This window comes from Enterococcus sp. C102(2024), assembly GCF_040888205.1.
Taxonomy (GTDB): domain Bacteria; phylum Bacillota; class Bacilli; order Lactobacillales; family Enterococcaceae; genus Enterococcus; species Enterococcus faecalis.
Window position 1 is genome coordinate 1 of sequence record NZ_JBFOHH010000001.1, and the last position, 922746, is coordinate 922746.

Annotated in this window: 873 protein-coding genes, 14 tRNA genes, 3 other RNA genes, 7 pseudogenes, 7 riboswitches and 2 other annotated features (1 of these 906 only partly in view); of the genes and pseudogenes, 506 read left to right on the forward strand and 391 right to left on the reverse strand. The window is 37.2% G+C overall.

Translation table 11 applies throughout. The features are described 5' to 3' along the window. The first annotated feature begins 41 nt into the window (after positions 1-41). The 11 genes from AB3I34_RS00005 (at position 42) to AB3I34_RS00055 (ending at position 1075) form a co-directional block, all read left to right on the forward strand. Positions 42-130, forward strand: a tRNA-Ser gene (locus AB3I34_RS00005). A 17-nt stretch (positions 131-147) separates the two neighbouring features. Next, positions 148-219: transfer RNA gene (locus AB3I34_RS00010), tRNA-Glu, on the forward strand. Between the two features lie 27 nt (positions 220-246). Next, positions 247-319 (forward strand) — tRNA-Val (locus AB3I34_RS00015). Positions 320-329: 10 nt separating this feature from the next. Beyond that, positions 330-405, forward strand: a tRNA-Asp gene (locus AB3I34_RS00020). A gap of 45 nt (positions 406-450) precedes the next feature. Beyond that, positions 451-523, forward strand: a tRNA-Phe gene (locus AB3I34_RS00025). A 5-nt stretch (positions 524-528) separates the two neighbouring features. Then, a tRNA-Tyr gene (locus AB3I34_RS00030) sits at positions 529-609 on the forward strand. 4 nt (positions 610-613) lie between these two features. After that, positions 614-687: transfer RNA gene (locus AB3I34_RS00035), tRNA-Trp, on the forward strand. Positions 688-723: 36 nt separating this feature from the next. Next, a tRNA-His gene (locus AB3I34_RS00040) sits at positions 724-796 on the forward strand. Positions 797-810: 14 nt separating this feature from the next. Continuing rightward, positions 811-882: transfer RNA gene (locus AB3I34_RS00045), tRNA-Gln, on the forward strand. A gap of 25 nt (positions 883-907) precedes the next feature. Continuing rightward, positions 908-978, forward strand: a tRNA-Cys gene (locus AB3I34_RS00050). Between the two features lie 13 nt (positions 979-991). Continuing rightward, positions 992-1075, forward strand: a tRNA-Leu gene (locus tag AB3I34_RS00055). Between the two features lie 17 nt (positions 1076-1092). Here AB3I34_RS00055 and AB3I34_RS00060 read toward each other — a convergent pair. From AB3I34_RS00060 to AB3I34_RS00070, 3 genes are all read right to left on the reverse strand, one after another. Further along, positions 1093-1353: a hypothetical protein gene (locus tag AB3I34_RS00060; protein WP_002382058.1), complete on the reverse strand. Its 261-nt coding sequence runs from the start codon at positions 1351-1353 to the stop codon at positions 1093-1095. A 64-nt stretch (positions 1354-1417) separates the two neighbouring features. Then, a riboswitch (M-box (ykoK) riboswitch) is annotated at positions 1418-1585 on the reverse strand. Positions 1586-1647: 62 nt separating this feature from the next. Further along, positions 1648-2427 carry an ABC transporter ATP-binding protein gene (locus tag AB3I34_RS00065; RefSeq protein WP_002360638.1) on the reverse strand — a complete coding sequence of 260 codons (780 nt, stop codon included), beginning with the start codon at positions 2425-2427 and terminating at the stop codon, positions 1648-1650. An 88-nt stretch (positions 2428-2515) separates the two neighbouring features. Next, a complete protein-coding gene (locus AB3I34_RS00070) occupies positions 2516-4288 on the reverse strand; it encodes an ABC transporter permease subunit (RefSeq protein ID WP_002384764.1) in 1773 nt (590 codons plus the stop codon). A 44-nt stretch (positions 4289-4332) separates the two neighbouring features. Beyond that, positions 4333-4500: riboswitch (M-box (ykoK) riboswitch) on the reverse strand. 240 nt (positions 4501-4740) lie between these two features. Here AB3I34_RS00070 and AB3I34_RS00075 point away from each other — a divergent pair. The 4 genes and pseudogenes from AB3I34_RS00075 (at position 4741) to AB3I34_RS00090 (ending at position 8163) form a co-directional block, all read left to right on the forward strand. Beyond that, entirely contained in the window at positions 4741-5310 is a 570-nt protein-coding gene (locus tag AB3I34_RS00075; protein ID WP_025189345.1) for an adenylyl-sulfate kinase, read from the forward strand. Positions 5311-5356: 46 nt separating this feature from the next. Further along, positions 5357-5872 (forward strand): annotated as a pseudogene (locus AB3I34_RS00080) (AAA family ATPase). Between the two features lie 267 nt (positions 5873-6139). After that, complete coding sequence (locus AB3I34_RS00085; RefSeq protein WP_002382010.1) at positions 6140-7738, forward strand: Nramp family divalent metal transporter; 1599 nt, start codon at positions 6140-6142, stop codon at positions 7736-7738. Further along, on the forward strand, positions 7738-8163 hold the full coding sequence (locus AB3I34_RS00090) for a universal stress protein (protein WP_002358161.1): 426 nt from the start codon (positions 7738-7740) through the stop codon (positions 8161-8163). The genes AB3I34_RS00085 and AB3I34_RS00090 overlap by 1 nt, the downstream gene beginning before the upstream one ends. A gap of 54 nt (positions 8164-8217) precedes the next feature. Here AB3I34_RS00090 and AB3I34_RS00095 read toward each other — a convergent pair whose 3' ends face one another. Beyond that, a complete protein-coding gene (locus AB3I34_RS00095; RefSeq protein WP_002358159.1) occupies positions 8218-9888 on the reverse strand; it encodes a PucR family transcriptional regulator in 1671 nt (556 codons plus the stop codon). 380 nt (positions 9889-10268) lie between these two features. Here AB3I34_RS00095 and AB3I34_RS00100 point away from each other — a divergent pair, with 380 nt between their 5' ends. The 5 genes from AB3I34_RS00100 to AB3I34_RS00120 all read left to right on the forward strand — a co-directional run bounded on the left by AB3I34_RS00100 (position 10269) and on the right by AB3I34_RS00120 (position 15607). Continuing rightward, positions 10269-11930 carry a peptide ABC transporter substrate-binding protein gene (locus AB3I34_RS00100; RefSeq protein ID WP_010712269.1) on the forward strand — a complete coding sequence of 554 codons (1662 nt, stop codon included), beginning with the start codon at positions 10269-10271 and terminating at the stop codon, positions 11928-11930. After that, positions 11931-13181, forward strand: coding sequence for an amidohydrolase family protein (locus tag AB3I34_RS00105; RefSeq protein WP_025189347.1), 1251 nt, complete (start codon positions 11931-11933; stop codon positions 13179-13181). After that, on the forward strand, positions 13178-14395 hold the full coding sequence (locus AB3I34_RS00110) for an amidohydrolase (protein WP_010712271.1): 1218 nt from the start codon (positions 13178-13180) through the stop codon (positions 14393-14395). The genes AB3I34_RS00105 and AB3I34_RS00110 overlap by 4 nt, the downstream gene beginning before the upstream one ends. 234 nt (positions 14396-14629) lie before the next feature. Next, complete coding sequence (locus AB3I34_RS00115; RefSeq protein WP_002360627.1) at positions 14630-15109, forward strand: GAF domain-containing protein; 480 nt, start codon at positions 14630-14632, stop codon at positions 15107-15109. 66 nt (positions 15110-15175) lie between these two features. After that, the gene (locus AB3I34_RS00120; RefSeq protein WP_025189348.1) at positions 15176-15607 is read left to right on the forward strand and encodes a VOC family protein; all 432 of its coding nucleotides are present in this window, start codon (positions 15176-15178) and stop codon (positions 15605-15607) included. A gap of 45 nt (positions 15608-15652) precedes the next feature. Here AB3I34_RS00120 and AB3I34_RS00125 read toward each other — a convergent pair whose 3' ends face one another. From AB3I34_RS00125 to galM, 3 genes are all read right to left on the reverse strand, one after another. Then, positions 15653-16291 (reverse strand): sugar O-acetyltransferase, encoded by a 639-nt coding sequence (locus AB3I34_RS00125; protein WP_002379300.1) that lies wholly within the window; start codon positions 16289-16291, stop codon positions 15653-15655. Positions 16292-16411: 120 nt separating this feature from the next. Further along, positions 16412-16558, reverse strand: coding sequence for a hypothetical protein (locus AB3I34_RS00130; RefSeq protein WP_002384758.1), 147 nt, complete (start codon positions 16556-16558; stop codon positions 16412-16414). 130 nt (positions 16559-16688) lie between these two features. Beyond that, positions 16689-17747 carry a galactose-1-epimerase gene (galM, locus tag AB3I34_RS00135; RefSeq protein WP_025189349.1) on the reverse strand — a complete coding sequence of 353 codons (1059 nt, stop codon included), beginning with the start codon at positions 17745-17747 and terminating at the stop codon, positions 16689-16691. Positions 17748-17945: 198 nt separating this feature from the next. Between galM and AB3I34_RS00140 the strand changes: the two genes are divergently transcribed. The 19 genes and pseudogenes from AB3I34_RS00140 (at position 17946) to AB3I34_RS00230 (ending at position 31448) form a co-directional block, all read left to right on the forward strand. Then, on the forward strand, positions 17946-19109 hold the full coding sequence (locus AB3I34_RS00140) for a galactokinase (protein ID WP_010712274.1): 1164 nt from the start codon (positions 17946-17948) through the stop codon (positions 19107-19109). 15 nt (positions 19110-19124) lie between these two features. Continuing rightward, the gene (gene galE / locus AB3I34_RS00145; protein WP_010710165.1) at positions 19125-20114 is read left to right on the forward strand and encodes a UDP-glucose 4-epimerase GalE; all 990 of its coding nucleotides are present in this window, start codon (positions 19125-19127) and stop codon (positions 20112-20114) included. 14 nt (positions 20115-20128) lie between these two features. Next, positions 20129-21619 carry a UDP-glucose--hexose-1-phosphate uridylyltransferase gene (galT, locus tag AB3I34_RS00150; protein ID WP_025189350.1) on the forward strand — a complete coding sequence of 497 codons (1491 nt, stop codon included), beginning with the start codon at positions 20129-20131 and terminating at the stop codon, positions 21617-21619. 6 nt (positions 21620-21625) lie between these two features. Beyond that, positions 21626-22630, forward strand: coding sequence for a LacI family DNA-binding transcriptional regulator (locus AB3I34_RS00155; RefSeq protein ID WP_002369677.1), 1005 nt, complete (start codon positions 21626-21628; stop codon positions 22628-22630). 9 nt (positions 22631-22639) lie between these two features. Next, the gene (locus AB3I34_RS00160; RefSeq protein WP_002395825.1) at positions 22640-23206 is read left to right on the forward strand and encodes a kinase; all 567 of its coding nucleotides are present in this window, start codon (positions 22640-22642) and stop codon (positions 23204-23206) included. A gap of 27 nt (positions 23207-23233) precedes the next feature. After that, the gene (locus AB3I34_RS00165; protein WP_002390034.1) at positions 23234-23533 is read left to right on the forward strand and encodes a hypothetical protein; all 300 of its coding nucleotides are present in this window, start codon (positions 23234-23236) and stop codon (positions 23531-23533) included. A 72-nt stretch (positions 23534-23605) separates the two neighbouring features. Beyond that, positions 23606-23668 (forward strand): annotated as a pseudogene (locus AB3I34_RS00170) (GNAT family N-acetyltransferase); the annotation flags it as partial. A gap of 126 nt (positions 23669-23794) precedes the next feature. Continuing rightward, positions 23795-24226: a GNAT family N-acetyltransferase gene (locus AB3I34_RS00175; RefSeq protein ID WP_153873047.1), complete on the forward strand. Its 432-nt coding sequence runs from the start codon at positions 23795-23797 to the stop codon at positions 24224-24226. Positions 24227-24274: 48 nt separating this feature from the next. Beyond that, positions 24275-24715: a GNAT family N-acetyltransferase gene (locus AB3I34_RS00180; protein WP_010712279.1), complete on the forward strand. Its 441-nt coding sequence runs from the start codon at positions 24275-24277 to the stop codon at positions 24713-24715. 192 nt (positions 24716-24907) lie between these two features. Then, complete coding sequence (emeA, locus tag AB3I34_RS00185) at positions 24908-26062, forward strand: multidrug efflux MFS transporter EmeA (protein WP_002358140.1); 1155 nt, start codon at positions 24908-24910, stop codon at positions 26060-26062. Between the two features lie 151 nt (positions 26063-26213). Continuing rightward, complete coding sequence (locus AB3I34_RS00190) at positions 26214-27530, forward strand: Y-family DNA polymerase (protein ID WP_010712280.1); 1317 nt, start codon at positions 26214-26216, stop codon at positions 27528-27530. A gap of 4 nt (positions 27531-27534) precedes the next feature. After that, the gene (locus AB3I34_RS00195) at positions 27535-27924 is read left to right on the forward strand and encodes a hypothetical protein (RefSeq protein ID WP_262231393.1); all 390 of its coding nucleotides are present in this window, start codon (positions 27535-27537) and stop codon (positions 27922-27924) included. 71 nt (positions 27925-27995) lie between these two features. After that, positions 27996-28193: a hypothetical protein gene (locus AB3I34_RS00200; protein WP_002375234.1), complete on the forward strand. Its 198-nt coding sequence runs from the start codon at positions 27996-27998 to the stop codon at positions 28191-28193. 17 nt (positions 28194-28210) lie between these two features. Further along, positions 28211-28516: a hypothetical protein gene (locus AB3I34_RS00205; RefSeq protein ID WP_002397742.1), complete on the forward strand. Its 306-nt coding sequence runs from the start codon at positions 28211-28213 to the stop codon at positions 28514-28516. A 52-nt stretch (positions 28517-28568) separates the two neighbouring features. Beyond that, entirely contained in the window at positions 28569-29000 is a 432-nt protein-coding gene (locus tag AB3I34_RS00210) for a universal stress protein (RefSeq protein WP_002391595.1), read from the forward strand. Between the two features lie 70 nt (positions 29001-29070). Continuing rightward, entirely contained in the window at positions 29071-29313 is a 243-nt protein-coding gene (locus AB3I34_RS00215) for a hypothetical protein (protein WP_002358134.1), read from the forward strand. Between the two features lie 369 nt (positions 29314-29682). Beyond that, positions 29683-30129: a GNAT family N-acetyltransferase gene (locus AB3I34_RS00220; protein WP_002390030.1), complete on the forward strand. Its 447-nt coding sequence runs from the start codon at positions 29683-29685 to the stop codon at positions 30127-30129. Between the two features lie 139 nt (positions 30130-30268). Further along, on the forward strand, positions 30269-30982 hold the full coding sequence (locus tag AB3I34_RS00225; RefSeq protein ID WP_002358132.1) for a DsbA family protein: 714 nt from the start codon (positions 30269-30271) through the stop codon (positions 30980-30982). Positions 30983-31052: 70 nt separating this feature from the next. Continuing rightward, positions 31053-31448, forward strand: coding sequence for a DUF805 domain-containing protein (locus AB3I34_RS00230; protein ID WP_002358131.1), 396 nt, complete (start codon positions 31053-31055; stop codon positions 31446-31448). Positions 31449-31714: 266 nt separating this feature from the next. Here AB3I34_RS00230 and AB3I34_RS00235 read toward each other — a convergent pair whose 3' ends face one another. Further along, entirely contained in the window at positions 31715-33136 is a 1422-nt protein-coding gene (locus AB3I34_RS00235; protein WP_002388012.1) for a helix-turn-helix domain-containing protein, read from the reverse strand. 174 nt (positions 33137-33310) lie between these two features. Here AB3I34_RS00235 and ebpA point away from each other — a divergent pair, with 174 nt between their 5' ends. The 4 genes from ebpA (at position 33311) to srtC (ending at position 41040) form a co-directional block, all read left to right on the forward strand. After that, positions 33311-36775 (forward strand): endocarditis and biofilm-associated pilus tip protein EbpA, encoded by a 3465-nt coding sequence (gene ebpA / locus AB3I34_RS00240; RefSeq protein ID WP_153873048.1) that lies wholly within the window; start codon positions 33311-33313, stop codon positions 36773-36775. A gap of 3 nt (positions 36776-36778) precedes the next feature. Then, entirely contained in the window at positions 36779-38209 is a 1431-nt protein-coding gene (ebpB, locus tag AB3I34_RS00245; protein WP_085444306.1) for an endocarditis and biofilm-associated pilus minor subunit EbpB, read from the forward strand. Further along, complete coding sequence (ebpC, locus tag AB3I34_RS00250) at positions 38206-40089, forward strand: endocarditis and biofilm-associated pilus major subunit EbpC (protein WP_085444307.1); 1884 nt, start codon at positions 38206-38208, stop codon at positions 40087-40089. The genes ebpB and ebpC overlap by 4 nt, the downstream gene beginning before the upstream one ends. Positions 40090-40182: 93 nt before the next feature. Continuing rightward, entirely contained in the window at positions 40183-41040 is an 858-nt protein-coding gene (srtC, locus tag AB3I34_RS00255) for an Ebp pilus assembly class C sortase (RefSeq protein ID WP_002360607.1), read from the forward strand. A 21-nt stretch (positions 41041-41061) separates the two neighbouring features. Here srtC and AB3I34_RS00260 read toward each other — a convergent pair whose 3' ends face one another. Both AB3I34_RS00260 and AB3I34_RS00265 read right to left on the reverse strand, forming a co-directional pair. Next, positions 41062-41340, reverse strand: a complete 279-nt coding sequence (locus AB3I34_RS00260; protein ID WP_002363681.1) for a hypothetical protein — start codon at positions 41338-41340, stop codon at positions 41062-41064. Positions 41341-41353: 13 nt separating this feature from the next. After that, positions 41354-41648: pseudogene (locus AB3I34_RS00265) on the reverse strand (hypothetical protein). Positions 41649-41841: 193 nt separating this feature from the next. Between AB3I34_RS00265 and AB3I34_RS00270 the strand changes: the two are divergent. From AB3I34_RS00270 to AB3I34_RS00280, 3 genes are all read left to right on the forward strand, one after another. Further along, the gene (locus tag AB3I34_RS00270; RefSeq protein ID WP_002381996.1) at positions 41842-42045 is read left to right on the forward strand and encodes a DUF378 domain-containing protein; all 204 of its coding nucleotides are present in this window, start codon (positions 41842-41844) and stop codon (positions 42043-42045) included. A 348-nt stretch (positions 42046-42393) separates the two neighbouring features. Further along, the gene (gene entV / locus AB3I34_RS00275; RefSeq protein WP_002408606.1) at positions 42394-42906 is read left to right on the forward strand and encodes an enterococcin EntV; all 513 of its coding nucleotides are present in this window, start codon (positions 42394-42396) and stop codon (positions 42904-42906) included. After that, positions 42891-43076, forward strand: coding sequence for a hypothetical protein (locus tag AB3I34_RS00280; RefSeq protein ID WP_002384733.1), 186 nt, complete (start codon positions 42891-42893; stop codon positions 43074-43076). The genes entV and AB3I34_RS00280 overlap by 16 nt, the downstream gene beginning before the upstream one ends. 366 nt (positions 43077-43442) lie before the next feature. Here the strand turns inward: AB3I34_RS00280 and AB3I34_RS00285 are convergent, their stop codons facing one another. From AB3I34_RS00285 to AB3I34_RS00310, 6 genes are all read right to left on the reverse strand, one after another. Continuing rightward, a complete protein-coding gene (locus tag AB3I34_RS00285; RefSeq protein WP_002360606.1) occupies positions 43443-43637 on the reverse strand; it encodes a hypothetical protein in 195 nt (64 codons plus the stop codon). 266 nt (positions 43638-43903) lie between these two features. After that, positions 43904-45655, reverse strand: coding sequence for a DUF262 domain-containing protein (locus AB3I34_RS00290; protein ID WP_002377851.1), 1752 nt, complete (start codon positions 45653-45655; stop codon positions 43904-43906). A gap of 543 nt (positions 45656-46198) precedes the next feature. Beyond that, positions 46199-47329 (reverse strand): site-specific integrase, encoded by a 1131-nt coding sequence (locus AB3I34_RS00295; RefSeq protein WP_085444140.1) that lies wholly within the window; start codon positions 47327-47329, stop codon positions 46199-46201. A gap of 83 nt (positions 47330-47412) precedes the next feature. Continuing rightward, positions 47413-48318, reverse strand: a complete 906-nt coding sequence (locus AB3I34_RS00300) for a DUF4352 domain-containing protein (RefSeq protein ID WP_002402866.1) — start codon at positions 48316-48318, stop codon at positions 47413-47415. A gap of 93 nt (positions 48319-48411) precedes the next feature. Continuing rightward, a complete protein-coding gene (locus tag AB3I34_RS00305; protein WP_029680928.1) occupies positions 48412-48807 on the reverse strand; it encodes an ImmA/IrrE family metallo-endopeptidase in 396 nt (131 codons plus the stop codon). 27 nt (positions 48808-48834) lie between these two features. Then, on the reverse strand, positions 48835-49176 hold the full coding sequence (locus tag AB3I34_RS00310) for a helix-turn-helix domain-containing protein (protein WP_010708602.1): 342 nt from the start codon (positions 49174-49176) through the stop codon (positions 48835-48837). 289 nt (positions 49177-49465) lie between these two features. Between AB3I34_RS00310 and AB3I34_RS00315 the strand changes: the two genes are divergently transcribed. The 13 genes from AB3I34_RS00315 to AB3I34_RS00375 all read left to right on the forward strand — a co-directional run bounded on the left by AB3I34_RS00315 (position 49466) and on the right by AB3I34_RS00375 (position 56140). Further along, positions 49466-49657: a hypothetical protein gene (locus AB3I34_RS00315; RefSeq protein WP_002371609.1), complete on the forward strand. Its 192-nt coding sequence runs from the start codon at positions 49466-49468 to the stop codon at positions 49655-49657. A gap of 12 nt (positions 49658-49669) precedes the next feature. Next, positions 49670-49999 carry a DUF771 domain-containing protein gene (locus AB3I34_RS00320; RefSeq protein WP_015543675.1) on the forward strand — a complete coding sequence of 110 codons (330 nt, stop codon included), beginning with the start codon at positions 49670-49672 and terminating at the stop codon, positions 49997-49999. A gap of 7 nt (positions 50000-50006) precedes the next feature. Beyond that, positions 50007-50195, forward strand: a complete 189-nt coding sequence (locus AB3I34_RS00325; protein ID WP_002358108.1) for a hypothetical protein — start codon at positions 50007-50009, stop codon at positions 50193-50195. A gap of 66 nt (positions 50196-50261) precedes the next feature. Further along, entirely contained in the window at positions 50262-50561 is a 300-nt protein-coding gene (locus AB3I34_RS00330) for a hypothetical protein (RefSeq protein ID WP_015543674.1), read from the forward strand. Further along, the gene (locus AB3I34_RS00335; RefSeq protein ID WP_002367281.1) at positions 50558-50782 is read left to right on the forward strand and encodes a hypothetical protein; all 225 of its coding nucleotides are present in this window, start codon (positions 50558-50560) and stop codon (positions 50780-50782) included. Before AB3I34_RS00330 ends, AB3I34_RS00335 begins: the two co-directional genes overlap by 4 nt. A gap of 100 nt (positions 50783-50882) precedes the next feature. Next, positions 50883-51848 (forward strand): recombinase RecT, encoded by a 966-nt coding sequence (locus AB3I34_RS00340; RefSeq protein ID WP_010717378.1) that lies wholly within the window; start codon positions 50883-50885, stop codon positions 51846-51848. Beyond that, entirely contained in the window at positions 51811-52626 is an 816-nt protein-coding gene (locus tag AB3I34_RS00345) for a PD-(D/E)XK nuclease-like domain-containing protein (RefSeq protein ID WP_259432224.1), read from the forward strand. Before AB3I34_RS00340 ends, AB3I34_RS00345 begins: the two co-directional genes overlap by 38 nt. Positions 52627-52640: 14 nt before the next feature. Continuing rightward, positions 52641-53420, forward strand: coding sequence for a DnaD domain protein (locus tag AB3I34_RS00350; protein WP_259432225.1), 780 nt, complete (start codon positions 52641-52643; stop codon positions 53418-53420). 11 nt (positions 53421-53431) lie between these two features. Then, the gene (locus AB3I34_RS00355; RefSeq protein WP_202317941.1) at positions 53432-54283 is read left to right on the forward strand and encodes an ATP-binding protein; all 852 of its coding nucleotides are present in this window, start codon (positions 53432-53434) and stop codon (positions 54281-54283) included. A 138-nt stretch (positions 54284-54421) separates the two neighbouring features. After that, entirely contained in the window at positions 54422-54691 is a 270-nt protein-coding gene (locus AB3I34_RS00360) for a hypothetical protein (RefSeq protein WP_042889076.1), read from the forward strand. A 148-nt stretch (positions 54692-54839) separates the two neighbouring features. After that, positions 54840-55304 (forward strand): DUF1064 domain-containing protein, encoded by a 465-nt coding sequence (locus AB3I34_RS00365; RefSeq protein ID WP_010708607.1) that lies wholly within the window; start codon positions 54840-54842, stop codon positions 55302-55304. An 11-nt stretch (positions 55305-55315) separates the two neighbouring features. Continuing rightward, positions 55316-55921: a hypothetical protein gene (locus AB3I34_RS00370; protein WP_002405946.1), complete on the forward strand. Its 606-nt coding sequence runs from the start codon at positions 55316-55318 to the stop codon at positions 55919-55921. Between the two features lie 15 nt (positions 55922-55936). Continuing rightward, on the forward strand, positions 55937-56140 hold the full coding sequence (locus AB3I34_RS00375) for a hypothetical protein (protein ID WP_002371598.1): 204 nt from the start codon (positions 55937-55939) through the stop codon (positions 56138-56140). A 45-nt stretch (positions 56141-56185) separates the two neighbouring features. On the opposite strand, the gene AB3I34_RS00380 is transcribed toward AB3I34_RS00375, so the two are convergent. Beyond that, positions 56186-56419, reverse strand: coding sequence for a hypothetical protein (locus AB3I34_RS00380; RefSeq protein WP_002371596.1), 234 nt, complete (start codon positions 56417-56419; stop codon positions 56186-56188). A gap of 74 nt (positions 56420-56493) precedes the next feature. On the opposite strand from AB3I34_RS00380, the gene AB3I34_RS00385 reads away from it, so the two are divergent. The 26 genes from AB3I34_RS00385 to AB3I34_RS00510 all read left to right on the forward strand — a co-directional run bounded on the left by AB3I34_RS00385 (position 56494) and on the right by AB3I34_RS00510 (position 80542). Continuing rightward, positions 56494-56961 (forward strand): ArpU family phage packaging/lysis transcriptional regulator, encoded by a 468-nt coding sequence (locus tag AB3I34_RS00385; RefSeq protein ID WP_002371595.1) that lies wholly within the window; start codon positions 56494-56496, stop codon positions 56959-56961. 383 nt (positions 56962-57344) lie between these two features. Then, positions 57345-58175, forward strand: coding sequence for a hypothetical protein (locus AB3I34_RS00390; RefSeq protein ID WP_078122820.1), 831 nt, complete (start codon positions 57345-57347; stop codon positions 58173-58175). A 286-nt stretch (positions 58176-58461) separates the two neighbouring features. Further along, a complete protein-coding gene (locus tag AB3I34_RS00395) occupies positions 58462-58764 on the forward strand; it encodes a hypothetical protein (RefSeq protein WP_078122819.1) in 303 nt (100 codons plus the stop codon). Between the two features lie 128 nt (positions 58765-58892). Next, positions 58893-59684 carry a serine protease gene (locus AB3I34_RS00400; protein WP_085444122.1) on the forward strand — a complete coding sequence of 264 codons (792 nt, stop codon included), beginning with the start codon at positions 58893-58895 and terminating at the stop codon, positions 59682-59684. Positions 59685-59754: 70 nt separating this feature from the next. Continuing rightward, on the forward strand, positions 59755-60066 hold the full coding sequence (locus AB3I34_RS00405) for an HNH endonuclease (protein WP_078122817.1): 312 nt from the start codon (positions 59755-59757) through the stop codon (positions 60064-60066). Positions 60067-60184: 118 nt separating this feature from the next. Continuing rightward, on the forward strand, positions 60185-60856 hold the full coding sequence (locus AB3I34_RS00410; protein ID WP_002371590.1) for an HNH endonuclease: 672 nt from the start codon (positions 60185-60187) through the stop codon (positions 60854-60856). 92 nt (positions 60857-60948) lie between these two features. Further along, entirely contained in the window at positions 60949-61260 is a 312-nt protein-coding gene (locus AB3I34_RS00415; RefSeq protein WP_002358082.1) for a P27 family phage terminase small subunit, read from the forward strand. Then, positions 61257-62936: a terminase TerL endonuclease subunit gene (locus AB3I34_RS00420; protein WP_002371587.1), complete on the forward strand. Its 1680-nt coding sequence runs from the start codon at positions 61257-61259 to the stop codon at positions 62934-62936. Before AB3I34_RS00415 ends, AB3I34_RS00420 begins: the two co-directional genes overlap by 4 nt. A 214-nt stretch (positions 62937-63150) precedes the next feature. Next, positions 63151-64326 carry a phage portal protein gene (locus AB3I34_RS00425; RefSeq protein ID WP_002402878.1) on the forward strand — a complete coding sequence of 392 codons (1176 nt, stop codon included), beginning with the start codon at positions 63151-63153 and terminating at the stop codon, positions 64324-64326. Next, entirely contained in the window at positions 64304-65068 is a 765-nt protein-coding gene (locus AB3I34_RS00430) for a head maturation protease, ClpP-related (RefSeq protein ID WP_002402879.1), read from the forward strand. The genes AB3I34_RS00425 and AB3I34_RS00430 overlap by 23 nt, the downstream gene beginning before the upstream one ends. Before the next feature lie 26 nt (positions 65069-65094). Next, on the forward strand, positions 65095-66240 hold the full coding sequence (locus tag AB3I34_RS00435) for a phage major capsid protein (protein WP_002402881.1): 1146 nt from the start codon (positions 65095-65097) through the stop codon (positions 66238-66240). Positions 66241-66317: 77 nt separating this feature from the next. Beyond that, positions 66318-66623 (forward strand): hypothetical protein, encoded by a 306-nt coding sequence (locus AB3I34_RS00440; RefSeq protein ID WP_002358075.1) that lies wholly within the window; start codon positions 66318-66320, stop codon positions 66621-66623. Further along, positions 66610-66984 carry a hypothetical protein gene (locus tag AB3I34_RS00445; protein WP_002402882.1) on the forward strand — a complete coding sequence of 125 codons (375 nt, stop codon included), beginning with the start codon at positions 66610-66612 and terminating at the stop codon, positions 66982-66984. The genes AB3I34_RS00440 and AB3I34_RS00445 overlap by 14 nt, the downstream gene beginning before the upstream one ends. Beyond that, positions 66981-67373: a hypothetical protein gene (locus AB3I34_RS00450; protein ID WP_002402883.1), complete on the forward strand. Its 393-nt coding sequence runs from the start codon at positions 66981-66983 to the stop codon at positions 67371-67373. Before AB3I34_RS00445 ends, AB3I34_RS00450 begins: the two co-directional genes overlap by 4 nt. Further along, the gene (locus AB3I34_RS00455) at positions 67370-67765 is read left to right on the forward strand and encodes a hypothetical protein (RefSeq protein WP_002397769.1); all 396 of its coding nucleotides are present in this window, start codon (positions 67370-67372) and stop codon (positions 67763-67765) included. The genes AB3I34_RS00450 and AB3I34_RS00455 overlap by 4 nt, the downstream gene beginning before the upstream one ends. Positions 67766-67797: 32 nt before the next feature. Beyond that, the gene (locus AB3I34_RS00460; RefSeq protein WP_085444125.1) at positions 67798-68391 is read left to right on the forward strand and encodes a major tail protein; all 594 of its coding nucleotides are present in this window, start codon (positions 67798-67800) and stop codon (positions 68389-68391) included. Positions 68392-68464: 73 nt separating this feature from the next. After that, complete coding sequence (locus AB3I34_RS00465; RefSeq protein ID WP_048955600.1) at positions 68465-68938, forward strand: Ig-like domain-containing protein; 474 nt, start codon at positions 68465-68467, stop codon at positions 68936-68938. A 55-nt stretch (positions 68939-68993) separates the two neighbouring features. Beyond that, positions 68994-69341, forward strand: coding sequence for a hypothetical protein (locus tag AB3I34_RS00470; protein ID WP_010717120.1), 348 nt, complete (start codon positions 68994-68996; stop codon positions 69339-69341). Positions 69342-69550: 209 nt separating this feature from the next. Beyond that, entirely contained in the window at positions 69551-74302 is a 4752-nt protein-coding gene (locus AB3I34_RS00475; RefSeq protein ID WP_085444126.1) for a phage tail tape measure protein, read from the forward strand. Next, positions 74302-75201, forward strand: a complete 900-nt coding sequence (locus AB3I34_RS00480; RefSeq protein ID WP_002371567.1) for a phage tail domain-containing protein — start codon at positions 74302-74304, stop codon at positions 75199-75201. The genes AB3I34_RS00475 and AB3I34_RS00480 overlap by 1 nt, the downstream gene beginning before the upstream one ends. A gap of 2 nt (positions 75202-75203) precedes the next feature. Beyond that, positions 75204-76328 (forward strand): siphovirus ReqiPepy6 Gp37-like family protein, encoded by a 1125-nt coding sequence (locus AB3I34_RS00485; RefSeq protein WP_015543660.1) that lies wholly within the window; start codon positions 75204-75206, stop codon positions 76326-76328. Between the two features lie 10 nt (positions 76329-76338). Further along, complete coding sequence (locus AB3I34_RS00490; RefSeq protein ID WP_085444128.1) at positions 76339-77367, forward strand: structural protein; 1029 nt, start codon at positions 76339-76341, stop codon at positions 77365-77367. Further along, on the forward strand, positions 77368-77904 hold the full coding sequence (locus tag AB3I34_RS00495; RefSeq protein ID WP_010717116.1) for a hypothetical protein: 537 nt from the start codon (positions 77368-77370) through the stop codon (positions 77902-77904). It begins immediately after the preceding gene. A gap of 29 nt (positions 77905-77933) precedes the next feature. Further along, the gene (locus tag AB3I34_RS00500; protein ID WP_010708635.1) at positions 77934-78332 is read left to right on the forward strand and encodes a holin family protein; all 399 of its coding nucleotides are present in this window, start codon (positions 77934-77936) and stop codon (positions 78330-78332) included. Between the two features lie 53 nt (positions 78333-78385). Then, positions 78386-79645, forward strand: a complete 1260-nt coding sequence (locus AB3I34_RS00505) for a LysM peptidoglycan-binding domain-containing protein (protein WP_016630818.1) — start codon at positions 78386-78388, stop codon at positions 79643-79645. Between the two features lie 273 nt (positions 79646-79918). Next, complete coding sequence (locus AB3I34_RS00510; protein WP_016630817.1) at positions 79919-80542, forward strand: hypothetical protein; 624 nt, start codon at positions 79919-79921, stop codon at positions 80540-80542. Here the strand turns inward: AB3I34_RS00510 and AB3I34_RS00515 are convergent. Continuing rightward, entirely contained in the window at positions 80532-80654 is a 123-nt protein-coding gene (locus tag AB3I34_RS00515) for a hypothetical protein (RefSeq protein WP_016630816.1), read from the reverse strand. The two genes, AB3I34_RS00510 and AB3I34_RS00515, sit on opposite strands and share 11 nt — an antisense overlap. 234 nt (positions 80655-80888) lie before the next feature. On the opposite strand from AB3I34_RS00515, the pseudogene AB3I34_RS00520 reads away from it, so the two are divergent. Then, positions 80889-80963, forward strand: a pseudogene (locus AB3I34_RS00520) (LysM peptidoglycan-binding domain-containing protein); the annotation flags it as partial. Positions 80964-81219: 256 nt separating this feature from the next. Here the strand turns inward: AB3I34_RS00520 and ssrA are convergent. Both ssrA and AB3I34_RS00530 read right to left on the reverse strand, forming a co-directional pair. Beyond that, positions 81220-81586: a transfer-messenger RNA gene (ssrA, locus tag AB3I34_RS00525) on the reverse strand. 138 nt (positions 81587-81724) lie between these two features. Further along, complete coding sequence (locus tag AB3I34_RS00530) at positions 81725-82030, reverse strand: DUF898 family protein (protein WP_002360604.1); 306 nt, start codon at positions 82028-82030, stop codon at positions 81725-81727. Between the two features lie 334 nt (positions 82031-82364). Here AB3I34_RS00530 and ace point away from each other — a divergent pair, with 334 nt between their 5' ends. The 3 genes from ace to AB3I34_RS00545 all read left to right on the forward strand — a co-directional run bounded on the left by ace (position 82365) and on the right by AB3I34_RS00545 (position 86913). Next, on the forward strand, positions 82365-84389 hold the full coding sequence (gene ace, locus AB3I34_RS00535; protein WP_078127106.1) for a collagen-binding MSCRAMM adhesin Ace: 2025 nt from the start codon (positions 82365-82367) through the stop codon (positions 84387-84389). A gap of 124 nt (positions 84390-84513) precedes the next feature. Next, complete coding sequence (locus tag AB3I34_RS00540) at positions 84514-86109, forward strand: ABC transporter ATP-binding protein (RefSeq protein WP_010712288.1); 1596 nt, start codon at positions 84514-84516, stop codon at positions 86107-86109. A gap of 69 nt (positions 86110-86178) precedes the next feature. Then, positions 86179-86913, forward strand: a complete 735-nt coding sequence (locus AB3I34_RS00545) for a class I SAM-dependent methyltransferase (protein WP_078127105.1) — start codon at positions 86179-86181, stop codon at positions 86911-86913. On the opposite strand, the gene AB3I34_RS00550 is transcribed toward AB3I34_RS00545, so the two are convergent. From AB3I34_RS00550 to AB3I34_RS00565, 4 genes are all read right to left on the reverse strand, one after another. Beyond that, a complete protein-coding gene (locus AB3I34_RS00550) occupies positions 86910-87311 on the reverse strand; it encodes a YxeA family protein (RefSeq protein ID WP_002369637.1) in 402 nt (133 codons plus the stop codon). The two genes, AB3I34_RS00545 and AB3I34_RS00550, sit on opposite strands and share 4 nt — an antisense overlap. Positions 87312-87420: 109 nt before the next feature. Next, positions 87421-88773 carry an amino acid permease gene (locus AB3I34_RS00555; protein WP_002382100.1) on the reverse strand — a complete coding sequence of 451 codons (1353 nt, stop codon included), beginning with the start codon at positions 88771-88773 and terminating at the stop codon, positions 87421-87423. 170 nt (positions 88774-88943) lie between these two features. Then, a complete protein-coding gene (locus tag AB3I34_RS00560) occupies positions 88944-89129 on the reverse strand; it encodes a hypothetical protein (RefSeq protein ID WP_002358046.1) in 186 nt (61 codons plus the stop codon). A 180-nt stretch (positions 89130-89309) separates the two neighbouring features. Then, positions 89310-89597, reverse strand: coding sequence for a hypothetical protein (locus AB3I34_RS00565; RefSeq protein ID WP_002386008.1), 288 nt, complete (start codon positions 89595-89597; stop codon positions 89310-89312). 369 nt (positions 89598-89966) lie between these two features. On the opposite strand from AB3I34_RS00565, the gene AB3I34_RS00570 reads away from it, so the two are divergent. From AB3I34_RS00570 to pheT, 9 genes are all read left to right on the forward strand, one after another. Further along, positions 89967-90728, forward strand: a complete 762-nt coding sequence (locus tag AB3I34_RS00570) for a (Fe-S)-binding protein (RefSeq protein WP_002360596.1) — start codon at positions 89967-89969, stop codon at positions 90726-90728. 12 nt (positions 90729-90740) lie between these two features. Continuing rightward, entirely contained in the window at positions 90741-92213 is a 1473-nt protein-coding gene (locus AB3I34_RS00575) for a LutB/LldF family L-lactate oxidation iron-sulfur protein (RefSeq protein WP_002365496.1), read from the forward strand. Next, positions 92206-92925, forward strand: coding sequence for a lactate utilization protein C (locus AB3I34_RS00580; protein WP_002361597.1), 720 nt, complete (start codon positions 92206-92208; stop codon positions 92923-92925). Before AB3I34_RS00575 ends, AB3I34_RS00580 begins: the two co-directional genes overlap by 8 nt. Before the next feature lie 220 nt (positions 92926-93145). Next, positions 93146-93694, forward strand: a complete 549-nt coding sequence (lepB, locus tag AB3I34_RS00585) for a signal peptidase I (RefSeq protein ID WP_002358039.1) — start codon at positions 93146-93148, stop codon at positions 93692-93694. A 110-nt stretch (positions 93695-93804) separates the two neighbouring features. After that, positions 93805-97395: a PD-(D/E)XK nuclease family protein gene (locus AB3I34_RS00590; RefSeq protein ID WP_010712290.1), complete on the forward strand. Its 3591-nt coding sequence runs from the start codon at positions 93805-93807 to the stop codon at positions 97393-97395. Beyond that, positions 97388-101182 (forward strand): helicase-exonuclease AddAB subunit AddA, encoded by a 3795-nt coding sequence (gene addA, locus AB3I34_RS00595; RefSeq protein ID WP_010712291.1) that lies wholly within the window; start codon positions 97388-97390, stop codon positions 101180-101182. Before AB3I34_RS00590 ends, addA begins: the two co-directional genes overlap by 8 nt. 69 nt (positions 101183-101251) lie before the next feature. Then, on the forward strand, positions 101252-101596 hold the full coding sequence (locus AB3I34_RS00600) for a helix-turn-helix domain-containing protein (RefSeq protein WP_002358035.1): 345 nt from the start codon (positions 101252-101254) through the stop codon (positions 101594-101596). Between the two features lie 43 nt (positions 101597-101639). Beyond that, positions 101640-101858: a binding site (T-box leader), on the forward strand. Between the two features lie 56 nt (positions 101859-101914). Further along, positions 101915-102961 (forward strand): phenylalanine--tRNA ligase subunit alpha, encoded by a 1047-nt coding sequence (gene pheS / locus AB3I34_RS00605; protein WP_002358034.1) that lies wholly within the window; start codon positions 101915-101917, stop codon positions 102959-102961. Between the two features lie 7 nt (positions 102962-102968). Continuing rightward, a complete protein-coding gene (pheT, locus tag AB3I34_RS00610; RefSeq protein WP_010712292.1) occupies positions 102969-105392 on the forward strand; it encodes a phenylalanine--tRNA ligase subunit beta in 2424 nt (807 codons plus the stop codon). A gap of 197 nt (positions 105393-105589) precedes the next feature. Here pheT and AB3I34_RS00615 read toward each other — a convergent pair whose 3' ends face one another. From AB3I34_RS00615 to AB3I34_RS00630, 4 genes are read right to left on the reverse strand one after another with little or no spacing between them, the layout of a single operon-like run. After that, positions 105590-106255 (reverse strand): amino acid ABC transporter permease, encoded by a 666-nt coding sequence (locus AB3I34_RS00615; RefSeq protein ID WP_002382114.1) that lies wholly within the window; start codon positions 106253-106255, stop codon positions 105590-105592. A gap of 11 nt (positions 106256-106266) precedes the next feature. Beyond that, positions 106267-106980, reverse strand: coding sequence for an amino acid ABC transporter permease (locus tag AB3I34_RS00620; RefSeq protein ID WP_002363695.1), 714 nt, complete (start codon positions 106978-106980; stop codon positions 106267-106269). Positions 106981-107025: 45 nt separating this feature from the next. Further along, on the reverse strand, positions 107026-107853 hold the full coding sequence (locus AB3I34_RS00625; protein WP_010712293.1) for a transporter substrate-binding domain-containing protein: 828 nt from the start codon (positions 107851-107853) through the stop codon (positions 107026-107028). Positions 107854-107887: 34 nt separating this feature from the next. Further along, the gene (locus AB3I34_RS00630; RefSeq protein WP_002377841.1) at positions 107888-108619 is read right to left on the reverse strand and encodes an amino acid ABC transporter ATP-binding protein; all 732 of its coding nucleotides are present in this window, start codon (positions 108617-108619) and stop codon (positions 107888-107890) included. Between the two features lie 264 nt (positions 108620-108883). Here AB3I34_RS00630 and racE point away from each other — a divergent pair, with 264 nt between their 5' ends. From racE to AB3I34_RS00645, 3 genes are read left to right on the forward strand one after another with little or no spacing between them, the layout of a single operon-like run. Then, positions 108884-109711 (forward strand): glutamate racemase, encoded by an 828-nt coding sequence (racE, locus tag AB3I34_RS00635; protein WP_002358027.1) that lies wholly within the window; start codon positions 108884-108886, stop codon positions 109709-109711. After that, positions 109704-111059, forward strand: coding sequence for a ribonuclease PH (gene rph / locus AB3I34_RS00640; protein ID WP_010712294.1), 1356 nt, complete (start codon positions 109704-109706; stop codon positions 111057-111059). Before racE ends, rph begins: the two co-directional genes overlap by 8 nt. Before the next feature lie 12 nt (positions 111060-111071). Then, the gene (locus tag AB3I34_RS00645) at positions 111072-111584 is read left to right on the forward strand and encodes a metallophosphoesterase (protein ID WP_002386618.1); all 513 of its coding nucleotides are present in this window, start codon (positions 111072-111074) and stop codon (positions 111582-111584) included. A gap of 93 nt (positions 111585-111677) precedes the next feature. Here AB3I34_RS00645 and AB3I34_RS00650 read toward each other — a convergent pair whose 3' ends face one another. Continuing rightward, positions 111678-112442, reverse strand: coding sequence for a DeoR/GlpR family DNA-binding transcription regulator (locus tag AB3I34_RS00650; RefSeq protein WP_002382117.1), 765 nt, complete (start codon positions 112440-112442; stop codon positions 111678-111680). A gap of 193 nt (positions 112443-112635) precedes the next feature. Between AB3I34_RS00650 and ulaG the strand changes: the two genes are divergently transcribed. From ulaG to AB3I34_RS00700, 10 genes are all read left to right on the forward strand, one after another. After that, on the forward strand, positions 112636-113703 hold the full coding sequence (gene ulaG / locus AB3I34_RS00655; protein ID WP_002360582.1) for an L-ascorbate 6-phosphate lactonase: 1068 nt from the start codon (positions 112636-112638) through the stop codon (positions 113701-113703). A 17-nt stretch (positions 113704-113720) separates the two neighbouring features. Next, complete coding sequence (locus AB3I34_RS00660) at positions 113721-114179, forward strand: PTS sugar transporter subunit IIA (protein WP_010712295.1); 459 nt, start codon at positions 113721-113723, stop codon at positions 114177-114179. A gap of 12 nt (positions 114180-114191) precedes the next feature. Beyond that, a complete protein-coding gene (locus tag AB3I34_RS00665) occupies positions 114192-115679 on the forward strand; it encodes a PTS ascorbate transporter subunit IIC (RefSeq protein ID WP_085444130.1) in 1488 nt (495 codons plus the stop codon). Positions 115680-115693: 14 nt separating this feature from the next. Beyond that, entirely contained in the window at positions 115694-115993 is a 300-nt protein-coding gene (locus AB3I34_RS00670; protein ID WP_010712297.1) for a PTS sugar transporter subunit IIB, read from the forward strand. A 13-nt stretch (positions 115994-116006) separates the two neighbouring features. Continuing rightward, a complete protein-coding gene (locus AB3I34_RS00675) occupies positions 116007-116645 on the forward strand; it encodes a 3-keto-L-gulonate-6-phosphate decarboxylase UlaD (RefSeq protein ID WP_002396906.1) in 639 nt (212 codons plus the stop codon). Positions 116646-116649: 4 nt separating this feature from the next. Further along, positions 116650-117510 carry an L-ribulose-5-phosphate 3-epimerase gene (locus AB3I34_RS00680; RefSeq protein ID WP_010712298.1) on the forward strand — a complete coding sequence of 287 codons (861 nt, stop codon included), beginning with the start codon at positions 116650-116652 and terminating at the stop codon, positions 117508-117510. Continuing rightward, positions 117500-118210, forward strand: a complete 711-nt coding sequence (locus AB3I34_RS00685) for an L-ribulose-5-phosphate 4-epimerase (RefSeq protein WP_085444131.1) — start codon at positions 117500-117502, stop codon at positions 118208-118210. The genes AB3I34_RS00680 and AB3I34_RS00685 overlap by 11 nt, the downstream gene beginning before the upstream one ends. 256 nt (positions 118211-118466) lie before the next feature. Beyond that, complete coding sequence (cbpB, locus tag AB3I34_RS00690; RefSeq protein WP_002358013.1) at positions 118467-118955, forward strand: cyclic-di-AMP-binding protein CbpB; 489 nt, start codon at positions 118467-118469, stop codon at positions 118953-118955. An 80-nt stretch (positions 118956-119035) separates the two neighbouring features. Beyond that, a complete protein-coding gene (gene dapD, locus AB3I34_RS00695) occupies positions 119036-119737 on the forward strand; it encodes a 2,3,4,5-tetrahydropyridine-2,6-dicarboxylate N-acetyltransferase (protein ID WP_002358012.1) in 702 nt (233 codons plus the stop codon). Positions 119738-119773: 36 nt separating this feature from the next. After that, on the forward strand, positions 119774-120943 hold the full coding sequence (locus AB3I34_RS00700; protein ID WP_002386002.1) for an N-acetyldiaminopimelate deacetylase: 1170 nt from the start codon (positions 119774-119776) through the stop codon (positions 120941-120943). A gap of 44 nt (positions 120944-120987) precedes the next feature. Here AB3I34_RS00700 and AB3I34_RS00705 read toward each other — a convergent pair whose 3' ends face one another. Continuing rightward, the gene (locus AB3I34_RS00705; protein WP_010712299.1) at positions 120988-121908 is read right to left on the reverse strand and encodes a mechanosensitive ion channel family protein; all 921 of its coding nucleotides are present in this window, start codon (positions 121906-121908) and stop codon (positions 120988-120990) included. 169 nt (positions 121909-122077) lie between these two features. Here AB3I34_RS00705 and AB3I34_RS00710 point away from each other — a divergent pair, with 169 nt between their 5' ends. Together AB3I34_RS00710 and AB3I34_RS00715 are read left to right on the forward strand one after the other, a co-directional pair. Continuing rightward, entirely contained in the window at positions 122078-122440 is a 363-nt protein-coding gene (locus AB3I34_RS00710) for a hypothetical protein (RefSeq protein ID WP_002358008.1), read from the forward strand. Positions 122441-122516: 76 nt separating this feature from the next. Further along, positions 122517-123341: an aldo/keto reductase gene (locus AB3I34_RS00715; protein ID WP_002363713.1), complete on the forward strand. Its 825-nt coding sequence runs from the start codon at positions 122517-122519 to the stop codon at positions 123339-123341. 50 nt (positions 123342-123391) lie between these two features. Here the strand turns inward: AB3I34_RS00715 and AB3I34_RS00720 are convergent, their stop codons facing one another. Both AB3I34_RS00720 and AB3I34_RS00725 read right to left on the reverse strand, forming a co-directional pair. Beyond that, positions 123392-124114: a gamma-glutamyl-gamma-aminobutyrate hydrolase family protein gene (locus AB3I34_RS00720; RefSeq protein ID WP_002358005.1), complete on the reverse strand. Its 723-nt coding sequence runs from the start codon at positions 124112-124114 to the stop codon at positions 123392-123394. Positions 124115-124256: 142 nt separating this feature from the next. Continuing rightward, positions 124257-124631, reverse strand: coding sequence for a VOC family protein (locus AB3I34_RS00725; RefSeq protein WP_002358003.1), 375 nt, complete (start codon positions 124629-124631; stop codon positions 124257-124259). 148 nt (positions 124632-124779) lie between these two features. On the opposite strand from AB3I34_RS00725, the gene AB3I34_RS00730 reads away from it, so the two are divergent. Further along, positions 124780-125226: an NUDIX hydrolase gene (locus tag AB3I34_RS00730; RefSeq protein WP_002363716.1), complete on the forward strand. Its 447-nt coding sequence runs from the start codon at positions 124780-124782 to the stop codon at positions 125224-125226. A 63-nt stretch (positions 125227-125289) separates the two neighbouring features. Here AB3I34_RS00730 and yidA read toward each other — a convergent pair whose 3' ends face one another. The 3 genes from yidA to AB3I34_RS00745 are packed head-to-tail and all read right to left on the reverse strand — an operon-like array spanning position 125290 to position 128303. Further along, positions 125290-126102, reverse strand: a complete 813-nt coding sequence (gene yidA, locus AB3I34_RS00735; RefSeq protein ID WP_002358000.1) for a sugar-phosphatase — start codon at positions 126100-126102, stop codon at positions 125290-125292. Between the two features lie 18 nt (positions 126103-126120). After that, the gene (locus tag AB3I34_RS00740; RefSeq protein ID WP_002357999.1) at positions 126121-127491 is read right to left on the reverse strand and encodes a dNTPase; all 1371 of its coding nucleotides are present in this window, start codon (positions 127489-127491) and stop codon (positions 126121-126123) included. Then, on the reverse strand, positions 127488-128303 hold the full coding sequence (locus AB3I34_RS00745) for a lipoate--protein ligase family protein (protein WP_162784121.1): 816 nt from the start codon (positions 128301-128303) through the stop codon (positions 127488-127490). The genes AB3I34_RS00740 and AB3I34_RS00745 overlap by 4 nt, the downstream gene beginning before the upstream one ends. Before the next feature lie 331 nt (positions 128304-128634). On the opposite strand from AB3I34_RS00745, the gene AB3I34_RS00750 reads away from it, so the two are divergent. The 3 genes from AB3I34_RS00750 (at position 128635) to AB3I34_RS00760 (ending at position 131684) form a co-directional block, all read left to right on the forward strand. Further along, positions 128635-129072 (forward strand): DUF1934 domain-containing protein, encoded by a 438-nt coding sequence (locus AB3I34_RS00750; RefSeq protein WP_002382132.1) that lies wholly within the window; start codon positions 128635-128637, stop codon positions 129070-129072. Between the two features lie 76 nt (positions 129073-129148). Then, positions 129149-129766 (forward strand): DNA-directed RNA polymerase subunit delta, encoded by a 618-nt coding sequence (rpoE, locus tag AB3I34_RS00755; RefSeq protein ID WP_002357996.1) that lies wholly within the window; start codon positions 129149-129151, stop codon positions 129764-129766. 307 nt (positions 129767-130073) lie between these two features. Beyond that, positions 130074-131684 (forward strand): CTP synthase, encoded by a 1611-nt coding sequence (locus tag AB3I34_RS00760; protein ID WP_002357995.1) that lies wholly within the window; start codon positions 130074-130076, stop codon positions 131682-131684. A gap of 83 nt (positions 131685-131767) precedes the next feature. Here AB3I34_RS00760 and AB3I34_RS00765 read toward each other — a convergent pair whose 3' ends face one another. Both AB3I34_RS00765 and recU read right to left on the reverse strand, forming a co-directional pair. Then, on the reverse strand, positions 131768-134104 hold the full coding sequence (locus tag AB3I34_RS00765) for a PBP1A family penicillin-binding protein (protein ID WP_010712301.1): 2337 nt from the start codon (positions 134102-134104) through the stop codon (positions 131768-131770). Positions 134105-134145: 41 nt separating this feature from the next. Further along, positions 134146-134763, reverse strand: coding sequence for a Holliday junction resolvase RecU (recU, locus tag AB3I34_RS00770; protein WP_002388848.1), 618 nt, complete (start codon positions 134761-134763; stop codon positions 134146-134148). A 62-nt stretch (positions 134764-134825) separates the two neighbouring features. On the opposite strand from recU, the gene AB3I34_RS00775 reads away from it, so the two are divergent. The 16 genes from AB3I34_RS00775 to AB3I34_RS00850 all read left to right on the forward strand — a co-directional run bounded on the left by AB3I34_RS00775 (position 134826) and on the right by AB3I34_RS00850 (position 150455). Next, a complete protein-coding gene (locus AB3I34_RS00775) occupies positions 134826-135368 on the forward strand; it encodes a DUF1273 domain-containing protein (protein WP_002360568.1) in 543 nt (180 codons plus the stop codon). A gap of 93 nt (positions 135369-135461) precedes the next feature. Continuing rightward, the gene (gene gpsB, locus AB3I34_RS00780; RefSeq protein WP_002357990.1) at positions 135462-135872 is read left to right on the forward strand and encodes a cell division regulator GpsB; all 411 of its coding nucleotides are present in this window, start codon (positions 135462-135464) and stop codon (positions 135870-135872) included. A 107-nt stretch (positions 135873-135979) separates the two neighbouring features. Beyond that, positions 135980-136348, forward strand: an RNA gene (gene rnpB, locus AB3I34_RS00785) — RNase P RNA component class B. 237 nt (positions 136349-136585) lie between these two features. Beyond that, a complete protein-coding gene (locus AB3I34_RS00790; RefSeq protein ID WP_002357989.1) occupies positions 136586-137749 on the forward strand; it encodes a class I SAM-dependent RNA methyltransferase in 1164 nt (387 codons plus the stop codon). Between the two features lie 18 nt (positions 137750-137767). Further along, a complete protein-coding gene (locus AB3I34_RS00795; RefSeq protein WP_010712302.1) occupies positions 137768-139264 on the forward strand; it encodes a carboxypeptidase M32 in 1497 nt (498 codons plus the stop codon). Positions 139265-139296: 32 nt separating this feature from the next. Next, positions 139297-140013 (forward strand): DnaD domain protein, encoded by a 717-nt coding sequence (locus tag AB3I34_RS00800; RefSeq protein WP_002361632.1) that lies wholly within the window; start codon positions 139297-139299, stop codon positions 140011-140013. A 14-nt stretch (positions 140014-140027) separates the two neighbouring features. Further along, on the forward strand, positions 140028-140675 hold the full coding sequence (gene nth, locus AB3I34_RS00805; protein WP_002357985.1) for an endonuclease III: 648 nt from the start codon (positions 140028-140030) through the stop codon (positions 140673-140675). Between the two features lie 172 nt (positions 140676-140847). Next, positions 140848-141612: a GntR family transcriptional regulator, LSA1692 subfamily gene (locus AB3I34_RS00810; RefSeq protein ID WP_002357984.1), complete on the forward strand. Its 765-nt coding sequence runs from the start codon at positions 140848-140850 to the stop codon at positions 141610-141612. Continuing rightward, positions 141609-142907, forward strand: a complete 1299-nt coding sequence (locus tag AB3I34_RS00815) for a Sapep family Mn(2+)-dependent dipeptidase (RefSeq protein WP_002390091.1) — start codon at positions 141609-141611, stop codon at positions 142905-142907. Before AB3I34_RS00810 ends, AB3I34_RS00815 begins: the two co-directional genes overlap by 4 nt. Before the next feature lie 169 nt (positions 142908-143076). Continuing rightward, positions 143077-144030: a N(4)-(beta-N-acetylglucosaminyl)-L-asparaginase gene (locus AB3I34_RS00820; RefSeq protein WP_010712303.1), complete on the forward strand. Its 954-nt coding sequence runs from the start codon at positions 143077-143079 to the stop codon at positions 144028-144030. Positions 144031-144049: 19 nt separating this feature from the next. Beyond that, the gene (locus AB3I34_RS00825) at positions 144050-144379 is read left to right on the forward strand and encodes a PTS sugar transporter subunit IIB (protein ID WP_010712304.1); all 330 of its coding nucleotides are present in this window, start codon (positions 144050-144052) and stop codon (positions 144377-144379) included. A gap of 18 nt (positions 144380-144397) precedes the next feature. Continuing rightward, a complete protein-coding gene (gene celB / locus AB3I34_RS00830) occupies positions 144398-145753 on the forward strand; it encodes a PTS cellobiose transporter subunit IIC (protein ID WP_002384702.1) in 1356 nt (451 codons plus the stop codon). A 17-nt stretch (positions 145754-145770) separates the two neighbouring features. Continuing rightward, a complete protein-coding gene (locus tag AB3I34_RS00835; protein ID WP_010712305.1) occupies positions 145771-146289 on the forward strand; it encodes a GrdB-related putative oxidoreductase in 519 nt (172 codons plus the stop codon). Between the two features lie 36 nt (positions 146290-146325). After that, the gene (locus AB3I34_RS00840; RefSeq protein WP_025189353.1) at positions 146326-148788 is read left to right on the forward strand and encodes a helicase C-terminal domain-containing protein; all 2463 of its coding nucleotides are present in this window, start codon (positions 146326-146328) and stop codon (positions 148786-148788) included. Next, positions 148785-149750 carry an asparaginase gene (locus AB3I34_RS00845; protein WP_002357976.1) on the forward strand — a complete coding sequence of 322 codons (966 nt, stop codon included), beginning with the start codon at positions 148785-148787 and terminating at the stop codon, positions 149748-149750. Before AB3I34_RS00840 ends, AB3I34_RS00845 begins: the two co-directional genes overlap by 4 nt. Positions 149751-149771: 21 nt before the next feature. Continuing rightward, the gene (locus tag AB3I34_RS00850) at positions 149772-150455 is read left to right on the forward strand and encodes an HD domain-containing protein (protein ID WP_010712307.1); all 684 of its coding nucleotides are present in this window, start codon (positions 149772-149774) and stop codon (positions 150453-150455) included. Positions 150456-150471: 16 nt separating this feature from the next. On the opposite strand, the gene AB3I34_RS00855 is transcribed toward AB3I34_RS00850, so the two are convergent. Beyond that, complete coding sequence (locus tag AB3I34_RS00855) at positions 150472-150966, reverse strand: YajQ family cyclic di-GMP-binding protein (RefSeq protein WP_002357974.1); 495 nt, start codon at positions 150964-150966, stop codon at positions 150472-150474. Between the two features lie 234 nt (positions 150967-151200). Between AB3I34_RS00855 and AB3I34_RS00860 the strand changes: the two genes are divergently transcribed. From AB3I34_RS00860 to AB3I34_RS00900, 9 genes are all read left to right on the forward strand, one after another. Then, positions 151201-152157, forward strand: a complete 957-nt coding sequence (locus tag AB3I34_RS00860; RefSeq protein ID WP_002381974.1) for a YitT family protein — start codon at positions 151201-151203, stop codon at positions 152155-152157. A 202-nt stretch (positions 152158-152359) separates the two neighbouring features. Further along, a complete protein-coding gene (locus AB3I34_RS00865; RefSeq protein ID WP_002357972.1) occupies positions 152360-153229 on the forward strand; it encodes a class II fructose-bisphosphate aldolase in 870 nt (289 codons plus the stop codon). A gap of 173 nt (positions 153230-153402) precedes the next feature. Next, complete coding sequence (locus AB3I34_RS00870; RefSeq protein ID WP_002357969.1) at positions 153403-154695, forward strand: UDP-N-acetylglucosamine 1-carboxyvinyltransferase; 1293 nt, start codon at positions 153403-153405, stop codon at positions 154693-154695. Next, positions 154692-155984, forward strand: coding sequence for a transcription termination factor Rho (rho, locus tag AB3I34_RS00875; RefSeq protein WP_002357968.1), 1293 nt, complete (start codon positions 154692-154694; stop codon positions 155982-155984). The genes AB3I34_RS00870 and rho overlap by 4 nt, the downstream gene beginning before the upstream one ends. A gap of 100 nt (positions 155985-156084) precedes the next feature. Then, positions 156085-156354: a type B 50S ribosomal protein L31 gene (locus tag AB3I34_RS00880; protein WP_002357967.1), complete on the forward strand. Its 270-nt coding sequence runs from the start codon at positions 156085-156087 to the stop codon at positions 156352-156354. Positions 156355-156591: 237 nt separating this feature from the next. Continuing rightward, complete coding sequence (locus tag AB3I34_RS00885) at positions 156592-157656, forward strand: DUF916 and DUF3324 domain-containing protein (RefSeq protein ID WP_010712308.1); 1065 nt, start codon at positions 156592-156594, stop codon at positions 157654-157656. Further along, complete coding sequence (locus tag AB3I34_RS00890) at positions 157649-157861, forward strand: hypothetical protein (RefSeq protein WP_002357965.1); 213 nt, start codon at positions 157649-157651, stop codon at positions 157859-157861. Before AB3I34_RS00885 ends, AB3I34_RS00890 begins: the two co-directional genes overlap by 8 nt. 226 nt (positions 157862-158087) lie before the next feature. Next, positions 158088-158966, forward strand: a complete 879-nt coding sequence (scrK, locus tag AB3I34_RS00895; protein WP_002357964.1) for a fructokinase ScrK — start codon at positions 158088-158090, stop codon at positions 158964-158966. A gap of 90 nt (positions 158967-159056) precedes the next feature. Then, complete coding sequence (locus AB3I34_RS00900) at positions 159057-159305, forward strand: YtxH domain-containing protein (protein WP_002357962.1); 249 nt, start codon at positions 159057-159059, stop codon at positions 159303-159305. A 57-nt stretch (positions 159306-159362) separates the two neighbouring features. Here the strand turns inward: AB3I34_RS00900 and nfsA are convergent, their stop codons facing one another. After that, positions 159363-160097: an oxygen-insensitive NADPH nitroreductase gene (gene nfsA, locus AB3I34_RS00905; RefSeq protein WP_002360554.1), complete on the reverse strand. Its 735-nt coding sequence runs from the start codon at positions 160095-160097 to the stop codon at positions 159363-159365. 83 nt (positions 160098-160180) lie between these two features. After that, positions 160181-160639, reverse strand: coding sequence for an S-ribosylhomocysteine lyase (locus AB3I34_RS00910; RefSeq protein WP_002357960.1), 459 nt, complete (start codon positions 160637-160639; stop codon positions 160181-160183). Positions 160640-160845: 206 nt separating this feature from the next. Here AB3I34_RS00910 and AB3I34_RS00915 point away from each other — a divergent pair, with 206 nt between their 5' ends. The 18 genes from AB3I34_RS00915 to AB3I34_RS01000 all read left to right on the forward strand — a co-directional run bounded on the left by AB3I34_RS00915 (position 160846) and on the right by AB3I34_RS01000 (position 178248). Next, positions 160846-161913 (forward strand): aspartate-semialdehyde dehydrogenase, encoded by a 1068-nt coding sequence (locus AB3I34_RS00915; RefSeq protein ID WP_002381968.1) that lies wholly within the window; start codon positions 160846-160848, stop codon positions 161911-161913. A 33-nt stretch (positions 161914-161946) separates the two neighbouring features. Beyond that, positions 161947-162819, forward strand: coding sequence for a 4-hydroxy-tetrahydrodipicolinate synthase (dapA, locus tag AB3I34_RS00920; protein ID WP_002361644.1), 873 nt, complete (start codon positions 161947-161949; stop codon positions 162817-162819). Between the two features lie 30 nt (positions 162820-162849). Continuing rightward, entirely contained in the window at positions 162850-164538 is a 1689-nt protein-coding gene (locus tag AB3I34_RS00925; RefSeq protein ID WP_002357956.1) for a ribonuclease J, read from the forward strand. 124 nt (positions 164539-164662) lie between these two features. Continuing rightward, positions 164663-166045: a bifunctional UDP-sugar hydrolase/5'-nucleotidase gene (locus tag AB3I34_RS00930; RefSeq protein WP_002357955.1), complete on the forward strand. Its 1383-nt coding sequence runs from the start codon at positions 164663-164665 to the stop codon at positions 166043-166045. Between the two features lie 34 nt (positions 166046-166079). Continuing rightward, complete coding sequence (locus AB3I34_RS00935; RefSeq protein ID WP_002394356.1) at positions 166080-166715, forward strand: YutD family protein; 636 nt, start codon at positions 166080-166082, stop codon at positions 166713-166715. 5 nt (positions 166716-166720) lie between these two features. Then, positions 166721-167491, forward strand: coding sequence for a TIGR01457 family HAD-type hydrolase (locus tag AB3I34_RS00940; protein ID WP_010825160.1), 771 nt, complete (start codon positions 166721-166723; stop codon positions 167489-167491). Then, complete coding sequence (locus AB3I34_RS00945; protein WP_002382167.1) at positions 167479-168132, forward strand: TIGR01906 family membrane protein; 654 nt, start codon at positions 167479-167481, stop codon at positions 168130-168132. The genes AB3I34_RS00940 and AB3I34_RS00945 overlap by 13 nt, the downstream gene beginning before the upstream one ends. Positions 168133-168258: 126 nt before the next feature. Next, the gene (locus tag AB3I34_RS00950; RefSeq protein ID WP_002361647.1) at positions 168259-168828 is read left to right on the forward strand and encodes a DUF1836 domain-containing protein; all 570 of its coding nucleotides are present in this window, start codon (positions 168259-168261) and stop codon (positions 168826-168828) included. Beyond that, complete coding sequence (locus AB3I34_RS00955) at positions 168821-169681, forward strand: DegV family protein (RefSeq protein WP_002357950.1); 861 nt, start codon at positions 168821-168823, stop codon at positions 169679-169681. The genes AB3I34_RS00950 and AB3I34_RS00955 overlap by 8 nt, the downstream gene beginning before the upstream one ends. A 117-nt stretch (positions 169682-169798) precedes the next feature. Next, positions 169799-170500 (forward strand): MIP/aquaporin family protein, encoded by a 702-nt coding sequence (locus AB3I34_RS00960; RefSeq protein ID WP_002390101.1) that lies wholly within the window; start codon positions 169799-169801, stop codon positions 170498-170500. 173 nt (positions 170501-170673) lie between these two features. Beyond that, complete coding sequence (gene yycF, locus AB3I34_RS00965; RefSeq protein WP_002357947.1) at positions 170674-171378, forward strand: response regulator YycF; 705 nt, start codon at positions 170674-170676, stop codon at positions 171376-171378. A gap of 6 nt (positions 171379-171384) precedes the next feature. Further along, positions 171385-173214, forward strand: coding sequence for a cell wall metabolism sensor histidine kinase WalK (gene walK, locus AB3I34_RS00970; RefSeq protein WP_002379340.1), 1830 nt, complete (start codon positions 171385-171387; stop codon positions 173212-173214). Then, positions 173211-174521, forward strand: coding sequence for a YycH family regulatory protein (locus AB3I34_RS00975; protein WP_085444134.1), 1311 nt, complete (start codon positions 173211-173213; stop codon positions 174519-174521). Before walK ends, AB3I34_RS00975 begins: the two co-directional genes overlap by 4 nt. Beyond that, positions 174521-175375 carry a two-component system regulatory protein YycI gene (locus tag AB3I34_RS00980; protein WP_002365516.1) on the forward strand — a complete coding sequence of 285 codons (855 nt, stop codon included), beginning with the start codon at positions 174521-174523 and terminating at the stop codon, positions 175373-175375. Before AB3I34_RS00975 ends, AB3I34_RS00980 begins: the two co-directional genes overlap by 1 nt. Positions 175376-175431: 56 nt before the next feature. Next, positions 175432-176238 (forward strand): MBL fold metallo-hydrolase, encoded by an 807-nt coding sequence (locus AB3I34_RS00985; protein ID WP_002357943.1) that lies wholly within the window; start codon positions 175432-175434, stop codon positions 176236-176238. Further along, the gene (locus tag AB3I34_RS00990; RefSeq protein ID WP_104881001.1) at positions 176195-176416 is read left to right on the forward strand and encodes a hypothetical protein; all 222 of its coding nucleotides are present in this window, start codon (positions 176195-176197) and stop codon (positions 176414-176416) included. Before AB3I34_RS00985 ends, AB3I34_RS00990 begins: the two co-directional genes overlap by 44 nt. A 32-nt stretch (positions 176417-176448) precedes the next feature. Continuing rightward, positions 176449-177363, forward strand: coding sequence for a permease (locus AB3I34_RS00995; RefSeq protein ID WP_002357942.1), 915 nt, complete (start codon positions 176449-176451; stop codon positions 177361-177363). Positions 177364-177381: 18 nt separating this feature from the next. Beyond that, positions 177382-178248: a TIGR03943 family protein gene (locus AB3I34_RS01000; protein ID WP_002357940.1), complete on the forward strand. Its 867-nt coding sequence runs from the start codon at positions 177382-177384 to the stop codon at positions 178246-178248. Between the two features lie 52 nt (positions 178249-178300). On the opposite strand, the gene AB3I34_RS01005 is transcribed toward AB3I34_RS01000, so the two are convergent. Both AB3I34_RS01005 and AB3I34_RS01010 read right to left on the reverse strand, forming a co-directional pair. Continuing rightward, entirely contained in the window at positions 178301-178801 is a 501-nt protein-coding gene (locus AB3I34_RS01005; RefSeq protein ID WP_368027827.1) for a threonine/serine exporter family protein, read from the reverse strand. 5 nt (positions 178802-178806) lie between these two features. Continuing rightward, positions 178807-179559 (reverse strand): threonine/serine exporter family protein, encoded by a 753-nt coding sequence (locus tag AB3I34_RS01010; RefSeq protein WP_002357938.1) that lies wholly within the window; start codon positions 179557-179559, stop codon positions 178807-178809. Between the two features lie 435 nt (positions 179560-179994). Between AB3I34_RS01010 and ireB the strand changes: the two genes are divergently transcribed. The 4 genes from ireB (at position 179995) to AB3I34_RS01030 (ending at position 182375) form a co-directional block, all read left to right on the forward strand. After that, the gene (gene ireB, locus AB3I34_RS01015) at positions 179995-180264 is read left to right on the forward strand and encodes a regulatory phosphoprotein IreB (protein ID WP_002357937.1); all 270 of its coding nucleotides are present in this window, start codon (positions 179995-179997) and stop codon (positions 180262-180264) included. Continuing rightward, a complete protein-coding gene (ruvX, locus tag AB3I34_RS01020) occupies positions 180261-180683 on the forward strand; it encodes a Holliday junction resolvase RuvX (RefSeq protein ID WP_002357936.1) in 423 nt (140 codons plus the stop codon). The genes ireB and ruvX overlap by 4 nt, the downstream gene beginning before the upstream one ends. A gap of 37 nt (positions 180684-180720) precedes the next feature. Beyond that, positions 180721-181026, forward strand: a complete 306-nt coding sequence (locus AB3I34_RS01025; protein ID WP_002357933.1) for a DUF1292 domain-containing protein — start codon at positions 180721-180723, stop codon at positions 181024-181026. A 500-nt stretch (positions 181027-181526) separates the two neighbouring features. Then, positions 181527-182375, forward strand: coding sequence for a helix-turn-helix domain-containing protein (locus tag AB3I34_RS01030; RefSeq protein ID WP_002385984.1), 849 nt, complete (start codon positions 181527-181529; stop codon positions 182373-182375). A 72-nt stretch (positions 182376-182447) separates the two neighbouring features. On the opposite strand, the gene AB3I34_RS01035 is transcribed toward AB3I34_RS01030, so the two are convergent. Both AB3I34_RS01035 and AB3I34_RS01040 read right to left on the reverse strand, forming a co-directional pair. After that, entirely contained in the window at positions 182448-183617 is a 1170-nt protein-coding gene (locus tag AB3I34_RS01035; protein WP_085444135.1) for an NADP-dependent malic enzyme, read from the reverse strand. Positions 183618-183648: 31 nt separating this feature from the next. After that, positions 183649-184974 (reverse strand): 2-hydroxycarboxylate transporter family protein, encoded by a 1326-nt coding sequence (locus AB3I34_RS01040; RefSeq protein WP_010712318.1) that lies wholly within the window; start codon positions 184972-184974, stop codon positions 183649-183651. 147 nt (positions 184975-185121) lie between these two features. Between AB3I34_RS01040 and AB3I34_RS01045 the strand changes: the two genes are divergently transcribed. The 10 genes from AB3I34_RS01045 to AB3I34_RS01090 all read left to right on the forward strand — a co-directional run bounded on the left by AB3I34_RS01045 (position 185122) and on the right by AB3I34_RS01090 (position 196745). Further along, positions 185122-186672 carry a sensor histidine kinase gene (locus tag AB3I34_RS01045; RefSeq protein ID WP_085444136.1) on the forward strand — a complete coding sequence of 517 codons (1551 nt, stop codon included), beginning with the start codon at positions 185122-185124 and terminating at the stop codon, positions 186670-186672. Continuing rightward, positions 186653-187345 carry a response regulator gene (locus AB3I34_RS01050; protein ID WP_010712319.1) on the forward strand — a complete coding sequence of 231 codons (693 nt, stop codon included), beginning with the start codon at positions 186653-186655 and terminating at the stop codon, positions 187343-187345. The genes AB3I34_RS01045 and AB3I34_RS01050 overlap by 20 nt, the downstream gene beginning before the upstream one ends. A 184-nt stretch (positions 187346-187529) precedes the next feature. After that, positions 187530-188873 carry an NADH peroxidase gene (locus AB3I34_RS01055; RefSeq protein WP_010712320.1) on the forward strand — a complete coding sequence of 448 codons (1344 nt, stop codon included), beginning with the start codon at positions 187530-187532 and terminating at the stop codon, positions 188871-188873. 185 nt (positions 188874-189058) lie between these two features. Then, positions 189059-189724: a WxL domain-containing protein gene (locus tag AB3I34_RS01060; protein WP_002366498.1), complete on the forward strand. Its 666-nt coding sequence runs from the start codon at positions 189059-189061 to the stop codon at positions 189722-189724. Then, positions 189711-190739 carry a DUF916 and DUF3324 domain-containing protein gene (locus tag AB3I34_RS01065; protein WP_010712322.1) on the forward strand — a complete coding sequence of 343 codons (1029 nt, stop codon included), beginning with the start codon at positions 189711-189713 and terminating at the stop codon, positions 190737-190739. Before AB3I34_RS01060 ends, AB3I34_RS01065 begins: the two co-directional genes overlap by 14 nt. 16 nt (positions 190740-190755) lie before the next feature. Beyond that, positions 190756-191100, forward strand: coding sequence for an LPXTG cell wall anchor domain-containing protein (locus AB3I34_RS01070; RefSeq protein WP_002366500.1), 345 nt, complete (start codon positions 190756-190758; stop codon positions 191098-191100). Next, positions 191093-193204, forward strand: a complete 2112-nt coding sequence (locus tag AB3I34_RS01075) for a MucBP domain-containing protein (protein WP_010712323.1) — start codon at positions 191093-191095, stop codon at positions 193202-193204. Before AB3I34_RS01070 ends, AB3I34_RS01075 begins: the two co-directional genes overlap by 8 nt. A gap of 187 nt (positions 193205-193391) precedes the next feature. Further along, on the forward strand, positions 193392-194855 hold the full coding sequence (locus AB3I34_RS01080; protein WP_085444137.1) for a helix-turn-helix domain-containing protein: 1464 nt from the start codon (positions 193392-193394) through the stop codon (positions 194853-194855). 351 nt (positions 194856-195206) lie between these two features. Next, positions 195207-196040 carry an ABC transporter ATP-binding protein gene (locus tag AB3I34_RS01085; RefSeq protein WP_368027829.1) on the forward strand — a complete coding sequence of 278 codons (834 nt, stop codon included), beginning with the start codon at positions 195207-195209 and terminating at the stop codon, positions 196038-196040. Between the two features lie 3 nt (positions 196041-196043). Continuing rightward, entirely contained in the window at positions 196044-196745 is a 702-nt protein-coding gene (locus tag AB3I34_RS01090; protein ID WP_085444139.1) for a hypothetical protein, read from the forward strand. A gap of 72 nt (positions 196746-196817) precedes the next feature. Here the strand turns inward: AB3I34_RS01090 and AB3I34_RS01095 are convergent, their stop codons facing one another. Then, positions 196818-197726: an LCP family protein gene (locus AB3I34_RS01095; protein ID WP_002390119.1), complete on the reverse strand. Its 909-nt coding sequence runs from the start codon at positions 197724-197726 to the stop codon at positions 196818-196820. A 277-nt stretch (positions 197727-198003) separates the two neighbouring features. Between AB3I34_RS01095 and alsS the strand changes: the two genes are divergently transcribed. The 3 genes from alsS (at position 198004) to AB3I34_RS01110 (ending at position 201612) form a co-directional block, all read left to right on the forward strand. After that, positions 198004-199656 (forward strand): acetolactate synthase AlsS, encoded by a 1653-nt coding sequence (alsS, locus tag AB3I34_RS01100; RefSeq protein ID WP_002371300.1) that lies wholly within the window; start codon positions 198004-198006, stop codon positions 199654-199656. Positions 199657-199667: 11 nt separating this feature from the next. Then, positions 199668-200372, forward strand: coding sequence for an acetolactate decarboxylase (gene budA / locus AB3I34_RS01105; protein ID WP_010712328.1), 705 nt, complete (start codon positions 199668-199670; stop codon positions 200370-200372). A gap of 157 nt (positions 200373-200529) precedes the next feature. Continuing rightward, positions 200530-201612 carry a PA2928 family protein gene (locus AB3I34_RS01110; protein WP_002377768.1) on the forward strand — a complete coding sequence of 361 codons (1083 nt, stop codon included), beginning with the start codon at positions 200530-200532 and terminating at the stop codon, positions 201610-201612. 113 nt (positions 201613-201725) lie between these two features. Here the strand turns inward: AB3I34_RS01110 and AB3I34_RS01115 are convergent, their stop codons facing one another. Beyond that, positions 201726-202487, reverse strand: a complete 762-nt coding sequence (locus tag AB3I34_RS01115) for a WxL domain-containing protein (RefSeq protein ID WP_025189354.1) — start codon at positions 202485-202487, stop codon at positions 201726-201728. Positions 202488-202716: 229 nt separating this feature from the next. Between AB3I34_RS01115 and AB3I34_RS01120 the strand changes: the two genes are divergently transcribed. The 23 genes from AB3I34_RS01120 to AB3I34_RS01230 all read left to right on the forward strand — a co-directional run bounded on the left by AB3I34_RS01120 (position 202717) and on the right by AB3I34_RS01230 (position 230420). Then, positions 202717-203097: a hypothetical protein gene (locus AB3I34_RS01120; RefSeq protein ID WP_025187334.1), complete on the forward strand. Its 381-nt coding sequence runs from the start codon at positions 202717-202719 to the stop codon at positions 203095-203097. 207 nt (positions 203098-203304) lie between these two features. Continuing rightward, entirely contained in the window at positions 203305-204141 is an 837-nt protein-coding gene (locus AB3I34_RS01125) for an ABC transporter permease (protein ID WP_002382189.1), read from the forward strand. Next, a complete protein-coding gene (locus AB3I34_RS01130; RefSeq protein ID WP_002357916.1) occupies positions 204134-204913 on the forward strand; it encodes an ABC transporter permease in 780 nt (259 codons plus the stop codon). Before AB3I34_RS01125 ends, AB3I34_RS01130 begins: the two co-directional genes overlap by 8 nt. Positions 204914-204951: 38 nt before the next feature. After that, complete coding sequence (locus AB3I34_RS01135) at positions 204952-205992, forward strand: ABC transporter ATP-binding protein (protein WP_002384674.1); 1041 nt, start codon at positions 204952-204954, stop codon at positions 205990-205992. Positions 205993-206018: 26 nt separating this feature from the next. Further along, positions 206019-207083 (forward strand): ABC transporter substrate-binding protein, encoded by a 1065-nt coding sequence (locus AB3I34_RS01140; RefSeq protein ID WP_002371291.1) that lies wholly within the window; start codon positions 206019-206021, stop codon positions 207081-207083. Next, positions 207059-208843 (forward strand): adenine deaminase C-terminal domain-containing protein, encoded by a 1785-nt coding sequence (locus AB3I34_RS01145; protein ID WP_002401414.1) that lies wholly within the window; start codon positions 207059-207061, stop codon positions 208841-208843. Before AB3I34_RS01140 ends, AB3I34_RS01145 begins: the two co-directional genes overlap by 25 nt. After that, the gene (locus tag AB3I34_RS01150) at positions 208827-210155 is read left to right on the forward strand and encodes an amidohydrolase (RefSeq protein WP_078127100.1); all 1329 of its coding nucleotides are present in this window, start codon (positions 208827-208829) and stop codon (positions 210153-210155) included. The genes AB3I34_RS01145 and AB3I34_RS01150 overlap by 17 nt, the downstream gene beginning before the upstream one ends. A 184-nt stretch (positions 210156-210339) precedes the next feature. After that, entirely contained in the window at positions 210340-211230 is an 891-nt protein-coding gene (locus AB3I34_RS01155) for a helix-turn-helix domain-containing protein (RefSeq protein ID WP_002399965.1), read from the forward strand. Positions 211231-211449: 219 nt separating this feature from the next. Further along, positions 211450-212385 (forward strand): FAD:protein FMN transferase, encoded by a 936-nt coding sequence (locus AB3I34_RS01160; RefSeq protein ID WP_010712332.1) that lies wholly within the window; start codon positions 211450-211452, stop codon positions 212383-212385. A 26-nt stretch (positions 212386-212411) separates the two neighbouring features. Continuing rightward, positions 212412-213020, forward strand: a complete 609-nt coding sequence (locus tag AB3I34_RS01165) for an NADPH-dependent FMN reductase (RefSeq protein WP_002357907.1) — start codon at positions 212412-212414, stop codon at positions 213018-213020. An 18-nt stretch (positions 213021-213038) separates the two neighbouring features. Further along, positions 213039-214295 carry an NADPH-dependent oxidoreductase gene (locus AB3I34_RS01170; protein WP_002360528.1) on the forward strand — a complete coding sequence of 419 codons (1257 nt, stop codon included), beginning with the start codon at positions 213039-213041 and terminating at the stop codon, positions 214293-214295. Positions 214296-214706: 411 nt separating this feature from the next. Next, positions 214707-216197 (forward strand): helix-turn-helix domain-containing protein, encoded by a 1491-nt coding sequence (locus AB3I34_RS01175; protein ID WP_085444296.1) that lies wholly within the window; start codon positions 214707-214709, stop codon positions 216195-216197. Further along, positions 216148-216822: a hypothetical protein gene (locus tag AB3I34_RS01180; protein ID WP_162784122.1), complete on the forward strand. Its 675-nt coding sequence runs from the start codon at positions 216148-216150 to the stop codon at positions 216820-216822. Before AB3I34_RS01175 ends, AB3I34_RS01180 begins: the two co-directional genes overlap by 50 nt. A gap of 258 nt (positions 216823-217080) precedes the next feature. Continuing rightward, complete coding sequence (locus tag AB3I34_RS01185) at positions 217081-217971, forward strand: metallophosphoesterase (RefSeq protein ID WP_025189357.1); 891 nt, start codon at positions 217081-217083, stop codon at positions 217969-217971. A gap of 291 nt (positions 217972-218262) precedes the next feature. After that, complete coding sequence (locus tag AB3I34_RS01190; RefSeq protein ID WP_002382199.1) at positions 218263-219174, forward strand: sugar ABC transporter permease; 912 nt, start codon at positions 218263-218265, stop codon at positions 219172-219174. Between the two features lie 14 nt (positions 219175-219188). Beyond that, positions 219189-220070, forward strand: coding sequence for a carbohydrate ABC transporter permease (locus tag AB3I34_RS01195; protein ID WP_002357901.1), 882 nt, complete (start codon positions 219189-219191; stop codon positions 220068-220070). 17 nt (positions 220071-220087) lie between these two features. Beyond that, complete coding sequence (locus tag AB3I34_RS01200; protein ID WP_002357899.1) at positions 220088-221686, forward strand: ABC transporter substrate-binding protein; 1599 nt, start codon at positions 220088-220090, stop codon at positions 221684-221686. Positions 221687-221742: 56 nt separating this feature from the next. Further along, entirely contained in the window at positions 221743-222336 is a 594-nt protein-coding gene (locus AB3I34_RS01205; RefSeq protein ID WP_002357898.1) for a DUF624 domain-containing protein, read from the forward strand. After that, the gene (locus tag AB3I34_RS01210) at positions 222329-223246 is read left to right on the forward strand and encodes an acetylxylan esterase (protein WP_085444298.1); all 918 of its coding nucleotides are present in this window, start codon (positions 222329-222331) and stop codon (positions 223244-223246) included. Before AB3I34_RS01205 ends, AB3I34_RS01210 begins: the two co-directional genes overlap by 8 nt. Then, a complete protein-coding gene (locus tag AB3I34_RS01215) occupies positions 223227-223991 on the forward strand; it encodes an endonuclease/exonuclease/phosphatase family protein (protein WP_010822724.1) in 765 nt (254 codons plus the stop codon). Before AB3I34_RS01210 ends, AB3I34_RS01215 begins: the two co-directional genes overlap by 20 nt. Positions 223992-223995: 4 nt before the next feature. Further along, positions 223996-226146 carry a glycoside hydrolase family 3 N-terminal domain-containing protein gene (locus AB3I34_RS01220; RefSeq protein WP_010710169.1) on the forward strand — a complete coding sequence of 717 codons (2151 nt, stop codon included), beginning with the start codon at positions 223996-223998 and terminating at the stop codon, positions 226144-226146. A gap of 17 nt (positions 226147-226163) precedes the next feature. Beyond that, entirely contained in the window at positions 226164-229439 is a 3276-nt protein-coding gene (locus AB3I34_RS01225; RefSeq protein ID WP_010712335.1) for a hypothetical protein, read from the forward strand. A gap of 15 nt (positions 229440-229454) precedes the next feature. Then, positions 229455-230420 (forward strand): LacI family DNA-binding transcriptional regulator, encoded by a 966-nt coding sequence (locus tag AB3I34_RS01230; protein ID WP_002363772.1) that lies wholly within the window; start codon positions 229455-229457, stop codon positions 230418-230420. Between the two features lie 32 nt (positions 230421-230452). Here AB3I34_RS01230 and AB3I34_RS01235 read toward each other — a convergent pair whose 3' ends face one another. Continuing rightward, the gene (locus AB3I34_RS01235; protein ID WP_002395822.1) at positions 230453-230983 is read right to left on the reverse strand and encodes a DUF5067 domain-containing protein; all 531 of its coding nucleotides are present in this window, start codon (positions 230981-230983) and stop codon (positions 230453-230455) included. 270 nt (positions 230984-231253) lie between these two features. After that, positions 231254-231967 carry a GntR family transcriptional regulator gene (locus AB3I34_RS01240; RefSeq protein WP_002366529.1) on the reverse strand — a complete coding sequence of 238 codons (714 nt, stop codon included), beginning with the start codon at positions 231965-231967 and terminating at the stop codon, positions 231254-231256. Positions 231968-232209: 242 nt separating this feature from the next. Here AB3I34_RS01240 and AB3I34_RS01245 point away from each other — a divergent pair, with 242 nt between their 5' ends. From AB3I34_RS01245 to AB3I34_RS01255, 3 genes are all read left to right on the forward strand, one after another. Then, positions 232210-233643, forward strand: coding sequence for a glycoside hydrolase family 1 protein (locus tag AB3I34_RS01245; RefSeq protein ID WP_002375063.1), 1434 nt, complete (start codon positions 232210-232212; stop codon positions 233641-233643). Positions 233644-233667: 24 nt separating this feature from the next. After that, a complete protein-coding gene (locus AB3I34_RS01250) occupies positions 233668-234717 on the forward strand; it encodes an oxidoreductase (RefSeq protein WP_085444299.1) in 1050 nt (349 codons plus the stop codon). A 473-nt stretch (positions 234718-235190) separates the two neighbouring features. Beyond that, positions 235191-235649, forward strand: a complete 459-nt coding sequence (locus AB3I34_RS01255) for a DUF441 domain-containing protein (RefSeq protein WP_002357887.1) — start codon at positions 235191-235193, stop codon at positions 235647-235649. Between the two features lie 38 nt (positions 235650-235687). On the opposite strand, the gene AB3I34_RS01260 is transcribed toward AB3I34_RS01255, so the two are convergent. From AB3I34_RS01260 to efbA, 3 genes are all read right to left on the reverse strand, one after another. Next, complete coding sequence (locus AB3I34_RS01260; RefSeq protein ID WP_002391631.1) at positions 235688-236029, reverse strand: iron-sulfur cluster biosynthesis family protein; 342 nt, start codon at positions 236027-236029, stop codon at positions 235688-235690. A gap of 73 nt (positions 236030-236102) precedes the next feature. Next, positions 236103-236366 carry a hypothetical protein gene (locus AB3I34_RS01265; RefSeq protein ID WP_010712337.1) on the reverse strand — a complete coding sequence of 88 codons (264 nt, stop codon included), beginning with the start codon at positions 236364-236366 and terminating at the stop codon, positions 236103-236105. Positions 236367-236521: 155 nt separating this feature from the next. After that, positions 236522-238234: a fibronectin-binding protein EfbA gene (gene efbA / locus AB3I34_RS01270; RefSeq protein WP_010712338.1), complete on the reverse strand. Its 1713-nt coding sequence runs from the start codon at positions 238232-238234 to the stop codon at positions 236522-236524. A 219-nt stretch (positions 238235-238453) separates the two neighbouring features. Between efbA and AB3I34_RS01275 the strand changes: the two genes are divergently transcribed. The 4 genes from AB3I34_RS01275 to AB3I34_RS01290 all read left to right on the forward strand — a co-directional run bounded on the left by AB3I34_RS01275 (position 238454) and on the right by AB3I34_RS01290 (position 242817). After that, positions 238454-239113: a hypothetical protein gene (locus AB3I34_RS01275; RefSeq protein ID WP_162784123.1), complete on the forward strand. Its 660-nt coding sequence runs from the start codon at positions 238454-238456 to the stop codon at positions 239111-239113. Positions 239114-240151: 1038 nt separating this feature from the next. After that, complete coding sequence (gene trpX, locus AB3I34_RS01280) at positions 240152-241141, forward strand: tryptophan ABC transporter substrate-binding protein (RefSeq protein ID WP_270286305.1); 990 nt, start codon at positions 240152-240154, stop codon at positions 241139-241141. Between the two features lie 24 nt (positions 241142-241165). Beyond that, entirely contained in the window at positions 241166-242053 is an 888-nt protein-coding gene (locus tag AB3I34_RS01285; RefSeq protein ID WP_002408120.1) for an ABC transporter permease, read from the forward strand. Next, positions 242050-242817, forward strand: a complete 768-nt coding sequence (locus AB3I34_RS01290) for an ABC transporter ATP-binding protein (RefSeq protein WP_010712342.1) — start codon at positions 242050-242052, stop codon at positions 242815-242817. The genes AB3I34_RS01285 and AB3I34_RS01290 overlap by 4 nt, the downstream gene beginning before the upstream one ends. A gap of 31 nt (positions 242818-242848) precedes the next feature. On the opposite strand, the gene AB3I34_RS01295 is transcribed toward AB3I34_RS01290, so the two are convergent. After that, the gene (locus AB3I34_RS01295) at positions 242849-243310 is read right to left on the reverse strand and encodes a threonine/serine exporter family protein (protein ID WP_002377734.1); all 462 of its coding nucleotides are present in this window, start codon (positions 243308-243310) and stop codon (positions 242849-242851) included. An 11-nt stretch (positions 243311-243321) separates the two neighbouring features. Continuing rightward, positions 243322-244098, reverse strand: coding sequence for a threonine/serine exporter family protein (locus AB3I34_RS01300; protein ID WP_025187328.1), 777 nt, complete (start codon positions 244096-244098; stop codon positions 243322-243324). Between the two features lie 231 nt (positions 244099-244329). On the opposite strand from AB3I34_RS01300, the gene AB3I34_RS01305 reads away from it, so the two are divergent. Next, positions 244330-244536: a hypothetical protein gene (locus AB3I34_RS01305; RefSeq protein WP_002357875.1), complete on the forward strand. Its 207-nt coding sequence runs from the start codon at positions 244330-244332 to the stop codon at positions 244534-244536. A gap of 17 nt (positions 244537-244553) precedes the next feature. Here the strand turns inward: AB3I34_RS01305 and AB3I34_RS01310 are convergent, their stop codons facing one another. Next, a complete protein-coding gene (locus AB3I34_RS01310; protein ID WP_002369540.1) occupies positions 244554-245333 on the reverse strand; it encodes a Cof-type HAD-IIB family hydrolase in 780 nt (259 codons plus the stop codon). 214 nt (positions 245334-245547) lie between these two features. On the opposite strand from AB3I34_RS01310, the gene AB3I34_RS01315 reads away from it, so the two are divergent. Continuing rightward, the gene (locus AB3I34_RS01315; protein ID WP_002381953.1) at positions 245548-246267 is read left to right on the forward strand and encodes a response regulator transcription factor; all 720 of its coding nucleotides are present in this window, start codon (positions 245548-245550) and stop codon (positions 246265-246267) included. Next, positions 246267-247724, forward strand: coding sequence for a HAMP domain-containing sensor histidine kinase (locus AB3I34_RS01320; protein ID WP_010712343.1), 1458 nt, complete (start codon positions 246267-246269; stop codon positions 247722-247724). The genes AB3I34_RS01315 and AB3I34_RS01320 overlap by 1 nt, the downstream gene beginning before the upstream one ends. A 38-nt stretch (positions 247725-247762) precedes the next feature. On the opposite strand, the gene AB3I34_RS01325 is transcribed toward AB3I34_RS01320, so the two are convergent. The 3 genes from AB3I34_RS01325 to AB3I34_RS01335 form a co-directional block, all read right to left on the reverse strand. Beyond that, positions 247763-248314: a hypothetical protein gene (locus AB3I34_RS01325; RefSeq protein ID WP_002377727.1), complete on the reverse strand. Its 552-nt coding sequence runs from the start codon at positions 248312-248314 to the stop codon at positions 247763-247765. A 14-nt stretch (positions 248315-248328) separates the two neighbouring features. Continuing rightward, positions 248329-249030, reverse strand: coding sequence for a hypothetical protein (locus AB3I34_RS01330; protein ID WP_002360505.1), 702 nt, complete (start codon positions 249028-249030; stop codon positions 248329-248331). Positions 249031-249135: 105 nt separating this feature from the next. Further along, entirely contained in the window at positions 249136-251244 is a 2109-nt protein-coding gene (locus tag AB3I34_RS01335) for an LTA synthase family protein (RefSeq protein ID WP_010712344.1), read from the reverse strand. A 257-nt stretch (positions 251245-251501) separates the two neighbouring features. Between AB3I34_RS01335 and AB3I34_RS01340 the strand changes: the two genes are divergently transcribed. Then, positions 251502-252674 (forward strand): class I SAM-dependent rRNA methyltransferase, encoded by a 1173-nt coding sequence (locus AB3I34_RS01340; RefSeq protein ID WP_010712345.1) that lies wholly within the window; start codon positions 251502-251504, stop codon positions 252672-252674. A gap of 65 nt (positions 252675-252739) precedes the next feature. Here the strand turns inward: AB3I34_RS01340 and rnhC are convergent, their stop codons facing one another. Beyond that, entirely contained in the window at positions 252740-253657 is a 918-nt protein-coding gene (gene rnhC / locus AB3I34_RS01345) for a ribonuclease HIII (protein ID WP_010712346.1), read from the reverse strand. A 218-nt stretch (positions 253658-253875) separates the two neighbouring features. Between rnhC and AB3I34_RS01350 the strand changes: the two genes are divergently transcribed. The 8 genes from AB3I34_RS01350 (at position 253876) to rbfA (ending at position 263745) form a co-directional block, all read left to right on the forward strand. Then, positions 253876-256296 carry a cation-translocating P-type ATPase gene (locus AB3I34_RS01350; RefSeq protein ID WP_085444141.1) on the forward strand — a complete coding sequence of 807 codons (2421 nt, stop codon included), beginning with the start codon at positions 253876-253878 and terminating at the stop codon, positions 256294-256296. 141 nt (positions 256297-256437) lie between these two features. Then, positions 256438-258324 carry an Ig-like domain-containing protein gene (locus AB3I34_RS01355; RefSeq protein WP_010712347.1) on the forward strand — a complete coding sequence of 629 codons (1887 nt, stop codon included), beginning with the start codon at positions 256438-256440 and terminating at the stop codon, positions 258322-258324. A gap of 205 nt (positions 258325-258529) precedes the next feature. After that, a complete protein-coding gene (gene rimP / locus AB3I34_RS01360; RefSeq protein ID WP_002357863.1) occupies positions 258530-259003 on the forward strand; it encodes a ribosome maturation factor RimP in 474 nt (157 codons plus the stop codon). Positions 259004-259146: 143 nt separating this feature from the next. Beyond that, entirely contained in the window at positions 259147-260346 is a 1200-nt protein-coding gene (gene nusA / locus AB3I34_RS01365) for a transcription termination factor NusA (protein WP_002357862.1), read from the forward strand. A gap of 20 nt (positions 260347-260366) precedes the next feature. Next, entirely contained in the window at positions 260367-260666 is a 300-nt protein-coding gene (locus tag AB3I34_RS01370) for a YlxR family protein (protein WP_002363794.1), read from the forward strand. After that, positions 260656-260961 carry a YlxQ-related RNA-binding protein gene (locus AB3I34_RS01375; RefSeq protein WP_002357860.1) on the forward strand — a complete coding sequence of 102 codons (306 nt, stop codon included), beginning with the start codon at positions 260656-260658 and terminating at the stop codon, positions 260959-260961. Before AB3I34_RS01370 ends, AB3I34_RS01375 begins: the two co-directional genes overlap by 11 nt. A 12-nt stretch (positions 260962-260973) precedes the next feature. Next, the gene (gene infB / locus AB3I34_RS01380; RefSeq protein WP_002357859.1) at positions 260974-263370 is read left to right on the forward strand and encodes a translation initiation factor IF-2; all 2397 of its coding nucleotides are present in this window, start codon (positions 260974-260976) and stop codon (positions 263368-263370) included. A 24-nt stretch (positions 263371-263394) separates the two neighbouring features. Then, entirely contained in the window at positions 263395-263745 is a 351-nt protein-coding gene (gene rbfA / locus AB3I34_RS01385; RefSeq protein WP_002360497.1) for a 30S ribosome-binding factor RbfA, read from the forward strand. Positions 263746-264117: 372 nt separating this feature from the next. On the opposite strand, the gene AB3I34_RS01390 is transcribed toward rbfA, so the two are convergent. Both AB3I34_RS01390 and AB3I34_RS01395 read right to left on the reverse strand, forming a co-directional pair. Continuing rightward, on the reverse strand, positions 264118-264603 hold the full coding sequence (locus AB3I34_RS01390; RefSeq protein ID WP_002382232.1) for a toxin: 486 nt from the start codon (positions 264601-264603) through the stop codon (positions 264118-264120). 34 nt (positions 264604-264637) lie between these two features. Beyond that, positions 264638-265120 (reverse strand): helix-turn-helix transcriptional regulator, encoded by a 483-nt coding sequence (locus AB3I34_RS01395; RefSeq protein ID WP_002357856.1) that lies wholly within the window; start codon positions 265118-265120, stop codon positions 264638-264640. A gap of 168 nt (positions 265121-265288) precedes the next feature. Between AB3I34_RS01395 and AB3I34_RS01400 the strand changes: the two genes are divergently transcribed. The 23 genes from AB3I34_RS01400 to AB3I34_RS01510 all read left to right on the forward strand — a co-directional run bounded on the left by AB3I34_RS01400 (position 265289) and on the right by AB3I34_RS01510 (position 285281). Then, positions 265289-265471, forward strand: a complete 183-nt coding sequence (locus tag AB3I34_RS01400) for a hypothetical protein (protein WP_078127098.1) — start codon at positions 265289-265291, stop codon at positions 265469-265471. 45 nt (positions 265472-265516) lie between these two features. Continuing rightward, positions 265517-266272 (forward strand): DnaD domain protein, encoded by a 756-nt coding sequence (locus tag AB3I34_RS01405; RefSeq protein ID WP_025189360.1) that lies wholly within the window; start codon positions 265517-265519, stop codon positions 266270-266272. Positions 266273-266290: 18 nt separating this feature from the next. Then, a complete protein-coding gene (locus AB3I34_RS01410) occupies positions 266291-267133 on the forward strand; it encodes an ATP-binding protein (RefSeq protein ID WP_010712350.1) in 843 nt (280 codons plus the stop codon). 66 nt (positions 267134-267199) lie between these two features. Beyond that, entirely contained in the window at positions 267200-267592 is a 393-nt protein-coding gene (locus tag AB3I34_RS01415) for a hypothetical protein (RefSeq protein WP_002360492.1), read from the forward strand. Between the two features lie 19 nt (positions 267593-267611). Beyond that, positions 267612-268019 (forward strand): RinA family phage transcriptional activator, encoded by a 408-nt coding sequence (locus AB3I34_RS01420; RefSeq protein WP_002360491.1) that lies wholly within the window; start codon positions 267612-267614, stop codon positions 268017-268019. A 221-nt stretch (positions 268020-268240) separates the two neighbouring features. Further along, the gene (locus tag AB3I34_RS01425) at positions 268241-268657 is read left to right on the forward strand and encodes a hypothetical protein (protein ID WP_002382237.1); all 417 of its coding nucleotides are present in this window, start codon (positions 268241-268243) and stop codon (positions 268655-268657) included. A 12-nt stretch (positions 268658-268669) separates the two neighbouring features. Next, positions 268670-269182, forward strand: coding sequence for a phage major tail protein, TP901-1 family (locus AB3I34_RS01430; RefSeq protein ID WP_002365550.1), 513 nt, complete (start codon positions 268670-268672; stop codon positions 269180-269182). A gap of 32 nt (positions 269183-269214) precedes the next feature. Further along, positions 269215-269574 (forward strand): tail assembly chaperone, encoded by a 360-nt coding sequence (locus tag AB3I34_RS01435; protein ID WP_010712351.1) that lies wholly within the window; start codon positions 269215-269217, stop codon positions 269572-269574. A gap of 17 nt (positions 269575-269591) precedes the next feature. Then, complete coding sequence (locus tag AB3I34_RS01440) at positions 269592-269960, forward strand: hypothetical protein (protein WP_002361692.1); 369 nt, start codon at positions 269592-269594, stop codon at positions 269958-269960. Continuing rightward, entirely contained in the window at positions 269950-272883 is a 2934-nt protein-coding gene (locus tag AB3I34_RS01445; protein WP_010712352.1) for a phage tail tape measure protein, read from the forward strand. Before AB3I34_RS01440 ends, AB3I34_RS01445 begins: the two co-directional genes overlap by 11 nt. Position 272884: 1 nt before the next feature. After that, positions 272885-273811, forward strand: coding sequence for a distal tail protein Dit (locus AB3I34_RS01450; RefSeq protein WP_002377703.1), 927 nt, complete (start codon positions 272885-272887; stop codon positions 273809-273811). A gap of 12 nt (positions 273812-273823) precedes the next feature. Beyond that, positions 273824-275281 carry a phage tail protein gene (locus tag AB3I34_RS01455; protein ID WP_002397217.1) on the forward strand — a complete coding sequence of 486 codons (1458 nt, stop codon included), beginning with the start codon at positions 273824-273826 and terminating at the stop codon, positions 275279-275281. Positions 275282-275313: 32 nt separating this feature from the next. Further along, positions 275314-277083, forward strand: a complete 1770-nt coding sequence (locus tag AB3I34_RS01460; RefSeq protein WP_010712353.1) for a hypothetical protein — start codon at positions 275314-275316, stop codon at positions 277081-277083. 23 nt (positions 277084-277106) lie between these two features. Beyond that, positions 277107-277502: a holin family protein gene (locus AB3I34_RS01465; RefSeq protein ID WP_002357842.1), complete on the forward strand. Its 396-nt coding sequence runs from the start codon at positions 277107-277109 to the stop codon at positions 277500-277502. 118 nt (positions 277503-277620) lie between these two features. Further along, positions 277621-278745 carry an SH3 domain-containing protein gene (locus AB3I34_RS01470; protein WP_025189361.1) on the forward strand — a complete coding sequence of 375 codons (1125 nt, stop codon included), beginning with the start codon at positions 277621-277623 and terminating at the stop codon, positions 278743-278745. A gap of 153 nt (positions 278746-278898) precedes the next feature. Continuing rightward, positions 278899-279819, forward strand: a complete 921-nt coding sequence (gene truB, locus AB3I34_RS01475) for a tRNA pseudouridine(55) synthase TruB (protein WP_002357840.1) — start codon at positions 278899-278901, stop codon at positions 279817-279819. Between the two features lie 25 nt (positions 279820-279844). After that, positions 279845-280795 carry a riboflavin biosynthesis protein RibF gene (ribF, locus tag AB3I34_RS01480; protein WP_002363808.1) on the forward strand — a complete coding sequence of 317 codons (951 nt, stop codon included), beginning with the start codon at positions 279845-279847 and terminating at the stop codon, positions 280793-280795. Continuing rightward, a complete protein-coding gene (locus AB3I34_RS01485; RefSeq protein ID WP_010712355.1) occupies positions 280795-281391 on the forward strand; it encodes a GNAT family N-acetyltransferase in 597 nt (198 codons plus the stop codon). Before ribF ends, AB3I34_RS01485 begins: the two co-directional genes overlap by 1 nt. A gap of 487 nt (positions 281392-281878) precedes the next feature. Further along, entirely contained in the window at positions 281879-282202 is a 324-nt protein-coding gene (locus tag AB3I34_RS01490) for a PadR family transcriptional regulator (RefSeq protein ID WP_002357837.1), read from the forward strand. Positions 282203-282205: 3 nt separating this feature from the next. Next, complete coding sequence (locus tag AB3I34_RS01495; RefSeq protein ID WP_002361700.1) at positions 282206-282547, forward strand: DUF1048 domain-containing protein; 342 nt, start codon at positions 282206-282208, stop codon at positions 282545-282547. 25 nt (positions 282548-282572) lie between these two features. Continuing rightward, on the forward strand, positions 282573-282833 hold the full coding sequence (locus tag AB3I34_RS01500) for a DUF2087 domain-containing protein (RefSeq protein WP_002360471.1): 261 nt from the start codon (positions 282573-282575) through the stop codon (positions 282831-282833). Positions 282834-282991: 158 nt separating this feature from the next. Continuing rightward, positions 282992-284167: an FtsW/RodA/SpoVE family cell cycle protein gene (locus AB3I34_RS01505; protein ID WP_002357834.1), complete on the forward strand. Its 1176-nt coding sequence runs from the start codon at positions 282992-282994 to the stop codon at positions 284165-284167. Next, on the forward strand, positions 284133-285281 hold the full coding sequence (locus AB3I34_RS01510) for an FtsW/RodA/SpoVE family cell cycle protein (RefSeq protein ID WP_002380215.1): 1149 nt from the start codon (positions 284133-284135) through the stop codon (positions 285279-285281). Before AB3I34_RS01505 ends, AB3I34_RS01510 begins: the two co-directional genes overlap by 35 nt. A 61-nt stretch (positions 285282-285342) precedes the next feature. On the opposite strand, the gene AB3I34_RS01515 is transcribed toward AB3I34_RS01510, so the two are convergent. Beyond that, positions 285343-286230, reverse strand: a complete 888-nt coding sequence (locus AB3I34_RS01515; RefSeq protein ID WP_002357832.1) for a LysR family transcriptional regulator — start codon at positions 286228-286230, stop codon at positions 285343-285345. Positions 286231-286253: 23 nt separating this feature from the next. Beyond that, positions 286254-287129, reverse strand: a complete 876-nt coding sequence (locus AB3I34_RS01520; protein ID WP_002382245.1) for a LysR family transcriptional regulator — start codon at positions 287127-287129, stop codon at positions 286254-286256. 252 nt (positions 287130-287381) lie between these two features. Beyond that, a riboswitch (M-box (ykoK) riboswitch) is annotated at positions 287382-287552 on the forward strand. Between the two features lie 113 nt (positions 287553-287665). On the opposite strand from AB3I34_RS01520, the gene mgtA (AB3I34_RS01525) reads away from it, so the two are divergent. From mgtA (AB3I34_RS01525) to AB3I34_RS01580, 12 genes are all read left to right on the forward strand, one after another. Then, on the forward strand, positions 287666-290326 hold the full coding sequence (mgtA, locus tag AB3I34_RS01525) for a magnesium-translocating P-type ATPase (RefSeq protein WP_010712356.1): 2661 nt from the start codon (positions 287666-287668) through the stop codon (positions 290324-290326). Between the two features lie 243 nt (positions 290327-290569). Beyond that, positions 290570-291718 (forward strand): radical SAM family heme chaperone HemW, encoded by a 1149-nt coding sequence (gene hemW / locus AB3I34_RS01530; protein ID WP_002357829.1) that lies wholly within the window; start codon positions 290570-290572, stop codon positions 291716-291718. Between the two features lie 225 nt (positions 291719-291943). Further along, positions 291944-292987 carry a heat-inducible transcriptional repressor HrcA gene (gene hrcA, locus AB3I34_RS01535; protein WP_002357828.1) on the forward strand — a complete coding sequence of 348 codons (1044 nt, stop codon included), beginning with the start codon at positions 291944-291946 and terminating at the stop codon, positions 292985-292987. A gap of 54 nt (positions 292988-293041) precedes the next feature. Then, positions 293042-293581, forward strand: coding sequence for a nucleotide exchange factor GrpE (gene grpE / locus AB3I34_RS01540; RefSeq protein WP_002357827.1), 540 nt, complete (start codon positions 293042-293044; stop codon positions 293579-293581). A 59-nt stretch (positions 293582-293640) separates the two neighbouring features. Next, positions 293641-295470: a molecular chaperone DnaK gene (dnaK, locus tag AB3I34_RS01545; protein ID WP_002357825.1), complete on the forward strand. Its 1830-nt coding sequence runs from the start codon at positions 293641-293643 to the stop codon at positions 295468-295470. Between the two features lie 114 nt (positions 295471-295584). Further along, positions 295585-295707, forward strand: coding sequence for a hypothetical protein (locus AB3I34_RS01550; protein ID WP_002357824.1), 123 nt, complete (start codon positions 295585-295587; stop codon positions 295705-295707). A 54-nt stretch (positions 295708-295761) separates the two neighbouring features. Continuing rightward, positions 295762-296931 (forward strand): molecular chaperone DnaJ, encoded by a 1170-nt coding sequence (gene dnaJ / locus AB3I34_RS01555; RefSeq protein ID WP_002357822.1) that lies wholly within the window; start codon positions 295762-295764, stop codon positions 296929-296931. 238 nt (positions 296932-297169) lie between these two features. Beyond that, entirely contained in the window at positions 297170-297904 is a 735-nt protein-coding gene (locus AB3I34_RS01560; protein WP_002377683.1) for a metallophosphoesterase family protein, read from the forward strand. 97 nt (positions 297905-298001) lie between these two features. Continuing rightward, positions 298002-300194, forward strand: coding sequence for a Tex family protein (locus tag AB3I34_RS01565; RefSeq protein WP_002377682.1), 2193 nt, complete (start codon positions 298002-298004; stop codon positions 300192-300194). Positions 300195-300220: 26 nt separating this feature from the next. Continuing rightward, entirely contained in the window at positions 300221-300682 is a 462-nt protein-coding gene (locus AB3I34_RS01570) for a SprT family protein (protein ID WP_002365561.1), read from the forward strand. Positions 300683-300750: 68 nt separating this feature from the next. After that, positions 300751-300834: transfer RNA gene (locus tag AB3I34_RS01575), tRNA-Leu, on the forward strand. Positions 300835-301080: 246 nt separating this feature from the next. After that, the gene (locus AB3I34_RS01580; protein WP_002357817.1) at positions 301081-302298 is read left to right on the forward strand and encodes a pyridoxal phosphate-dependent aminotransferase; all 1218 of its coding nucleotides are present in this window, start codon (positions 301081-301083) and stop codon (positions 302296-302298) included. 65 nt (positions 302299-302363) lie between these two features. Here the strand turns inward: AB3I34_RS01580 and AB3I34_RS01585 are convergent, their stop codons facing one another. Continuing rightward, a complete protein-coding gene (locus tag AB3I34_RS01585) occupies positions 302364-302540 on the reverse strand; it encodes a hypothetical protein (RefSeq protein ID WP_002357816.1) in 177 nt (58 codons plus the stop codon). 177 nt (positions 302541-302717) lie between these two features. On the opposite strand from AB3I34_RS01585, the gene AB3I34_RS01590 reads away from it, so the two are divergent. Both AB3I34_RS01590 and nagA read left to right on the forward strand, forming a co-directional pair. After that, positions 302718-303545: a helix-turn-helix domain-containing protein gene (locus AB3I34_RS01590; protein WP_002381942.1), complete on the forward strand. Its 828-nt coding sequence runs from the start codon at positions 302718-302720 to the stop codon at positions 303543-303545. Between the two features lie 100 nt (positions 303546-303645). After that, positions 303646-304794 (forward strand): N-acetylglucosamine-6-phosphate deacetylase, encoded by a 1149-nt coding sequence (gene nagA, locus AB3I34_RS01595; RefSeq protein WP_002357814.1) that lies wholly within the window; start codon positions 303646-303648, stop codon positions 304792-304794. A 42-nt stretch (positions 304795-304836) separates the two neighbouring features. Here nagA and AB3I34_RS01600 read toward each other — a convergent pair whose 3' ends face one another. Beyond that, a complete protein-coding gene (locus AB3I34_RS01600; RefSeq protein WP_010712359.1) occupies positions 304837-305223 on the reverse strand; it encodes a hypothetical protein in 387 nt (128 codons plus the stop codon). A 13-nt stretch (positions 305224-305236) separates the two neighbouring features. Beyond that, a complete protein-coding gene (locus AB3I34_RS01605) occupies positions 305237-305896 on the reverse strand; it encodes a DNA/RNA non-specific endonuclease (RefSeq protein WP_010712360.1) in 660 nt (219 codons plus the stop codon). Positions 305897-306056: 160 nt separating this feature from the next. On the opposite strand from AB3I34_RS01605, the gene AB3I34_RS01610 reads away from it, so the two are divergent. From AB3I34_RS01610 to AB3I34_RS01645, 8 genes are all read left to right on the forward strand, one after another. Then, entirely contained in the window at positions 306057-306758 is a 702-nt protein-coding gene (locus tag AB3I34_RS01610) for an ABC transporter ATP-binding protein (RefSeq protein ID WP_010712361.1), read from the forward strand. 9 nt (positions 306759-306767) lie between these two features. Further along, positions 306768-309404: an FtsX-like permease family protein gene (locus AB3I34_RS01615; protein WP_085444278.1), complete on the forward strand. Its 2637-nt coding sequence runs from the start codon at positions 306768-306770 to the stop codon at positions 309402-309404. A gap of 183 nt (positions 309405-309587) precedes the next feature. Continuing rightward, a complete protein-coding gene (locus tag AB3I34_RS01620) occupies positions 309588-310121 on the forward strand; it encodes a hypothetical protein (RefSeq protein WP_002357809.1) in 534 nt (177 codons plus the stop codon). A gap of 16 nt (positions 310122-310137) precedes the next feature. Continuing rightward, positions 310138-311607: a flotillin family protein gene (locus tag AB3I34_RS01625; protein WP_002357808.1), complete on the forward strand. Its 1470-nt coding sequence runs from the start codon at positions 310138-310140 to the stop codon at positions 311605-311607. Positions 311608-311753: 146 nt separating this feature from the next. Next, complete coding sequence (locus AB3I34_RS01630; RefSeq protein ID WP_002357806.1) at positions 311754-311987, forward strand: DUF2969 domain-containing protein; 234 nt, start codon at positions 311754-311756, stop codon at positions 311985-311987. A 96-nt stretch (positions 311988-312083) separates the two neighbouring features. Continuing rightward, a tRNA-Tyr gene (locus AB3I34_RS01635) sits at positions 312084-312164 on the forward strand. Between the two features lie 9 nt (positions 312165-312173). Then, a tRNA-Gln gene (locus AB3I34_RS01640) sits at positions 312174-312245 on the forward strand. A gap of 154 nt (positions 312246-312399) precedes the next feature. Continuing rightward, on the forward strand, positions 312400-312579 hold the full coding sequence (locus AB3I34_RS01645; protein WP_002357804.1) for a hypothetical protein: 180 nt from the start codon (positions 312400-312402) through the stop codon (positions 312577-312579). Between the two features lie 55 nt (positions 312580-312634). Here the strand turns inward: AB3I34_RS01645 and AB3I34_RS01650 are convergent, their stop codons facing one another. Beyond that, positions 312635-313246, reverse strand: coding sequence for a TetR/AcrR family transcriptional regulator (locus AB3I34_RS01650; protein ID WP_016614989.1), 612 nt, complete (start codon positions 313244-313246; stop codon positions 312635-312637). 175 nt (positions 313247-313421) lie between these two features. On the opposite strand from AB3I34_RS01650, the gene AB3I34_RS01655 reads away from it, so the two are divergent. From AB3I34_RS01655 to trxB, 27 genes and pseudogenes are all read left to right on the forward strand, one after another. After that, positions 313422-317669 (forward strand): 2-hydroxyacyl-CoA dehydratase, encoded by a 4248-nt coding sequence (locus AB3I34_RS01655; protein ID WP_010712364.1) that lies wholly within the window; start codon positions 313422-313424, stop codon positions 317667-317669. A gap of 204 nt (positions 317670-317873) precedes the next feature. After that, complete coding sequence (locus AB3I34_RS01660; RefSeq protein WP_002357800.1) at positions 317874-318581, forward strand: GntR family transcriptional regulator; 708 nt, start codon at positions 317874-317876, stop codon at positions 318579-318581. A gap of 415 nt (positions 318582-318996) precedes the next feature. Continuing rightward, positions 318997-319290 (forward strand): WXG100 family type VII secretion target, encoded by a 294-nt coding sequence (locus AB3I34_RS01665; protein WP_002357798.1) that lies wholly within the window; start codon positions 318997-318999, stop codon positions 319288-319290. 27 nt (positions 319291-319317) lie between these two features. After that, entirely contained in the window at positions 319318-322794 is a 3477-nt protein-coding gene (gene esaA / locus AB3I34_RS01670; RefSeq protein ID WP_025189363.1) for a type VII secretion protein EsaA, read from the forward strand. Between the two features lie 2 nt (positions 322795-322796). After that, entirely contained in the window at positions 322797-323294 is a 498-nt protein-coding gene (locus AB3I34_RS01675; RefSeq protein ID WP_010712366.1) for a hypothetical protein, read from the forward strand. A 14-nt stretch (positions 323295-323308) separates the two neighbouring features. Further along, complete coding sequence (locus tag AB3I34_RS01680) at positions 323309-323578, forward strand: EsaB/YukD family protein (RefSeq protein ID WP_085444170.1); 270 nt, start codon at positions 323309-323311, stop codon at positions 323576-323578. After that, positions 323575-324747: a type VII secretion protein EssB gene (essB, locus tag AB3I34_RS01685; RefSeq protein WP_010712368.1), complete on the forward strand. Its 1173-nt coding sequence runs from the start codon at positions 323575-323577 to the stop codon at positions 324745-324747. Before AB3I34_RS01680 ends, essB begins: the two co-directional genes overlap by 4 nt. Then, positions 324728-329158: a type VII secretion protein EssC gene (gene essC / locus AB3I34_RS01690; RefSeq protein ID WP_010712369.1), complete on the forward strand. Its 4431-nt coding sequence runs from the start codon at positions 324728-324730 to the stop codon at positions 329156-329158. The genes essB and essC (AB3I34_RS01690) overlap by 20 nt, the downstream gene beginning before the upstream one ends. Then, positions 329155-329565, forward strand: coding sequence for a DUF4176 domain-containing protein (locus AB3I34_RS01695; protein ID WP_010712370.1), 411 nt, complete (start codon positions 329155-329157; stop codon positions 329563-329565). The genes essC (AB3I34_RS01690) and AB3I34_RS01695 overlap by 4 nt, the downstream gene beginning before the upstream one ends. After that, positions 329566-329820, forward strand: a complete 255-nt coding sequence (locus tag AB3I34_RS01700) for a hypothetical protein (RefSeq protein ID WP_010712371.1) — start codon at positions 329566-329568, stop codon at positions 329818-329820. A 12-nt stretch (positions 329821-329832) separates the two neighbouring features. After that, a complete protein-coding gene (locus AB3I34_RS01705; RefSeq protein WP_010712372.1) occupies positions 329833-330189 on the forward strand; it encodes a hypothetical protein in 357 nt (118 codons plus the stop codon). Beyond that, on the forward strand, positions 330180-331790 hold the full coding sequence (locus AB3I34_RS01710) for a hypothetical protein (RefSeq protein ID WP_010712373.1): 1611 nt from the start codon (positions 330180-330182) through the stop codon (positions 331788-331790). Before AB3I34_RS01705 ends, AB3I34_RS01710 begins: the two co-directional genes overlap by 10 nt. Positions 331791-331815: 25 nt before the next feature. Further along, positions 331816-332610, forward strand: a complete 795-nt coding sequence (locus AB3I34_RS01715; RefSeq protein ID WP_010712374.1) for a hypothetical protein — start codon at positions 331816-331818, stop codon at positions 332608-332610. Positions 332611-332664: 54 nt separating this feature from the next. Continuing rightward, positions 332665-333240: a hypothetical protein gene (locus tag AB3I34_RS01720; protein WP_010712375.1), complete on the forward strand. Its 576-nt coding sequence runs from the start codon at positions 332665-332667 to the stop codon at positions 333238-333240. 1135 nt (positions 333241-334375) lie between these two features. Beyond that, a pseudogene (gene essC / locus AB3I34_RS01725) lies at positions 334376-336870 on the forward strand (type VII secretion protein EssC). A 14-nt stretch (positions 336871-336884) separates the two neighbouring features. Further along, the gene (locus AB3I34_RS01730) at positions 336885-337757 is read left to right on the forward strand and encodes a DUF6232 family protein (protein ID WP_010712377.1); all 873 of its coding nucleotides are present in this window, start codon (positions 336885-336887) and stop codon (positions 337755-337757) included. A gap of 12 nt (positions 337758-337769) precedes the next feature. Continuing rightward, entirely contained in the window at positions 337770-338216 is a 447-nt protein-coding gene (locus AB3I34_RS01735) for a DUF5082 family protein (RefSeq protein WP_010712378.1), read from the forward strand. Positions 338217-338235: 19 nt separating this feature from the next. Beyond that, positions 338236-338508, forward strand: coding sequence for a hypothetical protein (locus AB3I34_RS01740; protein WP_002385949.1), 273 nt, complete (start codon positions 338236-338238; stop codon positions 338506-338508). 13 nt (positions 338509-338521) lie between these two features. After that, positions 338522-338974, forward strand: a complete 453-nt coding sequence (locus AB3I34_RS01745; RefSeq protein WP_228759694.1) for a hypothetical protein — start codon at positions 338522-338524, stop codon at positions 338972-338974. After that, positions 338974-339165: a DUF4176 domain-containing protein gene (locus AB3I34_RS01750; RefSeq protein WP_241694646.1), complete on the forward strand. Its 192-nt coding sequence runs from the start codon at positions 338974-338976 to the stop codon at positions 339163-339165. The genes AB3I34_RS01745 and AB3I34_RS01750 overlap by 1 nt, the downstream gene beginning before the upstream one ends. A gap of 15 nt (positions 339166-339180) precedes the next feature. Then, entirely contained in the window at positions 339181-340722 is a 1542-nt protein-coding gene (locus AB3I34_RS01755) for a T7SS effector LXG polymorphic toxin (protein WP_010712380.1), read from the forward strand. Beyond that, positions 340719-341417, forward strand: coding sequence for a hypothetical protein (locus AB3I34_RS01760; protein ID WP_010712381.1), 699 nt, complete (start codon positions 340719-340721; stop codon positions 341415-341417). The genes AB3I34_RS01755 and AB3I34_RS01760 overlap by 4 nt, the downstream gene beginning before the upstream one ends. A gap of 25 nt (positions 341418-341442) precedes the next feature. Then, on the forward strand, positions 341443-342141 hold the full coding sequence (locus tag AB3I34_RS01765) for a hypothetical protein (protein ID WP_010712382.1): 699 nt from the start codon (positions 341443-341445) through the stop codon (positions 342139-342141). Further along, positions 342129-342857, forward strand: a complete 729-nt coding sequence (locus AB3I34_RS01770) for a hypothetical protein (RefSeq protein ID WP_010712383.1) — start codon at positions 342129-342131, stop codon at positions 342855-342857. Before AB3I34_RS01765 ends, AB3I34_RS01770 begins: the two co-directional genes overlap by 13 nt. Before the next feature lie 239 nt (positions 342858-343096). Continuing rightward, positions 343097-343543 carry a hypothetical protein gene (locus AB3I34_RS01775; RefSeq protein ID WP_025189366.1) on the forward strand — a complete coding sequence of 149 codons (447 nt, stop codon included), beginning with the start codon at positions 343097-343099 and terminating at the stop codon, positions 343541-343543. Positions 343544-343551: 8 nt separating this feature from the next. Beyond that, positions 343552-344001: a DUF5085 family protein gene (locus AB3I34_RS01780; RefSeq protein ID WP_010712385.1), complete on the forward strand. Its 450-nt coding sequence runs from the start codon at positions 343552-343554 to the stop codon at positions 343999-344001. Between the two features lie 740 nt (positions 344002-344741). Next, positions 344742-345656 (forward strand): thioredoxin-disulfide reductase, encoded by a 915-nt coding sequence (gene trxB, locus AB3I34_RS01785; RefSeq protein WP_002357780.1) that lies wholly within the window; start codon positions 344742-344744, stop codon positions 345654-345656. A 42-nt stretch (positions 345657-345698) separates the two neighbouring features. Here the strand turns inward: trxB and AB3I34_RS01790 are convergent, their stop codons facing one another. From AB3I34_RS01790 to AB3I34_RS01800, 3 genes are all read right to left on the reverse strand, one after another. Continuing rightward, complete coding sequence (locus tag AB3I34_RS01790) at positions 345699-346160, reverse strand: hypothetical protein (protein WP_002371232.1); 462 nt, start codon at positions 346158-346160, stop codon at positions 345699-345701. Between the two features lie 196 nt (positions 346161-346356). Then, positions 346357-346857 carry a plasmid sex pheromone cAM373 precursor gene (gene camE / locus AB3I34_RS01795; protein ID WP_002358931.1) on the reverse strand — a complete coding sequence of 167 codons (501 nt, stop codon included), beginning with the start codon at positions 346855-346857 and terminating at the stop codon, positions 346357-346359. Between the two features lie 120 nt (positions 346858-346977). Continuing rightward, the gene (locus AB3I34_RS01800) at positions 346978-349317 is read right to left on the reverse strand and encodes an ATP-binding cassette domain-containing protein (protein ID WP_010712386.1); all 2340 of its coding nucleotides are present in this window, start codon (positions 349315-349317) and stop codon (positions 346978-346980) included. 124 nt (positions 349318-349441) lie between these two features. Between AB3I34_RS01800 and AB3I34_RS01805 the strand changes: the two genes are divergently transcribed. Then, complete coding sequence (locus AB3I34_RS01805) at positions 349442-349951, forward strand: MarR family winged helix-turn-helix transcriptional regulator (RefSeq protein WP_002365578.1); 510 nt, start codon at positions 349442-349444, stop codon at positions 349949-349951. A 37-nt stretch (positions 349952-349988) separates the two neighbouring features. Here the strand turns inward: AB3I34_RS01805 and AB3I34_RS01810 are convergent, their stop codons facing one another. From AB3I34_RS01810 to AB3I34_RS01820, 3 genes are all read right to left on the reverse strand, one after another. Continuing rightward, positions 349989-350852 carry a sugar ABC transporter permease gene (locus AB3I34_RS01810; RefSeq protein WP_002360454.1) on the reverse strand — a complete coding sequence of 288 codons (864 nt, stop codon included), beginning with the start codon at positions 350850-350852 and terminating at the stop codon, positions 349989-349991. 3 nt (positions 350853-350855) lie between these two features. After that, a complete protein-coding gene (locus AB3I34_RS01815) occupies positions 350856-352199 on the reverse strand; it encodes a carbohydrate ABC transporter permease (protein ID WP_010712387.1) in 1344 nt (447 codons plus the stop codon). Positions 352200-352284: 85 nt separating this feature from the next. Continuing rightward, positions 352285-353535, reverse strand: coding sequence for an extracellular solute-binding protein (locus AB3I34_RS01820; protein WP_262231403.1), 1251 nt, complete (start codon positions 353533-353535; stop codon positions 352285-352287). A gap of 259 nt (positions 353536-353794) precedes the next feature. Between AB3I34_RS01820 and AB3I34_RS01825 the strand changes: the two genes are divergently transcribed. From AB3I34_RS01825 to lpdA (AB3I34_RS01865), 9 genes are all read left to right on the forward strand, one after another. Next, a complete protein-coding gene (locus tag AB3I34_RS01825) occupies positions 353795-355561 on the forward strand; it encodes a glycoside hydrolase family 13 protein (protein WP_010712388.1) in 1767 nt (588 codons plus the stop codon). 27 nt (positions 355562-355588) lie between these two features. Then, positions 355589-357214 carry an alpha-glucosidase gene (locus tag AB3I34_RS01830; RefSeq protein ID WP_010712389.1) on the forward strand — a complete coding sequence of 542 codons (1626 nt, stop codon included), beginning with the start codon at positions 355589-355591 and terminating at the stop codon, positions 357212-357214. Between the two features lies 1 nt (position 357215). Continuing rightward, a complete protein-coding gene (locus tag AB3I34_RS01835; RefSeq protein WP_010712390.1) occupies positions 357216-358829 on the forward strand; it encodes an alpha-glucosidase in 1614 nt (537 codons plus the stop codon). A gap of 169 nt (positions 358830-358998) precedes the next feature. Next, positions 358999-359580 (forward strand): TMEM175 family protein, encoded by a 582-nt coding sequence (locus tag AB3I34_RS01840; RefSeq protein ID WP_002392546.1) that lies wholly within the window; start codon positions 358999-359001, stop codon positions 359578-359580. Positions 359581-359661: 81 nt separating this feature from the next. Then, a riboswitch (M-box (ykoK) riboswitch) is annotated at positions 359662-359829 on the forward strand. A gap of 196 nt (positions 359830-360025) precedes the next feature. Continuing rightward, positions 360026-362665: a magnesium-translocating P-type ATPase gene (gene mgtA, locus AB3I34_RS01845; protein WP_002382269.1), complete on the forward strand. Its 2640-nt coding sequence runs from the start codon at positions 360026-360028 to the stop codon at positions 362663-362665. A 598-nt stretch (positions 362666-363263) separates the two neighbouring features. Continuing rightward, the gene (gene pdhA / locus AB3I34_RS01850; protein ID WP_002357768.1) at positions 363264-364379 is read left to right on the forward strand and encodes a pyruvate dehydrogenase (acetyl-transferring) E1 component subunit alpha; all 1116 of its coding nucleotides are present in this window, start codon (positions 363264-363266) and stop codon (positions 364377-364379) included. A gap of 2 nt (positions 364380-364381) precedes the next feature. Next, complete coding sequence (locus AB3I34_RS01855; RefSeq protein WP_002357767.1) at positions 364382-365359, forward strand: alpha-ketoacid dehydrogenase subunit beta; 978 nt, start codon at positions 364382-364384, stop codon at positions 365357-365359. A 142-nt stretch (positions 365360-365501) separates the two neighbouring features. Continuing rightward, positions 365502-367121 carry a dihydrolipoyllysine-residue acetyltransferase gene (locus AB3I34_RS01860; RefSeq protein ID WP_002357766.1) on the forward strand — a complete coding sequence of 540 codons (1620 nt, stop codon included), beginning with the start codon at positions 365502-365504 and terminating at the stop codon, positions 367119-367121. 7 nt (positions 367122-367128) lie between these two features. Continuing rightward, positions 367129-368535, forward strand: a complete 1407-nt coding sequence (gene lpdA, locus AB3I34_RS01865; RefSeq protein WP_002357765.1) for a dihydrolipoyl dehydrogenase — start codon at positions 367129-367131, stop codon at positions 368533-368535. 112 nt (positions 368536-368647) lie between these two features. On the opposite strand, the gene AB3I34_RS01870 is transcribed toward lpdA (AB3I34_RS01865), so the two are convergent. Next, positions 368648-369634 carry a PocR ligand-binding domain-containing protein gene (locus AB3I34_RS01870; RefSeq protein ID WP_002382271.1) on the reverse strand — a complete coding sequence of 329 codons (987 nt, stop codon included), beginning with the start codon at positions 369632-369634 and terminating at the stop codon, positions 368648-368650. A 160-nt stretch (positions 369635-369794) separates the two neighbouring features. Between AB3I34_RS01870 and AB3I34_RS01875 the strand changes: the two genes are divergently transcribed. From AB3I34_RS01875 to AB3I34_RS01895, 5 genes are all read left to right on the forward strand, one after another. Further along, complete coding sequence (locus AB3I34_RS01875; RefSeq protein ID WP_010712392.1) at positions 369795-370934, forward strand: glycerol dehydrogenase; 1140 nt, start codon at positions 369795-369797, stop codon at positions 370932-370934. A gap of 12 nt (positions 370935-370946) precedes the next feature. Further along, entirely contained in the window at positions 370947-371345 is a 399-nt protein-coding gene (dhaM, locus tag AB3I34_RS01880) for a dihydroxyacetone kinase phosphoryl donor subunit DhaM (protein WP_010712393.1), read from the forward strand. Further along, positions 371346-372329 carry a dihydroxyacetone kinase subunit DhaK gene (gene dhaK / locus AB3I34_RS01885; RefSeq protein ID WP_002357760.1) on the forward strand — a complete coding sequence of 328 codons (984 nt, stop codon included), beginning with the start codon at positions 371346-371348 and terminating at the stop codon, positions 372327-372329. Positions 372330-372341: 12 nt separating this feature from the next. Then, positions 372342-372944, forward strand: coding sequence for a dihydroxyacetone kinase subunit DhaL (gene dhaL / locus AB3I34_RS01890; protein WP_002360441.1), 603 nt, complete (start codon positions 372342-372344; stop codon positions 372942-372944). A 123-nt stretch (positions 372945-373067) separates the two neighbouring features. Next, positions 373068-373850: a hypothetical protein gene (locus tag AB3I34_RS01895; RefSeq protein WP_002394413.1), complete on the forward strand. Its 783-nt coding sequence runs from the start codon at positions 373068-373070 to the stop codon at positions 373848-373850. Positions 373851-373922: 72 nt separating this feature from the next. Here AB3I34_RS01895 and AB3I34_RS01900 read toward each other — a convergent pair whose 3' ends face one another. Beyond that, on the reverse strand, positions 373923-375074 hold the full coding sequence (locus AB3I34_RS01900) for a hydroxymethylglutaryl-CoA synthase (protein ID WP_002357756.1): 1152 nt from the start codon (positions 375072-375074) through the stop codon (positions 373923-373925). A 185-nt stretch (positions 375075-375259) separates the two neighbouring features. Between AB3I34_RS01900 and AB3I34_RS01905 the strand changes: the two genes are divergently transcribed. Continuing rightward, positions 375260-377671, forward strand: coding sequence for a hydroxymethylglutaryl-CoA reductase, degradative (locus AB3I34_RS01905; protein ID WP_010712394.1), 2412 nt, complete (start codon positions 375260-375262; stop codon positions 377669-377671). A gap of 19 nt (positions 377672-377690) precedes the next feature. Here AB3I34_RS01905 and AB3I34_RS01910 read toward each other — a convergent pair whose 3' ends face one another. The 5 genes from AB3I34_RS01910 to AB3I34_RS01930 all read right to left on the reverse strand — a co-directional run bounded on the left by AB3I34_RS01910 (position 377691) and on the right by AB3I34_RS01930 (position 382426). Next, positions 377691-378743 (reverse strand): AI-2E family transporter, encoded by a 1053-nt coding sequence (locus AB3I34_RS01910; RefSeq protein WP_002357754.1) that lies wholly within the window; start codon positions 378741-378743, stop codon positions 377691-377693. A 16-nt stretch (positions 378744-378759) separates the two neighbouring features. After that, positions 378760-379965 carry a YdcF family protein gene (locus AB3I34_RS01915; protein ID WP_010817250.1) on the reverse strand — a complete coding sequence of 402 codons (1206 nt, stop codon included), beginning with the start codon at positions 379963-379965 and terminating at the stop codon, positions 378760-378762. A 155-nt stretch (positions 379966-380120) separates the two neighbouring features. Next, positions 380121-380321, reverse strand: coding sequence for a cold-shock protein (locus AB3I34_RS01920; protein WP_002357750.1), 201 nt, complete (start codon positions 380319-380321; stop codon positions 380121-380123). A gap of 297 nt (positions 380322-380618) precedes the next feature. Continuing rightward, on the reverse strand, positions 380619-381740 hold the full coding sequence (locus AB3I34_RS01925; protein ID WP_002357749.1) for a hypothetical protein: 1122 nt from the start codon (positions 381738-381740) through the stop codon (positions 380619-380621). A gap of 335 nt (positions 381741-382075) precedes the next feature. Next, positions 382076-382426, reverse strand: coding sequence for a helix-turn-helix domain-containing protein (locus AB3I34_RS01930; protein ID WP_002377642.1), 351 nt, complete (start codon positions 382424-382426; stop codon positions 382076-382078). Positions 382427-382617: 191 nt separating this feature from the next. Between AB3I34_RS01930 and AB3I34_RS01935 the strand changes: the two genes are divergently transcribed. The 5 genes from AB3I34_RS01935 (at position 382618) to AB3I34_RS01955 (ending at position 387678) form a co-directional block, all read left to right on the forward strand. Next, positions 382618-384051 carry an MFS transporter gene (locus AB3I34_RS01935; protein ID WP_010712396.1) on the forward strand — a complete coding sequence of 478 codons (1434 nt, stop codon included), beginning with the start codon at positions 382618-382620 and terminating at the stop codon, positions 384049-384051. A 204-nt stretch (positions 384052-384255) separates the two neighbouring features. Then, positions 384256-384930 carry a metal-dependent hydrolase gene (locus AB3I34_RS01940; protein ID WP_010712397.1) on the forward strand — a complete coding sequence of 225 codons (675 nt, stop codon included), beginning with the start codon at positions 384256-384258 and terminating at the stop codon, positions 384928-384930. Positions 384931-384939: 9 nt separating this feature from the next. Further along, entirely contained in the window at positions 384940-386259 is a 1320-nt protein-coding gene (locus AB3I34_RS01945) for a DRTGG domain-containing protein (RefSeq protein ID WP_002357743.1), read from the forward strand. A 13-nt stretch (positions 386260-386272) separates the two neighbouring features. Next, entirely contained in the window at positions 386273-387226 is a 954-nt protein-coding gene (locus AB3I34_RS01950; RefSeq protein WP_010712398.1) for a bifunctional oligoribonuclease/PAP phosphatase NrnA, read from the forward strand. Positions 387227-387339: 113 nt separating this feature from the next. Beyond that, complete coding sequence (locus AB3I34_RS01955; RefSeq protein WP_002357741.1) at positions 387340-387678, forward strand: zinc ribbon domain-containing protein YjdM; 339 nt, start codon at positions 387340-387342, stop codon at positions 387676-387678. 60 nt (positions 387679-387738) lie between these two features. On the opposite strand, the gene AB3I34_RS01960 is transcribed toward AB3I34_RS01955, so the two are convergent. After that, positions 387739-388137: a hypothetical protein gene (locus AB3I34_RS01960; protein WP_025189368.1), complete on the reverse strand. Its 399-nt coding sequence runs from the start codon at positions 388135-388137 to the stop codon at positions 387739-387741. Positions 388138-388192: 55 nt separating this feature from the next. Between AB3I34_RS01960 and AB3I34_RS01965 the strand changes: the two genes are divergently transcribed. The 33 genes from AB3I34_RS01965 to AB3I34_RS02125 all read left to right on the forward strand — a co-directional run bounded on the left by AB3I34_RS01965 (position 388193) and on the right by AB3I34_RS02125 (position 425253). Next, the gene (locus tag AB3I34_RS01965; RefSeq protein ID WP_010712400.1) at positions 388193-389374 is read left to right on the forward strand and encodes a VanZ family protein; all 1182 of its coding nucleotides are present in this window, start codon (positions 388193-388195) and stop codon (positions 389372-389374) included. A 62-nt stretch (positions 389375-389436) separates the two neighbouring features. Further along, a complete protein-coding gene (locus AB3I34_RS01970; protein WP_002357738.1) occupies positions 389437-390786 on the forward strand; it encodes a DEAD/DEAH box helicase in 1350 nt (449 codons plus the stop codon). Between the two features lie 547 nt (positions 390787-391333). Continuing rightward, entirely contained in the window at positions 391334-392014 is a 681-nt protein-coding gene (locus tag AB3I34_RS01975; protein ID WP_010712401.1) for a helix-turn-helix domain-containing protein, read from the forward strand. Positions 392015-392362: 348 nt separating this feature from the next. Continuing rightward, complete coding sequence (gene alaS, locus AB3I34_RS01980) at positions 392363-395005, forward strand: alanine--tRNA ligase (protein WP_010712402.1); 2643 nt, start codon at positions 392363-392365, stop codon at positions 395003-395005. A 202-nt stretch (positions 395006-395207) separates the two neighbouring features. Then, positions 395208-395924, forward strand: a complete 717-nt coding sequence (locus tag AB3I34_RS01985; protein ID WP_010712403.1) for a tRNA (adenine(22)-N(1))-methyltransferase TrmK — start codon at positions 395208-395210, stop codon at positions 395922-395924. After that, on the forward strand, positions 395908-397026 hold the full coding sequence (locus AB3I34_RS01990) for a Nif3-like dinuclear metal center hexameric protein (RefSeq protein ID WP_010712404.1): 1119 nt from the start codon (positions 395908-395910) through the stop codon (positions 397024-397026). Before AB3I34_RS01985 ends, AB3I34_RS01990 begins: the two co-directional genes overlap by 17 nt. A gap of 28 nt (positions 397027-397054) precedes the next feature. Then, complete coding sequence (gene pepT, locus AB3I34_RS01995; protein WP_010712405.1) at positions 397055-398284, forward strand: peptidase T; 1230 nt, start codon at positions 397055-397057, stop codon at positions 398282-398284. Positions 398285-398429: 145 nt separating this feature from the next. After that, the gene (locus tag AB3I34_RS02000) at positions 398430-398696 is read left to right on the forward strand and encodes a DUF1294 domain-containing protein (protein WP_010712406.1); all 267 of its coding nucleotides are present in this window, start codon (positions 398430-398432) and stop codon (positions 398694-398696) included. A gap of 19 nt (positions 398697-398715) precedes the next feature. After that, positions 398716-399744 carry a lysylphosphatidylglycerol synthase domain-containing protein gene (locus AB3I34_RS02005; RefSeq protein WP_002360426.1) on the forward strand — a complete coding sequence of 343 codons (1029 nt, stop codon included), beginning with the start codon at positions 398716-398718 and terminating at the stop codon, positions 399742-399744. A 140-nt stretch (positions 399745-399884) separates the two neighbouring features. Further along, complete coding sequence (locus tag AB3I34_RS02010) at positions 399885-400460, forward strand: molybdenum cofactor guanylyltransferase (RefSeq protein ID WP_002361748.1); 576 nt, start codon at positions 399885-399887, stop codon at positions 400458-400460. Between the two features lie 15 nt (positions 400461-400475). Beyond that, the gene (locus AB3I34_RS02015; RefSeq protein ID WP_002357725.1) at positions 400476-401300 is read left to right on the forward strand and encodes a formate/nitrite transporter family protein; all 825 of its coding nucleotides are present in this window, start codon (positions 400476-400478) and stop codon (positions 401298-401300) included. Next, on the forward strand, positions 401290-401871 hold the full coding sequence (locus AB3I34_RS02020; protein WP_002377626.1) for a hypothetical protein: 582 nt from the start codon (positions 401290-401292) through the stop codon (positions 401869-401871). The genes AB3I34_RS02015 and AB3I34_RS02020 overlap by 11 nt, the downstream gene beginning before the upstream one ends. Next, positions 401859-402347 carry an NAD(P)H-dependent oxidoreductase subunit E gene (locus AB3I34_RS02025; protein ID WP_002357722.1) on the forward strand — a complete coding sequence of 163 codons (489 nt, stop codon included), beginning with the start codon at positions 401859-401861 and terminating at the stop codon, positions 402345-402347. Before AB3I34_RS02020 ends, AB3I34_RS02025 begins: the two co-directional genes overlap by 13 nt. An 11-nt stretch (positions 402348-402358) precedes the next feature. Then, complete coding sequence (locus AB3I34_RS02030; protein WP_010712407.1) at positions 402359-403657, forward strand: NADH-quinone oxidoreductase subunit F; 1299 nt, start codon at positions 402359-402361, stop codon at positions 403655-403657. 2 nt (positions 403658-403659) lie between these two features. Beyond that, complete coding sequence (gene fdhF, locus AB3I34_RS02035) at positions 403660-406380, forward strand: formate dehydrogenase subunit alpha (RefSeq protein ID WP_010712408.1); 2721 nt, start codon at positions 403660-403662, stop codon at positions 406378-406380. A gap of 17 nt (positions 406381-406397) precedes the next feature. Then, on the forward strand, positions 406398-407600 hold the full coding sequence (locus AB3I34_RS02040) for a molybdopterin molybdotransferase MoeA (protein ID WP_002397253.1): 1203 nt from the start codon (positions 406398-406400) through the stop codon (positions 407598-407600). Between the two features lie 763 nt (positions 407601-408363). Beyond that, positions 408364-408873 carry a cyclic pyranopterin monophosphate synthase MoaC gene (gene moaC, locus AB3I34_RS02045; protein ID WP_002369470.1) on the forward strand — a complete coding sequence of 170 codons (510 nt, stop codon included), beginning with the start codon at positions 408364-408366 and terminating at the stop codon, positions 408871-408873. Next, entirely contained in the window at positions 408870-409844 is a 975-nt protein-coding gene (gene moaA, locus AB3I34_RS02050; RefSeq protein ID WP_075575360.1) for a GTP 3',8-cyclase MoaA, read from the forward strand. The genes moaC and moaA overlap by 4 nt, the downstream gene beginning before the upstream one ends. Before the next feature lie 2 nt (positions 409845-409846). Continuing rightward, on the forward strand, positions 409847-410281 hold the full coding sequence (locus tag AB3I34_RS02055) for an MOSC domain-containing protein (RefSeq protein ID WP_002357714.1): 435 nt from the start codon (positions 409847-409849) through the stop codon (positions 410279-410281). Then, complete coding sequence (locus tag AB3I34_RS02060; protein WP_010712410.1) at positions 410274-410756, forward strand: MogA/MoaB family molybdenum cofactor biosynthesis protein; 483 nt, start codon at positions 410274-410276, stop codon at positions 410754-410756. The genes AB3I34_RS02055 and AB3I34_RS02060 overlap by 8 nt, the downstream gene beginning before the upstream one ends. A 3-nt stretch (positions 410757-410759) precedes the next feature. Continuing rightward, positions 410760-411731, forward strand: a complete 972-nt coding sequence (locus tag AB3I34_RS02065) for a molybdopterin-binding protein (protein WP_010817256.1) — start codon at positions 410760-410762, stop codon at positions 411729-411731. 18 nt (positions 411732-411749) lie between these two features. Continuing rightward, on the forward strand, positions 411750-412550 hold the full coding sequence (modA, locus tag AB3I34_RS02070) for a molybdate ABC transporter substrate-binding protein (protein ID WP_010712412.1): 801 nt from the start codon (positions 411750-411752) through the stop codon (positions 412548-412550). 8 nt (positions 412551-412558) lie between these two features. Continuing rightward, complete coding sequence (modB, locus tag AB3I34_RS02075; RefSeq protein ID WP_002357709.1) at positions 412559-413230, forward strand: molybdate ABC transporter permease subunit; 672 nt, start codon at positions 412559-412561, stop codon at positions 413228-413230. Then, on the forward strand, positions 413227-414231 hold the full coding sequence (locus AB3I34_RS02080) for an ATP-binding cassette domain-containing protein (RefSeq protein ID WP_010712413.1): 1005 nt from the start codon (positions 413227-413229) through the stop codon (positions 414229-414231). The genes modB and AB3I34_RS02080 overlap by 4 nt, the downstream gene beginning before the upstream one ends. 121 nt (positions 414232-414352) lie before the next feature. Continuing rightward, complete coding sequence (locus tag AB3I34_RS02085; RefSeq protein WP_010712414.1) at positions 414353-416455, forward strand: heavy metal translocating P-type ATPase; 2103 nt, start codon at positions 414353-414355, stop codon at positions 416453-416455. 268 nt (positions 416456-416723) lie between these two features. Continuing rightward, entirely contained in the window at positions 416724-417167 is a 444-nt protein-coding gene (gene zapA / locus AB3I34_RS02090; RefSeq protein WP_002357706.1) for a cell division protein ZapA, read from the forward strand. A gap of 19 nt (positions 417168-417186) precedes the next feature. Beyond that, the gene (locus AB3I34_RS02095) at positions 417187-417735 is read left to right on the forward strand and encodes a CvpA family protein (RefSeq protein ID WP_002357705.1); all 549 of its coding nucleotides are present in this window, start codon (positions 417187-417189) and stop codon (positions 417733-417735) included. 110 nt (positions 417736-417845) lie between these two features. After that, positions 417846-420212 (forward strand): endonuclease MutS2, encoded by a 2367-nt coding sequence (locus tag AB3I34_RS02100; protein WP_010712415.1) that lies wholly within the window; start codon positions 417846-417848, stop codon positions 420210-420212. A gap of 97 nt (positions 420213-420309) precedes the next feature. Continuing rightward, positions 420310-420624 (forward strand): thioredoxin, encoded by a 315-nt coding sequence (gene trxA / locus AB3I34_RS02105; protein ID WP_002357703.1) that lies wholly within the window; start codon positions 420310-420312, stop codon positions 420622-420624. A gap of 164 nt (positions 420625-420788) precedes the next feature. Next, the gene (gene uvrC / locus AB3I34_RS02110) at positions 420789-422585 is read left to right on the forward strand and encodes an excinuclease ABC subunit UvrC (RefSeq protein WP_002366633.1); all 1797 of its coding nucleotides are present in this window, start codon (positions 420789-420791) and stop codon (positions 422583-422585) included. A 151-nt stretch (positions 422586-422736) separates the two neighbouring features. After that, positions 422737-422994, forward strand: a complete 258-nt coding sequence (locus AB3I34_RS02115) for a DUF3884 family protein (protein WP_010712417.1) — start codon at positions 422737-422739, stop codon at positions 422992-422994. 104 nt (positions 422995-423098) lie between these two features. After that, positions 423099-423998, forward strand: coding sequence for an ABC transporter ATP-binding protein (locus AB3I34_RS02120; protein ID WP_010712418.1), 900 nt, complete (start codon positions 423099-423101; stop codon positions 423996-423998). Next, the gene (locus AB3I34_RS02125; RefSeq protein ID WP_002357698.1) at positions 423991-425253 is read left to right on the forward strand and encodes an ABC transporter permease; all 1263 of its coding nucleotides are present in this window, start codon (positions 423991-423993) and stop codon (positions 425251-425253) included. The genes AB3I34_RS02120 and AB3I34_RS02125 overlap by 8 nt, the downstream gene beginning before the upstream one ends. A gap of 35 nt (positions 425254-425288) precedes the next feature. On the opposite strand, the gene AB3I34_RS02130 is transcribed toward AB3I34_RS02125, so the two are convergent. Further along, positions 425289-426287 carry a LacI family DNA-binding transcriptional regulator gene (locus AB3I34_RS02130; RefSeq protein WP_002357697.1) on the reverse strand — a complete coding sequence of 333 codons (999 nt, stop codon included), beginning with the start codon at positions 426285-426287 and terminating at the stop codon, positions 425289-425291. A 141-nt stretch (positions 426288-426428) separates the two neighbouring features. On the opposite strand from AB3I34_RS02130, the gene AB3I34_RS02135 reads away from it, so the two are divergent. After that, positions 426429-427823 carry a 6-phospho-beta-glucosidase gene (locus AB3I34_RS02135; protein ID WP_010712419.1) on the forward strand — a complete coding sequence of 465 codons (1395 nt, stop codon included), beginning with the start codon at positions 426429-426431 and terminating at the stop codon, positions 427821-427823. 25 nt (positions 427824-427848) lie between these two features. On the opposite strand, the gene AB3I34_RS02140 is transcribed toward AB3I34_RS02135, so the two are convergent. Next, positions 427849-428355: a hypothetical protein gene (locus AB3I34_RS02140; RefSeq protein WP_002366637.1), complete on the reverse strand. Its 507-nt coding sequence runs from the start codon at positions 428353-428355 to the stop codon at positions 427849-427851. 245 nt (positions 428356-428600) lie between these two features. Between AB3I34_RS02140 and abc-f the strand changes: the two genes are divergently transcribed. Next, complete coding sequence (gene abc-f, locus AB3I34_RS02145) at positions 428601-430067, forward strand: ribosomal protection-like ABC-F family protein (protein WP_025189371.1); 1467 nt, start codon at positions 428601-428603, stop codon at positions 430065-430067. Positions 430068-430107: 40 nt separating this feature from the next. Here abc-f and AB3I34_RS02150 read toward each other — a convergent pair whose 3' ends face one another. After that, a complete protein-coding gene (locus AB3I34_RS02150) occupies positions 430108-431394 on the reverse strand; it encodes an NAD(P)/FAD-dependent oxidoreductase (RefSeq protein WP_010712421.1) in 1287 nt (428 codons plus the stop codon). A gap of 137 nt (positions 431395-431531) precedes the next feature. Here AB3I34_RS02150 and gdhA point away from each other — a divergent pair, with 137 nt between their 5' ends. Both gdhA and AB3I34_RS02160 read left to right on the forward strand, forming a co-directional pair. Beyond that, the gene (gene gdhA / locus AB3I34_RS02155; protein WP_010712422.1) at positions 431532-432878 is read left to right on the forward strand and encodes an NADP-specific glutamate dehydrogenase; all 1347 of its coding nucleotides are present in this window, start codon (positions 431532-431534) and stop codon (positions 432876-432878) included. A 181-nt stretch (positions 432879-433059) separates the two neighbouring features. Beyond that, positions 433060-434409 (forward strand): glucose-6-phosphate isomerase, encoded by a 1350-nt coding sequence (locus AB3I34_RS02160; RefSeq protein ID WP_002357685.1) that lies wholly within the window; start codon positions 433060-433062, stop codon positions 434407-434409. A gap of 64 nt (positions 434410-434473) precedes the next feature. Here the strand turns inward: AB3I34_RS02160 and AB3I34_RS02165 are convergent, their stop codons facing one another. Both AB3I34_RS02165 and nrdI read right to left on the reverse strand, forming a co-directional pair. Next, on the reverse strand, positions 434474-434653 hold the full coding sequence (locus AB3I34_RS02165) for a hypothetical protein (RefSeq protein WP_002357684.1): 180 nt from the start codon (positions 434651-434653) through the stop codon (positions 434474-434476). A 58-nt stretch (positions 434654-434711) separates the two neighbouring features. Then, positions 434712-435155 carry a class Ib ribonucleoside-diphosphate reductase assembly flavoprotein NrdI gene (nrdI, locus tag AB3I34_RS02170; RefSeq protein WP_010712423.1) on the reverse strand — a complete coding sequence of 148 codons (444 nt, stop codon included), beginning with the start codon at positions 435153-435155 and terminating at the stop codon, positions 434712-434714. Between the two features lie 208 nt (positions 435156-435363). Further along, positions 435364-435411: a sequence feature (sodium ion sensor (DUF1646 type); this cis-regulatory element may regulate processes involved in with the transportation of sodium ions), on the forward strand. A 116-nt stretch (positions 435412-435527) separates the two neighbouring features. On the opposite strand from nrdI, the gene AB3I34_RS02175 reads away from it, so the two are divergent. The 12 genes from AB3I34_RS02175 (at position 435528) to AB3I34_RS02230 (ending at position 446253) form a co-directional block, all read left to right on the forward strand. Continuing rightward, positions 435528-435851 carry a V-type ATPase subunit F gene (locus AB3I34_RS02175; protein WP_002381927.1) on the forward strand — a complete coding sequence of 108 codons (324 nt, stop codon included), beginning with the start codon at positions 435528-435530 and terminating at the stop codon, positions 435849-435851. Next, positions 435841-437820: a V-type ATP synthase subunit I gene (locus AB3I34_RS02180; protein ID WP_010712424.1), complete on the forward strand. Its 1980-nt coding sequence runs from the start codon at positions 435841-435843 to the stop codon at positions 437818-437820. The genes AB3I34_RS02175 and AB3I34_RS02180 overlap by 11 nt, the downstream gene beginning before the upstream one ends. A gap of 27 nt (positions 437821-437847) precedes the next feature. Then, a complete protein-coding gene (locus AB3I34_RS02185; protein WP_002363905.1) occupies positions 437848-438321 on the forward strand; it encodes a V-type ATP synthase subunit K in 474 nt (157 codons plus the stop codon). A gap of 16 nt (positions 438322-438337) precedes the next feature. Continuing rightward, positions 438338-438919: a V-type ATP synthase subunit E gene (locus tag AB3I34_RS02190; RefSeq protein ID WP_010817260.1), complete on the forward strand. Its 582-nt coding sequence runs from the start codon at positions 438338-438340 to the stop codon at positions 438917-438919. A 16-nt stretch (positions 438920-438935) separates the two neighbouring features. Beyond that, complete coding sequence (locus AB3I34_RS02195; protein WP_002363908.1) at positions 438936-439937, forward strand: V-type ATPase subunit; 1002 nt, start codon at positions 438936-438938, stop codon at positions 439935-439937. Continuing rightward, a complete protein-coding gene (locus AB3I34_RS02200; RefSeq protein ID WP_002357676.1) occupies positions 439927-440238 on the forward strand; it encodes a V-type ATP synthase subunit F in 312 nt (103 codons plus the stop codon). The genes AB3I34_RS02195 and AB3I34_RS02200 overlap by 11 nt, the downstream gene beginning before the upstream one ends. Positions 440239-440255: 17 nt before the next feature. After that, positions 440256-442037, forward strand: coding sequence for a V-type ATP synthase subunit A (locus tag AB3I34_RS02205; RefSeq protein ID WP_010712426.1), 1782 nt, complete (start codon positions 440256-440258; stop codon positions 442035-442037). Continuing rightward, positions 442030-443406, forward strand: a complete 1377-nt coding sequence (locus AB3I34_RS02210; protein ID WP_002357674.1) for a V-type ATP synthase subunit B — start codon at positions 442030-442032, stop codon at positions 443404-443406. The genes AB3I34_RS02205 and AB3I34_RS02210 overlap by 8 nt, the downstream gene beginning before the upstream one ends. Before the next feature lie 4 nt (positions 443407-443410). Beyond that, positions 443411-444046, forward strand: a complete 636-nt coding sequence (locus AB3I34_RS02215; RefSeq protein WP_010712427.1) for a V-type ATP synthase subunit D — start codon at positions 443411-443413, stop codon at positions 444044-444046. A 72-nt stretch (positions 444047-444118) separates the two neighbouring features. Beyond that, positions 444119-444508 carry a hypothetical protein gene (locus AB3I34_RS02220; RefSeq protein WP_010712428.1) on the forward strand — a complete coding sequence of 130 codons (390 nt, stop codon included), beginning with the start codon at positions 444119-444121 and terminating at the stop codon, positions 444506-444508. Between the two features lie 137 nt (positions 444509-444645). Further along, positions 444646-445155, forward strand: coding sequence for an RNA polymerase sigma factor (locus tag AB3I34_RS02225; RefSeq protein ID WP_002357670.1), 510 nt, complete (start codon positions 444646-444648; stop codon positions 445153-445155). Beyond that, on the forward strand, positions 445156-446253 hold the full coding sequence (locus AB3I34_RS02230) for a hypothetical protein (RefSeq protein WP_085444245.1): 1098 nt from the start codon (positions 445156-445158) through the stop codon (positions 446251-446253). A gap of 110 nt (positions 446254-446363) precedes the next feature. On the opposite strand, the gene AB3I34_RS02235 is transcribed toward AB3I34_RS02230, so the two are convergent. Together AB3I34_RS02235 and AB3I34_RS02240 are read right to left on the reverse strand one after the other, a co-directional pair. Next, the gene (locus tag AB3I34_RS02235) at positions 446364-447251 is read right to left on the reverse strand and encodes a serine hydrolase (protein ID WP_002366651.1); all 888 of its coding nucleotides are present in this window, start codon (positions 447249-447251) and stop codon (positions 446364-446366) included. Between the two features lie 154 nt (positions 447252-447405). Further along, the gene (locus AB3I34_RS02240) at positions 447406-449286 is read right to left on the reverse strand and encodes a fructose-bisphosphatase class III (RefSeq protein ID WP_010712430.1); all 1881 of its coding nucleotides are present in this window, start codon (positions 449284-449286) and stop codon (positions 447406-447408) included. A 197-nt stretch (positions 449287-449483) separates the two neighbouring features. Between AB3I34_RS02240 and lysA the strand changes: the two genes are divergently transcribed. Then, positions 449484-450794 (forward strand): diaminopimelate decarboxylase, encoded by a 1311-nt coding sequence (gene lysA / locus AB3I34_RS02245; protein ID WP_025189372.1) that lies wholly within the window; start codon positions 449484-449486, stop codon positions 450792-450794. A 145-nt stretch (positions 450795-450939) separates the two neighbouring features. Beyond that, positions 450940-451932: an alpha/beta hydrolase gene (locus AB3I34_RS02250; protein WP_025189373.1), complete on the forward strand. Its 993-nt coding sequence runs from the start codon at positions 450940-450942 to the stop codon at positions 451930-451932. Between the two features lie 188 nt (positions 451933-452120). Here AB3I34_RS02250 and AB3I34_RS02255 read toward each other — a convergent pair whose 3' ends face one another. Beyond that, a complete protein-coding gene (locus AB3I34_RS02255) occupies positions 452121-452465 on the reverse strand; it encodes a metal-sulfur cluster assembly factor (RefSeq protein WP_002357660.1) in 345 nt (114 codons plus the stop codon). A gap of 275 nt (positions 452466-452740) precedes the next feature. Here AB3I34_RS02255 and AB3I34_RS02260 point away from each other — a divergent pair, with 275 nt between their 5' ends. The 18 genes from AB3I34_RS02260 (at position 452741) to AB3I34_RS02345 (ending at position 475560) form a co-directional block, all read left to right on the forward strand. Further along, positions 452741-453805 carry a dipeptide epimerase gene (locus AB3I34_RS02260; protein WP_010712433.1) on the forward strand — a complete coding sequence of 355 codons (1065 nt, stop codon included), beginning with the start codon at positions 452741-452743 and terminating at the stop codon, positions 453803-453805. Positions 453806-453821: 16 nt separating this feature from the next. Continuing rightward, positions 453822-455198, forward strand: a complete 1377-nt coding sequence (locus AB3I34_RS02265; protein ID WP_010712434.1) for a transglutaminase-like domain-containing protein — start codon at positions 453822-453824, stop codon at positions 455196-455198. A gap of 17 nt (positions 455199-455215) precedes the next feature. Further along, positions 455216-456868, forward strand: a complete 1653-nt coding sequence (locus AB3I34_RS02270) for a peptide ABC transporter substrate-binding protein (RefSeq protein ID WP_010712435.1) — start codon at positions 455216-455218, stop codon at positions 456866-456868. Positions 456869-457177: 309 nt separating this feature from the next. Continuing rightward, positions 457178-458011 carry a PRD domain-containing protein gene (locus tag AB3I34_RS02275; protein WP_002357655.1) on the forward strand — a complete coding sequence of 278 codons (834 nt, stop codon included), beginning with the start codon at positions 457178-457180 and terminating at the stop codon, positions 458009-458011. A 36-nt stretch (positions 458012-458047) separates the two neighbouring features. Beyond that, positions 458048-460045, forward strand: a complete 1998-nt coding sequence (gene nagE / locus AB3I34_RS02280; RefSeq protein WP_010712436.1) for an N-acetylglucosamine-specific PTS transporter subunit IIBC — start codon at positions 458048-458050, stop codon at positions 460043-460045. Between the two features lie 240 nt (positions 460046-460285). After that, positions 460286-461767 (forward strand): PRD domain-containing protein, encoded by a 1482-nt coding sequence (locus AB3I34_RS02285; protein WP_002377464.1) that lies wholly within the window; start codon positions 460286-460288, stop codon positions 461765-461767. After that, positions 461757-462209, forward strand: a complete 453-nt coding sequence (locus AB3I34_RS02290; protein WP_010712437.1) for a PTS sugar transporter subunit IIA — start codon at positions 461757-461759, stop codon at positions 462207-462209. The genes AB3I34_RS02285 and AB3I34_RS02290 overlap by 11 nt, the downstream gene beginning before the upstream one ends. Next, the gene (locus tag AB3I34_RS02295; RefSeq protein WP_002357651.1) at positions 462209-462526 is read left to right on the forward strand and encodes a PTS fructose transporter subunit IIB; all 318 of its coding nucleotides are present in this window, start codon (positions 462209-462211) and stop codon (positions 462524-462526) included. Before AB3I34_RS02290 ends, AB3I34_RS02295 begins: the two co-directional genes overlap by 1 nt. A 19-nt stretch (positions 462527-462545) precedes the next feature. Beyond that, complete coding sequence (locus AB3I34_RS02300) at positions 462546-462995, forward strand: PTS sugar transporter subunit IIA (protein ID WP_010712438.1); 450 nt, start codon at positions 462546-462548, stop codon at positions 462993-462995. Between the two features lie 108 nt (positions 462996-463103). Beyond that, positions 463104-464204 (forward strand): PTS fructose transporter subunit IIC, encoded by a 1101-nt coding sequence (locus tag AB3I34_RS02305; protein WP_025194433.1) that lies wholly within the window; start codon positions 463104-463106, stop codon positions 464202-464204. 140 nt (positions 464205-464344) lie between these two features. Then, a complete protein-coding gene (alsE, locus tag AB3I34_RS02310; protein ID WP_010712440.1) occupies positions 464345-465034 on the forward strand; it encodes a D-allulose 6-phosphate 3-epimerase in 690 nt (229 codons plus the stop codon). A 291-nt stretch (positions 465035-465325) separates the two neighbouring features. Continuing rightward, positions 465326-465943 carry a lysozyme family protein gene (locus tag AB3I34_RS02315; RefSeq protein WP_010712441.1) on the forward strand — a complete coding sequence of 206 codons (618 nt, stop codon included), beginning with the start codon at positions 465326-465328 and terminating at the stop codon, positions 465941-465943. Between the two features lie 128 nt (positions 465944-466071). Then, positions 466072-468408 carry a cation-translocating P-type ATPase gene (locus AB3I34_RS02320; RefSeq protein WP_085444244.1) on the forward strand — a complete coding sequence of 779 codons (2337 nt, stop codon included), beginning with the start codon at positions 466072-466074 and terminating at the stop codon, positions 468406-468408. A gap of 316 nt (positions 468409-468724) precedes the next feature. Next, positions 468725-470611 carry a DNA primase gene (gene dnaG / locus AB3I34_RS02325; protein WP_010712442.1) on the forward strand — a complete coding sequence of 629 codons (1887 nt, stop codon included), beginning with the start codon at positions 468725-468727 and terminating at the stop codon, positions 470609-470611. A 107-nt stretch (positions 470612-470718) separates the two neighbouring features. Continuing rightward, the gene (gene rpoD / locus AB3I34_RS02330) at positions 470719-471825 is read left to right on the forward strand and encodes an RNA polymerase sigma factor RpoD (RefSeq protein ID WP_002360364.1); all 1107 of its coding nucleotides are present in this window, start codon (positions 470719-470721) and stop codon (positions 471823-471825) included. Between the two features lie 151 nt (positions 471826-471976). Further along, on the forward strand, positions 471977-474040 hold the full coding sequence (locus AB3I34_RS02335; RefSeq protein WP_010712443.1) for a cell division site-positioning protein MapZ family protein: 2064 nt from the start codon (positions 471977-471979) through the stop codon (positions 474038-474040). 73 nt (positions 474041-474113) lie between these two features. After that, positions 474114-474995 (forward strand): S1 RNA-binding domain-containing protein, encoded by an 882-nt coding sequence (locus tag AB3I34_RS02340; RefSeq protein WP_002377444.1) that lies wholly within the window; start codon positions 474114-474116, stop codon positions 474993-474995. A 115-nt stretch (positions 474996-475110) separates the two neighbouring features. After that, the gene (locus AB3I34_RS02345) at positions 475111-475560 is read left to right on the forward strand and encodes a Fur family transcriptional regulator (protein ID WP_002357640.1); all 450 of its coding nucleotides are present in this window, start codon (positions 475111-475113) and stop codon (positions 475558-475560) included. Between the two features lie 50 nt (positions 475561-475610). On the opposite strand, the gene gap (AB3I34_RS02350) is transcribed toward AB3I34_RS02345, so the two are convergent. Beyond that, a complete protein-coding gene (gap, locus tag AB3I34_RS02350; RefSeq protein ID WP_002357638.1) occupies positions 475611-476621 on the reverse strand; it encodes a type I glyceraldehyde-3-phosphate dehydrogenase in 1011 nt (336 codons plus the stop codon). Positions 476622-476908: 287 nt separating this feature from the next. Here gap (AB3I34_RS02350) and obgE point away from each other — a divergent pair, with 287 nt between their 5' ends. The 5 genes from obgE to AB3I34_RS02375 all read left to right on the forward strand — a co-directional run bounded on the left by obgE (position 476909) and on the right by AB3I34_RS02375 (position 481273). Next, on the forward strand, positions 476909-478225 hold the full coding sequence (obgE, locus tag AB3I34_RS02355; protein ID WP_002384537.1) for a GTPase ObgE: 1317 nt from the start codon (positions 476909-476911) through the stop codon (positions 478223-478225). 138 nt (positions 478226-478363) lie between these two features. Next, positions 478364-478666, forward strand: coding sequence for a hypothetical protein (locus tag AB3I34_RS02360; RefSeq protein ID WP_002357636.1), 303 nt, complete (start codon positions 478364-478366; stop codon positions 478664-478666). A 26-nt stretch (positions 478667-478692) separates the two neighbouring features. Further along, positions 478693-479991: a PTS sugar transporter subunit IIC gene (locus tag AB3I34_RS02365; RefSeq protein ID WP_002363934.1), complete on the forward strand. Its 1299-nt coding sequence runs from the start codon at positions 478693-478695 to the stop codon at positions 479989-479991. 219 nt (positions 479992-480210) lie between these two features. Continuing rightward, positions 480211-480756, forward strand: a complete 546-nt coding sequence (locus AB3I34_RS02370) for a TetR/AcrR family transcriptional regulator (protein WP_025189374.1) — start codon at positions 480211-480213, stop codon at positions 480754-480756. Between the two features lie 142 nt (positions 480757-480898). Beyond that, positions 480899-481273 carry a YxeA family protein gene (locus AB3I34_RS02375; RefSeq protein ID WP_002357632.1) on the forward strand — a complete coding sequence of 125 codons (375 nt, stop codon included), beginning with the start codon at positions 480899-480901 and terminating at the stop codon, positions 481271-481273. Positions 481274-481317: 44 nt separating this feature from the next. Here the strand turns inward: AB3I34_RS02375 and AB3I34_RS02380 are convergent, their stop codons facing one another. Next, a complete protein-coding gene (locus AB3I34_RS02380) occupies positions 481318-482067 on the reverse strand; it encodes a peptidylprolyl isomerase (protein ID WP_010712445.1) in 750 nt (249 codons plus the stop codon). 181 nt (positions 482068-482248) lie between these two features. Between AB3I34_RS02380 and AB3I34_RS02385 the strand changes: the two genes are divergently transcribed. From AB3I34_RS02385 to AB3I34_RS02420, 8 genes are all read left to right on the forward strand, one after another. Then, positions 482249-483340 (forward strand): DUF871 domain-containing protein, encoded by a 1092-nt coding sequence (locus AB3I34_RS02385; protein ID WP_002360357.1) that lies wholly within the window; start codon positions 482249-482251, stop codon positions 483338-483340. 194 nt (positions 483341-483534) lie between these two features. Continuing rightward, positions 483535-484464: an alpha/beta hydrolase gene (locus AB3I34_RS02390; protein WP_010712446.1), complete on the forward strand. Its 930-nt coding sequence runs from the start codon at positions 483535-483537 to the stop codon at positions 484462-484464. 167 nt (positions 484465-484631) lie between these two features. Next, entirely contained in the window at positions 484632-485522 is an 891-nt protein-coding gene (gene xerD / locus AB3I34_RS02395; protein WP_002360354.1) for a site-specific tyrosine recombinase XerD, read from the forward strand. Between the two features lie 64 nt (positions 485523-485586). Further along, on the forward strand, positions 485587-486381 hold the full coding sequence (locus tag AB3I34_RS02400) for a segregation/condensation protein A (protein ID WP_002382313.1): 795 nt from the start codon (positions 485587-485589) through the stop codon (positions 486379-486381). Beyond that, positions 486378-486983, forward strand: a complete 606-nt coding sequence (gene scpB, locus AB3I34_RS02405; RefSeq protein WP_002357625.1) for an SMC-Scp complex subunit ScpB — start codon at positions 486378-486380, stop codon at positions 486981-486983. Before AB3I34_RS02400 ends, scpB begins: the two co-directional genes overlap by 4 nt. Before the next feature lie 3 nt (positions 486984-486986). Beyond that, positions 486987-487703, forward strand: coding sequence for a pseudouridine synthase (locus AB3I34_RS02410; RefSeq protein ID WP_002357624.1), 717 nt, complete (start codon positions 486987-486989; stop codon positions 487701-487703). 152 nt (positions 487704-487855) lie between these two features. Next, positions 487856-487975: riboswitch (FMN riboswitch) on the forward strand. A gap of 71 nt (positions 487976-488046) precedes the next feature. After that, a complete protein-coding gene (locus tag AB3I34_RS02415) occupies positions 488047-488712 on the forward strand; it encodes an ECF transporter S component (RefSeq protein WP_002382314.1) in 666 nt (221 codons plus the stop codon). A 255-nt stretch (positions 488713-488967) separates the two neighbouring features. Further along, on the forward strand, positions 488968-490299 hold the full coding sequence (locus AB3I34_RS02420) for a zinc ribbon domain-containing protein (RefSeq protein WP_025189376.1): 1332 nt from the start codon (positions 488968-488970) through the stop codon (positions 490297-490299). A gap of 22 nt (positions 490300-490321) precedes the next feature. Here the strand turns inward: AB3I34_RS02420 and AB3I34_RS02425 are convergent, their stop codons facing one another. Continuing rightward, positions 490322-490540 (reverse strand): ferredoxin, encoded by a 219-nt coding sequence (locus AB3I34_RS02425; protein WP_002357617.1) that lies wholly within the window; start codon positions 490538-490540, stop codon positions 490322-490324. Between the two features lie 35 nt (positions 490541-490575). Here AB3I34_RS02425 and AB3I34_RS02430 point away from each other — a divergent pair, with 35 nt between their 5' ends. From AB3I34_RS02430 to AB3I34_RS02475, 10 genes are all read left to right on the forward strand, one after another. Continuing rightward, positions 490576-491610: a helix-turn-helix domain-containing protein gene (locus tag AB3I34_RS02430; protein WP_010712448.1), complete on the forward strand. Its 1035-nt coding sequence runs from the start codon at positions 490576-490578 to the stop codon at positions 491608-491610. Then, complete coding sequence (locus AB3I34_RS02435; RefSeq protein WP_025189377.1) at positions 491611-493053, forward strand: ATP-dependent DNA helicase RecQ; 1443 nt, start codon at positions 491611-491613, stop codon at positions 493051-493053. Positions 493054-493128: 75 nt separating this feature from the next. Further along, the gene (locus AB3I34_RS02440) at positions 493129-493758 is read left to right on the forward strand and encodes a LysM domain-containing protein (protein WP_002369411.1); all 630 of its coding nucleotides are present in this window, start codon (positions 493129-493131) and stop codon (positions 493756-493758) included. A gap of 235 nt (positions 493759-493993) precedes the next feature. After that, positions 493994-494674: a (d)CMP kinase gene (cmk, locus tag AB3I34_RS02445; RefSeq protein WP_002357612.1), complete on the forward strand. Its 681-nt coding sequence runs from the start codon at positions 493994-493996 to the stop codon at positions 494672-494674. A 113-nt stretch (positions 494675-494787) separates the two neighbouring features. Further along, entirely contained in the window at positions 494788-495999 is a 1212-nt protein-coding gene (gene rpsA, locus AB3I34_RS02450; RefSeq protein ID WP_002360341.1) for a 30S ribosomal protein S1, read from the forward strand. Between the two features lie 173 nt (positions 496000-496172). Continuing rightward, on the forward strand, positions 496173-497483 hold the full coding sequence (der, locus tag AB3I34_RS02455) for a ribosome biogenesis GTPase Der (protein WP_002357608.1): 1311 nt from the start codon (positions 496173-496175) through the stop codon (positions 497481-497483). 247 nt (positions 497484-497730) lie between these two features. Beyond that, positions 497731-498006: an HU family DNA-binding protein gene (locus tag AB3I34_RS02460; RefSeq protein WP_002357604.1), complete on the forward strand. Its 276-nt coding sequence runs from the start codon at positions 497731-497733 to the stop codon at positions 498004-498006. A gap of 306 nt (positions 498007-498312) precedes the next feature. Next, on the forward strand, positions 498313-499353 hold the full coding sequence (locus AB3I34_RS02465) for a hypothetical protein (RefSeq protein ID WP_002377426.1): 1041 nt from the start codon (positions 498313-498315) through the stop codon (positions 499351-499353). Positions 499354-499362: 9 nt separating this feature from the next. Further along, positions 499363-500619 (forward strand): lipopolysaccharide assembly protein LapB, encoded by a 1257-nt coding sequence (locus tag AB3I34_RS02470; RefSeq protein WP_002377424.1) that lies wholly within the window; start codon positions 499363-499365, stop codon positions 500617-500619. Positions 500620-500628: 9 nt separating this feature from the next. Beyond that, the gene (locus AB3I34_RS02475; RefSeq protein ID WP_002361802.1) at positions 500629-501168 is read left to right on the forward strand and encodes a ReoY family proteolytic degradation factor; all 540 of its coding nucleotides are present in this window, start codon (positions 500629-500631) and stop codon (positions 501166-501168) included. Positions 501169-501205: 37 nt separating this feature from the next. Here the strand turns inward: AB3I34_RS02475 and AB3I34_RS02480 are convergent, their stop codons facing one another. Further along, the gene (locus AB3I34_RS02480; protein WP_002357595.1) at positions 501206-502090 is read right to left on the reverse strand and encodes a YitT family protein; all 885 of its coding nucleotides are present in this window, start codon (positions 502088-502090) and stop codon (positions 501206-501208) included. A gap of 123 nt (positions 502091-502213) precedes the next feature. On the opposite strand from AB3I34_RS02480, the gene AB3I34_RS02485 reads away from it, so the two are divergent. From AB3I34_RS02485 to queG, 23 genes are all read left to right on the forward strand, one after another. Beyond that, positions 502214-502564, forward strand: a complete 351-nt coding sequence (locus AB3I34_RS02485; RefSeq protein WP_002363944.1) for a nucleotide pyrophosphohydrolase — start codon at positions 502214-502216, stop codon at positions 502562-502564. Further along, positions 502557-503336, forward strand: a complete 780-nt coding sequence (dapB, locus tag AB3I34_RS02490; protein WP_010712451.1) for a 4-hydroxy-tetrahydrodipicolinate reductase — start codon at positions 502557-502559, stop codon at positions 503334-503336. The genes AB3I34_RS02485 and dapB overlap by 8 nt, the downstream gene beginning before the upstream one ends. After that, positions 503333-504553, forward strand: a complete 1221-nt coding sequence (locus AB3I34_RS02495; RefSeq protein WP_025189378.1) for a CCA tRNA nucleotidyltransferase — start codon at positions 503333-503335, stop codon at positions 504551-504553. Before dapB ends, AB3I34_RS02495 begins: the two co-directional genes overlap by 4 nt. Next, positions 504553-504927, forward strand: coding sequence for a thioesterase family protein (locus AB3I34_RS02500; RefSeq protein WP_002398291.1), 375 nt, complete (start codon positions 504553-504555; stop codon positions 504925-504927). The genes AB3I34_RS02495 and AB3I34_RS02500 overlap by 1 nt, the downstream gene beginning before the upstream one ends. A gap of 89 nt (positions 504928-505016) precedes the next feature. Continuing rightward, complete coding sequence (locus AB3I34_RS02505) at positions 505017-505472, forward strand: hypothetical protein (RefSeq protein ID WP_002357586.1); 456 nt, start codon at positions 505017-505019, stop codon at positions 505470-505472. Between the two features lie 487 nt (positions 505473-505959). Continuing rightward, positions 505960-506826 carry a shikimate dehydrogenase gene (gene aroE / locus AB3I34_RS02510; protein ID WP_010712453.1) on the forward strand — a complete coding sequence of 289 codons (867 nt, stop codon included), beginning with the start codon at positions 505960-505962 and terminating at the stop codon, positions 506824-506826. Between the two features lie 36 nt (positions 506827-506862). Beyond that, positions 506863-507888: a 3-deoxy-7-phosphoheptulonate synthase gene (gene aroF / locus AB3I34_RS02515; RefSeq protein ID WP_010712454.1), complete on the forward strand. Its 1026-nt coding sequence runs from the start codon at positions 506863-506865 to the stop codon at positions 507886-507888. 22 nt (positions 507889-507910) lie between these two features. Then, complete coding sequence (aroB, locus tag AB3I34_RS02520; protein WP_010712455.1) at positions 507911-508987, forward strand: 3-dehydroquinate synthase; 1077 nt, start codon at positions 507911-507913, stop codon at positions 508985-508987. Between the two features lies 1 nt (position 508988). After that, positions 508989-510155 carry a chorismate synthase gene (aroC, locus tag AB3I34_RS02525; RefSeq protein WP_010712456.1) on the forward strand — a complete coding sequence of 389 codons (1167 nt, stop codon included), beginning with the start codon at positions 508989-508991 and terminating at the stop codon, positions 510153-510155. 33 nt (positions 510156-510188) lie between these two features. Further along, complete coding sequence (locus AB3I34_RS02530) at positions 510189-511283, forward strand: prephenate dehydrogenase (RefSeq protein WP_010712457.1); 1095 nt, start codon at positions 510189-510191, stop codon at positions 511281-511283. A 6-nt stretch (positions 511284-511289) separates the two neighbouring features. Continuing rightward, positions 511290-512576: a 3-phosphoshikimate 1-carboxyvinyltransferase gene (gene aroA / locus AB3I34_RS02535; protein ID WP_025189379.1), complete on the forward strand. Its 1287-nt coding sequence runs from the start codon at positions 511290-511292 to the stop codon at positions 512574-512576. A gap of 19 nt (positions 512577-512595) precedes the next feature. Beyond that, complete coding sequence (locus AB3I34_RS02540) at positions 512596-513102, forward strand: shikimate kinase (protein ID WP_002360319.1); 507 nt, start codon at positions 512596-512598, stop codon at positions 513100-513102. A gap of 7 nt (positions 513103-513109) precedes the next feature. Beyond that, positions 513110-513958 (forward strand): prephenate dehydratase, encoded by an 849-nt coding sequence (gene pheA / locus AB3I34_RS02545; RefSeq protein WP_081115663.1) that lies wholly within the window; start codon positions 513110-513112, stop codon positions 513956-513958. Positions 513959-514101: 143 nt separating this feature from the next. Further along, on the forward strand, positions 514102-515274 hold the full coding sequence (locus AB3I34_RS02550; protein ID WP_085444240.1) for an LCP family protein: 1173 nt from the start codon (positions 514102-514104) through the stop codon (positions 515272-515274). A 75-nt stretch (positions 515275-515349) separates the two neighbouring features. After that, positions 515350-516198 (forward strand): DegV family protein, encoded by an 849-nt coding sequence (locus tag AB3I34_RS02555; RefSeq protein WP_002382324.1) that lies wholly within the window; start codon positions 515350-515352, stop codon positions 516196-516198. Between the two features lie 193 nt (positions 516199-516391). After that, positions 516392-516586, forward strand: coding sequence for a hypothetical protein (locus AB3I34_RS02560; protein ID WP_002357574.1), 195 nt, complete (start codon positions 516392-516394; stop codon positions 516584-516586). 11 nt (positions 516587-516597) lie between these two features. After that, positions 516598-517074 (forward strand): hypothetical protein, encoded by a 477-nt coding sequence (locus tag AB3I34_RS02565; RefSeq protein ID WP_002369392.1) that lies wholly within the window; start codon positions 516598-516600, stop codon positions 517072-517074. A gap of 77 nt (positions 517075-517151) precedes the next feature. Then, positions 517152-517484 (forward strand): ACP phosphodiesterase, encoded by a 333-nt coding sequence (locus tag AB3I34_RS02570; protein ID WP_002357572.1) that lies wholly within the window; start codon positions 517152-517154, stop codon positions 517482-517484. 35 nt (positions 517485-517519) lie between these two features. Further along, complete coding sequence (locus AB3I34_RS02575; RefSeq protein ID WP_002360309.1) at positions 517520-519574, forward strand: sodium:proton antiporter; 2055 nt, start codon at positions 517520-517522, stop codon at positions 519572-519574. A gap of 110 nt (positions 519575-519684) precedes the next feature. Then, on the forward strand, positions 519685-521574 hold the full coding sequence (locus tag AB3I34_RS02580; protein ID WP_025189955.1) for an ABC-F family ATP-binding cassette domain-containing protein: 1890 nt from the start codon (positions 519685-519687) through the stop codon (positions 521572-521574). Between the two features lie 17 nt (positions 521575-521591). After that, complete coding sequence (locus AB3I34_RS02585; protein ID WP_002357569.1) at positions 521592-522539, forward strand: thymidylate synthase; 948 nt, start codon at positions 521592-521594, stop codon at positions 522537-522539. 17 nt (positions 522540-522556) lie between these two features. Continuing rightward, positions 522557-523051, forward strand: coding sequence for a trimethoprim-sensitive dihydrofolate reductase (gene dfr / locus AB3I34_RS02590; RefSeq protein ID WP_002360302.1), 495 nt, complete (start codon positions 522557-522559; stop codon positions 523049-523051). Between the two features lie 23 nt (positions 523052-523074). Beyond that, positions 523075-524244: a tRNA epoxyqueuosine(34) reductase QueG gene (gene queG / locus AB3I34_RS02595; RefSeq protein ID WP_002366694.1), complete on the forward strand. Its 1170-nt coding sequence runs from the start codon at positions 523075-523077 to the stop codon at positions 524242-524244. A 13-nt stretch (positions 524245-524257) separates the two neighbouring features. Here queG and lexA read toward each other — a convergent pair whose 3' ends face one another. Further along, the gene (gene lexA / locus AB3I34_RS02600; protein ID WP_010825248.1) at positions 524258-524878 is read right to left on the reverse strand and encodes a transcriptional repressor LexA; all 621 of its coding nucleotides are present in this window, start codon (positions 524876-524878) and stop codon (positions 524258-524260) included. A 150-nt stretch (positions 524879-525028) separates the two neighbouring features. On the opposite strand from lexA, the gene AB3I34_RS02605 reads away from it, so the two are divergent. After that, positions 525029-525271: a DUF896 family protein gene (locus tag AB3I34_RS02605; RefSeq protein ID WP_002384502.1), complete on the forward strand. Its 243-nt coding sequence runs from the start codon at positions 525029-525031 to the stop codon at positions 525269-525271. A 71-nt stretch (positions 525272-525342) separates the two neighbouring features. Beyond that, positions 525343-527337 carry a transketolase gene (tkt, locus tag AB3I34_RS02610; RefSeq protein WP_002357564.1) on the forward strand — a complete coding sequence of 665 codons (1995 nt, stop codon included), beginning with the start codon at positions 525343-525345 and terminating at the stop codon, positions 527335-527337. Positions 527338-527388: 51 nt separating this feature from the next. Here tkt and AB3I34_RS02615 read toward each other — a convergent pair whose 3' ends face one another. After that, the gene (locus tag AB3I34_RS02615) at positions 527389-528579 is read right to left on the reverse strand and encodes an MFS transporter (protein WP_002357563.1); all 1191 of its coding nucleotides are present in this window, start codon (positions 528577-528579) and stop codon (positions 527389-527391) included. 354 nt (positions 528580-528933) lie between these two features. Between AB3I34_RS02615 and AB3I34_RS02620 the strand changes: the two genes are divergently transcribed. From AB3I34_RS02620 to AB3I34_RS02635, 4 genes are all read left to right on the forward strand, one after another. Further along, positions 528934-529794, forward strand: a complete 861-nt coding sequence (locus AB3I34_RS02620; RefSeq protein ID WP_002357562.1) for a glucosaminidase domain-containing protein — start codon at positions 528934-528936, stop codon at positions 529792-529794. 228 nt (positions 529795-530022) lie between these two features. Then, positions 530023-530955: a cysteine synthase A gene (gene cysK / locus AB3I34_RS02625; RefSeq protein ID WP_002357561.1), complete on the forward strand. Its 933-nt coding sequence runs from the start codon at positions 530023-530025 to the stop codon at positions 530953-530955. Between the two features lie 138 nt (positions 530956-531093). Then, the gene (locus AB3I34_RS02630) at positions 531094-531537 is read left to right on the forward strand and encodes a Fur family transcriptional regulator (protein ID WP_002357560.1); all 444 of its coding nucleotides are present in this window, start codon (positions 531094-531096) and stop codon (positions 531535-531537) included. 297 nt (positions 531538-531834) lie between these two features. After that, positions 531835-533175 (forward strand): NADH oxidase, encoded by a 1341-nt coding sequence (locus tag AB3I34_RS02635; protein WP_002377398.1) that lies wholly within the window; start codon positions 531835-531837, stop codon positions 533173-533175. A 191-nt stretch (positions 533176-533366) separates the two neighbouring features. Here AB3I34_RS02635 and AB3I34_RS02640 read toward each other — a convergent pair whose 3' ends face one another. Next, positions 533367-533975, reverse strand: a complete 609-nt coding sequence (locus AB3I34_RS02640; protein WP_002377396.1) for an NUDIX hydrolase — start codon at positions 533973-533975, stop codon at positions 533367-533369. Between the two features lie 176 nt (positions 533976-534151). Here AB3I34_RS02640 and AB3I34_RS02645 point away from each other — a divergent pair, with 176 nt between their 5' ends. Both AB3I34_RS02645 and AB3I34_RS02650 read left to right on the forward strand, forming a co-directional pair. Further along, positions 534152-534652 carry a GNAT family N-acetyltransferase gene (locus AB3I34_RS02645; RefSeq protein ID WP_025189381.1) on the forward strand — a complete coding sequence of 167 codons (501 nt, stop codon included), beginning with the start codon at positions 534152-534154 and terminating at the stop codon, positions 534650-534652. A 19-nt stretch (positions 534653-534671) separates the two neighbouring features. Further along, complete coding sequence (locus AB3I34_RS02650) at positions 534672-535199, forward strand: GNAT family N-acetyltransferase (protein WP_002357555.1); 528 nt, start codon at positions 534672-534674, stop codon at positions 535197-535199. A gap of 54 nt (positions 535200-535253) precedes the next feature. Here AB3I34_RS02650 and AB3I34_RS02655 read toward each other — a convergent pair whose 3' ends face one another. Beyond that, positions 535254-536072, reverse strand: a complete 819-nt coding sequence (locus tag AB3I34_RS02655; protein ID WP_002363966.1) for an AraC family transcriptional regulator — start codon at positions 536070-536072, stop codon at positions 535254-535256. A gap of 136 nt (positions 536073-536208) precedes the next feature. On the opposite strand from AB3I34_RS02655, the gene AB3I34_RS02660 reads away from it, so the two are divergent. The 5 genes from AB3I34_RS02660 to AB3I34_RS02680 all read left to right on the forward strand — a co-directional run bounded on the left by AB3I34_RS02660 (position 536209) and on the right by AB3I34_RS02680 (position 543131). Beyond that, entirely contained in the window at positions 536209-537957 is a 1749-nt protein-coding gene (locus AB3I34_RS02660) for an ABC transporter ATP-binding protein (RefSeq protein ID WP_085444257.1), read from the forward strand. Then, positions 537950-539728, forward strand: coding sequence for an ABC transporter ATP-binding protein (locus AB3I34_RS02665; RefSeq protein ID WP_002360293.1), 1779 nt, complete (start codon positions 537950-537952; stop codon positions 539726-539728). Before AB3I34_RS02660 ends, AB3I34_RS02665 begins: the two co-directional genes overlap by 8 nt. 88 nt (positions 539729-539816) lie before the next feature. Beyond that, a complete protein-coding gene (locus AB3I34_RS02670) occupies positions 539817-540242 on the forward strand; it encodes an NUDIX domain-containing protein (protein WP_010712466.1) in 426 nt (141 codons plus the stop codon). 139 nt (positions 540243-540381) lie between these two features. Continuing rightward, complete coding sequence (locus AB3I34_RS02675) at positions 540382-541392, forward strand: hypothetical protein (protein WP_010712467.1); 1011 nt, start codon at positions 540382-540384, stop codon at positions 541390-541392. Between the two features lie 302 nt (positions 541393-541694). Further along, positions 541695-543131, forward strand: a complete 1437-nt coding sequence (locus AB3I34_RS02680; protein WP_002398299.1) for a catalase — start codon at positions 541695-541697, stop codon at positions 543129-543131. 212 nt (positions 543132-543343) lie between these two features. On the opposite strand, the gene AB3I34_RS02685 is transcribed toward AB3I34_RS02680, so the two are convergent. From AB3I34_RS02685 to AB3I34_RS02700, 4 genes are all read right to left on the reverse strand, one after another. Further along, positions 543344-544777, reverse strand: a complete 1434-nt coding sequence (locus AB3I34_RS02685; RefSeq protein ID WP_002377376.1) for a deoxyribodipyrimidine photo-lyase — start codon at positions 544775-544777, stop codon at positions 543344-543346. A 132-nt stretch (positions 544778-544909) separates the two neighbouring features. Beyond that, positions 544910-545791, reverse strand: a complete 882-nt coding sequence (locus AB3I34_RS02690; protein ID WP_002363971.1) for a helix-turn-helix domain-containing protein — start codon at positions 545789-545791, stop codon at positions 544910-544912. A 271-nt stretch (positions 545792-546062) separates the two neighbouring features. Next, positions 546063-547991 (reverse strand): sucrose-specific PTS transporter subunit IIBC, encoded by a 1929-nt coding sequence (locus AB3I34_RS02695; protein ID WP_010712469.1) that lies wholly within the window; start codon positions 547989-547991, stop codon positions 546063-546065. Positions 547992-548007: 16 nt separating this feature from the next. Beyond that, a complete protein-coding gene (locus tag AB3I34_RS02700) occupies positions 548008-549681 on the reverse strand; it encodes an alpha-glucosidase (RefSeq protein WP_010712470.1) in 1674 nt (557 codons plus the stop codon). A 242-nt stretch (positions 549682-549923) separates the two neighbouring features. On the opposite strand from AB3I34_RS02700, the gene AB3I34_RS02705 reads away from it, so the two are divergent. Together AB3I34_RS02705 and AB3I34_RS02710 are read left to right on the forward strand one after the other, a co-directional pair. Beyond that, a complete protein-coding gene (locus AB3I34_RS02705; protein ID WP_025189382.1) occupies positions 549924-551384 on the forward strand; it encodes a sucrose-6-phosphate hydrolase in 1461 nt (486 codons plus the stop codon). 18 nt (positions 551385-551402) lie between these two features. Further along, positions 551403-552383, forward strand: coding sequence for a LacI family DNA-binding transcriptional regulator (locus AB3I34_RS02710; protein WP_016626664.1), 981 nt, complete (start codon positions 551403-551405; stop codon positions 552381-552383). A gap of 329 nt (positions 552384-552712) precedes the next feature. Here the strand turns inward: AB3I34_RS02710 and AB3I34_RS02715 are convergent, their stop codons facing one another. From AB3I34_RS02715 to cls, 3 genes are all read right to left on the reverse strand, one after another. Then, positions 552713-554122 (reverse strand): glycoside hydrolase family 1 protein, encoded by a 1410-nt coding sequence (locus AB3I34_RS02715; RefSeq protein WP_010712473.1) that lies wholly within the window; start codon positions 554120-554122, stop codon positions 552713-552715. Then, a complete protein-coding gene (locus tag AB3I34_RS02720) occupies positions 554122-555996 on the reverse strand; it encodes a beta-glucoside-specific PTS transporter subunit IIABC (protein ID WP_010712474.1) in 1875 nt (624 codons plus the stop codon). Before AB3I34_RS02720 ends, AB3I34_RS02715 begins: the two co-directional genes overlap by 1 nt. Positions 555997-556278: 282 nt before the next feature. After that, positions 556279-557739 carry a cardiolipin synthase gene (gene cls / locus AB3I34_RS02725; protein ID WP_002381891.1) on the reverse strand — a complete coding sequence of 487 codons (1461 nt, stop codon included), beginning with the start codon at positions 557737-557739 and terminating at the stop codon, positions 556279-556281. Positions 557740-557919: 180 nt separating this feature from the next. On the opposite strand from cls, the gene AB3I34_RS02730 reads away from it, so the two are divergent. Next, positions 557920-558471, forward strand: coding sequence for a DUF2179 domain-containing protein (locus tag AB3I34_RS02730; protein ID WP_002361848.1), 552 nt, complete (start codon positions 557920-557922; stop codon positions 558469-558471). Between the two features lie 58 nt (positions 558472-558529). Here the strand turns inward: AB3I34_RS02730 and AB3I34_RS02735 are convergent, their stop codons facing one another. From AB3I34_RS02735 to AB3I34_RS02875, 29 genes are all read right to left on the reverse strand, one after another. Beyond that, positions 558530-559414, reverse strand: coding sequence for a DUF1803 domain-containing protein (locus AB3I34_RS02735; RefSeq protein WP_085444256.1), 885 nt, complete (start codon positions 559412-559414; stop codon positions 558530-558532). A 71-nt stretch (positions 559415-559485) separates the two neighbouring features. After that, positions 559486-560412: a manganese-dependent inorganic pyrophosphatase gene (locus AB3I34_RS02740; protein ID WP_002360265.1), complete on the reverse strand. Its 927-nt coding sequence runs from the start codon at positions 560410-560412 to the stop codon at positions 559486-559488. A 95-nt stretch (positions 560413-560507) separates the two neighbouring features. Next, entirely contained in the window at positions 560508-561272 is a 765-nt protein-coding gene (gene pflA, locus AB3I34_RS02745; RefSeq protein WP_002357530.1) for a pyruvate formate-lyase-activating protein, read from the reverse strand. Between the two features lie 76 nt (positions 561273-561348). Beyond that, positions 561349-563595: a formate C-acetyltransferase gene (gene pflB, locus AB3I34_RS02750; protein ID WP_002357529.1), complete on the reverse strand. Its 2247-nt coding sequence runs from the start codon at positions 563593-563595 to the stop codon at positions 561349-561351. Positions 563596-563884: 289 nt separating this feature from the next. Next, complete coding sequence (gene parC / locus AB3I34_RS02755) at positions 563885-566347, reverse strand: DNA topoisomerase IV subunit A (protein ID WP_002357527.1); 2463 nt, start codon at positions 566345-566347, stop codon at positions 563885-563887. 12 nt (positions 566348-566359) lie between these two features. Beyond that, the gene (gene parE, locus AB3I34_RS02760) at positions 566360-568417 is read right to left on the reverse strand and encodes a DNA topoisomerase IV subunit B (RefSeq protein ID WP_085444255.1); all 2058 of its coding nucleotides are present in this window, start codon (positions 568415-568417) and stop codon (positions 566360-566362) included. 204 nt (positions 568418-568621) lie between these two features. Next, positions 568622-569050 (reverse strand): CoA-binding protein, encoded by a 429-nt coding sequence (locus AB3I34_RS02765; RefSeq protein WP_002363980.1) that lies wholly within the window; start codon positions 569048-569050, stop codon positions 568622-568624. 87 nt (positions 569051-569137) lie between these two features. After that, positions 569138-569581: an ethanolamine utilization protein EutQ gene (locus AB3I34_RS02770; RefSeq protein WP_002357522.1), complete on the reverse strand. Its 444-nt coding sequence runs from the start codon at positions 569579-569581 to the stop codon at positions 569138-569140. 12 nt (positions 569582-569593) lie between these two features. Next, the gene (gene eutH / locus AB3I34_RS02775; protein ID WP_085444254.1) at positions 569594-570694 is read right to left on the reverse strand and encodes an ethanolamine utilization protein EutH; all 1101 of its coding nucleotides are present in this window, start codon (positions 570692-570694) and stop codon (positions 569594-569596) included. A 12-nt stretch (positions 570695-570706) separates the two neighbouring features. Then, positions 570707-570970, reverse strand: coding sequence for a EutN/CcmL family microcompartment protein (locus AB3I34_RS02780; protein ID WP_002357519.1), 264 nt, complete (start codon positions 570968-570970; stop codon positions 570707-570709). Positions 570971-570982: 12 nt separating this feature from the next. Next, positions 570983-571582, reverse strand: coding sequence for a TIGR02536 family ethanolamine utilization protein (locus AB3I34_RS02785; RefSeq protein ID WP_085444253.1), 600 nt, complete (start codon positions 571580-571582; stop codon positions 570983-570985). 14 nt (positions 571583-571596) lie between these two features. Next, complete coding sequence (eutD, locus tag AB3I34_RS02790; protein WP_085444252.1) at positions 571597-572232, reverse strand: ethanolamine utilization phosphate acetyltransferase EutD; 636 nt, start codon at positions 572230-572232, stop codon at positions 571597-571599. A gap of 3 nt (positions 572233-572235) precedes the next feature. Next, a complete protein-coding gene (locus tag AB3I34_RS02795) occupies positions 572236-572805 on the reverse strand; it encodes a hypothetical protein (protein ID WP_002374804.1) in 570 nt (189 codons plus the stop codon). Between the two features lie 67 nt (positions 572806-572872). Further along, the gene (locus tag AB3I34_RS02800; RefSeq protein WP_002357513.1) at positions 572873-573163 is read right to left on the reverse strand and encodes a BMC domain-containing protein; all 291 of its coding nucleotides are present in this window, start codon (positions 573161-573163) and stop codon (positions 572873-572875) included. A 123-nt stretch (positions 573164-573286) separates the two neighbouring features. After that, positions 573287-574765, reverse strand: coding sequence for an acetaldehyde dehydrogenase (acetylating) (locus tag AB3I34_RS02805; protein WP_085444251.1), 1479 nt, complete (start codon positions 574763-574765; stop codon positions 573287-573289). After that, positions 574756-575274, reverse strand: a complete 519-nt coding sequence (locus tag AB3I34_RS02810) for a BMC domain-containing protein (RefSeq protein WP_002357510.1) — start codon at positions 575272-575274, stop codon at positions 574756-574758. Before AB3I34_RS02810 ends, AB3I34_RS02805 begins: the two co-directional genes overlap by 10 nt. 13 nt (positions 575275-575287) lie before the next feature. Further along, the gene (eutL, locus tag AB3I34_RS02815) at positions 575288-575941 is read right to left on the reverse strand and encodes an ethanolamine utilization microcompartment protein EutL (RefSeq protein WP_002357509.1); all 654 of its coding nucleotides are present in this window, start codon (positions 575939-575941) and stop codon (positions 575288-575290) included. Between the two features lie 13 nt (positions 575942-575954). Beyond that, positions 575955-576866, reverse strand: a complete 912-nt coding sequence (eutC, locus tag AB3I34_RS02820) for an ethanolamine ammonia-lyase subunit EutC (protein ID WP_002363986.1) — start codon at positions 576864-576866, stop codon at positions 575955-575957. Positions 576867-576883: 17 nt separating this feature from the next. Then, positions 576884-578248 carry an ethanolamine ammonia-lyase subunit EutB gene (locus AB3I34_RS02825; protein WP_002357506.1) on the reverse strand — a complete coding sequence of 455 codons (1365 nt, stop codon included), beginning with the start codon at positions 578246-578248 and terminating at the stop codon, positions 576884-576886. Positions 578249-578265: 17 nt separating this feature from the next. Further along, positions 578266-579714, reverse strand: a complete 1449-nt coding sequence (gene eutA / locus AB3I34_RS02830; protein ID WP_085444250.1) for an ethanolamine ammonia-lyase reactivating factor EutA — start codon at positions 579712-579714, stop codon at positions 578266-578268. A gap of 66 nt (positions 579715-579780) precedes the next feature. Beyond that, positions 579781-581214: a sensor histidine kinase gene (locus AB3I34_RS02835; RefSeq protein WP_002357504.1), complete on the reverse strand. Its 1434-nt coding sequence runs from the start codon at positions 581212-581214 to the stop codon at positions 579781-579783. Continuing rightward, entirely contained in the window at positions 581215-581787 is a 573-nt protein-coding gene (locus AB3I34_RS02840) for an ANTAR domain-containing response regulator (RefSeq protein WP_002357503.1), read from the reverse strand. Between the two features lie 27 nt (positions 581788-581814). Continuing rightward, the gene (gene eutS / locus AB3I34_RS02845; protein ID WP_002345864.1) at positions 581815-582162 is read right to left on the reverse strand and encodes an ethanolamine utilization microcompartment protein EutS; all 348 of its coding nucleotides are present in this window, start codon (positions 582160-582162) and stop codon (positions 581815-581817) included. A gap of 159 nt (positions 582163-582321) precedes the next feature. Beyond that, positions 582322-583452 carry a 1-propanol dehydrogenase PduQ gene (locus AB3I34_RS02850; protein ID WP_002369360.1) on the reverse strand — a complete coding sequence of 377 codons (1131 nt, stop codon included), beginning with the start codon at positions 583450-583452 and terminating at the stop codon, positions 582322-582324. A gap of 292 nt (positions 583453-583744) precedes the next feature. Beyond that, positions 583745-583894: riboswitch (adenosylcobalamin (AdoCbl) riboswitch) on the reverse strand. Positions 583895-583938: 44 nt separating this feature from the next. After that, positions 583939-584520 carry a cob(I)yrinic acid a,c-diamide adenosyltransferase gene (locus AB3I34_RS02855; RefSeq protein WP_002408470.1) on the reverse strand — a complete coding sequence of 194 codons (582 nt, stop codon included), beginning with the start codon at positions 584518-584520 and terminating at the stop codon, positions 583939-583941. Beyond that, on the reverse strand, positions 584517-584960 hold the full coding sequence (locus AB3I34_RS02860; RefSeq protein WP_002363995.1) for a EutP/PduV family microcompartment system protein: 444 nt from the start codon (positions 584958-584960) through the stop codon (positions 584517-584519). The genes AB3I34_RS02855 and AB3I34_RS02860 overlap by 4 nt, the downstream gene beginning before the upstream one ends. Before the next feature lie 140 nt (positions 584961-585100). Next, positions 585101-585868: an ABC transporter ATP-binding protein gene (locus tag AB3I34_RS02865; protein WP_002357498.1), complete on the reverse strand. Its 768-nt coding sequence runs from the start codon at positions 585866-585868 to the stop codon at positions 585101-585103. Further along, the gene (locus tag AB3I34_RS02870) at positions 585865-586872 is read right to left on the reverse strand and encodes an iron ABC transporter permease (RefSeq protein ID WP_262231342.1); all 1008 of its coding nucleotides are present in this window, start codon (positions 586870-586872) and stop codon (positions 585865-585867) included. The genes AB3I34_RS02865 and AB3I34_RS02870 overlap by 4 nt, the downstream gene beginning before the upstream one ends. After that, positions 586865-587893, reverse strand: a complete 1029-nt coding sequence (locus AB3I34_RS02875) for an ABC transporter substrate-binding protein (protein WP_002384486.1) — start codon at positions 587891-587893, stop codon at positions 586865-586867. Before AB3I34_RS02875 ends, AB3I34_RS02870 begins: the two co-directional genes overlap by 8 nt. Positions 587894-588010: 117 nt before the next feature. Further along, positions 588011-588182, reverse strand: a riboswitch (cobalamin riboswitch). Between the two features lie 194 nt (positions 588183-588376). On the opposite strand from AB3I34_RS02875, the gene plsY reads away from it, so the two are divergent. Further along, positions 588377-589006 carry a glycerol-3-phosphate 1-O-acyltransferase PlsY gene (gene plsY, locus AB3I34_RS02880; RefSeq protein WP_002360243.1) on the forward strand — a complete coding sequence of 210 codons (630 nt, stop codon included), beginning with the start codon at positions 588377-588379 and terminating at the stop codon, positions 589004-589006. 41 nt (positions 589007-589047) lie between these two features. Here plsY and AB3I34_RS02885 read toward each other — a convergent pair whose 3' ends face one another. The 12 genes from AB3I34_RS02885 to AB3I34_RS02940 all read right to left on the reverse strand — a co-directional run bounded on the left by AB3I34_RS02885 (position 589048) and on the right by AB3I34_RS02940 (position 602049). After that, the gene (locus AB3I34_RS02885; protein WP_002363997.1) at positions 589048-589923 is read right to left on the reverse strand and encodes an aldose 1-epimerase family protein; all 876 of its coding nucleotides are present in this window, start codon (positions 589921-589923) and stop codon (positions 589048-589050) included. A gap of 33 nt (positions 589924-589956) precedes the next feature. Then, positions 589957-590739 (reverse strand): GTP-sensing pleiotropic transcriptional regulator CodY, encoded by a 783-nt coding sequence (codY, locus tag AB3I34_RS02890; protein ID WP_002357492.1) that lies wholly within the window; start codon positions 590737-590739, stop codon positions 589957-589959. A gap of 20 nt (positions 590740-590759) precedes the next feature. After that, positions 590760-592163 carry an ATP-dependent protease ATPase subunit HslU gene (hslU, locus tag AB3I34_RS02895; RefSeq protein ID WP_262231343.1) on the reverse strand — a complete coding sequence of 468 codons (1404 nt, stop codon included), beginning with the start codon at positions 592161-592163 and terminating at the stop codon, positions 590760-590762. Positions 592164-592177: 14 nt separating this feature from the next. Next, entirely contained in the window at positions 592178-592726 is a 549-nt protein-coding gene (hslV, locus tag AB3I34_RS02900; RefSeq protein WP_002357489.1) for an HslVU peptidase proteolytic subunit, read from the reverse strand. Positions 592727-592754: 28 nt separating this feature from the next. After that, positions 592755-593654 carry a tyrosine recombinase XerC gene (xerC, locus tag AB3I34_RS02905; RefSeq protein WP_085444248.1) on the reverse strand — a complete coding sequence of 300 codons (900 nt, stop codon included), beginning with the start codon at positions 593652-593654 and terminating at the stop codon, positions 592755-592757. Between the two features lie 211 nt (positions 593655-593865). Further along, complete coding sequence (trmFO, locus tag AB3I34_RS02910) at positions 593866-595173, reverse strand: FADH(2)-oxidizing methylenetetrahydrofolate--tRNA-(uracil(54)-C(5))-methyltransferase TrmFO (RefSeq protein ID WP_002357486.1); 1308 nt, start codon at positions 595171-595173, stop codon at positions 593866-593868. A gap of 107 nt (positions 595174-595280) precedes the next feature. Further along, the gene (topA, locus tag AB3I34_RS02915) at positions 595281-597359 is read right to left on the reverse strand and encodes a type I DNA topoisomerase (protein WP_002357484.1); all 2079 of its coding nucleotides are present in this window, start codon (positions 597357-597359) and stop codon (positions 595281-595283) included. Positions 597360-597543: 184 nt separating this feature from the next. Beyond that, on the reverse strand, positions 597544-598197 hold the full coding sequence (locus tag AB3I34_RS02920) for a CPBP family intramembrane glutamic endopeptidase (RefSeq protein WP_010817316.1): 654 nt from the start codon (positions 598195-598197) through the stop codon (positions 597544-597546). Between the two features lie 90 nt (positions 598198-598287). Beyond that, complete coding sequence (gene dprA / locus AB3I34_RS02925; protein WP_002382350.1) at positions 598288-599151, reverse strand: DNA-processing protein DprA; 864 nt, start codon at positions 599149-599151, stop codon at positions 598288-598290. 60 nt (positions 599152-599211) lie between these two features. Further along, complete coding sequence (locus AB3I34_RS02930; RefSeq protein ID WP_010820847.1) at positions 599212-599979, reverse strand: ribonuclease HII; 768 nt, start codon at positions 599977-599979, stop codon at positions 599212-599214. Between the two features lies 1 nt (position 599980). Further along, entirely contained in the window at positions 599981-600832 is an 852-nt protein-coding gene (gene ylqF, locus AB3I34_RS02935; protein ID WP_002357480.1) for a ribosome biogenesis GTPase YlqF, read from the reverse strand. A gap of 275 nt (positions 600833-601107) precedes the next feature. Beyond that, positions 601108-602049, reverse strand: coding sequence for a 2-dehydropantoate 2-reductase (locus AB3I34_RS02940; RefSeq protein WP_002374778.1), 942 nt, complete (start codon positions 602047-602049; stop codon positions 601108-601110). Between the two features lie 177 nt (positions 602050-602226). On the opposite strand from AB3I34_RS02940, the gene AB3I34_RS02945 reads away from it, so the two are divergent. Further along, on the forward strand, positions 602227-603117 hold the full coding sequence (locus AB3I34_RS02945; RefSeq protein ID WP_002357478.1) for a LysR family transcriptional regulator: 891 nt from the start codon (positions 602227-602229) through the stop codon (positions 603115-603117). Positions 603118-603125: 8 nt separating this feature from the next. On the opposite strand, the gene AB3I34_RS02950 is transcribed toward AB3I34_RS02945, so the two are convergent. The 7 genes from AB3I34_RS02950 to ptb form a co-directional block, all read right to left on the reverse strand. Further along, positions 603126-604178 carry a PTS sugar transporter subunit IIC gene (locus AB3I34_RS02950; protein ID WP_002384478.1) on the reverse strand — a complete coding sequence of 351 codons (1053 nt, stop codon included), beginning with the start codon at positions 604176-604178 and terminating at the stop codon, positions 603126-603128. Between the two features lie 144 nt (positions 604179-604322). Continuing rightward, positions 604323-605621, reverse strand: coding sequence for a dihydrolipoamide acetyltransferase family protein (locus tag AB3I34_RS02955; RefSeq protein WP_010712487.1), 1299 nt, complete (start codon positions 605619-605621; stop codon positions 604323-604325). Between the two features lie 23 nt (positions 605622-605644). Next, complete coding sequence (locus AB3I34_RS02960; RefSeq protein ID WP_085444247.1) at positions 605645-606631, reverse strand: alpha-ketoacid dehydrogenase subunit beta; 987 nt, start codon at positions 606629-606631, stop codon at positions 605645-605647. Between the two features lie 21 nt (positions 606632-606652). Further along, on the reverse strand, positions 606653-607645 hold the full coding sequence (locus tag AB3I34_RS02965) for a thiamine pyrophosphate-dependent dehydrogenase E1 component subunit alpha (protein ID WP_025189383.1): 993 nt from the start codon (positions 607643-607645) through the stop codon (positions 606653-606655). Positions 607646-607655: 10 nt separating this feature from the next. Next, positions 607656-609065 carry a dihydrolipoyl dehydrogenase gene (gene lpdA, locus AB3I34_RS02970; protein WP_010712489.1) on the reverse strand — a complete coding sequence of 470 codons (1410 nt, stop codon included), beginning with the start codon at positions 609063-609065 and terminating at the stop codon, positions 607656-607658. 5 nt (positions 609066-609070) lie between these two features. Then, a complete protein-coding gene (gene buk / locus AB3I34_RS02975) occupies positions 609071-610153 on the reverse strand; it encodes a butyrate kinase (protein WP_010712490.1) in 1083 nt (360 codons plus the stop codon). Between the two features lie 18 nt (positions 610154-610171). Continuing rightward, the gene (ptb, locus tag AB3I34_RS02980; RefSeq protein WP_010712491.1) at positions 610172-610993 is read right to left on the reverse strand and encodes a branched-chain phosphotransacylase; all 822 of its coding nucleotides are present in this window, start codon (positions 610991-610993) and stop codon (positions 610172-610174) included. A 282-nt stretch (positions 610994-611275) separates the two neighbouring features. Here ptb and AB3I34_RS02985 point away from each other — a divergent pair, with 282 nt between their 5' ends. After that, on the forward strand, positions 611276-612310 hold the full coding sequence (locus AB3I34_RS02985) for a YdcF family protein (protein WP_010712492.1): 1035 nt from the start codon (positions 611276-611278) through the stop codon (positions 612308-612310). Between the two features lie 59 nt (positions 612311-612369). Here the strand turns inward: AB3I34_RS02985 and AB3I34_RS02990 are convergent, their stop codons facing one another. Both AB3I34_RS02990 and AB3I34_RS02995 read right to left on the reverse strand, forming a co-directional pair. After that, positions 612370-613092, reverse strand: a complete 723-nt coding sequence (locus AB3I34_RS02990; RefSeq protein ID WP_010712493.1) for a TraX family protein — start codon at positions 613090-613092, stop codon at positions 612370-612372. Between the two features lie 104 nt (positions 613093-613196). Further along, a complete protein-coding gene (locus tag AB3I34_RS02995; protein ID WP_002369341.1) occupies positions 613197-613895 on the reverse strand; it encodes a hypothetical protein in 699 nt (232 codons plus the stop codon). A gap of 250 nt (positions 613896-614145) precedes the next feature. On the opposite strand from AB3I34_RS02995, the gene AB3I34_RS03000 reads away from it, so the two are divergent. The 4 genes from AB3I34_RS03000 (at position 614146) to AB3I34_RS03015 (ending at position 617086) form a co-directional block, all read left to right on the forward strand. Further along, the gene (locus tag AB3I34_RS03000; RefSeq protein WP_010712494.1) at positions 614146-614940 is read left to right on the forward strand and encodes an SDR family NAD(P)-dependent oxidoreductase; all 795 of its coding nucleotides are present in this window, start codon (positions 614146-614148) and stop codon (positions 614938-614940) included. Between the two features lie 128 nt (positions 614941-615068). Continuing rightward, positions 615069-615497, forward strand: coding sequence for a MarR family winged helix-turn-helix transcriptional regulator (locus tag AB3I34_RS03005; RefSeq protein WP_002374757.1), 429 nt, complete (start codon positions 615069-615071; stop codon positions 615495-615497). Positions 615498-615507: 10 nt separating this feature from the next. Then, positions 615508-616470, forward strand: a complete 963-nt coding sequence (locus AB3I34_RS03010; RefSeq protein WP_075582696.1) for a ring-cleaving dioxygenase — start codon at positions 615508-615510, stop codon at positions 616468-616470. Positions 616471-616483: 13 nt separating this feature from the next. Then, positions 616484-617086 carry an alpha/beta hydrolase gene (locus AB3I34_RS03015; RefSeq protein WP_010712496.1) on the forward strand — a complete coding sequence of 201 codons (603 nt, stop codon included), beginning with the start codon at positions 616484-616486 and terminating at the stop codon, positions 617084-617086. Between the two features lie 79 nt (positions 617087-617165). On the opposite strand, the gene AB3I34_RS03020 is transcribed toward AB3I34_RS03015, so the two are convergent. The 12 genes from AB3I34_RS03020 to AB3I34_RS03075 form a co-directional block, all read right to left on the reverse strand. Further along, a complete protein-coding gene (locus AB3I34_RS03020) occupies positions 617166-618134 on the reverse strand; it encodes an NADP-dependent oxidoreductase (protein ID WP_002385882.1) in 969 nt (322 codons plus the stop codon). 113 nt (positions 618135-618247) lie between these two features. Continuing rightward, positions 618248-618979, reverse strand: coding sequence for a hypothetical protein (locus AB3I34_RS03025; protein WP_010712497.1), 732 nt, complete (start codon positions 618977-618979; stop codon positions 618248-618250). Between the two features lies 1 nt (position 618980). Continuing rightward, entirely contained in the window at positions 618981-619835 is an 855-nt protein-coding gene (locus tag AB3I34_RS03030) for an ATP-binding cassette domain-containing protein (RefSeq protein WP_002361884.1), read from the reverse strand. Then, positions 619832-620200 (reverse strand): GntR family transcriptional regulator, encoded by a 369-nt coding sequence (locus tag AB3I34_RS03035; protein ID WP_002365712.1) that lies wholly within the window; start codon positions 620198-620200, stop codon positions 619832-619834. The genes AB3I34_RS03030 and AB3I34_RS03035 overlap by 4 nt, the downstream gene beginning before the upstream one ends. A 148-nt stretch (positions 620201-620348) precedes the next feature. After that, the gene (locus tag AB3I34_RS03040) at positions 620349-620798 is read right to left on the reverse strand and encodes a hypothetical protein (RefSeq protein WP_002371090.1); all 450 of its coding nucleotides are present in this window, start codon (positions 620796-620798) and stop codon (positions 620349-620351) included. A gap of 114 nt (positions 620799-620912) precedes the next feature. Further along, on the reverse strand, positions 620913-621467 hold the full coding sequence (gene lepB, locus AB3I34_RS03045) for a signal peptidase I (protein ID WP_002382369.1): 555 nt from the start codon (positions 621465-621467) through the stop codon (positions 620913-620915). An 18-nt stretch (positions 621468-621485) separates the two neighbouring features. Further along, positions 621486-622928, reverse strand: coding sequence for a S41 family peptidase (locus AB3I34_RS03050; RefSeq protein WP_162784102.1), 1443 nt, complete (start codon positions 622926-622928; stop codon positions 621486-621488). 199 nt (positions 622929-623127) lie between these two features. Further along, entirely contained in the window at positions 623128-623346 is a 219-nt protein-coding gene (locus AB3I34_RS03055) for a YozE family protein (protein ID WP_002364020.1), read from the reverse strand. A 5-nt stretch (positions 623347-623351) separates the two neighbouring features. Next, positions 623352-623867, reverse strand: coding sequence for a peptide-methionine (S)-S-oxide reductase MsrA (gene msrA, locus AB3I34_RS03060; RefSeq protein WP_002357448.1), 516 nt, complete (start codon positions 623865-623867; stop codon positions 623352-623354). 16 nt (positions 623868-623883) lie between these two features. Next, entirely contained in the window at positions 623884-624537 is a 654-nt protein-coding gene (locus AB3I34_RS03065) for a YpmS family protein (RefSeq protein WP_002357446.1), read from the reverse strand. Beyond that, positions 624530-625429: an SGNH/GDSL hydrolase family protein gene (locus AB3I34_RS03070; RefSeq protein WP_162784103.1), complete on the reverse strand. Its 900-nt coding sequence runs from the start codon at positions 625427-625429 to the stop codon at positions 624530-624532. Before AB3I34_RS03070 ends, AB3I34_RS03065 begins: the two co-directional genes overlap by 8 nt. A gap of 103 nt (positions 625430-625532) precedes the next feature. Next, positions 625533-626375 carry a DegV family protein gene (locus AB3I34_RS03075; RefSeq protein ID WP_002357444.1) on the reverse strand — a complete coding sequence of 281 codons (843 nt, stop codon included), beginning with the start codon at positions 626373-626375 and terminating at the stop codon, positions 625533-625535. Positions 626376-626506: 131 nt separating this feature from the next. Here AB3I34_RS03075 and AB3I34_RS03080 point away from each other — a divergent pair, with 131 nt between their 5' ends. Together AB3I34_RS03080 and AB3I34_RS03085 are read left to right on the forward strand one after the other, a co-directional pair. After that, the gene (locus AB3I34_RS03080) at positions 626507-627160 is read left to right on the forward strand and encodes a hemolysin III family protein (RefSeq protein ID WP_002379487.1); all 654 of its coding nucleotides are present in this window, start codon (positions 626507-626509) and stop codon (positions 627158-627160) included. Positions 627161-627353: 193 nt separating this feature from the next. Further along, a complete protein-coding gene (locus AB3I34_RS03085) occupies positions 627354-627551 on the forward strand; it encodes a hypothetical protein (RefSeq protein WP_002360203.1) in 198 nt (65 codons plus the stop codon). 105 nt (positions 627552-627656) lie between these two features. On the opposite strand, the gene AB3I34_RS03090 is transcribed toward AB3I34_RS03085, so the two are convergent. From AB3I34_RS03090 to AB3I34_RS03130, 9 genes are all read right to left on the reverse strand, one after another. Continuing rightward, positions 627657-628169 carry an adenine phosphoribosyltransferase gene (locus tag AB3I34_RS03090; RefSeq protein ID WP_002357441.1) on the reverse strand — a complete coding sequence of 171 codons (513 nt, stop codon included), beginning with the start codon at positions 628167-628169 and terminating at the stop codon, positions 627657-627659. Between the two features lie 2 nt (positions 628170-628171). Beyond that, positions 628172-630484, reverse strand: a complete 2313-nt coding sequence (recJ, locus tag AB3I34_RS03095; RefSeq protein ID WP_016633914.1) for a single-stranded-DNA-specific exonuclease RecJ — start codon at positions 630482-630484, stop codon at positions 628172-628174. A gap of 154 nt (positions 630485-630638) precedes the next feature. Further along, positions 630639-631106 carry a lipopolysaccharide assembly LapA domain-containing protein gene (locus tag AB3I34_RS03100; protein ID WP_002369327.1) on the reverse strand — a complete coding sequence of 156 codons (468 nt, stop codon included), beginning with the start codon at positions 631104-631106 and terminating at the stop codon, positions 630639-630641. Between the two features lie 16 nt (positions 631107-631122). Further along, on the reverse strand, positions 631123-631911 hold the full coding sequence (locus AB3I34_RS03105; RefSeq protein WP_002357438.1) for an SDR family oxidoreductase: 789 nt from the start codon (positions 631909-631911) through the stop codon (positions 631123-631125). Beyond that, the gene (rnz, locus tag AB3I34_RS03110) at positions 631912-632853 is read right to left on the reverse strand and encodes a ribonuclease Z (RefSeq protein WP_002360200.1); all 942 of its coding nucleotides are present in this window, start codon (positions 632851-632853) and stop codon (positions 631912-631914) included. A gap of 214 nt (positions 632854-633067) precedes the next feature. Further along, a complete protein-coding gene (locus tag AB3I34_RS03115; RefSeq protein WP_002357436.1) occupies positions 633068-633634 on the reverse strand; it encodes a hypothetical protein in 567 nt (188 codons plus the stop codon). Positions 633635-633754: 120 nt separating this feature from the next. Continuing rightward, positions 633755-634000: a KH domain-containing protein gene (locus AB3I34_RS03120; RefSeq protein ID WP_002357435.1), complete on the reverse strand. Its 246-nt coding sequence runs from the start codon at positions 633998-634000 to the stop codon at positions 633755-633757. 11 nt (positions 634001-634011) lie between these two features. Further along, positions 634012-634287, reverse strand: coding sequence for a 30S ribosomal protein S16 (gene rpsP, locus AB3I34_RS03125; protein WP_002357434.1), 276 nt, complete (start codon positions 634285-634287; stop codon positions 634012-634014). Positions 634288-634433: 146 nt separating this feature from the next. Then, a complete protein-coding gene (locus AB3I34_RS03130; protein ID WP_002369325.1) occupies positions 634434-635237 on the reverse strand; it encodes an N-acetyltransferase in 804 nt (267 codons plus the stop codon). A 141-nt stretch (positions 635238-635378) separates the two neighbouring features. On the opposite strand from AB3I34_RS03130, the gene AB3I34_RS03135 reads away from it, so the two are divergent. Both AB3I34_RS03135 and AB3I34_RS03140 read left to right on the forward strand, forming a co-directional pair. After that, entirely contained in the window at positions 635379-635933 is a 555-nt protein-coding gene (locus tag AB3I34_RS03135) for an NADPH-dependent FMN reductase (protein WP_002357432.1), read from the forward strand. A gap of 117 nt (positions 635934-636050) precedes the next feature. Then, positions 636051-636806, forward strand: coding sequence for a MerR family transcriptional regulator (locus AB3I34_RS03140; RefSeq protein WP_002357431.1), 756 nt, complete (start codon positions 636051-636053; stop codon positions 636804-636806). A 74-nt stretch (positions 636807-636880) separates the two neighbouring features. Here AB3I34_RS03140 and ffh read toward each other — a convergent pair whose 3' ends face one another. From ffh to AB3I34_RS03155, 3 genes are all read right to left on the reverse strand, one after another. Continuing rightward, complete coding sequence (ffh, locus tag AB3I34_RS03145) at positions 636881-638299, reverse strand: signal recognition particle protein (protein WP_002361897.1); 1419 nt, start codon at positions 638297-638299, stop codon at positions 636881-636883. Between the two features lie 4 nt (positions 638300-638303). Further along, a complete protein-coding gene (locus AB3I34_RS03150; protein WP_002357429.1) occupies positions 638304-638642 on the reverse strand; it encodes a putative DNA-binding protein in 339 nt (112 codons plus the stop codon). Positions 638643-638725: 83 nt separating this feature from the next. Then, complete coding sequence (locus AB3I34_RS03155; protein ID WP_002369322.1) at positions 638726-639190, reverse strand: DUF523 domain-containing protein; 465 nt, start codon at positions 639188-639190, stop codon at positions 638726-638728. Between the two features lie 162 nt (positions 639191-639352). Here AB3I34_RS03155 and AB3I34_RS03160 point away from each other — a divergent pair, with 162 nt between their 5' ends. Both AB3I34_RS03160 and pnpS read left to right on the forward strand, forming a co-directional pair. After that, positions 639353-640063: a response regulator transcription factor gene (locus tag AB3I34_RS03160; RefSeq protein WP_002357427.1), complete on the forward strand. Its 711-nt coding sequence runs from the start codon at positions 639353-639355 to the stop codon at positions 640061-640063. After that, positions 640060-641835, forward strand: coding sequence for a two-component system histidine kinase PnpS (gene pnpS / locus AB3I34_RS03165; protein WP_002390658.1), 1776 nt, complete (start codon positions 640060-640062; stop codon positions 641833-641835). Before AB3I34_RS03160 ends, pnpS begins: the two co-directional genes overlap by 4 nt. 41 nt (positions 641836-641876) lie before the next feature. On the opposite strand, the gene AB3I34_RS03170 is transcribed toward pnpS, so the two are convergent. The 4 genes from AB3I34_RS03170 to AB3I34_RS03185 form a co-directional block, all read right to left on the reverse strand. Further along, positions 641877-642767: a phosphate ABC transporter substrate-binding protein PstS family protein gene (locus AB3I34_RS03170; protein ID WP_002357425.1), complete on the reverse strand. Its 891-nt coding sequence runs from the start codon at positions 642765-642767 to the stop codon at positions 641877-641879. A 110-nt stretch (positions 642768-642877) separates the two neighbouring features. Beyond that, positions 642878-644056, reverse strand: a complete 1179-nt coding sequence (locus tag AB3I34_RS03175) for a pyridoxal phosphate-dependent aminotransferase (protein WP_002365726.1) — start codon at positions 644054-644056, stop codon at positions 642878-642880. Between the two features lie 161 nt (positions 644057-644217). After that, positions 644218-646908, reverse strand: coding sequence for an alpha-mannosidase (locus AB3I34_RS03180; RefSeq protein ID WP_002386853.1), 2691 nt, complete (start codon positions 646906-646908; stop codon positions 644218-644220). An 11-nt stretch (positions 646909-646919) separates the two neighbouring features. Continuing rightward, positions 646920-648209: a glycoside hydrolase family 125 protein gene (locus AB3I34_RS03185; RefSeq protein WP_002357422.1), complete on the reverse strand. Its 1290-nt coding sequence runs from the start codon at positions 648207-648209 to the stop codon at positions 646920-646922. A gap of 156 nt (positions 648210-648365) precedes the next feature. On the opposite strand from AB3I34_RS03185, the gene AB3I34_RS03190 reads away from it, so the two are divergent. Further along, positions 648366-649412 (forward strand): GntR family transcriptional regulator, encoded by a 1047-nt coding sequence (locus AB3I34_RS03190; protein ID WP_002360181.1) that lies wholly within the window; start codon positions 648366-648368, stop codon positions 649410-649412. 188 nt (positions 649413-649600) lie between these two features. On the opposite strand, the gene AB3I34_RS03195 is transcribed toward AB3I34_RS03190, so the two are convergent. The 16 genes from AB3I34_RS03195 to AB3I34_RS03270 form a co-directional block, all read right to left on the reverse strand. Continuing rightward, positions 649601-650530: a LysR family transcriptional regulator gene (locus tag AB3I34_RS03195; protein WP_002361904.1), complete on the reverse strand. Its 930-nt coding sequence runs from the start codon at positions 650528-650530 to the stop codon at positions 649601-649603. 18 nt (positions 650531-650548) lie between these two features. Continuing rightward, entirely contained in the window at positions 650549-651247 is a 699-nt protein-coding gene (locus AB3I34_RS03200; protein WP_002414038.1) for a carbonic anhydrase, read from the reverse strand. A 197-nt stretch (positions 651248-651444) separates the two neighbouring features. Continuing rightward, positions 651445-652077, reverse strand: coding sequence for an orotate phosphoribosyltransferase (gene pyrE, locus AB3I34_RS03205; RefSeq protein WP_002357418.1), 633 nt, complete (start codon positions 652075-652077; stop codon positions 651445-651447). A gap of 1 nt (position 652078) precedes the next feature. After that, on the reverse strand, positions 652079-652792 hold the full coding sequence (gene pyrF, locus AB3I34_RS03210; protein ID WP_010712510.1) for an orotidine-5'-phosphate decarboxylase: 714 nt from the start codon (positions 652790-652792) through the stop codon (positions 652079-652081). After that, positions 652782-653720, reverse strand: a complete 939-nt coding sequence (locus AB3I34_RS03215; RefSeq protein ID WP_002377282.1) for a dihydroorotate dehydrogenase — start codon at positions 653718-653720, stop codon at positions 652782-652784. Before AB3I34_RS03215 ends, pyrF begins: the two co-directional genes overlap by 11 nt. Further along, positions 653717-654508, reverse strand: a complete 792-nt coding sequence (locus AB3I34_RS03220) for a dihydroorotate dehydrogenase electron transfer subunit (protein ID WP_002365731.1) — start codon at positions 654506-654508, stop codon at positions 653717-653719. Before AB3I34_RS03220 ends, AB3I34_RS03215 begins: the two co-directional genes overlap by 4 nt. 107 nt (positions 654509-654615) lie before the next feature. Further along, complete coding sequence (carB, locus tag AB3I34_RS03225) at positions 654616-657798, reverse strand: carbamoyl-phosphate synthase large subunit (protein ID WP_010712511.1); 3183 nt, start codon at positions 657796-657798, stop codon at positions 654616-654618. Further along, positions 657798-658877 carry a carbamoyl phosphate synthase small subunit gene (locus AB3I34_RS03230; RefSeq protein ID WP_002360175.1) on the reverse strand — a complete coding sequence of 360 codons (1080 nt, stop codon included), beginning with the start codon at positions 658875-658877 and terminating at the stop codon, positions 657798-657800. Before AB3I34_RS03230 ends, carB begins: the two co-directional genes overlap by 1 nt. 2 nt (positions 658878-658879) lie before the next feature. Then, positions 658880-660163 (reverse strand): dihydroorotase, encoded by a 1284-nt coding sequence (locus AB3I34_RS03235; protein WP_002364044.1) that lies wholly within the window; start codon positions 660161-660163, stop codon positions 658880-658882. An 8-nt stretch (positions 660164-660171) separates the two neighbouring features. Further along, positions 660172-661098, reverse strand: a complete 927-nt coding sequence (locus AB3I34_RS03240; RefSeq protein WP_002357411.1) for an aspartate carbamoyltransferase catalytic subunit — start codon at positions 661096-661098, stop codon at positions 660172-660174. Between the two features lie 13 nt (positions 661099-661111). Beyond that, positions 661112-662392 (reverse strand): solute carrier family 23 protein, encoded by a 1281-nt coding sequence (locus AB3I34_RS03245; protein ID WP_002357410.1) that lies wholly within the window; start codon positions 662390-662392, stop codon positions 661112-661114. A gap of 16 nt (positions 662393-662408) precedes the next feature. Continuing rightward, positions 662409-662945, reverse strand: a complete 537-nt coding sequence (gene pyrR / locus AB3I34_RS03250) for a bifunctional pyr operon transcriptional regulator/uracil phosphoribosyltransferase PyrR (RefSeq protein WP_002357409.1) — start codon at positions 662943-662945, stop codon at positions 662409-662411. A gap of 341 nt (positions 662946-663286) precedes the next feature. Beyond that, complete coding sequence (locus AB3I34_RS03255; RefSeq protein ID WP_002357408.1) at positions 663287-664192, reverse strand: RluA family pseudouridine synthase; 906 nt, start codon at positions 664190-664192, stop codon at positions 663287-663289. After that, complete coding sequence (gene lspA / locus AB3I34_RS03260; protein ID WP_002360174.1) at positions 664179-664655, reverse strand: signal peptidase II; 477 nt, start codon at positions 664653-664655, stop codon at positions 664179-664181. The genes AB3I34_RS03255 and lspA overlap by 14 nt, the downstream gene beginning before the upstream one ends. Before the next feature lie 5 nt (positions 664656-664660). Further along, a complete protein-coding gene (locus AB3I34_RS03265; RefSeq protein ID WP_002357406.1) occupies positions 664661-665365 on the reverse strand; it encodes a CBS domain-containing protein in 705 nt (234 codons plus the stop codon). 104 nt (positions 665366-665469) lie between these two features. Then, the gene (locus AB3I34_RS03270) at positions 665470-667140 is read right to left on the reverse strand and encodes a formate--tetrahydrofolate ligase (protein WP_085444231.1); all 1671 of its coding nucleotides are present in this window, start codon (positions 667138-667140) and stop codon (positions 665470-665472) included. 178 nt (positions 667141-667318) lie between these two features. Here AB3I34_RS03270 and AB3I34_RS03275 point away from each other — a divergent pair, with 178 nt between their 5' ends. Beyond that, positions 667319-667525, forward strand: coding sequence for a cold-shock protein (locus AB3I34_RS03275; protein ID WP_002357404.1), 207 nt, complete (start codon positions 667319-667321; stop codon positions 667523-667525). Between the two features lie 104 nt (positions 667526-667629). On the opposite strand, the gene AB3I34_RS03280 is transcribed toward AB3I34_RS03275, so the two are convergent. Then, entirely contained in the window at positions 667630-668091 is a 462-nt protein-coding gene (locus tag AB3I34_RS03280; RefSeq protein WP_010712512.1) for an EbsA family protein, read from the reverse strand. A gap of 100 nt (positions 668092-668191) precedes the next feature. Between AB3I34_RS03280 and AB3I34_RS03285 the strand changes: the two genes are divergently transcribed. Beyond that, on the forward strand, positions 668192-668599 hold the full coding sequence (locus tag AB3I34_RS03285; RefSeq protein ID WP_002357402.1) for a ribonuclease HI family protein: 408 nt from the start codon (positions 668192-668194) through the stop codon (positions 668597-668599). A 129-nt stretch (positions 668600-668728) separates the two neighbouring features. Here the strand turns inward: AB3I34_RS03285 and ybaK are convergent, their stop codons facing one another. The 10 genes from ybaK to tyrS all read right to left on the reverse strand — a co-directional run bounded on the left by ybaK (position 668729) and on the right by tyrS (position 677781). Further along, positions 668729-669244 (reverse strand): Cys-tRNA(Pro) deacylase, encoded by a 516-nt coding sequence (gene ybaK / locus AB3I34_RS03290; protein WP_002382387.1) that lies wholly within the window; start codon positions 669242-669244, stop codon positions 668729-668731. Further along, the gene (gene aroD / locus AB3I34_RS03295) at positions 669241-670002 is read right to left on the reverse strand and encodes a type I 3-dehydroquinate dehydratase (protein WP_002357400.1); all 762 of its coding nucleotides are present in this window, start codon (positions 670000-670002) and stop codon (positions 669241-669243) included. Before aroD ends, ybaK begins: the two co-directional genes overlap by 4 nt. A 155-nt stretch (positions 670003-670157) precedes the next feature. After that, positions 670158-671942, reverse strand: a complete 1785-nt coding sequence (locus AB3I34_RS03300) for an ABC transporter ATP-binding protein (protein WP_085444230.1) — start codon at positions 671940-671942, stop codon at positions 670158-670160. Further along, positions 671942-673693, reverse strand: coding sequence for an ABC transporter ATP-binding protein (locus AB3I34_RS03305; protein WP_010712515.1), 1752 nt, complete (start codon positions 673691-673693; stop codon positions 671942-671944). Before AB3I34_RS03305 ends, AB3I34_RS03300 begins: the two co-directional genes overlap by 1 nt. A gap of 199 nt (positions 673694-673892) precedes the next feature. After that, positions 673893-674111, reverse strand: a complete 219-nt coding sequence (locus tag AB3I34_RS03310; protein WP_002357397.1) for a YneF family protein — start codon at positions 674109-674111, stop codon at positions 673893-673895. Between the two features lie 193 nt (positions 674112-674304). Continuing rightward, on the reverse strand, positions 674305-675198 hold the full coding sequence (locus tag AB3I34_RS03315; protein ID WP_002357396.1) for a deoxyribonuclease IV: 894 nt from the start codon (positions 675196-675198) through the stop codon (positions 674305-674307). A gap of 10 nt (positions 675199-675208) precedes the next feature. After that, positions 675209-675676 carry a DUF1801 domain-containing protein gene (locus tag AB3I34_RS03320; protein ID WP_010712516.1) on the reverse strand — a complete coding sequence of 156 codons (468 nt, stop codon included), beginning with the start codon at positions 675674-675676 and terminating at the stop codon, positions 675209-675211. Further along, entirely contained in the window at positions 675676-676338 is a 663-nt protein-coding gene (locus AB3I34_RS03325) for a YdeI/OmpD-associated family protein (protein ID WP_010712517.1), read from the reverse strand. Before AB3I34_RS03325 ends, AB3I34_RS03320 begins: the two co-directional genes overlap by 1 nt. Continuing rightward, entirely contained in the window at positions 676335-676514 is a 180-nt protein-coding gene (locus tag AB3I34_RS03330; RefSeq protein ID WP_002365741.1) for a hypothetical protein, read from the reverse strand. Before AB3I34_RS03330 ends, AB3I34_RS03325 begins: the two co-directional genes overlap by 4 nt. Before the next feature lie 4 nt (positions 676515-676518). Then, on the reverse strand, positions 676519-677781 hold the full coding sequence (gene tyrS, locus AB3I34_RS03335) for a tyrosine--tRNA ligase (protein WP_002377261.1): 1263 nt from the start codon (positions 677779-677781) through the stop codon (positions 676519-676521). Positions 677782-677965: 184 nt separating this feature from the next. Here tyrS and AB3I34_RS03340 point away from each other — a divergent pair, with 184 nt between their 5' ends. Next, positions 677966-680362 (forward strand): transglycosylase domain-containing protein, encoded by a 2397-nt coding sequence (locus tag AB3I34_RS03340; RefSeq protein WP_025189387.1) that lies wholly within the window; start codon positions 677966-677968, stop codon positions 680360-680362. Positions 680363-680547: 185 nt separating this feature from the next. Here AB3I34_RS03340 and AB3I34_RS03345 read toward each other — a convergent pair whose 3' ends face one another. From AB3I34_RS03345 to ccpA, 3 genes are all read right to left on the reverse strand, one after another. Beyond that, positions 680548-681648, reverse strand: coding sequence for an ABC transporter permease (locus AB3I34_RS03345; RefSeq protein ID WP_010712519.1), 1101 nt, complete (start codon positions 681646-681648; stop codon positions 680548-680550). Further along, the gene (locus AB3I34_RS03350) at positions 681641-682333 is read right to left on the reverse strand and encodes an ATP-binding cassette domain-containing protein (protein WP_002420131.1); all 693 of its coding nucleotides are present in this window, start codon (positions 682331-682333) and stop codon (positions 681641-681643) included. Before AB3I34_RS03350 ends, AB3I34_RS03345 begins: the two co-directional genes overlap by 8 nt. Positions 682334-682542: 209 nt before the next feature. After that, on the reverse strand, positions 682543-683544 hold the full coding sequence (gene ccpA, locus AB3I34_RS03355; RefSeq protein WP_002357319.1) for a catabolite control protein A: 1002 nt from the start codon (positions 683542-683544) through the stop codon (positions 682543-682545). A 214-nt stretch (positions 683545-683758) separates the two neighbouring features. Here ccpA and AB3I34_RS03360 point away from each other — a divergent pair, with 214 nt between their 5' ends. After that, a complete protein-coding gene (locus AB3I34_RS03360; protein WP_002408910.1) occupies positions 683759-684862 on the forward strand; it encodes an aminopeptidase P family protein in 1104 nt (367 codons plus the stop codon). Between the two features lie 120 nt (positions 684863-684982). Here AB3I34_RS03360 and AB3I34_RS03365 read toward each other — a convergent pair whose 3' ends face one another. From AB3I34_RS03365 to hprK, 6 genes are all read right to left on the reverse strand, one after another. Next, complete coding sequence (locus AB3I34_RS03365; RefSeq protein WP_010712520.1) at positions 684983-685570, reverse strand: YtxH domain-containing protein; 588 nt, start codon at positions 685568-685570, stop codon at positions 684983-684985. A 15-nt stretch (positions 685571-685585) separates the two neighbouring features. Then, positions 685586-686017 carry a DUF948 domain-containing protein gene (locus tag AB3I34_RS03370; RefSeq protein WP_002357316.1) on the reverse strand — a complete coding sequence of 144 codons (432 nt, stop codon included), beginning with the start codon at positions 686015-686017 and terminating at the stop codon, positions 685586-685588. Between the two features lie 177 nt (positions 686018-686194). Further along, positions 686195-687091 (reverse strand): UTP--glucose-1-phosphate uridylyltransferase GalU, encoded by an 897-nt coding sequence (gene galU, locus AB3I34_RS03375; RefSeq protein WP_002357314.1) that lies wholly within the window; start codon positions 687089-687091, stop codon positions 686195-686197. An 11-nt stretch (positions 687092-687102) separates the two neighbouring features. After that, a complete protein-coding gene (locus AB3I34_RS03380; protein WP_002357312.1) occupies positions 687103-688125 on the reverse strand; it encodes an NAD(P)H-dependent glycerol-3-phosphate dehydrogenase in 1023 nt (340 codons plus the stop codon). Between the two features lie 68 nt (positions 688126-688193). After that, positions 688194-689027: a prolipoprotein diacylglyceryl transferase gene (gene lgt, locus AB3I34_RS03385; protein ID WP_002381830.1), complete on the reverse strand. Its 834-nt coding sequence runs from the start codon at positions 689025-689027 to the stop codon at positions 688194-688196. A 17-nt stretch (positions 689028-689044) separates the two neighbouring features. Continuing rightward, complete coding sequence (gene hprK / locus AB3I34_RS03390; protein WP_002357309.1) at positions 689045-689980, reverse strand: HPr(Ser) kinase/phosphatase; 936 nt, start codon at positions 689978-689980, stop codon at positions 689045-689047. A gap of 209 nt (positions 689981-690189) precedes the next feature. Here hprK and AB3I34_RS03395 point away from each other — a divergent pair, with 209 nt between their 5' ends. After that, entirely contained in the window at positions 690190-691152 is a 963-nt protein-coding gene (locus tag AB3I34_RS03395) for a GIY-YIG nuclease family protein (RefSeq protein ID WP_002365747.1), read from the forward strand. 34 nt (positions 691153-691186) lie between these two features. Here the strand turns inward: AB3I34_RS03395 and AB3I34_RS03400 are convergent, their stop codons facing one another. From AB3I34_RS03400 to AB3I34_RS03475, 16 genes are all read right to left on the reverse strand, one after another. Continuing rightward, on the reverse strand, positions 691187-691543 hold the full coding sequence (locus AB3I34_RS03400; protein ID WP_002357307.1) for a phage holin family protein: 357 nt from the start codon (positions 691541-691543) through the stop codon (positions 691187-691189). Then, positions 691543-691866, reverse strand: a complete 324-nt coding sequence (locus tag AB3I34_RS03405) for a PspC domain-containing protein (protein ID WP_002357306.1) — start codon at positions 691864-691866, stop codon at positions 691543-691545. Before AB3I34_RS03405 ends, AB3I34_RS03400 begins: the two co-directional genes overlap by 1 nt. Before the next feature lie 74 nt (positions 691867-691940). Next, complete coding sequence (gene liaX, locus AB3I34_RS03410) at positions 691941-693542, reverse strand: daptomycin-sensing surface protein LiaX (RefSeq protein ID WP_010712521.1); 1602 nt, start codon at positions 693540-693542, stop codon at positions 691941-691943. Between the two features lie 208 nt (positions 693543-693750). After that, positions 693751-694428: a phosphate signaling complex protein PhoU gene (gene phoU, locus AB3I34_RS03415; RefSeq protein WP_002357304.1), complete on the reverse strand. Its 678-nt coding sequence runs from the start codon at positions 694426-694428 to the stop codon at positions 693751-693753. 14 nt (positions 694429-694442) lie between these two features. Beyond that, on the reverse strand, positions 694443-695201 hold the full coding sequence (gene pstB, locus AB3I34_RS03420; RefSeq protein ID WP_002357303.1) for a phosphate ABC transporter ATP-binding protein PstB: 759 nt from the start codon (positions 695199-695201) through the stop codon (positions 694443-694445). Positions 695202-695211: 10 nt separating this feature from the next. After that, the gene (gene pstB, locus AB3I34_RS03425; protein WP_002357302.1) at positions 695212-696021 is read right to left on the reverse strand and encodes a phosphate ABC transporter ATP-binding protein PstB; all 810 of its coding nucleotides are present in this window, start codon (positions 696019-696021) and stop codon (positions 695212-695214) included. Positions 696022-696037: 16 nt separating this feature from the next. After that, positions 696038-696922, reverse strand: a complete 885-nt coding sequence (gene pstA, locus AB3I34_RS03430; protein ID WP_002357300.1) for a phosphate ABC transporter permease PstA — start codon at positions 696920-696922, stop codon at positions 696038-696040. Further along, positions 696922-697842: a phosphate ABC transporter permease subunit PstC gene (pstC, locus tag AB3I34_RS03435; RefSeq protein ID WP_002357299.1), complete on the reverse strand. Its 921-nt coding sequence runs from the start codon at positions 697840-697842 to the stop codon at positions 696922-696924. The genes pstA and pstC overlap by 1 nt, the downstream gene beginning before the upstream one ends. A gap of 122 nt (positions 697843-697964) precedes the next feature. After that, on the reverse strand, positions 697965-698819 hold the full coding sequence (locus AB3I34_RS03440) for a phosphate ABC transporter substrate-binding protein PstS (RefSeq protein WP_002357298.1): 855 nt from the start codon (positions 698817-698819) through the stop codon (positions 697965-697967). Positions 698820-698994: 175 nt separating this feature from the next. Next, on the reverse strand, positions 698995-699879 hold the full coding sequence (gene ftsX / locus AB3I34_RS03445; RefSeq protein WP_002364071.1) for a permease-like cell division protein FtsX: 885 nt from the start codon (positions 699877-699879) through the stop codon (positions 698995-698997). Continuing rightward, positions 699872-700558, reverse strand: coding sequence for a cell division ATP-binding protein FtsE (gene ftsE / locus AB3I34_RS03450; protein WP_002361935.1), 687 nt, complete (start codon positions 700556-700558; stop codon positions 699872-699874). The genes ftsX and ftsE overlap by 8 nt, the downstream gene beginning before the upstream one ends. A gap of 105 nt (positions 700559-700663) precedes the next feature. After that, positions 700664-701765 (reverse strand): peptide chain release factor 2 gene (gene prfB, locus AB3I34_RS03455; RefSeq protein WP_111997025.1). Its coding sequence is split into 2 segments (ribosomal slippage): positions 700664-701692 and positions 701694-701765, totalling 1101 coding nucleotides; the frame shifts between segments, so codons are not numbered across the junction. Positions 701766-701841: 76 nt separating this feature from the next. Beyond that, positions 701842-704379: a preprotein translocase subunit SecA gene (gene secA / locus AB3I34_RS03460; RefSeq protein WP_010712526.1), complete on the reverse strand. Its 2538-nt coding sequence runs from the start codon at positions 704377-704379 to the stop codon at positions 701842-701844. 255 nt (positions 704380-704634) lie between these two features. After that, the gene (raiA, locus tag AB3I34_RS03465) at positions 704635-705186 is read right to left on the reverse strand and encodes a ribosome-associated translation inhibitor RaiA (RefSeq protein WP_002357293.1); all 552 of its coding nucleotides are present in this window, start codon (positions 705184-705186) and stop codon (positions 704635-704637) included. Between the two features lie 138 nt (positions 705187-705324). After that, a complete protein-coding gene (locus AB3I34_RS03470) occupies positions 705325-706011 on the reverse strand; it encodes a ComF family protein (protein WP_010712527.1) in 687 nt (228 codons plus the stop codon). Continuing rightward, entirely contained in the window at positions 706001-707317 is a 1317-nt protein-coding gene (locus tag AB3I34_RS03475) for a DEAD/DEAH box helicase (protein WP_010712528.1), read from the reverse strand. The genes AB3I34_RS03470 and AB3I34_RS03475 overlap by 11 nt, the downstream gene beginning before the upstream one ends. A gap of 272 nt (positions 707318-707589) precedes the next feature. On the opposite strand from AB3I34_RS03475, the gene AB3I34_RS03480 reads away from it, so the two are divergent. Further along, the gene (locus AB3I34_RS03480; RefSeq protein ID WP_010712529.1) at positions 707590-708306 is read left to right on the forward strand and encodes an AAA family ATPase; all 717 of its coding nucleotides are present in this window, start codon (positions 707590-707592) and stop codon (positions 708304-708306) included. 325 nt (positions 708307-708631) lie between these two features. Here the strand turns inward: AB3I34_RS03480 and AB3I34_RS03485 are convergent, their stop codons facing one another. Together AB3I34_RS03485 and AB3I34_RS03490 are read right to left on the reverse strand one after the other, a co-directional pair. Then, positions 708632-708967 carry a PTS sugar transporter subunit IIB gene (locus AB3I34_RS03485; protein ID WP_002360150.1) on the reverse strand — a complete coding sequence of 112 codons (336 nt, stop codon included), beginning with the start codon at positions 708965-708967 and terminating at the stop codon, positions 708632-708634. 120 nt (positions 708968-709087) lie between these two features. Continuing rightward, positions 709088-709375, reverse strand: coding sequence for a hypothetical protein (locus tag AB3I34_RS03490; protein WP_002357286.1), 288 nt, complete (start codon positions 709373-709375; stop codon positions 709088-709090). Positions 709376-709516: 141 nt separating this feature from the next. On the opposite strand from AB3I34_RS03490, the gene AB3I34_RS03495 reads away from it, so the two are divergent. The 4 genes from AB3I34_RS03495 (at position 709517) to AB3I34_RS03510 (ending at position 711917) form a co-directional block, all read left to right on the forward strand. Continuing rightward, entirely contained in the window at positions 709517-710179 is a 663-nt protein-coding gene (locus tag AB3I34_RS03495) for a YigZ family protein (RefSeq protein WP_002357285.1), read from the forward strand. Then, positions 710169-710402, forward strand: a complete 234-nt coding sequence (locus tag AB3I34_RS03500; protein ID WP_002357284.1) for a DUF2829 domain-containing protein — start codon at positions 710169-710171, stop codon at positions 710400-710402. Before AB3I34_RS03495 ends, AB3I34_RS03500 begins: the two co-directional genes overlap by 11 nt. Before the next feature lie 62 nt (positions 710403-710464). After that, on the forward strand, positions 710465-711250 hold the full coding sequence (locus AB3I34_RS03505; protein ID WP_014525021.1) for a 3-oxoacyl-ACP reductase: 786 nt from the start codon (positions 710465-710467) through the stop codon (positions 711248-711250). A gap of 145 nt (positions 711251-711395) precedes the next feature. Next, positions 711396-711917 carry a QueT transporter family protein gene (locus AB3I34_RS03510; protein ID WP_002385866.1) on the forward strand — a complete coding sequence of 174 codons (522 nt, stop codon included), beginning with the start codon at positions 711396-711398 and terminating at the stop codon, positions 711915-711917. A 39-nt stretch (positions 711918-711956) separates the two neighbouring features. On the opposite strand, the gene AB3I34_RS03515 is transcribed toward AB3I34_RS03510, so the two are convergent. The 14 genes from AB3I34_RS03515 to AB3I34_RS03580 all read right to left on the reverse strand — a co-directional run bounded on the left by AB3I34_RS03515 (position 711957) and on the right by AB3I34_RS03580 (position 725658). After that, positions 711957-712691 carry a TIM44-like domain-containing protein gene (locus AB3I34_RS03515; protein ID WP_085444220.1) on the reverse strand — a complete coding sequence of 245 codons (735 nt, stop codon included), beginning with the start codon at positions 712689-712691 and terminating at the stop codon, positions 711957-711959. A 20-nt stretch (positions 712692-712711) separates the two neighbouring features. Continuing rightward, positions 712712-713041 carry a DUF1648 domain-containing protein gene (locus AB3I34_RS03520; protein WP_002371050.1) on the reverse strand — a complete coding sequence of 110 codons (330 nt, stop codon included), beginning with the start codon at positions 713039-713041 and terminating at the stop codon, positions 712712-712714. Between the two features lie 128 nt (positions 713042-713169). Beyond that, positions 713170-714417: a phosphoribosylamine--glycine ligase gene (purD, locus tag AB3I34_RS03525; protein WP_010717621.1), complete on the reverse strand. Its 1248-nt coding sequence runs from the start codon at positions 714415-714417 to the stop codon at positions 713170-713172. Positions 714418-714435: 18 nt separating this feature from the next. Further along, complete coding sequence (gene purH, locus AB3I34_RS03530) at positions 714436-715977, reverse strand: bifunctional phosphoribosylaminoimidazolecarboxamide formyltransferase/IMP cyclohydrolase (RefSeq protein WP_085444219.1); 1542 nt, start codon at positions 715975-715977, stop codon at positions 714436-714438. Then, positions 715974-716546 carry a phosphoribosylglycinamide formyltransferase gene (gene purN / locus AB3I34_RS03535; RefSeq protein WP_002360141.1) on the reverse strand — a complete coding sequence of 191 codons (573 nt, stop codon included), beginning with the start codon at positions 716544-716546 and terminating at the stop codon, positions 715974-715976. The genes purH and purN overlap by 4 nt, the downstream gene beginning before the upstream one ends. Beyond that, positions 716543-717574, reverse strand: coding sequence for a phosphoribosylformylglycinamidine cyclo-ligase (purM, locus tag AB3I34_RS03540; RefSeq protein WP_085444218.1), 1032 nt, complete (start codon positions 717572-717574; stop codon positions 716543-716545). The genes purN and purM overlap by 4 nt, the downstream gene beginning before the upstream one ends. A gap of 1 nt (position 717575) precedes the next feature. Further along, a complete protein-coding gene (gene purF, locus AB3I34_RS03545; protein WP_002401381.1) occupies positions 717576-719015 on the reverse strand; it encodes an amidophosphoribosyltransferase in 1440 nt (479 codons plus the stop codon). Then, positions 718991-721210, reverse strand: a complete 2220-nt coding sequence (gene purL / locus AB3I34_RS03550) for a phosphoribosylformylglycinamidine synthase subunit PurL (RefSeq protein WP_002378402.1) — start codon at positions 721208-721210, stop codon at positions 718991-718993. The genes purF and purL overlap by 25 nt, the downstream gene beginning before the upstream one ends. Beyond that, positions 721207-721881 (reverse strand): phosphoribosylformylglycinamidine synthase subunit PurQ, encoded by a 675-nt coding sequence (purQ, locus tag AB3I34_RS03555; protein WP_002357272.1) that lies wholly within the window; start codon positions 721879-721881, stop codon positions 721207-721209. Before purQ ends, purL begins: the two co-directional genes overlap by 4 nt. Further along, positions 721882-722133 carry a phosphoribosylformylglycinamidine synthase subunit PurS gene (purS, locus tag AB3I34_RS03560; protein ID WP_002357271.1) on the reverse strand — a complete coding sequence of 84 codons (252 nt, stop codon included), beginning with the start codon at positions 722131-722133 and terminating at the stop codon, positions 721882-721884. Between the two features lie 13 nt (positions 722134-722146). Next, positions 722147-722860, reverse strand: coding sequence for a phosphoribosylaminoimidazolesuccinocarboxamide synthase (purC, locus tag AB3I34_RS03565; RefSeq protein ID WP_002357270.1), 714 nt, complete (start codon positions 722858-722860; stop codon positions 722147-722149). A gap of 151 nt (positions 722861-723011) precedes the next feature. Further along, entirely contained in the window at positions 723012-724136 is a 1125-nt protein-coding gene (gene purK, locus AB3I34_RS03570) for a 5-(carboxyamino)imidazole ribonucleotide synthase (protein ID WP_002397378.1), read from the reverse strand. Beyond that, positions 724129-724617, reverse strand: a complete 489-nt coding sequence (gene purE, locus AB3I34_RS03575) for a 5-(carboxyamino)imidazole ribonucleotide mutase (protein ID WP_002378405.1) — start codon at positions 724615-724617, stop codon at positions 724129-724131. The genes purK and purE overlap by 8 nt, the downstream gene beginning before the upstream one ends. A gap of 174 nt (positions 724618-724791) precedes the next feature. Continuing rightward, positions 724792-725658 (reverse strand): SPFH domain-containing protein, encoded by an 867-nt coding sequence (locus AB3I34_RS03580; RefSeq protein WP_002357267.1) that lies wholly within the window; start codon positions 725656-725658, stop codon positions 724792-724794. Positions 725659-725806: 148 nt separating this feature from the next. On the opposite strand from AB3I34_RS03580, the gene AB3I34_RS03585 reads away from it, so the two are divergent. Beyond that, positions 725807-726682, forward strand: a complete 876-nt coding sequence (locus AB3I34_RS03585; protein WP_002364088.1) for an NAD(P)H-hydrate dehydratase — start codon at positions 725807-725809, stop codon at positions 726680-726682. A gap of 97 nt (positions 726683-726779) precedes the next feature. Here the strand turns inward: AB3I34_RS03585 and AB3I34_RS03590 are convergent, their stop codons facing one another. The 4 genes from AB3I34_RS03590 to AB3I34_RS03605 form a co-directional block, all read right to left on the reverse strand. Beyond that, entirely contained in the window at positions 726780-728420 is a 1641-nt protein-coding gene (locus AB3I34_RS03590) for a peptide ABC transporter substrate-binding protein (protein ID WP_002364090.1), read from the reverse strand. 62 nt (positions 728421-728482) lie between these two features. Then, a complete protein-coding gene (locus AB3I34_RS03595; protein ID WP_002361960.1) occupies positions 728483-728803 on the reverse strand; it encodes a cupin domain-containing protein in 321 nt (106 codons plus the stop codon). Positions 728804-728938: 135 nt separating this feature from the next. Beyond that, the gene (locus tag AB3I34_RS03600; RefSeq protein WP_002361961.1) at positions 728939-729958 is read right to left on the reverse strand and encodes a branched-chain amino acid aminotransferase; all 1020 of its coding nucleotides are present in this window, start codon (positions 729956-729958) and stop codon (positions 728939-728941) included. A gap of 190 nt (positions 729959-730148) precedes the next feature. Beyond that, on the reverse strand, positions 730149-730601 hold the full coding sequence (locus AB3I34_RS03605; RefSeq protein ID WP_002361962.1) for a DUF2188 domain-containing protein: 453 nt from the start codon (positions 730599-730601) through the stop codon (positions 730149-730151). Between the two features lie 178 nt (positions 730602-730779). Here AB3I34_RS03605 and AB3I34_RS03610 point away from each other — a divergent pair, with 178 nt between their 5' ends. Beyond that, entirely contained in the window at positions 730780-731391 is a 612-nt protein-coding gene (locus AB3I34_RS03610) for a hypothetical protein (protein WP_002381806.1), read from the forward strand. 46 nt (positions 731392-731437) lie between these two features. Here the strand turns inward: AB3I34_RS03610 and AB3I34_RS03615 are convergent, their stop codons facing one another. From AB3I34_RS03615 to AB3I34_RS03695, 17 genes are all read right to left on the reverse strand, one after another. After that, positions 731438-732082, reverse strand: coding sequence for a DUF998 domain-containing protein (locus AB3I34_RS03615; RefSeq protein ID WP_002377212.1), 645 nt, complete (start codon positions 732080-732082; stop codon positions 731438-731440). A gap of 120 nt (positions 732083-732202) precedes the next feature. Beyond that, on the reverse strand, positions 732203-733357 hold the full coding sequence (locus AB3I34_RS03620) for an AI-2E family transporter (protein ID WP_010712541.1): 1155 nt from the start codon (positions 733355-733357) through the stop codon (positions 732203-732205). Between the two features lie 240 nt (positions 733358-733597). Continuing rightward, positions 733598-737572 (reverse strand): endo-alpha-N-acetylgalactosaminidase family protein, encoded by a 3975-nt coding sequence (locus AB3I34_RS03625; RefSeq protein WP_010712542.1) that lies wholly within the window; start codon positions 737570-737572, stop codon positions 733598-733600. Between the two features lie 149 nt (positions 737573-737721). Then, positions 737722-738129, reverse strand: coding sequence for a PTS sugar transporter subunit IIA (locus tag AB3I34_RS03630; protein ID WP_002361967.1), 408 nt, complete (start codon positions 738127-738129; stop codon positions 737722-737724). A gap of 19 nt (positions 738130-738148) precedes the next feature. After that, positions 738149-738958, reverse strand: a complete 810-nt coding sequence (locus AB3I34_RS03635; protein WP_002357254.1) for a PTS system mannose/fructose/sorbose family transporter subunit IID — start codon at positions 738956-738958, stop codon at positions 738149-738151. Next, positions 738945-739844: a PTS sugar transporter subunit IIC gene (locus tag AB3I34_RS03640; RefSeq protein ID WP_002357253.1), complete on the reverse strand. Its 900-nt coding sequence runs from the start codon at positions 739842-739844 to the stop codon at positions 738945-738947. Before AB3I34_RS03640 ends, AB3I34_RS03635 begins: the two co-directional genes overlap by 14 nt. A gap of 13 nt (positions 739845-739857) precedes the next feature. Further along, entirely contained in the window at positions 739858-740337 is a 480-nt protein-coding gene (locus tag AB3I34_RS03645) for a PTS sugar transporter subunit IIB (RefSeq protein WP_002361968.1), read from the reverse strand. Beyond that, entirely contained in the window at positions 740334-742148 is a 1815-nt protein-coding gene (locus AB3I34_RS03650) for a beta-galactosidase family protein (protein ID WP_025187275.1), read from the reverse strand. The genes AB3I34_RS03645 and AB3I34_RS03650 overlap by 4 nt, the downstream gene beginning before the upstream one ends. Positions 742149-742180: 32 nt before the next feature. Continuing rightward, positions 742181-743122, reverse strand: a complete 942-nt coding sequence (locus AB3I34_RS03655) for a hexose kinase (RefSeq protein ID WP_010712543.1) — start codon at positions 743120-743122, stop codon at positions 742181-742183. Between the two features lie 15 nt (positions 743123-743137). Then, positions 743138-744133, reverse strand: coding sequence for a tagatose-bisphosphate aldolase (gene lacD, locus AB3I34_RS03660; protein WP_010712544.1), 996 nt, complete (start codon positions 744131-744133; stop codon positions 743138-743140). 22 nt (positions 744134-744155) lie between these two features. Then, positions 744156-745328: an SIS domain-containing protein gene (locus tag AB3I34_RS03665; protein ID WP_002357242.1), complete on the reverse strand. Its 1173-nt coding sequence runs from the start codon at positions 745326-745328 to the stop codon at positions 744156-744158. 11 nt (positions 745329-745339) lie between these two features. After that, positions 745340-746071 carry a GntR family transcriptional regulator gene (locus AB3I34_RS03670; protein ID WP_002360115.1) on the reverse strand — a complete coding sequence of 244 codons (732 nt, stop codon included), beginning with the start codon at positions 746069-746071 and terminating at the stop codon, positions 745340-745342. Positions 746072-746456: 385 nt separating this feature from the next. Beyond that, entirely contained in the window at positions 746457-747359 is a 903-nt protein-coding gene (locus tag AB3I34_RS03675) for a glycosyltransferase family 8 protein (RefSeq protein WP_010712545.1), read from the reverse strand. Beyond that, entirely contained in the window at positions 747349-748194 is an 846-nt protein-coding gene (locus AB3I34_RS03680; protein WP_010712546.1) for a glycosyltransferase family 8 protein, read from the reverse strand. The genes AB3I34_RS03675 and AB3I34_RS03680 overlap by 11 nt, the downstream gene beginning before the upstream one ends. A gap of 307 nt (positions 748195-748501) precedes the next feature. Further along, the gene (locus AB3I34_RS03685) at positions 748502-750670 is read right to left on the reverse strand and encodes an L-type lectin-domain containing protein (RefSeq protein WP_002377205.1); all 2169 of its coding nucleotides are present in this window, start codon (positions 750668-750670) and stop codon (positions 748502-748504) included. After that, positions 750667-751716, reverse strand: a complete 1050-nt coding sequence (locus tag AB3I34_RS03690; protein WP_010712547.1) for a DUF916 and DUF3324 domain-containing protein — start codon at positions 751714-751716, stop codon at positions 750667-750669. The genes AB3I34_RS03685 and AB3I34_RS03690 overlap by 4 nt, the downstream gene beginning before the upstream one ends. 90 nt (positions 751717-751806) lie before the next feature. Continuing rightward, the gene (locus tag AB3I34_RS03695) at positions 751807-752382 is read right to left on the reverse strand and encodes a WxL domain-containing protein (RefSeq protein WP_010777705.1); all 576 of its coding nucleotides are present in this window, start codon (positions 752380-752382) and stop codon (positions 751807-751809) included. A 202-nt stretch (positions 752383-752584) separates the two neighbouring features. Between AB3I34_RS03695 and AB3I34_RS03700 the strand changes: the two genes are divergently transcribed. Further along, entirely contained in the window at positions 752585-753424 is an 840-nt protein-coding gene (locus AB3I34_RS03700; RefSeq protein WP_010777706.1) for a helix-turn-helix domain-containing protein, read from the forward strand. A 148-nt stretch (positions 753425-753572) separates the two neighbouring features. On the opposite strand, the gene AB3I34_RS03705 is transcribed toward AB3I34_RS03700, so the two are convergent. The 3 genes from AB3I34_RS03705 to AB3I34_RS03715 form a co-directional block, all read right to left on the reverse strand. Further along, entirely contained in the window at positions 753573-755633 is a 2061-nt protein-coding gene (locus AB3I34_RS03705) for an LTA synthase family protein (protein ID WP_002381784.1), read from the reverse strand. A 41-nt stretch (positions 755634-755674) separates the two neighbouring features. Further along, positions 755675-757063 carry an MFS transporter gene (locus AB3I34_RS03710; RefSeq protein WP_256891523.1) on the reverse strand — a complete coding sequence of 463 codons (1389 nt, stop codon included), beginning with the start codon at positions 757061-757063 and terminating at the stop codon, positions 755675-755677. Positions 757064-757444: 381 nt separating this feature from the next. Beyond that, complete coding sequence (locus tag AB3I34_RS03715) at positions 757445-758299, reverse strand: LysR family transcriptional regulator (protein WP_002408854.1); 855 nt, start codon at positions 758297-758299, stop codon at positions 757445-757447. Between the two features lie 391 nt (positions 758300-758690). Here AB3I34_RS03715 and AB3I34_RS03720 point away from each other — a divergent pair, with 391 nt between their 5' ends. Next, complete coding sequence (locus AB3I34_RS03720) at positions 758691-759521, forward strand: MBL fold metallo-hydrolase (protein ID WP_085444148.1); 831 nt, start codon at positions 758691-758693, stop codon at positions 759519-759521. A gap of 147 nt (positions 759522-759668) precedes the next feature. Here AB3I34_RS03720 and sprE read toward each other — a convergent pair whose 3' ends face one another. The 13 genes from sprE to AB3I34_RS03785 form a co-directional block, all read right to left on the reverse strand. Beyond that, on the reverse strand, positions 759669-760523 hold the full coding sequence (sprE, locus tag AB3I34_RS03725; RefSeq protein ID WP_085444147.1) for a serine proteinase SprE: 855 nt from the start codon (positions 760521-760523) through the stop codon (positions 759669-759671). 48 nt (positions 760524-760571) lie between these two features. After that, positions 760572-762104 carry a M4 family metallopeptidase coccolysin gene (gene gelE, locus AB3I34_RS03730; protein ID WP_080005928.1) on the reverse strand — a complete coding sequence of 511 codons (1533 nt, stop codon included), beginning with the start codon at positions 762102-762104 and terminating at the stop codon, positions 760572-760574. A 234-nt stretch (positions 762105-762338) separates the two neighbouring features. Continuing rightward, positions 762339-763682 carry a sensor histidine kinase FsrC gene (fsrC, locus tag AB3I34_RS03735; RefSeq protein WP_085444146.1) on the reverse strand — a complete coding sequence of 448 codons (1344 nt, stop codon included), beginning with the start codon at positions 763680-763682 and terminating at the stop codon, positions 762339-762341. After that, positions 763679-764407, reverse strand: coding sequence for an accessory gene regulator AgrB (locus tag AB3I34_RS03740; protein WP_002377181.1), 729 nt, complete (start codon positions 764405-764407; stop codon positions 763679-763681). The genes fsrC and AB3I34_RS03740 overlap by 4 nt, the downstream gene beginning before the upstream one ends. An 88-nt stretch (positions 764408-764495) precedes the next feature. After that, complete coding sequence (gene fsrA, locus AB3I34_RS03745; protein ID WP_075582712.1) at positions 764496-765227, reverse strand: response regulator FsrA; 732 nt, start codon at positions 765225-765227, stop codon at positions 764496-764498. Positions 765228-765645: 418 nt separating this feature from the next. Then, on the reverse strand, positions 765646-767613 hold the full coding sequence (locus tag AB3I34_RS03750) for an amidase domain-containing protein (RefSeq protein WP_010712560.1): 1968 nt from the start codon (positions 767611-767613) through the stop codon (positions 765646-765648). Between the two features lie 81 nt (positions 767614-767694). Then, complete coding sequence (locus tag AB3I34_RS03755; RefSeq protein WP_368027830.1) at positions 767695-773322, reverse strand: TIM-barrel domain-containing protein; 5628 nt, start codon at positions 773320-773322, stop codon at positions 767695-767697. Between the two features lie 502 nt (positions 773323-773824). Further along, positions 773825-774220, reverse strand: coding sequence for a hypothetical protein (locus AB3I34_RS03760; protein ID WP_002361986.1), 396 nt, complete (start codon positions 774218-774220; stop codon positions 773825-773827). Between the two features lie 47 nt (positions 774221-774267). Beyond that, positions 774268-775284 carry an alcohol dehydrogenase AdhP gene (gene adhP / locus AB3I34_RS03765; protein ID WP_368027831.1) on the reverse strand — a complete coding sequence of 339 codons (1017 nt, stop codon included), beginning with the start codon at positions 775282-775284 and terminating at the stop codon, positions 774268-774270. A gap of 208 nt (positions 775285-775492) precedes the next feature. Next, the gene (locus tag AB3I34_RS03770; protein ID WP_025189397.1) at positions 775493-776473 is read right to left on the reverse strand and encodes a DUF916 and DUF3324 domain-containing protein; all 981 of its coding nucleotides are present in this window, start codon (positions 776471-776473) and stop codon (positions 775493-775495) included. Positions 776474-776571: 98 nt separating this feature from the next. Next, on the reverse strand, positions 776572-777123 hold the full coding sequence (locus tag AB3I34_RS03775) for a hypothetical protein (RefSeq protein ID WP_002357217.1): 552 nt from the start codon (positions 777121-777123) through the stop codon (positions 776572-776574). Beyond that, positions 777116-777475, reverse strand: a complete 360-nt coding sequence (locus tag AB3I34_RS03780; protein ID WP_002397402.1) for a hypothetical protein — start codon at positions 777473-777475, stop codon at positions 777116-777118. The genes AB3I34_RS03775 and AB3I34_RS03780 overlap by 8 nt, the downstream gene beginning before the upstream one ends. After that, complete coding sequence (locus tag AB3I34_RS03785) at positions 777451-780111, reverse strand: bacterial Ig-like domain-containing protein (protein WP_075582713.1); 2661 nt, start codon at positions 780109-780111, stop codon at positions 777451-777453. Before AB3I34_RS03785 ends, AB3I34_RS03780 begins: the two co-directional genes overlap by 25 nt. Positions 780112-780338: 227 nt before the next feature. On the opposite strand from AB3I34_RS03785, the gene AB3I34_RS03790 reads away from it, so the two are divergent. Both AB3I34_RS03790 and AB3I34_RS03795 read left to right on the forward strand, forming a co-directional pair. Continuing rightward, positions 780339-781796, forward strand: coding sequence for a helix-turn-helix domain-containing protein (locus AB3I34_RS03790; RefSeq protein ID WP_002410569.1), 1458 nt, complete (start codon positions 780339-780341; stop codon positions 781794-781796). A gap of 108 nt (positions 781797-781904) precedes the next feature. Next, positions 781905-783827, forward strand: coding sequence for an FUSC family protein (locus tag AB3I34_RS03795; protein ID WP_010712567.1), 1923 nt, complete (start codon positions 781905-781907; stop codon positions 783825-783827). Between the two features lie 184 nt (positions 783828-784011). On the opposite strand, the gene larE is transcribed toward AB3I34_RS03795, so the two are convergent. The 5 genes from larE to AB3I34_RS03820 all read right to left on the reverse strand — a co-directional run bounded on the left by larE (position 784012) and on the right by AB3I34_RS03820 (position 788115). After that, the gene (gene larE, locus AB3I34_RS03800) at positions 784012-784848 is read right to left on the reverse strand and encodes an ATP-dependent sacrificial sulfur transferase LarE (RefSeq protein WP_010712568.1); all 837 of its coding nucleotides are present in this window, start codon (positions 784846-784848) and stop codon (positions 784012-784014) included. A gap of 105 nt (positions 784849-784953) precedes the next feature. Next, complete coding sequence (locus AB3I34_RS03805; protein ID WP_002357209.1) at positions 784954-785667, reverse strand: ABC transporter ATP-binding protein; 714 nt, start codon at positions 785665-785667, stop codon at positions 784954-784956. Between the two features lies 1 nt (position 785668). Beyond that, a complete protein-coding gene (locus AB3I34_RS03810; RefSeq protein WP_010712569.1) occupies positions 785669-786454 on the reverse strand; it encodes an energy-coupling factor transporter transmembrane protein EcfT in 786 nt (261 codons plus the stop codon). Continuing rightward, positions 786454-787440: a cobalt transporter CbiM gene (gene cbiM / locus AB3I34_RS03815; protein WP_010712570.1), complete on the reverse strand. Its 987-nt coding sequence runs from the start codon at positions 787438-787440 to the stop codon at positions 786454-786456. Before cbiM ends, AB3I34_RS03810 begins: the two co-directional genes overlap by 1 nt. An 18-nt stretch (positions 787441-787458) precedes the next feature. Then, positions 787459-788115 (reverse strand): Crp/Fnr family transcriptional regulator, encoded by a 657-nt coding sequence (locus AB3I34_RS03820; protein WP_002361998.1) that lies wholly within the window; start codon positions 788113-788115, stop codon positions 787459-787461. 159 nt (positions 788116-788274) lie between these two features. Between AB3I34_RS03820 and larA the strand changes: the two genes are divergently transcribed. The 4 genes and pseudogenes from larA (at position 788275) to larD (ending at position 792325) form a co-directional block, all read left to right on the forward strand. After that, positions 788275-789549, forward strand: coding sequence for a nickel-dependent lactate racemase (gene larA / locus AB3I34_RS03825; protein ID WP_002357200.1), 1275 nt, complete (start codon positions 788275-788277; stop codon positions 789547-789549). 37 nt (positions 789550-789586) lie between these two features. Then, positions 789587-790330, forward strand: coding sequence for a nickel pincer cofactor biosynthesis protein LarB (larB, locus tag AB3I34_RS03830; protein ID WP_010712571.1), 744 nt, complete (start codon positions 789587-789589; stop codon positions 790328-790330). Beyond that, positions 790327-791600: pseudogene (gene larC, locus AB3I34_RS03835) on the forward strand (nickel pincer cofactor biosynthesis protein LarC). Before larB ends, larC begins: the two are co-directional and overlap by 4 nt. A 14-nt stretch (positions 791601-791614) precedes the next feature. Then, positions 791615-792325, forward strand: coding sequence for a D/L-lactic acid transporter LarD (gene larD / locus AB3I34_RS03840; protein ID WP_002357197.1), 711 nt, complete (start codon positions 791615-791617; stop codon positions 792323-792325). A 203-nt stretch (positions 792326-792528) separates the two neighbouring features. Here the strand turns inward: larD and AB3I34_RS03845 are convergent, their stop codons facing one another. The 6 genes from AB3I34_RS03845 to lacA all read right to left on the reverse strand — a co-directional run bounded on the left by AB3I34_RS03845 (position 792529) and on the right by lacA (position 797299). Further along, the gene (locus AB3I34_RS03845) at positions 792529-793398 is read right to left on the reverse strand and encodes a PTS system mannose/fructose/sorbose family transporter subunit IID (protein ID WP_025189398.1); all 870 of its coding nucleotides are present in this window, start codon (positions 793396-793398) and stop codon (positions 792529-792531) included. Next, positions 793373-794224: a PTS sugar transporter subunit IIC gene (locus tag AB3I34_RS03850; protein WP_002357194.1), complete on the reverse strand. Its 852-nt coding sequence runs from the start codon at positions 794222-794224 to the stop codon at positions 793373-793375. Before AB3I34_RS03850 ends, AB3I34_RS03845 begins: the two co-directional genes overlap by 26 nt. 33 nt (positions 794225-794257) lie before the next feature. Beyond that, positions 794258-794755 carry a PTS sugar transporter subunit IIB gene (locus AB3I34_RS03855; protein ID WP_002357192.1) on the reverse strand — a complete coding sequence of 166 codons (498 nt, stop codon included), beginning with the start codon at positions 794753-794755 and terminating at the stop codon, positions 794258-794260. Positions 794756-794769: 14 nt separating this feature from the next. After that, positions 794770-795216 carry a PTS sugar transporter subunit IIA gene (locus AB3I34_RS03860; protein ID WP_010712575.1) on the reverse strand — a complete coding sequence of 149 codons (447 nt, stop codon included), beginning with the start codon at positions 795214-795216 and terminating at the stop codon, positions 794770-794772. A gap of 1113 nt (positions 795217-796329) precedes the next feature. Further along, positions 796330-796845 (reverse strand): galactose-6-phosphate isomerase subunit LacB, encoded by a 516-nt coding sequence (gene lacB / locus AB3I34_RS03865; protein ID WP_002374591.1) that lies wholly within the window; start codon positions 796843-796845, stop codon positions 796330-796332. Positions 796846-796870: 25 nt separating this feature from the next. Then, positions 796871-797299: a galactose-6-phosphate isomerase subunit LacA gene (gene lacA / locus AB3I34_RS03870; protein ID WP_002357188.1), complete on the reverse strand. Its 429-nt coding sequence runs from the start codon at positions 797297-797299 to the stop codon at positions 796871-796873. 222 nt (positions 797300-797521) lie between these two features. Here lacA and AB3I34_RS03875 point away from each other — a divergent pair, with 222 nt between their 5' ends. The 3 genes from AB3I34_RS03875 (at position 797522) to AB3I34_RS03885 (ending at position 799818) form a co-directional block, all read left to right on the forward strand. Then, positions 797522-798016, forward strand: coding sequence for a PTS sugar transporter subunit IIA (locus tag AB3I34_RS03875; protein WP_002397416.1), 495 nt, complete (start codon positions 797522-797524; stop codon positions 798014-798016). Between the two features lies 1 nt (position 798017). Next, entirely contained in the window at positions 798018-798320 is a 303-nt protein-coding gene (locus AB3I34_RS03880) for a PTS fructose transporter subunit IIB (protein WP_002357185.1), read from the forward strand. Positions 798321-798414: 94 nt separating this feature from the next. Continuing rightward, the gene (locus AB3I34_RS03885; protein ID WP_002357183.1) at positions 798415-799818 is read left to right on the forward strand and encodes a PTS galactitol transporter subunit IIC; all 1404 of its coding nucleotides are present in this window, start codon (positions 798415-798417) and stop codon (positions 799816-799818) included. 40 nt (positions 799819-799858) lie between these two features. Here AB3I34_RS03885 and AB3I34_RS03890 read toward each other — a convergent pair whose 3' ends face one another. The 3 genes from AB3I34_RS03890 to yqeK form a co-directional block, all read right to left on the reverse strand. Next, complete coding sequence (locus tag AB3I34_RS03890) at positions 799859-800611, reverse strand: DeoR/GlpR family DNA-binding transcription regulator (protein WP_368027832.1); 753 nt, start codon at positions 800609-800611, stop codon at positions 799859-799861. A 335-nt stretch (positions 800612-800946) separates the two neighbouring features. Beyond that, entirely contained in the window at positions 800947-801939 is a 993-nt protein-coding gene (locus AB3I34_RS03895) for a DUF4767 domain-containing protein (protein ID WP_010712576.1), read from the reverse strand. A gap of 90 nt (positions 801940-802029) precedes the next feature. Next, positions 802030-802608 (reverse strand): bis(5'-nucleosyl)-tetraphosphatase (symmetrical) YqeK, encoded by a 579-nt coding sequence (yqeK, locus tag AB3I34_RS03900; protein ID WP_153873016.1) that lies wholly within the window; start codon positions 802606-802608, stop codon positions 802030-802032. Between the two features lie 223 nt (positions 802609-802831). Here yqeK and AB3I34_RS03905 point away from each other — a divergent pair, with 223 nt between their 5' ends. Next, the gene (locus AB3I34_RS03905) at positions 802832-803737 is read left to right on the forward strand and encodes a polysaccharide deacetylase family protein (RefSeq protein ID WP_010712577.1); all 906 of its coding nucleotides are present in this window, start codon (positions 802832-802834) and stop codon (positions 803735-803737) included. Positions 803738-803858: 121 nt separating this feature from the next. Here the strand turns inward: AB3I34_RS03905 and rplS are convergent, their stop codons facing one another. The 4 genes from rplS to AB3I34_RS03925 form a co-directional block, all read right to left on the reverse strand. Beyond that, positions 803859-804206 carry a 50S ribosomal protein L19 gene (gene rplS / locus AB3I34_RS03910; RefSeq protein WP_002357176.1) on the reverse strand — a complete coding sequence of 116 codons (348 nt, stop codon included), beginning with the start codon at positions 804204-804206 and terminating at the stop codon, positions 803859-803861. Positions 804207-804349: 143 nt separating this feature from the next. Further along, complete coding sequence (gene trmD / locus AB3I34_RS03915) at positions 804350-805090, reverse strand: tRNA (guanosine(37)-N1)-methyltransferase TrmD (protein WP_002381776.1); 741 nt, start codon at positions 805088-805090, stop codon at positions 804350-804352. Next, positions 805080-805604: a ribosome maturation factor RimM gene (rimM, locus tag AB3I34_RS03920; protein ID WP_010712578.1), complete on the reverse strand. Its 525-nt coding sequence runs from the start codon at positions 805602-805604 to the stop codon at positions 805080-805082. The genes trmD and rimM overlap by 11 nt, the downstream gene beginning before the upstream one ends. A gap of 107 nt (positions 805605-805711) precedes the next feature. Beyond that, positions 805712-807073, reverse strand: a complete 1362-nt coding sequence (locus tag AB3I34_RS03925; protein WP_002360069.1) for an Nramp family divalent metal transporter — start codon at positions 807071-807073, stop codon at positions 805712-805714. Positions 807074-807269: 196 nt separating this feature from the next. Here AB3I34_RS03925 and AB3I34_RS03930 point away from each other — a divergent pair, with 196 nt between their 5' ends. The 3 genes from AB3I34_RS03930 (at position 807270) to AB3I34_RS03940 (ending at position 810377) form a co-directional block, all read left to right on the forward strand. Further along, a complete protein-coding gene (locus AB3I34_RS03930; protein ID WP_010712579.1) occupies positions 807270-807644 on the forward strand; it encodes a VOC family protein in 375 nt (124 codons plus the stop codon). 230 nt (positions 807645-807874) lie between these two features. Then, entirely contained in the window at positions 807875-808474 is a 600-nt protein-coding gene (locus AB3I34_RS03935; protein WP_002357169.1) for a TVP38/TMEM64 family protein, read from the forward strand. 100 nt (positions 808475-808574) lie between these two features. Then, the gene (locus AB3I34_RS03940) at positions 808575-810377 is read left to right on the forward strand and encodes a glycerophosphoryl diester phosphodiesterase membrane domain-containing protein (protein WP_002364138.1); all 1803 of its coding nucleotides are present in this window, start codon (positions 808575-808577) and stop codon (positions 810375-810377) included. Positions 810378-810422: 45 nt separating this feature from the next. Here the strand turns inward: AB3I34_RS03940 and AB3I34_RS03945 are convergent, their stop codons facing one another. The 5 genes from AB3I34_RS03945 to AB3I34_RS03965 form a co-directional block, all read right to left on the reverse strand. Continuing rightward, entirely contained in the window at positions 810423-811109 is a 687-nt protein-coding gene (locus tag AB3I34_RS03945; RefSeq protein WP_010712580.1) for a Bax inhibitor-1/YccA family protein, read from the reverse strand. Further along, positions 811102-811587: a MaoC/PaaZ C-terminal domain-containing protein gene (locus AB3I34_RS03950; protein WP_002357164.1), complete on the reverse strand. Its 486-nt coding sequence runs from the start codon at positions 811585-811587 to the stop codon at positions 811102-811104. Before AB3I34_RS03950 ends, AB3I34_RS03945 begins: the two co-directional genes overlap by 8 nt. A gap of 197 nt (positions 811588-811784) precedes the next feature. Further along, positions 811785-813122 (reverse strand): UDP-N-acetylmuramate--L-alanine ligase, encoded by a 1338-nt coding sequence (gene murC / locus AB3I34_RS03955; protein ID WP_002357163.1) that lies wholly within the window; start codon positions 813120-813122, stop codon positions 811785-811787. 154 nt (positions 813123-813276) lie between these two features. Beyond that, positions 813277-814230: a hypothetical protein gene (locus AB3I34_RS03960; protein ID WP_002360064.1), complete on the reverse strand. Its 954-nt coding sequence runs from the start codon at positions 814228-814230 to the stop codon at positions 813277-813279. Between the two features lie 117 nt (positions 814231-814347). Continuing rightward, on the reverse strand, positions 814348-815307 hold the full coding sequence (locus tag AB3I34_RS03965; protein ID WP_002360063.1) for an aromatic acid exporter family protein: 960 nt from the start codon (positions 815305-815307) through the stop codon (positions 814348-814350). 102 nt (positions 815308-815409) lie between these two features. On the opposite strand from AB3I34_RS03965, the gene AB3I34_RS03970 reads away from it, so the two are divergent. After that, complete coding sequence (locus tag AB3I34_RS03970; RefSeq protein WP_002365791.1) at positions 815410-816021, forward strand: aromatic acid exporter family protein; 612 nt, start codon at positions 815410-815412, stop codon at positions 816019-816021. 40 nt (positions 816022-816061) lie between these two features. Here the strand turns inward: AB3I34_RS03970 and AB3I34_RS03975 are convergent, their stop codons facing one another. After that, positions 816062-816943 carry an ROK family protein gene (locus AB3I34_RS03975; protein WP_010712581.1) on the reverse strand — a complete coding sequence of 294 codons (882 nt, stop codon included), beginning with the start codon at positions 816941-816943 and terminating at the stop codon, positions 816062-816064. 2 nt (positions 816944-816945) lie between these two features. After that, a complete protein-coding gene (yidD, locus tag AB3I34_RS03980) occupies positions 816946-817248 on the reverse strand; it encodes a membrane protein insertion efficiency factor YidD (RefSeq protein ID WP_002357157.1) in 303 nt (100 codons plus the stop codon). 177 nt (positions 817249-817425) lie between these two features. Between yidD and AB3I34_RS03985 the strand changes: the two genes are divergently transcribed. Beyond that, positions 817426-817578, forward strand: coding sequence for an SPJ_0845 family protein (locus AB3I34_RS03985; protein ID WP_002362024.1), 153 nt, complete (start codon positions 817426-817428; stop codon positions 817576-817578). A 16-nt stretch (positions 817579-817594) separates the two neighbouring features. Here AB3I34_RS03985 and yihA read toward each other — a convergent pair whose 3' ends face one another. After that, positions 817595-818176, reverse strand: a complete 582-nt coding sequence (yihA, locus tag AB3I34_RS03990) for a ribosome biogenesis GTP-binding protein YihA/YsxC (RefSeq protein WP_002357155.1) — start codon at positions 818174-818176, stop codon at positions 817595-817597. Between the two features lie 97 nt (positions 818177-818273). Beyond that, positions 818274-819527 carry an ATP-dependent Clp protease ATP-binding subunit ClpX gene (gene clpX, locus AB3I34_RS03995; RefSeq protein ID WP_002357154.1) on the reverse strand — a complete coding sequence of 418 codons (1254 nt, stop codon included), beginning with the start codon at positions 819525-819527 and terminating at the stop codon, positions 818274-818276. A gap of 191 nt (positions 819528-819718) precedes the next feature. Between clpX and AB3I34_RS04000 the strand changes: the two genes are divergently transcribed. Continuing rightward, complete coding sequence (locus tag AB3I34_RS04000; protein ID WP_368027833.1) at positions 819719-820747, forward strand: lactonase family protein; 1029 nt, start codon at positions 819719-819721, stop codon at positions 820745-820747. Between the two features lie 215 nt (positions 820748-820962). Here the strand turns inward: AB3I34_RS04000 and AB3I34_RS04005 are convergent, their stop codons facing one another. Genes AB3I34_RS04005 through rihC form a run of 3 tightly spaced genes read right to left on the reverse strand, consistent with a single transcriptional unit; the run spans position 820963 to position 823806 of the window. Then, complete coding sequence (locus AB3I34_RS04005) at positions 820963-821451, reverse strand: GNAT family N-acetyltransferase (RefSeq protein ID WP_010712582.1); 489 nt, start codon at positions 821449-821451, stop codon at positions 820963-820965. Positions 821452-821462: 11 nt separating this feature from the next. Continuing rightward, on the reverse strand, positions 821463-822836 hold the full coding sequence (gene dcuC / locus AB3I34_RS04010; RefSeq protein WP_002366859.1) for a C4-dicarboxylate transporter DcuC: 1374 nt from the start codon (positions 822834-822836) through the stop codon (positions 821463-821465). Positions 822837-822852: 16 nt separating this feature from the next. Beyond that, positions 822853-823806 (reverse strand): ribonucleoside hydrolase RihC, encoded by a 954-nt coding sequence (gene rihC / locus AB3I34_RS04015; protein ID WP_002383111.1) that lies wholly within the window; start codon positions 823804-823806, stop codon positions 822853-822855. 146 nt (positions 823807-823952) lie between these two features. Between rihC and AB3I34_RS04020 the strand changes: the two genes are divergently transcribed. Both AB3I34_RS04020 and AB3I34_RS04025 read left to right on the forward strand, forming a co-directional pair. Further along, positions 823953-825866, forward strand: a complete 1914-nt coding sequence (locus tag AB3I34_RS04020; protein WP_010712583.1) for a PfkB family carbohydrate kinase — start codon at positions 823953-823955, stop codon at positions 825864-825866. A 118-nt stretch (positions 825867-825984) separates the two neighbouring features. Continuing rightward, positions 825985-827493, forward strand: coding sequence for a helix-turn-helix domain-containing protein (locus AB3I34_RS04025; protein WP_002394554.1), 1509 nt, complete (start codon positions 825985-825987; stop codon positions 827491-827493). 284 nt (positions 827494-827777) lie between these two features. Here the strand turns inward: AB3I34_RS04025 and AB3I34_RS04030 are convergent, their stop codons facing one another. From AB3I34_RS04030 to AB3I34_RS04060, 7 genes are all read right to left on the reverse strand, one after another. Then, positions 827778-828623, reverse strand: coding sequence for a hypothetical protein (locus AB3I34_RS04030; protein WP_085444207.1), 846 nt, complete (start codon positions 828621-828623; stop codon positions 827778-827780). Then, positions 828616-829143 carry a 5-bromo-4-chloroindolyl phosphate hydrolysis family protein gene (locus tag AB3I34_RS04035; protein ID WP_002395192.1) on the reverse strand — a complete coding sequence of 176 codons (528 nt, stop codon included), beginning with the start codon at positions 829141-829143 and terminating at the stop codon, positions 828616-828618. Before AB3I34_RS04035 ends, AB3I34_RS04030 begins: the two co-directional genes overlap by 8 nt. A 282-nt stretch (positions 829144-829425) precedes the next feature. After that, positions 829426-830145 (reverse strand): MIP/aquaporin family protein, encoded by a 720-nt coding sequence (locus tag AB3I34_RS04040; RefSeq protein WP_002357140.1) that lies wholly within the window; start codon positions 830143-830145, stop codon positions 829426-829428. A gap of 7 nt (positions 830146-830152) precedes the next feature. Continuing rightward, positions 830153-831982: a type 1 glycerol-3-phosphate oxidase gene (glpO, locus tag AB3I34_RS04045; protein WP_075582903.1), complete on the reverse strand. Its 1830-nt coding sequence runs from the start codon at positions 831980-831982 to the stop codon at positions 830153-830155. A gap of 20 nt (positions 831983-832002) precedes the next feature. Continuing rightward, a complete protein-coding gene (gene glpK, locus AB3I34_RS04050; protein WP_002357138.1) occupies positions 832003-833508 on the reverse strand; it encodes a glycerol kinase GlpK in 1506 nt (501 codons plus the stop codon). Between the two features lie 276 nt (positions 833509-833784). Then, positions 833785-835251, reverse strand: a complete 1467-nt coding sequence (locus AB3I34_RS04055) for a helix-turn-helix domain-containing protein (protein WP_002385844.1) — start codon at positions 835249-835251, stop codon at positions 833785-833787. Beyond that, positions 835241-836575: an FAD-dependent oxidoreductase gene (locus tag AB3I34_RS04060; RefSeq protein WP_010712587.1), complete on the reverse strand. Its 1335-nt coding sequence runs from the start codon at positions 836573-836575 to the stop codon at positions 835241-835243. Before AB3I34_RS04060 ends, AB3I34_RS04055 begins: the two co-directional genes overlap by 11 nt. A 179-nt stretch (positions 836576-836754) precedes the next feature. Between AB3I34_RS04060 and AB3I34_RS04065 the strand changes: the two genes are divergently transcribed. Next, positions 836755-837111, forward strand: a complete 357-nt coding sequence (locus AB3I34_RS04065) for a hypothetical protein (RefSeq protein WP_085444315.1) — start codon at positions 836755-836757, stop codon at positions 837109-837111. Positions 837112-837144: 33 nt separating this feature from the next. Further along, entirely contained in the window at positions 837145-837306 is a 162-nt protein-coding gene (locus AB3I34_RS04070; protein ID WP_002357133.1) for a hypothetical protein, read from the forward strand. Between the two features lie 241 nt (positions 837307-837547). Here AB3I34_RS04070 and AB3I34_RS04075 read toward each other — a convergent pair whose 3' ends face one another. The 4 genes from AB3I34_RS04075 to AB3I34_RS04090 form a co-directional block, all read right to left on the reverse strand. Beyond that, positions 837548-837988, reverse strand: coding sequence for a hypothetical protein (locus tag AB3I34_RS04075; protein WP_016615209.1), 441 nt, complete (start codon positions 837986-837988; stop codon positions 837548-837550). 69 nt (positions 837989-838057) lie between these two features. Further along, positions 838058-838594, reverse strand: coding sequence for a GNAT family N-acetyltransferase (locus AB3I34_RS04080; RefSeq protein WP_010712588.1), 537 nt, complete (start codon positions 838592-838594; stop codon positions 838058-838060). A gap of 69 nt (positions 838595-838663) precedes the next feature. Further along, positions 838664-841369 (reverse strand): cation-translocating P-type ATPase, encoded by a 2706-nt coding sequence (locus AB3I34_RS04085; protein WP_002419934.1) that lies wholly within the window; start codon positions 841367-841369, stop codon positions 838664-838666. Between the two features lie 317 nt (positions 841370-841686). Next, positions 841687-842337, reverse strand: coding sequence for a YitT family protein (locus AB3I34_RS04090; RefSeq protein ID WP_010712589.1), 651 nt, complete (start codon positions 842335-842337; stop codon positions 841687-841689). Positions 842338-842425: 88 nt separating this feature from the next. On the opposite strand from AB3I34_RS04090, the gene yeiL reads away from it, so the two are divergent. From yeiL to AB3I34_RS04105, 3 genes are all read left to right on the forward strand, one after another. Beyond that, positions 842426-843091 (forward strand): transcriptional regulator YeiL, encoded by a 666-nt coding sequence (yeiL, locus tag AB3I34_RS04095; RefSeq protein ID WP_002360048.1) that lies wholly within the window; start codon positions 842426-842428, stop codon positions 843089-843091. A 71-nt stretch (positions 843092-843162) separates the two neighbouring features. Further along, positions 843163-843558, forward strand: coding sequence for a DUF3224 domain-containing protein (locus AB3I34_RS04100; RefSeq protein WP_002362038.1), 396 nt, complete (start codon positions 843163-843165; stop codon positions 843556-843558). A 109-nt stretch (positions 843559-843667) separates the two neighbouring features. Further along, positions 843668-844849, forward strand: coding sequence for a multidrug effflux MFS transporter (locus tag AB3I34_RS04105; protein ID WP_002365813.1), 1182 nt, complete (start codon positions 843668-843670; stop codon positions 844847-844849). Between the two features lie 36 nt (positions 844850-844885). On the opposite strand, the gene AB3I34_RS04110 is transcribed toward AB3I34_RS04105, so the two are convergent. Then, positions 844886-846721: an alkaline phosphatase family protein gene (locus AB3I34_RS04110; protein WP_085444057.1), complete on the reverse strand. Its 1836-nt coding sequence runs from the start codon at positions 846719-846721 to the stop codon at positions 844886-844888. 208 nt (positions 846722-846929) lie between these two features. Between AB3I34_RS04110 and AB3I34_RS04115 the strand changes: the two genes are divergently transcribed. Then, positions 846930-847079 (forward strand): hypothetical protein, encoded by a 150-nt coding sequence (locus tag AB3I34_RS04115; RefSeq protein ID WP_002357118.1) that lies wholly within the window; start codon positions 846930-846932, stop codon positions 847077-847079. A gap of 150 nt (positions 847080-847229) precedes the next feature. Next, positions 847230-847589: an iron chaperone gene (locus AB3I34_RS04120; RefSeq protein ID WP_002364154.1), complete on the forward strand. Its 360-nt coding sequence runs from the start codon at positions 847230-847232 to the stop codon at positions 847587-847589. A 146-nt stretch (positions 847590-847735) separates the two neighbouring features. On the opposite strand, the gene AB3I34_RS04125 is transcribed toward AB3I34_RS04120, so the two are convergent. The 29 genes and pseudogenes from AB3I34_RS04125 to AB3I34_RS04265 form a co-directional block, all read right to left on the reverse strand. Further along, positions 847736-848086 (reverse strand): DUF2200 domain-containing protein, encoded by a 351-nt coding sequence (locus tag AB3I34_RS04125; RefSeq protein ID WP_002360043.1) that lies wholly within the window; start codon positions 848084-848086, stop codon positions 847736-847738. Between the two features lie 73 nt (positions 848087-848159). Further along, positions 848160-849164, reverse strand: a complete 1005-nt coding sequence (locus AB3I34_RS04130) for an SIS domain-containing protein (protein WP_002369188.1) — start codon at positions 849162-849164, stop codon at positions 848160-848162. Beyond that, on the reverse strand, positions 849158-850234 hold the full coding sequence (locus tag AB3I34_RS04135) for an SIS domain-containing protein (protein ID WP_010712592.1): 1077 nt from the start codon (positions 850232-850234) through the stop codon (positions 849158-849160). Before AB3I34_RS04135 ends, AB3I34_RS04130 begins: the two co-directional genes overlap by 7 nt. Positions 850235-850244: 10 nt before the next feature. Next, positions 850245-851078 carry a PTS system mannose/fructose/sorbose family transporter subunit IID gene (locus AB3I34_RS04140; protein WP_002384383.1) on the reverse strand — a complete coding sequence of 278 codons (834 nt, stop codon included), beginning with the start codon at positions 851076-851078 and terminating at the stop codon, positions 850245-850247. Further along, positions 851059-851850, reverse strand: coding sequence for a PTS mannose/fructose/sorbose/N-acetylgalactosamine transporter subunit IIC (locus AB3I34_RS04145; RefSeq protein ID WP_002357107.1), 792 nt, complete (start codon positions 851848-851850; stop codon positions 851059-851061). The genes AB3I34_RS04140 and AB3I34_RS04145 overlap by 20 nt, the downstream gene beginning before the upstream one ends. 15 nt (positions 851851-851865) lie before the next feature. Next, positions 851866-852336 (reverse strand): PTS sugar transporter subunit IIB, encoded by a 471-nt coding sequence (locus AB3I34_RS04150; RefSeq protein WP_002357106.1) that lies wholly within the window; start codon positions 852334-852336, stop codon positions 851866-851868. Between the two features lie 11 nt (positions 852337-852347). After that, positions 852348-852767 (reverse strand): PTS sugar transporter subunit IIA, encoded by a 420-nt coding sequence (locus AB3I34_RS04155; protein WP_002389037.1) that lies wholly within the window; start codon positions 852765-852767, stop codon positions 852348-852350. 71 nt (positions 852768-852838) lie between these two features. Further along, a complete protein-coding gene (locus AB3I34_RS04160) occupies positions 852839-855610 on the reverse strand; it encodes a sigma 54-interacting transcriptional regulator (RefSeq protein WP_010712593.1) in 2772 nt (923 codons plus the stop codon). A gap of 143 nt (positions 855611-855753) precedes the next feature. Continuing rightward, positions 855754-855969, reverse strand: coding sequence for a hypothetical protein (locus tag AB3I34_RS04165; RefSeq protein WP_033591756.1), 216 nt, complete (start codon positions 855967-855969; stop codon positions 855754-855756). 221 nt (positions 855970-856190) lie between these two features. Further along, entirely contained in the window at positions 856191-857828 is a 1638-nt protein-coding gene (locus AB3I34_RS04170) for a DUF6119 family protein (RefSeq protein ID WP_010712594.1), read from the reverse strand. 70 nt (positions 857829-857898) lie between these two features. Beyond that, positions 857899-857982: pseudogene (locus tag AB3I34_RS04175) on the reverse strand (toll/interleukin-1 receptor domain-containing protein); the annotation flags it as partial. Between the two features lie 353 nt (positions 857983-858335). Then, positions 858336-859634 carry a phosphopyruvate hydratase gene (gene eno / locus AB3I34_RS04180; RefSeq protein ID WP_002357098.1) on the reverse strand — a complete coding sequence of 433 codons (1299 nt, stop codon included), beginning with the start codon at positions 859632-859634 and terminating at the stop codon, positions 858336-858338. Positions 859635-859765: 131 nt separating this feature from the next. Beyond that, positions 859766-860521, reverse strand: a complete 756-nt coding sequence (tpiA, locus tag AB3I34_RS04185; RefSeq protein WP_002362045.1) for a triose-phosphate isomerase — start codon at positions 860519-860521, stop codon at positions 859766-859768. 48 nt (positions 860522-860569) lie between these two features. Then, positions 860570-861763 carry a phosphoglycerate kinase gene (gene pgk, locus AB3I34_RS04190; protein ID WP_002357094.1) on the reverse strand — a complete coding sequence of 398 codons (1194 nt, stop codon included), beginning with the start codon at positions 861761-861763 and terminating at the stop codon, positions 860570-860572. Positions 861764-861889: 126 nt separating this feature from the next. Beyond that, the gene (gap, locus tag AB3I34_RS04195) at positions 861890-862891 is read right to left on the reverse strand and encodes a type I glyceraldehyde-3-phosphate dehydrogenase (protein ID WP_002357093.1); all 1002 of its coding nucleotides are present in this window, start codon (positions 862889-862891) and stop codon (positions 861890-861892) included. Positions 862892-862930: 39 nt separating this feature from the next. Continuing rightward, positions 862931-863968 carry a sugar-binding transcriptional regulator gene (locus tag AB3I34_RS04200; protein ID WP_002357092.1) on the reverse strand — a complete coding sequence of 346 codons (1038 nt, stop codon included), beginning with the start codon at positions 863966-863968 and terminating at the stop codon, positions 862931-862933. Between the two features lie 420 nt (positions 863969-864388). After that, entirely contained in the window at positions 864389-865267 is an 879-nt protein-coding gene (locus tag AB3I34_RS04205) for a YitT family protein (protein ID WP_002357090.1), read from the reverse strand. A 142-nt stretch (positions 865268-865409) separates the two neighbouring features. After that, on the reverse strand, positions 865410-865979 hold the full coding sequence (locus AB3I34_RS04210; RefSeq protein ID WP_002365825.1) for a TIGR01440 family protein: 570 nt from the start codon (positions 865977-865979) through the stop codon (positions 865410-865412). After that, on the reverse strand, positions 865976-866482 hold the full coding sequence (locus AB3I34_RS04215) for an ECF transporter S component (protein ID WP_002357086.1): 507 nt from the start codon (positions 866480-866482) through the stop codon (positions 865976-865978). The genes AB3I34_RS04210 and AB3I34_RS04215 overlap by 4 nt, the downstream gene beginning before the upstream one ends. Further along, entirely contained in the window at positions 866466-867302 is an 837-nt protein-coding gene (locus AB3I34_RS04220; RefSeq protein ID WP_025187264.1) for a bifunctional hydroxymethylpyrimidine kinase/phosphomethylpyrimidine kinase, read from the reverse strand. Before AB3I34_RS04220 ends, AB3I34_RS04215 begins: the two co-directional genes overlap by 17 nt. Before the next feature lie 153 nt (positions 867303-867455). Beyond that, positions 867456-869225, reverse strand: a complete 1770-nt coding sequence (gene aspS, locus AB3I34_RS04225) for an aspartate--tRNA ligase (RefSeq protein WP_002377079.1) — start codon at positions 869223-869225, stop codon at positions 867456-867458. 17 nt (positions 869226-869242) lie between these two features. Continuing rightward, on the reverse strand, positions 869243-870544 hold the full coding sequence (gene hisS / locus AB3I34_RS04230; protein ID WP_010712596.1) for a histidine--tRNA ligase: 1302 nt from the start codon (positions 870542-870544) through the stop codon (positions 869243-869245). Next, positions 870541-870762, reverse strand: a complete 222-nt coding sequence (locus AB3I34_RS04235) for a hypothetical protein (RefSeq protein ID WP_002383130.1) — start codon at positions 870760-870762, stop codon at positions 870541-870543. Before AB3I34_RS04235 ends, hisS begins: the two co-directional genes overlap by 4 nt. 139 nt (positions 870763-870901) lie before the next feature. Then, positions 870902-871348, reverse strand: coding sequence for a D-aminoacyl-tRNA deacylase (dtd, locus tag AB3I34_RS04240; protein ID WP_010712597.1), 447 nt, complete (start codon positions 871346-871348; stop codon positions 870902-870904). A gap of 23 nt (positions 871349-871371) precedes the next feature. Then, the gene (locus AB3I34_RS04245) at positions 871372-873585 is read right to left on the reverse strand and encodes a bifunctional (p)ppGpp synthetase/guanosine-3',5'-bis(diphosphate) 3'-pyrophosphohydrolase (protein WP_002357079.1); all 2214 of its coding nucleotides are present in this window, start codon (positions 873583-873585) and stop codon (positions 871372-871374) included. 214 nt (positions 873586-873799) lie between these two features. Then, the gene (locus AB3I34_RS04250) at positions 873800-874552 is read right to left on the reverse strand and encodes a 16S rRNA (uracil(1498)-N(3))-methyltransferase (protein ID WP_010712598.1); all 753 of its coding nucleotides are present in this window, start codon (positions 874550-874552) and stop codon (positions 873800-873802) included. A gap of 1 nt (position 874553) precedes the next feature. After that, on the reverse strand, positions 874554-875501 hold the full coding sequence (gene prmA / locus AB3I34_RS04255; RefSeq protein ID WP_002357075.1) for a 50S ribosomal protein L11 methyltransferase: 948 nt from the start codon (positions 875499-875501) through the stop codon (positions 874554-874556). 15 nt (positions 875502-875516) lie between these two features. Continuing rightward, the gene (locus AB3I34_RS04260; protein WP_010712599.1) at positions 875517-876002 is read right to left on the reverse strand and encodes a DUF3013 family protein; all 486 of its coding nucleotides are present in this window, start codon (positions 876000-876002) and stop codon (positions 875517-875519) included. After that, positions 875959-876636 carry a DNA-3-methyladenine glycosylase gene (locus tag AB3I34_RS04265; protein ID WP_010712600.1) on the reverse strand — a complete coding sequence of 226 codons (678 nt, stop codon included), beginning with the start codon at positions 876634-876636 and terminating at the stop codon, positions 875959-875961. Before AB3I34_RS04265 ends, AB3I34_RS04260 begins: the two co-directional genes overlap by 44 nt. Positions 876637-876764: 128 nt before the next feature. On the opposite strand from AB3I34_RS04265, the gene AB3I34_RS04270 reads away from it, so the two are divergent. From AB3I34_RS04270 to AB3I34_RS04285, 4 genes are all read left to right on the forward strand, one after another. Then, a complete protein-coding gene (locus AB3I34_RS04270; protein WP_002360030.1) occupies positions 876765-878042 on the forward strand; it encodes a replication-associated recombination protein A in 1278 nt (425 codons plus the stop codon). Positions 878043-878114: 72 nt separating this feature from the next. Then, a non-coding RNA gene (gene ssrS / locus AB3I34_RS04275) (6S RNA) lies at positions 878115-878308 on the forward strand. A gap of 7 nt (positions 878309-878315) precedes the next feature. Continuing rightward, positions 878316-878648, forward strand: coding sequence for a hypothetical protein (locus AB3I34_RS04280; protein ID WP_002357068.1), 333 nt, complete (start codon positions 878316-878318; stop codon positions 878646-878648). Between the two features lie 315 nt (positions 878649-878963). Next, positions 878964-879437 (forward strand): universal stress protein, encoded by a 474-nt coding sequence (locus tag AB3I34_RS04285; protein ID WP_002357065.1) that lies wholly within the window; start codon positions 878964-878966, stop codon positions 879435-879437. A gap of 117 nt (positions 879438-879554) precedes the next feature. Here AB3I34_RS04285 and AB3I34_RS04290 read toward each other — a convergent pair whose 3' ends face one another. The 17 genes from AB3I34_RS04290 to AB3I34_RS04370 form a co-directional block, all read right to left on the reverse strand. Then, on the reverse strand, positions 879555-880742 hold the full coding sequence (locus AB3I34_RS04290) for an acetate/propionate family kinase (protein ID WP_002357064.1): 1188 nt from the start codon (positions 880740-880742) through the stop codon (positions 879555-879557). A gap of 24 nt (positions 880743-880766) precedes the next feature. After that, positions 880767-881774, reverse strand: a complete 1008-nt coding sequence (locus tag AB3I34_RS04295; protein ID WP_002357063.1) for a class I SAM-dependent methyltransferase — start codon at positions 881772-881774, stop codon at positions 880767-880769. Positions 881775-881902: 128 nt separating this feature from the next. Further along, entirely contained in the window at positions 881903-882256 is a 354-nt protein-coding gene (gene comGG / locus AB3I34_RS04300; RefSeq protein WP_002377063.1) for a competence type IV pilus minor pilin ComGG, read from the reverse strand. Continuing rightward, on the reverse strand, positions 882256-882690 hold the full coding sequence (gene comGF / locus AB3I34_RS04305) for a competence type IV pilus minor pilin ComGF (protein WP_002357060.1): 435 nt from the start codon (positions 882688-882690) through the stop codon (positions 882256-882258). The genes comGG and comGF overlap by 1 nt, the downstream gene beginning before the upstream one ends. Then, complete coding sequence (locus AB3I34_RS04310) at positions 882680-883006, reverse strand: type II secretion system protein (RefSeq protein ID WP_085444167.1); 327 nt, start codon at positions 883004-883006, stop codon at positions 882680-882682. The genes comGF and AB3I34_RS04310 overlap by 11 nt, the downstream gene beginning before the upstream one ends. Continuing rightward, a complete protein-coding gene (comGD, locus tag AB3I34_RS04315; RefSeq protein ID WP_002366895.1) occupies positions 882972-883418 on the reverse strand; it encodes a competence type IV pilus minor pilin ComGD in 447 nt (148 codons plus the stop codon). The genes AB3I34_RS04310 and comGD overlap by 35 nt, the downstream gene beginning before the upstream one ends. Further along, positions 883415-883690, reverse strand: coding sequence for a competence type IV pilus major pilin ComGC (gene comGC, locus AB3I34_RS04320; RefSeq protein ID WP_002356991.1), 276 nt, complete (start codon positions 883688-883690; stop codon positions 883415-883417). Before comGC ends, comGD begins: the two co-directional genes overlap by 4 nt. Then, positions 883690-884736, reverse strand: coding sequence for a competence type IV pilus assembly protein ComGB (gene comGB, locus AB3I34_RS04325; RefSeq protein WP_002377060.1), 1047 nt, complete (start codon positions 884734-884736; stop codon positions 883690-883692). The genes comGC and comGB overlap by 1 nt, the downstream gene beginning before the upstream one ends. Then, positions 884693-885661, reverse strand: coding sequence for a competence type IV pilus ATPase ComGA (gene comGA, locus AB3I34_RS04330; RefSeq protein ID WP_010712613.1), 969 nt, complete (start codon positions 885659-885661; stop codon positions 884693-884695). Before comGA ends, comGB begins: the two co-directional genes overlap by 44 nt. Before the next feature lie 239 nt (positions 885662-885900). Next, positions 885901-887229, reverse strand: a complete 1329-nt coding sequence (locus AB3I34_RS04335; RefSeq protein WP_153873013.1) for an APC family permease — start codon at positions 887227-887229, stop codon at positions 885901-885903. Positions 887230-887519: 290 nt separating this feature from the next. Next, entirely contained in the window at positions 887520-888593 is a 1074-nt protein-coding gene (gene rlmN, locus AB3I34_RS04340; RefSeq protein WP_002377054.1) for a 23S rRNA (adenine(2503)-C(2))-methyltransferase RlmN, read from the reverse strand. A gap of 123 nt (positions 888594-888716) precedes the next feature. Beyond that, on the reverse strand, positions 888717-890546 hold the full coding sequence (locus tag AB3I34_RS04345; RefSeq protein ID WP_010712614.1) for an ABC transporter permease: 1830 nt from the start codon (positions 890544-890546) through the stop codon (positions 888717-888719). Further along, on the reverse strand, positions 890536-891285 hold the full coding sequence (locus AB3I34_RS04350; RefSeq protein ID WP_002381711.1) for an ABC transporter ATP-binding protein: 750 nt from the start codon (positions 891283-891285) through the stop codon (positions 890536-890538). Before AB3I34_RS04350 ends, AB3I34_RS04345 begins: the two co-directional genes overlap by 11 nt. 117 nt (positions 891286-891402) lie before the next feature. Further along, a complete protein-coding gene (locus AB3I34_RS04355; protein WP_002356983.1) occupies positions 891403-892104 on the reverse strand; it encodes a GntR family transcriptional regulator in 702 nt (233 codons plus the stop codon). Positions 892105-892233: 129 nt separating this feature from the next. After that, a complete protein-coding gene (locus AB3I34_RS04360; protein WP_002364367.1) occupies positions 892234-894657 on the reverse strand; it encodes a DNA translocase FtsK in 2424 nt (807 codons plus the stop codon). Between the two features lie 313 nt (positions 894658-894970). Continuing rightward, the gene (locus tag AB3I34_RS04365; protein ID WP_002360017.1) at positions 894971-896182 is read right to left on the reverse strand and encodes an NAD(P)/FAD-dependent oxidoreductase; all 1212 of its coding nucleotides are present in this window, start codon (positions 896180-896182) and stop codon (positions 894971-894973) included. A gap of 28 nt (positions 896183-896210) precedes the next feature. After that, positions 896211-897116, reverse strand: a complete 906-nt coding sequence (locus AB3I34_RS04370; protein ID WP_002360016.1) for a prenyltransferase — start codon at positions 897114-897116, stop codon at positions 896211-896213. A 121-nt stretch (positions 897117-897237) separates the two neighbouring features. On the opposite strand from AB3I34_RS04370, the gene AB3I34_RS04375 reads away from it, so the two are divergent. Next, positions 897238-898218, forward strand: coding sequence for a polyprenyl synthetase family protein (locus tag AB3I34_RS04375; RefSeq protein ID WP_002360015.1), 981 nt, complete (start codon positions 897238-897240; stop codon positions 898216-898218). A gap of 79 nt (positions 898219-898297) precedes the next feature. Here the strand turns inward: AB3I34_RS04375 and cydC are convergent, their stop codons facing one another. The 8 genes from cydC to AB3I34_RS04415 form a co-directional block, all read right to left on the reverse strand. Next, entirely contained in the window at positions 898298-900064 is a 1767-nt protein-coding gene (gene cydC / locus AB3I34_RS04380) for a thiol reductant ABC exporter subunit CydC (protein ID WP_085444225.1), read from the reverse strand. Then, positions 900061-901794 carry a thiol reductant ABC exporter subunit CydD gene (cydD, locus tag AB3I34_RS04385; RefSeq protein WP_002377046.1) on the reverse strand — a complete coding sequence of 578 codons (1734 nt, stop codon included), beginning with the start codon at positions 901792-901794 and terminating at the stop codon, positions 900061-900063. Before cydD ends, cydC begins: the two co-directional genes overlap by 4 nt. A gap of 4 nt (positions 901795-901798) precedes the next feature. After that, positions 901799-902812: a cytochrome d ubiquinol oxidase subunit II gene (gene cydB / locus AB3I34_RS04390; RefSeq protein WP_002356976.1), complete on the reverse strand. Its 1014-nt coding sequence runs from the start codon at positions 902810-902812 to the stop codon at positions 901799-901801. Beyond that, complete coding sequence (locus tag AB3I34_RS04395; RefSeq protein ID WP_002356974.1) at positions 902809-904227, reverse strand: cytochrome ubiquinol oxidase subunit I; 1419 nt, start codon at positions 904225-904227, stop codon at positions 902809-902811. The genes cydB and AB3I34_RS04395 overlap by 4 nt, the downstream gene beginning before the upstream one ends. Before the next feature lie 666 nt (positions 904228-904893). Then, the gene (locus tag AB3I34_RS04400; RefSeq protein ID WP_002369920.1) at positions 904894-905757 is read right to left on the reverse strand and encodes an AraC family transcriptional regulator; all 864 of its coding nucleotides are present in this window, start codon (positions 905755-905757) and stop codon (positions 904894-904896) included. Between the two features lie 84 nt (positions 905758-905841). Beyond that, the gene (locus AB3I34_RS04405) at positions 905842-907923 is read right to left on the reverse strand and encodes a DNA topoisomerase III (RefSeq protein ID WP_085444224.1); all 2082 of its coding nucleotides are present in this window, start codon (positions 907921-907923) and stop codon (positions 905842-905844) included. Positions 907924-908053: 130 nt separating this feature from the next. Next, a complete protein-coding gene (locus AB3I34_RS04410) occupies positions 908054-908419 on the reverse strand; it encodes a DUF1033 family protein (RefSeq protein ID WP_002356966.1) in 366 nt (121 codons plus the stop codon). A gap of 97 nt (positions 908420-908516) precedes the next feature. Beyond that, entirely contained in the window at positions 908517-909086 is a 570-nt protein-coding gene (locus AB3I34_RS04415; protein WP_002379584.1) for a TetR/AcrR family transcriptional regulator, read from the reverse strand. A 132-nt stretch (positions 909087-909218) separates the two neighbouring features. Between AB3I34_RS04415 and AB3I34_RS04420 the strand changes: the two genes are divergently transcribed. Together AB3I34_RS04420 and AB3I34_RS04425 are read left to right on the forward strand one after the other, a co-directional pair. Next, positions 909219-909734 (forward strand): YbhB/YbcL family Raf kinase inhibitor-like protein, encoded by a 516-nt coding sequence (locus AB3I34_RS04420; protein WP_002379586.1) that lies wholly within the window; start codon positions 909219-909221, stop codon positions 909732-909734. Between the two features lie 16 nt (positions 909735-909750). Then, a complete protein-coding gene (locus AB3I34_RS04425; protein WP_002362074.1) occupies positions 909751-910989 on the forward strand; it encodes a multidrug efflux MFS transporter in 1239 nt (412 codons plus the stop codon). A gap of 179 nt (positions 910990-911168) precedes the next feature. On the opposite strand, the gene mnmA is transcribed toward AB3I34_RS04425, so the two are convergent. From mnmA to AB3I34_RS04445, 4 genes are all read right to left on the reverse strand, one after another. After that, the gene (mnmA, locus tag AB3I34_RS04430) at positions 911169-912293 is read right to left on the reverse strand and encodes a tRNA 2-thiouridine(34) synthase MnmA (protein ID WP_002362075.1); all 1125 of its coding nucleotides are present in this window, start codon (positions 912291-912293) and stop codon (positions 911169-911171) included. Between the two features lie 225 nt (positions 912294-912518). Continuing rightward, the gene (locus tag AB3I34_RS04435; RefSeq protein ID WP_002356959.1) at positions 912519-912863 is read right to left on the reverse strand and encodes a DUF1831 domain-containing protein; all 345 of its coding nucleotides are present in this window, start codon (positions 912861-912863) and stop codon (positions 912519-912521) included. Between the two features lie 67 nt (positions 912864-912930). Next, positions 912931-914076 carry a cysteine desulfurase family protein gene (locus AB3I34_RS04440; protein ID WP_002360007.1) on the reverse strand — a complete coding sequence of 382 codons (1146 nt, stop codon included), beginning with the start codon at positions 914074-914076 and terminating at the stop codon, positions 912931-912933. Between the two features lie 156 nt (positions 914077-914232). After that, positions 914233-915207, reverse strand: a complete 975-nt coding sequence (locus AB3I34_RS04445; RefSeq protein WP_078127094.1) for a ribose-phosphate diphosphokinase — start codon at positions 915205-915207, stop codon at positions 914233-914235. Between the two features lie 212 nt (positions 915208-915419). Between AB3I34_RS04445 and AB3I34_RS04450 the strand changes: the two genes are divergently transcribed. The 3 genes from AB3I34_RS04450 to AB3I34_RS04460 are packed head-to-tail and all read left to right on the forward strand — an operon-like array spanning position 915420 to position 917948. Continuing rightward, the gene (locus tag AB3I34_RS04450; protein ID WP_002377032.1) at positions 915420-916169 is read left to right on the forward strand and encodes a metal ABC transporter ATP-binding protein; all 750 of its coding nucleotides are present in this window, start codon (positions 915420-915422) and stop codon (positions 916167-916169) included. Then, a complete protein-coding gene (locus tag AB3I34_RS04455; RefSeq protein WP_002377030.1) occupies positions 916166-917035 on the forward strand; it encodes a metal ABC transporter permease in 870 nt (289 codons plus the stop codon). Before AB3I34_RS04450 ends, AB3I34_RS04455 begins: the two co-directional genes overlap by 4 nt. Further along, complete coding sequence (locus AB3I34_RS04460; RefSeq protein WP_002356954.1) at positions 917022-917948, forward strand: metal ABC transporter substrate-binding protein; 927 nt, start codon at positions 917022-917024, stop codon at positions 917946-917948. The genes AB3I34_RS04455 and AB3I34_RS04460 overlap by 14 nt, the downstream gene beginning before the upstream one ends. A gap of 54 nt (positions 917949-918002) precedes the next feature. Here AB3I34_RS04460 and AB3I34_RS04465 read toward each other — a convergent pair whose 3' ends face one another. The 5 genes from AB3I34_RS04465 to AB3I34_RS04485 form a co-directional block, all read right to left on the reverse strand. Beyond that, on the reverse strand, positions 918003-919541 hold the full coding sequence (locus AB3I34_RS04465) for an ABC-F family ATP-binding cassette domain-containing protein (RefSeq protein WP_002362078.1): 1539 nt from the start codon (positions 919539-919541) through the stop codon (positions 918003-918005). Between the two features lie 369 nt (positions 919542-919910). After that, positions 919911-921104: an amidohydrolase gene (locus AB3I34_RS04470; RefSeq protein ID WP_002364258.1), complete on the reverse strand. Its 1194-nt coding sequence runs from the start codon at positions 921102-921104 to the stop codon at positions 919911-919913. Between the two features lie 14 nt (positions 921105-921118). After that, positions 921119-921952 (reverse strand): MetQ/NlpA family ABC transporter substrate-binding protein, encoded by an 834-nt coding sequence (locus AB3I34_RS04475; protein ID WP_002377024.1) that lies wholly within the window; start codon positions 921950-921952, stop codon positions 921119-921121. Between the two features lie 19 nt (positions 921953-921971). Further along, positions 921972-922652: a methionine ABC transporter permease gene (locus tag AB3I34_RS04480; protein ID WP_002366918.1), complete on the reverse strand. Its 681-nt coding sequence runs from the start codon at positions 922650-922652 to the stop codon at positions 921972-921974. Between the two features lie 18 nt (positions 922653-922670). After that, positions 922671-922746, reverse strand: partial view of a methionine ABC transporter ATP-binding protein gene (locus AB3I34_RS04485; protein ID WP_002369140.1) — the final stretch only. The gene runs 995 nt beyond the window's last position; the window shows 76 of its 1071 coding nt (coding positions 996-1071); its start codon lies beyond the right edge, outside the window — the gene reads right to left on this strand; its stop codon occupies positions 922671-922673.

Genomic DNA, 922746 nt, shown 5'->3' on the forward strand with positions numbered 1-922746 from the left:
TAACATATGAAATATCATGAGTATGTGCTTCTTTCAGCTATGGAGAGTTGTCCGAGAGGCCGAAGGAGCATGATTGGAAATCATGTAGGCGGTAAACACTGTCTCAAGGGTTCGAATCCCTTACTCTCCGTTTCATATTTACAAACTGGCCCGTTGGTCAAGCGGTTAAGACACCGCCCTTTCACGGCGGTAACACGGGTTCGAGTCCCGTACGGGTCATTTATTTTAATAGTAACATTCCTTTTTGGAGGTTTAGCTCAGCTGGGAGAGCACCTGCCTTACAAGCAGGGGGTCAGCGGTTCGATCCCGTTAACCTCCATTACTCGGTTGGTTCCGTGGTGTAGGGGTTAACATGCCTGCCTGTCACGCAGGAGATCGCGGGTTCAAATCCCGTCGGAACCGCCATTTAATGTTGTTACTTGAAAATTATTTGAACAAGCTTTTGTTTTAGGCGTGGTAGCTCAGTTGGTAGAGCAACGGATTGAAGCTCCGTGTGTCGGCAGTTCGACTCTGTCTCACGCCATTTATGGAGGAATAGCGAAGTGGCTAAACGCGACGGACTGTAAATCCGTTCCTTAGGGTTCAGTGGTTCGAATCCACTTTCCTCCATTTTAGGGGCATAGTTTAAAGGTAGAACAACGGTCTCCAAAACCGTTGGTGTGGGTTCAATTCCTGCTGCCCCTGCCATTTAATTATTTAATAGATACACTTTTTAAGATTACGGCGATCGTGGTGAAGTGGTTAACACACCAGATTGTGGCTCTGGCATTCGTGGGTTCGATTCCCATCGGTCGCCCTTTGTAATTTTATTGGGGTATAGCCAAGCGGTAAGGCAACGGACTTTGACTCCGTCATGCGTTGGTTCGAATCCAGCTACCCCAGTTTTTTTGTAACAAAAATGGAATATGGCGGTATAGCCAAGTGGTAAGGCAGAGGTCTGCAAAACCTTCATCACCGGTTCAAATCCGGTTACCGCCTTCCAAAATATCTTGCCGGCGTGGCGGAATTGGCAGACGCGCTGGACTCAAAATCCAGTTCCTTCACGGGAGTGCCGGTTCGACCCCGGCCGCCGGTATAAAAAAGACTGTTAAATCAATGATTTAACAGTCTTTTTTGTTTATTATTTTCTCGAATACATAAAAAAACCATCTCAAAAAAATGAGATGGAAAGTTAAGTGAGAGAGTGATAAGTATAGTGCGAATAAATACAAGGGTTACAGAAGAATGTGGGGGTTCTGCATCATCGTCATTAAATGTTCCTGCAGTAGGAATATGAATTTCTGTCATATTATATTCAATAACTTGAACTGTGATGATTACAACAGTTCCAATGATTGCTAACATAGTAGTCATACTTTCACTCCTCTCTTAATTTTAAATAAAAGTACTTAACTGATTGACTAGAGACTAAAAATATACATCAACATGAACGTTGAGCTTTAGCACTATACAACGTAAAGATCACTCTTAGCTATTTTGAGAAAAGCCTTCTCCTCGACCAGTCTTGTTCTACTCATTGGTGTCTCTCGACATTTCTGAGCAATAGCCTATGTTTGTATAGGAGCCTCACCTAACTTATTACAAAGAAATAATAGTCTTTTAAGTAACTCTTTGTCAAGACATAAGCAGAAGTCAAAACAGTTCTATTTACAAATGAATGCGACGAACCATTTCTTCTGTTATTTGTTCTACAATATCAATGGTTGTTTTTGGCGAACGTTGATTTCTGGGGATATCGATTGAGTAAATTTTGGCAATACGACCAGGATTTGCATCCATTAATACAACCCGATCAGAAAGTTGGACTGCTTGTTGAACGTCATGCGTGATCATTACAATTGATTTAGTCGCAATTTGATTGTTTAACCAAATTTCTAATAAATCGTTGGATAATTGGCTGGCTGTAATGATATCTAAAGCTGAAAAAGGTTCGTCTAAGAGCAATAAACTAGGTTCGATGGCTAAAGCACGAGCAAAGCCTACACGCTGTTTCATTCCACCAGATAACTCTCTGGGATATGCTTTTTCAAAACCAGTTAAACCAATCATTTCAATGAGATTACTGACTCTTTTATTTATTTGTTCGCGAGAAATTTCTTTACGGTTTTCTAAGCCAAAGCTGATATTTTTTTCAACTGTCAACCAAGGAAAAAGGGCAAAATGTTGAAAAACCATGCCGATATTGGCATCAGGCTCATTAATGATTTTATCTTCAAAAGTAATTTCACCTCTAGTTGTACGAAGAAGTCCAGCGATACTTCTGAGCAACGTTGATTTTCCTGTTCCTGATTGTCCGATAATACTTAAAAATTCATTCGTTTTAACTGTTAAATCAATATTTTCAAGGACTTTTAAATGTTCTGAATGTCCTTCAATTTCAAATTCTTTATATACTGATTTTATGCTTAATAATTCTTTATTTTCCATCGTCTTATTAGATAGGTCAAGGGAAATAACCTATCGTTCTCCTCTCTAGTTTATCTTAAAAATTTAGTCGAGTTGAGTCGTCCAGCTATTAATAGTGAAATTTTTGTTTTGCTGCTCGATATAAAGGTTGCCAAACAAAGGCGATACATAAACCAACAACGAAACACATCGCTAAGGTTCCTAAGGCAGATTTATCTTTTACACCATCGTTTGCCGCAATATATTGTCCTAGGCCAGTAACATCTATTGATTTTTTGCCCCATTGAATGCTTTCTGCTGCGATATCAGCGTTCCAAGCAGCACCAGCAGCGTTAATAATTGCTGTAATGAGGTAAGGTAAAATAGAAGGGATCAAAAATTTTGTCCACCATTGCCATTTAGATAATTTAAAAAGTTTGGTTACGTCACGAATATCATCAGGGATGGCTAAGTAGCCAGCAATTACATTAAAGAAAAAATACCATTGGCAACCAACCATGATGAGTGGTAAAATCCACCATTCTAATTTGTTGAAGCCCATACTAATAATCAACACAATGAATGGAGTATAAACATTTGACGGAATGGAGCCTAAAATTTGTCCAATCGGTTGAACGATACTTAAGCGCCGATTATCATTCGCAACCCAGATTGCTAAGGGAGTAAAGATAATGCCAGCAACGACCATAGCCAAGGTAACCCGTAGCGTAGTATAAAGTGTTAATCTAGGAATCATGCTGAAATCTTGATGGGGCAAAAAATGATAGAGCTTAATAGAACAATAAACCCCAATAATGGTTAAGCTGACATACCATAATGTTTTGAAGAAATGGCGTAATTTTGCTAGTAATCGATAGAGATAGTCTAGCTTGAAAAAGTACCAAACTTTTGGTAAATCGTAAATCCAAAAATGACTGAATTTCACAAAAGCTTTTGAAAAGTATTTTGTTAAAGTTGCTTTTTTTAATAAATGATAAATGATGGATTTAGGTGGCGTCGTACTTTCGACATCTGTTTCATATTTAAAATAATAAGTGGCTCGAACTAAAGGTTGAAAAACTAAAAAGTTTAAAATCACCACATTGATTAATAAGGCAAAAACAGCCCATAAACAGGATTTAAAGTCGGCTCGATTTAATGCTACTTGGATATAAGAACCAATTCCTGGTAAATAAAGGTTGGTTTCTTTAGGAAAGGCAACAGAAGCTTGCTCACTAGCCACCAAGGCAAACCAAGCCGCAGTTTGAGAAATAATAACGTTCCAAAGTAAGCCAGGAATTGAGTAAACAAATTCAAGACGCCAAAATTTTTCCCAAGCATTGTACTTGAACTGATCGGTCACATTGACTAGATCTGAAGGAATAACTTCCATTATTTGATAAAGGGTCAACATGATGTTCCAAGCTTGACCTGTGAAGATGGCAAAAATAGCAACCGCTTCTGCGCCCATCACATTTCCTGGAAATAAACCAAGTAACCAAGCAGTTGTAAAGGTCAAAAAGCCTAGTAATGGAACAGATTCAAGGAAATTAACTAATGGTAAAATGACTCTTCGTGCCGTTTTATATTTTACGGCTAAAATGCCAAAAACAAAGGAAAACAGGAAGGACCAAGCCATGCCTACAATCATTCGAAACATGGTTCGAATTGAAAAGTAAAAAAGATTTGATGGAGATAAGAAATCATCTGTTTTACTTGGTGTTGCGAGGAATTCTTCTGAGGGCAGGGTGTGAAGAGGGCGATTCATTTTTAGCCAAGAGAAGACGATGATAAAAATGAAAATGCCTAAAATGATGAGCAAGGTGAGATTCCCGATACTTTTAGCAAGTAGGGTATTTTTCTTAGATGATGCAGTGACAGCTTTCAATTTAAAAACCTCCAATTAATCATATTAAAGAGGTCGCCGAATAAAAGAAGAAGATTATAGGGTAATCACAATAATTGAGCTTTGGCTTTCTGAGACGTAAGAAAAAAATTCTAGTTATCTTAGGAAAGCCTTAATTCGACAATCCCTGCTTTACTCGTTACTGTCTCTCGACATTTCCGAGCGATAACCTGTGTTCTTCAGAGTAACCTCACCTAATATGATTCTATTTGATTTACATGCTTATCATACTCGTGACTAAAAATAAAACAATTTCTAGCTGGTTATACCTGAATGACTGTTTGTTGTTATTCTATTCAATCATTCTTAAAAAGATTGCCCACATTCTGTTTTTTTAGGGGGAAATTATCAGATGAGTATGTTATGTAACCCAAGGTGAATAGCATAGGATGTTGTATTTTTAGTTTGTCTCGTTTACTGTTAAAGATGTAAGTAGTAACTATACGTGAATGGATAAAATTTTGGGAGGTAGTGTATTGAAAACAAAAGTGATAGTAATTAGCGGTGTGACAGCAAGTGGAAAAACGACACTCATTAATGCTTTATCTGATACTGTTGAAAATGCTTATGTACTTTCATTCGATGATTATAGTATTGATGCTTTGCCATCGGCACCATCCCATGCTTTTTTATTAAAAAATTTCAACGTTGCAGTCAATTTATTCGATATTACCCAGTTAATGAAAGACTTTTTTTCTGTGAATGCTCAAGGCAAATTTAACTATATTTTTATAGACTTTCCATTTGGCTATTTACACGATGATTTGAAGCCTTTTATTGATATTGTGATCTACCTGAAAACGCCATTAGATGTTTGTTTTGCTCGCCAAGTGATTAGAGATTATTCTTATTCTCAAGGAGAAAGTATTATTAAGTGGGCCCATAACTATTTAAATAATGTTAGACCACTATTTATAGAACATGAAAAAAATGTATCAGCAAGTTCAGACTATCTTTTAGATGGCACATATAGCGTAGATGAACAAATAAAAAAGATAAAAAAATTAAAAGTAATCTAGCACCTATATGAAACAACAAAGAAATTTGTTCAGAAGAAAGGAAATTATGATGATTATTTGGTTAAACGGTGCGTTTGGAGCCGGAAAAACGACCATTGCACATGAGTTACAACAAAAACTTCCCAATGCAATCATTTATGATCCAGAAATTATTGGTAGTGCATTGATGGAGTTAATTCCCGAAGAAATGAAAGAAAATGATTTTCAAGAGTATCAGGAATGGCGTTGCTGGAATGCTCATTTATTAAAACGAATGTCCAAAGAGTCTGGACGGCCGATTATTGTTCCAATGACCCTTTATAAAAAGGAATATGAAGAATAGCTGATTGGATATCTGAGACGAGCAGGCATTGACGTTTACCATTTTTTGTTAGCGGTCGAGAAAGAAGAAATTTTACAAAGATTATTGAAAAGAAATGATGGAACTTTTGAATGGGGAAAAAATAAGTTGCCCGAAGTACTTGAAGGTTTTCGTCAGATTCAGTTTACCGAGATTTTTAGAAATCATTCAGCTGACACGACAGAAATTGTAGCAACCATTCTTAATAGAGTAACCGAATAAAAACAAAATAAGGGACCTAAGCTGAAATGACTTAGGTCCCTTATTTTCTACTTCTTAAGATAATCAACTACTAGCTATCCTAATTTCTTCAAACTTTAAGATCGCACATTTACGACAACCTATTTTTACACTGTCAAAATTTTCTTTCAAGTCTTGCATTTTGTTATTTTTAGCAGTATATTTTAGGTGTACCTAAAATATATTAGAGGTTAACCTTCTGATAGAGGGGCCTTTTAAAATTATTGCAAAACGAAAGAAGGAATTGAATTGAAAAATTCAGAAGAACATGAACCAAAGCAAAGACATCATTTGATTGAATATGCAAATGGTCCTTCGCTTGAAGAAATTAATGGCACCATTGACGTGCCTAAAAATATGAGTTTTTGGAAAACGTTATTTGCTTACTCAGGTCCAGGAGCATTGGTAGCAGTGGGGTATATGGATCCAGGAAACTGGTCTACTTCAATTACTGGGGGACAAAATTTTCAATATTTATTGATGTCGATTATTTTAATTTCCAGTTTGATTGCAATGTTGCTCCAATATATGGCTGCTAAATTAGGTATTGTTTCACAGATGGATTTAGCACAAGCGATTCGTGCTAGAACTAGTAAGACGTTAGGTATTGTATTATGGATTTTAACAGAGTTAGCAATTATGGCTACAGATATCGCTGAAGTTATCGGGGGCGCAATTGCCTTATATTTATTATTTCATATTCCTTTAGGGCTGGCTGTCTTCATTACGGTATTTGATGTTTTACTTTTGTTGTTATTGACAAAAATTGGTTTTAGAAAAATTGAAGCTATTGTTGTTGCTTTAATTGTTGTTATTTTTGTGATTTTTGCTTATCAAGTGGCATTGTCAAATCCAGTATGGGGAGATGTAATTAAAGGGCTGGTTCCTAGCGCAGAAGCTTTTTCTACATCACATGCGGTGAATGGGCAAACGCCACTGACAGGTGCATTGGGGATTATTGGTGCAACAGTGATGCCTCATAATTTGTATTTACATTCTTCTGTTGTACAAAGTCGTAAAATTGATCGTAAAGATAAAACCGATATTCAACGCGCTTTACGCTTTTCAACTTGGGATTCTAATATTCAATTAACGATGGCATTTTTTGTTAACTCTTTGTTATTGATTATGGGTGTGGCCGTTTTTAAATCCGGCAGTGTCAAAGATCCTTCATTCTTTGGTTTGTTTGATGCTTTATCAAATCCAGCGGTTATGAGTAATTCTATTTTAGCGCATATTGCAGGTTCTGGAATTTTATCAATTTTATTTGCGGTAGCCTTATTGGCATCAGGACAAAATTCAACAATTACAGGAACCTTAACTGGTCAAATTATTATGGAAGGGTTTATTCATATGCGCGTACCAATTTGGTTACGTCGGATGGTCACACGTTTGTTATCTGTTATTCCTGTCTTAATTTGTGTTTTAATGACCAGCGGAAAAAGTACAGTGGAGGAGCATATTGCGATTAATAATTTAATGAACAATTCACAAGTTTTTCTAGCATTTGCTTTGCCATTTTCGATGTTGCCTTTACTGATGTTTACAGATAGCCGTGTTGAAATGGGTGAACATTTTAAAAACTCGTGGTTAATTAAATTGTTAGGCTGGGTTTCTGTCATTGGCTTAATTTACCTCAATATGAAAGGCTTACCTGATCAAATTGAAGGATTTTTCGGTGATAATCCGACAGCGAGTCAAATTACGTTAGCCGATAATATCGCCTATGTCATCATAGCACTCGTCATCCTCTTGTTAGTTTGGACGGTTGTGGAATTATATAAAGGCGATAAACGATATGCACAGCAGCTTGCAGCTATGGAGCAACAAGTAGAGGAGGTTAAATAATGAAATTTTCAAAAATTATGGTTGGTGTTGAAGAGTCGCCAGATGCGTTAAAAGCATTTCATTATGCTATCCAAAAAGCAAAAGAAGAACAAGCTGAATTGGTTATTGTTTCGATTTTAGAAGAGAAAGAGATTAATGTTTATCAATCGTTAGATAAAAATTATTGGCAAGAACAGTTGGCGAAATTAGAGAAACAAACGGAAAAATATCAACAAGAAGCGTTAGCGAATGGCATCGATAAAGTAAGTGTAATTGTCAATGAAGGAAACCCAGGGGAATTAATTATTAATAAGCTTATTCCTTTGAATAAACCAGATTTGTTAATTATTGGCTCCAAGTCAACTAGCAAATTAAAAAGCTTTTTTGGTAGCCAAGCAGCTTATATGGCTCGATATGCCCCAATTTCTGTAATGATTATTCGCTAACAAAATTGAAACAGTTAAAAAAGCCGCCACGATTTACTATTCGTGGTGGCCTTTTTATAGTAATTTTTGTTTATATAAATAAACAGCCAAACTTAGTTGTAGCGAACTATCAGGGAATTCTAGAGTTAAGTGAAGAATCTCTTCTATTTTTTTTAAGCGGTAAATAATTGTATTACGATGTACATACATATTTGTGGCAGTCAACGAAATATTTTTATTCGACTGAAAGTAGGTGTTGATGGTTTCTAGTAGGGAACTTTCATGTTTTTGATCTTCTTTTTCCAATGGTTCAATTAATCGTTGATATATTTTTTGTTTGGCTTGTTTGGTCAGGGTTTCGATCATTAAACGATAAAAAAAGAGGTCGTCATAATTCAAAATAGTTCGTTGTTGTAATTCTTGACTTGCTTGTGCTAAGTGGAATGTTTCTTGTGCTAATTTATAAGAATCACACAGATTGGTGATTTTTTTGACAGTTGGCCCAATCGCTAATTTAAATGATAATTTTGGATTCAGTTTCATTAATTGCTCTAGTAAATTCTTGGCAAGATGAGTGGTTTGTGCAAGGTAGGTGGCTTCCTCTTGTGCTGGATTTTCTAGTAATAAAATAAAGCCAGTTTGTGTAGGAAAGGCAGTAATTTTTTGTCGATATCCTTCTAAAATATGATTCAATTGATGGCCAATGCTATTCATTTGAATAGTCGGATTAAACAGTTGTTCCAATTGTTCAATGGCTACAAGCAAGAGACTAAATGTATCTTTTTCATTTAATTGCAGATAATTACTAAATTCTTGCCAAGCTTGAGGATTGGTATTTTTTTCTTGGATAAGGTCTTGAAACAGCGCCCCGATCTTTTGCCTCGTTGTTAAATTTTCCGAAGATTCTAATTGAAGTTGTGGTAAAAGGTAGTGAGCACAGACCTCCACAGATAATAAATCAATCGTCTGTAATTTTTTGGTAGTTTGCCAAATCACTAAGTAAGATAAGCTGAGATTTTTCTTTTTGATGGGTAAAATTCGTAAAGATAACTGATGGTTCGCTAAGGAAAATTCAACAGTCAATGGTTCTTTATAAAATAATAGGAGCTCATTGTTCTGGGCTTTTAAAGCTGTCTCAAACTGTTTTTTGAGAGTCGCGTTGTTTAAAATACTGGTGATTCTTGTTGGCGCATCAGGTAAATCAAAATGATTCATAATCTGAAAACGCTCGTCTAAAAGCATTACAGGCGCTTGAATCGCGGCACTTAATACTTCTAGTAATTGGGTACTTTTTCCGCCAGCTTTGATAATTGTATAAAATTTATTATGCATATGAACAGAATGTTGGCTAATCGTTTCGTCAGGTTGATTGACTCGGCGATTGACCAATGAAATAATTTGAGAAAAGTTGTAATTATAAGGGATTGAGAGAATTGGTAATCCGACGTCATTCGCTAATTGGATCATCTCTTGTGGAACTTCATTGAAATAGCGTTGGACTTTAAAGCCTAGAGCAGCGCAGTTCATATTTGCTAGTTCTTGAATAAGACGTTTTTGCAAGCAAGGCTGATCTTTGAAAATATAGCCGGTAGTTAATAAAATTTCTCCTGGCGTTAACCAGTCAAAAGCATCAGGATTTTCTAAAATATTTGCTTGTAGAATTGGCGCATCTAAATTGGTCTCGTGCGTCAATAAGGTTAAACCAGGTAGTTCTTCTGCATGGAGTAGATCATTGACCGTCATCATTAGCAAGGCCTCCTTTTGTATGAATTATCTAAAAATTAAGTGTATTTATTGTAAGATGTTACAAAACTATTTTAGGGAAAATAAGGTATCCTTATACTAATAGAAAAAAGTTCCAAGTCATTACGTGATTGGTAGTCACAAATGACCAAATAAGAACAATCAGCGCTTACAACCTATAGAAACGCATCGTTTAAAGATATAGCAATAGTATACTTAATTTTTAATGCTTTTACTATTGTTTCAGCTACTTTAAATTTCTCAAGTATTTCTATAATCTGTAAGTTTTTTGAGACTCTTATCAGATATGCTTCTTTTTCTATATTTTGTCAGAAAATTCTGGTAACTTTGAAGGTTATAGTTTGTAAAATGGAGGGATCGGTATGAAAAAATTAAAAATGTTAGGATGCGTCGGTTTGCTTTTAGCTTTAACGGCTTGTCAGGCGGGAACGGGAAACTCGGCTGATAGTAACAAAGCAGCGGAACAAAAAATTGCAATTAGTTCTGAAGCGGCTATTTCGACAATGGAACCACACACAGCGGGGGATACGACCTCGACTTTAGTCATGAATCAAGTTTATGAAGGACTCTATGTTTTAGGTAAAGAAGATGAATTAGAGTTGGGGGTCGCTGCCGAAGAACCAGCGATTTCTGAAGATGAAACCGTTTATACATTTAAGATTAGAGAAGATGCCAAATGGTCGAATGATGATCCAGTAACAGCAAATGACTTTGTTTATGCATGGCAACAAGTTGCTTCCCCTAAATCAGGGTCGATTCATCAAGCGTTATTTTTTGATGTCATTAAAAATGCTAAGGAAATTGCCTTAGAAGGCGCAGATGTGAATACTCTTGGGGTTAAGGCGCTAGATGATAAAACGTTAGAAATAACTTTAGAGCGGCCTACCCCTTATTTGAAATCATTACTTTCGTTTCCTGTTTTGTTTCCACAAAATGAAAAATATATCAAAGAACAAGGGGATAAATATGCCACTGATGCAGAACATTTGATTTATAATGGTCCTTTTAAATTGAAAGAATGGGATAATGCCTCTTCTGATGACTGGACCTACGAAAAAAATGATACGTATTGGGATGCTGAAAAAGTTAAATTATCAGAAGCAAAAGTTTCAGTAATTAAGAGCCCAACGACAGCGGTGAATTTGTTTGACTCGAATGAATTGGATGTAGTGAATAAGCTAAGTGGTGAATTTATTCCTGGTTATGTTGATAATCCAGCCTTTCTTTCAATTCCTCAATTCGTCACATACTTTTTAAAAATGAACAGTGTTCGTGATGGAAAAGAAAATCCGGCTTTAGCGAACAACAATATTCGTAAAGCGTTGGCACAAGCTTTTGATAAAGAAAGTTTTGTAAAAGAAGTCTTGCAAGATCAATCCACGGCTACAGATCAAGTAATTCCGCCGGGACAAACGATTGCGCCAGATGGAACAGATTTCACAAAACTAGCTGCTAAGAAAAATAACTACTTAACCTACGATACAGCGAAAGCAAAAGAATTCTGGGAAAAAGGGAAAAAAGAAATTGGGCTGGATAAAATCAAATTAGAATTTTTAACAGATGATACAGACAGCGCCAAAAAAGCTGCTGAGTTTTTCCAATTTCAATTGGAAGAAAATCTAGACGGATTAGAAGTGAATGTTACTCAAGTTCCTTTTACTATTCGTGTTGATCGTGATCAAACGAGAGACTATGATTTAGAATTATCTGGTTGGGGAACCGATTATCGTGATCCATTAACAGTTATGCGCATCTTTACTTCGGATAGTACCTTGGGCGGCGTAACGTTCAAGAGTGATACGTATGATCAATTAATCCAAGAGACTAGAACAACACATGCGGCTGATCAAGAGGCTCGTTTAAATGACTTTGCTCAAGCACAAGATATTTTGGTGAATCAGGAAACGGTTTTAGCACCAATCTACAATCGAAGCATTTCTGTATTAGCTAATCAAAAAATCAAGGATCTGTATTGGCATTCATTTGGACCTACGTACAGTTTAAAATGGGCTTATGTTAACTAATTGAATGAAGGTAGGAAGGGGTTTGTCATGCTTTTAAAAAACTGTAAATTAGAAACAGGATTTTCTACTGTGAATCAGCGAATTGTTGCGACAGAAACAGCTAGCTATGATATTCGAATTGAAAACGAGGTCTGTACTGCGGTCGCACCGAAGTTAAGGCCTTTAGAGAACGAAACAGTTATCGATGTGAATCAGCAACTCGTTTTACCTGCTCTAAGAGAAATGCATATTCATATTGATAAAACGTATTTTGGGGGACCTTGGAAGGCCTGTCGTCCACTAACGAAAGGAATTTTAACACGTATTGAAGAAGAAACTTGGCTGTTACCTGAACAATTACCAACTAGTTTAGAACGTGCTTGCCAAGTTATTGAGCAGTATATTCAACAAGGCCATTATCATATCCGCAGTCATTGTAATTTAGATCCATCTATTGGAACGAAACATATTGAAATTACTAAAGAAGCATTTAGTCGATATGAACAATACATTACTCATGAAATTGTGGCTTTTCCTCAACACGGATTACTCCGCTCACAAGTCGAACCTTTGATGCGCGAAGCCTTACGCATGGGGGCAACTCATGTCGGCGGCGTTGATCCAGCCCTTGTGGATCGTCATGTGGACCATTCAATCGCAAAAATATTTGAATTAGCTACCACATTTAATAAAAAAATTGATGTTCATTTACACGCCCGTGATACTTTGGGACTTTATGAATTTAATAAATTTGTTGATTATACAGAACAAGCAAAGATGTTTGGCAAAGTCACTTTAAGTCATGCTTTAGCCTTAGGGGGCTTAGAAGAAGAAGCAATTAGAGACATTGCGCAAAAATTCATCGAAACAGGTATTGATTTGACTTCGACTGTACCAATTGGAATGCCCACCATGCCGATTCCAACCTTGGTTGAACAAGGTGTTAAGATCTCCGTGGCTCATGACAGTTTGACGGATCATTGGTCGCCTTTTGGCAGTGGCAATACAATAGAAAAATTAAATACAGCCGCTCAAAGATTTAAAATTAGCGATGAGTATCGCTTGAATCGTTTATGGGGCTTAGCGAGTAATTTTGTAACGCCTCTTGATCCTAACGGGCAGCGAGTTTGGCCTAACGTCGGCGATTCTGCAGATTTCCTACTATTTAATGCTGAGAGCACTGCTCACGTGATTGCACGCCAACAGCCAATCCAACAACTGATACTAAAAGGACAACTGGTTGAAGCCGTTCAAAAGGGGGAAAGAGAATGACAGCATCCATTGTTTATTTGAATAATGTTCGTTTAGAAACTGGTTTTGCTAAAGACTACCACGAATTAACGTATACTAAAACCGCACGCTATACTTTAGCGATTCAAGAAGGGAGAATCCAAGCGATTATTCCGCAAAATCAAGTCACTGAAAAGCAACAAGGCACTGATTTAAAAGGACAACTGGCTATTCCCACTTTTCAAGAGAGCCATAATCACTTAGATAAAACCTACCTTTCATTAGGCTGGCGTGCTAGCCAACCTGTTAAGAATTTAAAAGAGCGTTTAGCAGACGAAGCCAGTGAACTTAAATTGTTAGCTCCGTCAACAGAACAACGAGCGACGGCCATGATTGAAAAATTGATTGGGTATGGAGCCTCTTATATTCGGACACATGTCAACATTGATCCTTATGTAGAATTAGAAAACTTCTGGGGCGTCAAAAGAGCCTTAGAAAAATATGCGCATGTGATTGATTATGATATTGTTGTTTTTCCACAGCATGGATTATTAAAAAATCCCCACACGGTTTTACTCATGAGAGAAGCCCTAAAAAATGGTGGAACAATGGTTGGCGGTTTAGATCCTGCAGGTATTGATTATGCAATTGAAGAATCTTTAGAAACCATTTTCGATCTGGCAGAAGAATTTCAAGTAGGAATCGATATTCACTTGCATGATACGGGGGAAGTGGGTGTTTATACAATTGATAAATTTTTAGACATTTTGGAAGAACGAAAATTTACTCAGCGAACAGCTATCAGTCACGCCTTTGCGCTGCTAGATGTACGACCAGCAGAAAAAGAAAAACTATACCAACGCTTGGCAACGCATCAAACGGCGATTATGTCTACAATTCCCTATGATCCTCGTTATTTATTGCCACCAATTGATGTGTTACGCCAAGCTGGTGTATCGGTTCATTTAGGTAGTGATGGCTTTTTTGACTCTTGGAGTTCTAATGTTTCAGGTGATTTATTTGAAAAATTACGTAATTTTTGTGAAATGACAGGAAAGATTACAGAAGAGCAACTTACTCAAGCTTACGTCCATGGCTGCGGCAAAGAAGCACCTTTTTCATTTGAAGAAGAACGCTTTTGGTTTACAGAAGGCGACGAAGCAAACTTTATTTTTACAGAAGCAGCTTCTACAGCAGAAGTGATTGCTAGAAAACCACAGAAACGCCAGATTATGTTGAAAGGACAATGGGTTTAACTTGCTTTAAAATTAGGTAGAAATAGAATGCTAAAAAGCCAAACAGAGGAAACAGGGTTCAGCTCTGAGCAACGCATAGTGTCAGTCCTGCGGTTACTCGTCACAGTTTAATCCTTATAAAGTGCTTCTGCTCACAACGTGTATCAGCTTTTCAAGTTTGTTTGACTCACTTTAACATAGCACTTTTGCGTATCTTCCTTTATAATAAGACAAAATGAAGGAGATGAACCAAGCATGACTGAACAAACGAGAGAAAACAAAAAAGCAGCCTACGAATTGTGCTTACAACAATTGAGCGGTTTGTTAGAAATAGAAACGGATGCTATTGCAAATTTAGCAAACTCATCCGCGTTACTTGCACAAACATTACCAGATACCGTTTTTGCTGGGTATTATTTATATAAAGATGAAGAATTAGTTTTGGGGCCTTTTCAAGGGAAAGTCTCTTGTACCAGAATTAAAATGGGCAAAGGTGTCTGTGGTGAGTCCGCGGAAAAACAAGCTACATTGATTGTTGATAACGTGAAGACACACGCCAATTATATTTCTTGCGACTCAGCTGCGATGTCTGAAATCGTTGTACCGATGGTAAAAAATCATCAATTGGTCGGTGTTTTAGATATTGATAGTGGTGTAACAAATAGCTATGATGCGGTTGACCAACTGTATTTGGAAAAATTTGTTACCTTATTGCTAGAAAAATCAGATTTTTAAGCAGACTATTTTTGCTTTCTGACAAATCATGAGAAAATAAAGTATAAAATTTGATCATGAAAGAAGGTGAGTCATTTGTTAGAGCTATATATAAATTTTAAAGGTGAAGCAAAAGAAGCAATCGCGTTCTATGAAGATGTTTTTGATACAAAATGTCAAAATTTAATGACTTTTGGCGAAGCACCTGAAGATCCTGAGCATCCTATAAACGACGAGATAAAGGATTTAGTGATGAACGCAAGTATCATTATTGAAGGAACCTATGTAATGATTTCAGATGTTCCTGATATGTTTGGTTTTGAAGTTACGGAAGGAAATAACCTTTCGCTCGTGGTTAGCACAGATGATGATGAAAAAATTGATCGCTTATTTAAACGATTATCTGAAGGTGGCACTGTTACAATGCCATTATCTGAAACTTTTTGGTCCGAAAAGTATGGTTCCCTAAAAGATCAGTTTGGCATCCATTGGATGTTTAATTATTATGAAGAAAATTAAAATAAAAAATCCCCAATCCGTTATTTTCATTGGATTGGGGATTTTTTATTCATGAAAGAATTGCTTCTTAGCGATTTGATACTGCCGTTGCTTTTCTGTCCAAAATTGCTGATCGTTTTCATCAATTTTGCGAATGACTTTTGCTGGATTACCCCCAACAATCGTGTTGGCAGGAACGTCTTTTGTAACCACAGCACCAGCAGCAACAATAGCGTTTTTTCCAATTGTAACGCCAGGTAAAATGGTGGCACTTCCGCCAATCCACACGTTATCTTCAACAATAATTGGCGTACCGAATTCTAATTCTGCAGTTCGAATCGTTGGATCAATTGGATGGCCGGCAGTATAAAAACTAGCACGAGGGCCAACCATGACATTATCACCGAAGATGATTTTGTTTACATCTAAAAAAATGCAATCCATATTTGCATAAAAATTTTCTCCTACCTCAATATGGCGACCGTAATCTACATGGAGGGGTGGGGTGATATATAACTCATTGCCAGTTTTTCCTAATAATTCTTTTTCTAGGGCCACAATTTCTTTCACATTATCGATAGGAAGTTGATTGATTTTTTGAGCTAACACCTTGCCTTTTGTTGATTTGTTTTCGGGTAAAATGGTGGGGGCGTAATATAATTCACCTTTTAACATTTGCATATAATCAAAGTCATTTTGTTTCATGTAAGCGCTCCTTTAGGCTTTTTCTCTATTGTATCAAATCAATACAATAAGTCGAGGAATATGTAAAATAAAAAAGGACAGATAGCAAAATAGCCTTGCTTATCTATCCTTTACCTAAGGTTATCCAATTTTTTTAACTCTCCCGCCAATTTTATCTGCTAATTTTTGTGCTTCTTTTTCAGAGTGGTAAACTAAACAACCTGATTTATCTCGCGTACGTTTACCATCTGCAGTTAAATAGCCATGAAAAAATTTGATTGCATACATAGACATCACCACCTTTCTAATTGAAAATAGTGTAAATGGAGCGATTAAAAATGTCAAATAATAGAAGTGCTCTTAACCATTCTTATCTTTTTTAGTTCGAAGATAATCTTGGTTAAGAGCACCATTTCACTTAATAAATTAGTTTGAAACGGGTCGTTGAGTGAAATTCCTGTTCAGGTGAGAGGGTGATAGAACCGAACAACGGAAATCTTTCAGCACCAGGACAGACTTGGGTTTCAAATGTGAGCGCTCCGTGATTGACTAATTTTTGCCCTTGAATATCGGGACCGTTATCAGCAAAATTTGCTGAAAAAATAACAACTGAAGGTTGATCAGTGAACATTTCTAAGGTGATATCTTTAGTAGGACTTTTTAAGATAACATCTGGGTTAATTAAATCATGATTGGTTAAGATGAAAGGGTGATCGAAGCCGTTCATCTTTTGGATTTGTTCATCGTTACTTGAAAAAACCTCAGCTAATTTTTTAGGTTTTTGTAAATCAAAAGCTGTCTGGTCAACGGAAGCTAATTCTCCAAGCGGTAAAACTCTTTCATCAAGCGGGACATACTTTTGGGCATTTATTTGTAACTCATGCGCATCAATGGGGATTGCGGGATTTCCAGTTAAATTAAAGTAGACATGATTGGTTGGATTAAAAAGTGTTTGTTCATCTGTAGTTGCCTGATACTCAATTTGCCATTCATTTTCTTCAGTCAATGTATACGTGACTGAAACAGTGAGATTTCCAGGAAAACCATTTTCACCAGCAGGACTCTCTAGCCAAAATTTCACAGAAGGATTCACTTGTGCCTCTTGGATTTCGCTGTGCCATTTTTTACTTTCAAACCCAGGTGTGCCACCGTGAAGTGTTGTTTGAGTAGGAGTATTAATCATCGTTTGATACGTTTTACCCGCTAGTTCAAAGGAGCCATCGGCAATTCGGCCAGCTGTTCGACCAATTGTTGCACCAAAATATACGTCTTTAGACAAATATTCATCTGCTGAGGGAAAGCCTAGCACGAGTGATCGGGATTCATTTTTTGTAAGAGGAACGTCGAGCGCAACAATTCGCGCACCAAAATCTGTTACTTTTAAAGTCACACCATTTTTATTCGTCAGTGTGTAAAGAAGCATTCCTTGTCCAAATGATTCAGTTGAAATAGTCAAAATAATCAATCCTTCCTTCAAGTAAATATTTAGTAAATTTAACTTTGTTGTTTAGATTATTTAAATAGTCAAAAAGAAACACTAAGAAAATAAATCTTTATTTAATTGTATTGTACACGTTTTCAGACGAAATGACAATTAAGAAAATATTAAGTAAATATTTGCAAAAGTTTAGTAAATATTATACAATTTGTTTACTAGTGAAAGGAGCGATTAGTGATGGAAGAACTGTTAATGAATCGATTTGTAGAAATATTTGGTGAGAAAGGGACAGCCTGTTATTTTGCCCCTGGAAGAATTAATTTGATTGGTGAACATACAGATTACAATGGCGGTCATGTTTTCCCAGCGGCTATTACGTTAGGGACATTTGGTGTGGCAAGAAAAAGAGACGACCGAAAAATTCGGATGTTTTCTGATAATTTTAAAGAGGTTGGTCTCATCGAATTTTCATTAGAAGATTTAACCTATTCAGATTCAGATGATTGGGCAAATTATCCTAAAGGTGTTTTAAATTACTTGATTGAAAGCGGACACAATATTGATTCTGGCTTAGATGTGCTCTTCTACGGTACGATTCCTAATGGTGCTGGCTTGTCTTCTTCTGCTTCTATTGAACTTTTAATGGGGACGATCTGTAATGATTTATATGCTTTACACTGTCCAATGCTTGAATTGGTGCAAATCGGTAAAAAAGTGGAGAATGAATTTATTGGCGTTAATTCAGGAATTATGGACCAATTTGCCGTGGGGATGGGAGAAAAAGATCAAGCTATTCTACTGGATACCAATAATATGCACTATGAAATGGTTCCCGCCAAATTAGGTGAGTATACGATTGTTATTATGAATACTAACAAACGTCGTGAATTAGCAGATTCAAAATATAATGAACGCCGTGCAGAATGCGAAGAAGCCGTTCGTTTGCTTCAAAAAGAGTTATCTATTGAATTTTTAGGTGAATTAGACAGCGAGACATTTGAACAATATCAAGCATTGATTGGAGATCCAACGTTGATTAAACGAGCGCGTCATGCCGTCACAGAAAATGAACGAACTTTATTGGCAAAACAAGCGCTAACTGAAGGGGATTTGGAAGAATTTGGCTTATTATTAAATGCCTCACATCGTTCGTTAAAAGAAGATTACGAAGTAACTGGCATTGAGTTAGATACCTTAGTGGCTTGTGCGCAAGAACAACCAGGCGTTTTGGGCGCACGGATGACTGGTGCAGGGTTTGGCGGTTGTAGTATTGCTTTGGTACCAAAGCAAAATATAGATGCATTTATTGAAGCTGTTGGCCAGAGTTATCAAGATAAAATTGGCTATGCTGCTGATTTTTATCCTGCATCAATTGATGATGGTGCCAGAAAGTTATTTTAGAAAGGAAGGCTTTAAATGTCTATTTTAGTATTAGGTGGCGCAGGCTACATTGGCTCACATGCCGTCGATCAATTAATTTCAAAAGGATATGCCGTTGTGGTTGTTGATAATTTATTAACGGGGCATCGTTCAGCAGTTCATGAACAAGCGACTTTCTATGAAGGCGATATTCGTGATAAAGCTTTTTTACGTAGTGTCTTTGAAAAGGAATCAATTGAAGGGGTGTTGCACTTTGCGGCCAATTCTTTAGTAGGAGAATCCGTGGAGCAACCGTTAATGTATTTCAATAACAATGTTCACGGCACTCAAATTGCCTTGGAAGTCATGCAAGAATTTGGAGTGAAACATATTGTTTTTTCTTCCACAGCGGCCACTTATGGCGAACCAAAAGCAATGCCTATTACAGAAGAAACCCCAACGAATCCTAAAAATCCGTATGGGGAAAGTAAATTAATGATGGAAAAAATCATGAAATGGTGCGACAACGCTTATGGAATGAAATATGTTGCTTTGCGTTATTTTAATGTTGCGGGAGCAAAAAAAGATGCCTCAATTGGTGAGGATCACACGCCAGAAACGCATATTGTGCCAATTATTTTACAAGTGGCATTGGGCCAACGAGCAGAGCTAAGTATTTTTGGGGATGATTATGATACACCAGATGGCACGTGCATTCGAGATTATGTTTATATTGAAGACTTGATTGCAGCACATATTTTGGCTTTAGAATACTTGAAAAATGGCGGCGAAAGTGACGTCTTTAACCTGGGAAGCAACAACGGCTATTCTGTTAAAGAAATGTTAGATGCTGCTCGCGAAGTGACAGGCCAAGAAATTCCTGCGACAATCGCGCCACGCCGAGCAGGGGATCCTAGTACGTTAATTGCTTCTAGTGAAAAAGCCAAACGAGTTTTAGGCTGGCAACCAGAAGTAACTGAGGTCAAGGACATTATCGCCACCGCTTGGCAATGGCATGTGAAACATCCTCAAGGCTATAATGAATAGGAGAACATCAGATGATGAAAGAAAGTAGTAAATGGATTGCTGCATTTGTAGAGATAATCATAGAAAATGGCGATTGGACGGAAACAGACCGCTATTATTTGACGAATCGGATTGCCAAACTAGTTGGCTGTGATTTTTTTGAACAACCAGAAGTGGTTGCTTGTGAGCAAGAACCGTTGCGTGTGGTGGAACATCTTTTAAATATTGCACAAGCCAATCACCAAATCGATGACTCAATTACGGAAGCAGAACAACTAGAAGCGGAGTTAATGGATTTTATTACGCCGACCCCAACCACTATTAATCGGAAGTTTATGGACTATTATCAAGAGTCTCCACGAAAAGCAACGGATTATTTTTATCAGTTATGTAAAACGAATAACTACATTAAAACGAAAGCAATCGCCAAAAATATTATTTTCCCAATGGACTCACCCTATGGTAAACTAGAAATTACCATTAACTTATCGAAGCCAGAAAAGGATGCTCGAAAAATTTTGGCTGAAAAGAAAATGAGTCAAAAAAAATATCCAGCGTGTATGTTATGTATGGAGAATGAAGGCTATTATGGTCGTGTGAATTATCCAGCACGGACAAACCATCGGATTATCCGACTAAATTTAGAGGACGAAGCTTGGGGCTTTCAATATTCGCCATATGCTTACTATAATGAGCATGCGATTTTCTTGGACCAACAACATCGAGAAATGAAAATCGAGAAAAAAACGTTCCAGCGGCTCCTTAAAATTACGGAGTTATTCCCTGAATATTTTGTGGGCTCTAATGCAGATTTACCAATTGTTGGTGGTTCTATTTTATCTCATGATCATTACCAAGCAGGACGTCATACATTTCCAATGGATTTAGCACCAATGGAAAAAAGATTTTCTTTGAAAAAATATCCTGAGATAACTGCGGGTATTTTAAAATGGCCGATGTCTGTGATTCGTCTTCAAAGTGATCATCAAGAGGAACTCGTTGAGGCGGCCGAATTAATTTTGACCAAATGGCGCAATTATTCTGATGAACGAGTCTCAGTTCGGGCCTATTCAGAAGATGGCACACCGCATCATACGATTACGCCAATTGCTCGACGCAAAGGGTCATTATTTGAATTGGATTTAGTTTTACGAGATAATAATGTTTCGGAGGAATTTCCAGATGGCATTTTTCATCCACATCCAGAAGTACAACATATTAAGCAAGAAAATATTGGCTTAATTGAAGTAATGGGACTAGCTATTTTGCCACCAAGGCTGGCACAAGAATTAAGAGAAGTCGAAAAGTATTTATTAAAGCAACCCAATCAAATTGCTGAAAGTCATCGAGCTTGGGCGGATGAACTCAGTCAGCAAACCATCACTGAAGCCAATGTCAAAGAAGTGATCCAACAAGGAATTGGGACAATTTTTGTTCAAATTTTAACAGATGCCGGCGTCTTTAAACGTGATGAAGAAGGCCGTCGTGCTTTTGAACGATTTATTCAATGTATTGAAAATGATTAATTTGAGGTGAGGAACATCGTAACCATTAAAGATATAGCAGAGCAAGTCGGTGTTTCTTCAGCGACAGTTTCGAGAGTTTTGAACTATGATGAAACATTATCAGTTAGTGATGAAACGAAGAAGAAAATATTTGAAACAGCAGAAACGTTAAATTATAAAAAGCGAGCCAGAAAAAAACAAGCAGGCAAAAAGAAAATTCGGTTTGTCCAATGGTTCAGCGATCCAGAAGAACTGGATGATATTTACTATTTATCGATTCGTTTAGGTGTTGAAAAGCGGGCAGAGGAATTGGGTTTTCTTTTAGTCAAAGAATCTCTGACAAACCTGTCTCAAAAAAGATTTGATGGGACAATTGCCCTAGGAAAATTTGATGAAAAGCAAGTGGCGGCCTTAGCCGCCTTAGGCGCACCTCTTCTATTTGTAGACTTTGATGCAATGGCTTTTGGCCAAAACTCCATTGTTGTTGATTTTGCTGGAAGTGTTAAAACAATTGTGCAAGAATTTTTGGCGCAAGGGCATCAGAAAATTGGTATACTTTCTGGGCAAGAATATACGAAAGAGTCCCACGTGGCATTGGTTGATCCACGTTTTGTCGCTTTTAAAGAAACCTTAAAAGATCTGGACCTTTATCATCAAGAATGGGTTGTCGAAGCAGCTTTTTCTGTTGAAGAAGGCTATCAAGCGATGAAAGACTTTATTGAAAAAGCGGACACTCGTCCAACCGCTTTTTTCGCTGCAAGTGATACATTGGCGATTGGTGCAATGCGGGCGTTACAAGAAGCAGCCATTCGTGTGCCAGAAGATATTTCTATCATTGGTTTTAATGATATTAGTGTCGCAAAATATGTTTCACCCACATTAACAACAGTTAAAGTTCATACTGAATGGATGGGTGAGCTAGCCGTTGAGACAATGAAAGAGTTATGCTTGAATACCCCACCAGTTCCTAGAAAAATTATTGTCGGAACGGAATTCATTCAGCGAGATTCAACGAAACATTCATCAAAATAACAGCAAAACTTGGAGAGTTTTTTCCAAGTTTTTTGCTCTTTTCTGCTGGTTTTCAACAATCAAGAAAATGGAGGGAAACAGATGCAACCGAAATTAATTATTTTACGTGGTAATTCTGGTAGTGGTAAAACAACGATAGCTAAAGCGCTTCATCAGTGTCTTAAAGAACAATCGTTATTGATTTCTCAAGATGTGGTGCGCAGAGAAATGCTTCGTGTTAAAGATGAAACAGGTAATCTAAGTATTGCTTTGTTAAAACAGTTGGTAGCTTTTGGGTATCAAGAATGCCAGTATGTGATTGTTGAAGGGATTTTTCAAAAAGCCATTTATCATTCCTTTTTTCAGGAAATAATTCATCTCTTTGAAGGAAACGTTCAGGTTTATTATTTTGATCTTTCTTTTGAAGAAACGCTGAAAAGACATAGCCAGAGAAACAAGAATCAAGAATTTGGTGTCGTGGAAATGAAACGTTGGTGGCTACCAGAAGATTATTTAGGGTTTCCGGGAGAACAGCGGTTATCTGAACAACTGTCTGAAAAGCAGATTATCAGGCAAATTTTAGCAGATATTCAGTAGTAAGTGCTGCGCTTTTTAGAGAAATGGATGTTGTGGTATGATAAAAAAGAAGGAGTGGTTTCAATGGATTACCAAGAACGATTAAAAAATTTACCACCTGAAGTCATGACAGCTTTTTCAGAATCATTTATTTTTTTAATCAGTAACGATAAAGTTCAACATTTCCCTGCTCGAGACTTAACGCAAGCTGAAATGATTCAACGAGTGAAAGAGAAATTAGGTGAAGCGGTGACGTGGTCCTTATGGCAAGGGTTCGTTATTGCTGTTAATTCAGAAGAAACATGTGTTGCTGTTTTGCCCAAATATCATCAACTCGATGGTTTTTGAAAATGAATAAGGGAGCGAAGAATTATTCGCTTCGTTGTATAAAATGAAAACGTTTTTTGGGAGGGAAGGCTGATGTCTGAGCTAGTGGTTATTAGAGAAATGCAAGAGAAAGATATCTTAGCGCTGGATACTCAAGGAGGTCGGGACAGAACTGTTTAACTCCGAGAAATAAGAAGAAATTTCCGGAAATTGTTCTTTAATTTTTGGAGAATTTTGCTTATTTCCGAAGGAGTTGGTTCTGTTTCCGCCGTTTATCAGGTTTTGCTCCACGCTCGCCAAGAGATTTTAATGAACTATTTAGAAGAACAATTAGTCAAGCAACGAACGGTTTTTGTAGCGGAGAAAAAGGCAACGCTGTTAGGTTATGTGACGTTACTGCCATTAGCTAAGGAAGGACCTTTTAAAAATTTATATCCTGAAATAGCTGATTTCAATGTATTCTTACCATTTCAAAAACAAGGAGTGGGGCGGTTATTATTAAATCGTGCAGAAAATGTTGCCAAAAGTTATGCAGATACTGTTTCTTTGGGAGTAGGCCTGCATCCTGGTTATGGTGCAGCGCAAAGATTATATATCAAACAAGGATATGTGCCAGATGGTTCAGGAGTCTGGTTTCAAAATAAGCAGCTGAAACCAAACGATCGGTGTGTTAATGATGATGAGTTAGTTCTTTATTTATCGAAAAAACTATAGAGTAGCCAAAGTAATACTCTATAAATATCATTTAGGAGGTTGTTACCCTTGATTAGAAAAATGAAGCCAACAGATGCAGCGGCGTTAACTATCATTAATAAAGAACAATTGGGCTATGAAGTTCCCGTTGACGTGACCTGTAAACAGATTGAGAAATTACTACTAGCCAGTGACAGAGAGTTTTTATATGTTTATGAAGAAACGAAGACAGGCAAGATTTTAGGCTATGTGCATGCGCAACTGTATGAAACAATTTATTCCCAAACGTTATTGAACGTTCTAGGGTTAGCAGTGGCAAAAGAAGCAGAAGGCCGTGGAATTGGCAAACAATTAATGACGAAACTAGAAACGGAAGCTAAAAAGTATAACTTGTGTGCGATTCGCTTAAATTCAGGGGAACAGCGTACAGCAGCACATCAATTTTATGAACACATTGGCTATGTTTCTGATAAAAAACAAAAGCGATTCATTAAATACTTGGATACTTAAGTTATGTCTTTAAAAAATAACAATTTCCTTTAAAAAAATAAGTAAAAACTAGTGAAATTTTCAGCGAATTAGTGTAAAATGTATCTCAATGACTCAACGAGTGTTTCAGCCGAAACACTGTCAAAGAAAGTACATACAAAGAAACAGAAATAGCCATTTTTGATGGCTGTTTTTTTATGGAGGAGGCAAATTATGACGAAAAAAAATAGTATGATGTACTTAGCAATTTCTAACTTATTTCTTGTTTTTCTAGGCGTAGGCCTAGTCATTCCCGTAATTCCCCAATTAAAAGAAGAAATGCATTTTTCTGGTACCACAATGGGAATGATGATTTCTATTTTTGCGATTGCCCAATTAATCACATCGCCAATCGCAGGTGTCCTTTCGGATAAAATTGGTCGGAAAAAAATGATTGCGACGGGTATGTTGGTTTTTTCAATTTCTGAGTTATTATTTGGTTTAGCCCAAGCGAAAAGCGGTTTTTATATTTCTCGTGGTTTAGGCGGGATTGCCGCCGCTTTATTAATGCCGTCAGTGACAGCCTTTGTGGCAGATATGACCACGATTTCTGAACGTCCGAAAGCGATGGGACTTGTGTCAGCTGCAATTAGTGGTGGTTTTATTATCGGACCAGGAGTTGGTGGTTTTATTGCTTATTTAGGTATTCGCGCTCCATTTTTTGCGGCTGCATTTTTAGCGTTTATTGGTTTTATTTTGACATTAACTGTTTTGAAGGAGCCAGAGAAACGAATTTTAGCCGCTGTTGAAGCGAAAAAAGGTTCATTTATGGATATTTTAAGAAATCCAATGTTTACCTCATTATTTGTGATTATCTTAATTTCCTCTTTTGGCCTGCAAGCGTTCGAATCTATTTATAGTATTATGGCGACTATTAATTTTGGCTTTACCACAAGTGAAATAGCAATCGTGATTACGGTTAGTGGTATTTTAGCGTTGATTTGTCAGTTGTTTTTCTTTGATGCAATCGTCCAAAAAATAGGTGAAATGGGTTTAATCCAATTAACCTTTTTTGCAAGTGCCATTTTTATTGCCGTGATTGCCTTTACAAAAAATAATTTAGTTGTTGTATTTTCAACGTTTATTGTCTTTTTAGCGTTTGACTTGTTTAGACCAGCAGTAACTACTTATTTATCCAAACATGCTGGAGATCAACAAGGAACCATCAACGGACTAAATTCGACATTTACAAGTTTTGGTAATATTTTAGGACCAATGGCAGCAGGAGCTTTATTTGATATCAATCACTTTTTCCCTTATTATGTTTCAGCAGTAATTCTGTTAGGAACGGGCTTTTTATCGTTATTTTTAAATCGAAATAAGATGTAAAAGAAAAAATAAGTATTTGGAATATAAAAATTCCGAATACTTATTTTTTTTGATCACCAACCGTTCTTGAAAAAAACAAAAAAATAAACAGTGTTCGCTTGATTAATCGAACGTTTGTTCGTATAATGATTTTGCAAGTGAGGTGATGTTTATGAAATTTGATTATGAAAAAGAACCTAGTCGCGATATTCTTTGTATTGATTGCAAAAGTTTTTACGCTAGTGTAGAATGCGCAGAACGTGGGTTAGATCCGTTGAAAACGATGTTAGTAGTGATGAGTAATGCCGAAAATGCGGGGGGATTAGTTTTATCAGCATCGCCAATGGCAAAAAAAGTTTTAGGTGTTTCAAATGTTACGCGTAAAAATCAAGTGCCCGCTCATCCTGATTTATATGTGGTTCCGCCACGAATGAATTTGTACATGAAAAAAAATCAAGAAATCAATAATTTATATAAAAAGTTTGTCGCAGATGAAGATCACTCTGTGTTTAGTGTAGATGAATCATTTCTTGATGTAACGGCTTCTTTAAGTTATTTTCATTGTGAAACCGCCTATAAAATGGCTCGGATTATCCAAAGAGTCGTTTATAATCATGTGGGTATTTATGTGACCGTTGGGATAGGGGACAATCCGTTACTGGCTAAATTGGCGTTGGACAATGGCGCCAAACATTCGCCAGACTTTATTGCAGAATGGCGGTATGATCGTGTACCAGATACTGTCTGGCAGTTGCCTTCTTTGACAGATTTTTGTGGGATTGGTCGCAGAATGGCTAAACGACTGAATCGTTTAGGAATTGATTCTGTATATGAGTTAGCGCAAGCGAATCCGCATCTTTTACAAGAAACATTTGGCGTGATGGGGATTCAATTGTATGCTCATTCATGGGGGATTGATCGTACCTTTTTAGGGAAAAAAGCACCACATAAAGCTGAAAAATCATTTGGGAATAGTCAGATTTTACCGAGAGATTATGCGCGAAGAGATCAGATTGAACTAGTCTTAAAGGAACTGACAGAACAAGTGGCTGCTCGTTTAAGAAAAGCGCATTGTCAAACGGAATGTATCACAGTCTACGTTGGTTATTCCAAAGGTCAAATTGACCGTGAAGGACGAACTGGTTGGCGAAAACAACAAACGATTCCTGCAACAAACAATACAAAAGTTTTGATTACCTATGTATTAGCCCTTTTTAGAGAACATTATCTAGCGGGAACCGATGTCCGGCAATTAGGGCTTTCATATGGGAAATTAGTTTGGAATGAATCTTTACAATTAGATTTATTTTCGGAACCAGAAGAGCAAATTAGTGAAATGGAGTTAAACTATCTGATTGATAAAATCCGACAAAAATTTGGCTTTCAAGCTTTAATCCACGCCTCTTCTTTGTTGGAAGGCGCGACGGCAATTCATCGTTCAGGATTAGTCGGTGGACATGCTGGAGGAAATGTCGGTTTAGGAGGATAACATCATGAAACGAACAAAAAAAGAATTTACACCTTATAATGAGTACCATGATCGGCCCTTTGAACTGAAATGGGCGACCGCTTTTGCATTGGGGGAGTTACAAGAAGGAATCGAAGCTTCTGACGAATATTCTAAGAGAGCGTTTGAACGCTTATCGCAACAGACAACAGAAGAAATTGAAGAATACTTAGAGCAGTCTTTAAAAAATAACCAGGTTTTAGAAATCCAATTGAATACATTGGATGATTTTGGCCGTGTTCAACCGCCAATTGTTGGTGTTTTTGAAGGGATGAGTTCAATGGAGTATGCAAAAGTTGGACATACACATATTTTATTTGAAGAGATTCGGCATATTAAAAGTCATGAGTTTACAAAGTGGTCGAGCCTTGATTAAAAAACTATTGTTATACGTGCGTTTTGTGAAAACATATGAGATAATGTTCATAGGTAATAGAAATAAAAATTATGGAGGTGGCTAGGATGGGACATCATTTAAAAGGACACCATGGCAAAAAAACAAATGCGAGTGGCGGCTTTTTAACAAAGTTATTGGCTGGTGGTGCCTTAGTGGGCGTAGGAAAAAAGTTATACGACAATCGTGAAAAAATTAAAGAGCTGTTAAGTGACGACAAAGAAAAAAGCAACGATACTGAAAACAAATAAAGGACTGGATTGACGGAATGGTAAAAGATGCAGCGTATATTATTGAAGAGATTACCACGATTTTAGAGGGAACCTATTTTGTGATAACCAAGAAAGCGAATAAGCGCCGCATGTGTTTACATGTTTCGGATACCGCGAAAGAATTTTTACGTTGTCGACTGGAATATGAAACATTCTTAGAGCAACAGTTTGATTATGCCACAAGGTTTTTAGAAACATGTACGGAAGATGTTTCTGTTGAAATTCAAACGGGACTACTTGAAGAAACAAATTATCAAGCATTAACCGTGGAAAAATTACAACAAATAGCCACTAAAATGTAACACAGCTGTTGTGTTAGTTTTGATTCTTAATTTGGTTAAGGAGGCGGATAAAATGTCAGTATATCAACATATTTTGGTTGCTCTTGATGGCTCAGATCAATCTGAAAAAGCTTTTCATGAAGCTGTCAGGATTGCCAAAGAGGAACAAGCCACTCTTTATTTAGCTACAATTATTAATGATGCTGAATTTACGACGAGTCCATTTTCTTTTGAAGAATTGTATGATTTAGAAAAACACAAGTCAGAAGAGATGCTCACTGAAAAGGCAAAACAAGCGAGTGAAATTGGTGTAAAAACAGTCAAAAAAATTGTTGAACTTGGGAGCCCAAAACGTTATCTTGCCAACACGATTTCTGAAAATTATGCCATAGATTTAATTGTGCTAGGTGCCACGGGAAGAGGTGCTATTCAACGAACCTTGATTGGTTCTACTACAGATTATGTGGTTAACCATGCTTTGTGCAATGTCTTAGTCGTTCGCTAATTGTGAGTAAATAATCAAGGGAACAATGTTTTATCGGGACGTTTTTTTTAATTAAACGAGAGGTGAGTTTATGAAAACAAAAATCGGAAAAACAGTTATCTTGTCAGCGTTTTTATTCACAAGTTTCCTTTTACTGAGTGGCTGTACCTCGGCTGGCGAAGAGATGGAAAAAACAATTGATCGACAGAAAGAAAAAGTCGATAAAACGGTCGATAAACAGAAACATAAAAATGAAAATTCTATGGAAAGTTACGACGAAAAAGTTGACCGTTCTTTAGATAGTCAAGAAGACAAAATCGATACTACTGAGTAACGGGAAAGCCTTCAATTATCGGCTAGTAAATAAATAATATACAAAAGGGAGCATCCACTGCAGTTATTTCTCACAGTGGATCCTCTCTTTTGTGGTTAAAAAGAAAAAGTTAACTGCTCCCCAACAGTTAACTTTTAATCATGTTGCACATAGTTAAAACACTCTATATATCATTTATATCATTTGAAACGGGTAGTGTAAAAAGAAATCTCTTGAAAAGAGTCTCCATTTATAGGGAAGATTTCCCATAAAAAAGAGAAACGTATAATCACAGAGAGTTAGAGAAAGCAAAGGGAAATAAGTATGTTAAAATAAGAAGCAAGAAAGAAGATAAGTATGCAGAAAATAACAACTAATTAGGTGAAAACAATGGAAATACATTTTGAAAAAGTAACAAGCGATAATCGTAAAGCAGTGGAAAACTTACAAGTTTTCGCTGAACAACAAACCTTCATTGAATCAATGGCAGAAAATCTAAAAGAATCGGACCAATTTCCAGAATGGGAATCGGCAGGTATTTATGACGGCAATCAATTAATCGGCTATGCCATGTATGGACGTTGGCAAGATGGGCGCGTTTGGCTAGACCGCTTTTTAATTGATCAACGGTTCCAAGGACAAGGTTATGGGAAAGCAGCCTGTCGACTTTTAATGTTAATGCTAATAGAAAAATACCAAACAAACAAGCTATACTTGAGTGTTTATGATACGAACAGCTCAGCAATTCGGTTGTATCAACAACTCGGTTTTGTATTTAATGGTGAATTAGATACGAATGGCGAGCGGGTAATGGAATGGACATATCAGAATAAGTAGATAGAACAGGTGAGACAAAAGCCATAGCGCATTTTGTTTCACCTTTTTCTTTTAATTGGCTTCATTTGTTTACTTTTAGTAAGTAAAATGGTAAATTTAGTTCAATCTGTTTTGAAAAAAGAGTTACTGGAGGGTAAGGATGAAAATAGAATTTTTCCATGATGTTATTTGTAGTTTTTGTTTTCCAATGTCTGACCGCATGCATGAGATTCAACAAGAATTTCCTGAAATTGAATTGATTCATCGGTCGTTTGCGTTAGGATGGTCAGCAAACGATTTTGAAACAATGTTTGGCTCACGAGCAGCAGTAAAAGAAGAAGTTTTGACGCATTGGGTGCATGCCAATCAAAACGATTCAAAGCATCGTTTTAATATTGAAGGGATGAGGAAGCAACGATTTGATTTTCCAACATCAAAGAATGCATTATTAGCAGCAAAAGCAGCTGGATACATTGGCAACCAAGACACCTATTGGTTACTGTTTGATAAGTTACAAGAAGGTTTATTTGTGAGAAGTTTAAATATTGAAGAGCCAGAAGTAATTGAGGAGCTAGTAAAAGAGACAACGATTGATTTTGCTTTATGGAAAGAAGCTGTTGCTTCCGAGGCTGTTTGGACGGCGGTTCAAGAAGATTTTGCGCTAGCTTCTGCTTATGGTTTACAAGGAGTTCCCGCACTAATCATTAATCAAAAATATCTAATTAATGGTGCAGTACCGAAACAGCAAATCAGCCAAACTATTCAAAAAATTCTCGCAGAAGAAAAACAACAGCAACCGTTAGTTTCATTAACTCCTTCTTCTGAAGAGTCAGCTTCGTGTGAGTTTAAGGAAGGCACATGGACGTGTCATTAAGCAGCTTAAAATAACGTTATTCTTTGACAAAACGAAAGACTTCTGTAATAGTTAATGCGGGGGTGATAATATGTTTAACGCATATAGAGAATACTGGAATAATATTACAACAATGAATGCGTCAGCAACACGAGCACAATATTGGTGGCCACAATTAATTAATTATTTGGTGTTAGGGATTTATTCAGCAATTACGGGCGTTTACAGATATATTGAAGTAACACCCAATGATGGAACAATCATTAAAGAATGGAATACTGTGACCATTATCTTTTTCTTGCTGACTGCTTTAATTTGGTTGGCAAACTTTACTGTTCGAGCAAGAAGATTGCATGATCGCGACCACAGTAACTGGTGGATTTTATTCTATTTACTTCCTTTTATCGGTACTTTAGTGATCTTCATTACATTAATTTTGCCAAGTAAAAGTCACACAAGATGGCCAGTGAATCAATCAGAAATTTAATTTGCTGGTTTCGTTTAGCTGATTATCTTAAGAGTGAAAATGAGGTCGGGACAGAAACGTTTAACTCCGAGAAATAAGAAGGAGTTGCTTCTGTTCCCGCCGTTTATCAATTTTTAAGCCTGGGACAAAAATCCAAAGTGATTTTTGTCCCAGGCTCATTTTCTTTTTTATTTCAGAAAAATATCTTCTGTATGATGGCACCTCACATTACGCGGTTCTTGCTAAAAGGGCTATCTTTTTGGTAGATAGGGAAAACCATTAAGACGTTAAAAGTTTAATAAATCGAGCAATTCTCTTTTGTTAGAAAATAAGATAGCATCATTAATTAAAATACTTGGAACGCTGGTTTCAATAATTGGTTGATTGGTAATAATCAAGTCAAATTCTTCGAGTCGATGGTCACCTAATTGTTCTTCCGTAATTGCTAACGTATTTGAACGAATCCGATGCAAAGCTAAAATATCGTGGACATAGTTTCCAATATATTGACTATGATTCAGGCCCATGTCGCTAATAATCAAAATCTTTTTTGAGTCGAAACTCTGGTTAATTTCTGGAAAAGTATTAAGCAACCAAAAAATATAAGAAGATGAATAGTTTAATAGATTTGTTTCTAAAAGAGCGGAAAAGAAATGCAATTCTGCTTTTAATCGTGCATATAAGTGAAGCTGAGTAAAATGAATTTGTCGAGTGAAAAAGGTGGCCCTTTGTGTCAATTCGGAGGTGTCAAAAGGCACTAATTGAGAAAACAAATAAAGACAGGTTAACAAGTGAACAGCGAAGTCGACGACTTCTTCTGTTAATTGTTCAATCTGTGAAAAAGCATTAAATTTTAAATTTTCACGTATTCTTTGACTGATGACTTCTTGGTCTTCGGAGTAGTATTGCTGAAAAGCGCCTCTTTGAAAATACCAGAGAACTTCTCGATAGGTTTCACGGCTGAGCCCAGTAAAATGACGACTGAGTAAAAGATAATCTTCCATTTTGATTGGACTCTTTTTATCTGTTTTTTTCTGGAAACGTTGTTGAAATCCTTGATGCTCTCTTAATAAATCAACAATAAAATACATAATAAAGAAATCGTGTTCATAACTGTTATCCATACTAATAATATTTAATTGGCATTGATTACGGCGCATTAATTGTTTGATTTCCTGCTTATCTAATTGATAAGGCAATTCATAATGACCATAATACATTAAAAAGAAAAAGGTTGTAAAAATACGTAAAGGCAATTCTTCTGTTTGGCTAGTTAATTGATAGCCTTGATCAACGATAACGCGAAGAGAGTAAGTTTCCAAGACCTGATTACACTGCTTCAATTTTCGAGCAAAAGAAGAGCGACTAATATTAATGGTATCGCAATAATATTCGATGGTTTTGCCAGGATTTTGGATAAACTCATGGAGCAATTGGGTGGTCGTTGACGTTTTTGCCATATCCGTCAGCACGTTTAAATATAAGGACACATTAAAGTTTTCTAAACGATAGCCTAATTTATGCGATGTTTTAATGGTTAAACTTTCGCCCCAACGCTGTTTAATCTCCTCAATATAACGAATAAAAGTAGACTCAGAACTACCAATATATTTTGCAAGTTCTTTTTTAGTCATCCATTTATCAGAAATGGATAAGACACGAATGATTTCTTCCATTTTCCGATAATTTTTTTCTAAAAACCTAATCATATTGTTTCCTCCCAAGTCCTTTACTTTAATGAAACAATCATCGAAACAATAACGCAATTTCAGAAATGAAACCGCTTGGTATGAAAGCTGGTGTGATTTAATGAGCTCCTTCTCTGTATAATAATTATCAGATTAGAATAATGAAATTTTACGTGCTAGGCAATTCTAATTTAACTGTTAATTCATAAAAGAAAGGAGAGAACAGACATTAAATTACTAAAGAAATTTGGGGTTTTCGGCGTAGTCTTTTTACTTGTCTCATCCTATTTCATACCGCTCATTGGCTATGCAGAAACAGCCAAAGAAGTTGAAATTACATCCGCTCAAATGATAACAGATGAGAATGATAAAACGAATATTAATATCGAGTTAAATCTTCTCAACCAAACAGAGCAGCCATTACAACGAGAAATTCAATTGAAAAATGCACAGTTCATGGATACTGCTGTAATTGAAAAAGACGGATATTCTTACCAAGTGACTAATGGTACGCTTTATCTGACTTTGGACGCACAAGTAAAAAAGCCGGTACAGCTTTCGTTAGCTGTTGAGCAAAGTTCGCTTCAAACAGCTCAGCCACCTAAGTTATTGTATGAAAACAACGAATATGATGTTTCAGTTACTTCTGAAAAAATAACAGTAGAGGATTCTGCTAAAGAATCAACTGAACCAGAAAAAATAACTGTACCAGAAAATACGAAAGAAACTAACAAAAATGATTCGGCTCCAGAAAAAACAGAACAGCCGACCGCAACAGAAGAGGTAACCAATCCATTTGCAGAAGCAAGAATGGCGCCAGCCACTTTGAGAGCGAATCTGGCACTACCTTTAATTGCACCACAATACACGACGGATAATTCTGGGACTTATCCGACAGCTAATTGGCAGCCCACAGGCAATCAAAATGTGTTAAACCATCAAGGGAATAAAGATGGTGGTGCACAATGGGATGGTCAAACGAGTTGGAATGGGGACCCTACTAATCGCACAAATTCTTATATTGAGTATGGCGGTACAGGAGACCAAGCCGATTATGCCATCCGAAAATATGCTAGAGAAACAACAACACCAGGGCTTTTTGATGTATATCTTAATGTGCGTGGGAATGTTCAGAAAGAAATCACGCCATTGGATTTGGTCTTAGTCGTTGACTGGTCCGGTAGTATGAATGAAAACAATCGGATTGGTGAAGTTCAAAAAGGAGTGAACCGTTTTGTTGATACATTGGCAGATAGCGGTATTACCAATAACATCAACATGGGCTATGTTGGCTACTCAAGTGACGGTTATAATAACAACGCCATTCAAATGGGGCCGTTTGATACAGTCAAAAATCCAATTAAAAATATTACGCCAAGTAGCACTAGAGGAGGAACTTTCACTCAAAAAGCATTAAGAGATGCTGGTGATATGTTAGCAACGCCAAATGGACATAAGAAAGTCATTGTACTTTTAACGGATGGCGTCCCAACCTTCTCTTATAAAGTGAGTCGAGTTCAAACAGAGGCGGATGGTCGCTTTTACGGGACACAATTTACGAATCGACAAGATCAACCAGGTAGCACTTCTTATATCTCTGGTAGCTATAATGCGCCAGATCAAAACAATATCAATAAACGGATTAACAGTACGTTTATCGCCACGATAGGTGAGGCAATGGCCTTAAAACAACGTGGGATTGAAATACATGGATTGGGCATTCAATTGCAAAGCGATCCACGAGCTAATTTATCTAAACAACAAGTTGAAGATAAAATGCGTGAGATGGTGTCAGCCGATGAAAATGGAGACCTTTATTATGAATCCGCGGATTATGCACCAGACATTTCTGATTATTTAGCGAAAAAAGCCGTTCAGATTTCAGGAACGGTTGTAAACGGAAAAGTAGTTGATCCAATTGCTGAACCTTTTAAATACGAGCCAAATACATTATCAATGAAAAGTGTGGGTCCTGTTCAGGTTCAAACATTACCAGAAGTGTCGCTAACAGGCGCTACAATTAATAGTAATGAGATTTATTTGGGTAAAGGGCAAGAAATTCAAATTCATTATCAAGTACGTATTCAAACAGAGTCAGAAAACTTCAAACCTGATTTTTGGTATCAAATGAATGGTCGGACAACGTTTCAGCCATTAGCCACGGCCCCTGAAAAAGTTGATTTTGGGGTTCCTTCGGGAAAAGCACCTGGCGTGAAGTTAAACGTGAAAAAAATCTGGGAAGAGTATGATCAAGACCCAATAAGTCGGCCAGATAACGTGATTTATGAAATTAGTAGAAAGCAAGTAACTGACACAGCCAACTGGCAAACTGGGTATATTAAATTATCAAAACCAGAAAATGATACTAGCAATAGTTGGGAGCGCAAAAATGTAACCCAACTTTCCAAAACCGAGGATGAAAGCTATCAAGAAGTTCTTGGGCTTCCCCAATACAATAATCAAGGACAAGCTTTCAATTATCAAACAACCCGTGAATTAGCAGTTCCTGGTTACAGTCAAGAAAAAATCGACGATACTACTTGGAAAAACACGAAGCAGTTCAAGCCATTAGATTTAAAAGTAATCAAAAATTCTTCCTCAGGTGAGAAAAACTTAGTGGGAGCCGTCTTTGAATTGAGTGGTAAAAATGTTCAAACAACATTAGTGGACAATAAAGATGGGAGCTATTCCTTGCCAAAAGATGTGCGCCTACAAAAAGGGGAACGCTATACATTAACTGAAGTAAAAGCACCTGCAGGACATGAGTTAGGTAAGAAAACGACTTGGCAAATTGAGGTGAGTGAGCAAGGCAAAGTAAGCATCGATGGACAAGAAGTGACCACCACAAATCAAGTTATTCCATTGGAAATTGAAAATAAATTTTCTTCTTTGCCAATCAGAATTAGAAAATACACCATGCAAAATAGCAAACAAGTGAACTTAGCAGAGGCGACTTTTGCGTTGCAAAGAAAAAATGCTCAAGGAAGTTACCAAACTGTGGCAACTCAAAAAACAGATACTGCAGGATTGAGCTATTTTAAAATTAGTGAACCTGGTGAGTATCGAATGGTGGAACAATCAGGACCATTAGGCTACGACACTCTTGCTGGAAATTATGAATTTACTGTTGATAAATATGGGAAAATTCACTATGCAGGCAAAAATATTGAAGAAAATGCGCCAGAATGGACACTGACACATCAAAATCATTTGAAACCTTTTGACTTAACGGTTCATAAAAAAGCCGATAATCAGACGCCACTTAAAGGAGCGAAATTCCGTTTAACAGGACCAGATACGGATATTGAATTACCAAAAGATGGCAAAGAAACGGATACTTTTGTTTTTGAAAACTTAAAACCAGGGAAATATGTCCTAACAGAAACCTTTACGCCAGAAGGATATCAGGGGTTAAAAGAACCAATCGAATTAATAATTCGCGAAGATGGTTCAGTCACGATAGATGGGGAAAAAGTAGCAGATGTTTTAATTTCTGGAGAGAAGAATAATCAAATTACTTTAGATGTTACTAACCAAGCAAAGGTTCCTTTACCTGAAACTGGTGGCATAGGCCGCTTGTGGTTTTACTTGATAGCGATTAGTACATTCGTGATAGCGGGTGTTTATCTCTTTATTAGACGACCAGAAGGGAGTGTGTAATCAATGAAAAACGCACGTTGGTTAAGTATTTGCGTCATGCTACTCGCTCTTTTCGGGTTTTCACAGCAAGCATTAGCAGAGGCATCGCAAGCAAGCGTTCAAGTTACGTTGCACAAATTATTGTTCCCTGATGGTCAATTACCAGAACAGCAGCAAAACACAGGGGAAGAGGGAACTCTGCTTCAAAATTATCGGGGCTTAAATGACGTCACTTATCAAGTCTATGATGTGACGGATCCGTTTTATCAGCTTCGTTCTGAAGGAAAAACGGTCCAAGAGGCACAGCGTCAATTAGCAGAAACCGGTGCAACAAATAGAAAACCGATCGCAGAAGATAAAACACAGACAATAAATGGAGAAGATGGAGTGGTTTCTTTTTCATTAGCTAGCAAAGATTCGCAGCAACGAGATAAAGCCTATTTATTTGTTGAAGCGGAAGCACCAGAAGTGGTAAAGGAAAAAGCTAGCAACCTAGTAGTGATTTTGCCTGTTCAAGATCCACAAGGGCAATCGTTAACGCATATTCATTTATATCCAAAAAATGAAGAAAATGCCTATGACTTACCACCACTTGAAAAAACGGTACTCGATAAGCAACAAGACTTTAATCAAGGAGAGCACATTAACTATCAGTTAACGACTCAGATTCCAGCGAATATTTTAGGATATCAGGAATTCCGTTTGTCAGATAAGGCGGATACAACGTTGACACTTTTACCAGAATCAATTGAGGTAAAAGTGGCTGGAAAAACAGTTACTACAGGTTACACATTGACGACGCAAAAGCATGGATTTACGCTTGATTTTTCAATTAAAGACTTACAAAACTTTGCAAATCAAACAATGACTGTGTCGTATCAAATGCGTTTAGAAAAGACCGCTGACCCTGACACTGCGATTAACAACGAAGGACAATTAGTCACGGACAAGCATACCTTGACTAAAAGAGCCGCAGTTCGTACAGGCGGCAAGTCTTTTGTCAAAGTTGATAGTGAAAATGCGAAAATCACCTTGCCAGAGGCTGTTTTTATCGTCAAAAATCAAGCGGGGGAATACCTCAATGAAACAGCAAACGGGTATCGTTGGCAAAAAGAAAAAGCATTAGCTAAAAAATTCACGTCTAATCAAGCCGGTGAATTTTCAGTTAAAGGCTTAAAAGATGGCCAGTACTTCTTGGAAGAAATCTCTGCACCAAAAGGTTATCTTCTGAATCAAACAGAAATTCCTTTTACGGTGGAAAAAAATTCTTATGCAACGAACGGACAACGAACAGCACCGTTACATGTAATCAATAAAAAAGTAAAAGAGTCAGGCTTCTTACCAAAAACAAATGAAGAACGTTCTATTTGGTTGACGATTGCAGGCCTGCTAATCATTGGGCTGGTAGTCATTTGGCTATTTTATCAAAAACAAAAAAGAGGAGAGAGAAAATGAAGCAATTAAAAAAAGTTTGGTACACCGTTAGTACCTTGTTACTAATTTTGCCACTTTTCACGAGTGTATTAGGGACAACAACTGCATTTGCAGAAGAAAATGGGGAGAGCGCACAGCTCGTGATTCACAAAAAGAAAATGACGGATTTACCAGATCCGCTTATTCAAAATAGCGGGAAAGAAATGAGCGAGTTTGATAAATATCAAGGACTGGCAGATGTGACGTTTAGTATTTATAACGTGACGAGCGAATTTTACGAGCAACGAGCGGCAGGCGCAAGCGTTGATGCAGCTAAACAAGCTGTCCAAAGTTTAACTCCTGGGAAACCTGTTGCTCAAGGAATCACCGATGCAAATGGGAATGTCACTGTTCAGTTACCTAAAAAACAAAATGGTAAAGATGCAGTGTATACCATTAAAGAAGAACCAAAAGAGGGTGTAGTTGCTGCTACGAATATGGTGGTGGCGTTCCCAGTTTACGAAATGATCAAGCAAACAGATGGTTCCTATAAATATGGAACAGAAGAATTAGCGGTTGTTCATATTTATCCTAAAAATGTGGTAGCCAATGATGGTAGTTTACATGTGAAAAAAGTAGGAACTGCTGAAAATGAAGGATTAAATGGCGCAGAATTTGTTATTTCCAAAAGCGAAGGCACACCAGGCACAGTAAAATATATCCAAGGAGTCAAAGATGGATTATATACATGGACAACGGATAAAGAACAAGCAAAACGCTTTACTACTGGGAAAAGTTATGAAATTGGCGAAAATGATTTCACAGAAGCAGAGAATGGAACGGGAGAATTAACAGTTAAAAATCTTGAGGTTGGTTCGTATATTTTAGAAGAAGTAAAAGCTCCAAATAATGCAGAATTAATTGAAAATCAAACAAAAACACCATTTACAATTGAAGCAAACAATCAAACACCTGTTGAAAAAACAGTCAAAAATGATACCTCTAAAGTTGATAAAACAACACCAAACTTAGATGGTAAAGATGTGGCAATTGGCGAAAAAATTAAATATCAAATTTCTGTAAATATTCCATTGGGGATTGCAGACAAAGAAGGCGACGCTAATAAATACGTCAAATTCAATTTAGTTGATAAACATGATGCAGCCTTAACTTTTGATAACGTGACTTCTGGAGAGTATGCCTATGCGTTATATGATGGGGATACAGTGATTGCTCCTGAAAATTATCAAGTGACTGAACAAGCAAATGGCTTCACTGTCGCCGTTAATCCAGCATATATTCCTACGTTAACGCCAGGCGGCACACTAAAATTCGTTTACTTTATGCATTTAAATGAAAAAGCAGATCCTACGAAAGGCTTTAAAAATGAGGCGAATGTTGATAACGGTCATACCGACGACCAAACACCACCAACTGTTGAAGTTGTGACAGGTGGGAAACGTTTCATTAAAGTCGATGGCGATGTGACAGCGACACAAGCCTTGGCGGGAGCTTCCTTTGTCGTTCGTGATCAAAACAGTGACACAGCAAATTATTTGAAAATCGATGAAACAACGAAAGCAGCAACTTGGGTGAAAACAAAAGCCGAAGCAACTACTTTTACAACAACGGCTGATGGATTAGTTGATATCACAGGGCTTAAATACGGTACCTATTATTTAGAAGAAACTGTAGCTCCTGATGATTATGTCTTGTTAACAAATCGGATTGAATTTGTGGTCAATGAACAATCATATGGCACAACAGAAAACCTAGTTTCACCAGAAAAAGTACCAAACAAACACAAAGGTACCTTACCTTCAACAGGTGGCAAAGGAATCTACGTTTACTTAGGAAGCGGCGCAGTCTTGCTACTTATTGCAGGAGTCTACTTTGCTAGACATAGAAAAGAAAATGCTTAATTTCTAGCATCACCGAAGAAATTTTTAGAAAAACAAAGAGCCTGGGCCAATCACTGTCCCAGGCTCTCATGCTTTATTTTTAAGGAGGAAGCAATGAAGTCAAAAAAGAAACGTCGTATCATTGATGGTTTTATGATTCTTTTACTGATTATTGGAATAGGTGCATTTGCGTATCCTTTTGTTAGCGATGCATTAAATAACTATCTGGATCAACAAATTATCGCTCATTATCAAGCAAAAGCAAGCCAAGAAAACACCAAAGAAATGGCTGAACTTCAAGAAAAAATGGAAAAGAAAAACCAAGAATTAGCGAAAAAAGGCAGCAATCCTGGATTAGATCCTTTTTCTGAAACGCAAAAAACAACGAAAAAACCAGACAAATCCTATTTTGAAAGTCATACGATTGGTGTTTTAACCATTCCAAAAATAAATGTCCGTTTACCAATTTTTGATAAAACGAATGCATTACTATTGGAAAAAGGAAGCTCCTTGTTAGAAGGAACCTCCTATCCTACAGGTGGTGCGAATACACATGCGGTCATTTCAGGACATCGTGGTCTCCCTCAAGCCAAATTATTTACAGATTTGCCAGAATTAAAAAAAGGCGATGAATTTTATATCGAAGTCAATGGGAAGACGCTTGCTTATCAAGTAGATCAAATAAAAACCGTTGAACCAACTGATACAAAAGATTTACACATTGAGTCTGGCCAAGATCTCGTCACTTTATTAACTTGCACACCGTATATGATAAACAGTCATCGGTTATTAGTTCGAGGACATCGTATCCCATATCAACCAGAAAAAGCAGCAGCGGGGATGAAAAAAGTGGCACAACAACAAAATTTACTATTATGGACATTACTTTTAATTGCCTGTGCGTTAATTATTAGCGGCTTCATTATCTGGTACAAGCGGCGGAAAAAGACGACCAGAAAGCATGGAAATTAACGATTCATATAATAAAAGTGACTATGTTTTTATTTTTTTAAACCCTTTACGTAGTAAATCAATGACCAAACCTAAGCAAAAATAAGTACAAAAATGAAGCCCAGAAGAAATCAACATTCTGGTTGTTAAAGGCTGCTGGGAATAATAAGTATCCAGCACAGGCGTTTGATGAATAATAGAAAAACCTAGAAAATCTGTAAGGGCCAATAGAAATCCCTTACTATCATATCCAGAAAACCAAAGTAGTATGACGAAAAGGCTAAACATACTAAAAAAAAGAGTAAAAAAATAGCTTTTCAATTTTTAATCCTCCTTATCGTGCATAATTGAACCAGAGAAACAGAAGTATTAACGAAATAACTAAAAGAGCAAGCCCAGAATAAAAAGCGACAAAGGGCCAATCAATCGACTGTTTAAATTCCTGCCAAGTTTGGATTTTTCTGTTTTTTTTTCGCGCTATCTTCAAGCGTGAGTAAATAATTCAATAGTAAGAGGAGCAGCAACACCGTGAAATCATTTGTGGTAAAAAGCACATGTAAAAATAGAATGACAAAGACAACACGGGATAACACTCGATTCCGCAAAATTAAAAATAACTTAGCACGCATAATAAACCACCATTTCTTATCAGAGATAATGAATCTGTTTTTGTCTACTCTTTAGTTATATCATAAAATTCTTAATAATGAAAAAATGATTTGAGGAAATAATTGGAAAAAGTTTTTTTCTGAATCATTATTTTCGTAAATAAAGAATAAACGTGTTACTCTTGGCTTATCAAATTTGGAAGGAGTGTTAAAAATGAAATATCTGGATATTATTGCTTTAATTTTATTGATTGTCGGAGGCTTAAACTGGTTATTAGTTGGCGCATTTAATTTTGATTTAGTTGCAACAATTAGTGGTGGTGCAACCACACCATTAGCAAAAATTATCTATATTATTGTCGGAATTTGTGCGATTTATTCTATTAAGTTTTTAGCTCCTTTGTTCCGCGAACCATAGGATTGATTTAAAAGATTTAGATAACGTGAAGTTATTTTGACTTAGTAATTGAGAGTTTCCTTGAGAAAGGGGACTCTTTTTTTATTTTCTATATTCGTTTCAGAAGGTTTAGGCAAGCTCAAAAAATATTTCAAGAGAGCAGTGTTGTTTTCAAAATAGAACCTAGCACTACCTCAAATAACCTGTGTCTTTTTTTGAATCATTAGTTCAAATTGATGTGATCACTAGTGAGAAAAATCAGCTCTAGGATATATAGGAAAATATAAGCATCAAATAGGGATTTTGATGATAAATTATCTTTTTCCTTGTTATGATTATAACAAGGAAAAAGAAAGTAGGGATTTATGTATGGAATTACAGGTGACAAAAAAGGCTAAATTTTTTTGTTTGGCGATGGCATTACTAATGACATTAGGTATTTTTATCAGCGCTGGTACAAGTGTTTATGCATCTGACCAGCTAGAGGATTCAGAAGTTGAGGCTGTAGCAAAGGGACTGGAAGAAATGTATGCGAATGGAGTGACGGAAGATAACTTTAAAAACTATGTCAAAAATAATTTTGCTCAGCAAGAGATTTCTTCAGTTGAGAAGGAGTTAAATGTAAATATTTCTGATGCTTCAACAGTAGTTCAAGCGCGTTTTAATTGGAATGCATTAGGAAGTTGCGTTGCTAACAAAATCAAAGATGAGTTTTTTGCAATGATTAGTATCAGCGCAATTGTAAAAGCTGCACAAAAGAAAGCCTGGAAAGAATTAGCAGTGACTGTATTACGCTTCGCTAAAGCCAATGGTTTAAAGACGAATGCTATTATTGTAGCTGGACAACTAGCTTTATGGGCAGTTCAATGTGGGCTAAGCTAATGAATTTAAAAGATCATGTTACGGAAATAGTAATTACTTTTATCATCGCTTTTGTGTATACTTGGATAGATTCAGGAGAAATTGAAATCTTAAAGACTCTTTTGATAACAATAATATTTTTAGCCATGTTCTATGCAATACCCAAAATCACCAATAGAAAAAGAAAATGAAGTAGTTTTAGAAAGATAATGTGACAGGAAGTGTAAGAGGAGGTAACGAGCCTTCTCTTTATTTTTTTATTGACCTGTTATGTAGATGGTTCACGACAACCACATTAACAGTTTAAGAGGTAATACTTATAAAAAAGCCATAGAAATTTCATTACACTTAAGGTGGAAATATAAGTATCCTATATAACATTCAGGTTTAAACTATTCAATGTTTCTTTGATAAGCTTAGCATAACTTGATTCCTACTTAGAATGGGTTCAGTAACTTTAATTCTACAGAATTTTTGGGGGTCTTTTTTTGTGAATCAAAAAAGATGTTGGAAAAAATATTGATATTAGAAATATAGAAGCTAAAAACTACATCATATCAAGATATGTTTTTTTCTAAATCATCAAAATACTTTACTAATATTTCCGCTTTTCCAAGTCCAATATTTTCAATAGCTGTTTTTCCACTTCTGATTTTGTCAATGTATTGCGTGCTGATACCAGTTTCTTTTGCAATACGATAGCTCGTTAAATCTAGGTCTATTAATTTTTCGATTTTTTCAGTGTAAGTCATTTAATCAACTACTTTCTTTTGCTTAATATGCCTACAATTAACAAGATCACTGAGTAAGTAATCCAATTAATTACAGTAAAAAGTGTCAGTACTAAACCGACTAACACGATAGTTAATAATAGTAATACATAATTTTTATTATTCATGTTATTCTTGCTAGAATTATTCTATAGAGAAGGGAATACTAGCAAGAATAATAGGGTTAGTTTATTTCTATACTATCTAGCTTTGATATAAAACATAGTTATTAGTAATTGAAAAGATGGCTAAAAAGATAAGTTTTGTAGCAGTCTTTTTCTTAATTCTTCCTTCCTATCTGTATACATTTGGATGAATTCATTCTTTTTATAAACTTTATTTAGTAAATTCCTATTTAGATAATAATCCAGTTCCTCGTTAGAATTATATCTTTTTAATATCCAATCATCGAAATACTTATTATTTTTTTCTGTATTAGGAATGCCTTCTAGTAATTGTAAATTTACAATTGTATCGATGTGTTCAACAATAAATGTTATTTCTTCTTCTGAATAACCTATTTCTCTTAAATTCTTTTTATTTTTATATTTGCTTGAAGGGAATATATGATCTTGGTGAAACTTATTTTTTAAATCTATGGCTGGAAAAATTACCGATAAAAGTGTGAAAGAGTACTTTCCAATTTTTGTATCTAGTAAATAATCAATGTCTTCATCCGTTATGATTAAAGATTTGTTTGTATCTCTAACTTTAAGAAGTTTTGACAATGGGAACCCTTCGGATAAATCCTGCATATTTTCTCTCATTTTAAGTAATATTGAGTCTGGAGTTCCTCCAAAGATTCTTTTTAACAAAGAAATCTGAACAAAATATTTTATTTTATTCCTATCATTTAAGTATCTATCAGCTTCTAAATAGTTATTTGGGCAATCAATTTTGTATAGGTAATAAACAACAGGGATGATTACACTATTAGCAATTAAAGTATCTCCATTAAACCCAAAATTTGAAAGTAAATTCACTGCTAAAGATATTGCTTTTTTTGTCTTTTCCCAGTTAGTTTCGATTAGGTTTGTGGTTTGTTTGTCAAAATTGGAAGCTCTAAATTTAATATTCTTTTTATCAGTTAACACTAAAGCAGCCTTTAAAATATTATCTTTGTTAAAATTGAAACCGTTTCCTATCATATTTAGTTCATCAACTAATGAATAAATTTCTTCTCGAGCATTCAAATTTTGCCATTTAGCAGTCGCTAAAGAAAGCAAAAGGTCAGAATAAGTTAGCGTAGTACCACCGCTATTCATTCTGATAAAGATATCTAAAACCTTATCAATTTCTTGTGAGTTTTCTTCATAATATGCCAATATATCTTTTTCCATCATTTGATGTAAAGTTCCTAAAGAATTCATAATATAACTTGTTTTTTCAACGGATTCATTAGGAAAATTTTTCCGATAAAGCTCTTGATATCTAGCAATCACAGTAAACATTTCACCTACTTCAAATTGCAAAATATCGGAGACAGGGTACCAAAGAGTATCTTCGGTAAAATCTTCTGCTTCCTCATTAGTTAAAAATCTAAAATCAAATTGAACATCTTTGTTGGTATCTAAATTTGGAGAAACGATATTTAAATAAAGCTGTCTCGAAGGATAAGCATTGTCATTATTTTTCCATGCTCCTTTTATTTTGTAGCTGTAGGTACCTTTCAAAGCTATATAGATAGATGTTATTCTTTGTTGCCCATCTAGTATTGCTGTAACACTATCTTTATGTGAAATATTGATTTTTGTATTATGTCTAGCATCTCTTTGATGGTATTCTTTTAATATGTTATAAAATTCATATTTATTTATATTTTCATTTTGGACGTTCCAAAATAAGAACGAGCCGATGGGATATCCTTTCATAATGGAATCGAATAATCTTTCAATTTGTTCTGGTTTCCATACAAATTCTCTTTGAAGCGCAGGTAGTACATATTCATTGTTATCTATTTTCTTAATTAAATTTTTTATAGTGAAATTTACGTAACCCATTTTGAGAATCTCCTTTGACATTATTTAATTAATTTTACCACATAAAATACAAAAATATTGAATCTATTTTTATTATACAAATTTGTTATCTGGATTCTATAAGGTAATATAAATCGAAATTTCTACAGGTTTATCCATTAGAATATCTATTCATAAATATGAAATAATTACAATGGAGATTCATTTTAGAAAAAGTGGATATCCATGTGAAGCTAATCGAATCAAGTATAATTTAAATAAATTGAAATTATTCAGCAGAAAATTGGTTCGTTATGTAAAAGATTACCTTTTTAATAATGTTTTCTTGAAAGTATTCACCAAATTTTGATTATTAGTTGATACCTTTTTCTATTTTCTTTATGATTTTTCTCAAAAGTCCGAGTTCAGTCCAACTCCCAAGAAAATAAGGAACTTACTAAATCGTTGATTTAACAACGTTTAGCAAGTTCCTTTTTAATGGAGACGGCGGTCGTAAAACCTAGCTTGTAAATGCTGGTTTTATGGCTGTTTTTAACTGCTTGATGCAAAAATAATGCAAAAAAATTATACATACATTTGTTTCATCACTTCATTAACAGCATTACTTTCTTTTTGTTCCATCTCGTCTAAAATGTGTTGATAGGTTTGTAAAGTGGTTACAATGTCCTTATGTCCAAGGCGACGAGATACATATTTTATATTTATTCCTTTATACAACATTATTGAAGCATGGGTATGCCTTAAACCATGACAAGTCAATTCTTTTGTACCGATCTTTCTACAGAATTTACGAAGGACTTTATTTACAGCTGTATTCGATACAAGTTCCATATTGTCATTCAAAAATACTAAATTATTTTCGTTGCGTAGACCAGATTTTAAATAATATTCTTTTTGATGTAACTGTAATTTCTTTAATAAATCGAGCGTATCATCATCAATAGTGATTATTCTTTTTGATTGATAATTTTTCGTATTAGAGAATGTATTTGTATATTTATAGTCCCATGTTTTATTTACTTTTACAGTTTTATTCTTGAAGTCGATACAGTCCCAAGTCATGCCTATAATTTCTGAAAAACGACAACCAGTCGCAATACCAAACAGAATAATAAATCGAGAAGTATAAGTGGGTTTTATACCTTTTAATATTTCGTGAACTAGATGGATAGACTCTTGATAATTCAAATATTTCAATTCTTCGTGCTTAGGATTCTTTTTGCCTATAGCTTGTACTCGATAGGTAGGGTCTCTATGAATAATGCCTTCTTCCAAAGCATCTTTAAGAGCAGCTCGCATATACGTATGATGTTTTTTTACTGAAGCTGTAGCGTGTGTTTCCCCATAGTCATTCAGGGCCTTTTGATATTCTTGTCGAGTCAATTCTTTTAATTTTGTATCAGGAAAATATTTCTCACTAAAATCAACAGCCCGACGAATATCACCGTCATTGTCTTGTGATAACTTGCCTTTCCTGTAAACTTCAAACCAATTTCGAAAATACTCATGAAATAATTTTTCGCCTTCTTTTAGTGAGTATCCTTTAGAATACCTAGCTTCAATTTCTGAGGCTGCCAATTGCGCTTCTTTTTTTGTTGAAAACCCATTGACGCTTTTTGTTTTATATCGGCCATCTTTATCTTTATAAGAGACTCGAAATTGCCATCCGCTTTTCAATTTTTTTATACTTGCCATTGTATCACCCCGAATATTCACTTAAAAACCCCTAGCATGAATCGAACATGCTAGAACTCACCAGAGAGGGGATAAGAAAAAAATTAATAGCTACCCTTCCAAGAGCTGTCTGCAAAGAAAACTTCAAACGAATTCCCATCATTGGTAATATCGAAGTATGCGGATCCATTTGCAGATTTGCCGGCTTGTATATTTTCAGAAAAATAATCCCAAGAATCCAGATTAGATTTTACATTGTTGGAATCATAAAACTCGAACATATGCGCATTCACATCAAAAGGTTTAGTTCCTGTATTTTTAACTGAAAAATCCACTTTGGCATAGTATAGTCCTTCTGGTTTATGCCAATCGTCTCCATTACTTTTTGTAACAGAGTTAATTGTTACTTCTAAACTATCATTAGTCTGCTGATTAGAAAACGAAATAGTGTCTCCGACAGCAGCTGTTTTATTATTCATATCTATACTATTAGTATCTTCAGTAGTTTTATCATCAGAAGATTCTTCAGGATGTTGGCCATTCTCATCTAAATAATTTCGTTCACTTAAATATACAACTTTATCTGTTTTAGGATTTATCCAAATTAGAAAAGTAGAAGTAGAAGTTTTATCTTCAAATGCATACTGTAACATATTAAGATTTTTTATGTCTTTTGCCGATTCTCCATGTTCAGATAACTTCTTATACTTTGGAACAAGTTTTTCATTATCTTTACCGTCTAATAAATCAATCATTAATTTGTCCCTATTCACAGCATTATTAAGTTCATCATAAACAAAATTACTATCCCATTCTTTCATAGGTAAACCTAATTTTTTATAAACAGTTTTGGATGAATTTCCAACTTTTATAAGTTCAATATCACTACGTGAGAGTTCTTTTTTCTCATATATTTCACTAGAGCTACTTTTACTTTCTTGTGCATTTTTAGAGTTGCATGCTGATAATGATACTCCAAATAAACTTAAGATTATTACCCCAAAAAACATCTTTTTCACTAAAAATTCCTCATTTCTGTTATAATATTTTCATAAGTTAAATCTCGAAATGAGATTGAAGTCCGTGTCCCCACACGGGCTTTTTTATGCAAAATTAATTCTTCGTAGTTTATTAAACAAAAGAGTTCTTATACACTCTTCATAACGTGCATCAATATCAGCATCTTCTATAAAACGCATATAGTTAACTTGTTCAACAGTTAAACCAGTTTTAGACATATAATCATCTAAGAGATTGTCAATCATGAATACATCAGCTTCATGCTCCATTTTAGAATGTAAAGAAAAAGCTAAATTATATAATTGGTAGTTATGTTGATGTTCGCTAGCGTGGCCTAATTCATGAAGAAGGGTTTTTCTTTTATTCCATTCATCTAAAGAACCTTTTAAAACGATGGTATTTATCGATGCAATATAATGGCCGTCTGCATCTAAATCCTCTTTTTCTAGGATAATTACACCTAACTCTTTAACAATCATTTCAATTTGTTTCCTCAACAACAACACCTACTTATTTTTCTTCTCCAAATACGCTTCAATAATGCCTGACAAAATTTCTCTATCATTTTCAGTCAGCGGTTTTCCGTCACTACTCATAACAGACGATAAAGCTTCTTCGACTGTTAGTTGATTTTTGTCAACTGGATTGGGGTTTTCAGTTCTACCAAGTAAATAGTCTACAGACACATTAAAATAGTCAGCTAATTCTTTTAATTTTTCAGCCGATGGCTGTTTACCACTTTTTAGACTATAGAAATAGTTTTCACTATATCCTAAATCTAATGTTACTTGTTTCATAGTTTTTGATCGATTTTTTGCAAGTATTTTGACACGTTCAAATACTGTCATATCAGCATTCTCCTTAAATTCTTACAAAAAAACAATAAAAAAGTGTAGTTTTTCATTTACAAATACAACACTATAGTGTATATTGTTCTTGTAAGTTAATTGGATAGAAAAAAGCAAACTAAAAACACACCTTATAGCATTAAGTTTGGCGACCGAGTGCATAATAAAGGTTTTGTTATAGGCTTATTTCGTATGTCTATATACTACACTATAGTGTAGTGTTCAGTCAACAATTTTATACAATTCTATCTAATTAACTTACTAACTATTAAAAGGAGGGATAAATAATATGCCAGACACAACGACAGGCAGAACTAAAATTCGTGAATACTTTGATAAAAAAGGAATTTCTTTAGTTACTGTAGCAACATACTTCAATATTCCAAAACAAGACTTGAATGATTATCTTTCTGGGAAAAATCAAAGTAAAAAGGCTCATGAAACGCTAACCGCAATTATTGAATACTACAAAATTAGATAGGGGGTCAGTAAGATGACGCAACTGATAGAATCAAAAATTTCAATTGAGATACCGTCTAATTTGATTCTGATTGAAAAGGCAAAGATTTTAGAATTAGAAAATCAAACCTTAATTGGTCAGACGTGGAATGCAAAAGATGTTACTAACCGCCTAGGTGGGAAAGATATACGTGACTGGAAACTCATTTTCTATAAATATCGCGAAGAGGTAGATATAAGAAACGGCGGATTCGTAAAGTTCCCAACTAGTAAAGGGATGCCTTGGAAGTTTCATGCTAAGATGACCGCTCATTTTATAGATATTCATTGGAAAGAATTCATGGAGACGAAAGATCGTTTTTAAAGAAAGGATGATCACATTGAGAAAAATCTATCATTTAAGACGTATAGCGGCATTGCTAATCGTTTTTGGTTTGGGGCTTTTAGTAGGTGGCAATATTGGTCCATTAATCCAAAACATATATATAGCAGCTTTTATCATTTGGTTGCTCTACTACGATTTAGCGTTGGAAGATCGAGAAGTAAAAAAACAAAAATAAAGACCCACTTCGACGGCCATCAAAGTAGGTCAGTTACAAATATCAAATTCAAGGAGAGTGTACCACATGAATAGAAAAATTGAAAGAATGATTATTGAACTTGAAAAAGAATGTAAGGCACAGAATGTTGAACTTCTTCTATGTGCTACAAATTTTGAAACAGGCCAAGGAAGTACTGCGTTTTGTGGTTCAGTTATCGGGTTAGCTATACTCTTGCAAAAACTTGTAGGTGATCTAAAAGAGCAATTAAGTATAAGCGAATCTTGGGATTGTCCAGAATGCGTAGCAGAAAAAGCCGAAGATGCTGCAAATGAAAAATCTATGGATGAACTACTAACTGCATTTTTACGAGGTGAACTGCAATGATTGAAGTAAGAGGTTTAAGTGATGATGTTTACGAATTAATGTTAGCGAATGCTCAAAATAGGATTGTTCAATCAATTCGAACTGCAGCAGCAAATGGTAACACAAGTTGCGTAGTGAATAGTAAAGGTCTTACATCAACGTTTTTATCTCAATTAGAAACAGAAGGATTTGATCACGTTGAACTTGAAGAAAACAAAACGAAAATATTTTGGGAGTGGTGAAAATGCCTGAATTTGATTCATTAGGAGCTAGACAAGAGCCGCTAGAAGAAAAAGAAGCATTAGAGCCAACATGGGAATATGACGAAGAAGAGGAGAATCAATGATGGGGGAAATTATTTTACAAAAAGACGTTACTGATGCAGTTTCTAACAGAATTAAAGGTTTAGAGCAGGATGGGTTACAATTGCCAGCTAATTACAATGCATCGAATGCTCTAAAATCAGCATGGTTTGCAATTCAAAAAGTACAAGATCGAAATAAAAGACCTGCTTTAGAAGTTGTTACAAAAGAATCTGTTGCTAACACTTTATTAGATATGGTTGTTCAAGGCCTAAGTCCAGCAAAAACCCAATGTTATTTTGTTGTTTATGGAAAAGAGTTACAAATGCAACGATCATATTTTGGAACACAAGCCGTTTTGAAACGTTTATCAAATGTTAAAGATATTTGGGCGGAAGTTGTTCACAAAGGTGATGTGTTTAGGATTGGCAGTGAAAAAGGCAGAACAGTCGTTAAAGAATTTGAGCCAGACTTCGCAAATCAAGACAATGAAATTATTGGTGCTTTTGCAGTAATTGAAAAAAACGATGGTGAACGTGTTTATACCGTTATGACAAAAAAAGAAATTGACAAATCTTGGAGCAAAGCGAAAACAAAAAATGTTCAAAATGATTTTCCAGGAGAAATGGCTAAACGTACAGTAATCAATCGAGCCGCTAAAACATTTATCAATACAAGCGATGATAGTGATTTACTGACAGATGCGATTAATAGAACAACAGAATACGAATATGATGAAAACAGACGTAAGGAAGCAGAACCAGTTGCAGATACAGCAATAGCACTTGAAGAAAAATTATTTGCCAACAATAAAAAAGTTATTGAGCAAGAAAACGATATTGAACAAGCAAACCCAATTGAAAAAGAAGATTTAACGAAAACGGCTGAACAAATTTTAGAAGAACCAGTTCAGGAAACTTTAGATGTGATGGCTGGTTATGAAACCAATCAGAAAGAGAGTGAAGCTGATGTCTCAACGATTGAAGAAGACGATTATCCTTTCTGATGAAAATTATTATTCACAAGAAGCGGACCTAGCTTATATGTCTGTCTCTCAATATAAAAAATTTCTTGAATGTGAAGCTGCAGCTCTTGCCAAGTTAAAAGGCGAATGGACACCAGAGAGTGATCAAAAAGCATTGCTAGTTGGTAATTATGTTCATTCTTACTTTGAATCACCAGAAATTCATGAAGCATTTAAAGAAGAAAATAAAAACAAGATGTTTTCTTCAAGAAAACCGTTTGGTCTACTGAAAGATTTCCAAATTGCGGAGCAGATGATTGAAAGATTAAAACAAGAAGAAGCCTTTTTAAATATTTATCAAGGCGAAAAAGAAGTGATCGTCACAGGTGAAATTGGCGGTGCAATGTGGAAAGGGAAAATCGATTGTTTAAATTTAGAAGAAAAGTATTTTGTAGACATCAAAACAACCAAAGATATGCATGAGAAAAAATGGGACGAACGTTTAAACAGAAAAGCAAACTTCATTGAACGCTTCGGTTACGTGTTACAAATGGCTGTTTATTGCGAATTGCTTCGTCAACAATATGACAAAAATTTTCTTCCTCTCATTGCAGCCGTTTCGAAACAAACACCTAGTGAAGCAAAACTAATCACTCTTAGCGAAGAAAAGATGATTTACGAATTAGAAGAATTAAAAGCAAACATCGAGCATGTTGTGCGAGTGAAAAAAGGCGAAGAAGAACCAGTTAGTTGTGGAACTTGTGAATATTGTAGAGGACACAACAAAATTACCAATTTTACCAGTATGGACGATTTATAGGAGGTGCATAACGAATGAATACTGGATATATAAAATTGTATCGAAAAGTGACCAATTCATTCGTTTGGACCAATTCTGATATGTTCAAGCTTTGGATACTCTGTTTAATGAAAGCAAGTCATGAAGATAGGAAGTTTTTATTTAATGGCCAAGAAGTTCGCTTGACAAGCGGACAATTCGTCACGGGAGCCCATGCGATAGCAAAAGAGTACAACGAAGGAGTGTCGAGTGACAAAGCAATTGCATGGCGAACGCTATGGAGATGGCTTAAGAAATTTGAAAATGAAGAATTATTGACAATCCAATCAAACGCAAGATACAGCGTTATAACAATAAAAAATTGGTCTGATTATCAATCGAGTGACAAGCCGTTGACAAGCCAAAGACAATCGAGTGACAAGCCGTTGACAACATACAAGAATGAAAAGAATGATAAGAATGAAAAGAATATTAATAACAACAATAAAGGGGCGTTCATTCGTTCAATTTGGGAAAATAACGGATTTGGATTGATGTCGTCTAAAACCATGACTGATTTTGATTATTGGATTTCTGATTTTGAAAAAATCGGAGCTAGTCAAAAAGACGCTGAACAATTAATTGTTAAAGCTATTGAAATTGCTATTGATGCAAACGCAAGAAACTATAACTATATCAATGCCATATTGAAAGATTGGGAACAAAGAGGGTTCAAATCTGTTGATGAACGAGAAACGGCAAGGAAGCAAAAGAAAACAACCAAGCAACAGAAATCAAATACAGGTCATTCGGATTACGATGATCTTGGATTTTAGGAAGTGAAAGAATGCAGTCAGCATCAGATGGATTTTCGAAAATGATTAAAACGTTGCTTTATATCACACCGGATCCATGTCCAGAGTGCGGAGGAAATCTTTATGCTTGGCGTGCAAAAAACAAAGATGGGTCCGATAGATGTCCGCCAACTTGCATGGAATGTGGATATAAAGCACGCAAAAAAGCAGAAGACCTCGAAACAGAAAAAATGTTTAACGATAGTTTGAAAGCCAGAGCGATTAATTACTTGAAGTATAGCTCGCTTTATACCGACAAAAATTTAATTAATTGTCGTTTTAAAACATACAAAACAGTAGACACAGAAACCAAGCTTGCTTTTGAAATTGCCAATCGTGCCACAACTGAAATTCTTTTGAATAAACCAATTCATATGATTCTTTCAGGCAAAAGCGGTGTTGGTAAAAGTCATTTAGCTATGTCAACGGCTTGGGAAGTGTTGGACAAATCAAACTATGATAAACGCTGCCTATTTATTAGCTATGCAGAACTCTTAGAACAGCTAAGATTTGCGATGAATGATGAGCAAGCCAGAAAAGAGATAACAGGAACTTTGATGGCAGAGATAAAAAGCGCAGATTTAGTAGTTCTGGACGATTTAGGAGCCGAGTTGGGAGTTAAACAAATTGATGATAGGAATAAAAGTACTAACTTCAATAACGACACCTTGAATCGCATTGTAGAAGCTCGGCAGAATAAAGCAACTATTTTTACTACGAACTTAACAGGTAAAGAAATGAGCCAAGCTTATGGGGAGAGAATTCTTTCTCGCATCATGAGTAATTCACAAGGTTTTGTGATGAAAATTGAGGGTACATCAGACAAACGAGTAGCAGGTATCTAAAATATTATTTTTAGCGAATATATTCAGCGTAGAGCAGTTTTACAATCAAGTGAATATAAATAGATGCAAAGAAAGAAAAACGGCTTAAAACGCATTTTAAAGCCTTGAAAATAAATCAATAGAAAGGGGAATCATTCAATGCCGTATGTAGTGAAAATTTCAGCCTATCTTGGCAAAGATGGTCGACCAGTAGCCAACTTAAAAGATGCAGTGCTATTTGAGCATAAAGAGACAGCAGCTATTGCAACAATCGTATCTGGCGGAACTGTTTCAGAAGTAAAGGAAGCCATCATAATGCCAGAAAAACCGAATAGGTATACAGCAAAATCTACCAAAGTAGATTTTAAAAAGGAACCAATTGAAAAAGCAACAAAAGATAACCAAGCTTGGATGAAAGGGGCTAAATGAGAATGAAGTGTGTTAGATGTCAAGATCAGCGTGTGATTTGGGGAAAAGACAGATTCAATTATGCAACACCTATTCCATGCCCAGAATGCAATAAAGATGGAAAAGCAGTTCGAGCGGAAACCGCAACCAAGGAAAGGGAGTTAAAACAATGCAATCACCAACAGCCCTGAATAAGCGAGGAAATAAAGTCACACTTGATGGATATATATTTGACTCGGAAAAAGAAGCAAAGTTTTATCAGCGATTTGTCAAAACGTGTGGTCTGCCTTTTGAAGTACACCCAAGATTTATAATGCACGAGAAGTGCGAAATACCAGGAGGGAACATTTCGAGCATTGCCTATTCACCAGATTTTATCATCAAGGATCACGATGGCAATTGGCTACATGTGATCGATATAAAAAATAGTTTTGGTGCCTATGGCATTGATCAATCAAATAAGCTTAGATTTAGACTGTTTGCCATGAAATATGGTCATCCAGTCGAGGCGGTTGTTATTAGGTCAAATGATTTTAAAGTCATTACACAAGGCGTAACTAAGCCGCTTAATGAGAAAAAACCATTCATCACAAATAATTTTAATTATCACTGGCGACAAGCCACAAACTACTAGGAGGTTTTACCATGACAAAACAAGTAAATTTCAGACCAGAAGTAAAGAAAGTGACATCTAAATCAAACGGAAATATCGAAGTGCTATTAGTGGTTAGCAACGCTTCATTAAAAGGAAAATATGAAAGTTTAAACGAATTTTTAGGCAAAACAGTGTCAACGACTATTGAGCCAGAAACAGTAGAATACAAGGTGCCAGTTAACAAGCAGACCAATAAGCCGAATGTCGAATACGTTGTAAATAACGATGGAACAGTTGAAGTTCTAAAAGAAGAACAAACTTCTTTAGAAATGGGCGATGATGTGCAAGAAGTCGAAGAAGTTGCTGTGCAAGTATCGAAAGAAACTATTGACGAATTCATCAAGAAGGCAACGACTATCGAATGGCCAGAATCAGTAACAATCAACGTTCGTGGCGTGTTGCATCGAATCGATGAAGGGGAAGCGCTAGAAGAAATTGCGGCTGATCATGATGTTTCAGTTGAAAATCTAATCAACCAAGTTGAACTTGCACGCCAACATTTTGCACCGTTTGCAGATTCTTGGAGCAAAAACAAAGAGAACATCATTTTCCCTGAAAAGACAGTTGAAGATGATGAAGAAGAAATCGAAGAATAATCTCGTAGAAAGTGAGTGTTCATTTTGCTTGAGATTTATTATACGCCAACATCCGCAATAATTGCGGATGCATTGGCTAAAACATATGAAGTTGTTTCTTTAGAAACAGCTAGAAATATTGCCAAAAATTTTAAGGCTAGTTTGAAGCAGAAAACGGACCTTTATGTAATTGAAAGCATTTTGATTGATGCTGGTTATAAAAAATATTTCAACAAATAAAAAAACGGAAATGATTATTCCGCTTTAATGTATTTTGTTCTTTAATTAAACATTTTTTAATTTTAATTTTAATTCGTTAATTTTATCTTCCCCAGAAGATGTAAGAATATAGTACCCTGATGAATCTTTTTTGGCATACTTTTCAGTTATTATTTCTTCTTTTGCAAGAAAAAAATATGAAGTCAGCTTATTTTCAGGTGCCTCTAATTGTTGTACCCCAAAAGGGTTTTCCTTAATATTTTGAAGAATACTTAATAATACAGAATTATGGTTATTCACTAAAAATTCCTCCTTATCTTTTTATAAAAATATTCTCGACACGAATATTATACCACAAACGGGGGAATCAAAGGATGGTACTTTTTGACGTAAAGAAATATGAAACACCAGATGCAAAAGATGTAGATATGGAACAAACGAAACATAACGTCAGTGTGTTCCTGTCTGCCTATCTTGCTGCTAGATGTCGTGTTGGCCAGCCGAGGGAACCAAAAGTAACAGTTTCATTCTCTTTGGTTCCGCCATCAACGGCCAATAACGTTTTCGAAGCCGAACGAATGTTAATACAGAAAGAAGAAGCCCAAGAAGAGTTTGATTACCTTCATAAGCTTTTTGTTAGAGGCTATTCTGCAATTCAGCATCCGCACAAACCAGATGTTACCGAGCGAAGAAAAAGAATTTTCTATGATCGCTATATCAACGGCAATCCAATCTATCTAGCAGCACAACGAAACTGTATCAGTGAAGAATCAGTGAAACAAGAATCTAATATGATTATTGTTCAATTTGCTTCGGCACTGGAACTGGTTGCTTTTAAGTAGCCATTTATTACACTTTTTATACCTCTTTTATACACTTTATCTACACTTCATATACCTTTGAAACGGGTTATTATGATAGTGTCAAAAAAATAAGAAATGCGACACACTTACACAAATACATTAACGGAACGATTGACTACTTATTTTTTTGATTTGAGATTACAAGGAAGTAAAAAAATTCTACTTTCTTCGTTTAGTCACTTGTAATCTCATTTAGATTCTCTCGCAAACCACAAATTAAAACTAAAGAAGTGAGGTGAATTTCCTCTCTCTTTTTCTACAGGTTTGCGAGTGTTTATTTATAGACTTGCAAATATCCATTGAAATATATTTTTTTATGTTCAATAATATAAAGAGATATTAAACATGGAGGCTAAAAGTATATGATATGTTTACAGGTGTTTTTTTATTGGTTGTTTGCTAAAACGATAAACTATTATTCGAGTCTAAATGTCTTAGGTATAACTGGAGGGAACATATTTTTTGATAAAGATGGAACCTTTCAATGGTCGAGTATAGCAGCGTTAGTCAGTTTTGTTGCAGCATGTTTGACATTTATAGGTGTCTTTATTAACGTCAGTACTCAAAAGAAAATAACAAAACAACAAATAGACGCTAATTTAAAAGCAAAAGCCAGAATAAAATGGATACAGGAAGTAAGAGAAATCTCGGCTAGGCTTATTACTAATTTTTCTGAATTAAAAAAAGATCAAACTAATTTCAAAGAAAAGTATATTAACATTAGTAGAGATGCGGAACTATTAAAGTTATATTTTGGGTTCTATGGGCCTAAGGAAAAAACAACTCTCGATTACGATATATTATTTAATACTGAAAGCAATGACAATAAAAACCAATATATATTTGATTTTATTGATTCTATGTTAGATGATTTAAACGATGAAAGTTTTGATAAATATAATTTATACTTAAAAAAATATGAGGAATATAAGGAAGCGCTCGCCAAATATAACAAAGATATAGAAAAATATTGTGATGTGCAAATTGATGAATACGGGAATCCAGAAATTGTTCCAAAAAAAGAACACGAATCTGAATATGACAATTATTATGGTTGGATTCAAGAATTTAAACACAAAAATAGCTTCTATTATCGTTACATACGAGAATATGATGAGAAAGGAAAAAAATTTGAACAAATTATTTCTATATATCTAAAAATAGAATGGGATAAAGCTAAAGAAGGACAGTAATAAATGATTATAGATCACTCAATAGAAAGTGATCTTCTTTTTATGAATAAAATTACACATCTTGTGTTTTAATTCATAAATAATAGGTAAGTTGGTAGAGCAGGCGACTGTTAATCGTAAGGGCATGAGTTCGAGTTTCTTTATTCAAGTAAGTAGTATAAGCTGCTTAAATAAAATAGATCGTCAATAAATGTTCGGACAAACAAATTGGCGCTACTACCTTTCACGAGGACTGCATTTCTATGCAGTCCTTTTTACATAATTTTATAAGGAGGTTGTTACATCTATGAGTAAAAAAGAACAGATTAAAAAGCAGCAAGCACAGTTCTTAGAAATCATGAAGAAGGTTCGTGAAGAGAAAGATATAGATGCGCTTGCAGAATTGTTTATTGAAATCATTTCGGTATATGGGCTGAAAATGGATGAGACATCAGCATTACTTTATTACGTCCAGAAAGAAACGCTTGAAGCTGATCACAATGCACAGTTCTTAAACGAACGATTGAAACTTGATGTTAAGTCGCTAGGTATTGAAGGAGTATTGCAAGTACAACGTGCGTTGGTTAATACGTATACATTAACTTTATAAGAAAGGAATAACTACTACTCCAATATTGAAATATCTATTTGTTCTATAAAATAATCAATTTATGCCTTTTACTTAACCTTATAATTTAGATATAATACTGTTAACAAAATAGAAAGGTGGAAATATTCATGGATATAGGAGAACGATTACTTTCGTGTACTGTGAGATTAGAAACTGAAAGTAGTGTTGGTACAGGCTTTTTTTATAAGATGAGAGTAGAAACTAATGGAGATTTTAAACCAGTTATAGTAACTAATAGACATGTACTTGAGGATGCAAATGAATTAAGTATAAGGTTGAGATGCGAACATAAAGATGGAACAATCATCAATCGCGATTTTCCTATTACTAATCTTGAAGGTAATGTTGTATTTCATCCCAATCCGGATATTGATTTAGCGGTGTTTCCTTTCCCGGGTTTATATGTTATAGCATCTCTATTTGAACTTACCCCTCTGATTACATATGTTTCAGAAGAAGATATTCCTAATGAAAATGAAATAGAAAAACTAAGTCCTATTGAAGATGTTATTGTAATTGGATATCCCAATGGTCTGTGGGATGACATCAATGTAAGACCGTTAGTCAGAAGAGGAATAACAGCATCAGATTATAAATTGGATTATCAAAATAAACCACAATTTATTATTGACTGTTCTATATTTCCTGGTTCAAGTGGTTCGCCGGTATTTTTGTATAATACTGGGCCTTATCAGGAGGGGAATGATGTTTTTTTAACTGGTGTACGAGTGAAGTTTTTAGGCATAAACTCTAGTGTTTTTATTCAAAATTTAGAAGGTGATATTGTTGAAAGGCACGTTCCTACAAAACTAAGTACAGTTTCAAGACTACCTATAGGATTAGGGATAATAATCAAAGCTAACCAACTTAAAGAAATGGAAGAACTTTTACCAGAGTAAATATTATAAACAAAAGGACTGATTAAAAATAATCGGTCCTTTTGTTTAGAGAAGGGATAAAAGAGTAATTTTGATTGATGTATCATCCAAGCAAGCAAGATCAAAGTTCTATGGTTCATCAAAGTGGAGAAGATTAAGACAGCAGTGTTTAGAGCGGGACCATTACGAATGCCAGTGGTGCAAACAAGAAGGTAAGTTAACAACTCAATATGATTCTATTCTTGAAGTGGATCACATTAAAGAGTTGGAACATTATCCGCAGCATGCATTAGATATAGACAACCTTAGAACGTTATGCAAAGACTGTCACAATAAACGACACGGAAGATTTAACTATAGAGAATCGAAAAGAAAAAGAAAGTGGGATGATGAATGGTGGTAGAAGCTGATATAACAACGTTTATACGATATAATAAATAAGAGGATGAGTTAGGAGTAGCTACCTGATTTAAAGAATGTCTTTCCTCTTTATTTTATCGGAACAATCGGAGGTAATTAAAATGAATAAGGAATGCGAATGGTGTGGCGATAAGTTACTTAACACCAAGAGTCCCAGACGTAAATTTTGTGATGATGTTTGTAGGGCCAGATATCGTAGAGCGAATGCTGACAAGACAGGTTCATACAAAGTTACATGTGTATGTTGCGGTAATAGTTTTAGAACATATCATGATACTAAAAAGTATTGTTCAGAGGAATGTCGGTTGACAGGTTCATCAGAGCACTTGACTAACAGAACTAAAGTTATTCACGAATTGAAGTGTAATGAATGCAGTAATACATTCGGTTCGACTAATAAAGAGCAACGTTTTTGTTCTTACAAATGTAAAACTAGAAACAGAAATAAACTTAATGAACTAGAAAGAAGAAAGTATTATGCTGAAGGTGATAAGGCGATAACTTTATCTAAACTAATAGATAAAGAAAATAATATTTGTTATATATGTTTAGGGGAATGTGACTCAAATGATTATATAGAAGATGATAACGGTACAATCATTTGTGGTAACAAATATCCAAGCGTTGAACATGTAATACCTTTAAGTAAGGGTGGCAAACATGAATGGGATAACGTCAAGTTAGCACATAGAGGATGTAATATAAAGAAGTCAAATAAAGTACAAAAGAATCTCGCTAGAGGTTTTTTTACGCCCCCGGTCAAAAAGTTTTAAATAGAAATTGTCAAACGGGATACCGGTGGATGGGGTCAACTGTCTAAAAATATACGTTAAATTTTTTTATAGGGGGGTGATTGCTATTGAAAATGGCAGATTTGAAAAAACAGTTGATGAGTCAAATTGACGAAAACGATCAACTAGAAGTTGAAAAAGTCGAGAGATACCTTGATTTAGTAAAGCTTTATAAAAAAATGAATTCGTCTATTTCTAAGTATGGAACGATTGTAGAGTTTGAAAACGGAGCGCAGAAATACTTAAAAATCAATCCAGCAATCGCCGAAAAAGTTAAAATTTCACGTGCATTGATTGCTTTAGGAAAAGACCTTAATTTAGATGAATCAACAAAAATAGTGACTAGCGTTGACGATGATAATTATAGCGAGAGTGACTTAGTATGATTAAGCAAAAACATGTCGATTACTATATACAACAATATAAAAAAGGTGAAATAAAACTTAATAAAGAAAGAATTGAACTAATAGAGTATCTAGAAAGAGATATACTTTCAAGAGATGATATATATTTTAATGACAAAATGATAGACGATTGCATCAATTATGGTGAAAAATGGTTTTTTGAATTACAGCCATTTCAAAAATTTTTGATTGCTTTCGTCTTTTTGTATTTTAAAAAGAATAACAGAAATTTTTATCGTAAATTTCTATGGATGTTTGGCCGTGGTGGCGGTAAAAATGGTCTTCTTTCTGTCGTTCTTAATTTTTTACAAACTGAATTACATGGAATTCTAGATTACAATATTTCGATTGTTGCGAATTCAGAAGATCAAGCAAAAACTTCTTTCGAAGAAATTTACAATACAATCAAGCGAAATAAAACACTTCAAAAAGCTTTCGAGTATGGGAAAACAGTTATAACCTCTAAAAAAACTGGTAGCTATATAAGATTTAGAACGTCGAATGGCGATACTAAAGATGGTTTAAGAGATGGAGCAGTGGCTTTCGACGAAATTCACCAATACCCTTCGAACAAAGATGTAAAAGTGCATATTTCTGGATTAGGAAAAAAGCCGAATCCTAGAGAATTTTATGTAGGAACAGATGGATATGTTCGAGAGGGATTTTTAGATTCTCTTAAAGAAAAAGCCAAAAGAGTGTTAAACGGTTCTAGTCGACCTAATGCTATTTTCCCTTTTATATGCAAATTAGATTCAGAAGACCAAGTGACAGAATCAGAAAACTGGGAATTAGCAAATCCAATGTTTCATCAACCTTTATCAGAGTATGCCGAGAGCCTTTTAGAAACTATTTTTGAAGAATACGAAGACTTAGAGGACGATCCGTCAAATAGAGAAGAATTTATGACTAAGCGGATGAATTTACCAGTTACAGATTTAGAAAGATCAGTGGCTAGTTACGAAGAAATAATGGACACCAATCGTCCTTTACCAAGTTTAGAAGGTAGACAAGCAATTGGATGTTTGGACTTTGCCAGCTTGCGAGATTTTGCTGCATGTGGTCTTTTATTTAAAGATAGGGATGACTATGTTTTTAAAACACATTCATTTGTTAGAAAGCAATTTGCAGACATATATTATGGATATTCCAGGAAAGCATCAGAACAAACAAAAGAACGATTCGCACCGATAAAAGAATGGGAAAACAGAGGATTATTATCTGTAGTTGATGGAGCTACAATTGAGCCACAAACAGTGGTCGATTGGTTTGTTGAACAACGATATAAATACGGAGTTACAAAAATTGTTGCCGATAATTTCAGAATGGATGTATTGAGACCGTTACTAATAGCTGCGGGATTTGAAGTGGTTGTGATAAAAAATCCTAGAGCGGTCGATAGTTTGCTTGCACCAAGAATAGAAACGGCGTTTGCTAATAGACACATCATTTTTGGAGAAAATCCGTTAATGCGGTGGTACACGAATAATGTATTAGTAAAGACCAACAATGATGGAAATAAGACGTACTTAAAAAAAGAAGAAGTCAGAAGGAAAACAGATGGATTTAAAGCATTTGTATGCGGTATGTATTTAGCAGATGAACTCACAGATTATAATTTTGAAGATGCATTCGATATATTAGAAGAATTAGACTTTTAAGAGGTGATAGTTATGTATAAACCACAATATCTAAATATTGTTAGGACAACGAAATCAGCTTATGGAAACAATATTGCTTATTTCAAAAAGACATTCGTTACTCATAACGGCTATAAATGGGATGTGTCAGCAAAAAAAGAAAATAAATCGGGTCGTCATTTTTAGGAAAAATAAAATAAATAGTACTAGATGTCGACGGAAAGGGGGTGAATGAGTGAGTTTATTTGACTTGTTAAAAGGTACGTCAGCTAAAAACAAAGCTATTCAAGAAATGTTGGATTTTGAGTTTATAAACGACGTATCTACTAGAGCATACTTAAAGCGCTGGGCTTTAGATTCTGTTTTAAATTTTGTCGCTAGGACCATGTCAACAATGCAGGTACAAATAAGAGGTGCCACGAAAGAAGAATGGGACTATCTACTAAACGTACGCCCCAATAAAGACATGTCAGCAAACGATTTTTGGCAAAAGTTCTTTTATACACTTTTAAAAAATAACGAAGTGTTAGTAATTGTTTCCGATGATAATCAGTTATTGATTGCAGATGATTTTTATAGAAATGAATATGCACTCTACGAAGATACGTTTTCGGAAGTAACTATGAAAAACTACACCTATCAGAGAAACTTTAAAATGTCTGAGGTTATTTACCTTCAATATAACAATGAAAAATTAGATAAGTTCACCGATGGTCTATTCAATGATTATGGTGAACTTTTCGGTCGTATCTTAGAAGTTTCTATGCGAAATAATCAAATTCGAGCAGGTGTTTCCATTGATCAAACAGGTAGTTATGGAGATAAAAAGGACGGAAACGGAAGAACCGATCAAGAAAAAATACAGGCATTCGTTAATAAGATATACAAATCTTTTAGAAATAACTCGGTAGCAATAGTTCCACAACTGAAAGGTTTTAAATACGAAGAGTACACAAATAAAACGGGCTCGTCTAATCAATCTTTGGAAGAATTGGATCAAATGAAAAAGTCATTAATCAATGATGTTTGTCGTGCCATTGGTGTTCCTTCTGCATTAGTACATGGAGAAATGGCCGATCTAGAATTTAATCTAAAAGCCTATCAAAAACTTTGTATTACTCAATTGAAGGACAAACTACAATCAGAACTTAATAATAAAGTTTTGGAAAAATATGAGTACCAACAAGGTGTACGAGTGATAATCATGAATGTTCTTAAACGTGATCCGTATGAACAAGCTATACAAATTGATAAATTAATTGCTTCTGGAGTATTCACGCCTAACCAAGTGTTAATTGATTTTGAGTATGAAGAATCAGAGGAAGCATTTATGAATGAGCATCATATTACTAAAAACTATGAAAAATTGAAAGGGGGTGAAGATAAAGATGACAGTGAAAATCAAAGTTAACGGACCAATCATTTCTAATGACGATAAATGGTTCTATGAATTGTTTGACATGGAATCAACATCCCCGAACGATGTTTTAGATTTGTTACCTGCAAACAATGAAGATGTTGAAGTGACTATCAACTCTAATGGTGGGCTAGTGGACATGGGGAATGAAATTTATACAGCTTTGCGTTCCTATGAGGGGCATGTGAAAGTGAACATTGTGATGGCTGGAAGTGCTGCAAGTATCATTGCGATGGCAGGTAACAAAGTTGCTATTAGCCCAGTTGGTCAAATTATGATTCACAATGTCGCAATGGGGGCTGGCGGCGATTATCATACAATGGACAAAGCAAGCGAAATTTTACAGAAAGCTAATAAATCTTTAGCTAATGCGTATGTTTCAAAAACAGGTAAGGCCAAAGAAGAAATTTTAGCGTTGATGGATAAAGAAACATGGTTAACCGCAGAAGAAGCTGTTGAAAATGGTTTTGCGGATGAAATCATGTTCGAAAATACCGAACGCCCATTATTAGTTGCTGATGGTGGAAGTGGTCTTATTTCAAAAGACATTATCAATGAAGTGAAAAAACTAAAAAATCAGCAGAACGAACCAGTAGTAATGGTCAATAAAAAAGAATTAAAAGAAATGATTGCTGAAGCAATCGTAGAAGTGAAGCAAAACGAAATTACAATTGAACAAACTATCGAACCCAAAGAACCCACGAACGAATCGCCGTTTGCTAGGTTCTTATTTTAATACACATTTTTAGGAGGAATTTAAATATGACAATCAATTTAAAAGGAATGGTCAATTATCAAGAAAAGCGTAAAGCTTTTATTGAATCTGTAAAAAATGGCGATCCACAGGAAAAACAAAATGAATTATACGAAGCATCTATGAATGCTTTAGCAGAAGACATGGTAGCAGAAGCAAAAAAAGAAGCTCGTGTGGAAGCAGAAGAATTTATCAATGCTTCAAAAATGGATAAAGATATTACACCTCAAGAAGTGAAATTCTTTAATGCAGTCACTGAAACAGGCTGGAAAGATGAAGAACTACTTCCTGAAACAACAGTGGATGAAATTTTTAATGATTTAACAAGAGAACGTCCATTATTAAAAGAATTAGGATTAAAATATACAGGGTTACGATTGAAAATCTTAAAATCTGATCCAAAAGGTGCCATTGTTTGGGGTAAAATTTTCGGCGAAATTAAAGGTCAGTTAGATGCAACCTTCAGCGAAGACGATGCAAAACAAAGCAAAGCAACAGCATTTGTTGTATTACCAAACGATCTATTAGAATATGGTCCTGTTTGGATTAAACGTTATGTAACTACTCAAATTAAAGAGGCATTTGCTGTTGGCTTCGAAGATGCTTTCCTAAATGGCGATGGAAACGATAAGCCTATTGGTTTAACTCGTGACTTAGCAAAGGGAGCTACTTCAAACGGTGTGACTACTTATCCAGAGAAAGAAGCAGCAGGAACTTTAACTTTTGCCGATGAAAAAACAGCGATTAAAGAATTAAAAGAAATGCGTAAATACCATTCTGTTAAAGAAAATGGCAAACGTATTTCTGTCGCTGGTAAAGTAGTTATTGTTGCGAGCCCAGATGAAGCTTTGGATATTGAAACAGAGTTTACTTCTCGTAATGCAATGGGAGACTGGGTTACGAAATTACCGTTTGGATTGCGGATTGTGGAATCTGATTTCCAAAAATCTGGAAAAGTTACCACTTTTGTTAGTGGTCGTTACGATGCATTTGCTGCAGGAGCATTAGTGATCAAAGAATACGATCAAACATTAGCTTTAGAAGATTGTCGTTTATTCACTGCAAAACAATTTGCGTTTGGTAAAGCACAAGACAACAAAGTTGCAGCTGTATGGACATTATCAATTAATGGAGACCCAGAGACGGGGAAGTAGCAATCCCCGTGATTGAAAAAGTCACGCCAACAACAGACGGGGCTGTTGTAAATCTGAAATAACAGGGGAGGGATTCAATGACTAATGAACAAGCATTAGAGTTAGCCAATCTGAACCTAGAAAAATTTAAGAAGCGGATGAAAATTTTTGGAACGTCGGAAGATGAATCGTTAACGGAAATTTTAGCCGCTTCTTTTTTGCGCCTTGATTCTTTGATCAATCCAGTTAAACCAGAAAGTGATTTAACCTTCATAGAACTTGTATTTGAGCGCAGCCGATATGCCTATAACGATTCATTAGAGTTTTTCGAAACAAATTTTCAGCCAGATATATTAGCGCAGTCTTTAAAATATGCGGAGGTGTTCAACGATGATACACCCTAATTATAAAAAGCCTAAAATTAATAGTGGTAGTTTGAAAACACGTGTAGAATTTTGGAGATTTGTTCCAAATGATGGACCAGAGCCAGGAGAAGAAAAAAACGAAAAGCTATATGAATGCTTTTCTTTAGCTTACAATCCATCAATGAAAGACATGGAAATATTGAACGCAAAAGGAACTAAAGAGGGGCTGACAATTAAAATCCGTGATCCACACCAAGACTATATCCCTAGCAACAAACATAAAGTTGTTATTGACGACTATAGAGCTTTACCAGTGGGCAAAGAATGGGAAATCGTAGATGTTTCACCAGATTTTGAAGATAACCGTTTTATCAAGATTGTTCTAGGGATAACGTCATGAGCGAAGTGACAGGGTTAGAAGAAATTCTCAAAAATATGGAAGATAAACTAGGTCAAGCAAGAGTAAATAGAATTTCAAACAAAGCTTTAAAAAAACAAGGCGAAAGAAACAAGCAGACTGTTAAAAAATACATGGCTAGTTATATAGATTCAGGAAAAACGCATGACTTAGTTATAAGTAGTGGTGTGAAAAGTAATCCAAAACGAGTTGAGACTGGCTGGGCTTCAAAGGAACGTGCGCCTATCGTCCATTTAAATGAGTTCGGCTATACACGCTATGGTACTTATGTGCGACCTCGTGGAATGGGAAAACTACAGGCTGCAGCTGATGAAATTCAAGCGAAAGCATTTGGAGAGATGAAGTCGAATATGGAGGAATTAGCTAAATGAAAGACATGATGATGGAAGTTTACAATGCCTTGATTGAAAATGAAACAATTAATGAGCTTGTGACACCTCAAAGAATTAAATTTTATGAAGTACCAGAAACTTTGGATACTACCAAGCCTTTCATTATCATTGATAACTTTCTTGGTCCACAAAACAACGCCTATTTTGCCAACAACAAAGCTTTGTCAATTCGCTTCAATTATCAAATAAATGTTGAAAGCATGGACAGAATGGTAACCAAGCAAATTTCTAAAGCAGTTGAAGAAACGATGAAACAAATTGGATTTGGTCGCCTAGATGGTGGCTTAGATCAGTACTTTAACGAAACAAAACGTTTTGTAGATGCAAGACGTTACAGAAAAAATACACAAATTCACGACACCGACTATTAAGTTGGTGTCTTTTTTTTAGGAGGAAAAAATTTATGCAAACATACGGATTTAGCAGAATCACTATTCAACAATTGGACAATGAATTAAAGCCAGTCGCTGGTAAGAAACATGTCATTGATGGCAAGCCAAAAGAAGGGGCCGCAGCAAGCTTTGAAATTACAGGACTAACCAAAGAACCGTCAAAAGTTTTCGCATCAAATATTGCATACTACGTGGCACGTAAAGGGCACGGAGATATTGCAGCAAACTTAGGTATCTTAGATGTACCATCAGCCATTGAACATGAAATGTTAGGGCATAAAAAAGCTAGTGAGGAAAGCAAAGTTTATCATATTGGCGAGGATACAGAGCCACCTTACTACGCAGTATTAATTGAATCAGAAGATTTGTATGGCGAAAAACTTGGCTTCGGTATGTATGCAGGCACATTCTCATTAGATGGTGTCAAAGGCGAAACATTAAATGATGACGACTTTACGCCAGAGCCTGGCGAATATGTTTATTCTGCTGTTTCTCGTCAAATTAACGGTAAAAAAGTTACTGTCGGTTTTGCAGATAATTCAGAAGCTCTAGCAGAATTGACAACAGAATTATTTGGTGAAGAAACACCAGCGCCGGAAAAGTAGCAAGCCCCACAGTGGGAGCTGTTACTCCCACCACAGATGGGGCCAATATTGAATTAAGTTAGGAGGACAAGAAATGTCGTTTATTCCACCAGAAAAATTTAGACTTTATAAAAAAGGTGAAACTAGTCCTGTTGCAGAAGGTATTTCACCTTTAGCTATTACAGGAATTACCGCAAACACAGATGTTTTAGCTGGTGACTTTACTGTCACAGGTGTTGCCACCGTTGACGGTGAAGAAAAAGAATCTGATCATGTTGATGTACCAGCATTTAAAACATTACCTATTGCAGTAACAGGAATTACCTTGGATAAGACTGAATTAGCTTTAAAAGTTGGTGAAACAGCAACGTTAACACCTACAATCATGCCAGAAAACGCAACAAACAAAGCGTATAGATTCAGTTCTGAAGATGCAGCGATTGGAACGGTAACGCCAGTGCAAGGAAAAGTAACAGCCGTTTCGGAAGGTGTTACAAAACTTGTGGGTACAACTGAAGACGGTAATTTTACAGCAGAATGTACTTTGACAGTATCAGCAGCAGAATAAAAATTATTGATTAAGGACGGCTTTAGTTAGCCGTTCTTTTTTTGGAGGTTAAAAAATGGAACGCAAAATTGAACTAACTTTACGCATTGATGGCGAAGAAAAAACTTTTACACAGGACTTTGTGCCGTTTTCTAAGCGTACAGACTATATAAAAAAAGAAAATTCACTTAGAGAAGAAAAAACAAGCGAAGGATTAGAACCAACAGCTGACGAGTATTTAGAAATGCAAATTCAATTCGTCGCCGATTTATTCGATGAAAAAGAACTTACTAAAGAAGCAATTCTTAACGGTATGGATGCTTTAGACATTGATAAAATATGGGAAATTATCAGCTATCGAGTTCTTGGCCTATCTAAGACAGATGTGGAAGCGTCAAAAAAGGAAAAGGCGGAGGAAATCTAAGCTGGTCTGAATTTTATGACCTGCAGGTTGATTTTGTCCGTGATGCGATTACCAATCTTGGTTGGACGATTCGAGATTTCATGAATACTGATTGCTTGGATATTGATGAAATCTTATTAAAAGCACCAAAGAAAAAGAAAAAACAAGAGGTGCGACCATTAAGCGAATTAGTCAAGCGTGGTGGTGCATAAAGGGAAGGAGGTAACTAAATGAGTGGTGGAACGCCGTTAGGAAATATGGTCATTAAGTTGGGCTTGGATAGTTCTGATTTTGGTCGTGGTGCAGCAAATGCTAAAAAAGAAGTTCGTTATTTAGCCAAAGAAATGCAAGCTAATGCAAAAATCGCTGATATGGCGGGCAATCAAATGGGCAAGCTTGGCACTCGTTTTGATGGTTTAACTAAAATCATTGGAGCACAAGAGAAACAAGTTGCTGCGCTGAAAAAAGCTTATGACGAATCTTTTGTAGATGGAAAAGCGACAGAATCCACCAAAAGGCTAGCAACTCAATTGCAAGATGCCAATGGAAAACTAGCAAATTATCGATCTCAATTAATTCAAACAGCTGGTCAGATGGCAGAAATGCAAGTCAAAACCATTGGTGCCACTGGCGCCATTTATAATGCCAGCGAAAAAATGATTTCTAGTGGGCAAAAAATGGAAAAAGTGGGCGGAGCTTTAACAAAAGGTATAACTTTGCCAATTCTTGCTGGGGCTGCAGCAGTAACAACGGCCGCTGTGAAATGGGAATCTGATTTTGCAGGTGTGAAAAAGACCAATGATGAAGTTGTGGATTCGACAGGTAAGGTTGTTTACTCATACAAAGATTTAGAAAATGGTCTTCGTGGACTAGCCAAAGAATTACCTTCAAGTCACACGGAAATTGCAAACGTTGCAGAAGCAGCAGGGCAGTTAGGGATTAAAACTAAAAATGTAGTTGGCTTCACCAAGACAATGATTGACTTAGGCGAGTCAACGAACATGAGCGCAGAAGAAGCAGCAACTGCTTTAGCTCGATTGGCCAACATTACAGGAATGCCACAAACGGAATTTGACAAGTTAGGTTCTGTGATTGTTGATTTAGGGAATAACTTTGCGACAACCGAGTCAGAAATAACCGCAATGGGATTACGTCTTGCTGGTGCTGGTCACCAAGTGGGAATGAGTGAAGCTCAAATCATGGGATTTGCGGCTGCATTGAGTTCGGTTGGTATTGAAGCAGAAGCAGGCGGTTCTGCATTTTCTAAAGTGATGGTTGAAATGCAATTGGCTGTAGAAAATGGAGCCAATGCATTTGCAGGGTTAGAGAGTTTAAGCCAACAAACTGGTGTATCTATGGAACAGGTTTCTAGCGCTGTTAGAAATGGCGGTAAAGAGTTAAAAAACACTGCTGGTGCAATGGGGTTAACTAGCAAAGAATTAAAAACAATGCATAAAGAAGCCACCGATGCATCAGGAAAATTAAATGATTTTGCAGAAGTAGCTGGAATGTCTGCAGAACAATTTTCTAAAGCTTTCAAAGAAGATGCTTCAGGTGCTATTATCAAATTTATTGAAGGGCTAGGAAAAACGAAGGAACACGGACAATCTGCAATTGCTGTTTTAGATGATATGGGGATTACCGAAGTTCGTCTTCGTGACAGTTTGCTACGTGCAGCTGGTGCCAGTGATGTATTTAAAAGTGCTGTAGATCGTGGAACTAAAGCATGGGGAGAAAACACCGCTTTAACAGAAGAAGCTAACAAGCGATACGAAACTACCGAATCTCAATTAAAGATGCTTAAAAATGAAGCAGTGGACGTAGGAATCACGTTTGGTGGTCCTTTAGTAAAAGCATTGAGAGATGCGTTGCAAGCGACTAAACCAATGATCAAAACCGTAACGAATTTAGCGGAATCTTTCTCAAATGCTGATCCTAAAACACAGCAAACAATTGTTAAAATGATTGCATTAACTGCTGCAATGGGGCCTGCTATTAAGTTAACAGGTACTTTAACGAAGGGTGTAGGATTTTTAGGCAAGGGCTTTGTTGAGACAATGGCCGCTATGTCTAAAAAAAGAGCGATTGAAGATGTTACAAAAGCTTTTGCAGAGGGTAGTTCTGTTTCTGTTGGATTCGGAAAAGGCATTGCTTCTTCTGGTTCGGCATTAGGAGGATTGACTGCTAAAATCGGAGGAACCACAACACAAATTGGTTCATTGACTAAAGGGTTTAGTTTATTGAATCCTTGGGTGTTAGGTGCAACTGCAGCGATTGGAGCAGGTGTAGCAGTGTGGAAACTCTGGGGAGAAGAAGCTTGGAATAGTTCCCAACGTGTTAAGCAATGGGGAACTGATGTCGGACGAGAAGTTGACAAAACCTTAAACGGGGTGCAAGACAAAGCCAAAGCCGCAAATGGTCAGTTTGGCTTATTAAAAGATGGATTTAATCAATCAGATGCTTCTAAAATGGCAGAAAATTTTGAAGCAGCGGGTCAGTCTCTTGAAAAGTCTTTAAATAAAAAAGTAGATGGATTGAATCAATTATTAAAGCAGTTACCAGGAACCGCTACAGACTCAATGAAAGAAATCATTGAGAATGAGAAAAAACTAAATCAGTCTGCTGTGGAAGAAATCCAATCGAATAATAAGCAAATTCAAGAGATTAGACAAAGGGCTGCAAACGAAAATCGTCAATTGAGTGTTTCTGAAGCTCAAATGATTAGTGATTTATCAAAGAATACTGCGGAAGCTTATGTTAATACTCTGGATGTTTCGGCGGAACAAAAAAGAACTATTTTGAAATCAATGACTGGTGATGTAGCGAATGCTACGAAAGAAGAAGCAGAAATATGGTTAAAATCATTAGGAGAGCAAAGGAATGCATCACAGACTCATGCCGCTAAAATGAAAGAAGAGCAAAAAAAATGGTTGAAAGATTGGGGATATAACCTTGATGGTGAATTTGCTCAGAAGTATCTTGAAGAATGGGATAAAATAAACGAGACTACGACTGAAGGTTTTGATAACCAAATGGCGGCCATTGTTGAGAAATTCCCTGAACTAAAAGATAAAATTCATTTGGCTTCTGGACAAGTGATAAAAGAGAGCGGAAATGCTTCACAATACCTTATTGAAGATAACGAGAAATTATTGGAGAATGTTACCAAAACAACAAATAAAGTTGCTGAAAATGCTAAGAAGAACGCTGAACAACTTAAATATGTTGGTAATGAAGCAAGTGAATATGGGAAAATGTGGAATAATCTTGTTCTTGATCCAAAAACAGGCGAAGTCAAAACCAATGCACAAGAAGCAGTTAACGAAGCAGCAAATTCTGAAAAAGGATGGAACCAACTCCTATATGCTTCCAAACATGCCGACCTAAAAAGTAATGCTAAATTAATGATTGCCGAAGCAGCAATTGCTAACGGAAAATGGGACAGCATGACGTTTAAGGAACAACAAGCGCTTTTAGATACAAATGCCAAGAAGACTGTAACTCAGGCATTACAAGCCAACGGAAAATGGGACAAACTTAATTTTGAAGAGAAGAAGGCCATTCTGTATTCTAATACCCCTGAAAAAATGGCTGAAAATATGCTTAATCTTGGACTTTGGGAAGATTACAAGTTACACGACAAAGAAATTAAAGCTGATAACAAAGAGTTTTTAGAAGTACTTAGTGATTCACAAGAAAAAATTGTCAATTGGTCTAATATACCAGATGATGTTAAAGAATTTTATGCAGATAATCAAGATTTACTGACAAAAATTTATGGATCAGAACGAGCCTTTAATGCTTGGAAAAATTTACCAGATGAAAGCAAATTGCTTTTAGCGAATAACACGGATGTGCTACAAAAGATTCTTTCTTCGGAAACATACCTAACAAATTGGAATAACCTTCCAACAGATCAGAAAAAAATGCTTGCCAATAATGATGATTTATTAACAAAGGTAATGAAGTCAGAAGAAAGTATGAATGCGTGGAAGTCATTACCTGATCCAGTAAAAAAAATGCTTGGTAATAATGAAGATTTAAAAGCAAAAATAGCTGATGGAACATTAAGCGTGCAAACTTATGACCAAATAAAGCCACAATTAAAAAAATTACTCGGAGATGCTTCCAATGTATCGAATCAATCACAGGTAGGTATTCAAAACCTAAATGCATTTAACGCAAATAATCCAGCACAGAAAATACTACGTGGAGATTCTTCAAATGCGCAAGCTGCAGCTCGACAAGGTGGTAATGCATTGAACACCTACAATGCCAACAATCCAGGAACGAAAAACCTGCGAGGAAATGCAGGAGGGGTTGTCGGTGCGGCTTCAAGTGGTAATAGTAGCTTAAATATTTTCGCAGCAAACAATCCAGTTGAAAAACTATTAAGGGCTAATGATCAAGCGAGTGGACCAGCATCTCAAGCGAAAAATGCAGTAAGTGATTTTAATTCTGGCCCTTCGGTAATTACTAAAACTTTAAACGTAGTAGCTAATTTAGGCGCTGGCGTAGCAAAAATTTTAGGACTCGAAACAGGAACCAATAATCATATTGGTGGTCCGGCAATCGTCAATGACCAAAAAGGACGCACTTATAAAGAATTGGTAATTCCTAAAGGTGGTGTGCCTTTCATACCAGAAGGTAGAAATGTATTCTTACCAGATTTACCAAAAGGATCAAAAGTAATCAAAGCTTCAGAAACAAAGAAACTAATTCCTCATTATGAAAACGGCGTGGGAGTTCCGAGAAACTCTTCAGTTGTTAAAAATCTAATTGCTGTTCAAGATTCACATGAATCAAATGATTTTAGCGAACTTGCTTCTCTTATGCGTGAAATGCTTTCTTACTTAAAAGACGGAAATATTAAAAATATGGAAGTAATACAATATATCACAGGTGCAGACACGAAAACACCGAGAGAAACGGCGATGGAAACAAAACGCCAATTGCGTGATTTAGCTAGGGGGTTTAAATAGTGAAACTAGAATTAGTTTATACGAATCAAAATGGGGAGCAACTCGTTTTTAATGAGGAAGCTCCATATTTTTTGCAAAACGTTGAGGGATTAGAAGCACCAGAAAATGTTGTTCTAGCAGAAGAAGTTTTTGGAGAAGATGGCGCAAAAGTTGTTGGAATCCGTTTAAGTACACGTAAACCGTTGCTAGAAGGTACTTTAATTGGAAAAACAGAAGAAGAAATTTATCAGCTGCGCCGAGATATGATTCAAAAAATCGATCTAAAACAAACAGGGAAACTAACTCTTAAAGTCTATGACAAGGAGTATGAAACCGACGTATTACCAATCCAAGCGCCTAGTTTCAAATTATACGAGGATAATCCTTATAAGGTTGATGAATGGAACTTATTCTCTTTACAGTTTGAAGCATTCGATTCTTATTTCCGAGATGTATCGTTTTATAACTCACTGGTTCCTTTGGCAACATTAAAGCCAACGCTTATTTTTCCAATGGTTTTTGTTCAAGGCGAGAAGCATACATTTGGGCGCTTTGAATCAGGAAATATCGAAAAGATTGTAAACAATGGCGATGTACAGGTTGGAGCAGTTTTTCATATGAAATGTGTAACAACCGTGACTGATCCGCAGATTTACGATGTGACAAAACAAACCTTCTTTGGATTTAAAGGAACCTTTGAACCTGGAACAAGATTCGAACTTTCAACGGTACGTGGAAAGTTGTATGCGAAAAAAATTGTTAATGGTGTAGAAACTAATGCTGTTCCAGAACGTATGGAGGGTAGTAGTTTCTTTCGATTATCTAAAGGAGATAACTATTTACAACTAAAAGCGGCCAACAATTCTCAAAATGGAATTACATGTGAAATGCAATTTACACCATTAGTTAGCGGGGTGTAGCTATGGATTTTATGCCATTACCTTTTGTAGAGGTGTTTCGAAGAAAGTCTGGCTTTGATTATGAGTCAACGGCAGTTCTGGACATATGGAAATCAATGAGTGTCAAAGAAAATTTCAAGTCAGCCAATACTTTTGAAACGGTTGTTCTTTTAAAGTACATGCCAAAAGAATTAATGGACGAAGACACAGTGCTATTAATTAATAATTGCTTTTACTATATTGATTCTATTATTTGCGATGATTTGAGCAGTGGATTAATTACAATTTCTGGGAAATCTCTTTTTGCAAAAGCTGGTAAGAGAATTGTTTATCGAATTTACAATCAAACCAAAAGACCAGAACTGATTTGCTACGATCATTTACGGAACGAAGTGGTCTCTCCGTCAGATGCAAAAAGAAAAATAAGTTATTTATCTGTCGAACAACCGCCAGCAATTACTAATTCAAACATTAGTTATCAAAACAGTTATGGGAATGTTGAAGAAGAAATAGAGGGACTGTGTGAAAGTTACAATTTTGGTTTTGACGAAATTCCTATCTCGAATGGGCGTATTGGTTCAACATCAAACGGCCAAGTTGGAACAAATATTCGTTTTAGAAAAAGTGAAGATGTTTCTAGTGTAGTTCAATTTAGTGCAGAGTTTGAAAATGTCACTAATGAATCATTAGAAAAGAACAACTATGATGAAGCGACTACAGCCCTTATTTATGGAGAAGGCGAAGGAAAAGCTCGTAAGCATACTCAGGTAAATAACAATTTGAGTGGCCTCGAACGAAAAGAAATATACGTCGATGCTCGTGACTTACAACAGACTGTTGATGATGTAAAAATGCCAGATGCACAATATATTGCCACATTGCAATCAAGAGGAAAAGAAAAATTAACTGAACAACCAAGAGTTTTGGCATTGAATGGGACTATCAATTTGAATGATAGTCTTTTTGTTTATGGTCGAGATTATAAATTGGGGGATCGAGTAAAACGTATTTCTTCTTTTGGCTATTCAGATACAGTAGTTCTAAATTCTGTAACGCAAACCTGGGATGAGAAGGGATACCATATTGACGGTGAATTCGGTAACCAAAGTAAAACAATTATTGATGTAATCAAGAGAAAAGGAAAGTAGGTGGTTATTTTTGGCGGAATTAAGTTTATTTTATGATGCCGTTTTGCAAGATGATGGCACATACGATCGTGCCTATACATCGGCAGACTGGGCAAAATACTTTGAAAATATCTTTCGCAATGGCGTCATGATGTCAGTCGGTGAAGCATTGAGAGTGACTGCAGCTGATTCTGTTGGGATGAGAGTTGTTGTAAAATCAGGTTCAGCAAGTTTAAAAGGTTATCAATATATAAATACGTCTGCTTTTGCAGTACCAATTGACGTTGCTTCTTCAACACAAGATCGAACAGACTCTATTGTTGTTCGGCACGACATGAACGCTAGACAAGCTTATGTAGCAGTCAAAAAAGGTAATGTGACAGTCGAACGCACGCCAGATGTATTTGAAATTCAGTTGGCCACTGTCAGAGTGCCAAGAAACAGTACAGCTATTACAGCAGATTTAATCACAGATAAGCGCCCGGATGAAAAAGTATGTGGTTATTCAACACCGTTTGAAAATGTATCAGTTTCGGGAATGGAAGATAAATATACTGCTATGCTGAATACCATTATTGAAAATATGAATCAATACACGGAAGAACAAAAGAAAAACTTAGAAGCTGATATGCAGGCGGTCGTTGCTAAAGGGGATGAGTACATTCAGGAAGCTCAAAAAGATTGGCAAGATTTTTTAGCCACAGTTTCCAACGATATGGAAGGTGATGTTGCACTAAACTTGCAAAAGAAAATAGCAGCAGTAACACCAGATCAATTGATTTTTACAAAGAAAAATTTACCTTTTGAATATCCTGAAATTGATGTCTTAGCATGGCATGACGGTTTAGGTGTTGCACCTTTGGGAGAAGAAAATTGGGTTGGAGAAGTGCCAGAATCAATTCCGTTTAAAGCGGGTTATCCAAGCAAAAATGAATTGACTGTAAAAGTTCCAATCAATTGGAATTTGTCTTCACCAACTATCAAAGAAACAGCGCCTAATATCTTTCTTCTTAATGAGGGAAATAAAAGTGTACAGATTAAAATTAAGGAGTCGAAATAAATGAAAACAAATTTTGAACGAGGACAGTTAAACGCGCAAGATGACTTGAATCTTAACTTTAAAGAAATAGAAGAGTTTATGACAAAAGAGCCACCATTTGAAGCATACTTTGGGACCGGACCTGATGAGAGTGATATTTCATCAGGTTATACTTATGTATTAGGTCCTTTGGTAGGTACTGATTTGGGGCATAGTCAATCAAATTTACCTTTTGTAATTAGCGCAGACAAAACTTCAATTACTTTCACAAGAGAAGCAACTATTAGTATCATCAGCACTTTCAAATTTCACGGTAGTAGCGGTGGTACTGATTATGCTTATGCAATTGCAAGTATTGGATCTAAAAACTATTATATTTCTCAGATAGGTGCTCCACCTTCATTGTCATTAGACAAAGCTAGTACAATAGATGGGTCTGCTAACGTTAAAGTACAAGAGGGGGATGTGCTTAAGTTCAAGGCAAGTATTCGGGAGGGTAAAAAGCTTTTCCGTACGGCCCTTGTTTCGTTAGCTATAAAAGAAATTAAGGGTATTTAATGCTGGAAGATAAAACCGGAGGTGAGTCAGTGGAAAAATATTTTAACCACCTGTCAATTGTGGCAAGTATTGTAGGTGGTATTTGCGTTAGCTTTCTTGGGGGAATGGATCAGTTGCTAGATGTTTTGTTATTTTTGATGATTGTTGATTTTGTAACAGGTTGGCTTAAAGCAATCGCTACTAAATCCCTATCAAGCAAAATAGGTATGTTGGGAATCGCCAAAAAAGTAATGATTTTATTTGTAGTGGCAGTTTCTGTGAAAGTTGAAAGTATTGTAGGGAATAATATTCCTATTAGGGAAATGGTGATTATTTTTTACATTGCAAATGAAGGCATTTCATTTTGCGAGAATGTATTGGAGTTCATTCCTTTGCCAGAAAAATTAAAGGATTATTTTATTCAGTTGAGAAATAAAGATAAGAATTGAAGCGGCTTGTGTCGTTTCTTTTTTTGTTTAAAAAATAGGAAAGAGGTTTTTAAATGAAAAAGAAAATTTTAGCAGGAGCGCTTGTCGCTCTGTTTTTTATGCCTACAGCTGTATTTGCCGCAAAAGGAGACCAAGGCGTTGACTGGGCTATTTACCAAGGTGAACAAGGTCGTTTTGGCTATGCACATGATAAATTCGCTATCGCTCAAATTGGCGGCTACAATGCTAGTGGTATTTACGAGCAGTATACCTATAAAACGCAAGTAGCAAGTGCCATTGCTCAAGGAAAACGAGCGCACACTTATATCTGGTACGATACGTTCGGTAGTATGGACATTGCCAAAACGACAATGGATTATTTCTTGCCACGCATCCAAACGCCTAAAAATTCCATCGTTGCATTAGATTTTGAACATGGCGCTAGTTCTGATGTAAACGCAAATACAGAAACGATTTTGTATGGTATGCGCCGTATCAAACAAGCAGGGTATACGCCAATGTATTACAGCTATAAACCTTTTACGTTGCAATACGTGGACTATCAGAGAATTATTAAAGAGTTTCCTAATTCCTTATGGATTGCTGCCTATCCCAGTTATGAGCTAACGCCAGAACCATTGTATAACTATTTTCCAAGTATGGATGGTATTGCAATTTGGCAATTTACCTCAACTTATATTGCAGGCGGTTTAGATGGTAACGTAGACTTAACAGGAATTACGGATAACGGATATACAGCTACTGACAAACCAGAAACGGACACACCAGCTATTGAGGAAGGTAAAGAAGTAGATAAAACACCTACTTCTGCAGTTAAAGTCGGTGATACCGTCAAGGTGAAATTTAATGTAGATGCATGGGCAACTGGTGAAGCTATTCCGCAATGGGTAAAAGGAAACAGTTATAAAGTGCAAGAAGTTACTGGAAGCAGAGTATTGTTAGAAGGCATTTTGTCATGGATTAGCAAAGGTGATATTGAATTATTACCAGATGCAGCAACTGTTCCTGATAAACAACCAGAAGCGACTCATGTGGTACAATACGGCGAAACATTATCAAGCATTGCTTATCAATACGGAACAAACTATCAAACATTGGCTGCATTAAATGGATTGACAAATCCAAATCTTATTTACCCTGGCCAAATTTTGAAAGTAAATGGATCAGTAGTAAGCAACATTTACACAGTTCAATACGGTGATAATTTATCAAGTATTGCAGCTAAGCTTGGTACGACTTATCAAACCTTAGCTGCATTAAACGGATTAGCAAATCCTAACTTGATTTATCCTGGTCAAACATTGAACTATTGATAGTTCAAATATAAAATAAGGATACGCTTATTAAATTCTCTTGAGTCGCCTTTCCCAAGGTGGATCTTTTCAGTAGCATTAAATCAGTTGTCAGAACAAACGGCTTATAATCAACCGTGAATGTAAATAAGACCGACAAATATAACGATACCTATAAAAAAATAAAGCAAAAACCCACTCTCTTGTTAGAGTGGGATATTTATGTTATGAATAATATATGGTATAATTGGATGGGATAAAGACGGTCCAATTTATAAGGAGTGTAAATAAAAGATGAATATTCAGAACACAGTAATAGCTCCGCTTTTAGTTGCGGGAGCGTTAGGCTTTGTAAACTATTCAATATTAAGTAGATTAGACGTAATTAATCTTACTAAAGAAATGAAAGAAGATAAGAAATCATATATGATGTTGTTTGGTACAGCTAATTACTTTTTGTTCATTTTTTTGCAATATTTCTTTTCTAGAATTTTCACAGAGGAAGCCTTTAGTAGTTCTATTTCTTTTTTTATCACTTGTGTTGTTACTATCTTGGTTACTTATCTGACTGGAGAAAAAATTGGAAAACAAATAAATAGATGTTTGAATAGAAAGAGGAAAAAATCAGGGAAATCTATTTACGATTCAAGAAGTGTAAAAAATATTTCACTAAATTTAGATGAATCTTGTCCGATGTATGTGTATGATTTTGATAATAAATTAATATTTGCTGGGTATTCAGGTTGGTTTTCAACGTCAGAAGAATTAGATTTTGAATTTACAATGGTTCCTTTCAATGATAAGCCGAAGATGTATGAGTACGAAGAATTACTAGAGTATGTAGAAAGTATTGATGTAGAATCAAAAGTCTACATCAATACAGACAAAAAGATAAAAATCATATTACTTACTTCTTAGGTGGCGGCGTAGCTTGACTTCTATTAGGCTGTTGTGTACCAATGGAACGTGTCTCTTGGTCGCCATTTTGAGGACGTGGTGTTGAAGATTTATCAACAGGGCGATTTGGCATATAATTTCACCTCATTTCAAAATTTATTCGTCCGTATGCCAGTACGGACTTTTTTATTATACCATGAAACAAAAACTCATCAGAGGCGGTGGCTTGATTACCAAATCAAGGGGAAAAAGTTGTAAATGGTTGTAGAAATTCATGCCGTCAAAAATTATAAAAATCTTGATTTTTAGGCGTTTTTATAAGGGGGCGGAACAATAGATATACTTAATAAACAAAATGGCAGAACCTTATCAAGCTTTAGCACAACGGAACGGATTAGCAAATCCTAACTTGATTTATCCTGGTCAAACATTGAATTATTAAGAAATAAGCAAATCCCTACTTCTCGCTGTGAGAGGTAGGGATTTTTTTGTTTGTAATTTTAAACGTTATTTGCATGTATAAATATGTAAATAATTTGATGAAATAAAAATAGACTTTAAAATGATCAGAATGCAAAATCAGTGCAAAATATTTTGCATTTCTCTACATTTTTATCCTTTTCTTATAGAAATTAAAAGAGCTAAAACCTTATGAAATAAAGGTTTTAGCTCTTTTTTGTTTTTCTCTACTTTTCTAAAAATGGAGACGGCGGGAGTCGAACCCGCGTCCAAACATATTGCCACTTAAATCTCTACGTTCATAGACACTCATTTAAAGGTTCGCTTTACAGCGTGCCGAGTGACAGGCATTCTGTATTGCTAGTCTGGTAAGCTCTTCTAAATTTTACAGACGGAAAAATTTAGCGTATCCCACTTCGATTAGGACCCTGACCCGAGCACATGGGCGATGCCGGGAGGATCTTCGCTAGCTGGTTTTTAGGCAGCTAAAGCGAAAGAATTGTTTTCGTTTTTAGCAGTTATATTTAACTGTAACGTTTTAACGTAGCCGTAACCTACGAAACGCAATTCAAGCTCAACTATGCCTGTCGAATCCGTAACGCCCCCGAAATAACATAAGTATCCCTTGATACTTATCAAAGTATAGCATAAATTCCTTGTTTTTTCAAAGAGTAGGATAACACTCTGTTAGATATTCATAAAAAGAGGAAGGATGGACCGTAACTCAGTTCATCCTTCCTCTTTTTATGAAAGTGTGTGGGTATGTTTTGTAATCCATTGTTGCAAACGGATATTCAACCAAAAACCATAAATTCCTAAAGTAATTATAGTTAATAAAAGCCATTTAATCCAATGACCGAATAATTGCATAGCTGTACCGTCAAAATAAAGGCGTTTACCATCAATAACGGTATGCTTGATTTTCCAGTTGTACATCATACAAATTCCCCAAGGTGCGCAAATGCCTAATGTAAAGACAGTAATCAAGGTTGCTAAAATTGAAGTCCCGATATACGTTGCTAAACCACCGTCAAAATATGAATTTTTCATTCTTTTCCTCCTTATCTCATAAACTTTATTATAACAAGAATAAATGGCCTGGGAAACAAAATGAGGATGAAATAAGTATTTTTATTCATTATTGATGTGAAATATGTTATTTATGCAACTCAAACTTGGCAGCATTAGATATTTTGTAACAAATGTTATCTAATGTAACTACCATAATAAAACGTTTTCCTTAGGAAGTGAATTAGAAATTTAAAAAAAAGGCTACTTAAATGAGCATTAATATTGTGCGAGACATATCTTTTTGCTATTGTCAACTTCTGAAAAAGACCACTAAGTGGAAAAAATAAGAGAAAAGAAGGGTGAATAATTTTTTATGACAAAAAGTGTAAAATTTTTAGTGTTACTGTTGGTAATGATTCTACCAATTGCGGGGGCGTTATTAATTGGTCCAATTTCATTTGGAGCCGAATTGAGCAAAAGTCCAATCGTTGACAAAGTAGAATTAGATCACACTACTTTATATCAAGGGGAGATGACCTCCATTAAAGTATCTTTTAGTGACAAAGAAAATCAGAAAATAAAACCCGGAGATACAATTACTTTAACCTTACCAGACGCACTAGTCGGAATGACCGAGAACGATGGCTCACCACGAAAAATCAATTTAAATGGTTTAGGAGAAGTTTTCATTTATAAAGATCATGTTGTAGCAACATTTAACGAAAAAGTTGAATCTTTACATAATGTGAATGGGCATTTTTCTTTCGGGATTAAAACGCTTATCACCAATAGTTCGCAACCGAATGTGATAGAAACGGATTTCGGAACAGCAACGGCGACTCAACGTTTGACGATTGAAGGAGTGACTAACACAGAGACTGGCCAAATTGAGCGAGACTATCCGTTTTTTTATAAAGTAGGCGATTTGGCTGGAGAGTCAAATCAAGTACGCTGGTTTTTAAATGTGAACCTCAATAAATCCGATGTCACAGAAGATATTTCAATTGCGGATCGACAAGGAAGTGGTCAACAATTAAATAAAGAGAGTTTTACATTTGATATTGTGAATGACAAAGAAACTAAATATATTTCACTTGCCGAGTTTGAGCAACAAGGTTATGGCAAAATTGACTTCGTGACAGATAATGACTTTAATTTACGTTTTTATCGGGATAAAGCACGCTTTACTTCCTTTATCGTCCGTTACACTTCGACAATCACAGAAGCAGGCCAACATCAAGCGACATTTGAAAATAGTTATGACATCAATTATCAACTAAACAATCAAGAAGCAACGAATGAAAAAAATACATCTCAGGTTAAAAATGTTTTTGTAGAAGGCGAGGCAAGCGGTAATCAAAATGTGGAAATGCCAACAGAAGAAAGTCTAGACATTCCTTTAGAGACAATAGAAGAATGGGAACCAAAGACACCTACTTCGGAACAGGCAACAGAAACAAGTGAAAAGACAGACACAACAGAAACCGCAGAAAGCAGCCAACCAGAAGTTCACGTCTCACCAACAGAAGAAGAAAATCCAGATGAAAGTGAAACGTTAGGTACAATTGAACCAATCATACCTGAAAAACCAAGTGTGACAACTGAAGAGAATGGCGCAACAGAAACTGCAGAAAGCAGCCAACCAGAAGTTCATGTCTCACCAACAGAAGAAAAAAATCCAGATGAAAGTGAAACGTTAGGTACAATTGAACCAATCATACCTGAAAAACCAAGTGTGACAACTGAAGAGAATGGCGCAACAGAAACTGCAGAAAGCAGCCAACCAGAAGTTCATGTGTCGCCAACGGAAGAAGAAAATCCAGATGAAAGTGAAACGTTAGGTACGATTGAGCCAATCATACCTGAAAAACCAAGTGTGACAACTGAAGAGAACGGCGCAACAGAAACTGCAGAAAGCAGCCAACCAGAAGTTCATGTGTCGCCAACAGAAGAAGAAAATCCAGATGAAAGTGAAACACTAGGCACGATTGAGTCAATCATACCTGAAAAACCAAGTGTGACAACTGAAGAGAACGGCACAACAGAAACCGCAGAAAGCAGTCAACCAGAAGTCCATGTCTCACCAACAAAAGAAATTACTACAACTGAGAAAAAACAGCCATCCACAGAAACAACTGTGGAGACAAATAAAAATGTTACATCAAAAAATCAACCACAAATACTAAACGCTCCATTAAATACATTGAAAAATGAAGGAAGCCCACAATTGGTTCCCCAACTGCTTAGTGAACCAATTCAAAAATTAAATGAAGCAAACGGGCAACGAGAACTTCCCAAAACAGGCACAACAAAAACACCGTTTATGTTAATAGCAGGAATACTGGCAAGTACATTTGCCGTTTTAGGTGTAAGTTATCTACAAATCAGAAAGAATTAACAATAGAAAAGCCATCCAGCTTTCGCTGGGGGGCTTTTCTATTATCTGGAGATAAATTGCTGATAGGCACCAATCAAAAACTATGCTACAGTAAGGTATATAATGCTCGAAAAGGAGGGAGTAAATGACTAAAAAAATATGGTCGCACTTTCGGAAAAGCTTCACTTGGTACATTTTGATTGGCGTGATTGTTTCATTATGTAGTGCTTTAGCAATTTATTTTTTTCAACAGTTGTTAGATCATTATCAAAAAAGTTTCCAACTAGGGTTGTTAGTAGCGTATGGAACGACAATTATTTTAATTCCGCTATTGTCTTATTGTGAACAGAAACCAAAAGCTTACTTAACTAATGGCATCTATTTCTATTTGAAGAAATTAAGTTTAATAAAAATGAGCAAGATTTCCTATGAAGAATATCTAAAACTGGGAGCGGGAGCTTTACTACAAAAAGTAGAAGTTGGTGCAGCAGCTGGGAGAAATATCCACTTGAATTTTTATGGGCGCTTATTTCGAGAGCTAATTCCAGAGACGTTATTTAATTTATTTTTCATAGCATTGATTGATAAAAAATTATTACCAGCAATTCTAATTGGTTATGTGATTGTATTTATTTTAACCAAAATACTTTTGAAAACGCTACAAAAAATGAAAGAAAAAACACTTATTTCTGAAGAAGCAATGAATGCTACTTTGATACGAGGGATGACAGAACTAGTAACTTTTAGAATTAATCGAAAATATAAAAAAGAGATTGAAAATTACGCGTTAATGGCAGAGGAAAATAGTCAAAATATAACAAAAATGACTATGATCCATGAATTTTTCTTTGGCTTTTTTGCCTTGTTAGTCGCACTTATCAAAGTAAGCATTGTCGTACTTAGTTTTACTAACGTTGTGACATTAAGTTTAGGTGGACTTGTAGCGATAGTGATGTATATCGATCGAATTTATACGCCGATAGCCATATTTAATGTTTTATTTGTTCAATATAATTTGGATAAAGTAGCCTATCAGCGCTTGGAAGATTTTTATAAAAAAGAAGATGATCCTGACTTAGCGGTTTCCGGCAAAGCGTTACCTGAAATTCAAACAATTTCATTAAAAGATGTGTGTTTTAGCGTAGATAGTCAAACGATTATGTCCCAACAAAATCGACAATTTTCAATGAATAAAACCTATGGCTTGATTGGAAAAAGTGGGACAGGCAAATCTACCCTGATTAAATTGATTTTAGGATTATTGAAGCCGACAGAGGGGACAATTTATGTGAATCAATTTCCTCTAACACAATTTAATTTGGAAGATTATTATGAAAAAGTTTTTTATTTATCTCAAGATGTGCCAATATTTCAAGGAACGTTAAAAGAAAATATTGTATTTAATCAAGAAATTTCTGATGAACAAGTAATTGAAGCTATGTATCGTTTTCAGTTGGGGGAACTTTATGAACGGTTGCCGGAAGGCTTAAATACTATTGTGAGTGAAAAAGGAATGAATTTTTCTGGTGGCGAGAAACAACGGATTGCTTTCACGCGCTTAGCATTTACACAAGCAGAGATCCTTATTTTAGATGAGGCGACTTCCGCATTGGACGAAAAGACCGAAGAAAAAGTGTTACAAGAAGTACAAAAATTTACCCACAATAAGTTGACTATTTTGGTTACTCATCGACCTAAAACCCTGCGATTTGTAGATGAAATTATTGATTTAAATGAGTGAACTTGTTAGCTCTTTGGCGCTTCTTTTGCTACACTTTTTATAAGAATTGAGAGAAAGGGGCAACTGTTGATGAATAATAATGAGCAAGAATTAGCGGAATTTTGGGATGAATTTGCAGAAGAATATGAAGAAATTCAACAAGAATCGCCATTTCCAATTGCCCGAGAATTACGTGATTTCTTGGTCCAAGAAGGTCTTTTTCCGTGTCAGACATTTCTGGATATCGCAGGTGGGACGGGACGATATTTACCTTTTTTTCAAGAGCAAGTCACGGAGTATACGCTAGCCGATATTTCTCAGAGAATGTTGGAGATTGCGGAAGCAAAAGCACAAAGCAACGTTGTTTTTCTTCACCAAAGCCAAGAAAGACTGATTGAGACTGGGAAAAAATTTCAAGTCGTTTTTTCAGCGATGAACCCTGCTTTGGATACGCCGGAAAAAGTTAATGCATTGTGCCAATTAAGTGAAGAATGGTGTCTTATATTTCGGCTAGTGGAAGAGCAAGATTCGTTGTTTTCTCCTTTTGAGCAAGAGAGCAACCCGCAGTTAAATTGGATGGCAAAATACAAAGCATTTCTAAAAAAAGAACAGCGCCCTTTTTTCACAAAAAAATTTTTCTTTGAAGCATCAGAAGCTATTTCAAAAGACTTTTTCCGCAACTATTTTGAAGAACAATGGTCAGTTCCAATTTTAGAACAACGCATACAAGAAATTTTTGGTTCTCATGAAATTAAGCAAAATCAGCGTACCATTATTTATGAATTAATTGTTATTCCATGTAAAAAAACAACCAGCGATGACTAATTATCGCTGGTCGTTTTTCGGTTATTTAATTGTGCGAAAGCTTTTTCTGGAATCTCTTTTTTATCAATTTTGACAGGAGATTGGATGATTCTTTTTTTACTAATGGTTGCTTCTATGTAAGCATTTGGTTCCAAAGGTTGCGGATTTTTGTCTGTCCGTTCGTAATCCATGACTTGTGTTTTTCCATTACTTTTAACAAAAGTTAGTCGATAGTGTAAAGAATATTGACCATCTATGCTTTTTTGATTGTCATCTACTGTTTGTTTTCGTTCAGGAATTTCTAGAGGAACTTGTGCATAGGCTTTTTCACCCTTATATGTATCTGCATAATAACGATAGCCTGTATAACCACCAACAATCAATAAGCCAATAAATAAAATAGCGCCGATTTTTTTCATTTTTTCTCCTCCTAACAATTTACAAAAATAGCATAGCAAAAGAAGAAGGAGATGGAACATCGAAAAAACGAACAGTTCTCTTACAAAACTGTTCGTTTTTTCAGTCTATTTAGCTTTCATCAGAGAGTAGAAAGGAATCATTTTTCTTACGATAACTAAAGAAAATAACAAAGTACAATAGGCCTGTTAAAAGAGTAACGCCTAACGAATTTGTAAATAAGATGCCAATAAAGATGAGGCCTAAAATGATTAAAGCAAGGAGATTAATACTTTTTTCAAAGAGAGACCCTCGTTTTAAAGACAGAACAAACGCCGCAGCGCTAATTAAAATCCAAATTAGCAAGACAGTGTAAGAGAGAGAACCGGCTAAGTAACCAAATAATTCATCGCCAACAAAATAAGAAAGAATAACGCCCAGATATAAAACACTTGCGCAGAAGAAAACTGAACGTTGAGGTACTTGGTGCTTGTTTAAAACCGCTAGTTTACTCATGGGTCCTTTTTTATCTTTTAAGCGAAAATATAAAAGGCGAGAAGAGGCGTATACCCCAGAATTAATAGAAGAAAACAAGGCTAAAATAATCACAAAATTTACGATGTCAGCAGCAAAAGGTATATTCATTTTTTCAAAAACCATAACAAATGGACTCACCGTTGTGCCTGCTAATGTATTCCAAGGGAAAATAATCAAAAGTAAGAATAATGGAATGATATAGAAGGAAATAATCCGTCCCATCACACCACGAATCGCTTTAGGAATGGCTTTTTTAGGATCATCTGCTTCACTGACAGTAATCGCGATTAATTCTGAACCGCCATAAGAATAAATAACTACTAATAAAGAATTAACAATACCTTTCATGCCATGTGGGGCGAAGCCACCATGATCGGTGATACTTTGTAAAGTAGGGAAGACACCACTGCCTAGCATTTGTTGTCCCACCAGATAAACACCAAAAATAATTAACAAAATGATGACACTAATTTTAGCAAACGCCAACCAATATTCTGTTTCTGCAAATAAACGAACCGAGTAAAGATTGATGAGCGTCGTTAAAATAGCTAAAATGAAAACAAAAAACCAAGCAGGAATATTAGGAAACCAAAGTTGTAAAAAGGAAGCTGCGGCAACCGCTTCTGCGATAATATTAATTGTCCACATGGAATAATAAACCCAATCAATAAAATCAGCAGAATGTGCACCTAAAAATGGTCGAACTAAGCCAGACAAACCATGATGTGTGTCTCCGCCATCTAAAACGAGTTTTCCTAAACCACTCATGACGATGAAGAGAACAGCACCGCCAATTAGAAAGGCGATTAAAACAGAAGGACCAGCAATACCAATTGCTTCGCCACTTCCTTTAAAAAGACCTGCGCCAATCGCTCCCCCTAAGGCTAACATCGTAATGTGGCGCGAGCTTAATTGTTTTTTTAAGGTTGTTTGTTGTGTTTCACTCATAGGATTCTCCTTTAATTGAAAAAAATAATATGAAAATAACTTTCTTTATTATATACAATTTTCTGACAATTACAACTATTCTGTCAATGAAAATGAAAAAATAAGTGAAAAATATTATGAAAATAAAAAAATTGAGCAATTTAAGTGATTAAAATCGCTCAATTTTTTTATTAATTTTTATTTTTTAATAGAGTCATAATTGTTAATGGAACAGTAATGACTACATAGCCGATGATACTAGCCACTACTAAATAAGCTATAGGACTTGAGAAATTAAATAAGTCCGTTAAAAGTATTGCGACAATCATTGAAATAGCATAACAAATGAATAATTGAATAAACCGCTTTGCAGACAAAAAATCACCTCTTCCTAATTAGTTAAAGTCTCTTTTCAATCATTTAGTATACACCTGAAAAGAAGAATAAACTATCATTAATTAAAAGAAAAAGTGAAACAACTAGCGGATTTTTTGTTCAGCTGATTATCTTAAGAATTAGAAAATGGGACATAAGTCATCTCGACTTATGTCCCATTTTCATTTATGACGTTGGCTTCGTGTAAATTGAGAAGTCTCGTCTTCTCTAGTGGTTGGTTGCTGTGTTCGTTGTACGGCTTGCTTTTCCGGCTCGCTCTTTTTTGCAACATCAGTCACAACATTTGGCTTCTGAGAAGGGGGAACGGTTGTTTTTTTGTTTAAAGTTGGCGTAGTTCTTTTTGTTTCTTTCTTTTGTTTCTTTTTATTATTTTTATCATTTCCAGTGACTGTCAAATAGATAATCAGAAAAATCATTAGGATCGTTGCAACAATTAATAGAATAAACATGTTAAATGAAATGAACATGCATGGCCCTCGTTTCTCGTTTTTTCTTAGTTTACCAAAATTTCAAAATTTCGTCACTCTTTTCTTCAGAAAAAACGAATTTCAAAGGGGTTAAAAGAAACTTTTATAAAAAAGCCTCCTTTTTTGTGTGAAAATGCACAAAATTTCTGGAATCGTTTGCTGTTAAAACCAGATACTGGTAAAATAATTATTGTATAAGAATCATTTTAAAAAACGATTTTTGTTACAAATAACGTATTTGTTGAAAAGGCACTGTGAAGTAGTTAGAGACGACAGCCAAGTGACTTTTAATGACAGCCGCCCAATTAATTTCATGGAGCCTTTTCGTAGAAAACGAGGAGGTTATTTTGCGTGAAAGTGAGTATATTTTCGACATGCGTGGTGGATTTACTTTTTCCAAATGTAGGGCAAGCAATGGTAGAGGTTTTGGAACGGTATGGCTGTGAAACGGTTTTACCAACAAGCCAAACGTGTTGTGGTCAGCCAACGTATAATAGTGGCTATGTGACAGAGAGCACGACAACGCTTAAGAATCAAATTGATAGTTTTGACGGTGCCGATTATGTGGTGGGACCTGCGGGGTCTTGTGTCGGCATGATGAAAGAATACCACAAATTTTTAGCAGATGATCCTATTTATGGACCAAAAGCACAACGTTTAGCTGAGCGAACTTATGAGTTTAGTCAGTTTCTTTATCGTGTCTTAGGGGTCAAAGATGTTGGCGCAACGCTATATGGGAAAGCCACTTATCATCGTTCTTGTCATATGACGCGAATTTTAAATGAACGAGAATCGCCCTTTGTTTTGTTGGATCATGTGAAAGGATTAGAAATGATTCCTTTAGGACATCTTGAAAATTGTTGCGGATTTGGCGGAACGTTTTCAGTGAAAATGCCAGCTATTTCTGAACAAATGGTGACGGAAAAAATGAACGATGTGATTGATACAGGCGCAGAAATTTTAATTAGTGCGGACATGGGTTGCCTGATGAATATCGGGGGTAAATTCAATCGTGATGGGAAAAAGATTAAGATTATGCATATTGCAGAAGTCCTTAATCACGAAGTGGATGAAGCACGCATGGACCAACCACAAATCATATCGGTAGGGTAAGGGGGAAGAACTGTGGGATTATCAACGAGCAATAAGCCGTTAAGTGAACGAATTGAAGAAAGTAAAAAAGATGTGTTTATGCAAAAGGCTGTCGCCAAAGCACAAGATGCCCAATGGGAGAAACGAGAAGGTGCGCGGGAAGCTTTAGGCAATTGGCCACAATGGCGTGAACTGGGAGAACAAATTCGCCAACATACAATTCAATATCTGCCTGACTATTTAGAAGAGTTCAGTGATAACGTTGCCAAACGAGGTGGCAAAGTCTTTTTTGCTCAAACCGCCGAAGAGGCCAATGAATATGTGAAACAAGTGGTTCTAGAAAAAAAGGCGAAAAAAATTGTGAAATCTAAATCAATGGTGACGACCGAAGTCGATATTGATCCAATGTTATTGGGATTAGACGATGTCAGTGTGATGGAAACAGATTTGGCGGAATTCATTTTACAAATGGATGACTGGGATGAGCCGTCACATATTGTTTTCCCAAGTATTCATAAAAATCGCGAACAGATTCGTCAGGTTTTTGCGAAAAAATTAGGGTATCAAGGAGATAATGACCCAGTAAATTTGGCACGCTGTGCACGAGAAGTGATGCGCAAATTCTTTTTGGAAGCGGAGATTGGCATTACAGGTTGTAATTTCGCTATTGCGGATAGCGGCTTAATTAACTTAAATACAAATGAAGGAAATGCTGATTTGACCATCAGTATTCCTAAGACACAAATCGTGTTAATGGGGATGGAAAGAATCGTACCAACAATGCGTGAAGCAGAGGTTTTAGATAACCTTTTAGCCAGAAGTGCCGTTGGTCAAAATTTAACAACGTATGTGACGTTTGCCGGGCAAAAAAATGCGGATGAATCCGATGGTCCAGAAGAATTTCACGTGGTCATTTTGGATAACGGGCGTTCAAAAGCGTTAGGAACAGCCTTTCAGCCAGTCTTACAGTGTATTCGTTGTGGGTCTTGTCTGAATGTTTGTCCGGTCTATCGCCATATTGGAGGGCACGGTTATGGCTCTATTTATCCAGGACCAATTGGTGCTGTGCTTTCTCCAATTTTAGGTGGATATAAACAGTTTGGGGAATTGCCTTATGCGTCTAGTCTTTGTGGGGCATGTACGGAAACATGTCCTGTGAAAATTCCATTGCACGAATTATTAATTGAACATCGTAAAGTGATGACCGATGATCTGAAAATGAAACATGGATTTGAAGATTTCCAAATGCGTATGGTAGGTAAAGCCACTGGTTCACCAGCAATGTTTAAAGCAGCCATGAAAGTCGATCATGCTGCAGCGGGCATTTTAAGTAAACAAAAAGACATTACTGTTGAAAACATGTACAATCATGGGGGCTACCTTGATAAAGGACCAGGGTTAGTAAAAGGTTGGACCGATGTTCGTGATTTGCCAAGACCACCAAAATCTTCAGAAAACTTCAGAAGTTGGTTCAAAAAACATCAAGAAGGTGAAAAAAATGACTAACGAAGCGATTCAAAATCGAGAACCTTTTTTACAAAATCTACGAGAAAAATTAGGCGTAGAAAAACAGCCTGTTTCGGCCCATCCATTTGAGCCAGTTAATCATTTACCAGAAGAACAGTTGGCAGATAAAACACCAGCAGAGCTATTAACGATTGTGAAAGAACGTGTGGAAACGATTCACACGAACTTAGTGGAAACTACACAAGAAAATTTACTGACGACGATTCAGCAAATTGTTGCTGAGTTCGGTGGAGGCAATCTTTTATTGCCAACAGATGCACGTTTTGAAGCTTATGGATTAGCTGATTTAGCTAAGTCATTAGAGGCTGTTTCTGTTAAGCAATGGCAACCTGGAAGTGAGCAACGAGAAGCGAATATTCAAACAGCTGCTCAGGCAAATATCGCGATTGCCTTTGCTGAGTTTTTACTAGCTGAATCAGGAACGATTGTGGTGGAGTCCAATGCGGGGCAAGGCAGAGCTTTACACTTTTTACCGAAGCATTACATTTCAATTATACCGTTTAGCAAACTCGTTCCACGTTCGACTCAGCCAGCAGCTTTTTATACAGAAAAAATAGAAAAAGGCGAAAAAATCGGCTCAGCGATTCACTTTATTTCAGGGCCTTCTAATTCAGGAGATATTGAAATGCAACTGGTTGTCGGGTTGCATGGTCCTTTAGAAGTTTGTTACGTGGTTGTGATGGATCGCTAAAACGCTAGAAGCATAATCAATTCAGCCCTTTTTAGAATTGATTATGCTTTTTTTATGGGCAGGATCAAAAAAGTAAGAATCAAATTTGAAAGAAATACGTTTTTTTTCTGACCATTTTGTAAAAAAAGCGTACATAAAAATTAATTGAGTGTTAAGCACTATAGGATTGATTTACTTTGTGGTAGAATATGAGACATAAGATAATAAGGTTTTTGGAGGAATGAGTTTGAAATCAAAAGAATTAATTAAAACAGTCGTCTTTTTTGCCTGTTTAGCTTTGGGTCTGTTTTTACTGAGACAATTTGTATTTACGCCTGTCGTAGTGAGAGGTCATTCAATGGATCCAACGTTAGCAGATGGTGAACGGGTAATTACATTAAAAAACACAGAAATTAATCGTTTCGATATTATTACTTTCCCAGCGCCAGATGAACCAGATAAAAATTATATTAAACGTGTGATTGGTTTACCTGGAGATACAATTGCGTACAAGGATGATACGTTGTACATCAATGGAAAAGAAGTTGACGAACCCTATTTAGATGAATTTAAAAAAGCCTTAACAGATGGTCAACCTTTGACAGGCGATTTTTCATTAAAAGAAAAAGTACCAGCAGATAGCTACTTTGTTTTAGGTGATAATCGACGGAATTCAAAAGACGGTCGTGTCATTGGTTTTATTCATAAAAAAGATATTTTGGGTGAAGTGAAATTTGTGATGTGGCCATTCTCACGGTTTGGTCCAATACCAGAAGTGTCAAAACAATAAAAGAGACAATGAGTAAAAGAGAAGGACGGAAATGTGTAAAAACAAACACATGTTTCCGTCCTTCTTTTGTGGTAAAATAAAGGCAGTGCAAAGGAAAAGGATGTGAAACCATGAGTGTGCAGTTTATTAGAGGAACCGCTGTGGCAGATTTAGAAGCGCCACTTATACAGGCGACAAAACAATGGCTAGAGGAAGACGCACAGCATGAAGTATTCTATTTAGTCCCGAACCATATTAAGTTTGAGCAAGAAATTCAAGTCTTGCAAAAGTTACGTCAATTACAGACAACTACGTCTGATTCAATAACCAGTACCCGTCTGCAGGTTTTTAGTTTTTATCGTTTGGCTTGGTACTATTTACAACATACACCTTTTTACTCGGCAGATGTTTTATCTGACGCAGGTGCTGCGATGATTTTTCGCAAAATTTTAGTAGAAGCAGAAGAAGAGTTACAAATTTTTAGAGGTGAAATTAACAAGCCTGGCTTTATTCAGCAACTATTTCAGCTTTATCAAGAAATGCGCGAAGGCAATATTGAGATTGCGGAGCTTTATCCATTTTTAGAAAAACAAACGGAGAACCCTAAAGGACAAGATTTACAACTTAAGTTTCAAGATTTAACGTTGATTTTTACGCGATTCCAATTACAAATGAGTCAGTATGGCTATGAATCAGCGGAGATTATTCAACATTTAAGCGAGTATTTACAAACGGTTGATTTGTCGAATGTTCAATTCGTTATTTCAGGCTATCAGCAGTTTACTGCCAGAGAATTAAAGTTGATTGAAGTGCTAATGGCGCAAGCAGGTTCTGTGAAAGTAGCCCTCTTATTGGACAAACAATATCCGCATGACTTACCTGATCCGCGGTCGTTATTTTATGAAGCGGGACAAACCTATCATCAGCTTTATCAACTAGCAAGACAGAAGCAAATCCCGATTCTTTCAGATTATGTGGAAAAGAAAGAGGTATTAATTACAAACCCAGACTTGCAAGGATTAAATGATTATTGGATTCAATCGCAAGAGCACCTGCCTCCATTAAGCACAACTGACTGGAGAGGCGATGGCTTATTTCTGTGGCGTGCTGAAAACGTTAAAGAAGAATTAACACATGTTGCAACCGAAATTCGCCGTTTAGTGGTGGAAGAAGGGTATCGGTACAAAGAAATTCAGGTGTTGACTCGTGATTTAGATTGTTATGAAAATTTATTAGAACCGATTTTTGCGGAACACGAGATTCCTGTTTATGTCGACCGAGATATGGCTATGGATCGGCATCCTTTAGTCGAATGGATTGAATCTTTATTTGCTATTCATTCGTACAATTATCGTTATCGCGATGTGCTCCGTTTTTTGAGAACGGAATTATTTATGCCAATGAATCAACTCGCTACTTCTGAAGAAAGCTTGACTGATTGGTTAAACCAACGGAACGCTTGGCGCAGAAAAGTTGATATTACCGAAAATGTAGTCCTGGCATACGGCTATGAAGGTTATTATTGGTCGCAAGAAAAAGATTGGGAATTTATTCGGTATGATTTTGAAGCGGAAGAGCAAGAAGATGTCGCTACGATGGAAGAAGAGTCAAATGCGATTCGTCAATCGCTTCAACGGCTGCTACCTAGTTACTTTCAAGCAATGATAAGTGCCAAAACTGGTTTGGAAGCAGCGACCGTCTTCTATCACTTTTTACTGCAAAGTGGTGTGGCAACACAATTAAAAATGTGGCGCTTACAAGCTATCGAAGCAGGTCAACTAGAAACAGCTCGTAACCATGAACAGACTTGGGATGCATTGATGTCGTTACTAGATGAATACGTCACTGTTTACGGAGAAAGTTCGTTTGATTTTACAACGTTTCAAGAAATATTTGTTAGTGGCTTGGAAGGTTTGCACTATAGTAAAGTGCCGACAGCGATTGACCAAGTACAAGTTCGCGCAATGGATTTAACTCGACCTGGCGCTGCCAAGGTTACTTTTGCTATTGGGATGACGGAAGAAATTTTTCCACAAAAGATTGAAAATAAAACACTGTTGTCTGATGAAGAACGTCAGACAATCAATGATACGTTAACGGAAAACCAATATTTACGTGGGACAACCGGACGCAAAATTGCGCAAGAACCTTATGTTGCGTATCTTGTCTTTTCTTCAGCGCGAGAACGGTTATATTTAACCTATCCAAGTGTTAAAGACACCGCTCAAGAAGTCAAACCGTCTCCTTATTTTAAAAATATCCAAAAAGATTTAAACTTGCCCGTTTTTGAAAAAAATGAAACAACCATTTTCGATGATGAAACGACCAGTTTAGCCCATATTAGTACGTATCGGACGTTAATCGGTGAATTAACGCGTTTGAAAAGACAACGGAAAGAAACACAAGAAGGATTGTTGCCTTTCTGGTTAAATATGGAAAAAGCGCTAATGAACCAATCAATTGCGCCGCTAGCCAAGCAAGTTTTCGAAAGTTTAACGCATCAAAATATTCCTGAAAAGATTGATGAGGTCTTAGCAGAACCTTTATATGGTAAAGATATTTATACATCTGTTTCTCGGATGGAGAGTTTTTATCGGTGTCAATATCAATACTTTTCTCGCTATGGCTTACGTTTGAAAGAAAGAGATGTCTTTGGGCTTTCACCAGCAGCTACAGGAGAATTTTTCCATGAAGCATTGGATCAGTTCTTTAAATTATTGATTATGAATCAACGGAACTTATCTGAATTAACCGATCAGGAAGTCAATTTATTGGCGGAGGAAGTACTAAATAGTATTTTAGGGGATGCACGTTTTTCTGTATTAACGACCTCTAGTCGCATGAACTATATTCGCTATCAATTAAGTCAAACAATTAAAAAAGTCAGTTGGGCGCTGAAACGCCAAAGCCAACGAAGTGGCATGACGACTGTTCAAACAGAAGTGTTATTTGGCCAAATTGCCGCTAAAAAAGGAATTTCTGGTTTGGAATTACCATTAAAAAATCAAGGGAAGATTCATGTTCGGGGAAAAATCGACCGGATTGATCAATTGGTTACACCCGAATCAACCTATTTAGGTGTGATTGATTATAAATCGAGTCACCGTAAATTTAATATGACAGAAGCGTATTACGGCTTAGCCATGCAAATGCTGACGTACTTGGATGTGGCTTTAATGGATGCTGTGCAATTAGTTGGTCAAGAAGCTAAACCTGCTGGCTCACTTTATCTGCATGTACACAATCCTACGTTATCTTATGAAGGCAAAGACGACATTGAACAACAAATGCTTAAAAAATATCAGTTTGATGGTCTTTTGATGAAAGACCCAGATTTATTGGATCATTTAGATACGAGTCTGCAAGCTAAACAAAGTTCGTTGCTGTTTCCGATTGAAGAATCCGCCAAAGAACAAATTAAACCTGGTCGTCGCCAAGAAGATAAATTTGTGACAGAACCAGAACTAGGCGCGTTGCTTTCCCATAACCGAAATAAATTTATTGAAGCGGGGAATCAAATTATTGGCGGCGAAGTTCAACTTAATCCCGCTTATCAAGGCAAGGAACGGATTGCTTGTCGCTATTGTCCGTTTCGAAGTGTCTGTGATTTTGATGTGATGTTAAAAGAAAATAATTATCATCGCATTGAGAATTTATCCAAAGAGGAAATTATGGCGCGCTTGTTAAACAAAGATGAGGAAGGAGCAACCGAAGATGAGTAAAACAATTCCACTACGTCCAGCCAATGAGCAATTCACCGACAGTCAATGGCAAGCGGTGTTTGATGGCGATGAAAATATCTTAGTTTCTGCTTCGGCTGGCTCAGGAAAAACCACTGTTTTAGTCCGCCGTGTCATTGAAAAAGTCAAAAGCGGCGTCGATATCGATCGTCTCTTGATTGTGACGTACACTGAAGCCGCCGCCCGTGAGATGAAAGAACGTATCCAAGTGGCTTTACAAAAGGCAATGAATGAAGAACAAAATCCAGAAAGAAGACGGCATTTTTCTCGTCAAATTGCTCTTTTGCCAACAGCCAATATCAGCACGTTACATGCCTTTTGTTTAACTGTTATTCGTCGTTTTTATTATTTAATTGACATAGATCCAGTTTTTCGGATGTTAACAGATGAAACAGAAACATTGTTATTAAAAGAAGATGTTTGGGATGCATTACGTGAACAATTTTATGCGGAAAATCAAGAAGAATTTTACCAATTAACAGCGAATTTTTCCAATGACCGTAGTGATGACGGACTCACTAACTTAATTTTTTCTTTTTATGAATTTGCCAAAGCCAATCCTGATCCAGAGGCGTGGATTAATGGCTTAACACAAGCCTACGAAGTAGGGGATCGGCTAGGCGAATCAACGTTATTTCAGACGTATTTAAAACCGCTAGCCGTTGAGACGTTACAACGAACTCTTCAGCGTTACGAAGAAATGGTGACCTTAACAGAGGGCGAAGAGAAACTTCAAAAGATTTGGTATTTAGCTCAAAATGAAAAGGAACAAACAAAACAATTTTTACAATTTTTAGAGAGAAATGATTTAGAAAGCGCCTATAATTTGACTGAATTGTTGAGCTTTGACCGCTACCCAACGGTTCGTGCCGAAGAGTTGAAACCAACCGCGGAACAAGCCAAACAGTTACGAGAACAAAATAAAAAAGCGTTAAATGATTTGAAAAAGCAACTGTTTACACTTTCTCCAGATGCCATGAAACAAGTCTTGAAAGAGGCCACGCCCATTGTTCAAGAAATGGCTCACGTGGGGAAACAATTTATGGAGGCCTATGGCGCAGAAAAACGGCTTAAAAATTTAGTGGATTTTAATGATTTAGAACATTATACGTTAGCTATTTTAGCGAAAAATCAGGCAGATGGCTGGCAAGCATCAGAAGCCTCTCTTTACTATCGCGAAAAATTTGATGAAGTGTTAGTCGATGAATACCAAGATATCAATCAATTACAAGAATCTATTTTGTATTGGTTGCGCCGCCCGCTTAGCGCAGAAGGAAACCTTTTTATGGTAGGAGATGTGAAACAGTCTATTTATTCTTTCCGCTTGGCAGACCCTACATTGTTTATTGAAAAATACAATCAGTATGGGCAAGGCAAAGAGGGCAAACGAATTATTCTAGCTGAAAATTTTCGTTCCCGCAAAGACGTTTTAGACTTTACGAATTTAGTATTTAGTCAATTAATGGATGAGCGAGTGGGCCAAATTGCTTACGATGAGTCAGCTGCTTTGGTTCATGGTTTTGATCAATTTTCGGAGGCGGCTGATTATTCAACTGAATTGCTAATTTATGAAAAAAAAGCAACAGAATCAGTTGAATTTCCAGAATTACAATCCCCTGAGTTGTTGATTGAAGATAAGACAGAAGGGGAACTTTACGTTACTGCTTTGAAAATTCGTGAATTAATTGACCAAAATTTCTTGATTTATGATAAAAAGCTGAAAACGGATCGACCGATTACTTATCAAGATATTGTCTTATTAACGCCTACGAAGAAAAATAATTTAACTATTTTAGATGTTTTTAAATCATTAGAAATTCCAGTTCAAGTCAATGATGCTCAAAATTATTTCCAAGCAACGGAAATTCGTACAATGATTGCCTTGCTTCAATTGATTGATAATCCCTATCAAGACATTCCTTTGGCAGCTGTGTTACGTTCACCAATTGTTGGATTAAAAGAAAACGAATTAGTGCTTATTCGTTTGGCTAATAAGGAAGCCAGTTACTACGAAGCATTTTTAACGTTTAATCAAAAGATGGAACCAACCATGGAGGAAGCAGTTGTTCAGGAAAAAACTATACGTTTTGCTGAATCATTAGAAAAATGGCGGGAACAGGCTCGACGCAACCAGATTAGCACCTTGCTGTGGACGATTTATCGGGAAACGGCCTACCTTGATTATGTTGGCGGGTTGCCTGTTGGCAAACAACGCCAAGCCAATTTATATGCGTTGGTTGATCGGGCCGCGGCGTATGAAAAAACAACCTTCCGCGGATTATTTCAATTTGTTCGCTTCATCGAAAAAATGCAAGAAAAAGACAAAGATTTAGCGGAACCAGTCGTTTTAAGTGAAGAGAATGCCGTACGCGTCATGACGATTCACGCTAGTAAAGGGTTAGAATTTCCGGTGGTATTCGTTTTAGATATGACCAAAGAATTTAATGTCAGTGATTTGAATGAACGCTATATCTTTGAAGAAAATTTAGGCGTAGGCATTCGTTATTTACAACCTGAAGAACGAGTTATGTACGACACTTTACCATTTTTGGCGATTAAACAAGTACGATTGAGAAAATTACTATCCGAAGAAATGCGGAAGTTATATGTGGCGTTGACACGCGCAGAACAGAAACTTTTTCTGGTGGGCTCCTATAAAGACCAAGCGGCGATGTGGAAAGAGTGGCTGAAAGTTGGCGATGTAGAAACACTGGTGCTACCAGCTGAAAATCGCTTGCAAAGTAAAAGTAGTTTAATGAATTGGGTTGGGATGACATTGGTACGTCATCAAAAAGCCGATGAATATCAGCAAGAAGTAGTAGTAAGTAACGTTCCGCAAGTCAAAAAGCACCCAGCTAACTTTCATATTCAGTGGTTCAACGAAGAACAACTACGAGCAGCCATTCAGCAATTACAATTGCCAGAAAGACAAGCAGAGGATTTAGCCGAAAAAGCGCAATTATCTGCTGACAAAATCAATCGTGGCCTTGCACGGTTAAGTTTCAACTATCCGTTTGAAGTGGCTACTCGGACTACCAGTTATCAGTCTGTTTCTGAAATCAAGCGAGTATTTGATGACCCCGACAACAAAGAAATTGGTAAAATTGAGGTTCGGGAAGACAATACTATTCAAGCGCAACCGTTGATTGTCAATCGAATGATTGAAGGAGATTTAAGTAAGCCTAAATTTTTAGATACGGTTCAAGCGCCCTCAGCAGCTGAAATTGGGACAGCAACCCATTATTTATTACAACTAATTGATTTAAGTAAGCAACCTTCTTACGAGGAAGTGCGAGCTGTTCAAGAACGCTTAGTGGAAAATAAATTGATTTTACCAGCAATTGCTGAAAAAATGAATCTGGAGCAAATCGTGGCCTTCTTTGACACCGCCTTAGGAAAACAATTGATTCAACACCATCAAACCGTTAGAAGGGAACAACCTTTTTCTATGCTGATTGAAGCAGAAGAGCTCATTCAAAATTATCCAGAAACGACACAAGATGATTTATTAATTCATGGGATTATTGATGGCTATATCGAATTAGACAATCAATGCATTTTGTATGACTATAAAACCGATCATGTAAAAGGCACCTCTCCCCAAGCAATTTCTGAAATTGTCGAACGGTATCGCGGACAGATGAATCTTTATCGTAGAGCGCTACAAGAGGCGACGCATAAAGAGGTGTCGCACGTCTATTTAATTTTATTAAATGGAGGAGTAATTATTGACATGCAGACAGGAAATGTTGTAGATTTTATAAAGTAGAAAAAATTAGAAGCAGAAACACTTACATTTTGTAAGGAATGTGCTATACTCATTGAAGAGGTGAGGAAGATGGAAAAAGTAAAAACAGAATCGTTTGTACTTTGTCCCAAATTTGAAAAATCATTTTCAATACTTGGTAAAAAATGGAATGGTTTAATTATTGATGTTTTATTAGAACGAGGTCCTCAACGTTTTGGCGAATTAAAAGAAAAAATTCCAATGTTAAGTGATCGTGTCTTAGTAGAGCGATTGAAGGAACTAGAAGCTGAAGGAATTATCACCAAAGCTGTTCGTTGCGGTGAAGGAAATCGCTTAGAATATTTCCTAACCGAAAAAGGCGAAGACTTGCAATTAGCAATGGAACAAATTCAACATTGGGCAGAAAAATGGGTAAAAGACGAAGAATGCAGTTGACCGCAAGCAAAACTTCTTGTAAACTAAACGTAATTAAATAACTAAAAAAACAGTGATGGAAACAAGTAGTTTGAATTGACGTGTTTTAGGGAGAGTCAGCCAGAGACTGGAAGCTGATTTACACAGTCACCAAGCGAAATTCACTTCCTGAGTTTGTTTGTTTTCAAGAAGAAAGCAAACCGGTAATTGCCGTTAAATGAAATGAGTGCATGACAACAATTTGTTATGAATTAGGATGGTAACACGATAGCTCGTTCCTTTGAAAGGAATGGGTTATCGTTTTTTTTAGTTTAAATAAAAGATAGAGGGGAACGCATAATGACATTACAAGCGCAATTAGAAGCTCTTAGAGACAATACGCTCAAAGAAATCGCACAAGTTGCTACTTTAAAAGAATTAAACCAAATTCGCGTAGAAACATTAGGGAAAAAAGGGCCAATCACCGAAGTATTAAGAGGCATGAAAAACCTTTCACCAGAAGAACGACCAGTGGTGGGGGGCTTTGCAAATGAAATTCGTGATTTATTAACAGAAGCAATTGAAGCGCGCAAAGTTGTTTTAGAAAACGAAGCGTTAAATGCGGCACTAAAAGAAGAAAGTTTAGATGTAACTTTACCTGGAAAACAAATGCCTCAAGGCACACGTCATATTTTGACACAAGTTATGGAAGAGATTGAAGATATTTTCTTAGGCATGGGTTATCAAGTAGTGGAAGGATACGAAGTAGAATCCGATCATTATAATTTCGAACGCATGAATCTACCAAAAGATCATCCAGCACGCGACATGCAAGATACGTTTTATATTTCAGATGAGATGTTAATTCGTACGCATACTTCACCAGTTCAAGCTCGAACAATGGAAAAACACGATTTTTCAAAAGGTGCATTACGAATGATTTCTCCTGGGAAAGTATTCCGTCGTGATACAGATGATGCGACACATAGTCACCAATTCCATCAGATTGAAGGCCTTGTTGTCGATAAAAATGTCACAATGGGTGATTTAAAAGGGACGTTAGAAGTCATGATGAAAAAAATGTTTGGTGAAGATCGTAAAATTCGTTTACGTCCTAGCTATTTCCCTTTTACAGAACCTTCAGTCGAAGTAGATGTTAGCTGTTTTAAATGTGGCGGCGCAGGTTGTAACGTCTGCAAACATACAGGTTGGATTGAAATTTTAGGTGCGGGGATGGTTCATCCAGATGTGTTACAAATGTCAGGGATTGATCCAACAGAGTACTCAGGCTTTGCCTTTGGCTTAGGACCAGATCGCGTTGCTATGTTACGTTATGGTGTAAATGATATCCGTAATTTTTATCAAAATGATTTACGTTTCTTAAATCAATTCAAGGTAAAGGAGTAGTTGAAAAATGTTAGTTTCTTATAAATGGTTAAATGAATATGTTAATCTTTCAAACGTTACTCCGCAAGAATTAGCGGACAAAATGTCTGTGACAGGTATCGAAGTTGAGGGCGTTGCTGTACCTGAAGAAGGCTTAAAGAAAATTGTTGTCGGTGAAGTAAAAGAATGTGTTCCTCATCCAAACTCTGACCACTTATCAATTTGCCAAGTAGACATCGGTGAAGAAGAATTGTCACAAATTGTTTGTGGAGCACCAAATGTGAAAGCCGGAATTAAAGTCATCGTGGCGTTACCTGGTTCAAGAATTGCAGGAAATCAAAAAATTAAAAAAGGTAAAATGCGTGGCGAAGTCTCTAACGGAATGATTTGTTCGTTAGAAGAGCTAGGATATTCAGATAATGTCGTACCAAAAGCCTACGCTGAAGGGATTTATTATTTACCTCAAGAAGCAGTGAATGGGACACCTGTTTTCCCTTATTTAGACATGGATGATGCGATTATTGAATTATCAATTACACCAAACCGTGCAGATGCATTAAGTATGAGAGGGGTAGCCTATGAAGTTGGCGCAATTTATCGTCAAACGCCTCAGTTTAATGATCCCAAACTCAAAGAAGATGCTTCAGATAACGTGGAAAATTACGTAACAGTGACTGTTGAAGATTCACAAGATGCACCAGCGTATCAAATTCGTGTCATTAAAGATGTGACGATTGCAGAAAGTCCTCAGTGGTTGCAAAACCGATTGATGAATGAAGGAATCCGTCCGATTAACAATGTGGTGGACGTGACAAATTATATTTTATTATTATTTGGTCAACCATTGCATGCATTTGATTATCAAAAATTAGATAGTAAAGAAATCTTGGTTCGTCGAGCAACAGCAGCAGAAGAACTAATTACATTAGATGGTGAAACACGTCAATTAACAGAAGAAAATATCGTCATTACGAATGGAAAAACGCCTGTCGGCTTAGCCGGTGTAATGGGTGGAGCTAATTCTGAAATCAGTCAAGAAACAACAACTGTGGCTTTAGAAGCGGCATTGTTCAATCCATTGTCTATTCGCAAAACGTCTAAACAATTCAATTTACGGAGTGAATCTTCAAGTAGATTTGAAAAAGGCATCAACCAAGCGACAGTTGGGCTAGCTTGTGATGTGGCAGCCGCGATGATTGCAGAGTTAGCCGACGGAACAGTGGTTTCAGGCACTGCAGTTGGTTCTGAAGTGGCCGTTAAAGAAGCGCAGGTAGCTGTGACTTTAGAACGAATCAACCAATATTTAGGCACTGCATTAGATGAAGCAACGGTGAATGAAATTTTTGAAGCACTCGGTTTTGCTTATGAAGTAAATCAAGGCGCATATGAAATTACGATTCCACCAAGACGTTGGGATATTGCGATTGAAGCAGATATTATTGAAGAAGTGGCGCGCATTTATGGATATGATCATTTACCTTCAACATTGCCAAGTGGAGAAACAGTTGCTGGAAGTCTAACCAAAGCACAACATGTTACGCGCCAATTAAAGAGCTTACTGGAAGGTCATGGTACGAGTGAAGCCATCAGCTATGCATTGACAACAGAAGAAAAATCCCGTCAATTTATGATGAAAGAAAGTCAAACAACACGTTTGCAATGGCCAATGAGTGAAGAGCGTTCTGTGTTACGTATGAACTTAATTTCTGGTTTATTAGATGATGTTGCATACAATGTGGCACGTAAAAATAATAATATCGCCTTCTACGAAGTAGGACGCGTTTTCTACCAAACAGAAGATCCAACAAAAAATTTACCTACAGAAGAAAATCACTTAGCACTTGCTTTAACTGGTAATACAATGGTTAAAGATTGGCAAACAAAAGCAACAGCCGTTGATTTTTATACAGTAAAAGGCTTAGTGGAAAGTATTGTAGCTGTTTTAGGATTAACAGAAAAAATCAGTTATCAAGCGACAACGGCGATTCCAGAAATGCATCCAGGCCGGACAGCATGGATTTATTTAGAAGGTGAAGTGGTTGGTTTTGTCGGACAAGTTCACCCAACGACAGCGAAAGCGTACGATATTCCAGAAACATATGTTGCTGAATTAAACTTGCAACAATTAGTAGCTACAGAAGCAGGCGGGGTTACTTATGAAGCAGTTTCTAAATTCCCAGCAGTTTCTCGAGATATTGCTTTATTAGTCGATGAAACAGTTACCAATCAAGAACTAGTTAAAACTATTTCAGATAACGCAGGTAAATATTTGAAAGAGATTCATTTATTTGATGTATATCAAGGTGAAAAACTAGGCGCTGGCAAAAAATCAATGGCGTATAGTTTAACTTTCGTTAATGCAGAAGCGACATTAGTGGATGAAGAAATTAACCGTTCAATGGAAAAAGTTGAAAAAGCGCTAATTGAAAAACATCAAGTAGAAGTAAGATAAAATAAAAACAGGAAAGTGGGGCATAAGTCGAAATGACTTATGCCCCACTTTCTAAATCTTAAGATAATCAGCTGAACAAAAGCAGCTCCTTCGGAAATAAGCCGAAATTCTCCAAAAATTAAAGAACAATTTTCGGAAATTCCTTCTTATTTCTTGGAGCTAAACACTTTTGTCTCAGCCTCCTGTTTTTAACTACATTAATAACTTTTCGCCCAATTTCGTGAAAGCCAACGTGAAAATTGTGAGATACTAAAGTTAATAATGAAATAAATAAGGGCGACGATTCCGTAAATAGTGAATACTTGTCCTGTTTGTGCGTAGCGCCCCATTAAGATATAAGATTTGCCAAAGAGTTCTTGTAAAGCAATCACGGAATACAAGAAACTTGTATCCTTGATGACAGTAACAAACTGAGAAACGATCGCTGGTAAAACATTGCGAATGGCTTGAGGCAAAACAATATGATAAAGAATTTGCCAATTTGAAAAACCTTGAGAACGTGCCGCTTCAATTTGTCCTTTATCAACACCATTTAAACCACCACGAATAATTTCCGCTAAAGCAGCGGTGGTAAACACAGTAAAACTCACAATTCCAGCAGGAGTGGATTTGATTTTGAAAATCAAAAAAATAACATAAATCCACAATAAGTTTGGAATATTACGCACCACTTCTACATAAATACTGGCAAGTAACTTCAGTGGTCCATGGGTTTGATTTCGCAAAACGGCTAGAATGGTGCCAAAAATCGTACTCAAAATAATTGAGACGAAGGAAATATAGAGCGTCAATTTTAAGCCGTTAAATAGAAATTGAAAATTATTTGCTGTCAGTAATTGACGCATTTCTTCTGAAAAAGGCATCTGTTTTCCTCCTATCTACTATATGCTTTCTTATTTTTTTCTTCCATTTTTCTAGCCAAATTCGCTAATGGGAAGCAAAGAATGAAATATAAGAAACCAGCAAGCGCAAAGGCGGGAATATAGTTCAAGTTGACAGATGACCAACTATTGGCAGCAAACATTACGTCAGCGCCAGAGATAATGGCAACTGTTGACGTATTTTTAATTAGGTTAACGACTTGATTGGTTAAAGGCGGTAACATAATCCGCCATGCTTGTGGTAAAATCACATACCGCATCGTTTGACCATACGTTAATCCTTGGGAGTAAGCCGCTTCAAATTGCCCTCTTGGGACAGCTCCGATTCCTGAGCGAACCACTTCAGAAATGTAGGCGCCATGATAGAGGCCTACACACAGAATGGCAATCGTAGTAATAGAAAATGAAAGCAGCGGGCTTAGCAGAGGAAAGCCATAATAGACTACGATAAATTGAATCAACAAAGGTGTGTTTTGAAAAAATTCTACATAGACACGACTAATTGCGTGTAAAAGTTTACTTTTGGTCGCTGATAAACTGCCAAAGAAAATGCCTAAAGCAAAGGCGACTAAGATTGCTCCTAAAGAAAGCAGAATAGTATAGAGAAAAGCCTGACCAAAAATTCGCCAATCTTGAAATAAAGCTTCCCAACGATATAAGGCAAACGGCCCTTCTTCAAGCCAGGAAATATTGGCTAATAAAAACATAAAAATCCCTCCTAAAATTTTTGATTCTTCAAGTCTTAGGAATGATTAATTTTTTAAGCCCCAGTCTTGATAAATTTTTTCTAGTGTGCCGTCTTTTTCCCATTTTTCAATTAAACCATTTAGATAATCATTTAATTCAGTATTTGCTTTCTTTGTAGTAATTCCATATTCTTGTGGCGAAAAACCATCTTTTAAAATTTCTGTCTTGTCATCCACATAGCCAGATAGGATTGATTTATCCACTGAAAATGCATCAATTCGTTTAGAAGTTAACGCTGTTTTTAATTCTGGATAGGAACCTAATTCTTGATAAGTAAATTTGATTCCTTCCTCTTGCGCTTTTTTCTCTAAGTTTTCTTTTGTCGTAGCAGATTGTGCAACGCCGATTGTTTTTCCGTCTAAATCTTTCATGCTGGAGAAGTTATCCTCTTTGCGCACAAGGAAACCAATCTCATCTGTATAATAAGGAGTTGTAAAATTATAAGTCTTTTTACGTTCATCAGTAATTGTAAATGTAGCAATTACCATATCTAGTTCACCATTGTCTAAAAGGGGACCGCGCGTTTTCGCTGTCACGCCCACAAATTCCACATTCTCTTCGCTGCCGGTAATTTCTTTCGCAATCAAGCGTGCAATATCTGGTTCCATTCCTTCATTTTTGTTTGTATCAGGATTCATATAGCCAAAATTAGGAATGTCTTCTTTGACACCTACTTTAATTTTCCCTGCTTTTTTTAATTGTTCTACTGTGACCGTTTTGTTTGATGAAGCACTTTTGGAAGTTGAGTCATTGTTGCCGCTACCACAGCCCACAATGATGCCTGCTAATACAAGTAAGGAGAGTCCAGCCAGCCATTTATTTTGTTTTTTCATTGTTCATTCCTCCAATTTTTTGTTTTTTTATTCATTACCCGTTATGAATAATTTTGCTTAGAAATTCTTTTGCACGAGGGTTTTCAGTGCTTGTAAAGAAATGTTCAGGCGTTCCTTGTTCAATAATCTCTCCTTGGTCCATAAAGATTACACGGTCAGCCACTTGACGAGCAAAGCCCATTTCATGTGTGACACAAACCATGGTAATATTTTGTTTGGAAAGATCGACCATTACATCTAAAACTTCTTGAATCATTTCTGGATCAAGTGCCGAAGTCGGTTCATCAAAAAGGATAATCTCAGGATGCATATTTAAGGCACGAGCAATAGCGACCCGTTGTTGCTGCCCGCCAGAAAGCTGCGAAGGATAAGCAGACGCTTTATCAGCTAAGCCGACCCGTTCTAAATACTCCATGCCAGTACGAACCGCTTCTTCTTTGGAAACGCCCATCACTTTAATCGGTGCTAACGTTAAATTATCAATAATCGTTTTGTGAGCATATAAGTTAAAATTTTGAAAGACCATGGCAACTTTCTGGCGAACCTTTTGAATCGGTGCTTTCGGTTTGGTGATGTCAATGTTATCAATTACGACGGAACCATCATTGACTTTTTCCAATTGGTTCATACACCGAATTAATGTACTTTTGCCAGAGCCAGAGGGTCCGATAATGACAATTTTTTCTCCTTGCTCTACATTCAAAGTAATATCTTTTAAAACGTGATGCTCCCCAAAATACTTATTTACATGTTCTAAAGAAATCATAGGCAGTCTCCTTTGCAATCATTTGGTAGAAAAGATAACAGAGGATTCGGTGAGAAACGTGTTATTTAAATTAAATTAACCAAATGCATTTCTAATTGTATTCTTAATGTTAGGAATTATAACATACAAAAAAATGAATTACTAGTTTTTTAATCGAAAAAGATTTCCTTCAAAAAAAGAAATAAATGAGAGCAAAACAGGAAAAATTGACAATAGTCCTTAAAAAGTAGAAAATAAAGGCAGTGAATAAAAGGCAAAGGTAGGATGAGAATGAGCAATCAAGAAGCCATTGGATTAATTGATTCTGGCGTTGGTGGATTAACTGTTTTAAAGGAAGCGCTAAAGCAATTACCAAATGAACGATTAATTTATTTAGGAGATACAGCCCGTTGCCCATATGGTCCACGACCAGCCGAACAAGTCGTTCAGTTTACTTGGGAAATGGCCGATTTTTTATTGAAAAAACGAATAAAAATGCTAGTAATCGCATGTAATACCGCGACGGCTGTCGCATTAGAAGAAATTAAAGCTGCCTTGCCAATTCCAGTTGTCGGTGTTATTTTACCTGGCGCACGAGCAGCCGTTAAAGTCACAAAAAATAACAAAATTGGTGTCATAGGTACCTTAGGGACAATCAAAAGTGCTTCCTATGAAATCGCCATTAAAAGTAAGGCACCAGCAATTGAGGTGACTAGTTTAGCTTGCCCTAAATTTGTCCCCATTGTTGAAAGTAATCAATATCGTTCTTCCGTAGCAAAAAAAATTGTGGCAGAAACACTTCAAGCACTACAATTAAAAGGACTTGATACGTTGATTTTAGGTTGTACCCATTATCCGTTGTTACGTCCGGTGATTCAAAATGTGATGGGAAGTCATGTGACATTAATTGACTCAGGAGCCGAAACAGTTGGCGAAGTTAGCATGCTTCTCGATTATTTTGACATTGCACATACGCCTGAAGCGCCTACACAGCCCCATGAATTTTATACAACTGGTTCTGCAAAAATGTTTGAAGAGATTGCAAGCAGTTGGCTTGGTATAGAGAACTTAAAAGCACAACAGATTCACTTAGGAGGAAACGAAAATGATTAGACATGATAGTCGTGCACCAAAAGAATTGCGAAAGATCACTATTGAAACCAATGTTTTTAAACATCCAGAAGGTTCGGTGGTTATTTCGTTTGGCGATACAAAAGTAATTTGCTCAGCCACTGTCGAAGAAAAGGTTCCCCCATTTTTACGAGGCGGGGGAACAGGTTGGGTAGCAGCTGAATATAGCATGCTCCCTCGCGCGACGAACACAAGAAATATTCGGGAAAGTGCGAAAGGAAAATTAACAGGGCGAACAATGGAAATTCAACGTTTGATTGGGCGGTCATTGCGAGCTGTTGTTGACTTAGAAAAGTTAGGGGAACGGAGCATTGTTGTCGATTGTGATGTGATTCAAGCAGATGGGGGAACCCGTACAGCTAGTATTACAGGCGCTTTTGTTGCTCTACGCTTAGCAGTCAATCATTTATTGATGACTGGTGCGCTAGCGGAAGACCCAATTAAAGAGCATTTAGCTGCTGTCAGCGTGGGTATTTTACCCGATGGTTATTGTGTGCTGGACTTAGATTACGCAGAGGACTCGAATGCTGCAGTGGATATGAACATCGTGATGACCGAGTCTGGTGAATTTGTGGAAATTCAAGGAACGGGTGAAGAAGCTACCTTCTCAGGAGATGAGTTAAATGCCATGCTCTTTTATGGAAAAACAGGGATTGAGGAATTAATTGCGTATCAGAAAGAAGCGCTTTATGCTTTAGCCTCTGAAGAAGTCCCTTCGCAAGATTCAGAAGAGAAAGTGATTGTCATTGCGACTAGAAATCCTGGTAAAGCGAAAGAGTTTAGTTCAATTTTTGGTGAAAAAGGATATACAGTTAAGACGTTATTAGATTATCCGAATTTGCCAGATGTAGAAGAAACTGGTCAAACATTTGAAGAAAATGCTCGTCTAAAAGCTGAAACAATTGCAGAAATTTTACAGAAACCAGTATTAGCAGATGATTCAGGATTAATTGTTGATGCGTTAGGGGGAATGCCAGGAATCTATTCTGCTCGTTTTGCTGGTGAACCAACTAACGATGCTTCAAATAATGCGAAACTATTGCACGAGTTAACGGGCGTGCCAAAAGAAAAAAGACAAGCGCGTTTCCATTGTACATTGGTTTTTGCTGAACCAAAGAAAGAAAGTCTGGTGGTCGAAGCTGAATGGCCAGGAGAAGTCGGTACGATTCCTCGTGGTGAAGGAGGCTTTGGGTACGATTCACTTTTCTATGTTCCAGAGCTTGGTAAGACGGCAGCTGAATTGTCTGGAGAAGAGAAAAATAAAGTCAGTCATCGTGGACAAGCAGTGGCAAAATTAAAAGAACAATGGGAAGAATGGCTAAAAAAATAGGAGTTGAAACGTATGAAAATCTTGGTAGTAAGCGATAACCATGGCGATCGCGACTGTTTGGTTGACTTAGTGAATCATTATGAAGGACAAGTCGATGCACTCTTTCACTGTGGTGATTCTGAATTAGAACCGACAGATGAACTTTGGCAAAAATTCATTGTAGTGCAAGGAAATTGTGATTTTTATGATGAATTTCCCAAAACTGTGACTAAAAAAGTGGGGGATCAAGTTATTTATATGACACATGGTCATTTGGCCAATGTTAGAATGGGTCTCACGACACTTGCTTTACAAGCGGAAGAAGCAGGAGCGACAATTGCCTTATTTGGTCACACTCATGTACTCGGTGCAGAGCGACACAATAACATTCTCTTTGTTAATCCGGGAAGTATTCGTTTACCTCGTGGACCAGTTCAAGAGAAAACATATGCCATAATTGAAAGTACACCTGAACAATATCTCGTTCAGTACTATAACAAAGAGCACCAACCGTTGGAACGATTAAAGGCAACGTTTACGAAGTAAGTGAATGTTAAGAAATAAGTGCTACTTTTTTATTTATCAGATTTTGAGCGTAGGACAAAAATCCAAAAGAGATTTTTGTCCTACGCTCTTTTTTTAGTCGACTTGGATAACCTTTAAGCCGGTCTTACGAAGTTCTGTAATTAAAGTTGACGAGCAATGTTTGTCTGTAATCAAACAATCAAAAGCGGTAATATCAGCAATTTTAAATTTAGATGTCAAGCCGATTTTTCGATGGTCCGCGACCAGAATTTTTACTTTTGTTGTTTGTTTTATCATAAGCTCATTAATTTTTGCTTCATTGAAAATTTTTGTAGTGACGCCATGTTCTAAACTGACCCCGCTACAGCCAATTACGCAAACATCGGCATGCGTTGCGGTGATTGTGTTAATGGCAATATCTCCTACCAGAACTTCTTTAGGAAAACGTAATTCGCCTCCGGTCAAAATATAATTGTATTGAGAAACATGAGGCTTGGTGGCAATTTTTAAATTATTCGTTACGATGGTCAGATGGTCGGCCTTTAAATAATGGAGAATATTCAAAGCAGTGGAACTCGAATTGATGAAAACGGTATCATAATCACTTAGATAGCTACAAGCGACACGAGCAATGGCTTGTTTTAATAACTCCGGTCCTGATTGATCAAAGTCTTTCTGATTTTGGTCGTTGTAAATACAATACCCATATTTTCGAATGATGTCATTCTTAGTTTCTAAGACATTTAAATCACGACGAATTGTGCTTAAGGAAACATTTAAAGCATCTGCTAATTTATAGGTAGTCATTTGTTTGTTTTTTTGCAGCAGCGCGAGAATATTTTGTTGCCTTTTTTCAATGGTTTCTAATGAACTTTTCAAGTAATACAACCTCCTTTAGTTATTTCTTTGGACACGGTCCCCCATGAAATAGTATAACTCATAGGAAAACAAAACACGTAAAAGAATCATTAAAAGTGCAAACAATCATATAAAAGGGTTTTCATTGTGATTTTTTGCGGCTATGATTTTCTTATAAAGCATAACACAATCATTTGAGAAGAGGAGTGGTAGCATGAGCAAATCGATTCATGAAATTACAAAAGAAAGTTGGTTGAAGGCGACATTTCCAGAATGGGGCACTTATTTAAACGAAGAAATTAATCAGACAAATGTGCTTCAAGGAACGGTTGCACTCTGGTGGCTTGGTTGTACAGGAATTTGGCTGAAAACGCATGAGAACACGAATATTTTATGTGATTTATGGTGTGGAACAGGAAAACAAACGCACGGGAACGGCTTAATGAAAAATGGCCATCAAATGATGCGCATGAGTGGTTGCCAAAAAATGCAACCTAATTTAAGAACACAACCTTTTGTGATTGATCCTTTTGAAATAAAAGAGGTAGATGCTTTAGTTGTCACACATATTCATTCAGACCATTTGGATATTCACACAGCTGCTGCTGTTCATCAAAATTGTCCTAAGGCTCTATTTATTGGTCCAAAAGAAGTAGTGAAAACATGGCAACGTTGGGGTGTTCCGGCAGAAAAAACACGGGTTATAGAGCCTGGTCAAGAAATAAAAGTGAACGATGTGAATGTAGTGGCCTTGGAAGCTTTTGATCGAACCGCGCTAATTACTTCTGATGATCCTGAAAATACATTTAAAGGTAAAATGCCTCAGGACATGAATGAACTAGCTGTCAATTATCTATTTGAAACCTCAGGTGGTACGGTATATCACGCCGGAGACTCTCATTATTCTAACTTGTTTGCGAAACATGGTAATCAATATGCAATTGATGTTTGCTTAGGAGCATATGGCGAAAATCCTCGCGGTATCACAGATAAAATAACTTCTGTTGATATGTTGAGAATGGCAGAATCTTTAAATGCGAAAGTAGTCATTCCTGTTCATTATGATATTTGGTCTAATTTTATGGCGGATCCAAAAGAAATCATGGAAATTTGGAAATTTAAAAAAGATCGTTTACATTATCAATTTAAACCATATATTTGGCAAGTGGGTGGCAAATTTGTTTATCCAGATGACAAAGACAACTTAGAATTTAACTTTGATCGTGGCTTTGATGATGTTTTTGTTAAAGAAAATGATACACCATTTCCTTCATTCTTGTAAGAAAGGCTGGATGTACAATGTTAACTTATTTTTGGGAGCAAGAGCTTATTCATTACCCTGATAAAGAACCGGTTAGTTGGCAAGAGGCGATTCAGGAAAGTTGTTTGATTTTACTCCAAAAACACGTCATCGATCAGAGTTATGTCGATGAGATTATTCAGTGTGTCGAAACGTTTGGACCTTATATCATCATTGCTCCTGAAGTAGCCATGCCACATTCATCAGAGGAAAGCGCAGGTGTTTTTGGAACGGCCATTTCTTTTACAAAATTTAAGCAAGCAGTCACTTTTGCTGGCGATCAAGAAGCAAAAACAGCAACATTATTTTTTACATTGGCAGCCCAAAATCCCGCCGAACATCTTGAAAATATCCAGCAATTGATGGATTTATTGATGACGGATGGCGTGATTGCTGACTTGTTAGCAACAAACACGCCAATGGATTTTAAAGAAGTTATGGAGAAATATCAATTATAGGGGGAAAAATCAATGGGGGAGTTCTTGTTAAATAGTTGGACTTATTTTGCTACGAACGTTTTAACACAGCCAGCATATTTGATTGGTTTCATCGTGTTATTAGGTTATCTCTTGTTACGGAGGCCCTTTTATGAATGTTTAGCAGGTTTTCTGAAAGCGACAGTTGGTTATTTTATTTTGAGTGTTGGTTCTGGTGGTTTGGTTAATAATTTTCGCCCTATTCTAGTAGGGTTGAAAGAGCGATTTAATTTACAGGCGATGGTTACCGATCCATATTTCGGGCAAAATGCAGTCGATGCAGGATTGATGAAAACCTTTGGACGAACCTTTGGTGATGTGATGATTTTGTTATTGATCGCATTTATTATGAATATTTTGTTGGTTCGTTTTCAAAAATATACAAAATTGAGAGCCGTTTTTACAACAGGGAATGTTCAGATTCAACAAGCAGCTACCGCTTTCTGGATTTTACTCTTTTGTTTTCCTAACTTAGGTAGAATCGAAGTACTAATTTTTATGGGCTTAATTCTCGGGTGTTATTGGGCAGTTGCTTCAAATTTAACGGTAGGGATTACGCAGGAACTAACAGAAGGTGCTGGTTTTGCGGTAGCCCATCAACAAATGTTTGGCATATTTATTTTTGCAAAATTAGCAGAATGGTTGAAAAAACGTGATCAAAAAAAACATCGTTCAGAGAAGGTCGATAAAAAATTGGAAGATATCGAATTACCAGGATTTCTATCCATTTTTAATGAAAATATGGTTGCTACGTCCATTTTGATGCTCTTTTTCTTTGGCATTATCTTGCTTGTTTTGGGACAAGATTATTTAATTCAAGCTAAATTTATGCAAGAAGAGCAGAGTTTCTTCTTTTATATCATGACCACTTCATTAAATTTTGCTGTCTATTTAGCTATCTTACAATTAGGCGTTAGAACCTTTGTTGACGAGTTGACGCAGTCATTCCAAGGGATTTCAAATACCATTTTACCAGGCGCTGTTCCTGGGATTGACGTAGCAGCGACTTTCGGGTTTGGTTCGCCCAACGCAGTAACAATTGGGTTCCTCTTTGGCGCATTAGGCCAGTTTTTAATGATTGGCTTACTGATTCTATTAAAGTCTCCGACAATCGTTATTGCGGGTTTTATCCCATTGTTTTTTGATAACGCTGTCATAGCTGTTTATGCAAATAATCGTGGCGGAGTAAAAGCTGCTTGTTTATTCCCCTTCCTTTCAGGTTTAATCCAAGTAGGTGGCTCAGCTTTATTTGCTACATGGATTGGATTATCTCAATATGGCGGTTATTTGGGCATGTTCGATTGGGCAACAGCTTGGCCGTTATTTACAATCATTATGAAAGTTCTAGGCTATGTTGGCGTAGCAGTAGTGGTGATTGGGTTACTAATAATTCCGCAACTTCAGTATCGGAGAAATCCAGAAGGTTACTTTATGATTGTCAATGATTATGAACAATATGCTAAAAAATTTCGAGAGAATTAAAGGAGGAATTTGAAATGAGAATACTTGTTTCCTGTGCCAATGGTTCTGGCACGAGTCTAATGATGATGCGGAGTGTTGAAAAAGCAATGAAAGAATTAGGTGTACCGATTACAAAAATTCATCATTGCGCCATTTCAGAAGGAAAAAGCTCTGCTAGCCAATACGACGTTGTTTTTACTCCAGTCAATTTTTTACAAATGTTTCAGCAAGCAGAAAAACGTGGAGTCACAGTGATTGGCATTAAAAATGTAATGTCTCCAAAAGAAATTCAAGAAAAATATATGGCTTCAGATCGTTATCAAAAATCTGAATAAAAGGGTGGGAAAGATGAAAAGACCAAACTTACAAATCGCTTTAGATCATAATAGCTTAGAAGACGCTTTAGCAGATTGTATGAAAGTCGGAGAAATTGTCGATATTATCGAAGTTGGCACTATTTTGTGTTTACAAGAAGGCCAAAAAGCAATTCGTTGTTTAAGACGCATGTTTCCTAATAAAACAATTGTTGCTGATACAAAATGTGCTGATGCGGGCGGTACAGTTGCTCGTAATGTCGCACAAGCAGGCGCTGATTTCATGACGGTCATTTGTTGCGCCACCTTACCAACGATGGCTGCAGCTCAAAAAGAAGTCCGAGAATTACAAGTAGAACTATATGGAAATTGGACAATGCAACAAGCTCGACAATGGCGAGAATTAGGGATTAATCAGGTGATTTATCATCAAAGTAGAGATGCTCTTTTAGCTGGCGGCAGTTGGGGAGAGAAAGATTTGAATAAAGTTCAAGAACTAATTGACTTAGGCTTTGAAGTGTCCGTCACAGGTGGTTTAACTGTCGAAACGCTTGAATTGTTTCAAACAATGGCAGTTGCAACATTTATTGCGGGCCGTGGGATTACTGAATCAAAAAATCCTGAACAAGCAGCCAAAGATTTTCAAAAAAAAATCGATCAGATTTGGAAGTGATAAAATGGCACGAATTGGACTGTATGAAAAAGCACTCCCGCAAAATTTAACTTGGGCAGAACGATTAACATGGGCCAAAAAGTTAGGGTTTGATTTTTTAGAAATGTCAATTGATGAATCTGATGAACGTTTAGCACGATTGGCTTGGACACCAAGCCAGTTACAAGAACTTTTTCAATTAATGGTGAAAGAAGATTTTTTTATCCATTCTTTGTGTTTAAGTGGTCATCGGCGGTTCCCTTTAGGCTCTTTAAATAAAGAAACACGTGAAAAAGGGCGGAAAATTTTATCTCAAGCGATTCGTTTGGCTTATCAATTAAACATACGGGTAATTCAAATAGCTGGCTATGACGTCTTTTACGAAGAAAAAACTGCCGAAACAAGGGAATTTTTTCTTCAAGGTCTGAAAAAGGGCGTTGAGGAAGCTGCACAATACGGTGTCATTCTGGCTGTTGAGATTATGGATGACCCTTTTATGAATAGCATACAAAAATTTCTAGAAATTAAGGAACAAATTCCGTCTCCTTTTTTGCATGTCTATCCTGATTTAGGTAATTTGTCTGCTTGGCCGGAAAATAATCCGGCGGTTGAGCTTGAAAAGGGAATTGCTGAAATCGCTGCTATTCACTTAAAAGATACCTTCGCTGTAACAGACACATTTGAAGGGAAGTTTCGGGAAGTTACTTTTGGAGAAGGCTGTGTTGATTTTACAGGCTTATTGAAAACACTCAAGCGGTTAAACTATAGTGGTCCTTTTTTAATTGAAATGTGGAATGAAACGGATTTGAATTTTCAAGAAAAAATTCAAGCCGCGCAGCAGTATCTCTATCCCAAATTAGTAGAGGCGGGTTATTATGAACAATAAAGCGATCATCCAAGCAATGAAACAACGTGTTTGTGAAGCGAATCTGGCTTTGCCAAAACTGGGCTTAGTCAAATTAACGTGGGGCAATGTTAGTGAAATCAATCGGTCATTAGGGATTATCGTAATTAAACCAAGCGGCGTCAAATATCAAGAAATGACCAAGGAACAGATGGTAGTGACTGATTTAAAGGGACAACTATTGGAAACCAATGCATTAAAGCCGTCTTCTGATTTACCCACGCATCTTTATCTCTATCAAAAAATGCCAGAAATTGGAGCGATTGCGCACACGCACTCCCTGAATAGTGTTACGTGGGCTCAAGCAGGGCGAGCCTTACCTCCTTACGGTACCACCCATGCGGATGCTTTTTATGGCGCTGTACCTTGCACAAGAGCGCTCTCTGAAAGTGAAATTAAAGAAAATTATGAAGAAGAGACTGGCAAAGTCATTGTTGAAACATTTCATGAACAAGAACTAGATCCTTTAGCAGTTCCAGGAGTGCTAGTTTATGGACATGGCCCATTTACTTGGGGAATGACTCCGGAAAAAGCAGTTGAAAACAGCTTGATTTTAGATGAAATCTGTTCAATGGCACGTTTGACGGAAATAATTAATCCAGCTGTTGAACCAATTGATCATTTTTTATTGGATAAACACTATTTTAGAAAACATGGGATTTCCGCTTATTATGGTCAGTGATGGCTGTGATGAAACGTGTGAAAAAGAAGGATAACTGACTGATTAATTGGTCTTTTATAAAAACTTAGTTGTCTGTTATGGGACAACTAAGTTTTTATTTTTTTAAGAAAGCGTTCTCTTTTTTGGGGGAGAATAGAACAAAACGTTAATTTTCGTTTGTTAAGTTATGAAGAATTTGCGAATTCCAAGACTTTTTCCGCAGAATTAGGTACAATAAGTTACGTGTTAAAGAATTAGAAATGGAGGCAACCCAATCATGATAGGGACTGCTGTAAAAGAATTATTATTAGAAAAACAAGAAACATTTTTAGTACCCGCCGAAAATGTCGCCAATGTAATGTGTTTAAATCCGTTAAGTCACGCGGCATTAGTCTTATCGCAAGTTCGCTATTCCAAGATTCCTGTGTTAGATAAGGGAGATCGCTTTGTTGGCTTAATCGGCTTGACAGACGTTGTAGATAAAATGTTTGATTTGACTTCAGTGGATTTTGAAAAATTGAATGAATTTACTGTGGCCGATGTAATGGAAGTCAATGTTCCTGTAATTGGTGAATCGTGGGATTTAGAAGAAGTGTTACATTTATTAGTAGATGCTTCTTTTTTACCAGTGGTTGATGATAATCAACGCTTTAAAGGTATCATTACACGCAAAGAAATTTTAAAAGCGGTCAATCATATGGCGCATGAATTAGAAAAACATCATCTTGTTCTGCCTAAATCAGAAGAAGAAATGAAAGTAATTTAAATAAAACGCAAGAAACTCTTTACTTTTTTCTCATAAATGCGTTATTCTGTATGATAACACGAAGTAAAGGAGTGCTGTGATTGGACGCATATGAGATTATTCAGTATATTGGCGATGCCAAAAAGCAAACGCCTGTTAAAGTAACACTGAAAGGGCAATTAAAAGAAGTCACGTTTCCGGAAACAATTAAGGTCTTTAATAATTGTAAAACTGGGACATTGTTTGGCGATTGGGCTGACGTAAAACCTTTTTTAGAAGCAAACAAAGAAAAAATTGAGGATTATGTTGTAGAAAACGATGCACGTAACTCAGCAATTCCTTTTCTTGATCTGAAAGACATTAATGCTCGGATTGAACCAGGTGCTTTGATTCGCGAAAAAGTTGAAATTGGCGATCAAGCGGTGATTATGATGGGGGCTATTCTAAATATTGGCGCCGTCGTTGGTGCAGGGACTATGATTGATATGGGCGCTGTTTTAGGCGGCCGTGCAACTGTAGGAAAACATTGTCATATTGGCGCAGGAACGGTTTTAGCTGGTGTCATTGAACCACCAAGTGCCGCACCTGTGGTTATTGAAAACGAGGTTGTCATTGGAGCGAATGCGGTCGTACTAGAAGGGGTTCGTGTTGGTGAAGGTGCCGTTGTGGCTGCTGGGGCAGTAGTTGTGGAAGACGTTCCAGCGCATACCGTTGTCGCAGGCGTGCCAGCAAAAGTAATTAAACAAATTGATGATAAAACCAAGAGTAAAACAGAGATTTTAGAAGAATTACGTAAACTCTAAAAATAAATTAGTCAGTCGCGATGAAGAAACTTCTTCATGGCGGCTTTCGATTACCCCAAAAATGAAGGAGTGGCTTTTGTGGAGCAAGAAGAATTAATTGCGATTAGACGGCAACTACATCAAATACCTGAAATCGGTTTAGAAGAAAAGGAAACACAAGCCTTTTTACTTAATGAAATTGATAAAATGAAGCAACCTTATCTGCAAGTTCGAACATGGCAAACGGGGATTTTAGTCTTCATAGAAGGCAAAAATCCTCAGAAAACCATCGGCTGGCGTGCTGATATTGATGGTTTACCTATTCAAGAGGAAGTGGTTTCTGCTTTTCAATCAAAACGACCAGGGTTTATGCATGCCTGTGGGCACGATTTTCACATGACAATCGGTTTAGGGGTTTTGAAAGAATTAAGTCAACAGCAACCAGACAATAACTTTTTATTTTTATTTCAACCTGCTGAAGAAAATGAAGCAGGGGGGATGTTGATGTATGAAGACCACGCGTTTGGTGAGTGGTTACCTGATGAATTTTATGCGCTTCATGTTAATCCTGATTTGCCAGTCGGAACTATTAGTACCAGAGTAGGGACATTGTTTGCTGCCACTTGTGAAGTGAACATTACCTTAAAAGGAAAAGGTGGACATGCGGCTTTTCCGCATCAAGCAAATGATATGGTCTTGGCGGCCACAAATTTAATTCAGCAAGCGCAAACGATCGTTAGTCGAAATGTTGATCCTGTGGTCGGAGCAGTCGTTACCTTTGGGACTTTTCATGCAGGGACTGCCTGTAATGTGATTGCCGAAGAAGCAACTTTATCTGGTACAATTCGCACATTGACAGCAGAAACTAATGAACAAACGCAGCGAAGAATTCGCGAAATTAGTGAAGGTATTGCGCAATCTTTTCAATGTGAAGTAACTGTTCATCTTGATCAGAAAGGGTATTTACCTGTAGTGAATGAGCCCGCATGTACCACGAATTTTATTGAATACATGAGCAAACAAGCAACAGTTCAATTTCAACAAGCGCCGGTTGCAATGACAGGTGAAGATTTTGGCTATCTATTGTCTAAAGTCCCAGGCACGATGTTTTGGTTAGGCGTGGCAAGTCCCTACAGCCTTCATTCTGCTAAGTTTGAACCGAACGAAGAGGCGTTATTGTTTGGAGTGGAGGCAGTTAGTGGCTTTTTAAAATCATTGGACAATTAGAAAAACAGCCACCAGATAACTAATAAGTATCTGGTGGCTGTTTTTTATTTTGCAATAATGGGCGTATTGGGAATCGTAAAGCCGGCCTCTGTTAATGCTTTGATATATTGAGCTAGAAATTCTTCTTTGACCGCAAATTGTTTGCCGTTTAGTACATACATGGTCGTTCGCACCGCAAAGTTGCCATTGCCTAAATCGACCATACCAAAAATATCTGGCCCAGTTTGAATACTTTCGATATACTTTTCTTTTAATGTTTCATTGACTTCTGTAATCACTTCACAAATTTTTTCATAACCTTCTTCAGGATTGATGCGGACATCAATTAACACTTGCATGTTGGCACGAGACAGGTTACTGATTGTAGTGATGTTTCGGTTTGGAATAAAATGAACAGTTCCATCAACCGCTTTAATTTGAGTGGTTCGTAATCCGACAGAAGTAACTGTTCCTTCAATATTTAACGCCAATAAGCGAATATAATCGCCTACATCCATTTGTTGTTCTAAAATAATGAAAAATCCGGTAATTAAGTCATTCATGAATCCTTGAGCCCCTAAACCAATGGCAACACCGGCAATTCCCGCTCCGGCTAATAATGAGCCAACAGGCACACCGACAATGGTCAAAAGAGAATAGATAAAGAAGAAGAACAGCGTATATTGAAATGCATTAATGATTAGAGTGTGTAACGTTTTTAAACGGCTTTCACTAAAATGTTGCTTTTTACTATAATTTGCATAGGTGCGATCAATTAAATATTTCCCGATTCGCTGAATAATAAAAAATAGAAAAATTAAAAATAAAATTGATAAACTTTTTTCAATTAAGGTAGCGACAATGGCATCCCAATTAATATTGTTCCAAAAGCGTTGTAGCGCGCTCACTTTTTTTACGGTCGCTTCTGCTAAATCAGGAGCAGAAGAATCAACTGTTTCAGTACTGGATAACCCAAGTATCAACATAAAAATCCAACTTTCTCTAAAATTTCTTCTTTTAGTATACTAAATCTCTCGGCGAAAGGGGAAGAAAATAGAAAGTTTTTTTAAAGACTTAACATGTTTTTTTAGGAATGTTATAATTTTGTAAATAAATAATATATTTTATAATTTTGTTAAAGGTTGTGAGTGCTGCGTGAAAGTTTCAATTGAATGGGCAAAAAATGATTTACTTTCTAAATTACCTGTAACAATTTTTATTGATGAACGATGTGCTACTCGCTTGACGGCTGACAAGCGACGAACATTCATCTTCCATAATCCAGTCGCTTTACGATTAGGGAGTCGTTTTTTTAGTAGTCAGATAATCGAAATTGCGGAATCATGTACATTGAAAGTTTCCTTTAATTGGTCCTGTGTTTATCTCTTTTGTATCTGGTTACTTGCAGTTAAACTGTGGATTGGAAGCGTTAGCGGTCGAACAATTGTAGTTGTGGCACTAATCGGAGTGCTGACCTATTGGCGTCGTTATTTATTAAAAATAAAGAAAATGACCTGATGAGTCGTGATTGTTTCGTGAAAGAAGAATGCGTAGTATACTAAAAGTAATGAAAATGAAGGGACTGAAGAAACACATGACTTTGGATAAAACAAAAAAATTAGCAAACGGCAATGAAATGCCACGCCTAGGTTTAGGTGTTTGGCGTGTAGAAGATGGCTCAGAAGCAACAAATTCAGTAAAATGGGCTTTAGAAGCGGGTTATCGCTTGATTGATACGGCAGCCGTTTATAAAAACGAAGTAGGGGTGGGCGAAGGCATTCGTCAATCGGGTATTCCCCGCGAAGAAATTTTCGTGACGACGAAATTATGGAATGAAGATCAAGGCTATGAAAATGCGATTAAAGCATTTGATAAAAGCTTAGAAAAATTAGGGCTAGACTATGTTGATTTATATTTAATTCACTGGCCTGTTGCTGGTAAATATAAAGAATCATGGAAAGCATTAGAAGAAATTTACGCAAGTGGTCGTGCCAAAGCAATTGGTGTTTCCAATTTTCATCAACATCATTTGGAAGATTTATTAACAGAAGCAAATGTTGTGCCAATGGTGGATCAAATTGAATTACATCCTACGTTAACACAAGAACCGCTACGAAAATATTTAGCCGAAAATAAGATTGCCGTGGAGGCTTGGTCTCCTCTAGGACAAGGTAATTTATTATCTGAGCCAGTACTAGTGAAAATTGGTGAAAAATATGGCAAATCAGCAGCCCAAGTGATTATTCGTTGGCACTTACAAAATGATATTATCGTGATTCCTAAATCTGTTCACGAAAAAAGAATTCAGGAAAATTTTGCTGTCTTTGATTTTGAATTAACACCAGAAGAAATAACCGCAATTAATCAGTTAAATAAGGATCATCGTTTTGGTGCAGATCCAGATAATTTTGATTTTTAAGTATGATAGCAAGTAAAAACGGAGGGGCGAAAGACGTCCCTCCGTTTTTACTATAATTTTTGAACAAAGTAGTTAAAGAGTGCTTGGGATTTGGCATCACGTGCGTACATTAGTTCAGGATGCCATTGAACAGCTAATAAAGGCTGCTGTTCATTTGTTGATTCCACTGCTTCTGCAAGGCCATCAGAGGACCAAGCAGTAACGCGTAAATCTTTTCCTAAAGTATGTAGTGCTTGGTGATGGTACGAGTTGACTTGACCAGTTGTACCATATATGTTTGATAATTGACTGTCTGGTTCAACATCAATACGATGCGTCGCAAAGATTGGTTGAGTGGGTTGTTGTCCGTGCTTAACTGACCATTGTGGATACATCGATAAATCTTGATATAATGTGCCACCTAAAGCAACATTGACTAATTGCATTCCACGACAAACCGCAAAAATAGGTTTGTTTTGTTTTAAGGCTTCTTCAATTAGGGCTAACTCAAACTCGTCACGATCACGATTCGTTTCTTCTAATTTTATATGGGGTTCTTGTCCGTAAAATTCAGGGGCAACATCTTGACCGCCTGCTAAAAGTAGTTTATCAATTTGTTGTATATACGTAGCGGCTAACTCTTTGGGGCCAATTGGCAAAACGAGAGGAACGCCACCTGCGGCTTGAACAGCGCTAACAAAACCTTGTGGGGTGTAAGTCACTTGGTTACCGTGAAACACTTCAGCTGCCTGCAAAAGTTGATTGCCAGCGATTCCAATAATTTTTTTTGTCATAATAACATCACATCCTCAATAAATTCATACGTTCTATTGTAGCACTTTTTTTGAAAAAAGTGTTTGAGAAGAAGTCGAGACAAGTTTTGTCTCGGACAGCTCTCAAACACAAAAAGCTCAGTAAGTGAACAAGTGAAACTTTTTAACGTTCACGAATGACTTCGATTTTATACCCATCTGGGTCGACAACAAAGTAATAAGATGGTGCAGTTCCAGGTAAGCCTTTTAAGTCAGTGACAGTTAAGCCAGCCGCTTGATGTTTTTCGTGTAATCCTTCTAAATCATCTGTACTGATGGCGATATGACCATAACCGTTTCCTAAATCGTATGCTTCATGATCATAATTATAAGTTAGTTCTAGTTCGTAGTCGTCTCCTGGTAAAGTTAGATAAACCAAAGTAAATTTATTTTCTGGAAAATCACGACGGCGACTTTCTTCAAAATTGAAGGCTTTTTGATAGAAATCTAATGATGCCTCTAAATCTTTTACACGCACACATGTATGAGCCATTTTCATAGTTAAAAACTCCCTTTCAAACTTAATTATATTTCCAACGTTAATAGTAGCATAGATAAACGTGAAATGTAGAGAAAAACGCTTGGTTTCTGACTTGTTCTAAAGGAATTTCTCAGGTAAAATAGATGAAAAGAGAAGAGGTGCGCCAATGAAAACGCCAACGTTTGGAAAAAGAGAAGAGACATTGACCTATCAAACAAGATATGCTGCATACATTATTGTTTCAAAGCCAGAAAATAACACAATGGTTCTGGTACAAGCGCCAAATGGAGCTTATTTTTTACCAGGAGGCGAAATTGAAGGCACCGAAACGAAAGAAGAAGCGATCCATCGAGAAGTGCTAGAAGAATTGGGAATTAGTGTAGAAATTGGCCGTTATTTAGGGGAAGCTGATGAATATTTTTATTCGAACCATCGCCAAACGGCCTATTATAATCCTGGCTATTTTTATGTAGCGAATACTTGGCGGCAACTTAGCGAACCCTTAGAAAGGACCAATACTTTACACTGGGTTGCACCAGAAGAAGCAGTCCGTTTATTAAAAAGAGGAAGCCACCGTTGGGCCGTTGAAAAATGGCTAGCGGCAGCATCATAAAATAACGAATAACCCTCAATCTATGTTGATTAGATTGAGGGTTATTGTTATTGAAAAGAATGTTTAAATTAAAACCATTTTTTCAATAATTTGAGCGACACCATCTTCGTCATTACTAGTGGTATGCACATCGGCAATTGTTTTAACATTTTCTGTCGCATTGCCCATCGCAACACCAATCCCAGCGTAATCAATCATGGATAAGTCATTTTCATTGTCACCAATGGCCATCACTTCGTCTTTATTTAAGCCTAAATGGTCTGCCAATTTTGCTAGAGCATTGCCTTTGCTAGCATTTTTATTCATGATTTCATAGTAAAAAGGCGTACTTTTAACAGTCGTATATTTTTCGGTAAAATGTAATGGTAATTTTGCAATGGCAGGATCTAAAACTTCCGGCTCATCAATCATCATCATTTTAATAATGTTCATCTCTGGTGTCATTTCATCCACCGTACGATATTTTAAAGGCATGTTCACTAAAGATGCTTCGTGAATCGTATATTTACCAATATTGCGATTGGCAGTGTAAATAGCGGAATCATCAATTGTGTGCAAGTGTGCGCCGACTTTACGAGAATACATTTCAATTTCTAAAAAATCCTCATAACTCAAGGTATAGCGTGAAATAATCGCATTATCTTTGGTTGCTTGGACAAGCGAACCGTTGTAGGTAATCACGAAATCATTTTCACCATATAAGGCTAATTCATCCAATTGTTCTTTGACGCCTGGCAAAGGACGGCCTGTACATAAAACAATACGAACACCTTGCTCATTTGCTTTTTGGAGCGCTTCTTTGACCCGTGGGGTAATCTTGTGTTGTGAATTTAGCAATGTTCCGTCGATATCAATAGCAACTAACTTAATTGACATAGAATCCTCCTAGAAAACCTATTTTTTTAAAACTAACGCACCATTATGAATGTAACTTGAAAACTCACGATACGTCTCATCAAATAAATCGTAATGTTTTTTATTTCCTTGGTCAAGCATTTCTTTAGGGAAATAGAAACGTTCATCTCCTTGACTCTGACCAGCAAGTGCTGCAACTAGGGGACTGACCGTTGCCAATTCCACTAATGAGCCATCTTTTTGCATTAATTCAATTTGTGTACGATGACGGTCTTTATTTGGACGATAAAAATCGTAAGGTAAATCATAGCTTGAATTAATGGCAGTATAATATTTAGGGTTGAAACCAACTTTTTCAATCAATTCCCTTAAATAAGCAATCGTTGCTGCGCTCTCTTTTTCGTTCGTAAAGGTGGCTGACTTCAGAGGCTTACGCATAAGGAAACGTTTGGCTAAATCACCTAGAATTGAATCAGGCACATCCATCCATTGTGTAAAGTACGTAGAGAGGACGCCATCATCCAATTTTAAATATTCTTGTAAGGTGAAGTCCCCTTTAAAGAATGGTACAAGCAGAGAGGCTTGTAAATCATAGTCAAATTCAGGGTTTTCAAATAATTCTTTCGCCCGATGCAATAAATGATCAAGAATCACTTCCATCCCACGAGAAACAGGGTGGAAATAGACTTGGACATACATTTGGTAACGACTAACGATATAGTCTTCCACCGCATGCATCCCATTCATAGCAAAGGCAATGCCTCCTTTGTATGGTCGAATCACACGTAAGATTCTAGTTAAATCGAAGGTTCCGTATTCCGTCCCTGTAAAGTAAGCATCACGTAACAGATAGTCCATGCGATCGGCATCAATTTGACTAGAAATCATTTGCACCACTTGAGGATTTGGGTATTGTTTAGTAATAACGCTGGCGACTTTTTCAGGAAAATCTGCCGAAACACGATTTAAAATTTGATAGACTTCCGTTTCTGGTGAGGTGATGATTTGGACCGTGATTGCTTCATGGTTTGTATCAAAAATATGCTCGAATGTATGTGAATAAGGACCATGACCGACATCATGTAATAAAGCTGCGCAAAGTGTAATCAGGCGCTCGTCATCATTCCAGCCGTTTTCACCTAATCGTTCCACAGAGTAGTTACGTTGGAAAATCTCACAAATCCGACGTGTAATTTCGTAAACACCCAAAGAATGGGAAAAACGACTATGTTCGGCACCGTGAAACGTAAAAGAAGAAGTGCCTAGTTGCTTAATGCGACGTAATCGTTGCACTTCAGCAGAATTAATAAGGTCTAAAATCACTTGATGTTGGACATGAATATAATTATGGACGGGATCACGAAAAACTTTTTCGATTGGTAATCGTTGCTCTTTATACGGAATCGTCATACGATCTCTCCTTTAATTAAGGCGTTTCGTTGCGCCATTTTTTCCAGCTGGACAGTTAAATTTGTTTGGAACCATTCTGAGGTTATAATTGGTTCGGTTAAGTTTGGATCAATAGATTTTTCAAATTGTTGAGGTAATGCTTCGATTAAACGGGTTTTTACGGCGTCTATTGTTAATGGAGTCTCAATCAGGGTTTCTAAATTTGCCATCACTGCTGGATCAACGGGCGGATAGCCATTTTCACCAAATTGTTCTTGTAACCCAGCAAGGTAAAAGTCTCGAACCACTTCTCCACGAGCAAGTTGATTGCCGTTAACGCTGATGTAAATCATGACAGAAATACCGTCTTTGACGCGTCGTTGGGCAATCCCTGCAAACTTTTGATCGCCAATACTTAAATCATAAGTACCGGGACAATAGGATGTAGTAATTTCAAAGGCGGCAATCTCTTTCTCTGGAAAACTCTGACGGAGCCAAGCCCACATTAATTCATAAGCCGCATCGATACTTAATTTGTGTTCAGAATTATTTGGTAAAATAAGTGAAACATTTAAAATACCCGAATCGGCAATCACCCCTAAACCGCCGGCATTGCGAACGACTACAGAATAATCGTTTTCTTGCAGAGAAGTGATGCCTTCTTTTAGATGTGGTACACGGGTATCTTTCATGCCAAGAATCATTGCTTGATCCAATTGCCAGAAATGAATGATTGGTTGGTGCTGCATTCCTGAAAAAGTGGTTAAAACATCGGTCAAGGCAAAAGGTAAAAAATAGTCACTGTTTGTTAAACAACCTGAATCAAGGAGCATAAAGGATTCAGTGTGAAGGGGAAAAGTTGTGCTCATAAAAAACGTCCTGTCTATTTATAATTACGTCATTTAATACGTTTATTTTCTTACTCTCTCTTATATTATATACAAAAAATGCAAAAAAGCATGTTATATAAACGAATTCTGAAGGAATTCTCTAAAATAGTAAACGGTTTTCTTATTAAATAGATGAAACAAATGCTTGCAACCCGTGAAAAGAGCTTATACAATAAGAAAAGGTACATAAGCAAGGAAAAATTGACTTTAGTTGACAAATACATTGAAAAAGTCAACAATAAGAAAGTTATATTTTGGAAAAGGAGTGACCATTATGGATTTATCAACAGGCGTTCCTGTATCGATTCAACTAAAAACGATTGTCCAACAAGGCAACGAACAAAAAGATTTTTTCTTTGACTTAGAAGGTCAATTAGTAAAAATGGGTGATACATTATACATTCGTTACAAAGAAGAATTATTAGAGGATACAGAACCAACCCCCGTGACCATTAAAATTGAACCAGACGGGCATGTTCAGCTGATTCGTGCTGGCGAATTACGGATGCGTTTAAGATTTGGCTATCAGGAAAAATTAGATACAAGTTATCGAACCCCTTATGGCTTGCTGCAGATTAGTACGTTTACCCATAATTTGCGTGTTAGTTTAAAAGATCAACCAATGTCTGGTAAGATTTTAGTTGATTATGATTTATACTCTCAAACAGAGCGAATCGGAGAATATCATTTAGAATTAGAATTTACTGCATAAATATTGCAGAATAGAATTGATTTTTTTTCAATGTTTTTGTATGATAAGGAGTAGACTGTGAAAGGACGTGTACCTCTTGGAAATTAATGTATTTGAAGGGTTAAACAAAAAAGAATTATCCATGATTGAAGTAGCACACGCTATTTTAGAACAACATGCAGATGTAATGGATTTTTCTGATTTAGTTAACCAAATCCAAAATTATCTTGGCAAGTCTGATAGTGAAATTCGTGACCAATTAGCACAATTTTATACAGATTTAAACATCGACGGTAGCTTTATCTCATTGGGAGACAATCGTTGGGGCTTACGTTCATGGTATCCAATCGATTCAATCGATGAAGAAGTTACACATGGCTTGGAAGAAGACGAAGAAGATGCACCACGTCGTAGAAAACGTAAAAAAGTAAATGCCTTCATCACTAATCCAAACGATGAAGATGTAATTGACTATAACGATGACGATCCAGAAGATGCTGAATTAACAAATGATGATGAAGAAGACATCTTGTACGATGATGAAGAAGATGAAGATGAAGAAATCAAAGCATACAACTCTGACTTACAAGAGATTGGTGCAGATTCAGACGATGATGAAGAAGACATTCCGCAAATCGAAGAAGATTTAACAATCATTGATGACGATGATGTTGAAGATGAAGACGATTTTGATGACGAATATTCTGAAGAGTAAGAAACCAAAAAGCTTGATTCCTAAGAAGGAGTCAAGCTTTTTAGTTGAATGCTTAAGAAAAATGAGAAAATAGAAAAAATTATTTTCTTGAATAGAAGTACTTGACCTGATGTCCGTTTGCTTGTATTATACTACTTGGGCACCTTTAAGAAGGTCAGAAGTTTGAACGAACTTACAAGCTCCCTATTCGTAATGGATAGGGAGCTTTTCTATTTTTGTTTCTTTTTTATTTGGAGAAACGTAAGAGTCTCAAAGTTGTTTTACTTCTCTCTACAAAATATTATCAAAGAAAGGGTTTTTAACTATTATGACAAAATACATCTTTGTTACAGGTGGCGTGGTTTCTTCTATTGGAAAAGGGATTGTCGCAGCATCTTTAGGACGATTATTAAAAAATCGTGGATTAAAAGTAACGATTCAAAAATTCGATCCATATATTAATGTGGATCCGGGGACAATGAGTCCTTACCAACATGGAGAGGTTTTTGTCACAGATGATGGTGCCGAAACAGATTTGGACTTAGGTCACTATGAACGTTTTATTGATATTAACTTAAATAAATACTCAAACGTAACCACTGGGAAAATTTATTCAGAAGTCTTACGTAAAGAACGTAAAGGGGAATACTTAGGTGCAACAGTACAAGTTATTCCACACATTACCAATGAAATCAAAGAAAAAATTATGCGTGCAGCGAAAATGACGGATGCCGATGTGATTATCACAGAAGTAGGTGGTACTGTCGGCGACATCGAATCATTACCTTTCCTAGAAGCATTGCGTCAAATGAAAGCTGATATGGGTAGTGACAACGTAATGTACATCCATACAACCTTGATTCCTTACTTAAAAGCGGCTGGCGAAATGAAAACTAAACCAACACAACATAGTGTCAAAGAATTAAGAAGTTTAGGGATTCAACCAAATATTTTAGTGGTCCGTACGGAATTACCTGTTTCTCAAAACACTAAAAACAAATTAGCGCAATTCTGTGATGTTAATCCGGAAGCGGTAATTGAATCTCGTGATGTTGAAACGTTATACTCCATTCCATTAGCACTTCAAGCACAAAACATGGATCAAATTGTTTGTGATCATTTAAAATTGGACGCACCGGCTGCAGACATGACTGAGTGGCGTGCATTAGAAGAAAAAGTTCTTAACTTGAAAAAGAAAACAAAAATTGCGCTGGTTGGTAAATATGTTGAATTACCAGATGCTTATATTTCTGTTGTAGAAGCATTAAAACATGCTGGATTTGATTTTGATTCAGATATCGAAATTGATTGGGTTGATTCACAAGAATTAACTGCTGAAAATGTCGCTGAAAGAATTGGTTCAGCAGATGGTATTTTGGTTCCTGGTGGTTTTGGTGATCGTGGAATTGAAGGAAAAATTGAAGCGATTCGTTTTGCTCGCGAAAATGACGTACCATTCCTTGGCATTTGCTTAGGTATGCAAATGGCCTGTGTAGAATTTGGTCGTAACGTTGTGGGCTTAGAAGATGCTGGTTCTGCAGAAACTAATCCTGACGTGACAAATAACATTATTGATTTAATGGCAGATCAAGAAAACATCGAGAATTTAGGTGGCACACTACGTTTAGGTTTATATCCATGTAAATTGAAAAAAGGAACGAAAACTGCGGCAGCATACGGAAATGAAGATGTTGTCCAAGAACGTCACCGTCATCGTTATGAATTTAACAACAAATACCGTCAATTATTTGAAGAAAATGGCTTAGTTTTCTCTGGAGTTTCACCAGATAATCGTTTAGTTGAGATTGTTGAAATTCCTGAAAAACAATTCTTTGTGGCTTGTCAATTCCACCCAGAATTAATTTCTCGTCCAAATCGCCCACAACGCTTAATCAAAGGATTTGTTGGTGCAGCTTTGGCAAATAAAGAAAGTAAATAAGTAAAAATGGACGAAGTGATTCAGTTCACTTCGTCCATTTTTAATCTAAAAAAGTACGGGGCTCATCATGAGCCCCGTACTTTTTATGCTGCTTTATTTTCATCTGGTTTAGAACTACTTTCAGGTGGTTGCGGCGGTTCTTGTGAACTAGAACTTGATGGTTCAGGTGGTTGTTCCGATGTTGCCGGTTGCTCTGCTGAGGAAGAGCTTGCCGGTTGTTCGGTAGATGGTGGCGCTTCAGAGGAAGAAGGCGCACTTTCTGAACTAGAACTTGATGAACTTTCCACTTCTTTTGTGGAAGAGGATTCCACCGTACTGCTAGATTCCGGCTGTGGTGCTGAAGAGGTAGTACTTGGTAAAACTTGTACATTTGGTACCTCATAGGCATCTTTCACGTAGAGTTCATTACCTACCCGCACAACACTGTCTGGCTGCACCCAGTCATCGTTTGAAACATTTTGAGACAAGTAACTCATTATTTCACGATAAACATCCGAGGCAATCCCATAGTATTCTTGATAGATTGGTGTATTTCGATCATTGTATCCAGTCCAAACAGAAACGGCATAGTGTGTTGTATAACCAACAAAGGTACTATCAGGGGCAATTCCTTTTTCTGTTGTGCCCATTCGCGCTAAATCTTCATCAGTATAGTTAGAAGTCCCTGTTTTGGCCGCTTGGATTAAGCCTGGAATGGCGCCGTTAAATCCTGTTCCGCCGTTTAAAACATCTTTTAACATATCCGTCATCATATAGGCGGTAGAGTCTTTCATCGCACGTTTACCATCAGGTTGATAATCAACGCTAGTTCCATCATTGAAAACGACTTTGTTTACGTAATACGGTTTGTTGTAAATCCCGTTATTGGCGAAAGCCGCATAAGCTGCTGCTAATTTCAATGAGGAAATCCCGTATTTATCGCCATCTACATCGCTTGTGTTACTTGAAATGGCATTTGACGCTTCTAAGTTTTTATAGTCAATTCCTAGTCCTTTAATGAAAGGCATGATGTTTTCTTTACCAACTTCATCAAACGTCTGGACCGCGGTTGTGTTACGAGAACCCATAATCGCACGGCGCATAGTAATGACGCCTTGATATGTTAAATCAGAGTTGAAGACATCAATGTCAGTACCAGGATATTTCGTTGGTTTATCCACCATGAGGCGACCCGTCGAATAATTTAAATTCTCAATTGCGGGACCATAATCCATGATTGGTTTCACGGTTGAACCAACATCACGTTGGGTGTTAACAGCTAAATTGTTTCCTAATTGCACATCATCAGGAATGTGACGACCACCAATCTGAGCTCGGACTTGTCCAGAGGCAACATCAATAACGGTTGAAGCTACTTGCATTTTATCATCTGGAAACGCAACGTATTGATCACTGTTGACAATATCGTAAAGTTGTTTTTGGGCATTCATATCTAAGTTTGTGTAGATATCTAGTCCGTCTGTGTAAACATTTTTACCAGTTTTTGCTTTCACTTCATTGATTACTTCTTTGACGTAATTATCTACGACTTTTCGATTGTCATCACTGGCTTTTAACGGCACTAAGCCTTCATCGATTGGGGTAGCTTTGGCTTTTTCGTACTCTGCTTTCGAGATTTTTTTATTGTCGTACATTGTGTAGAGTACGACATCCCGACGTTCTTTAGCAGTATCTGGTTTTGTATAGGGATCGTATGAGTTTGGCGCTTGTGGCATTCCTGCCAGTAGGGCCGTTTGTGGTAAATCAAGTTCAGATAAATGTTTACCATAATAATTTTCAGCCGCTGTTTCCATTCCATAGAAACCATTCGCCATGTAAACTTTGTTAATGTAGTAAGTTAAAATTTCTTCTTTTGATTTTTCACGTTCTAAACGAACAGCCATCCATGCTTCTTGTGCTTTCCGTTTCAAGGTTTGGTCAGATTCTTTTGTAGAGAAGTAAGACAATTTAATTAATTGTTGGGTTAAGGTACTTCCGCCTTGTAATCCACCATTTTTGACATTTGAAAGGGCAGAACCGATAATCCGAATCGGATCCACACCAATGTGTTTATAGAAACGACGGTCTTCGACAGAAACAATGGCATCTTTTAATAATTGAGGCACATCATTTGGTTGAATTAATTCACGCTTTTCTGCGCCTAAATCCTCAAAAATTTCATTATTAATATCGTAAAGCTTCGATGAAACTGTCGCATTCAGTTTGTCATCTTCTAATTTTGGGGCTTGTCGTGCATAGAACCAAAAAAGACCAACGCCTGCTAAAAAAGCGACCATCCCAGCGATAAGTAAGCCAAGAAAGATTTTTAAAACAAGCCGTTTTTTCTTTTTCGGTGGTTGTGTCTTTTTCTTGTAACTCGACTTCGATGAGGTGTTGGATGCATGTCTAGCAGCTCGCGAGCCTGAATTTGCGGTTGGCATAAATAGCAACTCCTTTGTTATACTTTCAAAACTTTATGAATCTAGTGTGTCTGAATATATTGTTCCACTGCGTCGAGATAAGGGATTCGCGGTGCGATTCCAAAAGATAATTCAATTCCTTCTTTCTCGATGAGTGCAAGCGGCATAGATTTTTTTCCAGTAACTGCTTGGTTTTTCCAATGCGTTATTAGATTTTCACCACTAAAAAAGAAGCAGCGTTTTAAGCTTGAAAACCATAATAGCACAAAACAAATCCCTTGTTGTGCTATACATTGTTCCATATGATCAATTTGATGTTGATGAAAATTTTTAAAGGGAAAGGACGTGGTGTTTTTCGTTTCTTTCGCTTCAAAATCTATGTAACGGCCTTGATATACACCGTTATAATCAGTCGTTGAAGCTTGTCTAAAGTAGGCCTCCTTAATAACAGCCGCACTTCGTTTGGGATAATCTACTTTAACAATTTGAACAGGAGTGGGTTTCTTATGAACGACTGCTTGCTTATTCAATAGATAATATTGATTGCTTTGATTGATCGCTTCTTCGAAATCCATCCCGCGATTACCAAATTCAACGGGGCGTTTCTTTTTTACTTGTTTTTTTGGTGATTGTGCTTCATGATGATTATAAGGTATTCCGTTAGGATAATGGAACGTCACGTTTATCACACTCCTAGCCTGTATTATACCAAAAAAAAGACCTGAAAGAAAAGGGATGACTTATGGAAATGATAAAAACCCTCTATGTCACCGGTTATCGCAGCTTTGAATTGGGGATATTTCAAGGAAAAGACCCGAAAATCACAGTTATTAAAAATGTCTTAAAAAAAGAGTTAGCCAGTTATATTGAAGCAGGAGTAGAATGGATTTTGATTTCTGGCAATTTAGGTGTTGAACTTTGGACAGCTGAAGTAGTTGGGGAATTAAAAACGGAATATCCAGAAGTTCAGTTAGGTTTGCTTTATCCATTTAAAGACTTTGGCAATAATTGGAATGAACAAAATCGAGAACTGTTAACGAAAGCGGAAAGTTTGGCTGATTATATCAACTCAGTAAGTCACCAACCTTATCAATCGCCAGCACAATTAAAAATGCATACAAAATTTCTTTTGGAACATTCTGGGGGCAGCTTACTTATTTATGACAAAGAGTACCCTGGCAAAACGGAGTATTTTTTAAAGGACGCACAACATTTTTCGGAACGAGAACCCTATGATATTCGCTTAATTACAATGGATGATTTACAAAACTCGGTGATTGATTAGAGAATCTGTTTGATTTTCTAGCTATTTTTCGTTACAATAGTATTTGTGGAACTATGAAATTTTCTATCGTAAATAAACAAATGAGGTGTAAACATGGCAAATTTAGTATATAGTCCTAAAGACATTTTACAAAAAGAATTTAAAACGAAAATGATGAACGGGTATGACCCAATTGAAGTAGACGAATTTTTAGACAATGTTATTAAAGACTACGAAGCTTATAATAAAGAATTATTAAGCTTGCAAGAAGAAAACAGCCGCTTAATGGCAAAATTAGACCAATTATCAAAAGCCCAACCAACGCCTCGTGTTGCTCAAGAAGTACCAAAAAGTGCAGCAGTGACCAACTTTGATATTTTAAAACGTTTATCAAACTTAGAGCGTGAAGTTTTTGGTAAAAAGTTAGATGAAACACCTTCAACACCTGTAACGCCTTCTGCACCGTCAATGACTGCAGAACCAGCGAACCATGATGTTGATAATGCACAAACACGTCAATTTTAACAAGACAATTTAAGTCAAGCTTTCACGAGGAACAAAAAGCATTTGTTAGAATAGCGGACACTTGTTGTAGTGTGTAAATTTTTGCTGTTCGTTTAAACAGATTTGTAATTTTCGGGTGATCGCGGTTTGCTTATGCAAGCTGAGGAAAGTCCATGCTCGCACAAGCTGAGATGCTTGTAGTGTTCGTGCTTAGCGAAATCATAAGCTAAGGTACTCTTTTAGAGTAACGGCAGGAAAAATGACTAAGGTTTCGACTATGTCAAAGTATCCTTGAAAGTGCCACAGTGACGAAGCGATGTGGGAAACTCCATCGGTGGAACGCGGTAAACCCCTCGAGCGAGCAACCCAAACAATGGTAGGGGCGCTCTTCTAAAGGAAATGAACGAGTAGAAGAGGCAGAGTTTACTCTGCAGATAGATGATGACCGTCACCAATTTTTCCTGAAGAATTGGTGATACAGAACATGGCTTATAGAAAATTACAAGTAATTCAGGAAGACCTTCCAACGTAGTTGTGAAGGCTTTTTTTACGAAAAGAATAAAAAAATGTTAAAATAAAGAAGCTGAGATAAAAGTAGTAAGCTGTCTGTTCTAAAGAGGCTGGGACAGGACCGTTTAGTTCAGAGAAAGCGGACAATTACAAAAAACAAGCGGAGCAGTAGTCGGCAGGACTGTTAGCTCCAGACAATAAAAAAGAGTCAAGAAGGAGTTTTTATGACGAAAGAAAAAACATTCAAACTTGTTGCAACGGCTGCTAGTGGCTTAGAAGCATTAGTTGGAAAAGAATTGCGTGATTTAGGGATTCCCTGTGAAGTAGAAAATGGCCGGGCCGTCTTTGAAGGCACTGTTGAAACAATTGCCACTGCCAATTTATGGCTACGAACAGCAGATCGGATTAAAATCGTCGTTGGCGAATTTAACGCCTATAGTTTTGATGAATTATTTGAAAAAGTTAAAGCACTTCCTTGGGAAGATTATTTGCCTTTAGATGCAGAATTTCCAGTTGCAGGTAAATCAATTAAGTCAAAATTGTATAGTGTTCCTGATTGCCAAGCCATCACCAAAAAAGCCATTGTTAACCGTTTAAGAGAAGTTTACCATCGTCCAGCGACGGTGCCTTTAACCGAAACAGGAGCTTTGTTTAAATTAGAAGTGGCTCTTCTAAAAGATAAAGTGACGTTGACGTTGGACACGACTGGGCCAAGTTTATTTAAACGGGGCTATCGCATTGAAAAGGGGGGCGCACCTCTTAAGGAAAACATGGCAGCTGCTTTAGTGATGTTGACCAATTGGCGCAAAGATCGTCCTTTTTATGATCCAGTTTGTGGTTCTGGAACAATTTGTATTGAAGCAGCATTAATTGGCCATAACATTGCCCCTGGCTTTAATCGTAGTTTCACTTGTGAAACATGGGATTGGGTTGATCCAGCAATTTTTGAAAAAGTACGTAACGAAGCCGAGGCAAAGGCAGACTACGATGTTGAGTTAGATATCTGTGGTTCAGATGTTGATGGGCGAATGATTGAAGTCGCACGAGCGAATGCTGAGGAAGTTGGTTTAGGTGATTCAATTACCTTTAAACAATTGGCCTTAAAAGATTTTACAACCGAGAAGGAATATGGTGTAATGGTAGCTAACCCGCCTTATGGTGAGCGTTTAGGAGAAGAGGAAAGTGTTCGTCGTTTGTATAAAGAAATGGGCCATGTTTTCCGTCCGTTAACTACTTGGAGCAAGTATATACTGACGAGTGATCTTGCTTTTGAAGAATATTATGGTGCCAAAGCTACTAAAAAACGGAAGCTTTACAACGGAGCCTTACGAACAGATTTATTCCAATACTGGGGAACACGTCCACCAAGAAAACCACGGGAAGACTAAGAAAGCTGGTGTAAAAAAATGAAGGAAGCTGTATTTTTACAAGAAGTGAAAGAAATTCAATTACTAAAAAATGCCTTGACATTATTAGACTGGGATTCATCAACTGGGATGCCAGAAAAAAGTAGTCCTTTTCGAGGAGAAGTAGAAGGGTATTTAACCGGATTATATTTTGAACGAAGTATTGGCCCAGTTATTCAAGAAGCATTGGCCTATTTTGAGACACGCCCTGAAGAATTATCTGAATTAGGGAAACTGGTTTTTGAAAAAGTAAAAGAAGAATATGCTTTGAATAAAAATGTTCCAGCTGAACGTATGCAAGAATATGTTAAAGTATTAAACCAAGCACATACAGATTGGCTAAAAGCACGCGCTGCACAAGATTTCGGCTTGTTAGAAGAAACCTTAACGAAGGTCGTTGCGTTCCAAAAAGAGTTCATTCCTTATTGGCAAAAAGAAGAAAAAACTCCGTATGATGTGTTATTAAATCAATTTGAACCAGGGATGACGGTTGAGAAACTAGACCAAGTATTCGACCAAGTAAAACAAGGGATTCAAGAGATTCGGACCGTTTTAGCAGAAAAAGGTACGCCGCCTAGAACTGACTTTTTATCTAGAAAAATGACCAAAGAACAACAACGCCGTTTTGTGATTGGTGTGGTTGAGCAATTAGGCTATGATTTTTCAAAAGGCCGATTAGATGATACAGTTCATCCATTTATGACAGCTCTAAATCGAAATGATGCGCGGATTACTACGCGCTGGGAAGAAAATAATTTCTCAATGGCAACATTTGGTGTGATTCATGAAGCGGGTCATGGGATGTATGAACAAAATTTTGATCCTAAATTTGACTTTACGCCGCTAAGCGAAGGTGCCTCTATGGGGATTCACGAATCACAATCGCTCTTTAATGAAATTATCATTGGTAGCAACCGGGCTTTTTGGCAAAAACAATACCCGTTTTTCCAAGAATGCGCAGAAGGTACTTTTGATGATATTGCTTTTGAAGATTTCTATGCTTCTTTAAAAGAAACGAAAGCAAGTTTGATTCGGATTGATTCCGATAGTCTCACCTATCCTTTGCATATCATTATTCGTTATGAAATTGAGAAAATGTTGTTTAATGGTTCTTTGGAAGTCGCTGATTTGCCAAAAGTGTGGAACGAAAAATACCAAGAGTACTTAGGCATATCACCTGAAAATGACTTAGAAGGTGTCCTTCAAGATGTTCATTGGTCTGGAGGTAGCTTTGGTTATTTCCCATCTTATGCCTTGGGTTATATGTATGCCGCGCAACTATTTCACGCAATGAAACAAGAATTATCTGTTGATGAAATTTTAGCTTCGGAGGATTATTCTGATATCCGTAAATGGTTAACACAACATATTCATCAGTACGGCGCTTCACGTAAACCAAATCAATTAATTTATGATGCAACGGGAGAAGAATTGAATCCTAGTTATTTAATTGATTATATGAAAGCTATTTATTTTGATGTTTATCAAGTGCAATAAGTGAAACAAGCAAGGGGAAGTGGACAACAACAATGTTATCAATTCGTGAATATTTAGAAGCTGGTGAAACAACAATCTCAAACTTACTATTTGATCATTACCAAAAAATTGGTTTGAAAGATGATGAATTTCTCTTTTTACTGCAACTTTTTCGTTCGCAAAATGCAGGCGATTTATTTCCAGACTTAATGGCGATTGCAGAGACGATGGGCAAAACGCCAGATACGATTTATAAGTTATTAAATCAATTGGTTTCTCGCGGTTTTATTCGAATTGAAACACAACAAAACCAAAAAGGTCAAATGATGGATACGTATGATTTACTGCCTGTTTTTCAAAAGATTCAATTATTTTTACAAACGAGCAAAGAAAAACAAGTTGTCGCAAATCACGAAGATGAAATTAAACAGCTTTATCAAGGCTTTGAAAAAGAATTCGGACGTCCACTTTCACCCATTGAATTAGAAATGATTGGTCAGTGGTTGAACACGGACCATTATTCCCCTGAATTAATCCGTTTAGCGTTGCGAGAAGCCGTTTTAAATCAGGCCTATAGTTTGAAATATATTGATCGTATTTTACTTGCGTGGGAGCGTAAAAATATTACCACCAAAGAACAAGTGGCTGCTGATCAGAAAAAACGAAAAGATTCTATGATTCAAAATGAGATTGAACAACAAGGTCAGACACAAGAAGCGCTACCAAAGGTTACATTACACAATTGGTTAAATCCAGAAGACAGTGAATAAAAAGGAGGTGGGCCATGCTATCAAAAGAGAAAACGATGGAAGCTATTGAAATTATGTATGAGATGTTTCCAAATGCAGAATGTGAATTAAAACATAAGAATCCTTTTGAATTATTAATTGCTGTGATTTTAAGTGCGCAAGCAACCGATGTATCGGTAAATAAAGCGACTCCTGGTTTATTCGCAGCTTTTCCAACACCAGAAGCTTTAGCAGCTGCGCCGGTGGAGGAGATTATTGCTAAAATAAAAACCATTGGCTTATATCGCAATAAAGCAAAAAATATTAAAGCGTGCGCACAACAACTTTTAGAACGTTTCAATGGAGAAGTTCCGCAAACCAGAGATGAACTGGTCAGTTTACCTGGCGTGGGGAGAAAAACAGCCAATGTAGTAATGGGAGATGCTTTCGGCGAACCGGCTTTTGCAGTAGATACACACGTGGAACGAGTGTCCAAGCGCCTTAGAATTTGTAAGCTAAATGCGAATGTTACTGAAGTTGAGCAAACCTTAATGCGTAAAGTTCCGAAAGAACTCTGGGTGAAAACGCACCATACCATGATTTTCTTTGGACGTTATCACTGCCTAGCAAGAGCGCCTAAATGTGAAGCCTGTCCGCTACTCTATATGTGTCAAGAAGGCAAAGAACGGATGAAAGGGAAATAACACATTTTTTCCTAAGAAAGCGAGTCACAAGTCCAACCGACTTGTGGCTCGCTTTCTTTTTTGATGTTTAAGAAACGCAACAAATGATTGCGGTTTCTTAAAAATTGATTTAGTATAGACAGTGTGGTATATACTAGGAAATTTATTTTTTTGAAGAAAGATAGGCGATGAAATGACAGAAAATGCACCTAAATTTAAGCAAATTTCTGCAGAAATTGAAAAGAAGATTCGAGACGGTCTGTATGTAAGTGCACAAAAATTACCTTCAGAATATGATTTAGCTAAAGAATATAACTGCAGTCGCTTGACCATCCGTAAAGCGATTGATGATTTGATTCGCAAAAATATTTTGGTAAAACGACATGGTAAAGGTAGTTATGTGATGTCGCAAGCGAAAATTCAAAGTGGTCGTGCTGGCTTACAAGGTTTTACTGAGGCAGCCAAAGCTTACGGGAAAAAAAGCCAGACAGAAGTCATTTCCTTTGAAGAAGTAGTACATCCCGCTGAGAAAATTCGGGAGGCGCTCCAAGTGGGCAAAAATGAGGCGATTTATGAACTGATTCGCCGCCGAATGTTAGACGGCGAGCCAATGACAGTTGAAAAAATTTATTTGCCACAGGCATACGTACAAGGCCATACGAAGCAAGACTTTGAGGGCTCTCTTTTCTGCTTAATCGAGAAGAACGTCGAGATTGCTTATTCGCATCAAGAAATTGAAGCAATCTTAGTTGAAGCGGAAATTTCAGAATTATTGAATGTTCCTGTGGGCCAACCACTTTTACAAGTCCACTCTATCACCTATGCGCTTGATGCAACCCCCATTTTATATGATGTCTCTTTATATCGAGCAGATCGGTACACGTTTAAAAACACACTGACCCGCTATAGCCCGTCTGAAAACAACCAAGTGGAGCTAGGAGGTTCTTGGAACGAATGAAGATAAAAGAAGAAATAGCCGCTCAAAAAGATTTATTTTATGAAGACTTAAACAAAATTATGGCGATTCGAAGTGTGAAAGGGTCGCCTAAAAAAGAGGCACCTTTTGGCGAAGGACCGAAAAGAGCCTTGGAAGAAACGCTGAAACTTGCAGAGCGTTATGGCTTTCAAACTGAGATTGTCAATGACGCAGTTGGCTACGCGCAATGGGGAACAGCGGAAGAATATCTGGGGATTATTGGTCATTTAGACGTAGTACCAGAAGGTTCTGGCTGGTCAGTGCCGCCCTTTCAATTAACGAAAAAAAATCAACGTTTGTATGGTAGAGGAATTCTAGATAATAAAGGTCCTATATTGGCTTGCCTGTATGGAATGAAATTACTGAAAGAACTTGGTTACCAACCAAAGAAAACCATTCGCTTAATGTTTGGCACGGATGAAGAAAGTGGGAGTGGAGATATCCCCTTATATTTAGAGAAGGAAAACGCACCCGTTTTTGGATTTACTCCAGATTGTAAATATCCAGTAGTTTATGGGGAGCGAGGGATTGTTAATTATGAAATCACAACGACCATCCCAGATGATTCAAGTGAACAAATTGGTCAGATTATGGGTGATCAAGCAAAAGACCACGTACCTGATCAATTAAGTGTGGTGATTGCAGGAAAAACAACAGCAATCACGGGAAAACGTGCTCCTTCCAATGCGCCAGAACTAGGCAAAAACGCGATTACTTTATTGGCACAGAAAATTAGCGAGGAACAGTTAGTCAAAGGAAATTTATTACAGTATTTCGACTGGTTAACCGCTAGTTTTCACGAAAAGCACTATGGGGAAGGAGTAGCTCTAGACTTTAAGGATCAGGATAGTGGGCAATTGATTTTAACGCCCTATGCGTTGGAAAAACGAGGACAGCAATTGGTGTTATCATTGGCCGTGCGTTATCCTGTTTCTATTACAGAAAATGAAGTAACCACGCAGCTAACAAAGGCACTATTTCCAGAAAGTGAAGTGACTGTCATCCGCCGTCTCCCTAGTACGTTGTTTCCAAAAGATGAGCGCAATGTTCAAAAATTAACCAAGGTTTATGAACAAATTACTGGCTTAGATGGGACGCCAGTTACAACTACAGGTGCTACGTATGCTCGCTTTATGCCGAATATCGTTGCTTTTGGTCCGTCATTTCCTGGTCAAAAAGGCATTGCGCATAACCAAGATGAATATATGGATGAAAAAGATTTACTGCTTAATCTGGAAATCTATATGCAAGCGATGATTGCATTAACAGAAGCGTAAAACCAATAGAAGATACACGTATGAGAAGAAACCAATGTGTTTCGTAGAGGTCGCATACGTGTATCTTCTATTTTTCTGTATAAAATTTCATTTTCAGTATATACAAAACAGTATATACTAGTTTATAATGGTGGAGAAATGTAAGCGTTAACGAAAGGGCGGATGGAAAATGACTTGGGGTGCAATTGCGACATGGCGGATGGCACATGATGGGTTACTAAAAGCTGCAGAAGAATTACAACAAGGAGGTGCTGCAGGCACGGCCGTGGAACAATTAATTAAAGAAGTAGAAGACTATCCTTTTTATAAGTCAGTGGGCTACGGCGGTTTACCTAATGAGGAAGGGATTTTAGAAATGGATGCTGCCTATATGGATGGAGACACATTTGCAATTGGTGCTGTGGCAGGAATTACAGATGTTAAAAATCCGATTTCAGTGGCTAAAGCATTAAGTAAAGAGAAGTTTAATAGTTTTCGTGTTGGCGCAGGTGCAACGAAATATTCAATGTTGCACGGTTTTGAAAGAAAGAATATGTTGACAGAACGCGCTAATCAATGGTGGCAAAAGCGTTTAAAAGAAATTCAGGAAAATCAGTTGAACCCCTATGATGGGCATGATACTGTCGGCGCTATTACGTTAGACCAAACAGGATCAATGGCAGCTGGCACTTCCAGTTCGGGACTCTTCATGAAAAAAGCAGGACGTGTTGGTGATTCACCACTGTCAGGTTCTGGTTTTTATGTTGATAGCGAAATTGGTGGTGCTGCGGCTACAGGATTAGGTGAAGATTTAATGAAAGGCTGTCTTTCTTATGAAATCGTTCGTTTAATGGGGGAAGGGCGCTCGCCACAACAAGCATGTGATCAAGCGGTCTATGCTTTTCATGAAAAATTGACCCAACGTTATGGGAAAGCAGGAGCTTTTTCACTAGTGGCCATGAACAAACAGGGAGACTGGGGCGTAGCTACGAATGTGGAATTTACTTTTACGGTTGGTACTGATATGCAGCAACCAGAAATCTATATTGCAAATCCAGGCAAGAATCATACCACAAAGATTCAGCTAATTTCACAAGAATGGTTAGCGGCCTATGAAAAAAGAATTAAAGCACCAATTGAATAAATGAGGAGAGTGAAGGAACATGAGTAAAAAACAAATTTATCTTTTTTGTGATGCAGGGATGTCTACAAGTATTATGGTGAATAAAATGATGGAAGTGGTGGAAAAACATCAAATGCCTTTAATGATTACTGCTTTTCCTATTGCAAGAGCACAAGAAGTGGTTGAAGCAGAGAAGCCTGTTGCTATTTTATTAGGACCACAAGTCCGTTTTTTATTAGAAAAAACAAAAGAACAATTTGCTCCTCAAGATATTCCTGTCGCTGCAATTGCGCCAGAAATTTATGGCATGATGGATGGCGAAAAAGCATTGAAAGAAGCGCTGCGGTTAATTAAGCAAAATAAAAAATAATAGATAGGAGTGACGACCGTGCAAAAATTTTTGGATTGGTTAGAGCGCGTATTGACCCCGTTGGCAAAAGTGATAGGAGAAAATAAGTATTTAGTAGCGATTCGTGATGGCTTCCTTTTATCAACGCCCTTGTTGATTGTTGGTTCGGTCTTCTTATTAATAGCTAATTTTCCTTTGCCGCAATGGGATACTTGGATGTCTCATTTGCTTGGTAAAGACTGGGCGACAATGATGTCTGTTCCAGCTAGTGCTAGTTTTGATGTAATGACCATTCTGGCCGTTGTCGGTATTGCCTATAGTTTAGGGAAACAATTCAATGTGGATGCAATGCAAGCAGGAATTATCGCATTGGTTTCATTTTTTATTGTAACGCCTTATCAAACATTATTTACACCGGAAAATAGTTCAAAGGTCTATGAAGTTACCAGTTTACCTTTAAAATGGATGGGTTCCAGTGGCTTGTTTTTAGGAATGATTGTCGCATTAATTGCGACTCGTTTATTTGTGGCCATTGTTCGTAAAGGGTGGACAATAAAAATGCCAGAAGGAGTGCCACCAACAGTGGTTAAGTCTTTTGAGGCCCTGATCCCGAGCTTTTTAGTTGTTACTCTCATGTTTTTAGTCAATTGGCTGGCTGCTTTAACTCCTTATGGTAATTTACAAGATGTTATTTTTGAATTTCTACAAACGCCCTTATTGAGTCTTGGTAATACCTTAGGTGCAATGAGCATTGCTTATTTGTTTTTACACTTCTTTTGGTTCTTTGGCATTAACGGAGGTAGCGTGGTTGGCGCAGTCTTTAATCCTGTTTTGCGGGCATTGTCTGTTGAAAATTTACAAGCATTTAAAGACGGTCATGAAATTCCCAACATCATCACTGGACAATTTCAAGATATGTTTGCAACATTTGGTGGCGCCGGTTCCACACTCTCATTAATCATTGTGATGGTCTTATTCTGTAAAAGTCAACGAATTAAAAAGCTTTCGCAACTTTCACTAATTCCTGGTGTTTTTGGGATTAACGAACCAATCATTTTTGGGTTGCCAATTGTTTTAAATCCAATCCTTTTAATTCCATTTGTCTTAGTACCCGCAATTAATATTATTATTGCCTATTTTGCTATGGATTGGGGCTTAGTTCCATTGACGAACGGTATTCAATTGCCGTGGACGACCCCACCAATTATCTCAGGATTTTTAGTCAGCGGTTGGCAAGGATCAATTCTGCAAGCTCTCTTATTGGTACTAGGAATGTTCATTTACTATCCTTTTATTCGAGTTATGGATGACCAATATTTACGTGAAGAATGGAAAGCACAAGAAGAAGAGAGTGAAGAAATTGATTTTGATTCCTTTGACTTCGATGATTTATAAATAAGGAGGAAATAGGCGTGAAAAAAATCCTTTTAGTCTTAAACCACAGTTTAGCAGGATTTGGCAGTGATGAACAAGCTCAGCTGAAACCAAGTGGTAAAAAAGCTCCCTTAGGCCCAGGGGTAACATTGCTACCATTTTTACAGAAGCAAGGAGCGGAAATTGTTGCGACACTTTATTGTGGAGACCAATATTATTTGGAAAACGAGGAAGAGGTAGCAAAGAAATTTATTGGCTTTGCAAAAAAGTTTCATGCCGATGCGGTTCTTTGCGGACCTGCCATGTATTATCCTAATTTTGGAGAAATGGCCGCTAGTCTAGCTTGTAAGTTTAATGCTGCGGGCATTCCTGCAATTGCAGCAATGGCAGAAGAAAATCCAGCAGTTAGTCACTATTATCAGCAAGTACCGATTGTGAAGATGCCCAAAAAGGGCGGCATTGGTTTAAATAATTCGTTTAAACAAATGGCGCAATTGGTCGTGGCAAAAGCAAATGGAAAAGAAACCAAACAGTTAGAAGAAACAAGTTGTTTTTAATTGTTGATAATCTAAAGAGAAATCCAGAATGAACGCATGATTGTGTTCGTTTTGGATTTTTTGCTTTTGTTTAGCGAATGTATGTTCTATAATAGGGAGGCAGATAGGTGGGATTACGTGAAATCAACGAGAAAAATTGCGGTGCGTCAAGTGGTCGAATTTATTTTAAGGCGGGGAAGTATCGATTCTCGCCATGTGAGTGAACATACACCACAAGAAGGTAGTCGCCTTCATCGAATGCTGCAAAAGGAAGCGGGGAGCCTTTATCAAAAGGAAGTATCTTTAAAAATTGAGGTGCCTTTAAATGGACATAATTATTGTGTAGAAGGTCGTGCAGACGGCATTTTTGTGAAAGAAACTGGGCAAGTGGTCATTGATGAAATTAAAACATCCGAGCCAGCGTTTGAAGAATTGCCGCCAGAAAAGGTCGAATTGTTTTGGTATCAAGCGATGTGTTATGGTCACATGTATTGCCAGCAAGAACAACTTTCTGAAATAATGCTGCAACTCACTTATTATCAGACCACTACAAAACAAATCACACGACAAGAACGCCATTTTACAGAAGCTGCATTAGCGGAGTTTTTTACTGATTTGATGAAGCGCTATGAACAGTGGGTAATTTTTAAAGAAGAGTGGCGTATTTTGAGAAATAAATCATTAAAAAATCTTAGTTTTCCTTACGGGGAGTATCGCAAAGGGCAACGAGAATTGGCGGTAGCCGTTTATAAAACAATTCTTAGTAAACAGCGGCTCTTCGTGGAAGCACCAACTGGAACAGGCAAGACAATGTCCACTCTTTTTCCAGCGATGAAAGCAATTGGTGAAGAAGAAGGTGAACGGATTTTTTATTTAACAGCTAAGACCATCACGCGGCAAGTGGCTGAAGATGCTGTCAAAGCGCTGTCCGAAAAACAAGCGCAAACTAAGAGTATTACGTTAACAGCAAAAGATAAAATTTGTTTTTTAACTGAACGAAATTGCACACCAGAACATTGCCCGTTTGCTGATGGTTATTATGATCGTTTAAATGAGGGACTGTGGGATTTATTGCAACATGAAAATCATTTAACGAGAGAGGTTATTGAACGGTATGCACAAAAGCACCAATTGTGTCCATTCGAGTTGTCGCTAGATGCAAGTCTTTGGTGTGATTTAATTATTGGCGATTACAATTATCTATTTGATCCAACGGTTTATTTGCGGCGCTTCTTTGAAGAACCCCAAAGTGCAGAAGAGAATATTTTTTTAGTGGATGAAACCCATAATTTGGTTAATCGTTCACGGGAGATGTATTCGGCCGCTATTTCTAGGAATGCGGTTTTGCAAATTCAAAAAAGATTGCAAAAAGAATCTGTTCAATTAAAAAGAGCTTGTCAAAAAGTCTTAACTACGTTTGATGATATTGAAGCAATCTGCGAAGAAAAAGACACGGATTTTTTTGCACAACGCGCGCCAATTGATTCATTAGTTAAACAGATACACCGATTAACAGAAGTAATTGCAGAATGGTTGCCAGAAAATCAACACATTGAGGAATTGGCGTCGATTCTCAGTTTTTATTTTGATTGTTTAAGTTATCTTCGAATCAGCGAGTATTATGACAACGGCTTTTATACGTCTATTTCTTTGCGAAACTATGACTGCGTTGTGAAACAATTTTGTGTCGATCCGGCTTATTTATTGTCACAACGATTAGATAAAGGGAAAGCGAGTATCTTATTTTCGGCAAGTTTAACACCTCTGAATTATTATCAAGAAGTGCTTGGTGGAGGTGAAGAAAGCCTACGTTATCGGATTCCGTATCCTTTTCCAGAAGAAAATCAATTGTTGATGATTGGTAGTTATCTTCAAACAACCTATAAAAACCGTGAAAAAAGTTATCCACAGATTAGTGAACTTTTAGGGAAGTTAAGTGAAACAAAAACAGGTAATTATTTAATTTTCTTCCCTTCTTATGCCTATATGGATGATGTCTATCAAGTATTTAGCCAACGCTACCCGCAAGTAAAAACTCAAATTCAGGGAACGGACTTAAACGAAAAAGAGCGAGAAGCATTTTTAGCTGAATTTAAAGAGAATCCTCAAGAAACTTTCATCGGTTTTTGTGTTTTAGGTGGTATATTTTCAGAAGGAATTGACTTGAAAGGTACCCGATTGATTGGTACGATAATTGTTAGTGTCGGGCTACCACAAATGAATCCGGAGCAAGAACTGATTCGCACTTTTTATCAAGAAGAGCGAGGGCAAGGGTTTCAATTTGCGTATCAAATTCCTGGCATGAATAAAGTCTTGCAAGCGGCTGGACGTGTCATTCGAGATGCGCAAGATAAAGGCTTTGTGTTGTTATTAGACGAACGATTTGAATTACCAAGTGTCCAGCGTTTCTTTCCGCCGCATTGGTTGGCGCATCGTAAGGCAAACACCAATGAACAACTCATTCAACAAGTGAAACAATTTTGGTTAAAAAATAAAGAAAACAAAGGAGGAAACAAATGAAGACCATTTTAGTCCTTCATACAGGTGGGACCATTTCCATGTCGAAAGTAGCAGGAGGAAGTGTTGCCCCGAATGAAAAAAATCCGTTGATGGAACAAGAAGCATTATTTTCTGGCAAGGTTCATTTAGTTGTCGAAGATATTTTTAATATTCCCTCACCACACATGACCTTAGAACGGATGTTTCAATTAAAAGAACGGATTCAAAAAGCTTATTCTGAACCAATTGATGGCGTGGTTATTACGCATGGAACAGATACATTAGAAGAAACAGCTTATTTTTTAGATATAACCTTAGAGAAAAAAATCCCCATTGTTTTAACAGGAGCAATGCGGTCAAGTAACGAAATCGGTAGTGATGGCTTGTATAATTTCATCAGTGCTATTTGGACTGCTTGTTCAGACGAATCGTACGATAAAGGTGTTTTAGTCGTGATGAATGATGAAATTCATACGGCGCGTTATGTGACAAAAACACATACAACGAACGTAGCAACATTTCGGACGCCAACTTTTGGACCAATTGGAACCATTGCGAAAGAACGTGCTTTTTTTGCGAAAGAGGTCTTACCGCAAGAAGTCTGCGATGTTTCTTCTGTGAAAGGGAATGTTCACGTAGTGAAGGCCTATGCGGGGATGGGTGAACGGATGTTTGAATTATTAAACACCCCAGAAACGGATGGGTTAGTAATTGAAGCGTTAGGTGCGGGTAATTTACCGCCAGAAACGCTCCCAGCATTACAAAAGATGCTAGACAACGGGATTCCAGTCGTTTTAGTTTCTCGTTGTTCTAATGGCATTGCTGAAGATATCTATGATTATGCTGGTGGTGGCGTTGGCTTGAAAAAAATGGGGGTCGTTTTTGCCCGTGGTTTAAACGGACCGAAAGCGCGGATTCGTTTAATTGTTGGTTTAAACAGCGAAAAAAATCCTGCAGAGTTAAAAGAATTTTTGGAACAGTAACTAATTTTAAGGAGAAAATAAATGAAGCTGTTTGAACGCATTCATCAAGATACTGAAATTCGACAAATTTATGATGCAATTGGTCAAATGGAAGATGAAGAAGCTGGGTGGGCATACCACAATTGGTTTCATGTAACCAATGTCGTGGCCATGACGGAAATGATTTTGAAACAACTTGCTGTTTCAGAGGAGTATTTAGAAGCGGCAAAAATTGCGGCATTGCTCCATGATGTGGGTGCGCTACAAGGAAAAGCAGGACATGCGCTTCGGGGGAAACAATTTGCAGAAGCATATTTTCGTAAGCAAAAGATTTGTTTGCCTTATCAAGAAGAAATTTTATCTTCTATAGAAAATCATAGTAATGGCTTTGATTCGGAAGAGTTAATGACACTAGCGCTAATCATTAGTGATAAATTAGATATTACAACCTCTCGTGTTGCAAAGGCTGGTTATTTCGTGCCAGGAATGCGGCAATTTCAATTTTTAAAGAAAATTGAAATTATGCTTTCAGAACAAGAGGTTTGTGTCTCGTTTACGGCAGAAGAAGAACTGGATTTAGAAGAATTAAATGCGTTTTATTTTATGCCAAAGGTCTTCAAAGCAATTGACGCTTTTTCAGAAAAAATCCAACGCCGACCAATCGTTTTATTGAATAAACAAGAATGGCCGGTACCAAAACAAAAAAATCCTTCAACTGTTCATTAACAGTTGAAGGATTTTTTTAGCGATAATTATTAAACTCAAGAGCCATTGGTAAATCTAATTCTCGTAAAAGAGCCATGACTTTTTGTAAATCATCCCGACTTTTTCCAGTTACCCGAATTTTGTCTTCTTGGATTTGTGACTTAACTTTAATCCCAGAGTTTTTGATAGCTGTGTTGATTTTTTTTGCATTTTCTTTATCAATACCACTGATTAAATCACCATATTGGCGAGCGGTACCGCCTAAGGCTTTTTCACTTTCTGAGAAATGAATATTTTTAATCGGAACATTGCGTTTGACTAATTTTCCAAATAAAATATCCTTCACTTGCTCGACTTTATAATCATCTTCAGCTACGACTACTAATTTATCGTTTTCCAATTTAATATCAGCAATTGACCCTTTAAAGTCAAAGCGATTTTTCAATTCTTTCAAGGCAATTTGAATCGCGTTTTTGACTTCCTCCATATTGACCTCTGAAACTACATCAAAACTTGCTTCTTTTGCAGCCATGTAAAAACCTCCTAAAATATTCTTTGCTTCATCATATCATGAAATAGTAAAAAAGGTTAGGCTAGAATCATTTTGAATAGAGAAATAAGAAGATCAATTTTTAGGGATATCTTCCCGCATTCTTTCATGGAAACGTTGCAAAAAAATTTTTTTCAATGTTCGCTTTTAGCCCCTTTTCTTTTAGGATAGAACCTGTTATTCTAAGTCAGAAGAATAGCGAAGGAGCGAAGAAAAATGAGTCGATTGGTTAGTACTTACCAAAGAAATGAATCGATAAAAAAAATAGCAGTGATGGCGATAACCGCTTTGACTTCTGCGGTCGGTTTGAATTTCTTTTTGATTCCGGCAAAAGTTTTTTCGGCAGGGATGAACGGAATTGCGCAAATCATTGCTACATTATTATATACAAATTTAGGAATCCATATTAATACAGGGATCTTCATTTTATTTTTAAACATTCCCGTCTTCATTCTAGGGTTTGTAAAATTAGGGAAACAATCAACGATTCTTAGTTTCATCAATGTTATTGGCATTTCCGTTGTCACTATGTTTGTGCCAATCGTAACAGTCACAACGAATCCTTTGATGAACGCAATTATGGGTGGTGTCTTAGTCGGCGTTGGCGCAGGGCTTTCATTAAAAATGGGCTTTAACACTGGCGGCATGGACATTATTTCACTGATTCTTTCAAAAACAACAGGGAAAACCGTTGGTAATTTTATGTTCTTATTAAATGGTATTATTGTGCTGTTGGCTGGTTTTGTATTTAACTGGGAAAGTGCGTTGTATACTATTATTTCTATTTACTGTTTGAGTCAGGTGGTCGACATGATTCATACCAGTCACCAAAAAGTCACAGCAATGATTGTCACCACGAGACCAGAAGCCGTTGCCTTAGAAGTTTCTCAACAAATCGCTCGTGGCATGACCTTGTTGCCTTCAATCGGCGGCTATTCAGGTGCAGAAGGTCGGATGATTATGATGGTCATTACTCGCTACGAACTCTATGATTTAGAACAAGCAGTTTACAGTATCGATGAGAATGCCTTTGTAAATATTTTACCAACACAATCGGTTTTAGGGCGTTTTGCCAATGAAGATGAACAACGGATTTTTCATAGTACAGGAACATTTCCTGAGCTTCAATCTTACAAGGTGAAACGTTATCCACCAAAGAAAAAATTAAAATAGCAAGTCGGCCTTCAGGTCCCAAAGTCTTAACGGGAAAACTGGAGGTTTTTTTATAAAAATGAAGGTTATGTGAAAGAATAGACAAAAATTTTCTGAAAAAGGGAATTTTACTAGAAAAGTGTCAGGAATTCTGCTAAAATAGAACCGTTGGTTAGGGAACACCTAACAAATAAAGTTTTTAAAAACTTAGGAGGAATTTTTTATGCCAGTAGTATCAGGAGCAGAATTCTTAAAAGCAGCACGTAAAGGCGGCTATGCAGTAGGTGGCTATAACACAAATAACTTAGAATGGACACAAGCGATTTTAGAAGCAGCAGAAGCTAAAAAAGCACCAGTTCTAATCCAAACATCAATGGGCGCTGCTAAATACATGGGCGGCTACAAAGTAGCTAAAGACATGATTACTAATTTAGTAGACTCAATGAATATCACAGTTCCAGTAGCAATTCACTTAGACCACGGTGACTACGAAGCTGCTTTAGAATGTATCGAAGTTGGCTATACTTCAATCATGTTTGATGGTTCTCACTTACCATTCGAAGAAAACTTAAAATTAGCGAAAGATGTAGTTGAAAAAGCTCACGCTAAAGGTATTTCTGTCGAATGTGAAGTTGGTTCAATCGGTGGTGAAGAAGACGGAATCATCGGTACTGGCGAATTAGCTGATATCGAAGAATGTAAACAAATGGTTGCTACAGGTATTGACTACTTAGCATGTGGTATCGGTAACATCCATGGTCAATATCCAGAAAACTGGAAAGGTTTAGCATTTGATCACTTACAAGCGATTGCTGAAGCTGTCGGTTCTGATGTACCTCTAGTATTACACGGAGGTTCTGGTATTCCTCAAGAACAAATTGAAAAAGCAATTTCAATGGGTATCTCAAAAGTTAACGTAAATACAGAATTCCAATTATCATTCGCTAAAGCAACACGCGAATATATTGAAGCTGGTAAAGATTTAGAAGGTAAAGGATTTGACCCTCGTAAATTATTAGCACCAGGTAAAGCTGCAATCATCAAAGATGCAGAAGAACACATTGATTGGTTCGGTTCAGCTAACAAAGCTTAATCAACTAGTTACGTTAAAGACAGCCACAGCACGTGGCTGTCTTTTTTATTTTTTGTTATTTTTTCATTCTATTAAAATACCTGAGAAGTTTTCTTTTTTCTTAAGCTTGATTATGATAGAATGATTGGGTAGTTTATTTAGAAAACGTATATTACAGATAGGTGAGAATATAAATGAAAAAAATCGTAATCAATGGGAATCGTCCATTAAAGGGCGAAGTAACCATTAGCGGCGCTAAAAATAGTGTGGTCGCTTTAATTCCAGCTGCTATTTTAGCAGATTCGCCCGTGACTTTAGATGGCGTTCCTGACATTCAGGATGTTCACTCATTAATTGAAATTTTAGAAATTATGGGTGCTAAAATTACTTTTGAAAATAATACATTAATTATTGACCCAACAGAAGTTGTTTCTGTGCCAATGCCAAAAGGAAAAATCAATAGCTTACGTGCGTCCTATTATTTTATGGGCTCACTTCTTGGTCGATTTGGGGAAGGCGTTGTCGGCTTACCTGGCGGTTGTTACTTAGGACCTCGTCCAATTGATTTACATATCAAAGGATTTGAAGCATTAGGCGCTCATGTAACCAACGAACATGGGGCGATGTACTTGAGAACAGACGAAGCTGGCTTACAAGGAACCCGAATTTTTATGGATATGGTATCTATTGGCGCTACAATCAATGTCATGTTAGCCGCAGTTAAAGCCAAAGGCAAAACGATTATTGAAAATGCTGCGCGTGAGCCAGAAATTATTGATATTGCTACATTATTAAATAACATGGGTGCAAAAGTTCGAGGAGCTGGAACGGACGTTATTCGGATTGAAGGTGTCGAAGAATTACATGGTTGTCGTCACTCGATTATTCCAGATCGAATTGAAGCTGGGACTTATTTAGCTATGGCAGCAGCTATGGGTGAAGGAATCAAGGTTCGAAATGTTATTTATGAGCATTTAGAAAGCTTCATTGCGAAATTGCAAGAAATGGGCGTTAAGATGACAATTGAAGAAGACATGATTGAAGTTCATCCGTCACATGATCTGAAAATGACGACGGTGAAAACCTATCCGTATCCTGGGTTTGCCACAGACTTGCAACAACCGTTAACGCCATTACTTTTAAAAGCGCAAGGAACTGGTGAAATTATTGATACGATTTATGCTCAACGAAATAAGCATATCCCTGAGTTGGTGCGGATGGGGGCTGATGCTTCGGTTGAAGGCAATATGATTATCTTAAATGGCCCAAATCAATTGCACGGTGCAGAAGTAGTCGCCTCTGATTTACGGGCAGGCGCTTGCCTAGTCACTGCCGGCTTGATGGCTGAAGGTACGACCACTATTTATAATGTAGAATATATTTTACGTGGGTACGACCACATTATCGAAAAGTTAACTGCTTTAGGCGCTGATATTCAAATGCTAGAAACCGAAGAACAAGAAGGTCCGTTTGAGGTGGATCAATGAGCGACTATTTAACAATGGCTGAATTGGAAAACAGTACGTTAAAAGATATTTATGCGTACGCGAAAGAGTTTAAAATTCCTTATTATAGCCAAATGAACAAAAAAGAATTGTCTTTAGCTGTGATTCGTGCACAAGCTGAGAAGCAAGGGTTTTTCTTCATGGAAGGAATTTTAGATATTGTTTCTCAGGATGGTTATGGCTTTTTGCGGCCAATTAATTATGGACCAAGTGCAGAAGACATTTATATTTCTTCTTCTCAAATTCGTCGTTTCGGATTGAGAAATGGGGACAAAGTAGCTGGCAAGGCGCGTCCGCCAAAGGAATCAGAACGTTACTATGGACTCATGCATGTTGAAAGTGTCAATGGGAAAGATCCTGAAGAAGCGAAAGAGCGGCCACATTTTCCAGCGCTAACACCGTTGTATCCTGAAAAACAATTAACGTTAGAAACAACGGCTGGCAGATTATCAACACGAATGATTGATGTATTTGCACCAATTGGTTTTGGGCAACGTGGTTTAATTGTAGCGCCGCCAAAAGCGGGAAAAACAAGTGTTTTAAAGGAAATTGCTAATGGGATTACAGAAAATCATCCTGATGTGGAATTGATTCTGTTGTTAATTGACGAGCGTCCTGAAGAAGTGACTGATTTAGAGCGAAGCGTTAAAGGAGATGTGGTTTCTTCAACTTTTGATCAACAACCACAAAATCATACGCGAGTTGCTGAATTGGTTCTGGATCGAGCAATGCGCTTAGTTGAAGACAAACGGGACGTAGTTATTTTAATGGACAGCATCACTCGTTTAGCAAGGGCCTATAATTTAGTGGTCCCGCCTAGTGGTCGAACCTTGAGTGGCGGAATAGATCCAGCTGCGTTTTTCAAACCTAAACGATTTTTTGGTGCTGCCAGAAATATCGAAGAAGGGGGCAGTCTGACTATTTTAGCCACGGCATTGGTGGATACAGGTAGCCGAATGGATGATGTCATCTATGAAGAATTCAAAGGCACAGGCAACATGGAGCTCCATTTATCTCGTGAATTAGCAGAGCGCCGTATTTTCCCAGCAATTGATATTAAAAAATCAAGTACGCGAAAAGAAGAGTTGTTAATGACACCAGAACAACTAGAAGAAACGTGGAAATTGAGAAATAATATGTCAGGAGACTCGCTGGAATATACGGATCAATTCATAAAAATGTTGAAACGAACCCAAAATAATCAACAATTATTTGAAGTTTTCCATGATGTTTCGTTTGGCAAACAAATTAAAAGAAATCCAAAAAGATAATTGCATACCAACTGAAAACATGGTAAGATAGCATTGTTGTATACCGACAAAATAACTCTGATACAGCAAATGGATCAGGGCAAAGGAGCGAAAAAAACGTATGAAACAAGATATCCATCCAAATTACCAACCAGTAGTATTCATGGATTCAACAACAGGTTTCAAATTCCTTTCAGGTTCAACTAAAGGATCTTCAGAAACTGTTGAATGGGAAGATGGCAACACTTATCCATTATTACGTGTTGAGGTTACTTCAGACTCACACCCATTCTACACTGGTCGTCAAAAATTCACACAAGCCGACGGACGTGTGGACCGTTTCAACAAAAAATACGGTCTCAAAGACGAAAACGCAAATCCAGACGCATAGTCTTTCAAAACATTGTTATGGCAAGGTTTATAGAGGTTTTCCACTGTGGTGGGAAACCTCTATTTTTGCGTTAAATATGTAGTTTTAATTCAGAGAAAAGAAATAAAGCAACTTACCAATCTTTTCCTCTTTCTTTTCAAGATTATCCTTCCCAAAGGACAAAGATTGATCAGCATTGTTTCGCTGATTTGTTAGACTAGTAGGTACATTAAGCTTTATAAAGGAGATCTTGAAGAAATGAGTAGAAAAAAAGTCGGTGTTTTCTGTCTATTTCTGTTTTTCACATTTTTGATTATTGTTCCAAAAGTAGAAGCTACAGAAGAAATGAAGACTAAATTTACAGTAACGCCTGTTTTACCAGAAAATCAAGTGTCAGGAACATCTAGTTATTATGATTTAATTCTGGCACCAAAGCAATCTTCCACTATTGTCTTAGACATAAAAAATAAGACAGACGAAAAATTGTCCATCGTATTGACTCTAGCAAATGCATCAACAAATGATAATGGGTTGATTGTGTACAATGATTTTGATAAACCACTTGATTCATCGTTAAAGGTTCCGCTGACAGACTTGGTTACTTTAGAAAATGAGGAAGTGAGTGTGCCGCCTCATCAAACAGTATCAGCAAAGATGAAGGTGAAGGGACTTGATCAGCCTATCAAAGGAGTTGTTTTAGGCGGGGTTTACGCGCATCTCAAAGATGAAAAAACAGAGGAAGAGAACCAAACAACGGGATTAACCAGTCGCTACGGGTTTAATGTTGCGATTGCCATGAGGAGTGCTGAGAATGCTCCTTTAACAGAGGTGAACCAACTGAAATTAGCGAAAGTAACACCTACAATTGCTTTAGGGGCCAAATCACTAAAGGCGGTCATTCAAAATCCATATGCTGCTATTTTTCCAGAAGTTCGTTTAGAAGGTCAAGTGATAAAAAAAGGATCCTCTAAAAAAATTGCACAACGGACACTAAAGAATGTTCGCTTTGCCCCAAATAGTTCCATGAATTTTCATCTTGATTTGGGTAAACAACCGCTAGATGCTGGGACTTATATATTTACAGGACGTGCTATTTTACAACAAGATGAACAACAGTCTTGGCCTTTTCAACAAGAATTTACGATTAACACTCGTGAAGCAAAAAAATTAAATCAAGAAGCTACGGTCAAATGGGTCCTACCCACATGGTGGTTACCGACTTTCTACACGTTGTTAGTAATCACAATCGGGGCAATTTATAGTGTCATTTGGCGCAATAATTATCAAAAAACAAGCGAAAAGGAGAGTGAGAATAATGGCTAGTTGGTTTTGGTTGTCTGGCGGTTTAGCGGTCATTTGTTTTATGTTTTTCCTCTTTTCTTTGCTGACTAGTATGAGTTTTATTCAGCATGCAAAAGAACCCAGAAGTATTCTAAAAGAAACGCTTTTGAGTTGGTTAATGCTTTTACTTAGTGGTGGCTGGATTACAATCGGACTATTGTTATATTTTTCGCTAAAGAATCAATAAACAAAAAACGAGCATTCATTGTTAGATAACCGTGAATGCTCGTTTTTTTGTTTTAGGAAAATGCTCTTTAGCAACTTGCCAGATTTCATTGGGCAACCTGACTGAAATTGTTAAATTGTTCTGTCGAAACGACAAAAAAGTGGTAAACTAAACGTGTATGTTAGTTATTTAATCAAAAGTAATGTATCCGCTTACTTATAAAATGGAAACGAAGGAGCATATTGCAATGACAGAAAAACTTTTAGGAAGTATCGAAGCCGGTGGCACAAAATTTGTATGTGGCGTTGGGACAGATGATTTGACCATTGTGGAACGTGTCAGTTTTCCCACAACAACCCCAGAAGAAACAATGAAAAAGGTAATAGAATTTTTCCAACAATATCCTTTAAAAGCGATTGGGATTGGTTCGTTTGGTCCGATTGATATTCACGTTGATTCTCCTACGTATGGTTATATAACTTCTACACCAAAATTAGCTTGGCGTAACTTTGACTTGTTAGGAACTATGAAACAACATTTTGATGTGCCAATGGCTTGGACAACGGATGTGAATGCTGCGGCATATGGTGAGTATGTTGCTGGAAATGGGCAACATACATCTAGTTGTGTATATTATACAATTGGAACTGGTGTTGGCGCTGGAGCGATTCAAAACGGTGAGTTTATTGAAGGCTTTAGCCACCCAGAAATGGGGCATGCGTTAGTCCGTCGTCATCCTGAAGATACGTATGCAGGAAATTGTCCTTATCATGGAGATTGTTTAGAAGGGATTGCAGCAGGACCAGCAGTTGAAGGTCGTTCTGGTAAAAAAGGACATTTATTGGAAGAGGATCATAAAACTTGGGAACTAGAAGCTTATTATTTAGCGCAAGCAGCGTACAATACGACTTTATTATTAGCGCCAGAAGTGATCATTTTAGGCGGCGGCGTCATGAAACAACGTCATTTGATGCCGAAAGTTCGTGAAAAATTTGCTGAATTAGTCAATGGATATGTGGAAACACCGCCTTTAGAAAAATACTTGGTGACGCCTCTTTTAGAAGATAATCCAGGAACAATTGGTTGCTTTGCCTTGGCAAAAAAAGCTTTAATAGCTCAAAAATAACCATTTACTCGCAGTTCATGCATTATATTTGAAGGAAATGGCTAAGAATGATACTCTTATTATGTAATTAATTATTTAGGAGGGATTAGCATGGCAGATTTAAAAGGACGTTTTGACGATGCAAAAGATAAAGTAGAAGGTACTGCAAAAGAAGCGCAAGGCAAAGTTACGGATGATAAAGGCAAAGAACTTGAAGGAAAAGCTCAATCAACCTTTGCTGACGTAAAAGACAAAGCACGTGATGCCGGCGACGACCTTAAAGAAGGCGCTGAAAAATTAACTGATAAAGTTAAAGAAGGCTTTGAAGACTTAAAAGACAAATTTAGTAAAGATAAATAAAAATTAACAAAAGAGCGTGGGCTCACGTTGAAATAACGTAAGCCCACGCTCTTTTGTTTAGACATCAAATCCTTGTTTTTGCAAGAAAATTTTTACTTCTGGGCGACGATTATAAGAAAAATAGGACAAAGACTTCTGTGACCAATCCGCTGTTTGGGCGTTACTTGAGCGGCTGGCATAATAATCTTTTAATAATTCATCATATGTGTGCATATCTGTCAATTTGTCTGATTGGTAGTGATTTTCGCTTAAAATATTTTCAAAAGGCATCCGTGGTTTTACACCATTTAACGTTTCTGGTACACCGATTGTTAATCCGAAAAGTGGTACAGTTAATTCAGGCAAAGATAAGCGTTTGGCTACTGTGTCTAAGTCATTTCGAATGCCGCCAATATAACAAATCCCTAAATCCATAGATTCAGCCGCAATGGCCATGTTTTGCGCAGCAATCGTTGTATCAACGGCAGCTACTAATAATGATTCTGGTGTCTTTAAGGGTTCCAATGATTGCCCCTCTTTTGACAAAATCGTTGCATGACGATACAAATCAGCAACAAAAACATAGAACACACCAGTGTTAACGACATAGTCTTCACAATTCGCTAAACGTCCCAATTCTCTGCGTAGCTCAGGATCTTTGATTTCTATAATTGTATAAGCTTGTAAAAAATTGGAGCTTGATCCTGCTTGAGCTGCAGTAATTAACTGTTGTTTCTGCTTGTCCGTTAACGCTTGCTTTTTAAAATGACGAACGGAACGGTGACTTAGTAATTGTTCGATTGTTTGATTCATAAAAAACCTCCGTTTAAATTAAGAAAGAGAACAGAAAAACCCACAGCTTAATAGTGGGTTTCTCTGTCGTTAATTGCTAAAGATTACAGAATACGTTCAAATGGATCTAAACTAATTCCTTGGTCTAAGACGATTTTTGCGTATTCTTTCGCTGCAAATAAAGAATGATCTTTGTAGTTTCCGCACTCTTTTGCAGAGACTGCTGGAACAACTTCTGTATTGATTACTTTGTTTAAAACGTTGACTAATGCATCACGGATTTCTTGTGGTGAATGTTGATCCCACATAATCATATAAAAACCAGTGCGGCAACCCATTGGCGAAATGTCAATGATTCCTTTTAATTCATCACGCATGTTAACTGCTAATAAATGTTCCAACGTGTGTAATGCGCCTGTTGGTAGGGCATCTTTGTTTGGTTGTAAGAAACGTAAGTCATATTTTTCGACTAACGCATCACCATTTTGTTCTGTGCCAGCAAGGCGAACATATGGTGCTTTTACTGTGTTGTGATCTAATTCAAAACTTTCTACGCGTGCCATGAAATTTCGCTCCCTTTATAATTAAATTCGTTTTAACTATAACAAATTTAAGTCAAAAGTCAATGGATAGTCCTTTGATGGGTAATAGTTTTAAAATATCATGGGAAAATAAAAAAATCATTTTTTTGACTATGTAGGTTTTTTCAATACTATGGTAAAATAGGACAAGTAGCTTTTACAAGAAGGTAAGAGGGGAGTATGAAAATATGGGAAAAGAATATCATGTTGCCGTGGTAGGAGCAACAGGTGCTGTCGGGACAAGAATGATTGAATTGTTAGCAGAGACAAGTTTGCCAATTGCCAGTGTGAGGTTATTGGCGTCTAAGCGTTCTGCTGGACAAGAGATTCAGTTTAAAGGGCAACCTCTTATCGTGGAAGAATTAGTCCCGGAATCATTTGAAGGAATCGATTTAGCATTATTTAGTGCTGGTGGGAGTATTTCCGAAAAGTTTGCACCAGAAGCAGTTAAGCGCGGAGCTGTTGTTGTTGACAACACTAGCCATTTTAGAATGGCAAAAGATGTTCCTTTAGTTGTTCCAGAAGTGAACCCGGAAGCCTTGAAAAATCATCAGGGAATCATCGCAAATCCCAATTGTTCTACGATTCAAATGATGGTGGCCTTGGAACCAATTCGGCAAGCGTTTGGCTTAGAACGAATCATCGTTTCAACGTATCAAGCTGTGAGTGGCGCAGGTATCCGTGCAATTAATGAGCTAAAAGAACAAGCCGAAGATTTTTTAGAGGGAAAACCTGTCAGTGAATGGTCAGCTGAAATTTTACCAGCTGGCAGTGACGAAAAACATTATCCAATTGCTTTTAATGCGTTGCCTCAAATTGATGTTTTTTCAGAAGCAGGGTATACCTACGAAGAATGGAAAATGATGAATGAAACAAAAAAAATCATGGGAGACAACAAGCTAAAAGTCGTTGCCACCTGTGTCCGTATTCCGGTAATTTCAGGACATTCTGAATCTGTTTATATAGAAGTGAAACAAGCAGATGCATCGGTCTCAGCCATCCAAGAATTAATGGCGCAAGCTCCAGGTGTAATTTTGCAAGATGAGCCAAGTGAACAACTATATCCACAAGCGCTAAATAGCGTCAACCAGAAAGAAACATTTGTCGGCCGTATTCGTCAAGACGTTGACGTGAAGAACGGTTTCCATTTATGGATTGTGTCAGACAACCTATTAAAAGGAGCTGCTTGGAACTCGGTCCAAATTGCTGAAACGCTACACGAAATGAATTTGCTTCGTGTACCTGAAAACGACTAGAAGGTTTGTATTGTATACTCGGGAGGGAATAGGATGGATTTAACGAATGCAACAATTATTACGGCAATGGTTACGCCGTTTCAAGAATCGGGAGAAATAGATTTTGATAAACTACCGCAATTGGTAGACTATTTATTGGCCAATCATACAGAAGGCGTTATTTTAGCAGGAACAACTGGTGAATCACCCACGTTAACTCATGAAGAAGAATTACAATTATTCCAGCGAATTATTGAACTGATCGATGGACGTATTCCGATTATTTGTGGTGTAGGTACGAATGATACACGTGACTCAGTCGCTTTTGTGAAAGAGTTAGCGACAATCGCTGGTATCGATGCTGTTTTGGCGGTTGTTCCTTATTATAATAAACCAAATCAAGAAGGTATGTATCAACATTTTAAAACCATCGCAGAAGCAAGTGAACTGCCAATTATTTTGTACAATGTTCCTGGTAGAACGGCTGCATGTCTAGAAGTGGAAACTACTTTGCGCTTAGCACAATTGGAAAAAATTGTGGCAATTAAAGAATGTGCAGGGTTAGATGCAATTACTGAGTTGATTGAAAGAGCGCCAAAAGACTTTCTAGTGTATACTGGAGAAGACGGGTTGGCTTTTGCCACCAAGGCACTTGGCGGACAAGGGGTTATTTCGGTAGCCAGTCATGTCTTCGGTTCGTCAATGTATGAGATGTATCAAGCGCTGGAGCAGGGGAACTTGCCGGAAGCGGCTAAAATTCAACGACAGTTATTACCAAAAATGAACGCCTTGTTTTCAGTGCCTTCGCCGGCACCCGTGAAAGCGGCCTTAAATCATTTAGGTATTCCTGTTGGAAATTTACGTTTACCTCTAGTTGCTTGTACACCAGAAGAAGAGCAAAGAATTATTCGCACGTTAGAGATTTAAAGAACGTGTAATCATAGAGAGGTGAAAAGAGTGAGTACAATAAAAATCGTTCCATTAGGCGGCGTTCGTGAAAATGGAAAAAATATGTACGTTGCTGAAGTGGAAGATGAAATTTTTGTACTGGATTGTGGATTACAATATCCAGAGAACGAACTTTTAGGAATTGACGTCGTCATTCCGGATTTTACGTATTTAGAAGAAAATAGTGAACGAATTGCAGGGGTCTTTTTAACACATGGCCATGCAGATGCAATTGGGGCCTTACCGTATTTGCTTTCAAAAATTCAAGTGCCTGTTTTTGGGACAGAATTAACGATTGAACTAGCAAAACTAAGTGTCAACAGTCATGCGGAAACGAAGAAATTTAAAGATTTCCATGTGATTGACCCGCATACAGAAATTGATTTTGGTCAAGCAACGGTGAGCTTCTTTAAAACAACGCACACCATTCCAGATTCGATTGGCGTTAGCATCAAAACAAAAGAAGGCAACATTGTTTATACTGGTGATTTTAAATTTGATCAAAGTGCGATTGAGATGTATCAAACCGATTATGGCCGCTTGGCTGAAATTGGGAAAGAAGGCGTCTTGGCGCTACTTAGTGATTCATCAAATGCTGAAAACCCAGCCCAAGTTGCATCGGAAGCCCAAATCGCTGATGAAGTGTTCGACACGATTCGCTATTGGGAAGGACGAATCATCGTGGCATGTGTGGCAAGTAATTTGCAACGGGTCCAACAAGTATTGAATGCAGCGGATCGTTCTGGTCGTAAAGTCGTTTTGACAGGCCAAGATTTTGAACGGATTATTCGGACGGCGATGAAATTGGAAAAATTACAATTGCCAAGCGAAGATCTATTAGTGAAACCAAAAGAAATGAAAAAATATGCACCCGAACAGTTATTAATTTTAGAAACAGGCCGGATGGGAGAACCGATTAAGTCACTTCAAAAAATGGCTAATAATACACATGGTGTCGTTCGAATTGAAGAAGGCGATTTAGTTTATATTACGACAACGCCGACAACGGCCATGGAAACAACGGTTGCCAAAACAGAGGATATTGTCTATCGGGCCGGTGCTACGGTGAAGCAAATTTCCGACAATTTACGTGTGTCTGGTCACGCTAATCCGAATGACTTGCAATTGATGTTGAACTTAATGAAACCAAAATATTTCATTCCTGTCCAAGGTGAATACCGCCAGTTAGCTGCGCATGCGGACTTAGCACACGAAATTGGCATGCCTTATAAAGATATCTTTATTACAGGTCGTGGGGACATTCTAGAGTATACAAAAGGTAGAATGTCGGTAGCTGGCAGCACAACGGCCGAAAATATTATGATTGACGGGATTGGTGTCGGCGATATTGGTAATATCGTTTTACGAGATCGTCGTATTCTTTCCGAAGATGGTATTTTTGTGGCTGTTGTGACAATTAATCGCCGAGAAAAACGAATTGTTTCCCCAGCTAAAATTACTTCTAGAGGTTTTGTTTACGTTAAAACAAGTAAAGACCTAATGAAAGAAAGTAGCAATATTGTTACAGAAATTGTTGAAAAACATTTAGAAAGTGACGATTTTGAATGGAGCAAACTGAAACAAGAAATCCGCGAAAACTTAAGCCGTTATTTATTTGAACAAACCAAACGTCGTCCTGTGATCTTACCAGTTATCATGGAAGCGACGCAACGCAAGCGTCCCAAAAATAATGCATAGTTCGTCCTGATAAAAGCAGGTGATTTTAGGAGAAATTCTTCTAAAGTCATCTGTTCTTTTTTGTAACTTTCTTCTATAAATATGGTACTATTAATCAGAGCGCTGAATAAAGGAGGCGATTTTAGTGGAAGAGATTGTGTTGTTCCATACCAATGATCTTCATTCTCACTTTGAAAATTGGCCCAAAATACGGCGTCTGGTTAAAGCCAAACGTTCGCTGTACCAAAAAGAGGGCAAAACAGTCGTAACCATTGATTTAGGTGACTTTTCAGATCGGTGTCATCCTTTGACCGAAGCAACAGATGGTCGAGCAAATGTAGCTATAATGAATACATTAGCGTATGACCTGGTTACAATTGGAAATAATGAAGGAATCGGCAATTCAAAGAAACAATTAGAGCATTTATATGATCAGGCAACATTTGAAGTGGTCTTAGCTAATTTAGAAGATCCAAAAACCCAAACGTTACCAGATTTTTGTCAAGCATATAAAATTATGACAACTAAAGAAGGCACGAAGTTAGGGTTTATTGGCTTAACCGCACCATTTCCTTTAACGTATAATCCCAATGGCTGGACAATCAAACAAGTGGAAGCAGTCCTTCCTCAACTGATTACAGAAGTTGCGCCTCAATGTGATGTTCTCATTTTGCTTAGTCACTTGGGGATAGATACTGATTTTATGATTGCGGCGAATTATCCTGAAATTCAAGTGATTTTAGGTTCCCATACACATCATTTATTTAAAGATGGTGAAAAAATTAATCATGTGCAACTAGCAGCTGCTGGCAAATATGGACAGTATATTGGTGAAGTGCATCTGTTTGTGGATGCCGACACGAAGCAAGTCACAAGTTATGCAAAAACGATTGAAACAGCAAGTTTAGAAGAGCAAGCAACTGATGCCAAGGAAATTGCGGGTTACTTAACGGAAGGTCATCGACTATTGCAAGCGCAGCAAATTGCACAAATCCCTGAAACCTTGTCAACGGACTTACGGCAACCGCATGCCTTTATAACTGTTGCCTTGAAGGCGTTAAAAGAAGCGGGGCAGACCGAAGCGGCTGTGTTGAACAACGGGTTGTTTTTAGCAGATTTACCAGAAGGAATAATCAATGCAGACCAATTACATGAGGCCTTGCCTCATCCAATGCATTTAATCAAGGTTACCTTGAAAGGGTCAGACATGAGCCGTTTGATTCGTGAAATGGAAAAAAGTCGTCAATTTCTGCGGAAATTTCCGATTCGCGGGATGGGCTTCCGCGGGAAAATTTTTGGCGAATTATGTTATGATGGGATTCGTTTTGAGCGAAATAGCCAGACCGTTTTTTGGCAAGGGAAACCTATTCAGCCAGAGCAGAAGTATACGCTGACAACAGTGGATCACTTTCAATTTGTTCCGTTTTTCCCAACGATTGAGTTAGTTGGAGAAGTCGAATTTTTATTTCCAGACGTTTTAAGAACTGTCGTGGCGAACTATCTGCATGCCCACTATCCAATCAAATAAAAACAAGGTATAATAAAAACTAGGTGGTGAAAAAATGACAGACAAAAAGACAACCGAAAAAAAAGAAAAAGAAACAGAAACTGCTGCAACCTTTACAGAAGAACTAACAGCAGTTCTTGAAGAAATAAAAGAAGAACCTGTAAAAGAAAAGAAAAAAGGGGAAATTGTCACCATTGTGAATGAAACAGATATTCAAATTGGTGAAAGAGAGTACCGAATTGTTAAAAATCATCGTGATGCCTTTGATCCTGAACGCTTAGGTGAACGGTTTAGTGAAGTATTAGCGCGTTATGATTATATCGTAGGAGACTGGGGCTATGAACAGTTACGCTTGCGTGGCTTTTTTGATACTTCTAATCGTCGGGCAGCGCCGGATCAACGCATTGATACACTAGAAGACTATTTGTATGAATATTGTAATTTTGGCTGTGCCTATTTTGTAATTGAACGAACAGGGGAACGTAAAGAAAAAACAACGCATCGTCGTCGTCGCCATAAAAAGAATAATCGTTCTAACGCGTTTGTCGAGGAAAAGAGTGCGCCCGCTAATAAAAATAGCAAGCCAGTGATTCGTACGCGAAAAGAAGAAAATAAAAAAACGACTACACCCAAACAGCCTAGTCCCAAAAAATCTGGCAAAGGCTTTACGATTCGTCAACGTGAGGAGTAAACAGAGTGAAAAAAGACTATCAAGGATATTTAATTGATTTAGATGGAACGATTTATTTAGGAAAAGAACCAATTCCAGCCGGAAAACGTTTTGTCGAGCAGTTACAGGAAAAAGATTTGCCTTTTTTATTTGTAACGAATAATACCACTAAATCTCCTGAAACAGTAGCACAACGTTTAGCAAATGAATTTGATATTCATGTCCCAGCATCCCTTGTTTATACAGCGACTTTAGCGACGATTGATTACATGAAAGAAGCCAATCGGGGCAAGAAAGTCTTCGTCATCGGCGAGGCTGGTTTAATTGACTTAATTTTAGAAGCAGGTTTTGAATGGGATGAAACAAATCCTGATTATGTTGTCGTAGGACTTGATACAGAATTATCTTACGAAAAAGTGGTTTTAGCTACCTTAGCCATTCAAAAAGGGGCGTTGTTTATTGGGACCAATCCAGATAAGAACATTCCGACAGAAAGAGGCTTATTACCTGGTGCAGGTTCAGTTGTGACGTTTGTGGAGACAGCTACTCAAACAAAACCAGTTTATATTGGCAAACCAAAAGCGATTATTATGGAACGAGCGATTGCGCATTTAGGCGTGGAAAAAGAGCAAGTAATTATGGTTGGAGATAATTATGAAACCGATATTCAATCAGGGATTCAAAATGGTATTGATAGCTTGTTAGTTACATCAGGTTTTACCCCTAAGTCCGCTGTTCCAAATTTGCCAACGCCACCAACCTATGTTGTTGATTCCTTAGATGAATGGACTTTTTGAGTATGATGAGGTCGAAATTGCGTTTAAGGGAAACGCTTGGACTCATTTGTTTGTTTTTAACGATTGTGGCTTTAAGTATCACGATCACGATTAATTTTCGTCCATTGTATCTTTTTGATATCCAACACTTAAATATTTTAAAAGACGTAGAGGTTGATCGTGTGACCTTGATTAAAAATTACGATCATTTAATGATGTACTTAAACAATCCTTTTGAAAAAACATTAGTATTTCCTGATTTTCCAATGTCTGATAGCGCGGCTTTTCATTTTTATGAAGTGAAAAAATTGTTTTTATTGTGCTATGGCGTTTTACTAGTTACGTTGTTGCCTAGTGTCCTTTATTTAAAATATTTGGTAAAAAATCAGCGTTTATGGACATTGATACGGCCATTTCAGTGGGGAATGTTTTTGCCTGTGCTTTTTGGCTTTTTCATGCTGATTGGCTTTGATCAATTTTTTATTGCGTTTCATGGATTATTTTTTAACAATGATGCTTGGTTATTTAATCCGCTGACTGATCCGATTATCAATGCCTTACCTGAAGCTTACTTTATGCATTGTTTTATCTTGTTTTTTGTTTTATTAGAAGGCCTGTTTTTGATAGGTATTTTAATCGGAAAGCGTTCTTTAAAAAAATAAAGAGAGAAAAGTGAACAATTCCAAAATTGCTCGCTTTTCTTTTTTATTCAATCTAGTTTTAAAAACTAGATTGAATAATTGTCAAAAGTATGATATTCTTTTTTAGAAATGGTTAGGAGGGTTTTTATGGACGAGATAGAAAAATCACTACAAGATTGGGGCCAACAATTGGAAAACGTTCATTTGCCAAGATGGCATGAGTTACCAGATATTGAATTATATATGGATCAAGTGATTACTCTGATAGAAAAATACTTATCCCCATTGATTACACTGGAAAAACATACTTTGTTAACGTCCTCAATGGTTAATAATTATGTCAAACACGGGTTAATCCCGGCCCCAGTGAAAAAGCGCTACAATCAAAAGCATTTAGCGTTTTTAATTGCGATTACGTTGTTGAAACAAGTGTTAACATTGCCAGAAATTAAGCAAGGCATTTTATTCCAAGGAGCTACGGTTGGTATTCGTGAAGCGTACAATTTATTTTGTCAAGAACAGGAACGAGCGATTTATGTGATTGCTGCTCAAGCGCAAGAAAAAGAAGTTCAGGCCAAATCACAAGAACCTATGGGGATTGAATATTTGGCTGTAAAAGCAGCGACAATGTCTTTTGCTACTAAAATGTTTAGTGAAAAAGTGATTGAATTGGAACAAGAATACTTAAAAGAAATGGATGAGATGACACATGAATAAAGAAAAGATCGCACTACTGGTTGATTCTGGGACAGATGTTCCAGAGGCATTAGTCAAACAATACGGCATGTATGTCTTGCCTTTACAGATTATTTATCCTGAAAAAACCTATACAGATAAGGTAGATATTACACCAGAAGAAGTGTATCAACGTTTAGAGAAAGAAATCCCTAGTACTTCATTACCTGATGGTGCAACAATCCAAGCTATTTTTGACAAAATTAAAGAAGCGGGTTACGAAAAAGTCTTAGCGGTGACCATTTCTAGTGGTTTAAGTGGAACGTATAATGTGGTTCGCTTGCTTGGAGAACAAACCGAAGGACTAGATGTATTTGTCTTAGATACAAAGAACATTGGTATCGGGGCTGGCATTCAAGCGATTCGAGCAGCAGAATTAATTGAAACAGGATTAGGATGGCAAGAATTACAACAAAAATTAACAGAAGAAGTAGCCAACGCAAAAGTATTTTTTAATGTAGCCACTTTAGAATATCTACAAAAAGGTGGACGAATTGGTTTAGTCACTTCTATTTTAGGGAATGCGCTAAAATTAAACCCCATTATTTCTTGTAATGAAGAAGGCATTTACTATACGGTGGCTAAGTCTCGCGGCCGTAAAAAAAGTCTTGATAAAACGTTTGAGTTGGTGACGAACTTTATAGGTGAGGCACCCCGTTTCCGTTTGGCAGTCGCTCACGGTGCGGCAGAGGAAGAAGCAAAAGCAATGATGGAACGCTTGAAAGCAGCTTTTCCACAAGCAGAAGAAATTTACTTTGGAACAATTAGTCCGGCATTAGTTGTTCATACAGGACCAGGACTTTTAGGTGTTGGCATACAGTTATTAAATGATTAATTAAATGAAAAATCTCCTCAAATTTTTTTGAGGGGATTTTTCATTTAAGATTTCTCTTTTTCATAGAAATATCATTTTGCTGAAAAAACAACGAAAATTATATTGAAAATTTCACGAATGTGTTACAATTTGTCTACAAAGGGGGAATTTTTTGTGAAAAAAGCAATAGCAGAATGTTTAGGAACATTTATTCTTGTCTTTTTTGGGACAGGAACAGCCGTTCTAGGAAATGGTATGGAAGGGATTGGAACAACGGGGATTGCCTTAGCATTTGGGTTAACAATCGTTGCTGCTGCCTATAGTATTGGCACAATTTCAGGTGCACATCTAAATCCAGCTGTTTCTATAGGAATGTGGCTTAATAAACGAATAACAACAATGGAACTAATCTACTATGTAGTGGGACAAATTGTTGGCGGCTTGATTGCCTCATTTGCATTATTAAGCATTCTAAAAGGTGCTGGTAAAAGTATTGAGAACTTAGGTCAAAATGGCGTAGGGGAATTAAGTGTTGCTGGTGCATTGACAGTCGAAATTATTTTAACATTTATTTTTGTTTTAGTTGTCATGACAGTTACAAGTGCTAAGAAAGGCAATGCTTCATTAGCAGGAATCGTAATTGGGTTAACACTAACAATGATTCACTTAGTCGGTATTCCTTTGACAGGAACTTCTGTCAACCCAGCTCGTAGCATCGCGCCAGCTGTTTTTGCGGGTGGTTCAGCGTTATCTGAGTTGTGGATTTTTATCGTTGCGCCATTAATTGGTGGATTATTAGCCGCTCTTGTAGCAAAATTCGTCTTAGATACGGAAGAATAGATTAGCGAAAGAAGAATCTTTGATAACAAGCGTCAATTGTTGTCAGAGATTCTTTTTTTGTTATACTAGGAGAACCTAAAGGCGCATTTTTAACCAAAGATGAAAACATCATCAAAATAAGGTATAATAGGAAAGTATCAAATAAGATTAGAAGGAAAAAGAGGTGTCTCTTTGTGAAGAAAATTTTAGTAGTTGATGACGAGAAGCCAATTTCAGAGATCGTTAAATATAATTTGGTTAAAGAAGGATATGAAGTATTTACTGCTTACGATGGAGAAGAAGCACTTGAAAAAGTAGAAGAAGTGGAACCAGACTTAATTATTTTAGACTTAATGCTCCCTAAAATGGATGGCTTAGAAGTCGCGCGAGAAGTGCGCAAAACACATGATATGCCAATCATTATGGTGACTGCCAAAGATTCTGAAATTGATAAGGTTTTAGGATTGGAATTAGGAGCCGATGACTATGTAACGAAACCATTTTCAAATCGTGAATTAGTTGCTCGTGTCAAAGCCAATTTACGGCGAGGTGCAACCAATGCGAAAGAAGCTGAGGTGACAACACAATCTGAATTAACGATTGGTGATTTAACCATTCATCCTGATGCATACATGGTCTCAAAACGGGGTGAAAAAATTGAATTAACCCACCGTGAATTTGAGTTACTTTATTACTTAGCAAAACATATCGGACAAGTGATGACTCGTGAACATTTATTACAAACCGTTTGGGGTTATGATTATTTTGGGGATGTGCGGACAGTGGACGTAACCGTACGTCGTTTAAGAGAAAAAATTGAAGATAGTCCAAGTCATCCAACGTATTTAGTTACTCGTCGTGGGGTTGGTTATTATCTAAGAAATCCTGAACAGGAGTAATCAGGTATGAAGAAAAAAGTTCACTTTTTTCAATCTGTTAATTTTAAGATTGCTTTATCATTTATTCTGCTGTTACTGATTGCGATTCAAATCATTGGTGGCTACTTCATTCGTGAATTGGAAGCCACTACAATTTCCGATTTTAAGAAAAATATGGATTCCCAGGTTGTCCAATTGTCAAATACGTTAAGCACGCAGATGAGCAATAAAGATCTCGAACGTAGTGACGTTGATGCAAATTTAAAAAAAGCGTTATCTGATTTTTCAAATGCAGACATTTCTGAAGCGAGAATTGTCGATGATAAAGGGATTATTCGGGCAACCAATGATTTAAATCAACAAAATATTATTGGGAAAAAGAATGATTATCGTGATTTAAATGACTTTACGAGTAAAAAATATCAAGCTTTAGATAATGATAAACGCGTGTATGTGAATGTCCAGCCGATTCAATCGCCTACTGGAGAAACAGTGATTGGTGTCCTTTATGTGAAAAGTAATTTAGAAAATAAATACCAAGAAATTACTAACACAGCAAGTATCTTTTTCACTGCTTCTATTATTGCCGCAGCAATCTCGATTATTGTGACCCTACTGATTGCACGATCAATCACGAAGCCGATTGGTGAAATGCGCGAGCAAGCCATTCGAATCGCTCGTGGTGATTACGCTGGAAAAGTAGAAGTCCATGGAAAAGATGAATTAGGCCAATTAGCAGAAACATTTAATCAATTATCAGAACGGATTGAAGAAGCACAAGAAACAATGGAAGCAGAAAGAAATCGTTTAGATAGTGTCTTAACGCATATGACAGATGGTGTCATTGCGACGGATCGCCGCGGAAAGGTGATTACGATTAATGAAATGGCCCTTTCATTATTAAATGTAAAAAATGAAAATGTGATTGGGACCTCGTTATTAGAGTTGTTAGATATTGAAGAAGATTACACATTGCGGAAGCTGTTAGAAGAGCCAGATGAACTGCTGATTGATCGCTCAACGTCTGATCGTGAAGAAGACCAAATGATTATCCGGGTAGACTTTACGATGATTCGTCGGGAATCAGGATTTATTACTGGCTTAGTTTGCGTACTTCATGACGTCACAGAACAGGAAAAAAACGAACGGGAAAGACGGGAATTTGTTTCCAATGTTTCTCATGAGTTGCGAACGCCTTTGACAAGTATGCGTAGTTATATAGAGGCTTTGAGTGAAGGAGCTTGGGAAAACCCTGAGATTGCGCCGAATTTCTTAAAAGTCACGTTAGAAGAAACCGACCGGATGATTCGTATGATTAATGATTTGTTAAATTTATCTCGGATGGACTCTGGGAATACACATCTTCAATTAGAGTATGTGAATTTTAACGAATTGATTAATTTTGTCTTGGATCGCTTTGATATGATGATTGAAAATGAGCAAAAAAATTACAAAATTTGCCGTGAATTTACTAAACGCGATTTATGGGTAGAGTTAGATACAGACAAAGTAATTCAGGTTTTAGACAACATTTTGAACAATGCGATTAAGTATTCGCCAGATGGCGGCGTCATTACCTGCCGACTAGTTGAAACACATAATAATGTCGTCTTTAGTATCTCGGACCAAGGTTTGGGTATCCCTAAAAAAGATCTCGGGAAAGTCTTCGAGCGTTTTTATCGTGTGGATAAAGCACGTGCACGAGCACAAGGTGGGACTGGTTTAGGTTTAGCAATTTCTAAAGAAGTAATTCGGGCCCATAACGGGAGTATTTGGGTGGAAAGTACAGAAGGTGAAGGATCGACTTTCTATATTTCACTACCATATGAACCTTATGAAGAGGATTGGTGGGAATGATGAAATTATCAGAATGGATTACAAGAATTGGCTTGATTTTAATGGTCATTTTAAGTATATATTTTTCAGTCAATATCTGGCTGAATTCTGCCAAAAAAATACCAGAAATGAAGTCGGGAAGCCAAGTCACAACAGCTGTCAATGAAAAAGCCATTGGCGATGTCTATTTACCTTTGCAATTGATTCGAATAACTGATGGAAAAGCGATGCAAAGTAATCGTGAAACATTAATTAGTAATGTTCAAAATGATATTAAAATGGCTACGTTTGGTAAATTGACACAAGTTGTGACAAAAAATGCAGAGCAACTTAAGCGCTACAACCAAATGGAACAAGGCATTGAACTTCTTTATCAAGGTCCCTTTTTAATCTCGGACTATGCTTCGATTTATAATCTATCCATTAATTTTACTAACTTTAATGAGTTGACGGACCAGTATTTTACGAAAATTCAATTGGATTTTAACGAAAATAAGATACGTTTTTTAGATTATGATCAAGCCAACGTCTATGAAGCGCCCATGACTGTCAATAAGGCGCGCTTAATGGGAATTATCAATAAAGAGGGATTGCAATATCAAGACGTTTCCGAAAATACGCTAACCAAACAAGGGCAATGTTATTTAACCAATGATATGAAGTTGAAAAAGTACAGTTATATCTTAGCTTCGCAACCAGTTACTCGTTTTAGGAATGCTTTTTTCAATGAAACGGAAGATATCCAAACCAATGAAGACAGTCAAGACTTAACCTATACGAGTAAAGAAGAACGATTGTTTGCAGAAGAAAAACTGGGAAAAATCGATTTTAAAGGGACCTTGCCAGAAGAGAATAAACGGGATTCAATCTATAATCAAAGCTTTTCTTATGTAAAACGTTTAGGAACCAATATGGGGAATTTACGTTACTTTGATCGAACGAAAGATAGTGTCAATTATCGGACTTTTGTGGAAGGTTTCCCAGTGTTCGGTAATGATTTAAAAGGCCAAGTGGATATTCGCATCACGAACAACGATGGTGCTGCGCCAAGCGTAACCATTAACACAAGTGTGAATACAATCCAAGTACCGATTCCTTCAGAAGAAGAAGTGACGCTGGAAAGCACGGAAAAATTGATTAAGCGTTTAGAAACGGCTGGTGCTAAAAAGGAAAAAATCCAATCGGCTGTTATCGGTTATACGTGGCAGACAATTGAAGAAGTCAAACAAGTCGTTGATTTAAGTCCGGAATGGTATGTCCTTTATAACAACAATTGGTACACTGCAACGGACTTGGTAAAACAATTACCAAGCTTGGAGGTGGGCTAATGGATTTTAAACGAATTGAGTGGATTTTCTTCTTAGCATTTTTAGGATTAAATATCTTTTTATTTGGAATTTATCGGGAAGGTCAACAAGAAGAGAGCAACGTCTCTTCTTCCAGCCAAACAGAATCGATTGAAAGTCGGTTGGAAAAAGATAACATCTCGTATAAAGGGACACTTTCTTCAGAACGATTGGAAGGTTATTATTTAAGTGGCGAACAAACCAATTTTTCTGCTGCTTTAAAAATCCAACGTGAAAAGAATAAAAATTTTTTGAGAAATGGGCTGCAAATTGCGGATAATACTTTAACGAGTGTACCTAGTAAAAACTATTTTATTGATCCTAAGAAAATTGATAAAGATTTAAGTACCTTTTTAAATGAAAAAAATGCTTTATTATTCGGAGACGAATATCAATACTTACCAGAATTTTCTCATTTAAAAGAGCCGACGGCAGAAATTGTGGCTGCACAATCGTATAAAGGAATTCCCTTTAGAGATGACACGGCAAAATTAAGTATTTTAGCAGATACGTCAGGTGAATTATGGAAAATTAGTAAATATTCGCAAACGCACATTGAAAATATTGAAGAATTACGAGACAAAACGGATTTATATTCCAATCGTGATGCGATAGACACGCTCTATATGAATAACCGCATTCCTAGTAATTCCAAAATAACATTCATTAAATTGGCCTATTCAAGAATTTATAAAATTCGTGAGAAAAATGTATACGTTCCAGTCTGGTTTGTAGGAATTTCTACTGGTGAAGATTCAGTTGAAATTGAACAGGTGAATGCCGTAAGTAATACCATCATCACAAATAATACTGTGCCAAAGGTGGAAAAACATTAAGGTCCGTTGTATAATGAAACACGTTAATGTTGTAATGTAGAAGGGAAGAGTTTTAAATGGATTCAGAGTTTGCTTTTAATATCAGTGTTCTTGCCAGTGGCAGTACAGGCAATTCCCTTTTTATTGAAACCAACCAAAAGAAAGTATTAGTAGATGCGGGTTTAAGTGGCAAAAAGATCACTTCACTGTTAGCAGAAGTCAATCGCAAACCAGAGGATTTAGATGCGATTTTAGTTACACATGAACATCGGGATCACATTCATGGCGTTGGCGTGTTAGCGCGAAAATATAAGTTAGATGTCTATGCCAATGAAAAAACGTGGCAAGCGATGGATCCCATGATTGGCAAAGTCGATGTCGCTCAAAAACATATTTTTGAAATGGGCAAAGTTTTGACCTTGGGAGATATGGACATTGAAAGTTTTGGTGTCTCACATGATGCGATTGCGCCTCAATTTTATCGTTTTCACCGTAATAATCGTTCCTTTGTTGTTCTAACGGATACAGGTTATTGTAGCGATCATATTCGTGGTACGATTGAAAATGCAGATGCTTATTTAGTCGAAAGCAATCATGAAATTGAAATTTTGCGAGCAGGACCTTATCCATGGAGTCTTAAACAACGGATTTTAGGAGATAAAGGCCATTTATCCAATGATGATGGTGCTCTTGTGATGGCGGATGTGTTAGGTGATAAAACAAAACGCATTTATTTAGGTCATCTTAGCAAAGAAAATAATACGAAACTTCATGCGCGAATGGCAATGGAGTCTACTTTGAAGCAAAAGGATTTAGGCGTCGGTGAAGCATTTAAGGTATATGATACAGACCCCGATTCAGCCTCAGAGTTATTTCAAATTTAGAATAATGGTGGTTTATCAGTTTTTGAGCGTGGAGCAAAAATCCAAAGTGATTTTTGTCCCATGCTCATTTTTTGTTCTTTTATCTAGTTGGTTTGACAGATACATCGGTGATAATACTTTTAAACTCTTAGTTAATTTTTTGACAAATACTTGTGTTTGTCTGGTGTTAGGAGTATAGTTAACTAGATTTTTACTAGTGGGAGGTCTATAATGTTTCAATTTTTACCAAACTCTGTTTTACAGATGAGCACTATTTTTCTTTCGATTATTATCGAAGCATTGCCTTTTGTCATGTTAGGTTGCTTGATTTCAGGCGCTTTACATGTTTTTTTAACACCAGAACGAGTAAAAAAAGTGTTACCTAAAAATAAATTTTTATCAATTTGTGTAGGGAGTTTCCTAGGGTTTTTCTTCCCTTCTTGTGAATGTGGGATCGTACCCATTGTGCATCAATTTGTTAAAAAAGATGTACCAACACATACCGCTTTTGCTTTTATGTTAACGGCACCAATCATTAATCCAATTGTGCTATTCTCAACATACGTAGCCTTTAGTGGCGCAACAAAATTTGTGATTTGGCGAGTTTTAGGCAGTATGATTGTCGCGTGGGTTATCGGCATTTGGTTAGCTTATTTTCGAAAAGAATCAATTTTAACAGAAAAAGAGTTGGCGCAGATTAAAGAAGAGCAGGTTGCTCATACGCATGAACACGTTGATGAAGCTCGTTCATTTTGGAAAAACGGCTGGTCAGCGTTAACCCATAGTATTGATGAATTTTTTGATACGGGTCGTTATTTAATTTTTGGTTCTTTGTTAGCAGCAATCATGCAAACGTATATCCCAACTGGTGCACTTATGCAATTGGGCCATTCAAAGATTTTAGCGATTCTAGTCATGTTAGTCATCGCTGCCACTCTATCACTTTGTTCAGAAGCAGATGCATTTATTGGTTCTTCTCTTTTGAGTTTATTTGGCACAGGACCAATTGTCGCCTTCTTAGTTTTTGGTCCAATGGTAGATATTAAAAATTTATTGATGATGAAACGTTATTTTAAGATGTCATTCATTGTACAATTTGTTTTGATAGTGGCGCTTGTCGTAACTATTTATGCGGCAGTAGTTTAGAAAGGAGGCCTACAATCGATGATACGATTTATTATTTTAATTGGATATATGGGGTTGATGATGTATCTTCAAATTTCAGGTGAACTGAACCAATATATCAATATTCATTATAATTACTTAGCTGTTTTATCAATGGTTTTAGCTTTTATTATGGCGATTGTCCAATTGATTTTGTGGAACCAAGCAGATCCATCAATGCAAAAAAAACATGAAGACATGCACCAACATGGGGGACATGAACATCATGGCCATCAGCATAATTTGGAAAAACCCAGCCAAAGAGGGCTTGCCTATTTACTACTTTCTTTACCGTTGATTGTTGGCTTATTATTTCCGACAGTTAGTTTAGACACAACAATTGTTGAAGCAAAAGGATTTAACTTTCCAGTAAGTAAAGAATCAGTAGGGGATCCTGATATGCAAACGCAATATTTGAAACCTGATACAAGTATGTATTTCAATAAGACGGATTATGACAAGCAGATGGCAAAAGCCATGAAACAATATGATGGCCAATCTGTGATTTCAATTACGGATGAAAACTATTTGGAAATTATGGAACTAATCTATAATTATCCAAGTCAATTTGCAGGGAAAAGGATTTCTTATAAAGGCTTTGTCTATAATTCAAAACGAGAAGAAAGTGTTGACCAGTTTGTCTTCCGTTTTGGGATTATTCATTGTGTCGCTGATTCTGGCGTTTTTGGCTTGTTGGTTCATTTTCCTGAACATACTCAATTTCAAAACAATGATTGGGTAACGATTACCGGAACGGTTGAGTTATCCTATTATCCACCGTTTAAACGGCAAATACCAACTGTGCAAGTGGAGAAAGTCAAAGCAGATCAAGCACCAAAAAATCAATATGTCTATCGTTCCTTTTAAAAAAAAGTTAGTTGCTTCCTTATCAAATGGAAGCAACCAACTTTTTTGCTGTCTATTTTTTAATTTTGTTGCGCTTACGACGAGTAAAACCCAAAGATTCTCTTTTTTCCCGAAAGCTGCGGATATTCTGATTGAAAACCTCAGAAGCGACTAAGCCTAACGCAATTGCCCCAGCAATCATTACAGCTTGCACGGTAAAATAGGCACCTTTTTCATAATTGCCAATTACGATATTCCGAACAGCTTGATAAGCTAAGCCACCAGGTACCAATGGAACAATACCAGGAATATTAAAAATCGTGACAGGCATTTTCAATATTTTTGAGAATAGGTAGCTTACTGCCGCAACACCGACAGCACCGATAAGGGAACCTAATGCCGCATTTCCACTAAAAACTTCAACGATTACCCAATAAAGCATCCAGCTTACACTACCAGTTAGACCACAAGCTACCAGTGATCGTCGAGGAACATTAATAATAATTGCAAACGCCGCAGAAGCTAAAAAACTAAAGATAAATTGTACCAAAACGATTCCTAGCAAGTAAGTCACTCCTTTTAATAGAAAAGTTGAAAGACAAAAGCAATGCCAAAACCAATCATTCCTGAAGTCATTAATGCTTCAGTCCCACGAGAAACACCCGATAAGTAGTGTCCAGCTAGCAAATCGCGAAGAGCATTGGTAATTTGCACACCAGGCACTAAAGGCATGACACAACCAATGATGATTAAATCTTGTGATTGTCCAAGTCCCAATTTGACTGAAAGAATAGCGGCTGCACCAATGAACAGCGAAGCTAAAAATTCAGATAAAAATTTAATCTTGAGAAACTTTAAACTAAAATAATAAAGACTATAGCCGCAACCACCAATCAGAAAAGTCAAGAACAAATCGGACCAGACGCCACCAAAAAGAATCATAATTGTAGCGCTGACAACGGCCGCACTAACAATGCGTGCGCTAATTGGAAAATGTCGGTGTTCACTATCAATCACTTTTAGTTTATTCAGTAATTCCTCTAAAGAAAAATCACCAGCCACATAAGCACGAGACAGCTGATTCACACGAGAGATTTTTTCTAAATCAATGCCACGTTTCATTACTTGAACCATACGAATCGTGGAGGTTCCATCTATGCCAACAAATAACCCGGTTTGTGTCACATAGCTAACCATTCGATAGTTGCCAGAAGCAAGCGCAATTCGGCTCATTGTATCTTCAACACGGTACATTTCTGCATCGCTTTCTATCATAATTTTACCAGCTAACAAACAGGTTTCTAAAAGTAAATCCAAATGAGCAGGAGTCATTGAGCAAGCCTCACTTTATGTATTTTCTTCTAGTGTACTACAAACGAACCAAAAAGAGGAAATAAATAACAGCTGCAATCGAAAATTTACATCGTAAACAGATTGTTAGCGAATTGTAACATTAAAAGGCTGATATTATTTAATCATAGATATTTAAAAGTTTTCAAAAGAAAAACGTCGATTTTTTCGCAAAATGAATTGAAGGGAAAGGTGATATTCTGGCGATTTAGCAGACCTTTATTCTTGTTTTATAAAGTTGTGTATTTGTTTTTATAATTTTAAAATTATCGATGGCTGTCATTTTTTTACGAAGCCTTTATTAATAAAAGACTAAGAAATAACAAAAAAGAGAGAAGGAGAAGAAATTTTGTTTGTAGTTTCGGTTCTTTTCTAGTAAAATGAAATTGTATAAAAGTAGAAGTGAGGTGTAGTAAAATGGGTTTTACAGACGAAACAGTACGCTTTGATTTTGATGATAATCGAAAAAAAGCAATCAGTGAAACGTTAGAAACCGTATATCGGGCATTAGAAGAAAAGGGATACAATCCTATTAACCAAATAGTAGGGTATTTACTTTCTGGGGACCCGGCTTACATTCCTCGTTATCAAGATGCTCGAAACTTAATTCGTCGTCATGAACGTGATGAAATCATGGAAGAATTAACCAAATATTACTTAGCGAACCACGGAATCGATATCAAATGAGGATCATGGGGCTAGATGTAGGTTCACGGACAGTCGGTGTGGCTGTTAGTGATTTATTAGGTTGGACAGCACAAGGCATCGAAATTATTCGCATCAATGAAGAGGAAGAGAACTTCGGTTTTGAGCGATTAGGTGAATTGGTGAAAGAATACGAAGTCACAAAATTTGTCGTAGGTTTACCGAAAAACATGAATAATTCCATCGGTCCTAGAGCTGAAGCATCCATGGCATATGGTGATAAGATTCAAGAATTATTTCAATTACCTGTTGACTATCAAGATGAACGATTAACAACTGTCCAAGCAGAGCGTTTCTTGGTGGAACAAGCAGATGCTTCAAGAGCCAAAAGAAAAAAAGTGATTGATAAACTAGCGGCAGTAATGATTCTACAAAATTATTTAGATGCACATAGCCGATAATTATCGAGCTTTGAATACATCAAGGGAGAGAAGAAGAATGACAGAACACAACCACGATCATGATCACGAAGGACATGAACACATTACTTTAGTAGACGAACAAGGAAATGAAACATTATACGAGATCTTACTAACTGTTGACGGTCAAGAAGAATTCGGTAAAAATTATGTTTTATTATATCCAGCAGGAATTCCTGAGGATGAAGATGTTGAATTGCAAGCTTACTCATATGTGGAAAACGCAGAAGGTACAGAAGGCGATTTACAGCAAATCGAAACAGACGCTGAATGGGATATGATTGAAGAAGTTTTCAATACATTCATGGCTGAAGAAGAAGAGTAAAACTGTAACGAGAGAAGCGCTACTTCTCCTATTGAGAAGTAGCTTTCTTAATAATAATTGTTATAATGTGCATGTTGTTTCTATCATAAGATACTATCGCTATCATTGAGTGTGGTGAATAAAGAAGAACAGTAATGTCTAGTTTTACAAGATGTTGTAAAAACGTAACATCCTTGTAATGACGTTAATTTGGTAACTATCTAGCATAATTTATAATTTGTGTTATACTAAGTATGAGGTTTTGGAAATACTGTTAATTTTATAATATTAAATAAAAAAATGGCTCCACCTACTGGCATAGGTAGAGCCGTCAGAAATTCAGTTAAACAAACACGTAATTATTGGTGTGGTGCATTGCCACGAACTGAAATTCCAGTTAATAAAGCAAGTAAATCAAACATATATTTCACCTCCTTTATTATGATAGCTTCATTATAACATTATCTGTAAAATGATGGTATGTTTAATACAAAAAAAATAGAAAGATTGGAGTTTTGACTGTGAGAGTAGCGGGAGAAAAAATCAAAACAGCGCGTAAAAAGAAAAAATTATCGCAAGCTGAATTGGCAAAAGGAATTTGTACACAAGCAACAATTAGTAACATTGAAAACAAAAATGTGTGTGACAGTTTAGACATTTTCTCATCTGTATGTCTACGTTTAGACTTACAAGTAGAAGAATGTATCGAAGGTTCTAGTGAGAAAAAACTCGAAAGCTTATTAAATAAAGTAGAAGAATTATGCTTTTACTTTAAGCACGATGAAGCCTATGATTTGTTGAAAGACTATCCAGATGATATCGAAAGTTCAAACAGAATTTTAGAAACAAAATTTTTCTATTATAAAGGAATTACGAGTTTATTAGGTAAGAAAAATAATAGCGAAGCATTGTTCTATTTACATCGTGGTTCTGAAATTAGTCGTGATATTAATATTTATAATATTTTGAGTATGAATGCGATCGGTATTTTATATGAATTAGAAGATGATATTGAAAAAGCAAAAGTTTATTACGATAAATCTTTACAATTGCTAAGCGAATTCAAATTAGATTATCCATTAGAGCAATGCCGTATTTATTATAATACCGCAAAATTCTATTCATTAATTAAAGACTATGCAAAGAGTATTGAATTAAGTGATAAAGGAATCGAAATTAATCGGACGCACAGTTCTATTTACTCTTTAGATTGCTTATTATACGAAAAAGCTTTTAATAAACAAATGCTAGGACTAGATGCTGTTGAAGATTATCGTATTGCATACTACTTTACACGTTTCTTTGAAAATAAAAAATTACTTACTTATATTGAAAAAGATATGCAAGAGTTTAACATCAGTTTTAAATAATAAATTATTGTTTCAGATTTTAAAAAGAACGACCTAACTCAAGAGGAGTTAGGTTGTTCCTTTTTTCTCTTTTTAATTTGTTTCTTTGATAGCGTTACGGACGCTTTCGGCGACGACTTTTGCGACTCCTTCTTGGAATGGATCGGGAATAATATTGGTCGGCGTGAGTTCATTATCGGGAATCAATTTTGCAATACCTTTGGCAGCGGCAATTTGCATTTCAATCGTAATCTTTTTCGCCCGAGCATCTAAGGCACCGCGGAAGATACCAGGGAAGGCCAACACATTATTAATTTGATTCGGAAAGTCACTACGACCAGTTCCGACAATATAAGCGCCTGCCGCTAAAGCTTCATCAGGAAAAATTTCAGGAACTGGGTTAGCCATTGCAAAAATAACTGGCTGCTCATTCATCTGTTGAATCCACTCAGGTTTTAAAACACCTGGTGCCGAAACACCAACAAAGACATCAGCGCCTTCAAGAGCAGTAGCTAAATCACCGGTACGGTGTTCCCGATTGGTTAGCTTCGCAATTTCTGCGTGGTGTGGTGGCAGAGCTGTATCTGTTTCGCTCAGAATCCCTGTACGGTCAACAATGATAATATGTTTTACACCAGCAGCTAAAAATTTTCTTGTGATCGAAAGACCAGCGGAGCCACCGCCGTTGATTACCACATGAATGTCCTCTATTTTCTTGTTGATTAATTTTAAGCTGTTGTACAAAGCCGCTAGAACAACAATCGCTGTCCCGTGTTGATCATCATGGAAAACGGGAATATCTAGTTCATCGATTAAACGCTCTTCAATTTCAAAACAACGAGGAGCGCTGATATCTTCCAAGTTAATCCCTCCAAAGGTTGGAGCCAAAAACTTCACTGTTTGGATGATTTCTTCAGTATCTTGTGTATCTAAAACAAGGGGAATCGAATCCACACCAGCAAAGCGTTTAAACAATGCAGCTTTTCCTTCCATGACAGGCATCGCTGCTTCAGGACCAATGTTACCTAAACCTAAAACTGCTGAACCATCACTGATAACGGCGACGGTGTTTTTCTTTGTTGTTAATTCGTAAGCGCGTTCTTTTTTTTCATGTATGGCAGAAGAAACAGCCGCAACACCTGGTGTGTAGGCAATTCCTAAATCTGCTTTTGTTTCAATCGGAACTTTAGGGCAGACTTCTAATTTCCCCCCAAATTTTTTTGCTTGCTCAATCGCTAATTCTTTTACATCTTTTGTTGACATATCATTTTCCTCCTAAATAATTCACTTATAGTTAAAAAAGCATTCTAAAAATAGCAGTCATTGTTATTACTGTAATGGCACCGCCTAAACGTGTCGCAACTTGTGCAAACGGCATTAAGTTCATTCGATTGGCTGTACTTAAAATAGCCACATCGCCAGTCCCACCCATACCACTCTGGCAAGCGGAGACAATGGCAGCCTCAACGGGATTCATATTCATGAAGCGTGAAACGAAAAATCCTGTAGCAATAACAGTGAAAACGACACTAATTACCACAACAAAATATTGCCAGCTAAGCATTCCTACGACATCTTTTAAAGGAATATATAACATACCTAAGCCGACCATTAACGGGAACGTAAAATTGCCAGAGATAAATTTATAAAGCTGTTTTGATCCGCGTTGGGTTTCTTTCGGTACTACGTTTAAGTATTTTAAAAAGGCTGCGACAACAATCATCAAAACAGGACCAGGAAAGCCTGTTAAGTGTTGCAATAAACCGCCTGTAATAAATAAGGTACACGCAATTAAAACACCAGCGCCCATTAATTTTACATCAATTGGTGCTTTGTCTTCTTCTAAAGCATCACTTAAATCATCTGAATTGGTAATTTTAATCAACTGACCTTGTCCAGAAAGTTCAGGGCGTTTTTCTCCTAAACGACTAAGTAAACCTGAACACATAATAGCAAAAAAATTACCAATAATGGTTGCGGGAATTAATTGCCCCACTAATTGTTCACTTGGCAATCCAGTAATGGCACCATAACCAAGGGATAAAGGAAGAATGCCTTCACCAATTCCACCAGCTAAAACAGGAGTGACAATATAGAAAAGGCTATGTTTCCAACCGAGACCTAACAGCGTTCCAACAAGGGTCCCAACGCCCATTGCTAAAATCATTCCTAATGCCATCGGGACAATCATGCGCATTAAACCTTGGACTAAAATTTTGCGGTTCATTCCAAGGATACTTCCACAAACTAAACAAGCAATATAGAAATAGAGAAAGTTTGCTTGTTTCATTAAAATATCTGTTGAGTCTAAGACATTTTGGTTGAGTAAATTGAAAAAGACCATAATTGATGGTACTAATAAAGATAAAATTGCGGGACCGCCAAAATGTTTCAAAATAGGAATATTTCCGCCAATTGTTCCAAGTAACCAACCCATTGTTAAAATTACGGCAAAACCACCTAACATATTGACTGGTAGTTGTTCTAATAGAGCCGTAACAAGAATAATGCTAGCTGTTACAAGATAAACAGGTAACGTAACCGAACCAATCCTCGTTTTGGTTAATTTGTTGCGCCAATCTGTTTCGTTAGCAGCTGTTGCGTGCAATTTCTTTTCCATGCTATTTCCTCCTATAACTTTAATCTATATTCATCATAATGTAAACGTTTTCTGTAGAGTAGATTATTTAATTAATTTAACTAAAGAAAAGTTTTTTAACCAAATCCTCCTATGCTATACTTTATTTGAAGAGAAAAGAGGGATGGAATGAAGCGTGGCGGGAAATTATGGTGCTTCTTATCAGTGATTTTTATTGCAACATTAATTATTATGATTACTTTCTTTTACGGAGTAACGACGGTCCAAACAATTAAAGAAGTTCGTAAAAACCAAGAGCAAGCACTTTTAGCCGTCGGGGAACAGTTGGCTATTGAACCGAATGTTATTGAAGCCTTAAAGAATGATCACTATTCAGATGAATTGGAAGCGTATACGGTTCGTTTAGGTGAAATCCATCAGTTGGATTTTATCGTGATTATGAATATGCAGGGGATTCGTTTAACACATCCTGATCGCCAAAAAATAGGTAAGCATTTTGAAGGTGGCGATGAAGTGCGAGCATTAAAAGGGGAGGAACATTTATCTGTTAGTCAAGGGAGTTTAGGAGAATCATTACGAGGTTTTGTCCCAGTCTATGATCAAGGAAAACAAATTGGGGTTGTGGCAATGGGCATTAAAATGACCTCGCTTTCACAATTGATTGAACGAACAAAAAATGATTACACAGTGAGTGTCCTTTTAAGTGTTGGTTTTGGCTTTATATTAGCCATCGTGGTTTCTTATTATTTAAAAAAACAACTTCACGATTTAGAGCCAAGAGAAATTGCTCGTCTATTAGAAGAGCGAAACGCCATGCTTGAGGAAACGAAAGACGCAATCCTTGTGATTGATACCGATCAAAATATTTTATTAGCAAATATTGAAGCAACTAAAATGTATCATAATATAACAAATAGTGAAGAAAATTTACTAGGAAAGAAACTTTCAGCATTGGTTTTATCTCCTGAAAAATTAATCGTACATTCAAAAACAGAGCAATTCTATCGTCAAAATGGCCAGGATTATTTCGTCTCAATCGCCCCGATTAATGTCAGTAAAAAAACAATTGGGCATGTTATCTTTCTGAAAAATGCGACGGAAACGTTTATTGTCGCAGAACAGCTTGTCAGCACAACAACATATGCTTCGGCATTACAAAGTCAATCACACGAATTTATGAATAAGATGCATGTCATTTATGGCTTAGTAGATTTAGAAGATTATGAGGCGCTAAAACATTATCTAGCCGATTTATTGAAACCAGAAAAGGAATTTGCACAGCGCTTAGCTATTTTGGTTAGGAATCCTATTCTAGCAGGTTTTTTAAGTGGGGAAAGAATCAAGTTTGCAGAAATTAAAACACAATTAGCTATTGAAATTTATCCAGAAATTCCACCAAATAAACGAGATGAAGATACGCAAAATTTGATTGCTATCTACCGTTATATTCATCGTTTCCTGATGGAACAACCGTTACCAGAAGAGATCATTGAAACCATTGATTATCAGCCAGGAAGTTTGACGACGACTTATTCGTTTGCTTATCCAAAAGAACAACTGGAACGCTTTGAGCAAGAGTTTTTCACTTCTTATTTGGCAAGATTATTAGAGAATGCGGAAGCGACATTGACTTGGGAAAACCAACAAAACAATTGGCTTGTCATTCGCATAAATGTTCATTACGAAGGAGCAGAGGAAAATGAACCTATTGATTATTGAAGACGATCCTATGGTTGCATATATACATCAAAAATATCTTGAAAAATTAATTCACCAACCGACTATTTTTACGGCGGCAACAATTGCTGAAGGTCTACAACTAACGGAAGAAAAACAACCAGCACTTGTTTTATTAGACGTTCATTTGAAAGATGGCAACGGCTTGACCTATCTGGCAACAATTAGAGATGAAAAAATTGATACAGAAGTCATCCTGATTACGGCTGCCAACGAGTTGGAAAACGTTAAACGAAGCTTACATTTAGGCGTTTTAGACTATTTAGTTAAACCCTTCTCTTTTGAACGATTTCAACAAAGTATCGAAAACTATCAGAAAAAAGCTGCTCAATTCACGCTGGAAACGGAGGAGCTTTCGCAAACAAAAGTGGACCAATTGTTTCATTCTTTACAGACAAACGCACGTAAAAATGAACAAGATCTTCAAAACCTGTCTTTAGAAAAAGGACTAACACAAGCAACATTACAATTATTGTTAAAAAAAATAGACGAATTTACCGACTATTTTACGATTCAAGAATTATCAGAAGCGAGTCAGCTTTCACATGTTTCTGTTCGCAAATATGTGTTGTTTCTAGAAAAAAATAACCTTTTAGAAAGTAAAAATAGCTATTTAAAAGTGGGGCGTCCCTATCAATCGTATCGGAGAATTTAGTATTTTTTATTTTTTAGTAAATAAAAAAGTAATTGAAAAGTGGTGAAATACAGAGGATACTCCTTTTTATTCTCATTTAAAGAACTTAATTGAGAATGGAAAAGAGGATATTATTTGTTATTTTTTGAGAATATATGATATTCTTTATTATGTAAGAAATAATATTATATGGGAGGAACGAGCGATGAAAGTTATTGTTTTAGGATCATCACATGGAGGTTATGAAGCGGTAGAGGAATTACTAAATCTTCATCCTGATGCAGAAATTCAATGGTATGAGAAAGGTGATTTTATCTCATTCTTGTCTTGTGGCATGCAGTTGTACCTAGAAGGAAAAGTGAAAGATGTTAATTCTGTTCGCTATATGACTGGCGAAAAAATGGAGAGCCGTGGTGTAAATGTCTTTTCTAATACTGAAATTACAGCGATTCAACCAAAAGAACATCAAGTGACAGTGAAAGATTTAGTGTCAGGTGAAGAACGTGTTGAAAATTATGATAAATTAATCATCAGTCCCGGAGCTGTCCCATTTGAATTAGATATTCCAGGTAAAGATTTGGATAATATTTACTTGATGCGTGGTCGTCAATGGGCCATTAAATTAAAACAAAAAACAGTAGATCCAGAAGTCAATAATGTGGTTGTGATTGGTAGTGGTTATATTGGGATTGAAGCTGCCGAAGCATTTGCAAAAGCCGGCAAAAAGGTTACTGTTATTGACATTTTAGATCGTCCATTAGGGGTATATCTAGATAAAGAATTTACAGATGTTTTAACAGAAGAAATGGAAGCCAATAATATTACCATTGCAACTGGTGAAACAGTTGAACGTTACGAAGGCGACGGTCGTGTGCAAAAAGTCGTTACAGATAAAAATGCGTACGATGCTGATTTGGTCGTTGTAGCGGTTGGCGTCCGTCCAAACACTGCTTGGTTAAAAGGTACCTTAGAATTACATCCGAATGGCCTAATCAAGACGGATGAATACATGCGGACAAGTGAGCCAGATGTATTTGCAGTAGGGGATGCTACGTTAATTAAATACAATCCTGCAGGCACAGAAGTAAATATTGCCTTAGCAACGAATGCTCGTAAACAAGGTCGCTTTGCTGTGAAAAACCTAGAGGAACCAGTTAAACCTTTCCCTGGTGTTCAAGGATCTTCTGGCTTGGCCGTCTTTGATTATAAATTTGCTTCAACAGGGATTAACGAAGTCATGGCTCAAAAATTAGGAAAAGAAACAAAAGCGGTGACAGTAGTAGAAGACTACTTGATGGACTTTAATCCAGATAAACAAAAAGCTTGGTTTAAATTAGTGTATGATCCTGAAACAACACAAATTTTAGGCGCTCAATTAATGTCGAAAGCAGATTTAACTGCAAACATTAATGCTATTTCATTAGCGATTCAAGCCAAAATGACGATTGAAGACTTAGCCTATGCGGACTTCTTCTTCCAACCAGCGTTTGACAAACCTTGGAACATTATTAATACAGCGGCTTTAGAAGCGGTGAAACAAGAACGTTAATAAAACAAGACAAGAACGATGCTGAAAAATAGTATCGTTCTTTTTGTATATTTTCAAAAAAATAACAACGAACTTTTACTTTTTTTCTAAAACAAAGAATTTTTTTACTCTTACTAAAATTTCAAAATGATGTAAAAATAAAAGCAGGTCGCAAGTGACCAAGAAATTTTAGGAGGAATTTTAGAATGAAAAAACAAATTTTAGCAAGTGTTGCATTAAGTGCATTAACATTAAGTATTGCAGGACAAGCAGTTTATGCAAATGAAGCAAACTTACAAGACACGCAAGCTGATGTAACTTTAAAAGCAGGTTCTGGGAAAGATGTCAAACCTGTCGTTGATCCAACAGGCGATACAGATGAAGATCCAGCTACGGGCGCAGAAGGCGCGTTATCAATCCCGTACGCTTCAAGTATTAGCTTTGGTGAACAAGAAATCCAACAAGGGGATGCCACTTACTTTGCACAAAATGAAAAACCATTTGTCCAAGTTAATGATACTCGTGGAGGTGCAGAAGGCTGGGCATTATCCGCATCCATATCAGAATTTAAAGGTGTAACAAATCAAAACGTTTTAAAAGGTGCACAATTAACCTTGGCAAATGGTCAAGTAACTACAGAAAGTAACCAATCAGAAGCACCAACAATTGCATCAAATAGTTTAACACTAAATGATTCACTACAACCAGTAATGTCAGCTGAAAAAGGCAAAGGTGCAGGCGCCTGGGCTGCCTTATTCCAAGGGGAAAAAGGTAAAAATGAAAATGTAAAACTTTTTGTACCACGTGCAGGTGTTGAAGCACAAGCCTACACAGCAACGATTACATGGGGTTTATCTGATGCGCCAGCGTAAGACTTTAAAAAGATGGGGAACTTTTATTCCCATCTTTTTTCTTAGTTTAGTTAGCTGGTTGGTTCTGTGGTCTGCACCGGCTTCTGCTGAGGAAAATCAGATTAATTTTGAAGCAGAAGCTATTTTACCAGAAAACCAGCAATCTTCCGTCAGTTATTACGATTTGAAAGTCTCCCCTGGAAGCACACAAGAGTTTAAATTACGCTTGAAAAATGTAAGTGATCAACCGATTAAAGTGCGTGTCGATGCAAATAATGGGCTGACCAATAAAAATGGCGCTTTAGACTATTCGCAACATGGAAAAAAATTATTAGGTAGTCCTACATTTGAAGAATTGATTTCGCCGTCACAAACAGTCGAATTACAAGGAAAAGAAACAAAAGAAGTTTCATTTCAATTAAATGTCCCTAAAAATGGTTTTGAAGGAACGATTTTAGGTGGATTTTATTGTTATGAATTAACAGATGGAAAAGAGAAGGAAATAAAAGGATTTAGTTTAACGAATAAATTTGCTTACACAATCGGAGCAAAACTTGTTGTTGAAAATAAAAAAATGGAACCAGCATTTCAGTTAACAAAGGTGAAACCAGGTTTAGAAAATGGTTATTTAACACTGTTCGCGACAATTGAAAATCCAGAACCAGTTTTAATGAGCCAATTGAAAATGAACGCCTTTGTTACTAAAAAAGGAAAAAGTGAGAAAATTCGTGAGTTATCAAAACAAATTTCTGTGGCACCACGTAGTCAATTTGAACTTCCAATTAGTTGGAATGATGAAGCCTTAAAAAAAGGTTTATATGAGTTGACGATTCAGTTGGAAGATCAAAACAGTAAAAAGTGGACATTGAAAAAAGCGTTTGAAATTAAAGGTGAAGATGAAAAATTGAATGAGGAGGCAGTCAAAGTCACCCGACCTGCTTCGAATATTCTTCTGTATCTTGTGATAGGAAGCTGTATCTTAATTATTTTGGCGTTATTTATTTATATTTTAAAACTACGCCAAAATAAATCATAAATAGGGAGGCTTTAAAATGAAAAAAAGAAGTGGGTATCTTGTGTTCATGCTAGCACTCTTTTTTTTAGCAAGTGCTAATAGTGTACATGCGCAGCAAGTAGATTCAGAAGTAGGCATAACATTTTATCAGAAAAATTATAAGGATCAGGTAGTGCCTTTTGAAAAAATAACCCCAGTTAATGAAGCCAAACAACCCAATCGAGAAACGATTAACTCTGATAAAGGATTAATCAATCAACTTTTACCCAATACGGGAGAAAAACAGCAATTGGAATTACTAACTATCGGTTTACTTCTTATAAGCATCATCCTGTTTGTAGTGGCTCGAAGACGAAAGAAAGGATGGAAAGCAGATGAATAAGATTGCTAAAACCTCATTCGTTTTTATAATCACGTTGATTGGGTTTGCTTTAGGACCGCAAATTGGTGAAGCAACTGAGTTAGTCAAGAAAATTTCAAATCACACAAAATTGTCTGATTATGGTTACTTTAAGGCCTTGCCAGGTGTCTATACGCCAGCTTCCCATACTTTTGTCATGCAATCTGGGGCAGAAACAGAAGTCATTCCACTTGAAGGCAATGTGAACAGTAGTCAATTAACAGTTGATGAAAATTCTCCTGCAGGGAGTGCCATGATTCGTAATGTGGGATGGTATCAAGGGAAAAAGGTCAGCATTAAAGTTTCACTGTTGAAAAATTTGTCAAATCGAGCGGGGGGAACAATCTTTTTTGAAAAAGAACGTTTCTTAACACTATCTCTCCTTGGAGATGTGAAAGTGACATATGAATTTTTTGACGAAGAAAATCAACCGATACAAGTAACAACAGCAGTAAATACTTATGATTTGAGTAAAAAATACTATTTTGGCGTACAATTTCCTATTCAATCACTCTATTCATCTAATCCAACCAATATTTTTTCTAGAACATGGAATGATGAAAGTGGTGGTTATTGGGTAACTTATCATAACGAAACGGAAACCGATGCCATCAATAGTCAAAAGCAACAGCTACAAATTTTAACTCGACCAAAAGAAAAATTAACCTTTATTTATCGAAATTGGAATAACAATCAGCCATTAGAAATTCCTTATCGTACAGACTTTGTGGCAAAACCTGAGTTTGGCGGGGCCTTAGCAAATTCTTTAACGTTAGAGAAGCCGCAACCTGTTAGTGAATTAAAGGCCCAACAAATCATGCCGAATGTTGCAGAGGATCGTAAATTAAGTAATTTAGAAGTACGTTTTAACTTAACAAATCTCTTGCAATCACAGCAATACGAGCCAGGTAATATCAACATTCAAAACTTTAATGGTGAAGATGTAACGGCTTTGTTCTCACAAGAGATGCAAGGCGAAGAATTAGTATTGACTGCCTTACAACCACAAGATAGCCGGTTAACTGCCACGACTTTACTTTATACAGTCGCCGTGAAATGGCGTGAAGATGCCCCAGCAGTAGATAATCGTTTCATTGATACAGAAGGAAATCTGACATTACCTTATACAATCCAAACAAAGGCCACCAATAGAGATAAAGTGTTTAATCAAGCGACCGAAGGCATGTTGAAAGTGAATTATAACAGCAAAGTGAATCTTCTTTTTGTCGACGAAAATAATCAACCATTGAAAGAGCCAATGAGTCAGCCAGGTATTTTAACACAAGCATTTGATGTATCATCTGAGTATCCTGAAATCCCTGGATATTATCCAGTTAAAAATCCAGTGGAACAAGATCAAGGAACGTTTAAACAAGAAGAACAAACAATCGTTCATCGGTATCGTAAAAATTTGGAATTTCAATTGAAAAATTCAGTAGAGGCAATACCGGTTTCTCGCTTTACTAAAGAAGCTGAGGTGGCGTATTCTTTAAAACACGAAGCAGGAAAAACGATTCGCGTAATGGCACGTTTCGGTGGAGAGGAACAATTAGTAAAAGAGTATCCAACAGCACCAGAGACTGTTGACGATCAAGTGAAAATGAAGATACCAGATAATTGGCTTGACCAAGAAGTTGAATTTTACGCAATGAATGAAACTGGACAAGTTTCAAATAATGAAAAAAAGATAGTCAGTCTGGAAAAGGGGCCGCAATTAAAATTACCTGACGTTCTTTCTTTTGGACAACTAGAAATCCCTGTAAAAGATAGCTATGTCAAGCTGCCACAAGAAGCAGAACTGGCTATCACTGATGAAAGCCAGTTAGATAAAAGTCAATGGAAAGTCAAAGTTAAAATGCAACAAATGATGAAAAATCAAAATAATCAAACATTGTCAAAAGGTTTAAGCTTTATTAAAGAGGGCAAACGGACACCGATTAATGACGTCGAACAAACTATTGCTAGTGGCAGTGGAAGTCAAATGTTGAATTTAGCAAATACACTTGAATTAACTTTAGTTCCAAGCGATGTCGCGGGTAGCTATCAAGGTCAATTAGTTTGGAACTTAGAAGATGCCCCTATTTAAAGCTAGATAAAATTTCCGTTAAACATGACTTAATAATTGAATCAATTGAAATCAAGCACAGGTGCTAAGGAACTTCTTTAGCACCTGTTTTTTTGGGGGCAAAAATTTACCTCTTGCAAAAAGAAAGTCGTATAATTAATATGACTAAGTTATTTATAAAAATTTAGAAATACAGGAGGTTGATAAAGTGCATACATTTTTAACGAAATCTTCTCAAAAGAAAATTCGTCTATTTAATTATCTCTTAGAAAAAAACAAGTGGCGAACCATTGCAGATTTAAAAGACTTACTGAATGCTTCTTCAAAATCTATTCTATTGTATGTAGAAGAATTATCAGACATTTTTAAACAATTTAATGGGAAAATTGTACTGAAAAATGAAAATAATCAACGATTTTATATGTATAAAGATGCTAATTTTCCTATCTATAATGTTTACTTGCATTACTATCGTCAATCTTATAATTTCAATTTGATTGATTATATGTACAAATACCCAGACAGAAATTTAGAAGACTATGCAGATGCGCAATTTACAAGTGTTTCGACTGTTTTTCGGTATGCCAAATTATTAGTAAAATATTTTAAAAGATATCAAATGACCTTTCATACGTTCTCTTTAGAACTAGAGAATCAAGAAAGCATGAGTCGTTCTTTTTATTATTATTTTTATTGGCAATCTTCACGTACAGGTGACTGGCCATTTACGATTTCTGAAAAGTTGATTGAACAATATATTGAACAATTTGAAGAGGTATACGATATTGAATTGTTACGTTTGCCGAAACGAATTTTTTCTTATTGGCTAGCAATTGTATTAGAACGTGCACCACAAAAAAGAGTGGAACTTTTAGATGAAATTAAACAGGTAGCTGATTCTGATAAAGCTTTTCCTTTAGTAAAAATGTGGCTGAAGAAGTGTAACTTATCGCTGCCTGAAGAAGAGATCTATTTTATATATCGAATTATCTACTCGTTTGGAGTGATTGATGGTAATCCTCGCTATGAAGTTAGTCATGCATTAGCACATAAATTGCATCATACTACGTCTTACCAAGCTGTATTGCTATTAAATAACCTCACGCAAAAAGACTATCAATTTCAATTGGATTTGTCAGATTCTGAATTAATTTTTAACTTTGTGGCATTCCACGAGCGAAGTCAATTCTTTTTCGGTAATACTGATTTATTTTTCAATCAGTCTTATATTAATGAAATTAAAAGACAAAATACGGAAATAGCCCAACTGATGGAGAACTTTCATCGAGATTTGCAAGAGCAGGCAACAAAAGAGGTCAAAGAAATTTTAAAAAATTGGGAACAACTTTTCTTAAACTATTACTATGTTTTAGATTATTATGATTTGTTGTTAAAGAAATTGACGCCCATTAAGATTTTAATTGCAGACGATTTACATCATACTCATCGATTATGGTTGATGAATAAAATAAAAAATTATTTTGGTAAAGCTTATCCCTTGGCTTTTTATGATTATGAAGTAGATGCATCTGAAGTCGATTTAGTGATTTCTAACTATTATTTTGATACAAAAGGAACGACTTTACTACTGATGAAAAATATACCAACAGAACGCAACTGGCGGAATTTAGAGAAAATTCTTTATAAAATAACCCATTGCAATGATAAATAAAGCTACTTTTTTGCGAGCTTTACATTTTAAATTAATAACATATCGACTACTATTAATTTTGTTTACTTACAAAAGCAACATTGGCTAACAGACAATTTTAGTCAGTTTAGAAACAGCGCTGAAGGATAATTGCCGGCGCTGTTTCTTTTATTTTTTTTCCAAATAGCGGATTTTTTTACACTAAAAAATGATTATTTTTCTTGCTATGCTAGTAATTGAAAGTATAGAAAGGAGCGGGTAGTAATGGTTGCATTTGGTATGGTAGTAATTAGTGTTAAATTAATAGGGATTGGCTTGTTTTGCTATTACGAACTAAAGGCTGAAAAAAATTGTAGTTAAGGAGTGTTGCTAATGCAATTAGAAAATATTTCAAAAACCATTGATAAAAAAGAAATTCTAACAAATATTTCAATTACTGTAGAACCAGGTGAAATTGTAGGTTTAATTGGTCCAAATGGTGCAGGTAAAACGACTACAATGAAAATCATGAGTTGGTTAATTGTTAATTTTCAAGGTAAAGTCGTTGGACAAGAACGGATTGGTGTTTTAATTGATGGACCTAAATATTTTCCAAATAGAACAGCAAGAGAAAATCTTAATTATTTTCGTGCTCTTTCAAAAGAGAGTTATTCAGTTGATTACGTAGAATCACTATTTGATATGAAAAATTACGGGAAAAAGAAAGTCAAAGATTTTTCTTTAGGTATGAAGCAGCGCTTAGGAATGGCGTTAGCTTTAATTAACAAAAATGAGCTGCTTATTTTAGATGAACCAATGAACGGTTTAGATCCAGATGTCATACAAGCGACCATTCAGACACTAAAGCACTTAGCAAAAGAGTTACATATAGGGATTGTCATTTCCAGTCATATTTTAGGGGATCTAGATAAGTTGTGCGATCGAGCGTATTTTATTAAAAATGGAGCAATTATTCAAACAGTCACTTTAGGAAAAGAAGTATCAGTCTATCAATTTACCTTTGATGAAGAAAACGAAGACAAAGTGAGTGAAATTAGTGCTCTTTTTGATGGCGTAGAACAAAGACATCCTCTTTGGTTAATTTCGGAAGAAGATTATCCGTTGTTCTTGAAAGAGTTGGTTTTAAACGACATCATTCCATTAGAAATGAAAAAACATGCACTAAATTTAGAAGATGTTTATTTTTCATTAGTAGAAGGGGAGTAAGAGATGAAAGTAAAAGCTGTGTTAAAACAAGATATTCAGCGCAGAATTTTTTTGTTTTCTGGAAGCTATCTCATTATGTTTGCCATTTTAGGGTTAGTTCCACCATTTTTAAATTATTTTTTTGGCGATATGTTTGATGTAAATGATTATATCAGTGCGATGAATTTTATTAACAGCTTGCTATTACCGATTTTAGTAGTGTCCTTTGTTGTTGACGATCAAGGCTCACGAATTAGTGATTATTATTTTAAAACGAGGCAAGGTCGCCATCTTTATTTGTTCTCGCTGTTGATTTGTGGACTATGTTTGGGCTTGTTAGCTGGATTTTTATTAATCGGTGTTTGTGCTCTTTTAAGCATGGTTCTTTCAGTAGCTATTTCATGGAAAGTGTTGACTGTCCTATTAGCTTCTTATATACTGTTGCCGTTATTCTACTTAGTTTTAGGTATAACAATGTATTTATTCTTTCATATACAGGGAGTGACTTTAACGATCTTTAATTTAGTTTTTGTGATGATTGTTCCTATTTTAATAAATATTGGAGCATCAACTATCGGATGGGTCGTTCTTTTGCAGTCTCCTTTTTACATTTTAACATTTTTAGGGATGGGTTCAGGAACGATGGATGAATTATTTTATTGTTTAGTAAGCATACTAGTGTTATACGGAATAAATCATTGGAAAATACTACGAATTGATTTTTGAGTAAGGATAGTTCGATTTAAGATTTTAAAAGCATGTATCAGACGTATTTTATTGTCTGATACATGCTTTTACTTAGTTATTCAATTGATTTTTCAACTCTTGTTGGACACGATTTAATTCTTGTTCATCCACACGTTGATAGGAAACACCATCTTGCATAAAACCAGTACCTTGAAGTTGGTCTTGTTTCACTTTACCAAAGGCACTGCGATAATCTAAGGCAATTTTTTTCATGTCATCAAAACTTAAATCTGTCTTCATATTATCAGAAACAGCTGTTAAAATTTCTTGATAGTTGCTCACGCTATTAAGACTTAAGACTTTTTGGACGATGCCTTCAATCACTTTTCTTTGACGTTCTTGGCGGCCGTAGTCACCATTAGGATCTTCGTAACGCATTCTTGAATAGGAGAGTGCTTGTTCACCATCCAATGAAATTTTACCAATCGTAAAATCATACCCGTCTTGAGAAAAAGTCAGATTATTGTTCACTTCGATTCCGCCAACCGCGTTGACTAATTCTTTTAAACCAGCCATATTAATTGAAACATAATGATTAATAGGTATGTTTAAATAGTTTTCAACTGTGTCCATTGCTAAAGATGCCCCACCAAAAGCATAGGCGTGATTCAATTTATCTTGTTTTCCTTGACCTGGAATATCTACATAGGTATCGCGAGCAAGACTGACTAAGGTTGTTTGCTTGTCACGAGGATTAACTGTTGCAACAATTGTTGTATCCGAACGACCTTGCTCGACACGCCCATCATCGCCTGTATCGATCCCTAATAATAAAACAGAAAAAGGCTCCTTATTGTTTAAATTGACCTGACTTTTTTTAGATCGTTCTACTGTTTCATAGGTTTTATCCATTGATTTAGAAACATCCCAATAAAGTTTTGCTCCCATTCCAACAACTGCAAGAAATAGAACCAAGATAATTCCAAAGATAATGGCAAAAATTTTCTTCCCTTTTGACATATTTTTCCTCCAATAATTTATCACAGGTTGTGATTTTTTTCTTATAGGTTAATCTTACTAATTTTTAGTGAAGAAGTATATAATAATTGTTGAAAGACTATAAAACTTTAAGGTATTTTGCATTATTTTTGCTTAATCTTTTGAAATATCTCAATTCTATTAAAATATGCGAATTAGTATATTACACGTTTTCAAGGTGTTTCATTGTTGATTAATTAGAATTTTAGTGGTATTTTTGTATTTGTAATTAGTACAGATTTTAATCGGAGGTATAACAGTGAGTAAAAAAGGATCAGATATCATAGTAGAAAGTTTAATCAATCACGAAGTGCCCTATATTTTTGGGATTCCCGGTGCAAAAATTGATGGGGTTTTTGATGCATTAGTTGACAAAGGTCCAGAATTAATTTTAGCTCGACATGAACAAAATGCAGCCTTTATGGCACAAGGGATTGGTCGTTTGACGGGAGAGCCTGGCTTAGTTATTGCAACTAGTGGACCTGGTGCCAGCAATTTAGCAACTGGGTTAGTAACTGCGACTGCAGAAGGGGACCCTGTTTTAGCATTGGCTGGACAGGTGAAACGGTCCGATTTGTCAAAATTAACTCACCAAAGCATGAATAATGCTGCATTATTTAGCCCAATAACAAAATTCAGTACAGAAATTCAAGATCCAGAAACATTATCTGAAAATATTGCCAATGCTTACCGTATCGCCAAAACAGCGAAAAAAGGTGCAACATTCTTATCGATCCCACAAGATGTCACAGATAGTCCGGTGACAGGCGAAGCAATTAAGCCTTTGTCGGCTCCGAAACTGGGCCATGCATCAGCAGAAACAATCGCAGCTTTAGCTGAACGAATCAAGCAAGCGAAATTACCTGTTTTACTTTTAGGAATGCGGGCCTCTGCACGAAAAGTTACCGCAGCCATTCGTGAATTGGTTGCTATAACTGGTTTGCCAGTCGTGGAAACGTTCCAAGGAGCAGGAATTATTTCAAAAGAATTAGAAGAACATTTCTTTGGGCGTGTTGGTTTATTTCGAAACCAACCTGGGGATCGTTTGTTAAAAAGAAGTGATTTAGTGATTGCGATTGGTTATGATCCAATTGAATATGAGGCACGTAATTGGAACGCAGAAAAAGATGCGCGCGTTATTGTCATTGATGAAGTTCAAATGGAAATTGACCAATATATGCAACCGGAAGAAGAGCTAATTGGTGATATGTCTAAAAATATTTTGAAATTATCAGAAGCATTTAGTGAACCAATATTAACAGAAGATGCGCAAGATTATTTAGAAACGCTTCAAGAAAAATTAACGATTAAAGAAGTAAAAACAAGTACAATTGAAAATCGATTACATCCATTAGAAATTGTTCAAACGCTTCAAGAAAAAACCACGAATGAAATGACAGTTACTGTTGATGTAGGGAGTCACTATATTTGGATGGCTCGCCACTTTAGAAGTTATGAACCGCGTCATTTATTATTTAGTAACGGTATGCAAACATTAGGTGTCGCTTTGCCTTGGGCAATCTCGGCTGCGCTGGTTCGTCCGAATACACAAATTATCTCTGTTTCTGGGGACGGCGGTTTCCTATTTTCAGCGCAAGAATTAGAAACCGCGGTTCGTTTAAAGCAAAATATCGTGCATATTATTTGGAATGATGGTAGTTATGATATGGTTAAATTCCAAGAAGAAATGAAATATAATCGATCCTCTGGCGTAGATTTTGGTCCAGTTGATTTTGTGAAATATGCTGAAGCTTTTGGAGCCAAAGGGGTTCGAGTGCATTCACAAACAGAATTTGCCGCAGCTTTAGAAGAAGGAATGCAAACAGAAGGCCCAGTGATTATTGATGTTCCTGTGGATTATTCAGATAATCAAGAATTAGGTAAAACATTGTTACCAGATCAACTTTATTAGGAGATGGAAAAATGAGCGAACAATATGTTTATCAACATGGTACGCTAGGCGGTTTAATGGAAAGTTTGATGGCAGGAACGGCAGAAATTGGTACGTTACTCACGCAAGGTGATTTTGGAATTGGGACATTAGAAGGATCAAATGGCGAAATTATTTTATTGGACGGTACATTGTATCATGCAAATCAAACTGGCGAAATTACTATTCTAGAAGGCGAAGAATTAACGCCATATGCCGCAGTTACTCGTTTTCAAGAAGATGGCGCATTCCCTGTATCAACGGAAACCAATGAAAATATTAAAGCACAAATTTTAGAAAAAATTAGTCCTAATTTTTTTGCGGCAATTAAAATTAGCGGTCTTTTTGCGAAGATGCATGTCCGTGTGGCACCTAAACAAGAAAAACCGTATCCACCATTTGTAGAAGCAGCACGCAATCAACCTGAATTTACAGCGGAGAATATTCAGGGAACAGTTGTAGGGTTCTTTACACCTAAATTATTTCATGGTGCCTCTGCCGCAGGGTTTCATTTGCACTTTATCAGTGAGGATCACCAATTTGGTGGGCACATTCTTGATTTTGGCATTAAACAAGGGACTGTTTCGTGGATGGAAACAGCTGAATTGCGGCAGCATTTTCCAGTTCATGATGCTGATTATCGGAATAAAGAAATTGATATTGCAAAAGCTTTGTCCGCAATTGAAGAAGCGGAATAACTGAATAACAAGGCACATTTCTCCACGCCCATTCAAGTTGACCTAGTTAGTCAACTTGAATGGGCTTATTGCTGTTCGTCGCTTTTTGTTGTTATTTTTCAAAAAAAAATAGTATCCTTTTTATAATAAGCAAATAACAATTGGAAAGGATGGCGTAATGGACACACTTTATAGAAGTTGGCAATTGTCTGGTTGGCTCTATCATGATATTTTTGTTATCATTGTAGCAATTATTTTTATAGTAATTAGTGGTATTTTGGTTATTTCCTTAATAAGAAGGCGGAGTACAAGGAGACTGGTTCCCTATGCGTTAATTTTGTTGGTTTATCTTGCAGTGGTACATTTTGCTGGTTTAATCTTTTTCGGAATGTTTCGTTCAGTAACGATTGAAGAGAAAAGTGCGACGTTTTATTCTGAAAAAACGAAAGGATTAACTTCTATAGAGCGAATGATTATTCCAAATGGACGAACGAATGGCATTAGCACTAGTAACTCATTGTTCCAAGTGATTTCTGTTAATAGTCAGACGGGCGAACGAATGTGGAGTAAACGTTTAGGCTGGCGTGATTATTTAATTGGTCAAACAGATCAATATGTGGTTTTGAATAATGCTGATAACGAGGCCATTTACTTACTAGATACAAAAACAGGGAAAAAAGAGTTTTCCGAAGCGGATTTAGTGAAGAAATTCCCTGAATTAAAAGACTATTTAAGCTCTAATTTCGTTGATTATCGTTTTATGGATAATCGCTATCTCTATATTTATGGATTAAACAATCGATATTATCAATTAGATTTGAAAAATTGGCAGTTAAAACAAGACCCAACTTTCAAAGAAGTCTTTCAAACACAAGAAGCGCCTAAATGGACGGTAGATTCAAATGAGAGTCAAATTGGTCAAGAGCTGTCATCGGAAGAGCGTACAACAGTGCAAGGAAAACTAGAAGAGCAACTAATAGCACCAATTTTACTAGGCAAGAAAGATGAAGCAAATTATTATGTTCTGTCATACAAGAAAAGACAAAGTAATCAAGCGATAGTTGGCTTATACAATTGGCAGAAAAAAACATACGAGTGGCAAACATCGTTGCTTTTAACTAAAGAAAATGTACCTATTGAAGCTTTTCAAGTAGAGGATGCGTTATTCATTAAAGTCCCGCGTTATTTATACAAAATTAACCTGAATAATGGTAATCAAGAGTATCAGTTTGATTACCGTTGGGGCCAAGTGATTCGTTAAACGAAAAGCGGTAAAGCATGCTTAGACAAATAGAAGGAGCAAATAGTCCTTATGATATAAAAAAACGCTTAGAAGAGTAGTGATTCCGCTAGTTTTCTAAGCGCTTTTTTATTTTATGCAGGTCCAGAGATTAAATTCCAGATAATCGAACCTGTATATGCGCCAGGAAATAATTGTGAAACAGGGGTTTGGATTGCAAGAGAAATATCGGTCATGCGGCCGCACCACATTCCTTGTCCTTTTCTATCACCAGCGTTACTCATTAAAGTCGCACCGTTACCGATAATAATTGGGTTGGTCGGGAAGTCGGGTGCAGCAGGATCTTCTGAAAAATCCAGTCCATACATTGTATTTGTCATAAAGAAACGCCTTAACGTTTTGTCATAGCGGGCATAGCCGCCTGTTAATTGAAACGTAATGATGCCTAGTAAAGAATGAGCTTCGTTTCGCATGTGTGGGATTTCAGCAGTGACATGCCAACCAGTTAAGGCTCCGCGAACATCCCCCATCCCGAAGTGTCTCATTGTATGAGTATTGCCTTCAGAAGGTCGGATAGGAACTGCCGTTAAATCACCAGAAATCGCTTGGGTTTCAAAAGTAAATTCTTTCGGAATAAAGAGCAAGTCAAAACTAGTGTTAGGATTTTCTAAATCAGGATCAATGGCATCGTCAACCGATTCATCGCCAGGCAGCCCTCCAAGTTCTAGTTTAACTGAAACAGGCGTTTTTCCAGAACGGGTGGCAAAAGAAACCGATGGGTCAAAACTAAAGAGACTGAATACTAGCAACAAGACGGCAAGTGATTGATAAGTGAGTAGATTGTTTTGCTTCAAGAAAGTTCCTCCTTTAGGCGCTGATAATCTAAGTATACGCAAAAGGAGCTGTTTTTATTTATCAGTAATTTACAGGTAATTCGAAAATATTGAGATAGATAGTGTTTAATATTAGTAGAGAAAGATGAGTCGACAATTTTTACTTGTTGATTCTGTCTTTTTTGAGCACAATTCGTTATATCAAGCATGCTAAAATATAAAAGAAATCATCAAGTATCGCTAATCAAAATGGAGAGGAGGAGAAAAATTGAGTAAGTGTTTCGGGTTGTTGATGATTTTATTTGTATTATCTGGCTGTTCAGGAAGTAGGAATTCGCAACAGGAAGTCGTTATAGAAAGGTCTGCTAATAATGACAAAGCAAGACAATTTGTTGATCAAAAAAATCCGCATTTAGGAACGCAATTAGAAGCAGAATCTTATACTAAACAGGAAGCGATTGAATTTTTACAAAATGGTTTAGGGATACCAACGAATGACTCGGCGTTTCATTATACGTTTAAGCAGTCAAATAAAGGAAGTTATGTTGTTCAAATTATATCTGAAAAGAATAGTGTCTCAAAAGAGAATGAATTGTTCGGATATTATCAGGTGTATCAAGATGGTATTATAGTGAAAATGATGGAAAAGGATCAAACGTTCCAAGAAAATTAAATGATAAATAAAAAAGTTGACAAAAAACACAAACAGTTTTGTTTGTGTTTTTTTGTTTAATGTTCGTGTTTTATTTTTTAATAACCTTTTCCGAAAAAATATACGAACGTTCGGGTTTAAAAACGAACAAAAAGATGAAAATGTGTTGAAATATACGTTTTCCTTGCGTATACTGATGAAGTGAAAAAACGAACGAGGAGTGTACGAATGAACAAGAAAGTTCCTTATTTAATTGTGGCACCGGGGCTAGTACTATTATTATTTTTCTTAATGATTCCATTAATTACTAGCATTTTGCCAACCATTTTTACTGATCATGGCTTGACACTAAATCAGTATGTTACTTTTTTTAAAGATGACTATAATGTTTCAATTTTCTGGCGAACGATAAGAGTTTCGTTAATTGTGACGGGTATTTCAATTGTGTTGGGCATTCCAACGGCATACTTTATTGCTGGAGTTTCCAAAAAATGGCGTGGCTTTTTAATGGCTATGACCTTGTTTCCACTATTAACCAATTCAGTTATTCGAAGTTTTGCTTGGATTAACATTTTAGGAAAAAACGGTGTAGTGAATACGTTGTTATTAAAAACAGGCTTAATTGAGCAACCGCTGAATTTATTGTATACAGAATTTGCAATTATTATCGGTTCAGTGTATTTATTTTTACCAACAATGATTATGACCTTAGTTGGGGTTATGGAAAACATTGAAGGAGAAATGCTAGAAGCGGCTGAGACGCTAGGTGCCAATCCAATGACGGCTTTTCGGAAAATTGTTTTACCTTTATCAATTCCAGGCACCATTGTAGGAAGTATATTAGTGTTTACAGGAACTTTAACGGCTTATACGACGCCACAGCTGTTAGGTGGTAACCAAAAAATGATGATGTCGACCTTCTTATATCAAAAGGCTAATACTTTAGGTGATTGGCAATCGGCGAGTGTTCTTGCATTTATTATGATTTTAACGACATTAATTGTGATGAAAGGCCTAGACATGGTCGCTAAGAAAGTAGATCGGAGAGAAGCAAATCATGCGTAAGCAAAAAGGACTATCTGTTATTGCAATTCTAGTTTTTCTGTTTTTATTTTTACCATTATGTTTGATTGTGGTGACTTCTTTTGGAACAGCCGCAGCGATTCAATTTCCGATTAAAGGATTTACTTTAGATTGGTACGCCAAAGCCTTACAATCGGAAACGTTTATGGACAGTTTTAAGTTAAGCTTGTTGATTGGGGTATTAGCGACTGTTTTAGCATTAATAGTAGGGATTCCGGCTTCCTATGCGCTGGCACGTTATTCCGTTCGTGGGCGCAACTTTATTAAAAGCTTTTTCTTATCCCCAACTGTGATTCCAGGAATTGTGGTCGGGTATACGTTATTTCAATATATTGTTATTAAATTAGGTTTGCCTGTCTTTCAAGGATTATTAATGGGGCATTTTTTAATTAGTTTGCCTTATATTATTCGAGTGGTTGGGTCAAGTATGGAACAACTAGATTATTCAATGGAAGAAGTAGCTTGGACATTAGGTTGTACAAGATTGCGAGCATTCATTCAAATTGTTTTACCCAATGTGTCTTCAGGAATTTTTGCAGCCTTTATGTTAGCATTTGTCAATTCGTTTAACAATGTTCCTGTATCGATGTTTTTATCAGGTCCCGGTGTGACGATGCTGCCTACTTCTTTATTAAGTTATATGGAATACAATTATGATCCAACTGTTTCAGCAATTTCTGTATTGTTGATGCTACTAACAATGGGCTTAATGTTTTTAATTGAAAAAACGTTGGGACTAGCTTCCATTGCCTAAAACATGGAAGAAGCACGAGATAGAAAGAGGAGAAAATTTTGACTTTTGTGGATTTAAAAGATATTCGCGTCAGCTATGACGGAAAACAAGATATTTTAAAAGATTTAAATATTTCAATGGAAAAAGGAGAGTTAGTTTCTTTATTAGGACCGAGTGGTTGTGGTAAAACGACTACGCTAAGAGTGATTGCTGGATTAATTAAGCCAAACGACGGACAGTTTTTCGTTGATCAAGAAGAACTAACAAAGGTTCCTGTCCATAAAAGAAACTTCGGGATGGTTTTTCAAAGTTATGCGTTATTCCCTCATTTAACGATTGCAGAAAATGTCGCTTTTGGGTTGAAATTACGCAAAGAAAGCAAACAAACCATGGACCAAAAAGTCACGGAAATGCTAAAAGTATGTGGTTTAGAAAGTTTAGGCGACCGTTATCCAAAACAATTATCTGGTGGTCAAAGACAGCGGGTTGCGCTAGCACGTGCTCTGATTATCGAACCTAAACTATTACTACTAGATGAACCGTTGAGTAATTTAGATGCAAAATTGCGAGTGGCAATGCGGATTGAAATCAAACGGATTCAACAGCAATTAGGCATTACGACAGTTTTTGTCACACATGACCAAGAAGAATGTTTTTCTATTTCAGATAAAGTGGCCATTATGAATAATGGCGTGATTGAACAATATGATTCACCAGAAACGATTTATCGTTTGCCTCGTACTAAGTTTGTCGCTGAATTTATCGGTTTTGAAAACTTTTTCTCTGTCGAAAAAATGGAAGCTGGTCATTATCGGACACAAACAAATCAAATAGTGAAAACGACTAATCCTGAACCAAATGTTACAACGACGGTGGCAACGATTCGTCCAGAGGACATTGAGATTGTTTCAGAAGCTGCTACTAATACTGTCGCAGGTACTGTCGCTGTCCGAACATTTTTAGGGAAAAGCTATCAATATGAAGTGGAAACAGCGCTAGGTACATTGCTGGTTAATGGAACAAGTGAACAGTTATATGAAACAAACGAAACCATTCACTTGGCTTTTCCAGCTGAGAAATTAGTTATTTTAGAAAAATAAAAACCATTTTGGAGGAAGATTTAAAAATGAAAAAACGCGTAATTTTAGGGACATTAGTCGCTGCAACGTTATTAATGACTGCTTGTGGAAACAGCGAAGCAACTACGAAAAGCGAGAGCAAAGGTGGAAGTAATGCTTTAGTCGTTTCAACTTTCGGATTAAGTGAAGATATTGTCAAAAAAGATATTATCACTCCGTTTGAAAAAGAGAATGAAGCGAAAGTTACCTTAGAAGTAGGCAATAGCGCAGACCGCTTTACGAAATTAAAAAATAATCCCAATGCGGGAATTGATGTCATTGAATTAGCACAAGCAAATGCTGCACAAGGTGGAAAAGAAGGGTTATTTGAAAAAATTACAGAAAAAGAAGTACCTAATTTAAGTCAGTTAACACCAGGAGCAAAAGAGGTTTTTGAAAGTGGTGCTGGCGTACCAATCGCTGTAAACAGTATCGGGATTGTTTACAACAAAGAAAAATTAGGCAAAGAAATTAAGAACTGGGATGACTTATGGTCAGCTGATTTGAAAGGTAAAATTTCTGTTCCAGACGTTGCCACGACGGCAGGTCCTTTAATGTTATACGTTGCTAGTGAACATGCTGGTCAAGATATTACAAAAGATAACGGGAAGGCCGCTTTTGAAGCGATGAAAGAATTAAAACCAAACGTTGTTAAAACGTATTCAAAATCGTCAGACTTAGCTAATATGTTCCAATCTGGTGAAATTGAAGCAGCTGTGGTTGCTGATTTTGCGGTTGATATTATTCAAGGCGCAGCAGAAAACGTGACGTATGTCGTCCCAGAAAGCGGCACGTATGCCAACTATAATACAGTCAATATTCCTAAAAAAGCACAAAACAAAGAAACCGCCTTTAAATTTGTTAACGCACGGATTAGTGAAGAATCACAAAAGGCCAAAGCGATTTCATTAAATGAAGGACCTACAAATCAACAAGTAACGCTAAGCGAAAAAGAAGCGAAAAATAAAACATATGGTGCCATTGCCGAACGTGCCAAAACAGTCGATTTTAATTTTATTAATAGTCAACTAGCGGATTGGATTGATCAATGGAATCGGACGATGAATCAATAGTTTTAGAAAAGAGGGACAAAATGAACGTCGATGTATTACTAAAAAATGTGTGGCTGTATCAAACAGTCACTCAAACATTCGTTCAACGAAATGTTGCAATTAAAAATGATAAATTTTATTACATTTATGAAGAAGAGAACGTCAATTTGCAGCCTAAAAAAACAATTAATGCCGAGAATCAATGGATGATTCCCGGCTTAATTGATGCACACATGCATATTGAAAGTTCCATGACTACACCTACTATTTTTTCCAAAGCAGTAGTGCGTTACGGTGTGACAACGGTGATTGCCGATGCCCATGAAATGGCTAACGTATTTGGCTTAGAAGGCTTAAAAGCTTTTATGGCCGCTGAAACAGAACTAGATATCTTTCACGCAATTCCTTCCTCGGTTCCTTCGACCACTCCCGAATTAGAAACAACTGGTGGGATTATCGGCTTAGCAGAAGTAGCAGAATTACTCAAAGAGCCAAAAGTGATTTGTTTAGGGGAAGCCATGAATTTTAAAGGGATTTCCTATGAGCCAGATTCTTTAATTCGTCAAATTATCGATTTGTGCCAAAAACAACGACCAACCATGCCTTTAGAAGGCCACTGTCCTAAAATCGAAGATCAAGAGTTAGCAGATTTTCTATATAGTGGTATCACTTCAGATCATACCCATCAATTTCCTAAAACGTTAAAAGAAAAAATTGAAGCGGGTGTCTTTATTCAATTTCAAAATAAATCAATCACTCCTGAAAACATTCAGGTGATAGTAGACAATGATTTCTACAATTATGCAAGTATTATCACGGATGACGTGATGGCTGATGATTTGCTAAAAGGTCATTTAAATGAAAATGTCAAAAAAGCCGTTCATGCAGGATTGCCTATCGAAAAAGCCATTTATATGGCAACTTATACGCCGGCCAAACGAATGGGTCTCCATGATCGTGGCGAAATTGCACCTGGTAAAAAAGCTGACTTTTTGTTATTAAATGACTTAGAAAGTTTTGATATTAATACGGTTTATAAATCTGGAAAGGTCGTTTTTGAAAAAGGTGAGCCCTTCCATTATCCAGAAAAAATTGAAGAGTTTCCAGGCGCTTACCAACAAACCATCCAATGTAAAAAGTTAACAGAAGAAGATTTACTTTTAAAGGTGGCTACAACAAAAGAAACAGTTCGTTGTAATGTGATTCAAAAACAAGAAATTGGCACATTTACAGAGCGAATTACAAAAGAAATTCCTGTTGAAAATGGATTGTTGCAATGGCAAAAAGCCAACTGTGCCTTATTAATTGTGATGGAACGTTACGGAAAAAATGGCAATATTTCTTTTTCTTTAATGGATCAACCCCTTTCCGAGAAAGGAGCCATTGCGACAACCTGGGCCCATGATCATCATAATTTAATGGTGATGGGTAATACGATTGAGGATATTTTATTAGCGCAGAATGAATTATTAGCGATGCAAGGCGGCTATTTGGTTGCTTCGGATCAGCAAGTGATGGCAACTTGTCCTTTACCAATTGGTGGGATTTTATCGCAAGCACCGATTGAACAATTAGGCGCTTCTTTACAAAAAGTCCGACAAGCTATGCAAGCGTTAGGCTATCAAAATATGAATGAAATCATGTCCTTTTCTACACTATCATTGCCTGTCTCGCCAGCCATTAAAGTGACAGATTTTGGGATGATGGATACGAAGTCACAACGTTTCTATCCATTAGTTTTTCCAGAGGATGGAGTTCTTTTGCATGAAAACACTCATTAAAAATGTGCATATACTAACAATGGATGAGCAATTTTCAGAAATCAAAGCCGGCTATTTAGTGATTGAAGAAGACACAATTGTTGAATTAGCACCAATGACCACACTTGATGAAAAGCGAATGGCTGCAAATCAAGTAATCGATGGTCAAAATGGAATTTTAATGCCTGGGATGATTAACACCCATACCCATGTAGGCATGATTCCGTTTCGTTCGTTAGGAGACGATGTGCCAGATCGACTCCGGCGTTTTCTTTTTCCATTAGAACAATTCATGACAAAAGAATTAGTAGGATGCAGTAGTGATTATGCAATTGCCGAAATGTTACTGAGTGGTATTACGAGCTTCTGTGATATGTATTATTTTGAAGATGAAATTGCTAAAAGTTGTGAAAAAATGAGTGTTCGTGCTTTGCTAGGAGAGACGATCATTGATATGCCCACTTGTGATAGTCCGGAGCCTTCAGGCGGTCTTTTTTACGCGGAAACCTTTATTCGCAAGTGGCAAGGCCATCCGTTGATTACGCCTATACTTGCGCCACATGCACCGAATACCAACTCACCAGAAGTGTTGGCAAAAATTATTGAACTTAGTCGGCGATACCAAGTTCCTGTGACCATGCACGTTGCTGAAATGACTTACGAAATGGCTGAGTTTGAAAAAACCTATCAAAAAACACCAATTGCTTTCTTAGAAGAACTGGGTTATTTGAGCGAGCCGTTTATTTTAGCGCATTGTATTTTGGCAACAGATGAAGATCTTGCGAGTTTAGCTGCTACTAATGGAAAAGCGCGTGTCGCTCATTGTATCGGTGCGAATACTAAATCAGCCAAAGGCGTAGCGCCGATTAAGCAAATGCTTGATCAAGGGATTATTGTCGGTTTAGGCACGGATGGACCTAGTAGTGGGAATACATTAGATTTATTCACCCAAATGCGCATGGTTGCGAATTTTCATAAGACAGCACACCAAGATCGCTCCTTGTTTCCTGCGAAAGAAATTGTTTATCTGGCAACAATGGGGGGCGCTAAAACGTTAGGCTTGGCGGAGCAAGTCGGCTCATTGGAAGTGGGCAAAAAAGCGGATATAACATTAATTGAAACGCAATCAGTTAATATGTTTCCGATTTTTGATGCCTATTCAGCGTTGGTTTATTCAGCAAATGCTAGCAATGTTGAAGCTGTTTGGGTGAACGGTCAACAGTTAGTTGCCAATAAAGAATTACAACAAGCTAATCTCAAAGAAATCAAGGAAAAATTATATCAGGCCATGAATACGTTTGTGAAAGAAGCTAAAAAAAGAGCTGCTCTCTAAACAAAGCAAGTATGACGTATCGGATTGATTAAATAACGCTGAATTGACGTTTAGTGATTCAGGTTCTAATAGAGCGCAGACAAACTTTTAATGAAAGAGTTGTCTGTGTTCTTTTTTGTTATAAACATTTTTCTTTTTCTATATATATTTTTAAGGTAAGTTGTATTATAGTAAGTTTGAGAAGATGAGAATGAGAGGAAAAGCAATGAATATACAACGGTTTATAGAAAAACGCAAAGCACGTGGTTTGTCGCAAAGTGAATTAGCTAAAGGGATTTGTACGCAAGTTACGGTTAGTCGCTTTGAAAAGAATGGTCAAGTCCCAACTTTAAAAATATTGATCCAACTATGTAATCGTTTAGAGCTACCTTTGGGGGAACTCTTCCCGCGCGTGGGGATTAAACAACCTGAAATTCTTGAAAAAATGGAAGAAGCAGAATTCTTCTTGATTACCAGCGAACATGACCAATTGCAAACAATTTTAAAAAATATTCCTTTTGATGAAATCAAAGATTCCCAACTGTTATTAGAATATTATTATTTACAAGGCTTTGTCATGATTTTTCAAAATGCTTCGTTGATGGATTGCTTATTTACCTTTGAAAAACTTCTGTTTGAAGAGCAAAAATACACGAGCGATATTTACCGTTTGTTAGCTTTTACTGGAATTGGCATGGCCTATGCCAAAGAAGGCGAAATTGAGAAAGCGGAATTTTATTTCAATAAGGTCTTCAAGGAAATATATCTTTATACTATTCAATCAATGGAAGATACTTGGCGAGTATTAAATGTTGTCTTTCACTGTGGTGTTTTTTATGCAGAAAAAGGCGATTTAGAAACAAGTGATGCTTTGTTAGAGTATGCGATTTCCATCTGTTCTGATAATCACGTCACGTATTACTTGGCAAGAGCAGCTTTCCAGCTTGCGAAAAATGCCTTAGCTGAAGAAAAGCCGCAAGAGCAAATTTTAGAACTACTACAAGATGCCCGCGCGTATGCAAAAATCAATAAAAATCGCATCTTGTTGGAAGCAATTCAAACATTGAAAGAAACAATTTTATCTAAGGGGAATTAGTTTATATAGAAAATTATATATTTATTTTAAAAATATAATAAAAAAAGCGTTTTTTAAAAGAGTTCAAGACACATTACGACCTTAAATGAAAATTTTAAGGTCGTTATTTTATATAAAAAAATATATAAACGACTTGACTGGCATCAAATAAAGGCGTATGATTCATTTGTGAATAAATGTGAAATAAAACACAATCTTTCGTGGAGAGGAAGTCTTGAGGTGCAACAAAGTCAAGCTATTTATTTGATGGGCACAGTAATAGATGTATTTGTAGACCATGAAGAACCTAAAAAAATTCTAGAAGAAGTGCATCAACGATTGATCACTTATGAACAACGTTTTAGTGCAAATGATTCAACTTCGGAACTGATGGCTGTCAATCAACAAGCTGGGCAAAAATCAGTTAGCGTTCATCCAGAGTTGTATCAATTAATTGCATTAGGGAAAAAACATAGTTGTGATCCAGCTAGTCATTTGAATGTTACCATTGGCCCGTTAGTTCAAACGTGGCGAATCGGTTTTAAAGATGCCCGTGTCCCGTCAGAAGAGGAAATTAAAGCCTGTTTGAAAAAAATTAATCCAGAAAAGATTCACTTAAATCCATTAAAACAAACGGTTTTTTTGGAAGAAGAAGGAATGAAATTAGATCTGGGGGCTTTAGCAAAGGGCTATATCGCTGATTTACTAATTGCCTATTTGAAAGAAGTCCATGTGACGTCTGCTTTGATTAATCTGGGCGGCAATATTGTGACGTTGGGGCCCTCTACGCATCAAAACAAAAAATGGCGAATTGGTATTCGCAATCCGCAAGAATCCAGAGAAACAATCAGCTTACTTGTCGAAGTGGCTAATCAATCGGTTGTGACGTCGGGTATTTATGAAAGAAGTTTAACCGAAGCTGGGCGAGTCTATCACCATCTGTTGGATCCGACAACCGGTTACCCATTGGAAACTGAAATGGCCAGCATCACAATTATCTCGGATGCTTCAGTGGATGGTGAGATTTGGACAACGCGTTTATTTGGTTATCCAATTCCAGAAGCGCTTGAAATCCTCAATCAACTAGATGGGATTGAAGGAGTCATCATTACACAAGACCAGCAAATTTTATATAGCAGTGGGTTAGCAGATACTCTTCACATTATCAATTCATAGAACCGAAAAAGGAAGGACAGCTCATTATGAAAAAAATTATCGGCTTAGTAGGAACGAACTCAGAGCAATCAACCAATCGTCAACTTTTGCAATTTATGCAACACTATTTTGCGCAGGAGGCTGACATTGAACTAGTTGAAATTGTTGACTTTCCTATGTTTAACAAGCCAGAAGACAAAGTTTTGCCAGAAATAGTTAAAACGGTTGCTGAAAAAATTGAAGCAGCAGATGGCGTCATTATCAGTACGCCTGAATATGACCATGCGGTGCCGGCTTCTTTGATGAATGCCCTAAGTTGGTTATCTTACGGGATTTTTCCGTTTGTTGATAAACCAGTTATGATTACTGGTGCATCCTATGGCACGTTAGGTTCCTCTAGAGCACAAGCGCATCTGCGTCAAATTTTAGATGCTCCTGAATTGAAAGCACGAATTATGCCAAGCTCTGAATTTCTATTAGCGCATTCCTTACAAGCTTTTGATGAAAACAATGCGTTAAAAGATTCAGAACAAATAGATAAACTAGCTGGTTTGTTTGCAGATTTTTGTGTATTTATTGAAATTACAGAACAGCTGAAACATGCGCATGCGCAAAATAAAAAAGAAGCAGAAAATTTCTCATGGGAAACGATTTAACGAAATGGAGTGAATAAAATGAAATTAATTGGGATTGTCGGATCAAACGCTGATTCTTCTTATAATCGGTTACTACTGCAATATATTGGCAAAGAGTTTTATAAAATGTTCGACTTGGAAATTCTAGAAATTAAAGATATTCCAATGTTTAATCAAAGTAAGGATCAAACGAACAGTGTCTTGATTCAGAATATGAATCGCAAAATTTTACAAGCAGACGGCGTAATTATTGCGACGCCCGAACATAACCATACCATTCCTGCCGGTTTGAAAAGTGTGTTAGAATGGTTATCTTTCAAAATTCATCCGCTGGAAAATAAACCAGTAATGATTGTTGGTTGCTCTTATTATGATCAAGGAACCTCGCGTGCGCAATTACATCTCCGTCAAATTCTTGATGCACCTGGTGTCAATGCAATCGTGATGCCTGGGAACGAGTTTTTATTAGGGAAAGCGAAAGAAGCATTTGATGAAAACGGCAACTTAATTGCGGAGGGAACACGTCAATTTTTAGAAAGCACATTACAAAAATTCGTGGAATTCATTGATGTGATTTCAAAATTAGAAGGGGCTAAGCCAAAAGACTTACCTGAAGATTTACATGCAAAAGGAACCATTGAAACAACGATCGAAGGGGTTGATATGGCAGCAGATGATTGGGTAGAACAAGCAGCAGAAGCGGTTCAGGCTGTGGAAGGCGACACATACGTAAAATTAGATCGAGGCATTTTAACCGTAGATCAGCTAAATTATTTCTTAAAATCAATGCCAATGGAATTGACTTATGCAGACAGTAACAATCAATTTTTATATTACAATAAAAAAATGGCTGCTGAAGAAATGTTTGCTAAACGGCAACCAGGACAAGTTGGTAATCCATTAGCGAATTGCCATCCACCAAAAGCATTGAAAAATGTAGAATGGGTGATTCAACAATTACGGTCAGGAAAAACAGATGCTATTCGCGTTCATGTTCCAATGCACGGACCAGATACCTATGTAGTGCATAACTATCAAGCGATGTATGATGATAATGGAAATTACGCGGGAATTAATGAGTATATTTTAGACTTTAAACCAATTGTTGATTGGTATTTAAAACAAACTGGGCAAGAATTAGTCGGTGGAAAAAACGTCGATGCAGTCAGTGGTGCCTCCAAAAAAGAAGCGCCAGAAACGGCAGATAGTGTCTCAAGTGCATCAGTCCATGAAGAAGAGTCAGCGACCGAAAAGCCAACAGTTGACAGCGTTTCCAGTGCTTCGATTAAAGAGTAAAATAACAGCAAAAAATAGCGGCAACAAGTAGTCATACTGTATTCAGATTAGCAATGCCAAATGAGGACTTTTATTGACAGAAGCTGATACTTAAAAGAGTAAGAACTTTATAGGAAGATAGTATAGAAGACGAACCAAAAGTTTCAATCATTTTTGACGAATAGGCTAGAAAAGAAACAGAAAATTAGTCAAACAAATCAGCTTTTCTTTAAATTTAAAGTAAAAAAATAACAAAAAAAGCCTCCTTGGTGACGCAAGGGGGCTTTTTTTGGTTAAAATAATACTTTTCTATGAAGATTCCTAAATATCGAAAGAATCATTTTTAAATTTGTGGAAAAAATAAGCAAGATTGACACTCACGTCTTGTTAAAAAAATAGATACTTAAGGCGTGATAGTTTGGAGTTGAAAATGTGACTACTTTGTTAGATGAATTATTAGACCAAGAATTCCGAGATAAATTACTTATTTATCAAACTTTTATGAATAGTGAAGGTCCATTATTAAAAGAAGAATTTTATGGATATTTTGATTTATCCACTCAAAAGTTAGAATCGTTGTGCCGTCAAATAAATTATGAATGTACACAGATTTCTTCAAGAAGTCAAATTCTTTTTCCAGCTAAAGGACTGATTAGTGCGCAAAAATTATCGCAAATTGATTATCAAGCCTTAAGAAAATATTATTTTGATCAATCACTAATGGCCAAGTTGCTTCTTGATGTGGGCCTCTATCAAAAGCACACGATTCAAGAATTTTCTCAAATTCATTTTATGAGCAAAAGCAAAATTTATGCCTTCTCGTATAAGCTAAATCTGATTTTAGCTAATTGGCGTATTAAATTAAAGTCAACAGGCTTGGTTGGAGAAGAGAAAAATATCCGAAGTTTTTGTTTTCAATGCTTGTATTATTTTTATGGAAGTAATCAAGAAAGGCTGCCTAACATTTTGCTGGAAAATAGTCCTGGTATTAAACGATTTATAAACGATCTACAACTGATGTATCAAAAAACGTTTAGTCTTAATCAAAGCGCACAACTATTTATTCTTTTAACGATCCAACGTTTTCGTGTGTTTTCTGATCATGTAGTGGACTCTTTTACGGAAGTTCATGTGCCTAGCTGTTTACAGCACGCGTTTGAAAAAATCTATACAAGCGAAACCCCTCTTTTTAAAGAGGATTTTGGCAAAGAGACTTCATATATTTTTCTTTTTTTAAGTTTAAATGAATACATTGATAGTCCGATTGTTTTTCCAGATAAGTTAACCATGTTAGACGAATTTATTGATCATATGAATAGTGTTATTCCTTTCTTTGAAAAGCGAATTACGGTGGAAACAAAAGAAAAATTAAAGTTGATTTGTTATCGCTGGGACCGCCTATACTTTTCGGTGGCTGCATTTATTCCCGCCAAGCAGAGCAGTTTCTTTGAAGAGCGGTTTCCTCAAATTCATCGCGCCTTAGATGGTTTTATACAAAAGACAGAGTCGCTGCATCAAAAACGATTTTTAATGTATGAACGCGTGCATCTATATTATGATTTTATGTTTTGTTTGTTAAATGATCGGTCTTTTTGCGCAATTGAAAAAACGATTCATGTATTTGTTGATTTTTCTGGTGGGGAGGATTATAACCGCTTTATTGCAAAAATTATTGCTTCTTTCAATTATATGGATGTCATGATTGATCACAAATTAACCTTAGAAACCGATTTGTATTTGTCCGATTTTTATAGTTCGAAAGTACGGTGTCGTCAATTGACATGGCGTCATTTGCCGGAAACAAAAGATTGGCAAGTATTTGCTGAGGTAGTCAGAGAACTAAGAAAGGGAGAGACTCAGAAAAATGAGCACTATGAGAGAAACCCAATCGAGATGTGGCGAGAACAAGAATACGAAGGATAGTCAATTGAGACAAGCAGGTAACTATAAAGACTTAACTGGTCAAAAGTTTGGTGAGTTGACAGTAGTAGCACCAACGGCAAAAAGAAAAGAAGGGCTGATTGTTTGGGCCTGTCGCTGTTCTTGTGGGAGCTATACAGAAGCTTCAAGAAGACAACTAATTCGTGGATATCGAACCAAATGTGCGCACCATCGCTATCAAACAATGTTGAAAAAAAACTATCATGAATTAGTCGTGGTACGGATTGAAAGTATTCAACAGACAATGAAAGCGTATTGTCTGTGTTCGTGCGGACAATCTTGCTGGGTTCGCTGTGAAAATTTGTTGAATGGCCATACCAAAAGTTGCGGTCATCGTAAAAAGAAGGATTACCGACAAAGAGTTGCTGGCGTAATTCCAGGGAAGTTGCAAAGTAAACGCCCTAAAAATAATAGCAGCGGACACAAAGGAGTGAGCCAGACCGCTTCTGGGAAATGGCTGGCTTATATCTCTTTGAAAGGCAAGCGCCATAACTTAGGTATCTTTACGGAAAAAAGTGAAGCAATTTTAGCAAGAAAATTAGCAGAACGTCGTCTATTTCAACCAATTTTAAAACAAGAAATAGTGACTACAAATAAGGAAGTTTAGCAACAGAGAGGATGCGAAAGATGTTAGCAGGCTTATTTTCAGTAACTGGAATGATTTTATTGGGGATTTTATTTTGCTTAATTGGTTATCAAACGTTTCGAAAACATCATCATTAAGAGAAGAATGTTCTAGCTAGATAATTTCATCGACAGATGAAATTATCTAGCTTTTTTTTATAAAAAAGCTAAGAAAAGGATAAGAGATTGTGGAAATTCTTTAGGTTGTTTAACAAAGCCTTAATTTCCTTTGTTTTAGATTGTGGTTAAGAAGATTTTTCTCTATACTAAGTTTTCGGAAATCAAAGAAAAGAAAGGAGCGAGTGATGTGGTTAAAAAAATTGGTTTAAGTATAATGCTCTTATTTTTTTTCTTAATTATCGCACTCCCAATCTATGCGTGGAAGATTGAGCCGAATTTAGTTCACGTTAATCAGGTGACTTTGGGAAAGAAAAATCAACGAGAACCATTGAATGTTGTGCAACTTTCGGATATACAAGTTTCAGAATTTTATGAGACGAAGCGGTTAGATAAAGTCATAAAAAAAGTCAATCGTGAAAAACCAGATATTATCGTTTTTACAGGTGATTTATTTGACAATTATGCCAAAAATCCGCAACAAAAAGAACCGATGATTGAAAAATTAAAACAGTTGCAAGCGACAATTGGAAAATATGCAGTTTGGGGAAATCATGATTACGGTGGCGGTGCTTCTGCGGTGTATGATGAAGTCATGGAGGCCAGTGGCTTTACCGTTATGAAAAACCAAGGAGAAACAGTAACCTTAGCAGATGGACGCCGTCTTTTTATTGGTGGTTTAGATGACTCGTTATTAGGAAATCCTTCCGTTTCAGAAACATTGTCCTATCGAGAAACGTATGACTATGCGTTATTAATGACCCATGAACCAGATGTCGCGGATGCATTTGTTGGTACGGGTACACAGTTAGTTTTAGCAGGACATAGCCATGGCGGACAAATTTGGATTCCTTTTTATCCAATCACAAATGTTTTAGCAGAAAAATATACCAGAGGATTGTATCAGTTGGACCAAGAAACGCAACTATATGTTAATACAGGCTTAGGAACGACCGCCATTCATGCCCGTTTTGGGGTGATCCCTGAAATTACACATTTTACTATCTATATTTAAAAAGTCTGGTCAATCCGACCAGACTTTTTTCTGTTATTTAACAGAATTATTTTTAATAAAAAGATGCTCATATTTTGGTGAAACGTTTCTATAAAATGCTTTAAAATATCTAGAAAAGAGTATTTTTATGGAAAAAGAAGCAGGGAAAATAATTTCTTTATAAATGGTCTATAGCGCTTTTTAATGCTGTTATTTTTAAACAAAACCATAATGTAAGGGTTTACAACCGTTTGAAGTGAATGTATAATCTGTTTGTAGAAACGTTTCACTAAAAAGAAAGGAACCCTGCTTATGAAAAAACTAAAAAAGTTTTATGATCAGCGGCAATTGCATTGGATGGTACTTCCGGGTGTAGCATTCATGATTGTCTTTAACTACATTCCAATTTATGGAATTATCATTGCTTTTAAAAATTATACGATTGTTGATACGGTTTCTTCTGCACCATGGGTTGGACTTGAAAATTTTCGAATCATTATGGAAGATAGTTTTTTTTGGGAAGCAGTTCGTAATACCTTAGCGATTAGTTTAATGAAACTTTTTTTAGGATTCGCTATTCCGATTATCTTAGCGGTAATGATTTTTGAAATGAGAGATGGACATTTGAAAAAAGTGATTCAGACGATTTCTTATATTCCGCACTTTTTTTCTTGGATCGTTTTAGGTGGGATGTTGATTTCGTGGCTTTCAACAAATGGCTTTATCAACCAAGTCATGATGTCGTTAGGCTTAATGAATCAGGGCGTCAATCATTTGTTAGATCCTGATAAGTATTGGTGGATTGCTGTTCTTTCTGATTTGTGGAAAGAAGTAGGTTGGGGAACGATTCTCTATCTTGCTGGCATGTCTCGCATTGATCCAACGTTTTATGAAGCCGCGAGAATTGATGGTGCTTCAAAATTAACACAAATCCGAACGATTACTTTGCCCTTATTAGCGCCGATTATTTCGTTGAACTTAATTCTAAATGTTAGCGGTTTATTGGGATCGAACTTAGATCAAACGTTGGTTTTAATGAATGCTCAAAACCAAAACAAATCAGAAGTAATTAATTCATTTGTTTATCGTATGGGGCTAACGCAAGGGGACTTTTCTTATGCGACGGCAGTTGGTTTAGGGATTTCTGTTATTTCAATTGTTTTATTAGTCATTACAGATCGCATTACTAGAAAAATGAACAATGGTCGGTCGGTTATTTTATAAAGGAGGCAACAGCTGTGATTAAAAGAAAATCAAAAGAAAACAAATGGTTTTACTTTTTCAATACGTTAATTCTTGTGTTGTTTTCTTTATTAATTATCGTGCCAATTTGGAATATTTTAGTTTCCTCAGTTTCGTCAAGTTCGGGTTTAGCCGGTAAAGGCTTGGTTTTATGGCCGAAAGGATTTACGCTAGAAAATTATCGGAAAGTTTTTTCGGATAGTAGCATTCCGCGAGCGTTTTTGATTTCTGTTTTAAAAACAGTCATCGGTGCGTCGACGCATACGCTGTTCTGTGCAATTGTCGCCTATGGACTTAGTAAATCTAGACTAGTCGGGCGTAACATTTATACAACGATGGGTGTCATTACAATGTACTTTGGTGGGGGCATGATTCCCACGTATCTTTTGATTAAGTCATTAGGACTCTTAGATACCTTCTGGGTATATATCATTCCAGCTTTATTTAGCTATTATGATGTAGTTATCTTAATGAACTTTTTCCGAGAAATTCCACCATCTTTAGAAGAATCCGCCAAAATAGACGGCGCCAGTGAGTTTCAAATTTTTTATAAAATCTTTTTACCTTTAACAAAACCGGCATTAGCCACCATTATTTTATTTAATGGGGTAGGTCAATGGAATGACTTTATGACCACGAAATTATATATTACCAAAGAATATCTGTATCCATTGCAGATGAAAATTTATGAAATTATTGTTCAATCAAACTTGAGTACCATGACAGAGAGCGGCAGTACAGATATGGTGGTGCAGGCAACGACACGTGGTGTTCAGCTGGCAACAATTGTCATTACAACGATACCAATTTTAATCATTTATCCATTACTACAAAAACACTTTATCGGCGGTATGATGGCCGGTGCAGTAAAAGAATAAAGAAAGTAGGGAACAATATGAAAAAAGTTTTAGGCGGTTTATTGGTGGCAACGGCGGTCGTTAGTTTAGCGGCCTGTAGCGGTGGGGAAAAGAAAGCTAGCTCAGATGTCTCAATTAAGGATCGGTATGAATTAGATGAAAAGACGCCTGCTTGGAAGTTAGATAAGAAGAAAGAACCGACCAAGATTAAATGGTATATTAACTCAGATTGGACGGCATTGCCTTTTGGAAAAGATGTGACCACTGCGCAGATTAAAAAAGATTTAAATGTGGATATTGAATTTATTTCCGGCGATGATTCAAAATTAAATGCCATGATTTCAAGTGGAGATATGCCTGATATCGTGACATTAACTGAAAAAACTGGACAAGCAGCATTGAAAGCAGATTCTTGGGCCTATTCTTTAAACGATTTAGCTAAAAAATATGACCCCTATTTAATGAAAGTTGTTAACCAAGATACGTTTAAATGGTATGCCTTAGAGGATGGAAAAACATATGGTTATCCTAATTACTCTAATACAAAAGCGGATTATGAAAGTGGAAATATCCCAGTAAATGATAATTTTGTTATTCGTGAAGATGTCTATAATGCATTAGGCAAGCCAGACGTTTCAACACCAGAAAATTTTGAAAAAGTCATGCAACAGATTAAAGAAAAATATCCTGAGATGACCCCAATGGGCTTCACCACAGTGGGCGATGGTGCAGGACCATTTTTAGACAAATTACAAGACTTCTTAGGTGTTCCTTTAGAGGATAAAAATGGTAAATACTATGATCGAAATTTAGATAAAGAATACTTAGAATGGTTAAAAACATTTAATGATGTTTACCGAGCAGGCAATATTAGTGATGATAGCTTCACAGATGATGGAGCAACGTTTGATGAAAAAGTGAAACAAGGAAATTATGCAACCATGCTCGTTGCTGGAACTAGTGGTCAAGGTGGAAACTTTACAGAATTTATGAAAAAATCTGGCACACGTTATATAGCCATTGATGGACCAAGTAGTACTTCTGGCCGAAAACCAACATTAAATCAAACCGGCATTTCAGGTTGGTTAAGTAATTACATTACGAAAGATGCGAAAGATCCAGCGAAAGTCACTCAACTATTCACATATTTAATTGATGAACCGGGACAAATTTTAACAAAATATGGCGTTGAAGGAGTTACTTATGCGTACAATGATCAAGGAAAAATTGATTATTTACCAGAAGTGAAAAAATTAGAACAAACAGACAATGATGCCTACAACAAAAAATATGGCATTAGTCGTTTCCTATACTTTAACAATGACCGTGTCAATAAACTAAAAGTGCCAATGGAAAGTGCTTTAACGCAAATGCAAGAATGGGGCAAAGGAAAATTAGTCCCACATTTCGTAATTGAAAATATTAATCCAGATGCAGGAACGCCGGAAGCTCGGGCGAATGAAGCGATTGAAACCAAACTAAATACAACCGTTATTTCAATGATTCGTGCGAAAGATGATAAAGCCTTTGACAAATCTTTAGAAGACTACAAAGCATTCTTAAAATCAAATAAATGGGATGCAATTGAAAAAATAAAATCTGAGAAAATGGCAGAAAACAGAGACAAACTTAAGTAAGAGAGGAGGAGAGAAAAGCGGATAAAGCAACGAGAAATCCGCTTTTCTCTTTTAATATGAATAAGCTATTTGCATATGAAGGTTGGTATTATCGGATTTTTTCTTTTATTGCCAACTTGATCATTATTAATTTTCTCTTTTTAATTACCTGTATAACAGGCATCTTTAGCGGTGTCGGCTTAATTGCGTTGTATCGAACGATTTATCGTTTGTATCGTGAAAAAGATATTCCTGTTTTACGAACGTTTTGGACAGCGTTAAAAAATAATATCATGCGAGGCTTTATTTTAACAGGTGTCTTGTTCGTTGCTTTTTTACTGGGCGGTATTGTCGTAACAAGTTTATTTAAAATAGCCACTAGTTTAGGTTTCTTAGCTATTTTTCTATTAAGTTTTGTTGCATTATTTTTGACGAGTTTTCTTTTTCTCTTTTCCGTTTTTAATTGGTCCGTTAAAAAGACACTAGGTGAGACGGTTTATGTGGTCTTAAGTAATAGTGCCAATGCGATTATTTTGTTTATTTTACCTCTTTTAACGTTTGTTTTTTTCTATAAGCTTAATTTGTTTTTATATATTGCGTTAGGATTCGGGACAACGGCTTTTCTTCAAGTTGCGTTTTTTCAGAAAGTGTTAGGTGTGGAACATGAATGAGTATTTTGAGTTTTGGGAAAAGACTAAGGAAGAACTTCAAAAAATACCGCTAGATATACATCGGCGGGTCATTGACTATCCATTGGAGAATGTTCAAGTGGAACAGGTCGACTTTTTAAGTTTCCTAGGTGAGCGCATCTTTGGCTATTTGTTACTTCCTAAAACGGCGGGAAAACAGCCAATAGTGATTGACTGTTTAGGCTATATGAATCATATTCAAGAACCTTGGCAATTTGCTCATTGGACACAAATTGGTTGTGCTTGTTTTGTCATTGATAATCGAGGTCAAGGGGGATTAACCAAAGATCGCGTGCCATATCAAACAATTTGGCATGAAGCACCAATGGGACGAGGATTTCTAGACAAAGAAGATTGGTACCAACGCCGTTTGTTTGCCGACCATTTACGTAGCGTAGAAGTGGTGCGGACCTTTACTGAAATTAATCAGGACCAAATCATTCTTCGTGGTGGTTCCCAAGGGGGTGGCGTAGTGTTAATGGTGAACAGTTTAGTCGACTTCCCGATTTTAGCTACTTTTGCAGATGTTCCAAGTCATTCTTGTTTAGAAAATCGAGTAGCAGAAGGAACGGGTTCGTATCAAATTATTCATCAGTACTTACAAGAGCATCCTCAAGCGCATGAAAAAATTGCCGCGGTTCTTCCTTATTTTGATAGTCGCCACTTTGTTTCGCAAATTAAAAATCCAGTCTTTGCTTCTGTTGGGAGTCACGATCCGATATGTCCAATGAAAGATTTTTTCCCTTCTTATCATCAGTTAAAGGCAAGAAAAGCAGTCAGAGTGTATTGGAAAAAAGGCCATGGTGGCGGTGAAACAACCCAGATTCGTCGTGAAATGCGTCAAATTCAACAACTATTGCAGGAGGTTAAAAATGAAAATAGCTACGTATAATGTCCGGGTAGATACAGAGTATGACCAAGATTGGCAATGGTCTTTTCGTAAAGAGGCTGTTTGTCAGTTAATCAATTTTCATGATTGGAGCCTTTGTTGTATTCAAGAAGTACGACCGAATCAAGTCAGGGATTTAAAGGCGTATACAACATTCACCTGTCTTTCTGCGGAAAGAGAAGGGGATGGTCAAGGAGAAGGACTAGCGATTCTCTATAACGAACAAAAAGTTCAGGCTATTGATACAGGGTATTTTTGGTTATCTGAAACACCTCAGCAGCCAAGTATCCATCCTGAAGCTGGCTGTCCAAGAATTGCTTTGTGGGGACTATTTAAGGAAACGACTCAAAATACGCCTTTTTTAGTCATCAATGTTCATTTGGATCATATTTCAGCTCATGCTCGTTTAGCAGGAATGACCGTTATCTTAGAGGAGTTACATGACAAAATTGCACAGTATCCAACTTTATTAATGGGCGATTTTAATGCAGAGTCGGAGGAAGCAGTTCATCAACTTGTTCAAAAAAAATTTCAAGATAGCAAAAATTTAGCTACTCATTATGGCCCAAGAGGAACATTTCAAAATTTTACTTACACAAAACCTTGGGCGGAATTAGAAGAAATTGATTATATTTATGTAAAAGGTTGGCAAGTACAGCAAACCGCAAGTTTAACAGATAGTATCGATGGACGTTTTCCCTCCGACCATTTTCCTTTAGAAGCAGAAGTATGTATTGAAGAAAGGTGAGAGTATGAAAGAAAATCAACTGATTCAATTAGTCGAAGAAATGACGATTGATGAGAAAATTAATCAATTATTACAATTAGCAGCAGCGTTTTATTCAGATAAAGCAGAAGAAAAGACCGGCCCTATGTCAGAGCTAGGACTAAGTCAAGAAACGATTGATACGGCGGGGACAACACTGGGTGTTTCCGGTGCAAACGAAGCAAAACGTGTTCAAAAAGAATATATGCAAAATCATCGATTAAATATTCCAACACTTTTAATGGCGGATATTATTCATGGTTTCAGAACCATCTTTCCGATTCCTTTGGCTTTAGGAAGCACTTGGGATGAAGCAGCGGTTGAAAAAATGGCGGAGATTTCAGCAAAAGAAGCTGCTGTTTCAGGATTACATGTAACCTTTTCACCAATGGTTGATTTAGTGCGCGATCCACGTTGGGGACGTGTCATGGAGTCAACAGGTGAAGATCCATTACTCAACAGCCGCTTAGCTGCTGCAATGGTTAGAGGTTACCAAGGAGAAAATTTAAAAGAAGACAATTGGCGAGTAGCCGCGTGCGTGAAGCATTTTGCGGCATATGGTGGTGCCTTAGCTGGTCGGGATTATAATACGGTAGATATGTCTGAACGGCAGCTAAGAGAAATGTATTTACCTGGCTATAAAGCTGGATTAGATGCGGGTGCAAAACTTGTCATGACGTCCTTCAATACAGTGGATGGGATTCCTGCTACAGGCAACCAATGGCTGTTTAGAGACGTATTACGAAATGAATTTGGCTTTGAAGGAGTTGTGATTTCAGACTGGGGAGCGATTAAAGAATTAATTCCTCATGGTGTTGCCAAAGATGAAAAACAGGCAGCAGAATTGGCTATCAAAGCTGGTGTAGATATTGAAATGATGACCACGTGTTATCCAGATTATTTAAAAGAATTACTTGAAGAAGGCCGGATTGCTGAAACACTTATTGATGAAGCAGTTATGCGAATTTTAAAACTAAAAAATGAGCTAGGCTTATTTGAAAATCCCTATCGTGGTGCGGATGAACAAGCGGAAGCAGAAGTGATTTTAAGCAAAGAACATCGAGAAATAGCTAAAAAGATTGCTCAAAAATCAATGGTTCTTTTAAAAAATGAAAATATTTTGCCTTTTACACCGCAAGAAAAAATCGCGCTTGTCGGCCCAGGGGCCCAATCACAAGATATTTTAGGGGCTTGGTCATGGCAAGGAAAGAAAGAAGAAGCCATTTCCCTCGTGGCTGGGGCCCAAAAATTAACCACAAATCTTCTAGTTGCCCAAGAACCCTTTGATTACTTTGAACCGACCGCGGCGGCCATTGAAGAGGCTCTAACGTTAGCTAGTCAAGCAGATAAAGTAGTAGTGGCACTAGGCGAAACAGATTGGATGAGTGGGGAAGCTGCCAGTCGCAGTGATATTCGTCTACCCGAAAAACAATTAGCAGTAGTGGCACAAATTATTGAGAAAAATCCCAATGTTGTTGTCACGGTCTACAGTGGCCGGCCCTTAGATTTACAAGGGATAGATGTTGCAAAAGGAATTGTGCAAGCTTGGCAACCTGGAACAGAAGGGGGCAATGCGCTAGCAGAAATTTTGTGGGGACAGTACAATCCAAGTGGTCGTTTAAGTATGTCGTTTCCAGAAACGGTTGGTCAAGTGCCAATTTTTTACAATGTCGACAATACTGGGCGTCCTTATGAGTCAGCACCAGAAGAAAAATATGTTTCTAAATATTTAGATGTCTCTAATTACGCTAAATATCCCTTTGGATTTGGCTTAAGTTATAGTCATTTCTCTTATCAACCAATTCAACTAAGTGCATTAACATTTACCAAAGAACAACCAGTCACGGTCTCTGTTTTAGTAAGAAATGACAGTCCAATCGCTGGAGAGGAAACCGTGCAATTTTATGTACGTGATTTGGTGGGACAAGTGGTTCGCCCAATTAAAGAGTTAAAAGATTTCCAAAAAGTTTGGCTGGAACCAAAGGAAGAAAAAGAAGTTCAGTTTCTTCTTTCAGAGGATATGGTGCGCTATGTTCATTCAGACAATCAGGTAACCAGTGATGCAGGTGAATTTATCGTAATGATTGGTGGAAATAGTCGCGATGTACAAACCGCAACAGTCACGTTAAATGAATAAGATGGGAAGGATAAGTTATGCAGATAAAGAAGCTTAAGCAAGCAGACACAGTCGCTACATTTCTAGAGACAGGTGATTTAAAAGAATTGAATAGCTGTGGCATGATGATTAATCAATTAGAAGGTAATCCTTTAGACGGCAGTATGAACCAACTCTATTTGCGGATAATTACAGGGGACACAATTAATTATCGACCAATGATTGGTTCCAACAGTCAAAGTGATTTTTATCTTTCAGATAATCAATTGACATGGCGGGGTGAATTTGAAGCGGTTCGTTACCAAGTTGACTTTCGTTTGGGGCCAAGCAATCAATGGTTCTGGCGGGTTAATGTCACTGGAACTGGCTTAGTAGATATTGTTTATGGTCAAGATATTGGCTTAGCGACAAAAGGAGCCGTTCAGTCAAATGAAGCGTATGTGTCGCAGTATCTTGATCATCACATTTGGCAAGAGGGCGAAGAGCTTGTTGTTTTATCAAGACAAAATCAACCGCAAAATGAGAAGTTTCCAGCCCTTATTCAAGGGAGTTTTCAAAAATTAGTAGGCTACTCAACGGACGGCTATCAATTTTTCGGACGTTCATTTAAACAAACAAACACACCAGAAGCATTGGGGAAAAGATATTTAGCAAATGAAGTCTATCAATATGAATTTGCTTACACCGCTTTACAAACGGAAGCCGTCCAATTAACGAATGAAAGTAAGGAATTTGTTTTTTATGGTGCGGTAACAGAAACACATCCGCAAGCATTAGCTGAACCTTTTTTATCGAAAGAAGCCTTACAAGCTATTTATGAAACTGTGACATTCGATTCATTAGAAGGAACACAGGACTATCCTCCGAAACTTTTAGGAGAACCTATCACAGGAAATCCATTAACAGAAGAAGAGTTGGCTGCACTTTATCCCCTTCAGACACAAATTGAAAAAGTAGCAGGTCAGACGTATTCCTTTTTCACGGAAAATTACCATCATGTTGTTCTTCAAGAAAAAGAAATTGCCATGGAAAGAGCGCATGGCCACATTTTATTAAGTGGTAAAGGTTTAACGGTTGACGAACCTTTGCTTAGTACGACAGTGTATATGTATGGCATTTTCAATTCACAAGTAGTTTTAGGAAATACGACCATGAACAAATTAATGAGTAATAGCCGAAACGCTTTAAACGTTATGAAACGCTCTGGTCAACGAATCTACATTTTAGAGAATGGCTTATGGCGCTTACTAACAATGCCTTCTGCTTTTGAAATGGGGTTGAACTCTGCTACGTGGTATTATAAGTTGCCAAAGGATACAATTCGGGTACGCACCTTCACTTCGCCTGATTCAAGAGTGATTCAATTGGAAGTGACCAGTCAAAAGGATGCGTATATGTGGGCTGTTTCTAACCATTTGTTATTAGGACCTGAAGAAGTACCAACCTATCAATTAGAACAAACTGGCAAAACGCTTCGAGTGACGGGAAATCATTCTGCTACAGAAAATTATTACCCAGAACTAACCTATGCATTGACAGTTGATAAATCATTTCAAGTAACCGATAGCACATTATTTGGTGGAGCTGAAGCGGACTTATTAGTCTTGGCAATCGAAAAGACCCAAAAATTTTCACTACTTATTACGGGCAGTATAGAGGACCAATCATTAGTCAATACACCATTAGATTTTGAAAAAGCAGAAAGTCAATATTTGGCATTCATTAATGGCTTGTTGCATCATTTTGAGTTAACACACACAGACTCAAGTGTGCAGCAAATGAATCAATTAACTCGTTGGTATACTCATAATATGCTCGTTCATTATTTGTCGCCACATGGCTTAGAACAGTATGGTGGAGCAGCTTGGGGCACACGAGATGTGTCGCAAGGACCGACAGAATTTTTCTTTGCGACGCAACAGCCTAAGATCGTGGCCTCCATTATTCAGCATCTATTTGAAAATCAATTTGAGGACGATGGCAACTGGCCGCAATGGTTTATGTTTGACCGATACGAAGAACAAAAAGCCAGTGAAAGCCATGGCGATATTATCGTCTGGCCATTGAAAGTAGTGACTGATTATTTGGAACAAACCGCAGATTATTCAATCTTAGCTACGGAAATCCCTTATACAAGTCGCAAAGATAATCACAAAACAAAAGAAACAGCATCTTTATTTGAACATTTGAAAAAAGAAATAAATTATATTGAACAACATTTTTTACCAGAAACTTTTCTATCCTGTTACGGTGACGGCGATTGGGATGACACGTTACAACCTTATGATAATCGTCTTAAAGAGCAAATGGCTAGTAGTTGGACCGTTGCCTTAACGTATCAAGTATTGAAAAAATTTGCGGCTTTAATTACGGAAATCGATGCTACTTATAGTCAGCACTTAGCAATTTTAGTCGCAGGAATAAAGAACGATTTTCAAAAATATATGTTGGCGGATGAAACGATTCCAGGGTTTATTTATATGGAAACGCCAGAAACTTTTGAACAAATGATTCACCCAAATGACCAAAAAACAGGGATTCAATATCGGTTATTGCCAATGACTCGTAGTATGTTAGCTGAATTATTAACACCGGAACAAGTAAGTCATCATTTAGAAATTATTGAAAAAGAATTAACGTTTCCTGATGGCGTGCGTTTAATGAACAAACCAGCGAACTATCGAGGCGGTGTGAGCACTAATTTTAAACGAGCAGAACAGGCGGCTAATTTTGGTCGCGAAATTGGTTTACAGTATGTTCATGCGCACATTCGCTATACAGAAGCGATGGCGAAAATTGGTCAGCGAGACAAAACCTGGCAAGCATTAATGCAAATCAATCCAGTTCAATTAAAAGAAGTGGTTCACAATGCAGAGTTACGTCAAGCCAATGCCTATTTTAGTAGCTCCGATGGCGATTTTAAAACAAGGTATGAATCACAAGAAAATTTTGGTAAACTAAAAGATGGAAGTATTGGGGTAAAAGGTGGTTGGCGAATTTATTCAAGCGGGCCGGGAATTTATTTAAATCAATTAATTACAGCTGTTTTAGGGATTCGGCAAAAGGCACAAAGCGTGGTTTTTGATCCCATGTTACCAGAAAAATTGTCTGGTTTAACACTAACTTACCAATTGTTTGATAAACCTGTCACATATAAATTTTACCCAAATCAGTCAGCGAAAATAGTTATTGATGGTCAAGAAGTTCCGTTTAAGTTTGAAGAAAACCCTTATCGAGAAGGGGGAATGGAAGTTCAAAAAGACGAGGTGCTTTCATTATTAAATGAAGCAAGTGTTATTGAAATTTACCATTAGAAAGGAGAGTAGTCCATGGTAGGAATTAAAGATATTGCAAAAAAAGCAGGCGTATCAATCTCGACCGTTTCTTACGCATTGAATGGTAGTTCAAAGGTAACTGAAGAAACACGAACGCGCATCCAAGCAATTGCTGAAGAGCTAAACTATGTTCCTAACATGGCCGCTCGCACATTAAAACGTCGTCAAACCAATATTATTGGTGTCTATTTGGCCGATTATGGCGGTAGTTTTTATGGTGAATTGTTGGAGGGAATTAAGAAAGGCTTAGCACTGTTTGATTATGAGATGATTGTCTGCAGCGGTAAAAAGTCACATCTTTTCATTCCTGAAAAAATGGTGGATGGGGCAATTATTTTAGATTGGACATTTCCAACAAAAGAAATTGAAAAGTTTGCTGAACGAGGCCATTCGATCGTTGTCCTTGATCGAACCACTGAGCATAGGAATATCCGGCAAGTTCTCTTGGATAATCGTGGCGGTGCCACGCAGGCAATTGAGCAATTTGTCAATGTGGGTTCAAAAAAAGTTCTTCTGCTTTCTGGACCAGAAAAAGGTTATGATAGCCAAGAACGATTGGCTGTTAGTACACGAGAATTAACTCGTTTTGGGATACCTTATGAAATTATCCAAGGCGATTTTACCGAACCTTCTGGCTATGCGGCTGCTAAAAAAATTTTGAGTCAACCACAGACAGAACCAGTCGATGTTTTTGCTTTTAATGATGAAATGGCGATTGGTGTCTATAAATATGTTGCAGAAACAAATTACCAAATGGGGAAAGACATTCGGATTATTGGTTTTGATAATTCTGAACTAGGTGCGTTTGTGCAACCGCGATTAGCAACAATTGCCTATTCTAAACATCGATGGGGCATGGTGGCTGCAGAGAAAATTATTCATTTAATGCGGGGAGAAGCTGCTGAGAGCGAACACATTTACACACGTTTTATAGAAGGAGAATCTTTTCCGTCTGAATAATAAATAAAAAGTTTGGTCCAATGCTAGCTAAGCTAGCGGACCAAACTTTTTTCTGTAATGGTAATTTCTTCTGATGCAATGGGTTCATCCAGACTGAGAAGGCGATCTCTAAATTTAAAATGGACCGGCTTATTCTCATTAATAAATTCATACGGGTAAGCGCCTTGGATTGTTTCACCAGGATTGATTTCATCTGCTAAACGATCTAATTTGTCTTGGAAAGGTGAATCTGTTAAGACTGCATATTGTAAATTTTGGGCTTTTCCGTGGACAGTTTGACTAACTTCCATAAAACTTTGAATCATTAGCTGAATATTTTGTGTTTTTTCGGTTGTATTGGTTAATTCAAACAGGACATAAAACATTGGTTTGCCTTGATAATCTTTTCCTTTATGCAAGGCAGTTAAGGCTAAACGCCCATCTGGAACCAACAATGTTCGATTTTCATACGTCCCAATACTTGTCGCCAACACTTCATCAGGTGCGGGCGCACTTTGACTTGCTGGGTTGCCACTTACAGTTGAACAAGCACTTAATAAGGTACTTAGAACGAGTAAGCTCATTAAAATGTAGGGTTTCCTCATATAAAGTCCTCACTTTGGTTGATTGACTATGTAAAAAACAAATTGCTTGTATCTATATAAAAAAGAGTGCCACAAGCAATATTTTAATCGTAGTTCTAGTAAATAGCAATACTTTTATCAAAATTCATGTTTGGAAATATAATTTGAAAAATATTTTTAACTAGCAGAAAAACATTTCTAACAAAAAGTATTGGCTCAAAGTAAAGAGATCGTTTTGTTAGAAATGAGAAATGGCAACATAAAAGTTTTCTATTTTTCTGCAATTAAGACAGTTTCAAAAGTGAATTCACTAGGAATATGATTCGCAATTGAGTATTCAAAAATATGCCCATTGCCTAGGTAAGCAATTTGTTCTGCACGCATCAGGAAATCATTATCGGTTAAGTTTAAATATTTTTTTTCCAACGCAGAAGGACGAATCCCAGAAATGCTGACCCGCGCACTTTGAATTTTTTGATGCAATTGTTCCGAAATATATTGATAAATGGAGACTTTCAATTCTTTCATTGTCAAGTTCGGAATTAAAGCAACGGGCATCCAAGTGTATTCAATAATTGAGGGCACATCTTCGATAATCCGTAAGCGAATAATTTTGTAGACTAACTCTTCTTCTGTAATACTTAATTTTTCAGTCACCCAAGGCTCAGGTACTTCTGTTGCAAAGCCTAAAACCACGGATTCAACTTTTCCATCGTAGGTTGAGTAAGTGCCGGTTAACGGAGAAAATTTAGTAATAGTTCGATTTTGAAAGTCTTGAACAAAGCTGCCCGAGCCACGTCGTCTGACAACATAACCTTCTTGCACAAGCAAATGTAAGGCTTTTGTAATGGTTAGTTCGCTGACCTGATATTTTTCTGCAAGAAGACGACCTTGGGGTAACTTTTGATTAATTGGATAAACACCTGCTTCGATATCCTGTTTTATAGCTGCATAAATTTCTTTATAACGTGTATTTGTCCGCATCAGAGTACTCCTTTATCACCAGTATTTCTCTCATTATACCATGAATTTAACGTGTTAAAACTATATATTTATTTTTAACGTAACCACTTAATAATCAAGTACTTAAATAAAAGTAGTTGACTTATTACTTTTAAAACTATATAGTTTTAAAAGTAAACAGAAGAACTTATTGATCTGATTGGTACTTTTTGTGAAAACCTTTTACAATAAAAGGGAAGCACAGAAAAGAGGGAGGTATGACAATGGAACATCACCAACTAAAAGCATTTCCGCAAGATTTTTTATGGGGCTCTGCTTCGGCAGCTTATCAAGTAGAAGGTGCTTGGAATGAAGACGGCAAAGGCGCATCTGTTTGGGATGAATTTGTTCGGCTACCAGGAAAAACGTTCAAAGAGACAACTGGCGATTTAGCCGTCGATCATTATCATCGTTTCAAAGAAGATGTGGCTTTAATGAAACAACAAGGTTTAAAAGCATATCGTTTCTCGATTGCATGGACACGAATTTTACCTGAAGGGCGTGGTCAAGTAAATCAAGCGGGACTGAAATTTTATTCAGATTTAATTGATGAGTTATTAGCGGCAGGAATTGAACCAATGGTAACTTTATATCATTGGGATTTGCCAGCTGTTTTGCAAAAAGAATATGGTGGCTGGGAATCAAGAAAAATTATTGCTGATTTTGTGGCCTATGCGAAAATTTTATTTGACGCTTTCCGTGGCAAAGTTCGCTATTGGATTAGTTTAAATGAACAAAATGTGTTTACTTCGTTAGGTTATCAATTAGCCGTGCATCCTCCCGGCGTAACAGACAATAAACGGATGTATGAGGCCAATCATATTGCTAATTTAGCCAATGCAGCAGTGATTAATGCGTTTCATGAATTAGAAATGCCTGGCAAAATTGGCCCTAGCTTTGCTTATACGCCTGTTTATGCCGTTGATGCGCATCCTGCCAATGTTTTAGCGGCTGAAAATGCAGAAGATTTGTTGTCGCATTTTTGGTTAGATGTCTATCTTTGGGGAGAATACCCAATTGCCGCATTAAATTACTTACAGGAGCAAGGTGTGGCCCCAACGATAAAAGAGGGCGATTTAGCGTTACTACGTTCAGCCAAACCTGATTTTCTAGGTATTAATTATTATCGGACGGATACGGTTGCTGCTAATCCATTAGATGGCGTCGGAATAGGGAAGATGAATACAACGGGTGAAAAGGGGTCTGAAACGGAATCTGGGGTACCGGGATTATTTAAAAAAGTAAATAATCCATATGTTGAACGAACGAACTGGGATTGGGCCATTGACCCGCAAGGTTTGAGAATTGCCTTACGACGATTAGCTAGTCGCTATCAAGTGCCTATTTTAATAACTGAAAATGGGTTAGGCGAATATGATACCTTAACAGAAGATAAACAAATTCATGATACGTATCGCATTGATTATTTACGAAGCCATATCCAAGCGATTCAAGAGGCGATTACGGATGGCGTTTCAGTTATTGGTTATTGTACATGGAGTTACACCGATTTACTGTCGTGGCTCAACGGCTATCAAAAGCGTTATGGTTTTGTCTATGTGGATCAAGATGAAACACAAAAAGGTTCCTTAGAAAGAATCCCGAAAGACAGTTATTATTGGTATCAAAAAGTCATTGAAACAAATGGACTTATCTAATTATAAGAAAAGAGTGTGGAAAATATGACAGTAAAAATGGGGTTTATTGGATTTGGTAAAAGTGCCAATCGTTACCATTTACCTTACGTAATGATTCGAGAAACACTAGAAGTGAAAACGATTTTCGATTTACATGTTAATGAAAAAGCAGCAGCGCCCTTTAAAGAAAAAGGCGTAAATTTTACCACTGACCTTAATGAATTATTGACGGATCCAGAAATTGAATTGATCACAATCTGTACGCCGGCGCATACACATTATGATTTAGCCAAACAAGCCATTTTAGCTGGTAAATCAGTGATTGTGGAAAAACCATTTTGTGATACGTTAGAACACGCAGAGGAATTATTTGCTTTAGGGCAAGAAAAAGGGGTAGTAGTGATGCCTTATCAAAATCGACGTTTCGACGGCGATTACCTAGCGATGAAGCAAGTAGTAGAGCAAGGCTTTTTAGGAGAAATCAATGAAGTGGAAACACATATTGATTATTATCGACCAGGAAGTATCACGGAACAAGGACCTAAAGAAAATGGTTCGTTTTACGGACTAGGCATTCATTTAATGGATCGCATGATTGCTCTTTTCGGGCGTCCAGATCAAGTCACTTATGATATTCGTAATAATGAAGTGAGTGAGGCAGTCGATAATTATTTTGACGTTGATTTACATTATGGTTCAAAATTAAAAGTAAAAGTTAAAACGAATCATTCTGTCGCTAGTCCGTATCCACGTTTTATTGTTCATGGCAGCAATGGCTCGTTCATCAAATATGGCGAAGATCAACAAGAAAATGATTTAAAAGCCGGAATCATGCCAGATGCACCAGGCTTTGGAGAAGATTCACCAATGTATTATGGAGAAGTGACTTACCGTAATGGCAATGGCGACTGGATTAAAAAACAAATTAAAACGCCTGTAGGTGATTACGGTCGTTATTATGATGCCGTCTATGAAACGTTGAAAAATGGTGCACCGCAACTAGTAACTAAAGATCAAGCATTAACTAACATCGAAATTTTAGAAGCAGGTTTTCTTAACCCAAGTCCAAGTGTTTATCGCTTGAAAGAAAACTAAAGCGTGTTTAAATGACTTGAAAAGCGCCTGCCCCACAGTCCAGACAACTGTGGGGCAGGCGCTTTTATTTATAAAGAGTTGTGAATTTTAATATAAGAAACGTATATTGTTAGTAAAAATAAAAAAAGGAAAGACATCTTAGTAGCACTACTTCCCCAAGAATTGCTACTAAAATGTCTTTTGTGATGCTCGCTCAATTGAAGAGCCTTAAATAGGATATCGAATATCCAGTATAAATGCAAGTAAACTACTTTATAGTTAATATTAGTATACTTCATAAAATAATTTTTCAAAGAGAAAAAGGCTTGTTATGAGAAAAAATTAATTTTTAACTCGTTTTTTCTAAGCAAGATTTAGGTGAAAAAGACAATAATTACTGAAGCTGAATGGTAATTAAAGAGGTTCTTTGCTAAAATAGGAAAGACAAGAAAGTTTGGTTAACGAAAGAAACAAATCAGAAAGGAGGACAACCAGTGGAAAGTTGGCTTTTTTTACTACTGATTGCCTTGATTGCGTTTGTTGCAAAAAATCAAAGTTTATTAATTGCGTCAGTTGTTGTGCTTGCTTTAAAAGCTTTACCAAATAGTGCGAAAATCATGTCGTGGTTGTCAGATAAAGGCATTAATTTAGGCGTCACAATTATTTCAATTACCATTTTAGTCCCGATTGCTACAGGACAAATTGGCTTAAAGGATTTAATTCAATCATTCAAAACACCGATGGGATGGCTGGGGATACTTTGTGGAATTCTGGTGGCTGTTTTATCCTCAAAAGGAGTAGGTTTAATTAATCAATCGCCAGAGATTACGGTGGCCTTAGTTTTTGGAACGATTCTTGGCGTCGTTTTTTTAAAAGGAATTGCAGCTGGTCCGATTATTGCATCGGGGATGATGTACGTAATCATTACTACCTTTCAAGCCTTTCAACACTAAAAAAGCAAACAAAACGCGTAAACGTTTTGTTTGCTTTTTTAGTGTTGATAAATGTCCACATTACTATCTAATATGCCACTTTCATTTTTTAAAGTAATGGTTCCCGCATTCGGATGAATCACTAGCTGTAAATGCCCTGTTAAAAACATTTGGTCATACGTCGAAGTATAGACGTGAAAAGAATCATTAGCAATTGTTTCGGTATAAGGCGCTTCTGCTTGATCAACAGGAACGATAATGAAACGATCGCCAATCATACAACAACCTTCTGCGGAAGAATAAGGATTAGAGCCGTCATTTGCTACCAATAAGAAGGTGTTCGTTTCAGTTAAGAAAGGGGCTAAACGTTGTTTTACTTCTTCAGAAATAGTCAGAGACATTTGCCTCACTCCTTTAAATAGTATGTAAAAGGAAGAGGGTAGCTTGTCGCTATGCCGCTCTTCAAAGGTTTTGTTATTTGCTTGTTTCTTTACTGCTTTTTTTGAAAAGAGCAATAGAAAAGGCGACAACTAAGACAACTGTTGCAGCTAAAACAAATGGATTTTTTGTTGCTGATGTGAACCCTAGGACTGTTGAACCAATCGCACCTACGTAAGATAAAATAATCGCTACTTTCTTTGGTGTTGAAAGTTCTGTAAAGCTATCGCGGAAGGCGACACCTAAACCTAAAGCGCCAATAAAGGCAAACATCCCAAAAATAATGTGTAAAAAGACCATGAATTTCACCTCCAACAGTCAGTATAGAGAGAAATAGCTAGTTTGTAAACTAATTGAGCTTACTTGTGTTATTTATCACTTGATAAATATCTTTGCCAATGCAAAAAAACAACGTACGATCAATCGGCAGTACGTTGTTTTTTAGTTTAATATAATTAGGAAGCAGAAGCCTTATTTTGCTGGATTTTTTTGATCGATTCTTCTGTTGGCGTCACATATAACGTTCGTTGGTTTTCATAAATCACATAACCTGGTTTTGCTCCATTGGGTTTATGCACATGTTTTACTTGGACATAGTCAACAGGCACTTGTGAAGAAAGTCGATATTTTGAAAAATAAGCTGCTAGAAGTGCGGCTTCAGTAAGAGTTTCTTCGCTAGGATGTGCGTCACGAATAATTACATGAGATCCAGGAATATCTTTGGCATGGAGCCAATAATCAGTTTTTTTAGCGGTTCGTAAAGTCAATTGATCATTTTGCAAATTGTTTTTTCCAACGAGAATAGGTGTGCCATCTGTGGCATAAAAAAGATCGGGTTGGCTTTTTTTCGGCTGTTTTTGTTTTTTATTTTTTTTACGTTTTAAATAGCCTTGCTCAATCAGTTCTTCACGAATCACTTCAATGTCCATTGGTGTCGCAATTTCAAGTTGTGCCACAACTGACTCTAAATAAGAAATTTCTTGTTGTGTTTGCTGAATTTGTGTCTTAACAACTCGGACAGCATTTTTCAATTTTTGGTATTTTTGAAAATATTTTTGTGCATTTTGATTAGGTGAAAGTGCAGGATTTAGCGAGATACGCAACGGTGCATTTTCTTCATAATAATTTGGTAATTCCACCTCGGTGGCTCCTTTTGGGACTTGTGCCATGAAGGTTGTTAATAGTTCTCCGTCGCGACGGTAATTTTCAGCGTTTTCTGTATCGGCTAAGGTTTGCTGTAATTTTTTAAGTTTCTTTTGATTTCTTTTTAGTTCATTTTCAATTTTGCGAATTAGTTCGCCGCCTTGTTGTTTGACACGGTCTTTCTCTGCTTTACCAGAATAAAAGGCATCTAGTAATTCACTGAGTGTCGGATATGTTGTTTGTTCACCAGCTAATGATTGATAAGGAATGGGCGTAAAATATTCTTTTTTTTCAGTGACTGTTAATGTCGGTACAACAGCTTCAGTGACTGAGGACCAAAATTCCGTCCAGATGGCCATTTTTTCATTTGGTTGTGCAAGTAAACGGGCACTTAATTCGTCTGCTGTATCTTTGCCTAGACCTTGGAAATGTTGTTGTAAATAGCGTCCGTTTAATTCAGGAGCTGTAGAAAGAAGCGCAAAGACTTCTTCTTTTGAGGCCGTGAGAGGATTAAGTCCCATTGGTTTTGGCGGTTCAATATAAGTTGCTCCAGGAAGCAACGAACGATAACTATTTTGGCTCATTCCAATGTGTTTTATCGCATCTAAGATTTTTCCAGAAGATTGGTTAACTAAAACGATTGTACTGTGACGTCCCATTAATTCAACAATCAAAACAATATTTTGTAAGTCACCTAGTTCATCTCTTTTTGAAAAGGTGAAGTGAATCACGCGATCATTTTCTATTTGTTGAATCGTTTCTAAAATGGCACCGTCCAGAAATTTTCGTAACATCATCACAAAATTAGGAGGTGTTTCCGGATTGCTATAGGTAATTGTAGATAGTTGTATGCGCGCATAACTAGGATGTGCTGATAATAATAATTTATGGTTTTTACCTTTCGCACGAATGACTAAAACGACTTCGTTTTCATAAGGCTGATGGATTTTTGAAATCCGGCCACTTACGAGTGTTTCTGTCAACTCATGAACCATGCTATGAGTAAATACGCCATCAAATGACATAATAAATCCCTCGTTTCTTTCCGACTAATAGCTTTATTATAGCGGAGTTTTTGAATTTAAGAAAGAAGCTTGTTAAAAAGGAGTTGGGTTTTCCTTAGAAAGCTGGGGAAGTTTGCTGGTTTTTTTAGTAATTAAAGCGCAAGGGTAGGCAAGAAAGAAAATGATTAGTATAATAGATAAGAACTAAAAGCGAGGAGCGATTAGAAGTTGAATAATTTTATGGAAGAACTAAAAGAGGCACTTTATGAATTAAGACAAAGAAAACTGTTAATGATTACCGCTATTGTAGCATTAGTATTAATAATTGGCTCAATCATTTTTATTCCAACGATGCAAAAAAATATTCGAGCTGCTCAAGTTGAATCGTTAGTCGCAGGATCCATCAAATCAGAGAAAGTCAGTGTCTTAGATTACAAAACAGCAGACAAGAAAATCCAAGAAACAGGAGCCATGTCAGTCATGTTTGCTAAACCATCTGGCAAGCAATACGATCAAATGGTGAAGCTGTTTAATTCAGATAAAATGAATGAATTTCATCGTTCGCTGTATATCTATCCGTTAATTTATAATGCTGGCAAAGCACAAGAGCAATACAATGTTAGCGGCGATGAGATTACGCTTATTTTCTTTGAAAACGGCAAAGAAAAGACACGGACGGTTGTCGAAAAATCTATGGATTTAAAAACGCAATTAATACCAGAATTAAATCGATTACCGATGGCTGGCGTTTTGAAAGACCAACAAAAGGCAGCCCAAGAAGCTGAAAAAGAAGCAGCAAAGACCGCTGAAACACAGACGACGACCAGCACGACTGGCGTTGCTCAATCTACTGAAACGACGACAGAAAGCACTGCTACAGTACCAGAAACTGGTGAATAATAGCTAGCTATGTTAAACTTAGATTGTAGAAAGTTTTAAGGAATTAGAAAGAGGGGATTTTCGATGGCATTAGTAATTTCAATGACGATTTTAGTAAGTTTATGGCTGATTCAATCGCAAAAACAAGCAGTTAAAGTTCCCGTTAGAATTGAAAGAAACCGAAACAATTAAGTGGTAAATATGCTGAAATAAAGAAAAACGAGCCTCTCATAAGAGTGGCTCGTTTTTTAGAAGTAAAAGAAATGCAAGAAAATAAAAACTTTTTCTTGACGAACAAAATCAATATAGTGTAGACTACCTTTAATAACATAACTAGGAGGGAAAATACATGACACAATTATCTAACGTAAAAGAAATGCACCAATCATGGCAAAACTGGCGTAGATAGTTGTATGTATGATTCTTTCATAGATACAACTTTAGAAGACTTATTCTAAAAAGTGTATCTATGCTGGTTATATTCAAGAAGAAAAAACGACCACATAGAGGACCCATCTATGTGGTTTTTGTTTTGCATAAAAACAACGACCACTCCTAAACACTTAGGATAAGTCGTTGTTTTTTTGCTACGAATCACTACGATTGGCACGAAGTGACAGAGTAGATGATGAGTAGTACAAGGTGAACGAAGAGAACGTTGTCCCATTCGTAGAAAAGTGCTCCTGCGATTCTCACCAAAGTTGCGATCCTCGTCGCAGTTAAATCCTGACAAGCACTACGATTGGCACAAAGTGACAGAGTAGATGCAGGCTGCGTATACTCGCCGCAGTTTGGCCTTCAAGAGTGATGAGTAGTACAAGGTGAGCGAAGAGAACGTTGTCACAATCGTAGAAAAGTGCTCCTGCGATTCTCACCAAAATTGCGATCCTCGTCGCAGCTAAATCCTGACATTTGTAAAAAAGTGTTCCTAGGATTTTGACTAAGCAGAGGATTATGAATCTCAGTTTCACTTTCAACGGAAGAAACGCCCTATAGATAATGGTTTTATTATTAAAAAGAAAAAGTTGCCAAACAAAAGGGCAGTTAGGAGAATGCAAAATGAAAAATAAACGTTTAACGTTTGTCGTGTCTTTATTAGCTATTTATTTAATTGGTGCTTTTTTTGTGAATCAAAAAGTGACGAATTCAAAGAAAGACATAGTTACTGTAGGGGTTTTGCAGTTTGTCAGTCACCCCGCATTGGATGAAATTTATAAAGGTGTTGAGGAAGGGTTAAAGGAAAATGGCTATGACAAAGGCAAAAACTTAGAAATTATTTTTCAAAATGGTCAAGCCGACCAGAGTAAGTTAACAATCATGAGTCAACAATTAGTACAAAAAAAGGCAGACGTTTTAATTGGCATCGCCACGCCAGCTGCGCAAGCGTTAGCCAACACTACCCAAGAAATCCCGATCATTTTAGGCGCCATTACGGACCCTGTTAGTGCAGGATTGGTGAAAGACAATCAAAAGCCAGGCGGTAATATTACGGGTGTTAGTGATCAATCTCCTTTGTCAGCCCAGATGGATTTACTAAAAGAATTGATACCAGCTGCCAAAAAAATAGGTATTCTCTATGCTTCCTCAGAAGAAAACTCTCGATACCAAGTAGCTGAAGCGCAGAAAGCAGCTGAAGCCAAAGGATTGACAGTGAAAACATATGCTGTGCCATCAAGTAATGAAATTGCACAAACGGTTCAAGTGATGACTAAGGAAACAGATGTGATTTATATACCAACTGATAATACGATTGCTAATGCCATGCAAACGGTAGTCGGAGAAGCAAATCGAACTAAGACGCCGATTATTCCTTCGGTGGATACAATGGTAGAACAAGGCGGTTTAGCAACTGTTGGGATTAATCAACATGCGTTGGGGGTACAAGCCGGCAAAATGGCAGCAGAGGTTCTGTCTGGAAAAAGTCAGCCAGCAACTACACCCATTTATACCTTTAATACAGGCGACACAATTATCAATGAAAAACAAGCGCAAAAGTTAGGAATTACGATTCCCGCAGAGTTAGCAAAAAAATCGAAATTGATTAACTAATTATCAAAGAAAGTAGGAGAAGCGATGATTGTTTCAGCAATTGGACAAGGAATGTTATGGGCCTTGTTAGGACTAGGTATTTTTATGACTTATCGTATTTTAAATTTTCCAGATATGACCACAGAAGGTTCATTTCCGTTAGGGGGGGCGGTTTGTGTAACTGCCATTACAACAGGGGTTTCACCATTTGTAGCGACTCTTTTAGGGGTCGGCGCAGGAATGCTTGCCGGTTTAGTGACTGGTTTACTATTTACAAAAGGAAAAATTCCAATTATTTTAGCAGGAATTTTAGTGATGTCTGGTTTAAATTCCGTGATTTTATTTGTGATGAAATCGCCAAATAAGTCTTTACTAAACCAACCGAAGATTCAAGATGTTTTTCAAAAAATGGCCTTACCAGATTATTATGATACTATTTTTTTAGGGATTAGTGTTTTGGCTGTGGTAATGATTTTACTGTTATTTTTCTTTAACACTAGTTTAGGACAAGCCTATATTGCGACAGGTGACAATGAAGAAATGGCTCGCTCGATTGGCATTCAAACGGATCGCATGAAAATTTTAGGATTGGTTTTATCGAATGGCTTGATTGGCTTATCTGGCGCTTTGATTGCTCAAAATGATGGATATGCGGATGTAAGTAAAGGAACCGGCGTCATTGTGATTGGCTTGGCTTCACTCATTATTGGTGAAGTACTGTTTGGAGAATTAACGTTTGGTGAACGGTTGATGGCGATTGTTGTAGGCAGTATTATTTATCAACTATTGATTTTATTAGTGATTAAATTAGGCTTTGATACAACGTATTTGAAAATCTTCTCAGCAGTGATTTTAGCAATCTGTTTAATGATCCCACAATTGAAAAAAGCATTACGACTACACGGCTTTTCTGATAAGGAGGGAACGAAATGAAACCAGTTGTTGAATTAAAAAATGCGACAAAAATCATTGATAATGGGATGAATGAAAAAAAAGTGATTTTGGATCATGTGAACTTAGCCATTTATCCTGGGGACTTCATTACTGTTTTAGGTGGAAATGGCGCAGGCAAGAGTACGCTATTCAATAGTTTAGCAGGAACTTTGACACTAACAGAAGGACAATTTTTAATTGAAGGAGTCAATCGCACCAATCTTTCTGAAGTCAAACGGGCCAATTCTCTAGCGCGTGTTTTTCAAGATCCTAAAATGGGGACAGCACCAAGAATGACTGTGGCAGAAAATTTATTGCTTGCCATGAAACGCGGACAAAAACGTCCCTTAACATTACGGAAGATAAATGAGCAACGCGCCTTGTTTACAAAAATCTGTCAAGAAGTTGGCAATGGCTTGGAAAATCATTTGGATACACCGACAGGTAACCTTTCTGGCGGTCAACGCCAAGCCTTAAGTTTATTAATGGCCACTATCACAAAACCAGAATTATTACTTTTAGATGAACATACTGCTGCCTTAGATCCCAAAACATCCAAGCAGTTGATGCACTTAACGGAACAACGGATTGAAGAAGGGAACTTAACTTGTTTGATGATTACCCATCGAATGGAAGATGCTTTACGATATGGCAATCGTTTAATTGTTTTACAAAAAGGTAAAATTGTTCAAGATTTAAACGCTGCTGAAAAAGCACAATTAACGCTACAAGATTTGTTGCTGTTCTTTGAAGAAGTAGAATAAAAAAACAAGCTCAGAAAATGAGCTTGTTTTTTTATTTTTTGACCAATCGGAAGAGTCGCTTGGGGAAAAAACGTTTGACAATTCGTTCCAGTAGCGAGGTCACCATAAAGCCCGCTGCGATAGCTGCAGCAGTAAAGACAACTTTTAAAATCAACTGCAAACCGTCATCAATATTTCCTAATAAAATGCTCCGAACCGCTTGATAGGCAGGGCCTCCTGGCACTAAAGGAACCAAACTTGGAATATAAAAAATAATCATCGGCATTTTTTTGTAACGGGAAAAAAAGATACTAGCGATTCCTAATCCGACTGTTCCTAAAAAGTTTGCAAAGGTTTGACTAGCATCAAAAGTTTGCGTTAAGAGATAATAAATCATCCAGCCTGTCATGCCAGTAATGCCACAAGCCACCAGTGCTTTACGAGGAATGTTCGTGATAATACCAAACGTCACAGTCGCTAAAAAACTAAAGAGAAGATGAAAAATTAGTTCCATTTGAACACTCCTTACATAAATAATTTAAAAATCAAGGCAATTCCCAGGCCAACAGACCCAGCAATAAAAATAGCTTCTGTCCCTCGCGCCGTCCCGCTGATGAGGTGGCCGGCTAAAATGTCGCGAAAAGAGTTCGTAATCGCCACACCTGGAACTAACGGCATCACCGCACCAATAATAATATTATCGATGTTGACTGCTAAGCGAAAATGCACAGCCAAATAGGCCAACAAACCAATGACAAAAGCGGCTGCGAATGAATCGAGGTAAGGAACTTGGAATAACTTTTGGGTAAAAAGATAACTGGCATAGCCAATCCCGCCAACAAAAAAAGTTGCAATAAAATCTTGCCAAGTGCCACCAAAAATGTACATTAACGTACAACTAACAATTCCGGCTGCTAACAAGCGTAACGAAATTGAAAAAGTGGGGGTATCTGTTTCTAATAGAGTTAAGCGCTGATAAAGCTCTGGTAGAGTAATCTCTTTTTGCGCAAATTCTCTTGATAACTGATTGACAAGGCTAACTTTTTCCAAATTAATCGAGCGCTGGGGGATGTTTTCTAATTGCGTATAATTACTGGAACGAAAACCCACGAAAATCCCTGTAGCCGTCGTGTAACAAACGCTCTCTGGCTCACCAGCATTTGCTGCAATCCGAGTAATTGTATCTTCGGTTCTATATACTTCAGATCCGCTTTCCAGCATAATTTTTCCAGCTAAAATGCATGTATCAATAATTAATTGTTTTCTTTTTTCGCTATTAACCAAAGGAATGGCTCCTTTCATTTCGAGTTCACTTTTAGTGTATCATTTTTTTTAAGAACTGTACGCAATTTAAAACAGAGATAGAAAAAAAGTGTGATTTTTTACAAAAATGAAACGAATCTTAAGAATAAATGAAAACAAATAAGGAATTAGTAAAAATTATGGGTTAGTTGTAAGAATCTAGGATCTTTCCTTGCATTTTAGTAGGAAACATCCTATCCTAAACATAGAAAAACAAAGGGGTCAATAAAAATGGACAACCAATGGTTACTCTACGGAATTAGCAGTGTCGTATTAATTATTTTAATCAGAAGAACAATCCTATCAGGAAACATCGTATTAAGTTGTTTGTTGGGAGCGATTTTGCTGATTCAAGTAGTGGGAGTAGCTCTCTGTGCTCAGCAGAAAAAGAAAAATGAACATACAAAAGAACTACCTTCTTCTAAAGTACATCAATAGAAGAAGGTAGTTTTCTCTTATAGTAAATCAAATTTTTTCAAGCCATTAACAATGCCATTCTCAGTATTTTTAGTTGAAATAAAGGTGGCTTTTTCTTTTAGTTCTTCTCGCGCATTACCCATGGCAATTCCATAATCACAGGCCTCAAACAGCGCCAAATCATTGATGCCATCACCAAAGGCATAAGTGGGAATGCCGTTTAATCCCAAGGTGTTAAAAAGATTTTTGACACCAGAGCCTTTAGAGACCCCTTTACGAACAATATCAATTGAAAAAGGACCATTGCGATAAAAGGTCAATTCAGGAAACCGCTCATAGTAATATTCATCATCATCGCCATGTTGACTTAAGACCAACATCATGTTGACGGCATCATTCTCATAACCTGTGGGATCAATTTCTGGAACAGCTGAATGAATATAATCATAGGCTTGTTTCACTGTGCCAGTATGCCCTGTACAAAAAATACGGCGCTCATTGTAAAAAGCCAATTCATGACCACGATGTTTGACATGTTCATGCAGTGAAACACATTCCTCTGTTGTAAATTCATCTGAATAAATCGTTTTTCCTTCATAATGAATAAATTGCCCGTTCATTACAATCGCAGAATCAATACCACTGGCTTTCATAATTGGTTGAATCTCACACAAGGTCCGTCCTGTCGCAATTAAAGGTAAAATTTGATTGTCTTTCAAGGCCGCCACTGCTGCGGTAATCTCAGGAGTAATTTGCGATGTTCCATCTAACAAAGTTCCATCTAAATCAAAAAAAGTAATAGCTTTCATTTTATCCATACCCTAACATCCTCTCTACGCTTGTTATTTTAACAAACTTTTCTGAAAAGACAATGGGTTCCCTTCGTTTTCTTTAAAAGAGCAGGAAAAAAAGTGATTTTTGATGGTTCTGTAAAGGATTTTTGAAGAAATATAGAATCGGTTGGTACAAATTCAATTTTAGAGTATACTACAATAGAGCAGTTTTATGAAAAGTGAATAAGGAGTGAATGAAATGAATATATTAATGATTGAAGACAATGAATCCGTCTCAGAAATGATGCAAATGTTTTTCTTAAATGAAGGGTGGGAAGCTACCTTTAAAGATGATGGCAAAGAAGGATTGGCGACCTTTCTTGCTTCGCCAGAAAAATGGGACATGATTACGTTAGACTTAAACTTACCTAGTATGGATGGGATGGCTGTTTGTCGTGAAATTCGCAAAGTTTCAGCCAATGTTCCCATTATTATGTTGACCGCTCGTGATTCTGAAAGTGACCAAGTAATTGGCCTTGAAATGGGTGCGGATGATTATGTGACAAAACCATTTAGTCCATTAACTTTGATTGCACGGATGAAAGCTCTACATCGTCGTGCCGAGGTGGCAGAGGCTGCGCATGATACGTCTGAGAATACAGATGAAACGTTTGATGTGATTACGGATCATTTTAAAATGAATACGAAAACACGAGAAACATATTTAGATAATCAATTAATTGAAGGCTTAACACCTAAAGAATTTGATTTGCTATACACTTTAGCAAAAAAACCACGCCAAGTCTTTTCACGCGAACAACTACTAGAATTGGTTTGGGACTATCAATACTTTGGCGATGAACGTACAGTTGATGCCCATATCAAAAAATTACGACAAAAAATTGAAAAAGTGGGTCCTCAAGTCATCCAAACGGTTTGGGGCGTAGGGTATAAATTCGACGATTCAGGTGTTGCTTAATGAAGTATTTGTATCAACAATTACTTGCTTTTATAGGTGTGATCGCTCTGATTATTCTCATTGTCGGAACGTCTTTCACACAATTGACCAAGCGCACAATGCAAGCTAACAACTATGATCAATTATCTGGTTATGCAGAATCAGTGATAGAAACAAGGGGATTTTTCACCAATATAGCCGGAGTATCAGAACGAAATGCTTTTGCTTATTCGTTACAATTAACTGAGCAAGTGCTACAAAAACAAGATGTACAATTTGTATTTATTAAAAAGAATCGAGAAGTTCTATACCCAACAATTGATAGTAAGAAAAAGTTAGATTTTTCCTTAATCGATAAATATTGGGATCAAATTATGAAAGGTAACTATGTTTATGCAACAGAAAATATTGATATCTATGGGGAAAAGAATACTTCAGCTTACGTGATGTTGCCTGTTCTCGATGAGACTACTAAAACTCTGTTTGGTGCAATGATTATTACACAACCTGCCAAAAACGTTGACCGAAGTGTCCAGTCCGTGACACAAAACTTGATTAAAGGCTTTATTTTTTCTGGTGTGATTGCCTTGTTACTAAGTTATCTATTTGCGACTTTCCAAGTGAAACGAATTAATCGGATGCGTAAAGCCACCAAAGAAATTACTAGTGGAAATTTTGATATTCAATTACCGGTTCATGACAAAGATGAATTTGATGACCTAGCAGAAGATTTTAATAAAATGGCCGCGTCTTTAAAAGAATCACAAGAAGAAATCAATCGTCAAGAAGAGCGCCGTCGTCAATTTATGGCGGATGCCTCTCATGAAATGCGGACGCCTTTAACAACTATTAATGGCTTGTTAGAGGGATTGCAGTATAATGCTATTCCTGAAAATCAAAAAGAGAATGCGATTAAACTGATGCAAAATGAGACCGCTCGCTTGATTCGCTTAGTCAATGAAAATCTTGATTATGAAAAAATTCGGACCAACCAGATTCAAATTGTTGTGAAGAAGTTCAACGGAACAGAAGCTTTAGAAAATATTGTGACTCAACTAACGGCCAAAGCTGAAGCCGCCGGTAATCAATTGTATTTAGACACCACCGAACCAATTGATGTGTATGCCGATTATGATCGTTTCGTTCAAGTGGTTGTCAATATTGTTCAAAATGCGATCCAATTTACTGAAAATGGCGAAATTCATATTGCTTTAGAAAAAGGCTATTTAGAAACCATTGTCCGTATTTCCGATACAGGAATTGGCATGACGGAAGAACAAATTCTGAATATCTGGGATCGTTATTACAAAGTAGATCCATCCCGTAAAAATACTAAATATGGAGAATCAGGATTAGGCTTACCAATCGTTCAACAATTGGTCCGCTTGCATAAAGGAAAAATCAATGTTGAGAGTGAACTTGGTAAAGGCACCACGTTTATTATTTCATTTCCTGATGTTGAAATTACTGAAAACTAAAGAAAACGTCTGGTCACAATCAGTGCCAGACGTTTTCTTTAATTTAATAACGCATGTAGAGACAGGGGGTGCACATAGGGACTATCAATAATTTGTGGATCTTTTGTCAGAAATAGCAAGCGCTTGTTTCTTTTTTGAACTGCTATTTTTAATTGAGGTAAAATTTCTTGACGTTGTCCAATCGTTAATGAAGAAAAGATGTCATCAATCACTAACGTACTTGTTTTTGAAAGCAAAAGTTGTATTATCCGCATTTTAATTTTTTCAAAAGTCGTAAAAGAAGTAAAGGAACGACCAAGTAAGGCAGGTTCTAATTGGAACATCTGGAAAGCTTCGGCTAGAACTACTTTTCGATCCCGTTCTTTGATTGTACTAGCGATAAATAAATTTTCTTCTAATGGCAAGTAGGGCAGAAAGGTTTCACTAGAAGAAAGCCTAGTAATGGTTAATTGGTTTGTTTGGAAAAAATCGGCCAATGCGAGTTCTTGTTCTGGAGCAGAATAAATGATTCCATAAACTTCTCGCAAAGCTAACGCGTCGAATGAGGATTTTTTTTCGGTTGTTTTTTTGAATGATGGTGTGACATTCATAGAAAATCCCTCCCTTATTTCTTATGTGTGCGTAAATAAATCAACGTGAAAGGAGTCCCGCAAACAAGAGGAATGCCAAGCAAGATTAAGCAGTTAACAAAGCAATTACGGATTGTATAAAGCGACTGCATACTTTTAAAATCAAAAGAAAATGCTTGGATCGTTTGAATCCCTAAATGCTGGATATTTGTAATCGTGACATCCTGGTCGGTACTTTTAGCTAAAAATGCTGGAGTTTCCAAATGAGACCACTGTAAAATAGCATCACGAGCAGCCCAAAGAACAGTATTATACGTTTCTTGAAACATTAAAGTGAAAAGTAAAAAACTGAAAATTCCTAATAGAGCTGGTAAACATAACTCTAGTAAGAGCTGTTTGGTGACATACATATTTGAAAAGTGCATGTGATACCATGTATGTATTTCTTCCTTTTTTATGCGTAATGTCACATACATCAACAGAAGAAAAGTAACACCAAAGAAAATGACACTACCTAAATAGAGGTGCCAATAGTATTGAATCAGTTGGTAATGGTAACTAGTTTGTTTTTCAATATCGACAAAGTCTGGCATCGTTCGTAAAAACTCTTTTTCAAAATCAATCAAGTTAAACAGCCCAGTCAATAAGAAAGAGAACAGGAAGAAGAAGAGTGCAGTGATTAACGTGATTTTTTTATGATAAAAACTACTAGCTGTAGCGTAACGGACACTTCTCATCAACTTTCACCTCTCTAAACTATCTTTAGTATAGTGAAATAATATGAATTAATTATGAAAAAGTAGCAAAAAAGCTTGAGCAAATTGCTCAAGCTTTTTGAAGATTTATTTACCAGTTTTTTGATAGCCTTGATAACTGTCAGTGTGATATTCATCAACGGTTGATTTATTATTGTTTTTACTGTAAACACTCGTTGATTTTTCACCTTTTTCTTTTTCAATTGCTTCCAGTTGTTGCAATTGGTTCTTGTAATCATAGTCTTCTGGGTTAACTGGTTTTAAGCCGCTATTGGTATAGAAACGAAGCAAGTCACCGTTAGTAATTTGGTCAGACGTTTCTAATTGTTTCGTCGCTTTGGCTTTTAAATCAGCGATTTCTTTCTTAACTTCTTCGGTTGGCTCTGTAATTAAAGTGCCTGTTTTAGTATCGTAAATGCTAGAACCTAAAATAGTATATTTAGGTGTTACAACATTGCCGTTGCGGAAAGCAACGATTTGATTGTGTTGTTTAGAGAATAAATCTTGGCCTAACTGAATGTAGTTTTTCGTATCGACACCAAGCAAGTGTAGAAGGGTTGGTAAGGCATCAACTTGGCCGCCATACGTATGGTTCACACCGCCATTTTCTTGACCAGGAACGTGAATCATATAAGGAACACGTTGCATATTGGCGTTGTCAAAATCGTTCCAATCTGCTTTGGTTTTACCTACTAATTCTGCTAAGTTTTGGTTTCTTGAATTAGAAACCCCATAGTGATCGCCATAAAGAACAATGACTGAGTTTTCATAGAGACCTGAAGATTTCAAGTAGTTAAAGAATTCTTCGACCGCTTTATCTAAATAATTCGCTGTTGCAAAGTAACCATTAATTGTTTCGTCAGAGGTTTTTGCAATTGGGAATCCTGCTTCATCGTTTGTAAATTGAGAATAAGGATAATGATTGGATACAGCAATAAATTTAGAATAGAAGGGTTGTTGTAAATGTTCTAAATATTGAACGGATTGATTAAAGAATGGTTTATCGTGTAACCCATATTGGAATGAGTTATCTGAATTAACATCATAATAACTAGCATCAAAGAAATAGTCATAGCCTAAACGTTTATAGGTTTCATTTCGATTCCAGAAGTTACCGGCATTTCCGTGGAAAGCAGCGCTAGTGTAACCTTGCGTTTGTTTTAAAATATCGGGTGCTGCTTCAAACGTATTTTTCCCACCAACTTGTGTAAAGAGTGAACCTTGGTCTAAACCAAATAGTGAATTTTCAAGTAACGTTTCGGCATCACTTGTTTTTCCTTGACCAACTTGGTGGAAGAAGTTATCAAAGCTAAAGGTACTTTTACTATTGTAAAGACTATTGATAAATGGTGTGACTTCGTGTTCTACGCCATTTTCATCTTTTAATTTGTAATTAACTAAAAATTGTTGGAAACTTTCTAAATGGATATAAATTACATTTTTGCCTTTTGCAATACCAAACTTACTATCATCTGGTGCCGCATATTGTTGTTTCACGTAATCTTCAACTTGTTTCATATCGTTAGCACTAGCTTCGGCACGGACTTGGTTTGTTTGGTAAGTTGTAATGCCATCGTATACGGTAAAGGCATTTAAGCCTAAGAATTTCACGATATAGTCACGAGAGAATTGACGTCCTAATAATTGGGGACGTTCTGTTTCAGCCATAAATAGATTGAATAAGAAAAAGACAACAGAAAGGAGTGTGACAGAGACTGCTACACGTGCGCGGACTGGACGCGCATCTGTTTTAATTTTTTTCGTTAATAATAATACGCCAATAATAATGAAGTCTAAGAAATAAATGACGTCATAAGGTCTAAAGAGACGTAAGGCACTTTCGCCAAGACCGCTAGCTACTTTGCCAGCACCAAGCATCGTATTAACTGTGATGAAGTCAGTAAATTCTCGATAATACACGACATTTGAGAAGAGCAGTAAACTCATCAAGAAGTAAATAATCATCATTGTAATATAAGAAGCTTTTTTACGGCGAACATACAAAGCGATGGCTAATAAAAAGACCGTTGTGGCAATTGGATTAATTAAGAGTATGAAATACTCGTTAATATTTTCCAAACGTAAATGGAAATCAACGGCGTACGCAAAGAGGTTTTTTAGCCACAGTAAGATGGCGATTAGCGAGAATAACCCCAGTCGCGTGTTCAAAATATTTGTTTTAAATAATTTTTTCAAAATAAACGTCCTTTCTAAACGATGATTCTATAAAAGTAAAATTAGGTAAATTTCGTATTTTACAATATCGCTTTAATTTTACTCTTTCACAAATTTTATGTCAATTCTTACCGAAGTGAGGAATGATGATGTTAAAGAAAACTTACTATTTCCTTAAACTTTTTAGTTCGTTAAATGACGTGAAGCTTGAATCCTTTAAAGACAGATGGGTCTTTTTTTGCTATACTAGATAGGACTTTGAAAAGTAGGTGTACAGAATGAAACTTCAAGTAACTAAAAAAGCAGAACATAAATTTAAAAAAGGATATCCTTTAATTCAAAAAGAAGATTTGCAACAAGTGCCGGCGCCGTTGCCAACAGATTGGCTTACTTTGATTGATAGTAAAGGCCAGCGCTTAGCTGAAGGATATTTAGGCGAACAAAATAAAGGCATTGGTTGGTTGCTGTCATGGCATGGACCAATTAATCAATCTTTTTTTCAACAACTCTTTGAAATAAGTCGTGAGAAGCGGACGTCTTTTGAAAAGGATTCGCTGACAACCGCGTATCGATTATTTAATGGAGAAGGGGATGGCATTGGGGGAGTGATCATCGATCGCTATGCAGATTACGCCGTTTTTTCATGGTATAATGAAACCCTTTATCAGAAAAAAGCCGAACTTTTGATGGCGTTTCGCACAGTTTACCCTGACATTATTGGTGCCTACGAAAAGATTCGCTTTTCCACAAAAGATTTACCCGAATCACAGTTTTTGTATGGCGAACAAGCACCCGAGCCATTACTTGTCACTGAAAATGGCGTTCAATTTGCTACCTATTTAAACGAAGGATTAATGACAGGCATCTTTTTAGATCAAAAAGAAGTTCGTGGTCGATTAGTAGATGGTTTTGCAGTAGGTAAAACAGTCTTAAATATGTTTAGTTATACAGGTGCTTTTTCAGTAGCTGCCGCTATGGGAGGTGCCGTGGCCACCACTAGTGTGGATTTAGCTAAACGAAGCTTGCCGAAAACGACTGAGCAATTTGAAGTCAATCATTTAAATCTTGCCCCGCAAAAGATTATTGTTATGGATGTTTTTGACTACTTTAAATATGCTTCACGTAAAGGCTTGAGTTATGACATGATCATTTTGGATCCGCCAAGTTTTGCTCGCAACAAAAAGAAAGTTTTTTCCGTTGCTAAAAATTATGGGGAGCTAGTGAAAGATTCTATTGATATTTTAACGGATAAGGGAACGCTTATTGCCTCAACCAATGCGGCAAATTTATCCTTAGCCAAATATCAAAAAATGGTGATTACTGCCTTGCAAGAGAAAAATGTTCGTTACAAGATTACGGACACGTATCAATTACCGACAGATTTTCAAGTGAATCCTAATTTTCCAGAAGGTAATTACTTAAAAGTCCTGTTTATCGAAATTGAAAAATAATTTTTTACACCAAGCAAAGTCCCAGCGCCGCTAATCGGCATTGGGACTTTTGCTTAGTGTTTATTTTATAGTAACTTTTGGGCTTTTTGGGTGTTTGCAAAATGCAGCTTCGCGTAATTCGCTAATAAGTCTAGGCCGCCTTTTTTCAAAATACGGGCGGCTATTTGGTCTGATTTGCTGCCAGCACCAGAGGGCACAGAGAAACCCAATTCTGCAGATTCTTTGTCTAACTCTTCTAAAAAAGCAGCGCGGCTAATAATAGAGGCGGCAGCAACGGCAACATGATACTGCTCTCCTTTAGTGACGAAGAACAATTTTTCAGTGACTTGATTTTTTTCATTACGAACATATTTCCGATAATTATTTTCAGGCGTGAATTGGTCAATCAAAATCCCTTCTGGCTTTGTGGGAGCCAACTCTTGTAGCAACAGATAAATCGCTTGGTTATGCAAAGCGACTTTCATGTGTACAGCATTGTAGTTTGGTTGGATCTCATTGTATTTTTTTGGTTCAACGATCAATAACTTGTAAGGAATCAGTTCTTTAATGACATGTGACAATTGAATAATTTGTGGGTCGGTTAATTCTTTGGAATCACGAACACCCAATGCTTTTAGTTTGCTAATCATGCTTTTGTCAACATAGGCAGCACAGACAGTTACAGGACCAAAATAGCTACCATTACCGACTTCATCGGAACCTATCACAGACCAGTTGCCAAAATCAGCAGGCAGTGTAGTAGTCTGGGGAGAAATTTTTTTCTTTGGTGTGGTACTCGTTCCTTCCCAACGAGCGGCCTCTTTTTCAGCTTGAGGTCCCTGAAACATGACTTTACCTGATTGATAAGCGGTGATAGTAGTGGTGCCAACCTTGGCCACAAAGACAGTATAAGGGACCGTTTTATTTAAACGATTGGGTTGATAAACAGTGGTCATCTCTGCTAATGTTTTTTTACTAACTTTAATTACGTGATTCTGTGCCATCAATTGTTCCTCATTTCTTGATATTTCTTCTTTACTATAGTAAAGGAAAAACAAGTAAATGAAAAGGTTTTGCGTTAGCTTGTTCCTGAAAATGACAATGTTTAGGAAATGTATAATTTTTTTCTATAGTTGGGCGCTAGTTGTTATCTAAATTTTTATTCAGTGCTATACTGTGGGAGAGAAGGAGACGATGAAAGAGTCGACTAGAACAAGGGGTGATGTGTTTGAGAAGAAAAAAAGAAATGCAAGAAAATGAACCAATAGCAGTGACTGCTAACGCGGAACGCTATTATCCAGAAGATAAACAAGGCTTGACGGCCACACAAGTTGAAGAAAGACAGCGAAAAGGCTTAGTCAATGCTGCCGTCGATACAGAGTTTATCACAACGAAACAGATTGTTATTAATAACGTATTTACGTATTTCAACTTAATTTTTGTGGTACTAGGTGTGTTATTAATGCTGGTACAATCTTATAAAAATATGACCTTTTTGCCAGTAGTAATCATTAATACGGTCATTGGAATTTACCAAGAAATTAAGTCGAAGAAAGTATTAGATAGCTTAAATATTCTAAACGCTACAAAAGTAACCGTTGTAAGGGATGGCCAAGAACAAGAAATTTCGCCAGATGAACTGGTTTTGGACGATGTGGTGCTCTTTAAATCGGGTGAACAGATTTCTGGGGATGCAATTGTCTTATCTGGTGAAGTCCGTGTGAATGAATCCTTGTTAACTGGGGAATCTGATGAGATTACCAAAGTAGCAGATAGTCAACTTTTGTCAGGTAGCTTTATTGTGTCAGGTTCTTGTTATGCAAGAATTGATAAAATTGGCGCTGAGGCCTATGTTCATCAATTAACGCTTGAAGCGAAGTCAATTAAAAAAGGGGAACAATCAGAGATGGTCGGTTCCATTAACCGTTTGGTGAAATGGGTAGGGATTATTATTATCCCGATCGGCTGTGTTCTATTTTTCCAAAGTTATTTCATCAACCATCAAGGGCTTCATGACAGCATTGTCTCCATGGAAGCTGCCTTGATTGGGATGATTCCAGAAGGGTTGTACCTTTTAACAACCGTTGCATTAGCTGCCAGCACAATGCGCTTAGCGAAGCGCGGCGTTTTATTGCACAACATGAAAAGTATCGAATCCTTAGCACGTGTCGATGTGTTATGTGTAGATAAAACAGGAACAATTACTGAAAACACGATGGAAGTCCAAGAGTTGGTTCCTGTGGTGAGTATCGAAAATGATGGTACAGACTTAACCCATGTCGAAAAATTAATTGGCGATTTTTGCCGAACAATGTCAGCTGACAATGATACGATGAAAGCGATGAAAGAATTTTTTGTTACTAATAATCAGAGGGAAGCCGTTAGCTATACCTCGTTTTCGTCTGTCGAAAAATTTAGTAGCGTGACTTTCCCAGAAGCGACGTATATTCTTGGGGCGCCAGAGATGATTTTGAGAGACAATTATGAAATGTATCAATCTGAAGTGGAACATTATACAAGTCAAGGCTATCGCTTATTGGTGTTCGGAAAGTATTTAGGAGAATTTCAAGAAACGTTGACAGCAGAGGTTCAACCTCTAGGCTACATTCTTCTTTGGAATCCGATTCGTAAAGAAGCCAAAGCAACTTTTGAATATTTCGCTGAACAAAATGTGGCCATTAAGGTCATTTCTGGTGATAATCCTTTAACAGTATCCAATGTAGCACAAGCGGCAGGCATTATTGGTGCTGAAAATTACGTGGACGCGCGAACATTAACTACAATGGAAGCCCAGACAGAAGCTTTAGAAAAATACACCGTTTTTGGTCGTGTCACGCCAGAACAAAAGAAACAATTTGTGCTATTGTTGAAAAAATTAGATCATACAGTGGCGATGACAGGGGATGGAGTCAATGATATTTTAGCCATGAAAGAAGCAGATTGTAGTATTGCCATGGCTTCAGGAAATCAAGCTACAGCACAAGCCTCGCAAGTTGTGTTGTTGGATTCTGATTTTTCAACGATGCCGGAGGTTGTCTTTGAAGGCCGCCAAGTAGTTAATAACATTGAACGCTCTTCAAGTTTATTCCTTGTAAAAAATATTTTCTCCTTGCTGATGTCTGTCTTTGCTATGATTTTTGCCGTGACATATCCTTTACAACCGACACAAGTCACATTGATTAGTTTATTTACAATTGGGATTCCTTCGACATTTCTAGCTTTGGAACCAAATCATCGTCGCATTGAAGGGAAATTTCTTTTCAATGTGTTATCAAAAGCAATTCCTGGTGGGTTAACGGATATGTTAGTAGTCGGTGCCTTACTAATTTGTGGTGATATTCTTGCACTTCAAAAAACGGACATTTCAACGACTGCAACATTGTTGCTAGTTTCAGTCGGCTTTATGGTTCTTTATAAAATTAGTTCACCAATGAATCGTTACCGCAAGCGCGTAATGATTGGCTGTTTAATCGGAATGGTTATTACAAGTATTTCCATGAAAAACTTGTTCTCGTTAACTTCGGTATCGCCAACAGCCTTGTTACTTTTAGCCATTCTTTTCTTTGCAGCAGACTCAACTTTCCAACATTTATCAACCATTTCTGAAAAAGTTCAATTATGGTTTTATAAGAAAAGACATTAGGAGCAAAACACCGAGCCAAAATTATTTTGGTTCGGTGTTTTTTGTTTTTTATTGTTGAGAAAAATAAAAACACTTGTACCTAGTTAATCCTTGATAGTATAAACCTAACCAATTATTTTAGGTAGGAAGGATTGAATAAAAATGAAAAAAAGAAGTTTTGTCTATTGGGGAATGTTTTTCATTCTTTTGTCGACGCTGATAACGCCTTTTCTGAAACTTGAAACAGGATATGCGCAAACGGAACCAACTAGTACCAGTGAAACTAATCAAATTTCTGCTACGCCAAATGTAGTGCCGCGTAAACAAGTGGGCAACATTGTGTCAGCGATTCAACTAACGGACAAAGAGGGAAACCCGCTTGGGACCATTAATCAATATACAGACATCTACCTCCGAATTGAGTTCAACTTACCGGATAATACCGTTAATAGTGGGGATACGAGTGTGATTACTTTACCCGAAGAGCTACGTCTCGAGAAAAATATGACCTTTAATGTAGTAGATGATACAGGTGCTGTGGTTGCAATTGCACAGACCGATGTAGCAAATAAAACGGTCACGTTAACGTATACAGATTACGTAGAAAACCATGCCAATATTAGTGGGTCTTTATATTTTACAAGTTTGATTGATTTCGAAAATGTGGAAAATGAATCCAAGATTCCTATTTACGTCACGGTTGAAGGAGAAAAAATATTTGCTGGCGATCTTGATTACCAAGGTGAAGGCGATGATGTTAATGAAAAATTTAGCAAGTATTCGTGGTTTATCGAAGACGATCCAACCGAAATTTACAATGTACTACGGATTAATCCAACAGGGCAAACGTATACTGATTTAGAAGTGGAAGATGTGCTAAAAACAGAAAGTTTAAGTTATATGAAAGACACTATGAAAATTGAACGAGGACAATGGACACTGGATGGAAATGCTATTTGGCAGTTCACGCCAGAGGAAGATATAACTGGTCAGTTGGCTGTCCAGTATGGTCCTGATGACCGTAATTTTTCGGTGCATTTTGGCAATATTGGGACTAATGAATATCGTATCACCTATAAAACCAAAATCGATCATCTTCCCGAAAAAGGTGAAACCTTCACAAATTATGCAAAATTAACAGAAAATCAAACGGTGGTGGAAGAAGTCGAAGTGAGTCGTGTCTCACAAACGGGTGGTGGAGAAGCTAATGGTGAACAATATGTTGTTGAAATTCATAAAGAAGATGAAGCAGGCCAGCGTTTAGCAGGTGCAGAATTTGAACTCATTCGTAACTCAACCAATCAAACAGTGGCCAAAATCACAACAGATCAAAACGGAACAGCGATTGTTAAAGGCTTGTTAAAAGATAACTATACTTTAGAAGAAACCAAAGCACCTATTGGTTACCAACTTTCGCAAAACAAGATTCCAATAACACCTGAAGACTTTGGTAAAAACTTAGTTGCACTGAAAACTGTTGTGAATCATAAGATTTCATATCAACCAGTCGCTGCTTCATTTTTAGCTGGAAAAGTTCTTTTAGGAAAACCACTGAAGGATGCTGAGTTTCAATTTGAATTGTTAGATGAGAAAGGCACAGTACTAGAAACGGTTAGTAACGATACTTTAGGGAAAATTCAATTTTCACCATTAACCTTTGAAACTCCTGGAAACTATCAATACACCATTCGGGAAGTAAACACGCAACAGACAGGTGTTTCCTACGATACGCACAACCTTCAAGTCCAAGTAACCGTCGAGGCGCTTTTAGGAAATCTCGTGGCGACTATTCAGTATGATGGAGGTCAAGTATTTACTAATCACTATACGCCAGAAAAACCAATAGAAAGTACCACACCACCAACGAGTGGGACAACAGATACTACTACGAATTCAACCACAGAAACTACTTCAATAACTATTGAAAAACAGGCGATTCGTAATAAGGAATTGCCAAAAACAGGAGAAACAAAAGAAAACTCGTTTCTTTTCTTGGGTAGCCTTCTTTTGATTCAAGGATTATTTATCTATTTTAAAACGAAAAAATAATCGCTTAGATAGTTTCAGTAATCGAGACAAAATGTGCAAATTTCGAGAGATTTAGCTTGTTCATTTGAGTTTGGAGAGGTTCTGTGCTATACTATCTTTAGCGTAATGATACTAGTTGGGAGTGAGCGGATTTCTGCTCACTCTTTTTGATGGAAAAGTCATCAGGACACGGTTCGTTACATCAATCTCGAAGGAGGCGAAAATTTTGAGTAGTGCTGTGGAAACTGTAACAAAGTTAGTCACACCAATCTTAGAAGAACAAAATTTTGAACTTGTGGAAGTAGAGTTTGTTAAGGAAGGAAAAAATTGGTTTTTACGAGTATTTATCGATAAAGAAGGTGGCATTGATATTGAGGAATGTGCCTTTGTCAGCGAAAAATTAAGTGAAAAACTAGATGCAATGGATCCAGATCCAATTCCGCAAGCGTACTTTCTGGAAGTTTCTTCTCCGGGAGCAGAACGTCCGTTAAAGAAAGAAAGCGATTATGAACAAGCGGTAGGTAAGTACATTCATATTTCTCTTTATCAAGCAGTTGATGGAGAAAAACAGATTGAGGGTACCTTAGTCCATCTTGATTCAGAACAATTAACATTAAGTGTAAAAATTAAAACCAGAGTGAAGGAAATGACTTTTGAACGTAAAAATATCGCAAAAGCTCGTTTAGCCATTCAATTTTAATCAACAGACTCGAATGTAAAAAAAGGTCCACTAAAAGTTTTACTTTTAGCCGGGCCTGTGACAAGTTTTAACGAGAAGTTTTTCCCTTGGAAGAAGAACCACTCGTTCAGCTTTAACGAATCCATAGGAGGAAAAGAAAAACAATGAGCAAAGAAATGTTAAATGCATTAGACGTATTAGAAGCTGAAAAAGGGATTCCTAAAGATACGGTGATTGAAGCGTTACAAGCAGCTTTAGTTTCTGCATATAAAAGACATTATGGACAAGCAAGCAACGTCGAAGTTGAATTTGAACCAAAAAAAGGCAATATTCACGTGTATGCTGTCAAAGAAGTAACAGAAGAAGTATTTGATTCACAATTGGAAGTTTCATTAAAAGATGCCGTTGCATTAAATGGGGCATATGAAATCGGCGACAAAATTCGTTTTGAAGTTACGCCAAAAGACTTTGGCCGCATTGCTGCCCAAACAGCAAAGCAAGTAATTTTACAACGTGTCCGTGAAGCAGAAAGAACAATTATTTATAATGAATTTAGCGAATATGAAAATGACATCATGCAAGGAATTGTTGAACGTCAAGATCGTCGTTATATTTATGTAAACTTAGGTAAAATCGAAGCAGTCTTATCAAAACAAGATCAAATGCCAAATGAATTTTACCAACCGCATGATCGGATTAAAGTTTACGTATCACGTGTTGAAAACACATCAAAAGGCCCACAAGTTTTTGTAAGCCGTAGTCATCCAGATTTACTAAAACGTCTTTTTGAACAAGAAATTCCAGAAGTTTATGATGGAATTGTTGAAATCGTAAGCGTCGCTCGTGAAGCTGGCGATCGTTCAAAAGTAGCCGTTCGTTCAACAGATCCTAATATTGACCCAGTGGGTACCTGTGTTGGTCCAAAAGGCCAACGTGTCCAAGCGATTGTGAATGAATTAAAAGGCGAAAATATGGATATTGTGGAATGGAACGAAGATCCAGCTATTTATATTAGTAATGCCTTGAATCCAGCTCAAGTATTAGATGTTATTTTTGATCCAGAAAATAGCAAAGCATGTACAGTTGTTGTACCTGATTATCAATTGTCATTAGCAATTGGTAAACGTGGTCAAAATGCGCGCTTAGCTGCTAAATTAACGGGCCATAAAATTGATATCAAATCAGAATCTGATATGGCTGAATTTTATGAACAACAAGCCAATCAAGAAGTTGCCGAAGTGGCAGAAGAAATGGATGAAGCAATTATCCATTCAGATATGACGGCAGATGATTACGAAAACTTGGCTGCTGAAGAAGCAGTTGTTGAAGCAGAAATTACAGAAGAATTACCTGAACAAGAATAACGTTTTTGGAGGGTGAAAAAATGAAAAAGAGAAAAATTCCAATGCGTAAATCGGTTGTTTCAGGCGAAATGAAACCGAAAAAAGAATTAGTCAGAATTACTCGCTCCAAAGAAGGCGAAGTGGCCTTAGATCCAACTGGTAAATTACCTGGACGTGGCGCTTACGTTGATTTGGATCCTGCGGAAGTCCAAAAAGCTTGGGATAAAAAAATTCTTGATCGTGTCTTAGAAACAAAATTAAGTGATGAATTTTATCAAGAACTATTGGATTATGTAACGCACCAAAAAGCCCGCAAAGAGTTGTTTGGCGATGGAAAATAAAACCAAAATTTTGAACCTTTTAGGTTTAGCAATGCGCGCCGGTAAATTAGTCACAGGCGAGGAATTAACCCTTAAAGATATTCGTGCAAACAAAGCGAAATTTGTGTTTGTTGCGCAAGATGCCAGTGAGAATACTAGAAAGAAAATCAAGGACAAAAGTTCTTATTATAATGTTCCTGTTAGCGAACTGTTCAGTCAATTCGAGCTCAGCCAAGCGATTGGGCGACCACGAATGGTTATCGGAGTAACTGATGCAGGATTTGCCACCAAAATCAAGGAATTACTAAAAGGTTAGGAAGGTGATTGCATGGGAAAAAAAAGAATTTATGAACTAGCAAAAGAAATGAATAAAGCAAGCAAAGACGTTGTCGATAAAGCGCATCAATTAGGTATGGATGTTAAAAACCATATGGGCGCAATTAGTTCCGAGCAAGAAACAAAGCTTCGTCAAGCATTCGGAGGAGGAAGTACCGTAAATACTCAATCAAAAGCAACAAACAACCAAAAGCAACAAACAACACAAAATAAACCAGCCAATAAGAAACCAATGAACAATAAACCTGGTGAACAAAGAAATAACCAAAATCGTCCAAACAATCAATCAACGAATGGACAACAAAGAAACAACAACAACCAAAATCGTCACGGCCAAAGCAACACACAAAACCGTAGCAATCAAACAAATACAAACAATCAAAACCGCAATACCCAAAACAATAACGGTTCTACAACGAATCAAAATCGGACCAGCCAAAATAACAATGGCGGGAACAACCAAAACCGTGGCGGCCAAAACCGTAACAACAATTTTGGTGGCGGTCAAAATCGTAATAACCGGAATAACTTTAATAACCAAAACCGCAATCGTTTCAATAAAAAAGGGAAAAAAGGCAAACATCAACAAGAATCAGCGAAGCCAGCAGTACCAGCACGTAAATTCCGTGAATTACCAGATGTTTTAGAATATACAGAAGGTATGAACGTGGCGGATATTGCGAAAAAAATCCACCGCGAACCAGCGGAAATCATCAAAAAATTATTTATGATGGGTGTCATGGTTAACCAAAACCAAGCCCTAGATAAAGATACAATTGAATTATTAGCTGTGGACTATGGCATGGAACCGCAAGAAAAAGTCCAAGTTGATATTGCGGACATTGATAAATTCTTCGAACCAGAAGCAGTTGTTGAAGAAAACTTAACTACACGTCCCCCTGTTGTCACAATCATGGGACACGTAGACCACGGGAAAACAACATTATTAGATACATTGCGCCATTCTCGTGTGACTTCAGGTGAAGCGGGCGGAATCACGCAGCATATTGGGGCCTATCAGTTAGATATTGATGGCAAACCAATTACGTTCTTAGATACACCAGGACATGCGGCCTTTACAAGTATGCGCGCGCGTGGTGCCAGCATCACTGATATTACCATCTTAGTTGTTGCAGCGGACGATGGAGTAATGCCACAAACAATCGAGGCGATTAACCATGCCAAAGCGGCAAAAGTGCCGATTATTGTAGCAGTTAACAAAATTGATAAGCCTGGTGCGAACCCTGATCATGTGAAACAAGAATTAAGTGAACATGAATTAATTCCTGAAGAATGGGGCGGAGATACGATTTTCGTCAATATTTCAGCGAAATTCAATCAAAACATTGATGAACTATTGGAAAATATTTTACTGATTGCTGAAGTAGAAGACTTAAAAGCTGATCCAACGCAAAAAGCAATTGGAACAGTGATTGAAGCGCGCTTAGATAAAGGTAAAGGTCCGGTTGCGACATTACTCGTTCAACAAGGAACTTTACATGTTGGTGATCCAATCGTTGTTGGTAATACTTACGGACGTGTTCGTGTGATGACCAATGACATGGGCCGCCGTGATAAAGAAGCAGGACCAGCAACTCCTGTGGAAATTACCGGATTAAATGATGTTCCTCAAGCGGGTGATCGTTTTGTAGTCTTTGAAGATGAAAAAACAGCACGTCAAGCAGGGGAAGAACGAGCTAAACGTGCGTTACTTGAACAACGTTCAGCAAGTAGCCGTGTGACATTGGATAACTTATTTGAAAGTCTAAAAGAAGGCGAATTAAAAGAAGTTAATATTATTGTCAAAGCAGACGTACAAGGATCTGCCGAAGCCGTTTCAGCAAGTTTACAAAAAATTGATGTAGAAGGTGTTCGTGTGAAAATTGTTCACGCGGCAGTTGGGGCCATCAATGAAAGCGACGTAACTTTAGCCGCAGCAAGTAATGCGATTATTATCGGCTTTAACGTTCGCCCAACACCACAAGCGAAACAACAAGCAGAACAAGAAGAAGTTGATATTCGTTTACACCGTATTATCTATAAAGCCCTAGAAGAAATCGAAACAGCGATGAAAGGGTTATTAGATCCAGAATTTGAAGAAAAAATTACGGGTCAAATGACGGTTCGTGAATTGTACAAAGTATCTAAAGTTGGCACAATCGCTGGCTGTTATGTTACGGAAGGCTTTATTCGCCGCGATAGTGGCGTGCGTGTCATTCGTGATGGTATTGTTATTTATGAAGGTAAATTAGCAAGCTTGAAACGCTTTAAAGATGACGTGAAAGAAGTTAAACTTGGTTTTGAATGTGGTGCTATGATTGAAAACTTCAATGATTTACGTGTAGATGATGCGATTGAAGGCTTCATTATGGAAGAAATCAAACAATAATTTTAGTAATTGGAGGAAGACACTATGGCAAATTATCGTGACCGTCGTGTAGGCCAAGAAATCATGCGTGAAGTGAATGATATCTTGAACAAACGCATCAGAGATCCACGCGTCCAAGGCATCACTATTACAGATGTTCGTGTGACCGGTGATTTACAACAAGCAACGATTTATTACAGCTTGTTATCTGATTTAGCTTCCGAACAACAAAAAGCTCAACAAGGCTTAGACAAAGCCAAAGGACTGATTCGTAAAGAATTAGGACAACGGTTAACCTTGTATAAAACACCAGAGTTGATTTTTGAAAGAGACGAATCTGTCCAATACGGAAATCACATTGATGAGTTGATTCGTAAGTTGAATCAAGGTGAATAATTAAAAAGAAAAAGCACACCATTCGTCTGGTGTGCTTTTTCTTTTCATGATTTCTTGATAAAATAGTCATGGAGGTGCAAAGATGAAAAGAATTGTTGCTTTCTATAAAAATGGAGATCGCTATTTAAAAGAAAAGGGTTCAGGTAAAAGTTCCCTGTACTTTTTTCTTTTCTTCTTTATACTACATAGTATGCGAGAACGTATTATTCAGTTCATCGGATTTTGGCCGTCATTTATATTCGTGCTCATACTTGTCCCAAATCTTATGCTTGGCGTCGGACATATTAATCATTGGTACAAAAACCGCTCTTGAATTTTCCAGAATACTTTTAAGCATGGAACAAAATCCTTATTAATTTTGTTCCATGCTTTTTAAGTTAACCCAGTATTTAATACCATCACAGAATAATCCCTAAATTCAAAAATTCGTCCTTTATAAAGATAAGTGGCGCCATACTTTTGTCGATAGTACGTAATCACATTTTTTAATGTTTCAACATCGATTTCCAAAAATTCAGCACAAGAATAATGGTTGCTTAAGCCAGCTTCAGAGCAACGAATTAAATCGTCTAATGTAACTAATTGCTCTAAGGCCACATTGCGGGCTTTCAACTCTTGCTTCCGATTTTCTGTACAATTTTGATTTAAAATAGTGCCAACGGATGTTTGATAATGCCCGTATTCCTCGGCTAAAATATTCTTCTTTTGACGGGTACTCAATGTTTTTTCAATATAAATTTTGCCATTTCGATACAACCCATAACAACCTGTTTGATTGTATAAATCAATTTCTAAAACCGTCACATCCTTTTGAATGGAACTGACGAGTTTTTCATAATCATTCACTTTACCATTCACCTGCCATTACTTAATAAAAAGAGTAGATGGGAAGTTAATCCTCTTTTTTGTCAGAAGAAATCGATTGTTGATATTTGGCATCAATTTCATCCAAGTAATCGTGAATTTTCTCGATTTCTTCTTTTGAAAATATCTTTTCTGGATCCCCAGCGTGGGCAGCCAGTGTCATTTCGTCACGGCGAGGGAATGAGAGAATTTCTGCTTGCGTTTGTTGTTCGTGTAATTGTTGTTCGGCAAATTGATAAACTATGGCTTGTCGTTGGGGCTCTAATTTTTTATAAATGCGGTCGATAGTTGAGGCATTTTTTTCCATGGGAACTTCTTGTCCCATCAACCAGGCCTCATTAATGTCTAATGCATCTGCAATGCGATAAACTTTGTCTTGTTTTGCTTCGTAACGACCAGCTAGCCAATCGCTGATTGAAGATTTACCGATACCAGTTTTTTTCGCTAATTCACTAGGTTTGATGTTCTTGGCTGTTAAAGCCTCTTTTAAACGGATAGCAAAAATGTTCATATTTCCGAACCTCCTATTGCCTCAAAGTATACTATACCTGTTTAGAGAAGGCAAGTAACAATCGCAATTAAAATTAGAGGTTCATAAAACCGAACTTATGAGTTGACAGTGAAAATATTTGATGCTAAGATAGAGCCATTCAAATGTTCGGTTAACTGAACTATTTTTTTGAACACTTTGTTCGGAAAACCGTATTTTTGTAGAAAGGGTGAAGAAATGAGTCAGAACTATAAAAAAACGTTGTCGGATATGTTACTTTTAGCAATTATTTTATTAATAAGCAGTGTCTCAATAAAAATTGGGGCCATCGTGATTGGTATGATTGGCCTCATGGAATTACTAACAGAGTAACAATAATTTAGTCAAAAGGAGAGAAGAGGATTGGCAGAACGACGCATGTTTGCAAAAACGATTATTGATAGTGATGCATTTTTAGATATGCCCTTATCAAGTCAGGCCCTGTATTTTCATTTAGCGATGCGTGCCGATGATGATGGATTTATCAATAATCCCAAAAAATTGCAGCGAATGGTTGGTTGTGGGGAAGACGATCTAAAATTGCTAATGGTTAAAAAATTTATTCTAGTATTTGAAAGTGGTGTGATCGTTATCAAACATTGGAAAATTCATAATTATATTCGCAGTGATCGTTACAAACCAACCTTGTATCAAGAAGAGAAAAATCAGATTATTGAAAAAAATAGCAAAGCTTATACGTTTAAAGCAGAATCGTCTGTCAGTGGTCAACTAGCTGACTACCAACGGTTACCACAGGAAAGCATAGTCCAGTCTAAGTTAGGTCAGAGTCAAGGTAGTAGTTCAGAAAACGATTGTTTAAAGATGATTTATCATTTTTATGAGGAAAACGGCTTTGGTACACTGGCCTCAAAAACAAGCCAAGATTTTAAGTATTGGTTGCAAGATTTTATACAAAAAGGGTCTAGCCAAGAGGAAGCATGCCAATTAATCTTGCATGCTTTAGGAATTGCCGTCGATCGAAATAAACGGAATTACGGCTATGTAAATGCTATTTTGAAAAGTTGGGAGCAACAAAATTATTTATCCGTACATGAAGTTCTGGTAAATGATAAAAAACAAGTGTCGGAGCATGCGCCGCAAATGACAGAAGAATATCAAGAGTTAGGTTTTTAAAGAAAGGAGGAAATCAGTATGCATGCGACAGATCAAACTTTTCAAATACTATTGAGTCAATTGTTAGAAAAAGTTGAAGACCGTTGTCCTGAATGTGGCAGTGAACAATATGTTTGGCAACAAAAAAATAAAGATGGCACAGAACGTTGTGCCCCAACTTGTTGGTCGTGTGGGTATAAAATGCTAAAAAAACATGAACAACAAGCCAATCAACAACGTTCTCAAGAGAGTTTTATGGCACGTACACAAAAATTTTTTCATCAAGGGTCCTTAATTGCTGATGATGCGCTACGGCAATGTCGTTTAACCAATTACCAAACCACTGAATTAGAAACAAGACAAGCAAAAGAACGGGCCTTAGCAGCAGTTTCAGCGATTGTTGAAGAAAAGCCAATTCACGTTATTTTTTCAGGGAAACCTGGTGTCGGTAAAAGTCATTTGGCTATCAGTATTTTAGTTGAAGTCTTAGAACGCTCTGCATATCAAAAGTATTGTTTATTTGTCAGCTACTCTGAGTTATTAGAAAAACTAAAAATGTCCATGAATGAGTCGACCAAAAGCCAAGCAAAGGCTCAAGCGTATATTACTAGAATGAAAAAAGCAGACGTTTTGGTCTTAGATGACTTAGGTGCTGAATTAGGAATTAAAAATAAAGTTAGTACGGATTTTAATAATGACATCTTAAATCGAATTTTAGAAGCTAGACAGAATAAAGCAACTATTTTTACTACTAATTTTTCTGGAAAACAACTGGTGGAGGCCTATGGAACACGCATTATTTCTCGTCTAATGAAGCACGCCAGTGGCTATGTTTTCCAATATAAAGACACAACAGACAAACGAATGAGGAGTGTGAAATAAATATGTTAACAATTATTATTGGGTTTATCTTTTGGACAATGACACTAATGTTAGGTTATCTAATTGGTGAAAGAGAAGGCCGTAAACATGAGTAATTTAACAAAACGTAAAAAAGATTTATTTGAAATGAAAAGCGTTGTATTTAAAGATATTTCAAAGCAACAAAGCGAAAAAGCACAAAAAAGAAAACGACTCTTACAACTAATGAATCAATATCCCGATTGGGCAAGTCAAAAAAATAAACTTATTATGCAGGAAATTCAAGAATTAGGACAAGCAATCGGTAATTGGTCGATGGATCAATCAAGACCCATCCAATCCATCAAGGCCGCATCGTTTACAAAAAGCGAGTATCTCTATTTAATTTGGCTCGGTTATTCAGATGAAGCGATTCGTCACGGCTTAGACATGTCGAAAGAGTGTTATTTTATTTATCGATTAACACTTTTAAATGAATAAAAGTAAAGGAGATTAACCAATGCGTACGTCAACATTTAATTATATCAAAGATATTTTAGCAGACTTTTATAAAACAGATGAGTATATCCGTCAACGGGAAGAAGAATTACGGCACCCTTATCAAGAAGCAGATTTAAATGCTGGTATTAGAGGACAAGGACTTCACTCTGTAGTGACCGAACGAATGGCGATTACGATAGCTATGGATCGTCGTCTGTGGAACTTAGAGAGAAATCGAGACATTATCAAAAATTGTTTAGCTGAAGCGGATGAACAAACGCGCGTGATTATTGAAGAACTATATATGAAAAAACGGCCCTCTTTAACATTAATTGGACTTGCCCAGCAATTATTTATTAGTAAAAGCCAAGCCTATAAATTAAGAAATCATTTCTTTGAAGCGGTGGCGGATGAACTAGGGATGTAAACATGGAAAAAGCGTGGAATTTTTTCAGGTGTCAACATGGTAAATTAATAGTGTCGAAAGAGATAGATAAACGTGAGGCAACCAAAAAAATGAAGACACGGAATTCTATGATTTTGACTGCTTTCTTGTGTCAGCTATGAAGGAGCAGAAAATGCCGGCTACTTTCAAGATCCTTCATTTTGACTAGAAGAGAGCCAATTTGTTAACCAATCCTGAATTTTTTGAATGGAAAGGTGGCGCTAAAAATGAATGAAGCGGAACAAGAGTTATATGAAGCCCTTGTTGCAATCTGCCAGACGTCAGGATTTTTGTTGCTAGAGGAACTGCCGACAGATTTACCAGATCAGCCATTTGTTTACTTAGGTGATAGTAAAGAATTACCTAAGCCAACTAAATCAGCTATTTTGGGAGAGATTGAATTAATAATGCATGTTTATGGTGCGTTATCTGAACGACAACAAATTTCTACAATTAAAGGAACGATTTTACGGCAGGCAACTAGTAACTTAAAACGAACGGCTCATTTTAATTGGGGTATCAAACATCAAGAAGTCAAAGCACAAATGGTAAAAGATACCAAACAAATGAAAAAAACAATTTGGCATGCTGTACTACCATTACACATGCAATTTTACTAGGAGGAATTATCAATGGGAGAAGTTATGCAAGGAAAAGACCGTATTTTATTAGTTCGTCGCTTGGATGAAGCAGCGACAAAGAAAGCAATGAAACCCTTATTTCAAATTGAACATGAATGGGAATTCTCACGTGAATCGAGCGGTACGCAAACAAAAGATGGCGTTGCGAATGCTGTATCTGGTTTAGAAGTTACGTTATCGTTAAGCGGTTTAGCCTCTCGAGATGATGAAAATTTATACATGAAAGACGCAGTTGAAGATGGCATCTTAATGGAATTTTGGGACGTTGATTTAAAAGGTGAAAAAAATGCGGAAGGTAAATATCCAGCAATTTATGCCCAAGGTTATGTAAATTCATGGAGTTTACCAGCCAATGTAGAAGAATTAGTAGAAATCGAAACAGAAGCCTCTATTAATGGCAAACCACAAGATGGTTTTGCAACAGTAGAAGCAGATATTATTGCGGAAGCACAATACGCGTTCCAAGATACTGTTCCAGATAAAGCACCACAACCTGGCGAATAATCAAAAAGTGTTGAATTTTAGGAGGATAAAAAATGAATTTAGAGATTAACGGAAAAACAATTGAAGTGAAATTTACGATTGGCGCGATTCGCGAATTAGATAAACGTTACCAAATTGAAAATGGCACTGCCAAATTCGGCATGGGCATCAGTTCAGCAATGATTTATTTACGCCAATACAATCCAGTAATCTTAGTTGACATCATGGAAGCTTTACAAAGTGGGCAATTAAAAATAGGTAAGTCGGAAATTGAAGCATGGTTAATGACCCAAGATGTCAAAAAACTTTCAGATGATTTGCTTAAAGAAATGGGAAAGCAACCTCTTACAAAACCAATGATCGATCAGTTCAGCAAAGAAGCGAAGAAAGCAGAAGCGCAAGCAAACAACTAATTAAAACGAGCGATGACGTGTATCACGACATCGCTCTTTCTGCTTTTCGCTACTTAGGCTGTCGTTCATTTGAAGAAGTGGACCGGATGACCATGTCTGAATTTGAATTACGAATGATTGCTTTTAATTTAGCAGAAGTAGATGAAGAGCGGAAAAGGCACGAGCTTGCCTACTTAAATGTTAAAGCGCAAGCGACAAATAAAAAAGGAAAACCCGTTTTTGAAAGCTTTAAAAGTTTCTATGATTATGAAAAACGAGTTGCTGAAGTTCTGGCAGCTAACCAGCCACAACGAACGAAATTAAATGAGCGGAAAAAAACGCAACTTGCCACTGTGGCAGAGCGTCTACGCCGCTATCGAGAAGGGAGGAGAGTAGATGGAGAATGACAAAGAAAAAACGCCGTTGTCGGAGGCAAAGAAAAGCCTTGCAGGCGTCCAACAAGCATTAAAAAGTATGAGCGGTGAGTATGCCTTATTAAGTGGATATTTAGGGAAAATTAGTGCGGGTGTCAATCAGTCAGCCACGGTCATGAACACATTTAAAACCGTCATGCAACAATCTGGAGAAACAGTGAAAAAAACAGGAGACGAAACAGCAAAGGCAGCAGATCAAATGAACACAGCGTTAACAGATTCTGCTGAACAAGCCGGTGAAGCAGCTAAAAAAGCGGGGAAAGAAACCTCTGATGGCTTTACTAATGCACAAAATAATATGCTGAGCTTTGGGACGGCCATGACTAGTGCCGTTTCCTTACCTATGCTGAACGTTTTAAAAACAGCTATGGGCGTCGGTGCTGGGGTCAGTGGCGAATTTCAAGGAATGCAAGGACTGATTATGGCCAGTGCAGGAGGGATTTCTGATTCATTGCAAGGCGAGTTGCAAGGGGCATTGACTCAGATGAATCAATCATTTGAAGCGGCGGCACAAGTGATTCAAAGCGTGATGGCTCCAGGAATGGAAATTTTGGTTCAAGTGGTTATCACAGTCGTCAAAGGCATTACAGCTTTGGTGAATTTATTTATCAAATTACCAAAACCCGTCCAAGTTTTTATTGTTGCCATTATGGGCATTTTAGCCGCCATTGGGCCCATGTTGATTATGGTAACGATGGCTCAGCAAAAATTTCAACAGTTTAGTGATGGTTTGGTTCTTGTAAAAGGAAACATTGGGAAGTTAGGTGGTGGCTTATCAAAACTAAGTGCTAGTTTTAGTGCCTTAAGTGGAGGACCATTAATTTTAATTGTAGCAGCCGTTTTAGCAGCGGTAGCAGCGTTTGTTTATTTCTATAAAACCAATGAAACATTTAGAAATAGTATCAATAGCTTAGCTAGTGCCATTCAAGGAGCTGTTTCAGCGGCGTTTGGCAAATTGGTAGGATTGCTACAACAGATCCAGCCGGCCTTTCAGCAAGTAATGGCAGTTTTTAAACAATTTTTTGCAGTAGGCTTAGAGAAAATGGCGACTATTTTTTCAACAATTGGTCGTGTGCTAGCAGGCGTTTTTGCCAGCGGTTTGCAATTAGGTAGTAACTTATTAGGGCAATTTGGTGGCACCTTTGACAAAGCTGGTTTAGCGGTTGGTCTTTTGGTAAAAGTTCTGACAAAAGTTGCACTGGCTGCATTAGGAATTTCTGGTCCGTTTGGTCTAATTATTTCCTTGATTGTTTCATTCGTGACGGCCTGGATGAAAACCGGTGATTTGAGTGCGGGTGGTATTACCCAAGTCTTTGATAATTTAGGTAACACGATTACATCGGTTACAACAATGCTTGCGGCTAATCTACCGAAAGTTATACAACTTTTTACAACCGTCTTAACCAGTATTCTCGGGAAAATAACAGAAGCTATTCCAAGCATCGTAACCGCGTTATCTAGTTTAATTACGTTAATTGTTGGTGCGATCGTTGCCAATTTGCCAGTCTTAATTGAAGCGGCAACGCAAATTATTACTACGTTGATTCAGGGGATTACAACAGTCTTACCAATGTTGATAGAAGTTGGTTTGAGCTTATTAATGACTTTAGTTAATGCGATTGTCACCGCCTTGCCAACAATTACAACTGCAGCGATTAATATCATCACTACATTAGTGACAGCGTTTGTCACAGCGTTACCAATGCTAGTTACAGCAGGTGTTTCAATTATCACGGCCTTAGTCAATGCATTTATTACTATGTTACCGTTGATTTTGACTGCTGGTTTACAAATTTTGATGGCATTAATCACTGGGATTATGACGATTTTACCTCAGTTAATTCAATCAGCGCTGACGATTATTCTAGCGTTAGTGACTGCGTTGGTAGGTGCCTTACCACAGATTATCAGCGCAGGTGTCAAATTGTTAATGGCGTTAATTCAAGGGATTATTTCGATTTTACCAGCCTTAGTTGCGGCAGCTATTACCTTAATTTTGACATTGGTAAATGCCTTAATTGGTGCCTTACCACAAATCATCAGCGCAGGTGTTAAATTGCTAATGGCCTTGATCCAAGGGATTATTTCAATTTTACCGCAATTGGTTACTGCAGCAATTACGCTCATTACCGCTTTAATGGGTGCGTTAATCAATGCGTTGCCACAGTTATTAAGTGCTGGGATTCAACTGATTCAAGCCTTAATTAATGGTGTACTCAGTCTATTGGGTGCCTTGTTGTCCGCAGCAGGAACATTAATCTCACAAATGATCACGAAGATTGGTTCTTATTTTGGTCAACTGTTAGCTTCGGGCGGACAGTTAGTTGAAAATATCAAAAATGGGGTTACCAATGCAGCCGATCAGGTAAAAAATGCCATTGGTTCTGTAATTGAAGGTGCTTGGCAAGCAATCCAAGGTTGGTTTTCAAAATTCACCGATGCCGGTGCGAATATTGTCGGTATGATTGCTGATGGAATTACAGGCGCAATTGGAAAAGCCAAAGAAGCAATCGATGGGGTCGTCAGTAAAATTCGTAACTTTTTACCATTTTCACCAGCAAAAGAAGGTCCCTTATCTGATTTGCATAAATTGAATTTCGGCGGCACGATTGCCACGGGGATTTATGCAGGCGAAACAGCCGTTAGTAGAGCAATGGCTTCTATTTTAGACTTACCGCTGTTAAATGATTTTGCCTTGGACTTAGCTGGTCGAGGAAACTTCACGGCAACGATTGACCATCGTTTAGAAAATGATGCATACAATCGACCATTATTTGTGACAGTAGAGTCAACGTTAGATGGAAAAGTTGTCGCAGCTACTACGGCGCCTTATTTAGCAACGGAGTTACAACGACAACAAGTGAAACAAAATAACCGCTTAGGAAGGAGAGGATAACATGTATAAATTTGTTGATACCAATCAAGCAACTCATTCAACGCCTCTTCCTTCAGAAGCGTTGAATTTTAACGGCCAATTTTTAGAAAAAGTCATCCCTGGTTATCAAACATTATCAGTTTCAGGACGAGAATTAGTTCCAAGCGAAATTGAAAGCTATCAATTAGGGATTCGTGATGGTAAACGTCACGTTTATGCGCGAATTCCAGAACGAGAATTAACAGTCAAATATCGCCTTTCAGCTGTGAATAATGAAGCGTTTCGAGATGCATTTAATCATTTAAACGTTGCTTTGTTTACGGAAAAAGACGTTTCTATTTGGTTTAACGATGAACCGGAAATGCTGTGGTTTGGCAGTAAGTCTTCAGTGAGTGATGTACCCGAAGGTGTTAATCAAGTAACAGGCACCTTTACTTTATTGCTTTCTGATCCGTATAAATATACACGGAGTGATGCGACTAGTGTGATGTGGGGTTCGCCAACCATTACATTTCAAGCGAATTACTTAATGGGGAATACAGGCTCAGGTGCAGTTGATTTTCCAATTTTAATTGAAGGCGGGGCTTATTGGGGATCAACCATGATTACCTTTCAAAATCGGGCCTACACGATGGGGGATTTAGGCAAAGAAGTTCGGCCAATTGAAATTTATCCTACGGTCGAAGGATTAAAAGTCAAACCGACCATTATTTTATCAGGAACCGGACGTGGTGTTTGGATTAAAACACGGAACGATACAATTAACTTAGGAGACTTTGATCGTTCGGAAATTATCATTGATACTGAAAATTTTTATCTGACAAAAAATGGTGCACCGATGATTCGACCAATGAACGATTTTTATCTATATCCCAATGAACCGCTGTATATTCAAGCCAAAGATAGCGACTTCCGCTTGACGATTCGCTATCCTAACCGATTTGTGTAGGAGGGTGATTAAATGTTAATGGCGCTGGATTTGAAAAGAACATATACGGCAATCTTGGATAATGCCTATCAAGTCAGTTATGAAAAAATAGAGAACAAAATTGGCAGTTTAGATTTTACCATGCCGCTAGATGATCCTAAAAATGAATTTATTGCAGAAATGCAATGGGTGGAACTGACCGACAATGAGAATGAATATATTGGTTTATATCGCGTGATGCCAACCACAATTAAGAAAGATGCGAACAATAATCAAATTCACTACTCTGCCACAGAAGCATTATGTACCTTAGGCGATACTGTCCTATTTGGTTGTCACGAAATTAAAAACAAAACAACGAAAGAAGCCATTCAATTTCTATTGAATAAACAAAAAACAAAGCATTGGGTCCTGAAAAAATGTGATTTTTCAAGGAAATTAACCTATAAATGGGAGAATGAAAATGGGCTAGTCGAGCCTTTATTTAGCATCCCAGCCGATTTCGAAGAGGAATATCTTTGGCAATGGAATACAGAGGTCTATCCTTTTGAACTTTCATTAGTCAAACCGCCAACAGAACCAGTTGCGCGAATTCAAGAAGGTTACAACATGCAAGGATTTGAAATAGAACGTAATCCCAAGATGCTAATCAATCGGATTTATCCATTAGGTTCAGGCGAAGGTGTTAACAAAGTCAATATTCGCTCGGTCAATCAAGGGGTTCCGTATTTAGAGAACAAGGCCGCAATTGACCGCTATGGTTTATTGGAGTCAATTTGGGTGGAACAGCGTTTTTCTGATCCCAAGGCATTGAAGGAAAATGCTTTGCGAATGTTAGAAGAATGGACCAAGCCACAAGTTTCTTGGGTAGTGACTGCAGCTGATTTAATTAAATTAACAGATCAACCTTTAGCAATCGATCGTTTGCGGTTGGGCACGGTTATCATGATTAATACGAATGAGTTTGGGAGTGTCAACCTTCGTATCAAAAAAGAAAGTAAAAAAGATGTCTTTGGTGCCCCCCAAGACATTCAGCTAGAGTTGGGAAATCTGCAAGAAACAATTCATAGTACCATGACAGCTTTCAGTCGGAAACAAGAGATTAGCGAAACTTACGCACAAGGGGCGACGACACTTTTAAATCGTTCAATACAAGGAGAACTTAGCAAGACACAGCCAGTGGAGCTGAATTTATACTTTGACGAGGACATTCTTTATATAAACACCGCAGAATTAACGTTCAAGGCAACTGCTAAAGGACCTTCGCATTCTGTAACGAACATTGATTTGGTAGTGGATGGCAAAAAATTACCCCAACTATCATTGCAACAACAACGGCTAAACATTTTGAGTTATTTACGAAAAACAACAGATGGAAAAATCGAACGCGGTAATCACACGCTTCAATTTTTCTCTCATCAGCCACTATGGTTGGATGCTTCGGTCATCTGTCGTGTGTATATTCAATCCCAATTGGGGGGCCAGTTTTAATAAAATAATGAAAACTAGAGGAGTGTGACGAAATGTCAGTAGAACATATTGAAGAATTAGATACCCTGAATCAAGGTCGCCTTAAAATCAATGCAATCTTGGATCAGTCGAATGCATCAGCTGAGAAAGTAGATGCTTACCAAGTCCAGTTAACGAATGGAATTTCTGAAGCGAAAAACATCGCAGATGAAGCTGGCAAAGAAGCCGTACAAATTGCCACCGATGCAGGCAATCAAGCAAATGAAACAGCCAACCAAGCGATGAACAATGCCAAAACAGCCATCACGATTGCAGGAAATGCAGTTTCAACGGCAAATAATAATAAACAAGAATTTGATACTTTACGAAATGATTTCGATCAATTAGTAGCAGAAGCGGGTGATAGTAATCCAGAAATTGTCCAAGCACGCACAGATACACAAGGCATCAAACAAGCTACTCTGGCGAATCGTCTTCAAATTGATTTAAATGACCGCATGACAAAAGCAGATGGCATTTCTTTATTGGCTAAGCCAACTACTGTCAAATTGAAGTTAGACTTTAACGGTAAAACGGCCGGCAATACAGCCACCAATGCAAACAGTTATTCCACTGATTTTACGGCTAAAATTCTTAAGAAGCCAACAGACGTTTGGGAGGAAGTTTCCCAAGCGGACTACAATAAAATGGCCAGCCGTGATGATGAGGGTGTGAAAACAGGTTCCACCCAAAGTGGTGTGATTCCACAACAATTAGCGGCCTTCAATCTCGTTGAAGCCGCAAAAAAATTAATTCCACAAATGTTTGAAACATTCACAACTGACGAGGCGGTAGCATTTATTCGCCAGAACGTTCAATTTTTTACGATTAATCAACGTGTGAAAGCCGCTGCGCCCAATAATCAAACGATTAAAATCGCTACGTATTTACCAACTACGGATAATTGGGTAACTCAAATCCAAGAATCAGCAAAAGAGTTCGGCGATTTTTCAATTCAAATCAATGATCAGAATTTTATCACAGATGAAGGTTTCATTTATTTAATGAGCTATACAGATTCATCAAATGGGGTAACGCCAGCTAGCTTAGAAGTTGATTACGTGGGGCTTCATATTGGTCTGTCTGTTGATGCCCAAGCGGTTTTAGCGAAGAGTGGTTTTGTTCAAGCAGAGCAACTCAATTCCCATGTGGAAAATCAGGATAATCCGCACCAAGTAACCGCTGAACAAGTGGGGCTAGGCAATGTAGAAAATTATGGCTTCGCATCAGACAGCGAAGCAGTCGCGGGAACTTTAACGAGTAAATATATGCACCCGAAAAACGTTGCGGAAGCGATTAAAGGTCAAGCTGTGACACAAACAGGTGATCAAGAGATTGCTGGGGTGAAGAATTTTGTAACTATGCCAACCGTCAATGGTGTGCCTTTGGAATCCTCTAAAATGGCCATTTATGAAGCTAGTGGAGTCGGTGAAGTCGAGGCAAAATATCAGGCGGCCTTTAATAAGGATAATATGAAATTTGTATTAATTAGGGTAGGAAATCGTGTCGATGCATTCGTAAGATGTAATTTGAGTGATCCAACGAAACTGAATAACCAGGTAGTCAAAGTTTTTAATGTTCCCACAGGTTATAGTATAAACTCTGTTATCAAAAGAAATACTTGGAATATTCCTTTAACAGCAGTTCAATATAATTTTCCTCAACCAATTTGTACAGCCTTGTATGAGATGGATAATAAGGGAATTATATTTTGTTCTAGCCGTGGTGGAAATATTTACCTACAAGGAAGTTGGTATACGGACGATCCGTTTCCAACAAAATAACAAACTAGTTTAGGAGTCTTTTTATGGAACGTTATCTCAACACAATAACAATGCTTTTAAGCATTTTCGGTGGGATTGTCGTACGTTTATTAGGTGGATTAGATCAATTGTTGGATGTCTTCCTCTTTTTAATTATTGTCGATTTCATCACAGGTTGGATTAAGGCAATCGCCACAAAAGAATTGTCCAGTCGGATTGGTATGCTCGGAATTGCGAAAAAAGTGACGATGTTATTTGTGGTTGCTGTAGCGGTTCGTGTTGAAAAAGTTGTGGGGAACAATTTGCCAATTCGGGAAATGGTTCTGATTTTTTACATTGCGAACGAAGGACTTTCTTTTTTTGAAAACATTGCGACCTTTATTCCTATGCCGAAAAAGTTAAAAGAGTTATTTATTCAGTTAAAAAATAAAGATGATTAAGTAGAAGTGGTCGGGACAAACGTAGAACTTTCGGCTGATTGCCGAAGAAATTACTTCTGTCCCGCCATTTATCTGCAGGTTTAAGCCATGAAAGGGAAGTTATTTTGACTTTCCTTTCATGGCTTTTTTTAGAAAGGAGTATGCTATGTTTAAAAAATTAATGATTCAACTTGCTTTAGTGATTGGCTTAAGTTTAACGATTCCGATGACGGCTTGCGCTTATACCATCGAAGCGGATCCAATCAACTTTACTTATTTTATAGGCTCTTCAAGCAATGAATTAATTGTTTTACATGAATCAGGAAACGAGCGGAACCTAGGACCACACAGTTTAGACAATGAAGTGGCCTATATGAAACGAAATTGGTCAAATGCTTATGTCTCATATTTTGTCGGATCTGGTGGACGAGTGAAACAATTAGCTCCTGCTGGCCAAATTCAATATGGCGCAGGTTCTTTAGCTAATCAAAAAGCCTATGCGCAAATCGAATTGGCTCGCACGAATAATGCGGCGACGTTTAAAAAAGATTATGCTGCCTATGTTAATTTGGCCCGTGATTTGGCTCAGAACATTGGTGCTGATTTTTCGCTGGACGATGGAACAGGTTATGGAATAGTCACTCATGATTGGATTACAAAAAATTGGTGGGGAGATCATACAGATCCTTATGGTTATTTAGCGCGTTGGGGGATTAGTAAAGCGCAGTTGGCACAAGATTTACAAACGGGCGTTTCTGAAACAGGTGAGACTGTCATTATTCAGCCTGGTAAACCTAATGCGCCAAAATATCAAGTAGGACAAGCAATTCGTTTCACTTCAATCTATCCAACACCAGATGCTTTAATCAATGAACATCTATCAGCAGAGGCACTTTGGACACAAGTAGGAACAATTACAGCGAAATTACCCGACCGACAAAACCTTTACCGTATTGAAAATAGCGGACATTTGTTAGGTTATGTGAACGACGGCGACATTGCTGAACTTTGGCGCCCACAAAAGAAGAAATCATTTCTAATTAGTGTGGACGAAGGCATTGTTTTAAGAGCAGGACAACCTAGCCTGTCAGCCCCAATTTATGGTATTTGGCCTAAAAATACTCGCTTTTATTACGATGCGTTTTATATTGCAGATGGGTATGTTTTTATTGGTGGAACAGATACAACAGGCGCGAGAATTTATTTGCCAATCGGACCAAACGATGGCAACGCACAGAATACATGGGGATCATTTACTAGCTAAAAAAAGCCACAAACTCTGATAAAAGCAGAGTTTGTGGCTTTTTTTGCATTTAGCAGAGATTTTGCCAAAGGGAATAAGCAACGGAGACTGCGAAGCTAGGTACTTTTATGCTATAATGACAAAGTTAGTATTATCGGAACTGGAGGAACTATAATGGACGGCATTTTACCGTTATGGAAAGAACGTGGCATGACAAGTCATGACTGCGTATTTAAATTGAGAAAAATTTTACATACCAAAAAAATTGGTCATGGTGGTACGTTAGATCCAGATGTCGAAGGGGTCTTACCCATCTGCGTTGGCAAAGGAACGAAAGTGATCGAATACATGGTAGATTCTGGCAAAACCTATGAAGGTGAAATTACACTTGGATTTGCTACGACAACCGAAGATGTTAGTGGCGAAATTGTTGAAAAAAAACCAGTTACAACACCTCTGTCAACTGAACAAATTGATCAAGCAATGGCCGAAATGACGGGGGAAATCACGCAAATCCCACCGATGTTTTCTGCGGTGAAAGTCAATGGCAAACGTTTATATGAATATGCGAGGAATGGGGAAGAAGTTGAACGGCCCCAACGAAAAGCTATGATTTATTCATTTGAACGTACTAGTGAACCAATTTTTAACGAATCCGCTCAAACACAAAGTTGGCGGTTTAAAGTGGTCTGTGGCAAAGGAACCTATGTGCGGACACTATCCGTGGATACTGGCAAAAAATTAGGCTATCCTGCCCATATGTCGGATTTAACGAGAACGGCAAGTGGCGGTTTGCAAGCTGCGCAATGCTTAACGTTAGAAGAAGTAGCCAAACAAATGGCTGCTGAAACAATTGATCAATGCCTGTTGCCCATTGAGACAGCAGTAGAACAATTCCCACGAATTGATTTATCAGATGAGTTGTATCAAAAAGTAAAAAATGGCATGCGTTTGCACAAAAAAGAATTAGGAATAAAGGCAATGCCAGAATCCTTAGTCGCCTTATTTTACCAAAATCAAGTGGTTAGTTTATACATGCCACACCCAACGCATGATAAATTATTGAAACCAAGTAAAGTTCTACGGAACAATTAAATAAAAAAGAAGGAAGTTTTTGCACATGCAAGTTATTCAACTACATCATCCCTATGAACCCAATCAAATTCCTAATGAAGAAGTCGTGATGGTCCTAGGCTTCTTTGACGGTGTTCACAAAGGCCACCAAAAAGTAATTGAAACAGGTAAAAAGATTGCGGAGGAAAAAGGCTTGAAGTTAGCTGTGATGACCTTCAACCAACACCCGTCAATCGTTTTTCAAAAAGTTTTACCAGAAAATATGAAATATTTAACTAGCTTGGAACAAAAAGAACGCCTAATGGCCAACTTGGGCGTTGATATTTTATATATTGTCGAATTTACTTCAGCGTTTGCTCAATTAAAACCGCAAGATTTTGTCGATCAGTATATCGTTAATTTAAATAGTGCAGTGGCAGTCTCTGGGTTTGATTATACGTATGGTCCTAAAGAAATCGCTGGAGTCAAACAGTTACCAACTTATGCGCAAGGCCGTTTTGAAGTGGTGACAGTACCAAAAGAAGAAATGACTGGTGCCAAAATTAGCTCAACAAGAATTCGCGAAAAAATGGAAGCCGGCGAAATGGAGGAGGTCACGGAGTTGTTAGGATATATTTATGAAACAGAAGGAACAGTTGTCCATGGCGATGCTCGTGGCCGTTTATTAGGTTTCCCGACCGCTAATGTCAAAGTGAAAAGCACCGTGCGCTTACCAAGAATTGGCGTCTATGCTGTACAAATCGAAGTCGGTGGCAAATGGTATGTCGGCATGGGCTCAATCGGTCATAATGACACCTTTGGAGAAGGACGCGATTTAACCGTGGAAGTCTATATTTTGGACTTCCATCAAGACATCTATGGTGAACAAGTGGTGGTTCGTTGGAATCATTATTTACGTGACCAAGTGAAATTTAATGGGGCTGAAGCCTTGATCGACCAATTAAAACAAGATGAACGAGATACGGCTGACTATTTCCAACAATCTGAGGACAAATAATGAAGATTCGTCAAGAAAGACCTGCAGAGTATCAAGCTGTAGAACGTTTAACGTATCAAGCGTTTAAGGAATTAAACTTGACCGAAAACTGGTGTCCCACAGAGCATTTTATCGTGCATTTATTAAGAGAAAGTGCCGACTTTATTCCGGAGTTGTCCTTAGTTTCAGAAACTGATCAAGGAAATTTAACGGGTCATATTATGTCTTCAAAAGCCAAACTACGATTACCTGATCATACAGAAAAGGCTGTTTTGACCGTTGGGCCGTTAAGTGTCCATCCAGAAGCTCAGAACAAGGGCGTAGGCTCAGCATTAATTAAGCATTCTGTGCAGAAGGCCAAAGAATTAGGGATCGGTGGATTGATTATCCTGGGCCATCCAACTTACTATACGAAGTTCGGTTTTGTTCCAGCGACTACTTTTCAGATTACGTTACCTGAAAAAGAAACATCAGAAGCATTATTGGCTTTGGAATTACTGCCAGGTTATTTTGGCACAAGTGGTGGGGAGTGGCATTTTTCAACATGCTTTGCTTATCCAGAAACACACCTTGCAGAATTAGAAGCCTTTGAAGCAGAACTCGGAATAAATGAATAAAGAATAATAAGGAGGTCGGGACAGAAGTGTTTAACTCCGAGAAATAAGAAGGAATTTCCGAAAATTGTTCTATAATTTTTGGAGACCAAGTAGGTATTGTTCATCATCGAATCACTACGTTCTTCGTGATTCTCAACAATTTCGGCTTATTTCCGAAGGACCTTCACCAAGTAGGTACGATGATTTCATCTGTTCATGCTTCACAGTGAAACATCGCAACTCTTAGAGCTGTAGCTCTTTTGAAGGCTGTACTGTGACGAGACGCAAGTCGAGAAAACACCTTAGAAGTTGTTGAGATCGGAGCAACGCGTAGTGTTGCTTCTGTTCCCGCCGTTTATTAGTTTTTGAGCGTGGAGCAAAAATCCAAAGTGATTTTTGTCCCACGCTCCTTTACTACTTTTTATTACAAAGTAGTTGACAGAACCGGTACTTAGTACTATTATGTAGTGGTACATAGTACTAAAGAGTAGTTTGGGGAGGAAAAGCAGTGAAGCAGACAGAGTTGCTAAAAGGCATTTTAGAAGGTTTAGTTTTAGCCATCATCCAAAGGAAAGAAACATATGGTTATGAAATTACAAAAATTTTAAATGACCAAGGGTTTACTGAAATTGTTGAAGGAACCGTTTATACGATTTTACTGCGTTTAGAAAAAAATCAATGGGTTATAGCTGAAAAAAAGCCTTCAGAAAAAGGACCAATGCGGAAGTTCTATCGCTTAACCTCATCAGGAGAAGCAGAACTCGCTGATTTTTGGCAGCGTTGGACGTTGCTTTCAAAACAAGTAAACAAGATGAAAAAAATGGAGGGATAGAGCATGTCAGATTTTAAAGCGTTGATCAAAAAAGTTGTTGGGGATAAAAAAGAGTACAAAGAATATAAACGACGGATTGCAGCATTACCAGCAGAGTATCGACAAGTATTTCAAGAAATTGAAAAATATGCATGGCATTTTTCAGATCATAGCGGAGCCAATATGTTCAATGCGTTGACTGATTTACTTGATCTGTTTGAAGAAGGAGCTGCTAACGGAACACCTATCAAAAATATTACGGGAGAAAAAGTAGGTGATTTTGCTGAAACAATTGTCAATGAAGTCGCTGGCAAATGGACTGATAAACAGAAAGAAAAACTGAATCATCAATTTTCTAAACAATAGTCAAAACAAAAAAAGGAGAATAAACATGGTTGAAAATTTTTTTAAAGAAGGAAAGTTGCTGGTTATTCCCAAGAAAAATGCGAAAAAAGTCCAAGTGTTTCAACGTGTGGCCAACCAATTTGAATTTGGGAAAGAATATACGGAAAAAGAAGTCAATCAGCGACTTAGAGAAATCTATGAAGATTATGCACTTTTGAGACGGTATTTAGTAGATTATCAGTATTTAGAAAGAGATAAGTTTGGAAAAATTTATCAGAAATGTGAGCAACACACAAAAATTATATAAATGTCTTTTTTTAAAAGTAGCGAAACTAGGTGAAATGAACCAAGTCTAGCTACTTTTTGTTATGTAAGCTTAGTAATAGTTCTATAAAAAACTCTCTATTTGTTTTCTAACTCAGACTGGTAAGATTGATTTAATTAGAAAAAGATAGAGGTGAGAGAATGAATCTACGTACTTTAGGTCTAACAAAAATTCTTTTGACCTTTATTATATTAAGTATTATTGGCGCGTTAATGATTTATAGCGCCAGTAGCTATGACTTGCTGATGCAAGGTGTGAAGCCCACTGCTGTGTTTATTAAACAAGGCATTATTATGTGTCTCAGCTGGGTGCTAATGTTCGTGATCTACAAAGTTCGATTAGAAGTGTTATTTAATAAGAAAATTGCGATTGGACTGCTTTTAGTTTCGGTACTATTACTGCTAATGGTTCGACTACCTTTTTTTGGTGTAGCAGCGAATGGCGCACAACGTTGGATTTCTCTCTTTGGAATCCAATTTCAGCCATCAGAACTTTGTAATTTTGCGATTATTTATTACTTGAGCTGTTATTTAGGTGAAAAAGAAAATGGCTTGACAACGAAGCAGTTAAGGAAACAATGGCTGTTTGTTTTGGTCGTTGCATTTTTAGTTTTGATTCAACCCAAAGTTGGCGGGGCTATTCTTATTTTAGTTATTGGCAGTGTCTTAATTTTCTCAGCAAGTATTCATGCAAAATTTAGTGTAATTGCTGCGGGGATTGTCGTTGCTAGCGCGGCGCTTCTTTCTAAAATAATTATTTTTCTAGGCGATCACCGCTACTTACCACATTTTTTTGCGCATGTGTATGACCGCTTAGTTGTTTTGAAAAATCCGTTTTTATCCTTTCATGATCGCGGATTTCAGCCTTCAATGGCCTATTTAGCGATGTATAACGGTGGGTTTTGGGGCACTGGATTAGCCAATGGTATGGTAAAAAAAGGTGGCTTGCCAGAAGGTCAAACCGATTTTATCTTTGCGGTGATTGTGGAAGAACTTGGTTTGATTGGCGGCTTACTATTGCTATTTCTTTTGTTATTTTTAGCGGCCTCGATTTTGCGGAGTAGTTGTGTAATAAAAAATCATTGTTACGGCTTGTTTTTGTTAGGGGTCGGGACCTTGATTTTAGCTCAAACGGCGATTAACATTGGTGGCGTTTTGGGTTTGATTCCAATGACGGGAATTCCTTTACCGTTTGTTAGTTACGGTGGGACAAGTTATTTAATCTTTTCAGTGGCATTAGGAATCGTCATTAAAATTATTGCAAACGAAAGGCGGCAGTTAAATGGTCAATACAAAAAAATTCAACTTACATCTTAATTATGATTTATTATTGCCCATTTTTTTACTCACACTTTTATCTTCTGGTGTGCAATATTGGATTGCCGTTAATGAAGGAAAAGACGGAACTGTGCCAGCATTAAAACAACTCTTCTTTATTTTTGTTGGCTATGCAGGCATGTTTTTAGCTAGTCGGCTGTCACAGAAGTTTATTTGGAAAGTAGCTCCTTTTTTCTATGGGTTTTCATTAATCTTAATGAGTGCTTTGTATTTTTCCTATGACAAAGGAATGTATTTATTGACGGGCACAAAGCGCTGGTTAGATTTAGGGTTTATTAAATTTCAGCCATCAGAAATTGCGAAAATTGCGTTTATTTTAATGTTGGCAAAAATTATTGTCCAACATGAGCAACAAGACTGGTCTGATAAATGGCGTTCAGACAAGCAACTTCTAAAAAAAATCGTTGCGGTTAGTGTCCCTGTTTTTTTCTTGATGGCGGTACAAAAAGATTTTGGGACATCCCTTGTTTTCGTAACGATTATCCTATCTCTTTTAGTTATTTCAGGAATTGATCGTAAAATTTTAATCATTATTTTCAGTGCTTTAGCAACGTTAGGCGTGGTCTTGATTCTGTTAGTCTTTACAGAGTGGGGGCACAAAGTACTCTTCTTTTTACATTTTAAACAATATCAATTGGATCGAATTTTAGCATGGATTCATCCCTATGATTATGTCGATAAAATCTCCTATCAACAAGTACAAGGCTTATTGGCAATTGGTTCGGGTGGTTTATTTGGCAAAGGTGTGCATGGGATTGAAGTGTATGTTCCTGTTCGTGAGTCTGATATGGTTTTTACTTTTATCGGGGAAGCCTGGGGCTTTGTGGGCAGTGCCACTGTTGTTTTTCTCTATTTTTACTTGTTTTATCAAGTTTTAGTAGCTGGCTTGCGGAGCAATTCGCGTTTTTGTATGTACATCTGTGTCGCCCTCATTTTTTCGCTGGTTTTTCAAACGGTGGAGAATATCGGTGCGGTGATTGGACTGTTGCCGTTAAAAGGTATTCCGCTTCCGTTTTTAAGTCAAGGAGGCACTTCGTTAGTGATGGCTATCACTTCTTTAGGATTTGTTAAAGGAAGAGAAGTCACTACCTGAAAACACAAATAAAAACCAAGACTGGAACTCGCTTGCCGACAAGCTCTAGTCTTGGTTTTTACTATTGAAATTGTTTTTGGCATTCAGCTAAAAGTTGTTGAAGTTGTCGACTCATGTAACGTTCTTTTAAATAATAAACTGCCATGTTTCGTTTAGGTAGTTCTTGGTAAGTTAGTGTATGAATCGAATTGTCTAAAAGTTGAATATTTGTGTATTCGGGGACAATAGCGAAACTATCGGAATGAGACACCAAGTGAGTAATAAGTGAAAGAGTATCCACTTGAATGACTTTCTCTGGAGAAAAATTAGAAAACGTAGTATCTAGCCAATTGGTTAATTTGTTTTGCTCGGAAAATTCGGTATTTAAACGGACGAAGGGGTACATTGTTAGTTCTTTTAAAATTTCTTCCGTCGTGGCTTTGGCCAAAGCTGGATGATCGTTTCTTAAAATGAATTGATAATTTGCTGTAAATAAATCAATTTTACCAATATGTTCAGGTAATGGTAAGTCAGCAAAGGAAATACCAAAATCTGCATCCATTGTTTCCAAGGATTGAAGAATATTTTCTGTAATAATAGTGTGGACTTGTAAGTTGGATGAACGATCCGTTAATGTTGTCATTAGTAAGTCATTCAATTTATATTCTAAATCACAGAGATAAGTGGCTACATAAATATGGTTGGAAGAATGATTAATTTCTTTTAGCTCTTCTTCAATTGAGACCAACTCATTGGTGATGCGCCAACAATATTTTTCTAAAATTAATCCAGCTGGTGTTAAGGTGGTAGTTTGACCTTGGCGATTAAAAAGTTCAGCGCCTAACGTTGCTTCAAGAATTTTTATTTGCTTACTTAATGCAGCTTGAGAAATTGCTAAATTTTCGGCTGCTTTAGTAAATTGTTTCACTTTGCATAACTCTAAAAAATAATGTAAACGAAATAGTTCCATGGGAATTCCTCCTTTTTCTATTCCTAGAATAAATAACGTAATTGTTCGAATAAATAACGGTGTGCTTCACAATGTCCGTGATGATTATTCTGAACTAAATAGATGGCTCGTTCTGGACTATCTTCCAGAGGAATACCAACTAAGTTACGTCTGTTTAGTTCATCAGTGAGTGAATAGGGAAGGATGCTACAGGCTTTTTCTCGTTGGACCATGTCCAAGACTAAATGAAGAGAAGGGAGTTCGATGACGATTTGCCGATTTTCCCAATTGATTTTACGTTCCCAACGTTTAAACACTTTTTTTTCATATACTTGATCGGAATATGCAGCAAAAGGTAAAGAACGAATTTCGTCAATCGTCACGCTATCGGCATGGGCTAAAGGATGATTTTTATTGACACAAAGGAGATAGCTTTCTGTATAAATTAATTCTTTCTCTAATGGAATCGAGGTATCCAAAAATATCCCAATCCCAATGTCAATTAAATCTGTTTCCAGGGCTGTTTCAAGATCGTAATAATACTTAAAATCAATACTTACATACGGATAGGATTGATTAAATAACAACAAGACTTCTCCAAATGCTTTATCTATATCAATTAAGTTTGTTCCAATCCGAATGGTCGTTGTCGATCCTTGGGTCACTAATTCATTAATCTCTTCTTGTGCTTCCTTAATGAGTGCAAAAATCATCTCTGTTCGCTTGGCGACGACTTCGCCTGCTGGAGAAAGCCGACAATGTTTTTTGTCTCTTAAAATTAATGAAGCACCTAATTCACGTTCCAACTCCTTGAGTTGGGTACTTAAATAAGGTTGACTCGTATGGAGCTTTTGAGAAGCTAAAGTAAAACTCGCATACTTTGAAACTGCCATAAAATATTCTAGTTGTTGTAATTTCATTTTCCTCACCGCCGTTTCTTTAACTATACAAAAAATAGCAGAAGAAAAGCTTCTCGACAAGGCTATCTGACGGTCTTTAGATTAATTTAACCAGTTATGATTCTATGAATAAATACGAATCATACCAGAAAACCATAGTAAATAAGCGGATTATTTTTCTTTTTGTTACCGAATGGACAAAAAGTTATCTGCTAAAAACTTTTTCTATATCGTTATTTTTTTAAGGAAGAATTATACTTGCTATTGTAATTAAATAAGATTTGTTAGGTGAGGCTCCTATACAAACATAGGCTACTGCCCAAAAATGTCGAGAGACGCCAATGGGTAGAACAGGAACTGTCGAATGAAGGCTTTTCTTAAGGTAGCTAAAAGCAATCGCTTTTTACGTTGTATAGTGCTAAAGCTCAACGATAAGAACGATTATTCTTTGACACGTTGAGTTTTCAGCGTGTCTTTTTTTGTGGAAAGGGTGAGGAAAATGGAAGATGAACCGATTGTCAATTCAAGTCAACAACAGATAAATGAGGTGAAAGAAAATGGAAAAGAAAATGCGTCACTTGGGCCATGACTATAGTTACAAAAAGTTTGCCCATTCAGAAGTAGAAAAAGTTTTACAACGTTTCGGCTCAACTTGGGATGGCATTAAACACCAAGATATTGAAGAATTACAAGAACGTTATGGCCGCAACAAAATTATGAGTGAAAAAAAAGCTTCACGGCTGCGACTTTTTATAAAATCGTATATCACGCCGTTTACTTTGGTGTTATTAGCACTAGCCACGATTTCATTTTTTACAGAATATGTCTATGCTGCGCCAGAGGAAAAAGATGTTACTGGCGTGTTAATTATGTTAGCGATGGTCATATTAAGCGGCACGATGAGTTTTGTTCAATCAGTCAAATCAAGCAATGCAGTTGAAAAATTACAAAATATGATTAAAGTTACAGCGACAGTCATTCGTGACAAGAAGCAAATGGAAATTCCTATTGAGGAAGTTGTGTGTGGCGACTTAGTCCAACTATCCGCTGGCGATATGATTCCAGCCGATTTACGTTTAATCCAATCTAAGGACTTATTTGTTTCCCAATCATCCCTGACTGGAGAGAGTTTTCCCATTGAAAAACACGCGACTCATCAAAAAGATAGTGATCAAATTGATACAGAATACGACAATCTTTTGTTTTTAGGAACAAATGTAATTAGTGGCACTGGTTTAGGCATTGTCATTAAAGTTGGTAATCAAACTTTATTCGGACGGATGGCTTCTGATAACGGAGAAGAGCAGCAGCAGACGAGTTTTGAAACAGGAATTAATAAAACAACGTGGGTGCTGATTCGCTTTATGTTGGTCATTACGCCGACTGTTTTTCTAATTAATGGGTTAACAAAAGGCGATTGGGTGGAAGCATTAATGTTCGCGATTGCCACAGCTGTCGGCTTGACACCAGAAATGTTACCTATGATTGTAACAACCAATTTAGTCAAAGGTTCTCGAGAAATGGCTAAAGAAGGCACGATTATGAAAAATGTCAATGCCATTCAAAATTTTGGCGGGATGGATGTACTTTGTACGGATAAAACAGGTACCTTAACACAAGATAAAGTAATTTTAGAATACCACTATAATATTGGTTGCCAAGAAGATCAAAAAGTCTTGGATTTAGCATTTCTAAACAGTTATTTTCAAACAGGTTTGCGTAATTTAATGGATAACGCCGTTATTCAAGCGGCGACACAAGAAAGTGATATACAATCAGATGATTTTTATAAAGTAGATGAAATTCCTTTCGATTTCAATCGACGTCGAATGAGCGTGATTATCAAAGAGTTTAAAACGCGAGAAACACGCTTAATTACCAAAGGTGCGGTTGAAGAAATGCTCTTGGTCTGCACACAGGTACTTTTAGATGGCGAAATTGTGCCTTTAACAGAGACGCTGCGTCAAAAAATTACCAAAGACGTTGAAGCTTTAAATCGAGATGGTTTGCGCGTTCTAGCAATTGCCGATAAAAAAGTCGAAGCGGCTGAATGGGAGTATACAACTAAAGATGAATCAGAGTTGATTTTACAAGGTTATCTTGCCTTCTTGGATCCGCCAAAAGAAACAGCAGCGGCAGCTATTCACGCCTTGCATCAACATAATGTAGCTGTGAAAGTATTAACGGGGGACAATCAGTATGTGACGCATTCTGTTTGTAAAGAAGTTGGTCTGGCTGGCGAAAAAATTATTACAGGAAATGAACTTCAACAATTAAACCAAGAAGAATTAAGAAAAACCGTTCAAGCGTATAATATTTTCGCCAAAATTACACCTGACCAAAAAGTTCGTATTGTAAATGCGTTAACTGAAAATGGTCAAACTGTTGGCTTTTTAGGTGATGGAATAAATGATGCTGGAGCAATGCGTGCTGCTGATGTAGGAATCTCTGTTGATACAGCTGTCGATGTGGCGAAAGAATCGGCGGATGTAATTTTATTGAGAAAAGATTTAATGGTTTTGGAAAAAGGAATTTTATCTGGACGGCGCGTGTTTACGAACACGATGAAGTACGTCAAATTAACAGCAAGTTCTAATTTTGGCAATGTTTTTTCCGTGATCCCAGCAAGTATCTTTTTACCATTTTTACCGATTGCTCCGATTCAATCGCTATTATTAAATCTTATTTACGATACTTCGTGTATGTCAGTTCCTTGGGACAAAGTAGATGAAGAATACGTAGAAAAACCAAAAAAATGGGAACCAAAATCAATTGGTAATTTTATGCGTTGGTTTGGTCCAACGAGTTCTATTTTTGATATTGTTACCTATTTATTTATGTATTTCATTGTGTGTCCGGCTATCCTAGGTGGTTCATTCTTTGAATTAAATGGAGCAGATCAATTGCTCTTTATCGGTATTTTCCATGCAGGGTGGTTCATTGAGTCCTTATGGTCCCAAATGCTCGTCTTGCATTTCCTACGAACAGAAAAAATGCCTTTCCTTCAAAGTAGTGCTTCTGGAATTATGACGTTAGTCACTACAGCAGGGATTGTTCTCGGAACTGTTTTACCTTTTACCGCTTTCGGTGCAGAACTAGGATTTGTCGGTTTATCACCAAGCTATTTCTTGTATTTAATCCCGACAATTGTTGCTTATTTAGCACTGGTTGCGTTCATTAAAGTTTTATACGTCAAACGTTACGGTCAATTACTGTAACTGATTTGTACTATTATATATAGAAAAATTTTTTTACTTTTCTTTCAAGGTTGAGGAGGTGTCGGTTTTTATGACAGCTCCTCGTTGTTGTTTTAAGTGACTGTGCGAATTTTTTTATGGATTTATTTGTCATTTACAGTTAGTATGGCTAGTAGAGACTTACCAAAAAGAACGAGCTTTTTGGTAATAAGGAGATAAAACGAGCTAATGACCAAAACAAACCAACTTTCAACTTCAACGCCGATGTTCGATCGGTCGGCCTATATTCATATTCCATTTTGTGAGCATATTTGTTATTATTGCGATTTTAACAAGGTCTTTTTAGAAGGACAACCAGTTGATGAATATATTCAGAGTTTATTAAAAGAAATTCAACTTACGCAAGCATTGTATCCGGAACAAGAAATGAAAACCATCTATATTGGCGGAGGCACGCCAACTTCATTATCAGCGAAACAGTTAGATGTGCTACTAAAAGGGGTTCGCGAACAGCTAACGTTTGATGACCGAAATGAATTTACGGTGGAAGCAAACCCTGGTGATTTAACCCAAGAAAAATTACAAGTCATGAAAAACTATGGCGTCAATCGTCTTTCGATGGGCGTTCAGACATTTGATGATCGTTTGCTCAAAAAAATCGGTCGCAAGCACACCGCTGCAGATGTTTATGAAACAATGAAATTTTTAGAGAAAGAAAATTTTACCAATGTCAGTATTGACTTAATCTATGCTTTACCTGGACAAACATTGGAAAGTTTTCGCGATACTTTGACAAGAGCCTTAGCATTGGACTTGCCGCACTATTCGCTTTATTCATTAATTCTTGAAAATAAAACAATGTTCATGAACTGGGTTCGTCAAGGACGGTTACAGCTGCCTGAAGAAGAAATCGAAGCACAGATGTTTGACGAAACGATTGAAGCAATGGAGAAAAAAGGACGTCACCAATATGAAGTCAGTAATTTTGCTTTAACAGGAAAAGAAAGCCAGCATAATCTAGCTTATTGGAATAATGACCACTACTATGGATTTGGCGCAGGTGCCAGCGGCTATCTTGGACAAACTCGTTACAAAAATCACGGTCCAATCCAACATTATTTGAAACCCTTGCGAGAAAATCAATTGCCAATTGTGGAGACCGAAGAATTAACTCGTCTAAATCAAATAGAAGAGGAGCTATTTTTAGGCTTACGTAAAAAAGTAGGTATTTCTAAACAAAAATTCCAACAAAAATTTCATGAACCAATTGAAGCAATTTATGGAGAGGTCATTCAACGCTTAATCAAAGAAGAATTATTAATTGAAGAAGCAGATATCTTACGTTTAACGAAAAAAGGACTATTTGTGGGGAATAATGTTTTTGAAGCATTTTTGTTAAGTGAAAAAGAGTAAAAAAATAAAAAAATCATCGAAGTGTGACAAAGCATTTCGATGGTTTTTTTATCACAAAGGCTGGTATTAGTGGGTTTTGAAGGTGATTTGCAGTAATTAGCACTCTTGTGTTAAGAGTGCTAAAAAGTTGCGTATTTCCCTTGACAAAAAGGTAAGGACTTGTTATATTAGTATATGTAGTTAGCACTTAGATGTTAAGAGTGCTAATGAAGGGTGGTAATAACGATGATTACAGAAAGACAACAAAATATCTTGAGACTTATCATCCAAAATTACACGAACACGGGCTTACCTGTCGGTTCTAAAAAATTGATGGAGGATGGCATTGCCTCTAGTTCTGCCACAATTCGTAATGATATGAAAGCATTAGAAGAATACGGCTTATTAGCTAAGACTCATTCTTCTTCAGGGCGAATCCCCTCAATGGCTGGTTATCGTTACTACGTGGATCATCTTTTACAACCAACACAAGTAGAAGAGAACGAACTTAGAAGGATTCGTCAATCTTTTGGAAAAGAATTTCATGAGATTAATGATATTATTCGACAATCAGCTGAAATTCTATCAGAATTGACAAGTTATACTGCTTTTTCATTAGGACCTGAAGTGAAAGAACGGAAATTAACCGGCTTTCGAATGGTTCCTTTGAATGATCGGCAAGTCCTTGCTATTATAGTGACAGATAAAGGCAATGTTGAAAACCAAGTATTTGCCATTCCTGCCGCTGTTTCTAGCCAAGATCTTGAAAAAATGACACAAATCATCAATGATAAGTTGGTTGGACAACCTTTGTTGACCGTTTATCATCGTTTGCGGACGGAGATTCCGATGATTTTACATCGCTATTTCCAAACGCCAGAAGGAATGATGAACTTATTCGATGAGATGTTAGGACATGCCTTTGAAGAAAAAGTCTTTGTCGGTGGTCGCATGAATTTGTTAGATTTTGGCATCAAACAAGATATTGAACAATTGAAATCTGTCTATTCCTTTATGCAAAATTCTGATGAGCTGACGCATTTATTAAATGGTTCTGCAACAACAGAAAATCCAATTGTTTTTCGTATCGGCTCAGAAATTGGCAACAATCTCTTAGAAGATATGAGCATGATCACTGCTACGTATGAAGTATCAGGACATGGCAAAGGAACAATTGCCCTGCTAGGACCAACCAGTATGCCGTATTCAAAAATATTCGGTTTGGTAGACACGTTTCGACATGAGCTAGCTTCACAACTAGGTGACTATTACCGTTTTTTAGGTAATTAAGCAAACCTTGTTAGGATAAGAAGTAGATGCATAAAGAGAAAGGAAGTTGCTGAAGTGAGTAAAAAAGAAGAGAAGCAAGAAGAATTACAAGAAGAAATGGAAGCTGTTGATGCTGCTGGCGTTTCTGAAGTAGAAGTTGAAGCAACAGAGATTGAAAATCTTAAAGCAGAGCTTTCCGAAATGGAAGACAAGTTCTTGCGGGCAAGAGCCGAAATTGCTAATATGAGCAATCGAAATAAAAACGAACGAGAATTATTAGTTCGTTACCGCTCACAAGATTTAGGTAAAAAGATTTTACCATCTATTGATAATTTAGAACGAGCAATGGCCATTGAAGTATCAGATGAACAAGGTGAAAGCTTGAAAAAAGGTATTTCGATGGTGCTAGAAAGTATTACTGTGGCTTTAAAAGAAGAAGGAATTGAAGAAATCCCAGCAATGGGTGAAACCTTTGATCCAAATTTACATCAAGCCGTTCAAACAGTCCCTGCTTCTGAAGAAACCCCAGCAGATACCATTGTTGAAGTTCTACAAAAAGGGTACAAATTACAAGATCGTGTGTTACGACCATCAATGGTCATTGTTGCACAATAACAAACGTTAATTAAAATTATATTATTATAGAAAACTAATACAGATTGGAGATATTCACTATGAGTAAAATTATTGGTATTGACTTAGGAACAACAAACTCAGCTGTCGCAGTGCTAGAAGGCGGCGAAGCAAAAATTATTGCAAACCCAGAAGGTAACCGCACAACTCCTTCTGTCGTTTCATTCAAAAACGGTGAAATTCAAGTGGGCGAAGTAGCAAAACGTCAAGCTGTTACAAATCCTAACACGATTTCATCTATTAAACGTCACATGGGTGAAGCTGGCTACAAAGTTGATGTTGAAGGAAAATCATATACACCACAAGAAGTTTCTGCAATGATCTTACAATATTTAAAAGGTTTTGCTGAAGACTATTTAGGTGAAAAAGTTGAAAAAGCAGTTATTACAGTTCCTGCATATTTCAACGATGCGCAACGTCAAGCAACAAAAGATGCTGGTAAAATTGCTGGTTTAGAAGTAGAACGGATCGTTAACGAACCAACAGCAGCAGCTTTAGCTTATGGTTTAGATAAAACAGACAAAGATGAAAAAATTCTTGTCTTTGACCTTGGTGGTGGTACATTCGACGTGTCAATCCTTGAATTAGGCGATGGCGTTTTCGATGTATTATCAACAGCCGGTGATAACAACCTAGGTGGGGATGACTTTGATAATAAAATCATTGACTACATGGTTGCAGAATTTAAAAAAGAAAATGGCATTGACTTAGCTAACGATAAAATGGCATTACAACGTTTGAAAGATGCTGCTGAAAAAGCGAAAAAAGACTTATCAGGTGTAACAAGCACACAAATCAGCTTGCCATTTATTACTGCTGGCGAAGCAGGACCATTGCACTTAGAAATGAACTTAACTCGTGCAAAATTTGATGAATTAACAAGTGATTTAGTTGAACGTACAAAAGTACCAGTACGTCAAGCCTTGAAAGATGCTGGTTTAAATCCTTCTGAAATCGACGAAGTTATCCTAGTTGGTGGTTCAACACGTATTCCAGCTGTAGTTGAAGCTGTTCGCAAAGAAACAAACAAAGAACCAAACAAATCAGTTAACCCTGACGAAGTAGTAGCAATGGGTGCTGCCATCCAAGGTGGCGTAATCACTGGTGATGTTAAAGACGTTGTCTTATTAGACGTAACACCGTTGTCATTAGGTATTGAAACAATGGGTGGCGTATTTACAAAATTAATTGATCGTAACACTACGATTCCAACAAGTAAATCACAAGTCTTCTCAACTGCTGCTGACAATCAACCAGCTGTTGATATTCACGTTTTACAAGGTGAACGTCCAATGGCCGCTGATAATAAAACATTAGGTCGTTTCCAATTAACAGATATTCCTGCGGCTCCTCGTGGTGTGCCACAAATTGAAGTAAGCTTTGACATTGATAAAAACGGGATTGTAAATGTTCGTGCGAAAGACTTAGGCACTCAAAAAGAACAAACAATCACGATTAAATCTTCTTCAGGTTTATCTGATGATGAAATCGAACGTATGGTGAAAGATGCTGAAGCAAACGCTGAAGCAGATAAACAACGTAAAGAAGAAGTTGACTTACGTAACGATGCAGATGCTTTATTATTCACTGTTGATAAAACATTGAAAGAATTAGAAGGCAAAGTAGACGCTGAAGAAGTGAAAAAAGCAGAAGATGCGCGTGATGAATTAAAAGCAGCCATCGAAGCAAACGATATCGAACAAATGAAAGCAAAACGTGATTCATTGAATGAAATCGTCCAAAACTTAACAGTAAAACTTTACGAACAAGCTGCGCAACAACAAGCACAAGAAAATCCTGAAGCTGCCCAAGGTGGCGCTGATGATGTTGTTGATGCTGATTTTGAAGAAGTAAATGGTGATGACAAATAATCAATAACAATTGATTTTAGGGACTGGATCATTAGTACAATGACTAATGTCCCAGTCCCTTGTCTTTTGTGAGAAAATCAACCACAATCAAGTTAGCAAGAAACTATTTAGGTTTTGAAAGAACTGTGGTATGATTACAACGATGTTAAACAAGCTGAAAATACCTATTCACAGCTAGTAACACTGATTCAAGGTGTGACAGATAATCCAACCAGAGAGACCGAAAGCAATCGATGAATTTGGCTGGTTCTAAACACATTGTAAAGTTTGAAGAAAGTTGGAGGGAAGTCAATGGCGACGAAACGAGATTATTATGAAGTGCTAGGATTAGCAAAAGGTGCTTCAGATGATGAAATTAAAAAAGCATACCGCAAACTTTCCAAAAAGTACCATCCAGATATTAACAAAGAAGCCGATGCGGAAGAAAAATTTAAAGAAGTTTCTGAAGCGTATGAAGTATTAAGTGATCCACAGAAAAAAGCGGCCTATGACCAATATGGCCATGCAGGAACTGATCCTAATTACGGTGGCGGCGCTGGTGGCTTTGGCGGTTTCGGTGGCGGCGGATTTAGCAGTAGTGGTTTTGGTGGATTCGAAGATATTTTCGATTCATTCTTTGGCGGCGGCGGTGGCCGTTCTGTTGATCCAAACGCACCAAGACAAGGCGCCGATTTACAATATACAATTCAATTGAAATTTGAAGAAGCTATTTTCGGTGTCGAAAAAGAGATTAAGTACAATCGAGAAGATACTTGTGCAACCTGTGGCGGTAATGGCGCCAAACCAGGCACGCACCCAGAAACTTGTCATAAATGTCATGGCTCTGGAACAATCAATGTTGAACGTCAAACGCCATTAGGTCGTATGATGAGTCGTCAAACTTGTGATGTGTGTCATGGCACAGGGAAAGAAATTAAAGAACCATGTCCAACTTGTCATGGCACAGGTCATGAGAAAAAAGCACATACTGTCAAAGTAAATGTGCCTGCTGGAGTAGAAGACGGCCAACAAATGCGCTTAGCTAACCAAGGAGAAGCGGGTACCAATGGTGGACCTTATGGTGATTTATATGTAGTCTTTCGTGTTGAAGATAGTGACATTTTCGACCGAGATGGCGCAGAAATCTACTATGATTTACCAGTAAGTTTCGTCCAAGCGGCTCTAGGGGACGAAGTAACTGTCCCAACTGTTCATGGTGACGTGAAATTAAAAATTCCGGCTGGAACACAAACTGGCACAAACTTCCGCTTAAGAGGCAAAGGTGCGCCACGTTTACGTGGTGGGGGCAATGGTGATCAACACGTGAAGGTGAAATTAATAACACCAAAAAATCTTAATGAAGAACAAAAGGATGCCCTACGAGCTTTTGCAAAAGCTGGCGGACAGAATGTAACTGAACAACAAGAAGAAGGCTTCTTTGATAAAATGAAAGATGCGTTTGGCGGTAAGAAGAAAAAATAAACCAAAAGAGTCAGAGACAAAAGCAGTTAGCTCCAAGTGTTCATCACTCTCGAAGGCTAAATTGCAACGAGTAATTGTAGGTGCTGCTTTTGTTCAATTGATTATCTTAAGATTTAGAGAGTGGGACATAAGTCGTTTTGACTTATGTCCTATTTTCGTTTCTTATTTCCAAACATTTTACGAGAATATTTTAAAATTTAGCGTATACTTAATATAAGCAAGTTAGGAGGGCTTATTTATGAAACCATATGTTTATGTAATCAGTGATATTCATGGACAAGCAGATTTGTTTGATGCCTTACTCACAGACTATGACCCAGTTGAGCATCAGCTAGTTTTAATTGGTGATTTAAACGACCGTGGTCCGCATTCTAAAGCCTGTTTTCTCAAAGGAAAAGAACTTGTCGAGCAACACGGCGCTGTTTATTTACGAGGCAATCATGAAGAATATTTTTTGCAGTTTCTTCAAAATCCAGAGGACTGGTTTGCAGGATATGTTCGCAATGGCGGCAAGGAAACGATTGAAAGCCTCTTGCATCCAGGAGCTACTGCAGAATACTCACCAACAGAAATGGCCTTAATGATCCGTAGTCGCTATCCAGAGTTAATTGATTTTTTAACAAAACGACCACTTTATTTTGAATGGCAGCATTACTTATTTGTGCATGCTGGGGTTGATTTAACGATGGAAGATTGGCGGCAAACAGCACCTAAGGATTTTTTGTGGATTCGCGAACCCTTTCATCAAGGGAAAAATAATACAGGCAAGACCATTGTTTTTGGTCATACCATTACCCCGATGTTACATGGTGATATGCAGACCACGGACCTTTGGCAAAGTGATGGAAAAATTGGGATAGATGGTGGTGCTATTTTTGGCGGCTCTGTACATGGTGTGATTTTTAATGAAAAAGGCATTGTCCAAGATATCGAATATCAAAAACGCACCCCTGCGTGGCAACCAGAATTTTGATTCCTTAATCGCACGAATCAGTTACCTCACTTCTATATTTAGAAGCAAAAATATGCTAAAATAGATAAGTATGCATAAGAAAAGAGGTATCTAGTTAATGGCAGAAGCTTATAACGAAGAAGTAGTAGCGCTACTTCAAAAAGAATTGACAACGTATCGTTCAAAACAAATAACAACGGTTTTAACTTTATTAAATGAAGGAAATACAGTTCCTTTTATTGCCCGTTACCGGAAAGAAATGACTGGAAGTTTAGATGAAGTCCAAATCCGTGAAATAGAAGAACGTTATCATTATTTACAAAACTTGAAAAAGCGGAAAGAAGAAGTTCTCCGTTTAATTGAAGAGCAAGGAAAACTAACAAAAGAACTCAAAACAGATATTCAAAAAGCAGTAAAAATGCAACAAGTGGAAGATTTATATCGACCATATAAACAAAAACGTCGGACTAAAGCGACTATCGCGAAAGAAAAAGGGTTGGAACCATTAGCAGATTGGTTGCTCTCTTTACCTGAAAACGCGGATATCTTAGCTAAAGCGGCTACTTTTATTAATGAAGAAAAAGAAGTTGCAACCGCCGAGATAGCCTTGCAAGGTGCTCATGAAATTTTAGCAGAACGCATTAGCGATGAACCAAAATACCGAACATGGTTACGTGATTATATGGTTAAACATGCGCAATACGTTAGCGTAGTTAAGGACGAAGAAAAAGACGAAAAGCAGACCTATGAAATGTATTACGATTTTGCAGAACCAGTTAGCAAAATGGTGCCGCACCGTGTCTTAGCAACGAATCGTGGTGAAAAAGAAGACATTTTAAAGGTTTCCCTTGTCGCTGATGAAACAAAAATTAATGATTATTTCCAACGTCAACTAATCGGCAAACAAGCAACAAGTTTTGCTGCTCCATACATTGAGGCTGCTTATTTAGATAGCTATAAACGATTTATTGGACCAGCGATTGAACGGGAGATCCGCAATGAATTAACAGAAAAAGCTGATGAACAAGCGATTGCAATTTTCGGTGAAAATTTACGTAATTTATTATTACAGTCACCACTTAAAGGAAAAGTTGTTCTAGGATTTGACCCGGCTTATCGGACAGGTTGTAAATTAGCAGTTGTCGATGAAACGGGTAAAGTTTTAGCAATTCAAGTGATTTATCCACATAAACCAGCGACTGCTGCGAAACGTGAAGCCGCTGGTCCAGCCTTTAAAAAAATCATTGAAGACTATCAAGTGGACATGGTAGCTATTGGAAACGGAACGGCAAGTCGTGAATCTGAATTGTTTGTGGCAGAGCAATTAAAAGCGGTGAAACGGGACGTCTTTTACGTGATTGTTAATGAAGCAGGGGCTTCCGTTTACTCTGCGAGTGAAGTGGCTCGTAAAGAGTTTCCTGATTTACAAGTCGAAGAACGAAGTGCGGTCAGCATTGCACGTCGTTTACAAGATCCGCTGGCAGAATTAGTAAAAATTGATCCCAAAGCAGTCGGGGTTGGTCAATATCAGCATGACGTATCGCAAAAACGTCTTGCCGAGCAATTGGATTTTGTTGTGGAAACTGCAGTAAACCAAGTTGGTGTTGATGTGAATACAGCGAGTGCTCAACTTTTACAACATATTTCTGGCTTAAATAAAACAACGGCGCAAAACTTAGTCACTTATCGTGATGAAAATGGTGTCTTCACAGCACGAAATCAAGTCAAAAAAGTACCTCGTTTAGGACCAAAAGCATTTGAACAAGCAATTGGCTTTTTACGAATTCCTAATGGCAAAAATGTGTTAGATAACACTGGCATTCACCCAGAAAGTTATCCAGTAGCACAAGCAATTTTAGAAAAAGCAGAGATTGCTTCTAAAGAATTAGGGACAGCAGAAGCTATCGAAAAATTGAAACAGTTACCAGTGAATCAATTAGCTACTGAGTTAGAAGTAGGTTCAGAAACACTCACAGATATTATTGCTAGTTTAATCCAACCAGGTCGTGATATGCGCGATGAGATGTCCGCGCCACTTTTACGTAAAGACGTGTTGACAATGGAAGATTTGAAACCAGGAATGGAAATGCAAGGGACTGTTCGAAACGTAATTGACTTTGGCGCGTTTGTCGATATTGGTGTGAAGCAAGATGGCTTAGTCCACATTTCTAAGTTAAGTCCTAAATTTGTTAAGCACCCAACGGATGTTGTTGCGGTGGGGGATGTAGTCACAGTTTGGGTAGAAGATGTTGACTTGAAAAAGGGGCGTATTAGTTTAACTATGTTGCCTCGGGCTGATAGAAAAGAGTAGCAATGAAAGAGTCTCAACCAGTCTTGATGACAGATCAAGCGCTTCAAACGCTAGTGGAAAAAATTTCAATCGTATTTTTTCAGAAACCTTTTCTGCATCAAGCTACATTTAATCGGCGGTTAAAAACTACGGGCGGTCGCTATCATTTAGCTTCGCATCACCTGGATTTTAATCCAACTGTTTTTTTAAAGTATGGACAAGAGGAACTGGAAAAAGTCATTAAGCATGAGTTATGTCACTATCATTTACATTTAGCTGGCAAAGGCTATCAGCATAAAGATAAGGACTTTAAAGAGTTATTGGCTAAGACTGGCGGTGCCCGTTACGCACCGCCTCTAGTAGAACGGAAAAAAGCAGTTTTCCATCAGTACCAATGTCAGTCTTGTGGAGAAGTCATCCTCAGAAAACGACGAATTGATACGACACGATATGTCTGCGGAAAATGTCATGGGCGTTTGTCCTGGCAAGCGAAAAAAGAACAAATCTAACAATTCTGGTCTTTGTTATCTTGACAAAGACCAGTAATTATTTTAGGATAAATAAGTGCTCTTAAAATGCAGATGTGTTGGAATTGGCAGACAAGCATGATTGAGGGTCATGTGGACAGATGTCCGTGTGGGTTCGAGTCCCATCATCTGCATCAACTAGTATAACAAGAGGTCGGGACAGAAGTGTTTAACTCCGAGAAATAAGAAGGAGTTGCTTCTGTTCCCGCCGTTTATCAGTTTTTGAGCGTGGAGCAAAAATCCAAAGTGATTTTTGTCCCACGCTCTTGTTTATTACGGAAAAACCATCAATTTTTTATTAAATTCTGATATTTATTATTGCTTTTTCATTATAGTTGGCGTAACTTTAGAGTATAAATTTGTGAAGCGAGGGAGTCCGTGTGAGAAATTTTAAAAAATCCGATAAATTAAATAACGTAAGTTACGATGTCCGTGGTCCTGTTTTAGAAGAAGCAGAACGCATGCAAGAAGAGGGCATACGTATTTTGAAATTAAATACAGGGAATCCAGCGCCATTTGGTTTTGATGCCCCAAATGAAATTGTGCGCGACATGATTGTGAATGTTCGCGATTCAGAAGGTTATTCCGATTCAAAAGGTATTTTTTCTGCAAGAAAAGCGATTGAACAATATTGCCAATTAAAAAAATTTCCTAATGTAACGATTAATGATATTTACACTGGTAATGGCGTGAGTGAATTAATTACCATGTGTATGCAAGGCTTGTTAAATAACGGCGATGAAGTACTTGTGCCAATGCCAGACTATCCTTTATGGACTGCGTCTGTTTCTTTGGCAGGCGGTACGCCCGTCCATTATATTTGTGATGAGCAAGCAGAATGGTATCCAGACATTGATGATATAAAATCAAAAATAACTTCGAATACAAAAGCAATCGTTATTATAAATCCCAATAATCCGACTGGTGCTTTATATCCGAAAGAGTTATTATTAGAAATTGTCGAAGTGGCACGTCAAAATGATTTAATTATTTACTCCGATGAAATTTATGATCGTTTGGTCATGGATGGTTTGGTTCATGTACCGATTGCTACATTAGCACCTGATTTATTTGTCGTAACATTGAATGGTTTGTCAAAATCACATCGAGTGGCAGGCTTCCGATGCGGTTGGATGGTGTTGAGTGGAGATAAATCACGAGTAAAAGGGTATATCGAAGGGCTAAATATGCTTGCTTCCATGCGGTTATGCTCGAATGTGTTGTCACAACAAATCATTCAAACCGCATTAGGCGGCTATCAAAGTGTCGATGACTTACTTTTACCAGGTGGCAGAATTTACGAACAACGAGAATTTATTTACAATGCGATAAATGATATTCCTGGTTTATCAGCCGTGAAGCCTAAAGCAGCTTTCTATATTTTCCCGAAAATTGATACGGCCAAATTTGACATTTATGATGATGAAAAATTTGTTTTAGATTTCTTACACAAACATCATATTTTATTAGTCCATGGTGGTGGGTTCAACTGGCAACAACCAGATCACTTCCGTATTGTTTATTTACCGAAGATGGAAGACTTAAAAACTACAGCAGATAAAATGCGTGAATTTTTAAGTACCTACAAACAAAAATAAAAGAACTACCAAAAAATAGCCTCTAACGAAGCTATTTTTTGGTAGTTCTTGTTTTATCAACAATACTATTCTGCGGTTTCACATGCTTTTTTACTAATAATCATTCGGTTGGTATATTTTTCTTCCATATCAGGACTAGGATTTGCTACTACGATGAGATAAGAATTTTCATACTCCTTCTCCACAAAGCCTGAATAATTTGTTTTTTCCCAAATGAAGTGAACCTTTTTCTCTTCGGCCATACAATAACACTCCTTTTTAATAAAAATGAACCTATTTATTTTCTAAGAAAACCTTAGATAATGTTCTTGCAGTATATTATGCAATAAAGTACAATAAAAGCATAATGCGAATTCGCATATTTTGACAAAATCCCCATTTTGCAAGGAAAATGGCCGATATAAATAGGAGCTATTGTGATGAATTCTTTAGGTGCAGTTATTAAAGAAATTAGAAAAAATAGAAAATTGACACAGAAAATGTTATCAGAAGACATCTGTTCGCAAAGTGTTTTAAGCCGCATTGAAAACAATGAAGAGTTGCCGAATGTCCTCGTAATGCAACAACTTTGTGATCGTTTAGGTGTGACGGTTGACCAGATTATGCGTTATAAATCTGGTGATGTGCACGTTGTTACGTATTCATTTGAAAAAATGGCTGAATATTTTCGCCATAAAAAATATCAATTATTATTAAATTATTTAAAGGAAAATCGTATTGAAGAACAATTGTATTTAGATACGGACTGGCAAAAATATTATTATTATTTAGGTAGTTGTGAATTGTTTGTTCTAAATGATTACGAAAAAGCTATTGCTAGTTTGCGTAAAGGATTATCTTTCACCTATAAAGCCGATAAATTAAATGTTTCTGATTTAGAGATTCAATTAATTAGTTGTCTAGGTGCTACTTATGGTTACATGGGCAATCGAGTAGAGGCAGAACGATTTTTAAGTTTGAGTATTCATTATTTTAATCAATTGCCAAATGAACGCAGTAATGCAGAGTTAACGAAAATATTTTTTAATTATGCTGATTTCTTATTCAAAAATTATACAGAAAAAGATGCCGAAATTTATGTGGATCAAGGAATTACTTGGGCTCGCAAAAAAAATAGTTATTATTATTTAAGTGAATTATTAAATCTAAAATATTTAGTTTTAATGAGAAAGAATAAACATGAAGAAGCGGAACGTTATCTGAACTTAGCACAACAAATGAAAAATGTGGAAAGTGGCAATCTTTAAAAAATCCTCAGAATTGCTTAAAAGGTCTACACCATTTCTTGACTTTTGTACTGATTAAGAGTACTTTTGAAGTAAGTAAAATAAAGAAAGAAGGATGAAGATGAAAACATTTATCTTTGCAGACAAGTTCTTTTTAAAAAGCGATGTTAAAGGACCTGGTTATTTAGAAATCACGGATGGTATCTTTGGTAATTATACAAAAGATGAACCGCAAGGGGACGTAAAAATTATTCGTGAGGAAGGCAAATGGATTGCCCCAGGTTTAGTGGATACTCATATTCATGGTTACATGAATCATGACGTAATGGATAACGATGCAGAAGGCATTAAAGTGATGTCTGAAGGCTTATTATCTTGTGGTGTAACTTCATTTTTACCAACAACGTTAACTTCAAGTAAAGAACGTTTAACAGATGTTGCACGTACGATTGGTCAAGTCTACCAAGAAGTACCTGGTGCAAAAATTCAAGGGATTTACTTTGAAGGACCTTTCTTTACTGAAGAACATAAAGGCGCACAAAATCCAAGTTATTTTGGAGATCCAGACCTTGATACATTCCACGAATGGCAAGAAGCTTCAGGCGGAATTATTAAGAAAATTGCGTTGGCACCAGAACGTAATGGTGTGAAAGAATTTGTTGAAACCGTTACAGATGAAGGTGTCGTTGTTGCTTTAGGCCATAGTAATGCGACCTTAGAAGAAGCTGATGTGGCAGTTGAAGCAGGCGCTAGCGTTTTTGTTCATGCATATAATGGGATGCGCGGCTTAAATCACCGTGAACCAGGAATGGTTGGTGCATTATTAACGTTACAACACGTTTTCTCTGAATTAATTTGTGATGGACACCATGTACATCCGCAAGCGGCTGAAGTATTGATGGAAAAAGCGGGCCATGATCACGTTGCGTTAATTACAGACTGCATGATGGCTGGCGGTATGCCAGATGGCAACTACAATTTAGGTGAATTTCCTGTTGTGGTAGCAGAAGGAACGGCTCGTTTGGATACTGGGAACTTAGCAGGTAGTATTTTAAAACTAAAAGAAGCAATTAAAAATGTAGTTGATTGGGGTATTGCAACACCTGCACAAGCAATTATGATGGCTTCATTAGTTCCTGCGATTAGCTGTAAAATTGATGATCAATGTGGCATGATTGCAAATGGTCGCGATGCTGACTTTATCGTATTAGAACCAACCATGGAATTAGCAGCCACTTATTTAGATGGCGTAGAACGTTATCGAGCATAAGACACAAGAAAAAGCTTGCGGAAATTTATCCGCAAGCTTTTTTTATAATTCTTTTGGTAAAATCGCAGAAGTGATTTCTTTGTTCTCGTAGGCAATAAAAAAATCGATTAATTGCTTGTCAAATTGCTCAATATCCTCTTTGTAAAGGGAGCTAGGAATCACAAAGGTTTGCTCTAGAGTGCCTGCTAGATAATCGCCATCTAAACTTTGGGCGACAACTAAAAATTCTTGTTCGCGCCAACGTTCTACATCTGTTTCAGAAATGGTTTCTGGAGAGGCTAAAAATTTACAATTTTCGACAAACTGTTCATCAATTTCTTCACTGAAAGTTAATTCAGCATCCTCTTCTTGAGGTTGAGAGAGGATTGCTTGCAAAAATGTTTGTGGTTTTGCATCGGGTAATGTTTCTTTTAGCTGTTCAAAATCCAATGAAAGTTCCTCCTTATTGTTTGTTTAAAATAGTTACTGAAAAATCAATGGGTGAATTTGTTTTAAGGCTTTTGGCTTCTAAGATGATTTTTTCAGCCAACAAATCGTTTCCGTTATATACAGGTGTCACGCGATAGCGAACGGTTTCTCCGCGATCAAGAGCTGCCCGAATCTGATTTTCATATTTCGTCATATAAGGAGTGTTGACGGGATTCTGATACAAGGTGGTTAAGTTACGTGGATCATCACCACTGCCTCCCATTTGACGGCCGATTAGGTGGCCACGCGAATGATTAGCTTTTCCTGAAATGAAACCAGCTGGTCGAATATCTTTATTAGCGGAAGTTCCTGTATTGACCATTGCGGGTTTTAATAGCGCATCAGCGCCTGTCGCTCGTCTTAGACGATCTAGAGAATGATAAGTAATCCAGCCGTTTGAGTTATCCTTTAATTCCTCTGCTGAAAATGTGGCTTTACCATTTTCAATGGGTCCGGGATTATCTCCTTTTGGTGCTGGTGTGCTTGAAGGGGTGGTTGTTTGTGGTTGAACATTAAATAAATCTTGTAAAGCATCAGGAACTTTAACGCCAACCGCGCCTAAAATTAAAATGATTAATGCGCCAATCAGCATGATGGTTGAATTAAATGGTGGTTTCTTCTTTCTGTTTGCCATAACGTGCTCCTCTAATTTTATACTTGCAATAGTCCAAATTTAAGTGGACCATCTTTTCTATTATACGTAAATTTGCTAAAAAATCAAAAAAGGCTTTTCTTTGAAAGACTTGTTTTCTCAGATATGTTACTATTTTAATGTAGAAGGGAAGGGATAGTGGATGGCCTATATTGAAGTCAAAAATGAATACAAGCGTTACCAAATGGGAGAGACAACTATTACTGCGAATGACGGCATTTCTTTTGAAGTGGAAAAAGGAGAAGTAGCGGTTATTTTAGGCCCCAGCGGTGCTGGAAAATCAACTGTTTTAAATATTCTTGGTGGAATGGACAGCTGTGATGAAGGGAAAATTATTATTGATGGCACAGATATCGCTCAGTTTTCAGAGAAACAATTAACCACTTATCGACGCAATGATGTCGGGTTTGTTTTCCAATTTTACAATTTAGTCCCAAATTTAACGGCAAAAGAAAATGTTGAATTGGCTTCGCAAATCGTTGCGGATGCGTTGGATTCGACCACTGTTTTACAATCGGTGGGTTTAGGGGAACGTTTAGATAATTTTCCAGCGCAACTTTCTGGTGGTGAACAACAACGAGTAACCATCGCCCGTGCGATTGCTAAAAAGCCCAAGTTACTTTTATGTGATGAACCGACAGGAGCACTGGATTATGAAACAGGGAAACAAATTTTAACCATTTTGCAAAACACTGCTCGTGAAACAGGAACGACCGTCTTAATTATTACCCACAATTCAGCCATTGCAGAAATGGCCGATCGGGTAATTCGAATTAATGATGCGAAAGTTCGCGAAATGACTGTGAATGATCAGCCTAAATTGGTTGCTGAAATTGAATGGTAGGTGCCTAAAATGAAGAAAACAGCGCTAATTAAAACAAGCTTACGTGAAATTAGACAATCTACTACACGGTTTTTATCGATTATGGGGATTATTTTCCTTGGTGTAATGGTCTTTGTTGGTTTGAAAGCTACTGGACCAGATATGATTAAAACCGCGAATAATTATTACCAGAAAGAGCAGCTTCCAGATGCGCGAATAATTTCTACAATGGGACTGGAAAAGAAAGATTTAACAACACTACAGTCTTTAAAAGATGTCGAAACAGTTGTGCCGCGGTATACAATAGATGCCACGATTGGGCCGCAAAATAATGCAGTAAAATTGTTTGGCTATCGAAAAAATCAAGCAGGATCGGTTAACTATCAAGTAGTTGACGGTCGGTTACCTAAACAAACAAATGAAATTGCATTAGATACATTAGCGAAAACTAGATATGACTATAAAATGGGTGATAAAATCACTTTAAACGATGCAGCGATTAAAGAAAAAGGACTGACGCAAACCCATTTTACTGTTGTCGGATTTATCAATTCACCAGAATATATTGATAATACATCCAGGGGAACCACAACGGTCGGTTCTGGAACGTTAAACTTTTTTGGCGTGGTCTCGGAAAAAGCCTTTGACAGTCAACGGTATCCAGAATTGCTAATCTCATTTCGTTCATTAAAACATCAAAATACGTATTCCTCTGATTATGAAAAGAAAAGAGAGCAGGCCTTAAATCAAGTAAAAGAGGCACTGAAAAATCGGCCAGAAGAACAGGTTGCCGCCCTGCGTGATTCGGCTCAGCCGGACATTAACCAAGGTCGCCAAGCGCTGGAAACGGGAAAACAAGCGCTTGCGCAGTTGGAGCAACAACCAGGAATTCCAGCTGAGATGCTTGAAAAGCAAAAAGACGAATTGGCTAAACAAGAACAACTGTTGACTGAAAAAGAAACAGAGCTAGCCAATTTGAAAGCCCCAACGTATTATTATTTTACCAGGGAAGACAATCCAGGATTTTCTGAATATCAAGATAACGCTGATCGGATTTCTTCTTTAGCCACGCTGTTCCCGTTGTTCTTTTTCCTAATTGCGGCATTAGTCAGCTTAACTACCATGACACGTATGGTGGAAGAAAAAAGAATGGAAATTGGTAGTTTGAAAGCTTTAGGTTATCGTAATCGTGAAATTGCTTCGATTTTCATTACCTATGCAACGGTTGCTAGCCTAACAGGTGCATTATTAGGATTGGCAGTTGGCTATTATCTATTCCCTAAAATAATTTTTGATGCCTACGGTCAAATGTACAATATTCCTGATTTAGTTACACCGTGGTACTTAAATTACAGTTTATGGGGCATCATTGTAGCCTTAGCTTGTACTGTGGGAGCGGCCTTAGTGACATTAAGAATCGATTTATTAAGTACACCAGCTACCTTGCTAAGACCCAAAGCGCCGAAAGCAGGACAACGGATTTTACTAGAACGAATCCGCCCTTTATGGCAACGCATGAGCTTTATTCAAAAAGTGACCGCTAGAAATCTGTTCCGCTATAAACGACGGATGCTGATGACTGTTATCGGAATAGCTGGTTGTATGGGGCTGTTAATTGTTGGTTTTGGTTTACGCGATTCAATTGTGGATGTCGCTACAATTCAATTCAATAAAATCTGGCATTACCAAGCAGTCGTGACTTTTAAAGAGCAAACAACAGCTGAAGAGACAAAAGAGTATCAAGAAACGTTGCGCAAACTGGATGGTTTGAATAAAACAATTCCGTTATATTCAGAAATCTTTAAAACGAAGGGCCAAGGTGCACCAACTCAAAATATTACTCTTTATGTGCCACAAGATCCTTCGAAAATGGCTGATTTTCAGTTATTTAATGATCGAGTCACTGGAGAAAAATATTCCCTCAACGATAACGGTGTAATCATTAATGAAAAATTAGCTAAATTATTTGGCTATAAAGTCGGAGATCAATTAAATTTAGAAAATAGTGATAATCAAACCTATCACGTGAAAATTGCCGCGATTGCAGAGAACTACACGGGTCATTTTGTCTATATGACGCCGAAACTCTACCAGACGATGACGAAACAGAAGCCGGAGTATAATACAGAATTCCTACTTTTTGACAAAAAGTTATCCTCAAAACAAGAAACCTCAATCGGAGAGGCGTTGACAAAACAGCCGAAAGTGTTGAACATTACGTTTTTAACTGCGATGAAAGGTTCGTTTGATGATATGCTGAAAAGCCTTGATATTGTCATTTGGGTACTAATTGCTGTTTCTGGTTCTTTAGCGTTAATTGTGTTATATAATTTAACCAACATTAATGTTTCTGAACGGATTCGAGAACTTTCCACGATTAAGGTTTTAGGGTTTTACGATCGTGAAGTCACCACCTATGTTTACCGTGAAAACATTATTTTAACGTTCATTGGTATTATTGTTGGCTGCTTCTTTGGGAAAATTTTGCATCAGTATATTTTAGCAACCGTTGAAGTTGATTTAATTATGTTTTCGCCAATTATTCATTGGCCAAGTTATCTATATTCCGCAGTCATCACCATGTGTTTCACGTTGTTTGTGATGGTCATTATGCATCGGAAATTGAAGAAAATCAATATGATTGAAGCGTTAAAATCAAATGAATAGCACATTTTAAAAAACGAGGAGTCCGTAGAAGTTCGATAATTCTAGGGCTGCTCGTTTATTGTTGCTTCTTTTATTAAGAAAAAATAGGTCTTAAGATGTATCTTTTGAGATTTATTTGGAAATTACTACTCTTTTTATTTAAAAATTGGTACACTATTACTAGGTTATAGCACAGAAAGGAGTGTGGGAAAAGTGTTAGAAGGTCTACCATTGGAAACGGTTTATTTTTATGCATTAGTGGGGAGCGCGGTCCTCGCTTTTTTACTAATTATTTTTGGGGATGTTTTTAATTTTGATGGACCGGTTGACCCAATGCTGATTATTCCATGGATTGCTTTTACCTCGCTGTTTGGGTACCTTGGGGAAGAATTAACAGCGGTGAATAGTTGGCTTATTTTAATTGTCAGTGGTATTCTTTCAACCATTATTGTTTTCTTCCTAAATTTTTATGTGTTGGTCCCTTTGAAAAATTCAGAGGCCACAATTTCTATTTCGGAAAAAGACATGGAGGGTCGTGTTGCTACTGTGATTACCCCAATTCCTGTCCGGGGAATGGGCGAGATTCAATTGAAGAGTGTCACAGGTTCGTTAAGTCGACCAGCAGCATTTTATGTGCCACAAGAAGTGGCTGCGCCAAGAGGTAGTGAGGTATTGATTATTGAATTGAAAGAACGGGTTTGTTATGTCATTCCTTACGAAGGCAGTCTAAAAATATAGAGTAGGAGAGAAGAAAATGGGAATTTTGTTACCGATTATTATTGCAGTTTTAGTATTATTAATGTTATTAATTGTGTTTGTTTCTAAATATCAGACCGCCAAACCTGATGAAGCGTTAATTATCAGCGGGAGCTATCTAGGCTCTAAAAATGTTCATGTAGACGAAGGTGGCAACAAAATTAAAATCGTTCGTGGCGGTGGTGCGTTTGTCTTACCAGTGTTCCAACGTTCAAATCGAATTAGTTTGCTTTCAAGTAAATTAGATGTTTCTACACCAGAAGTGTATACAGAACAAGGGGTTCCTGTAATGTGTGATGGAACATCAATCATTAAAATTGGTTCGTCGGTTGAAGAAATTGCGACAGCAGCGGAACAATTTTTAGGAAAAACAACGGAAGAATTAGAAAATGAAGCACGTGAAGTATTAGAAGGACATTTACGTTCGATTTTAGGTTCAATGACAGTGGAAGAAATTTACCAAAATCGTGATAAATTTAGCCAAAGTGTACAAGAAGTTGCCAGTGTTGACTTAGCTAAAATGGGCTTAGTTATTGTGTCGTTCACAATTAAAGAAGTTCGTGATAAAAATGGATACTTGGATTCATTAGGGAAACCAAGAATCGCTCAAGTTAAACGTGATGCAGATATTGCTGAAGCAGAAGCTTTGAAAGAAACTCGCATCAAAAAAGCGGAAGCAGAAAAAGAATCACAACAAGCGGAATTGCAACGTCAAACAGAAATTGCAGAAGCTTCAAAAGAAAAAGAATTGAAATTAGCGTTATACAAACAAGAACAAGACATTGCCAAAGCCAAAGCAGACCAAGCCTATAACTTGGAAAGCGCGCGTGCACAACAACACGTGGTGGAACAAGAAATGGAAGTCAAAGTCGTTGAACGTCAAAAACAAATTGAGTTAGAAGAAAAAGAAATTACGCGTCGTGAAAAACAATACGACTCAGAAGTGAAGAAAAAAGCCGATGCAGATCGTTATGCACGCGAACAAGAAGCTCTTGCTCAAAAAGCACGCGAAGTGGCAGAAGCCGAAGCAGAACGTTTCAAAGTTGAAGCATTAGCCGAAGCGGAAGCCAACAAAACGCGTTTAACAGGTCAAGCGCAAGCCGAAGCTATTTTAGCTCGTGGTGCAGCGGAAGCCGAAGCCAAACAAAAGATTGCTGATGCCTTTAAAGAATATGGTGAAGCAGCTGTGTTAAGTATGGTGATGGAAATGTTACCACAATTAATGAAAGAAGCAGCACAACCATTGGGCAACATTGACAAGATTTCAGTGGTAGATACAGGCGCAGGTGGCGAAAATTCTGGCGCCAACCGTATTACCAATTATGCAACAAACTTGTTGGCTGGTACACAAGAAACACTAAAAGAAACAACGGGCCTCGACGTGAAAGAGCTAATTGAAAACTTTTCTAAAAAAGGTACCTCAAATAGCGTGAACTATCATGCAACAGAAGGTTCAGAAAAAGAATAGAAATCAGCCTTTAAGGAGTAGCGAATCGCATTTCGTTACTCCTTAATGCTGCATTGAAACGATAAACAAACAATCTGACAGAGAAATAGCGGGTGCTTGTTTTGTTTCAAAGATTCTGATAACATAGAGTTCTTGGAGGGATAGAGATGTCAAAAAAGAATAAAGATATTGAAGTACGTGTTGAAGAAGAAAAAGCCCAATACAATGGAGCAAATGTTTTAATGAACAAATTATTTATTGGTAAAAAAGAAATCGGTCGTGTCATTCCGCAAAATGATAAAAAATTCATCATTGAAATTGATGGCAAGCAAGAAGGTACAGCAAAAAATCTGGACGAAGCCTTTGAAACAATTATTCGTCAATGGAATTTAAGTGAATAAAAAATAAATAACAATTTTTTTAAAAAAAGGGTTGCTTTTTTCTGGAAAAGATTGTATTATAACTAAGTCAGGTCGTTACAGCGACAATGACTTTTTGGAGGAATAGCGAAGTGGCTAAACGCGACGGACTGTAAATCCGTTCCTTAGGGTTCAGTGGTTCGAATCCACTTTCCTCCATTTTCTTTTTGGGGTATAGCCAAGCGGTAAGGCAACGGACTTTGACTCCGTCATGCGTTGGTTCGAATCCAGCTACCCCAGTTTTCAGAACATTTCTGGTAGAGAGATGTTCTTTTTTTGTATAATTATATAACAAAAATGAGGTAAGATTTTCCTCATGTACAGGCTAGAAAAGTTTTCATTTATATAAGAATATGCTAAAGTATTAAGAAAGAATAGTCTGGAGTTGATAAGAATGAACTTTAAAGAAAAAATTACAGAAATGGTTGAAAATGTTTACGATTTAGCACGCGATGGTAAGTATGATGTCAAAGTTGACTTAATTCCTCGTAAAAAAGGCAACATCAAAAGTGGTGTTAAAGTCACTTCTTCAAGAAATACAGCCCACAATATCAAATGGCGTTCAAAAAACTAACTCGTCTTTAACAGAAACACCGGAGCAGACAAAATTATTGTCTACTCCGGTGTTTTTATTTTTCTAATTCGATGCCTAAGACAGTTAAATGCCCATTACCAACTAATTTGATAACTAATTGGGCTAAGTGGTTGGGTGTCATATCCGTTTCGCTAGTAATCCACCAATGAAGGGTACCGATGAAGATAGAGGTCATGTATTCAATAACAAAATCTATCGGTACATCAATATCATTTTCGGTAATACGCAACTGCGAAAAAATCGTCGCATATTTTTCTTCGATAATCTCAGCTAAGCGTTTTCGAAAGTGTTCGTCGAAATTATTGTCCATGATAGTTAAGAAGAAAGATTTGTTCTCTTGAATGTTGATGTAGAGTTGCGTCAGAAGTTCTTCAATGTGCTTCACGCGGACACGGTTGCCATTAACCAGTTGTTGCGAATCAAGAATAGCGGTAAAAGCACTAAGCGTAAAGGTGAAGATTGCATCATATAAATGCTGTTTGTCTTTAAAATGAGCATAAAAAGTCGCACGATTAATCATAGCTTCATCAGCAATATCCTGAATCGTCACCGCTTCGTAGCCTTTCGTTTCTACAAGTTTAAAAAAAGCTTCAATAATCATTTTTCTGGTTCGTTGTACTCTAAGGTCTGTTTTCTTTGCCATCATAAATTCCTTTCGAGATAGTCAACATTCGTGGAAACTTTGTTGTTTATCTCACAAAATAGGGTAAATTGCTTGTTGCAAATCATTTAGAACCTTTCTAAAATAGGTATATCTATTATAACAAACAGTTTGTATAATAATCAACAAACTGTTGGGAAATGAAGGGGTATTTTAATTGATGGTTATGAGAGCAGGGATTGATGTTGGGTCAACGACAGTAAAATTAGTATTTTTAAATAAACAAAATCAGCCTATTTTTACAAAATATGAACGCCATTTTTCAGATGTCAAAGCAGCAACTGAACGCATTTTAAAAGAAGGGCTAGCAAGGATCGGTGCAGACCAACCTGTGACAATGAGCATAACTGGCTCTGGTGGTATGGGGCTGGCTGAGGTATTAGGGATTCCCTTTGTTCAAGAAGTTATCGCGTGTACACGAACTGTTGAAACAATAATCCCAGAAACGGATGTTGCTATTGAACTTGGCGGAGAAGATGCAAAAATCACTTTTTTTGATGGTGCTTTAGAGCAACGAATGAATGGTAGTTGTGCAGGTGGGACAGGCGCCTTCATCGATCAAATGGCTGTTTTACTTAAAACGGATGCCAATGGAGTGAATGAATTGGCGAAGAATTATCAAACTATTTATCCGATTGCTTCCCGCTGTGGGGTTTTTGCTAAAACGGATGTTCAACCTTTAATCAATGAAGGAGCAGCGAAAGAAGATATCGCGGCGAGTATTTTTCAAGCGGTAGTTAATCAAACAATCGCTGGGTTAGCTGCTGGTCGCAAAATTAAAGGTAAAGTAGCGTTTTTAGGGGGACCCTTATTTTTCATGTCAGAATTGAGAAAACGGTTTATTGAAACCTTAGCAATTCAGCCAGAAGATGTTATTTTTCCAGAACAACCGCAACTGTTTGTAGCAATGGGTGCAGCACTTTATTCAGAAGATGCAGCCGAATGTACATTGGAAGAATTAATTCAGCGCTTAGTGAACAGCCAGGCTACTGATTTACAGCCGAGCGACACGTTACCACCGTTATTTAACAGCGCAGAAGATTTGGCAGATTTTCGAGAAAGACACGCGCAAGCTCAAGCAACGGAGAAACCTTTATCTCAACATACTGGCGTGACCTTTTTAGGGATTGATGCAGGCTCTACAACGACAAAAGTCACATTGATTGATGAAGATGGTCATTTGTTGTTTTCTTTTTATGGTAATAACCAAGGGCAACCTTTAGAAACCACCATGACAGTACTGAAATCACTTTATCAACAACTGCCTGAAGAAGTTTTTATCGGAAAAGCGGCTGTTACAGGATATGGAGAACAGCTAATAAAAAATGCGTTAAAAGTCGATATTGGTGAAGTTGAAACGATGGCCCATTACAAAGCAGCCAACCATTTTCAGCCAGGTGTGGATTTTATTTTGGATATCGGAGGACAAGATATGAAAGCGATGACCATTAAAAATGGCGTGCTTTCCTCCATTCAATTAAATGAAGCTTGTTCTTCTGGGTGCGGTTCTTTTATCGAAACCTTTGCGCAATCTTTAAAATATAATGTGAAGGATTTTGCTTTGGCGGCTTTAGAATCGCAAGCGCCTGTTGATTTAGGTTCTCGGTGTACTGTTTTTATGAACTCAAAAGTGAAACAGGTTCAAAAAGAAGGGGCCTCTGTCGGCGATATTTCTGCTGGACTATCTTATTCAGTCATCAAAAATGCCATTTATAAAGTCATTAAGGTTCGCCGACCTGAAGAGTTGGGAGAAAAGATTGTCTGCCAGGGAGGAACATTTTACAATGAAGCGGTCTTGAGAGCTTTTGAAAAAATTAGCGGTCGTGAAGTGGTTCGTCCTTCTATTGCTGGTTTGATGGGGGCTTATGGGGCAGCGCTGATTGCTTTGGACGCTTATGAAATTGGGGAAGAAACCACGCTTCTTTCTTTAGGAGAGTTAGCGGCATTTACCTCTGAAAAGGAATTTACTCATTGCGGCTTGTGTGAAAACAATTGTCAGTTAACGGTCACAGTGTTTTCAGATGGGCGTCAATTTATTACGGGAAATCGCTGTGAACGTGGTGTGCGAATTAAAATTAAACGAGAAGAACGCAAAGTGAATTTGGTTGATTATAAGTACCGCAAGTTATTTAAGTACCGACCTTTGCGGGAAAATAAAGCGTTTCGTGGGCGCTTGGGTATCCCTAGAGTCCTAAACATGTATGAAAATTATCCTTTGTGGCATACATTTTTTACTGACTTGGGCTTTCGGGTCGAATTATCGCCACGTTCTAATAAACAAATCTATGAACAAGGCCTTGAAACGATTCCCAGTGATACGGTTTGTTACCCAGCGAAAATGGCGCATGGACATATTCAAGCATTAATTGATGCGCAAGTGCCAATCATCTTTTATCCTGGTGTCGTTTTTGAACAGCAAGAAACATTGGAAGCGGATAATCATTTTAATTGTCCAATTGTGCAAAGCTACCCAGATGTCATTCGAAATAATGTGGATGCCATCAGAGAGGGCCAAGTGGATTATCGAAATCCCTATCTTAATCTAGCGAATGAAGCTGCAGTTGCCAAAGTTTTAGCTGAAAATTTTGCTGATTTAGGGATTTCCTTAGAAGAAATTCAAACAGCGCTGCATCATGGTTATCAAGAATTAGCAGCTTTTAAAAAAGAAATTAAAGAAAAAGGCGAAGAAACGTTAGCCATGTTAACTGAAAAAGGCCAGAGAGGGATTGTCTTATCGGGGCGACCGTATCACTTGGATCCAGAGATTAATCACGGCATTGCCGAAGTCATTACACAGGAAGGATTCCATGTCTTGACAGAAGACAGTATCTCGCATCTTGGAGACGTGCAGAATTTACGTGTGGTGAATCAATGGGTCTATCATTCTCGCTTATATGCGGCGGCTAAAGTAGTGGCTAAGACGAAAAATTTAGAACTTGTCCAACTGAATTCCTTTGGTTGCGGCTTAGATGCTGTGACAACCGATCAAGTAGAAGAAATCATGGATCGGTCTGGCAAAATTTATACAGTCCTCAAAATCGACGAAGGCGCGAATTTGGGCGCAATTCGTATTCGGTTGCGCTCCTTGAAAGCGGCTGTCAATGAGCGGGAGAAGCAACAGTTTGTTCCGCATAGACAAATGGAAGAGCCAGAGAAAATTGTGTTTACAAAACAAATGAAAAAAACACATACTTTACTGTTACCAATGCTTAGCCCGATTCATCAATCTGGATTAGTCGATGTAGCATTACAAGCTTCTGGCTATCATGTCGTCTGTTTGCCTGCGCAGGATAAAGAAGCCGTGAATGTCGGGTTAAAATATGTCAATAATGATGCGTGTTACCCAGCAATTATTTCTATCGGACAACTAGTCGAAGCTTTGGAAAGTGGTCAATATGATTTGGATAATGTCAGTGTTTTAATGACGCAAACAGGGGGCGGTTGTCGCGCAACGAATTACATTCCATTATTACGAAAAGCCTTGAATGATGCTGGTTTTTCTCAAGTTCCTGTAGTTTCAGTTTCGATGGGCAATAAAGGAGTCGAATCTAATCCAGGATTTAAATTTACGTTGCCAATGATCAAACGCTTAGTAGTTGCCTTTTTATATGGTGACTTATTCGAACGAGTAGTTTATCGAACAAGACCTTATGAAACAGAAAAAGGAATGGTGGATCAACTGCACCAAGATTGGCTAAAAAGAGTGGAAGCCAATGTCCGGAATGGTTCGCTGACACAATTTAATCACTTCATGAAAAAAATTATTCGGACGTTTGATGAAATTCCTTTACAAGAGATAAAAAAACCAAAAGTCGGTGTGGTCGGGGAAATTTTAGTGAAATATTCGCCGACAGCGAATAATGATATTGTGCGTTTGTTAGAAGAAGAAGGTGCTGAAGCAGTTGTGCCAGATATTGTTGGCTTTATGAACTATTCTTTGTACAATCAAATTTGGAAATACGAAAATATGGGCATGTCAAAACAAAGCAAACGTTTAGCAGAATTTGCGATAAAAATCATTGAATTGGTAGAAAAACCAATGGATAAGGCATTGAGAAAATCGGTCCGTTTTGATGGCATTCATTCCATTTATGATATGGCAGCAGACGCAAGTAAAATTTTATCAATTGGCAATCATACGGGTGAAGGTTGGTTTTTAACAGCTGAAATGATTGAGCTCTTAAAACATGAGGTGAAGAACATCGTTTGTATGCAGCCGTTTGGATGTTTACCAAACCATATTGTTGGAAAAGGGGTCGTGAAAGAGCTACGACGTCAATATCCGCAAGCAAACATTGCGGCGGTGGATTATGATCCTGGGGTATCTTTGGTCAATCAGTTGAACCGAATCCGTTTGATGATGGCCACAGCGAACAAGTTGATGAAAGAAGAAAATGTAAAAAGATAATAACTAATAGAAATTCGTTTAAAAACATTTGACTTGGTCACTTTTTACTGACCAAGCCAAATGTTTTTGTTATAAAAAAAGTATGCAACTAGACCAACTTTGATAAAAATTCCAATTCCTCTTTTATTTATCATTTTTTGGTTGTTTACACGGTCTATACCAGTTATAATAGAAGAGGAGATGAACGAAGAGGAGGAAGCGTAAATGGTTCAAAATATACCAATTTATATTCAAATTCACGATAAAATCAAAGAAGATATTGAAAAAGGTGTCTGGAGTATCGGGGATCGTTTGCCCTCTGAGCGAGAATTAGCCTTGAAATTTGATGTTAGTCGAATGACTTTACGCCAAGCCATTCAGACTTTAGCAGACGAAGGGATTTTAGAACGAAAAATTGGTTCAGGAACGTATGTAGCACGTAAGAAAGTTCAAGAAACAATGACAGGTACCACTAGTTTTACAGAAATTACCTTGTCTCAAAATCGCGTTCCTTCTAGTCGGACGGTGTCTTATTTTGTAGCGAAACCTAGTTCTAGTGAGATGGAAAAATTACAACTAGGTCCAGAAGATTCAATTTTACGAATGGAAAGAATTCGTTTTGCGGATGACATTCCGATTTGTTTTGAGGTGGCGAGCATTCCTTATTCATTGGTCTCGCAATATGGCAAATCTGAAATCACGAACTCTTTTTATAAAACACTTGAAGCCAAATCTGGCCACAAAATTGGCCATTCTAACCAAACAATCTCTGCTGTTCAAGCATCGGAACAAATCGCAGAATATTTAGAGATTAAACGAGGCGATGCGATTCTGCGTGTGCGCCAAGTATCCTATTTTGAAAACGGACTACCTTTTGAATATGTTCGTACGCAGTATGCAGGAAGTCGATTTGAGTTTTATTTAGAGAAGTAGAGAAAAAGAATGAATAAAAGATAGGAAAACTTATCAATGTGATAAGTTTTCCTATCTTTTATTTTTTTTTGCTAAAGAAATAAATTGTTTTTTTAATAAAATGCATATTTACTTATTAATTTATCTGACGTTAAAAAATAACGATTTAATGGAATTTGTTTATTTTTTAAAATTTTATTTAAATATTTTTTGAATAATTTTTATTTATCAGTTATTTTTGTTTTTATTTTAATAAATATTGATTTTGGTGGTTTTGCAATGTTGTTTTTAAGAGTTTTTATTTGTTTATTTTATTGTTATAATTATTTTTATGCGAATACGTATATTTTTAAATAGTTGTTGACTATATTTTTTATATATAGTTATAATATTTGTAACAGGTAATAAAACTATAAAAAATGTGGAGGGATTACTTATGGCAGGATCAATTGCTGTAACACCAGAACAACTGAAATCACAAGCGAAAGTATATTCGCAAGCATCGTCTCAAATTCAAGATGCAATTCGTAAAGTGAATTCAATGAACCAACAAATTTCACAACAATGGAAAGGGCAAGCATTTCAAGCGTATCTGGAACAGTATAATCAATTGGAAGGTAATGTCAAACAGATGGAAGAATTATTGATTAGTATTAATCAACAATTAAACAAATATGCAGATACTGTCGCAGAACGTGACCGTCAAGATGCAGGATCATTTGGCTTTTAATTGATCAAAGATTGAAGCGCTAGCGCAATGAATTGCACTAGCGCTTTTTCTAAAGGAGAGAAGATAATGGAAGGGAAAATAAAAAAAGGTATCCCTTTTGCCTTAGCAATTGGAGCAACTTTCTTGTTATTACTTTTTTTCATTCATTTAGGGTTTAAAGATGAGAACGTGACTCGAAGTAGCAAAGATCAGACAACAAAGATGCAGTACGCATTAGTTAATGAAGATAAAGGCGCAAGTTTTGAAGGAAAACGTTATGCATTAGGTTCTGATTTTGTCACATTAATTAACAAAGATACAGCTAATCGATGGGAAACAACGACTCGGAATATCGCAACATCTGGGGTTGAAAATGGACAATTCGATGCTCAAATTATTATTCCGCAAGATTTTTCGGAGAAATTATTGTCACTACAAGCTGTTAGTCCAGAGCAGGCTTCTGTTGAATACCAAGTGCGAGACGGACAAAATGAATTGACCAATCAAGCAATTCAAGACAAAGTAAATACTATTTTGAAAGATTTTAACCAACGCGTAATTCAGATGTATTTTTCCAGTATTGTTGGAAATTTAGTTATCGCACAACAAAACGTTAACCAAATTACTGATACGCAGTTGCTGTATCAAAATCAATTAGAAGAAACAATTCAGCAACCATTTAAAGAAATTCCCATGAATTATACGACAGTATTAAGTACGGCTAGTATTTTAGATGAGGACAATAAATTATTTACAAACGAGCAAGAAGCGTTTGTAAAATCAGTACAAACCTTATTAGAAAGCAACAATCGGAGCTTAGAATCAACTAGTAAGACAACGGAAGATACGAAAAAATCAGTGGACGAGTATTCGAAAGAAGCAAATGAAAAAATAAAAAAATCAATTGCACAATTTAATGAACAGTTTGAGAGACAAAAACAAGAATTGACTAATCAATGGGAAAGTGACACGACAGTATACAAACAACAATTCGATCAACTAAATGGAATGGTAATCAATCAGTTTAGCTCCTTCTACACACCAAGTGAACAAGGAAACTCAGGGATTTATGCTGACTTTTTATCAGAATCTAAATTATTTCAAGAAACACAAAGCAATCGCATTGGCGAACTACAAAAAGAAATCGCAGAACTACATATGCAAGTAGAACAATTAACTGCGTTAAAAAAGCAAATTGCGGCTACATATTATAATGATCTTGAAGCAACACCTGAGATAGCAACAGACACTCAAATTAAGCAAGCGATTATTCAGTTAATTACGAACGAAAAAGAAAATATACCTAACTTAGATAAAAATTATCAGGAAAGATTGGAAGAATCACTAAGTGAAATTTCTTTTGTAAGTTTAGAAAGACTCGTTAGTGAATTAGAAATGAATAATAGGATTTCAGTTGAACAAGGAAATCTTTTCCGTGATGAGTTACAAATTATTCAGCGATATGCAGAACAACATGAACTTGATTTCACCAGTTCAAGCCGCTTTATGTATTTGGAACCTAAACAACTTCATGAAGATACTATAGCGATTCCACAAGAAAAAGTAACTTTTTCACTAGCGACAAATCAAGAGTCGGTTATTTCATTACGACAAACCAATACACAAAATGGCGAATTGTCATTTCTTTTAGATGATTCAAAAGTTCAAACAATTAAAACATCTTTGAATCAGCAGTTAGCAGGTACAGGTTACAGCATTGATATTTCAGCAATTACCCCAACACAGCTAACAATTACCAAACCAGTCAAAATACAAGCTGAGATTCCTGAGAATGATGAAGTGGACGAAGAAAATACGCAAGAAGAGTTGGCAGAAGAATCCGAAGATGAATCTGAAAAAGTAACTGAGCCAGTAAATGATTTGCTCTCACTTCCAGAAAAACTTTCCTTAACGATTGACTTACCAATGTCTTGGCAACTGACACCAGAACAACAAAAAACAGCATTTAATCAGATTGATTATTCTTGGTGGGTAAATAATGAGCTTCAAAATGCACGTTCGTTCGCTGTGTATATTGCAATGGACCAACCATTAGTAACCGATATTCCTGAAATCATGAAGCAATTTCAACTTTTAGATACTGTATCACAACAAATTGTGACTTTATATGGTACGCCTAATCAAAGTCTATCTATTCAAGAGTATGCAGCAATGTTAACTGCTCCTGAAAATCAGGATAAAACAATTGAAGAGTTAGCAGGTGAGACATCCATTTACTGGATGTACGATAATATCACTGAAAACGAGCAAACCATGATGATTACAGATAATTTATTAGACGAATATAAAAAAACAGGAAATCAATTATATCGAGAAACAGATGAACAAATTAATCAATTAAAACAATTAATTGGTACTGAGACAGATCAAAATGCAGATGGACAACCTACAACACTTTACGGAACATTAAATTTAATGACAGTCCCCGAAAAATTATTACGAGAAGCAGAGAAATTAAATACATGGTTTGATGAAGCAAAAAAACAAGTCAATGCGACATATGCTACTTGGCAAGAATCTGGAAAAGTGGGAGCTACTTCTGTAATTGATGAAAGAAATCCACATCCAGAAGAAAATCAAACCAGCACTTTAGATGTAGAAACAGAAAATTTAGTTAAAATGATGCAAACGTTAATGCAAACAACGAAAAAAACTAGTCTAACAACAGCTGATTCAGCAGCCAAAGTCAAAGATGTTGCCCCGACTATCAAAGAATTGAAAGCCTCAACAACCAAAGTTCAAGATCATGTGCAAAATATCTTAGCAAACTTAAATGATTCAATTGATGAGTCAAAGAAAACAACCAAAGAAAATGAAGAGTATGCGAAAACATTTGAAAAAGTATTGGCTAATACAAGAGACGGCGGTGCTGATAATCCACGGGTATTTAGTTTCCTTGCGAGCCCAATTCAAGGAGAAGGAATCTTTGGCGAAACACGACATGTCTCTTTAATTCCCTATTACGCTACCTTGATTGTTAGTATTCTAACATTCGTTATTGCGCTAACTTTCCAAGGCTTTATGAAGAAAAGAACAGTTACTGTAGCGGATGCGTTGGTTGAACCAACCAGAGTTTGGCAAAATATACCAAATCTGTTATTACTTTTGATTACGGTTATTTTGTTTGGGAGTGTCTTTTCACTTCTACTGGTGTTCAATGTATCTCAAATAAATCGATTCGCTTGGTTTAGCTATAGTTTCTTAGTATTTGCTAGCGGTGTACTTTTGGTTTGTGCTTGTTTGCGCCAATTTAAAAAACTTACTTTATATGTTTATGGAGCTATGCTGGGGTTATTTTTCATGTTGACACCTTTATTAGGCATTGCAACAAAGGTAGGATCATTAAGCAATTGGCTCTATCGTTTATCGCCGCTTCAAAATATCCAAAATGGCTTTACTGCTTTAGTAAATGGCGTACAAATTAGTTGGGTTAGTTACCTTATTTTAATCGTTTTACTTGTTTTAGGTGTTGTCCTTAATTTGTTTGTACGACCGGAGGAATAGCCATGAGAAAAATAATAAAAATAGTGATTGTTTTAAGTGTTAATATGCTCTATTTGTCATTGTCATCAACAAAAACAAAAGCAGAAGAAGTAGGCGCTTTAAAAATAAATAATCAAGTGATCTACCAAGACAATCAGCAGAAAAAAAACGTAGAAGTGAATTTTGTTATTCCGGATTTGTTTTTACCGATAAAAGCAGAGAGAGAAAAAGAAGTCAATCAAAGTAAAGCGATGGTTATCAACGAAGCAAAAAATGATGTATTTAGGACAGAACAGAATGCAAAAACATTAGCAGTTGATAAAAAGGTAAGGCCTTTTCTGTTCAAAGAGACGGAAACGGTCACTCCTCCTGAAAGCGTTGAATCTCTTGAGGTTCACCGAGAAATATCCATAAACTTTTGGTTGTACAGTGGTATTTTTTTAGGAAGTATAGTTATTTTATTCGTTGGTGTTTTTCTAGGAAACCGTTTTTCATATCATCGTGCACAAAGCGGAAATTAAGGAGTGAAAGAAACATGAACAAAAGAACATCGATTGGTATCGGCTTACATGTGTCGAATCAAATTATTGATTTGCAAATCCCTAATCAGGTATCAGTTGCACGTTTAAAAGAATTGTTACTCGAATCGTTTGAGCTGTTGCCAAACCGTTTGCCAGTATCATTTGAATTGGTTGTTTTGAATAAACCAATTCATTTAGCTGACAATCAATTAATTGCAGATTATCCATTAGGGAATGGCGACCAACTAGTAGTAAAAGAAATTATAAAGGAGACACATGGATGAGCGAGTTAAAGGATATTTCAGAGACAATCACGTTAGAAGCAACAAAAGAATATGTTCAAGTGACATTACAAGCAAATCAATATCAGTTAGAAAGACTAGAACAGTTTCAACAATTTTTAAAATCAAGTCGTGGATTTTTATCGGGAAAAATAATACAAGCAACGGAAGAAGCGTTAGTGATTCAATACCATAAGGATCAATATATGCAATCCATTTTACAAGCGATAAAAAAAATGGATCAATATGAGCGATTATTGTTAGCGCAAAGAGTTCATTATTTGGTTGATTTCTTAGGTACACCGGTCCAACCCTTTATTCATCCAGAAAACATCTATATCTTGGGAGAAGAATTATTAATTGCTCATCGTGGTTTTATGCAGGTCATTGTGCCTTATTCAGCAGATGAAAGAGAATTTTTTAAACAATATCGAGCGCTGATTTTAGCAATCTTACATCCAAAGTATGAGTATGAACAATTGATTCAAGGGAATGGCACCCTGAAAGATACGCTATCTAAACAATTACAAGAGGCGAAAACAATCAATGAAATTGAGCAAATCATTGGTGAACAAGTCATTCGTCAAAAAGCCAAGCGTGAAGCAGAAACCAAATTAGTGAGTAAAAAAAGTTATTTAACCTTTAAATGGGCCAGCTTAGTGTTATTGGCTTTAACGCTACTTTTTGCAACTACAACAGGGATTTATGTCTTAAAAAAATTACCAGCCCAAGAGCGAGTGAGTTTGGCAGAAGCGCAGTATATTTCTAATGACTATGCAAGTGTTACGAAAACATTAAAAGAAGATACACCAGAAGAATTACCGATAGGAGCTAAGTATGTTGCTGCTGTTAGTTCTGTCCAACTAGATAATTTATCAAATGAACAAAAAACAGCAATTTTAAATAATTTATCTCAAAAATCTAGTGAAAATACCTTACTTTATTGGATTTATATTGGCAAAGGAGACTTTGAAAAATCATTAGATATTGCCCAAAATTTAGGCGATAACCAATATATATTACATGCCTATACAAAATTATATGATGCAACCAAAGCCAATAACAAAATGAACGGCGAGAAAAAACAAGCATTGTTAACAAAATATGAAGAAGCGATTGATAAATACATGAAAATCTTGGGAGGAAAAACGGATGACAACGAAAATCAGTAAAAAATTGGTCTCTGTGAATGATCAAATTCATACATCTAGCATGATTTATTTTGACATTTTTTATTTTGGTACCCAACTTCTTCACCGTCAAATTACGGCTAAAAACCCAAGTGTTTCAATCAATCAACAATTATTTTTTTACGAAAATGAAGAATTATTCTGTAATGGTGAAACCTTTGATTCTGCTGAAAATTTTTCTGTTTTTCCCCACGAAGAATTAATTACTGTCACCACCAATAAACCGCAGAAAGATTTTTTAATTGCCTCTGCCAAAAACGCTGCGATTTCATTAGAAACAGATGCCATCATCAATATTACACTAGCACCAGAAACTGGGGAATATACAGCAACGATTTATCCCGGAGAAGATACGATTTACTACAATCATTATTTAGTTGAAAAAGGAAGCTATGCTTTTGCAGTCGGTGATCAATTAGTTGTCAATGGCTTAATCATTGAAGTTCGGGAAAAACAATTAAAGTTAACAAGTCTAGGAGCTACATATTCCCTGAATCCTTGGCAAATTGTAGAAGAGGAGGTTATTCCAGAATATCCTGTCGATTTCCCGTCATTTCGACGAAGTCCACGGATTCACTTGAAGGAGCCAAAAAAACAAATAGAAATTGCTGCCCCAAAAGTCAAGCAAACAGAAGGGAAAAATGAACTGTTACGGACGATTGTCCCACCTTTAGGAATGGTCGTTTTGAGTGGCGCAACAAGCTTTTTAAGTGGGGGCAATCCAATTATGATGCTTAGTATGGGCGGAGCGAGTTTATTGACGGCTGGTTTTTCAGTCTCTAGTTATTTCACCAATAAAAAAGAAACAAAGCAAAAGAATATCGAACGGACAAATAGCTACGAACAATATTTAATACAAGAGAAAGCTCATTTAAGTATACTGCAACAAGAACAAAAAGAGGCCTTGGAATATATGAATCCTTCCATGAACGAATTAGCCTTAATGACAAAAGAGTATCATGCGCGAATATATGAACGCATGATGACTAATGAAGATTTTTTGACAGTTAGCTTAGGGGTTGGTGAAATTTCTTCAAGTTTTACGACAAATTATCAGTCAACTGAAGATGATTCACTAAGTCAAGAAGCTGAAGAACAATTAGTATGGCCATATAAACAATTAGAAAAGGCGCCGATTGTTGTACCACTAATGGGACAAACCTTAGGATTGGCGGGAACACCTGCTGTTTTAAGGACAGCCATTCAAACGTTGTTATTTCAAGTGTCTGTTTTACATTCCTATCGTGACGTAGAGTTTGTTACTTTAGTACCAGAGGAAGATTATCAGAAAGATTGGCATTCTTGGCGTTGGTTGCCACACGTCAAAATCCGCAGCCTGAATTTGCGTGGGATTGTTCATGATCCTCAAACAAGGGATATGGTTTTAAATTCTTTCTATCAAATGATTACGAAACGTCGTCAACAAGTGCGCGAAGCCGGCAATGAAAAAGTTCACTTTCAACCACAGTATATTCTGTCGATTTTAGAGGAAAGCTGGTTGTCAGGGCATGGCTTAAATGAATTTTTAGCTGAAGATATGAGTCAATATGGTGTGACAGTTATTTGGGGAAAAGATGCTTTAAATATGTTACCAGAAACGACAACTACACTGATTGAGTATCAAAGTAGTGAAGCGGCGACTTTAATCAATCAAAATAATAAATATGTGAACCAAAACTTCGTTCCTAATCATTTACCGACTGCTTATCCGCTTGCTTATGCGATTCAGCGCTTGGCGAACTTGCAGCATGTGGAAGTGGAGAAGAATGCGGTGCCAGAAAGTCTGAGTTTACTTGAGCAATACGAAGTAACAAGGATTGAAGAATTAACTATCGATCAACGTTGGTTGAATGCGCAGCCAAATAAATCAATTCGTTCACTAATTGGCTGGCGTGGTAAATCAGATTATGTCTATTGGGACTTACACGAACGTTTGCATGGGCCTCATGCACTTGTTGGAGGGACCACAGGCTCCGGAAAATCAGAATTTTTAACAACTTATCTAATTGGCTTAGCGATTAATTTTTCTCCTGAAGATATCGGCATGTTGATTATTGATTGGAAAGGTGGCGGAATAGCCAATACATTAGATAAGCTACCGCATTTTATGGGCGCTATTACCAATTTAGACGGAGCCGGAACAGCTAGAGCCTTAGCCAGTATCAAAGCAGAATTGGATAAACGTCAACGAGAATTCGCCAAATATGGTGTGAATAATATCAACGGATATATGAGTTTATACAAACAACGACACGAACCGAAACCTGATATTATCTATCCTACTAAACCATTGCCTCATTTAATTTTGGTTTCTGATGAATTTGCGGAATTAAAAGCGAATGTTCCAGAATTTTTAGATGAGCTAACTTCGGTGGCGCGGATTGGCCGTTCATTGGGTGTTCATTTAATTTTGGCGACACAAAAACCAAGTGGTGTGGTAAATGATCAAATTGAAGCCAATAGTACCAGCAAAATTGCTTTGAAAATGGCTAGTGTCCAAGATTCTAATGAATTATTAAAAACACCAGATGCAGCTCAAATTACCAATCCTGGTCGGGGGTATTTAAAAGTTGGGGAAAATGAAGTTTATGAAATGTTCCAAAGTGGTTATGCGGGTGTTCCTTACGATCCTGACCAAGTGATGGAAGAAGTGGTGGATGAACGGCTATATCGGATCAATGATTTAGGACAAACTGAATTGCTTTATGATCCAGGTGAAGAAGTGGTTCAAGGAAAAGATAAGAGCGACTTACCAACCCAATTGGAAGCTGTTATTACTACGATTGGTGAAATTTTTGAACAATCAACACTAACGATTCCAGATAAACCGTGGTTACCTAATCTTGAAGAAAAAATAGCAACACCAAATATTGGAAAATCGAATGATCGTAGCCTTAAAGTACCAATAGGCTTACTTGATATTCCTGCAAAGCAAGCTCAAGAAGTCTATGAATATGATTTGGAGAAGTCCAGCCATACAGCAATTTTTGCGAGTCCAGGATATGGGAAATCGACGATTTTACAAACGATAGCAATCAATCTTGCCCATAAGAATACCCCTGAGCAAGTACATTTTAATTTATTAGACTTTGGGAATAACGGGCTACTTCCGTTGAAAGATTTGCCCCATGTGGCAGACATTGTGACGTTAGAAGAAGACGAAAAATTGCAAAAAATGTTGGATCGAGTTAGCCAATTACTAGCGCAAAGAAAGCAACTATTTAAAGAAACTGGCGTAGCTAGTCTAATCCAATATGAAGCGAAAACACAGCAAAAATTACCAATCATTATTAATTTGCTAGATAGCTATGATGGTTTAAGTTTAGAAGATCAACGGAAAGACGGGATTGACGAGCTACTTTTACAACTCTTAAGAGATGGTGCTAGTCTTGGCGTTTACTTAATTTTTACTGCGAGCCGTTCTGGCAGTATTCGGATGAATATGATGAGTAATATCGCAACTAAAGTCGTTCTTTATTTGAATGATGAAAGTGAAATAGGTAGCTTGTTAGGTAGAGATGCTTTAATGGCTCAAGCAATCAGCGGACGTGGGCAAGTCATGTTGGATACGCCAACGGCGATTCAATTTTACTTGCCAGCAGAGGGTGAAAATAGTGCAGAATTATTAGAAAATTTAGAAACCAAAGTGGCTACGATGAATCATGACTGGGTGGGAATTCGTCCTGAAAGAATTCCAATGGTTCCTGAAAAATTATCACATGAACAATTCCAACAATTTGTACCAGAAAAAGAATTGAATCAGTTATATTTGGGATTAAACAAATTAAGTGCTGAACCAGAAACGTTACCCTTATTCCAAAGAAAAACGCTAGGTATTTTTCCAGAATCTACTAAACAATCCCAACTAATCTTTCCATGGTTTATGCAGCAAATCAGTGAATTAACTGTCAATTATGAAGTTGTCTTGATTGATGTAGCGGGGAACTTAGAAAAATGGTCTGAAAAAGTATCCCTTTATATTCAACGAACACAAGTAGTACAACAGAATGTGGAATTGAAAGAAGCGTTAGAAGCAATGTTAATTGATGAAACGACACAACGAATTGTGATTATTAATAGCTTGGCAGACTTGGTCGATAAATTATCATTGGATATTGATAGTCTGGCTTATATAACAAATAGTCCTATGGGCAAACTACAGTTAATTTTATTAGATACTTCAACAAAGCTTACATCTACTTACAGTAGTTTTATTTCGACAATCAAAGAAAACACAGAACAAGTTCTTTTCGGAGGTACATTGCAAAATCAATCATTTGTTGAAAATGTTCCTTATGATCAGCAAAATCTTCCTGTCCCTAAAAATGTGTTACATCGCTTAAAAGAAGAAGTATTAGATAAAATTGTTGTGCCAATGGAGGTGAACAAATGAGTGAAGATTTAACTACCCCTTTTTTACCATTGGGGAGTGTGTTGAAGTTAAAAGATACAACCAATGATACATTATATTATTTCATTGTTGCTCGAGCGATTGCCAAAAATGGTAACGGAGAAATTGTTTCTCGTTATAAAGTTGCACCACATCCTTTTGGGGATATACCAACACAAGAAGTCTTTTCAATTGAAGTAGAGCAAATTATAGAGGTTTTGTTTGAAGGTTTTTCTGATAAAACGGATGAAGAGTTTTTGGAAAATTTACTTTCACAAATGAACGGGAGTGCAGAATCGTTTCCAAAGGATTCTGAACCGGAGGTTGAAAAAAGTAGTGAACTAGAAAAAACGGAAATAGAAACAAATGGAGACCCATTTTATTATTTTAGAAAAGGAGGAGAGGACTAGATGGGAAAGATTGCCTCAAATCAAGGAGCCGCACAAGCGGCGGTTTCTGGGATTAGTAATGTATCGGTGAGTGGAGGCGCTAAATGTCAATTAGGAAAGAGTAATCTTTCTGGTATGAAAAAAGGTGCGCAAGTCAGTAATCAGCTTGTAGCTAACGTATCAAAGATGGTGGAATGTGTAAATAATCAAGCAAGTAAGTTTCCTAAATTAGCCGCAGTCATCGCAGCACGTGATAGCGGGACAAGATTTAAATAAGAGGGTCATAAAATGAAAAATAACGAGCAGTTACGAGCAGAATACAATCAAAAAATTATTGAAAAAGAGCACGAAATATCTTCAATTTCTAGTGCAAAGAGACAAGTTCAAAATTTATTTGACACATTAGAAGGAGATTTAACGCGAAATATACGTAAGTTAGAAAATTTGAATCATGAATTAGCTAAGAATGGTAATCAAGAAGCAAGATGGCTACAAGAAGATTATCTTCAGAAGCAGCAAAAGCAAACCTCTACTTTTCAACAAGTTCATCAGGAATTTTATCAACAATGTGTCAGAAAAAATGAACAATTAAATGAAGAACGTCTTGAATATCAAAAAGAAAGGAATGAATTGCCATGGGATTAATCTATTCAAGTAGTGACAGCGATGCCATCAAAAGTTCATTAGCAACGAATCTCTCTATTGCTCGGACAGCAGTCAGTAATCTAAACTCTGGTAGTCAGCAATTAATCGCAGCGATCGATGGCCAGACACTAGCAGGAGCAGCGTATACCGCAGGGAAAGGGTTATTTTCGGAGTTAGTGATTCCAACAATCAAACGTGTTTCGAGTGCAGTAGATAATGTTCAAAGAGATTTGAATACGTTCTCTTCAGCGGACAGTTTTATTGCCAGTGAAGGTTATTTGGAAGAAGACAACTTAAATGAACAATTAACATTATGTAAAAGTTCAAAGACAGCTTTGGAGAACGCTGAACGTACAGCCAACATGATTGCCAATGCATTGCCAGAGCCCTTACTATCAGAAATGATAAGAGGGATGCAGCGAGATTTCGCGAGGCGAGCGCAAGACTGTCAAAAGGATATTCAACGGATTGAAAAAAAGTTGAATAAGCTAAGAGAATTTAATGGCAAAATAAGTGGGCTGTTTCAAGGAAGTCTAGCTGAATTTAAACTGGCTATGCAAGGCATAATGGTGTTGAATGGAACAACAATTCATGCGGATGGTAGTTATACATTGCCAGAAGGAACGAGTAAAGAATGGTTTACAAAAATTCAAGGGATTGAAAGTTTAGAAGAAGCAAAGAAAAATCAACAAAATATGGCAAAAATGATTAATGACTTATTTAAGAAGAATCCAGCGGCGGCTATCGAAAAAGTCAAAAAAGATAAACGATTGTTTAACTATATTATTACTGCCTTGGATTCAGATAAAGTACCAGAGAAATTGAAAATGGCAGCATTAGAAATATTTATTTTTCAAGAAAATGTGAATGATTGGCCTAAAGAAAAAGTGCTGAAGGTTTTAAGAAGTTCGGAGCTGGCTATTTTAGCAGAAAAGTTGCCGCTAGATAAACAAGCTCAGTTATATGGGGTATTATTTAAATTAAGTGAAAAGGGTTGGGAAGTTTTAGCACCAATGAGCCACTTGACGGGTGTTTTGTCAAAAAGCTCATTGGGTTCACGAATCATTGCAGGTTCCAAAGTAGGTTTAGCTGAGTTTAAAAAATTGAAAGCTGTTTCTGATTTTTTAAAAGCACATCCCATACTGAAAGAAGGACTATTATATATAGGAGATGGTTTAACCTTCCTTTCCTATGCCTATGAAGAATACACCAATCCCAAAAGTCCGGCCTACGGAGATGAAAGTAAGGCTATTTATGGAGGAATAAACTTATTCTTATGGAATGCAGGACCACTAGAAGGAGCACAATATGGGGGACCTGTTGGGGCTGTTTTGGGGACGGTGAATACACTAATAAAAGGAGTTGATTATACAACACCTGAAATCAAATTTAATACTATTTTCGGTGAAGTATCTATCCATTCCAAAAATTACTATGTTGGATTTTCTGGAAATTCAAAGGTAAGAGAAGAGTGGAAAAAAGAGTGGTTAAGAAAACAATATGAGAATTACGGCAAGCACGAAGCTATTCCAACAGACAAAGAGTATAAAACTGGTGTAAAACCTCAAAGTGGAACACCTAATTTTAATCCAAATGATTAAAACTAATAGAATATAGAGGGATAATATGAATAAAATCTTAAATAAAATATCTTTTGATGATGCAAAGAATTTAATAGAAACTGCTAGTACTCAATTATACAAAACGCAAAAATATAAAATACTTTGTTTAGGACTATTTAGTATTTTTTTATCTTTATTGACAGTAAATAACTCTGTATGGACTACTTTGATTTTAATAATAATAATTTGTGGTAGTTACAGTTTAAATAGTTTATGTCACGTTAAATATCAGTTCTTAATTCAAGCTAGTGATAGTTTTACAATATATTTGTTAGTACAAAGCTGGACATTAAGTATAATTCTAGGAATACAATCAGACGGGAAACCTCTGTTTGGCTCTTTTTATATACTTATTTCTGTATGTTATTTAATTATTGTAGGGATGCTTAGTTTTTTGAGATGCAAAATCATGGTTTTGGAGTATCTAAGACAAAAAAATATTAATGTTGAAATTTCCAAAAAGACAATTTTTTTTAATAGTCTAATATTAAAATTATCTACATTGATGATTGTACTAATTGTGATAGGAATACAGTTTTATCGATTAAATAAATCTTGGTTGAGTCAAAGTACAAATGAAACTGGTTTATTGGTTATAGAAAATAAATGGCTAGGAACAGCGATATTTTTAATAATAATTGCCATTATTTTTCTCATTGTTCTTGTTTTTTCTCTACTTCCAACTATGATATTTAATAAAAAACTATTTGTTGAAGGAATTGTTTTGAAAAAATTTTCCGAGGAATTCCGTCAAGAATATGGCTTTACAAAGCAAGAATGGTATGGTGAAGATAGTTAGAACAAAAGAGGTCAAGTTTGAACCTGACCTCATTTATATAATATAAGCAACTAAATGTGGTATTTCACAGATATCTTTTCAAAAATTTCGCTAGAATCAAGAATTACTGTAAGATCTAAAATAGGCCTCAAAGAGTTTAAAAAATTGAAAGCTGTTTCTGATTTTTTAAAAGCATATCCCATACTGAAAGAAGGACTATTATATATAGGAGATGGTTTAACCTTCCTTTCCTATGCCTATGAAGAATACACTAATCCAAAAAGTCCAGCATATGGAGATGAAAGTAAGGCTATTTATGGTGGGATTAATTCATTTGCTTGGGACATGGGGCCGCTAGAAGGAGCAGAATATGGAGGACCTGTTGGAGCTGTGTTGGGGACGGTGAATACTACTGGTCGTATGGGAAAAGATATTATTAATTCTATTCCCAAAATATGGGGAGATAAAGATGGATTTGGTTGGTCATCTTCTGCAGAAGATAAAAGAAAATGGTTAAATGAACAATATAAAAAACATGGAGAATATGAAGTGATTCCAACGGATAAAGAATATAAAATAGGGGTGCCTGTTCATAGTGGCAGCACTAATATTAACCCGCAAATGAATAACAAAATTTATAAAAGGAACTGAGGTGCGTTTATGAAAAGTTTAAATAACATGATAAATATAATAACCTTTGAACAAGCAAAAAAAAATTATAAACTACGACATACTTTTAGAAAATATATCAGGTGAAAAGAATACGTTGCTGAGCTATTCTATCAAAAAAATATAATTTTGCTTGGGTCGATGATAATTCCTACGATATTTCTAATTGCAATGTCAACATACAATTTTAAAGATGTACCAAAACAAGGATATCCAATTTTTATTGCAATTATTGGAATAATTATAGGCATTGTCATTTTGAGTTGCTATTTATATTTCAAAATTTCTAAAAAAAAATCGTTGTATAGGATTGAATCGATTTAATTATAAAATGATACTGTTTTCATTGAGTGAAGTTAGCGTATTTGGCTATAGTGGGATAATCGTATTTGCGCAATTTCAACAGTTGAACACATATATCAGACTGTTATTGATAGTGCTTTACTATATTTTACTGTATAAGTTAGTAGTAATAATAATTGTTACCGATACAAAAAAAGTATTGAATGATACGTACGGTTTTGTATTACCTGTAAAAAAATGGCAACAAGGACTTAGTCGGTTTCCAGCTAGATTGATTATATTTACTATTGTGGGTATGCAAGTATATAGAATAACAAAATCTTTCTTTATATTATTCTGATATAAATAACATAACTAATTTTCTTTACGGTGTCGTTGGAGGATTTGGTGTTATACTCGGTAGTTTTTGCGTAGGTTTACTTCCAACAACCTTTTTTGATGGGAATGAATTTATTCAAGGCGCATTAATAAAAAAATATTCAGAAGAATTTCGTAGAACGTTTTTTTTGATAAAGAAGAATGGTATAGGAACAAATAATAATAGTTGCAAACATTTAAAATACATGAAAACTAACAGAAGATATTCATAACTATTTTTTCAGTAATAAATAAAAGTAATCCGGATAAACTTCTATGAATGAGACCAGAATAGTTATGCCAATTCTAAAAAAAGTTGAGATTTTGGAGTTGCAATATAACTTCTGGCCTTTCTACATAATATAGCATTAAAACATATACTATTTGGCAAAGAGCCGATACTTCTAAGTCTTTAGCAGTTCCTCTTGGCGTTCGTGGCAAAGATGACATTGTTTACTTGAACTTACATGAACGTGCCATGGACCGCATGGACTTGTCGCAGGAACGACTGGCTCTGGTAAGTCTGAAATCGTTCAAAGTTATATGTTGTCATTAGCTGTTAATTTTGCTCCAGAAGATGTAGGTTTTTTACCTATTGATTTTAAAGGAGGCGGAATGGCTAACTTATTTGCAAAATTACCTCATTTATTGGGTTCGATTACTAACTTAGATGGAGCTAGTTCAGCTAGAGCATTACAAAGTATTCGTGCAGAATTACAAAAACGACAAAGAAAATTTGGAGAATACGGGGTTAACCACATCAATGGTTATACGAAATTATATAAACAAGGAAAAGAAATTACTGACCCAGAAGAAAAGAAAAACTATCCAAGTGAGCCATTACCCCATTTATTTTTAATCAGCGATGAATTCGCTGAATTAAAAGCCAATGAACCAGATTTTATGGCAGAACTTGTCTCTACTGCGCGGATTGGTCGTTCGTTAGGTGTACATTTAATTTTGGCGACACAAAAACCAAGCGGCGTAGTGGACGACCAAATCTGGTCAAACTCACGGTTTAAGCTGGCATTAAAAGTTGCTGACGCCAATGATTCCAATGAGATTATTAAAACCCCAGATGCTGCTAGTATTACTCAACCGGGTCGTGCTTATTTGCAAGTAGGGAATAATGAAATTTACGAATTATTCCAATCTGCTTGGAGTGGTGCTAACTATGATCCATTCGCTACCAAGGAAGAAAAAGTGGATGAAAGGATTTGGTCAATTAATCAATTAGGACAATACGAATTATTAACTGCCGACCTTTCCGAAGAAGAAGAGGTTTCTATTAAAACGGAGGAAGAGTTAACACAATTAGATGCAATTGTTGAAGAAATTGCCAAGCATGCGGAAGAAAGTCAAGCAACTTTACCAGAGAAACCTTGGTTACCTCCATTAGCAACAGAAATTGTTTCACCACTTTTTAAAACGCAATGGCAAGAACAACGAGAACTTTCTGTTCCTTTTGGTTTTATGGATATTCCAGCAAAACAAGAACAAGTCAATTTCAATTTCGATTTGCACGAATTAAATCATACTGCCTTATATGGTTCGCCGGGGTTCGGTAAATCAACAGCTTTGCAAACCCTAGTAATGAACTTTGCTCGTAAAAATACACCAGAACAAGTTCAATTTAATTTGTTTGATTTTGGTACAAATGGGTTGTTACCGTTGAAAAAATTACCACATGTTGCTGATTTAGTCCGTTTGGAAGAAGAGGAAAAATTAGTTAAATTCTTAAAACGAATTCGTAAAGAAATTCAAGAGCGTAAAGATGCCTTTACTGAATACGGTGTTGCTAGTTTAAATCAATACGAAGAAAAATCAGGACAGAAATTACCAGTGATTGTTACGATTGTAGATGGGTTTGATGCAGTCAAAGAAAGCCCATTAGAGGATCCAATTGAATCTGTTTTAAATCAATTGCTACGAGAAGGAGCAAGTGTTGGCTTGTATACCATTATTACGGTCTTAAGAACAAATAGCTTTAAAATGAGTATGACAAGTAATATCCCAACACATATCGGTTTGTATTTAGTAGAAGAAGATGCGATTCGTGATGTTGTTGGACGAGAAGCTTTGATTCCACAAGAAATTATGGGACGTGCACAAGTGAAATTGGAACAGCCGCAAGAAATTCAAATCTATCTACCAACAGAAGGGGAAAATGATATCGCTCGTTTAAACCGTTTAGAACAAGAAATTGAAAAGATGAACCAAAAATGGGGCGGTGAACGACCACTACCAATTCCAATGTTACCGAAAACAATCGCTATGGCGAATCTATACAATCATCCACACGCTCAACAAATGCTGGAAAATATGGAGTTCCCTATTGCCTTTGATAAAGAAACGACTAACATAGTGGGCTTCAAACCAACGGAACATGGTTATTTTGTGATTGGTGATGATACACCACAACAAAATGAATCTGTTGAAAAAGTGATTATCGAAGACATGAAGCATTTTAGAGGGCGTGCCGAACGGATTATCTTTAACCATAGTGACCGTTTTGGCGGTTATGCAGATAGCTTTGATACAGTGATCGCAGGAACTGAATATGGAAGCTTTGTCAATGAATTATTACAGGAAATTGAACAACGACAAATGATTAGTGAGTATGAACCGATGTTGATTTATATTCCCGAAGCGCAACAATTTGTCGAAAAATCCTTTATTAGTGCTGAAAACCTAAATATCCTACTGAAAAAAGGTAGCAAAGTCGCGATGTATTTTATTTTCCAAACCAATCAAAAATTATTGGAAAACAGTTTTAATGATGCCGATAAATTATTACGTGCTAATATCCCAGCGGGTATGGTTGGTACCAGACTCGCAGACCAAAGCTTTGTTAAAACGAAAAGTGATTATAATGAACCTGCCGTGGAATTGGATGAATCTCATTTCTTTGAAGGTCGAACAGCAATGCGGGTGAAGTTAGTAAGTGAATAAAAAGGAGTGGAATTATGAATAATGAATTCTCAAAATTAATTGATATGAAAAAGAGCGAAGAAGAAATTGAAACAAATCATTTTATTATCAAAGATAACATTTTAAGATTTGATCATCTAACTTTACAATTAAGTAACATTTCCAGAATATATGCTGGAACTAAGCGGATGAGAATTCCTGTGATGGCGATAAGCATTTTTGTTTTAGCTTTTGGAACTATTCGGTTTGAAGGATTACGTTGGATTAGTTTAATTATTATGGGATTGACAGGATTGTATATCTATATGGTTTATCAAAGACATCAAAGTAATAAAGAATATTTAATCTTTCAACTAAATTCTGGAGATAATTATTCCCTTTATTTTCAAGATGATGAATTTTTAAACAAAGTCCGTAATGCAGTTGAAGCAGCATTCAATCACAAAAATGTGTATTCAGAAATCAATATTGCGGAACAAAAAATTATTCAAGGAAATCACCATGTAATTCATGGCAACCAGGCCAACCTAAACACAGGGATTCAACAAGGCAATACAATGCATTCGAATAATCATGAAGAAGATTCGTCAACTACTGTTGGGGATATCACAGATAGTACTATTCATCATTCGATATTTGGCAACCAGAATCATCAAAAAAATGAACAACCTGTTTATGATTGGCCGGTACTTGAAGCTAATTTTAAAGCAGTCATCACTTCATTGAAAAATGAAGACGAAACAAAACAAGTCAACAGGCAAGCGCTAAAAGCTGTTGAAGAAAAAGACTCAAAACAATTTGAGACAATCATTAAAATGAATCGGAAAATTTTTACGTCCAATCTATTTTTAAATACTGCTAGTGGTGTATTGGCTCAAGTGATTTCAACGATTTTAGGGATTCGATAAAGGAGGAACCTCATGAGTGATGAAGCAATAAAAGCGCAAAAAAGAGCACTGGCAGCCGGAAAGCGTGCTGAAGCCAGTCATTTAAGTAGTCAGGTCAACACGGCACAAGCCAACAAAAATCAAATTGATCAGAAAATTCGAGAATTAGAAAAAGCAATTCGTGAATTAAGTCGAGAGATTCTTAGTATTCATCAATTGAAATCAACCGTTTCTAATCAGTTAAAGAGTATTTCTGGAAGTAATTTTAAAGGCACACGACGGAATAAGTATAATGAAAAAATTAGAAAAGTAGATAGTGATTTATCAAAATATGCCACAAAAAATCAAGAAAATTTACAAACGTTTCAACGGAAATTGTCTAACTTACAAGAAGAAGCGCAACGTGAAGCCATGACAATCAGTTCATTAAATTCACAAATTTCGGCACTATTATCAATAGCAATGAGTTTGGATTCTTAATAAAGGAGTGAAAAAAATAATGAAAAGCGGTGTAAATTTATCGGAATGGACGCAATCTGTCAATAAAGCAAACAGCACAATTTCAGGAATTGGCAAAATGAAAACTGTATCTTTTTCTCAAACAAATGCTCGACCTTTTACAGAATTCAAAACAATGATAGAGCAAATCAATTCTTCTCTAGAAAGTTACAAAGAATTTGCAAAAGGAAGCACCAATAAAATGATTGCTGCCGGAAAAAATAAAGCCAATGATGATAAAGCGGGAGCTGCTACTATGAAAATTAGTCAATAAGGAGTGAAGAAAAATGAATCAACAACAAAAGGAGTTGTGGGTGGCTACTATAGAAAGTAGTAACCTGACTGGAAAAATAACAAAGGACACCATAAACGAACTCGGTTTAATTTTGGGCGGTCAACCCCAATTAGCTCAAAATATTTATCAAAGTTTCCTCAATCAAACCACAAGTTATGAACATAAACCAAGAATTGGCGCGATTATTCAAATTAGTTTTGATTACGAAAAGGAAAGAGTCACTTTTGCTTGGTTAAAAAAACAAGTTGTATTGACCGTGCCACAATTTAAACGATTTATGGGTTTCGTTGATACAATTTTTACAGAAATCTATCCAATTGGAACCATTGTCGAATTAGATGAAGAATTATTAACCGAAGATGTTAAAGTGCTTTTTACTACAGATGAATTAGGTTTATTTGTTTCTGTTCAAGGGAGAAAATTAACCATTCCAGAAACGCAATGATGATTGATTACGTAGGAACTTTATGGCCATTTGGATTACAAGCAGAGGTGGAGCCAATTTATTTTAACTCGGTCATGGTAAAACGAGTTATTTCAGAAGGGCCTACTAATGCGTACGAGGAAAAGTTTACTTTTGAAGTTTTGAGAAAACAATTGGTGCAAGATGAAAAATATTCGTGTACGTATGTCTAATGAGGAGGTGGGCAAATGAAAATTAATATGCGTGAAGTGATGGAAGCTAAAAACAAAATTACTTCTTCCAGAAATAAACTACAAGCAGAAATCAATCGTGCCAAAAGCGATTGGAAAACAGTCCAAGGAAGCGATGCTTTATCTGGAAAAGTCAAAACAGCTATTAATGGTGAAATTGGTAATTACCAACTACCGATGCTAACCAATTATTATGATCTTTTACATACAATAGCACAAGAAATGGAAAAAACAATTAGTGATTTTAAAGCTAGTGTGAAGGAAAATAGTGACTCAGCCATCATTGATACAGACGCCTTAAATGAAGCAAAAGGAAAATTTTCAACACCGTTATCAAATTTTGCGAAATTAGATAAGAAAATTAGCAACATCTACAGTTCTGTAGCACATATCGTCCCTATTTCCGCACCATCCAATCAATTTAATAAAAAAATGGAAGAGGCTAAGAAAGTCTTGACGGAAACATTGAAAGGCATGGATACCTTTAACGGACACAAAGCAGACAGTGCTGTAAAAGACAAACTAGCCCAACAATCTAGTCAAATCACAAACGTCGGAGGATTAAGCTATACCAATCCCAAATCATTGGCAATTTTTACGGATAAGACATTTAAAAATGAAATAAAAGAAGCACATAAAAAAGTCCAGGAAGAAGAAAAAGATAGACTTGCTTTTGAAAAAGACCATCCAATTTTAATGGCTATGGATGGTAATTTAACAGAAGAAAAGTTAGACGAACTAGATAAATTAATTAATCATGCGATAGCAAAAGGCGTTGTTTCAGGAAAAAAATATATAAACCATATGAAAAAATTATACATTTCTAGTCGTATCAAACGTCTGCCGAATGGAAAATTGGTAATGAGACGAGCAAAAGGCTGGCTAAAAAAATTAGATCAATTAGCAGATATTGATGATTATGTGCCAAAAGGTCACCGGTCATTAAGTATCACTGCATCGGGGACCGCAAAGGAATTTACTAAACTAGGAGATAAATTATTAGGCAAATTAGATTTAGTAGATAAGAAGTCTATTCTAAGAGAATCTGGTGAAGCTTTTAGTAAAGCAAGTATTAAAGGAGTCGCAAAGGGAACTCTAAAATCAATGGGGAAATCGTTAAAGAAAGGATTATCTTTTGGCGTTAACGGTGTTGTGAAAGATGCTAAAGCATTAATCAATGCAAAAGGTGCAGGAAAAATTATTCCCGGATTAAACATAGCGGCAGGTGCTGTGGAGGTTGTGCAAGGAATAAGCAAGAGTGAAAAACAGGCCAGAAAAGATGGCTTGAAAGGGCATGAAATTACCGCAAGTAAAGTTGGCGGTGCATTGGTGGATGTCGGAAAAGTGGCGGTGACAACGGCGGCGATAGGAGCGGCAACCGCACTTTTACCAGCCACTGCATCAATAGGAGCAGTTGTTGGTGTGGGAATAATAGCAGGTTGGGCAGCAAATACAATTGATAAGAAACTAGGAGTTACTTCGGAAATGAAAAAAGGTGTCAACTCTCTAATAAAAAGTGCGCGAGGATGGTTTTCATGATAAAAAATTATGTGCCTACGAAATATAAAGACTATAACAAGAAGCCTTTTACAAAACAATCGGCTAAGAAAGTGTTGAGCGCTTATTTACTGTTGCTTATTGGTTTGATAGTTATACAAATATTTGATAAAGAGAAAGAAACACATCAAAATTTTTTAAGCATACAGTCTATTGGAGCTGTTGTCTTATTTGTACTTTCATTAATCGTTTATCTACTATCTGATAAGAAAAACATACAAAAATATTTAGCGTTAATTATGTATTTTTCATCAATATTGTTTACTTTTTTTGCTATAGCATTTTTTAGTTTCTTAGCAGAAAATCCTGTAAAAGTATTTATTGAAAGTATTAGTTTATTGTTTATTCTGCTTATTTTTTTAGAGTTTGTATATATGCTGATTGTTTTCATTTCGTTAAAAATTAATAATTTGAATTTACGAGATATGGTTGCTATGTTCATTATGAACGGAGTGAGTTTGCTTGGAATTGGTTTAATAGTTTTATCAGAAGCTAAAGACAATATATCATTTGGAGTTTTTGGAGCTACAGCAATAATAGCGGGTTTACTTATTTTAGCAACATTTCATTATCCTAGAGTATTACACTATTGGAAAAGACAATCAGATATTGATAGCGATGTATCTGTATATGGAAATTCCATTGAAATGATGAAGAACAAGAGAACCAAAAAATAGCTACATTTCTTCCAGAATTAAACGAATGTCAGACGGCACTTTAGTCATCAAAAAAGCCGGGAAATGGTTGAGTAAGTTTGATAAACTAACCGGAATTGATAACTATATGAGAAAAGGCAAAGACTTTACTCGACTAAGCACCTCAGGCGGTTTAAAACAGTTCACTGATTTAGGTGATTCATTACTGCATAAATTGAAGTTAATGGATAAAAATGTTGTATTAAAAGGATCAAAACAAGCATTCAAAGAATCAGTTAAAGGAATTGGCAAAGGAACTTTAAAGAGTGCTGGTGGTGCGTTGAAAAAAAGCGTAAGTTTTGGGATTAATGGTGTTGTGAAAGATGCCAAAGCATTAGTCAATGCAAAAGGTGCAGGAAAAATTGTGCCAGGGTTGAACATAGATTTAGGAGCTGTAGATGTCGTTCAAGGAATAAGCAAGAGTGAAAAACAAGCCAGAAAAGACGGATTGAAAGGGAAAGAAATTACCGCAAGTAAAGTGGGTGGTGCATTGGTGGATGTCGGGAAAGTAGCGGTGACAACGGTGGCGATAGGAGCGGCTGGTGCTGTAGCAGGATTTTTTGGCGCTCCTGTTGTGGGTGTGGTTTTAACTGGAATTGCAGTCTCAGAAGCAATTAATTATGCAGATAAGAAATGGAAAGTAACTAATTCTTTAAAATCTGGAGTAAATTCAATGGTAAAAGGGGTATCTGGATGGTTCAAATAAAAAGTATTTTTAAAAATTTTATTCCATCGAATTATAAAAAATATAGTTTAAAGGAGTATACAAATAAATCATTTTTACTGTCAGGAAGTGGATATATATTTTTGCTTTTATTTTGGCTTTTAGGTAGGTGGTCTGGAAGATCTTCGGGAACCATAACAGATGAAACCAATCAGTTTATTTTAAACTTTTTAAAGATAATTATGCAATTACTAATATTAGATGTTGTATGTTTAATGTTATTTAAAATAAAAAAGCTGCAAAAATATTTAGCTGTATTTATTTATGCGTTAGGTATGTTATTTTTAATAATTTTGTGTGCATTTACAGCATCATTATCAGATAACACAACTAATGTATTTATATGGGAGCTTATTCTTGTTTTTAGTTGTCTTTTTTTGCAGGTTGTTTATAATTTTGTTTTAACTTTCATCTCCTTGAAAAAAAATAATCTGAGCATTCGAGATAAATACGCAAATTATTGTATGAACTTTATTGGCATTTTCGGATTATTAATTCTTCTTTTAGCAAAGATATTGGATAATAGCTCATTGTTTTTTATAGGGTTTTCTATCACAATATCTATACTTATTAATATTGGGATTTTCCATTTTCCTCGTGTAATACGATATTGGAAGAAAATGCCATTGATTGATTTAAACAAATCTGCATATGGAAATTCTATTGAAATGATGAAGAACAAGAGAACCAAAAAATAGCTATATTTCTTCCAGGGTTAAACGAATGTCAGACGGTACTTTAGTAATCAAAAAAGCTGGAAAATGGTTGAATAAATGAGATAAATTAAATGGCATTGATAACGTTATGAGAAAAGGTAAAGACTTTACTTGACTCCAAGCACGCAAGGAGGCTTAAAACCAGCCTTCAAAGATTCAATCAAAGGAATTGGTAGGTATTGAAAAATTTAAAAATAGATCGATTTTAGGAAATTAATTTAATGAAAAGAGGGAAGAAGATGATTGAAAAAGTATCATTGGAAATGAACAATTTAGTGTATATTGAAAAACGAGCAACAACAGATCAATTAGTGGATTTAATTTTACAATCAGAAGAATTAACTTATGAAGAAGGTTTTTATAAAAATGGACCAACAATGATTGAACTAAAACCAACTGAATTAAGTGAAGAGCAACAAACGTATAAATTTTATATTCCTGTGAATGAGCCAGTTGAAAGTGGCGAGATTTTTACTGTAGAAAATATTCATTATGATCATCTAGTTCGTAAAAGAATTCCTTTTGATGATGAACTTGGCGCTAATATTGAGGAAATGACGGATTACTTGCTGGAACAAAAGATTGAATTTGATGATAAATTATTGTTGGTAATGACCTTAGTTTATGATGAATATTGGGTAGATGTTTTAATCCCAACAAAAGAGTAGGTGAAAAAATGAGAAAAACAATTGGCTATAAACAATCATTACATTATCAAAATGTCATCAGTCGTTATTATGTAACGACTTCAGAGGAGATGGGTCGTTGTTTAGAAGATGCTTTGGAAACAATTTTTGAAGCAGATTATTCTTTATCAGACAGCTTTTTCTATTCAATGAATTCTGACATTCGTGAAGAAGAATTGCTGATTCAAGTTTTTTTACCTGTCAATGAAGAATGGCAAGAGAATCTTCCAGCAGAATATCGTTTCCAATCTTATTTTCAGGTGAACAATATGTTAGCAACTAGAGCAAAAGGCGATAAGCTATCTGAATTCTCTAAAGCATTAGAAGAGTTAATCACTATAGTTGTTCAGGAAGATTTGACAATTGTTTCACCAATTTTCTATTGTCCGCAAGTAATAGATAATAAGGTATACACTGATTTGATGATTGGTGTTAAATAGTTTTGAACTGATTAGAGTTTTGTTGTAAGGAAAGAGGAGAGAAAAGTTTGAGTTTGCTTATAAATGAGGAAGAGATATTTGAAGTGAGACTGACTAAGGCAGATGGGTACAAAAAAATTGGTATAGGACTAGGTGTTATTTTTGTCACACTTAGTTGCTTGGTATGGTTTTACTTTCCACTCTATAAAAATCCAGTGACAAGTAATATAATTTTTTTGTTTTTTTAACAGTAGTGGCTATACTAATCAGTGCTTTATCCTTACTTAAATTAATATGTATGTTTGCTTTTTTGATAATCGAAACCGGGATTAATGAGACTAAGTATATCAGAAAATATGGTGGCATTTTATATAGAATGGACAGTCGTGGTTTGTCATATCATGAAAAGGGATTTCTAATAGTGCGTAGTTGGTCGGAGGTCATTGATGTAGGACTTTTCAGACAAATGGAAAGGGAGGTTATTTATAATTATCAAATAAAATTTAGTGATGGTGATAGACATACTTTTGATTTAAGAGGGAATTATCCAACGATAGCATTCAAAGAAAAAATTGAAGAATTCTGGTTTAAATACAATAGCTAAATTAATCTTCCTTCCCCCTCCTAGAAAACACAAAACCGTGGTACAATAACTTACGTAATAGACACACCTACTCCGAATGTCAAAAAAGGGCAGAAAAGTAGACAAGAAATTGTTTAAGGAGTAAAGTAAACTTACTTAAAATTTTGGGGGAAATAAAATGTATGATGTAATTATCATTGGTGCCGGTCCTGCTGGGATGACGGCAGCACTTTATGCATCACGGTCCAATCTTTCTGTATTGATGATTGAACGCGGTGCGCCTGGTGGGCAAATGAACAACACTGCTGAGGTAGAGAATTACCCAGGCTTTGATTCTATTATGGGTCCAGAATTGGCCTATAAAATGTATGAAAATGTAGAAAAATTTGGTACGGAAAATGCGTATGGCATTGTGATGGGTATCGAAGACCACGGATCCTATAAAGAAGTGATTTGTGATGACAAATCTTATGAAGCTAAAGCGGTAATTATTGCAACAGGCTGTGAACACCGAAAATTGGGTGTAAAAGGCGAAGAAGAATTTGCTGGCCGTGGTGTTTCTTATTGTGCCGTTTGTGACGGCGCCTTCTTTAAAAATAAACGCTTAGTAGTTGTTGGTGGCGGCGATTCTGCAGTTGAAGAAGCAATCTATTTAACACAATTTGCTTCTGAAGTAGTGATTGTTCACCGTCGTGATGAATTGCGTGCGCAAAAAATCATTCAAGATCGTGCCTTTGCAAATGAAAAGATTTCCTTTGTTTGGGATACAGTTGTCGAAGAAATTGTTGGCAATGAAATGGTCGTGACAGGTGTGAAAGCACGGAATGTCAAAACAGATGAAGTTTCTGAAATTGAAGCAAACGGCGTGTTCATTTACGTGGGGCTAGATCCATTAACAGAACCATTTAAGAAAGCTGGTATTACGAATGAGGCTGGTTGGATTGAAACAGACCAAGAAATGAGAACAAAAATTCCTGGTGTTTATGCCATTGGTGATGTCCGTGAAAAAACATTGCGTCAAATCACGACAGCGGTCGGTGAAGGCGGTATTGCTGGACAACAAGTATTTAACTATATTGAAGAATTAAAATAAAAAAATGCTTTTGCCTTTAATAATAAGGGCAAAAGCATTTTTTTAATAGGTTCCTTTAATGACAAAATAAGAGCCACGAATGGTTCCAGCTAATTTTGATTTTTGACGAGCAAATTTGAATTTTCCTTCAAATTCTGCAGGGATTGCCATACCATCTGAAAGTTTAAACCCAACGGCGCGTTTGCCTTCCTCAGCTAATGTGTACATCACGTTAACTGCTAAGCCGTTTTCATAAAATACATAGGCCATTTTTATGCCATCTAAAGTGAAAGAAGAAATTTCAAGTGGCTTGTAAGGGAAATGTAACGCTCGTTCCAATAAAATTTTTTCAATCCAGGCCAATGTTTCTGGAGCTTCAGAGGCAGGGACGGTCGTAAAGCGATGTTTGTATTTATTCCAAAAATAGCGAGCTTCATTCGCTCTTAGTCCAGCAAGGGCAGGTGCCACTGGTGAACTTTCTAAACCAATAGTGGCTACTTCTTTAAAATCAACTGTATAAACCATGAATTGATACTCCCATCTTTTCTTTTAAACTAAGTATAACGGTAGCAGGGGTAACGAACAATTATTATTACTTAAAAGAATGAAATTGGGACAGAACGATCGGCTTCGGAAAATGTTAAGGTTTCCGAATGCGTAGGTTCTGTCCCAAAGAGTATTTTAAGATTTGGTTATTTCGTGATAAGTTATACGCTTGTGCTTATTTATTGGCATCTAAGGTAACTTTTTCATCTGCCGTAGTTGTTTTAACATCTACTGTATAAACAAGTTTATTGTTATTTTTGGTTAACTTCCAAGTCAAAATACGTGGAGAAAGTCCTCCAACTTCTTTTTTTGCTTTGGCTAAAACGTCGTTAACAGCGCCTAATTCTTTGACTTCAGCAGCTGAAAAGGCTGTCTCGTTTTCGCCAAGTTGATTTGCTTCAGTATTTTTGGTGACTTTTCCTGTTTCAGGATTCACGTAAAGTGTTTCTGTATCGTTGGTAAAGATATAGCTGTAGTCACTTGCTGGTTCTGTATCAAATTGGACATTTACTAATGGTTTGCTGTTGCCAGCTTCTTTTTCGTAGATTTCAGCAGCTTGCTGCAAACTAACTTTGTACTTTGTATCTGTGACAGCATCTTTTCCTATGCCACAACTAGCTAAAATAAAAATAGCTCCTAAAAGTGAAAAAAATAGTAAAAATGGTTTTTTTAACATGAAATTACCTCGTTTCCTTTTATTAAGTATTCACAATCATTTAGTATACGGAGGTTTTATAAGAAATACAAATAAAAAAACAATCCTTTAAGAGAAATTAAAGGATTGTTTTTTTGTTATTTATTCTGCACGTAAAGCAACTGCCGCATCTTTTTTGGCTGCCATTCGGGCAGGAATATGGCCACCAATCATGGTTAAGATTGTGCTAATTACAATCAAAATAATCCCGTGAATTGGATTTAAGGTGGCAACATTTTCTAAATCAGTCAGGTTATAGAGCACTGCATTGATCGGAAATGTTGCGAGAAAGGCGATCACAACACCAAGAATGCCAGAGGCAACGCCTAAAATAGCAGTTTCGGCATCGAACACCCGGGTAATATCTTTTTTACGAGCTCCTAACGCTTTCAGGATACCGATTTCTTTGGTCCGCTCAATGACAGAAGTATAGGTGATAATCCCAATCATAATCATACTTGTAACAAGGGAAATCCCAGCAAATGCAATCAGCACATAGGTGATGGCATCCATTAAACCACCTGTTAAGCGGGTCATTGTTCCAGCTAAATCAGAATAGATGATTTGGTCTTTTTTATCTTTTCCTTTGTTATAAGCATCTAAATAATCAAGAATTTTATCTTTTGATTTGAAGTCGTTTGGATAAATCATAATACTTGAAGGGATTTCATTCGCTCCTAAATAAGACAACAGGTTTTCTTTCGCGGAAGCATCTAATGTTTCGTTAGTCATAACGTTAGTGTTGCTGGCTTCTTGCGCTTTAACAATGTCAGAGGTTTTGTTTTTGGCAATCATATTAGTTGAAAGTGCATCGCTATAAGCAATTCCAGGTGCTAATAGATTCATTGTTGAAGAATCTTTAATTCGCAAAATCCCTGAAATTGTTAATTCAGTATTTTCTGGGTTATCGTAAACAGCTTGCAAATCTTGGTTAGGAATGAAGTTGCCTGTCGATAATTTGGTGTAAAATGCATTATTATTGGCTAATTTCATTTTTGTGCCAACAATGTCTGAAAAGGCAATCTTTTGATTATCTTTCACGTCAAAGCCAAGATTTTTTAAAGCATTAATATTGGTGGTATTGTTACTATCGACGATTAAAACGACATCGGTTTCTTTTTCTGGATAATTTCCTTCAAGCAACGAGTAATTGTCTTTTAAGAAATTGTTTTTTCCATTTTCTAGTTGTTTAGGAAAAGCAGAAACGCCGACGCCAGTTTGGGCAGCCATCATAGAAGCCATCGCGTTTGATTGGCCGTCGGGTGCATCGTTTGAAAATTTGACAGCTTGTGCTTTCCCGTTGATTTCTCTTAATAAGTTCATATTGACTAGACGAGTATAGCCGATATTATTACTTAATTCAGGATCAATGTGATTGACATAGTCAATAAACTTTTGATCAATTAAATTCGTGTGTTGCGCACGGTCCGCATCGCTAATTTTAGCAGTCACTTCTTTTTCTTTCGGGAAGGTGCCTTTTTTGTCCTGATTGTTGAAACTTTCTGGATCTTGATCTGTCGCTATTTTAGAAATGGTAATCGGAAATTGCGCTAACGTTTCCGACTGAGTTTTATCAATTTGTTTCTGGAATCCTGTTGAAAGAGAAAGGACAATCGCGATACTGATAATTCCGATACTTGAAGCAAAGGCGGTTAAAAAAGTTCGCCCTTTTTTAGTGCGGATATTATTAAAAGATAAACGCAGCGCAGTCGTGAATTTCATTTTGGTGCGTTTCAATTCGAAAGGTTCTTTTTTTTCATGTTCAATATGAGGACGTGAGTCATGACGAATTTGGCCATCTGAAAATTCAATAATTCGATCAGCGTATTCGTGAGCTAATTCAGGATTGTGGGTCACCATAATAACTAATTTTTCTTTCGAAAGTTCTTGGATAAGTGCCATAATTTGCAGACTGGTTTCTGAATCCAATGCACCAGTTGGTTCATCACAAAGTAAAATATCGGGATCATTAGCTAAAGCGCGAGCAATGGCAACCCGTTGCATTTGACCGCCAGATAATTGGGAAGGTTTTTTATGGATATGGTCCTTCAAACCGACACGGATGAGTGCATCTTCGGCTTTTTGGCGTCTTTCTGCTTTTGAAATACCACTCAGTGTCATACCAAGCTCGACATTATCCAAAATCCCTTGATGACTAATTAAGTTGTAACTTTGAAAAATAAAACCAATTGAGTTATTCCGATAAGCATCCCAGTCGGCTTCTTTAAAATTTTTTGTTGATTTGCCGTTAATGATTAAGTCACCAGAATCGTAATTGTCCAATCCGCCAATCACATTCAACATCGTCGTTTTACCAGAGCCGCTGGGACCCAGAATGGCTACAAATTCTTGTTTTCGAAAAGCGACAGAGACGCCATCTAAAGCTTTAGTGGTCGTTCCGCCGACAGTATAATATTTTTTTATCTCTTTGAGTTCTAGCATATTTTTCGCATCCTTCTTCCAATTTATCAACAACACAACCTTAAGTTAGTGTATAACGTAACATAATAGTTAACAAAAATCAATCATTACCATTTGATAATCAAGTGAATTTAGTATACACTAGGTGGGAAACGAGGGAGAACATATGGATAAAGAGAAGCATTCATCAAATTTAGATATTAGTGTCTTTACTGAAATTTTTTCATATATGAGCCAATTGCTTTTTAAAGACCTAGACTTGGAGGATCTAAAATTAACAAAGTTAGACATGTTAATTTTATTAATTGTGGCAACGAATGAAGGAATTAGTATGACGGAGTTAGCCAACCAAGTAGGAACGTCGAAAGTTCAAGTGAGTCGCTCTATTGCGGGGTTAGAAGAACGAGCGATTGTTCAACGTCGCCATAATCAAGAAAATCGCCGCGTGGTTAATGTTTATACGACAAAAGAAGGCGAGAAGCTCTTTAAGCAAAAAGAAAATCAAGTAAAACAGCAACTATCTGAAACGCTTAGTGTTCTTTCCTTAGAGGATTATCAAGAGGTCAATCAACACTTTTTGGCGGTCATGAAAATTTTGTCCAATTATCAAGCGCTACGAAGAAAAACGTGTAAGGAAAACAACGCCAAAAAATAAAAAACATCGTTTGGCTATAAACCAAACGATGTTTTTTCTAGCCTTTGACAGAGCCAGAAGTCACGCCTTCTACATAGAAACGTTGCATTAATATAAATAAAATAGTAATTGGAATGGCAATTAGCACACATCCTGCTGTAAAAGCCATGAATAGTGAATTGGCTGTTGATTTGGTCATCATCGAAAAGAGACCAATCGCAACGGTGTAATTTTCAACTTTATCACCCATAATAACTTTTGCGAAAATAAAATCCATCCAAGGGCCCATGAAGGCGGTTAAAGAAGTATAGACAATAATTGGTTTCGACAATGGCAACGTAATTTTTGTGAAAATTTGCCACTTGTTGGCACCGTCAATCATAGCCGATTCGTCTAAAGCCATCGGAATGGTATCGAAGAACCCTTTGGCGATGTAAAAACCTAGCGCCGAGCCTGCAGAGTAAACCAGAATTAAAGCGAATAAACTTTCAGTTAAATTTAAGGCTTTTAAAATATAGTAAACGGCAATCATGCTCATAAAACCAGGGAACATATTTAAAACGAGCGCCACTTTTAAAAATGGTTTTCTTAAGCGGAAACGCAACCGTGACAGCGCATAAGCCATTGCGATTGTAATGAAAGTTGATAACAGACAGCTTGCGATGGAGACGAACAAGGTGTTCAAAAACCAACGGACAAAGGGGAAGTTGCCAGTCTGATTTGTTAATAATACTTTATAATTTTCTAAAGTGAATGTTTTGGGAATGATATAGGGAACAAATGCACCGCCTTCGCCACGAAAACTTGTTAAGATAATCCACACAATGGGGAACATCCAAAAAACTGCTAAAATGGTTAGAATGATGTAAACGCTGGTAAGTGCAGTGCGTTGTTTTTTCTGGTAACTTTTTGCTTTAGCCATAAGTTACGCCTCCTTAAATGAATTCGTCCGTGTATAGGCAATTAAACTGAAGACTGCGGAGAGAATGAAGATTAAAATACCAATCACAGAGGCTAAATTGTAATCCATTGTATCGACAGTCAATTTGTATAACCAGGTAACTAAAAGGTCAGTTGAGCCTGCACCGTAGAAGTTAGAATTGGCTGGCCCGCCACCTGTTAATAGATAAATGACATTGAAGTTATTGATGTTGCCAATAAACTGTTGAATTAGCGCCGGGGTCATCACAAATAGAATTTGTGGAAACGTAATACTTTTAAAAATTTGCCATTTATTGGCACCGTCAATTCTAGCTGCTTCGATTTGATCTTCAGGAAGGTTTTGGATAATCCCTGTAGAGATTAACATCGTAGCAGGAATACCAATCCACATATTGACAACAATAATGGTTAATTTTGCCCAATTCGGATCTGTTAAGAAGGGGATAGAAGAATCGATTAAGCCCCAGTTTAACAACAGAGCATTGATAGGTCCGGAACCATTTAAGAGGTTTCGCATAATTAAAAGTGAAACAAACGGAGGTACGGCCATCGTGATAACAAAAATGGTCCGCCAAAATGCTTTATATTTTAAGCCTTTTGTATTGATAAGCAAGGCTAAAATGATTCCAAAAAAGAAACAAGTTGCGGTTGCAAAAACAGCCCAAATCAAGGTCCAGCCAAGTACTGGAAAGAACGTTGAAGCCATATCGCCTGTGATTACATTGCCTAGATTTGCCAATCCAACCCAAGTAAAAAGGTTTTTCGGTGGCAAATGGTTATGGTCGTAGTTGGTAAAGGCAATTGAAATCATATATAACAACGGCAAGATGGTAAAGAAAAGAACGCCTAGTAAGGGGATCGTCATTAAAGTTGCATGGAAACGTTCGTTTAACAAGCTACGTAAATCATCCATAGTTGTTGGAATTTTTTTGCCGGCTGTCTTTAATTCATATAGGTGACGGACGCTTTTTAAATTGATTACATATAAAATGATTAGCGATAAACAGACTAAAATTGCTGCAATTCCGAATAATAATAAGAGCATTGAATTATCGCCTTCTTTTAGAACTTCAATCCCTAAAGAATCATCATATACTAATCCTTGCTGTTGGGTCCCTAGTGTTCCTAGCATCATTAATGCATGGAAACCATTACGGATTAACCAATAGATAAAGCCAATTTCAGCTGTTAAAAAGATGATTCCCTTTAACCACTGCTTGTTGGCGAAGTTTGCAGCACCCATAACTAAAAAAGATAGTTTTGTAGCGAAGTCGCCTTTTTTAAAGACCTCTCGAAATGACGTCTGGGCTTTCTTTTTCTTGAACATCTTCGTTCACTCACTTTCTACTTAAATAAAAAAGATAGAGGAAATGGGACAGCAGATTGAAGCTCGTCCCATTTCTTTACTCTTTTTATTCTTTTGCTTCTTTTGATGTGTCTTGGACTAATTTATCTAATTTTGCTTGATAATCCGCAGGTTTGATATTGCCTTTGTACGTATCATTGATTACTGCATCCATCGCAGGCCAGAATGAAACGATTTCTGGGATTTTTGGCATTACCACAGAGTGGGTTGGTTGCGCCATTTCTAAGATAGCTTTTGCAACAGTATCTTGTGTAATTTCTTCGTTTGTTTGTAATTTTTTGTTTGAAGGGACAAAACCGATTTCTTTGAAGTAAGTCATTTGTGATTTTTCACTTGTTAAATAGTTTGCTAATGTCATTGCGGCCAATGGTGCTTGTGTTTGTTGGTTGACAGCAAAACTACGAACGCCCAAGAAAGCTTTCATTTGTTTTTCTCCATTGCCAAAATCAATGGTTGGATAGGCAGCAGCCCCCATTTTGTCGCCAAGAGCTTTTTCTACATCGTTTTTAGACCAAGGGCCAGAAAGGAAGGCATCCGTTTTGCCAGAACCTAGATTAGACAATGCTTCTGTATTTGATTGGATCACACCAGGATTATTTTTTTGATCGGCAATCCATTGTAATACCTCAATGCCTTGTTGATTGTTAAAGTTGGTACCTTTTGGATCTTCGCCATTTTCACCATATAAGTAATCGCCGTTACTCATAAATAGAGGACCGAAGATATAATTTGCGCCATCTTCGCCAAAATTGGTACCGATTTTGCCTTTTTCAGTTAAAGACTTCCAAGTTTTGATTTCCTCTGGAGAATACGTATCTTTGTTATAATAAAGAACTTGTGACTCTACGGCATAAGGGTAGGCATAGACTTTGTCTTTCCAAGTGACTCCTGCGACTGCCGAGTCGATATTGTTTTCTTTGACTTCTTTTTCATATTTTGTGTTAGGGTAAATCAGACCAGCTTCTGCCATTTGACCAATTTGATCATGTGGCATCATGAAAACATCTGCGGCAGCTTTAGGATCTTTTGCAATGTCTTTTTTAGCATCTGCCGAATTTCCAGCAGTTAAGTTAACTTTAATATCGGGGTTTTCTTTTTCAAAATCGGCGACAACTTTTTTAAAGACGCCCATATATTCAGTATCAACCCATAATTTTACGTCACCAGCTGTTTTATTTGCTGAACCGCTTTCATTTTCAGCTTTCGTTTTTTCTGCGCCACCACAGGCAGTAAGTAAAACCGCGGAAGCACTTAAAAGGATACCGCCCATTAAAATCTTTTTCCAATTCGCTTTCATTTTTGAACCCTCCAAAAATTATTTTTTACAAGTCTTATTATGCAACCGATTGCGGAAATAATCAAGTGTTTTTCATCGAGAAAGTTAAAAAAGTTTTTTTGTTATAAATAACATACTGTTTATTTAAAGTGGTGTATACCACTAATTGAGCATTTTAAATAAAAAAATAAAAAAGGGTATACAAATGCAATCGTTTGCGCTAAAATGTGTTCGAGTATTAGAAAATACACGGAAAGCGACAATTAAAGGAGAGAATTAAATGAACACTGCTGCAATCTACCATCGTCCAGAAAGTGAATTTGCTTATCTTTATACAGAAGAAACCATGCATATTCGTTTGCGTACGGCAAAAGGCGACATTGCCTCTGTCCAATTAGTGCAAGGAGACCCTTATCTTTTAGGAAAAGAAAAGTGGTACCAACAGTCGTTAACCATGGAGAAGTTAGTATCTACGGAGTTATATGATTACTGGTTTATTGCATTAAGTGCAAAATTTAAACGCCTTTCATATGCTTTTACTTTAGTAGGGACGGATGGCTTGACGGCGTTTTATGGCGAACACGGCATTTATCCTTTAGAAGAAAAGTATTTAAAGATGGCGAATAATTATTTTCGGATGCCGTATTTTCATGAAATCGATCGTTTTAAAGCACCTGAATGGGTCAAAGAAACGGTTTGGTATCAAATATTTCCAGAGCGTTTTGCAAATGGTGATCCCGCCAATGATCCTGAAGGGACGTTGCGTTGGGGATCTAAAAGACCAGATCGACAAGATTTTTTTGGTGGGGATTTGCAAGGGGTGCTAGATCATCTTGATTACATTGAAGATTTAGGTGTTAACGGCTTATATTTTTGCCCAATTTTTGAAGCGTTTTCTAATCACAAATATGATACGATTGATTATTTAAAAATTGACCCAGCTTTTGGTGATGGCGCTACCTTTAAGCGTTTAGTTGAAGAGTGTCATCGACGGGGCATTAAGATTATGTTGGACGCCGTTTTTAATCATATGGGGGACACTTCGCCTCAATGGCAAGATGTGTTAAAAAATGGCCAGGACTCAATTTATGCCGATTGGTTCCACGTAAATGAGTTTCCAGCTAGCTATGAAGAAAGTGCTGATTTTGAAGAAGCAAGCAACATTACCTATGATACTTTTGCATTCACTCCGCATATGCCTAAATTAAATACAGCAAATCCAGAAGTGCAAGCCTATCTTTTAGAAATTGCTCGTTATTGGATTGAGGAATATGATATTGATGCCTGGCGTTTAGATGTGGCAAACGAAGTGGATCATGCGTTCTGGAAAAAATTCCGGCAAACATGTGATGACGCAAAAGAAGATTTTTATATTTTAGGAGAAATTTGGCACTCGTCGCAAAGCTGGCTCCAAGGAGACGAATTTCATGCAGTGATGAATTATGCATACACAGATGCGATTATGGGCTACTTTGTCAAGCAAGAACTGTCCTTGGAAAAGATGCTTTCTGAAATGAACAACCAGTTAATGCTCTATCGACAACAAACGAATCAAATGCAGTTTAATGTTTTAGATTCCCACGATACACCACGCTTATTGCATGAAACGAAAGAGGATAAAGAGTTGATGCGCCAAGTATTAGCGTTTACGTATATTCAACCAGGCGTCCCTTGTCTTTACTATGGTGATGAAATTGGTATGACAGGTGATATGGATCCTGATTGTCGTCGTTGTATGGTTTGGGAGGAAAATCAGCAAGATTTGGATTTGAAGGGATTTGTAAAATCATTGATTGCCCTTCGCAAAAAGTATGCAGCTGTTTTTTCTGGTGGAACAATCGATTGGACAGGCACTTCTTTTGAAACGGGGTTGATTAGACTCGCTTGTCGTTTGGAGGAACAGACGATCTATGGGATTTTTAATACTGGCCAAGAGACACAATTTGTCGATAGAACTGATCGAGAAGTTTTGCTAAGTTCTTCTATCGAAATTGCTTCAGAACAGATAATGGTTTTACCAAAAGGTTTTCTTTTATATGAAGCATAATAATTAAGCAAAGGAATGTGAAGAAGAATGGAAAAACATTGGTGGCAAGAAGTCGTGGTTTATCAGATTTATCCTCGCAGTTTTAAGGATAGCAATGGAGATGGCATTGGAGATTTACCAGGAATTATTGAAAAATTGGATTATTTGGAAACGTTAGGCATTGGGGCTATTTGGTTATCACCAGTTTATCAATCACCCAATGATGACAATGGTTATGACATTTCTGATTATGAAGCGATTATGACAGAGTTTGGGACGATGGCGGATATGGATCGTCTAATTGAGGAAGCGAAAAAGCGAAAGATTGAAATTATTATGGATTTAGTGGTTAACCATACGTCAGATGAACATCGTTGGTTTATTGAAGCGAAAAAAAGCAAGGAGAACCCCTACCGAGACTATTATGTATGGGCTGATCCTGCTTCAGATGGCGGTGTGCCTAACCGATTGAAATCTGCCTTTTCGGGTTCGGCGTGGACGTTTGATGAAGCGAGTGGGCAATACTATTTGCATTTGTTTAGTAAAAAACAACCAGATTTAAATTGGGAAAACCAACAAATGCGTCAGTCGGTTTACGAGATGATGAATTTTTGGATTGATAAAGGAATTGGCGGTTTCCGTTTAGATGTAATTGACTTAGTGGGTAAAATTCCAGGAGAAGAGATCACCGCGAATGGCCCTCATTTACATCGTTATTTACAAGAAATGAACGCCGCGACATTTGGCGGCAAAGAGCTGTTAACTGTAGGTGAAACATGGGGGGCCACACCTGAGATTGCAAAAATGTACTCTAGTCCAGAGCGTCATGAATTATCCATGATTTTTCAGTTTGAACATATGAGCTTGGATCAACAACCAGGTAAAGAAAAATGGGACCTTCAGCCAATGGAAGTTGCCAAGTTGAAACAGGTTTTTGCAAAATGGCAAACAGAATTAGGAAATGATGGCTGGAATTCTTTATTTTGGAATAACCATGATTTACCGAGAATGATTTCACGTTGGGGAAATGATCAGGAACATTGGTTGGAAAGTAGTAAGTTATTCGCTATTTTACTGCACATGATGAAAGGCACACCTTATATTTATCAAGGGGAAGAAATTGGTATGACCAATACGCCGATTACAGATATTCGTGAAGCACGGGATATCGAAACAATTAACATGTACCATGAGTATCTAGAAAAAGGATATTCTAAAGAAGAAATTTTGCTGAAAATTAATACTAAAGGTCGCGACAATGCACGCCGGCCTATGCAGTGGACCGCTGAAAAAAATGCGGGCTTTACGACTGGTACACCTTGGATTGATGTTAATCCCAATTATCAAACGATTAACGTCGCTGCTGCTTTGGCAGATAAAAATTCACTATTCTATACGTACCAAGAAATGATTCGTTTGAGAAAAGAACATCCTTTAATTGTTTGGGGCGACTTTGAATTGCTGGAAACAGTGGACGAAGTGATTAGTTTTTATCGTACCTATGGTGAGGAACGCTGGCTTGTTGTAACGAACTTTTCTGACAAAGTTCAGCCATTTTCTGCAGACGTTCATGTAGAACAAGTAATGATTGAAAATATGCCGACAGATGTCACTGCTTTAGTAGACTATTCGTTAGCGCCTTGGCAAGCATTTGTTGTGAAAGTGAGTCAATAAGATGGACCAATGGTGGAAAAATGCTGTCGGTTATCAAATTTATCCTCGGAGTTTTAAAGATAGCAACGGGGATGGCATTGGTGATTTGCAGGGAATTATTGAGAAATTACCGTATTTAAAAGAACTAGGGGTCGATTTTTTATGGTTAAATCCGATTTACACTTCGCCGAACGTTGACAATGGTTATGATATTGCGGATTATCAAGGGATTCAGCCAGAATTTGGTACGATGGAAGATTTTCAAGAACTTTTGGACCAAGCGCATCAATTAGGTTTGAAGATTATTCTTGATTTAGTGGTCAATCATACAAGTGATCAACATCCGTGGTTTGTTGAAGCGAAAAAAAGTTTAGATAATCCGTATCGTGAGTATTATTTATGGGCCGATGCGACACCAGATCGTATGCCGAATGAATGGCAAAGCTTTTTTGGTGGCTCGACTTGGACGTATGACGAGGGTACAAAGCAAGCATATTTTCATGTGTTTGCAAAAGAGCAACCTGATTTGAACTGGAAAAATCCTAAAGTTCGTGAAGAGATTTATGCGATGATTCGCTGGTGGTTAGATTTGGGAATTGATGGTTTCCGATTAGATGCGATTAGTCATATCCAAAAAGAACCTTGGAATTTTAAGATTACCACGAATCCATGGGCTCCCTTTATGAATGTAAAAGGCATTGAAGACTATATGTTGGATTTGAAAGCTATTTTTGCTGAGTATGACATCATGACAGTGGGGGAAGCTAGTGGCGTTTCAAGTAAAAAAGCGGTGGAATGGACCAATGATGCGGGCTATCTGAATATGATTTTTGAATTAGAGCACAATGTTCGAGAAGGGAAGCCAGGAGAAGAACGGTTAAATATTTTAGGCTATAAAAAAGTAATGGCTCGCTGGCAAAAGCATTTAGGGACAGAAGGCTGGAATGCATTATATGTAGAAAATCATGATAATCCCAGAATCAATTCAATTTTAGGCAATGAAACCTCTCATTCTGCTAAGGCGATTGGAACAATCGCCTTGCTCTTGCGAGGAACGCCGTTTATTTATCAAGGACAGGAAATCGGCATGGTTAATTATCCGTTTCAACAGATTGACGAGTTAGATGCTAAAGATTCCCATAACCATTATCGTTTGCTTATAGAAAATGGCTACGATGCGAAACAAGCATTAAAAGAAGTGGCGCATTGGACGCGGGACCATTCGCGTACGCCTATGCAGTGGACGAATCAAGAGGCAAGTTCATTCACCTCGGGGCATCCGTGGTTAGCAATTCATCCCAATTTCAAAGAAATAAATGTGGCTGACCAAGAAACGGATGCGCAATCCGTGTTGAATTATTATAAAAAGTTAATTGCGTTGCGGAAAGAAAATCCAGTCTTTACAGATGGACAGTTTGAACTATTAGCGCCCAATCATCCGTCTGTTTTTGCTTTTTTAAGAAAAACAACTGAGGCAACAGCGTTAGTGATTGTCAATTTAAGTGGAGAAAAGTGCCAATTTGACTTGCCGAATAAATTACTAGGCAGAAAGTGGCAACAATTGTTAGGAAACCAAGAGTTTACAGTGGAGAAACGGATGCGGTTAGCACCTTATCAGGCAGGGGTCTTCCAATAACTGATTTGTTCTATAATGAGTGCAAGAGGCTTACTTTTAAGTAGGACTCTTGCACTCGTTTTTAGGAACTTCAACAACCGAGAGACTTCATAAATAATTGAATTTTTACAGAAATGCGTTATACTTACTTTGGGTAAGTTATTTAATTTTATGAAAGTAGGGGGAAATGATGCCGAAAACACGTGTAGAAGCATTTACAGATGCAGTCATTGCGATTATTTTAACGTTATTAATTTTAGAATTAAAAATTCCTGAAAAAGCAGATTGGTCTGCTCTGACTCAATCTGGACACAAAATCATTATTTATTTAATTAGTTTTGTTACTTTATTGATTTATTGGAACAATCATCATCATTTATTTCAAAGTGTCCGTAAAATTGATGGACGTGTCCTTTGGATGAATAATTTATTAATTTTGACGTTGACGTTTTTCCCGTTTGTTACTGGTTGGGTAGGTGAACATCCGTTTTCTTGGCCGCCACAAGCTTTGTATGGCTTAGTAGTATTAGGAGCTGATGTTGCTTATTATCTAGTGGTGCGGGCATTGATTCAGGCAAATGGGCCCAAATCCGAAGTACAACGTTTGTTTGGCCACTATCCAAAATTAACGCTTTCGATTGTGTTGAATATTATTGCGTTGATTGTAGGCAAACTAGTAGCGCCAATCGCTGTCCTGATTATTGATACGATTGTTTTAGTCATGTGGTTTATTCCTGAGCGAAAAGCAGAAATAAAGGAAATTTTAAAGTAGTTATTTTTTATTTATAACAAAAAAGTCATAAATCTTTTGACAAGAATGTCAAACTCCTCTATTATAAGAAGTGGATAAAAACTGAATAATTGTTAGGTGAGGCTCCTATTTGGACAAATGCTGCTGCCGCGAAAGGATCGAGAGACCCTTAGTTGGTTGAACAGGAATAATCGTGAAGGTTATTCATAATGTAGCTGATACATGTTATCTACGCCCTATAGTGCTAAAGCTCAACGATAGAGAATCTTATTTAAAGATGGTATTTTGGGACGTACTCTATTGTTGAGTAGGTCCTTTTTTGTGTGTTTGGCAAAAAAGCAATTATTCACTGGAAGTATAAATAAGAAAAAGAAAGGATGACTGTCATGGAAGACCCTGGAAGTGAACAGAGAAACAAAATACAGTCACCAATGAAAGGAGAAGATTTTAGCGCTCTTTTCGGCAGGTGACCACAACCTTGGAGGAAAAGAAAATGATGAACAAAAAAACAATGGATATGAGAAAAGCAACCAAAGATCAAGAATTACGTAAATTGGCTTTGCTTTCTGAACGGGAATTAATGATGGAATTACGGACATCTGAAAAAGGACTCTCGAATGAAGATGCCGAAAAAAGATTAGAGGAATTTGGACCAAACGAAGTTTCTGCACAAAAGCCAACCCCAGCAATTATTTTATTTTTAAGTGCATTCAAAGATCCGTTTGTCTATGTCTTAGCCTTATTGATGGTCGTTTCAACTTTAACGAAAGACTTCGAAGCCGCTATCGTGATGGGCGTGATGATTTTAGCCAGTGTCTTGATTGCTTTTATACAAGAGTATCGTTCTCAAAAAGCGAGTTTGGATTTAAAAGAATTAATTGAAAATACCGCTGCAGTGACACGGGAAGGGATTACGAAAGAAATTCCAATGGACGAAATTGTTCCAGGAGACATTGTAACTTTAGCTACAGGAGACATGATTCCTGCAGATGCCGTGTTGATTTGGACCAAAGATTTATTCGTTAATCAATCGTCGCTAACAGGCGAATCCATGCCTGTCGAAAAATTTGTGGATGCAGGTGTGGATCGTCAACAAACAGAGGTTTCTGCATTAGATATGCAAGACCTAGTGTTTATGGGCACAGATGTCTTGAGTGGACAAGGAAAAGCGATTATTTTAAAAACTGGGCAACATACATTTTTTGGTGATATTGCTAAAAATGCTACAACACAACGAGGAAAAACCAGTTTTGACTTAGGCTTAGCAAAAGTCAGTAAGTTTTTATTACGAATGGTAATGATTTTGTTTCCAATCGTTTTCTTGATTAATGGTTTAACTAAAGGTGCTTGGGGCGAAGCGTTTTTCTTCGCGATTGCCGTTGCAGTTGGTTTGACACCAGAAATGTTGCCAATGATTGTTACGAGTAACTTAGCCAAGGGTGCATTATCCTTATCGAAACATAAAGTCATTGTTAAAGAGTTAGCGGCTATCCAAAATTTGGGTGGTATGGATGTGCTCTGTACAGATAAAACTGGAACGATTACCGAAGATCGTGTAGTTTTGGTTCAACATTTGAATCCATTAGGTGATTTGAGTGACGAAGTTCTAAATTTAGCCTACTTAAATTCTTCTTATCAAACAGGTTGGAAAAATTTAATGGATATTGCCGTTATTAATTTTTATGAAGAGCATCAATGGAAAACGCCGTTTAAAAATGTCACTAAAATTGATGAAATTCCTTTTGATTTTTCCAGACGCCGCTTAACGGTTGTCGTGAATGCAGATGATCATCAATTGATGATCACGAAAGGCGCCGTGGAAGAAATGGAAGAAGTGTGCACGCATGCGCAAATTAATGGCGAAATTGTACCATTAAGCACTGCTGTACGAGAAGAACTACGCCGAGTGAATGTTCAAATGAACAAACAAGGGATGCGTGTGTTAGCGGTAGCTGTTAAAAAAGATGTCCATAAAGAAGCAGTTTATTCAGTTGAAGATGAAAAAGAGATGACATTGATTGGGTTTATGGGTTTTCTTGATCCAGCAAAAGAGTCAGCTGTCAGCGCTATCCGCTCCTTACATGAACATGGTGTCAACGTGAAAGTGCTAACGGGCGATAATGACATTGTCGCCAAAAAAGTCTGTAAAGATGTAGGTATTGAAGTTTCCCATGTGTTATTAGGTTCTCAAATTGAAGCAATGACAGATGAAGAGTTGCGGGCGCAAGTGGAAGAAACTAATTTATTTGCCAAATTAAATCCGATGCAAAAATCTAAAATTATTGAATTGCTACAAGCAAAAGGTCATACGGTTGGTTTTATGGGGGATGGCATTAATGATGCACCGGCATTACGAAAAGCTGATGTGGGCATTTCAGTAGATACTGCAGCTGATATTACTAAAGATGCTAGCTCGATTATTTTACTGGAAAAAAGTTTAAATGTACTGGAATCTGGTGTGATTGAAGGACGAAAAGTATTTAGCAATATGATGAAATATATTAAAATTACCATCAGTTCTAATTTTGGGAATGTCTTTTCAATTTTAGTAGCCAGTGCCTTTTTACCATTTCTACCAATGCTTTCCTTACAACTCTTGATTCAAAATTTGATTTATGATGTGGCTCAGTTGACAATTCCTTGGGATAATGTCGATGAAGAAGAGTTATTAAGCCCTGTTCGGTGGGAAACGAACGGACTAGCGAAATTTACGGTATGTATTGGCCCAGTAAGTAGTATTTTCGATATTCTAACGTATCTTGTCATGTGGTTTGTGTTTAGCGCCAATAGTTTGGCAACTCAACATTTATTCCAAACAGGTTGGTTTATGGTGGGACTTGTTAGTCAAACGTTAGTTGTTCATATGGTCCGGACGCGGAAAATACCATTCATTCAAAGTCGTGCGTCAATGCCTGTGATGTTAAGTAGTTTAGGCGCAATTTTACTCGGTTTCCTGATTGTAGCAACGCCTATAAGAGAGGTTTTTGACTTTGTGAAACTTCCGGCTAACTACTGGCCATGGTTCTTTGGAATCATCATTGCGTACATGTTAACTGTTGAAGTAGCTAAACGTTTATATATTAAAATTACCAAGGAATGGATTTAGTAAAATCTACTGAAAGAGAAAAGAAATTGCTAAGCTGTATTACTCGTTTTGCGAAAATTTGGTGATTTTACGCAATGAATGTTCGTGATAAAACCTAAGGTAAAGTATTTGGCAAAAAAACGAGCCAAAAAAAATAAAAATTAACGAAAAAAACTTTGTTCTCTAAAAAATAAAAAACCGCATGCTGAGTAGGTTACTCGGCTGACGGTTTTTATTTTTTGGTTTTTTCAAGATAATTTTCATGAAAACGCAAAGTTCGGAAATCAGATTACTAGCCAGCTCGGGGATGAGAGAGCTCGAATTAATAGAACTGTTATATAATATTTTCAAAATAGAATATAACAGTTAGGAGAAAAATAGTACAGAAGAAGTGTAGAACGGAAACCGTTTTCTTGTTTGTGAAAATTATCACTAAACCGCAAAAACATGCGGTTTTGCTCTTTTGTGAAAAAATGAAGAAATTAGAGTTTTTTTCTTGCGCTTTTTCGAATTTAGTGATAATTTGTTAAGTGTAGTCGATAAAAAGTAATACAGTTTCGCACTCTGTTTTACTTTTATCGAAATTAAAGAAACGTAATAGAGAGGATTGTGTGACAAAATGGCAAAGGCTAAGAAACAAAAACCTATTGACTTTAAAGAGCTAATGGCTAAAGTCGACGCTGATTTCCCAACTTTCCAAATCTTGGATCAAGATGGAAAAATTGTGAATGAAGATTTAGTACCTGATTTATCGGATGAGGAATTAGTTGAATTAATGACACGCATGGTTTGGTCTCGTGTGTTAGACCAACGTTCTACTGCATTAAACCGTCAAGGACGCTTAGGATTCTTCGCGCCAACAGCTGGACAAGAAGCAAGCCAATTGGCAAGTCAATTTGCAATGGAAAAAGAAGACTACTTACTACCAGGTTACCGTGATGTACCTCAATTAGTACAACATGGTTTACCATTAAGAGAAGCTTTCTTATGGTCTCGTGGTCACGTAGCAGGGAACTACTACGCGGAAGATTTAAATGCATTACCACCACAAATTATCATTGGTGCTCAATACATCCAAGCAGCTGGTGTTGCTTTAGGATTGAAAAAACGTGGAAAAGAAAATGTTGTCTTCACTTATACTGGTGACGGCGGTTCTTCACAAGGGGACTTCTATGAAGCAATTAACTTTGCTGGTGCTTACCAAGCAAACGGTGTCTTCATTATCCAAAACAATGGTTTTGCGATTTCTACACCTCGTGAAAAACAAACAGCGGCTAAAACTTTAGCTCAAAAAGCTGTTGCAGCAGGAATTCCTGGTATTCAAGTTGATGGTATGGATCCATTAGCAGTTTACGCAATTGCAAAAGAAGCACGCGATTGGTCAGCTGCAGGAAACGGTCCAGTTTTAATTGAAACATTAACCTATCGTTATGGTCCACATACTTTATCTGGAGACGATCCAACACGTTACCGTTCAAAAGAAATGGATGACGAATGGGTACAAAAAGATCCATTGACTCGTTTCCGTAAATATCTAACAGATAAAGGCTTATGGTCTGAAGCAAAAGAAGAAGAAATTATTGAAAAAACAAAAGAAGAAATCAAAGTAGCGATTGCAGAAGCGGATAAAGCGCCAAAACAAAAAGTTTCTGATTTCTTGAAAAATATGTTTGAAGTTCAACCTCAAACAATTAAAGAACAAATTGCATTTTATGAAGCGAAGGAGTCGAAATAAAAATGGCACAAAAAACTATGATCCAAGCAATTACAGATGCCTTAGCTCTTGAATTAGAGAAAGACGAAAATGTCTTAATCTTCGGTGAAGACGTTGGTAACAACGGTGGGGTTTTCCGTGCAACTGAAGGTTTACAAGAAAAATTTGGTGAAGACCGCGTCTTCGATACACCTTTAGCTGAATCTGGTATCGGTGGATTGGCTTTCGGTCTTGCCTTGCAAGGTTACCGTCCAGTTCCTGAAATCCAATTCTTTGGTTTCGTTTTTGAAGTATTTGACGAAATCGTTGGTCAAATGGCTCGTACGCGTTACCGTATGGGTGGAACTCGTAATATGCCAATTACTGTTCGTGCCCCATTTGGTGGTGGTGTTCATACACCAGAACTTCACTCAGATAACTTAGAAGGATTAATCGCACAATCACCAGGTGTTCGTGTTGTTATTCCATCAAACCCTTACGATGCAAAAGGACTATTAATTTCATCTATTCGCAGCAACGATCCAGTTGTCTACTTAGAGCACATGAAATTATACCGTTCATTCCGTGAGGAAGTGCCAGACGAAGCTTATGAAGTGCCTTTAGATAAAGCGGCTGTAACTCGTGAAGGAACAGACGTATCAATCATCACTTACGGCGCTATGGTTCGTGAAGCGATTAAAGCAGCTGATAGCTTAGCGAAAGACAATATTTCAGCAGAAATCATTGATTTACGTACAGTGGCTCCTTTAGATGTGGAAACAATTATTAACTCTGTTGAAAAAACTGGCCGTGTGGTTGTCGTTCAAGAAGCACAAAAACAAGCTGGCGTTGGCGCTATGGTTGTTTCTGAAATTTCTGAACGTGCCGTATTATCATTAGAAGCACCAATCGGACGTGTATCTGCTCCAGATACAATCTTCCCATTCGGACAAGCAGAAAATATCTGGTTACCAAATGCGAAAGATATCGAAGCAAAAGCTAGAGAAATCGTCGAATTTTAATAGTTATTCGAAGTAGATAAACGAAGAATTAAACAGGTGGAATACGGCTATAGGCATGAAATGTTCAGCTACTATAGTCGTTTCCCCGCGTTTTGCTCCTAAGAAAATAGACAGATCCAACGAAGAAGGGAAGACTTAAAAAATGGCTTATCAGTTTAAATTACCGGATATCGGTGAAGGGATTGCCGAAGGCGAAATCGTTAAATGGTTTGTAAAACCTGGCGATACAATCAACGAAGACGATACGTTATTAGAAGTACAAAATGACAAATCAGTGGAAGAAATTCCATCACCAGTAACAGGTACTGTAAAAAATATCGTTGTACCAGAAGGAACAGTTGCAAACGTTGGTGACGTGTTAATCGAAATCGACGCACCTGGTCACGAAGATAACGATGCAGCACCGGCAGCTCCTGCACAAGAACAAACACCAGCACAACCTGCTGCTGTACCAACAACCGAAGCAGCTGGCGGATTTTTCCAATTTAAATTACCAGACATCGGTGAAGGAATTGCCGAAGGCGAAATCGTTAAATGGTTCGTTAAAGCTGGCGATACAATTAATGAAGATGATTCATTATTAGAAGTACAAAATGACAAATCAGTAGAAGAAATTCCATCACCAGTAACAGGTACTGTAAAAAATATCGTTGTACCAGAAGGAACAGTTGCCAATGTGGGTGACGTGTTAGTTGAAATTGACGCACCTGGTCATAATTCAGCAGCACCGGCAGCCGCAGCACCAGCTACTGACGCTCCTAAAGCGGAAGCATCAGCACCAGCCGCTTCAACAGGCGTAGTTGCAGCCGCTGATCCAAACAAACGCGTTTTAGCAATGCCGTCTGTTCGTCAGTATGCGCGTGAAAAAGACGTTGATATTACACAAGTAACTGCAACTGGTAAAGGTGGCCGTGTCATTAAAGCGGATATTGATGCCTTTGTTTCTGGTGGCTCTCAAGCAGCACCAGCTACTGAAGCTGCCGCAACAGAAGCAGCACCTAAAGCGGAAGCAGCTGCACCTAAAGCAGCGCCAAAAGCCTTTACTTCTGATTTAGGCGAAATGGAAACACGTGAAAAAATGACACCAACACGTAAAGCAATTGCTAAAGCAATGGTTAACAGCAAACACACTGCTCCTCACGTAACATTACATGATGAAGTAGAAGTTTCTAAATTATGGGATCACCGTAAGAAATTTAAAGATGTTGCTGCTGCAAATGGTACAAAATTAACATTCTTACCATACGTTGTAAAAGCATTGACTTCAACTGTTCAAAAATTCCCAATCTTGAATGCATCAATTGATGACGCAGCACAAGAAATTGTTTACAAAAATTACTTTAACATTGGTATCGCTACTGATACAGATCATGGCTTATATGTACCAAATGTTAAAAATGCTAATACGAAGAGCATGTTTGCTATCGCTGATGAAATCAACGAAAAAGCAGCATTGGCTATCGAAGGCAAATTAACTGCACAAGATATGCGTGATGGTACAATCACAATTAGTAACATTGGTTCAGTCGGTGGCGGCTGGTTTACACCAGTAATCAACTACCCTGAAGTTGCTATTTTAGGCGTTGGTACAATTGCACAAGAACCAGTTGTTAATGCAGACGGCGAAATCGTTGTGGGACGCATGATGAAATTATCATTAAGCTTTGACCACCGTATCGTTGACGGCGCAACTGCTCAAAAAGCAATGAACAACATTAAACGCTTATTAGCTGATCCAGAATTACTATTAATGGAAGGATGATTAACAAATGGTAGTAGGAGATTTCGCCATTGAACTAGATACAGTCGTAATCGGAGCTGGTCCTGGAGGATACGTTGCCGCAATTCGTGCCGCAGAAATGGGTCAAAAAGTTGCGATTATCGAACGTGAATACATCGGAGGCGTTTGTTTAAACGTTGGATGTATTCCTTCAAAAGCTTTAATTGCTGCTGGACATCATTACCAAGAAGCACAAGATTCTTCAACTTTTGGTGTAACAGCTAAAGGAGTCGAATTAGACTTTGCAAAAACACAAGACTGGAAAGATAACACAGTTGTTAAATCATTAACAGGCGGCGTTGGCATGTTATTGAAAAAACACAAAGTAGAAATTATTGAAGGCGAAGCATTCTTCGTTGACGAAAATACATTGCGTGTTATTCACCCAGACTCAGCACAAACTTACTCATTCAATAATGCTATTGTAGCAACAGGTTCTCGTCCAATTGAAATCCCAGGATTCAAATTTGGCGGACGCGTGTTAGATTCTACAGGCGGTTTAAACTTAAAAGAAGTTCCTAAAAAATTCGTTATTATCGGTGGCGGTGTCATCGGTGCTGAATTAGGTGGCGCTTATGCTAACTTAGGTTCAGAAGTAACAATTTTAGAAGGTAGCCCATCAATTTTACCAACTTATGAAAAAGATATGGTTAAAGTTGTCACAGACGACTTCAAGAAGAAAAACGTAACAATCGTGACTTCTGCAATGGCTAAAGAAGCTGTTGACAATGGCGATAGCGTCACTGTTAAATATGAAGTTAACGGAAAAGAAGAAAGTGTTGAAGCAGATTACGTAATGGTCACTGTTGGACGTCGTCCAAACACAGACGACTTAGGCTTAGAACAAGCGGGCGTTGAAATTGGCGAACGTGGTTTAATCCCAGTTGACAACCAAGGACGTACTAACGTGAAAAACATCTTCGCAATCGGCGACATCGTACCAGGTGCTGCGTTAGCGCATAAAGCAAGCTACGAAGCAAAAATTGCTGCTGAAGCAATTTCTGGTAAGAAAGTTGCAGTTGATTACAAAGCAATGCCAGCTGTTGCCTTTACTGATCCAGAATTGGCAAGCGTTGGTATGACTGTTGCAGAAGCAAAAGAAGCGGGAATCGAAGCAAAAGGCTACAAATTCCCATTTGCTGGTAACGGCCGTGCAATCTCTTTAGATAAAACTGAAGGATTCATGCGTTTAGTTACAACTGTAGAAGACAATGTCATCATCGGTGCACAAATTGCCGGTGTCGGTGCAAGTGACATGATTTCTGAATTAGCTTTAGCTATTGAATCTGGCATGAATGCAGAAGACATTGCTTTAACAATCCACCCACACCCATCATTGGGCGAAATTACTATGGATACAGCTGAATTGGCTTTAGGTTTACCAATTCATATTTAATAGTATCACTTTGTCGCACGACAGATATAATGCGCCTTTTGCACTTGTTGCATTAGCCACAGCAAGAGCAAAAGGTGTAAAAAAACAACGACTTCTCGGAGTCGTTGTTTTTTTATGCTCTGTTCTTTCTTTTACGGTATTTAAGAGGTGTTTCACCCGTTTCTTGTTTAAAGATACGGACAAAATAGCTATCTTCAACAAACCCTAAATCTTCACTGATTTGGGCGATCGTTTTATCTGTCTCCAAAAGAAGCTGTTTAGCCCATGTGATTTTTAATTGTCGATAAAATTGACTAAAGGGAATACCAAACTCCTCTTTTAATAAACGACTTAAATACGTCGGTGTCAAATGAACAAGGTCTGCCAGTTCTTGTAAATTTAAACGCAGCGATTTGTTTTCCCAAAGGGCATCTAAAACCGGTTGTAATTGCTTATTTTTAGTTTGATAGGCACTTGAAGGAGTTAATTGAGCAGTTAATAAAGTTTGTTGAATATCTTTTTGGATCATATTTAATGGCTCCAGTTCTTCTTTTCGCGAACTAATCTGTAAGGATTGTTTGTACGTATTGATTAAATAATCTTTTTTGATGGCTTCAGAAATAATATATTGGCTTAGATCAGCGATTAATGTCGCGCTCTTTTCTAAGTCTGCTAGTTCTAAAACAGGGTATTGTTGATACAGCTCTTGGTGTGTTACTAAAAATTCTTGAATGAAGGCATCATTCATGGTTAAAACCTGTTCTAACTCTTCTTGGTGATCTTCGAGCAAAACTTCACCAGCCATAATGGCTCCTACATACTGGTCATCAACAATAATGGGGATGGCCATATCAACGATGTTAAAGTGACAACGGTAGATAAAAGGCTGACCAGTGCGAACAGCTTCCAAGCCACCACGAGCATCACATTTTTCACAAAGTTTCGAGAGCTCAGGGGAGTGACGTACCAGTTGGCAAAAGGGTTGAACTTGACTATGTTTCGTCACAGGACGACCTTTATAATCGACTAAAATAATGGCTAAACGAGTGCTTAAGGCCAATGATTCTTGCAATTTTTCCCACTTTTCTAAATCTAAAATATTTTTTAATTCTACAGTCATATGGCAATCCTTCAATCTAAAGTTTAAAAATCATAATATTTTATTATTTCACAAAATAATTCTATCATTTTTTGCAAGAAAACGATACCAAAAGTTCAATGCTTTTTGGATGAAAGCGTTTTATACTATGTATGTAAACAAAATATAGGAGGCTATCAACATGAGAAAAGCATTGATTTTACCAACGAAATATGTTCAAGGGGAAGATGAATTACTAAACTTAGGTTACTTCGTTTCAACTTTTGGAAAAAAAGCGTTACTAATTGCAAATCCTGCTGACGTTGATCGTGTACGTCCGCAATTGGAAGAAACAGCGAAAAAGTTTGACATTACCTTCGTAGAGGGCGGCTTTAGTGGAGAAGTAACGCGTGAAGAAACAAAGCGCTTGCAAAACGTTGGACAAAAAGAACAAGCAGACTGTATCATTGGTTTAGGTGGCGGTAAAGCAATCGATGCTTCAAAAGTCGTAGCAGAAGGTGAAAACTTAATTATTGTACCAACGATTGCGGCTCAAGATGCACCAACTTCGCATTCAGCTGTACTATATCATGAAGATGGCTCATTTGATGATTATGCTTACTTTAAACAAAGTCCAAGTGTCGTTATGGTTGATACAAAAGTGGTTGCCAAAGCGCCAACTAGATTTTTAGTTGCTGGAATGGGGGATGCCTTATCCACATATTTTGAAGCACGCGCAACACACAATTCATATTCTCGGGTTAATGCTAGTTTGCCAATGGGTTCAAGAGAAGGCTTAACGCCCGCTGCTAGCGGCACATATGCAGCTTTGGCCATGGCGAAACTTTGCTGGGAAAACCTACAGGAAGATGGGTTAAAAGCGAAATTAGCTTGTGATGCAAACGTGGTTACTGAATCATTGAATAAGATTATCGAAACAAATATCTTACTTTCAGGCTTAGGTTTTGAAAGTGGTGGTTTAGCTGCAGCGCATGCGATTCATAACGGTATGACAGTCTTACCTGGTGCGCACAGTTATTTACATGGTGAAAAAGTAGCTTTTGCAACGATTGCACAACTTGTATTAGAAGATGCAGCAAAAGACGAATTAGAAGCTGTTTTAGACTTTAGCGCTTCTGTAGGTTTACCGTTAACGCTTTCAGACATTGGTGTCGATGGAATCACTTATGAAGAAGCGTTGGAAGTAGCCAAAATTGCTTGCATTCCAGAAGAATCAATTCATTCAATGCCATTCCCAATTGTCGTTGAAGAAGTAGCGAATGCAATCATTGTTGCAGATAAAGTCGGACAAGAATATAAAACAAGACATAAATTAGATTAAGGAAGTGTCCACATGAAAGCAGATATTTTACTCGTTTCACATAGCAAAATGATTACAGATGGTATTAAAGAGATGATTGAACAGATGAATGCCAGTGAAGAAATTAAGATTCATTCACTTGGTGGCACATCAGATGGTTCATTAGGTTCAGATCCAATGAAAATCATTGACACGATTAACGAAGCGGACTCTGACCGAGAATTTTTAATTTTTGCCGATTTAGGCAGTGCCGTTTTAAGTTCAGAATTAGCTTTTGATATGCTAGAAGAAGACCAACAGAAACATTATCATTTAGTCGATGCCCCATTGGTTGAAGGTGCCTTTGCGGCAGCAATTACTGCAGGTGTCTCAGATGATTTGACGCAAATTTTAGCAGAAGCTCAAAATGCTGGTAAGAAAGGGTGGAACTAAATGAAAAAAATTATTAATGAACCTGGTAAAATTGTTGAAGAAATGCTCCAAGGAATTGTGAAAAGCTATGGAAACCTTGTTCATCAAGTCGAAGATTCTCGCGTGATTGCTCGCAACGACTCAAACAAACAAGTTGGGTTAGTATCTGGTGGTGGAAGTGGTCATGAGCCTGCACATGCTGGGTTTGTTGGTGATGGAATGTTAAATGCCGCAGTTTTAGGTGATGTCTTTACTTCACCAACACCAGATCAAATTTTAACAGGGATCCAAGCGGCGGACCAAGGGGCCGGGGTTCTGTTAATCGTAAAAAATTATACAGGCGATATTTTGAACTTTGAAATGGCCAAAGATATGGCTGATATGGAAGACATTCATGTAGAAATGGTCGTTGTCGATGACGATATTGCTGTCGAAGATAGCACCTATACCGCTGGAAAACGCGGCGTTGCCGGGACTGTTCTTGTCCATAAAATTTTAGGACATCATGCCCGCCAAGGTGCTTCTTTAGAAGAGCTCGTTTCTTTAGGAGAAAAGATTGTAGCAGCCACGAAAACAATTGGAGTGGCTTTAAAAGCAGCCACTGTGCCTGAAGTTGGCAAACCAGGTTTTACTTTACCAGAAGATGAAATTGAATTTGGCGTAGGGATTCACGGAGAACCAGGCTATCGTCGTGAAAAAATCCAACCATCGAAAGAGTTAGCGAAAGAATTAGTTGAAAAAACATTAAGTAGCTATGAACAACAACCACAAACAGTGGGGGTACTTGTCAATGGCATGGGCGGCACGCCATTAATGGAACAATTTGTATTTATGAACGACGTGCTAACATTATTAGAAGATAAAGGTGTTCAAGTGACCTTCCATAAAGTGGGTAACTATATGACGTCTATTGACATGCAAGGTTTATCTTTAACGATGATTGACTTGGCGACAAAAGACTGGCAAACAGCGCTAGAAAGCAATGTAACAACAATTTCTTGGTAAGGGTGATAAAAGATGGAATTAACAGTAAAAGACATTCAAACATGGTTAGACAATTATTCAAAAGTTATTGAAGAAAAAAAAGACTATTTAAGTGAATTAGACACGCCGATTGGTGATGGGGATCACGGTAACAACATGGCTCGTGGTATGGCTGAATACAAAATTGCGTTTGACAAAAAAGTACCAACAACAATCACGGAGACATTTAAAGTCCTATCCATGGCCTTGATTTCAAAAGTTGGCGGAGCTTCTGGTCCTTTATATGGTACTGCGTTTATGAATATGACTAAAGCGACAAAAGATTTGGAAACCATCAGTTCGCCAGAGCAATTAAAAGAAATTGTTCAGCAAGGTCTAGCTGGGATTCAGATGCGGGGCAAAGCTGAACCAGGAGATAAAACGATGGTTGATGTCTGGGCACCTGTTGCTGAAGTAATTGGAACGGAACAATTTAATGAAGAAAAAATTGAACAATTTGCTGAAGCAACAAAAGATTGGGTGGCGAAAAAAGGACGTGCCTCTTATTTAGGGGAACGAGCAATTGGTCATATTGATCCAGGAGCAGCATCTAGTGCATTATTATTTGAAGAACTAGTCAAAGTAATCAATCAATAACAGTGAGAAAAAAGTTTAGCAAGTGCCTCTCTTGAAGCGCTTGCTAAACTTTTTTATAAATAATGGTTTCTTTTGTTCATCTATGGGATAATTTAAGTAACAAAAAATAACAAAGATAGACCAATGGGGGATTTAAAGATGAAAAAGCATGTGATTGTGGGATGTTTATTAATCGTTAGCTCAATGTTTGTAAGTGCTTGTGGAAATTCGTCAGACGTGACCACGGAAAAAACCAGTGTCACAAAACAAGTCGAAGCTACGGGACAAAGCACATCCTCTTCTGTAGACCAAACCAAGTATGATGCCATTATTACAGAAGCTAAAAAGTTAACGGCAGAGGGGCAATATAAAGAATCAGAAGAAAAATTAGCTACGATCCCTGTTAGCGATTTAGGGAAACCTCACTATTCGATCGTTAAAGAAACGGTTGAGAAACTAAATAATCAAAATAATGAAGGCTTAAAAAGACAAGAAGAAGTCGCGGTTGAAAAGCAAACGAAGTCGAGTCCGGCACCCACGGAATCACTTAAACCGATTCCAGATGAATTTGCTAAATGGGCAACCACGTATCTTTTTTATTATCCACGAGGAGATCAAAAGCAAGCGGGTTTAATCATTGAAGCGAATGGAGCAGTCACGCAGACGAATACGAATGGCGAAATTTACACAGGAAAAGCCGAAATAAGTGGAGCTTCGGGCACTATTTTAAGTTATGATACGACTAGTTATCGCCCGACGACCCAACCAGCTACAAAATCGATTACTCCAAATGTTAAAATCACTGTTACTTGGAACAATGGCGGCGGTGTTGATGTTTATTATGGCTACGTTTCTTATTCACAACGTTTAGCTTTGACAGATGGTATCGCCGTGACAGACGGGGTCAAAGAAGTTTGGCTTTCATAAAAAGAGCTAGACATTCAAGCAAAAACTTGAATGTCTAGCTCTTTTGTTGATTGAATCGGGGGATATAAATACTTAGTTTCGATAAGAACGAACGGTATTGTTAATAGCGGAAATACTATATTTTAATTCATCTTCTAACGTTTGATCAATGTCTGTGTCTAAAGTTTCTGCAAACATGGCTTCATATTCAGCGATAGAAAGTTCTGTCCGATTATCCAGCAGTGCTAAATGAGTTTCTTTTTGTAAATGATTTTGATAACCAGCTACTAATTCACCAGTGAAAAATTCAGCGACAGCACCAGAACCATAACTGAATAACCCAATTTGATTGCCTGCGGTTAAAGTCGTTGCATTTTCTAAAAGGGAAATGAGTCCCAGATAAAGTGAACCCGTATACAAGTTTCCTACGCGACGACTATAGATGATGCTTTCTTCATAACGAGCTAAAATTCGTTCCTGTTCTGCTTCAGTTTGGTCGGAGATTTTTGCTAATAAGGCTTTTTTGCCCATTTTTGTGTAAGGAATATGGAACGCTAAAGCATCATAATCTGCAAAATCAAGACCGGTTCGTTTTTTATGTTCATCCCAGACTTGGGCAAAAGATTGGATGTAGGTTTCGTTTGACAAAGGACCATCGACCATAGGATACGGATGGCCTGTTGGACGCCAAAAGTCATAGATATCTTGCGTCAGCATCACATTATCCTCTTTTAAAGCCAAGATGCGCGGTTCACTAGCAACTAACATCGCAACCGCCCCAGCTCCTTGTGTAGGCTCACCGCCAGAATTTAAGCCATATTTTGCAATATCTGCCGCTACGACCAAGACTTTTTTATCTGGATGTAAGGCTACGTGATTCTTAGCTAACTGTAAGCCTGCTGTTGCTCCGTAACAAGCTTCCTTGATTTCGAAAGAGCGAGCGAAAGGTTGAATCCCCATTAAACGATGTAAGACAACTGCGGCCGCTTTTGACTCATCGATACTGGACTCAGTCCCGACAATCACCATATCAATGGCCTCTTTATCTTCTTTGGTCAAGATCGCTTCTGCGGCATTGGCTGCAAATGTCACAATATCTTGGCTGATTGGGTTCACCGCCATTTGGTCTTGCCCAATACCAATATGAAATTTTCCAGGGTCTACATTTCTGGCTTCAGCCAGTGCCGTCATATCAATATAATAAGGGGGCACAAAAAAACTAATTTTATCAATCCCAATTGTCATTTCTTTAACTCCTTTACGATAAATAGATTCATTATATAAAATAGCACGAAATGAACCAAAATGGGGAATTTTTGTATTAACTTCATAGATTATTAAAAAATATCTTATAAGTCTGTTAACATTCAGTAATTGGCACTTGTGATTCTGGGATTTTATGATATATTTCAAGATGGAGGTGCATTTAGTTGAAAACAGTAGTTATTATTGATGCATTACGAACACCAATTGGAAAATATAAAGGCAGCTTAAGTCAAGTAAGTGCCGTAGACTTAGGAACACATGTTACAACACAACTTTTAAAAAGACATTCCACTATTTCTGAAGAAATTGATCAAGTAATCTTTGGAAATGTTTTACAAGCTGGAAATGGCCAAAATCCCGCACGACAAATAGCTATAAACAGCGGTTTGTCTCATGAAATTCCCGCCATGACGGTTAATGAGGTCTGCGGATCAGGCATGAAGGCCGTTATTTTGGCGAAACAATTGATTCAATTAGGAGAAGCGGAAGTTTTAATTGCTGGTGGGATTGAGAATATGTCCCAAGCACCTAAATTACAACGATTTAATTACGAAACAGAAAGCTACGATGCGCCTTTTTCTAGTATGATGTATGATGGGTTAACGGATGCCTTTAGTGGTCAGGCAATGGGCTTAACTGCTGAAAATGTGGCCGAAAAGTATCATGTAACTAGAGAAGAGCAAGATCAATTTTCTGTACATTCACAATTAAAAGCAGCTCAAGCACAAGCAGAAGGGATATTCGCGGACGAAATAGCCCCATTAGAAGTGTCAGGAACGCTTGTGGAGAAAGATGAAGGGATTCGCCCTAATTCGAGCGTCGAGAAGCTAGGAACGCTTAAAACTGTTTTTAAAGAAGACGGTACTGTAACAGCAGGGAATGCATCAACCATTAATGATGGGGCTTCTGCTTTGATTATTGCTTCACAAGAATATGCCGAAGCACACGGTCTTCCTTATTTAGCTATTATTCGAGACAGTGTGGAAGTCGGTATTGATCCAGCCTATATGGGAATTTCGCCGATTAAAGCCATTCAAAAACTGTTAACGCGGAATCAACTTACTACGGAAGAAATTGATCTGTATGAAATCAACGAAGCTTTTGCAGCAACTTCAATTGTGGTCCAAAGAGAGCTGGCTTTACCAGAGGAGAAGGTTAACATTTATGGTGGCGGTATTTCATTAGGTCATGCGATTGGTGCCACAGGTGCTCGTTTATTAACAAGTTTAAGTTATCAATTAAATCAAAAAGAAAAGAAATATGGAGTGGCTTCTTTATGTATCGGCGGTGGCTTAGGACTCGCTATGCTACTAGAGAGACCTCAGCAAAAAAAAAACAGCCGATTTTATCAAATGAGTCCTGAGGAACGCCTGGCTTCTCTTCTTAATGAAGGCCAGATTTCTGCTGATACAAAAAAAGAATTTGAAAATACGGCTTTATCTTCGCAGATTGCCAATCATATGATTGAAAATCAAATCAGTGAAACAGAAGTGCCGATGGGCGTTGGCTTACATTTAACAGTGGACGAAACTGATTATTTGGTACCAATGGCGACAGAAGAGCCCTCAGTGATTGCGGCTTTGAGTAATGGTGCAAAAATAGCACAAGGATTTAAAACAGTGAATCAACAACGTTTAATGCGTGGACAAATCGTTTTTTACGATGTTGCAGATCCCGAGTCATTGATTGATAAACTACAAGTAAGAGAAGCGGAAATTTTTCAACAAGCAGAGTTAAGTTATCCATCTATCGTTAAACGGGGCGGCGGCTTAAGAGATTTGCAGTATCGTGCTTTTGATGAATCATTTGTATCTGTCGACTTTTTAGTAGATGTTAAGGATGCAATGGGGGCAAATATCGTTAACGCTATGTTGGAAGGTGTGGCCGAGTTGTTCCGTGAATGGTTTGCGGAGCAAAAGATTTTATTCAGTATTTTAAGTAATTACGCAACGGAGTCGGTTGTTACGATGAAAACGGCTATTCCAGTTTCACGTTTAAGTAAGGGGATCAATGGCCGGGAAATTGCTGAAAAAATTGTTTTAGCTTCACGCTATGCTTCATTAGATCCCTATCGGGCAGTCACGCATAACAAAGGGATCATGAATGGCATTGAAGCTGTAGTTTTAGCTACAGGAAATGATACACGCGCTGTTAGCGCTTCTTGTCATGCTTTTGCGGTGAAAGAAGGTCGCTACCAAGGCTTGACTAGTTGGACGCTGGATGGCGAACAACTAATTGGTGAAATTTCAGTTCCGCTTGCTTTAGCCACGGTTGGCGGTGCCACAAAAGTCTTACCTAAATCTCAAGCAGCCGCTGATTTGTTAGCAGTGACGGATGCAAAAGAACTAAGTCGAGTAGTAGCGGCTGTTGGTTTGGCACAAAATTTAGCGGCGTTACGGGCCTTAGTCTCTGAAGGAATTCAAAAAGGACACATGGCTCTACAAGCACGTTCTTTAGCGATGACGGTCGGAGCTACTGGTAAAGAAGTTGAGGCAGTCGCTCAACAATTAAAACGTCAAAAAACGATGAACCAAGACCGAGCCTTGGCTATTTTAAATGATTTAAGAAAACAATAAAAAAACAGTTCAGCAGAAATTATTCTGCTGAACTGTTTTTTTTCACATTAGGTAGCCGTTTCAGGCCACGAATCGGTTTTACTTTTAAGACATCTAAGAAGAAAGTGAACACAGGGATTCCTACAATAAGTCCCCATACACCAAAGAGACGCTCGCTAACTAATAAAATGACAAACGTATAAAAGATTGGTAACTCTGTTTTACTAGACATGAATTTAGGATTTAGCACGTAAGATTCAAATAAATGGACGATTGTAATTAAAGCTAAGATATAAATCACATCGTTCAAGCCACCTTGGGAATAAGCGATGAAACTTAGCGGAATGCAGGAAATAATCACACCAGCAACTGGGACTAAGCTCAAAATGAAGATCATAATGGCTAAACTAGGTAACTGAGTAAAGCCGATTATCGCCAAGGCCAAAGTAGTAATGACTGTGTTCACCACAGCAATGAAAAACTGAGCTTCCATTACGACACCAAATGTGTTGACGAACTTGTTGGCGAAATAATAGATATCCTGAAAAAACCAATCAAAATCACTTTTTAAAAATAACTTAGAAAAATCGGCCATTTGCTTCTTCTCAATCATAAAGAAGAAACTTAAAATAAAGGACATGACAAATGATAAGCCGACAGCGCCAATATCTTGAATGTAGCGTAAAATCATTGAAGCGCCATTCTGGAGTTGAGAGAGTAAGTTAGATTTTTCCAAGTATTGATCAATAAATTGCAATACTTGATTTGTATCTGTATGTGGACTTTGATAAAAATCAACTACAGAATTAATCATTTGAGTCGTTTGGTTAACTAGAACGGGAACATATTTAGTAATCGCTAGATAGATTAGAAAAACAACCAATGCATAGGTTAAGAGAACGATGACAATCGTCGGGATTTTCATATAGCGTTGAACAAAATGGACCAAACGAACAGCTAAATAGGTAAAGATAAATGTTAAAAGAATGGTTGTAATCATACTTCTGGATAAATAAAGCACAAAAATAATCAAAGCAAGGACGCAAAAACGTCGCAAACGTTCATTTTGAATAAATTTTTGATACAAACTCATAGGGGAAACTCCTTCTTTACTGAATAATCAATCCTGTTAAGAATAACATAACCATACCGATGGCAGCTAGGCCGCAAACAATAATATGGCGGCGTTTGTACATCACTACAATGGCGATGAACTCTCGAATAAACGCGTTAGGTAAAAAATAAAAAGCGGTTTTTGCACCAATGCCATCAGCTTTTAAGCCAGCCATTCGAGCGAAAAGACCCGCTCGGAAAAGGTGATAATTGTTTGTAGTAAAAATGGCTTGGAAATTAGCATTTCCAAAATCCTCAATCATTGTTTCTTTGGAAAAACGCATATTTTCTAGTGTGTTTTTTGAATGAGCTTCTACTAAAATATCATCATCAGGAATACCTTGTGTCAAAGCATACATTTTCATCGCGACACTTTCAGGAAGTAATTCATCGGGACCTTGGCCACCAGACATGACGATTTTTGGTGGATTTAACGTTGCGCGATTTTGAGCCTTGTAAAATTGAATGGCTTTGTTGATGCGGGCTTGCAATAACGGCGGCACAATCTCACCATTGATTAACCCCGAACCTAACACAACAATATAATCCTGTGTATATTTTGGCTGATTAAATTGATACAACGTAGAAACAGTTAAAAAATTATAAAAAACAAACGCGAAATAAGTCAAAATAAATGGCGCAATAGTTAAGGGTAAGGAGAGCCAAGTTGGTAACAACGATTGAAAAAAGAAATTATAAATTAATAGTAATGTTAAGCCAATTGCCAGCAACAACGTCAACAAGTTCCCTAGAGACCGACCTTCTTTTCTCATAACAACGACCGCATTCCAATAGAGGAAAATAATTAAAGCATAGATTCCTAGAGCCAAAGCAATTAAAATAGCTAGAATTGCAATAATTGCTAAGGTTATTAAAAAGTAGTTGTTTGTACGAATCGCAGTAATCCCTAAATAAGTCGCTAGAACCACAAGAAAAATATTAAATAATGTTCCATTCAGTAAACGCCTTTTTTCTTTGAAGTAGAAGAGCGCAAACAAGCCAAAAAAAGCAATGGGGATTAAAAAGAAGGCTGTACCACGAATGATTTCTAAATATAAAACATATGAGAAGAACATAAAGACAGTCCAGCCAAACATCCACGGCAACCAATCGTGTTCTTTTTTCTTTTTCCGCCACGAGGGAATGAAAAAGAGACCCAATAAATAAACACCTAAAAAGGTTAAATCACCATAAAATTGCATAAATAAACTCCTTTAAAACATTTTTCCTCTTCAGTATAACGAAAACTCTTCAAAAAAAATAGAGGAAGCACTTAGTTTCAGAAAGTTTTCTTGTTCTTTTTTTTATAAAAAAAACCTGACGATTAACGTCAGGTTTTTGAGTCAGTATTGTTTAATTAAGCTTTAGTAACGTTAGTTGCTTGAGGGCCACGTTGACCTTCTTCGATTTCGAAAGTTACTGCTTGACCTTCTTCTAAAGTTTTGAAGCCGTCACCTTGGATAGCTGAGAAATGTACGAATACATCGTTTCCGTTTTCTGCAGTGATGAAGCCAAAGCCTTTGTCTGAGTTAAACCATTTTACTGTACCTGTTTCCATAATAAATATCCTCCTAGATGTGTGTTATAACACATTCATATTTTGCAATTACTTGAAAGGTGAAAAATGTGGAAGATGTTTATTTGAAACAGCTACCCATATTACCGAACAAAAACTACATCTATTACTATAGCATACTAACTGGTTTTTGTATAGCGATAACCTTATTTTCTTTTTTATCGGATGTTTTTTAAAAACTAGAAAGTGAAGATAAGGCTGTTATAGTGCTGTTTCAATAAGACTCAGAAAAAAAGCCTATTGTAAGGCGCTTTCTTACAATGGGCTTTTTGCCTGTTTTTAATAACGGAGGATAGCCGCTAAGGATTTTTCATCTGGTGCAGCTTTTTGGTCTAAAACAAAAACTTGACCGCCGTTTTGAATGACTTGGTAAGCAATGGTGTTTAAAAGTTTGCGACGATCGTACTCTTCAGATGACATTTCATTGTTTTCAGTAACAAAGAGTGACGTTGCAATAAAAAGATGGGAAATTTTGCCGTCAGCTGCCGCTGGCGAAATATCTGTAAATTGATCTAAGAATTTACGATCTAGTAATTTGTTATAAGAAGCTGTTTCTTTTTCTGTTAACTCTGCAGCTATTTTTTCACTAGCGCTGCGGATATCTTGAATGGTTGCTTGTGCAGGTGAAGCAGCAACTGAAATTGAGCAATCATAATAAGGATTTTTAGCAATCTTTTTAAAGAGTGTTTGGTTTTCTGGTAAAGCATAAAGATAAAGCGGTAATTTTTCAGGATTATCCAGTTGATCTTTTAAGAAAGTATCGACTGCTTGATAGTAGTTCACCCAATCAATTTCAACTTCTTTATCTTTAGTATTGATGCTATGATAAGCGACACCTTCTTTAGAACCGTTAGAACTACCTTGAGTTGAAAAGTTTAAATTACCCCCCGTTAATTCATCACCTAAAGCTGTGACCACGTCTGTTGGTGCATCTTTAGGCAATTCAACAGGAGTCACAGTCGTATGATCGACTTTGTAAAGTTTCATTGAATCGCGATTTAGAGCAAGTAGGTAATAATGGTAGTTAAATTGTTTGTCTTTGACTAGTCCAAGTAAATAAGGGATCGTGTCCACGTAATATTGATCGTCAACGGGCACATCTAATCGTTGAACAAAGGTGTTCTCTGGAGATAAGATGATTGAAACACTTGCTGTGCCGTTGCGCCAGAAGGAAGCATCAGCTAGAAGTGCGTCAATTTTTTCTTGAAAAACGGCCCATTTTTCCTCAGGAAATTTTTTTTCAAAGCGTGTTTTTGCCGCTTTTGCAAAATTTTTCAAAACAAGCGAATCTTTTTCTACGTTTTGATGAGCGACATGGGTGTTAAACAAGAAAGTAACAAACGGTCCATGAACTTCTTCAGAAAATAATGTTGATAAGCTATCTTTTTTTTGATTTGCCATAATAAAATCCCCCTTCTAAAAGTAAGTGTAGCACAGGAAATCGAATGTTTAAAACAATATGTTCAATAAAAGAAAACGCTTTAAAGGATCTAAATAAAGGACTGTTAATGGTGCTCTAATAAAAGTTTTATAAAAAATATAGCTGAAACTCATGATAAAAAAGGCACAAACTACTATACTTACGTTATGCCAATTATCCCGAATTGGTTTTTTCATACTTACTCCTACCAAGAGTAAATAACAACCTTCATTTCCACCACAGACGACGGTCGTGGTGGTTTTTTTGTTTAGGTTCTAGTTTTTGCTATTAATTGACTAGGAGTAGTGAATGCTCTTTAAGAATTTGTCATTTCAAATTTACGGAACCGCAAGAAACGATTTGCTTCTTCCTCTAACTGAGTAATTTCTTCTTCTGTTAACTCTTCCGTAGTAATCTGAATATGTAACTCTTTTTGTGTGCTTGTCATAGGTGCCTGATGATTGATCTCTGTTTGTTGGGTGCGGCCCATTAAATAGTCCAAGGAAACAGAAAAATAGTCTGCTATTTTTAAAAGATTCTCTACTTTAGGCGAAGAGGTATCCCAACGACGAATTTGTCCATTGGAAATGCCGACGTTTCTTTCTAATTGGGCGAGGGTTAATTGCTTTGACTGAGCTAATTGTTTAATGCGAGAAATTAAGGTCATTTCAAGTCCTCCTTGCGTTTTCCGTTTGCTAATTTTAAATTAGCGTAAAAGCGAATGGTTGTCAATTGCGAGCGTGTAATAAGAAGGTGAACATCTCATGAGTGATTTTTTAGAAAATTTCCGATGAAAAAAAGAAGAAATAGAGTTATTATTAGTAAGTAAACTGTTTTGGAGCGAGAGGGGATGAATCAATGGAGAAAATTAAAAGTTACCAAGAGGATTCTGAAGTGCAGAAAAATCGTTGGTGGATCTTAGTTTCTGTGGCTATGTTTACCTTCATGTCTACATTAGATTCCAGCATTGTAAATATTGCTTTACCGACTATTTCAAAAGAAATGTCCGTACCCATGAATCAAGCGGAATGGGTCGTATCTATTTATTTAATGGTTGTCTGTGCTTGTTTATTATTATTTGGAAAAATTGGCGACAGTTTTGGAAAAATAAAAGTTTATCGAATTGGCACGGTTATTTTTACGATTGGTTCGTTACTTTGTGGCTTTAATCATTCGCTGAGTTTTCTATTATTTGCGCGAGTCGTTCAAAGTATTGGTGCTAGCATGACCATGGCGACCAATTCAGGAATTATTACGGAAGTATTCCCTTTAAATGAAAGAGGGCGGGCGCTTGGTGCAGTAGGTGCCTTTGTCTCTTTAGGCGCGATTGCTGGTCCTGGGATTGGTGGATTGATCTTATCAAACTTTTCTTGGTCGTATATTTTTTGGATTAATGTTCCCGTGGGGCTAGTTACAATTTTAATTGGCGAAAAGTTTCTACCAAAAGATATTACAAAAACAAAAGAAAAAATCGATTTTCCTGGATTTGCTTGTATTGCCATTGCAATTATGACGTTCTTCGGCGGGATTTTCCTCGGACAAGAGAGTGGGTTTGGCTCGTTACAATCCTATTTATTGTTCATTATTGCAGTAATCGCATTAGGATTATTTATCATGGTTGAACGAAAAAGAAAAAGCCCACTTATTAAGTTCGCAATTTTTAAAAATAAAATTTTTACTTTAAGTTTATTGTCCGCCGTTTTAATTTTTGCCTCAAACTTTTTTGTAAATGTTGTCATTCCATTTTATTTGCAGGATGCACGCAAACTAAGTGCTAGTTATGCTGGTCTATTAATGATGGTATTTCCGTTATTAATGGTGGTTGGGGCTCCTCTGAGTGGCTATTTGACGGATAAAATTGGCCCAGGTATTTTAACATTTGGCGGATTGTTGCTCTTGTGCTGTACGTCGTTAATGTATATGTTTTTAGATATGAATTCGCCCATCTGGTATTATGTCATTGCAACAGCCATTATGGGCTTGGGAAATGCACTTTTCCAGTCTCCAAACAATACAATGGTTATGAGCAGTGTTGAAAAGCAAGATTTAGGTGTAGCAGGAAGTATGAATTCTTTTGCTAGAAACTTAGGAATGGTTATTGGGATTGCGTTGTCAACGACCATTTTATATCGTGGCATGAGCGAAGCCTATGGTGAACGAGTAACCACGTATCTGGCTAATCGCCCAGATATATTTATTGTGGGAATGCGTGAAACCTTTTTTGTCGCCTTTCTATTATGTGTGGCGGCCTTTATATTAACGATTTTACGTTTTCGGAAAACAACCAAATAAGTAAAAAGAAACAGACGAGAAAGATTCATGATTTTTCTCGTCTGTTTCTTTACTAGCTAAGAAAATAAGCAAATGCGATTGTATATTTCTAATTCTCTGTTACAATAAAGAAAGTAAACTGTACTAAACTGTACTACTTTTAAGAATGAATTTGACGATTAATTATCATAAGAGTGTGTAGAAAATACCGTAGGAGGAATACAAATGGAACTGATAGGACATGGACATTCATGTATTGAAATTCGTCTAAACGACGGCACGAACCTTTTATTTGATCCTTTTATTAATGGCAACCCTTTAGCGGACGTTTCACTTGAAGATTTACACCCTGATTACATCTTAATCACCCACGGACACAGCGATCATATTGGCGATATGCTAGCAATTGCTCAAGCAAACAAGGCAACGATTATTGCGATAGCTGAAGTGGCTACGTATGCGCAGTCGCAAGGGGTAAAAGCGCATGGAATGAATCTAGGTGGGCGTTATGTCTTTCCTTTTGGTTCGGTTAAATTTGTGCCAGCTTTGCATAGTTCTGGTTATGAAATAGACGGCGCAATGACCTACATGGGCGAAGCAAGCGGGATTATTTTAGAAGCAGAAGATAAAAAAATTTATCACGCTGGTGATACGGCGTTGTTTTCAGATATGCGCCTTTTTGCAAAAGACAAATCCATTGATGTAGCGTTCTTACCAATTGGCGATAATTATACGATGGGACCAGAGGATGCGCTAGAAGCAGTCTCTTACTTAAATCCCAAAATAACCATTCCAATTCATTACAATACCTTTCCTGTTATCCAACAAAATCCAGCAATATTCGCAGAGCAAGTAGTTGGCGGGAAAGTATTAAACCCAGGAGAGACGATCCTAGTTTAGGAGGAAATTATGGCGACGAAACATGATCAAATTTTAAAACATATTGAAGAATTACCAATTGGCGATCGAATCTCTGTTCGAAGCATTGCCAAAAGTTTAAGTGTTAGTGAAGGAACAGCGTATCGGGCCATCAAAGATGCAGAAAATATTGGGCTTGTTTCCACCATTCAACGTGTTGGTACGATACGAATTGAGCGGAAGTTAAAAAAACATATTGAAAAATTAACATTTGGTGAAGTGGTCCGGATTATTGAAGGGGATGTGTTAGGCGGTAGCTCTGGTCTAGACAAAGTCCTTAATAAATTTGTAATTGGTGCGATGACAGAAACCGCGATGACGCGATATATTACTCCCGGATCCTTAATGATTGTTGGTAACCGCCAAGGCGTGCAAAAGCTTGCTTTAGAAAATGGGGCAGCCGTTTTAATTACAGGTGGATTTGAAACATCTGAAGAGATTGCGCAGTTAGCAGATCGTCTGGGTATGCCTGTCTTGAGAACCACATATGATACATTTACTGTGGCTACTATGATTAACCGTGCTTTAAGTGATCAGCTGATTAAAAAAGACATTTTACTCGTCAGTGATATTTATACAGCGCTTGAAAAAACCAATTATTTATTGACAACTCAAACGATTGCAGATTATCAGGCATTATCTGAAAGTACCCATCATTCTCGTTTCCCAGTAGTAAATAAGAAATTACGTTTAGTGGGGATTGTCACAGCCAAAGATGTCATTGGTAAAAGTGAACATTTAACCGTGGATAAAGTCATGACAAAGGATCCCAATGTTGTGAAAAAGATGATGAGTGTAGCGAGTGTCAGTCATCAAATGATTTGGGATGGTCTAGAAGTCATGCCGGTGGTGGAAGATGATTTAGCGCTTGTTGGAATTGTTTCTCGCCAAGATGTGATGAAAGCCATGCAATTGGTGCAACGGCAACCACAAATTGCAGATACAATTTCAGATCAAATTTCCGGGGAAGTGATGCCTGTTGAAGAAAATGGCAAAGAAACAACCCGTTTTCGTTTTTCGGTTGCGCCCCAAATGGTTAACAGTGTTGGTACCATCTCGTTCGGTGTCCTAAGTGAAATTATTTCTAACGTGACACAACGAACAATGTTGATGAATCAAAAAAGAAATGTACTAATTGAACAAGTGAATCTACATTATTTGCGGCTAATCCAGTTGGAAAGTGAATTGGACATTCGTCCACGTATTTTAGAAATTGGTCGTCGCTCTGCAAAATTAGATATCGAAGTTTATTTAGAAAATGTCATTGTGGCAAAAGCAATTGTTGTTTGCCAAGTGATGGAGAGAACGTAGGAGGCTACAAAGAATGGACGTAGTAAAAGAAATTATGGCAGCAATTAAACAATATGAAACAATTATTATTCATAGACATCAAAGGCCCGACCCAGATGCGATTGGCTCACAGGTTGGGTTAGCAGAACTCTTAAGAGCGAGCTTTCCTGAAAAAAATATTTATCAAGTAGGCGGACCAGTGGAAGGCTTAGAGTTTTTAGCTGAAATGGACGTTATTACTGACGATGTCTATCGAGGTGCATTAGTCATTGTAACAGATACTGCAAATGCTCCACGAATTAGTGATGCGCGTTTTTCTTTAGGCGATCAATTAATTAAAATCGATCATCATCCGAATGATGAACCTTATGGAGATTTAGTTTGGGTGAATACAAATGCAAGTAGTTGTAGTGAAATTATTGTTGATTTTTGGCAACAGCATTTAGCAGAATTAACGATGACAGATAATGCAGCTCGTTTATTGTATGCTGGGATTGTGGGGGATACAGGACGTTTTCTTTATCCTTCCACTTCGGCGCATACACTCGCTGTCGCTGCGCAATTGCGTACGTTTAACTTTAATGCCGCAGACTTAAATCGTGAGTTAGACCAAATGCCTTTAAAGGTTGCTAAATTAGCGGGTTATATTTATCAAAATTTAGAAATCGACGCAAATGGCGCTGCTCGTGTCGTTTTACCACAAAGTATTTTAAACAGTTATGATATTGTCGATTCTGAAACGGCAGCTATTGTTTCAATGCCAGGAAAAATTGAAGATGTTCTCTCATGGGCAATCTTTGTTGAACAGCCGGAAGGTTATTATCGCGTTCGGTTACGTTCCAAAGGACCCATCATTAATACAATTGCTAAAAACCATCATGGCGGCGGCCATCCTTTGGCAAGTGGCGCTAATGCACGTGATGCGGCTGAAATTGAAGTGATTTACCAAGAAATCCAAGCAGCTTGCCAAGAGTGGGCTCAAAAATAAATAAGTAATTAGAAAGTAGTTATCGGTCGTTGATAAATCATTCGGACTACTTTTCATTCACTAGAAAATAAGGTAAAATGAAAAAGAATTATTTTTTACAAAGGAGAACGTTAATGACAGAGCAATTACCAAACTGCCCTGAATGTGGGTCGGCATATGCCTATGAAGATCGCGGATTATTTATTTGTCCAGAATGCGGTCATGAATGGTCACCAACAGAAGAAGTTGCAGAAGAAGGCTTAGTAGTCAAGGACTCAAATGGCAATCTTTTAGCGGATGGTGACAGTGTTACTGTAATCAAAGATTTGAAAGTTAAAGGTGCCAGTGGCGCAATTAAACAAGGCACAAAAGTGAAAAACATTCGTTTAGTGGAAGGTGATCATAACATCGATTGTAAGGTAGATGGCTTTGGTCCAATGAAGTTAAAATCAGAGTTTGTTAAGAAAAATTAAATTTCATTTGAATGATGAGACAGTAAGAGTCTAGGACACAACCATCGTCCTAGACTCTTACTAATGTTTATCGGTCTTGTATTTTATCATTGTACGAAGGCCGTGCCAAGCGTTGTAAAGTGTGAGGATTAACCCGATACCTAAAGGAATCCATAACCATTGCGGAGAATAAGCGGCATCTTTTAACGTTTCAGGGTTGATGGTCCATGATTCTTGCAATACTTGGAAACTAAAAACCATGAGAAATGTTGAAATAAGTAACAAAATAAACCGTAAATAATAAATCGTTGTTTGACGGTGAATCAGTGCAAAGAGTAAGTAGAGCACAAGTAAAAATAGCGGTACTCCAAACGCAAAATATGGCTGTAACATGAGAACGTCCTCCTTTTTCTTAATGATACTGCAAAGGAGAGGATTTGCAAAATAAAATTTATTGTTGGTACATTTTTTTAGAAACAAGTATAGTGTTATTGAGGCATTCATACTTGAAATTGTTTATCTTGGAGGAATTTTTATGGCAGTATATAGCGAACCAATTAAATGGGCAATCATTATTTTCCCGTTTCTAGCATTTTTTATTTCTGGGGCATTATTAATCTATGAATACCGCAAATATGGTTCATTTGTTTGGACACGAGCAATGATTTTGTATTCATTTGTTTTTTATTTATTATGTGCCTATTTCTTGGTGATTTTACCTTTGCCATCTCGGGCAGAAGTGGCTCAATACACAGGACCAACAATGGAACTGCGGCCTTTTCATTTTATTTCAGGGATTTTAAACGAAACTGTTTTTTCGCTCAAAGATCCTAGTACGTATTTGCCAGCATTAAAACAGCATGCCGTTTTAGAACCACTGTTTAATGTTTTATTAGTTTTACCTTTTGGTGTGTATTTACGGTATTATTTCAAATGTTCATTTTTAAAAACAGTTCTTGCGAGTTTTTTATTGTCATTATTTTTTGAATTAACACAGTTATCTGGCCTTTATTTTATTTATCCACGTTCGTATCGCCTGGCGGATGTCAATGATTTAATTAATAATACCGTCGGAGGCATGGTCGGTTATTGGTTGACGCCACTCTTTACCTTTTTATTGCCAACAAGAGAAGAAATTGATGCCACCTCTTATGAAAAAGGGCAGACAGTTAGCCTGTTGAGACGTTTCTTTGCATGGGGGATTGATTGGTTGGTGATTGGCTTTGTGCAAGGCCTGCTCGTTTTTGGACTAAATTTCATTCCAGCTTATAAAAATTGGGCAACCAATTATCCGATTTTTTCAGATCGGATGTGGTTCTTTATAATGGTTTTTGCGGTCTTTATCATCATGATGAAACTGACAAATGGTCAAACGTTAGGTAAAAAAGTTGTTCGCATTCGGGTGGTTGAAACAGGACATGAAAAAATTCGTTTAAAAGCCTTGTTTGTTCGCTATGGTTATTTGTATTTTGTGTATGGTTTAATTAGTATTTATCTAGCTAATGCCACTGATTTATTGAATTCTTCTAATCGGATGTTGCAAATGGTGTCACTGCTTCTGTATTTGTTCTGTTTAATTTTATATTTACTATTTTTGATCAACGTTTTGTTAACCTTGATTCGTAAAAAACGGCGTTTGTTTTATGAAAAAGCCAGCCACACTTATACAGTCAGTACATTAGAAGTTGCGAAAACAAAGGAATCAGCAGGTGAGTAAAAGTTGTTTTTGTGTTATAATGCCAAAGTGCATAAAGAATTTAACGAGAAGAGGTGAGGCAAGTGCCTTCATTTAAACAATTTCAATTTCAACCTTTTATCAACGAAGCACTCGCAGAAAAAGGGTTTGAAGAACCAACAGAAGTCCAAGAAAAATTAATCCCAATCATTAAGAAAGGGAAAAGTGTCATTGGACAATCGCAAACAGGAAGTGGAAAGACGCATACTTTTTTACTTCCATTAATGGATAAAGTTAAGCCAACTATCGACGAAGTACAAATTGTGATTACTGCGCCTAGTCGTGAATTAGCCAATCAAATTTATCAAGAAGCGCAGCAACTGGCTCGTTTCAGTCAACCAGAAATTCGCGTGTCAAATTTTGTTGGCGGAACAGATAAACAACGTCAATTAAATAAATTAAAGCATCAACAACCTCATGTGGTGATTGGTACACCAGGGCGGATTTTAGATATGATGAATGAACAAGCCTTGAAAGTGCATACGGCTTTTGCCTTTGTTGTCGATGAAGCAGACATGACATTAGATATGGGCTTTTTAGCAGAAGTCGATCAAATTGCTGGTCGTTTGCCAGAAAAATTACAAATGCTCGTTTTTTCTGCAACCATTCCAGAAAAATTACGACCATTTTTAAAAAAATATTTAGAAAATCCAGTGATTGAACATATCAAACCAAAAGCAGTTATTTCAGAAACAATTGACAATTGGTTGATTTCCACCAAAGGAAAAAACAGCAATCAAATAATTTATCAATTATTGACTATCGGGCATCCTTATTTAGCGATTGTTTTTGCAAATACTAAACAAAGAGTTGATGAAATCACCGATTACTTAAAAGATCAGGGCCTAAAAGTTGCCAAAATTCATGGAGACATTACACCACGCGAAAGAAAACGTGTGATGCGTCAAGTTCAAAATCTTGACTACCAATATGTGGTAGCTACTGATTTAGCCGCACGTGGGATTGATATTGAAGGGGTTTCACATGTCATCAATGCAGAAGTTCCACATGAATTGGACTTCTTTATCCATCGGGTTGGCCGCACAGGACGTAATGGATTGAATGGAACTGCCATAACATTATATTCACCAGCGGATGATGAAGCGATTACTCAGATTGAGCAGTTAGGTGTTTCTTTCAAACCAAAAGAAATTAAAAATGGTGAGATTGTAGAGACGTATGATCGCAATCGTCGAACAAAACGAGAAAAATCTCGAGAAGAATTAGACCCAACGTTAATTGGTTTAGTGAAAAAGAAAAAGAAAAAAATTAAACCAGGATACAAGAAAAAAATTAATTGGGCAATTGAAGACAGCAATAAGAAAAAACGTAAAATTGAACGTCGTCAAAAAGATCGTTCTGCTAGAAAAGCAAAAAAGAATTCTTCTAACTAACATTGTTGTGGATTATTTAAAGTAAGGGACGAGAATCGTGAAGATTCTCGTCCCTTACTTTTTTATATGATAAATATTTAAGTCACTTTTAAAATAACTCTTTTTTTAAAGTGACTATTGCTAAAAGTAGAGAAATTTACCAATTAATTGTAAAGATTTTTGTTAAAAACATCAAAATGTTGGTGTTTAGAACCAACATTTTGATGTTTTCTCGAGAAAAAAATAATAAAATTACAGATTTTTTGGCGAGTTTTAGCAAAAAGTAGGAAGTTTCGGCACTTTTTTTGTTAAAAAATCAGCTTTATTAGTTGATATTAAAGGAAATTCATTTTTTTTTACGGAGGATAAAAAAATTTTACACACAAAAAAAATCATTTTCTAATATAATATAAATAACCACCAAAATAAAGAATAAAGGAGCGAAGAGAGATGAAGATAAAAAGGTGTTTATTAACCAATCGATGGAGAAAACACGCGATTTGGTAACGTAGTTTGATTGGTGCGTTTAGTTATTGGTAGCAGAAAGAGTTCTAGGAGGAAAGAAGAAATGAGAAGGATTTTGGTATTAACAAAGAACATTTTAGTTGAGCAAACATTTCAGCAGCAATTACAACATTTAAATTATGAAGTCTTTTGTACGAACTGCTGTGAAGAAACTATAGAACATGAGTTAACTTTTTTTAATTATTTTGATGCAATTGTATTAAGCGAAACACTTTCTCAGAACGATTGCTTGAGATTATTAGGAAGTCTTTCATCGTTAGAGAAGCCGATTTATCGACGTTCACAATCGATGTGTAATAAACGTGAAGCGGAGATTTGGCAGGAAAGAGGTATTATCCGGTGGTTAGGCCTCAAAGATTCATTGGAAGATATTCGTGAAAAAATTGACACTGTCGATCAAAGTTTTGCCGAAGTCACAGCCGAGCTGCTTGATGACCAAGTAAAAAAGATTCGCTTTACAAAAAACGAGCAACGCTTTTTAAAAATCTTGTATCAGCATGCCCACGAAGGGTTGGATCGTGATCAAATTTGTCGCTTGCTTTGGCAGAAAGAACCAGATGCTTCTACAAAATCGCAGCTGTCTTTCGTATGTAAACGAGTGAAACAAAAATTTAGTGATGCAGGTATGAACGAAGAGATTATTACAACCTCTTGGGGAAAAGGGTATCAAATAAATGAACAAATTTTGCCTTATTTAGAGCAAACGTTGTTTGAAACAGCTTAGTAAGGAAAGATTCCTACGAAAACAATTGACTTTTTAGCAGATCTTTCTTATACTTTTGACTATAAGCTAAAGGATATGAGGAATCTTATTTTGATCACAGAAAGCCGTTCATTGCTGAGAGAAGGGCATCAGATAAATTTACTTGCTCCCTTTAGATGGACTTGATAGAAATATCAACGCGACTCTGCGTTATAGAGCTTAAGAGGTAATGATCCAACATCATTGCAATCAAGGTGGTACCGCGAGCAATCGTCCTTGACTGCAATGGTGTTTTTTGTGTTCACAATCTGCCACTTAAGAGGGTACAAAATATAAATAGTTAATTATTAATAGAAAGTAGGAAAATCAATGAAAGAATTAACAAGTAGTCAAGTTCGCCAAATGTATTTAGACTTCTTTAAGTCTAAAGGACATTCAGTAGAACCAAGCGCTTCTTTAGTACCAGTAAACGATCCAACATTATTATGGATTAACTCTGGTGTTGCGACCTTGAAAAAATATTTTGATGGCTCTGTTGTGCCAGAAAATCCAAGAATTACGAATGCTCAAAAATCTATTCGTACAAATGATATTGAGAATGTTGGGAAAACGGCTCGTCATCATACAATGTTTGAAATGTTAGGGAACTTCTCAATTGGAGATTATTTTAAAAATGAAGCGATTCACTGGGCTTGGGAATTTTTAACTGGTGCTGAATGGCTTGCTTTTGACCCAGAAAAATTATATGTGACTGTTTATCCGAAAGATACAGAAGCAAAACGCATTTGGCGTGATGAAGTTGGTTTATCTGAAGATCATATTATTGATGTAGAAGATAACTTCTGGGATATCGGTGCTGGTCCAAGTGGTCCGGATACGGAAATCTTTTATGATCGCGGCGAAGAATTTTTAGATATTCCAGAAGATGATCCAGAAAATTATCCTGGTGGCGAAAATGAACGCTATTTAGAAATTTGGAACTTAGTGTTCTCTGAATTTAACCATACACCAGAAGATACGTATGAACCATTACCACATAAAAACATTGATACGGGCATGGGCTTGGAACGTGTTGTATCTATCATTCAAGATGCACCAACAAATTTTGAAACTGATTTATTTATGCCAATCATTCATGCGGTAGAAGCTTTAGGAACCAACGTAAAATATGGAGATGCACCACAAACGGATGTTTCCTTTAAAGTGATTGCTGACCATATTCGTGCTTTATCCTTTGCAATTGGTGATGGTGCGCTTCCTTCAAATGAAGGTCGTGGCTATGTGTTACGTCGTTTATTACGTCGTGCGGTAATGCACGGGAAAAAATTAGGCATTAATGAAGCCTTTTTATACAAATTAGTGCCTGTTGTTGGCGAAATCATGGTAAGCTACTATCCAGAAGTATTACAACAAAAAGACTTCATCGAAAAAGTGGTTCGAACAGAGGAAGAACGTTTCCATGAAACCATCAATGAAGGTTTAAGCATGTTAAATGAGGTTATTAAAGAAGTTAAAGATGCAAAAGGCGATACATTAGATGGAAAAATTATCTTCAAACTTTATGATACTTTTGGCTTCCCAGTAGAATTAACGGAAGAAGTTGCGGAAGATGAAGGCTTGAAAGTCGATCATGCTGGGTTTGAAACAGAAATGGAAGCACAGCGTGAACGTGCTCGTTCTGCCCGCAGTAAAGAAACTTCAATGGGTGTTCAATCTGCTTTATTAACAGATATTAAAGTAGAAAGTAAATTTGTTGGCTATACAGAATTAACACATGATAGTGAATTATTTGTTATTATTCAAGGTGACGCACTAGTAAATGAAGCATCTGCAGGAACAGCCGAATTAATTTTTGCTGAAACACCATTTTATGCTGAAATGGGTGGACAAATTGCTGACCGCGGCTATGTAAAAAATACCGCAGGGGAAGTCGTTGCCAACGTGGTGGATGTGAAAAAAGCACCAAACGGTCAATTTTTACACAAAGTAGAAGTTTTGGCGCCATTAGCTGAAGGCCAAATTTATCAATTGCAAGTGGACGAACGGATGCGGACACGTATTTTGAAAAACCATACGGCAACCCATTTATTGCATCGTGCTTTAAAAGATGTGTTAGGGGAGCATGCCAACCAAGCAGGCTCACTAGTTGCACCAGGACATCTACGTTTTGACTTTACTCATTTTGGGCAAGTTACATCAGAAGAACTAGCGCGGATGGAAGCCATCGTTAACGAAAAAATCTGGGAAGCTATTCCTGTTGTCACAATTGAAACAGATATTGATACAGCGAAAAACATGGGCGCAATGGCGTTATTTGGTGAAAAATATGGCAAAGAAGTCCGTGTAGTTAATATTGGGGATTACTCTATCGAATTATGTGGTGGAACACACGTTGCTAATACAGAAGATATCGGGATTTTCAAAATTGTTTCTGAATCTGGAATTGGTGCAGGAGTACGCCGTATTGAAGCAGTGACGAGTAAAGAAGCGTATCAACTTTTACAAGAAGAAGAACGTCAATTGAAAGAGATTGCTACATTAGTTAAATCACCTCAATTAAAAGAAGTGGTTACGAAAACAGAGCAATTGCAACAACAATTACGTGATCTACAAAAAGAAAACGAACAATTGGCAGGCAAATTAGCGAACCAACAAGCTGGTGACATTTTTAAAGATGTCAAAGACGTCAACGGTGTTCGTTATATTGCCGCTCAAGTCAATGTTAAAGACATGAATCAATTACGCCAATTGGCCGACCAATGGAAACAAAAAGAATTGTCTGATGTACTAGTTCTAGCAACTGCACAAGATGAAAAAGTAAGCTTGTTAGCGGCTATGACAAAAGACATGAACGGGAAAGGCCTAAAAGCCGGTGACTTAATCAAAGCAATTGCGCCAAAAGTTGGCGGTGGCGGCGGTGGTCGTCCTGATATGGCTCAAGCTGGTGGGAAAAATCCAGCAGGGATTGCGGATGCCTTAGCAGAAGTTGAAAACTGGTTGGCAAAGGCCTAATTAAAAATGTTTTCCCTATTATTAATATAAGGAGAATGCTCTTTATAGCAATAATGACAGCCCTCTTCAAAGTTATGAAATTGATTTTGAAGGGGGTTCTTTTTTATAAATGATTAAGGAGAGGAAACAGTAGATTGCACGAATGTGTAAGTTTTCATCTTCAATTGACAATGGTATAATAAGCAACGGAGGAATCAAAAATATGAATGAAAATCAATTATCAAAACGTCTCGCAACGGTTGGTGATTTAATCCCTAGAGGAAGTCGCTTAGCAGACATTGGTTCAGACCATGCTTATTTACCAGTTGCTTTAATGTTAGAAAATAAACTGTCTTTTGCTGTGGCTGGGGAAGTGGTAGAAGGCCCTTATCAATCTGCCAAAACCCAAGTCAGTAAATCCAATTTGACGGATAAAATTATCGTACGTTTAGCGAACGGGCTAGATGCAATTGAACCTGAAGATCAAATAGACGTCATTAGTATTTGTGGAATGGGCGGCACATTAATCCGAGATATTTTAGAAGTAGGACGCAAAAAAAATCGTTTAACAGGGAAGGAACGCCTTGTTTTACAACCGAATATTGGTGAACCAACTTTACGCCGCTGGTTAATGGCAAATGACTACAGTATTATTGATGAAACAATCGTGGAAGAAAACCGTAAGTTGTATGAAATTATCGTAGCCGAAAAAACAGAGCAATCCGTTTCTTATACGGACCGAGAATTACTATTTGGGCCAGTTTTAATTAAAAAACAAGGACCGGTTTTTACCAAAAAATGGCATCGAGAATTAAAACAGCGCAAAACTGTTCTTGCACAACTAGCAAAAGCAAGTGGAGAACATATTGAAAAACAAGCGAAACTACAGCAAGACCAACAATTAATTGAGGAGGTGCTGGCCAATGGCTGTGAACGGTAAGACATTGATTCGACGCTTCAATGACTATTGTCCCGAGTGGTTAGCTGAAACGGGAGATCCTGTGGGCTTGCACATTGGTACGTTAGATAAACCAATTGAAAATGTGATGGTTACCTTAGATGTTCGTCCTGAGGTCGTTGCAGAAGCAATTGAGAAGCAGGTTGATTTAATTATTGCGAAACACCCACCTATTTTCCGCCCAGTTAAGCGATTAACCACAGATAATTTTCAAGAAAAAATGTACGCTGATTTATTAAAACACGATATTGCTGTTTACGCAGCGCATACTAATATGGATATTATTGACAATGGCTTAAACGATTGGTTTTGTGAATTATTGGGAATTAAACAGACCACCTTTTTAACTAAAACACATACTGTTCCTTATAAAAAATTAGCCGTTTTTGTGCCAATTGATGAAGCTCCGCAAATGAGAGAAGCTTTAGGTCTAGCTGGCGCTGGAGCTCAAGGTGATTATTCTAAAACAAGTTACTCTTTAATTGGAACAGGACGTTTTACACCAACACAAGGAGCAAATCCCACGATTGGCGAAATTGGTCAAGAAAGTGTCGTCCAAGAAGCAAAAATCGAAGTGATTTTCCCTGAAACTAAGCAAGAACAAGTTCTTGCAGCTATGTTACAGGCGCATCCTTATGAAGAACCGGCGTATGATGTTTATACCATTGAAAATCAATCAAAAGAATTTGGTTTAGGTCGGGTTGGAGTATTAGACAAGCCTGTGAGATTTTCTGATTTTGTACAGCAAGTCAAGGAAGCTTTCCAATTGGATGGCTTGCGGGTCATTGCAAAAGATGACACTAAAATGATTCAACGGGTAGCCATTTGTGGTGGAAGTGGTGAAAAATTCTATCATGATGCATTACGTAAACAAGCCGATGTCTATATTACTGGTGATGTGTATTATCATACGGCACATGACATGATTGCTGAAGATTTACCAGTCATCGATCCTGGTCATTACATTGAAGCGCTTTGTAAGCCGAAACTTGTGGAATTAATGAATCAATGGAAACAAGAAAATGAGTGGGATGTATCCATTTTTGAATCAGAAGCGAATACCAACCCATTTCGTTTTAAATAAAAAATGAAGATTAAAGGAGTGTTCTTTTATGTATGAAAATTTATTACCTCGTTTTTTACGCTATGTGAAAACAGAAACACGCTCAGATGCAACAAGCACAACGACACCATCAACACAAACACAAGTAGCCTTTGCACAAACCTTAAAAAAAGAATTAGAAGAATTAGGGATGAGCGATGTTATTTATAACGAAACAAATGGTTTTGTGATTGCTACGTTACCTAGTAACGTGGAGAAAGATGTTCGTTCAATCGGCTTTATTGCCCATATGGATACCGCTGATTTTAATGCAGTGAATGTTTCTCCGCAAATTGTTGAGAACTATGACGGAGAATCAACGATTCCTTTAGATAAAGAAGGCAAATTCACTTTAAATACGAAAGACTTTCCTAACTTAAAAAATTATCGTGGTGAAACACTTATCACAACCGATGGTACCACTTTATTAGGAGCTGATGATAAATCAGGTATTGCGGAAATAATGACAGCCATGGAATATTTAATTAATCACCCAGAAGTTAAACATGGCACCATTCGTGTGGCTTTCGGTCCTGACGAAGAAATTGGTGTAGGTGCCGACAAATTTGATGTCGCTCAATTTAACGTGGATTTTGCTTATACAATGGATGGCGGACCAGTAGGTGAATTACAATTTGAAACGTTTAATGCGGCGCAAGCAGAAATTACAATTCAAGGGAAAAACGTTCATCCAGGAACAGCAAAAAATACAATGATTAATGCGTTACAATTAGGAATTGATTTCCATAATGCCTTACCTGCTGACGAAGTTCCAGAAAAAACAGAAGGTGAAGAAGGCTTTTATCATTTAGCAGCGTTTGCTGGAACGCCAGAAGAAGCTACAATGACGTATATTATTCGCGATCACAATCGCGAGATTTTTGAAGCACGTAAAGCTAAAATTAAAGAAATTCAGCAAACATTGAATGCACCATTTGATGAAGAACGAATCAAAGTTGATTTATTTGATCAATACTATAATATGCGAGAAGTGATTGAAAAAGATATGTCCATTGTCGAAATTGCTAAACAAGCAATGGAAGAATTGTCAATTCAACCAATTATTGAACCTGTTCGCGGTGGAACGGATGGCTCAAAAATTTCTTATTTAGGGATTCCAACACCAAATATCTTTGCTGGTGGCGAAAATATGCATGGCCGTTTTGAATTTGTTTCATTACAAGCCATGGAAAAAGCGACCAATGTGATTATTAAAATTGCTGAATTAAATGCAAAATAAATGAGGTACTCAATAGGAAAGTAAGAAAACGGGCAACCGAGAGCTTACTTTCCTGTTGTAGTTTCATGAGTCATTGAAAATTTTTTTGCAATTAGAATCAGAACAAGGTATCCTAGTACAGTAACTAGTTAGGAGGCCAGAAAGAATGCTTCAGTGGATAGTAATCATTTATTTCCTCGTCATTAATTTAGTATTGTTTAGTATGATGGGTTATGATAAAAAACAAGCAAAACGTGGGAACTGGCGTATGCCGGAACGCCGCTTATTGATGATAGGACTTGTCGGTGGCGGTCTAGGTGGGCTAATGGGACAAAAGAAATTTCATCATAAAACCCAAAAACCAGTTTTTGCATTGTGTTATTCAATTGGCGTAATCGCGATGATTAGTTGCATCTATCTAACATTTAAGTAAGAACAAAAAAGGAGAAGCGATGAAAGGAAAAGTAAAAATTGGCTTAAATATGTTGTTAATGATTATCGTTTTAGGCGTAATCTTTTATGTCATGGATAATTCATTAAGTGATATTTTTGCTCAACTGATGGAAACGAGTTGGCTGGTGCTGATTGCTGTTATTTTTTTTGGTGTAGTTTATCAATTTGCAGAAGGGCGCTCAATCAAGGAAATAGCTCGTTATTTTAACAAAGACTTTACAACAGTGGATGGTTTTTTTACTTCTTGTTATGTAGCATTTTATCGGATTATTTCATTTGGCACGGGAACCTTGCTTTCAGAAATTTATTTTTATAAGAAAAAGGGAATTCCTGTTTCTAAAAGTGTAGGGATAACGGCATTACATATGATTATGTACAAAGCAGCCGTGATTTTTTTAGCAATTATTGGTTTGATTATTCAATTTTCCCTGTTTTATGAAAATGCGCCTAAGATGATTCCATTCATTTTAGCAGGTGTTATTTTAACATTAGTAATAATTGCAGCATTGCTTATTTTATCTAGTAGCTTAAAGTTGCAAGTTTTATTGGTTAAGTTTGCCAATCGTTGGTTTAAACGACCAAAACTAAGAGATTGGGTGGATAATTGTAATTTACAAATCTATTCCTTGCGGGCGGCTGTCCAAACAATTACACAAGATCGCTCAGCGTTGCTTCGAATCTTTTCATGGAATGTATTTAAATTATTATTTTGGTACATTATTCCTTACATTGTTTTAGTAGAAAATCACCCGAATATTGATTTATTATTAGTGATGTCCTTTACCAGTTTTGCTGTTATTCTTTCAGGAGTTATTCCAACACCTGCTGGCATTGGTCCATTTGAATTTGTTTACTTATTGTTGTTTAAACCATTGGTCGGCAATGTTGATGCTGTAGCATCTGTTTTACTGTATCGATTTGGTAGCTTTGTGTTACCCTTTTTGATTGGCTTGGTTTATGTCGCCATTGAGAAACGAAAATCATTACGCATTGAGATTGAAGAAATAAAACGTCAAACAGATGAATAAGGTAGAACGAGAAAAAGAGCGACTCTTTTTCTCGTTCTTTTTTTTTAAAAGGAATTGACTTGTACGAGGGATGTCTTATAATAGACTTAATACATGACTAAAAAATATTTTTTTGAACTAATAAAAATTATGGTAAAGGGGTGGCGAAAATTATTGCTGATTGTACAGCAGTGCTGTTATGCGGCGGGAAAAGTTCACGGATGGGATTTGATAAAGCATTATTGAAAATTCAAGGCCAATACGTGATCTTGCAAACAGCTGAAAAGTTAATGGAACTGTTCGAAGAGGTTATTTTAGTAACGAATGATAGTCAAAAATTTCCTAAGGCGTTTAGAAAATGCACAATCATTCAAGATATGTATCTTGGAAAGGGGCCATTAGGTGGGATTGTGACAGCAATGAACTATACTCAGAAAGCTGAAGTGTTTGTAATTGCCTGTGATATACCAACTTTTTCTCCTAAACTTGTGTATCAGTTAGCCTCTAAGCGTGGACAAAATCAAGTAACAATCTTTGACTTTGAAGGTCGTCAAGAACCATTATTTGGCTTTTATCGATGTTCTTGTTTACCAACATTTCAAAAACAGCTTGCGCAAAATAACTATCAGATTCGGCAAGAATTTGAGCATCTATCTGTAAAAACGGTGCAACTATCAAAAGAGAATCAACTTAAAAATGTCAATCGAAAAGAAGAATTGTCTCAGTGGTATCGATAAAAAGGAGGAATCGTAATGGATTTTTTCAGTAGTGAAGAAATAGTTGCAAGCTTAGGTGATAAGGCAGAAATGAAAGGGAAATTATCATTTGTTCGACTCTGTATTTTAGGCATCATGGCTGGTTTTTGTATTGCACTGGGTTACTTGGCGTTTATTCGTATCACTGGAACCGCCCCCACAGAATGGGGAAGTTTTAACAACTTTCTGGGTGGAGCTTTATTTCCAGTTGGATTGATAGCGCTTACTTTTGTTGGTGGTGAGTTAGCAACAGGCAATATGATGGTAATGACATTAGGCGTATTACAAAAAAAGGTTCGAGTGGGCGCTCTTTGTTATAACTGGATAGTTGTTTTATTGACCAATTGTCTAGGCGGATTTCTTGTGGCGTATTTATTTGGCCATATTGTTGGGTTAACTGAAGGTGCGTTTCTGGATAAAACAGTCGCAGTTGCTCAGGCGAAAATTGCTGATCCACCGCTAGTTGCTTTTGTTTCAGGGATTGGCTGTAATATTTTTGTTTGTTTAGCGGTTTATCTCGGAGCGTTGGCAAAATCATATTTAGGTAAAATGTTTGGCTTGTGGTTTCCTGTCATGGTTTTCGTTGTTTGTGGGTTTCAACACGTGGTCGCCAATGCGTTTATTATTCCAGCGGCAATTTTTTCACAAAGCACCACAATTAGTTGGTGGGATTATTTGCAAAATACACTATGGGTATTTTTAGGCAATGCGGTAGGGGGCAGTCTTTTTATGGCTGTACCATTGATCTTTATGACAAAACCAGCAACTGTCAAACCAAGAGTTGAGAAAACGATTCAGACGGAGGAGCTCTATGGCAATTGAGGTACCAAATATGATTCAAATTGGATCTACTGGTCGGAATAGTGGCAAAACGACATTAGCCGAAGCTCTTATTAAACAGTACCAAGAAGTCTATCCAATTTATGGCTTGAAGATTATTACGATTAGTGGTCAACGAGGGGTGTGTCAACGAGGCACAAAAGGGTGCGGAATTTGTACCAGTATTACAGCTGGTTATGAATTAGTAGAAGAGCAAGAGACGATTGGCAATAAAGATACCATGAAATTATTAGCTGCAGGCTGTCAAAAAGTTTTTCTATTGAAAGTTTTTCAAGAAAATTTGGTGGAAGCCATTCAGCAATTTCTGAAAGCTGTGCCGGCCCAAGCATTAATCATTTGTGAATCAAATTCATTACGTAATGTTGTGCAGCCAGGACTATTTCTTATGATGAATAACCAGAATCGCCAAAAAGAATCAGCAAAAAAAGTCATAGATAAAGCCGATTTTTGTTTACTATCTGCTGAAATACCAAAAGAATTGCGTATCTATTATCAAGGAGAACAACTTCAAGTTTCACTAAAAAGGGGGAATAAAAAGGAATGTGTGCATTAAGCTTAATTGAAAAAGAAGCGATTATTCTAGAAAACGATGCTGATCCACAACGAATTTTAAATATTTTAATTGAATTACAATTTGCTTCAGAGGAAGGGTATATCGATCAGGAGACAGCTCAATTAGTTGCAGAGCATCTACATTTAACGGAAGCGCGAGTCTATGAAATCGTCAGTTTTTATGCCATTTTAAAGACGGAACCGCAAGCGAAGTATGTCTTGAAGATTTGTAACAGCACACCGTGTCATTATACTGGTGGGGCGATGGTTGCCGAAGTTTTAGAAACTATTTTAGAAGTGCCAGAGAATCAGCCGACACCAGATGGCTTATTTATGTATCACAGTATTCCTTGTATCGGGGCTTGTGATTTGGGTCCAGTAATTAAAATTAAGGACACCGTTTTTAGTCAACTAACAGAAGAGAAAATTTATCAATTAATTCAACATTTACAAAATGATTGCTATGAAGGATTGTAGGAGGTGAGTCAATGCTTAAGAGAAACCAACCAATGTTATTAGAGAGAATGGGGAAAATGCAATCTGCGACCGATGTTGCTGAATATTGTAAATACGATGGATTTGATGGTTTAAAAAGAGCAATTTCACTATCGGATGAAGAAATTTTAAACGAATTGGATGTTGCTCACTTAAGAGGTCGCGGTGGAGCAGCCTATCCCTTAGGAAAAAAATGGCGCCATCTTTATCATGCAAAAGGAACCACAAAGTACATTGTTTGTAATGCTGATGAAGGCGAACCAGGGACCTTTAAGGATAAAGTACTTTTATCTGAAGATCCATTGAGTGTGATTGAAGGAATGATCATTGCTGGCTATTTATTTTCAGCAAAAGCAGGTTATATTTATATGCGAGGAGAATATCGCAGAATTCAAAAAACATTTCAAGAAGCACTCGATAATGCACGACAAGCTGGCTTTTTAGGGGAAAACATTTTAGGAATTGAAGGATTCAATTATGATATTACGATTATTTCTGGTGCTGGTGCCTATATTTGTGGGGAAAATTCAGCACTTTTAAATTCAATTGAAGGAAAAACGGGGCGGCCGCGTGTCAAACCACCACACTTAGCAGATGTTGGTTTATATTTGCAACCAACATTAGTAAATAATGTTGAATCATTTGCAAGTGTTCCTGTAATTTTACGAGAAGGTGGACAAGCCTTTTTAGAGATGGGTACTGCCGATGGTGGCGGAACAAAGCTAATTTGTTTGTCTGGACATATTAAAAATCGGGGTTTATACGAGGTCAACCTTGGAACACCATTAGAAGAAATAATTTATGGCGAGCAATACGGCGGAGGCTCTGCAACTGGTCGAGCATTGAAATTTATTCACTTCGGTGGACAATCCGGTCCAATTGGTGCTGTCGCAACGTTAACGGATTGTTTGTATTCTTACGAAGATTTATGGGCCCATGACTTATCTGTCGGCTCTGGCGCAATTGTAGTAATGGATGATTCAGTCAATGTTGTGGACTATTTAGTACACGTGGCGGCCTTTTTTGCTCATGAGTCCTGTGGTAAATGCACCCCTTGTCGATTGGGAACAACTAGGATTTTGGAATTATTGAGTAAATTCAATCGGAACGAGGCAACAGCTAGTGATTTGCCGCGATTGGAAAAGATGCTCACGCATGTCACGCGATTATCAGCTTGTGGTTTGGGCCAATCCGTCGCAAATCCAATGAAGAGTGCATTGGCTTTGTTTCCAGAAGAATTTGAAACGACTGCTGAAACAGAAATCTATGCCACCAGCAAAGGAGGTTGGTAAAAATGAAAACAAAGTTGCATACGCAAACAGTTACGTTGTCTATTGATAACCAAGAAGTAACTGTGCCTAAAGGGACTACTATTCTCGAAGCAGCGAAAGCGCTAGGTGTTGAAATTCCAACGCTCTGTCATTTAAAGGAATTAGCACCTGATGGTTCTTGTCGGATGTGCGTGGTTGAGGTGGAAGGCGGCCGACGTGGTGGCTTAACAACTGCTTGTACGGCACATTGTCAAGAGGACATGGTTGTGTCAACACATTCTGAAAAAGTTGCTGATTCCAGACGTTTTATTCTTGATTTATTATTGAGTAATCATAAATTAGAATGTTTTTCTTGTGGAAAAAACGGGGATTGTCAATTACAACAGTATGCGCTAGATTATGGGATTGATGCCACTAGCTTTACCGAGGGAAAAAGAATGCCTTGCCATCAAGAAGATACCAGTAATCCATTTTTCTCTTATGATCCAGAAAAGTGTATCATGTGTCGTCGTTGTGCCCGTGTCTGTCAATTGCGGCAGGGAAGAGATGTACTCAGTATTGCTAATCGTGGCTTTGAAACAAAAATGATGCCAAGTTATGGGCAGGCGTTTGATCAATCTATCTGTGAATCATGTGGCAATTGTGTCTCTTCCTGTCCTACAGGAGCGTTAACAGCAAAAGATACGAAAGAGTACCGCAAATGGGAAACCCAGAAAATTCCTACAACTTGTCCGCATTGTGGGACAGGCTGTCAGATGAATTTACTCGTTAAAAATAATCGTTTGGTGGGTGTTGAACCCCTAGATGGACCAGCTAATAAAAATTTACTTTGTGTGAAAGGAAAATTTGCTTCATATAAATTTGTTGGGTCAGGAGATCGCTTGACGGAGCCATTAATTAAACGGAATGGGATTTTTGAACCTGCTTCTTGGGAAGAAGCCTTAACGCTTGTTTCGTCAAAATTTAACGAAATTAAAGCAGAAAACGGCGCGGATGCTCTTGCTGGTTTTTCGTGCTCTAGAGCGACAAATGAAGATAATTATGTCTTTCAAAAAATGGTGCGTGCTGCTTTTGGGACCAATAATGTTGATAACTGTGCCCGTGTTTGTCATTCGGCTTCGGTCCATGGTTTAGCCCAAACCTTAGGATCTGGTGCGATGACCAATCCTATTGCTGATATCACTGAAGATGTCGACATGATTTTATTAGTAGGTTCCAATCCAGAGGAAGCTCATCCAGTTATTGGTGCGCAAATTCGCCAAGCCATCCAAACAGGAACGCAAGTTGTTGTTGTTGATCCGCGGAAAATTAACTTAGTGAAGGATAGTGCACTGCATTTACAAGTTCAGGCGGGAACGAATGTCGCATTTGCTAATGGCATGATGCATGTGATTTTGAAAGAAGGTTTAGCAGATCGCCATTTTATTGAAGAACGGACAGAAGGATTTTCAGATTTAGAAAAAATGGTGGCTGATTATACGCCGGAAAAAGTCGCAGAAATTTGTCATATTCATCCAGAAGATTTAATTCAAGCAGCACGCATGTATGCAAAAGCAGAGAAAGCACCAATCATTTATTGTTTAGGCGTAACGGAACATTCGACAGGAACTGAGGGTGTTATGAGTATGTCTAATTTGGCAATGTTGGTTGGTAAAGTTGGAAAACCAGGCTGTGGTGTCAATCCTTTGCGAGGTCAAAATAATGTTCAAGGTGCTTGCGATATGGGCTGTATGCCTTATGATTTCCCAGGTTATCAAAAAGTCAACAATCCAGAAGTAATCGACAAATTTGAAAAAGCTTGGCATGTGCCGTTAAATCGAAACACAGGTTTAACTTCTACTAAAGTCTTACCAGCAGCAACGGCAGGAAACGTCAAAGGCCTTTATATTTTTGGAGAAGATCCAATTGTTACGGATCCAGACACAGGACATGTTCGCCAAGCTTTAGAAAGTTTAGACTTTTTAGTCGTTCAAGAATTATTTATGACCGAAACGGCCGCTTATGCGGATGTCGTTTTACCTGGCATCAGTTATGCAGAAAAAGACGGGACATTTACAAATACAGAACGGCGCGTGCAAAGAGTCCGTAAAGCTGTTGAACCAAGAGGACAAGCACGAGAAGACTATGAAATTTTTTGTGAAGTCATGACACGGATGGGCTATCCTTGTGCGTATGAATCTGCAAAAGAAATTATGGAAGAAATTTCAGCTTTGACGCCTTCGTTTGGTGGAATTAATTATGAACGATTAGAGAAGGAGAGCTTACAATGGCCTTGTCGGAGCTTGACAGATCCAGGCACGCCGATTATGCATGTGGGCAGTTTTGCTCGTGGGAAAGGTTTATTTAAAGCAATTCCGTATAAGCAAGCACAAGAATTACCAGATGAAGAGTACCCGTATTTAATGTCGACAGGCCGAATGCTTTACCATTACAATACCCGAGCAATGACAGGACGAACGGAAGGGATTAACCAAATAGCGAATCACTCTTATATTGAGATAAATGCAGTCGATGCACAAGCTCTGGGAATCCAAGAAGGTGACAAAGTGGAAGTTCATTCTCGACGTGGCAAAATTGAAACCTATGCGGCTGTCGGAAATCGAGTATTTCCGCAAGAAGTCTTTATGACATTCCACTTTCCAGATGGGAATGTTAACGAAATCACTAATGCTGTATTTGATGATATCGCCACAATTCCTGAATATAAAGTTTGTGCCGTTGCGATTAAACCAGTGAATAAATAAAAAAGGATGGTTAAAACATGATCGAGTTGGAAGAAGCACGAGAGAAAATGACCCAACATATGAAGAGTCAATGTGAAACAGAAGAAGTGGCGCTGCTTGATTCCTTGGGACGGATTAGCGGAGAAACCATTTTTGCAGAGACAGCGATTCCTCATTTTCCTCGTGCCGGGATGGATGGGTATGCCGTTCGTGCAGTAGAAACACGAGGTGCGACTGCTGAAAGCCCAAGTTGTTTAAAAGTCGTCGGTTCTTTAGTGGCAGGGGATTCCATGTTTTATTGTAATCAGACGAATAACTGTGCGATTAAAATAACAACAGGTGCTTTTATTCCAACCGATTTTGATGCTGTAGTGCCACAAGAATGGACGGATTTTGGGCAAGACCATGTTAAAATTTTTCGCTCTGTCACAGCGGGCCAAAACTATGCGGAAATTGGAGAAGATATTGCTTTTCAGCAAAAAATTTTAGCAAAACATCAACAGATTAATAGTCGTATGATTGGTTTGTTGGCAATGCAAGGGATTGATAAAGTTGTTGTTTTGAAGCGCATGAAAGTGGGGATTTTAGCGACCGGTAGTGAGTTAGTTTCTTTGGAAGAACCGCTGTCAGTTGGGAAAATTTATAATAGTAATCTCTACATGTTAGCAGCTTTTGTCAAAGCGAGTGGTAATGAAGTAATCCACCTAGACCATTGTTCAGATGACCCTGAAGAATTAGCGAATAGGCTGATTGAGATTTCACCAAAACTTGATTTATTAATTACTTGTGGTGGTGTTTCGGTAGGTGAAAAGGACAATTTACCTTTGGCGATTAAACGTATCGGAGGAACAGAGTTGTTTCATTTTGTAAATATGAAACCTGGAACCCCAGTTATGGGAAGTAAATTTCAAGAAACACTCATTTTAAGCGTTTCAGGCAATCCGTTTGCGGCAATGGTTAATTTACATCTTTTTTACTGGACATTATTAGCTACTTTTTTTAATTGTGTCGAGTTAAATCTCAAGGAACGAACAGTAATTTTAGCGCATGAATTAGCCCCCAGTAGACTACGTCGATTTTACCGAGCGAAAGAAATAGATGGCAAAGTAAATTTAGTGACAAAAAGTCATCTTTCATCCAATTTATCAAATACTTTAGAAACAAATTGCCTACTAGAACAACCAGCTGGTGTGTTACTCAAAAAAGGCGCGCTTGTAAAAGTCTATTATTGGCAAACTTGATGACAACCTGACCTAAGATTAGTATGAAAGTAAGAGCCTGGAACAAAAATCACTTTGGATTTTTGTTCCAGGCTTAAAAATTGATAAACGGCGGGAGCAGAAGCAACACTACGCGTTGCTCCGATCTCAACAACTTCTAAGGTGTTTTCTCGACATGCGTCTCGTCACAGTACAGCCTTCAAAAGAGCTACAGCTCTAAGAGTTGCGATGTTTCACTGTGAAGCATGAACAGATGAAATCATCGTACCTACTTGGTGAAGGTCCTTCGGAAATAAGCCGAAATTGACTTTCTCACACAAGTGTTCGGCGTATCTTAATCCTTCCAAGTGTTGAGAATCACGAAGAACGTAGTGATTCGATGATGAACAATACCTACTTGGTCTCCAAAAATTAAAGAACACCGGATAGGTATCATGCAACATCAATTCGTTCCTCGTTGTGTTTTATGACAATTTTCGGAAATTCCTTCTTATTGCTGAGAAACACTATTTGCAAAGCAAATAGATGTTGAACAGTACCTACTTGGTTCTCGGAGTTAAGCACTTCTGTCCCGACCTCTTATTGCTTATCAAGTTTTAAAACTTAGACAAAAGTTTGGTCAGACTAAGCGAAGCACGTAATTTTTGACGCTTAACGTTTTTTTACTTCGATTTCTCGCTAAAAAAAATTGTGGATGCCAGATTGTTTTTTTGATGCAAGAGTGATACACTTGAAAAAGAAGTATTGTGTAAACGTTAACAAATGTCAAATGTGAGGTGGAGAAATGGTTCAAAGTAAGGAATTTACGCACTTGAATACACAAGGAGAAGTGCATATGGTTGATATTTCGGAAAAAAATGACACTCAAAGAACAGCCCTCGCTTATGGAGAAATTCACATGTTGGAAGCGACAGCAGAAGCGATCCAGACCCAAATGATTAAAAAAGGTGAAGTATTACAGGTAGCAAGAGTAGCTGGGATTACCGCCGCAAAACGAACGTTTGAATGGATTCCTTTGTGTCATTTAGTTGCTTTAACAAAGTGTGAAATTCAGTTTGATTGGCGCAATCAAACTTGTTTAGAAGTACGTTGCTTTACAAAAACAGTGGGTTCAACTGGTGTTGAAATGGAAGCGCTAACAGGTGTGCAGGCAGCACTCTTAACAATTTATGACATGTGTAAAGCAATTGATCGAGGAATGACAATGACAAACATTGGTTTATTAGAGAAAAATGGTGGACGTAGTGGTCATTTCATTCGTTCTTCAATTAAATCAAAGGAAAGTGATGAGTGAACAGCATGAAAGATGCATTTAACCGTGAAATTGATTATGTTCGTTTGTCTTTAACAGATCGTTGTGACTTACGTTGCACGTATTGCATGCCAGCAACAGGTCTTTGCTTTTTAAAAAAAGAGCAGCTTCTAACAGATGATGAGATTATTTTTTTATTGAGGATATTAGCGAAAGAAGGCATCAAAAAAGTTAAATTAACAGGTGGTGAACCGCTTGTTAGACCAAATTTACTCTCTTTAATTAAAAGGATAAAGCAAATCTCAGGCATCGAAAAAGTAACCCTAACGACTAATGGCATGAAGTTAGCTCGTGAGGCTCAAGGATTAAAAGAGGTGGGCTTGGACGGCGTTAATATTAGCTTAGACACTTTGGATCCAGAAGAATTTCGAGAAATAACAAGAGTTGGTCAGTTAAGGAATGTTCTGGCGGGCTTAGAACAAGCGATTGATGTGGGACTACCTAATATCAAGATTAATACTGTAGCTAGGAAAGAGCTAAGTGAAGCAACAATTGTAGAACTGGCTGAAATCGCTAAGAAAGAGACTGTGCACCTTCGTTTCATTGAAATGATGCCAATTGGATTAGGGAAGGCGCATCCAGGTAAGCAACAAGAAGAAGTAGAAGCCATTTTAACCAAACATTATGGAACGTTGCAACCATACAAAAAAACATTGGGCAATGGCCCTGCTAGATATTACGCCTTAAAAGATTTTAAAGGAAAAATAGGTTTTATTAGTGCATTAGGGCATTGTTTTTGCGAGACGTGCAATCGAATCCGAATTACTGCAGACGGCCATTTAAAAACGTGCCTGCATTCTGCAGACGGCTACTCGTTAAAGGAAGCTTTAGCTAAGGAACAAACAGCAGAATTGTTAGGGATTATCAAGAGTGGCATTGCCTGTAAGCCTGAAAAACATCTTTTCTTGGAACAACAAGGAGAACAACGATTTATGTCACAAATAGGAGGGTAAGTATGAAAACAGGAGAAATTATTGCAATAAATATTAGCCCACGAAGAGGCACACAGAAAAAGGAAATTCCTGAAGTCAACTTAATTAAAGGCTTTGGATTAGAAAATGATGCGCACGGCGGGAATTGGCATCGACAAGTCAGTTTGTTATCTTTTGAAGAAATAACGGCTTTCAATGAAAAAGGAGCTCGGGTTGGCAATGGTGCTTTTGGGGAAAACATAATCGTCTCAGGGATTGATTTACGTCAATTACCCGTTGGAACGAAAATGAAAATAGGCGATTCCGAATTGGTGGTTACTCAAATTGGGAAAGAGTGCCATAAACACTGTCAGATTTACGCGCGAGTGGGCGATTGCATCATGCCTAGAGAAGGAATTTTTGCAGTTGTTGTGACAGAAGGTCATATTAAAAAAGGAGACCAGTTAGACGTTGTTTAAAGTGGGCATTGTAACATTAAGTGATCGTTGCTTTCAAGGGCTTGCTGTCGATCAATCGGGTCCCTTGATTCGTGAACAGTTACCTGTGCTCTACCAGGTAACCAAACAAACCATTTTACCAGATGAAGAAAATCAATTAGTAGAGCTATTGCAAGAGTGGTCTAAGACCTGTGATTTGATTTTAACGACAGGCGGCACAGGGTTGAGTGAACGGGATCGGACCCCAGAAGCTACCTTACGTGTAGCAGAGCGAATCATTCCTGGGATTAGTGAGGGCTTACGTCAACTTAGCTTGGAAAAAACACCATTTGCTATGTTAAGTCGAGGCGTTTCTGTTCAAAGAGGACGCACGCTCATTGTTAATTTGCCTGGTAGCCCAAAAAGTGTAACAGAACATTTGCATTTTTTGTTGCCTGTTTTGTCCCACGCTTTGGATTTAATCACAAATAAAAAAATCATACATGATGAGGAATAAACCATGAAAACAATTCGAACAGAAGAGGCAGTTGGCCTTCCATTGAGTCATGATATTACGCGAATTGACTATGGGAAAACCAAGGAAGTGTGTTTTAAAAAAGGACATATAGTTGTTCAAGAAGATATTCCAATTCTTTTATCATTAGGGAAAAAACATCTGTTTGTTGCCTTGGATCCAGCAGAAATACATGAAGAAGAGGCAGCGACATTTTTGTATAACCTGTTAACAGATGACTCATGTCAGCCGAGTGAAGTCCATGAAGGAAAAATTGTTGCTAAAGCTAGCACGAGAGGCCTTTTAAAAGTCAATCGAGAAAAATTAATTGCTTTAAATGAAATTGAAGGTCTTGCCTTGTCAACTAAAATTACCAATATAGAAGTTCAGAAAGATGAAAAAGTTGCAGCCTTTCGAGTGATTCCACTAACAATTTCTAGAGGGCAATTAGAAAAGGCACGCCAGCTCAGCACGTCTGAGCCACTAATCTCTGTGAAACCTTTCAAAAAAATAAGGGTCGGGATTGTAACTACTGGCAGTGAAGTTTACACAGGATTGGTTGAGGATGCTTTTTACCCTGTGTTAAAAGCCAAGTTCTCCGCGTATCCTTTAGTTACGATTGTCAATCAAGAAATTGTCGATGATCAGCCGCAAAAAATTACTGTTGCGATCAAAAAGATGTTAGCACAAGGTCTTGATCTGATTGTTTGTACAGGTGGTATGAGTGTAGATCCTGATGATTTGACACCGTTAGCAATTAAGCAGACAGGTGCTGAAATCGTCACCCATGGGACACCAGTCTTACCAGGCTCAATGTTTTTGCTAGCTTATAAAGGAGAGCAAACGATCATTGGCTTACCAGGTGGTGTTTTATTTTCAGAAAAAACGGTTTTTGATTTGTTGTTACCAAGATTAATGGCCAAAGAAGTGATTAAAAAATCTGAAATTATTGACTTGAGTTATGGCGGGTATTTATAAAAGAAAAGAGGCGTTCAAATGTCTAAACAAAAAAAGGCTGTGTTCTTGCTTAGTTTATTCAGTTTAGTTGCCCTAATTGCTGCATGTACAAATCAGCCGCAAAAAGAAATAGTTTCAACAAAAAAAGAAGAAATAACCCTTGCGGCAGCAGCTAGCTTAGAATCAGTCATGGAGAAGAAAATTATTCCAGCCTTTGAAAAAGAGCATCCAGATATTCAGGTAACTGGAACCTATGATAGTTCTGGAAAATTACAGATGCAAATTGAAAAAGGCCTAAAAGCCGATGTATTTTTCTCGGCTTCGACAAAACAAATGAATGCATTGGTTGCAGAAAAACTAATTAATAAGAAAAGTGTCGTTCCTTTATTGGAAAACCAGCTCGTTCTTATCGTGCCTAACCAAGATCAAGCAAAGTGGCATGATTTTTCTGATTTAAAAAAGGCCCAAATGATAGCAATTGGTGATCCTGCGAGTGTTCCAGCTGGTCAATATGCCGAAGAAGGCTTAAAAGCTTTAGACGCTTGGTCTTATGTAGAAAAACACGCAAGCTTTGGCACGAATGTAACAGAAGTCCTTGAATGGGTGGCTAATGCAAGTGCAGAAGCTGGCTTAGTTTATGCGACAGATGCAGCAACCAATTCAAAAGTAGCGATTGTTGCGACCATGCCTGAAGCTGCTTTGAAGAAGCCAATCATCTATCCAGTTGGTAAAGTTGCCGCCTCTAAGAAACAAAAATCAGCGGATGCTTTTTTAAATTTTTTACAGAGTCAACAATGCAGAAAATATTTTGAAAATATTGGCTTTAAGTTAACAAAGTAGGTGGGAAAATGGATGTTCGACCAATTCTTTTATCTTTTCAGACAGCAATAATCGCCATTTTATTTACTTTTGTTTTAGGAACAGGCGTTGCGTATATTGTTTTTCGTTTGAAAAATCGTAAATTAAAAATTCTTTTGAATAGTTTATTTACGTTGCCATTAGTTTTACCGCCGACGGTTTTTGGTTTTTTTCTCTTAACTATTTTTGGTGTTCAGCAACCAGTGGGCCAGTTTTTACTTGATTTTTTTGCCATTCAAGTTGTTTTTTCATGGCCAGCTACGGTTATTGCTGCCGTTGCTGTTTCATTTCCTTTAATGTATCGTTCAGCCTTAACGGCGTTTGAACAAATGGATAGTGAATTGTTGGCTGTGGCCCAGACACTCGGATTTTCGGAAAGTCGATATTTTAGAAAAATTGCGTTACCTTTGTCGATGAACGGTCTCTTGGCCGGTGGCGTGTTAGCCTTTGCCCGCGGGTTAGGCGAATTTGGAGCGACGACAATGTTAGCAGGGAATATTGCTGGCAAAACAAGAACGCTTCCTTTAGCTATCTACTCTGCTGTAGCAAGTGGGGATTGGCGCTTAGCCAATCAATATGTTGTGATTATGTTATTACTTTGCCTGATTATTTTATTTTTTACGGAATTTTTTAGTCAGCGCGCTTGGAGAAGATCGGAATGAGATTAATTGTTGATATTCAAAAAGAATTGAAAAGTCATACTTTGCAAATTCAGTTTGAAACAAAGACTCAAACAACAGGAATTTTAGGAGCTTCTGGTTGTGGCAAGAGTATGTTATTAAAATGTATTGCAGGTGTTGAGACTGCGGATAAAGGTCAGATTGTTTTAAATGATCAAGTCTTATTCGATGCTGAACAAAAGATCAATTTGTCGCCGCAACAACGAAAAATTGGTCTTTTGTTTCAACAGTATGCGTTGTTCCCTCATTTATCGGTAGTAGAAAATCTGACGTGCGTGACAAAAGATTTACAATTGGTCACTCAATTGCTTGCGTCTTTTCACTTAACTAAAGTCCAACAACAATATCCTAGTCAACTTTCTGGAGGACAAAGACAGCGAGTGGCTTTTGCACGAATGCTAGCGGCTCAGCCGGCTTACCTATTATTAGATGAGCCATTTTCCGCATTAGATGCACCCTTAAAGGAAGAGCTGCAAATTGAACTTCAACAGCGATTAAGTAATTTAAATCAACATGCCTTAATTGTGAGTCATAGTTTAGATGAACTGTATAAGTTATGTCAGAGTTTAGTGATAATCACAAAAAACCAAACACTTTTTGATGCAACAAATCAATTATTTAACCAACCTCAAACGATTGAAGCAGCTAAACTCACTGGTTGTAAAAATATTTGGCCTGTCAAACGCATAGATGCGCACAGAGTCCAAGTGATTGGCTGGCAACAAACACTAATGGTTACACAAGAAGTTCCTATTTCTTGTCATTCTATAGGTATTCGGGCCCATGATTTCACAACAGAACCGCAGGCAACCAATCAAATCGAAGTGCATCACTTACAAACATTGTCAGCACCTTTTGAACAAAGTGCTTGGTTTCAACACCAACAAACCAAAATTTGGTGGAAAGGCAGCAATAGACTCAATCCGAAAGTTATTACTCAGTTATCCATTCCACCTACAGCAATTATGCCATTATGTCTATAAAATAGAAAAAGATTACGTGAAGCGGTTGACATATGATTGCATCTTCATTTATAATAGATTCATGAAAGGTTATTCATGTAAACGGAATAATCGCTATTATATAGGGAGTGAAGGTGTTTAAATGCAAAAGAGTTATAAACTAGAAGGACTTGATTGTGCAAGTTGCGCAGACAAAATTGAAAAATCTGTCCAAAAAATTCACGGAGTAGAAAAAGCGCGTGTGGACTTCATGGCTGAAAAGATGACACTGGAAGTTGAATCAGGACATGATTTAGAAGTCGAAAATGAAGCGCGTGCAGTGATTGGTAAGTTAGAACCAGATGTCAAAGTTATTTCTTTAAAAGATGTCAAAGAAGAAGAGGGACGTAATCCAAATAAGAATCGCTTAATTCGTATCATTATTGCATTTGTTTTATTTTTAGCACTTATTATCATTAAGCCAAGTAATAATTGGGTTGCTTTGGCGTCTTATTTAGTCGTTTATGTCTTAATTGGTGGCGACATTGTCAAACGAGCGGTAACGAATATTTTTCGTGGGGAAGTGTTTGATGAAAATTTCTTAATGTCTGTGGCAACGATTGGGGCATTCTTTATTGGGGAATATCCCGAAGCTGTGGCAGTAATGTTGTTCTACCAGGTCGGCGAATGGTTCCAAAGTGCTGCGGTTGATCAATCCAGAAAATCAATTGCCAAATTAATGGATATTCGTCCGGATTCAGCAAATCTTTTAGTAAATGGACAAATAAAAGCGGTCGCTCCAGATACAATTGAAATTGGGCAACAAATATTAGTGAAACCAGGTGAAAAAGTTCCATTAGATGGTCAAATTATTGATGGATCAAGTATGGTAGATACCTCTGCGTTAACTGGTGAATCCGTTCCAAGAACGGTCAAAGTCGGCGATGAAATCTTAGGTGGTTTTATCAATAAAAATGGGGCCTTGACCATTAATGTTACGAAAAAATTTGGGGATTCAACAGTTAGCAAAATTTTAGATTTAGTTGAAAATGCTAGCAGTAAAAAAGCCCCTGCAGAAAACTTTATTTCTAAATTTGCTCGTTACTATACACCAGTTGTCGTTGTTTTAGCTGTCTTATTGGCAGTGATTCCACCATTTATTTTCCCTGATACTTCTATTAATGAATGGGTTTATCGGGCATTAACGTTCTTGGTTATTTCTTGTCCATGTGCCTTAGTCATTTCTGTTCCTTTAAGTTTCTTCGGTGGAATTGGCGGAGCCAGCAAACTAGGTGTTTTAATTAAAGGAAGCAACTATTTAGAAATTTTAGCGAATACGGAAACGATTGTTTTTGATAAAACTGGTACGCTAACAAAAGGAAATTTTGTGGTTCAAAACATAACTAGTGTTGTTTTACCTGAAGAAGAGTTGTTACGTTTAACAGCAACAGCAGAACAATTATCCACTCATCCTATTGCTATTTCTATTAAAGAAAGCTATGGCAAAGAAACTGTTCCAGCAACAGCAATTGAAGAGGTTGCCGGACACGGTATCAAAGCCACAATTGAAGGTAAAACAGTTTTAGTCGGTAATGCGAAGTTAATGAAACAATTTGGTATCGAAGCACCAGAAGTGAAGGAAGCGGGAACTTTAATTTTTGTCGCTATTGATAATCAATTTGCAGGCTACTTAGTGATTGCGGATCAATTGAAACCAGACGCCATTTCAGCAATAAAAGAATTAAAAGCTGAAGGGGTCAAACAAACTGTTATGCTGACTGGAGACAATCAACAAGTTGCAGAAGCTATTGCAAAAGAAGTTGGTGTTGACAAAGTTTATGCAGAACTTTTACCAGATGGCAAAGTGGATCGTTTAGAAGAGTTGTTAAAAGCATCTTCACCTAAAAACAAAGTTGCCTTTGTTGGTGACGGCATGAATGATGCACCTGTTTTAGCCCGGGCTGATGTTGGGATTGCCATGGGTGGTTTAGGAAGTGACGCGGCAATTGAAGCAGCTGATGTGGTGATTATGAATGATGAACCAAGTCGTATCGCCTCTGCGATTAAATTATCAAGAAAAACATTGAGAATTGTTAAACAAAACATTATCTTTGCGATTGCTGTTAAAATCATTGTCTTGGTACTAGGTGCATTAGGCTTGGCTTCAATGCAAGCAGCAGTCTTTGCTGATGTTGGTGTAACTATTATCGCTGTTTTAAATGCTATGCGTTGTTTACGTGTAGAAAAGATGCAAGATAATAACTAAGCCTTAAAAAGTACAGCTGAAACAAACATTTTTAGCTGATTATCAGGTTTTGAGCGTGGGACAAAAATCACTTTGACTTTTTGTTCCACGCTTTTTCTCCTACACAATTTCTATTCGTTCTTAAATTGCCAGAGTTCTTGTAAAGAAATCTTTAAATTTTTCGCTTTGTGGCATATAATAAGAGAGAATTTGTACGAAAATTGCGCTTCGCTTTTTTTTCATGGTACAATAAGCAAGAATGGATTGATTTACAGGAGGGAACCTCAACATGGCATCAAATGAAAAAACACGATATAAAGCAATCATTGCAGACCATACGTATACAATTATTGGCCAAGAGTCAAAACAACATATGGATTTAGTCACAAAAATTGTCAACGAACAACTGGCGGAAATTAAACATCTTTCTCCGCAAACTGATACGGAACAAGCTTCTGTTTTATTAGCAATTAATGCAATTTCAGATCAACTAAAAAAACAAGAATATGCTTTAAAATTGGAAAAACAAGTAGCAGACTTAAAACAGAAAACCATTCGTTTGGCTGAATTAGAGAATCGTGTGCGCCGAATGGAAATTATCGAAGAAGAAGCACGAGATGTTTTGAAAAAGAATGGACAAGAAGATGTAGAAATTCATAATCATGTGGAAGCCCAACAAATTTTGAATGAAAATCGAAAACAGCAGATTCAAAATAAAGGTGTTTCGGAGTAGTTCCTGAAAGGATGACAAGATGTTAACAATACTTATTTTATTACTTTTAGCCTTTGGATTTTATACAGGAGCTAAACGAGGCTTGATTTTACAAGTGCTCTATTCGGTGGGTTACTTAATTTCATATTTTGTTGCTCGAACCTATTACAAAGAGGTCGCTTCTCATTTAGAATTGTATATTCCATATCCATCGGTTACGCCAACGTCAAAGCTTGTCTTTTTTAATCAAGAGATTTCTTTAGACTTGGACAAAGCCTTTTATTCAGCGGTTGCGTTTCTATTATTGCTGTTTGCAGGCTGGTTAGTCGTTCGTTTTTTAGCTATCTTTTTACATGGATTAACATTTATTCCAGTTTTGAAACAGGTAAATGGACTATTAGGTGGCGTATTAAGTGTTCTTGTATTATACGTGGGTCTTTTTCTAGTGTTAGCTACGGCGTCAATGATTCCGTCAGATATTGTCCAAAATCAGTTTCGGTCAAGTGGCTTGGCACGAGGCATTGTAAAAAATACCCCAATTCTAACAAAACAAGCATATGAATTATGGGTTGAACCAATTACGAAATAAAGCTGAATGGGACTGAGATAGAGATAAGAAGTAAGTGAGCAAAGCGAAACTTCTTATGTTATGTCTCAGTCTTTTCAACAAATGAAAAAGTTAGAAAAGTAGGTGGAAAAATGAATCAGCGCATTCTATCAACATTAGGGTTTGATAAAGTAAAACAACAGTTGTTGCAATTTATTGTGACAGCTCAGGGGACAAACGAAGTTTCGGAATTATTACCGATTGCTGATGAAAATAAAATTCAATCATGGCTAAATGAAACACAGGATGGTTTAAAAGTTCAACGATTACGTGGTGGAATCCCCATTCCTAAATTAGAAAATATCCAACCACACATGAAACGGATTGAAATTGGTGCGGATTTAAATGGTGTAGAATTAGCACAAGTAGGCCGTGTCTTGTCGACTACTTCAGAACTGACTCGTTTTTTTGATGAGTTAAGTGAAAATGAAGTGGATTTTGAACGTTTATATATGTGGCGAGAGCAACTAGAAGTTTTGCCTGAATTAAATCGCCAACTCAAACAAGCCATTGATGATGATGGCTACGTCACAGATGAAGCTTCGCCAGCCTTAAAGGCAATTCGGCAAAATATTCGTCGTAGTGAGCAGACCATTCGAGAAGAACTAGATAGTATTATTCGTGGGAAAAACGCACGTTACCTAAGTGATGCCCTTGTTACTATGCGAAATGAACGCTACGTGATTCCAGTCAAACAAGAATATAAAAATATTTTTGGTGGCGTGGTTCACGACCAAAGTGCTTCAGGTCAAACCTTATTTATTGAACCTAAACAAATTTTAGAAATGAATAATCGCTTGCGACAACAACAAATTGCCGAAAGAAATGAGATTACTCGCATCTTGGCAGAACTGTCGGCTGAGTTGGTCCCTTATCGCCGAGAAATTACGCATAATGCTTATGTCATCGGTAAACTTGATTTTATTAATGCTAAGGCGCGACTAGGAAAAGAACTAAAAGCAGTTGTTCCAGAAATTAGTCAAGCAAATCATGTAGTTTTTAAACAAGCCCGGCACCCACTATTGAATCCAGAAAAAGCTGTAGCCAATGACATTGTGATTGGTGAAGAATATCAAGCAATTGTGATTACAGGGCCTAATACCGGCGGGAAAACCATTACTCTGAAAACGTTAGGTCTTTTACAATTAATGGGTCAAGCTGGATTACCTATTCCAGTTGAAGAAGAGAGTAAAATGGGGATTTTTACAGAAGTATTTGCGGATATCGGGGATGAACAATCGATTGAACAAAGTTTAAGTACTTTCTCTTCACATATGACGAATATCGTGTCTGTCTTAAAGAAAGTCGATCATCAAAGTTTAGTACTATTTGATGAATTAGGTGCTGGGACAGATCCGCAAGAAGGAGCCGCTTTAGCGATTGCCATTTTAGATTCATTGGGTGCTAAAGGAGCCTATGTGATGGCAACAACCCATTATCCTGAATTAAAAGTGTATGGCTATAATCGAGCTGGAACAATCAATGCCAGTATGGAATTTGATGTAGATACTTTGAGTCCAACCTATCGTTTATTAATTGGCGTGCCTGGCCGAAGTAATGCTTTTGAAATTTCGAAACGTCTTGGATTAGACAACAGTATTATTGAAGCTGCAAAACAAATAATGGACGGTGAAAGTCAAGATTTAAACGAAATGATTGAAGACTTGGAAAACCGTCGCAAAATGGCCGAAACTGAATATTTAGAAGCTCGCCACTATGTCGATGAATCGGCCGCTTTGCATAAGGAACTGAAAGAAGCCTATCAAGTATTTTTTGAAGAACGAGAAAAAGAATTACAAAAAGCGCGGAAAGAAGCGAATAAAATTATTGCAGAAGCGGAAGAAAACGCAGAAACCATTATTTCTGATATTCGCAAAATGCAATTGGAAAGTGGCCAACAAGGTGGTGTCAAAGAACATCAGTTAATTGATGCGAAAACACAACTTTCTCAATTACACCACGAAGAAACCAAGCTTGCTAAAAACAAAGTGCTGAAGAAGGCGAAAGAGCAGAAAAAATTAAAAGCTGGCGATGAAGTAATTGTCAATACTTACGGCCAACGAGGGACATTATTAAAAGACAACGGCAAAGGACAATGGCAAGTCCAATTAGGCATTTTAAAAATGAACGTATCTGAAGAGGATATGACGCCTGTCGCTCCACAAAAAGAAGCAAAACCAAGAGTTACAACGGTTCGTTCTGCAGAAAGCAGTCATGTTGGCACACAACTAGACTTACGTGGCAAACGCTACGAAGAAGCATTGGCAGAAGTTGACCAATACATTGATGCTGCGATTCTAGCGGGCTATCCACAAGTAACCATTGTTCACGGCAAAGGAACAGGTGCATTAAGAACTGGAATAACGGAATTTTTAAAAAATCACCGTAGTGTGAAAAGCTATGAATTTGCGCCACAAAACCAAGGTGGTAATGGTGCGACTGTCGTAAAATTCCAATAAACAAGGACTTACAATAAGTAAGCAGAACACTCGCTATCTTAGAGATGACGTGTTATACTAAGCATGTAATAAGAGTAAAGAGTAGGAGGTTTGTGAAATGACACAAGCAATTACCGATAAAGATTTTGCAACAGAAACAGATGAAGGATTAGTCTTAATCGACTTTTGGGCAACTTGGTGTGGCCCTTGTCGTATGCAAGCACCCATCTTAGAACAATTATCTGAAGAATATGATGAAGACGAAGTGAAAATCGTCAAAATGGATGTGGATGAAAATCCTGCAACACCAGCAAGTTTTGGAATCATGAGCATCCCAACATTGCTATTGAAAAAAGATGGCGAAGTTGTTGAAAAAGCAGTCGGTGTTCATACAAAAGACCAATTGCAAGCAATGATTGCCAAACACTTATAAACGTTGATTAGTCATTACGAATAGTCTGATTCAGTCTGAAGAGAAATCATTAGCGATTGTCTTTTCAGGCTGTTTCTTTCGTACATAAAGTAGCGGCTTTTTTTGTTTAATTACAAAAAGAGGTGTATAATAGATGAAGCATTTTGTTAGAAAGGAAGTATCGTATGAACGAACGAATAAAAAATAAATTAGCATTGCTTCCTGATCAACCTGGTTGTTATTTAATGAAAGATAAAAACGGCACGATTATCTATGTTGGGAAAGCCAAAATTTTGAAAAACCGTGTCCGGTCTTATTTTCGTGGTAGCCATGATACTAAGACAGAACGATTAGTCAGTGAAATCGATGATTTTGAATATATTGTGACAGAATCGAATATTGAAGCACTTTTATTAGAAATTAATTTAATCCATAAAAATAATCCCAAATATAACATCATGTTAAAAGACGATAAAACCTATCCTTTTATTAAAATCACAAACGAAAAATATCCTCGTTTAATGATTACTCGAAAGGTTTTAAAAGACAAAGCGTTATATTTTGGACCATATCCAGATGTAAATGCAGCGAATGAAACAAAGAAACTGTTAGATCGGCTTTTTCCTTTGCGAAAATGTAATCCGTCGCAAAAAACACCTTGTTTGTATTATCATTTAGGACAATGTCTGTGTCCCTATGCTTTTGATGTGGATCCGCAAGTCTACAAAGATATGGTGGAAGAGATTAAAGGGTTTCTCTCTGGTGGACATACAGAAATTCAAGACCGCTTACAAGAAAAAATGGCTTATGCAGCTGCGCATATGGAATTTGAAAAAGCTGCAGAATTTCGCGATCAAATTAAAGCGATTGAAACAGTTATGACCCGCCAAAAAATGACGAATGTAGATTTAATTGATCGTGATGTGTTTGGTTATGCTGTTGATAAAGGCTGGATGTGTGTCCAAGTATTCTTTGTCAGACAAGGAAAATTAATCGAACGTGATGTATCGATTTTTCCATTTTATGATGATGCCAGTGAAGCATTTTTAACTTTTATTGGACAATTTTATCAAGAGAATGAGCATTTTGTGCCAAAAGAAGTCTTGATTCCTGATGACATTGATAAAGAAAGCGTTGAAGCTTTATTAGCTACGAAAATCTTGCAGCCGCAACGGGGAGAAAAGAAAAAACTGGTTAAATTAGCCAGTAAAAATGCTGCAGTTGCTCTAAATGAAAAATTCGATTTGATTGTACGGAAACAAGAACGAACAATTGGCGCAGTTGAAAAATTAGGCAATGCGATGAACATACCTGCGCCCATTCGAATTGAAGCATTTGATAATTCAAATATTATGGGAACAAACCCTGTTTCTGCGATGGTTGTGTTTATTGACGGACGGCCAGCTAAAAATGAGTATCGAAAATATAAAATAAAAACCGTCCAAGGTCCTGATGATTACGCTTCTATGAGAGAAGTCATTTATCGCAGATATTCACGAGTTTTAAAAGAAGGCTTGCCTTTTCCTGATTTAATTTTAATCGATGGTGGTAAAGGTCAAGTCGATGTTGCTAAAGATGTGTTAGCCAATCAACTAGGAGTCGATATTCCTGTAGCTGGATTAGCCAAGAACGACAAGCACAAAACGAGTGAACTTTTATTTGGTCCAAACTTAGAAGTTGTACCATTGGAAAGAAACTCACAAGAATTTTTCTTGTTGCAACGAATCCAAGATGAAGTCCATCGTTTCGCCATCACATTCCATCGTCAATTACGTAGTAAAAATAGTTTTGCTTCCAAATTAGATAACATTGAAGGTTTGGGACCAAAACGCAAAAAAAATCTTTTAAAAGAATTTAAATCGCTTAAAAATATTACGGCAGCCAGTGTTGAAGAATTAAGAAAAGCTGGGTTACCTGAAACTGTCGCAAAGAATGTGTATCGTCATTTGCACCAAGAAACAACCTCTGAGATAGAAAAATAAATGAAAATGAACCAGACAAATTAGGTGCTTTTCCTAATTTGTCTGTTTTTTTTATTCAATTTTTTCATGAAAAGTTGAACTCTCAAGAAAATATGATAACGATTTCTTTCGTGATATACTAATACTAACTTAAAAGAGAGGACGTCTGATCATGAAAATACTAACACCCGTTTATCAAATAAAATTTAAAAAAGTACCAAATCAATTACTGATTGATGAGCGTTTAATGAATGAATTGGGGACGTGGCTGAATCGTACAGGTCGAATTTGGGTCTGTCAATCATCAAAATCGGCAAAGGAATTTAAAAATAAATTTTATGAAAGCACAGGCTTGTCCGCCAATGAAGTGTATATTTCTGCCGAGACGGATGGTCTTTTTCGCTTAGCAGAAAATAAAGCGTCTGATTAAAGTGCAACATCTTTCCATAACAATTGTCATTGACAAGCCAACACAGGAAAGATACGATATGAGTAACTAAACAGCGGTTTAGAAAAAGTGAAGGGGGCGTTTATGTGTTAGAGGTAAAAGAGTTAGTCAAAACCTTTGGGGATTTTAAAGCAGTTGATCATGTATCCTTTACGATACCGGACGGGAAAATTTTAGGATTAATTGGCCAAAATGGTGCCGGGAAAACAACTACATTTCGCTTGATTTTAAATTTTTTAACACAAGATAGCGGGTCGGTTTTATGGAATGGTCAACCATTAAATGAAAAAGAGTACAATATTATTGGTTATTTACCAGAAGAACGGGGTTTATATCCTAAAATTACGATTGAAGACCAACTAATTTATTTCGCTTCATTGCGGGGGAAAACTAAAAAAGAAATTGAACCTAAAATTGACTTTTGGATGGAAAAATTTCAAGTTAAAGGCAAAAAAACAGATAAAGTTAAATCTTTATCAAAAGGAAATCAACAAAAAGTTCAATTGATTGCGACACTTATTCATGAACCGAAGTTAATTATTTTAGATGAACCATTCAGCGGCTTGGATCCAGTTAATGCAGAATTATTAAAAGACGGCATTATTGAATTGAAAAATCAAGGTTCTTGTGTCATTTTTTCCAGTCATAATATGGACAATGTGGAGAAAATCTGTGACCATTTAGTCATGTTAAAAAATGGACGCATGGTTTTAGATGGTCAGGTTCATGAAATTCGACAACAATTTGGTCGAACAAAATTATTCTTAGAATCACCGTTATCTGTTGAGGAAGTTGCTGCTACAGTAGGTGTGAAAGAAGCACACTTGCGACAAGATGGCGTCTTAGAAGCGACATTAGAAAACGCTGAAGTAGGCAAAGTGTTGTTTGATAAAGCGACAGCCAACGGCTACATTCCAATGTTTAATCAACAACCACCAACATTGGAAGAAATTTTCAAAATGAAAGTAGGTGGGCAAGATGAGTAAATTTTGGATTATTGCGACTGATGTCTATAAGAAAAATGTGAAGTCGCTGTCTTTCTTAATCATGATTTTAGCGCCATTTCTTCTTGTAGGAATTGTTTACTTAGCGGGCTCTCTAGCTAGCGGTTTTTCAGGAGATACTACCATTGGTCTGGTTTCGGAAAACCAAGCGTTGGTTAAAGAGTTGACAAAGAATAAAACAGAGGACTTTTCTTTCAAAGCTGTTTCTTCTGAGAAAAAGGCCCAAGAACAATTAAAAGACGAGAAAATTGATGCCTATTTACTTTTGGACACTACAGATAATCAGATTTCTGGTCAGCTTTACTCTGAACGCTCTTTAGGAAATGCAACCGAGATGCTAATTCCTCAAATGTTAAACCAATTACAAACAATGGCGAATGCCAATCGTTTAAACCTAACAGCTGAGCAAGTTGCCATGTTGAATCAACAAGCAACATTTAAAAAAGCCAAAATTAGTTTTGATGAAAATGGCAAAATAAAAACAGGAGAAGATAACACAGGGATTCAAATGGCGTTAGCAATGGGGATAACAATTTTGTTATTTGTCTTCATCAGCAGTTATTCTTCAATTATTGCCCAAGAGATTGCTTCTGAAAAAGGCACTAGAATCATGGAAGTTATTCTCTCTAGTACAAAAGCGCAAACCCATTTTTATGGCAAATTAACTGGGGTTATTCTAGTAGCTTTAACACAAATTTTCATTTACGGAGTGGCGTTTGTTCTCGGCTATTCTCAATTGAAAAATCTTGATTTTATGAAAAGTCTATTAAGTGGTATTTCACCACAAAGTATTTTTTCATCAACCTTTATTTTTACATTAGGCTTTTTCATTATTGGTATTCTCGTTTTTGCTGTTTTGGCAGCACTTTGTGGTTCTCTTGTTTCCAAACCAGAGGATACAGCAAAAGCAGTTCAGCCCATCATGTATATTGGTTTAATCGGTTATATGATTGGCATTACGTTTGGGACGAATGATCCACAAAATATCGTGGTGAAAGTGACTTCCTTTATTCCGCTGATTTCGTCATACATTATGCCAGTACGCTTGGCGACCGAAACGGCATCAACAATGGAAGCAATTGTCTCATTAGTGATTTTGGCAGTTTTTGGAATTATTTTAACAATCTTCTCTGCTCGTTTATACAAATCAAACGTTCTTGTATACAGCGAAGGCGGCATGATTCAATCCTTAAAACAGTCAATTTCTATTTTAAAAAATGAACAAAAGCATAAATAATTTTTGTTTAACTCTAAAAGGACCCGGTAAATCAGTCAAAGTGACTGATCTGCCGGGTCTTTTTTAGGCACCGTTCGTCGTTCAACTAGACGAACGGTTAATTTTTTTTCAGGAATCTTCGTCTGATTTAATTGGTTGTATAGGTAAATAAATGAGTTTTCGGCTTGATACTGAATGGCATAATCAACAGTCGTAATATGCATCAACTCACTGACATAACTATTATCAAAGCCAATGACAGCGACATCGCGAGGAACGGCATAATTTAGATTTTCAAGTTCTGAAATAAACTCAGCTGCTACGTGATCATTATAAAAGGCCAAAGCTTCCGGCTTGTCGGTTAATTGTTGCCAGTAATGGGCAATTTTACGACCAGAATGGTTAGTATACTGATCATTAATCAGCCATTCAGCTTGCCAAGGTGCCTGAGTGTTTTCATAAAAATCTTTCATTGCACGTTTTCGTGCGTGCGTGTTTAAATTTTCGGGATTACCGAGGACATGACCAATTTTTTGGTATCCTTGTTGTTGTAAATATTCTAAGGAACGATAATAACCAGAGTAATGATCAATGTAGGAAGAATATATATTGGGTGAATCGATACGATGCCAGGTTGCTAAAGGGCCATACGCGCTGTAAGGCTCAATCACCGACCATTCATTTGTTCGTGTCAATAAAAACAAGCCATCTAATTGTTTGTATTTTAATTGGTTCAAGGCATCAATTTCTTTCTGCTGATCGCCATCTGTAAAAAATAAGGTTACGGAATAATTGTATTTTTTGGCAATTGAAATAAAGCGATTCAAGAAAATACCTAAGGAACCTAAATAGCTAGGGGCTAAAAAGCCAATGGTTTTTGTGGCACCTGCTCGTAAATTCCGCGCCACATAATTCGGGGTATAATTTAATTCTTTCATTGCTTTGAGAATTTTTTCTTGACTATCGGCACTCACATATCCTTTTCCAGAAATTAAGCGAGAAACAGTCGATTTCGAGACACCGGCAACTTTTGCTACATCAATGATAGACGTCATTTTTTACCTCCAAAGTGGAATGTATTCTTATAAGAAGTATAGCATACATTTTTTTGAAAATAGTGCTTGACATGGGAACATTCCCATAATTTATCCTAAATATGTAAACGATAACAATTTAATCAAGGAGGAAGAAGACGGATGACAAGAGGAGCATTAAAAATTGCAACAATTGGTGGCGGTTCTAGTTATACACCTGAATTAATTGAAGGATACATTAAAAGAAAAGATGAACTGCCAATTAAGGAAATTTGGTTAGTCGATATTGAAGCTGGTAAAGAAAAATTGGAAATCGTTGGTGCAATGGCGAAGCGCATGATTAAAGCTGCTGGTTTAGATTGGGAAGTTCATTTAACATTGGACCGTGAAGCAGCCTTAAAAGGGGCGGATTTTGTTTCAACACAGTTTCGTGTAGGATTATTAGATGCTCGCATTAAAGATGAACGGATTCCTTTGTCCCATGGGGTATTAGGCCAAGAAACAAATGGCGCTGGAGGAATGTTTAAAGCATTTCGAACAATTCCTGTCATTTTAGCTATTATTGACGATATGAAACGTCTTTGCCCAGATGCTTGGTTAGTGAATTTTACCAATCCAGCTGGAATGGTTACGGAAGCCGCAATTAAACATGGCGGTTGGAAAAAAACAGTTGGCTTATGTAATGTGCCGATTGGTCATAGAAAACAAGCGGCCGAAATGCTGGGAATTCCAGAAGAAGACTTATTCTTTAAATTTGCTGGAATTAATCATTTCCATTGGCACCGCGTTTGGGACAAAGAAGGACAAGAGCGAACACAAGAACTCATTGATTTAATTTACGGGCCTAAGCAAGAGCAAGAAAGTCATTTGAAAAATATTTTTGATGCGCCGTTCCATTATGAACAGTTGAAAGATTTAGGAATGTTACCATGTGGTTATCATCGCTATTATTATATTGAAGATGAGATGTTGAAGCATTCCATCGAAGAGTATGAACGGGGCGAAACAAGAGCACAAGTGGTTAAAGAAACGGAAAGTCGTCTGTTTGAACTATACAAAGATCCCAAACTAGATTACAAACCAAAAGAATTAGAAGAACGGGGCGGCACACACTATAGCGATGCAGCTTGTGAAATGATTGCATCAATTTATAATGATAAACGAACGGATATGGTTGTTTCTACTGAAAACAATGGGACAATTACTGATTTACCGTATGATTGTGTTGTAGAAGTGTCTGGTCCTGTGACAGCACATGGCCATGAACCTTACAACTGGGGAGCCTTTCCGCCAGCAGCACGAGGAATTATTCAAAATATGAAAGCTATGGAAGAAACGGTTATTCGAGCAGCCATCAATGGTGATTACGGCGCAGCATTGCATGCTTTCACTATTAATCCATTAGTTCCTGGCGGCGTCATGGCGAAGACCTTGTTGGACGAATTATTAATTGCCCACAAAGCACATTTACCGAATTTTGCAGATGCGATTAATAAAATTGAAGAAACACAACCAGAAACAGTCACATATGTGGCCGAATTAATGAAAAGTAATTAAAAAATATCGCACGCTAAAGATTCGTTTAGTGTGCGATACTTTTTTTAGAATAGGAAGCAAAGGGTTCCGTTTTTTTCTTGACAGTAAAATGATAGGTTTGTTGCCGGAACAGCCACTGAATACCAGAGTAAATTAAAATTTCAGCAATAATAAATGTCGAAAGTTTCTGTGCGGAAAGGAATAATAGCGTTAAAATTAAAAATAAGACGACACAGGTATAAAAAACGTGTTGCAATTTTTTAGAATTGATAATCGTGATTTCTTTGGTATCTTCAGTAACTTCAATGCGCCGATAAAACTGGAACCAGCCTTCATAGAACGTTAAAACATCCCCAGGATCAGCCTCAATTTCAATAGGTACATTAGTAAAAAGCTTCCCTTGATGCACACCATTTTTATAAAATGTAAAATAGCGTAACGCGCCCCAAGCTGATGTTTTTCGTGTCAATGTAATCTTCATGGTTTTCACCTCCGTCTTTATTTTGCCATAGTTTCGGTAAAATTGTATCCTACTAAAGTCCGATTCTCTGATTTTAGGGTCAGAATTGACAAAAGAAAGCAGAGGTGTTAATGTGGGAGTAATTAAACGAGGAGGTATAATTGTATGTTGGCATCTATCAGAATTTGGATTGACTTTTTGACAAAATAAATTGAATAAATCTTATCAAAAAGTCTGAAATTAAAATTCATGGGTGACGTGTGTACTTTTATACGAAACTACAAGGATAGCGATTAGGCTGTCCTTTTTTGCGTACCCAAGATTCTTTCGTTTCAGAAATGAAAGAAGAGGGCAAAATGAAAAAATTAAGTATTCATCTGAAAGAAGTAAGTATTCACTTTTCGGGAAAAACAATTCTAGAAATTGATGAATTATTTGTATATGAAAATGAAAAAATTGGGATTATTGGTAAAAACGGCGCAGGAAAATCAACACTGCTCAATTTAATTATGGGTAAGATTCAATCAGATAAAGGAAAAGTTCAAAGATTGAACGACTTTCATTACTTGGCACAAGTAGCTGAAGAAATAACGAATGAATCAGAGAAAACTGACAAAAACTGTTTGCTAAATCAGAAAAATCAAAAACTAAGTGGTGGCGAAAAAGTCCAAAAACGCTTAGCAACATTATTTTCAGAGTATCCAACCGGGGTTATTTTAGATGAACCAACCACACATTTAGATAAAGAACATCGTCAGTTGTTAGTGGCGGATTTAACGTATTATTATGGGACCGTTTTGTTTGTTAGTCATGATCGCTTTTTCTTGAATCAATTAGCAGAGAAAATTTGGGAAGTTTCGGATGGACATGTCAAAGAATATTTAGGAAACTACGATGCGTATTGTCGTCAAAAAGAATTGGAACAGCAAACACAATATAATGTCTATCATCAATATCAAAAGGAAAAGAAAAAATTACAGGAATCTTACGCAAAGAAACAAGCACAAGCGCAAAAATCTAGTCATGTTTCAAAAAAACAAAAACAAAAGCAAATTAAACCTAGTCGTTTAGCTGGTTCTAAACAAAAAGATACCGTACAAAAAGCACTCCAAAAACAAGCGAAAGCGATTAATGCCAGAATTGACAGATTACCCGATGTTGCGCAAGCAAAACAAGAGCGAAAAATTATTTTTCCTACTAATAATCAGTTCTCTTTATACAATCCATATCCAATTAGAATTGAAAATTTAACTTTCGCTTATGAGAATCGAACAATTCTTAACCAAGTGAACGTTCAAATTCCTTTAAACGAAAAAATAGCACTTTGTGGAAAAAATGGTGCTGGGAAGAGTACCTTCCTTCAACAAATTGAAGCTCGTCACCCGGCCATTTACTTTTCTCCCAAAGTCCGGTTAGGAACGTATCATCAATTAGATTATCGATTAAAAAATGATGAACCACTGTTGACTTATTTATTGAAGCGGACAAATTATTCTGAAAAGATTGTGCGTTCACTTTTATATCGGCTAGGTTTTCAACAAGAAAATTTACAGACAAAGATATCTTCTCTAAGTGGTGGCGAAGCCATAAAAATTACTTTGGCGCAACTGTTTATAGAACCAAATAATATTATCTTATTGGATGAACCCACCAATTTTCTTGATTTAGAGACAATCCAAGCACTTGAAGAATTTATAAGTGCCTATCAAGGAACAGTAATTTTCACCTCGCATGATGAAACGTTTGTGGAAAAAGTAGCCACCCGCACTATTTATTTAGAAAACGGGGAATTTATTGATAAATAAAAAAAGTAAACAAAAAGTCGCTATTTTAGCGACTTTTTGTTTAGACTTCTTCAATTGGTAAATAGGTGTATTCTGCAATTTCTGCGGCATGGGAGCCAGCAACATGTCCAGTGACAAATGCAGCTGTAACATTGTAGCCTCCAGTATAGCCATTAATATCTAAAAGTTCACCAGCAAAAAATAAACCATTGACTAATTTGCTCTCCATTGTTTTAGGGGTCACTTCTTTGAGGGAAATCCCACCGCCTGTGACAAAAGATTTTTCCAAAGGCAATGTTTTCGTAACAGTGAACTGAAAGTCTTTCAGTAGTTCCACAAAGGAAAGACGTTGCTTTTCTGTTAGTTGTTTGGCAGGCACTTCTTCAATTGCTAGTTTCTCTAGATAAAAAGTGAGCAGCCGTTCTGGTATTAAAGAATGAAAGGCATTTTTTGCCACTTTATTTGGCTGTTCCTCAATCATGTAATCAACATTTTTCAGCACTTCTTCAAAAGATTTTGTCGGAAACACATCCAAGGCTACCGTGACAGGTTGATTGCCGTTGCGAGTTAATTCTTGGTTAATAAAACTAGAACAGCGGAGCGCGGCAGGTCCTGAAATGCCAAAATGTGTAAACAGCATATCCATTTGATGATTAACTAAAGGTTTTCCTTTTTGGTTCAAAACAGTTAAATTAACATCTTGTAAAGAGAGACCTTGCAACGTTTTATCAAGGATAAAAGGTTCTTCAGAAATAATAGGCGATTCGGTAGGGTAGAGCGAGCTGATGGTATGCCCCATTTTTTTGGCTAGTTTATAGCCATCACCAGTTGCTCCCGTGGAAGGATAAGTGCGGCCGCCAGTTGTTAATACAACACACGGTGCATAAATTTTTTCCAGTTCGGTTTCAACGCCAATTATTTGATCGTCTTTTCGTAGTAATTTTGTGACCTGTGTTTTTGTAAAAACAGTAACTCCTAATTCGTTAATGCGGTTAAATAGCGCATCAACAATTGACTTCGATTTATCTGTAACAGGGAACATGCGTCCGTGATCTTCTTCTTTTAAGTGAATACCATTGGATTCAAAAAAGTTCATGATATCATAGTTATCAAATTGTGAAAATGCGCTGTATAAAAATTTTCCATTCCCAGGAATAAATGAAATGATTTCTTCTGCGGGCCGATTATTGGTTACATTACAGCGGCCGCCACCAGTCATTAATAATTTTTTCCCAACACGGCGATTTTTTTCAATCAATAATACTTGAGCACCAGCTTCTGCGGCCGCAATCGTGGCCATCATACCACTCGTCCCAGCACCGACAATAATTACATCAAATTTCTTCATAGTTCTCCTCCAATTCAATAGGTAGTGTACCATAATTACGGGATTTTTTCTGGATTTAAGGAAAAAATAAACGTTTGACTATGGTAATTTTTGAATTTTCAGTTAAAATAAACCTATAACAATGAGAGGATGATTAAATGGACGCAAAACAATATGTTAAAAATATTCAAGAAAAGATTCACCAATTAGACCAAGGTCAAACAGAATATTTACAAGCAGTCGATGAGTTTTTACCAACCGTAGAAGGTTTTTTAGAAAAAAATCCTCAATACATTGAAGCAAATGTTTTAGGTGTCTTGATTGAACCTGAACGTATTTTTCAATTTCGTGTGCCGTGGCAAGATGACCAGGGCAACTGGCATGTGAACAGAGGCTATCGTGTCCAATATAATTCAGCGATTGGACCATACAAAGGTGGTTTGCGGTTTCATCCAAGTGTGAATTTAAGTGTGATGAAGTTTTTGGCCTTTGAACAAATTTTTAAAAATAGTTTAACTGGTTTGCCAATCGGTGGCGGCAAAGGTGGTAGTGATTTTGATCCAAAAGGTAAGTCAGATGCTGAAGTGATGCGCTTTTGTCAAAGTTTCATGACCGAACTTCAAAAACATATTGGTCCAAGTACAGATGTTCCAGCAGGCGATATTGGCGTAGGCGCTCGTGAAATTGGTTATTTGTTTGGCATGTATAAACGCTTGCGCAACTATGATGCAGGAGTGTTGACTGGCAAACCTTTAGGATACTGGGGAAGCCAAGCAAGAACAGAAGCGACGGGTTATGGAACGGTTTATTTTGTTAAACATTTATTAGCAGATAAAAACGATACGTTTGAAGGCAAAAAAGTCGCTGTTTCTGGTAGCGGGAATGTCGCAATTTATGCCATGGAAAAAGCAACTGAGCTAGGCGCCACAGTAATCACATGTTCCGATTCGTCTGGTTTTGTCTATGATCCAGAAGGAATTGATGTGGCGTTAGTAAAAGAACTAAAAGAAAAAAATCGTGAACGCATTTCAAAATATGTTGAAACACGTAAAGGCGCAACTTATTATGATAAAGAATCTGTTTGGGATTTCGAAACAGCGTATGACATTGCGTTACCATGTGCAACACAAAATGAAATCAACGAAAAGCAAGCCGCTATTTTAGTGAAAAACGGAGTGAAAGTCGTGGCAGAAGGCGCAAATATGCCTTGTACACTAGAAGCAGTCGCCGTTTTTGCTAAATCAGCTGTAATTTATTGTCCAGGCAAAGCCGCTAATGCAGGTGGTGTTGCGGTTTCTGCCTTAGAGATGAGCCAAAATGCTGAACGTTTAGCTTGGTCCTTTGAAAAAGTTGACGGTATGCTAGATCAAATTATGCAAAACATTTATGAGACTTGTCGTGATACAGCTAACGAATATCAGGAACGAGATAACTTTGTTTTAGGTGCGAATATTGCTGGCTTTGAAAAAGTAGCGGCAGCGATGCTAAGTCAAGGACTCGTTTAATAACAAAAAATGCTAGGATTTCCTAGCATTTTTTATTGGTTTGTTTGATTAAGAGAATAAATATCTCTAATTAAATAGTTAAAATTAAACAATTGGTCTATCCAAAAGAATTTGCTTGAAAAAATGTCTAAAAACACGTAAAGTATACATGTAGTAAGTTTACTTTCGAGGAGGAAAAGGAATGTCACACATTCAATTAGATTATTCCAAATTAGCACCATTTGTTGCTGACCATGAATTGGAATACATGCAAACACAAGTCACTGCAGTGGACAAAGCATTACGTGAAGGTACAGGAGCTGGTAATGATTTTACTGGCTGGATTGATTTACCAGAAAACTATGACAAAGAAGAATTCGCGCGTATTAAAAAAGCAGCAGCAAAAATTCAATCTGACTCTGAGGTATTAGTAGTCATTGGTATCGGTGGTTCATATTTAGGTGCCCGTGCAGCAATTGAATTTTTGACACATTCATTTAATAATCTATTATCAAAAGAAGAACGGAAAGCGCCACAAATCTTCTTTGCTGGAAATAGCATCAGCTCAACTTATTTAGCTGATTTAATCAATGTGATTGGTGATCGTGATTTTTCTGTCAACGTTATTTCAAAATCTGGAACGACAACAGAACCAGCGATTGCTTTCCGCGTCTTTAAAGAGTTATTAATTAATAAATATGGCAAAGAAGAAGCCAATAAACGTATTTATGCGACAACTGACCGTGCTAAAGGAGCAGTAAAAGTTGAAGCTGATGCGGAAGGTTGGGAAACATTTGTGATTCCTGATGATGTAGGCGGACGTTTCACTGTTTTAACGCCAGTAGGTCTTTTACCAATCGCTGTTAGCGGTGCGGATATTGATCGTTTAATGGAAGGTGCAAATGATGCACGTAAAGAATACGGCGCTACGAGCGACTTAAAAGAAAACCAAGCCTATCAATATGCTGCGTTACGTAACATTTTATATCGTAAAGGCAAAACAACTGAAATGTTAATTAACTATGAGCCTGGCATGCACTATTTCTCTGAATGGTGGAAACAATTATACGGTGAATCAGAAGGAAAAGATGGCAAAGGTATTTTCCCAGCAGCCGCAGACTTTTCAACTGACTTACATTCTATGGGTCAATATGTTCAAGAAGGGATGCGTAACTTATTTGAAACAGTGGTTAAAATTGAAAATCCACGCCATAGCATTTCAATTCCAGAACAAAATGAAGATCTAGATGGCCTAGGCTATTTACAAGGAAAAGAAATTGACTTCGTCAATACAAAAGCGTTCGAAGGTACGTTGCTTGCTCACACAGATGGTGGTGTGCCAAACATGATCGTTAAAGTGCCAACAATGGATGCTTATTCATTAGGTTATGTTATGTACTTCTTCGAAATTGCGGTGGGTATCTCAGGTTACTTAAATGGGGTTAATCCATTTGATCAACCAGGTGTTGAAGCTTACAAACGCAACATGTTCGCTTTATTAGGTAAACCAGGATTTGAAGAATTAGCAAAAGATTTAAATGCACGTCTATAATTTGTAAATAATAAAAAAAAGAGCCAGAAATACTTACGTTTCTGGCTCTTTTCTTCTGTTTAAATTATTTTTCCAAAGGTTCGTTCCATTTTTTAGGACTCCAAATGGTTCCTTCCAATGCAACTTGAAGACTTTCATTATCATCTTCTAATTGTTCAATATATTTGATGGTTTCCTCGATAATAAAAGAATTGGGTTCTTCGCTGATTGACTGAAGTTGTTCTGCTAACCATGTATTTCTCATTTTTCTTCACCTCAAAATGTAGTCTATCATAGGTGAGCTTTTTAGTAATGAAACTTGCTTATTGGTTTTCCTTTAAAATAGCATAAATTCGTTCAATATCCGCTTGGGTGCCTCTTAATTCATAGTCAGCTAAGAAGGGAAAGTTAAATTGTTCCGCATACTGTTTAGCTGTCAGGCAGTATTGGTGGTTAAAGTTTTTATTGCCGCTGCCCACCACGCCAGAGCAATAACGATAATTATTTTCAAAAGCAAGATATTCACGCATGACTTCTGTTAAAATTTCGGTATTGCCGTTGTTAATGCCATCACCACCATCTAAATAGGTAGGCACAAAAGTAAAAAATGGTTCTGTTTCTACTTCTAACGGAGAATTTTCCGAAATTTCTTTGAAAGTAATCGTAGGATTTTTTTCATTTTGCTGATGTTGCTCTTCGGCATAAACTGTTAAACGTTGAACAAATGAGCGTGTATTACCAGAGATTGAAATATATCGTATATTCATCAGAGATCCCTCCAAATAAATTTAATTGTTTACGTAAGTATAGCACATCTATGTGAAAAAAATTCAAGATCAATAATTATAAAGCGAAAAAAATAATGCCTTTTTATTACCCATTATAAAAGTGAAAATTTGTTATTTTAATTCATTTGGGTAAGTATTGAATTTTGCGAAAAACTTTGCTAAGATGGTAGAGTATTGAATAAAGAATGGTTGGGCGAAAGCTTCAAGGATTCAGTTCTTCAAGGGGTGAGAAGAACAATTTTTGAGTTTGCGCCTTTTTGCATACCTAAAACAAAAGGGCTGAGCGTATCTCTATTTCGCTAGTCCTTTTTCTTATATGCTAAAGGTGTAAAAACTAAGGAGGTGGAGACAATGGTACAAGAAGTACTAGAACAAATCAAGGCAGCGGAAGATGCGGTGGAAGAGCATCGGCAACAAGCTAAGATGAATTGTCGATTATATGAAGAGCAAAAGCAAGAACGTTTAGCTGAACTACGTCAAGAGAGTGAAGAAGCTGTTGAAAAAGTGCTGACGGATTCACTAGCAACGCAAGAAAAGATGTTACAACTTGAAAAAGAACAACTTTTAGATGAAACAAAGCGCACTGAACAAGCGCTTCACGAACGTTACGAAGCGAACAAAGAACAAGTCATTGATTCAATTATTGAGAGGGTGAAAGACGTTTATGGCAGTTAGTAAAATGGAAAAAATGACAATAATTGCCGCTGCCGAAAAAGAAGCAGCAATTCTACAAGCCATTCAAGGCTTGCAAATTGTCGAAGTAAAACGGATTTTTCATTCGCCTGAAGAAGAACAAGCCTTAAAGAGTCAATATTCTTTTTTACAAGCAGAACAGTCAACTGAACAGCTACGTAAATATGAAACGATGCTACAACAATTGCAAGAGCTTCTTTTATTTTTGACACGCTCTTCAGGAAAAGGGTTAAAGATAAAAAGAAAAGTCTATACTTTGGAAGAGTTGGAACAAACCTTTGATGAAGAAACATTACAAAGCTATTTGACGGAATTAAAGAATATTCAAGAATCTTTGAAACAAATTCAAACGGATCGTCAAGGATTAGAAGCCGAAGAAGAATTATTAGGCCGCTGGCAATATCTGGATGTTCTACCGCACAAACAGCAGTTAAAAAGTAGTTATGTCGTTCATGGTTCGATAAATCTAGCCAATAAAGCCAGTTTCTTGAGCGCTTTGTCTCAATGGCCAACGGTTTATTTTGAAGAAATTTATCAAAGTATGCATCATAGTTACTTTACACTCGTTTACCTGAAGGAACATCAGCAGAGTGTAACCGAGTTATTAAACCAATATAGTTTTGAACCACTCCAATACCGTTATGATGTTCCGCCTAAAGAGGCATATCAACAAGTCAAAGAACGATATGAAGTTTTACAAAAAGAAGAAAAAGCCTTAAAGCAACAACTGGCTTCTTATCATGATTTCTATGAAACGTTTTGCTTGGCTGAAGAAGTCTTATTGGCGGTTATCCAAAGAGAACAAGCACGTCAACATTTGTTAAATGCTTCATCATTTTTCATCTTGCAAACGTGGATTCCACTCGAAGAAAAAGCCGAGATTTTGACAGCGATTGAAGAAAAAGTTCCTAAGGACGAAATAGCTCTTACTTTTGAAAATCCTACGAAGGCGGAAATTGAGACGGATATACCAGTTAAACTAGCGAATAATAAACTGGTGCAGCCGTTTGAAATGTTAACAGAGATGTATAGCTTACCAAAATATGAAGAAGTTGATCCGACACCTGCGATGATGCCGTTTTATCTAGTCTTTTTTGGCATGATGGTAGCGGATATTGGCTATGGCTTACTGATGCTACTCTTGTCTATTATTGCGTTGAAAGCATTTGTCTTACCGAGAGGCATGAAGCGTTTTGCCGACTTTTTCTTGATTTTATCATTTCCAACAATTATTTGGGGCTTCATTTACGGTTCGTTTTTCGGTGCAGCATTACCGCCAACAATGTTTGGAATCAAATCACCATTTCCGATTTTATCAACGACCGAAGATGTAAATACGATTCTTATTTTATCGGTTATTTTTGGGTTTATCCAATTGGTTGTCGGTTTAATGATTAATGGGATTCAGTTATCAAAACAAAAGCGCTATTTAGATAGTATTAACGAAAGTTACGCTTGGTTAGGGATTTTGTTTGGTTTAGCATTGTTAGTCGTTGGTAAATTAGTGGTTAAAAATGAAGGCTTATTTACAGCAGGTGCGATTTTAGCAAGCCTTTCTGCCATTGCAATTATTGTGATTCCAATGATTCAATCGAAGGCCAAATTAAAAGGCTTAGCCAAAGGACTGTATGGACTATACGGTGTGACAGGTTATGTCGGTGATTTAGTTAGTTATACACGTTTGATGGCGTTAGGAATTGCTGGGGGAAGTATTGCTTCAGCGTTTAATATGCTCGTAGAGTTCATGCCGCCAGTTGCCCGTTTTAGCGTGGGCATCTTGCTGTTAATTGTTTTACATGCGTTAAACATATTCTTATCGTTATTAGGTGCGTATGTTCATGGCGCACGTTTGCAATATGTTGAGTTCTTTGGAAAATTTTACACAGGCGGTGGCCGGGCGTTTAATCCGCTAAAAACAAAAGAAAAGTATGTCAATGTTGAGAAAAAATAGAAAATTATTTATTGGAGGAAAATAGAGATGATGGATTACTTAATTAATAATAATGGTGGAATTGTTTTTGCAGTATTAGGAATGGCAATGGCGACAATTTTTGCTGGGATTGGATCAGCCAAAGGGGTTGGCTTTACTGGGGAAGCAGCAGCAGCTTTAACGACGGAGCAGCCAGAAAAATTTGGTCAAGCGTTAATTTTACAGTTATTACCAGGTACACAAGGACTATACGGTTTCGTTATTGCTTTCTTAATTTATATTAACTTAGGAAACGATATGAGTATGGTTCAAGGATTGAACTATTTTGTAGCAGCTTTACCAATTGCTTTTGCAGGATTGTTCTCTGGGATTGCCCAAGGTCGTGTAGCCGCTGCGGGGATCCAAATTTTAGCGAAGAAACCAGAACATGCAACAAAAGGAATTATCTATGCTGCCATGGTTGAAACTTATGCCATCTTAGGGTTCGTAATTTCCTTCTTACTTGTATTGAACGTCAAATAATTGAGGAGGCAGATGGATGGATGCCATTGAAAAAATCATCAGTGAAATTAAGCAGCAAGGAAAGCAAGAAGTCGAAGCCTATGTCACCAGTGAACAAACGCGCATCGATCAAGAATTCCAAGCAGCACAACAAGAAATTTTGCTGAAGCAAGAACATGAAATAGAAAAACGACAACAACAATTATTAAAAGAATTTAAACAACGCCAACAACGGCAAACACTAGAAATTCGTCAGGATGCATTAAATAAAAAACAAGCATATCTTAACCAATTATTTGATGAAGTGGTCTTAAAGATGAATGAATGGTCAGCGGAAGAATTTCAACAATTTATGAAAGCACAATTAGGCTCACTTGAATTAACAGGAAAAGCAACCATTCTTTTAGGCGAGTATTCTCAAACGAAAGTGACGCAAGAATGGCTGACCGCTCTTTCTGATGCTACTGTTCAATGGGAGCTTTCAGAGGAAGTTGTTCCAAAAGAAAGTGGCTTTATCGTTGCAAAAGACGGTTTGGATTATAATTTTCTCTTTTCAGCATTAGTTGAAGAGATTCAAAAAACAGAAGGCTTTAAAGTAGCAGAAAAACTTTTCAGTTAAGAAGGGAGGACGTAGAATGAGAAAACCAACGTATCATCAAATTAATCCGCTGATTCGTTTAAAAGAAACGGAGCTGCTTTCTGAGCAACAGTTTCAACAACTTTTAGAAGCGGAAACAGTTGAAGACGTTAAAAATATGTTAAAAAGTACGGTTTATCAACCTTATTTAACCGAAACTTTTGAAGAAAAATTTGACTACCATTCTTCTGAAGCGCTGGGAAGTCTTTATCGCTGGTTATATGAAATGGCTCCAGAACCAGCTGTAGTAACGTTGTATACGATGCGTTTTACCTTCCATAACTTGAAAATTTTGACGAAAGCTGAGCGAACAGGTAAAGATTTTGATTATCTTTATTTAGAAGATGGTCGTTATTCTCTAAACACAGTCAAAAGTGCCATTCATACAAAAAACTCTTCCGAACTTGAGCCAGCATTATTAGAAGTGATCCGTGATGTTTTTGCCTATCTGGAAGAAGGCGGTTTGCCGCAAGCAATTGATATCCTTTATGATCGAGCATTTTTACAGCAACAGCGAAAATTAGCGGATGAATTGGGCTATGAAGAGTTAACGAAGGAAGTCATCGCTTTTATTGATTTAACCAATCTATCAACGATGGCTAGAGGAATTGTTCAACATCAAAACAGTAACTTTTTATCAACCGTGCTTTCTAGCGCTGGCAGTCTCTCAAAGAAAGAGCTGTTGACCTATGCGGAAAAGTCACTTGTAGAATTTACAGCATTTGTCAGAACAACGAATTACGGACAACTATTAGAAAAGATTATCAATAAAGAAACCAATGAATTAAATTTATTGGCTTTTGAAAAACTCAAAGATGATTACCTGACCTCAATGTATGAAAACGGTCGAACGGTTGCTTTTGGGCCGCTCCCATTACTAGCCTTTTTGAATGCGAAAGAAGTTGAATGGAAAAATTTGCGTTTAATTTTGGTCGGAAAACATAGTGGGTTTTCAAATGAAAAAATTCGAGAAAGGATGCGAAAAGTCAATGGGGTATAAAATTGGTGTCATTGGAGACAAAAATTCAATCTTACCATTTAAACTGTTTGGCTTTGAGGTCCATCATGCCATTTCAGAAATGCAAGTTAGAGAAGCCATTGAAACTATGGCAAAAAATAAGTTTGGGGTCATTTTCATAACGGAAGAAGCCTCTACTTTAGCAGAAGAAACGATTGAACGATACAAAGAACAAGTGACACCAGCGATTATTTTAATCCCAAGTCATAATGGTACAATTGGAATCGGTTTAAGTGAGATTGAAAAAAATGTTGAAAAAGCAATTGGACAAAATATTTTATAATGCAAAGGAGAATGAGCGTGCAAATTGGAAAAATTGTCAAAGTTTCAGGTCCTTTGATTTTAGCTGAAAACATGTCAGATGCTAGTATCCAAGACATTTGTCATGTAGGAGATTTAGGCGTTATCGGAGAGATTATTGAAATGCGAGGCGACGTCGCTTCGATTCAAGTATATGAAGAAACAACAGGCATTGGACCAGGAGAACCAGTTATTTCAACAGGAGAACCATTATCTGTTGAATTAGCCCCAGGTTTAATTGCCGAAATGTTTGATGGTATTCAACGACCATTGGATACATTTCAAGAAGTAACCCACAGTAACTTTTTAGGCCGTGGCGTTAAAATTGATGCATTAGATCGTGAGAAAAAATGGACGTTTGAACCGACTGTGGCAGTGGGTGAAGAAGTGTCGGCAGGTGACATCGTCGGTGTGGTTCAAGAAACACCGATTATTCAACATAAAATTATGGTGCCTTTCGGCGTTTCAGGAACGATTGTCGAAATTAAAGCAGGTGACTTTGCCATTAATGAAACAGTTTACTCAGTGGAAACGGCTAAAGGAACAGAAAGTTTTAGCATGATGCAAAAATGGCCCGTTCGGCGGGGACGTCCCATTTTAGAAAAACTAAGTCCCAAAGTACCGATGGTGACCGGACAACGCGTAATTGATACCTTTTTCCCAATTACGAAAGGCGGAGCGGCAGCAGTTCCAGGACCATTTGGCGCTGGAAAAACAGTCGTTCAGCACCAAATTGCTAAGTGGGCCGATGTCGACTTAGTCGTTTACGTTGGTTGTGGGGAACGCGGGAATGAAATGACAGATGTTTTAAATGAATTTCCAGAATTAATTGATCCAACAACTGGTGAGTCTTTGATGAATCGGACGATTTTAATTGCGAATACGTCAAATATGCCGGTAGCGGCACGGGAAGCCTCGATTTATACAGGGATTACCATTGCAGAATATTTCCGTGATATGGGTTACTCAGTCGCAATTATGGCGGATTCTACTTCTCGTTGGGCAGAAGCGTTACGAGAAATGAGTGGCCGATTAGAAGAAATGCCTGGTGATGAAGGCTACCCAGCCTATTTAGGTAGCCGCTTAGCTGAATATTATGAACGAGCAGGACAAGTCATCGCGTTAGGAAAAGATCATCGTGAAGGAAGCATTACAGCGATTAGTGCGGTTTCGCCATCTGGTGGGGACATATCAGAACCTGTCACCCAAAATACGTTACGCGTTGTTAAAGTATTCTGGGGCTTAGATTCTCAATTAGCACAAAAACGTCATTTTCCTTCTATTAACTGGTTGCAAAGTTATTCTCTTTACTCCACAGAAGTAGGGCAATATTTAGACTTGGAATTGCAAGGAAACTGGGCCGCTATGGTAGCTGAAGGGATGCGGATTTTACAAGAGGAATCTCAACTGGAAGAAATTGTTCGCTTGGTTGGGATTGATTCCTTGTCGGATAAAGACCGTTTAACGTTGGAAACAGCCAAATCATTACGGGAAGACTATTTGCAACAAAATGCTTTTGATGACGTGGATACGTTCACTTCTCGAACCAAACAAGCGAAAATGTTGCAGTTGATTCTAACTTTTGGTGAAGAAGGTCAAAAAGCCTTAAGTTTAGGCACTTATTTCTCTGAGTTAATGGCGGGAACAGTTGAAATCCGTGATCGCATTGCTCGTAGCAAGTATTTACCAGAAGAAGAATTAGAAAAATTGGATCGTTTACAAGCAGAAATTAAAACAACGATAAAAGAAATCATTGCTGAAGGAGGAATGACGAATGATTAAAGAATATCGCACAATCAATGAAGTCGTTGGTCCTCTGATGATTGTTGAAAAAGTGGCAGGCGTAAAGTACGAAGAATTAATTGAAGTACGCATGCAAAATGGCGAAATTCGCCAAGGGCAAGTTTTAGAAATCAATGGAGATAAAGCGATGGTCCAAATATTTGAAGGAACGAGTAACATCAATATTCGTGATTCAAAAGTTCGCTTTCTGGGACATCCTTTAGAATTAGGGGTTTCACCAGATATGATGGGGCGCGTTTTTGACGGCTTAGGTCGCTTAAAAGATAATGGACCAGAATTATTACCTGAGAAAAAATTAGATATTAACGGCGAAGTTATCAATCCAGTCGCTCGTGATTATCCCGATGAGTTCATCCAAACAGGGATTTCAGCGATTGACCATTTAAATACCTTAGTTCGTGGTCAAAAATTACCTGTTTTTTCAGCATCTGGCTTACCTCATAAAGAATTAGCGGCACAAATTGCCAGACAAGCCAACGTGTTAAATAGTGAAGAAGAATTTGCCGTAGTTTTTGCGGCCATTGGGATTACCTTTGAAGAAGCGGAATATTTTATGGAAGATTTCCGTCAAACAGGCGCAATTGATCGTTCAGTCTTGTTTATGAACTTAGCGAATGATCCAGCCATTGAACGGATTGCAACACCTAGAATGGCTTTGACAGCCGCTGAATATTTAGCTTATGAAAAGGGCATGCATGTCTTAGTTATCATGACGGATATGACCAATTATTGCGAAGCGTTACGAGAAATTTCAGCAGCACGCCGTGAAGTTCCAGGACGTCGTGGTTACCCAGGTTATCTTTACACGAACTTAGCAACGTTGTATGAACGGGCAGGCCGAATTCGTGGCTCAAAAGGTTCCGTAACACAGATTCCTATTTTAACAATGCCAGAGGAGGATAAAACACATCCAATTCCCGATTTAACTGGCTATATTACAGAAGGGCAAATTATCTTGTCCCGGGAACTATATAAGAGCGGTATCCAACCACCAATTGATGTCTTGCCATCACTTTCCCGTCTTAAAGACAAAGGAACTGGCGAAGGCAAAACGCGCGGGGATCACGCAGCGACGATGAATCAATTGTTCTCAGCCTATGCACAAGGGAAACAAGCCAAAGAATTAGCTGTCATTTTAGGAGAATCAGCTCTTTCCGATGTCGATAAAATTTACGCAGCTTTTGCCCAACGTTTTGAAGAAGAATATGTCAATCAAGGATTCGATACAAACCGTTCGATTGAAGAAACGTTAGATCTTGGGTGGGAACTATTGAGTATGCTACCGAGAACAGAACTAAAACGAATTAAAGAGGATATGCTCGATCAATATTTAACTGAAGGGAAGTAGAAAAATGGCTCGATTAAATGTTAATCCAACCCGTATGGAACTTTCCCGATTGAAAAAACAGTTAACTACGGCCACGAGAGGTCATAAGTTGCTGAAAGACAAACAAGATGAATTGATGCGACGGTTTATTGCGCTAGTCAAAGAAAACAATGAGTTACGTATTCAGGTTGAACAAGAAGTGACGGATGCGTTATCAAATTTTGTATTGGCAAACGCAACGTTGAACGAAGCCTTTATTGAAGAGTTAGTGGCAATTCCAGCCGAAAAAGTTGAATTAGAAATTATTGAACAGAACATCTTAAGTGTGCCAGTTCCTAAAATGATTTTTGATTACGATGAATCGGTTCAAGAAGCCCCCTTAGACTATGGCTACGTGAATTCAAACAGCGAGCTTGATCAAGCTTTTGCTAAAATTTCAAGCATTTTACCGAAATTATTAGCACTTGCAAATGTTGAAAAGACGTGCCAATTATTATCAAAAGAAATTGAAAAAACGCGTCGTCGTGTCAACGCCTTAGAGTACATGACGATTCCACAATTAGAAGAAACAATTTACTACATTCAAATGAAATTAGAAGAAAATGAACGTGGCGAAATTACACGTCTAATTAAAATTAAAAGCATGAACAAAGACAATTAGTTGTTAGAAAGAACGAGTACGAAGCCAGTTGGTAGCTTTCGTACTCGTTTTTAATAAAAAGGAGTGGAAAAAATGAAAAATAAAGAACGCCGCAAAGCGATTGCACTGAATTGTCAAAAATACGAAAGTGACTATGCTCGCTTGGTGGAACCAATTAATGAGCTACTGTTAAACTTGGGAGCAGCTATTTCAGAAGAAGCCGCGAAGCAAATCATTCTGAATATAAAACGTTATCATCACGGCGTGAAATATCTTCCTGAGTGTCATTTAGATGAAAGTAACCAGTTTATCGAAGATGGGCTTGAAGCCCTTAAAAAGGGAGATTTAGGCAACGGTGCATTACAACTATTTGGGGCTGGCTTAAACTTTGCTAGTTTTGCAGCAAAAGCACAAGGAACCAAAAAAATTGATGCCCACCAAATGTTGGCAGAACGTTTTACGAAGTTGTTGTCTGTAAAGTAGCCAGCTACTCATTGTGGATTTTAGTATCTGGGACAGTGGTCAAATTGACTTTTGTCCCAGATATTTTTTTATAAAAATATGAAACCTTTTACAGATACTTAACGTCTAATAGTTAGTTAAATGAAAAGAGGTGTTTTATGGATAAAATTTCAACAAAAAAATTAGTTCAGAAAGCAAAAAAAGGAGATGGGCAAGCATTTGTTCACCTTTGTCAAAAATATGAAACAGTTTTATACAATGCTGCATATAAAATGCTATTAAACGAAGTCGACGTTGCTGATTGTTTACAAGAAACTGAACTATGTGCATGGGAAAAAATAACAACCTTAAAAAATGAACATGCGTTTAATTCATGGATTTTTAAAATAATGTTAAACCAAGTTCAAAATATTTTTAGAGAAAAGCAGAAAACAACTCACTGGATGGATACTTATTCTCCTGTTCCTGCTTTTGATGATTTATATGATTTGGATAAAGGATTACATAAATTACCTGATAATTATCGCGTTCCGCTAGTTATGTACTATTATGTTGGCTTTAGTATAAAAGAAATCGCTCAGCAACTTGATGTTTCAACAAATACCATCAAAATTCGCCTTTCTCGTGGTCGAAAAAAATTAAGGATATATTTAAAGGAGACATGGTAAATGGATAGAAAACGAAGTGATATATTAAAATATGAAAAAAAGATGCCTTTAGAAACAGTGGAACGTTTAAACACACAAAGAACTAAGATATTAATGGGAGAAATAAAACAATACAGACAGCCAAAGAAAAAAATATCGCGTAAACATTTAATTATAGGGCTAATTAGTATTGCTACGACTTTTACTTTGATAGTAAAAACACCCATTGGACGTGCCATAGAAGAGGTATTGGGGATTAGTCAAGATACAGGTGTTCAAACAGTAGAATCTTCTGGTGTTCCAACAAAACTAGAATTGCGGAGTGTACAAAATGAGCGAGAAATCGTATTAACAAAATTTGTATCGACAAAAAATAAAATGGCGTTTGATTATCAATTTAAGATTAAAGATCAAAAATTAAAAGAGTTATTACAGAAAAAAATCGCTAGAAATAATTATTCTCAAGATATTCAACTAGGGTTATTTAGAGAAGGAAGCAAAGAAGATTTATTTGGGGGTGTAAGTTCAACATCGTTATATAGAATCGAGAAGGATGTTTTTTATGGTTCAGTGCTTTCAACTTTCAATAAGCAAAAACTTGTTAGTCAAGATCAATTAACGCTCCATATCTACCGATTAGCTTGGGAAGATCAAGAACAGCATGATAATGAATTAAAAGAAGCAATCAAAGCAAGTAGCCGATCTTTTAGTGTTGAGAATGCATTAGAGTATCAAGGCGATTGGACGTTTAAAATTCCTTACCAACCCATTATGAAAGAAACGATACCTAGCATTAAAAACGTGAAAAAAATTAAAAATATTAAGGCCCAAAGTGATGCGCTTCAAACTACGCTGATTATGGATGTTCCAAATCCAGAAAAAAATAAAAAAAGTCGTGATATTCTAATTTCAGTTTATAAAAACGGTCTTGAGATACCTATTGCACGTCAGATTGGTAGTGGCTTTAATAAAGGGGAAGATGCTACAATTAACATTTCTTTTGACTTAAGTAGTTTGGATCATAAGTCATTATATAAAGTAATCGTTAGAAATTCTTATGAAGATGATGCAGCAGGAAAAGAATTAGGTTCGTTGGAGTTAAAAAATACTCAGAAATAATTGCTAAAAAGGTTATGGAAAATACAAATATTTTAATTAATATAACTACTAAAAAAAGCATCTTTTTTATTGAGCGTTGTCATTAAAAAAAGATGCTTTTATTTTCATTATCAATGGTTATCATTAGGATATTCAGACACCTGTAATTGCCATAACTTATCTGTCACTGAAGCAATAAACGCAGCACTCTTAGCATTATCAGGTCCTTTAGTAAAAATTGCTAAAGCAAAGGGGTGAGGTGTTTCTAAAATCCCCATATCATGAATAAATTCATCATAGGAACCAATTTTATGAGCAACTTTTCCTTGAGTTGTGGGAGTTTCCATTCTTTCATGGAAAACACTTTGTTTCATAGAATCATAAATCGCTTGGTAATCTGGTTTTGTTGCTTTTTCAGTATATAATCTTTGTAGAATAACTAGCGCATCTTCCGAAGAAAATTGTGGTTCTTCAATCGAAGGTGACTTGTGCAAATAACGCTGATACATTTCTCGTTTTGCTTTTGCATCACCACCCAATGTGTCATAGAGCATATTTTTAGCGATATTATCAGAATAGGTGATGGCATATTCTTGTAACGTTTTTAATGGATATTCTGGTTGGATATTATAGGCAATGATCCCAGTTCCTTCTTCATAATCTTCTTCGGCGTTGTAGGGAATCAGGTCTGTCCATTTTTTTTGACCAGAAGCAACCGTGTCGGCGACTAACATCGTCAGCGGCACTTTAATAGTACTAGCTGTATAAAATTCATGTTGGCCATTCACAGAACGTTGTTCGCCAGTTTCCAAATCTAAATAACTAATCCCGACCGTTCCTTCAAATTCTTTGACAGAAGCGACGAGCAGGTCATTTATTTTATCAAAAAATACTGTATTTGCTGAATTATTTTCTTCCTTGTCTTTCGTATGTTTCTCATGTTTGGCGGAATCAATTGTAACTTTTTGTTCAGATTCTTTGGCATAATCTTCGCCACGACTTGAGAAGAAGAAGCCCACAATTAGGAAAAAGCAAAGAAAGAAAATGGTGCCGTAAAGTGAGAGTTGCTGTTTCTTCAATGTAAAACCCTTTCCGTTTCTCTAATAGATATTTTTCTCAACTCCTTCATTTAATCATTTTTCGGATAAGAGCGCAAGCGTCTTTTTAACGGCACTACTGGTTTTGTTTCATTTGTTTTTGGAGTGCTTGCGATTGCTTTAATAGCTCTTTGCCGATAGTGGTATCTTTCACCAATAACCGCTGTAAGGGGCGATCGATGACTTGTTTGATGGAATGAATGTCTTGATTATTTAAAATGGCTGTTTCTTTACTAGAAAAAGATTTATGCGCGGTCAGTTGTAAACCAAACGAGTTGTACAACAATGTATAACCAGCAATTCCAGTAATTGTCTGATAAGATTTTGAAAAGCCGCCGTCAATTACGAGAAGCGTGCCATTTGCTTTGATTGGCGATTCGCCTTTTGTTCGTTTAACTGGTGTATGGCCATTAATGATATGTCGATTTTCACCAGTCACTTCAAATTCATCTAGGATTCTTTTACAAACTTCAACCGTATCACGCAAAGAGTAGTAAGGATTCTTTTCTTCATGATGTGTTTCTTTTTCAGCGAGAAAATAACGCTCAAAGGTTTTCATAGCTCGTTTGCCAAATAATGAGGAACCTTCGCCACACCAAAGATACCATAAACAATCTGTCGCATAGTCATCTGTAATAGCAGGCTGAGCGTATGCTTCTTCTAACATTTTCTGAAAGAAGTCAACTAAAGCTTTTCCTGAATAGGAGTGGCCTTTAAATGTATAAGCTTGAAAAGTACCGTCCGCATTCAGAGGCAGACAGCCATGGATCAATAAATTTTGATTATACACAAGGTAAAGAGAAGCTTTTTCCATTAGAAAGCGCATGTGTTTTGTTAACCGCGGCGAAGACTGAAATTGCGTTAATAAGTCATCAATTATCTGTTTTTCCTCACGTGTTAATTGGTAAGGCTGCTCTTCAGAAACGGTTTGAAAACAGCTGTTAATTAATGTATAACGACATTCGTCAAAAGTAATAGTTTCCCCTTGAATCTTATCTAAGCGTAGCCGATGTGCCAAGTTAAAATCAGGGCGTCGACCAATAATTTGCCCTTCTAGTTTTTCTTGAATAATGGCAATGGCTTGTTGCACACGCATCGCTACTTGTTTTTCATCTTCAGTTAACGCACGATAGGGATTTTTCTTGGGTGCAAAAGCAGGATTTTCTTTATACGTTTCTAAACTAAATTTTTTTAAGGCGGTTAAATCGATAGCATAACGTTCTTCTAACAAATCTAAATTTCCATAGCGAGCACAAATACGTACTACATTGGCTAAACAAGCCAGTGAACCACTATAAGCAGCCAGCCAAATCATATCGTGATTGCCTAGTTGAATATCCAAGGAGTGATAGGACATTAATCGGTCCATAATTTTATCTGGTGCTGGCCCCCGATCATAGATATCACCAATAACATGTAGGTGATCAATAATCAGACGTTGGATTAGATAAGCTAATTCTGTCACGAAACGTTTGGCTTCACCTAGTAAAATAATTTTTTCAATAATTTGTTGATAGTAACCGTTTTTGGTTGTTGTTTCATCATATTGATAAATCAATTCTTCGAGAATATACCCATAGGTTTCAGGAAGGGCTTTGCGAACTTTAGAACGTGTGTACTTCATCGAAGAAGAACGGACGATTTCAACCAGACGGCGAATCGTTAATAGCCACCATTCATAAGAGAGGGCGCTTTCATTTTCTAAAAGTGTTAATTTTTCTTCTGGATAGTAGATAATAAAACAAAGCTCGTCCATCTGATGGGCATTTAATTCTTGTTTAAATAAAAATTGAACTTTTTCTCTGATTCGCCCAGAACCATTTCTTAAAATATGGTCAAAAGCTTCAAATTCACCATGTAAATCACTGACAAAATGTTCTGTTCCTTTCGGTAAATTCAAAATTGCTTCCAAATTAATAATTTCTTCAATTTGTTGATCGCGGTTCAGTGTAGCCAAGTCATCTGCCTTCTTTCTTTTTCGTATATACCAATTTTTATTTAAAAGATTAAAGTCTTGATAATAAAGGTTTTTTATTCATATGCCAATTATTGTAGGCTATTTGGCGAAAAAAAGCAACAGGAGAAAGTCAGAGAAAAATGTGGAAAATTATAGGAAGCTACTGGGTTTTATGCTATGATTTTTAATAAAACAAAATGAAGGGGCGGGAAAACATGTTATTTGGTACAGCAAAAATGAATCGGGAAGATCATTTAGAAATCGGTGGTTGTGACACCGTAAAGTTGGCGCAAAAATTCGGGACGCCGTTATTTGTCTATGATGTCGCTCGTATTCGCGCACAAGCACGTGGTTTTAAACAAACGTTAAATCAATTAGGTATCAAAAATAAAGTGGTTTATGCAAGTAAAGCATTTAGTTGTTTAGCTATTTATCAAGTGTTAAAGGAAGAAGATATTGCTTGTGATGTTGTCTCTGGTGGAGAACTATTCACAGCTTTAAAAGGGGGCATGGAGCCAGCGGAAATTGAATTCCATGGAAATAACAAAACCCCTGAAGAATTACGTTACGCCTTGGATAACAAAATAGGTACAATTGTCATTGATAATTTTTACGAAATTGACTTGTTGGAAGAATTATTAGCTACACGAAACCAAACACAAAAAGTTCTTTTTCGGGTGAGTCCTGGCGTGGATGCAGAAACACATGATTACATTTTGACAGGCCAAGAAGATTCAAAATTTGGTTTTGATGTTGCAAGTGGCCAGGCGACAGAAGCACTCGTTCGCCTTTTATCAAATCCCTCTTTTGATGTACAAGGGGTCCATTGCCATATTGGCTCGCAAATTTTTGCTGTGGAAGGCTTTTTAGCTGCTGTTGAAAAAATGTTCACTATTTTAGAAGACTGGCGGCAAGTCCATCAATTTACAGCACATGTTTTAAATATGGGTGGTGGTTTTGGTGTGCAGTACACGCAGCAAGATGAGCCATTAGCACCAGCAACATTTGTTGAAAAAATTGTTTATTCCTTGAAAGGTCATTGTGAACAATTAGGGTATCCACTGCCTGAGCTTTGGATTGAACCAGGCCGCAGTTTAATTGCCGAAGCGGGCACAACGATATATACAGTTGGCGCGCAAAAAGAGGTTCCTGGTGTTCGTCATTTTGTTTCCGTAGATGGTGGCATGGGTGATAATATACGGCCTGCTTTGTATCAAGCAGTTTATGATGGTTTTCTAGCGAATCGTGATGGGCATGATTCAGTCAAGAAAGTCACAGTGGTTGGTAAATATTGCGAATCAGGAGATGTCTTACTTCGAGATATTTTATTGCCAGAAGTTAAAGCAGGGGATTTATTGGCCATTAGTAGTACGGGAGCTTACGGTTATTCAATGGCAAGTAATTACAACCGAAATCCTCGACCAGCGGTGGTTTTTGTCGAAGATGGACAAGCAAAATTAGTTGCTCGCCGTGAGACATATGAAGATATGACAACGTTGGATTGTTGATAGATTAAAAGTAGCCGCCTCTTTTTGAGACGGCTGTTTTTTTTCAAAAAATAACAAAATGTAAGGGTGATTTCTTTCAGAAATGAAAAATCCATAGTATATTAAATGAAGAAGGAAATACTTTAGAAGAGGGTGTGATTTGCAGATGAAATGGCTCCTCGGGTTACTGATCATTTTTGCAATGATTGGCGTTGTTTTTTCTTTTTACATTGCCAATTATTTTTTGAAAATTGCGTTGCTTAAAGACAACCCTTGGTATCATAAAAAAGGGCATCGGTTATTAAATCCTGATAATTTTCAAGAACGGGAAACAAGATATACAAAAATAGAAGAACAACAAAAACAAGAAGGCGAAGCTTTTTGGACAGAGTCTTTTGCTGAAGATCGTTGGTTGAAAATTAAAGATGAAACATTGTATGCACGGTGCTTTATTCCTTATCCAGATAACCATCGTTGGGCGATTTGTGTGCATGGTTATCGTTCAAACGGAAAACGCGATATGGCATATACTGCATTACGTTTTGCAGAAGAAGGCTACAATGTTTTAGTTCCCGATTTGCGTGCGCACGGGAAAAGTTCAGGGAATAAAATTGGGATGGGATGGCTGGATCGGTTAGATTTATTAAGTTGGATTAGTGAAGTTCTTGCCATTGATATGGAAGCAGAAATTATTTTAGTGGGCGGTTCCATGGGAGCGGCTACTGTCATGATGGCAAGTGGTGAAAAGTTACCAACGAATGTCCGCGGATTAATAGTGGATTGTGGCTACACTTCTGTTTATGATGAATTTAAATATGTCCTACATGAATCTTTTCATTTACCCGCTTTTCCTATTTTAACAATTGCTAATCAATTAGCATTAAATAACTATGGCTTTCAATTGAAAACCGCTTCTTCCGTGAGAAAATTACACAAAAATACGTTGCCCACATTCTTTATTCACGGTACAGGTGATCGCTTTGTTCCAATGATAATGTTTGAAGAAAATTTAGCGGCAACTCAGGGGATAAAAAAAGGTCTCATTGTGGCTAAAGCACCACATTTATCTTCAAGTGTCTACGAACCTGAAAATTATTACAGTAGTATTTTTGAGTTTTTGGAAGAAAACTGTCCTGCAGTAAAAACAACATCCGACTAAAAAAGACATGGATTTTCATGATTCCATGTCTTTTTTTGTCTGACTCGTTTAGCTAAATTTAAAGTGCTTAAAAAGAAAAATAATAAAGTTGGACTAGCAAACTATTAGCTAAACAAAAAACCACATAAAAAAACTAATCAGTCAGTTCTTTCAGGCGGTTTTTATCATTAATCAAAGTCTCGAAATAACTAGCGAATACCTAAAGCAATTCGTGCGTAACGGCTCATTTTATCCGTTGTCCAAGCAGGGTACCAGACTAATTTTACTTCGATATTATTCACTTCAGGAATATCTTTTAAAACACCATGGATTTGTTCTGTTAAAACATCTGCTAACGGACAACCCATTGTGGTTAAGGTCATTTTGATGACAGTATCACCAGTTTCTTCTGCAAATTCAACTTCATAAATTAGTCCTAAATTAACAATATCGATGCCTAATTCAGGGTCAATCACTGTTTCTAATGCAGTTAAAATATCTTCTTTAATTGCTTCAACTTCTTCGGTTGAGCGTTGTTGAGGTTGTTCACTCATTCGTCTTCTACTCCTTTGCAAGTTGCCTCTTTACTATCATACCTTTTTTAGGAATGTTTGTAAATGAGAAGTATCTCACATGTCCTGGAATTTACTGATTTATTAAAAAGCTCATAAAACTTGAGATTCATTTTATTTTAATCTAAATCTCATTATTTTGTTGACATTAGAAAATAATGAGTTTAGAATGGTCGATAACAATCTAAATTTAATTTTTGGATGTTTTTAAAAAACTGAATTTTCAGTCAATTTAAAAATGTCAAAGGGAGGATTTTATGAAAATTAAGCAGGTACATGTTAGGGCATCGAAAATTAAACTGAAAGAAACATTTACGATCGCTTTGGGGGCGATAGAATCAGCGGATAGTGCGATTGTAGAAATTGAAACAGAAGAGGGACTCATTGGATATGGAGAAGGAGGGCCAGGCATTTTTATTACCGGTGAAACGTTGGCTGGCACGATTGAAACGATCGAATTATTTGGCCAAGCAATCATTGGCTTAAACCCCTTTAATATTGAGAAAATTCATGAAGTGATGGATAAAATATCTGCTTTCGCTCCAGCGGCAAAAGCAGCAATCGATATTGCTTGTTATGATTTGATGGGTCAGAAAGCTCAACTGCCTCTTTATCAATTGTTAGGCGGCTATGATAACCAAGTAATAACGGATATTACACTAGGTATTGATGAACCAAATGTGATGGCACAAAAAGCCGTCGAAAAAGTCAAACTAGGTTTTGATACATTAAAAATTAAAGTCGGAACAGGAATTGAAGCTGATATCGCAAGAGTAAAAGCGATTCGTGAAGCAGTTGGCTTTGATATCAAGCTCCGCTTAGATGCGAATCAGGCTTGGACACCCAAAGATGCAGTTAAAGCGATTCAAGAATTAGCAGATTATCAAATTGAATTAGTGGAACAGCCAGTTAAAAGGCGCGATTTAGAAGGTCTAAAATACGTTACCTCACAAGTCAATACGACAATTATGGCTGATGAAAGCTGTTTTGATGCTCAAGATGCGTTGGAATTAGTTAAAAAAGGCACAGTCGATGTTATCAATATAAAATTCATGAAGTGTGGCGGCATTCATGAAGCGCTGAAAATTAATCAGATTTGTGAAACAGCAGGTATCGAATGCATGATTGGTTGCATGGCGGAAGAAACAACCATTGGCATCACGGCTGCTGCCCATTTAGCTGCTGCTCAAAAGAATATCACACGAGCAGATTTAGATGCGACATTCGGTTTAGAAACTGCGCCCGTAACTGGGGGCGTATCCTTAGAAGCAAAACCATTATTGGAATTAGGAGAAGCAGCTGGATTAGGCATTTCTCATTAAAAAAGGAGTAAAGCAAATGAAGTATGATTTAAAGTATCTTAGTGTTCCTTTGCCTGAGGAAATTCAAAGGGTGAAAGAATTTGGCGATTTTGCAAGTGCGGATATTGCCATTGATTTTTGGTTGACAAAAGAACTTCCGCAGGCATTAAAAGAACGTTTGATAATTGAAAAAGATGTCATTAAAATGATGCGTATGAATGAGTATCCTCATAGCTTTGCAAAAGCTGATCAAATGATGAGAGATACTTTTCAGGATTATCAAACAGAGGAATTAATTCGTTTAAAAGAAACGGGATTAGTGGACTGGGTTTATATTGACGGTGAACCGTATTTCCAACTTCGATTTTTGGCCAATTTAATTAAAACAAATGCGGCATATGTTGCACGTTTGCGGGAAGCAGAAAGCAATCAATTAGAAATTCTCCGCAAAAAAGAACTAAAAGAGAACATCGAACAAATGCAAAAAAACGGTGGTAGAAAAGTGAGAACAACAATTAAAGCCACCATTCAGGTGAAAAAAGAATTTGAGCGTCCAGGTGAGCGTGTTTGTGTCCATTTGCCGCTGCCCAAAGCGTGTCAACAACAATCAGAAATTGAAATCCTAGCTACGTCACCTGAAGCAACCTATATAGCGGCAGAAGATGCGCCTCAACGAACACTGTGTTTTGAAACAATCTTAAAAGAAAATCAAACGTTTACAGTTGAATATTGTTATGTTAATCGGATGGTTTACCAACAGTTAGAAGAAAATAACGTAGACAAAATGCAACCAAGCTTTGATTTAGAGGAACAGTTACCGCATATTCGATTCACGCCTTATTTAAGAAATTTAGCAGATGAGATTGTAGGCGATGAAAGTAATCCCTTAAAAAAGGCACGCTTGATTTATGACTTTGTGACGACAAAGATTCATTATTCTTTCATGCGTGAATATTTTACAATTTCCAATATTTCAGAGTATGCTGCAACTAATTTAAAAGGTGACTGCGGCGTGCAAGCGATTTTGTTTATCACGCTTTGTCGGATTGCAGGGATACCAGCCAAATGGCAATCGGGATTATATGTTTCTACACATTATACAGGCTGTCATGATTGGGCACAATTTTATATAGAACCGTACGGCTGGCTCTTTGCGGATTTATCTTTTGGCGGAGGTGCTTACCGAGACGGGGATAGACAGCGGTGGAATCATTATTTCGGCAATTTAGATGTTTTTAGAATGGTCGCAAATAGTGAGATCCAGGCAGACTTTCAGCCGGCGAAAATGCAATTGCGTGCAGACCCAATTGACAACCAGCGGGGAGAATTTGAGTACGAAAATGAGGGCTTGCCCTACGCATGCTTGATAGTTTCGCAAGAACGGCTTTCCATGGAAGAGTTGCCGTTTGATTGACACATAGGGGGAATAGTATGAAAAAGTTAAAAATGATGGGGATTATGTTATTTGTTAGTACGGTCTTGGTAGGTTGTGGCACAACAGCAGAAACAAAAAGAGACGAGAAAGCAACTGAGAAAACCAGTGTCTCGAAAAAAGTTTTAAATTTAATGGAGAACTCGGAAATCGGTTCAATGGATTCTATTTTTACACAAGATGAAGCCAGTATTAACGCACAGTCCAATGTCTTTGAAGGGCTATATCAATTAGATGAGAAGGATCAACTGATACCTGCTGCCGCTAAAGAGATGCCTGAAATTTCTGAAGATGGCAAACGATATACCATTAAACTAAGAGAAGATGGCAAGTGGTCCAATGGTGATGCTGTAACAGCCGATGATTTTGTTTTTGCTTGGCGTAAATTAGCGAATCCCAAAAACCAAGCCAATTACTTTTTCTTGTTAGAAGGAACGATTCTGAACGGAACAGCTATTACAAAAGAGGAAAAAGCACCAGAGGAATTGGGTGTCAAAGCGCTTGATGATTATACTTTGGAGGTTACTTTGGAAAAGCCTGTACCGTATTTTACGTCGTTATTGGCATTTTCTCCATTTTTCCCACAAAACGAAGCATTCGTGAAAGAAAAAGGACAAGCCTATGGCACTTCTAGTGAAATGATTGTATCTAATGGTCCGTTTTTAATGAAAAATTGGGATCAGTCAGCGATGTCGTGGGATTTTGTGCGTAATCCCGACTATTACGATAAAGAAAAAGTAAAATCAGAAACGATTCATTTTGAAGTTCTTAAAGAAACCAATACCGTTTATAATTTGTACGAATCAGGTGAATTAGATGTGGCTGTCTTAACAGGAGATTTTGCTAAACAAAATCGAGACAACCCAGACTATGAAGCAATCGAACGGTCAAAAGTCTATTCCTTACGTTTAAACCAAAAAAGAAACGAAAAACCATCCATTTTTGCAAATGAGAATGTCCGCAAAGCTTTAGCTTATGGTTTGGATAAAAAAAGTTTAGTCGATAATATTTTAGCAGATGGTTCAAAAGAAATTTATGGGTACATTCCAGAAAAATTTGTATATAACCCAGAAACGAATGAAGATTTTCGCCAAGAAGCAGGCGCCCTTATCAAAACAGACGCCAAAAAAGCCAAAGAGTATTTAGATAAAGCAAAAGCAGAGCTAAACGGAGATGTAGCCATTGAACTTCTTTCAAGAGATGGTGATAGTGATCGAAAAGTTGCTGAATTTATCCAAGGCCAGTTACAAGAAACGTTGCCAGGTCTCACTATTAATGTCAAAACAGTTCCTTTAAATAATGCGATTGAATTGATGAGAAAAGGGGATTATGAATTGTCTGTTGGCATGTGGGGACCCGATTATCAGGATCCAATGACTTTTTTAGAAAGCTCAGTTAGTGGTAACCGTATGAACTATTCTAGCCCAACGTTTGATCAACTAATTGAAGAAGCAACAACTAAATACGCAAATGATCCTGAAACTCGTTGGCAAACATTAATTAAAGCTGAAAAAGTATTGGTGGAAGAAGATGCCGCTTTAATTCCTTTATACCAAGAGGCCCGTAGTCAGCTTGTACGACCAGGTGTCAAAGGTATTCAGTATCATAACTTCGGTGCAACGAGCACATATAAGTATGCCTATAAAGAATAAATTAGTGAACAAAAGTACCTTTAGCTGAAGGTACTTTTTTCCCGATAAGAGTTTCTTTTTTGTTAATAGTCAACAATTAATAAAAAAATAATTGAAAAAGGTTGACAAAAATAATGATACTCGTTAGAATAAGCACTGTTAACAAATGAATAGCGTTTTCATGTGACTAGATAATACTAGGCATGGAAGAATTTCGTAATACAATGTGGTGTACAATGGTTACGCAACATGTTTAACGGGATTGTTCTATGCTTTTTTTGTTGTTTTCACTGAAAATGTTAGAATTACTTCTGCAGAAGAGGGTCATTTATGAAAATTAAAAAGGTGCTAAATCAAAATGCTGTACTTGTTCTTGACGAAGGACAGGAGAAAGTAGCTGTCGGTAAAGGCGTCGGGTTTAATAAGACTAAAAATGATGTCTTATCTCGACAATTGGTGGAGCGGATGTTTGTGATGGAGCCAGAAGGACTGAAAAAACTTCAAGTACTGCTATCACAAATTGAAGACAAATACTTTTTAGCGAGTGAAGAAATTATCCAACATGCTGAAACGGTATTGGGTGAAAAGTTGAATGAACATATTAATATTGGGTTGAGTGATCACATTGCTTTTGCAGCTGAAAATATTCAAAATAATATTATTGTTCGGAACAAGCTTTTAAGTGAAATTGAGATTTTATATAGTGAAGAATTTGCTATTGCTCAATGGGCTGTAGAATATTTAACACAAACCTTAGAGATTCCATTTAGTTATGATGAAGCGGGATATATTGCAATTCATATCCATAGTGCTCGCAGCGGGCGTACTGATAATAGTAAAAGTATCCGTGAAGTTACAATCGTTTCTGAAATTATTCATTTAATCGAGCAGGAATTGGCTATTGATATTCATGATGATAAAAATAGTCTCAGTTATTCACGTTTGGTGAATCATTTACGTTTGTTTATTCATCGCTTCCAACAAAATCAATATGCTGTTTTAGATGAAGAAATTTTGGAAGTCGTAAAGAAAAAGTATGCTGAAAGCTATGAAATCTCAAAAAAAGTACAAGTCTTATTAATGAGAAATTTTCATTATCAAGTACCAAATGAAGAACTTGGTTATTTATCGATTCACATTGAACGATTAAGAATGACCAAATAATAAAAATTAAATAGTTTATGTGAGGAGTTACGTATAATGAAAGCGTATATGCAAAGAATGGGACGTTCGTTAATGTTACCAGTTGCTGTATTACCGGCGGCTTCTTTATTAGTCGGTATTGCTAACTGGATCGTGGGAACAATCGGCGCTAGTCCAGCCACAACTTTTCTAATGAATGGTGGTTTGGCTATCTTAAACAACTTAGCATTATTATTTGCGGTTGGTTTAGCGTTAGGAATGTCAAAAGATAAAGATGGATCGGCAGCATTAGCTGGTTTAGTCGCTTATTTAGTGCCAAAAACTGTTTTAGCGCCTGCTTCTATCCAAGCCATTAAAGGCTTCAAGGATATTGCTGAAGTAAACCCAGCCTTCAACAGCATGGACAACAATGTCTTTGTCGGGATTGTCGCTGGTTTAGTTGCCGCGGCAATGTATAATCGTTTCTCTGGTGTGAAATTGCCAATGGCTTTATCATTCTTTAGTGGAAAACGTTTAGTTCCTATTATGTCAGCTATTTCGATGTTAGCAATCTCAGCTGTCTTATTCTTCTTCTGGCCAGTTGTTTATAACGGATTAGTTGCTTTTGGTAAAGGAATCTCTAGCTTAGGTTTCGTAGGAGCTGGCTTGTATGGTTTCTTTAACCGACTATTAATTCCAACAGGCTTACACCATGCCTTGAATTCTGTTTTCTGGTTTGATGTTGCTGGTATCAATGATATTGGGAACTTTTTAGCTGGTCAACAAGCGTTAGATACTGGTAAAGCAATTGTAGGACAAACAGGGATGTACCAAGCTGGTTTCTTCCCAGTAATGATGTTTGGTTTACCAGCAGGTGCGTTTGCTATTTATCAATGTGCACGTCCTGAGAAGAAAAAAGTTACAGCTTCATTAATGTTAGCTGCTGGTTTTGCGGCTTTCTTTACAGGCGTTACTGAACCTTTAGAATTCTCATTTATGTTCGTTGCTTGGCCTTTATATGTTTTACATGCAGTCTTTACAGGTATTTCTTTAGCATTCGCTGCGTTTATGCATTGGACAGCTGGCTTTGCCTTTAGTGCAGGTTTTGTAGACTTCTTCTTAAGTTTGAAAAACCCAGTCGCAAATCACCCAATGATGTTGGTGGTTCAAGGACTTGTCTTTGCAGCAATTTACTACTTCGGTTTCCGTTTTGCAATCACTAAGTTTAACTTAATGACACCAGGACGTGAAGAAGGCGATGGCGAAGAAACGCCAGATGTTGCAGAAGGCGACAACAAATTTGCTTCTCTAGCTCGTCGTATTTATGATGGTTTAGGCGCTGATGCTAATGTAACTTCTATTGATAACTGTACAACTCGTTTACGCTTAACAGTGAAAGATACAGGCAAAGTGGATCAAGCAAAAATTAAAGCAACTGGGGTTCCTGGTGTGAAAGTCATTGATGACACAAATATCCAAGTGATCGTTGGTACGGAAGTACAATTTGTTGCTGACGAAATGCAACGATTATATAACCACCAAGCGCCAGCAACACCAGTCAAAGGAACAACTGTTTCTAAACCAGTTGTTGAAGAAAAAGCACCAGTTTCAACGAAAGAAACTGAATTATATTCTGTAGCGAATGGTAAAGTTATTCCTATTTCTGAAGTACCAGATGATGTTTTCTCAGCAAAAATGATGGGTGACGGTTTTGCTGTCGTACCAACAGACGGCGAAGTTTCAACACCTGTTGCTGGTAAAATTACTAGCATTTTCCCAACAAAACATGCGTTAGGTATCCAAACAGATTCAGGCATTGAAGTATTATTACACATGGGTCTAGATACTGTTGAGTTACAAGGTGGACCATTTACATTACATGTTGAAGAAGGCCAAGTTGTAAAACAAGGCGATAAAATTGCAACCATTGATTTAGCCGCATTAGAACAAGCTGGCAAAAAATCAGATTTAATTGTTGTTTTCACAAATCAAGATATCGTTGCTCAATACGATTTACAAAAAGCAGGTCAAACAACTTCAATGAATGATGTAATCGGAAATGTTACCGTAAAATAAAAGTAAAAAAGGGCTAGCCGCAAGGCAGCCCTTTTTTTGTATTCTTTGAAAGTATTAGTGTCTGTAGAGCCAGTAATAAAAATCGCTTGCTCTACAGGTTTTTATTTATAAATAGCCTTAGAAAGTTTCGCATAATCGAACACTTTAACCACTCACAAAAATGGCCAATGTAACGGACAGAAAACAAGGAAGCGTTTTCTTTTATATGGATTATAATAAATATATCAAGGAGGGGTTGCTATGAGTTCGAAAAAAGAACGTGGACAAAAATTGTTGTTACTTCTCTCAAAAAAACAAGATTATATGACTGCAGAAGAATTGGCAAACTGCCTAAGTACTTCTCCTAAGACAGTTTATCGTTTGATAAAAAAAATTAACGATGAATTTTCAGAAGGTTCACTCATATTATCTGAGAAAGGACGAGGATACAAGCTAGACTATGAACGATTTATGGAACAGAATCGACATTTAGTCGAAAAAGAAAGTGATTTTTCGCCAAGGGAAAGACGCAATCGAATTCTGGAGGAATTGTTGTTAGCTTCTCCACAAGCTAAAAATGTTTATGAATTATTTGCAAGATATTATGTTGGTGATTCTGTGATATTTAGCGATGAACAACAATTATCCGAAGATTTAAAGAAATATGATTTAACACTCAAACGGAAAAATCGAACGTTGGCAATTATCGGGGAGGAAAGAGCTATCAGGAAAGCCATTTCCGATAGAATACAACTGTTGAACATTATCGATATTGAGGATCTTCGAAACAACAAAGCATTAAATTTTAATAATTATGATGTCCTTTTTACGTTAGATCAAGTCAGGAACATTGAAAAAAAATTGGATATTACTATTCCACATCCATATAACGTAAACATCTTTTCGCATCTTTATATCTTAATTAGTCGTTCACGAAAAGTAGCTATTTCTGAAAAATACCAATTATCTAACGAAGAAGAACAAGAATTAACAAAGGACTTAGTACTCAAAAAGGTCGCGCAAACAACGATTCAACAGATTGAAACTTATTTAAATAAGAGACTGCCTAACGTTGAAATTTATTACTTATATCAATATTTGGTTTCTTCTAGGATGCAAGGTTCATTTAGTAAAGTAACTAATTTTTCTTTCAAAGTAATGCAAATTACTCAATTTTATTTAGAGGAAATGAGTGCACAACTAAAAATTTTAACTGATAATGATCAGCTACTTCTTGAATTGGCTAGTCATATAAAACCAATGATAAATCGTCTTGAAAACGGCATACATGTTAAGAATAGTTTATTGGATCAAATAAAAATGACGTATGAAACAATTTTCAGAAAAATTGTGCAAGTTTCTAAGCAAGTAAGTAAAAACTATCAACTGCCGGCTATAAACGAAGACGAGAATGGGTTTATTACATTGTATTTTGCGCGAATGATTGAAACCAATCAGTTACCTATTCGTACTTTGATTATGTGTACCACTGGAATTGGCACTTCAGAACTATTGAGAGTAAAAGTTGAAAAGAAATTCCCTGAATTACAAATTGTTGAAATTATTGCCACACGAAATATAAGGAAATCATTAAAAGATTATTCTGATATTGAATTGATTCTTACAACGATTCATTTACAGGAAAAGGTCCCCATTAAATCATTGTTGGTAAGTGCCATGTTTACAATGGATGATCAGTATCGATTACAAAGAAAAGTTGAGGAAATCTATCATGAACGTTAATCCTTTATACCAAGTTTTCCTAAACCAAGAACTTCTTTCAAAACAGCAAGTATATCAATTCATTGCAGAAACAGCAGCGCCTTTGTTAACGCCCCAAGAAAAAAAGCAGATTGAGGAATCTTTGGTAAATCGTGAGAAGATGGGAAGTAATCAGATTGCAGAGCAAATTGTCTTGCCACATTTAGAAAATGCACTCTTGAAAAAAAGTGAAATATATCTGATTGGCTTAAAAACAGAAATCCAAGCATGGACGGCAGACATTAAGCAAGTGAAATTAATTATTGTCATCTTACTAAAAGAAAATGAACGGTTAAAAGTAAAAAAAGAAATCAGTCGATTTACTAGAAAATTAGCAAATGAAGACTTCTTAGAAAAGTTGTTGCGTTTAAAAACAGAAACAGATTTTTATAAAATTATAGAAAAATTTGAGGAGGAAAAATAATGAAGATAGTCGGCGTAGCAGCCTGCACAGTAGGAATTGCTCACACATATATCGCACAAGAAAAATTGGAGAACGCTGCAAAAAAAGCAGGAGTTGAGATCCATGTAGAAACACAAGGGACCATTGGGATTGAAAACAAACTAACGGATGAACAAATTAAGGAAGCGGACATTGTTATATTAGCCATTGATGTAAAAATTTCTGGAAGAGAGCGTTTTGATGGGAAACGAATCATTCAAGTACCTACAGAAGTTGCTGTAAAATCACCCACTAAACTAATTGAAAAAGCAGAAGAAGTTATGACACAAGAAAAGTAACCTTCTAGGAGGAATTGTAATGGAAGTAAAGGATATCATTGACTTAAAAACCGTTAAAACGAATATGAATGTAAATACAAAAGAGGAAGCGTTAAAAGAATTAGCCAATCTTTTGCTTGAAAATGGCAATATTTCAGATGAAAAAGGCTTTATAAAAGATATCTATGATAGAGAGGCGGAAGGCCAAACGGGCATCGGAAACTATCTAGCCATTCCACATGGCAAAAGTGCGTATGTAAAAAAAATAGGCGTGGCCATCGGTATTAACAGTACAGAAATTCCTTGGGAATCTTTAGATGATAATGGCGTAAAAGGAATCATTCTTTTTGCTGTGGGTAATGATCATAAAGAAACAACTAGCCATCTTAAACTATTATCATTGTTTGCTAGAAAACTCGGAAATGATGAAGTAGTGAGAGAATTCCTTCAATCAAAATCGCCAGAGGATGTAGTGAAGGCATTCTCTTAATGAAATTACTAAGACAGCATATTGTGGATATTTTCTACAGAAGAATTCATAACAGCAATTTTTTTAAATAGAAAATAAAATAAAAGAACAATGTTTAGGAGGATAAAAATGAAAAAACTAAAAGAGTTAAATCTTAAAGGTCATTTATTAACAGCAATCTCATATTTAATTCCAATTGTCTGTGGTGCTGGCTTTTTAATTGCAATTGGTATGGGGTTTGGTGGTTCAAGTCAAGGAACCTTGGTACCAGGTGAATTTTCGCTTTGGGATGCTTTAGCTACTATGGGTGGTGCTGGCTTAGGCTTACTTCCGGTTGTTATATCTACTGGCATTTCCTTTTCAATCGCCGGTAAACCTGGAATTGCTCCAGGCTTTATTATTGGTTTAACTGCGAATGCAGTTGGTGCCGGCTTTATTGGTGGTATCTTAGGTGGTTACTTGGCAGGATATCTTGTATTAGCTATTTTGAAATATGTGAAATTACCCAATTGGGCGAAAGGGTTAATGCCAACATTAATTATTCCATTTTTAACCTCAATTACTGGTGGATTAATCATGATATATATTATCGGGACCCCAATAACGGCATTTACTTCATTATTAACGAACTTTTTAGATAGCTTAGGTAACTCGTCATTATTAATTTTTGGTGGTGTAATTGGTTTATTAAGTGGTATAGACTATGGCGGACCCATTAACAAAACTGTTTTTGCCTTTGTTTTGACAATGCAAGCGGAAGGACTTAATGGACCAATTACAGCATTGCAATTAGTAAATACAGCAACGCCAATAGGCTTTGGATTAGCTTTCTTCTTTGCTAAATTATTTAGAAAAAATATTTATACAAAACTAGAAGTTGAAACGTTAAAGTCTGCCGTACCAATGGGCGTGATTAACATTGTTGAAGGTGTTATTCCTTTAGTTATGAATGATATTGTCCGAGGAGTCATTGCTACAGCGATTGGTGGCTTCGTGGGTGGCGCAACAACAATGATCTTAGGGGCAGATGCGACAGTTCCATTTGGCGGTGTTTTAATGATTCCAACAATGAGTAAACCGCTGGCTGGCATTATTGCGATTGTTGTAAACGCTGTGGTTACCGGTTTAGTTTTAGCTATTATTAAGAAAGATGTAACTGAGAAAGATATGGAAGCTTTAGTAGAAAAAGAAGAAGAGGAGATAAACTTGGAAGACATTCAGATTTTCTAAAAAAAAAAATGAAAAAGCGCAACAAAATTAATGCAATTTATATTGCCTGTCAGAGATGTGTCAACGTCTGAATATAACGAGTTAGAAAAATTTTCAAAAACATCAACCAAATAATCAGATAGAAAGAGTTGAAAATTAGAATGAACAAAGTTGAATTTTCTCCGTCACTAATGACGATGGATTTGGACAAGTTTAAACAGCAAATCACCTTTTTGAATGATCATGTTGCTTCGTATCACATAGACATTATGGATGGTCACTATGTGCCAAATATCACGCTATCTCCGTGGTTTATTGAGGAGTTAAGAAAAATTTCGAAGCTCCCAGTATCTGCCCATTTAATGGTTACGAATCCAAGCTTTTGGGTACAACAACTAGTAGATATCAAATGTGAATGGATTTGTATGCATGCAGAGGTTTTAGATGGTCTAGCATTTCGCCTAATTGACCAAATTCACAATGCTAATCTTAAAGCAGGGATCGTCCTTAATCCCGAAACGCCTATTGAATCAATCTTTCCATATATTGAATTGTTGGATAAAATCACAATCATGACCGTTGATCCAGGCTTTGCTGGCCAACGATTTATTGAAGGAACACTTGATAAAATTGTTGCTCTTCGTAATTTACGTGAAGAAAAAAGTTATCGTTATGTAATTGAAATGGATGGCTCATCGAATAGAAATTCATTTAAGCGAATTGATGCTGCAGGACCTGATATTTATATTGTTGGTAGAAGCGGATTATTTGGATTAGATGAAGATATTGAAAAAGCTTGGAAAATGATGAGTAGAGACTATAAAGAAATGACTGGGAAAAAAATTCCATAAAACATTTGACTGTTTGTTAAAAGAATAGATAAGTTGTATAAAGTCAAGCCTAGAAAAGAATTTTGTTCATTCTTATCTGGGCTTTTTTTGATGCAATAAATAAGCGTCAATAGAACAAAATTACTTGTTATTCTATTCTAGGTGAAAACGTTCAATCTTGCGAAGTTACGGTTTGTTCACAAAAAAGTTACTTTTATTAAATAAAACTAAAGAAGTAACAAAAACTTCGCTTTTTTCAGTTATTTCAAGTAACATAGAACGTATCTTAAAAGAAAAAGTTTGGATGATTCGATGCGTAGAGTAAGAAAAATAATTTATAAAATCATGCTACTTTTGTTTGTTGGTTTAGTTGCTGGTCTTGGCTATCTTGGCTATAAAATACATCAAAATGTTGAAACGGTAATGACCTTTGAAAAACAAGTAGAAGCAGAAGTCAAAAAAAATAAAATACCTGAATACAAAACATTAGCTTTAGCGATTATCTATACAGAATCTAAAGGGAAATCTGGCGATATTATGCAGAGCAGTGAAAGTGTTTATGGACAACAAGAAGTGATTGAAACACCAGAGGAAAGTATCGCACATGGCGTCAAATTTCTCGCGGAAGCGTTAACGAAAGCAAAAGAAGCTGGCTGTGATGAATGGACAGGCGTACAAGCATATAATTATGGACTGGATTATATTCAGTTTGTTAAAGAACGCGGCGGGAAACACACGACAGAGTTAGCAGAAGAATATTCAAGAGAAGTCCTTTCACCGTTGCTAGGGAATGACCAAAATACGAAATATCGTTATTATCGTTGGCAAGCGTTAGTTTACAATGGTGGTTACCTTTATCAAAATGGTGGCAATATGTTCTATGCGGAAATTGTCAAAATGAATCGTTGGTTTATTGAAAAGTTAAATTAAAACGAGAAAAGTCTAAAGAATTCTTTCAACTTACAGGAATTTTTTAGGCTTTTCTTGCAGTTTCATGAAAATGCAAGTAAACTAGAAGGGATGTAACTGATTAATTGAAAAGGTAGGGAAAGAGCTGGATGTTGAATAAAGTCGACCTGAAAAAAGGGTTAAGTACAGAAGAAGTTGCCAAGCAGAAAGAGTTAGGCCTTCAAAATAATTATGAGGAAAATGTAGCAAAATCTACAAAAGATATTATTTTTGATAACGTCATGACGTTATTCAACTTTTTAAACTTTGCAATCGCTGTTTGTTTACTATTTGTCGGAGCGTATTCCAATCTGGCTTTCTTAGCGATTATTATTGTGAACATGTCAATCGGGATTTTCCAAGAAATTCATGCCCGTAATTTAGTTCAAAAATTATCTATTGTGGCAAAAGAAAATGTTCATGTTGTTCGAAATGGCGTACAACAAGAAATTGATACAAAAGAACTAGTTATGGAAGATATTGTTATTATCTCTGCAGGGGAACAAGTTCCTTCTGATATGGAAGTTATTGACGGTAAAGTAGAAGCGAACGAAGCGTTGTTAACAGGTGAATCAGATTTAATTGAAAAGGAAATCGGCGATACCTTGCTTTCTGGAAGTTTCATTGTTAGCGGACAAGCCTATGCCCGTGTTATCCACGTTGGTGCCGAAAACTATGCTGTGAAAATCACCCAAGAAGCCAAAATGCATAAACCAATTCAATCAGAGTTAGTTAATTCGATTCGTAAAGTCTCTAAATTTACAAGTTGGGTGATTATTCCTCTAGGGATTATTTTATTTGTTGAAGCTTTTTGGTTAAGAGATGCTGGTATCAAAACATCTGTTGTTGCTTCTGCAGCAGCTTTGTTAGGGATGTTACCAAAAGGATTAGTACTATTAATTAGTATTGCGCTGACAACAGGTGTCATTAAGTTAGCCAAAAAACGTATTCTAGTACAAGATATGTACTCAATTGAAACATTGGCCCATGTGGACACTTTGTGTTTAGATAAAACTGGAACGATTACAGAAGGTAAAATGAAAGTGCAAAAGGCGATTATCTTGCATGACAAATATGAAGAACTTTTCCCGCAGATTATCGGAAGCTACCTATCTGAAAGTACGGATAATAATATTACAATGCAAGCAATTCGTGATCATTATGAAGTATCCAATCGATTTGGCGCAAAAGAAGTCTTGGCTTTTTCTTCTGAACGAAAATGGGGGGCTATTGAATTTCCAGAAATTGGGACAGTTTATTTAGGGGCTCCTGAGCGTTTGGTAGACGATAGTCGGTTGCCAGAAGCTGTTTTTACAGCACAAGAGAATGGGTATCGCGTCTTGATGTTAGCCATTGCGGAACAACAACCGTTAAACGAAACCAAAATGCCTTATTTAGAGCCATTAGCAATTCTAGAAATTGACGATCCAATTCGCCAAAATGCCAAAGAAACACTGGCTTATCTAAAAGAAGAAGGAATCGACTTAAAAGTAATTTCTGGTGATAATCCGGTAACTGTTTCAAATATTGCTCGTCGTGCTGGGCTACCCGGTTATGAGTCTTATATTGATTTGTCGACCAAAACGACAGAAGCAGAAGTGCGTGAAGCAGTTCAGCAATACACAGTGTTCGGACGTGTATCGCCTCAGCAAAAACGAACCATTGTGCGTGAGTTGAAAGACACAGAGCATGTGGTGGCGATGACCGGCGATGGCGTTAACGATGTTTTAGCGTTGCGAGAAGCGGATTGTAGTATCGCCATGGCAGAAGGAGATGGCGCTACTCGGCAAATTTCTAATCTAGTTTTGCTAGATTCTGATTTTACAACGTTACCAGATGTCTTGTTTGAAGGACGACGTGTGGTAAATAATGTAACCCGAGTTTCCAGCGTTTTCTTCATTAAAACGATTTATTCGTTTATTCTCTCAATCATTTGTGCCTTAACGGCCATTGCGTTCCCGTTCATTCCGATTCAAGTGACCTTGATTGATTTAGCAATTGAAGGGTATCCAGCCTTCTTCTTATCTTTCGAAGGGGACAAACGAAAAGTTGTCGGGAAGTTTTTACCAACGGCTTTGAAAAATGCGTCTGTTAATGCGCTTTTAGTTGTAGCGAATATCATTGCTGTTTATCTGATTGGACAAAATCAAGGATTTTCTTCTTTAGACACCACGACGTTAATGTATTATTTATTAGTTGGAATTAGTTGTATGGCTGTTGTTCGAGCATGTCTGCCTTTAAATCCATTACGCATTTTCTTGGTTTTCAGTACCATTATTGGTATTTATGTAGCAGCTATGTTATTCCACAACATTTTAGAAATTGGTTTCTTAACTTCGCAAACAATGGGTCTCTTCTTTATTATGATGGCCATTAATATTGTGGTGCGTGTAGCAATTGGTTTCGTACAAATGAAACGTGCTGGAAAAACAATTAAAGATTTATAAAAAACAGAGGTTGAGCTAAAAGTATTCGTCTCCAGAAATGCAGTTCTTCTTTAAATCTTGAAGGAAGTCGGAGCAAGCTTGATGTTTAACTGATTATTTTAAGAGTTAGTGTCTGGGGCAGGAGTCAGGATGACTTTTGTCCTAGATACTTTCTTTTTTTGTTGAGTTGAAACAAGATACTTGAAAAACAGAGATTATGTGATACAATAAATCATGTGTAAATGTGTCCATTGGAATTCGCACTGAAATGACAGTGCGTTTTTTAAACGGTCAATCACATGAGTTAGCACAATGCTATTCTTAGGAGGTGAGGACAATGGCACAACGCATTCCTCAGGAAGTCATTGAGGAAGTTCGTCACCGAACGAATATAGTAGATATTATTGGGCAGTATGTCCAGTTAAAAAAATCCGGTAAAAATTATATGGGTTTATGTCCGTTTCACGAAGAACGTTCCCCTTCATTTTCAGTAGCAGAAGACAAACAAATTTTTCACTGTTTTGGCTGCGGGAAAGGTGGAACTGTTTTTAATTTCTTGCAAGAAATTGAAGGCATTAGTTTTCCAGAATCCGTGAAACGTGTTGCAGATTTGGAACATTTATCTGTGGACTTTGATTGGTCAGAGCCGCGTGAAGTAGCGGATACCCCAGAAAACCAACAAAGACGGAGTTTGTTACAACTGCATAGTAAAGCCGCAGAACTTTACCATCATATTTTAGTGAATACTAAAATTGGCGAACCCGCATTAAACTATTTATTAGAGCGGGGGTTAACACAAGAACTAATTGAGACCTTTCAAATTGGATTTGCGCCGCAAAAACGTGATTTCTTAAGTCAAGTTTTTAAAAATGAACAACTGGATGAAGCGCTTTTTGAGCCTTCGGGGCTGTTTGTCCAAAGAGATAACGGTACGTTTTTGGATCGTTTCTATCAACGAATCATGTTTCCAATTAATGATCCCCAAGGCAATGTCATCGCCTTTTCTGGTCGCTTGTTAAAAACAGCTGATTTTCCAGGGGATGAGATGCCTAAATACTTGAATAGTCCTGAAACAACACTTTTTAATAAGCGAGAAACGCTGTTTAACTTTGATAAAGCCAGAAAAGAAATTCGTAAAGAAAATACAGTCTTGCTTTTTGAAGGATTCATGGATGTTATCGCTGCTTGGCAATCAGGCGTAAAAAGCGGGGTGGCTTCAATGGGGACTAGTTTGACCAATGAACAAATTCGGCGTTTGGAACGGGTCGCTAAGGAAGTAGTTATTTGTTACGATGGCGATAATGCCGGTGTTCAAGCCACAAACCGTGCGATTCAATTATTGCAAGAAAACAGTCATTTTGACTTGAGTATTGTCAGCATCCCTGAAAAGCTGGATCCTGATGAATATGTGCGGAAATATGGCGCAGAAGCTTTTCAAAATTTAGCCAATCATGGCCGAGAAACAGTTTTTAGTTTTAAAATGAATTATCATCGGTTAACTAGAAACATGAATAACGAAAAAGAACAATTGGATTATGTGAACGAATTGTTACGGGAGTTAACCAATGTTCAATCTCCCTTGGAACGTGATCGTTATTTAAACCAAATTGCTCAGGAATTTCAACTTTCTGTTCATAGTTTAGAAGAACAATTCAATCAATTGAAGCAAGAGCAACGTTCAGTCCAACGGCAAGAAAGGCAACAATTTTATCAAGATGAAATGATGCCACCACCAATGGAAGAACCTGTTTTTGAAGAGAATCACGTCCAGAACAAGTTACCGTTAACCCAAGTTCAAAAAGCAGAACGTTCTTTATTATTTCGTTTAATGAATGAACAAGGAGTACGGCAAACCATTCAACAATTGCCAGATTTTTCGTTCGCTCATGATGAATACCAAGAATTATATTTCTTGCTAGAAAGTTATGCGACACTGCATCAAAGTTTTGACATTGCCGATTTTATTAATTTCTTGCAAGATAATCAAACCAAACAATTAGCAATTGAAATTGCGTATCAGAATTTATCGGAAGAAAGCTCTGAGCGAGAAGTTGCCGATTTATTACATGTAATTGCCTTATCAAGTATTGCAGAGGCAATTGAGCAGAAAAAGATTCAACAGCAAGAAGCAAAACGAGTGGGCAACCAACAGCTTGAAGCCGAATTAACAATGGAGATTATCCAATTGGCTCGACAGCTTAAAGCTCAACGAACATTTACTTAAGCAATAAATGAATAGAACTAAGCGTTTTGTTCATTTTATTTTGATAAGTCCCAGTGATTTATCAGTTATTTCAAGCGTGAACCGAAAAATGAAGGGGGCCTTCTTTCATGGAAAAAGAAACAAGTAAAAAATATGAAGCTGCAGTGGCAGCATTTATCAAAGAAAACAAGCCTAAAGGAACAGTGGTTTATGATGATTTAGCGAATCAATTAGCCACACCGTATACTTTGGATGCAGAAGCTATGGAAAAATTGATCCAAAAAGTTGAAGATGCTGGTATCAGCGTGGTCGATGAAAATGGAGACCCAAGTGAACATAGCTTGAAAAAAGATGAAAAAGAAGCGGAAAAGGCCCAAGCAGAAGACTTATCTGCGCCAACAGGTGTTAAAATTAATGATCCCGTGCGTATGTACCTAAAAGAAATTGGGCGCGTTCAATTGTTAACTGCCGCAGAAGAAGTTGAATTGGCACTTAAAATTGAAGAAGGCGATCAAGAAGCAAAACAACGTTTAGCAGAAGCTAACTTACGTTTGGTTGTTTCAATTGCTAAACGATATGTAGGTCGTGGTATGCAATTCTTGGATTTAATTCAAGAAGGTAATATGGGCTTAATGAAAGCTGTTGAAAAATTTGACTACCGTAAAGGGTTCAAATTCTCTACGTATGCTACTTGGTGGATTCGTCAAGCGATTACGCGGGCAATTGCGGACCAAGCTAGAACGATTCGAATTCCTGTTCACATGGTTGAAACAATCAATAAATTGATTCGGATTCAACGCCAACTATTGCAAGATTTAGGTAGAGAACCAACGCCAGAAGAAATTGGTGCGGAAATGGATTTACCAACAGAAAAAGTTCGTGAAATCCTAAAAATCGCACAAGAGCCAGTCTCTTTAGAAACACCAATTGGTGAAGAAGATGATTCACATTTAGGTGATTTCATTGAAGACCAAGATGCTACCAGTCCTGCTGAACATGCAGCTTACGAATTGTTAAAAGAACAACTAGAAGATGTTCTGGATACTTTAACAGACCGTGAGGAAAATGTTTTACGTTTACGTTTTGGTTTAGATGATGGTCGGACACGTACGCTAGAAGAAGTCGGAAAAGTTTTCGGTGTCACTCGCGAACGTATTCGTCAAATTGAAGCAAAAGCGTTAAGAAAACTAAGACATCCTTCTCGTTCAAAACAATTAAAAGACTTTTTAGAATAAACATACCGTTTAGCGGCTCTTTTCGTGCATGCGAGAAGAGCCGCTTTTGTTTTTTAAAAAGTCTCTAAATGTCATTGCTAGTTATTGGAAGAAGGCGCAAGTTGTGGTAAATTAGAAGTAATGGAATATTAGCAGAATGTGAGGCGGAAGAATGACAAAGAAATGTCCGAAGTGCGGGAACGAATTCGATGCAGAATTAACGACCTGCCCAACATGTGGCTATTCACTAACTGACACAACAGTTGATAAAGAAGAAGCGGAAACGACTTCAACAAATATAGATTTTGAAACACAGGAAAATGAACAACACGAAGATCAATTAAATGAAAATATTGAGTGGTCTGAGTTAAAAGATATGAGCTTAGGCCATGTGATGGAACTGTTTGGCGAATCACCAGAAGAAGAAAGTAATGATGACAAAAAAGAAGAGTCAACAGAAGATAACTTAATAGTCTCTGATTCAGAGGATGTTTCTGGTCTAGAAACATCGCTTCAAGAAGGGGCTAGTGAGGAGACTCATGATTTGGTGGAGGAGTCGACACCAGCGACAGAAGAGACGCCTACTCATTCAACAGAAGAAGAACTAGCAACGGACGAAGCAGTTAATTTAGAAGAAACAACGGAAGAAACAACTACTGTTGAAGCAGAAACAGCTGAGGTATCTGAGACGGTGAAGTCAGAAGAGGAAGCTTTAACAGAGATTTCAGGAACTGAAGTTATCTCTACTGCTTCTGAAGAAGAAATTTTTTCACAACCACCGATAGAAGATCAAGATGTAACACCAAACGAAACTTTGCAAGCTTATATTCAAGCGCATCGAGCAGATACAGAAATGTCTGAAAATCCATCAGAAGAAACAGCAGAGACCCAAGAGTTAGAAACCAGCGGTGAGGCAGTATTAACCCAAGCCGAAACACCAACTGAATCCATTTCAGATTCTGAAGAAGGGTTAACAAGTGCAGCGTCGCTAGAGGCACCGAGCGACGCTGATACAACCGAGGAAAAAGTTTCAGATTCAGGTGTGATACCACCGATGAATGAAACTGGGAATGCTCAACCAGCGCCTGCTCCGAAGAAACCATCAAAAAAAGTGGCTTTCGTTGCGCTTGCGGTTGTTTTATTAGCTGGAGGTAGTGCTTGGGCGTATCATGATCAAACGCAAAAAGCTGCCGCGCAAGAGGCGGCGGCACTAACCAAGAAAACAGATACGCTGAAAGATGAACTAGCAGCCTTTTATACCACGAAGGAGCAAGTTTTTATTAAACCCGATATGGTGACTGTTAGTCCAGAAAAACTCTCAAAACAAGTCGCGGAAATTAAAGATTCAGAAGAGTATTCTCAATTAAATAAACAAATTCAAACATTGAAAGAGAAGCAACAAACCATTCAACAAATCAACCAATTATTTGAGGCGCCGATTGTCAATGGCAATGAGTTGAAACCGGCGATTCTAGCTGCTGATCAACCAATTTCCGTAAAGAAATTAACAGGAAATGATCCATTTGAACAATTGATGAACCAAGCAATCGATCAAGCGAACCAACAATACAACCAATTACAAAAAGCTAAAAAAGCGGTTGAGGTCATTTATAAAGATGGAAAAACTACCAATCAGCTGAATCGAGACACGTATCAAGCTGCTAAGGCAGAAGTAGATAAAGTAACAAGTGATAAGCTGAAAAAAGAATTGGTCAAACAAGTCACGACAGCTGACCAAGCGTTAACCAAGGTTGAAGAAGAACAGAAAAGAATTGCAGAAGAACAAGCTGCCGCAGAGCAAGCAAAACAAGCAGAAGAACAAGCGAAACAAGCTGCTGCTGCGAAAAAAGAGAATGCTAAGAAGGAAGAAACAGCAAAAACTGAAGCGAATGGCTACACGGCACCGAATAGTGACGGGGTTTACACTAGTCCGCTTTATGCACCAGATCCTGCCGATATCGCTGATAGTAGCAATCCAGCGTGGACATGGGCACCAGGTGTGAAAGAAAAAGTCTTAGACACAGTGATTGCTCGTGGCTATGTGGTTCCTGGCGGATATTCTTTAGAACCTGCCAAAATTGTGAATGGCGAAGGTTACTACAATCTTTATGCAACAAACAATCAATCAAAATTATTAGAAGGCACTACAGAGAAAAATGTTCACATGTATTTAGTTACAATCAATGCTAAAACAGGTTGGTTCAAAGGGAACGCTTCTCGTAATGCAGGGCAATAAAAGAAAATAGAAACAATCGAACAAAAGCGGAAATCTTTTGTTCGATTGATTTTCCTTGAGGAGTTAATGATAAATGAGAGAATTACTAGCAACAACATTTACCGGCATTGTGGTCGATGAAAATGAACAATTTTATTTTGTTCAAAAAAATGGCATCACATTCCGTTTAAAAAAAGAAGAAGGTACGCATGCCATAGGGGAGGCTGTAGAAGGGTTTGGTTATTTAAATCAAAAACAAGAGCCAGCACTGACAACTACAATTCCTACTGTGCGCATTGGTAGCTATGGCTTTGGTACTGTCACAGGAACGAGACGTGATTTAGGTGTTTTTGTGGATGTTGGCTTACCAGATAAAGATGTTGTTATTTCGTTGGATGAATTACCAACCATGCGGGAACTTTGGCCTAAAAAAGAAGACCGAGTAATGGTTACTTTAAAAGTGGACAGTAAAGACCGCATTTGGGGCGAATTAGCAGATGAAAAAGTCTTTAAAGCCATGGCAAAACGCGGGAATGCTGAAATGCAAAACCAAAACTTAACTGGGCATGTGTATCGTCTGAAACTTGCAGGAACGTATATTTTAACTGATGATTTATACATTGGATTTATCCATCCTTCTGAACGATTCCAGGAACCACGTTTAGGTGAAAAAGTAGTGGGACGTGTGATTGGCGTGCGGCCGGACGGCGTATTGAATCTTTCATTAAAACCAAGAAGTCATGAAGTAATCAGCGATGATGCATTAATGATTCTAACTTTCTTAGAAAGAGCAAACGATCACCAAATTCCTTTCACCGATAAATCAAGCCCTGATGAAATTAAACAAACCTTTGGCATTAGTAAAGCTCAATTTAAACGCGCTTTAGGTCATTTAATGAAACAAAAATTAATTAAACAAGAAGATGGTAAAACAATTCTAATTGGCTCGTTGGAACAATCAAAAGATAAAAATTAAGGTAGCTAATTGAGAATATCTTGCAAATTACAGTTATTTCTTTTATAATTATTTTAATTTGATTGATAAATTAAGTTTCTTAATTTGTAATCATTCTAAACAAGGAGCTGTAATAATGGATTCGACTGCTGCTTTAAAAAAGACAAAAAAACAATTACATGAATCAGGCTTTAAATTAACACCACAACGGGAAGCAACCGTACTTGTATTATTGGAAAATGAAAAAGATCATTTATCAGCAGAAGAAATTTACTTCTTGGTAAAACAAAAAAGTCCGGAAATTGGTCTAGCAACAGTCTATCGAACGCTAGAAATTTTAACAGACTTAAAAGTCGTTGATAAAGTGAGCTTTAACGATGGTTTAGCTCGCTATGATTTAAGAAAAGAAGGCGCCAAACACTTTCACCACCATTTGTTATGCTTAGAATGTGGCACAATTGAGGAAGTGGAAGAAGACTTGCTTGGTGAAGTAGAGCAAATTGTTGAAAGTCGGTATCATTTTTTAGTCAAAGATCATCGCCTAACTTTTCATGGTATTTGTCAAAGTTGTCAAAGTAAACATTAAAAAAACTGCCTTGCATTAATTTATGCAAGGCAGTTTTTTATTCATTGGCATTATAAATTAGCGAATTTTTCCAATAAGCGAATCATTTGGCAAGTAAAACCATATTCATTGTCATACCAAGCCACAGTTTTCACTAATTGGAAATCGCCAGCTGTCGTTACTTCTGTTTGCGTTGGGTCAAAAATCGAACCTTCTGTCGTGCCGATTATGTCTCCAGAAACAATTTCACGATCATCATAACCGAAAGAAGGGTTATCGATGGTGTGTTTTTTCATTGCTTCATTTACTTGATCAGCTGTTACTTTTGTTTTTAAAATGCTAACTAATTCTGTTAAGGATCCATCCACAACGGGAACACGTTGGGCATGGCCTTGTAATTTTCCATTAAGTTCTGGAATAACTAAGCCAATTGCTTTAGCAGCACCAGTTGAATGGGGAATAGTATTGTCTGCAGCAGAGCGTGCCGCACGAAGATTTCCGCCACGAACAGGGCCATCTAATAGCATTTGTGTTGATGTGTAGGCATGGACAGTTGTCATGGTACCAACTTCAATACCGAATTCATTATTTAAGAAGTAAGCCATCGGTGCTAGACAGTTTGTCGTACATGAACCGGCAGAAATGATTTTATCGTTGGCATCAAGTGTATCATCATTGACGTTATAAACGATTGTTTTCATTGCGCCTGCAGGAGCAGAGATAACCACACGTTTCACACCTGCATCTAAATGAGCTTGTGCTTTTTCTTCAGAGGTATAAAAACCTGTACATTCAAGGACAATGTCTACTCCGTTTTCTTTAACCCAAGGGATTTTACTTGCATCTGGTTCTGCGTAGACACGGGTTTCTTCGCCGTCCACAACAATGCCATTTTCAGTGGCTGTCACGGTGCCAGGATAGGTGCCATGCGTAGAGTCAAATTGTAATAAGTGAGCCAACATTGTTGGGCTAGTCAAATCATTGATAGCCACAACTTCAATATCATCAGAAACTTCTTTTATTCGGCGAAAGGCTAAACGACCAATTCTTCCAAAACCGTTAATTCCTACTTTGACTGTCATAACAAAAATTCCTCCTTTAGATGTTTGTGTTTCTTTGGACCCTTGCTGAAAAAGTGATTTTCTTCAACTATCTATAGTATGAACCTCTAAAATTTTTTTGTCAAAAGACTGATAGCGAAGCGACAAAAAGAAAGCGAAAGATTCATGAGAAATTTTGCTTTTTCCAACGATAACTAACTAGAATTGCTAGACAAACGGTTGTTTTCCCGATACAATAATAAAGACTTTCGAATCACGCTTTTTGAGGTGATTAAAGATAGTAGAAGTAGAATAGGAGGACAAATTATATGTCCATGTTTTTAGATCAAGTGACGATTGATGTCAAAGCTGGTAAAGGCGGCGACGGAATGGTTGCTTTCCGTAGAGAAAAATATGTACCAGACGGGGGTCCCGCTGGTGGTGATGGCGGTCGCGGTGGCGACGTTGTTTTAGTTGTTGAAGAAGGATTACGCACATTAATGGATTTCCGGTTTAATCGTCATTTTAAGGCGACACCTGGAGAAAATGGTATGAGTAAAGGAATGCACGGTCGTGGGTCAGAAGATTTACTTGTCAAAGTTCCACCAGGTACAACAGTTCGTGATGCAGAAACTGGAGCTTTAATTGGGGATTTAATTGAGAATGGTCAGACCTTAGTAGTAGCAAAAGGCGGACGCGGTGGTCGCGGGAATATTCGCTTTGCTTCCCCGAGAAACCCTGCACCAGAAATTGCCGAAAACGGCGAACCGGGTCAAGAACGTAAAATCGAATTAGAATTAAAAGTCTTAGCAGATGTTGGTTTAGTTGGGTTTCCTTCTGTAGGGAAATCAACGTTACTCTCTGTTATCTCGTCCGCTCGTCCGAAAATTGGTGCCTATCATTTTACGACGTTAGTTCCAAACTTAGGGATGGTGACTACTAGTGACGGTCGAAGCTTCGCTGCAGCAGATTTGCCAGGCTTAATTGAAGGAGCTTCTCAAGGTGTCGGCTTAGGAACACAGTTCTTACGCCACATTGAACGGACGCGTGTTATTTTACATGTCATTGATATGAGTGGCATGGAAGGACGCGATCCTTATGAAGATTATTTGGCAATCAATAAAGAATTGGCTTCACACAATTTACGTTTGATGGAGCGACCTCAAATTATTGTTGCCAATAAAATGGACATGCCTGAAGCAGAAGAGAATTTAGCGAAATTTAAAGAGCAACTTGCGAAGGAACGCACCGATGAGTACGCCGATGAGCTACCTATTTTCCCAATCTCTGGGGTTACTCGTAAAGGTATTGAACCTTTATTAAATGCAACAGCTGACTTGTTGGAAGTAACGCCTGAATTCCCATTATATGAAGATGAAGTAGTAGAGGAAGAAACCGTTCGTTATGGCTTCCAACCAGAAGGTCCAGAATTTACGATTGATCGTGAACCAGATGCTTCATGGGTTTTATCTGGTGAAAAATTAGAAAAATTATTTGAAATGACGAATTTCGATCATGATGAAACAGTAATGCGTTTTGCACGTCAATTACGTGGTATGGGTGTCGATGAGGCATTACGAGCACGTGGTGCGAAAGATGGCGACATTGTTCGGATTGGTAATTTTGAATTTGAATTTGTCGAATAAGCATAAAACCAGTTCACTGAGTGAACTGGTTTTTTATTTTAAAATTAGTATTAAATCAGCGAATAGATTGAAATAATATTTTTAATAGCTTATAATTTTAAATGTAACAAAATAACAAACGAAAGGAGCGAAATTGAAATGGAAAACAATCAAGCAATGGTTCCTAAGTTTTCAGTTAAAAGTGCCGGTTTTCTTTTTAGTATGGGGCTCTTATGTGGTGTCCTGTTGCCGAGTGTTTTATTATGGACTTTCAATCTGCCGTTTAATATTGGTGCCATGATTTTTTTGCCTGTTGGGATTGCTTTTGCGTTAGCGTATAGTCATTATTTTATTGAAACGAAAACAGGTTTTTGTAAGCGTTTTATTTGGTTGTTTTTAATTTCTCTTATTTTATTAGAGCTTATCTCTTATTTATGGCTGATTAAAGGAGTTATTTTTTAAGAGAAAAACAGAGGAGAGTGTTATTTATGTTAGATAAACTGACTGTTTGGATTGAAAATCATCTAGCTGGACCAATGGCTAAAATTGCCAATCAGCGCCATTTACGTGCGGTGCGGGATGGGATTATTGCGACATTACCTTTAATTATTGTCGGTTCTTTTTTTCTAATTATTGCGTTTCCGCCGTTACCAGAATCTTGGGGCATTACTCAATTTTTAACAAGTAATGCTGCTACAATTTTACTGCCTTACCGAATGACAATGTACATTATGGCGTTATATGCGACTTTTGGCATTGGCGCTAGTTTAGCGAAATCATATAATCTTGATCAAGTCTCTGGAGGGATTTTGGCTACGATTGCTTTTTTATTAACATTAGTACCTGTGGCGATTCCTGAAGAAGCCAGTAAAGCAGCTGGCGTTTCTGGGTTTGTTTTACCAATGGCTAATTTGGGTGGTGCAGGGATGTTTGTCGGGATTGTGACGTCAATTATTGCTGTCGAAATCTATCGAGTGACAGATAAGTCTAAGTTCAAAATTACAATGCCTGATAACGTTCCACCTGCTGTTGCTCGTTCATTTGAATCGTTGACTCCGACGTTAATTGTCATGTTATTGATTGGTTCAATCACTTATTATTTAGGCTTTGATTGGCACACATTTGTAGGGAACTTAGTAGGACCACTAGTTCAAGCAGCGGACTCTTTATTGAGTGTCTTGTTGTTAGTCTTTTTAACCACATTTTTCTGGTTCTTTGGGATTCACGGCGCTTCAATCGTAGGATCGTTGGCGCGTCCTCTATGGCTACAATTATTAGAGGAAAACACGACTGCTAAAGCAGCTGGCGAAGCATTACCTCGGATTGCGGCAGAACCTTTTTACCAATGGTTTATTTGGATTGGTGGTGCTGGAGCCACAATTGGTTTAGCTATATTATTAGCCTTCCGGGCAAAATCTGAATATGGTTCAAAACTAGGAAAAGCTATTTTAGCACCGTCTATTTTTAATATTAATGAGCCAGTTATTTTCGGTGTACCGATTGTCTTAAATCCTATTTTAATGATTCCTTTTATCTTTGCACCAATGGTTTTAGCAACGATTGCTTGGTTTGCCACAAAATTAGGTTTAGTAAGTGAAGTTGTCTTTACCGCTCCTTGGACCTTACCAGGGCCAATTGGCGCCTTTATGGCGACAGGTGGCGATTGGCGTGCTGCTGTTTTGAATATTGTTTTAATTCTAGTGGCCATCTTGATTTACTATCCGTTCTTTGTGGCTTATGATAAAAATGAGCTTGCCAAAGAACAAGGCAAACAAATAGAAGAATAAAGAGTGCAGCCGTTTAGTGTCCAGAACAAAAGGTGATGACCTTTTGTTCTGGACACTATTTGTTTATAGGTGATGAAAATTCTCAATTTTTTTGAAATGTATAGAAAATTTTGAGAAAAGAAACGCATAAAAAAGTGTAAAATATTATATATATAATGAAAATGGTTTTCTTTTGTGTGAACATAATAAAGTTATTGTTAACTAAAAGAGAAAAGGGGTATGAAAATGGTTAGAACGAAGGTATATACAAAGGAAAAAATCTTAAACGTAGCTGAAAAAATTTTAGTAGATAAAGGTTTTTCTAATTTAACTGCTAGAAATATTGCAGATGCTATGGGGATTTCTACACAGCCAATTTATTTAGAATTTGTCAACATGGACGATTTAAAACGAACCTTAATTAAATCGTTATTTCATCGTATGCAATTATTTTACAAAGCAGATGTCGGTACCTCAGACCCAGTGATTGCATTGGGTCTGAACTTTATATTATTTGCCCAAAAACATCAAAAAATCTATACGGCGTTATTTATGAAAGCACATGGTTATGAAGAAGAATTGCAGCAAATGCTTCAAACTTTTTTTGAAGAGCGTTTATTATTGGATAAAAAATATGTACAAATGGACAAAGGAAAATTTGTCGAATTATTTCCTAAAATGGTGGTAAGCTATTTAGGTTTAGCCACAGCGGTTACAATGAAAACAATTGACTTAACTAAGAATCAAGAAATTCAATTATTAAGTCAATTATTGATAGAAGAGTAGTGTTTTGTTATTTATTCAAAATAACAAAAATACGACATAAGTCTGAGAAAAAACTGGTCGTTGCGCCCGAGGAAGGATTGTTTAAAACTTGCTATACTTTGGAAGAAGTAACAGAGAATAATTACTCGGGAGGATTTATGTGATGAAATTTATTAAATTTTTAGTGGTGACAGCAATTGTTATTGGTGGTGGTTTATTTGGGGCCAAGTTTTACGCAGAGAAGAACTCTGGCGAATTAGCTGGTGTGTTAGATCAATTAAATCCATTGGTTAAAGAAGGAAATGTGTATGTTAAAACAAAGAAAGCCGATAGCGTTAATGGCTATGGAATTGCTAGTTATACGCAAGTAGCCGCAGATGAGGAAGGCAAAACACGAGAAATAACTTTCACAGCGGACCATGAATTAAAAACAGATCATTATCTAAAAGTCTCAAATAAAGGGGCCCATATCAATACCTATGAAGAGGTCAATCAAGACCAAGTACCAGAAAAGGCATTACAAGCGATTCAAAAATAACAAAAAAGTCAGAACGTATCTTCAGCGTACGTTCTGACTTTTTGTTATTTTTTTGCTTCTTGAAGAATATTGATTTTTTCAATTTTAACATCGGTTTTTGGTTTATCGTTGGCACCAACTTCGACTTTGGCAATTTTATCGACAATATCCATTCCTTTGGTTACTTGACCGAAAACAGTATGTTTTTTATCAAGAGAAGGATAGCCGCCTTTTTTGTAAGCATCAATGATTGCTTTTGGATAATCATCATATAAAAGACCATCAGATTGATCATCTGTATTTTGGACAATAAAGAACTGACTGCCGTTAGTATTAGGTCCTGCATTCGCCATTGATAATGCGCCACGAATGTTATATAACTGGTTTGAAAATTCATCTTCAAATGGTTTATTCCAGATGCTGTTTCCGCCAGTTCCATCACCGCTAGGATCGCCACCTTGGATCATAAAGTTATTGATGACACGGTGGAAAGTCAAGCCATCATAATAGCCATCTTTGGCATGTTTCATAAAGTTCTCGACAGTTTTTGGAGCCTGTTTAGGAAATAGTTTGATTTCAATATTTCCCATTGAAGTAACCATTTGGACTAAGTCTTGATCTTCGGTAACTTTGTCATCTAGTTGTGGTAAATCTAGTGAATTTAAGTCGACCGAATCCTTTGTTTTACTTTCGCTGGATTTAGCGACAGAATCACTCGTTGCGGTCGTGCCTTTATTATTGGTTGTGTTACAGCCTGCTAAAAGCAAGGTGAATGCTGCAACTGAAGCAACAGCAAGCATTTTCTTATGTTTCATCTGTTTTCCTCTTCCTTTCACACTGACAATTAGGTTCTTTTTTATCATAACAAAAGAGAAGATAACAAACCAGTGGAATTTTTATAAGATTTCCTATAGGAAAGGTGTAGACCACTTTTGTTTTTTTTGTTACAATGTAAGCAGATACATTATTATGTTTTACAATTTAGGAGGCAATCACATGGGAAAATTAGGTATTTCAATTTATCCAGAACGTTCAACATTTGAAAAGGACAAAGCATATTTGGATTTGGCTCATAAATACGGCTTTAAGCGTGTCTTTACTAGTTTATTGCAAATCAATGATGATCGGGAAAAGGTATTAGCAGAGTTTAAAAAAGTCGTAGATTACGCCAACCAATTAGGTATGGAAGTGATGGTCGATATTAATCCTGCATTGTTCGAACAATTAGGCATCTCTTATGATGATTTATCATTTTTCCATGATATGGGCGCTTACGGCATTCGTTTAGATCTTGGTTTTACTGGGCAAGAAGAGGCGAATATGACAAGAAACCCTTATGGCATTAAAATTGAAATTAATATGAGTTCAGGGACAAGTTATGTAGATAATATTATGGCCTACTCACCAAACACAGAAAATTTACTAGGCTCACATAATTTCTATCCACATCGTTATACAGGCTTAGGCTATGAGCATTTTGTTTATTGTTCAGAAAAATTTAGAAAATATAATTTAAATACGATGGCGTTTGTGAACTCACACGATGCTACATTTGGGCCATGGCCGACACAAGATGGGTTATGTTCTTTGGAAGACCACCGCGATTTAGAAATTGCAACGCAAGTTAAGCATTTAGTTTTAACAGGATTAATCGATGATATTTCTGTCGGAAATGCTTATGCCTCAGAAGCAGAATTAGCAGCAATGGCAGAAGCCTTTCATGCACCGTATCCTTCGATCAAAGTGGATACAGAACCAGAAATCACAGAAGATGAAAGAATTGCATTGTTCGATAACTTACACAGTTATCGTGGAGATCGTTCTGATTACGTTTTGCGTTCAACAATGACACGTGTTTACTATAAAGATCGTCCTTTCCCAGCTCATACAACGAGAGATATTGTTCGAGGCGATGTCTTGATTGACAACGTTGGCTATGGACAATACAAAGGGGAAACACAAATTGCTTTAAAAGAAATGAAAAATGATGGCCGTGTAAATGTGGTTGGTCGTATTTCTGATGACGAACGTTTCTTATTAGAATTTTTGAAACCATGGTCAAGTTTTAAACTTATTGAAAATAAATAATTTTTAGTTTCCTATAAATAGATAAGTGGAGCATAGCGCAAGAGGTAATATTTTTGTGCTATGCTTTTTTTGTCGCAACAAAATTGTCTCATTGTAGTGGTAAAGAAAGATGGCTGAATCTTTGAATGGTAGTTGTCAAAAAAAGGGCGACAACTTATAATGAATCATACAGTTTAAATAAAAGGAGTACGTAGATGAATCGATGGTTAAAAATTTTGATTGCGCTTATTGTAGTAATTGCAATTGGTTTAATTGCGGCAGGCTTATATTTTTATAATTATGCAGTAGTTCCAGGAAAGAAAGACTTTATAAATGAGAATACCCCAGGGTCAAAAGTGGTCCAGACACCTGAAGGCGCGTGGTTTAAAGATGACAAAAATCGACAAGAATGGTCAATTACTTCGGAAGATGGGCTACGTCTAAAGGCCATTTATTTACCAGCCGACAAAAAAAGTAATCGTACCGTTATTATGGCGCATGGTTATATGGGTTCGGCAGAAACGATGTCTGTCTTTGCGAAAATGTATCATGATTGGGGCTACAATGTGTTAGCGCCAGATGCGCGTGGTCACGGGAAAAGTCAAGGAGATTATATTGGGTTCGGCTGGCCCGATCGTAAAGATTATGTCCAATGGATTGAGAAAGTTTTAACCGAAAATGGTCAGCAAGAACAAATCACTTTATACGGTGTCAGTATGGGTGCTGCTACAGTCATGATGACGAGCGGGGAAAAATTACCAGATAACGTGAAAGCCATTGTGGAAGATTGTGGCTATTCTACAGTCAATCAGGAGTTGCAATATCAATTGAAAGAGCTTTTCAATTTACCAAGTTTCCCATTAGTTAATGTTACTAGCGGGATTACGAAACTTAGAGCTGGCTATTTCTTTGGGCAAGCAAGCGCTGTTAAACAATTACAAAAGAATCATTTACCAATGCTCTTTATTCATGGTGAAAATGATACGTTTGTGCCGTTTAGTATGTTAGACGAAGTTTATAATGCAACCCAAGGACCTAAAGAGAAATATGTCGTGCCTGGAGCAGAGCATGCGAAAGCTTATAATAAAAACCCAGAAAAATATAAGGAAACAGTAGCTGCTTTTCTAGATAAATATATAAAATAACAAATTTATTCTTTACTAATAGTAGCAACAACAAAAGACTTGTTCTTAAGTTAACGACTTAGTGAACAAGTCTTTTGTTGTCAGTTGATTTTTTTAATAAGTTGGAATTTACCCATGCAATCTAGGGCATAATCTGATAGGATAGTACTAGAAATGAGGGAAGGATAATGGAAGAACAATTAGTCGATTATTTACACTATTTACAAATAGAGCGGGGCTTATCAAATAACACACGACGGAGTTACGAACGAGATTTAAAAAAATACGTAGCCTTTTTACAAGAACAAGGCCTGCATTCTTGGGACGAAGTTGACCGTTACATGATTACAGAATTTTTGCAATCCCTTCACGAAGAACAGCAAGCTTCAGCAAGTGTGATTCGGATGATTTCTAGTTTGAGAGGATTTCATCAATTTTTACGTCAAGAACGCTTAAGCGAACATAATCCGATGCAACATATTGACTCCCCCAAGAAAGTTCAAAAATTGCCAAGTACATTATCTGTTGACGAAGTGACTCGATTAATTGAAACGCCTGATACAAGTAAACCACTAGGTATGCGGAATCGTGCTATTTTAGAAGTGATGTATGCAACGGGCCTGCGAGTTAGTGAACTAATTGAAATAAAATTAGGGGATCTGCATTTATCCATTGGTTTATTGCAAACAATCGGAAAAGGGGACAAAGAACGAATTATCCCTTTAGGCGATTATGCGATTCAATGGATTGAGCGCTATATGAACGAAGCCAGACCTCAATTGATTAAAAACCATCCGAATGAAACACACCTGTTCGTTAATCATCATGGCGAACCGTTATCTAGACAGGGCATTTGGAAAAATTTAAAACAGATTGTCCGAGAAGCCCAGATAGAGAAAAATATTACGCCGCATACATTACGGCATAGCTTTGCGACACATTTGTTGGAAAATGGCGCAGACCTTAGAATCGTGCAAGAATTATTAGGACATGCAGATATCTCCACGACACAAATTTATACACATATTACCAAACAACGAATGGCAGATGTTTATAAGGAACATTTTCCTCGGGCTTAATTTGCGAGAATGCCCACAAACGAATAAATTTATGGTAAACTAGGAAGTCGAGAAAAGAAAGTAGGTGTCGTTTTTGCAAGAAATTAATTTAAAACTAGATGTCTTTGAAGGACCACTGGATCTTCTACTACATTTAATTCAAAAATTAGAAATCGATATCTATGACATTCCCATTACAGCAGTAACTGAACAATACATGTCTTATATTCATGCGATGCAAACCTTAGAGTTAGAAGTCGCTGGAGAATATCTAGTCATGGCTGCCACCTTAATGGCTATTAAAAGTCAGATGTTGCTTCCAAAACAAGAGCTTGAAATCATTGATGATGAAGATTTTTTTGAAGAGGAAGACCCACGGGAAGCTTTAGTAGCTCAGTTATTGGAGTATCGGAAATTTAAATATGCAGCGACTGTTTTACATGAAAAAGAAGAAGAACGTAAACTCTATTATACAAAAGAACCAATGGATATGGATGATTATAAAGAGGAAGATACAACACTACCGCCTAATCAAATCAATACAATTGATTTATTTCTAGCCTTTCATGCCATGTTAGAAAAGAAAAAAAATCGCCAGCCTGTTGAAACAACTGTTGCCAGTGACGATGTTTCCATCGAAGAAAAAATCTCCGCTATTTCAGAGCGTATGCGTCAAGTACAGAAAGGGAAGGCAGTGTCGTTTGATTCTTTCTTCGATTCTTATTCCAAACAAGAAATTGTGACAACGTTTATGGCTCTTTTAGAATTAATGAAAACGGGCGCGATTTATGCTGAACAAGAAAATAATTATAGTGAAATTTTGTTATTTAATACAGAAACCCAGCAGGAAGATACAACAGAGGTGGAGGAAACACAGTGACATTAGTTAGTCAAATTGAAGCAATTTTATTTGTGGTTGGCGAAGAAGGAATTGGCTTGGAAGAGCTTGCGTACTTATTAGAGAAGTCAACAGCAAAAACCTATGAAGAATTAACGAAATTGAAAGAACATTATGCTTCTGACAATAAATCGGCGTTGAATATTTTAGAAGTCGGCAATCATTTTGTCTTAACAACTAAGAAAAAATATGCCTCATTACTAAAAAAATATGCGCAATCGCCTATGTCGAACGCCTTATCACAAGCGGCGCTAGAAACATTATCCATTATTGCTTATAAGCAACCAATTTCGCGTATTGAAATTGATGAAATTCGTGGCGTACAGACTTCTGGCTCTATCCAAAAGTTAGTTGCCCGTCAGTTGATAGAAGAAAAAGGCCGCGTAGATGGTCCTGGTAGAGCAATTTTGTATGGCACAACGAAGTATTTTATGGATTACTTTGGGTTGAAAAGTTTAGATGAATTACCAGATATCCAACAAATGGAAGATGAATTAGAAGAAGAACTACCAATGGATCTATTTTTTGATCGTTATCAAGAAACGAACCCAATGTCTGAAACAACAGAAGGCGAGGAAGCTTAAACAATGGAAAGATTACAAAAAGCAATTGCTCATGCTGGGGTGACTTCGCGTCGCAAAGCAGAGGAATTAATTGTCAAAGGTCGCGTAAAAGTCAATGGCCAAGTGGTCAAAGAATTAGGAACACAAGTAAGTAAACAAGATACTGTTGAGGTTGATGGTGTACCAATTTATCAAGAAGAATATGGTTATTATTTATTCTATAAACCAAGAGGGGTTATTTCTGCGGTGTCTGACGATAAAGGCCGTAAAGTAGTAACGGATTATTTTACAGATGTTACTGAGCGAATTTATCCAGTCGGTCGTCTGGATTATGATACTTCTGGGTTGTTACTTTTAACGAATGATGGAAGTTTTTCACAAAAATTAACCCATCCTAAACATGAAGTAGATAAAGTCTACGTAGCAAAAATTAAAGGTGTACCAACTAAACGGGATCTATTGCCATTAGCCAAAGGCATTCGCATTGATGGCAAACGCACAGCACCAGCCAATTTTCAAATTCTTTCAGCGGATATTAAAACAGGTAGCAGTGTCGTGGAATTAACGATCCATGAAGGGCGTAATCATCAAGTGAAGAAAATGTTTCAAGCTGTTGGTTTCCCTGTTCAAAAATTAAAACGTGAACGTTACGGTGAATTAACCTTACAAGGTCTGCGACCAGGGCAATATCGTGATTTAACTAAAAAAGAAATCAGTCAATTATTAAATCAAGCTAAATAAGATAAAATGACTCGATCTCTTCGCGCTTATGGCGGAGGGATTGTTTTTTTTTGAGAAACGAAACAATCAATGAAATTTAATAAAAAGGCTTAGTTAGTTGCATTCATTGTTCAAATCGGTTACACTAAGTAAGTAAAAAAATATAATACAAGGTTCGTCTTCAGGGGCAGGGTGTAATTCCCGACCGGTGGTTATAGTCCACGACTCGTTTTTAACGATTGAATTGGTGTAATTCCAATACCGACAGTATAGTCTGGATAAAGAAGATAGGGCTTATTTGAGACGCTTTTTCATCAGATAATCCTACTCTATTTTTCCCTGCAGAAAAATAGGGTTTTTTTGTATGACAAAGAAGCGAATCAAAAAGTTCGTTGAAGATGGGTCCTTAATTGGAGGATTTCAGATGAACAACAAGGTACAAAAAATGGTCAGCATTGCAATGTTGGCTGCAATCGGTACAGTATTACAATTTGTGGCATTTCCGATTATGCCGGCGTTTAGTTTTTTGAAAATCGATTTTAGTGATATTCCGATTCTACTCGGAATGTTCTTGTACGGACCGTTAGCAGGAGTAATTACTGCTTTTGTTCGTTCGTTGCTACACCTGTTCTTAACCGGACTAGCACCGCAAAATATGGTGGGAGATTTCGCTAGCTTTTTAGCAAGTAGTATCTTCACCTTGCCAATTTTTTATTTCTTTGGTAAAAAGAAAAATATCCGTACAAATCGGATAGTGGGCTTAGTAAGTGGGATCTTAGCCTTGACAATTTTCATGAGTATTGCGAATTATTTTGTCATTACACCCATTTACTTACAATTATATGGTGTGACCACACAACAATTTTTAGGAACATCTTTAGCAAGCTATGTGGCGATTGGTATTGTGCCATTCAACCTTATTAAAGGCCTCTTAGTCAGTGGTGTTTTTCTAGTACTACATGCGAAGTTATTGCCATGGCTATCAAAAAAACAACATACTATTCAGAAAAAAACACCGTTAACAAAATAAATGATAAAAAACCTGCTGTTGAACAATGTTTGACAGTGGGTTTTTAAAATTTACGCCTAAAAGAAAAGAGGTTGTCATAATCTGTCATCATTCTGTTAAAAAATACTAAACCATCTGCATTGTAATTTTAACTTTCCCTTGGTATGATAGAAACCATCAAAGAAAGAGGAGTTTTCCTGAGTGAAAAAGTGTAAAAATTGTCGTCACGTGAATCGTGATACGGAGTCCTTTTGTGAAGAATGCGGCGCTCCGCTAATGAATGAATCAATGCATCAAGAGGAAAACCAAGCACAACCATCAATGAATAAAGGGAACGAATCTACTCCTCTCAGATCAAAAAGAAGCTGGATCTGGGTGTTTCTTTTTGTGTTCATCGTTCTTGGAGCGGGTAGCTATTTTCTCGGGACGCATTATTTTTCTAAGGAACAACAAATTTCTCATTTTATTGAAGCGATTGAGAATGGTGATGCCCAAGAATTAAGTAAAAAAATGAGGACGAACGAGTCTGAATTTCAAGTGAATCCGCAAAGCATTAAGCCTTTAATCACTTATTATCAAAAAAATCCAACTGAGCTAAAAAAATTAGAAAAAGCGCTATTAAAGGATAAAAAGCTACATGGTTTAACTATTCGTGAAACAAGTCAAACAGCATTTTTCTTTCACCGTTATCAATTCATTTTAACGCCTGTTTCTGTTCAGTTAACGACGAATCAGCGCGGTGTGACGCTGGCAATGAACGGGCGGGAAGTGGGCACTTCCGACTCAACCACTTATCAAAAGGAATTGGGCCCCTTAGCGCCAGGACAATATACTTTTACAGCCACAGTGAAAGATAGCACCGGCGAACCTGTTATCACAGAAGAGTATCGTTTATTAGAAGAGGAAAATTATATTTCTAGTATTCCTTTAGATTTTAAACGAATGAATTTTGTTGTGGAAAGCAATCTGCCAGACGCAGATATTTATATTAATGGTCGGAAAGTTGGTACGCTAACGAATGGAAGCAAAACGATTGGCCCTTTGTTCTGGTCCAAAGGGATGACGATTCAACTTAAAAAGACGATTAATGGAGAAGAAATTCAAACATCAAAAGAAACGATTGGTGAAAATGATTTTGTCGAAGCGCTCTCCGATAATCCAACGCTACAATTGAATTTTCCGTTAGCTAGCGACTATGATGCCCGCAAAGCACTAGAAACCTTTTATCAAGCATTTGCCAAACAAGTGAAAAGTCATACGGATAGTACAGAATTTGCTAAAAAATATCTCGTTGGTGGGGAAAATAATCCTCAATTTCCTTCTTTTATAGAAGCACTTGAACGATTACGTGAAAAGAAATCGACCGATGTTTCACCAGATTTTGAAGTAACCATTAATACGCTACAATTGGATGGTAAAGAAAATTACCATGTCAATTATTATTTAGAAGCCAAAAATTCTAAAGCAAAAGAAAATGGTCTTCGTTATGAATGGATCAATGGCCTAAATGATCAAATTCATCTAGTCAAAGAACCGCTAAAAGAAGGACAATTACAGTTTGTTTCGATAGATGAGCAAACACTTGCTTGGCTCGAAAAAATACTCTAAGCAAAAATGAGTGCTAAATTATTTAGCACTCATTTTTGCTTATTTCTATTGCACGCGTGGGACATTTGCGGTACGCTTTTAACACATTCTCGCGTTCGTTTTCTGGAATAAATTGTTGTCGAGCATGCGGCTCGTCTTTAAAAAGGACAATTCCATGATCATCATAATCAAATATATTGGGCGCATAAACTTGACAAAGTCCACAAGCAATACATTTTTCAGGAACTAAACGTGATTGCATAAACAGTGACACATCCTATCTAAAAGAGGTTTACTATGGAAGCAACTTTTATTTTAGCGTTATTATCTCACGGATACAAGGTACGTGCATCAACTTTGTATCATCTTTTAAAAGGCAAACGGACTAGCTCTGTTTTGATTTATGGTTTTTTATATGATTGTTTACGATTCATTGGCTGGTGGCCAACGATTTCCGAACAAGCCTATTTTCAATTTCTTGAAAAACTTTCGAAGGCGAAACAAATTCAGTATCACAAAGAGACAAATGAGATTCAACTAACAAAAGAAGGGCAACTATTTTTAAAGGAGCACCATTTTTCGTTGCTGGATTATCCTGCAATTGATCTTTATCGTTTTGGCAGAAGTGATCGAGAAAGTTGGCAACTCATTCAATTTACCGTGCAAGTGACTTCATATTTATCATTTGAGGAAAAACAGTATATTCCACTTTTATCAACACCGATTCCGCAACTATATTTGAAACGATGGTTACAACAAGACAAGAAAGAGCAGCGCGTTCAATCAATCAAAGAAGAACTGTTGCGAGGGTTTGAGTTACTACCTGAAGCAGAAAGCGACTATTTGGTTGCGCAACTTTCTGGTTATCAGCAAACTGGCAAAGTTCCTCAGCAATTAACAAGCCATAAGACAGCTCTTGAACAGCGTTTGTGGCACACGCAAGCGGTTCATCATTTACTGCAGTTGATAATGTACGGAGGAAATTATCCTGCTTTACAAACGCTTGTATGGCCGTATCTAGAAAAAAATCTAAACCAAAGTATGCAAGAAACCCAACGATTGTTAACGGAAGGTAAGACACTTCAAGAAATTGCTGAGCAGCGAAAAATAAAACTGAGTACCATTCATGACCATCTATTAGAGTTGGCTATTCAAGGGCAGCTGCAGGCGTCTGTTTATCTTGAAAAGGAGGCAATGCTCCAAAACTTGGCTCAAACAGAACAAGATCCGCGGTTGTGGGTGTATCGGGATTGGCGAGCGCAAGAAGCGACGCTTTCTTATTTAGATTTCCGCTTATATCAAATCCAACAAATTTGGCAAGAAAAGGAGTGAGTGTTGTTGACATTAGAACAAGAATTATTCACTCGATTTGGTTATGCAGCATTTAAGCCTGGTCAAAAAGAAGTGATTACAAACTTACTTGACGGTATGAATACATTGGCTGTTTTGCCAACAGGGACTGGTAAATCATTGTGTTATCAATTTGTGGGCCAGAAGTTAGAGGGACTAACGGTAATTGTTTCTCCTTTACTTTCGTTAATGGAAGATCAGGTGCGTCAATTACAAAGACAAGGAATTAAAGGTGCGGTTGCCTTAAACAGTACGTTACAATATTCAGAAAAGCGTTATGTTTTAGCGAAAATGTTCCAATACGATTATCTGTTTTTAAGCCCAGAAATGCTTTTGCAGCAAGAAGTACTTAGTGTGTTACAACGCCAAAAAATTGCATTATTTGTGGTGGATGAAGCCCATTGTGTTTATCAGTGGGGCGTCGATTTTCGCCCTGAATATAGTAAATTAGATCTGGTCCAAAAACAGTTAGACTTTCCTTTGACCTTGGCGTTAACTGCCACAGCGACACCCGTTGTACAGCACGCAATTATAAAACAATTATTTTCTCATGGTAGCTATCAAGAAGTTCTTTCTTCAGTGAATCGAAAAAATATTGGCTTGTTCGTGAAGGAAACGTCAGAAAAAGAAGAAGTGTTACTAGATTACTTATCTAAAACGGCTGGTAAAATCATTATCTATTGCGCCACGCGCAACAAAACAGAACAAATCAGTCAACTTATTCAGGCAAAAACCAGTTTTAAGGTAGCCTATTATCATGGGGGCTTGGAGGCTAGTGAACGTAGTCGCTTGCAAGAACAATTTATTGATAATCAAATCGATATTCTTTGTGCAACGAATGCTTTTGGGATGGGGATCGACAAACCTGATGTTCGTGGAGTGATTCATTTTGATTTGCCTGATAGCTTAGAAAATTACCTGCAGGAAATCGGGCGAGCTGGACGTGATGGTCAAAAAAGTTGGGCGCTATTATTATATAAAAAAGGGGATGAATTTATTCATCGGTTTTTCTTAGAAGAGACAAGAGCGAATCGAGCGACCTTAAAATCGCTGATTGAAGGAGAAGAACAAGCAGGTTTGTTAGAAAATGCCACCGAGTTACAACAAAAATGGGTCCAAGGCTATTTAGCCAAGGATTATTCTTTTGAAGAGCTAGAGCATCGTTTAGAGGAGAAAGAAAAAGATCGTCAAGCGCAATTAAGAGGGATGCTGACGTATATTGAAACCACAACCTGTCGAAGAACGTTGATTCAAACTTATTTTCAAGAACCGATTGTCAAACAATCACCGGAAACTTGTTGTGATAATTGTGCGTTATTCTTTGACATTTACCAAGATTCAATAGTAAAATCGAACAAGACCAGCAATCAAAATGAAGAAGATTGGCGTTCTAAATTTCTAAAATTATTTAAAGAACGTGATTAATTCATTTTTTTAGTCGGCAGTTGGCAAAAGCTATGATATAATAACAAGCGAGAGAAGTTTAGGAGGAAATTAGCAGTGAGTAAAAAGGACAAAAAGAAAAACCAAGCTCGTGAGCCATGGGAACAATCAATTTATGAACCTGATCAAAATGGTGGTGGTTCTCGTTTAGCAAAACGCCAACAGCAACGAGGAAATTCATTATTTCTAACTGTTTTAGTTATTTTGCTATTATTAATTATTGCCATTCCAATTGGGACTTTCTTATGGATGATGCAAGACAAGAAACCGAACGAAAGTGCTAGCAAAAATAGCCAGCCATCTTCTTCATTAGTCCAATCATCATCAAAAGAGAAGAAAAAAGAAAGTACGTCAAAATCAGTGGAAAGCTCAGAACCAGCAAGCAGCCAACCAGCTGAAAATACAACACCTTCAAGTTCAGATGCTGCTGCACAGCAACAACAGGACCAACAAGCACAACAGCAACAGCAACAGCAACAGCAAGAGCAGCAACAACAACAAGAAGCTCAAAATCAACAACAGCAACAAGCGCAGAACCAACAACCTGTTTATGATACCGTTCAAAGTGGCGAAGGGGCACGTCAAGTTGCCGAACGTAACGGAATGACATTAGAACAAATTTTAGCGTTAAATCCTGGGATTGATACATCTGTGTTTTATCCAGGACAACCATTACGTATTAAATAATCCAGAAAAAGAGGTTTGGACAGCACTTTCAAGGCTAAACCGCGACGAATGATTACATGAGAATGCCAATAAGCAGAAATTTCCGAAAGATGTTTTGCGTCTTTCGAGGGATTTCGGCTTATTGCTTTTTCGTTAGAAACTCGTCATCAGTTTAAATCCAAGTTCTTTTCTTCTGATTTTAATATAAAAGAAGAAGCGCATTTTAAAGGATGCATATCAGTTAAGGAGTTTTTTCATGGGGAAAATCAGTATTGCTATTGACGGACCAGCTTCGTCAGGCAAAAGTACAGTTGCAAAAATTTTAGCAAAACAATTGAATTATGTGTATTGTGACACGGGTGCCATGTACCGAGCGATTACGTATCTGGCCTTGCAAAATCAAATCGATATTCAAGCGGAAGAACCATTAGTAGCGCTTTGTGTCAACCACACTATTTCTTTTCAGCAAGCAGAGAATGGCCAACGTGTTTTTATCGACGGTCATGAAGTGACCGAAGCGATTCGCCAGCCAGATGTAACGAATGCTGTTTCAGCTGTTTCAAAACATGCAAAAGTTAGAGAAGAAATGGTGGCGTTACAACAGAAAATTGGTCAAGCTGGCGGAGTTGTCATGGATGGTCGAGATATTGGTACTGCAGTTTTACCAAAGGCCGAAGTAAAGATATTCCTGGTGGCTAGCGTTGAAGAACGTGCAGAACGTCGTTTTAAAGAAAATCAAGAAAAAGGGATTGAGACGGATTTTGAAACCTTGAAGGCGGAAATTGAACGTCGGGATTATTTAGATTCAACCAGAGAAGTATCACCCCTTGTCCAAGCAAGTGATGCTGTGAAAATCGATACAACAGGGTTGACGATTGAAGAAGTCGTCGCCGCCATACAAAATGTGATTAAACAAAAAGGTTTTGAACTTTTTTAAAGAATTTTAAGAAAAATAGAAGAAATCGCTTTATTTTTTTACAAAAATCTCGTACTATGTAAGTATATATAGCTAAGTTTTGGAATTTTTGTTGGCATAGGAGGATAAGAGGCATGACAGATTTTGAAGACAAACAAGTAGCAAACAACGAAACAATGGAAGATGCAATGAACAGCGTTCAAGAAGTCAGTGTTGGCGATATTGTTAAAGGCGAAGTTTTAGCCATTGAAGACAAACAAGTTGTTGTCGGCATTGAAGGAGCGGGCGTTGAAGGCGTTGTTCCTGCAAAGGAATTATCGACTTTACCAGTTGAAGATGTACACGAACTTGTGAAAGTCGGTGATGTGTTAGATTTAGTTGTGATCACATCAATTGGCAAAGATAAAGAAAACGGCAGTTATTTACTGTCAAAACGCCGTTTAGATGCTAAAAAAGTTTGGGAAGAAATTGAACAAGATTTCCAAGCGGGCAAAGTAATCGAAGCACCTGTTACAAATGTTGTTAAAGGTGGTTTGGTTGTTGATGTCGGTGTTCGCGGATTTGTTCCTGCCTCAATGGTTGAAGATCATTTTGTTGCAGATTTTTCTGAATATAAAGGTCAAACACTAGCATTTAAAATTATTGAAATCGAACCTTCAGAAAACCGCTTAATTCTTTCACATAAAGCAGTTGTTGAAGCTGAAAAAGAATCGAAAAAAGAAGAATTACTTTCTTCTTTACATGACGGAGACGTTGTTGAAGGGAAAGTAGCTCGTTTAACAGATTTCGGCGCATTCATTGATTTAGGTGGCGTGGATGGTTTAGTTCATGTTTCTGAAATTGCTCATCAGCATGTGGGCAAACCAAGTGATGCGTTAACTGTTGGCGAAGATGTTCAAGTAAAAATTCTTTCAATTAATCCAGAAGAAGGACGTATTTCTTTATCTATTAAAGAAACATTGCCTGGACCATGGACAGATATCGAAACAAAAGCAGCCGCTGGGACTGTTTTAGATGGAACAGTAAAACGCCTAACAAGCTTCGGTGCCTTTGTGGAAGTTTTCCCTGGTGTGGAAGGATTAGTGCATATTTCTCAAATTTCTCACAAGCATATTGCAACGCCTCATGAAGTCCTTCATGAAGGGGATCAAGTACAAGTGAAAGTTTTAGAAGTTAATCCAGAGGAACATCGTATTGCTTTAAGTATCAAAGCGTTAGAACCAAAACCTGAGTCTCAAGAAGAACCAAAAGAAGAACAGGAATATGAATTGCCTGAAGAAAATACTGGCTTTACCATGGGCGATATTTTAGGTGACGCTTTATCTGATGCGAAAGAAGAGGAATAACACGTTACTTTCTTGAAATTTATGAGTTTGACATAGCCGTAAACAGATCGGCTATGTCAAACTCATTTTTTCTTGAATTGGTTAGAAAATCAGCAGAAACTAAAACTTTTCTTGCACTTTAAGGTTTGATTAGGTAAACTAGTAAGGATTGAAATTCTCAAGGAGGGAATCAAATGGCAAATCCAACTATTGCGATTGTCGGTAGACCGAATGTCGGTAAATCGACTATTTTTAACCGCATTGCCGGTGAGCGTATCTCGATTGTAGAAGATACTCCTGGCGTAACACGCGACCGTATTTATACAACTGGAGAATGGTTAGGGCGTGAATTTAGTATTATTGATACAGGTGGGATTGATTTAGGTGACGAACCATTTATGGACCAAATCAAACACCAAGCAGAAATTGCGATTGATGAAGCAGATGTGATTATCTTTGTTGCTAGTGGCCGTGAAGGAATTACTGATGCAGATGAGTTAGTAGCAAAAATTTTATATCGTAGTAATAAACCAGTGATCTTAGCTGTTAATAAAGTTGACAATCCTGAAATGCGTAATGATATTTATGAATTTTATGCTTTAGGACTAGGGGATCCTTTTCCAGTTTCTGGTAGTCATGGTTTAGGCATTGGCGATGTGTTAGACGAAGCAGTTAAACATTTTCCTAACACTTCAGAAGAAGAGGACGAAGATACAATTAAATTTAGTTTAATCGGGCGTCCAAATGTCGGTAAATCATCATTGATTAATGCTATTCTTGGTGAAGATCGTGTGATTGTTTCAGATATTGAAGGAACAACGCGAGACGCAATCGATACGTATTTTGAATCTGAAGAAGGTCAAAAGTTCTTAATGATTGATACTGCTGGTATGCGTAAACGTGGGAAAGTATACGAATCAACTGAAAAATATAGCGTCATGCGCGCAATGCGGGCCATTGAACGCTCAGACATTGTTTTAATGGTCTTGAATGCAGAAGAAGGTATTCGTGAGCAAGACAAGCGTGTGGCGGGCTATGCCCATGAAGCAGGTCGTGGTATTATTATCGTGGTCAACAAATGGGATACAGTCAAAAAAGATACAAATACAATGCGTGATTTTGAAGCGGAAATTCGTGATGAATTCCAATATTTAGATTATGCACCTATTATTTTTGTGTCTGCATTAACCAAACAACGTTTAAACAAACTGCCTGAACTAATTGAAACAGTAAGTATGAATCAAAACTTACGGATTCCTTCAGCGTTGTTAAATGACGTTGTAATGGATGCTGTAGCAATTAATCCGACACCAACCGATAAAGGAAAACGTTTGAAGATTTTTTATGCAACACAAGTGGCAGTCAAACCACCTACATTTGTTATTTTTGTCAACGAAGAAGAACTAATGCACTTTTCTTATGCCCGGTTTTTAGAAAATCAAATCAGAAAAGCATTTACGTTTGAGGGTACACCGATTAAAATCATTCCGCGACGCCGAAAATAGTGCATTCTACCATACTTTTTTTAGATATTCAAATAAATTTATCAACTTTGAGAAAAAATGATTATTTTTTGAAAAAACTGGTTAAAATACACTAAAAACCTTGCTATTACAACTTTCTTATGCTATCTTGTTAACAGAATATTGAACCAGATCAATATTTGCTGTCTGTTTTTGGACCACTCAAAAATAGACGGAACTTTAGGTGTGTAAAAACATCGTATCTCTTATAGAGGAGGTGAAATGATCCATGGCAAATAAAGCAGAATTAATCGAAAACGTTGCATCTTCAACTGGTTTAACTAAAAAAGATGCTACTGCAGCAGTAGACGCTGTCTTTTCAACAATTCAAGAAACTCTTGCTAAAGGTGAAAAAGTTCAATTAATCGGTTTTGGTAACTTTGAAGTTCGCGAACGCGCAGCTCGTAAAGGACGTAACCCACAAACTGGACAAGAAATTCAAATCGCTGCAAGCAAAGTACCTGCATTCAAACCAGGTAAAGCATTGAAAGATGCAGTGAAATAAGACAGACAATTAGAACCCTTGGTTTCCAAGGGTTCTTTTTTGAATCATACATAAAAAATGTTATTTTAAGAGGTGGTCGAAACAGCACGCTAAAAGGCTAAATTGTAACGAACCTTGGGTGAGAAAAACGTGCTTCGCTCCGAGAATCAAGCGGGAACGGTTCGACACTCGCTCCTTGCTTTTTTGATAAAAAGAGAAAGATTTATGAATGAAGGACAAAAATAAGTTGTTGCCAGTAGCTGTTTTTTAGTGGTTATGCTAGACTTGGGGTGAAGGAAGAGGAAACAGTCTTAAGGTGGTGAATCAATGAAATACAACTATTCTAGAGGGGAAAACAAGGTCGCTATTATTTATGGAGAAACATTTGCTTCTGTCCTAAAAAAACGACCAGTAACGACGGAGTCAATCGTTGTTTTGGCGAATCAGCGTTACTATGATCTTTTTTCGGAGAAGATTAATTATGCCTTTGGGGAACAGTTGGGATTAAACTGGTATATTTGTCGCAATGATGTTCATTGCAATGACTTATCAGAATTAGAAAGTGTGTTACGTTTCTTAGCTGATTGGCCAGAAAATCAGGATGTTTTATTGATTGGTTTGGGTAATGAAGGGGTACTACAATTAACCGCATTTTTGCATCAAGTAAGTAAGTGTTCCTCCAAATGTTGGCTGATGCCTGTGTCTGTTCAAGCATTACGCCAAGGACTTTTACCAAGTGTCACAATTCAGCAAGTACAGCATGCAACTATGCATATAGAAAATCATTCAGAAGAAATTTTGTTTGATAGTACCTTGACCAATAAAAAAGGTGCCGCTCCTTTAATTGATTTGCTCGTTTTTATTCGAGCGGGTCTTGTCTGTGATTATGCTTATTTACAAATGCTATACCAAACGTATCCAGATAAAAAACGGTTGAATCAAACGTCATTTAATGGTATTTTAGACGAGTTGTTATCCTTTTATGAACAAGCAGGGGAAAAAGTGGATCAATTTGGACGAGTTTTTGAAGCGGCCTTTGCTACAACCGAAAATGGCCATTTGTTATCAGGTCCTATGAAACGATTATTGGGATTATTGTTACAAGTTTTATGGAGCCAGCAAGTCAATCACTTTGACTTTCAATTTAAAAATTTTATCGTTTGGTTTATTCGCTTAGGTTTTCCGGTGGCGTTTCCAAAAGAAATTTTAAGTGCTGATTACGCAGAACAAGTCTTGGCTCACACAGAAACACTAGGTCCTCCTATGGTGTTGGAAAAAATCGGTCAACTAGGAGTAGCTTTAAAGCCAACGCCCGATCAACTGTTAACAACGATTGAAAGATACCAAGAAATTTTAAAAGAGATTTGAGGGGAAATTATGTCATATAGTGAAAAAATGGTTCAAGCATTACAAGCTGAAAATTTAGCAGAAGCACAGTTGATGTTTGAAGAAGCATTAAAGAAAGATGATGAAAATACCTTAGCTGATTTAGGGGAAACGTTATTATCTTTAGGTTTTCTAGAAGAAGCCAAACAAATTTTCCAACAATTGTTGGAACAATTTCCCGATGCAGATGGCTTAAACATTCCATTAGCAGAAATCGCCATTGAAAATAATGAAATAGATGACGCATTCATCTATTTAGAAAAAATTCCAGAAACTAGTGACAGTTATGTCCAAAGTCTCTTAGTTACTGCGGATTTGTACCAAGTTTTAGGGATTCCAGAAGTCAGTGAAGCGAAATTAAAAGAAGCAGCCAATCTTATGCCAGAAGAGCCGTTAATTCAATTTGCTTTGGGAGAACTATATTTTACAAATGGTCAATTTGTCGAGGCTATCACTCGTTATCAAAGCATTGTAGAAAGCGGGACAGCGCAAATCTCTGCTATTTCCTTGAATGAACGCTTAGGAAGTAGTTACAGCATGTTAGGTGATTTTGAAGAAGCAGTTCCTTATTTGGAAGCCGCGGTCAAAGAAGAACAAACAGATGATCGTTTATTCCAATTAGCTTTCACTTATTTACAGTTACATGAGAATCAAAAAGCCATTGCGTTGTTCCAGCAATTAAAAACACTAAACCCACATTATCAATCACTTTATCTATATTTAGCGGAAGCGCTCCAAGAAGAAGAGCAATTAGAGGAAGCAAAAGCGGTGATCGAAGAAGGAATTGCGGAAAATCCCTTCCAAGTAGAGTTATACCAATTTGCCTCTGAAAATGCCTATCGCTTACACGATATTGCTGGTGCTGAAAACTGGTTGTTAAAAGCTTTGGAATTAGGTGAGAAAACAGATGAAAGTCGTTTGACCTTAAGTAATCTCTACATCACGGAAGAGCGTTTTGAGGAAGTAATTACTATCTTAAATGATTTAGAGGAAACGGATCATCCTTATGCTGAATGGAACTTAGCAAAAGCATACAACGAATTAGAAGACTTTGCCGTCGCTAAAGTTCATTATGAACAAGCAGCGCAAGAATTGTCTCACGAACCAGAATTTCTAAAAGAATACGCATTGTTCTTACGAGAAGAAGGCGAACTTGAAAAAGCAAAACACTTGTTGCACCATTATTTGGAACATGAACCTGGTGATGTCGACATGCAATCTGTGCTAGCAGATATGGAAGAAAGATAGGAAACGACGATGTTTGTTAGTTTATCAGAAAAGAAAAAATTTTTAACTTGGTTAGTGAATACCGTGCCTTTTGGAAGAAGAGAAGTACTGTGGATTTTAAATTACTTATTAACGCACGATGCGATTTTAAATAATGTTCATTTTGTTGAGAACGTAGAGAAAACCGATCGGGGGATTCGTGTGGTAGCGGATGGTTTAGGTAAGGAGCCGTTATTGCTTTTTATCCAAGCACAAGAATTTACAGATCCGGAACAAATTTTTCATGAGATTCGGATGAATTGGCGGAAAGCTCTTTATTTAGAATGTGTATTTCCAGAGGCTTGGCAAACGAGCCAGTATTTATCTGTTTTAGAAGATAATCCGTTTGCGCCATGGAATGAACAAGTGGATCAGGAAGTTGCCAGAGCGATTGATCAATACTTTAAGCAAGAAGAACAAACGCAACGAATGGCATTAATTAAAGCTCAAATTGATGATGCTTTAGAAACAGGCAACAAAGAAGCATTTTTAGAATTATCCGATGAATTAAATCGTTTGAAACAACAATAAATAAAACCCAGCATTTTCAATAAATGCTGGGTTTTATTTATTGTTTTAATTTAAAGCGCCGTTGTTTGCTGGGTTTTGCATAAGTAAAGCCTTCGCCAATTGCTTCATGTACGTTAATGATGGACACAAAGGCTTTTTCATCTATTTCATTAGCAATCCGTTTGACTTCCATTATTTCTCGAGGGCTGACTACCGTGTAGAGAACCCGTTTTTCCACTTGTGAATAAGCACCTTCACCATTTAAATATGTTACCCCACGTTCTAAAGAAGCCATTAAACTTTGACCGATTTCTTCGGAATGATTGGAAACAATTAAAATTCCTTTCGCAGCATAGGCTCCGTCGAGTACAGAATCGACAACACGACTGAAAACAAAGGACACAATTAAAGTATACATCATTCGTTTGACATCTATATAGGTCAACGAGAGGAGTAAGACTGCAACATCAAAAAGTAACAACGAGCGGCCCATGCTAATCCCAAAGTATTTTTCGAAAATGCGGGCAATGACGTCGGTCCCACCAGTGGTTCCGCCTACGCGGTAAACAAGGCCACTACCGAATCCTGCGGCCAAACCAGCTAAGAGAGCAGCAATCAATAAATCATGATCTAAATTAATTTCAACAGGAAATTTTTGCCAAAACCACAAAAATACCGATAACGACACGGTGCCAATTAGCGTATAATAGAGGGAACGTTTGCCTAAAATTTTACCACCAATTAATAAGAGCGGAATATTGATTAATAATGTCGTATATGCTGGGTTAAAATGAAATAAGGCTCTTAAAATCAAAGTAATCCCCGTGACACCACCTTCGGCCAGGTCATTGGCAATATTGAAAGTAACCAAACCAAAGGCATAGATACAGCTTCCTAATACAATAAATAACACATCTTTAAAATAAAATCTTTGTTCTTCCATTTAATCACGTCCTTTTACAGTATAAACTGTATCATTCTCTATATAAAACAACAAGTAGAACCTTTCCAGATAGCCAAGTTTTTGATAAGATGTAGGAGGTAGAGTAAGAAAGGTTGGGGTAAAATGTCAGAATCAGAACAACGTAGTTTGCAATCGATGCAAACAGAAGTTGATGATTATATTCAACAGTTTAAAACAGGCTATTTTTCACCATTAGGACAAATGGCTCGTTTGACGGAAGAGGTCGGAGAATTAGCCCGTGAAGTCAATCATTATTATGGTGAAAAACAGAAAAAAGCAGACGAAAAACCAAAGACAGTATCAGAGGAACTTGGAGATGTCTTTTTTGTATTGATTAGCATGGCAAATTCTTTAGAGATTGATTTAACCGAAGTTTTTGAAGAAAATATGGCCAAATTTAACAAGCGGGATCGCTATCGCTTTGAAAGAAAGGATGGGAAAACACATGATTAAAATAATTGTCGCTGGGTTTAAAGGACGGATGGGCAGTACTGCTACCCAAATGGTCTTAGAAACCGCAGACTTTGAATTAGTAGGTGTGTATGATCCTCATGAAGCACAAGAAACTGTTTTTTTCGATGATGAAACCGCAATTCCCGTTTTTCAGCACTTAGAAGAAGTCCTAGCTGTCAAACCAGATGTTTGGATTGATTTTACGGTTCCTGAAGCCGCCTATCCAAATACGCGTTTTGCGTTGGAACACGGTATGGCGCCTGTTGTTGGGACGACAGGCTTTACGGAGGAACAAATCAACGAATTGACAAACCTATCTCGAGAAAAAGCCATCGGCGGCTTAATTGCGCCAAACTTTGCAATTGGGGCAGTTTTAATGATGCAATTTGCCCAAAAAGCGGCACAGTATTTTCCGGATGTGGAAATCATTGAATTACATCATGATAACAAATTGGATGCACCAAGTGGAACGGCTATAAAAACTGCAGAAATGATTCAAGAAGTTCGGCCAGCAAAAAAACAAGGGAATCCGCAAGAGGTAGAATCAATACCAGGGGCACGCGGGGCTGATTACGAGGGTCTGCGAATCCATAGTGTCCGCTTACCTGGTTTAGTGGCACACCAACAAGTCCAATTTGGCAGTGTAGGTGAAGGGCTCACTATTCGGCATGATTCTTATGATCGACGTTCATTCATGACAGGAGTGGCGTTAGCTTGTCGGCAAGTGGTACAGAGAACAGAACTACTTTACGGATTGGAACAGATGCTATGAAATTGACAACTATTCCAAACGAATTTAAAGAAGCCGCTCCCGTTATTCGTGAAATCAATGCACAGGGCTTTGAAGCGTATTTTGTCGGGGGCAGTGTCCGTGATGCTTTATTAAATAAACCAATCCATGACGTCGATATTGCGACAAGTGCGTATCCAGAAGAAATTAAGCAAATTTTTAAACGAACCGTTGATGTGGGCATCGAACATGGTACAGTTCTTGTATTGATGGAAGACCAACAGTATGAAGTAACAACCTTTCGTACCGAGTCAACTTATCAAGACTTTCGTCGACCAGATGAAGTCACCTTTGTTCGCTCCTTGAAAGAAGACTTAAAACGGCGAGATTTTACGATTAATGCCTTGGCGCTTGACAGCACAGGCGAAATCATTGATTTATTTGATGGTATCGAAGATTTAACTAGTCAAACCATTCGTGCAGTCGGTAATCCCCATGAGCGGTTTCATGAAGATGCTCTGCGGATGATGCGGGGCTTACGCTTTGCTAGCCAACTAGATTTTAAAATTGAAGAAAAAACCTTAGCCGCTATCGCTGAATTTCATCCTTTATTGGAAAAAATTTCAGTAGAACGCATTACAATTGAATTTGTAAAAATGCTTTTAGGGGTTAATCGACAAGGTGGCTTAGCTCCGTTTATTGAAACAGAATGCTATCAATACTGTCCAAAATTACGAGAACAAGGGGCTGGACTTTTTCGTTTAATGGACTTGCCTGCTCGTCAAATTGAAACAGAAGCAGAAGCGTGGACGTTACTTATCCAATCATTGAATTTACCAGAAGCAGAAATTCGCTCCTTCTTAAAGGCTTGGAAACTTTCAAATCAATTAATCCAAAACGTTTCACAATTAGTACGCGGTTTGCGTTTTCGCTTGAGTAACGACTGGCAGCCAATGATGCTTTATGAATTAGGCGAAGAATCAGCAGTACTTGTTGAAAGGCTTTTATATTATTACCAACAAGAGAGTCAAGTACAAGTAACAAAAGAGTTAGTTAAGGCATTACCCATCCACCAAAGACATGAATTGGCCATAACAGGAAAAGACCTTTTAGCCGTCTTAGAAGAAACACCAGGCAAATGGTTAGGGGAACTGATTGCTGAAATCGAGCAACACGTTGTTGAAGGTAGCTTAGAGAATAAACAAGAAGTTCTGCTTTCGTTTGCCAAAAAACAACGTTCAAAAGGAGAGAAAGCATAATGCCAACAGAAATGTTTACAAAAGAATTTTTGGTGAAAGAATCACAAACGGCTAAAATGCTCGGTTCTGGTGACTTAGAAGTTTTAGGAACCCCTGCTTTAGCTGCCATGGTTGAACAAACAGCCAAAGAAGCTGTGAAGGAGCAATTATCAGTTGGGGAAACGACTGTCGGAACGGTGTTAGAATTGCGCCACTTATATCCATCCGCGGTAGGGGCGACAATCGTTGTTACGATGACCAGCATTGAACAGACTGCACACAAAATACGCTATGAATTTGTTGCTTATGAAGGAGAACGACAAATTGCCAAAGGTTCTCACCAACGTGCAGTAGTTGAGATTGATTCTTTTTTAAAAAGAATAACAAAAGATTAAGAATCTACAGCGAAAGTTTGTGACCGTTTATCAAAAGTATGGTAAACTAATAATGTAAGAAATTATTTTTAAGTAAGGAGATTTGTGCTATGGCTAGAGAAATGACAGGACTTAAATTTTATTTCAGAAATGGTGAAACTTGGACGATTGATCGTCGTTTTATTGGTGATTTATGGATCAAACATATTACAACAAGTTTTGGCCGTATCCATGGTAGTGAATTTGTTGAAATTCATCCATGTGAAGGGTTCAAAATTGAAATTTTCCAAGAAGGAGATCATGTTCAAACCCACGATATTAACTTAGGTGGCTTAGAATTAGGGATGTTCTCTCGTGCTTTAAAATATGAAGATATCGAACGTATGGAAATTCTTTACAAAAATGGCACACCAGATTTAGTTTATTTCCCTTACAAAGATAAAACAGATGAGGGCTTGGATAACATCTATCAATCTACAAAAGTCAGCGAAAAAACTAAAAACTTATACATTGTTATCGACCCAACACAAACAGTTGACGATGTATACGCTGAAGAATTAAAATAATTTTTGCCCCACAGGAATCAGTGAAATGACTGGTTCCTGTGGCTTTTTTAGTCTTTTGGCGAATAAAATAACATTGGTTTTAATGGAATAGTCGAAAAAATAAGCGAATAAGTGTTGACACATGTTTTTTCTAGCGGTATACTGTTAACAATTCTTAATTAAATCAGTTTTGGAGTGATTCTTATGACAACAACGAAGAAAAACCATACACAACTGAATAACTTTTACTTTAGCTATTTTAGATAGGTTTGTATTCATAACATTATGGGTACAGACAACAAACGTTTGTATCTATAATGGCTAGGGAAATTTAAGATGACTTTCAGCCATGTAGATTTAAGAAAATCTATAGTGGCTTTTATATTGCTTTTTTGTAGGGTATTCACTGTAGATTTTTCTTAAAATTTACTGTGAATATCCTTTTTGTTTGGCCAAAAATTAGGATTTCAGAAACTTACTAAAAAAATTTCGTAAAGGAGCACACAGGATGAAAGAAATAACTGGATCTACTCGTTTAGCTGGGCTATTCGCGAAACCCAGCCGACACAGTATTTCACCGTTGATTCATAATACAGCATTTCAAAATTTAGGAGTTGATGCTCGGTATCTGGCGTTTGACGTTGGACAAGAGACACTGCCACAAGCAATTGAAGCGATTCGAACGTTTCACATGTTAGGGGCCAACTTATCAATGCCCAATAAAGTGGCGGCTGTAAGTTATATGGATGAACTAAGTCCTACCGCTCAACTGGTTGGCGCAATTAATACGATTGTCAACAAAGATGGAAAACTTTACGGAGACAGCACGGATGGTACTGGTTTTATGTGGAGTTTGAAAGAGAAAAAGGTTGACGTTTTTCAGAATAAAATGACCATCTTAGGAACAGGTGGTGCAGCCTTATCAATCATTGCCCAAGCTGCTTTAGATGGCGTGAAAGAAATCGCCGTTTACAACAGGAAAAGCGCGGGCTTTAACGACAGTCAAAAAAAACTGGCAAATTTCACTGAACGAACCAACTGTGTAATCCATTTAAATGATTTAGCGGATACTGAAAAACTAGCAAAAGATGTTGCTGAAAGCGTCTTGTTAGTTAATGCAACGAGTGTGGGTATGCATCCACATGCGCATAGTAGTCCTATAGAAAATTATGCAATGATTCAACCGAAGTTATTTGTGTATGATGCTATTTATAATCCCAGAGAAACACAGTTATTAAAAGAAGCCCGTTTACGTGGTGCAGAAACAAGCAACGGCTTGGACATGCTACTTTATCAAGGAGCTGCTGCTTTTGAACAATGGACAGGACAAAAAATGCCTGTATCAGTCGTAAAACGTAAATTTGAAAATAGATAAAAAGAGCGCCGTTTAAAGGCATGAGGAGAGAATATAATGATCGTAATTATGAAAGAAAATGCAACCGAAAAGCAAATGAAACAAGTCATTGATTTAGTAACAGGTGCAGGCTTAACTACTCAAACAAGTCAAGATAATGGAAAAACAGTGATAGGCTTGATTGGCGATACAGAAAAATTAGTTGAAGCAGAGTTAACAGCATTAGAAGGCGTGGAAAAAAGTGTTCGCATTTCGTTGTCTTACAAACTAACGAGTCGTTTATTTCATCCAGAGAATACAGTGGTTGATGTGAACGGTGTTAAAATCGGTGACGGCAGTCTGACCATGATGGCGGGCCCTTGTTCAATCGAAAGTTTAGATCAGATTCGTGAATGTGCGCGAATTGCTAAAGCTGGCGGTGCAACAATTTTACGAGGTGGTGCATTCAAACCTAGAACGTCGCCATACGCTTTCCAAGGACTAGAAGAAGAAGGACTAAAATACATTCGCCAAGCGGCTGATGAATTAGATATGCAAGTCATTACAGAAGTGATGGATGAAGCGAATTTGGAACTTGTCGCAAAATACAGTGACATTTTACAAATCGGTGCGCGCAACATGCAAAATTTCAAGTTATTACAAGCGGTTGGTAAAACTGGAAAACCTATCGGCTTAAAACGCGGGATTGCTGGTACGATTGATGAATGGCTAAACGCAGCTGAATACATTGCTGCGCAAGGGAATTTCAATGTGATCTTCATTGAACGTGGGATTCGTACGTACGAAACTGCTACGCGCAATACACTTGATTTAAGTGCGGTACCTTTAATTAAAAAATTAAGTCATTTTCCAATTATTGTTGATCCGAGTCATGGTGTTGGTATATGGGATTTAGTACCGCCAATGGCCCGAGCAGGTGTTGCTTCAGGTGCGGATGGCTTGATTGTAGAAATTCACCCAGATCCAGCGAATGCGTGGTCAGATGGGCCACAATCCTTGAATGAAAAAACTTACCTACGTATGATGAAAGAAGTTCATATCATCGAAAAAGCAATGAAAGAAATTAATGCTTTAGAAGATTAGTAAAGACAGAGGAGTAGAGGACATGAAATTAACCGTAACGTTACCTACACATTCATATGATTTAACCATCGAAACAGGTGCCTTAGATAAAATTGGCACCTGGGTACGTAGCCTGTGGCAGCCACAACGGGTAGCGATTATTACCGATGAAACGGTGAATAAATTATATGGCGCAGCTGTTGAGAAAGAATTGCAAGCTGCTGGTTTTGAAACATCATTGATTGCTGTAGCGGCAGGTGAACAAAGTAAGAGCCTCGAAACAGCTCAACTGCTTTATGATTTTTTAGCGGAACAGCAATTGACTCGAAGTGATGGTCTAATTGCTTTAGGTGGAGGCGTTGTGGGAGATCTAGCTGGATTTGTCGCTTCAACCTATATGCGCGGCATTCACTTTTTGCAAGTACCAACAACCTTACTGGCACAAGTAGATAGTAGCATTGGAGGTAAAACAGCGGTTAATACTAAAAAAGCCAAAAATCTTGTCGGTACTTTTGCCCAACCAGATGGGGTTTTAATTGATCCTAATACACTTAAAACATTAGAACCTAGACGTGTGCGTGAAGGAATTGCAGAAATTGTAAAATCAGCAGCTATCGCTGATGTTGAATTGTGGCACCGTTTATCCTCTTTGGAAAATGAACAAGATTTAGTGGTACATGCAGAAGAAATTATCACGGCCTGTTGCAAGATTAAACGTGATGTCGTCGAAGAAGATGAATTAGATTTGGGCTTACGTTTGATTCTGAATTTTGGGCATACGATCGGCCACGCATTAGAAAATACAGCTGGTTACGGGGTGATTGCTCACGGTGAAGGCGTTTCTTTAGGAATGATTCAAATAACTCAAGTCGCAGAACAACGAGGGCTTTCCCCACTTGGGACTACCCAAGAGTTGGTCACCATGCTAGAAAAGTTTCATTTACCAGTAACAACAGATCGTTGGTCAGAAGAACGTCTCTATCAAGCAATTACACATGATAAAAAAACACGTGGGGGACAGATTAAAATCATTGTCTTAGAAAAAATTGGTCAAGCGAAAATTGTCTCTTTACCAACGGAAGAAATTCGAGCATTTTTAAACAGAGAAGGAGGAATTTAAGATGCGCTTTATTACAGCAGGCGAATCACATGGACCTGAATTAACTGCTATTATTGAAGGCTTACCAGCCGGTCTGCCTTTAAGTAGCGAAGAGATTAACCGAGAATTAGCAAGACGTCAAGGCGGTTACGGTCGTGGGGGACGGATGAAAATTGAAAAAGACCAAGTACGTATTACTTCGGGCATTCGGCATGGTAAAACACTTGGCTCACCAGTAACGTTGATTGTCGAAAACAAAGACTGGAAAAATTGGACCTCCGTGATGTCAGTAGAGCCAGTTCCTGAAAAACAAAAGAAAATCCGCCGCGTCAGCAAACCACGTCCAGGACATGCTGATTTAGTCGGTGGCATGAAATATCAACATGATGATTTACGGAATGTTTTAGAACGGTCTTCGGCACGAGAAACAACGATGCGTGTGGCGATTGGTGCGGTTGCTAAAAAACTTTTAGCTGAACTGGATATCCAAGTCGCTGGGCATGTCGCGGTATTAGGCGGGATTGAAGCTGCGATTCCTGAAAATTTAACGATTCGTGAAATTCAAGAACGATCTGAACAATCTGCCGTTCGCGTATTAGATCCTTCCGTAGAAGAAAAAATGAAAGAACTAATTGACCAAACCAAGAAAAATGGCGATACAATTGGTGGGGTAGTAGAAGTACTTGTGGGCGGCGTTCCAGCTGGTTTAGGTAGCTATGTTCAATGGGATCGTAAACTAGATGCCAAAATTGCGCAAGCTGTTGTAAGCATCAATGCTTTTAAAGGTGCTGAGTTTGGCATTGGATTTGAAATGGCGCAACGCCCTGGTAGTCAAGTGATGGACGAGATTGTTTGGGACGAAAGTACAGGTTATACCAGAACTTCCAACAATTTAGGCGGTTTTGAAGGAGGAATGACCAACGGAATGCCAATCATCGTTCGTGGTGTCATGAAACCTATTCCAACCCTTTATAAACCATTACAAAGCGTGAATATTGATACAAAAGAGCCTTATAAGGCCAGCGTTGAGCGCTCTGATAGCACGGCGGTACCGGCCGCTAGCGTTGTTTGTGAAGCCGTTGTTGCAACGGAAGTAGCGAAGGCTATGCTCGAAAAATTTGATAGTGACTCATTTGAACAAATGAAAGAAGCAGTGAAACGTTATCGTCTATATACTCAAAACTTTTAATGGAAGAAAGTCGCAAGTATATGGAGGGAAAAAATGAAGAAACGTATTTTAATCGTAGGATTAGGGCTAATCGGGAGTTCACTGGCTTTGTGTATCAAAAAAGGGCATCCCAACAGTGAGATTATCGGTTTCGATAATCAAGCGGCTACAACTGGATTTGCTAAGAAAACGGGTCTAATTGACGAGGTAGCTGAAACTTTAACAAGTGGGGCAAGACGAGCAGAGATTATTTTTCTTTGTTCCCCAGTTAAAGCAACTTTAGTACAACTAGAAGAATTAAACCAATTATCACTAGAAACTGCTCTGATCACAGATGTGGGTAGTACCAAGGTGGAAATTAATCAGTTAGCAACAAAGCTTAACATGAAAAATTTTATTGGTGGTCATCCAATGGCTGGTTCACATAAATCCGGCGTAACAGCCGCTGATGAACGTTTGTTTGAAAATGCCTACTATATTTTTACCGATGACCATGGCGAAAAAAGCAAACAGATTCAGGAGTTACAAACGTTACTAAAAGGAACGCATGCGAAGTTTATTACGATGCCTGCACAGGAACATGATGAAATTACTGGTGCTCTAAGTCACTTGCCACATATTGTTGCCGCAGCTTTAGTGAACGAAAGTCAGCAACTGAATACCACTTACCCTAGAGCACAGCAGCTAGCGGCTGGAGGATTTAGAGATATTACTCGAATTGCTTCCTCTGATGCAACGATGTGGACGGATATTTTATTAAGCAATCGCTTAGTATTATTGGACTTACTAGAAAATTGGCAAAAAGAGATGACTACTGTTTGCCAATGGTTAACAGAAAAAAATGCCCCAGCTATTCGTAATTTTTTTGATAAGGCCAAAGAAACACGTGCTCAGTTGCCCATTCATAAAGAAGGCGCAATCCCCGCTTTCTATGATCTGTTTGTTGATGTACCAGATCAACCAGGAATCATTGCTGAAATTACGCAAATTTTAGGCGAAGCGGACCTTTCTCTTACAAATATTAAAATTTTAGAAACGAGAGAAGAAATCTATGGGATTCTTCAATTGTCTTTTAAAAATCAATCAGACTGCCAAGCTGCAAAACAAATTTTATCTAAAAAAACGAACTATACGTGTTACGAAAAATAAGAGGTGATGAGGGTGCAACTACGTACAAATGTGAAACATTTACAAGGGACTCTGATGGTTCCTAGCGACAAATCGATTTCCCATAGAAGTATTATGTTTGGAGCGATTTCTTCTGGAAAAACGACGATTACAAATTTTCTAAGAGGCGAAGATTGTTTAAGTACCTTAGCGGCGTTTCGTTCTTTAGGTGTGAACATTGAAGATGACGGGACGACAATCACCGTTGAGGGGCAAGGATTTGCAGGCTTAAAAAAGGCGAAGAATACAATTGATGTTGGAAATTCAGGGACAACAATTCGTCTAATGCTGGGCATTTTAGCTGGCTGTCCCTTTGAAACGCGCCTAGCTGGTGATGCGTCTATTGCCAAACGACCGATGAATCGTGTGATGCTTCCTTTAAACCAAATGGGAGCGGAATGTCAAGGGGTTCAGCAAACAGAGTTTCCGCCAATTTCTATTCGCGGAACTCAAAATTTGCAACCGATTGACTACACAATGCCTGTTGCGAGTGCTCAAGTGAAATCGGCTATTTTATTCGCCGCTTTGCAAGCCGAGGGCACTTCTGTAGTGGTTGAGAAAGAAAAGACACGTGATCATACAGAAGAGATGATTCGACAATTTGGTGGGACACTTGAAGTAGACGGTAAAAAAATTATGTTAACTGGACCGCAACAATTAACAGGTCAAAATGTGGTAGTTCCTGGCGATATCTCTTCTGCGGCTTTCTTTTTAGTTGCGGGTTTAGTAGTCCCAGATAGCGAGATACTTCTGAAAAATGTTGGCTTAAATCAAACGCGGACAGGTATTTTAGATGTGATTAAAAACATGGGCGGTTCCGTCACTATTTTAAATGAAGATGAGGCCAATCATTCTGGCGATTTACTTGTAAAAACGAGTCAATTAACAGCTACAGAGATTGGTGGCGCTATTATCCCACGTTTAATTGATGAGTTACCGATTATTGCTTTGTTAGCTACTCAGGCTACTGGCACGACAATCATTCGAGATGCAGAAGAATTGAAAGTCAAAGAAACCAATCGGATTGATGCAGTAGCGAAAGAATTAACAATTTTAGGCGCCGACATCACGCCTACTGATGATGGCTTAATTATACATGGACCAACTTCTTTACATGGTGGAAGAGTTACCAGTTATGGGGATCATCGTATCGGGATGATGTTACAAATTGCTGCATTACTTGTAAAAGAAGGCGCTGTTGAATTAGATAAGGCTGAAGCAGTTTCAGTTTCTTATCCAGCATTTTTTGACGACTTAGAACGTTTAAGTTGTTAACGAAGGAGGATAACGAACCATGGAAAGCATTGTTTTAATTGGTTTCATGGGTGCGGGTAAAACAACTATCGGCCAAAGTTTGGCCAATAAACTAAAGATGCCTCATCTTGATTTAGATACAGCGTTAATTGAAAAAATAGGACGCTCAATTCCTGACTATTTCGAAAAATATGGTGAAGCAGCTTTCCGAGAACAGGAAACCCAACTTTTAAAGGAGCTGTCAAAAAATACAGCCGTCCTTTCAACTGGGGGCGGGATTGTTGTCGGACCAGAAAATCGTAGCTTATTAAAATCTTTTCAGCAAGTGATTTATTTACATGCGACACCAGAAGAGCTGTTAAAAAGAATCGCAGAAGATACTGAAAACCAACGCCCCTTAGCTATAGAACGTTCTTCAAAAGAAATCATTACTTTATTTGAGTCTCGTAAAAATTTTTATGAAGAATGTGCGAAGATGACAATTGATACGACCAATCGCTCACCAGAAGAAATTATCAATGAAATTCTGCAACAATTAAAGGAGTAGAGAAACGATGAAAGTTGGTTATTTAGGTCCGATTGGTTCCTTTACGTACAGTGCAACGTTGGCTGCTTTTCCTGATGCTACATTGATGCCGTACGCATCGATTCCAGCTTGCTTGAAAGCAATTGAACAGCAAGAAGTGGCATGCAGCATTATTCCAATAGAAAACACGATTGAAGGAACTGTTAACGCATCGATAGATTATTTGTATCATCAAGCGCAGTTACCTGTCCAAGCAGAGTTAGTTTTACCGATTCAACAACAATTAATGGTGGCAAAAGAGAATCAATCGATCTGGCAACAAAGTCAGAAAATTTTATCACATCCGCAAGCATTAGCTCAATCGCAGATGTTTCTAGCGAAAAACTTTCCAGAAGCGATTTTAGAAGCAACGCCTTCAACAGCTTACGCCGCCAAATACATTGCAGAACATCCAGAATTACCTTTTGCAGCTATTGCACCAAAACTTTCTGCGGAAATGTATGATTTGACCATTGTTGAAAAAAATATACAAGATTTATCGGTAAATCAAACCCGATTTTGGGTTCTTGGTTCTGAAAATTTAGCGATTTCTTTCCCGCTATCTGAGAAAAAAATAACGCTGGCGATTACGATGCCAAGTAATGTTCCTGGCTCTTTACACAAAGCATTAAGCGTATTCAGTTGGCGAGGGATTAATCTTAGCAAAATAGAATCGCGGCCGTTGAAAACAAAGCTAGGAGAGTACTTCTTTTTAATGGACTTAGTGAAAGATCAACCAGAAAAATTAATTGAAGCAGCTTTAACAGAACTGGAACTGATTGGCGCAGAAATAAAAATTTTAGGGGATTACCCGATCTATGTTTTGTCCACACTTTAAAGAGTTAAAAATGAAAATGAAGCTTACTTATTAGATAAAGTGAGTTTCATTTTTTATTAAATTACATATTTGTAATAGGAATTTCCTGCGAAATGAGGTATCCTAAGAAAGGTGATAAAACACAGAGGTAAAGGAGTGACACGATGAGTCGTGTAGATCGTTATAAACATATTCATGAAAAATCGAGACCAGCAGAGCATAAAAAGACCTTTAATCCCCGAAAATCAATGGGTGAACATAGAGAAGAAGAACCAGAAGAACTAGCTGAAAGCCGTCAAGAGTCAGTTTACGAAGACAGCTATACTGAGGACAGTCGCAGAAGTGAGAGGCGACATCAAACAGATTCAGGTGGTGGCAACGGTTCTGACCAACCACCCCGCGGAAAAAAAGACAAGAAACCAAAAAAGAAACGTAAAAAATCAAAAACAAAACGCTTTTTCAAATGGCTAGTGATCCTATTGATTCTGTTATTTGCCTATAGTACAGTCATGTTTTTAAAAGGAAAATCTGCAGCAGAACATGATGACTCGTTGCCTCAAGAAAAAGTAGAAACATTTAATGGTGTCAAAAGTAGCAACGGGGCTAAGAATATTTTAATTCTTGGCAGCGATACACGTGGGGAAGATGCTGGACGAGCCGACACAATAATGGTTCTCCAACTAAATGGACCATCAAAAAAACCGAAATTAATTTCATTTATGCGTGATACATTCGTGGACATTCCTGGTGTCGGGCCGAATAAAATTAATGCCGCATACGCTTATGGCGGTGCTGAATTGGTTCGTGAAACGTTAAAACAAAACTTTAATTTAGATACGAAATATTATGCTAAGGTAGATTTCCAATCATTTGAAAAAATTGTTGACTCTATGTTTCCAAAAGGTGTCAAAATCGATGCAGAAAAATCACTGAATTTAGATGGCGTTGATATTGAAAAAGGGCAACAGGTCATGGATGGACATGTCTTACTTCAATACGCTCGCTTTAGGATGGATGAAGAAGGCGACTTTGGTCGGGTTCGTCGCCAACAACAAGTTATGTCAGCTGTAATGAGCCAAATGAAAAACCCAATGACTTTATTAAGAACCCCAGAATCACTTGGGAAATTAGTCGGCTATATGTCGACAGATGTGCCTGTTAGTTTCATGTTAACGAATGGACCATCATTGTTGATTAAAGGAAAAGCAGGGGTTGAGTCATTATCGGTTCCGGTACCAGATTCTTGGAATTTTGGTGAATCCTCTTATGCAGGCAGTATTTTAGAAGTAGATGAACAAAAAAATGCTGACGCCATCGAAAAATTCCTGAACGAATAAGGAAAGCATTTTAAAATATCCTTTTTTATGCTATATTAGAAACAACGTGGAAAATTAGTGAAACGAGGTTACAAAATGAAAATTGCTATTGTGACAGATAGTACAGCTTATTTACCCGAGCGCATTAAAGATCATCCGAATCTTTTTGTAATTCCCATCCCAGTCATTTTAGATGGAAAAATATACAACGAAGGCATTGACATTGAAGCAGATGAATATTATGCATTGCTAAATAATAGTAAAGAATTTCCGACGACTTCACAACCTGCTTTAGGAGAAGTGTTAGAGCTTTACAAATCAATCGCTGAACAAGGGTACGACACCATCATCAGCATTCATCTTTCTTCAGGAATCTCTGGTTTTGTTCATACATTGCACGGACTTACTGATGAAATCCCAGGCGTTGCTTTGTATCCATATGACTCAAAAATTACAAGTATGCCAATGGGACACATGGTAGAAGCTGCTTTAGATTTAACAGAAGAAAAAGCCAGCTTAGAAGAAATTTTTGCCAAATTAGATTTAATTCGTGATAATACGTATGCATATCTAATTGTAGAAGATCTGAACAACTTAGTTCGTGGCGGTCGCTTAACGAATGGCGCAGCCTTGATCGCTGGGCTATTGAAGATTAAACCTATCTTGACTTTTGAAGATGGAAAGATTGTATTATTTGAAAAAATCCGTTCAACAAAGAAAGCTTTTGCTCGTGCAGAAAAGATTATTGGTGAACGAAACGCAGGGATTGAAGCGCCAGTTAAACTGTACGTGATTCATGCCAATAACCGCATCGTTGCTGAAAAAGAACAAGCAAAATTACAAAAGCTATACCCAAATGCAGAAATTGAAATCGGTCATTTTGGTCCAGTTATCGGGACCCATCTAGGGGAAAAAGCAATTGGTTTAGCGATTTCAGCACAATAATAAAAGATGAGACAAAAGTAAACTACTTCTGTCTCATTTTTTATTCTATTATTTTATCGTTCGCTGGTGTTACTCAGCCGAATACTTTTTGTTTATAAGAAAATGTAAAATTACTCCTTTTTATTAGAAAATATCTTGCAAATTAAGCAATTCCTTACGAAGTAATGTATACTAAGGAAGAGGAGGCGGTTAAATGAAAAGAAATATAGCCTTGTTGCAAAGCGAAAAAATGAAAAAAGTTCAAGCTTTAGCAAACTACTACCAAGAATCAATTGACTTACCGCCTGGAAAAAACCGTGAGGCGGTTATCAAAAAGATTAACGAATCAAAAAAAGAAATTAAAGAAATAAATGATATATTAACAGATATTCAAAAGAAAAAGAAATAAAGGAGTCGTTTGTGATTATCGATGGATTTACGTTATTGCTATTTTTATTTGTCGTCGTTATGTATGGTTACTTTTACTTCGTACGTAAAAGTATTGTAATTCCGGCTGCAAAACATCCTACAACAAAATATTTAGTTGCTTTTTTTAGTTTAATGATTCTGGCCAATGCATTTTCGGCAGGAGATAAAATTGAAATGATTCGAAGTGTGTTATATATTTTGATTATCTTCAGTTTTCTTTACGATGCAAGAGGTTTTGCGGAGGACTGTATTATTACGCATCCTTTTGACAATCGGGGCACGGCCTTTAAAGATATCGAAAAGATTGTCCTTGTTCAAAAGCCGAACGGTATTCGTTTAGGGTATTTAAAAAAAGGCAGAAGAGGGGTGGTTTTACGCTTTTCTGCGCCACTAGAAGAAATGGTTCTTTTTCTTTCAACACGGATGAATGAAGAGGCAGAAATTGATATTATTGTTAATGAAGATTAACCATGTTCAGCTCCTAGAAATCAGCTTTTCCCGCGTTAAGTTTTGTCTGAATTTCTTTTGAAAAAAAGAAAGCAATTTTGCTTGTACTTTTGGTAAAATTTGTTATAATTAGTCAGATTAAATTTTGGAAGGAAGTTGTTTCGGTGAGTGAAGAATTTGAAAAGTGTGTCGCTGACTTGAAAAAGAAATATCAAGCAATCCCTGAAGAAAAACGACAACACTTTGCAGAACGTATGCAAAAGAAAAATTTCTTACGCTACAAAAAAATTGAATTAATTAAAGGAGAACTTCTTCGTTTAGAAGCACGACGCGCTCAATTGGAACTTTGCGAACGCAGTTCTGAGTTAGAAGAAGTCGAAAAGAAAATTATTCTTAAAAAGAAAAAATTACTTAAATGTTTTGATCGGTAAGTCAATAAAAATTTAATATAGAAGGGAATGATAGGATGGAATTTACCTTTCTAATCATTGTTTTTGCACTGTCTATTACCTTCTCAAACATATTCAACCGGATTGTTCCCGTCATTCCGCTGCCAATTGTGCAAATTATTGTAGGCGTTCTAATTGGTTTAACTAAAATGGGGCAGGAAATTGAATTTGAGCCTGAAGTGTTTTTAGTAATGATTATTGCACCGCTTTTATTTAGAGAAGGGGAGCTAATCAATCTGAAAGCAATGATGAAAAATTTCGGGATGATTCTTTTCTTGGCCTTTTTTGGTGTGTTAATTACCTTAGTCGGAGTCGGCTGGACCCTGCATATGATTTTGCCTACTTTACCATTAGCCGCTTGCTTCGCTTTTGGAGCGGCTCTAGGGCCAACGGATGCGGTGGCGGTAGGTTCGTTATCAGGTCGAATTGACATTCCTGAACGTTCGATGAACATTTTATCTGGTGAAGGACTCATTAATGATGCATCAGGCGTTACAGCCTTTCAATTTGCATTAGCGGCTTTATTAACGGGGTCATTTTCGCCGGTGGAAGCGGCAGGGACCTTGGTTATTTCCAGTATTGGTGGAGCGGTAGTCGGAATCGTGTTAGTTCTATTAAAACAGCAAATTGTTCATTTACTTGAAACTGCAGTGGCAAAAGATGTTACAGGCTACTTGTTGATTGAATTACTCTTGCCATTTATTGCTTATTTAATTTCAGAGTTGATTGGCGTTTCTGGAATTATTGCTGCTGTGATTGCTGGAATTATGCAAGCGTCTAGTTTGAAAAAAGTTTCGCTTTTTGAAGCAGAGCTGTCAAATGTTGGCGAAAGTATTTGGAGTATGATTGAGTTCACTTTAAATGCCTTAGTTTTCTTATTCTTAGGAATTGAACTTTCTCAAGTGTTTTCGCCAATTTGGATTGACCAACAATATTCAAACTGGTTCCTACTAATGGTTGTTCTAATTATTAGCGCCGTTGTCTTTTTGATTCGTTTCTTAGCCATTTTCAGTGTTTACACGCTTCAACATGGCCTTAAGAAAGTTAAAAACGCAATGAATGAAATGCTGATTTTAACTTTTGGCGGTGTTAAAGGAACAGTGAGTTTAGCCACCATCTTTATTTTGCCAACAGCGATTAACGGCGAGCATTTTAAAGAACGACCGTTATTACTATTCATTACGGCTTGTGTTATTTTGGTGACTCTGATTGGCGGGATTCTAGTTTTACCATTTTTAACTGATTCAGAGACGGAAGTGGAAAATGAAGAGTCAGTCGAAATTGATTTATTACGTGATGTCATTGATGTCTTAAAACAGCAAAATGAAGAGAATCCTCGTGGTGAAATGAATGCGGTCATTGAAAATTATCAAGATCGTTTAAAAGAATTGTATACCGAGCAGCTAAGTGCAGAACGAAAACAAGAAGTGCAAGAGTTGCGGACGTTAATTGTGTCCATTGAACGAGACGGCTTAGAAGAAAGTCTGAAACAAGGAGAAATTAGTGTCAGAAGTTATCGTATGTATCAACGCTTGATTACACGGATGCAACGGTCGATTGCCAAACAATTATTATCGATTGTAGGCTTTTGGTTATTATTTGCTCGACAAATCATTTCGATTCTTTTACATCCTAAGCTATTTTTCAATCGTGGTGAAGCTTCTGAAGAAGAAAAAGAATTACGAAATGAAGAACTAGAAAATATTCGCCAAGTTTTTCTAAGAAATTCTCAAGTTATTCTGAAGAGTTTAGATAATTTGCGCGGTGTCTATGATGATGATTTAATTGATTTCTTCATTGACGGACGCTTGGATTTAGCCCATAAGTTTGAAAAAGGCGAATTTATTGATTCGTATATTGTTCATACGGAGACAGACTATGTCAAAGACCTATTATTAGGCTTCCAAGAAGAACGACGGATGATTGATCATTACGAACAATCTGAACGCATTTCAATTATCGAAGCGAACGAATTACGAAAAAATGTCAATTTATTAGAGAGTTATTCGATTAGCGGCGAAGTGAATAACGTTCCGCTGAAACGATTTGTTAAAAATTTTAATAAAGAATAAGTAATAGTGTATGAGATGAAACCAAGACGATTTTTATCTCATGCACTTTTTTTATAATCCAATTTTTGATACAATAAGCAAGACCAAAATAGAAGGAGTTGGTAGTGTCGGTGAAAGAATTAAAAGTAACAGATTTAACCAAAACATATGGGGAAAAAACACTATTTGATCATCTTTCTTTTTTGATTCATGAAAAAGATCGCATTGGTTTAATTGGGATTAACGGCACAGGGAAAACCAGTTTATTAAATATTATTGCTGGCGTAGATAGCGGTGATGGTGATCTTGCTGCGATTCAGCAGCCAAGTGATTATCAAATTGGGTACCTTTCCCAGAATCAAACATTTGACGAGAATATTACGATTGCAGAAGCCGTGTTTCAGGGAGACAGCCCGATCATAAAAACAGTCAAAAATTATGAATTAGCGTTAGCTGCTTTAAGTGAGAATGGTTTAGACGAAGGGGTTCAAAGACGTTACACGCAAGCAGAAGAAGCCATGAATAAACAAGATGCTTGGACAGCAGATACCAATGCAAAAATTATTTTACAAAAATTAGGTATTCCCACATTGGAAAAGAAAATAGGTGAGCTTTCTGGTGGGCAGTTAAAACGAGTAAGCTTGGCGCAAGTCTTAATTGAAGCGCCTGATTTACTGTTATTGGATGAACCAACGAACCATCTGGATTATGAAACGATTGAATGGTTGGAAAACTTTTTAAATAACTATCGTGGCGCGGTTTTAATGGTGACCCATGACCGCTACTTTTTAGATCGAGTAACCAATCGGATTTTCGAACTTTCTTTTGGAAAACTGTATGAATACAAAGGAAACTATGAAACGTATGTGATGGAAAAAGCCGAACGTGAACGTGTCGCTGTAGAACAAGAAGAAAAAAGAAAACGCCTCTTCAAACAAGAACTTGCGTGGATGCGAGCAGGCGTTCAAGCACGAGGAACGAAACAGCAAGCAAGAATTGATCGGTTTCAGGATTTAAAAGAAAACTTGCATCAGGTACAAACCAATGGCACCTTAGAAGCAGACTTTGCCACGCAGCGTTTAGGGAAAAAAGTTCTGGAAATCAAGGAAGGAAATTATGCCATTGATCATAAACAGCTTTTGAAAGACTTTAATTTACTCATTCAAGCAAACGATCGAATTGGCATTACTGGTAAAAATGGTGCAGGAAAATCCACATTATTAAATATTTTAGCTGGACGCATTCCTTTAGAGAGTGGCCTATATAGTATCGGTGAAACCGTCCGAATTGGCTATTATACCCAGCAAAACGAAGAAATGGATCCTAATCAACGGATGATTGCTTATTTGCAAGAAGCAGCAGAAGAAGTGAAACGCAGTGATGGAAGCAGCGTTGGGGTCGCTGAAATGTTAGAGCGCTTTTTATTTCCTCGTTTTATGCATGGCACACTGATTGGCAAACTGTCTGGTGGAGAAAAACGCCGGTTATATCTCTTAAAATTATTAATTAGTCAGCCTAACGTGTTATTATTGGATGAGCCAACCAACGATTTAGACATTGATACGTTGACCATTTTAGAAGATTATATTCAAACGTTCAAAGGAGCGGTAATTGCTGTTTCTCATGACCGTTATTTCTTGGATAAAACAATGGATAAATTGTTAGTTTTTCAAGGAAATAGTCAGATCCTATCATTTTATGGCACGATGAGTGAATATTTGGCGAACCAAAAAGAACAAGAAAAGGTCAAAGAAAAACCACTCAATAAACCAGTAAAAGAAGCATCGACAGAAAAGAAAGAAAAAACAAAGCTGACTTATATGGAACAAAAAGAGTGGGCAACAATTGAAGAAGACATCACACAATTAGAAACGAAATTAGAAACATTAACTGAAGAAATGAATCATCAGGGTGATGATTTTGTTCGTTTACAAGAACTACAAGAAGCGGTAACAGCAACGGAACAATTGTTAGAAGAAAAAATGAATCGTTGGGAATACTTGAGTGAATACGCGGATTAAGAGACGGAGGGAATAAGATGGAAGAAGCATACTTAGCGCTAGGAAAAAAGATTTTAGAAGAAGGTCATTTTAAAGAAGACCGTACAGGAACTGGTACGTATAGTTTATTTGGCTATCAAATGCGTTTTGATTTGGCCAAAGGATTTCCCTTACTAACAACCAAACGAGTACCGTTTGGCTTGATTAAAAGTGAGTTATTGTGGTTTTTAAAAGGCGACACGAATATTCGCTATTTGTTAGAGCGAAATAATCATATTTGGGATGAATGGGCGTTCGAACGTTACGTAAAAAGCGCAGATTATCAAGGACCAGACATGACGGATTTTGGACATCGTGTCTTACAAGATCCAGCGTTTGCAGAACAATACAAAGAAGAACATCAAAAGTTCTGTGACGCCATTTTAAATGATGCAGAGTTTGCAGAAAAATATGGTGAATTAGGGAATATTTATGGTGCGCAATGGCGTCACTGGGAAACCAAAGATGGTAGCTTTATTGATCAATTAGCTAATGTGATTGAAATGATTAAAACCAATCCTGATTCTCGCCGTTTAATTGTTTCCGCTTGGAATCCAGAAGATGTGCCTTCAATGGCGTTGCCGCCTTGTCACACTATGTTTCAATTTTATGTAAATGAAGGAAAATTAAGCTGTCAACTTTATCAGCGCAGTGCCGATGTTTTTTTAGGTGTTCCTTTTAACATTGCAAGCTATGCTTTATTGACGCATTTGATTGCACATGAAACAGGTTTAGAAGTGGGGGAGTTTGTACACACGCTAGGAGATGCCCACTTATATCAAAATCATGTGGAACAAATGCAAGAACAATTATCACGAGAAGTTCGTTCTTTCCCAACGCTCGTTTTGAATCCAGACAAGGCTTCTGTTTTTGATTTTGATATGGAAGATATTAAAGTAGAAGGCTATGACCCACATCCAACGATTAAAGCGCCGATTGCCGTATAAAAAAGGAGAGAGAAGCTATGTTAGCAGCTATTTGGGCCCAAGATGAACAAGGAGTGATTGGTAAAGAAGGCAAATTGCCTTGGCATTTACCCAACGACTTGAAATTTTTCAAGGAAAAAACAATTCATAATACATTGGTCTTAGGACGTGCAACTTTCGAAGGCATGGGATGTCGTCCGTTACCAAATCGAACAACGATTGTTCTTACCAGTAATCCGGATTACCAAGCTGAAGGCGTTTTGGTTATGCATTCCGTAGAGGAAATTCTTGCGTATGCTGACAAGTATGAAGGCGTGACCGTTATTGGTGGAGGTTCTGTCGTTTTTAAAGAATTGATTCCCGCATGCGATGTCTTATATCGGACGATGATTCATGAAACGTTTGAAGGCGACACTTTCTTTCCAGAAATTGACTGGTCTGTTTGGGAAAAAGTTGCCACTGTTCCCGGCGTCGTGGACGAGAAAAATCTCTATGCACATGACTATGAAACGTATCATCGAAACGATAAATAATAAAATGAAGGGAGGCATGAGCAATGCCGACATTGAAAGAAAAAATTATTCAAGAGAGTCAACGTTTAGGCATCGATAAAATCGGCTTTACTCATGCTGAACCATTTATTGAATTAGAAGATTCTCTGCATGAACAACGAGAGCGAGGATATAACTCGGGGTTTGAACATCAAAATGTGGAAGAACGAATTTACCCAGAAAAAACGTTTGAGCATCCTAAAAGTATTATCTCCATTGCTTTAGCTTATCCCACCAAAGCTCAGGAAAAAATGCCTAGAGATGAAAAGCGTGGACAATTTGCGCGAGCCTCTTGGGGAATTGATTATCATCACATTTTGCAGGATCGGTTGCAAAAATTAATTGCTTTTATTGAAGAGCAAGCTGCCACTGAAGCAGAAAAAGAACACTGGCGTTTTCGGCCGCAAGTGGATACTGGCGAATATGTTGACACCGCTGTTGCTCAGCGGGCGGGTTTAGGATTCATTGGTAAAAATGGTCTACTGATTACCGAAGAATTTGGTTCCTTTGTATATTTAGGTGAGGTGACCACCAACATTCAATTTGAACCAGATGAACCTGTTCCAAATGGTTGCGGTGATTGTACTCGTTGTATCACAGGGTGTCCTACAGGGGCTTTGTTAGGGGACGGTCGAATGAATGCTCAAAAATGTTTGTCTTATCAAACGCAAACAAAAGGCATGATGCCTGAAGAGTATCGGAAAAAAATGCGTAACGTCATTTATGGTTGCGACATTTGTCAGCTGGTTTGCCCTTATAATAAAGGAAAAGATTTTCATTTTCATGAAGAGATGGAACCAAAGATTGAAGAAGTTTATCCCAAATTGGCACCGTTATTAACTATTTCCAATAAAGAGTTTAAACAGCAATTCGGACACTTAGCAGGCTCCTGGCGTGGCAAAAAACCATTGCAACGAAATGCTTTAATTGCGTTAGCGAATTTGGGCGGCCGTGAAGCTATCCCACAAATTATTCTCTGTTTAAATGATCAGCGTCCTGTCATTCGCGGAACAGCTGCTTGGTCGTTAGGTCAGCTCGCAAAAAGAGAACCCGAGCAAAGTTTAGAAGCTTTAAATTATCTACTTTCTGTAGAAACTGAAGAAGAGGTTATCGAGGAAGCTCAAAAGGCTATTCACTTGTTAACAAGCAAAAAAGGAAGCCGCTCAACGGAGTGACTTCCTTTTTTTATTAAATATGATTGCGATATAAACCAACAACTTTACCTAAAATTGTCACGTTATCTAAAAGAATAGGCGCTAATGCATCATTTTCAGGCTGCAAGCGGATATGATCTACTTCTCGGAAGAATCGTTTACAGGTTGCTTCATCTTCATCGGTCATTGCGATTACGATGTCGCCATTATTGGCATTCGATTGCTTACGAACAATCACTTGGTCGCCATCTAGAATACCTGCGTTAATCATACTTTCTCCTCGAATCGTCAACATAAATAAAGTATTTTCTTCTGTACGTAAATCAGGAGGTAACGGGAAGAAATCTGATGCTTCTTCCACCGCTAAAATTGGTTCACCAGCAGTTACGACACCTAACATCGGAATAGTTGTCGGTTGAATTCCGATCTTTTCCAAGCCTTCTGGTGTTAATTCGATTGCTCGCGGTTTTGTTGGGTCACGTAAGATTAGACCCTTTTTTTCAAGACGAGCTAAATGTCCGTGAACGGTAGAAGTTGAGGATAAATCAACAGCCTTCCCAATTTCGCGAACGGTTGGCGGATAACCCTTTAATTCGACTTGTTCGTATATATATTTAAGTACTTCTAATTGTCTTGTTTCTGTACGTTTCGCCAAAACCCGCACCTTCTTTCAATTGATAAAATTAGTGTACCATAAAATGCGAACGAAATCAAACAAGCGTTCGTGTTTTATAAATATCAGAATATAGTTGTTTTTTTAAGGCAGTTCTTATAATATAGACAGTGAGAGTAAGGAGGGATTTTGATGTTATCGAAAGAAAAAATTGCCCGTATAAATGAATTAGCGAATAAAGCAAAAGTGGAAGAACTTAGTGCGAAAGAAAAAGTCGAACAACAAGAATTACGTAAAGAGTATTTAGAAGCATTTCGTGGAGGGATGCGTCACCATATCGAAGGAATGAAGGTCGTGGATCAAGAAGGGACCGATGTGACTCCTGAAAAACTAAAACAAATTCAACGTGAAAAAGGACTTCACAACAGAAAGTAATTGCTTTCATTGTCGAAATAAGCTACACTATGAATAAAGGTAAAAAAAACCTAAATTAGGAGATGATTTTTTTGTTTGACAAGACAGATCAATTGGGCGTTAATACAATCCGGACATTAAGTATTGAAGCCGTACAAAAAGCGAACTCAGGACATCCTGGTTTACCAATGGGTGCTGCCCCAATGGCGTATGCACTTTGGACAAAACATTTAAAGGTGAACCCAACAACTTCTAGAAACTGGGTTGATCGTGATCGTTTTGTACTTTCAGCAGGCCACGGCTCTGCAATGTTGTACAGCTTATTACATCTATCAGGATACAACGTAACAATTGACGATTTGAAAAATTTCCGTCAATGGGATAGTAAAACACCAGGGCATCCAGAAGTGCACCACACAGATGGTGTTGAAGCAACAACAGGACCTCTAGGACAAGGGATTGCTATGGCTGTTGGTATGGCAATGGCTGAAGCGCATTTAGCTGCAACTTATAATCGTGATAGTTTCCCTATTATGGATCATTACACGTACGCAATTTGTGGTGACGGCGATTTAATGGAAGGTGTTTCTCAAGAAGCAAGTTCAATGGCTGGTCATATGAAATTAGGTAAATTAATTGTCTTGTACGATTCAAATGACATCTCATTAGATGGACCAACTTCTAAAGCCTTTACTGAAAATGTTGGGGCTCGTTATGAAGCATACGGATGGCAACATATTTTAGTTAAAGACGGCAATGATTTAGATGAAATAGAGGCTGCGATTGAAGCGGCTAAAGCTGAAACAGATAAACCAACACTGATTGAAGTTAAAACAGTCATTGGTTACGGAGCACCAAAAGAAGGAACATCTTCCGTTCACGGCGCGCCAATTGGTGAAGAGGGCATTACAGCGGCTAAAGCTGTTTATGGTTGGGAATACCCTGACTTTACTGTGCCAGAGGAAGTCGCTGCTCGTTTTAAAGAAACGATGATTGACGAAGGCCAAAAAGCTGAAGAGGCTTGGAATGAGATGTTTAAGAACTATGAACATGCGCATCCAGAATTAGCCAAACAATTTAAAGAAGCTTTTGCCAACCAATTACCTGAAGGTTGGGAACAAGAATTGCCTAAATATGAACTAGGAACAAGTGCCGCAAGTCGTGTAACAAGTAAAGAAACGATTCAAGCTATTTCAAAAGTTGTTCCAAGTTTCTGGGGCGGTTCAGCTGATTTATCTGCCTCAAATAATACAATGGTTGCTGCAGAAAAAGATTTTGAACCTGGTCAATACGAAGGCCGTAATATTTGGTTTGGTGTTCGCGAATTTGCAATGGCTGCAGCAATGAACGGGATTCAATTACACGGTGGTAGCCATGTTTATGGCGGGACATTCTTCGTCTTTACTGACTACTTGCGTCCAGCAATCCGTTTAGCCGCTTTACAAAAAGTTCCTGTAACTTACGTCTTAACGCATGACTCTGTTGCGGTGGGTGAAGATGGGCCAACACACGAACCAATTGAGCAATTAGCAAGTGTTCGTTGCATTCCAAATGTTCATGTGATTCGTCCAGCAGACGGCAATGAAACTGTTGCTGCTTGGAAAATTGCTATGACTTCTACGGAAACACCAACTATTTTAGTTCTAAGTCGTCAAAACTTACCTGTTTTAGAAGGAACGTTAGAACACGCTTCTGATTCTGTTCAAAAAGGTGCTTATGTATTGTCACCACAAAAAGGTGAACAACCATCAGGGATTTTAATTGCGACTGGTTCTGAAGTAAATCTAGCAGTGGAAGCACAAGCTAAATTAGCGGAAGAAGGCATCGATGTATCTGTCGTGTCAATGCCAAGTTTTGATTTATTTGAAAAACAATCTGCTGAATATAAAGAAAGTGTGTTACCTAAAGCTGTGACAAAACGTGTGGCGATTGAAGCTGCAGCAAGCTTTGGTTGGGAACGCTATGTAGGAACAGAAGGCAAAACAATCACAATTGATCACTTCGGCGCTTCTGCACCTGGCGGTCTAGTTCTTGAAAAATTCGGCTTTACTCCTGAAAATGTGGTTAATACCTATAAATCACTATAAATAAAGATTAAAAAACCTGAATGCTTGTGATAGCATTCAGGTTTTTTTGCTTCATTTCTTTTTGGGAGCAAAGAGCATAAAGTGAAAAAATAATGCGAACAATTGGAACCCAATACCAGTTAAAGTAACACCAGACCAACCATAGTTTTGCCACATTAATGTACCAATCAATGAACCCAGTGAACCGCCGATGAAATAGAAAAACATAAAGACGGTATTGTTACGATTGCTGGCTTCTTCTCCCAAATTTTGGACGCGTGTTTGATTGGCTACTTGCCCAAATTGAGTACCGATATCTAAAACAATAATTGCTAAGATTAGTAAGACCACATGTGTTCCACCTAGAAAAAGTAAGATAAAACTACCGAACTGCATCAACAGGCCAATCAAAACAATCTTCCGCTCTGGATAATAATCGGATAGACGACCAATGATGGGTGCTACGAATGCTCCCGATAAACCAAAAATTGCTAAAATACCGACTTCTTTCGGTCCCCAATAATAAGCTGGACTACTAACAAAGAAAATTAATGTAGACCAAAAGATTGAAAAGGTTGCAAACATAAAAAAGCCATTGACAGTTGCTTCTCTTAACAAAGGTTGCGATTTGATTAGCTTAGGAAGACTTTTCAAAGAACCTAAATAAGTTAATCGATTTGAAGTTTGAGTATGTATCACTGTTTTGGGCAATTTTAATTGGAGTAGAACGACCAATGCTAACACGAATATTACGGCGATTAGGTAGACTGTTCGCCAAGAAGCTGCACTAGCAATGAAACCCGAGATCGTTCGAGACAATAAAATCCCTGTCAATAGTCCGCCAAGCATTCGACCTGTTACTTTACCACGGTTCGCTGGCCCCGCCATGACCGCTGCATAAGGAATAATGATTTGGGCGACAATAGAGAGCAACCCAATAAAAAAAGAAGAGAGTGCAAACAGGAGAAAACTTGGTGCAAAAAACGCAGCACTTAGAGACAGCGAGGAGAGCGCAGCTACTCGAATGATTAATTTGCGGCGATCAACGACATCGCCTAATGGAACAAGAAAAAGTAAGCCTAGCGCATACCCTAATTGGGTCAGCATAGTAACAAAACCAATAGAACCAATACTGACTTGAAAGGCCTGAGCAATTTGGGTGCCAATTGGTTGAATATAATACATATTGGCGACCACGACCCCGCAAGTTAACGCTAATAAAAACGTCACTTGATTTGTTAAACCCGATTGTTGTTTCTTCATCTAACCACCTACATTTCTATGTAATTCATTTTGTAATACAACAACTACTCGGTAATAGTTGTTTTGACTACAAAAACAGACTTCTCTTATAAAGTTTGTTCAAAAAGTGACAAGTCCATTAAAAAGTTTATCACAATAAATAAAGAAAAGTAAGAGGATAAATAACAAAAATCTCATCAAAATGAAAAGAAGAAGTGGTTGTTTTCACAAGTGTGAAGAGGGTTAATTAAATACAAACAAGATTTCAATTACATTACAGAAATTTTAAAACTCAAAATTTAATACGTTTATTTCTTGTTTCAATAGGAAATTAACGGTAAAATAGAAAAGTGAGACAGTGAGGAGGAAAAATGAATGAGCGAACAGTTAACAAGAAGTAGTAAACATATTCAAAAAGCTCTTAAAAAGCAAAAAGCTTATAAACGTGCTACCGCCGTTGCGGGGACTTCAATGATTTTAGCACCTGTGGTTGGTGCTGCGGTACCTGCCCAAGCAGAATCAAGCCAGCAAGCATTTATTAATGAAATCGGAAATTCAGCAGCAGCCGTTGCCAATAGCAATGATATGTATGCTTCCGTCATGATTGCTCAAGCGTTGCTAGAAAGTAGTTATGGTAGTTCTGGGTTAGCATCTGCACCGAACTATAACTTGTTTGGTGTAAAAGGAAGTTATAATGGACAATCTGTTTATATGCCAACAAAAGAATATTTAGACGGACAATGGGTGACCGTCACAGCAGCATTTAGAAGTTATAATTCTTATGCGGAATCGTTCCAAGATCATGCCAATGTTATTCGTTCCACTGCTTTTGGGGATACATACCATTATTCAGGCGTTTGGAAGAGTAATACTAGCAGTTATCGCGATGCAACAGCCGCTTTAGCTGGAAGTTATGCAACTGATCCAGGCTATGCCGAAAAATTGAATTGGTTAATTGAAGCATATAATTTAACTCAATATGATTGGGGAGCACCAGTCGCTCAAACCACTAGTTATTCAGATACAACGGGAACCGTTGATACAACAATCGATACAGCGGCTTCTGCAACAGCAACAGCAGAAACTGTGGCTAGTCAAAGTTACACTGTCGCAAACGGCGACACATTGTGGGACATTGCTGCACGTTTTGGAACGACAGTTGATAATTTAATGTCACTAAATGGATTAACATTGGATTCTGTTTTATCGGTGGGTCAAACCATCCAAATCGGTTAATTTTGCAATTATTTAGTTGAAGAAGGACCTTACAAAAGCGGCAGTTTTTGTAAGGTCTTTTATCGTGAAAATAGGTAGGGCTAGCAGCAATTATTTGATGAGCATAATCCGTTTTTTTATTTAATTTTTCACAAACTAAAATTCGTTTTTCTGGTAGAAATCGTTTTTTTGAGCTATGCTTAGAGAAAGAATTATTATATTGTTTGTAAAATTGGAGGATGTAGGATTATGACTAAAGGTTATGTAAAATCAGTAACAGAGTTAATTGGTCAAAGCCCAGTTGTGAAATTAAAACGGATGGTACCAGAAGGAGCTGCAGATGTTTTTGTTAAACTAGAGTTCTTTAATCCTGGTGGCAGTGTGAAAGATCGAATTGCTTTAAGCATGATCCAACAAGCCGAAGCAGATGGTCGCCTAAAACCTGGACAAACGATTATTGAGCCGACTAGTGGTAATACAGGCATTGGGTTAGCAATGGTAGGTGCTGCGTTGGGATATCCAGTTAAGATTGTGATGCCAGATACTATGAGTATTGAACGCCGCAAATTAATGCAAGCATATGGGGCTGATCTATTATTAACCCCTGGTGCCGAAGGAATGAAAGGGGCAATTGCAAAAGCTACAGCATTAGCAGAAGAACACGGGTACTTCATGCCTTTGCAATTTAATAATCCAGCTAATCCAATGGTACATGAACAAAAAACAGGAAAAGAAATTGTTGATGTCTTTGGTAAACGTGGCTTAGATGCGTTTGTTTCTGGTGTTGGCACTGGAGGAACCGTTACAGGAGTTGGCCATGAATTGAAACGGATTTTTCCAGATATTGAAATTGTTGCAGTAGAACCAACGGAGTCGCCTGTTTTAGAAGGTGGCGAACCAGGTCCACATAAAATCCAAGGAATAGGCGCTGGTTTTGTCCCAGAAGTTTTAGACACCACCGTTTATCAAAAAGTTGCCGCTGTTTCTAGTGAAGACGCATTAGAAACTGCTCGTTTAATGGGGCCAAAAGAAGGCATCCTTGTGGGGATTTCAGCAGGGGCAGCAATTAAAGCTGCCATTGATTTGGCAGTCGAATTAGGCGCAGGCAAACGTGTCTTAGCGCTGGTTCCAGATAACGGTGAACGTTATCTTTCGACAGCTCTTTACGAATTTCCAGAATAAAAAACACGCCAAAAAACGAGCATTTCTCTTAGTTTAGTAAAATGCTCGTTTTTTCCACGAGAATCCTACAATAATTCTTGTCAATCGTAATAAGAAATAGTATTATTTAAGAAAGATAGACAGGGGAGGGATACAAAGATGGACAACGTATTGGTTAAAAATGCACTTGCTGAATTAAAAGAAGCCAATATCCGAATTACTCCGCAACGTTATGCTATCTTGGAATATTTAATCGAAAATCATACACACCCAACAGCTGATGAAATTTATCGCGCACTAGAAGATCATTTTCCAAATATGAGTGTAGCAACGGTTTACAACAATCTACGTTTATTTACTGAAATCGGTTTCGTTCAAGAAATGAGTTATGGCGATGCATCTAGTCGTTTTGATTTTAGTTCGAAGAAACATTATCACGTGATTTGTCAAAAATGTGGTAAAATCGTTGATTTTCATTATCCAGGGTTAGAGGACGTTGAAATGGCCGCTAGTAAATTAACAGGCTTCGAAATTAATGAACATCGTTTAGAATTATATGGATTATGTCCAGATTGCCAACAAGCACAACAGGAGAATGTGTAAAAAATTACATACTGTTAAAAATTTATCAAAAGATAAGTCACTTGTCTAGGCAAATTTCACAAGCGTAAGAGTTTTCACTCTTATGCTTGTTTTTTTGTGTGGTTATTGACTTTTAAATTCTTAAAAACAAAAAATTAACTAGCTATTATTAAGAATTAGCAACAGTTTGTGAATTTTTTTATATGCGATTCACAAGCATAGAACTCGAATAAGCTTGATTCCTCTGATATATTTTAAACAGACAGAGGGAGACGTCACCTCTGCAAAACAAAGATTGTGAAAGAAGGGATTTACAACATGAAAGTCGTAGTCGTAGGATGTACCCATGCTGGAACTTCAGCAGTTAAAAGTATTTTAGCAAATCACCCGGAGGCGGAAGTCACTGTATATGAAAGAAATGACAATATTTCCTTCCTATCTTGCGGAATTGCCTTGTACGTTGGAGGCGTAGTTAAAAATGCTGCTGATTTATTTTATTCAAATCCAGAAGAACTGGCTTCTTTAGGAGCAACAGTGAAGATGGAACACAATGTTGAAGAAATCAACGTGGACGACAAAACTGTTATAGCGAAAAACTTACAAACGGGCGCAACTGAGACCGTTTCTTATGATAAATTAGTGATGACAACTGGTTCTTGGCCAATTATTCCACCAATTCCAGGAATTGATGCTGAAAATATTTTATTATGTAAAAACTATTCACAAGCCAACGTGATTATTGAAAAAGCGAAAGATGCCAAACGTGTCGTTGTCGTTGGTGGCGGTTATATTGGTATTGAATTAGTAGAAGCTTTTGTAGAATCAGGTAAAGAAGTCACTTTAGTTGACGGGTTAGACCGCATTTTAAATAAATATTTAGATAAGCCATTCACAGATGTTCTAGAAAAAGAATTAGTTGATCGTGGCGTTAACTTAGCTTTAGGTGAAAATGTCCAACAATTCGTAGCGGATGAGCAAGGAAAAGTGGCAAAAGTTATTACACCAAGTCAAGAATTCGAAGCAGATATGGTGATTATGTGTGTTGGTTTCCGTCCAAATACAGAATTATTAAAAGATAAAGTTGACATGTTACCAAATGGTGCAATTGAAGTCAATGAGTATATGCAAACAAGCAATCCTGATATTTTTGCTGCGGGTGATAGTGCAGTTGTTCACTACAACCCAAGTCAAACAAAAAATTATATCCCATTAGCAACGAATGCTGTTCGTCAAGGTATGTTAGTAGGTCGTAATTTGACTGAACAAAAATTGGCTTATCGTGGCACACAGGGAACTTCTGGCTTATATTTATTCGGTTGGAAAATTGGTTCAACAGGTGTGACAAAAGAAAGTGCCAAATTAAACGGACTAGATGTCGAAGCAACTGTTTTCGAAGATAACTATCGTCCAGAGTTTATGCCAACAACTGAAAAAGTTCTGATGGAATTAGTCTATGAAAAAGGAACACAACGCATTGTTGGTGGTCAATTGATGTCTAAATATGATATCACACAATCTGCCAATACTTTATCATTAGCGGTCCAAAATAAAATGACTGTCGAAGATTTAGCGATTTCTGATTTCTTCTTCCAACCACATTTTGATCGCCCTTGGAACTACTTAAACTTATTAGCCCAAGCCGCTTTAGAAAATATGTAATTAATAATAGAAAAAGAGCCTGGGCCAAAAATCACTTTGGATTTTTGGCCCAGGCTTAAAAATTGATAAACGGCGGGGACAGAAGCAACTCCTTCGGAAATAAGCCGAAATTCTCCAAAAATTAAAGAACAATTTTCGGAAATTCCTTCTTATTTCTCGGAGTTAAACACTTCTGTCCCGACCTCTTTTTGTTAGTCACTAAGCGCTCCAGTTGTTTGGTTCATTAATGCCATTAATTGCTCTTTCGTTGTTCGTTTGATAGAAAGAGGGGGGAGATTATCTAAAGAAAAATAAGCACAATTCGAGGTTTCAATGTTTTTTTCAAAGGGATGATTTTCTAAAATCTCACAAGAAAAGATCATTTTATAGTACTGAAATAGTTGAGGAATGTCTTTTCGTTTATCTGTATCATAAACAGCAAGCAATTCTTTTGCTGTAACAACTAAGCCAGTTTCTTCCAATACTTCTTTTTCAATATTTTCTTTAGGGGAGCAGCCAATTTCGGCATAGCCACCAGGTAATGACCATTCTTTGGTCCGTAAATCTTCAACTAATAAAAAACGATTCTCTTTTTTTATCAAACCGCGAACATCTACTTTCGGTGTTGGATAACCTTCCTCTTTAGTTAAGATTTTTTCTAAGTCGGGCAAAACAGTCGCTTCGTGTCCGGTTGTGCTAATAAGTTGTAACGTAAGTTCTCGTAGTTCTTGGTAACGTTCTTGATCAAAAGCATCTTTCCCGTAAAAAAGACCTGCATCTGCCAATGCTAGCAACCGCTTATAGGTGTTCAGATAATCCATATACGCACGCTCCTCATAGACTTAATACGTTTAGTTTAACAGAAAAAAATAAAGGAAGGGCAGATTTAGCGAGAAAAGGCGTCGTTTTAAGGAAATAATAAAGAATAAATGACTAACTTACATTTTTAAACTACCTATGCTATTATTTAATAAAAAGGATTGTGTATACAATAATTTTGTTATGTAAACAAAAAGGAGGTTGTAAATTGAAAGAATTTATAATTATAAGGGAAAAAAATGCAGATAAAAAGACTCAGGCAGCACAAGAAGTATTGTTTAATCTTCCAGAATGGTTTGGCCTTGAAAAAGAGACCCGCAAGTATATCGATATAGCTAGCACTTTACCTATGTGGGTGGCAAAGGATGTAGAGAATAAAATACTCGGTTTTATAACACTTTCAGAAACAAGTAAAGATACAGTAGAAATCCATTGTATGGCAGTTAAAAAGCGGTATCATCGCAAAGGTATCGGCAAGTTATTGATAGAAATCGTGGAAACGCATTCTAAAAATAACTATTTTTTTATTCAAGTCAAAACAGTTGACGAAGGAAATTATTCCGTGTACGATCATACTATTCGTTTTTACGAATCATTGGGTTTTAAGCGCCTTGAGGTTTTTCCGACATTATGGGACGCTTGGAATCCTTGTTTAATTTTAATTAAACACTTGATTTAATCTACAAAGGAGTTTTAGTATGTCAGTATTTATTAGAGAGTGTACCGTCGCAGACGTACCAGAATTAGAGGCCATTTGCCAAGAGACTTTTGCAGATACTTATGGAGATGGCGAAAACGAAGAAGATTTACAGGCACATTATGAGAGGAAATTTAGTCCAGCAGTTTTAGAAAGCGAAATCTTACATAAAGATTCGCAATATTTCTTTGCTTTTTATAATAATGAACTTGCAGGTTATGTGAAATTAAATCACGGTGATGCTCAGATTACCTATCAACATCCACAAGCGTTACAAGTTGAGCGCATTTATATTCGTAAATCTTTTAAGCGTTTAGGCTTAGGCAAACATTTGATTACGAAAGCAATTGAATTAGCGGAAGAAGCAGAAAAAGAGACGGTTTGGTTAGGTGTTTGGGAACATAATCATCCAGCGCAAAAATTTTATCAATCATTAGGCTTCGTCAAAACAGATGAACATGATTTTTATATGGGAAATGAACGCCATACCGATTATACAATGACGAAACAGTTAAAAGAGTCAACGTAAAGCAAAAACAAGGAAACGGACGCAATGAAGCCGACGATTCCTTGTTTTTTTATCTTAAAATTGTGAAGGAGATTTTCCATAATATTTTTTGAATAATTTACTGAAATGATAGGCATCTTCGTAACCAACCGTTTTTGCCACTTCTTTGACACTTAAGGAATCATTTTTCAGCAATTCTTTCGCATGGTTTAAGCGGATTTGAATTAAATAATTGATTGGCCCAACGCCTGTGGCCGCTTTAAAGGTTTTCGACAAATAAGTCGGGGTAACATATAACATTTCAGCTAACTGTTCCAAAGTAATTTCTTCGTCATGGTGCGTTTCCAGATAATAAATCGTATGATTGACTAAATTTCGTTTTCTTTTTTCCGTTTTCGATAGCCGAGTTTCAATTTTATTTTCTTGATCAACTGCTAAGCTTCTTAAAATATAAACCAATAGTTCAATAACTAAAGCTTTAATTTGTAACGCTGATTCAACTTCTTGATGGTTTAATTCATGAACAATTTGCCAAGCTTTTTCTAAAAAAGCACCATGTAAATGACTTAAATCTAATAAAGCTGATTTATTTGGAAATACGTTTCGCTCTAAGCCTTCTAAATAGAGATTTGAAATGCCAATGTGTAGTTGATGTGAGTAAGTTCCTGCTTTTTGTTGCTCACCATGTTCCGTTCGCGGATTAAAAAGAAACACTGTACCAGCAGTGGCATGGTACTGTTGCCCTTGAACAATATATTCAGATTCACCTTCTAAAAGAATAGATATTTCCAGAAATTCATGATGATGACAATTATAAGGGTGGGTCTCTTCGTTCCAAGGATCAAAGGCATATAAAATTTCAGGATTAAACGTTCGACTATTTGTGTAGTTCATAAAAAATCACTCCTACTTGTATCCGCTTTCTATACTATATTGTACATCAAAATATACAAGAATGCCCATTTCTTTTCCTATAAAAAAACAGTAATCTTATACACGTCCATAAAAACAAGAGAGAGTAGGGGAGAAAATGAATAGTTTTGAATGGATTTGGCAATATGCTAAAAAAAATAAGAATAAGTTACTGCTAGCTGTTATTTTTGTCGTTATTAACGCTATTTTAATTGTTATTATTCCATTGTTATCTGGCAGAATTGTAGACCAAGTAATCAATCAGGGGAAAACTGAAGAGCTTGTCCCAATTCTTGGGGTTATGATTGGGGTGACCGTTATTCGGACAGTTGTTCGTTATAGTTATCAAGTCTTGTTTGAATCGGTTGGACAATCTGCGTTATTTGACTTAAGAAAAGATATGTATGTCAAACTTCAAGAATTAGATTTTGATTTCTTTAATCATACACGTGTTGGCGACATTATGGCGCGAATGACAGGGGATACAGACGCTATCCGCCATTTTGTTTCTTGGGTCACTTATAACCTCTTAGAATGTATTTTATGGTTCATCGCAGCCGTGATTGTGATGGGGATGATCAATTGGCAATTGATGCTAGCATTAATTTTAATTACACCTTTGATTTTTCTGTTAACACAAAAAATGTCGAAGGAATCGCATCCGGTATTTTTTGAGATTCGGGAAAGTTTTTCTCGGTTAAATTCAATGGTCGAAGAAAATATTGGTGGAAATCGGGTGGTTAAAGCTTTTTCTCAAGAACCTTATGAAATTGAAAAGTTTAACAAGCACAATGAAGACTATAAAAAATGGAATATGGCTTCTGCAGATGTCTCTAAAAAATATTTACCGTGGTTAGACGGTTTTGCAGGTAGTTTAAATGTTATTGCCTTAGTTCTTGGTGGCCTCTTTGTAATTCAAGGTCGGATGACAATTGGTGATTTAGTGGCCTTTAACGGTTTTCTCTGGATGTTGAACATGCCGATGCGAATGAGTGGCTGGTTGATCAATGATGTGCAACGCTTTACGGCATCGTCCATTAAAATTCGTCAGTTATTAGCAACGAAACCGAAGATTCCCATTGCTCGGGAAAAAGAAGCAGAACCGATCCAAGGCTATGTGACGTTTGATCACGTGTCCTTTCATTTTTCAGATGATCCAGAAACCCCCATTTTATCGGATGTTTCATTTTCAGCAAAACCTGGTGAAACAATTGGTATTTTAGGGGAAACTGGTTCAGGCAAAACCACTTTAGTTAACTTAATCGCTCGGTTCTATGATCCAACCAAAGGCACTGTTTATATTGATGGAAAAGATGCTAAAAGCTATTCTGTTCGTAAATTGCGAGAAAATATCTCCATGGTTATGCAAGATGTCTTTCTTTTTTCCAATACGATAGAAGATAACATTGCTTTTGGTAATACATTGGCTAACTTGGAACAAGTGCAAATGATGGCTGAAATTGCCGATGCCCATAGCTTTATTTCCAGAATGCCCGAAGGTTATGCAACAATTGTTGGTGAACGCGGCGTTGGCCTATCTGGTGGCCAAAAACAGCGGATTTCACTGGCCCGTGCCTTAACCAAAGATCCAGCTATTTTAATTTTAGATGACACAACTTCTGCTGTTGATATGGAAACAGAATCAAAAATTCAAAAAGAACTAGGTCGTTTGACGGAAAAGAAAACGACATTTATTATTGCCCACCGAATTTCTTCTGTGAGAGAGGCCAATTTAATTTTGATGATGGAAAAAGGCCGTGTGGTGGAAAGCGGTACGCATAGCGAATTAGTCGAACAAAAAGGCAAATATTTTGACGTATATCAAAAACAATTAGGTCTGACAAAGGAAGGTGAGTCGCGTGGCTAGAAATACGTTTGATGTGGATGAGACTTTAGAAAAAGAATTTAATTGGTCTCACTATAAACGATTAGGCGCCTATATTAAGCCTTACAAAAAAGCTGTTTTTAAAACATTGTTTGTCATCATATTAGCTAATCTGGCAAGTATGTTAGGCCCTTACTTTACTAAAATTGCGATTGACCAAGTAATTCCACAAAAGAATCTCTCGTTACTCTTGATACTAGGGGCTATTTTCCTATTTTCCTTGGTGATTATTGGTTGGTGTATGCGTTATCGAATATATGCCATCACAGAAATTGGACAAGATATTTTAAAAGATATGCGTTTTTCAATTTTTGAGCATCTACAAAAATTACCATTTTCTTATTTTGACAGTCGGCCGCATGGAAAAATCTTAATTCGGGTAGTCAATTACATCAATACGTTAAGTGATTTATTAAGTAACGGATTGATCAATTTAATTTCTGATTTATTTAATGTGATTATTACCTTAATTTTTATGTTATTTATTGATGTGAAATTAACCTTATACAGTTTACTGCTATTGCCTGTGTTGTTCGTGATGGTTCTGTTTATCCAAGGGAAACAACGGAAAGCTTACCAAGAGCTTAGCAATAAACAATCAAACTTAAATGCCTATATTCATGAAAGTATTTCAGGAATTAAAATTACACAATCTTTTGCACGAGAAGATGAAAATTTCCAGATTTTTAACGAAGTAAGCGAAGAATATCGTCAATCCTTTATGAAAGCTGTGCGTGTCCAGTATTTATTATGGCCAGCAGTGCAAAATATATCCGTTATTACGACTTGTTTTATCTATTTCGTAGGAATCCGTCAATTAGGTGTGTCCGTTACCACTGGGACGCTAATTGCTTTTATTGGTTATATCAATAACTTTTGGAATCCGGTCATCAATATTGGTAACTTCTACAATTCTCTGATTACTGCAACTGCCTATTTGGAAAGGATTTTTGAAACGATGGATGTTGTTCCAGAAATTCAAGATGCGCCGCACGCTATTGAGTTGCCGCCAATTAAAGGAACCGTCGACTTTCAGCATGTTTATTTCCGTTATGAAGAAGGAAAAAATATTTTGACCGATGTTAGTTTTCATATTGAGCCAGGACAAACAATCGCCTTGGTTGGGCCAACAGGTGCGGGTAAAACAACAATCATCAATTTATTAAGTCGTTTTTATGATGTGAATGAAGGGGCCGTTAAAATTGATGGTTATGATGTTCGCGATGTGACACTCCGTTCGTTAAGAAAACAAATGGGGGTAATGCTTCAAGATACGTTTATTTTTTCAGGAACGATTATTGAAAACATTCGGTACGGAAATTTAGCAGCCACAGAGGAAGAAGTCATCCAAGCCGCAAAAATTGTTCGTGCGCACGATTTTATCAAGGATTTAAAAGATGGCTATGAAACAGTTGTGGAAGAGCGGGGTAGTACACTCTCGGCAGGACAACGCCAATTAATTTCATTTGCTCGTGCTTTACTGGCAGATCCCAAAATTTTAATTTTAGACGAAGCAACCTCCAGTATTGATACAAAAACAGAAGAATTGTTACAAGAAGGACTACAACAACTTCTAAAAGGACGGACATCGTTTATTATTGCTCATCGGCTTTCTACCATCAAAAATAGCGATAAAATTTTCTATATTGATGGTGGTCGTATTGTGGAAGAAGGATCTCATGATCAACTAATGGCAAAACATGCGTTATATCATCATTTATATCAATCGCAATACGACTTATTAAAGAGCTAGATGATAAAACAGAGAAAATTCTTAGTTGAATCTTTCTCTGTTTTTCTGTATCGTAACCTTAACAAAGGAAAAAATGATGAGGTGCCAAATGAAGCGGAATTTTGAAGTGGAATTAACAACATTATGTATGATTAGAAATCAGAAAAATGAAATCCTTGTGCAAGAACGACAAAAAAAGGATTGGCCTGGTTGGACGTTCCCTGGCGGACATGTTGAAAAAAACGAGGGCATGGAAACAGCCATGGTTCGCGAACTCCTTGAAGAAACAGGATTAGTGCTGAAACCACAATTAGTAGGTGTTGCAGAATGGCTGAATGATTGTTCGGGTGCGCGGGAATTAGCCGCATTATTCATTGCAGAAACAGCGGATGAACTACCAGAAGAAACGGAACAACCCTTGTTTTGGGTCACTGAAAAAGAATTGCGAGAAGGTCCTTTAGCTGGCAGTTTAGCAGAACTTTTCCCAGTATTTTTTGGCGAAAAGCAATTTTATTTTAAAAATAATACAGCTTAATGATTCAAACCTAAAAGATTAAATCAATCCCACTTATTAAAAGAGAGAAAATCTAAAATTAAACATTGCTATTTATAAGCAATGTTTGCTATTCTTAATAAAAGGGAATTAATTTTTTATATAATGAGGGGGAAAAAGTGTGTTAAAAAGAAAAGTGGGGATTATCGCAGGCGTTTTCTGTTCAGCTCTGTTACTGACAGGCTGTGGCAAAAGCGCGAAAGATGAGTTCATTCAAGGGATTGGCAATCAAAACGCACAAGAATCTGGGGTTTGGGATTTCTCTATGTCAATTAGTGACATGAAATTTTCACAAGAAGATGGTGCACAAACGAATCCTATGATTGGGATGCTCATCACGCAAATCAAAGACGCATCGCTTTCTGGGAAGATTCAAGTAGATGCCAAAAAAGAAAAAGCATTCAGCTTAGAGATGAAATTAAAAGCGATGGGCATGGATGTACCGATTTCATTGATTGGATCATTAGATAATGAGGGCAAAGAGTCAAAACTCTATTTAGCAACAGATATGATGGAATATATTGTCGCTGTCGCAGACTCAATGTCTGAAGGTGCTATTGATAGTTCTCAGTTAGATACAGAAAAACTAAAAGGGAAATACATTGATCTTTTAGCCATGAACGAGGAAAGTGCGAAAGAATGGCAAGATACAATCAAAGAGTATCAAGAATCGGAAAAAGAACGAAAACAGTCTGCTAAGGAATACAAAGAGTTTTTAGAAGGATTAGACAAGGATACGTTCGAGAAAAAAGGGGACACCATTACCCATACGTTTACAAAAAAAGAATTACAAAAGTTAATCAAAATTACGACAGAAGCATCTGAGAAAGGTAAAGAACAAGATCCTTTCGAAAAAGTTAAAGATGTTTCTGCTAAAGTTTCTGTTAATACAAAAGAAAATAAAACAAATATGTTGATTAATGTGAAACCGCAACAAGACAAGAACGTTGACATGGGACTTGAATCATTATCTAGTAAAATTAGCATTACACAAAAAGCCAAAAAAGCGACGATTTCAATGCCTAAGAAAGAAAATATTTTATCAGAACAAGAAGTTGAAAAAATATTTTCCGATAGCACCTCTATGACAGGTCTATCGACTGAAGACACGACTGTTGCGATCAATCAATAACGCTGAATGACCAATAAAAACGGTCCCTCAAAAAAAGTAACGAAAGACCTAGCATCCCAATCATGCTAGGTCTTTTTTGAATAAAAAAACAGCATTTTAGTTTTCTTTGAATTATTGGTTGTTATTTTTGGTGGTGTAAACAGTTTAAAATTAATACATTTGTTTTTGATTTAAATTCTACTGCTATTTTTAATCATTCTATTAAATAACAAATGTTTTTGAGTGTTTTTAAGCATTATTTTTGTTATGCAGAGTGGTTTTTTTATACAATGAGTATAATTTTAGATGAAGGAGTGTTTTAGGTGAAAAATCAACATTTAACTACGTCACAAGGAAGTCCTGTTGGCGATAATCAAAATTCGCTAACTGCAGGAGAATTTGGTCCTGTCCTAATCCAAGACGTTCATTTATTAGAAAAATTAGCTCATTTTAATCGTGAGCGCGTACCAGAACGGGTTGTTCATGCCAAAGGTGCTGGTGCTCATGGAATTTTCAAGGTGAGCCAATCAATGGCACAATATACTAAAGCCGATTTTTTATCTGAAGTTGGCAAAGAAACACCTTTATTCGCTCGTTTTTCAACTGTAGCTGGAGAGTTAGGTTCATCAGATACATTGCGTGATCCTCGCGGTTTTGCGCTTAAATTCTATACAGACGAAGGAAATTACGACTTAGTTGGCAATAATACGCCCATTTTTTTCATTCGTGATGCAATTAAGTTTCCAGATTTTATTCATAGCCAAAAAAGAAATCCACGGACGCATTTGAAAAGTCCAGAAGCTGTTTGGGATTTTTGGTCTCATTCACCGGAAAGCCTTCATCAAGTAACAATTTTAATGAGTGATCGTGGCATTCCGTTGTCGTTCCGTCACATGCATGGTTTTGGTAGCCATACATTCAAATGGGTCAATGCTGCTGGAGAAGTATTTTTTGTTAAATATCACTTCAAGACGAATCAAGGAATCAAAAATCTAGAGAGTCAATTAGCAGAAGAAATTGCTGGGAAAAATCCCGATTTCCATATTGAAGATTTGCATAATGCAATTGAAAATCAAGAATTTCCTTCTTGGACATTATCTGTGCAAATTATCCCGTATGCAGATGCGTTAACAATGAAAGAAACACTTTTTGATGTAACAAAAACGGTTTCTCAAAAAGAGTATCCGCTGATTGAAGTTGGCACGATGACTTTAAATAGAAATCCAGAGAATTATTTTGCAGAGGTTGAACAAGTAACCTTTTCACCAGGGAATTTCGTTCCTGGTATTGAAGCTTCTCCAGATAAATTATTGCAAGGACGTTTGTTCGCTTATGGGGACGCGCATCGTCATCGCGTGGGCGCTAATAGTCACCAATTGCCGATCAACCAAGCAAAAGCGCCTGTAAATAACTACCAAAAAGACGGCAATATGCGTTTTGACAATGGCAATAGCGAAATTAATTACGAACCAAATAGTTATACTGAAACACCAAAAGAAGATCCTACGGCGAAAATTAGTTCTTTTGAAGTTGAGGGAAATGTTGGTAATTATAGCTATAATCAAGATCACTTTACACAAGCAAACGCTTTGTATAATTTGCTGCCAAGCGAAGAAAAAGAAAACTTAATTAACAATATAGCGGCATCTTTAGGTCAAGTGAAAAATCAAGAAATCATCGCGCGTCAAATTGATTTGTTCACTAGAGTAAATCCAGAATATGGAGCACGTGTCGCACAAGCCATCAAGCAACAAGCATAATTTATATAACGTACGTGACAAAACCAGTCTAGATAAACTAAAGACTGGTTTTGTTTGCTTTTCAATGCTTTCTACTCTACTTTGTATAATGTATATTATGTTAACTAGAATAAAATAAAAAACTTTAGCCGATAACTTGCCACTTCTCTTTCGACCAATCAATTCACCCAACTAACCTTACAGTTGTTTGCTAAGCTAGTTGGGTTTACTGTTTATTGAAACCTTGGATTGTTCATTTCTTGATGAATTTCTTTGCTCGCTTCATATAGAAATAATGTTTGTTTTTTACTTGATGCATAATCGACAATGGGTTTTGGATAATTTTCTCCTAAATGTACATGATATTGCGTTTGTAAGGCTTCGTTCATTAAATTTGGTTGATGAATATACTTTTGTGGCACTTGTTTAAGTTCTGGGACATATTTTTTGATGAACTGGCCGTCATTATCAAATTTTTTTGACTGGATAATTGGATTAAAAATCCGAAAATACGGGACAGCGTCCGTTCCTGTCGAAGCAGCCCATTGCCAGCCACCGATATTATTGGCGGCATCATAATCAATCAACATTTTTTGAAAGTATTTTTCACCCCAACGCCAATCGATGTGTAAATTTTTAACTAAAAAAGAGGCAGTAATCATTCTTAAGCGATTGTGCATCCAACCAGTTTGATTCAGTTGTCGCATTGCGGCATCAATTATAGGGTATCCCGTCTCCCCTTTTTGCCACTTGGCAAACATTTCTGGGTCATTTGTCCATTGAATATAACGAAATTTTTCTTGAATAGCTTCCTCTTTTTGTTGTGGAAAAGCACTATAGATCATATTGTAAAAGTCACGCCAAGCTAATTCTTTTTTGAAGGTTTCTTTACTTAAGCTAGAAGGCGCAGATGCAAGCTCTTGCCAAATGGTGCGAATCGAAAGTTCTCCCGTTCTTAAAAAAGTAGACAGATGACTCGTTTGATCCTGATAAGGAAAATCACGCTTATTTTCATAGGATTGAAGTTTTTGATCAATAAAAGTATTTAAGCGCCTTCTGGCTGTTTCTTCGCCGACACTATAGTGTGTTAAAGGAATTCTCGCAATCTGTTCCCCATATGCTGCTTCCTCTTCTGGAAAAAGACACGCACTAAAAATTTTTTCAGCTGTATAGGAAACAGGAATCGGGGTTTCTTTAGGCGCCTCTTTCCATTTATTGTAATAGGGCGTAAACACTTGGTACTTGCTGCCATCGTTCTTCTTAATTTCTTCAGAGCCATGCAAATAGGCATCTTGAAAAGAGAAAGACTGAATATTATTTTCTTCAAAAAAGCGCATAGCTTGCTGGTCCCGCTTTGCCCCAAAGCCACAAGTATCTTCATTAAAATAAATGGCCTGCCAATCGGGTAATTTGCGTTTCAAACGTGAAAATAAATCTAATGGTTCGCCGACCATGATTTGTAAATGTGCCTCTTGATCGATTCGTTCTTTAAACGAGGCTAAACTTGCAAAAAAAGCGTTATGATTAGCACTTTCTTGAATAAATTGTTGAGGATTCATTTGGAATAATAAAATCAATTCATCAGCTGCAGAATTTTGTAACGCGTGTGCTAATGCTTTATTATCTTGTAATCGTAAATCACGTCTAAACCACATTACTCTTTTCATTTTTAAATCCTCCTAAATACTTCGTCTTGCTTATCGTAACCGTGACTGCTGATTTTTAAAAGCAACTTGCCTAGACTTTTCAAAAAGCCGATAAAAACTGGATTTTCAGCTTTTATCGGCTTTTTGATTAAATTAATAGGAAATATTAAAAGCTTTCATATCTTTCTCAATATATTGTAGGACTTCTGTATTGCCAAAAAATTGTGTAAAATAATAGGCTTGACGATAGTCATCGGCTGTGTCTTCCCCGAGCATTTGTTTGTTAAAGGCTTTTTCATATAAAAGATAATCTAGCAAATAAATGGAGTGTTTGTCACGACAAATCTGAATCCCTTTTTCGCTTAAAATGACACTTTTTTGGTAGTCTTTCATTTCCGAGTAGAATTTAGCAGAATTATAATAAATTCTACAACGCTCCAAGGAACATTCTAATTTAAATTGTTCCAATTCTTGTAATGATTTTTCGTAATATACTTGCGCTTTTCTCATATCTTTTTCCAGTTCATATAGCGTACCTAGCGCATTCAGGCTTAAAATGTTGTAAATATTGACTTTACGGTCAATTTCCGCGCCCCGGTATAGGTAAAACAAGGCTTCTGCTTTATCTTTTTTTCCTAATAAACAAGTAATTCCCTTATAATATAACAATTTAGTCGTTAGTTCATTATTAGATAAGATAAGACCTTCAGGCACTTCTTGTAATAAATTGTAGGCCTCTAAGTGAAATAACCGTAAAGATAAATCCTCGACTTTGTTTAGTAGATTTTCAATTTTCTTTTCTTCAGAAATCATCATGCATTCTTCTACTTCTAAATCTAATCGGAGGCAAATAGATGAGAAAATATCTAAACTGTCACATAGATTACGGTTTTCAATATTACTAATTGTTGCTTGCGTACAGATGCCGTTAGCCAGCTCTGATTGTGTGATTTTTTTAAGTTTTCTCGCTTGTTTTATTTTGTCTCCTGCTACCTTCACGAACAGACCTCCACTTGTATTATTATGTAAATTCATTAAAAAATGTTATACTTTGATTATCAATTAAAGGAGGTACATGCTATGTTTGATTTACTTGCATTATTGACTGGAACATCAACTTATGGCAACGTTCCCCATGTTTAATTAGTCAATGCGTGTCAAGTATGGTCTTCCATACTTGGCATGTTTCCTTTAAAACTGACTCAATCATACTACAAACGGATAGACAAATACAACCGAAAATCATTGGTTTTTTCTTAAGAAAAGAACAGTAAGAAGTGATAACTACTTCTTGCTGTTCTTTTGTTTAGTTAGGTGTATTTAGGTTTAAAATGATTTGTTCCGGCGTAATTTCATTATGATCTGACATCATTGGCTCTACACTTAAATAACTTGAAGTATTTGTAATGATAACCATGACAGTTGAGTCAAGCCCAGCTTCTTTAATGGCTTTTCGATCGAACGTTCCTAAAAGATCTCCTTTTTTAACACGGTGACCTTGGGTTACTTGTGTCTGAAAGACCTCCTGCCCCAATGTGACAGTATCAATTCCTATATGAATTAATACTTCAGCTCCTGCGTCCGTTTGGATACCATAAGCGTGCCCAGTTTCTGCAACCAAGTTTAATAAACCATCTGCAGGCGCGTAAACCTTGTTCGCTGTTGGCATGATTGCTAAACCTTTGCCCATCATCTCGCTTGAAAATACCGGGTCATTAACAGCAGTAAGATTCATGGCGTAACCAGTTACCGGAGAAAAAAGTTGTTCATCTAAGGTATTGTGTTGCATTTCAAAGACTTCGCGTTCTTCCTCTTCGATTACTTTATCTGAAATCAAAACTTCTTGCGGAATTGCAAATAGACTGGTTAATGCATAACATACACCGACAGATAAAAGTGCGACTAATAAATAGATCACTAATTGATGTGCACTATAGATATACATTAAGAAAGAAGGAATAACGGCTAATCCATAAGAATTTGATTGAATATGAAAAATAGCTAAGATTGCTCCGCCTAAACCTGACGTAAACAAGACACATAGCAGCGGTTTTAAGTTCCAACGAATAAGTAATCCAAATAACACAGGCTCACTAACTCCAAATAATTGAGACAACATAGAACCAATGGCTGTCGACTTCACTTTGCTATCTTGCGCTTTTTTCGCAAAGGCTAAACAACTGCCAACGTTAGCAAACCCATACATGGCACATATTGTAATCAATGCATTAAATCCTGTATTTGCTAATAATGATGTTTCTACCATAGTTAGTGTATGATGAATACCAATCAAAACCATTAAAGGATATGAGGCACCAATCACGAAACCACCTAATCCTAAGGGCAACCCAATCAACCATTGGACAACATCTACCATGCCTAACTCAACGGTATGCAAAATTGGGCCAATTCCGAGAATCATGATTAAAAAAGTAATTAACATAGTCATAAAAGGTGTAAAAATTTGATCGAGAATATTCGGCATCTTTTTTCGGAAAAAAAGTTCAATCTTTGCGCCAATTATACCAGCAGCAATTGCACTTAAAACGGATCCTTGTGCACCGACAACTGGGATAAAACCAAAAGCCATAATAGCTTTCACGCCAGAATCTGGTGTTGCAACTGCATAAGCGTTTGGTAAAATGGGTGATACCATCATTAAACCAATAACAATCCCGATTACAGGTGTCGCATTAAATGCTTTAAAGGTAGACCAAACAATCAAAGCTGGCAAAAAGGCAAAGACGGTATCTGTAATGACAGAGACAATTTGTTGAAAGCTTTCAGGAATATTGGCTACACTTGCTCCGAATAATTGTAAAAAAGTGTCGTTAAAAATAACACCTTTTAACCCTAGGAACAATCCTGTTGCTGCAATTACTGGAACAATTGGAATGAATATTTCACTTAAAATGCGCATTGTTTTGCGCATGCCCGTTTCATTATTTTTTAAAATTGCTGTTTGCTCTGCTTTTGACACAACATTGATTCCAAGTTTTTCTATTTCATCATACACTTTAGTTACAATGCCAGTTCCTAAAATCACTTGGTATTGACCGCCATTATAAAAGACACCTTTTACTAAATCAATTTTTTCTAGTTGTTTACCATCTACTTGTTCGTGGTCCTTCAAAATAAAACGTAACCGCGTTTGACAATGGGTGACCGATATAATGTTATCCATACCGATTAATTGAATAATGTCTTTGGCTGCCTGCTTATAATTTTCTGCCATGTTATACTCCTCCTAGCTACTCATTTATAGTAATCAATAGTCCTTGATAGCTTTTTAATAATGTTCCCTGCTGAACTAACTGCTCTCGTTCTTCAGACTGTGTATCAAAAATAACTGTGCCATTAACTAAATAATGAGGGATTGGAACCGCCTCACCAAAATTAAAAAAGGCGTAAATCGTTTTTTCATTTAATTTGCGTTTATAAGCAATAACATTATCTGGAAGATTCGATAGTCCCTCAAATGTTCCATAAAGTAAGATGTCTGTATAGGGACTCTTTTGACGAAATGCAATCATCCGCTTATAGAAATGAAAAATACTTTGACTATTTTTTATTTCTGCTTCGGCATTGATTTCTTTATAATTATCCACCATTCCTAACCAAGGTTTGACGCTTGAAAAACCGCCATACATAGAATCATTCCATGGAAAAGGCGTGCGGGCATTGTCTCGACTACGCAAATTGACAAGTGACAAGGCTTCTTTGGGCGTAAATCCTTCTTTTATTGCTCGATAGTATTGATCAATGCTAGAAATATCATCGAATTCATCAATCGAACCCCTTTCAAAATTGGTCATTCCTAATTCTTGTCCTTGGTAAATAAAAGGCGTGCCCCTTAAAAAGAAATACATGGCGCCGAATGTTTTAACCGCATTTGGCTGTTGAGCCTGTTCTTTTAAATATTTCGTTGTCGCTCGAGGTTGATCATGATTTTCGATAAAATTCGCACTCCAACCAGCCTCTTGCATGGCTTCTTGTTGTTTGAAAATTAATGTGCGTAAATCATTCCAAGACCAATCGATTCTATAAAACCATTCGCTTCCTGATTTCACATCCAAATCAGCCCATTTGAAGTCAAAAATCATGTCGAAATACCCTGTTTCTCCAATAAATTCTGATAAATTTTGATAATTGACGCCGGCCGCTTCAGCAACTGTGACAATATCAAAACCAGCAAAAGCTTTTTCTTTTAACTCGTTCAGAAAGTCACTCATTCCTGGCATGTTTCTACTCGCTTTTGTTACTTTGGCTAATTGATCTGCCCCATCAGCAGGTAAGTTTGTCCAAGTCAAATCTTTCTTAATAAAATTAATCGCATCTACACGAAAACCAGCAATTCCTTTGTTTAACCAAAAACGAATCATTTGGTAGATTTCTTTTCGTAGTTCAGGATTTTCCCAATTTAAATCCGGCTGTTTTTTATGAAAGGCATGAAAATAGTAGGCATCTTCCCCAGGTAATTTTTCCCAAACACTACCACCGAAGTTAGACCGCCAATTTGTAGGTGCTTCTTGTCCTTCTTTTATAATATAAAAGTCTCGAAAACGACTTTGAGGATTTTTTAAAACATCTTGAAACCAAGCATGTTCATCGGATGTATGGTTTACCACCAAATCTAAAATAACTTTTATTTTTCGTTTTTTTGCTTCTTCAATGAGTTCATCGAAGTCTGCCATTGTACCAAAATCGCTAGAAATACCATAATAGTCTGAAATATCATATCCATTGTCAGCCATTGGCGACGGGTACATTGGACTCAGCCAAATCAGCGTAATTCCTAAATTTTCTAAGTAATCCAGTTTTTGAATAATGCCTTGTAAATCACCAATTCCGTCATTATTACTATCCGAAAAGCTACGTGGATAAATTTGATAGGCCACTTCTTTTTGCCACCAATTTCTGTTCATTCTGGTTCTCCTCACTCTTAAACTAGTCCTGTTAATTTTTTCTGTAACCGTTTTTACATTTTGTATGATACTCGTTTTTGCGTAATATGTCAAACGTTTATCATAAATAAATGTAAATTATAATATTCTTTTGATTTAAATAGATTTGTATATGTTATACGTTTGACTTTTTTCTGATTTGTTTATACTATTAGACTAACTACTATTTTCTAATAAAGGAGACATTACTTATGTCAAGCATCATGAACCAATGGACTGATGAATTACGTTATGCGCCTTATTCTTCTTGGACATCTGCTCACCTCGAAAATCTAACTTCTATTATCGCGCAATCTAGTTGGCGTTTTAAGTATCATATTCAACCACAGACAGGACTACTAAATGATCCCAACGGTTTTTCGTATTTCAATAACCAGTGGCATTTATTTTATCAAGCGTTTCCTTTCGGGAGTGTTCATGGACTAAAAAGTTGGGCCCACTTAACTTCCTCCGACTTAATTCACTGGGATTATGAAGGAATTGCCCTTTATCCCGACTCTGAATATGATTCTCATGGCGTCTATTCAGGCTCAGCTTTACCAATAGATAACCAACTATGTTTATTTTATACAGGAAATGTTCGTGATCAAACTTGGCAACGATTTGCATATCAAAATATTGCATGGCTGAATTCTTTAGATGCAATCACAAAGGAATCAACACCATTCCTACCTATTGACCCCAATTATTCTTCCCATTTTCGTGATCCGATGGTATTTCCTTATCAAGAAGGACTTGTTTTATTAATTGGTGCTAGTGATTTAAATGGACAAGGAAAAATTGTGGTCTATTTCTCTAAAGATCGAAACGTACACAATTTTCATCAACTTGGCGAATTGACGTTCACCGACCAAGAATTAGGCTACATGGTTGAATGCCCCAATTTGGTATTTATTGATGGCCAGCCTGTCTTATTATTTTGCCCACAAGGTCTATCTCCATCTGTAAAAAGTTATCAGAATATCTATCCGAATATGTACACATTGGCCGAAACGTTTGATTTGGAGAATCTTTCTTTAGTTCAGGCTGGGCCTTTTGAAAATTTAGATGAAGGGTTTGATGTCTACGCCACTCAAGCCTTTAACGCGCCAGATGGTCGTGCACTTGCGGTCAGTTGGATTGGGTTGCCAGAAATCACTTACCCAAGTGATGTGGAGGGTTGGGCAAATGGCTTAAGTCTGGTTAAAGAACTCACAATTCACAACGGGAAACTATTTCAATATCCAGTTTCTGAAACAGAAATGCTTCGTCAATCCGCTACTACTTTATCAAATGGCTGCCATTTTTTATCTACTGCTTCTTTTGAATTAGAAGTGGATATTCCCAAAAATGAGATTGCTTTTATTCGGCTTTTAGCGAACGAAACGGGTTCAAAAGGACTTTTAATTACAATTGATACGATTCATGGTAAAATAACCCTTGATCGAACATTTGCTGGCCAACCTTTTGCTGAAAAGTATGGCACAATTCGTGAAACTAAAATTAGGAAAAATAAGTCAGTTCAGTTAACTATTTTTGTTGATTGCTCTGTTGCAGAAATCTATGTAAATAAAGGTGAAAAAACGATGACTGGTCGCTTCTTTCCAGATAAAGCGCAACAGTATCTTCATCTATCCAAGACGGCAAAAGCTTGTTTTTATGAGCTGGAAAATACGAATAATTAGGAATGATGGTGAATTTTGATGGTGGTTAAATTAACGGATGTAGCAAAGCTTGCTGGGGTGAGCCCGACAACGGTAAGCCGCGTGATTAATAATTATGGTTATCTTAGTCAAAAAACAATTGATAAAGTTCATCAAGCGATGGAAGAATTAAATTATCAACCTAATGGATTAGCCAGAAGCCTCCAAGGAAAAAGTACGCAGCTGATTGGTTTAGTCTTCCCTTCTGTTAGTCATCCATTTTTTGGTGAATTAATTGAAACACTGGAAAGAAAGCTCTTTGTTCAAGGATATAAAGTGATTTTATGTGATAGTGAAAAAGATCCAGAAAAAGAGCGCGCCTATTTACGAATGCTCGCTGCAAATAAAGTGGATGGTGTAATCACTGGTAGCCATAACTTAGCTATTAACGAATATGAAAATGTTTCACTACCTATTGTTTCCTTTGACCGTTTCTTGGCACCTGGCATTCCAATTGTTTCTTCGCAAAACTTTCAAGGTGGCCAAAAAGCCACTGAAGCCTTATTTGCAAGTGGAGCACAAAAGATTGCAATTATTACTGGTGCTAATAACACAGGCGCACCTAGCGATTATCGATTGGCTGGTTATAAACAAACGATGGAAAAATATGGCGCAGAAAAAACGATTCTACAAATTGATAATGGAACCTCAACAACATTAAAAAATCTAGAAATTGAACGTTTACTTCAAAATAAAACTGTGGACGGCATCTTTTGTACCGATGATTTGACAGCAATTACAGTTATGAATATTGCTCAAAAATTGAAGATATCGATTCCTGAAGAATTAAAAGTAATTGGTTATGATGGGACAAAATTAATCAAAAGAATTGCCCCACAACTATCAACCATTGTGCAGCCGATCGACGAGATGTGTGACGTTATGATTGACTTACTGCTTCGTAGAATGAAAGATTCTGATGTTGCACTCGAGGAAAATTATCCTATTCCGATTCAGCTATCATTGTCTGAATCCTGTTAAAAAAGACACCTGAAAAGGTGTCTTTTTTTATTCTTAATTCCTCATTTGCCCATTTCCCCTTAATTCCAAAGCACAGAGATTAAATAATACAACAACATGATCCCTACAAATACACCGAGCATTAGTAAAACATACCACCAATTTTTGGCACTATAGGTTTCATTTTTATCTTTTTCGGTTCGTTTCCCGGCAGCCCATTTTCATAAATCGTAATTATTCATCTCTCTCACCACCTTTAATGGGTTTGTTAACTTAAGTCTAACACGGAATGACAGAACTTGAAAACAAAAGGATCACCCACTTATGCAATGGATGATCCTTTTTGATCACTATTCTTCTGGTAACCCATTATTTTTAATCACTGATTGGTACCAATAAAAACTATCTTTTTTAATACGTCGTAAATCTTTTAACTCATGGTCTTCACGATTAACGTAAATAAAACCGTAGCGTTTTTTGAATCCTTGATGGGAACTTAAAATATCCATGACCGACCAAGGGCAATAACCAAACAACTCAACACCGTCAGAAATAGCCGCATGACAAGCAGCAATATGGTCATGCAAATACGCAATTCGATAATCATCATGAATTTTTCCGTCCTCTGTTAGGTGATCGGGTGTGCCTAAGCCGTTTTCTGTAATGATTAACGGCAAACGGTATTGACGATAATAATCATTTAAAACTAAACGTAAACCAGTTGGATCAATTTGGGCACCATACTTAGAGGTTTTTAAATGTTGATTTTTTTCGATTTTGAAATAACCGTATAGATCAAAATCAATGTCCTTTTCTTTCGTACCCAATGGGTGTTGCTCATCTGTCGGTAAATAGCTAGCGACTAACGTCCGATAATAATTAAGGGCGATAAAATCTGGTTTAGCGGCTTTCAAAATTGCTTGATCTTCTGGCTGTGTTTCGGGATAAATGCCGCATTTGGTCAAATACTCTTGATAGTAACCAGGATATTCGCCAAAACAATACATTTCTAGAGCGTAATTCGTTTTAAAGTTATCATTCATACGAGCTGCCCAAACATCTTCAGGCTTATTGGAACTAGGATAAGTCATCGTTGAGGAAACAGAGGGTCCGACTTTTCCCCCAGCAACCAATTGGTGACAATCATTCGTCGCTAACGCATGGGCAACAAACATATGGTAATCCATTTGTGCACGAATTTTTTCAATATTTTCTGGTGCAACATCGTACATATTCATTCGTTCATCGACACGAATCATTAAGTTTTGTTCGTTTGTAACTTGCCAATTTTTGACTCGATCACCAAATGCTTGATAACAGACTTGCGCATAGCGTTGAAATGCGGAAACGCAGCGACGATCCGCCCAACCATTGTATTTTTCCACCAACGCAAAAGGTAAATCAAAATGATAAAGTGTGACAAACGGCAAAATATCGTTTTCTAAAAGTGTATCAATGACAGCATTATAAAAATCGATGCCGGCTTGATTGATTTCGCCATCACCTGTTGGAATGATTCGTGCCCATGAAAGAGAAAAACGATAGGTTTTTAAGCCTAATTCTTTCATTAACGCAATGTCCTCTTTGAAACGATGGTAAAAATCGCTGGCGACTTTCGTATCTGCTTGTACAGCTGACTTTTTAAAAGAATTGTAATCAGCGACTGTTAGGCCTTTGCCGTCCTCATTCCAAGCGCCCTCAATTTGAAAAGCGGAGGAAGAAGCCCCCCATAAAAAATCGTTCTTAAATTGTTTAACCATTAGTTTTGCTCCTTTACTTGCATGAAAAATAAATTTGTTTGTGGTGTAATCTCTGTTTGTTTGGTTGTCTCAATTACAGCCATTTCCGCAGTATTTGTTACGATGACTAAGACGGTTGGATCATAACCAGCAGCTTGGATGATTTGTTTATCAAAAGAGAGCAGTTTTTGTCCTAGTCTGACCCTTTCTCCTGCTTTTACGAACCTCTCAAATCCTCGTCCTTTTAATTCGACTGTATTGATTCCAATGTGAAGAAGGATTTCAGCACCATTGTCTAACTTTAAGCCAATTGCATGATGAGTTGGATATAAAGCCGTCACTTGCCCATTTCCTGGTGAAACAATTTGTTCCTCTGTCGGATAAATAGCTAGCGTTTTTCCCATTTGTTGAGAAGCAAAGACTTCATCGTTGATTTGGTCTAAAGATACGAGTTGTCCTTGAACAGGTGCTTGAATCCGTTGCTTTTCTTTGACTGTCCCTGTCTTTAGGACTGGTTCTTGACGTAACTCGTCAAGCGGTAAATCATTAAAGCCTAGAAAAATCGTTAATAGAAATGCACCAAAAAAAGCAATGCCACAACCTAATAAATAACAAATAAAGGCTTTGGTTCCTGCTTCTGCGTAAACTGGGATGGTCAAGAGTCCTTGGTTAGCGAAGGCTGTCCCGTAGGAACCGCCCCAGCCCATTAAGGCCCCGCCTGCTGCTCCGCTAGCCACCGCATAAATCATCGGTTTTTTTAGCCGCAAGTTTGCCCCATAAATGGCTGGTTCTGTGATACCAAATAATGCAGTCACTGTTGCAGAGGCAGCAACAGCTTTCAAGTCTTTATTTTTTGTGCGGACAAACACGCCAAATGCGGCGCCCGCTTGAGAAAAGTTCGCTGCACCAGCAAACGCTAGCAAATTTTGCCGTCCTGTTCGAGCGACATCATTAATCCCAATTGGCACAAGCCCACGGTGAGCCCCAAAAATGACTAAGACACACCAAATTCCGCCGATAAAACCGCCTAACAAGATGGGACTCAAATTCATTATATAATAATACAACCAATTCACGCCGTCACCTAAATAAATCCCTATTGGTCCAAATAATAATAAAGTGGCTGGAATCATTAAAAGTAATGATAGCGTAGGAACCATAATGATTTTTAGAACTTCTGGAATAACTTTTTCCAAAAAGCGTTGCACATAAGCTAACATAAAAATTGCAAGAATAATTGGAATTACCGTGGAAACATAATTGGCTTTGGTCACATGTAATCCAAACAAGGTAACCGCTGATTTTTCAGTCATTAATGAAACGATGGTCGGATAACATAAGGTAGCACCAATTACCATGGCGATATATTCGTTTGTTTTGAAAACCTTAGCAGCTGAATAACCTAAAATAACTGGCATAAAATAAAAAAGTGCATCGGAAGCGGCGCTTAAAATAATATACGTATTCAAAGGTTTTAAATCGACCTGGTAAAAATTGTTTGCGACCATCACAGCAATAGCTAAAATTCCTTTTAACATGCCTGAAGCGGCAATTGCTGGTACGACAGGCGTGAAAATCGCGGCAACAGTATTTAAAATTCGATTGCCTAATGAATTTTTTTCTTTTGTGGATGTTTTGGTCGTAAGTTTCTGAGCCAGCAAAGGTTCTAGAGCATTATAGACATGCGCGACTTTATTGCCTAAAACCACTTGATACTGCCCGCCGCTTTCAACAACAGAAATGACACCTTCTGTTTGTAGTAAGGCTTCTTTGTTCGCTTGTTTCGTGTCTCTCAATACGAAACGCAATCGTGTATAACAATGTGTGACATCCACGATATTGTCTTTGCCACCTACGTCTTTCAAAATTTCTTTTGCTATTGCTAGGTAGTCCATGGTGACCACTCCTTATCTATAAAATAACAGCTCAATAAAAAAGACCAAATCACACATGCACGTTTCAGCAAACACACTCAATATTTGCTCGTCGTGAATTTCCCCTTGATCTGATCTACGTAATAACTATGTTTCTCACGATAGAATAGCTGATTGAATTTATTTTTAATTTACCATTATTTAGAGGGATTATCAATGAATTAGGTAGACCACCTCAGTGTTTTGTTACTAAAATCAGCAGTGAAAATAGTAGTTTACTACATTCACTGCTGATTTATTTGATTACAAGACTGGTGACAACAAGCGTGAAAAGTTTTGCTTGAAGCGTAGCCAGTACCCTTGTTTTTTAATTATCTCGTCGGTTAGTAAGACACTTTTTTCTATATCTTCTTCAAAGACTTGCGCTAACATCCACGCAATGTCGGGATTGTAAATAAACGTACTTACCTCAAAATTCAATGAATAACTGCGAATATCTTGGTTTGTTGTCCCAACCATAGCTAATTCATCATCAATTACCATTGTTTTTGCATGAATAAACCCACTATCATAAATATAAATTTTAATGCCGCGTTTGTGTAAGTAATTCGCGTAATATTGTGTTGCGCGGTAAATAAAGGGATGGTCAGGCATACAAGGAATCATAATTCGCACGTCGACACCCGAACGAACCGCCACTAACAACGCATTAATCATACTATCGTCAGGGATTAAATACGGTGTTTGAATCCAGACACTCTTTTCTGCAGAAAAAATCATCCGAACAAACCCGCTTTTCAAAATTTCTTCTTCTGAATCAGGACCATCTGAAACAACTTGTAAGGACAAATGCTCCACTTCATGATCTTCTGGTAATTTAAAATATTTTTCATGATACGTCATACGTTCTTCAGGATATTTGACTGAAGCATTCCAATCCATGATAAATATCTCTTGCAATGAAAATACGGCCGTCCCGACCAAACGAATATGGGTATCTCGCCAGTAACCAAATTTTTCGGTGACATTCAAATATTGATCCCCGACATTGAACCCGCCGGTCCAGCCAATTTTGCCATCGATGACAACAATTTTTCGATGCAAGTGATAATTTAGACGTGTTTTACGGATCATATCGCGTGAAGTAATAAAGGGAGCTACTTTTCCTCCAGCGTCAACGTAACGAGCAAAAAACTTTTTATTTGCGCCTGGTGAACCCCAAGGATCGTAAATTAAGTAAACTTCCACGCCTTCATGCAACTTTTCGATTAATACATCTAAAAATTGATTGCCAATCGTGTCATTAAAAAACGCATAATATTCCACATGAACGGTTTCTTTCGCTGCACGAATATCTTCAAATAATGCTTGGAATTTTTCTTGGCCATCTGTGAATAATTGCAAACTATTTCTTTTGGCCAAAGGTGATGCGTCCATATTCCGGAAATAACGATTTAAAACTTTCGCATCATAAAGTAAATCATAACGTTTATCGCGCCCTGCTTTTTTGTTATCAATGTCCACTTTTTCTTTAATTCGTTGAACCATTTGTTTTTCATCATCAGACAATTTAAATACTTCTTGTCCATCGATACCCCGCCCACAGAATAAGTAAATAATAAAGCCGATACCAGGCAAGAAAATCAACGTCATCATCCATGCTAAAACGCTGGAAATACTACGAGGTTTTCTAAAAACAGTAATTAAGGCAGCAATAACGTTAATTACTAATAAAAATAACAAAATCCAAACAAAAATTTTCATCGCTTACCTCCTTCTTACTTCATACTAAGATTATATCAAATAACAGTTAAATTAGGCGAATAATATGAGCGAATATTCAAAAAAGAATTCATTTCTATAAGTGTTTCGCCTTTGATTCTCAGTTTTTCTGTACTATAATGAGGGCTAGATGTAAAGATTTTGAAAAGAGGTACTTATTTTATGGTCGTTGATTTGAAAATGTTAGCTATGATTTTTATCATTAATTTTGCGTATATTACCTTAAATACTATTCGTTTTATGTTAACGATGAAAGGTTATCGGGTTATTGCACCGCTGGTTAGTATGGCTGAAATAACAATTTATGTCTTAGGGCTAAGTATGGTTCTGAATCGGTTAGACAATCCTTTAAATTTACTTGTTTATGCGCTTGGTTACGCTGTTGGCATTAGTGTAGGAATTAAAATCGAAGACTATTTGGCCTTGGGTTATATTATGGTATCGGTTATCCTCCCTTCTACTACTGAACAATTTCATTTACCAGAAACACTTCGTGAACACGGCTATGGTGTTACACAAAGTGTTGCCTACGGACGCGAAGGAGAACGAATGGTTTTAGAAATTCTTTCCCCAAGAAAAAACGAACGTACATTGTACAAATTAATCAATCAATTAGAGCCGAGAGCATTTATCATTTCCTATGAGCCTAAGTTCATTTCTGGTGGTTTTTGGACGAAAAAAGTTCGCAAAAGAAATGACGCCATTTCTCACTAAGAAGCGGCGTCATTTCTTGTTATCGATTTTCAGTTTACATAATAAAATTATCGTAACTTTAATGTATTCTAAGATAACTTAGAGAGTTCATACCTAGTTGCTCAATCAATTGTTGCATAAAAATTAAGCGTTCGATGGCCGATCGGTTAGCAATTTTTTCATAATAAAATGCTAGAATATCCGACTGTGCTTCTAAAGGCTCGGCTTGTTCCGTTGCTACTGGTAAAAGGAGTTTTAAGTGGTCCTGGTCAATCGTAATCACTTGGGTCAAGTGCAAACTTTCTTGAAAAATATTAGGCACAGTACTGACTTTGCGGCCTCGCAGAGCTTGTTTAATGACTCTTCTCGCTTGCGAAAGATAGTATTCAGGATTTACGTCCCCTAGCAAGTCATATAAAGCGCTGAAGGCTTCTGGCAAGGATTGCTCTTTGCCCAAGTAATCAAAATAACGAGGCATTGTTGGAACCTCTGTCTTTTCTTTTTCAAGCGTAATTATAGATAGTTGTGCCGACGCCAATCTTTGTTTTTGATAAAATGAGAGGCCACCGCTCACGCCAAAAAAATAGTCTTCCTCTTCTGGAAACACTTGTGGCCAAAAAGATTCAGCTAGCCAAAATAATTGCTCTGTTACAGTTCCTTTAAACTTAGGAAGTTCGTCTTCAGCCAAGGTCAAACTCGCAACTTCAGCTGCCGTATAAATAGGAAAATTCAAACGATATTGACGATTTTCCCGAATGATTAACTGACAATCAATCATTTCTGATAAAAATTGTTCTAACTTGGCTTCTGTTGCAAAGGCCGCTTTTAATTGTCTTAAAATGATTCTTTCTTCCCGATGTTCATACATAAAAGTAACAAGAGGGAAAAAAAGTGATTGGTTGAGCAAATGATTGTATTGTTTCGTTTGTTGCGGAGAATGATAGTAAATTGCTAAATCATTCATGTTAACGCCCCTTTACTATTGAAGCGCCTAAGCAACAAGGAATTTATCGCGTTGCTTAGGCGCTTACGGTTTTAGTTAAAGACTTCTGTTAATTGTGGTACTACTTGTTTTTTACGAGAAACAACGCCTGGTAAGAACGCACGATTGTTAACTAGTGTTACATTGAACGCTGCTTCAATTTTGGCTTGTTCCGCACCAATCGCTAATAATTCAGAATCACTGTCTAAGATATTCGTAATAATTAAGACAAACAAGTCATAATTATTGGCTGCATTTTCTGCGGCCATAGCTGCTTCTAATTCAGCTTGACGATCTAAAACTTCTGCTAAGTCGACGGTATTTACTTGGGCAACGCGAACTGTTTTGCCGTTCATTGGGAAGCTCTTAGCATCTAAATCTAAAAGAACTTCAGCTGATTTATCGCTTAAATTTGTTCCTGCTTTTAATAAGTCAAGACCATAGCCTTCTAAATTAATTTCAGCAATATCAGCTAGGGCGTGCGCTGCATCGATGTCTTCTTGTGTGCAAGTTGGTGATTTAAATAATAATGTATCAGAAATAATCGCTGAGACCATCATACCAGCAATTTGAGCTGGAATTGTCACGTTATTTTCTTTAAACATTTTATAGATGATTGTACTGGTACACCCTACTGGTTCTGCACGATAATACAATGGATCTGCTGTTTCGAAGTTGGCAATCCGGTGATGATCCACTACTGCTAAAATGTTTACTTCAGCGATATCTGAAATGCTTTGTTGGAATTCGTTATGATCCACTAACATGACTTGGTTTGTTTCGCTAGCTGCTTCAGTGACAACACGTGGTGCTTCAATATTGAAGTAATCTAAGGCATATTGTGTTTCTTCACTTGGTGTTCCTAAAGCGACAGCTTCTGTCTCTTTTCCTAATTCTTTTTGTAAGTAAGCAAAACTAATTGCTGCTCCGATAGCATCTGTATCAGGATTTTGGTGTCCAAAAACTAAAATTTTTGACATAATACACACTCCTTGGTTTTGATTCACTCTTAATGATAACAAAAAATAGAAAAGAAACAACAAAAAAATTGTCTTCTTTTCTATTTTTTCGTTTGTTAACGTGCTAGATAACCTTGATAGTCCTCGACATGTAGTAGTTTTTTCGCATTTTCAACACGATCATTTTTAGGAGGCTCAATTCCTTCTAATGGATAAGGAATACCTAGTTCTTCCCATTTGTACTTGCCCATCGTATGATAAGGAAGCACTTCAACTTTATCTACATTGTTTAATGTTTTTATGAAGGCATCCAGACGGATTAAATATTCGTCGTAATCACTACGTTGAGGCACCAATACGTGGCGAATCCAAACAGGTTTGTCAATTTCAGATAAATAGGTAGCCATTTCCAAAATATTATCATTTGATTGCGTTGTTAACAGTTTATGCTGCTCGTTATCAATATGTTTGATGTCGAATAAGAGTAAATCTGTGTACTTCATCAATTCATCAAATTGACTAATGAAGGGTTCTTCCCGAGTAAAAGGTTTGCCACACGTATCTAAGGTTGTATGAATGCCTTGTGCTTTGGCTTTTTTAAATAAATCGATTAAAAAGTCCATTTGCAATAGCGGCTCACCACCACTGACAGTGATACCACCCTTTTCGCCCCAATAAGAGCGAAAACGTAATGCTTCCTCTAATACTTCGTCAGTCGTCACCACACGACCACCGGAACCAATTTTCCAAGTATCTGGATTATGACAGAATTGACATCTCATGCGACACCCTTGTGTAAATACGATAAAACGGACACCTGGACCATCAACGGTACCAAAATTTTCTGTTGAATGAATTCTACCTGTAACTGGTGTTGTCATAATGATCCCTCTTCTTTCAAACGAAAAGGATGACACGTTAAATGTCACCCTTTCAGTTAAATAATGTAAATGTTTTTTATAGTCTGTCGTGTGAAGTTCTTGAAATAACGTCTGCTTGTTGTTCAGGAGTTAAGTCACGGAATTTCACGGCATATCCAGATACACGGATAGTTAAGTTTGGATATTTTTCTGGATGTGCTTGTGCATCTAATAATAATTCGTTTGTAAATACGTTTACGTTTAAGTGGTAACCACCTTTATCGAAGTAGCCATCTAATACGTTACGTAAGTTGTTAATTCTTGTGTCGTCGTCTTTACCTAAACCATTAGGGTTGATGGTTTGTGTATTAGAAATACCATCTAAAGCGATTGTATATTCTAAACGAGCTGTTGAGTTTAATGAAGCTAATAAGCCATTTTTCTCACCTAAGAATTTACCGTCTTGATAACTTGGGTTCGCACCTGGTGCAAGAGGTTTGCCGGCACGACGTCCGTCAGGCGTGTTCCCTGTTGCTTTACCATAAACAACGTTTGAAGTGATTGTTAATAATGAAGTCGTTGGTTTAGAGTTACGGTATGTGTGTTGACGTTTAATTTGTGTCATAAAGTAATCTAAAATCCAGTTAGCCATTGCATCGGCTTCTTCGTTATCGTTTCCGTATGTTGGGAATTCTTTTGTTGGTACATAATCAATTGCCATACCATCTTCGTCACGGATTACTTCTACTTCACCGTGTTTAATTGCCATGATACTATCAGTCGCATGAGAGATTCCGGCAATACCAGTTGCGAATGTCCGTTGTAAATCAGTATCCATTAAAGCTAATTGTGGTGCTTCATATGCATATTTATCATGCATGTAATGAATAATGTTTAATGTGTTAACGTACAATTCAGCTAACCAGTCTAAGATGTCTTTATAGCGTTCCATGAATTCATGGTAATCTAATTTGTCACCAGTCATTGGACGATATTTTGGTGCTACTTGCATTTTAGTTTTTTCGTCGACCCCGCCGTTAATTGCATAAAGAACAGCTTTCGCTAAGTTCGCACGAGCGCCGAAGAATTGCATATCTTTACCCATAACTGTTGCAGAAACACAACATGCGATTGCGCAGTCGTCAGAACCCCAGTTTTCACGTAATAAGTCATCGTTTTCAAATTGGATAGATGAGCTTTCTTTCGCGATTTTAGCTGCATATGTTCTGAAGCCTTCTGGTAAGTGAGAAGAATACAATACAGTTAAGTTCGGTTCTGGAGATGGTCCCATGTTTGTTAAGGTGTGTAAGATACGGAAGTCATTTTTGGTAACTAATGAACGACCGTCAATACCCATACCAGCAATAGATAATGTTGCCCAAATTGGATAACCAGAGAATAATTGGTTGTATTCTGGTGTCCGTGCAAATTTAACCATACGTAATTTCATGATTAAATGGTCAATCATTTCTTGTGCTTCAAATTCAGTGATTAAACCAGCTTCTAAGTCACGTTGGATATAGATGTCTAAGAATGCTGAGATACGACCAATTGACATTGCCGCACCATTTTGAGATTTAATGGCACCTAGGTAACCAAAGTATAACCATTGGATTGCTTCTTGCGCATTTGCAGCAGGACGAGAAATATCGAAACCATAAGAAGCAGCCATTTGTTTTAAGTCATTTAACGCACGGTATTGTTCAGAAATTTCTTCACGTAAGCGAATAACATCGTCTGTCATTTCTTTGTTACCAGTGTTATCATGATCTTTTTTCTTTTGTTCCATTAAGTAGTCGATACCGTATAATGCGATACGACGATAGTCACCGATAATACGGCCACGGCCATAAGCATCTGGAAGACCAGTAATGATTTTGTTTTTACGTGCTAAACGCATTTCAGCTGTGTAGGCATCAAAAACACCTTGGTTATGTGTTTTTCTGTATTCTGTGAAGATTTTTGTCATTTCTTCGTCAGTTTCATAACCATTTGAAACTAAGGCATTGTTCGCCATTTTAATACCACCGAATGGCATAAATGCTTGTTTTAATGGTACATCTGTTTGTAAACCGACAATTTTTTCTTCTTCTTTGATTAAGTAACCAGGTTCATGTGACGTAATAGTTGCTGGGATATCGCTATCCATGTCATAAACGCCATTTTTTTCATGTTGGATTTCAAATAATTCTTGTAGTTTTGTCCATAATTTGTCAGTGCTTGGAGCGATTGGTTCTAAGAAACTGTCGTCGCCTTTGTACTCTGTGTAGTTGTTTTGAATAAAATCACGAGTGTCAACGCTTGTTCTCCATTTGTCGCCTTTAAAGCCTTCCCATTGTTTCATGAAGTGTTTGCCTCCTTAGTTAACTGCTACTTTATTGTATGTAACAGCTTTATGTGATTAGTATAACACATAACCTTTTAGATGCAAGCGTTTTTTTATTATTTATTGCACTTTCTTAATAAATAAATGGGGAGCAAAGATTCTAAATGCTGATATATAAACATTTATACTTGTGAAAATAAGAACGATTTATAGTTGTTATCACTTGTGAAAAATGTACTTCTGTATTAAAAACAGCAGCCATCTGTATTAATACAGATGGCTGCTGTGGAGATATTTATAACACAGTTTAGTTTGTTTGTTCTTCTTCAATCACTGCAGAATGCATCTCGTGGACTTCCATTACTTGGCCATCTTTTTGTTCATCGATGACAAAGGAACCGTTGGATGTTCGTTCACTGATTGGATAGTTTTTCGACTGAATAACTTCTTGTGTGCCTTTTTGTGTAGTAACTAATAAATCTAAATCGGTACTTTCAGACATAAAGACAACACGATGTGGATTTTTCTTCAATTCCCGTAAGACCATTAATCCACGTTTTGCTCTTCCTAATTGTGTTAATTCTTGGGCTAACATGCGTTTAACACCGCCACGTTGGGTAACGATGACAATCGGTGTATCCCCTTCAGAATGAACCAGTAAACCATTAACGACATAATCGTCTTCTTTGAGATTCATTGATTTAACTCCAGCCGCTTTACTACCCACGACTGGTACTTCATATAATGGATAACGTAAGCCAAAACCGCGATTGCTAACGAGGAAAACATCCAATAAGTCTTGATCATTTGTTAAATAAACATTGGTAATTTCATCTTGGTCTGATTTTAATTTCATACAAGATGTCGGGCGGCTCTTATAAGTGCGCCAAGGCTCAAAATCAGCCATTTTGGTTTGTTTAATCATGCCAGCTTTTGTAATGAAAACAAAGGTTTTTGTCGGACTTAACTCTTTATAAGGATATACAGCAATAATCGATTCATCGATAGCAAGATTTAAAATGGTTTGAGAAATATGTTCGCCAATTTCTTTCCAGCGTAAATCTGGCAACTCATGGACGGGGCGATAAATCATATTCCCTTTATTTGTTACTAGTAAAAGATGATCTAATGTATTGACTTCGCCAGCATATAGTAAAAAGTCGCCTTCTTTCATGCCGATTTCTTCTGGTTTTGATGCTGTATAAGAACGAATACTACTCCGCTTGATATAGCCTTCGTGCGTCACGGTTACGACCACGTCTTCCTGCGCAACTAACACGGCTGTTTCAATCTTGATTTCTTGGATTTCCTCTTCAATTTGAGTTAAGCGCGGATTTCCATATTGCTTTTTAACTTCGCGAAGTTCTTTTTTCATGACTGAGAATAGTTCTTTTTCATTGTTTAAAATGTTCAATAACTCAGCAATTTGTTGTTCTAAAGTTTTCGCTTCTTCTTGTAAATCAGTAATATCCGTATTGGTTAAACGGTATAGCTGTAAAGTAACGATTGCTTCTGCTTGTTCTTCAGTAAACGCGTAGTCGGATACTAAGTTCTTCTTCGCATCTTTTTTATCTTTACTGCCACGAATTGTTGCAATCACTTTATCTAAGATAGACAATGCTTTAATTAAACCAGCAACAATGTGCTCACGTTTGCGAGCTTTGTCCAACTCAAATTGACAACGGTTAATGATAACTGATTTGCGGTGCGTAATGTAACTTTCTAAAATCCGTTTTAGTCCCACTTGTTGCGGGGTCATGTTGTCGATGGCTACCATGTTAAAGTTGTAATTGATTTGCAATTCAGTGTTTTTAAATAGATAATTTAAAATACCTTCTGCATTGACATCTTTTTTTAGTTCAACAACAATTTGCAAGCCAGTTCTGTCACTTTCGTCACGAACTTCGGCAATGCCGTCTACTTTTTTATTTAAACGGATTTCATCCATCTTCTTCACTAGCGTTGCTTTGTTGACTTCATAAGGAATTTCAGAAATGACAATTTGTTGTTTGCCGCCTTTTAAGGGCTCAATCTTTGTCTTTGCACGTAAAATCACTTTACCACGGCCGGTTTCGTAGGCTTTTTTAATTTCTGCTTTTCCTTGTAGGATCCCACCTGTTGGGAAATCTGGTCCTGGAATGTATTCCATTAATTTCTCTAAACTTGCATTAGGATGATCAATTAAATACACAGTTCCATCAATGATTTCCGCTAAATTATGCGTAGGAATTTCTGTTGCATAGCCTGCTGAAATCCCCGTTGAGCCGTTTACCAATAAATTAGGATATTTGGCTGGTAAAACAGTGGGTTCTTTTTCTGTATCGTCAAAATTCCAGACGAAATCGACGGTATTTTTGTCGATATCTTTTAACAACTCACCACTTAACTGTGATAAACGAGCTTCTGTATAACGCATCGCCGCTGGTGGGTCGCCATCCATACTTCCGTTGTTTCCGTGCATTTCAATTAGTACTTCCCGTAATTTCCAGTCTTGACTTAGACGCACCATCGCTTCATAAATACTACTGTCGCCATGGGGATGATAATTCCCCATAATGTTTCCGACAGATTTTGCTGATTTACGAAAGCCTTTATCAAAGGTATTGCCGTCTTTATTCATTGAAAAGAGAATGCGGCGTTGTACTGGTTTTAGCCCATCTCGAATATCTGGTAGGGCCCGTTCTTGAATGATGTATTTGGAATATCTTCCAAAACGATCGCCCATTACTTCTTCAAGGGTTAATTCTTGAACTTCTTGGCGTTTTTCCAAAATTGTCACTCCCTACTCTATGTCAAACAAACTGATTTCAGTGTCATCGGTTTGTTCTGCTTCTTTTGTTTTTTCCGCATCTAAAAGGCGTTCTCCTGTTGGTGCAGAAGTGTCTTCTTCTGAACGATCTAAAATACTGCCATCTTCTTCCAATGTAAATTGAACATGTTGTTCAATCCATTTTCGACGAGGTTCGACTTTGTCGCCCATTAATGTGGTCACACGGCGTTCTGCTTGAGCTGCATCATCAATCCGAACACGAATTAAGGTTCTAGTTTCAGGATCCATCGTTGTTTCCCAAAGTTGTTCTGCATTCATTTCACCCAAACCTTTATAGCGTTGGAGCATATAGCCTTTACCAACTTTATCAATCACTTCTGCCAATTCACCATCGGTCCAAGCATACTCAATGACTGATTTTTTTCCAGTTCCTTTAGAGACTTTATAAAGAGGTGGTAAGGCAATGTAGACTTTGCCGGCTTCAATTAATGGTTTCATATAACGATAGAAGAACGTTAATAGCAACACTTGAATATGGGCACCATCGGTATCCGCATCGGTCATGATGATGATTTTATCATAATTACAATCTTCAATTGAAAATTCAGGACCAACGCCTGCGCCAATCGTATAGATCATAGTATTGATTTCTTCATTTTTCAAGATGTCTTGCATTTTCGCTTTTTCCGTATTAATGACTTTTCCTCGTAGCGGTAAAATGGCTTGAAACTTCCGATCGCGTCCTTGTTTTGCTGAACCACCGGCCGAGTCTCCTTCGACAAGATATAATTCATTTTTCTTAGGATTTCTGGATTGAGCCGGGGTTAATTTTCCAGAAAGTAACGATTCGCCTTTTTTCCGTTTTTTACCGTTCCGGCTTTCTTCACGGGCTTTGCGAGCCGCTTCACGGGCTTCACGGGCTTTAATCGCTTTCCGAATTAATGATTGACTCATTTCACTGTTTTCTTGTAAATAGAAGCCCATTTGTTCGCCTACGACGTTGTCGACAACGGTTCTTGCTAAAGGTGTACCTAATTTCCCTTTGGTTTGGCCCTCGAACTGTAGTAAGTTTTCTGGTACTCGAATAGAAAGGACGGCTGCTAAGCCTTCACGGAAGTCGCTACCTTCTAAATTTTTATCTTTTTCTTTTAATAGTCCCACTTTCCGTGCATATTCATTGTACGCCTTTGTCATTGACGTTTTCATACCGACTTCGTGGGTACCGCCATCTTTTGTGCGGACATTGTTAACGAAAGATAAAACATTTTCAGAATAGCCATCGTTGTATTGGTAAGCTAATTCAACTTCAATACCTTCTTTGGCTCCTGAAAAATAAACAACGGGTGTTAATGTATCTTTTTCTTCATTTAGATAGGCAACAAATTCTTTAATGCCTTCTTCGTAGTGGAAGACCTCTTCTTTGGGTTCTTCCCCACGTTCATCTGTTAAAGTAATTTTGACGCCTTTTAATAAGAAAGCTGATTCTCTCAAACGTTCTGCTAAAATTTCGTAAGAAAAATTTGTCGTAGAGAAAATGGTGTCGTCAGGTAAAAAAGTAACGGAGGTACCGTTGCGTTTTTTTGTTTTGCCGATTTTTTTTAAGGTACCAACTGGTTTACCGCCATCCTCAAATCGTTCCATGTATTCTACGCCATCACGAATAATATGAACTTCTAACCACTTAGATAAGGCATTAACAACACTGGCACCCACCCCATGGAGTCCGCCTGAAGTTTTATAGCCACCTTGGCCAAACTTACCACCCGCATGTAAGACAGTAAAAATTACTTCTACTGTTGGGATACCAGAAGCATGCATCCCTGTTGGCATTCCGCGGCCAGAGTCTGCAACACAAATACTATTATCTTTTTGGATAGTTACGTTGATTTCATTCCCGTAGCCAGATAACGCTTCATCGACTGCGTTATCGACAATTTCATAGACTAAGTGATGGAGTCCACGGCTATCGGTTGAACCGATATACATACCAGGTCTTTTCCTCACTGCTTCCAATCCTTCTAGGACTTGGATAGAGGCATCATTGTACTCATTGTTAATTTTTTTAGCCAAAGAAAAAACTCCTTATACTTAGATTCTCGTTTAGTTAATAAGCGTACATTAACTATTTCTTAAAGAATTAGAAGAAGAGTGAGCCGGTTTCTTACGTTTTCCGTTCGCTCCTTCTAAAACCATCATTACAATAATACTCTATCTGGGTCAAAAAAAAAAGAGCTTTCCGTTCAGGACGCTCTTTCTTTATAAAATTACACGTGTTTATTCAGCATCTGCCATTTTTGCCAATTCAATTTTAATACAACGGTTCATAATAACTTGACGACCTTCATTTAATAACAAGTTCGCTGCCTCTTCATTTTCCAAACCTAGTTGGGCCCAAAAGACAGGCGCTTCTGTTTTCAATGTTTCTGCGGCCACTTCTGGCAAAAATTCACTCCGCCGAAAGACGTCAACAATATCAATCTTTTCAGGAATCTCTGTTAATGTCCCATAAACCGTTTCGCCAAGCACCGTTTCACCTTTTAAAACTGGATTGACAGGCAATACACGATAGCCATGTTGCTGTAAAATTTCCGCAATTTTGTAACTTGTGCGGTCGGGCTTGTTACTCAAACCAACCACCGCAATATTTTTTGCTTGTTTTAAAATATCAAAAATTTGATTTTGACTTGGATTCTCAAATGTCATTCACTCAACCCCTTTTTTCGTTCTTATTTATTATAACGCTGAGTAAAGGGTTTTGGCAAAATTATTCTCTGAATACCGACAAAATAATTATTGGCTTTGCCAATCTGCTGGATAAGTCACGTAGACAAAGCGGGCATCACCCGTCACTGAAAATTGAATTTTGCTACTTTTCGGGATTAAAATAATTTCGCCGGCTGTTGCAGAAATTTTACGTCCGTCAATCAGTATATCTAATTGTCCTGAAATAATATAATCAATTTCATCGTATTCTAGTGTCCAGTCGAAGGTGGTATCTTTCATCACCATTAAACCGCAACCAAGGCGCGGGCTTTCTTCTAAAGAAAACAGATCTTTTGTGTAAACAATGTCCGCTGGGTTGCCTGTATCTAAGCGGTCGTCTTCTGTTACGTCGATTTCGGGTAATTTGATGGACATAATCCCACTTGGATCCACTTGTTTAGTCGGCATTAATTTTTCTGTGACAATTTGTCGAACAAGCGTTTCAATCATTTCACGATTTAATTCTGTCATATTTACACCTCATTATTTCACTTCTGTTTCGGGTTTCCCTAGCATTCGATTTGCCATAAAGATAGCCACAAAAATGGCGGTAATCCCTCCAACTAATTTGCCAACAATCATTGGAAAAATCATTTCTTTTGCTACGCCTGCAGTAAAACCAAGATGGTCACCTAAAACGAAAGAAGCCGAAACAGCAAAAGCGATATTAATAATTTTTCCTCGATTATCCATGTCTTTTAACATTTGGAACATGGGAATATTGTTAGCTAATGTAGCAACCATTCCTGCAGCCGCTACTTCATTCATTCCTAAAACTTTTCCTAGTTTCATCAATGGTTTATTAAAGACTTTCGTAATCACAGCGACTAAACAGAAAGCGCCAGCTAAAGTTAAAGCAATCCCGCCAACGACTTCAATTCCTTCAGTAACTGGTGCAATACCAGGAATCACTGTAATTCCTAATAATAGTTGAATCGACCCCACAACTAAACCAAAGATAGCGACAATCACTACGCCTTGACCAAAAATTTGGAAGCCTTTAATCATGCCATTTGGCGCTAACCATAAACCTAAAATAATTAAAGCAGCAACAATAATAATTGGAATTAAGTTAGGAATAATCAATGACAATGGCATGCCAGCTGTTAAACCACCTGCTAATAAACCAAAAGGAATTGTAATAATCCCGCTCAAAACACCCGTTGCTAAGAATTGCTGGTCGTCTTTTTGGATAATGCCAAGCGCTACTGGAATTGTAAAGACTAACGTTGGTCCCATCATTGCACCTAAGATTGCCCCCGCAAATAAACCAGCTTGTGGATCATTGGCTAATTGTTGTGCTAACGCAAAGCCGCCCATATCATTAGCCAATAAGGTTGTGGCAAACATTGCTGGATCAGCCCCTAGTAATTCATAGACAGGAACGACAATCGGACTTAAAAGATTGGCTAAGACAGGCGCTAAAGTGATAATCCCTACCATAGAAAGCGCTAGAGAACCCATAGCCATAATCCCTTCCTCAAATTGCTCCCCTAAACCTAGTTTGTTGCCAATACATTTATCGATTCCTCCAATAATCATGAAAAGAACCATAATATACATAATAATTTCATTAATGCTCATGTCTCGTCCTCCCTATTCTTCCTCTGTAGAATCAATGACACCAACAATCATTGCATCAATTGGGACATTCGGATCTTCTGCCGAAATACGGGCAGCATTGCCTTGACTAATTAACACTTTGTCCCCGACACCAGCTCCAGCGTTGTCAGCAGCAATTAGAAATCCTTGCTTTTCGTCCTCTTGATTCAAAATATCAACCATCATAAATTTCCAGCCATTTAATTTTTCATCTTTTCTTGTTGACCAAAGGCTACCAGTCACTTTTCCTAAAAGCATCGTTTTTCCTCCTTACGTCAGCAATTGATGTTTCCTAGCATAATCTTTCGCTAACGGGGTTAAATAGGCGTTTTTACTTAAAGAAACACCTGATTCTGTCATTCTTATCAATTGTTTTTCAGTAATGTAGGTTCGTTTGGTCTCAGCTAAAGAACGAAGTTGTTTTTGACAGGCCGCCTGAAACACAGCGTAATTTTCTGAATCATGATAAAAAATCATCCCAAACTGTTGGCACATGTCCACGTTTTCCTGAATCGTTTGTTTCAAACGATACTTCAATCGTGAATTTTTAGTCACTGAAGGTATTGGGGTTAAAACCAATACCGGCTTACCTTCAAATAAGAATGCTAAGATGTTTTTGACTAATTCATCCGTTTCCTGTAAATGCGCAATCGCATTTACTTGGGAAATCGTTAGCCTCTTTACAACCAAGCCTCGTGCTAGCTTCTGCTCCTTGGTTACCCAATTTACATCAGGAAAACGAATAAACATTTCTTCAGGAAATGCTTCTTTTGCTTCTGCTAAAGCCACTGAATAAGACGACGACAGCAATTGTTGGCAAATTCGATCAGTAATCTGTTGAATCAAATTTTCCATTTCAGAAACGTTCATTGTCCTGCCTCCTTTTACTTAAGAATATAGCCACGAGCTCCTTTGGTTAAGCCGCAAGCGTTGGCTTCATCATAGTCAATGTGCATGTACGTTGCAAATCGCGGACTGATTCGCACAACTACATCATCAAAGATTAACGGACGTGTGCCTTCCACTTTGACTTGCACAATTTGGCTATTGCTTACTTTATTTTTCAAGGCGTCTTCGGGTGTCATGTGAATATGACGTTTGGCAACAATTAAGCCGTGACTTAATGTCACAACTGCTGATCCGTTCATCAGCGTGACACCTGGTGTCCCTTCTGTCTTGCCACTCTCTCTAACTGGGGCGTTAATTCCTAAAATACGTGTATCCGTCATAGAGACTTCAACTTGTGATTCGCTACGTTCAGGGCCTAAAATAACCACATTTTGAAAAAGTCCTTTAGGTCCAGCAACCGTAATTCGTTCTTTACAAACGAACTGTTCGGGTTGTGATAAATCTTTCACTTTTGTTAGTTGATATCCTGGTCCAAATAATGCATCAATCTCTTGACGAGACAAATGAACATGTCGGCCAGAAGCTTCAACTTCAAAAGTATTTTGTTGTTGTTGCTGAATTCGTTTAACAACTTCTTCAACAATTTCATTCATTGAATCCAATTTGTTCATCTCCTAGTTTCGTGATATTTCAGCCATGGTGCTAATTAATTCTGTAGCCCAAGATTGAAAAAGGCCGAACAGTTGTGATTCTCCTTTTAACTGGAGAATAATTTTATCTAGTTGTAATTGAATTTCTTTTGAGGAATAGCGCCATTGTCTCTGTTGGTTAGTTAGAATAGTTACCTTTGATTCCAAAATGACTGGTTCCATTACAAGCGACTGTTCTAAAATAAATTTCTCTAACCACAGTTGTTGTTGTTCGAAATATAACCAACCTTCTGTTGATAACGCTTCATTCGTTAAGAAAGGCAAATACAATAGATGGCTTAAGTGCCGAATCTCATAAATTGTTTCTTTCGATAAATGTTCTTGTTTTTGTTTTTGTGAGGAGGCCTTCACTGAATGAACCTCAGAAAGCAATGGGTTTGTTGAAGAGAAGCTGCTATTAATCCGATGCTCGCGTAGATAGCTTTTGGCGGCTGGCGTCAGAAAACTGCCTACAGGAAACACAAAATCCGTGCCATCTTCTAGTTCTTTTTTAAGCCTTTTGATGCGAAGCATATCTTCTGTAATAACTGTCATAACACCCCTCCTCAATGAAAGTTTAGGACAGAAGTAATGAACCTACCTCTGCCCCAAAAAATCAAAATTATAATTCAGTTGTTGCGTGTGGTAAAATAGCGTCTACTTCTGTATGTGGACGTGGAATTACATGGACAGATAATAATTCGCCAACACGTTCTGCTGCAGCAGCACCAGCATCTGTTGCTGCTTTTACAGCACCAACGTCACCGCGAACCATTACTGTAACTAAACCGCCACCGACTTGTTCTTTTCCAATTAAAGTAACGTTTGCCGCTTTCACCATTGCATCGGCTGCTTCAACAGCACCTACTAAACCACGAGTTTCGATCATTCCTAAAGCATTTGTACTTGACATTATAATTTCCTCCTAAGATGTATGTTTTATTTTTAAAAATTTGGGACAATTATCAATTTGACTTAGGTCCCAAACCCTAAATCCAATAATTCATTTGTTTTACTCTTACTCGCTCGTTTCTTGTTAGTTTAAGCGAGCTAAAACTTGGGCTACCACGGCATTTACTAGTTCTTCTTGATTGGTTGTTTCGCAAGAAGTAGCCACAGATGTGGTTGATGTTTGACCAAATTCTTGACGAATCTCTTCTAAATCACGCACGCCATAAGCAACACGACGTAAATTGAACAGATTTTCAACCCCAATATTATCAGAAGTTGAGCTGCCACCAACTGCGCCACAACCAAGTGTTAATGCTGGCACTAAGTTAGTTGAAGCACCAATTCCGCCAAGTGTACCAGAGGTGTTAACAAGCAAACGAGAGACGGGTTTTCTTAAGCCAAATTCACGAATGACTTCTTTGTTTTCTGTGTGAATGCCCATTGTATGACCCGCACCTTCACCTTTCAAAATTTCAATTGATAACGCGCAAGCTGCTTCCCAGTTTTCAACTGTATAGAAAGCAATAATCGGTGCCAATTTTTCTCTTGAAAATGGATATTTCAAGCCTACATGTGTTTCCTCGGCAACAATTAAGCGGCGATCTTTTGGAATAGATAAACCAACTAATGAAGCAATATGTTGAACGGAACGACCCACGATTTGCGGGTTCATTGTACCGTTTGGTCGTAAAATAAATTTAGCTAATTTGTCGGCTTCGGCTGGACTTAAGAAATACGCTCCCTGCTTAATTAACTCTTCTTTGACCGCTTCACGGTTGACAGTTTCAACAATAATTGATTGTTCCGATGCACAAATTGTACCGTTATCGAAAGTTTTTGAATCCATTATTTGTTTCACTGCATGAGGAACATTTGCGCTTCGTTCGATGTAGGCTGGTCCATTACCAGGCCCAACACCGATTGCTGGTGTTCCAGAAGAGTACGCTGCTTTAACCATTGCGTTTCCACCAGTAGCTAAAATTAAATTTGTTTCTTTATTTTTCATTAATTCGCTGGTCGCTTGCATAGTTGGCGTTTTGATGACCGAGACACAACCTTCTGGTGCCCCTGCAGCAATAGCCGCTTTTTGGATAATTTCCACTGTTTCAATAATCGATTTCAACGCATTGGGATGTGGTGAAAAAACAATGCTGTTGGCCGCTTTTAATGAAATTAATGCTTTGTAAATGACTGTTGATGTCGGGTTGGTAGAAGGAATTAATCCTGCAATTACACCAACTGGGACAGCAATTTCAGTGACTTTTTGGGCAGCGTCATCATGGATCACACCAACTGTAGCTTTGTCCTTCATTTCGTCATATACTACTTTTGAAGCGAAAGCATTTTTGATGATTTTATCTTCATAAATACCAAATCCTGTTTCTTCATTGGCCATTTTCGCTAACTTTTCTCGTTGGTTAAACGTAGCCTCTGAAACTGCTTGGACAATCGCATCGATTTGTTTTTGCGAAAATGTTGCTAATACTTGCTGTGCCTCTTTGGCTTTTCTGATTAAATTTCTTGTTTCTTGGATGGAACGTAAGTCTTTATCTACTAATTCCACTCGTCTTCACTTCTTTCTATTTCAGCCATGATTGCTTGAATTAAAGCTTCTTTATTGGCAAATTTAATCTCACTTTTCTTTAAACTACTTAGGTTCATTTTGTAGGCTTGTTTGCGTAAATCAACCACGCGTTGTGTTTCTAATTTTTGGCGTGTGCCAGTGTGTTCTTCCAAATCTGGTGTTTCAATCTCTTCTTCAATTACTTCTACTTGTTCCATCGGTTCAGGTGCTGACTTGGGTTCTGGATCTGATAAAATTACTTCCGTTTGAGCATCAACCCGTGAGATCACATGATGAGCAATTAAACAATTTAATTCTTTAGCTACTTCCGTGCCTACTTCAACGGCAGCTTGAACCGCGGCAACGTCACCAATCAGTTCCACAGTTGTTAAACCGCCATTAATAATTTCAGCTTTTAACAAAGTAACGTCGGCGGCTTTCAATGCCGCATCGGCCACACTAATGGCACCTAAAAATCCTTTGACTTCGACCATTCCTAATGCTTTCATTCAGGTCACATCCTTAATAACTCAACGGATTGTCAGCGATATTTTGAATGACTTGTTCAAACGCACTGCAAGCAGCTTTACATGCAGATTGACTACCTGTCAATAAGGCGCCGCCAAAGTTCGTTTCAGAAGGTGGGCCATAAAAGACACCCATTTGAACATCGGCAGCTTTCATTGCTGCATCTAAGCCAACCATTGCTTCTAGCGGTGGTGCAATCAGATAAGCAATCGCTTCACCTTCAGGAATATTCGCTTGTTCAGATAAAAAGCTACCCGTTCTTGATACTACATGTGCAAAATAAACAATACTGTCATCTTCGTTAGCACTATAGAAGCTGGCTTCTTCTTCAATGACTTGCGTAATGACACTCAAGCCACTATTGACTTCGGCAGGACTCGGACCAGCAATAATGCCAATCACTTCACCGGCTAATTTGGTTGAAGCATTTGCTGCGCCAGCATACATACTTTTACCGTAAACTACAGTAACATCGGCGGCTTTGGTTGCTTCATCTAATGCAACATAAGTGACATCATCACAATCGGAAGTAACAATTCCTAATGAGCGATGTTCTGGTTTCAATGATAATTCTTTTGCTAATGCCGGATCGACATTGGGAATGACTTTCATACTTAGGACATTTGCGCCTAGACGATCATTTTTCATGAGAAATCCTCCTTTATTCAGCTTCTTTTAAATCAATACCAGATTTTTTCTTGTCTAACATTTTTTTGATAATTTCGGCAATGTAGGCCCCTGCTTCAACAGCCGGTGTCCCACCTTTGTGAATATTTGAAATAACTGTCCGCCGTGCTTCTGGCATACCGACAGTTGGTTTGTAAGCAATGTAGGCACTCATAGATTCAGCTGTTACTAAACCAGGACGTTCGCCAACTAGCAAGCAAACAACATCAGCGTCAGTGATTTCACCAATTTTATCCATTGCTGGCACACGACAATATTTAACAAAAACTACATTGTCGAAATCTAAGTTGTACATGTTTAATCCTTGTTTAATTGCTGGTAGGACTTCTTTAATATTCGCTTCGATAGCAGCTGAACTAAGGCCATCCCCTACGACCATTTGGATTTTAGCTTTTGGTGTCGTATTTTTCCGAATGATTTCACTATTTTCTTCATCAAATTGACGACCATAATCTGGACGTGTTAAATATTCATCTTTACTGTTACAGATTGTTTTTGTAGAAATAAAATTCATTTCTTTTACCAAGTCTTCGCTTACGTCTGAAAAGACCGCATCTTGTGCTGCCGCATGGTCCGCTCGGAAACGTAATGTTGAACTAGTCATATAACGCGTCCCTGCACGACCAACGCCTAAACGAGCTGGCGAGAAAGCTTTCATTTTTAATAGTGCTTCAGGATCTACGGCATTTTTCAATAGTAATTGTTTACGTAAATCTACTTCAGTAATGTCAGGAATTAGGCCTTCTTCAATTTCTGTCGTTTCAGTGACGTGTGTTGTGACTGGTTTTTCTTCAGCAGTCACAGTGGCAGTCGAAACCGCTTGATTGTCAGCGACCATTTCTGTTAAAATTCCGGCAATCATTTCTTTTAATTCTTTTTCGTTCATTTGTATTCTCACCTCGTTTATTTAATAAATACAGATGCATCGCCAGCGCGACTTGTTAATTTTCCGTTTTCCATTAAGCCCATTTTTTCCATCCATTCTTCAAATTCTTTAATTGGACGTAAGCCTAATGTTTCACGAATCGTCGCAGTTTCATGGAACCCAGTTGTTTGATAATTTAACATGACATCATCGCCATGAGGAATCCCCATGATATACGTACAACCAGCTGTTGCTAATAACATTGCTAAGTTTTCCATATCATTTTGATCAGCTTTCATATGGTTGGTGTAGCAGACATCACAGCCCATTGAAATTCCAGTTAATTTGCCCATGAAATGATCTTCTAAACCAGCGCGGATGACTTGTTTTGAATCGTAAAGATATTCTGGTCCAATAAAGCCGACAACGGTATTTACAATATACGGATCAAATTTTTTGGCTAAGCCATAACAACGCGCTTCCATTGTCACTTGGTCTGCGCCAAAGTTTGCTTCAGAAGAAAGTTCTGAGCCTTGACCTGTTTCAAAATACATCACATTAGGACCAGCTGCTTGACCACTGTGAAGCGCTAAATCTTGTGCTTCAGCTAAAATTTCTGCATTTAAACCAAATGCTGTGTTCCCTTTTTCTGAACCAGCGATGGATTGAAAGACTAAGCCAGTTGGCGCGCCTTGACGCATGGCTTCCATTTGTGTCGTTACGTGAGCAAGCACGCAAGTTTGTGTTGGAATTTCCCATTCACTGCGGAACTCTTCAAATTTGTTTAAGATCCGTTTAACACTTTCTGTAGAATCATCAACAGGATTCAAACCAATTAACGCATCACCGGCGCCATAAGAAAGACCTTCCATAACTGAAGCCATAATGCCATCGACATTATCGGTTGGATGGTTCGGCTGTAAACGATTTGAAAAAGTTCCGGGACGACCAATTGTTGTGTTGGCGGTTTTTTCAATATTGATTTTTTTTGCGCCAACAATTAGATCCATGTTGGACATTAATTTACAGACAGCAGCAATCATTTCTGAAGTGAGTCCACGGGAAATTCGTTTGATATCAAAATCGGTTGTTTCCGAAGATAAGATAAATTCGCGTAATTCTGCGACTGTCCAATGTTTAATACTTTCAAAAATTCGCATATTGACTTGGTCAATAATAATGCGTGTCACTTCGTCTTCGTCATAATCAACGACGGGATTGTTAAACAAGTCATTTAAGGACAATTCTGATAAAACGACTTTCGCCGCCACGCGTTCTTCGGCTGAATTAGCAGCTACGCCAGCTAACTTGTCGCCAGACTTTTCTTCATTGGCTTTGGCTAAGACTTCTTTAACGGATGTAAATTGATAGACTTTGCCAAATAGTTTGGTTTTTAAAATCATCTTTGTGTCGCTCCTTTTTAATTAAATACTAAGGTCTTAACAATGACTGGAAGGACGGCTCCTTCTGCCACTGGTAAACCGATATCTACATAATCACCGTTTTCTACTTTGACCGAATCAAGACAGATAAACGGATAGTCTTTTGGCAGATGGGCACTTAAGGCATGCCCTAAAGCTTTCGCCATGTCTTCATCCACCATAACAATAATGGGAATTTGTTCAGCAACTAAACTAGCTAATCCTTCCACAATCCCTTGACCATAGCGTTGAATATCAGCAAATGTTGGATTGCTCATGCCTCTAATTGCTAGGGCAATCTGGGGTGTTTCTTCAATACGATGCCAATTGAGTTTTTCTTGGATTCGCTGGCCTAATTCTGTCACAGTAAGGGTTTCATCCTCTTGCGCTAATTTTAGAATTGGGATATTTTTTACCGGCAAAATTTGCTCACGGTAAGCAATCGTGCTTCCGCTAATTTCAGCAGTATGTGAACCTGCTCCGACGACCGTCGCTCGGATTGTTTCTGCGCTTTCTAAGACTTCTTTTTCCGAAAAAATCAGTGACTTTCTCAGATATTTTCCTAAAAGTAAGCCGATGTCCCCATATTTAAAGAGATTCGTACTTGTCGTATTTAAGCAATCAGCCACACCACCAGAAAATGTTACAATTGGTAATTCCTCACCTTTTCGTAGTGGATGGTTAGTTACTAATAACTGGTAGAACGGACTTTGTGTCCCCAAGCCAATGCTATTTTCTAACACGGCAACTAATTCCGAAATAATTGGCAGTAAGTTTTGTTCGGTGGCTTGGTCACCAAGGTGCAAGGTTAGCTCTTTTTTATTTATAATTTCTTGAATCTTCGGAGCTATATAGGTGATTTTTTGTTGTTGATCTAATTTAATTAAGCGTCCGCCAATGTCAAAACAAGCCGTATCAATCACTTCACCATCTTTAAAGACAGCTAAATTTGTCGTTCCCCCACCAATGTCTAAATTAACCACTGGTTTGCGTTTCGTTTCAGAATAAGTTTGAGCACCAGCGCCTTTCCCAGCAATGATACTTTCTAAATCAGGACCAGCCGTAGCAACGACAAAATCACCTGCATAGCCACTAAGTGCTCGTAGCACATTGTTGGCATTGCTTTTTCGAGCAGTTTCACCTGTGATAATTACCGCACCCATTTGAATATCTTGTTTATGAATGCCTGCTTGGCGATATTGCTCCGCTACAAACGCTTTGATAGGTTCTGCATCAATTTCTGATTGGTTAAGTAAGGGTGTAAAGATAATGTCACTTCGGTAAATGACTTTTTTATCAGAAATGCTGATACGTGGTACTGTAAACGCAGAGGCAAAATTTTCAACAGTTAATTCTGACAAGACTAATTGGGTTGTAGACGTCCCTAAATCAATCCCTACGGTTAAAAGTGTTTCCTTCGACATCGCCTGACTCGCCTCCTTTTGCATACAAAAAGGCACTTAAAGAATCGTTAGAAAATTTCTTTCTACTTTTCTTTAAGCGCCTTTGCTTAATCAATGAACAACATCACTGGTGTTCTGTTCGAAATAGAAACAGGTTTTAGTTCCCTGTTTATTGGATTCAATTGTAATTTTTCCTTTTAATTTATCTTTTACGTAGCTTTTGACAATCATCAAACCTAAACTGGTCTCGTTACTTTGATGAACGTCATAGCCTTTACCATTATCTGTAACAGTAATGGTAATCATCTTATTATCTAATGTTCCACTAAGTTTAACAACGCCACTTGTTTGTGGCTCAAATGCATGATCAAAAATGTTTTGTAATAGTTCGTTGACAACAAGGGAAATGGTAACCATTTGTTCGCTAGAAACCATAATGGCTGGATCAACATCCATCATCATCTCAATGGGTTGTGCGCCTTGAAAAAGATGTCTAAAATTATACATCACTGCTTCCAATGTTTGCCGTAAAGCAACGTCATCTTTGACTTGTTTTGACAGCAATTCATGGGTGGCTGCAATCGCCATAATTCGATTGACACTTTCATGAAGGACTTTCTTTGCTTCGGGGCTTTGCGTTCGCCGTTCTTGAATACGCAATAAGGAAACCACCGATTGCAAGTTATTTTTAACACGATGATGAATTTCACGAATCGCAACAGATTTGGAAATAATTTCCGCTTCTTTTTCTTTAAATTCTGTATTGTCTTGAATAATCATAATCAGTTGTTCCTCTGATGCCAACCACACTTTCCGAACCTTAAAATAATAATTAAGGTAGGTCGTTTTGCTTTCAATTGGTTGATTACTCATTTTATATTTCATTTGATACAACACATATTCAAAAGTTGTATAATCGATGGACAAATTGTCATAACTCATTCCAATGATATTATCCCGATAACCAAGTTTGCGATAAAGCTCTTGTGCATTGTGATTGGTAATTAATAAGTGACCCGCCGCATCAAAAATCAAAACGGCTTCTGCCAATTGATCAATAAATAATGCGTCGACTTGACTAGTTGATTTCGCTACTTTTGCTAACTGGCAGTTATTTAGCTCCTCTTTTTGTAAGTCCGCTTGAATCTCTTCATCTGCCGCAATCTCGACAATAATGACACCAATCGTTCGATGTTCATTGCGAATGGGATAGATATTTTGCTTAATCAAACGATTTTCCTGAGTCACTGCTAACAAACCAATGCTATTTAAGCTAGTTTGCATGGTACGCAGAACACCAGGTTCATTTTTTAATAAAGCTTCCATCCCGACGACATCTCCGCTATATAAAGAAGTTGTCTTCGCAGGCGGCTTATGATAAACGACTAGTGCTTGCTGTGACATTTCCTTATACACATCAATAAAAACATCTGCACTTTGATAGAGTGTCGTCGAAGAAAGATAACGTGCTGTACGTTGTAATTCTTTAATGTCTGATTCTGAAAGATTGGTATATTGGTGACATAATTGCTCTAATCGTTTCATTTATTCATCATCCATTACAATCAATTCTGCAATTTCACTCATACGTGCGCGTTTGTTCATACTTAACGTACGCAACATTTGGTAGGCTTCTTCTTCCGATATATGATTTTCTTTTACAAGAATACCTTTGGCTTTTTCGATAATTTTACGTTCTTCTAATTTTAAACTTAATTTATCGATTTGATTTAGTAACAGCTGCGTTTGTTTGCCTCGTTCAATGCTCATTTCAATTGTAGGTATTAATGATTTTTCATCTAGAGGTTTAACTAAATAACCCAGTGCGCCTAATTTTTTAGCCTTGTCCGTATTTTGTACGTCACTGTATGCAGATAAAAAGACAATACTACTGGCTAGTTGGTCTTGAACAATTTTTTTACCTGCTTTTAGACCATCTAAAATTGGCATTTGAATGTCCATTAATACTAGGTCAGGTTGTGTTTTTTTACATACTTCAATTGCTTCAAAACCATCAGCTGCTTCACCGACTACTTCGTACCCTGCTTCTATCACAATATCACGAATATCGAGTCTCGTAATAGGTTCATCATCGACTATTACAATTCGTCCATCCATTTTCTTCACGCCCTTGTCCTTTCAACGCTATGTTCTGGTAATTTTACAAGTTACAGAAAAGTTTAAAATCTGTTGTAAACCTTCAATCACCGCTTGTAAGGCTGCTTCCACTGAGCTTACGTCACCAGAAATGACTACCGATCCAGAAAAACGATCAATAAAACCGATTTGGATATCTCCGCTTTTAGTCGCAATATCAACAGCGATAATTGCCGCTTCGCTCGGAGTGATTGTCAAAATACCTAGTGCATTGCTGGTGCCTTCTGGCAACCCTAATTTTGTATAAATTTCTTTATTAGGACTAGCAATGATGTGCGCTAACGTTACTTGTTTCCCAGGAACATATTCTTGAATCATTCGTTGTTTTTCTTCCAACCAGACTCGCTCCTTTAATTTAGCAAATAAAAAATCCTCAATAAAAAACGTAAAGGTTCCACTTTCGCTTTCTACTAAGGAGCTTCTTTGCTCTTAAATTTTGAAGCACGCCGTTGTGCTACCCACATTATATGTTATCGATTTCATCCTGTCAATCGCTTATAAGATAGAATTTAAAATTTTTGTCACTTCTGCTGCTGTTGGTTGGACAGGATTTGTTTTGGTGCAACCATCCATCAATGCGCCTTCAGCTATTTTTGGGATCGCAGCTTGGACTTCTTCTTTTGGTAAACCATAGTCACTAAAAGTGGCAGGCATGTTTAATTTTTGACGGAGTTGCTTGATTTGTCGAATAAATTGTTGAACACCAATCCGTGCATTGGTTGTCTGTGTATCATTTAGACAATTTGCTAACTGCGCATAACGTTTAGCTGTTGGTTCGTTGGTGACTTTGCCATTCGCTAAGCCACTGTTATATGCAATGACTTCAGGTAAGAGCATTGCATTCATTCGTCCATGTGGCACATGTAAACGCGCACCGGCCGCATGAGCAATACCGTGATTCAAGCCTAACGAAGTAACATTAAACGCCATCCCTGCCATACATGAAGCTAAATGCATATTTTCACGGGCTTGTTGGTTGCTACCCTCATTAAAGGCTATTTCTAAATTGTCGAATACTAAGCGAACGACTTTTTCGCACAACGCATCTGAAATCGGATTTGCTTCTGTTGAAACATACGCTTCAATAACATGCGTTAAGACGTCCATTCCTGTATCCGCTGTGATTTTTGGTGGCACACTCATCACTAAATTTGTATCTAAAATCGCAATTTCTGGTTGAATTTCATCCGTTACAAGCGGGATTTTGGTGCCAGTTTCTGCAACCGTAATCACTGAAAAATTCGTAACTTCTGAACCAGTCCCACTAGTTGTAGGAACCGCAATAAACTCAGCAATCTGAGTTTGCAAAGTACGTTTGCCAAAAAATTTCATTGCTTTGGCCGCATCAATAGCGGATCCCCCACCTAAAGCTAATATCGTATCTCCTTGAAATGCCGCTAACTGCTTAATTCCCGCAGCAATCTTATCAATTGGTGGATCGGGGATGATGTCACTAAAAATTTGCCATTCACTTTTTGTTAAATGCTTTGTCACTTCATTCACAAATCCAGAATCAACCATGAATGGATCTGTGACAATGAAAACACGTCTATCATGAAGTGTTTCCAAATTGGCTAATGCGCCTTCTCCTACCCATAGTTCGGTAGGGAAATGAATTGTTCTCATCTCAATTCCTCCTTAATAAAATACAAAAAGACACTTCAAACAAACGAAAAATCATCTGTCTGAAGCGTCTTTGCTTCCTTATGTATACGCCATTGTACACGAAACCTTATCCATAGAGTACAACGCCTTTAATTAATTGTCAATAAAAAAAGGGAATATAGCAGTACGTCATTGTACCTGAAATCTCCTTCAACATTGAAAGACCAGCCCAAAATTCCCAAAAGCACTTCCTCGTGCCATTAATTGGATTAATACAAATATCTTGGGCTGGATTTTCAACACAAGCGTTGTTAAGAAACATCCTGTTTTGCCTCGAAACAGCATGCCCAATAATGAAAAAATGAAAAGACCTGACTTAAAAGCAACCTTGCTTCTTCACAGTGGCGGGACCGTGCCAGATTCTCACTGGCTTCCATTCATATTTTTCATAAAATATTCGTTTAATCTATCTGAAATTTACCATAAGTTTTTTAGAAAAGCAACTGTTTACAATCCATCTTCTTTAATTTTATGGAAAACCTTTTCGCTTCGTTCATAAAAAACATCAGGTCGTTGTGCTTGAACATTTAAATAGCGAGCCAACGCATAAAAATAATCTGATAAACGATTGGTAAAAATTAATACCTCTTCGTTAATTTTGGCTGTCCAATTTAAACGCACAATGATGCGTTCTGCGCGCCGTGCAATCGTCCGAGCAACATGAACCATACTGGCTGCTGAGGTTCCGCCAGGTAAAATAAAACGATCAATATCTGGTGATTGTGCAGTGTAGAAATCAATCCGCTGTTCTAGCCAATGCACACTTTCCTTTTGTAATTTAAATGGTCGTTGTGCTTCAATCGGTGTTGACAAATCTGTTCCCGCATCAAAAAGTAAATGTTGTAAAGCTTCTAGTTCTTCTTTAATTTCTTGATTTTCTTGGGGAAGTTGGCTGATAATATAGCCGACCCAAGAATTCAATTCATCAATTGTTCCATAACTTTCAACTCGATCAGAATCCTTAGCGACGGTTGAGCTGCCGACTAATTTCGTCATTCCCTTATCGCCAGTTTTTGTATAAATTTTCATTCTGCTTCATCCTCCTCTAAATAATCTACTAATTCTTGCAAGCCAATTTTTTCAACAGAAGAAATTTCAAAAATTCTTGTTGCACCCGCACTTTTTAATTGTTGCCGAACAATCTCTAACTGCTGAGAATCTTGTGCTAAATCAATCTTGGTTAAAATACCAATGATTTCTTTCGGGAAAATACTACCAAATCCTGGTGAAAAAACTTGTTGTGTTTCTACAGCACTTTGGACCAAACCGATCACATCTGCTTCTGCCGCTGTGACGTTTAATGCATTATAATATTGCCGATGCAAAATAAACTCGCCTGGTGTATCAATCATTTCTGTATGAAATTCCACCGCCTGTGTTTTATCATAAATTAATTCTTTGCCTTGCAGAGCTTGACATAACGTGGTTTTGCCACAACCGATAGCTCCCATTAAAATGATTCGTTTCATCGCTACCTCCATAAAAAAGGAGCCCAAAGCAAGTACCATACGTACTTAGTCTTGGGCTCCTTTGCCGATTTGTTAAAACACGCCATTGTGTTTCTGATTCTTTGCCTTTATCTTACCTGTTTCCAAAAAACTTGTCAAAGTTATTGAATAGTTTCCCAAACTTTATGTTGTTTCTGAAAATAGGAGACAATATCTGTTTCAAAAATTGTTTGTAAAAATTCTTTGGAAGCCAACGTTTGAAAATCACCTTGCGCGGCCACTTTCCCTTGCTTCATAAACACAATTTTTTCACTTAGCGTTAACGCTAAACGGATATCATGAAACACCCCGATTAACGTTTTCCCTTCTTGCGCACTCCACTCATTTAACTGCTGAATCAATTCTTGTTGATACCGAATATCCAAATGATTATTGGGTTCATCCAATAAAATAATTTCTGGATCTTGTACAAATAATTTAGCCAAAAATACTCGTTGTTGTTGTCCTCCTGAAAGCTGATTGACAACTTTATCTTTTAAAGGCAATAAACCCGTGCGTTCTAAATAATAAAGGACTCGTTCTTTTTCTTGCTTAGAAACAATAGGTAAAAAACGTTGTGCTTGTTGTCGATACGCCCCCATCAAAACTGTTTCGTAAACCGTATAATCAAAAGCAACTGTCGTGAATTGACTCATCATCGCTACTTTCGTTGCCAATTCCTTCCGCTTTTGTCCATGAACTTCTTGACCATCAATTAAAACAGAACCACTATAAGGGACAAGTCCGGCAATCGTTTTTAAAAGTGTCGTTTTACCGCAACCATTTGGACCTAAAATACAAGTTTTACTACCTGTCGGAAAAACGAGGGAAATATCTTTTAAAATGGGGGTTTGTTGGAGTGTTACAGCTGTTTTTTTTAATTCAATCATGCAGCAACGCCCCTTTTTTTAAAGTAAATATACAAGAAGAATGGCGCTCCAATCAAGGCTGTTACGGCCCCGATGGGAATTTCTCTTGGTGATAAAATCGTGCGAGCAATTGTGTCCCCTATTACCATGATGGTCCCACCTAAAATTGCCGAACCGGGAATCAGCCAGCGATGAGTCGCCCCTAAATAGCGACGGACAATATGTGGTGCTATTAAATCAACAAAACCAATCACACCGACAAATGAAACCGCACTTCCTGCTAATAAACTAGCCAAAAGAATAATGCGTAGTTTTGCTGTTTTGACTTCTACTCCCGCTAACATCGCATGTTCTTCTCCTAAACCGAGAACATCCAATGCGTTGGCATCAAACCAAAGAAACAGACTGCTGACAAGCAAGATTGGACAATAAATAGCAATTTTTTGCCAATTACTGCCAGAAAAACTACCCATTTGCCAAAAGACTAATTGTTTCAAATAATCTTGGAAAAGTGCTGTAATCAACGTCAAAATAGCACCGACAAATAAGGTCATAATCATTCCTACTAAAACAACTGTTTGATTGGACATTTGACTATCAATTGTTTGCGTAAATAACAAAACTAAAAAGACCGTTGCTAAGCCAAAGATAAAACCAGTTAAAGGCAATAAAAATGCCCCTAAGATCGAAGCAGTTACTCCAGTTACCATGATTAACGCAGCGCCTAAGGATGCTCCCGCTGATACGCCCAAAGTATACGAAGAAGCTAAAGGATTACCTAAGAGCGATTGCATCACCGTGCCACTTACTGCTAAGCCTGCGCCCACGAGATAGGCCATCACGACACGCGGTAACCGAACATTCCAGATGATTCCCTCTAAAATCCCGTCTTCTGAAACCGTCTTTTTCACTAAAATTTGAAGCAAATCCGTTAACGAAATCTGAACACTTCCAATTTTAATACCCAAAAAGAGCATGCTCATACTGATCAAGAGCATCAGTATGAGACACGTTTTTTTACTCATCTTTTAAATCCTTGTATTCCTCTGGATAAACAGCTTTTGCCATTTGTTTTAATGCTTTGGTAATGTGGTTATTTGGTAAAGAGCTAGACATGTTATCAATTTCGAAAACTTCTTTGTTTTGAACTGCAGGAACGTTTTCCCAGTTTTTACGAGCTAAAATTTCTTTGGCGGGATCTTTCATATAGTTAACATTGGTTAAAATGACTTCTGGTTTTGCAGCAATGGCCGCTTCTTCTGTCACTGGTAACCAGCCTTTTTCATTTGCCAAAACATTTTTTGCCCCAATTGTTTCAATCATTTCATTTAAAAATGTCCCATTACCAAAACTATAAATGTCTGGTAAGGCAGCCACTTCAAACAAAACAGTTTTTGGTTTTTTAATGGTTTTACCAATTTTGGCTACTTCGTCGATTTCTTGATCCATTGTTTTGATTAACTTTTGTCCTTTTTCATGTTCAGATAAGCTATCCGCGATGAATTGGACGTCTTCTTTGATTGCTTTGATACTTGTACTAGTGGGGATGTTAACGACTGTAATTCCAGCATCTTCCACTTGTTTCCAAACACTTTCTGAGCTAGCTAAATTGATGTCATTCACATAAACAATTTGTGGTTTCAAGGCAATCAATTTTTCGGCATCGACAGCCATCATATCCATTTGTGGTAATTTTTTTAAATCAGTCATCATTGTGCTACTTTGAGTATCAACTGCGATTAATTGGTCGGTTTTACCTAAGTCTTCAATCACTTCTGTTGTTGATGGTACTAGGGAAATAATTTTGGTTGCTTCTTTGGGTAAAGTAATTTCTTTGCCGCTACGGTCTTTGGTTGGTAACGTTACTTCTGTTTTTTCAGAAGAGGTAGTTGCTTTCTTTTCCTGTTTGCCACACCCTGCTAAGCCAAGTGTTGCTACTAAACCTAAAGTCATCATTGTTAAAGTAAATTTTTTCATTTTTTCATCCTCGCATTCGTCTATTTTATTTTGGGGAAAATTTTCTGAAATGAACCTCCTTTGTCTCAACGTCAAAACAATACAAAAAAACCACTTTTTTCTCCAATAGAAAAAAAGCAGTCACTTAACTATGCTAATGATATACTCAGCCAGTTATCTTCAAAGCCCCTTCTTTTTCCTACAAAAGAATGATTAGACTTATCAAGCCGGTATCCTGACTTAGCTTCTTCTTACTCCCAATCCTTCCAGAATAATCTGTGGTCTTATTGGTTTCATCCACCATACAGTAGGTAGGTCTGTAGAGGATTCGCACCTCTTTCCCTGACACTTCATAAGTACATATATATTGTATCTTCGTTGATAACTAATTTTCAAACCAGTGATTAGACGTCTTTGTCTAATGACACACATTTATTATAACGGTTATCAACCATTTGTCAACGCTTCCTCAAGCAAAAGAAAAACTTTTCTTGTTTTAGTTATTAGACGTTGTTCCGTTTTTCTATTCATGATAAAATAAATCCTAGTTTGAATAAGAAAGAGGTTAACTTGATGAAAATCGTCATTTTGTTACTTGTTGCCTATTTATTAGGTTCGATTCCCTCAGGTGTTTGGATTGGCAAACTTTTCTTTAAAAAAGATATACGCCAATTTGGAAGTGGGAATACAGGAACAACCAATACATTTCGTGTCTTAGGGAAACCTGCCGGAATTACGGTATTATTAATGGATATCTTGAAAGGAACGTTAGCCACTTCATTACCCTATTTGTTTGGTTTACAAGGCGTGAACCCGCTCTTCTTTGGGGTAGCCGCTGTTTTAGGGCATACCTTCCCTATTTTTGCCAATTTCAAAGGTGGTAAAGCCGTAGCCACTAGCGCTGGCATGTTATTAGCATACAGCCCCACATTTTTTATTTATTCTGCTCTTATTTTTGTGATTTGTCTGTATCTAACCAGTATGGTGAGTTTAACAAGTATGATTAGCGCTGTACTAATTACACTTTCTACTATTATTTTGCCTTTCACTGTCCCAGCTATTTTACCAACATTTAACTGGTTATTAACCGTGATTGCGATTGCTTTGACTACTTTTATCTTTGTCCGTCATCGTGAAAACATTCAGCGAATTAAAAATGGAACAGAAAGTCGCCTTTCTTTTGGCTTACGTGCAAAAAAATAAAGAAAAAGGCTGTGAACAAATAATGTTCACAGCCTTTTTCTTTATTTTACACTAATCATATACTGTGTTTTAAATAGTTCGTTAGCTGGTAACTTATTGATGCCAAATTTTTCAGCAAGTTGGCCAGTTGCGTCGACAGCATCAGCAATCCCACACCAAGGTTCGATACAGACAAAAGGCGCTTCTTTCGGTGTCGGTGACCAAATCCCCACAAAAGGCATTTCTGGATAACTCAAAGTGACTTGATGGTCACTTTCGTCTGTGGCAATCGTAATTGCTGTTTGACCTTTTGTTTCAAAAATCATTGCATCATTTTCAAATAATTGATGCGTTAAGTCAAAGCTGGTATTCGTTTGGGCTAGCGTTTTATTCGCTAAATCAATAAACGGGCCTGCTAAGGGAATTTGTGTCCGTGATTTTTTAGGTGAAAAACTTAGATAATAATCTTCAAACGTTAGTGAAGATTCTAAAGGTACATTAAAGGCTGGATGACCACCAATCCCAAAATACATCTCTTCTTTCCCTGTATTTTCTACTTGGTAGTTTACAGTCAATTCTTGGTGTTCTAATGTATAAGTAATCACTAGTTCAAAATCAAAAGGATACTTCTTCTTGGTTTCTTTTGTTGATTTTAGTGAAAAAGAAACTTCTTCTCCACCTTTTTCAATCACATCAAATACTTGATCACGAGCAAAACCATGTTGAGTTAAATGATACGCTTGATTTTGGTACATATACGTATCTTCTTTTAGACGACCAACAATCGGAAAAAGTACGGGCGCATGGCGGGCCCAAAATTCAGGATTTCCTTGCCAAATATATTCAATGCCGGTTTCTTTTGATTGTAAACTTACTAATTCTGCTCCTTCTTCAGCAAATGTTGCGATTAGAAATTCATTTTCAATTTGTACAGTCATTGCGTTGTCCTCCTAGTTGATACGAGCAATTGCTTATTTTTCCAACTCTTTAATAAATTGTTGATTTAACACTTTTAAATAAGTCCCTTTCATACCAAGAGAACGTGATTCAATAATTCCAGCTGATTCTAATTTTCTTAAGGCATTCACAATTACGGAACGAGTAATGCCTATTTCATCTGCAATACTTGAAGCAGTTAAACGACCTTCTTCGCCATCTAAGGCTTCAAAAATAGCATGGACGGCTTTTAATTCACTATAGGAAAGAGTGTTGATGGCCATTTGCACGGCAGTCGCACTGCGAACTTCTGCTTCAATTGTTCTGGATTGATGATACAAAATTTGCATGCCGACAACGGTCGCACTATATTCAGCTAACACTAAATCATCCTCGTTAAAGGATTTTTCAACACGCGCTAAAATAATCGTACCCAAGCGTTTGCCAGCACCGTACAAAGGCACAATAGTGGTTAACCCAAACGGATACAGCTCTCGTGATTCAAAAGGAAATGCAGTTAAATCACTGTCTATTGGAATATTGGCTTCGGTTACTTTGAGCATATCCACGGCCTCGGTGTATCCTTGAGGAAATTTTTTCTCTTTAAACATATTTTTGATACGGGCATTATTAACATCTAATTTTTCAGTATACCCCAACAAATCCCCTGAACTGCTAATAATATACGCATTGCTTTCTAAAATATCCCCTAAAATCATTGCCATTTTGTTGTACGGAAGTTCTGCTTGTACGTCAAACAGATTGTTTTTTTGCAAAAGCTCGTTCACTTGACGTGTTTTTTCTAATAATGTAGCCATCTTTTCTCCTCCAGCCTTTTTTATAAGATGTAACGACTTAAATCTTCATTTTGAACAATGTCATTCAATTTTTCATTGACATATGCTTCGGTAATCGTAATTTCACCCATTTGCATATCTGGTGCTTCATATAATAAATCTTCTAATAAACGTTCTAAAATTGTGTGTAAACGACGCGCCCCAATATTATCTGTATCACGGTTTACATCATAAGCGATGTGTGCTAACCGTTCAATTGCTTCTTTTGTAAAGATGACTGAAACATTTTCTGTGCCAATTAATGCTACATATTGTTTAATTAAAGCATTGTTTGGCTCAGTTAAGATACTTACGAAGTCATCAGCCGTTAAATCATCTAATTCAACTCGAATTGGGAAGCGGCCTTGTAATTCTGGAATCAAGTCACTTGGTTTTGACAAGTGGAAAGCACCTGAAGCGATAAATAAAATGTGATCCGTTTGTAAAGGACCATACTTCGTGTTAACTTGAGAGCCTTCAACAATCGGCAAAATGTCTCTTTGTACTCCTTCACGAGAGACTTCGCCCGAATTTTGTTGACTTTTAGAGGTGATTTTATCAATCTCATCGATAAAAATAATTCCGCTTGATTCAGCTAAACGAATCGCTTCACTATGAATATCAGCGTCATTGACAATTTTTGCTGATTCTTCTTTCACTAATAATTCTTGTGCTTCTTTCACCGTTACAGTACGTTCGATTTTTTTCTTTGGTGACAGAGCACCTAACGTTTCATTTAAGTCGATACCTATTTGTTCTAGGCCGTTGTTCATAGCTGGCATCGTTTTCTTCGGTTCTTCAATTTCAATTGTTACTTCACGATTATCTAATAGACCTTTTTCCAGCTGTTCCAAAATTGTTCGGCGATTCGTTCGAATATCTTCCGTTACTTCTTCTTGTGCTTCTTGCTGTTGCTGAGCCATGTTAAACATGTTCATCATTTGTTCAAATTGATTACCGCCAGCCTGTTTTTGTTCTTTTTTAATTCCAGGCACTAATACTTTGACTAAACGTTGATTGGCCTTTTTCAACGCTTGCGCGTACACGCGACTGTATTGTTGTTTTTCAACAATTTGGATCGCATTTTCTACTAAATCCCGAACCATTGATTCGACATCCCGACCGACATAGCCTACTTCTGTAAATTTGGTTGCTTCAACTTTTACAAAAGGCGCATTGACAATTTTTGCGAGACGACGAGCAATCTCAGTTTTACCAACACCTGTTGGTCCAATCATTAGTAAGTTTTTAGGCGTAATATCTTGTTGCATATTTTCTTCTAATTGCAAGCGACGATAGCGGTTACGTAAAGCTACCGCCACTGATTTTTTGGCAGCTTGCTGTCCAACAATATATTGATCTAGTTCTTTGACTATTTCTTTTGGTGTTTTGTTTAATTCATTCATGGATTTTCCCTCGCTTATAATTCTTCTACAATGATATTATGATTCGTAAATACACAGATATCTGCAGCAATATTTAAGGCATTTTTAGCAATCTCTTTCGCTGGCATTTCTTTATCACCAAAGTTTTTCATGGCTCTTGCAGCGGACAAAGCAAAATTACCGCCAGAACCAATCGCTAAAATACCATCGTCTGGTGTGATGACTTCCCCAGTTCCTGAAACTAAGAGCATTTCTTCCTTATTCATCACAATCAGCATAGCTTCTAATTTTTGCATAGACTGTTGTGTACGCCACTCTTGGGCTAACTCAACCGCAGCTCTCGTTAAGTTTCCGTTGTATTCATTTAATTTTCCTTCAAACTTTTCTTCTAATGTAAAGGCATCTGCCACACTTCCTGCAAAACCGACAACGACTTCATCATTGTAAATACGGCGCACTTTTTTGGCCGTACCTTTCATAACGACAGATTCGCCCATTGTTACTTGGCCGTCACCAGCCATTGCAAATTTTCCATCTTTTTCGACTGCACAAATTGTTGTAGAGTGAAATTGTGATTCAACCATTGTTGTTCCTCCTAGACGTTTACCTCCATTATGCACGAGGATGAAACGTTCGATAATTTTTTTGTAAACTTTCTTTTGTCACATGCGCATATATCTGAGTTGTTGATAAATTAGCATGTCCTAATAATTCTTGAACTGTCCGCATATCGGCGCCATTATTTAATAAATGTGTCGCAAATGTATGGCGTAACATGTGGGGATGAATTTCCGCATTTAATGAACTTTTTTTAATTAGTTGGTTTAAGACGTATTCAATCCCTGTTGGCGTGATTTGTTCACCATGATGATTAACAAAGACATACGGATGTTTTTTTTGATATTTTGTCATTAATAGCGCGCGGCCACTCGCTAAGTAATCCTTTAAGGCGTCTTGTGCAAATGAACCAAAAGGCACATAGCGATCTTTATTTCCTTTTCCGTGAACCAATAAAACAGAAGCTTGAAAGTCAACTGCGTCCACCGTTAAGTTCGCACATTCACTGACCCGAATGCCAGTCCCATACAGAACTTCTAGCAACGCTTGATTTCTCAAATCAAGCGGTTGCTCCCCTTGTGCGCTCTCAAATAATGCATCCATTTCTTTTTCATAAAAAAAACGGGGCAACCGTAACTGTTTCTTTTTCATATGAACATAAGAAAAAGGATTCTCTTGGATTGCTTCATTTTTTAATAAGAATTGATAAAAAGAACGCAAACTGGCAATTTTTCGACTAATCGAATTGCGGCTATATTCCTGATCGTATAATTCGCTCAAATAAGCCCGAACATCCAAATGTTCCACAGTCAAATAATTGTCATTACCTGAAGTCTTTAAAAACGAAAAAAAATGTTGTATATCTTCTTGATATGCTTTTTTTGTTTTTTCTGAATAGCCTCTTTCGACAATAAGATAACGAGCAAATAACTCAGGCCAATTCTTTTCTTCCATGTGATAGCCCTCCTCATTCGATTACAAAGTAACTTTAGCATAACCTTTTTCAAAAGACAATTAAGTTGTCAGAATTTAATCAATATTTCTAAATATGTTCACAATTTTAACTATTCTTTAGCTTTTGTTATTTTTTTCTAAAAATTAAAAGACTGAGTATCATCGCATTTCTCAGCAATGATGCTCGGTCTTTTCTCATATTTTTTCTAATTTAGTCTAAAGATTGGATAACTTGAGCTTGAACATCTAAGGCCCGATTAGCAATCGCTTCATAGCGTTCTTTTTTGTCACGAATTCGTTCAGGTAACTCTGGGAAAAGCCCAAAGTTTGCATTCATTGGTTGGAAATGTTTGCCTTCTGCATGTGTAATATAATAAGCCATACTTCCTAAAGTCGTTTCGCGAGGGAATTCAATCGGCTCTTCCCCTTTGGCAAGACGAGCTGCGTTAATACCTGCGAGTAAACCACTTGCCGCGCTTTCAACATATCCTTCAACACCAGTCATTTGTCCAGCAAAAAACAGATCGTCACGTTTTTTTGATTGATAGGTTGGTTTTAGCAACTCTGGAGAGTTCATAAAACTATTACGGTGCATGACGCCATAGCGAACAAATTCAGCATTTTCTAATCCCGGAATCATACGGAATACTCGTTTTTGTTCGCCCCATTTTAAATGCGTTTGGAAACCAACAATATTGTATAAAGAAGCTGCAGCATTGTCTTGACGTAATTGAATTACAGCATAAGGGCGTTTACCTGTTTTAGGGTCTTCTAGTCCGACAGGTTTCATCGGGCCAAACAACATGGTTTTAATGCCACGTTGCGCCATTACTTCAATGGGCATACAGCCTTCGAAAAACTTCTCTTTTTCAAACGTGCGTAAAGGAACCACTTCTGCATTGACTAGCGCTTCATGAAAAGCATTGAACTCTTCTTCAGTCATCGGACAGTTTAAGTAAGCCGCTTCTCCCTTGTTATAACGAGATTTTAAATAAACTTTATCCATGTCAATTGTTGATTTATCAATAATTGGTGCTGCTGCATCGTAAAAATAAAAGCCTTCAGAACCATTAAATTCTTGAATTTTTTGTGATAAGCTTTCAGAAGTTAAGGGACCCGTTGCAATAATTACAATCCCTTCTGGAATATCGGTGATCTCTTCATTTTTGATTGTAATTAATGGATGACTTTTAATTTTTTCAGTGATTGTTTCAGAAAAAGAATCACGGTCAACTGCTAAGGCGCCGCCAGCTGGTACAGCGGTTTGATCTGCACTACCAATAATGATTGAATTTAAACGGCGCATTTCTTCTTTCAAAACACCTACCGCATTGGTTAAACTATTTCCACGTAATGAATTAGAACAAACTAACTCTGCAAAATTTTCTGTTTGATGCGCTGGTGTCTTTTTGACAGGGCGCATTTCATATAAATCAACTGGTACGCCAGCATTGGCCACTTGCCATGCCGCTTCACTTCCGGCTAAACCGGCACCAATAATTGTGACTTTTTTTGTCATGTATAAAAATTCCTTTCTATGTCAAGAAGTTAAGAGCTGTCTCTTACAAACTCAATTCATTTTACTAAAAGAGAAGACCGAAGTAAATTCTTCGGTCTCAATTTTTCTTATTTTTGGACGTTTTCTTCATAATCGCCATTGATACAAACGACTTGTTTGCCACCTTTAACTTTTTTCTCTACTAAATATTGCCCACATTTTGGACATGGTCGGCCTACTGGTTTGTCCCAAGAAGTGAAGTCACACTCTGGGTACCGACTACAGCCATAGAAAATTCGATTTTTCTTTGATTTGCGTTCGATAACTTGTCCTTCGTGACACACAGGACACGTCACGCCAATTTCTTTAACGATCGCTTTTGTATTCCGACAATCTGGGAAATTACTACATGCATAAAATTTTCCGTAGCGACCCAGCTTAATCACCATTGGATGTCCACACAGTTCGCAGTCAAAGCCTGCTGGTTCATCTTTAATTTGGATTTTTTCAATTTTTTCTTCGGCATTTGTTAATTCTTTTTCGAAGGGCTTGTAGAAGCGATCGACAACTTCAACCCATTTTTCTTGGCCTTCACCGACTTTATCTAGGTCCGTTTCCATTGTCGCTGTAAAATGTGTATCGACAATTTGTGGGAAAAACTCTGAAACTAGGGAATTCACAATTTCACCTAATTCCGTTGGTTCAAACCGTTTATTGGTTAGCTTCACGTAATAACGCCGTTGAATGGTTTCTAATGTTGGCGCATACGTTGATGGTCGGCCCACACCATTTTCTTCTAAAGTCCGGATTAACGTGGCTTCACTAAAACGAGCCGGTGGTTGAGTAAAGTGTTGTTTCGGTTCGATATCGACCGATTTAACAACGTCACCTTCCACTAATTCAGGTAAAATATTTTCCTTGTCCTCTTTACCATCATCGCGTCCTTCAACATATACTTGCATAAACCCTTTAAATTTCACTTTGGAACCATTGGCAATAAACGTTACGCCGTTTTGTTGAAGCGTGACCTTCATGGTATCTAAAATCGCTGGTGTCATTTGACTAGCAACAAAGCGCGACCAAATAAGAGTATATAATTTTAATTGATCTTTATCTAAATACTTCTTCATTTCATCAGGTGTTCTTAAAACGCTTGATGGACGAACCGCTTCATGGGCATCTTGTGCACCTTGCGTATTTTTTGCTTTGCGGCCGCCATGTGCTGAGAACTCATCTCCGTAGGTCTTTTCAATGAATTCAGCAGCTTCTGCTTTGGCGGAATCGGCAATTCTGGTTGAGTCTGTACGCATGTAGGTAATCAGCCCCACAGTGCCTTGTTTCCCTAAAGCAATTCCCTCATACAATTGTTGCGCAACCATCATGGTTTTACGGGTACGGAAATTTAATTTACGTGCCGCTTCTTGTTGTAAACTACTGGTTGTAAAAGGTAATGCAGGATTACGTTTCCGTTCTTTTTTCTCAACTTTTGTAACATCGTAATCTTTACCGTCAATCCGAGAAGTGATTTCTTTCACCGCTTCTGCATTTGGTAATTTTTTCTTTTTACCATCTACGCCCCAGAAATTTGCTTTGAATTTCTTGCGACCTTTTTGGAAATTCCCATCAATGCTCCAATATTCTTCAGGTTTAAATTCTCGAATTTCATTTTCTCGATCAATAATCATTTTTAAAGCAACAGATTGCACACGACCAGCACTCAAACCTTTTTTGACTTTACGCCATAAAATAGGACTAATCGAGTATCCAACTAAACGGTCTAAAATGCGCCGTGCTTGTTGTGCATCAACTAAATCAACGTTGATGGTTCTAGGTTCTTTAAATGCCGCTTTTACCGCTTCTTTAGTGATCTCATTGAATACCACGCGGTTTTTATCTTTTAAATCAAGGCCAAGAAGATAAGCTAAATGCCAAGCAATTGCTTCACCTTCTCGGTCCGGATCGGCTGCGAGATAGACTTTTTCAGCTTTTTTTGCAGCCGCTTTTAAACTTTTGATAACGTCGCCTTTTCCACGAATCGAAATATAATGAGGTTCATAATTATTTTCAATATCAATCCCCATTTTACTTTTTGGTAAATCGCGAATGTGACCAACACTGGCAACCACCTTGTAGTTTCTTCCTAGATATTTTTCAATTGTTTTGGCTTTGGCAGGTGATTCTACAATCACGAGATACTTATAGGCCATTCAATTAGCTCCTTTCGCGTTCGCTTTCCTACTATATAATATATGTAAAAAACGCACAAATCGTAATACATCATATGCTAAATAGAATAGGTTTGTCAAGACTAGGCTTTCTAACATTTCTGTCATTTCTGTTTGACTGTCCGAATTTATAAATAAAAAATGCCTATGATTTATAGATTTTATCCTAAAGCATTAAAATACCTATAACATTCCAAATAAAATGAGTCAAGACAGCAGCTTCAAAGCGACCCGTGCGTAGATAGACCCAACTTAAAGCTAAACCCATGCCCCAATAAATAATAAAACTACCTATATCTGTGGGCGTGTGCACAAGTGCAAATAAAATAGAAGAAACGAGTATTCCTATTTTTGAAGCTGGCTTGAAAAACGCTTGAATCCCGACACGAAAAATTCCCTCTTCGAAAATTGGCCCAATCACACCTGCAAAAATAAGTATAAGCCCTTTAGGAATAGATTGGACAATTTCTTCAACACTTTGTTGGTTAGAGGTCGTCTCTAGTCCTTCCAGACGTAATAAGAAATCACCAAATATTCCCACACAAAAGATTATCACCAAACCTAACAAGACCACTGGCAAGGTTTCTTTGATTCCTAAAAAAGTCCAAGTTATGAGCTTTTTCTTTTTCAAAAAAGCAACAAATAGATAGACGAAATAGGCACCAAGTCCAACAGCCACTAATCCACTAACAAAGCGAAACAAAAAATTTTCTGTAGAAACTTGAACAACTGAGACCATCATCAAAGGAATTTGATCCAAAATCAAAAAGCCCAGTAGCTGCATACCAAACAACCATCTTTTTCTAACAACCGTTTCCATTTAGACACTCCTAACTACCAACCAAAAGATTAAAATCTGATTAAATAGTACCGAAGTGAACGTAGGTTGTCAATTCACAATTAGTAAAAGTCACAATTCTTCACAGATATCATCAATTGTCTGAACACATTTAGCGCCGTCCTGAATTAATTCATGGCAACCTGTTGAAAAAGACTGGAAAATACTTCCCGGTACGGCAAATACCTCGCGCCCGTAATCCATCGCCGCTTGTGCAGTAATTAAAGAGCCACTATTCTTACGAGCTTCCATCACGCAGACCCCTAAAGATAATCCAGCAATAATACGATTACGTGCAGGAAAATGATATTTTTTCGGCCCACTCCCATTCACATATTCTGTTAAAACAAGCTGATTCTGCTTCATAGTTTGCTGTAATTCTTTCTTTTCATACGGATAATATACATCTAATCCAGTGCCTAAAATTCCAATTGTCTGGCCCCCGTTCTGGATGGCCATCTCATGGCTACGACTATCAATACCTTTGGCAAGACCGCTGACGATTGTGAATCCTTCTTTGACTATTTTAGGAACCAGAGCTTCAGTCACTCTTAACCCATATGAAGTGGCATAGCGAGCGCCGACGATGCCAATTTTCCTTCTGCTTAACAATTGTAAATTTCCTCTATAAAAAAGAATTGCTGGTGGATTATAAATTTCTCGTAATAATTTAGGATAGACGGCATCTAAAATTGTCATAAATTGGTGTTGGCATTGTCGTATATATAACGCTTCACTATGAATCGTATGGTGTAACCAAGATTGTTCAAATAATTCACGATATTTCTTGATTTCAGCGATTCTAATAATTTCTGTACTGGAAAAATCAACACGCTTTTGTGCGATAGCTTCTTGTAACACTTTTAAGATCCCTAAATTGCCAATTCCTTGGCATACCGCTAATTTAAATAATAATTGTCGTTGTAAAATTTCCAACAAAAAACACCTCTTTCACATCTTCTTAAAATAAGAATACGTAAAAAAAGTGTTTTATTTTTAAATCATATCTTTTATTGGCGCAAAAGTACGTCGATGAATGGGTGTTACACCGTATTTTTCTAACCCGAGAAGATGTTCTTTTGTTCCATAGCCTGCATTGTTTTTAAATCCATATCCAGGATATAATTCATCATATTCTTCCATTAATCGATCCCTTGTTACTTTTGCAATAATACTGGCTGCTGCAATCGAAATGGAGCGTGCATCCCCTTTAATCAAACTTTCTTGTGGTTGGGGAACGTCTAACTGCATTGCATCAATTAATAAATAATCTGGTGTAAAAGCTAAATCGTCAATTGCCATTTTCATCGCTTGTTTAGTTGCTTGATAAATATTAATTTGATCAATGACTCCTTGATCAGCGATACCTAACCCGATAGCGACAGCCTGTTCTTGAATCTGGTTATATAACGTTTCCCGTTTTTTAGCAGATAGCTTTTTTGAATCATTTAAGCCTAATAATTGACAATCCTTCGGTAAAATAACTGCAGCTGTCACAACAGGACCAGCTAATGGTCCGCGGCCTACTTCATCAATTCCCGCAATTAAACGATGGCCTTTTTTATAGGCCGCTTCCTCAAATTGACTCATTTCTTTAAAAAGTTGCCACTCTTTTTCTTTGGCTAACTGGCGACGTTCCCATTGTTTGATAGCTTGTTGTACTCCTGAACGTTCATCTTTTCGCCAGCTTGCTAATCGTTCATCGGTTGCTTCAGTGACAGTTAACAACGCTTCTTTGATTGCCTGAATCGACTCTTTTGCCATGTTATTCGTCTCCTAGTTCTTCCCAGCGGTCCAAAGTATACGTACCTAATTTTCCACTGCGAATTTCTAAAATAATCATTTCGCTGGCTCGATTATAATCATCTCTAAAACCACGTTTTTGGCTAATTAACATCAACTGTTCTGGGGCAGGTAAAAATAGCTCTTCCTCTGTTAAACCATATCGTTCCGTCAAACGTTGCGGATAAAAACGTGCAAAAAATTCTAATCCATAAATCGCCAAATCATCTAAATGCAATAATTGATCTTTTATAGCGCCAGTTAAAGCTAATTTTTTCCCAATTTCTTCATCTTCAAATTTTGGCCAGAGAATTCCTGGTGTATCCAGTAATTCCAATTGGGAACCAGAGCGTAACCATTGTTGTCCTTTTGTCACGCCTGGCTTGTTCCCAGTTTGCGCAATTTTTTTTCCGACTAAACGATTCATTAAAGTTGACTTACCAACGTTGGGAATCCCAATACACATTGCGCGAATCGCACGCGGTTTCAAGCCTTTCGCCTGTTCACGAGCCAATTTTTCTTTTAACGCTTCCTTGGCTGCTGGCACAATTTTATTGATTCCTTTATTTTGTTGGGCATTGATGACTAGGGTTTGGTATCCTTTCTTTTGAAAGTAATGTTGCCATTTTTTATTTTGGTCGTTATCTGCTAAGTCCCCTTTATTTAAAAGGACTAATCGTGGTTTTTGTTGGACAATTTGGTCCATCATTGGGTTACGGGAAGAAAGCGGTAACCGCGCATCAACTAGTTCAAATACAATATCGACATATTTGATTTTTTCCGAAACTTCTCTTCTTGCTTTGGCCATATGGCCGGGAAACCATTGAATGGTCATAATCTGTTCAAATCCCTTCTTTAACACATTGTTTCTTTGATTCAATTCTTCAACGAGTCCTGTGTTCCGCGTAGATTCTTGCGAAAAAACACCTTCTCTAGTTTAACATATTTTTCACGGATTTGATTTATTTTCTGTAGTGTTCTTTAAAAAACAAAAAAGCTGAGAAAAACTCACTTTGGATTTTGTCTCAGCCTTGTACACTGGCAAAGTATAGAAAGAAGTAGGTCAAGCTCTTCTCAAGCCCGACTCAAGAGTATTTCTGTTTTTACTTGTTATTTAGCATGAAGTAAATTTTCTTTACAATGAATTAACTCTGTTAAAAACTGACAGTACGGTGTAGCAATCCCATAGGCTTTCCCTTTGCGAACAATTGCTCCATTGATATAATCAATTTCGGTTAAACGATGATTGGTTATTAAGTCCTGATACATCGATGGATGGTGCAGACCAATTGTTTCTCGATTATAACACGAGCGGATTTGTTGAAGGACTGCTTGTTTATCTAACGTAACTTGTTCCGCTTCAGCGACTGCTAAAAATTCATTAACTATTTGTTGAACAATTTGATCTGCTTGCTCTGTTTCGCCAAAGTCTGCCATATTACAATCCAACAAAGTACATAAACCATTCATTGTTCCATTTACGCAAGCCTTCTTATAAATGGATGATAAAATATTCTCAGAATAACGTGCATTTAAGCCAGCGTTATTTAATACCTTAATGACTGCTTCTGCTGCTTGTTCACTTTGCGCTCCTAAATTTTGTAAATCAATCGAACCATTGCCAAATAATTTTACTTTACCCGGTCCTTCTAACCCAGCGGTCCACATTGTGTTTCCTAATAAAATATTTTCGTAAGGCACATATTTTTTGATAATATCTTCGTGCCCAATTCCATTTAACAAGCATAAAACTTTCGTATTTTTATTAAGGAAATGTTCTAATGCTTCAAGCATTCCTTCCAGTTGCATTGCTTTTGTAAATAAGATAACTAAGTCTGCTGTAAAATCGATGCTTGCTACTTCTGTCTGAGGATAGATAGGAATTTTAGCGGTCACCACTTCGCCATTAAAATCAGCAACTAACCCGTTTTTTCTTATTGCTTCAATATGTTCTGGCCAACCATCAACAAAAATAACGTCATTTCCTGCTTGATGTAACATTAGTCCAAAGCGACTGCCCATAGCGCCAGCACCTGCGATAATAATCTTCATTTCTTTTCCTCCATTCAATTTTTTATTTTTAGGTAAAAATCTGCTAAGAAAATCTCTATCTCTTACTTTTATAACCATAAAAAGGCAATACATATGTTATATTATAAGTGATCTATTTGTTATTTTTTATCCAAGCGCTTTTATGTAAGCGCTTTTAAAAAAGAAGGGGAGTTTCTGATGAATATTCAGCTTTTAAAGTACTTCATTGAAATTGTTAATACCCGCAGTTTATCGGCGGCCGCTCGCAATTTATTTGTCACCCAACCAACACTTTCTTTAGCATTGAAAAAAATGGAATCTGAGTTAGGTACAGCCTTGTTTGACCATTCTGATCAACCGTTTCAATTAACCGATACTGGTGTTTATTTATATGAACATGGCCAAGAAGTTGTTTTTCAATTCGATCAATTGGTAACAGATATTCGTGAAATGAACCAGAAACCAGTTAAAAAGCAATTGCGTTTAGGGTTAACTACTTTATTTGCTGTACAATTTATGAAAGAAATTTCACGATTTTTAACAACCCATCCACATGTGAATTTAATATTACAGCAAGATGGCTCGCCAAAATTACAAACGATGTTAGCAAATAAAGAAATTGATATGGGACTAATTTCTTTCCCAAATACCTTACCTGAAATTATTCATATTGAACCTTTAGAAACGACTACCAAAGGCTACCATGTTTATGTCGTGGTACCAGAATCAAATCCTCTCTCCCAATATGAAAAATTAACTTTTAAAGATTTGAAAGATCAACGATTTTCATCGTTAAGTGATAATTTTATGATTGGTCGCCTACTACTAGACCGAACTCGGAGCTTCGGTTATGAGCCGAATATCATTTTGCATAACGATGATTTACAAGTACTTCTTTATAGTTTGCAAAAAAATAATTCGATTTGTTTGCTGCCGATTGAATATTATGAAGTGGGAAAAAGTCAGGGACTGAAATGGATTCCTTTAAAAGATAAGTTTGACTATTTCCCCATCGGCATTGCTTTGCGCCGCGATTTTAGTATGACAGAAGATGTTAGAGATTTTATCCAAATCATTAAAGAAAATTAATGGATAATCTAGCCTTGATAAGCAAAGACGACTTTACTATCATAAAGTTTCAACACTTTTTCAAATAAGAATTTCGAGAACAAACCTGCGACAATTGGAACAACAAACCAAGAAAAGAGTAAGGGTAAGATCCCTAAGCCCGCATCCAATGAAGCAAGTGGTCCCACGAGTCCAACCAAGCCAAATCCAGCCGATTGTGGGGTTCCTGAAATGTTGAATAGAACCACAGGAATTGCTGAAATAGTCGCTGTAAATAAACAAGGAATTAAAATAATTGGGTATTTAAATAAGTTAGGCATCATCATTTTCATGCCGCCCAAAGAGACAGCCAACGTCACTCCCGATTGGTTGACATTCCAAGAATTAATCACAAGAACAACAGTTGTGGCTGCAATTCCCATTGCAGCAGCACCTGCAGACAAGCCATTCAACTGAATCGCCAAACCGATTGCCACAGTAGTGATTGGCGAAATAATCAGTGCAGCAAATGAACAAGCAATTAAAATACTCATGATAATTGGCTGAAAATCAGTAAAATTGTTAATCACTTTCCCGATGGCGACCGTGATTTGTGTCACATATGGGTAAATCAACATGCCAAACAAACCTGCACCTACTCCAACAACAATCGGTAAAGCAATGATTTCCACTGAACCGAATTTTTTATCGATGACTAATAAAAGTAAGACTGCAACAGAAGCGGTAATCATAATATTAATGATGTCACCAGTGCCTGCACCAATAAAGCCTTTCACTTCTGAATTAAATTTAATCACGCCAGAACCAGCAAATGCTGCACCGCCAGCAATCATCATTTTCTGTGGCGTTAAGCCAAATTGAAAAGCAATCAGTCCACCAATAATTAAAGGGGTGGCTAGTTGGAAAATTTGCGCCGCATGAATAATCATTTCGATAATCTTGTATTCTGCAAAATATTTTAAAATGGCTCCTAATACAGCATTGGGAATTAAGGCGATAATGGTGCCGGAAGCTGTTCCAGCTAACACTTTGTTAAAAAATATTCTTGGGGTTAATTGAGCATCCAGTTTATCAGTGGGCATTTTCCACACTCCTATTGATTATTTTTATTTTTTTAGAATAAGTTTGAGAATGATTGAACTTTCTGTTAGATAAAGAGCGGCCTCAAAGAAGAGCGCTTATTTCTTTGAGGCGCTTTTTATTCAACTTAAGCAAGAAACGATTTTTTAATAAACATCCGTATCCGCATTATATTTCGCTAAATTATCTTTAACATCTCGCAAGAACTTACCTGCTTGTTGTCCATCTAAAATTCGATGATCAATAGAAAGACATAAATTAACCATATCTGCCACTTTAAAGCCTCCATCTGCGGTTGGCACAAGGCGTTTATTAATTGACTCTACTTGTAATATCGCAGCTTGTGGATGGTTAATAATTCCCATCGATTGGACGGAACCTAGTGTTCCAGTATTATTAAGAGTAAAGGTCCCTCCTTGCATTTCCTTGCTTGCCAGCGTTCCTTGTCGGACTTCTTGTGCCAAGCGATTGATTTCTTTAGCTAGCCCTGCAATCGAATAGTTATCCGCTTGTTGAATCACTGGCACATAAAGATGCTCGTCTGTCGTTACAGCTATGGATAAATTAACATCTTTATGATAAATAATTGAGCCATCATCCCAAGATGTATTGATTTTTGGATTTTTCTTTAACGCTTGAATGACTGCTTTGGCAAAAAATGGGAAGAAGCTTAGAGATAGGCCCTCTTGTTGTTTAAATTCATCTTTTAATGAATTTCTAAGTTGGACTAAGTTGGTCACATCCGCTTCCACCATTAACCAAGCGTGAGGGATTTCGTTGACGCTTTGGACCATTTTTTTAGCAATTGCTTTACGTACAGGATCTGCAGAGACAATTTTATCTGTGGTTGTTTCAGTTGGACTAGCTATTGCGGCGCTTTCATTTTGCGAAGCAACTGGCTCCTCTGAAATTGAAGGGCTAGTTCCTGGACTCACTGCTTGCTCAGGTGTTCTTGCCTGTGTTGGTGTAAAGTTTGTAACATCTTTTCTAGTAATTCGACCATCACGACCTGTCCCTGTAACTTGTGTTAAATCAATCTTTTTTTCTTGGGCAATTTTAAGGACTGCTGGGGAATAACGACCATTATTTTTTTGATGGGGCGTCGCAGTACTTGTTGTTGCAGCGGTTTCATGTTCTTGTGTTTGTTCCGCACTTGCTTCTTTCACTGGTGCTAAAGTAGCTACTTCTGTTTCTGCGGTTGTTTCTTCTGTCTCTAACGTCATCACCGCTGTTCCGATAGGCACATCTGTATCTAGAGAAATCAGAAATTCTTTTACTACGCCATCAAAATCTGATGGGACTTCCGTGGTGACTTTATCAGAAACGACTTCCATTAAGGGATCATAGCGTTTCACTGAATCCCCTGGTTTAACTAACCATTGAACAATGGCTGCCTCTGTGACACTTTCGCCTAGGTGAGGCATTTTGATTTCTTTTGTGGCCATTTATTTTTTCCTCCTTGCTTCAATTAAAATTCTGCTAATTCTTTCATTGCTGCTAATACTTGCTCTTCATTGATTAAAAATTCTCTTTCTAAAGGTAATGCATAAGGCATGCTTGGACAATCAGGTCCTGCAAGTCTTTGGATCGGTGCATCTAAATCAAAGAGAGAATCTTCTGAAATCATTGCCGCAATTTCACTCATCACGCTGCCTTCTTTATTGTCTTCTGTTACGAGTAAGACCTTCCCTGTTTTCTTAGCTGCAGCCACTAATGTTTCGCGATCTAAAGGATATAACGAGCGAACATCGACGATTTCGGCATCAATTCCTTCAGCGGCTAGTTTTTCCGCCGCAGCTAAAGCTAATTGCAAGGTCATGCCGTAACTAATCACGGTTAAATCACTACCCGTTCTAACGACATTGGCTTTGTCAATTGGTACGATATAATCATCTGCAGGCACTTCATCTTTTAGTAAACGATATAAACGCTTATGTTCGTAAAAAATGACTGGATCATCGGAACGAATCGCTGCTTTAATCATCCCTTTTGCATCATAAGGATTAGAGGGGGTCACAACTCTTAATCCTGGTTGTCCACAAAAAACTTTTTCTGTAGACTGAGAATGATACAGCCCACCACGAACACCGCCGCCATAAGGGGTCCGATAAACGATCGGCGCAGTCCAATCGCCTTTTGTTCTATAGCGCATTGTCCGAGCCTCTGATAACAATTGATTGGTTGCAGGCAAAATGTAATCCGCAAATTGAAATTCACCAATTGCGCGATAGCCCATTAAACCTAAGCCGACAGCTAAACCACCAATTAAGCCTTCTGTTAACGGTGTATTAAAACAACGCTCGTCACCGTATTTAGCAGCCAAGCCCTTTGTTACACCGAACACGCCGCCTTTGTCGCCCCCGACATCTTCCCCAAAAATAACTACTTTTTCATCACGAGCCATTTCTTCAGAAATTCCTAAGTTAATTGCTTCTAAATAAGTCATCTCAGCCATTATATTTCTTCTCCTCTTCTCTTATTTTGCATACACTTCTTCTAAAATTGATGTCGGTACAGGATCTGGCATTGCTTCTGCTTCATCCGTTGCTTGATTGATTTCTGCACGAATTTCTTCATCAATTTTGGCAATGTCTTCGTCTGTTAAATAGCCCTCTTCTAATAATTGTTTTTCAAAAAGCTTCACTGCATCGTTCTTTTTCATCTCTTCAATTTCTTCTTTTGAACGATAAACAGATTGATCATCATCAGCGGAATGAGAAGTCAAGCGAGAAACCATTAATTCAATCAATTTTGGTCCTTTTTTCCCGCGAGCCGCTTTTACTGCTTCTTTAAATGCTAGATAGACTGCAGTAAAATCACTACCATCAACGGTCACACCTTCAAAGCCATAAGCTTTCGCGCGATCGGCCATTCGTTTATTGGCATACTGTTCTTCAATTGGGACAGAAATCGCATATTCATTATTTTCAACAACAAAAATGACTGGTAATTTTTTTACGCCTGCAAAGTTCATAGCTTCTTGGACTTCTCCTTGATTGGCAGAGCCTTCCCCAGTGGTGGCCAATGCAACAAAATCAGCTTTTTGAAGTTGCGCTGCATAACCAACACCTGTCGCTAATGGCATTTGTGTACTTACTGTTGAAGAGAAGGAAACAATATTATGCTCTTTTGAACCATAATGATTCGGCATTTGACGACCATGGGAAGAAGGATCCGCTTCTTTTCCAAAAGAACCCATTAAAATATCTTTGGAGGTCATGCCCCAAACCAAGCACGCGGTCATATCACGATAATACGGTAAAAAATAATCTTTTTGAGGATCAAAAGCCATCGCCATCGCTACTTGTGCAACTTCTGCCCCTTGACCAGAAATATTGAAAGAGGTCTTACCAATCCTTGTTAATTGCCACAACCGTTCGTCTAAACGACGTCCTCTTAGTACTTCACGATATGCCTGAATCAATTCTTCTTTTGATAAACCTGATTTTTTAAGCGCTTTCATTTTCATCAACCTTTCTCTATTTGTGAATCGCTAAGCCATAAGTATCTAAGGCTGCTTCTTGCAATACTTCTGTCATTGTTGGATGCGCATGGATTGCTTCACCAATTTCAATGGGCGCGGCATCTAAATACATGGCAGTACTTGCTTCGGCAATTAAATCCGTGACATGTGGCCCAATCATAGAAACCCCTAATAAATCATCGGTCTTCTTGTCACGAATTACTTCTATAAAGCCATCTGTTTCTCCATAAACAAGTGATTTACCATTACCATTAAAATTAAAGGTACCAATCACTACTTCTTTATCTGCTGGTAAAGTTTCTCTAGTATAGCCGACACTTGCTATTTCAGGATTTGTATAAACACCTCGAGGCACGTTTGTATAATTTAAAGGTTCAACTGTCTCGCCTAAAAGATGCTGAACAGCTAACTCTCCTTCTTTCATAGCCACATGTGCTAGTTGGAGTGTATCGATACAATCACCAATCGCATAAATATGTCCTTCTGTGGTTTGATAAAATTCATTTACTTCAATGCCTTTGTCAGTATATTTCACTGAGGTATTCTGTAACCCTAACTTATTGATATTGGGTTGACGCCCAATTGCTACCATGACTTTGTCAACAGCGAGGCTTTCTTGTCCTGCAACTTCTACTTGAACCTTCTGCCCGGTAACTTTCGCTTCTTGGACTTTGCTACCTAATAAAATGTTAATTCCTCGTTGCTCTAAACGTTTCTTTAATTCTTTAGAAATTGTTGTACTCTCATTTATAAGTAAACGATCCAAAAATTCAATGATAGTTACGTTGACACCTAAACTATTTAATAAAGAAGCCCACTCGACACCAATAACGCCACCTCCAATAATTGCAATTGATTCTGGTAGCTCTTCTAATTCAAGCATCCCATCAGAAGATAAGATAAATTCTTCATCCAGTGGCAAATTAGGTAACGTTTTAGGACTAGAGCCTGTCGCAATAATGACATTTTTAGGAACGATAATTTCTTCTTCCCGTGTTGGATCATTAAACGTAACTGCCACTGCGCCAGAGACTGGTGAAAAAATAGAGGGACCTAAAATCGCACCTTCGCCTGCTAAAATTTTGATTTTATTTTTCTTGCATAAGCCTTCAACACCTTTGTGTAACTGCTCAATAATTCCTTCTTTCCGTTGTTGTATTTTAGAAAAATCAATGGACGCTGCCTCTGTTTCAATCCCAAAAGAAGCCGCTTGTTTTAAGGTATCAAAAACCTCTGCGCTTCTTAATAAAGCTTTTGTAGGGATACAGCCTTTGTGCAAACAAGTGCCACCTAATTTGTATTTTTCAACAATTGTCACGTTTAGCCCTTTTTGTGCGGCTCGAATTGCTGCTACATAGCCTCCTGTTCCGCCACCTAAAATCAGTAAATCTGTTTGTTCCGCCATTTTGATCACTCCTGCTCAATTTTTGCTTCACTATAATTTAAAGCTTGTTCTTCCCCTGTTAATACTCGATTGACGCCTTCATATAAAGCAGCCATCTCCATTTCACCTGGGTAAACCTTAATTGGTGCAATCCAAGTGACTTTTTGACTAATTTCTTGAACAACGGTTTGCGAATAGGCTGCACCCCCTGTTAAAATAATTGCATCAATTGTGCCTTCAAGAACCACGGCCATCTCGCCAATACTTTTTGCGATTTGGTAACACATTCCTTTTAAATAGTAACTTGCTGTTTGATCACCTGCAGCTATTTGTGCTTGAATATGCCGTAAATCTGTTTCACCTAGGTATGATTTAAGACCGCTATTCCCCGCAATTAGCTTTTTCACTTCGCTAATCGTTAACTCCTGTTCAAGTATCCATTGCGCAAATTCAACGAGCGGTAAGGCACCACTGCGTTCAGGCGTATAAGGACCTTCACCATCAAGTCCATTTACCACATCCACCATGCGGCCTTTTTGATGCGCCCCCAAGCTAATGCCCCCACCTAAATGAACAACGATAAAATTGCTTTGCTCATATGTTTTCCCTAAATCCTCAGCGATTTTTCGAGCGACCGCTTTTTGATTTAAGGCGTGACCAACGCTACGCCGGTGAATGCCTTTTAATCCGGAAATCCTGGCTAATGGCTGTAGCTCATCTACAACAACAGGATCGACAATAAAGGCTGGCACGTGATATTTTTCTGCAAACTCATTAGCTAAAATCGCCCCTAAATTTGAAGCATGGGTATTAAAGCGTTCTGTCCGCAAGTCTTCTAGCATTTGTTGATCGACAAGATACGTACCGCCAGGAATAGGCTTAAGCAAACCACCACGCCCCACGACAGCGGCTAATTGTGTGATGTTATGTGTTTCTAAAAATTCCGCGATCATTTGTTTTCGAAATGATGTTTGACTGACAACATTTTCAAAAGGTGCCAATTCTTGGACGCTATGTCTAAGCGTTTCTTCCGCCAAGCAATCATGATTAGCAAAAAGCGCTAACTTAGTGGAGGTCGAGCCAGGATTAATAACCAATACTGTTTCCATTGTTTTCTGCTCCTTTTTTTAAACTTGTCTCATGGCAAATCTTAATGAATGGAATTTGCTTTCTGTTGAATCGCTTCTAGATGTTAAAACGACTGGGACTTTTGTGCCAACAATCGTTCCTCCCACCTTGGCGTGCCCAAACAAGGTTAATGATTTGTATAAACAATTGCCAACATCAATAGTTGGGACCACTAAAATATCTGCATCCCCCATGATAGGACCGCTGTAACGTTTATGCGCAACCGCTTCTTCAGAGGTCGCTAAATCAAGCGAAAGTGGCCCAAAAACCGTAGCCTCTTGTTGATCATTAAAATGTGCCGTGACTTCTTTTGCTAAAACAGACGAAGGCATTTTAGGATTAAAATTTTCCGCTGCGCTTAACAAAGCAATTTTCGGGTGGTGCAGTCCCAATTTTTGGGCGACTTCTTTAGCATTTGCAACAATTTCAATGAGTGTCGCTTGAGTGGGGGCGATATTCATCGCACAATCGGTTAACAAGAAGGTTTTTCCCGCAGGCAGCTCCACCATTGCTACATGGGAAAGAATCGGTTTATTTTTTAATTGATGCTCGCTTTTCAACATTTCTTTCAGTAATGTGTGGGTCTGAATAATTCCTTTCAATAAAATTTGTGCTTGACCGGTTGCAACTAGACTGACAGCTTCCTGCGCTACCGCGGCCTCATCTGAGCAATGAACATATTTCCAGAGATTTTCAGTATCAAGATTTTCATTTGTATCAAATACAATAAACTTCAACGGTTGCTCGGCTTCTTTTAGCGCTTTTTTAACTAGCTGTAAAATCTCTGGTTGTGAACCTCCTGCAATTGAAACAGTGATCATTTTCTCACCTCATTTTTTCTTCTTTACACTTTAAATCTACCTCAGTATGTAAGCGCATACAAATTGTTAATTTTTATGCCCTTATTAATATTTTTTATAGAGAAGGAAAAGCTTAGTAAATCAAGCTTTTCTTTCTCTAAACAATTGTTATCTAATTTACTTTTCATGAAAAAACTTCTTTTCTAAGAATGAAAGGAAAACTTATGCTTCGGCACAGCTGTTTATTCATGTCAGATTCTAAACCATGTTATACTTTAGATACTTATTTTTAGGAGGAATTAAATGGCACTACTACTATTCTTTTTGTTTATCGCCCTACTAGGATTTGGTATATTAAAAATTAATAACCGCAGTATCCTCGGCGGTATCACTCTGGCTTCTGGCACCTTATTGTCATTAGTCACCTTACTATTTATCGGACTAGACAAAATTTATTTACATTTTAAGAATGGCGACCTAATTACTTTGGCCATTGCTTATCTATTAATTCCCGCTGTGTTTATCGGTATTTGCCTTTACTTTATTTTTAACTCACGTACGATGCAAACGAAAGAAGGCAAAAGTGTCACGGCTAAATTGTCGGCGGGCTTAGGGTTGAACTTATTAATTGCTTTACCAGCCTTTCTTTATTTATTATCGATTGGCACAATGCAAGTACCCTATGTCCTTTTTCTGTTCTTACTTTTTCTATTGTTAATGGATCTTTTGCTGACCTTTCTATTTGCTGCTTACGTCTTGTATTCATGGATGTACCAAATGATTCCTTTAAAAAAAGCGGTTGATTATATCATTGTTTTAGGCTCGGGAATTCGTAGCGAGGAAGTACCTCCACTTTTGAAGAGTCGGTTAGATAAAGGGATTGAATATTATGAAAAAAATCCCACCGCTAAATTTGTAGTCAGCGGGGGGCAAGGTCCTGACGAACCTGTGGCCGAAGCTTTCGCAATGAAAAAATATTTGCTTTCACAAAATATTCCTGCAGAAGCAATTTTGATGGAGGACCAATCCACAACTACTTATGAAAATATGTTGTTTTCTAAAGCAATAATTCAGGCGGATTGGCAAAAGATGCCGTCTGATTCTAAACAACCCTCTGTTATTTTTTCAACAAATAACTATCATGTCTTACGAGGAGCTATGTATGCCCATCGTGTCGGCTTAAAAGCTGAAGGTGTCGGGGCGCCAACTGCCTTATATTTTTTACCAACTGCTCTAATCCGAGAATACATTGCCTTACTGGTTCATGATAAGCGAATTGTGCTTTTTGTTTTTCTACTTGTCACTCTTCTTTTAGGAATCAGTATCTTACCCATCTAAAAAAATAGTGACTCACATTTTTGTGAGCCGCTGTTTTTATTCTTTTAATATAAAAAGGTTTAATGAACGTAATTGGCTATCAATGCAATCAGCCATAAATGAAGCGGATAGAATCCGTAAAATAAATATTTGAAAAATGGTGTTTTGCTCCCTCTCTCACCATTGTAAAGCGATATAAATGGTAACACAGTGATAAACATAAAATCAGAATTATAAGCTAACATTTCAATTGTCGTTGGCCAATCTCCCAACCATTGAAAACTTGTAACTAAGAAAAAGAGCGCTAATGCACCATATAAACAGTTCCGTAAGACAAGTCTCTTTCTGGCTAGATACGTAATCAACATAAAAGGTAACATCACAATGCCACCTTCAGCAAACATTGCTCCTATTCCTAAAATTGCTAATATACTAATCAATAAAACAATTTTTAAACTGATTTTTGGCATCTCTAGCATCGCTTTTGTCACAATTAACATACTGACACCAAGGGCTAAGGTGAAGAAAATATTGTTGTGAACAGCGACAGCTGGATTATTCACTAAATGATTTAGAAGCGTATTTCCAACAAACATGATTGCTGCCCAAATATACAAACGACCATTGTAGCGATAAACATTCCGTGTATAGTTGAAACCTTCTACAGCCATGTAACCAAAAAACACACCGACACAACGAGTAATTACATGAAAAATCAGTGCCCATTCTGGCGGAACAAAATAACTAATATGGTCAAGAACCATTAACCCCATCATCAATAACTTTAAGCGATTTGCGTTCATGAATCGTCTCCTTTATTTTTTCTACAGAAACTATCATATCTTTTTATATAACAGAAAACAACGAACATTCTTGTTAGATTCAACCATTCTTTTTGTCACTTTCGTTAAACTTGGTACCGCAAAGATAAATCTTCAAATAAATAATGTTGGTATTTAAATTGTTCAAAATGAATTTTTCGAATTTCTTGCTTAATGGCTGTTAAGCATTCATCGACCGTCATCAATGATTCTTCTTTCAGAAGCGCCTCTTCTATTAATAATTTGCATTGGCAATCAATCAATAAAAGTTGACTATAAAATGTGTAAAATGTTTCTTTATTTAATTTTTCAATCAAATTTTTAGCTTGATTCTGTAGCTTTTGATAACATTTGGTCAATTTTTGGTAATCCATTAAATCAACTAACTGACCTTGTTTTAACATGTTACTAAAGTCTAAATCCCAAAGCATTTCTTTAGTCGGCTGTTGCAATAAATAATACATGGAATGACTACTAATAATTTCAGTGGTCGGTTCTTCAATTGTTTCATAAAAAGTCACAAAATATTCTCGCTCAATCACAGTAATAATTTCTTCTTCTGAAAGCTCACAATCTTCTAAATTTTGATAGAATATCAATAATTTAATCCGCTCATCTATTTTATTCAGCGAAGCGACTAATTCAGGAAAAAGAACCGACTGACAATTTTCTACTAATTCTCTTGCCTTATTTTGTTCATTTTTATAAAAGTTGTATAACTTTTTCCGCTGTTTTAACGAGTTTAGTAAGTTATCGGGTATATTCCAGTAATATTGTTTCTTCATAGCATTCCCACTCTTCTTTTTTATGTACAATTTTACAAAATTGGTCTTAGCCAATTTCGTCTCTAGTTATTCTATCAAAAAAGTGATGCTTTTTTACTGACAATAATTACTCGTTTTACGCCCAAAAAGTGAAAATCTAGCTGTTAAGTAATTATTGGGGCTTGTTTCCCGCAGGCCGAAAAAACTTTTTCCTTTTAATAGTCCAGAAAAAGACCTACACTAGAGATAGACAAACGTTGGAGGGATTTAAATGGATTTACACTTAACGAATAAATTAGCATTAATTACTGGTTCAACCAAAGGAATTGGCAAAGCAATTGCGATTGAAATGGCTCGTGAAGGGACCGATGTCATTATCAATGGGCGCAATGAAGCCGAAGTAATCAAAGTTGTTAAAGAAATAAAAACAATGTTTCCAGACACTCATCCTCAAGCAGGGACTGCCGATATTTCCATTGAAAGTCAACGAGCTACTTTGCTTGAAAAATTCCCTAAAGTCGACATTTTAGTGAACAATATGGGGATTTTTGAGCCAATGGAATACTGGGACATCGATGACGCCACTTGGGAAAAATTTTTTACTGTGAACGTGTTGTCAGGCAATGCATTAGCAAAAGCTTATCTACCTAAAATGCTTGCACAAGATTTTGGTCGCATTATTTTCATCGCTAGCGAAGAAGCGGTGATGCCTTCTGGCGAAATGCCCCAATATAGCATGACAAAAACGATGAATCTTTCCTTAGCTAAAAGTTTATCCAACTTAACTGTCGGCACACATGTCACTGTTAACACGGTTATGCCTGGCTCAACCCTTACCGAAGGTGTAGAAAAAATGTTGGAAGATATGTACGCTGATTCAGACATTCCCAAAGAGGATTGGGAAAAAGATTTCATGAAAAATCATCGTTCTCGTTCACAAATCCAACGGCTCATTCGACCAGAAGAAATTGGTCGTTTTGTTACCTTTGTGGCCAGCCCGGATTCTTCTTCCTTCTCAGGAGAAGCCTTAAGAATCGATGGCGGCTTAGTTCCAACAATATTCTAAAATAAACAAAAAAGACAGCCAGCAAAAATTCACATTTTTTGCTGGCTGTCTTTTTAAGCATATTAATTGATTACTTACCAAAAGTAAGTTATATTTATCTCGAATTCGAAATAAAAAGAGGTGAAACAATGACCCAACAGCAAGAAGCTTTAAAAGCCTATATCGGTTTATTAAGAACCAGCCATCAACTAGAGCAACTTGCCAAGCAAGATGTCACTTGTTATGACTTAAACATTACAGAATTTTCAGTATTAGAGCTGTTACTCCATAAAGGTCCTCAGACCATCCAAAAAATTAAGGAGAAAATTTTAATTGCTAGCAGTAGCACCACTTATGTTATTGACCAATTACATAAAAAAGGCTATGTAACGCGCACCCCCAGTGAAAAAGACCGACGCATTACTTACGTTGAATTAACAGAAGCTGGAAAAACATTAATTAAAGAAATTTTCCCGACGCATGCAAAGCGAATTGCAGAAGCATTTGAACAACTCTCTTCTGAAGAATTAACACTTCTTCAAAAAACTTTACGAAAAATAACAAATGAAACGAAATGAGGAAACAATGATGAAAAAAGAAGATCAATTATTAGGAATCCACCACGTTACAGCTATGACAAGTGATGCAGAAAAAAACTATCACTTCTTTACAGACGTTTTAGGGATGCGTTTAGTCAAAAAAACAGTAAATCAAGATGATATCTATACTTACCATACCTATTTTGCTGATGATTTGGGTACACCAGGTACAACCATGACCTTTTTCGATTTTCCCAATAACCCTAAAGGATTAAAAGGAACCAATACAATTTCAAGAACAGGGTTCCGGGTTCCTTCAGATGCAGCTTTGACTTATTATGAAAATCGCTTTAATGAATTTGCGGTCAAACACACAGGTATTTCTGAAGAATTTGGCAAAAAAGTCCTTCGCTTCTGGGATTTTGATGATCAAGCGTATCAATTAATCTCTGATGAATTAAATCAGGGCGTTGCAGCGGGCACCCCTTGGAAAAAAGGACCTGTTCCAACAGAATTTGTGATTTATGGCTTAGGACCTGTCGAAATAGCTATTTCCTATTTTCATGAATTCAAAGAAGTCTTTGAAGAAATTCTAGGCTTTCACCTAGTGGCACAAGAAGGCAATCGCTATTTACTAGAAGTTGGCCAAGGTGGCAATGGTGCCCAAGTCGTTTTGGTAGACGATGATACTAGCTCACAAGCGCAACAAGGATATGGTGAAGTACATCACGTTGCATTCCGCCTAGCGGATCGTAAATCACTTGGGACTTGGCAAGCGCTCTTTGATCATTTAGGCTTACAAAACTCTGGCTATGTCGATCGTTATTATTTTGAATCATTGTATGTTCGCATTGGGCATATTTTAGTCGAATTAGCCACCGATGAACCAGGATTTATGGGGGATGAACCTTACGAAACATTAGGAGAAAAGTTATCTCTTGCGCCATTTTTAGAAAACCGTCGTGAGTATATTGAGAGTGTGATCAAGCCGTTCAATACAAAACGAGCCTAAGGAGGAAAAAAACATGCATTCAATTTTTAAAAAAGGACATCCTGAAGCACCTGTCTTTGTGCTACTTCACGGTACAGGTGGTGATGAAACATCTCTCCTACCAATTGCCCAAGAACTAAATAAACAAGCTACTGTGCTAAGTATTCGTGGTGATGTTTCAGAAAATGGAATGAATCGTTATTTTAAACGCCTAGCGGAAGGTCATTATGACTTAGAAGATCTAGAAAAACGCGGCGAGGCGCTTCATAAGTTTATTCAACAAGCCGCTAACGAGCATCAATTTTCATTGGATAAAATTATTTTTATTGGCTATTCAAATGGGGCCAATATCGCTATTCAATTATTGCTTACTCATCCCGATAGTTACCATCAAGCTGTCCTCTATCATCCCATGTTTCCTGTTGAATTGACCAATCAATCAGACTTGACCGACACTTCTGTTTTATTATCTCTAGGAGAGCATGACCCGATTGTCCCACTTCCTGAAAGTATGCGTGTGATTCAATTATTTCAGAATCATGGAGCAACCGTACAAGAGGTTTGGACACAAAGTCATCAATTAACTTATCAAGAAATTAAGGAAACACAAACTTGGTTGGCACATCTGTCCTCTTAACAAAAAAGTGGGTCCTAAGTCGAAATGGCTTAGGACCCACTTTTTCTATTTTAAGATAATTCACTGTCTGAGCTTCTTTTTATTCTGCCATTTGAACAACTATTTTACCAACTGCATGGTGCGTTTCACTGAGTGCATGTGCATCATAAATCCCTTGTCTAGAAAAAGGGAAAACTTCACCAATAATTGATTTAACTTTTCCAGCTGCCATCAAATCAGCAATTTTTTGTAATTGTTCTCCATTTGGTTGAAGCCAAATACTTTCAGCAGAAATATTTTTTTCGGCTGCCAATTGTTTATCTTCAATGCCCACAATTGAAACAAGACGACCTGTGTTTGGTTTTAAGACGGCAAAACTATTTTTTTGAACCTCACCACCCATTGTATCAAAGACCAAATCAACATCAGCTAATACCTCTGCAAAATTCGTTGTATGATAATCAATCACTTCATCTGCACCAATTTTTTTCAGTAAGGCATGATTTTTGGCGCTAGCGGTCGTGATGACATGTGCGCCCGCTTCTTTTGCTAGTTGAATCGCATAAGTACCGACCCCACCTGCACCAGCATGAATTAAAACAGTTTCTCCTTCTTTAAGGTGACCATGATCAAACAATGCTTGCCAAGCGGTTAAACCAGCCAACGGAACGGCAGCAGCTTCTTCAAAGCTAATTGTTTCAGGGATTTTTGCTAATAAATGATCATCCACAATCGTTACTTCTGCATAAGTACCAAAACGAGTAGTTTCAGGACGAGCAAAAACTTTATCGCCAACTTGCCAATCCGTTACTTGACTCCCCACCTCTGTAATCACACCAGCGACATCCCAACCAAGAATAATCGGAAAGGACCAATCAAACATCTGTTTTAAATATCCTTCACGCAATTTCCAATCAATCGGATTAATTGATGTCGCGTATTCTTTTACCAACACTTGATGTTCCGATAATTCTGGCAGTGTTACTTCTGCTTCTTCAAGTACCTCTTTACTTCCGTACTGATTAATCACAACAGCTTTCATAAACCAACTTCCTCTCATTTGTTTCATTTTTCACACTTTCAGTATACGCCTATTGCCTTCTTTTTATATAAGAATATGCTTTAGTTAAATTGAGAGAAAGTGTATTTATTATTAATCTCAATCTGTTTTAATTTAATTAGTTATGCATTTACGCGTTTAATTTCACGATGTTTATTCAATAAATAGGTCAAACCAAGATTAATGCCCACAAAGCAACTGATTGTCAGAAGAAGTGGCAGGACAGTAAAACCAGTGGATTGATAACCCACCATTGTTTGCAAGACGTGGAGCATTCTCAGGCGCATTGGTGCCCCCCCTAATTGTGCAATCGTGCCCAGTAAAATAGGAATCATTAATAACAGCAATAAAACAATGAGTTTTTTTACGCCATCTATCCGATCATTAAAGACACCTGCTAACAAGCCAAGTGAGCCGCTAAGCATTAGTAAGATAAAAAAGAGCAACCACGACATGAAAAAGTTTCCTTGCGCATAGACATCAATTAATTTCATTGATAATTGAAAATGAGAAATGAAATTGCCGCTAAATACTTTAATCAGTACAAGCACAGCCAAGGATCCAACCAAAGATAAAATAGCATTACTTACAAAATTCACCAAAAAAATTGTCCAGCGGGAAAGCCCGTTTTGAATAAACAGTTTAAAATCTGTGTTCACCCCTAAAAATGATAGTATCCCCATAAAAACCAGACAAGGAATTACTGCATCAGAGCTGACAGTATTCACGTCGTTAGAAAAGAGCAAGCCAATAAGAGGAAAAAGAATGCCGAACAAAGCATAAAAGCCAAAATAAATTGCTAAAGAACGGACTTGATAAATAACACGATACTGCAAAGCTGTTTTAAATTTCATTTTACTTTTCCTTCTTTCTATTGGTTAATTGCACAAAATATGTTTGTAAATTTAGCGGCGCAATTTGAACCTCTGCTTTTTCAGTCGGCAAGTCGCCGTACACGTAAGCCGTAACTGCTCCACCTAAAGTGTCCATGCCTAAGATTTCCAATGACTGAGTATAGCGCTCTACTTGTTCTTTCGGCCCGGAAACAATGCGACCGTTTTTCAAAATTGTTTCAATAGATTCTGCGCGAATCAATTTTCCTTGATCAATGATGATAATATCTTCTAATAAATTCGCAATTTCTTCAATCAAATGGGTGGAAATCACAAACGTACGGGGACGTTCTTGGTATGTCTCAATTAAATAAGTATAAAATAATTCCCGATGATTGGCGTCTAAACCTAAGACTGGCTCATCTAAAAAAATATACTCACAGGGGACGGATAGCGCCACTATTAGTTTAGCAATACTCCGATAACCAGTTGATAATTTTTTGAATGTCTTTTTACCGTCTAAATCAAAATCGCTTAACATTTGTTCGGCTAAAGACCAGTCAAAGGATCCATAAAAACCTTCAGTCGTTTTAAAAATATCTTTAATTTTTAACTGAGGAGGAAACAAATTATCTTCACTCATTAAGTAAATATGAGTCAAAGCAGCCTCATTATCGGTCACTGTTTCTCCCGCCAATTGAACGGAACCTGAAGTGGCAAAACTTCGATTATTTATGATATTTAATAACGTACTTTTACCAGCCCCGTTTCTGCCTAAGAGCCCATAAATCGTTTCTTTTTCAAAAGTAATTGAAATATTATCTAGTGCTTTTTTTTGATGATATTTTTTACTTACTGATTCCACCCGCAAACTCATGCTTCATACCCTCTTTCAATTAGTTGTTTTAATTGTTCAGCTGTAATCCCTAATTTTTTAGCTTCTGCGACAACTTCTAAGACTTCTTTATTTAAAAATTCTTCTTTCCGTGCACTTCTTACTCTCTCTTGAGCGCCTGGTAAAACAAACATGCCAATCCCCCGTTTCTTTTCAATCAACTGTCGTTCTACTAATAAATTCATTCCTTTTAAAACGGTGGCTGGATTGATTTGATAACTTTTTGATATTTCTGTGGTTGAGGGAATTTGTTCGCCTTCTAAGTAAGCGCCATTAAAAATTCCTTCGGCAATCTGATCGGCTACTTGCTGAAATAAAGGCTTTTCCCCCGAAAAATTAAATTCCATTTTTACACCTCGCTTAAACGGTTAACTACTTATGTAACTAACTATATATCCTAGAAATTCTTTTGTCAATAAAAAAACCATTGTTTCCAAAGAAATTTTTCTTTGAAAACAATGGCGATACTTTTGAGTTTATTGAATGGTTTCGTTCTTATAGGGTTCCATTGTATAACAATTCATCGGTTGTTTCGTTGACAATTTTTAAGCGATTTTGTTTTTTGATCAAAATACTTTTATAGGTTGTTCCTGTAGCCTTTTCTTCCATCACAAGAATGCGTTTATACTCATTATCAGTGACTTGCTTAATCGTTGTTTGATTTAAGGACGGGATTTTTTCTTTTAGCGTTTTTTCTTCCGCCAGACCTTTTAAGATTTCTGATTCTGTAGTGGAACTTGTGGATTTACTAGAATCGCTTGATACACCTTCGTTATTAGACGCACTTTCAGATGACTTGCGACTTGATTCGGTTACTTTAGGCTGTGATGATTCACTGGTATTAGTTGAATTCATTTGAGTTTGGGTTTGATTCCCACATGCACCAATCAGTAACCCAACGCCTAAGATAGAACTTGCTAAAATTGTTTTTCTAATCATTTGCATGACCTCCTACATCTATCATTACTTTAACCTTAACATTTTTCAGCTAAGAGAACAATTTTTCAGATTAGAAAAGACCACTAGTCGTTATTTAAATAAACGAACTAATGGTCTTACTTATTTAGGAATGATCTTCATATGAGTGAGTGGGTAATAAACAAATTGTGCTTTCCCTAAGATTTGATCTGCATGTATTGCACCAAAAGAACGGCTGTCTTTGGACATACGGCGATTATCACCAAGCACAAAATAGCTATCTTTAGGTAATTTTTCTTGCATTAACAATTCTTTTGAATCAAAATTCGTAGTGTAAGGCATCGTTTCATGATCTTTTTTTCTGTTTTTAGTTAAATACGGTTCAGCGATTGGCTGATTATTGACATATAATTGATCGTTTTCGTAACGCACAGCTTCTCCTGGTAAACCAATCACACGTTTAATCAGAATCGATCCTGTATCTGTTTTAAAGACCACCACATCAAACCGTTTAATGGCGGAGAATTTTTCCATCACAATCATATCTCCTTGATTCAAGGTTTTTTGCATGGAATGGCCATCCACCCGAACAGGAATCAGGAAAAATCCTCTTAAAATAAAAACGGCTACGATTGCTGGTACTAAGATTTTCAGAAAGTACATTAAATACCCAACATAATCACGTTTCTTCTTCAACTTCGTGCCACCTTTTTTCTAGTTTTTTTGAATTTCTTTGACTGCTGTATCGTAGGCAGCGTCATTTTCAAGAATTAATTTACCTAAAGTGGCTTCAATTTTTGTGGCTGTTTCATTGTCGATTTCTCCAGTTACAGGCAAGCCATTTTTCTGTTGAAGATCGCTAACCGCTGCTTTTGTTTCTGCGGTGTAGTTTGCATTGTTTTCATCAACAGGATACGCTAATACAGCTAAAATAGCATTTAAGTTCTGAATATCTTCAGATTGATCTCCTTCTTTTAGCGTTTTATCGCGAGGAATCAATTTTAAATAGGCATACTCTGGGTAATCAGCTTTGATGGTTGGTTCAATTCCTTTTTCGTTGATCCATTCGCCTTTTGGTGTTAACCATTTTAAAACAGTCAATTTTATTTCGGTTTGGTCATTTAAATCCTTCACCGTTTGGACCGTTCCTTTGCCAAATGTTTTCGTTCCAATTAGTGGGACATTCGCAGATTCATGCAGTGCTGCAGCAAAAATTTCGGATGCACTGGCACTATTGCCATCAATGATAACTGCAACAGGTTCTTTTACTTTAAAGCCGTCGTCTAATTCTTTGGAAGCAACTTCTTTCATCGTACGTCCTTTTTTGTCTTCAAATTGAACAATTGTTTCGCCATTTTTTAAAAACATACTGGCCATTCGCTCTGCTTGATCTAGCAGTCCACCAGGATTTTGGCGTACATCAATTACAAAGGATTTAGCTCCTTTGGCACGTAAATTCGTGATTGTTTCTTTCAATTCTTGATATGTTTTTTTACCAAAGGACGTAATTTTAATCGAGCCAATTTGTGCATCTTCTTTGTCTAACTCACCTGTCACTGTTTTAACGGGAATTTTCCCACGTTTGATTGAGATATTTTTAGTTTCTCCTTCTCTTTGGATAGTCAATTCAACGGAAGTTCCTTTTTTACCTCGGACTTTTGAGACGACTTCTGCTAGTTTCATCCCTTTTGTAGCTGTACCATCAACTTTTTCAATAATATCGCCTTCTTTGATTCCCGCTTTTTCAGCTGGGGAATCTGCTACAGGGGCCTCTGCTACAACTGGTTCGCCATCTTTCATTGTCATAGTGGCACCAATTCCTTCAAAATCGCCAGATAAGCTTTCATTTAAATCATTGGCAGCAGATTCATTTAGATAAGTTGAGTATGGATCTCCAATGGCTTCAGACATGCCTTTTAAGGCGCCTTCAACTAATTCATTTTTATCTACTTCACCTACATAATTGGTACTAATTTCATTATATAAATCCTGCACTTTGCTTAAATCAGCATTGGTAATTGCCCCTTCTTGAATCATCTTTTTAACACGATGATCAAAATAAATATAACTACTTCCTCCAGCTAAAAATGCGACACAGAGGAGCGAAATAATATATTGATAAAAAGGAACAGTTCGTTTGTTCTTCATAGATTTCATCTCATTTCTAACAAATTCGTCACTACTTTTGTTTACTATAACATGAATGAAAAAAGAGGTCGGGCCAGAAGCGTTTAACTCCGAGAAATAAGAAGGAATTTCCGAAAATTGTTCTTTAATTTTTGGAGAATTTCGGCTTATTTCCGAAGGAGTTGCTTCTGTTCCCGCCGTTTATCAGTTTTTGTCCCACGCTCTGGATTTATTTATTGTTTTCAAGGTACTTTTCCCATAACTCATCAAAGATGTCCATGTTGCTTAAATAGTCAGCATTCATTTCTAAATAAGAAGAAAGTTCATGATAATCCTCGGTTTGTTTTGGAAACTGAATATCTTTGGCCGCTTCATTGGCAAAATCAGTTTCAGAATCTTTAGCCGGACCTTTTAATGTCATTAAGTAATGGTAAAAGCTTCGTCTCATGTAAATTAATCACTCCATTTTTCTTCGATAAATTCACTTCTACGTTGATGGGACAATCCATAACGCAAAGCGTCTTTTTTATAAAAGTCTTGATGGTATTCTTCAGCAGGATAAAATGGTGCTGCTGGTTCGATGGTGGTAACAATTGGTTCTGTAAAACGACCACTATTAGCTAGACGTTCTTTACTTTTCTCAGCAATTTCTTTTTGTTCTTGGGAACGATAAAAAATAACTGGCCGATAATTATCGCCGCGGTCTTGAAACTGACCGAAAGCATCAGTAGGATCTGTTTGTTGCCAATAAATATCCACTAATTGTTCGTAAGAAATAATCGCTGGATCAAAAGTGATTTCTACTGCTTCCGTATGGCCTGTTGTGTGTGTTAGAACCTGTTCATATGTTGGATTAGGCACGTGCCCACCTGTATAACCCGAAACAACTGAGATAATCCCTGGTTGTGTATCAAAAGGCTGCACCATACACCAGAAACAGCCGCCTGCAAAAATTGCTTTTTCTTCCATCTCTAACACTCCTTTTTTATTTCTCTTTTGGCAAGTATATATTCATCCGAATGTCATCGTCAACTAAATTAATCTTTTCTGCTCGAACAAATAGACCATTTTGCATTCTAAACTGATCTAAACGTAATAAAACAGTTTGATCATCTGGATTGATTTCAACCCATTTAGGTAGTTTGTAAGAACGTTTAGCAAATTTCAATACTTCTTTAATTGGCAAGCCTAACGTTCCTATAGATAAACTTTTTGCTTTTAATTGTACATTACCATTCGCCATCACGTAAGGATCAAAATATAAGTAAAAAGGAATGTCATGCCCTAACACCTGAAATGTTCCATTTAATAAAGCATCATTTTCTAAATAAAATTTATATTTAATCTCCGAGCCTTTTTGAAAGTCGGCTAAATAAAAGTCAATCAGTTTGTTCACTTGTTGTTTTTTTGACTGAATGGTGACGACTGGCTCGCCTTCTTTTTCAACAATTGCTGGTATTTTCTTTAAATCTGGTTCGCGAACTTGTGTTGCTCGAAATGTCACGAAAGCTACACTACCAATGACTAAACCCACTAGAACAAGAAAAGCGATTTTCCAGGGATTTCGTTTAAGATTGGTTGGTTGTGTCTTTTTAATTGATTTACTTGTTTTTGGCTTTTCTTCATTCATTTTATTCACTACCTTCTGATTTTGTTATCCATTCTTTCTCTGTCTTGACCATTTCATCCCGGACAGCTCCGGCCATAATTTGGTAGCCAAGATTATTTGGATGGAAGCGATCTTCTTCATATAACAAATTGTTTAAATCCTCTTTGCTAGCACTACTTCCTGTAGTTTCTGAGTCGCCACCAGTTACGCCAACTTCATCGCCACGACCTTTATAGAGTAAATCATTGATAGGAATGAAATAGGCTCGTTTTTGCTCTTGAACCATTTCTTCGGTTGCTTGATTCCAGTTATCAACGATTTCTTGCATTTCTGTAATTTCGGAAAAGTTTAAGTAGAAGGGATTGTAAATTCCTAAGACATAAATAGGGGCCTTCTCGTTGTACTCTCGGATTTCTTCAAGTAGTCGTCTTACTCGGCGTTGATAGGCTTTTTGTGGACGATTGAACGAGCTGACTTTCAAGTCGAAAATATTACTACTAATTACTTTCATTAAGTCATTTCCACCAACCGTTAGCGTAATCACGTCCGCATAGGCAAGGCCCTTTTGAATTTCAGGTTTCTCTTTGATTCGTTTTAAAATTTGATCACTACGATCCCCATTTTTCCCAAAATTGTCTGTTTGAACACCGTTCAAGTTGTAGTGTTCTTTTAAATCATCTGCCACAATAGGAACAAAACCTCCACTATTCGTCAAATCGCCAATTCCTTCAGTTAAAGAATCACCGATAGCTGTATAATGAATGACTTCTTTTTGATTTTTTTGAGCAGTTGTGGCCACTTTCTCTTGCTTTAATAGTGGCTTTGCTTTGGGGATGGCCACACTTAACAATGTAAAAACACCTAGCGCAATGAGGATAGGTGTTAAGACGGTCAGCAAAATATGCTGTGTTTGTTTTTTCATCTTCGTCACTTCCTTTTAAATAAACCAACAAGAAATTTTCCTTTTCTTGTTAGAAAGAGGTTGCGTCTACTCATTTAAGAGCGAGACCCAACCTCGTTATTTCTTAGTCTGTATAGTACATAATAGCAAAGGCATTTTTTCCTGTATGTGTTGCAATGACTGGATTCGTATGTAATACGGGAATATCCATGTCTTTAAAGATTGCTTGTAATCCTTCTTTGAATCCATTTGCTAGTTCTAGCCCATCCGCATGAGAAATGCCAATTTGTCGAACATTTGGAATCTTACTTAATTCTGATTTCAATTCGTCAAACCATTTATTAAACGTTTTAACGCCGCGGCCTTTCGCTACAGGAATCAATTCCGTATTTTCAAAGTCCATGACAACTTTCATATTAAAAATGTTTGATAATAATCCTGTTGTACGGCTGATTCGTCCACCTTTAACCAAATTATCCAATGTTGAAATGCCAATGTATAATTTGGTATTTTGTTTGACGCGTTCAATTTCAGCTAAAATTTCTGGAACACCCGCTCCCGCTTGTGCCAATTTTGCTGCTTGAATGACTTGGAAAGACAAACCTTGGTCTGTAAAATCGCTATCAATCACCGTTACTTTACTTGATGATAAGTTGCTAGCTTGACGGGCCGCTTCAACCGTTCCACTTAAGCCTTTTGTCATGTGAATCGAAATTACTTCACTGCCATCTTCACCTAAGCGATCATATAATTCTACAAATTCACCAATTGGTGGTTGACTCGTTTTGGGTAAGGCCTTCGCATTAGCCATCATGTCCATAAATTTTTCGCCTGGCAAATGATCATCATCTGGATAAACAACGCCATCAACCATAATTGATAAAGGCATCATATGGATATTTAATTCATCTCTAAGACTTTTTTCCATCGTACATGAAGAATCCGTTACGATTTTAACGTTTGTCATAAATTTATCACTCTTTCTTTAAAAGGAACCTGTTTTCATGGTAGAATACCATTAAACGGTTAATTATCTAGTTATAGTATAACAGACACTGCCGAATTTTTCATCAAATTAAAATAAAGGAAGTGAATTTATTGGAAAAAACGCATTTCTCAAAAAAATACCTAATCGTGAACGAAGTCTTAAATGCAGTTACACATGGCATAGGCGCAGGTTTAAGTATTGCTGGCTTAGTCATTTTACTTGTTAAAGGAGCTCGTTTAGGCTCACCGATTCACGTGGTATCTTATGCTATTTATGGCTCCATGTTGATTCTACTTTTTTTATCTTCAACGTTATTTCATAGTTTAATTTTTACAAGAGCCAAAAAGGTCTTTCAGGTCTTCGATCATAGTTCTATTTTCTTATTGATTGCTGGCAGCTATACGCCGTTTTGCTTAATTAGTATTGGCGGTTGGTTAGGTTGGACCTTATTTAGTTTAGTCTGGTTAATCGCCGTTGTCGGTATTGTCTATAAATCCCTCACGTTGCATAAACAAGAAACAGTGAAAAACATTTCAACGATTATTTATATTGTTTTAGGTTGGCTCTGTATCATCGCTGCTCGTCCGTTATATGAATCTCTTGGGTTTACAGGAACAGCGTTATTGGTCGCAGGGGGCGTGTCTTACACATTAGGTGCAGCCTTCTATTCATTGAAAAATGTGCGGTTTATGCATGTAGTTTGGCACTTGTTCGTCATGCTTGCAGCGATCCTCATGTATTTTTCTGTTCTCTTTTATACGTAATCACAGCACAATAAGAACACGATGCTCAAAGCATCGTGTTCTTTTATTGCCCTAAATCTCTTTATTATAAAGGATTATTCTTCTTTTCGAATTATTTTAACATAAATTAGTAGAAAAGACTTTACAAAACGAACATACATTCGTATAATAACAATACGAACACTCGTTCGAATCAAATGAAGAGGTGATACACATGGAAGCAATTCGTCGTGTTGGATTTTTATTTTTTGTATTGGTTATAGGTATTTTTTTGGGAACATTAGGATTACGTCTTGCTTTTATGATCGTGACGCCGTTATTTATTCTTTGGTTTATGTCATGGGATGAGAAGCGTTATACACGTACACGTAAACAACAGCAAGCAAGATACGTTTATCGTAAGTTCCCTTAATAAATAATAAAACGGTGTGTCCCCCCCAAGCTATGCTCCGTTTTTATAAATATGTCAAAGAAAGAGCGAAGGATTAAATCCTTCGCTCTTTCTAATTAAATTAGATTAGTATTCCATTAAGGTAACAATATCGTAGCCATCAATTTTATCACGGCCATGTAAATCCATTAATTCAATTAGGAACGCACAACCAACCACAATACCACCTAATTGTTCGACTAATTCGATGGTTGCTTTAATAGTACCACCAGTTGCTAACAAGTCATCACAAATCAAAACACGTTGACCTGGTGTGATGGCATCTTTGTGCAACGTTAATGTATCTGAACCATATTCTAAGTCATAAGTCACTTCGATGGTTTCACGAGGAAGTTTTCCTTTTTTACGAACCGGAGCAAAGCCAACCCCTAGTTCATAAGCCACTGGACAGCCGACAATAAAGCCACGAGCTTCCGGTCCTACAACCATATCAATTCTTTTTTCTTTCGCGTAATCCACGATTTGTTTCGTTGCTTCACGGTAGGCATCCCCATTAGCCATTAATGGAGAAATGTCACGGAACACGATCCCTTTCTCAGGATAATCTGGAATGCTTGCAATGTAATCTCTTAAATCCATTTTTATTTGTCCTCCTCATTCCACAGCCATTGTTGTATTGTTTGACAATCACTGTAAAGTAGAAATTCTTCTGTTTTTATTTTTTTCAATCGTTGTTGGTACACTTGACTTTCAGTCAATGGTCGATTGTCGGGTTTCTCAATACTGTTTAAAACACCGCTTTCTATTGTAACAAATCCTAAGTCAAAAAACACCTGTATCATGAAAATTAATAATTTTTCTTGGATATTTAAGTAATTTGCCACCTTCGATAGCTGGGAACGTAGATTTACTTCTTTTTGCTGCAAAATAAATTTATACAATGTTGCAAATTGTTCACGTGAAGCCATACCGTTTAAATAAGCTTCTTCTGGTGAAATAAACATCATGTATATACGTTGTATCTCAGTCGCTTCAACAATTTCTTTAACCGTGATTGCTTCCACAGGACAGTCGACAAAAACCAGTTGTTCGATTTGATTTTGAGAAACAGCTTCCACCAATTCTTTTTGGTTTGACCAAACAATAATATTAGCGGTTGGATCTGAAATGAATTTTTGATTTTTTTCATCAAACAAAAGATAAGCTGTTGCTTCTGAAGGAATTGGTTTCGTTTGATTATTTTTGCCACGAAAATCAAATAATTGTCTTCCCGATACAGCAAAATCAGTCACCATTAATTGTGGTTTCTTACGACCATTCCATTCATTGATGGAAAGTTGGCCTGCCACATCGGCGGTTCCTTGTGCTAGTTCATCCGCTTGAGGCCCCATTTGAAAAGCAATTGCATCCAATTGTGCCCCTTCTTGATTCATTTGAAATTTCAGATGTGCATTATCTGCACCAATTTGCCGAATTTGCGTAGGCGTGATTTCCTTAAATACAAAAGTTGGAACAGTATTATCGGTCCCAAAAGGCGCCAAAATACGCAATTGATCAATAAAAGTAGTCGTGGCCTGCGAAACCGCTAAGCTCTCACTAATGAGCAACTCTTGTCCATTAGCCATATCAATTTGATTTTTTTCAATAAAGTGTACCAAATGTTCTTGAACAAAAGGAATATTTTCAACAGGTAAAGTCATTCCCGCTGCCATATGATGCCCACCAAAATGAGTGAATTGCTCACGCACTTCGTTCAACGCCTCATAGAGATTCAATGCGCTAATGCTACGTCCAGAGCCTTTAGCGGTCGTACCAGATTCATCTATTGCTAAAATAATGGTTGGTTTCCCCGTTTCTTGCATAATGCGGCCCGCGACAATCCCTAAGACGCCTTCATGCCAGCCTTGTTTCGCTAAAATATGGACCGGCGCATTCGGGTCGATTAAATCCAGGGCTTCTTTGGCAATCGTCGTTACAATGTCTTTTCGTTCATTGTTTTGTTGATCGATATATTTAGCGATTTCCAGCGCTTGTTCTTCATCAAATGTAGTCATCAATTCAACACCTGGTGCGGCTTCCCCTAATCGACCTAATGCGTTTAAACGAGGTCCAATGGTAAAGCCAATTGATTCTTCTGAAACAGCTTCCTTTTTCACACCCGCTTCTTGTAATAAAACGTCTAAACCAATTCGATCACCAGTTTGAATCATTTGAAGGCCCATTTTGACAAACGTTCTATTTTCATCGGTTAATGAAACCAAGTCAGCAATCGTCCCAATTGCTACCAAATCTAATAACTCAATTGGCAATTCACCAAGTAACGCAGTAGCGACTTTGAAAGCCACGCCAACACCAGCTAAATCTCCAAAAGGATAGTCACCTTGTGGATGTCTAGGGTGGACAATCGCATAGGCTTCTGGTAATTGTTCAGGCAATTCATGATGGTCAGTAACGATTACATCTACTCCTTGTGCCATAGCGTAGTTAATTGCTTCATGTCCGGCTACACCATTATCAACGGTTACAATTAATTGGACTCCTTGTTCAATTTGTTCAGCAAATACGTCTTTATTAGGCCCATAGCCATGAACAAAACGATTCGGTAGAAAGTACTGAACCATGCCACCGACTAATTCGATTGCTTCTTTCATAACCGTGGTACTAGTGATGCCATCTGCATCATAATCCCCATAGACAAGGATTTGTTCACCCGCTTCGACGGCTTGCTGGATGCGGGCTACCGCTTTCTCCATATCATGCATTAAGAACGGATCATAAATATCTTCGATAGTCGGATGTAGAAACTTACGTAATGCTTCTTCTGTCCGGATATTGCGGTGCCATAAAAGTTGGCCAATTAATGGATTAATTTCTTCTTTTTTTAATTGTTCTATAAATTCTACAGGTAATTCTGTCTTTGTCTGTAACTGCCATTGATAGTTTGATTTTTTCACGACGTCACTCCTAACCAAGTAATTATAGCAAAATTTTTCCAAAAACTAAAGAAAGCATTTTTTTAAATCTGAGAAAAAAACTGTGATATCTGTTAGATAAATAGCAGATATCACAGTTTTATTTTAAAAGAAACTTAGTGATAAAGTCTCTTCCTTATTTTTGTTCCTCTTCATTCACACGAGGTTTCACATAACGATCAATACGACTACCTGACACAGGCGTTACGTCTACTTCTGTGTTTGACGTTTGTTCGTTGACCACTGGTTCTGAGACTTGTGGTGCTGCCGCTTGTTTGGCTTGCAAATCAGCCAATTGATTATCAAAAGAACGTTGAACTTTTTCCGTTTCTTCTTTGACTAATTTATCCATATCATTTTTATAAATATCCAACTCTTTTTGTACAGCTTTTAATTCCTTACGTTGGTTCCAAATGGTGGTTGTGGAGGTTAGTAATCCAACTAGTGCGCCAATAATTGCAGAACCTAAAATAATTAAGATTAACGGTCCACTAATTTTAGTAAAACCAAAGTTTACTGGAACAGCTTGATTATTTAAAACAGCAAAAATAACAACAATTAAGACCAACACAAGGCCCAAAATAACACGCCATTGATTTTTCATGACTTGATCGACTCCTTTATTTTTTATTTAAAATATTTCCCGCTATGAAATCTCCTAAATGTGGAAACAATGTATAAAAGCGGGCTGCCGCTTCCATGACAAATGGACGATTAATCTCACGTCGAGAAGTCCCCATACTCCCAACCACTTCTTTCGCTAATTTCGTAGGGTCCAAAACAATTTTATCCACCGCAGCTAGATATGTGCCTGTCGGGTCCGCTTTATCAAAGAATTCTGTTTGGATTGGTCCTGGATTGACAGTCGTTACTGCTACACCCAACGGTTTCAATTCTAAACGTAAAGCATTTGAAAAACCTAACACAGCAAATTTCGTTGCAGAATAAACGGTTGATTTAGCTGTAGCCATCTTCCCAGCCATTGAAGCAACGTTGATAATATGTCCTTGCCCAGCTTCAATCATTTTAATAGCTACTTTTTGAGTAAACGTCATCATTCCTAGAACGTTGACATCAAACATTTGGCGTGCAACAGCCAAGTCAATTTCAACAAAATTTTCAAACAAGCCAAAACCAGCATTGTTGACTAAAACATCTATAGGACCAACTTCTGCTGAAATAGCTTCAACCACACGTTCAACACTTTCTGGATCGGCAATATCTAATTGATAAGAAAATGCTTCTCGTCCGCTTAAAACAGCACACTGCTCGCGAACTTTACCAATCAAATTAATTCTGCGGGCGCAGACAACGACGACCGCCCCTTGTTTAGCTGCTTCATAACAAATTTGTTCACCTAAACCAGCTGAACCTCCAGTTACGACAACGACTTTATTTGTTAAATCCATCTAAGCTCCTCCTTCATTGGCAAATGGAATCTCAATGATATCCATATCTTTTACGATTTTTGTATTGGGGAAAATTTCTTGGGCTTCTTCTTGAAGCTGATAGGCCTCTTTGGTTAAATAACGGGCACTAATATGCGTTAAAATAAGTTGTTTTACTTGCGCTTCTTTTGCAACTTCAGCTGCTTGTTGACTGGTTGAGTGGAAGTAGGCTTTTGCCATTTTTGCTTCGTGTTTATTAAACGTACTTTCATGGACTAAAACATCCGCTCGTCGTGCTAAAGTTACACTATTTTTGGTTTTGCGAGTGTCTCCTAAAATCGTCACGATTCGTCCAGGTTTACGCTCTCCCACAAACGCTTGTCCATTAATTTCCTGTCCATCAAAAACAATCGTTTCACCACGTTTGAGTTTGCCATACAACGGCCCAGAAGGAATCCCTAAAGCTTGAAGTTTCTCTACTTGTAATTCTCCTTCATGCGCTGCTTCCTCAATTCGATAGCCAAAGCTCGTGATGCCATGGTCCAAGATATTACAGCGAACAGTGAATTGTTTATCTTTAAAAATAACGTCATTTTCTTTCGTTAATTCAATAAATTTCAGTGGATAGGACAACCGCGATTGCGAGACCCGTAAAGAAGTCTTGACAAAGTCAGCAATCCCAACTGGTCCATAGATTTCTAAAGGTTCTGTCCCGCCCTGAAAAGAACGACTACTTAACAAACCAGGTAAACCAAAAATATGATCCCCATGTAAATGTGTAATAAAAATCTTTTCAATTTTTCTTGGGCGAATACTACTTTTTAAAATTTGCAATTGAGTCCCTTCCCCACAATCGAAGAGCCAAACTGCATTTCGTTCATCTAATAATTTCAACGCAATTCCTGTGACATTGCGATGTTTTGCTGGTACACCAGCGCCTGTTCCTAAAAATTGTATTTCCATCTGCTACCATACTTTCTTTTAAACTTCCTTTTTATTTTAGAAGAAGTTTGCTCCTTTAGCAAATAATAATTTATCTATTTTCTCAAAGTTTCCTTCTTAGTTTACCGTATTTTACGATAAAATAACAAAAAATTAGCAAACTACCATAAAAAACCGTGATTTCTTAGTATTTTAAAAGACTGTTTTCCTTTATTCAGAAAACAGTCTTTGCTCCTTATTCTTCTTTCGATGTTGCTTCTTTGTGTTGTTCTTTTTTTGCTTGCCACGATTGTTTCGCTTCATTTGCAACTTCGTTCGCATCGTTAATTTCTTGTTGGACTTCCTCTAAATCAAGCCGCGTGATTTCGCCACCTAAGTCAAACATAACCAATTGGTTGAGCGGACGGTTGTCTTCTTCTTCTGCAATTAATAACAATCCCGTTTGTCCTTCATCAATCTTTTGAATCACATGTTCAAAAACCGTTTGTGCTTCTTGAATTTCTTTGGCGTCTTTGCTTGCACCATACATACTTCCAGCAAACCAGCCAAAAAGAATGCCCAGAGGACCACCTAATATGCCTACTAGCATCCCAATCATGCTATCTTTTGATGTATGATTGTTGCCTGTAAAATCGATAAAATCATTGATTTTAAATTGATGCTGGCCATCATTAACATGCGTAACAACCGCCATTTGCTCACCTTTAAGCTGTCTTTCTGCCTGCATCTTTTTTATTTCGGAAAATGCTTGGTACGATTTACTTTCAATATCAAAGTTCATAATGATAATTCGTTTTGCCATACAAATCGCTCCTTTATTCTGGATACATCTATTTTAGCAAGAAAGGCCTATCTCTAGCAATGAAAACTTTTTGGTTATGTATAAAAAAAGAAGATAGCTAGGCTACCTCCTTGTTAATGCTTATTTACCATCAAGAATATTTAAACGGACCTTTTTCGGACCATCGATACGTACACTATAAACAATTGTCCGAATTGCTTTTGCAACACGCCCTTGTTTACCAATGATACGTCCAATATCTTCTTTGGCCACAGTCAAATTATACTCGAGGAAATCAGTTGATTCCTCAATTTCTAATGAGACTGCTTCAGGTTGACTGACTAACGGACGGACAATAGTTAAAATTAACTCTTTCACATCTGCCATATTCAATCACCTTATTTCTTAACGTTTTTAGCTTCATGATGTTTTTTCATAACGCCTTCTTTTGAAAGGATGTTACGAACTGTATCAGAAGGTTGCGCACCTTTAGATAACCAATCTAAAACTAAATCTTCTTTTAAAACTACTTCTGCAGGGTCTTTCAAAGGGTTGTAAGTACCTACAGTTTCGATGAAACGTCCATCACGAGGAGAACGAGAATCAGCTACTACAATACGGTAAAAAGGACTCTTTTTAGAACCCATACGTTTTAAACGAATTTTAACTGCCATTATTAAATACACCTCCATTAACTTAATCACAAGAGTTAGTTTAACAGATTAACAACAACCTGTAAAGAGTTTTTTCTTGACACCTTTACTTTTTTTCAATTTTTTTAGCCAATTTGCAGGAAAACAAACGAAATAATGAAGAATTTTTACAAAATTTGATAATAGTTGTACTGGTTTCTCACTTGAAAGCCTTCTGTTTGATAGAGATGAAGCGCTGCTTGATTTTCTGTTTCAACTTCTAAAAAAATAGTCGCTGAAGCTGAATTTTCTAAAATCATTCGGAGCGCAGACTGTAACACTTGACGGCCAAGACCGCGACCTCGTTGCGTTTTTGTCACAACAAAGCCATAAATCCCCCATTCGTTTTCAAAATGATCCAAACGTAGCGTGGCTAAAAGTTGATTGTTTTCTTTATAAATAAGTGTTCGTTGAAGGTCCTCCGGCAAAGGCGTACCTTCGAGTAACCTAGCCAAGGAATCCAAATCAGCCACTTGTGGTCGGAGAAGTGTCAGCTTCGCCAACGCCTGTGAGTAAGTTTCTCTTTGAAAAACCAGATACTGTTCTGAAAAAGCTGGCACAATTCCTTGTCTATTAAAATAATTCAGGCCAACAGATTGCTTGTCGTCCATCACGAGAAAGACTTCTTTCATTCCCCACAAAGCTGCTTGCTTTTCGAGTTCTTGAACAAGTTCTTCAAAAAATGGTCCTACATTTGGCGCAACAATCGTCGCTTCCAAGGTTTCCCCATCAAAACAATACCCTACGATATATGCTTGAATGGTTTGTTCCTTCCTGTATAAACCATAATAAGTATAAGCTGATTCCTCAGGAAATGTTTGTTCCAATTTATAAAAAGTTCCTTGTTTAATCATTTCCTTGTTTTTTAATTCAGTCAATGTTTGTTTCTCCAACTGTGTTAACTGTCGGCGCCAATTTATTTTTTTATTCAAGCAGTTGCTCCTTTACTCATCCTTTTACTAGCTATTATACGTGAAGTTACGAAGTTCAACAATGTACAAGGATAAAACGTTTGCGCTTTTTTTGAAAAAGTACTATCATAAAGTAAGTAAAAGAAAAATGGAGGGATTTACATGACAAAAAAAATTGGTATTTTTGTAGGGAGTTTAAGAAAAGATTCATTTAACAAATTGGTAGCAAAAACAATGGCGGACTTATTTCCAGCTGATTTCGAACCTGTTTTCATTAACATAGGTGATTTAGAATTATACAATCAAGATTTGGATGATGAAGGAACCCCCACCGAAGCTTGGACAACATTCCGTGAAGAAGTTAAACAAGTAGATGGCGTAATGTTTGTAACACCAGAATATAACCGTTCAGTACCAGCTGTTTTAAAAAATGCATTGGATGTCGGTTCACGTCCGTATGGCGAAAGCGTTTGGGATAAAAAACCAGGACTTGTGGTGAGTGTTTCACCAGGTGCAATTAGCGGATTTGGTGCGAACCATCATTTAAGACAATCATTAGTCTTCTTAAATGTTCCAACTTTACAACAACCTGAAGCCTATATTGGCGGTATTACGAACTTAATTGGTGAAGATGGTAAAATTATTGATGGCACTGTTGGCTTCTTACAATCAATTGTAGATGCTTACGTGGATTTCTTTAATCGCTTAACTGCCTAATTGAATCAATCGAGAAAAAGTGAGGCAACTTTTTACAGGTTGTCTCACTTTTTTTATTTTTTTGCTTGACCCTCTCGTTACGTAAAGGTTTATGATAGATTTTGTCAGGAGGAATGAATGATGGAATATACAATTAAAAAAATGGCTTCACTATCTGGCGTCAGTGCACGGACGTTACGATATTATGATGAAATTGGTCTTCTTCAACCAGCCAGAATTAATTCTTCTGGTTATCGAATTTACGGGCAAGCCGAGGTGAATCGTTTGCAACAAATTCTTTTTTACCGTGAATTGGATCTGAAACTAGATGAAATTAAAGAAATTTTGGAGCAACCTGACTTTAATGTTGAACAGGCTTTATACGAGCATCAACAAAAACTATTGGAAAAGCGCAATGAAATTGATCGTCTTTTAGCCTCTGTTCAACAAACCTTACACCATTACAAAGGAGAGATAAACATGTCAGATCAGCAAAAATTCGAAGCATTCAAACAACAAAAAGTTCAAGAAAACGAAGAAAAATATGGTAAAGAGATTCGGGAAAAATATGGCAACGAAACGATTGAACAAGCCAACAAAAAATATTTAAACTTGACGGAAAAAGACATGCAAGCAATGCAGAACGTGGAAAAAGATTTATTTTCTAAGTTAGCCATGTATCAAAAATCACCCAAGTTGACTAGCCAACTTGCGCAAGAAATTTTCCAATTACACAAAGATTGGTTAATGTACTCTTGGTCAAGCTATTCGCCAGAAGCACACAAAGGGTTAGGCCTTATGTATGTTGGCGATGAACGATTTACGTCATATTATGAACAACACGGCGCTGGTTTTGCCGAAGCGTTAAACGCAATTATCCAAAACTACGCTTAAACAGAAAGTGCGCCATCAGTCGAAGAGACTGATGACGCACTTTCTGTTTCTTCCAATAATTAACTAAAGCCTGTTTATCTTTTTTTCTTTTTCTTCTTTTTGTTTTTCTTCATCATACGATTCATGGCCATTTTACCTAGCTTGCCTTTAACGCCGCCACCTAACATTTGATCCATACCAGGAATGTTCATATCCCCTTTGGACATTTGTTGCATCATTTTTTTGGATTCTTTAAATTGTTTAATCATACGATTGACTTCAACCACACTATTTCCTGAACCAGCTGCAATTCTGCGGCGGCGACTAGGATTTAATAGATCAGGATTTTCACGTTCTGCAGGGGTCATTGATAAGACCATCGCCCGTTTCCGTGCCACATCTTTTGGATCGACTTTGACATTTTCAATACCAGGCATGTTACTCATTCCAGGGATCATTTTTAATAAGTCTTCAATCGGTCCCATGCCCATAACTTGATCCAATTGCTCAATGAAATCGTTAAAGTCAAAACTGTTTTCTTTCATTTTTTGAGCAAGTTCTTCTGCTTTTTTCTCATCGTAATCTTGTTGCGCTTTTTCAATTAGCGTCAACATGTCCCCCATACCTAGGATACGACTCGACATACGATCGGGATGGAAAATTTCTAAATCGGTTAATTTTTCACCAGAACCGACAAATTTAATCGGAGCACCCGTTACTGCCCGAATTGACAGCGCAGCCCCCCCACGAGTATCGCCATCCATTTTGGTAATAACAACCCCAGTAATTCCAAGCTGTTCATTAAAACTATCTGCAACGTTGACAGCATCTTGCCCCGTCATCGCATCAACAACTAACAGAATTTCATTGGGATCAGCCAACTCTTTAATTTGTTTCAATTCGTCCATTAAAGCTTCGTCAATGTGTAAACGGCCGGCCGTATCAATTAAGACATAATCATTTTTCTTTTCTTTTGCTAATGCTAACCCTTGACGAACAATTTCCACTGGATTAGCATCTGTTCCCATATCAAAAACGGGAACTTCTAATTGTTGACCTAAAACCTTCAACTGATCAATCGCTGCTGGACGATAAACGTCACCAGCGATTAAAAGCGGACGAGCGTTTTCAGTTTTCATTAAGTGTTTTGCTAATTTACCAGTAAAAGTTGTTTTACCAGCCCCTTGTAACCCTGTCATCATAATCACTGTCGGGATTTTTGGAGATTTATTCAGTTCAACCGTTTCTGAACCTAACGTTTTCGTTAATTCTTCATCAACAATTTTTACAATTTGTTGGGCTGGTGATAAGCTTTCTAATACTTCGACTCCTACTGCCCGTTCTCTGACACGTTTTGTGAAATCTTTGACCACTTGTAAATTAACGTCGGCTTCTAATAAAGCCAAACGGATTTCTCGCATCATTTCTTTTACGTCGGCTTCGGAAACTTTTCCCTTACGACGGATTTTACTCATTGCCTGCTGTAGGCGGTTTGTTAAACTCTCAAAAGCCATAGTTTCATTCCTCTATTTCTTGAATTTGTTCAATATATTTTTTGATTTCACTATCTTTGGGATAAGTTTCTTGAACATACTGCTGTAGTTGTTCAAGATATTCTTTCCGTACAACATAGTTTGAATAAAGATGTAACTTTTTTTCGTATTCTTCTAAAATTTTTTCGGTTCGTTTAATGTTATCATAAACCGCTTGGCGACTAACCTCATATTCTTCCGCAATTTCTCCTAAAGAAAAGTCATCAGCATAGTAAAGCTCCATATAATTCATCTGCTTTTCCGTTAATAATGTCGAATAAAATTCAAATAACGCATTCATGCGGTTTGTTTTTTCCATTTCCATGAGCCGTGCTCCCATCTTCAATCCCTTATAGGTTACCGATTTCATAGGGAATAGTCAATCTTTTTTTACTAAGTTTTTACCTTTTAAAAAGAAATGTCCGCAAGTTGCCATGTTTCTTCAGAATAAACGGTCATTCCTTGTTGAATAAAATAAGCAGTTGCGACTCCAACTCCAGCTTTTTTAATGCCAGAAAATTGTCCATCATAAATCAGCTGGCTGCCACAGCTGGGACTTTTTTCTTTCAAAATCAAGGTTGTAATTTGTAGGGCTTTTAATTTTTGATACGCGCGTTGTGCCCCTGCTTTAAATGTCTCAGTCACATCTTCCCCGTTATCCGTATATACATAAGCAGTATTCGCCCAAACATCAAAGCCATCCCCGCCAATGATTTCTGCTGGCGGACGTGGAATAGGCAACTCCCCTAAAACTTCGGGACAAATCATTATTGCTTTTCCATTAGTTACAAGTTGTTTTAACGCTTCTTGTTCTTGAGATTTTCCATCGTAACGGCAACAAATCCCACCTAAGCAACTACTAATACCAATCATTCGCTTCTCCTCATTTCATTTCTCTATTATACCATGAGTTGACTTTTCTCAAAAGTAGCATTCTCGCTTACTTTAAAGTAAGTTCTTCCTCTAAAAATATGTTAAACTAACAATAGTGAAATATACACTTATTTTCAGAAATTTCTTGAAGGAGTTATGTAAATGAAAAAAGTTCTTGTCGTCGATGATGAACCATCGATTTTAACTTTGTTAACCTTTAATTTGGAAAAAGAAGGCTATCAGGTGACTACTTCCGAAGATGGTAAAAACGGCTTCGAATTAGCTTTGTCTAATCAATATGATTTTATAATTTTAGATGTAATGCTTCCTGGTATGGATGGCTTAGAAATTACCAAAGCACTTCGTCGAGAAAAAATTGACACGCCTATTTTGATTTTAACTGCCAAAGATGAACAAGTAGATAAAATCATCGGCTTAGAAATTGGGGCAGATGATTATTTAACAAAACCTTTTAGTCCCAGAGAAGTCCTAGCACGCATGAAAGCTATTTTCCGTCGTTTAAAACCTACCACGACCGAAACGCTTCAAGAGGACACACCTAAAGCTCCGCTTGTGATTGGCGAGATTCGTGTGGATGAACAAAATTATGAAGTCTTTGTGCGCAATCAGCCCATTGAGCTAACACCGAAAGAATTTGAATTACTCGTTTACTTCATGAAACGCAAAGATCGGGTCATTAATCGGGAAACCTTGTTGGAACGAATTTGGCAATATGACTTCGCTGGACAAAGTCGCATCGTCGATGTCCACATTAGTCATTTACGTGATAAAATCGAGCCCGATCCCAAACGGCCCGTTTACTTAGTAACTGTCCGTGGCTTTGGCTACCGTTTTCAGGAGCCAAAACGATGAAAAAGAGACTGCGGATTGAATATTTTTTAGTTGCGGCAGTCATGCTTTTATTATTTGTCGGGAGTATTGCAGCGACCAATTTTTTCTTTCAAAAAGAAATGGTTGCTCAGCAAGAAACCTATTTAAGAAGAAAAAATACCCTTTTAACAGACCAGTTGCCCCCTTCCGTTTTCGAAAAAGGGCAACTGACAAACCAACAACAACTCCTTGTCACCCATGCGTTAGATGATGCAGAAGAACGGGTAACTTTGTTGCAAAAAAATGGTACCGTCTTTTTTGACAGCAGCCAAAATGAACCGCTAGAGTCGCACAAAAAACGACCTGAAATCGCTGCGGTTCTATCAGGAGCTACCTATGGTTCAGCTTTACGAAAGAGTAAAACGTTAAATAAAGAACTTCTGTACGTTGCCACGCCTGTTTTAAAATCAGGAGAAATCGTTGGCATTATTCGGATTTCGGAACAAACCGCGCTATTTTCTAAAAATATTCAATCTTTTCGTCGCTATATTATCTTTACATTTGGCATCTTGTTCCTACTAATTACCTTGTTTATCTTTTTATTGTTACGGCAAAAAAATCAACCGCTAGTGACTGTCTTACCGATTCTGAAACGAATGCTTAAACATCCAGATGAAAATCGATCCATTATCCAGCAATCTTCTGAATGGAATGAACTTTACGAAACTATTAACCTACTGAGTCAACAAGTAAGTCAAACGTATAAAGCGTATACGTCTGCGGATGAGCAATTTCACGAACTTTTAGATGAGTTGATGATTGGTGTCTTTATCATTGATACGCAAGGACGGCTTCGTCTGTTGAACCCTAAAATGCAGGAAATGTTAGGACTCTCTGCTAAAAATATGCAAAGCAATTATCTCGAAGTGATTCAAGACGCCGATTTGATTCATTTAATCCATCAAGTCGTCGCTGAAAAAAACAGTTTACATCAAGAAATCACTGTGACACAAGGACCAACACCTTTACGATTAGATCTTTCTCTTCGTTACTTGGATGATCAAAGCGCCAATGATTATCAAGTGTTAGGAATTGCCTATGATTTAACGCGCGTTCGCCAACTAGAAAAAATGCAAAAAGATTTTGTATCAAACGTGTCTCATGAATTAAAAACGCCTGTCACTTCTCTTTTGGGCTTTACCGAGACACTCATAGACGGTGCCAAAGAAGATCCGGAAGTCCTTAATCAATTTTTGCACATCATGCAAAAAGATGCCCAGCGTCTGCAACAATTAATTCAAGAAATTTTAGAACTTTCTCGGGGCAGCGCGACAATTCCTTATGCAGAACAAGAAATTACTTTAGAAAAATTTATTACAGAAATTCTCGGTTCTTATCAGCAACAATTGGCAGCAAAACAGCTGAAAACAGTCGTTCATGGTCTGCCAGAGAGCCAGTTTTTCACCAAATACGAATTGTTTTATCCAATCGTGAAGAATCTAATTGAAAATGCCATTCAGTATTCCCAAGAAAATGGTCAGATTACTATTTCTTATGCTATAGAAAATCAGCAATTACGTTTATCTGTTCAAGATACTGGCATTGGCATTAGTCAAAAAGACCAAGAACGGATCTTTGAACGGTTCTATCGTGTCGATAAAGCACGTAGCCGTCATTCTGGTGGCACCGGTCTAGGTCTAGCTATTGTCCAAAATTACACAGAATTATTAGGCGGTAAAATCGCCATTGATAGTCACTTAGGCTTAGGGACCACTTTTACAATCACCTTGCCTTTAACAAAAAAAGAAGCCTAAAAAAACTCAGCCAATCCTGTTTATTGGCTGAGTTTTTTTGTTTATTTTTCAGTTACTTTTCCATTTACATCACGTTCTACTTGCATGTCTGTGATGGCTAAATAACCTAAGTCTTTGACAATTGTTTTTTGAACATCATCGGTGACCATATAGTCTAAGAAGGCTTTTACTTCTTTATTAGGCTCCCCTTTTGTATACATATGTTCATAAGACCAGATTTTCCATGAATTGTCTTTCACGTGTTCTTCTTTTGGTTCAACACCATCAATGCTTAAGGCAACAGTGGAATCATCCATATAAGAAAAAGCTAAATAGCTGATTGCTCCTGGTGTTTGTTCAACAATTTTACGAACTGTTCCCGAAGAATCTTGTTCTTGTGATTGAACTGGTTTAGCTCCATCTAAGCCCCATTTTTCAAATGTTGCTCGGGTGCCACTTCCGTTTGCGCGGTTTATTACGACGATTTCTTGATCTTTGCCGCCCACTTCTTTCCAGTTTTTGACTTTGCCAGTAAAGACATCAATCAATTGTTGCTTCGTTAAATTCTTCACGCCGACTTCTTTGTTGACCACTGGTCCCATACCGACCACGGCCACCCGATGATCGACTAATTTAGAGGCATCCACGCCATCTTTCTCTTCGGCAAACACATCGGAATTTCCAATGGTCACTGCGCCATCTGCAACTTGCGAAAGTCCTGTTCCGCTGCCGCCACCTTGGACAGAAACTGTATAATTAGGATGTTCTTGTGTAAATTGATCTTTCGCAGCATCTACTAACGGTTGTAAAGCGGTGGAACCAACAGCGACAATTTTAACTGGTTTGTTACTATCCGCTTCGCTGGATTTTTCAGTTGTGCCTCCTTGAGCTCCGCACCCAGTTAATAATAACCCTAGACTCAGCATAGTTGCTGCAATTACACGTTTTTTCATCTTTGCACTTCCTTTTCAATTAGTTACAAGTTTAGTCTACCAAGACTCTGTTAATTCTGTTTCAATTAAATGTAAATAAAAGGTAAAGGTGTGTAAAGAATCTATAAAGGCTAGTGCGTTACGCGTTGTGTCGCCATGTAATGTGCAATTCGTTCCATGGCCGTTGTTAATTTATCCATATCGGACGCATAACTAATTCGGACGTATCCTTCTGCTTCTGGGCCAAAAGAAATACCTGGAATCAACGCTACTGCTTCTTTTTGCGCTAAATCAATACAAAATTTCATAGAATCTTGTTCATAACCAGTAGGAATCTTAGCAAAAATATAAAAGGCCCCATTTGGACGCGCAACCTCAAACCCCAATTGAGTCATCTGTTCATAAACAAAATCGCGCCGTTTCCGATACTCTTCTTTCATAATTTCAGCATCATGCATTCCTTCGATTAGGGCACGAACAGCCGCTTTTTGAGACACAGTTGCAGCCGCAGTAACTAAATACTGATGAACTTTAATGATCTCCGCTGTTAAAATCGCTGGTGCAAAAATAAAGCCAATCCGCCAGCCTGTCATGGCATGTGATTTCGACAAACCGTTAATTAAAATCGTTTGGTCACGTAACATTTCAGCAATCGAAACATGACTCTCATCATAAGTTAACTCACTATAAATTTCATCACTAATCACAAAAATGTCGTATTTTTTTAGAACATCAGCAATTGCTTGCAACTCTTGGCGGTTATAGGTGACACCAGTTGGGTTGCTAGGATAATTTAAAATAATTGCTTTGACTTGTTCCCCATGCTCGGCCATTGCCGCTTCAATCATTTCAGGGGTCAAGACAAAATCGTTGTCTCGTGTATCCAAATATACCGGTTCCGCCCCCGCCAATGTAATAATTGGTTCATACCCTGGGTAAATAGGTGCTGGCAATAGCACTTTGTCACCTTGTTCTAAAATTGCTAATAACGAAGCTGAAATCGCTTCTGTTGCTCCAACTGTTACTAAAATTTCTGTCGCAGGCTGGTAAGTCAAATGGTACTTTTCTTTCATAAAATAAGCGGCTGCTTCACGGACATCTAATAAACCAGACATCCCTGTATAATGAGAAAAATTCGCATCAATTGCTTCTTTGGCTGCTTTTTTGACATGCTCAGGTGTGTTAAAATCCGGCTCTCCTAGCGTTAATTTTAAAATACCTTCAATTCCTGAGACTTGTTCGTCAAATTGACGAATTAAAGAAACAGCAATTTTATTTACTTGACGATTAAAACGATTGGTTAAATCCATTTAGCTTCACTCCTTCAGTTGACGTTATAGTAGCACAAATTGACCGTAAAATGAATGATTTTCTCATTGTTTCGCTAGATTTTTATTATAAATATCTCAAAAAAACGACAGAAAAGAAAATAGGAGAACTTTGTCCTTTTCAACAAAGTTCTCCTATTTATTTATTTTTCGAAACGCCATGTCCGAATTTCAAACGGACGTAATGGTGCATCAACTTCTATCGCTGGTGTCAACGGTTCTTCTAATACATTTGTTAAACAAGTCGCTGGTTGTGTCTCTTTGTGAAGTTCACAAGGAATATTTTGCGCTGTTAGATTAAAGCCACGAACGACTAAATGATTTGTTTGCTCTTGACGTTTAACGGCTGTCCAACCAATTGGTCCTTCTGCCGTTGTCAAGTAGACATGGTTCGGTGCTAGTTTACCTTCATGACGCGCAGTAGTAGCTGCAGTAAAAGGAATTTGTGCACTATAGGCTTGTTGATACGTAGCAAAGCGTTCTTCTGGTTTTCCATGCAATGACAAACCATATTTAAAGGTATATTCTCCTTGGCATTGTGCTTCTGGTGTCGCAAAATAGCCCCAATCACCTAGTTCGCCAACACAACGAATTAATGTGACCGCAATGGTTCCATCTGCTAAGACTTCATACTCATTTAAGCCTTCATTGAAGATAGTCACGCCTTTGTTTTGGTCATGAACATTCACAAACGCTTGTTGGTGCTGCGGGTTTGTTGGATTTTCCCATGTGTCGCTTACTTGATTTGGTCGTGTCACGACTTCATAAATACTATCCGCTTCGTGTGTTTCTGTGACCATGCCAGTTGGGAAAAGCACGCGTAAACGATGATCTTTGATTTGATTATTAATGGTTGTTTCAAAGAACAATTGGTTACTTTCTTTGATCATTGTAACCACTGTCGTTATTTCGAACGGGCGAAGCGTCGTTGAACGTTGTGCAAGGCGTTCTCTAAACTCACGAACAGCCTTTTGTTCTTCTTCTAATCGTTCATCTGCCGCAACTGGTAACATGACGGTTTGTTTAATTTGATAACTTGCTTTTACAGGGGAATTTTCTTTATTCGTGATTTCAGCCGTTACATTTTCGGTTGTAATTCCTTGGTCTTCGGTCGGTTTGAAAAAGATATATTCATTCCCAATGTCGCCAGTATCTTCAAATGTTAACAATTTTGAAAATGTTTCTCCTGTTTTTTTGTCAGCAATGGTTAAGCTACCATTGTTTTCAATTTTCACTTGAATAAATTCGTTTTCCATTTCATTTGTTGCTGGTTGAGCCAAAAGACTTCCTTCAAAAGCTTTCGTTTCTCCTTGAATCAATGCAAAGCTATCCCAAGAGAATGGCGCCATTTCTTTGACAGATAATTCGACCGTTAAGTATTTGGCCATGTACGGTTGACGGAAAGCATCTTTAGGTAAATCGTAACCAAAACGAACATCTTCTTTGACAATACGGCTTGCAACGGCTTTTCCAGTTGGATCAATCACTTGATAATCTGGGGTGGCTTTTTGTTTTAATTCATGATAAAGATCTTCAGGTTTTCCTGTATAAAATGGCAATCGTTCAATCTCCACTTCCACAGTGACAACCTCCGTTTTCTGATAGCCACTAGTATTAAATAAAACAAACGGGTGCGCTTTTTCTGGGAAAACACTTGTATCAATTGCTTCTGTTAATTGTCGTGTTGCTTCATCTGCTAAGAAATGCCCGACATCATTGGCATTTTCAAAGCGAGTCATCATGCCTCGGTGAACCTCGTCGACAGAACAGCCACAAATACTATCGTGCGGATGGTTTTGAAGCAATGTTTTCCAAGCATAATCAAATTGGTCATGTGGGTAGTCGCCAGTTACTTCGTAAGCCATTGCTGCTAAAGGTTCTGCGATATTTTCTAATTGGCGTTGGACTTTTGTGTTCCACTGTTTTAAATAGACGCGAGCAGAAGAAGTATTGGCTAATGTGTACCAGCCATCCGTTTCTTGACTCGTTAATTCACCTGTTACTGTTCCTAAATCTTCTGGTAACTCCTCTTGAACAGCTTTCAAATAGTCATCGAAATTGGAATGAATAAATTCATATTCTGGGAATAGTTCATTGGCTAAAGCGATGGCCTTAGTAATATCTCTTTGTACCGGTTGGTGGTCGACCCCATTCATCATCAATAAATGGTTTGTGGAAGCGTAACGTTCCACATCAGCCAATTTTTGTTTCCAAAAAGCGATTGCCGCTTCTTTTTCTGAAGGAATTTCGTTCCCGTTACTATACCAGTTCGCAAAAAGCAAGCCGAAAATTTTGGTTTGGTCCGGACCTTCCCACCACATTTCAGAATATTGTGAGCTATAGTCGCTTTCTAAGACTTGATTATCAAAGCCAATCGGTTTCACCCCACGTCCAAAGGCAGCCGCAGGCAGATTTGCTAATTGCATCATTTGAGGCGTTTGACCCATGTTACCAAATGTATCCGGGAAGTAACCTAATTGAACTGGTGCTCCCCATTTTTGACTTTCTAAATGCCCAATCAGCATGTTTCGAACATTGGATTCAGAGCTAATTAAAAAGTCATCTTGTAAAATATAAAATGGTCCGATTTTTAGTTTGCCTGCTTGGACAGCTTTTTTTACAGCTTCTTTTTTCTCTGGGCGAACTTGTAAATAGTCGTCTAAGATAATCGTTTGTCCATCTAAATGGAAACTGTTAAACTCTGGATCATTTTCAATTAAATCTAATACATTATCCACTAATTCAATTAAGCGCATATGATGTTCTTCATAAGGAAGATACCATTCACGATCCCAATGACTATGGGAAACAATATAGACTTTTTTCTTTGTCATCACTTTTCCTCCTATTTTTCCACTCGGATGTCAAAATAATCCATAACTAATTCACAAAACATCATATTAGCCCATGAAAACCATTCTCTTGTATAATTTTCAGGATTATCTACGTCAAAACCTTCATGCATCAAATGAGTCCCCGCATCTGTGGCAACTAATAAATCTAAAATTCGTTCTTTTTCTGCTTTATCTTTGGTTGTCATTCCTTCCATTGCTAAAGCAATCGGCCACACGTAATTTTCTGGTGTATGCGAGCTACCAATCCCTTTCGCGTATTTGCCTTCATAGAAGTAAGGATTTTCTTTACTTAATAAGGTTTGACGCGTTGTTAAATATTGTTCATCCTCTGTTGAACAATAACCCAGATAAGGGGCTGCTACTAAATTGGGAACATTACTGTCATCCATCACGCTTGCATTGCCTAAGCCATCCACTTCATACGCATAAATCGTTTCGTTATTTTGATTTTTTGTTCGTCCAAATGTTTGGATGCCTTCTTCAATCTCTTCTTGTAATTTTTTAGCAATCGCCACAATCGTAGCATCTTCTAAAACATCAGAGAAAATTTCTTGAATATAGCCTAAAATTACGACTGCAAACATGTTAGAAGGAACTAAGTAACCATATTGGCAGGCATCATCACTAGGACGGAAGCCTGACCATGTCATCCCTGTTTTGCCAACTGGTGTTCCTTTCCCTGCTTCAACCAACGTATCTTCTTGACGCCACGTATCTCGTTCAAATAAATAAGGTGACTGTGCGTGATCTTGTTCTGTTGTGAAAACGTTGAGAATTTTTTTGACGCCTTCCACAAAATCTGAATTAAATTGTTCGGTCATCCCAGTATTTTTATAAAGTAAATAGGCTAATTGGACCGGGTAACATAATGAATCAATTTCATATTTCCGTTCCCAAATCCAGCCATTCATTTCGGTCTTATCAGTTTGATGGCCTGCATGATTATCTGTTTCATTAAACGCATTGGCATAAGGATCAATGCAAATATAACGAAACTGGCGCTTAACCAACCCAGCAATCATTTGAGCAAGGTCTTCGTCTTCTTTCGCAATCACTAAATAGGGACGAACTTGCGCTGTTGAGTCTCTCAACCACATTGCTGGAATATCGCCTGTTAATAAAAAGGTAGTACCATCTTCTTGACGTTTCACTGTTGTTAGTAAAGTATTGGCAAAGGCCGCCTGAAAGTTTTTTGCCCAATCTTGATGTGCTTCACCGCATTTTTCTGTAATTGTCTCCATAAATGTTGCTACGGATTTTGGAACTTCTGTATAAACCATTCTCGTCACCTCTTAAATTTGATATATCATTTCACAATTGAATTATAGCGTTTACATTTCACTTTGTCTAGTGATTTCGATCATTTTTTTCATTTTAAAACCAATTAATTTATGGTAAACTATAAATAAGATATATCTTATTGTGAGGTGAAATGAATGAAGCAACCATTATATCAACAAATTATTGATTATTTACAAAATGAAATTGATTCAGGGCGATTGCCTGTTGGAGCGCAAGTGCCTACCGAAAAAGAATTATCGGCTCAGTTTAACGTCAGTAGAATTACGTCCAAACGAGCGCTAACTGAGTTGGAAACGCAAGGCGTAATCCAACGTCACCAAGGAAAAGGAAGTTTTGTTCAAGCACCAAAGCATCCTCTTCATACCTCTTTAAATAAAGTTCTTTTTTTATTGCCTTTTGCAGACGATTTATCAGTAGGAAATTTCTATAGCGGTTTGGCCCCTACTATTCAAGCAGCTGGTTTAGAAGTCTTTATGACCTCGCCTAATTTTTTGAGAGAGAAAAATGCTGCGGACATTGTGAATGAGTTTGCCGGGCTTGTCTATTATGCTGCTACTAGTAATGACTACCTCGACTTATTGTTTGAGTTGGCTTTGATGAATTTTCCAGTCGTTGTCTTGGATAAAAAGATCCATGATTTACCTTTTGCAACCATTCAATCAGACAACTTTGCTGGTGGTAAAACAGCAACCGAACGCTTAATTGGCTTAGGACATACAAAAATTGGATATATCCTTTCAGGAAGTCCGGCCCTACAATCCGTTCGGCAACGTTATTTAGGTTATCTCCAAGCTTTAAAAGAAGCCAATCTGGCGTTCCATACAGCAATCACGGAAACCAATCTCTTAGATGAACACAACTTTAAACAGTATTTTGAGGCGCACCAACTCACAGCCGTGGTCTGCGATAATGACTTCAGCGCGTTACATTGTTTACGAAACTGTAAAAACCTAGGTATTCATGTGCCAGAAGAATTATCGATTATTGGTTTTGACGATATTCAAGCAGCAGCATTTGTCGAACCGCCATTAACAACCATGGCGCAAGACTTTAAAGAAATGGGAAAACTAGCTGGTGAAGTGTTATTACAAACGATGCAACAAGACATTCAAATCATAGAAGACATTCAAGTACCTGTCACATTAATTGAAAGAGAAACCATTTCTACTGTTTCAAAATGAGCCAAAAAAGAAGAGCGTGGGACAAAAATCACTTTGGATTTTGGCTCCACGCTCAAAAACTAATAAACGGCGGGAACAGAAGCAACTCCTTCGGAAATAAGCCGAAATTCTCCAAAAATTAAAGAACAATTTTCGGAAATTCCTTCTTATTTCTCGGAGTTAAACACTTCTGTCCCGACCTCTTCTTTTTATTCCTTAGTGCTAAACGTTTTGGTATCTACCTCTTTTTTAAACAACGCTTTTAGTTCTTTGATAAAGTAGCGACCAATCGGACTGATTTCCCGATTTTTGGGAAAGAGTAAACAAATACGATTTTCCAAAGCTGGCGCCAATGGCACTAACCGAATTTCTTTCTTCGTAAAACCCGTTACGACACCTGAACCAGAAGCATAAGCATTGGTTTCTACCAACAAATTCATCAAGGTTCCACGATCCGTAGTATGAATGACCGATTCCTGTTCAGGAATTTCAACTAAATCTTCAGAAAAATAGGAAAAATTGCTTCCTTCTTGATTAAAGCGAACTTGTGGATAGGGAACTAATTCCTCTAAATGAATTTCTTTTTGCTTGGCTAAAGGATGATGATTTCCTAAAAAAATGTGTGTATTAAAAGTACTAATTACCTCGTAGGCTAGATTAGCTTGTTCTAAATACCGTTCAATACTGACACTATTTTGTTCATTTAAATAAATAATCCCCAATTCACTGTGAAATCCTTTGACGTCTTCAATTACTTTTAAGGTTGTGGTTTCAAAGACACGAAAATCTTTATATTGATCCCCATACTTTTTAAGAACTTTGGCAATTACCTCACCTAAAAAATCGTAATGTTGTGAAGAGATGGAGAATCGTTCGCTGGTCACTGTCTCGCGATAGCGATTTTCCAATAACTCCATTTGAACTAAGACTTTCTCTGCTTGTTCTAAAAAAACCATTCCTTCTTCTGTTAAAAAAGCGCCCTTATTGGTACGTAAAAAGAGGGAAATTCCTAGTTCTTCTTCTAATTCCCGAATACTATTTGACAAGCTAGGTTGTGTAATAAATAGTTTTTTGGCTGCTTCCCGAAAACTCCCATTGTTAGCTATGGCAGCAACATACTTCATTTGTTGAATATTCAACACTTTTTCCTCCACACACTAATCATTTGAAAAATAAATCTTACGCCCATTCAACGGCTGAAGGGGCCGATTGTTAAAGGCCAACATACCTTCCTTGATCTTATTTAAAAAAGCTTGATCCATTTTTTGAATGGTATCAAATACAAACCATTTCACTGGACCCTTAGTTGGCGGTGTTGTTAACGAGCCTACATAATGGTAGTGTAGACGCTCCTCTGGTAAAAAGATTGACGGATTAAACCATTGTTGGTGCGTGCCGTTTTCCCAGTCCATCGGATGATTCGCTTCTGAAAAACGATTTTCTTCCTCTGTGATGGTAAACAGGCAACCGACAACTAAATTTTCGCCAGCATCATTCATATGAACCAAATGGAATTCTAGCGGATACTGCTTTCCCGACAGCAAATGTTCGCTAGGCATATGAAAATGGATATCGGTTAAATGATACGCAACATTTTCAAACATTACGTAACTTTCCGTATTTGGTGGTACAAAATGAAACGTATTTTTGAATTCCTTTTCAGTGAATTCTTCTTTTTTATAATGAAACGTAATCTGAGAATTTATTGTCTCAGCACTTTCTTTTTCTAAAGCAATTGGCGATTGATAAGCAAACTTAGCACCTTCTGCAAACCAGTCACATAGCGTATGCCAATGTTCTGGTCCATCGTTGCCTGTATAGCTCCATTCAACGTCCATATTTTTTATTTTTTTCATACACTCTTCCTTCATTTCCACATAGTAATCAGGTAAAACTCATGTTAAAACTCTATCCTAACATCTTTTCTACGTCAAACAAAAGAACTTAGATCATTACGCGCCTCGGCAAATGACCTAAGTTCTCCTACCGTTAAATCTGGTTACTGAAAATGATACTAAAAATCAGACGACAAGAACCATCTTTAGTTCAACGGTTATTTGCCCCAGTTTTCAGGATCTTTTTTCCATTCTTGTAATAAGGTAACATCTTTTTCTTCGATATAATTTGCTTCTAATGCAGCATCAATTAAAGTTGAATAATTGGTTAACGTTAGTAACGTCATCTGTTTATCTGCAAAATTTGCCGTTCCTTTGGGTAACTCATAAGTGAAGATTGCCGCAACGCCTAAAACCGTTGCTCCTTCACGTTCCGCCGCTTCTGCCGCTTCTAACACGCTACCGCCGGTTGAAATTAAATCCTCGATAACTACCATTTTTTGTCCTTCAGAAATTCGGCCTTCAATTTGATTCCCTTTGCCGTGATCTTTGGCTTTACTGCGGATATAAACCATTGGTAATCCTAAAATATCGGCTACCCATGCCGCATGTGGAATCCCTGCGGTAGCTGTCCCAGCAATCACTTCGACTTCTGGGAAAGTCTCTTTAATTTTTGCCGCTAAGCCTTCTGCAATTTCTTTACGCACAGCAGGATAACTCATCGTGATACGGTTATCACAATAAATCGGGCTTTTTATGCCACTAGCCCAAGTAAAAGGCTCATTAGGGTTTAAAAATACCGCTTCAATATCTAATAAATCTTTGGCAATCTTTTTTGCTACTTTTGTCATGTTACTTTCCGCTCCAGTCTTTTTTGATTTCTTGATAGGCTTCATAAGGATTTTCTGCTTGGGTAATAGGTCGGCCAACAACGATATATGTGGACCCGATTTCGCGAGCATGTTGCGGCGTAACGACCCGTTGCTGGTCACCTACCGCACTTCCCGCTGGGCGAATACCAGGTGTTAAGCAAATAAACGTCTGCTTGGTTGCTTCTTGAATACCACGTGCTTCTAAGGCCGAGCAAACCACGCCATCCAGACCCGCTTTTTCCGCACATTTAGCATAATGAATGACACTTGTCTCTAAAGGAACGTTGATTAATTGATCGTGGTGCATCTCTTCTTCACTAGTAGAAGTCAACTGGGTTACAGCAATTAACTCAGGAACCTTAGCGCCTGGCTGAGTCCCTTTGATTAGACCTTCCTTAGCTGCTTGCATCATTCGAACGCCCCCTGCTGCATGGACATTGGTAATGGCAACGCCTAATTTTGCTAAATTTGTCATCGCTTTTTCCACAGTATTCGGAATATCATGTAATTTTAAATCCAAGAAAACATCGTGTCCTTGTTCTTTAAGCCAGCGAACAATCGCTGGTCCTTCTGCGTAAAAAAGTTCCATCCCCACTTTAACAAACAAGTCTTCTTCCTTAGGGAATTTTTCTAAAAAAACAGCCACTTCTTTTTGCGTGGGAAAATCTAACGCAATAATTGGTCTATCGTGCATTTTGCTGCCCCTCTCTCACTTCTTTAATTAATTGTTCCAACGATTCAATGCCTAACTCTTCCATTCGCTTAGGTAATCCGTCAATCAACTTCGGACAAATATATGGATCTGTAAAGTTGGCCGTACCAACCCCCACAGCGCTAGCACCTGCCATGAACATTTCCAAGACATCGTCCACTGTTTGAACACCGCCCATTCCAATAATTGGCAACTGAGAAACACTGGCTACTTGTCGGATTAAGCGAATGGCAACAGGTTTAATGGCTGGGCCAGATAGTCCACCAGTTTGATTGGCTAAAATAGGTTTTCTCGTTTTTAAATCAATGCGCATCCCTAGCAATGTATTAATCATAGAAAAACCGTCTGCGCCCCCTGCTTCAATTGCTTGGGCGATCGGCACAATGTCCGTTACGTTTGGTGATAGTTTAACATAAATCGGAACAGAGGCGACTTTTTTGACTGCTTGTGTTAATTGAAAAGCAATGTCTGGATCTGTACCAAAAGCTATGCCGCCATGTTTCACATTAGGACAGGAAATATTCAGTTCAATTGCTTTGACGTTAGGCGCTTGCCCAATTTTTGCGCAAACAGCCACATAGTCCTCTTCGCAAGCACCTGCAACATTTGCGATAATCGGTAAGTTAGGGTATTTTTCTAATTTCGGTAATTTTTCTTGCATCACCACTTCTAAACCTGGATTCTGCAATCCAATGGCATTTAGCATACCACTAGGTGTTTCAGCTACACGTGGTGTGGGATTTCCATATCGTGCTTGGGGCGTTGTTGCCTTAATCATAATTGAACCTAATTGATCAAGGTCATAATAGTTAGCATATTCTTCCCCGAACCCAAAGCAACCACTGGCGGGAATAATTGGATTTTTTAATGTTAAACCTGGAATTGAAACAGCTAAAGGATTTTTCATCATAAGATAACCTCACTTGCTTTAAAAATCGGACCTTCATCACAGACCTTGACACTTTTTGCTCCAGTAGTGTCTCCTTTTTTATGGCAAACGCAGGCATAGCAAGCCCCAATTCCACAGGCCATCCGTTCTTCTAAAGAAAGGTAAACGTGTGGATGTGTTGGAAATAAAGAATCAATTGCTTTTAACATACCATTCGCACCACAAGCATAAACTGCATCAGGGATCCGTCCTTTTGCTAACGCTTCTGACAATAAACGGCCCACGTTGCCATGAGCGCCAAACGAGCCGTCATCTGTGGCAAAATGTGTTTCTCCTAATGCCATAAATTCTTGTTGGTAATAAGCAACCTCTTTTGATGCATAACCAAGAAAATGAATCACTTTCACGCCTTTTTCATTGAGTTGTTTTGATAATTCATACAATGGGGGAATCCCGATTCCTCCGCCAACGATAAAAGCAGTTTGACCAGCTGCTACGGTAGTTATATCAAAGCCGTTTCCTAAAGGACCTAAAATATCTAATTGTTCACCAGCCTTCATGGTGGCAAACACTTCCGTTCCAGCGCCTTCGACTCGATAAATCAAACGACAGGTTTCGTTCGAATGATCAATTTGGTTGATGCTAATCGGTCGCCGCAAAAGTAAATCTGCACGCGGAACCTTGATATGCACAAACTGTCCAGGTCGTGTCATCTCTTTCACTAACTCGCCTTGTAAGTCTAACTGATAAATCCGTGGCGCTAACTGTTTTTGAGCTACAATGGTCATCATTTCTTGCTTTCTCTGCATCAGTATCCTTCACTCCTTTATTCTCTGATTCCCCTATAAATGATTTTCTATTTCTTCGTAAAAGAATCTGGAACAGTCCTCCTCAGACGATTGTTCCAGATTTTTGCTTAAATGGCTTCTGTCGTAAAGGCTCTTGATTCTAAAACTTTTAAAATCGCATTTGCTGTATCAAGTGAGGTAAACAATGGAATCCCATGTTCGACTGCTTCCCGACGGATTGAAAACCCATCTTGGTTGGCACTGGAACGATTTTTATCCATGGTATTGATTACCACTTGTGCATTCCCATTACGAATGACATCCAGCACGGTTTCCCCTTCAGGATTAGAAATTTTCGTCACTTTCTTAACAGGCAACTGATGCTTCGCTAAAAAGTCAGCGGTTCCTTCCGTTGCGACTAAACTATAGCCAATTGCTGAAAAACGCTTAGCAATTTCTAACGCCTCTTCTTTTGTTTCATCAGCAATGGTGAAAAGTACAGCCCCATAACTTGGCAAATGCAAGCCAGATGCTTCAAAGGCTTTATACAAGGCTTTTTCTAAATAATAATCACTACCCATAACTTCTCCGGTTGATTTCATTTCAGGCCCTAAGTACGTATCTACTTTTTGTAGTTTCGTAAAGGAGAATACAGGGGCTTTCACATGAACTTGTTTACTTTCAGGATATAACCCATCTTGATATCCTAGGTCAGTCAGTTTCTCACCAAGAATCGCTTTTGTAGCAACTTGGGCCATCGGAATCCCTGTGATTTTACTTAAGAAAGGAACTGTTCGACTCGCACGAGGATTCACTTCAATCACATAAACACGATTTTCATGAATAACAAATTGAATATTCATCATGCCTACACAGTTTAAACCAAGTGCCAGTTTTTTTGTATAATCGGCAATTGTTGCTTGAATTTCTTGAGAAAGATACTGCGGTGGATAAACCGCCATTGAATCGCCAGAATGCACGCCAGCTCGTTCAATATGTTCCATAATCCCTGGAATTAGTACTGTTTCACCATCACAAATGGCATCAACTTCACATTCCTGTCCCAATAAATAGCTATCAACCAAGACAGGATGTTCTGGAGAAGCTTTGACTGCGTGTCGCATATAATCTTCCAAATCCTTTTGATTTTCGACAATTTCCATTGCACGACCACCTAAAACATAACTTGGACGCACTAAAACGGGATAGCCGATACGATCAGCAATCACGACTGCTTCTTCTGCACTTGTGGCTGTATCTCCTGGTGGTTGAGGAATCGCTAACTCTTGCAAAGCTTGTTCAAATAAATCACGATTTTCCGCACGATCTAAATCTTCAATCGTTGTTCCAAGAATTTTAACGCCTTGTTTTGTGAGCGGCTCAGCTAAATTAATCGCTGTTTGTCCACCAAATTGGACGATCACGCCAATCGGATTTTCTAAATCAATCACATTCATGACGTCTTCTAAAGTTAATGGCTCAAAGTATAATTTATCAGAAACAGAGAAATCTGTTGAAACTGTTTCAGGATTACTATTCATAATAATTGCTTCATAACCAGCCGCTTGGATCGCTTTGACAGAATGAACCGTTGCATAATCAAACTCGACCCCTTGACCAATGCGAATGGGACCAGAACCTAATACTAGTACAGAAGGCTTTTTCGAAACATTGCTTTCGTTTTCCACTTCATACGTGCTATAAAAATAAGGCGTGTGTGATTCAAACTCTGCAGCACACGTATCGACCATTTTATAGACGGGCACAATTTGATTGGCTCTGCGGAAGTCAGCGATGGCTTGTTCTGTTTGTCCCCAAAGTGCTGCGATTTTCCGATCAGAAAAGCCATTTTGTTTGGCTTCTTTCAAGACAGCTACGTTGTCCACGTGACTTTCAAGGGTCGTTTCAATTTCGATAATGTGTAAAAGTTTATCCAAGAAGAATAAATCAATTTTCGTTAAACTTTGCAATTCTTCAATGCTATATCCTCTACGAATGGCTTCTGATAAGTAGAACAATCGATCATCTTGCGCATGAACCATTTTCTTCGTTAATTCTAAATCACTGACATGACTTAGTTCTTCTAACTCGTTGTGATAAGCACCAATTTCTAAAGAACGAACTGCTTTTAATAAGGATTCTTCAATATTGCGGCCAATTGCCATGACTTCCCCGGTTGCTTTCATTTGCGTTCCTAGTTCTCGAGCACCTTTTTCAAATTTATCAAAAGGCCAACGAGGAATTTTGGAAACAACATAGTCCAAAGCGGGTTCAAATTCGGCATAAGTGGTTCCAGTAACTGGATTTTTCATTTCATCTAATGTTAAACCAACAGCAATTTTTGCAGCTAACTTCGCAATGGGATACCCTGTGGCTTTACTAGCAAGTGCAGATGAGCGAGAAACACGAGGATTAACTTCAATCACATAATAATTAAAGCTATGCGGGTCCAAAGCTAATTGAACATTACAGCCACCTTCAATTTTTAATGCACGAATAATTTTCAAGGACGCATCTCGCAACATTTGGTATTCATAATCTGATAAGGTTTGACTCGGAGCAAAAACAATCGAATCCCCAGTGTGAATGCCGACAGGATCAAAGTTTTCCATGTTACAAACCACAATCGCATTATCAGCCGAGTCACGCATCACTTCATATTCAATTTCTTTAAAACCAGCAATACTTTTTTCAATTAAACATTGTGTAACTGGTGATAATTTCAGACCATTTTCAGCAATTTGGCGGAGTTCTTCTTCCGTATCGCACATGCCGCCGCCTGTTCCACCTAAGGTAAATGCGGGACGAACGATAATTGGATAACCAATTCGTTTGGCAAAAGCCACGGCTTGTTCCACCGTATTGACAATTTCACTTTCTGGAATCGGTTGTTCTAATTCTTCCATCAATTGTTTAAATAAATCACGGTCTTCCGCTTGGTCAATCGCACTGAGCTTTGTTCCTAGCAATTCTACATTTAGCTCATCTAAAATTCCTGATTCCGATAATTCCATCGCCATATTTAATCCAGTTTGACCACCTAATGTTGGTAGAAGAGCATCGGGACGTTCTTTCCGCAAAATTCTTGAGACAAATTCTAAAGTAATCGGTTCAATATAAACATGATCCGCGATTTCTTTATCGGTCATGATGGTTGCTGGATTTGAGTTTACTAAGACAACTTCATACCCTTCTTCTTTTAGCGCTAAACAGGCTTGTGTGCCTGCATAGTCAAATTCTGCTGCTTGTCCAATAATGATTGGTCCTGAACCAATCACCATGATTTTCTTGATGTCCGTTCGTTTTGGCATTAGTTTTGCTCCTTCCATGCATCCATTAATTCCATAAATTCGTCAAATAAATGAAGACCATCGTGCGGTCCTGGAGCCGCATCTGGGTGATATTGCACAGTAAAAGCTGGATAATCTCGATGACGCACGCCTTCAACTGTTCCATCATTGACTTCCACGTGGGTCACAAGTAATTTTTCTGGATCAATTGTTGCTTCATCTACGGCATATCCGTGGTTTTGTGAAGTGAAATCAATGCGTCCTGTTGCAATTTCTCGTACAGGATGATTCAAACCGCGATGTCCAAACTTCATCTTATACGTATCCGCACCATTCGCTAATGAAAATAACTGATGACCTAAGCAGATACCGAAAATTGGAACTTTTCCTTGGATTGCTTGAATCATTTCAATAGCTTCAGGCACATCTTTGGGATCTCCAGGCCCATTTGTCAACATGACACCATCGGGACTTAATTCTAAAATCTCTTCGGCCGTTGTATTATAAGGCAACACGGTTAAGTTGCATTGCCGTTTTGATAATTCTCGCAAAATACTATGTTTCAACCCAAAATCAACGACGACTACATTACGCCCAATACCTGGACTCGGATAAGGCTTAGTGGTGGAGACTTGTGCCACTTGATTTTTCGGCATGACTGTCGCTTTTAATTGATCAAACGCATGCGGCAAATCATCCACGGCATCAATGATGCTCCCTTTCATTGTTCCAGCTGATCGTAATTTACGAGTCAGTGCACGCGTATCAATTCCTGAAATTCCCGGAATCCCTTTGCGCTTTAAAAATTCATCCAAGGTCATTTGTTGACGCCAATTTGAAGCAACCCGCGCATGCTCTTTAACAATGACACCTTTACAGGTTGGTGCAATGGATTCATAATCATCTCGGTTGACCCCGTAATTTCCAACTAATGGATACGTAAAAGTAATCATTTGTCCATTAAAACTTTGGTCAGTAATTGCTTCTTGGTAACCTGTCATGCCAGTAGTAAAAACAACTTCTCCTACTACATTGCCTTCTGCACCAAACGCTTTTCCTTCAAATACTGTTCCGTCTTCTAAAATCAATAACCTTTTCAAACCTACTGCGCCTCCTCCGACCAAGCTAATGCTCCGTCAACAAATGTCATAAGTGTCTTTCCTTTGACTGTCCACCCTGTAAATGGTGTATTGACAGCCATTGATTCAAATGCTTCTGCATCAATTGGTGCAGCTGTTGCTAAGTCAAAAACTGCAATATCTGCTGGTGCACCAATTGTTAGTGTTCCTGCGTTTAATCCAAAAATTTCTGCCGGTTTCACTGCCATCCAATCAATCACTTGTTCTAATGTGAAAATACCTGTTTCGACAAAGTTCGTATAAATCAATTGGAAGGCCGTTTCACTACCGACAATACCAAAAGGTGCGTTTAAAAATGATTGTTGTTTTTCTTCTAAACCATGGGGCGCATGGTCGGTAGCAATACAGTCAATCGTGCCATCTAACAAGCCGTCAATCAATGCTTGTCGATCTGCTAAACCACGTAATGGCGGGTTCATTTTCCAAAACCCTTCGTCACCAGGAATATCCTCATCGACTAAAATTAAATGGTGCGGCGAAACTTCGGCTGTTACGTGAATCCCTGCTTTTTTAGCATCTCGAATAACGCGCACGCTTTCTTCTGTTGAAACATGACAAACATGATAATGAACGCCTGTTTCTTTTGCTAAAGTAATATCCCGAGCAATTTGCGAAGCTTCCGTTGCACTTAAAATCCCTGGTAGGCCTAATTTCTTAGAAACTTCTCCTTCATGCATCACACCACCAAATAATAAAGATTCATCTTCCGTGTGCGCAACAAGTGCCATATTTAATGCAGCCGCTTCTTTCATGGCTAAGTACATCGTTCCTGCCGTTTGGACACCAACACCATCATTCGTAAATGCAAAGGCGCCCGCTTCTTTTAAGGCCTTCTGATTGGTTAAAACTTCACTCCGTAGCTCTTCTGTAATGGGGGCATATTGTAAAACTTTCACGACTGCATCTTTTTGAATTAAGTCGTAAACCTCACTTAATTTTTCAGCCGTATCTGGTACTGGATTCAAATTGGGCATTGCGCAAACCGTAGTAAAACCACCGCGAGCAGCAGCTTTACTACCCGTTTTAATCGTTTCTTTATACGTAAAGCCTGGTTCTCTAAAGTGAACATGCACATCGACCAAGCCTGGCGTGATTAGTTGCCCTTTCGCATCAAACACTTGCTCAAAATCTGCTTCGTCAAACGATTCCCCGATTGCGTGAATCACACCATTTTCTAGCCAAAGTGCTGCCTCAATCAATTGATTCTCTTTTTTGATGATTTTTCCATTCTTAATTAACGTCTTCATTTCTCCACCTAGGCCTTTCCATGTAAAATTGCTTCTAAAATTGCCATGCGCATAAAGACTCCGTTACTCATTTGCGCGACGATTCTTGATTGCAGACTTTCCACTAATTCATCTGCCAGTTCAACATCCCGATTGACTGGCGCTGGATGCATAATAATTGCGTGTTTCTGTAAACGAGTTGCCCGTTCGTTGGTTAAACCATATTCCAAATGATAGCCTTCTTTTGAAAAACTTTCCTTACCATCATGACGTTCGTGCTGCACGCGAAGCAACATCATCACATCGACTTTTTCAACAATTTCATCTAATGGCACATATTGTCCATAGACATCAAACTGATGATCATACCACTCTTCTGGACCTGAAAAATAAATTTCAGCGCCTAAACGGTTTAATAACTGCATATTTGATTTAGCAACGCGAGAATGTGTAATATCTCCCACAATCGCCACTTTCAAGCCTTCAAATCCACCAAATTCTTCATAAATAGTCATCAGATCCAATAAACATTGTGTAGGGTGTTGTCCACTCCCGTCCCCACCGTTAATAATAGAACATTGAATCGTTTTACTTTGAATCAATTCATCGTAATAATTTTCTTTACCATGACGAATGACTGCTACATCTACACCAATTGCCGACATCGTTAGTACTGTGTCGTATAACGTTTCTCCTTTTTGAACAGAACTTCTACTTGCTTCAAACTCAATCACTTCTAAGCCTAATTTTTTCTCAGCTACCTCAAAACTTTTATGTGTTCGAGTACTATTTTCAAAAAACAAGTTTGTTGCAAAATATTGACGTTCTTCTGGGTGCCATTTTGCCCCCTGTTTAAATTCTCCTGCGCGACGGATTAACCCCATGACTTCACGGTCGGTTAAAGCCTCAGCAGTTAAAAGATGTTTTAAACTAATTCGTTCAGATGTAATAATCATTCGTCTAGTCCTCCTACTGTTCTTCGCTACGTGCGTTTTCCGGTAAAATTAAATTCAAAACAATTCCTAAGACGGTTGCTAATGCCATTGAAGACAATTCAAAGGTTCCTACTTTGAAGACTAAGCCACCAATGCCGATAACTAAAATTACTGAAGCAATCAATAAATTCTTTTTCTTATCAAAATTAATCTTATTATCGATTAAGATTTTCAAACCACTTGCGGCAATCACACCGAACAAGACGAAACTAATTCCTGAAATAACTGGTCCTGGGATACTTAGAATCAAGGCACTTAATTTTCCAACAAAGCCTAAAGCTACAGCGAACACCGCGGCTCCACCAATCACGAAGACACTGTGTACTCTTGTAATTGCCAGCACGCCGATATTTTCACCATAACTTGTAACTGGCGGTCCACCAACAAAACCTGCTACAATTTGCGCTAAGCCATCTCCCATTAAAGTTTTAGATAAGCCTGGGTCTTGGAAAAAGTTGCGCTTGGTTAATTTATTCAAGACCATTAAATGACCAATATGTTCTGTCATTGTTACAAAAGCAATTGGTGCCATTGTTGTAATGGCATTTAAATACAATTTCGGTTCATATTGAACAAAAGGTACTTCAAAATTAGGTAAAGCAAACCACGCAGCTTCTTTAATAGGGGTTAAATCAATAATTCCGAAAGCTAAAGCGACTAGGTACCCACTGACAATTCCCAAAAGAATTGGAATTAATCCTAAGAAGCCTTTGAAAAACATGTTGTAAAAAATGGTTAAGCCTAAAGTAATCAAGGCTACGGCAATATATTTAAAATCATAAACGTTGTTGTTATACATTGCGTTATTTGCGGCATTAGCCGCCAAGCCTAAACCGATAACCATCACGACAGGTCCTACAACGATAGGCGGTAAAATTTTATCCAACCAGTCGGAACCAATTTTTTTAATGATTAATGAAACGATTAAGTATACCAAGCCGGTTGTCATAGCACCTTGGGCAATGGCTGGATAACCATCACTCTTCATTAACATCTGCATCGCTGCAATAAAAGCAAAGCTACTGCCGAGATAAGCGGGGATTTTTCCTTTTGTAGTAATCAGATAGACCATTGTTCCTAATCCTGAACTGACTAACGCAATCCCTGGGTCAATTCCCACTAAGATTGGTACTAAAACCGTTGCGCCAAACATCGTAAATAAATGTTGTAAACTTAGGCCAACCCAGTGAAAAGCTTGCGGTCTGTCTTTAATATCTAAGACTGCATCCTCATTTCGAAATTCTTTTTCTGACAACGTTGTTCACTCCTTTTTATTCGTTTCCTTTACTGATCATAATACGATCTGCGCCGTCACGCTCTTCCATTTCCACAATAATTTCCTCAGTTTTTGATGTTGGAATATTTTTTCCTACATAATCGGCACGAATCGGTAGTTCCCGATGCCCACGATCTACTAAGACTGCTAAAGAGATTTTTCTTGGACGACCTAAATCCATAACTGCGTCCATTGCAGCACGAATGGTCCGGCCCGTGTACAAGACATCATCCACTAAAATAACTTCTTTACCTTCAATTGAGACTGGTACGTCAGAAGAATGTAATTCAGGTTCCTCCATATCTTTCACATCATCACGATACAAAGTAATATCTAATTCACCAACTGGCACGTCAATATCTTCTAATTGTTTTAAGCGTTCGGCTAGACGTTGTGCAATGTATATCCCACGCGTTTTAATTCCTACTAAAACAATGTCTTGAATTCCTTTGTTTCTTTCAATAATTTCATACGAGATTCGAGTAAGCGCTCGTTTCATTGTGACTGCGTCAACAACTTCTTTCTTTGGCATAATAATTTCCTCCTCATTTCTTTTTTATCTACGTCCTCGCTGTCTTGGGGTCAGCGATTCTTCCTTCAATTGAGCAGCTGAAAAATAAGTGGGTTTTTATTGAAATTGTCCTGTTATTTTTTCCAACAAAAAATCCTCCTACCCGTATGAGGATAGGAGGATGTTGGTTACAGTTTAAAAAGGTACAAGGGTACCATGTAGCCCACACAACTTACTAACTAAGCGCACCTAGTGTTCTTTTGCATGATTCCTTCTTAGCCTCACGGGACTAAACTTAAAGGTTACAGTTATTTAGTTATTTTTCTTCTTAAAAAAGAGTTTACCTCTTCTTTAGAAAAAAATCAATGATTATTTCTTAATTGGTGTAAAGTTTTTTCAAAAACTTCTGGTAAAGGTGCTTCAAAAACTAATTGTTCACCTGTAGTAGGATGTGTAAAGCCTAATAACTTCGCATGTAAAAATTGCCCATTGCCAGGCAATGTTTTTTTCGGTCCATATAACGGATCTCCAGCTAATGGATAACCGATATATTTCATGTGAACACGGATTTGATGTGTCCGGCCTGTTTCTAGTTGTAATTCAACTAAGGTAAATGCATCAAAACGCTCTAAAACAGTAAAGTGCGTGACTGCTTCTTTACCGCCTTCAATGACCGCTTGCATTTTGCGGTCAACCTTGGAACGACCAATAGGCGCATTTATCTCTCCCTTATCGTGAGGAATAACGCCGTGGACCAAGGCGACGTATTTGCGTAACGATGTTTTTTCTTTTAGCTGTTTCGCTAATGATTCATGGGCTTGATCATTTTTAGCCACCATCAATAGTCCCGAAGTATCTTTATCAATTCGATGAACAATTCCCGGTCGCACCACATCATTAATCGCCGATAAGTGATCCGCATGATGAAGTAACGCGTTCACTAATGTACCCTTGGGATGCCCTGCCGAAGGATGAACGACCATGCCTTGAGGTTTGTTGACGACAATCACATCATTGTCTTCATAAACAATGGTCAAAGGAATATCCTCTGCTACCATATCTAGCACTTCTGGTTCAGGAATTGTTACCACAATTTCATCGCCTGCTGTAACTTTGTAATTTGCGCGGACCGTTTCACCGTTAACTGTTACGTGTTTTTCTTTTAACCATTGTTGAATTTGCGAGCGGGAATGATTGGGTAAATGTTCACTTAATACTTTGTCAATCCGGCCTTTTTCTGTTTGAATCGTTACGTTAATTTGTTCCATTTTTGCCTTCCTTTGCTGCTTTTTCATCTAAAATCAAATAAATAAATATACAAATAACGCCGACCACTAACGTACTATCTGCAACATTAAAAATAGGAAAATTCATAAAATCCGTTTGGAGCATGTCCACCACGTAGCCTAACCGTACACGATCAATAAAATTCCCAATGGCACCTGCTAAGACAAAAGACAAACCTACAGAATACCAGATACTTTTTTTATAATTCTTAATTAATAAATAAATAATCACGACACTAACAATTACTGTGATGACATAAAAGAATATCATCTTTCCTTCTAATAAGCTCCAAGCAGCTCCGGTATTTCTTAAATGGGTCAGCGACAAAAATCCAGGAATGAATTCTTTTGTTTCACCCAAAGAAATGTTTTGGACCGTCAAATATTTGCTCCATTGGTCAAGCCCTACTAATAAGGCACTGATTAAAAAATATACTACTAACAATCGCGTCATTCCTTTTCTCTATGAATACTTGCTAAATCTCTTGGTCGAACAATGCCTACTAACTCACCATTAGGATGGCCACTTTTACTAATAAGCACAGCTTCTAAGCGTGGCTGCTCCCGAAACATTTGTTCAACTTCAAAAACGGTTGCTTCAATTGAAACAAATTGATAGTTGCTGCGTTTATAATTTGATGCCAACAATTCTCGCACCGTTCGGTTGGCAATGTGAACTTCGCCTTTGGTGCTCTCAATGGCAAACCATACACCAATCCCTCGAACCGTGACTAATCCTTTAAATACACCTTTTTCATAAATCGGAAATTGAGAATATTGTTTTTTTGCAATAATCGTTAATAACGTTTCTAAAGAAGTGGTGATTTCAAAAGCTGTAACACGTTTCGCAAATTTAGGCACTACTTTTTCTGGTTTTGTTAAAGCTTGTTCAATCGTTTCAATTCGTTGAACTGCCCATTCGTTTGGCTCTGCAATTACAAAATCATCAGCAATTCGCTCATGAACGATGGCATTTCTTAACTGAGCCATTTGAAGCAAATCCTCTTCAAATTGAGCAATCTGTCCTTTTTCTTTTCGGGAAAGACGTCTTGTCATTTCACTGAATCCCATATTGACAGGATTGTTCAGTCTCTCTCTCATCCACTTTTCAATGCGATTAAAGTGTGCTAAAAATGTATCTGCTCGTTCCCCCATAGTCGTTGCTCCTTATAATAAACTACGCAATAAATTTCCGTCATTATTTTTTATTGAGCTACTTTCAAGTATATACTAAAAATAGGTCTCAGGAAAGAGCGGCTTTAAAAGAGACCGCTCGCTTGACCCGTTTCGTCTACATCCATATTTAACGCAGCAGGAACTTTCGGCAAGCCAGGCATCGTTAAAATGTCACCCGTTAACGCCACGATAAACCCTGCACCGATTTTTGGAACTAGTTCACGAATTGTAATCGTAAATCCTTCTGGCCGTCCTAATTTTTGAGGATCGTCAGAAAGTGAATACTGTGTCTTCGCCATGCAGATTGGTAATTGATCCCAACCATTTTTTGTAAAGTCTGCAATTTGCTTTTGCGCTTTCGGAGAAAAAATCGCCTGTTCCCCGCCGTAAATCGTTTGTACAATGGCTTGAATTTTTTCTTCAATTGTTTGGCGAGGGTTATACAAAGGTTGAAACTGCTTTGTATTGGCTTCAATCTCTGCTACCACTGTTTTCGCTAGATTCGTGCCACCTGCGCCACCTTGCGCCCAAACACTTGTTAACTCGACGGGCACGCCTAACGCTTGGCAAGCTTCTTTCAACAGTTGAATTTCCTTCTCTGTATCCTGTGTAAACTCATTAATTGCAACAACTACTGGTACATCATAACGTTGCATGTTTTGAATATGTTTTTCTAAGTTGGCAAAGCCTTTTTGTAACGCTGGTAAATTTTCTTCTGCTAACTGATCTTTCGCCAAACCGCCATGCATTTTCAACGCGCGAATCGTTGCCACAATCACAACGGCATCGGGTGCTTTTCCTAAAGAAGGTACTTTAATATCTAAAAATTTTTCGCCACCTAAGTCGCCACCAAAACCTGCTTCTGTTACGACATAATCCCCTAGATGCAAAGCTGTTTTTGTCGCTAAAATACTGTTACATCCATGAGCGATATTGGCAAAAGGACCACCGTGAACAAAAGCTGAAGTTCCTTCAATCGTTTGAACTAAATTAGGTTTTAAGGCGTCTTTTAATAATAAAGTCAGCGCACCTGCCACGTTTAAATCTTTAACCGTCACCGGCTCTCTTTGGTCATTATAGGCGACAATAATCCGACTTAAGCGTTCTTTTAAGTCCGTTAAATTTTGCGCTAAACAAAGAATCGCCATAATTTCGCTCGCCACAGTAATATCGAAACCGTCTTCTCTTGGTACACCTTGGAAAGGACCGCCTAAACCAACAACGACCTGTCTGAGCGCACGATCATTTAGATCCACTGCCCGTTTCCAAATCACCCGTCGAGAATCAATCTTTAATTCATTTCCTTGCTGTAAATGATTATCTAGTAACGCAGCTAAGGCATTATTGGCTGTCGTAATCGCATGCATATCACCAGTAAAATGCAAATTGATTTCTTCCATTGGTAATACTTGTGCGTAACCGCCACCTGTTGCGCCACCTTTAATCCCCATCACAGGACCTAATGATGGTTCTCTTAGGGCAATAACTGTTTTTTTATTGATTTGATTTAATGCATCTCCTAAGCCAATGGTCACGGTTGATTTTCCTTCTCCTGCTGGTGTTGGATTAATCGATGTAACGAGGATTAATTTACCTTCTGGCTTCGCTTCTAAGGATTGAAGCGTTGGGAAATCTATTTTCGCTTTGTATTTTCCATAAAGTTCGAGCGAATCTTCTGAAAGACCGATTGTTTCGGCAATCTCTTGAATAGGTTTTAATGTTGCTGCTTGTGCAATGTTAATATCTGTCTTCATAACGGACCCCTTTTCAATTCTTTATCGTCTTTGTGACACATTGTTTCTTTTAAATTATAGCTTGTATTGAATAGAATGGCTAGAATAACCTTTTTTAAACAACCCAACCATTGACGTTTGGTAGCCTTTTCTCGTATAATGAAAGTGTCTTTACAAATCTAAAAGGAGCGTGAATTGGATGCAAAAAGGAATTGTCAAATGGTTCGATAACAGAAAAGGTTATGGTTTTATCGTTTACAACGAAGAAGATGAGATTTTTGTCCACTTCACTGCTATAGAAGGTGACGGATTCAAATCACTTGATGAGAATCAATCTGTAGAATTCGAGATAATGGAAGGCAATCGTGGGCTACAAGCAGCACATGTCAAAAAAATAGATAACTAAAAAAGCTGAACCAACAGCGCTTAGCTCCAAAAAGTAAGTAAACGTAGCGTTTGTTTCAGCTGATTATTTTAAGATTTTGAGAGTGGGTCACCAGTCGTTTCGACTTATGACTCACTCTTGTTTTTTTCTTCTTTTTTATGAAGGCCCAAAGAATGATCTTCTGCTACCTTCAATTCAGGCTTTTTTATCTTAAGTGCCTCAAGAAATAACGGAATCGTTTTCTTTTTCATTAAAAAGACTTTTGAGCCTTCCTTAAATTCTGAGGAAAAAATTTCGATGCTTTTTTCATTGTAGGTTACTTTTTCTATCTGAGAAAGCGGAAGTGCTTTTTTGCGAAACCATAAAACATCTCTGACAATTAAAGATGTTTCTGTCAGGTTAAAAGACCGCGCAATTCCTAGATACGCAAACACAAAAAATGGAACCATCACCAGATTACTAATCAAGTAAGGACCATTATTTTCCAATGCTAAAATTAAACTAATAAATAATATACAAAATGTGCAAGACCAGTAAATAATTGTTGATGCTAATTCTGGCTGCCAATAGAATTTCTGTTTTTTCATAAAGTGCCCTCACTACTTCTGGATCAACGCCGCTAAATTTAAATATGTTATAATAGTAACATACTTTTTTTAAGAACAAAAAGAAATTAGGAGTAATTTTATGTTAAGAATTTATGTAGATGCTGCAACAAAAGGCAATCCAGGTGAATCTGGCGGCGGTATCGTTTACCTCACCGACCAATCGCGGCAACAATTGCATGTGCCTTTAGGCATTGTTAGTAATCACGAAGCCGAATTTAAAGTGCTGATTGAAGCTTTAAAACAAGCGATTGCCAATGAAGACAATCAACAAACCGTTCTTCTCCACTCAGATAGTAAAATTGTTGTCCAAACAATTGAAAAAAACTATGCTAAAAATGAAAAGTACCAGCCTTATTTAGCAGAATATCAACAACTAGAAAAGAATTTTCCTTTGCTCTTAATCAAATGGCTACCTGAAAGTCAAAACAAAGCGGCCGATATGCTTGCACGGCAAGCATTACAAAAATTTTATCCCAATAAAAAGTAGCACTGTTTACTTAATGCTTTTCCTTTATTAATTTGATAATTAAACACGTGGAGCAAAAATTCCAAGTGATTTTTGCTCCACGTTTAAAAACAGATAAACGGTTCTGTCTCGACTTCTTCTTATAGCCACTTATTCTTTTGTCGTTATTTCCGCAAATTGCCCATTGGTTAGCGAAAGGATTGCTTCAGGCGCTAATTCAATTTGCATGCCACGTTTGCCTGCAGAAACAATAATTGCAGAATATTGTTGAGCTTCTTCAGCCAAATAGGTGGGAAATTGTTTTTTCATCCCAATTGGTGAACAGCCCCCACGAATATAGCCTGTGGTTGCTTCTAAATCTTTTAAGTGAAGCATTTCTACCTTTTTGTTGCCACTAGCTTTCGCTAATTTTTTCAAATCTAATTCTTGATTACCAGGAATGACAGCCACGACTGGACCTGTTTTATTACCTACTGTAACCAAGGTTTTAAAAATTCGTCCTTTTTCAATACCTAAACTTTCAGCGACACTTTCTGCACTTAAATGATCTTCACTCCAAGCGAATTCATATTCTTTATATGGTACTTTATGTTGTTCCACCATGCGCATCGCATTCGTTTTTTGTTGTGTTTTTTTCTTTGCCACTTTTTTCACCTTCTGAATCACTTGTTTTGTTCGAATGTCTTTAAATAATTTCTTAATACTTGTACGGATAGTTGGCCTGGTGCAGACGCTTGCTGGGCGGAGCCAAAAGTTAGTGCCGATCCGAACAGTTGACCTGTTACGCGACTAATCATCCCTAACTGTCCCATTGACATAGTAACGATTGGAACGGATGCATAATGGGTGTACATTTCATTGGTTGCTGAAAGTAACGTAAGTACATCTGTCGCATCTTGTGGCATCACAGCTATTTTACAAATATCCGCCTGACGCATTTGCATTTGGCGTAACCGCGCGACAATCTCCTCTTGCGACGGTGTTTTCTGAAAGTCGTGATTACAGAGAACAATTTTAATCCCCGCCTTTTTAGCTTCGTGAATTAACGTATCTGCCGCCAGTGGATTCGCAAATAATTCAATATCCAATAAATCCAACGCACCCTTTTTCACTAATTCATGATATAAAGCAAAATAATTTTCCTCGGAAAAAGCCATTTCGCCGCCTTCTTTTTGTGTACGAAAAGTTAACAATAACGGTTTTTGCCCCAACCGTTCCATTACTTGTTGTGAAAGATTACATACATCGGAAAAATCAGCGACATTTTCATAATAGTCTAAACGCCATTCCACCAAATCACAATCTAGTGTTTGGCTCGCCGTTGCTTCGGCCAAAATATCCTCGGCTGTTGGAGCAACAATGGGCACCACAATTTTGGGATTCCCTTCACCTATTCGCACATTTTTGACTATAACTGGCTTCACAGTTCCACCTAACTTCCTCGTTTGTTTTTCTCTCTTCATATCATACCATTTCTATTCTTTTTTGCAATTTAAAGAGCTACAAAGACACCTAGAATTAGGAATTTCCTAACACTAAATGCCTTTGTTTGGGTTATTTAACTCTTTCTATTGTTACGTTAAACTTCCGTACTTTGTAACTGATACATATCCGCATAAAGGCCACCTTCTGCCAGTAACGTTTCGTGCGTTCCTCGTTCTACAATCTGCCCTTTGTCTAAAACTAAAATCAAGTTTGCGTCACGAATCGTCGAAAGGCGATGCGCAATCGCAATTGTCGTTCTCCCTTGACGCATTTTGGCTAATCCTTCTTGAATCAATCCTTCTGTTTCTGTATCAATATTAGCGGTTGCTTCATCTAAAACTAAAATTTTGGGATCAGTCACAATCGTTCGTGCAAACGAAATTAATTGACGTTGCCCGCTAGAATAACTCGCTCCTCGTTCAATGACTTTCGCATGATAGGTATTGGATAACGTGTGAATAAATTTATCTGCCTGAACAAATTCCGCAGCCTGTTTAATTTGCTCATCTGTAATATTTGGATTCAGTAAACGGATATTTCCAGCAATATCTCCATAAAACATGAAAGCGTCCTGTAATACTAAGCCCATCTTTTCCCGTAATTCTGTCATGGGAAAATCACGAATGTCACGATCATCAATTAAAATCTGCCCTTCATAAAATTCATAGAAACGCATGAGTACATTAATAATTGAACTTTTACCACTTCCTGTATGACCGACTAAAGCGACGGTTTCCCCTGGATTTGTGACAAAGCTAATATTTTTCAATACTTCGTTTTTGCCGTCATAAGAAAAAGTAACATTGCGAAATTCAATTTTCCCGCGGATAATTTCCCCATTCGCACCTACTGATTGTTGCGGCGTTAATTCTTCCGTATCCATAATTTTTAAAATACGGCTACCTGCGACAATCCCATCTGTAAAGATACTTAGGAAGTCCATCATTTGTGTCATCGGATTAAAAAAAGCTTGGACATACGTTACAAAAGCATAAATCATCCCCGCTTCAACAGGTGAATGTAAAGCATCGATGCCAAACATAGTTAAGGCCAATGCAATCGCCAACGTATACAACAAATTAATGATGGGACTTAATAATAACGAATTCATACGAATCATTGCTACTCGTGTTTTTAAATAGTCATCATTGGTTTCTTCAAATTCTTTTTCCAAACGCTTTTCTTGGCGAAATTGTTGAATGATTTGCATACCAGAGATGTATTCATTTAGTTTGGTGTTTAATTGACTTAATTTTTCCCGCATACTGCGATATAATTTTGAACTAAATTTTTGGTAATACCAAATTACAACTAATAAAATTGGCAAGAAAATTAGACAATAAAATGAAATTTCTGGACTGAGTTGAAACATTGCAAAAAATGACGAGATTACGGCAAAAATTCCTGTAATCACCATTAAGAATACATACCAGAATTCAAACAATGTTTCTGTATCGTTGGTAACACGAGACACCGTCGAACCCGCTGGTGTTTGATCAAAATAACGCATACCTAAAGTGTGTAATTTTTCAAATAATTTCACTCGTATATATTGATACGTTTTTAAAGAAGCCATCGAATACAAATACCATTGGAAAAACCAAACAATACTTTTGACAATGACACCAAAAAAATAAATAGCAGCAAAAGTTAGAATTACTTGCATTGTAGCAGTTTTAGGCGTTAAATAATTATCCATAAAAACTTGAATGACTCTAGGCAAAAGAATATTGATAATTGATAAGCCAAACGCAAAGAGAATAGCTGTGTAAAACATGCGCCGAAATGGTTTGGCAAAACGAAACAAACGCTGAACAATCGTTAATTGTTCTTTCAACGGTAATTCTCTGGACCATTCGGATTGATACTTTTCTTCCATTAACTCTCACTCCCTTCAATTTTCGCTTCTAATTGCTGTTTTTCCCACATCCGCTGATACCAACCCTTCTGAGCCAGTAACTCTTGATGCGTCCCCCGTTCAATAATTTTCCCTTCATCCAACACTAAGATTTCTTTTGCATGCATGACACTACTTAAACGATGTGCTGTAATGATAGTGGTTTTTTCTTGGCGAGTTTCTTTTAGATTTGATAAAATCGCCTCTTCAGTCTTCGCATCGACTGCAGATAAGGCATCGTCTAAAATTAACAATTCTGGTTCAACAATCAAGGCTCGTGCAATAGAAATCCGTTGTTTTTGTCCTCCAGAAAGCGAAACGCCACGTTCCCCAACCATTGTGTCATAGCCTTCAGGGAATGCTTTAATTTCTTGGTTAATAAACGCTAATGCTGCCGCTTGTTCAACTGCCGCTTGTTCCAAGTCTGGTTTAGCAAAACGAATGTTATCTCGTACCGTCATGGAAAAGAGAAAATGGTCCTGTGGCACGTAACCCATTGCACCCATCAATGCATCTAATGTGTAATTTTTAATGTTATGTTTTCCAAAGTAAATCGTTCCTTGGTATTGGTCATATTCACGCATCAACAACTTCAAAATAGTGGTTTTACCAGCGCCTGTTTTGCCAACAATCCCCAAAGTTTCTCCTTCTTGCAACGAAAATTGGATGTTTTCCAATGCCACTGCCTCTTCTTTTGGATAAGAAAAAGAATCAATCTTCATTGAAATTGTCCCTTTTGCCATTGTTTTGATGGCATCTTTTCGTTCGATAATATGCGTTTTTTCATGCAATAATTCGTTCACACGATCGTAACTAGCATTCCCACGTTCCAACACATTAAATAAGCGCCCAATCGCAAACATTGGCCAAACTAGCATCCCAATATAGGCAATGAAAGAGACCAACTGACCTAAACTAATCGTTCCTTCCATGATGAAACGACCACCAATAATAATTGTCAAAACATAAGAAACACCAATAATCAGCGTAATAAACGGATCAAACAGTGCATCTAAAAAGTTCGTTCGTTTATTTTTGACGATAGCATCATCAATTTTCTCTGTAAAATCAGCAAGATCTTCTTGTTCTTGCCCAAACGTTTTAATGACTTTAATTCCAGTGATACTTTCTTGTGTTTTATCATTAATCGCTGAAAAAGCGGCTTGTGAATCTCGAAAGGCATCATGCAACTTAGAGCCTAGAACTCGTGAAGTGACGGCTAATAAAGGCAGCGGTAATAAAGCAATTAATGTTAAGCGCCAATCGACAAATAGAACCATTGCGATAATCGTTGTTCCTCCCGTAATCACAGAGTCGGCAAACGTTAAAATCCCAGCTCCAGCCACATTTTGGATGGCATTTAAATCATTGGTTGCGTGCGCCATCAAGTCACCTGTCCGATATTTCTGATAAAAGATGCTATCCATTTTTGTGAAATGATGAAATAATTGAGTCCGTAGCTCTTTTTCCAAACGAGCGGCACTCCCCCAAATATGCATCCGCCAAATATAGCGAAAAAGATATTGGGCAAGCCCAGCACCAACCAAGAGTGCAACCCACACGATAATTTTCGTTAAGCGAATTTCTTTGTTAACGATTTCATCTACAACGACGCCAATAACTTTGGGCGGGACTAATTGAACAAGAGCGACCATCATTAATGAGAAAACCCCAATAATATAACTTTTTTTCTCTTGCTTAAAAAACCAGCCTAATTTTTTGAATATGGACATTCAGTTGTCCCTCCTTTTACTTTGTTGTTCTACGAAGACTACTTTCGAGCTAGAAGGTTTCTTCGTTATTGTGTTGTTTTTGATTAAACGTCTCGCTCTTTTCCTCCTAGATTATCCTATTCTCCCGCAAAACAACAAAAAAACGGACTGAAAATCAGCCCGTTTTTACACTTATTCATGATTACCTGAATAACCTTTACTATTTTCCTTGGTTTTTCATTTGTTGCATCATTTGTCTAACCTTTTTCTCTGACGGTTTTTGACCCATTGATGCCATCATCATGCGTAACATATCCTCATTAACGGGAGGATTTTTTTTGAAATAATCTTGCATATATTTGCGTGCAAGGAAAAAGCCCCCTGCAGCGCCTACTAATAAAGCGATTACTGCGATTAATACTACCCAACCTGTTGCCATTGAAACTCTCTCCTCTCCGTATAGTTTTGCTCTCAATGAATTATTTTACTAGAAATAGCAAAAAAAGAAAAGTTCTTTTTGCGGGATTTCTCTTAAATAATGAAAAAAGTCTGATTTTTTTGCAAAATAGTGATTAAAAGTCAAAAATATACGCTCTTAAATGTCAATAGGAGCTTTAAGAGCGATTGTTGCTTTAGTTTTGTCCTTGAATTTTTTCTAATAATTCTGGATCAAATGTTTGATTTTTTAACATCGCAATTTCAAAGCCGTAAGGGGCCTTTTTATTTTTTTTGTCTTCTCCGACATAAGGTGTTTCTAGAATTTTTGGTAAAGCAGTTAATTTTTCATGGTGAACCACACCGTTTAAAGCTTCAAAACCAATAGTGCCAAAACCAATATTGGCATGACGATCTTTATGTGAGCCCATAGGATTTTTAGAATCATTCACATGAATAACTTTTAAACGATCCAATCCGATAATTTTATCAAATTCAACTAATACGCCATCAAAATCATCTTTTACATTATAACCTGCATCATTAATGTGGCAAGTATCCAGAGTGACAGAAAGTTTATCATTTAGCGTAACTCCGTCAATAATTGCAGCTAGTTCATCAAACGTACGGCCGATTTCGGTTCCTTTACCAGCCATTGTTTCTAAAGCGATTTGAGGGATTTGCTCTTTCCACAAGACTTCATTTAGACCTTTAACAATTTGTTTGATGCCGGCTTCTGGACCTGCGCCAACATGCGCACCTGGGTGTAACGTGATTTGCGTTGCTCCCAACGCTTGTGCTCGCTCAATTTCTTGTCGCAAAAAGTCTACGGCAAAACCGAAATTTTCCGTTTTGATTGTATTGCCTAAATTAATAATATACGGGGCATGAACGACGATATTACTTAAATTGTGTTCCTTCATAAACGCTTGCCCAGCTTCAATATTCATTTCTTCAATCGGTTTCCGGCGCGTGTTTTGTGGCGCACCTGTATAAATCATAAAGGTTGTTGAGCCATAACTAGCCGCTTCCTCGGCAGAGCCTAATAGCATTTTCTTGCCACTCATACTAACGTGTGATCCTAATAACATGTGGTTCCTCCTAATAATTCTTCTTTTTCTTTTGGTAGTGTTGATACTGTTGCAGCCATTCTTCAAGCGTGATTTTTGTTACTAATTCGCCAATTAGTTCATAGGGTATTCGCTTAGGATTAGTGAAGCGAAGACAACTTTTCCCCATGTTTAGCTTTGTTGACACTTGTTCCTGATAGGCTTCTTGAAACCAACTTCGGACGGCTTCATTTCCCATTAATCCCATGTGATATAAAGCTACTTGCCTTTTAGTAGCGCCTAAACTGATAAATGGTAACGGCTCATCACCACGGTTGAGATAGCCTTCTGGAAATACTGAAAGCGGCACAACAAAGGTTGGCATACCATATTGCATCGTTAATTCAAATCCTGCTGGCAAATTTTGCGAAACGACATCTAATACTTGCTGATAAGCAATTCGCCAGTTTGGTTCAACTGTATCGATGTATGCTGTAACTGTTTCAATTGACTGCCCCATTATTTCTTCCTTTGCTGATAAAGAGCTTTGGTTTTATAGCCTTCTTTTAAAATGACTAACATTTCAGTTTGCCGCTTTTTCCGTGTCTCCGCTCGCTTTGCACTAAATACATACCGCGCCCACTCTTTTTGATAACCAGGCGTTAATGCAGCGAATGTCGCTGCAGCAGCTGGTTCTGTTTGTACCAACTCTTCAATTTCTGGTAAATATTGAACATAATCCCCAACAGCAGAACTGGTCTGATTCTTCGCTGGCTTTTTAAGAACATTCTTCATGCCGACAACCGTAAAAGTCTCATCTAAACTAACCATGCGATTAAATTTTAAGGTTGAGCCTTTAATATACCCATCTGCCTCGTTTACTTGTAATGTTGGAAAAATTTCATCTCGGTGGACAAAGGTTGGATACATTTTATTGCCTTTTTTCGGATAAGCCACATATAACAACCCATTTTCTACTAAATGTTGACCTTCAATCACCATTGAAACAATCTCTTGAAATTCCGCCATCGTTTTCACAAATGCAAAAATCAGCTCAACTGGTTCTGAGGGTAATTGCTGCGCGGCTGAAGCAAATTCAGATAGATACTCTGCCTGTGGTCTATTTAAAATAACTGGTTGCTGATACTTCGTTAAGTTTAACTTTTCGACAATTGATTTCATAACCTACTCCTTATAGCGACTGCACTTTTTATTCTAGCATAGCACAAGTTATCTGTAATTGAATATGCCCAATAGTAAAAAAGAGTTTTTTGCAACAGAATTAATCCCAATTTATCTTTTTTAAAAGCGAAAGCTTGGAACCTGTTGTCTAAACGACCTTCGTCCCAAGCTTTCATTTTTTTAGTATTTTAACAAGAAATATTTTTTCTTCCCGCGACGAATCACAGTAAATTGTCCTTCGATTTTATCAGTTTCTGTCAATTCAGCTGCTAAATCTTGTTTACGTTCTCCATTGACGTAAATCGCTCCATTTTGAACATCTTCACGGGCTTGACGTTTGGATGGTTCTATTTTTGAGGTAACTAATAAGTCGACTAAACTTAATTGATCCTCTGGTTGCACCTCGTACGTTGGTACATCTTTAAAGCCTTGTTTAATTTCTTCTGCTGTTAAGCTTTGGATATCCCCGCTGAACAACGCTTCTGAAATTTTAACCGCTTGATGATAGGCTGCTTCACCGTGGACTAAAGTAGTCACTTCTTTGGCTAACGCTTTTTGCGCAGCACGTTGACCTGGGTTCGCTGTAAATTCTTCTTCAATTGTTGCAATTTCATCCAATGTTAAGAAAGTAAAGTATTTCAAGAATTTCACGACATCACGATCATCTGTGTTAATCCAGAATTGATAAAATTCATATGGCGAAGTTTTTTCCGCATCTAGCCAAACTGCGTTTCCTTCTGTTTTACCAAATTTGGTACCATCTGCTTTTGTAATTAAAGGCATGGTTAAGCCGAATCCTTGAACTTCTTGTTCTCGGCGTAATAATTCAATCCCTGAAGTAATGTTCCCCCATTGATCACTGCCGCCTAATTGCAATAAACAGCCTTCTGTTTCGTACAATTTCAAGAAATCATACGCTTGTAATAATTGATACGCAAATTCAGTATAAGAAATTCCTGTTTCGATTCGGCGTTTCACGCTTTCTTTACTCATCATATAGTTAATTGTAAAGTTTTTTCCAACATCACGTAAGAAATCAATTAATGAAAGCTCTCCAAGCCAATCATAGTTATTTGCTAGAATCGCTGGATTTTTTTCATCTTCAAAATCGATAAAACGTGACAACTGGCCCTTAATACTTTCAGACCAAGCTTTCACTGTATCAAGTGTGTTTAAACTACGTTCTGCATCTTTGAATGATGGATCACCAATCATGCCTGTTCCGCCACCAACTAAAGCAATGGGCACATGACCATTTTGTTGGAAACGACGTAACATGAGAATTGGCAGTAGATGCCCGATGTGTAAACTGTCTGCCGTTGGATCAAAGCCGATATATAATTTAACAGATTCTTCATTTAATTGTTTTTGTAAGGCTTCTTCATCTGTGACTTGGTAGACCAACCCACGGGCTTTTAATTCTTCAAAAAAAGCTGAATTCATGATTTTCCTCCTATAGTAAAACATAATAATAGATCAAATTCCCCTATTCATAGTAACCGATTCTGTCACACTTGAAAAGTCAAAAAATGAGATTTACCTATTTTCTCTTAAGTTTTTTCAACAAAAAATGGCAATTGGTGTAGAAACTATTCATAGAAGCTTTTTTTTGCTATAATAACACAGAATGTATCATTTTATTGAGGTGAAGCTTTTGAAAAATAATTCAAGTAACAATAAGCAAAAACCAACGACCTCTTCTGGCGGCAATGTCTTTTTACTTATTTTAAATGTCATTATTCGCGTTTTTCAGTCATTAGTGGTTTTTGGGGTTATTCTGATTGTCTTAGGTGGCTCTCTTGGCTTAGGTATCGGAATGGGCTATTTTGCTTTTCTAGTTGAAGATACACAGCCCCCAACGAAGGAAGAATTGCAAAAAGAAATCAGTGATATTACCGAAGTGTCAAAAATGACTTACGCAGACGGTACCCCGATTGCTAACATCAAATCAGATTTAATTCGGACACGAATTAATGGCGATCAAATGTCTCCATTGCTAAAAAAAGCCATTATTTCAACAGAAGATGAATATTTTGAAGAACATCATGGGGTAGTACCAAAAGCGCTAGTTCGAGCGTTGATTTCTGATGCGACAGGTATCGGCGGTTCTTCTGGTGGTTCAACATTGACTCAGCAATTAGTCAAGCAACAGATTTTAACTGATGAAACGACCTTTAAACGGAAAGCCAACGAAATTTTATTAGCTTTACGTATTGAAAAATACTTTTCTAAGGACGAAATCGTGACAACTTATCTAAATGTCTCCCCTTTTGGTCGTAATAACAAAGGTGAAAATATTGCAGGCGTGGAAGAAGCAGCCAAAGGACTCTTTGGTAAAAGTGCCAAGGACTTGAATCTTCCTCAAGCGGCCTTTATCGCAGGACTTCCCCAAAGTCCCATTGTTTACACGCCCTATACTAACACTGGTGCCTTGAAAGACGATTTGTCTTTAGGAATGAAGAGAAAAGATTTTGTTCTTTTCAGTATGTACCGAGAAAAAGCTATTTCGCAAAAGGAATATGAAGAAGCCAAAGCTTACGACTTGAAAAAAGACTTTTTACCAACTGAACAGGCCAATGTCAATACAGAAGGCTATCTATACTATACGGTGTTAGATAAAGCAGTTGAGATTGTCATGGATTTAGATATGAAAAAAGCTAAAGTTAATCGTGATGATTTAGATCAAGTTGGTTTAGATCAATATGAAGAACAAGCACGTCGCGAAATCCAGTCGCAAGGCTATACAATCCAATCGACCATTGATCAGAATATTTACAACACGATGCAAACCGCTGTCGCAAATTATGGTTATTTGCTTGATGATGGAACTGCAGATGTCAATGGGAATACAATGATTGAAACTGGGAATATTTTAATGGATAACGCTACTGGTCGTATCCTCGGTTTTATCGGCGGCAGAAACTTCGATATTAATCAAAACAACCATGCCTTTAATGCCGATCGTCAAGTTGGTTCTACGATTAAACCAATTTCTGTCTATGGTCCTGCAATTGATCAAGGACTCATTGGTTCTGAAAGTCGTCTGGCCAACTACCCAACGACTTATGCTGATGGTACAGAATTTGTTAATTCCACAAATGTGGATTTAAATCAATTCGTGACTGTTCGGAATGCCTTGAATTGGTCTTTCAATATACCTGTCGTTCATGTTAATAATGAGCTAAGGAAAAAAATGGGTGATGATAATTTCTCTTACAATCACTACTTAAGTAAAATGAACTATCCAGCTTCAGATGCTTGGGCTTATGAATCTGCGCCATTGGGTTCAGTAGAAACAAATGTTGTAACACAAACAAACGGCTTCCAAGCGCTTGCTAACAAAGGTAAATATCAAAAAGCCTACATGATTGAAAAAATCACAGACAATAGCGGACATGTGGTCTACGAACACAAAGATGAAGGAGCGCAAGTTTATTCACCGGCGACCGCTTCTATTATGAATGACTTGTTGCGCTCAGTGGTGGATTCTGCGAATACGACAAAATTCAAACCAACATTAGCTGGCTTGAATCCTCATTTAGCCAGTGCTGATTGGGTTGGAAAAACTGGGACAACTAATGACTATAAAGATTCATGGCTGATTGTCTCTACCCCGACTGTGACACTAAGTTCTTGGTCAGGACATGATCTACCAGCGCCAATGACGACGACCAGCGGCGACAATAACGGGAATTATATGGCGAACTTAGCTAATGCGCTGTACTATGCGAATCCAGAATTGTTTGGCATTGGTCAAAAATTTGAATTAGATCCAAGTGTCATTAAATCAAAAGTTTCTGAATTTACAGGTGAAAAGCCTGGCTCAATTACCTATAATGGTGCCAAGTTCAATACACCTGGCAAAACAACGACTTCATACTATGCCAAAGATGGTGCACCACAAAGTACCTATAAATTTGGGATCGGTGGAACAGACAGCAATTACGCTTCTTACTGGGGAAATCTTGCTCCACGTGCCACTACAAATAATAACAACAACAATAACAATAAAAAGAACAACTAAAGAATTTGGTAAGTTAAGCTTGCAACCAAAATTATGTAAAAAAGTAGAGACGTAATTCATCAATTGATGGATTACGTCTCTACTTTTATTGTTTCTCTTATTCTTTACCATCGATACTAGCTCGAGCTATTCAAAAATAGCTCCTACATTTAATGAAATAATATGCAGCAATCAACCTATTTTAACTAAAATAATCCCTTTCTGTTTCTCAAAACAATAGCAGATACTATTAAACTTATTAATACATAGACAACTATCATCTTTAAAGAAAAATCAAATGTGAGACTTATCTCATCCATCGGCTCATACCCATTTCCTCCATTAATAATTTTGGGAAAATTCATATAAGATGTAAAGAAAAATTTATTGGAAATCATGCTAACTCCTGAAGATAATATCACACCAACAATTAGCAAGCTATGAACAATCAAATTTCCAGTAAATAGTGAAAGCAAGAAACTGAATACTGTCAATGCTAATAACAGCATACCAAACATAATTAGGCTTCTCGACAAATAGTTAGAAAGAGAAATGATTGTAACACTTTGTCCCTTTTCAATAATCGCGACTGGATAATCAGGGTTTCCCAGACCATTTTTGAAAAATGCACTGATTACAGAAAGAAAGATTGACAGATAAGAAACCAATCCGACTGTAAACAAAATACTACTTATTTTAATAGAATATTTTTTCCATAGTTTTAAGGGAAGGCCATTCCATAAAGAAACAGTATTTTTTCTTTTTTCTAAAGTTGCGAGCGCTATAATCATTAAACTAGGGATAATTAATAATAATGTATATGAAAAATCCATCGATAAAAGAAAACCTAGGTAATTCAAAGCAGGCATTTTAGCAACTTCAGAAGAATCCACTTGTTTGATCCTGTTTTCAGATAAATATTGCAATTCTTTGACTCTTTTTTGTTGCTCAATAATTGGTATACTGTACAACGTTCCTTTTAACATTGCGTTTAAATTACTTTCTTCCAATTTTTTCTCAGCTTCTAATAAAGCCCATTCATCACCAATTTTGATGGCATTAATTGCTTTCCTTAATTGCTCACTTTCATCTTCTATCTCACTTAAAGTTTCTTTTGCTGCAGGCTCATTTTTCATTTTTTCTTTCGCTTGTTCGTTATTTTTGATTCGGTTTTCATATTGCATTTCTTTAAAAGAAAGTTGTTGGGGTTGAGCTAGCAACGGATAAATTAACATTAAAATAAAGGCTACAAACACAAACCACAGACTCTTCTCTTTCAATATTTTTATCGTTTCTATCTTAAGCATTTCTCTCTTCTCCTCTTAAATATAAGTTATCATATTGTTCACGTAAAGAAAGGTTACGTTGATCGTTCTCAACCAGCTTTTTATTTTTCATAAATAAAATACGTGTACATGTGTGTTCAACATTATACAAATCATGAGAAGATAAAATAACTATTTTATCTTTAGAAACTATTTCTTTTAAGCACATTATGAATAAACTAACACTAGTAGGATCCAAGCCATTAAAAGGTTCGTCTAACAAAAGTATTGTTGCATCACTTGCTAGGTACATCGCTAATAATACATGTTGTTTCATTCCGAGAGATAATTTTTTTATTGTTCTATTTTGGTATTCTTTCATCTTTAATTGTTCAAAAATATGCTCTATATCGCTATTACTTTTCCAAGCGGCTTTAATATATTCAAGATGTTCTTTCGGCGTCAAATAATCATATAAATTTTTACTACTTTCAAGAAAAAATAGTTCTTTTAAATACGTTGCACCTCTACTATTGTAATCAATCTTATTTAAACTAATATTTCCATTTTTTCTAGGGATTAAACCAGATATAGCTTTAAAAAACGTGGTTTTTCCAGTTCCATTAGGAGCAACTAAGCCAATTATTTCACCAAATTCAGCTTGCATAGATAAATTTTCTATAATTGTTCTATTACCATACTCGACAGTTAATTCTTTTACCTTCACAAAAACACCTCTTTTTTTAATCTAAAGATACCATGCGCAATGTTTTACCGACCTGTTTTCTAATCAATTTAATCTTATTTTAATTTTTAACCTTACTGTATATTAATAGCAGAATGCAAAGAAGTAATTCATTATCAAATAAAGCACAAGAAGAAATCATGAAAATGATTTCTTCTTGTGCTTTTTTGCATTTCTAATAGAATTTTCTCTTATTTTGTTGAGCCTTTTTGATCAATTCCATAAGGTAAAACAACTGTTTTTTCTTCAATTTCTTCTTTGTTCATTAGTTTTGTTAATAAGCGCATTGACACGGCACCGATATCATATAAAGGTTGTGTAATACTTGATAGACGTGGACGAGAGACTTCTGTAAGCAATGAGTTATTGCTTGTAATGATTTCAAATTCTTCTGGAACTTTCACACCAGCATCTAGCATCCCATCTAATAAACCAATCGCTAGCTCATCGTCTGTAACAAAGGCAGCAGTTGCCCCACTATTACGGACACGCTCAGCCAAATTAATGCCTGCTTTAAATTTATATTCAGATTCAAAAACTAAGCCTTCATTATAAGATAAGCCATTTTCCGCTAAAGCTTCTTTGTAGCCTTTCATTCGGTTTTGACCATTAATTGGATCGATTAATGCACCACTAACAAAAGCAATTTTTTTGTTCCCATTTTTCGCTAAAGTCGCTGTTGCATCTTTCGTTGCTTCTGTGTAATCAATATTAACGCTACCAACTTGTTCGTCTGGATCAATTGAACCTGCTAAGACAACAGGTGTTTTTGAACGTGAAAATTCACCACGAATATCATCTGTAATGCGATGACCCATAAAGATAATCCCATCTACTTGCTTGGCAAGTAAATTGTTTAATACAGTAACTTCTTTTTGATCGTCTCCATCTGAATTAGCTAAAATGATATTATATTTATACATTGTAGCCACGTCGTCAATGCCACGTGCTAATGAAGCAAAAAATGCATTACTAACATCTGGAATAATGACACCCACTGTTGTCGTTTTTTTACTTGCTAAACCACGTGCGACTGCGTTAGGACGGTAATCTAAACGATCAATCACTTCTAAGACTTTTTTACGCGTTGCTGGTTTTACATTGGGATTACCATTGACAACACGAGAAACAGTAGCCATAGATACATTTGCCTCTCTAGCAACATCATAAATTGTAATTGTTTGTTTTTCCATGTTTCTTCTCCTATAAATATGAATTTGTTCTCATTTTCTGAAAACACTGTTTACATTTCTTTCCTAGCCTAGAATATCAAAATTCTTCTATTTTTGCAACCGTTTTATCGTTTTTTCATGAAAATTTACTTTCCATTTCAAAAGGAACTTTTTGTCATTTCATGTTATGATAGTACTGTGATTCACTTCAGAATAAAAGAAAGAAGGATGTTTTATGAATCAAGAAAAAATTGCCGATTTAAAAAATTGGATGCACCAAGAAAAGATTGACTTCACTTATATTAGTGATCCTGGTCATATCGCTTACTTTTCCGGTTACGAAAGCGAACCTCATGAACGCGTGTTAGCTTTGTTTATCGCTGCGGACGATCAATCATTTTTATTTACACCTGCATTAGAAGTCGAAGATGCCGAAAATAGTAGTTGGACTTATCCCGTTTATGGTTATTTAGATAGCGAAAATCCTTGGGAAAAAATTGCGGCTTTATTAAATAAACGAACACAAGGCACACCACGCTTTGCTTTAGAAAAACAAGCTCTTTCTTTAGCTCGTTTTGATCAATTGAAAACCTATTTCCCAGCTAGCGATTTTTCGCATGATGTTACGCCTTTAATTGAAAAACTTCAATTAATTAAAACAGAACCTGAAATTCAACGTTTACTAGAAGCTGGTAGTTGGGCGGATGTCGCTTTTGAGATTGGCTTCAAAGCAATTCAAGCAGGCGTTGCGGAACAAGAAATTGTTGCAGAAATCGAGTATCAATTAAAACGTCAAGGTATTCGCTCGATGAGTTTTGATACGTTAGTCTTAACAGGAAAAAACGGAGCTAGTCCTCACGGGGTACCTGGCGAAACAAAAATTGAGCCCCATGACTTAGTGCTATTTGATTTAGGTGTCGTTCATAATGGCTATTGTAGTGATGCCACACGAACAGTCAGCTACTTGGAACCTTCTGATTTCCAAAAAGAAATTTATGGAATTGTCTTAGAAGCACAATTAGCAGCAACTGAAGCGGTGAAACCTGGTGTTACAGCAGGCGAATTAGATGATATTGCTCGAGGTGTAATCACAAAAGCTGGTTATGGTGAATACTTTAACCATCGCTTAGGCCATGGCATTGGAACCACTGTCCATGAATACCCATCGCTGGTTCATGGCAATGATTTAGTCATTGAAGAAGGTATGTGTTTCTCTATTGAGCCCGGTATTTACATTCCTGGAAAAGTAGGCGTTCGTATTGAAGATTGTTTACACGTAACGAAAACAGGCTCCGAACCATTCACTAAGACAACCAAAGAATTGCAAATTATTCAATAGCATAAAAATAAAATGAGGCCATCAGTCAACCGAACTGATGGCCTCATTTCTAAATTTTAAGGTAAGCCGCTGAACAAAAGCAACACGATCCGTTGCTAACTTTCATAAGCTAAACGCTTGTTACCCTTTAAATTCTTTTTTTACGTCTTTCGCTGCATCTTTAACATCTTCTTTTGCTTCTGCAGCTTTTTCAGGAACATCTTTGGTGGTTTCTTTTGCTTCATCGACACCAGCAGAAACAGTTTCTTTGGCTGCTGCCGCAGAATCTTTAACGTCAATATAGATATCTTCTGCTGCATCTTCAGCAATTTCACCTAGATCTTCCGCGTGATTTTGAGCATCGTCAGCTGCTTTTTTAAATTGATCAGATAAATCACCTGTTTGTTTTTTAAAGTTATCAAGCATGTCGCCAGAAACACCTTGTGCTTTATCCAATGAATCTTTTGTTTTTTCTTTGACAGAACCTGCCAAATCAGAGGCTTGATCTGATAAAACGCCGGCTTTTTGTTTTGCGATTTCTGTTAATTCTGTTCCTTTTTGAACAGCATAATCTGTGTAATCTTGCGCTTTGTTTTTTAAATCATCTGTTTGATTTGATAAATCATCACGTAATTCTTTACCTGATTTTGGTGCAAGTAATAATGCGGCAACGGCTGCTGCTGTTCCACCAATTACTGCTCCTAAGAAAAATCCGCCTTTTTTAGCCATAAAAATCTCCTCCAATTAGTTATTTGTTTTTTTATTTTTTGAACGCATTGCTCTAAAAGCAGAACCGCCTACTTTACTCACTAAACCAGCTTTCGCTGTGCCTTTCCCTACGGTTCCTACCTTCGTAATCAAATGTTTACTTGAGGTGTTCAATTCAGAGACACTTTCGCTTAAATCAGCAACGGCCGTAAACAACGGATCAATCGTTGCCACTTTTTGATTCACATCTGTTAATAGTTCATTACTTTTAACAAGCAAGCCTTCCACTTGGCGACTCAATACATTCACATCGCTAGTCACGACTTTGATTGTTGTATTTGTTTCATCAATTGTATCTTCAATTTTTGAAACAACTTGAGAAACTTTATATAACACAAGTACTAAAAAGATGACTAAAACAACAAATGCTACCGCTGCAATTAAGGCAGCAATTTCCCCACCTGACATATCATTACTCCCCTCTGAAATTTTATTTATAATCTTAGGATAACACCAACTTATATTTTTCACAACTCATAAAGCTAAGAATGACAATTTATTTTATAAAATTCTCATGCCCTTTTCTTTAAGAAAATAAGCGTAAAATTTCCTTCTAACGAATTGAAATTTTACGCTTATTTTTATTTATTTTTCTTTTGGTTGCTCTTTTTTCGCTAACTGAGCACCTAAATTAATAATGTATTCTCGTAAATTATCTTTTACTTCTGGATGAGTCAAACCATATTCAATGCTTGTTTTCATAAACCCAAATTTATCGCCAACGTCGTAACGTTCTCCTTTAAACTCACGAGCAAAAACGCGTTGTGTTTTATTTAAAGTGTCAATCGCATCTGTTAACTGAATTTCGTTACCAGCTCCTGGCTTTTGATTTTCAAGTACATCAAAAATTTCAGGGGTTAATAAATAACGGCCGATAATCGCTAAATCACTTGGTGCTTCCTCGGGTTTTGGTTTTTCAACAAAGTTCTCGACATTGTATAGTCCTTTTTCGATTTCTTTTTCTGGGTTGATAATACCATATTTTGAAGTATCTTCGTGGGGTACTTTCATTACCGCAATTGTCGAAGCATGTGTTTGTTCGTAATCATCCATTAATTGTTTCGTTAATGGCACTTTATCTTCCATTAAATCGTCGCCTAACATCACGACAAAAGGTTCATTGCCAACAAATGCTTTCGCTTGTAAAACAGCGTGTCCTAAGCCTTTCGGATGGGATTGACGAATAAAATGTAAATTAACATCCGTTGTTTCTTCGACTAATTTCAATAAATCGGTTTTATTTTTTTCTTTTAAATTATTTTCTAATTCAACATTTGAATCAAAATGATCTTCAATCGGACGTTTGGCTTTGCCTGTCACAATTAAAATATCTTCGATTCCTGAAGCTAGTGCTTCTTCTACAATAAATTGAATCGTTGGTTTATCAACAATCGGTAACATTTCTTTTGCCATCGCTTTGGTAGCCGGCAAGAAACGTGTTCCTAACCCAGCTGCTGGAATAACTGCCTTTTTAACTTTCATCTTTTTTCCTCCTAAAAATCAAGTGTAAATTCGTTTTCGGTTTTGCCATCGCGCAACATGATTTCTTTTGCTGCTTGTTGTACATCTTCGTCATTGTACAAGACATTGTAGATGGTTTCTGTGATTGGCATTTCGACTTCTAATTGTTGTGCCAATTCATAGGCTGCTTTAGTTGTTGAAACACCTTCCACAATCATGCCCATGTTTTCTAAGACTTCATCTAACTTATGGCCTTTTCCTAATAAATTACCTGCACGCCAATTTCGAGAATGGACACTTGTACAAGTAACAATTAAATCCCCAACACCACTTAAACCAATAAATGTTAATGGGTTTGCTCCCATCGCAACCCCTAAACGACTAATTTCTGCTAAACCACGAGTCATAATTGCCGCTTTGGCATTATCACCAAAGCCTAAGCCATGAATCGCTCCGGCGCCCAAAGCAATAATATTTTTTAAGGCCGCCCCTGTTTCTACACCAATCACATCATCATTCGTATAAATTCTAAAGTAATCATTCATAAACAACTCTTGCACATACACAGCGTCTGCTAAATTTTCGCTTGCTGCTGTAATGGTTGTGATGTCATGAACAGCGACTTCTTCTGCATGGCTTGGACCAGATAAAACCACAATCCCTTGCCGTTTTTCTGCTGGAATCTCTTCCGCTATCACTTCTGAAATCCGCTTATGTGTACCTTGTTCGAGCCCTTTACTTGCATGAATAATAATTGGTTTTGTTTTTAAATGTTGGGCCACTTCTTGTGCTACTGAACGAATGGCTTTAGTTGGTACCACAAACAGTACCGCATCAACATCTACTAAAGCAGTGGCTAAATCAGTGGTTGCCTGAATTGAAGTAGGTAAGATTAATTCTGGTAAATAATGTTTGTTGGTATGTTTTGTATTTATTTCATCGATTTGCTCTGGTTTATTTCCCCAAATACAGACCTCGTGTCCATTTTCGGCTAATACTTGAGCTAAAGCTGTCCCCCAGGAACCTGGACCTAAAACAGCGACTTTTTGTTTCATCGGTGAAACTCTCCTTTCGCTAAACAACGTTACTTCTCTATTCTACCATATTCTTCGATCAAGTTGGATTAAGAAGTTGTTATTTTTTTCTTTTGTTTCTCCCGATTGTAAAACTTCAAATTGGGATTCCTTCTACGAACAATCACAATAACAATTGCTGCCACGAACATCACTAAAGACAACAATTGTGAGACACGAATATTACTAAACGCATACAAACTGTCCATCCGTAACCCTTCGATGAAGAAGCGGCCGAAAGAATACCATATTATATAACCTAAAAAGACTTCGCCTTCTTTTAAAAAGTGTGGCTTTTTGCGTAATAACACTAAAACGATAAAGCCTAAAACATTCCAGACAGATTCATATAAAAATGTTGGCTGATGATACGTTCCGTTGATATTCATGTTATCAATGATAAACGTTGGTAAATGGAGATTTTCTAAAAATTGTCTGGTGGTCGCTGGCCCATAGGCTTCATGATTCATAAAGTTGCCCCAGCGACCAATTGCTTGCGCTAAAATCACACTTGGTGCGGCAATATCTAAAAAAGTCCATGTAGAAATGAAACGATGACGCGTAAAGAAAAACAGCGCCAGTCCCCCACCAATAAGACCACCATAAATCGCTAAGCCACCATTTCGAGTAAAGAAAATTTCAATCGGATTGTCTACGTAATCCTGCCATTGAAAAGCGACGTAATACAAGCGCGCGCCAACAATTGCTGCTGGTAATCCCCAGAGCATAAAGTCAAAGACATCATCTTCTTTTAAACCAACACGAACGGCTTCACGACTACTTAGCCAAACAGCTAAAGCAATCCCTGAAACAATAATAATTGCATACCAATAGACGGGAATACCGAAAAGGCGAAATGCAATTGAATTTACTTGAGCTAACATCATCACATCTTCTCCTTCTATTCTCCTGAATTTTCTTCAATCAAACGGGTTAAGCGCTCTTCGAACGTTTTTGTTGCATCATAGCCCATTGTTTTCGCGCGGAAGTTCATTGCTGCCACTTCAATAATAATGGCCACATTTCGGCCAGTCTTAACAGGAATGCGAATCTGAGGGACATCAACGTTAGCTATTTCAACCATTGCATCATCACTACCAAGACGATCATATTTCTTGTCTTTTTCCCATGCCTCTAAATAAACGACCAATTGAACTTGCATAAAGCCACGGACCGCACTAGCTCCAAACAGGTTCATGACGTCAATAATTCCGATACCACGAATTTCAATTAAATGCTGCAAAATTTTTGGTGGCTCTCCAACCACGGTTAATTCATCTTGCTGATAAACATCGACACGATCGTCTGCGATTAGCCGATGTCCACGTTTAATAAGCTCTAAAGCTGTTTCACTTTTACCAATACCGCTATCTCCTTGAATCAAAACACCAAGTCCATAAACATCAACTAAAACCCCATGGACACTTGTCCGAACAGCTAAACGACCATCTAAATAACTGGATAGTTCCCCTAGTAAACGGGAAGTTGAAATCGGTGAACGTAATACAGAAACCCCATTTTCTTTTGCTGCTGTAATTAATTCTTCGGGGATTTCTAGTCCTCTGGATACTATAAAGGCTGGAGTATCTTTCGCACATAAACGGCGCATCACTAATAAACGCTCTTCAGGCATCATTCGTTCTGCAAAGGTAATTTCTTTGCTCCCAAATAATTGTAAACGGTCATGGGAATAATAATTAAAATACCCAGTTAATTCTAAACCTGGCCGGGAAATTTCACCAGTTTTAATTGTTCTATTTAAGCTTTCTTCATCTCCGTATACTACTTCTAAAGAAAGATTTTCTACCAGTTGATAAATCTTTACCACTTCTGTCATATCGAATGTCAGTCCTTTCTGCTACTTGTTATATTTTATCATTTAAAAATACAAGTTTCTAGCTATTCACTAGATAATTCCTAGAATTATCATATTTCAAAAAAATGAAACTATTTTTCAATGAAATTATCTATGCTATTTCTGTTACTTGACTATTTCAGAAAACTTTGTATACTTGAAGCCGATCCTTTTAAGAAAAGAGGAAACTTATGAAAGAATATTTAAAGGAAAAAGCCCATCAATTACCGTTAACGCCAGGTGTTTATTTAATGAAAGACGCAACCGACACAATTATTTATGTGGGTAAAGCCAAAAAATTAAAAAATCGCGTGTCAAGCTATTTTATTAATAGTAATCAACATTCTCGAAAGACGATGCGCTTAGTCAAACAAATTATAGACTTCGATGTTCTCCATACTGACACAGAATTGGATGCGCTCCTCCTAGAATGTCAACTGATTCAACAGTACCGGCCGCGCTATAATCGCCAAATGAATGCTTATGAACAATATTCTTATGTATCGGTAGCCGTTAATGAGCGGCAATTAGAGATTAAACTCTTAAATATTCCCACTAAAGAGAACTGTTTTGGTCCTTATTCGATTCGTCGAAAATTAAACCGTTTAAAAATAATTTTGGATAGTATCTACGATCTCGTCCCAACCAACTATTGGCATCAAACCTTTCAAAAAGAGAGTGCCATTCCGACTGAACTATTTCAACAAGAATTGTTCGACTTTTTCCATAATCAAGGACGAGAACCAATCAAACGAATTGCTCAACAAATGCAAGAAGCTGCTGAAAAACAAGCCTTCGAAAAAGCGGCAAAACTCAAAGAAGATTGGCTCTTTTTGACGCGCTTTGCAAACCAAAATCAACGAATTAGTCAAGCTAACCAACGAGATTGGCAACTGATGTGGTTACCTTGTCAGAAAAAAATCAAATACTATTTAATTTACCAAGGCTTGGTGGTAGCAACACGTGTTGTAACTAAACAAACGTTTCAAAAATATTCACCGCTTGAACTAGCAAAAAAAATCATGCCTAAAAAACCACCGAAAACAATTGAGCATTACTCGAAGCAACAAGTTGATTTTTTAAACATTTTATATGGCTATATCAGCCGCCATCCAGAATGTCACCTAGAAAATTTAACCATCGAAAAAGCCTGAAGAACGCATTTTATGCTACGTTCTTCAGGCTTTTTTATTCATATTTAGATAAATTGTGATCCGTAACGATCGTATTGACAATTGACATAATTACAGCCATTAGCACCGCTGCCCAAAAACTTGAGAAGCCAAAGTTCATTTCCCCCACAAAAAACGAGGTCATTTGTAAAATCGCTGCATTGACAACAAAGCTAAATAGACCAAACGTTAATAAAGTAAATGGGAGCGACAAGATTGTTAAGACTGGTTTCACCAACATATTTAAGATTGAGAGAACAAAGGCGGCAATAATTGCAGGCATTATGCCTCTCACATGAATCATGCCAGGAAAAACAACTGATAAAGAAATGAATGTCAGTGTATTAACAACCAATCGCTGAAAATATGTCATTAAAAGTCACTCCATTCGTCATCATCAATTTTTTCCGCTTCTTTACGTTGCTTTTTATTGGCAGCATAAGGATTTTCATTGCGAACATTTCTATTATAAGGATTTTGATGGCCGTAGCCGCGATCGCTTCCTGTTCTTCCAGAAGGGATCAAGACTGCTAAGGCAATGTATAAGAGAATGCCTGGAAATCCTGCTGAGAAAAAGCTGAGCAAGACATAAACGACACGAATAATTGTTGGGTCAATTCCTAGCCAATCAGCAATCCCAGCTAAGCTTCCTGTTAAAACCACGTTATTCGGAGATTTTGTTAGTTTTCTTTTCATATGTTTTCACCTCGTCTACTAAATTTTACACTAGAAAGGCTGATTCGTCAGCCCATCTAGCTTAAAATTATTAATTATTTATCCGTATCTTTTAGGAAAATACTTCCCGTTGTTGTAGAAGCATTAATTTGAGCCATTGATTCTTCCAGTACACGTCTAAAATGTAATTGTTGATTGCCGCGATCTTTCTTTTCACGAACAACTTCAATATCTGTTAAACGGCTGTTAATACTACCTAAATTAGTTTTCACTTGCCCTTCAACGCCTAAGTCATTTGGCAAGGCCAACTTGATATTCCCATTTGCAGAGCTTGCTTCAACACGGCGAAGCGTTTTTTCTTTAGCTGTAATGCGGATATCTCCATTAATCAGAGAAACACTTAGACTTTCTGGTGCCGCGGAAATAGACACATCACCATTGACTGTTTCAATAATGTTATCTAAAATCGTTCCTTCTAGGACTTTAATTTCACCATTCACGCCTTCAATTTCTAACATAGTTGCATCAATTTTTTTAAACGTAATCGTCCCATTCGTTGATTTTGTGTAAACATCTTTCGCTGTTAACTCTTCTACTAAGACATTTCCGTTTAATAATTTAACAGATACATGATCGTAAGTGCGTTTTGGTAAATAGAACGTTAAATCTGCTTTCACCCGTTTGTTTGGCACTTGGAAAGAAATTGTTTCATCATCCACATCAATGTCACTTCGTTCTAAGAAAGCTTCCATTGGTGAATCTCCTGCCATTTTACCATATAATTTGATTTTTGCTTCGACTTTCACATCTTCTTGATCCCAAGTTTTGAAAACCACGGTACCATTTGCTACCTTGACATCAATTAAACTTGCTTGTGGATTTGGATAATTAAACTCATGTTCAAACTTAGTTGTTGCCACACCAGGAACTTTCATTTTAATGTCTTTCCATTCCACATTATCATTCATGGTGTCACTGAAAGAATTAAATGTTTTTTTCAAGAATTCTCCCACTTGGCCGCCAACTTCGGCAACTTTGCCGCCGACTTGGTTAAAGGTGTCTGCGGCTTGATCTTTCCACTCTTCAGAGAATTGAGAAGAAACTTTTTCTTTTGTATCATTCCATTGACCTTTCCATTGTTCTTTGCGAATATTTTTTAGTTCTTCTTCCAGTGCTGTTTTTTCAGTACTTTGAGTCGCTAATTTTTCTTCTAATTGTGCAAGTAAAACGTGCAAGTCTTTTCGTTGAACTTGTTCATCTTCTGTTAATGCATCTAATTCTTCTTTTGTATCTAATGTTCCAATTTCTTCTGCGACTTCTTTAATTTCTTCTTTGATGCCGGCAATTTCTGCGTTGACTTCGTCCAATTCAGCCGAAGCACGATTGGCTTTTGTTGCTAACTCATCAAGAATTCTTTCTAAGTTTTCACGATCTTTTTCTGCACTGTCCTGTGTATTTTCTTCAAACGAATCAACAGTAGGTCCTTCTGATTCGCCTTTTTCTAATGCATCCATTAAATCTGCGACTTGATCTTCTTTATTTGTTGTTCCAATATTTTGTGTATCGACTTTTTCAGCAGCTTTTTCGATTTGTTTTTCATCTTTTTCAGTTGCCATATTTTCTAATAAAATTAACGCTTCTTCTGACGTTAGAATACCTTTTTTCACTAATTCTAATACGCGTTCTCTTTCTTTCATGGATATTGCCTCCTTAGCAAATTTTTCACTCAATAGTGTTTTCCTTACATGCATTATTATGCCTTGTTTTTGATCATTTGTCATAGGACTTAAGAACGATTTCTTCTCATTAGTAAGGACTAGTTTTATAAAATCAGTTCATTTTACGCTAAAAAAACTAGGAATTGGTCTAAAAAAGGCCGTCTCCTAGTTTTTTTATTTGTTTTTCTTAAAATTGTTCGTCACGATTACTATTCAATTCGGTAATTTTACCAGTTGCCAAGTAAACAATCCACTCACAAATATTTGTGACATAGTCGCCAATTCTTTCCAAGTATTGTGCCACATGTAGATAATCAGTTCCGCTAATGACCGTTTCTGGATTAGCTTTCATTGCTTCTACGGCATGTTTGTAAATACTATCGAAATATTCATTAGTACGATCATCCATTTGTGCAATCATTCGTGCATCTTTTTGATCCGTTTTAACATAGGCGATTAAAACATTATCCACCATTTTTTTCACATAATCAGACATATCTGAAATTTCTTTTTCGATTTCAGGAATACGTGTTTCTCCTTTTAAGCGAATCGTTGATTTAGCAATCGAAACGGCATGGTCCGCCATTCTTTCTAAATCCGAACTAGCTTTCATAACAGTGATAATCATACGTAAGTCTGTTGTCACTGGTTGTTGTAACGCAATCATTTCAAAACTCTTTTTCTCAAGTTTGACTTCCATATCATTAATTTCAATATCGCGATCAATCACTTCTTGAGCCAATTTTTTATCATGATTAATATATGCCTTAACAGATTTATGGACGGCACTGCTAACCATCATACCCATTTCATAAAATTGATTGTGCAGATTCAATAGTTCTTCTTCAAATTGTGTCCGTAACATTCTTTTTCCCCCTTTTAACCAAATTTACCAGAAATGTAATCTTCTGTTTGTTTTTCTTTTGGATTTAAAAATACTTTTTTCGTGTCATTAAATTCAATTAAATCACCTTGTAAAAAGAAGGCCGTTTTATCAGAGATCCGTGATGCTTGTGACATATTATGTGTCACCATAATCATGGTATATTTCTCTTTTAATGTTAACAGCATGTTTTCAATTTTACCACTAGAAACTGGGTCCAAGGCGCTAGTTGGTTCATCTAATAAAATAATATCCGGTTCCACAGCTAAAACACGAGCGATACAAACCCGCTGTTGTTGTCCACCAGAAAGTGAAAGTGCACTTTTGTGAAGTTTATCTTTGACATCCTCCCAAACGGCAGCAGCTTTCAAACTGGTTTCAACTGCTTCATCTAAGACTTGCTTGTCTTTGACTCCTTTTAGGCGCAAGCCATAAATCACATTTTCATAAACTGAAAACGGAAATGGATTAGGTTGTTGGAAAACCATGCCAATTTCTTTACGTAATTCAACGTTATCTGTTTTCGGTCCATAAATATCTTTTCCTTTATAGACGACACTTCCAGTAATAGTTACGTCTGGGATTAAATCATTCATACGATTCAAGCAACGTAAATACGTTGACTTCCCGCAACCAGAAGGACCAATCATGGCAGTTAATTCTCCTTGATTAAAAGTTAAATCAATGCCTTTCAATGCTTCTTTTTTCCCGTAATATAAATGTAAATCTTTTGATGAAATAATTTCTTTGCCCATCTTGCTCCTCCTAACCAAAATGTCCTGAAACGTAGTCTTCCGTTGCTTGAATTTTTGGTCGTGTAAAGATTTTTCTTGTATGGTCGTATTCAATGACTTTACCCATATAGAAGAAAGCTGTATAGTCACTAATCCGCGCCGCTTGTTGCATGTTATGTGTCACAATGATGATCGTGTAATCATCTTTTAAATTCACTAACGTTTCTTCAACCGTTCCTGTTGAAATCGGATCTAACGCGCTTGCCGGTTCATCTAACAATAAAATATCTGGTTTCATCGCAATTGCCCGAGCGATACACAAGCGTTGTTGTTGCCCACCAGACAGAGCTAAGGCGCTTTTGTTTAAGTTATCTTTCACTTGATCCCAAAGTGCGGCTTGCTTCAAACTTGTTTCAACGATTTCATCTAATTTTTTCTTATCCTTTTCACCATGCTGTTTCAATGCGAATGTGATATTTTCATAGATAGATTTACTAAATGGATTGGGCCGCTGAAAAACCATGCCAATGCGTTTTCTCATTTCGTAGACGTCAACTTCTTTCGTATTGACATCGACATCTTTATACATAATTTTTCCAGTAACACGTGAATTGGCAATGCCATCGTTCATACGATTTAGCGAACGTAAATACGTGGATTTACCGCAACCAGAAGGTCCAATTAAGGCGGTTATTTTGTTCTTTTCAAATTGCAAATCAACACCTTTGATAGCCTCATTGTCCCCGTAAAAGACATGTAAGTCTTCCGTGTGTAACGCAATCGGGTCTTTTTGGCTATCTAGTTGAAGTAAATGGGTATCATTTAAATTGTATTCTTTCATGCTAATTCCCCTAACATTAAGCTGATGTCATTCTCTTATAAAGACGGTTGCCGATAAAACGAGCGCCGAAATTGAAAAGTAAAACTACTAAAATTAACACAGCGGAGGCACCTGCTGAGACCGCAGCGCCATCTGGCATCGTTCCTTCGGTATTAATTTTCCAAATATGCACAGCCAATGTTTCCGCTTGACGGAAAATGCTAATTGGACTTGAAACGCTCAATGGATTCCAATTACTGAAATCTAAGGCAGGTGCGCTTTGTCCTGCTGTATAAATTAACGCAGCGGCTTCACCGAAAATCCGACCAGAACTCAAAATAACACCTGTCAAAATTCCTGGTAATGCTTCTGGCAAAATAACTTTTTTAACTGTTTCCCAACGTGAAAGACCTAAGGCTAACCCCGCTTCACGCTGTGTATAATGAATAGCTTTCAAAGATTCTTCAACATTTCTAGTCAATAATGGTAAGTTAAAAAATGTTAATGCTAACGCACCTGATAAGATTGAAAAGCCATATCCGATTTGTACAACGAAAATCAAGAAGCCGAACAGCCCCACAACAACGGAAGGCAATGAACTTAAAATTTCAATCGAGGTACGAATTAAATCAGTTAACCAATTCTTTTTCGCATATTCCGATAAGTAAATTCCAGCACCCAATGAAATTGGAATACTAATAATCATTGTAATCAATAGTAAATATAGTGAGTTAAACAGCTGAATACCAATCCCACCACCAACTTGATAGGCTCTGGATGGTTGTGTTAAAAATTCCCACGAAATATGTGGAATTCCTCTAGCTAAAATGTAAATCAGTAAGGCCGCCAAAATTAAAACAATGACGCCAGATACGGCATATAAGATACCTGTTGCGATTTTATCTGCTTTTTTTGCATTCATTATTTTAAGGCTCCTCTCTTACCGATAATTCGGATAACAATGTTGAATAGTAAAGACATCAACAATAGAATCAAGGCTAAAGACCAAAGAACGTTGTTTTCAACTGTTCCCATAATTGTATTCCCAATCCCCATTGTCAAAATACTTGTTAGTGTCGAAGCTGGTGTTGTCAAACTAGTTGGCATCACAGCTGCATTTCCGATTACCATTTGGATTGCTAAGGCTTCACCAAACGCACGAGCCATACCAAAGACAACCGCAGTTAAAATACCAGGCACAGCTGCCCGCAAGACAACTTTATAAATCGTTTGCCAACGCGTAGCACCAAGCGCCAACGACGCTTCACGATAATGTCTAGGCACGGCTTTTAATGCATCTACGGTCATCGTAGTGACCGTTGGTAAAATCATGACAAATAGCACAAACGTACCAGCTAAAATACCGAAGCCAGTTCCGCCAAAGATTGAACGGACAAAAGGAACAATGACAGATAAACCAATAAATCCATAAACAACAGAGGGAATCCCTACAAGTAATTCAATAACTGGTTGTAAAAATTTCGCTCCTTTTTTAGGTGAAATTTCTGTCATAAAAACAGCCGCTCCAATCGCAAATGGCGTCGCAACAATCGCTGACAAAAACGTTACAATAAAGGAACCCGCAATCATTGGTAAAGCCCCAACCATGGGTTTACCGTCTGCGCCGATATCACTTGGGTTCCAGTTTGTTCCAAATAAGAAATCAAACACATTAATCTTATCTTTAAAGAATGTAGCAAGTCCTTTACTTGCAACAAAATAGAAAATTGAAACAACCACTGCTACAATTAAGGCAATACATAGGAAACTAATAAATTTCCCTCGTTGCTCCATCTTGGCTCTTTTCGATTTTGTTAATAATTTTTTCTGTACATCTTCCAAGAATATTTCCTCCTCAAACAATCCAACTTTTACAGATAAAAATAGTGTACCTTTTTTACATCAATTTGTTTTTAATAACATGTAAATTTTATGTTAAGTTTGTAAATTTTGTGTTAAGAGAATTATTTAATGACATTTCCTTGCCAATCCCGTTCAATTTCCATTTTCGAAACAGGAATATACCCTAATTGACCAATCACACGTTCTTGGATATCATCTGACAACATAAAGTCTAAAAACTCTTTGGTTAAATCACTTGGATTTTTACGAGTGTACATGTGTTCATAAGACCAAATAATCCATTTATTGTTCATTACATTTTCATCTGTTGGCTGAACACCATCAATACTTAACGTAGCTACTTCATCAGTAACATATGAAAATGCGGTATAACTAATCGCTCCTGGTGTATCAGAAACAATGGAACGAACCATGCCGCTGGAATCTTGTTCTTGCGCACGAATGGCTGTTTTATCTCCCAAGACCCACTTTTCAAAAGTCGCACGCGTACCACTACCGGCCGCTCTGTTCAAAATAACAATTTTTTGGTCTTTCCCGCCAAGTTCTTTCCAGTTTGTTACTTCACCTAAAAAGATTTTCTTTAAATTTTCCATTGAGATATCTTTGACACCCACATTTTTGTTAACGATTGGTGTAATCCCAACGACAGCAACTTTATGATCAATTAAGTCTTCCGCTTTGATGCCCTTTTTCTCTTCTGCAAATAAATCAGAATTACCAATGTCTACCGCGCCAGATTGGACTTGACTCAGACCTGTTCCGCTTCCGCCACCTTGGACATTAATAAATCTTCCCGGATTTTGGCTTTGATATTCCTCACTCGCTGTCTCTACTAATGGTTGTAAAGCTGATGAGCCTACCGCTGTGATGGATTCACCACGATCAATCCATTTTGCACATCCTGTCAAAGTAAGTATACTTGCCAAACCAATAAATAATAGCAATCTTTTTTTCATCGATTCATTATTCCTCCAATTAATTTCAATCTATTCTATTTTACCATTATATGTAGGACTTGAAAATTATAAGTTATCAATTTGTTGGTACAACTGAGAAAACTCTTAAATTAAATAACAAGTATTTTAAAACTAAACGAAAAAAAGCTCTCCAAAATGGAGAGCTTTTTTTCGTTTAAATTTTCAAGAAACGACGCATTGAAATAACTGAACCTAGTGATCCAATAATCATTCCTGTTGCAATCATTAATAGATTAACTTTCCAGATAAAATCTTCTGGACGAATTAATGAATAATTCGAACGCAATAACTGCGGGTTGAACATGTTATAAACTTGATGGTAGCCTAACGTCATAATAATGACTGGCACGATTGCGCCAATCAACCCAATCCAAGCACCTTCTAAGAAGAACGGCCAACGAATGAAACTGTTTTTGGCTCCTACAAGACGCATAATTTGGATTTCTTTTTGACGAGATAAAATCGTAATCCGAATAGTGTTGGAAATTAAGAACACTGCAACGAATAAAAGTAATGCAGCAGCTGCTAAGCCCCAAGTTCGAACGGTTTGAGCGATTTTAAAGATTTTGTCTGAGTTTACACCACCGTAATCGGCTTTAAAAACACTTGGGAATTTAGCTGCTTGTTTCGCAATATCTTTCGTGTCTTCTGGTGTTTTTGCACGGACATAATACACGTCGTATAATGGGTTACTGTCGCCTTCGAAAAGATTCCAGGCATCCCCCATTTGTTCTTGGATTTTTTTCAATTGTTGATCTTTGTTTGAATAAGAAATATCTTCAACATTGTCTAATCCTTTAAGTTGTTTTTCTAATGTTTTCATTTCATTTTGTTTTGTACCAATATCGACAAAGACAGACACTGTCACGTTTTTTTCGATATCATCAGCAAGTTTCGTTGCATTAAAAATAACGCCCATAAAAATACCAACTAAAACTAATGTAATTGTAACCGCACTTGCTGAGGCAACAGTCATCCAACCGTTCCGTTTTAAACTTTTGATACTTTCAAATAAATGAGAAAAGAATGTTCTAATCATCGTAGCCGTATTCTCCTTCCACTTGGTCACGGATAATGCGACCATTTTCAATGGCAATAACACGGTGACGAATCGTATTTACAATTGTACTATTATGCGTTGCCATCACGACTGTTGTTCCTTGTGCGTTAATCCGGTCCAACAATTTCATGATTTCCCATGAATTCTCTGGATCTAAGTTCCCAGTTGGTTCATCGGCAATTAAAACTTTCGGTGTATTTACGATTGCTCGTGCAATGGATACCCGTTGCTGTTCCCCACCAGAAAGTTCGCTTGGAAAAACACGTACCTTATGTTTTAGACCGACTAAATCTAAAACTTCCATCACGCGTTTTTTGATTTCGCGAGGACGCCGTCCGATAACTTGCATCGCATAGGCCACGTTCTCATACACAGTTTTCTTTGGTAATAGTTTATAGTCTTGGAAAACGATGCCGATTTCACGACGTAAATAAGGAACTTCTTTATTTTTTATTTTCATTAAATCATGACCTGCAACTGTCAAATTACCTTTTGTTGCTTTTTCTTCACGATACATTAATCTAATAAAGGTTGATTTCCCTGCACCTGAGGGACCAACCACATAGACGAACTCGCCTTGGTCAATCTCTACTGAAATATTTCGAATCGCTGTTGTACCATTCGAATATTTCTTCATTACATCTTTCATTTCAATCATGGCGTTCTCTCCATCTCTTTTTTCTTCAATCCTACTCATTATAACATGTCAATATTGCAAACTTCTTGCATTAAGTTACATTTTTATTTCAATTTAATGAAGAGCTTAACTTAAGCGCTGTTTTAAGTAGGCATCAATGAAACCATCAAGGTCTCCATCCATCACAGCTTGTACATTGCCGGTTTCGTAATTTGTCCGATGGTCTTTGACCATTGAATACGGATGGAACACGTAAGAACGGATTTGTGAGCCCCAACCAATTTCCATTTGTTCACCACGTAAACTTGCTGCTTCTTGGGCTTTCTTTTCCATTTCCAATTGATATAATTTGGCTTTTAACATACTCATTGCTTGCTCACGGTTTTTTAATTGAGAACGTTGTGCTTGGCTTGCGACAACGGTGCCTGTTGGAATATGTGTGATTCGAACAGCCGATTCTGTTTTATTAATATGCTGACCACCGGCACCACTTGCTCGATAGGTATCAATTTTTAAGTCATCTGGATTGATCGCAATCTCTATTGTATCGTCTAATTCAGGCATTACGTCAACTGAACAAAACGAAGTATGACGGCGTTTGGCGGAATCAAAGGGCGAAATCCGCACAAGACGATGGACACCTTTTTCAGATTTTAGGTAGCCATAAGCATTGTAACCTTTGATTAATAAGGTGACACTTTTAATCCCTGCTTCATCTCCAGCTTGGTAATCCAACGTTTCAACTTGGAAACCGTGACTTTCTGCCCAACGTGTGTACATTCGTAAAAGCATACTTCCCCAATCTTGTGATTCAGTACCACCGGCACCAGGGTGTAATTCAATTAGGGCGTTATTATGATCATATGGCTCATTTAGTAGTAAGGATAGCTCATACGTTGTTAAACGTTCTTGCAAGAGATGAATTCTTTCTTCCAATTCTTCTTGAATCTCTGCATCATATTCTTCTTGTTGTAATTCAAACATCACCGTTAATTCGTCAAGTTCCTCAGAGAGCTGATGAAATTGTTGATATTTTTCTTTCAAACTATTGGTTTCGTTAATTAGCTTTTGAGCCGTTTCTGTGTTGTCCCAAAAACCAGGTTCTCCCATCCGATTTTCCGCCTCGGCAATGTCTTCTTCTAACTGGTCTAAGTCAAAGAGACCTCCTGAAGCTAGTAATTTTTTGTGTCATTTCGTCTAATAATGTACGAATTTCTGGGTTTTCCAAAATGATTCCTTCTTTCTCTTTATTGTAAAAAGAGCAAAGGCGGGACAAATTGCCCCACCCTGCGTTTTTTCTTTAATTAAGCGTTTCTTCCATGACAATTTTTGAATTTTTTGCCACTTCCGCATGGGCATAAATCATTACGGCCCACTTTTTTATCTACACGCACAGGTTGACGCTTCGCACTTGTGTTGCTTTGTGCAGCTGCATCTTGTTCTGTTTCTGGATGTTCCGCTTGTCCTTGAGCTACTTGCTCACGTTGGACATTTTGGCGAATTTCCGATTTCATGAATAAACGTGTTACTTCATATTCGATTGAACCCACCATATTGTTATACATAGAATAACCTTCTGTTTGATATTCTACTAATGGGTTGTTTTGACCGTACGCACGTAAGCCGACAGATTGGCGTAATTGATCCATTGCATCAATGTGATCTGTCCATTTAGTATCGACAACACGCAAGATGACTACTTTTTCAAATTCTAGCAATTGTTCTTGGCCATTCAATTGTTGAGATTTTTCTTCAAATACTTCTTGCGCACGTGCCACTAAGTAGTCTTTGATTTCTTCAGCTGATTTATTTTCTAAATCTTTTTTAGAAATCGTATCTTCATGGACAAGTGTTGAGGCTGCAAAATCGACAATCCCATCTAAATTCCATTCTTCTTTTTCTAATTGTGTATGGCTATCCACCACTCGGCCAATCGTCCGTTTTACCATGCCCATCAATACATCAGACAAGTCATTTTCTTCCATAATTACTTCTTGTCGTTGCGCATAAATAACTTCACGTTGCTCGCGCATCACGTCATCGTATTGTAAGACATTTTTACGTGTGTCATAGTTATTTCCTTCCACACGTTTTTGAGCAGACTCTACTTGGCGAGTAAACATTTTACTTTGAATAACTGCATCTTCTTCTTGCACATTCATTCGTTCTAAGAATGTTTTAATTCGTTCTGAACCAAAGCGTTTCATTAAGTCATCTTCTAAAGATAAATAAAATTGTGAAACCCCTGGATCCCCTTGACGTCCTGCACGTCCACGCAACTGATTATCAATACGACGTGACTCATGACGTTCTGTCCCGATAACCGCTAGACCACCTAGTTCAAGTACACCTAAACCAAGTTTAATATCCGTTCCACGACCAGCCATATTTGTTGCAATTGTAACTGCGCCTTTTTGACCGGCATTCATAATGATTTCGGCTTCTTTAAAGTGATTTTTCGCATTTAATACTTCATGAGGAATTTTAGCTGCGTTTAATTTATCAGAAAGTAATTCTGACGTTTCTACCGCAACAGTCCCCACCAACACTGGTTGTCCTTTGTGGTAACGTTCTTTAATATCTTCCACCACTGCATTAAATTTACTTTCTAAGGTTGGATAAAGTAAATCTGGACGATCGTCACGGATAATTGGACGATTGGTTGGAATTTGAATGACTTGAATATTGTAAATTTCACGGAATTCTTCTTCTTCTGTTTTAGCAGTACCAGTCATCCCGGCTAGTTTTTTGTACATCCGGAAGTAGTTTTGGAACGTAATCGTCGCCATTGTTTTTGTTTCATCTTCAATTTCGACGCCTTCTTTTGCTTCAATCGCTTGATGCAAGCCATCAGAATAACGACGACCATCCATGATACGACCAGTAAATTGGTCAACAATTAAGACTTTATTGTCTTGAACCACGTAATCAATGTCTAGTAACATGATATAGTTTGCCCGTAACGCTTGATCTAAATGGTGCGTTAATGCTGTATTTTCAATATCGTAAAGGTTATCCAATCCGAAAGTTTGTTCAGCTTTTTCAATACCTGCTTCTGTTAAACCAATTGTTTTAGACTGAATATCAATTTTGTAGTCTTCATCTTCTTTTAAGCGTTTGACAAAATTATCGGCACGCGTATAGAGTGCTGTCGATTTTTCAGCTTGTCCAGAAATAATTAATGGGGTTCTTGCTTCATCAATTAAGATTGAATCCACTTCATCGACAATTGCATAGTTTAATGGACGTTGAACCATTTGGCTGCGATAAACAACCATGTTATCACGCAAATAGTCAAATCCTAATTCGTTATTTGTACTATAAGTGATATCACAGTTATACGCTTCACGTTTTTCATCAGAAGATTTAGAGTTAATGTTTAAGCCAACGCTTAAGCCTAAGAAATTATATAATTCTCCCATTTCGTTAGAGTCACGGGTTGCTAAGTATTCATTAACTGTAACAACGTGTACTCCTTCGCCAGATAGTGCATTCAAGTATACAGGCATTGTGGCAGTCAAGGTTTTCCCTTCACCTGTTCTCATTTCAGGAATGTTCCCGTCATGAAGCACAATCCCACCCATTAATTGGACACGGTATGGGAATAAACCTAGTACTCGTTTAGCAGCTTCACGGACAACCGCAAACGCTTCTGGTAATAGTTCGTCTAAGGTTTCCCCTTTTTGATAACGGGCTTTAAATTCATCTGTTTTTTCACGTAATTGTTCATCGCTTAGTTGTTCCATTGCACTTGCATATGCATCAATTTTATCGGCGATTTTTTCTAATCGTCTTAATTCTTTTTTATCGTTTTCGATCATTTTTTTCAAAAAATTTGCCATTGGTATCTGTGTTCCTTTCAATTACCTCTTTTTATTTTTGTATCCTTTTTGTACAAGAAGCACAATCTATCCGTTTTATTTTATCATTACTTGACGAGAAAGAAAACCATTTCTCTCTATTTTACAGACATTTTCCTTTAAAAGAGGAACTTTTAAAGTTATTTTATGTATTTCTTTATTTTTTCTTTACTCCGTGCTTTAAAGATGTTTAAAGAGCTGAAATGCACGAAGGCATTTCAGCTCTTATTTTAAGCTTTAGTCTGTTTCAATCAAGCCATATTTGCCATCTTTACGACGGTAAACAATGCTTGTTCCATTTGTTTCAGCATCTTCAAAAATGAAGAAGTTGTGTCCTAACATGTTCATTTGTAAAACAGCTTCTTCACTGTCCATCGGTTTTAATGATAGACGTTTTGTACGAACGATGTCTAATTCTGAAGGTGTTTCTTCTGTTTCTTCACCAACTAAGAAGACAGCGGCTTTTGTATTGTTACGTCCTGTTTCACGAGATTTTCTGTTGATTTTTGTTTTAAATTTACGAATTTGTCGTTCTAATTTATCGACAACCAAATCAATACTTGCGTATAAATCAGGTGACGTTTCTTCAGCTCGTAAAACTAGATAAGGAAGAGGAATAGTAACCTCGACTTTGGCTGTTTTTTCAGTGTACACTTTCAAATTCACGTGAACCGTTGCTTCAGGTGAATCGCTGAAATATCTTTCTAATTTACCGACTTTTTTCTCAACATAGTCTCGAATCGCTTCGGTTACCTCGATATTTTCTCCACGTACATTATATCTAAACATAACAATTACCCCTTTCATCTACCAGTAAAGAAAAGATTAAAGGACCACTCTTTAATTCCCTTCTTCTTAATTTCATTATATCGAATAATCTGGGTTTTGCCAACAAAATAGTCATCAAATTTATGAATTCTTTTCTTTTTACCGCGCGAGAGTAAACGTATTCAAACTTTTAGGATAACAGTCATTGATAACAGCCGCTGCGTGAAAAAGAGTTCGTCCAGTGGTATAGATGTCATCCACCAAAATAACAGAACAATTTTTTAATTTTTTTTGGTTTTCTTTTTGGATGGCAAATGGTTGTTGCAACCGCATCCTTTCCTTTCTAGTTTTCTTAGATTGCGGAACATTTTCCTCTTTTCTAATTAAAAAAGGGCTGTACGGAACATCAGCCGCTTCTAGTAAGCCAATTACTTGGTTGAAGCCTCGTTCTTGCATTCGTTTTTCGGATAAGGGTATCGGAATAATATAGTCCACAGATTGTTGCCGAAAGTAAAAGTTGATTTCCTCATTAAAACACGTTCTTAAGCGATAGTCTCCTTGAAATTTATAGTGCTCCATCCACTCTTGCATTCCTTCATCATAATGAAACAACGCTGTATTATGAAAAGAATACTCTGGATAAAGCAGCTGCCACCTTTGACAATCAAAACAATAATGCTCTTGGCTGACTCGGCTACAGCCAAAACAAGTCCCTGTCATTGGCAGTTTCTGGAACTTTGCTTGGCAGTGCTGGCAAAGTGAAGGCCTCGCCCATTTTTTAAAACGTAAGAGCATTTTTAATGTTATCTCCAAACGAATGGGGCTTGCGCAATTTTTACAATCCATCTAACATCCCTCGTTTGCTAGCCAAGCGATTCATTTGCTTTATTTGCCGAATTGCCTCTTTCATGTCTCTTGTTTCCCCATCATGTAAAAATAAAACTTCGCCGTAATTGAATTCTTGTCTTCGATCGACTCGGCCCGCAATTTGGACAAGTGTTGAAGAAGTGAAGACTCGATGATTGGCACCATAAACAATAACTGAGACTGCATCAAAAGTCACACCACGTTCTAAAATGGTTGTAGTGATCAAAATATCCGTTTTCTGCTGACGCATTGCTTGAACTTTTTCCAGGCGAAGCTCATCACTACCATAAACGGCGACAACTTCTTTGTCGGAAAATCGCTCAGCTATTAATGGATGCAATTGGTGAATTAATGGAATGCTTGGGCAAAATAATAAAACTGAATTACGCACCAATAAACGTTTCAAATGATGTGCAATGATTTTAATATTTTTGCTAGAAATACTTTGCCACGACTGAACCCAAAATCGGCGTGGCACAGGTAATGGTCTACGATGATATCTTGCTGGCAAAATACTGGCCGCTAACTTCTTTTGCTGTAAAAGCTTCCGTAATTCTTTCGTAGGGGTTGCTGTTAAGTACACCAAACTACTTCTTTTTTTTCGTGCGTTACGCACTCCATAATAAAGATGCTCGTTATTAACAAAAGGAAAAGAGTCTACTTCATCAACGATAAGTAAATCAAACGCTTGATGGAATTTCAATAATTGATGGGTGGTGCAAATCACTAGTTTCGTATAACGATACGCTTCTTGACTGTTTCCATGAAGTAAAGCAATTGCTTCATGAGGAAAAACCGCTTGGATTCTGGGAAACAGTTCTAAGCAAACATCGACACGCGGCGAAGCCAGCGCAATCCGCCCCCCTTCTTGTAAGGTTTGGTGCAAAACAGCAAATAACATTTCTGTTTTGCCTGCACCTGTAACTGCCCACACTAAGCGATTCTCTCTTGCTTTTGCTGTCTCACAAAGTTCAACCGAGATCGCTTGCTGTCCCTTTGTTAATTGTCCAGACCACTCAAAAAAGACAGTTCTTGGGCTATTGGGCCTTTCTGGTAAATGACAAAATTTTTGACAAGAAGTCACACGGCCTAATTGAATGCACGCATGACAGTAGTATACATTTGTCGCCAGTCTGTTTTCTTTTTTGGATACGACTTCTCCGCACCGCTGACATTGAATTGTTAGGGTTGAACGCTCTAACATTGTTGATAAATAAACCAGTTTTGTCTGTATTGAACGTTCTGTTTCTTCAAGAATTATTTTACGTCCATGCAAGTCTTCCATGTTAACCACCTCAATTATAAAATACGCATTTCTCTAGCTTTTTTGCGAAAAAGGAGATCTCCCACCGTTATCTTTCTATTCTTATCTAGTCGTTACCTACTAAACAAACTCTTGATACGCTTTATTGTTTACACGAATCTTCTACTTTCGACTTACCTATATGCAGCTTTTTTATAAACAAATTTATCTACCTTTAAAGAAAAATTAATGTTAAAGTATATCTAGTAATTCAAGCTTTAATTTGAAAAGACTAGAAAGGAGCAAACTTTATCATGGAAAATATTTTTTTAAAAAGACTAGAACTCAAAGCTTTTGAAGAAGATTCTGTTTTTTCAAAAATTGAAGGGCTGAATAAATTTAATTCACTAAATTTTAAAAAACCTATTACTTTTTTTTCAGGTGAAAATGGAACTGGAAAATCCACTTTACTAGAAGCAATCGCAGTCAACTGGGGATTTAATCCTGAAGGCGGTAGTATTAATTTTAATTTCTCTACAAACGATACTCACTTGGATTTACATAATTATTTAACTGTTGCAAAAAGTGTAAAGCGTGCTACGGATGGCTTCTTTTTAAGAGCTGAAAGTTTCTACAATGTTGCTACATATGCAGAAAATATAGACTTAGATTTTTCTGAATATGGCGATAAATCCCTACATCATCAATCACACGGCGAAAGTTTTTTGAATCTGGTGAACCATCGGTTTAGAGGAAATGGTCTGTACCTGTTAGATGAACCTGAAGCGGCTCTCTCACCTCAACGCCAACTAGCCTTAATGATATCTATAAAAAAACTAATTGATGAGGGGTCTCAGTTTATTATTGTCTCTCATTCACCTATATTACTTGCAATGCCTGACTCACAAATTATTTCTTTTGATAAAGATAGTCCTTTAGAAATCACGTATGAAGAAAGTATGCCTTATGAAATAACCTCATTATTTTTAAACAACAAAAACAGAATTCTCTCTCATTTATTTGCTGAATAAGTCTGTTATTCGAATTGCTTATGCCATACTATAATGACTCGTATATAAAAATATTGTTAATCATTCTTTGAATTACTACTTTTAGACTACGGAAAAAGGCGTTTATTATTCAGAAAATAGATTGTTAAGTATGCTTTTTTAGTATCTAGATTAAAGTAAAAAATTAAAGACAGTTATCTTTCTCTAGCTCACAGGACTAATTTCGGCTCTATAATTTATGGAACTGATAAACCAGAATGACTGCCTCAGCTCAATTCCAATTAACTAAAATCATAAAAAAAGACAAGTTGCTTTTTCGAAGATTCTCGAAAAAACAACTTGTTTTTTACTCTTTTTTATCTGCTTGTGCTAACAAACCCAAGGCTTGTTCCAACACTTTTTCCCCGTTCATTAAGCCGTAATCAGACATGCTAATGACATCTGTTGGGATACCTTTTGGTGATAGACGCTTTTCAAAATCACTCTTCATATAACGAACTTGTGGACCTAACAATAACACATCGACTGGATTATTTTCTAAATTTGTTTCTGCTTCCGATGCAGAAGCCGCAAATATATGGGCATCTAAGCCTTGATTAAATGCTGCTTTTTGCATTTTTGTAACAAGTAAACTAGTACTCATTCCTGCGGAGCAAACTAACATAATTGTTTTTTTTGACATTTTAACAGCCCCTTTTACCTTTGCCTTTTTCAATTTTCAACATTATCTATTAAAAATATTATAGTGTAAAGTTAATTTTTGTCAATCATTCTTGTTTTTTAAAGCGGATACAATCCTAGTTTAAACGTACCATGCTGACTTCAGCAATTTATTAAATACCACATATTCTTTTTCCAAATTCACTTGAACTACTTGGTAACTCGCATTCAACCAACCATAAGCGCCCTTTTCTGGATGCTTATAATCGTTCGCCCACCAATCGACATCTGTCTTAGCAGTTTTTGGTAAACCAGAATGAGGGAATAACAATTCATCAAACTGAGTAAAGGTCAAAGTAACTTGGGAACCGCCATTCGTTTTCAAATAATGAGTAATTGTATCATATTTTTTCTGTCGTGTATGTACCATTTTCCAGCGCCTCCCTTTTCTCTATCATACCTTATTATAACGTTTTTTTCCAAAAATCTCACAAAAAAGATGAGAGAAAAAGTTGCTATTCAGTTGATTCTTTTTTATACTGACTTTATTACGAGAGAAAAGGATGCCCATATGTTAGAAAGCTATATTACAGTCAAACAAGATGGTTTCAGCGAGATTGAAATCAAGAAATCGCGGTTTATCTGTTCTGTAAAGCGCGTAACATCAGAAGAAGAAGCAAAAGCCTTTATCGCCGCAATAAAAAAAGAACATTGGAAAGCCAATCATAATTGTAGTGCTTTTGTGATCGGCGAAAAAAATGACATTCAGCGGAGCAGCGATGACGGCGAACCTAGTGGCACTGCTGGTGTTCCAATGCTAGAAGTCTTAAAGAAAAAAGAGTTAATCAACGTAGTCGCTGTTGTCACTCGTTATTTTGGCGGAATAAAATTAGGCACTGGTGGTTTAATCCGAGCATATAGTCATGCTCTTTCCCACACTTTAGATGAAATTGGTTTAGTCATTGGCAAATTGCAACAAGAGCTATTGATTACGATCGCCTATCCTTTATTAGGAAAAGCCCAAGCCTTTTTGGAACATAGTCCCTACACGCTTAAAGAAACTATTTACACAGAGTCTATTCAGTTAATTTGTTTAGTAGATGAACAAGCAACAGAAACATTTATAGCTGAAATGACGGATCTACTTAACGGTCAGTTGACAATTGAAAAAGGCGCAACGAGCTATCACGAACTACCATTTAACGAAAAAGGAGCACAAGCAAATGACATTTGAAGAAGTATTGCCACAGATTAAAGCAGGAAAAAAAGCCGTACGTAAAGGCTGGAGCGGTTTTGAACTTTTTATTGAATTACGTGATGAAATTGGCACCTCCGAAGGTGAATTTTTACAAGTTACCCCGTATTTTTTAATCAAAACTTCTGATGAAGGCTACAGCATGTTTTCACCAACACCTTGTGATGTCTTAGCAGAAGATTGGGTGATTGTTGAAGCATAATTACACACATAAGGTCTGGCAGATTACGGCGATTGCTCGTTCTTCCAGACCTTAATTTTTAAATGTTTAAAGGAGTTTTTCTTATGCCAAAAGAATTTGAAACAAAACGGGTGCTTGTAACCGGTGCAGCTTCAGGGATTGGCCAAGCACAAGCAATTGCCTTTGCTGAGCAAGGTGCTGAGGTTATTGGCATCGACCTAGACGAAACGGGGTTAAAACAGACAGCCGCACTGGTTAATCCAGATTCTACTAAGCCATTTACTTATTTTGTCGGTGATGTGTCTTCTCCCTCATTTGTGCAAGCCACGATGAATCAAATTGTGAAAGACAACGGCCAAATTGATATTTTATTAAATACGGCAGGTATTTTAGATGATTATCGTCCTTCTCTAGAAACTTCGGAAGCTTTATGGGATCAAATTTTAGCAACCAATTTAAAAAGTGTCTTTTTAGTGACCAATGCTCTATTACCTTATTTCCTCCAACAAAAAAAAGGAGTAATCGTTAATATGGCATCTATCGCCGGCTTAGTAGCTGGGGGCGGCGGCGCAGCGTACACTGCCTCCAAACACGCAATCATCGGGTATACAAAACAACTTTCCTACGATTATGCCAAATTAGGCATTCGAGCAAATGCGATTGCGCCAGGTGCCATCCAAACACCCATGAACGCAGCTGATTTTGTAGGAGAAGGTGAAATGGCTACTTGGGTAGCACGTGAAACACCCGCGGGCCGTTGGGCGCAGCCACAGGAAGTAGCAAAACTTTCATTATTTCTAGCTAGTGATGACGCTGATTATATCCATGGCACAGTTATGACCATTGATGGTGGTTGGACCATGAAATAAAAAGACTTTACAGAGTGTCTGTTCTTCAGTAACATGTAACACAGTGAGGCAACTCACACCATAACACTTCAGTTGGCTTTACTGCCCTTCCTTTGGTTATGGTTATCACTAAAACACGTCGTTGTTTTATAAAGGAGAATCTTAAATGAATCATTCATCAAATCCACAAACCAGTACGTGGTCAGCTACGGCGTTGGCTAAAATGGCGCTGGTTACCGCTTTGTATGTTGTTGTCACTGTACTTCTCGCTCCGCTTAGTTTTGGTCCGATACAGCTTCGTCTTGCCGAATTATTTAATTATTTAGGCGTTTTTAACAAGCGATATATCTGGTCCATTACGTTAGGGGTTGCGATTGCCAACACCGCTTCGCCTCTTGGTATCATCGATATAGTCATCGGTAGCGCTGGAACGTGCGCAGTCTTATGGATTGCCTATTTTGCGACAAAAAATCAGCAAAATTTATTGATTAAACTAATGCTGACGGCCATTCTTTTTGCTTTGTCCATGTTCACTGTCGCCGGACCCTTAACGTTCTTTTATCAGTTACCTTTTTGGTACACATGGTTGACCGTTGGACTTGGTGAACTTCTTTCAATGACCGTCGGCGGTATTCTGATTTACGTATTAAATAAAAAAATACAGCTTGTAAAACGCATCGAAGAATAAAAAAGCGCTTGGGGCTTAAACCCCAAGCGCTTTTTAGCACTATCCTTTAGGTTGAATGAAGTCTGCTTGCCATTTTCCAAGAGATGGATTGTAATCAAAATACCAAAGTTGTGAAAAATATTGTTTTTGGTGCTTGTATCCTGATAAAACACGACCGCTTTGAGTATCTTCCTCGTAGTCAATACAAGAAAAATGAAGCATCAGTGAAAAACTGGTTTCACTAATAGGATGATAATTCGAAGCTGGCGCTACTTTCACTTTTTTCACATGATTTCTGATGCCCGCTTGTTGATTTGCTTGTAATACTGCAAGATGTTTTTGATAAAATTTTTCTGTATAGTTATCTTTGACCACAGACAAGTTTTCTTGATCCCACGCTTGTTGTATTTCTAAAAACGTTTGTTGTATTTCTTTTAAGAGTGCCTTTTTTTCTTTTGATGTTCCAGGTAATGCCGCCCACATTTCTTGAAAAGCTCCTTCATCGACTGGTTGATTTCTACGGCGTCTTTGCCAAATCATCGCGCCCCCAAAAAGAACAAAAAACACTGTTGAAATTAAGCCTTCCAGTGGCGTTGTGTTGCTGGTCCCGGTCTCGTTATGATGAACATAACTTCTTGATCCATCACCGCTTGGCGAAAAACCATTCGAGGGATTACCTCCGCTAGGACTTTCTACACGTCCGCCGCCATAGCCACCAGCTATAGCCGCCGCTTGATTAGGCCATAAACAAAAGGCCATGGCACAGCCCACAAAAACCAAAATTAACTTTCTCATTCTCTCACCTTTCGACCCCTTCAAACCAACAAATGAATAAATAGACGCAGAATACTAAACAAAGCGCCAAGATTAACAATGATTAATAATACCTTCAGCCATCTGCCATATGGTTGTACTGATTGATAACTTCGTTGATAAATACTCAAGCCAAACAGGACCGCTGGCCACATAAATATACTAGATCTTGGGCCAAACGAATTACCCTCGCCCCAAAAATTCACATGAATGGGCACATGAGCTGGTAAATCAGGATAGACCACCGCACTTAATAATAGTAAACTGACTGCTAAAATACTTGTAACAATAAACAACCGCTGACTAACTTTTTCAATCTGCTTCTCTCTCATTATTTTAGCTTTCTCCTCTAGTTTAATGATGGATATACTTTCAGTTTATGCCTCCCTATCTGAATTTGCAATAAAAAAAAGACAAGGAAACATTCGATTAAATGTCCTTGCCTCTGTTTTTAAAAACCTTAAATCAAGCCTTTCACACCTATATCTTTTCGATAGTACATTCCAGGAAATGAGTAATTATCCAATGTTTGATAAACTTTTTTGCGGGCTTCTTCAAGAGTCGAAGCAGTTGCTTCTGCTAAAAAGATTCGTCCGCCAGCCGAAACCAGAGCCTGTTCTGAACGAGTTACCCCTGCATAATAGATGGTTTCACCAGACATTTCTGGCAATGGTAGATTTGTCTTGTATTGATTAGGATAGCCTTCTGCTGCTACAACAACACCAACACTCGCTAACTCATTCCATGCAATCGTTGGTTGCTCTTTCACCAGCAATGAAGAAATTATTTCTGAAAGGGGACTCTCTAAACGTGCCAACACAACTTGTGTTTCTGGATCCCCAAATCGAGCATTAAATTCAATAACCTTGGGGCCAGTTGCTGTTTGGATTAAACCAGCATATAAAATCCCTTGAAACGGACGTTTTTCAGCCACCATTCCTTTAGCAGTCGGTTTCAGGACTTGGCTAATGGCTTGCTGAACCGCTTCTTCTGGGATCTGAGGCACTGGTGTGTAAGCACCCATCCCCCCTGTATTCGGACCAGCATCCCCATCGAAAATCCGCTTATGATCTTGAGCAATCACCATCGGATATACCTTCTCATTAGAAACAAAAGCCATTAAGGAAAATTCTTCTCCTTGCAAAAATTCTTCGATTACAACCGTTTGACCGCTTACTCCAAATTGTTGATCCTCCATCATCGCAACTAGCGCCCGTTTTGCGGCTGCTTTTGTTTCGGCAACTACTACTCCTTTTCCAGCTGCCAAACCATCCGCCTTAATAACAATTGGTACTCCTTGCTGTTCAATATATTCTAAGGCAGGTGCCAAACGTCGAAAGACCCGATATTCCGCCGTTGGAATCTGGTATTTTTGCATAAAATCTTTCGCAAAACTTTTTGAACCTTCAATTATTGCAGCTGCTTTTGTCGGGCCAAAAATCAGTAATCCCGCTGCTTGAAAGGCATCTACAATCCCTTCAATTAATGGCGTTTCCGGTCCGACGAATGTCCAATCAATCTGATTATCCTTCGCAAATTGAATTAGTTCCGTTTGCTGCTCTTCACCGATAGGTACAGTCCGAATATTATCACCACTCATACCAGGATTACCTGGTGCACAATAAACAGTATTGACTTTGTCTTCTTGCTGTAATTTTTTGGCGATTGCATGTTCACGACCACCACGCCCAATCACTAATATATTCATCGGTTTCTCCTTTAAAAATTAATGTTTGAAATGACGAGTCCCAGTAAAAATCATCGCAATGCCATAATGATTCGCTAGATCGATTGATGCTTGGTCTTTAATGCTCCCGCCTGGCTGAATAATTGCTTGAATACCATGTTGTGCAGCGTATTCCACACTATCTGCCATGGGGAAAAAGGCATCACTTGCTAAGACGGCCCCTTGTAATTTTCCAGCTGCTTGGGCTTGATCAACTGCAATTTTTACTGACCCAATTCGATTCATTTGACCAGCTCCAATTCCCACCGTTTGGCTTTCATTGGCTAAAACAATAGCGTTTGATTTTACATGCTTGACTGCTTTCCAAGCAAAGTTCAATGCGTCTCTTTCAGCTGGTGTGGGTTGGCGCTCTGTAACAACTTGCCATGCTTGGTCATTTTCAACAACTGTATCTTGTTCTTGAATTAATAACCCGCCCATAACAGAAACTAATTCCACCGCTTTTTTTTCTTGAGCATGAAAATCTAACGTTAACAAACGAAGATTCTTTTTCTGAGATAACAGTGCCAGAGCTTCTTCCTCAAAACTAGGCGCAATAATTATCTCTAAAAAGATTTGATGCATTTCAGCCGCAGTCGCTTGGTCCACTGGACGATTCAAAACAACAATGCCACCAAAAATTGAAACTGGATCTGCTTCAAATGCCTGACGATAGGCTGCCAAAATCGTTTTTCCTGTTCCAATTCCACATGGGTTCATATGTTTAACAGCGACGACCGTAGGTTCTGTAAACTCGCTAGCAATCCGGAGTGCTGCATCAGCATCTCGAATATTGTTATATGAAAGTTCTTTGCCATGAAGTTGTCGAGCGGAAGCAATGGATAATGATACAGGTACAACGGATTGATAAAAGGTGGCTTGTTGATGGCTATTTTCGCCATAACGCAATGTTTGCTTACGTTCATAAGTAAGCGTCTGTTTCTCTGGTTCAGTTTCACCCACTTGCGTCGTTAAATAGTCAGCGATAAGCGCGTCATAAGCAGCGGTATGACGAAAGACTTTTGCTGCTAATCTTTTTCTAGTGGCTAACTGGCTAGTTCCAGTGCTGCTAATTTCACTTAATACCTGTTCATAATCACTAGGATCAACCACTGCTGTTACGTCTTGATAATTTTTTGCCGCTGAACGTAACATGCTAGGACCGCCAATATCAATCATTTCAATCGCTTCTGCTTCAGAGATCGCTGGTTTTAAAATTGTTTCTTTAAATGGATAAAGATTCACTACTAAAAGGTCAATAAATTGAATGCCTTGTTCAGTCAGTGCTTTTTGATGCGTTTGGTTTCCCCTTTTTGCCAAAAGTCCGCCATGGATATTCGGATGTAACGTTTTGACACGGCCATCTAACATTTCTGGAAAGCCAGTGATGTCGTCAATAGCAAGTGTCGGTACCCCCGCTTCTTCCAAGACAGTCCTTGTTCCCCCAGTGGAGATAATTTCAAAGCCATTTGCAACTAAGCCTGCTGCAAATGTTGTCACTCCTGTTTTGTCTGAAACGCTAATCAATGCTCTTTTGGTCATTTCATTGTCTCCTTTACAATTTGTGAAATTATTTTTGGGTACCATTCGTGCTCAAGAGCATGAATTTTCTCTGCTAATGTGTCCAATGTATCTTCAGTATCAATCTTGGTGGTTGTTTGGAAAATAATCGGTCCTGTATCAACCCCAGAGTCAACATAATGGATAGTGATTCCTGTTATTTTCACTCCATAATGAAATGCCTCTTCAATTCCGTGAAGACCTGGAAAACTAGGTAACAGAGAAGGATGAATATTGACGATTCTCTTTGGATAAGCCTCCAGTAAAGTCTTGCCGATAATTCTCAAATAACCAGCTAACACGATTAAATCGATCTGATGCTCTTTTAAATGTTTCAATACTTGTTCTTCATACTGCCCACGAGATGGAAAATCAGATGGTGAAAAGCAAACAACGGGAATCTTGCGTTTTTGGGCACGGGTCAATACATAGGCTTCAGGCTGGTCACAAAAGACTAAGCTCAACTGCCCTGCGATTTTTTTCTGGGAAAAAGCTGCAGCAATCGCCTCAAAATTGCTACCATTGCCAGATGCAAAAACAGCTATCTTCATAAGGCTTCCTTAAAAATAACGGCTTTCGTTTTCCTAGGTACCAAACGACCAATTTCAAAAGCTTCTGGCAAAAGCTCCTGAACTTTTTTAACATGCTCTGGACTCACCGCTAAAATCATCCCTAAGCCCATATTGAAAATTTCATACATTTCTTCAGATGGAATTTCACCATATTTTTGAATCAATTTAAAAATTGGTAGCACTGGCCAACTATTTAATTGAATCTCTGCAGCTAGTGAGGAAGAAAACATTCTTGGTAGATTTTCTAAAAACCCGCCGCCAGTAATATGCGCAGCCCCATGCACGAGTCCTGCTTTTAACAATGGCAATAATTCCTTCACATAAATTTTTGTTGGTGTTAATAATTCTTCCCCTAACGTTTTGGGTGCCAATTCTGGAAGCTCGTCCGTTGTTTTAAACGAATGTTTCTTAAAAAAAACATTTCTTACTAAAGAGTAACCATTAGAATGAAGACCACTTGAAGGAAGACCAATCAAGAAATCGCCTTCTTTTACGTTACTTGGAGTCAAGAGTTGACTTTTCTCAGCAATACCCACGGCAAAACCAGCCACGTCATAAGCATCTGCTTCATACATATCAGGCATTTCAGCTGTTTCGCCCCCAATTAAGGCTGCATTCGCCTCACAACAGCCAGCCGCAACACCCGCAACAATTGCTTCAACTTTAGCTGGATTAACGGTCCCTAACGCTAAATAATCTAAAAAATATAACGGTTCGGCGCCTTGTGCGACGACATCATTGACACACATTGCTACACAATCAATTCCGATTGTCTCGTGTTTCTGTTCTTCAATTGCCAAGAGTAACTTTGTGCCTACGCCATCCGTTCCTGATACCAAAACTGGTTCTTTAAGCTTGTAACTACTTAAATCAAAACAACCACCAAAACCACCAAGCATGCCCAACGTTCCCGTCCGTTGTGTCTTTTGGCTATGCTTTTGAATTCGTTCCACTACTTCGTATCCTGCCTCAACATTTACGCCAGCTTTTGAATAGGCATTTTCCATGTCAATTCCTCCTAGTTTCTTTTTTCAAGGATGCTTGATATTGTTCTTCATAATCATACAAAGGCGTTGGATAGTCTCCATTAAAGTAAGCCATACACAGCCCAGAATAAGGAGCATCATAATTTAATTGAATCCCATCAATCAGCCCTGCTTCACTCAAAAAAGCCAGCGAATCTGCGCCAATCTGCTCTTTGATCTCTTCAATTGAATAGTTTGCCGCAATTAGTTCGTCCCGCGTCTGTATATCAATGCCATAAAAACACGGATATTTTAATGGTGGTGAAGCAATTCTGACATGAACTTCTTGCGCTTCTGCTTCTTTTAATAAATGAATAATGCGCCGAATAGTGGTCCCGCGAACAATCGAATCATCTACTAAAACGACTTTTTTTCCTTTGACCACTCCACGAACTGCCGATAGTTTCATACGGACACCTTGTTCTCTTAATTCTTGTGTCGGCTGAATGAATGTTCGAGCGACATATTGATTTTTTACTAAACCTAGTTCGTAAGGAATCCGTGCTTCTTCTGCATAGCCGCTAGCTGCAGACAATGACGAGTTTGGTACCCCAATTACCATATCAGCTGCGACTGGACTTTCGATTGCCAAGTTCTTCCCCATTCTTTTACGAGCTGTATGCACATTAACTCCAGCAATATTTGAATCTGGTCGTGCAAAATAAATATATTCCATTGCGCAAATCGCCGGTTGGACTTCCGTAGTGAAAACCTCTATTTTCAAGCCTTCATCAGAAATGATGACTACTTCACCAGGCGCCACATCTTGAATAAAGCGAGCCCCAACTGTTTCTAATGCACACGTTTCGGATGCGACAACGTACGCCCCATTGTTCATTTGTCCGATGGAGAGAGGGCGAAAGCCGTTGGGATCCAGTGCAGCAATCATCATCGTTTCTGTTAATAAAAGATAAGCAAAGCCACCCTTAACCAAATTCAAGCTCTCTTTTAATTTATCGAGAAACGAGGCAGCAGTGCTTTTTCGAATCAAGTGCATTAAAATTTCAGTGTCTGAATTGGAATGAAAAATAGCTCCTTCTCTTTCTAGTTGTTTTCGTAAACGCTTGGCATTTGTCAAATTGCCATTGTGTGCTAACCCAATTTGACTATCATAAAATTTAAATAAAAATGGCTGAATATTATCCACGCTACCCGTACCAGCGGTTGCATAGCGTACATGACCAATAGCCGCCGTTCCTTCTAACGCATTCAGTTGTTCTTGCTTTTGAAATACTTCTGCTAATAAACCTAAATCACGGTGGCCATCTAATTTCCCAGAATTGTTCGCCACAATTCCCGCGCCTTCTTGGCCTCGATGCTGCAAGCTGTGTAAGCCAAAATAGGTCACTTGTGCCGCATCAGGATGACCCCAAATACCAAAAATACCACACTCTTCATTTAAGCTTTTTGCTTCATAAGACATGGAATCGCATCCTCCCATAAGGCTTTGGCTTCTTTTGTTGAACAATTGATCACATCATCTAACGCATGAATGATCAAACCAGTTTCAGTCACTTTCCCAATATGTTGAGCTTTTCTTCCGATAAGTGTTTCAAATGCTTCTTGATGCTGGGAACTAACTGAAAGAATAAAACGGGATTGCGTCTCCGCAAATAGATATTCTTTTTTTAATGGCAGTGTCACCTGTAACCCCAGTTCGTTAGCAAAAGCCGACTCGGCTAAAGCAACGGCAACGCCACCTTCAGCGCAATCATGCGCGCTAGCAACTAGGCCTGCTTGAATTGCTTTTAAAACTAATTCTTGGTTTGCTTTTTCCTCTTTTAAATCAAATGAGCGTAATTGCCCTTCAATTCGCCCCAGTTGCATTTTTTGAATTTCTGAGCCGTTAAAATCTGCGTGGGTTTCACCGATGAGATAAATTAAGTCATCCACTTGTTTAAACGCTTGTGTGGTAATTTGTGAAACATCTTCAATCACTCCCACCATGCCGATCATTGGCGTTGGATAAATGGCTTGACCATCTGTTTCATTGTAAAGAGAGACGTTCCCTGAAATCACGGGTGTTCCTAGCTGACGGCAGGCTGCGGCGATTCCATCCGCCGACGTCCATAATTCCCAAAAACTTTCTGGTTTATCAGGGGAACCATAATTCAAACAATCAGTGATAGCCAAAGGTTGTGCTCCACTTGCTACAATATTACGGGCTGCTTCTGCAACCGCAATTTGCCCACCAATTTCAGGATTTAAATACAAATAACGGCTATTACAATCTGTCGTCATTGCTAAGGCTTTATTGGTGCCCCGCACTCTTAAAACAGCTGCATCACTTCCTGGTTGCACCACTGTATTCGTTTGTACTTGACTATCATAGGTTTCGTAAACTGATTTTTTCGATGCAATCGTTGGCTGTTGCAATAGGCGTTTTAATAATTCCGTACTATTCGTAATTTCTGGAATGAAGGGCGCTAATTTTTTAAAAGCACGCATCCGTTCTGGTTCTTGATAGGCTTTCTGGTAAACAGGTGCTTCTTCTGCTAAAGCATCTACTGGTACATCTGCGACTATTTTGCCACTGTGAAAGACACGATACTGTCCATCATCTGTTACGGATCCAATCGTTACCGCTTCTAAGTCATATGTTTGAAACAATTCACAAACTTGCTGTTCTGCTCCTTTTTCCACACAGATTAACATCCGTTCTTGGGACTCAGACAAGAGCATTTCATAGGGGCTCATCTGCGTCTCTCTCTGCGGAACTTTATCTAGCTCTAGAATCAAGCCTGAACCTGCTTTTGATGCCATTTCAGCACTTGAAGAAACCAAGCCAGCCGCCCCCATATCTTGGATGCCGATTAAAATATCTTGATGATTTTTGATTAAATCAAGACAAGCTTCCAATAATAATTTTTCCATAAACGGATCACCTACTTGTACCGCAGATCGTTGCTGTTCTTCACCTTCACTAAATTCTTCTGAAGCAAAGGTCGCACCATGAATTCCATCTCGTCCTGTTTTCGCACCTACGTAAAGAATGCTATTTCCGACGCCTTTTGCTTGGCCTTTTTGAATCTCATCATGACGAATCAATCCCACACACATAGCATTGACAAGTGGGTTTCCTTGATAACATGGCTCAAAAGCAATTTCGCCGCCAACGGTTGGAATACCAATACAATTTCCATAACCGCTAATCCCCGCCACAACTTCTTGAAACAAATAACGTGTTCGTGCATCCGTCAGTTCGCCAAATCTTAGCGAATCCAGTAAAGCAATCGGCCGCGCCCCCATACTGAAAATATCGCGAATAATTCCACCAACGCCTGTAGCTGCTCCTTCGTAAGGTTCTACTGCAGAAGGATGATTATGGCTCTCTGCTTTAAAAACAACAGCTAATCCGTCACCAATATCGACAATCCCAGCTCCTTCACCAGGGCCTTGAAGCACTTGTGGCCCTTCCGTCGGAAACTTTTTTAAAACGGGCTTGGAATTTTTGTAAGAGCAATGTTCACTCCACATCACGGAGAATAAGCCAGTTTCTGTATAATTAGGTTCTCTTTGTAAAATGGTCTCAATCTGATGATATTCTTCATCTGTTAGTCCCCATTCTGCATACAACCGTGTCTCCTTGATTTCTTTTGGTGTTGGTTCATTCATCATTGGCTTAATTCCTTTCCAAAGTTTTTAATGATTGAAGCAAAAAAGCTGCGTCCATCTGTTGAACCTAACAATTCTTCCATCGCTCGTTCCGGATGAGGCATCATTCCTAGAACATTGCCCTGTTCATTACAAATACCAGCAATATTCGCAAGACTACCGTTCACCTTTTCTTGATACGTAAAAACAATTTGGTTCTTTTCTTTCAGCTCTTGCAACGTTTTTTCATCACAATAGTAATTCCCTTCGCCATGCGCTACTGGTAAATGTATCGAAACATTTTCAGGATACTCGCTTGTAAACTTTGTGTGCGTATTCACTTTCAATGGGACACTTTTACAAATAAAACGAAGCGAATCATTTCTTAGCAACGTGCCAGGAAGTAAGCCAATTTCTGTTAAAATTTGAAAGCCATTACAAGTACCAAAAACCATTTTGCCTTCTGTAGCAAAGCGAATCACCTCATTGATAATTGGCGAAAACCGAGCAATTGCACCACAACGTAAGTAATCGCCATAAGAAAAACCACCAGGCAACAATACGCCATCAAATTTTGCTAAAGAAGTGGCATCGTGTCGGACAAATTCTGCATCGACGCCCATCACCTCTTTGACAGCCCACAATAAGTCTGCATCACAATTGGATCCTGGAAAAACAATCACTGCCAATTTCATTTAAATTTCCTCCAAAGATAAAATTTCAAAACGATAGGATTCCATATTTACATTGGCTAATAGTTGATCACAAATTTGTTCAATTTTCTCTTCAATTGCTTCTGTCTGCTGGACGTGCATTTCAAAATACTTACCGACACGGATTTCGGCTACTTCTGTAAAACCAAGCCGATGGACTGCTTCCTTAACCGCTTCACCTTGGGGATCCAAAATTGATTCTTTATACGTAACATAGACTTTGACAAAATACATACGCGCTTCCTCCTCAATTAGCTGTTAGTAAACGTTGTAAAACTTCTTCATATACAGGAACTATTTCTCCTAATTCACGGCGATAAACATCTTTATCCAGATGTTCGTTTGTGTTTAAATCCCATAGACGACAGGTGTCTGGAGAAATTTCATCTGCCAGTAACAATTGATTGGCCTTCGTCCGACCAATCTCGATTTTAAAATCGATCAAACAAATATTGAGGCGTTGAAAGAGTTGACTAAGCGCCTGATTAATTTGTAAAGCCAATGCTTTAATCTCCACAATTTCAGCAGGAGTGGCTACTTTTAGAAATTGAATATGGTCTTCGTTAATAAAAGGATCATCCAGACGATCTTCTTTGTAATAAAATTCAATAATGGGCGTCACTAATTTAGTGCCCTCTTCAATCGCTAAACGTTTTGAAAAACTTCCTGCCGCATAATTACGTACGACAACTTCCAAAGGAATCATTTCTACGGCCTGAATTAATTGTTCGTGTTCAGATACTTTTTTGATAAAATGATTGGGAATCTTCTGTTGCTGTAAATGTTCAAAAATTAGACTAGTGATTTGATTATTTAAAGCGCCTTTCCCAAGAACTTTGTCTTTTTTTTGACCATTTAAAGCTGTTGCTTGATCAAGATATTCCACAAAAAGAACCGCTGCATTTTCTGTTTGATACAACTTCTTCGCTTTTCCTGTATACACAAGTGCTTTCTTTTCCATTCTTTCCCTCTTCTCGTTAGCTTCATGAACCCTATTCTTTCTAAGTCAGCTGATTTACATCAGACAAAAACTTACATTAGTTACAAAAAAACAATAATCGTTCGTGTTTGTCGAATGTAAAAATAAAAAACTTGCTTGGAGCAAGCATTTATTAAGTTACGTTCCAAATACCAACAGCCTCAATTTCCTTTAACGTTTCTGATAAGCAAGGTGTTGTAATGGTGACGTGGCCCATTTTTCTGCCCACTTTTGATTCAGCTTTTCCATAGTAATGGACTTGCCAAGTGGGTTTTGACGTGCATAACTGGTAGCTTTTTTCTAAGTGTTCACCTAAGAGATTCACCATAACCACTGGTTGAAGTAACTGGGGTAACCCAATGCCCCAATTGCTAATCCCTCGAATATGCGCATCAAATTGACTAAATGAGCAAGCTTCAATAGAGTAATGACCTGAGTTATGAGGCCGTGGCGCTAATTCATTGACGTACAACTCTTCTGAATCCGTTAAAAACAGTTCGATAGCTAAAACCCCAGATAAATTTAATTCCTCAGCAATGTGTTGCGCCAATTCCGCTGCTTTTTGTTGCACATTCTCAGAAATTCGAGCGGGCACAATTGATTCATGCAAGATATTCTTTCGATGAATGTTTTCAGATGCAGGAAAGCTTTGGTAACCATGCTTATTCCCTGCAACGATGATTGAAAGTTCTTTAGTGAAAGGCACCCACTTTTCTAATTCACAAGTGGCGTTAGCTAATAATTCAGTCGCTTGGGAGAAATCCTCTTCGCATTTTAAGACGACCTGTCCTTTTCCATCGTATCCACCTTGAATAGTTTTTAAGACACATGGAAAACCAATCTTTTCTGTTGCTTGTGGCAGCTCTTTCTGACTTTTCACTTCCGCAAAAGGGGCAATCTTACAGCCAATCGATTGAAGAAACGTTTTTTCAAGCAATCGATTTTGAGTAATTTTTAACAATTCTGTTCCTTGTGGCAGCTTTTCTAGTGGAATGGCCTTTTCTAGGGAGGCCACTTCAATATTTTCAAATTCATAGGTGATCACATCGCATAACTCTGCTAGTTCAGTTAAAGCAGATGTCTGATCAAAGGCTGCCACAATTTGACGGTCAGCTACTTGACCAGCTGGACTATTGAGCGTCGGGTCCAACACAATCATTTGGAAACCCATTTTTTTACCACTCATGACTAGCATTCGCCCTAACTGTCCCCCACCTATAATGCCAATAGTTGCTCCGACTTTTAAAGGTTTATTCAAGTTGTTCCCCACTTTCCATAACCGCTTTTTCCAATGATTGTCGTCTTGCTTGGATTCTTTCTGCTAGCTGTAAATCATCAATACTTAGTATTTCTGCAGCTAATAAGCCAGCATTGGCAGCACCTGCTGAGCCAATCGCAGTTGTTGCTACAGGAACTCCGCCTGGCATCTGCACAATAGACAACAGTGAATCAATACCGTTTAATGTTCGTGTTTTAACTGGAACACCAATGACAGGTAAGGTTGTCTTTGCAGCTACCATCCCTGGTAAATGGGCCGCTCCACCAGCGCCAGCGATAATAACCTTCAATCCTTTTGTTCGTGATTCCTCTGCAAAACGAAACATCAAATCAGGGGTCCTATGTGCTGATATCACTCGTTTTTCATAAGGAATTCCCAACTCTTCCAACACAAGACAAGCAGCTTTCATCGTTGCCCAGTCTGAGGTACTTCCCATAATCACAGCGACTAATGGTTTCATGAATGTAATAACTCCTTCCGCCTTTTTTCACTGTTATTCTAACAATGAGAAAAAGAGATGTCAAAGAAAAACCGAAATATTATAGATTAAAATTATATAATGTTCGTGTTTATCAAAAAAAAGAGTCATCGGAAAGATGACTCTTTTTTTGCTATTTTTAGCGTTGCTTCCTCTTTAAGAAGAAACATCGCCTGTATTAATAACTGGTTGTGTGCCTTTATCAGTAATGATTGAGACTAGTAAATTATTAATAAGTTGTACTTTTCGTTCATCGGTAAAATTAATTTCTTGCCCTTCTTCGATCTGTTCTAAGGCCATTTGTGTCATGCTTACCGCACCTTCAACAATTGTTTGTCGAGCCGCTAAGATTGCTTTTGCTTGCTGTCTTTGCAACATGGAGCTAGCTATTTCAGTTGCATAAGCTAAATGATTCAACCGTGTTTCGATAACCTCTACACCAGCCACTGCTAAGCGTTCTTGCAATTCTTTGGTTAACTCCTCGGAAATTTGTTCGGTATTTCCTCGCAGAGTTACATCATTATCTGAAAAAGTGTCATAAGGATATTGTGTTGCTACATGCCGGATTGCCGTTTCGCTTTGAATTTCCACAAAGTCTTGATAATAATCGACATTAAATAACGCCTTAGCTGTATCGACTACCCGAAAAACAATGACCGCAGAGATTTCGATTGGATTCCCGTCAGAGTCATTGACTTTTAATAGAGAACTATTGAAATTTCGTACTTTCAAAGAAATGTTCATTTTTTGCGTAAATGGAATGGTAATAAACAACCCATTTTCTTTAATCGTACCTAAGTAACGACCAAAAAATAAAATCGCTTTCGCCTGGTTGGGACTAACAATAGTTAAGGAACTTAAAAATAAAATAGCCCCAACTAACAAAATAATACCTAAAACAACAAGAACTCCATTGGTATGACTTGCTCCATAAATAAATAAACCAATTCCCGCAATTAAAATAACTAATAAGCTCGCAATTCCTACGTAGCCACTCATATAAAATGTTTTTTTCTCTTCCATCTGTTTCACTCTCCTAACTCATTTATCTGGTCCTTATTATACACCTCATTGCCTTCATTAGAGTAACTTTTAACATTAATAAACTGATTTTTTCGGGGCTCTTGTAGTATACTGAGAACAAAGAAATCCCAAGAAAAGGAGTGATAGAATGCGCTATTTAAGCAAGGACATTTTAGAGGAAGTCATCACTCAACGCCCCTCCGACTCTTATAAAAGCAATTTTGGGCGTGTCGTATTAATCGGAGGAAACCGTCAATACGGCGGAGCCATCATCATGAGTACCGAAGCGTGTATCAATAGTGGCGCTGGTCTCACCACTGTGATTACTGATGTTAAAAATCACGGGCCTTTACATGCAAGATGCCCAGAAGCGATGGTCGTGGGCTTTGAAGAAACAGTCCTTCTGACGGACGTCGTAGAGCAAGCGGAGGTTATTTTAATTGGTCCAGGTTTAGGCTTAGATGCTACTGCACAACAAATATTAAAGATGGTACTCGCCCAACATCAAAAACAACAATGGTTAATTATCGATGGCTCAGCAATTACCCTGTTTAGCCAAGGCAATTTTTCCCTTACCTATCCTGAAAAAGTTGTTTTCACACCTCATCAAATGGAATGGCAACGTTTGAGTCACTTACCTATCGAGCAACAAACACTGGTAAATAACCAGCGCCAACAAGCAAAATTAGGCAGTACGATTGTTTTAAAAAGTCATCGCACAACAATTTTCCACGCAGGAGAACCTTTTCAAAATACAGGTGGCAACCCTGGGATGGCTACTGGCGGAACTGGGGATACCTTGGCTGGCATCATTGCTGGTTTTTTAGCTCAGTTTAAGCCGACAATTGAAACCATTGCTGGCGCCGTCTACTTACACAGTCTCATTGGAGATGATTTGGCCAAAACCGACTATGTTGTTTTACCAACGAAGATTAGTCAAGCCTTGCCGACATATATGAAAAAATATGCCCAGCCACACACTGCACCTGATTCTGAACTATTAGAACAGAAGCGTTCGAGATAAAACCCGAAAAGGCTAAATGGTGACAAATTTTGGGTTAAAAAGCAGGATTTAAGCCTGGGCCGAAAATCAAAAGCGATTTTCAGCCCAGGCTCTCTTTTTATTTTTCCTTATAAACATTTTTTAACGTTAACGGAGCGCCAAAGGTATGAAAATTCAAGCCTTTGACTTTATCATTTTGCAGGACTGTTTGTTCATTTTGGCTAAGTGGAATCATGCCAGCAGTCGTTTCAATCACTTCTTTTTCAGCCGCAATCAGTGTCGCCCATCTTTTTTCTGGCTCTAAGGCATAGGTTGTGGCTGCTTCATCTAATAATTTGTCATAGACAGGGTTCTGATAATTGCGATCATTGCCCTTGTATAAAGTCATTAGGGTAGAAATAGGGTCTTGATAGTCTGGTGTCCAGTAAATTAAGAATAAATCATAGTCACTTTCTCGCCCAAAGTTCAATGCAGCTTCGGTCGGCAATGCGGTTAGCTCTATTGTCAAACCAGGAAACAGTTCTTGTAGCGAGCCTTGCAAACTTTCACCAATTTTTTTGTAAGAACCATCATCTGTTACCATCAATTCAACGTTAACCTTTTCTCCTAATTCTGCTTGTGCTTTTTTCCAATAACTTTGCGCTTTTTCTTTGTTATAAACCATTAAATTACCTGCTTCTTGACGAAAATCGAGGCCCGTTGTGGGATTCGCCACAAAGCCTTCCGTAATCGCACCATGTAGCGCTTTAGAACCATCTGCAATAATATTATTGACTAGATTTTCTTTATCTATGCCTAAAGCCAACGCTTTACGCAGGTTTTCGTTTGCAAGCGGCGTTGTTTGCCCTTTCCGTTTTTGATTTAAGCGCAAATAGTTCATTGTCGCTGTTGGGTACGAATGATACAACGTATTATTTTTATTCTGTTGCGCCAATTCACCACTTAGTGTAGCCACATCTAATTGTCCATCTTCAAAAAGATTCAATGCGGTAGATGTTTCTTTGATAACCGTATAATTGATAATGTCTGAGCGCACGTTCTGGTGATCCCAATAGCGATTATTTTTTGCTAGTTGCCAGTCCATCTTTGTTTGCTGCCAATCTTTTACCACAAACGGACCATTATAGACGACTTTATCACTAGCAGTTCCATAGTCCGCACCAAATTGTTCGACTACTTTTTGATTTTGCGGGAAAAATGTAGGAAAAGCTAATAAGGACGTAAAGTACGGTTTTGGCTCTTTGAGCGTCACTTTTAAAGTATAATCATCCACAGCTGTGACACCAAGTTCATTGGGTGCTAATTTCCCAGCTGAGATTTCTGCACCATTTTGAATTGTTTCAACGATGAGGAAGCTATAAACAAAGCCGTTTTTAGGATCAATCATTTTTTTCCAAGCATATTCAAAATCATGTGCTGTGACAGGATCATCGTTACTCCAAACCGCTTCTTTTCTCAAAGAAATCGTGTAGGTTTTTCCATCTTCTGAAATCATCGGCAATGCTTTTGCTACGGCTGGTACCAATTGGTCTTGTTCATCTAAACTATATAACCCTTCAAACGCTGCTGTTTGGACAATAGCATCTGGAAAATCCAATAATACAGAGGTGTTGAGCGTTGTTAATTCCGAGGGTGACATCAGTTGAACGGCTTCTTTGGTATTTTTCTGTTTCTTTTTATTTTCATTTTTATTGGTACACCCAGCTAAAAATCCTACCAATAAAATACAAACCATTATGATTTTTAAATACTTTTTCATCTTCTTTCTCCTATAACTCTTCATTTTTTTATGCTCTTACTTACAGAAAGACAGCTCCCCTTTTATTTTGTCCTTTCCACAAGCATCCAGACAACGACCGCTTGCTCCAACCCATCATTATAATTAATGTGCCCCTCACCAGCTTCAATTAATTGGGCTTGTCCAGCTTTTCCAACTAAGTCTTGACCATCTTCTAAAATCGTATGTGCTTCGCCAGAAATCACATAAGAATATTCATCCTGTTCATGGCGAGCATATCCAGCTAAAGGCCGTTTTTCACCAGGTTGTAATGTAATAATGCCCATTTGAACTTGTGCATTTGGTTGGTTTTCTTTATCAAAAAAAATCGTCATTTCTTCTGATTCTGCTGATTTAATAAGCAATAGCTTTCCCTCCTTTTTTAAATCTTGTATCTTCCATTATTCCTTTAAATAGAATCAAAGTCAATATTTTTATAGAAAATTCTGAATATTCTACACAAAAAAAAAGAGAGCATGAATTCTCTCTTTTTTGTCTCTTTAAGCTTTTACAATCCAGCCTTCTGGCGCTTCTTTGTCACCAAACTGTATGCCAACCAGTTCATCATATAGTTGCTTAGTCACTGGTCCAACTTCCGTTTCACTATAAAATACATGGAAATCTGTGCCGTTTTGAATCCCACCAATAGGAGAAATAATCGCCGCTGTGCCACAAGCACCAGCTTCGGAGAAGTCCGCTAATCGATCAATGTAAACGTCTCCTTCAAGCGCCGTCATCCCTAAACGTTCTTTTGCTAGCGTCAATAATGAATATTTAGTAATACTTGGTAAAATAGACGCTGATTTCGGCGTAATAAAAGTACCCTCTTTGGTTATGCCAAAGAAATTAGCTGCACCAACTTCTTCAATTTTCGTATGCGTATACGGATCTAAATAAATGCAATCACTAAATTCTTTCTCATGTGCTTCTGCACCTGGTAAAAGACTAGCTGCATAATTGCCCCCCACTTTAGCGGCCCCAGTTCCTCGACCCGCTGCTCGATCATATTCAGAAACGATAAAGTTGGTGGGTGCTAAACCATTTTTAAAATACGAACCAACCGGCACGCAAAAAATAGAAAAAATGTATTCTTTGGCAGGTGCTACGCCAATATTATCGCCGACACCAATCATATAAGGGCGAAGATACAACGTACCGCCCGTTCCATATGGCGGTAAATAAGCAAGGTTGGCTTTCACCACTTCTTGGCATGCAGAAACAAAGGTTTCTACTGGTACTTGTGGCATCAGTAGACGCGCACAACTTTTTTGTAGCCGTTTGGCATTTTCATCTGGACGAAACAAATTGACAGAACCATCTGCACATTGATACGCTTTTAATCCTTCAAAACATTGTTGGCCATAATGTAGAGCAGGCGAACCTTCACTAATCGTTAACTGATTGTTATCTGTTAGCGTGCCTTCTTCCCACTTGCCATCTCGCCAATAACTAATATAACGAAAGGGCGTTTTAATGTAAGAAAATCCTAAATTATTCCAATCAAGATTGGCTTTTTCCATTGTCGTAGCACCTCAATTATTTTGATTTTTTATCTTAATTAGTGTAATTGTACCCACCAAAAACTAGAAAAGCAAGCCTTATTCTCATTCTTAACTTTTGTTATTTTTTCTTACTTGTCCATTTCTCCCTCACCAAAAAACCTTGATAGCCGTTTCTTGAATTGCAACGGAATATCAAGGTTTCGAAAAATTATTCAGTATACTCTTTGGTTTCTTGTAACGTACCATCTTGCTTATAGATTTTCAGCTTTGTTTGCTTATTCCGAGCAATTTCTTGAGCTCGTTCAATCGCCTCTTGTTTGTGGGTAAATGTATTACTTGCTTTTTCAGCGCTGTCTGAAATCACCAACCATTGGTCGTCTTTATATTTAACGTTGACAGCCGCCGTTAATAATTTCCCCGCATGTTTATCCTGTTTATGCGAATCTTGTTTCGTAGGATTTGCTTCTTGTTCGAAGGCCTTTTTGTCTGCTGCACTTGCCTCTTGATACCATTTCTCCGCTTGACTAATCGCAATTGGAATGGCGCGATCATCAGGGTAGCCATCCGCAAGCAACGCATTGCCAATATCTATCGCTTTTTTCCGAATCAAAGGTGCTAAATTTTTCATTGATGTAGGATAATCATTCATATTCCAAGGCATCAAAATCTCCTCCTAAAATTCTGTCTATTAATAGCTTACTACAGAAAAGGAACATTTGAAAAAGAAATGATTACTTTGAATATTTCCTGAACCTTCTTGAGAGAATAAGCCTAATTTCCCATTAGCCAAACTTCTCAATCTTTGAGTGTATGATTACTCATTTCCCTTTGAATCAGTTATGATAAAGGAAGAAATAAATAAATTTTTTGGAGGGATTTTCATGAAAATGTCTAAAGTACTCACCACTGTTTTGACGGCAACTGCTGCTCTTGTGCTGCTTAGTGCTTGTTCATCTGATAAAAAAACAGATAGTAGTTCTAGTAGCAAAGAAACAGCTAATTCAAGTACAGAAGTAGTCTCTGGTGCTTCAATTAGTGCCAAGCCTGAAGAGCTCGAAATGGCGTTAAGTGATAAAGGAAATTGGATTGTCGCAGCTACTGACAATGTCACTTTTGATAACGAGGTAACAGTTGCTGGTACTTTCCATGATAAGGGGAAAGATTCCAACGATGTCTATCGTAAATTAGCGCTTTATTCTCAAGATGATAATAAAAAAGTAACTGCTGAATATGAAATCACGGTTCCTAAGCTAATCGTTTCTTCTGAAAATTTCAACATCGTTCACGGGACTGTCAAAGGTGATATTGAGGTGAAAGCAAATGGCTTTACTTTAAATGGTACCAAAGTTAATGGCAATATTACTTTTGATAAACAAGAATACAAAGATTCTGCTGACTTAGAAAAAGATGGTGCCACTGTTACTGGTGAAGTCACCGTAGCCAATAATTAAGTTCTTACCAGACAATTTTAACTAGTAAAAAACCAATGACGAATGTTCAATCAAATTTGTCATTGGTTTTAGTTTGTAAACACAGTGCCAGCATTGGTAGATAATTACAAAATGAACTCACTCTTTGCCATAAGCCTAAATAATTAAATGGTTTTACCTGTTGTAGTTGTGGAATCCTTGCTAAGCCATATAAGCCGGCTGCAAGCATACATAAAATAAACAAAAAGCCAAAAAGTTTTTTATTTTTTTGCGAACCGTATTTACTATAGATAATGGTTAAGACGCCTGATAACAACAAAAAGCCTGTATAACCGACTGCTGATCCTCCGTTATGAAGCGCGGCAGCAACTGTGCCAGCGCTTGAAGTGTCTACGCTGAAGAGCCCACTGAAAATACAATCAAATAAACCATAAGCGCCAATCATTGCCACTACTAACCAAGCACCTTTTTTCGTTTTTCTGGAAAAAATAGCATATATCCTAGGTAAACTTGCTAACATCAACATTCCCGCAATGATAGTTAACCGATTAAAGTTTTCCCTAACTGGACTATTCACATCACCTAATAAGCTAATTACTTCTGTCAATTGATTGTAACCTTGATCTTTGAATCCGACATAATAAGGTGTAAAAAAATCAAGTAAGACCCCTAAAACTAAAAAATAGCCGCCATATTTTTTTAAAAACTGCATCTATTCACCTCAATTTTGATTTTCTATTTACTTTAAGTATAGCATATCAAAAATTCCAAATAATGAAACTTTCTTTTCCACTAAAAAACTTTTCGTCAACGCGAGACGAAAAGTTTTACTTTAGGATTCAATAGAATCTACAATCTTATCATTTTCTTTTGATTCATTTATCCACTCCGAGACAATAATTTTAATGATTGCAGCAACAGGAACTGCTAAAAACATCCCTAAGACGCCGAAGTACGCCCCCCCAATCGTGATTGAAACAATAATTAAAATCGGATTGACATTTAGGGCATCTCCCATAATTCGAGGACCAATAATATTGCCGTCAATTTGTTGTAAAATTAATAAAACTAGTAACACCGTAATGGCTTGAGTAACACCACCTGTGAAAAGCGTAATCACACCAGCAACAATTGACGCAAAAATCGAACCAAAATAAGGAATCATATTACAAATACCTAATAAAATCCCCAAAGTCACAGCAAATTTCACATTCAAAATACTTAACAAAATCGTTGATGAAACGCCAATTATACAAGCATCAAGAAATTGGCAACTGATAAATTTATAGAAAATTTTATTCGTTGTATTTAACCAGGTTTGTGTTTGCTTGTACACTTTTTCAGACAGCAATTTGTGGGCGGCCTTTTCAACAAATGTCAAAATAGATTGCTTAAATACCAGCGCATATATTGAGATAATCAACGTCAAAAATGCATTTAAAAAGAATGAAGAAACATTTTTAGTCAACGTTCCTAATGAAAACAACGCTTGTGTCCATTGATTTAAAAAACGTTCTGGCGACAAATCTTTAAGGACACTATTTAAATATTTTTCAATCGCGGCTGTTTTTAAAATCCCTTTATCTTCTAAACTCATCACAAACTGAACCATGTGATCATAAAAAGTGGGTAAAGAGTTTGCTAAATCTACTAAATTACTAATGAGTAGCGGAACGATATAGTTTAATGTCAAGACAAAAATAAACAAAATAATTAGGTACAAAAGGAGTACGCTCAAGCCGTGTTTCGCTTTTTTTACAACTGGTAAAGGAACTCTTTCTAGTAATCCCTCGATTTTTTTCTGACTTCCACTCAATAAATAAGCAATCACGAACCCAGTAATGAATGGGGATAAGATGCCTAACAAACCCGAAACACTATGGACAAAGTGCTGATAATTCGTGATTAATAAATAGCCAACAATCAGCGCCATTACAAATAAAAAGCGGACAACCCAGTAATTCCAATCAACATTGTATTTCTTCAATCACTTCACCTCTAAATAAATTATGCCTATCATTGTAATTGTAAACGATTTGTGGCAAAAGGCAAGTTTGTCCATTCGTTCTTGATGAAATACACAAAGAAGCCTGACACTTTAAAAAATGTGTCGGTTTATTCTGCAGTATAAAAATGAGGCACTAGACCTTGCTTCTTTTCATAAAAGAAGCAACTTGGGCTACAAGTACGTTTAACTTGTAGCCCAAGTTGCTTAGATAGACTAAATTTATTTTTTCGATTCCACTGTGACCGTAAAGTTATCCATAATGAAATCTTTATCGGCACCTGTTGTAAAAATACCAAACGTAGTGTTTCCTGAAGCATCCCCAATTATTTCTGCTTCATAATGCTTGGTTTGACCATCTGCTGCTGTCGAAGTCAACTCACCGACTGGCTTAAAGTCATTGTTATTTTTCAACTCCCCATTAATGGTCCCAGCAGTAAAGACATTTTCACCATCAGTTTGATAATCAAATTGGACCGTATATTTCTTGTTCGGTTCAAATTTAATATTTTGCGGAATTGTTTGAAGCATCAAACCTGCTCCTTGTTTATGGGCTTTCAAGGACCAGTTGCCTTCTAATACATCTGAAACAAGGTTTCCATTCCAACCATATTGTGTGTAAGGTTCATTTCTTTCTGATAAATGAATCCGTGGATCTTCTACACCACCAGCTGAGCCTTTAACAAACGGATATAACCCAACTGCTTGTGTGTCTTCAAAATCTTGCTTAATAACTGTTTGTTTGTCTGGGTTCATGATATCCGTTTGACGCTCAACAATTCGTAAATCATCAAATTTTGTAACGGAATTGCCTTTATCAACCGCTAACGTCACCGAGCCTTTTTTGGCATTATCTGGGATTTCAAAATCAATTCGCATATTTTGCATATACTGCGGATTTTTCCTGCTTGTATGGTTAATATCTGCCTGAATATAGTTTTGGGCAACCGAATTATTCACTGTCCGCGTATATTTTTTACCACCAATTTTAACAGTTACTGTGGCTTTACGATCATGTGTTTCTGTGTTTAGATACAAACTATATTTTCCTGGTTTAGGAAGATTGATGTCTTGTTTGATTTCGGTTCTTTCTTTTTCTGAACTAAAGACATAATCACCGTTAGCATCTTTTTTAACATCTCCATCACCTCGGAAAACTTTCCAGTTATTTTTCAAGGTATTGGCTTCATTAAATCCAGGATCTTTAAATGGTGTTCCTGTTCCAAATGTCATCGGTTCAATACTGTCAGGTTCAGCAATGACATACGGTGTATTAGCCTCGGCTTGGATGGTCACTTGGTTATTTGTAGTGGCAATTGCGCCTTTGTCAATACGCCCTTGATCTGTTAATTCATATAAATGTAAATTCGTTTTTCCTTGCATTTTCTTATCCAATGACCAAGTGCTGGTACCGCCTTTTGGATTCCAGTGATATAGTTTGTCTTGACCATTGACATTCCAAGGCAGTAGATACGCATCACCTTTTAGAACTTCTGTCTCATTTAACGTAATGCTTCTTGGCGAATTAGCATCTGCTTGAGTAACGGTCACTTTTTCAGCACCGTTCGCTAATTTAATCGTGCCATAGATTTGACCATCTTCTGCTGTTGTAGTTTCCCAGTTCGTAATTTGGTAATGTTGTAAGAACTTAGTTGGGACATTAATGGCAAAAGTTTTTTGGCGATAGGTATTAAAATTGGTTTTACCCACCCAACCTTCATGGGCTTCAAATTCAGCTCCACCTAACAAAGGGTTGTCGGAAATAATCCAAGTGTCTTTTTGGTGATTCCGAATAAAACGAACGATTGTACTGTTAAAGCCTTTCGTTGTTGTACCGCCGTAATCTTTTTCTGCAGACCAATGGTTCCAAACCGAGTCATACTCTAAAGCATTCGGAAATTCATTGGTTGTAAACCAACCGAGTGAATTAATTTCTTTACTTAGTTGACGACTTGCCCAACCTGATTCGCCTTGGTTGCCCCAAACATCAACATAAATATAATCTAGATTCGGTGCTTTTTGTTTTAATTCTTTAAAGCGCTCATAGCGACGACCACTCAATGCATCGGGTCTTTGTTTAATAAAATAAGACGGATCTAACCAATCCCAGCCACGCTTCGTTGGATCAACTAATTCCTCATTAAATCCTTTTGCTTCTGGGTAAGACTCGGTGTCATTAATATGCACACCGAAAACGGCATTTAATTTATGGCCTTCATCAATTAATTGATTCAACGCTTGTTCCCCGCCAGGTCGCTGACCAATAGCACCGTAATCTGGATGCGCAGAATCATGTCCTTCATTTTGATACCCTTTTAGTAAATTCATTTGTCCTAATCCATCTGTTAAATTGTAAATGCGTTTTGATTCGTCTAACGTCACTAAGAATGGGTTTGTCGCCTGACTAGCAAAGTTAAAAGGAATCCGTTGGTTGACTAATTCAGGGACTTTTTCCGCGCCCATTGGGTTATTCATAATTGAACGGAACCCAATTGCCGCATCTTGCCAATCCACCCGATTGTCGTCATTGCTATCTTTTGAGAATTTAACTTTCACTTCTGGCGTTTCCCCAGTTGTGTAATCTTCCGGTGCATCAAATGGTCGATAGGTCCATGCCCCACTTGACAAGGTTGTTACAAAACCAGTCGCCGCTTCTTTTGTTTGTTTATGGATTCGATTATTGTCACTACCATCGACAGAGCCGTCTCCATAGGCGTTCGTCCAAAAACTTGCAGCATAATTCGCCGTATTTAAGAAACCATACATATATTTTTTCGTTTCTTCTTGGCTTGTTGTAGTTAAATCTTGGATAGTATCACCATTTTTATTTCCGTTATTTGCATTTGTCCCAGTATTCATCACAACGCCAGCAAAAGTCGCCCCTTCATCTGTACTATTGACAGAAATCAAGCCTTGATTTGGAATTGAAATTGTGTGTATTTTGGTTCCTTCTTCACGAATATCTGAGAGTTTCATAGCTAATTCTTGGCCTTCGGAAACAGTCAATGTCGTTGTGAAACGCAGACCAATTTCTGGGACAGCTACGTTATAAACGGCTTGATTTGCTTCACTCTTTTGTTTTTCAGCAGTTGCTTTATATGCTTTGCCATCAATCATTACTTGGTCAATTTTCTCGTGTTGGCCATTAAAAATCACTTGATTACTCTGAGGGTCTTCGTAACGAATAATTCGTGGAAATTGTGGGTCAACCACGGCTGTTAAATCTGCAGAAGAGATTTTGTCGCCTTTTTCAGCTTCATTGTCTTTAGCAACAACAATGCTGGCTTTTGCTTTGATGTTTGTATTTTCCAAAGTACCGTCGACTTCAAAAGTTCCTGGTTCTTTGTATGCATCAGGATCGATTTCATCCCAACGGACTGCTTCATTGGCTTCTTTACCAGTATTATAGGTCACTTTTACTTGTTTCGGTAATTTTGGTGCGACACCAATTTTTGTAAAAACTTTGACTGGCGCAATTTGTGTCACTTCTGGCACAATTTCCGGAATGCTATCTACGGGGCCATTTTTAAAATAGTCATAATTGACAATTTTTTTGTCGTACCACAAACGGACACCCACATGTCCGGCTTCTGTTGGAATTTTGTCTCCATTGGCTAAAACAGGTTCTCCTTCGTAAATCAACGTGGTGTTAAGCCAGATAGTAATTTTTTCACCAACATAACGTACTTTCAACAAATAATTCGTATCTTCATTTAATGTTGGCCCAGAAATCGAATCATTCCACGAATTAGGGCTTTCAACTAACCATTTGCCATTCGCGTTATAGCCTACAAAAACCCAGCTATCTTTGGTATTACCACGAATAATCACACCCGTTCGACCGCTTCCAGCAGTGTATTTAAACTTTGTTTCTACTTCACCATCAGCTAATTTAGGGGAATCTAAATTTAAAGATACGGCATTATTACCTGCTGCTGCATCTCGTGAAATCGCCAATGACTCTCCTGCTAATTCTCGATTTGTTTTACCAATCACATCTTGCCACTCACCAATTTTCCCTCCTGGAAAATCAGATTGCCACAATTTTTCTTCTGTTGCGGTAGGTTCCACCATTGATGAGCTTGTTTCAGTGCTGCTGTTTGTTGTTTCTTCTGCAGACGTACTTAATGGTACTAAAATCGTTGCGCTTGCCAATAGTGTCAATGTACTAAATCGTTTTATTTTTCCATGTTTCATCTGATAAATCAGCCCCCTAACATTTTTGAACACGCTTTCATTATTAACAATTAAAGGGGCGTTCCAAAAATAAATTCTTTTATTTTTGGAACGTCCATCTCTAAATCATTCTCTTAAAAACTTTGATTACTTACGACAACAAGTCAGAATTATTCATCCTCGTCATCTACTGCAACATTTAGCAGCAATTCGTTGACTTTCACAATACTTTCTGCTGATTCCTTAACATAGTCACCTTCGATCGCTAATAAACTTGCATTTACATAGCTGATAACCATCGGTAAATTCATTCCAGTATATAAGTCAAACGAAGCACCTTGCATAATTTTTTTAGATAATATATTACACGGTGTCCCCCCTAATAGATCAGCAAAGACAACAAAATCTTCTAACGATTCCGTAATCGCTTCAAATTTTTCTAAAAAGTCAGCTTCACCTTCTTCTGGTAATAAAGCAACAGTGGAAATTGTTTCTTGCGGTCCCATAATCATCTCCGCACTTTTTTTCAATTCCTCGCAAAAACGGCCATGACTTACTAAAACTAAATGTTCACTCATCGATTTTCTCCTGTCTTACTTATTTTGAAATAACACCTAACGCAGACAATGCGACACAGACAATTAATACGATAAAAATGGCTTTAGTAGATGTCATATTCTTTTTACCTAGCATCCAATAAACGCCACCGACAATTCCTGCAGGAAGTAGACGTGGTAAAATCATATCCAAGTTATTTTGCATGTTAAGTGTTACATCCCCAATACTTGGTGCCCATGATAGTTTGACATTAACCATCGTTGCCACTAAAGCGCCAACCATGAAGACCCCTAGTAAAGTTGCAGCGTCTGTTAAGGCAGTTAAGCGGTGTTGCATAGTTGTCACCAAAGAAATTCCTTCGCGATACGCAAATTCCAATTGTTTCCAACGGAAGACCATCACGGCAATTTGAGCAACAATCCAGATAAAGATACCAGTTGGGTTGCCATTAATCGCCATGTTGGCAGCTAGCGCCCCAAAAATAGTTGGAATTAAAGCTGCGAAAATTGAATCCCCAATTGCTGCAAACGGTCCCATTAAACCAGTTTTCAAACCTGAAACTGTTTGTTTTCCAGCAATGCCTTCTTTTTCTTCAATGGCCAAATCGATCCCTGTAATAATCGTATTAAAGAAGTTTGAAGTATTGAAAAATTGCGTGTGTGTTTTCATCACTTCTTTTAATTCAGGCGTATCATCCCCATAAATTTTACGCAATTGTGGCAAAATCGTATACAAGTAACCTGATCCTTGCATTCTTTCGTAGTTCCAACCTAATTGGAAAGTAAACAAGCTTCTGCGATTAATTTGTTTAAAATCTTCTTTCGTCAATTTATAATTAGATTTCGTCATCTTCAATCTCTCCTTCGTCTGAATCATTCGCTGCATGTTCTTTTTTGGCTGCTGGCCCACTCGGAATCATTTGACCATTTTTGTAGCTAATTGCGGCTAAAGCGAAACCAATTAAAGCAACTGCTAACATTGGTAATGCGTTAAATACACCACTGAAGTCTTTCACAACGCTCGCAACAGATGTTCCTAAAAGTTGCATGTTTGTAAAGATTGTTCCTAGTAAAGCAGTTACAGTAAAACCAAGAATTAAATAAGGGAAATGTTTTTTCACTGGTAAGTAACGTAGTAAAATTGCAAAACCGACCGCTGGTAAGACCGCCCCAGCAACAGACAAGCCATCACCTAACCATTTCAAATCGCCATTTAGGACAGATACAACTTTTTGTACTAAACCACCACCAAAAGCAAGTGCTAAGAAGACTGGAATCATTCGAGAAAGAGACCAAGGTAAGGCACCCATTAAGAAGTTACGTTCAATTCCTTTATAGTTCATATCTTCGACCATTTTATCAATCCGATGTGCAAAGTAGGTATTCGCAAAACGAGCCAAAATGTCTAATTGAATCATTAAACTAGCAACTGGTACTGCAATAGCAGCGATTGCTTGTTCAGGGTTCATTCCTAAAGACACAGAAAATGCTGTGGCAAGAATCGTGCCTGAGTTAGCATCAATTTTGGAAGCACCCCCGAAAGTCCCAACTCCTAATACAGTTAATTGCATACTTCCACCAATAATAAGTCCTGCTTTAATATCCCCCATCACTAATCCTGCAAAAAGACCTGCAAACACTGGCGCACTTAATGAAGAATAAATTTGTAATTCATCTAAAATTTGGTATCCTGCGTATAATGTTAATAATAAGATCTGCCACCATAAGATATTCATTTTTTGTTCCCTCCTATTTTGTTATCAAACTCATAAAGTCTTCCGCTTTGTCACTTGGCACCATTTGAGCAATCAGATGGACGCCTTTAGCATTTAACTCTTTAAAAACCTCAATATCTTGATCGACCACATTGATTGACTTAGTAATCGACCGTGTTTCGTTTGTTTGTGACATGTTCCCAACATTGATTTCTTTAATCGGCACCCCAAGTTCTACTAGTTTTAATAAACGATCTGGTTTCCGTACCACAATTAGTAAACGTTGTGAGTCGTATTTTCCTGCTAAAATATTTTGAGCAGCTTTTTCAACTGGTAACACGCTTAGTTTCACGCCAGCTGGTGTTGCTAATTTTAAGCCACTTTTTTCAATGGCATTCCCTGCAACCTCATCATCAACGACCATAATTCTGGAAATATTCAATTTTGTCGCCCATAAATTTGCCACTTGTCCATGAATCAAACGTCCATCAATTCTTACGCCAATAATACTCATTGTAATCCCTCTTTCATTTCTTTATATAGTGGTTCTTTTACTAACTGAATTTCTGGTTGGTACGTTCCTTCCGTTTCAAAAATGACGATCTCATTTTGCCCTTCTTTTAATAATCCTTTGGGAATATATAAGGAAAGCGTCGGACCAACATTCCAGAAACGACCAAGATTGGTTTGGTTAACAAAAACAATTCCTTTGCCGAATTTAGAAACATCAATAAATGTATCTTTCACTTCTGCTAACTCCACATGATACTGGTAAAAGCTTGGTTGATCAGGTTGCCATTCTCTTGAATAGTCTACCTGTTCACAGCTTGTCATAGGTAAACAATATTGTTGCCATTGCGTCATAAAATGTAAATCTGCCATGACACCCGTTCGAATCCCTTTTTTCTGAGTATCTGCAAATAATTTGTGCCCGTAATTGACACGACCCATATTTTCCATTAAAACATCGATTTGATTATTCTCTTGCGGCAGTGTAACGTAAATATCTTCGCCGATTTCCGTTTGATATTGCGTTGCTTGATGTATCTGATTGACAAATAATTGCAGACGATCACGACCGTCAATCACTCTTAGCTTCTCTTCTGCAGCATCTTTTTCAATGCTTGTTCGGTAAAGAAGATAGCCTGTATTTTGTCCTAATTGTTCCATGGTTTGCGGATAAACGCTAATTACTGGCTGACTAATCGTTTCTAAGGTTGCAAACAAACTCACTTTGTTGGTTAAAGGAATTGCTGTTTGCGCAAAAGATTCTTTTACTAATGGCTCAGCTTGTGGTAACGCAGGATACTCCTCGTGAAGCATTTTTTGTAACGCAAAATACTTTTCGGTTGGGTTCCCTTGTTCATCAAGTGGCGCATCATAATCATAGGAAGTGATTTGTGGTAAATCAATGGTTCCTCGTGCGGAGCAGCCATTCATAAACCCAAAATTGGTGCCGCCATGAAACATATATAAGTTGATACTGCCTAATGCTAATGCTTCTCTAACTGATTCAGCCAATTCTTGCGGATCTCGTTTAATAATTGGCTCTTTCCAACGATTAAACCAGCCATCCCAAAATTCCATACACATTAACGGCCATTTTTTACCATGTTCTTCAAAAAAGGCTTGCATCATACCGAAATTTTCTTTGGCTTTTGAGCCAAAATTCCCAGTTACTAAAATATCATCTTCAATCATGCTGCCTGCCCGCAATGTTGCGCGCCATGGCCCGTCAGAAGTAAAAAATGGTGCTGTCACGCCACGTGCAATCATCAAATCGCGAATCGCCCGTAAATACGCTTTTTCTTCGCCAAATGAACCATATTCGTTTTCGATTTGTATCATTAAAATATTGCCACCGTTAGCAAGTTGATGCGGAACAATTTTTTCCATTAAAACATCATAATATTCCGCGACATGCTTCAGATAGGTTGGATTATTCGAACGCATTCGTCCTGGTTCATTTAATAGCCATGCTGGAAAACCGCCAAACTCCCATTCTGCACAAATATAAGGAGACGGCCGCACAATCGCATATAGTCCAAGTTCTTGTGCTAATTTTAAAAAGCGCTCCAAATCTAATATTCCCTCAAAATGAAATGTTCCTTTTTGCGGTTCATGTAAATTCCATGGTACATATGTCTCAACTGTATTGAAGCCTAAAGCTTTCAAGTTATAAAGTGAATGATACCAATCTGAGGGATCTACACGAAAATAATGAATGGCGCCTGATAAAATTTTAAATGGTTGACCATTTAAAAGAAACTCCTCTTTAATTTCAAATCTGTCCACATTGCCACCCTTTCTAGTAAACGCTTTCAATTGCTGGATAATTGCTAAATAAAGAAACCTCTTTATTTAGCAATTTCAACTACTTGGATGTTCATAAGATGTTTCTTCACGTTCTCTACGTCTACATGCCCAGTCGTTCTTTCTTGGGCATTAGACATTCCAGCTGCCATGCCCCATTTTAGCAGTTCGGCAGCTGGGGCATCCTTGGCTAGTCCATATGCAAGACCAGCAATGGTTGCATCTCCTGAACCAACAGGATTTTTAGCGTGAATCGTTGGAATTTTTACACGATAGAATTGATCGTGATGTTTGGCAATTGCACCATCTTTTCCTAAAGATACGACAATCCATTCAATTCCAGCAAACATTGGTTTTGTTAAAGCTGTTTGCACAGCTGCTAATGGATTTTCTAAAAAATCTTGCTCTAGTAATCCTTCTAGTTCCTCTAAGTTAGGTTTAATTAAATACGGTTTCCATGGTCCTTGAAGAACTTGTCTTAAACTATCACCAGAAGTATCTAGTAGTACTTTAACCTCTTGTGCTTGAGCTTTTTGAACTAATTCTTGATAAAAATTTGATGGTAATCCTTTCGCTAAACTGCCAGAAAGTGTGACAATTTCTGCTTGCTTAATTAATTGATCGAAATTTTCAAGGAAGTTACTGATTTCTTCTGGGGAAACAGTCGGTCCAGCTTCTAAAATTTCAGTTTGATTCCCTTCGTGCAAAATCGCAATCGAATCACGCGTTTCTTCTTTGATTGACGTAAATGCTTGGGGGATGTTTGCTTTCTTTAACTCGTTTGCAATAAACGCCCCATGAAAACCACCAAGAACGCCGGTAGCTATAACATCTCCACCTAAATCATGAATAACGCGAGTGACATTTAGTCCTTTGCCACCAGGAGTTTTGGTCACCTGACTGGTCCGATTAACGGTATCAAGCTTTAGATGATCTAATAGGTAGGAGATGTCAATTGACGGATTCATTGTTACTGTTACTATCACAGCTATGCCTCCCAATTACCCTTCGTTTACTTGAACTTTCGCATGCCAAGAGCTGGCGGTTGCTGCGATGACTTCATTTAAACTTTCAATGTTTTCTCGGCCTTCTGTTTTTAACCAATCACAAGCCGCAGTTTCTCCTGCTTCAACGAAAGGTTTCACGCCATTTTTCCACGTAGCACGGCCACATAAAACACCATTAAATGTTGAACCAGCTTCTTTAGCGAAACGTAGTGTTTCTTGGAATAGCTCTGTTGAGACACCGGCACTTAAAAAGATAAATGGTAAATCAGTGGCTTGACTTTGTTCTAAGAAATAATTCGCCGCTTCCTCTTTTGTATACGCTGTTTCAGCCGGCGCAAAACCTTCTACAAAATTCATATTAACTGGAACTTCCACTTTCAATACATCTACTTTATATTGGGGTTTAGAAAATTCTTTCATCATTTCATTCACTTTATGCGGTTTAACTTTTGCATATTCTAAAGAAGTCGCATCTGCTATTTGTGCATCGTAAGAAACTAATTCTAAGTAAAATGGTAGGTCTTCTTCTGCACATTCACTTCCTAAGCGTTCAATGAATACATGTTTTTGATGATTGATTTCTGGATCCTCATCCACATCATAGTAGAGTAAAAATTTAATCGCGTCTGCGCCTTCTTCTTTCAAGCGTAAAACAGACCAATCTGCTAGTAAATCAGGCAATCGTCCCGGAGTTGTTGCATCATAGCCCGTTTTTTCATAAGCGAGTAACAATCCAGCCTCGGTATCGCGTGCTTTTGCAGCAGGCAATCCATATTCTGGATCCAATAAAATGGCAGACGCATAAGGTGTCAATTCTTTCGAGACTAATTCTTTAAACGTTTCAATTTGTTCATCGGTTGGCTCTACATCTAGTGCTTTGATCATTTTTTTCAAGGCACCTCGTTGATCAATGGCTAATGCGCTAATGATTCCTTCTTGGGTTGACAAACGATCCATTGCCGCTTTTTTTCCAGCTGTTAACGTAAGCATAGTTCCTCCTCCAAATGTTGTATTATTTATAGTCATAAATCGTTACGCCTTTAACCACACGATTCACTGTACCTGTCGGTGAAGGGGTATCCGGTTTATTTCCAACTTTAATAGATGTTAAAAGTGCGACTGTTTGGGCTACCATGATATCTGCTAATGCTAAATAGCCATCAGGTAATAGAGCAGTTTCTGCGGAATATTCAATAGTTGAACCTGAGAAATTACGTTTGCCAGGTTGAGCAATCGCAAAAACACCCGCCGCAATTTCGTCACCGTGAACTTCTTCTAAGATATCCAAGTCATAATCTCTTGTGTATGGTGTATTATTAACAAAACCAAACATTATTGTTTTTTCATTAATAAATGATTTTGGTCCATGACGGAAGCCCATAGAAGAGTCAAAAATTGTGGCAACTTTGCCGGCTGTTAGTTCTAAAATTTTCAATTGCGCTTCTCTTGTCAAACCAGCTAAACTTCCAGAACCAACATAAACAATGCGTTCAAAATCAAGGTTAACAATTTCATTTAATTCTTCTTCACGGGATAGCACTTCTTCACCTAATTTAATTAGAGCGGTTACATAATCTTGTTTTTGCTCAAAGGCTGTTTGATCAAAGAGTAGTAATGTACCCAAGGTCATGCAAGAAAAGCTACCAGTCATCGCAAAACCACCATCATTGGAACGTGTTGGCATTAAGAATAAAAAGCTGTTTTCTTCTTTTTGGCTTATTTGTGCCAGTTGTCCTTCTTCGGCACAAGTGATCGCTAAATGATGAATTGTTTCAACCACTTGATTAGCTACTTCAACTGCCGCTAAACTTTCAGGACTATTTCCACTTCTTGCAAACGAAACTAACAATGTTGGTTCGTCTTTAATCAGATAATCTTCTGGTTTGGCCACAATATCCGTTGTCCCAATACTTTCGAATGAAAAGGCTTGTGTGTCGCCGTGTGCTCGGAGATAAGGTACAACAGTATCACCGACATATTGCGAAGTCCCTGCTCCTGTAAAAATTACTCTTGTGCGTTTTCCTTGCGCTTTGGCTTGGACTTCTTTTAAAAAGTTTTCCAAAGCTGTTTGATTTTCATGATAAAGTGTCACGGTTTCTTGCCAAAGCTCAGGTTGCTGACGAATTTCACGTGTCGTGATTTCCGCTCCTAGTTGTTCTAGTTCTTCTTTTTCTGCTGTAAACATACTTAACTCTCCTAACTATTCCGAATATGGCGTATCTGATAATGAAATTGGTCTGCTCGTGCCACACTCAACGTAAATTCAATAATTTCATTTTTCATGTTATATGTCTGGCGTGCTAAATGAAGGACTGGCGCTCCTTCTGGAATCATCAATAATTTGGCATCTTCTTTTGACGCAATGCTAGCGTATAATTCTTCATCAGCTAAACGAACGGTTTGCTTAAAATCTTCCGAAAACAAATCATATAATGGTTTGCTACGTAGTAATTGATCCGTGAGTGATAAGAAAAATTTCACAGGCAAGTATGTGTCTTCAACCATTAATGGCTCGTTATCAGCAATCCGCAACCGACTTAATTTAAAAACTGCCTCTCCTAACGACAGATTCAAATGCTGACAAATAAATTTATCCGCTTCCAATTTTTCGAAAGATAATATACGGGTATGTGGTTTTCGGCCCAGCCCTTTCATTTGTTCTGTAAAACTATATGCGCCAGCTAAATCAGCGGCCTCTTTTTTTATATCTGAAACAAATGTTCCTTTGCCATGACGACGATAGATGGAACCTCTATTTTCTAGTTCTTGTAGCGCTAACCGGACCGTCGTCCGACTCACTCCATATTGTGCAGTCAATTCACGTTCAGAGGGCAACTTGTCATGAGGAATCATGCATGTTTCGATTCGTTCCTGCAGTAAATCGACAAGTTGATGATACAAAGCTTTGTTTTTAAAGGCATTTTCCATAACTTTCTCCTTTACCCTAACTGGTTATAACCACAAACCAATAGTACGGTGGTTTTTTTTATTTTGTCAATAAAAAGTATTAATAAATATCTTCATACCGCTATAACCTTGAAATGATAACGTTTACATTTTTTTATTTTTCTTTATTGTAATATTTTTTTCCTCAAGAAATCATTTTTTTATAAAAAACCATCCTTAAATATGATACCAGTTGCTGGCTTTATTTTAAATAGACAAAAAAGAGTATGAGACAAAAATCACTTTAGATTTTTGTCTCATACTCAAAATCTGAAAAACAGTTCGATCCCGACTTCTTCATTTCTATTGTTTGGTTCTGGCAACAACTAACAAGTAACTGATTTTACGAAATCCATGACAATATTCATTATTGAGCATATTCAATCCTTCTGCTAATTTTCGTATAAGATAAATATTGATTGAATGTGTTGACACAACGAAAGGCCGTCCTATTCGCATATTGATCATAATAACGCTTGGTATACCACTGAAATTCTTTCGTCCAAGGTTTGACATGGCCAGTAAAGTGGATAATGGATGGTGCTCTTCTCGTTTCTTCATATTGTCTTTCTCCAAAAATAGTCGGATGTTTTTTCGCTTTTGACAGAATATAACCTTGGGCATTCCACTTAGGATGTAACTGGGTCCAACGGTCGTGTAAAACCGCATTCAATGCATCTTGATCATGGAAACGTAATTTATCTGGATTTTCTTCAATAAATCTTAAGACTTTAGTGGTTACATCTAAATTCAACCACTTTTTAACATCGATTAGCAACAAGCCTGAGTTAAAATAACACATAGATTCTGCAGGAATAGCCATTTTTTCCAAACGTTGATGGAACCCTGCATCTTCAACAGCGGCGATGATATTTTCACCTAAATCTACTGTCCATAATTTTGCGACATCATCTAAGGCAATCATGTCACAATCCATATACAACAGCCGTTCGATCTGGCTTCCTCTAAACAGCTCTGGAATAGCAATCCTGTAGTAAGCTGTTTTGGGAATTCGCTCACTGGTTACAACATTTTTGAAAAAATGGGGGTTGATTTTTAAAAATGTTAACTCTGCATTGATTTGGGTATGTTTAATCGTAAAATACAGTAGTTGCTTGCTTTCAAAATTAATATTGTCATCAATCACATAAAAATGAACAGCTGCCGCTGAAGGACTATTTTCTAAAATTGAAACAAACATAGCAGCAAGATGCGGCACAAAGTTGGTATTGCAACAGGAGACAATCGCTAATTCTTTTCTATTTTCCATTTCTTGCACCTACTTTCTTTAACTTGTTTAGATAAAGAGCTGTATAAGGATGATTTTCTAACGTATTCCAGGGTTTATCGTGACCAGTAAAATGAATAATCGCTGGCTCTTGATTTCCCGCTGTATATAATTTTTGATAGGCTTCATTAGGCGCTTCATGACGATTAAAAACTAAAGACGTCTGCATATTCCATCTTGGTTCTAGAGCTAGCCAATCTTCATAAAGAACAGCGTTTAAAGCATCTTGATCATGATAAACTATGCGGTCCCCATTTTCTTCTAGATACTGAATTGTTTTTTGAGTGATTGCTTTCTCGTTCCATCGGTCAATATCAATAATCATGACTCCTGAATTAAAATAATAATCGGAGGAATGGATGCCCAAACGTTTCAAGGCATATGCTTGACCAGGATCAATAACCGCACCAATCGTTTGGTTCACTAATGGCGTATCATACAACTGGACAATGTCATCTAAAACCAGCGTATCTGCATCTAAATAAAGAACCTTTTTATAGCTATATTTTTGTAAAAGTGACGGTAAAGAAATGCGTAAGTATGCGGTCGTTGTAATATGATCACTCACTAAAAAATTTTGATAAACTTCTTTGTCTGCTGTTAGAAATTCAACAGTCGCACTTTGTGAGTTACTACTAACCGTTTCTCGGAGTGCTTTTTTGCTAGATAGCGACAGCCCATCATCAATCACATAAAAATGAACAGGTCTCTCCGCATGACAATTTTCTAAAACAGTTGTCATCATTACATTCAAATAAGGAGCATAATTTTCGTCTGAAGCTGTCACAATTGGCACAATCTTCTGAGTTTTTCTCATCAAAACCACTCTCCTCTTTTATTTTTATAGCTAAGTTCCTATTCAGAATAGGCCCTGAAAAACTTATCTGCAAATTATATGCTCATTAATTTATAATATAATTATAATAAAAATATATTTTATGGCTATAAAATAATATTTATGAGGGAACAAAAATAAATAATAGACCTCTAATTTAGGGATATATTAAGAAAAACCAAACTTACTTAATACTATCACTACTATTTTTTTACTTCGGATAAAAAAACTGACTACTCAGTTAAATAGTCAGTTTTTTGTTTAATAATCTTTAGAAATATTCTCATTTTTAAGGTTTAACTTCTGATAACCGCCATCTAACATTTCCTGAGTATCGTCCTGGTACAACCTTTAAAGGATCAGCTTTAAAACGAAAATAGAGATCATAATCATTGAGACTTTTAGTTACATCCTTACCCTCTACTTCTTGCTTTAGAATTAACTGTTCATCTTTGGTTAATTGAAAAAGCAATGTTTGAGTATTCTTTTCAAAAAAACAAAGAGAGACCTCTTGTCCCCAGCTTTCTAGTTGTTCAACGATAGTTGCTAGTTGTCCGCTTAATTCCCAAGAGTAACTACTTGTATTTGTAATTGTCAACGAATCATTCTCTGGTAAATTTTCTATTTTCATATAGAAATAACCATCTTCACGCTTCGTTTGAACTAATTCGTTGATTGTCAAAGTGTTTCCAACAAAAGCAGTAGGAACTGTAGTTAATTCTATAATTCCTTTGAAATCAATGGCTTGAATTTTGGTTTCTGATTGATTTCCTTCAGCATCTACTGTATACATACCTACGTAATACATTTTTTCAGGTTGAAGCTGTGAAGTTTCGCATTCAATAGTTGTTTCAAAATTCTCCGTTAAATTTTCTCTCGAAAGATGTGCTTTTTCAGTAAAAGTAGTCGTAGCTAATTCTTCTTCTGAAACAATAGGACTCATAAACAGTTTAGTGGACGTAGAATTTTCATCTTCAATTTGAACAGGAAGGTAGGCCTTACGTTTTTGTCTTACAATTTGAGGAGACTGAGCTGCCTCCGTTGCAGAAGAATGACCAATTGTAATTGTCGGCATCCATTTCCCTGTTAGCTTGTAATAATGGGCAGCTGGATCCCCGGTAGTCACTGGTTTAGAAAAAGCATTCCCGGAAAAAGTACTAGAAACAGGAACAGTTAAATCCAGCAGGCTATTTATTTGAACGAGCTTATTTTTCACTTTGAAATAAAGACCATACAACGTGCCTCTTTCAAGTTCCGGCAATGTAATGACTATTTTGTCTTTTTCTCTTGTAAAAGGAAGTGCTTGTCCTCCCGTTGGTTGAGCGCCTGTCCCAATTTCTTGAGCACTCCCGAAGTAAACCTTATTCTCCAGCACTTCAAAGTTATCTGGGAGTGTCATTTGGATCCTCGTCCCGGCTTGTAAACGAAGTAAATCACTTGTTTGTAAATAATCAATCGCTGTCATATACGTGATTTCTTGACTTCTGTCGACAGAATGAACTTCGTTTTGAGGAATCCCAGTGTCTGCTAGCAATTGGTTATCCGCTGATTGTGCAACACCCGTACGTAATTGCAAATCTACCAGCCCTTCCACATTTGTAAATGAAATAGCTTTTGCTTGTGCATAGCCCCCATTTGCTCCAGTAAACCCAAAATAAACACGTTTATTTTCATTTAAGCCTAAGTTATTTTTAAACTCCGTATCCACAGGAATCGTAATATTTAAGGCATAATCAGGAACAGAATAGGTAAATGTTCCCGCTTCTCGTTTAAATTCCACGACAAATTTATGCCAATTACTATCAGATAAATCTGCCACTCCTTTTTCATTTCGGTGATGAAGGACTTTGTCAATCTTAAAAATACCATCTTTTGTATAGGAAGTTTCTGCCCCTGGATAAGCCCAGGCAATATGATGGCCTTTGGAACTTGTATCACGATCCATCATGCCATCGTTTGCAATAAGATTACTATTATTGTTATAGAAAGTGTCAAATTCAATCGCCAAACTGTTAGGAATTGCCCCCTTACTTAGTGGTGTAGAATCTCCTGTGTTTGCCCATACTCCAATCGTTGGACCAGCTTCTGCGGCTATTGCTGTCGGACCATTACTTTGCATAACAAATGTTAATCCATCACTATCATTTGTTACGTTTTCAATATAAAAAGCCATCTCAATTTTAAAATCATTTGTAAAACTCACTGGGTTATTAAACCAAACTGCCCCACTAGAACTCGGTGTTGTATCATTAATCTGAACATAGCGGTGATTTTCAGATCCACTTGGACTTCCCGCTTTTCCTACCGTCGAAATCATCGTTTGATCAATTGGCAATGTCTCAAACGCTGGTTCAATAATCTCTGCTAACCCTTCACTGGGAAGGAAAAATAGACCACCAAAGAAAAGTAATACACAGGAAAGTAAAAAAAACAAGCCGCCTAATTTGTTGGGCTTCATTCTTGATTCACCCTCTTTTTATTTTTTAATTGGTAATATTTCCAAAGCAAGCCCAGAATTGCTAGTAAAAACACAAATAGCATTCCAACTAAAATTGAAAATATAATAGATTCATCTTTCTGTTTGGCAAAAAAGACTGTTTTTTGATTAATTGCTTTCGCTTGAGCAGCAGAAACAGTAAACGAGTCATCGAACATCCAGTTGCCTTTTGAGGAATGAATTGCGATATGAACATTATATGTTCCAGATTTTAAAGTTTCTTCCTTTAACTCTGTTAAAATTGGCATCAAGGAGTTAGGAGCAATTTGATAGTTGTCTGCTTTTTTCGTACCAATTATTTTTTTATTTGTTTTATCATAGACAGTTGTCTCTACGTTTACTTTACCAAGTGCGGTAGGCTGTTTGTTTATCAAGGTACTTTTGATAACTACAGTATCATTTTTTATGACGGGCTCAGTTTTGTCAAAAAGTAAATTAGGCTCAGGCAGTGAACCCAAATCGGTGCGTAACCTGACACCGATTTGGGTTAGATATTTTGCCTGAATCATTGAATGCATTGCTTTTTCTTGGTTTGGGGAAGTAATTGTTTCAAAAGCAAAAGCACCCAGCACTTCTCCAGTAATTTTTTGTCGTTGACTATCTAACTGAAACGAAACTTTTTTACTTTCAGAAGGCTTCAGACTTATTATTTGTTGTTTTGGTTCAACAAATTGAGTAAATGACTGTCCCTGATACATTTCTGCAGTTTCACGGCTTTGATAAGCAATTATGCCCGTAGATGTTGTATAACTGTTTAAAGCACTCGCTTTTACTTGCAATGTTTGTTCAGATGTATTTGTAACTAGAAGAGTCAACGTTTGTTTATTTTCCTGAAGATATAAATCAAAATATGTAGCTTCTGATACTTGATTTTCAGGATACTCGGGTGTCACAGTAAAAGCGGTCGTTTCCGCCTCTACAGACAGTACTTTACTATTTATGCTAAAAAATATGCTACATAATGTGAAAAAAAATAACAAAAAAGTAGTGTTACTTTTAACCGTCATGCTCTCTCCTCCTAACAGCCAAAATTTCAACTCTATTGTTGAGCCATTTAACTTACAGACAAAATATTAAATTTTTTTGTCTAGATTGCTTCATTCAGGGGTATAAGCGTTTGTTAACACCCAAGTAACCGTCCCTCTGTAGCGGCCACTATTAATATTTTGTTTAGGAAAAGTTAACGTTGTGTTTGATAAATCAAATTCATTCGCTGCCAATCCAGTTGTTCCGTTTGCACTAGCGACAAGTGTCGGCTCAGTCGTGCCAGCATCAATTGTTGTCGTAGCAGTAACTGTCGCATCACCTTTTGCACGTGTGGTTGCTAAATTCAATTTCGCAGATTGTAATTTTACGTTATTTTCATTTTTAATATCTGATAGTTTTAACGACAACATCCAGCCGGATTCGTTTGGCCCTCGATAATCAGATACTTTCGTTATCTCTGGTGTTCCAGTCAATGTTTGATCAGATTCCGCAACATCTTGAATCGTTAGCTCTCCAAAATTAAAGTTAGAAACTGCATCTAAATTTAAGATTCCTGGTTGAATTGTCAAAGATGCTTCACTTGTCAATTCAGCTGTTGGGTTCGCTTCAGCGGCATACGAATTGATTGCTCCATCTCCCAAAGTCACTCCCAGTACTGCTATTGTTGATAAAATACTTTTTTTCATCCTATCCCATCCTTTTTAAAATTTTCAAAAAATGACCTTAACCATCTAAAAGATAATTAGCCTGAATTGGAGCATAACACAAGATGTTTTTCCTTTTAAAAAAAGATGTACTATAAGTCATTTTCATTAGAGAAAGACCTTTCTATGATGGTATAATAGGGAAACAGAAAGAAACTTTCAGAGACCAAGGAGGAAAACTGGCGTGTATGGTCAAACAATCAGAAAAATTCGAAAAGACAAAGGGTTAACTCAAAAAGATGTTTGCCAAGGAGTTGTGACACTGAGCTATTACAGCCGAATTGAACGAAACATTAGTACCCCTACCATCGATATATTTATGGAGATCATAAAAAATTTGAATGTTCGATTAGAAGAATTTATGTATATTCACAATGACTATCAGAAAGCTTTAAAAGATCAGACTTGGTTTGAGATTACCGAACTTTATCATGCAGGAAATATGAAAAGTCTCGAGGACTATAAAACAGCGATTTTAACTGGAAAACTGCCACACGAAGAAGAAATTACGATTCAATTAATTAACCTGTTTATTTATCGTTTGGGTGGCAATGTCGTCGCCGAAAATATAGCTAATATTGTTCAAAACTTGATGAACTTAGAAAATTGGACTAGTAGGGAAGTCACGATGTTCATTACGATTATGGACGAAATTCCTATCGAAACCTTGTTAATTATTGTCAATCGATTGCTCAAAAAAAGAAATCTTTATTCTGCTTCTGATGGCTACAATTCTCCATATAGCAAAATACTCATCAATACCATCCTTCTCTGTGTAAACAACAAGTATCTCAACGAAGGGCTAAGTTATTTGAAACAGTTTCGAGAAATGTTAGAAATTCGAGATTTATACGGAAAAACAATGGCTTTATTCTTAGAAGGATTGCTTTGCTATGCCAAAGGAGCACAACTTGCGGGTACAAAAAAAGTTAGTGAGGCCTTTCAAATTTTTCATTTATTAGAGATGGATAATTTTTCTCGCAAATACCAGCAATACTTTGAGTATATTAAAACTATCTATTAATAGGTTCATTTTTGTGACTTTTACAGTATTTACTATTGTCTCTAAAAAAACTATTATAAAAGCGAAGGACAAAAATCTAAAATGATTTTTGTCCTTCACTTCATACAAGATCCTTTTTCCCTTACAAAAGTTATCCTTCTTAAATGATCTATGGCGTAGTCGGATAATTTTGGACTGTCGTTTGATTGCCATTTTGACTAAACAAGCTGGTTGATTGTGCATTTTTTTGTTTTTCTACTTCTAAGACTTTGTTTTTTTCAAAAGCCACATCATAGTTGTAGTCCTTTGGTTGCACTTCTTGGAATCCTTGTGGTTTATAAAAACGTAAAAGGTTTTCCTGATTTAATTTGTCAGATAAACTTAACGATTTTTTCACCCAATCGTTATCTTTCGTGACTTCTGCTTTTAAATCTGCTGGAACTTGGTCTAATTTTTTTCCTTGATTATTGTAGATTTCCCCACCTAGATAAGAAAATTGAGGCGTTACAAAATCGCCATTTCTAAAAGGAACCACTTGTTTATATTGAGGAGATAAAAGGTCCGTGCCAAAATGGATATAATTTTTATCATCGACACCTAAAAGATGGTACAGTGTCGGTAAAACGTCAATTTCTCCACCATATTCGTGCATGATTTTCCCTTGCGTATAGCCTGGCATGTAAAACATCAAAGGTACTCTTTGCAATTGCGCATTGTCATAGTTTGTCCACGTTTTTGGATCGCGGTTGAAGGCTTTACATAAGTCCTTGTTGTTCGCATCTGAAATACCGAAGTGGTCACCATAAATAACAAAAATAGAATGATTGTATAAACTTGTTGTTTGCAAGTAATGGAAAAATTGTTCTAGCGATTGATCCAAATAGTGCGCTGTTCGAACATAATCATCCACAATCGAATTGCCTGTGTTCAATTTAGGAAACGGGAAGTTTTGGTCATCCGTATAATAAGGGGTATGATTGGTCACAGTTAAAAACTTCGCATAGAATGGCTGCTGTAAATGCTCAAGCTCACTAGCTGATTCACGCAACAATTGTTTATCTAAAATACCGTAACCTAGCATTTTGTCATCTTTTGAAAAATATGACCGATCAAAAAAGTATTGATATCCTAAGTTTTTATACACATGGTCTCGATTCCAAAAACTCCCCACATTTCCATGGAAAACAGCGGTTGTATAGCCTTTTTGTCCTAAAACTGCGGGAGCCGCTTCGAAAGTATTGTCTGATCCTAATTGTGTAAAAAGAGAGCCTTGCGGGAGCCCGAATGTTCCTGTTTCTAACATGTTCTCCGCATCACTCGTTTTTCCTTGCCCTACTTCATGAAAGAAATTATCAAAACTGATTGTCGCTTTGTTTTGATAGAGCTGATTTAAAAACGGTGTAACCTCTTGGCCTTGGACTTTCATATTAATCAAAAATTGTTGAAAACTTTCTAAATGAATCACAAATACATTTTTTCCTTTGGCAATCCCAGCATACTGCGGATTAAGCGGTAAATTATTTTGCTTGGTAAATTTCATGATTTCAGGTAATTCGTTTGAACTAGCTTCTGCTCTTACCTCATTTGACATGGCTGTTTTGACACCATCGATGGCTGTGAATGCATCCAAGCCAAGATATTTTACAATATAATTACGGTCAAAAATTCTTTGAAGCAATTGAGGACGATCGGTTTCGCTTAAAAATAAGTTAACCGAAAAGAGCAAGACACTTAAACAACTAATTGAGATCGCCAATCTTCTGTTGATAGGTTTAGTCATAAAGACTTGATGATTCCGTCGCTGTTTAAAAGAGTAAAATACCAAAACGAGCAGCACTAAAGTATCTAGCCAATAAAAGACATCGTGGACCCTCATTAAGGCAAGTAAATCACCAGAAATCCCTTCTGAAACTTTTGAAAAGCCAAAAACAGATTGGATGGTAATAAAGTCAGTGAATTCACGATAAAAAATAATATTCAAATATAAAATTAATGTATTTAAAACATTTAAAAGAGTTAAGCTAAGCATAAATGTTTTATGCTTTTTAAAATACAAACTAAAGCCAAATAATAACAGCGTAGTAGCAACTGGATTGAACCACAAAATTTCTCGTTGGAGACTGCCCTTAACGCCCAATGAGAAATCTAGGTAATACGCCAGAATCGTTTTTGCCCAAAAGAGTAAAACAAAAAATAAAAAGAGTCCTAATCGGTTATTTATTTTTTTCATCTAAGTTTGTCTTCCTTTCCCTTCAAAAAAATCTTGATTTGTTAAAAATAAAACCTAACTCTGCGCAATGACTTTTTCGCTAGCGGAGAATTGGATAAATAACTTAAAAAGATAATCGCAATGGCGCAACATCCAAATAAAAGCCATACGTTTGTAAAAGGTGTTCGAGTAAGGGAACTAGTAATAGGCTTTGTAATTAAAAGACTTGGTAGCGCCACCCCTAAAGAATTGCCAATTTGCTTACATGTCACCGCAATGGCTGCTGCCGTTCCTGACTGAGAAAATGGCATTCCTTCAATCGCTGTAATGGTAATCGGTGAATTTAACATCCCAAACCCAATGCCTAAAAAGATATAAATAACAAATAAAATAATCATAGGCGTTGTTTTAGTTACAAATAATTGTAAAAAGCTAACAGCCAACATTGAAATACCACAAAGCATAATAGGACGTTTCGTCCCTATTCTCCCTACCATTTCGCCGGCTCTCGGGGCAACAAGAAAACTAACAAAAGCCAAAGGAATAGTTGATAAGCCAGCTTCCAACGGGCTGAAGCCTCTCATTTCTTGCAAATATAGCGTGTTTAAAAATAAATAACCGTTATATATGATAAAGCCAAAAATAGCTAAAAAAGAAGCCGATGTAAAGGGAATAGATAAAAAGAAGCGCGGATTGATTAACGGATTGTCAATGTTATATTCATAAATAAAGAAAATAACAATGGCTAAGCAGCCGATTATCCCAGTACTTAAAATATCTGGCGCGAAAAGCCCTTTTCTAGGTAGTCCGATAATGGAATAGATAGAACTAAATAGAAAAAGAATCATCAATGCTTGACCAACAAAATCATTTTTCACCGTCTTCTCTACTTTTGACTCAGGTACAAACTTTTGTGTAAGGATGATTGCCGCAGCAATGATCGGTACATTGACAAAAAAGACATACCTCCAGCTAAAATAAGAAACAATCAGTCCGCCAATAATCGGGCCCATTCCTAAGGAAATCCCTGTAACAGAGCCCCACAAGCCAATTGCTTTCGCTCGTTCTAACTTTTCGGTAAATACCTGTGTAATAATAGACATTGCTACCGGATTTAACATAGAACCACCAATCCCTTGCAACATGCGAAACGCAATCAATTGCCCTGGGGTTTGCGAAATCCCACATAGGAAAGACGCTAAACCAAAACAGGCTAAGCCCAATTGAAGGACTCGTTTACGGCCAATTCGGTCTGCTGTAGACCCAGATAACAATAATAAGGATGCTACCATTAAAGTGTACCCATCTGTTACCCACTGTAATGTAGACAGATTCGTGTGAAAATCACTTTGAATGGATGGTAACGCCACATTGACAACCGTAACATCCATGGTCACTACAAACAAACTCATGCAACAAGTATACAAAATAACTTTTTTTCTATCGATCATAAAAACAGTCCTTTCTAGCAACTACATAAAACAGGAAAAGCAACAATGACACTTAAACTTCTAACGACACGATTATCGCAAGTACTCACGTATCAACAGTTCTTTATATTGCTTGCCATTTAGTTATTTTATACTTAAAAAAGTAAATCTTTAGATAGCCAAACTATACACCAGAACCCTTTTAAATTGAACCGTAATAGATACGATTTATCGATTCTTAAGTTATTAAATAATTGAACATTCCGTTCAGAAATATCGAACAGTCCCATAATTGAGCATCTCTTTTAAACAATGAACATCAAAAATAGCCTTATCCGCAACAGAAGTAAATCTAAGCGAATAAAGCTATTTTTAGTAACTATTCCAAAGTAATTTTAATGGCTAAGTCTCTAGCAACTTTTGTAAAGTTGCCTTGATTTGACCAGGTTGGACAAAAACCGAACTGGAAACATTTCGGTATAAATAAAATTTTTGTTTTCGTTCAATCGGTAAAAAGAAGAGTTTAGAATCAATTTCCTGCAGTTGTTCTTTCCGAAGAGAGATCACCGCATAAACTCCTTTACTTTTTTCAATGAGACGAGTAAGCATCAACGTATCGTAGCAACAAACAAGCGGACTTGTTAATTGCAACATTTCTAGCACACTCTTGGTAGCTTCTAAATGATCTAAGTGATGAGGCAAAAATAGAAATGGATAGTTGGTCAAACAGATGAAACCTTCTTCCTCAATTTCTTGTTTAATTTCTCTTGAAACACAAAGATACATTTTTAGTTCAATTAATTGTTCTTTCTTTAAAACTGGACTATTCACATCTGCAGAAGTAATCACAAAATCCAACTCATGATTCTCCAATTTATTCAATAACTCAAACGATGAACCATGGTAACATTCCCAAAAACGATTCAGTTGATCCTCATTTTCTGTCACTTTATACATCAAGGACGTATTTCCAAAACCTAAACGCATCACTGGATTCTCAATCATTTCATGCAGATTAAGTTTCATTTTCTTGGCCTCGTTTAAAATGATATATACAGATTGGACGATTTTATCACCATAGGAATTTAACGTCAAAGAATTCCCGTTACGGTCAAAAAGTAAATGGCCCAATTCACTTTCCAAATCTTTTAATGACGCACTTAAGGTTGATTTACTAACATGGAGTTCAGAGGCTGCTTTGGAAATACTATTATATTTTGCAATGGTATAAAAATATTCTAATTTTTCAATAGTCATCTTTTGTCATCCCTTTTATTCAAATTCATTTGCCCACGTAACCTGTTCAAAACACGCCTCACTCTTTATCAATAGCGTAGTTATTTTTGCTCTAATAAGCTATGTCCATCTTGTTATTTTTCTATAACTAATAGCAGATGGATATGAAAGTGCCTTTGGTAAAACTTTTTCTCGGAAATAGCATGAACATTCGCAACAAATTCAGCTTATTAAAAAAGGCGTCTAGCTTTTTCTATTTTACGCAAATTTACTTAAGAAATTCCATTTCAATTCTTTTCTAAAAAAGGTAAGATGGACACAACAAATGTTTCAGTTTCCATGCCCATTTCCTTTAAGGTTCAGCGTTATCTACTAAGTATGAAGAATGTCAAAGAAAGGTTAGGTACTCCCAATGAAAATCAATTATTTAGGCACGGGTGCAGCAGAACGGATTCCAGGAATTTTTTGTAATTGTAAATTATGTAAGTACGCTCGAGAGAAAAAAGGACGAGAAATTCGTACACAAACTCAATTAATTATTGATGATGTCCTGCTGATTGATTTTCCAGGGGATTCTTATTTACACTTGTTGCAGTATGACTTGTGTTTTGCAGAATTTGACTCTTTACTAATCTCTCATTGGCATTCCGATCATTTTTACGGCGAGGATTTGGCTTATCGAATGTCTGGTTATGCATTAGATGTTCCCAATCGTTTAACTGTTTATGGAAATGAAGCAGTTAAGACGTTTTATCAGCGCGCCTTTGATTTAGAAGGTCGTCAAGACAATACCCGATTACATTATCAGGTTATTCAGCCCTACAAGTGTTTTACTATTGCGAACTATACGATTTATCCCCTTCCTGCACAACATGGAAATTTCAGTGAAGATTGTTTTATTTTCGTTATAGCCGATGGTAAAGATGCTTTTTTATCCACCCATGATACAGGTTACTTTACGTCAGAAATGTTTGAATATCTTGAAAAGAGCCACTTACTTCTTAGTATTGTTTCTTTAGATTGTACTAGTCAAACAAACGAAACTGGCAATAGTCATATGAATTGGGAAGAAAATTTAAAATTAATTGCAGAATTAAAAGAAAGAAAACTCGTCACTGATAAAACGATTTACGTTGCCAACCATTTTTCTCACAATGGCGGCTTGTCTTATGCGGAGATGGCGGCTTTATCTCAAAAGCATGAAATCATTACGAGTTATGATGGTTTAGAAATACTAACTTAATCGGATTATTTGCCTTCTTTTCAGCACTATTATATGCTTTTAACCGATAATTACAAGGTACTTATATCGTAACTTACACTATCTTAAAAAACAGAAATACTCGAAATTTCCCGTGATTCTGGAAATTCCGAGTATTTTTATGGTTCTTTACGCTGCTGGCACAGCGGATAAACGTTTATTTTCTTCTTCATTCACTCGATTAACAATAAAGTTATAATTCACTTCATTTAGTCTTTGACCATGATTTCCTGTTTGCTTAATGCCACCATTGGAATGAACACCAACTACTTCAAACTGATCATTATAGATTGGTGAACCAGATTGACCACCTGTTGTATCGATATCATAAAATAGTAATGGATTTTCTAAGTCTGTAAAGTTAGATGTAAACAAATCATTTTCATGAGACCATTGTGTGTGGTTTTTCTCACCTGGATAGCCTGATATTGTGACATGGGTATCTGAAGATTCAAACTTTTTCAAAACAAATGGCGTTAAAATTTCTCCCAACTCTGGGCCATCTGGACGATCGTTTTGTTTGCCGACAGTCACGACCGCAATATCCGCATTCGGGGAAAAAGCTACATCAATCACTTTGAATTTGCCAAATGGTGTCGCACTGCCATCTCGACCTGGATAAAACCAAGCATCATCTTTGGCATTCGGATTTAATACTTTGGCATTCTTAAAACTTTCAGCCACATGATTATTGGTGACAATTGTATTAGTTCCAACAACAAAGCCTGTTCCTAAAGAAATATAGCCTGGTTTACTGGCAGGGGAAATGATTCTTCCGATTGACGCAAAAGGCGCTTCGGTTGTATCTGCCACTTCTTGTCTTCTGTCTTCAGGGTCCAGTAACGATCTTTTTTGTCGTGAATGACTTTCGGCAGGAACGATATACTCTTCTGCATTTGCAGAGAGGCTAAAACCAGCTATCAAACTTACTAAAATCAGAAACAAAAAAACAGCACTAATTTTTCGTATGGAGAACTTTTTCATAAGATTATGCCACTCCTTTTCCATTTTTATTTAATTGGGGAATTTTTTTCATTCATTGACCAGAACAGATTCACTTGGTTGGTTTACTTGAATATCCTCTTTAGCTCCGATTCCAGCAGAGTTAAAGGCTGCTGACACCACTGAAGCTGCTTCATCGCCATATTGAACTTTTGCAGCAGCAAGCATCGCATCACGAGCATCACTGAATTGTGCTTTAGGTGTTAAGTAATTTACTAATGAGCTGTAGAAAATAGTCTGTGCTTTTTCAATGCCTAAATTCTGGATAATGGTGTAACCAATCCGATTAATAATTCCACTATTATAATGAACACCGCCTTGATCATAATAAGGCGTTCCTTTATACCGTGCTCGATCGTCGTATTGAGCCATGGTTTCTGGTTGTCCGTGTTTACTTGGCGTTTGTAAATTTCGAATACCTGTTTTTCGGTCAACACTCTGAGTATCCGCACCAATTTCTGGATTAGATGCACCCGAAATAATATAACCCATCAAATCAGAATAAGATTCATTCAACGCACCTGATTGTCCTAAATATTCTAAACCGGCAGTATGTTCCGTCACACCATGTGTCATTTCATGACCAACTACATCTAAAGAGGAAGCATACGTTTTTCCTGTTGGTGTACTTGTTTCACCATAACGCATTGCTTTTCCATCCCAAAAAGCATTGTCATAAGCATCTGGATGTTGTTCATCAACAACTGACAAGATGGGCATCCCTCGATCATCAATACTGTGTCGTTGGAAATGATCTTCATAATATGTTTTCACAAATTTTCCATGCGTATAGGCGTCAACAGCATTCTGATTTAATGTCGCTAGTGATGGTGCTTGAATAATAGAATAATTATTTTTGCCATCAACTACTGCATGGTAAACCCCTGTGTTATCCGTTCCGTGTAAAGCAATTCCCGTATTGTTTTTTTCAACTGGCACATTAAACGTTACTTGAAAAGAGTTTTTTAACGTTACTTCGCTACCGACATGTTCCGTTAAATCTTGTTTTTCCATAATTGTTCCATCTGTAGCGTTCACTTTATAAACCAATGATATGGGGTCACCAGTTGGCGAAGAAGTTACTCTGACTTTATAAAATAATTGCCCTTCATTATTTACACGTTTGTCAATAGCTAAAAAGACAAGATCTTTATTTTCCGGATTATCAGAAGCAATAATTTTTTTAACTCCTTCTTCACCGATTGCATCAACCGATTGAATTTTCACTACTTGATCAACTGGATTTCCTGTAACACTTGTTACTGCACCGTTTTTATCTAAATGAATAATCACATTATCTGAATCAACAGTAACGCCTTCCGTTTGCTTTTCTAACTTAAGATGCTTCATCCCCCACGCATCTTCTTTTCGATCTACAACCGTATATTGTTCAGCAGCTGCCTCAGAAATTGCCTCCTTTTCCAACTTCGATAAAACTGTTGAAACTTCACTTTCTGAATAAACTTGTTCTTCTGCTGCTACAAAAAGTGAAGAAAATAGACATGAACTTCCAACAAAGATGCCTGTACCTAAAATGTATAAAATTTTATTTCCCTTCATCAAACGATTAACTCCTTCCCCAGTTTCCTTTTATTTCTTTTCCCAACAAAAGTATTGCTTTATCCTCCCTAATCTTTCCCGTTAAACGACTGCTCCTTTCCCTGCGTAAATATTTGTTGCTATTTTCATTATAGACAACTACCTAACCGGCACTATCTAAATTCCTTAATCAGCCGACATTTTTCCCTGTATTGCCCCTCATATCTCAATACCATAGTAAAAAAGTTGTTAACAAATTCATTCGTTAACAACTTTTTTACTGTTATGATTTTTTTCAATAATTAAATGTTGAGTAACCGATCCTTCATTGAAGGACGTTTGCAAATCAAATTGATCTGAAAAATCAACAATTTCTTTTACGTATAACAATCCCCAACCGTGCTCTTCAGGGTTACTTTTAGAACTAAATTTGGTTTTCTTCATAACCCTAAAATCAAATTCGGCTTGGACACTATTTGTTATCACAAACTCTTGTGTTTCATTTTTATTGAAAATTGAGATTGCGAACATTTTCAATTCTGATTTTGCACTGTTTTCAATCGCGTTATCTAATAGAATAGCCAACAAACGAATCACAACCACTAAGTCGATTGATGTATCAAGAATAAATACTTCTGGCACATCAACAATCACTTTTAGTTTTGCTTGCTTTGCGGTATTAATTTTCATACTTATGAGTGCCTTAAGTTCCATATTTTTCAAACGATTTAACTTCATAAGTTCAAATTCTTCATTATCAATAATTTTTTTGGTTGGTGCAATCGTTTCTTCATAAATTCTTTTGATTTCCAAAATATCTTCGTATGAAATAGCAATTTGTAAACTATACAATAAATTTTTATAATCATGACGAAACATCGCTAGCTCTTCGTTAATGGATTCTATTTTTTCAGTATAAATCGTTAAATTATTCAATAATTGAGTGTTGATACGTTGTTCTTCCAAATAAGCTTCAATGACTAAGCCAATCAGAATTAAAAATAAACCTACACTTATTAATAACTCCAATTTAGAACTATTTACCATGACAAATCCTCGCATAAAGTCAGGTGAAATCTCTGGCGAAATCAAAAACACAAAAAGTAACAACAGAATCAACAATAAAAGTAAACAACCAAAAAAAATTCGGCTATTTTCTAACACACGATTTAATCTTAAAAAAACACTATTGGGAATTTTTAAAGCAATCCAGATATTTATAAGCAACAGAAGAACATTTGAGGCAATCCATAATAATTTATTTTGATAAATCTGTTGAAAAAAAACACTTAAAATCGTTTGCTCCGTGTAATTGATAAACGAAACCATAAGCAATGTAAAAACGGATAAAAATATCGCTTTAAAAATTGAGAACCTCTTTTTGTGAATGAGTAAAAATCCTGTAAAAATAACGACTGTCAGCGCATAAATCAACCAAGAGTAGCCCAACATTAATGCCGCAAACGAACAAAGATTAATGACAATAAGCAATGAAAGTAACGGTATTTTACATTCAATCTTAATCAATGTTACTCGTAAAAAGACAAAAACGATAAAGCTAGATACAAGCAAAACGTTAGTAGCTAATAACGACAAAATCATTTTTCAATATTCTTTTTAGGTTTTTCAGTTTGTCCCATCCATTGTCCAAATATATTGGGCGAATTTTGATTTAATCTAGGCTTAGTTCCCACACCATCACTAACTTTTGCAACTCTTTTTTCAATAACATTTTTAATTATTTTTTTACCAAATTTCATAAAAACACTTCCTTCAATTAAATTTTTTGTTACAGGGAGTATCATCAGACCTTGGATGACGAGACCGTAGAGTATTACTGAAGCAATCTTTTCTTTGACAAACAGACTACATAAAATAAGTAAACACACCCTTATAAGGCTTTGCTTTTTGAGCACGTTTAAATCAGATGGCTGAACAGGTTCAATTGCTGTTCCTTGTGGCGCATACCAATAAAATAATACGACTAAGAGGCAAATCAATAGAATTTTATAAATAAACGGTAAGCTCACAGAAGAATTTTTCAATACAAATGGTATGGCGACATAGATAACAATGCTTTCTAGACGACAGAGCCATTTAGTTTTTGCATGCCAGCCACCTGCGACAGGCCGTAAAAAAATCAGTACGACGTATACAATAAAGGTTTCGCTTAACGTCCCAAATAAAACTGATAAAATCAGAATCATCAGAAAATTAAATAAGCCAGAAAAATAAACGGTTAGATAATACTTTGTCCATTGTGTTTTTCCTGATTGATCTTCCTGATCCATATCCATAATATTTTTTAGAATCCAATCGATTAGCATATCGCCCTCCTCTTCAAGTATTGCACTAAATTATAACGAATATAGCGACTAATAGATAGATAATTCCTTAATTGGTCATTATCCCTCCCTAAGTAAGAAACAGCGCCTTGACCTGAGTATAATATCTTCTTGAGACTGGTACTTCCGTTCCGTCTCTCATAGTTAAAAGATGCGTTTTATAATTTAATTTTGACGCATATTTTTTATTGATGATGATTGATTGATGGACTCTAATCAAATCTGGATGCAGTTGTTCAATTTTTGATAACGTTCCATAAAATTCTCTTTTAAAATTTTTACCAACCATTGATACACGATGATCATATTCCGTTTGAAAGAAATAAATATCATTAATATCCATTTTTATAGAAGACGCTTTTAAGTTAATGATAATATATTCACTTTTTGTCTTTATATCTTCTTTTTGTTGAATATATGCATCGACACATGTTTCGACCTCTTTTTGGAAATCTAGAAAATCCACGTTCTTTTGAATAAATTGAAGAGCTGAAACCATATATTTGTAGGAAGTTAAAACTAATTCTGTGTGAGTAGAAATAAATACAATCAGACTTTCACTGTCTGTTTTTCTGATTTCTTTAGCAACCTCAAATCCTGCCTGGATATGATTGTTCATTTGAATATCTAGGAAAAAGATATTTAGTTGGGCGTCCTGGTGTGCCACTTGTAATAATTCATCTGAACGTGAAAATAAATGGATTGTTTCATTATAAATATTTCTTGAATGTAGGATATTTGTTACCAATGCTTCTAACGCTTTTGCTTGAATAATTTGGTCTTCTAATATATAAATAGCCATTTGTTCACTCATCCCTTTCTCAAGAAGATATAAAATTACACAACAAAAGACAAATGATTATAATGTTCAATCAATTTATACACCAATAAAAGAGATAAAAAATTGATTGTCTGTTAGTATATTCACATAAATTTAGTATAGCGATTTCAGTAGTTTCCTGCAAACAAAAACATAAAATAACAAAGCATCAAGAAAGAGTACTTTGGACTATTCATCTTTTACTAACGAATCATGAGGACGATTGTCTCTTCGTTGATGAAAAACAAAGAATCAACCGCCAAACTGTTCTTGTCATTTTATACATGACAAAATCAATTCATTGGTCGATTCTGGTTAATTTAATTTGTTAGTTCACACATGGATCATTGTGCTAACTTTTTACTTAAACATCCACACTTCTTCCTGTTGAATGAGTGGATTAAGCGCCAATGTAGGTCACGCCACTACTATAAGCAATTACATTAGGCAAGACACGATATGAAATCGTTTGATCATTGATGACATTGCTTTCAGAAATAATGATTCCATCAGAAGTGACCGCTTCAACAAAAGCAACATGTCCATATTGATTATCTGCGCCGGCAACTCCTGGTTGGAAACTAATCGCACGACCAGCTTTAGGCAATGAACTAACTTGATAGCCTAATGCACGTCCTTTTCTTCCCCAGTCACTGCCATTTCCCATAAATTCATCCACAGAAGTGCCCAACTGTTTGAAACGATTATAGACATACCACGTACACTGGCCCACGGGATAGCTACCACTTCGATTGTAATTGATCCCATCATAGACTGGAAAATGCATTTGTTGCTGTTCCGCTTCCGACAGCTCATTTTTAGATTGGATAATCAAACCGTCCACTGTTTTTGGTAAATCAAATTGGGTTAAGTTATAAACCGCAATTAACGAATTTAATTTATTATCGTATTGCTTGTCTGTTGCATATTTACCTGTTAAAAAACGCGTTGCTTGAAGGTAATTTTTGGCTTCCGAACGCCACGCTGGTTTATAAAAATCTTGATTTCCGTCAATCCCTTGTCGGAGTAATTGAACATAATCTTGCAGTGAGTCATTATAGCCACCGTAATCGCGAAACCCAGCGGAAATTGTATAAAGTTGGCCCCTCTGATCAGCCTCTTTTGTTGAAAAGCTAACACTATTTCCTTGGAACGAACCTTTCACGCCAAAGAGATTATAATAAGGTTTTTGGGCTAGTTGACTTTCACCAGAGCCACTTTCTAAAATAGCTTGAGCTATCATCACTGATGCAAAAACATCATATTTTTCGCCAAGTTCTCTGGCTGTCTCACCAATTTTTTTAATAAACGCTGTGGTTTGTTCTGACTTCTGCATTTCAAATGACGCACCATATGTTGCTAAAACTTCTTTGCCATACTCCGTTAATGTGAACTCCTTAAAAGGATTAGTCACTACCAAGCGTTTTTCCTCTTTTGAGTCTGGTTGTTGTTTGGCAGTATAGATATTCTCTAACTGAGCGATTACTTCTGGTTTCTCTTTAGAATCCGATTCCGCTGCGGCAATTAAATATTTTCCTTGGCCAAGATAAACACCATTTTGAAGCGTTTTTCCTTCAGCTGTTTGCCAAAAAATCAGATCACCAGGTTCTGCCTCCTCTATAGAACGAACTTTACCAAATGTCATTTGTTCTTGCGGCGTACTGCCAATGTCTATTTTAAATAATTGTTGGTAAATTTTTTGGGCAAGGAAACTACTGGTTAATGCTTGCTCCGTCAAGTTAAATTCTTTTTTTGTTTTCCCAACGTGTCTTAATGCTTCAGCCACCACAACTGCCCGTTTCTGTTCGCCAAAAGACGACAACAGTGGAAGTTCGTAGCCTTTTAAATTTGAAGAAGCGATTTCATCTACTTTGAGGGACGGATTTAACGATACAGCCTGATTTTCTTCAACAACGTTATTGGTGGCTTCAGGAACTTGAATAGGTTCTTCAGGTTCTTGCTTGGTCACAGGAACTTGTGGTGGTTGCGATTGTTCAACAGGCTGCGTGATTTCTGATGATACCGTCGGCTCTGTAGGTTCTTTTTTTGTTTCAGAACTAGTATTTGTGGTTGTCGTTTCTGTCGTTGAATGACTCGTTGATTCGGTAGTCGTATCGGTAGAACTACTTGATTCAGATGACGAACTACTAGTGGACGTTGTCGATGTAGCAACAGTTGTTTCGGTTGTTTCGGTTGTTTCAATTACTTTTTCTTCCGAAGTAATTGTCGTTTCCGAGGACAGAGCTGTTTGTAGCGAGCTACTTGGTAATTCTGCAGCCAACGTAACAACTGGAGCGACTTCCAAACTCAGAAGAACGAGAATACTTGTTAAAACAAGTAGTTGATTCTTGATTTTCTTTCTTTTCATTCGTAAAAATCCTCTCCTATTACTTACTTGCGGATTTGCACACTGTTTTTGTACAAATGCGCCTTGTAAGTTAATGATACGCTAATTTTGGTCTTTTTTATTTTTGAAGAATAATTTTCCTAAACCAATACTTACTATCAATAGAAAACCACTGATTGACCAGATTGGCGAAACAACTTCATTTGCTTTTGGCAAAGTTCCAGAAGTGTTGGTTTTCGTTGTCGTTCCACCTGCTGCTGTGCCCTTTCCTGGGCTGGTTGCACCACCAGTCCCGCTAACCGTGCCATGATTTCCATTGTTACCTGTAGAGTTGCTACTGATTGGCTCTTCTGCCATTGCTTCAATGGCTTGTGCTAAAACAATTAAACATTTGTCCACAGCTTCTTGCGTCGCATTTGGGTCCTCAACAAGTGCTTTTGCTTGTTTAATTGCTTCAGCTAAAGCTTCTTGTGATGCTTTTGTAAATTGTTTTCCTGCTTTAGGTTTCAAAGTTTCTGCTTTTTGAAGCAGTTCTTTCAACTTTGTTTTATCCGTTTGAAGGACTTGTTCCTCTAAACTATCCAAAGCAGTTTTTACATTTTTTTCAGCAGTATCAATTTGTTCTTGCCGAGCATTTTTATCAGCTAAAATGCCTTCTGCTTGTTCAATTGCTTCAGTTAAACGCGCTTTAGACTCGCTGGTAAATTCTTTTCCAGCAGATGGTTTGATTGCTTTTGCTTTGGCTATCATTGCCTCTAAGGCTTTTTTATCTGTAACTAACGCTTCTTCTTGTAACCCTTCGATGGCGCTAGTTAATTCAGCAACCGCTTCATCAATCATTTTTTGATTAGCTGCTGGGTTTTCCAATGTGTTTTTAGCTGCTAAAAGCGCTTTTTGTAAATCTTGTAACGAGGAGGCAGTAAATTGGTGCCCTTCACTTGGAGTAACTTGCTGCGCTCGTTTGACAACTTCTTGTAATTGGTCTTTATTTACAAGGGGTACTTCTTTTAATTGAGCCATTGCAGTTTCCAATGCGTTTAGAGCCTCTGAGACTTCTTCTTTTGTCGCCGTTTCTTTCGCTACGATTGCTTCAGCCGCTTGAATTGCTTCTTGCAATTGTTTTTCTGTTTCTTTTGTAAATTGGTATCCTTCTTCCGGCTTTTTTCCTTGGGCTTGAGCGATTCGTTCTTTTAAAGCTTCCTTATTAACGGCGACGGGTTGTTCTTTTAATTGTGCAATTGCTTCACGCAATGTTTTAGTCGCTTGGTCTATTTCTTCTTGGGTAACTTTTTCTTGAGCAAATACTTTTTGAGCTGCTGCTAATGACTCTTCGAGAACTTTTTTAGTTTCTTCGGTGAATTCTTGCCCATCACTTGGTTTTTTCGCCAGCCCCTCTTGAATTGCTTTTTCTAAATCAGCTTTATTCGCTACATTAGGCATTTTTTCCAACTGTTCTACAGCCTTTTCTAGATTTTCCACAGCAGCAGAAACGTCTGTCTGTGTGGCTTGTTCATTGGCTAGAACAACTACTGCCTCATCTAAGACTGGTTTAAAAATTGCCCAAGTTTCAGGCGTATATTCTTTTTCGACACGTGCTTGATTTAGCGTAATTAGCGCTTGTAATAACTCTTTATCTACTAGCTCTGTGGGATTCACTGTTACAGAAAAATCTGAAAGTGTGGCTTGTTGGAATCCTTGGCCCACTAATAAGCCTTGACTCATATCAAATTGTAATGGCTGCTCAACAGTTGTCGCACGTTTTACGCGAGTTGTTTCTTTTACTTTAACTTTAAAGGTAACTAAGTCCATTGAACCATTTAACAATTGTTTATTTCCTTGATTACTAAGAACTAAATATAGATTCTCCACATCATTTGAATGTTTCCGATATTTAGAATAATTTTCCATTTGTTTTGTATTATTCGTGGTTGCAGGCTGACCGACAAGTTCAAATTTGCTAGAATCAAAGGACATTTTTGTGCTTAACGCATTAATGTTTTTTAAGTCTTGACCTTTAAGTGTAAAGGTTAATGTATCGCCAGGAAGATAGGTATCCTTGCCATTTTCATTAACCACAGCAAGGGATAAACCGCCCGCAATTTCTTCGACATCAGTTATCTCAATCCCACCATCTAATTGTCGTAAAACATAACTGATATCATAAGCATCAATTACCCCATTTTTATTTAAATCGCCTTTTTCAACATAGCCATTAAAGTCACTGTCCACCGATTCTAAGCCTGTATAGTTTCGATAACTCATTGCATCATTTTCATCAATCGTTCCATCGTTAGTAATGTCTCCATGTAAGATTCCTTCTGTTCCTGGTTGTTTGTAAAAGAGCATCTCACGACCAGAGCCAAAATTACCCACCGATTTTAATACCTTCATTTCAACAAAACGATACGCTTGGTCCTTCGTTTCAATGGTTTTTGTCAAAGCATCTTGCTTCCAGTTAATAGGTTCTGAAAACTCTGTCCAATTAGCTCCATCTTTCGACGTCCGATACTGGAGCTGCAAAATATTTCCGTTGCCGGCATTGTCTCTTGGCAAGTATTCAATTTTATCCATTTGATACTCCGCACCAAGATCAAATTTTAAAGACAAGAAATTTCCATCACTTGGATTAGCGATGCCGGTTGACCAGTTCGTATGCCAACCTGTACTCAAATCTTTATCTGTTAATTTCTTCAATTCTGCGCCTGGTTGTTCTGGTAAATTACTTGTTGCTTTGACTTGATTAATTGTTTCTTTATAGGGATCATCTTGTGTTTTTCCTTTAATCGGTTCACTCCATTCAGAGACCCCGTTTTTTCCAACAGCTCGAACTCGAAAAGTATGTTCGCTTAGGAAGGAAAATCCATCAAATGTTGCTGTATTCGTTTGAATATTTCCGAAAACAGTCCCGTCACGCTCTACTTCATAGCTTGTTGCCTCAGTTACTTGATCCCATTGAAGAGACAAAGAAGATGGTGTTGTTTTTTCTTCATTGATTGCGACATTTGCCGGAATAGTTAACTGGTCATCGACCGTTGTATTTCCTCCGTCAACCGTTCCTTTATTAATGAAACCTTTGACAGTTATTTGAACATCTTTGGCGGTCACAGATTGTTTCGCTAGTTTTACTGATAACGCTGATTGGTTCAGTTTTTCTCCTGAAGCTTCAGAAAGATACTGATTCACTTGGAATTCTTTATCAAAATAATATAGATTTGTGCCAGCTAAAAATTCTTCTTTATTAGCTGCTTGTTTCAAGGTTACTTCTGTTCCCCCCACCATTGCTGTTACGCTTTCGGGCGCTTCTGAAGCTAGCAAATCAAGCGTGGTGCTTCGTTCATCAACAAAGCCTTTGTAACTTCCTTTTGTCGGTTCGATAGTAACGGTCAGATCCCCTTTTTCGTTTGATTTAGGGCCTTGACTATTTATTTTAGTCGTAGCTGATTGCCCAGCTTCATAACTAGTTGAAATTCCGTCATCTTCATACATATTAAAAGAAGTGGCGCCATTTGGATAAATCAAGAAAGATCGTTGATCCCGTTGGATTTCCTTTGGATTGTTGTTTGGATTCGTCATTGGGATAATACTGCCATCTTTGACGAAAACAGGCACCTTCCACAGCGGTGTTTTTACTCCATTTAAGACACGGCCACCTTGATATTTTTCGCCTGTAAATAAGTCAACCCAGATTTGTTTTTCATCTGGTAAATAGATTCCATCACGGATTGAATTTCCTGCCTCATCTTGATTGCCATTATAAATTGGGGCAACGAGTAAATTGGGTCCCCACATATATTGGTATTGAGAATCTTTTGTATATGCTGTTCCTTCATTAGGAAATTCTAAAGCCATGGCCCGTACCATTGGTAGTCCATCAACTGATTCCTTGGCAATACTGTAGTTATAAGGCATCATCATTGATTTTAATTTTAGATACGCTCGGTTCAAATCTGTGGCTTCTTGATCAAAAGCAAATGGCGTTTTCGGATTGGAGCCCCAGCCGTCCATATTTAGCTGTACTGGTGTAAAAGTTTTCCATTGGAAATCACGTATGTTGACCTCTTTATTTTTTCCACCAAAAATTCCATCCATATCTGAACCAACATTTGGTTGGCCAGACAACGAAGTCCCGATATATGTTGGGATATGGAAGCGAATATATTCCCATTGACCACCCGTTTGATCGCCTGTCCAGATACCAGCGTGCCGTTGGGTTCCGGCCCAACCATCTAATGAGACAATCATCGGACGAACTGCGCCGTCTGTTTCTTTTACAAAAACATTCGCGGCATCTTCTACACCATTTAAGCCAAAGGAATACCCATACCCGACCCACGCCACGTCAGTTTTGAGAGCTTTAACACCAGCGACACTAACTTCTTTCGCAATATCCCGTTCTCCTTTTTTAGGATTTTTAGGATCCGCTGGATGGAGATTAGATTGAGTCCAGAGCCCCACTTCAACACCATTGGCTTGAGCATACTCTGTAAATTCTTTTAAGTTTTGTACATCGCCGTCCAATGAATCTGTTTGGCCATAGCCAGCACCGTAGCCGTCATTTGGCAAGAACCACCCTAACGGCATATCGTTTTTCTTATATCGATCAATAACTGCGCGTGCAGAAAATTGATAATTCTCTTTTTCTCCATTTAAAGATTCTAACGTGCCATTTAAGTTTCCTAAATCGCCTGGTTGGTATTCTTTGTAAAAATTACCATCTTCAAACTTAACTGCTCCCGCGGTTCCTTCTGCTACTTTCACCCAATAGTCCCGATTATACGCGTTTAAATGTGCTTCATAGAACCCGTATTCTGGCATCAAAGCTGGTTTCCCGGTTAATTCATAGTAATCTTTTAAAATACCTGCTGAGGAATCATTAAAGAAATAAAAAGTATCAAAATCTGTTCCTTCATGCGTTGTTGTGGTTGTTTGTGGATCATGACTTCCAAAATCATAGTTGCCAGGTTTCCATGTATTTCGAACAACGCCATACCCTGCAGTTGACCAATAAAATGGGTTAGGCGATGCTACTCCGCCATCTACCCAATTGTTCGTATTGACAATCTGGATAGCTGTTCCTTTATGCGTAAATCGACCATTTTGAGTTCCTCCGCCAAAATAATTTTCTTGACTACTTTGTTTTAACGTTTGTGTAGCTTTATCATTTTTAAAGGATAGCGGAGCGGTTTCTTCTAAAATGACTTGATTCTTTTTCTTGTCTAGAACCTTCATTAAAGCGCTTTCTTTTTCGAATATAATTTTTAAACCATTATTTTCTAGAATAAATTGGTTTCCTGAATCTGTGACGTTCGTTTGCTCAAAGGCTTGTGTGCCATAGTCGGCCATTGTTTTAGCCGTAATTTTCGCAACATGCTTTGGATCATTTGGCGTTGGATATTCTTCAAATTTTCCAGTTGGATCTAGATGATAGCGAAAAAGATGGTCGTTTAAAATACTAATTTGTGCTTTTTTTCCAGAAGCATACGTAATGACAAAGTTTTTCTCCGCTTTTTCAATCGCCACAATTGCTCCGACTGACGTTGCTGAATCAGCTACGTCTTCTTTTGCTGTTTGCTCTTGCGCATCAACCACTTGAGAATCCATCGTAACAAACGAATGGAACGCCAATACAGACGAACTCACTAATAAAAATGTCAACCAGTACTTTTTACCGTAAATTTTTTTACCCTGATACTCTTTGTTCATTTTTTCCTCCTTAAAATTGCTCCCCATAGAATAGTTCCGACACAATTACTCACAAAATCCAAAACCCAACAAAGTTTTATCCAGATGAAAAGTCATAACGATTTTCTTAGTTTACTGAGACTGTTAGAAAGTCAGTTTCAGTAAACCCTTCATAAACACATCCTTTCAATAAATTATTAAATGAAAACAATCCATTTTCATCTTATATAAAAATTTTAGTACAGAATCACAATTTCCTGATGAATGCGTTTTCATTTATTGACTACCAATTTTTCACTTTTTTAATAACATAATTATCGTATGATGGTTTTTTTGTGTTTGTCAACGGTTAATTATAGCAGCCACCATTAACAAGTATTAACCCTTGATAAACCTGTTAATTCACTTATAATGATGATTTTATTGTGAAAATATCTACATCAGAAAAAGAAAGACTTTTTCAAAAATCTAATACCTGTTACTCAAATTTAGTCTATTTAAAAATAATCAACACCCTCCTGCTCAGCAAGAGGGTGTTTAATAATTGTTTTTAGTGATTGATTTGACTTGCTGGTGTGAAAAGCAAACTAATGATGATGCCAACTATCAGTACCGCTAGCAATATAAAAATTAACTTTCCAAACCGGTGATAGGGATTGATCGAAAGCCCAATCCCATAAACTTTCGGAACCCACAAAGGAGGCGTTGGATTATCTTTTTGATCTTTATAGGCTATCTTTAAAATCTGCCACGCAAAATACAACAATGGTAAAACCATAATTACCCCAACTATACCTAGCCATTTTGCTAATAAATCACTGGTATGCAAAAGACTGATTGTCAGAATTGGTACAAACAAAAGAATAAAGCTAATTGTGGCTCCCACTTGTGCTTGCTTAAGCAGTCGTCTCTCACGGAGAGTAAGATTCGCAAACATTCCATCCACCCTTTCATGGTTTTCAGATTAAATCAACGAATCGCTAAAAAACTGAATTAACTGCGAAAATCAATGACCATTCGCCCGCGAATTTTTCCTTGTTCCATTTCTTCAAAAATAGCATTAATTTCTTCTGGTTGGCGTGCTTGACAAACAGGAACAACTTTTCCTTCTGCACCGAATTGGAAAGCTTCTCTTAAATCTTGACGGGTTCCAACTAACGATCCGACTACGTGAATGCCATCAAGAACAAGACGTGGAATAGATAAATCCATTGTCTCAACAGGCAATCCAACGGCGACAACCGTTCCTCCCGCACGGACTGCATCTACTGCGCCATTAAATGCTGATTTAGCTACCGCAGTGACTACTGCTGCATGGACACCACCAATTTCTTTTTGAAGTTGTGCAGCAAAATCAGGATCTTTAACTGGATTAATTAAAAGATCAGCACCCATTTCTTTCGCAAAAACTAACTGATCATCATTCACATCAACAGCTACTACTTTGGCATTAAAGACATGCTTGGCATATTGTAAAGCTAGATTACCTAGACCACCTAATCCTGAAATCATTAGCCATTGACCTGGACGAATCCCAGATTCTTTTATCGCTTTGTAGGTTGTTACCCCTGCACAAGTAATAGAGGAAGCTGGCTCTGATGCTAAATTTTCTGGCACTTTCACTGCATAACCGTCTGTGACGATGCATTCTTCGGCCATGGCACCATCAACTGTATATCCAGCATTTTTTACTGAACGACAAAGCGTTTCTCGACCAGAAGTACAATATTCACAATGCCCGCAGCCTTCATAAAACCATGCAACAGATGCACGATCACCAATTTTTAAACTAGTAACGTCTTTTCCAACCTCCGTCACAATCCCAATTCCTTCATGTCCTAAGGTACAACAGCTAACATCGCCAAAATCTGCATTCTTAACGTGTAAATCCGTATGACAGACACCACAGACTTCCATTTTCAACCGCGCTTCATTATCTTTCAATGGACGCGATTCTTTTTCAACAATTTTTGTTGTTTTTCCTTTTGCTGCGACAATTGCTTTATACATGGTTCTTTCCTCCTTGTTTCTATTGTGAATCATTGAACAACAATAGTATAATACTACTTTCCAAAATAAGGAACACCAATGATTTGCGTAAATTAACGCTAATTTGACAGTTTATCCTTGCTAGACAGCTATTCTTCCCTTATCTCATAGATAATTCATACTGGCATGATTTTTTCTGCATAATTGTCAACTATTTTAAAGGCAGGTTTTACAACCTCATTTTTCCCTTCTTTTTTCCCAAGATATAGCAGACGGTACCTAAAATAACTAGAATTAAAAAGGCCATGAGGTACTTAAGCCAGTGAAGGTTTTTGGCTTTATGATCAACAGAACGCTTATTATACTGATTAGCTTGCTTCTTGTTTATCGTGAAATCTTTTGAGAACGTCCAGCTCCCCTCATGGTTTTTCAACTTAATGGTATAGGTATAGTCTCCAGGTTTAAACGAATCTTTCAGTAAAATAGGCAGGTCAAACCTTGTGTTTGGTGCAAAACTCAGATTATTTTTCTTTTCGTGAATGATCGTTTTGTTTGTTCCTTTTTCTTTAACAAAAAAATCTCCTTCGACTTTTGACAATAACTTCCGCTGTGGATTTTTAATTTCCATCGAAACAGTATTGTGGCGGTTAATTTGCCCAATTTTAACAGAACCACTTTCCAATTTTGCAGGTATGGTCTCTGCTGTTTCATTCACCCGAATAGCAATCGTATGCATATAAACATTTTGAATCCCACCCTTGCTTTGGTCCCCAGCTATCTCTACAGGTCGAATCGTCACTCCACCTAATAAAATTCCTGAGAATAACTTTTCTGGCATCGTTATTTGAAAATCAATCGTTTGTGATTGTTTACCAGGAACACTAATGTCCTTCCTATTGGGACTAATCAAATCACTAAGTACCAAACTCATCGATGGATCTTTTTCAAAGCTACTTTTTGTATAGTCAACTATCCCATTACTATTTGTTGTTGCTGTATTTACCTGAACTTTAAATTTTTGAGGGTTCGGCGTAGTATTGGTTATCGTTAATTTGAATGTATCTTTTTGTTTCGGAGTTAATGTCATATCAAAAAAATTACTGGTTTTGTTATTTTGAGTTGCTCCGAAAACGGGTGTGACTGTATACGCATTCGCATTGTCAATTGTTGCTGAACTATTGGTATTAGACGGATCTGCCCAGGCACGCATCGCTCCACCTAAACAGAGAATAGTCAATATAAAAAGTATCTTTAAAATTCTTTTCAATTTATCTGCCTCGTTTTCTTACATCGTTTTATGTTAAATTCTTAGGCGGGTGCTCCATCGATGGCATTCCAGACGATGGTCCCAGAGTAGGTATTTGCAGCAATACTTTTAGGTATATTTAACGTTGCATTTAAATCGGCTGTCGTGACAGTGTCTGATAAACGGATATCACTTTTATCTAGCGAAATAATGGTTGAAGCATCTGTGGTTAAATCAACGCCCGTAAAGGTACCTTTTTCAGAAGATCCGTCAGGTTTTTTAGTGTCTAAATGAAGTGTCATTCCGTCTAAGCCGGTGACACCTTTTCCTTTATCTTCTAAATTCGCTGTCAGATACCAACCTGTATTCGTTGTCCCACGATTATCATTAATGATAAGTTGCGACTTGCTTTGATCTGGTTGCGTATGATCTTGGCCGTCTTTTGTCACCGTCCCAAAGTTAATTTGTGCTAATGGTGTAATGGTTAATCCGCCACCTAAAACCGACACATTCGCTGTGGTATTGGTATTATCAGCCGCATTTACAGTTTGTTGACCAATTAAAAAAATCCCCGTTCCTAAAGTGACAGTTAAACCAATTATTTTTTTATTCATTATTTTTCCTCTTTTCTTTATAAAGTCCGACGATTAATGTACTTCCGAGTACCACGATCCCTAAAATCGTCTCTTGAGACGTAATCTCGTTTGTTTTTGGTAAAAAATTAGGTTGTCCTCGTGAAGTTGGCATATCGTTAGTTTGAGGTATAAGCTCATTGGGATGTGGAACAATATCCTCACTCTCTTTCACTATTACCATGACTTTTGTGCCAGCTTGTGCGTCAGTTGTCTTGTCTTCAGCTTGTGCTTGAATTGGCAAACCGAGAATAAAGGCAACAAACAATAAATCATAGATAAACCATTTCACAGCTATTCCCTCTTCCCTTACGGTGTTGCTTCTAAGTTCCAAATTAACTGAGCTTCATATTTATCAGCAGGTGTGACTTTTGAAATAGTTAATGTGGGCAATAATTGTAATTTCGTCAAAACTTTTTTATTTTTGATAGATTGGTTACTTACGCCAGCTACTAATTGTTGCTCATCGTTAACCATGATATTTTGCTCAGTTGTTACATAATCGACTGACTTTGGATTTAGCGTGAGATCAAGCCCTGCGTCTTTCCACGCTTGTGTTTTCTGATCATTTAAATTATAGGCTACTTCAAGCTGCCAGCCAGTTGTCCGATTAGGATCCCCCGTATCTTCAATGTTCATCTCACAACTTTTTAATGTCTGTGTTTGATCTTGGCCATTAAATTTTACGTTCTCAAAAGGCATTAGTTGTTCAGATAAGTGATAAAAGTCTAGACGATTAGAGTAATAGTAGGTCCAATCAACAGTAATACTTTTACTAAAACCTACTATTTTAGAGATATCATAAGTAATTCTATAGATGCCCGCTACTTCATCGTTTACCTGCTTAGGCGTATAGCGAATCGTTATCTTGCTATAAGGAATAGACTGCCCATCATTATCTGTTGCACTATCAAAAAGACGCTTTGGATCGAAGGGCGTTCCCACAGAAAAGCTGCCGTTATGTGCACCAATATGAGCTGAAGAGGGAATGACTTCTAGTGTAGTCTGCGCCTCTAATCCTAGGTATATATAATCAATTTCATATTTACCAACCACTTTTGTATCCACCGTATCTACTGGAACCTTTTGCTCTCCGTCCATTTTATATATAGTGACACTTACGTCTCGAAAATCACCTTTTTTACCGTCTGGTGTTTGTAGGCTAGTCACTTCACTTTCTGGTTGCCATTGAGTATATTGATAAATCGTATCTTGAGATTTAACTTTAATTTGCGCTTGATCAATGTGTACAGCTAAACTTTTCTCATTTGAGTAGCTTTTAGATGTATCATCAACATCAAGAATTCTAAACGTTAATGTGTAATCTCCTGAAGTTGGTAAAGCATCTGCTAAACAGTTAAAACTAACGCAATCATCTGTGACTGGTAAATTTTTTAAATCTTGCTCCCCAATTTTATGAAAATCAGTTTGAGCAGCACCTGAAATTTTTTCTTCAATCTGAACTTTTCTAGTTGTCAGAGCCTTAACGGTTAGTTCTACTGGTATCTTTTGTTGCGGGTGAAATGTTGTTTGACCTTTAACAAAAGCTGCCTTTTCTAAACTTGGCACTTGGTATGGATCTATTGTGACGCGCATATATGTTTTATCTGTGGGCTCTGAAGAATCCGTTCCTGGCGGATTGACTAACGGCAGCCCACAACCATCTTTGCCACTAAACAAATAAGTTGTTAACCCGTTTTGTTGTTGTGAAGAGACATTCACATTGGCCTTAGGATCAACTGTGTGAGTATGAAAATTAACTACGCGCGCAAACCGTTGAGCAACATACCCATCTGTCCAATTAAGCGGATTGTCTTGTCTTTGGTTCATCGTAAACTTTGGTGATAAAAAATCCCCTGGTAACATCGTTTTGCTTTCAGGTATTTCAGGATATTTAGAGGCATCTTGGGTATTGTAATTGGATAATGGATTGTCTTTATCACCGCTGTCCCATGGCGAGATATAAGAAGACCAAGTAGCCACTTTCCCAGTGATTCCAGTGATAATTTGATGATTCAAATTATTTGGATCTTGCTTTGCTGCTGCAGCTAAACTTGTCGCACGTAACCACATGTCCGGACTAAGCAATATCCAATTATGATTAACCGTATTCGTTGTATCTGATTCGTAAGTTCGACCAAAAAAATCTGCCGACAACGAAAATTGATCACTTTCAGTGCCATCCGACAAAACATTTGATACTGGTAAGCGATGTTTCGTTAAATTTTTATTGAGGGAATAATCCTTTGAATCGCCATCCTTCATTAAAGTAGCTACATCTAAATCAAAATGAAGTTCAAATTTTATGGCCGATTTGTCAGGTTCATGTCGCCAAATTTCATAAAGTTTAGTAAAAGAAAAATTAATAGTGTCCCCCCGTTCACAAAACATCACCTGATGCTCAGTATCAATTCCGCTATAATCTTGATCAGGATCACCCCATCCCGGTGAACCATCTTCTGAAGAACCGTTAAACGTCCGCATTCCTTTTGTGTTAACAATTGGTATTTGTGTGTTTTTTTGTCCACTAATTGAATAAAAATTTTCTGGATTATCCGCAAAAGCCTTGTCATAAGCCGCTTTAAAATTATCTGCACTTATATTTTCTGGCAAATGAAACATCAGTCCATATTGCATTCCTACAGTACCAAAAGAAAGAAACTTCAATGCTTCTGTATGAGAAGTGTCCACTGTTCCGTATAATTTTACGTGTAATTTTCCTCCAAATGATCCATCAGGACCACCACCACCGTCATGGCTTATCTCCATTCCATAAGGTAAATCAGTTCTCAAATCAATGGCTATCCCTCCCGCTTGATAGAGCGAAGCTGCCTCGCATTCTTGAAAATGCACGCTCAAAAAACAAGAAATCGATACCAATAGTAGACAAGAGTAAAAGAAATAAGCAATGCTTTTTTTTCTTTTGTAGGTTGGCATTTTCATTTTTAATTGTTCGTTGATTTTTTTCATTGCTTACTCACCTTGACCTTTTTTGGAATTAGAAACTAAATAATAATTATTCTAACTACTGCTAGCTTATCAACATTGAAATTGCTTTGCCACACACAATTAATGTATAAGGCTGTACATTAATTGTGATGGCCGCTTCTTATTGCGCTTGTGTTAACATATCAATACAAAAATTTAAAGAAAGTAGACTACAATGAACCTAAATTTTACTTTTGGAGGTCCATAACATGTTTCCATCCTACCTAACGAATGAGCTAGAAATTTTATTTTATATAGTCAAGCGAGCTCATACGTCATTAAATGAAATTTCTTCCAATTTAAAAATTTCAAAAAGAACGGTCAAGGAAAATCTGATAAAAATAAATCAAGAATTCGAGGATACTTATCAAATCCAACATTTTATTGTCTCTAACAATAATGGCATTGTTTGTGTAAATCCAGCGTACCGAAAAAGCGCGGTCGAATACGCCTACACGTTAAAACTCAATCTTTTAAAAAACAATGTACAATTTAATTATTGCGTACAATTGGTCACACATTCTTCCATTGATAAAAACGAATTAATTAAAGTTTTATATATTTCTGAACATTATCTGGTAAAAATCACGAAACAACTGAATAACTTTTTTAAAATTTTTGATATAGTAATCGTTAGTATTAAGGGTATTTATCAATTAACTGGCAATGAATTATCGATTCGAGTGTTTTCTTTCATTTTCCTACAAGATTCCTTTCAAGAATTGGCTTGGCCTTTTTCTAAAATAAGTCTTGAAGAAATAAAAAAAAGTCTACCCGATGAACTTCTTGAACGATCCTATAAAAATGTCCGAATGAAGAAAAGAGCGTTTTATATTTTATATGCGATATTTAAAACTAGAACAAGTGCACAAAACTTCTTAAAGATGCCGCACTCTAAAAACCTGCATTCTTTTTTTATTCTGATCAATCAATACAGTCATGTGACTTTATTTTTTCTTGAACACTCCTTCGCTGACATTCAATGCGAAACAAGAAAAACTGAAATTTTATACTTTAATTTTTTATCTCGCATTTTTATCCCTTATATCTTTTCGGAAAAGCAAACGAAACAAATAGAAAAATTATTTATAGAATCTAACCATCCTTATTGTGTCTTATCAAAAAAATTATTTAAGCAAGTAGCCTACTTACTGACAAATCAGCATGATTATCAATACGTTTACTATCTTTCTATTTTTAATGCTTGGTACTTTTTAACGGAGGGCAATTATTATACTTTTTTAACACTTTATTTACCGCAGCCAGAAATTTGTACTCCGTCAGATGTGGCATACTTTAATCGAATAAAACGAACGGTGGCAAAATTAGTTCACCAAGAAACGCATTTAGAGTTACTCAGTCAACTGCTTTACACATTGTCTGTGTCCGAAAAAAAAGTACAAGTGAGAATCTATTTACAAATTATCAAAGATTTTTATGCAAATTATTTTATTAAAACACGGTTATCCTCCTTATATAATACAAACGCAATCTCTATTACCGAAGACTTCACAAATGCGGATATCATCATCACAGATTCCTTCGAAAAAGCTACTTCTAATCAAGATATTTTCTACTTAGATTCCATTGAAAATGAAGAAAGTTGGCATGAGCTTACAGAATTTATTCAACAAAAATATATGGCTAAACTTAATGTTGGACTATAATTGTGAGTTTTCTTAAAAAGAGCAAATTTGAAAAAAAAATTTAGAGGTGTATACTAGCAGAGGAATAATTTTTTAGCTTCTAATAAATTTTTAAAGAAGGAATGTTTTGTGAAATTATCTATCAAAAAATTTTTTGAGGTTTTCTTAGAATCGTCTTGGGCGTATAGTCGCCCTATACTAACTTTTGATACAAGACAGAACTGGTTTGCCCTTGTTCTTAGTATCATTATTGCAAATGCTGTTGGTGCTGTTCTAACAATAGTCTTTCCTTTCGCTTTTGTTTTAGTAAATGTTGGTAGCTTTTTGGGCACTGTAATTTGTGTCTTACCACGACATGGCTCTCCACAAAGAAGTGCCATAGATGGTATTTTAATGATTTTTATTGGTGCCAGTCTGGGGATACTTTTACAGTCGTCAAGTATATTCATTATTTTATTATTCGTCCTTGGTTTGTATTTTTCAGGGATTGTGAGAAACTTTAGTATTGGTCTGTATATCCGATGTCTCTTTGGGACCATTTCTTTACTAGCTGGTGCGCAATTAAAAGGCAATTTGTCTATTGGTCAAACTTTTGAAGGTCTGGGTGCAATAATTTTAGGTATGTCCATCCTTTGTTTGTTCTATTGTCTTTATTCTAAGCCGCAAAATAATGAAGCACGAAAATTAGTAGCCGATTTATATGAACAATTATATTTATTAGCACAAGGAAAACCCGCACGCTATGTCCATTTCAGAATAAAAGTACGCGAATCTGTTGAAACAATGCCCTGGGTCAATCATCAAAAAACACCATGGATTTATCCCTTGGTTTCACAAGCAGATGCAATTGCAGGCTCGTTAGATTCAACCAATGCAGCTGAAAATCTTCCTGCTTTAAAAGCAATTCAACTCTTTTTAAAAGGAGAACAATTAACCCTGCCTCTTCAAGAATTTGCTTCAGCAAACACCGAAATAAAATCAGCAATCCTTCTGATACAAAACGAACAATCCTTTAAAAAAATCTCATTTAAATCTTTCTTACCCACAAAAGAAGGACTTGCAGAAGCCAAAGAGATCCTTCATTCTTACAAAGGCAGCTCTGCTAGATTTGCAATTCGTTTAGCTTTAACAGGTTTAGTTTGTCATTTTTGTTCGCTTATTCTTAATTACATGTACCCTTTGCCTTTAGCTAATCACGAATTCTGGGTAGTTATTTCTGGTTGTTTAATGGTTATGCCAGGTTATCATGGTACACTCGGTAAAATCACTTCAAGAACTATTGGTTCTATTTTAGGTGGTTGTTTAGGCATTTTTTTGTCTCAATTAATTGCTAACTTAACAAACCTAAATCCTTTATGGCCAATGCTATTGTCTTGTTTGCTAGTTATATTGTATGAAACCGTCCGTAAATTAAGTCAAGCATTTCTAATGCTAAGTGTGACCACTTGGTTAACTTTCACATTAGGTGGTAGTTCTGCAGGCTATACAAGAGTTTTTGATGTAATTATTGGTGCGCTGATTGCTTTTGTTATGTTTTTTATTTTCCCAACATGGCATAGTCAAGTATTACGTAAAAATATCAATAGTTGGTCAAAAACGATCAGCTCTATTTTGCTAGCATTAATCAATGAAGAGACCACGTTACCAAGTGATGCTTGGGTACTAGCTTATCGGGTACAACGTAGAGTAAACTATTCTATTCAAGAAATTGTTCTTGAATCTCCTATTTATAGTAACGATGCCTCTGCTGAAAGCTTAATGCAACAAAAACAACTAAATGATCAACTGTTGGAAATGCAAACTGCTATGGAAGAGCTTCTTTTAGAACTTATGAAAACACAACACTACTTAAAAAAATTAGCACCAGTTAAGCCGGACACACTAAACACTGAGTTACTTAACTATTCACAGCAAATACTTTCACTCACGAATCCCCAAAATAATCGACTAATCAACCAGTCCAAACAATCCATTTATTTTCCTCAAATTGAACAATCACTGGTAATCTTAAAAAATTCTACAGCTAATTTCTTTTTAGCAAATATCAAATGATTAAATAGACAAAAAGCCTAGGAAAAATCCAAAGGGAATTTTTCCTAGGCTTAAAAGTTGATAAACTACTGGCAGAGTAATCAATGAAAACAACCGACCTAATCGAGCAGAAAACTTGGTTTTTGTAACGGAATACCCCTGTCCTGACTCCGTTACACCGACTCAATTTTATAAACTTATCTGTCTAACATTCACAAAAAACTTTTTTTTCAGTTTCTGTGAGGATATCATTCATTCGGCCAGATTTAAATCCTTCTAAGTCAAAAGTTACATAATTAAATCCTTGTTTTTTAAGATAATCTGCAATTTTTTCTCTGTTTTCTAATAACAGAGAAAGTTTGTCTTCTGGAATTTCAATCCGTGCTAAATCATGATGTGCTCTGACACGGACAATTGGAAAACCTATTTCCCGTAAATATTTTTCACTAGCAAATACTTGATCAATAGCTGAGCGTGTTAACTTAATGCCATAAGGAATTCTTGAAGCAATGCTACATGAGGCAATTTTACTCCAATTGGAAATACCTGCGTCTTTAGCAAGTTGCCGTATTTCAATTTTATATAATTTAGCTTGTTGTAGCGGACTGATGACCCCTTCTTGATCTCTTGCTCTTAATCCAGGACGAAAGTCAGTATTATCATCCATAATCATCCCATCGGCCAGAACATCAAATCTCTCTTTCTGAATAGCCGAACGAATAGTTTTATATAATAATTTTTTACTGTAGAACCAGCTATTAGGGTTATTTGCAACAATTCTATCATCCGCTAATTCGCTCATTTCAAGGCCTAACACATTTGCTCCCAACCCATTAGCTAAATCGACCGCTTTATCAAACTCATCATCAGAAAATAATTCTGAATTTACAACAACCGCAAGTACATTTTCAGCACCTAAAGTGTCCAAAGCTTTTTTTAGCAAGTAAGAGCTATCAATTCCACCTGAATATGCAACAGCCAACTTATCCATTTTTTGTAATTCGCGAACTAAACTTTGTTCTTTCGTTTTCATGACAGACATTTAAACCATCTCCTATTGATTTTCTTTTACATAATTAATTATAGACATCTCCACATTAGAAAAAATCACGATTCATAGTATCAATTATTGTCAATATTTGTACACTTAATACCGTTTTAAATGTTGTAACAAGTTAGCATTGGCTTCTATCTCTTCCTTTGAGTACCTTGTGACAGCCGAATCAAACAATAAAATGGAATCAGCTTCCTCGTAAATACTCAAATAGTCATGGGTGGAAAGGATAATTGTTTTACCAAGTTGATGCAGATTTTTTATTATCTTTTTAAATAATTTTTCCGATTCTTTTGTCAACCCAGCAAACGGCTCATCTAATAAATACACGTCTGGATTCATTACTAACAGACTAGCAAAAGCCACTTTTTTCTTTTCTCCTCCCGATAATTGATAAGGCACTTGATTGCTTAAATGGGTAATTTTTAATAAATTCAAACAATCATTAATTCTTTTTGCTGTTTCATGCTCGGATAGTTGGAGCTGTCTAGGGCCAAATGCCAATTCGTCATAAACTGTTGCATTAAATAATTGTGTGTCCGTCTCTTGAAATAATATACCCAAATGAGCATAATACTTCTTTTTATGAATAGGGTCTTTTTTCCAGGCCGTTAATGATTGTTCCATAAAATAAATCGTTCCCTCGGAAGGTTTTAAAAAACCTGCGAGCAAATTTAAAAAAGTGGATTTGCCACTGCCGTTATCTCCCATCAAAACCAGATATTCTCCTCTGGCTATTTCCAAATTACAAGGCGAAAAAACAGGCTTCGTTTGATAGCGATAAACCAAATGATTTACTCGATACATATTAGTTCCTCCCTAAATAAAGCAACCCCCCGAAAAATAAAAGATAGACAATACTAACCAAAAAATCTTTCGTTTTTAATGGTTGCTTTACTCGATAATATTGACCAGTATATCCTCTTGCTTCCATCACCATGTCCAACTTTTTCCCATACGTAAAAGATTTTAAAGAAATAAGACTGATTAAATTACTACCCGTACTCAACTGGATATTCCCACCAACTGCTCTAGCTTCTACAGCGGCAAGCAGTTGGATTAAGAGATTTCCAAAGAAAAAGATATATTTAATCGTAATATCTAATTGTAAAAGTATTATATTCGGAAAATGAAAGATTTTTAATGCTGCTATAAATTGATTCATGTTGGTTGTTTCCATATATTGACTAATCGCTATGGCTAAAAAAAACAAATGAACAATAAATAATAAACTAAATTGACCTAAAAAAAAGATCGGTAAATAGATAATCAGCGGCATCAAAATGAGGATACTAGCTTTTTTGACAATGTTTCGTAGAATAGTTGGTTTTTCAACTAAAAGTAACATGCCTAGGTAGATGCCTACGAGCCACAAAACAAGAACTTTTTGTGTAGTGCTGATTAAAACAATTAGTAAAAAAGTACTGATCAGTTGAATTGCTGGGTGTATATCACTGAGAATAGTCTTATTGCGTTTCCCGCTCACCTGAAATTTATTTAATAAAAAAAGGATTCCTTTTCGATTTTTAAGCATAAAGGTTTCTTTTTTATTAGGTTCAAAGGACGTGGAAGATTCTTTCATCCATTCAGGCATCAACTTTGCCTTCTTCCATTAAATAAACGAAAAATGAGTAAAAAAACGATTATGGCTGTTACGCCACTTAAAATATACCCAAGTGCTAATGGCAGTCCTGGAATAAAGTAATCACTGAAAAGTGCATGAAATGAAAAACCATTCACCATACCTTTTGGTTGTACCGCAGGCAAATGATTCTGTTTTAAATTCTTAACTAATTCAGATAAATCCCATTCACCCCAAGCGGTGGCATGATCAATCAAACCTAATGGACATAAAATTACCATGACCAATAACAGTCTCTTTAATCGCAACAACGGAGTCCTTTTCTTCTTTTCTTCGATAAAAATTGCATCTTTTGACACACTTTTTACAAAATTATAGACACACACGGTGAAGAGACCTTCAACAATTCCTATTACTAACAGATGGACACTCATCATTGCTGGTATAGTTATAGAAAGACCATATGGGTTATAAAGTGGCGTACCATTCGCTTCATGGAATAGTAAAGGTTGGATACCTAATAATACAGAAGTAGAAAATGACGCAACATTTACACCAAGATACCCAGCTAAGAAAAGACCCATTGTTTCAAATTTTTTTACACGCGTAACTAGCTTATAAACTCCATATCCCACGAATGGCATCACAAACGCCATAGAAAAGGCATTTGCACCAAAAGCTAATATACCACCATCACCAAATAAACAAGCCTGTAATAGTAAAGCCACCGAAACAGACAGCGTCGCGGCCCAAGGTCCCATCAATAATGCGATGAGAACAGCCCCAACAGCGTGCGCAGTTGTTCCACCAGGTACTGGCAAATTAAACATCATTATTAAAAATGACAAGGAGGAGGAAATCCCTAACATGGTCCCTGTATCTTTTTTTAATTTAATTTGAACGCCAACTTTTTTTACCGCGCGGTACCAGACAGGTACCATAATCGCGCCCATCACTGCGCAAGTTTGTGGGCTTAAATAATTTTCTGGAATATGCATGTTCGTCAGACCCCTATCTTATCGATCAATATAATCAGCTAAATAACTTTGATCGTAAATCACAATTTTTTGTTTTTTGATATCGATGACTTTTTCCTCTTTTAAATCATGGATAATTCGGTTTACGCTATTTCTCGTTGAAATCCCGCAAAACCCCGCAATATCCTCATTAGTTACTTGAAAATCAATTAATATTCCTTCCTCTGTCTGTACACCAAACAAATCAATTAATTGATAAATAAAAGTACAAACAGCCCCTTTCTTACCATTCATTGTCATATTCTGTAAGGAACTAATACTCTCCGATAATTTTGCTCGGTAGTAATCCCGTACATAATCTTGAAGAACAGCATCTTCTCTAACATATTCCCAAAATACAGTCCTTGGTATCCGATAAAAGCTAGCCTCTTCCGACTCAATGCGGATATTAAAAGGAGCAGATGTATAATTTGATACTTCATCACGTAACAATGAAATAATGTCAGGAGACACAATATACGACAGATTAAATTCTCGTCCATCCTTTAAAATAATACTCGTCTTAACGACCCCTTTCTTTAATACATAGGTGTACGCTTCCTCCAATCCATGATAAGCGAGATAAGTATGGCGTTTTTTTTTGATAATCGGCGTCTTCTTTCTATCTAAGAAAGCTGTAAGATAATCTGACTCCATAATTGTCACTCCTTTGACTAAGTTTCTGTTTGATTCGTTAACTATTATAAACACTCTCACCAACCTTTTGTTAGCAAATGTTACCCACAATAAGGACTGTGTGATTCCTAAATTTCATTATACTTAGTCTCGTAAAATATTACTTAGGAGATGATTGCTATGGTAGAAATTAACCTACCTTATGACAAGAAAATGATTACTGCAAGAATTCCCGATAAAAATTTTATTGGGCTTCTCGAATCAAAAGCTGAACATTTTTCAAATCCATATACTGAGAAAGAAACAGTCGAAAAATCGCTGGACAATCCTATTGGAAGCCTTCCATTAGAAGAATTAGCTAAGGGTAAAAAAGACATTGTCCTCATTAGTTCCGATCACACACGTCCCGTTCCTTCCCATATTATCACCCCAATTATTTTGCGTAGAATTCGTTCAGTGAACAAAACAGCTAGAATCCGGATTTTAGTTGCTACAGGCTTTCATCGCCCTTCTACACGAGAAGAACTGATTAGCAAATATGGTAAAGAGATTGTAGAGAATGAAGAAATCGTTATGCATATCTCTACTGATGATTCCTCAATGGTCAAAATCGGTCAACTACCTTCAGGGGGCGATTGTATCATTAATCGCATTGCAGCAGAAGCAGATTTACTGCTGGCCGAAGGGTTTATTGAATCACACTTTTTTGCAGGATTTTCTGGTGGACGTAAATCTGTTTTACCTGGAATTGCTTCTTATAAAACCATCATGGCTAACCATTCTGGAGAATTTATTGATTCCTCCAACTCACGGACAGGAAATCTAACGGATAATCCGATTCATAATGATATGGTCTACGCTGCCGCTAAAGCGAATCTAGCTTTTATTGTTAATGTCGTTTTAGATGGTGACAAAAAAATTATTGGTTCCTTCGCAGGCGATATGGTTGAAGCGCATAAAGTTGGTTGTAACTTTGTAAAAGAAATTGCCCGTGTCAAAAAAATACCTTGCGACATTGCGGTTTCAACGAACGGCGGATTTCCACTTGATCAAAACATTTATCAAGCAGTTAAAGGGATGACCGCTGCAGAAGCAACCAATAAAGACGGCGGTGTCATTATTATGGTCGCTGGATGTCGTGATGGTCACGGTGGTGAAGGTTTTTATGAAAATATTGCCAATGTTAAAAATCCAAACGAATTTTTAGAAGCAGCCATCCATACACCACGATTAGAAACCGTGCCAGATCAATGGACTTCGCAAATTTTAGCGCGAATTTTAGTTCATCATCATATAATTTTTGTTTCAGATCTTGTTGATCCTGAGCTTATCACTTCGATGCATATGGAAATAGCAAAAACGTTTGATGAAGCGTTAGAGCGAGCATTTGAAAGAGAAGGTCTAAATGCAAAAGTGACTGTGATTCGAGATGGCTTGTCTGTCATTGTAGAATAATGATCCTTGAGAAATCAGGAATAAGGAGCGTTGTATTATGCAACCGAAAGAAATTTTAGGAGCTTTTAAAGAGGGAAAATTATCTTTAGAAGAAGCAACAAACAAATTAAATGGCTTTTGCGAATTAGACTTTGCAAAAATTGATACGCAGCGCAAAGAAAGAACTGGGTATCCAGAAGTCGTTTATGGGGAAGGGAAAACAATTGAGCAACTCATCAAAATTATCAATAGCTTAAGAAAAGAAAACAATACAATCTTAGTTACTCGCGTTTCACAACAAAAAGCCCAGCCTTTAGAGTCGAACTTTCCTCATGGAACCTACTATGAACTTGCACGTTGTTTCGTTATCCACCAAATGGAGACTACAACAAAAAACTATATTGCGATAGTTACTGCTGGAACGTCAGACATGTCCGTTGCTGAAGAAGCAGCAATCACTGCAGAAACTTTCGGCAATCAAATAAAACGTATCTATGATGTAGGCGTTTCTGGCATTCATCGTTTGTTCGCTCACCTAGATGAGATTCAACAGGCTTCGGCGGTTATTGTGATTGCAGGCATGGAAGGCGCACTGGTGTCCGTGTTAGGCGGACTAGTTAGCGTGCCAGTGATTGCCGTCCCTACTAGCATAGGCTACGGCAGCAATTTCCAAGGACTGACTGCTCTTTTAGGAATGCTAAATAGTTGTTCCTCTGGCGTTAGTGTAGTCAACATAGATAACGGGTTTGGTGCCGCTTATAATGCAAGTATGATTAATCAAATAAAGGAGTCTTCACTATGAAAAGCTTATTTTTAGAACCATTTTCTGGTCTTAGTGGTGATATGTTAAATGGATTGTTGCTTGACTTAGGCGGGGATTTAAACAAACTGTTAATCGAATTAAAAAAACTTCCCATCGATGGGTTCACCATTCAAGCCCAACGAATTGCTAAAAGTTGTATTTACGGAACAGATTTCGATGTTCTCCTACAACATGGAAAAAAGGATTACGGTATAAAACACAGTCTCTCTCCTCACCACGAAAATGAACATCATGAAACGAAAGAACATGCACATCATCATAGCCATTCTAGAAATTTAAAAGATATTTATACATTAATTGAAAAAAGCGACTTGTCCAATTTTGTAAAAAAACATAGTAAAAATGTTTTCTATGACATTGCAAAAGCTGAAGCTGCTGTTCATCAACAAACAATTGACACTATTCATTTTCATGAAGTTGGAGCAATTGATTCAATTGTTGACATCGTTGGCTTTTTTATCTTATGGGAACAGTTAGAGATTGAACAAGTCTATTCAACGCCAATTACAGATGGAAGTGGCACTATCACAATTGCCCATGGAGTCATGCCAATACCAGTTCCTGCGGTGATGGAATTACGTAAAGAAACGAATTTAATCATTCAACAAGACTTTGAGATAAAAACTGAACTTGTCACACCGACTGGCTTAGCTATTTTTAAAGAACTTAGTCCTCTATTTGTCGCACCAGAACAACGATTAATTGAAAAAATAGGTTACGGATTTGGCAAACGAGAAACAGGCAAGTTCAATGCCCTCAGAGGATCGATCTTTACTGAAACACATAGTAAAAAAAAGAGGACAGAACACCATGACCAAGTCTTAAAAATTGAAACAAATATAGACAATCAAACACCTGAACAGTTAGGTTACGTAATGGATCTATTATTGGAGCATGGTGCTCTAGATGTTTTTTTCACGCCCATTCATATGAAAAAAAACCGAAGTGCCATTCTATTAACGGTTTTAACAACAACAGAGGAAAAAGAATATTTTACAGAACTACTCTTTAAACATACTTCTACAATTGGTATGCGTTTTCAAACAATGGAACGTAGTGTGATGGACCGTTCTTTCAAAATCTTGGAAACACCTTTTGGTAAGGTCCATATTAAAAAAATCATTATCATGGCCTATTGAAAGAGTCTATTGAATACCAAGATTGTGAACGAATTGCTAAACAATATAATTTTACAATTGAGGAAGTCTATCGCCTCGTCCAAACATTAAATAATAAAACTATTGATTAAAGGAGCTTTATCTTATGTTTCATCATATCTTATCAGAATTTATGGGAACTGCATTAATGATCGTATTTGGGGTAGGTGTTCACTGCGACGATGTCCTAAAACGAACAAAATACGCTGGTTCTGGTCACATGTTTGCAATCACTACTTGGGCTTTTGGAATCTCTGTTGTTCTGTTCGTCTTTGGCGGAGTCTGTATTAATCCAGCAATGGCCCTCGCTCAAGCTATTTTAGGAATGATTCCATGGTCTTACTTCATTCCCTATGTCATCGCTGAAATGTTAGGCGGCATTTGTGGCGCCGTCATTGTTTATATTATGTATGCTGATCATTTCAAGCTATCCGCCGATAGTGTCGATCCAATCGCTATTCGTAATATTTTTTCTACAAATCCGAACCAACGAAATTTACCAAGAAACTATTTTGTTGAAACTTTTGCAACATTCATTTTTTTAACATCTATTTTAGCGATTGCACATTCCTACGAAACACAACTACCCATTGCTGTTGGTTTGCTTGTTTGGGCAATCGGCATGGGACTAGGTGGTACTACAGGATTCGCAATGAATCAAGCACGTGATTTAGGTCCTCGTATCGCCTATCAACTTTTACCAATCAAAAATAAAACCAATAATGATTGGCAATATGGGTTGATTGTTCCCGGAACTGCACCGTTTTTAGGAGCCATTTTTGCGACACTTTTCGTAAAATTTTTCCTAAAATTCTAATAAACCAACTAAATTTCTAAAACAAAAAAATATATAAAATAGAAGCTAGTCTCTAAATTTCTTCTATTTTATATATTTTTATTTTAATCACAAGATTTTTTCTGTGTCTTAGAGAGTAAGAATTTAATTTATTAGCTTTTTCGTTATCGGTTTTATGCAAAAGTCAGTTTGCTCTAACAGTTAGAGTCCTTTTTGGTGATTGTTCAGTAAGTTAATCCTGGATTGAAAACACCTAATAAAACGCCACCGAGAGAAATAACAACTAAAATAAGCATCGTCCAAATAGCGGAAACATGTTTTTTTGACATCAACCACCAACAAAACAAGGTAACAAGTATCGTTAATAATCCTGGATAAATACTGTCAATTTTATCTTGCAGTTTAAGGAAAACTTTTCCGTCAGCACCTATTAATTTAAGAGAAGTAGTTACATTTACCCAAGATGCAAGGACCCCACCGACAACCATACTACCAATAACTCCGATAGCAACTCTAACAGCGGCTCCTTCTTTCCCAACTAAGAAACTTACTGCTTTATCACCAAAATGATAGCCTCTAAAATACAAAAAGCGTTGGCCAAAATAGGAAATTAACGTCCAAACAATAATATAAAATATGGCACCAATTGGCGAACCGCCCGTGGACATTCCTAAGGAAATTCCTAACAAGGTAGGAATTAAGGTACCATCAACTAATGAATCACCAATCCCTGCAATTGGCCCCATTAATCCTGCCCTCATATCATTAATGGTTTCTCCATCAATTTCATTCTTACTTGCTCTAGCCTCTTCCATACTAGCAGTCACACCAACAATGACCGTTCCAAGCATTGGATTTGTGTTAAAAAAAGCTGTATATGCTTGAATGGCTTTCACTTGGTCTTCATGTTTTGGATAAAGTTTTTTGATAATAGGAAGCATTGAAGAAAGATAGCCGAAGGTTTGCATATGCTGTTGTGAAAAACAAGTTAACGCTCCCCAAAACCATAAATGAAAAGAATGCTTTAACGTTTTTTGGTCTAATTTATTTGCTTTCAACTCTTCCATCTCATATGTCCTCCTCTTCGTCATCATTCGTTAGACTTCCTGTTGAATCAACCAGTTTAGTATTGTTTTTAATCAAAGCAATTTTATAAAAAATTACAGCAAAAAGAAGCGCAATAATCGTTATTGAGACTAAATTAAGTTTTAATGAAGCAGCTAATGTGAACCCTACAAAAAAAGGTACAAAATCAATGTTCTTATTAACAATTTGACGTAACAAAATTGCAATTCCCACACACGGAAGCATGCCCCCTACAGTAAAAAGCGTTTTCATTGCAAGACCATCCATAGGTAATGCATCTCTCATTGCTGTAACAGCCGTAGCCCCAAAATAGGTTAAAATCACGGTTGGCAAAAAGGAAAAAAGTAGATGAGAAATCCACGGCCAACCAAAATTAATGGCATATAAATGATCAAGCTTGCCTTTTTTTATATCTTTCCAACCAAACGATTGCCAAACTAAATTTAACGCGGCAACAGAATAAAATAATACCGTTCCGATCGTTCCAACTAATGTGCCGACCGATTTAGCCAGGTCGGCTGCAGAGCCGCCAAGTGGATCTAACCCTTTGGTCGAAATCGCCACCATCGCCAAAGGAATCCCGATATATGAAATTGCCCGCACATCAGCAGACACTGTGCCTCCAGGTGTGACCAAAGCAATGTAAACTAATTGCATTGCTACGCCACAAGCGATTCCTAATTTTAAATCTCCTAAAATAATGCCACAAACTAATCCGCCGACTAAAGGACGCCCAATCGTATAATTTCCCACCGCTTGTCCAGCCATACAAGAATTTGAACACAGACAAGCAAATAGGCCTAAAATAGCCGCTTGTATCCAGTTGATTGTCATAATACTACTCTCCTCTTTTCAAAACTTCTAGAATCAGTAACCAAATTTAGCTTTAAAATGCGCCCAAGAACCAATTCGTTGATCAGGTAACAAGGCAAAATCCACTTTGTAACCAGCCTTTTCAATTTCTTCAAAAGCCGCTGCTTCTTCTGCTGTAAAGGATTGGTTATCCCCTAATTTAATTGTCCCTTCGCGATCATTCCCCGGTCCAACATTAATCATTTTTACTTCACTTGGAACAAAATGCCAATCTACCAAAATTTTTTTCATATCCAAAGGGCTCTTTGTAATCAAAAAGTATTTTGACTTAGACGCTAATACTTTATCCTTTACATCAAAAAAATGCGCCATTGTCCAAATAAAGGTTTTTTTATCTTGTGCAGCTGCTTTATATGCTTCCTTTAAAATAGGGTTACTTGCTGCTTTGTCATTCACAGCTATAATGCCATCACAAGGCATTTCTTTAGTCCAACGTAAAGTAATTAAGCCATGAATCATTCGATCATCGATTCGAACAAAAGAAATTGACATGTTCATCTTCTCCTTTAGATATCCTCTTCAGTTATATCGTTTTCAGTTACATCGTCTTCAGTTACAGTTAACTCTCTAATGCCATGACAAGCATCTGCTACTATCATTTTTTTCAAATCAGATAATTCACTAGTTTCTTTCAATAGAAGCGCATTTAAAGCCATTGGAAAATTCACTCCTCCAACAATCAGAGAATTTTCTAGCATTTTTTGCTTATCTAATACTTTACAAATAGTAGCAAGTGGACTCCCGCCTACAATATCAGCCAAAACGATTAGCCTCGTTTCCTGCGGTAATTTTTCAACTTCACAAAGAAACCGCTTACCAAAATTATCGGTAGATTCACCAGGTTGTAAGCCAAACACTCTGACTGTCTCTATATCATCGCCAGCAAACATTCCTAATGAATTTTTTAATCCTCTAGCAAAATCGCCATGACTGACCAGAACTAAATAAGTCATTTCCTCTCTCCTTTCTTAACATTTCCACTTCAAAATTTTTTAAATCACCTCTTTTTAAGAGTCCATAATACAACTTTTATAAAATGAAAATATTTGCTTCGTTCGCCTCACACTCCTTTGATAGCATGAATGTTTAACAACAGTACCTTTCTAAAATTAAAGTCATTCACTAAAAAAGTTCTAATGAATTTGGCTGTTGTAGCTTGATGACAAGGAACAATGACTTTCTTTATCCATAAAAACATTTAGTTGATTACGCTTAAAAAAATAAATAATATAGCAATTCCCAAAAAAGTTGCTTTTGAATAGTCCCTTTTCTAAATTTATTGATTCATTTTTTCAACTATTAGGTTAGCAAAGTCCCAACACACATTCCACCCACAATAGGTGTACATAGTTGTACATTATTCGGAGTTAATCAACTCATTTAAGCTATGGTAAAATAACTATATATCACTCCAATTTTCTAATTATATAGGTCATTCCAGGTCATGCTCTTTTGGATACAACAAAATGAACTTATATCGAATCTATGGTTTTATGCTCTTAATAAATTAAAAAGTAAAGTAGGGATATTTATATGTCAGCAAAAGAAAAAACGATGAAATATGGATTGGTAGGCCTCTTTTTAGGGATATTGTTATTAGCTCATCTAGATTATTAGCTGAAAATCTTAGTTATCTTCTCTTAGGACTATTACTTTTACTTGTTGCATATCTAATCTTGGTAAAAAAATTTTATTTTTTCTCAAACTTGATTCCTAAAAATACTACTGATATACATCTAAGTAAAAAATATGGCATGGCTTCTGGCATCGGCAGTTTAGTTATCGGGATTATTTTAATAATTCTGGGACTATTTTTATAGAAAAATAATTACTAAAATAAAACAAGCAGCGAAACCATAAAAAGTACACGAGTTCTTTTCTCGTGTACTTTTTATGGTTACCTGTATAGCCTTCAATTTGTTCCTTTGTTACTTCTTTTTCTTGATAATGCTCTTTACAGTGCTACGTTAAAACAGCAATAAAAATTAATGAAGGGGAATTCAACTCAAATACCAATGATTATTATTTAAGACCGCTTTTCTCAAATAACCCTCATTGATTACGTACTAATCGTGATAGACTCCTCGTTGCCATTTATCTAAAAATTCATCGAAAAAGTGCGCATCTTGTTGTTCTGGATGTTGTTTTTCAACTTGATTAATTTTTTCAATTAGTTGTTCGTTGTCTTCTGTTGGATGATAGTGTGCTTCAATAAAGGCAGCAGCGATATCACAGATCAAGAATTCTCCTGTTATTTTCCCACCGAAACCAATAACATTTGCGTTCAATTCCTCTTTCGCATACAACGCTGTAGTCATATCGCGAACTAAAGCAGAACGGATACCCGGCACTTTGTTAACCGCATTGTTAATTCCAACGCCTGTTCCGCAAATACATATACCCAAATCAGCCTGATTGCTCATTACGGCTTCTCCCACTTTTTTTCCGAAAATAGGATAGTGAGTTCGAGTAAAATCATACGTGCCTACATCTAAAATTTCATATCCCTTTGCTTTCAAAAAATCAGAAACTGCTATTTTGGTATCTGTCACAATATGATCACAACCAATGGCAATTTTCATAAAAACACTTCCTTTCTATTATTTGTTAAGCCATTTTATTTAACATATCTACACGTATTTGATGACGCCCGCCTGCATAATGACCTGTTAAGAATTCTTTTATTATGTTTTTGGCTAGTTCCGTTCCAACAATTTTTGCGCCCACCGTGATCATCCGAGCATTGTTGTGTTCTCGCGCCATATATGCAGAACGCTCATCTGACAACTCAGCGACAATCATTCCTTTAATTTTAGCAGCAGTCATAAAACTACCTGCCCCATAACCATCAAAAACGATTCCTAAACTTTCAGTATCCTTTAAAACTTCATGAGCAACAGCAAGCGTTGCTTCTATAAAGTCTTCCGAAGCACTTTCACTTTTATCGATTACCTCAACTTTTTCTTGCAATAAGTATTGTTTCATTTCTGCTTTTAATTTTATTCCATCTAAATCTGAACCAAGTATGACACGCATTTTGTTTTCCTCCTTACCTCGTGTATCTACTATTAAAATTCTGTCCCTTTCTTTAAACTCAAATCCCCTTCTCGAAAACATAATAAAACAATATCGAACTTTATTCAACACTTATTTTCTTTTTTGTTTATTATTGTTTAATATTGTGTTGACATCTTTTTGAAAGCGTTTTATATTATACTTGTAAATAAATAATAATATATTAAAGAAACGAGGGGTTCTATGGTTATTAAAACATCGATTTTTTCATTAGATACTACCTATATTTCAAACAAAAAAACACAAGAAGAAGTTTTTGAAGAAGTTTATTTAGACTTGTTAAAAAAGAAATTAGTTACACCTGATTTTCTAACTAATTTATTGGAACGAGAACACAACTATCCGACTGGTTTAAGTTTAACACCGATTGATCCTGCACTACCGAATATCGCCATTCCGCATACCGAAAGTACCTTTGTACGGACGACAAGAATTATCCCGATTAAATTGAAACAATCCTTATCATTTCATAACATGATTATCCCAGATGAAACGCTCTCTGTTTCCTTTCTTTTCATGATTTTAAATGAAAACGGTATTGAACAAACGGGTCTTTTAGCGACTATCATGGATTTTATTAACACGACAGACCGTTCATCACTATTGGCTTTTTTTCAATATGAAGATAAAGAAGAAGTTTATCGTTTTTTACAAAAAAATTTTAAAGGAGAGATTTAACATGATTAAAATTTTAGCTGCATGTGGGGCTGGGGTAAACTCTAGCCATCAAATCAAATCTGCATTAGAAACAGAATTATCAAAAAGAGGCTACCAAGTTTCTTGCGATGCCGTAATGATTAAAGATATCAATCAAGAGATGCTATCCCATTATGATATTTTCGCCCAAATCGCCAAAACAGATTTGGGTTTCCCAATCACGATTCCTGTAGTTGATGCAGGCGCAATTCTTTATCGAATTCCAGCAATGGCTGAACCTGTTTATCAACAAATGGAAAGTATCATTCACTCTTTAAACAAATGATTTCCTTTTTAGACTAATTACTTACGCTTCATTGTCAACAATAACAAAACTAAGATAAAAATTTTGTTATCTTAGCTTATGAAGGAGAAAATAAATGAATACGATTATTGACCTAGCAAATACAATTTTTAAACCTTTAATTGATTTAGGTGCTGCTCCTTTAATGACTATTGTTTTAACACTGATTGCCCTTTGTTTTAAGGTAAAACCCACTCGCGCATTAGAAGGTGGTCTTAAACTAGGAATTGCTTTAACTGGTATCAGTGCTATTATAGGAATTTTAACTACTGCTTTCTCAGATGCAATGGCCTCTTTCGTAGAACGTACAGGAATTTCTTTAAATATTACTGATGTTGGTTGGGCACCTTTAGCCACCATCACTTGGGGATCTCCTTACACCCTTTACTTTCTTTTAATTATGGTGATTGTCAATGTCATTATGTTAATTCTAAATAAAACAAACACATTAGATGTGGATATTTTCGACATTTGGCATCTATCGATTGTTGGTTTATTTGCTATTTTTTGTGGCGCAAACTTAATAATTGCAACAATCTTAGTTATTTTCATAGGTGTTTTAAAAATTATCAATTCTGACTTAATGAAACCAACGTTTAACGATTTACTTAACGCCCCAGATACCAATCCTATGACTACCACGCATATGAACTATATGATGAACCCAATCATTATGGTTTTTGATAAAATTTTTGATAAGCTTTTCCCTTGGTTAGATAAATACGATTTTGACGCTGCCAAATTGAATAGTAAAATTGGCTTTTGGGGATCAAAATTTGCCATCGGGATTTACTTAGGGATTTTTGTGGGTCTTTTAGCTGGCCAAACACCCACGCAAATTTTTTCTCTATCCTTTACGGCTGCAGTCTGTTTGGAACTATTCTCTTTAATTGGAACTTGGTTTATCGCTGCAGTTGAGCCTTTATCACAAGGTATCACTGATTTTGCTTCGAATAAATTAAAAGGGCGTACACTTAATATTGGTTTAGATTGGCCTTTCTTAGCTGGTCGTGCTGAAATCTGGGCAGCAGCTAACGTATTGGCTCCAATTATGCTATTAGAAGCCATTGTCCTACCTGGCAACAAACTTTTACCACTTGGCGGAATTATTGCAATGGGTGTAACCCCTGCTCTACTAGTAGTAACAAGAGGTAAACTCATCCGAATGATTATCATTGGAGCAATCGAATTACCTTTGTTCTTATGGTCTGGTACCCTAATTGCACCGTTCGTTACCGAAACCGCAAAAAAAGTTGGTGCTTTCCCAGCGGGTCTAAATAATAATACTTTAATTTCACATACTACCATGGAAGGGCCAATGGAAAAATTCTTAGGATACTTAGTCGGCAATGCATCACAAGGTCAACTCGAATTTATTTTATACGCATGTCTGGCGCTAGTCGCCTATCTACTGATTTTCATTTGGTATGCAAAACAAATGAAGAAGCGAAATATTATTTATGCTCAAAAAGCTCAATAAGGGAAACTAAAAAGAAGAGGTGCATCTGCACCTCTTCTTTTTAGTAGATCACCCTGACAACTTTTTCCAATACTTTAGATGTGTCAAATTTATCTTTATTTGTAACTACCGCTGTCACTTCTTCTAATTGATAAAAAGAATAAAAATCCTGTTTCTCTACTTTAGAAGTATCCATTAACAAATATTTTTCTATTGAGTTATCTAATGCAATAGCTTGTGTTTGTCCTTCTTCAATAGTCGCTGTCATAATTTTATTATCTTTTAACGCATTGCAACTAAAAAATGCTTTATGGAAATGCATTTCTTCTAATGCTTTATTAGCGATTTCGCCAAAAAAAGATTTAGTTAAAAGTCGCATTTCTCCACCAATTAAATAAATGGTTAACGCATTCTTTTTTTTACTTAACGTTTCAAACACAGGCAAACAGTTTGTTACTACTCTTAAATGTTTAAATTCCATTGCCTCGGCTAAAAGTTCAATAGTTGTTCCTGGTCCTAGGAAGATAGTTTCTTCTTCGTGAATTAAACTTAATGCTTTTTGGACAATTTCTTTTTTTTCAACACTATTAATAATTTGTTTATCAGCATGAGACAGTTCATGTGGACGATATGTATTTAAACTGCTAGCTCCTCCATGTACTCGTTTTAAACGCCCCGCTGCTTCTAATTCTGTCAAATCTCTACGAACAGTCATATCTGAAACATTTAATCGTTCCATAATTTCAGTAACTTTGATTGCCCCTTTTTGATCTACTAGAGAGACTATCGCATTTAATCTTTCTTCTTTTATCATTTTCATCGCTCCATTGTTAGTATATCTTTTATTCTACGATAAAATACTTACTATGAATACTAAAACATTTCTCCATTTATTTTAACACGAACGACGATTCGTAAAAAAATGACAATTTAGCCTATCTTTATATAAACAGATATCACTTCAACGATTGATTCAGATCTATTTGAGCCTAGTCAAATAGAGATCTAGCATAAAAACTTCCCAGAAAAACATCCCCTACTCTGAGCACCTCTATCCAAAAAAATAGCACATAGGCAAAGACAGGTTACTTATAAAAAGGTAAGCAACCCGCCTTTGCCTATGTTTAAGTAAACGATGTATTTCCCCTATTACTGATTCAAAGTCCTTAAAACTTTATAATCACTGTTTTGCACGAGTAAAACGCTACTAGGGTTATCGGGATAAGCGGCATTACCATCAAATGATACAACAACAGTATTCGTACCAACTTTCGTGAATTGTGTGTATGAGCCTCCAGCACCGCCTACGTTGGCAAAATGCAATGTCAACGTGTCGCCTTTTGTTTCTACCTCGCGCCAATTTGCCCGCTGATAGTTATGCCAGTCAATTTGAGTTGAAATTTCGTTTGTCGTGTTTTTATACATTCCTTCGTAAAAATCAATCGCTTCCTCTTTTGAAGACCACGGATTGACTGAAATATTTGGGATTTGTTCTTTAGTAATTGACGGGGCACCTACAATTTTTTCAAAGCCAGCCCTCAACTCTGCATTATCTGTTGCTCCAAAATATAGATAGCCATAAGGATTTCCTTGATTTTGCATCGTCACTAAAACTAAGGGCTGATTGTTAACGATGGTGAATAAATACAAATGCTTTTGCATTTCTGGTTGCGTTTCTGCATCAGAGTAAACAGCAACTAACGCATATCCATCCTTCACTTGTCCATTTTCAGACCATTCTAAATAAATAGGATGCTGACCAATCGCTGGCTGCATAGTAACATTTCCTACTAGACCATCAGGCGCTTGAACACCATTAAAATTGATTGAATTTCCTGGTGTATATTCTTTATACGTTTGGTTCATCCGTTGCCCCCAATCAGCCATAAATTGTTGTAGCTGTGCTTTTTTTTGCACAGACCACAACTGATTTTCAGTTTTAGTAGAAGCAGAAGAATTACTTCGAGTTGTACTAGATTTTGACTCCGTGCTCATTTGACTCGCTTGGCTACTGTTAACGGTAGCAGGTGCTTTCATTTCTGATGTTGCTGTCGGCTTGCTTGCAGTGCTGTCACCACTTTTGTTGGAAGAACATCCTGATAAAATACTCAATAAAAGACCTATCAAGATTATTTTTTTCATTGGAAATCCCTTCTTTCTGACAAGAATACTGTACTACTTTTCCCCTTTTCTCACCAGCAAAACTCGACTAAAAACGGCTATGTTTATTTGTTATTTAATTATCAAATTAAGTTGATTGTAAGCATCCCATAACCAAGGATGCACAACTTTAATATCGTGTTTCAAAATATAATCAATATAGAAATATGCGGCATTTTCTAAAGAACAATTTAAAGCTTGTAATAAACCATCTAAGTATGGTGGTTTACCTTCTTGATCCCACTTTATTTTATCAGCGACAAACAAAACTAAATCTATGTCCGAATAGTTTTTCTTCAATGTTGTATGGCATTCAATAGCTGATAAAATTTCATTGTCTTCAATACCAAAATCCATTTTCGCAATAGACTTAGAAATTTTTTGATGAATTATCATTGGAAAGGCCATTTCTGCTTCGTTTAATTCAATCCCATATTTTTGTGCGACACTAATTCTCTGATTATTTGGATAAATCGCAGAGATATCGTGTAAATATCCTGCAATACTTACTTTTTCTGGACTAGTTAAATATTTTTCACCGAGTTGATAGACATACTCTCCAACTTCCATACAATGATAATACGTCTTCTCACAGTTTTTACTCACTAAATATTGTTTAATTTCATTTTTCAACACCTGTTGATGATCCATTTCCACAGCCCTTTCTCATTCCGATTACTCTTCTAGATAAATAAATTATACTCCTTTCATCCTCTAGCAACCTTTTATTTTTTATTAAATAAACAACTAACTAAATTGAAAAAATTGAAACTTTTTGGTCCTCAAATTCGTCTATAACTAATAGGACGTTCAATTTTGTATAACGTGGAGGTGTATTTTTTAACTTTTTCATTAACCAAAGAGGAGTGAAAGTATGCGACATAAGAAAAGAAAATTCAAAATAAACGGGTATGTATTATTTAGTGCGTTAATCCTCATTGTTCTTGTTTTCATTCAAACATTCCTTTTAACTCAACCCAAGATAACAAGTAAAAATGATGATACTGTGCAGACATTGACTAAAAATTCAACTGCAAAAAAAGATTCCCCGACCAAGTTAGAAAAGGAATCAACACACATGACTATTTCATCAAAAAAATATGCTTACTCAGCAGACAAAATCAGAAAATATATAACTGGAGAAGAACCTTACAAAGGTGAAAAATTAGTATTCTTAACCTTTGATGATGGCGTTAATAATCAAATAACCCCACAAGTCCTAGATACATTAAAAAAGCATAACGTCCACGCAACTTTTTTTCTTGTAGGAAATACCCTAACTTCCGAAAATCAAAAGATAGTGAAACGCGAAGTTGCAGAAGGGCATTCAATAGGCTTTCATAGTTCAACTCATGATTATGCAACGTTATATCCAAACGGGATTGTCAACACTGAAGAAATACAAGCGGAAATAGCAACCATGGAGAACTCTCTTAAAAAGATATTGGGCGAAACATTTCAAACAACTCTCTGGCGATACCCAGGAGGTCATATGTCATGGGGAGGTACAGAAAAATCTGATGAATTATTCAAACAACTTGGCATCCATTGGATTGACTGGAATGCGATGGTTGGGGATGCGGAGCCGTTAGACAGACAGCCTACTACAGTCGCAGAAATGCTCGCTTTCCATCAACATTCACTTGAGGTTTATCCGGATTATAATATTAGAGTAGTCTTAATGCATGATTCAGTAGATAAGGAATTAACAAAACAAGCATTGCCACAATTAATAGAGTTTTATCAAGCAAATGGTTATCAATTTGGCGTGTTATATTAAAGCAACTCGGAACACTAAAGGAAGCATTTCTGGTCTTAGTCAATGTTGATTTTCTACTTAATTACACACAAAAACACCCTCTTGCTCAGCAAGAGGGTGTTCGTTTGTCGAATAGTAAAGATTAACGACGGATTTCTTTGATACGAGCTGCTTTTCCGTGTAATGCGCGTAAGTAGTAAAGTTTTGCACGACGTACTTTACCGTAGCGAACCACTTCAATTTGAGCAACACGTGGTGTGTGTAATGGGAATGTACGTTCCACACCAACACCATTTGAAACTTTACGTACTGTGTAAGTTTCGCTGATTCCAGCACCACGGCGTTTAATTACAACACCTTCGAATAACTGGATACGTTCACGAGTACCTTCGACTACTTTCGCATGAACGCGAACAGTGTCACCAGGGCGGAACGCAGGAATATCCGTACGTAATTGTTCTTGTGTTAATTCTTGAATTAATGGATTCATTTTATCCTTCTCCTTATTCCCAAATATTCTTATGGTCACTTCTGCCACAGCGGAATATTGTAATAGTTAGAGCGCATTGCACTCACCAAATTAGTTTACCACAGACAAAATAAGCTGTAAAGAGAATTTTCTTGAAAGTTCCCTTATTTTTGCTCTTCTTGTTTAATTTCCTCTAATAACTTCAACATTTCAGGCGTCATTTCTACTGATTCCAACATGTCAGGTCGACGCAAAAAGGTCCGTCGTAATGATTCTTTTAGTTGCCATTCTGCAATTAATTTATGGTTACCATTCGTTAGCACGGCAGGGACTTCCATATCGTTGAAAATAGCAGGTCTAGTATATTGTGGATGTTCTAATAGGCCAGTGGAATGTGAATCCGTTTGTGCAGAAAGATTGTTACCTAAGACATCAGGTAATAAACGGACTGTCGCATCAATCATGACCATTGCGCCTAATTCGCCCCCTGTTAAAACGTAATCCCCTAATGAAACTTCATCTGTGACCATCGTGCGAATTCGCTCATCATAGCCTTCATAATGTCCACAAATAAAAACTAAATGTTCTTCTTGTGAAAATTCCTCGGCCATTTTTTGATTAAACGGTTTTCCTGCCGGATCTAATAAGATGACCCGTTTTGGTTGCTGGTTTGTCTCTTCTTCAATTGCTTTTAGGTTATCATAGATCGGTTGTACTTTTAAAAGCATCCCCGCGCCACCGCCATACGGATAATCATCGACCGTTTGGTGTTTGTTATCTGAAAAATCGCGAAAATTAGAGACATTCAATTCTAATAACTGCTTTTCCCGAGCTTTCCCAATAATTGATTCCCCCATTGGTCCTTCAAACATTCTAGGAAAAAGAGTTAATACATCAATTCTCATCGTCAATCAATCCTTCTGGAATGTCCACATCAATCCGTTGATTTTCGACATCGACTTTTGTAACAACGCCTTCAATATACGGTAAAAGTAAATCTTTTTTCTTTGGTCGTTGGACGACCCACACATCATTCGCACCAGGAGATAAAATTTCTTTAATTTTTCCTAGTTCACTGCCGGTTTCATCGTAAACAGTGGCACCAATGATTTGGTGATAATAAAATTCGTCCTCTGCCAATTCAGCGAGATTGTCTTTTGCAACTTTTAAAATACCGTCACGATATTTTTCAACATCATTGATATTTGGATGTCCTTCAAAGCTTAAAATGTCAAAATTCTTATGCTTGCGGTGGGACTTCACGACCAATTCAATTGGTGCTTTTTTCTCTTGAAATAGCAGTAAGGTTGCTCCTTTTTGATAACGTTCTTCTGGAAAATCCGTTTTCGAAATGACCCGAACTTCTCCTTTGATTCCTTGTGTGTTCACAATTTTTCCTACATTTAAATAATTTGTCACGTGAAAGCCTCTCTTCCTTGTATTTCATCTTTCCTATTCTACCATTTCTTACGCGCAAATTCTATGAAAAAACAAAGGCCAACTTTTCCAGTCAGCCTTTGTTTTTATTAATTCGTTAAACCAGTTAATGTGCCATAAATTAAAAATAAATTCAATAACGTCAAGGCAATAGCAATAATCCAAGCTAAAAATTTCACCCACGCTGGATTCGCAAATTGGCCCATTAATTTTTTATCACTTGTATACATCGTTAAAGGAATAATCGACACTGGCAAAGCAATACTTAGGAAAACTTGCGTATAAAGTAACAAGTCTTCAACAGCCGTTTCGCTACCGCCATAAATAATGACACAGATAATGACTGGCACAATTGCTAACAAACGAGTTAACACTCGTCTTGCCCACAACGGCATTTTTAAATGGATAAAGCCTTCCATTACAATTTGTCCTGACAGCGTACCTGTAATCGTTGAATTTTGACCCGAAGCCAGTAAAGCAATTGCAAAAAGAATACTTAACACTGGGCTAGCAATATTACCAACAATATCTGGATTTTTCAGAGCATCAAATAAATCAACAAATTTACCTAATTCACTGTTGGTTCCATAAAATAATGCTCCCCCTAGGATTAGCAGCAAACAATTTACGACGAAAGCGACAGTTAATTGAATATTTGAATCCCAAGTAGTGAAACGAATTGCTTTGGCTTTCTCAGCATCATCGTTACGATCAAATTTCCGTGCTTGCGCAATGGAAGAATGCAAATATAAGTTATGAGGCATGACTGTCGCTCCAACGATTCCCAAGGCTAAAAATAACATGGATTTATCTGTCGCTATTTTTGTGTCTGGAATAAAACCTCGTAATACTTCACCAACATTTGGATCTGCTAATGCCACTTCATAAGCAAAAACAAAAAAGATGACTGCAATTAAACAAGAAACAATTGCTTCGATTTTGCGAAAGCCTAACTTTGTCAGTAGCAACAGTAATAAAACATCAAACGTTGTTATCAACACACCAATTAATAATGGAAAACCAAATAATAATTGCAAAGCAACGGCACCACCAATTACCTCAGCGATATCTGTTGCCATTATGGCTAACTCCGTCACCACCCACAAGGCAACACCCGTTCGTTTACTTGTATGCTCTCTAGTCGCTTGGGCTAAATCCATTCCTGTCACGATTCCTAAGCGCGCAGCCATACTTTGTAGTAACATGGCAACTAAACTAGAAAGCAAAATCACACTAAGTAACGTGTACTTATATTCCGCTCCGCCAGCAATTGACGTAATCCAATTTCCTGGATCCATATAACCAACAGCCACTAAAGCGCCAGGTCCGCTATAGGCTAACAAAGTTCGCCAAAAGCTAGCATTTTTAGGTACCTCGACGGTATTATTTATCTCTTCTAAACTAGGTCCATTTGCATAATTAAGCATTTTTTCCGTTTTCTTTTCTTTCATCCAACATCCCTCAATCTATCTTGTTCACACATTTCACTTTTAGGTATACCTAAAACTAGTTAACATAATTATAGTCTTCTTATTCTTCGTTGTAAACTGTTACATTCTAATTTTTTAAGCACTTTCGCTATAAATCGTTTGGTTTTTACCAAAAAATCCCTTACACTTATTTTATCATAGATCGGAGGTTATGAGGATGAAGTTAGATATGGTCGGTATTATCGTCAACGATATGACACAAGCACTCTCTTTTTACCAAACGCTAGGTTTTAACGTGCTGGGAGAAGCTTCGCCTGATTACACAGAATTACAAAACAATGGCGTCAGGATTTCTTTAAATTCACTACAAATGATTACTGGTCTCTATGGGTTTGCGCCTAGCCAGCAAGGCGATAAAATCGAACTTGCTTTTCTTTGTGAAACGGCCGCAGAAGTTGATAACACCGTGAAAAAAATGAGCCAAGCTGGTTACATTGTTTTTAAAGAACCTTGGAATGCACCTTGGGGCCAACGATACGCAATCATTAAAGACGTGGATGCAAATTTAATTTCACTCTTTGCCCCTCTATAATATTACTAAAAGATGCGCCACTTTCGTTTCTTTTACTCTCTTTCGAAAGATCAGTGCAGAATGGGTCTTAAGTAGGATGTCTTTTCTGTCTCTTTTTTTGTATAATAAACTTATCAAACGATGCGTATCTTACAACTTTGTTCGTTTGCAGAAAGAACAAACGATGTTTTTTATTGATAAAAAGTTATATACTAAAAGTACGATGAGTATAACTAAAGGAGATGAGAAATGTGAGTGTTACCCTATCTAGAAAAATTGTTAATATTATTTCCATTTTGGGCATTGTTGCAACCATAATTGCAACCATCTATTTTATCCGATTAGGTGTCTTCAAGGACATCAATGCACTAAGAGGACTAGTAGGGCAATCTGTCATTCTCGGTCCGATTATTTTCATGTTAATTCAGATTATTCAAGTGGTTATTCCGATTATTCCTGGTGGTGTTAGCTGTGCTGCAGGGGTCTTGATTTTCGGGCCAACAATGGGCTTCGTCTATAATTACGTTGGTATTGCACTTGGCTCTATTATCATTTTCTTATTAGGTCGTAATTATGGGAAACCATTCATTATGAGCCTTGTCAGTGATAAAACATATAACAAGTATATCGGTTGGTTAGACAATGAAAAACGTTTTGAACGATTGTTTGCTTTAGCAATTTTCTTCCCGATTGCACCGGATGATGCGCTTTGTTTAATGGCCGGTTTAACAAAAATGTCTGTGAAAAAATTTACTCTGATTATTTTATTAGCAAAACCTGCTTCTATCTATTTATATAGTCTTGCGTTAATTTATGGCGGTACATTTTTAACTAGCTTACTGGGAATGTAAAATAAATAAAAAAGCGAACGGACTAAATCAAAACTCTGCCTGTGTCAGTTTGATTTAGTCCTTTTATTATGGAATTTTGGTAGAAACTGGGGGACTTTTGATGTTTAGTTATTTTAAAAATAGTATTGTGAATACGCTAGATTTTCTTAAAGGGACAACGGCGTATTTTCGCGATGTGCTCTTGATGCACGGATTTATGTTATTCGTTCTATTGCCTTTATTGACAAGTTTGTCCAAATTGGTACTCAAAGAAGGTGGGATTGATTATATTTCCTACGATAACTTAGGGGCAATTGCTACGCAACATCCCTATGTCCTTTTGACTTTTCTACTAATTGGGCTGTTAATTTTACTGGCGCTCTTTTTTGAATTTACCTTTTTATTGCTTAGTGTTTATTTTATTAAGAAAAAGCAACCAATTACTCTAACGCAATTATTGCACGGCACCTTGCTTCAGATCAAAAAAGTTCGAGGAATTACCTTTCTGTTTTTCCTAGCATATTTCTTTTTGATTTTACCATTAAGTGGGTTAACCTTCCGCTCTTATTTATTAACAAGAGTTAAGATTCCAGCCTTTATCTTAGATTTTATTTTTGCAAATCGCGTCATTATTATTATTGGTTTCGTATTGTTAGAGCTGATTATCTTATATTTAGCGATTCGACTTGCTTTTGCCCTCCCAGAGTTGATTTTACGTGATGTTGGTTTTCGTGAGTCTTTAAAACGTAGTTGGCAAATTACAAAGCGGCGCTTTTTCCAGATTTTAGGGCAATTTATTATCATTGGAGGAACTGTTTTAGGGATTTTTACGGCTGGCTATTTCTTGATATTTTTAGGTCAAACCGCAGTCGAAACGTTTAAACCTGAGTGGTCTTTACCTAGCGCTGTCATCGCTATGACACTCCTTCAGGTTATGATGCTCTTAAACTTGGTGTTGTCTAGTGTTGCTATTTTTTACATTATTGTTGATGATATGGAGGATGAAGGGATTTTGCCTGACACGCCAGAATGGTTCACCCCGAAATCAGAGGTTCGGGTAGAATGGACCACCTTCAGAGTCGTTCTTTTTTGTTTGATTGCAATCATCTTCGGAATTGGTGTAGGCACCTATAATACGAATTACTTAAGTCATACACCTGACCGAAAACCGGTTACCATCTCCCATCGTGGTGTTAATGGTAACAATGGCGTTCAAAACACCTTGGACTCTTTAATCGAGACCAATAAGGCAAAACCTGATTATGTTGAAATGGATATTCAAGAAACCAAAGACCATCAATTTATTGTCATGCACGATTTTAATTTACGGGCGTTAACGGGTGTTAATAAACGACCAAATCAATTAACACTTAAAGAATTAACGAACATGAATGTCACAGAAAATGGTCAAACTGCTAAAATGGTTTCTTTCGATGATTATTTAGCCAAAGCCAATCAATTAAAACAACGTTTATTAATTGAAATCAAAACCACGCCTCAAGATAGCCCTGATTTAGTACAGCGCTTTGTCAAACAATACCGTGAAAATATTTTAGAAAACGGCCATATCCTTCATACCTTAACCTATGATACGGCGATGGCCTTAAAGAAAGAAGAACCACGCTTTTATGTAGGCTACGTTATTCCTTTCAACATTGTGGGACCGCCTAAAATGCCAGTTGACTTTTTTACTATGGAATACAGTACAATGAATCGTAACTTTGTAAATGCCGCTCATCATGATGGGAAAAAGGTTTATGCTTGGACAGCAAATGATGAAGATGTTATGACGCGAATGATTTTTTATGGTGTCGATGGCATCATTACCGATCAGCTCAGTCTACTGAATGAAACAATGAAAACCGATTTAGAAAATCCAACATACTCCGATAAACTGTTGAATTTCGCTATTGGAATGGGTTAAAAAAAGAGCCAATCTGCTCAGCAGATTGGCTCTTTTACGTTCATGTTAGTTGTTTTTACCAAAAAGTCTTAAGAAAGCTAAGAATAAGTTGATGAAGTCAAGGTATAATTGTAATGCGAAGAAAACGGCCATCCCAGTACCTGCTTGATCACCTGTTTGCGCATAGACTTGGCGTATACGTTGGTTATCATAAGCAGTAATCCCTGAGAAAATTAGGACCATTAAAATGGAAATAAAGAATTCTACAGCACTACTGTGTAAAAGGAACATATTTAGCAACATCGCAATGATAATTCCGATTAAGGCACTATAAGCGGCATGACCAACTGCTGATAGGTCTTTCTTCGTAAAGACACCTACTAATGACATCGCGCCAAAGGTAGCTGCTGCACTTAAAAATGCGCCGGCCACTGTTCCACCAGTATACATTAATAACGTCACGGATAAAGTGACACCATTTAATAATGCATACGCAACAAATCCTGCAATCGCAATGGTTGGATTCTTCTGTGCTTTTGCGCCTAGATATAAAACTAAGCCAATTTCAACAAGCCAAATCATCCAAAAAGCTAAGCTTGATTGGAATAAAGTAGCTAGAACAGGTAAAAAGACAGTTGTCATTGCATAAGCCATGATTGCGCTAATACCAATTCCTAACGCTAAAAATCCGTAAATTTTGGCATAAAATTTATTCAAACCTGTTCCAGTTTGGATATACTCTTGATTATTCATAAGTTAAAGTCCCTTCTTTCTCTGTTAGTTCATCAATCGTCACTTGGGGTGGTTGAACCATCACCACTGCATCTAACACGCGATTTTCTTGCTCATTAACAGCCTCAACTGAAATGGTAATCACATCTTTCATTTTGTCGACTTTGATTACTTCTAATTGGAAAGTCAATGTTTCGTAATGAAAAACGGGTTCCACAAAGTTCACAGAGAAATTCACAACATGTGAACCTGGTCCTGGTAAATGTTTTGAAATCGCACTAGTGATAATTCCCATCAGCATAATTGATGGTACGATTGGTTTTTCATATTCTGTTTTTTGGGCATAATCATGTTGGATATATAAAGGATTCGCATCATTGGTCAAGCCCAAGTAAAGTAATAAGTCCTTGTCTTCAATTGACTCTGTCAAGGACAACGAATCTCCCTCTTCGATATCTTCGATGGTTTTGCCTAATTTTCTCGGTTTTCCGATATTCAAATTAGTACACCTCCGTTATTGATAAGATAATTGTACCAAAATGTACTTAAAAGGCAAGTTAAAAAGTAGTCTTTAAAGGATGTTTAAACAAAACCAACTTATCTGCCATGCTAGATTTTAAAAACAAACAACGGAACAGGAGCAGCTTCTTATTTTTTGAAGCCAGATACCCCTGTCCCGATTTTGTTTATATTCTCTTATAAAACGTTTCTAGTTGTGTTACTTAGTAATGTTTCGTAGGCTTGTTCAAATTTCTGAACGTCGCCAGCGCCCATAAAGACAACCACTGCATTTTCAAAATCTAGTAAAGGCGATACATTATCTTCGGTAATTACTTGTCCACCTTTTTGAATTTTTTCACCTAAATCTTCAATGCGTACCTCGCCTTGTGTTTCACGCGCAGAGCCAAAAATATTACATAAGAATACTTCATCTGCCAAATCCAGTGCTTCAGCAAATTCATCCATTAAGGCAATTGTTCGTGTAAATGTATGTGGCTGGAAGACAGCAATAATTTCTTTATCAGGATATTTTTGACGAGCGCCATCAATCGTTGCTTTAATTTCAGCTGGATGGTGCGCATAATCATCAACAATAATCATGTCACTGACTTTTTTCTCGCTAAAACGACGTTTCACACCTTTAAAACTTAGCATTTCTTCTGCGACTTTTTGCATATCAAGTTTTTCAAAATAAGCCACAGCAATCACACCTAGCGCATTCATGATATTGTGATGGCCAAATGCTGGTAAGACAAAATGACCTACAAAATCATCCTTGTGATAAACATCAAAAGATGAGCCTTCCGTTGTTCGTTGAATATTTCGTGCTTGGATATCATCCTCTTCGCTGACGCCATAATAATAAACTGGCACTTCTGATTCTAACTGACGAAGATACTTATCATCACCATAAGCAAAAATTCCTTTTTTGACTTGATGGGCCATTGTTTGGAACGCTGAAAAAACGTCTTCAATGCTCTTGTAGTAATCTGGATGATCAAAATCGATATTCGTCATAATCGCATAATCTGGTGAATAAGCCAAGAAATGACGACGATACTCACACGCTTCAAATGCAAAGAAATCAGCATCTGGTTCGCCGTGGCCAGTGCCATCCCCTATTAAATAACTAGTTGGATTGATACCACTTAATACATGTGCTAGCAAACCAGTCGTACTTGTTTTCCCGTGTGACCCTGTTACAGCAATGCTTGTATACGGTTCGATAAAACGAGCAATGAAATCGTGGTAACGAATTACTTCTGCGCCTAATTCGATGGCGCGGGCGATTTCCTCATGGGTATCTGGAAAAGCATTTCCAGCAATAACAATCATGTCTTTATCAATATTATCTGCATTAAATGGTAAAATAGGGACACCTGATTTTTCAAGATCCCGTTGTGTAAAGAAATACTCTTCTACGTCTGATCCTTGAACGTTGTAGCCTTTTTGGTGTAAGACCAACGCTAATGAGCTCATGCCAGAACCTTTAATTCCGACAAAATGGTATAATTTGTTCTCTTGATTTCCCATTATAATCCTCTTCTCTGTCACTATATAAAACATACCTTTTTTAAAAAAATTTCAATCATACGAGATTCATTATCGTATAAAACAAAAAAATAATCAACTATTAAAACAGAATAAAAAACTTACATGTTTCAATTCCACATGCAAGTTTCATCTCTTAACTAAAATATTTACTGTTTTCTAATACAGAACTTGAATCTTCTAGCATCCCACTTAATGGTTTATCCAAGATGCCCTTTTTCTTCTCTTCTGTCACAGGTGCTTCCGGCTCCACTTGAGCATTCGCTTTAGCTAATTTTTTCCCATAAGCCGTTTGACTTTTAGCATTTTTCTTTGCGGCATTCAAACGGGAACGCGAACGTAAATCCAACGCATCTTCGCCAAAACGTTCTAAGTCTGGTTTGATTTGTTGATATTGTCGTCTAGTTAAAGGAATCTCAGGTTCTGAGGTTGGAATATTAAATTTCCGCACCGTTGGATCTTCTTCCGTATCTTTCACTTGAAAAGCCGTTGGTTCATCATCAAGAATGACATATGAACGCCGATCTTTTTTCATTGCTTTTAGCAACTCTTCTTCAGTAAAACTAGGTTCCTGTTCCTCAGGAATCACAGAAGCCGGGATATATTTAGGAACAAAATAAGAAGGTGTCGTTTTCTGCACTAATGGTGATGCGGCAGGTCTACTTGGTTTCGCTACGACTTCTTTTTTTTTATACGTTTGTGTCCAGCCATTTCCTTTTGGCGTCCCAAAAAGGCTATTATTTTTTTTCGTTGCTTGTTTATTTTTCGTTGCTTTACTAGCATGTTTTGTGTAGTCTGGCAAATTAGAACGATGACGTGCTAATTGCTCTTGTTGTGCTGCTGTTAATTGTTGTGTTTGTTTATTTGTAGTTGATTGATTCGTTGTTGGTTGTTGGACGGATGGTGTGCTTTGTCTGGTATCTTCGGCAGATGTTGCAGTTCTTCTGCTACCAGACATTGCTTTACCAATCAGATCATCTTGAAATAAGTTACGTTCATTATCTGTTGGTAATTTTACGCCCTGTTCATCATCATATGCTGGAAAACGGAAATGTTTTCTCTTCACTTGAGCATTATCCATTGCGGTCATTCCTTTTATTTTTCTTTCTCATTAGTTTAACACATTCTCAATGAATACTAAAGAACTTGCCTGAATTTTTAAGAGAACAAAAAAAGAAACCTCCGTTTAAAAAGGTTTCTTTTTTGTTTATTTATCTAGTTGTAATTTGGCAAAGTCCGCTTTGACTTGAATGAATGACTGAAACAATTGTAAAAACTGAAAGAGTCGCGCCCGATTTTCAAATTCACTTCTTGTTTGCGGCAATGGTTTTGTGCGATAGGTTTCATAAACGGTCTTAATTCGATTCATAATTTCTTGTCCATCATTATTCTCTGCAAATGTTTCTGCCGTATATTCCAACAATTGTTGAATATAGCGAACTTGTTGCGCATCAACAGTAATATCTTCTAATAATTCCAACATGTTTTTTAGAATATTGCTTTGCATTTTTCTCATCGCAAAGTACTCTAAATAGTACGTATTGGTAGACAGCAATTGATTCTCGGCATGATTTTTGGCCCACGTCTCGCCTGTGCGAATAAAGGTTTTTAAATCTGCACAATGCATGACCAAATTTCGCTCTCCTGCAGCGTTGTTTAAATGTAGCGCCATTTCCCTTAAAATTTTACGAAACATTGTTTCAATGACTTCTTGGTCTTCTCTTAAACGTTTTTCTGTATCAGGCATATAAGAATTAGCTAATAACGCTAGTCCCACACCAATACTCATTAATAAAAACTCATTTCCAATAATCGCCCAAGAAAGATTTTTTTCGACTAAATAATGAGTTACCAAAACGGAACTCACAACAATCCCATCAGATAATTGAAAATACACAGCTGCTGGAATAAATAATAACAAAAAAATACCAAAAGCAATCGCTGTAAAACCTAAAAAAGTAAAACAAATATACGCTAAAATAGTTGCTAAAGCTAAGGATAACAAACGATAAATTCCTGTCATGACAGATGTTTTTTTCGTGCTAGTAACACTTAAAACTGAAATAATCCCTGCCGAAGGGGCATAAAGTAATCCCAGTTTTTCTGCAATAATCATTGCTAATGCAGCGCTAATGGCTGTCTTGACTGTTCGTAAACCAATTTTCATGCATACTCCCCTTAAAAAATAATAATTCTTCACTTTTCTCTAGTAATTTTACCTCTATTTCGGTTATCATTAAAGAGAAAAGTTATTTAGGAGCGAATATTTATGATAGTGGGTCGATTTCGTTTAGGCATGCGAACGTTAAAAACAGCAATTGCTGTCATGCTGTGTATTCTTTTATTTCAATTTTTCCATCGTGGCTCACCTATGATTGCCTGTTTAGCAGCTGTTTTTTCATTAAGACAAGATTTAAATACCAGTTTGTCTTTTGGAAAATCGCGCATTATTGGAAACACATTGGGTGGCTTTTTAGCTTTGCTTTATGTCTTAGCACAAGATTATTTTCCTAATCAACACTTAGTAGAATTACTGCTGCTACCACTTTTAGTCATTATCGTCATCGTTGTTTCTGATGGGATTAATAACAATGCTGGAATCATTTCTGCAACTGCGACACTTTTAATGATTTCTTTAAGTATTCCGCAAAGCGATTCCTTTCAATATGCAATGGAACGTGTGTTGGATACATTCATTGGGACCTTTATAGCGATTGGTTTAAACGTCTTTTTACAACCTAAGCCAGCAGAAGAAGCCCATGAAATTTCTGAAGATTTAGCTGAATTAGAAAAGAAAGAAAAAGAACTAGAAGCTTTACGCCAACAAGTTCAAGCGCGGATTGCCGCAGAAGAAAACACTGACGACAAGGCAAATAAATAAAGAAACAGCCGATTGAAGAGAATAACAATCGGCTGTTTCTTTATAGTTCCCAATTCGTTTTTGCTTGAAAGTTGGCGGCTGCGCCAATCAAGTTGGCATCATTTTGATAATGGCAGGTCACGATTTCTGGAACAAAATCTTTTAATTCAAAGGTTTGTAAATGCGTTAGCATCCGGCGATTAATCTCTGCTAATAAGCCTTCTTTAGCAGAAACACCGCCTCCGAGTACAATCATTTCAGGATCATAAGAAAACTGTAAGCCGAATAATCCTTGTGTTAAATAATCATAAAAATTATTGACTTCTTCGCGAGCAATCTCATCCCCTCGTTGGGCCAGTTCAAAAACTTCTTCTCCTGTCACCGCCTGTTTTTCGACTCCAATTCGTTCACAATAGCGCTGAGCCATTTTGACAGCTGTGCCAATTTCACTGAATGTTTGGCCATTACTTAAAAAGTTCAGTCCAAACTCGCCTCCATATAAATGAGCGCCTTTGTACAATTCACCATTGCGAAAAATCGCTCCGCCAATTCCTGTCCCAATAACGACAAAAAGCACTTCTTTTTTCCCTTTCGCCGCGCCTTCATATATCTCAGCTAAACCAGCACAATTCGCATCATTTTCGATAGTCACTGGTAAGCCAAACAACGCTTCTAATTCTTCATAAATGTTAAAATGATGAATATATGGAATGGCGGAAATCCCTAAAATCTGTTGTCTTTTTTCGTCAACTACTCCAGGTGAACTAAAAGCAACACCACTAATCGACTCATTTCTTTTGTCTGCATAAACCGAATATAAATGCGCTTTCATTTCTTCCCAAGAGCCAGGTGTTGGAAAGCTCCCTTGATTTGTTAATTCTTTGCCTGTCCAAACGCCGTATTTCACGGAAGAACCGCCAAGATCAAATGCTAAAATTGCCATATTTATCCATCCTTTTCTACTTCTGTTTTCTTATTTCTTCGATACGTATACGGTCCATGATAGGTCTCATCAGGATTTTTCGTCAAGCGAAATTTCAACGGAACATAGTCAATGCCGCCTTTAACAAAAGGATGACATCGTAAAATCCGTGCTACTCCCATCGTGGTTCCTTTGACACTTCCATGTGTATGAATTGCATCAATCATATATTGTGAACACGTTGGGTAATAGCGACAACGTGCAGGCAATCCTGGAGAAATAAATCGTTGATAAAAACGAACACCGCCGATTAACGGATTTTTCATAAAGTGCCTTCTTTCTAACTAATTCTTACTAAAGAATAGCTTGTTTTTTCATGTTTGGCAAGTCCTAGTTACGAGAAATCACACCAGGTGCACCTATTACGAATTCTTACATTTCTGTTGCTATCCAAATGAAAAAAAACGTGCTACACTATAAAAAAAGGAATGGAGGCTTAGTAAATGGGATTAAAATTTGAACGTTCCAATGACTTAGATAAACTCTTCGATTCTTTCGCCGTTGATCCATTAAAGAAAGAAGTACCTCTTGAAGAACTAGCAAAACAACGACAAGAAGCAAAAAAAGAAGAAGCAAAAAAACAAGCAAAAGAATAATTTTGCTTGTTTTTTTCTATAGAAACTTTTCAATTGCTGTCCAAGCTGCTTCTTTTCCTTCTTTTGTTTCAGAAGAGAAAATAATAAAGTCATCTTGTTTATCAAAATTCAAGGCTTTTTTGATGACACTCTCGTGTTTGTTCCATTTGCCCCGCGGAATTTTGTCTGCCTTAGTTGCCACAATAATAACTGGCAAATCATAGTATTTCAAAAATTCATACATTTGGATATCATCTTGGGTCGGCGGATGACGTAAATCAATTAAAGAAACGACTGCACGTAACTGCTCACGTTGCGTGATATACGTTTCAATCATTTTTCCCCACTTCGCACGTTCTGTTTTAGAAACTTTGGCATAACCATAGCCAGGAACATCCACAAAGTGTAAGGCATCCTCAATTAAATAAAAGTTTAGCGTTTGCGTTTTACCAGGTTTACCTGAAGTTCTTGCTAAATTTTTACGATTAATCAAGGTATTAATAAAAGATGATTTCCCAACGTTCGAACGTCCAGCTAAAGCAATCTCCGGTAATTGAGATTCAGGATATTGTTTAGGGGATACCGCACTAATCACGATTTCTGCATTATGTACGTTCATTGTTTTCCTCCGTTCTTCTATTCAGTCTTTCATTCAAAAGCTTAACAAAAACAGCTCTTTCGGAAATCCGCCGAAAGAGCTGTTTTCAGCTTCAATCTTATACAGCTTCTTTATCTTTTTTGTTATAAATAATTGTTGGTTTACCGGTACCTTCAGCTGCCATTTTAGTAATGATAACTTTTTCAATGCTTTCATCTGAAGGAACATCAAACATTACGTCCATCATAATTTCTTCAATGATTGAACGAAGTCCGCGTGCGCCAGTATTACGTTCAATGGCTTTGGCTGCGATGGCTTTTAATGCTTCTGGTTCAAATTCTAATTTAGTGTCATCAAGAGACAATAATTTTTGATATTGTTTCACCAAGGCATTCTTCGGTTCTGTTAAAATTCGAACCAAATCATCATTCGTTAATTTATCAAGCGCAGCCATTACAGGTAAGCGTCCAATAAATTCTGGAATTAAACCAAATTTCAATAAATCTTCTGGAATAATATGTTGCATGATGCTTTCTTCTTCATTTAAAGCAGAATTAGTTTTACCAAAACCAATAGTTTTTTCGCCTAAGCGGTTTTTAACAATGGTTTCAATTCCATCAAATGCTCCACCAACGATGAAGAGAACATTCGTTGTGTCAATTTGGATAAATTCTTGATGTGGATGTTTGCGGCCCCCTTGTGGTGGTACACTTGCAACTGTTCCTTCAAGAATTTTTAGTAAGGCTTGTTGAACACCCTCACCTGAAACATCTCGAGTAATCGAAACATTTTCACTCTTACGGGCAATTTTATCAATCTCATCAATATAGATAATGCCCTTTTCCGCGCGTTCAACATTATAGTCAGCAGATTGTAGTAATTTTAAAAGGATATTTTCAACATCTTCCCCTACATAACCTGCTTCTGTTAAACTGGTCGCATCAGCGATTGCAAAAGGTACATTTAATGTTTTTGCTAACGTTTGAGCCAAGAAAGTTTTACCTGAACCTGTTGGTCCAATTAAACAAATGTTACTTTTTTGCAATTCAACGTCATCTTGAGTTGCAGCTGTTTCTGATTGATTCACACGTTTATAGTGATTGTAAACAGCAACAGAAAGTGTGCGTTTTGCACGTTCTTGTCCAATAACATATTCATTTAAAACATTTAAAATTTCTTGGGGTTTTGGCACATCCGTTAATTCTCGGACTGCTTCATCATAAAATTCTTCATCAATAATCTCTTTACATAGATCAATACATTCATTACAAATATAGACACCCGGACCAGCAACAATTTTTTTTACTTCTTCTTGTGTTTTCCCACAAAATGAACAACGAACGGTCCCGTTATTATCCGTATTGTCGTACATGTTCGTCACCCCTCTAAAAATCAAAAAATGACTGTCATCACAGTCTCTCATCATAATAGCACAAACCACTTTAAAATGCGAACATCTCAGATAGAAAGTTTTATTGTTCTTAGACTTCTTATGGTATACTACATTATATAAAAGCACTTTCATAAAAAGTGATTGTGTTGAAACAAATTGGAGGAATTGTGATGTTAGAACAAATTTTACTAGGTACCTATACTCGAAGAGCCAGCCAAGGCATTTATAAAATTGCATTAGATACGACACAAGGTCGTTTAACAGAAGCGACACTTTTGTTAGAAGAAACGAGTCCTACCTATCTTGCTCTGAGTCAAAAGGGCGAACTTTTTAGCGTCACTAGTGTTGACGGTGAAGGTGGCACTGCCGCTTATCAACCAGAAATGGACCATTTTAATTTATTGAATAAAGTAACTGAGGAAGGTGCGCCGCCATGTTATGTAGCTGTTGACGAAAACCGACAACTTGTCTATGCAGCAAATTATCACCAAGGTATCGTTCACGTGTATCGTATCTTAGAAGATGGTTCTTTGGAAGATGCTGACAAAGTGATTCATACAGAGCCAACTGGTCCTCATGAAAATCAAAACAATGCCCATGTTCATTACACAGATTTGACGCCTGATCAACGCTTAGTCGTCTGTGATCTAGGAACCGATCGCGTGTATACGTATAATGTTAGCTTAGATGGAAAGCTTTCTGAAATCGCTCAATTCGTGACTGAGCCAGGGACTGGTCCACGTCATTTAGTGTTCCACCCAACAAAATCATTGGCTTATCTATTTGGTGAATTAGATAGCACTGTCTCAGTTCTTTCATATGATGAAACAGATGGTTCTTTCACTGAATTACAAAAAGTTTCTACTTTACCTGCTGATTATGATGCGTTTAATGGTGGTGCTGCAATTCGTATTTCTTCTGATGGCCGTTTCCTTTATGCTTCAAACCGTGGCCATAACTCGATTGCTGTCTATGCTGTTTCAGAAAACGGCGAAGCGATTGAACGAATTCAATTAATTTCAACAGAAGGCGATATTCCGAGAGATTTTGATTTAGATCCTTCTGAAGATTTCATCGTTGTTGCTAATCAAGACTCTGATAATTTAACACTTTATCGTCGGAACCAAGAAACAGGCTTATTAGAAATAATTCAAAAAGATGTTGCTGTTCCCGAATGTGTTTGTGTTTTATTTGTATAATTAAGTTGACTATTTCCTTGGAAAATAACAGGAGGTCGGGACAGAAGCGTTTAACTCCGAGAAATAAGAAGGAATTTCCGAAAATTGTTCTTTAATTTTTGGAGAATTTCGGCTTATTTCCGAAGGAGTTGCTTCTGTTCCCGCCGTTTATCAGTTTTTGAGCGTGGAGCAAAAATCCAAAGTGATTTTTGTCCCACGCTCCCTGTTTTCTTATTTTAAACGATGGATTGCTTCTCCAATTCTTTAACGTATAAATAAAAAGAGCCAAAGTCTAAGCGATTCATTTGTAAAGATTCATGAATTTTTGTGAACCCTTTACTTTCGAAAAATCGAATCATTCTATGGTTTGTATGATTAGTTTGAGCATACATTTTACGTCTTCCTTCCCAGACTGCTCGTTTCTCCAATTCATGGAACAACAAACTGCCATAACCCTTGGCAATATAATTAGGCGAAGTTGCAAAGCGCTTTAGCCAAACAAAGTCTCGTTCCTGCTCCATACATAACGTTGCCATTGAAAAAATCATTTCTTCGTGCACTAGCAAATACAACCGTTTTTTTGTAATGTCTTCTTGGATATCTTCTTGAGAAGGGTAGTCCTTTGTCCACTGCGTAATGCCCACAACATCCATGTATGCCTTTACTTCTGTTAAAAATTGAAGAATAATCGGTAACTCTTTCTCATCAGCCACTCTAATTTTCATTGTTTATTCTCTTAATAAGGTAACAATAGAATCGACAAGACAATCACACTAATAATGCCAATGATGGTCGGTACACTCGTCCGTTTTAAAATTCTGATGGGACTAACTCCTACTGTTGATGCGACAATCATGACAACTGCTGCTACAGGAGAAATCGTTCTAGTTAAATTCGCGATCATCTGCATTGGCAAGGAAATTAAGATGCCATCAATCCCAGCTTTTTCGGCAATTCCAGGGATTAGTTCGATAACCGCATAAAACATTGCCAGTCCACCACCGCTTAAAATTCCAAAAAGGGTCGTTGCACCGCTGAAAATTAAGGTCGTGACAATTCCTGCTGAACTTGATGCTTCGACAGATGCCATAATACTATCAATAATTCCTAACGTTTGAATCGCAGACGTGAACAATGAACCGCCTACGACAAGCATCACAACTTGACTAAACCCTTGCCCCATTCCTTTAAACATCTCGACAGCCGTATCTTGAACTTTTTTAAAAGATTTCAAGCGAAGCGTCTCAACCAATACAGCGATGAAGAAAGAAATAAATGTAAGAACAAAAATATCCATCGTTATTCCTTTAATAAACATTCCTGCGATTCCCACTCCAACAATTAATAATAGCGGTAATATTGGCAATATTGCATAAAATTTAGGAACATCAAATTCTTTTTGTTTGCTTAAGCCTTCTTCATTTAATGAGACATAGGCAGCCTCACCTTCTTTTTTATCGCAGTATTTTTGCCAGAAGTACTGTGCAACCGCAATGATTAATAACGATGGCAGTGAAATTTTGGCATTCCATACAACATAATTTAACACATCATAACCAAGGGTATTTGCGGCGATTACGTTATCCGCGCCTAAAGGTGTTGGCATGATAGTTGCCGTCATTGCAATCACACCTGCAGCAGTTAATGATGAAATCCCCATGCTGGCTAGCATCGGATATAATATAGACATTAAAATAATCGCTAAGCTTGATGCACTAGGAACTACTAGTGACATTAAATTTCCAATTAAAAAGACCACAGGGACAAATAACGATTTACGTTTAATCTTCATTAATGGTTTCACCAAAAAGTTGACAGCCATCTGATTGGCCCCGATTGCATTCATATAGCCTGAGTAACCAAAAAGAATCATAATTACAATTCCTGCTGAACTCACTTGTGCAATAATTGTATCTTTAAACTTCAAGAAAATATCAAATAATCCAAAACCGGTTCCTTCCCCTGCAGGATAAATGGGATGTCCTAACATCCATGCACATGCAAGTAGAACAAGCGCACCAATAATTAAACTGAGTGCGGGATGATAATTTTTTACAATCAAATAGGCTACAGCAACTAAAACGACCAATACCAATAAACTTTCAATCATACTTATCCTCCTTCAGTTAATTAACCGCTTTCATTTTTTCGACAACCCATTTTTGAAAAGCTTCAACATTTACATCTATACAGGCAACGGCATTCGTGTTTTTATGATACTTCATTTTTAAATCTGCAACAGTAGCTCCCGCAGCTGGACCTTCCAAAGCAACTTCAATGAACGTTTCAGTTGTCTCAAATAATTCTGGTGAAGTTAAATAGGCAATCGCGCAGACATCATGCATTTTCAAACCTGTAGTTAAACTGCCGCCTCTATAATGACGGAAAAGACCATAAAACATTTCCCCCACTCTGCCAAGCGCTCTGATGGCTGTTACTTCATGATTCGTTAACACAGCTTGACTTGTAACATCTAATCCTACCATTGTTAGTGGGACACCTGATTGGAAAACAATTTGTGCAGCGTGTGGATCGACATACGTATTAAATTCGGCACTTGTATTTGTATTTCCCCTTGCTAATGAGCCACCCATCATGACGATTTCTGCAATATTTTCTTTGACTTCTGGATAGAGGGTCAGTAACAAAGCAATATTCGTTAATGCAGCAATTGGAACAATGGTCAAAGGAACATCACTAGACAGAATTTCTTTTCGCATAGCTTCCACTGCATGAATATCTAAACACGTAGAGATAGGTTGCGGAAACTCAAAGCCATCCATGCCAGTCTCCCCATGAATCTCAGCAGAATCTTCCAATTGAATAAGTAACGGACAATTACACCCCTTGGCTACAGGAACCTTTTTCCCAAAAAAATCGACAAGTTTCAAAGCATTATTTGTTGTTTTTTCTACATCTACATTCCCTGCAACCGTCGTTATTAAGCGAACTTCTAGGTTAGGATGATTCAGTGCAATCGCTAAAGCTACAGCATCATCAATTCCTGGGTCCGTATCAATAATGATCGGTCTTTTCTTTGTATCCATTTTTCTTCCTCCATTCACATTTAGGAAAAACATTTCCGGAAACGTTTTCTTAATTTGAGATTAACAGCGCTTTCATTAAAAGTCAAGCAGAATTTCTAAATAATAAATAATTAGGCTTTTTCTTGACTTTCTGCTTTTAGAATGCTTACTATAAAAAAGAGTTCAGTGAAAGGACGAAAATGATGAATATTAAAGATATTGCAAAATTAGCTGGCGTTTCCGCTTCAACTGTATCCAAAATTATAAATAATAAAGATCAAACTATTAGTAAAGAAACCCGTGAGCGTGTCTTAAAAATCGTTCGAGATTACAACTACACACCTTACTCAGCAAATCTCGTCACAAATAGTACTACAAAAACCTTCGTGTTATTATTAAATAGCCATGAAACTTTTGAGGCTTGGGTTACGAGCTTTATTGATAAAGCTCAAGAAAATGGCTATAACTGCTTGATTTTAAATAGTCACGGTAGTTTAGAACAAGAACTGAAAAATATTACCTCGCCAACTTTAAAACAAGCCAGTGGCATTATTTGGGACCCAATCAATGAAAACAGTAAACAATACGCGAAATTTATAGAAGAATTAACGATTCCTTACTATTTCGTCAATCACTCAACTAACGAATTGCCTTCTCTAGCGGGGCTTTATGAAGAAGCTAGTTATGTTTTAACCCAAGAATTATTACAGAATAACCATAAAAAAATTAGTTATTTCGTCACTAACCCAAAATATAAAGAAGCAATTATTGCAGGCTATAAAAAAGCCTTGTTTGATGTCAATTTACCCTTTAGTAAAGAAAATATTTTAACTACTATCCCTGCTGATTTCAGTAATCAGCTTATCACAGATGGGATTACGGGTATCCTTACCGATGACTATACCCAAGCTGTTTTTTTGGAACAGCTTTTAAAGCAGAGCGGTTTGCGAACCCCCGATAATTACTCTTTACTCGCAATTAAGCGAAAAATTGATCGTTCATTTTTACCTGATCATATTTCTTCCGTTTTATTAGATACAGAGACGTTTGGCAGCCAGTTAGCCTTATTATTGCTTAACAAACGCAAAGAAAAAACAGCCTTGATTAATGAGGCTGAAAAATTAGTGCTAGATCACAAAAATACATTAGGCATGTCTAGTATTAATCCACATAGCAAAATGATTGTAGTGGGTAGTTTAAACGTTGATAATTATCTATATTCAACAAATTTACCACATAACGGCAAAACAAATTTTCTGTCTAGCTATGCTAAATTCCCCGGCGGAAAAGGATTAAATCAAGCTGTTGGCTTAACCAAACTGGGCCATCAGGCCACCCTAATTGGTTGTTTAGGCTCAGACACAGATGCGAATTACTTATATAAAGAATTAGAAAAATACCACGTTACGACAGATGGTATCACACGTATTCAAGATACTGAGACTGGTCAAGCTTATATTTATGTTGAGACAAGCGGTGACTCCATGATTTCAATCTTACCTGGTGCAAACACAGCGCTTACACCTAAAAAAATCGCACAGCAAAAACACCTATTTATGGATGCCAGTTTTTGTCTCATTCAAACAGAAATTCCTTTGTCTGCTGTAGAGAAAGCTTGTGAAATCGCCCAACATTCAGGGGTACCGATTATTTTAAAACCAGCTGCTATTCATCATATTCCAGTGAATATACTAGAAAAGGTTGATTTTTTCATTCCCAATGAAGATGAATTATTGGAACTTCAACCAGATACTGGTACATTAGAAGAGAAAGCGGCGTACTTCTTAGAAATGGGCGTAAAAAATGTCATTGTTACTTTAGGAAAAAAAGGCGTGTTATTAAAAACACCCCAAGTGTGCCACTATTTCCCTGCAACAGAAAATATAGCTGTGGATAGTACTGGTGCCAGTGACAGCTTTATCAGCGCGCTCGCCTCCTATCTTTCGAAAGGTTATCCGACTGAAGCAGCCATTCAAATAGCAATTCAGGCTGCAGGATTTTCAGTTTCTAAAGAAGGAGTGATTGATTCTTTAGTTGATCACGTCACTTTGGAAAATTATTTGATAAAAAAAGAACCCGCTCTTTTTGCTCATCGTAACACCTGTGTTGACTGACACAGGTGTTTTCCTGCTGAATATCTTGTTATTTTCTCATAAACCAATGAGAATTGTTCTTTTTTATTACAATTTATTAGGCGAACTATTATAATAAAAGAGAAGTTATTACTAAGGAGTGAGTCTCATCAAAACACAAGATGCCATAAAAACATTTTTACTTTCAAAGAAAACACAAAAAAAATTGGCTGTCTTTTTATACTTAGCAAAACAAACGAACCTTGATTTATCTAGTGTTGCCCGAAAATTCGATCTTTCTACTAAAAATTTATCAATTTATCTTCGTGAAATTCAAGAAGACTTAGCAACCCTTCCTGAAAATACCTTAGAGATTCAGATCCATCACGGAAAAATTTCATTACATACGACTTCCAATGATTTTCTTTCCCACTATTTTTTATTATTTAATTATTACTGTGTCCATTCTACTGACTTCATTCTTTTTCAAGCAATTATCAAAAAAGAAAACAATTCTGTCTGGAAAGTGAGTCAAGAAACTAATTTTAGCTCATCTTACATTTACAAACGGTTAAATAACATTAATAAACTATTTGGTTTGTATGGAATTTCCGTCCATTTTTCCCCCTCCGCGAGTAAAGTGATTACAGGTTCTGAATTTCAAGTCCTATATGCTTTTCTTGATGTCTACTGGACCATCTTTTTAAATACCTTAGCCTTACCACGTTATACCTCTACTTATTTTGAAGATATACTGACGCAGCATATTAAACCAGAAATTCTTGAACGCTTGGAACACGCTTCTCTACTAAAATTAAATTTACTTTTACACATCGCAAAATATCGCTTTCCATATACTTGTGAAGATGATCTCCAAAAAGAATTTGAAGAACATCCTTATTTAAGGCTTTTCTCAGACTCAAAACAAACTATTTTTTGTTCCCAATCAAATTTTTCAGAAGATCAACAGCGGGTTGTAGATATCATTGCACCCATTGCCATTGATAATTTTGATTCAGCAAAACGAGCCAAAGATTTACTGACTGCTCTAAATGAAATTTCTTGCCCAGAATATTTCTACGTTGATTCTTTATTAACCAATTTTTGCGAAGTTTTTCAAATTCCAAAAATGCGTGAATTTGATCGTCATTACTTCTTACTTATTTTATTTAAAAATATTATCTATAACCAATTATTTATTTCACAGCAACCAAATACCGCGATTCTAGATTTTTTAGTCAATAAAAATAGTACTTATCAAAAAGATTTACAGAAAAAAATTTATGCTTTTTATCAAAACTTTTCAGCGCATTCCCCTTATCAGTTAAGATTTAAGGATCAGGAGAACCCAATTTGGACATGTGAATTGTTGTTACGAATTTATAAGCACTATAGTCCCCGCAAAAAAATTAAAATTGGTGTTGCATATTCTCGCGATTTTTACATTGCTAGCTTTATTATGATGAAAATCAAGCAAGCATTTAGTGAGGATATTATTTTTGAACGAACCGATTTTTCTAGTTGTGATATTGTGATTACTGACTATCCCTTATTTGATTTACCAAAAGAAATAGACCGAATTTACATTTTAGAAGAAGAATTAACCCGAGAAGATTGGGAACTAATTTTCAGTAAAATAAGTATCGCCATTTTTGATTTGCAATATTAAAACAAACACCAAGCGCCAACCTGTCTCACCAGCCATAATGAAAACAAGCGACCTACAAACCACTTCTGTCAGTTTTAGTCTGACAGAAAATAGTTTGTAGGTCACTTGTATATTGCTGTTCTTTTCTACGTTACCTTCAAAGACAATCTAGTAAGTGGGTACACGTCGTACTTCAGTCCTTAAAGTGCTACGCTTCCACCGCTGATCATTTTTTTGTCTCAGGCTCTTACATTTTTTCAACAAAGATGTTACTAGGCACTACTTGAAGCTGAAAACTATTTTTTCTATCGAAATTCCTCATCAGTAGACTCAAATTTAAAACTTTTTTCTATAAAAGCGACTTCTTTTGCGTATGTTTTTACAAAAGAAGAATAGTCTTTGGGATCTTTGACCTTTTCCAATTGGTCAACAGAGACTTCTAATTCAAATCCCGTCCCATCTTTAAAGAGATAATATTTTGAGATGTCTGTATATCCTTGATTCCGTTTTAAAATATAGCCAGTTTGTACATCAGCAATTTTATCAATTGGGTATGCTTTGATAAACTCTTTACTTGTATCTAAATAATCAGAAAGACTGTTGACAAGATTGCCAGAAAGGTACATGCCTGCCGATGTATAATAGTCTCTTTTTTCATAAAAACTGATATTGCCTAGATATTTTGTATCTGGATACTCCTCTGTAGAAGGTAAAATTAAAAAGTTCTTTCCGCCACTGGTTTCAATATCGGCATCGCCGATAATTTCTATTTGATAGCCTTGATTAAATAAAAGTTTATTTTTTTCTATTGTGACTTTTAGTGGTTTTTCTAAATCAACAGGTCCAGTTGTGGTAAGTCCAGCTTCTTTTAAAGGATAAACATCTTCTGATGAAGCGGAGTAATCCCAATAATCATCTTTCTCCGCAAGATCAATATATACTATAAAGCCAATTGCTACAGCAATGCCTATCCAAATAATTTTTTTGTTCTTTTTTTGTTTTTTCTTTTTTTTCGTCTGTGGTTTTACCACTTTTTTATTTGGGTTAGGAAGTTGCTTTACTGTGTCTGTTCTTGTGACAGGAAAAAACGACCATTTTGGCTTTTGAAAAAGCGCATCATATGTATCATAAAAATTCTTTTGTTTAGCCATTTTTTCTCTCCACTAATTTTTTTGATAAGGAAATTTCCTCAGATGCTTCGGAGACTAATTTTTCGTAATCATCTGTGATACTTTCCGACAACACTCTTATGGTACTTAAGATACCATTGGTTGCAAGCGTTATTTCTTCTGTTGACAATTTATCTTCTTTAATGCTTAAAAACCGTTCTGATGCTCGTAACATCTCTGGTACCTTATGATATAAAAAATCACTAAAATGAGTAATTGCTTCAGGATACTTCACTAAGTGTTTAAAGATGCCTTTAGCGGAAGCAACACCCAGTTTTACTTGTTCAATTTTTTTTAAATTTCGTGACTTATTCGTTAGTTCGTTTAAATAAATAATTTGTTTTTTTAATTCGTCCATAATTCTTTGGTACATCTCTAGGTCACTGTCCGTTAGATGGTGCGTCGTTTGATATTTTTTTAGATTTTTTTTATAACGGAAATACGTACGACCATTTCTATAAATAACCCAACCGATGTACCCAGCGCCCACTAACAAAACCAGTATCCCATTCAAATCATGTACTCCTTTTTAAATTAGTATATATTACTGAACACATTGTCCAGCTTAAAATTGACAAATAAGTATGAAATGTTACTCCCCAATTACTTGTGCACTTTTATTGTATCATATAGGAAAATTGTTCTGTTCCGCATTTGGACAAATTGTCTAAATGTCTAAGGAAATCTTTTTTGGTTTAATATGTAGCAAAAAACACTTGCAAGAATTGATTACTTCTCACAAGCGTTTTTTATTGTCTAAAACAACTATTTACATTTCATTTTATTAAATAGTGAATAAATAAATTACTGCAGCTAATGAAGCCCCTAAGATAGGTCCCACAATTGGCACCCAAGAATAAGCCCAATCAGAATCACCTTTTGTTTTCACAGGAATAATTTGGTGCGCTAAACGGGGTCCTAAATCACGTGCAGGGTTAATTGCATAACCTGTAGGTCCGCCTAATGATAGACCTAGTCCTAAGACCAAAATCCCAACAAGCATTGGGTTAATGCCAGCCGCTAAGTCGTTTTGAGAAAAGGCTAGTAAGCCAAAAACCAAGACAAATGTGCCGATAATTTCTGTTAAAACATTGGCTGGATAGTTACGGACAGCTGGACCAGTGGCGAAGGTTCCTAAAATAGCACCTTTGTCTTCTGTAATGTTCCAATGGGGTAAATAAGCTAACCAGACAACTAAACCACCAATAAAACCGCCTAGGACTTGAGCTACGATATAAGGTAAAACCATGCCCCATTCAAAGTTTCCAGTAATTGCCATCGCAACTGTTACAGCAGGATTTAAATGCGCTGGACTCATATACCCAGACATGTAAACAGCTAATGTAACAGCAGCGCCCCAGCCTAAAGCAATAACGACCCAACCAGAAGCAAAGGCTTTGCTTTTCTTCAAGTTAACTGCGGCACAGACGCCATCCCCTAGTAAAACTAAAATCATCGTTCCGAAAAATTCACCGAATAATTGTGTCATCATCGAAGTTCCCATTTTTTCTTCACCCTACTTTCAAATTTTTTAAATCTGATTCTTCAATTACTTTTTCTAATGTTTCAATGTGTCGTGCTCTTTCTTCCGCTGTCCATTGATAATGCTGTGCCATTTCTTCAATGACTCCCGCTTTCACTTGGTCCAAACGATCACGCATAAATAATAAGTGGTTGGTCCGTCGCAATAAAAAGTCGACGGGTGTTAAAGCCATTTCTTCTTCCATCGCATAGTTTAAAGAGACAGTTTCTGTTAAGGTTAAACCAGGAATTACTTTGGCATCATCAATCATTTCAAAAACAGTTGATACGTTGGAGCCATATAAATGAGCTAAGTATAGTGCATCCTTTTCACTTAACCCTTTAGATACGCCATGTTTTGCCAACGCTTCTAATTCTTCGTCTACCGTTGCAGGGTTCAATTTCCCGCCTGAAACTGGATAGTTTTTAGAATCAATTAAGGTGAATTCTTTCTGGTATTCTTCTGCTAAGATGGTTTGAATCATTTTCATCGCACCTTCTGCCATTTTACGATAATCTGTTAATTTCCCACCAGCCAAAGTGAGCAAGCCGTCCGCTGATCTTTCCAATGAGCTGCCTCGAGAGACAGCTGAAGGATTGACTTTATTTTCCACCAAACTATCTTCTAGATGGTTTAGGACTTCTTCAATTTCTCGTTTATCTGTTTGGTTTTTTTGGTATCTGTCAACGACATCAATGACTTCATCAATACTTTTATCTGAAAGTTTGCCATTGTTTCCCCCGTTATAATCTGAGCCACCGTTAGCAGAAATTAAAGGTCGTAAGCCAGCCCAGCTGGCTTCAATATCATTAATTGTCAATTGTACCTCTGGATAACGATTATTTACTACTTCCAATAGGTAATCCACATCACTTTGTTCTACTGTTGGATGTTGAAAGTCTCCATGGTAATCTGTATCCGTCGTCCCAAAATATGTTTTTTCTTCTCTTGGAACAACGAAGACCATGCGGCCATCTTGTTTACCTGTATCAAAATACGTTGGTTGAGGAACATTTAAACGGCTTTTGTCGACAACTAAATGAACCCCTTTAGTTGGACGCATTTGTGGTGTAAATGAATCGTTTTTGTCTAAGCCTCTTAATTTATCTGACCAAGGACCAGTAGTATTAATCACAACATCTGCGTGAATCTCAAACTGTTCGTCAGTTAGTAGGTCCTTTGCTTGAATGCCAGTAATTTTTCCTTCATCATTGTATAAAAAGCCCACCGCTTGAACCCGACTCACAGCATGTGCCCCGTCAGCTACTGCTTGTTTAATATTTTCAATAACTAAACGAGCATCATTATTTCGGTAATCTAAATAAACACCGCCACCTTGTAGACCTTCACTTTTTAGTTGTGGTTCACGTGCCAAAACCTCTTCTTTTGTTAACAGATAGTTGGCGTACTTGGTACCTGTTACATCAGCTAACTGATCATATAAATCCATTGCTATTTTGACAGAAAATAGATTAAATGTTGCATTTGGCTCATCATAAATCGGCAATAACATGGGATCCGCTTTAGGGATGTGTGGCGCAATGGATTGAACGACGGCTCGTTCTTTCACTGTATCTGCCACCACCTCCACGTCAAACGTTTTCAAATAGCGGATACCACCATGAACTAATTTGGTTGATCGTGAAGAGGTGCCCTCTGCGAAATCCTGCATTTCAATTAACCCTGTCTTCATTTTAGCGGCACTGGCTTGCAGGGCAACGCCTGCGCCAGTAATGCCACCACCAATAATTAAGACATCTAAGTGTTGTGTTTTTAAAGCGTCGATTGATTGTCGGCGTGTTTCTATTGAGAAAGTCATAGAAAATTCCCCTTTTCCATTTACTTATTTTTACGTTTAAATTGTTGGGTAGCTGCTACTGCTTGTTGCCAACCTTCGTATAAATCTTCGCGTTCTTCTTCCGCCATAATTGGTTCAAATTGTTGTCCTTCTTCTTGGAATGCTTTGATTTCTTCTAAGTCTTTCCAGAAGCCAACCGCTAAGCCCGCCAAGAAAGCTGCGCCCAAGGCCGTTGTTTCTAAGTTATGGGCTCTTTGAACAGCAGTGTTTAAAATATCTGCTTGGAATTGCATCAAGAAATCATTGTTTGCTGCTCCACCGTCTACTTTTAAGACGGGAATATCTATGCCTGTATCTTCTTTCATCGTGTCAATAATGTCACGAACTTGATACGCAACTGCTTGAAGTGTCGCTTTGACAAAATCTTCTCTCGTGGTACCACGTGTCAATCCAAAGACAGCCCCACGCGCTTGTGAATCCCAATATGGTGCGCCCAAACCAGTGAATGCCGGAACCACATAAACTTCATTGTGCCCTGTTGACGCTTTGGCTACTGCTTCAGATTCCGCAGCCGTTTGTAACATTTTTAAGCCATCTCGTAACCATTGAATCGCTGAACCAGCCACGAAGATACTTCCTTCCAAGGCATAATATACTTTGCCGTTAATACCATAGCCAATAGTGGTAAGCAGATTATTTTTAGAAAGTTGAGGTTCTTCGCCAGTGTTCATGACAATAAATGAGCCTGTTCCATAGGTATTTTTAACCATCCCAGGTTCAAAGGCCATTTGACCAAATAAAGCGGCTTGTTGGTCACCAGCCATCCCAGCGATAGGAACTTCACTTCCGTAAAAATGGTAATTTTTTGTTAGTCCATACACTTCAGAGTTCGAAACGACTTTCGGTAACATCACTCGTGGGATATTTAAAAGATCCAAAATTTCTTGATCCCAATCTAAATCATGGATATTAAACAACATCGTCCGACTTGCATTTGAATAATCAGTGACATGAGTATCTCCCGTTAATTTCCAAACGAGCCAAGTGTCAATTGTCCCAAACATCAATTCTCCATTTTCTGCACGTTCTTGCGCACCTTCTACGTGATCTAAGATCCAACGAACCTTCGTTGCTGAGAAATAAGCATCAATGATTAACCCAGTTTTTTCATGAATCATTTCGCTGTAGCCATCTTCTTTTAGTTGATCAGCAATGGGTGTCGTTTGGCGTGATTGCCAAACAATTGCGTTATAAATGGGTAACCCAGTTGCTTTGTCCCAAACAACGGTTGTTTCCCGTTGGTTTGTAATCCCAATTCCGGCAATATCCGTTGGTTTCACTCCTGACTCAATTAAAGAACCTGCAATAACGGATTGAACAGAATTCCAAATTTCATTGGCATTATGTTCCACCCAGCCTGCATTAGGAAAATATTGAGTAAATTCCTTTTGTGAACTACCAATTTTGTTTCCTTTTTTATCAAAAATAATTGCACGAGAACTAGTCGTTCCTTGATCAATCGCCATAATGTATTTTTCTTCTGCCATGATAATTCCTCCTAAACGTTTTTGAAATCGTTTTCTTTATGTCCCTATCTTACAGACAAAAGAATAACTAAACATGTCAAAAACTTTTTTTATTTTAAAAAAATTGAAAGGATTTCTACTAAAACCAACAAAGACAACGCTTTCAATAATACTTTTATTATCTCTAATTTTTCAATAAAAAGAAACATTTTTGTTTAAAAAAGCCTAATTTTCGACTTTTAGTTGTAAAAAGGTTGGTGCGAGGATCAGATAATTTCCGTCACACCAACCTTTTGTTTATTTCTCCCGCAAGGTGCGTATTTTCTTTTTTAATTGTTGCACATCATAGGTCGAACTTAATTCTGACAAAACATAGACTTCCGGTGTTCCTTGATAGCTCGTTTGCTGATAATTGGTCACAATTAAATCATATGTTTGTTCAGGCTGATACCTCTCCACCAGCGTGCCATTCATATTTTTAAGACTAAGCATTAATACTTGTGTTAACGCCGCTTGATAAAGAGCATCCATTGCTAAATGAATTCCAATTTTTATTTCACCAATCATTTTAAATTCAATTAATGCCAACACGCTTAAATATTTGACCAGAGAAAGTTCATGCAAACTATCTCCTGGTTGATACGTTTCATCAAAACAAGCTAAAGCTTTTTCTAATAACGTTGTTGAAAAAGAAGCTAATTCCCGACTAGATAATTGCTGTTCTTTTTCCCAGATATGGGCCCGATCAAAGACTTCCAATTCTCCTTTAAAAAAATACAGTTTTCCATGAATTTGTGAAAAATAGTAAGCCATGGTTTTCTCAAGAGTAGGTTCAAATTTATGGGGCCGATAATACAAGACCACATTTTCCAAGATAAACGTATCAGCTAAAGAAACAGCGGAACGACGTCCCCGAATTAAGGAATATTCATCAAAAGCTGATTCTGGTAAGACCGACATTGTGATTAGAAAAACAAAATGAATCATGCTTTCTCCTTCGTCTAATTCTAATGAATAGCGACTAGAAAAACGGAAAAACAATTGTCGAACTTGCTTAAATAACGGATCTTCTTTAAAATCAATCATTTTCTTTCTCAATTGTTGATATTTTTTTGAAGTGACCGCTAGGCGCTTTTTCGTAATACTCAACCAAAGGCTAACTTTTAACGCATTATGTTCATTAAAAGTAAAACCTAAGCCAGTCTCAATCCCTTCAATTATCCGTTTATTTAACGGGGACATCGTTTTTTTCTGGTGTGTTTCATAGGGAGTAATATACCAATACAACTGAAAGTAAAAGTAACGAATCTGCAATTCTTCGCCCTGTAGTTGTCCATTTTTTATTTGCAAATCAAAGGCGGCTAACAATTGATTGAGTTCCTTAATCTTTCGAAATAAAGAAGACTCACTAATCATAAATTTAGTCGTTAATTGAACAATAGAAAACTCTTTATTACGATATAAATAATCTAAAAGTTGAAATTTAAGAGACTCTTTTACAAATGCTTCAATTAAATGATTCAACGAAAAAAAATCCGATAAGGTGATTGATAGCTGTTGGCCATCATAAGTAAGCTGACAATCCTGTCCAAAAGGTTTCAAAAAATAATGTAAATCCTCTAAGTCTTTTTCAAAGGAAGCTTTTGTGACCGCTAAGAATGCTGTTAAATCAGAGACTGAGCAGGTGCCGCCTGCTAAGATGGTTTGTTGCACCGTTAATAATTGTCGCATCGCTTTCTTTTCTAATAACGTCTCAACTTTCATCGTTCTCTCTCCAATAAGCCGAAGCACCCATCAAATTTGTAATATCATAAATATTGGTTAAGGAAGGTTGATAAAAATAATCTTTTTGTAATAGGTCTGTCAGTGTCTGACCTGTTTGGATACTTAATGCTAACGTATTTATTTTTTCTAAACAATTGTTTTTTGAACAAAGCTGTGCCCCAAGGACCCGTTGTGTCACTTTATCATAGATTAATTTGCCTAAAATTTCTGTCCCATGTTGTAGAGGCGGCGCTGGCTGTCTAACAATTACGGAAGCAAGTGTTTGCGGAAAAAATAAACCTTCCGTTTCGGTTAGACCTGTACTAGCAAGGTAATAGTCCCCCACTTTTGTTCCCATTGTTCGTAAAGAACCAATGAATCGGTGCGTTTTTTCTTCTAAATTGTTGGCGACTACTAAGCCAGTTCGTACCGCATTGTTCACTAACGGAGCATAAAAAGTTTCCGCGACTGGTTCATTCATAACTGAAATGCAATCACCGATGGCAAAAACATTCGGCACTGAAGTTTGTAAATAAGCATCCACCGCGATTGTCTGATCCAGATTCCGTTGAATTTTTTTATCTAAATAGGCTAATTGAGGATGTAAGTTTAAAGCAAAAATCCCACTGTCACAAGAAATTTTCTGTTCACTTGTTTCAAGAACAATACCATTTGCTGTTTCTTCAATTCCTAGGACCGTTTCTTCAAAATGGAAAATTACTGCTTGTTTTTCCAAAGATTTTTGAACTTCTGCGACCATTTCTTTATCAAAATATTTAGGCAATAGATTTTCTAAACTTTCAAAGACATGGACAGTTTTCTTCATTTTCACAAGAAAATCAATTGCTTCTACTCCAATGGGGCCTGCACCAATGACAGCTACTGTCTGGCTTTTTTCCAGTAATGGAACAGCCGCTAAAGCACCTGATAAAAATTTATATTTGAGTAATTTTTCTGTTTGACTACCACGAATTTGCGTGGAAAATTGGCTCGCGCCTGTCGCTAAAATCAATTTATCATAAGAATACCACTGTTGTTCTTCCTTTTGCGTCCAAGCAATCAATTGGTTCTCAACATCCATTGCCACGACTTCTCTATTTAAAAGCAACTGAATCTTTTGACGACGTAATTCCTCTTCCGTTATGTAACGTGCTTCGTGTAATTCATTGATGGTATGATTAAAATACGCACTTAAGCCACCAGATAAATACCCCACTGTTGCTTGTTTGTCAATTAAAGAAATTTCTGCTTGGGGATATTTTTTCCTTGAAGCAATTGCTGCGGAAATACCTGCGAATGATGCACCAATAATCACAATTTTCATTTGTTTCCTCCTCTGTCAGGACCTACTATACTTCTCTCAGTTTATCATGATTAAAAAGAATGCTAAAGCAACAACTATAGTTTTCCCTTAAAATAATTATTTTTGCTGAGCGCATTGCTTTTCAAGCACTTTCATTTTCATTTATAATAAATGTTACTACTGTTTGAGGAGGAGTTTTCATGTCTGCAACGAAAGAGCAATTGGAACTATTTTTATTTTATTTATCTGAAACCTATACAAAAAGTTTATCTTTACATGACTTAGTTACAAGTCGACCACGCCCAGAGGAAGCGCGTATTTTATTAAATATTAACGAGGTTTTTACTTACTACCATAGCGCTCGTGTTCTCTACACAAGTGTTCCTGCTCTTGAAAACAACAAGTCTGAGCCTTTTTTCCAAGCCTTCGAAAATTTTTATTTTGAATTAAAACAACATTTTTTCAATGAAGAAGATGAAACCAACCAATTGAATGAACGTCTAGAGGAAATGAAAATTGCCTTTGAACAATTGACGGATGACTACAATGTTCTATAATAGAAGAGAACAATTCGTTAAGAAGGGGTCCTTATGAAGCAAGAAGAAGTGATTGAACGTTTAAAAGAAGAACTAAATTTGCCATTTTTTAATGGTACGCTAGAAGAAAAGAACTATTCTGAAGCAGATTATCAGCAAATCAAGAAAGAGTTAATTCAATACTTTGATGATTATGTGCGAAATGTTGAAAATTAACAAGCTAAAACAACCTTTGATTTTAATAAAATCAAAGGTTGTTTTATTATTAAATAAAAAAAATAACAAAAAAACCACCGGCAGTTTTGCCGATGGAAAAGGAGTATTTACTCAATAAGAGTAAAATGAAAAATAAAAAGGTTGTTGTTGGTATGAATTAATAATACAATACACTTTCTCTTTTGTCCATAAAAAAGACATGAAAAAAATATTAAATTCGTTAGTTATTTTTATTAGTTTTTTATTTTTTCAAAAGAATGTTGCTCATTCGCGTAATGGCAAAGGTTAATTCATCCGTTGCTTGATCCTGCTTTTCCTCTGAAGTATTAAATAAATCTGCATCAATACCTGTTTCTGGATCTGTTGCTAAAATCATTTCATTGCATCCTGCTACATATTCTGTATAAGCATGTTGAAATTTTTTGTGAATACCAAGTACTTGTGGTGTTGGTTTTAATGTTCCGACTTTTTTGAGCATTAATTCATATTTTTCAGTACCTTCTTTAAATTTTGCTTGAATTTCTGCAATTCGTTCGGCTGTTAAATCATTCACTTTATTCTTATCGATCGCTTGACGAACTTCTTCGTAATATGGATTCATGACTTCGCCAATATCTTCTGTTGTTTTAACGATATCATTAATTGTTTGAACGTAAAATCCTAAATTTGGTCTCATAACCATCCCTCTTTTCCCTTTTCTCTTTCACTCCATTTTACACTTTTTCTATTCCATCTGACAAGTGGCACTTTTTCAGTCTTTATTCTTTTGATTCTTAACAGAGAAAACATAGTGAGGCATCGTTTTGCCATGGTATGTTTTAATGTATCGATCCCTAACAAGCATCTGGTTTCGAATAGCGACATTCATAGAGGCTAAGTTCGTATCACGAATCGTTGAAATAACTTCTGGAAAATTTAATACATCGAATGCGTACTGTTTTGTCGCTGCGGCAGCTTCAATCGCATACCCTTTGTGCCATTCTTTCACACATAAATGATAACCAATTTCTGGATAGCTCTTGCCTTTTACTAATTGATTGGTGAGTCCACACTCGCCGATGACTTCGCCTGTTCGCTTCTTCTCTAACGCCCATAAGCCGTAGCCGTATTCTTGATAGGACTGTAAGTTCCACTTTAGCCAGTTTGCAACCTCTTCATCAGAAAAAGCGTGTTCATAGGCATACATCACATTTTCATCTTGCAAAAATTTTTTCAATTCCACTTCATCTTCCAACTGCCATTCTCTGACAATAAGTCGTTGTGTTTCGAAAATAATTTTCCGTTTCAAGCCCTTTCACTCCTTACATAAAGAAAAATTGACTGGTTTAAGTACCAGCCAATTTTCTTTTCTTATTTATTAAGCACCTTTACCTGCTTTACGTTGGAAGAACTTCACAATTTCCACAATTGGGATGATAGCAAAAGAAGTACCTGCTACAATTGCCCATTGATATGCATCTAAATGTGTGACGCTGAATAAATCATTAAATCCTGGAATAACAATCGTTGCAGCTAATAGCAAGAACGAAACAAGAATCCCATAGTTAAATGATTTGTTGCGGAATAAGCCAACTTTGAAAATTGATTGATAAATCGACTTCACATTAAAGGCATGGAACAATTGAATTAATCCCAAAGTAGCGAAGGCCATGGTTAAAGCATCGCCGTGTTGTAAATCATACAACGCTTGCGCCGATAAGTTTGTGTTAGCTGCGGTATGTGCTGGGAACATAATTGACATTTTGTACACAATCAAAGTCAATGCCCCTTGCGTAATCCCTTGATAAACAACACTGCTTAAAACGCCGCCAGAGAAGAAGTTCGATTTTTTACCACGAGGTTCATGGCTCATCACATCACGTTCTGCTGGTTCCACACCTAACGCAATCGCTGGGAAAGTATCCGTTACTAAGTTAATCCACAATAAGTGAACAGGTAACAAGGTATCCCAATTGAGCATTGTTGCAATAAACAAGGTTAATACTTCCCCTAAGTTAGCTGAAAGTAAATATTGAATCGTTTTTTGGATATTTGAGAAGACTTTACGTCCTTCTTCTACTGCTACAATAATTGTTGAAAAGTTATCATCGGCAAGGACCATATCTGAAGCACCTTTTGATACTTCTGTTCCGGTAATCCCCATACCAATCCCGATGTCAGCAGCTTTTAAGGCTGGAGCATCATTTACGCCATCACCAGTCATCGCAACCACTTTTCCTTCTTGTTGCCACGCTTTAACAATCCGAACCTTGTGTTCTGGTGAAACACGAGCATAGACAGAGTAGCGTCCCACGACTTGTGCGAATTTTTCATCTGACAATTCATTTAATTCAGCGCCTGTAATGACTGCATCGTCGTCGCCTTCTTTGATGATGCCTAAACGTGCCGCAATTGCTTCTGCTGTATCACGGTGGTCACCCGTAATCATAATTGGACGAATACCCGCTTCTTTCGCGACTTTTACAGCATCTGCAGCTTCTTTTCTTTCTGGGTCAATCATACCGACTAAACCAGCAAATGTTAAATCTTTTTCCACAAGTTCAGAACTCATTTCGGCTGGAATCGTCTCAACATATTTATAAGCCATTCCTAAAACACGTAAGGCTTGTTTCGCTAATGAAGTGTTGGTTTTTAAAATTTCTTGACGTTTTGTTTCATCTAATGGACTTGTTTCTCCATTTGATAAGATTTCCGTACAACGTTTCAATAATTCATCTGGTGCACCTTTGACAGAAACTAGGAAGCCACCTGTTTTTAATTCATGAACAGTAGTCATTAATTTACGATCAGAGTCAAAAGGAATCTCTGCCACACGAGGTTCAGCTGCTACTTTTTCGGTTACGTTAAACGCATGATCTAAACCAAATTGTACTAAGGCAGTTTCTGTTGGGTCACCAATTAATGAACCATCTTGAGCGATTTTTGTATCATTCGTAAAGTTCATGATTTTTAAAGCCATATTATCAGCAGGAATTTCTGTGGAAGCAGATAAAACTTGACCATCTGTATACAACGCTTCAACGGTCATTTGATTTAAGGTTAACGTACCTGTTTTATCTGAACAGATAATATCTGTACTTCCTAATGTTTCAACGGCTGGTAACTTACGGACAATCGCATTTTTCTTGGCCATTTTTTGAGTCCCTAAAGCCAAAATAATCGTGACAATCGCTGGTAATCCTTCTGGAATTGCCGCTACAGCTAACGAAATTGACGTTAATAACATGTCAATCCATGAACGACCATTCATCATTCCTACCACAAACATCACCGCTGCAATGACTAAAATGGCAATTGTTAACATTTTACCCAATTGGTTTAAGTTTTGTTTTAAAGGCGTTTCCGTTTCTTGTTCGCTTGCTAGCATGCCAGCAATTTTACCGACTTCTGTATTCATTCCTGTGCCAACCACAACGCCAAGACCACGTCCATACGTCACATTACTATTGGAATAAGCCATATTGATTCGGTCACCGATACCAATATCGGTTCCCTCTAAGATGGTTACTTCTTTTTCAACTGGAACAGATTCACCGGTTAACGCTGCTTCTTCAATTTTTAAGCTATTCGCTTCCAATAAACGTAAATCAGCTGGAACGACATCCCCTGCTTCTAATAAAACAATGTCGCCTGGTACTAATTCATCACTTTTAACAGTAATGACGTGTCCATCACGGCGAACATTCGCATTTGGTGAAGACATTTCTTTTAATGCTTCAATGGCTTGTTCCGCTTTGGCTTCTTGAATGACCCCAAAGATGGCGTTCAAGATAACAACCACTAAGATGATAATCGAGTCTACCACATCATGGGAAAAGACGGCTGAAATGACCGCTGCCGCTAATAAAACAATAATCATAAAATCTTTGAATTGCTCAAAGAATTTCACGGCAAGTGATTTTTTCTTCCCTTCATCTAGCACATTTTCCCCGTACGTTTCTAAACGCTTTTGAGCCTCCTGTGCACTTAATCCATCAGTTGTTGTGTTCATTTTCTCCAAAACAACTGTGTCGTCTTGTGCGTAAAACGCTTCAGACAATTGTGTTTTCTTTTCTTCTGACATGTTCTTCCTCCTCTATTTTTTGCAGCATCCTTCAAGTACTATTTTACATTTCATCAAAAATAAATGAAAAAAAATAGACTTGTGTATGCTACTTCGTCGAACATACATAAGTCTCACCGTTTAAGACAACACCAGAAATTGCTTTCGGAGTTGGTGATGTTGTCACAGCATAAATACTGTCAGTTACTCCCTCATGAAAAAACTATTTAACATTGATTGGAGAACCAATGTTATGAATAATTACTTAATTAGTATACCGTTTTCCACTCTTTTTTTCAAATAAAAGTTCTGCTCATTTGAAAAAAACTGAAATCCTTTCATTCGGATTCCAGTTTCTTGATTTGTATTCGTAAAATACGTTGTTGTCCCCGCTTTCGCGACCAACTAATAACCCAAGAAAGTAAGAAAAGACTAATCACGGTTCCTTCACGAACAAAAATCGGCAAATGATAACTAATGGACAATCCTAGTGCTAAACTGACACAAAAAATATCAACTAAATAACGATAAACCTGAAAACTATAGCGCGTTCTTTCAGAAATAAGTGTACAAAATTTTTCAATGGGAAATTGCAAAACACCTAGCGCAACTATCTGTCCTGTCCCGATTCCTGCTATGATTGTCCCTAAAATAAATAGAACAATTTTAACCAAATAATTTTGAAAAACAAGCGAACCAAATAATTGATATAAGAAAAAATTAATGACAAAACCAAAGCCAATTAACGCCACCAAAATAATCAAATAGTCCTGAATTTTACGCTGCTGATCTAACAACCAACACGTGCCTAAAAAAGCGAAATTGATAGCTGTGGTAACCGTCCCGACTTTTAAATGAGTAAGTGTTGCAAAGGTCACATTAAACGCATTAAAACTGCTAACCCCAATGCCTGCTTGAATTGTCAAACTGATGCCCAATGCACTAATTAAATAAAAAAGAAACGATAGCACAATTTTTTTCTTCCACATTATAAAAACTCCTCTACTCTTGATACGTCTATTATGTGCTACAATGGAAGAAACAAATAGGAGATATCTCCTATTATAAGGAGAAAAAATGCTTAAAACAGCCTACCAACAATCACCGAAACAAGAATTAGCTAAAAATACGCCTTTTTTTAATGAAACTGATTTAAAACACAGTTTTATTATCGATTTTGAAAATCAAGAATTCATTCATCACCAAGCAGAGCCATTAAATTATCTTTTTTATTTAATCAAAGGAAAAGCGAAAATTTTAAAAACAGAACGCAATGGCCGCCAATCCATTGTTCAGTTTTTAACGACAGGTGATTTAATTGGCGATTTAACATTAGTCCAAGCGGAAACGATAACCAAGGACGTTATCGCCTTAGGTGAAACCTGTTGTTTGGCTATTCCTTTAGCTTACGCAGAAACTGTTTTAAAAAACAAGGTGCTTTTTATGCAGCAACTCAGCCATTATCTAGGGAAAAAAATGCTCCAACGGGTGGACCACTTTACAACGAATCAGACCTATGAACTAAGTTATCGGCTAGCGGAATTGCTATTGGTTGCCGCTAATCACGAAGATGTTTATAAAGAAAAACATACTGAGATTGCCGAATACTTAGGGGTTAGTTATCGCCATCTTATTTATACCTTCAAACAATTTCGAGAGCGCGGCTTTATTCAAAAACAAGGAACTGCTTATCACATCAACCGCTTAGCGTTACATTCTTTTGTGCAAAAAATGAAGAGTTAAAGTGGTGGATTGTTGACAAATAGTGCGCTTCCCGCTACCCTATTCTTATTAATAAGAAAGAAGGGACAGCAATGGAGCAAGCATCATTTACTGTATCTAGTTGGCAAGAACAACCGATTGACAATCTTAATGAAAATTTCCCAGTGAATCAAGCGAGCGCTACTTATCAATTGTCAGGCGCCTTATCTGGGACAGCTTCTGTGGAATACTTAATGACTTATCAAGGCTCTTCAATGGCTGATGGGCTTGAAGCTGTGGCTCAAGTGGTCGGTTTCCTCCATTTCGAAGGAACTTATTTAGGAAAAAAAGGCACCTTTACTGCTTGCGAAAAAGGGACGTTTACACAGGGTCTTTTAGACTGCCCAGGTGAATTATTTCAAGCATCAGGTGAGCTTGCCGGTTTATCCGGTCGCTACACTTATGAATTTAGTCAAGAAGAAGCGCTTCTTCATTTAGACTTTGTATAATAAAAAATTTCAAGGAAAGTTGGTGACATTATTTTACTTATTTTAAATTTGGCGGTTGTAAAAGACAATGGGTGTTTTTGATTAGATTAAACTTTTAAGGAGAAAAATCATGAAAAACACCCGAAACACCGTCCCATCATTACTAATTATTATTTTGCTTGTGGGATTTCCACAAATCAGCGAGTCGATTTTCACACCCATTTTGCCAGCGCTTAGTTCTGCTTTTAACATTCACGATAGCGTGGCACAATTAACCATGAGTATTTATTTTGTTGCCTTTGCCGTTGGCGTTTTATTCTGGGGAATTTTATCCGATACGATTGGACGTCGCCCAGCTATGTTATTAGGAATTTTATGCTATTTAATTGGAAATATTGGCCTTTTTTTGAGTCCGACATTTCCTTGGCTGTTATTCTTCCGTTTAATTCAAGCATTTGGTGCAAGCGTTGGTTCTGTCATTACCCAATCAATGATGCGGGAAAGCTTTAACGATCTTCAAAGAGGGAAAATTTTTGCCCAAACAAGCGCTGCCCTATCGCTATCTCCTGCCATCGGACCCTTAGTCGGCGGACTTGTTCAAACCTATTTTGGCTATCAGCATGTCTTTAGCACCTTAATTGTCATGGCTGTTCTATTACTTTTCTATAGTTTTTATCGTTTACCAGAAACCTTTCACTTAGGAAATACCTTAACGAAAGCGCCTTTTTGGTCCGTGGCGAAACGCCTTTCCTTCGACTCGAAAGTTTGGTGCTACGGCTTATTGATTGGGGGCATTAATGGTTTATTGTTTAGCTACTATGCAGAAGCTCCGTTTATTTTCATCAATCACTTTGGCTTTAGCAGTGTCCAATATGGCTTTCTTGGTTTAGTTTTAGCTGTGTCTAGTATTCTTGCTGCGGTTCTTATCAATTGGTTGCTGGGATATTGGTCAGCGGAAAAAATTGCCTTTGCTGGTTTGCTGCTAAGTATCTTTGCGGCTTGCTGTTTATTAATAATGACACAATTTGAAACAATCATTGGTCTTATTTTGTTTATTTTTCTCTTTTTCTTAGGGATTAATATTACTTTGCCCAATGCCTTAAGCATGGCCTTAAAAGGCTATGAATCTGTAATTGGTACTGCCAGTGGAATTTTTAGTTTTGTCTATTACTTGTTTGTTAGTTTCTTTACCTATTTAATTAGTTACTTTCACAATGGCACCATTTGGGTCTTACCGCTTTACTTTTTAAGTTTTGCTTGTCTGTTAGCTTTCAGCTATTATGTCATTGTTTATCGTAAAACTTTAAAATAAAAATCAAAAAACACACGAATGTTTCGTGTGTTTTTCTTAGCTAAAAAATTGATTTTCTAAACTATATTGCTTCCCTGAAACAATGTCATATTGAATCAGTCGGTATTCCTCATATAGTTGTTCTTGCTTTTTATTCATTTCTACTGTTTTTTTCCATTTCCCACCGAGATAGTAATTTCCCTTTTCAAAAGCAGGCAATTGTTCTTGTACCTCATTTAGCATAGCGTAAAATCCCGATTGCGGTAAGCCGCTTTGTTGGAAAAGTGAGGGAGCAAAATAAAATGGACTAATAGTTGCTTGATGCTGATTTTTTTCTGTTAACTGGTTCGCCGTATCATACATTAGAAATTCTGTCTGGTGAAGGGCTGCTCCTTCATTCAACGCTTGAATGTTTTCATCATAAATACTTGGTAAGTGATCTCCCCAAAAAACGACTAATGTGCGTTTGGGCATTTTTTCGATTTCTTGTAGGAAATTTTTCAAAGCTTCGCTACTGTAGGCAATATCTTGCAAGTAATTATTGAGCGCGACTTGATTGCCGTTTCCTTGAGAAAAATAATTGGACGTTGTGTATTTATTTTCATAGGGCATATGTGTTTGCATAGTAACTAAATGAATGAATTGCGGTTGCTCTTTTTCTTTAAGCAGTGTCGTCACTTCCTGATACGCTGCTTGATCTGAAATGTAAGGATTATTTTCTAGTTTATCCGTATAGTTCATTGTTTTTTCATTGATAAATTGATCAAAACCTAAAATTTTATACACATCTTTTCGTTTATACATAGATGTATTGTACGGATGAATAGCCGTTGTTTGGTACTTTTGTTCCTTAAGTAATGAAACAATGGAAGGCAATTCCGTCATCTTAGGAATCATCATCGTATAAGGTGTAGTCATTTGAGCATTCATTAATTCCATCGAAAAACTTGTTAAGGCTTCAAATTCAATATTCGCAGTTCCGCCCCCATAGTTTTGTGAAAGCATCTGGCCACTGTAAGTTTTATCAGCGATTTGCTGATAATCAGCTAAAGGATTACCAATAATGGACAAGCCTTTCAGATGATCTGGATTTGAAAAACTTTCACTCATGACAAACACAATATTTGGTTGCTCATTGCTCGGCACTGTTTTCGTCTCGGCCAACTTTTGATACTTCTGAGTAATTTCTGAAATAGCTTCTTTTGAATAACCCTTTGGTTGGTCCATAGCCTCTACTTTTAAATTATATAGAAAACCACCAATAAATCCTGTATTGTAGTAATTCATTTTTTGGCTGTAAGGAATCCATAACGCGGTTTTATTATAGGCTTTACGTAACAAATTTTGCGGATTGTTAAAATCACCAATATATGAAAATAGACCAATCGAAAGAACAAGACTTAACACACGAATCGTTTGTTTTTTCTTCGATAAAAAGAAACTTTTATAAAAGGCTTTTCCTAAGAAAAAAAGTGCTACACAACCTAACGCTACCACAAAAATAAACGGCCATAAACCAACCATTTCTTTTAATAAACTAACTTCTGTGATCATTTTTAAGTCGTCTGGATAAATAGGTTCGACACGATAAAACATCTTTTGATAGTCCGCAAATCCTAAAACACCTATTATGACACTATATAAAAGAGCGCCAACTCCTAATGAACCTGCCAAACTACATAAAAAAAGTAAAAAAACGCTTAGCACAAAACAACCTAAGAAAAACTTTTCCGTATGCCACGAAAAAGTAAACTTGAAGGCTAAATCAACAGACAAGTTATTCTGACACCATTGCAAATATAAATTACTAAAAATAATTAATAAGATGAATCCGATTCCATACAAAAGGTAGCGGTAGGGCCATCGTCTAAATTTTTCAACTCTCTTTTTCACATCGATCTCCTATTCAAAAACTAGTAATGTATTTATTTTATGCTTCTTGAAAAAGAATGTAAAGAAGTAGCTAGCAAAGAAGTCTAAGGAATGGTAAAGAAAAAATGTTATTTGTTGCAAAAATAATTTTCCAGTGGTATAGTAACAATGGAATTTCGTTATCAGTTATCGTCGCCTTTTTAGAGTACTTTATGAAAGGAGAATAACTATGACTTACAAAGTAAAAAACATTCAATACCGTATTCAATTAGACACAGATAAAAATATTTTCATTGTTTTTGATGCAAAAAATGAAAGTAAAACAGCAACTGGTCACACAATTGAAGAAGCAATTGCACACTTAAAACAATTAAACTAAGGAGTGACAAACATTTCCATGCAAGACCCTTTAGGTAGTTATTTAAGCTAAAAGCCGTTTAGTAAAGAAAAAATACTAGACGGTTTTTTTGTATCCTCTTCGCCTTTTATTTTTTACATAGTATACTGAAACAAACGGAGGTGTTTTTATATGACCATCATTGCAAACTATATTCGCCAGCAACCCCAACATCAAACACAGTTAACAGAAATCTACCAAGCAATTTTAGCGGTTGTTCCTCAGGAGACTACTGAAAAAATCGCTTATGGAATGCCGACCTTTTATTTAAATGGCAATTTAGTGCATTTTGCGGCGGCTAAGCAACATTTAGGTTTCTATCCTACGCCATCAGCCATCCAACGTTTCAGCAAAGAATTACGCCCTTTTAAAACCTCGAAAGGTGCCATTCAATTTCCCTACACGCAAGAGTTACCTCTTTCATTAATACAGGAAATAGTTAAATTCCGTGTACAAGAAAACATGAAGAGCGTGGGACAAAAATCACTTTGAATTTTTGTCCCACGCTCAAAAACTGATAAACGGCGAGAACAGAAGCAACTCCTTCGGAAATAAGCCAAAATTCTCCAAAAATTAAAGAACAATTTTCGGAAATTCCTTCTTATTTCTCGGAGTTAAACACTTCTGTCCCGACCTCTTCATGTTCTTAAAATTTTTTCCATCGCTTTTCCCTTGGCCAATTCGTCGATTAATTTATCTAGATAACGGATTTTTTGCATTAAAGGATCTTCAATTTCTTCCACGCGATAGCCACAAATTACGCCTTTGATCAATTGGGCGTTTTCATTAAAATTGGGTGCTTCTTCAAAAAATGTTTCCATCGTTACTTTTTGAGCCAATTGTTGTTGCAAGCCTTTTTCATCATAACCAGTTAACCAGTAAATAATTTCGTCAACCTCCGCTTGCGTTCGATTTTTACGTTCTGCTTTTTGGATGTATAGCGGGTAAACACTGGCAAAGGTCATTGTATAGATTTTCGGTTTTGTCATTGGTTTTCCTACTTTCTGAAGTATTCTCTCTTCAGTCTACCACAGGCTTGCTGGAAAAAGAGGCTATTTTGTCTTAGTAATCAAATTGACGATAATAACGACGAATCTCTAATGGGTGACAATTTAATTTTTCTACATGCGCATCAATGCGTTGCGTTACCGCATGCATTAGGAGAAATGAAACAACTCGGCCACGATATTTTTCACTAATTCCTGGAAGTTCATACGCTTTCGAATCAATAATTGTATAATTGGCACAGATTTTAGGCAATAATTTTGCTACTCGTTCTGCCAACGGTCGCTGCTCGTCTTCTCCAATAAACAACGTTACTGGCGTAGTTTCATCTACAATTTCTAGCGTTCCATGTAAGAACTCTGCTGCATGAATTGATTTTGAACGAAGCCAACTTTGCTCTTCCCAATAGCACATTGCATAAGAATAAACCGCTCCCCATTGGTTCCCTGCGCCAATAAAATAGTGAATGCTATCATGACGATGTTTTTCCGCAAAAGCTAAGCCAAACGCATCGGCACTTTTTTCGGCTTCAGCTAAACCTGTAGGCAAATATTCTTCCAATTCTTGGTAATAATTTTCGTAATCTGTAAATTCGTTGTTTTTTTGCATTAAACGATCAGCTACCATAAAGAACTTGATTTGCTCAGTTCCTGGAGCTGGATAAGTCACCACATAATCACATAAATCTGCTAAAAGACTATCTTTTGCATCAATAAAACCAAATAGCGTTGCGCCGACCTTTTTGATTTCTTGAACGGCTTGCACCACTTCTTGTGTTGTCCCAGTAACGGAAGACAAGATGACGAATGATTTTTCTGTTAAACGTTTATTGCCTGTTGTGTAATACTCAGCAGCATGTTGAACATAGATTGGTAAATTACTTTTTCCATTCGCATAAGTAACTGCTTGCATGGCTGAAGCATAAGTACCGCCGATTCCTAAATAATAAACCGCATCAAATCCTTTCGTCCAAACTTGATCAACAACTTTTTCAACATCTGAACGCAAGGCTAAGGCACCTCGTATGTCTTTGATTTGTTGTTCTTCATTAAATTTTAACATGGCTGATTTCCCTCTTTCTTTGCTATTTTACTTTTTAGGACACAATCAAAATCATCAAAAATCCGTTGAGATAAATCAATTCCTTTACTTGTAGCTACTTGATACGCCAAGTATTGAAATGGAATAACTAACAATAAAGGACTAATTTTTTCTTCGACATCACTTGCTAAATCTAACGTATTTGATGCTCTCGTTGAACGCGTTGTAATTGTGTAACATTGGCCAACATAACTGGCTAGATAATTTTTCAAGGCTTGGCTACGTGCTTGAATAGGACTTTGATTTTCAATAAAAAACAAAAGATGTGTAGTATCCGCTTCAAGATAAGGCCCATGCATATAGGCTTCGACTTCAAATCCTTGGGAAGGTAAGCGAACTGTTTCTGTAAACTTCGTCTCAAACTCTTTCGCCGTACCAATATTGGGCCCATAACCAATTGCGATAAATCGTGTCCCCTCTGTTAATTCTTTTTTCGTTTTTTGCCAAAATTGTTCGGTTTTATAAATCACCGAATCGATTTCCTGAATTGCTTTGGTAAGTTTTGCTAATTCTTCTTCAACCTCTACTTTTGTTAATTGATGCTTTTGATAGCCCAGTTTCAAACCAAATAGAAATAAATTTAAAAGTGTTGCCGTATACCCTTTTGTGACAAAACCAACTGTTTCAAGCCCTATTTTTAAATCCAGGACTTCATCCACAACCTCCGTAATTGGGCTGGTGACATCACTTGTCAAGGCCACTGTTTTTACAGACGTTTGGTTTTTAATTTTTGCAATGGCATCAATTGTTGAAGCACTTTTACCACTTTGCGAAACCGCTACGACCAGATCAAACCGATCATCCACTTTGCCATAATGAGCAAAATTGAACGGCTCTTGGATTTCCACATAAATAGGCGCCACTTCTTCAAGGTAAACTTTAGCCGCCTGACAAGCGTTATGTGACGAGCCAGTTGCTAAAATTAGACAGTGCGTGACCTTTGAAACGTCTGTATCAGTTAATTGAAATTGGTTAAGAATCTGAGTTAGAGCTGCTTGCTCCTCATTTATATAATCCAGCATCGTTTTCATATTTTGCCTCCTAAAATAGACCAATTAATGAGCCAAGAATTCCGACAATTGCCATGCCACCTAAAATCGCTAAAGGTTTTACTTCTTTTTTCAATAAATAAAAAACAAAACCAAAAGATGCAAGCGGTAATAATTTAGGCATGATATCGTCAAAGATACTTTGAACCGTGACTGCATTTTTGCCACTTCCGCTGATTGTAATCGGGATAGTTAAATCAATCATGGAGGCGGTCATAGCACCTACCACCATCAAGCCAATTATTGAAGCACCTAATGTGAGACTTTCCATCATGCCATTTGCTTGAATTTTTTTGAGAAAACCAGTTCCTAATTTATAGCCCCAACGATTCAGTAAATAACGAACAATCACATGGGGGACGTTAAAAATGAGTAAAAATAGAATTGGCCCTAACACATTCCCTTGTAAAGCTAACGAAGTTCCAACACCTGTTGCAATCAAGCGTAAGGTTCCCCAGAAAAAGGAATCACCTAAACCAGCTAAAGGTCCCATTAACGAGGTTTTAATACTATCGATTGTTCCAACTTCAAAATTTTCGTCCAGAACATTTTCTTCTTCCATTGCAGCATTAATTCCTAAAATAAACGTCACAATATGCGGCGTAGTATTAAAGAAAGCAAGATGCCGTTTTAAAGCTGCCGCCATCTCTTCTTTTTGAGGATATAATTTCTTTAAAATAGGGATCATGGCATAGACATAAGCCATATTCATCTGACGTTCATAATTCCATGAAAATTCCATTTGAAATGAACGCCAAAAGACTTGATTAAGTTCTTTTTTTGTAATTAAGTTTTCTGTCTTAGTTTTAGAAGTCTTCGTCATCATCAATTACCTCCCCACTCGTTGTTTGTATTGTTTCATTCTTTCCTTTGGCATAATTCATGATATTCACAACAATTACTGCTGTAATGGCACCCAAAATTGCTACTCCTGTTACAGGTAACTTAAAGTAAGCCATTAAGACAAAGCCTAAAAAGAAATATGGCGCCACTTGTTTGTTAATCAGTAAGCGTGCAAGCATCGCAAATCCTAATGCTGGAATAATCCCCGTTGCAACAGACAACCCATGTTGAATAAATTCAGGGATCAGATCAAGTAAGCCTTTAATGGTGTTGCTGCCCACGGCAAATGAAATAGTTACAATGAGCGCTAGCATGAACGATAAGCCAAAGCCTGCAAGTAAATGCATGCGCTCCACCCCTTTATATGCTCCTTCTTCAGCATACTGATCAGCTTTTTGACTCATGATTGGGATGAGCAAACCCAAATAAATATTTTTAAGAATCAACGTTAACGTTGCGATTGGCAAGCCTAATACTAAGGCTGTTTCTGTTCCTGCGCCAGCAGTAATAGCAAACGCTGTACCAAGAATCCCACCAGTCACTACATCAGGTGGGATTGATGCGCCCACTGAAAAAGAACCGATGAAAGCTAACTCTAAGGTCGCGCCCATGATTACGCCCGTTTTGACATCACCTAATACAATTCCGACAAATAAACCGGTTACAATTGGTCTTGAAAGCAACGAGGTTCCTAAAGCATATTCCGACTGTGCAATAAAAGCGATGCAACCTAAAAGAATCGCTTGTCCTATCATTTGTATTTCTCCTTTCTATAAAACATTTAATGCTGCTACTTTTTTGTCATTTGGGACTTGTCGAATTTCAACTTCACAACCATTTGCGACCAATTCTTTAACCATTTTTTCTTCATCCGGTGTGATATTAATTGCTTTAGAAATGTTTCGAGTATTTTCCCTTACTTTCATCCCCCCTAAGTTAATTTCTTTTATTTCTGGATAAGCAGTAGCCAATCGATAAGCATCTTCCACACTTTCAACTACAATAAAAAGTTTGTATTTTTCTGTAACACCACTTTTTAGTGCAGCAATCGCATCTTCAATCGTTTTAATGACCAGTTTTACTCCTGCTGGTTTAGCTAGCTTAATGGTTGTTTTTCGAATATCATTTTTAGGTACGTCATCATTTGCGATTAAAATACAATCGGCTCCTAAGCCTTGGGTCCATGAAAAAGCCACTTGACCATGTAACAAGCGATGATCGACTCTTAACAATTTAATCATTTCATTTCCTCCTAAAATTCTTCTTCTAAAATTTCTTTACTAGATAACTCATTACAATAACAAAGACTTTCTTGTCCGTTTTCAACGGCACGTTTTACTAAATCAACTAATGAATCAACAGTATTTATTTGGGTATATATTTCAATTAATGTTGCTAAATTTAATCCTGAAATTAAATGCATTGCTTGTTTCCCCACATAATTAAAGAATTCGTTATTCACGCTTCCGCCAAATAGGTCTGTAATCACAATTAATTCATTTTGTTGATTGTTCTTTAAAATGTCTTTGACCGTCTTGGCTAAATCATAAGGTTGTTCCATATAAGCGCAAAGACATTCCACATTCTTTGTTTCACCACAAATTAAAGCTAATGATGTCTGAATCCCTGCAGCGAAATTACCATGTGTTGCCAGAATAATTTTACGTTCCATTTTCTTCACCTCACTTACTTCTTTATATAGCAAAAAGAGTGCCAAAAAAGTGGCACTCCCTCCTTTTTATTTTAAAAATCGTTTTCTGCGTTGTTAAACTCCGTTTTTCCAAACAACACATCATAGACATAAAAAAGCTCCGATTCAGGTATATTGACACTATAAACTTTTTCAATGACACTAAACGCCTCTTTTAACTCTTGCAAGACCGTTCTTTGACACTGCTTTAATTGTTCGGCGCCATTATAATTTTCAATAGGTTCATTCCGGATTAATCGTTCAATTAAACAACTGACATGGACATATACCGCCAATTTACGATCATTTTGAATCGTTTGTTGCCACCGCTCTTCTAATTGAATTAAAAAGACTTCTACTTGTCGAATAATTTTTTCTGTATCTAAAATCGTCACTGATTGAATGACCCGGTCTAATGAAAAGTTACGAATCAACTCATGATTTACATAGGACAGCATATCTTTAGTTAATTCTCTCTTTGTCCATTCTAAAAGGGTCGTAATTCCTTTTCCTGCAATCAACTCTTCTAAAGAGATATACGGGAGGTCATTTGAAGATGGGTTGTTTGTACCGATGATGCCGACAATCTCATATTCTGGAAAACTTTCTTTGATCGATTCTGCATTACGTAATTGATTATATTCACAAGGAATAATCTTTAATTGTGCTTCTGCAGGTAAACTTTTTTCAAGTAAATCTCTAATTTTAACGGCTGTGCCAATTCCGGTACTACACGTTGTTAAAATGACACGTTCCGTTTTATTTTCAGGTAATATGATTTCCCATTCATTTGGATGAACCGTTAACGCTTTTTGGGGCAATTCTTCAAAAGAAACTTCGTCTTTAATGGCTTCTCCTATAGACAGAGCCAAGCTTGTTGTCACATTATTCATTAATAAAAAAGGACCTTCTTCTTCTGCCGGAAAATACTGATAAATTTCTTTCAATGAACCCATATCAAAAAGAATTACTAAACCATTCCTCGTTTCTTGACGTTCCATATAGTGAATTAAGTGTTCGGAAATTTTTTTGGGAGTAACATCTAACGGCATGTCAAACGATTGAAAAATTGGCACATTTAACAGCCGATTTGCAACATTCGCAATACTACTTGCTGTGGCATATCCGTGGGCAACAATCACCGCTTTCGGATAGTGACTTTCCTTTACTGAACCCGAATAGTGAAGATAAATGGTGACAATAATTCGATCCATCTGGGATAGTTCAATATCTAATGAACGTTTCACTAAAGTTAACAGTTGTTCAGCGTAGCCATAACTAGTTGCTAATTTGGTTTGAACTTCTGTTAAAAGTTCGTCAATGACTGTTGTAGGTTCTTGTTCTGGAAACCAATCAATGCATCTTCGTTGAAACAGATAGGTGCTTAATGCATAGACTAAACTGCCATTAAACCGAATTTGATAAGACGATTCAATCGTTTCCAATAATTGACGGATATTTTGCGTAATAAACAATAGCATTTCGTGATTTTTCTCTCGCTTCTTTTCAAATAATAAATCATCGAATAAGCGTTCAATTTCTTTCGAGATATCGTTATTAGCAGTGGAAAGATGATGATGGTGAGAGACATAAAGACGAAGGATTCGTTCATAACTCTGGATAATTCTTCTTTGCGCAAGCTCTGTTTCCTCTAACAAACTAACCAGATTTGTTTGCTCATCTAAACGAATAGGCAATTCATTTTCATCAGGAGCTAGTTTGATTGATTGATCCAGAAATTCTTTCGGTAGATCGTGCAAAGTGATTGGAATAACACATTTATCAAGATTGGCGGCAAAGCTGCGTGCAGTAATAATTTTTATATTATTTCTTAATTCACCTACATTGCCTACATAATGGTGGTTTTCTAAAAGTTGGATAACTTGTGGCGTGATAGTAACTGCTTTTTGAATAGCTTGCTGTTCCTCATAAAATGCTCGCATAATTAATTGTTTTCTTTCCGCTTGAGTGCGTTCAGCAAGACTTGGGATTTTAATTTGAATAGGAATTCGTCTTAAAAATGTCGTTAAAAAGGTGCTAGAAATTTCTTCAGTTGTGGCAAAGCACAACCGACACGTAACAGGAATGGGCCGATTGGTTTCACCCATTCGATAAATAATACCCTGATCTAAAAATGTAAACAATTTTTCCTGCCCTTCAGGACTCAAACGATGAACTTCATCTAAAAATAAAACGCCCCCTTCTGCACTTTGAAAGGCCCCAATTTTATCGGAATCTGCTCCCGTAAAAGCGCCTTTAAGATGCCCAAATAATTGACTAGTTAAAAGCTCTGGATTGTTGGCATATTGCGCACAATTAACTGTCACAAAAGGTGCTGAATCGTCAAGTAGTTCTTTTGAAAGACAAAACTGATAATATAAGGATGCTAAAAAACTTTTACCCGTACCACTTTCACCTGTAATTAAGACAGGCAAGCCACCGCCAGGATAAAGCGCTGCCATTTTTAATTGTTCGATGGTCTGAGCTAAACTACCGCGATAACCAATGACCGACTGAAAAAAATCACTTTTGCGATCAAAAACAGGCTGTTCATCGATCATTTCTTGGAAACTTTGATAAACAGTTCTTTTTAAAAGATAGTTTTGTTGTTGAAACGCTTCTTTATGAAAAAAGTAAACTGGTCGTGTATTGATCTTAACTAGAATTCCTTCTTCGTTTAACTGATTTAAATAGTGACTAGCTGTATTTCGTTTGATAGAAAATGTCGTTGCAATATTGCTTGCTGTGAAAATTTCACTGACTAAAGATGGTTCAAAAAAAGCTGTTTGATTGCGTAAATAATCAACAATTTGCGTTTTTAACATAAAATCACCTCTCGTTTATCATAACGTACCTAAAAAAAACGTCAATATTCAAAATTTCTTTTGTTATTTTTCTTTATATAAGGGGCCCATTTTTTATGTTATTTAATCACAGGAACCTGATTCTATCATTGCAGAATAGGCTTTCATTCAGTATACTGTAAATAGAGGAACAAGAAACGAATTGGATAATTAGGCACTGAAAGAACGCACCACCGTTCTGAATGTTTCGAAGCACACAACAGGTTATCGAAATGGCCATTGGAGAAAAATTCCTTTTTCTCCGAGGTTAGCGATTGTGACATGTTGCAATCGTTTTTTGTCCTTAAAATGTTGAGAAAAAGAAAAAAGGCACTTTGCATGTCAGCACCACCTGACAAACAAAGCCCTTCATAGACAGCACAACCTATCTATTCCAGTTGCCTTTTTTGCTAGTTACACTAGCTAATTTTAGTGTACCCGATTTTCAGTGAAATTACTAGCATCTTTAAAATTTTTACTGAAACGATCAGCCTGTGCAATGAACTAGTTTTCTTCAGCGGCGGCAACCGCTGAGAAGCTTTTTCTCAAATTTTAAGTTGCTCTACTCTATCATATAGTTTATATAGATAACTGGCTTTTTAGAAGAATATAATACATGTTTTTTCCAATTGTCTAAATAATTTTTGAATAAAAACATTTTCAAATATGTTAAGTCTGGTATTCCTTTTTCTCGCTCAATCAACTTAGTCTTCTTGTCTAATACAAGCCACAAACCTATTTTTTCTACAGACGGTATATCTTTTACTAATCCTGAGCGAATAATGTCTAAAGAAGCAAGTGATTGAGTAACTACATAACTTAGCTTGGATGATGCATCACCGATTTTAACTGCAAATAATGTTTGCGTTTCTTTACAGTATATATCTGCAATCTCAATGTCTTCATTATTAGATAGTTTGGTCAACTGACGATCATGATTCTCCAAATGTTCATTTTCTTCTGCTAGCAAGAGATTATAAACTCTTTCTTTATAGTATTTTCTTTTTATTGACTCTTTAATCTCTTTCTTTGTTTTGCCAGTAAAATCAGATCTATTTTTTTCTTCTTCATATTTCTTAGCACAAAAAGTTTCATGCCTTTTTTTAGAAAAATCATACTCAGGATTATAGATTACTGGAATTTCACTAAGTGAATCATTTAAATAATCTAGATAGTCATTATTATAAGAATACCACTCACCATTTAGTAGTGTATAACGCTCTTCTTCATCTGTGTAATCTAAGATTTTCTTTATCTCATATTTTTTTCTTTTGCCTTCAATTTCTTTACCTATAAAGATTTTAAAAATATCTTCGCCTATTAATTTGTTTTTTTCAATGAACATGCGTAAATCATTGATGTCAAATCCATCTAAAAAAACCGGTTTTCTATTTAAATAATGTACTGTATATTCCGTACTATAATCATTAAAGCTCTCTATGTTTCCTATAATGTCAAAATCTGAAAAATAAATAGGTGTTTCTCCATCAATTATTTTTTTTATTAATTTCCCGTCTAATGTCTTAATAAGATTATCATCATTCTTGTCCAATTTCTTCAATAATGGAATTTTTATTTCTTCTTTCTCAGATATAATGATTCTTTTTGCATAAAATACAAGCGCTAACATGTGTGTTAGACAGTCATTTTTCAACTCAACAGATAAAGCATCCCCAATTTCGATATTTTCTTTATATATTCCAAAATCTCTTGGTAATTTTTGGGTAGCTTTAACTTTTAAATAAGCTTCACCACTATCAAAATCAAAGTATTTATTATCTTTAAAAGCATCAATCATCTTTACCTTAGAACTATGCGGCGCTGCTTTAGCTGTACGCTTTATTTCTTTGTAGTCTAACTTTCTCGCAAAACGAAAGGCAAATTCTTTATCTGCAAACTTATGAACACAATGATGCGCATGACTAAAAGAAAACGCATACAACTCATCATCCAAAGAAACTGTTAAAATTCCTTTGGGTGCCCCATAAGTTTTTAGATGTATTCCTTCTGTCAATTCATCAATTATCCATTGCCATTTTGGAGTTCCCTCTAAGTTATTTCGATCAATATATAACTGAATATGTACACTTTTTTGTCTATATTGACGAACCTCATCACTTTCCATTCTATATTCTAAATTAATTTGCTCAAAAAATTCTTCCTCTTTTTCAGTTAAAATTTTATATAAATTTACTTTCATTTTTAAGACCTCCTTTAAAATTATTTCAGGATTCTAAATAAAATGCACAAGTAGCTTTACATTTATCCATTTTTTTCAACAATTGGATAAACGCATCCACATATTCTTGATCCTTTGAACTTTGACTAATAAAAATCTTTTTCCCGTTGCTCACTACTCAACATCCTCCAAGTTAAATTTGTGTTTTCATTTTTTTGTGAAATTCTATACTATTTCTTTAAGCGTACAGCGTTATCTGAAATCAGTCAATACTAAAATTATAAAATAACAATTATTTTGTTTTATTAAATTTTTATATAATGTTGTTTTGTTAATGTTTTGTTATTTTTAAACAAGTGATTATAGAGCGATGTACGGTTGAAGTTATTTCTAATCTATTTTTTTCAATATTTTTATAAATATAAAAAAACACGCCTTTCTTTGCAGAAAGGCGTGTTTTTACGTCCGAGTATAAGGAGAATTGGTTCATTAACCAATTGTCCCTTTAAGCGTTATTCATTAAATGAATTATTTGTTTTTTAAGTTGTAGAAAGATTTTAAGCCTTTGTATTCAGCTACATCGCCTAATTGATCTTCAATACGTAATAATTGGTTGTATTTAGCAATACGGTCAGTACGGCTTAATGAACCAGTTTTGATTTGGCCAGCGTTTGTTGCAACAGCGATATCAGAGATTGTTGAATCTTCTGTTTCACCAGAACGGTGAGATACAACTGCAGTGTAGCCAGCTTCTTTAGCCATTTCGATTGCTTCAAATGTTTCAGTTAAAGTACCGATTTGGTTAACTTTGATTAGGATTGAGTTAGCGATACCTTTTTCGATACCTTCAGCTAATTTAGTTGTGTTTGTTACGAATAAATCGTCACCAACTAATTGAACTTTGTCGCCTAATACTTCAGTTAATTTTTTGAATCCGTCCCAGTCGTTTTCGTCTAAGCCGTCTTCGATTGAAATGATTGGGTATTTAGAAACTAATTCTTCGTAGAATGCGATCATTTCTTCAGTTGTTTTTTCGCCTTCGCCTGAGTCAGCTAAAACGTAAACGCCTTTTTCTTTGTCGTAGAATTCTGAAGAAGCAGCATCCATAGCAAGAACAACGTCTTTACCAGGAACATAGCCAGCTTTTTCGATAGCTTCGATGATTACTTCGAAACCTTCTTCGTTTGAACCTAAGTTAGGAGCGAAACCACCTTCGTCACCTACTGAAGTAGCTAAGCCGCGACCTTTTAAGATTGAAGCTAATGCGTGGAATACTTCTGCACCCATACGTAAAGCTTCTTTGAATGTAGGCGCACCTACAGGCATGATCATGAATTCTTGGAAGTCAATACTGTTGTCAGCATGTGATCCACCGTTGATGATGTTCATCATTGGAGTTGGTAATACTTTTGTATTGAATCCGCCTAAGTAGTGATATAAAGGTACTTCTAGGTAGTCAGCAGCAGCACGAGCTACGGCGATAGACACACCAAGAATAGCGTTAGCACCTAATTTACCTTTGTTAGGAGTTCCATCTAAATCGATCATTGCTTTATCGATAGCCATTTGATCGCGTACATCGTAACCGATGATTGCTTCAGCAATGATGTTGTTTACGTTATCTACAGCTTTAGTAACACCTTTACCTAAGTAACGAGCTTTGTCGCCATCACGTAATTCAACTGCTTCGTATTCACCAGTTGAAGCTCCTGAAGGAACCATTCCACGGCCGAAAGCTCCGCTTTCAGTGTAAACTTCTACTTCGATTGTTGGGTTACCGCGTGAGTCTAAGACTTCGCGTGCGTAAATATCAGTAATAATTGACATGTTTTGTCTCTCCTTTGAGTTTGTATTTATACTAAGGGGATTCCCTCATGTATGATTGTAGTTAATTCTCGCAAACTATGCAAACATTTTTTTACAAAAGTCATTGAGAAAACGTTACCGTTAGTGATTTCTTATTTTACAGCATCTAATAAAGCTAGGAATGAGTCTGCTTCTAAGCTTGCGCCGCCGACTAAAGCACCGTCAACGTTTTCTTTTGCCATATATTCAGCAATGTTTTCTGGTTTAACAGAACCACCGTATTGAATACGAACAGCTTCAGAAACTTCTTTGCCGTATAATTTTTCAACTGTTGAACGAACAACACCACAGATTTCATCTGCAATATTAGCATCTGCAGATTTACCAGTTCCGATTGCCCAGATTGGTTCGTAAGCGATAACCATTGAAGCAACTTGTTCGTTTGATAAACCAACTAAGCCGTTAGTGATTTGACCTTCGATCCATTCCGCTGTTTTACCAGCTTCATACGTTTCTAAAGTTTCACCACAACAGAAGATTGGTGTCATACCATTTGCAAAGATTGCTTTGGCTTTTTTATTGATATCTTCATCTGTTTCGTGGAAATATTCGCGACGTTCAGAGTGTCCGATAATCACATAGTTCACACCTAAATCTGCAATTGCAGCGGGTGAGTTTTCACCAGTGAAGGCACCAGCGTTTTCCCAGTAGCAGTTTTGTGCAGCTAATTTCACTTCAGAATCTTTTAGGTTCCAAGCTAAAGGAGCTAAGAATAATGCTGGAGATCCAATCACAGCGTCAACAACGTCGTTTGATGGAACAGCATTTTTTACTGCTTCTGCAAAGCTTTGTGCTTCGCTTAAAGTTTTGTTCATTTTCCAGTTACCAGCGATAATTGGTTTGCGCATGAAAAGCACATCCTTTTCTTTTTTTAAAAATATTGTCTTTTAAACTGATTATTTATCGTTAATAGAAGCTAAACCTGGTAAAGTTTTGCCTTCTAATAATTCTAAACTTGCTCCGCCACCTGTTGAGATGTGAGAGAATTTGTTTTCGTAGCCTAATTGAATTGCTGCAGCAGCAGAGTCCCCGCCACCAATGATTGTTGTTGCATCTTCTAAATTAGCAATCGCTTCACAAACACCAATTGTTCCTTTGGCAAAGTTACTCATTTCAAATACGCCCATTGGACCATTCCAAACAACTGTTTTCGCACCTTGTAATTCGTTAGCGAATAATTCAATTGTTTTTTCACCGATATCCAAGCCTTCTTCATCATCTGGGATTTCAGTTGAAGGAACCGTGTGGAAAGGAGCGTCATTGCTGAACTCTTTAGAGACAACTGTATCAACCGGTAAAACTAATTTGTCGCCAGCTTTTTCCATTAAGCTTTTCGCTAAGTCCACTTTATCTTCTTCAAGTAAAGATAAACCAACACTATAGCCTTGTGCTTTCATGAATGTGTAAGCCATACCGCCACCGATTAAAATTTTATCGGCTTTTTCAATTAGGTTTTCAATGACAGCGATTTTGTCAGAAACTTTTGCGCCACCCAAGATTGCTACGAATGGACGTTTTGGATTTTCAACAGCTTCGCCGATGAATTTAATTTCTTTTTCCATTAAGAAACCAGCAACTGTTGGGATACCAGTTGAAGCAATTCCAACGTTTGAGGCATGTGCACGGTGTGCAGTACCAAAAGCATCATTGACAAATACATCGCCTAAAGAAGCCCAGTATTTACCCAATTCAGCGTCATTGCCGCTTTCTTTTTTGCCGTCAACATCTTCAAAACGAGTGTTTTCAAATACTAAAACGTCGCCGTCTTTCATATTGTTAACAGCGTCTTCTAATTCTTTACCACGTGTTTCTGGAACAAAAGTAACTGGTTGACCTAGTAATTCGCTTAAACGTTCAGCCACTGGTTTTAATGATTTGCCAGCTTTGTCTTCTTCTGTTTTTACACGACCTAAATGAGAGAAAAGAATTGCTTTTCCGCCATTTTCAATCACGTATTTGATTGTTGGTAAAGCCGCTACGATACGATTATCGTTTGTGATCACGCCATCTTTTAACGGAACGTTAAAGTCAACACGGACAAGGACTTTTTTGTCTTTTAAATCTACATCTTTAATTGTCTTTTTAGCCATGAGTAGACCTCCTGTATTGTCAATTTTAGGATTTTTCTTTTTTAAAAAAAGAAAGCGGAGAAGCGCGTTGCTTCCCCGCTTATTATTTCACAATTGTTCAAATTTCACTAATGATAAGAATGAATCTTATAAGTTAGCGAAGTATTCTAAAGTACGAACTAATTGAGCAGTGTATGACATTTCGTTGTCATACCAAGCAACAGTTTTAACTAATTGTTTGTCGCCAACTGTCATAACTTTTGTTTGAGTTGCATCGAATAATGAACCGTAAGTCATACCTACGATATCAGAAGAAACGATTTCGTCTGTGTTATAACCATAAGATTCGTTAGCAGCTTTTTCCATTACTGCATTCACTTCATCAACAGTAACTTCTTTGTCTAATACAGTAACTAATTCAGTTAATGAACCAGTTGCTACAGGAACACGTTGAGCAGCGCCATCTAATTTACCGTTCAATTCTGGGATTACTAAGCCGATTGCTTTAGCAGCACCAGTTGAGTTAGGTACGATGTTTGCAGCAGCAGCGCGCGCACGACGGAAGTCGCCTTTAGGATGTGGTCCGTCTAATGTCATTTGGTCACCTGTGTAAGCGTGGATAGTTGTCATTAAACCTTCAACAACACCAAAGTTGTCATGTAAAGCTTTAGCCATTGGAGCTAAGCAGTTTGTAGTACAAGAAGCGCCTGAAATTACAGTTTCTTCTCCAGTTAATGTTTCATGGTTTGTGTTGTAAACGATTGTTGGTACATCGTTACCACCAGGAGCTGAAATAACTACACGTTTTGCACCAGCAGTTAAATGTTTTTCAGCAGCTTCTTTAGAAGTAAAGAAACCAGTACATTCTAAAACGATGTCTACGCCTAATTCGCCCCATGGTAATTCTTCAGGGTTACGGTTAGCTAAAACTTTGATTTCTTTGCCGTTAACGTTGAATGAACCTTCGTGAACTTCAACTGTACCGTTGAAACGGCCTTGAGTTGTGTCATATTTTAACAAGTGTGCTAACATTTTAGCATCTGTTAAGTCGTTGATTGCAACTACTTCGATTCCTTCTACATCTTGGATACGACGGAAAGCTAAGCGTCCGATACGTCCAAATCCATTAATACCTACTTTAACTGTCATTAAAGATTTCCTCCTTATGAAAATCAAAAATTTTTTATTTTAAAGGGTTACCCCTTTTAAAATCTCGTTTGCGGCAGCTTCATCTGTGATGAGCCACGTTTGTTTTGGTGCATTTTTCATATATGCGCGAATGGCTTTGGCTTTCGTTTTGCCGCCCGCAATTGCGACGACATAGGGAATTTCTTGTAAGTTTTTTAATTGAAGGCCAATTCGTGGAATTTTATAGACCACTTTTCCTTCTTCATCAAAGAAATAACCAAACGATTCTGCCACGGCATTTTTTTGTTTGAGCATAACCATTTCGTCATCAGACATTTTTCGGCGTGCCGCCATGTGCAACGCTCGACCAATACTGTGCACCACACAGTTGGCATGACTAATTAACGTAAGAACTTCTTGAATCGAGGGTTCTTGTAATAAACTATTATACGTTTCACGACTCAATTGTTCTGGGACATATAACGCCCGGTAGTTACCACCCGTTTTGTTGGCCATTACAGCACTAATTGAATTGGCTTGGACAGAAACTGCTTCACCAATCCCTCCTCTGGCTGGAACAAACAAATTATGACGTTTTTCAGTTTCTAGTGATCCCATATTTTCGGCCACCATGGCCATTGTTGTCCCACCCATAACCGCAATTGTATTCTCACCATTTGGTAAGAGTAAATTCAGCGTATTGGTTAAGACATCTCCAAAGTCCGAAAGAACTTTCTTTTGGATATCACTATCTCCTGCAACAACGATACAACGTTGAATGCCAAAGTACTGTGTCATTTCTTTTTCGATTTGGTGCATACCAAGCAATTGATTCATGACTAATTCTAAGCCTTGGTAGACTTCCAAACCGCGTTCTGTTAATGTCATCCCGCTTTTTGAAGGTTCAATCAGGTTGAGTTGCTTTAAAACATCTGTTTCTGTACGCAAGACTCGCTCTGTAATTCCCATCGTTTCTGATAAACTTCTACGTCCAATAGGTTGCATCCAATAAATATTGCGAAGAATTTGGAATCTTTCTTGTAATACATCGAGCATATCTGGAGCAACTGCTTCAATCATTTTAAATTCTTTTAACATGATGCGCTCCTTTTGTGGGTCGAAATATGTCCAAGTAAGACTGAAAACGACCTATGAACTTTAAAAAAATAGAATTGATGTTCGTTTTTCCTACTATTTATTCATAACAGTATTAAAAGTACTTATCAATTACACACTTAGTGTACCAGTTTTTTTAGGTCTTTTCAATAAAAATGATTCTTTTTTCATCGTTTTCTTTTAAATCCAAACAAAGCATTCGTTTGTGGGAAATAATAGCAACTTATTTCCGAATAATTAGATCTAATTAAACCAAAAGCAAAGGAATTCACGAACGTCTTTCAATTAACTTCTTGTTTAAATGGAAATTTCAGGTCCTCTCACAAAGCATTTTTTTACTTATTTTTCAAAAAAAGCAACGAAAGAATAGACACAGCCATTCTCTCGTTGCTTCATATCCTTTTATTTGTAATCTTCTTCGTAAAAACGTCCTAAAATTTTGACATTATCTGAGATGCTGACAAAGGCATTCGGATCGCTTTCTTTCATGGCTGCTTCTAAACTTGGCAACTCAAAGCGTGTCACAATAGTTAGCAAAACAGTTTGGCGGTCGTGGCGATATGCCCCTTCCGCTTCATGAATAATTGTAATACCGCGGCGCATTTTCTTTTGAATCTCATCCACGACTCGATCTGGGTTTTTAGTGACAATCATAACTTGCATTTTCTTTTGCTTAGTATAAACGGCATCTGTGACCTTCCCACTTACAAAAATTGATAACGCACTGTAGAACATGTACTGCCAGCCAAATAAATAACCTGCAACGAAGACAATTAGTGCGTTAAAATAAATTGAAATCGAGCCAACGGAACGCCCCGTTTTTTTCCGAATGGTAATGCTTAGAATATCTAAGCCCCCAGAAGAAACCCCGTTTTTTAAGACAAAACCAATTCCTGATCCAGAAATCGCCCCACCAAAAATAGCACAGATAATTGGATCTTGAGTCATCACCGTTTGCGGAACAATATGCATAAATAATGAAGTTAAAGTCACGGTAATGAAAGTAAAAATCGTAAACTTCTTACCTATTTTCTTCCACGCAATAAAGAATAACGGCACATTTAACAGATACAATGTAATGGAGACAGGCACATTAAAACCGACAATTTTTGTTGAGAGGGTTGTTAAAATTTGGGCCAAGCCTGTTAAGCCACTGGAATAAATATTTCCTGGTTGATAGAAAAAGTTCATGGCAATTGATGCAAGAATAGCATAGACAATCGACACAGAAAATTTTGTTGTATAGTCATGAACTGGCAGTCCGTCATAAATTTTTTTCATAAATAATAGCCTCGTTTCAGGTTTTCAATAAATTACATTTCTTTTCATATTATACGTGGTTTGCCAATAGAAAAAAAGAGATTCCTATAATAATTACGGAAGATTCATCAAATGTTTATAGAAATGAAAAAAGAACGAAATCTTAACGATTTCGTTCTTGGGTTGTTTCATAATGGGCTCTTGGTCCACCAATATATTTAGGACGAGAATATAATGCTGTAACATGAGCCGCACCTAACGTTCGAATGCTCAAGCGAAGAGGAACTTGCACATGTTTTACATGCATACCGATAGATGTATCGCCAATGTCAATCCCTGCTTGAGCAACAATATGTTCAACTTCCACAGGTTCATCAAATTTTTCAAAGGCAGCCACTGAACAAGAACCGCCAGCATGTAATTGTGGTACTACCGAGACAATTTCAAAGCCTTTTTCTTCAGCCACACGACGTTCCATCGCTAAAGCACGATTAATATGTTCGCATCCTTGGACAGCCAAAGAGATGCCTTTTTTATCTAATTGTTCAATTAAGGTTGAGACAATCCATTGTCCTACTTCGGCACTGGAATTTTTACCAATGACGCCACCTACTACCTCGCTGGTGGTACAACCTAAAACAAATAGGTCCCCTTTTTGTAAATTTCCTGCTGTAATGACTTCTTCTGTAATTGTCACTAACTGTTCTTTTAACATTTTTTCATCGATAGTCATTTGTTCATCCTTCTTTCTTCTAAACGACCATTTTTTGGTAACACACGTTTTAATGTTTGACTAAGAGGCAATGCTACAATCACCCCAAATAAGGATTGAATGATATTCCCTGGTAATGAGGCAATCCCCGCACCCACGCCGTAAAGCCAGCTAGTCGCTAAAGCATACCCGCTAATCATGAGGAGACTGGCTAAAAGTAATCCTAGCGTTTGCATCTTTTTATTTTTATTAAAGAAGTGCCCTGCTAACCAACCTTGTCCGCCATGAATCAATAACGAAAAAACGAACCATTGTGGATAGCCTGACAATAAATCAATTAAACCACCGCTTAAAGCTCCCACTGTCAAGCCACCGATCGGACCAAAAAGTAAACTAGCAATGTAAATCCCTGCATCCGCCAATGTAACAAAGCCATTTGTTGCTGGGACGGGGATAATAAAGACCATTGACACAGCCACTGTTAAAGCGGTAATTACTGCATATAGACTAATTTTTCTTGTCATTATCCGCCACACCTCCTGCTAGTAATCCTTCATGCCACACACTTCCAAAAGCTGCATTTAGCTGGACCCCAGAAACAATGGCTTCATGAACGTATGTTTTTGCTAAATCAACTGCTTCAATTAACGGATATCCTTTAACTAAATTCGCACCAATTGCAGAGGCAAAGGAACAACCAGCGCCATCAATGGTGTGGGCCATTACTTTTTCTTTGGCCAATTGAATATGTTGTTGTCCATCATAAAAAAAGTCACGTGCTTCTTGACCAAGCCAACGATTACCGCCTTTAATCACCACCGTTGCCGCTCCTAAAGAGTTTAACTCTTCCGCCGCTTGTTGGACTTCTTCGACGGTTGTTAATTTTCTTCCAATGAGTAATTCTGCTTCTTTCAAATTAGGCGTTATAATCGTTGCGAATGGAAAAAGTTTTTCAATCAATAACTGCATGTATCTTTTTTCATAAACTGAAGTCGTTTCTTTAAAAGCCAAGACAGGATCCAACACCACCGGCAGACCTGCGTACTTTTTCAAAAAGGTTGCAATTTGTAGCATACTTTCTTCACTGTGAATCAAGCCAATCTTGATGCCGTCTAAACTCCCGGCAGGTATGGAAGCGAGTTGCTCTTTCACCAAAGAAGTCTCCAGGTCATGAATCTGAAAATGATTCTTGGGGGCTGTAGCAAGGCAAGTTAAAGTTGATAAGCCAAAGACTTGATGATTTTCAAACGTTTTTAAATCTGTTTGAATCCCGCCACCTGAAAAAGGATCGGAACCGCCAATTGTTAAAATTATTTTTGTCATTTGTTTCGCTCCTTTATACACTCAGTTATCATACAAAGTTTTCTAAAAAGAAAAAACAGCCAATTGGCAGATTTTTAGCTCAGCCACTTTTTAAGTCTTTCGTTATCTTTTTCCTTCCCAAAGAAAGAGTGACCTCATCCGTCAATGAAGTCACTCTTTCTTTGGATTTAATACTTATTCGTCAATGGCTGTTACATCAATGTTTAATTCAAACAATTGTAATGGAGAAACTAAACTTGGTGCGTTGTTCATTGGGTCAATTGCTTTCCCGTTTTTAGGGAAGGCAATCACTTCACGAATATTTTCTTCCCCAGCCAATAGCATTGCTAAGCGGTCTAGCCCTAAAGCAATCCCTCCATGTGGCGGGAAGCCATAATCTAATGCGTCTAGCAAGAAACCAAATTGGTCTTGTGCTTCTTCTTTTGTAAAACCTAACGTTTCAAACATTTTTTCTTGTAATTCTCGTGTATGGATCCGTAATGAGCCACCGCCTAATTCGTAGCCGTTTAAGACAACATCGTAAGCTTCAGCATACACAGAGGCTGGGTCTGTTGCTAAGCGGTCCACATCCTCTGCTTTTGGTTGTGTAAATGGATGATGAGCAGAAACATAGCGACCAGCTTCTTCATCATATTCAAACAACGGCCAATCCACAATCCACAAGAAATTGAATTTCGATTCATCAATTAAACCTAATTCTTTACCTAAACGTGTACGTACCGCACCTAAAGCAGCGGCTACGATTTCAGGTTTATCGGCACCAAACATTAAAATATCACCGACTTCTGCATTGGTAGCAGCAATTAATTCATCACTAACTTCTGTTAAGAATTTAGCAATCGGTCCTTTTAAGCCATCTTCTTCAACTTTTAACCAAGCTAAGCCTTTTGCGCCAAATTGACTCACATACTTACCTAAGTTATCCATATCTTTACGAGAATACTTATCTGCGGCGCCTTTTGCATTCAAAGCCTTCACATGTCCGCCATTTTCCAACGCTGCTTGGAAAACTTTGAAGTCTACGTCTTTCACTACATCTGCAACATCAATTAATTCCATAGCAAAACGAGTGTCGGGTTTATCGCTACCATAGCGTGCCATTGCTTCGTCATAGCTCATTCGTGGAAACGGAACAGAAATCTCAATTCCTTTTGTCTCTTTCATCACTTCAGCCAACATATTTTCTGTATATGTTTGAATTTCTTCTGGTGTTAAAAAGGTCGTTTCGATATCGATTTGTGTAAATTCTGGTTGACGGTCGCCTCGTAAATCTTCATCACGGAAACAACGAACGATTTGGTAATAGCGATCGAAGCCTGCCCCCATTAATAATTGTTTAAAGAGTTGTGGTGATTGTGGTAAAGCATAAAAATGACCGGCATGGACACGAGAAGGAACCAAATAATCGCGAGCGCCTTCTGGTGTTGATTTGCCTAAATAAGGAGTTTCAATGTCTAAAAAGTCATGATTATCTAAATAGTGACGGATTGTTTTCGTTACTTGGTGACGTAATTTAATGTTGTTTGTCATTGATGGACGACGCAAATCTAAATAACGATATTTCATGCGCAATTCGTCATTAACGTTATTGTCATCTTCAATGGTAAATGGCGTTGTTTTCGCAGTATTTAAAATCGTAATATCAGTCGCCATCACTTCAAACTCGCCAGTTTTCATTTTGGGATTAATCGCTTCTTTATCACGATAAACGACTTGACCTTTAACTTCGATGACGTATTCACTACGACATTTATCAGCAATTTCCCATGCTTCTTTTGATTTTTCTGGATTAAAGACCACTTGGACGATTCCTTCACGGTCACGTAAATCAATAAAGATAACGCCTCCTAAGTCACGACGTTTTTGAACCCATCCTTTTAATACAACTTCTTTTTCAATAAATTCGGCAGATACATTGCCGCAATAGGTTGTGCGTTTTGCCATTTCTCAATCTCTCCTTTTTATTCTTCAATCATTTTTGTCATCATTTCATCATACACTTCATCAAATGAATCATGAATAGCATTTAACGGGAAGGCTTTTTCTTCGCGTGTTGCCATTGATTTTACGTTGACAATGCCTTCATTCAATTCATTTTCACCGATTGTTAAAACTAATTTTGCTTGTAATTTATCGGCCGTTTTAAATTGCGCTTTTGGTTTGCGATTCATGTAATCACGATCAGCTGAGAAACCAAAGTTACGAATGCTTTGAACAAGTTGCAAAGCTGCGACGTTGGTGTCTGAACCAATCCCAACCACATATGCGTCTAATTCAGATAACGCTGGAATCACAACTTCTTCAGCTTCCATTGTTAACAACACTCGCTCAATGCCCATACCAAAACCAAAACCTGGTGTGTCTGGGCCGCCTAATTCTTCAACTAAACCATTGTATCGGCCTCCTGCACAAATAGTTGATTGCGCCCCCATTTTAGGCGCTTCACTCATAATTTCAAAAATTGTGTGTGTGTAATAATCCAAGCCGCGAACCATATTACTATCAATTTCATAAGGAATTTCTAGTAAATCTAACATATCAGTTACTGCTTCAAAATGTGCTTTAGATGGTTCATTTAAATAATCTAAAATGGAGGGCGCTTCTGCGACAATCACCTTGTCTTTTTTATCTTTGCTGTCTAACACCCGCAATGGATTTTCGTGTAAGCGACGTTGTGAATCCTCGCTTAATTCTGCCATATGGGGCTCTAAATAATCAATTAATGCTTGACGGTACGTAGCACGTGTTTCTTTATCCCCTAAGGAATTAATGACTAATTTGATTTGTTGGATGCCTAATTGTTTGAAGAAGTCCAAAGCCATAGCCATAATTTCAACATCCAATGCTGGGTTTTCACTACCAAATGCTTCCACACCAATTTGATGGAATTGACGCAAACGACCAGCTTGTGGGCGTTCATAGCGGAACATCGGCCCCATGTAATAGGTTTTGTATGGTTTCGTATATTCCGGACCATATAATTTATTTTCAACGAAGGCCCGAACAATTGGTGCTGTCCCCTCAGGACGTAGCGTCACGTGACGGTCTCCTTTATCATAAAAATCATACATTTCTTTTGAAACAATATCTGTAGTATCGCCAACACTGCGAGATATTACTTCATAATGTTCAAAAATCGGGGTTCTGATTTCTTGGTACTGATAATCTTTAAAAATCAAACGAGCTGTTTCTTCCACAAATTGCCATTTTTCAGAAGTTCCTGGCAAAATATCGTTTGTTCCTTTTGGTTTTTGATAACTCATTGTCTTTCTCTCCTTCTATCATTCCACAAAAATGTGTGCGCCATTTTCTTTTTTCTAAAAATGAAAAAAGCCCTTGTATGTTGAACATACAAGGGCGTAAAAGTCTCTTTTACACGGTACCACCTAGTTTTGAAAGATTTTACTCTTTCCTCAACGATTAACGCTCGTAACGGGACGGCTTTTCTTCCGTCCATCTCCAGAATGTCTTTCACTTTCACTGTTGAAGTTGCTCTCAGCCACGGCAACTCTCTCTTCGCAGACAGATGAAACTTACTCGTTCCTTCGTAGATTTTTAATATTATCTATAAACTACTAAAGTTCTCTTAGAAAGTCAAGGGGTTCCGACAGGAAAATCAATTATTTTTCTCGTGTATCAATCACAATGGTTACTGGACCATCATTGGTCAACGACACTTGCATATCCGCGCCAAATTCTCCTGTGGCTACCGCTATTCCTTCTGCTTCTAATTGTTGATTAAATAATTCATACAAAGGAATCGCCACATCTGGACGAGCCGCTTCAATAAAACTGGGACGATTGCCTTTTTTAGTTTTTGCACAGAGGGTAAATTGAGAGATACTCAGAATTGATCCTTCAATCTCTTGAATGCTGCGATTCATTTTTCCTTCGTCATCTTCAAAAACACGTAATTTACTGATTTTGCCAACAACATAAGCCACATCTTCTGGCGTGTCTTCTTGATGAATGCCTACCAGCACCATGAAGCCTTGTTTGATTTGTCCCACTATCTGCTCTTCTATCGCAACTTGTGCTTGACTAACTCTTTGAATAACTACTTTCATCTTTTTTGCCTCACTTTTAACACTTACCCATTGGTTCGACGAACACTATAAACATCTGGTACACTTTTAATTTTGTCAACGATGGTTTTTAAATGAGAAAGGTTTTGAATTTTCACAGTGACATGAATCTGGGCCATCTTATCTTTGGATGGACGAGCTTCAACACCGACTAAATTTTTTGTCATTGAACTAATGACTTGTAAAACATCACTTAGTAAGCCACTACGATCATAGCCGTAAATCTCCAAATCGGCAGCGTATTCTTTGCGACTGTGCTCGGTATCTTCCCACTCAACTTCAATTAGACGTTGTGCTAGTTCTTCTTGATGTTGTACGTTAGGACAGTCCGCACGATGAATTGAAACGCCACGTCCTTTGGTAATGTAACCAACGATTTCATCACCAGGCACTGGATTACAACAGCGGCTTAAACGAATCAATAGGTTGTCCACCCCTTGAATCACGATGCCGCCTTCATGACGAACTTTCATTTTTTCTGATTCTTTTTTAGCTGGCTGATTTAACAACTCTTCTGCTTCTTGACGTTGACGTTCCAACTCTTGTTCGCGGCGTTCTTTTTCTGTTAAACGATTGCACACTACTTGCGCACTTACTTCGCCATAACCTACTGCCGCAAATAAATCATCTTCCGTTTGAAATTTAAATTTATCTAGCACTTCCGCCATTTTATTCTTCGTTAAAAATTCTTTCGGTGTAAAGCCGATTTCTGTCATGTATTTAATGACAGCATCATGCCCTTTAATAATATTATCTTCACGGTCTTGTTCTTTAAAGAAACGTTTGATTTTATTTTTGGCTTTACTTGTTTTAACCATTTTCAGCCAGTCGCGACTAGGTCCGAAAGAATTCGGTGATGTTAGGACTTCAATAATATCCCCATTTTTTAGGACATAGTCTAACTGTACCATTTTGCCGTTGACCTTCGCACCGGTTGTTTTATTCCCAATTTCAGTATGAATGCTGTAGGCAAAATCTAGTGGTCCGGAGCCTTTTGGCAGTTCGGTTACATCTCCACTTGGCGTAAAGACATAGACTTTGTCGCTAAAAATGTCTTCTTTCACACCTTGCATAAATTCAGAAGCATCATAGCTTTCATCTTGTAATTCAATAATTTCATGGAACCAATCGACTTGCTTCGTCAGTTCATCTGTTTCAATTTTTTCCGCTTTGCCTTCTTTATAGGCCCAGTGAGCCGCCACCCCAAATTCGGCGATTTGGTGCATCTCATGGGTCCGAATTTGGACCTCTACTGGATTCCCTTTTGGCCCAATAACTGTCGTATGGATAGATTGATACATATTCGCTTTTGGCATAGCAATATAATCTTTAAAACGACCTGGCATTGGTGTCCAACGTGTATGAATCGCCCCTAACACGGCATAGCAATCTTTAATGGAATCGACAATAACACGAATGGCTAATAAGTCATAGATTTCATTAAACTGTTTCTTTTGGTCCTTCATTTTACGATAGATTGAATAAATATGTTTTGGTCGACCATATATTTCTGCGTAAATTTCTAAATCTTCCGTAGCTAAACGAATATCTTCGACTGCTTCTGCCACATAAGCTTCACGTTCATCGCGTTTGCTTTGCATCAAATTAACAATTCGATAGTATTGGTTGGGGTTAATATAACGTAGGGCCGTATCTTCTAATTCCCATTTAATTCGACTAATCCCTAAGCGATGTGCTAAAGGCGCATAAATTTCTAAAGTTTCTTGTGCAATCCGTCGTTGCTTATCTTCACGTAAATGTTTTAATGTGCGCATATTGTGCAAACGATCGGCTAGTTTCACCATAATAACCCGTAAATCTTGCGCCATTGCCAATAACATTTTTCGATGATTTTCAGCTAATTGTTCTTCATGAGATTTATATTTAATTTTTCCTAGTTTCGTCACGCCATCGACTAACATTGCGATGTCTTCGCCAAATTCTTCTTTTAAATCGTCCAGTGTTACGTCCGTATCTTCGACAACATCATGTAAAAATCCTGTTGCTACAGTATGGGGATCCATATGTAATTCAGCCAGAATGCCTGCCACTTGAATCGGATGGATGATGTAAGGTTCACCTGATTGTCGGACTTGACCTTCGTGTGCTTTCTCAGCATAAGTTAATGCTTTTTGAACCAACTCAACATGTTCTGGTCCCATATAGGTACTTACAATTTTGATGACCGCTGGGCCTGTCAGTATTTCTTCTTTTGGCATGGTATTCACTCCTCTATGAAGGTGACCTTTGGATAAAGAACACTTCGTTCACGTTTTATCTATTTTAATAAAAAAGAAAAGTACCACTTGAAACAGTAGCACTTTCAACAACTCTATTATACTAAATTTCCCTTAAATTTCAATCACTGTCGCTTTTTTACTCTCTGTTTATTCAAAGAGAATGCCTACAAGAATTTTACAGGCGGGCTTTCGTTTAATTTAAAAGTTCCATTTGGTAGCTAACTGCACTTAAAAGATACAACGGTGCTGTTTCTGCTCGTAAAATTCTCGGACCCAACCCGCAAAGTTTCGCCCCAGACTGCAGAAATTGTTCAATTTCTTGCGGTGCAAAGCCACCTTCAGGTCCAAAGAGCACACACAAACGTGCGCCTGGCTGGCAAGTGGATAATACTTGTGCTAATTGACTTTTTTCTCCTTGTTTTGCTGATTCTTCATACGCAACCAAGACTGTGTCATATGTGTCAAATTGCGCAATGATTTCTTGTGTTTTTTCCACCAAAGAAACACTTGGTGTCTGCTGCCGATGCGATTGCTCCGCCGCTTCTGTGGCAATTTTTTGTAATCTTTTTTCTTTGGCTGCTCTTTTTTTGTGGTCCCATTTGACAACGGAAGTTTTCGCAGGAAAGCCGATAAACTGATTGCCACCTAGCTCCGTGCCTTTTTGAACAATCCATTCTAACTTGTCCCCTTTTGGTAATCCACACGCAATCGTCACTTCAATTGGCAATTCTTTGTCCATTTCTTCTTTACTAATTTCTTTAAAGTAAACAGATGTTGAATCAATTTCCACAATCTCAGCTAAAATGGCAGTTTTATTTTGAAATACTAAATAACAACGATCATTCGGTGTCATTCGCATAACTCGCACAATATGATGATAGTTTTCATCTGCGACTTTATACAAATCTTTTTCTTGATAATCTTCTTTCATGAAATACCGTTGCATTTTACTCTTCCTCTGGTTTCTTCAAGATAATCGCATACCAATCGCCTTGATTAAAGAGTTGGTCCACCACAAAACCGACTTTCGTTAGTGCTTCTAAAACCATTGCTTTTTTATCTTCAATAATTCCAGAAATAATGAAGGTACCGTCTTGTTTTAGCAAACGCCAAGCATCTTCAATCATTAACACAATAATATCTGCCAAAATATTTGCGACGATTACATCAGCAGAATGGTCAATCCCTTTTAGTAAATCATTGGCTGACACATGAACATCGGCCGCAATGGGATTTAAATCCATATTTTCTTTTGCCGCTGCAACTGCTACTTCATCTAAATCATATGCGTAGACGTCTTTAGCCCCTAAATAGCGACTTGCAATACTCAAAACACCAGAACCCGTTCCTACATCTAGAACTGTTTCGCCACCACGTAAAACAGTTTCTAAAGCTTGCAAGGTTAAACGAGTCGTTGGATGCGTGCCTGTACCGAACGCCATCCCCGGATCCAATGTGATAATTTTTTCTGCTTCATCTTGCGCGTGATAGGCTTCCCAACTTGGCACAATCGTTAAGAATCGTGTGACACGGACAGGATGATAATATTTTTTCCAAGCTGTTGCCCAGTCGCTTTCTGCTACTTCACTAATTGTCATTTCGTTTTTACCAATGGATAAGCCGTACTCAGGCAAGCGTAAAATATTTTCTTTCATAAATGGTAAAATTTCTGGTAAGAAGGTTGTTTCAGGAAAATAAGCCATCACAATCGCCCCTTCTTTAATGTGGGTGAATTGCTCTTTATCTAAAATTTCCCCATACAGATCACTTTCAAAATTTTCAATGTCCAACGCATCTTCAATGGCCACACCACTTGCGCCAGCTTCCATCATAATGTTTGAAATTGCTTCAACTGCTTCGCTAGCCGTTTCTACTTTTACTTCTGTCCACTTCATGTTCTCACCTCTAAATTAATAACTTGGATACGCAATCCATTGTTCTTTTTCTGTTTCTGCCACTTTTTTAATCATCGCTTCAAAATCTGCTGGCTCCCAATGCAATTCAAAAACTTCCGCTGTTTCATCTGATAAAAAGTCTAACAAATCACTTTGCCCTTCATCTAAAACCACTTTTAAGTAGTGAATGAATCCGTCTAAAACTGCTTTGCGTAGCCCTTTCTTTCCTTCATAAGGAATTGTGACTAAATAATCTTCATCATCAACGACTGACTTTTGTGGATTGTAAAATAACAAACCATCTTCAAATTCAATGAATTCTTCTTCTGAAAGCGTACCATCAACATCATCAATCGCCACTTGCTCATTGTTTTCTGCATATAAACGAACAATAACTTCGATGGTATGGTTTTTACGATCCCAATCAAGTCCTACTTCGTAATCTGCTAAGTGTTTTTCAAGTTGTTCCTCTAAGTATGTGAGCATTGTTGCTTTTTTCATTTTCTTCATCCTTCCAGCCAAAATCTATTTGGTCTACTGCTGTTCTTTTTTGTTTAGAAATATATGGATTGCCAGCCACGACGTATCTTAAAGGCAACTCTGTCCAACGACCTTTATTGGGAATCCCAATTCGTGGTAGTGCCTCAATTTTTTTCGGAAATTTTCGTTTTTCTGGCACGAGCCGTAACGAACTAGAAAAAATCGACTGCCCATATAATTGCTTATCAATTCCTAAGGCTGCAACTAATTTACCTGGTCCATTGGTCAATTCCACGCCTTGACGTCCTTGGCGATTTTCAATCATTTTGTCGACACCTTCAACAGGTTCAATCGCGCGGATCATCACCCCTTGTGGTTTGCCTTGTTCTTGTGTCACCATATTTAAAATTAAATGCGTGTGCATAGTATATAAATAAATCGTGCCTGGTTTGTCATACATAGCTTGTAAGCGTGGCGTTTTTCTCAAGCCAAAGCTATGGGCCGCCTCATCATCAGGACCTAAATAAGCTTCTGCATCCACAATGTACCCACCTAAAACGCCTGTTGCTGTTTCGTGCTCTAAATACATCCCTAACAAGTATTGTGCCACTTCTTCAGTTGTTTTTTTGTTAAAGATATTTATCGTTTCTTTCATTTCTTTCACCACTCCCTATCATACACGAAACCTTCCGCTATATCCATCTAAAACCCAAAAAACCACCAAAAAGCGAATGTACGTTCTTTATGTTATAATAAGATGATTATGAAAAAGGAGGTCCTTTTATGCAACAACCTTTAGCCTATCGAATGCGACCTCGTCACTTAGACGAAGTAGTTGGTCAACAACATTTAGTCGGCCCTGGTAAAATTATTCGTCGGATGGTCGAAGCCAAAATGCTTTCATCGATGATTCTTTATGGGCCGCCTGGCACTGGAAAAACCAGTATTGCCAGCGCAATCGCTGGTTCAACAAATTATGCCTTTCGCATGTTGAACGCGGCCACAGACACTAAAAAAGATTTACAAATCGTTGCTGAAGAAGCCAAAATGAGTGGCACAGTGATTTTACTGCTTGATGAAATTCACCGATTAGATAAAACAAAACAAGATTTTTTGCTCCCTCATTTAGAAAACGGACGAATTATTATGATTGGAGCCACTACCGAAAATCCATATATTACAATTAACCCTGCGATTCGTAGTCGCACGCAAATTTTTGAAGTAAAGCCCTTAACAGAAACAGACATTCAGCAAGCGATTCAAGAAGCCTTAACCGATAGCACACGTGGCTTAGGTGATTATCCCGTCCACTTAGAAGAAAAAGCATTACAACATTTGACACGCGCAACGAACGGTGACTTACGTAGTGCGCTAAATGGACTAGAATTAGCTGTTAAATCAACACCCAAAAATGAACAAGGCGAAATTAAGATCACCTTACCGATTATTGAAGAGTGCGTGCAACGAAAAGCCTTAACCCATGATAAAGATGGCGATGCCCATTATGACGTGATTTCCGCTTTCCAAAAGTCAATTCGAGGAAGCGATGTAGATGCTGCACTTCATTATTTGGGTCGCTTAGTTGAAGCAGGTGATTTACCGATTATTTGTCGTCGTTTAATGGTCATTGCTTACGAGGATATCGGTCTTGGGAATCCTGCGGCCGCTGCTCGGACAGTCACCGCTGTTCAAGCCGCCGAAAAGCTAGGGTTTCCAGAAGCTAGAATTCCTCTAGCCAGTGTCGTCATTGATTTATGTTTATCACCAAAATCAAATTCTGCAGTCACAGCGATTGATGCTGCTTTGGCAGATATTCGACAAGGCTCTGTGGGAGACGTTCCTGATCATTTGCGTGATGCCCACTATGCTGGAGCCAAAGAATTAAACCGTGGTATTGGTTATCAATATCCACATAATTTTGAAAACGGTTGGGTCAATCAGCAATACTTACCTGACAAATTAAAAGAGGCACGTTATTACGAACCGATTGATATTGGTAAATATGAACAAGCCTTACATCAGCAACTCAAGCGTATCCAAGAATGGAAACAGAAAAAATAACAAAATAATACGCTTTCAAAAAAAGAAACAATCTCGTTGCCGATTTTGAGAGAGTATGCTATTATAAAGATGGTAAATCTGTGATGTACGCGTTGTCCTTTCACTGTGTTGACCGAACATTTTTATTGATATCTAGGGATCCTGCTTGTATCAAAGTTGGTAACATGCCTTTTCTTTTGGTAGTTCAATACTGCGATCGAGGAACCCACCTGCTTATCTTGCGGGTTCAATACTCTAGGACGATTACCGGCATCGACGGATTTTACCATTTTTATGAAGATTTCTAAACAATTTGCTCTGGCAAGTTGTTTTTTTTTGGAGGACAAGATGATTCGTATACTCGTACTACTACTCGCCGTTGTCACAGGCGTAGCCAGTTATTATTTGATGAAGAAAAGTGCAGCTTTTTTACCACTCTTAAAAAAAGAAACTGCAACAGAAAGTCAACAGTTTATCGAACGTTTTGGGCGTTATTACTTGATTATCGCCATTCTAGGTGTTCTAGCGGCTATTTTTAATCGCCCGTTATTGTCAATTGGTTTTATCTTTTTTGTTTTATTACTTTCAACGTTGTTTAGTTTAACTTTTGCAAAAAAAATGTCATAAAAGACGATGAATTTAAAGAGCGTGGGACAAAAATCACTTTGGATTTTTGCTCCACGCTCAAAAACTGATAAACGGCGGGAACAGAAGCAACTCCTTCGGAAATAAGCCGGAATTCTCCAAAAATTAAAGAACAATTTTCGGAAATCCCTTCTTATTTCTCGGAGTTAAACGCTTCTATCCCGACCTCTTTTTTTACAAAAAAATGCCAATATTCAGAAAAAAAGAAGCGGTTTCAGTTTCTTTTTTTCTTTATTTGTTTTACAATTATTATAGAAACAATTAATGATTTTTTTTACGCTGAAAGGAGCGGTTATTATGTTACAACAATATCAAAAAATTATGATAGCAATCGATGGTTCTGACGAAGCAGACTTAGCCTTTAAAAAAGCGGTCAACGTCGCTAAACGAAACGATGCTGAATTACTATTAGCACATGTTGTTGATACGCGCTCTTTCCAATCAGTGTCCTCTTTTGATGGTGCGCTAGCAGAAGAAGCAATGTCAATGGCAAAAGAAACCTTAGACACCTACCAACAACAAGCGGTGGATATGGGACAAACAAAAGTCTCTAGCGTTCTAGCCTATGGTTCTCCTAAGAACATTATTGCCAAAGAATTACCAAAAGAATACAACATTGATTTAATTATGTTAGGAGCAACTGGATTAAATGCCGTTGAGCGTTTATTTATTGGCTCTGTCTCTGAATCAGTTATCCGTAACGCTAGCTGCGATGTTCTCGTTGTACGGACGGATTTAGACAACAAATTACCAAAAAATGAAGAAAAATAAAAAATAAGAAGAAACTGAGCCAACTATCACTTTTGATAGTTGGCTCAGTTTCTCTTTATTGACCTATTAAACACACCTTGTGAGAGTGTCTCACAAGGTGTAGGTGTGTTCGTTTAATTATTTTAGACGTTCTACGTCACGGGCAATCATTAACTCTTCGTCAGTTGGTACTAATAGAAGCTTGATTTTTGAATCATCAGTTGAGATAACTGCTTCTTCACCGTGTACATTATTTTTATCATCATCGATTTCACAACCAAACCAAGTCATTCCATCAATAATATCTTTACGAACGCCAACTGCATTTTCACCGATTCCAGCAGTAAAGACAATCGCATCAACGCCATTCATAACAGTGACATAGCTACCAATGTATTTACGAATACGATCGATAAAAATGTTGTATGCTGTTTGAACTTCAGGTTTATCTAAGTTTGATTGAATATCGCGCATGTCGCTTGATAAACCATTTGTTAAACCTAATAGACCAGATTTTTTGTTTAAAATATCAACCATGTCTTGCACATCAGTCAAGCCAAGTTTTGTCATTAAATAAGGCAATAGTGACGCATCAACATCCCCTGAACGAGTCCCCATTGTAACACCAGCAAGAGGAGTGAAGCCCATTGATGTATCGACTGATTTACCACCATCAACTGCAGTGATTGAAGCACCATTTCCTAAGTGACAAGTGATAATTTTTAAGTCTTCAATTGGACGACCTAGCATTTCTGCAGCACGTTGAGAGACATAACGATGACTTGTTCCATGTGCCCCATATTTACGAGCAGCAAATTTTTCATAGTATTCACGCGGTACACTATATAAATAGTTGTGTTCTGGCATTGTTGTGTGGAACGACGTATCAAAGACTGCCACGCTAATGATTTCTGGTAAGATATGTTTAAATGCTTTAATCCCCATCGCATTCGCTGGGTTGTGTAAAGGTGCTAATTCAGATAAAGCTTCAATTTTTTCTAATACTTCGTCTGTAATAACAACAGAATCTTTAAATTCTTCTCCACCAGCAACTACACGGTGACCAACACCAGTAATTTCATCATAAGAACCTAAAATGTTTAAGTCGATTAATTGGTCTAGTAACATTTTTACTGCCACTTCATGGTTATCAATATCAACAATTACTTCATATTTTTGTCCTTCACCATATTTAATTGTGAAGATAGAATCTTTTAAGCCAATACGTTCAACGATTCCTTTAGCGATCACTTCTTCATTTGGCATTTGGTATAATTGCCATTTTAAACTTGAACTACCTGCATTAATTGCAATTGTTTTAGACATAATTTTCTCCTCTTCGTTACTATTTTATTTTAAATTTGAAGCTTTCCAAGCTTCAAATTGTTTAAAGAACTCCGTTACTTTATTGATATCTTTCAAAGAGGCAAGTTTTGCTAACAAAACTTCCTTCACTTGCTCAGCATCTGCACCCTTGTTTTGAACAAGCAAGATACTTTTACGTGATTGTTCTGACTTAAACAATTCATCAGGTAACTGTATCATTCCTTGTAAATAGACATTTTTTGTCAACCAATTTTTAAAGAATTCACTTTGCTCAGTCTCTAAAATATTGGTTGGGATTAAGAATAAGCCAAACCCTGCTGGCTTCACGTATTTCATGGCTTGTTCCATTAATAAATGATGCGCATAACTATGGCCTTCCTCAGCAGCAGCAGCAAATCCCTTTGCTCGCTCATCATTTGGATAATAGCCAATCGGCAAGTCACTTAATGCTAAATCAACTGGATCCAATAACAAATCTTGCAATCCGTCTTGATGGAACAACTGAATATTGGCTTGTGACCAAGCATTGTTCACAGAAGATACTGCCAGAAGTGTTTCGTCGATATCCACACCATAACCAGAAACTTTGTAACCAGCTGTTTCAAGGTTCAGCAGAACCGTTAACAGTAAATTTCCCATTCCTGAAGCAGGATCTAAAATTTTTAATGGCTCTGATTTATTTGTTAATTGTTCTACTAAATAAACAAACAAAAAGCCAATACCGTCTGGCGTCAATTGATGATTTGCTTGAAGCTGCTCTTTTCTCGTTCCTTTTAACAAAAGTAATTGGGACAAGCGTCGCACATCTTCAGGAGCTAAATCAATTTTTTTAATCGTATGATACAGCGTTTCTAATTGTTTCACTGTCTCTGGATTAGGTACTCCGTCAAGTACTCGTACTTGAAAATCATCTAAAATATTTTCACCATTTTCAATATACGCATCTAAAAAAGAAGTATCCAATGACTGTTGCAATAACTGGATTGCTTGTTCCATTGGCTCGAAAGCCTCTTCAATTTTTTCTGGGAACAAATTAGCACCTCTATTCTATTCAAAATGTAACAACTTCCATACCTGTTTTATTTTAACGAAAAAAGAAAGAATAATCAATGCCTTTACTGTCTTTCTTCTAAAATCTAATAATTTGTAGAAAAACAACGCTATTCCAGTATTGTTTCCGCTTTTTTTTGATGAGAAACTCTCTCTTGATATTGGTATTTTCGACCAGATTTGTTTAATAAAACAGTTATTCTTAATTGTTCATTTTTGTATGTATAATCGAGGGTCACCTGCGCGTATACGAGCCTTTCGTCTGTTTTTAACTTTCGTCTATTTTGTTTAACATCTGCAAGAAATAAATGAAGGATACTTTTCCCTGCATAGTATTCCTGGGTAGCTTGCGTAAATTTTTGTGTTAACTGACGTTCTTCTAGTAACTGAAGGGCGAGAAAACTCATCAAATAAACAAATGCCATGGCCGTGAACAATAAGTTTCCTGAATATTTTTGCCTCATTAAAATTCTCCCTTTATTGGAAAAAAACTATCAAATGTTTTTCCAGAAGTAAAAGTAACTTCCAAAGTAAACGATTGTCCTTCATTTTTAAACTGGCCATTTTTGATACCAATTAACAGCGGTTGGTAGCCTTTACCATTGACTCGCTTAATAATTTTATCTTCTTTGATTTGAATTGAAATAGTCTTGTTTGTTTCTGAGTCGAGGAAAGAAATCTCTTGCGCAGAGCCTGTTTGGAAAACGAGCTTTTGACATTCTTTTTCTAATTGAATTAAAAAAATATGCCAGGATTTCGAATCATTGTTTTTCAAATATTGATTTCCGATAAAACTTTGTTGAATCATCAACTGAAACAATTGACACATACAACTTAAAACGACTAGTGCCACTAAACACTCTAACATCGTAAAACCCGCATATTTTTTATTCACCAATCAAAATCGCTCCTCTTGAATCTGTGACTTTTAGTATCCTTCTTCCCTCGTTCTCCATCAAAAAAAATCGGTAAGTTTCTGCTTGATATATCCGCTCTTTGAAACGTAAATCACCCGTCTGCTCTAAAAATAAAATTGCTTCGTATCCAAGACGAGTGCGCGTTAATTCTTGCTCCCGTTGATAATTTTGCTGAATTAATTGTGTAATAGTCAGGGAGAATATCCCTGCTACCACACATACAATACTAAAACTAACGAGACTCTCTAATAAAATAAAACCGCTATAAATAGTTAATTTTCTTCGTATATTTGCCACTCCCCATCTGAAATTGTAAAATAAGTTGCTGTTTCTTTTCAGTCCAAGTAAAAATATATTTCACTAAACGGCCATTGTTCCCTGACGAATGAAGAAAACTGAGTTTGCTTGGGCCACTCACTGTCATTTTTTCAGGTACAGCTAGCGAAGTCCTTCGAGCTGATTGGTTCAATTTATCAGGAAATGAAAAGCTTTGTTGTTCTTCAAAAAACCAAACTTCTTGTGTTTCCTCTAAAACAATTGCTTGCTGTTGCGCAAAACGAAGTTGTTTTTCTACCGTAGCAAGAAACTGTTCAATTTTTAATGTTTCTTGCCAGCGGTGAATAGCGAGTGTTGGGAGCATAGTCATAAAGCAAACAATCGTTAAACTAGCAAGTGTTTCCATTAATGTGAATCCTGCTGACTTGTTCATTGCTTTTCTGCTGTATATTTATCTAACTGCTCTTTAGTAATGTAGCCTTCGTTGACTAATTCATTTAAGGAAGGCGTCTTATTTTTTTCTAGTGTGTAGAGCTCGATTTGTGATTCTACAATTTTTACGATTGCTTCATTGCCTTTTTTATCAACTGTTTCTTTATGTTTCGCTAAGTTAGGAACAAAAAGTAAAATCAATACGGAAATAATCAATAAGACAATCAACATTTCTAATAATGTAAAACCTGCGTATTTTTGTTTCTTTTTCATTATAAAACTCCTTCCATATTGCCATAAATAGGCAGCAACATTGCCCCATAAACACCGATAATTAAACAAGCAATTATGATAAAAATAAATGGTTGAACAAGAGTAATGACTCGTTCAATTTTTTTGAAAAAACCTTGGAAACAGACATTACTATAAACCATCAACTCCTTGCCTAATTTTCCTTTTACTTCTCCTTGTTGAATCATTAAACCCAATGCTTTTGTAAAAAAAGGATAAGCAGCTAATTGTCTATGTAAGGTTTCACCAACTAGCAGACCTTCACTAATTGCTCCAGCTAATTCTTTCATTAAGGGGTAATTGGTTGTATGGCGCATCAAATCGATGACTTCTTTCATTTCTAATCCTTGCGCAAGCAACTTCCCCCATTCTAGTGCAAAAAAAGCACTGACGTATTCCCGATAAAGGCCACGGATAATTGGCAGTTTCAGATATACGAAGGCCCGCTGAATAGCAGACTGATGCTTCAAATAACGGTTTAAAATGAAGAAACTAAATGAGAGGACAAAAACTAAGGTAACCAGAATATATGGACTGTAAACAATCAGAAGAATCCCAATATTTTTAGAATAACTATTGGCATCATTTTCCATTAATTTGGGCAATAAAAATTGCCGAATACCAACAATGACGAGAATCAAAAAAACAATCAGGAGCAGCGGATAACTAATTATTTTATAGAACTGTTGCCGATATTTTTCCGTTTGAAAAAAATGTTCGGAAATCGCTTGTAGTGTCCCTACCAAATCCCCGTGTGCAGTAGCAAACGACAATTGTGCCGAGACCATTGTTGAAAATCCTAATTCTTCGACTAAAGCTTGTAAGGCAACGCCTGAGGAAAAGCCTTCAACTAAAAAAGTTATACTGTGCTGGGGTAATGCGTTTGATTTTTTCATGAAGGAAAAACTTTCTTGTATATTAAAACCATTTGCAAGCAAATCCGCTAATAGTTTCAGAAAAAGCTGCTGTTGTTTTTTCGTTAATTTATTCGATGGCTTGAAAATACGTTTTTTCTGTAATAAACCCATACGCCCACGCCTTTCTTAGATTCTTTTGCCAACTACTCTTTATAACGGCTTCCTTAAAGAAGAAATAATCATAAAGAATTCCCGCTACTTGTTCCTTATTAATCGTGGTTGTCAAAATCTGTTGATAAATGATACCTTGCAAGCATTCGGCCAATTCATGCTCTGGGCCACCTAATTCTATCAAACGCCGTTGCACCCCCAATAAGTTACGGGCGTGAATTGTCGCAAAAATAGTATGACCCGTTAAGGCGGCTCGAATAACTGCTTGAGCCGTCTCGCCATCACGAATTTCACCAATAATCAAAATATCAGGATGATGGCGCAAGCAAACTTTTATCAAGGCTTCGTACGTTAACTGAATTTTTTCATTTGTTTGCAACTGTAAAAACTGTTTTTCCTCAATTTCAACAGGATCCTCAATCGCTATCACTTGTTGTTCGCCACTTCTTTGTTTAGCCACACGATACATGGTTGTTGTTTTCCCGGAACCAACTGGCCCACTGAATAAATAAAGTCCTCGTTTCTGACAAGATGCTTCAATTTCATTTAGCTGGTGGGGAAAGAAAAAATGTTCAGCTTGTTCACCGAATCGGTGCAAAAAACGAATCACTAAGCTCTCTCGATTCTGAAAATCTCCCACAGATGATAAACGCAAGCGTTGCTTCATCTCGCCAATTAGATAAGTTGTCGCGCCTAATTGTGCTTTTCGTCTTTCTCCGACATCCATGCCGCCTATAAATTTAAAGTGGAAAATTAACTTTTCGCCTATTTCTGCGGAAACTTGTGTGTAAGGTGTCCGTTGCATCCCTGTCCGAAAAGAGATAGCTATTTCGGTATCATTGGGTAAAAAATAAACGTCTTGTGCCCCATGAAGGACGCCCCATTCAATTAATTGATGGGCCAATTTTTTTACATTTTCAGTCATTCATTTCCTCCTCTCACTAATAAACTACGCATTTATTTTATGATTTCAGCAAAAAAAAGAACCTTCACCAATAAGATGAAGGTTCTTTTTTGAAGTTTGCGCTGTCCATCTATCTTCCCCAAAATAGTGGAACTACTAGACACTTAGTATTATACTAAAAAAATTTTGCGTTTAGTTTTCAAAAATTTCTCTGAATCACAAAATTTTTGAGAAAAACTATGAGAATCAGATCGGATCGTTTACATTTTTGGCTTCGTTTTTTGTTTATTAACTAAATAAACTGGAATTCCTAGAAGCGTAATTCCTATACCAATCAATGCTAGAATAGGCTGTGTAATACTCGTTGTAACCAAGATAAAGATACCACCTAGACTTGCGATAATTGGAATAATTGGATAGCCAGGAACTTTATACGGTCGTTTTAATTCAGGTTCTCGTTTTCTTAAAATAAAAACGGCTAAGAAAATTAATAGATTAAACAGCCACATAACAAAAACTAACATATCCGTCAATAAATCGAAGGTCCCGAAAAACATCATGATAATGGCTACAGCTAACTGGAAAATTCCAGCAACGTAAGGAACAACAAAGCGTTTAGACAACTTTTGAAACTGACGAGTAAAAGGCATCAGATTATCTAAGGCTAAGGCATAAGGAATCCGAATCCCTGTCATTGTGTAGCCGTTTAACGCACCATATACAGAGATTAAAATCCCAATAGTTACGATTTTGCCACCAATTGGTCCAAAAATAGCCACAGAAGCATCAGAAGCTGCATTCAAATTCCCAGCGATTTGCTCAATTGGTAATGTTTTTAGAAACACAAAATTAATTAAAGCATAAATTAAAGTAATCAATAACAAACCAAAAATAATGGCTTTAGGCAAGTCTCTTTCTGGTCGCTTCATTTCACCAGCCACGTTACCCACACCTAGCCAGCCATCATAAGCAAACATGGTAGCAACTAAGGCGCCACTAAAAGCAACTAAAAAGCCAGTATTCGCTGTTGTTTCAATCGGAAAAAGCGAAACAGCTACTTGTCCTGGAGTAAATAACCCCACTAAAGAAATCAAGGCAATTGGAATCAGTTTTACTACCAATGTCGTTGATTGGACCAAAGAAGCAATTTTTGTTCCTAATAAATTAATTACGGTGATACTAGTTCCCGCAAGAATGGCAATCGGGATCAATAAATTTGCCGATAAATGAAACAAATTGATTAGTTGTGTACTAAAAATAATGGATAACGCCGAAATGTTGGCAGGATAATAAATGATACTTTGTGCCCACCCTAAAAGAAAACCAGCTAATTTACCATATGTATATTCAATATACTTCACTGCGCCACCTGTTTCAGGGATTGCTGTAGCAAGTTCGGCGCTGGTTAATCCTGCACAAATGGTTAAGGCACCACCTAACACCCAAGCAAAAATAGCTAAACTAGCTGACTGTGCGTGTCCAACGACACTCGCAGCTTTAAAGAAAACACCAGCGCCAATCACCGTACCCATTACCGTGGATAACGCACCAAACGTTGTTATCTCTCTTTTTAATTGCTTTTTCTCCATAGACTCCCTCATTTCATCTAAAATAAACAAGCGTAACAAAATTTCCACTTTCTTGAAAAAATAACGAAAATAATAGCTGTTTTCATGAAAAATTCTGTAACGATCTCTTTTCAGTATAGCTATTTCTTTTAGAATTTCAAGTTTGAAAACCACAAAAAGAAAATTTGTCATAAAAGTTTTAGAGCATTCATCTTTTGTTTATAAACAAGAATTGAGAAATTTACGATTTTTCATTAAATAAATAAAAAATCGGATCAAAAAGAAACCTTTTTGATCCGATTTTAACTACGTTATTGGTTTTCGACTTTTTCTTTTTTCATTTGTTTGCTGCGTAATTGTCCGCAAGCCGCATCAATATCTGTTCCGTGCTCTTTACGAATAACACAATTGATGCCATTCTTTTTGAGTACATCATAAAATTTTAATACCGCTTCTTTAGAGCTTCGGCTATATTGATCGTGTTCACTCACTGGGTTATACGGAATCAGATTAACATAAGAAAGTTTTTTCTTATTCCGTAGTAAATCTGCTAATTGTTGAGCATGTTCTGGTCGGTCGTTCACTTGACTCAACATAATATATTCAAATGTAACACGTCGGTTGGTTTTTTCAATGTATTCATCAATTGCTGCCATTAATTTTTCAATTGGAAAACTACGATTAATCCGCATAATTGATGTACGGACTTCGTTGTTAGGAGCATGTAATGAGATTGCTAAGTTTACTTGTAGTCCACTGTCTGCAAATTCACGAATTTTTGGCACTAAACCACTTGTTGAAACTGTAATATGGCGGGCACCAATGGCCAAACCTTTATCATCATTAATCGTTCGTAAAAAGTTCATGACATTGGCGTAATTATCAAATGGTTCACCAATTCCCATCACAACGACATGGCTAACACGTTCATCCAACCCACGTTCATCGAAATAATGTTGCACCCACATAATTTGGGCAACAATCTCGCCAGCAGTTAAATCTCTTTGTTTTTTTAATAGCCCACTAGCACAAAATGTACACCCAATATTGCAGCCAACTTGAGTGGTCACACAAACAGATAATCCATATTCTTGACGCATCAAGACTGTTTCAATCATATTTTTATCTGGTAATTCAAATAAATATTTCACAGTACCATCTTGTGCTTCTTGCACAATGACTTGTTTTAATGGATTTAATGAAAAATTTTCTTCTAATAAAGTCATCAACGATTTAGGAATGTTCGACATTTCACTAAATGAAGCAACACGTTTTGTATACAACCATTCCCACACTTGTGTTGCGCGAAATTTCTTCTCGCCATGGGCTAAAAACCAGTCCACAAGCTGTTCTCTCGTCAGTCCATAAATGGATTCTTTCTGCATTTCTTTTCCTCATTTCTGCTATTACATTCGCTTCATAACTATAACGTATTCTCACTTTGAATGCAATATCACGAAGAGTCTCAAAAAAATCGTTAAGCGTGCATGCTTAACGATTTTTTATAATTAATCTTTCACTAAGTGATAAACTTTTTTGAAGTAGAACGTTCTGGCAATTAAATAGTAAACGACCTGAATCAATAAGAAAACGCCTAAAACTTCCCAGCCAGCTAATTGCATTGGCTGATCTAAGACAGCATACATTGCTTTCAAAGCAACAGCTCCATGAATAAATGAAACAACAATTGGGGTAAAGAATAAAATACCTACTTGTTGGTAAATCATTTTCTTCAATTCTTTTTTCGTCAAGCCAAGTTTGTAAATCATCTTGAATTTTTCAACGTCCGTATTCATATCACTGTATAAACGGAAGTATAAGAAACTACCCGCCGAAACAAAGAACACGATACCGATAAATAGTCCGACAAAAAGAACTGGCGTATAAAATTGCGTAATACCTGCAACTGTAGCCGCGGTTCCTAGTAACATTGGGTATTTTTCACCAATAATATTTTCAGCATCAATTAAGGTTTCTTTATCTGTGCCTTCTTTTGGTTGCCAAATCGTTTCTGTTTCCTCTTTAATTCCATCTGTTGAAGTACTATCTGGGATAACAACCACACCGCCAAAAGTCGGTAATACATTGGTTTCTTCTGTTTTATCAATGTTTAAAACTTGATCATTTCCCAATTGAACAGATTTGACATCTACTGATGCAGCAGAAGGAGCATCTTTTTGTGATAAATTAACTACTTTCTCACCTGTTAAAGTTGGTTCATCTATAAATTTTGCGAGTTTATTATATTCAGATGTTTTGATTAATTGGATACCGGCACTTGTTTTGTACATTGTGTAATCAATCTGATCAAACTGAATATTTTTTTCTTGGAATGTTTTTGTCGCAAATTGTTTCATTTCTTGATTTTCTGGGTTGGTCGAATCAGACAATGTTAGTTCGTACGGTACAGAACTTATTCCTTTAAAAATCATCTCGTTCACGCCGTATAACGTTCCAATGGCAGCAAAAGCGACCGTTGAAATCACCGAAACCAAGAAGAACGAACGTGCATTATCTTTCATGCGGAAAGCCAAATCTGATAAAACAACCATATTGGTTTTTTTCCAAAAGATTTTTGGTTTCCGTTTTAAACGTTCAATGACAGAAACACTCAATTGGTCAAATAAGAATTTTGTCCCTAAAATAACTAAGAAAATTACTGGGAACATCACCATTAAAACCAACTGTCCCTTAGCAACTAAAGCAATTCCGTAACCGACAACTAAAAGCAACACGGCTAAGAAAGATTTAACTTTAGAGCTTTTGATTTCACCTTTACCCATTTCCCCTGCTTTTAATAGCTCTTGAAGTGTCGCTTTTGGCAAGCGGAATTGAATAAAGAAAGAAATTACTAAGAACAAGACCGCAAATGAAATGACAGTAATGATAAACGGCATCACTGGCAAATAAAAACCTAAACCTAGATGCATCAATAAATTGCTAATCCATAAAATAAACTGTGAAAATCCAACACCTAAAATGCTACCAAAAATTGTAGCAAAGAAACCAATCACTAAGTTTTCAATAAAAATCATTTTCTTTAACTGTTTTGGACTCATCCCTTGAATCATCAAGGTTCCAAACTCTTTTTTCCGAGATTGGATAAAGACATCCATCGAGTATAAAACGAATAAGAAAGAGAAACCATAGATTATAATAGCCGCAGCCGTCATTCCCATTTGTGCTTTAGGATTTAAACCATTAGCTAAGGCTGGGTGAAAGACAAAACCAGTGAACGTAAAAAAGATCATCACAGAAAACATTGTACTTAGGAAATAAGCCAAGTATAAATGCTTATTTCGAATCGTGTTTCTTATAACAAACTGATTAAAATTCATTATCGACACCTTCAATCTCAGCCAGTTTCACCATGATTAAATCGTAGAACTCTTTTTGATTGCCATTTTGGACAATTTCATCAATTAATTCACCATCTTTAATAAAGACGATGCGCTTGCAATAACTTGCGGCTAGCGGATCATGGGTTACCATTAAAATAGTCGCCGCTTCTTCTTCGTTTAATTGTTGTAACAAGCCCATCACATCCTTAGATGATTTCGTATCTAAGTTTCCTGTTGGTTCATCAGCCAATAATAATTGTGGATGATGAATCATTGCCCGAGCAACGGCGACCCGTTGTGCTTGTCCACCAGAAATTTCTGCAATTCGTTTTTTCAACAGATGATTGATACCTAAACGCTCACTTAATTCTGCTAATTGTCGTTTCATTACAGAGACTTTTTCTCCATCAAGTGTCAATGGCAAAATAATATTTTCTTCAACAGTTAATGTTGGCATTAAATTAAAGCTTTGAAAAACAAATCCTAATTCTGTACGACGGAATTTAGCAATTTGTTCTTGATTCAAATTGTTTGGATTTTTTCCATTTAAAAGTATTTCACCGTCTGTTGGACTATCGATTGTTGCCAATAAATTTAAAAGTGTACTTTTCCCACTTCCAGAAGGTCCCATAATACCAATAAATTCACCATCTTGGACAGTTAAATTAATCCCTTTTAAAGCTTCATATTTAATTTCGTTTCCGTAAACTTTTTTCAAATTTTGTACTTCTAACATATTTTCCACTCCTATTCTTCTCACTCATTTAGTGTATCGAAAACGAAAAAAAACGACAATAGAAAAGAATAACAATGAACTTACATTACTGTAAGTGCACTGTTATTCTTTTAAAAGTTATGCTTCATATTCAATCACATAAGGATGAATCTTCGTATTATAAATAGCTTCTGAATATTCTACGCAACGACCTGTTGGGCTTAACGAACGCCGAATTCTTTTTAAGCCCGTTGTTTCAGTTGTTTGCAACATCTTTTGCTCTGCTTCTGTCAAAGTTGCAACTTCAAAACGGTCTTCAAATTTATAAATTTCAATGGCATGTCGATCCATCAAACGATACAAGGATTCTTCTTTGTATTCAGTCAATGATACGTCTTTCATGGCAGCTGGCAAATAGTAATTAAAATAAATATAGGGTTGTTCATCGATTAAATATAACCGTGAAAGGTGAACCACTTCTTCTCCTAAAAATTGATAAGCCGGCATCTCTTTTGACAACGTCAAGTTTTCAACTTGTAAAACTTTTTTAGTTACTTTCTGACCTGATTCATTCAAAAATTCAGTGAATGTCCCTGCTTTTGATAGTTTATTATAGGGACGATTGCTTAACACAGTTGTGCCCCGGCCACTTTTTTTCTCAACAAATTCTTCTGTTGCTAACATTTCGATTGCCCGCCGAATCGTAATTTTACTAACGTTAAACATCTCTTCCAATTCTGTTTCTGTTGGTAAAAACGTTCCTACTGGATACTTGCCACTCAAAATATCTTCTTTAATCTGATCTGCTACTTCTAAATAAAGCACGCTCTTTCTTCTCATGATACGCTCCCTCCCAACCGCACTATTCTTTTCTATTTTACCAGAAAATGATGATTATAACATGATGCTTTGCTGAAATTATAAAAAAAGAACAAAAATAGATAAATTTATCTATTTTTGTTCTTTTGTTTATTGTTCTGGCGTCTCGGTTGCTGCCTCTTCTGATTCCGCTTGTAGAAAGACTTTTCTTGGTTTGCTACCTTCTGATGGTCCAATAACTCCGTGTGCTTCCAATTCATCTACTAAGCGAGCCGCACGATTATAGCCAATTCTAAAACGTCTTTGTAGCAATGAAATACTAGCTGTTTGCATTTCAACCACCAAGTTTTTCGCTTCTTCAAACAACTCATCTTGAGGAGCTTCGCCACCGCCTGAAGTGGTCGGTTCATCTGTTGGCATCATGCTTTCTTGATATTCAGCTTCTTGTTGATCCGTTACAAACGCAACCACTCGTTCGACTTCTTGATCAGAGATAAAGGCCCCTTGGATACGAATTGGTTTATTTTCTCCCATTGGTAAGAAGAGCATATCGCCTCGACCTAATAGTTTCTCCGCCCCGTTGGTATCAATAATGGTACGCGAGTCTGTCCCACTTGAGACCGCAAAAGCCATTCGAGAAGGGACATTTGCTTTGATGATTCCTGTAATGACATCCACACTTGGCCGTTGTGTCGCTAAAATCATATGAATACCTGCTGCCCGTGCCATTTGGGCTAAACGGATAATCGCATCTTCTACTTCGTTACTTGCCACCATCATTAAATCAGCTAACTCATCAACAATGACAACAATAAATGGTAGAATTGGACGATTTTCGCCATCTTCCGCATTTTTCTGTTGAATTAGTTGATTGTAACCAGTGATATTTCGGACGCCTGTTGCTGCAAATTTTTCATAACGAAATTCCATTTCTTGAACTACTTTTTGCAGGGCTTGTGCTGCTTTTCTCGGATTAGTAACCACTGGCGTTAATAAATGAGGAATCCCGTTATACACATTCAATTCTACCATTTTCGGGTCAATCATCATTAATTTTACTTCATGAGGTTTCGCTTGCATCAAAATACCTGTGATGATGCCATTGATAGCAACCGATTTCCCACTCCCTGTCGATCCCGCAATTAATAAATGCGGCATTTTTGATAGATCTGCAGTTTGAACCATCCCTGAAATATCTCGACCTAAAGGTACTTCTAATAGTTTATCTGGATGACTTGGTTGTGCCTCAACAATATCTCTAAAGGATACTGTACTAATTGCACTATTAGGAACTTCAATCCCGATTAGTGATTTCCCAGGAATCGGAGCCTCCATACGAACGTCTTTGGCCGCAAGCGCTAAAGCAATGTCATCCGTCAAGTTAACAATTTTGCTAACTTTTACCCCAACAGCGGGTTGAACTTCAAATTTTGTGACAGATGGTCCTAAACTAGCTTTGACTACTTTAGCATCAACACCAAAACTCTTGAAGGTTTGTTCTAAGACGCCAATATTTTTTTCGATTTTTTCATATTCACCACTTTGATCCGTTGCTTGAATTGTATCTAACAAATCAGTTGGTGGTAGTTGATAATCACGATCTTCCGCTTCTTCAGAAATTTCAAATTCGAGAACACCAGCTTCATCTGCCGCCTCTTCTTCCTGCTCTCGTTGCGGTTTTGTTGCTGCAATTGGTGGTACAGGCATCGCCTGATTTTGCTGTTGAAACGAATCAATTTGAACAGGCGTTGGTGCGGCCGGTTCTTCCACCATTGGTTGGTGGGTTTCAACAGGTGTTTTTGTTAAGCGCTCGGCTGCCGCTTGTTCCATGCGTTCCCGCTCTTGTAATTTTTGTTGGGCAGCGGCTTCAATTTTTGCTTGGCGTTCTGCAGCTTTGGCTTCTTTCTTCGCTGCTCGCTTCGCCTCTTTTTCTTCTTGTCGCGCCTGTGATTTTGCCGAAACATGACTTAGGCGATCTTGAATACTTTGGAAATGATCAACAATTTGCTGAAAATCCCACATACTCATCAAGAAAATACCCGCTAACAGTAGCAAGGTGGCAATTAAATAGCTACCAAATTGTGCCACCAAAAAGTACGTTCCTTGATAAAGCAGTGCGCCAATCATACCGCCCCCTACGTTTTGCGTCACTTGGTTAGCTTTTAGATCGCTTTGCAAAAATTCCCAAGTGTTACCTAAAATATCTGGTTGACTGCCACTAACATTTCGAAACATAAAGGCATGGAAAAATAACAAAACACTAATATAAATCAGAACAGCCCCAAAAATAGGGCGCCCTCTTTTTAACGGAAAATCTTTCCCATAAATCATGACTAATAAGCCATACAGGATTAGTAAAATCGCTGCAAATGGAAAGGTATTACCTACAACTAAGCGTAAACAATTCGCTAATAACGTGCCTAAAAACCCTAAGCGAAAGAGTCCAAAGACACCGAATAAAATAAAAATCAGGCCAAGAAACATATAATTTAAACGTTCTTGTTGTTGCTGTTGTTTTTTGGTCTTTTTCTTTGTCGTACTTTTTTTCTTATTTGTTGCTCTTTTTTGTGCCATTTAACTTCCCTCTTTCCATCACTTCTCATTATACATAAAAATGGAATCGAACAAAAGTGCCCACCTCATTTTACTTGAAAAATCATGGAAATTTTTTAAAAACTTTCATTTAAGAAAAATGAGCGTGGGACAAAAATCACTTTGGATTTTTGCTCCACGCTCAAAAACTGATAAACGGCGGGAACAGAACCAACTCCTTCGGAAATAAGCCGAAATTCTCCAAAAATCAAAGAGCAATTTTCGGAAATTTCTTCTTATTTCTCGGAGCTAAACGGTTCTGTCCCGACCTCATTATTTCTTATTTTGCTGATTCTTAATGGTATAAGTCGAAACGACCTTTAGCCATCATTTCTTTGGTACCACCTGTTTCAAAGAGCGCTTTGTTCATAATAATTTTTTTCATGAATGAAGCTGGGTATCCTTTAATGTCTGTTTTACCAACAATTCCTAAAGCACGTGTATTTCCGACAGAACAAACAGAACCTTGTGATTTAAAGCTGAAAGGTTTAGTTGCTTCCCCTTTCAATTGTGCTTGAATATTTTTAGCAGCATGCGCCCCCATTTTCAAGGCGATTTGTGCTGTCGTTGGGTAAGGTCGATTAGTTTCTGTATCCATAACTGCTGAGCAGTCACCAATAATATAGACGTTGCTATGGTTCGCATCTGTTAAATCTGGTTGAACCATGACACGACCACGACGAGCTTCAAATCCAGAATCGCCTACAACGTGGCTTCCACTAACACCCGTTGTCCAAATAATTGTTTTAGCAGAAAGTTCTGCCAAGTCGCCTGCTTCGTTATCTTGATAAACAACTGCGCCTGGTTTGATTTCTTTAATCGGTTTACCTAATAATAAATGAATAGCTGAATCTTTTAATAATTGCACACCATAGTTCGCAAGTTTTTCGTTAAACATCGGCAATAGGCGAGTAACTGCTTCGACACAATAAATTTGGATTTGATCTGCTGAGACACCTGCGATTTCAGCAAATTTTGGTTTGTTTTCAACAAGAGAACCTAATAATTCAATCCCTGTAAAGCCTGCTCCGCAGACAACAATTTTTAAGAATTCTTCGTTTTGAGTCGCTTTGTATTGACGCATTTGTTCTTGGATATGTTCATACACGTTTAAAGCCGTTTTCACATCTACCATTTGTAGAGCATGTTCTTGCACACCAGGGATACCAAATGATTCTGATTCAAACCCAAGAGAAACAACTAAGTAATCATAATTGATTGTTTGACCATCTTCTAAAGCAACTGTTTGTGTTGCAGCATCAATTGTTTTAACTGTTCCTTGGATAAAGGTGGTCATTTTTTCATCGACAACATCCATAATATTGTATGTGATTTTTTCAGCTGGTTGTGTTCCAGCAGCAACTTCATGCAAGTCCGTTGCTTCGTAGTGATAGTTATTACGATCCACTAAAGTAATTTCGACGTCTTTGGCGCCTTTTTGTAATTCGCGTAATGTTTTTAAGCCTGCGTAACCAGCACCTAAAATAACAACATGTTTCTTATTCATTTTGATTCCCTTCCACTCTATAAAAAATTTACAGCCACCACAAACCTATGGCAAAAAATAGCACTTGTGCAGTTGCTCCCACAGCTAAGATCTTCACAGCACAAACAAATGTTTTACTCTTCACTTGTTCCTTCAGTAAGGCTTGGGTTTGTTTCCGTACAAAAGGTAAAGTTAAAAGCATGAGTAACATTGTTGGCGGCGTCAATCCTAAACCGACAGCTAACAAAATGGCTAACATTGCTATTGTATTTAATCCGACGAATAATTTCAAAGAACTTGCTTTGCCAAGGTAATGAACTAATGTATATCTCTTGTTATTTTCATCTTCCTCTAAGTCACAGATATTATTTGCTAACATTAAGTTAGCAATGTAACAAGTGTTAGGTAAGGCGACTAAGAAAATCCCCCATAAATTAGCTGCTGACCAATTGAAAACTTCAAACGTATTAATGTAGACACAAATAAGGGTAATCATGAACCCCATTGTAAATCCTGAGAAAACTTCCCCTAATGGTAGACTGGATAAAGGTTTCGGTCCTGATGAATAAAAAATACCAATTAAGTAACAATAAAGACCCATAATTAATAACGGCCAGCCGACAATAAATGACAACCCAATCCCCATTAAAGCAGAAACGAGAATCATCCAAAAAATCATTTTTCGTATTAATGGCAAAGATAAATTTTCTCGACCGATAATATTCGTTTTTTCCTTATAATCATGAACTTCTGTGGCATGATGGTAATCATTATAATTATCTAAAATATCGACCGCCATATTGAAAATAAACATCGCAATGAAAAAAATTAAAACATAGCCGACATGGAGCCGCCCATATTGGTACCAACTAAAACAAATTCCTAACAAAAATGGCAAAACACTAGCTGTTTTTGCTTTTAATTCTACTAATTCAAAAAATATTTCTCGATTCAAACTATCCCTCCGCTACTTTTTTACAAACTTTGTTACTTTTAAAACTTAATTACTGTATTTCTGTCGCCAATTCGTATACAATCAAATAGTATTGAACCACTGAAAGGATCGTAGTATATTTATGAACACATTTTGGAAGTCGTTTCCTGACGTTGAACGTTCTTTAACGGAAACATGTGAATTAATTGAACAAACGTTGCATACACGCAACGAAGACATTGAAGAAGCCTTAGTAACTTTGGCTCGTTCTGGCGGCAAATTATTACGCCCCGCTTTTTTCTTTCTTTTTGCTCAACTGGGTGATGAAGAAAAACAAGAGAAACAACAACTATTAAAAATAGCTGCATCTTTGGAAATCCTACATATGGCTACGTTGATTCACGATGACATTATTGACGATTCTCCATTGCGCCGAGGCGCTGTGACTATTCAATCACAATATGGTAAAGACGTGGCTGTTTACACAGGTGATTTACTATTCACTGAATTCTTTACTTTGATTGCAGATGCCATGAATGGCTCTGAATTTATGAAAATCAATGCACAAGGAATGAAACGGTTATTACTTGGTGAACTCGATCAAATGAGTCATCGATTTGACCGCCGCATGTCGATTCCTGCTTATTTAAGAAGTGTCAACGGCAAAACAGCCGAACTTTTTTCACTAAGCTGTCTTGAAGGGGCCTATTTCGGTCATAGTTCAAAAGAAGTCCAACGTTTAGCTAAACGAATTGGCCGTCATATTGGCATTGCTTTTCAAGTCTATGACGATATTTTAGATTATACTGCCGACACGGAAACCTTGAAAAAGCCCGCTTTAGAAGACTTGTCACAAGGTGTTTATACGTTACCCCTTCTCTTCGCTTATCAAGCAGCACCTGACGTATTCAGCCCTTATTTGGATAAAGGACGCGCCATTACCTTAGAAGAGGCAGCTGAAGTTGCGGCGCTAGTCAATGACTATCATGGCGTTACAGAAGCACAAGCTTTTGCTAAAAAAGTAACCAACAAAGCAATCACTGATATTCAACAATTGCCTGATGGCACAGCAAAAGAAACCTTACTTTCCTTAACTGAGCTCTTATTACATCGTTCATTTTAAACGTTTTATAGAAGAATTGCCATTAATTGAAATAGAAAAACGACTGATTGTTTGCTTTAATCAACAACCAGTCGTTTTTTTATTCCTCGAAAGAACTAATGCCACGATCAATTCGGTAAAGTTTCTGATAATGCGCATTGGTTGCAAGTAATTCCTCTGGCGTACCACTCATCTCTAATTGACCATCTTCAATAAAGATCACTTGATCCATCAAAGTTACGCCTTGCAAATGGTGGGTAATCCAGATGACGGTTTTATCTTTTAATGCCTCAAAAAAGGTTTCCAGCAATTGCTGTTCTGTAATTGGATCTAAACCAGTAGTTGGTTCGTCTAATAACACAATCGGTGTATCTTGCAAAAGAATCCGCGCCAGTGCCAAGCGATGTCGTTCGCCACCAGAAAAACGCAAACCTGCTTCATCCACCATTGTTTGTAAACCTTCTGGTAATTGGGCAACCATTTCTTTTAAGCCAACTTTTTCTAAAACCGCCCAAACTTCTGCTTCGCTCGCTTCTTCTCTACCAATCCGAATATTATTTAAAATGGTTGTTCGAAATAGGTACGGTGCTTGGTGCATAACCCCAATATATTCAGTCATCGTCTCACCAAATGCCTCAGTTGGGATGTTTCCTAAAAGGATTTCTCCCGAAGTAGGTCGTAAATCACCACGAATGAGCGAAGCCAACGTACTCTTTCCGGAACCACTGCGCCCTAAAATCGCTAATTTTTGTTTTTCAGGAATTGTTAACGATAAGTCATTTAATACCTTTTTCGCTTGATTTTCATATGCAAAAGACAAATGTTCTATCGATAAACTGGTGCCATTTGGCTGAACAGGCGTTTCTGTTGAGCCGTCTTCCCCTTCAGGAAGCCCATTAAAACGACGAATGGAATCCTTATAAATCGTTGTTTCCTGTGCTGCAGCAGGTAGCGGAGCAAAAGCATCAATTAACGGAAAAACGGTTAAAACAAAGGCACCAATCCAATTGGCTGCGCCCCCATGATTACCTGGAAACCGCACACTAGTCCAAGCTAAGACAGCAATCGCAATCACACCGAACAGAAGTTGTAAAACAAAGTCTCGGCCACGGTTAAATTGCTTCATTTTTTCATCTAATACACGAACGTTTGCTTCATCTGTTTCATAACGAGCAACGAATTCAGAGCCTCGTTGACTAAATACCCAATCAGACACACCTAGAATATTGTCGGTTAGTGTTTGATATAACTCATTTTTGGCATATTTATGTTTTTCTTGACGCGCACCATTCACCAGAACTGAAACAAGTGGCAATAGAAAAACAATCACTCCTAACATCAGTAACATGCATAAAGCAAACCACCAAGAAAAGAAACCTAACGCAATCACTAAAAAGATATACAAAATCCAAGCAATAACGGTTGGGAAAATCGTTCGTAAATACAAGTTTTGGATATGATTAATATCCTCTGAAAGCAAACCTAAGATATCCCCAGTGCGATATTTTGTCTTAAAGAAAATCGCATCTTTTTCTAGTACATTATAAAGTTTCAAGCGCAGATCAGAGGTCATTTTTAACACCCAGTTATGACTCGTTAGACGCTCCACATAACGAAAAACAGGACGGCCAATCCCAAATGCTCTTGTTAAAACAATGGGAATATAAATTAATAAAATATTCTCTGGTAAGGAAGCCGCACGACTGATTAAGTAACCAGACGTAAACATTAATGCCCCTGCGCTAAAGAACGTCAAGAAGCCTAAAAGTAAGGCAAAATACAAGGTTTTTTTATAGCGTTTTAAGAAAGGACGAACCCATTGATCGTTTTTCCAAACGTCTTTCGTTGTCGGCTGTTTTTCCATCATTGGCGTCCTCCTCTCATTTGCTTCATTAATTGAACATAGTAGCCATCTTTTTCAATCAACTCTGCTAGCGTTCCTTGTTCCACTAATTGACCTTTTTCCATCACTAAAATGTAATCCATTTCTTCCATCCAATGAAGACGATGTGTCGCAAAGAAGACGAGATGATCGTTCATTAATGGCAACATGCGCTCTTTCATTTCAACTTCTGTTTCAATATCCAAATGCGCTGTCGGCTCATCAAACAGCAAGACGTGGCGTTTTTGATCGACAAAGGCGCGGGCCAACGCTACTCGTTGCGCTTGTCCCCCACTTAACATTCGACCACTTTCCCCAATTAAGGTATGAATTCCTTCGGGAAGGTCTTTAACCAGCTCGTCTAAGCCAACTAACTGAATCGCTTGCTGAATTGCCTCATCTGTCGCTTCAGGTGTATAAAAGCGAATATTGTTTGCCAAAGTATCTTGGAAAATATATGGTGCTTGCGGAATATAAAGGATTTGTTTTTGCCAGTCTTTTTGTAAAAAATGTGGAATCGTTTGGCCATTTATCGCCAATTGACTCGTTTCTTCTGTTGGTAATAAAAAGCCACTTAATAAATTAATTAACGTTGACTTACCAGAACCACTCGCCCCAATAATTCCAATCTTTTTACGACCATCAACAGAGAATTGCAACGATTGAATCGCTTCTTGCGTTGCATCTTCATAGGAAAAATTTAACGCTGTGACTGACAACTGACTTTCTTGATGCCAATCATCTAACGTTAACACATCGGTCTGTTCTGCTTCTGGCAATGCTAATACCGCTTGGATCGCTTGAAAAGAGTTTTTTCCATCTAAGGTTGCGTGATAATCACTTGAAAAATCACGAATCGGTAAAAAGAACTCAGGTGCTAAAATTAAAGTAACTAAGGCAGGAAATAATAAAATCGTGCCGTTTAATAAACTTAATCCAAGGAAAACTGCCACAACAGCTACCGATAATGTCGTAAAAAAGTCTAACGCAAAGGTTGATAAAATAGCAATTTTCAATGTACTCATGGTCGCTTTTCTGAATCGTTCACTTGTATGGTAAATACTCCCAGCATATTTTTTACTCAACCCAAACAGTTTCAGCGTGTCAATTCCTCGTAAGGAATCAATAAAATGATTGGAAAGCATTTGAAACGCCGCATATTGCTTGTCCGCTTTACTTTGTGCTGCATAACCTAACACAATCATAAAAATAATAATAATCGGAAAAACAATCAGCAATGTTACGCCTGAACGAATATCTTGTGTAAAAACAAAGGCCAAAATAATCCAAGGAATAATCATCATATTCATCATTTTTGTCAAAATCAATTGTAAATAATTTTCGGTTTGACTGATGCCTTCTAAAGCCATGGTAACCATATTTCCAGTTCCATTTTTTTGAACAACATTTGGCCCCAAACGGAAAATTTTGGTTAATAATTGTTCGCGTAATTCTTTCGAGCGTTCATAACTAAATGTATCGAGCATTCTCTCACGAAAATACGTAATAACATGTCGACCAAGATAAAAAATAAAAAAGAGTAAAATACTCTGTAGTTGTTGGTTAAGATGCCCGCCACTCCAAAGGCCGACAATGGCTTTTGAAAGAAAAAAAGCTTGCCCAATTATAAAGACTGCTTGCAGGAAAGAAAAACCTGCAAGCAAGACAAGAATTTTTTTGATTTTAGGCATCTGTAAGATGTCTTTATCAATCATAGATTTAATACCCCTCTGGTACGGCTGTCTGTGAAATACGTTTTCTGAAAATATAATAGGACCAAGCAGTATAAGCTAACACGAATGGTAAAATGCTTAAAGAAATCCACGTCATAATTTTTAGTGTATATGGTGTGCTTGTTGCATCTTTAATCAACAAATCAAAACCTTCACTACCAATCATAACACGTGGGAACAAGCCACTGAACAAGAGAGCAACTAGTACAACTAATGTTAAACCACTCGCTAGAAAAGCTAACATCTCTTTGCGTTTAAACACCCCAACATTGGCAATAACCGTTAAGACCACAATTGCTAACGTTAAAATTAAAGTGACCGCAAAGTTCTTTTCATAAAAGTCCGTTTTGAAGTACATCAACACTGCAAAAACAACTAAACCAACATATAAAACGCCGTATAAGATTTCTGCATAATTTCGAGCACGTTCGCGAATTGGGCCTTCTGTTTTTAAAGCAATATAGTTCATGCCGTGTAAGTAGCAAAGTAATGTTAAGGCTACTCCACCAACAATTGAAAACAGATTAAAATAATCCGTAAATTGCGCATGCATATTGCCGTTTGCATCTAAAGGCATCCCTTGGACTAAGCTGATAAACAAAATACCAAAGAAGAACGGTACAAGGAAACTACCAATTGATAGCGTCCAGTTCCACATCCGACGACGTTTACCTTCCGGCATGTTGTGGCGGAATTCAAAGGAAACTCCGCGAATAATTAAGCCAAATAAAATCGTAAATAGAATTAAATAGTAGCCACTAAATAATGAAGCATACCAATATGGGAAAGAGGCAAACATTGCGCCGCCCGCTGTTAATAGCCAAACTTCGTTTCCGTCCCAAACAGGTCCAATTGTTGCAACGACTTGATCTTTTTCGTCGTCATTGTGTGCCAACGTTTGAACGGCCATTCCAACACCAAAGTCAAATCCTTCTAAGAAGAAGAAACCTGAGAACAAGACGCCGATAAGGACAAACCATAATAATTGTAGTGTACTCATTCGCCAAATACCCCCTTATCAAATGGATCCAACGCTGGTTCATTTTCTTTCGCTAATTTTTTCGCTTCATAGTCTGGTCCTTTACGTAATTCTAAAATGACCAAGTAAACCATGACACTACCTAAACCAGCAAATAATAAGAAATAAATGACATTTGACGTAATTAATGAAGCAACCGATACATTTGGTGAAACACTTTGTTCAATCGTAAATAATCCATAGACAGTCCAGGGATAACGACCTAATTCAGTGACTAACCAACCTGTTGTATTCGCAAGGAATGGTGCGAACGTACATAAAGCAACAATCCACAGCATCCATTTCTTCTCGTACAGAGATGGTTTTTTCTTCCTTGTAAAGAATAGTCCTAAGGCAGCAACCAATAACATTAAGGCACCAAAACCAGCCATGATACGGAAGCTCCAGAATAAAGTGTTAACTGGTGGATAATAATTTTTATCATCCCCATATTTTTCTACCAAGCGCTTGTTGACTGTATCCATTCCATCAACCGAACCTGATAATTTGTTATACGATAAAATACTTAGCATATACGGAATATCGATACCAAAAACTTGTTTATGTTCCCGTTCATCTGCCCAAGCAATCAATGTCCAAGCAGCAGGATCATCAGAGTCTTCATAGGCCCCCTCCATCGCCGCAAATTTCATTGGTTGTCCTTCAATTAGAGCTTTCATTTGCAAGTCGCCAGCTAATAAAACGCCGATTGAACCGAACAAAGTAACCCATAAACCAATGCGCATAGATGCTTTGTGGAATGAAATATCCCGTTTTTTCAACAATTGGAAAGCAGCCATACCAGCTACTGCCATGCCGCCCAATGTAAAGGCGCCCATGATAACGTGTGAAAATTCATACCAAACTTTTGGATTGCTGATGACAGCTACAAAGTCCACCATTTCAGCACGGCCATTATTGATGACATAACCTACTGGATGTTGCATAAAACTATTGGCAACTAAAATCCAGAAAGCAGACATCATTGAACCGAATACGACTAACCAGATAAAGGTTACGTGAACTTTTGGATTCATTTTATCCCAAGTAAAGATCCATAAACCTAAGAATGTTGACTCTAAGAAGAAAGCTAAGAGCGCTTCTACCGCCAACGGTGCCCCAAAAATATCTCCGACGAATCGAGAATAATCAGACCAGTTCATCCCAAACTGAAATTCTTGAATAATCCCGGTTACAACCCCAACAGCGAAGCTTAATAGGAATATATTTCCCCAAAACTTGGCCATTTTACGATAACGTTCCTCTTTTTTCACAACGTACATTGTTTCCATAATTGCTACAACAAGTGCTAATCCTATTGAAAACGGTACGAAGAAAAAGTGGAAAACTGTTGTCATCGCAAATTGGATTCTCGCCAATGTTACAATATCAAACATATTATTTCCTCCCTGATTTGCCTCCACACAAAGAAACAAGCTTACCTGAATTGTTCATTTCCATTAGCGATGACTCCTTTTATCTACAAAACTAAAAGAAAATTCAAGTGAACTTTTCCAAAAAGTGTGAAAATGCATGTAATATAGAATAATTCCAATCTAAGTATACAACTTTCTGAGGCAGAAACCAAACAATACAGAAGCATTTCTCACAATTTTTTTAGGTGCTACCAAGATTTCTTCCCTTTCTTCTATCAATAAAAAAAGCCCTTCCTAAAAAAAGGAAGAACTAATCTCAATCTATCAACATTTTGACTTATCACTTGATTAGTTTCCGAAAATTGAAGTAGCTCGGCTTTGATGATAAAAATTCTAATCTTGTGATGAAAATTACGGATTGCTTGAGGTGATAGTTTGTTTTTTAACAACATGGCTCTAAAACACCAAATACCAGGGTTCGCCTTGCCGAAACGTTTTGGTACCATTCTAAACAACATGACTCTAAAACCTCGGAGAATTATTTTTTCTCCATGATTCCGTATTCGCATCACTTATCCATAGCTAGATTTCAGTTTAGAAAGGTCTGATTTTTTTCTTCACGTTTATTATACCAAACTTTCTCCTTCTTGGCGGAAAAACCCACCATTTTTCAATGGTGGGTTTTCTTTATTTAGTAGCTGTAACAGCGAGCCAGATTTCACTGTACTTAGCTTCTGCTGGTCCTTGATATTGCGTAAACGAAATTTCTGGTGCTGCAACGACTTGGTAACCAGATGAAGGCAACCATTCAGAGAATATCCTTGCCCAGGTTTCTTGTAAAGTTTGTGGGAAAGGACCTTCATTTGGAAAAACCGCCCATGTATGAGCAGGTACGCTTAGTTGCTCCAAATCTTCATAGGTATTTTCTTGCGAAGTGGCAAAGCCAATCATGTGTGTCATTTCTCCACCTTCTGTTGTTCGTCCCTCTTGAAAGTCAAAAGAAGCATTTACTACTTGATGAGGATATATGTCATCAAATGTATGCATTTCCGCTCGTTGTTGTGGTGTAATGCGCTGTGCCAATTCCATGATTGCTTGATTTTCCCCTTGATACTGCAAGGGAACCTTCTGACTAACTCCGACTATTTGAAACGCTGGTTTTTCAATCAATTTAACATCCATTGATTGTCCTCCTTTAATATCAATATAGAAAGAGAATTTAGGGAACGTTTTTTGGATTTGTGTTTTCATTACTTCAGAAGGGGCTTGTCCTGACCAATCGCGAAAGGCTCTTGAGAATCCTTCAATACTTTGATAACCATATTTAAAAGCTACATCTGTCACTTTTTCACCAGCAAGTAATGCTAAATTTGCTTCCGCCAAACGTCTCTTTTTAATATACTCAGCCAGACTCATCCCCGCAATAAACGAAAAAGTTCGTTTAAAATGGTAAACAGAAATCCCTGTCTTTTTCGCCAATTCATCGAAGGATACTTCTTCCGTTAAATGTTCTTCAATATAATCCATTGCTTGATTCAAATTTGCGAGCATCCGTGTCCCTCTCTTTCTATTTGAAAGTTTACTAAAGACCAACAAGGATGACTTGATTATTTAGAGCCAACATTCGTCAAATCGCTACTCTTGGTTCATAGCGGCTTTTAAGGCCTGTGCTAAAGCACTTTCTTCTGGTTCGTCTGGTTGTGAATATTTTTTCATCAAACGACGTTCTTCATGTTTAGTCATTTTTTGTTTTCGTTCTTTTTTATCGGGAATTTTTTCAGTAATCGAACAGAATTTACATTTGAAAGAACGACCATTTTTTCCTTCTATGATGACCATTTTTTTATGACATTGTGGGCAACGGTGATTGGATACTTTAGGATCTTTTCGCCGACGATAAGAACATTCTTGGTTTGTACAAACGTAAATCTTCCCATCTTTCGTATTTTTTTCCCGTAAGTTTGAGCCACAATCTGGACATTTTTTTTGCGTAATGGAAAAATCTTGATATTTTTTCTCGCTTTGTTTAATTTCACGGACTAATTTTTTCGTATCCTCTTCAATATCCTTTAAGAAAAGTTGACTCTTTTGTTGACCCGAAGCGATTGCTTCGAGCGATTTTTCCCATTTTTCCGTTAGTTCAGGTGTCACAAGTGATGGATTCACCAAGTCTAATAGTTGCTTTCCTTTGGCAGAGACACTTAAACCGCTATTGGTTCGTTCCATCAATTCTGATTTAATCAGTTTTTCAATAATTTCAGCTCGCGTTGCCGGTGTGCCTAAACTGTGTTTCTCCATTTTTCCTAACAACGTTCCTTCGGTTAATGGTTTTGGCGGCGATGTTAATTCTTTGTTAATGGTAAAGTTTGGCGCAACGGTCATGCCTTTTTGCCATTGGACAGTGGATAGCGGCTGTTCGGCTGTTGTTTTCCAGCCAGCAACAACTACTTTATTTTGATGAAAGACAAATGTTTCTTTTCCAAAAGCGACTGTAACTTTTGTTTGTTTGGTTTGGTTTGGCTCAGCAAACAAACCTAAGAATCGTTGAACAATCATTTGATAGATTTTTTGTTCATCATTGCTTAGCTTTTCATAACGAGGACGTTGTTCAGTTGGAATCAACCCATGGTGATCCGTGACTTTTGCATTTTGGAAAACTTTTTGTTGTTTAACAACGGCCCCATTTTTAAGGTAGCCTTTCACTTCTGGTGAAAAATCAGCAATAGCTTGAAGGCGCTCTTTTATCGTTCCTTTCATATCCGTCGTTAGATATTTGCTGTCAGTTCGAGGATAGGAAACAATTTTATGGGTTTCGTATAAACTTTGTACAAGAGACAACGTTTTCTTTGCAGAAAATTGGAATCGCTGGTTGGCTTCACGCTGGATTTCGGTTAGATCATACGGTAACGGCGCGTTTTCTGTTTTAACTTTTTCTTGGATATCGGTAACTAAGCCCTTTTGTTTTGAGAGTTCTTTGACTAATTGTTCTGCTTCCTGCCGTTCTTTTAAAGCGTATGGATTTTTTTGGGTCATCTTTGCTTTTTCTGATTCAACAGATAACGAGATAGTAAAATAAGTTTGAGGCTTAAATTGTTCAATCGTTTTTTCTTGTTGGCGTACCATTGCTAAAGTTGGTGTTTGAACACGACCTGCGGATAAGTTATCTTGATATTTCACTGTCAAGGCCCGTGTGACGTTTAGCCCCACTAACCAGTCAGCTTTTGCGCGCGCCAAGGCAGAGTAATACAAATTATCGTAGTCTTTCGCTGGGCGAATTTTCTTAAACCCGTCTTTAATGGCTTTGTCTGTTTGAGATGAAATCCATAAGCGTTTGACTGGTTTGTTAAAACGGACATATTCTAAAATCCAGCGGGCCACCAATTCACCTTCACGACCAGCATCAGTGGCAATCACGGCTTCAGAAACATCTTTACGATTGGCTAATTGTTTAATCGCTTTTAATTGATGTCCCGTTTTCGGTAACGGCTTAATCCCTAAATTCTTAGGAATCATCGGTAAAGTTTCCATTTGCCACGTTTGCCATTCTTTGTTTAAATCTTCTGGCATTTTTAGTCCTAAGAGATGGCCTAAAGCCCATGTGACAATCACGTTGGGTCCTTCATAATAATTCTTATTTTTTTTATTTGCTCCTAAAACGCGGCTTAAATCTTTTGCTACGCTAGGTTTTTCAGCAATAATTAATTGTTTTGCAACCACTAGTTTCGCTCCTTTTTGAGTGCTATCTTTTCGTATTATACCAAATATTGGTTCGATTTTCTCTAAATTCCGAGAATAGAAAAAGAGTTTAAAGAAAATTCCCTGAGGTTTTTCTTTAAACTCATGCGTTTCAAATAACTTTCCGTTTGCAGAATTTTGTTTTGCCAAAATGATTGGATATTGTGGTAAACTCAGCTTTATTTTCAAAAGTAACCGCATGATGATTTTCTAGTAATGCTAAACCGAAGTATTGTTGTAAATCTTCATCGCATTCTTCACACCAGCGTTCTTCCCCATCATTCCAGAAAGCCGTTAAATAATTAGGCTTTGTGTTGACGTATGTATAATTCTGAGAAAGTTTTTGCCAAACTTCCACATAATATGTCTCTGCATCGGTCAAGTTATCGAAGGTTTTTTCTTGAACAATGTCCTCTTGCCAATCATCAAAAAACCACCAAGGTTCATTGTCGCCATACATTGTAATTACTTGATACATTGAACCGCTCCTTTTTTTGCTACTGTAGGTATCATAGTCACTTTCTGAAAAAGTTGCAAGGATTTGGTTTCGGACTGAGAAATTTTTGAAATTTATTTTATCCTGCCACTTCTAAAGAAACAATAAAATCTTCAATCATGCGACGATAACTTTCTTCCGGCGTGGCTTCTTCGCGTTGAAAATAACCTAAAAAACGTAAGGTAATATAACCATGGATTAAGCTACGTAATTCTCGACTTTTATGCAGTCGTTCTTCATTATTAAATGGATAAAAAGCTAAAAGTTGTAAGATAATTTGATTGGTTTCATGGATGCCTTCAATTAATTGTTGGTTTTGCGTTTTCGGCACACTGATAAGTAATTCATAGACTGCAGAATTTTCAAAAGCAAATTGTTGGTACGTTTCAGCATATATCCGAATTGCTTCTGCGCCACTCTTACCCACTAAGGCTCTTCGCAATGCATCATTTAATTCTTGAATTAACAAGTCCACTAGAGCATTTTTTACTTCAGCAATATTTTTAAAGTGATTATAGAGTGAAGGATACTTGATGCCTAAATCAACGGCTAAATTTTGAAAGGTTAATTGTTGAACGCCCAATTCTTCCGCTAGATTGCGGGCACTTTCAAGGATTTTGGCTTTCGTTAAATTCCGTTTTTTTGCCATCTTTCTGACGCCTCCAATTCTTAAATTTTGGACAAGTATTAGTTTATCATATCTATTGACTCTTTTTAAACTATAAATTATAGTTTATAATAATAATTTGTAAACATCATTTTTGAAAGAAGGCTGTTTGGCATGCATATTACCAACCGTTCTCATTTGGCCGATCGTTATGGCAAACGAACCAGTGCAGAATTTTTATTACACGAACGTCCTATTTTATCTTTTCCTATTTCTTTAGCGGCCATTCCTAAAGAAGCCCGTTATTTATCCTGGGAATTAATTGATTATGACACGATTCCTCTAATCGGTTTCCCTTTTATTCATTGGTTAGCTGCCAATGTTCCTGTAACCAATGAGATTCCTGAAGACTTTAGTCGAACAGCACTCAAGCCTACCATTCAAGGAAAAAATAGTCTTGCTTCTCCTTTGGGGAAACAGATGATTCCTGCGCTTGCCACTGAAACGTTACCTGAGTTAACCGAACGTTATCTGGGGTTAAGCCCTCGCTCTGGTGTGCACACCTATACGTTATATGTGTACACTACAAAAAATCCACTAAATTTAAAAGAAGGCTTTTTTGCGAATGAATTGCATCAAGCATTGAATGATCAACTACTCGCCAAAGCCAAATTTGAATTTCTTTACTAGAAAGTGAGGAAATAGAATGTATGAATTAATTAAAAGTAAAATTTTCCGTCCAAGACAACCTTGGGAAAAAAATCTGCTCGTTTTATGGTTTGGCACATTTATGGCTGGTATTGGCTTTAGCTTAGTGATGCCATTTATGCCTCTTTATATCAACACATTAGGTACTTTTACCCACCAACAATTGAATTTTTGGAGCGGAATCACGTTCTCTTCCACTTTTTTAGTCACAACCATTGTTTCACCTTGGTGGGGCCGTTTAGCCGACCGAAAAGGACGCAAGTTAATGTTATTACGCGCTTCATTAGGGATGGCTATCGTCATTAGTTTAATGGGCGCAGTCACAAGTGTTTATCAATTGATTGGCTTACGCTTATTACAAGGTGTTTTTTCTGGTTATATCAGTAATGCGACTGCGTTAGTTGCTACAGGCACACCTAAGGAAAAAAGCGGTCAAGTGCTTGGTACTTTAGCCACTGGTTCTGTTACCGGCACGTTGCTTGGTCCTCTTTTGGGCGGTGTCACTGCGTCTATTTTCGGTTATCGGCCAACCTTTTTCATTACTGGTACGATTTTATTACTCGTTTTTGTTTTGAGTCTCGTCTTTGTCCATGAAGAGTTTGTGCCAATTGAAAAAAATCAAGCCGCATCTGGGAAACAAATTTTAAAAAAACTAGAACATCCCCACGTGATTCTTGGAATGTTTATTACGACATTAATCATTCAAGCTTCCAATAATTCAATTAGTCCCATCATCAGTTTATATATTCAACAATTGTTGGGTGGTCACGGAAATGTCACCTTAATTAGCGGAGTCATTGCTTCTATTCCAGGGATTGCAACGTTAATAGCCGCCCCTCGTTTCGGCCGGTTAGGCGATCGTATTGGCAGTGAACGCATCTTGACAATTGGCTTAATTTTAGCCATTTTCGTTTACCTACCAATGGCCTTTGTTCAAAATGTCTGGCAGCTTGCCATGCTTCGTTTCTTAGTTGGGATTTCCGATGCCTGTTTACTACCAGCTGTTCAAACGTTGATCACTCGTTATTCCCCAAGTGACGCTGCAGGTCGTATTTTCAGTTACAATCAATCTTTCCAAGCGACAGGAAATGTGATTGGTCCTATGATTGGTTCAAGCGTATCTGCCGCTTTCGGTTATCGTGGGGTCTTTATTTCCACTTCTTGTCTGGTTCTCCTTAACCTTCTATGGGTTCGTCGAAGCACCGCCGAATTAAAAAAAGAGAAAAATGATGACTAAGTTATACACAGAAAAGTTATCCACAATTTGAATTTTTAATTTTTCTCTTTTTCTTATTTTAAAAAAAATAGGCATATAAAACAAAAAAGAAAAGCGGATATTTACTGGTTTTATGACCAGCATATCCGCTTTTCTTTTGGTTAACTATACGCTTTTTGTTTCACAACTCGTGAAACTTTTTAGACGTATTGTAGTTCTTTTTCATCTTGGTAGGCGCGATCAATTAAGCCGCCCCCTAAGCATTCCATCCCATCATAAAAAACAACAGCTTGACCTGGAGTGACTGCACGCGCTGGTTCCTTAAACGTAACGGTTGCTTTTGTGCCATCTTCAGATAAGGAAACATGCACTGGAATATCTGCTTGACGATAACGGAATTTAGCCGTACAGTCAAACTCTTTTGGCATTGGTGTATCAACAGTAAAATGAACCTCACTAGCTTCTAAATGTGTTGCATATAGTTTTTCATGGTGAAATCCTTGTCCCACATATAATGTATTGGTAGTTAAATCTTTCCCAATCACAAACCATGGTTCTTGTGTTTTACCGCCGCCACCAATTCCTAAGCCTTGGCGTTGACCGATAGTATAATACATCAGACCATCATGTTGTCCTTTGATTTCGCCATCTTCTGTCACCATGTTGCCTTTTTTAGCTGGTAAATAATTACTCAAAAATTCTTTGAAATTCTTTTCACCAATAAAACAAACGCCCGTTGAGTCTTTTTTCTTGGCTGTGGCTAATCCAGCACGTTCAGCAATTGCACGAACTTCTGATTTTTCCATGCCACCCAATGGAAACATTGTTTTTGCCAATTGGGCTTGTGATAATTGGCTTAAAAAATAGGTTTGGTCTTTATTATTGTCAATTCCACGTAACATATGCACTACGCCATTTTCATCTGTTTCTACTTGCGCATAGTGGCCAGTTGCAACATAGTCAGCGCCTAGTTGCATAGCATAATCTAGGAATGCTTTAAATTTAATTTCTTTATTACACATGACATCTGGATTTGGTGTCCGTCCTAACCGATATTCTGCTAAAAAATATTCAAACACACGGTCCCAATATTCTTTTTCAAAATTGACCGAATAATACGGAATCCCAATTTGATCCGCTACTTTTGCGACATCTTTATAATCCTCAGTTGCGGTACAGACACCATTTTCGTCTGTATCGTCCCAATTTTTCATAAAGATCCCAATTACATCATAGCCTTGCTCTTTTAAAAGCAACGCTGTGACAGATGAATCGACACCGCCACTCATGCCTACCACGACACGCGTTTTGCTGTTATCTGCCATTTTATCACCATCATTTCAATTAGATTCTGAAATCATCCACGATTTGAAGGTCGTAACTTTTCAGTGCTTTTCATTATACTATTTTTTTGAAATAAGTAAAGCAAGCCGGGCGTATAATGAGAAAACACTTGGAACAAAGACACAGCCAACAAGCTATTGCTTTCAAATAAACAGAAAACCTGAAGGAACAAGCTACTTTCGCTTGTTTCTTCAGGTTTCTCTAAATTATTCTACTTTCTCTAATACACCACGGCTAATTAAGCCATCCATTAAGAAAAAGTATTTTTCTTTACTCATTTCATGTTGTTCATTCTTGAAAATATTCATTGGTTTTAAACCATTTGCCGTTGTAATGGACATTTTCAACTCTTTTAGATCAGCAGTGATCGTAATTTTCAATTTGAAGCCTTCATTTCTCTGAGGCGTTGGATCTAAGGAACGAATCAATTGAAAGTTCCCTGATTTTGTTTCAGTAAAGCCGTTATCTTTTAATGTATAGCGTTTTGCACTAGGATGTACTTTGTAAAAAACTGTTGAGCCTTCAACAGCAGCCGTTGTTGTAAATGCCATGGGTTCCACCTCATTATTTTCATTGTTATCTTCATTATAGCGAAAACCTGTAGCTGCCGCAATCAGATTATTTTTTCAATTGTTGAATCACTGCAACTAGTACTTCAGAAAAAGTCGCAATTTCTTCTGGTGTGTTCCCGTAGCCAAAACTAATCCGGATTGATTCTTTAATAGCTGAGGAATTTTCTCCATACATCGCTGTCAACACGTGCGAAGGATCCACAGTTCCCGCTGTACAAGCCGAGCCTGTTGAAATCGCAATACCTCTTAAGTCCAAATGCATTAAGAGCAAATCACTGGGAATTCCTTTTAAATGAAGATTTAAGACATGCGCTAAACGATTGGTTGGTTCACCATTAATTGAAAAATCAATATTGGCTTCTTCTAACGCTTTTAAAATAATCGTTTGAAAACTTTGATAGGCTGTTTTTCTTGCTTGCTTTTCTGCAGAAGTTAGTAATGAAACGGCAGTACCCATGCCAATAATTCCAGCTAAGTTTTCCGTGCCCGCACGTCGTTTTTCTTCTTGTTCCCCACCATGTAAAAGAGGTGGTAATTGGATTGCATCGCTTTTAAATAAAAAACCTACGCCTTTTGGACCATTGATTTTATGAGCGGAAATACTTAATAAGTCGATCCCTAATTCATGAGGTAAAATGACTTCACTTCCATAAGCTTGGACGGCATCTGTATGAAAAATCGCCGAATGATTTTTAAGAATTGCACCAACTTCAGCAATCGGTAATCGATTTCCAATTTCATTATTGCCATACATCATTGAAACCAAGATCGTTTCTTCGCGTAAAGACTTTTTGAATTGATCCATTGAAATCTGACCATTTTCATTCACAGGCAAGTAAGTCACTTCAAAGCCTAACGTTTCTAAGTATTCCATCGTTCGTAACACAGCGGGATGTTCAATTGCCGTAGTAATAATATGTTTTCCTTCCTTTTGACGAGAAAAAGCAACTGCCAAGATGGCTGTGTTATCCCCTTCTGTGCCACCACTATTAAAAATAATTTCGTGGGGTTTGGCTTGTAAGCTCTCGGCAATCGTTTGACGCACTTCTTCCAGAAGACCGTGTGCCTTTCGTCCAAACTGATGAATACTTGATGGATTGCCAAAAGTCGTTTGCATATTTTCAGTCATCGCTTGAATGACCGTTGGATGAAGCGGTGTTGTTGCCGCATGATCTAAATAAATGGGTTCCAAATGACTCGTCCCTTTCCTTATGTTCTGGCGTTATTCTAGCATAAAAAGCTTAAAACACAAAATCAGAATACTTTCTCTTCTATTTATAAAAGAGATAAGAAAAATAGGCCCAACACTATTAAAGTTGTTAGACCTATTTCTAGTTTAAGGAATCACTTATTCTCCTTTTGGTTCTAAACGGAATAATGGACTCATTGGTTTATTTTCATGAATACGAAGTAACGCTTCCCCCATTAACTCAGCGCAAGAAATAATATTCAAGGTTGCTGGTTGGCGGTCTGCTGTCGTATAAACAGAGTCAGTAATACTAATTTCCTTAATTGGCGCATTTTCTAAGGTTGCTTTTGCGCCTTTTGATAACAAACCATGCGAGGCGCAAGCATACACTTCTTGCGCACCATTTTTCATTAAAACTTCCGCCGCTGTGGCTAACGTTTGGCCAGTATTCAAAATGTCATCAACAAGAATACATTTTTTCCCAGCGACATTCCCAATAACGTAACCTTCTTGACGCACCCCATCAATCTCTTCATGGTCGACAATTGCTAAGGTCGCATCTAAGTACTCCGATAAACTACGCGCGCGTTGAACGCCACTGTTTTTAGGCGAAACAATCACAATTTCTTCCCCTACTAATGCTTGTTGACGATAATAATGAGCAAACAAAGGCATTGTAAATAAATTATCTACTGGGATATCAAAAAATCCTTGGACTTGAACAGTATGCAAGTCTAATGTTAACAAACGTGTTGCGCCTGCCTCTACTAACATATTAGCAACTAATTTCGCAGTAATGGGCTCTCTTGGTTTCGCTGTGCGGTCTTGGCGAGCATAACCATAGTAAGGCAAAATAACATTAATTGTTTTTGCGCTAGCACGTTTTAATGCATCAATTAAAATAAGCAGTTCCATCAAATGATCATTTACAGGGGCATTCGTTGCTTGGATGATGTAGACATGATCGCCACGAATACTTTCTTCAATATTAATTTGAATTTCGCCATCACTAAATTGGCGCACGGTGCTTTTTCCTAATTCTGTTCCTACTGATGCTGCGATTTTTTCAGCAAGTGGTCGATTTGCATTTAAACTGAAGATGCGTAAGGTGTCATCTTGATAGTTTTCGGTCATGATATCCTCCGTCAATATAAAATAATAGTCGTTTTCATTCATATTCTACCATTTTTTGTCATAAAAATCATGGGATCCTCCTTAATTTATTGAAAGAAACGGTTTTCTTTGTGAAAAAAGCGCTTGTATTTAGGCGCGCCTAAAAATTATTTGCATTTTCTTAAACTATCCCTTATACTGATTTTAAGGCAAACCTAAAAAGGAGGAATTTCATGAGAAAAAGCTTTAACTTAGCTGTTCAAGCGTTAACCGTTCAATATCAAGGACGGACCGCTTTAAATAATATCCACGTTACTATTCCCTCCGGTAAAATTACTGGAATTATCGGACCAAATGGTGCTGGAAAGTCAACATTTATTAAAGGGTTATTAGGCTTGATTAAAACAAAGGAACGTGATGTTTTGTTAAATAATCAAGCGATTGACCAACAAAAAACAACCATTGCCTATGTAGAACAACGTAGCGCCTTGGATCTTAGTTTCCCCATTAGCGTTTTTGAAACGGTCTTGCTAGGAACCTATCCAAACTTGGGACTATTAAAACGCCCAGGAAAGAAAGAAAAGCAAGCAGCCATGGCTGCATTAAAAATGGTGCAATTAGAAGACTGTGCGCAACGCCAGATTGGTGAACTTTCTGGTGGCCAATTACAACGTGTGTTTATCGCCCGTGTTTTGGCCCAAGGTGCTGAGGTGATTTTTTTAGATGAACCTTTCGTCGGCATTGATATGTCTAGTGAAAAAGTGATTATGGATATTCTCAAATCATTAAAAAATCAAGGTAAAATGATTATCATTGTTCACCATGATTTGCACAAAGTGTCCCACTATTTTGATGAATTAATCGTTTTGAAAAACCGGCTAATTGCTGCAGGTCCTGTTGAACAAACATTTACTGCAGAAACGCTCCAAGAAGCATACGGTGATTTGTTAGGTGATTTATTAATACAGGGGGTTGCAAAATGATTGCTGCATTTATTGATGGTTTATTCCGTTATCAATTTTTACAAAATGCCCTTTTGACGTCTGTAATTGTCGGACTCATTTCAGGGGTAATTGGTTCATTCATTATTTTACGTGGGATGTCTTTGATGGGTGATGCGATTTCCCATGCCGTTTTACCAGGAGTCGCTGTTTCTTATATGTTTGGTTTCAATTATATTTTTGGCGCTTCTATTTTTGGCTTATTAGCTGCATTATCGATCGGCTTTATTACCCAAAAAAGTCCACTAAAAAATGATACTGCCATTGGTGTTGTCTTTAGTTCTTTTTTTGCTTTAGGGATTATTTTTATCTCTTTTGCAAAAAGTTCCACCGATTTATATCATATTCTGTTTGGAAATGTATTAGCGGTCGCAGATACCGATATTTTAATTACTTGTGTCGTCGGCGTGATTGTTTTGATTTTTGTGGCATTGTTTTATAAAGAGTTGCAACTCACTTCTTTTGATCCCACAATGGCTCAGGCCTATGGTTTAAATATTCAATTTTTCCACTATGCATTGATGTTTTTACTAACATTAGTCGCTGTTTCTTCTTTGCAAACCGTCGGAACTATTTTAGTCATTGCCATGCTGATTACACCAGCGGCAACAGCTTATCTATTAACAAATCACTTACCGACAATGATTGGCTTAGCCTCTACTTTTGGGATTTTAAGTTCAGTGATTGGCCTATTCTTTAGTTATTCTTATAACTTAGCTTCTGGTGCGACGATTGTTTTAACCGCCGCCTTATTCTTTTTATTGGCTTTCTTTTTCTCACCAAAGAAAGGCCTAGTATTTGTAAACCGTCAGAAAGAAATGGAGGAATCAACGAATGAAAAAATTTAGTTTATTTTTTTTAACACTTCTAGCAGGGTTAACGTTAGCTGCTTGCGGGAATCAAGCCGCTGAAAAGAAAGAAAAATTAGCAATTGTGACAACGAACTCGATCCTATCTGATTTAGTGAAAAATGTTGGGCAAGACAAAATTGAGCTGCATAGTATTGTGCCAATTGGGACAGACCCTCACGAATATGAACCGTTACCAGAAGACATTGCGAAAGCTTCTGAAGCGGACATTTTATTCTTTAACGGCTTGAACTTAGAAACAGGCGGAAATGGCTGGTTTAACAAATTAATGAAAACGGCCAAAAAAGTTGAGAATAAAGATTACTTTTCTACAAGCAAAAATGTTACGCCACAATATTTAACAAGTGCCGGTCAAGAACAAACAGAAGATCCGCATGCTTGGTTAGACATTGAAAATGGCATTAAATATGTAGAAAACATTCGTGACGTGTTAGTAGAAAAAGATCCAAAAAATAAAGATTTCTATACAGAAAACGCGAAAAATTATACCGAAAAACTTAGCAAACTACATGAGGAAGCCAAAGCTAAATTTGCTGATATTCCTGATGATAAAAAATTATTAGTTACAAGTGAAGGTGCCTTTAAATATTTCTCCAAAGCTTATGATTTAAATGCCGCTTATATTTGGGAAATTAACACAGAAAGTCAAGGAACACCTGAACAAATGACCACGATTATTGATACCATTAAGAAATCAAAAGCACCTGTGTTATTTGTTGAAACCAGTGTCGATAAACGTAGTATGGAACGTGTCTCAAAAGAAGTGAAACGACCAATTTACGATACACTTTTCACAGACTCTCTTGCCAAAGAAGGAACAGAAGGCGATACGTACTACAGCATGATGAACTGGAATTTAACAAAAATCCATGATGGCTTAATGAGTAAATAAATAATAAAGAAGAAAGAACCAAGTTGACTCCCCCTCAACTTGGTTCTTTCTTCTTTATTTAACTAATTCCTCAATATCAATTACTCGATCCACAATTTCCTCATAAAAATCTGCTTCATGGGAAACCAGAAAAACCGTTCCTGGGTAAACGTGAATTGCTTCTTGTAAACTTTTTTTGGCCGCTTCATCAATATGATTGGTTGGCTCATCTAAAAATAACAAATTACTTGTTTGCATCATTAGTTCCGCTAGTTTTACTTTTGTTTGCTCACCACCACTTAACAGGGCTAGCGACTGCATTGCTAACTTATCTGGTAAACCTGCCCTAGCCAAATGACTTCTTCGCTCTTTAATCGTTGTATCTGGAAAACGATCTGATAAATAGTCTAGTGGCGTTAACTGCTCATTAGGCCACGCTAAGTCTTGGGTAAAATAAGCAATTTTTGTATTCAGCGGATAATGAAATTCTCCATCTAATGAAGGAATCACTTTCGTTAACGTTTTAATTAATGTTGATTTGCCAATCCCATTAAAGCCTTTCAATGCGACTTTTTCACCGACATGAACCATTAAATCTAACGGTTCTAACAAAGGTTCCCGATAGCCAACAACTAACTTTTGGGTCGTTAGTGCTTGCGTTGCAACTAACCCTTGATAAGGAAATTCAATCGCCGGCTTAGTCAAGGAACCAGGCGGAGTCAATCGTTCCAAGCGGTCCAATTGTTTTTGTCGACTTTTAGCCATCGTTGCTCGATTTCCAGCTTTGTATTTACGGATGTATGCTTCCATTTTTTCAATTTTTTCTTGTTGGGCCTGATACTGTTTCAAATAGGTTTGTTTATTCTGCTCTTTTTGCGCAAAAGATTTTTCTACATTTCCAGTATATTTGGTTAACTTGCCAAACTCAATGTCTGCGATGCAATTCGTCACTTCATTTAAAAATTGATAATCATGGGAGACTAATAGAAAGCTTCCTTCAAAATTATTCAGATAGCGAACAAGCCATTGAATATGTGTATCATCTAAATAGTTGGTGGGTTCATCTAAAAGTAACACATCAGGGGCCTCTAACAATAATTTTGCTAAAATCACTTTTGAACGTTGACCACCGCTTAGCTCCCCTAACTTTTTATCCAAACCAATTGCTTGTAGTCCTAACCCATTGGCTAAATCCTGAATAATCGTGTCGATTTGATAAAAATTACTTTCATCTAAATCTGTTTGTAATTTGCCTGCTTGTTCTAAAAGTTTTTCCGAAGCCGTTTGACTGTATTCTTCATAAAGTTTTGTCAGTTTCGCTTCTTTATCAAAAAGTTCTTGAAAGGCTTGTTTCAAAAAATCAACCATCGTTAGTGATTGTTCTACAGAAACGTGCTGATCCAAGTACCCAATCTTGCAATTTTTTTGCCACTGAATCGTTCCTTCGTCTGGCAATACTTCCCCCGTTAAAATTTTAATTAAGGTGGATTTGCCGACACCATTTTGGCCAGTTAAGCCTAAATGATCCCCTTTATTAACTTGCAATGAAGCCTCTTCATACAAGACCTTTTCGCCAAATCGATGCGTTAAATGTTCAATAGTTAAAATACTCATTTTCGTCACTTCTTTCTTGTTAACTGATTATTTTGGGACAACAAAAAAAGAACCACGTCTGCACGTCGTCCATCCTGACAGAAATCCCGACAACCGCTTGTACGTACACTCAAATAAGACTAGCTTTTCTAGTCAAAAAATGTGCTATCAAGCGATGAAGAAAATAATTGCTCGGCTCCACAACAGTGCTTCATCTGTTCTTAAACTATCGGGAGCTACTTTTCTTGTTAATTTATCAGTTAAAACAAAAAACATGTGAATCACCTTTCTTATGCTTGTATTCTACCATAGAATGACAAGAAAGCAAGCCACGTTGGTTTATAACGAAAGGAGCCCACAAACAATCATTTTGTCGGCTCCCTATCCCTATTATTCTGATAAATAATTTAATGCATAGCGTACGTGGTACTCTGCTGCTAAAAGTAAGGCACGTTCATCAATATCAAATTGTTCATGATGGTGTCCAAAATGAGTAGCAGGATTTTCAGGGTTTCGTGAACCGACCCGTCCATAGATACCAGGAATTACCGCTAAGTAATCAGCAAAATCATCCGCCCCTAAACTTTTAGGATGATCGGTCACAACATTTTCAAAACCAACAATTTCACTGGCTACCTGCTGTGCACGGTTGGTTGCTTGTTCTTCATTAATTAATGGATTCGCTGCCGCATAAACAGAAAAATCAGCAATTTCTGTGCGATGAGACTGGGCAATTTCATGGGCAATTTCTTCGACTCGTTGTAAAACAAATTGGCGCGTTTCCTGACTAAATGTTCGAACAGTACCTTCAATGGTTGCCTGGTTTGCTACAATATTATAGCGTGTTCCTGCTTGTAAAACGCCAATTCCTACTACGACAGAATCTAAAGGATCAATCTCGCGAGCTACAATTTTTTGTAATTCCACAACGATACTGGCCGCTGCTAAAACAGCATCTCGGCCATTCTGTGGTTGGGCGACGTGACTACTTTGACCACTGACTTCAATTTTAAAAATATCACAAGAGGCGTTGGTGGCGCCTTTGGTAGCGACTAATTTCCCGACCGGCACACTAGAATCTAAATGAATCCCAAACACTTGGTCGATTGCTTCTAAATAATTTCCTTCCACAAATTGTCGAGCGCCTGCACCAATTTCTTCAGCGGGCTGAAAGGCCAGTTTAACCGTTCCTGAAAAGGTATCCTGATGTTTTTTGAGCACTTTAGCTGCACCTAGCAATGCTGCAGCATGACCATCGTGTCCACAAGCATGATTGAGTCCTGGATTTTTAGAAGCATAGGCAGCGCCTGTTGCATCTGGCAATTCCAACGCATCAATATCTGCACGTAATAAAATCGTTTTGCCAGCGCCAAGACCTCCTTCAATGGTTGCTAAAACACCCGTTTCCCCTACTTCTACAAAAGGAATAGCTAAGGCTAGTAGTTCTTCTTTAATGCGCTTAATCGTTTCATATTCTTTTAAACTTGCTTCAGGGTATTGATGAAAATGACGTCTTAAATGGATTATCCATTCCTTTTCTGTAGCAATAGCTTCTTGGATTGTTTGAATCGTTGTTGTACTCATTATAAATGCCTCCTTTATTTTTTACCAAATGTTTCCCAGGCTGGAACATTGGCGCCTTTTGATGTTTCTGCAATGACCTTTTTCGTTTCTTCTTGTTGATATTCTTCTACAACTTTTTGATAAAGTTTATTCTCTTGATCTTCTTCTCGAGCCACGACAATGTTCACATAAGGTTTCGCTTTTTCGTTTACAGGTTCTAAGAAAATAGCATCTTTATCTGGTGTATACCCAGCATCGACAGCCATGCCGCTATTAATCACTGAAGCATCGACATCTTGTAAAGCACGCGCTGTTTGCGTAGCATCTAATTCAGTTATTTTCAATTGGCGTTTATTTTCAGTAATATCACTGACAGTCGGTAGTTGCTGTTTAGCAGGATCAACTTTTATCAGTCCTGCAGTTTGTAATAAAATTAACGCCCGCCCACCATTCGTTGGGTCATTAGGAATAGCAATTTCTCCGCCGTCTTTAATTTTCGTGATATCTTTCAATTTATTGGCGTAAATTCCCAATGGTGCATTGACTGTATTGCCAATTGATACTAATTTCGTCCCATGTTCTTTATTGTAATTGTCTAAAAAGATTTGATGCTGAAAGGCATTTAAATCAATTTCTTTTTCTGCTAATGCTGCATTTGGTTGCGTATAGTCTGTAAATTCTACCAATTGTAGATCAATATTTTTCTTTTTCAAACGGTCTTTGACCGATTCCCATTCATCGTTTTTTGTTCCTACAACGCCTAGTTTAACAGTTTCTGTCTTAGTATCCTTCGCAGTCCCCGATGCACAACCTGCAATCGTAAAAGCTAATACTCCAATAAGTCCAATTAATTTACTAAATTTTTTCATTTGTCAGTTCTCCTTTTTTCTAATGTGATGTTTTTTTGATTAATTGATTACTAATGGCTTGACTGATAAATACCATAATTAAAATAATTAATGTGGCCATAAATGTCACATCGGTTTGAAACCGATTGTACCCTCGAGTAATCGCTAAGTTGCCCAGACCACCGGCTCCAATCGCTCCTGCCATGGCTGTTAATCCAATCAAATTAATAATTGTCACTGCTGAAACACGAATAATACTTGGTAACCCTTCAATTAAATAGACCCGAAAAATAATCCCTAAGGGACTCGTCCCCATGGCTTCTGCCGCTTCAATAACACCAGGATCTACTTCTAATAACGCATTTTCAATTTGGCGCGCGAAGAACGGGATTACGCCAATAACTAATGGAACTAACGCCGCGGTTGTACCAATTGTTGTTCCTGCCAAAATTCGTGTTAATGGTTGAATCAATGCGAGCATAATAATGAACGGAATAGAGCGACAAACATTAATAATTTTTTCTAAGACGCTATACAGGGGTGGATTTTTCAAAACACCACTGGGCCCAGTACTGACAAGCACAACACCCAACAAGACTCCTAACACGCCAGCAATCAAGGCTGTCCAAAAAACCATGTATACTGTTTCCCATGTACTTTGAAGAAACTCTTGTTTTAATTGGACAACATTCGGAAAATATTTCTCAAATAATTGATACATTCTCAGTTCACTCCTTTTTTAAATCACCTGTAAATTCTGCTTTTGCTTCGTTTGCTGATAGGTTTTCAAAACATTGGTTCGCACGCCTTGTTTC

Coding starts and splice junctions, on each gene's coding strand:
- AB3I34_RS00060 (WP_002382058.1), bottom strand. CDS start 1,353: ATGACTACTATGTTAGCAATCATTGGAACTGTTGTAATCATCACAGTT.
- AB3I34_RS00065 (WP_002360638.1), bottom strand. CDS start 2,427: ATGGAAAATAAAGAATTATTAAGCATAAAATCAGTATATAAAGAATTT.
- AB3I34_RS00075 (WP_025189345.1), top strand. CDS start 4,741: ATGGATAAAATTTTGGGAGGTAGTGTATTGAAAACAAAAGTGATAGTA.
- AB3I34_RS00090 (WP_002358161.1), top strand. CDS start 7,738: ATGAAATTTTCAAAAATTATGGTTGGTGTTGAAGAGTCGCCAGATGCG.
- AB3I34_RS00095 (WP_002358159.1), bottom strand. CDS start 9,888: ATGATGACGGTCAATGATCTACTCCATGCAGAAGAACTACCTGGTTTA.
- AB3I34_RS00100 (WP_010712269.1), top strand. CDS start 10,269: ATGAAAAAATTAAAAATGTTAGGATGCGTCGGTTTGCTTTTAGCTTTA.
- AB3I34_RS00110 (WP_010712271.1), top strand. CDS start 13,178: ATGACAGCATCCATTGTTTATTTGAATAATGTTCGTTTAGAAACTGGT.
- AB3I34_RS00115 (WP_002360627.1), top strand. CDS start 14,630: ATGACTGAACAAACGAGAGAAAACAAAAAAGCAGCCTACGAATTGTGC.
- AB3I34_RS00125 (WP_002379300.1), bottom strand. CDS start 16,291: ATGAAACAAAATGACTTTGATTATATGCAAATGTTAAAAGGTGAATTA.
- AB3I34_RS00130 (WP_002384758.1), bottom strand. CDS start 16,558: ATGTATGCAATCAAATTTTTTCATGGCTATTTAACTGCAGATGGTAAA.
- AB3I34_RS00140 (WP_010712274.1), top strand. CDS start 17,946: ATGGAAGAACTGTTAATGAATCGATTTGTAGAAATATTTGGTGAGAAA.
- galE (WP_010710165.1), top strand. CDS start 19,125: ATGTCTATTTTAGTATTAGGTGGCGCAGGCTACATTGGCTCACATGCC.
- galT (WP_025189350.1), top strand. CDS start 20,129: ATGAAAGAAAGTAGTAAATGGATTGCTGCATTTGTAGAGATAATCATA.
- AB3I34_RS00165 (WP_002390034.1), top strand. CDS start 23,234: ATGTTGTGGTATGATAAAAAAGAAGGAGTGGTTTCAATGGATTACCAA.
- emeA (WP_002358140.1), top strand. CDS start 24,908: ATGACGAAAAAAAATAGTATGATGTACTTAGCAATTTCTAACTTATTT.
- AB3I34_RS00190 (WP_010712280.1), top strand. CDS start 26,214: ATGAAATTTGATTATGAAAAAGAACCTAGTCGCGATATTCTTTGTATT.
- AB3I34_RS00195 (WP_262231393.1), top strand. CDS start 27,535: ATGAAACGAACAAAAAAAGAATTTACACCTTATAATGAGTACCATGAT.
- AB3I34_RS00200 (WP_002375234.1), top strand. CDS start 27,996: ATGGAGGTGGCTAGGATGGGACATCATTTAAAAGGACACCATGGCAAA.
- AB3I34_RS00205 (WP_002397742.1), top strand. CDS start 28,211: ATGGTAAAAGATGCAGCGTATATTATTGAAGAGATTACCACGATTTTA.
- AB3I34_RS00210 (WP_002391595.1), top strand. CDS start 28,569: ATGTCAGTATATCAACATATTTTGGTTGCTCTTGATGGCTCAGATCAA.
- AB3I34_RS00215 (WP_002358134.1), top strand. CDS start 29,071: ATGAAAACAAAAATCGGAAAAACAGTTATCTTGTCAGCGTTTTTATTC.
- AB3I34_RS00220 (WP_002390030.1), top strand. CDS start 29,683: ATGGAAATACATTTTGAAAAAGTAACAAGCGATAATCGTAAAGCAGTG.
- AB3I34_RS00225 (WP_002358132.1), top strand. CDS start 30,269: ATGAAAATAGAATTTTTCCATGATGTTATTTGTAGTTTTTGTTTTCCA.
- AB3I34_RS00230 (WP_002358131.1), top strand. CDS start 31,053: ATGTTTAACGCATATAGAGAATACTGGAATAATATTACAACAATGAAT.
- AB3I34_RS00235 (WP_002388012.1), bottom strand. CDS start 33,136: ATGATTAGGTTTTTAGAAAAAAATTATCGGAAAATGGAAGAAATCATT.
- ebpB (WP_085444306.1), top strand. CDS start 36,779: ATGAAAAACGCACGTTGGTTAAGTATTTGCGTCATGCTACTCGCTCTT.
- ebpC (WP_085444307.1), top strand. CDS start 38,206: ATGAAGCAATTAAAAAAAGTTTGGTACACCGTTAGTACCTTGTTACTA.
- srtC (WP_002360607.1), top strand. CDS start 40,183: ATGAAGTCAAAAAAGAAACGTCGTATCATTGATGGTTTTATGATTCTT.
- AB3I34_RS00270 (WP_002381996.1), top strand. CDS start 41,842: ATGAAATATCTGGATATTATTGCTTTAATTTTATTGATTGTCGGAGGC.
- entV (WP_002408606.1), top strand. CDS start 42,394: ATGGAATTACAGGTGACAAAAAAGGCTAAATTTTTTTGTTTGGCGATG.
- AB3I34_RS00280 (WP_002384733.1), top strand. CDS start 42,891: ATGTGGGCTAAGCTAATGAATTTAAAAGATCATGTTACGGAAATAGTA.
- AB3I34_RS00285 (WP_002360606.1), bottom strand. CDS start 43,637: ATGACTTACACTGAAAAAATCGAAAAATTAATAGACCTAGATTTAACG.
- AB3I34_RS00290 (WP_002377851.1), bottom strand. CDS start 45,655: ATGGGTTACGTAAATTTCACTATAAAAAATTTAATTAAGAAAATAGAT.
- AB3I34_RS00295 (WP_085444140.1), bottom strand. CDS start 47,329: ATGGCAAGTATAAAAAAATTGAAAAGCGGATGGCAATTTCGAGTCTCT.
- AB3I34_RS00300 (WP_002402866.1), bottom strand. CDS start 48,318: ATGTTTTTTGGGGTAATAATCTTAAGTTTATTTGGAGTATCATTATCA.
- AB3I34_RS00305 (WP_029680928.1), bottom strand. CDS start 48,807: ATGATTGTTAAAGAGTTAGGTGTAATTATCCTAGAAAAAGAGGATTTA.
- AB3I34_RS00310 (WP_010708602.1), bottom strand. CDS start 49,176: ATGACAGTATTTGAACGTGTCAAAATACTTGCAAAAAATCGATCAAAA.
- AB3I34_RS00315 (WP_002371609.1), top strand. CDS start 49,466: ATGCCAGACACAACGACAGGCAGAACTAAAATTCGTGAATACTTTGAT.
- AB3I34_RS00320 (WP_015543675.1), top strand. CDS start 49,670: ATGACGCAACTGATAGAATCAAAAATTTCAATTGAGATACCGTCTAAT.
- AB3I34_RS00325 (WP_002358108.1), top strand. CDS start 50,007: ATGATCACATTGAGAAAAATCTATCATTTAAGACGTATAGCGGCATTG.
- AB3I34_RS00330 (WP_015543674.1), top strand. CDS start 50,262: ATGAATAGAAAAATTGAAAGAATGATTATTGAACTTGAAAAAGAATGT.
- AB3I34_RS00335 (WP_002367281.1), top strand. CDS start 50,558: ATGATTGAAGTAAGAGGTTTAAGTGATGATGTTTACGAATTAATGTTA.
- AB3I34_RS00340 (WP_010717378.1), top strand. CDS start 50,883: ATGATGGGGGAAATTATTTTACAAAAAGACGTTACTGATGCAGTTTCT.
- AB3I34_RS00345 (WP_259432224.1), top strand. CDS start 51,811: ATGTCTCAACGATTGAAGAAGACGATTATCCTTTCTGATGAAAATTAT.
- AB3I34_RS00350 (WP_259432225.1), top strand. CDS start 52,641: ATGAATACTGGATATATAAAATTGTATCGAAAAGTGACCAATTCATTC.
- AB3I34_RS00355 (WP_202317941.1), top strand. CDS start 53,432: ATGCAGTCAGCATCAGATGGATTTTCGAAAATGATTAAAACGTTGCTT.
- AB3I34_RS00360 (WP_042889076.1), top strand. CDS start 54,422: ATGCCGTATGTAGTGAAAATTTCAGCCTATCTTGGCAAAGATGGTCGA.
- AB3I34_RS00365 (WP_010708607.1), top strand. CDS start 54,840: ATGCAATCACCAACAGCCCTGAATAAGCGAGGAAATAAAGTCACACTT.
- AB3I34_RS00370 (WP_002405946.1), top strand. CDS start 55,316: ATGACAAAACAAGTAAATTTCAGACCAGAAGTAAAGAAAGTGACATCT.
- AB3I34_RS00385 (WP_002371595.1), top strand. CDS start 56,494: ATGGTACTTTTTGACGTAAAGAAATATGAAACACCAGATGCAAAAGAT.
- AB3I34_RS00390 (WP_078122820.1), top strand. CDS start 57,345: ATGATATGTTTACAGGTGTTTTTTTATTGGTTGTTTGCTAAAACGATA.
- AB3I34_RS00395 (WP_078122819.1), top strand. CDS start 58,462: ATGAGTAAAAAAGAACAGATTAAAAAGCAGCAAGCACAGTTCTTAGAA.
- AB3I34_RS00400 (WP_085444122.1), top strand. CDS start 58,893: ATGGATATAGGAGAACGATTACTTTCGTGTACTGTGAGATTAGAAACT.
- AB3I34_RS00410 (WP_002371590.1), top strand. CDS start 60,185: ATGAATAAGGAATGCGAATGGTGTGGCGATAAGTTACTTAACACCAAG.
- AB3I34_RS00415 (WP_002358082.1), top strand. CDS start 60,949: ATGGCAGATTTGAAAAAACAGTTGATGAGTCAAATTGACGAAAACGAT.
- AB3I34_RS00420 (WP_002371587.1), top strand. CDS start 61,257: ATGATTAAGCAAAAACATGTCGATTACTATATACAACAATATAAAAAA.
- AB3I34_RS00430 (WP_002402879.1), top strand. CDS start 64,304: ATGACAGTGAAAATCAAAGTTAACGGACCAATCATTTCTAATGACGAT.
- AB3I34_RS00435 (WP_002402881.1), top strand. CDS start 65,095: ATGACAATCAATTTAAAAGGAATGGTCAATTATCAAGAAAAGCGTAAA.
- AB3I34_RS00440 (WP_002358075.1), top strand. CDS start 66,318: ATGACTAATGAACAAGCATTAGAGTTAGCCAATCTGAACCTAGAAAAA.
- AB3I34_RS00445 (WP_002402882.1), top strand. CDS start 66,610: ATGATACACCCTAATTATAAAAAGCCTAAAATTAATAGTGGTAGTTTG.
- AB3I34_RS00450 (WP_002402883.1), top strand. CDS start 66,981: ATGAGCGAAGTGACAGGGTTAGAAGAAATTCTCAAAAATATGGAAGAT.
- AB3I34_RS00455 (WP_002397769.1), top strand. CDS start 67,370: ATGAAAGACATGATGATGGAAGTTTACAATGCCTTGATTGAAAATGAA.
- AB3I34_RS00460 (WP_085444125.1), top strand. CDS start 67,798: ATGCAAACATACGGATTTAGCAGAATCACTATTCAACAATTGGACAAT.
- AB3I34_RS00465 (WP_048955600.1), top strand. CDS start 68,465: ATGTCGTTTATTCCACCAGAAAAATTTAGACTTTATAAAAAAGGTGAA.
- AB3I34_RS00470 (WP_010717120.1), top strand. CDS start 68,994: ATGGAACGCAAAATTGAACTAACTTTACGCATTGATGGCGAAGAAAAA.
- AB3I34_RS00475 (WP_085444126.1), top strand. CDS start 69,551: ATGAGTGGTGGAACGCCGTTAGGAAATATGGTCATTAAGTTGGGCTTG.
- AB3I34_RS00485 (WP_015543660.1), top strand. CDS start 75,204: ATGGATTTTATGCCATTACCTTTTGTAGAGGTGTTTCGAAGAAAGTCT.
- AB3I34_RS00495 (WP_010717116.1), top strand. CDS start 77,368: ATGAAAACAAATTTTGAACGAGGACAGTTAAACGCGCAAGATGACTTG.
- AB3I34_RS00505 (WP_016630818.1), top strand. CDS start 78,386: ATGAAAAAGAAAATTTTAGCAGGAGCGCTTGTCGCTCTGTTTTTTATG.
- AB3I34_RS00510 (WP_016630817.1), top strand. CDS start 79,919: ATGAATATTCAGAACACAGTAATAGCTCCGCTTTTAGTTGCGGGAGCG.
- AB3I34_RS00515 (WP_016630816.1), bottom strand. CDS start 80,654: ATGCCAAATCGCCCTGTTGATAAATCTTCAACACCACGTCCTCAAAAT.
- AB3I34_RS00530 (WP_002360604.1), bottom strand. CDS start 82,030: ATGAAAAATTCATATTTTGACGGTGGTTTAGCAACGTATATCGGGACT.
- ace (WP_078127106.1), top strand. CDS start 82,365: ATGACAAAAAGTGTAAAATTTTTAGTGTTACTGTTGGTAATGATTCTA.
- AB3I34_RS00540 (WP_010712288.1), top strand. CDS start 84,514: ATGACTAAAAAAATATGGTCGCACTTTCGGAAAAGCTTCACTTGGTAC.
- AB3I34_RS00545 (WP_078127105.1), top strand. CDS start 86,179: ATGAATAATAATGAGCAAGAATTAGCGGAATTTTGGGATGAATTTGCA.
- AB3I34_RS00550 (WP_002369637.1), bottom strand. CDS start 87,311: ATGAAAAAAATCGGCGCTATTTTATTTATTGGCTTATTGATTGTTGGT.
- AB3I34_RS00555 (WP_002382100.1), bottom strand. CDS start 88,773: ATGAGTGAAACACAACAAACAACCTTAAAAAAACAATTAAGCTCGCGC.
- AB3I34_RS00565 (WP_002386008.1), bottom strand. CDS start 89,597: ATGTTTATTCTATTAATTGTTGCAACGATCCTAATGATTTTTCTGATT.
- AB3I34_RS00580 (WP_002361597.1), top strand. CDS start 92,206: ATGACTAACGAAGCGATTCAAAATCGAGAACCTTTTTTACAAAATCTA.
- lepB (WP_002358039.1), top strand. CDS start 93,146: ATGAGTTTGAAATCAAAAGAATTAATTAAAACAGTCGTCTTTTTTGCC.
- AB3I34_RS00590 (WP_010712290.1), top strand. CDS start 93,805: ATGAGTGTGCAGTTTATTAGAGGAACCGCTGTGGCAGATTTAGAAGCG.
- addA (WP_010712291.1), top strand. CDS start 97,388: ATGAGTAAAACAATTCCACTACGTCCAGCCAATGAGCAATTCACCGAC.
- AB3I34_RS00600 (WP_002358035.1), top strand. CDS start 101,252: ATGGAAAAAGTAAAAACAGAATCGTTTGTACTTTGTCCCAAATTTGAA.
- pheS (WP_002358034.1), top strand. CDS start 101,915: ATGACATTACAAGCGCAATTAGAAGCTCTTAGAGACAATACGCTCAAA.
- pheT (WP_010712292.1), top strand. CDS start 102,969: ATGTTAGTTTCTTATAAATGGTTAAATGAATATGTTAATCTTTCAAAC.
- AB3I34_RS00615 (WP_002382114.1), bottom strand. CDS start 106,255: ATGCCTTTTTCAGAAGAAATGCGTCAATTACTGACAGCAAATAATTTT.
- AB3I34_RS00620 (WP_002363695.1), bottom strand. CDS start 106,980: ATGTTTTTATTAGCCAATATTTCCTGGCTTGAAGAAGGGCCGTTTGCC.
- AB3I34_RS00625 (WP_010712293.1), bottom strand. CDS start 107,853: ATGAAAAAACAAAATAAATGGCTGGCTGGACTCTCCTTACTTGTATTA.
- AB3I34_RS00630 (WP_002377841.1), bottom strand. CDS start 108,619: ATGATTTCTTTAGAACATGTAAATAAGTATTTTGGGGAGCATCACGTT.
- racE (WP_002358027.1), top strand. CDS start 108,884: ATGAGAATGAGCAATCAAGAAGCCATTGGATTAATTGATTCTGGCGTT.
- rph (WP_010712294.1), top strand. CDS start 109,704: ATGATTAGACATGATAGTCGTGCACCAAAAGAATTGCGAAAGATCACT.
- AB3I34_RS00645 (WP_002386618.1), top strand. CDS start 111,072: ATGAAAATCTTGGTAGTAAGCGATAACCATGGCGATCGCGACTGTTTG.
- ulaG (WP_002360582.1), top strand. CDS start 112,636: ATGAGCAAATCGATTCATGAAATTACAAAAGAAAGTTGGTTGAAGGCG.
- AB3I34_RS00660 (WP_010712295.1), top strand. CDS start 113,721: ATGTTAACTTATTTTTGGGAGCAAGAGCTTATTCATTACCCTGATAAA.
- AB3I34_RS00665 (WP_085444130.1), top strand. CDS start 114,192: ATGGGGGAGTTCTTGTTAAATAGTTGGACTTATTTTGCTACGAACGTT.
- AB3I34_RS00670 (WP_010712297.1), top strand. CDS start 115,694: ATGAGAATACTTGTTTCCTGTGCCAATGGTTCTGGCACGAGTCTAATG.
- AB3I34_RS00675 (WP_002396906.1), top strand. CDS start 116,007: ATGAAAAGACCAAACTTACAAATCGCTTTAGATCATAATAGCTTAGAA.
- AB3I34_RS00680 (WP_010712298.1), top strand. CDS start 116,650: ATGGCACGAATTGGACTGTATGAAAAAGCACTCCCGCAAAATTTAACT.
- AB3I34_RS00685 (WP_085444131.1), top strand. CDS start 117,500: ATGAACAATAAAGCGATCATCCAAGCAATGAAACAACGTGTTTGTGAA.
- cbpB (WP_002358013.1), top strand. CDS start 118,467: ATGATAGGGACTGCTGTAAAAGAATTATTATTAGAAAAACAAGAAACA.
- AB3I34_RS00700 (WP_002386002.1), top strand. CDS start 119,774: ATGGCGGCTTTCGATTACCCCAAAAATGAAGGAGTGGCTTTTGTGGAG.
- AB3I34_RS00705 (WP_010712299.1), bottom strand. CDS start 121,908: ATGTTGATACTTGGGTTATCCAGTACTGAAACAGTTGATTCTTCTGCT.
- AB3I34_RS00715 (WP_002363713.1), top strand. CDS start 122,517: ATGACTTTGGATAAAACAAAAAAATTAGCAAACGGCAATGAAATGCCA.
- AB3I34_RS00720 (WP_002358005.1), bottom strand. CDS start 124,114: ATGACAAAAAAAATTATTGGAATCGCTGGCAATCAACTTTTGCAGGCA.
- AB3I34_RS00725 (WP_002358003.1), bottom strand. CDS start 124,631: ATGAAAATGGCTCATACATGTGTGCGTGTAAAAGATTTAGAGGCATCA.
- AB3I34_RS00730 (WP_002363716.1), top strand. CDS start 124,780: ATGAAAACGCCAACGTTTGGAAAAAGAGAAGAGACATTGACCTATCAA.
- yidA (WP_002358000.1), bottom strand. CDS start 126,102: ATGTCAATTAAGTTAGTTGCTATTGATATCGACGGAACATTGCTAAAT.
- AB3I34_RS00740 (WP_002357999.1), bottom strand. CDS start 127,491: ATGACGATTCCGTATAAAGAGCAACGATTACCAATCGAAAAAGTTTTT.
- AB3I34_RS00745 (WP_162784121.1), bottom strand. CDS start 128,303: ATGCTCCTTGATTCAGGTTGTTTAACAAACAGTGACTATTTTTTACCT.
- AB3I34_RS00750 (WP_002382132.1), top strand. CDS start 128,635: ATGGATTTATCAACAGGCGTTCCTGTATCGATTCAACTAAAAACGATT.
- AB3I34_RS00760 (WP_002357995.1), top strand. CDS start 130,074: ATGACAAAATACATCTTTGTTACAGGTGGCGTGGTTTCTTCTATTGGA.
- AB3I34_RS00765 (WP_010712301.1), bottom strand. CDS start 134,104: ATGCCAACCGCAAATTCAGGCTCGCGAGCTGCTAGACATGCATCCAAC.
- AB3I34_RS00775 (WP_002360568.1), top strand. CDS start 134,826: ATGGAAATGATAAAAACCCTCTATGTCACCGGTTATCGCAGCTTTGAA.
- gpsB (WP_002357990.1), top strand. CDS start 135,462: ATGGCAAATTTAGTATATAGTCCTAAAGACATTTTACAAAAAGAATTT.
- AB3I34_RS00790 (WP_002357989.1), top strand. CDS start 136,586: ATGACGAAAGAAAAAACATTCAAACTTGTTGCAACGGCTGCTAGTGGC.
- AB3I34_RS00795 (WP_010712302.1), top strand. CDS start 137,768: ATGAAGGAAGCTGTATTTTTACAAGAAGTGAAAGAAATTCAATTACTA.
- AB3I34_RS00800 (WP_002361632.1), top strand. CDS start 139,297: ATGTTATCAATTCGTGAATATTTAGAAGCTGGTGAAACAACAATCTCA.
- nth (WP_002357985.1), top strand. CDS start 140,028: ATGCTATCAAAAGAGAAAACGATGGAAGCTATTGAAATTATGTATGAG.
- AB3I34_RS00810 (WP_002357984.1), top strand. CDS start 140,848: ATGACAGAAAATGCACCTAAATTTAAGCAAATTTCTGCAGAAATTGAA.
- AB3I34_RS00815 (WP_002390091.1), top strand. CDS start 141,609: ATGAAGATAAAAGAAGAAATAGCCGCTCAAAAAGATTTATTTTATGAA.
- AB3I34_RS00820 (WP_010712303.1), top strand. CDS start 143,077: ATGACTTGGGGTGCAATTGCGACATGGCGGATGGCACATGATGGGTTA.
- AB3I34_RS00825 (WP_010712304.1), top strand. CDS start 144,050: ATGAGTAAAAAACAAATTTATCTTTTTTGTGATGCAGGGATGTCTACA.
- AB3I34_RS00840 (WP_025189353.1), top strand. CDS start 146,326: ATGATTGTGTTCGTTTTGGATTTTTTGCTTTTGTTTAGCGAATGTATG.
- AB3I34_RS00845 (WP_002357976.1), top strand. CDS start 148,785: ATGAAGACCATTTTAGTCCTTCATACAGGTGGGACCATTTCCATGTCG.
- AB3I34_RS00850 (WP_010712307.1), top strand. CDS start 149,772: ATGAAGCTGTTTGAACGCATTCATCAAGATACTGAAATTCGACAAATT.
- AB3I34_RS00855 (WP_002357974.1), bottom strand. CDS start 150,966: ATGGCTGCAAAAGAAGCAAGTTTTGATGTAGTTTCAGAGGTCAATATG.
- AB3I34_RS00860 (WP_002381974.1), top strand. CDS start 151,201: ATGAGTCGATTGGTTAGTACTTACCAAAGAAATGAATCGATAAAAAAA.
- AB3I34_RS00865 (WP_002357972.1), top strand. CDS start 152,360: ATGCCAGTAGTATCAGGAGCAGAATTCTTAAAAGCAGCACGTAAAGGC.
- AB3I34_RS00870 (WP_002357969.1), top strand. CDS start 153,403: ATGAAAAAAATCGTAATCAATGGGAATCGTCCATTAAAGGGCGAAGTA.
- rho (WP_002357968.1), top strand. CDS start 154,692: ATGAGCGACTATTTAACAATGGCTGAATTGGAAAACAGTACGTTAAAA.
- AB3I34_RS00880 (WP_002357967.1), top strand. CDS start 156,085: ATGAAACAAGATATCCATCCAAATTACCAACCAGTAGTATTCATGGAT.
- AB3I34_RS00885 (WP_010712308.1), top strand. CDS start 156,592: ATGAGTAGAAAAAAAGTCGGTGTTTTCTGTCTATTTCTGTTTTTCACA.
- AB3I34_RS00890 (WP_002357965.1), top strand. CDS start 157,649: ATGGCTAGTTGGTTTTGGTTGTCTGGCGGTTTAGCGGTCATTTGTTTT.
- scrK (WP_002357964.1), top strand. CDS start 158,088: ATGACAGAAAAACTTTTAGGAAGTATCGAAGCCGGTGGCACAAAATTT.
- AB3I34_RS00900 (WP_002357962.1), top strand. CDS start 159,057: ATGGCAGATTTAAAAGGACGTTTTGACGATGCAAAAGATAAAGTAGAA.
- nfsA (WP_002360554.1), bottom strand. CDS start 160,097: ATGAATCAAACAATCGAACAATTACTAAGTCACCGTTCCGTTCGTCAT.
- AB3I34_RS00910 (WP_002357960.1), bottom strand. CDS start 160,639: ATGGCACGCGTAGAAAGTTTTGAATTAGATCACAACACAGTAAAAGCA.
- AB3I34_RS00915 (WP_002381968.1), top strand. CDS start 160,846: ATGGGAAAAGAATATCATGTTGCCGTGGTAGGAGCAACAGGTGCTGTC.
- dapA (WP_002361644.1), top strand. CDS start 161,947: ATGGATTTAACGAATGCAACAATTATTACGGCAATGGTTACGCCGTTT.
- AB3I34_RS00935 (WP_002394356.1), top strand. CDS start 166,080: ATGACAGACAAAAAGACAACCGAAAAAAAAGAAAAAGAAACAGAAACT.
- AB3I34_RS00945 (WP_002382167.1), top strand. CDS start 167,479: ATGGACTTTTTGAGTATGATGAGGTCGAAATTGCGTTTAAGGGAAACG.
- AB3I34_RS00950 (WP_002361647.1), top strand. CDS start 168,259: ATGGACGAGATAGAAAAATCACTACAAGATTGGGGCCAACAATTGGAA.
- AB3I34_RS00955 (WP_002357950.1), top strand. CDS start 168,821: ATGAATAAAGAAAAGATCGCACTACTGGTTGATTCTGGGACAGATGTT.
- AB3I34_RS00960 (WP_002390101.1), top strand. CDS start 169,799: ATGTGTTACAATTTGTCTACAAAGGGGGAATTTTTTGTGAAAAAAGCA.
- walK (WP_002379340.1), top strand. CDS start 171,385: ATGAAGAAAAAAGTTCACTTTTTTCAATCTGTTAATTTTAAGATTGCT.
- AB3I34_RS00975 (WP_085444134.1), top strand. CDS start 173,211: ATGATGAAATTATCAGAATGGATTACAAGAATTGGCTTGATTTTAATG.
- AB3I34_RS00980 (WP_002365516.1), top strand. CDS start 174,521: ATGGATTTTAAACGAATTGAGTGGATTTTCTTCTTAGCATTTTTAGGA.
- AB3I34_RS00985 (WP_002357943.1), top strand. CDS start 175,432: ATGGATTCAGAGTTTGCTTTTAATATCAGTGTTCTTGCCAGTGGCAGT.
- AB3I34_RS00990 (WP_104881001.1), top strand. CDS start 176,195: ATGATACAGACCCCGATTCAGCCTCAGAGTTATTTCAAATTTAGAATA.
- AB3I34_RS00995 (WP_002357942.1), top strand. CDS start 176,449: ATGTTTCAATTTTTACCAAACTCTGTTTTACAGATGAGCACTATTTTT.
- AB3I34_RS01000 (WP_002357940.1), top strand. CDS start 177,382: ATGATACGATTTATTATTTTAATTGGATATATGGGGTTGATGATGTAT.
- AB3I34_RS01010 (WP_002357938.1), bottom strand. CDS start 179,559: ATGACTCCTGCTCATTTGGATTTACTTTTAGAAACCTGTTTGTTAGCT.
- ireB (WP_002357937.1), top strand. CDS start 179,995: ATGGGTTTTACAGACGAAACAGTACGCTTTGATTTTGATGATAATCGA.
- ruvX (WP_002357936.1), top strand. CDS start 180,261: ATGAGGATCATGGGGCTAGATGTAGGTTCACGGACAGTCGGTGTGGCT.
- AB3I34_RS01025 (WP_002357933.1), top strand. CDS start 180,721: ATGACAGAACACAACCACGATCATGATCACGAAGGACATGAACACATT.
- AB3I34_RS01035 (WP_085444135.1), bottom strand. CDS start 183,617: ATGTCAACAAAAGATGTAAAAGAATTAGCGATTGAGCAAGCAAAAAAA.
- AB3I34_RS01040 (WP_010712318.1), bottom strand. CDS start 184,974: ATGGAAAAGAAATTGCACGCAACAGCTGCTAACGAAACAGATTGGCGC.
- AB3I34_RS01045 (WP_085444136.1), top strand. CDS start 185,122: ATGAAGCGTGGCGGGAAATTATGGTGCTTCTTATCAGTGATTTTTATT.
- AB3I34_RS01050 (WP_010712319.1), top strand. CDS start 186,653: ATGAACCTATTGATTATTGAAGACGATCCTATGGTTGCATATATACAT.
- AB3I34_RS01055 (WP_010712320.1), top strand. CDS start 187,530: ATGAAAGTTATTGTTTTAGGATCATCACATGGAGGTTATGAAGCGGTA.
- AB3I34_RS01060 (WP_002366498.1), top strand. CDS start 189,059: ATGAAAAAACAAATTTTAGCAAGTGTTGCATTAAGTGCATTAACATTA.
- AB3I34_RS01065 (WP_010712322.1), top strand. CDS start 189,711: ATGCGCCAGCGTAAGACTTTAAAAAGATGGGGAACTTTTATTCCCATC.
- AB3I34_RS01070 (WP_002366500.1), top strand. CDS start 190,756: ATGAAAAAAAGAAGTGGGTATCTTGTGTTCATGCTAGCACTCTTTTTT.
- AB3I34_RS01075 (WP_010712323.1), top strand. CDS start 191,093: ATGAATAAGATTGCTAAAACCTCATTCGTTTTTATAATCACGTTGATT.
- AB3I34_RS01085 (WP_368027829.1), top strand. CDS start 195,207: ATGCAATTAGAAAATATTTCAAAAACCATTGATAAAAAAGAAATTCTA.
- AB3I34_RS01090 (WP_085444139.1), top strand. CDS start 196,044: ATGAAAGTAAAAGCTGTGTTAAAACAAGATATTCAGCGCAGAATTTTT.
- AB3I34_RS01095 (WP_002390119.1), bottom strand. CDS start 197,726: ATGTCAAAAGGGAAGAAAATTTTTGCCATTATCTTTGGAATTATCTTG.
- budA (WP_010712328.1), top strand. CDS start 199,668: ATGAGCGAACAATATGTTTATCAACATGGTACGCTAGGCGGTTTAATG.
- AB3I34_RS01110 (WP_002377768.1), top strand. CDS start 200,530: ATGGACACACTTTATAGAAGTTGGCAATTGTCTGGTTGGCTCTATCAT.
- AB3I34_RS01120 (WP_025187334.1), top strand. CDS start 202,717: ATGATTTTATTTGTATTATCTGGCTGTTCAGGAAGTAGGAATTCGCAA.
- AB3I34_RS01125 (WP_002382189.1), top strand. CDS start 203,305: ATGAACAAGAAAGTTCCTTATTTAATTGTGGCACCGGGGCTAGTACTA.
- AB3I34_RS01130 (WP_002357916.1), top strand. CDS start 204,134: ATGCGTAAGCAAAAAGGACTATCTGTTATTGCAATTCTAGTTTTTCTG.
- AB3I34_RS01140 (WP_002371291.1), top strand. CDS start 206,019: ATGAAAAAACGCGTAATTTTAGGGACATTAGTCGCTGCAACGTTATTA.
- AB3I34_RS01145 (WP_002401414.1), top strand. CDS start 207,059: ATGGAATCGGACGATGAATCAATAGTTTTAGAAAAGAGGGACAAAATG.
- AB3I34_RS01150 (WP_078127100.1), top strand. CDS start 208,827: ATGAAAACACTCATTAAAAATGTGCATATACTAACAATGGATGAGCAA.
- AB3I34_RS01155 (WP_002399965.1), top strand. CDS start 210,340: ATGAGAATGAGAGGAAAAGCAATGAATATACAACGGTTTATAGAAAAA.
- AB3I34_RS01165 (WP_002357907.1), top strand. CDS start 212,412: ATGAAAAAAATTATCGGCTTAGTAGGAACGAACTCAGAGCAATCAACC.
- AB3I34_RS01170 (WP_002360528.1), top strand. CDS start 213,039: ATGAAATTAATTGGGATTGTCGGATCAAACGCTGATTCTTCTTATAAT.
- AB3I34_RS01180 (WP_162784122.1), top strand. CDS start 216,148: ATGAGAGAAACCCAATCGAGATGTGGCGAGAACAAGAATACGAAGGAT.
- AB3I34_RS01190 (WP_002382199.1), top strand. CDS start 218,263: ATGAAAAAACTAAAAAAGTTTTATGATCAGCGGCAATTGCATTGGATG.
- AB3I34_RS01200 (WP_002357899.1), top strand. CDS start 220,088: ATGAAAAAAGTTTTAGGCGGTTTATTGGTGGCAACGGCGGTCGTTAGT.
- AB3I34_RS01205 (WP_002357898.1), top strand. CDS start 221,743: ATGAATAAGCTATTTGCATATGAAGGTTGGTATTATCGGATTTTTTCT.
- AB3I34_RS01210 (WP_085444298.1), top strand. CDS start 222,329: ATGAATGAGTATTTTGAGTTTTGGGAAAAGACTAAGGAAGAACTTCAA.
- AB3I34_RS01215 (WP_010822724.1), top strand. CDS start 223,227: ATGAAAATAGCTACGTATAATGTCCGGGTAGATACAGAGTATGACCAA.
- AB3I34_RS01220 (WP_010710169.1), top strand. CDS start 223,996: ATGAAAGAAAATCAACTGATTCAATTAGTCGAAGAAATGACGATTGAT.
- AB3I34_RS01225 (WP_010712335.1), top strand. CDS start 226,164: ATGCAGATAAAGAAGCTTAAGCAAGCAGACACAGTCGCTACATTTCTA.
- AB3I34_RS01230 (WP_002363772.1), top strand. CDS start 229,455: ATGGTAGGAATTAAAGATATTGCAAAAAAAGCAGGCGTATCAATCTCG.
- AB3I34_RS01235 (WP_002395822.1), bottom strand. CDS start 230,983: ATGAGCTTACTCGTTCTAAGTACCTTATTAAGTGCTTGTTCAACTGTA.
- AB3I34_RS01240 (WP_002366529.1), bottom strand. CDS start 231,967: ATGCGGACAAATACACGTTATAAAGAAATTTATGCAGCTATAAAACAG.
- AB3I34_RS01245 (WP_002375063.1), top strand. CDS start 232,210: ATGGAACATCACCAACTAAAAGCATTTCCGCAAGATTTTTTATGGGGC.
- AB3I34_RS01250 (WP_085444299.1), top strand. CDS start 233,668: ATGACAGTAAAAATGGGGTTTATTGGATTTGGTAAAAGTGCCAATCGT.
- AB3I34_RS01260 (WP_002391631.1), bottom strand. CDS start 236,029: ATGTCTCTGACTATTTCTGAAGAAGTAAAACAACGTTTAGCCCCTTTC.
- AB3I34_RS01265 (WP_010712337.1), bottom strand. CDS start 236,366: ATGGTCTTTTTACACATTATTTTTGGGATGTTTGCCTTTATTGGCGCT.
- efbA (WP_010712338.1), bottom strand. CDS start 238,234: ATGTCATTTGATGGCGTATTTACTCATAGCATGGTTCATGAGTTGACA.
- AB3I34_RS01275 (WP_162784123.1), top strand. CDS start 238,454: ATGGAAGAACTAAAAGAGGCACTTTATGAATTAAGACAAAGAAAACTG.
- trpX (WP_270286305.1), top strand. CDS start 240,152: ATGAAAAATAAACGTTTAACGTTTGTCGTGTCTTTATTAGCTATTTAT.
- AB3I34_RS01285 (WP_002408120.1), top strand. CDS start 241,166: ATGATTGTTTCAGCAATTGGACAAGGAATGTTATGGGCCTTGTTAGGA.
- AB3I34_RS01290 (WP_010712342.1), top strand. CDS start 242,050: ATGAAACCAGTTGTTGAATTAAAAAATGCGACAAAAATCATTGATAAT.
- AB3I34_RS01295 (WP_002377734.1), bottom strand. CDS start 243,310: ATGGAACTAATTTTTCATCTTCTCTTTAGTTTTTTAGCGACTGTGACG.
- AB3I34_RS01300 (WP_025187328.1), bottom strand. CDS start 244,098: ATGAAAGGAGCCATTCCTTTGGTTAATAGCGAAAAAAGAAAACAATTA.
- AB3I34_RS01305 (WP_002357875.1), top strand. CDS start 244,330: ATGGACAACCAATGGTTACTCTACGGAATTAGCAGTGTCGTATTAATT.
- AB3I34_RS01310 (WP_002369540.1), bottom strand. CDS start 245,333: ATGGATAAAATGAAAGCTATTACTTTTTTTGATTTAGATGGAACTTTG.
- AB3I34_RS01315 (WP_002381953.1), top strand. CDS start 245,548: ATGAATATATTAATGATTGAAGACAATGAATCCGTCTCAGAAATGATG.
- AB3I34_RS01320 (WP_010712343.1), top strand. CDS start 246,267: ATGAAGTATTTGTATCAACAATTACTTGCTTTTATAGGTGTGATCGCT.
- AB3I34_RS01325 (WP_002377727.1), bottom strand. CDS start 248,314: ATGAATGTCACACCATCATTCAAAAAAACAACCGAAAAAAAATCCTCA.
- AB3I34_RS01330 (WP_002360505.1), bottom strand. CDS start 249,030: ATGAGAAGTGTCCGTTACGCTACAGCTAGTAGTTTTTATCATAAAAAA.
- AB3I34_RS01340 (WP_010712345.1), top strand. CDS start 251,502: ATGAAACTTCAAGTAACTAAAAAAGCAGAACATAAATTTAAAAAAGGA.
- rnhC (WP_010712346.1), bottom strand. CDS start 253,657: ATGGCACAGAATCACGTAATTAAAGTTAGTAAAAAAACATTAGCAGAG.
- AB3I34_RS01350 (WP_085444141.1), top strand. CDS start 253,876: ATGTGTTTGAGAAGAAAAAAAGAAATGCAAGAAAATGAACCAATAGCA.
- AB3I34_RS01355 (WP_010712347.1), top strand. CDS start 256,438: ATGAAAAAAAGAAGTTTTGTCTATTGGGGAATGTTTTTCATTCTTTTG.
- nusA (WP_002357862.1), top strand. CDS start 259,147: ATGAGCAAAGAAATGTTAAATGCATTAGACGTATTAGAAGCTGAAAAA.
- AB3I34_RS01370 (WP_002363794.1), top strand. CDS start 260,367: ATGAAAAAGAGAAAAATTCCAATGCGTAAATCGGTTGTTTCAGGCGAA.
- AB3I34_RS01375 (WP_002357860.1), top strand. CDS start 260,656: ATGGAAAATAAAACCAAAATTTTGAACCTTTTAGGTTTAGCAATGCGC.
- infB (WP_002357859.1), top strand. CDS start 260,974: ATGGGAAAAAAAAGAATTTATGAACTAGCAAAAGAAATGAATAAAGCA.
- rbfA (WP_002360497.1), top strand. CDS start 263,395: ATGGCAAATTATCGTGACCGTCGTGTAGGCCAAGAAATCATGCGTGAA.
- AB3I34_RS01395 (WP_002357856.1), bottom strand. CDS start 265,120: ATGAACATTTTTGCTATCCGTTTAAAAGAGGCTTTAACAGCCAAGAAC.
- AB3I34_RS01405 (WP_025189360.1), top strand. CDS start 265,517: ATGTTTGCAAAAACGATTATTGATAGTGATGCATTTTTAGATATGCCC.
- AB3I34_RS01410 (WP_010712350.1), top strand. CDS start 266,291: ATGCATGCGACAGATCAAACTTTTCAAATACTATTGAGTCAATTGTTA.
- AB3I34_RS01420 (WP_002360491.1), top strand. CDS start 267,612: ATGCGTACGTCAACATTTAATTATATCAAAGATATTTTAGCAGACTTT.
- AB3I34_RS01430 (WP_002365550.1), top strand. CDS start 268,670: ATGGGAGAAGTTATGCAAGGAAAAGACCGTATTTTATTAGTTCGTCGC.
- AB3I34_RS01435 (WP_010712351.1), top strand. CDS start 269,215: ATGAATTTAGAGATTAACGGAAAAACAATTGAAGTGAAATTTACGATT.
- AB3I34_RS01445 (WP_010712352.1), top strand. CDS start 269,950: ATGGAGAATGACAAAGAAAAAACGCCGTTGTCGGAGGCAAAGAAAAGC.
- AB3I34_RS01450 (WP_002377703.1), top strand. CDS start 272,885: ATGTATAAATTTGTTGATACCAATCAAGCAACTCATTCAACGCCTCTT.
- AB3I34_RS01455 (WP_002397217.1), top strand. CDS start 273,824: ATGTTAATGGCGCTGGATTTGAAAAGAACATATACGGCAATCTTGGAT.
- AB3I34_RS01460 (WP_010712353.1), top strand. CDS start 275,314: ATGTCAGTAGAACATATTGAAGAATTAGATACCCTGAATCAAGGTCGC.
- AB3I34_RS01465 (WP_002357842.1), top strand. CDS start 277,107: ATGGAACGTTATCTCAACACAATAACAATGCTTTTAAGCATTTTCGGT.
- AB3I34_RS01470 (WP_025189361.1), top strand. CDS start 277,621: ATGGCTTTTTTTAGAAAGGAGTATGCTATGTTTAAAAAATTAATGATT.
- truB (WP_002357840.1), top strand. CDS start 278,899: ATGGACGGCATTTTACCGTTATGGAAAGAACGTGGCATGACAAGTCAT.
- ribF (WP_002363808.1), top strand. CDS start 279,845: ATGCAAGTTATTCAACTACATCATCCCTATGAACCCAATCAAATTCCT.
- AB3I34_RS01485 (WP_010712355.1), top strand. CDS start 280,795: ATGAAGATTCGTCAAGAAAGACCTGCAGAGTATCAAGCTGTAGAACGT.
- AB3I34_RS01495 (WP_002361700.1), top strand. CDS start 282,206: ATGTCAGATTTTAAAGCGTTGATCAAAAAAGTTGTTGGGGATAAAAAA.
- AB3I34_RS01500 (WP_002360471.1), top strand. CDS start 282,573: ATGGTTGAAAATTTTTTTAAAGAAGGAAAGTTGCTGGTTATTCCCAAG.
- AB3I34_RS01505 (WP_002357834.1), top strand. CDS start 282,992: ATGAATCTACGTACTTTAGGTCTAACAAAAATTCTTTTGACCTTTATT.
- AB3I34_RS01510 (WP_002380215.1), top strand. CDS start 284,133: ATGGTCAATACAAAAAAATTCAACTTACATCTTAATTATGATTTATTA.
- AB3I34_RS01515 (WP_002357832.1), bottom strand. CDS start 286,230: ATGGAACTATTTCGTTTACATTATTTTTTAGAGTTATGCAAAGTGAAA.
- AB3I34_RS01520 (WP_002382245.1), bottom strand. CDS start 287,129: ATGAAATTACAACAACTAGAATATTTTATGGCAGTTTCAAAGTATGCG.
- mgtA (WP_010712356.1), top strand. CDS start 287,666: ATGGAAAAGAAAATGCGTCACTTGGGCCATGACTATAGTTACAAAAAG.
- hemW (WP_002357829.1), top strand. CDS start 290,570: ATGTTCGATCGGTCGGCCTATATTCATATTCCATTTTGTGAGCATATT.
- hrcA (WP_002357828.1), top strand. CDS start 291,944: ATGATTACAGAAAGACAACAAAATATCTTGAGACTTATCATCCAAAAT.
- dnaK (WP_002357825.1), top strand. CDS start 293,641: ATGAGTAAAATTATTGGTATTGACTTAGGAACAACAAACTCAGCTGTC.
- dnaJ (WP_002357822.1), top strand. CDS start 295,762: ATGGCGACGAAACGAGATTATTATGAAGTGCTAGGATTAGCAAAAGGT.
- AB3I34_RS01560 (WP_002377683.1), top strand. CDS start 297,170: ATGAAACCATATGTTTATGTAATCAGTGATATTCATGGACAAGCAGAT.
- AB3I34_RS01565 (WP_002377682.1), top strand. CDS start 298,002: ATGGCAGAAGCTTATAACGAAGAAGTAGTAGCGCTACTTCAAAAAGAA.
- AB3I34_RS01570 (WP_002365561.1), top strand. CDS start 300,221: ATGACAGATCAAGCGCTTCAAACGCTAGTGGAAAAAATTTCAATCGTA.
- AB3I34_RS01585 (WP_002357816.1), bottom strand. CDS start 302,540: ATGGCCGAAGAGAAAAAGGTTCACTTCATTTGGGAAAAAACAAATTAT.
- AB3I34_RS01590 (WP_002381942.1), top strand. CDS start 302,718: ATGAATTCTTTAGGTGCAGTTATTAAAGAAATTAGAAAAAATAGAAAA.
- nagA (WP_002357814.1), top strand. CDS start 303,646: ATGAAAACATTTATCTTTGCAGACAAGTTCTTTTTAAAAAGCGATGTT.
- AB3I34_RS01605 (WP_010712360.1), bottom strand. CDS start 305,896: ATGGCAAACAGAAAGAAGAAACCACCATTTAATTCAACCATCATGCTG.
- AB3I34_RS01610 (WP_010712361.1), top strand. CDS start 306,057: ATGGCCTATATTGAAGTCAAAAATGAATACAAGCGTTACCAAATGGGA.
- AB3I34_RS01615 (WP_085444278.1), top strand. CDS start 306,768: ATGAAGAAAACAGCGCTAATTAAAACAAGCTTACGTGAAATTAGACAA.
- AB3I34_RS01625 (WP_002357808.1), top strand. CDS start 310,138: ATGGGAATTTTGTTACCGATTATTATTGCAGTTTTAGTATTATTAATG.
- AB3I34_RS01630 (WP_002357806.1), top strand. CDS start 311,754: ATGTCAAAAAAGAATAAAGATATTGAAGTACGTGTTGAAGAAGAAAAA.
- AB3I34_RS01645 (WP_002357804.1), top strand. CDS start 312,400: ATGAACTTTAAAGAAAAAATTACAGAAATGGTTGAAAATGTTTACGAT.
- AB3I34_RS01650 (WP_016614989.1), bottom strand. CDS start 313,246: ATGATGGCAAAGAAAACAGACCTTAGAGTACAACGAACCAGAAAAATG.
- AB3I34_RS01655 (WP_010712364.1), top strand. CDS start 313,422: ATGGTTATGAGAGCAGGGATTGATGTTGGGTCAACGACAGTAAAATTA.
- AB3I34_RS01660 (WP_002357800.1), top strand. CDS start 317,874: ATGGTTCAAAATATACCAATTTATATTCAAATTCACGATAAAATCAAA.
- AB3I34_RS01665 (WP_002357798.1), top strand. CDS start 318,997: ATGGCAGGATCAATTGCTGTAACACCAGAACAACTGAAATCACAAGCG.
- esaA (WP_025189363.1), top strand. CDS start 319,318: ATGAATTGCACTAGCGCTTTTTCTAAAGGAGAGAAGATAATGGAAGGG.
- AB3I34_RS01675 (WP_010712366.1), top strand. CDS start 322,797: ATGAGAAAAATAATAAAAATAGTGATTGTTTTAAGTGTTAATATGCTC.
- AB3I34_RS01680 (WP_085444170.1), top strand. CDS start 323,309: ATGAACAAAAGAACATCGATTGGTATCGGCTTACATGTGTCGAATCAA.
- essB (WP_010712368.1), top strand. CDS start 323,575: ATGAGCGAGTTAAAGGATATTTCAGAGACAATCACGTTAGAAGCAACA.
- essC (WP_010712369.1), top strand. CDS start 324,728: ATGACAACGAAAATCAGTAAAAAATTGGTCTCTGTGAATGATCAAATT.
- AB3I34_RS01695 (WP_010712370.1), top strand. CDS start 329,155: ATGAGTGAAGATTTAACTACCCCTTTTTTACCATTGGGGAGTGTGTTG.
- AB3I34_RS01700 (WP_010712371.1), top strand. CDS start 329,566: ATGGGAAAGATTGCCTCAAATCAAGGAGCCGCACAAGCGGCGGTTTCT.
- AB3I34_RS01705 (WP_010712372.1), top strand. CDS start 329,833: ATGAAAAATAACGAGCAGTTACGAGCAGAATACAATCAAAAAATTATT.
- AB3I34_RS01710 (WP_010712373.1), top strand. CDS start 330,180: ATGGGATTAATCTATTCAAGTAGTGACAGCGATGCCATCAAAAGTTCA.
- AB3I34_RS01715 (WP_010712374.1), top strand. CDS start 331,816: ATGAATAAAATCTTAAATAAAATATCTTTTGATGATGCAAAGAATTTA.
- AB3I34_RS01720 (WP_010712375.1), top strand. CDS start 332,665: ATGTGGTATTTCACAGATATCTTTTCAAAAATTTCGCTAGAATCAAGA.
- AB3I34_RS01730 (WP_010712377.1), top strand. CDS start 336,885: ATGAATAATGAATTCTCAAAATTAATTGATATGAAAAAGAGCGAAGAA.
- AB3I34_RS01735 (WP_010712378.1), top strand. CDS start 337,770: ATGAGTGATGAAGCAATAAAAGCGCAAAAAAGAGCACTGGCAGCCGGA.
- AB3I34_RS01740 (WP_002385949.1), top strand. CDS start 338,236: ATGAAAAGCGGTGTAAATTTATCGGAATGGACGCAATCTGTCAATAAA.
- AB3I34_RS01745 (WP_228759694.1), top strand. CDS start 338,522: ATGAATCAACAACAAAAGGAGTTGTGGGTGGCTACTATAGAAAGTAGT.
- AB3I34_RS01750 (WP_241694646.1), top strand. CDS start 338,974: ATGATTGATTACGTAGGAACTTTATGGCCATTTGGATTACAAGCAGAG.
- AB3I34_RS01755 (WP_010712380.1), top strand. CDS start 339,181: ATGAAAATTAATATGCGTGAAGTGATGGAAGCTAAAAACAAAATTACT.
- AB3I34_RS01760 (WP_010712381.1), top strand. CDS start 340,719: ATGATAAAAAATTATGTGCCTACGAAATATAAAGACTATAACAAGAAG.
- AB3I34_RS01765 (WP_010712382.1), top strand. CDS start 341,443: ATGTCAGACGGCACTTTAGTCATCAAAAAAGCCGGGAAATGGTTGAGT.
- AB3I34_RS01770 (WP_010712383.1), top strand. CDS start 342,129: ATGGTTCAAATAAAAAGTATTTTTAAAAATTTTATTCCATCGAATTAT.
- AB3I34_RS01775 (WP_025189366.1), top strand. CDS start 343,097: ATGAAAAGAGGGAAGAAGATGATTGAAAAAGTATCATTGGAAATGAAC.
- AB3I34_RS01780 (WP_010712385.1), top strand. CDS start 343,552: ATGAGAAAAACAATTGGCTATAAACAATCATTACATTATCAAAATGTC.
- trxB (WP_002357780.1), top strand. CDS start 344,742: ATGTATGATGTAATTATCATTGGTGCCGGTCCTGCTGGGATGACGGCA.
- AB3I34_RS01790 (WP_002371232.1), bottom strand. CDS start 346,160: ATGGTTTATACAGTTGATTTTAAAGAAGTAGCCACTATTGGTTTAGAA.
- camE (WP_002358931.1), bottom strand. CDS start 346,857: ATGTTAAAAAAACCATTTTTACTATTTTTTTCACTTTTAGGAGCTATT.
- AB3I34_RS01800 (WP_010712386.1), bottom strand. CDS start 349,317: ATGCTAGAACTCAAAGAGATAAAAAAATATTATACTGTCGGCGGAACG.
- AB3I34_RS01810 (WP_002360454.1), bottom strand. CDS start 350,852: ATGGCTAAAGCAAAAAGTTACCAGAAAAAACAACGCACTGCACTTACC.
- AB3I34_RS01815 (WP_010712387.1), bottom strand. CDS start 352,199: ATGTTCAAGAAAAAGAAAGCCCAGACGTCATTTCGAGAGGTCTTTAAA.
- AB3I34_RS01820 (WP_262231403.1), bottom strand. CDS start 353,535: ATGAAAGCGAATTGGAAAAAGATTTTAATGGGCGGTATCCTTTTAAGT.
- AB3I34_RS01825 (WP_010712388.1), top strand. CDS start 353,795: ATGAACACTGCTGCAATCTACCATCGTCCAGAAAGTGAATTTGCTTAT.
- AB3I34_RS01830 (WP_010712389.1), top strand. CDS start 355,589: ATGGAAAAACATTGGTGGCAAGAAGTCGTGGTTTATCAGATTTATCCT.
- AB3I34_RS01835 (WP_010712390.1), top strand. CDS start 357,216: ATGGACCAATGGTGGAAAAATGCTGTCGGTTATCAAATTTATCCTCGG.
- AB3I34_RS01840 (WP_002392546.1), top strand. CDS start 358,999: ATGCCGAAAACACGTGTAGAAGCATTTACAGATGCAGTCATTGCGATT.
- pdhA (WP_002357768.1), top strand. CDS start 363,264: ATGGCAAAGGCTAAGAAACAAAAACCTATTGACTTTAAAGAGCTAATG.
- AB3I34_RS01855 (WP_002357767.1), top strand. CDS start 364,382: ATGGCACAAAAAACTATGATCCAAGCAATTACAGATGCCTTAGCTCTT.
- AB3I34_RS01860 (WP_002357766.1), top strand. CDS start 365,502: ATGGCTTATCAGTTTAAATTACCGGATATCGGTGAAGGGATTGCCGAA.
- lpdA (WP_002357765.1), top strand. CDS start 367,129: ATGGTAGTAGGAGATTTCGCCATTGAACTAGATACAGTCGTAATCGGA.
- AB3I34_RS01870 (WP_002382271.1), bottom strand. CDS start 369,634: ATGACTGTAGAATTAAAAAATATTTTAGATTTAGAAAAGTGGGAAAAA.
- AB3I34_RS01875 (WP_010712392.1), top strand. CDS start 369,795: ATGAGAAAAGCATTGATTTTACCAACGAAATATGTTCAAGGGGAAGAT.
- dhaM (WP_010712393.1), top strand. CDS start 370,947: ATGAAAGCAGATATTTTACTCGTTTCACATAGCAAAATGATTACAGAT.
- dhaK (WP_002357760.1), top strand. CDS start 371,346: ATGAAAAAAATTATTAATGAACCTGGTAAAATTGTTGAAGAAATGCTC.
- dhaL (WP_002360441.1), top strand. CDS start 372,342: ATGGAATTAACAGTAAAAGACATTCAAACATGGTTAGACAATTATTCA.
- AB3I34_RS01895 (WP_002394413.1), top strand. CDS start 373,068: ATGGGGGATTTAAAGATGAAAAAGCATGTGATTGTGGGATGTTTATTA.
- AB3I34_RS01900 (WP_002357756.1), bottom strand. CDS start 375,074: ATGACAATTGGGATTGATAAAATTAGTTTTTTTGTGCCCCCTTATTAT.
- AB3I34_RS01910 (WP_002357754.1), bottom strand. CDS start 378,743: ATGAGTTTGTATCAAAAATTTATTCAAAATGAACGTTTGCGACGTTTT.
- AB3I34_RS01915 (WP_010817250.1), bottom strand. CDS start 379,965: ATGCAATTTTATGGTGATTTAACCTTTTTAGGTGTTTATTTATTGGGT.
- AB3I34_RS01920 (WP_002357750.1), bottom strand. CDS start 380,321: ATGGAAACAGGTACAGTAAAATGGTTTAACTCAGACAAAGGCTTTGGC.
- AB3I34_RS01925 (WP_002357749.1), bottom strand. CDS start 381,740: ATGGCAAATCAAAAAAAAGATAGCTTATCAACATTATTTTCTGAAGAA.
- AB3I34_RS01930 (WP_002377642.1), bottom strand. CDS start 382,426: ATGACCTTAATTTCTCGCATTAAACAATTAGCTCAGTCAAAGCAATTA.
- AB3I34_RS01935 (WP_010712396.1), top strand. CDS start 382,618: ATGGAGAAAATTAAAAGTTACCAAGAGGATTCTGAAGTGCAGAAAAAT.
- AB3I34_RS01940 (WP_010712397.1), top strand. CDS start 384,256: ATGGAACTGATAGGACATGGACATTCATGTATTGAAATTCGTCTAAAC.
- AB3I34_RS01945 (WP_002357743.1), top strand. CDS start 384,940: ATGGCGACGAAACATGATCAAATTTTAAAACATATTGAAGAATTACCA.
- AB3I34_RS01950 (WP_010712398.1), top strand. CDS start 386,273: ATGGACGTAGTAAAAGAAATTATGGCAGCAATTAAACAATATGAAACA.
- AB3I34_RS01955 (WP_002357741.1), top strand. CDS start 387,340: ATGACAGAGCAATTACCAAACTGCCCTGAATGTGGGTCGGCATATGCC.
- AB3I34_RS01965 (WP_010712400.1), top strand. CDS start 388,193: ATGGCAGTATATAGCGAACCAATTAAATGGGCAATCATTATTTTCCCG.
- AB3I34_RS01975 (WP_010712401.1), top strand. CDS start 391,334: ATGAGAAGGATTTTGGTATTAACAAAGAACATTTTAGTTGAGCAAACA.
- alaS (WP_010712402.1), top strand. CDS start 392,363: ATGAAAGAATTAACAAGTAGTCAAGTTCGCCAAATGTATTTAGACTTC.
- AB3I34_RS01985 (WP_010712403.1), top strand. CDS start 395,208: ATGAATGAAAATCAATTATCAAAACGTCTCGCAACGGTTGGTGATTTA.
- AB3I34_RS01990 (WP_010712404.1), top strand. CDS start 395,908: ATGGCTGTGAACGGTAAGACATTGATTCGACGCTTCAATGACTATTGT.
- pepT (WP_010712405.1), top strand. CDS start 397,055: ATGTATGAAAATTTATTACCTCGTTTTTTACGCTATGTGAAAACAGAA.
- AB3I34_RS02000 (WP_010712406.1), top strand. CDS start 398,430: ATGCTTCAGTGGATAGTAATCATTTATTTCCTCGTCATTAATTTAGTA.
- AB3I34_RS02005 (WP_002360426.1), top strand. CDS start 398,716: ATGAAAGGAAAAGTAAAAATTGGCTTAAATATGTTGTTAATGATTATC.
- AB3I34_RS02015 (WP_002357725.1), top strand. CDS start 400,476: ATGGATTTTTTCAGTAGTGAAGAAATAGTTGCAAGCTTAGGTGATAAG.
- AB3I34_RS02020 (WP_002377626.1), top strand. CDS start 401,290: ATGGCAATTGAGGTACCAAATATGATTCAAATTGGATCTACTGGTCGG.
- AB3I34_RS02025 (WP_002357722.1), top strand. CDS start 401,859: ATGTGTGCATTAAGCTTAATTGAAAAAGAAGCGATTATTCTAGAAAAC.
- AB3I34_RS02030 (WP_010712407.1), top strand. CDS start 402,359: ATGCTTAAGAGAAACCAACCAATGTTATTAGAGAGAATGGGGAAAATG.
- fdhF (WP_010712408.1), top strand. CDS start 403,660: ATGAAAACAAAGTTGCATACGCAAACAGTTACGTTGTCTATTGATAAC.
- AB3I34_RS02040 (WP_002397253.1), top strand. CDS start 406,398: ATGATCGAGTTGGAAGAAGCACGAGAGAAAATGACCCAACATATGAAG.
- moaC (WP_002369470.1), top strand. CDS start 408,364: ATGGTTCAAAGTAAGGAATTTACGCACTTGAATACACAAGGAGAAGTG.
- AB3I34_RS02055 (WP_002357714.1), top strand. CDS start 409,847: ATGAAAACAGGAGAAATTATTGCAATAAATATTAGCCCACGAAGAGGC.
- AB3I34_RS02065 (WP_010817256.1), top strand. CDS start 410,760: ATGAAAACAATTCGAACAGAAGAGGCAGTTGGCCTTCCATTGAGTCAT.
- modA (WP_010712412.1), top strand. CDS start 411,750: ATGTCTAAACAAAAAAAGGCTGTGTTCTTGCTTAGTTTATTCAGTTTA.
- modB (WP_002357709.1), top strand. CDS start 412,559: ATGGATGTTCGACCAATTCTTTTATCTTTTCAGACAGCAATAATCGCC.
- AB3I34_RS02080 (WP_010712413.1), top strand. CDS start 413,227: ATGAGATTAATTGTTGATATTCAAAAAGAATTGAAAAGTCATACTTTG.
- AB3I34_RS02085 (WP_010712414.1), top strand. CDS start 414,353: ATGCAAAAGAGTTATAAACTAGAAGGACTTGATTGTGCAAGTTGCGCA.
- zapA (WP_002357706.1), top strand. CDS start 416,724: ATGGCATCAAATGAAAAAACACGATATAAAGCAATCATTGCAGACCAT.
- AB3I34_RS02095 (WP_002357705.1), top strand. CDS start 417,187: ATGTTAACAATACTTATTTTATTACTTTTAGCCTTTGGATTTTATACA.
- AB3I34_RS02100 (WP_010712415.1), top strand. CDS start 417,846: ATGAATCAGCGCATTCTATCAACATTAGGGTTTGATAAAGTAAAACAA.
- trxA (WP_002357703.1), top strand. CDS start 420,310: ATGACACAAGCAATTACCGATAAAGATTTTGCAACAGAAACAGATGAA.
- uvrC (WP_002366633.1), top strand. CDS start 420,789: ATGAACGAACGAATAAAAAATAAATTAGCATTGCTTCCTGATCAACCT.
- AB3I34_RS02115 (WP_010712417.1), top strand. CDS start 422,737: ATGAAAATACTAACACCCGTTTATCAAATAAAATTTAAAAAAGTACCA.
- AB3I34_RS02125 (WP_002357698.1), top strand. CDS start 423,991: ATGAGTAAATTTTGGATTATTGCGACTGATGTCTATAAGAAAAATGTG.
- AB3I34_RS02130 (WP_002357697.1), bottom strand. CDS start 426,287: ATGACGTCTATCATTGATGTAGCAAAAGTTGCCGGTGTCTCGAAATCG.
- AB3I34_RS02135 (WP_010712419.1), top strand. CDS start 426,429: ATGACAAGAGGAGCATTAAAAATTGCAACAATTGGTGGCGGTTCTAGT.
- abc-f (WP_025189371.1), top strand. CDS start 428,601: ATGAAAGAAGAGGGCAAAATGAAAAAATTAAGTATTCATCTGAAAGAA.
- AB3I34_RS02150 (WP_010712421.1), bottom strand. CDS start 431,394: ATGAAGAAATTTGATGTAATTATTGTCGGTGCTGGGACGAGTGGTATG.
- gdhA (WP_010712422.1), top strand. CDS start 431,532: ATGGACGCAAAACAATATGTTAAAAATATTCAAGAAAAGATTCACCAA.
- AB3I34_RS02160 (WP_002357685.1), top strand. CDS start 433,060: ATGTCACACATTCAATTAGATTATTCCAAATTAGCACCATTTGTTGCT.
- AB3I34_RS02165 (WP_002357684.1), bottom strand. CDS start 434,653: ATGAGAAATACATGGTTAGCAGAACAACTTCAGTCAATCAGCGAAGAA.
- nrdI (WP_010712423.1), bottom strand. CDS start 435,155: ATGAATATACGATATATTTCAATCTCTGGTAATACACGCTCATTTGTT.
- AB3I34_RS02175 (WP_002381927.1), top strand. CDS start 435,528: ATGGTACAAGAAGTACTAGAACAAATCAAGGCAGCGGAAGATGCGGTG.
- AB3I34_RS02180 (WP_010712424.1), top strand. CDS start 435,841: ATGGCAGTTAGTAAAATGGAAAAAATGACAATAATTGCCGCTGCCGAA.
- AB3I34_RS02185 (WP_002363905.1), top strand. CDS start 437,848: ATGATGGATTACTTAATTAATAATAATGGTGGAATTGTTTTTGCAGTA.
- AB3I34_RS02190 (WP_010817260.1), top strand. CDS start 438,338: ATGGATGCCATTGAAAAAATCATCAGTGAAATTAAGCAGCAAGGAAAG.
- AB3I34_RS02195 (WP_002363908.1), top strand. CDS start 438,936: ATGAGAAAACCAACGTATCATCAAATTAATCCGCTGATTCGTTTAAAA.
- AB3I34_RS02200 (WP_002357676.1), top strand. CDS start 439,927: ATGGGGTATAAAATTGGTGTCATTGGAGACAAAAATTCAATCTTACCA.
- AB3I34_RS02210 (WP_002357674.1), top strand. CDS start 442,030: ATGATTAAAGAATATCGCACAATCAATGAAGTCGTTGGTCCTCTGATG.
- AB3I34_RS02215 (WP_010712427.1), top strand. CDS start 443,411: ATGGCTCGATTAAATGTTAATCCAACCCGTATGGAACTTTCCCGATTG.
- AB3I34_RS02220 (WP_010712428.1), top strand. CDS start 444,119: ATGAAAAATAAAGAACGCCGCAAAGCGATTGCACTGAATTGTCAAAAA.
- AB3I34_RS02225 (WP_002357670.1), top strand. CDS start 444,646: ATGGATAAAATTTCAACAAAAAAATTAGTTCAGAAAGCAAAAAAAGGA.
- AB3I34_RS02230 (WP_085444245.1), top strand. CDS start 445,156: ATGGATAGAAAACGAAGTGATATATTAAAATATGAAAAAAAGATGCCT.
- lysA (WP_025189372.1), top strand. CDS start 449,484: ATGAAGGGGCGGGAAAACATGTTATTTGGTACAGCAAAAATGAATCGG.
- AB3I34_RS02250 (WP_025189373.1), top strand. CDS start 450,940: ATGAAATGGCTCCTCGGGTTACTGATCATTTTTGCAATGATTGGCGTT.
- AB3I34_RS02255 (WP_002357660.1), bottom strand. CDS start 452,465: ATGAGTGAACAACCTCAACAACGCTCAACCGAAGAAGTTGAAGCAATT.
- AB3I34_RS02260 (WP_010712433.1), top strand. CDS start 452,741: ATGAAAATTAAGCAGGTACATGTTAGGGCATCGAAAATTAAACTGAAA.
- AB3I34_RS02265 (WP_010712434.1), top strand. CDS start 453,822: ATGAAGTATGATTTAAAGTATCTTAGTGTTCCTTTGCCTGAGGAAATT.
- AB3I34_RS02270 (WP_010712435.1), top strand. CDS start 455,216: ATGAAAAAGTTAAAAATGATGGGGATTATGTTATTTGTTAGTACGGTC.
- AB3I34_RS02275 (WP_002357655.1), top strand. CDS start 457,178: ATGAAAATTAAAAAGGTGCTAAATCAAAATGCTGTACTTGTTCTTGAC.
- nagE (WP_010712436.1), top strand. CDS start 458,048: ATGAAAGCGTATATGCAAAGAATGGGACGTTCGTTAATGTTACCAGTT.
- AB3I34_RS02285 (WP_002377464.1), top strand. CDS start 460,286: ATGAGTTCGAAAAAAGAACGTGGACAAAAATTGTTGTTACTTCTCTCA.
- AB3I34_RS02290 (WP_010712437.1), top strand. CDS start 461,757: ATGAACGTTAATCCTTTATACCAAGTTTTCCTAAACCAAGAACTTCTT.
- AB3I34_RS02295 (WP_002357651.1), top strand. CDS start 462,209: ATGAAGATAGTCGGCGTAGCAGCCTGCACAGTAGGAATTGCTCACACA.
- AB3I34_RS02300 (WP_010712438.1), top strand. CDS start 462,546: ATGGAAGTAAAGGATATCATTGACTTAAAAACCGTTAAAACGAATATG.
- AB3I34_RS02305 (WP_025194433.1), top strand. CDS start 463,104: ATGAAAAAACTAAAAGAGTTAAATCTTAAAGGTCATTTATTAACAGCA.
- alsE (WP_010712440.1), top strand. CDS start 464,345: ATGAACAAAGTTGAATTTTCTCCGTCACTAATGACGATGGATTTGGAC.
- AB3I34_RS02315 (WP_010712441.1), top strand. CDS start 465,326: ATGCGTAGAGTAAGAAAAATAATTTATAAAATCATGCTACTTTTGTTT.
- AB3I34_RS02320 (WP_085444244.1), top strand. CDS start 466,072: ATGTTGAATAAAGTCGACCTGAAAAAAGGGTTAAGTACAGAAGAAGTT.
- dnaG (WP_010712442.1), top strand. CDS start 468,725: ATGGCACAACGCATTCCTCAGGAAGTCATTGAGGAAGTTCGTCACCGA.
- rpoD (WP_002360364.1), top strand. CDS start 470,719: ATGGAAAAAGAAACAAGTAAAAAATATGAAGCTGCAGTGGCAGCATTT.
- AB3I34_RS02335 (WP_010712443.1), top strand. CDS start 471,977: ATGACAAAGAAATGTCCGAAGTGCGGGAACGAATTCGATGCAGAATTA.
- AB3I34_RS02340 (WP_002377444.1), top strand. CDS start 474,114: ATGAGAGAATTACTAGCAACAACATTTACCGGCATTGTGGTCGATGAA.
- AB3I34_RS02345 (WP_002357640.1), top strand. CDS start 475,111: ATGGATTCGACTGCTGCTTTAAAAAAGACAAAAAAACAATTACATGAA.
- gap (WP_002357638.1), bottom strand. CDS start 476,621: ATGACAGTCAAAGTAGGAATTAACGGTTTTGGAAGAATTGGTCGTTTA.
- obgE (WP_002384537.1), top strand. CDS start 476,909: ATGTCCATGTTTTTAGATCAAGTGACGATTGATGTCAAAGCTGGTAAA.
- AB3I34_RS02360 (WP_002357636.1), top strand. CDS start 478,364: ATGGAAAACAATCAAGCAATGGTTCCTAAGTTTTCAGTTAAAAGTGCC.
- AB3I34_RS02365 (WP_002363934.1), top strand. CDS start 478,693: ATGTTAGATAAACTGACTGTTTGGATTGAAAATCATCTAGCTGGACCA.
- AB3I34_RS02370 (WP_025189374.1), top strand. CDS start 480,211: ATGAAAATGGTTAGAACGAAGGTATATACAAAGGAAAAAATCTTAAAC.
- AB3I34_RS02375 (WP_002357632.1), top strand. CDS start 480,899: ATGAAATTTATTAAATTTTTAGTGGTGACAGCAATTGTTATTGGTGGT.
- AB3I34_RS02380 (WP_010712445.1), bottom strand. CDS start 482,067: ATGAAACATAAGAAAATGCTTGCTGTTGCTTCAGTTGCAGCATTCACC.
- AB3I34_RS02385 (WP_002360357.1), top strand. CDS start 482,249: ATGGGAAAATTAGGTATTTCAATTTATCCAGAACGTTCAACATTTGAA.
- AB3I34_RS02390 (WP_010712446.1), top strand. CDS start 483,535: ATGAATCGATGGTTAAAAATTTTGATTGCGCTTATTGTAGTAATTGCA.
- xerD (WP_002360354.1), top strand. CDS start 484,632: ATGGAAGAACAATTAGTCGATTATTTACACTATTTACAAATAGAGCGG.
- AB3I34_RS02410 (WP_002357624.1), top strand. CDS start 486,987: ATGGAAAGATTACAAAAAGCAATTGCTCATGCTGGGGTGACTTCGCGT.
- AB3I34_RS02415 (WP_002382314.1), top strand. CDS start 488,047: ATGACAAAGAAGCGAATCAAAAAGTTCGTTGAAGATGGGTCCTTAATT.
- AB3I34_RS02420 (WP_025189376.1), top strand. CDS start 488,968: ATGAATGAATCAATGCATCAAGAGGAAAACCAAGCACAACCATCAATG.
- AB3I34_RS02425 (WP_002357617.1), bottom strand. CDS start 490,540: ATGCAATCACGTTTAGTTCCTGAAAAATGTATTGCTTGTGGACTTTGT.
- AB3I34_RS02430 (WP_010712448.1), top strand. CDS start 490,576: ATGGAAGCAACTTTTATTTTAGCGTTATTATCTCACGGATACAAGGTA.
- cmk (WP_002357612.1), top strand. CDS start 493,994: ATGGGGAAAATCAGTATTGCTATTGACGGACCAGCTTCGTCAGGCAAA.
- rpsA (WP_002360341.1), top strand. CDS start 494,788: ATGACAGATTTTGAAGACAAACAAGTAGCAAACAACGAAACAATGGAA.
- der (WP_002357608.1), top strand. CDS start 496,173: ATGGCAAATCCAACTATTGCGATTGTCGGTAGACCGAATGTCGGTAAA.
- AB3I34_RS02460 (WP_002357604.1), top strand. CDS start 497,731: ATGGCAAATAAAGCAGAATTAATCGAAAACGTTGCATCTTCAACTGGT.
- AB3I34_RS02465 (WP_002377426.1), top strand. CDS start 498,313: ATGAAATACAACTATTCTAGAGGGGAAAACAAGGTCGCTATTATTTAT.
- AB3I34_RS02470 (WP_002377424.1), top strand. CDS start 499,363: ATGTCATATAGTGAAAAAATGGTTCAAGCATTACAAGCTGAAAATTTA.
- AB3I34_RS02475 (WP_002361802.1), top strand. CDS start 500,629: ATGTTTGTTAGTTTATCAGAAAAGAAAAAATTTTTAACTTGGTTAGTG.
- AB3I34_RS02480 (WP_002357595.1), bottom strand. CDS start 502,090: ATGGAAGAACAAAGATTTTATTTTAAAGATGTGTTATTTATTGTATTA.
- AB3I34_RS02485 (WP_002363944.1), top strand. CDS start 502,214: ATGTCAGAATCAGAACAACGTAGTTTGCAATCGATGCAAACAGAAGTT.
- dapB (WP_010712451.1), top strand. CDS start 502,557: ATGATTAAAATAATTGTCGCTGGGTTTAAAGGACGGATGGGCAGTACT.
- AB3I34_RS02495 (WP_025189378.1), top strand. CDS start 503,333: ATGAAATTGACAACTATTCCAAACGAATTTAAAGAAGCCGCTCCCGTT.
- AB3I34_RS02500 (WP_002398291.1), top strand. CDS start 504,553: ATGCCAACAGAAATGTTTACAAAAGAATTTTTGGTGAAAGAATCACAA.
- AB3I34_RS02505 (WP_002357586.1), top strand. CDS start 505,017: ATGGCTAGAGAAATGACAGGACTTAAATTTTATTTCAGAAATGGTGAA.
- aroE (WP_010712453.1), top strand. CDS start 505,960: ATGAAAGAAATAACTGGATCTACTCGTTTAGCTGGGCTATTCGCGAAA.
- aroF (WP_010712454.1), top strand. CDS start 506,863: ATGATCGTAATTATGAAAGAAAATGCAACCGAAAAGCAAATGAAACAA.
- aroB (WP_010712455.1), top strand. CDS start 507,911: ATGAAATTAACCGTAACGTTACCTACACATTCATATGATTTAACCATC.
- aroC (WP_010712456.1), top strand. CDS start 508,989: ATGCGCTTTATTACAGCAGGCGAATCACATGGACCTGAATTAACTGCT.
- AB3I34_RS02530 (WP_010712457.1), top strand. CDS start 510,189: ATGAAGAAACGTATTTTAATCGTAGGATTAGGGCTAATCGGGAGTTCA.
- aroA (WP_025189379.1), top strand. CDS start 511,290: ATGAGGGTGCAACTACGTACAAATGTGAAACATTTACAAGGGACTCTG.
- AB3I34_RS02540 (WP_002360319.1), top strand. CDS start 512,596: ATGGAAAGCATTGTTTTAATTGGTTTCATGGGTGCGGGTAAAACAACT.
- pheA (WP_081115663.1), top strand. CDS start 513,110: ATGAAAGTTGGTTATTTAGGTCCGATTGGTTCCTTTACGTACAGTGCA.
- AB3I34_RS02550 (WP_085444240.1), top strand. CDS start 514,102: ATGAGTCGTGTAGATCGTTATAAACATATTCATGAAAAATCGAGACCA.
- AB3I34_RS02555 (WP_002382324.1), top strand. CDS start 515,350: ATGAAAATTGCTATTGTGACAGATAGTACAGCTTATTTACCCGAGCGC.
- AB3I34_RS02560 (WP_002357574.1), top strand. CDS start 516,392: ATGAAAAGAAATATAGCCTTGTTGCAAAGCGAAAAAATGAAAAAAGTT.
- AB3I34_RS02575 (WP_002360309.1), top strand. CDS start 517,520: ATGGAATTTACCTTTCTAATCATTGTTTTTGCACTGTCTATTACCTTC.
- AB3I34_RS02585 (WP_002357569.1), top strand. CDS start 521,592: ATGGAAGAAGCATACTTAGCGCTAGGAAAAAAGATTTTAGAAGAAGGT.
- dfr (WP_002360302.1), top strand. CDS start 522,557: ATGTTAGCAGCTATTTGGGCCCAAGATGAACAAGGAGTGATTGGTAAA.
- queG (WP_002366694.1), top strand. CDS start 523,075: ATGCCGACATTGAAAGAAAAAATTATTCAAGAGAGTCAACGTTTAGGC.
- AB3I34_RS02605 (WP_002384502.1), top strand. CDS start 525,029: ATGTTATCGAAAGAAAAAATTGCCCGTATAAATGAATTAGCGAATAAA.
- AB3I34_RS02615 (WP_002357563.1), bottom strand. CDS start 528,579: ATGAAGAAACAACAATCGGGTTTAACAAATCAAGTGACGTTTTTATTA.
- AB3I34_RS02620 (WP_002357562.1), top strand. CDS start 528,934: ATGAGCGAACAGTTAACAAGAAGTAGTAAACATATTCAAAAAGCTCTT.
- cysK (WP_002357561.1), top strand. CDS start 530,023: ATGACTAAAGGTTATGTAAAATCAGTAACAGAGTTAATTGGTCAAAGC.
- AB3I34_RS02630 (WP_002357560.1), top strand. CDS start 531,094: ATGGACAACGTATTGGTTAAAAATGCACTTGCTGAATTAAAAGAAGCC.
- AB3I34_RS02635 (WP_002377398.1), top strand. CDS start 531,835: ATGAAAGTCGTAGTCGTAGGATGTACCCATGCTGGAACTTCAGCAGTT.
- AB3I34_RS02640 (WP_002377396.1), bottom strand. CDS start 533,975: ATGGATTATCTGAACACCTATAAGCGGTTGCTAGCATTGGCAGATGCA.
- AB3I34_RS02650 (WP_002357555.1), top strand. CDS start 534,672: ATGTCAGTATTTATTAGAGAGTGTACCGTCGCAGACGTACCAGAATTA.
- AB3I34_RS02655 (WP_002363966.1), bottom strand. CDS start 536,072: ATGAACTACACAAATAGTCGAACGTTTAATCCTGAAATTTTATATGCC.
- AB3I34_RS02660 (WP_085444257.1), top strand. CDS start 536,209: ATGAATAGTTTTGAATGGATTTGGCAATATGCTAAAAAAAATAAGAAT.
- AB3I34_RS02670 (WP_010712466.1), top strand. CDS start 539,817: ATGAAGCGGAATTTTGAAGTGGAATTAACAACATTATGTATGATTAGA.
- AB3I34_RS02685 (WP_002377376.1), bottom strand. CDS start 544,777: ATGAAAAGAGTAATGTGGTTTAGACGTGATTTACGATTACAAGATAAT.
- AB3I34_RS02690 (WP_002363971.1), bottom strand. CDS start 545,791: ATGAATTTACATAATAATACAAGTGGAGGTCTGTTCGTGAAGGTAGCA.
- AB3I34_RS02695 (WP_010712469.1), bottom strand. CDS start 547,991: ATGGCAGAAAATTATAAGCAGGCAGCCAAAGACATTATTCAATTAATC.
- AB3I34_RS02700 (WP_010712470.1), bottom strand. CDS start 549,681: ATGAACAGAAATTGGTGGCAAAAAGAAGTGGCCTATCAAATTTATCCA.
- AB3I34_RS02705 (WP_025189382.1), top strand. CDS start 549,924: ATGAACCAATGGACTGATGAATTACGTTATGCGCCTTATTCTTCTTGG.
- AB3I34_RS02710 (WP_016626664.1), top strand. CDS start 551,403: ATGGTGGTTAAATTAACGGATGTAGCAAAGCTTGCTGGGGTGAGCCCG.
- AB3I34_RS02715 (WP_010712473.1), bottom strand. CDS start 554,122: ATGGTTAAACAATTTAAGAACGATTTTTTATGGGGGGCTTCTTCCTCC.
- AB3I34_RS02720 (WP_010712474.1), bottom strand. CDS start 555,996: ATGGACTACCTAGCAATAGCAAAAGAAATTTTGAAAGACGTAGGTGGC.
- cls (WP_002381891.1), bottom strand. CDS start 557,739: ATGAAAATTTTTGTTTGGATTTTGTTATTTTTATTAGTAATTAACGTT.
- AB3I34_RS02730 (WP_002361848.1), top strand. CDS start 557,920: ATGGTCGTTGATTTGAAAATGTTAGCTATGATTTTTATCATTAATTTT.
- AB3I34_RS02735 (WP_085444256.1), bottom strand. CDS start 559,414: ATGAATGATTTAGCAATTTACTATCATTCTCCGCAACAAACGAAACAA.
- AB3I34_RS02740 (WP_002360265.1), bottom strand. CDS start 560,412: ATGTCAAAAATTTTAGTTTTTGGACACCAAAATCCTGATACAGATGCT.
- pflA (WP_002357530.1), bottom strand. CDS start 561,272: ATGACAACACCAGTTACAGGTAGAATTCATTCAACAGAAAATTTTGGT.
- pflB (WP_002357529.1), bottom strand. CDS start 563,595: ATGAAACAATGGGAAGGCTTTAAAGGCGACAAATGGAGAACAAGCGTT.
- AB3I34_RS02765 (WP_002363980.1), bottom strand. CDS start 569,050: ATGACATTTGAGAATCCAAGTCAAAATCAAATTTTTGATATTTTAAAA.
- AB3I34_RS02770 (WP_002357522.1), bottom strand. CDS start 569,581: ATGACAGAATTAAATCGTGAAATGATTGAAACGCTTGTTCGACAAATT.
- eutH (WP_085444254.1), bottom strand. CDS start 570,694: ATGAGCATTAATGAAATTATTATGTATATTATGGTTCTTTTCATGATT.
- AB3I34_RS02780 (WP_002357519.1), bottom strand. CDS start 570,970: ATGCTTTTAGGAAAAGTGACTGGTAGCCTTTGGTCAACAAGAAAAGAT.
- AB3I34_RS02785 (WP_085444253.1), bottom strand. CDS start 571,582: ATGAACGTTTCTGAAATGGAAAATTTGATTCAACAGATTACTGATCGA.
- eutD (WP_085444252.1), bottom strand. CDS start 572,232: ATGAACAAATTGGATTCAATGAATGAAATTGTTGAAGAAGTTGTTAAA.
- AB3I34_RS02795 (WP_002374804.1), bottom strand. CDS start 572,805: ATGACAGTTATTACAGAAGATATGCTTCGCATCAAAAGGCTTAAAAAA.
- AB3I34_RS02800 (WP_002357513.1), bottom strand. CDS start 573,163: ATGTCAAGTACAAATGCTTTAGGAATGATCGAAACTCGTGGTTTAGTA.
- AB3I34_RS02810 (WP_002357510.1), bottom strand. CDS start 575,274: ATGAAAGCATTAGGAATGGTCGAAGTCAAAGGATTTTTAGGTGCCATT.
- eutL (WP_002357509.1), bottom strand. CDS start 575,941: ATGAAAAATGATCGTCTAGGCGCAAATGTCCTAAGTATGAAAGTCATT.
- eutC (WP_002363986.1), bottom strand. CDS start 576,866: ATGAACGAAAAAGAATTAAAAGAAATGATTGCCGGAATTTTAACAGAA.
- AB3I34_RS02825 (WP_002357506.1), bottom strand. CDS start 578,248: ATGATTTTAAAAACCAAACTATTTGGCAAAGTCTATCAATTTACATCC.
- eutA (WP_085444250.1), bottom strand. CDS start 579,714: ATGCAAAAGGAGGCGAGTCAGGCGATGTCGAAGGAAACACTTTTAACC.
- AB3I34_RS02835 (WP_002357504.1), bottom strand. CDS start 581,214: ATGAAACGATTAGAGCAATTATGTCACCAATATACCAATCTTTCAGAA.
- AB3I34_RS02840 (WP_002357503.1), bottom strand. CDS start 581,787: ATGGATGGACGAATTGTAATAGTCGATGATGAACCTATTACGAGACTC.
- AB3I34_RS02850 (WP_002369360.1), bottom strand. CDS start 583,452: ATGAGAACAATTCATTTCCCTACCGAACTATGGGTAGGAGAAGGCGCA.
- AB3I34_RS02855 (WP_002408470.1), bottom strand. CDS start 584,520: ATGAAAATTTATACAAAAACTGGCGATAAGGGAATGACGAAATTAGTC.
- AB3I34_RS02860 (WP_002363995.1), bottom strand. CDS start 584,960: ATGAAACGAATCATTTTAATGGGAGCTATCGGTTGTGGCAAAACCACG.
- AB3I34_RS02865 (WP_002357498.1), bottom strand. CDS start 585,868: ATGATTGAATTAAAAAAAACAGCTGTAACACTCCAACAAACCCCCATT.
- AB3I34_RS02870 (WP_262231342.1), bottom strand. CDS start 586,872: ATGAGTAAAAAAACGTGTCTCATACTGATGCTCTTGATCAGTATGAGC.
- plsY (WP_002360243.1), top strand. CDS start 588,377: ATGAAAATCGTCATTTTGTTACTTGTTGCCTATTTATTAGGTTCGATT.
- AB3I34_RS02885 (WP_002363997.1), bottom strand. CDS start 589,923: ATGACTGTACAAATTGAAAATGAATTTCTAATCGCAACATTTGCTGAA.
- codY (WP_002357492.1), bottom strand. CDS start 590,739: ATGGCTACATTATTAGAAAAAACACGTCAAGTGAACGAGCTTTTGCAA.
- hslU (WP_262231343.1), bottom strand. CDS start 592,163: ATGAATGAATTAAACAAAACACCAAAAGAAATAGTCAAAGAACTAGAT.
- hslV (WP_002357489.1), bottom strand. CDS start 592,726: ATGGTTGAATCACAATTTCACTCTACAACAATTTGTGCAGTCGAAAAA.
- xerC (WP_085444248.1), bottom strand. CDS start 593,654: ATGGAAGAAAAGAATTGGCCTGAGTTATTTGCTCGTTATCTTATTGTC.
- trmFO (WP_002357486.1), bottom strand. CDS start 595,173: ATGACAAAAAAAGTCACAATTATTGGTGCCGGTTTAGCCGGAAGTGAA.
- topA (WP_002357484.1), bottom strand. CDS start 597,359: ATGGCCTATAAGTATCTCGTGATTGTAGAATCACCTGCCAAAGCCAAA.
- AB3I34_RS02920 (WP_010817316.1), bottom strand. CDS start 598,197: ATGGAAACGGTTGTTAGAAAAAGATGGTTGTTTGGTATGCAGCTACTG.
- AB3I34_RS02930 (WP_010820847.1), bottom strand. CDS start 599,979: ATGGCAAAAGAGTCGATTCAGGCAATCAAAGAAGCGTTGTTAACTGTC.
- ylqF (WP_002357480.1), bottom strand. CDS start 600,832: ATGACCATTCAATGGTTTCCCGGCCATATGGCCAAAGCAAGAAGAGAA.
- AB3I34_RS02940 (WP_002374778.1), bottom strand. CDS start 602,049: ATGAAGATTATTATCGCAGGTGCTGGCGCTATGGGCAGTCGCTTTGGA.
- AB3I34_RS02945 (WP_002357478.1), top strand. CDS start 602,227: ATGAATATTCAGCTTTTAAAGTACTTCATTGAAATTGTTAATACCCGC.
- AB3I34_RS02950 (WP_002384478.1), bottom strand. CDS start 604,178: ATGCCCACTGATAAACTGGATGCTCAATTAACCCCAAGAATATTTTTT.
- AB3I34_RS02955 (WP_010712487.1), bottom strand. CDS start 605,621: ATGGCCACAAAAGAAATCAAAATGCCTCACCTAGGCGAAAGTGTCACA.
- AB3I34_RS02960 (WP_085444247.1), bottom strand. CDS start 606,631: ATGGCTGAGATGACTTATTTAGAAGCAATTAACTTAGGAATTTCTGAA.
- AB3I34_RS02965 (WP_025189383.1), bottom strand. CDS start 607,645: ATGAAAATGAAAGCGCTTAAAAAATCAGGTTTATCAAAAGAAGAATTG.
- lpdA (WP_010712489.1), bottom strand. CDS start 609,065: ATGGCGGAACAAACAGATTTACTGATTTTAGGTGGCGGAACAGGAGGC.
- buk (WP_010712490.1), bottom strand. CDS start 610,153: ATGGAAACAGTATTGGTTATTAATCCTGGCTCGACCTCCACTAAGTTA.
- ptb (WP_010712491.1), bottom strand. CDS start 610,993: ATGATCACTGTTTCAATTGCAGGAGGTTCACAACCAGAGATTTTACAG.
- AB3I34_RS02985 (WP_010712492.1), top strand. CDS start 611,276: ATGGCACTACTACTATTCTTTTTGTTTATCGCCCTACTAGGATTTGGT.
- AB3I34_RS02990 (WP_010712493.1), bottom strand. CDS start 613,092: ATGAACGCAAATCGCTTAAAGTTATTGATGATGGGGTTAATGGTTCTT.
- AB3I34_RS02995 (WP_002369341.1), bottom strand. CDS start 613,895: ATGAAGAAACAATATTACTGGAATATACCCGATAACTTACTAAACTCG.
- AB3I34_RS03000 (WP_010712494.1), top strand. CDS start 614,146: ATGGATTTACACTTAACGAATAAATTAGCATTAATTACTGGTTCAACC.
- AB3I34_RS03005 (WP_002374757.1), top strand. CDS start 615,069: ATGACCCAACAGCAAGAAGCTTTAAAAGCCTATATCGGTTTATTAAGA.
- AB3I34_RS03010 (WP_075582696.1), top strand. CDS start 615,508: ATGAAAAAAGAAGATCAATTATTAGGAATCCACCACGTTACAGCTATG.
- AB3I34_RS03015 (WP_010712496.1), top strand. CDS start 616,484: ATGCATTCAATTTTTAAAAAAGGACATCCTGAAGCACCTGTCTTTGTG.
- AB3I34_RS03020 (WP_002385882.1), bottom strand. CDS start 618,134: ATGAAACAAATGAGAGGAAGTTGGTTTATGAAAGCTGTTGTGATTAAT.
- AB3I34_RS03025 (WP_010712497.1), bottom strand. CDS start 618,979: ATGAAATTTAAAACAGCTTTGCAGTATCGTGTTATTTATCAAGTCCGT.
- AB3I34_RS03030 (WP_002361884.1), bottom strand. CDS start 619,835: ATGAGTTTGCGGGTGGAATCAGTAAGTAAAAAATATCATCAAAAAAAA.
- AB3I34_RS03035 (WP_002365712.1), bottom strand. CDS start 620,200: ATGGAATTTAATTTTTCGGGGGAAAAGCCTTTATTTCAGCAAGTAGCC.
- AB3I34_RS03040 (WP_002371090.1), bottom strand. CDS start 620,798: ATGCAAATGATTAGAAAAACAATTTTAGCAAGTTCTATCTTAGGCGTT.
- AB3I34_RS03050 (WP_162784102.1), bottom strand. CDS start 622,928: ATGAAATCTATGAAGAACAAACGAACTGTTCCTTTTTATCAATATATT.
- AB3I34_RS03055 (WP_002364020.1), bottom strand. CDS start 623,346: ATGAGACGAAGCTTTTACCATTACTTAATGACATTAAAAGGTCCGGCT.
- msrA (WP_002357448.1), bottom strand. CDS start 623,867: ATGGAAGAAAAAGCAATTTTTGCAGGCGGCTGTTTCTGGTGTATGGTG.
- AB3I34_RS03070 (WP_162784103.1), bottom strand. CDS start 625,429: ATGAAAAAACAAACACAGCATATTTTGCTGACCGTCTTAACACCTATC.
- AB3I34_RS03075 (WP_002357444.1), bottom strand. CDS start 626,375: ATGACAAACGTTAAAATCGTAACGGATTCTTCATGTACGATGGAAAAA.
- AB3I34_RS03085 (WP_002360203.1), top strand. CDS start 627,354: ATGGAAGCAATTCGTCGTGTTGGATTTTTATTTTTTGTATTGGTTATA.
- AB3I34_RS03090 (WP_002357441.1), bottom strand. CDS start 628,169: ATGGATTTAAGAGATTACATTGCAAGCATTCCAGATTATCCTGAGAAA.
- AB3I34_RS03100 (WP_002369327.1), bottom strand. CDS start 631,106: ATGAAAAATCAATGGCGTGTTATTTTGGGCCTTGTGTTGGTCTTAATT.
- AB3I34_RS03105 (WP_002357438.1), bottom strand. CDS start 631,911: ATGGATTTAACAAATAAAGTCGTTGTCGTAACTGGAGGTTCAGCTGGT.
- rnz (WP_002360200.1), bottom strand. CDS start 632,853: ATGGAAATACAATTTTTAGGAACAGGCGCTGGTGTACCAGCAAAACAT.
- AB3I34_RS03115 (WP_002357436.1), bottom strand. CDS start 633,634: ATGGCAAAACGAATTATCATTATGAACTTTGATATTGAAAGTAAATCG.
- AB3I34_RS03120 (WP_002357435.1), bottom strand. CDS start 634,000: ATGGCAGATGTGAAAGAGTTAATTTTAACTATTGTCCGTCCGTTAGTC.
- rpsP (WP_002357434.1), bottom strand. CDS start 634,287: ATGGCAGTTAAAATTCGTTTAAAACGTATGGGTTCTAAAAAGAGTCCT.
- AB3I34_RS03135 (WP_002357432.1), top strand. CDS start 635,379: ATGACAAAAAAAATTGGTATTTTTGTAGGGAGTTTAAGAAAAGATTCA.
- AB3I34_RS03140 (WP_002357431.1), top strand. CDS start 636,051: ATGATGGAATATACAATTAAAAAAATGGCTTCACTATCTGGCGTCAGT.
- ffh (WP_002361897.1), bottom strand. CDS start 638,299: ATGGCTTTTGAGAGTTTAACAAACCGCCTACAGCAGGCAATGAGTAAA.
- AB3I34_RS03150 (WP_002357429.1), bottom strand. CDS start 638,642: ATGGAAATGGAAAAAACAAACCGCATGAATGCGTTATTTGAATTTTAT.
- AB3I34_RS03155 (WP_002369322.1), bottom strand. CDS start 639,190: ATGATTGGTATTAGTAGTTGCTTAGGTGGGATTTGTTGCCGTTACGAT.
- AB3I34_RS03160 (WP_002357427.1), top strand. CDS start 639,353: ATGAAAAAAGTTCTTGTCGTCGATGATGAACCATCGATTTTAACTTTG.
- pnpS (WP_002390658.1), top strand. CDS start 640,060: ATGAAAAAGAGACTGCGGATTGAATATTTTTTAGTTGCGGCAGTCATG.
- AB3I34_RS03170 (WP_002357425.1), bottom strand. CDS start 642,767: ATGAAAAAACGTGTAATTGCAGCAACTATGCTGAGTCTAGGGTTATTA.
- AB3I34_RS03175 (WP_002365726.1), bottom strand. CDS start 644,056: ATGGATTTAACCAATCGTTTTAATCGTCAAGTAAATAAAATTGCTGTT.
- AB3I34_RS03180 (WP_002386853.1), bottom strand. CDS start 646,908: ATGACAAAGAAAAAAGTCTATATTGTTTCCCATAGTCATTGGGATCGT.
- AB3I34_RS03185 (WP_002357422.1), bottom strand. CDS start 648,209: ATGGTTTATACAGAAGTTCCAAAATCCGTAGCAACATTTATGGAGACA.
- AB3I34_RS03190 (WP_002360181.1), top strand. CDS start 648,366: ATGAAGCAACCATTATATCAACAAATTATTGATTATTTACAAAATGAA.
- AB3I34_RS03200 (WP_002414038.1), bottom strand. CDS start 651,247: ATGAAAAAAATAAAAAATATGGACGTTGAATGGAGCTATACAGGCAAC.
- pyrE (WP_002357418.1), bottom strand. CDS start 652,077: ATGACAAAAGTAGCAAAAAAGATTGCCAAAGATTTATTAGATATTGAA.
- pyrF (WP_010712510.1), bottom strand. CDS start 652,792: ATGCACGATAGACCAATTATTGCGTTAGATTTTCCCACGCAAAAAGAA.
- AB3I34_RS03215 (WP_002377282.1), bottom strand. CDS start 653,720: ATGATGAAAAATCCTTTAGCTGTTTCAATTCCAGGTTTAACATTAAAA.
- AB3I34_RS03220 (WP_002365731.1), bottom strand. CDS start 654,508: ATGCAGAGAAAGCAAGAAATGATGACCATTGTAGCTCAAAAACAGTTA.
- carB (WP_010712511.1), bottom strand. CDS start 657,798: ATGCCAAAACGAACGGACATCAAGAAAATCATGGTGATTGGTTCAGGA.
- AB3I34_RS03235 (WP_002364044.1), bottom strand. CDS start 660,163: ATGAAGACGTTAATTAAGAATGGAAAAATCATCAAAAAAGAGAATCAA.
- AB3I34_RS03240 (WP_002357411.1), bottom strand. CDS start 661,098: ATGATTATTACATCTGAACGAATTAGTTTAAAACATCTTTTAACTGCT.
- pyrR (WP_002357409.1), bottom strand. CDS start 662,945: ATGCCAAAGAAAGAAGTTGTTGACGCAGTCACAATGAAACGAGCGCTT.
- AB3I34_RS03255 (WP_002357408.1), bottom strand. CDS start 664,192: ATGGAACAAATTAACGTAACGATTCAAACAGAAAAAGGCCGGATTGAC.
- AB3I34_RS03265 (WP_002357406.1), bottom strand. CDS start 665,365: ATGGGGGAACGAGCAGATACATTTTTAGCACACTTTAATCGCATTGAA.
- AB3I34_RS03270 (WP_085444231.1), bottom strand. CDS start 667,140: ATGAAGACAGATATTAACATTGCACAAGCAGCAACATTAAAACCTATT.
- AB3I34_RS03275 (WP_002357404.1), top strand. CDS start 667,319: ATGCAAAAAGGAATTGTCAAATGGTTCGATAACAGAAAAGGTTATGGT.
- AB3I34_RS03280 (WP_010712512.1), bottom strand. CDS start 668,091: ATGAAAAAACAGAAATTCTATTGGCAGCCAGAATTAGCATCAACAATT.
- AB3I34_RS03285 (WP_002357402.1), top strand. CDS start 668,192: ATGTTAAGAATTTATGTAGATGCTGCAACAAAAGGCAATCCAGGTGAA.
- AB3I34_RS03300 (WP_085444230.1), bottom strand. CDS start 671,942: ATGGAAGAAAAGTATCAATCCGAATGGTCCAGAGAATTACCGTTGAAA.
- AB3I34_RS03305 (WP_010712515.1), bottom strand. CDS start 673,693: ATGTCCATATTCAAAAAATTAGGCTGGTTTTTTAAGCAAGAGAAAAAA.
- AB3I34_RS03310 (WP_002357397.1), bottom strand. CDS start 674,111: ATGGCAACAGGTTGGGTAGTATTAATCGCAGTAATCGCTTTATTAGTA.
- AB3I34_RS03315 (WP_002357396.1), bottom strand. CDS start 675,198: ATGTTATTAGGATCACACGTTAGTATGAGTGGCAAGAAAATGCTATTA.
- AB3I34_RS03320 (WP_010712516.1), bottom strand. CDS start 675,676: ATGGGGCAGTCAATTGAAACAGTTACAGCATACATCGATACAGTTGAA.
- AB3I34_RS03325 (WP_010712517.1), bottom strand. CDS start 676,338: ATGAAATCAATTGTCGAAAAGTTAAACTTAACGAAGTATCAGCAACCA.
- AB3I34_RS03330 (WP_002365741.1), bottom strand. CDS start 676,514: ATGAAAGCTTGGGACGAAGGTCGTTTAGACAACAGGTTCCAAGCTTTC.
- tyrS (WP_002377261.1), bottom strand. CDS start 677,781: ATGAATTCAGCTTTTTTTGAAGAATTAAAAGCCCGTGGGTTGGTCTAC.
- AB3I34_RS03340 (WP_025189387.1), top strand. CDS start 677,966: ATGTATCATTTTATTGAGGTGAAGCTTTTGAAAAATAATTCAAGTAAC.
- AB3I34_RS03345 (WP_010712519.1), bottom strand. CDS start 681,648: ATGCTTAAGATAGAAACGATAAAAATATTGAAAGAGAAGAGTCTGTGG.
- ccpA (WP_002357319.1), bottom strand. CDS start 683,544: ATGGAAAAACAAACAATTACAATTTATGATGTTGCTAGAGAGGCAAAT.
- AB3I34_RS03360 (WP_002408910.1), top strand. CDS start 683,759: ATGAATCAAGAAAAAATTGCCGATTTAAAAAATTGGATGCACCAAGAA.
- AB3I34_RS03365 (WP_010712520.1), bottom strand. CDS start 685,570: ATGGCTAAAAAAGGCGGATTTTTCTTAGGAGCAGTAATTGGTGGAACA.
- AB3I34_RS03370 (WP_002357316.1), bottom strand. CDS start 686,017: ATGTCAGGTGGGGAAATTGCTGCCTTAATTGCAGCGGTAGCATTTGTT.
- galU (WP_002357314.1), bottom strand. CDS start 687,091: ATGAAAGTTAAAAAGGCAGTTATTCCAGCAGCTGGGTTAGGAACACGT.
- AB3I34_RS03380 (WP_002357312.1), bottom strand. CDS start 688,125: ATGAAACAAAAAGTCGCTGTTTTAGGTCCAGGTTCCTGGGGGACAGCT.
- lgt (WP_002381830.1), bottom strand. CDS start 689,027: ATGTTAGCTCAAGTAAATTCAATTGCATTTCGCCTTTTCGGTATTCCC.
- hprK (WP_002357309.1), bottom strand. CDS start 689,980: ATGACAGAAGTGGTAAAGATTTATCAACTGGTAGAAAATCTTTCTTTA.
- AB3I34_RS03395 (WP_002365747.1), top strand. CDS start 690,190: ATGAAAGAATATTTAAAGGAAAAAGCCCATCAATTACCGTTAACGCCA.
- AB3I34_RS03400 (WP_002357307.1), bottom strand. CDS start 691,543: ATGACATATTTTCAGCGATTGGTTGTTAATACACTGACATTCATTTCT.
- AB3I34_RS03405 (WP_002357306.1), bottom strand. CDS start 691,866: ATGAAAAGAAAACTAACAAAATCTCCGAATAACGTGGTTTTAACAGGA.
- liaX (WP_010712521.1), bottom strand. CDS start 693,542: ATGAAAGAAAGAGAACGCGTATTAGAATTAGTGAAAAAAGGTATTCTA.
- phoU (WP_002357304.1), bottom strand. CDS start 694,428: ATGTTACGGACACAATTTGAAGAAGAACTATTGAATCTGCACAATCAA.
- pstB (WP_002357303.1), bottom strand. CDS start 695,201: ATGGGCAAAGAAATTATTTCATCAAAAGATTTACATTTATATTACGGG.
- pstB (WP_002357302.1), bottom strand. CDS start 696,021: ATGAAAGAATACAATTTAAATGATACCCATTTACTTCAACTAGATAGC.
- pstA (WP_002357300.1), bottom strand. CDS start 696,922: ATGAATGCAAAAAAAGCAGATAAAATCGCAACAGGTATCTTATATGCC.
- AB3I34_RS03440 (WP_002357298.1), bottom strand. CDS start 698,819: ATGAAAAAAAGATTGCTATTATTTATTGGTTTGGCAAGTATACTTACT.
- ftsX (WP_002364071.1), bottom strand. CDS start 699,879: ATGATTAGAACATTCTTTTCTCATTTATTTGAAAGTATCAAAAGTTTA.
- ftsE (WP_002361935.1), bottom strand. CDS start 700,558: ATGATTGAAATGAAAGATGTAATGAAGAAATATTCGAATGGTACAACA.
- secA (WP_010712526.1), bottom strand. CDS start 704,379: ATGGCAAATTTTTTGAAAAAAATGATCGAAAACGATAAAAAAGAATTA.
- raiA (WP_002357293.1), bottom strand. CDS start 705,186: ATGTTTAGATATAATGTACGTGGAGAAAATATCGAGGTAACCGAAGCG.
- AB3I34_RS03470 (WP_010712527.1), bottom strand. CDS start 706,011: ATGGATTGTAAAAATTGCGCAAGCCCCATTCGTTTGGAGATAACATTA.
- AB3I34_RS03475 (WP_010712528.1), bottom strand. CDS start 707,317: ATGGAAGACTTGCATGGACGTAAAATAATTCTTGAAGAAACAGAACGT.
- AB3I34_RS03480 (WP_010712529.1), top strand. CDS start 707,590: ATGGAAAATATTTTTTTAAAAAGACTAGAACTCAAAGCTTTTGAAGAA.
- AB3I34_RS03485 (WP_002360150.1), bottom strand. CDS start 708,967: ATGTCAAAAAAAACAATTATGTTAGTTTGCTCCGCAGGAATGAGTACT.
- AB3I34_RS03490 (WP_002357286.1), bottom strand. CDS start 709,375: ATGGTACATACACGACAGAAAAAATATGATACAATTACTCATTATTTG.
- AB3I34_RS03495 (WP_002357285.1), top strand. CDS start 709,517: ATGTTAGAAAGCTATATTACAGTCAAACAAGATGGTTTCAGCGAGATT.
- AB3I34_RS03500 (WP_002357284.1), top strand. CDS start 710,169: ATGACATTTGAAGAAGTATTGCCACAGATTAAAGCAGGAAAAAAAGCC.
- AB3I34_RS03505 (WP_014525021.1), top strand. CDS start 710,465: ATGTTTAAAGGAGTTTTTCTTATGCCAAAAGAATTTGAAACAAAACGG.
- AB3I34_RS03510 (WP_002385866.1), top strand. CDS start 711,396: ATGAATCATTCATCAAATCCACAAACCAGTACGTGGTCAGCTACGGCG.
- AB3I34_RS03515 (WP_085444220.1), bottom strand. CDS start 712,691: ATGAGAAAGTTAATTTTGGTTTTTGTGGGCTGTGCCATGGCCTTTTGT.
- AB3I34_RS03520 (WP_002371050.1), bottom strand. CDS start 713,041: ATGAGAGAGAAGCAGATTGAAAAAGTTAGTCAGCGGTTGTTTATTGTT.
- purD (WP_010717621.1), bottom strand. CDS start 714,417: ATGAATATATTAGTGATTGGGCGTGGTGGTCGTGAACATGCAATCGCC.
- purH (WP_085444219.1), bottom strand. CDS start 715,977: ATGACCAAAAGAGCATTGATTAGCGTTTCAGACAAAACAGGAGTGACA.
- purN (WP_002360141.1), bottom strand. CDS start 716,546: ATGAAGATAGCTGTTTTTGCATCTGGCAATGGTAGCAATTTTGAGGCG.
- purM (WP_085444218.1), bottom strand. CDS start 717,574: ATGGAAAATGCCTATTCAAAAGCTGGCGTAAATGTTGAGGCAGGATAC.
- purF (WP_002401381.1), bottom strand. CDS start 719,015: ATGTCTTATGAAGCAAAAAGCTTAAATGAAGAGTGTGGTATTTTTGGT.
- purL (WP_002378402.1), bottom strand. CDS start 721,210: ATGATGAATGAACCAACACCAAAAGAAATCAAGGAGACACGGTTGTAT.
- purQ (WP_002357272.1), bottom strand. CDS start 721,881: ATGAAATTGGCAGTGATTGTTTTTCCAGGATCCAATTGTGATGCAGAC.
- purS (WP_002357271.1), bottom strand. CDS start 722,133: ATGTATTTTGTCAAAGTCTATGTTACGTATAAAGAATCAATTTTGGAT.
- purC (WP_002357270.1), bottom strand. CDS start 722,860: ATGGAAAAGAAAGCACTTGTGTATACAGGAAAAGCGAAGAAGTTGTAT.
- purE (WP_002378405.1), bottom strand. CDS start 724,617: ATGAAACCATTAGTCGCTGTGATTATGGGAAGTACCTCAGACTGGGCA.
- AB3I34_RS03580 (WP_002357267.1), bottom strand. CDS start 725,658: ATGGAAGAGAAAAAAACATTTTATATGAGTGGCTACGTAGGAATTGCG.
- AB3I34_RS03585 (WP_002364088.1), top strand. CDS start 725,807: ATGCGCTATTTAAGCAAGGACATTTTAGAGGAAGTCATCACTCAACGC.
- AB3I34_RS03590 (WP_002364090.1), bottom strand. CDS start 728,420: ATGAAAAAGTATTTAAAAATCATAATGGTTTGTATTTTATTGGTAGGA.
- AB3I34_RS03600 (WP_002361961.1), bottom strand. CDS start 729,958: ATGGAAAAAGCCAATCTTGATTGGAATAATTTAGGATTTTCTTACATT.
- AB3I34_RS03605 (WP_002361962.1), bottom strand. CDS start 730,601: ATGCCTTGGAATATGAATGATTATCCTACATCAATGAAAAATTTAGCA.
- AB3I34_RS03610 (WP_002381806.1), top strand. CDS start 730,780: ATGATAAAGGAAGAAATAAATAAATTTTTTGGAGGGATTTTCATGAAA.
- AB3I34_RS03615 (WP_002377212.1), bottom strand. CDS start 732,082: ATGCAGTTTTTAAAAAAATATGGCGGCTATTTTTTAGTTTTAGGGGTC.
- AB3I34_RS03625 (WP_010712542.1), bottom strand. CDS start 737,572: ATGAAACATGGAAAAATAAAACGATTTAGTACATTGACACTATTGGCA.
- AB3I34_RS03630 (WP_002361967.1), bottom strand. CDS start 738,129: ATGAGTGAACATTTAGTTTTAGTAAGTCATGGCCGTTTTTGCGAGGAA.
- AB3I34_RS03635 (WP_002357254.1), bottom strand. CDS start 738,958: ATGACGAAATCTAATTATAAATTGACGAAAGAAGATTTTAAACAAATT.
- AB3I34_RS03640 (WP_002357253.1), bottom strand. CDS start 739,844: ATGAATATCTTATGGTGGCAGATCTTATTATTAACATTATACGCAGGA.
- AB3I34_RS03645 (WP_002361968.1), bottom strand. CDS start 740,337: ATGAGTATTATTGGCGTAAGAATTGATGGACGTTTGATTCATGGACAA.
- lacD (WP_010712544.1), bottom strand. CDS start 744,133: ATGCTTACGTTAACAGCTGGAAAAAAAGCGGCAATGGATCGTTTGTCA.
- AB3I34_RS03665 (WP_002357242.1), bottom strand. CDS start 745,328: ATGTTTACAGCAGAAAAAGAAGAACTAGAACAACTAGGAGCGGAAATC.
- AB3I34_RS03670 (WP_002360115.1), bottom strand. CDS start 746,071: ATGGAAAATGCCTTTAAAAACAAAGCTTTGTATCATCAACTTGTCGAT.
- AB3I34_RS03675 (WP_010712545.1), bottom strand. CDS start 747,359: ATGGAAAATAGAAAAGAATTAGCGATTGTCTCCTGTTGCAATACCAAC.
- AB3I34_RS03680 (WP_010712546.1), bottom strand. CDS start 748,194: ATGAGAAAAACTCAGAAGATTGTGCCAATTGTGACAGCTTCAGACGAA.
- AB3I34_RS03685 (WP_002377205.1), bottom strand. CDS start 750,670: ATGAAGCCCAACAAATTAGGCGGCTTGTTTTTTTTACTTTCCTGTGTA.
- AB3I34_RS03690 (WP_010712547.1), bottom strand. CDS start 751,716: ATGACGGTTAAAAGTAACACTACTTTTTTGTTATTTTTTTTCACATTA.
- AB3I34_RS03695 (WP_010777705.1), bottom strand. CDS start 752,382: ATGAAAAAAAGTATTTTATCAACAATAGCAGTACTGGGAGTGACTTTG.
- AB3I34_RS03705 (WP_002381784.1), bottom strand. CDS start 755,633: ATGAAAAAAATAAATAACCGATTAGGACTCTTTTTATTTTTTGTTTTA.
- AB3I34_RS03710 (WP_256891523.1), bottom strand. CDS start 757,063: ATGATCGATAGAAAAAAAGTTATTTTGTATACTTGTTGCATGAGTTTG.
- AB3I34_RS03715 (WP_002408854.1), bottom strand. CDS start 758,299: ATGACTATTGAAAAATTAGAATATTTTTATACCATTGCAAAATATAAT.
- AB3I34_RS03720 (WP_085444148.1), top strand. CDS start 758,691: ATGAAAATCAATTATTTAGGCACGGGTGCAGCAGAACGGATTCCAGGA.
- sprE (WP_085444147.1), bottom strand. CDS start 760,523: ATGAAAAAGTTCTCCATACGAAAAATTAGTGCTGTTTTTTTGTTTCTG.
- fsrC (WP_085444146.1), bottom strand. CDS start 763,682: ATGATTTTGTCGTTATTAGCTACTAACGTTTTGCTTGTATCTAGCTTT.
- AB3I34_RS03740 (WP_002377181.1), bottom strand. CDS start 764,407: ATGCTAATCGATTGGATTCTAAAAAATATTATGGATATGGATCAGGAA.
- fsrA (WP_075582712.1), bottom strand. CDS start 765,227: ATGGCTATTTATATATTAGAAGACCAAATTATTCAAGCAAAAGCGTTA.
- AB3I34_RS03750 (WP_010712560.1), bottom strand. CDS start 767,613: ATGAAAAGAAAGAAAATCAAGAATCAACTACTTGTTTTAACAAGTATT.
- AB3I34_RS03755 (WP_368027830.1), bottom strand. CDS start 773,322: ATGGGGAGCAATTTTAAGGAGGAAAAAATGAACAAAGAGTATCAGGGT.
- adhP (WP_368027831.1), bottom strand. CDS start 775,284: ATGTATAAAGCAATTGTCGCAGCAAAAGGAAAAACAACAAAAATTGTT.
- AB3I34_RS03770 (WP_025189397.1), bottom strand. CDS start 776,473: ATGCGTGCCTGGGCAGATCCGTCTAATACCAATAGTTCAGCAACAATT.
- AB3I34_RS03775 (WP_002357217.1), bottom strand. CDS start 777,123: ATGAATAAAAAAATAATTGGTTTAACTGTCACTTTAGGAACGGGGATT.
- AB3I34_RS03785 (WP_075582713.1), bottom strand. CDS start 780,111: ATGAAAAAAATCAACGAACAATTAAAAATGAAAATGCCAACCTACAAA.
- AB3I34_RS03790 (WP_002410569.1), top strand. CDS start 780,339: ATGTTTCCATCCTACCTAACGAATGAGCTAGAAATTTTATTTTATATA.
- larE (WP_010712568.1), bottom strand. CDS start 784,848: ATGTCTGTCATGAAAACGAAAGAACAAAGTTTAGTTCGCGAATTACAA.
- AB3I34_RS03805 (WP_002357209.1), bottom strand. CDS start 785,667: ATGTATCGAGTAAATCATTTGGTTTATCGCTATCAAACGAAGCCTGTT.
- AB3I34_RS03810 (WP_010712569.1), bottom strand. CDS start 786,454: ATGCCTGAATGGATGAAAGAATCTTCCACGTCCTTTGAACCTAATAAA.
- cbiM (WP_010712570.1), bottom strand. CDS start 787,440: ATGCATATTCCAGAAAATTATTTAAGCCCACAAACTTGCGCAGTGATG.
- AB3I34_RS03820 (WP_002361998.1), bottom strand. CDS start 788,115: ATGGAGTCAGATTATCTTACAGCTTTCTTAGATAGAAAGAAGACGCCG.
- larA (WP_002357200.1), top strand. CDS start 788,275: ATGGTAGAAATTAACCTACCTTATGACAAGAAAATGATTACTGCAAGA.
- larB (WP_010712571.1), top strand. CDS start 789,587: ATGCAACCGAAAGAAATTTTAGGAGCTTTTAAAGAGGGAAAATTATCT.
- larD (WP_002357197.1), top strand. CDS start 791,615: ATGTTTCATCATATCTTATCAGAATTTATGGGAACTGCATTAATGATC.
- AB3I34_RS03845 (WP_025189398.1), bottom strand. CDS start 793,398: ATGATGACGAAGAGGAGGACATATGAGATGGAAGAGTTGAAAGCAAAT.
- AB3I34_RS03850 (WP_002357194.1), bottom strand. CDS start 794,224: ATGACAATCAACTGGATACAAGCGGCTATTTTAGGCCTATTTGCTTGT.
- AB3I34_RS03855 (WP_002357192.1), bottom strand. CDS start 794,755: ATGTCAATTTCTTTTGTTCGAATCGATGATCGAATGATTCATGGCTTA.
- AB3I34_RS03860 (WP_010712575.1), bottom strand. CDS start 795,216: ATGACTTATTTAGTTCTGGTCAGTCATGGCGATTTTGCTAGAGGATTA.
- lacB (WP_002374591.1), bottom strand. CDS start 796,845: ATGAAAATTGCCATTGGTTGTGATCATATTGTGACAGATACCAAAATA.
- lacA (WP_002357188.1), bottom strand. CDS start 797,299: ATGCGTGTCATACTTGGTTCAGATTTAGATGGAATAAAATTAAAAGCA.
- AB3I34_RS03875 (WP_002397416.1), top strand. CDS start 797,522: ATGGTTATTAAAACATCGATTTTTTCATTAGATACTACCTATATTTCA.
- AB3I34_RS03880 (WP_002357185.1), top strand. CDS start 798,018: ATGATTAAAATTTTAGCTGCATGTGGGGCTGGGGTAAACTCTAGCCAT.
- AB3I34_RS03885 (WP_002357183.1), top strand. CDS start 798,415: ATGAATACGATTATTGACCTAGCAAATACAATTTTTAAACCTTTAATT.
- AB3I34_RS03890 (WP_368027832.1), bottom strand. CDS start 800,611: ATGATAAAAGAAGAAAGATTAAATGCGATAGTCTCTCTAGTAGATCAA.
- AB3I34_RS03895 (WP_010712576.1), bottom strand. CDS start 801,939: ATGAAAAAAATAATCTTGATAGGTCTTTTATTGAGTATTTTATCAGGA.
- yqeK (WP_153873016.1), bottom strand. CDS start 802,608: ATGGATCATCAACAGGTGTTGAAAAATGAAATTAAACAATATTTAGTG.
- AB3I34_RS03905 (WP_010712577.1), top strand. CDS start 802,832: ATGCGACATAAGAAAAGAAAATTCAAAATAAACGGGTATGTATTATTT.
- rplS (WP_002357176.1), bottom strand. CDS start 804,206: ATGAATCCATTAATTCAAGAATTAACACAAGAACAATTACGTACGGAT.
- trmD (WP_002381776.1), bottom strand. CDS start 805,090: ATGAGAATTGATGTATTAACTCTTTTTCCTAGAATGTTTGAAGGACCA.
- AB3I34_RS03925 (WP_002360069.1), bottom strand. CDS start 807,073: ATGAAAGAAAAGAAAACGGAAAAAATGCTTAATTATGCAAATGGACCT.
- AB3I34_RS03930 (WP_010712579.1), top strand. CDS start 807,270: ATGAAGTTAGATATGGTCGGTATTATCGTCAACGATATGACACAAGCA.
- AB3I34_RS03940 (WP_002364138.1), top strand. CDS start 808,575: ATGTTTAGTTATTTTAAAAATAGTATTGTGAATACGCTAGATTTTCTT.
- AB3I34_RS03945 (WP_010712580.1), bottom strand. CDS start 811,109: ATGAATAATCAAGAGTATATCCAAACTGGAACAGGTTTGAATAAATTT.
- murC (WP_002357163.1), bottom strand. CDS start 813,122: ATGGGAAATCAAGAGAACAAATTATACCATTTTGTCGGAATTAAAGGT.
- AB3I34_RS03960 (WP_002360064.1), bottom strand. CDS start 814,230: ATGACCGCAATGGATAATGCTCAAGTGAAGAGAAAACATTTCCGTTTT.
- AB3I34_RS03965 (WP_002360063.1), bottom strand. CDS start 815,307: ATGAAAATTGGTTTACGAACAGTCAAGACAGCCATTAGCGCTGCATTA.
- AB3I34_RS03970 (WP_002365791.1), top strand. CDS start 815,410: ATGATAGTGGGTCGATTTCGTTTAGGCATGCGAACGTTAAAAACAGCA.
- AB3I34_RS03975 (WP_010712581.1), bottom strand. CDS start 816,943: ATGGCAATTTTAGCATTTGATCTTGGCGGTTCTTCCGTGAAATACGGC.
- yidD (WP_002357157.1), bottom strand. CDS start 817,248: ATGAAAAATCCGTTAATCGGCGGTGTTCGTTTTTATCAACGATTTATT.
- AB3I34_RS03985 (WP_002362024.1), top strand. CDS start 817,426: ATGGGATTAAAATTTGAACGTTCCAATGACTTAGATAAACTCTTCGAT.
- yihA (WP_002357155.1), bottom strand. CDS start 818,176: ATGAACGTACATAATGCAGAAATCGTGATTAGTGCGGTATCCCCTAAA.
- clpX (WP_002357154.1), bottom strand. CDS start 819,527: ATGTACGACAATACGGATAATAACGGGACCGTTCGTTGTTCATTTTGT.
- AB3I34_RS04000 (WP_368027833.1), top strand. CDS start 819,719: ATGTTAGAACAAATTTTACTAGGTACCTATACTCGAAGAGCCAGCCAA.
- AB3I34_RS04005 (WP_010712582.1), bottom strand. CDS start 821,451: ATGAAAATTAGAGTGGCTGATGAGAAAGAGTTACCGATTATTCTTCAA.
- dcuC (WP_002366859.1), bottom strand. CDS start 822,836: ATGATTGAAAGTTTATTGGTATTGGTCGTTTTAGTTGCTGTAGCCTAT.
- rihC (WP_002383111.1), bottom strand. CDS start 823,806: ATGTTTTTCCTAAATGTGAATGGAGGAAGAAAAATGGATACAAAGAAA.
- AB3I34_RS04020 (WP_010712583.1), top strand. CDS start 823,953: ATGATGAATATTAAAGATATTGCAAAATTAGCTGGCGTTTCCGCTTCA.
- AB3I34_RS04030 (WP_085444207.1), bottom strand. CDS start 828,623: ATGGCTAAACAAAAGAATTTTTATGATACATATGATGCGCTTTTTCAA.
- AB3I34_RS04040 (WP_002357140.1), bottom strand. CDS start 830,145: ATGGGAACTTCGATGATGACACAATTATTCGGTGAATTTTTCGGAACG.
- glpO (WP_075582903.1), bottom strand. CDS start 831,982: ATGACTTTCTCAATAGAAACACGCCGACAATCAATCGACGCTTTAAAA.
- glpK (WP_002357138.1), bottom strand. CDS start 833,508: ATGGCAGAAGAAAAATACATTATGGCGATTGATCAAGGAACGACTAGT.
- AB3I34_RS04055 (WP_002385844.1), bottom strand. CDS start 835,251: ATGAAAGTTGAGACGTTATTAGAAAAGAAAGCGATGCGACAATTATTA.
- AB3I34_RS04060 (WP_010712587.1), bottom strand. CDS start 836,575: ATGAAAATTGTGATTATTGGTGCATCATTCGCAGGTATTTCCGCAGCA.
- AB3I34_RS04065 (WP_085444315.1), top strand. CDS start 836,755: ATGTCTGCAACGAAAGAGCAATTGGAACTATTTTTATTTTATTTATCT.
- AB3I34_RS04070 (WP_002357133.1), top strand. CDS start 837,145: ATGAAGCAAGAAGAAGTGATTGAACGTTTAAAAGAAGAACTAAATTTG.
- AB3I34_RS04075 (WP_016615209.1), bottom strand. CDS start 837,988: ATGGTTATGAGACCAAATTTAGGATTTTACGTTCAAACAATTAATGAT.
- AB3I34_RS04085 (WP_002419934.1), bottom strand. CDS start 841,369: ATGTCAGAAGAAAAGAAAACACAATTGTCTGAAGCGTTTTACGCACAA.
- AB3I34_RS04090 (WP_010712589.1), bottom strand. CDS start 842,337: ATGTGGAAGAAAAAAATTGTGCTATCGTTTCTTTTTTATTTAATTAGT.
- yeiL (WP_002360048.1), top strand. CDS start 842,426: ATGCTTAAAACAGCCTACCAACAATCACCGAAACAAGAATTAGCTAAA.
- AB3I34_RS04100 (WP_002362038.1), top strand. CDS start 843,163: ATGGAGCAAGCATCATTTACTGTATCTAGTTGGCAAGAACAACCGATT.
- AB3I34_RS04105 (WP_002365813.1), top strand. CDS start 843,668: ATGAAAAACACCCGAAACACCGTCCCATCATTACTAATTATTATTTTG.
- AB3I34_RS04115 (WP_002357118.1), top strand. CDS start 846,930: ATGACTTACAAAGTAAAAAACATTCAATACCGTATTCAATTAGACACA.
- AB3I34_RS04120 (WP_002364154.1), top strand. CDS start 847,230: ATGACCATCATTGCAAACTATATTCGCCAGCAACCCCAACATCAAACA.
- AB3I34_RS04125 (WP_002360043.1), bottom strand. CDS start 848,086: ATGACAAAACCGAAAATCTATACAATGACCTTTGCCAGTGTTTACCCG.
- AB3I34_RS04130 (WP_002369188.1), bottom strand. CDS start 849,164: ATGTTAAAATTTAATGAAGAACAACAAATCAAAGACATACGAGGTGCC.
- AB3I34_RS04135 (WP_010712592.1), bottom strand. CDS start 850,234: ATGAAAACGATGCTGGATTATATAAATGAGGAGCAAGCAGCTCTAACT.
- AB3I34_RS04140 (WP_002384383.1), bottom strand. CDS start 851,078: ATGATGACGAAGACTTCTAAAACTAAGACAGAAAACTTAATTACAAAA.
- AB3I34_RS04145 (WP_002357107.1), bottom strand. CDS start 851,850: ATGATAGGACAAGCGATTCTTTTAGGTTGCATCGCTTTTATTGCACAG.
- AB3I34_RS04150 (WP_002357106.1), bottom strand. CDS start 852,336: ATGATTAAATTGTTAAGAGTCGATCATCGCTTGTTACATGGTCAAGTG.
- AB3I34_RS04155 (WP_002389037.1), bottom strand. CDS start 852,767: ATGGAACGTAAAATTATTCTGGCAACACATGGTAATTTCGCTGCAGGG.
- AB3I34_RS04160 (WP_010712593.1), bottom strand. CDS start 855,610: ATGTTAAAAACGCAAATTGTTGATTATTTACGCAATCAAACAGCTTTT.
- AB3I34_RS04165 (WP_033591756.1), bottom strand. CDS start 855,969: ATGCAAAGTGCCTTTTTTCTTTTTCTCAACATTTTAAGGACAAAAAAC.
- AB3I34_RS04170 (WP_010712594.1), bottom strand. CDS start 857,828: ATGAAAGTAAATTTATATAAAATTTTAACTGAAAAAGAGGAAGAATTT.
- eno (WP_002357098.1), bottom strand. CDS start 859,634: ATGTCAATTATTACTGATATTTACGCACGCGAAGTCTTAGACTCACGC.
- tpiA (WP_002362045.1), bottom strand. CDS start 860,521: ATGCGCAAACCAATTATCGCTGGTAACTGGAAAATGAACAAAACTTTA.
- pgk (WP_002357094.1), bottom strand. CDS start 861,763: ATGGCTAAAAAGACAATTAAAGATGTAGATTTAAAAGACAAAAAAGTC.
- gap (WP_002357093.1), bottom strand. CDS start 862,891: ATGACAGTTAAAGTAGGTATTAATGGATTTGGACGTATCGGACGCTTA.
- AB3I34_RS04200 (WP_002357092.1), bottom strand. CDS start 863,968: ATGTTAAAAGAATTTAAAATGATTGAAGCAGTTGCTCCAGATATGCTC.
- AB3I34_RS04205 (WP_002357090.1), bottom strand. CDS start 865,267: ATGAAAAAAATTTATGACGGACTGCCAGTTCATGACTATACAACAAAA.
- AB3I34_RS04210 (WP_002365825.1), bottom strand. CDS start 865,979: ATGACTATCGATGAAAAAATGTTAAAAGAACAGTTAGTGACAATTACA.
- AB3I34_RS04215 (WP_002357086.1), bottom strand. CDS start 866,482: ATGACAAGAAAAATTAGTCTATATGCAGTAATTACCGCTTTAACAGTG.
- aspS (WP_002377079.1), bottom strand. CDS start 869,225: ATGGCAAAACGCACAACCTATTGCGGCAATGTATCTGCCGAATTTATT.
- hisS (WP_010712596.1), bottom strand. CDS start 870,544: ATGAGTTATCAAAAACCAAAAGGAACAAACGATATTTTGCCAGGAACT.
- dtd (WP_010712597.1), bottom strand. CDS start 871,348: ATGAAAGTAGTTATTCAAAGAGTTAGTCAAGCACAAGTTGCGATAGAA.
- AB3I34_RS04245 (WP_002357079.1), bottom strand. CDS start 873,585: ATGCCAAAAGAAGAAATACTGACAGGCCCAGCGGTCATCAAAATTGTA.
- AB3I34_RS04250 (WP_010712598.1), bottom strand. CDS start 874,552: ATGCAACGGTATTTCATGAAAGAAGATTATCAAGAAAAAGATTTGTAT.
- prmA (WP_002357075.1), bottom strand. CDS start 875,501: ATGAAGTGGACAGAAGTAAAAGTAGAAACGGCTAGCGAAGCAGTTGAA.
- AB3I34_RS04260 (WP_010712599.1), bottom strand. CDS start 876,002: ATGAAAAAAGCAACAATGCTCACATACTTAGAGGAACAACTTGAAAAA.
- AB3I34_RS04265 (WP_010712600.1), bottom strand. CDS start 876,636: ATGAAAGAAACGATAAATATCTTTAACAAAAAAACAACTGAAGAAGTG.
- AB3I34_RS04270 (WP_002360030.1), top strand. CDS start 876,765: ATGCAACAACCTTTAGCCTATCGAATGCGACCTCGTCACTTAGACGAA.
- AB3I34_RS04280 (WP_002357068.1), top strand. CDS start 878,316: ATGAAGATTTCTAAACAATTTGCTCTGGCAAGTTGTTTTTTTTTGGAG.
- AB3I34_RS04285 (WP_002357065.1), top strand. CDS start 878,964: ATGTTACAACAATATCAAAAAATTATGATAGCAATCGATGGTTCTGAC.
- AB3I34_RS04290 (WP_002357064.1), bottom strand. CDS start 880,742: ATGTCTAAAACAATTGCAATTAATGCAGGTAGTTCAAGTTTAAAATGG.
- comGG (WP_002377063.1), bottom strand. CDS start 882,256: ATGAGGCAAAAATATTCAGGAAACTTATTGTTCACGGCCATGGCATTT.
- comGD (WP_002366895.1), bottom strand. CDS start 883,418: ATGAACAAGTCAGCAGGATTCACATTAATGGAAACACTTGCTAGTTTA.
- comGC (WP_002356991.1), bottom strand. CDS start 883,690: ATGAAAAAGAAACAAAAATACGCAGGTTTTACATTATTAGAAATGTTG.
- comGB (WP_002377060.1), bottom strand. CDS start 884,736: ATGGGTTTATTACAGAAAAAACGTATTTTCAAGCCATCGAATAAATTA.
- comGA (WP_010712613.1), bottom strand. CDS start 885,661: ATGACTGAAAATGTAAAAAAATTGGCCCATCAATTAATTGAATGGGGC.
- AB3I34_RS04335 (WP_153873013.1), bottom strand. CDS start 887,229: ATGGAGAAAAAGCAATTAAAAAGAGAGATAACAACGTTTGGTGCGTTA.
- rlmN (WP_002377054.1), bottom strand. CDS start 888,593: ATGCAGAAAGAATCCATTTATGGACTGACGAGAGAACAGCTTGTGGAC.
- AB3I34_RS04345 (WP_010712614.1), bottom strand. CDS start 890,546: ATGAATTTTAATCAGTTTGTTATAAGAAACACGATTCGAAATAAGCAT.
- AB3I34_RS04350 (WP_002381711.1), bottom strand. CDS start 891,285: ATGTTAGAAGTACAAAATTTGAAAAAAGTTTACGGAAACGAAATTAAA.
- AB3I34_RS04355 (WP_002356983.1), bottom strand. CDS start 892,104: ATGAGAAGAAAGAGCGTGCTTTATTTAGAAGTAGCAGATCAGATTAAA.
- AB3I34_RS04360 (WP_002364367.1), bottom strand. CDS start 894,657: ATGGCACAAAAAAGAGCAACAAATAAGAAAAAAAGTACGACAAAGAAA.
- AB3I34_RS04365 (WP_002360017.1), bottom strand. CDS start 896,182: ATGAATAAGAAACATGTTGTTATTTTAGGTGCTGGTTACGCAGGCTTA.
- AB3I34_RS04375 (WP_002360015.1), top strand. CDS start 897,238: ATGAACACATTTTGGAAGTCGTTTCCTGACGTTGAACGTTCTTTAACG.
- cydC (WP_085444225.1), bottom strand. CDS start 900,064: ATGATGGAAAAACAGCCGACAACGAAAGACGTTTGGAAAAACGATCAA.
- cydD (WP_002377046.1), bottom strand. CDS start 901,794: ATGATTGATAAAGACATCTTACAGATGCCTAAAATCAAAAAAATTCTT.
- cydB (WP_002356976.1), bottom strand. CDS start 902,812: ATGAGTACACTACAATTATTATGGTTTGTCCTTATCGGCGTCTTGTTC.
- AB3I34_RS04395 (WP_002356974.1), bottom strand. CDS start 904,227: ATGTTTGATATTGTAACATTGGCGAGAATCCAATTTGCGATGACAACA.
- AB3I34_RS04400 (WP_002369920.1), bottom strand. CDS start 905,757: ATGCTCGCAAATTTGAATCAAGCAATGGATTATATTGAAGAACATTTA.
- AB3I34_RS04410 (WP_002356966.1), bottom strand. CDS start 908,419: ATGTATCAAGTAATTACAATGTATGGCGACAATGAACCTTGGTGGTTT.
- AB3I34_RS04415 (WP_002379584.1), bottom strand. CDS start 909,086: ATGGCAAAAAAACGGAATTTAACGAAAGCCAAAATCCTTGAAAGTGCC.
- AB3I34_RS04420 (WP_002379586.1), top strand. CDS start 909,219: ATGCATATTACCAACCGTTCTCATTTGGCCGATCGTTATGGCAAACGA.
- AB3I34_RS04425 (WP_002362074.1), top strand. CDS start 909,751: ATGTATGAATTAATTAAAAGTAAAATTTTCCGTCCAAGACAACCTTGG.
- mnmA (WP_002362075.1), bottom strand. CDS start 912,293: ATGGCAGATAACAGCAAAACGCGTGTCGTGGTAGGCATGAGTGGCGGT.
- AB3I34_RS04435 (WP_002356959.1), bottom strand. CDS start 912,863: ATGGCATTTACAACAACGGCTGCTGTTGAAGGCTCAACAGTTTTTTAC.
- AB3I34_RS04445 (WP_078127094.1), bottom strand. CDS start 915,207: ATGACCGAAAACTATCAAGATGACACCTTACGCATCTTCAGTTTAAAT.
- AB3I34_RS04450 (WP_002377032.1), top strand. CDS start 915,420: ATGAGAAAAAGCTTTAACTTAGCTGTTCAAGCGTTAACCGTTCAATAT.
- AB3I34_RS04455 (WP_002377030.1), top strand. CDS start 916,166: ATGATTGCTGCATTTATTGATGGTTTATTCCGTTATCAATTTTTACAA.
- AB3I34_RS04460 (WP_002356954.1), top strand. CDS start 917,022: ATGAAAAAATTTAGTTTATTTTTTTTAACACTTCTAGCAGGGTTAACG.
- AB3I34_RS04465 (WP_002362078.1), bottom strand. CDS start 919,541: ATGAGTATTTTAACTATTGAACATTTAACGCATCGATTTGGCGAAAAG.
- AB3I34_RS04470 (WP_002364258.1), bottom strand. CDS start 921,104: ATGAGTACAACAACGATTCAAACAATCCAAGAAGCTATTGCTACAGAA.
- AB3I34_RS04475 (WP_002377024.1), bottom strand. CDS start 921,952: ATGAAAAAATTTAGTAAATTAATTGGACTTATTGGAGTATTAGCTTTT.
- AB3I34_RS04480 (WP_002366918.1), bottom strand. CDS start 922,652: ATGTATCAATTATTTGAGAAATATTTTCCGAATGTTGTCCAATTAAAA.